Origin of the sequence: Sphingobacterium suaedae (assembly GCF_042684625.1) — a bacterium.
Taxonomy (GTDB): domain Bacteria; phylum Bacteroidota; class Bacteroidia; order Sphingobacteriales; family Sphingobacteriaceae; genus Sphingobacterium; species Sphingobacterium suaedae.
Window position 1 is genome coordinate 525173 of sequence record NZ_JBHULR010000003.1, and the last position, 840896, is coordinate 1366068.

Genomic DNA, 840896 nt, shown 5'->3' on the forward strand with positions numbered 1-840896 from the left:
TAACAGTGAAAACTGAACGCCGTCCGGCTTTTCCACGCTTGGGGTCGCCAAACTCCGTACTGCAGGAATACATGCCTAGCTTGTCTATGCTCCTTCATGTTCGGCGCGACGAAGCTTATCCGCGGCACTATCCGAAGCAATAAGCAGCCCTGCACCAAGCATAATGATATCTTTCAGAACCAGCCTACCGGCGCCGGATAGAAAAGGAAATCCATGATGAGCTCCGCCCAAATCAGGCACGTAAACTTCCGGCGTGGTTAACAGGAAACTGAGGGTAACCAACGACATCAGAAAAGTGAGCAATCCGCCGATTAAGCCTAGTGTTGGCTGAAAAACTCCGCACAGTACCAAGATGCCGATAAAAACAATAACGATTCCTAAACCATAAGAAAACACATAGGTCCCATTCTGTTCATGCCAGCTTCTATTTTTTGGAATGACCTCCCCTTCCTTATTCATATACTGCTTATACGCGTGACTTTCGTTTTGATAAAAAAAGGACATCAACGGGCTGTTGGCCACGAAGGGTACAATGCCTTCGGCTTCGTACGAAAAAGCTTTCAATCCGCCTATCCACACCATAACTAGAAATACGCCGATACGCAATATATGTACAAAACAATGTTGTAGGCCGGCCAATGTATATATCCATTTCATCCTATTTTATTTTTTGATAAAATTAATCGATCAACGGTGCCAACGCCATGGACAAACACGGAAGTTAACTGGATAATGGCGACGTGAAAGCCACCTTAGATATACCGGTATGTTCTCGGAAAGTTCGCGGTGACACCCCCACTTGCTTCTTAAAATAACGACTAAAATAGTACTCGTCCTGGAAGTTCAACGCACCTGCAATCTCTTTGATCGTGTCCGTTGTGAGATGCAGCTTTTTCTTTGCTTCTAATATCAGTCGTTCGTCAATAAGCTGTGTAGCACTCTTCCCAAAGATCCGTTTACATTTTCTGTTTAAGGTGTCCGCGGCCATGTGCAACATCTGTGCATAATCCGCTGTTTTGCGAAACGAACGAAAATGCTCTTCCAGCAAGTGTTGAAAACGTGCCATGTCGTCGGGAATACGTTTGGTATATGGTGTAGTTTGTAATTTCTCCGCTGCACACAAGGCCAAAAATAACTGAAGATACGAGCGTTTTACCGTGTCTCTATCCCGGTTTGCCAGCGCTTCTTCCAAGAAATGCAACACATAGTCGATTTCTTCTCTCTTGCGTTCGGTTACAGAGACAAACGGTGTCATATACATGGCATTGAAAAGCACGCCATTGCAAGCGACCTCTTCCTTATGATACTCTATGCAATAATAATCTCCATGAAAAGTAATCTCCATGACGTTCAGCGTAGACGTGGACCAATGCCCATCGACGAATTGATAGGGAGTCGTAAAGAAAATCATCCCTTCCGACGCAACATACGTAGTTGTGTCGATGATCAAATTGCCTTCACCCTGTCGAATAATAAACACCCGATAAAGCGGCAGTTGTTGTCGTTCGCTCATCGTGCCCCATAGCCGGTGTATAGTCAAGCTCATTGTATGCATAGCGTATCTATCTTTTGGTTCAAAAATACATGTTCCGCCCCCACTTGTGGAACAGACCGCCCGTTACGCGAGCTAAACATTGTTAAAAAATGTTAAACACTTCAGTCATTCGTACTAACCAACGAAGTCTAACGTTTTAGTTACAAAGAAAAACAGAATTCATAATTTCATAATTTAGGTTAATAATTGGTTTGGAAAAACCTGGAGCTCCCCGCTTCAGGTTTTCTTTTTTGCCAAGCTGCGTTCTCATTTTTCTGTCATGCAGTTTCCATCCCTTAGTCGAAGGTTCGACACGCACATCAAAACCTTTACTTCTCAAAAAAAAGGCCCGGACGCCCGAATTGGGCACCGGACCTCACTTGAGATTGTAGCATACAACTATTCGGGATTTTCTATCCGTTCGCCCTTGGTGTTCACCATAAAGCTTTCCTCCGATCCTTCGCTTATAACGGTTGCTAAACCATCCACAAACCCCGAAGCATACGTATATTTAAAGGGTATCGCCACCTGGCCATTTGCATCCAAATAGCCATATAGTTCCCCCTTTTGCGCGACAAACAAGTTCGGTTCATCCGTAACACCAATAAACTGATAATCGGCGGCTACCTTTTTGGTTTGCGCAATCGTATATAACTGATATGTATCGTTTTCCAAAGTCACAAAATGCATTTTACCGCGATCAATAATATAATCAAATTTTGCGGCAACGGCCACTTTTCCCTCTGTATTCAGCAGCCCTTGTTTCCCATCCTCCTGGAAAATCGCATAGCCATTCATAAAAAAGGAAAGCATGTCATAGGTCGGTTCAATGACCATACGACCATCCTTATCGATGAGACCATATTTTTCGTTTACACCGAAAAGATATTGTTCTGTCGAACTGTCGTAAGATAAATAGTCATAGATTGCCTCCAATTGTATCTTCCCGTCTGTATCCATCGTCCCGTACTTATAGTCTGTCGTGCCAACAATGGCTACCCCATCTTCAAAAGCGGATATAGACGTATAGATCGCTGGGGTGATCTCGTTTCCTTCGCCATCTTTTAGTCCGTAAAACGTACTATCGGCATCCATATAAAGGTACCGATTGTCAGCCAATTGGCTATAATCTGTTTCCTCAAATGTATCCACAACATCGGCGATATCTACCTCTTCGTAGTCAGACGGAATCTCCCATTCGGACGCCGATAGCTGCTCCTTTGTTACCGCTTTTGCAAATAGACTAAATCCATTTGCCCGCCAGTTGATGCTTAACGTGGCTCCGGGCACTTTCTGTAAGAAATCAAATTGCCCCCAGAATAATGCGGGTATCTTTTCCGTATACCAAATCTCTACCGATTGATCCTCTGGATTTTCTTCATTCGGGGTCACGTGCAACACCGCTAGTTTACATGGGTATCCTTGAATCACGGTATCCCGTCCTTGGACGAAGTCGAGGGCTATATCTTCTTCGGCCAATTCCATCTGATAATATTGTGCCGTTTGCGGATTTAAGACGGTTACCACCCCTGTTGTTTTATCAATCAACTGTACAGCGCTCGCCTCCTCTTCGGCAGCTACCACCCGTATTGTGGTCTCATCGACCCAAGCTTTCAGTACGTCTTGTACCGTGTTTTCCGCCGGAATCTGTGCCGCATAACTGATGTAAAAAAAAGGTCGGCTCTGTGCGAGTCCTGTAAGGCTGTACAGCATCAGACCAGCCATAGTAAACATAATCTTTCTCATTTTCGTATATTTCTTGGGCAAAGATGCATATAGTTGATCAATGTGCACATCCCTGAAACCGGTTAATTTTTTTAATATGCATTACTGAAAATTGTAGAATCGGAAATTATCATGTGTTCTTCTGCAACCCGTGTATTCATTTTTTTATCCTTACTATAATTTGTACTTTTGCGCGTAATTCGGTGAACGTACCTGATATGATAAAAATTGCGATAACAGACGACCATCCCCTTTTATTGGAGGGTCTCAAAAATATACTTGCCAAAGAGGACATCCTCGAGATCGTTGGAGGCTATGCCGATGCTCAATCCATGTTGGCCAACCTCGCCCTTCATCCGGTAGATGTGTTGCTGTTGGACATTAATTTGCCCGATGCCAACAGTATTGAGTTGATAAAACCGTTACGTAAATCGTATCCGAATATGCATATCATTATGCTTAGCGTGCACAATGAATACGCCGTCGTGAACAGTGCTCTCCATGAAGGCGCCAGCGGATATATTCAAAAAAACGCTTCTGCGGACGAAATTCGATTGGGAATTGACACCATCCTTCAGGGCAAAAAATTTCTTTGTGCGCAAACGCGTTCCGTGGTGGATCAAAAGAACAAGGATGGTCTGAATAGTATTCCAAAGCTAACCCGGCGAGAAAAAGAAATATTAGCGGAAGCGGCCAGTGGGCTTACCACTCCCCAGATAGCCGACAAACTGTTTATTAGTCCGCATACCGTAGAGAGCCATCGTAAAAATCTCATCGAGAAATTCCAAGCATCCAACTTGAGCTCTGCTATTAAATTAGCTATAGAATATGGTCTGATTCGACCATCTTAGGCCTATATGAAGCAATATCCCCTATTTCGGGGATATACCCGCTGTGTGTAAAGGGCTACCTTTGTCCCATATACAATTGAGCAGCGATTCATGATAAAAATACAGCGCATCCTGATGATCTATTTCCTGGTGTTCCTTTACGCTTGTGGGGCAAGGGTCGAGGAGCACGCTTTAGAAAATCCAACCATTATCATTCAGATTATTCAAAACAATGCTGATCATGTTGATACCTTCGAAAAAAATATAAATCAAGGCAACTACGAACGTGCTCGACAGGCCTTGGAAAATTGGCGATACGATATTGATCGGCATATTGAAACCTTAAAGCAGCTCGACGTTCCGGAACGGTTTAAACGCTCCAAAACCGATGTACTATCGGTATTACATAGCTACCGGCAGTTGATTGCTGAAGATTATCAACAACTGCTAGATCGACGAAAGAGAAACAACACTCTGCCGGTTTATCTTCTTAACAAAGGAAATGTTAAACAAACACATGAGCGTATGGCGCGTGTCTTTGATGCACTGGCCACCATACTCGAGCAAGAATACAACCTCCGTTAATATAAATACTTAAACTTATAACACCATGAACACGCAACACATGAAGACTACAAATCCAGCAACAAATGACACCATCGTTCAAGAAGGGAGAACAACCGCTATCGTATCCTATATCACGCTGGTAGGATTAATTGTAGCCTACGTCATGAACAAGGACAAAAAAAATACATTTGCTCAATTCCATATCCGCCAAAATATCGGCCTTTTCATCCTTAGTTTTGTCGGTGGCCTTTTGCAGATTATTCCAGCCATCGGAGTGATCATCGCGTATGTTATTTTTACGGTTTTTTTCATTTTTTGGGTGATTGGACTACTTGGCGCATGGAATGGGCGAACAACAGCTGTGCCTGTGGTGGGCGAAAAGATACAGGAATGGTTTAAGAATTTCTAGAAATATAGAGATTTAGAATATCTTTGGACATGAAAAAAATCAGAAGAACCTCCCTCCTGTTTATCGCCCTCATCGGCAGTTGCTTGTTCAGTAGCTGCTTCGACTTAGTGGAACAAATAGACATGAATCATGACGGCTCTGGCCAGATCAAAGCCACCTTGAACTTAAGCAAGAGCAAAACAAAGGTAGCTTCGCTCCTAAAACTCAGATCTGTAAATGGCATAAAAATTCCATCGGAGGCGACCATCCGGCAGGAAATGGAGAAAACAGTACGCACATTAAAAGCGACCTCAGGCATTAGCAACGTACAATATAGCTTGGATCTGACCAACTACATAGCGGTATTATCCTGTAACTTTAAAAATGTACAGGCACTGAATAATTTCAGCCGTACGATGTCGCAGCAGTTAAAAACACAGATCAGCAGCTACAATAGCTACAGTTTTGATCCAACCACGCAAACATTTTCCAGGACGTATAAATACAGCCCTGAGTGGGCCAAAGAATTTTCCAAAATCCCTAGTAATGACCAAAAACTATTTGGCGATGCGTATTATACCAATATCATCCGATTCCAAAAGAACATCAAATCGCAAACGAATAAACAAGCGAAAGTGTCAAGTAATGCTCGCGGAGTTATGTTGAAGGTCAAAGCAACAGACCTCATCAACGGCAACACGAGTTTAGCGAATACCGTAACATTAACGAAATAACTATTTATGTCAACACGAAAATATATCTTGTGCACGCTCTTCGGTTTAATTGGTTCTACATTCGCATACGGACAGGACCTAATACACCACGTGCCAGAGAATGCGGAGTTTGTAACTGTAATTAATAATAAAGCCATTGTTAAGCACAGCTCCTTTGATAAGATCAACGAGGTACTTCATAAACTGGGCGCATTTGATGCGCTTAATTCCGAGCGCGAAATGCCTATTAAAAGCATTATGGATCTTGCGCTTTCTTATGACCGTAATGCCTACGTATACAAAACAAGCAACGACAGCCTGTATTATGTCGGGGTACTCCTACCGCTAAAAGAGGGGGTGAACGTGGATGAAGAACTATTTGCAACATTTAAGCGCCTACCTTCTATCGATGGTTATGAACGTCGTCAAGCCGAAAATGGCCGCACACAAGTCGCCTGGAATCAAAACACGTTGTTCCTTCTTACTGGAGATTTTCATTACCATTATTTTGAAGATGGCGAAGTGTCCAGGCGATACGGTATAGAAGTGGACTCTGTGGATGCGGCTGCCATTCCAAGTATATGGGACGATGCGGATGCCACTGAGGCCGCTGACTCGGCCGTTTACGATATTGCCACCGTACCTGATACCCTCGTCGGTGTCGAGGTAGAAGAAATGATTGACGCAGCGGCAGACACCGCCTGGATGGAGGTCGCGACCGATTCGATTGTGGACGGCGAGGATACCGAATGGACTGCATACGATTTCGAACAGGCAGCAGATACCGCAGCCGTTGACACAGCTTATCTAGAAGCCCCCATGGCTATGGACACCTATTATACAGATAGTTATGAGGTAGATGGTTACTCCGACTCCTTATACCAAGAACAAGCTGCTCGACAAGCCAAAAATGATTCCCTCCGCAATCAGGCCTTTGTCAATTGGCTAGCAAGTGATTTCACAAACTACCTACAGCCAACTGCATCTATACGGAAACACAAAGAGATTCTTCAGTATGATAAAAATAATACCTTAGTTCATATGTGGGTTAAGGATCTTGACGAAGTATACCGCAATGCCATTCCTTACGACGTATTAAACATGTCGGTAGGTTTTAACATGAAAAACTTAGACTACGGATATGAAGATGCTGTTTTTGACCTGATACAGGATAAGCATACCTTGAAACTCACGGGCTCCATCGGTTTAGATAACGATGTTCAGCGGATATTGGGTACTATCTACAAAAACAAAATGAACCGTAAGTTTTCGAAATACATTCCAGAGAACCATTTGGGCTACCTCGCGGTGAATATCAATACAGAAGCCTATTTGAAAAGTCTTCCTGCCCTTTTTGATCGTTGGTACGCTCCGCTCGTATATAACTATGCAGATCTTTTACATATTGCAGGCACGGCATTAGAAATCGCAATAGACGAGCGCGCTATTTCCAATGTGATGCAAGGCGATCATGTCGTATTTATTAACGATCTGAAAAAAGTGACCACCGAATATACAGATTATGAATACGATGAGGATTACAATTATAAAGAAGTCAAAAAAACGAAGGAAGAACATATACCAAATTTCCTGTGGATGTTTACTTCGAAAGATCAACGTTTGTTTGAGATGATCCTCGCGTATGCCGAGAAAAAAGAGAAGGCGACGCAAGACCAAGGGATTTATACCTTTCAGGAGAAGGAAAAAGATATGCCTTTACATATTCTTTTCAAAGATGATATGGTGTTCGTTTCCAACGATCGGGAACAACTATCCGACATTGGTGCCAACCGTTTCAAGGGCAGCACGAATGCGTATGTAAAAAAACAGCTGTATTCCAACACCATGTCTGCCGTTGTGCATGCTTCAGAAATCCCGAAGACCATGGAAAAATTAGAAATCCCGGTGGTGGACGATTGGAGAAAATTTGTAGAAGAGCTTTCACAATATGGGGACATTACGCTGAAAGCGAATAGCCGGAATACAAAACGAATTACCGGTGAAATAGCTATTGAATTCCCTAAAAAGGGCAACAATGCCATGCAATATCTCCTTCAGTACCTCTCGGATTACGTAACTCCGTAATTGTTCAACGTTCGACATGAAGAAAACGCTATGGATTATCGGTAGTATCGTGGTTGGCCTTTTTTTGGCAGCCACGATATTTTACATCGTTCGCAAACAACAGGCGGTTACACAACCCGTACACCGAGATAGTCAGGCCATATTATCGATCGCCATTGATGATCTGCTTCTCGATAATTGGAAACAGCTGATTCGCCAATCCGACACCCGTCGGCCGTCGGAAGACTCATCAAGCCGAAGGGCGTGGAGGGAGATCTTTGCGTCGGGCCTGCACATCCCCGCGCGCGTCTATTTCTTCAGTTTAGAAGACAAACCAGCCACGTTATTCAGCATACAGCGTATCACCAACCATCGAAAATGGCACGCTTTTCTACGTCGTCATTTCTCCGATAGTATCCTTCGAAACGATGGAAGTTTCACGGCTATGAACCAGCATATGGCGTTGTACAGCGACGAAGAGCACGTGGTTATTGCGTTGTCCCTTAAAAAGGACGCCCATGCGACCGTTGCAAAAAAAATCGGTCAAGAACGGCACACCTGGCGACCGGTCAGCGACTGGAGCAACCTTCCATACGCATTTAATCGTGCACATGCGACCTATTGGCTCACGGACGACCGTTTCTTTGTGCACGCTAACGCTACAGACGGAAACATCCACATACTTGGAAACTGGCAGCTCGATACCGAAGTTCCGTCGCCCTCCACAGTGCGACAGGTTGATACCGGGGATTATGCGTTATCGTTCCGAAGCGTGTTACCGCTAAAACAAACACCGTTGTTGCCCACATTCTTAGCGACATTTTCCACCCAGTCGTTAGACAGTTTATCGGCGAGTTATCATAATTATGTAGACCTACAGGTCCGGGCAGGAACAACGACACAGCACGACACCATCATTACCTACGGATATGATGACGAATTCAATAGTGTAGAACAGCGCGAGATTCAAACATTACGTGTACCGATCATCGAAAGTGTTTGGCTTGGATCCCCGCAGCTATCCGACCTGCTACCGACGACTTTCTTTTATCAGTTTCATACTGCTCAACACGGCGACACGATCAGCATAAGTACTACTTCCACCCCTCCCCGTTCCGTTTCATTTCAACATACGGATGTCCCTTGGCAACTTCACGTAGATTTCACAAGGTGGCCGTCCGCCTGGACTTATGGTCCCTTTCAAACGTTAAAGGACAACAATGTGAAAGTCTCCATAAGCGCGAAAGCCTCTTCAGCACATACCATGGACATTCAGGGGCAGATTACGTATTAAGGCTGCCAGCTGTCTACCCGAAAAAATGCGCTCGTAAGATTAAATACACATCGGTAACGTGTTGGTGATGATCAACGCACCGTGACAAACGCCGTGCTTTTAGTTGCTAATCAAAATACGCCGTCAGGGCTGCCATCAGCTGTTTATAGATTTTCACATCCTGTGATACGCCCAAATCTTTATAGTAATAGCTACTTTTGTGTACCTCTCCGTTCCAAATCAATTCAGACACACGTGCTTGCACGCGTATGGACCAAACCTTCTCCCCCAGGGATCGAACGAAGATGTTGTAGGTTATTACTTTATCGGTTTCCGCCGAAAAAATCTTTTTCGGTTTTTCCTGGGTATAAGAAATCTGCATGAATTTGTCCAAGCTGTTTACCGTATGAACAAAATAATCATGGTGTAAGCTAAAGTCGATCAGCCGATCAAAGAGCTCCTTTTCATCGACTTTATGTATCGTCAACGAATGATCAACAGTTTGTGCGTTCAGTATCCCAAATACACCGCACATCCACATAATCCATATTCCTATTCTTTTTTGCATACGTTAAATATACGAAGTCCAGTTTGTACTCCCGAGCGCAAATACCCGAAAAAATTGTTGAATTCTTGTCATAGGGCAAGCCTATACAAAATCTTACCATCTATCTTTGATCTATCACATCAGGTATTTATCGATATGAAAATTAATCAAATCTATATCAACCTGCCCGTAAAAAATGTGCAACAGACACGGGCTTTCTGGACCGCCTTAGGTTTCTCCGTCAATGAACAGTTTTCCGACGAAAACGCCATTTGCGTTGTTATCCAAGAAGAACGGATATACGCGATGTTTCTTCATGAAAATTTCTTTCAGACCTTCACAAACCGTCCCTTGACGCAAGGCGACACCACGCAAGTATTACTTGCTCTTGGGGTAGATACACGCTCGGATGTCGATCGCTTGATTAAAACAGCGCTCGAGAACGGCGGCACAACGTACAGCGAACCTCAAGATCATGGGTGGATGTATCAGCACGCATTTTCAGATATCAATGGACATCAATGGGAGGTCGCTTTCGCTGATCCCACACAGTTTCCAACCGAATAATAACACATTACGTTATGTCAACATACCACTCAAAACTGATGGAGCTCCTTGTTCCCGCGTATCGCATGCATTCTCAAACGTTCATACACGTATTGGAAGGGATTTCGGAACAAGATGCCCAAAAACGAATAGACGATCGAACCAACCACATTCTCTGGATGGTCGGAAACTTCGTCAATATGCGTTATGCACTGGCATGGTCTTTAGGACTCTCCGACGTTGATCCGCATCAGGACCTGTTTTACATGGGAAAAGCGCTCGACACCAGCTACACATATCCCACTTTGACGGGCCTGTTGCAAAACTTTCATACGATATCGCCAAAGGTTTATCAACGTCTAGCCGAAGTGACTGATGCCGAGCTTGCTGAACCGCTAGAGATTGGCATGCACATACCATTTATAGAAGAAACACGGCTTAGTTTCGTCGGCATGTGTATCGGTCGTGAAGACTATCTATTGGGTCAACTTGCATTGATGCGACGTATACTTGACTATCCTGCAATGAATTATGATTTCGACGAAACCATAACTTATTGATCCATGGTCCCTACACAGCAAGGCCATAAGAGGGTTAATGGCATTTTCATGCACTACGAAATCTATGGATTGGGGAAGCCGCTCGTCTTGATTCACGGGGGAGGATCATCTATTCGATATGATTACCGAGAAATCATTCCCCGGTTGCAAGACCGGTTTCAGTTGATCGGTATTGATTTACAAAATCACGGAAAGTCTGACCACCGGGATATCCCCGAGACGTTTGAACAGGACGCCGATGACGTCGTTGGACTGTTGCGGGAACTTCACATCGAACGTGCTTTTTTCTGGGGATTTAGCAATGGTGGAAATACTGTCTTACAAATTGCACATCGGCATCCGACCTTCGTGGACAAATTAGTGGTCGCATCTGCCTTCTTCAAAAGAGAAGGCATGGTCGACGGTTTTTTTGAAAATATGCAGCAGGCGACGCTCGCCGATATGCCATTGACTTTGCGCGCGAATTTCTTGGATCAAACCCCAAATGAGGTCAAACTCCAAAATCTATTTGAGAAAGATCGTAAACGAATGCAAACATTTGAGGACTGGAGTCCAGCTATTTTTAATTCGATTACGTGTCCCACGCTATTTATTTGCGGAGACCACGATGTGATGAAACCCGAACATGTCATTGAAATGTGGCGTCTTGTTCCCAAATCACGATTGCTCATTTTGCCGGCGACGCATGGCAGCTATATGATGGCAGATTTCGACAATCATGTCCATACCACGTTAATCGATCACACCGTGGATACCGTAGTCACATTCCTTCAGGAATAATTTTTTTAGAGTAATTAACTTCGGAACTAGGATTTCGTGTTGATCCAAACCGTATAAAATAATTTGGCAGTAACGGTTTCTTCCTGCGGTAGCTCACTCAAGAAAGCCTGCTGTTCAACTATACTCATTACCTCAAAACCCTCGAATACGGCCTGTACACACTCCTGCGTTAGTGTATCACGCACGGTATCTTCCATAGCCATCCCTTGGTAGTAAAATAAGGCCCTTCATAGTCGTTCAATACAGATTTAAGCACCGTGTGCGGAATCGATAGGCGTTCTGTTCGTATACTCATGCCACAAAGATAGGAATAAAATAGCCGTACGTGTACGTCCTGCTGTACACCTGGGATTTGAAGACTATTCTTTTATTACAGTACATGCAGCCACTCAAGGTTTGTGTTTTGTCCAAATCAATCGATTCAGGTCATATCCCGTCTGCCTTGCTTTCTCCAAAAATTTAACTTTGATATCTTCCGGAATCGACGGTGTGCGTGACAAAATCCACATATGATCCTTATCCTCCCCAAATACGAGCGCATACTCGTAAGAACCTTCCAGTAGCGCAACGTTATAACCCGAATAAAAGGGACCAAAAAAGGATACTTTTAGGGCGCCAGCTGTGGTATCATCGACAAATGTCGCTTTTCCCACCGCCTCTTTCCATTCTTGTTGTACAGTGTCAAACCCTCTGTTTATCACTTGAATTTTCCCGTCATCTTTTAGTTCGTAGTTTGCGGTCACCTCCCTTAGATGTTTTTCTTCATCAAAATCAAAGCGCGCAACTTCATACCATTCGCCTGCGTACGCTTTGACATCAAAAGGCTGAACAACCTGTATATCCGCCGGCACGGTCACCGAAGTACATGCCTGTATTCCCCCAAGCAAGAGCCCCACGGTAATCCATCGAATATGTTGTGTTACATGCAGCATACGATCGTTTCCTTAAATGGTAATTTCGCCAGATCGGCCTTTATCCATTTCGACTCCGGTCACTGCACTTACTGCCGCTTTCCATAACGTAACAAGTTTGTTCGATTTGGTGTCCCAGTACTGCGCCTCTTCAGGTGCAACCTTCAGCACCCGTATTCGCGGATCATCTATTCCCGCATCGAACCAGCCTTCCATCATTTTATTCCAATATTTCTCGATACGTTGTCGGTCACTCGATATTTCCGCGCTTCCATTGATACTCAGAAAAGTGTAACTGCTCGGATCGCTGTATAGTAAACTCACCTGACTATTTTCACGGATATGGAAAAAAGATTCGCTGTCCGACGAAAACAAATACCAAATGTTTCCAGCATCGTCGACCTCCTGCCGACTCATCGGTACGGCATGAAGAAACGCGCTGTTGGCCGGATACGACCCAAGCATACCGATATCAATTTTGTCGATGATCTCCCGGATTTTAGCAATCCCTTCTTGGTTGTATAGATTTTCTGTACTCATATTATTCCTGTAGTGTTGCTTTCTTCCTGAACAAATTTCCCGCTAAAAAGTTCACGTCATCCCTCGTCTAATTAGATGAAAGAACGACGCTAAAATGAAACCGATGTTCCTTGGTACCTCCCCTGCCAGCCCGAAATGTAAACGTGTTACCCTTATCGCAAGTTTTACGAAAAAGCAAGAAGATTTCCCTTATCTTTGCAGCTTATTTAATCCATCAGAAGTGATCAACGTCAATAATATCTCCGTATCTTTTGGAGGCACCACACTATTCAGCGATGTCTCGTTTTCTATTAATGAAAACGATAAAATTGCCCTTATGGGAAAAAACGGCGCGGGAAAATCTACTCTACTCAAGATTATTGCAGGTGTAGGCAAACCGAGCAGCGGTCAAGTGACTGGATCGAAAGACGCGGTTATAGCGTATTTGCCTCAGCATTTACTCACGGAAGATAACGTGACCGTCTTCGCAGAGGCTTCCAAAGCTTTCGACGAGGTCTATCGCATGCGTGACGAGCTAGAATCACTCAACGAACAACTCAATACCCGGACAGATTACGAGACGGATGACTATATGAAGCTAATTGAACGGGTCTCCGAACTCAGTGAAAGCTTTTATTCTATCGAAGAAACGAATTATGATGCTGAGGTCGAAAAAGTCCTGAAAGGTCTAGGTTTTGAACGGTCCGATTTCACGCGACAAACTTCCGAGTTTTCAGGTGGTTGGCGTATGCGTATTGAACTCGCTAAGATTCTTTTGAAAAAACCAGACCTTATTCTTTTGGATGAGCCAACCAACCATATGGATATCGAGAGTATACAATGGTTAGAAGATTTCTTGGTGCATGCTGCTAAAGCGGTTATTGTCATTTCACATGACCGGGCTTTCGTCGACAACATCACCAATCGTACTATCGAGGTCACGATGGGTCGTATTTACGACTATAAAGCGAAATACAGCCATTATTTGGAGTTACGCAAAGAACGACGCCAGCACCAATTGAAAGCTTATGAAGAACAGCAACGTTTCATTGCCGACACCCAAGAGTTTATAGATCGTTTTCGTGGGACATATTCGAAGACCTTACAAGTTCAGTCTCGTGTTAAAATGCTTGAAAAATTGGAAATCATTGAAATTGACGAGGTAGACACGTCTGCTTTACGACTCAAGTTCCCCCCATCACCGCGTTCTGGGCAATATCCGGTCATCGTTGAAGAGCTGACGAAAGCGTATGATGATCATTTGGTATTCGAAAAGGCATCCATGGTTATCGAACGCGGGGAAAAGGTGGCTTTTGTTGGCAAAAATGGCGAGGGTAAGTCCACGATGATTAAAGCGATCATGGGCGAAATAGACTTCGAGGGTTCATTGAAAGTGGGACATAACGCAAAAATCGGTTACTTCGCTCAGAATCAGGCCGCGTTACTTGATGAAGAACTAACTGTATTCGAAACCATAGATCAAATCGCCGTCGGTGATGTTCGTGTCAAAATCAAAGATCTATTAGGCGCATTCATGTTCAGCGGGGACGACACACTGAAAAAGGTCAAAGTGTTGTCCGGCGGGGAAAAAACTCGCTTAGCCATGATCAAACTGTTGTTAGAGCCCGTCAATGTACTTATTCTCGACGAACCGACAAACCACTTGGATATGAAAACCAAGGACATCATCAAAGACGCCCTTCAAGATTTCGATGGTACGCTGATTTTGGTTTCACACGATCGGGATTTTTTAGATGGCCTGGCTAAGAAAGTATTTGAATTTGGCAATAAACGCGTACGCGAGCATTTTGAAGATATCAAAGGTTTTCTAGCGTATAAAAAAATGAACAGCTTGAAAGACATAGAGCGATAAGGAGTCTGTCGCTTTATGCTTTGCAAAACGATCTCGGAGCGGCTGTATTCCGAGATCGTTTTATGTCGTGGTTCGCTTTTCGGCTATTTCGTATACGTCGCCTTCACGAAAGGAGCTTTTTGAAGATAACGAATACTTTGTGTCAAGCCATCTTCGAGATTACCACTCACTTCTTCTACTTCTACGAAAATATGCCGAACCCCTGCTGTATCGGTATGGGCGAAAATAGCGTCGAATCCGACCATCCCGCTCTGGCCGATCTCTCGGTGATCTTTGATATGCAGCGCAGTGAAACGGCCGGGGTATTTTTTGAAATAATCTACGGGGCTTGCGTTTCCGATCACGGTCCAATAAACGTCCATCTCAAAAAACACATAGTCTGGGTTTGTATGCGCTAACATATAGTCAAGCATCACGACCTTTCCTTCCACTTTTTCAAATTCGTGCGCATGATTGTGGTATCCATATTGGAGACCGGCCTCCCGACACAATTTTCCGATGGCGTCCAAATACCGGCATTCGGTATCCAGATCCTTCACTGTTTTCGGCAAATCAAGCCATGGGGTCACGATATAGAGCATCCCCGCTTCTTTATGTGCAGCGATACACGCCTTCCACCATTTTAATGATTCGGAAAAGTCGCCCAATGCGCATTCTTCTTCCGACAACGGCTTGTCTCGGTTTTCAATCGGTCAGTTGGCATATCCCGCACCATAGATGTTCCGGACAGCCCACAATAATAGGGATATCGCAAAAACACACAACAGCATTTCCACATTTTATGCAAGCGTTGCTTCCTCCACCGAAAAATTCCACGCGGGTTCTTCTATCCGGAGTATGTCGGTAGGACGCAACCACGGGATCGTAAAATTACCGGCAACATACGGGCAGAAGATTACCCGCGTGCTAGTCTACTTTATTCTCGGCGTTGCCTAACGGCAAGCTTACCCAAAAAGTACTCCCCTCTCCAAGCTTGCTTTCCACCCAGATCCGTCCCGAATGCCGTGTGACGATTTCATGGCAAAGGTACAAACCCATTCCTAAGCCCGAGATATTCGGGGAGTTATCGTCAACACGGAAAAAACGTGAAAAGATTTCTCGAAGCTTATCGGGCGGGATACCAATCCCCGTGTCTTTTACGCTTAGCAACACTTCCTTCTCCGTGCGCGTCAGCGATACGACAATATCAAATTTACCGGGCGAATATTTGACCGCATTATTCAACAGATTGATAATCACCTGCTCCAAACGTTGGCTATCCCCGTGGATAATACAAACGTCTACGGTGCTTTCGAGAACAACGCGATGATCGCGGTGATTTTGCTCCGTCAGATCGACAGCTTCCTGCAGCACCGGGAGCACATCAAAGTCCGTCATGGACAAGCGGAGCTTTCCCGCTTCTATTTTAGATACATCGAGTAAGTCGTTTACCAGCATAGTCAATTTCTTCACCTGTTGACTTGCCCGTTCGAGAAACAGTTTTTCCTGCGATTCGTTGGTTCGTCTTTCCAGGATCTGAAGATACCCCTTAATGGTTGTCAATGGTGTTTTCAGCTCATGACTGGCCAACCCGATAAATTCATCCTTCTTATCATTTAGCAATTTGACTTTCTCGTACAATATGGCATTATCCAATCCGACCGACGCTTGTCCTGCAATAGCAATCAGTAATGTCTCATGATCGTGATTGAAACGTTCAGGTTTCGTATGACCGAAAAACAATCCGCCCAGCATCGTCCCTGATCGAGATACCACGGGGATTGCCAAATAACTTGCCACAGGAAAAACAGCGTCTGTTCCCTGAGTCTGTGAAAGCAGATCCATGAACCGGGATTCCTTGCGTAAGTCGTCATAACGTACGGGACCGATTCCTGTAAAGGTATTCCGAAAAATCTCCGTTATAAAAGGCGCACCCGTCTTCGAAAAAAGTTCGCGGCATGCTCCCGTTAAGGCATGCAGCTCATAAAAATCATCTTTTTCACCCGTTCGATTAAAAAAGAAGGCGCCGTATTCAGCTCCGACCAACAAGGTCGTATCATCCGTCACCTTCTGCAGGATACGGTCCAAATCCAACTCTTCCGAGACCGTTTGGATCATCCTATTTAGCGCCTCTAGTCGTGCAGCATAGCGGGCCGTCGCAGCAATAGCTTCCTTCTGCACAGCAATATCCCGGGCAATCTTCGACACACCGATAATAGCCCCTTTCTCATCGAAGATCGGCGATAAAGTCAACGACAGTTCACGCAGTGTGCCGTCCCGGTGCTTACGCAAGGTTTCAAATTGATGGACACGTTCGCCTCCCCGCACTTTCTCTGTCAAGGTTGTGGCTTCTACTCGTACTCCTTCTGGATGAATGATCGAGATATGCTGGCCAATAGCTTCCTCTGCACGAAAACCGAACATCTTTTCGGCGGCTCCATTCCAACTCGTAATCACGCCCTGCATGTCCTGACTAATTATAACATCCTCAGAAGACTGTACAAGTGCAGCGAGATGTCCAATTTTAGCAATTGAATCTTCGAGCTTTGCCTGTGTTGCCTCAAGTTTGTTATTCGTATCTGCCAAGTTCTGATTTGTTTCTTCCAGCACGGTACGCGCCGTGTTGCGCTCGGTTACGTCGATCGACAGGATGGTAAATCCAATGATCTGGCCCGAAATATCCTTTAAAGGCTCATAGACAAAATCGACGAAAAGACGAATGGGCTTTCCATTTCGCATCGGTGCAAATACCTGTTCCTTCGAACGGTACGATTTACCGGCTTGCATTACCCAATGCGTAATGGGCTCATACACGTCCTTAATATCTTTTTGTACTTCCCAATAGGATTTATTGATTACCTCCTCGCGGGATTTACCGATCATATCCAGAAACGCATCATTTACCTTGACGACACTTAGTGATTTACCCATGACTATGCAGATCCCTATAGGTGCCTGTTGTATAAATAAATCGCTATTGGCCTTATAACTTCGTAGCAATCGAAGTTCTCGCATTTGCTCCGTTTTTGCCTTAAACCAAATGAGTACCCCTTCCTGTCGCCCTTCTGCGTCACGCAGGTGTGCAAAATCAAGATCATAAAAATAGTCACGTTGTCCCGCTCGTTCATCGGCCGGAATATTAATTTGTATCCCCTTCGCTTCGCCATCGTGCGCCATGCTCGTGAGTCCATCCGCAATGGACTTCCAAGCCACGCCGTGTATGTATTTTGCTAGATCCACAAACGGTACGGTTTTGAAAACAAACGGCAGGCCAAGGAAAGCATCATTGAAGAAAAAACAAGCCGCCGGTTCCCAAAAGATCAATACAGGGGACACATGAGTCAATACATTGGCTAAGTGTTGTTTTAGCGACGCAGGCCACTGTTCCACCGGCCCCAGTGAGGTGGTGTGCCAGTTATAAGACAGTATTTTTCCTGCCGCCTCTCCCCCTCGACGGAGAAATGCGGGGTAAGCATGCGAATCGGAATGGTCTGTTAGCGGTTTATCAGCTTTCATAGTATCCTTAACTAGGTAATGTACGTGGCTCTAACGAAAATGCCTTTGGCTTATAAATATAGGCAAAACAATGTGTAAATATGCGCTTATACACGACTTAAAATAGGCCAATCGTTTGGTATATAACGCTTCATGAACTATAACGTTTACATAATTCGTCTCGCCTTTTAGGGAACCACACCACTGTTCATCGGAGATTAAGTTGTTCTATGGACAAATAGACCACAAAAAAAAGCAGACAACGGTTAGTTATCTGCTTTGTTAAGCTCTACTAGCTATCACACTAATTAGCGTGCAATTCTTACGTTCGTCGCGTTGATCCCTTTTTTACCGTTCTCCACATCGAAAGTAACCGCATCGTTCTCGCGGATCTGATCAACTAATCCAGTCGTATGTACAAAGACATCCTGACCGCCATTTGCTGGTGTAATGAAACCAAATCCTTTAGTTACATTGAAAAATTTTACTGTTCCTTCTTGCATTTTATTAACTATTTATTGATGAATTAATTTTGTTTTACCTGTTTCCCTATCTCCAGTTGGAAGCCGATTAATTTTTGTATGCTTTTCAAGCCCGACTTCTCTTCCTCGCTACAGAACGAAATAGCCATCCCACTCCTGCCGGCACGACCGGTACGGCCAATTCGATGTACATAGGTTTCTGAATCATCTGGAAGGTCAAAGTTGATGACATGTGGAAGATCCCGAATATCGATACCCCGAGCGGCTATATCCGTTGCAATTAATAACTTTACACTTCCATTTTTAAAATCAGCGAGGGCCTTCTGCCTTGCATTCTGGGATTTATTACCATGGATAGCGGCCGTTGTAATCCCTTTTTTGAAAAGCTGTTTGGCCAACCGATCTGCGCCGTGCTTGGTACGCGTAAACACCAAGGACTGTTCGATATCAAATTCTTTTAGCAACGAACACAATAGCTGCATTTTTTCTTTTTTCTCGATAAAGTACACCGACTGGTTGACTGTTTGTGCGGTCGACGATACGGGCGATACGTTAATTTCTACAGGATCTGTCAATAAGGTATCCGCAAACTTCCGAATCGATGCAGGCATCGTCGCAGAGAAAAATAGGGTTTGTCGAGCTTGCGGAATATATTTCAATACCCGCTTAATATCATGCACAAACCCCATATCTAACATGGTATCCGCCTCGTCCAACACCAGTGCCTTTACATGACTTAACTGTACCACGTGCTGATTAATCAAATCAATTAGTCTTCCCGGTGTTGCGATTAGGATGTCCACGCCATTCTTAAGTTGTTGTACCTGATTATGTTGGGAGACACCTCCAAAAATAACGGTAGATTTTAATGGGATAAACTTTCCGAATAGCTCAAAGCTCTTACCAATTTGGATGGCTAGCTCCCTTGTGGGCGCTAAAATCAACGCACTTGGATTTTTATGGGGTTGTCTGCCTTTGCTTGACAGAAATTGGAGGAGAGGAATAGCAAAAGCGGCGGTTTTTCCTGTTCCTGTCTGTGCACAGCCGATTAAATCTCGTCCACTTAATACGACAGGGATTGCTTGTTCCTGTATTGGTGTAGCGGTACTGAACCCAAGTTCAGCAATCGCTTTTAAAATAGGATCTACTAATCCTAGCGAGTCAAATTTCATTTATTGATATTGTAGCTTTCCGTGCATAAATCACGCCTGGAAACACTGGGTAATACGTTGTAAAGTAGCCAAAGGCATCTCTATGATTAAACCATGGTCGTCAGCAAGAATGTCATAAAATAGTTGATGATTCAACACCGTTGGCGGTGTCAAGTACGACCGTTCATACATTATACTGTCAACAAAACTGGCAGCTGTTAGCGAAAACTGATATAACGGACAAGTTTAAACTAGACGGTCTCAGAGAAAGCCAGGCAGAGCCTACGATGCAAAGATACTTATAAATTCTTGTAATTTCGTGATTTTTGTCATTTATTTTTGATATATCCCCTGATAGACAGCGGATTGACAAGCAAGCCGAATCCTACACGGACATTCGTCTAATAACATGAATATGCGATCGTAGCGCCTGCCAAAACGAATGAAATTCAATATAGGGTATGTTATGTTCTCGACATGTCTCGACGACAATCGCATTGATCGCTGGGTAGTGTACATGACTTATTTTCGGGAACAAATGATGTTCGACCTGAAAATTCAGCCCGCCCAACAGCCAAGTTAATATGGGATTTTTTGTTGCGAAGTTGGCCGTAGAATGGAGTTGGTGAATCATCCATTCCTCCTCTACGCGCGATTCCTCGACGGTTTTGAATTCGGTTTCCGAAACCACGTGTGCAAGCTGGAATACAGTGGCCAAACATAGTCCACATACAATTCCGGTCAATAACAAGCCTATTAATGTCGGAATCCAGCCCACCAGAATTACCGGAAGTGTAATAAACAATTGAAAATGCAGGATTTTACTCACCCAAAAGATGACTTTCTCTCGCAACGGAAAATCGAAGACATTGGATTGTTTCCCTAATCGCTGACGGAAATACTTTTCATAATCTTGATAAAAGATCCAAGCCAAATAGGAAATACCGTATAAAAAAACAAAATAAAACTGCTGATAGCGATGGTGTTTTTTTAACTGCTGATCGTGGTGAATCCGCATAAACTTGATTTCAATATCGTGATCCTCTCCATCTATATTGGTATATGTATGGTGCGCAATATTGTGTTTTAATTTCCAAAAATAAATATTACCGCCAAGCAGATTTAACGTGTAGGATAAGAAGGTATTTAACCTCCTATTATCGGAAAACGAGTTATGTCCGGCATCGTGCATAATATTAAACCCGATTGCTGCCAAATTAACGCCAAACAAGACACATAAAAATAGACTGATTATCCAATGCGGCTGCAAAAACACCAACGTGCTGTATAAAATAACAAAAGCACTCAGTAAGATAATAGCTTTCAGAAAGATCCTTCGGTTGCCCGTTTTCGCCTGTGCGGCACTTTCGAAATAATGATTAGTTCTGATTTTGAGTGATTTAGAAAACAACGTATTCACGTTGTTGAACTTGGGTGATGACTTCATGCGTAACAGTAACGGGCAATTTAAAATAAACGTCTCGGGCTTAGGCTTATCAAGGACTAAATTTGAAAACGATGTAAAGGTATCACTTAAATCCTTTATAATAAAAGTTGAACCCGTTAAATATATGTTAATTTAAGCGTATTGATTTTTTTATGCAGCGGTATATGTCGGAAAATCACAATTTTAAAAAACCATCTCGGTTTTTCTGCGTTCTGTTACCAGTTGGAGTTATAAAACAATAGATTCAAATGCTTGATTCCCCTCGTACACGATACGAGGGGATTTTTTAATAGGCGTGCGTGTGCTTATCTCTCCTTTTTTGGCTGATTTTTGCTTGTGTGCCGTTTTGGGGATTTCCCTGATTTTTACGTCCATTTCTTTTTGGTATTTATTCGTATATATTTGTATATTAGCGAATAAATCACCTATAAAAAACTAAAATGAAAAGTCCCCTGTCGCAAGATGGGGGATTTTTTTGTTGTCGATTAAACCTTCGCCCGAATCCTTTGTCGAACATATAGATTAGAAACAAAGATGTTTATTGTTAAGTTCTGAAATTCCCTCGCCCTATATAGACGAGGGAATTTTTACGTTTACCGTTTCGAGATCCGATTTCGAGATCCGACCGAACTTAGGCACAGTCTTTGCTAACTATTAACATAGGTTAATAATTGGTTTGAAAGGCTCCCAGGTCGCCCGATCTTGGAGCTTTTCTTTTGCACGTAGGCGCCTCATTTACAACTCGCGCAGAAAGCTCACCTTTCCTGTTTCATTATCGATCTGTACCAAAACTTTCCGTCGATTGTCGTATTCATAAATAAACCAATCCGGATGATCTGGGTTGCCGGCCGAATACGATGTCAATATAAATCCATCGCGCCCATTGTAACCATAATCCTTCTCTTGCGTCACGCGCGTTCTCTGCATCATAACCATGCGTATGTCTTATAAATTTTCAGTATTGATGTTACAGGATGCCTAGGCAAAAACCCAGCCACTACGACAGCCTCGACCTTTTATCCGTATTCTTCGCGTTACATCAGGTATTTTCAACCTTCTGCCACATGCACGTGTCCTTTTGTCCGTTCCGTTGTTTTCAAAGAAGAAACCGATACCCTTACGTTCGACTCTCGATAAGACGAAAACGAACAGCCCAAACTAACCCTTAGGTAAGAAATAATTACGCCAACTTATGAAAAAGAAATTCTCCTATCATGTACTTCCTAGGTATGCAGCCGTAACAACGATATCACTTGTGCATGGCCAAGCTCGAATTGTGTTGTCCAATCTCGAGCGTATGCCCAACCCCATAACCCGTGGAAAGGATACGAGAGACGTATGGCACCAGCAGGCCTGATCTTTTATGATCACAAGGGAAACGAAGTGGGTAAACTCGCACGCTCTGAGGCCAACGGTACCGGCCTTCAAGCGCTGGCATTTGACTATGCCAATGCAGACCCTATCGGTCGCTTAGTGCAAGACGATCGAAGAGGTGGGAAGAATTTCCGAGCAGGTATTTTAATACAATGATAAGGATCTATCCGACAAACCGGGTAGCAACATATCGAGACTCAAATTGGGGCAGAAAATGGCAATGCCGGATTGATCATAAACGACCCTGATGCCCCCCCGCATCAGCATCATCGTGGATAAGCCTTGGAACTCCGCAGATTCAGGTCCATGCGCCTGATGGAAAAGTACATCAGGCTATCTCGCGCTAGCTGTTTTTCCGTTTTCACTTTCTTGCCGTAGGACAAGTGCATTCGTTTTTGGGCATGCTAACTTTACATAAAGATTATCATCATGAGCGACTTAGAAAAAACACGGCAAGTCGTCAGTCGCGAAGCATGGCTGGCCGCCCGAGAAGAACTACTACACGCTGAAAAAGCATTGACCCGGCAAAGCGACGAAGTAGCCCGGCTAAGACGCGAATTGCCCTAGGTCTCGGTCAATAAACCCTATCTATTCGATACGGTAGCCGGCAAACGCACACTTGAGCTGTTGTTCGACGGCCGTTCCCAGCTCATCATTTACCATTTTATGTTTGGGCCAGATTATACCGCGGGATGCCCTAGTTGTTCGGCAATCGCAGACGGGTTTAATGGAATCGAACCCCACCTGCAGCAGCATGATGTGATGTTGTGGGCCGTGTCGAGAGCACCACTGGAACAATTGGATGCGTTTAAACGACGCATGGGGTGGCAATTCCCCTGGGCTTCTTCTAACGCAAGCGACTTCAACTTTGATTTTGGCGTATCCTTCACCGAGCAGCAACAACGCGATGGCATTTATTACAACTACCGGCAAGAAGATCCCGTGATTCCTATGCGTTATACAACCGACGGGTCCGACGAAGCCGCACAAGCAACAGGCACGAATCTCTTTGCCTACACGCGTGAACGTCCAGGTATGAGCGCTTTCTTTTTAGACAAAACCGGTGCTGTATACCACACGTATTCGACATATGCCCGAGGATTGGACGCATTATGGAATATGTATGCGTAGTTTGACCGAGCGCCTTTGGGCCGTAATGAAGACGGTTATTGGCTCAAACATCACGATCGATACGATGGTCATCACGACACGCCTTCGTGCTGCTGTACATAAAATCAAACACCATCGCACCCGGAAAAAGGGAAGCCGCAGGCCATTGCATTTATCCGGAAAAACTTTATGCAGGTATATCGTATCTTTACTAGTCCATCGGTTGGTCCATAATCAAACGTGCCTCCTGATCATCAAAATGGGCAATCTCGTCGGCTAGCTTGCGTTTCATCATGTCCACCGTTTTCTTATAATTACGGTCATGGTATACATTTTTTAGCTCCTGAGGATCGCTTTTCAAATCATACAGTTCCCAACCATGCACACGTGTATAAAAGCGAATGAGTTTATACCGTCCGTCGCTTACTCCGAAATGGGGCGACACGGCATGTTCGCCATTTTCATAGTAGTGGTAGTAAATGTGGGGACGATGGGTGCTTTTTGGATGGCGTAACACGGGAACAAAAGACTTTCCCTGCATATCGGCAGGAGCCTGCACACCGGCAAGTTCCAATATTGTCGGCGCAATATCTGCATTAACCACCTGAGCCTCTGTGTGTGCACCCGCACGAATCGTTCCGGGCATCCGAACTACCAGCGGCGTTCGAAAGGACTCCTCATACATAAACCGCTTATCAAACCATCCGTGTTCCCCCATATAAAATCCTTGATCGGACAAATAAATGACCAACGTATTGTCCGTCAGCTCCTTTTCATCTAAATAATCCAGCACCCGTCCAATATTTCGGTCCATGGATTCAGCGGTGTTTAAATAATCGATCATATATCGTCGGAATTTCCACTCTGCCAATGCTCGTCCCGACAGGTTTTTGTGGCGATATGCGTTGTATATTGGCCTATAGTAGTCCACATACGCTTTCTTTTGCGTTTCATTCATCCGGCTAAAATTCCCGTCCTGCATCATTGCCTCTACGGATTCGAACATTTTTAAATCATATCCCATCCGCAGATCCTTCTCGATCGACATCTCCTGTACACGAGCCGCCTCCCGCCCGGCATATTCATCAGCGAATGTTGCCGGGCGTTCCAACTGATCCTGATCGTGCTTGCCCAAATCTTGCAGATCCGGCATCCACGTGCGGTGCGTTGCTTTATGACCAATAACCAAGCAAAATGGGCGCTCACCCGCAGCGGAATCTAACCAAGAAATTGCTTTGTCGGTTACAATATCCGATACATATCCTTCCGCCCGGGAGCGTCCGGAGGATGAGATGAAGTCTGGATTAAAATAATGCCCTTGTCCTGGCAAAATATCATAATAGTCAAACCCTTGCAAAGCGTGTCCTAAATGAATTTTGCCAATCCATGCCGTACGATACCCTACGCGCTGTAATTCCTTGACAAACGAATTTTGAGAAAAATCAAAATTGCTCGTTTCGTTATCCTTAAACCCATTTTTATGGCTGTATTTGCCGGTTAATAAGGTTGCGCGCGCTGGTCCACAAATCGAATTATTCACATATGCCCTGTTGAAGACGATGCCTTCATGGGCAATCCGGTCTATATTCGGGGTGTGACCAAACCCGCCGTAGGCTCCAATAGCCTGATATGCGTGATCATCCGAAATAATAATGACCACATTCGGCTTTTTTTGCGCCATACCGTACGTACCGATCAGTAGTTGAATTATCAACCATACGAATGCCTTCCTGTTTTTCATATTCATTTTAGTTAGTTGTCGAGATCTTACTCGGCATAGACACGTCAGGCGATCAGCCTATGCGCAGCAAACGAGACAATTTTACTATTTTTCTGTCAAACAACAAATTATTTTCATGGTATGGTCAGTCACCTCTTATTACAGTTGGGTTACCCGTCTCGGCTACATAGAAAATGCCTCCATTGATGTCCGGAATTACGAAATAATTTTATATCTTCACCTATCTATGAAAAAGAGGAATTTCACCGTTTTGCTCCTGATTCTGGTACTGATCATCGCCTTATTCGTGTTGGGTTATAATGTGGGTCATAGTTTGGCTCAGCTGTTTGATTAGTTCTTCGTTCGGTAGATCGCTATCGATTTCGGACAGAAGCGTCAATGCAGGGCGAGCGACCTTATTACATAGTCATTCAAGAAGCTTCAAGATCCAGCGGAAGCTCCCTCCCAGAAACCAATTCTGGCGGGGCTTAAGGGCGGGCAACATCACATCCACTTGAGTGGGCTTACACAACACTCGGTACAAAAAACGGGGGTCTAAACCTACGATCCACCTTGTTGATGTTTAGTCGATCGTACCTGTTTAGACACCCCATTCGATTCCTATTGCGCCGCAGGAAAAATTTAGTTTTACTCGTCGCCCAATGGCTCAATTTTAAACCCTGCGTTTTCTACGGCGGAAATGATCTCCCGATCCGTATCTGCCTGTGTGCTTACGGTCAAAATTTTATTTTGGTTTGCCGTATCTACTTCCCAAGAAGCAACGTGTTCTGCCCCATTTAGGAAGGGCGTGACCTTTGCTACACATCCGCTACAATTGATATTGGTTTTGAATTTTAAATTTTTAGTCTTCATTTTATATGTTTTTAATGTCTATACAAAATTGTGTAAAGTTTACATTTTCATTCTTACAGTATTACTTCTTGAATGTGTAAGATTTACAGATTTATTTTTTCCATTTTAACCGTAAGCTGTTGCTGACCACACTAACGCTGCTCAAGGCCATGGCCGCTCCTGCAAGCATCGGATTTAACAGAAATCCATTTAGTGGGTAAAGAATCCCGGCAGCAATCGGGATACCAATTAGGTTGTAAATAAATGCCCAGAATAAGTTCTGCTTTATCGTCGCCACCGTTTGCTTTGACAAGCGAATAGCTTGCGGTATTTTTGTCAGATCCGATGCGATGATCGTCATTTTGGCGACATCCATAGCAATATCACTGCCTTTTCCCATAGCGATACTGACATCAGCCGTTGCGAGCGCCGTACTGTCGTTGATACCATCACCCACCATCGCTACGGTTTTTCCCTGCCGTTGCAACTCCAAAACAAAGTCAGCTTTGTCCTGCGGTAGCACCTCTGCGCGGTAATGCCGAATACCGGTTTGTTTCGACATCGCTTTTGCCGTCGCTTCATTGTCGCCGGTGAGCATGTACAGATCAATTCCCATTTTCTGCAGTTGTTGAATGGCCTGAACAGACGAATCTTTGATCTGATCGGAAATAGCCATCACCGCCAATGCATTATGATTTTGGGCAAACCAAATCACCGTTTTGGATGTTCGTCCCCATTCGTCAGCCTGATCCTGAAGGTTCTCTGGGATCACAATGGAATTCTCTTCCATGAGTTTTCGGTTTCCCACGACGTAAGCATCATCGCCATACCATGCCTTCGCTCCTTTACCTGTGATGCTTTCAAAGGCGGTTATAGATACCGTTTCTGCATCGGATAAATATTGAACGACGGCCTCCGCCAAGGGATGTTCTGATTGCTTCTCCATGCTCTTTAGGACATCTTTCCGCGCATCATCGTCGTTGATCCAGCGGACTCCAGTAACTTGCGGGCGTCCTTCCGTAATGGTACCTGTTTTGTCCAATACGATCGCGTTAACTTTTTTCGCTAATTCAAGGCTTTCGGCGTCCTTAATTAAAATACCGTTTTCAGCCCCTTTACCGACACCGACCATGATAGCTGTTGGCGTGGCCAATCCCAATGCACACGGACAAGCAATCACCAGCACCGTCACCGCTGCCAGTAGTCCCTGAACGATGCCATGATCCCCTCCCAAGACCCACCATAATACAAATGTGGTTGCGGCGATACCGATAACGACTGGCACAAATATGCCTGCAATTTTATCGACCAATTTTTGAACAGGCGCTTTACTACCTTGCGCATCTTGAACCATCCGAATAATCTGTGCTAACATCGTATCCTTACCTACCTTGACCGCTTCAAACTGAAAGCTCCCTTTCTGATTCATGGTGCCGGCAAAGACTTTTTCATTTTCCTCCTTCAGTACAGGAACAGGTTCTCCGCTCAACATACTTTCGTCTACGTAGGAACGACCATTGACCACTAGGCCATCGACCGCAATTTTTTCTCCCGGTTTTACCAAAATAATATCCCCAGGATTCACCTCCTCGATCGCGACCTGTCGCTCCGTTCCGTCAGACTGGATGAGGGTCAAGGTTTTTGGCTGCAACCCCATCAATTTTTTAATAGCCGAGGATGTATTTCCTTTCGCTTTTTCCTCCAATAGCTTTCCTAAGAGAATAAAAGCTATAACAACCGCCGCTGCTTCGAAATAAACATGGGCGTGCAGACCGCGGGCCTCCCAAAATTCAGGAAAAACCATATTGAATACACTAAAGAGATAAGCGATACCTGTGCTCAAGGCAACCAACGTATCCATATTAGCCGAACGATGTTTGGCCTGCTTCCATGCGTTCACAAAAAAATCCTTTCCGAGCCAGAGTATGACCGGTGTTGAAAACAGCCACATTATTTCGTTGGCATAAGGGATATGCATCAAGAACATCCCGATTAAAACAACGGGTACCGACAAAACGATTGCCCAGAACGTTTTCCTCTTTAGCGTCTTAAACTTTTCCAGATGCAGACTTTCCAACGTTTCCTGTTGTCTGCTCTCGTCCTCTAGCAAGAGATCGTAGCCGACTGATTGAACCGCTTTTTGTAATGCCTGCGCGTCGACAACATTTGGCAGATATTCGACCGTGAGGTTGCCTGTAGCAAAGTTGACAGATGCGTCGACTACGCCCCGCTGATGCCTTACGATGCTTTCTGCGCTACCCGCACACGAGGCGCAGGTCATGCCCAAAACAGGAAATGTTTTCTTCAAGGTCGACACTCCATACCCGAGGCTTCTAATGGAATTAACCGCTTCTGTCAGCGTTCCACCTTGCTTTAAGGTGATCGTCGCACGACGATTATTGAGCTCAACCTGGTGTTTTTCAATTCCGTCCACTTTTGCCAAACCGTTGTCAACGATCCGTGCGCAATGTTCGCTTTCCACGCCCTCTAAAGGAATGTAAAGGGGCTCATGATGATTATAAGGTGTCATATCGATTACGTTATTTTAATACTACAAAGTTGCGCATTCAAATAGATCGATATGTTGTACAATTATTGAATTGATTTGTAAGATTTACGGTATGTCCCGATCCACCAGCAAAACTATCGCCAGACGGGTTCAATTAACACCATCCTTTGGCGTTCCCAAAAACAACGCTCTTGCATCGCTAAAAAGGCCGGTCAGCAATGCCCTCACCAGTAATCCGGGCGTGCTCCATGTCATCGGATCTATCTTTCGGATCATGCTTTCTCCAAACCGGTCTACATAGTCCCTATTGGTCAACATCCAACGCATGGCTGTCTTCGCGGCCATGGGCGGCACATCAGTAAACATCTCCCGCTTCAACCGTTCCATGGTACTGGCAAACATAGGCTCCATATGCTGGGCTACTTCTTCCCCATAAGCGTGCATCGCTTGTTCCCAGGTGGTATCCCCTGAAAACCAAGAGTGTAGATGTTTGGATAACACCTTCGCCCCAAACAACGCATCGTAAATACCTTGGGCATCGTATGAATCTTTTTGATGATACGCATCGCCCACCAAAACCCAATACGCACCGGCCGGTGTTCTGAATAAATTTTGCACATTTTTCATTCCCTTGATGGGCGTTACTATTTCAGCTTGTTCCAGCCGTTGCGCTACCTTCGGAAGATCGTGCAGAAAGTCTGTATACCATTTCTTCAGATCACTGTCCCGATGGAAATCAGTCGCCCGGCATTGTACCAAAATTCCCGTCCTTCCGCTAGCAGAAGGCATAACGACAGTGCTCCTCCCTTTACCAGTGGTATGAATCTGTACCCAAGGTTCTCCAGCACACAAGTAGGGTTTGACTCCGTCCCAATACGCATAAAACACTGCTGTATTCCATTCGACGACCTCGTGGGTCGTTGCCGCACCGACCTTACGGGCAACGAGACTATGTCTTCCATCCGCACCAACCATACGGCTCGCTGTAAACTCCAACTCTTCTCCCCCCTTTCTTGTTCCAATTACCCATACATGCCCATCCCTCTGTCGGATATCCGAAACATGAAAACCATCCATAGCCGTCACATTCGGACATTGCCTTGCCCTCTCCCAAATCGCTGTGTCCAACTTTTCACGGTCAATACCATACACATAATTCCTGCCGTCGTCGTCCGGCATAGGAACAAACGTTCGAAAGTAGTCATGAACCTCTAACGCAGCTCCCCGCAGCTTGATATTTTCGAGCGCATAGAGGTCTTCTGTCACCCCGATCTCGTCCAATAAGCGCATGCCATGCGATAAAAATAACGAACAAGAAACAACCGAACGAGCGGGAAACACATCCTTTTCCAATAACAGCACCTGCATTCCGGATGCCGCGACACGCACAGCTAAAGACGTTCCAGCGGGCCCTCCTCCCACAATAATTAAATCATAGTTCATGCCTTCTAATTTTACTCAAATTACGCATTTTATCCCCGGTACTATACATTTCGAAAGAACTATTTTTCGATACCGATCCTTGCCCTGACGACGACCAGTAACAACCAGGCTCGACCGGATATCGGTCGAGCCTGGTTCAGCGGGCACATTATCCATAGTGGGCGCTAACTTATTGTATCTACATTGTTCCCCAAATTTCGATAGTCCACTTTTTCTTTAGGATCCGTTCCGTTCAGGTATTCTTCGATGTTCGTATATCCGTCGCCGTCGGTATCCGTCGATGCGTCGTTTGGGTTGTTCGGATCCAGACCGTACCTTTTCTCCCAATGATCAGGCATGCCATCCCCATCACTGTCTTTTGGTAACTGAGCGGGATCATAAGTCAGCTCTGGATAGCCCCCCACCTCCGCGACATCCTTTATAATTCCGGTAGCCGTTGTCGTCTTTCCTGTCCGAACCATTTCTGTCACACGGACGTCTACAGCATCCCGCTTGGGCAAAGTCGCTCCGACCTTAGCCAACACGGCCTCAAACACTTCCCCTCCCGTTTGATGCGGCGCCACAGGCCACCCTTCAAAAGGCGTATGGACACGGGCGAGGTGTTGCGATGCATGCGCATCTGCATTTTTCATACGCATACCCAGCCAATTGTCGTTTGTTATGTCCTCATTATCATGCATGATGTTCCCAGCCACATACCATTTTCCAGGTCTGTTTGCCGCTTTGGGATACCAGTCACCTTTCGACCAGGCGCTACCCGGAGAGTACATGCTGCGTTCTTCTATCCGGGCAAAAACGTTACGGATATTTTCATTCGTCGCTGGCCCCGGTCTGAAATAGTTATTGATTAGGTTAACAGTCGATGTTTCATCTCCCCCGTCGATAGACCGATGTCGCCAGTTGAACACCACGTTGTATCGAAAGTCAAAGGCTCCCGACATACCAATTGATGGATTCCTGGCCGTATTGCTGGCAAAAAGATTGTGATGAAAAGTAGACGGATTTCCACCCCATGTCCCACCAAAAGCATGTCCTTTTGCATCCAATGCTTCACTGGAGATGGTCCACTGCACCGTGATATGTTCGGCAGGATCTTTAATCTGTGTCGTACCGTCCAAGGATGGACGCATGTGTCTGTAGAGTGAAATATTCTCATCCATTCCCCAACTGGTGGAACAGTGGTCAATGATGATGTGATGATGCGGATTTCCGCCGATGTTATCATCACCCTGACCACCCGTGGGAACACCTCGGCGTACACGAACATGCCGGAGAATCACATTATGCGTATTGATATTTAATGTTCCGGCAATACAAATCCCATCGCCCGGCGCCGATTGTCCAGCAATCGTAATATCCGGGTGGTTTATATTTAAGTCGCCACTAACCCGGATAGTTCCCGCAACACGGAAAATCACCACGCGCGGGCCCTCGCTCTCCAGGGCCGCGCGGAGACTACCGGGGCCACTATCTTCAAGATTTGTAACGGCGATCACCTTCCCTCCCCGTCCGCCCGTGGTGAACATTCCTCCTCCCCAGGCACCAGGAAAAGCAGGTATGGCTCCCTCGGGCAACCGCGGAGGATGGGGAGGAATCTGACCAGGTTCCGGTACCCGTTGGGCGGTATGTAGAGATTGCGCCTTCGTATCGAAATCGATACTCATCAGCCCCAGCAAAAGCACGTTTGCGGCAACTATTCGATAGGATCTTTTCATTTTCATATTATTCTTGATAGGATGTTTTCATTCGGTTTATAATTCGCTTTAAATATAAAATAAACGACTTAAAATAAATGTAACATTTACGTTTGCAAAACAACAAACGTATCCATCTAAGAAAAGAATGTACAATAATGGGCTATCCTACGCGATACGTGCAAGCTATGAAAAAAACTGCTTCGTTATAGAAAGCCAAACACCAAACGCTAGGATTAGTCGATTGGTTTAGCTGTGGCATGCCTAAGGATGATCTCTGTATGATTCTGGTCACTCCCGTTGAACGCAACCGTTCCGATAACTTCCAACGGACGTTTCGAAAAGGCTAATTTTTGTCCGTGCAGGATCTGTACTTCCACCATGGCGGGTATCCCATCCTGCCCACAAAACATACACTGAAAAATAGGAAGAACAGATAGCAGAAAACGGTTGTGCTTGCGCCCCGTTGTCAATGGCACCATGTAGCCCCGTATCGTGACGTGTTTACCCTCCAGCGCTTTAAGCGCCGGAGGAAAATACGGGATATATTTCGTTTGCCCCTTTGACTTTTCCACTTTGTACAAAAGCATATCGAATGTTTTCCACACATCATTCATCAGGGGCTTGTGCTGGAGCACATGCTGTTTCTTATCTTGCGCGTACACGCCTATGCTGATATGGAGCAGCAGAAGCAACATCAGGACAGGGCTCCTGTAGCAAGGTTGGTTTATCATCATTCCTGCATATTTTAAGATGTCTCACGTTAACGTCCTTCTGCGTCGTTCCTTTCCTGCCGCACGGGGTATCTTTGGTCGATCCAAGTGTCTCAATCCTCCGCTTATATATTTTGTGGAAACTCATCCGTCCATTGGGTATGACGCCAGTCTTCCGCTTCCTCATCTGTCAACAGACAGCGCTCTAGGTCAATCAGGTATCGATCCTTATCCATATTTTGCCCGATAAAAACCAGTTCGTTGCCCCGGTCTCCCCAGCGTGCATGCCAGCGCGACTCAATAAGATCGCGATTATCCTCGAAGCTCGCGTGCCTCCTTCGTTCCGCTATCGACATACTCGCCCACCAATATCCGGCTCCATCTATGCGTAGGCTTCCCCCCGCTTGACTAAAGTTAATGGCAACATTTGGACGTGATGCGATCCAAAATAACCCTTTTGCCCGAATAATATGCTGTGGGTAATAGTGATTCAGATAGTGGTACCAGCGTTGCGGATGGAATGGCTTTTGATGCCTAAAGACAAACGAAGAAATCCCATACTCCTCAGTTTCAGGCGTATGCTCCTGCTGGAGCTCCCGAATCCATCCCGCTGATGAAGATGCCTCTTCAAAATCGAACATACCCGTTCCGATGATTTCCGACGGTGGAACCTGGCCAAAAATAGATCGGATTACTTTTGCTCCTGGATTTAACTTTCGGATGGCCGATTCCAAAAAGTCCAACGTGTCTTTGGCTACTAAATCCGTTTTATTCAGCACGATCACGTTGGCAAACTCCACTTGGTCCGTTAAGAGATTAACAATGGTTCTGGCATCCTGCGGATCATCACTCATGGCACGATCACGTAGGGTATCTATACTGCCAAAATCGTTAAGAAATTGCGAACAGTCCACCACGGTGACCATCGTATCAATATAACTGAAAGCGGACAAATCTATTCCTTGTTGTTCGTCAATAAAAGAAAACGTTTGTGCCACGGGTATAGGTTCCGAAATGCCCGTACTTTCGATCAGCAAATAATCGAATCGCTTTTCTGCCGCTAACCTGTTCACTTCCATGATGAGGTCTTCCCGAAGCGTACAGCAGATACATCCGTTGCTCATCTGTACCAGGCGTTCGTCCGTTCGAGACAGGACGTTTTCACGTTCTACCAACTGTGCATCGATATTGACCTCGCTCATGTCGTTGACAATAACTGCGACTTTCAGGCCTTCTTTGTTGTGCAATACATAGTTCAGCAGCGTTGTTTTCCCAGCGCCCAAAAAGCCGCTTAGCACGGTCACAGGTAATCTATTCCCTTTCATATGTTTGTCTTTTGTCGTCTTTTAAATCAGGTTTCTGACGTATCGGCCAGCTCCCTTTGAGCTTGTTCAAACCAACGGATAATAGCGTCAACATGTCCCTGTCCGTAGCGCGTTCGAAAACGTTGCGTCTCGGGCAGATTCGGATCTCGGTAGATCGCCAGTCGGCTGGCGACAAACGCTGAGGTTAATGGAATGCCACATTGCTGTTCTATACATTGTCTCCAGGATAAATAATCTTTCGGTATCATTTCCGTCCTTCTTGCTTTGGTCAAAGATACAAACAAAAACAGCAAATGCAACAATATTGCACAAACAAACTAAATCTACCCGATCATTTAATCCGGTGTTAATACAATAAGCGCCCGCCGACCGGCAGTCTATCGCTGTTGTTGCCCGCGCAAGTACATGCCGTTTTAGAAGAAGTAAATGGGAATCGTGCGTTTGCAGGTGTTATTTGCCGGTCTGCAAACGTTAAAGAAAGGAGTAATTCGTATGTCTCCGAAGGTACGCTAGGCTGCGTCTTTGGTGTTCTTGACCAACCCTATGCCCGAAAAGAAAAAGATGAGTCCAATAATACCCACGACGATCAATGTCGTATAATCCGTATTATGGTTAATTAATTGATAACCCGTGTAGATCAACCCGATAATTCCTAAAATCGTTAAGATCGTTCCAAATGTGCGTTTTACATTCATATGCCTAGACTTGCTTCTGTTAAGGATAACGTTGTTCTTATTGGTGTGTTTAAAAAGAGGTTTGCGGTGGTGTATTTTTTGCGACGGAACAATGGCGCCGAAATCATCTACCAACCAACCTCCAGTTTTCGGTCGCCCAAGTATAGATGTTCTACTTTAAACCGTTTGACAACGACATCCATTTCGACATGTGAATAGTAGCTACATGCAATGGTACCCGTCACATCGTCGTTTTCTAACCCCACAATAGTGAGTGGCGTTTTTTGCGGATCGCGAATATCGTATGTCTCTTGACCAATCTTCAATTCTTCCATGATGCTTTCAAGTTGTTGTGTAAGGAGAATTGTTAAACCCCAAATTTTGTTTTCGGAATTTAAAAAAATACGCAGGCTTTGTAGATTAGTCGTCGGGATCTTCCACACTGTGTACTAGGGAAACGAGAGGGGGATCTCCTCGATGGCGATCTGATCAACTGCCGGAAATCCCCATCGTTGTGGTATAACGACGGGGATATAGCGAGCACGCATCATCTTCTGCTGCGTACGTTGCCACGAACACGAATCGGTTGCACGCTGTCCGTCAAAACTGGTAGTTTAAGGTAATTCGTGCATTGACACCTTCTCCAGCCGGCGACTGATTGCTCACGAAAGCCATCCATTGCGATTTTGCCGGCATGTAATACGCATTAAAGAGGTTGTTTATCGCCAAAGATATACCTGCCCGGCTGTTCAACTGGTAGCTGGCTTGAAGATTGACAAGCGTATAACCTTTCACCGGCACTTCCGTGTGTCGGTAGCTCCACATGTTCGTTTCGGCATGCTGAATCGGCGCAAAACGTTGCCTATCGCCAATGAACACAGCCTGCACATCAAGATCTAGCGCCCGTGTAGCCGCCACATGGACGTAAGCTGTCGTTTTTGGCGGATTGATCATTTGGCCTCCGATGTACTTCCACACGTACGGGTTCGTTGCCGTGTGTGTCAACCCTTCAAGGAAGGAATATGTTGCCCCTGCCTGAAGTTTTCCGTCATAAAAATCTACGTCCAATGTCACATCTGCTCCAAAAATAGATTGGGGCGATTGAACCAGTTCGAACCGATTAGATTGCTCGTTAAATGATACAGACGTGCCGTATTTTGATTTGCTATAATAGCCTACCGCCTCAAAACGAACATGCGGAAAGGTAGAGACAAATCCAAATTCGAAGTTGTCCGTAGCTACGGGTTTGACATTGATTTCCTGAATGTCCTTCACCTGCGCATTTCTGAAAACGACACCGACATCTGGCAATGCAAAGCCTTGCGCATAACTTGCATACGGTGTAAACTCCGCATGTTTATTGTACCGAATACCCAGATTTAAGGCAGCATTGCTGAATGACAGTCGTCCTCCTTGTACGGCAATGGATTCCGAAAAGACGTCATTTGCTTGCGCTGAATAAGGTAATGTTTGGTAATCATGAAGTTGCAGTTGCATCGCATCATATCGACCTCCAATCTTTACAATCCAATTTTCGTCATACACCCATTTCGCCTGTGCGTAAGGAGCCCAATTCATCAGCGTGATTTCAGGCATCCACAAGCGTCCGTCAACTAACGGCTGGGACGTCTTATCCCGAAGCACATCCAAACCATATGTTAGGGAGAAATGGTTCCGGTCGTTCAGGGCTATCCGACTATTAAAATTAGGACGCACACCGTATTTTTCCGATTTTACGCGAGACTGTCCGCCGCCCTGAAAATTCTTTGCGTAGAAAAAGATATTATCCACATTCTGATAGAACGCATCGGTTTGAAAAGTGGTCGAGCGTCGGAAAATCGAGTCTAGGGCATATGTGAATTGCGCATTATGGACTACAGCACCTGGAGGTACGCCGGGGATTTCGCCCGCTACCCCAAACCCGGGGATCAATTCATAGTCACCATCTCCATTGAAAACCGTCAGCACCCGATCGGCCGCCGCGAAATTACTCTTCTGGGCCGATCGATAGTAGTTATACCGTAGCTTTAGTTTTTGTTTGTCCGCTATTTGATATCCAATTTTTGCCAGTGCGCTATACGTGTCGGTATTTGCTAAGCTATACGTAGGCAACAGGGGGGTTCCCTTTGCATCGTACATATTTCCAGTTTTCTCGTAGCTCCCACTGAGGTAATATTCCCATCTTCCAGCTGTACCACTCAACGACTGATACACACCGCCTCCAAAAGCTGCATCTGTCTCTGCCAAATTCGCTGTCCCCCAGATTTGGGTGTTCCCTGCAAACTTCCTATCCACGACCGCCTCTTTCGTTATGTAATTGACGAAGCCTCCGCTTCCACCTACACCATATAACGATGTAGCCCCCTTGATCACTTCCACGGCACGGAGGTCGTTGGCATTCACCGTCTTCATATCGACACCGCCATCCCGAATCGGCGTCGATTGCGGAATACCATCCAGCATAATCAGCATCCCGCGTCCACGCAGGTATTGTCCGAAATTCGAATAGGTACCCGTAGATGGTCCCAAGCCCGCGACCGTCGCCTCTAATAGTTGACTAATATTACTGGTTGTTCGCGATAAGATTTGCAGCTGCTTTGCGTTGACAAGTGTGACCGACGTTGGAATGTGCGTCAGTTTTTCCGATCCGCGGACAGACGTGATCTGGACTTCCTGCAGAGAAACAGCTTTCGTCGTGTCAATTTTCACCTGCTCTTGCGCGTGGCTTCTCAGGAAAAATAATCCGGATAACATCAGGAATGTTGCTCGTGTATTCATGCTAAAGTTACGTACTAGTAGACGGCACCCGTATAGAGGTACATCTTTTTTTTATTTTTAATTAGTCTTAATTCTGTGCAAAAATCAGGTATTAAACTTATCTTTGCGGAAAAAAAAAGACCAAAAAAAGAAATTAGCGATCAACGTATGGAGACCTCTGTCCTTCAGCTGTTACAAGCACACCCGGATCTAGCCAACCGTTGGCATCTGCATGAACGTCTCGCCCGGGAGATGGCTGTATTTCCGCCTCAATTTGATTTTGATCTGCGTGCTATCGAGAACAATCCTTTTCAGATCCAAACACATGTGAGCAAACGGTATGGTTGTACAATGCAGGTTGTAGAGTTATCAAGTCCGGCAGGTATACATATTATGCACAGTCAACTTGTCGCAGATATCGATGGTTTTGTGGAAATCAATGCACGCACGCCCTATGTGCAGCTGTATCTCGCGTTGGAGGATAACCGCTCTTACTACGCTGAAGGCGATCTACTTGGTAAGTTAAAGAAAGGTCATCAGCAGCTCTTTCTTTTTCAAGAGACTACGGTTACCGGTTTTTGGAACGCCTTCGCGACGAACCGTTTTTTAGAGGTCAACCTGTCGATAGATTTTCTGCGCCGTTTTTGTCCAACGTCGGATGAGCTATGGAAGAAAGTCGAGGATATGATGCACCGGAAGCAGGCTGGATCACTCTTTCCGGCTGCCGTTGCCATCAGTAAAGCACAAGAGGAGATCATTCAGCAACTTCTACAAATCGAGCGTATACCGGAGGCATGGCGGGACTTCTATTTACAATCTAAAATCAGCGAGTTGGTTATTCTAGCAGTCAGTCAGAGACAGCTTCCCAGCGAAAAACCGGCAGAACTGCCTGCACCCATGATCCAATTGATGGACAAAGCAAAGGAAATTCTAAGAGACAACATGCATTGTCCGCCAAAAATAGAAGATCTCGCCATGGAATTGGGCACCAACCAAAGCTATCTTAAAAAGTTCTTCAAAGAACGCCATCACATGACGATCCATGCTTTTCTTACCCAGGAACGTATGCTTGCTGCAAAGCAGTTATTGAAAGAGAATACGAAGAATATTTACGAAATCTCGCGTTTCCTGGGGTACAAAAATCCAGCTCATTTTTCCACATGTTTTAAAAAGCACTATGGGATACGACCTAAAAATGCCCATCAACTCTAAATAGAAAAAGCCAATATACCCGTCGGGATCTTTGTAACACATTGGAAATCCATACATTTGTAGCTGGTACAGATCAGCAATTCCTGTACGGCATTTTCGAAGATATATGCACGATCACATCGCCCAAAAACTGATTCAGATGGCAGCGCATGACTTGCAGGTACGCGAGCGGCTTGCCAAAGCCAATAAACTGGAAGGAGGTTATGCTCCGGAGATGGAACAAGTGCATCGCAAAAACGCGATGCAACTACACGAAATCATTGCAAAGATCGGCTTCCCCACCATTTCAAAAGTGGGTATCGATGCCTATACCGCTGCATGGCTTATTGTTCAACATGCGATTGCCGAACCTGATTTTATGGTTCGTTCATACGCGCTCATGCGCCGCCATATCCAAGATGTTAGTCCCGCACACCTCGCATACCTCTACGACCGGATCCAATTTTTTCGGGGAAAGCCACAACGGTTCGGGACACAAAGGAACTCCGACGGGACGGTTTACCCCGTCAGGAATAAAAGACAATTGAATGCATGGAGACGAAAGTCTTTGCTCCCCGAACTCTCCACAGCAGAAATAAACGCCATCCTTCCCGTATCAGAATTGGTACGTATACATGATCAGGATAGCACCTACGTGAAATGGCGAAAAGATGTCGGCTGGTCGTGAAGCCGTTCGGAGGACAGCGTCACTGACGCTTAAAGCAGCACGTTTCAGGAAAGCCGTACGGGTTCGTAGGTAAGCTCAACCACACCAGACCGGAACACCCGCGTATCCAGAAGCCGTAGATTGACACGTTTTTCCAAGGCCTCAAAAAGTGGTTTTCCACCGCCGAGTGCGACCGGATGTATGGAGATTTTGTACACATCGATGAGGTTATGGTGAATAAATGTTTTGACCAGATCGGCGCCACCGTACAACCAGATATCCTTCCCGGGTTGTGCTTTCAACTCGGTTACTTGTCTAAGAATATCACTTGTAATAAACACGGCATTTTCGTCGACACGATGCTGACGGGAAAACACATATTTTTGTTTGGCATGAATTTCTGCCCATAATTTTTTTTCAGCGGCATCACCGTCGTCTCCCGGTTGATAATTTCCCCAAAGATCGTAGCTTATTCGCCCATAAAATAAGCTGTCAACGCTGTTCAAGAAAGCTTCGAAGTCCATCTCTTCGTCTAAAATACACCAATCTATTTCACCCTGAGGCCCTTCGATAAACCCGTCTAAACTCACGGCTAGATTTAAAATAACGTTTTTCATCTTTTTCGTATATACCACAAAAGTAACGCTTTACGGGCGTCTCACTTTGGAAAAATACGACAAAATTAAAATTCGGAAGGATTATTTCCGGTCAGGCGCTTCACTTCATTGGTCAGGTGTGCCTGATCGTAATATCCACTTAAAAATGCGATCTCTGAAAGGCTCTTTCGCTCGGGTTGCTGCAACGCCTGTAAAGCACGCTGAAAGCGCACGATGTTTATGTATTCCTTCGGTGTCATCCCGACGTACCGGCTAAAATATCGCTCAAGTTGTCGTATCGTCACATGATTTCGCTTCGCCAGTTCACCGACACGAACAACCGCACCGGCTTGTTGGATATCGTTTAGGACGGTTTGTAGAAATCCATCCTGCGGCGACAAGCGTTCCAAAAAAAAACGGTTTAAGTAGCTATACGGTTCCTTATGGAGCAATGCTGTTTTAAGAGAGTTGCTTCGTTCGAGCAACACCGTTTTATCGGCGATTTCGCGTTGATCTGCATAGGTAAAAAAATGAGAGAAAGCGCCAGGTTTCAGGCATACCCCGACCAAATGCGTCCGTTCCTCCACGAAGCTCTCTTTAAAATTTTTCGCACTCCCCACGACATACGTGCGCCCTTGGTCCATAACTAACGCGCCGCTATCGGTAGGACAGGATGCACCCATATTCACCACCACACCAGGGCACCCGTCCGGAAAAATCCGTTCCCATTGCCGATCGTTCGCCTCTCCAGTCAACTCCCAAAACGAATGGATAAACGACTGTAAACCAGCCGTAGGAATTGTTTCTTTATACTTCATGTGTCGTAGCTCATGTATGTCAGTACCGCCACAGCAGGCAATCCAACAAATATACGATTATCGGTCAATACGCTAGTCGATGCCTACGTGTGAGTCATCAACATGCGGGGAGGCTCCGTGCACCTTCCAACCAATTAGGTCATCATGTCGATTAGTCCGACGGCTACCACTACGATTACGACACAGATCAGCAAGGCTGAAAGCACTACTAAAACATCTTTATTATTTCCTATCATATCCCTATATATCCTTAACTGAACGTATGTCTGTTAAAAAAGTTTTATCCATCTGTGTCCTTCTCACTCACCCGGAAAATCAAATCTTGAATACGTGTCTTAATTCGGCCAGGTAAGCTTTCGAACGCGGCATGATCCAACTTAAGCACCACCCGGCCGCCCTCGCTCGTTTCATAAAAATACGATCGAAGACTCCCCTTCCCGGACTCGGTGCTTCGGAAGTAAAAACCATATTCGTCGTCTACGATACGAATGATGTAGGCAAGCTGTTCTTCATTAATATGTAACAAATCCATGGCAACTGTATTATATATCTCCCCGGTCATCGACAGCGATCGCGGTTCGACGTGCATTGTATCATCCATCACTTCAGTTGCGCTTGAATCGCTTTGATACGTTCTAGATGAACTTTTACAATAGGCGCGGTTTTTTCCGCGAAGGCCCGAAGCTGTTCGTCCACCATATTTTTCGCGCCCTCTTGCATTAATGCGTACGTCTTTTCATGGCCGTCCACCATGGCCGCCACATACGCTTTATCGAATTCAGCTCCCGATTTAGACAGTAAGTCGTCTCGTATATTCGCATGTTTTAGATCTAACGCTGTTGGCAGCATGATCTTTTTATCACTGGCAATTTTTTGGAGCTCTTCGTTGGCTTTTCCATGATCCTTAACCATCATGTCGGCAAAATCCTTTACTTGTTGCTCATCGGCCTTTTCCAGAGCCAATTGACCCAATTCTACTTCTGCCAAACCGCTGAGGGCGGCTTCCGTCGCAAACGTCGTGTCACCGGCATTTGGTACTACAACCATAGTCGACGTATCTCTGTCGACGGTGGCGGAGCTCGCGAGAGAATCCGTGCCGTCTCCCTTTCTTTCGGTCTGGCTATTGCAGGCCGTTAGGCTGCCAAACAGGCAGGAAAGGGTTACCCAATAAAGTGCTTGCTTTTTCATCGTGTTTTCCGTTTAAATGCCCATTCTTCCCAGTTTGTGTATGGACGGAACATAGGGCGTAGTTTTACCGAAGAACACCGCTGCTCCTGTTTAGTTTTCCAGAAACCTATTCCAACGCACGTCTTTTTCCAAAAAGGTACGCATATTTCTCATCCAGACCATACCCCAGATCATCCCTGATCTCAAAACGAAAACCGTCAAGATCTTTTGTTTTGATACGCTTAAACAAAGGCGCTATGGTATTTATGTAATATGCATAGATCTTATCCTTCGCATAATAGGTATGATCACGCTCCCGGTAGTAACCGCCCGTGAAACAATTCCAAAAAATGAAACGTCGCCGCATCGGCTTCTTCCACCACCTGCTCACGAAAGTACACGTGGTACTTGTCTTTGGCTACGTTTTTTACGCGATTGCCATACAAGACTTCAAACGATGCCACATCAGCATTGATGACCTCTCGCGTGAAGCCAAAGTAAATCGTTTGATCGACCCGCTGATAATAGGGAGACAATGCTTGATACGCATCGAAACGGTGCGGCAACTTTTCGTCGAAAACATAATCGTTTACTCCTGATCGACTCCAGCCATTTTCAAAATCCAACAGATGGAAATCCGCTGGGTCGGCGTCAGGGAGTACGGCAAAGCGATTCATGTAGCTTTCCACATACACTGCTTGCTTGTCCCGAAAATAATGGCATGTGGATCCATTACTCTGCACGATCTCCAAGCTTTCGAAATCCATATCCGCATAAAACTTTTGATATACTTTCCGATCAAAATGCAGGATGAATGTATTGTCGACGACAAAAAAATGATGACCTAATGCTCTTCTACTCATACGTGTACACAGGATACCCTTGCATTGGCGATATAATCTACTAACCATTACGATGCCAAAAAATGAAAATACCGTGGGTTATCCGTATTCCACTCCGAAGACAATCCGCATAAAAACGGATCGGCATGGTACATCAAGATGCGACCATTCATCTGCCTATAGACCCGCCGTGTTTCGTTGGGCAAGCAGATTACTCGTCGTAGCTCGCGTACAATGGCGATACGATTCGAAACTATACCGACCGATTGATGCTAGAATACGGCAACCTCAGCCATCGCAGCGTAGGGCGTACCGTCAAAGCCCGTTTTAAAAATCAATTTAAAATATCGAAAAGATTGTACGGCCGGAAGCGTTATAGTTTGAGAATTAGCATGATCTTGAAGCACATAATCTCCTATACTAGACCAGTTTGTGTTGTCCGAACTGATTTGAATCTCTACGTCCTTCACTTTTCGTTGGCCATTCCGTTGTGTTAGGGTAAATCCATGTACTGCTGTACTTTTTTTCATGTCAACGGACACAAAATGCGGGTAAGCCCCAGGATTGCTTGACCAGCTGGAGTGCCAATAGGTGTTCACATCGCCATCGATCAAGTTCGATGCACGTCCGTTTTCCGCAGCTGTCTCCTGAGAGCTATAACCTATGACCAGCCATTTATTTTCCCAGTCTGGATCATCGGTCTTTGTGCTCAGGTCATCGGCGGGTTCCGGTAGACCCAACGCGTCGATTTCTGCATATACGGAAGCATCCACCTTCAGTCCCCACTTTTGAAAGAAAGCGCCTAAGTTTTTACCGCTGATCGTACACGCTTTCAACATGAAATAACGCATCTTTTGCGCCGTAGTCGAAAAAGAAACCTGCTCTTCCCGAGTCTGCTTATGTAGATTTTGATAAAATGAATCACCAAAAGCCAACCACAACTGCTGAAACATCGCCAGCCGTACAAACAAACCTGTCGAAGCCCCATTAAAGTCCTTTTCCGCATACGGCTTTGCCAAGTACGGCATCACATCATACCATACGCCATCCCGCGTGAGCCGGCTCGTTGGTACACCCATTTTACGTTCGGCCGCCAGCGAATAGATGTTCACCGTTACTTCGCCAAGACCGTCCCATGTCCAGGCACCTTGTTGATGCATGTGGCCCAGCTCGTGCCAAGGCCCCCACCCGTTCGATCCAAAACCGTCCACGGTCAACACCGCGTTCATCACATCGGTATGGTACCACGTACGGTACCAAGTCGCAGCCATGTACGTATCTTGCTTATCTGTTTCGGTCATGATAATTTTATGCACATTGCGGGCATGCTGCGGCGTAGATTGATCAATACCACTAATTGCATATTCTGCTTTCGAAACTTCCTCTACCCGGGTTAAAAGCTCTTGCTGATCTTCAGAACGGTACGTCAGTGCCTTTGCCCGCGACGAAACAATGATATTTGTTCCATTTTCCAACAACACGTCGGGAGCTCCCGTCCAAGTATCCAGCATACGTTGCCACTGCCCGTTCGTCGTTTTTCCAAGGATAAAATGCGGAACGGGCGTATGACCTTGCCTAAATTCAATACGCACTTTGCCACTCGCTACACTCGCATCATTGGCATGGTAGCGGACAAAAAGTAGTCCGCCCTGAGCGTCGCCAGCGATCGTCTGTAAGCCCGTAGTCAGGTTAACCGACCTCGGATCCCAGCGCGCTTCATACCTGGAGTACGAACCAATCAATAACCGTGGAACACCAGTACCGGCTGCTTCCTGTTCGACATACAGTGTAAGGTCCGTATTCGGCGGAAGATATAATCCGGTACTCGTAAAATCAGACGCCGGATTCGACTGTCCTAACCGCTTGGCTTCTTTAGAACCCGACGGTTTTTCCAAAAAGGTTTGGATGGTATCATAGGATATCGCAAGACTGTCTTGCTGCACAGGTACAAGATTACCCGTTTGTTTTTGACAAGATATAAAAGACCCTGCAACACATGTTGCCACGAGGCATACCAAAAAATTTTTCATGTTTTTTTGCTGAATAAAAATGTTTTCAATGCTTAGAGTCTGTTTGCTTGTTTTTAGTTTTTAGGTGATCATAGGCATTTCGCTTACGACGTGTCAGGCCCTAGGATTCGGGATGCCTGTCTGGACCATATGACAGCGCATACCCGTGCCAATCAAGAAAGCCATTGCACGGAATTTCTGGTGTTCATCATTGGAAATTTAGTTTATAAATTAGTAGTATCTGTCTACGTATAAACAAAATATTTCCAGAAATGTTTAGTAAAATAAAAAAAATGGCCGCATGCTATCTAGACCGAAGGTGCGTGCAGGAGTAGCAACGGGACCCAGGTCCGTTCAGACAGATTTTTGCTCACACTTCGTCGAAATACCCGTTCTAGCCAGTTGTGGTTCTTAGGTACCGCCATTACTAAGCCAACGTGGTGGTCAACAGCAAATTTAGAAATTCCGTCTACCACGTCTTCCTCTTGAATATAATGATATTGCGGCGAAAAAACATCCAGTAGCTCATGCAGTTTATATTGTTCGGGAATCGTATCCGGATCCAATGCGCTGCCACCTGTCGCCACGTTCAGCACCAGCAGTCGGGCACCTAGGCTCCGTAGCCACCAATCGACCTCACCGGTAGGAACCGTACGATCAATACTATTTAATTCACAAGCAAACAATACATTATCAATCGACAGGAATACTGACCCTTTAGGTATAATCAACAAATTTACTGGGCATGTAGCAATCAAACGTGCGGTGTGGCTACCGATCCAGAATTTTTCCCACCCTGTCTTTCCGGTCTGCCCGACAACGACGAGCCCGACGGCCCATTGTTCGATCAGTTGTTTCATGCCAACATCCACGGGTAACTCATCGGCTAACGTGATCACCTCGACAGAGGGATCTAGGCGTTTTCGCAGCGCACGTTCCACTTCTTCTAATCCGCGAAGACTAAATTCCAGCAAATACGAACTGTCGGTCTCGGGCACGGGAATGTCCGTTGCGACCGGTACCTGGCCGTAGGAATGATAAATTATCAGGCGCTCCGCGCCTATCTGTTTGCCCAAATCGGCTGCATATGTAGCCGCATGCAGCGCCGTTTCCGAAAAATCTGTTAAAATAAGTATCGTTTTCATCGCTTCCTCTCCTTAAGTATTCGACCATAGGTTGCCTGTCTTATGGATTAGACAATCGATCAAAAGCGGATGAATCTCCTTGGATGGCATACGGCGTACAGCTCGTCATTTTCATGTTTGTTTACAAGAGCTTTTCTCCTACTTTGACCACAAACCTTCTACAGGTAGAACAAACGTATGGGCAAAGTGTTCAGGGCATCCGGTAAAAAAGAACATACGCTACCCGAAGCATGACCAATCCACAACACTCCGTCCTGTTTTTTAAAGGCGATTCCCCATAATAAACGTACAAACGGTAAACAAGCACATCCAACCATTCTTGACATTTCGTATATTTAACGTCGACAAACCATAACCATGAAGAAAGTCCTTATATTAGTTGCCATTGTGGCTCTTACGGGTATTTGCATCTACGCCCTTTCGTATTACTTGCCGTTGCAAAGCTTCTCCTTCGCGTTCAGCCTCAATTTTATGCTGATGGCCGGGATACTGCTGTTTACAGATACGTTGGCCCATCCCCTACAATCTCCGTACTTTAATGAACAACGTTGGGAACGCCATGGGGACGTCTATACCTCATTCGGAATTAATGGCTACAGAAAATTACTGCGGTGGACCGGATGGGAGAAACTCAACAAAAAATCGAAACCCGTCAATAAAACAATCCCGTCCTTAAATTACCTATACTATCGCACCAAACAGGATGAACTAGGACATCTGCTCATCTTCTTCGTTGTTTTGGGTTTTACACTCTTTGTGGCTTTCGTCCATGGGATACAAGCGGCTGTTTGGTTGTTTTCGCTTAATATCGTTCTCAACCTATATCCGATCATGCTACAACGGTATAACCGTCCCCGGTTGGCGAGGGTCATTCGTTTCGCGAATCGGCGATAACAACGTAGCGGGCATTCCCGATCAGATACGCTTGCTTTCTGCTCGGGCGATATAAAAGATAACCAGCACCACCACGCTTCCTAACAGACACCAAGACAACATATCCCAGAAACCGTCGCCTAACAGTGCCGAAAGCAAACCAATGATCGTGAGTATCCCCATCAAGAGAGGGATGCCCCACAAGCGCCGAAAAGCGTTTTGTGTGTTCTTCATTGTTATATCGTTGAAGCCGGCATATCGGTCCAATTTCCATCCAGCCACGCCAGCTGTGCTCTCGTTGCTTTCAGGCGGGCTATCCATAGATACAGACCAGTTATTAAAATAGCGATTGTTATTGCATCAAGGAGTGCCCAAATAATTTTTAGCGGCAGTCCCCCATAATCTCCAAAATGTAAGGGTTGCGAAAGAAACAAGGTATTGACGTACCAGGGCATATCGCGCATATCCGTGAGCTCGCCCGTTTTGGCGTCGATAAGCGCAGGTTTCAATAACTTCGCCGTCAATGGCGTATTTCCGTTCATGAATATCGCATAATGATGTTTGCTGGAAAACATCGTTCCCGGCATGGCTACCGTTCGCAACTGCATATCGGGAGCCGCAGCCATGGCAACTCTCGCAGCTTGGTCCAATGATGCCAGCGAGTCTGGATGCAAGGGGGCAGCATGCTGGTAGGGGGCGGTCATCTCAGCCAGCTGTCCCTGTTGCCAGAGACCGACCACGATATCGGATGTGGCCAAAATTGTTCCCGTCAGGCCAACAACCAGCGTCCAAAACAGCGCCACAATGCCCAGCAAATTATGCATATCCAACCATTTCAGCCTACGCGATTTGCCGGTGCGAATCATTCCGAAGTCAAACTTTTTCATTATCGGACCGTAGAGCACGACACCAGTTACAATCGATATCACAAACAAGATCCCCATCAAGCCGAGGAACAATTTACCGCCCAACCCCGCAAATAAATCCGTATGCAGACGCAGCATCACATACATAAACCCTTCCTGGTCATCGTGGTGCTGAGCCACCTGTCCGCTGTGAGCGTCCATTTCTACGATCGTATAATTGTCTGCCGGAGCCATCAGTGAATCCGATAAACTCAAAAACACCGCATCTGGATGGGCATCATCCCAGAAGATGAACCGCGTTACCTTATTTGGCTCGGCTACCTTAGCCTCGGTAAGGATCTTGTCCAGTGAGGCCCGATCCTGTGGAGAAGCTGCTTCTCCATGCCCGTGATGTTCCGTCCAATGTTCAATTTCCTCATGAAAGACTAAAGGCAGCCCCGTTACACACAAGAGCAACAAGAATACCGTACACAGGAGACTTGTCCATTTGTGCCACCAAAACCATCGTTTAGCGGATTTAACTGTTGCCATATGTGCGCTGTTTGTTCTTTTCTAATTTGATCCACCTGTTCGTTAGCGAAAGGCCTACATCTCTGCTTGTAAAGATATTTATTTATTTGGAATAAATCCAAATAAATAATAGACACCTATTTTATTCGCCCGAACAAAAAGGCATACGTTCTTCCGAATGCATGCCTTTTATTACGGTATAAAAAACTGTTTATCAGCTATTCATACAGATTGTATAAATTACATATTGACACTATTATTGCTTCACAAATTGTGCTTCTGCAATCAGTTTGATATCTTCGCCAACCAGTACACCCCCCGTTTCCAACGCCGCATTCCAGGTTAGTCCGAAATCCCTTCTATTGATCTTTCCTGCGATAGAAACGCCTATCTTCGTGTTTCCCCACGGATCTTTTAGCAAACCGCTGTACTCGACATCCAACGTAACCGGACGTGTCGTATCCTTAATGGTCAGTTCCCCAGTCACCCGGAACTGTCCCTCGTTCACCTTGTCGATCGCTGTACTGATAAATCCAATCTTTGGAAAACGTTCCACATCAAAGAAATCTGCACTTCGCAGATGGTTGTCTCGATCGACATGGTTACTGTCGATGGAATTTACGTCGGCTCCGAACGAAATGTGCGCGCTTTCGAACTGATCGTCTTCCATTTCCACGGTCGCCTGAAACCTGTTAAATTTGCCAGAAACGTTGGTAAACATCATATGTTTCACCTTGAAACCGATTTCCGAATGTGTGGGGTCGATGACCCAAATTGATTTTGCCATGGTTATATTCTTTTTATGGTGTACATTATGGTAAGGTCATGGGAACATCCATGATTAAGATTTCCGTCTCCGACTGTAAGGTTTTTATAGGCAGCTCTGTGATCTCCCATACACCGAATCCATCTCGCTCGCCGAGATGCTGGCCTTCGACGCTTACTTCTCCGCGGATCAGAAATAAATATAGACCATTACCCGGCTTCTTCGTCGTATACACGACCTCCATACCAGCGTCGAAGGTCCCGAGATGGAACCACGCATCCTGATGTATCCAAACACCTTCATCCGACGGATCGGGCGATAAAATTTGCTGAAATGTATTGTGCTTCTTTTCCACATCGATGGTCCGCTGATCATAGCGTGGCGCCACGTTGCGTTTATTGGGGTATACCCAGATTTGTAAAAATTTCACAGGGCGATCGGCATGTTTATTAAATTCCGCATGCATAATTCCCGTACCGGCACTCATCACTTGAATATCTCCCTTGCGAATGACCGCCACATTCCCCATACTGTCCTCGTGTTTTAGGTCTCCTTCCAACGGTATACTGATAATTTCCATGTTGTCATGCGGATGCCGGCCGAATCCTTTGCCCCCGTCCACCTGATCGTCGTTCAGTACCCGCAGCACGCCGAAATGCATACGTTCTGGGTTATGATAATTTCCAAAACTGAACGTATGGCGGCTAAGTAGCCAACCGTGATCTGCTTTTCCTCGCGAATCCGCTGGATGAAGCACCGAATGATCGGCCAAGTTCAGAAGTGGATCCTGCGTATGTGGATAATCCATGGGCTCCAAGGGCTCAATCTCATCGATCTCATTTTTCATCGTATTTGCTCGCGACGCTGCCGCAGTGAACATCCCTGTTCCGAGCAACCCTTTTTTCAAGAAGTCTTTTCTGTCCATCGTGATGTTGATTTGATACAAAAGTAGCGCACACAACATTCCTGCACATTGAACTAGTTTAAGAAAATACCGTGCATGCTAACTTGGACAAACTCCAGAAGTAGGTTGCCATAGACCCCGATAAAGCAAAAGGCACGTGTTAAAAACCCGTGCCAGCAACTGTCGACAAAGCACGCTACTACAAGCGTACAGGTTGTGCCCCGATAAATCAATGGAAAGGGCGGCCAAGGCACGTGTTGAAAACCCGTTCCAGGAACCGCACCACTTATGTATTTTTATCCTTCCTGCTGAGTCGCTTTCGGATCGTACTGACAAATTCCGGTGATACGCCTAAATACGAGGCAATATAGTACTGCGCCACCCGTTGTGCTATCGTTGGATACCTGTCTACAAATTCAAGATAACGTTCTGCGGCCGGTTTAGAAATGGTGTTAATGAGCCGGTTCTGCAACGTAGACAGACGACGTTGCACCAACATGCGGAATACCCGTTCGAACGATGGCACCCGTTCGAGCAAATGATCTTTGGTTTGTGGCGACAGCATAAAAATCTCACAATCTTCCAGCGTCTCCATATACAGTACCGAGGGGGTCTGATCGTGAAAAGATGCGATATCACTGATCCACCAATCTTCCACTGCAAAGGTCAAGGTCACTTCAAAGCCGTTTTCGTCCAGGTAGTATATCCGTACACAGCCTTTTTCAATGTAGCCTTCAAATTGGCAGATCTCCCCTGCGCGTAGCAGCACCGTCTTTTTCGGAACCATGCGATGTTGCAGGAGATCGGTAAACAGCCGGGTCTCGTCTGCAGTCAGTGTGATACACTTGGACACATTATGCACAATATTGTCAAACATATAGCTACGGATTAATACATTCTGGGAAGTGCGCGTATATTTCATTTTTAAGTAAACCGCTGCCTCCGCCGTAGTGCTGGATCACCCGGATTTCGCTATTTACTGATAACGCATAGGCCTTGATGTCTACTTCTGTCTGTTCCGGCAGTCCTGCACTCAACAGGATAACATCAACCCGATTATGCTGCAATACCTCCGCCAGCTGGGTTTCCTCCGACAGGACCAACGCCTGCCATCCATTGTTTTCGATGAGTCGTTTCAGCGTATCCAATATTTCCTGGTGTTTTCCAATGATCAAAAAGTTCAATTGCATATCATCTAAAAATAAGTCGGTTTGCCAGATCAATTTCTTCCTGCAAGATCGTATGCCCCGCATGCTCGTATATCTTTTCAGTCACGTCCGCATGTAGTCCGCGCAAAATCTCGGCCGATTCGTGCACCCGCATTTGTGGAACATGAAAATCAGGATGGCTTGTTGCTAACAGGATAGGCATCTGTCCAAAATCCCCATGGTACCGTTCCTGTTGGATCGTCTCACCGATCAAACCACCGATAATCGCTGCTGCTCCACCGTATTTCCGGGCATTTCGGGCTAAAAATTCCAGTGTTAAACAAGCGCCTTGCGAGAAGCCAAAAAAATAAATATGTTCCGTATCTATCCCCGCATCCAAAATCTGCTGCACAGTTTGTTCCATTACCTGCAACGCAGCGGTCAACCAAGGCTCGTTTTGAATCGTCGGCACCATAAACGAGTGCGGATACCAACTGTTATTTGTCGCTTGAGGTGCGAGTACCGCGTAACCATCCACCGAGAGGTGCGGAGCCAAGCGGACAATATCCACGGCGCTACCTCCACGGCCGTGCACCATCACAAGTGCTTTCGTGGCCTTATTTAACTCTTCTCCCGTTTTTAAGAGGTCAAATGTATGTTTCATTTTGCTTCATGTCTTATCTATTCGTCTATCCTTGCTTAAGGATAGTGCACTAAATTATTTGTCCTGGCCGTTTCCATATGGCCACTCCCAATCAACACAGGCCCTTGGCCTTTCTTGCAGGACAACCACCTTCCGTCCGATCAGAAAGACAAGGGCGGTAGAGCCTTTTCGATGTCTGCGCGTATACCTTCATATTGCTTAGGCAATTTCAATTGGCTGCCCAGCTGGGCTTTGGACTCATCCCGCATAAACCCAGGGTTGTCCGTTGCAATCTCGAATAATACTCCTCCTGGCTCCCTAAAATATAACGAATAAAAATAATCCCGGTCGATTTTAGGCGTGATTTGCAGTCCTGCAGCCAATACCTTTTCCCGATATTCCATTAATACCTGATCGTCGTGGACGCGGAAAGCAATATGATGATTGGTACCAGCCGCATTATATCCATTTTTTGCTGCCGGATCCTCGATCAAGTCGACCAAATTCGCCGTACCGATCGCGTTCGTTACCAACCGTATCCGCCGACCATTCTGCTGCTCAACCCGATAGCCCAAAATATCCGTCAGTACCCTCGTCGTAGCGTCCGCCTGTTTCACCGTCAATGCCACGTGATGAAATCCCCTTAACGCCACCTCATGGCCGATTGTTGATATCGTCCAAGGTGCTCGGTTATCTACCGTCTTGGCCTCTATCACCTGTAAATTTAAGCCATCTGGATCGGTAAATGAAAGCATTTGTTCTCCAAAAAGTTCGCCCTCTTCGGTCGATACCCCCGCCCCTTGCAGGTGCTCCTTCCAAAAAGCCAGACTTCCCTGCGGAACAGCATACCCAATATGGGTTGCCATTCCAGCCCCAGATCGACCTTTTCCGATACCTTCCCACGGAAAGAAGGTCAAAATCGTACCCGGTTCCCCCACTTCATTGCCGTAATAAAAGTGATACGTACCCGGATCATCAAAATTGACCGTCTTTTTTACCAGACGTAAACCAAGTACGCCCGTATAAAAATCCAGATTTCTTTTTGCCGAGCTTGCAATCGCGGTAATATGATGCAAACCTGTTACCCTATTTTCCATGTCGTTCTAATTTTAAGCTAAATTACGGCCGATTGCCAAAAAATTCATTGAACTAGTTCAATAAAAACGATGTGCGGAAATTTAATTGCAAGAGCAAGCACCATCCGGTCTGAAAATAGGATCGCCCCGATATCGGTTCGTGATCCGGGACCGGCAAGGCGACGATCCGCTACGCGTAGTCTGAGTCCTTATATCCTATGCTGTTTCCTAAATCGACGTACCTCCTCATCAGCTATTGCTTCAGGTCCGCCGTATCGGCGTACAGAGACCGTTCATCAAGTAGGCCGTAATGACGGGTTCCTGTGGCGTCCATTGTCGAACCAAAATAACGGACGAAAACACACGCTTCGTGTTTTGGATTGCTTTCAAAAAAATATTTGACCACCCACAACAGATCCTGCTGCGCGTCATATTGCACAGATACGCCGCCGCACTCCCCATAGATATCCCGCACGTGGTTTCGAAGAAAAAGAAAGGCCGAGGCCTCATCGTTGTAGGTAAATTCCGCTTTCATCCGTTCTTTTTCGCTAAAATAATAGAATAGCGCCCAACGCCCCAACAGTGTGACGTAAATCACCTTTTTCCTACATTTCCCGTGCGGAACGCAATCGACGCGAAACCAAATTCCGCAAGCGCCGTTATCTTCTAAATAAATCGGACACCTATACATGGAAATCTATCAAACGATTGTAGAAACCCCAGCCCGGAGTAACCAAAAATATCAGTACGATCGGGCACATCAGACATTGCGACTTGTCAAGATGTTGCCGCAGGGCATGCACTTCCCCTTTGATTTCGGCTACTTTCCGAATACCCATGCCGACGACGGAGATCCTGTCGATGTTCTGCTGCTGTCGGAGTGTTCAACCTTTCCTGGATGCGCAGTAGACGTGCGCATTGTCGGCGCGTTGGTTATGGAGCAATCGCCCGAGCCCCATACAGCACCCACTATGCGCAATGATCGATTTATAGCTGTACCGGTAGCTTCCGCGGCCTACAAACATATACACTCCGTTAGTGACTTACCCGACGGCCTCCTTGCCCAGCTCATCGCCTTCTTCCAACAGTATTTAGCACTTGAAGAGAAACAGGTGAAACTCGTCCATGTGCTGGAATCGTCCATGGCGAAACAGCTCCATCAACAGTATGTCGTAGAAGCGTCTCAAAATTTTCTCTATGAATTATTCATTCCCCTTCAGGCACCAGATAGACAGCCCTTCCCCAGGACGCACTTCAGCGACCTACGGGACGAGTTAATCACCCGCTTTGGCGGCTTAACCATTTACCAACGAACCCCCGTCAAAGGGATATGGGAAAACCCTTCCCATGTACGTGAAGGCGACGACCTGATTATTTATGAGGTGATGACCACCGAGGAATGCATCCGATATTGGCAGGAGTTAAAAAGAAAATTAGAACAGGTTTTCCAGCAGACTGATATCTTGATTCGTCAACGTACACTGAAACGTATACAGTGACAACAAAGCCAAAGGGCTGCATTACGCAGCCCAGCCTTTATGTTTGTTGCTGTATACAGCCAATTGTTTTTGTAAGAATTTACGCGTGTAGTGGATGCGTGTTTTTATCGTACCCTCCGGCATATTAAATTCCTCCGCCAGTTCACGGTATTTGTAACCATCCATAAAACGCATGAAAAGATCGTAATAATCTTTTGGTAGCTTCTTCATTGCCGACTGAATGTCATTCATGACAAAGCGCCCTTCGGCACGATTATCCACGGCTGGTTCTGAACATCCATCCACTTGGTAGCTGGCCTTTTGGTGATCTTCGAACCGGTATTGCTTCTGGCTGCGCCGATAGTTGTTAATATACACATTCTTCATGATCACATACAGCCAAGCAACGAGTTTAGGATTGTTAAAAAACTTATCGATGTACTTGACCGATCGTACAAGCGCCTCCTGAACAAGTTCTTCAATCTCTTCCGGATCCTTTGTAAATTTAAAAGCAATGTTTTTTAAAATCTGTTGATTCTTCGCAAGTTCCAAGTTTAATTCTCTGCTTTCCATAGTTTTGATGTTTAATGTTGTCGATGTACGTTCTTTCTTACAAAAACGATGCAAGTAGTGCCTATATTTTAGTCCCTAAAGAGCACTTGGAAGGCACTGCGCGAATTACTTAGCCGTCTGGGTATTTTCCTGACTCTTGAATTAAAAGGCTATTCCAACGTTAACCGCACTATCCATTCCTCATGTACCAAAAACCGCCCGATATTTTTTTTTAAAATCAGGTGTTTTGTTCACCGTCCAAAAAAATACGGTGCGGTAAAGATTGATACACCTACGTATGTGTCGGGGCGATACCTATTTTAAGGCAGAAAAGCCATTCAGGAGACAATTTCAGCACATCGGCCTCAACCGGAAGACATCGTCCAGAAAAATATGCGCGGTGATCGTCCCATGTTTGTATGATTTTTTAGACAGGCATTCTACGAATTGCGCGGGCGGAACTGTGAAAATCTTTGTATTTTCGTAGTGCATGGAGATACCAACACAAAAGGAGATTCGCATAAACGACAAATTCGACAGCAAAGCGCTTTTCAAGATTGCGCCATTTGATCCACGTAAGTCCGTAACCTCGCCGCATAAGCACAATGGATATTTGGAGCTGGTGTTTCTGACCGCCACTTCAGGCACCCACGTCATTGACGGACGGGAAACGGCCGTTGTCCCACCCTGCCTGCTCATCATCAAAAAAGAGCAGGTTCATCATTGGACCTTAACGGCTCCGGTATCAGGCTATGTGATCCTGGTCAAGAAACCTTTTGTAGAGGAGAGTCTAGATCGGGACATCCGAAAACTCGTAGAGGAAGTCAGCCGTTACAGCCATATTCCGCTCCCGTCCGGGGAGTATTTACAGGCCCTGTCCGTCTTGTTAACGCACGAAGAAAATCCATTATGTATAGAAGGGCTTTTTAAGGCATTTCTCGCCAAGGCATTAGAGAAAAAGAGCCACAGCATCAAACAGCTACACACCAGCCACACCTTGTATGCGCAATTCTGCGCGCTCTTGGATGAGCAACAGCTCGTAAACCACGTCGGGCATTACGCACAGCTCCTCCATACCAGCCAGCAGAATTTAAGCATCGCATGTAAGAAGAGCGTTGGGCTCACTGCGTCAGAAGTCCTGGCCGAGCGGCTGATCCATGAAGCCAAGCGGTTGCTCTACTACACCCACAAAACAGTGGCAGAAGTTGCACAAGCCCTGCATTTTTCCGACGAGTCCAATTTTTCTAAATATTTCAAACGGTATACCGGACTCACCCCAAGTGCGTTTCGTAAGCTTTAACTTAGAATTCCTTTTCTCCGAATTCGCTTTTGGGTAGCTTTAGTACATTCTTTATCTTTTGCAAGTTCAGGTTCAGGTTCAGCAACAGCACATTTTTTTCATAAATGTAGTTGGTCGTGGTATAAAAATCGTCGGCAAAGGTCGTAATACGCTGTTCATTGACGCCCCATTTTCCCAGTTCCATATATTGCCACTGAAGTTGGGCCGTTAGCGCACCATTGTAAAACGACTTACTCAAGTTCAAATGCGGCGTCACAAAACGCGAATCGATTCCCTGAACAGTTGGTCTATCGGAAAGATAATTGAGTTGTACCCCCATACTCCACGCTTTTGGCCAGTTAGTTTGAATACCCGAATTAATCGAATACACCCACTGGTTATTTCTCCTATTGCCGGAATAGCTGAGCACTTGCCCCGATACCGTATAATCATATACATTCGCGCCCAACTGTATCTGAAGCCAGGATCCGATCTTGAGATTGCCCCCCACTTCCATCCCCCAGCGTTCCGCAAAATCAGCATTGGTAAAAACGCGGTGCAAGATCGTATCCGCATATACGGAATTCACGCGTTGTATTGGATTTCTGCTATGCTGATAGTAGGCATTAAAAAATACACTACCAGACGGAAGCTTTTTAACGATACCGGTCTCCACGTTCGTTATAAATTCTGGAAGCAGTTCCGGATCTCCCTGCTCTAAGGTTTCAGAGTGCTCCCGTTCAGGAATAGGGTTCAACTCAAAATTATTATTCCGCTGTACGCGTCTGGCCGCGGCGAATTTCCAGTCCCAACCCCTTCCCAGCGGCTTCATGAGGCTCAAGGAGGGATATAACTGATGAATTGCATATGGAAATTTCTGGCCATCGTTTACCAAAAGCACATCACGTTGGTAATATTCGTACCGGAGGCCGACAGCGACCTGCAGGTTGTGAATGGTCTGATTGTACTGGCTAAACAGCGCATGCACCAAATTGCTCGCGCGCAGTTTCCCCGTAAATTCGGGTACGATCACCTGCTGTTGCCCCTTCGTCGATTCGGCATATTGAAAATCGCCCCGCTGCCGATCGTGGCGCAGCTGATAACCACTTTGCAGTTCCATATTCTTCAGCTTCCACGTATGCTGTAGGGACAAACGGAACCCCTGTAGCGGATTCTCGTAGGTGTTTTGCGTCCATTGGACCGTATCGCCCCGTTCCACATTTCGGTTATTTGTCGAGCCATAAATATGCGCATATTCGTAGATCGCTCCGAACTGCAAGGCATGTGTTTTGTTCATCTTATAACGATAGGAAAAATCCGCTAAATAAAATTCACCCTGTTTGTTTTGCAGGTTCGGATTGAAGTAATCCACAGCAGACAGCTCCCGCCCGGTCGACGGTTGTATGGTCCGGTTTTGATAGTAGATATCTGCGATACGATCCTGATAACGTCTCGAAGCCAATAACCCGATATTCCATTCGTGCTTCTCGTGCGTCGCATACCCTGCATTCACGCGTACACCATAAGAATATTTGTCAAAGCTTCTTTCCCCTGCTGAAGGGAAGAACGTTTGGCGGTCGCCGATCACCGTATGTACGTCTCCCACTCGAAAGCCAGCATTATCATTACGAAGGAAGTTGGCGGAAGCATTCAATTCCAGCTTATCTTTTACGTACTGAAAAGCCACGTCACCGCCGTAGCGTTGCTGCCGTTTGGCATTCGAGTAATCGTCGATGCTGGGCAGTCCACCCTGCAGATTCAATGTCCATGCCAAACCGTCCATGCTTCGTTTTCGCGTCTTCAGGTTAATCATCCCCCCCTTTCCATCCGGATCAAATTGTGCCGAAGGATTGGTGATGTATTCCACTTCCATCACATCGTTTGCGGCAATCTGCGTCAGCAACGTTGCCGCATCCAAAAACGACGGTTTTCCGTTAATTAACACCATAATCCCCGAGTTCCCGCGCATGCTGATCGCCCCGTTAGCGTCTACCGACGCCGCTGGCAGATTCTTAACGATATCCAAAGCCGTTCCACCCACGGCGTTTTTATATTGGTCGGCCCTGTACACCTGTCGATCACCCGCATGCCGTTGCTGCCTGCCGTCCGCTGTCACCTCCACGGATTCCAGCTCCCGGTTCGCCGGAACCAGCAGGATATCGTTTTGCCCTGTCCGGCCGTACTCCCGAAGATCAACAAGGATCCACTTTTGCTTATAGCCAATGGATTTTACCAACAACCGATATGTACCTTTCTGCATAGCCGTAAATCGAAAGCCCCCTACAGAATCGGTCATCATACCATCCACGACATGGTTGCCCGAATCAACAAGGCCGACGCTTGCGTAGGCTATAGGGACACGGGTCAGGCTGTCTTTCACGATTCCCGATAGTTCACGATGTTGGGCGATGACCGGATAGACACATAGTACGAAAAAGCAGTTTAAAAGGAATATTTTCACGCGGCTTAGTTTTCCGCAAAAATAACAAAGTACACCACAGCTTCCGCGCTTTTTTCGAATTCTACCGGTATATTTTCAAATCTACCAAAAACAGAAAGGGCTGTTTATCGTTTCCCTCTCGGATGCGATAAACAGCCCTTTCTGCTGTACGCCACGTCAACGCGTTACGTGCTAGACCCCGGGGGTTGTTTTGAAGCTTCCCAGTACGCGGTAAAAAGCGCGTACAGGCTTTGCGCGTCCCTGTCTATTTCCGATGCACTGTACATCACATGCAACAGCTGCTCCTGTTCATGATATGCCATCTTCCAGAACATCTTGGAAAGCCGGCCTGCATACTTTTGCGTATTCCCTAAAGAAACAACTACGAGTATGTCACCCCCCACTTTCTGCATCTGTATGTGCCGCACATCGTCCCAGGAACCTTCGCCGAAGGCCTTGGACAATGGCGTCGTCTTGCCGGAGAACGTCGTTTCCGTCAGGACAATCCGCGGCGAGGTATCCCGGAGATCCACCATACTCTTCAGAAGCCATACAAACATCAGCACAAATACCGCACCTGAGCCCACGGCAAGCTTGATTTTCAACACCCCATCAAAAATTCCAACACCGTATAAAAAACAACCCAACAGGAGCAAACAGATCACACCCGAAGTGGCTATTAATTTCCGCGTTTTCGACGGGTTACGAAATAACCTGGTTTCTTTTTCCATGTTAATTGCCCCACTTTACGTTCAGTTGGTGCTTGTCCGCATACTGTTTACCCCGTGTATAAACCTCGTCAAATATGCCGTTTACTTTCGGCATATGCTCTTGTTCAATCTTTTGCAGCAAAGCCGTCTTTTCTTCATCTGTCCCTTTGCTGTCACAAAGCTTGGCAAAAGCCATATACTCATTTTTGTAGATAGGCAGCACCGTTTCGAACAATTTGATCGATTCCTCTTGGAGCGCCTTCGCATCCCCGTCCGACGTGCTTAACGCCTTGATTTTCTCCAAAGCTTTCTCGACAGACTGGATTTTGATCTGCACGATCTGCTGTGCTTCATCGCCTTTTTTTGCCGTTGCCGGGCTATTCGGGTACTCCACGGTTTCGTCTACCAAACGTTTACCAAAATTCGACGGATCAAAATCAGCCACATAGTTCGTGTTCAATACGACCTGTTCAAAGAATTTGTCGGGACTTGCGGATTGACATCCAGCAAAGAAAGCGCCGATTACCACGGCGATACTCAGTACAAAATGTTTCATAAATATGTTGATTTATTCCAAAATAAATGAATATGGATGGCATACGCAAGTCGTCCTGCCTAAGGAATTGATCGTCAAACCAATGAAATTAACCCACCGCAGCGTCTACCTACAGGCGCAGGACATAGCCTTAACATCATACATACCCCCCAACAGCCTTTACCCTAACCAGTATGCCACTCCCAGATGCTGTGGTAGCGGCCGATCGATTCTACATATGCCAAGAATCCCTTGTAGAAGTCGTGCTGTGCAATCGTACCGCTATCACCAATGACGATCAGCTTCTTTTGGGCACGTGTCATGGCGACATTCATCCGGCGCACATCTGCCAGAAAACCGATACGCTGTTCAGCATTGCTGCGCGTCAGGCTGATATAGATCAGTTCTCTTTCCTGCCCTTGAAAGCTATCAATTGTACTGATACGAATGAAATCAGTGTAGCGATGTATTTCCTCGTCCTGCTCGAACAGTTCCTTCAGCCGTGTCGCCTGACGCCGATAAGGCGCGACAACACCAATCGTTGGAAAATCCCGGTCCAAATGGGGAGCGTTGGCCTCCCAGCTTTGGATAAAATTCCGCAGATGATCCCGCAAGAAATAAGCCTCTTCGATGTTATCGATGGCCCCTTGCTCCTCGGATTCTTCGAAGCCTGCACCTGCCGTATCAATAAATACAATCGGTTCCGCATCGCCAGGCAACGTCCAGTTTGCCACGGCAGGTGCCGCTTGTAATTGGGAATCGTACAAAGCACGTGACGGGTACTGCATAATTTCGGTGTGCATACGGTATTGCGTTGTCAATAGCGAAACACATGCCGGATAGCGGCGCAAGAGCTTCTCGAACAGCGTCAAGTACAGTCCTTCGTCTGCGCGCTGGGCCGACTTGACCGTCGGGGGCAACTGGCAGTGGTCGCCCGCCAGGATAATGCGATTCGCTTTGAGGATCGGAATCCAACAAGCCGGTTCAAGCGCCTGCGCCGCCTCATCAATAATGACCGTTTCATAGCGTCGGTCACGGATAGGATATTGGTTTGCGCCCACCAGCGTGGCCGTAATGACCTCAACCCGATTTAAAATATCCGCGATCATATAATCCTGAATCAGATCGATCTCTTTGCGTAGTTTACGGGCCTCATCACGCAGGGCTTTGCGCTGCTCCCGTTCGGCCTTTCCGAAATGTCGTTTATATTTCTGCGCCATCTCACTGTACGCATTCGCCTGTTTTTGCAGGTGTTTCATTTCCTTAGCCGCGCTGTGCTTTTCTGTCTGCGCGTCCAATGTCAGATCGAGTAAATGATCCGATACCCGAACCGGATTTCCGATACGCACAACCGAGATCCCCGCCGCATCCAAACGTTCTGTCAGGACATCCACGGCCGTATTACTCGGAGCAACCAACAGTAACTGCCCGCTGCCGTTCTCCAATAGGGCCTTTACCCCATGAATCAATGTCGTGGTTTTTCCCGTACCGGGTGGCCCATGCAAAATGGTCAATGGATCTGTACCTAACATACGTGAGACCGCCCCTACCTGGCTCGTGTTAAGCGCTTCATGTTCATAATGTACCGTATCCGTGCATGCCATCCCTGCTTCCTCACCGATCAACTGCCGCACCAGATGTCCCTGCTGCTTATCGTTCCGTAATGCCGAAGCACGGTCAAGTGCATCCTGCATTTCTTTGTACGCATTTTCATCAAAGAGCAAGTCAACCCCGAGTTTTCCTCTCCGGCTCCAATCCGGCAATTCATCGGTCCGAAACGCCACGCGCATGGTGTCCCTATTTACGAAAGCGATGATGCCGTCGATACGATCGTCTGCCGCAGCATGATTCGAAAATAATGATACCGGCATGCCGAACCGAAATTGATGTCCCTCCTCCAACCTATTGGTTCTGTGCAGTGTAACGGTAAGGTAATCCCCCCTGCCCAGCTCCCTATTTCCGATGGTAATCGGAAACCATGTCACACCTTTCCCACGCCTTTCGTCGATACTACGCTGCATCAGGAGCGTTTCATGCTGCTCCCGGTCATAATCCCTTTCCCGTTGTAGTAAAGCCGCTTGTTCGTCAAAGTAGTTCATTTGCGCATTTTTTGATAAGACCGGTGCAAAGTAACCGCTTTTTTGCAGAAATACAGTCTCTATATTGTCTAAATACGGTTTGGTCGTCCCGCGGACGTACTGATGCCGGATGCTACAAAAACTTCCCCTCCAACGTATCGTCCGCGGTCCTCGTATAATTAAACTTCTAAATACGATGAAAAAAACACCGATATTCCTTCTGCGCTTTCCGTTATGCGGCATGCAAAAAAATCAGGGTAGGTCACATTCGCTTCACAGGATCTGCACACGCACAAGCTCTTTTTTTTACAACAGCTGTACGAAAAGCTATACGGAGTAACCTATGCGAGTCGCAGCTATCCATAAAAAATCATCTCGATGTAGCGGACATTTCTCTTCCTTCGTTTTCTAATAAAACTCTAAATACGATGAAAAGAATAAGTATACTCTTTGCCATCGCTCTTCTTTTTACAGCGTGTGAAAAAGATCAGGACGATGAAAGCCAAGCGATAGAATGCACCAAAAAGATGAAAGAGCGGTATCAAAATGAGCTCGAATGTCGGGACGAAGGTTTTTCTGCTACGCACTTATTTCAGGCGACGTATCAAGGCGAAATTGTTTACTATCTGATGCTCGTATGCCCATCATGCGACGTCATTGGACCTACCGAGGGGGTTACCTGTTCTGGAAAAAAAGTCACGTTCAATCAGGATGATCTTCAGGAGCAAAAGCTCGTTTACAACAGTTGCACGAAAACGTATGTCGAATAGCATACATACCTGTCCGGGAGGGGAGATATTGCTGGCCCAGGAAGTCCAAGAACAGCCCCCGTTAGGAAGATAGCGGGGGTAGATCTCCTACATTACACTAGAGCCCCTTCCACGGCACGAATGATGTCGTCCATGTCAAACGGCTTTGCCAAAAAAAGGTCGGCACCCGCCTCCTGGGCAATCTTTTCACCATCCCTACTTGCCGATATGCAAATAATATAAAGATCGCGCAGGGCGTCTGTTGACCGTATCCGCCGTATGAGCTGATCGCCGCTCACGACGGGCATCCATAGGTCCACAATCAACATATTTGGTTTGGTTTCCAACAACCGGTCAAATGCATGTATACTATTCCCTTCGCTTATGGTATCGGCATCGGTAAACTCTAAAATAAGTTCGAGCATATCCACAATTCCGAGATCGTCATCGCATATAAATATCTTTTTCTTCATGGTGTCGTGCTTTGTTGGCGTGGTAGTGTAAAACTAAATGTCGATCCTTTACCGAGCTCACTGTCCACCCAAAGGCTTCCGCCGTGTTGTTTTAAAATCTGTGCACAAATGAATAGTCCAATACCCATCCCCGGGTAACGTGTCTGCACCTCATTCACCCGAAAGAAGCGTTCGAATACATTGTGCTGATCGTCCTGACTGATGCCCAGCCCATAATCCTTCACCGATACCTTAATTTTATCGGCCATCATTGCCAAATGCACCATCACTCGCGTCGCATCCGGAGAGTACTTGATGGCGTTGGATAAGAGATTCCCGACTACCTGACTCAACAACACCTCATCACCCAGAAAAGTAACCGACGTACTTCCGGTTAACGTAATTTCATGTTGTTCTGTCGTCAACTGTATATGCTCCACGGTATCCCGGACCATCCGGTCGAAGTCGAAAGGCGCGTGGTGCAGGGCCAATTTCCCAGACTGTATCTTCGACACGTCCAACAACTCGCTAATCAAGGCGTTCAAGCGCTCGATCTGCGTTTTACTCTTATGCAAAATATCGGCCAGCTTTCGGTCGATATCCGGTCCGAGAAGTCGATCGATCAATTGAATATACCCTTTGATTGCCGTCAGTGGGGTTTTCAGTTCGTGGCTCGCAATCGACAGAAAATCATCCTTTCGCTTTTCAATGATCCGTCGGTCGGTGATATCCTCGATAGCCAACAAAATACGATCTTTGTAATGCCCTTCGTTTTCGATCCGGTGCGCATTCAACAACATTGTTTTCTTGCCGATATACGGAAAATCGTGCTCTACTTCAAAATCCAGTACCGGGTTGTTCGTGGGCAAGATATTTTCCAATAGGTTGCGTAGATCCGCGATATCCCACTGCCCATTCCCCAGTTCGTAAAACAAGTTGCCCACCGTCTCGGTCAGGCTCACTTTAAATTTATCCAGAAATTGATGATTTACTGTCAACACCCGTAGATCGCGGTCCAGAACGACCAATCCTTCGCGCACCGTCTGTATGATGCTGTCCAGGTATTCTTCATTCATGCGCAGCTGTGCGGTACGATCGTCTACTTTTTGCTCAATAAACTCCCGCTCTCTTCGCAAATCCTCTTCCACCTGTTTGCGGTGGGTCACATCATTTTGTACCCCGATAAAGTGAGTGACGTCCCCATGGTCGTCGCGGATAGGCGAAATCACCAATTCATTCCAAAAGAGCTGATCGTCTTTGGTATAATTTCGGATTTCGATACTGATATCTTTTCCCTGCCGGACAGCTTCCCGGATCTTTTCCCGCGCCTCTTGTTGTTTATCCGCTCCCTGCAAAAACCGGCAGTTCCGCCCGATAATTTCATCCGACGAGTATCCAGTCATTTTTACAAACGCCTGGTTGCTGTAAATGATCGGATTGTCTGGCTGTCTATTATCGGTAATGATAATACCCGATGCGCTGGCATCTAAAGCTTTAAATAGCAACGGCGTCAGCTCATCGTACGATAAACTCTGTTTTGACATATATTAAGTTGTAGTTTACTAGGGCGAACACCTGCCGAACTGGCACGATGTTCCCGCGTGTGACTTGTTCTTCTACAGTGAACTGATTTTTCTCTACGAAAGTTTTCAGGAAAAATGAAAAATATAGGCGCTATGCGTCGTGTGGGCGGGTTGCCAACAAAAAACAAGCCGGAAAGGACATTAAACTTATACAAACGGAAATATACGTTCTGCAATTGCGTACATGTCGTCCGTATTTCCCGTATTTATTGAACCCCTGCTATACGTTGTTAACCATATATCCTGACTACCTTTGTACCAGGAGGAAGCGATTATGAATAGAAAGGATTTATTGAAAACCGGTCAGGCATTGGCCCATACCGGTAGCGCCGACGGCGTCATGAAGAAAGCCGTATACCGGGTGACGTATAGCGATAAAGTGGTCGGTGTCGGTCTGTTCTGCAGCGATCAGGAAGAATGCAAAATGGCCTTCGTCCATGTGAGTTCGTCACAACGTTCGCTCTTATGCGAACTCACCGACGACTTCCCTATCGAAACCGACGATGTATATCACTTAAAGCGTTGTTATCACGAGTTGTTCCCCAACAGTAAGCAATCCAAAAAGAAAAGATCGAGACCGCACCCCGTCTCCATGTAAAAACCTATCTCTCGTTGTTATTTTCTGTTTATAAGCGTTCTACAAAAAAGAAAGGACGCTCCCTGCTTAACCTGCAAACGATCCTATTGCCCTTATGTATCCGTTAGTTTGCGGTTGCCTGATGCACTTCGATGGGTAAATCCGATTCCAAGATACTGGCCCCATCAGCAAATACGGCCCTGTACTTGTCGGCCCGATCGGCAGGGTTGTCCAATTTATCGTAAGTTGGTGCGGTAGAAATCATACACATCACACCCCGGCGGTTTAACGCTTCGTAAAACATGCGGTTAGCCGCAACAATTTCTGGTCCGATGTACACAATCATCCGGTCAAATGGTAAGTCTGCCTGAAGCAGTTCCTCCAAGGCCTGTGCGGTTCGTACGTGCATGGAGAGAAATTGTTTCGGGCTTTTCTTCAGGTAGAACCTGGCCTGCTCCACATTATGCACCGTTACCCACACCCAGGCATAGGCCTGATGGCGGGCAATAATACGAGCGGTCAGTTCCATCGGTAAATCTTTTTTATCCAAATTGAGAATGGTTTTTCCTTTGGCCCATTCGATCAACTCATCCAACGTATTGATGGGGTGCGGCGTCTCTCGACCCTGCGCATCTTTCAAACGAAATCGTTGCAGTTCCGCCCAGGTGTAGTCGCGTACGTTGCCCTTGCCTGTCGTCGTACGGTCTAAGGTTTGGTCATGAACCATAACTGGCACACTGTCTTTCGTCAAACGAGGATCAACTTCAAATATCGCCGTCGTATGTTTCAGGACCGCTTCCAGCGCAGGAATGGAATTTTCAGGCATTCCCGCTTCTTTCGTCCCACGGTGCCCACTGATTATCTGTTTACCGGGGGCATATCTAAAGTAAGCATACATCTCCTCCTCTGTTTGGAAAGACAGACGATGCAGTTCTTGCGCCTTTCCCTGTAGAAAGAAAACAAGCAGCAGCATCCCTAAACAACCTGCGTTTTTCATACTCTATTTCTGTTGTACCGTTAAATATAACGATATCCTTCCGAAGCGCATGAGGTCGTGTAAAATGTAACAAAAAAATAATATTCCATTTTACATGCTGCCGCGAGTGTTCAGCCTTGCTGCCACTGGTTTTTCCGTCGTGCTGGCGCGAGTTTTTTAACTCGTGCCTAACCTATATTCGAGCACGAGCTGCAAGCTCGCGCTAGCTTAATTAGCAAACCTTGCCGCGAGTGTTCAGCCTTGCTGTCATGGGTTTTTCCATCTGCTGGCGCGAGTTTTTAACTCGTGCCTTATACCTCGAGCACGAGCTGCAAGCTCGCGCTAGCTTAATTATCAAACCTTGCCGCGAGTGTTCAGCCTTGCTGTCATGGGTTTTTCCATCTGCTGGCGCGAGTTTTTAACTCGTGCCTTATACCTCGAGCACGAGCTGCAAGCTCGCGCTAGCTTAACTAGCGAACCCTGCCACGCGTTTTTGAACCTTGCTGCCATGGGTTTTTCCATCTGCTGGGGCGAGTTTTTAACTCGTGCCTTACCTATATTCGAGCACGAGCTGCAAGCTCGCGCTAGCTTAACTAGCGAACCCTGCCACGCGTTTTTGAACCTTGCTGCCATGGGTTTTTCCATCTGCTGGCGCGAGTTTTTAACTCGTGCCTTACCTATATTCGAGCACGAGCTGCAAGCTCGCGCTAGCTTAATTATCAAACCTTGCCGCGAGTGTTCAGCCTTGCTGCCATGGGTTTTTCCATCTGCTGGCGCGAGTTTTTAACTCGTGCCTTACCTAAATCGAGCACGAGCTGCAAGCTCGCGCTAGCTTAATGCCGCGCGTTTTAACGTATGCCATGCAACCTACAGCAAATCGAGTTGACTGACCACAGGTTTTATGCCTCTCCGGTGTTCCTCTGCCAAGTTTTGCAAGGCCTGGACCACGTCCGGGTATTGCGCAGCGATGTCATTCGATTCGCTGATGTCCTCGTTCAGATTGAATAATTTCGGAGCGTCCAACCGTACCAGCTTATCCGGGTAGGCCCATTCACTGTTTCCATAGAGCAACAGCTTAAATGGACCTTTCCGCACAGCCACGAGCTGTGATGCATGATAGTAAAACATCTCATCTCTCGGGCCTTTCGCGTGGCTATCGCGGAGGACGTTGCTCAGATTATACCCATCATACACCCGATCCTGCGGCAAGTCGACGCCCGCCAGTGCCGCAAATGTGGACAAAATATCCAACGTACTTCCGATCGCCGTCACCTGACCCGGACGCACCTGCCCCGGCCCCCAAAAGATAGCCGGTACGCGCACCCCTCCTTCGTAACTATTTCCCTTCGCGCCGTAGAGCGGACCGGACGAGCCTCCCAACTCTTTGAAAATTTTCCACGGACCGTTGTCTGTCACGAACACAACATACGTATTCTTATCCAACCCTTGTTTCTTTAATGTTTCGATAATCTGGCCTACACTCCAATCGATTTCCTCGATTACGTCGCCATAGATGCCCCGCGCACTTTTCCCTTTAAATTTTTCGTTAGCGAACAAAGGAACATGCGGCATGGAATGCGCGAGGTATAGAAAAAATGGCTCTCCTTTGTTTTTCGTAATGAAGCCTATGGCTTCCTTCGTATACCGTTCCGTTAAGGTGTTCTGGATAGCCGGTCGTTCGATGATCTCCTCATTACGCAATAACGGTACTTGAAAGTACTCATTTTTGGGTTGCGTAATAGCTTGTTGATAGGGAACCGAATCTACACGATCCATATCATTGCTATACGGAATACCATAGTAATAATCAAACCCATGTTTCGTCGGCAGAAATTCTGGCCGGCTACCCAGGTGCCATTTTCCAACAATGCCCGTGCGGTATTTCTTTTGTTTCAGGACACGCGCAATAGTTTGCTCCGACAACGGAAGTCCTCCTTTTGAATCGGGAAACAGTACCCGCCTTTTCTCCCCCTGCATCCCACTTCGTATCGGCAAACGCCCGGTTAATAGGCCTGCCCGCGACGGCGTGCACACATTTGCCGCCACGTAAAAATTTGTCCATTTTTGACCTTCGGCAGCCAGCTGATCGATATGGGGTGTTCTGATTGTCGGGTTGCCGTACGTGCCGAGGTCGCCATATCCCTGATCGTCGGTAAAAATCAATATAAAGTTTGGTTGCTGCTCACTATTCGCCTGCTGCGCGGTCGCCCGCCATACTCCTCCCATCCCTAGGACGAGGAGCATCCATGTGTTGATAAAAATCCTTTTCATATGTCTGCTGTTAACCATTAATAGCCTTCATTTTGTTCCAAATTCGGATTCGCATCCAATTCTGTTTGTGGTATAGGGAAGAGAACGTGATGCGGCTTCGCGGCGGATTTTCCCCGTCGCAGGGCTTCCGAAATAAAGGTTCCCTCGCGGATCTGATCACTGCGCCGGGCCTGTTCATACCAAAACTCCCATTTTCTCTCCTGGAAAATTTGCGTCCGAAAACTAGCTTTCGTCCATGCACCCTGCTCAAGCCCCTCCTGCCCTGCGCGTCTACGTACCTGATTGACCAAAGCAATCGATTCCGCCGTAGGGCCGTGCAGTTCGTTCAGCGCCTCTGCACGGCTAAGCAGTATATCCGCATACCGTAGGACGGGGACATCATTCCCGTACGAAGCTCCAATTGCATCCTTATCAAATTCGTATTTCCCCGGATACGATCTATTGGTACCAAGCAGCTGCGTCCACACGCCACTGGTATTGGTATAAGACGTGATAATCAACCCCTTTCTTGTATCATTTCCAGCAAAGGAATGTACAAACTCGTCATAAAGGTATACCCGCGACGCATAAATCGTCTGGTTGGGCAAGTGTGGATAATCCGTTGGGAAGGTATTGGCCACAAATGGGTTACCCAATTGAGGCGTCGACTGTATTACCCAGATCATCTCTGTATTTCCCTCGTTCTCGATACGGAACAATTGCGTATAGTCATCAACCAGTTGGTATGTCCCGAGCGCCATAAGCTCTGCACTCACGTCGACACTTTTTTGCCATTGTTTCGTTTGCAAGTAAAGCTTCGCTAAAAAACCTAAAGCGGCACCTTTCGTTGCTTTCCCATATATGATCTGCGTGGCAGGAAGCACAGCAGCCGATTCACGCAGGTCTTTTTCGATCAAGGCGACAGTTTCTTCTTCGCCCGACCGCTTGAGGCGATAATCGTCGTCAGGCGATTGATACAACGGCAGCGGCCCAAACCAATCGTGCAGGAGGTAATAGCTGAGTCCACGGAGGAATTTCGCTTCAGCCACCAGTTGGTCCTGTTGCGGCGCATTTTTCAGAATGATATTTGCATCGCGGATGACCGTATACAGTTGGTTCCATGTTGCACTAAAATAACTATGGTTGCTATCCCACGTGAAATTGCAGAGTGGTGTAAACTGCGATTCAATAGCACCAAACTCATTCCAATTCTCTCCGGAAGTCATGCCCGACGTAAAGAAATAAGCATAATTGCGCCATTGTGCATTTCCATAAGCCGAAGTTAAAAGAGACTGCAGCCCTTCCGGTGAGTTTGCATACTGCTCGTCCAATTCAGAATACAACTCTTCCTCTAGTATAGCGTCACAAGCAGACAACGACAAGGACAAAATTGCCAAATGGATATAAGAAATAATTTTCATAGGAAATCGTATTTAAAATGAGACATTCACCCCGGCCGACCATACGCGGGCCAACGGGTACGTATTTAGGTCGACACGTGCATTGCTCGTGCCTAATGCATTCGCTTCCGGATCGTATCCTACGTATTTACTGATCGTAAACAGGTTCTGCGCCGAGAGATAAACCTGGAGCGTTCGAATTGCTTTGGTGGACCGCAGGGGAACCTGATAATGAAGCTGAATATATTTCAGGCGCAGATACGATGCATCCTGAAGCGCCAAGGTATTCACCTTGCCGCCGCCATACGACGTCGGTTCGACTGCCGACGGCCATTTTGCCTCTGTATTTTCAGGCGTCCAGCGGTCTTCCACGGTTGCCCGCAGCATGTTTCTCCGGTAATTGCTCGGGTAGATACTTTCCAGGATATTTCCATTCAGTATCTGTCCACCCTGCTGTCCTTGCAGAAGAAAACTTAAAGACAGATTGCCGTACGCCAGCTCGTTGCGCCAGCCGTAGGTAAAATCCGGATACGGGTCACCGATGATCTTTTGGTCGGAGGCATTGATTTTTCCATCCTGATTCACATCATTAAAAATGGGATACCCCGGGCGTGCTGTCGGTTGAGCGCTGTTCGCGACCTCCTCTACGCTTCTGAAAATCCCTGTCACCTCATACCCGTAATACGCAAACGCCGGGGCACCTTTGGTGATAATAGCTACGTTTCCAATATTCGCCGCATTGCCCGTAATGATGTTTTTGACGTCGCCCAAATGCGTTACCTCATTGCGTATGCGGGCAAAATTAACGGAGGCGTTCCAACGAAACTTCTCGCCCTGAATAACGTCTCCAGACAGGGAGAGCTCCACCCCTTTGTTCGTCATCGACCCCATATTTGATAAGATAGCGCGATAGCCCGTTCCCTGTGGCAACGGCAATTCGATCAACATATCACGCGTATTCTTCGTAAAATAGTCTACCGTCATCTGCAATCTGTTCCGTAACAAGGCGGCGTCGATGCCGATATTCGCTTGCTCCGTCGTTTCCCACTTCAAGTTGCTGTTGCCGATCCGGGACGGTGATGTACCGACATACAGTGCACTTCCGGATACAAAGGTCCCTCCCGTAGTATATGTTTGCAGGGAGTTGTAATTGCCGATATCCTGATTTCCGGTCAATCCCCAGCTGCCACGTATTTTCAGGTTATCAAAAAACGCCGGGACAAACGCCTCTTCCGACAAGACCCAACCCGCCGCCACCGATGGAAAAAATCCATACTTGTTATCAGCACCGAACCGAGAAGAACCATCTGCCCGGAAGGACGCCGTCAATAGGTAACGCGCGTTCCGCGTGTAATTAATCCGGCCAAGGTAAGACAGCAGCGTATTATCGGCTTTGTTACTTCCCAGCGAGGCCGTGGCTATATCCCCAAGGCCCAAGTTGTTGCTCGCGAGGTTATCCGACGGGAAGCTCCCGATAGCACCCACAAAACGCCGGACCTGAAAATTCTGGTACGTCATTCCCCCCAACACGTCCAATGTGTTTTGTTGTCCCCACCGGGTTTGGTAATTCATGGTATATTCACCCACGACGTCCCGCTTTTCGAGGGTGGCAATCGTGGCAATCCCTTGTTGCGCCGCGCCCCGAATCGTAAGCCTGCTGTTATAGATATCCCGGCGTTGAGCCAAGAGGTCGGCACCGATATTGATCTTTGCCGTCAGCCCCTGCGTCAGTTCATACGACACAAACAGGTTGCCCAATGTACGGTTTGCAGCACTCTCGTTGCTAATCCCCTTCACCAAGCTTAGCGGATTGTTGATCGTCAGGAAATTCGATTGCGTAAACGAGCCATCTGCGCGGTAGATCTGCTCCGTCGGATCGTACAGCAGTGCTGCGTTAATAGGACCAGCCGATTCGTTAATACTGTTGCCGTCGATCGCGTTCTTGTCCAAAATCCGGCTACTCGTTAGGTTTATGCCGAACTTACCTTTACGGTCAAACGTGCTCTCCAGGTTAACCCGACCTGTATAACGATCCATGCCGGTATTCCGCACGATGCCGTCCTGCGTGGTGATATTCAGGGAAGTGAAGTACGTCATCCCCTCGTCACCACCCGAAAACGAAAGATTATGGTCCTGCACATACGCTTTGCGCAAGATTGCTTCCTGCCAGTCCGTTCCCGTCCCTATTTCCTGAATAGCGTCATCGTCGAACACCAGCGCAGCACCCCGCTCCTTTGCCAGCTGGTTGATCGTTGTGATATACTCCTGTGTCGTTAGGATATCGATCTTTTCCGCCACCTGCTGTTGCCCGGCATTCACTGAATACTGAAGGCGACGCTGCCCTTTTGCGCCACGTTTGGTCGTGATTAGGATCACGCCATTTGCGGCCCGCGACCCATAGATCGCCGTAGCCGACGCGTCTTTCAGCACTTCGATAGACGCTATATCGTTCGGATTAATCGCATTGATTGGATTTTTAGCGACGAGATTGTTGGCAATCCCCCCTTCTCCAGAGGAAGATGTCAAATTGGCGGCATTATCCATAGGCAGTCCGTCGATAACATACAACGGACTAGAACCTGCATTGATCGAGTTGTTTCCACGAATACGGACGTTAACTCCACCGCCCGGCTCGGAGCTCGATTGTTGCATATTGACACCGGCTGTGGTTCCATGCAGCAGTTGATCCACTGATGTGACCGTCGCGCCTTTGTTAAAATCGCTTTCTTTCAAGCTTGATACCGAGCCCGTGATATCTCTCTTTTTCTGAACACCGTAGCCGATCACCACCACCTCATCGATATCTTCTGACGTTGGGCTCAGTTCAATAATAGCGGGCGAGGTTTGTACGACCACCGTTTTGGGGGCATACCCTACGTACGAAAGGATAATGGTAAAGGGAAGTTTTTGTCCTGTAACGAACTGGAAATTACCATCTCTGTCCGTTTTGACGCTATGGGTCACGGCTTGCAGCTGCACGGTTGCACCCTCAATCGGTAATTTTGTTTGGGCATCTATGACTTTTCCAAGCAGGGATGCGTTGATAATAGGTTTTGTTTCTACCTGTGCATCGCTTGTTTTTAACCCGAAAAGGAGGGCAAACAACACGAAAAAGGTAGCATACCGGAGTCCTCCAGTAGTTTTCATAAATCTAATGTGTTAATAGTGAATACTTACAAGTGCCAACGCCAATTGATAACTTGTATCCTAAAATGTTTACGTTTTTTGCGTAGTTCCGAACGCCTGCCTAACAGCAGCACATTCGCATACCTATGCCAAGGAGGTCGACACGGCTCTGTCTGAGAAAAAAGTTGGTGAGGTTGATGTAAACTTGTTTCATGAATAAATATATTAAGGTGCTACTTCTAGTTATCGATTCCAACGCCAATTGCTAAACGATGGAACAAATATAGAAGACTTTTTAATAATCTACTAATTTTGTAGATTATTTTTTTCTATGCTCCATTGGACGCATGTATCTATTGGATTACGTGTTTTTAACGTTGCTGGTACGAGTGTTCAGCCTAACTGGCGCGAGTTTTTAACTCGTGCCTTATCTATATTTGAGCACGAGCTACAAGCTCGCCTAGCTTAATTAGCATACCTGTTGCCATGTTTTTTTCAACCTTGCTGGCGCGAGTTTTTAACTCGTACCTTACCTACTTGAGCACGAGCTGCAAGCTCACGCTAGCTTAATTAGCGAACTTGCTGCCATGGGCTTTTCCGTCTTGCTGGCGCGAGTTTTTAACTTGTGCCTTACCTATATTCGAGCACGAGCTGCAAGCTCGCGCTAGCTTAATTAGCAAACCTGCTTGCGCGCGTTTTTCCGTCGTGCTGGCGCGAGTTTTTAACTCGTGCCTTACCTACTTTAAGGACGAGCTACAAGCTCGCGCTACCCCTAGTTTACCGTGCCAACATCCAAACCAACTGTTAGAGTATTTGATTCTAAAGAAAAATATATAATTTAGATATACAACCAATATATTGAATTATGTCTGAAAAATACAAATTTCATGATGCTGATGGATTATATTTCATAAGCTTTGCGACAGTCTATTGGATAGATGTGTTTATTAGAAGATCTTATTTCGACTTAATCATAGACAGTCTGGCTTATTGCCGCAAAGAAAAAGGAATGGAGATTTTCGCTTGGTGCATTATGCCTAGTCATCTACACTTAATATTTCGAGCGAAAGATGGCAATCCCGGTCGTCTAATAAAATCACTAAAAGTCTATACTTCGAAACGAATTCGGATAGAAATTGCAAATAATCCGCAAGAGAGTCGTAAAGAATGGTTGCTTGGGATGATGAAGCATGCGGGAAAAAGAAACAGCAATGTAAAGGACACTCAATTTTGGCAACAACAAAATCACCCGATAGAACTTTGGAGCCCCGAAGTTATTGAACAGAAGTTAAATTATATTCATAGTAATCCGGTAGAAGCGGGCTTCGTAGAAGAAGCTCATCATTGGAAATACAGTAGTGCCCGAGATTATTCAGGAGGAAAAGGCGTGTTGGATATTGACCATGTATGACAAGCTATTATTTACGAGCACGAGCTGCAAGCTCGCGCTAGCTTAGTTAGCGAACTTGCTGCCATGGTTTTTTCAACCTTGCTGGCGCGAGTTTTTAACTCGTGCCTTACCTACTTGAGCACGAGCTGCAAGCTCGCGCTAGCTTAGTTAGCGAACTTGCTGCCATGGTTTTTTCAACCTTGCTGGCGCGAGTTTTTAACTCGTGCCTTACCTATATTCGAGCACGAGCTGCAAGCTCGCGCTAGCTTAATTAGCAAACCTGCTTGCGCACGTTTTTGAGCCTTGCTGGCGCGAGTTTTTAACTTGTGCCTTACCTACTTGAGCGCGAGCTGCAAGCTCGTGCTAGCTCGAAGAACACCCGAATACAAGACGAAGTTGACCACGTATGCACGATCACCCCACGTGCGTCCGCCAATTTCACGTCGCGATATCCTGAAAGCCCATTAAATGTCGGCATTCCAGTTCCCAACGCGATCGGATGCGTCACGATATGATACTCGTCGACCCCAGCCTCGATGAGGCTCGGCATGAAAGTCGCCCCTTCATGCGCTAAAATGGCATGTCCTTCCTCCGCTTTAAGCTGCTGTATCCCCTCTAAAAGATTGCTGGAACACAGGCGCAGGCCCGCTGCGTCGGCTTCTCAAAACGACGACGTATTTCCGGCGTGTGAACGACTGCTAAGTCTCGGTCGGATGTTTCCAAGGCGAACGGTAAGGCCTCCGTAGCAATTGGGTGGCTTCGACGTCATCTACACATTTTTTTTGCTGCGGATCGTAAACCAATGGTCGCTTCAATTGCATCGACAAATTTGCCAGTATGCAACAAGCCGTGGAAATATACCCCTCTTCAATATCGGCCACGGGCAAATGATCCTGTTCGATGGCGGAAAGGAGATCCAGCATATGTTGCCGTGTTGCCGGCGCCGTGTGCAATTCAATCCGGGGTTCCTGCAGGTCTGCCGGAAATTTTTCTTTTTCGTAGAGCACTTCTTTTTTTATCGGTTCGCCCTGCCCCACCGGAATGAATTCATACTTCATGACACTGCCTTTTAGCGTGCCCTTATCGCCATAGATGATAAACGCCCACGGATATTCCGGATCATCCGGTGTTCCCCATGTCCGATGTTGCCAAACGCAATTTAAACCAGCATATTCAAATAATGCAGTTTGTGTGTCGGCAATTGTCGATTTTCCATCCTTCTGTACGTAAATACCGCCAGTGGCATGGATACGTGTAGGCCACTTTAATCCCAAAAGCCAGCGAACCGTATCGAACATATGCATGCCCATATCACCCGTGATGCCGTTACCATATTCCATAAAGGTACGCCACCATCCACCGTGTGGTAGCCCATCGTAAGGCCGTAACGGCGCAGGACCTGTCCATAATTCATAGTCTAGAAAATCCGGGACCGGTACCAACGGCGGATTGCCGTTCTGCCGCATATGATAGTAGCAACACATCTCCACATGCGCGATCTTGCCGAGTAATCCGGCGTCCACAATCCGTTTTTTGGCATCGATAAGATGTGCGGTGCTGCGACGCTGTGTGCCTACTTGGACCTTTCTGTTGAGCGCACGCGCATAACGCAGAATAGCTTCTCCTTCCAACACGTCGACACTGATCGGTTTCTGCAAGTAGAGATGCGCTCCTGCCTGCATGGCATCAATTGCCTGACGCGCATGCCAATGATCCGGAGATCCGATCAGCACCAAATCAAGTTTCTGATCGGCAAGCATCTTCCGATAATCGGTGTATAGTGTCGGAACCTTCCGCGAAACTTGCCGTTCGCTGATTCGCTTTCCAGCCTCCTGCAGATGCCGACGATCCACATCGCAAACGGCAGCAACGTCCACATCGCGAACCTGCAATAGCCGAAACAGGTCGCTTTTGCCATACCATCCTGCTCCGATCAAACCCACCCGCATGGCAGGAAGATTCGCCGTCATAGACAGTCCGCTACCTTCCCATGCAGAAAGAGCCACAGCGGCACCAGCACGCTGAAGGAACTGTCTACGGTTCAGTTGATTATTCATCATAAGGTGTTATTATAGGGTGTATACTGTAAAAAACAAGCATCACCTGATCCGGTTTTGCCGATCGTTACGCTAACCGTACCGAGGCGTAGGAACGGATATGGTAAAGCTGTCTTATTTGGAACGCGCTTCTTCCCATTGCTTGATAATGACCTGTCTCGCTTTCGGTAGCTCCGTGTGCATGTCCACGAACCTACACTCCAAAGCTATCTTTCCGTGGAAACCAATGTGCTGTAATGCCTGGAAATACGGTGTAAAATCATCCCCGTTTACGCCCGGTGCGGCACGGTTATGCAACTCTCCGATATCACAATGGTGGATGTATCCCTTGCCCAGCAGAATATGGCTTGGAGACTCTTTTTCCATCGCCATATGGTACGTATCTACGGTCACGCGGAAATTTGGATGAGCCACTTCTTTCGCTATTTCAATCGACTCCCGCAGCGTGTTGATAAAATTACATTCTTGCTTGTTCTGACTTTCTAAGGCCAGAACAATATGGTATGTCGCCGCCAATTCGGCCAGCTTTCGCCCCATGCTCACGAACTGGCGGCGGGCCACGTCCCGATCAAATCCCTCCGGAATATTTCGCGATGCTCCGCTGCCGAAGACGATGGTGCCGATCTGTTGCTTTCGTGCACGCTCGAATACCCGGGTGGCATACGCCATGACACGCGCTTCATCCACATCTGGTCCCGTTGTTTTGATCGCTCCCGGGATAAAAACGTTGCAGACAGCCAACGCTACCGGCAATTGCCCCACCAGCGTATCACTCAGCTGATACGCTTCATTGGTTAGCTGCGGACGAAGAACCTCCTCGACCGTCGGTTGGATAAATTGATAACCTTGCTGTTTTAACAAGTTTGCTTTATCCAACGATGCACAGACTCCCAATGCAGGTACATCAGTTGTTTGCGCAACGCCTCTAACACCCTGAGCAGCAATCAGCATGGTGATGAGTATAACGTGAATCTTTCTCATGTGTTGATTATTTGGTTGGTTAGTTTGTATGAAGTAGATCGCTCTTACAAAGGTGTCGATTCTGTTTGGGTTATCCAACCCAAGCGGCATAAAAATTTAGGATTGAGTGGAAAGAAACTGTACCGGCTGGCGTGCATTTTTAATGCCTGCCCGAACTGATCTAGCGTGGAACCGAGCATGACCTGCCGCCTCCCATTAGCCTGCCAACCTATCAAAAAAAGGTGCATCCAAACGGATACACCTTTCTATTCACTAATTAAAACAACTGCGCATTCCGTATGCACTCGTCGGTTCCGGCCTCAAAAGACGTCTTCGTAAGCGCCATATCGCCGTGGTTGAATTCTTCGTGATACAATTCGCCATGTGCTTTTGCTATGTATCTGTGGTCACAGCGCGCTACGGCCACACTACCTCTCGCGTACACCGTCCTGTTTACCTCCGAGTAAAAGCTTTTCCAGTAAAACGCATGGCCATCTTGTGTCGCATATACGATGACATTTCCAGATTGCAAATCATAGACACCCGCTCCTGTAAATTCTCGTATTTCCAACGTAAGCCGGCCTAGTCGTCCAGGCGCATCGTTGCACGTGAAGGTTAATTCGAACTCCTTTTTTCCCCGTTTTAAATGGGTTACGACGTCGCTTGAAAACATCTCTGTACCATAACGAACGGTGCACGTGGACGGAGCTTCCGCATAAAAATACGCGATCGCAAGCAACAGCAAACAATACAAGCTTTTCATTTTCAACTTTCTTTGGCACAAAAATACAGGTCTTCACGTGTACCGTAAATCACATCTTTGGGTGATCCGTGGCGCCCGGAAGGCCCAACCATACCCCAACAGGCCGAGCGAATATTCATCTTATGAGGCCAGCGCGTACATAAATTTGTTTATACGCATACTTTGTTGCATTTTTGAGCGTAAGAAACCTTGATCACCCCATGTTTACGAACAAAAGGTATTTCCTTTACCTGCTGGTGTTATTAACCCATCTGCCACTTCGATCTTTGGCAAACGAAATTTCATTTAGCCGAATTACGGATGGTATTTCCTCAAACTTTGTCAATTGCATCACACAAACCGCTGATGGTTTCATTTGGGTTGGAACAAAAAACGGCCTGCAGCGCTACGATGGCGTGCGTTTTCGTCATGTCGGCTCTTCACTGCGGGGCGGTTCTCTGCCCCCACTCCCCGTCGACCAACTCTTCGTGCCGACCGGAACCAAACAACTGTTGGTGCGGATGGGACACCGGATCGGATTGATGGATACGCAGACCTACCGCTTTCAGGAAACGATGATCGACGGCTATACGGCTGGATTCCAAAACTACCAGATCCGGATCATCCAACAAGACGATCAGCTATTTTTAATCCTCCATGGTATCGATATCTTAACGTTCAACCGCATAAAAAACCGCTTTGAGCGAAATCGACGCATTATCGATTTTCCCGGAGGATGGAACCCGACCTGGCTGCAGTTTGACGCGTCAGGACGGATATGGATATCCGGCAAAGCAGGTTTGGGCTACTTCGACCGTCAAAAACAGCAATTTGTCACAGCGCGCTCCGGCGTTCCTTTTTTTTCTTCTCCATTCCGCCACATCCACCGGTTCTTTATCGATGCCCGCAACCGGTTTTTTATCTATGAAAAAGAGCGTCATCGCAATGGGATGTTATCCCTTGCGAATCCGTTTACCGGACAGCGCAAACATATTCGGGCGATGCCGAATCCACAGTCGAATTATCACGATTTTTATGGATTCACGGAACATGCGGGCATGATCTGGGGTTACGGCGTTGATGTGTTTAATCTATTTGAGGAGTCCGACGGCCACTTTGCTACATTTTTTTCTCCGGACAACCCGGATCATGGCATACGGGTTACGACCGTCTCGCAACTTTTTAAAGACCACGATGGGCATATCTGGGTGGCAACAGACAACGGCCTATATAGTATGTCCATTATCCAAGATCATATACGCAATATCCTGACCGGACGTACGTTTGGTACGGCTGCCATGACCGATATAGCGGCGCTTGCCGATAACCGAATTTTGGCCAGTTCCTGGGGCGGGAGGCTTGCTGTTTATGCCTACGACAAAGACCTGAAGATCACGGAAGATCAAAAGATGATGGCGTTGCTCTATAGACAGGCGCCGAAAGGCGATGGGCAATTTAACAAGGTGTGGGCCATAGCGCAGGCCCCGAACACCGGCGATATATGGGCGGGATGTCAGGCAGGGCGTTTGATTCGTTTTTCTCCGCACGCAGGAAAGTCGGAGTTTATGGCTCCCCCAATTTTTGGTGGGCAGTCCGTACGCAGCATCGCCGTGGCCTCCGACGGCTGTGTATGGTTTGGCACCGATGATGGCCGAATTATACGAAGATCCGGTGATCGTTTCGAGCTTCTGGCCCACCTGGAATCGACCATCTCGTGCATACATCCCGGAAACAACCGCAATATGTGGATCGGCACCCTCGGTTCCGGCGTTTTTGAACACGATATGTCCACGGGAAAAATACGCCGGAACTACACCTCCGACCAGCATGGGCTCACTTCATCGCGCATTCGTGATATAGAGACGGTTGGCCGTTCCATATTGGCCATTGCCGGAAATTCGGGCCTTGATCTGCTCGATCTTTCCACCGGCAAAATCACCAATCGTAACGTGCAGAACGGACTTCCGCAGAACGTGGTCACCGCACTGGTCAGCGATGCACAGGGCATGTTGTGGATGAGTACGACGGCGGGCATATGTCGATACGACTTCCGTTCCGATGCGTTTCGCTCGTTCGACAAGCGATCGGGCCTAGTGAACACCTCCAGTGTGGCCAACCTACTGAATCGCGGTGTCAGGCTGGGCGATCGCCTACTTGCCTTTTGCGGCGATCGCAATATCGTGGTATTCGATCCGTCGAAAGTCAACGAGCCCGCATTACCAAAAGATGTACACATCACCGACTTTAAGCTCTTTGACACCTACCTATCGGTCGATTCGCTGATGCGCAGTGGCGGGATACGTCTGGAACATGCGCAGAACTTTTTCACCATAGCCTACTCGTCCTTTTCGTACGACGAACAAGAACACTTGCGCTATTATTACCGGCTTATGGGGAGCGACTCAACGTGGATACGTAGCGAACGTCAGCTTTCCACCACATTTGCCAGCCTTTCCCCGGGCGACTACACCTTTATGATCAGAAGCCAAAACCAGGACGGCAAGTTCTCCAAGATAACATCCCTCCCGATTACGATCAAGCCCGCATTTTATCAAACTTGGTGGTTTATGGCCTTGTGCCTGATGGCGGTTGTCGGCGGCGTATTTCTTTTTCACCGTTACCGTCTACTGAGGTTGCTTGAGGTCCATCGCCTACGCGAAAAAGTGGCAAGAGACCTGCACGACGACGTCGGATCGACACTGACCTCGATCGGCATCTTGAGCGAAGTTGCACAGCAAGGCCTCACCGAGGAACAGTCGGCCGTACGTAGCTACCTAACCCGAATAGGTGGTAATAGCGCACAGATGATGCAAGCCATGGACGATATCGTATGGAGCATCAAGCCCGACAATGACCAACTGCACAAGATCGTATCCCGCATGCGTGAGCATACGGCCCAAGTATTGGAGCCGTTACATATAGCCTACACATTTCGGGACGACGACCATCAACGTACGGTTAAGCTCACCATGGAACAACGAAGAAATATATTCCTGATCTTTAAAGAAGCGCTTAATAATGCGGTCAAGTATGCTTCCGCGACATCGATAACGATCACCGTGCAGACCGGAGGAGGATATGTGCAACTTATCATTGCAGACGACGGTAAAGGTTTCGACACGGCGCATTTGCCCAACGGAAACGGCCTGCGCAACATGCAGCAACGTAGCCGGGATCTAGGCGGGCAGCTCAGCATCTCGTCGATACCGGGCAGCGGTACCACCATCACGATGCAGATGCGGCTATGACCTTCCCATCCATATACATCACACAAATATGCGGTTGACCGCCGTTCGTTTTCTATATAAATTCGAGACTATGATGACAAAGATCCTCCTATACGAAGACAATAGCCAACTGCGAGATGTGCTATCGCTATTGATCAGCAGCACGGACCGGTACCAGATGGTTGGTTCCTATGGACACTGTGCCAACGCCCTGGACGATATTAAAAAGCATAATCCCGATATTATTTTGATGGATATTGATATGCCCTTTATGAGCGGTATAGAAGGTTTAAAGCGCATTAAAGCCGCTGGATTTTCAGGAAAAGTAATAATGCTCACGGTATTCGACGACAACGAAAGCGTTTTTCAGGCGATCAAAGCCGGTGCGAGCGGTTATCTGCTGAAAAAGACACCACCTGCGAGATTTCTGGAATATCTCGAAGATGCTTGCGATGGAGGCGCTCCCATGACATCGTCCATCGCCGCGCAGGTGCTTCACATGCTGAACGAAACCAAGGCTCCCCAACCTGCGTCGTTCAATTTATCTGCCCGAGAAAAAGAAGTATTGGACCTGTTGGTCGAAGGATATAGCTACAAGATGGTTGCAGGTCAGCTGTTTATTTCCATGGATACGGTACGATCCCATATTAAAAAAATATACGACAAGCTCCAAGTCAACTCCAAAAGTGAAGCCGTCGCAAAGGCTTTACGCCAAAGCCGGTAAGCTACACTTTCATGCAGTCTGAACGGTGGCCATGCCATATATCATGTTCTTTCGGGTCAACGACGATATAACACCAGGCAAATCATCCCATAAAACCAGTCTCCTGTTGAAAAAATGAAAAAGATCCTAAAAATAGGAAAAGGCCACATCGACTAATTTCGACGCAGCCTCCTCCTTTTTCGTGCTTCAGCACGTATCGCTTATCAAGGTAGGTAGATAAATTTCTTGTTCGTGGTTTGCGGCGTGCCACCATGTTCCGTTTTCTTTTCCACAGCAGCGGTTGGATATCCCTGATCATCGTAAGAATAGGTGGTGACGATTTCTTCATTTATCGCGCCACTGGCATCCACTGTTGTTTCTTTAATGACGTTGTGCTTCGCAAATGTTTGTGTCAGCAAGGCGATATACGGACCTACCGTCGGTATATACGGACTTTTTTTATCATCATACACATACGTAATGGTTATGGATAGCTCCAATCCTTCGGTCAAGCCCTGTTCGAGGACTTCAACCTGTTGTAGATCTCCATTGGCATAGTACGAAAATTTCCGCTTGAAAAGCGCCATCTTCTCCCCTTCGTCCATCACGTAACCAATCACTTCTTTCACGTGTTTGCCATCGTAGATATACTCATTGAATAAACCAGGGACAGTCGATCCAGTTTCGTATAACTCCTCTTTTACCAATCGATCTCCGGCATATACGAATTTAATTTTTCCGTCGGGCATCACCATCTCGGTAGGTTTTTTGTCTGCCGCATACAGAATCGTGGACCGCTCCAGATGACCGTCGGTAAGTTCTTCCATTGCTGTGAGCAGGCCGTCGTTATACGTAAACGCGGAATGATTTTGCGCATCAATTTCAATCTTGCTTAATCGTTTCTCCTGTTTACCGGAACCATCCGGAGCTATGTCATCATCCGATGAGCATGAAAATACAGGCACACTTAATGCCATTAAAACGACGATTTTTTTCCAGGTAGATAATCTTTTCATATGTCTATTATTATTTTTTCTCAAAGTTAACGGCGAATCGAAACGGCAGCAATCACATGTTTGGGGGATTTAGGGGCTGCTGCGCACCTTTAACGCGTGCGTGGGTTGACCTCACGTAGAACCGAGCACGACTTGTCCTCCCGTACTGACGCGTTGGCTCCACGCGGCTAGCGGTTATGGTCAAGGCAACATGGTACAACAACTAGCTAAGTATAGCGAGTAACAATGCGCCAAAACATGGCATTTTTGTATACACCGCCCTGCTTCATCAACGGTAGGGCCGAGGACAGCATATTATAAACAATTGAATCATGAATATTTCGTATCCTTTTCGTTTTTTCGGCGTGATTTCCCTGTTTTCCCTATCCGCCATACCGGCGTCCGCACAGGACGTTCCTACTACACCGTCCGCTGTTGAGGCATCTATCGGGCACACGAAGGTCAATGCCGAACTGGCATCAAAGAGCCGGGAATGGGTGGCGAGCCTACAGCTGGCCGACGCTGGGAAAGTGGCCCGTTTGGAGCATGTTCTCTACACGCATTTGATGGCCGTTCGCGATTGGCACAATACACATCCCGCCTCAACGGTTCCGGCAGGCATCAATCCCGTGACCGGCCAAAAACTCAGCGAACTGGATCGTCAAATCATTGCCGACAGCGCGATGCCAGACAGCGTGCACACGCAGTTGATGGATGGACTCCGCCGCGACCTCAACGAAGGGCAAGTGGCACAGATCCTTGACAAATACACAATCGGCAAAGTGGACTTTACGATGAAAGGATACGCAGCCATTGTTCCCGACTTGACGGAAAAAGAGAAAACGGAGATCCGGAAGTTGCTGGAACAAGCGCGGGAGCAAGCGGTGGACTACAAAAGCATGAAACAGATCTCGGCAATATTCGAAATTTACAAGACCAAAGCAGAAAACTACCTGAACAACAATGGACGCAATTGGCGCCAGCTGTTCAAGACCTATGTCGACGCCCGTAAAGCTGAGAAAGAAGCCGCAAAGAAACCGTAAATCCGCGTTAGTCCTAGTTCCTATAAAAAAGCAGCCTGCCGTTTCACGCTCGGAGGCTGCTCTTTTTTATAAGAATACGATACCCTGTCAGCGACGTGTCCCGCAGTGTATATTCACCATGCGCGTCATTTCATCCCCATCTCGATCGGATACCGTAAACACAAAGGAACCAAGTCCGCGCGCCGACGGCTTGAACAGAGCTGTATGCCCAACGATCTGAACGTCGCCGTTTTGCACCTGCCCCAGCCGGAACGATGGGCTTGCCGTAAATCCCCGTGTCAGCGCCTGTAAATCAACCTCCACCGTTTCGCCCAGCGCCACCGAGACATGCGGTTTGGCCATCCATTGCAAGTAGTCATCCAGTTGCGTGAAGCCGTCCCGATCCTTATCTTGTTGCGTATCCGAAAAATCACCTGCTGGCGACTGCACAGGTAAACCGTGCTGCTCCTCCCACCAATCTGGCAGTCCATCCTGATCGCTATCCCAGTCCGCAGGGCGGACAATCGATGGATACGCCTCATAACCGCCGACGTCAGCTTGATGATCAGGAAATCCGGGTTTTCCGGTGACGCTTCCTGTTGCCGAATACGTACCGTCCAAGGTCTCCCGAATAATCCGTTGGTCGTGCAAATCCAGTTGGGGCTGGGCATTCCCCACATCCGAAAGCACCAGCTTATAAGCGAGGCGGGCGTCGTGGGTGCTTACATGTGCATCAAAGAACGGCTTGTCGACAAATGTTTCGTAGCGTTCGCGGTCGCCATTGCTATATCGGGCTTTCCGCCCCTGATCCTGCTGCTGTTCGTTGAAGTGTCCCGGCATCACATTGCCTTCGAAATAACACCGCTGCGTCCCTTTACCCACATTTTCGTGATCCCCGATGAACGCATAAAACTGAGTCGTTCCGGGACCTGGTTTATAAAAATTACCGACAAAATTGACTTCGTGTGCGCCCCCGTCGGTAGCACGCGCGCCCCAGTTATACACCACATTATTGCGGATATCCAACTTACCCGTATAAAAACCATCACCACTCAGTCCGCCCGCCAAGCTCCAATTCCGTCCGTAGCAATGCGCTAGAAGGTTGTGGTGAAAGCTGCCCACTTCGCCACCGATACTCGCCGCATACCCGTGCATTTTGCCTTCTTCATAGTTTTTATGACCAGCCGCGTTCAAAGCCTCTGATATCAAGGTACGCTGCAAGGTGATGTTCTTGGCGCCGCGCGAGCTAAACGCTTCGTCGATGGTCCAACTGATCGAGCAATGATCGACGATACTGTAGTTTGCTCCCGTCAGCCCCATTCCATCAGCCGTCTTGCCGGCGCCGAGGCGAACGCGCAGGTGCTGCACCACCACGTCATCGCCTGTAAATCCAAAAGGGCTCCCTACAATACATATACCTTTCCCCGGCGCAGTTTGTCCGGCGATGGTCACCTTCGATTGGCTCAGCACCAAGCGGGAGGCCAGCTTTATGGTCCCTGAAACCGCGAACACAATTGTCCGCGGGCCATGCTGGTTCTCTACCGCGTCGCGCAGGCTCCCCGGCCCGCTATCGTTCAGGTTTGTTACGGTCACGACTTTGCCGCCACGTCCGCCACGGGCATAACGTCCATACCCCTCTGCTTCCGGAAATGCCAGCTGCGCGGGACGGAAGTACCAGACATCCCCTTTCGTTGTGCCCTCCTTCGTCACTTCGTCTACACGCCAATAGTAGGAATCAAGGCTGTAGACATCGTGGACGGAAAACGACGTCGCATCCCGTCGGCCTTTAAATTCCGGCGACTGTACCGTCGCGGCAGCCACACGCATGGAATCAGTACCGAAATATACCTCGTGGCGCACCACGTTTGGTGCAGCATCCCATGTCAGGTTCACTCCGCCGCCGACCGCCTCCACGTGTTCATCGGCATCAGCCGGAAATGGTGATCGTGCCTGTTTTTCGGCATCCGGCGTATTGATTTCCAATCCATTGATCACGATATCCTGCACCGTTCCCGCTCCGAAATCCGCCGCCGCAAAGGTCACGACTGCATCACCGCCTTTGGGCACCGATAGCCGGGTATATACCGTCGCTGCATCTGCCGTTTTCAACGCGCGAACACTGGGCACTACACGTTGCGTGCGCCCTTGGTGCGTCACCGCAATCCGGCTGTACGTGCTATGCTCCGCACTATGAGGAATATTATGAAAAGTCAACAACGTATGGTCTCCCTCCGGCAGTCCGCTGATCCGCATTTCCATTTTGCCAGATCCTGTTACGTCCTTCAGCGTGACGCCATCCGATATCAGGCGTGCAAAATACGGCGTTCCCATCCCTACTTTATACCATTCGGATGCCAGCTCACCGCCTGCAGCGTCGACGTTGGATAAGGTAATCGTCACACCGTGAACCGTCAGGCGATCAGACGCTCCCGGTCTAACCGTCCACGACGTATAGCCATGTGCGTTGGTTTCACTCACTTTCCGTGTTGTCTCGTTCCAGTCAATTTTCACGACCGGCTTATCCTGAGCGTGCGATGTGGCTGCCAGAAAGAGCGGCAAACACGATAAACCACATACGAAGGCGTAAAACGTTCTCTTGATCATAAACTATAATCCGTTAAGGTATTTACAAGGTTTAAAAACTGGGTTCCCACATTTCCCCATGCCATTCAAAGATAACGCCCCCCTGTAAATCAACCCTATACCATCTTAACGGGTTTATGTACGATGTCAACGTAGCGGTCGCCAATTGCATTCCATGCACACAAATAGTTGCATCCAAAGCCCCCCTATACCTTCCCCCCTATTTCCCTGGGTAATCCCATCCCCTATTTTCCACGATATCTTCCGAAAATGCACCGTCTGCGCACCAGCCACTGCTTTTGCATTTTTTCCAAACCATCTGCGGCCAGCCTCATTCTATTGCAAAACACAGTTATGAAAAAGATCATCAAAACCAATGCGCATGCATTCCTCGATTATGGAGCTGCGCTGATTATGATTGCCAGCCCCTGGATATTGCTTTTCCAGGATGGAACCGCAGCCAAGCTTACGTTCTTTTGTAGTGGCGGGCTCGTACTGCTGCTCTCCTTTTTCACCAACTATGAGGGCGGCGTCGTCCGGACGATCCCCATGTCGTTCCACCTCACGATGGACGTCTTGCTTGGCCTATTCCTGATACTTTCGCCCTGGCTTTTCGGGTTTTATTCCGAAACGTGGCTATGGCACGTCTTGATGGGCGGAATGAGCGTATTCGCCGGCTTGTTTACCACCCACAAGGTACCCGAATTTTTAAGCCTGAAAGGCTCTTGATGTACGGGACGCATTATTCAAAAAAAATTTTCACGATAAAAACGCAGCACGATGACACAGCAAAAAAACAGCCGGAGCAAAGCTCCCCAAGGAAAGCCCTCTTCCGATAAACGGGGCGGAAACGGACCGAAAGACATGCCCAACGATATGGCCGAACAGGAAGCCGTAGAGCAAAATTACCTCGATGAGGACGGTAACCCCGATGCCCAGGTGCATGTACGGCACGAAAACCGCAATGTCGACAAAGGGCGGGACGATCAGGGAAAAACGGAAAAAGGGGAATAACATCCCGACAGGCACCATGCTTTCCTAGATCATCTAAAAAAAATCCATCTAGGAAAGCATCGCTCCGATCAGACACGTTGCCCTGTCGCCATCCTTCCATTCCAACAACCGTTTACTATTCCCTGCGGCTAAAACCGATTGACCATTACGGCGTTCTACCGACAGCAAACTCTTCATGTTAGGCATATGGGAAGACAAAACACGCAAACCAAGGAACCGCGTACCGCAAAGCAAATCCCAAAAGGGCACGTGCAACAGCAGCATCCTGTCGGAGGCCGCCATACGATCCATTGGCAGGCTATCCTCCGCCTGGCGGAGATCACATCGGAGCAGCTGCCGGCCATATTGGCTGCAGCAACCCATTTAGATATCAAGAAGATTCTTCAGGACGAAGAAAAAACACTGAAAAAACATGTCGTCAAGCTGAAGCGGTTTGTCGAGCACCAAAACGATCTATCAGATCCGTCGGCGAATGACACCGTGCGCTCCTTTCAACAGGCACTCACCGACATCCTGCGCGCCAACCAGGGAGGCTGGGTACAAGATCAACAGCTGATCAGCTGGCTGATCCATGTATGCCGGGCGCAAGTTGGGCATTATCAAGCTCTCCTATCCGAACCAAGCTGCGCCGTGCCGCCGGATGCACGGGATCTCCTGAACCAGGGCCTTACTGAAAAAGCCGACCTGGAGCGTTCGCTGGTTGTGATTCGAGGCCGTAGCGCACAGCGCTATGTGGACTGAGGCCTTCGCGATGTCGTGAAACGAACAGTGTATATACCTATTTACTGATTTATGGAACGGAAAACAGTTGTAGAAACTCAGCATGCCATCTTGATCGACCTGCTCAAAAGAAAGCGGTCGAAACCCCTGTACCAACAGGAAGTACCGCCCTATCAGATTACGGTGCACCATTTGGGTACCTATTTGGTGCTGACGGTAGATTTGCCCAACGCCCATACCCTTGTAACCGATCTGCTTCCGGTGCCGCTGCATGATGGGCAAGACGTGTCGGTCCGTAGCCTGGACCAGGGCGTCATTTGTGTGGCCAAAACAGCACTCGGACAGTTCGAAGTACTGCTCGAGCTCACATCTGGGGATATTCCGCTGGTTCACTACCGAACCACGTTTACCCCTGCCCGTATCCTCTCCCTGTCCCCACAGCCCCTGGATCTCCTGCTATTGAAAGGATCGGGCGCACTGCCCCGGGCGGGGACTGTCCACCTGGAGCAAGTGCAGACCCGTTCCGGCGCCTGTTTTGTCGACTTCGGCGCAGGGACAAAAGGCAGCCTCTATTACTTCCAGAACCTTTCGGCATTGCATGCCTATGCGGAAGACATCCAAAGCAGTCTTGCCGATTGTGTGAAAGTTCGATGGCCGCAGCTTGGATTGCAGCTGCCTACCGTGTCGGGAAAAGGACTATCCAAAGGCAAACCTTATGTGCTGCGGGATACCTATCTGCTGTATTTTACCGATACGCCCAAGCGACCGGCCGCTATCGCCCTACAGATCCTACAGGCACAATGCCGGGTATATCGACAGCTTCAAACACCTGTCGTGTCGCTGTACGCCATCGATGAATTTGTGCAACACAGCTTGCGTGACCTCGCTCAGCACAAAGGATGTTGGCAGCAGGTCAAAGCGGATGCCTTTCTCAATGCGTATCTCAACGACTACCAGAATCCCCCCGAGAGTATGGTTCAGCTGTCCGTGCTCCTGCCGGTGCTTCGCTATCACCTCGCTTACCCGAACGCCACCAGTGCGGCTATTGTCGATACGCTCCTTTCGGCCGTTTCCTGCTTCTACGATGAAAAGATACAGAGTATTGCCCGCTGGATGCCGGAGAAGACGTTTCAGCTGGACGAAAGTGAAGAGCAGAAACAACCCCGGATTATGGATGCCTGGTACCTGCACCACCCGTTGCTGAACTTGGCCTATGTCCTGCTCGCGGGAAAGGGCGACGACCTGCTGAAACAGCAATTCATCAACTCGGTGACGTTCTGTAAAAAAGTAGCCAAGCACTTCGACTACGTTTGGCCGGTTTTCTACGATTTGGATACGTTGGACATACTGAAAGCCGAAGCGGCACCTGGCGATGGCGGAGAGAAAGACGTGGGCGGCCTCTACGCCTTCCTGATGCTGCGTGCCCATGAGCTGACAGGCGATCCAAGTTATCTGGACGAAGCGAAACGGGCAGCGCGCTCGCTCAGCCAGTTTGGGCATGAAGTCCTGTACCAGGCAAATAACACCGCCTATGCAGCCGAAGCATTGCTGGAACTGTGGACGGTAACCGGAGACACCGACTTCTTGAAACAGAGCGAACTCTGCCTGGCAAACCTGCTCTGGAACACCGCCATATGGGATATGCAGTATGGACACGCCAAGGAATACTCTTCGTTCCTGATGCTGTTTCCGCTCAAAGACGCACCCTACGCAGCGGTGTATGAAGAACAGGAATGCATGGCGTCTTTTAGCCGGTACCTGCACATGGCGCACCGCAAAAAGGCACCGCTCTCGGCAGAAATTCAGACCTTGCTTCCAGAGCTCGTCAAGCACATTTTAGGGCGGCTTGCGTGTTATTATCCGCCGATGCTGCCGGATGACGTACTGGCACAGGAAGTCAAAACCGGTTACCTCGATAAAAATCGCTGGATTCCTGTGGAGGATCTAGGCGATGGATGGGATCCGGTGGGGACCGTGGGGCAAGAAGTATACGGCGCCGGAGCGCTGTTTCAGGCCTTTGTGAACCAAGCACTTCCGTTAGGAAATAACGAAAGCTATTGTTTTGTAGGGTATCCCATTGTAGAAAAGCGAGCAGTTGACGGTGGCGTTCGTTTCCGAACCGCGGGAAGCAGCACCTTGAGCTACCCCATCCGGTTGTTGGGCCGTCCGAAAAAACGCTATCAGCTGACTGCCGGAAAGGACGTGCTGTGGCTCGATGCCGATAATCCGGTACAGCAACTTCCCGGAGGGACCACCATCACCCTGCGTTGGAAAAGCTAGTTGGTATCGGACACGAGTACGCTAGCGCGAGCTTGTAGCTCGTGCTCTGTATAAGGCACGAGTTAAAAACTCGCGCCAGCAAGGTGAAAAACCCATGACAGCAGGTTTGCTAATTAAGCTAGCGCGAGCCTGCAGCTCGTGCTCGATGTATTAGGCACGAGTTAAAAACTCGCGCCAGCAAGGTGGAAAACCCATGACAGCAGGTTTGCTATTTAAGCTAGCGCGAGCTTGCAGCTCATGCTCGTAAAAACAATAGCTAACCGGACACGAGTACGCTAGCGCGAGCTTGCAGCTCGTGCTCATAAAAACAATGGCTAACCGGACACGAGCATACGCTAGCCCCTGCTATTTATCGTTGTTGTGCCGGAAAAAGCGTGCCGTAGTATTGTTCAAGCTGGTCCATTTCGCCGGCCGAGACGTGGTCAGTTGCGTCATCCGCAAACAATATCATTTCCTGACGCAGTTCGTCTTGTACCAAGGCCAGTGTACAGTTGGGGCTGTGGTTATGGTATATGGCCACACCGACCACCTGTCCGGCATACTGCACGACAAAGAATTGCGTCGTTAGCCGGCTCTCCATGTCGACAATGGTTTCTAGAGCGTCGCCGTAGTGTTCCAGTTCATGCGTTTCCATAGCCCTCTCTTTCTTTCTTACGTCTACCGTACCTTGGGATGCGCTATGGTTCAACCACCTCCAGCGCAATTTCGGTCAGCAGTTCGTCCGTCTGTTTTTCTTCATCCAATGTTTGGGCGAGCAGTGCGCTCACCTCCGGAAGCTCCATCAATTCGGCATAAGTGAGCACACAGCCATAGGCCGCAATTTCATAATGCTCCACTTTCTGCGCCATGGCGATTAGAGCTGCATCGCGGACGGCTGGGGTGTCCGCGAGTTCATCGATAAGGTCCTCTGCTTCGCGTAACAGTCCTTCCATCGCCTTGCTTTTTTTCCGCCGCGGCGAAATGCCCAGTTCCTGAAAAACCAATTTCAGCCGTTCGATGTGCATCTCCGTTTCTCGAAGATGCAGGCGCAAAACGGCTTGCAGAGCATCCCGATGGGCCGCATCTGCCATCCGCTGTAAACCGCTCAACAGTTGGTTTTCTGCCCCCAATAACTCGAATAATTCACCGAGGAGCAGTTCGTGGAGGTGGCCATGTGGCCGATCTTGTCGCATTGTTTCTGTCATAAGTACACGTCGTATTCTGTTTTGCAATTAAATGGCAAGGCGTCCCACCAAACCATCGGGGGATCGGCTCTTCAGCACCTCTTCGATCAGGAGATACCCGCCTTCATCGGCCAGATCCATCGCGTATACCCACCATTCCAGGTTGCGGATACGCCGAGGTAGCCAAAGCAGATCCCGTCCGCCCCCGCTGGATACCGCAATCAGTACGTTGTATCCCTGCTGTTGGAGGCCTTCCAATACGTCGTATGTCAGGTCGGTGTATGCCATGCCCTTGCGCTTTGAGGTAGAACGCAAGCTTTCGCATTCGGTTTAGAAAAAAAGGAATGAAGTCAATTCGTAAACGTGATGGACCAGCATGGTCCTTCGGAAAAAAACAGCGGTCACGCCTTAGTGAGGTTGCTGGTCGACGACCTGCCAATGCTCGAAGAACATATTCAGCCGAGCCACGTCGAAACGATCGATGGGACTGTCTTCGGAGAAGTGCCCGAACATCAGGGTATCCCCCTGTTCGTCGAGCGTCATGGCTAACGTGCAGAACAGGTTGTCGTCGTGGAACAGGCCCACGCCCACAATACGATCGCCATAGGTCACGCGATAAAAATATTTCAAATGCCGATGGCACACCGTGATGGCAGCTCTCAAGGCGCTGCCGTGTCTGTGCAACTCTTGTCTAACCATAGTCACCTTGTTTTACGTTGTGGACACGCCACCTTATTAAAACGGCATTTTGTGCAAAATGTTGCCCCGGCGCTGTAAGCATCGAGCAGCGCGTTTGCCACACCACAAAAAAGAGCAGCGGGTTTCCGCTGCTCTCGTTGTTAACTAATCATTAAAATTGAATCAATGACATCTTCCCTAAGAGAACGTTGCACAACGCCTTTCGTTTGCACATTTTTATTTTTTTTTACGTTGAAGAACACGATAAAAACACGCGCCAGCACGTTCGATAAGAAAGCTAACGCGAGGGGTTAGCTCGTACTCCCGCGGTTAAAACCGATACGCGACACTAGCGAGAAAATTCGCTGGGCGTTGCGGGCGGGCGTAATACCCATCGCTTACCCAATACCGCTTATCCAGCAGGTTATTGCCTTTCACGCTAAGCCGGAATTTAGGATGATTATAGTATACGGTGGCATCCAGCAGTTGGTAGCCGTCCAACACAAATTTATTGGACGCATCGAGGAACGAATCCGACACATAGGTAAAGCCTGTTCCGAACCCCAATCCCTTGAGCGGACCATGCAGCAGCGCATAAGTTGCCCATGCATTGAGTACATGTTCGGGGGTGCCTAGCGCCCGTTTTCCCTCCACGCTCGCATTTGCTTTCAGGAAACGGTTGTGGTTATAGCCATAGCTTGTCAGCACGTTGAAGCCGGGCAGCGGATTACTCATCAGCTCTGCCTCAAACCCTTCGCTTTTCTGTTCCCCCTCCTGAAAATAAAAATTCATATTATCCACGATTCGGTTCATCACGCTGTTGGTCACCTGGATATGGTAGTACGTCAAGGTGGCATGAAGCTTAGCCCCCCATGCGATCTTTGTCCCCCCTTCCAGCTGGTTTGCCCGCTGTGCTTTAAACACCGACACACTCTGATCAGGCTGAATCTGGTTTCCGATATTTTTAAAACCATTCAAATAATTCCCGAAAACCGATATCCGCTCCGGCACGATGTCCAAGGCAAATCCCAGCCTGGGCGACAACGTATGTTGCGTATAGTCGCCCGTCAGCTGACGGCTCAAGGTATTGTATGTGCCCCCGTTGACAAAACGGTCGAAGCGCAAGCCCAGGGAAACATGCAAGCGGTCGAAAAACGTGAGGACATCCGCGATATATGCACCGTACGTATCTTGGTTTGTCTGGTTAAAGCCCGTATTGCGTGCGGCAAGAATGGCCTGCACATCCTCCAGGCGAATGACCGGTGCTTCAGCGAGCCTGTTAAGATCCACCGATTCAAACACCTTGGCTCCGTATCCCAGTCCGTCGTACCGCGTATAACGCAAATTACTGACCCAATCCACCCCGATCACCGCCCGGTTGCGCACACCACCGATCTGAAAATCACCCTTCACGTTCTGCTGAAAGTTATGGCGCGCCGTATTCTCATCCGTAAAAGCCCGCAGGATACGGTCTACCGAATCTCTGTTGCGCCAGATCATATCAAAGATATACAAATCATCGTACGCCCCATTTCCCCAGGCATACTTTGTTTCCGACTGCCAGTGATCTGAGATCCGGTAGTTCCCTTGGAGCAAGATGTTGCTCGATTGCTGCTTGCTTACCAACGAGTTGTCGTTCAAAGACTCGCGATACGGGAGATTCAGGGCATTAAAACTCGTCTCTTGCAAACCGTTGGCAATAAACCAGCCCGCCGGAGTAACCCCTTTGTTACTCGAAAAATCCGCGTCCAAGGACAGCTCCAGCCGATCATTTACGCGGTACGAAATACTCGGCGCAAACAACATCGATACACTGCCCCCTTGGTATTGAAACGAGTTTTCCTGCTGCCGTGCCGCATTTAAGCGAACCAACACATCCTTATTGGCCGTTACCGGCATATTGATATCCGCCGTCAAACGATTTAAATTCCAGCTTCCGGTCGTGAAGCCCACCTCTCCGCCAAAGGTATCGTGTGGTTTTTTGGTGATGTAGTTGATAATCCCGCCGAACGACGTCATTTGTGCGCCAAAGAACGTCGAGCTTGGCCCCTTGATCGCTTCGACACGTTCCACATTGGCCAGATCGATACCCGTCCGCAGATATGTCGCCATGCCGTTCCTGAAATTTTCCGATGTCTGGAAACCACGCGAAAAGAACGCCGGCATACCCGCACCCGTCTTTGAAGGCGCTGCGCCCGGCACGTTGCGGAAGGCTTCGTCGAGCGTAATGGCCAATTGCTCCTTGATCAACTCCTTATCCACCACACTATACACCTGTGGATTCTGCAGGTAAGGAAGATCCATACGTGCGACACTTTCGCTTTCTTTTTTTGACGACACCTGGTACTTCGTGCCGACGACCAAGACCTCGTTCAACTGTTGAGCCGAAGTGGAGAGCGTGACATCCAGCGTGTTGACCCCCTCCTGCACCCGTACCTCGCGTGTCAGGAGCTCCGCACCTACCAATTTCACCTGAACGGTTTGTCTTCCGGTACGTATCGGATCGATTTCATAATAACCGTCCGCATTGGCCATCACGGATTTACCATGCAGGACACTGACCGTCGTAAACGGAGCCGCATTTCCTTCCGCCGTCATGACGCGCCCGCGGAGAGACGCCTGCCGGGGCTGTGCCCGGATCTGCACGTATTGCCCTTCGATCCGGTAGCTGTCTGGATGCAGGCCAAGATCCTCTTCAAGTACCTTTTTTAGTGGTTTATTTGTGGCACGGATGGTTACGCGCTTGGTTTGATCGAGCTGTTCCGAAAAATACGAGAACCGGAGACCATGTTCTTTTTCCAGGGCCTTTAAGGCCTGTTCAACAGATACCTGCTGTAGGGACAAGGTGATGCCGCTAGCATCCGAAGCTGTCTGGGCATGCACGGGCATAGATAAACTGATAATAACAAATAGGATATGAGCCAAGCTCATGCGTTTTAAGATACTTTGCATATTTTTGTATAGAAATAAATAGCTTACGGGTTGTTTCATTTGTTTCCGGCACAACGTTTGGCGATGGGGTGCCGGATTCTTTTTTACACGGGTGTTTCTTTGGGTTTAGGGAGGCATATACAAATCGGTTGGTTCATTATATCGTACATATTAAGGATAGAGGTATACATCGTGTCCGTCTAGCCGATAACGCAGGTTCAAGCTAAAACAGATACTCTCCAGTACCTGTTGGATCGTGGGCGAAGTGAAGGTACCGCGGAACGTTCCTGCCGTTTGGTCCACACCCGTTCCGGCATGTATCCGAACACCGAACCAGCGTTCTACATCCGCCAGCACCTGCGGCAATGGCGCATGGTCAAAATGCAGGACATCTTGTGTCCACAAGCCCATTTCAGCGGTAGGCATATGTACCTTGTCGGAAACCGTTTGGCGGGAGAAACGCACTGCCTCCCCCGGGTGCAGGTGTACCGATCCGTTGCTGCCATAGGCTGTGCAAGCCACTAAGCCGCGCAACACCGAGACCGTTGTCTCTGCCGACTCCCTATAGGATCGGACGGTGAACGACGTGCCCAGCACTTCGACTTTTCCCTTGGCTGTCTTCACTGAAAACGGATGGGCCGGATCGCGCACCACCTCAAACAAACCTTCGCCATGTAGCACGACCGTCCGGGCATCGAAAGGAACCAGATACCAGAGCGTACTCTCTCCGCACAACTGCACCGTACTACCGTCAGGAAGTTTAGCCGTCAACCGCTGTCCGGGATCCGTATGCCATACGTGTAAACGGTATGATGGAGGCGTCACCACGTCCTGCCGAAGAACGAAGAGCCCGATCGACAAGACCGACAGCACGAGCACCACAGCGACTGCGATGGCCATGGGGCGGTACATCGTGCGCGCAGGCGTTGCTCCACGAACTGCCCGCCATAACCTGCGTTCGATGGCCTGGGCGTCGAGGTTTTCGAAGACCTTCCCGTGATCCGGTTCGACCGCACCGCTGTCGAGCCACCGTTCCACCAAGAGGCGTTCCGATGGGCTGCATGTGCCATCGGCATATTTTTTCAACAGTTCGGGTCCTACGTCCTTTTCGTCCATGTGTTTTTATCCTGCATTCTAAGAGTAAGACACATCTGGAAGGCGAAACCCTAAACCATTCGTTATAAAAATTCAATATGTTGGAGCAGGCCGGTTCGAAGAGCCTTTTTGGCCTGCTGGAGATGGTATTCGACGGTCTTGATGCTGATTCCCATACGATCGGCCACGGCCTGGTTCGTCAGGGCCTCCTCATATTTGAGCCGATATACCTCCCGGCATTTTTCCGGTAGGCGGGCCATCAAGTAGCCATGCTGCTCCTCGGCACGCAGCAGGAAGTCCGTGTTCAGTAGCGGCTGAGCCAGCTCGGTTTGCTGGGCAACCGCTTCCTCATGCTGTTGTCGGCTTTGCTGCCCCCTAAAATAGTTAAGCATCCGGTTTTTTGTCGCCCGGACGAGGTAATTTTCGAAATGCGTATGTATATCCAGCCCTTCCCTTTTTTCCCACAAGGTTTTAAAGACCTCCTGACTGATATCTTCGGCGTCCGAATGGCATTCGGTATACCGAAAACACAAGGCATACACCGTTTTCCAATACTGTCTGAATACCCGTGCAAAAGCCCGTTCATCACCTTCGATAAACCGGCGTATGACCTGCTGTTCGGTTTCCTTCTTGAAAAATTTAGGGGTTCGCATCATCGAACAATTTCGGTAAAGCTACCTTTTATTTGGAATAATTCCAAATAAAGAGCCGGTCTGTTTTTTGACAGACCGGCTCTCGACAGCGTTCCAAAAACAAGAAATACCGTTCATATGCGCTACAAACGGAGTCCCTGCTTGTTTCTCCGCGTTTTTACAGGCTATTTACTTTTTCCACAACGGGCCAGCCTGCACTATCCCACGTCATTTTTTCAATCCGGAGCTTTGGTTTGCCGCCATCCTGCGCATCATAGCCATGGAAAACCAAGTACTCCTGACCACGGTTTTCCAAAACGGCATTGTGCCCCGCACCGTACCACCGCGGATCCGGGTCCAAGACCTGTTTGCCACCGCCCTTTGCCAGATCCACGCCCTGGTCATCCACATATGGGCCTGTAACCCGGCTGGAACGTCCCACGATCATCTTGTAGGTACTCCGCGGTCCCTTGCAACAGTAATCAATGGAAGCAAATAGATAATAGTATGCCCCTTTTTTATAAATGAACGGTGCCTCGATGGCATTTCCGCCTGCATCTTTCGGATTGTCGTCTATAGCTGGCGGATTGGATGCCGAAGGATGCCTTTTGCGGCTCGCTATGGTGGGAATTCCCTGTATATCCTCCGCTATGCTGCCCCCATCTGCTCCCAACTTCACCAACTTCAGTCCATCCCAAAACGATCCAAAGCTTAGGAAAGGATTTCCTTTTTCGTCCCGGATAAAATTAGGATCAATCGCGTTCCAGTTCGTTTTGCCCGGAAAAGATTGAATAATCCGGCCATGATCCGTCCACTTGTAGTCCGGATCATTCGGGTTAAGCGTTGGAGTCGTTGCTAATCCAATGCAGGATGTATTTTTCCCAAAGGCTGATATACTGTAATAGAGCAGGTATCGTCCGTTGTGGTAACTGATATCCGGCGCCCAAATATGGCCTGTAAATGTCGGCACAGCCTCTACCGCCCAAGCCGGCGGATCGCTGAACACCGGCGGATGCGCCGTCCACTCGTGGAGATCCGTCGACGACATCACGGAAATACCCTGACCGGTCGCAAAAAGGTAATATACCCCCTCTTGCACGATCAGCACCGGATCGTGCACGATGACCTCCCCCAGTCGTTGCTGCGCCACACCCGTTGTCCATAACAACACGCCCAGCACACATGGTAGTAAATTGTTTATTTTCATATCTTTCATGGTATGGTTTTATCTATTCGACCAGCAGTGTCTGTTTCAACCGCACGGCAGTAATCCGCCAGAATGTCCCATCGCCAGCCCCCTTGTTTGGAAGTGTTCCGACAAAACCCAACGACACGGTTGTGGATTGTGCGAGCGTAAAGGAGAGCTTATGTGTGCCTACGGTGTTTGTCTTCAGAAAGGCCAGCGCTCCACCCACATCACTCCCATTCGGCAAACCATCTCCCTCCGCAGCCACTGTATAGAATTCGCCACCCGCCGTACAGTCCGGAATATCCATCTCGAAGGTATAGAAGCCCGCCGGGAGGTTGACCTGCTGGTAGATCTTCCCGTTCGTTATGCTCGCCATATTATCAGCAGACCACCCCGCCTCCATAGCGAGAAACGGCCCATTAAACCAATAGTCGACACCGCCGAAATAGTGCCCGTTCGCATCTTTAAAGTTCCGTACGGCGAGGTTCGTCTGCCAATGCGCCGGAATCCCCCAACGGTCCGACCGTTGAGTCGTTTCGATAGGTACCGCCGTGTTTTTGAGGTATTGCGCAGTAACATCCCGTGCCAGACCAATGGTTCTATAGGTCGTGGCAAAGGTATCGATACTCGTCGATTGGGGTAAAAAAAGCGTTCGGTAGTCTACGGTTTTCGCGGTTTCCTGTATATCGGTTACTATCGTTTGCATACTCGCCAGCGGTACCCGCACGACTTTCTCTTGTCCGGTCGTTGATTTGTATTTTATTTCGGTAGCAAATGGTCCGGCCGAGAGATCCATCTCAAGCCAGTCGATCACTGCCTGGCCGTTGTTCAGCACCGCGTTGCCGATCAAGCGGTTGTTCAACCCATTCTGATAGCGGGAACCAAAGGAGCGCCCCACCACCGGCACGACGACCGATCTGTTCCCCAGCTCATCATAAGTGACCAACGCGAGGCTAACTATCCCTTCGGGCATAGGCAGCACATATTCGAAGACACGCGATTCTTTCATCGCGGCATCCAGCGGAACCCCTACCGAATCTTTCCCGTCGTTCCAAAACACGCGCACTTCACTGATCTTCGGATCGGGCTTCAGTATAGCCCTTATTTTCACCCGTTCGTTACCGGAAAGGATACGTACCGAGTCTGGTTTTCCTACATAGGTAATTTCCCCTTCATCGATATACTCCTTAAACTCATCCCATTTTGAACAGGATAGGCAAAAGGCCAAGACACAGATGGGGAGCAACACACGCACCATCTTTTTTATATATTGGATGTTCATAGCTTACTAGTTTATTCGTTTCAGACCCGGCACCTTATTGGGCAGAGCCATATACTTCTAATTCGTTGATGCTCTGCGCCGTTCCTCCTGCAAAGTTTTCCAAACAACGGATACGGATGTAGCGTACTTTGGGCGCCTGTAAATCCACCTCCCAGTTGAAACCAGCTGCTGCCGTGGCTTGATCCTCTGCATTATCCGTACCGTACGGCAGGCCCGAGGGCTTCACGACCTCATAGCTGCCGAGCAGCGTCCAACTGGCATCCAATGCGCCTGACAAGGATGGGCTGGCCGAACCATAGATTTCAAATCGCTTCATGGTACTCAGGTAGTAGTAGCGCACACCTTCCGGAAACGGGCGTATCCAGATCCTACTGATCTGTGCCAGCGTCCCGGTATCAAAGGTAATCATGTGCGGTTGATCGCCTCCGTTGATCTGATGCGTAAAGCTCGTGTACGGCCAGCCCAAGCGACCGTCCCATGCGTATTGGAGCGCAGCACCATTGGTCACCTGCGGAGCGTCGCCCGGCAGTACAAACGTTCGAAACTTGCCGGGATCCAATTTTTCTTCAAAAATAGGTTTTACCGCCTTGAACAGCGTGTCCGAGTTATTTCCCCAACGGTCTTTCACATAGATCGCAAACTCTTGTTCCAGGGTATCCAATCCCCTGATTTTTGATACGATTTCATCTGTTTTGGTATAGACCGATTTAAAATTATCCCGTTCAAACTCGTTAAAGCTGTTTTTGCGCATCACGATGATGGAGATATTATCCCGTGTCGGATTAGCCGCCGATAGATTGTAACCCCCAAAGGCATTTACCACCTGTATAGACTCAAAAACCTTTCTGAAGGGAGCTTCCAGGGGTTTCACCTTGACCACCACCGGATCCGAAAGCACTTCGTTCCGACTGACAGCATACAGTGTAATATCGTGCTGTTCCGTGTCGGCAAAGCCTTCGACAAGAAGCGTATCAACAAAAATAGACGATTTTACCTCCGCATTTTCGCCCGTACCGTATTGATACACCGCCTTTACATACAGTAAGTTGGCATCTTTAGGCAGCTTATAGGTAATTTTTGCTTTTCCGGGCAGGTTGGTCACGGCTACATCCGTCACAACCCCCGGTTTTTCACTGTTGTCGCCATGCGGAGTCCGAAACTCAAGTTCCTGTTTGCAGGCCGTAGCCAGTACAAACAGTGCCAGCAAGGCAATATATCGAATGATGTTATGTCGTTTCATATTTGTATTCTTAATGAAGCATGCTTATTTCTTACCAGCCTAAATTTTCGACCAACAAAGGATTTCTTCTCGTTTCGTAATTCCCTATCGGCCATAGGTAATCGCGCGGAGCGATAAAGGTCTGGTTGAAGATTGTCTTTTCCACATTATAGGTCTCCAGGGTTTTCCCGATCATGGTGAAGCCCGTGATGTCCTTATTCAGCTCCTCGGCCGCTTGTTTCCACCGACGGAGATCCCAAAACCGCTGTCCCTCGAAGGCCAGTTCAATGAGGCGCTCACGCTGGATAATGGCACGAAGACCTTCCTGCGATTGATACTTAGACGGATTTCTGGAGAATGCTGTCCACGACGCAACGACACCTTGCAAACCTGCCCGTGTCCGGATAGGGTCTACATACTGTATGGCTTCGCTCGATCCGCCCTGCACTTCATTGAGCGCTTCGGCGTACGACAAGTACAGCTCCGCCAGGCGTATTTCCGGCCACGGGTACGTTTTCCATGTAGGCGCATTGGTGGTATTGGTGGTCGATTCCCAATGCACCAACTTCTTGATAAAATAGCCTGTTTCGTTCCAGTTGGTAAAATGTCCGAAGCCCGACCGTTCCGCGTTCTTCGCCTGCACATACATGCCCTCTTCATCACTTCCGTTGGTCCTTCCATCTTTCATGTACCAACGTCCGCCGTCAAAGCCTAAGCTTGCATAGAAACGCGGTTCGCGGTCATAGTTTAGGCGAGCCGTCACGTAGCCAGGTTCCACATAAAAACGTTCGCTCGCTACAGCCGTACGCGGCGCCATATAGTTGCCGAAATCTAACGTTTTATCCTCTTCGATCGGCACCCCGTTCTTGCTGTAGTACTGCTTCGCAATTTTAATGGGCGCACCCCACACCCCTTGCAACTGAAACCGGTCTACGTTGCTTCCCCGCGCCAGTGGCGGCATACACAATGCTTCGTTTACAAAATAGCTGTTGGACAGCCCCCATACCACTTCGGCGCCCCAGCGCTCGGTGACTGCGCTCCGAATGCTGATTTGTGTTTTCGTTTCTTCGCTCAGGTTCAGGCGGTCATTGGTGTAGGTATACAGCGCCGCACCATTCTCCTCGGCCATGTCAATAGCCGCTTTTGCAGCGTCGCGCGCTTTCTCCCACTTGGTTCCGTCGAACGTCGGATTGAATAAGGCTACCCCCTCTTTATCCCGTACGGCAGCATAATCCGCATTGCCATTAAACAGTGGAGAAGCAGCCAGCATCCATAACCGTGCTTTTACGGCCAGGGCAATGGCTTTTGTCGCCCGGCCAAGCTCCGTGTTTTCGTCTACGATGCGCGGAGGCAACTTGGCGGCTGCCTGGTCCAACAAGTCAGACATGTACGTCACACACGCATCGACAGGTTGGCGTTTGTAGTACAGCTCCTCTGGTGTAGCTGATTCTGGGGCATTCACGTCTACGATCGGAATTGGGCCATACATCCGAAAAAGATGGAAATGATAATATGCCTTTAAAAACTCCACTTCACCCAACCAACGTTCGCGCTCGGCAAGCGGCAGGTCAGGGACTTTCGTCTCATCGCCCACATTTTCCAAAAAGATATTGCAGTGGCGGATGGCTTCAAACAAACGTAAGTAATTGAATCGCCCATCGCCTCCCTTAAGGTCGCCTCCCCACTCATTGAACAGCGGAGCTCCGACATTTTGCTGTCCCTGTGCAATACGGAAAGCCGGATGCCAATGCACCTGATCATCCTGTGGCAGCCAGATCTCATCACCGGACATCATCCCCGCATTGAACCAACCGTCGCCGTGCTTAGGTAGATAAGCGTAGCACGTAAACAGGTATTTTTCAGCTTCTGTACGCAGCTTAAAGGCGTGTTCGATCACCGCAATATTGTCGGGCACAATGTCCAGGTACTTGGTACACGAATACATACCCGCTGTAGCAAACAGCAGGGCAAGTCCAAGAACTTTCGGTATGGAAGATTTTACTTTATTCTTTTTCATGGTTACGTACGTTAACGTTATAGATTAATTTGGACACCGAGATTGTACACCGACTGCAACGGGTAATTCATCCCTTTGCCGCGCATTTCCACATCCCACAGCTTAAACTGGCTCATCACAAACAGATTGGTTGCCGAAAGGTAAACCCGCGCATGTTGAATATGCCATTTGCGCAGTCCGGTAATGGTATACCCTAGATCGACACTTTTCAAGCGTAAGAATCCACCATTCCGCAGCCACCAGGTCGATTGTTGCGTATTGGAAGGAACCCGGTTGTTGCTCAGCCGCGGCCACATCGCGTACGAGTTCGGATTCGCTTCCGACCAATAATCACTCGCAATAGCGTTTAACAATCCGGTTTGGTAGCCATTGCTTTGATAAAAAGGTTGAATCTGTTGGGCATCGATAAAAAACGAATACCGAGCGGCGCCTTGGAAAAAGAAACCGAAATCCAGCTTCTTGTAGGCGAATGTCGATCCCAACCCGTAAATGATCTCCGGCTCCGTTGGATAGCCCAGTGCGACCATATCGTCGGTATTGATCTGTCCGTCCTGGTTGATATCGCGGTATTTGATGTCGCCGGCCCGTAGTTGGGCATCCGAGAACTGTAGCGGAGAATTGCTTACCTCTTCGTCGTCTATAAAGAGCCGTTCGGCAATATATCCCCATTGCTGATTAATGGAATACCCCTTCCGGGATAAGTATTGCAGTTCTGTGGGATACGGGAGCTCATCGATTCGATCGATTTTCGACGCGGCATAGGTAAATGTCCCACGAGCATCCATGCGGAAGCTTTCCGAGAAATTTTTCCGGTAGTTCATGGACACATCGATTCCCTGGGTACTTACCTTTCCATAGTTTGAAACGGGAATGGCCATCAATCCCGACGCATGGTCAATTCCGGAATTCGGCTGCAAAATATTGCTCCGCTTTTGGCTAAATCCTTCCACGACAATATCCAGTGCATTGGCAATGCCGATATCCAATCCGACATTCAGGACACGGGACTCTTCCCAGGTAATACCAGCATTGGCATAGCGGGATATGGATACCCCGTTCCGCGAATATACCCCGCTGCCATCATTCCGTCCGAAGGAAGCCCCATAAGCCGTATTGTTCAGGTTGACATTCGAGAGATAAAAGAAACGTTCGTTGGCATTACCAATCGCATCATTTCCGACAATACCATATGTAGCCCGGATTTTAAGGTTGGAGAAGACCGAACGCAGGGGTTCGAAGAATTCTTCTTCCGACAAGCGATACCCTACTCCAAACGATGGAAAGAAACCCCAGCGCTTGCTCTTGTCAAAACGTTCGGATCCGTTGTACCCGAAGTTAAATTCGGCCAGATACCGATCCTTAAACCCGTACGAGAAGCGCCCCGATACGCCCAAGTTCCGTGCAGGCAACGAGAGGATGACGTTGTTGGCATTGGCCGTTTCGTAGTTGGAGAGGTACGAGATCAACATGCCGCCTACAGCATGTTTCTCCTTAAATGTCCGGTTGTACGTCAGCGCTGCTTCTGCCCAAAGCCGAGAGTCGACATCCTTGGCGTCCTGTACATAATCTAAGTTCTCCCGGCCTACCGGCTGCAGGGAATTGACCGATCCATCATTCAACGCCCTCAAGCTGTAGGACTGATCCTGCGGGTTCACCATCGCCTCATAATAAAAAGGTATATAGTTCCGGTTGATCCGGTAATACGACATGCGCCGGAGGTATCCCATCGCCCGGCCAGACAATCCGGGCGTAATAAATGCCAGGTTCTGCTTCACCTCAATCTGCGGCATCAGATTCGATGTTTTGTACTGCTGATACCCTTTCACCATCTCAGCATAGGGGTTTACATACATTGTCGAACTCAGGCTTAGGTCAGAATTTCGCGTTTGTGCCGATCCAAATAACGGGTGTTCGATAAAGGGCAGCTTCGACGCCGGGTACACCGCGGGGAACATAACCGGATTCGCATTGAGGGCATTCCGATACGTCTGTTCACCCCCCGAGATCCGTTCGTTACGCTCATTGTATCCCCCAATAGGCCCCGTGTAATCGTCAAATTGCCCATACATACGTGCAATAACCGTCGTCGAATTGGTAACATTAAAATCTACGTTAATCCGCATCGAATAGTTGCTGAGACTGATGTTGCTGTTGAAGTCGTTTATCGGCTCCACGTTCAAGATCCCGTTATCCTTATTGTAGGTTCCCGCAATATAATAGCGAGCACGAGGCGATCCCCCTGTTACGTTTAGGTTATAGCCTTGATTAAAGGTGTATGGTTTGAGCAGCTGGTCAAGCCAGTTGTTGTTCGGAAACAGATACGGGTCCGCTCCGGCCACCGTGCTGTTAATCTTGTTCTGTGAGTACGGTTCCGCTGCCGTCGGATTTCGTGTCAGCACGGCTTCGTTGGCCATCCGCATATACGTGATGTTGTCTGCAAACTGAAAGTTCTTTGTATTGGAGGATACTCGGCCCTCTGCACGGAAGTTAAACTGCGGCGTTCCATCCTTACCCATTTTGGTATTGATCAATACCACACCATTGGCACCGCGAGCACCATACACTGCCGCGGCGGCAGCATCCTTCAATACCGAAAAGTCCGAGATATCATCCGGTTGCAGGCGAGCCATATCTGTCGGCGACGACTCGACTCCGTCGATCAGAATGAGTGGATCCATTTTTCCTGTTCCGAACGACGAAAGCCCCCGGATATAAAATGTGGAATTGTCGGTACCGAGTCCCGGTTCGCCACTGCTCTGGAAAGCGACCATCCCTGCTACCTGTCCGGCCAGGGCGTTGGTCAGGTTGGAAGAAGCCGTTTTCAAGTCTTTTACATTGACTGTGGTGATCGAACTCACCATGCTGGTTTTTTTCTGCGTCCCGCCGAAGCCCGTCACCGTGACCTCTTCGATGGCCGATTCGTCGGAGATCAGCTGTACATCGAGCTCCAGGACATTGTTTTTACCCACGGTTTCATTAGCTAGTTTGATGGTCTTCGGCTTAAAACCGACGGAGAAAAACGTGATGTCTGCTTTTCTGTCCGTTCGTAGGCTGAACCGGCCAAATCCGTCGGTAGACACCGTTTGCACAGACGATCCCACGACTTTAACGGAAACTCCCGGCAACCCGGCGGTCGAATCGCGGACTACCCCCTTCACCTCGATCTGATCCTGCGCATAGACGTCGGCAAACACCGGATTCAGCAGCGTGAAGCATAAGGTTAAATAAAATAGATACCTCATAAGTTAAAAATTAAATGGTTAGCGCTCTTGTTTAGCTGTTCATATTAGGCATAGTAATAGCTGTTTAAATGTTATAATAACATTTAAAAAAATGGAAAGTAAAGTTCCTTTAAGGCCTATGAAAAACTACTTACCTTTTGGTGTTAATGGTGCTAATACTTGTGTCTATTTTTTTTCGGTTTATAATATCTTATCACAAATATGATACAAAAAAATATAAATGTCAACAGTACGCTTAATTATTTTTTCATCGATGCTTCGCCACAGGGTCGGCAGCTGCTAAAAACCTCGTCTTTAGCAGTCTGCAGGAGCTTTTGAGTTTTCAGGAAGTAGTTTATTTTTCGTTCAAGGGTACAATTCGGGTTCGAACATCCTGTAAGGGCAGGACGCCGTTTCATCGTCGTAGGTACCTACGGGCGTATGGAATAAAAAAACGTTCGTCTAACGTTTAGGGAGCTTGTCAAACGTTAAGACGTCTGTTCCTCTTGCGTGGCGACCGACCACATATTGCCGGCGAAATCCCGAAACATCCCCCGTTTATCCAGCTCCCCTTCTTTGCGCACCGGCGTTTCCAATCCTTCGCAACCGTAGGCCAGCGCCTTTTGGTACACCGCATCCACATCGGCAACATACGCATGCAGGAGTGCCGGTATCGGCGGGTAATCGGTGTTCGCCTCAGCAAACATAATTACGGAATCGCCGAGTTTGACCTCTCCGTGGAGGACTTTCCCATCCGGGCGGTCAAAGCGCCGCAGCAGGCGCCCGCCAAATACACGTTCGATCAAATCAATCAGTTGGTCTGCCTCCTGCATCACGAGATACGGAGAAACAGCTTGATAACCATCAGGTTTAAATGTTCGCATCCTGTTTCTGTTTATGGAGCTTCCGCTTCCGTGTAACCTACTAAAGGAACCAAAAAACCGCGGGATGGTTCAAAAAAATCCCGATTCTGCTTACACATCAATTGCTTACCGTACGCTAGCCCGAGGTGCAACTAGCGCGAGGATGCAGCTCGCCGTGCTCCGGTAGAGGTATAATCAACTACAGGCACGAGTTAAAAACTCGCGCCAGCAACCTACATTACATACGCTAGCGCGAGCTTGCAGCTCGTGCTCGCTACATTAAACCACAATAATCGATTTATTTTAGTTTGGTAGGTTGACCATGCCGATAAACGGATAATCATCTATCGTTTCTAAGGCTTCCGTAATGGAGTAACACAATTGGTACGTTTGCTCCAGTTCTCTTTTAACTTGCGGGAAATCCTCTTTTTCTATTTTTTCAAAAATCCAAGTAGGTTTTAATGGGTCGGCGTTAAACGTAGTGATGATTGCGGTGTAGCCGTTACGTTGCGCTTCTTTAAGCCTATCTTTCGTTATTCGTGCTAAATCCATAGCAAACTAAGATACAAAAAAAAGATAAAAATAGAAAATGTATCCCGTTGAAGGCGTGGAAGCACGTTCGAATTTAGCTAGCGCGAGCTTGCAGCTCGTGCTCCGTAGAAATACAATCAGCAGCAGCCTATCACGTACGCTAGCGCGAGCTTGCAGCTCGTGCTCCGGTGAAATACAATCAGCAGCAACCCATTACATACGCTAGCACGAGCTTGCAGCTCGTGCTCTGGTAGAAATACAATCAACTACAACACATCACTTACGCTAGCGCGAGCTTGCAGCTCGTGCTCCGGTGAAATACAATCAGCAGCAACCCATTACATACGCTAGCGCGAGCTTGCAGCTCGTGCTCCGGTAGAAATACAATCAGCAGCAACCCATTACATACGCTAGCGCGAGCTTGCAGCTCGTGCTCTGGTAGAAATACAATCAACTACAACACATCACTTACGCTAGCGCGAGCTTGCAGCTCGATATATATCGCTAATCATTGAAAAACTTTGGTAAAATTTTTGCTTAAAAAAACAGAATAAACTAATTATGAACGACGCGTACAAACTGAAACTGCCCACACCGATCCGACGCATTACGGACATCACGGGCAAGCATTTTTCGCACTGCCGCTACCCCATACACGTTGCACAAAAAGCCACGCTGGTGGAGCTGGACAACGCACGGCTGATCCACCAGAAACTCCATTACGACGATTTTCGGATCGATACCTACCAGCTGGACGCGCACGAGGATTTCCCGATCGGCTACTGCATCGACCAGGACAGTATCTTCTTTAATTTTGTGCTCAACGGCTACGTAGGTTTCTTTACGGCCGAAGGCGAAACCATTCTCGAGGCCCCGCCCTGCACGTTTCACCTGTCGGCGCTGAAAACCGGACATTACAGCGCACGCTGCCAACCGGGGCAGTCCGCTGTCGCTATTGTCTCCGTGGCGCCGCACTGGATGGCATCTGCGGTAGACAAACGACCTATACTTGCGGAAGCCGTGCACGATCTCTTTCACTCCAACAGGCGCTTTGATACCCTTCCCTGCTACGCCATTGACCAGGAGATCCACACCTGGTTACGCGCCGTGCTCCACTTTAACATCGACAACGCCTTTCTCCAGAAACAGGCACTGGCCTATCATATGGGGCTAGGCCTGAACCATTACGAAGCACTGACCGCAGCTACCGGCATGGGCAAAAGCTACCTGGTGAAACGGCATATCGACACGGTAGGCTATACCGCTGCACTGAACATGGAGGCCCTGGCGCAGATCGTCTCCCTTTCCGAGCGCACCTTGCAGCGCAGTTTCCACAAATATTACGGCATTCCGATCCGTCAGTACCATGCCCAAGTGCGGCTAAGAAAAGCACAGGAACTTATCGAGCAGCAGCACATGCCGATCAAAAAAGTATGCGCGCTTATGGGGTATGGCGATGAAAGTTATTTTCGGAAAACCTTTAAAGAATTCCGGTCCCAAATAAGGCCATGTGGTCGGTTCAACCCATGGCAAGACGAACCAGCGAACAACGAATTTTGTATCTTGAACCGATGAACATTCACAGACACGCATGAAACAGAACGCATATGACGAACAGCCCTTCTTCGAACAGTATCAACAGATGAACCGTTCGATCAACGGACTAGCAGGCGCCGGCGAATGGCCCGCACTGAAAAAGATGCTCCCAAGTTTCGAGGGCAAAACCGTACTTGACTTGGGGTGCGGTTTCGGCTGGCACTGCCGGTATGCCCTTGAAAACGGAGCTGAGGCCGTCACCGGCGTCGATCTCTCCGAAAACATGCTCCGCAAGGCGAAGGCGATCAACGATCTCCCGGGGATCACCTATATCCGGAGTGCCGTGGAAGATATCACCTTTCCGGAACAGGCGTTTGATTGCGTGATCAGTTCCCTCACGTTTCATTACGTCCCAAACATGGACCTGCTGTGCGCGAATATCAGCCGTTGGCTCCGTCCGGGCGGCAGTTTCGTATTTTCCGTTGAACACCCCGTATTCACGGCCATGGCCGAGCAGGATTGGGCCTACGACGATACAGGAGCAAAAGCACATTGGCCCGTCGACCATTACTTTGAAGAAGGGAAACGGGAAACACATTTTTTGCAGCACAACGTCGTTAAATACCACCGGACACTGAGCACGTATTTCGCAGCGTTACTGGCCCATGGCTTTGCGATCAAAGGCGTTATCGAGCCGCAGCCAAGCGAAGAAATGCTAGCTCAGGTGGCCGATATGGCAGACGAGTGCCGGCGGCCTATGATGCTGATCATCTCTGCAGAAAAAACAGCACGCCCCCTTCCCTGATCCCTCGCTTTTTTCAAAAACAGGAGTTGAACCGACATTTTCAGCCTAAAAATGCGTGATTTTGTCGTTTCAACCCCTACCCTATGTTTGTCCTTCCCCCGAAATTTGTCTGTTATGGAATTCGAAAAAGGACAGATCGGCAACCCCATAGCGGTACACATCAACGGACGTAAAGACACGCGGTATTCTACAACCCATGCGCGCCCCGCCCATACCCATTTCCCGATCAGGGCGCGCCACGCTGACACGTCCGAAAACGAAGACACCAACTCGTTATTACACCCTCTATTATTTTGCTTTGGGTGTCGATACGTTTAGAGATCAGTGAAAGTAAAGAAACTATTTTCGTTTGCTCGAATAATGATGGAATTGTAATTTTTAACTCTTTAAGATCTTGTAGATCTAATTTTCCAGCTCCAATACCAGTACCAGTTACCATATTTAGAAGCTTAGTTTCATTAGCTAAAAGCCAATTTAAAATATAATCAATTATATGAATTTAACGTAAGAGACAGACAGAGTTTCATCAAATTTCTTGGTGTGTTGCGCCAGGATTTGCTCCAACATTCTGAAACCTGGGAAAACAAAACCTTACCTGATTTTCTGGAAGCTTTAGCGACATATACAGAAGATATCCAAGGATATTATGATAATACAAACGCAAATGTAGATGCTGAAAAAGCTGCTTGGTCAACATTTGCCGATATTTTCAGGGGAGCTAAAGTTTACGAGTAATAATACAAAATGTTCGCATATTTACGAGCGAAGAGCATTTACAAAATATACCGACGAAAACTACGGAATAACATATGAACATAAAGATTAGTGTCAATAGAGATTTGAATGCAGATGACGTTCTGCAACTTTACCAAGCTAATAAATGGACAGCAGCGGAAAAACCAAAACTGCTGATGAAAGCCCTCTTGAATTCGCATTCTTTGATCACTGCATGGGATGGTACAACATTAGTAGGTCTCGGCAATGCTATTTCTGATGGGTATCTCGTGGTATATTATCCACATCTACTAGTGCTACCCTCCTATCAAGGCAAGGGGGTTGGTCGTTTGATTATGGATAAAATGCAAGAGATTTATAAGGGTTTTCATATGCAGATGCTTACTGCTGACGGTAAGGCTATTGAATTTTATAAAAAGAACGGTTTTGAACGAGCAGGACAAACAGAGCCGATGTGGATCTATTCTGGAGGTGACCATTAAAGTATAGGAAATAGCAAAGTTCAAGCAAATATTGTCAGTAATAATGGAATGATACATACATTAGAAATATCATATAACAATTCCTTGCTAGATTCTAACCCACAAAGGAAGAGGAACTGGTTTTACTATTTATTTATGGGCAAACGTGCTGAATATAATAGATTAAAAAAACTTGCACGTGTTGCCTATTGGTGGATAGAAATTGACGATATAAATAATTCAGTTACAAGGAAGATTCCCTTTGATGTTTTTAAACATTCAATAAGAGGATTAAGTGACGCGAAACTAAATTTAAACTCCATTCAACCCGTAAAGGACATAGATATAGAGCTGTTTAACGATATGTGGAGTATATATGACAAACAAGATTTCAACGAACTTGTGCAAATACATTCCAAATACTTAAAAAACTGGAAAAGCACTGACAAATTTGATCCCCCCGTGTTTCCTTCAATAATAATTGATTTAAAAAATCCAAGAGACATTATTGAGCTAGAAACGATTGAAGAATTGGTAAACCAAGTTGATTATGTTGGGTATGAATGGAATGAATCAGAACGATTGATTGATTGATTCGAAAGGAAATATGTATAGCACCGAATACCTAAATTTTGGACATCCAGTTGGCGTTGTTTTACCAAACGAAATTGAAGGAAGTATCACGAACGAAGAATTAATCCTTTTAATAGGGAATAACAAACTTAACTTTAAAATTATACATTAAATTACTACCAACAACAAGGGTAGCTGTTGTACAACGATGATCTTCAAAGAATGGAGCTCAAATTGTGATTTATTAATATAAAATTGAAAAGAGTACTCTCAACACGTAAATAGAAATCTATGGAAGATAATTGGAGTAAATATGGATTTTCAAGTACTATGGGGCCAAAATTAAGGAAACTAGTGCAAAACCAACTTGCTGATGAAGTAAATACGAGGGTTTTCTCTGTAATGACCAGACAGAACATCATTGGGAGTATGTGATAGAAATGTAAAAATCAAATCTGTATTTGATAGTTAAAACTTGATGTATACTTTCATTTCAGAGTAACCTCCTACCGTAAACGTAGTTTTTAAATAATTTTAAATACAAACACACTGAAGTAATGGCTTATAACAATGAAACTGTCAATCGAGTCCGTGAAAGACTTGCCATGGAAGAAAATATTGAAGTTGAAGAAAAGGAAATGTTTAGCGGACTAGCTTTTCTTGTGAATGGGAAAATGTGTATCAATATCAGCCATGACAATCTGATGTGTCGATATAACGCTGAACTGGAAGATGAGGTTTCAACAAAGAATGGTTTCTTACCCATGATTATGAAAGGAAAGCAACTAAAGGGCTATTGTTATGTAGAACCTATCGGTTTTCAAAACCCCGATGATTTTGAATATTGGATAAAAATCTGTCTTGACTATAACCCAACTGCAAAAGCTTCCAAGAAAAAATGAAAAATGGAAACTGAGCCAATTACTTACTTTCGCTGAGCTGATACTTTCCGGCTGTCGCCACCATGTACTAAGGTAACACCGCTACCAATGAACAAAGAGTGAATACCCTTCCCCAAAATACCTGTGATTCCATAACTCAAATGTATTAGCCCAAAATAATGAAACCTATGCGCAGCATTGTATTCGACTAATAGGCACGAGCTGCAAGCTCGCGCCAGCGGAAAACGCACGCCAGCATAAATGACCCAATTAGTGGGTAGTCAGGACGATGCGTAAAAGCTCTGTATATGAAGATACTCCGCCTCTTCATCCTTTTTCGGTTCAGTAATCACTTTGCAGTTTTGTCTTGCCGGATATTTTCAACCTTTTATCGTAAAGCCAACTCATTATTCCACGGTTATATCGCGTGATAGTGAAAACATGTTTGTACATTTATCATGTGTAAACAGAAGGACATTCCATCGACGAAGGCTTGGTAGAGAAGAAGAAATTAGTCAAGTTTTGCAAAGGATGGGTTGTAAAAACAAACTGCAAGTATAGCCATAAAAACGACCATGAAACGACTCGTAAACTCCCCTTTGAAAATACTGGGATTATTAGCCATCGCGATCGGAATCTTGATTACAGTTCTGACATATGGTTACCTCATTGTTTTAGGCCTGATCCTAACCGGGGTTGGATTAACTTCGTACCTCATTGATTATGCGATTAGAAGCTTTTCAAAGAATAGACGAATCTTTTGGGCTGGGCAGGTTATATGTACAATGCTGTACATATCAACGTTCTTTGTGGCTTATATGGAATGGCAAGAACACAATAAGATCGTTTTCCCAAAGGAATTTAAAGGGCAGGCCGGTATTATTTTTGGCATCGAAGGTTATCCCGAACTGCCCAAAACAATGTTTTGGAAGAAGACAATTATCATCCCTGATGATGGGATACTCATCACCTCTACAAAAATGGAAGATGTTCCCAATATAGTTCGCTTTGCATTCTCCAACAATACAGAGATTGATCCTGAACACATCATTTGGAATCCTAATTCAGAAATGGACTGTATCGTTTCTGACAGTAAGATAGAAGCTTGGCTCTTTCAAATAGAAAGCGAGAGCGCAGCGGTTAAAGATCTAATGACTTCCTTGTGCAATGAAATAGCATCGAACAAGAAAACAAGCATGTATAAGAGTTTAGATCGTGCGATATCTTCAGATGGCAACGGTCAACATCTACGGCTTTTAAATAGAGACTTGACGTCACTTCCGGATGGCCTTGAAAAATTCAGCCTGTATGAGATAATATTGACTGGTAATAACTTCAATGATGTGCCTGAACAGATTCTTCAGATCACCTCCCTTGAACACTTGATTATGGCTGTTAATCCGATCATTGAATTCCCGTGCAAAATCACACAACTTAAACGCCTTAAAAGTGTCTCCTTTGCAGAGACAGGTATTAAACAGATCAATTGCGATCTTTCTCTATTGGACAGTTTGGAACATTTTGACTTATCAAGGAATGGGCTGGCAACATTCCCCGAGCGCATCAAATCGATACCAAATCTAACTTGGCTTTCTTTACACGATAATCAGCTTACCGATTTTTCATTTATCGATAGTCGATTAAGCAAGCTTGAAACACTTGATCTATACTCGAACAAGATCAAAAGCATGTCAGCGGAGACTAGATTTCTTGGAAATTTAAAGGAACTTTTACTATTTGATAATGAAATAGACCGCATACCGGACAATATTTCTGATCTTAAACATTTAGAAAAACTTGAAATTTGGGACAATCCAATTCAATATATTTCCCCAAATATATCCCGATTGACCAAGTTGAAAGCCATGCGGATTGATGACGATTACCTAACGCAGAAGGACAAGGACAACTTAAAAAAATGGCTACCAAACTGCAAGATCAGCTTTCAGACCCGGCGGGAAAAGAAAACTAATTAGATGCTAGTGTTCTTCGAAATAAGTTACTTTTCAGATAGAATCTTGCGTTCTTCGTCCTATTTTATAAACTTAAAAATACCAAAGACTTCGTCCTTTCAATAATCGCGACGTATACGAGCAATTCAGAAATATAGGTGTATTTCCTTATATTGCGTCTTAACGATAGATGATGATGCCATACTGTAATTTAGCATTGCAATTTGCTTATTTAGCAGCGATATACAATAGGAAAGTAGTAATTTGCTTGACTGCTCTTGTCTTATCTTCCTGTGATTTGCAAAATAAGCCCCTACAAAATAATAGCGGCATTCCTGCTCAACCCGTCGGTTTTGATTGGATTGATACCATACCGAAAGTGGCTATTCGGAATACATCGCTAGCATTCCCACAGATATTTGAAGGGAGTTTTAAACCAGAGACAAAGGTTAGCCAACTGGGAGTGGAAATAACGTTTGATATGATGGCTGCAGGAAACCTCAACATACCATCGGGTAAAATTATCGCAACCGATCCGCTTACATTGAGTAACGCCGTAGCCTTTAAAGAACAATTTCCTATCGGAGAGTTCCCTGTCGAACTGGCGATGGCGAACATCAACGGCAATAAGGATCGCAGGGTCGCATTCGCAAGGATAAGATTTTCGGACAATCCTGTCAAACAATGGGAGTTCGCATTGCTACCCGGACAGCTCTCCATCTCCATCAAGTCTACAGATAGATACGGTTATGGGGTCGACGCTGGTATAGGACTCTTTGTCGACCAAATAGCGCAGAATAGCTTAGACAGTATTCTCGATCAAAAATGGGAGGAAATATTTTCGGAAGAGTTCGAAGTTTACAAAAACTACGCATTTCAAAATCATAAAGCCGTTTTCTACTCTACAGGATATGGGGATGGTTTTTACACCACATACATCGGGAGGGACAGCGTCGGTAAAATATCGCAATTGTTAACTGACTTTGGTATCGTCTTATGGTGGAACATTGGAAAGTAGCTAAACCAACAACGTTGCCGCAGTGTGGCCCTTATGACACAGCTAGCGCGAGCCTTTGGCTCGTGCTTGTATAATCGGAAGGGAAGCGCATAACTGGGCACGAGCTGCAAGCTCGCGCCAGCACGGAATAACCATGTTTATAAAAAAATAAAAAGAAAGGTCACCAACGAAATGGCTCTCAAACCTTCTTTATGCCATGTACACGAATCTTAGTTATTATTACTATTGACCATTTCCAAACCCGGCGCTTAATGGTTTATATTTCATGTATTTGTCATAGTCTTGAGCACTTTTGTCTACGTTTTTACCATCATTCTTCTTTCGCACCAAATGAAAGCTATTGGGAACAATATCTGATATCGCCAGATTGTACGATATAGCTAAAAAAATGGGTTTTTGTTGATATGATTTATTGCCAAGTTCATATCCTAATGAAACATTGAAATTCAACACATTGAACCCTAAAACAGGGGCAAACACATTTGAAGATTCCCCATCGGAACTATTGCTAGATATAGCGAATAATACTCCAGTCTGTACAGAAAACGTATTTTTATACTTCGATGCGATGACCTGTTTGCTTTTATCAGTCGACACAACCAACCGCCCCTTACCAAAACTAATGCCAGCCCCTACCGAATTAAAAGCAACGACATTAGCATTATTGCCTGCGTCATTGCCTTTGAAGTTAACACGGATGGAGGGAATAGTGAAGTTGGTATTCCAAGCATTAACGTTATAGACATTTGTCTTTTCCGCTTCTAATTCCAACAGATCATAATCGTGGGCATCTTGAGATTTAGCTATATTACATGCAAATGCAGCAATAGCCATTAAAATAAGACTTTTCATAAGTTCATTCTTAGTTAATAATTAAATTAAAAATAGAAAGTATTATTGAAATTTACAAGTAGAACAGCTATTTCATCACGGCTAACGTCTACATTATTTATTTTTCATCAAATCTGGAAGAAGAGTCACTAGAGTCCGATTAGCGAGCCTTGTAAAACCAATTAGATGCCCGTAAGGGTTATGTCCGAATTAAGCACAGTTACGATATATTTGTTGTCATATTATACAAGAAGTTGTGTTTTTTTAATACAGTTAAGGCACGAGTTGAAAACTCCCGCCAGCGGAAAACTCGTCCCAGCATCAAGGGGAGCTAGCGCGAGCCTGTGGCTCGTGCTCGTATAAACGGAACGGCAGCAACCAAGGCACGAGCTGCAAGCTCGCGACAGTTGAAAACTCGCGCCAGCATCAACATGCGTCAACATGGATATATGCGCCGTGGTTAGCCATCACGGAAGCCTCATCTATTAGCATGAGGGTAACCAAAAGTATATGCAAATCTCTCTATTCCTGGACATTGGCAGAACGATGATACCCGGTGGATGGGGAATAATCTTTACTTTAGCTTTTTCAATTCTGCTGGACTATAGAAAGCACGCGTGGATCAGATTGGGATCACGGAGATTCTTTACGCAGTGCGTAGAGAATTAATACAATAGCCATGGAGAATAAAACGACAAGGTCATAGTGTGCATTATACTCTGCCTTTCTCTGTCAAATACAGCCCGATAGTTGCACTATAACATATCAAAGCCATACACTGGGCACCAGATCTTTTTATAAGCTCTCTGCTTCTCGTCCTCTCCTATTTCGTTCCCTGATCTTTCCGAACCCTTCTTCTCGACCCAATTTATGATCCGCTGAAACGGTGTCGTTCTCTGCATGCCCTGTGTATTTTTTGTTTTTTGTAACCTTTGACGTAATTTGATAATCATATGCCTAAAAAGTAATATGGAAAGACTAATTACATTCATCGCCGTACTGTTTATTCTCCTTTTGTTTGGTTTTCTAACGTGGTATTTCGTTCATAAAGCGCGGCATAAGGAACGCATCCTCATGATTGAAAAGGGAATCTATACCGAAAAAGATAAACAGCTTTTGAAATTTCCTTGGCTAAAATTGGGAATAGTCATACTGGGTTTAGGCTTAGGGTTGCTTCTTATCGGCCTATTAGCAAAAAATGGTTTATTGAACGGGCCAGGCTCTATCCCTATCGGAATTTTGAGTATAGCCGGTGCGGTATCCTTAATTATTGCTAATTATATAGAAAGAAAGTAACCCATAGCATGCTGGAGGAAATCTATATCAAAAAAATCTGTGCGGGGGACACGGGAGCTTTTAACTATATCATTCATACGTATAAGGATATGGCATTTTCAATAGCAAGTTCTATTGTGAAAGATCAACAGGACGCGGAGGACGTGGTACAGGATGCATTTATAAAAGCGTATAAAAACATCAAAAGTTTTAAACAGGATTCAAAGTTCAGCACGTGGTTTTATCGTATTGTCGTGAATGAATCGTTCCTGCACCTTAAGAAAAAAAAGAAAGAGATTATCTTTTGCAACGAGGAGTTGAATACGGAGGTGATGGATGAGGATCATTTCAACGTAATAAAACAGGAGGAACAGGATGCCTTGATTAAGGAAGGGCTAAAAAGATTGAACCCGAATGAAAGCTTGGCCCTACGCTTGTTTTACTTAGATGAACAAAATATAAAGACCATCACGGAAATCACGGGATGGTCTGAAGCGAATACGAAGGTGCTGCTCCACCGAGGGAGAAAAAATATGCTACGTATGATGAATTTATTAACGAAATCAAAATTTTAACAAAGATGGCAGAAAAACCTACAGATGATGATCTATTTTTCAGAATGATGGCCCGGGGAAAACTGACCATTACGAACGATCGCTTTGAAAAGGACTTACGGAATAAGATAGAGCACGAGAATTGGAAGCGGAAACAATTCGCTAAAAGTAGAGTGATGAGTATTCTTTTTTTTGTTCTTGGAATCTCGCTTGGCTATTGGAAGTTTGATTTTCTCATGGAGTCAATACAACACACATTTCCTATTTCATTGTCGCATACGGCATTTCTTTTCCAACTATTTTTTGTAGTATTTATTCTCTTTCAGATCAATAGTATCCTAAAATTAATCGTTAAACACTAGCTGATATGCGACATTTATTTATCTTGATCATGATACTTCACGGTATCGTGGCTGGGGCAACCTTTGCCCAAACATTAACTGTTAAAGGTAAAATTCATACCCCAGATTCCTTAATGATTTTATTTGGCGATGGCATACGCATAGACACGCTGTTTTCGTTAACTGGAGAATTTCATTTCCAAAGGGAGATGATGCATCCCGAACTGCTCACAGTCGTTGCTATGAAGCGTGGATCAAACGAGTACGCGAAAAAGGATTTCTTCACCGGCGCCGGGATAGTACACATGGAATCCGAATTTAAGGATTTTAGCAGAGCCGAGGTAACGATGAGTGATACAAAAGCGCAGTCCAAGTACAACGAGTTTAGAAGTCGATTCAATCCCCTGGTTAAAATAGCTAGAAGCGTGATCGATTCAAGCTATGTAAAAGGGAAAACAGATGCGGAGAAAGCGGTATACAAACATGTGTATGATCGAATTATCGCTATTGAAACGGAAGTGGCTGAGGAATTTGTCCGGGAGAATACCGACAACATCGTTGGGGCATTTGTTTTGGCAAACTACTTACGCGATATGGAAGCAACAGAAATGGATGAGATCGTCCATCTCTTCAATGACGATTTATTAAACGCTACTTATCTCGTAGACGTGAAAGATAGGCTGAACATGCTTGCGAAGTTGAAAGAAGGTCTAAAGGCTCCGGATTTCAGCCTAACAAATTTGGACGGAGCACAAATTGACGGAAAGGGTTTGGGGGGTAGGTACGTGGTACTCGACTTTTGGGGCAGTTGGTGTGCACCCTGCATAGCGGGCATGCCCAAAATGAAGGAATACGTTCAAAAATATGGAGATAAAGTAAATTTCATTGGAATTGCTTGTGGAGACGAAGTAGCAAATTGGAAATCGGCGATTAGCGAACTCCAACTAACATGGCCGCAGTATTTAAACAGTTCGCAAAACGAGGATCTCACCCGCAAGTTTCAGATAGATACATTTCCCACGAAAATTATTATTGATCCGAATGGGAAGATCCTCAACCTATTCAAAGGCGAAAGCGCAGATTTCTATAAGTATCTTGACCACCTGTTTTCAACTAGGTTGTAGGGACCATACGGAAGGGCAGCGCATAACTGGGCACGAGCTGCAAGCTCGCGCCAGCGGAAAACTCGTCCCATCATCAAGGGGGGCTAGCACGACTTATGGCTCTTACCGTCAAGGAGGTCGCACTCACCTCTTGACCGTTAGCCTAATCCTAGTATCCGTCCTGTTCGACGCATGGTCTCGCGCGGTAACAATCAACTCAAACTCTCCGTCCTTGGTGGGCACGCCCGACAACGTCATTCGCGCACTATCAAAATGCAGCCAGTCTGGCTTATTTTTTCCAATGGTATAGGCCAATTCTTGATCGTCCATGTCTTTAAAAGAATCTGTTGGAAGCGATACGTGAAATGCTTTGCCAACTTGCGCGGTAATATCGGGAATCGGATGAAAAACAAAGGGTTTAAATAATTTCGAGGTACCGACCCAATAGATATCGGATTCGGTTATTTCATCTGCTCCGATGTGCATGCGGGTAAAAAAAAGAAACTGATTGTCGCTGCTTACATAGGGTCTCCTCTCCCATTCTTTCGAATTTATGGTCGAATGAACGCGCTGAGGGGTTATCCAGTTTTTATGAATATCGCGATAGCTGATGTACAAATCAACTGCCGTTTTTTCATCGGTATAGCTGCAGAAAATCAGGTATTCTTCATCCGGGGAGATAAAAATGCTTTCCTCATCATTCGACGAAGATAGTTCAGAAATGATCTGTACCTCTTGATAGTGATTATTTATCGGTCTGGAATAGAACAGATCCGCCGTATGGCAATTTTCTTTTCCGATGCAGTTTCTATTGGACGAAAAATAGAGGGTGCCGTCAGACGTCATGCTGCCGTTGGCCTCCCGGCTTTCGGAGGATATGGGATCGTAAAGCACTGTCGGAGCGCCCCAAAGGCCTTCCTTTTGTCTAACAATACACAGGTCGGTATGGACATGGTCTGTCCCCGATTTGCTCTGCGCAAAAAGTAGGGATGTGCCATCTGGTGAAAAATAAGGCAGGTAGACGGATCGGCCTTTTAACGGTTCGAAAGGCAGTGGTTTGGCCCATGTTTGATGCTCTCGTTTGGAATACCATATTTCACCGCTCAAATCGTCTTGCTTGAGCACGCCAAAAGCAAGTTCCTTTCCATTGGGCGCAAATGAAATTCCATGCTCTATCCTTCCCTTTTGTGAAATGATATCTGGAGCAAAAATAACGGGGATCGTATCTGGATAGGCTTGTCCGAAATAATTTTCTGATCCCGTTGGCGAGGAACAGTTACAAAGGAAAATAATAAGCGGAAGCAGCAGGATTGTTTTGTTCATGTTGGTTTCAATTGGAAGTGTCGACTCCTGATAGCTCAAATATAAATGAAATTATGCGATCCGCCTAGGTGAGTAGCCTAGAATTAACGGGCACGAGCTAAAAGCTCGCGCCAGCATCAAGGAGAGCTAGCGCGAGCCTGTGGCTTGTGCTCGTATAATCGGAAGGGCAGCGCATAACTGGGCACGAGCTGCAAGCTCGCGCCAGCTGAAAGATCGCACCAGCCGAAAACTCCCGCCAGCGTCAAGGACGGCTAGCGCGAGCCTGTGGTTCGTGCTTGTATAATCGGAAGGGCTGCGTGTAACTGGGCACGAGCTAAAAGCTCGCGCCAGCTGAAAGATCGCGCCAGCCGAAAACTCCCGCCAGCGTCAAGGACGGCTAGCGCGAGCCTGTGGCTCGTGCTTGTATAATCGGAAGGGCTGCGTGTAACTGGGCACGAGCTAAAAGCTCGCGCCAGCTGAAAGATCGCGCCAACATTAAGAAAGCGCCGGTATAAAAACCGAGCGCTTCCGACTAAACCACCACTAAATAAACATTTTGTAGGATGACGCAAATTTTCAGGTTCTATTCAAACGCATTGAGCTCACCAAAACCGGCCGCATATTGTCCATAGGCAGTCAGTGTAAAGCGGAAATAACGGGCTTGCACTGGCGCATAAAAGCTGACATTCCGCAGCTCAGGATTCGCCGCGGTACCACCGGGCATGCTACCCATGTACGAACCTTGAATGGTCCAGTTGGTACCGTCATTGCTACTCGCCACACGCATGCCTGTTACGGCTGAAATATAGCTTGAACTGAAGTAATTCCAATACCTCGGTGTAAAGGTAAAACCTCGTATGTTCTTCTGGCTTTGCATATCCACGGTAAAGGTGACAGCAGGCGGTGTCCCAAAGGCTAGCGCGGAATGCCAGCCTGTGGCTGCATCGCCATCAAAAGCCAAAGCCGGCGCCCCTGATGCATAACTGTTGTCCGTCGAACTTGCCGTGGCTGCCCACCCCGCACGGCCTACCCGACTGCCGGTAGGTGCTGGATTGGCGGGATTGATATTCTGCAATTGTACTTCTACCGCTACATACGCCTGCCCCAGCGCCTCATGCGGTGGCACGGGCCCTTCATCTGCAATGCCGAAAGGCAGTAGGTAGCTGCGCCCCGGCACAAAGGCGCTGGTATTCTGAAGGGCGATGGCAAATGGTGCGGCGGCATTTAGATTTCCGCTGGCAATCGAAACGCTAGCGGGACTAACGGCAAAGCTATTCGCCGGGAACGCCGCATAGGTTGTTTGGTTCATTTCGTTATACCTCGCCAACAGATCCGGCCGCTCCCGAAGGGCAACGGTCAGCGCCTGGCCAAAAGCTGTATTTACCCCGGCTGTCAGATTTAACTGACCACTTACCACATCCCCCGTAGGCGTACGGTTGATGACAATCGGTACGATACGGTTGGCAGGGACACCATTGAGCTGAGTGGTGATCCGGTTGAAGGTGACACGCAGGTACATCACCTGGCGGTTGCTGCTCAACGGTAGACTGGAATTTGTACTCGCCAAACGTATCGGCACCACATATTGCTTGCTGAAGTCCAGTTCGCCTGCTTCTCCTAAGGTGATGCGTAACGAATCCACCGAACGTTCCTGCCCGGCAGGGATACGCACCTGACCGTTGTTCTCCAGCACAAAGGCGCCGGCAGGAAAGACCGGAGACTGCGTTTTATTGGCCAGGTCATAGGCGGAAAGCAACGACGTGTCTATGGTCGCTGTTACTTGTACCTCCTGATCAAAGGCCCGTGTCAGCAAGACGGGAAACGCTGTGCCGGCGCCGGCAAGGACCGTGCTTCGCGCCGTGACATAGCTGGCGTCAGCCGTATTATAGGTAGCGCCAGCGGGCATATAAATAATCAAGTCCTGTGGTGCACTCATATCATCCGTACTGCAGCTGACCATCGTGCAAACCAGGATCATCCAGCCCATACGGCGTACTACGGAAGTACGCAGTTGATTGACATATCTTTTCATACGATCTCGTATTTATCGTTCTTAATTTTTTAATAATTGTTTATTCGCAACGTACATTTTGTACCCATTGAATGGTGTTGGCAGCAACTGCATCCCGGTTGTGGCCGCTAATATCGCGTACGGTTTTTCCTTCGGCAGCATTAAATTTCCAGTAGCCAATCAATCCGGCACTGGCGGGATCTACCCCGCATTTCCCGTTGCTGATCTCTCCCTGTGACAGTGCCCTGGACCAAATCCGGGCTTCGCTGATTGCTCCGTTTATGCGGCGTCCGTTTGCGGAATAACCAAAATAAAACGGTCTCTCATTCAGGTCGATCACCCGGCTAGCCGTTTTCGTCGCCAACAGTGTCCCGTCGACATACACGTGGAGCTGGTTGCCGTTGTACACGGCCGCGATATGATACCAGGTGCCGGTATTAAAGGTGAAATTAACGTTCGTGGCCGTTGCGCCACCCGCCACCTGCAGCTGATTGGGCTGCACCGTTACATCGCCAAAGCGCAACAGAAAGGTTTCCTCGATGCCCATCACGCTACTGATAAAAGGGGAATTGGCCTGAAAACTATTGACCATGACCCGGGTTTCCATGGTAATCGCAGACATCGCCCTTAACGCCTCGTTATTTTGGGAAAAATCCACCTGAAAATGGTTATTCGCCAACGATGCGGCCGGGGTAATGATCACCTGATTAATGATCAGATAGATCGTCCTGGAGGACTCGATAAGTGGTAAGCCGGATGTGTTCCGAATCGTAATGGGCATCATATAGGCTTTGCCGACTTCGAAAAGCTCGGTTCCATTCACCCGAAAGCTGACGGCATCGGATACGGTCATGCCCGGCTGTATCTGCACTTCGTTGCCCGATAGTGCATAGGCACCCTGTGGAAGCGCCTGATAGGCGGTGCCGAAGCGCTGGTTGTAGGCCGCAATTAAGGTGGTATCTACTGCGATCTGTGCCGTAACAGCTTGTGCTGCGGGCTGGGTGGATGTCACGCTGAACGCCTGTGCGCCACCTGTATTATCTACCGTCAGCCTTGCGGTAGTATTGACTTCTGCCAGGGTGAGGTAAACACTATTGGTATTGACCTCGTCGCTTTTACAGGCAAACAACATGCTTCCCAATAAACACGCGAACAGCCAACTGTATATTTTTCTTTTCATGGTATTATCTGGTTAATTAATGTACTGCGGGATTCATAATCTGTATAGCCTGCCTTGTCCAGCGGTAATCGGGGTTGATGGCGTATTCATATTCGGCGTGGTAGGTTCCGGCACCGCCTTTGCGCCCTTGCAGCGGGTTCCAATAGGCCATGCCGAGCAGGGACGGAATCACACCCCGAATCGGATCTGTGTAATTTGGTCCGCCAAGCTCCCAGCCCACGCGTTCCTCAAAATTCTCCGTGACTATGTATTTATGGGGCAGCAACCACGGGACACCTGCATTGTAGCGATTTTGCAGGCTGCCGGGGCCGGTGGTGTTATACGCCTGTGACACCGCATAACTCAGTCCAACACCTGCGTCTGCCGGTATACGGGACCATTCACCATCCACGATCAATAGTTTATCGGTACCGGATAGCGGACCAAAATACTTGGACAGTACTTTGATAAACATACCGTACTTGCGCTGATCGGTCAGCAGCCCCCAATTACAGCCACAGACAGTCGGTTCATGATCCAGGTCGAGGCCATCTAACTGGTATTTATCGATACTATCCCGCAGCCGGGTGGCAATCAACTCGAAACCGATATTGAGCTGATCATCTCCTTTATCATATTGATCCGCGAAGGAATAGGTGCTGTTTAATGTTTTTGCTGTATCCGCCATGCTGTTTAGAAATGCCGTATTGTCGAAGACTACCCACACAAAGCGGGTGCCTTTTTGTTTACGTATACGTTGCATGGTCTCAAAATTGTGCGATCCAAAGGGCGGAACACCCCCCCACATGCTGACGATATCCACACTGTCGGGGATATGGTCCATGACACTGACCGTCCCGGGACTCCCGGGTGTGCCCAATCCACCCCACCAGCCGAAATAGACTTGATGGTCACTGCGCTTATACGCGCGTAAGTTTTCATAATATTCGTCACTCCCGACGGGAACCAGTTTGGCAACGGGCTCCGGTACTGGAATATTCTGCTTTTCGCAGGCAGCTAGTAAGATACTGCCCACAAAAAGACAGGTATATAGCAGGTAATTCATTGTTTTCATTGTCTTTTCTGTTTTTGTTTACACCTCTATTCGGGACAGCGGATCCCAGTAACCCACAGGGGGGTTCCATTAACGGTTCCGGTATGCCCATGCCCCGTTACGTCGGCAATGGTACTCCCTTGACCGGCATCAAATTTCCAGTAGCCATACAAGCCTTCCGATTGCGGATTTACCGCACACATATTATTGAGCAGCTGGACGCCTGTACGCGCCTGGGTCCAGAAACGCAATTCCTGCACTTGGATGGGATGACCATTGGCTCCAAAAAACATCTGGTTGAGTTGAAAAGTGCTCCCAGGTGGTGCCGACGTGGCCGCATCTTCGACCCCATTGACATAAATGCGGAAGCTGTTGGCCTGTCCATCAAACACATAAGCGATATGATACCATTGATTGACGGAAAAACGTGTCCGGGACGCCGGCTGTACGCCTTTATATTTGATCTGCAGCTGATCGGGTGAGATCACCACATCACCAAAACGCGAATAGATCTCGTCCGGATAGGCCGCAAAGAGGGTCATGTTATTGCGGAATGGCCCTTTGGTCACCCGTACCCGCATCTCCACGGTAAATGCCTTCAGGTTGCTGATGGGATCGGGAATGGCAAAATTGACACCATTGGCCTGGGATAAGTCCAATGCCGGATTGACTAGCACCTGCTGGATTTGTGCATAAAGTACCTTGGAACTCTCCAGGATCGGAAAGTCGTTGGAAGATAAGCTGGCCACTTCAATTGGCACCAAGTACTGTGTACCGACTTCGACAGCGCCTTCCAAAGGGCTTATCTCTACCTGTACCGTCTCCGAGATACTGCTGCCTTTACGGATGACGGCCTGTGTACTGCTCAAACGCACAAGTTGGCTGGGCAAGGCCTTGAAATCCGTACCGTTCTCCGCATTATAGCTATCCACCAGGGCGGGGTTGATCCGAAAAGTAACGCTCAGGTCCTGGTCGACTACCGCAGAGGCACTTGCCGTTACTGTTAGTGAACCGCCTGTATTGTCTACCGAAAGACCGACGAAAGGATTCACTTGGGCACGCGTGATATATATGCCCTTTTGTTCTACCGCCGCTTTCTGGCACCCCATATGCAAGAGGCTCAGCAGGATAAGCAGCAGAAAAGGGATTTTTTTTATCCAATATTTTTTCATAACACGAGCTATTAAATTGATCATTCACCTATTACCTTGGCTTGGCATCCCACCAAACGGGTGTACCACCCGTATCGGCTCCGCCCAGTAAAGTGAGTGCACGCGCTACCTGCGCGCCATTCTCCTGGTACTGTTGCAATGGATAAGGCAGACGGCGCACCTGCACGGTCGTATTGACGGTTCCGCCGCTCCGGTTGAGCGCAATCGGAAAGAGTCTCGGAAAATCCGTGCGCCTGAATTCGGCCCAGGCTTCCTGTCCGTTGGGATACATCGCGATCCACTTTTGGGTGATGATGCGTTCGAGGTTGGTATCAAAATTATCCGCCTCGTTCCACTGGATGGTACTGCCCCCTAGGGAAGCCGTGCTATAGGCGCTGCCCGGTGCGTAATCGGTGTAGTTTGCCGGCCTCGCTGTCGCGTTGGACAGGTAGCCCGCGGGCATCGCTACACCCAATTCGGCAAAAGAGAGCTGGACGCCCGTTTCGTACAGGGACTGGGCGGTTCCCCCCATGTTCCAACCCCGCAATGCTCCTTCGGCACGGAGAAAATACACTTCAGATGCCCGCATCCAGGGCAAGCCTGTTTCATTGGTGACATTGAGCGGTGAAAAAGGCTGATACACGGCGGGCACCACATTGATCCCGGTGCGCACCCCGACATATTCTCCGGGGCGTACCGTGGAGGTGGCAAAAAATACCCCGATCCGCGGATCGCTATAACCGCGTAAATAGGAATCCATGGATGCTCCCATCCGGGCTTCGTTATAATCTTGGGTTAAGGTGCGCAGGGGATTTTTGAAATTCAGTCCCGCTGCCGGTTTTTGTATGGCGCCATCACCCACCGCTGTCAAGAGCCCTGCAGGGTGGCTGACTGCTTCCTCGGCAAAGCGCTTGGCATTGGCGGGGTCCACATACGACATCCGGATGGCTAAGCGCAGTTTCAGGGAATTGGCATATTTTGCCCATTGCAAGTAATCGCCGGCATAAATTTGATCGTACCGCGCCAGCGGTGTCCCGCCAGCCGCCCCACGTTCGTGTAGCAGATTCGCCGCACGCCCCAGTTCGCCAATAAAGGTCCGGTACAGGCTCTCCTGACTGTCGTATGCCGGTGTGAACGTTCCGGTAGGGATCTGCGAATAAGGAACGGGGCCATAGCTATCGGTCATCCGCACCATGCCCGTAATCTTGATCAGCTGGGCCACGGAAAACTGCAAGGAATCGCCGGAAAGTGTGGTCGCCTCCTGTACCTGCTTCCACGCATTCAGTAATCGCCCCGTCAGGTTAAACTGTTCGTTCACCCAGGTGAGGTTGAAACCGTAGGTCAGGTTGTTGGTATTGCCGTTCCAGTTGTTTGCCTGGGCCATGTACCCCGAATAACAATCGGCGGCAAGGTTAAAGGCGATCTGATAACTGTTCACAAAATTGGTGCCGGCACCGGCATCTGCGGCCGGGATGACCGCATTGATCATTATCGGAAAATTACGTCCCGTTAGGTAACCATCGGCCTCCATCTGCTCACGGGTGGCATTATAGGGATTGGTATTGTACTCCGCATATTTTTTGGTGCAGGCACCAGCAAGCAAGGTCAATACCGCACAACCGACCCCTACTATCCAGAGCCTATTTCTTTTATATGAATTTTTCATTGTTATGTACGTTAAGGTTAAAACTGAGCCCGGATACTGAATCCAAAACTCCGGTAGCTGGGCTGGCGGAAATAATCGATCCCTTGATCGTAGGTCCCCGTAGAGGAAGTGGACTCGGGATCGAAGGGTGATTTGTTGTAAAACATAAACACATTTCTACCGGTAAGCGCCAACCGTATCTGTGGACCTTTGGGGCTAAACCATTTGGCGGGCAGATGGTACCCCAGGGCGACTTCCCGCAAGCGCACATTCGTCGCGCTGTAGATGTAGTAAGCCGCCATGCCGCTTGCGCCCTGACCCAGCATATTGTAATAGCCTTGTACATTCGGGTACGTCTTGCCATAGATCAGCACACCGCCGTTGTCGCGGTCCAGTGCCGACTGTTCCGAAACGCCAAAGGCATCCATGATGGATTGGGTATACGAGACGCCAATGCCTCCGACCCGCGCGTCGACAAGAAAGGAAAGATCAACACCTTTATAGGAAAATTGATTGTTCCACCCTAAGGTATAGTCGGGCGTAGCACGGCCTACATAACGTCTCGGAATGGTCGTCCGTCCGATCGAACCGTCGCCGGGATTTACCCATAGGTTGCCTTGATTATCTTCCCGAAGAACCTGCGAGATATAGAAATCGGCCATTGAGCCCCCTACGGTCAGCACATTCTGAAAATCGCCAAGGCCGCCAACTAGACGTTGCTCATTTTCATAAGGTTCACCGGTAGCCGGATTGATAAAGCCTTCGGAAAGACGCATGACTTGGTTTCTATTGAGTGAAAATACCAGTCCTGATGTCCAGTCCAGGGCGCCGAACTTACCGCGATGGGATAAGCTTGCTTCGATACCCCGATTTCGGATATTACCGGCATTATAAAAGAATACGGTATAAATACTACTGCCCAACAACGGCTGTTCGAGCAACTGGTTGGTCGTATTGGATTGATATACGGTGGCATTCAACGACAGACGGTCGTGCAGAAAACGGAGTTCCATACCCGCCTCGTACGACTTCGTTCGCTCGGGACGGTAGTCCGCAAAGGGTGCTGGCCGGAACGAGTCGTCGACCAGCGAGAACACCGGATTGGCCACACCAAAACGCGGCGGATTGCCTACTTCGGCGTAGGAGAAACGAACTTTAGCAAAAGATATGGCTGCCTTTGGGATGTTCCATTGATCACTGATGACCCCCGAAATACCCACCGAAGGATAGAAATAAGAGGAGGTTGTAGCAAGATCAGGTGGCAGTTGCGAAGGCCATTCATAACGGCCTGTCAGGTCCATAAACAGCCAGTTTTGATAGCCGAGTTGGGTGGTCGCAAAGACAGACTGCAATTGGGTCGCACTGTAGCTCTGTGTTGCCGGATTATCGGTGTTCTCCTGTACAGAGTAAAAGTTAGCCAAACGGATCAGATTCCCGCCGGCACCCAAACCGTCCAAACGATCGTTTTGATAGCTTCCACCGATATTGGTACGCAGGGAAAAACGATCCTCTGCAAAGGAATGCTTTGTACTGGCAATCAGATCCAAATAGGTGTTTTTGGTGGTCGTTTTACCCGTCTGATAATAACCAAATTCGGAAGCAAATAACCCCCATGTACCGGCTGGCCGTTTGGTTTCACTTTCGAGCACACTGTTGTCTATACGGACACGGCCCGTGACATTTAGCCAGTCTGTCACTTTATAGTTGGCCGTGACGCTCATCATATACCGATCGGTGTTCGAGGTGCGGCTTTGTGCATCGGTTATCCAATAGGGGTTTTGCATGCCTAGGCCTTGATCCTGATAGGGCCAGAACTGTGTTTCGATCAGCCGGTTGGGGTCGTAACGGGAATAGACTTGATATTTTCTGAAATCATCGCCCGGCGGAAACAGGTAAACTGGGACAATCGGATTTTGGTATTGCCCCTGCGCCACCATATTGTTGTCTTTAAGCCGTACATACATGCCGCTGAAATCGGCGGTCAGGCGATCCGAAAGCTGCGCATTGTGGCGCAGGTAAAAATTATAGCGATCAAACGTGTTATTGCGGATAATCCCTTCGGCATTGTTCGTTCCGACAGAAAAAAGCGTTTGGCCCCGGTCCGTACCGCCGGCGATACTTGCCGCATTGCTGATGTTGTAGCCGGTCTGAAAGAAGTCCCTTGGCCGATAGTCCGATGGCTGCGGGAGCTTAGCGCCCCAGCTGGCGTATTCCTGCGGATTAGACTGACCATAGGTATTTTGAAAACGCGGCATCACAAAAGGAGAAAAGAAATCCGAACTATGGGATACATTGACACGCAAATTGCCGAAGAGTCCTTCGATATCCCCTCTTGTTCCTTTTTTGGTATTCACCAGCAGGACACCGTTGGCTCCCTGATTTCCATATAATGCAGTCGCGGAGGGGCCTGTGAGCGCCGTGATGCTCTCGATATCTTCGGGATTAAAGCTGGAGATCCCCTCCCCGCTGACGACCCCTTCAAAAGGGCCATTGGTACCACCGCCATTATTGTTCGGAATGGGAATACCATCAATCACATAGAGGGCATTATTGTTGCCCGCAATGGATTTTGTTCCGCGCATGACGACCCTTGTTGCGCCACCGATGCCGGAGGAGCTGGAGTTGATGGTGACACCGGCAATCTTTCCGGTCAGGCTGTTTACAAAGTTGGCGTCTTTATTCCGGGTAACCTCTTCCCCTTTAAACTCCTGTACGTTATAGGTCAAGGCTTTGACGGATTGGCGAATACCTAAAGCCGTTACGACAACTTGGTCCATTTTCATTTCTTCCTGCCGCAAAACGATTTGGACCACCGCCGTAGATTCGACTTTGTGCTCCTGACGTACATAGCCGACAAAGGAAAAAACAAGGATATCACCCATGCTGGCATCGATACTGAATTTGCCTTCTGTGTCAGTTGAAATGCTTTGTCCGGTGTTTCGGTTCAGTACAGATACTCCGGCTATACCCTGCCCCGTCGTATCACGCACCAGCCCCTGCACAGGGATGAACATTTCTTTTTCCGACGTTCCGGCGGTTGGCTTTTGACGCAGTACAACGGTATTGGCATTGACAACGTAGGTCAGCGGTAACCCTTTAAGAACCGTCTCCAGCGCCTGACTGACAGATACATTGTTGATGTTTACAGAACGTTTTTGTTTTTTGGGGATAATGCGCCCATCATAAAAAAGATCAAAACCACTTTGCTTTCGTATCTCTTTCAAAAGCGTTTCCAGAGAAGCATTCTCTCGTCTTATCGTAATTCTTTGTGCGGAAGTCAACGCTGTCACGTGGGTAAGGGACACGATGAGAAAAGCAATGGTTAGTCGCATAATCAGCCATATTTTACGGCATAGTATTCCATCTATACCAATTTTAATAGTATATTTTTTATACATTTGTTACGTTTGGTTAATATACAGTACCTTGACTTTCCAGGACGAAGGCAACTGTATGTGTAAAAAATTTTCTAAAATTGAGCCAAACCTTAACCAGGGGTGTTTCGAGCACTTCTGGTTAATCTTGTGGATCGTTTAAGCTATCCAAAGTCTCTTTTCATTTTCATCATAGATTTTAGGGTTTACATTATGGTTAATTATTTTGAAACATATACTTTACGGCCCTGCACTTTGAAATGTGCGAGCCCCGAAGATTCAATCAATTTCAATACTGCGGAGAGGTTGTTATCCCGTGAAATCCACCCACCTGCTTCCAAATCCTTTGGAACGGTACTGTCGTAGATAAATTCTACGTTGTACCAACGTGCAATTTTGCGCATGGCCGTCTTAAACTCGATATGGTTAAGCGCGAAGTCGCCATCTTTCCAGTCCACGACTTCATCCAGGCCAACTTCCCTGACGGTGATCCCTTTTTCCGTGGTGACGGCTTGTTGACCGGGCCGTAGGATTTGCCTGCGTTGGCCTTGGACAACCCGAACAGCTCCTTCCAACAAGGTGGTACTGGTACCCGCTTCATCGGCATAACTATTGATATTAAAATGTGTGCCTAATACCTCCACCTCCTGATGATCCGTTTTGACCACAAAAGGATGTACCTTATCTTTAGCGACTTCAAAATAAGCTTCGCCTTTTAGTTCGACCCTACGTTGTCCCTGGGTATACAATGCACTGCTGTAGGTTAGGCTGGATGCGGCATTCAACCATATCTTTGTTTGGTCGGGAAGTGTCACCACATAGGTCTGGCCATTGTCGGTAGATAACGTATTGGTGCTATGTTCGTCTTTTGTGCTGCCCAAGATCTTATAGAGAATCTGGCCGTCGGCGGTTTTCGTTACCGTGACTCCCGCTTGATGCGCGATTTCTCCTTCTTGCGCATTTCCCAAAAGAATCCGTTTTCCGTTCGCTAAGGTCAGCGTCGCCCCCACGGTTCCCGGCGCAATATCTTCATGCCCAGGTGCGGTCGTAAGGTTTTTATCTGTCGAGGGTACGTAGAAATAAAAAACACCGGTACCCAATGCAAAAAGAAGAACCGCTGCTGCGGCAATACGTGGCCAACGCCAGATCTTCTTCAGGGGATAGCCCGGAAGCTGCCGCCGGATCACTTCGAGCTGTTGCCGTTTCTGCTGTTCGTCAAAGCCGGAAACATCCGGTACCTCCAGATTAGCATACCAACGTTCGACACGAGCCTGTTCCTCCGCAGTCGCCTTCCCATCAAGATATTTACGTAATAATTTTTCTGATTCTTTCATTGGTCGTCGCCATTCCTAATAGGCGTATATACCTATGACAATCAAAACGACGCGAACAAGTACTGGAAAGAGAAAAAAAATAAAAAATTCGACTGATTAGAAAAAAATAAAGAAATAAAAAGGTCCGAGCTTTTTCCGCAGTATCTTGAGTACATTGGTCATTTGTTTGGCAATGGTATGTTCGGAAGTGCCTAAACGCTCGGCGATCTGCTTATGCGAAAGCCCTTCTTCCCGGGAAAGCTTGAAGACCTCTCTCATACGTGGCGGCAAGCTGTCTACTTCTTTCTGGATCAATTCCTGAAATTCCTTCTCGCGTATCTGAATGTCGATCACGTAGTTCCCTTCACTGATAAACTCATCCAACGAGTCTAGATACGACGTTTCTTTCCGCCGCTTATAAATTAAGTTGAGCGATCTGTTACGAGTCGCCGTGAACAGGTAATTGGCTAGCCCGGTGGTCAGGGTTAGTACTTCCCTTTTCACCCAAAGTTCAGCGAAAAGATCTTGAATTACGTCCTGGACATCTTCGGCGCGTCCCAGTTTCTTCCATGCATGCTGTTGCAGTACGGTTTTATAACGATCATAAATCTCTAGATAAGCCGCGTGGTCGCCAGCCTTCATAAAATTTATGAGTTCTGTGTCTGAATGGGTATGATACTGCATCATCTGCTTTACAAGCTATGTTACGCGTCAGTTAATAGATAGATTTTTTGGTATTCCCTGCTCTTAAATCGTTACTGTCAAAACTTTTTTGTCAATATTAAGTATTTATTTGCAATTGTCATACAGATAATGTCTAAAACAAATAATTAGATGAATTTTGGTTATAGGGTATAATCTGACGATAAATTTAGACCGACCTCTATATCGAGCTAGTTAATTAACTTTTATTTTAACCGTATTGGTTCGTGCTTGTATAAACGGAAGGGCAACGCATAACTGGGCACGAGCTGCAAGCTCGCGCCAGCATCAAGGAGAGCTAGCGCGAGCCTGTGGCTCGTGCTCGTATAATCGGAAGGGCTGCACATAACCGGGCACGAGTTAAAAACTCTCGCCAGCTGAAAACTCGTCCCAGCATCAAGGAGAGCTAGCGCGAGCCTGTGGCTCGTGCTTGTATAAACGGAAGGGCAACGATAACCAAGGCAGGAGCTAAAAGCTCACGCCAGCTGCAAGCTCACGCCAGCCGAAAACTCCCGCCAGCATTAAAGGGAGCTAGCTCGAGGACACTTTTATTTCCCGTGCGTCCAGATCGTTCTTTAATGCCTCTAAGAATTTACTCCGAAACTTCTCGATGTGACGTACGTGTTTGATACCGACCTGCATGGAGAGGATATAGTTATCGGCATTGATGTCTTTGGTCAGGACTTTGACCGGTATGGTCGGATCGACTTCATCGAAGGTTGCCAGTTTTTCCTGCACGAGGTTTTTTACTTCGTCGATGTTCCCTTTGTTTTCTACGGTGAGCTGCATGTTCATCCGGATGTCGGAATCTGAAAACGTCCAATTGACCAAACGGCCGGAAAGCAGGTCGCCGTTGGGAATAATGACACGCGCACCCTGATCGGTCAGCAAAGTGCTGGAGCGGATGCCGATCTGCATGACTTGCCCTTTTTTATCGGCCAGCTCAACATAATCCCCGATTTTAAATGGTTTTTCAAATACCAGTATAATTCCCGACACGAAATTATTGATGATGTTCTGCATTCCCAAACCAATCCCCACACTTAAAGCTCCAATGATCACCGTCAACTTATCCATCCCTAGCCCCAAAATACTGATGCCTAAGAGAAAACCGATTACAAATATGAGCAAACGGAACAAGGGAAAGAGCGTCATCTTTCGTGCATACAGCTCATCGTTTGCCGGATCGTTGACCAGGTTCTTTAGGTTTTTCTGCAACCAATTTGCTATCCAGACTACCGCAATAGCGAGCAGCAGATCGCCATAGGTAAATGTAATGCCTCCTATCTTGTGGTTGGTGGTCAGCAACTTCTCTAAAAACGAGCCGGCTTCCCGAGTAAGGTGCAGGTTATTCACGAGAACGATAGCGATCAGGGCGGCACAGGTAAACCGGATCAGCCGATCTACGCTGCTCAGCATTTTTTTAAGATCAAAGCGGCGGAAGACCGTTTCTGCTTTGGCCCGCTCATACTGTTTTGCGAGATCATGTAGAAGCATGTCCCGAAAGGCCCGCAAAGACATGGCCTGTAAAAATCCGATACCGGTGGCTAAGCTCCACATCCGCGACACCGATACATAATCGGCCAAAATAAGCACAACGGCCAACAGATGGCCCAGCATAATCAGTATGCGCGCATAGCGGTGTATATAGCCGACAGGATTGTCCACATCTGTCCGCCGTCCCATAATAAAGACTAGCGCCATACCGGATAAATTGGCCAGGATGGCTAAAATACGGCTCCACCAAAGCTCGGATAGCATTAAATTGGAAAGAATCAGGACAACGTAGTACAGAAACACAAAGTGCAATGCGGTACGCTTGAACGGACTTAGTTCCTTAAAAAGGATAATGTACAGAAAAATAAAGACCAAAAAATAGGTAAACTCCAAAATAAGTACGGGTATGGAGAAAGTGACGAAGGGCAACAGGATTAGGAAAAAGATGCCGCTTTTCAGTATTGGGATCCAAATCGGATCGTTCTGGTGCAGGCGCAATTCTTCCTCTTGCGAATCGGTTTCCCTTCCGAGCCGGTACATCCAGTAGAAATAAAGTAGACTGAGCAAGATGAGAAATATGCGGCTGCTCCATGCCGGATAATCAAAAAACGCAATCGACGATCCGTCCTTTCCCATGTTTGTCCGGACGGTTTTGATTACGCGCCGCGGCACGGGAATAATCGTGGAGATGGCGGAGTCTACAGCAGCAGAAACGGTTTCTTCACGCTGTCGGATAGCAGACTCCTGAAGGTAAAGAACTTCGGACATCAACCGCTTCAGGGTGTTTTCCAGGCGGACCAACGTATCCCTCATTCCCGAAAAAGCCTGTGCCAGGGAGTCGTCCGTTACCAAATCGCCGATCAGGCTACTGTCTAACGGGGCTGGAACGCGTTGCTCGGATAGCCAGACGGTCTGCGCCGACCGAATGGTTTCGCTAAGAATGGTAATATCCTTTTTCTTTACCGCTAGCAGCGATAATGCGCTGTCCAATTTTGTGGAATCGGACTTGGAACGGTTCCAGGATACCAAACGTTTTGTGCTATCAACCTGCTGGGAAATACGGTCGACGAAAGCATTCCATTGCTTGACCTGCGCCTTTCGCTGTTCCAGCTTGGCAGGACGTGTTGGTGAGGCGACCGAATCAACCACCTGCGAAAAGATCGATACGGGCGCCAACAGGCCAATCACCAACAGTAATGGATACAACCATCGTATCGGTATTTTTTTTGTTTTAAGTTGCGTCATCCTCCATAGAACAGGGTAAAAATAAAACCGTTTTACTGGTATACATTCCAGCGGATCCATCACAAAAGCAGCGAAGGTGCAGCGCATATACGGCAGACAAAAGCCTAATATGGCGCTTCCATGCTGCTGTGCCTATCCCTTCCTATCGGGTAACCAAAACCTCCAGAAACGAACGGGTTGCTTCTTGTAAAAGGGTATCTACGTCTTCTTTAAGCTGTCCGACGGTGTGGTTAAACCGTTTTGTTGCCGCTACGGCAGGTTCGAAATCGAGCTGATCTATAGGCGTATCGCCTACAGGAAGATAGGCGATCATATGCTCGGCCGTAACTTCCAGTTCGGCGGCACTTTGCCCGATAATATCGAGTAGCGCTGGAGATTTGCACTGCAGCCGGATGGGATACGATATCTTAACGACCTTTACTTGGCCGTTTGGAGCAGCGTTGAGCAGATGTGGGATATAAACAGCCTCTTGACGGGCATCGACCTCGATCACTTCCGGCTTTCCATAGAGATCAAGCTGCTCGTATTCTATTCGATAAAAGTCGATAAAGTCTGCGAGGATTTGTTGTATTTGCAGCTCGTAGGATCCGCCGTCTATCGCTTCACGTTTGGCATCCCATGCGGCCAGTTGTTCGGCAATATACGCCTGCATTTCCGCCTGTAGTCTTTCTCGTATTTCCATAAGCACTTTGTAACTAGTTGTTCAACATGTACCCTTGTTCAGGGCTCGTCATCCCCGCATGAGCGAAGATATTCCCTCGTATATGCTGTGAACGCCCTAGCGCCGGAAAAGGTTCAGTTGGAATCGTTTTTTGAAAAGAGCTGTACTTTAATTTGTAACCGGGCACGAGTTAAAAACTCGCGCCAGCGTTAATGACAGGCCAGTGTGGGCATCGATGCGGAGCTAGTGCGAGCCTGTGGCTCGTGCTCGTATAACGGCCTTACAGATCCATTCTCATCAGCATTGTTTTTAATCTTCTTTCCCGTTCGATGTCGCCCCTACAATCCAACGGACGCAAACCATCCAAGTCCGGTATTTCCCGTTCTACCCATGCCAAGGATGCATCCCCTAGTACCCCACCGATTACATAGGCCAGGGATTCGTCGGGAAATATTGCTTTTAGTGCCAGAAGTACTGCTGGCTCCGGCCTGTAGGTAGGCGTTGTCTTAAAAAGCATCGAAAATGCTACCCAATCATCTTCCGAGTAAAACTGTTCTAATTTCATCATTCCTCCAGGATCTTTAAATCGTCTTTGTAAGCTTTCTGATACAAGTCAACAATCTTTTGCAGTATCGTTGCCCGCTCTTCATCAGAAATTTTTCGTCCATCATCCCACCTTTTCACGCTTTGTGGGTCAATCGCCGAGAACCTGGCAGATATGGCACAGATGAGGGCATGATCGCCTTGCTGAAAAAAGAGAAGCTCTCCCCTTTCGAGTATTTTTATCTTATACTGGACATTGGCCTCATCTGTATATTCGTGCGCACCTGTAATGGTGGATTTTATTTCAAGAACATATTTCATAATCGAACAGTTTAATCATCGTATGCGATCGTTCCGGTTGATCCCACTACCGTACCGCATGGTGCCGTCAGGCTCTCTCTTAATCCGGGTTTAAGAACAGGGTATCTTTCGTTCTTTCGGTGAAATAGTACCTAAGCTGTTCTCCACCAGCCGTACGGATTACTTGCATGGAGTCGATAACGGTATCGTTTTTTCTGACCATTAAAAACTGGGACACTCCGTTGGCTCGCTTACGCAAGGTAAAGAATCCGTCCTGATTGGTCTGTGTCCTATTTTCGGGATTATCCTGCTCGAAAATTTCGGCCTCGCCAACTGGTCTGCCGGCCTGATAGATATATCCCGCATAGTGTTTAAATTTAGGCGGACTGCAACAAACCGAACTCCAAAGTATAACCAATAACAGAAGTATCGTTTTCATCCGTAAATTTTTGTAGGTTGTGAAATGGATCCGTTCAATTCCCAGGTTAAAGTACCGGGCAGGTTTTAAACTTGCTCTTTCGTATCCTTTGGGAAGTATAGTGTACATCTTCATATATGAAATTCAGTTATACTGTTAAAAGTTCAGGCTGCATGCGGCTTGTTTCTGCGAAAAAGACAGTCCACGAGCTATCAGGCTTCCATACCCTCATCGCCGAAACTTGCGAACATGGTGATCAATCGCAGAGAACGTTTCCGTTCGACAGCCGAATATCAACGTTTTTCCACCCTGGAATAAAACAATACACCGCTCCCCGTCATGTTCGATTTGGAGACTGTCCAAAAACGCCATGCCTTTAAAAAACTTTTTGCCCAGCAGGTTGAAATTGATTTTTCCTGCAATCAGATCGATTGTGCCACAGGGCTGGTTCTCCCACAGCATATCAAGTCGCAGATAGTAATCGTTGATCTGCTCCTGCGTATGAACGTGTAGCTCTTTCATCATGTTGTTTCTTAATCTCCGTATCCCGTCACGTTGGTTTTAATTTTAGTTGGGCACAGAATCGCTGTCCACTTTTTGAAACGTACCGTCGCTTTCCACACTATACAGTTGGGTTTCAAAGATAGGTACTTCACTCATCCAATTTGCGCTCGTTACCCAGATCGCGTCTTTTTCTATTCGACTCGTTTTGCTGAATGCCGATTCCGCCACTTCGTCATAAGCTATTTCCAATTTGTCGATTATCCGGCCTTCTTGGTTGACCGTAATCAATATCGTAAACAGCTCGTTTTCGCCTCCTCGGTAGGAGACGGCAACAGCGGAAAAGTTTTTTGAAAAAGGTACCGTATAATGGAGCCTGAAATGGGTCGCATCTTTACGCCTGGGGTCAAAATTGATCTTTTTCAGTAACCCATGGTCAGGAATCCCCGACTTTTCATAATTGTCGAAACGGGTACTATCTGTAATCGGAAAATGCCGTATAGGAAGTATAGCCAACAGGTCGGCTCCACTTGGGGTATTTTCCACCTGCGTTTCCGTATGCACCTGACGCTTTTCTGGCGCTGTGTTTTTAGCCGTATCCGTGTCTACGGTTGCTTGTTCCTTTTTCGCTGCTCCTTGGCAAGAGAAAAAAGAGAGAAGGATCACGATAATTATCTTGTGCATCATTTTTTTTAGTATGGACCGCTAGTCTTTTTTTTGTGTGCCGAACGTTTAAAAACGCGTGTTTCTAACGGGCCTGAATTCACTATATGGCCTTTGTCATCCCAGTTGATTGGCTTCGTTCGTACATGTAGCTTTCCCTGTATAACCCTCATTTCCGTATAGTCGTTGCCGTGTTGCACGGCAGGAATGACCAACAGGTTTTCTTTTTGGAAGGCATGAAGGGTTCTACTTGGCGCCATCCCATTTCCGATGTCTCGGAAAACGGCATAATCTTTATCCGGTTCAAACAGGATAACAATGGTGTTTGTCTGAAACGTGTCGTTGTAGATCCAGGTACCTTCAAACATATGCTGGATAGGTTCTGGTATACTTTTCTCTTGGGAATACAATGCGGAAGCTATACCTAGGAAAAAGAAGAAAAGTATTTTTCTCTTTGTTTTCAAATGGAGTTTGCGGTCTGTCATGATCGGTTTATTACGGGCTTACGGACCACGATATCCGTGGAATGGTTTGCCCTTATCAGTTCATTCACAGCAAAATCACTGCCAAAGAACTACATAGAGGATTCGTTATTTTCTCGCGGTCAAGACCGATTAACCGGATGAATACACTAGGCGGTAAAGAGCGCTAAAAGAAAGAGCAGGCCACCGTGGCCTGCCCTAGTCTAAACAAACAAAATTATCACGTATATATCGAGATCGATGCACCATATGAACGCATCGAGGCTGTCATAGTTTTCGAAAAAGAGCAGGCTATGGCTGAAGCGCCTGCTCTTTATCAACTTTATAAATAGAATTGTACCTTCAAACCTCGAACGCCGTTGCAACAATTTGGTTTTAGAAAAGTTGAAATTTTAGGTTGATAGTATACTTAGGAGGGCAAAGAGCTCGGGCACGAGTTGAAAACTCGCGCCAGCGTTGATGGCAGCTAGTGTGGGTATCAATGGGCAGCTAGCGCGAGCCTGTGGCTCGTGCTCGTATAAACCAACTTACAGCAAATAACCGGGCACGAGTTAAAAACTCGCGCCAGCTGAAAACTCGCCCAGTGCTAATGGCAGCTGGCACGAGTCTGATGTACGAATGGCGCATTGCGCGTCTGAATCGATATCAGCAAGACGACGCATTTCCATCCCTTGTTTTAACAAAACATAAAGCCTGTGTTAAGCTTTTATGAAATACATCATTTGATTTTCAAAAGGTAGCCGGGTCTGCTATATTCGCCGCAAGACCCACAGGCATGAATCACCGAGCGTGCTGATTTGTAGATGGATTACGCTTTGCCGGGCATAAATAAACATATAGATCAATGAGCAATAAAATTAAAATAGCTGTGCCTATCGCTATGATCGTTGGCCTGCTGGCAGGCTGCTTCCCAAAGGCAAGCACAGTGATTATGTCGTTACCTGTGGAAAGCAAGGAACAAATTATTGCCCGGTACGACGAGCGCCAACTACAAGAGGGAAAGGCCATTTTTGCTTCGAGGTGTACACACTGCCACGGCTTAAAGGATCCGGCCTCCAGGGATGCAGCGGCCTGGAATAAAATCTTGAAAAGGATGATCCCGATGGCTAAACTTGACGACGCACAGGGGCAGCTCGTTCGCGCGTATCTCCTGGCGAATAGCGAGGATAAATAATAGCCCGTTAACGGTAGCTTGGATGGTTACGGGCTCGGTTATCCCATGAAAGCGGCATCGGATAGTGACACCACCCACACGCGTGGATATATCTGGGTAGCCCACGATGGCTTTCTGCTTCCTAAAAGCTATGGTACCAACCGACCGTCAGCCAGAGGAGATTTTCGGTACTATCACCGATGATGCTTTCTGCCCGGTAGTCTAATCCGAGTTCAATCTGATCATCTTCCGAATGGTTGTAGCCAAGAGCTGCGAGTAGTCTTATTTCTAAGTTGGTCTCCCCTCCTTGACGTACACCGAGATACTCATTATTAAACTTGACGTAGTACTCACGCGGATCCACCTGCAAACCGCTGAGGGGCTTTTCAAAACTGATCCGGTACCGTAGGCGGTATTGGACATCCTCGTCCTGCTCAAAGGTTTGATCCGTTCGGAAGCGGTGTGCAAACTGTAGCCCGCCGATCGTCTGCCCAACACTATATTGCTGGATCGAACGGTGCAGAAAGGTGCCTCCAATATCTGATCGCCGAACCAGATAACCCACGCCAAAGTTCTTCAGGGAACCCCGAGCTGCCGTCGCGACCAGCTCAATATCTGTACGCTCGTATTCGGTACGTCCGCCCAGACTGTTTGCCGGATTTTGGTAAAAGATAAATCTGTTTTCCAGTTTAGAGTTTACTTTCAGGAAGTTGCCAATCGTAAAACTTCCATTAAATTGCGGCATCAGGCCAAAACGGTTCTGCGCTTCTGCGCGGGGAGCCACTAGAAGGAAAACTACGAAAAAAAGGAGATATCGCATGCGTTATAATAAAGCTAATAGATTAAATGATTCATGCTGCGCGGAACAATTTCCTTGGTTTCGATCGGCTTGCCCTGGCTGTCAAATAAGGTTTCATACGGCTTGGTGTTTCCGTGGAGACGACCGGAATGCTCTACCTCGTACCGAACCGTATAGGCATCTTCCGTAGGCTTTCCACGAATAAGCTGATAGAGCACATCGGGTGCACCGGTCCACTGCACTTGGATCTTTCGGATCTTATACCGATCGTATGTCGCAGCCAGGTGTGCGTTAATCGCCCCGGAGGCCTGCGACGGTATTTCTTCTGCTTTTTGTGTCAGCTCAATATCCAACAACCTGCCGTCGGTATCAAATTTAACACTGTACGTGCCTTTCACTTGCTTAGTCTTGGCCTCTATCCGGATTCCCTCCAAGCTTTCTTCCCGATACCATCTCACTCGTGCATCGGGCCCAAAAAGCTGGGCAATATACGAAACGGCAGTATCGGGTGCCTCTTCGCTATGGATCCCGGACTCCCGCTCATACTTTTGCTGGGCGCCAGACGCTAAATAAACGCATATAAATACGATACAAAGGATGTACTTCTTCATGCTTCGGATTTTTTTGAGGTAGGGACACAATCGTCCAACGGCGCAGCAGGGCTAACTGCGGATACGCCTCCACAAACATATAGATAACCGTCGCCAAATCGAAAATGTTCATATTAAATTATGATTAAGATCCGGGCAGCTCAAGGGACCGCTGGCTAATGAAGGTTTATGCGGATTTAGTTAAAGTATTGTTAATTAGCACATTTTTAGACGATTTCATTTTGTTAGAACAGCTTCTTCGCGTATTTTAGAAATAAAAAAAGCATACGAACTAATTATGAGAAAAGACCTGTTTGCATGTATATTGATTTTTATGTTATCTCTTTCGACACGCGCAAAATGTGTCTGTGCGAGGCAGCGTGCACCATACAAACGATACGGTACTGGTGTTCTATCAAAATGATTTTGACGCCATTACCCGAGAAATGTATTTGCAACGCCACGAAGCCATCCTCAATCCCAACGGCAGCTTTCATATAGATCTTCCCGTACAAGGAATTTCGGAATGGGTCGTGCAACTGGGAGACGCGTTTGAGATTATACATCTGGCACCGTCAAAAGATGTGGTCATGTATATCGATGACTCCAACCATAGATTTCATGTGGTTGCTACCGGACATAACAGCGAATATATAAACTTTGAGGTATGCGCGAACAAGGCCACGCCTATTAACATTCAGGCAGAAAATTACCCGACTCCCTCGGCATATTTACAGGCATATAAAGATGCCGTTGGCAAAAGACGAGTTTTTCTCGATCGCTATCGGGATACGACTAATTTTGATCCGGAATACTACACCTGGTTGTCCTCCTATTACACGTATCTCCCGTATGAAAGAACGCTCGTCACGCAGGTTGGAGATAGCCTGAGAGGTGATCCTGCCCTAAACGAACTGCTCATCTCGGAAGGATTGGAGGATGACTATGCTGCACACAATGTCCGGATTTATAATGATTTAGTCCGTCAGTATATATATTATAAATTCAATGGTGTCAAATTTCCTCTAAGTCTGGTCGACGTCATGGATTATCTGGATAAAAACCCGTTAATAGGCGGCAAAACCAAAGAGGTGTTTTACGCAACTTGCATGTACGTGATGCGTGAATCGAACGAAAGTGTATATGAAAAAAGTCTTGCTGTGTTTAAAAAGAATGTACAAGATCAGGAACTGATCCGCCGTATTGAACAGTATCGAACGGAATACCTGGCCTCTAAAAACAAATTGGAGCAAGTAAAAATCGATCAAAATTTGTCGTTAAGCACTATTCTCAATAAATACAAGGGAAAAATTATATATATTGATTTCTGGGCGAGCTGGTGCGGGCCGTGTAAAATGGAGATGCCGAATGCCGCCGCCTTAAAAAAAAGGCTTAATAGTCCCGACGTTGTATTCTTGTATTTAGGTTATCAGGATTCGCAGGTCAACTGGCTCAAAGCGAAAGACGTATTGCAGATTGAAGGAGAGCACTATTTGTTAACCGGTGATATGGTTAAAGAAGCCAATACTGTTTTTGGAATTGTTGGAATACCACATTATGCGATTATCGATCGGGATGGTCGTATCGTAGATAAACAAGCGAAGAGGCCAAATGATGCGTATCACGAATTGTTATCGTTATTGACGAACTCGAAATAACGTGAAATGCAGGCGGAGAATTCCGGATTGCCGTTTGTAATAGATTTGTCCTGCTGGGGAAAATTTCTTAACGTTAAGTCCGCGACAAAGATACGCTAAATTACGCCACAAACTTCCCCAAAGGAACGGATTTTAGCAGACAGGTATTTGAAATGGAAATAATGGACCTATCCATACCGGGTCAATATTCCTTTAAATTAGTCAAGAACACCACGGGGTGCGCGCTGCAGGTTTGCACCGGGGTTTTGAAGAGACGGATCATCTATGGCTTATCAGACGCGGCGCTGAGCGACTCCGGCGGTATTTCGTCGACTTCCTTCTCCTTTTCCTTGATGTCGACATGCACCGCAAATGCAGAGGGTTCAATCGGGATACCTTTAAACGTAGCATACTCGCGGGTGTAAATGGCACCAAGGTAAAGGATGGCCGCAGTATAATAGACCCACAAAAGGATAAGCACGATCGATCCCGCTGCCCCATATGTCGACTCGGTATCCGAGAAACCGAGGTAGATCCCGATGAGAAATCGTCCGACAACAAACAGTAAGGCTGTGAAAAGTGCGCCGGTGCGAACCGTACGCCACCGAATATTCACATCGGGTAATACCTTAAAAATAACAGCGAACAACAGAAAGATGATACCGAAGGAAAGCAGAAAATTGATAACGTTGAACACATGTACCGTGGTGTCCGGAAAATAGCGTTGCAAGCGGTCGGTCAGTGCAATGATGGCGCCGTTCACGATTAAACTGACGACCAGCAAAAAACCTAACCCAATGACCAAGGAAGAGGATAGTAAGCGATCTTTTAACACTTTTAACCACCCTTTTTTTACCTTCGCACGGACATGCCATATCTTATTTATAGAGTCTTGTATGTCACCAAAGACTGTTGTCGCGGTGACCAACAAGGTAATCGCACTGATGAGCAAAGCTACGTTGGACTTACCGGATAGGGAAAGGTTTTTGATGACCTCTTGGACTTGCCTTGCGGCACTCGGCCCCACCAAACCGGTAAGCTCCGAAAAAACTTTACCTTGAATGGCTTCTTCCCCTAAAAACACGCCAGCAAGCGAAATAATCAATACGAGGATGGGACCCAATGAAAAGACGGTGTAATAGGCCAGCGATGCACTGTATTTCATACTATCTTCCTGGGTAAACCCCATAACCGTATTTTTTAAAATGGAAAAGTGATCGGTAAGCGTCGTTGTTCGTTTTTTCGTTCTGTTCATCTGTTTTCTATTGTCGTTGTAAAGAATTAGGCGCCCGGCATAGAGGCCGGGGCGCCATCAAACTAAAGCGAATGTCTAAGGATGCCCCCCGCCCCCTGCTGCGCCATAAATTTGTCCGGTGGAAAAGCTCGCACCGTTGTCTGCGAGCTGTACAAAGATAGAGGCGAGCTCGGCGGGTTGGCCAGCGCGTGCCAAAGGGGTGTCTTTTCCGAAATCTACAAGTTTGTCTGGCTCCTGCCCTCCGCAAACTTGCAACGCTGTCCATACAGGACCGGGAGAAACGCCATTGACCCGTATGCCTTTTGGCCCGAGTTGTTTGGCCAAGGATTTGACATAGGCGACGTTTGCAGCTTTGGTCTGCGCATAATCAAAAAGGTTCTCAGAGGGGTCGTATGCTTGTACAGAGGTTGTGGCGATAATTGCTGATCCGGGTGGTAAATGGGGCAATGCGGCTTTCGTGATCCAAAATGGCGCGTAGATATTTGTTTTCATCGTTGCATCAAAGCTCTCCTCGCTGATGTCCAGAATAGACAGGTTGCTTTTCTGATAGCCGGCGTTATTTACCAGGATATCTAATCCACCTAATTTGGCTAGCGTTTGCTCTACCAGATTTTCGCAAAAGCTTTTGTCGGTCAGGTCGCCCGGTATAGCGACAATCTTGTGTCCTTCGCCCTGCAAAAGCGCAACAACCTGCTGTGCATCGGGTTCTTCTGCGGGCAAGTAATTGATGACGACATCAGCCCCCTCCCGGGCAAACGCAATGGCTGCCGCCCGCCCTATTCCCGAATCACCGCCCGTCACCAGTGCTTTCCGGCCTCGAAGACGGCCGCTGCCCACATACGACTGTTCACCGTGATCCGGCAGGGGCTCCATTTTGGAGGCAAGCCCCGGGTGTGGCTGCGTCTGTTTTGGGTACGGAGGTTTGGGATATTTATCCAACGGGTTTTCTAAAGGGTTTTTTTTCTGCGTCGCCGCACCGCTATCTCCGCCTGCCAGCGCCGGGCTTACAACCAGCGTCGCTACGCTTGCACCAAGACCTTTCAGGGCATGGCGTCTCGTCATGTTTTTATCTTCTTTCATCCTACTATGGTGTTTAAAGTCTTATTACAGGAACTTTCTAAACCGCATATCGTTTTCAATCGTTGAAAAAACCTGACTTTTTAAGTCGCCACCGACCTCGTGCAATGGAATCACCTGTGCAGTTATCGGCCTACAGGTAACACCGATTACACGGTTCTTTCTATAAAAGTGTCCCTTGTTTGGGTGGTCTGCCAACAGGACGATGCCCAAATAACAACCCAAACGAATTCCAGTGCTTGGCGTTCTTAAAGAGATCATCATACCGGATGTCTTTCGTATACGATACGGAATATGTCGGGGGTGGTTACACGAAATCCGATCAAACAACATATGATAGTACGATCTACAGACGAGGGTTGGGATATTATTCTGCAACGGCATCACGCCTATATAGCGACAATCTTGTTAGATGCATTAGCTTGGCCTCTGGCAAAAAATAACCGGATTGACCTTCTTGTGGCAACGAGCGAGCACGACAACGATTACAATGAATTCTACCGTACGGACCTACTGAATGCAGCGGGGGCTCCCCGCGACTTTACCATGGAGCCTTTTCGTCAAACGGATTGTGAACGCTTGCTTTGAGAGGGGGTGGCGAAAAGCCCTTTAGTGGGCTTGCTTCTATCGCATCATATACAGTTCGTGCACGCTCCCCAATCGACAGAAGCCGCCGCCTACTGCGATCGTCTGAAGCCTTTGCAACGCCGCTTACGAAACCAAGCCGGCATACAAGTGGCAGAAAGCCAAAAATTGTACGCTGTGTTACAATGGTGTGATGCTTTATCGTTGATCATTTGCCAGCAGCAGATTCCGGTAGAAGGCCGGCGGTTGGAGATTAGTCGCGGTCCCGAAGCCGAGCCCTATTGGATTCAAGGCTTAACTTCAACCACGGCCACGGTAACACCATGGCCATTTGAAAAATCTACCGTTCCTATTTCGATAGTCCGGCGTAGCATAAAAAAGTTGCAATTCAACAACGACCAAGAGTTTCAAAAAGAATTACACCAAGCGCCAATAAACGTGGACATGTTTACCCTTCGGGAGACGTGATCACACCAAATGTTACAGTAGCCTCGGTCGCTAGGCACAGCTCCTTTCGGACCCTTCCCTGACGAAATTTGGCGACCTTGCTGCATGACTGACCCAATCGTTTTCTCTCCGGTTTTCAATCAAGAATCCCATACGTTTGAATCAAAGATTCGCTTATGCTTTGCCATTCCTCTTCAATAATGCTATACACGTAGTACCCTTTACTTGGCCCGTACGATTGAATGGAATAATTCCGCAACAGCCCTTCACATGTTGCCCCAAGTTTTTGCATCAGATGTTTCGCAACGTAATTGATACCCGTGCCTTGCCATTTTTCGCCAAGCCAGGTCCACCCGATTTCGATTCTTTTCTGTGAAAAATCTACCGCGCCGTATTGACTGATACCTGCGACGGCACCCGATTTTTTATCGATGATCACGAATGGATAATTGCGCTTTCGGCTCTCCACGAAAGGCAGGTCTGAATGTATCCTTTCACGTCTTCCTCGGATTTGACCCGGTGTCCGTACTCCCAAAGACGATCTGAAAAGCTGATGTCGACCAAACTTTGTAAGTCGTCTATTGCCAGTGGTCGCATGAACACTTGGTTATTTTCCAATATAATTTCGGAAGTAAAGAATGCATCATTTCCAAAATGTTTTAGGCTATCGAGGTCGGGCATAAACTAGTTGCTGATTGTATCGCAAAAGTATACCTATTTTTTGAATAAACCAGTGAGATAAACTGGGGCATGTGCTCATGGCCTGTTTGGGTCAACTGCCACTTCTTGTCGGATACCCTAAAAACGCCTATATTTAAGAAACAAAAGCCGTACGTGAGGATGACGACAAAAAACCGGCTTCTTATCTTGATCTTGTCCGCAGCCGGATGTATGCTAGCTGGATATACCCTCTCTTTTCCAGATGTGGTCTTGTCGGGCTGGCATTCCATAATCATACCGGGGTATCTTCTTAAACTACTGCTTATCCTGTTGTTGTTCGGGTGTTTCCTACGTTATGCGATGTATCCCGCCCGCAATCGGAATAAGCGCAGCTGACAAGCATCTCTACCATACAGCGACCGAAGAAGGGTACGCATCCGGAACACAAACGACGGCAGAAGAGAACTATCGCCAAAACGTGTTGCTCCTGTGAGCGGGAATTTTCACGAGGACAGCCCCCTGCTTATTTTGCTCCTTAGGATGCTTAGGGATAGATCTACCTAGATTTTGTATCTTTAACCTCATCAACACAACGCGTTATCTGCGTTCCGTTGCAGCGACAAGAAATACGACAGCGTGCCCATGAAAGAAATCTACGATTATTTTAAACAATTGACAGACATTTCGGAAAAGGATTGGTTATTGTTTTATTCCAAATTGCAGCATGTAGAATTCCCGAAAAAGGCCATCATCCTGGAGCAAGGGAAAACGGAAAAGCACCTTTCCTTTATCGAAAAAGGGATGATACGGTTCTTTAAACCGAGGCTGGATCAAGACTTTACGTTTGCCTTCGCTTTTGAAAAATCGTTTGTTAGTGCGTACGACTCCTTCTTAACCCAACAACCATCCACCTATAACATAGAAGCGATGACAGATTGTGTCCTGTGGCGGATTACTTACGATGATTTACATGCTATTTATGAAAACACGACGGTTGGTGATAGGATCGGGAGAAAGGTGGCCGAAGACATTTACCTCAAAAAAATGAAACGAGAAATAGCCTTACTTGATGATACGGCAAAAAAAAGATACCTGGACTTAATGAAGGAGCAACCGAAGCTTATACAGTATATCCCGCTCAAATATTTGGCCTCTTATATCGGTATTCGCCCGCAATCCTTGAGTCGTATCCGAAGACAGATTACGTAACATTTGTTCATGGATTCGTGTTCGGAGGTCGTATACCTTTGTACATAAAAAAGTATGAAACCTCTATTTCTTTTGATTGCTGTATTTGCTTTGTCCTTAACCGGGTTTAAAATGTTCAGTCAACATGTCGATTACAAAATGTCTGGTAAGATAGCCCTGGCGAGCATGCTGTTATTTACCGCGTCGGGACATTTCTTGTATACAAAAGGCATGTCCATGATGTTGCCGGATGGCATCCCGTTCCGAACGGCATGGATATACCTCACTGCAGGTATCGAAATAGCAGCAGCGGCTGCGATCTTTATTCCCCGGTTGCATAAACTGACGGGGCTATTGTTGATTCTGTTTTTTGTCTTGGTTCTTCCGGCCAATATGTACGCCGCCACTAAACACCTGGATTATGAGACCGCTACATGGACCGGAAAAGGCGTTTCCTACCTTTGGTTTCGCGTTCCTTTCCAGCTGTTATTAATGGCGTGGACCTATTTTTTTGTCGTCAAGTAACAAACGCAATCCCACCGCGATCCAGCTCCTTATAGGGCGTTTTATAGACTACCCAAATGAGGAGACAATGAACAAACCGACATCTTAATTAAGAAGGTGCTTTGAAAAAAGGGGGCGCCCGGGATCATCAAAGCCCTTGTTTTCGGCTTCTCTCTTTTAGAAAAAAGCCGAAAACAAGGGCTTCGCTTAGTCGATCGGCGTTGCGTGGTACAAATCCGAAAAAATAGCCGATAATTTGGACGGATCTTCTCGCCAAGCCTGATACATCCCCTGCCCCATGGTGTCGGGAACGCTATCCAGTTCTCCGTTTGCGATATGTTCTACTATCCGAACGGCGGTACTGTCAGAATCCGGCATATCCCAGTCGCTCCCTCTATTCATGTCGGTATCAATAGCGCCCGGATTAACCGCATACACCGCGACATCTTCCTTCGCTAACTCGATTCTGACAGCCTGCGTTGCTGAAAAGAGTGCGGCTTTGGAGGCGGCATATCCAGCAATGGATGGCAACGGTGAATAAGCGGCGATCGATACGATGTTGATGATGGCCGATGGTTTATTTTTACGCAAAATAGGCGCAAATGCACGCATCATCGTAATGGTTCCGAAATAGTTTACCTGCATATCGCGTTGCATACCCGTTAAATCACCTTCCAACATATTTCCGGGATTCACCGTCCCGGCATTGTTGATGAGTATTTCGGTGTCCAGTGCGACGGCTGCGACGGCTGCAATTTGCCGATCATCGGTGATATCTAAGGATAGCGTCACGACCCGATCGTCGTCGAATGTAGGCATCTTGTTTAGGTCCCTGCAGGTGGCGTACACCTTGCGTACGCCGGTATGGAGCAGCGCCTTTACGAGCGATCTGCCGATCCCTCTATTCGCTCCGGTAATAAGGATGACTTTGTCTTTAAAAATTTGCATATGATATAATATTTTATACCGACAAATCTACAGGGAAAGCCTCCCGCATAAAATCCAGAACGTGCTATGTTTCACCCGAAGCTCTTGGGCTGCTCCAACGAAACGTGTTTGGGCTAATCGTTCGAGTCGTTGGCATTGCTGCTGATAAAAAGCTCATTTTTCTCTTCTGACACAATTTCGAGAAATCGTTCGTAATGTTTGAGCACGTCACTGATCAGTTCGTTTGCCGTAAAATATTGCACGTCGTACCCTTCTCGAGCATCGCCAAAATACGATCGTGGATAAAAGGTGCGCTTATCTTCCAGCTCGGGAAGGTTTTCTTCTTCGATAAGGTATTCTGAAACAACCTTTACCTGATTCCGCACGCCGTAAATGAAATTGTTGACGACATCGTGGCTGATTTCGATCTCCAGCTTTCTTGGACTGTCGTAGCTGTTGATCTTCGCCGCAATTCCATTCGTCGCAAATTCTTCACGAAGTTCATCAAAAGCTTGCCGAACGGTGGTGCTGATAAACTCGTCGACAGAATTTCGGGTTTTGAAAGAAACAATTTGTTTTAATCGTGTCCGCCAAAACTCACCAGACCACGGAATGGTGGATACAGAAAAATCACGTTCGTAATAGTTGCGGTCTATGGTCAGTGCCTTAATGAGGCTGACACCGAACATCAACATGATCAGCGAGAACGGAAGCGCTGTGATAAGTGTCATCGTCTGCAGAGCCTGCAACCCTCCCGCATTGAGCAACATTAGCGCTAGGACGGCCAATAAGATTCCCCAAAAGGGCATTTGCCATTTCGGCGAACTCAACGCATTTTTGGTCGCGATGCTATTCATGACAAAAATACCGGAATCCGCAGAGGTAACGAAAAAGATGATAATGATGGCGATGACGAGATAGCTGACAAGATTGGAAAACGGAAGATACTCCAAAAAACGGAACATAAGCGCGTCGGGATCTTTCACCAGTGCGCTCAAAGCACCGTCGGCAATATTGAAATCAAACCAGATCGCGCTGTTGCCAAAGACAGACATCCAGATAAAATTAAACAGTGTGGGAAGGATGAGTACCGCAGCAACAAATTCGCGGATTGTTCTTCCTTTCGAAATTTTTGCAATAAATAGCCCAACATACGGCGACCACGATATCCACCAAGCCCAATACAAAATGGTCCAATTGTAGAACCAGGGCAAGGTTTGCTCTTCATACACGTGGGTACTAAAGGTTAAATCGAAGAAACTGTTTATATAGTTGCCCAGGCCTTCGGTAAAGCTGCCAATGAGATAAACAGTGGGGCCAAAAAGCAACACAAAAAGCAATAGAATAATGACGACAATAATGTTGACATTACTCAATATTCGCACGCCTTTGTCTACCCCCGTTGTCGCTGAAATAATGGATAACGAAGTCAGCACTGCCACAATCAGGATTTGGTAGGAGAAACTGGTCTCGGGTACCACACCCAGTGTCTGCAGCCCCGCGTTTACTTGTACGACACCAAAACCGAGCGTGGTCGTGATCCCAAAAAAGGTACTACAGAGCGCAAAAACATCGATCGCGTTTCCCCACTTGCCATTTATCCGATTCTTTAACAGGGGATAGAAGCAGCTGCGCAGCGAAAGCGGAAGCCGGTAACGATACGCGAAGTACGATAGGGCGAGGCCTACTATGCCATAGATGGCCCAAGCGTGCACACCCCAGTGAAAGAAGGTATACAATTGTGCGTTCTTAGCGCGGCTGACGACATGTCCCCCGGCGAAAACATCGCTGGAATAGTGCTGCATGGGTTCTGCCACGCTAAAGTACATCAGCCCAATGCCCATACCTGCAGCAAACAGCATGGATATCCAGGAAAAAAATGAATATTCAGGCTTGCTGTCGTTGGCACCCAAACGGATTTTTCCGAACCTGCTGAAAACAAGGTATACCAAAAAGATCACAAAAATGGTCACCGCCCATACGTACACCCAATTGAGGTTAACAAAAATAAACTCCTTCACCCGATCGAGGATGCTGGCCGTTCCTACCGGAAATAAGATCGATACAAGACAAACGCCAATAATAAAAAATAGGCTTGGAACCACGATTCCTTTGTTAAATGTTGTCTTGGGAAAATGAAATGCTGCCATGGTCTGGAATAATGATAAACGATTACTTTTATTGGGACTGCCTAATATGGATGTCGCGTTGCGGGAATGGAATTTCTATTCCTGCTTGATCGAGCGCTTCTTTACAATCTACCATCAATTGCTCCTGCATCGTCCAAAAGTAGTCATTGGATGTGGTCACCCTGACGGAAAGATTAATCGCACTATCGCCCAAATCGGTTACGACAACTTGAGGGGCAGGATCCTTGTAAGCAAATTCATTTTCCACAATGACGTCCATCAAAACTTCCTTGGCTTTGCGCAGATCCGTGCCGTAGGCTACGCCAATGTCGAACCATGTCCGGCGCGTTCCCATCTGCGTGTAATTGGTAATGCTGCTATTGGAAAGCTCTCCGTTTGGTACCACAACCAATTGATTTTGTGGGGTTGTTAATTTCGTATTAAAGATATCTATTTCCTTTACCGTACCAGACTCGCCGGAGCTCGAACTGATATAATCCCCGACCTTAAACGGCTTCAGAAGCAGAATGAGTATTCCGCCGGCAAAGTTGGAAAGAGAGCCCTGCAACGCTAGGCCAATGGCCAGGCCTGCCGCCCCTATAATGGCAACAAAAGCCGATGTTTGCACACCGAGTTGCGTAACCACCACGATAAAGAGTAGAATATTCAGCACCCAGCTGACGAGGTTTGTCAGAAATCGTTGTAGGGATACGTCCATGTCCCGTTTTTTAAACGCCTTGTCGATGACGCGTTTAATAATCCGGATGAGCCAAGATCCGATCAGGTAAATTAAAAAAGCAGAAATAAGTGCAGTTAGGATTCTGGGCGCCCAAGCCACTGCGGAAGATATAAAACTGTCCCAGTGCTGTTGAACTTCGCCGAATTCTAAATTGTCCATAATGATATATTTTATTTTAAAAAAAAGAAAACAACTTAAACCATGCTAGCCGTGCGCAGCAAGTCCGATATCTATAAAATTCCAACAAAGAAGCTGAAAGATTGTTTATGGCGATCACACTTTATTGGATCTGCTACGCCGATCGCTTACTAGCGGGATCGACAATATACTAAAAAAATGAACAAAACCTAAGGACATGGAAGACGAGGACGCGCTATATCTAAAACGACGTATACGGGGCAACTCAGCCTAATGAAGGCTTAATCGCGTTTGTAGCCAGAAATCTACTTTCTACATAACGGTTCCCAGAATCTATCTACATCGTATATTTTGTTTAGTATATTCGTGTAAACAACAGCAGACTATGAACCAATTTTTACATTTCTTTAATTTACACGAGGGCGAAGACAAAAAGGAAACCGTACTGGAAGATGTGATCCATAATATCTCCTTTCGCGGCGCCAATGCATGGATATTAGCCTGTGCTATTGTCATCGCGTCGGTCGGACTAAACGTTAATTCCACGGCGGTCATCATCGGAGCCATGCTGATCTCGCCGCTGATGGGCCCGATTGTCGGTGCCGGATTTGCCCTGGGTACGTTCGATTTTCCGCTGCTCAAGAAATCCATGAAAAACCTGCTTATTGCGACTGTTATCAGCCTTGTCGTGTCTTCGCTGTATTTTTTACTCAGCCCTTTTAAGGACGCTCAGTCGGAGCTACTCGCCCGAACATCACCGAATATCTATGATGTCTTGATCGCGATTTCGGGAGGCCTGGTCGGCGTTATCGCCATCACGCGTGTTAATAAGGGCAATCCTATCCCCGGCGTGGCGATCGCTACGGCGTTGATGCCTCCGCTGTGTACAGCCGGATACGGATTGGCAACGGGAAATATAACTTACTTCGCGGGTGCACTCTACCTTTATATTATTAATTGCGTTTTTATATGCATCGCCACCTTTGTCATTGTTAAATATTTGCGATACCCAAAAGTTCATTACGTAGATCCCCAACGGGAAAAGAAAATCACCCAGAGCATCACCTTAATCACACTCGTCCTCGTTATCCCGAGCCTATATTTCGCCTATCGCTTATTGCAAGATAGAAAGTATTCCAACCAAGTAAAGCAATTTGTCCAACAGGAATTAACCGATAAAGGGTATACGATTATTTATGAACGTTTGGTAGCAGCGTCTAAACCGAAACGATTGGAACTGGCGTTTCTGGACAAAAAGTTCAGTAATGAAGAGATCAATGGGCTTAAAGAAAGCATGCGCGCGTTCGGCATTGACAATACGCAGTTGATCATTCGTCAGGATAGTTTAGACCTCCGGTCCACTATACTCAGCGAAATTGATAAACGCAATGTTTCCGTCAGCGAGAAAGATCTGACGATACGTGCACTAAATAACACCCTCTCCAGTTACCAGCTGGCTGACCCCGAACTGGACAGGGATATCAAGATCATCTTCCCAACGCTGTCCTCATACAGCATTGGGCGACAGCAATTTTATGCAAAAAAAGACAGCTTGGTCAACCACATCGCCTTCATCTATACGGCTTCTGAACCATTGGAAACGATCGAACGCGATAAGCTCGGTGCATGGCTGAAAAACCATTTTCCAAAAGACAGCATCACCATCGTAGCATACAGGCCTTAAGGGGATGAACGGGGCCACCAACGGTGCATCTCCAAAGATAGAGACCATACGTACTTGTCTCGTGAAGATTCATAGAAAGGTTTATCAACACCGTTTTAAGGGACGTCGTTTCCTTAAAATCGGTGTTGCCATCACCGAAAAATAGCTGGTTTTAGGGATGTACTGCCCCGATCAAAATTCGGATTTTTGTTGTACATAAACTATTCAGCTACCTATACGATGCACAAAATACTTTTTATAAGCCTATTTTTCATGACGACTATACTCAGTGCATGCCATCGAGATGTCAGCGATCATAAATCGTTTGTTTGGGATGAGGACGTCAAGCAACTTCTCGGAGCAGAGTACCTGGACACGTGGCTACGAAAAGCCCCTTTTGAAAATGAGCTGAAACAAGCGGAACAAGATCAATTAGTTTTTACAAACGCCAAGCAGGTATTTCCTTTTATGAACCGTTACCATGATCGGGTGCAAGAGCTCATACAAGGAAGTGATCTGGTCGCCGATACAGTCGTCTTCTCTGCAAAGGAAATCTTATTCCAAGATTCCGTTTGGGGAGACGTATTTGTTGGTGCTACCCTATTATATGACCATCGGGAAGTGTTTTTGAAAGACAGCTACCTCGAAAGTGGCAGTCCGCTGTTCGGGGGGTACGAGGCTGCAACCGATATGTACCGTGCTTCGTTGTACGAGACGCATATTTTTGCCAAACACCCCAACTACAAAACAGGCCTATACTGGGTTTCTAGTAATGACAACGTGTATCTTTTGGGATTCTATCAGCAAGGACAGTTCGTATTTGAAGCTGCCGTCCCGCTCGTTGGTAGGGATACACTGGCGACGCTTGATAAGATGAAAGAGGTCAATACCAAGCTCGGACTGAAAATTTCGGAATGGGAACATGCAACAGTCCATCAACTGCAACAGGTTGCCCAGCCTCAGAGTTTCTGGAAAGATCCATTTGTGGGTATATACCCCGAAAAATCCGCTTTTAATGTGTATCTAAAAACGAAAGATACCCCCTTTGTGCCGGATGAAAAACCGCGTAAAGGAGATTACTATTTTGCGTATACATCCATACATGGCGATGTCTCGCTCTCCACCTCGATTCAAAAAACGGAAATGAGTCAAGACGAATTTGTTAAGGCAAATCAAGGAGCAAAAAGCTATCGGTATTTTTATGACGATCTATTTTACGATGAACAGGTGACAGATGGCTATGTACAGGGCACAGCGAAGGCTTATTTCCAAGATCGTAACTATCTCGAGATACTATTTTCCTACGCAAGTAGAGATGGAGAAGCAAAAAAGATGGTACATGGTGTTTTACAACACGTTCATATAAGTACGTTGGATTAACTGTTCTGCTAGCGATGAGCTCCAAGTCCATGTTCTCCGCACGAACGGGATTAGCCCAACATATACGATTTGAACGAACATGGAGCATGACACCACCTACCATCAAAAAAGTGGACGCGAGTTACCGTGTCGAGCGGTGCCACAAGAAACCGCAACTAAAAATGAGCGCCAAAAGGAATACCCAAACCCAATCAAACGCTGCCTCCGGACGCGTCGATTCCATCGGTTGGAACAACGTTTTCTCTTCCATTTTATATCCTTTGAGCGCAGGCGTCTCAGCTTCTTTGGCTTTTTTCCGCGAATGCTGATCCATAGCGGTACGCTTTACTGTAGGAGAAGGTGCTCGATCAACAGCGGTTGGACCTCCAAGCGGTTGCATTCCTCCCTGTGGTGCATCCATGTAGCGCCCCGTGTTTTTTATGCGACCAAGCTGCTCGTGCAACCGCTGCATTACATTCTGCGCTATTTTCCCATCCTGTATATGTTCTTCTATATAGGTCAGTAGTTGGTCATTGCCGCACACCTGATCCGAACACGATAAGCCTGTCGTTTCTACCGTTTCCAAATATGCCGCTATTAAACGATCGCGAGTATCCGCATCCGGCGTCCAGTATCCTTTCCGCGTGACCTCCAACATGCGCGCCAACATTCCTTGATACGCATAGGTGTTATCGGCCTCTGCAAAACGTTTTTGGATGTCCAGTCCATATTTATCAGCCACATAGACATCGTGCCAGGCCTGCCAATCGTCCGGTCGTATAGCTTGATCAGTGGTGGCCTGCCATCCCCACATGTTGTCCGTAATCTGTCCGACCATGCGCGCGCCTGCATAGCCTTCATCGAGCATTTCTGTTATCCATGTGGGGTTCAGATACCGCGTGTGCATCTCTCTTCCGATAAATTTATCCAACGATTCCTGCCGTGCGATCGATGGATCCGTCAGGTTGCTGATAATCACATCCGGTTCCGTTCCATCCAGTGTCTTTATAGCCAACGTCATGCCACCTAGATATTGAAAAAAGTCATCATTGTCCAGCACGCCATACACATGTGTAGAACGGCTATGCACGACAGCTTTCGTTCCGGATAAGGCTTTCTTAAAAAGCGATAGCGCTAACTCTTTTCCCGTTATTTTCTGTAGCTCAGTAGGGCCCGTACCCCAAAAACCCTGTCCGTATAGATGGCCTGAACGATTGAAATATACATCGGCGACTTCTTGACTATCCGTCCATTTGTCTGACGCTTGTACTGCCTCATCCACGCCAATGCCGTACGTTCCCGTCGCTGCCCCAAAGAGCCTGACCATAGCCAAACGTCTTCGTAGTGCGGTATCCCTTACGCCTACATCGGTCAGCTCCCGTTCCAAGGCATCCACATGCGCACGGATACTATTGTCCTGCTCTGGGGATTCGTACACCAACGCAACGGCCTGATCCAACAGGTTCATCATGTGCGGAAACATATCGCGGTACAGGCCAGACGGCGTTACCAATACGTCTACGCGTGGCCTTTGTAAACTGTCGCGGGGGATGAGCGCTAATCCGTTCACTTTACCAAATCCATCATATGTCGGACGCACACCAAGCAAATGTAGAATCTGAGACTCCATAATCCCCTCATGTCGTAGGGTCTCTACAGACCATAGGTTAACGGCTATTTTATCGGGGTAGTTTCCCTGATTATTTTCCAGATAGTGCTCTATTATTTGCTCTGCCAGCTTACTGCCCATCGCGTAGATCTCGCGAGATGGCATGCGGGACGGATCAAACGCGTAAAAGTTTTTTCCTGTTGGTATCGCGTCTGGATTACGAATAGGATCATTTCCCAATGATGGTTCGATAAATTTTCCGTCCAGTACGTCGAGAAGTGCGCGAATCTCTGCTGGGCCACTTTGCAGAATCCGGTCGTAAAATTCAGCAGTTAAAGCATCTCGATCTTGAACGGTTAGTTTTTTTTGGCGACTCGCCATAGCAATAGCCGTGAGCCGGGCTTGCTCCTCGCTTGGAGAAATTCCAAACGTATGCATCCCCATGGGGGTCTGCTGTTCATTGAGCTCGTTTAGGTAATGTTCGAGCTGTTGTACATCATCCTTATCTATCGGCCCGTTATGATCCAGATCCCGCAACACATTCGTTTCTTCCACCCATCGGTTTATGGCCTTAAGATGTGCTTGCGCCAACAAGGGACTTTTCTCTAAAGCGACGTGGTAATCATGTATGGCTCCAGCCAGCTCTCGCAGCTCTGGCCGCAAACCCGCTTCTTGAAAAGGTGGAGTCAGGTGATCAATAATGATCGCACCGCCACGCCGTTTTGCCTGTGTTCCCTCTCCAACATTATCCATGATGTAGGGATAGATATTAATCATAGCACCAAGTAGTGCATCAGGCGCATCGTCGGCATCCAGGCCGGCCTCGCGGCCAGAAAGCCATTCTAAAGTTCCGTGTGTTCCGAGGTGAATTAAGGCATCTGGCTTTTGTTGCCTTTGCATATACAGATAGAAAGCAATATACTGATGGTGCGGTGGCAAGCTCACGTCATGGAACAGAGCTTCTTCATCTTCTTCCCAACCTCGCGCGGGCTGCGGCATAAGGGAGAGGTTCCCAAATTTTACCTGAGGCAGCACAAAATAACGCCGTTGTCGACTATCTGTCCAGACCATGATACGTGCGGAGTCTGGTTCGCCCCATTTCTGGATTACCTGCTCCTGAAAGCGTGGATGAAGGTCGGCAAACCACATTTTGTATTGTTCAACGGGAACCAAAACCGGCTGTTCTTCTTCGACCATTCGAGAGAGCTCGCCGGGTGCCCACGTTCCTATGTTTCGCCCACCGGAAAGGACACGTTGGAAAATTTCCGCTTCGGCTATACGTCCTCCCCCTAAATTGTATCCAGCCTTTTCCAATTCTGCTGTAATACGATGTATGCTCTTGGGCAGTACATTCAGGTAACTTGCTCCGATATTTTGCTTTCCAGGATGTCCATTGTAGTAAATGAGTGTGACCCGTTTGTCTGCATTTGTTTTGTATCGCAAATTGATCCAAGCTTTCACTTTTTGAGCAAGATGTGCGATCCGTCCCGGAAGTGGGGTTTTCTGTTTATATATATGACCCTGACCATCGAATATGGACTCCTGTGTAGCAACAACCGTTGGCTGTATCTGCCCCATGATTTCGGGGCGTACCAAGGCCAAGCTGCGCTCCGCGACAGAGAGGCCTGTGGTCGATGACTGCCATTCGGACTCGGTTTGTAGTAGTGTGATCCCATTAATAACGGGTACGTCTAACTGCGCAAACGTTTGGGCAAGTTTCTCCGGAGAGCTTCCCGGTAGCGAGGAAAAATTAACCAGAACCTCGATTGTGGATCGCCCGTGAGCGTCTAGACAAAAATCATGAACAGCCTTTTCAAGCGGAAAACCATAAAAAAGCATGACATTCATTCCCGCCTCATGCAGCGCTCGGGCGTAAGATTTTATGTAATCGTACTGTTGCGTCACAAACTCATAACGGAAGCCGTATAGCGCCACCCAAGGTGCGTGCGGGGATGACGTGCGGTAAACCTTTCGGAATATTTCAGGATCCTGGTACAGGGCGCCTGTTTGCCAATCAACAATACCGTAGTCGGGAAAATCTATCGGCGCCTCCGGCGCAAACGACGTTCCGAAATGGCGATCACAGAGCAGTTGTACCATACGGGCGATATTCTCGGGACTTGGATTTTCGAAATACGTGTCTAACTCGCGGTCAAACTGCATTCCCCACGCTTTATAGTTCGCTGCCTCCGGCGTAGAGCCTACGGCATACACCGCGTCGCCGCGCGCCAATATTGCGCCAATTTGCTGTGCGTACCGTTGTATCGTTTGCGGCGTATGCACATAGCAAACGATAAGCGCGGCCTGGGATACGCTTGCTGCTTCGCCTTGTGCCGTTACAACGTCGAATTGGCCTGCAAAGCCCGGTTTTTGATTCAACAAGGTAATGGCCTCTGCTAGAGGCTTGCTGTAGTTATCGGACATCAACAGTGCAATACGAATACGTTTTTCGGACGGCTGTTGCTGAGCATGCACCGGCATATTCCCGAACAACCAGCACAATAGAAAACCCAGTATAGGTAAACAATTCTTCATCATTAATTCTCTGGAATGTAAATAACCTGTCCATCATCGAGCTGATAGGCCGTACCAAGTCGCTCCCCCTGCCCGGCGGTTTCTTCGGATGAAATCTTTGTTACTTTTATCTCCTTCCCTTTTTTGCGGATAATTTCCATCTCCCCTTCTTTATTTTTCTTGGTCAGGGTGAGTTCCGTTTCCGGGTCGAAGAGATCCAGCACATTTAAAGCAGACATGAGTGCGATAAGCATGGCCACAATTAATACCACACTGATATCAAACAAATTAGCTACACCACTGATTGGATCTTCAAGTGGTGTATGATGAGATGTCGGGTTATTTTTAGTCAGTAATTTCATTGTTGAGATAAGGTTTCTTGATGGGTGATACCCTTTTGTTTGCGAATGGAGGCCCTCAGTCTGCGTTCCATAATTGCTTCACAGGCCAGAAACTCCTGGGATAGCCATTGCTCCCGTTTCAGTGAAATAAGGTAAGCGACAATACCACAAACCAGTCCGATTATCGTCGCAGTAAAGGCTGTCACCATGTGACTGGCCATAGCAGACATGTCGCCTGTTGAAAGCGTAGAAAGGGATTGTCCCATCGGAATCAGGGTACCAACCAATCCGAGAGACGGTGCTACCTTAACGAGGAAACGAAGATTATCCAGCTTCGCATTTTCGCGTTTCTCCCACCCCTGCACCAATTCGGTGATCTGGATATCCGCTGCTTCTTCTTCGTTGGAAAGGATCCGTTCAATTTCTGGTTCATGCCGTGCAAGAAAAATGCGTACGCGCTCCTTCTTTTTGCGATTCCAACATTCCCGAGTGAAGGCACCCATCGACCAAACGATCCAAAAAACCATAAACAGCAGACCAATGAAAACCGGTACATGAAGCAAACGACCAATTTGAAAGAGCAGGTTTTCGATAAATTCAATCATGATTTTCTTTTTTTAGAATGAATAGTGAGCACCTACAAAGAACGTCCTTCTAGGTGCGTAATAATAACTTGTTGCGGAGGTATAGCTTCCGTAATATAGCTTATCGAACATATTGTTTATGGTAAAACTGACCCCAAGTACACCTATGTTTTTAGCGAGTTTGAGGTCAAACAAGCTTACGGCATCCATTGTCTTTTCTGGCGTATTTTCCAGATCGCCAAAAAAGGAAGCGGTGTGGCGCCCCCAAAAACTAATATGCCCGATACGAGGATCATCATATATCAAAGCCCCCGAATAGATATGCCGCGGATTGTCGTTCATTTCTCTCCCTTCATATTCCGGGTTCGATTCATATTTTTTGATCGCGGATTGATTATGGAAATAGCTTGCTTGTAGGGTTATCGAAGGATGCACCCGATATTTCATCGAACTTTCCAGTCCCCAAAGGTTGACCTTACCGATATTTATGTACTGCCTAACCGGAAGCCCTCCCGGATCAAAATAATCCGGAACATCCGAGGCATCGATCAACACGGCCGATAGAAAATCACTATACTGAGATGCGTAAACCGTGGCCGAAATCTCCAATTCGTTCATAAGCTGCAGGTCGGCTCCAAAGTCAACCGAATAACGCATCCGTTCCGGTTTGAGCGCTGGATTGCCGAGACGGAAGGACGAACCTAGCGGCGCCGCATTATACATGTAGAAAGCACTTGGTGCACGAAACCCAGTAGCGTATACGGCACGTAGACGAAGATTATTGCGTACGTCATACGTTAGTCCAATTTTTGGCGTCAAAACCGAAGAGCGGGCATGATCGTAGTCGATAACAACGTCAGTTCCAGATAAATTGTCCATGAAATGACCATTGCGGTTGGACCAGTGGTCGAAACGCAAGCCTAAGTTCGCATGTAGCTTTTCGGTGAAGCTAACGTCGTCATTCATAAAGAACGAAATAAAGTCCTGTCGCCCGCTGAAATTCTGGTTACCTTTTTCAGGGTAATGTTTGTTGGAAACAATTTCAGTAAAACGAAGATCTGCACCGATAGTGATGTCGTTGTCCCCTATCCGATGATTCAATTTCGCAATCAACCCATAGGTATCGAGTGGTACCCGCGATGTATAATTTGCGTTATTGAAGGCCCCGGCCGCTGCGTTCCAATTCATTGCATTAGACAGCCGGTTCTGTACGTTGTAGTATACGAGCACATCAGGCGACAAACTAGCCTTAGGGTTTTGGTAACGAAGCTGATAATTACCCGTGTGTGTGCGGTCTTCATACAAGGTGGATGTCCCCGAAATAGGTTGCTGGCTGTTGAAATCCGCAGTAGCGACAACGATGCCTCCATTCGCAAAGTCGTACGTAAGCTTGGTATTTAGGTTTAATAGCGACATTGTTGGTTTCTGATAATAACTTTTCCAAAGACTGTCTGCTAGATAAGCGTACCCATCTGTTTGCTTATATTCAGCAAAGGCGATCGCACCCCAACGTTTTGCGAAGCGCTTCCCTACTTGTACGTTGGCTTGATAGGTATTCATGGAGCCGTATCGAAAAGCAGCCCCCAATGTCGTCTTCTCACGCGGCATTTGGGTCACCAAATTTATTGTCCCGCCCATAGAGCTCGAACCATAAATGGAAGAACCAGGACCGCGTACTACCTCGATCCGCTCCAAGCTATTGCCAGCGAGACTGTTCCATTCAGACACGCCGCCCGTATAGGAATCATTGATTGGTACGCCGTCCTTCAATATCAGCGTTCTGTTGGCAGAACCCGTCCCGCGCAGGATAACACCGGTGTGCGTCCCCGTAGTGGTTAAACCACGGCTACGGTCTACCATGACGCCAGGGATAAAGGCAAGGGCTTCGTCAACGGTCTGCACTTGACGAAGTTCGGGAGCATCTTTTAACAGAACAGATACACTGGACGCGATCTTACGCAGCTCCTTGGGTACTGTAGAGGCCGTTATGGACACAGCATCTAAAAACTGTGGTCTCGACCGAAGCGTCCAGCGCAGTTGCTGAACATCCACCGTTTCAGGGATCACGCTCACCTCCAAAGGGAAATAGTTCGTGTGGGAGACCCGCACCGTAATGGCGTGCGTCAGGTGCAAATAAAACTGCCCGTTGCTATCGCTCACTGTTACTACGCCTCTGCCACGTTGATAAACCGAAGCATTTTCAATGGGGCGTCCCAAGCTGTCCCGCAACTGCACGGTGATCGTCGATACTTGTTGTTGTTCCACCTGTCCCGCTGCGTTATCTGCCCATGCCAAGAGCAGGCCGAATAGCAGAACTAGCCAATTCCATTGACTACTACGTAAATTCCTGACGGGTACATGCTGTAAAAAATAGTTCATACAAAAGATTAAAATAGTTGCAATAAAGTTGCAATTATAACAAGTATAAACTTCAAATGCAACATTGATGCAAATAAAATACAAGACAGTAAAGGATTTCCTCCTTCGTTAATCGATTTTCCTGAACGAAATGCAAGAAAGCCAGTACACTGGCAACCCGTATGTTATGGTAAGAAAGAAACGCCCCCCCGCCTCCAGTTAAGATGGTCTCGAGACTGAAACCATGAATACCGGGCACATTGTTGCTTGGGAATACACTCACGAATTTCTATCTGAAAGGTCGGCGCTAGGCCATCTGGATGCGCCCCATCCTAAGAAACAGACTTGGACACACCAACACCTTCCTTCGTGCTATCACATCCAATTATTCCCTATTCGGTAAGCCTTATAAACGTATATTCTGCAACGCGAGTGCCTTGAATATCCTGGATAGTTGATAAATCGAATACCGCATACAAACCCTCTGCATAGGGTACAGATATAGACTGTTCTGGCTGATGAAGGTATTTCACCTCCATTTCTAAATCGAACAAAATCTTAAAGACGCTTGCATAGCAATCGACATTATGCGGATAACGTTCAAAGAACTGTTCCAGATTTTTAATTCGAAGCCGGTTAAATTCGTGGCAACCGGCAAGGGTTCCTGTATCATATTTTAGTAGTGGGCGTATCATGAGATGTATAGTTGTTTGTTACTACAACGGAGTTTAGATATAAAAGTTCCAAACGAGCTCAACTATCTCGGAGCGGAATGAAGTAACAACTATCTTGCAATGGAAAACCTGCCGATGCTACTAAAGAAAAGAAGGTCATGACCTTAAGACTTTCCTGCTGAGTAGTCCGCACTATGTTTCGTTATAGTTCAGTATTCCCGGTAGTCAGGTAATGAACCACAACGTGTGTAAACAACAGGTTATACTTCGTCTGGATTAGTTCACTCTCGGCCATAAACAGGTTGGATCTGGAGGTGTTCAAATCGTAAATACTGATCCGGCCTGCATCGTAGCTTTTATAACTTAGCTCGAAAGCTTTCTTTGCCGACTCCAGAACTGTTGTTGCTAGCTTAAGTTGCTCTTGGTAATTGCTTAAATCGAGCATTCTGTTTTCTAGATCCTGCAGGATGATCAGCTTTTCGTATTCTACCGCTTTCGCCTGTTCTGCTTGCTGAATCTTGTTTTTTTGAACAGCAATCTTCACAGCATGTTTATTGAAAATTGGCAAATTAATGGATAAGCCTATCTGTTGGGAGAAGTTGTTTTGAAGCTGATTAAATAACGGCGTTTTACCGAAACCACTTGTCAAATTATTAAAGTAGAAGCTTCCAAGCGTTAAGTTGGCATCTACTGTTGGATAGAGTTGCGATTTAATAGCTTTTTGCTCGAATTCTAACGCTTCTTTCAAGAACGCATATTTTTTTAGGACAGGGTGCTGCGCTAAAAGAGCAGTGTATAGGTCTTCGCTTTTATAGCTCGGTGTCGACAATATAGATAGATCCTGCACTTCAGAAACAATATTGAAGTCTTGGTCCCTATCGATGTTTATAAGCTGCTTAAGTTCCAACATCGCTTTATCGATGGCGTAATGAGCTTGCCTATTTTTTTCCTGTTCACGTTCGTAATTTGCTTTGGCCTCATAGAGAACAGTAAGGGACGCTGCTCCAAGATCCTTCGAGGCCTGCACTTTCTGAAGCTGGTTTTTCGCAAACCAAAAAACCGTATCAACCGATTTGCAAATCTCTTTTTTCAGTAGCACATGAAGGAAGGCTTGGATCGTTTTAAGGGTTGTCTCCCGCTTTAATAAAGCGAGGTCCTGTTCGCCGGCTTCACGCTCCCGTTTTGTTTTCTGAATGGAGTTACGGATTCTTCCATTGTTCAAAATAGAGTATACCGACGAGACCCCTAAGGTACCGTTAAAGTTGTCATTCCGGGCATTGTTACCAAAAATATCCTGGGATTGACCGAAATTGTTATAAATATTAGTAAACCCGTTTATGTTGGGAAGGCGGTCGTGCCGAAGCCCTTGCATATCCAACTCTCTATCTTGTAACACAAGTTCTGCTTTATCTATAACTATGCTGTTTTCGATGGCCATGTCTATACACTGCTGCAGATTAAAAACGCGCTGTGCAAAGGTTGCATGCGCCAACAACAGCGCTACGAGCGCCGCAAGGATATAACGAAATAAAATAGGCATCAGTTGTCCTGGTATCTTAGTAAACTCCTTAACTGGCTCAATATTCGCTGAGCAAGCGTTAACTCCTCCGTAACGATATCCGCTGTCCCGCTCAACTCCTTGTCAAAAGGAATGTTTTTTCCATACGAGGTTTGCAGGCCATGAGGCAACGCTACCTCGATATAATATTTGTTATCCTTATCCTGTACAAATGCTACAGATCGGATTTCGCCTTGTACTAATCCGTATTCTTGATATGTATAGTTATCAAGCCTGATCAACACTTTTTGTCCTATTTCAATTTTTCCTTGGTTTTGTGCACCGACATGCATTTGTCCCAGGGTAATGTCTCGACTATCGGGCAAAATACTTAACAAGGTACTTCCCGCTTTAACAAATTGATTTTCCCCCAAAAACTGAAGGTAGCTTAACTTTCCATCTATGGAAGCGTAAATCAAGTAATTTTTCTCCCATTGCTGCAGGGCTTTTTTGAGCTTTCCAAGCAACAAAAGAGAAGCAGAGCTATGGGATGTTTTCTCTTTCACCATATTTATTTCAGCACCTTTTTTTGATTTCTTAAAATTCATTATCCCCTCCTGCAGTTGTGCGATAGCAATTTCCGTATTCTTATGAAATCGTTGTTCCTCCAATAATTTCAGTTTTTCGCTTTCCAATTCCATTGCAGATATTACGCCTTCTTTATACAGCAATTCAGAACGTCTAAAGCTTTTTTCTGTCAGCGCAAGTTTACTGGATTCCAGTACATGTTGCTGCCTGAGATTGACAATACGTTGCTTATAATCAACGATCCCTTTAGATGCGGTCGTTCCTTCCACCGCATAGGGCTGGAGATCAGCAAATAAAATCTCCTCTTCCAAAGCCTTTGCGAACGAACCATAATCTTCCTGTATCTCCCCCAACCTGAACCCTGCAGTCCGCTGTAAAGGGAATTGCGCAATCTGTTCCGGAGAAATAGAGTCGAGAAGCGCCTTTAAACGCAAGATATGCTGTACATCAGCTGTAGATTCCAAAACCAACAGTAGATCTCCTTTCCGCACAGTCTGCTGATCCTGTGCAATTAACCGTTCAATGCGGGAGTCAATCCGCACTTCGATTCGTTCGGGAGGATTTTGCGACGATACGACAATGTTCCCTTGGATAAATTCAGGATATTTTATGACACAAGCTAATGAAAAAAATAAGAGGATAATTCCCAAAATGGTTAGACTTCCCCAGCGAATAAGCCAATGGGGAGGACGCTCCAAAACTTCCTGTACCTGCTCCGACCGGAGGTTAATCTCCTGCAATATGTTATTCTTAGTTTCCAAGCTCCAATTGATTTTTGACTAATCGATAGTATTCTCCTTGCAGGGCTACAAGTTGCTCATGACTGCCTTCTTCTACGACCCTCCCACTATCTAGCACGATTATTTTATCGGCATTTCGCACCGTAGACAAGCGGTGTGCAACGATCACCGCCGTTCGACCATGGAGAAAACCGTTCAGATTGTCCGTAATCGCCTTTTCCGTAGTAGCGTCCAGAGCGGAAGTGGCCTCATCGAAAAATACATATTGCGGCGATTTGTACACCGCACGCGCAATCAACATACGCTGACGCTGACCTCCACTGATACCTAAGCCCTCATACCCGATTTTTGTATTGTAATTAAGGGGCAGCGATTCAATAAAATCTTTAATATGTGCCACTTCCACGGCATTTTTCAGTTTATTCTTATCTACCGAAAGACTACCCATAGCGATGTTGTTTGCTATACTCTCGTTGAATATATATCCGTCTTGCATGACCACACCGCAGCTCGCCCGCCACATACTCGGGGCAATGTGGCGAATATCGGTCTTCCCTATCCGGATCTCCCCGTCGTCGACATCGTAAAATTTCGTAAGAAGTTTCATGAGTGTAGATTTTCCTGAGCCGCTTGCCCCGACAATCGCAGTGGTCTTTTGAATAGGAATCACCAAATTTAATTGCTCGAAAACAGGCTTTGCAGCGCCCTGATAACGAAACGTTACATTTGATATGGAAATATCATGTGCAGGAATTTCAGATGCATAATCCCGATCGGCCCGCTGCTCGTCATCCTTGTTATGTATCTCGCTAAGCCTTTCCAAAGCAATTTTAGCATCTTGCGATTGCCGAATAAAGTTCATAAATTGCAGTAGAGGACTATTTAATTGACCAACGATATATTGAACAGAAAGCATCATGCCCAATGTCAACTGTCCTTCAATAACCAAACTTGCAGCGGCAAAACTTATCAAAATATCTTTGAGTTGATTGATGATATTACCACCAATCGTTTGTATTTGTTCCAGTTTAAGTGCTTTAATTTTTATTCGAAAGACTTTAATCTGTATACCCTCCCATTGCCAGCGCTTACTGGTTTCGGCATTGTTCATTTTGATCTCTTGCATCCCATTGATAAGCTCCATGACCTGTCCCTGTTCTTCGGACAATTGGGAAAACTGCTTGTAATCCAATGTTCGTCGTTTTTTTAAGAAAACTAGTATCCATACGAGATAAACCACCGCACCCACGAGATAAAGCAGAAAGAGTTTATAGCTGTAAATCAGAAGTACAATTCCAAAAATTAAAAAGTTGATACCGGAAAATACAGTCTGTAAAGAACTGTTCGTCAACAATTGCTCCACGCGCCCATGGTCCGCGATACGTTGCATGATATCCGCGGTCACCCGTGAATCGAAAAAATGAATAGGCAAACGCATCAGCTTGCTAAAAAAGTCGGATACGATAGATATATTGATCCGTGAGGAAAGGTGCAGTAAAATCCAGCCCCGGATCACTTCGATGCCCATCTGTCCGACATAAAGCATAATCTGGGCAAACAACACCAAGTATATAAAATGGAGATCCTGGTTTTGTATTCCGATGTCGACAATACTCTGCGTCAGAAACGGAAAAACCAGCGAAAGCATACTTCCCCCAATCAGTCCAAAAGCCAATTGAGCAATAAAGGATTTATACTTAAAGAAGTAGTGCTTTAAATAGTTGGCGATAGAAAAAGACCGCTCGGAGGCTTCCTCTTGCTGATCAAATCGAACAGTTGTTTCTAGCACCAACACGATTCCCTCCTCCGTGGTTTCTGTCGCTCCTTCGCCGATCCAATGATGCAAAAACTCCTCCTGTGTATAACTGATCAAACCATAAGCGGGATCGGAAACATGTACGCGGTAGCCTTTCTTCTTCTTTTCAATCTTATATACCACAACAAAATGTTGCCTCATCCAAAATACGATGCATGGAAGCGGTACATCCCGGACCAGCGTTTCAAAATCAATTTTTACGGATAAGGTGTTAAATCCAATGGACTCGGCAGCTCTACTCAAACCAAGGAGGCTAGAACCCTCACGAGTTGTTTCAGAAAGCTCCCGAAGCAGTTGAAGCGACAATATCTTCCCGTAGTATTTGCTGATAATACGCAAACATGTCGGACCACAATCTTTGGTGTCGGGCTGTTTATAAAACGGAAATTTTGCCATATCACTCACTCCCACGCACGTGTTTAAAACCATAATACGCCATAGCCTGCCGTTTCAGCGGATTTAAAGACCATTCCGACCATTCGTTGGTATATGGATCGTAGCCACATTTCAGTGGTTTAGAAATATCCATGCCCTTATCATTGTAATGCGACCGCTCCGTAAATGCCCTACAGTCGGTACAAACATTTCTAAACTCACAGTCCTTACACACGAGCACGGCATCCTTGGTTAACGACCAATACTTCTTAAAATCCTGATGGTCAAATGCATCTTCCAACGACACCTCGTTTATATGGCCGAAAGAATACGACATAGCCGGGCAATTCTTAATACGGCCATCTATGTCAATTCCGATCTTCTTATGGAGGCACGAATTGTGATTAACGGCCTCCAAAACTTTCGGCATATTCGTATTAAAGTGGTCTACGTTGATTTTTCCGCAAGCGTTCACCGACAGTTCGTCGCTTGTAAAATCTAACATAAATCGATATGCAAAATCGGTTGCGGAAGTGTCTTCGTCACATCCATAGAACACCAAATGGGAGATCCGTTTTGTATATGCGTGGACACGTTGAAAAAAGTCGGCATGTACAGCGCTCGAAAAAGCCGTATATATTTCCACTCCTTCCACGGCTGTGTTAGCGAATAAAGCATCAAAATCGATAAGCTGTTGAGCGGTGACCGCATTTCGGCAAAAGGCCACAACGTGTCTGATACGCAACTTCGTTATAGAGGTTAACAGTGCTTCCGTAATTTCAAGCTGTTCGAGTTCCAGAAAAATGTCGGACAATAAACGACTGTCTTGGTAAACAAGAGATAATGGTATAAAGTTTCTGTCCCAGTCACCTTCGGTTATAAAACCATACTCCTTATGGATCAAATAATCTACGTATTCCTGAACGATACGCTTTGAGTGCTCGTCATAGTTATCGAGAACAGCTTCTATAGATGATTCTTTCAGTTCTTCGATCAGTTCACTTAGTTCCAAGGGATATAGCTTAGAGATATTTCTACCCAGATCGGAAATGAGTATCCGACGATATCCTTTGGTCACCAGAATATTGCTGTACAAATTAAAGAACCTCATAACAATCTAACCAATTTTTTAAATGGTGAAGTCTGTAATAACCAATCCGTTTGGTATATGGTACATGTAAAAAACGGCGAAGAATCGGTCGCTAACTTTTTCGTGTCTTCCCCACCAAAAAGCTCTAGATATTCAAATGTTAACGGTAGTTTATTTTTCTCCTCCGTAATAATCTGTCGTATGTTATCCTTCATGTTACAAGTATGCTGCTATTTCTTTTTCCAGTCCATAATTGCAAGCGTCGGACATTCCAAGAAACTGGCCTATGGCATTGATTTCCAAAAAGTAGAATGTGTCTGCAGATTTGATGAAATCCAGGGATCCACAGTTTAAATCCAACGCCCGCATCAATAGATCTATTTTCTTCTCTATTTCCAGCGGAAGTTTGTACGGTACATTTCTATTGGGTGTTACACGATTGTACCGTCTATAGTCCACCTTGGTATGTTCATCATTTTGCGAAATAATGGCCGTAGAATACGTCTTACCGTTGAGATAGAAGCTTCTTATCTCAAAATCCTTTTCAATTTTATCCTGAAAGAACGAAAGAAAAAAATGTTCATCCCGTTTACGTTCCACCACGGATGTATACATAATCCCGCTTTGCATTCCGTCAATCTGATCAATAATGGGTGTTCCGGATATGGGTTTTACAATAGTTTTGTCAAGCTGTACATCTTGCATGTCCTCTGCCAAAAAATAGGGGGGTACATCAAGACCTATTTGCAGCGCTTTTTCCAACACCAAAAGCTTATTCACATGGCTATTGCTTTGTTTATTGATGTGTCTCTTTTCCTCTAATGTCTTGATCACATAATCCATTAACCAATGTTGCACCTCAAGCATGTAACGTTCGATAGCAGGATTATGATAAGCCAACGTTTTAAAGGTTATAGCTCCTCTCCGGTACCAGACCGAATTTATCTCGTCTAGAAAAAACTCAACCCGTTCACTTCGGAGAAAAAGCCTCTTTTGTATGGTCGTAATTTCAAATACGTCGTCTTCGTGAACACGGATAAAAGGCTTGTTCATGGCGACCAGCCATTTTATAACCTCTGTCGTTGTGATTTCATTGTTTTTAGATATGATCAAAATCATACATCAAATCGGATTGTATAGCAGCGTATTGGAAATAGTTAGCTGCTTTTGTAAACAAAAGCAGCCCTGTTTTAAAAAAAAGACTCAAATGGACAGTATACGTCTTAATCGAAGTGTGGAAATCTTCCGTCTTGGATCCAAACTCTCGACAAATAAGCACCTCCATTTCCATCGTAGACGTCCACGTCGTAACAGCCATGTGCATCAACGAAGTTTGATCGTATTTCATAAAACCCTTCACTCATCGACATCGCAAGTCCACCTACGACATTCAAGTCGATTTCCTTCTTTTTCAAAGAAGAGAAATTCGACATTCCTTTTAACTTTTTCATTTTCTTAATTCTAAAGGGTTAGCAACCGCTACAGTCGTAGAACCGAGCATACCATTTACCATCGTGGTAGTAGTCGACATCCTGGCACCCGTTTTCATCCAAAAAATTGGAAGCAATATACTTAGGCCCACCAGCCAAACTTCCCACGACCGACTTCGAATGATCTAAGTCCAGCTTCTTGTTTTCCAATGAAGAGAAACTCTTCATGCCATTTAATTTTTTCATTCTTTAAAAATTTATTGATTAACGAATAGTGCGCAAATGCGTGCACGTTGTAAAACTAGCCAATACGTACCCGTTATTTTGAACCATTAAATATTAGCTTGTTTTGTGTGTATTTCCGGCCAGTTTTGGAAAATATCCGTTACAACGACTTCAGGATAGTCGTCGGCCCGCATGAGAGAATGCGTCTAAGAAAAAAAAGTCTATAAACTGCCTTTATCAGGCAGGTAACCAACGGAAAGCACATCTTTGCAGAGGTACTATGCAGCGCCTGTATTACGCGCTTAGCGAAAGACGCCAAAAAAATGACTAGCAAAGTTTGTCGATGTATTGCATCATCAGATCGCGTTTACGGTTAGAGACAGGAACGAACGCTTTGTTCAACATTTCCAACTGTCCATCTTTGTAATACTTCAGGATATGCCGCGTATTAACAAGATAGGACTGATGGCACCGAATAAACTGAGTGTCAGGCAACAGTTCCTCGAAATATTTCAAGACCTTGGAAACAACCAGTTTGCTATCGTCTCGCAAAAAAAACGTCGTGTACCCCTTATCTCCCTCACAATAGACGATATCCTCGACACAAACGATCTGTGTATATTCAAAGGTTTTCAGTGCGATTCGTTGTAATACAGAAGGAGCTTTCAGGTGCATCTCTGCCATTCTCAACTGGTTTTGATTGAATTTATATTCTTCAGCCCTTCGATGGCATTTGTCGACCGCTTCCGTCAGAAGCGCGGGATCTATCGGTTTGGTAATATAACCTATCGCACCAATATTCAATGCTTCAATAGCATATTGACTATAAGCCGTTATAAAAATAATTGGAAGATCCAGGTTTAATCGGGACAACAGTTCCAAACTGAAGCCATCTTTTAATTGAATATCAGCAAGAATCAAATCGGGCATGAATGCCTTAATTTCTATCTCGGCTTTTCGAACTTCGGTGGAATAACCAACAACCTTTACATAGGGAATTTCATCCAAAATCGACCAAATATATTTGAGTATATTCAGTTCGTCCTCTAAAATATAAACCTTTAACATCCTGAAAATTAATTAAAACTATACTTGAGCGGCATACGTATTTCCACTTTGTAACCTCTGCCAGATGGCAAATAGTTGGGAAAAAGCGCTAAACTTGCGTTATGCTCTTGAGCTCCGTAAAGCAGTGCCAGACGCTCTCTTGTAATGACTTGCGCCAATGATTGCTTATTGCTATTTTCCTGTTCTGTGGTCTGTACGCCAAGACCATTATCCGTAATGGAGACAATGAGGTAATCCTCATCCTGAGAAAAAATGATATGGAGTAACCCCTTGTATGCAATATTTTTCATTCCATATTCAATAGCGTTTTCGACAAAAGGCTGCACCAACATAGGGGGTATAAGTATCTCGTCGACATCTAAATCATTCGTTTCTATGGTAAATGCAAACGACTCGCTAAAGCGCATTTGCTGCAAGATAATATAATTATGTAGACTACGCACTTCTTGGCCCAAAGTGATAAAATCCTGTCTGTTTAACTCTAGAATATCTCGGATCAGTTTTGTCAAAGCGACTAAATATCGGTTGGCTTCCTGCTTTTGATCGGCTCCGATGAGGCCTTGTAAATTAGCAATGGAATTATAAATAAAATGAGGGTTTAGTTGATTTTGTCTGTTTTTCTGTTCTAACAGATATTGCTTATTTTCCAATACCAGTTGGTCATGCTTTGCTTTCAGAAGTTTTTCCTTGTACATTTTGTATGTAAAAACCAGCGCAAAAACAAGGAGGACAAAAAGAATTACAAAAATCCATCTTTGTTGAACAAGTATTTGTCGATTCAGGGTATTGGTCGACGTTAGCATCTGGATGTCATGATCTTTCTTTTGCGTCTCGTACTTTGTACTGATCTCTGCCATTTTCTCTCGCTGTAACTCTAACGTTGACGTCTTAAAGTCTTCGTATTGCTTTGTTTTAATCAACCAAGCCTTTCTAAAATCACCTTTTGAAGCATATGCATCGCTTAACATGTCTAGCTCCGAAAGGGTACGGACATGGCGTTTGTCCGTTTGTTTACCCCATTCTTCGCTCATCTCCAAATACTTTATCGTAGAATCTAGCTGATTGCTTTCATAAAAAGCTTTAGCAAGATTGTTGAACATGTAGAACTGTAGTTTGCCTGTTCTTTGATGGTAATTGAAGAATTTCCTGAAACTGGCTATCGCTTGATCATGCCGGCCATGGAGTGAATAAAGCTGGCCTTCATAATCATAGCTGCGCATCAGAGCGGCAGAATCCTGTATTGCAACGGCCAATTGTCGACAACTATCCAAATAGATTTCCATCTCCACAGTATCCTCAACTCGCTGGGCAATCATAAAACGAATATCGTAATAACGCTGCCTCATCCTATCATTAGAACGTAGCGGATGATGCATCATATATTCCTTTACATAATGTAATGATTTATTTGGATCGTGGTTGTTATAAAAACTCATGGCCAATAAATCATCCCATAAATAAACATAAACTGACTGGGATCGCTCTATCTTATTCCTTTCGTGGATAATTTGCTCCATCCGTTCCGCATCGATATGTTTATCGATCGCGATTTGTTCGTTGATCAATAGGTATTCTTTGAGGGCATATATATCCGGTGTCAGGCCCATTGAATCTACATTCGACAAATTAGAACGAATGGAATCGCGACTATTCAAAGAGCGTTCATGAAACGACTTCACTATCCAATAGTAGGGATTATCTTTATAATCCTGTTCCTGTTCCAGCTCGTCCAAAGCCCGCTCCAGATAGGCCGAACGCCTCTTAGCTGACAATGTATCCATCGCTATCAGCCTATTTTTCAATATACTATCCCGGTCAGCGTACTCCGTTGGGTAAGTTTTTGGAGAATCTTGATGTTGACAGGAAAAGAAAAGGAATGCTGTACAAACAGACCCAATAACTATCGTTATTACCTTCGCTAAAGTCGTAAGATACGTTGTCATATAATCATCGCTAGTTAGCAATTTTTTTGCAATAAATCAGGGAAAGATAAATTTGTGCAAATGGTCTGTGCATATTCGACAGGAATCCAACACTATTTGTGCCAACCGTCATGAATCATGGAAAAACGTAGCCGCATCTGAAAGTCGACCTTATCCAGTTTGTGTATAAGGTATTATACCCACATTCCGACTTTAAACGGACAGCGTACTGGAGTCATTTTTTGGTTTTTCATACGAATATATTGCCGCATTCCGATTGCGATCAGACAGACAATACTATGGTAATACGATTCGTGCCGATCTATAAGAAATCTCTTTGCACGGGCGCCGGTTCACACTCGATCAGCTCGTCGATCTGTTGATATGCTGTTCAAAGACTGTTCCTATACCTCAACAATAAAGAGCTCATGAAAATGAGCAAGCAGCGTACGGGTAACCTATCGTGATTAATCATACATTATGTTGTTCAGGTAAGCCATCAAGCACCGTCTTACATGAGCTACACCTCCACTAGGGATAAGATATCGTTCATGTCGAACGGTTTTGCCAAAAATTTGTCTGCGCCTGCACGTATCGCAATTTCCTTTGCTCCCTGTGCTGCCGACATACAGATGATATACATATCTCGTAGTTCTGCTGTGTTCCGCACGTGTTCGATAAGCTTGTCACCACCGAGCTCGGGCATCCAAAGATCAACAATCAATATATGTGGTTTCTCGTCCAACATACGCCGGAGGGCAAAGGAGCTCCGCGATTCACTGACAACGGACGCATCCGTCAGCGCTAAAATAATTTCCAGCGCATCCAGAATCCCCCGATCGTCGTCGCAGACAAAAATTTTTTTCTTTTCCATTCATTTAATTACTAGCACCATCCTACCGTATTACCTTTGATCTAGCAAAAATATATGTCAATATAGATGTATCATGATACAGTCGACACGCCGCTAATCGTCGCATCAGTTAGCAGTTGAACCCCTGCCCCGCATAACGCGGCGGTATCTATTGCAGATGGTAGGCTGCAAGATGCAAAAAAAGATCCAAGCTTTCCCCAATACTACGTAATAAACGTTGTTAACAGGTATCTTTACGCGTGCAACCGGATTACAGCCACACATCAGGGCTGTAGGTTTACGCTAAATAGAAAAATAATTCCTGCAATTACCACATAATCGATATCTTCACTCATTACGCATAGAAAAAGCATGCGCTACCATGGAAAATATATCTGTTCTCAACGAAAAAGTCAGGCAGCTGGAACTGGAAAACAACCGCCTAAAACAAGAGGTTGCAGAATTAAGCGACTTCATGGAGAATGCATCCATCCCGTTGCATTGGGTGGACGAAAAAGGGATGATCACTTGGGCGAACCAAGCGGAACTCGACGCGCTGGGGTACACCAAGGACGAGTATATAGGTTCTAATATCCGGGACTATCACGCGGATCAAGATGCCATATCCGATATCCTCAAACGGCTCACCAACAACGAAACGCTACTTAATTATTCAGCTGATCTCAAATGCAAAGACGGATCAATACGTCACGTATTGATAAGCTCCAATGTGCTGCGCCGTGCGGGTAAATTCGTCCATACACGTTGTTTCACAAAGGACATCACTTCTATCGTTAGAGAAAAACAGGAAAAGAACGAGCTGCTTCAGCGCCTGGAGGAAAGCGAGACGAGACTTCGCTTGGCGGTGGACTCCACCCGATTGGGAACGTGGGATTGGGACACTTCCACCGGATATATTTATATATCTCCCGAAGGAAGACGAATCTTGGGCATAAAGACGGAAGGCAATATTACGGCGGAACACTTTATGGCATGTCTGCATGCAGAGGATCGCACGCTTCTGCTCCAGCACATGGATACCTTACTGTCCACGAACAATACCGAACGATTTGATAGTACGCACCGGTATCACCAAATCGATACGGGTGACCTGCGCATGATCCGTGTCCAAGGCATGTTACACCATTCTGGAGACACGTCGCGAAGATTCATCGGCACGATCCTCGACGTAACCGATGTCGTCGCAGCGCAGGAAAACGATGCACGCCTAGCGGCGATTATCCGTTCATCCAATGATGCGATCGTGGCGAAAACACTAGATGGAATAGTCACGAGTTGGAACGCCGCTGCTGAACGCATATTCGGATTTCGCGAAGAAGAAATCGTCGGACGTTCGATCTTAACGATTATCCCGGACGACCGAAAGCACGAGGAAGATTTTATCCTTGCTCGACTGAGAGGCGGAGAGAGCGTGGAGCATTTTGAAACTAAGCGCTTGACCAAATTTGGGCCGTTGATCGACGTCTCGCTGACCATATCGCCGATTAGGGACGGAGACGGAAAAATAATTGGTGTTTCAAAAATTGCGAGAGACATCACCGAGAAGAAATTGGAGGAACAACGAAAAAACGATTTCGTGGCGATGGTCAGTCACGAAATAAAAACGCCGTTAACCTCCGTACTGCTCTATACGCAAATTTTGTTAAAAAGTATCTCCGAAGAAACGGACAGCAGTATGCGAAATATGTTGACAAAAATCGAGGCATACGTGAAAAAGTTGATTTTCCTGGTGCAGGATTATCTCAGCATAACACGTATCGAGGAGGGTAAAATTGAACTGCATCGGGAAACATTTGAGTTATGTCCTCTGATCGATGAAATTGTAGAGGACGCACGGCTTCTTACGTCGAAGCATGAGATACTGCTTATGGGCTGCCAGGACATCATGGTATATGCCGACCGGCAGAAATTGGGACAAGTATTTTTGAACCTATTAAGCAACGCCATCAAGTATTCCCCTTCCGGAGGTCAAATCGTTATTGACTGTATAAAAAGCTCCGATAAGGTGACCATAGCGGTCCATGATCAGGGCATCGGCATCAGCAAGAATGATCAGTTGCACTTGTTTCAACGCTTCTTCCGCGCTAGTAACGATAGATCCAAACACATCTCCGGGTTCGGAATCGGCCTATACCTCGTTTCGGAAATTCTTCGCTACCACGGAAGCATGATACAGGTGGAAAGCTCGGAAAACCGTGGTTCAAAATTTTACTTTGATCTGCCAACTACACATGTGTAAACTGGCAAAGCGGCCCAGGCGGTAACAAGCTGTGTATAGATCCTTGCGCATCTAGTCCGCTCATATTCCAGTCCTTTAACCACGCTTCTGGAATTTTGCAGTGAACAACTTATCACTTGGATATGGCATATACCCATGAATTATTACGTTATAAAAAGTGGATGATAAATCTCGATCTCCATGCTCGTTATTCTCGAATAGACGATCTTACATATCAGACTACGACCTCTATCCCGCATGCCCAACACGGTACAGCGGTGTTCTAAAGAAAGGATTTGATGTGGTCGTTATACCCATAAATAGCCAAGATATCCCCCGGCTCGAGTTTCGTATCAGGACGAGGGATTCCGTGGAGTACAGTTGTGACCATACTTTTCCCGAATGATGTCTGCTTTTCGGTATTTTTTAGAATAGTCAGCACCAACAATTCATATCTTTCGCGGAAGCCTATTTCCTGAATGGTCTTACCTACGTATTTCTGCGGGACAACGACCTCGACGATAGAATAATTCGCGTTTAACTCAAATGAATCCACCAAATCGGTCATGCATAACTTCTTTGACCAACGTTCAGCCGACTCTTCCTCGGGATGGGCAATTTCAGACACACCAAGTGCCCCGAGCACTTTCTCGTGCAGACGATTGACAGCGCGGCTTATCAGCCGCTTGACCCCGGCTTCCTTGCAAAGTGCGCTGACCATGATGTTAGCACCTTCGTCTTCCCCTATGGCTACAATAAAGACATCTGTGTTTTTTAGAGGCAGAGACCGAAATGCGGCCTCATCGGTCGCGTCCAAACAGATCGTATGGGTGATTTTTTCTTTCATAGCCGTCACTTTCTCCATACGTCGGTCCACGCCAATAACTTCATTGCCTTGGACTGTTAGCTTTTCTGCAAGAGAAGCACCAAAATTGCCTAAACCTATTACGATAAATTTCATAAAACTAATTTATTGTTAACTCTTCGGGAGCATACTTGTAGTGTACATAGCGTACTTTTTTGACAAACGCAATCAATACAGAAAGCATTGTCACTCGACCAATAAACATAAGCAATACAACCACAATCTTGCTACCTTGTGCTAAATCCCCTGTAATATTCAAAGAGAGGCCCACCGTACTATACGCCGAGAAACACTCAAAAGCGATTTCCAAAAGCGGGCGGGATGGTTCAAAAAAAGATATACAGAAAACAGCGAGCCCAATGACCATCAGCGATAGAAACATCGTGGCGAACGCCCGTTGTATAGATATGGTAGCGATTTCTCTTCGAAAAATTTCCGTGCGTTCTTTTCCTTTTGCTAAGCTGAGCATATTGAGGACTGCAACGGCAAATGTACTGGTTTTGATTCCCCCACCAGTGGAATTCGGCGATGCACCGATCCACATAAGCAGCATGACGAACAAGATGCTGGAGAAATGTAGCGCTGCGAAGTCCACACTGTTGAAACCGGCTGTACGTGGCGTCGTCGCTGTTGCAAATGCGATTATCCACTTCCCGACGCCGTCATGAACTGAAAGTACGTTGTTAAATTCATTTATATAAATGACGAACGTGGCGACAATAGAAATGACCGCGGTTGTTATCAGATTAATCTTACTGTTTATGGTCATGACCCACGGTCTATAAAAGTTTTCGCGTGACGTCCATTTTTTCAATAGCCTATTGAACAGGTGCTTGACGTATTTGATCACGTTGATAACAATAGGAAATCCCAAACCTCCAAAGATATAGATGACAGCAACGACAAACTGGAAGCTGTAGTTTAGGATCACCATATCGTCCATTAGTCCCCTAGGCAGGATTGAAAACCCGGCATTGCAGAAAGATGACACGGCATGAAAAAGCGAAAAAAATACCCGTTCACCTACTGACTGTGTTGATGATTCACCACCGAGGGTCATATAGATACACAGGGCGCCCATGAGTTCGATAGAAAAGGTGATGAGAATAGTGCGTTTGAGTAATGTAAACACCTCGCCCAAACGGTCTGCGTTTGAAAAGTCCCTGATGGCGAGTTGATTTTCATAACTGCTTCCGCCTTTCAAGAAGTAGGTGAACAGTCCGGCGAAAGACAATATTCCAATCCCCCCAGCTTGTATAAGCAACATAATGAATAACTGTCCAATGAGCGTAAAATGAGTAGCCGTATCGACAACGACCAAGCCCGTAACACAGACAGCGCTGGTCGCAGTGAACAGGGCATCCGTCCAGGAAAGCGGCTGATGCAAGGCAATCGGCAGTTTAAGCAAGAGTGTTCCAGCGATGATTAGTCCCATAAAGCTGGAAATAAAAAGCTGGGCAGGATTATAAAATCTTCTTCGGATCAAAGCGTACAATTATGCTGTAAAACTAAAAAAATATTTGTAATTCTCTCGCCAATCATTGTCTTAGCGCTTGGTCGATTGTTTCGCAACCTAAGTTAATATTGTGTTATGGGCGAAAAGTGATGCACGGATATATCCGTGCTTGCCGACAGGTATTTATGTCGCAGATCGCGTAAGCGTCCCCAACCTTCACAGGTCAGGAAAATAAGTCTGTCTTTAACGATCGATAAAAGATTTACTTTTTTCAGACATTGTACTCTTTGTTTCTGAATGTCAGAGCGGCGGCATGACAATAAACCGAAACCATCACCGGGCAAAAAACCAACCTTACTGCATAAGAACTATAGTTATAAAAGGCTGCTCATTTTCTCATGTTACTGCTGTACGCAGATCGTTAGCACACCGGAACTTTAGCGCCATATATAACTGACTGCATCATTAAAGCTGGCTGTTGCAGCATTTGAAGAAGCAGTTTTCGAACCGATCAACTTGTTGTCTATATAAATCTCAGCCTTTATCCCTCCCGGCCCAAAAGCCGAAAAACGAGCAGAAACGCCATCATAAGCATTTACCGTACGACGTATTTTTTTTGAATACGGTAACGTAACGTCTTTTACGTTCTCTGTTCCACCGCTTTCATTGGTGTACGCCAATTCTACTTTATTCGGACTGCCTGAAGCTACATTGAATTTGTATTCAATGGTTACATCTTTCGGGTAGCTATTTGTCGAGCCATCTTGCGGTCCATCGTCTTTGCCGCAGGACACGACACTCAGGATTATTGTTGCAATTAATGTGGAAAATAGGATACATTTTGTTTTCATGATTCTACATTTAAAAGTTAAAAAAGTCGTATTCATAGTCAATCGAAACTCTTGATAGATTTTCTGATCTATCGGTTACCAGTAAGTGGCTGCTTACGACGAAACTGAAAGATCATTTCTTTTATCGCACCGACAATACCCCCCGGTTGATCCAGCGTGATGTAGTGGCTGCTACCTGCAACCAAGTAATGTTGGCTGTTAGAAGAAAGCGACAAAAGATTCTTCTGCATGTTTTCCCATGCAGTTACTATTTCGGCTCGCATTTTTTCTTCTTTGAACAATGAATCAAAACGAGAGGTATCCGTTGCACTGACAACATATAAAGGAATGTTACCGAACGATTTAATTTGTGAAGCAGCATATTTAATAGAGGTCATCTGTTGCTGTTCTTCTAGAACGCCAGCAGCGCTTTTATGGAGCAATGCAGGCATTATAGCGTTTTGATATTGATAATGCGCCGAAGGGGGAAATATATCCCTGAACATAAGTCTTGCCAGACCAAAAGTGTTCGCAAACTTCAAGAAGCCAACTGGCAAACCTTGATTCACCAACTTGTAAAGTTCGGGTGAAAGGTATTTTTGATTTTCAGGATGCTGGCTGTCGACCAATACCACTCCGGCAACATCCTGTGGGTATTTATCGACGAAGAACCGGATCAACATCCCTCCCATAGAGTGACCAGTGAGAATGTATGGCTTCGGTGCATTAGATTTTTCCAGCAATAGGTGTAATTCCTCAGCGATCTGTTCACCGGTCTTCGGATTTTCTCCTCTTTCACTCCAAAGTATACCGGCTCGGTCATACGAAATGGTTGTTGCGTACGAACTTAGCTCCTGTTGAATCAGATACCACTGAAGATGGCCTTCTGGACATAAGGCCGATTCAAAGACAACCGTTGGCCCGCCGGTTCCTTTTTTCAGGTAATGTATTCGACAATGGTCCACCTCGGCAAACTGACCGTTGGGAATAATCTTTTCAGCTTTTGCACGCGACCAGCTTTCAAATAGGATCCCAACCAATAATATGGTGGCGATGAGAGAGAAGAAGATAATGATGATTTTTTTTACCAAATGGAATATGTTCATAGTGCACGTTTATATAGCAGACCTAAATGCATATACAAAAATACACCCTATACGTGTTCAAAAAGGATCATCCGGCAGGGTGAGACCTATTTTGGACGCATTATTTAAACAGTAGGGCTGCCAATTATTCGCCACGAGACCTTATTTGAAAATTGAGGCTATTACAACCCGGTATTGAGGTACTGTTGGGGCGACTTGCCTGTATGTTTTTTAAAATTTCGATTGAAAGACGCCTTTGAATTGAAACCGCAGTCATACGCAATGGTTAAAAGCGTATATTTTTTATTAGCAGGAAGTGCTACCCGTTCCAAAAATTCGTTCACCCGCAGTTCGTTTATCAGTTCATAAAAATTCTTCTCAATCACGGAATTGATCACCTGTGATAATAAATTCGGATGGGTGTCGACCATCCTTGCCAGGTCATTAAGAGTCAGTTCCGGATTTAGATACGGCTTTTCCTGGTTTAGTACAACTTGCAATTTTAGGTATATCCGATTTGCAGCATCTGGTTCTAGAAGTGATTTTGCATATTTGACCGTATATGAACTAGTTTCAGGCTTTTGTTGTTCCCCCCCGATCTCTGCTTTTTCAACAAAACCCTCCTCTTCAATATGCTTTTGACTAAATACATTTACCTGTTTGATTCCAAAATATCCCATCCACCATACATACACAACAGAAGCTGAAAAAACAAGATTGTCTTTATGAAAGATCAGGACAATAGCCCAAATTGCTGCCATTCCTACAACAAGGTAAAGCAGCCAACGAAAGTTTATTTTTTCTATGTTTGAAAATCGGTACTTAAGGCCTTTCCTGAATATAAATAATCTGTAAAACGCTAGTGGAATATAGATCAGCCCTGAAAGGTATATGAAGACTATCCTCCATTTATTTTCTATTTCAAATCCCATAGCACCATTTTTAAGCACGTTCACTTTATCCGAAAATGAAAGCCAATAAAACTGAGAGAAAACCAAATAGCCCAAAAAAAACGGTACAAAGTGTAAGAGATCGTTTTTTTGAAACGGTATCGGACGTGTTTGATATTTTATGTAGAGGTAAAGGAACGGCCCTTGTGCCAATGGCATCCAAAGTCCTTGAATAGAGAGTACTGGGTACTGGAGGTAGAGCCCCGATGTAAGCAGGTAAATCGATAACAACATAATTGTCGACACAACCAGCCAGCAGGCAAGCATGTAATCTGTTGTTTTTTTTTCTGCTTTGGTAAATAAAACAACAGATAAAAAGCTTCCTATAACAACGCCGGATAAGTAAGGTATCTCCAATGAAATAGATAATAGCATTGCGATAGTTGATCCCATGATTTATACACTATTTATTTTTTTAATACAAACAACTACCAGGCCAGCATCCGAGATTACAAAAGCTTTCCAAGGTGCCAAATCTAATCTATTCGTTATACACCCCGGGACAGCAGGACGTTTCTTGTCAAAAGTTTATTGGCGCCGTATTTCATTAGATGGACAATATTCGCCTGTAAAAGTCTATCTCCTTTCCAACCTATCTTATAAACACGATTTTTACTCCGTGTTTTTTTTATTTTCAGCGAGTTACAATGTATTTATGAAATTCCGCTAAATAAAGAGGTTTCTATTTCGTTAGAACGGACCTCCCCATATACTCGCCCAATTGCGTCGCGTTATTTAGGTGACTGCCTTTCACTTTTTCGATATTTAGCGTTCCTCCATAGATCACTAATTCCTTATTTTCGAATCGATCTCCCATTCTATCTTCCAAAATTATTTTGTGAATACTACCTGCAATACCCATACTTTCAAGCGTCTCTTTCGTATGACCAGCAGTTACCATAGCGATACCGTATTTTATGGTTTTCATTTTTCTAGCCTGATTCCCATTTTCGTCGTAACCATAAGCATATCCTACGGAATACACCCTATCGAACCAACCTTTTAGCTTAGCGGGACAGTCACTCCACCAGAGCGGATAGAGAAAAATAATGGAATCGGCCCATTCTATTTTGAGTTGTTCTGCAACAATGTCCTCGGGTAAAAAGCCGTCGGTTTTGAGGTAGGCTTCACGTTCGTATTCTTCGGCAGTCATATCGGTCCGGAAGTCCATTGCATATAAATCGGAAATTTTAGTCGCATGCCCTCCCAATTCCAGGCCCTTTAACAATGCATCTAGAATTTGGTAGGTGAACGATTTATTACTGGGATGTGCATACACTATAAATACATTCATATATCCATGAAATTAGTAGATTATAAATAAAGGTGATGATAAATCCCGGTATTGTCAATGCTCTTTTTTCTTTAACAAGTCATTTTGAATAACAATAAATACCGTCGATTAAACCAAAATAAAAAGAATTTTGTTTCTACTTCGTAAATCGCAAAGTATCTATCGAACACGGAAAAGATACAATATTTTTTAGCCTACCAAATGCAGCGATAAAAAGGCTACATCACGTTACAATCGCTTTAGAGAAACAATATTATGCACGTTTCTGTTCCAAATCTACGTTCGCCACAATTTTTTTGAACCTTTGGCTTCCTCCAGCAGCCATGATCTTCGACAACGACGGTAAACCGATCTGTCTATTGAGTTGTAAATCACAAAGCTCCCATGCGAAATACGCTGAGAGCTTTGTTTGTACGTTTGGTGTTTCCAGAAAATAGCGGGAACCCTTACGACTACTATTAAAATAAGATGACAGAAGATACCGGTAGATGATCCGACGGATAGCGATCAGTATCGTATACATCGGAAATCACCTCATAATCCATTACCCGTACTTTCGGAGTGACAAAAATATAATCGATACGATTTTTTGGAATACCTTGAAATACACCTCCTGGAAAGGCGGTACCCTCTATCCCCTTTCGCGGGGTTTCCGTAACTTCATAGCTGTCTTTCAGCCCGCGTTTTAGAGCGGCGATCTGTTTCGTCGTTGACGTGGAATTTAGATCGCCAAGCAAGATAATCGGATAATTACCTCCAATGGCTTTGATCTTACGTGCAACAAGTGGTCCCGACTTCTCCCGCGCAGTCTGTTTACGCCAATAGAAATGTGCATTGAAAACAAAAAACTCTTTCCCAGATTTCTTATCCTTAAACTTTACCCATTGGCAGATGCGCCGATCAGAAGCATCCCAACCTATGCTTGGTACGTCTGGCGTATCGCTCAACCAGAATACTCCGGAATCGAGCGCCAAGAAGGTATCTTTTTTATAAAGAATAGCCGTGTTATGGAGATCTCCTTTTCCGCCGTAAGGATCAGCGATAAAATCAAATTCCGGGAGTAAAGCCTGAAGCTCTAAGAGCTGTGCACTATTTCCTTCCTGCGTTCCTACTATGTCAAATTGGTGCCGTTGGATCAAGCCCGCTAACGGAATTTTACGTATCTGCCAGCTGTTGCCACTTTTCTCATCCTGATCTGCCGCGTATCGGATGTTATAGGACGCAATCTTAAATGTCGCGGATTGTCCCTTTGCGGTGGTAGCAACCAACGTAGTAAAAAGGCAGATCAGCGTGCAGCCGACTTTCCATAAGTTCTTTTTCATCGTATATATCATTTTATATCCCACCAAACCTTTGCATTCACGTTATCACCGTCCATCCGCGACGCCGCCTCTTTATAGTTCGTCGCGTTGTATGTCTCTTGCAAGCTCGCATACATCAACCGCGATGGGACGACACCGTCATTTAACATACTGGATGTCGACGGAAGCACCGGAAAGCCGGTACGACGGTATTCCGCCCACTGTTGGTTATCTGTAAAGTACAAGGCCAGGTACTTGTGCAGCATAATTCGTTCCATGGTACCGTCATATTGGGCAAGATCCTGATCGAAATAAGCGTCCGCTAGCGGCACTTTTGTCCATAACTCCACGGCAGCACGAATCGCTTTTCGGAAATGCGTTTCCGCATCGCCAGTGATATGCCCTTTTTGCGCTAGCTCGGCTTGGATAAATTCAACCTCGGCCAATGTAAGAATCGGGATGATCATGGGCGCGACAACCTGTGCGTTATTCATGTAAGAAGGAGAATAATCAAAGCTCCCGTCATCATAACCGCTTGGAATCCCCTTATACCCGATGCTTCCACCCTCCCTAGCAGCTGGCGTCACATAAATAGGGCGACGGGGATCATTCAAATTGTTCAGGGTTTCTATAAAAAATTCACCTACGGCATGCTGATTGCTAAAGTCCAAAGCCCTTGACCATGGTGATATATTCGGTGTAATACCGGTCACTTGCAATATCGCGGATTCCGATGCATGCGTAATAATCGGATGATTCACGGGGTCGCCTAAGATGGTCTTCATATCGTCAATTGCAGAAGGTAGCACATCAGCTATACGAAGTAACAAACGCAGACGCAAGGAGTTGGTGAATTTTTGCCATTTCTGCGTACTATTAGAAAAAAGAATATCGGTTCCGTAAGTCATGGACTGCGTATGGTCATACAACGAATTAGCGGTTGCTAAATCGCTAAGTAGCTGCTGATAGATATCCTCCTGCTTATCATAGCGCGCCTGCAAAAGGCCATCCTCTGCTTGCGAAGCTTCTGAAAAAGGAATGTCGCCAAATGTATCTGTAAGGTTAGTATACACCCAAGCATTTAGGGTTAAGGCTATAGCCAGGTAATTATTTGAATTCTCCGCCTCAGCAGCAGCCCGCATCTCCCGGATGTTCTTCGCCCAGCGATAACCGGCATTCCATTGGGAGTCGCCTGTTGTTTCCAGGATTTCATACCGCTGAATACCTCCGTAATACTGCGGATACGACAATTGCACCTGCATAAGTTGGCAGTTAATAGAATAATGGTTTGTCAGGTTATTGGAGGCCATATTGTAGATGATCTCATTAAGTAATGTACCTGGACTGATCTGATCGATCAAATTGGGATTTGTATTGATATCTTCAAAATTTGTCGTGCAGCTTGATGTTCCCAAAAATAATCCAGCAAGCATAAATATCTTTATTTTTTTCATGAGAATCGCAATTAAAAATCAACTTTTAGTGTGCAACCATAAGTCGCTGTGTACGGCATCGGTGCCATTTCTAATCCGGGGACAAAAACGGTCCCATTCATCGTTCCGCCTTCAGGATCCCAAAACGGAAACTTATCAAACACGGCTAAATTACGTCCATAAATACTGAACGATAGGTTGTTTGCATGTAGCGATTGTGCCATATTTTTAGGCAATGTGTAAGTGAGGGACAGTTCGCGAAGCTTGATAAAACTTGCATCGAAGACCCCCGCCTCTGTCGTTTGGTAGTATTGATTATAGTAGGCCTGCGGACTTACTTCAACAGTGTTCGGTATATACGAACCATCCACCTGCTGCGCCACGCCTGCCCCTACGATAAAGCCGGCTTCCCTGCCCGCCAATGTATTTGTTGTAAAACCATCCCACGATGCACGGTTATAGGTCCCCGAGTAGATCAATCCACCGAGCTGTCCGTCTAAGGTCATACTAAATCTGAAATCCTTATACCGTAAGGTATTGGTTAGACCCGCTTTAAAATCCGGCGCGGTATTGCCGATATATTCTTGCGTCGTCGTCCGTACCGGAATACCATTATTGAATACCATGTTTCCGGCATCATCGCGTACGAATTTCGTCCCCCACAGGTCGCTGGTACGCCCCCCTACGGTGCCCATTAGGTATGCTTGCCAGACTTGGGCCAATGTCTGACGTTCCAGGTTATCGTTTAGCTCGATAATTTTGTTTCGGTTCATCGACCAAATAACATGCACGTTCCAGTCAAAATCCGTATGCTTAATGGGTGTGCCAGTCAGAACAAGCTCAACTCCACGGTTTTGTACTTCCCCAGCATTGATCACGCGGCTGCTGTAACCTGACACGATATCGTTGGGTAATGCGAGGATCTGGTTTTGAGTGCTCGACTGATAATAGGTCGCATCAACACCAAACCGGTTCTTAAACAGGCGAAAATCTACCCCCGTTTCCCAACTCGACGTAATCTCCGGCTTTAAATCGGCATTAAACATGGCCGTTGGCACCGTGGCTGAACTGGAGAAACCACTTTGCGCATAATATTTTGACGTCTGGTAAGGACTGGCGTCACTTCCTACTTTTGCATACGACAATCTGTATTTTAAGTAACTGACCGGTTCGGGCAATTTCAAAATATCCGACAAGATAAAACTACTGCTTACAGAAGGATAAAAATAGGAATTGTTGTTTTTCGGAAGCGTGCTTGACCAATCATTACGGCCCGTAAAATCCAGAAAGATCCGATCTTTCCATGATAAAGACGCCATTCCGTATAGACTATTCATATGCTTACGGGCGTCGTTCGTTTTTACCAGCGGATTGTTCACTCCATTTGCCAAGGTATAAACGCCCGGAACAATTAGCGCGTCTACAGACGACATCACATTCCGATGATCATATGTCATCTTACTTCCGCCGGCTACTAAGCTGTAATGAAAATTCTCCATTACCTTGTTTTTGTATGTCAATAAAAAATCAGCGTTCACTTCCTGGCTGGAGACGTCCTGGCGCCCATAATAGCCTCTCGGATGTTTCTTACTGGAAAATCCGCGTTGCGTTTCACGCAATTGCGACAGGGAGTTTAACGAAATACGTCCCATAAAATCCAAATGATCGGATAGTTTGATATCTGTTTTTACGTTTCCTACCAGCTGATTGCTACTGAGGGGATTGGTATCTACATACATTAAGTAATAGGGGTTACTGGACCAATCAGAAAAAGGGTTGAGTTGTTCTATGTTTTCTTTTCCATTCTTCCATATTGGCTTATACACGTTGATGTCCACGTTAGGAAGCAGAAACATCATAAAGTAGCCTAATGATCCATTACTCATACCAAAACCAGGAAGATTGTCACTTTCTCGATTGTTGAAGTTGACAACTGAGGAGAGTTTAATGCGTTTTGAGACTTCATAATTCCCGTTAAATGAAACGGTATTGCGCTTAAAGCCCGTGTTTGGTGTAATGTAGTTGTTATCTGTCCTCGACAAGTTCAAACGCATCGAGCCTTTCGAGTCGCCCCCTTGTATGGATAGTGCATTTTCGAAAGTTAAGCCGGTACGGTAGAAATCTTTCATGTTATTTTTGTATGGCCTCCACAACGTCCGTTCTTTTCCTTGAGCCTGCGTAGCTGGGTCATACTGAAAGAAATACTGTCCATCGAATTTAGGGCCAAATGCCGCCGGCGTGTTCGTGCTCGGACCGTCTTCCGAATTCCCCCAGGAATAATAAAGTTCTCCGTTTTCGTCTCTCGCCGCCATATTGCCCGAACCATATTCATACTGGTAATTCGGCCAGTTGATGATTTGGTCAAATAGCGCCGTAGAATTAAACCCTATCCCTAATTTTTGATTTTTCTTACCCGATTTGGTCGTGATAATCAAGACGCCATTGGCCGCCCTGGATCCATAAAGCGCTGCCGCAGACGGACCTTTTAAAATACTCACACTCTCAATATCTTCTTGCCTCAGTTCTGATATGGCATTTCCATAATCGACAGGAGCTTCTGTGCCGTAGGCTGCACCAACGTTATTTCCATAGGCCGTAGTTTCTTGGTTCATTGGAACTCCATCAATTACAATAAGTGCATTATTGCCTCCTGGAGCAAGCGATGTGGTACCACGCAACTGTATACCCTGTGAATTTATGGGACCCGTACTGCCCGAGGTGATATTCAAGCCGGCAACTTTTCCCTTTAAGCCCTCCGACCAATTATTAGATACTGCTGTTGCAAGCTGTTCTGCGTTAACAGTCTGTTGCGCATAACCAATTTCCTTTTCTTCCCTTTTGATTCCCAAGGCTGTTACAACCACTTCATCCATCGTACGGAGGCTTTCCTGTAAAGCCACCGATAACTCTGTCATACCACCTGGCGGGATAGATACCCCTGTTTTTATATAACGGTCGTATGCCAAGTAACTCACTTCGACCGTGTAGACACCTGCAAGGACTTCCAGCGAAAACCGACCCTCCAGATCGGTCATCACCGACCGGTCCAATTCACGTATTTTGACAGTAGCACCCGAAAGCACTTGGCCGTTTGTGTTTTTCACCTGTCCGGTTATCCGTCCATCTTGTTGCTCGGCCGTCCGCAGGCTTCGTGCACGGCCTTGTACTACGTGTTTTGCCCGCTTTATGGTCACAATATTGTTATCGATACTGTAGGTATACGGTTGATTGGCGAAGCAAATCGACAGTACTTCATGGATGCTCGCTTGATTCAAATGTACCGAGACATTCCGTGCCCCGTTAAAGATGTTTGCATCGTAGAAGAAATCATATCCCGTCTGTTTACGGATTTCACGCAAGACATCCGCGATGCTCGTATTTTTTTTATGAATGGTCAGACGTTGCCCGTAACTGCTTGCTTGGACATGCACGAAAAAGCAGGTTAGAAGGATCATTAAAATTTTCATAACACGTATGAATACTTGAAATTTCATATTTTTGTTGATGTGGTTTTTTTATTCTGTTTTTTATTTAGCGTAAGGGACTGGAATGAACTGAATCATTAGCGGATGGTGTTGGTCGCACTGTCCGCTTCTTTAAGCCCGTATTTTCTGTATAGTCGAATCTGTTTTATGTTGTTATCGTCAACCTCCTTTCTTTTCGTATAACCCGGATGGATCCGGTAGCTTGTAGCATGGTGATAATGCTTGACAAAGGTCTTTTGCGGGAGATCATACCGCTGAACCTCAGTTTTTCAAGTTCCTTTGGGCAGTCGATTTCTACATTATACCATCGAGATACCTGTTGTAGGATATGGATCAACTGTTCGTTCTTATAAATAAAATCACCATTTTTCCAAGCAATATCCTGCTCGATATCTGCCTTGGAAACAGCAATAGTTTCGCCGATCTGCGCGCGCTCTCCAGGTGTTAGCAAGACCCGCTCCTCGCTGCCGGGACGGGAAACCTTAACAATGCCCTCGACTAAAGTGGTACGTTGCATTCCATTTTCGGGATATGCATTGACGTTGAACTGTGTACCCAGTACTTCTATTTTTTGCTGGTCCGTCTCGACAATGAATGGTATACGATCCGTGGGAAAACCTGGCAAATACCGCGTCGCTACATTAAAGTAAGCTTCACCCGTAATACGCACGGCTCGTGAGCTAGCCGAAAACTGTACAGGAAATGTAACCGAAGAAGAGGCGTTCAGCCTTATCGTTGTTCCATCCGACAGCACGATTTGATACTGGCCTCCCCGCGGTGTTTCTATCGTATTGTATTTCGAAGTATATCCTGCTGTCTTTTTCGATGAATCTGAGCTGTACACGACTGTTCCATCGTTCTGCTTCGATATATGTAAACCATATTGCTCGGCTATGTTGCCTTCAGCAGCTTCATCAAGCGCGATCTTAGTGCCATCCACTAAGATAAGAAATGCTTTATCAGATCCTGGAGCAACATCTGCACTGACCAAAGATAGCTCTTGCGATCTTCGGTTATCTAAAAGTATACCTACAGTTAGAGCGATCAGGGCGACTGCCGCGGCGGCGGATATCCAGCCAAATACAGGCATTCTTCTCGGTTTAGGCCGGGGCGGGTCATACGCCAGCGTTTGATGTGCTAACTTAGTCCAAATGCGATTAATGGTTTGTTCATCGGGCGTTGAGCCTTCCCGCCCCGCTCCTAGTTGCTGATACCACGCCTCTAACGCACGCAACTCCTGAGGCGTACATGCATTTCGGCTATATTTTTCCAGTAGTTCCTTAATATTTTCTTTCACAAAAAGAATATGAATGTCTAAAGTTGACCCTTTTCCGGATCCCCTTTATCTATAAAGGAACATAAATACGCAGTTCGGCTATTCCCGAAACTAACTTTAATAATTTCTTAATTTAGGTAACGATTTATTAACACAACTCCACCAATCGCAAATGGCAGATCAAAGAAAAAAATAACTGGTGTTCTTCAAAGCGTGCAAAAAGCGTTTTCGAATAGCCTTCAATTGATTGTGTACTGTATTTGGCGAGGTAGAAAGCAGTGTCGCTATTTCAGGAACCGATTTGTTTTCTTCATAGCGGAGCTTGTAAACTTGTCGCATACGATCAGGGAGCGCAAAAATCGCTTGATCAAGGAGGGATTCCACCTCTTCAGTATGCGCTTGCCTGAATGCTGCAGATAGCTCCTGAACACCTGCTATATATTCGGGCATGGTTTCCCAAATCTCCACAAATTGTGGCTGTAGCCTGTTGCTCCGGTAAAAGTTCAAAACCCTATTGATCGCCATTCCGTATAAATAAGGGTAAATATCCCCTTTCGGTTGGTAATGCATACGTTTCTCCCACAAGGACAAGAATATGTCTTGTGCGAGATCTTCCACAACGTCCCGATCTTCAATTCGTTTACTGATTTCTTGAAACAACGCCCTTATATGACGATGGTAGATAATTTCAAATGCTCGCCGGTCTCCCTTCCGTAAAAAATCCCAAAGCTCCTGGTCTGTGTACGATTCCACGACGGTAGTTTTAAAATTTATAGTCTTCGTTTAAATGCTAGCAAAATTAACGGATTTCAAGAGCATCCTACATTAAGTTTTTATTACCTAACAAATGAAGCGTGATGACAAACGACTTAGTAATAAAAAAGCATCGATTACTGTCCTCCTCGATTTTAGCAGTAAGGGTGTCCATGCCTAGCATCACCCGTACAAGGTACGGTCGTGAAAATCTGATTCCCTAACCATATCAGATAGAATAAAATACGTATACTAGCAAATCAAAGAAAAGGGTTAGAAAAGCCTGTCTTCATCCCATTGGAGTTTTATATTCAATTAACTTTATCTTAATTATATTTTTATACCGAAGGTCTACCTTTGGGAAAAATTCGCCGAATGAATGACACACAGCTTCTTGAACTTTTTCTACGCGTTAAGCAAGGAGACCGGAACGCATTCACGACGCTGTACAGCAGCTGTTGGCGTGTCGTATACGACTTGGCCTTCCTAAAGACGCGGGACGAAGACGAAGCCAAAGACATCTTACAGGAAATTTTCGTTAATCTTTGGGAGAAACGTACGCGGCTGACAATCCAGTCAAACGTGCAGGCCTATCTTTACCGCATGGCCAAGCACGAGATTATCCGTCGTCTGGAAGCTTCCTTGTCCTTATCACGCAAAACAGACATCTATCGTGCTGCCGTAGAAGAATTAAGCCATTCGCTTGATGCCTCTATAGAAGCCAAAGAACTGAAGCAACGTTGGGATGCGGAAATCGCCAAACTTCCTCAAAGGCAGCGCGAAATATACACATTACATTACGAGCGCGATTACACCATACGGGACATAGCATTGGAATTAGGCATAGCCGAACAAACGGTAAAGAACCAGTTGGTAGCTGCTAATAAAAAAATTAGGCAGGTCATGGAACTGGGTCTTCTTTTTTATCTGATCACGCTTCCACATTAACCGCTCTCCGTCGGTTTACATTTATAAAACAATTTATTCATAATTTCTTAACGGATATCCTATAGTACGATATACCACCTTCAGCCTCATGTTATATATGGATCAACGCAGAAGGAATGGTCGGCGAAAGCTTAACGACCTATTACAGGATTATCTCCGCGAGGATATCCGCCCTGTCGACAAGCAGATTATAGAAGATTGGCTTGACAAAGAAAGATTTGAAAAAAAAGAATTAAAGAAAGCCGACGAGAAAGTTGGAAACGATGTCTTCATAAGAATACAGGCCATCTTAGATGCTCAAGAACGGGTGCCGAACGGAAAAACTAGATGGTTCAGTAAGCCCATACGATTTGCAACCGCCGCAGCGTTATTGGTCGTGTTTACAGGAACCTATTTGTTGCTGCGACGTTCACCAACCTCCATATCGAGAAATCAAAGCGAGCATGTTTCCGTGTTGGACAGCATCGTAACGCGTCCCGGGCAGCGCGTAAAGGCGGTACTACCGGACAGCAGTATCCTCTATCTTCATGGAAACAGTAAAATACGTTACGCCATCAATCTAAATGCGACCGCCGAACGTAAAATCTTCCTGGACAAGGGTGAGGCATTCTTTGAGGTGACGCACCGTCCCGAACAGCCATTTGTCGTGGCGACCTCCATGGGTACCAATAAGGTTTTAGGGACCTCCTTTAATATCAAGCTCCGCGATGACCACGGTCACTATCAATTGTCCGTCAACAAGGGAACAGTTGCATTCGCCTCATCCTCTCACGGAAATTTTCGGAAAATCGTCTCCAGGGGACATCTGCTTACCTACGATGCAGACAACTCGGCTATAGAAGTTCGTACCGCAAGTACGGAAGATTTAAGCTCTTGGAAAGACAATGTGCTAATCTTCTCGAACAACAATTGGTTCCAAGTGAAAGAAAAGCTTGAAACCTGGTTCGGGGTTGACCTGCATTTTGCAGGTCCGATTTCTCAAAACCACTATTTTACGGCCAGGTTCGAAAAGCCGACATTGGCCAAGGTCCTTAAAGGGCTCCAACATATCAATGCATTCCAATATCATGTGAAGGGAAAGGAGGTTTTTATCGACTAGACATACCGCCTATTTTAACAGAAACCGGAGCTTTCGCAGAGCCCCGGTCTGATGTTTCTAAATAAATTTTGCACTTACTAAAAACAATACAATATATGTTAAAAAAATCGAAACTGTATCATTATACACTTTTTGTTATGAAATTATCCATAGCGACCTGCTGCTTTTTCTACGTTGTGGTAAGCAGTTTGTACGCCAATACGCTGCATGCACAGAAGCTCGACGAAGTACACGTCAATCTCTCGGACAGGTCATTGACTATCGATGAATTGTTGCGGCAGGTTCAAGAGCAATCGGCCCTCAGTTTCATGTATAACCCCAAAGAAATCAAAAGCCAGCGCCGCGTGCAATTGACGAACCGAAAACTTAACGGATATCAGCTTCTTTCCCTTTTAAAGGAGCAACTCGCCATCAGTTATCGTATCGATGGAAACGCACTCTATCTTGAACGTCGACAAACGCCAGGCATTATCAAAGGTAAAGTATATGACCAAAGCGGCAACGTTCTTATCGGAGCTACGGTCAACATAGAAGGAACATCCCAAACCGTCCAAACCAGCGAAGATGGTTCCTACTCCATGCGTACAGCGCCCGGTAACATCGTTTTAACGGTCAGTTATATCGGCTATCAAACACGTAAGTTTAACATACAGTTACGCGAAGCACAGGAGCTGTCGTTCAACGCGGAGCTTGAGGGAGCCGGTCTGATCGAGGAGATCACAGTGTCTTACGGAAAGCAGAAAAGGCTCGAGGTGACAGGTGCTATCAATCAGATTGACGCTACCGCCCTTCAAGACATGCCTGTGACCCAGTTTGCGCAACAACTCCAAGGGCGTGCTCCAGGCGTACAAATCTACCAAACTTCGGGTCAACCAGGACGCGGCATGTCATGGCGTATCCGGGGAGCGGCATCACTTAACTCGGGTAGTTCTCCCCTATTCGTAGTAGATGGAATGCCTATCACGGGAAGTATAAATAACATCAATCCTAACGAGATTGAATCCTTTTCCATCTTAAAGGATGCCTCGGCAACCGCACTTTATGGTTCGCGGGCTTCGAATGGTGTTATTCTGATTACCACCAGGAAGGCAAAACCATCCGAGGGAACGAAAATCGACTTCAATGCAAACTACGGCATCCAAAGTATACCAAGCCGCGGTGTACCGGCCATGATGACCGCACGGCAGTACGCCACCTTTATGAAAGAACGCTTTGAAGATATGATCAGGTACGAAGATTTCAAAGGGACAATACCTGAGGAATACCAAAATCCGGATCAATATGGCGAGGGTACGAACTGGTTTAAACTATTGACACGTACTGCTCCGCAGCATAATTATGATATCAGCTTGAGCTCGGCAAAAGAGAACTCGACGACGATGGTCATCGGCGGATACCAGCATCAGGAAGGTGTTGTTGTAAATAGTGGCACCAAGCTGTTTTCTATCCGGGCAAACCAAAGCTATCGCCTGCTGGATAGTAAGCTCCGCATTGGTGTCAATCTAGCACCGAGCTACCGCTTAGATCACAACAACCGACTGGAAGATGGCATACAGGGCATCGTACAGAAAACTTCGGAGGCAAGTCCATTGATCGCTCCCTACGATGAAAGCGGAGCATATACCCGATTTGTAAGCTCGCCCGGAATGGTCAGTTACATTAATCCACTGGCCCGCTATGAACTGACGGTAGACGATTATAAGACCAGCAGGTTATTAGGGAATGCTTATATTGACTATCAGGTTCTCGACGGACTGAAGGTCAGCGGACTAGCAGGCGTCGATATGGGGCGAGAGATGCGCCAATACTTCGTACCGTCCTTCCTCAATACAAACAACATTTCATCAGGCACAAGCAGTTCCCTGGAAAATTACAGCTATACAGCCGAACTTAACCTGAATTATGACAAGACTTTTGGCAACCATCATCTCGACGCGTTGGTTGGTTATTCAGTTCAGTCGTTTCGGCAGGCCTCCAATACCGTGAGTGGTCAGAATTTCGCGAGCGACGAGATACCATACCTCAATGTAGCCGCAAACATAACGGGAGGGTCCAGTAACAGTACAAGCTATGCCTTACTATCTTATTTAGGACGTATCAATTACAGCTACAAGGATCGGTACCTCGTTGCTGCATCTGTACGCCGGGACGGCTCTTCCCGCTTCGGAAAGAATGAACAGTATGGCACATTTCCGGCTTTTTCTGCGGGATGGATCTTGAGCAAAGAACGTTTTTTGGAAACTATAGCTCCGCTAAATTTACTAAAGTTACGTGCTAGCTATGGCTTTACGGGCAATAACAATATCGGTAACTACACGCATATTCCACAGATCGGTAACTCAAATTATGTAATTAATGGCGAACTGGTCCAAGGGAGTACCGTCACGACCTTGGGCAATACCTATCTCGCTTGGGAAAAGACACGCCAACTGGACGTCGGCCTAGATATAAGCTTGTGGAACGACAAGCTTACCTTCACGTACGATTATTACAACAAACTATCCGACGGGCTTATCCAGGCACGCCCTATCGACAGAGCCTCAGGCTTCGCCAGCATCACCTCCAATGTGGGTGCAGTGAAATTTTGGGGGCATGAACTTTCGATCGGCACCCAGCAACAGTTTGGCGAACTACATTGGATCTCCTCGTTCAATATGTCCTTCGACCGCAACCGCATCCAGCGCCTGGTCAGCCCCGGCTATATCCGCAGGTTTAACAATATCTCTTCCGATTATTACAGAAACCAAGAAGGGTATCCGCTTGGGATGTTTTTCGGTTTTATACATGAAGGACTCATCAAGGATGAAGCAGATCTACAAACGGCGCCAAAGTATAACAAAATTGCTGTCGGTACCATCAAGATGCGCGACCTAAATGGAGACGGTCTTATCGATGAAAATGACCGTACATTCATCGGGGATCCGAATCCAGATTTTCTTTTTGGATTCCATAATCAGTTCCAATACAAAAATATAGACGTAAGCTTTTCGATGGCGGGTTCCTACGGTGGAAAATTGATTCTACCGGCAAAATGGGCTTATCTGACAAACATGGACGGTGCCCGTGCAGTGTTGGCCGAAGCAGCTGACCGCTGGCGTTCGGAAGACAATCCCGGCTCTGGAAAATACCCACGCACGCTGTCGGGAACAACCGCGTGGGGCCGAAATGTCAACTCTCAATGGGTGGAAGATGGTTCCTATCTGGCCATGAAAAACATAACCATCGGTTACCACATCCCGGCAAAAAACACCTGGATCAGGAATGTCAGGGCTTATGCCAGCATACAGAACGTCTTTTACGTCATGTCCTATTCAGGCATGAATCCAGAAATCAGCCTTAACGGCCTGGAGGGAGCCAGTATCGGTATTGATGAAAATGCGTACCCTGTGCCGCGCATATTCTCTCTTGGTTTTAACTTAACACTCAACTAAATATGAAAATCGCTATAAATTTCAAAAACGTATACCTTTGCGCCGTCTTGTCGGGTTTTCTAACGCTATCCGGTTGTCAGGACTATCTATCCCTGGCGCCGGAAGATCAAGTCTCTGGTTCCAATTTCTTCAAAACAGAAGCAGATTTCACCCAGGCCCTTCATGCCACATACAATCCCCTAAGGACGGTTGGTCCCGATTACTATACCTCAGAGATGCGTTCCGACAATACGCACTACGAGTACAACCCCGGCAATCAGGGCACAGCCATCTACATGCGCCAGGATGTCGCGGACTTTACCAATAGTTCGAGTAATGACTATTCGGCGGCAATCTATTATGACAGCTACGTGGGCATCTCACGCGCCAATGTTATCCTGGATCGGCTCGGCGATGCGAATATCCCGGAACCTGTCAAAAATAGGATCGAAGGCGAAGCACGTTTTCTTCGTGCGTTTTACTACTTTAAACTCGTGCGGTATTTCGGCAAAGTCCCGCTATATATCCACGAGGTAACTGATGAACGTGAGGCCTTCCAACCTAGAGCAGAAACAGACGCTGTGTACGGACAAATCATTGCGGATGCATCCAAAGCAATTGAGTTGCTTGAAATCCCCGCGAAATTCCCACAGTCTGGCTATGCCAGTAAAGGCGCTGCGACGATGTTACTTGGCGAGGTTTACGCGACCCGCAAAGAGTACAGCAAAGCCGAACAACAGCTACTAAGCTTACTATCGATGGGCTACGACTTACTGCCAACGTACGCCGAGGTGTTTTCTACCTCCAATAAAAACAGTAAAGAATCTATTTTTGAAGTGCAGTACCTTCAAGGGCTTACTGGGGATATGCAAAGCAATTTTATTTATGTTTTCCTTCCCCGCTGTTACGATACTTCAACGATTACCTACGGCGTTAAAACGAACAACACCTCCAATACCGGCGGCGGTTGGAACACGCCAACGCAGGAGATGATCGACGCCTATGAGCCCGGGGATAGCCGGTTGGATGCTTCTATCGGCATTGCTGAAGGCACCTATGACGTAAGCAATTACTTCAAGCTGGAAGCTGATCGTAGCGTCGTAAATTATACAGCACCCGCCGGTAAAGTAGGTGTGCCGTACATCAAAAAATATTTAAACGCCCATGCAACCCCCAACAACACCAACGACAACTGGCCTATTTATCGATACGCGGACGCGTTGCTGCTGTTGGCCGAAGTACAGAACGAGCAGGGAAAGATTTCCCAAGCACTAGCGCATGTCAATCGTGTCCGCAAAAGGGCTATGCCTACAGCCTCTCCCCTACAGGTTGTTGATCAAGAGACATTACGTTCTGTTATCCTCCACGAGCGGCGTGTAGAACTCGCCTTCGAGAATCACCGTTGGTTCGACCTCCTCCGCAGTGGGCAAGCGGTCGAGATCATGCAGAAAAACGCGGTGTGGATGAAAGAACATTATTCATACCTCTCCCCTGAGTCGTATAGGATAAACGAAGACAAGCTGCTCTACCCTATTCCTTTTGCCGAAATCGGCGTAAATCCGTTACTTGACCAAAACAAAGGCTATTAATGAAGATACGTATTGATTATTATACCTTGCTGCTCGCTGGGATCATTTCCACGCAGCACGGGCTAGCACAAACCCCAAACGAGTCGGGCAAAAAAAACGACAAGCGTTTTTCCATCGCGATCATCCCGGATACGCAATATAATACCAAAGAAAGCCAAGGAGGTACCAATGCCCTCTTTGAGGCTCAGGTGGATTGGATCCTCGCAAACCGGGAGCACGAACAAATTGCTTACGTGATCCATCTAGGGGATATAACCGACGACGGAGATCAGGCTTCAGCGCAATGGGAAAACGCCGCAAAGGTAATGTACAAGCTGGAAAAGCCCCTACCTGGTCTTCCCCACGGTATTCCCTATGGCTTGGCCGTTGGAAATCACGACCAATATCCGAGTCAGTTGGCTGTCTCAGGTACCACGCGCTACTTCAACACCTATTTTGGTGTCGACCACTTCAAAGGGCGTCCTTATTATGGAGGTAATTTCAGGAATGACAACGATAGCCATTACGATCTATTTACCGCTGGCGGTACAGACTTTATTGTGCTATATATCGAGTTTGACGCCTTTGATGAGCAGCAGGAAGCCATGAATAACTGGGCTTCAGCAGTGCTGGAAAAATACAGCAGCCGCCGGGCGATCGTGGTAACGCACTACACGCTGTTTCTAAATCCTGTTGCTGGCAGTAATATCCCTGGGCGTGCTCCGTTCAGTAAGCAGGCCAAACGACTTTACGATCGCCTGAAGGCTCATAAAAACCTCTTCATGATGGCCGGCGGGCATGTTGGCGACAATGGCGAAGGCTTCCGTCAGGACACGTACAACGGAGTTACCGTAAAAAGTTTCCTCTCCGACTATCAAAGTCGTCCGATGGGCGGCAACGGTATGATGCGTTTAATGACGTTTGATCTCGAAACGGACAACATACAGGTGCGGACATTTTCACCTTATCACCACTATGAAGAAGTGGACGGTGATTCACATTTTAAATTAGGCTTATTCCGAGAGGCTGCCGCTTCACGTATATATGATTTTGATTTGGATGGTAAATCCGATTTGATGAAGTATCAGGCCGGCAATTGGTTTGACGCAACGGGCAAACTTCGGTACACACACTGGAACGCCGATGCGATCCCAACGCCATCCTATTTTGAAGGTAACGCACAGACACAAGCGATGTCCTATAACAGGAAGAAAGCCCTTTTCGTAAAAGCGAACGGTGAACACATATTCATGGGCCCCGAGGGGGCAATACCGGTACCTGCGGATTACGATGGTGACGGTATCGCCGATCTTGCCGTTTGGGATCCCGGTTTAGCCACATGGTTCGTTCAGGAACATCCGCCCTTGAAGCATGGCTGGTCCGAATCCACGCCCGTACCCGCCGATTACGACGGAGATGGGGCTGCCGAAAAAGCGGTTTGGCGATGGAGTAACCAAACCTGGTATATTGCCGAAGTTGGTAATATTCCTTTCGGGGAACCTGGCGACATACCTGTCCCGGCGGATTACAACGGAGACGGCAAAGCGGAAATTGCCGTATGGCGCCCCGCTACGGGACAGTGGTTGATTCATGGATCCGAGCGCACGGTCAAACTTGGCAAACGCGGCGATCTGCCAATTCCGGGAGACTATCTGGGTACGGGCAACGTTCAATTTGCCGTCTTTGACCCGGTACAAAAACTCGTGCTGTTTGAAGACGGAAAAACGGTTTCGTTCGATGCGACAATACAAGAGGTTGTTAATCTGCCTCAAGCCATTAAGTTATACTATCTTGAAAGTTTAAAAAAGTAAACTCTGGTGCTGTTCCAGCGGATCTGGAGCAGCACCATTAGCCTTCAGCATGCGTTCAACTCTATTGCTACCCTGTCCGTACCAAGGCAGGTAATTTGCCGCAAATAGGAGGTCGGTTCATCTGCGAAGAAAGATCCGGATAACATATCCTTTTCCTGATTCAAAGGCAACCGCTGTTCTATACTCTTCTTTATAACTTCTGGGCATTTTTACTTCTCCTCCTTAAAAAGTCCATTTTAAAACCAATTCCACAATTTACCGTTCTAAGGAAAGTATAAAGAAGATAAGTCCCATCAAAAAATAAACATATGTTTACATCTCCAGAACTCCAGATTATAAATTTCCTACGCAATACACGCGGGTCCGACGGAAACCCAGCTTATCCATTACCGCAAGGAACCGAACTACTTAGGTCGGTTAGAAAATTGATTTACAAGGGCATTCTTCGAAAAATCCGGACAACTAACCATAAAATAGCTGTAGGTGAACTGCGGCTCACTGACTTGGGCAACTTTTATCCGATGTAAAGCGTTGATGTACTTTTCAGGGGACGGCTTGGAAATGCCGATAAACTAGCTTTAAATAAACTTCAACGAATGGACACTTGCTGGTAGCGTATTCATCTAAACGAGCCTATGTTTATTTGGGCAGCCAAACATGACTGTCCAAAGTTCTTTACGTGTCTACATTCTTCTGCTTAAACAGGCCTGTACAATATGGTCTCGTTCCCTTCCTCGTTACATCTCACAAAACCGATTTTTTGGACGGCACGAATAGCCCTCAGGTTTTTAATGTTTGTACGGCTGATCACAGTTTTAACGCCTAACTGATGTTTGGCGATACGCATAAGAAGTTCAAACGCCGCTGGCATATAGCCATTTCCCCAGTAGTCCGGGAGGAGCGAACCGCCAATCTCGACTTGCTGTTTCTGTTTATCCCACCCGTGCAAGGCGCACTCCCCAATAAGTAGATCTGGGTTTCCTGCTGGACGGATGCTATATATATACGCACAGGCTGATATGATCCGCCGGGTAAATTGTAAAGGGGTTTCGTTTTCTAAGAAAGGACTGGAATCAAATCCGGCAGCTAAACCGGGATGTGTGTACAAGTCGTAAAGAAAGTCCGCTTGATCCACGGTCAGTTTTTGGAGAACCACCTTTTTGTTAGAGTTTTTCATTGCGTTAAACTAGAGGAAAAGACACACGACTAATAAACTAAATTATTCATCTACACAACAAAAAATAAATAACTGATAATAAATGTATTAAAAAATAAGAATACAAAAAATGATCTATAAAATTAGTCATTTTTTCTATAATTCCCCCCCATTATAATCATTCTGCGATTAAGTACTAAAATAAGACGTAATGAATCAACACCAACCCAGCAACAATACCTCAGCATCGAATAACTACTAAAGATCAATGCGAATTTTAATAAACGATTTGACGTCACGCGTAAAGTGAGAAAGCCGAAAATATGCAGCGCAGTAGACGGACTTTCTTGTGAAAAGCAACTATCGGGGACATGCTGTGCCATCTCGATCTAGCTTATCTAAATCGACGAATAATACCATAGAGGTAAGAAACATAGACTAAAGGGTGTGCCGTTGCACACCCTTTATCATACTGCCCCTATTTTACACCGGACCATAGCCTTCTGCTGTCGATATTTCTGAAGCAACAGGTGAAAAATATAGCCATCGCGTTTTCCTTCGATTTTACTTTTCAGTTATTGAATCCTAAAAGTCCTGCGGTGCAGATAGATTTTTTGCAAATAAACCCTTTTTATATCTTATCGGTCAAGGTACTGATATCGAGCTTTGGCTTTTCTAAATTCATGGACTTGATAGCATTCTTACATTCATCTACCATTTGCTGGCTCATTTTGTACTCATACTTTCCGTAATCATCATACTGCATCTCGCCTACATAAAAGAAGCCGTATTTGTCAAAAAATTCCGTCAGATCTGTTTTGGCAACCTCACAAGCTGTTTTGATGAAATTTAATTGGTGAACTGCTGGATTACGTTCTACAACCATCGGTTCCCTACCCCACTTTTCACGTATTTTTTGCCGGGATGGGCTATTGTTCGTATTTTGATTTCTCAATGTTTCAAAAAGGTCGGGATAGAAATCAGGATTCTTCCCTTCACCTTCAAAGTAAAGCTGTAGCTGCCAAAATGGAACTAATCTATTGAACACATCGGGATCTTGTAAATAAGAAATTCGCTTATCTATAATTGCTTCCTTAGCTTTTTTGAAATTATCCTGCGTTAATATCCTCGACTGGTTCCCAAAAGAGCGCATCACATACAGGGAATATATATTGTTACTAACTTCACCCAAGCCGCCCCAACTCAACATAGGCGATGTTTGATGAACATGCCCCACCTCATGACTGAACCCCCAACACGGGTCACCTTTTATCACGGAGTTGGGATCTAGGACCATCTTCATGGCATAACCTTGCTTGTCACCCATGTAAGCAACTCCATCTCCATCCCGAAACATGTAATAGTTATAATTGACTCTAGCCAAAATCTTGTTATGAGGGACCTTATCATACTTGATCAAACCCATCAAACGATGCTGCCTGTATACCAAAGAGTCATAATTACTGATGAGTTCCTTTCCCCTTCCATATGCGTACTTTTTTAACTCTTCTACTGGGTACGCAGTTTGTATATGTTTGCCTTTTGCATCCATAATCGGGTAAACAGCATGGTCTAAAAACGAATTCCAATCTTCGTCCGTATGTTTCTGATTGTCAAAGTATCCATTCACCTGCCCAGAAAGAAAATGAATTTGGATAGGCCTTTCTTCCTGAGGATTATCCGAGAAATAGCTGACGTAAGCTAGGCTGCCAAAGTCTTCCAGTTCAATGATATTTACCCCGTTCCTAAGCTTAAATTCTTTCTTTTCTATTCCCCACCCCTTGGGATCTTTCGTTGGATCATCCGGGTTTGGAGCTTTGCGCATCCAATTTGGTATAACCAATTTGATGTCTTTATCTTCTTTAATCCCATCTGCTATCAAAATATGTTTTCCGACCGGCAGGTAGATTCCCGTTACATTTTCGTACTTACTGTAACCATCGCCAATACTCAACGCTCGTCCCAACGTTTTCGGCGACAACAAAGCCGAATAACTAGCAAGTTTATAGTGATCAACTTTCTTTCCTGCCAACAAATTTTCGGCTAACACCCGAATATCTTTGTTCTGGATTTGTGCAATTTGTTTCTTGTTAACGCCCTTCCTCAAGCTGCTCGCTAGGCCATCTTGGAAAACCGACAAATCTAAGTAAGCTTGGTGCAAATCCTGAGCAGATTGTGACATACAACTACTGCTGATAAGAAATGCTGTAGATAGTGTAATTAGTATTTTTTTCATAATTTTAATCAATTGTCGCTTTCTAAAATACACCTAAAATTGGCTCGTCGCATTCTTAAATTTTTTGAAAACCACTAAATCGGCTTCCAACAAGCTTTTCAATCGTTTGTTCTAAATTTCAACAATTCATTGATCTAAATTTGCAAAAAAGTTTTATGCGTATTGCGTATTAGAAACTTAAAGAATCACCAACTAGCATAGAACGTAATACGATCGACAAAGTGCACTGGCGACGCTGGCCATTTTCATATATCGGCATGCAGCACGATGTCACTGTAATGGGATCCCTTTATTGTAAAAATCCGGTTGGAAGCTCGCCTCACTCTGCCTTTTTTCTTGTCAGGAATACGGAAGGCAAATCGTCAGATTTAAAAAATTATTGGGTTGACTTCAAAAGCTGGAAAAGGAGCAAAACGCAGTTAAGAGATACACAATTCACCTATTATTATGAGCTCCCTGGCGTTTATTTTCCAGTTCTCGGATACAAAGGAAAGGCTCTCGATACCACTCGTGTTGTATTAAATAGCGATGGATGGGAAGTCACCGCGGAACTCGAGCACGACAGCCTGCGTGTTTATCCAGTTGCTATGCATGCGCCTTCCTTTTCGAATCCTCCTACCGTATCAAGCAGTGCCGTATACCATGCAGGAGTTGACACCCTAAAGACGTTTTTTCTTAATTACGCGTGGGTGAAAGAAACAGGCATCCAGGCGGACAATATGGAATTCTCGGTTGACTTAAAGACCTCACCAAACCGCCCCGGTGTCCGATGCTCTCAAGTTAATCTCGTTTTATATGGCGAGCGCGACAAACACTATATCACCCTTATCAAGCCCCAATGCTCTTCTTGGGCGCACTATAAATTTTCAGAATTGGAAAAAGACGGGGAACGAGACGACCTTCGGGCATTTGGCCACGATCTTACTGCAGGGCGCAATGTCCGGGTGCGTATCAAAAATCAGATGGTTTTTATATTTTTGGAAAATAAACAGATCTTTACTACAAGATACGAACGCCCTATAGGTAGATTGTTGGGAATTAACATTATGTTTTCCGGTATCGGAAAGATCAGCAGCCCAACATGGGTATCCCTGTAAATATATCCCAACGAATTTGATGCTTCGGTAGATTCAATACAGTGCAATATGGGTAAAGGATCAGAGACCCTTCATCCCGAAATGAATAATATCTGTCCTTCGTAAGGAGTATATGATCGTTCGTTTAAAGTCGAGAAGTTCGCCAGCGTCATTTATTTTCCGTGTGATTTTCCGGTCGGCCTGACTTAGACTATTGGTATAGACGTTCGAGATAAACCTGCTACTTCCTATTCTCGCCCAAATATCTACGGGCGCTGCTGGTTAGGTGAGAAAAAAGGAGTGCCGATACGGATCGAGCTGATCAACACTAGTCAACCCATCTAAAATTCTCAGAATAATTCAAACCTTGAATGTTTGTATACTTTTGTACATGCTATTAAACATATTAGCATAAAAATACAAAATTTCTATAAAGTGTACAAAAAAAGGTTTTTATATCAAAATATGATAAACATAAATTGTTGAAAATCAAACAAAAACACCACAAAAGAAACGATCAGAAAATTGAATTATTTTCCGATACAGAACTTTGAAAAAATATTTTCCAAAAGATCATCAGTCGTAACCGTACCCGTTATTTCACCAAGGTGATGAAGGGCCTGCCGAATATCCATTGCCAGAAAATCAGAAGTTACCGGATTATCTATCCCATTTAGTACACGATGCAGCGCATCGGCAGTTTTCTGTAGCGCCTCTACGTGTCGGATGTTCGTCACCATAACATCATCCGTATTGATATGGGCGAGGTTCACCTGCGCAAGAAGTTCATCTTTCAACTCTTCGATCCCGATTTGCTCCTTGGCAGAAATATACACGGGTTTTAGATCCGTATATTCGAGTCGCTGCGCTTCGGTCAACAGATCAGACTTATTGATCAACGTCACAAACGGGATGCGTAAGTCCTCCACATCCGTTATTTGCTGGCGTACAGCATCCATACGATCTTGTGTCGGATCAAATAGATAAATAATCAACCGAGCTTGCTTCATTTTTTCCCGTGTCCGCTCCACCCCTTTTGCCTCGATCACGTCCGCTGTATCCCGGATCCCCGCGGTGTCAATAAACCGAAAGGTGATTCCATGGATATTGATTTCGTCTTCGATCGTATCCCGGGTAGTCCCAGCTATATCCGAAACAATCGCCCTTTCTTCATTCAACAACGCATTTAACAACGTCGATTTTCCAACATTAGGTTTCCCCGCAATAACGACAGGAACGCCATTTTTTAACACGTTTCCCTGTTCGAACGAGGCGATCAGTTTCCGGACGATCTGGTCTATATTCGTCACCAACGTACGAAGTTGATTACGATTGGCAAACTCGACATCTTCCTCGGAGAAGTCGAGTTCCAATTCAATCAATGAAGCGAAATGCACCAAGTCTTCCCGAAGCTGACGGAGCTGATTGGAGAATCCGCCACGCATCTGCTGCATGGCAATCTGATGGGAAGCAGCCGAATTCGAGGCTATCAGATCGGCGACAGCTTCCGCCTGAGACAGATCCAACCCGCCATTTAAGAAGGCACGTAAGGTAAATTCGCCCGCCCGGGCAGCACGCGCTCCCTGCTTGATTAAGAGGCCGATAAGGCGCTCGATAATATAGTTGGAATTATGTGTTGATATTTCTACCACATCCTCCTTCGTATACGAGTTTGGCCCGACAAACAAGGAAACCAAAACCTCATCAATAACTTCCTCGCCGTCACGCACGGTACCGAAATGGATCGTGTGCGAAGGCTGCATGCTTAAATCCTTACCTTTGAAAATGCCATTCGTAATTTCAATAGCCTTGGAGCCCGACAAGCGAATAACGGCAATTGCACCGTTGACACCCGGAGATGTGGCTAAAGCAACGATTGTATCCTGCGAAATCAATTCTGTAGACATAACACAAAGGTACGCTTTAGAATTGATTTTGATCAAACTTAATGCGTCCTGCGGCGTTCGTATAACGTAACAAAAGACATGGCGATATGGAAAAAAAAGTAGCGATCTTAACCGAAGAGGGATTTGAAGAGGTCGAATTGACTTCACCAAAGAAAGCGTTGGAAGCACAGGGCTATCAAGTAGACATCATCTCCCCAAATGAGAAGCCAGCGATCAAGTCGTGGAATCATACCGACTGGGGCAGTGAATTCCCCGTCGACAAACACATATCCGTAGCCGATGCGCAAGAATATGCCGCATTGATCCTGCCTGGTGGAGTGATCAACCCCGACAAACTACGCGTGAGTGAAGAAAGCATACAATTCGTTAATCGCTTTATTGATGACGGAAAATTAATCGCCGCCATCTGCCACGGCCCACTGCTGTTAACCGAAAACGGCTTCATTAACAACAAACGCGCAACATCGGTCAAAAACATTCGAACAGACCTGATCCACGCTGGTGCACAGTGGGAAGACAGTGAAGTGGTCATGGACAATCAACTCATCACCAGTCGGACACCCGACGATCTAGACGCATTCAATCAGGCTATCGTCACCCACCTGCAGGTAAACAATTAGCTCATTCGCGGGTAACCAATTCGAAAAAAATAAGGGATATAGTCCCTTATTTTCATTTATGCACCCTATATTAAGTTAATATCTTCTTAATATTTTGTTTATATTTAGGACACACAGGGGCGATATATTTAAAACTTCAAGCAAGTGGCAAAGAAAAAAATGAACAAAAAATTTATCCCTCGGGATATTAGCTGGTTAAGCTTTAACGGACGTGTATTACAAGAAGCAGCTGATGAACAAGTCCCCTTATCAGAACGCATTAAGTTCCTGGGTATATTTTCAAATAATATGGACGAGTTTTTCCGGGTCCGGGTGGCCGGGCTGAAACGAGCCCTCGCATTTTCCGAAAAAGAGGCCAAGGAAATTTTTTTCGAAAAGCCGCAAGCTATACTGGATGAGTTGAACGAACTCGTCATCAAACAGCAAGAAAAATTTGATAATACATGGCTAAAGGTTCAGGCAGAAATGGCCAGGCAACGCGTCTTCATCAAGACAGACACCGAATTGAACAGCGTACAACAAGACTTCGTTAAACAATACTACGAAGAGGAGGTCGAATCCAATGTCATTCCTATCCTGTTGGACGAAGCGCGTCCTATGCCCTATTTACGGGACAAAAGCCTCTATCTAGGCATTGCCATGCGGAAAACTGATTGGGAATACGAAACCCGGTTTGCCATTATAGAAAATCCCACGCGAAGCAATGGACGTTTCTTATTACTTCCCTCTCCCAAGGGAGAAAAACATGTCATGCTTCTAGAGGATGTTATCAAATTCAACCTTCCTTATATTTTTTCCTACTTTGGATTCGACACCTTCAAAGCGCATGCCTTTAAGATTACAAAGGATGCTGAATTTGATTTGGACAACGATATCAATACCTCCCTGGTCGAAAAAATTGAAAAAGGAATCAAGAACAGGCGGAAAGGCAAACCAACACGATTTGTATTCGATAAAGACATGGATTCATCTCTTATCGAATTCTTGATTAAAAAATTAAATCTTTCCAAAAAAGACAGCATTATCCCCGGGCAAAAAATACACAATTTCAAACATTTCATGGGCTTTCCCAAGGTGTTTAAATCGGAAAGCAAGCCAAAAGAACGCACGTCGTTCGACCATCCCGAGTTTGCTGGGCGTCAACGTATCAGCGACGTCCTACTAAAAAAAGACGTGCTTCTCTCCTTTCCGTACCATAATTTTCACCCCATCATCGATTTATTACGGGAGTCGGCCATGGATCCGGATGTCCGCTCTATTCAGGTGACGATCTACCGAATGGCAGAAAATTCGAAAGTGGCGAACGCATTAGTTAACGCCGCACGAAATGGAAAGGATGTCACGGTTATGCTGGAACTGCGCGCCCGATTCGACGAAGAGCATAACCTGGAGTGGAAAGAGCGATTTGAAATGGAGGGGATCAAAGTACTCCTCGGAATACCGGAAAAAAAAGTACACGCCAAACTCTGCATCATTAAGAAAAGAGTACATAATAAAACGATTCAATACGGTTTTGTCAGCACCGGAAACATCAACGAGAAAACGGCCAAGATCTACGGCGATTACTGCCTCATGACGAGCAACCGGACCGTCATGGCTGATATCAATAAAATCTTTGCAGCACTCAAAAAACCGAAGGTCGATATCTTTCAAAGTTTAAAACCCTGCAAAAGCTTACTGGTCTGCCCCACCGACATGCGCGCAGGACTAATCGAACACCTTGACAAAGAAATTACGGAAGTCCGAGCGGGTAGGAAAGCACACGCTGTAATCAAGGTAAACTCGTTAAGTGATAAACTACTGATCCGCAAATTATACGAGGCCGCCGAAGCCGGCGTGAAAATCGAGATGATCGTGCGTGGTATATATTGCGCAGTAAATCAAAAACGTTTTTTAGAGCCTATCCGGGCGATATCAATTGTAGACGAATACCTCGAACACGCCCGCGTTATGTATTTTTACGCTGCAGGAAAAGAAGTGGTCTACATCTCTTCGGCAGACTGGATGACCCGGAATCTCGATCACCGCGTGGAAGCGGCGCTACGGATTAACAGCAAAAAAATTAAGCATGAACTGATCGACATGCTTGCCCTTCAATTAAAAGATAATGTCAAAGCACGCATCCTTAACAATGAGCTCGATAATTCGTATGTAAGCAACCATAAGGCGCCGCACCGTTCACAAGTAGAGCTGTACAAATACCTGCGTAAAAAGTTAAAACAAGAATAAGCCGAAATACAACAGGCAATAAACACCTAGAAATGTTAAGATTTTGTTAAAGACATTTTAATGCCATCGTATTGGCATTTCTATTGTCATATCCTTGTGACAAAAGACAGAAACAAATAGAAGTTTATGAAAACAAGTATCAAAATTCTAGGTTTATTGGTCATCGCATTTTTGACGTTCAGTAGCTGTAGCAAAGACGATGATCCGGCAGATAATATTTTATTTGCAGACAAGTACAAAGGCACAATTAGCTATACGACAAACGATGACGATGAAGACGTGGCGGCGAGCGAAGGCACCGTCACCGTAACGAAAGTCGGTAATTTGTACAACTTCGCGTTTTCAAACGGCATTCCGAACATCAATGGAGTGGAATTCGAAAAACGTGGGGACAATTATTACTGGAACATAGGTGGTTCTGCTACCAGCTACATTAAAATTGATGCCGACGAACTATTTATTACCTACATCAAAGACGGCGAAACCTGGTTTGCAGACTGTGATCGCGATTAATGCACACACCGTTCTTAATTTATAAATGCCTATCCACCGATAGGCATTTTTTTTGAAAAGCGTTTGGAAGGCTCAACGTACCACAAAAACTTCCGATTATTCAGCTATTCCATGCCCAATCCTGCTCGTTTTTATGATATCTTTATACCATGGATATCACCAAACGTTTTCATCGGATCATCGCCATTTACTTTCAGTTGCAAGCCCGCTCAGTCGTTAAAGCACAAGATCTAGCGGCACGTTTCGATGTCAGTTTGCGCACCATCTATCGTGACATGCGTGCACTCGAACAGGCCGGCATCCCCATATACGGAGAGGCCGGCTCGGGATACTCCCTGACCGAAGGGTATAAACTGCCGCCCACGAGCTTTACCAAAGAGGAAATTCTGAGCATAGCAGCGTCCGAAAAACTCATGCAAAAATTTGTGGATCCCGACCTGTTCCGCCATTTCTGTGCGGCAATCAATAAAATCCGTGCCTATCTCCGTTACAGCGACAAGGACAACATCACGCAGCTTGAGGACAACTTGGTTATGGGAAATTCCGCATTTATGTTTAACGAAAATGTCCCTGATGCGCTATCCATTCTTTTCGAAAGCCTCTCGTTAAAAAAAGTAGCTGCGATCACCTATCGGGCGGTTCATCGCGACGAACCCAACCAGCGGTTGATCGAACCTGTCGGCATATTCCACGAAGGCAATTATTGGTACTTCGTTGCATACTGTCATTTACGAAGCGATTATCGGCATTTCCGAATAGACCGCATACAGCAGATTAAACGTACCGAAACCCCATTTACCAAAACACATAAACCGCTGTCTCACTACCTGGAGAAAAGAACATCCACACCGACAACGCGCGTCCGTATTCGTGTGGAAAAAGAATTCGCCCGCTACCTCCAATGGGATAGGCTGCATTACGGATTTATAAGCGAAGAGCGGAAAGAAGATGATATCTATATGACCTTTCAAGCCCGAAATATAGAAAATGAATTTGCCCGTTGGTATTTGATGTTTGCCGATCATGCGCATATCATCGAACCCGAAGAGCTGAAATCTCACGTGCGAAAAATCGTATCGGCTTTTCACCTATAAAACCAGTGGTCAACGTTGGCTACTACCGGCAAACAACAACTAAAAACAAGTTTTCTTTTCATTGCTAAAAGGTTTTTTTTATATTTATAGATATCCCTAATCATACATATGAAGACAAACATTTTTTTTATCACATGGGCTGCTGTATGTATTGGAATAAGTTCCTTTGCTCAGCAAAACCCCGTGTTTCCGGGCTGGTATGCCGATCCGGAGGCTATCGTGTACAACAATGAATATTGGATTTTCCCGACGTATTCCGCTCCGTACGAACAACAGCTATTTTTCGACGCTTTTTCATCAAAAGATCTTGTGAACTGGAAAAAACACCCGAAGGTTCTCGACAACAGCGCTGTTAAATGGGCCAACAAAGCCATGTGGGCCCCAAGTGTCATCGAAAAAGACAACAAATACTATCTGTTTTTTGGAGCGAATGACGTTCACGAAGGCGAAGTCGGTGGCATCGGTGTCGCTGTCGCCGACCGACCGGAAGGCCCCTATACAGATCTGCTTGGAAAGCCATTGATCAATGAAATCGTCCATGGAGCCCAACCGATCGACCAATTCGTCTTTAAAGATAAAGACGGGCAATACTACATGTACTACGGCGGCTGGCGCCATTGCAACGTGGTTAAATTAAGCGCCGATTTTAAAAGCCTCGTCCCTTTCGAGGATGGCACGCTTTATAAGGAGATAACGCCGGAAAACTATGTCGAAGGTCCGTTTATGTTCATCAAGAACAATAAATACTATTTCATGTGGTCGGAAGGCGGATGGGGAAATCCAGACTATAAGGTGGCTTATGCCATAGCTGATAGCCCCTTTGGCCCCTTCAAACGCATCGCTACAATTTTAGAACAAGATTCAACCGTCGCTACTAGCGCGGGTCACCACTCGGTTATTAAAGTACCAAACGAAGACAGCTATTATATCGTTTACCACCGTCGGCCTCTGGGAAAAAAAGCCGCAAACGAACGACAAACCTGTATTGACCGCATGACCTTCGACGAACAGGGATTTATTAATCCTGTAAAAATGACATTCGAAGGCGTTAGGCATCCCTTGCAATAAATCAACCAAAATACGCGATATGTAGGGGTTGAACAATGCGTAAAACACCCACCTATGTGTGGAAGTACGACGAAGCAATCTACCGTTTACGGCTCCAGATTGCTTCGTCGTTCTCCGCCCGCTTGAGAACGACAGCGCCTAAATTTCAGACAGCTTCTTTTCTCCGAATACGGATATTAATATCGCTCCCAAAAAAACGGAGGTTCAATACCAAGTGCCCGCAAATAAACAAAACCTTGCGCACGGTGATGGATCTCATTATCCACGAAATAGAGCAGATTGCTATAAATTGGGAATTTATATTCACCAAACAAATTATAGTCCTTATGAAAATCCTCTTCCGGAATTTGATTATACAACTCGATAATTTTTGGCGTGTCTGCATCCCAACGAGCTAGGAGGTCAGCTTTCGTGGTTAAACCTAACGCGTGATCGTAAGGTTTTTCTTGCTTCTCCACAATACCACGCAGTCCGGGTTCGGCAATAGACAGTAGTTCCATAATTAACTCCGAAAAAGGCCGCATGCCTCCAATAGAAAATGTGAAGAGATCATTCTCCGGAAACTTTTCCAAGGTACGACGCGTTAGTGTACGGTGGCCTAGCCAATGTTGTAAAAACTCTTCTTTTGTTAAAATTACTGATGTGCTCATCTGACTAAATGTTAAAACGTTAATTAATTCTATTCGTAAGCCTTATTGACTAACACAAAATTAAGGGCCGTTTTGACAACAGTTTGTCAGTAGAAAAAGAAGATGTTGATTTTTTTGCTACGGTCTATTCCGCGCGAATAGATTTAGGTTACCAGTGTAGCTGCAGATAGGCTTTAAACGTGTTGCTATTGCTGTTAAACAGTAACGTATGCCGGTTAGGATACACAGATAAAAGCCTATTTTTGTAGCGGCTGATGATAGACGTGTTTTCCTGAGAGGCCATGTGGTGATTTACCCGATTGCTCACTTCGATGAGCAACATGTTCTCTAGCGCGCGAATTTTCACTTTAAGGGGATAAATTACCATCGAATTATAGCCATACCGTAAGGCGTTGGCCACAAGTGGAAATGTCAGCAACGGCGCTATGGATTTATCGGTTTCCATACGGATATCCGATCGTACGAAAATAGGAGAACCGTCGCATTTTTCACAAAGTTTCAGGTAGTGCGTCAGCAGCTGCAATTCTTCTGCGATAGTCAAGGGAACCGTTTCTTCCAGTACCGCCATTTTTCCCAGAAAACAAAAATAATCCTGCCGCATCGCTTCCCCGACAGTCCCCTCCAATATGTGTTTGGCCAACACGGTATCCACGCGCATATCCTGAAAGGACAACGCTGCCTCTAAATCAATCTTGGCAAAATCTACTTCGATCTTGCTGCCGAAAATCTTGTCTAGAAATGTAGCCATATCACTCTATCCCGCTTACTCCTCCCGAAACGACCAGCTTCATGGCGTCCGTTGCACTCATATTCAACCGCTCTACATGAACCGATTTAACGACGACAACCTGTCCAGCCACCGAATATGAGTACGGGAAATAGACGATCACATCGTCGGGCAATCCAATTTTATGCAAATCTCGCTGTGTCAGAAAACCAATCTTTTTTAACCCGGTCTCATTAACCAACACCAACACGGGCTCGTTAAATTTTTTCGCATCCCCCACAAAGGCCTCCGTAAAATCTTTGATAGAAGAATACAACGTATTGAACAACGGAATTTTATTGATTGTCCGCTTTAACCAAGCACGGATAGGGGCAGTAACCAACGTCGTGAATATTAAGCCCACCAATATTAACACAATCAACACCGTCAGTATACCAATCCCCGGGATATACAATGGATGTCCCTGTTCATCTTCTAAAAAATGAGTCGTTAAATTTAATGCATTGTCTAAGGAAGCAACTGCCCAAATAATCAAAAAAACGGCACCCGCCACAGGGACGATCACTAACGCGCCTTTGATTAAATAATACAACAGCCGCTGGGATACTCTTTTTATCATACGCTTCTTCTATTTATCCGTAAAAATACACTCTTTTAACACGCGACGAAATATTAACCAGCAATTCATAAGGTATGGTACCGATCGCGTTCGCAGCTTTTCGTAAATCTGGAAAAACCACCACTTCATCTTCTTCGTGGGCTATAATATCCGTCACATCAAGCATGCACATGTCCATACAGATGGATCCTACGGTTTTGACCAGTTGACCGTTTACCTGCATTTCGCCCACGCCATTTCCGAAACGACGACTGTATCCATCTGCATACCCAATTTTTACAGTCGCAATACGACTTTCACGAAACAACACCCCTTTTCGGTCGTAGCCTACTGTTGCACCGGCCGGTAGCCGTTTGATTTGCGTGATGGTTGTTTTTAGCTGGCTCACGGCATCCAATGCCAAGCGCCCGTCCATATCCACCCCGTATAGCCCTATACCCAAACGAACCATATCCATATACGCTCCAGGCCAATGAACAATCGCCGAAGTATTCGCAATATGGCGCAGGAATTTATAGCCCAATTGCGTTTCCAATCGGTCCGCCCCCGCTGCGAACCGCCTGATCTGATCTTCGGTAAAGGCGCGATGTTCTTCGCTTCCCGAAGCGACCAAATGCGACAGTACACTTTTCACGTGCACCGATCGTACTTGCTGTAGGATGGTCGTTAATTCGTCCAGTTCCTCCGGCAAAAATCCTAAACGATGCATACCCGTATCGATCTTGATATGTATAGGAAATCCCTTTATCCGTTTATCTGCTAAAAATTCCAGAAAAGCATGGAGAATCCGAAAACTGTAAATCTCCGGTTCCAGACGATTGGCAATTAACAGATCAAATGCTTGCTCATCCGGGCTAAGAACCATAATAGGTAATTCAATGCCGTGCTGTCGAAGTTCTACTCCCTCGTCGGCAAAAGCAACGGTTAGATAATCTACCTTATTAAATTGAAGCAAGTTAGCCACTTCATAACTTCCGCTGCCATATGAAAACGCCTTTACCATCGCCATCATCTTCACCCCAACCGGAAGCAGCGAACGATACACTTGCAAATTATGCTCCAACGCCTTCAAATTGATCTCCAGTACCGTTTCATGCGATTTAGCCGATAAAAACTGACTGACATCCTCCAAATGAAAAGCCCGACTACCCTTTACTAATATAGATTCATTTTCAAAAGTCGTATCCTTTAACCCAGCCAGCAGGTCCTCCGTCGATTCGAATAGCTGCACGGGAGCGTGAATGTGTGCTTTCAAAAATGATAACCCAGACCCCACGAGAATAACCCGGTCTAAAAGCTGCCGTTCCATCAAGGTGCCGAGCTTATTCCGTAATTTCTCATCGAGACCCTCCATATCTGAAAGGATCAATGTCTTTTTTTTATGTTGCTGCTGCTGGTATAAGAAATCCAATGCGATCTGCAGCGAAGCAAGATCATTGGAGTATGTATCGTCGATAATCGAACTGTTATTTTTTCCCTTCTTAAGTTGGAGACGCATATCGAGCGATTTCAATTTCCTTAGTTTAAGGCTAATTGTATCCAACGGGTATCCAAAGTATAACAGGACCGTGATGCACAGCAACACATTTTCGAGAGATGCCTTGTCCTGAAAGGGCACCGAAAAAGTTGCAATTTCGTTTTGGAAAGCCAACTGTATCTGTGTGCTCCCCCGACCGTTCTCCTCCATACGTAACACCCGGACGTCGTCTTCCGCGCGTGCTCCATAACGGAAGGTGCGCATCGTGGGCACCAGTTTATCGTCCAACGCATAGGACGAATTAAAAATAACGTCTGTGCAATGTTTGAACAATTCTAATTTCTCCCGCAATTTTACCGCTTTCGACGAAAAACCACTGGCGTGTGCCAAGCCAATATTCGTAAACACGCCAATATCCGGACGAATCATCCGCTCGAGTAGCGCCATTTCTCCCGGGAGGCTTATGCCAGCCTCAATAATAGCACAATCATAGTCGTCGGACAGGTTCCACAATGCCAACGCAACACCCAACTGTGAATTATAACTCTTTGGACTTTGGTAAATCCTTTTGTCGTCCTGCAGCAATTGCGTAAGCCATTCTTTAACCACCGTCTTGCCATTACTCCCCGTTATACCTATGACAGGCTTTTTAAATTGCCGGCGGTGAAATGCAGCGAGTTCCTGTAGCGCCAACAGCACGTCTTTTACTTCAATAAAATTAGTCTGGGCATAGCGGCTCTTGTCTATGTCCACGCGGCTCACGACAAAAGACCGAACTCCCTTATGATACGCATCGTCGATAAACTCATGTCCGTCGCGTACATTTTTTAACGCAAAGAAAAGACTATGCGCTCCATTTCGAATCTTACGGCTATCATATTCTAATTCATAAATAGGGAGTGTTGCGTCAAAAATTGTGCTGGCTTCAGCGTGCACATGAGAAAGAATGGCTGATATCGTATACATAGTAAATCGCTTCAACAAATTTCATCAATATTTTCAATAAGTGTATCATTTTTTCAAGATTTGCACTATGGATGATTCAAATACCCCCAAGAAAAAGCTTACGCCACATCAGGCAAAATTAAAAGCCGAAAGCTACTGTGCCTACCAAGAGCGTGCTCAGCAAGAAGTCCGGGATAAGCTGTACGATTGGGGGCTTCACCAAAACGATGTCGAAAATACCATCGCACAGTTGATCGAAGACAATTTTCTAAACGAAGAACGCTTTGCCAAAGCATTTGCTTTGGGCAAATTCCGCATGAAAGGATGGGGGAAAATTAAGATAAAACAGCATTTAACAGCAAAAAAAGTGTCAAGTCCTTTAATAAAACTAGCCCTGCAACAGATCGACCCCGATGAATATGAAAAAAAATTAGTAGATAGCATAGAAAAAAAAATAAATAAACCAGCAGGCAAGCTAAGTTTTCATGAAAAAGCGAAATTAATTCGATTTTTACAGGCCAAAGGTTTCGAAAGCACATTAATTTTTGAAAAAACCGGAGAAATTTTCGATTAAATCAAACAAACACATAAACATCATAACACACTAAAATACAGTTAACAAAAATAAAATTTTACACTACAGAAACGAACTAATTTCGTATATTTGTAGCATTCAAAATCGGCAAACCATCCATTGGATATGAAAAAGATTTGGGTAATATATATGATAACCGTCCTCGGATTTTTTCTGGGTGGATCAGCCTATATTTCCTTATCTGCAGCCAACGAGTCTGTCGACATCGAACAGACCGACAGCCATTCCGACTCAGAAGAACAGGAAAACAAACGTAGCTTTGACGATGAGGTTCTTTGGGTCTCTATCGAACAAGGCTTGGTTGCTCTGCTTCCACAGCGGTGTGAATTTCAGGCGCTGGACGAGAATCTGCCCCATGTGAGCATAAGTTTACATTGCCCCCCTCCCAACTTCGCTTAATTTTTGTCAGAACAATCATGTGATAAAGACACGACCGTCTTTATCCATAAACGGCGTATCATCTTATTTTTTAGTAAACAACATATAATAATGAACAACATGTTAATTAAAGGAATAGTAACCTTAGGCCTTGCCTTTGGCCTTACATACAGCGCATCCGCTCAACAAGTAAACGAAAACGAATTGAAAATAAACGTCACGAAAATCGCGAATTCGACACAACAGCTCAAAAACTTAGAGCCTGTGGCGTTTCAGTACAATACGCAAAAATTTAAAAACTTGGAGCTGCCAGCGGGTAATCAATACGGATTCTTAGCAAGCAACGTAGAAACCGTGTTTCCCGACATGATCCAGACATCTTCCAAAGTATACCATGCAAGTAAAAACTCATCCAAGGTAGCTAAATATGCAGAAGTTGATCAGGAAAGCTTGATCCCTGTATTGGTAGCAGCCATCAAAGAACAACAGGAGCAAATCGAAGCTTTACGAAAAGAAGTTGCCGAGCTGCGGCAAACCAAATTAAGCGAATAACATTCAAAAAAGGGGCTTAAGGCCCCTTTTCTTATAGAATGAATAACCTAAGCTCCTTTAAAAAGCATAAACCAGTGCAATAGAGGCTTGAGATGCTTGTTTCGTCGCCGTCATACCATCTTTTTTCAAAAAGCCTGACTGATCATCATTATCCAGGCGGATTTCTGGAATAACCGACAATCCACCATGCTTCAACCGCGCAGATAGCGTAAATGCCGTAATTTGCGAGCCATCCACATCTTCCGCCCCGTCCACACCTTTTACATCCTTATTCTTAAAGTATTCTGCCCGTAGGCCAACCCCGACATTATCCGTGATATTGTAGCGGGGGTAAAGCGCAACACCGGTGTAACCGCCATCTGAACGGAAAGAATAATCTGCAGCATTCAGTGCCAACGTCACTTTAGGCGAGAAATCGTAGCTTGCCACAAGATCTACCAACGTTCCCGAACTGTAGTTATTCTCGCCTCCTGCCGATGAACCGGTCAGGAAATTTAGGTATGCCGTCAGCCCTTCGACCGGCGCTAAGGACAATTGAGCGCCAACATGCGAAACTCCATTGAGGTCGCGGTACACGTTCCAATCATTGAATACGCCCGCCATTAAGGAAACCTTATCTGAAAAGGCGTATGTAGCTTTAATACCTGCGTTTTGAAAAGGACCAGCACCAAACAGGTACGACGTGGAATAATGAAAATTCGGCACTGGAGAAATCACTTCATAACCAATAAATGTCCCCATATACCCTGCAGTCATACTGAATTGATCCGTAAAATTGTACGAGGCATATAGATTTTGTATATGGAATGAGTTTCCTCCATTTGCCTCCCGGTCGTCACCGTTAGGTATACTCAGATATTGACCCCTCGGACCAAAGGCTACTTCTCCAACAAAAGTAGCTTTGCCCGTAGATTTTTTTAACCCGAGCCCTAACATCCCCAGCGATACTGAGTTGTGGTCATTCGCAAAATAAGTTCCTATATTCTCTTGTTTTGCAAAATCATATTTCCAATATGCATCTGCATAGCCGCTAATTTCTAACGGTGAACCATCTTGGGCATAAGATAGTGTACTGATTAGCGAAGAAGTGATGATGAATAGAAATTTTCTCATAATTTGTTTTAGTTTATTGTTTTTTTTAAAATAGATAGACCATAAAAACATAAAAACCTAAAATAAATCTAAGAAACAAAGAGAATTTTTATTTTTTCAATATAAGAACGAGTTGAAAACAAAAAATAAACAACAAAAATTAAGATTTTATCCGATTTTTATCGTTAACAACACAAACAAATGAAATAAAATTGTTATTTCAAAATACAAAAAACAAAAACCAACCGATTAAACAGAAATACAATAAACAAAAACACGTAAAACACATAAAAAATGGCCTATTTTATTAAAAAAAATTTTTTTTATGAATTTTTTATAGGTGTTATTGATTTTTTATTACAATATTTGCAATGAAAACTTAAAATGAATATCAAAAAAACAACAAAACAAAGAGAGAAGTAATGAATTAACAAACTCTACTAACTAAACCAAATAAAATACAATGAAAAAAATCATTCCATTTGGTGCCTTGACGATCGCAGCAGTCTTAGCTTTGCTCGCTCCATCTACAGAGGTAACCACCGTCGCGGAAAGCAGCATCGATACCGGCGACACAGCATGGCTACTCATGTCGGCAGCTTTAGTTCTCCTCATGACACCCGGTCTCGCATTTTTTTATGGAGGAATGGTGCGTAAAAAGAATGTGATATCGACCATGCTGCAAAGCTTCGTCTGTATGGGCCTAATCACCGTGATCTGGGTGGTGTTCGGTTTTAGCCTGGCATTCGGGGAGGATATCGGCGGTATCATCGGCAACCCATCTACATTCTATATGATGAAAGGCATGCTCGGCAATGACGTTTGGCCAGCATTACCAACGATCCCGATCGCCTTATTCGCCATGTTTCAACTGAAGTTCGCCGTCATTACTCCTGCTTTGATCACCGGCGCATTCGCAGAGCGTATTAAATTCAATTCGTACCTCATTTTTATCACACTTTTCGTCATCGTCATCTATGCCCCTTTGGCACATGCAACCTGGCATCCCGACGGGATCTTAGCCAAAATGGGCGTGCTTGATTTTGCCGGGGGAACCGTCGTACATATGTCGGCAGGTTGGGCAGCTTTAGCTTCAGCGCTCTATCTAGGAAAGCGCAAGGAACAGGAACATACCCCGTCCCGGATCAGCTACGTTATCCTCGGTACAGGTCTCCTTTGGTTTGGTTGGTTCGGCTTTAATGCAGGGTCTGCAGGTGGTGCGAACGCGCTAGCGGCCTCCGCTTTTGCCACAACAACCACGGCATCTGCTGCAGCAGCCATGGCCTGGATTTTCTTCGACATCTTAAAAGGAAAAAAACCATCGGCTATGGGCGCCTGTATCGGAGCTGTGGTGGGTCTAGTAGCGATCACTCCTGCCGCTGGATTTGTCACCATCCCACATTCCTTGATTATTGGAGTCGTCGCGGCAGTAATCAGCAACCTGTTGGTGATCTGGAGAACGAAAAAAGGAATTGACGACACCCTCGACGTATTCCCCTGCCACGGTGTAGGCGGTATGGTGGGCATGTTATTGACCAGTGTATTTGCACATAGTTCTGTAAACAGTGTCGTGACAACAAACGGACTATTCTTTGGCGAAACAGGATTGTTTACCGCCCACTTAATAGCTTTAGTTGGCGCATCAGCATTCGCATTTTTTGGAGCTTTATTATTGCTAAAAATCACCGATCTTCTCGCTCCGCTGCGGGTAAGCGAAGAAGCGGAAGTCATGGGGCTAGACATCAGTCAACACGACGAAGAACTCTAATCGTTCAATAACTTTTTTAACGTCCGTCTGGAAGAACACAAGTCTTTCTTCCAGACGGAGTTAAAATTGATACCCTGTGGAAAGAACAAACAACTTTTCCGCTTTTTTACTTTTTATTTTGCACCAGCTAAGAATTCTTCTATATTTGCACCACGTCAAGCGAAAGTAGCTCAGTTGGTAGAGCACAACCTTGCCAAGGTTGGGGTCGCGAGTTCGAATCTCGTCTTTCGCTCAGTTGCCTAGGTGGTGGAACTGGTAGACACGCAGGACTTAAAATCCTGTTCCTGTTAAAGGAGTGCGGGTTCGATTCCCGCCCTAGGTACCATGAAGGTTCACTATAAATATCGTGAACCTTCATTATTTAGAACAAACTTGCTCCGCTCTTGGAATTCCCTGTCGAAAAACAAAATAACCCCATACCGCTCACCACTAATCAGATCAATCTCGTGCTCCCTTCATGAATCTTTGTTGGAATAAAAACGCTAACGTAGATTTGCTAGAGTACGACCGGGTAATACACCTGCCCTAATCCCGCCAGGCTGCTCAAGTCCACACGTTTCGTAAATACACCATATACAGCTGAGCCAGAGCCTGACATGGCCGCATATAATGCCCCTTTCTCATACAAAGCTAGCTTTACCGCTCTGATCTCGGGATACTGATCAAAAATCCCATCCTCGAAATCATTTTTAATATAATATTTCCAGTCTTGAATTGGTAATTGCACCAAATCGCGCAACGGTGCAGGAGCCGGTTGCGGAACGATGCCCCGATAGGCTTCTGCAGTTGAAACATGTACCGCAGGCTTTACCAAAACTAAAAACCTATTCGATAGGTCCAAGGCAAGGGGCGACAAGGTGGTACCTATCCCTTCCGCGTACATCGGCACATTCTGAATAAAAAATGGGCAGTCTGCCCCCAATTTGGCAGCCTCTACCTCCAGTTCGGTCCACGACAGCTGCAATTGAAATTTGTCGTTCAACATCTTCAACACAAAGGCGCCGTCTGCGGATCCGCCTCCCAACCCCGCTCCAAAAGGTATTTGCTTATGCAGATGTATCTGTACATCAGGCAGGTCGAATCGATCACGAAGCAGTCGAAAAGCTTTGAGGCACAGGTTATTCTCATCAACAGGCAAATCCATGCCCGTAATACGTAAACTGGTCCTGCCGTCTGTTGCATCACGAAGCTCTATAATATCATACAACGGAAAAGGATAGAGAACCGTTTGCAACAAATGATACCCATCGCCTCGTTTGGCGGTGATGTTTAAGCCGATATTAATCTTCGCATTCGCATAAGCAATCATAACACAATATTAAACAACTTCCTCGGAAAATAAACCGGTAAAAACAAGATTTTGTTTTAAACCGGCCGAGTTTGTAACTTGCGGCGTAGCGACAGCGCGTACGGTATGATTCGGATAGTCTTTCTTTTTCTTTTTTGTTTTCAGCAGGTTTGGTGTGGCGCACAAAAAATTTCGCCCATAGGGACGCCTTTTGTACAAAACTATACAAAATCCCAATATAAAGCGGGCAACCAAAACTGGAGTATCGCCCAAGGAAAAGACGGGATTATCTATGCCGCGAACAACAATGGACTGATCACATTCGACGGGGCGTATTGGGATTTATACCCACTGGACAACCGAAGTTTTGTCCGCAGCGTAGCGTTAGCCCCAAACGGGGATGTATACGTGGGCGGAAAGGAAGAGTTCGGCTATTTGCATAAAGTAAATGGAAGGCTTGAATACAGAAAGTTGTCGCAACTGGTGGATTCCAAAACATTGGAAAATGACGAAATCTGGAAGATTCTATTTTTGCCCGATGCGGTTATGTTCCAATCCTTTTCAAAGTTTTACCTCTACAGGAACAATAAAATAGAGGTATACCATGGCCACGGAGAATCGCTACTATTTGCGCACCAAGTCAAAAACAAACTGTGGATAGAGAAGATCCCTTCCGGACTACAGTCGTGGTCCTACGCAGGCTTCAAATCCTTATCTACTCCGTTGAGCAATATATTGAGCATCCTCCCTTTTTCAGACAACGAACAACTGGTCGGAACGGCAAAACAAGGTCTTTTTCTTTTACGGGACAATGGCGAAATCGTCCCATGGAACGCAAATTCTACTGTAAATAAACTTCTTAAGGAAGCCCAACTAAACAATGGGATCAAGATAGATGATCAAACCTTTGCCTTTGGGACCATCAAAAATGGTATTTTTATCATCGATCGACATGGAAAGCTTCTGCAACATATCCACAAACGTAACGGTCTGCAGAACAATACCGTACTCAGCATGACATTGGACCGTCAAGGTAATATTTGGGCCGGCTTGGATAATGGTATTGATCGTATACAAATCAATTCTCCGTTCTATTATTATAACGACATTTTCGGGGAAATAGGAACGGTATATGCCATCAAAGTTTTTCACGACACAATTTACCTGGGCACTAATCAGGGATTATTTTTCAGCGAATGGACAACCAACGACAGTGCAAAACCGCTTAACTTCCAGTTTGTCCCCAATTCGCAAGGACAGGTATGGTCGTTGGATATCTTTAATAATCAGCTCATTTGCGGGCACAATGATGGCACATTCCTGATACAAGGAAATACCCTAACGCGCATATCCGAGTGGACAGGCGGTTGGGCCAATAGGCAGCTCACGGAAACGCCATCGTTGTTTCTACAAGGAAACTATACCGGTTTGGCCCTGTTTGAATATACAGACGGATGGCGACTTCGGCATAAATTCAGCGAATTAAAAGCGGCCGTATTAAACATATTTCCTAAAGACGCGCGTACATTTTGGGTCGTTCTGAATAACAGCCTGGCCATGGCTGAGTTTTCCCCAAATTTCAGTAGCCTGAAGATCAGCAAATCATTCTCTTACACGAATGATTTTCCACACATCCGATACATCACCCCCACGTCGCTCCGCGGCAATACGTTGTTTGCGACCGACAAAGGAATTTTTATCTATGACAACGTCTTGTCTAAATTCAAACCCTATGATGAGTTTAACAAAACGTTAGGCTCATACGCCCGATCCAAGCGAATTAAAACATTAGATAACAACACATATCTCTTTTCAAATCAAGGACATTTTGCACTCGTTCGGTTTAATCAGAATGCACTACATGTCGACTCGTCTACCTTCAATAGCCTAGAGGATGTGGTGATGAAGAATTATGAAATCGCGGAGCCGGTAGGTAATCATTTGATCTTCGGACTGGACAACGGAATTGCCATTTACGACAAAAAGAACGCCTACGAACAGCAGATTGCAGCTCCCGTCATCCGAGGGGTACAAGATATTTCGGTAAGCGATTCGACCATCTATCTCGAGCAAAATCGCCCACTAGCCAATAAGCAAAACAATATACGCATCCTATTTGCCGTTCCCTGGTTCCTGAGCTCGCCTATCAAGTATCAATATATGCTTGAAGGGCAGTCAACGGAATGGTCCAAAGCATCGGAAACGGCTTTTATTGACTACACCAATTTACCCGCCGGGAGTTATACGTTTAAAGTACGGGCAATTACAGCCGCCGGAACAGTATCGGATAGTACACATTTAAAATTTAGTATCCTGCATCCCTGGTACTTAAGGTGGCCCGCCTTAGTCGTATATACCATGCTTACCGGTGTGGGTATTTTCGTAACGCGTCGGTTGATCATTGAAAAAATAAAACGGGACAAATTGGCTTTACGGCAGAAATTGCAGAAACGGCAAGAGGAAGTTTTGCGCAAAGAAACCGAACAAAATGAGAAAAAGCTCATGGCCGTCAAAAATGAACAATTGATCCAAGAACTTGAACTTAAAAATCGAGAGCTTGCCAATGCAGCGACGAATATTGTTTATAAGAACGAATTGCTCAATAACCTGCATGAAGAGCTCCTGAACCTCAAAGACAAGAACGGGAACAAGCTATCCAATGACCAACTCCAAAAGGTCAATAAATTGGTCGATAATGCACGTAGCGATGAACGGGATTGGGATCTGTTCGAGAAAAGTTTTAATGAATCGCATGAGAACTTTTTCAAAAAACTGAAAGCTGACTACCCAAGTCTATCGCCAAACGACCTTAAACTCTGCGCTTACCTACGCCTGAACATGTCGAGCAAAGACATTGCGTCCCTCCTCAATATCACCACCCGAGGCGTAGAAATCCGTCGGTATCGGTTGCGCAAAAAATTCGATCTCCCCACCGAAAAAAACTTAACAGAGTTCCTATTAGAACGCTAGAACACCACATCATTACCACTACAGATGCATAGTGTATAAACAACACCATCTAAAACTTTTTGAGCAGGTAAAAACACAAATTACATTGTTGATTAACAAATAATTAACAACATATAAACACACCTCTTGTAGCAGTGAAAAACAAGTGAAGTAGTAATGTGAAATCGAATAATTTCTCCTAGAAACGAATACATCACATCTTTGTTCTAATTATAAACACTGTGTTACGATAACCAGTTATTGTTTCATAACTATAAACTAAACAAAAACAAGCTCTATGAGGAAGTTATTTACACTCTTATTGTTTTTAACCGTCATCCTACCCTATGGATTTGCTCAGGTTAAAACCGTCACCGGTACGGTCAAAGACAGCGAGTCGCTGATCGGCATTCCAGGTGTGACGATCAGCGTCAGAAGTGGACAGGGGGTTCAGACTGATGCTACGGGCCGCTTCTCGATTGAAGCTGCTCCCACCGATACGCTAACCTTTCGGTTTATCGGCTACACCCAACAGACAGCTGTTGTTGGTAGTCAAACAACGCTTGACATTTTCTTGGTCAATGAAGACCAAGCCTTAGAAGAAGTGGTCGTCATTGGTTATGGTACACAAAAGAAAGCGGATTTGACAGGGGCAATCAGTTCCGTGAAAGCAGACGAAATTGCTAAACAGCCCGCTATGTCGGCCATGCAGTCGGTGCAAGGAAAGGTGGCAGGTTTAAATATTGTGGCTTCGGAAGCCCCCGGATCAGCGCCAAATGTAATCATTCGTGGTCTGGGTACGGCATTAGGAGGCAGAAACCCGTTATATATTGTGGACGGTATGCCGGTAGCGGATATCAACAATATCAATCCAACGGATATTGAATCCATGGATGTTTTAAAAGATGCTTCTTCTGCATCCATTTACGGTTTACGTGCCGCAAATGGTGTCGTAATTATTACGACGAAAAAAGGTAAAGCTGGATTTTTCAAAATTGGCTACGACAGCTATGCTGGGGTAAAAAACATCCTGAATCCCGTGAAAATGGCTAACGGCACACAATATGCGAAATATGTCAATGAGCATCTAACGGCAACGAACGCAGATTATAGTATCGCCGAAAATGGACAACCGTATGATACAGATTGGTACGACGAAATACTAAAGACAGGTTCTGTTTTCAATAACGCCGTCAACTTGTCCGGCGGTTCGGAAAATATCGACTATTTTCTGAGCTTTAATAATTTTACGGAGAATGGAATGCTAGATGGCGCAAAATTCACGAGAAATACCATTAGAAATAACAATACCTATAAGTTTTTAGAAGGTCGGCTAAGGTTCAATCAAACCCTCAACCTTACATTCACAGATAATAAAATCAAGCCTAATGGTGCTTTTAATACAGCATATCGCCAAACTCCGTTATCACCAGTATGGTACGAAAATGGGCGTGCAGGCAGGCCGATTATTGACGGCGAAACAGGCCTGATAGGTTATCAGTCAGGAACGAATAAAGTGCTAAATTCCATTGGAAACCCTGTCTATGATATTAGTAGACATAACGAACTTCAAAAATCGACAACCCTACAAGGTGGATTTGAAGGAGAATTTAAAATTACAGACTATTTAAAGATCAATTCGCGTGTTGGTGCTACAAAATATTGGTACCGTGGCAGGAACTTCCAAAATACGAAAGACGCTTGGTTAAATGCTGATCCTACGAGATTAGAAGCCGAATTTGAGGATTTACGGAACACCAATCCTTTAGCGGCAGATTACGCATACAATCGGCTAGGTATACAACAGGAAGAGACACTGAGATGGATCTGGGAAAATTTCCTGACCTTTCAGAAAAGCTTTGGAAAACATAACCTTGATGCCACGTTGGGGATGTCAAGAGAAAAATTTGGAGCAGGCAATCGCATCGAGGGAGTCGGCTATGATGTGCCTGAACAAGAGCAATATTGGAACCTGAACCTAGCGAACAGCTCCAAGTCGTCCGTTCTACCAAAAAACATATCTCACAAGGAATTTACGCCACGGGCATTAGCATCGTACTTTGCTCGGGCACAATATAATTTTGATAGCAGATACTATGTGACGGGAACTGTCAGACGGGACGGATCCAGTGTGTTCCGTCAATCCGGTGAGTACTGGGGAACATTCCCTTCATTTGGACTAGGCTGGACCATTAGTAACGAAGGGTTTATGGAAAAAGCGAGCTGGGTTAATCTGTTGAAAATACGTGGAAACTGGGGAATGTTAGGCAATCAGGATATTCCACGTAACGCTTCTCAAATCATCGTTTCCCCGGGAACAGATCTGAACGCTGGCGACAACAATAACAACTATGTGTTTGGCCCGAGCCAAGAACTTGTGTATGGCGCATCATTCGGAACACCTGCCTTCCCGCTAACCTGGGAAAAAACAAGAGAAACTGGCATTGGTTTAGATTTTGCGTTTTTAAACAACAACCTATCCGGTTCTGTCGATTATTATCACAAACTAAACACCAATACCATCCTCGATGTCACTCCTACCTTAAATTCGCCTTTTAAACAGAATTTCTACGCACATGGCGCAAAAGTACTGAATCAGGGTATTGAGGCCATAGTGAATTGGAACAAAGCGATCAACGATCATTTTAACTACAACGTTAGCGTGAACTACTCCTATAATAAAAACGAGGTAACCGAAGTTACGCCTGCTTACGACGGTGCGATAGGCGGAAGTTTAGCGAATGGTGAGATTACAAAACAATTGCGTGTTGGTCAGCCAATTTATGCATGGTGGATGTGGGATGCCGTAGGTGTGTGGCAAAACACAGCAGAAATTGCAGAAGGCGCGAAAACAGGCAGTCCGCTTCCTGGACACCTGCGTTATGCAGATCAGAACGAAGACGGGGTAATCGACAATCGGGATAAAGTCTTTTTTGGGTCGTATATACCCGCCTCCACTTACGGAATAAATATTGGTGTTAATTACCGCGCTTTTGATTTCTCTGTGTATGGCTATGGCGTCGCGGGAAATAAGATTTACAATGCATTAAAAGGGACACGTATTAATGGGGGAGAAAACATTACCGAACAAACGTTCAACGAACGTTGGACGAACGAAGGTTCGACCAATACGCATCCTGGAGCAGCAAGAGATACGTATGCATCTAGCTACTACTTAGAATCTGGCAACTATTTCAGGATCAATAACATCACATTAGGATACACCTTTAACAAGCTCTATTCTAATAATTCTAAATTAAGGGTCTATTTTTCAGCACAGAATCCGTTTATGTTCACAAAATATTCGGGAATATCGCCAGAAATTTCTGGCATATCATCGACTAATAATCCCGATGATGCACGCCCCGCCGGAACATCAGGTGTTGAACTCTCGGCATATCCAACGACGAGAAACTTTTTATTTGGAATCAACATGCAGTTTTAACGCTTTTAAGATATCATCATGAAATTCACAAAACTAAATATATTATTATTAACGGCCGCCGGCTTCTTTGCACAGGGCTGTACAAAGGACTTCTTGGATGTACCAGCTAAGGAGGTTGTGGAAACGGAAGATAGCAACGAGATCTATGAACCCGAAACCTTTGTAAACGGGATATACGGCATGTTTACCGATTGGAACTATGCCTTCGCGTATCTCGGAATAACTGAAATCCTTTCGGATAACGCGGATAAAGGTAGTGCGGCTACCGACGCTGGAACCGATAAAGACGTACTCGACGCCTTAACCTACACCGCAACCACCGCTTCTTTTGCATCGTTATGGGAGCACTGGTATAAATCTATCGGTCGGGCAAGCCAAGCCATCGAATACACGGAAGAATTCGGACTAACAGACGAAACATATAAAAATAGACTGATTGCCGAAGCTCGCTTTTTGCGAGCGCTTAACTATTTCTTTCTCGTGCGCGGATGGGGAGACGTTCCCTTACAACACGTCGATTTGATCGAGCGGAAACCCGCTTCCGAGGTATACGCATTCATCCAAGAAGATCTACAGTTCGCGATAACCAATCTTCCGGCAAAATCCGCCTATCCCGCAAAAGATCTGGGAAGAGCGACGAAAGGTGCTGCCCAGGGCTTGCTGGCCAAGGTATTCCTTTACCAAAATAAATGGCAAGAGGCGGTTGACATGGCCCAAGCTGTACTAAATTCGGGAGAATATAGTTTAGAACAAGACTACGCAACTGTATGGCGTGTAAGCACCGAAAACGGCCCTGAATCTCTTTTTGAGTTCCAGGGCAGAGGTGAGGAACTGGCACACGGTATACAACAGTATTCGCAAACACAGGGTGCGCGCGGAACATCAGGATGGGGATGGGGATTTAATATACCCTCTCAAAATCTACTGAACGCGTTTAATGCCGAGAAAGACGAAGTCCGCAAAAATGCAACGATCATCTTTGCCGGCGAAACGATGTACGATGGCCGTAAAGTAAGTCCGCTCGTAGAAAATCCGATGTACAATGAGAAGGCGTATTCATCCGCGAATGCAGGGGCTGGCGACACAGATAAAAACATTCGTTATCTACGTTTAGGGGAGATCTACTTGATTCTTGCGGAAGCGGCTAACGAATTAGGGAATGCCGATCTTGCAAAACAAAATTTAAACATCATCCGTGATCGCGTGGACTTACCGTTAGTGACAACAAATGATCAGACACAATTGCGCCAATTAATCTGGAAAGAAAGACGATTAGAACTTGCCTTCGAACATGATCGTTGGTTTGACCTCGTACGTACCCGACAAGCCGCCACCGCTATGCAAGCTGCGGGCAAACAATTTCAAGATAAGCAATATTTGTGGCCGATTCCTGATAAGCAACTCATCCAAACGCCTGAGATGACTCAAAACCCGGGTTGGTAATAACTAAACAACAGGAAAGGCGCCCGTCGTCATTCAGACGGCGGGTCCTCTCTATAAATTTATCTTTTCCTATGTTCAAAAAACTCGTAGCGATCCTGTTTTTCGCGACAGTACTCACTGCCTGCAGTAAAAATAATGAAGAGGAGAACGGAGCTGCAGGCACCTTTAAATTGACAGAGGTTACACTGAATGGCTCCAAGTTAATAACGAACACCACAAACGTCGGGCTTTCCCCTATGTTCATGCTGACGTTCGAACATACGATTGGACAACAGATACATAACCATATTGAGCTGCGGGATGCAACGGGTAAGGCAATCCCCTTAGACATACAAGTCGGCGCAGATGGCAAATCGACGACGGTCTCGCCAGGCAATGACCTGTTGGCGTTCCAGCGTTATACCTTCGCGGTTCGCGCATCGTTAATGGCGACGAACGGCAGTAAATTGGACAAAGAATACAGTTATATCATAACCACAGGTCTTGATCCCGCCGATAAATTTGAACGGATCAGTACCGAACAGCTGCTGACCAAAGTCCAGCGCCAAACATTTGCGTACTTTTGGGATTTTGCCCATCCCGCTTACGGTATGATACGCGAGCGCAATACCTCAGGGGATATCGTAACAACTGGAGGCACCGGCTTCGGACTCATGGCTATTCTCGTCGGCATCGAGCGTGGATTTATCACCCGTGAACAAGGACTGGAACGAACAAAAAAAATTGTCTCCTTCCTTAAATTAGCCGACAGGTACCACGGGGCTTTTTCGCATTGGTACAACGGCAATACCGGAAAAACACAGCCGTTTAGCACCAAGGACAATGGTGCCGATGTAGTCGAAACAGCCCTCCTATTCCAAGGGCTCTTGACAGCACGCAACTACTTCAACGATGCTACTTTACAGGCCGACATCACAACCCTGTACAACGCGATCGAGTGGAGCTTTTTTAAAAACGGTCAATCCGCGTTATTCTGGCACTGGAGTCCTACCTTTCAGTGGGAGATGAACCTAAAAGTGACGGGGTGGAACGAAGCGCTCATCGCCTACATATTGGCGGCAGGGTCAACAACATATGGAATCGAGCGAACCGATTATGAACAAGGTTGGGCCAACAACGGCTCCATCAAGAACGGTGCGTCCTACTACGGCATTCCGCTACCCTTAGGGCCTGCAAACGGCGGTCCGTTGTTTCTGTCGCAATACAGCTTCTTAGGATTGAACCCTTTTGGTCTTCAAGATCAGTACGCATCGTATGAACAGCAAGTGAAAAATCACACCCTTATCAATAGGGCGTATTGTGTAGCCAACCCCAAAAAATTTGCAGGCTATAGCGCCGATTGCTGGGGACTGACAGCGAGCGATGACATCGAAGGCTATAAAGTGCACACTCCTAGCGACGATAACGGCGTGATCTCACCTACCGCTGCCTTAAGTGCCATGCCCTACACGCCCCAAGAATCGTTGCAGGCGTTAGCTTTTTTCTATTACAAATTGGGCGACAAAATCTGGGGCACGTACGGATTTAAAGATGCCTTCTCCTTATCGGAGCCGTGGTTTGCCGATAGCTACTTAGCCATTGATCAAGGCCCCATCCTTATTGGAATCGAAAATTACCGATCTGGTCTTTTATGGAAATACTTTATGCAGACACCAGAAATTAAACGCGCGTTACAAAAATTAGCATTCACGACACCCAACCCATAATGATTAAAACACCCTTTAAAAGAAAACAACAGATACCTATGAAACGAACATACAGCACCCTTATCGTTGCCTTGGCACTCGGCACAACAGCAGCTTGCTCTAATCCATCGACAGGTACATCTTCCAGCCAGAACCAAGCCGATTCAACGACGCACCGGCACAGTACCGAAGACACCCTGCTCACCCGTGTGCAACAGCAAACGTTCCAGTACTTTTGGGATGGTGCCGAGCCGCATTCCGGGTTGGCACGCGAACGCATCCACATGGATGGAGAATATCCTCAAAATGACCAAAATGTAGTAACCATCGGGGGCAGCGGCTTCGGAATGATGGCTATTTTGGTTGGCATACACAACGAATTTATCAACAAAGAGGAAGGACGCGCGCGTCTCCAACGAGCCTTGCACTTCCTCGACAGCATAGACCGCTTTCAAGGAGCGTGGTCACATTGGTATTTTGGCGATTCAGGCAAACCAAAAGCGTTTAGCAAAAACGACGATGGAGGAGATATCGTTGAGACAGCATTCATGGCACAAGCTCTGATCTGCATCCGTGAGTTTTATAAAAATGGAGATGAAACAGATAAACAATTAGCGGCAAAAGCAGATGAGCTCTGGAAAGGGATCAACTGGGACTTTTACCGCAACGGCAAAGACCTCCTGTATTGGCACTGGAGTCCAAACTACGGTTGGGGCATGAATCATACCATTCAAGGGTTCGATGAATGCATGATCGCGTATGTGTTGGCGGCCTCCTCTCCAACGCACCCAATCCCCGCCTCCACGTATCATAAAGGTTGGGCCCGTGACGGAGATATCCGTTCATCCGTCGAAAAATACGGTATCCCAACGATAGTCAAACACAACGCTAAAGAAGGGGAAATCGGTCCATTGTTTTGGGCACACTATTCTTTTCTGGGGCTGAACCCCAACGGATTGTCAGACCAATACGCCAACTACGAAGACGTCGTCACGAACCACACCAAAATTAATATCGCCTACGCAGAACAAAACCCGAAAGGATTTAAAGGTTATGGCGCAGACAAAGGATGGGGCTGGACAGCTAGTTATTCGACCAATGGATACAATGCACACCACCCCGATAATGATCCCACCGGCGTCATCTCACCGACGGCAGCCCTTTCTTCCATGCCCTACACACCAAAAGAAAGTCTAGCTTTTATGCATTACCTAAGAGACAGCATAGGCGACAAAGTCTGGGGAAAATATGGGTTCTACGACGCCTATAGCGAAACTGAAAACTGGTTTCCGCAGCGTTACTTGGCAATCGATCAAGGGCCTATTGTGGTGATGATCCAAAACTATAAAGATGCATTTATCTGGGACTTATTTATGCAGGCTCCAGATGTGCAGGCTGGATTACAAAAATTAGGGTTTACTAGTACGTATCTAAAAAAATAAAAACATGCGTTCGCTCATTCTATGGACAGGATTAATTTGGACCATTGCTGTTCATGCACAAAACAAGGCCATCAACCAAACGTATTGTAATCCAATAAACCTCGACTATGGCTATACCCCAATTCCAAACTTTTCCGAATGGGGACGCCACCGGGCCACAGCGGATCCTGTGATTGTCAACTACAAAGACAACTATTACCTCTTTAGCACAAACCAGTGGGGCTATTGGTGGAGTGCTGATATGAGCCAGTGGACCTTCCGGCCCCGCAAATTTTTACGTCCGTGGAACGGCGATGTCCACGACGAATTGTGTGCTCCCGCGGTCGGAGTAGTCGGTGACACCATGTTGGTTTTCGGCAGTACCTATACCGATAAGTTTACCATTTGGATGAGCACAAACCCCAAAGATAATGTGTGGAAACCACTTGTCGATAGCTTTGAAATCGGCGGATGGGATCCCGATTTTTTTACCGACAGCGACGGACGATTTTATATGTATAACGGCAGCAGCAACCGCTATCCGCTGTATGGCATTGAACTAGACCGGGCCACGATGCGCCCAAAGGGTACGCGTAAAGAGTTGCTGTACTTAGAAGATTGGCGGTATGGCTGGCAACGCTTTGGTGAATATATGGACAATACGTTTTTAGACCCTTTTCTGGAAGGTGCCCATATGACCAAACACAACAACAGGTATTATTTTCAGTTTGCCGCGCCGGGGACAGAGTTTAGCGGTTACGCCGACGGGGTCGCCGTTGGCGATTCTCCGCTTGGTCCGTTTACCAAGCAGTCGGATCCGCTCAGCTATAAACCCGGCGGCTTTGCACGGGGAGCCGGACATGGATCAACGTTTCGTGACAAACATGGTCAATATTGGCATGTGTCGACAATCGTCCTTGGTGTAAAAAACAACTTTGAGCGCCGGCTAGGCATATGGCCCACGTACTTCGATCAAGAGGATCTGATGTATAGCAACACCGCTTTCGGCGATTATCCACACTATCTCCCCGACCACAAAGAGGCGGGGCAATTTACTGGTTGGATGCTCCTTAACTATAAAAAACCTGTTACCGTATCTTCTACCCTTGGCGCCTATGTCGCCAATCATGCGGTAGACGAAAGCATGAAAACCTATTGGAGTGCGTCCTCGGGCGGGCGGGGAGAATGGATCACAACCGACCTCGGCGATGTGGCGACCGTACATGCCATACAGATCAACTACGCTGATCAGGATGTCGATAGCGCTTTCTTAGGAAAAAGAACCGATATCTATCACCAATACACGCTATTGGCTTCGACCGATGGCAAAAAATGGCAGACCATCGTGGACAAAAGTGCCAACAAGACCGACGTACCCCACGACTATGTCGAATTACCTGCGCCAACAAAAGCGCGGTATATCAAATTGGAGAACGTGCACATGCCGTCCGGCAGATTTGCAATCAGTGGCCTTCGCGTATTCGGAAAAGGCAACGGTACTGCACCGAGGGCCGTCAGCCAATTTATGGTCATGCGTACCGAAAAAGACAAGCGCAGTGCCTGGATCAAATGGAACCCCGTTTCCGAAGCATATGCGTACAACATCTACACCGGTCTAGCTCCCGACAAACTGTACAATTGCATCATGGTACATGATGCCAACGAATACTATTACAAAGCGATGGACAGCCAAAAACCGTACTATTTCTCCATTGAAGCAATTAATGAAAATGGGGTATCGGAACGCTTTCCGGTAGTAAAAGTAGACTAAAAATAGAGAATATGAGAAAAATAGCGATATGGATGCTCAGTGTCGCCACGACCTGCAGCGTGAGTGTGAAGGCTCAAACAGACCCGAAAATGGACTCCTTCATTTCCGGACTCATGGGCAAGATGACCGTGGAAGAAAAAATCGGTCAGTTGAATCTTGTGACCGGCGGTGAAGCGGTAACGGGATCTGTGGTGTCCACGGGTGTCGAATCCAAAATCAAAGCCGGGCAAATTGGCGGCATTTTCAGTATGTCGTCTCCAGCCAAAATCCGGGCGGCCCAAGAACTGGCTGTCAACAACTCACGGTTGGGCATTCCGATCATCTTTGGCATGGATGTGATCCATGGCTACAAGACGATGTTTCCCATCCCCCTTGGTCTAGCGGCAACATGGGACATGAACCTCATCCGGGAATCGGCCCGCATCGCGGCCGTCGAGGCGACCGCGGATGGGCTGAATTGGACCTTCTCCCCTATGGTCGATATTTCCCGTGACCCACGTTGGGGCCGCATTTCCGAAGGAAGCGGCGAAGATACCTACCTAAGTGCACGCATCGCCTCCGAGATGGTCAAAGGATACCAAGGCGACGATTTGGCTGCGAACAATACGTTAATGGCTTGTGTTAAACACTTTGCACTATATGGTGCCGCCGAATCCGGACGCGACTATAATACAACGGACATGAGCCTCCACCGCATGTACAACGAGTACCTCCCTCCCTACAAAGCAGCATTAGATGCCGGTGCGGGGACAGTCATGGCTTCGTTTAATGACATCAACGGTGTGCCCGCAACAGCCAATAAATGGTTGCTTACGGACCTGTTGCGAAACCAATGGGGATTCGATGGTATGGTCGTGACCGACTATACCGGTATTAACGAATTGGTGGATCACGGATTAGGCAACCTACAGACCGTTTCGGCACGCGCCTTACAAGCAGGTGTACATATGGATATGGTAGGCGAAGGTTTTTTGACCACGCTGAAGCAATCCCTCGACGAAGGAAAGGTATCCCCAGCGGAGATCGATAATGCCTGCCGGCTCGTGCTAGAAACAAAATATAAACTCGGCTTGTTCGACGACCCCTACCGCTATTGCAACGAAAAACGGGCAAAAGACAATATATTGACACCTAACCACCTGGCCAAAGCGCGGGAAGTGGCCGCAAAATCCTTTGTCCTTTTAAAAAATGATCAACAGACTTTGCCATTAAAGAAGAGCGGGATCATCGCCTTAATTGGGCCCTTGGCCGACACGCGTGCCAATATGCCCGGGACTTGGAGTGTCAGCGCAGATTTAGCCAATACGCCAAGCTTGCTGGAAGGAATGCGAGCAGCGTTGGGCGATAAAGTTAAGGTGGTGCATCACCTAGGGGCCAACCTCTTATCCGATGCGCAATATCAGGAACGAGCAACGATGTTTGGCCGAACAATACCGAGAGATGAACGTCCCGAGCAAGAGATTATTGCGGAGGCACTCCAGGTGGCGAAATCCGCTGATGTCATTGTGGCGGCACTTGGCGAATCATCCGAAATGAGCGGCGAAAGCTCGAGCCGCACGGATCTGGACATCCCCGCCACACAAAAGAGATTGCTGGAAGCCTTACTGCAAACAGGAAAACCGGTGGTTCTTGTCCTGTTCGCAGGAAGACCATTGACATTAACTTGGGAAAATGAACACGTACCAGCTATACTAAATGTGTGGTTTGGCGGAACAGAGACCGGGAAGGCAGTTGCCGACGTTCTATTTGGCGACGTCAATCCTTCCGGAAAACTTCCAGCCACATTCCCCCAGAACGTCGGACAGATACCGTTATATTACAGCGCAAAAACTACAGGACGTCCATTAGCGGAAGGCGCATGGTTTCAAAAGTTCCGGTCGAATTACTTAGACGTGACCAACGAACCGTTATTTCCTTTTGGTTACGGACTAAGCTACAGTTCATTCACCTATAGCGACATCCAATTAAGTCAAACCAATTTATCCCCCGGTGAGAAAATAACCGCCACGGTTACCGTGAAAAATAACGGGGCATTTGATGGCGAAGAAGTGGTACAACTGTATCTCCGTGATATCTACGCATCGATCACCCGGCCCGTAAAAGAACTCAAAGGATTCCAAAAAATATTTTTAAAAAAGGGCGAAAGTCGAAAAGTCAGTTTTGAAATCGGCGTAGATGATCTCAAATTTTATAATAACGAACTACAATGGGTGGCTGAGCCTGGGGATTTCAAACTCTTCATTGGCGCCAACTCAAGGGATGTGAAAGAAGCACAATTCTCGTTCAACTAAACAAGTTATTCGGTTGGTTAGTGGAAGCCGTTCTCCCGCACAGGAGGCGGCTTCTTTTTTTGAACGGTGATACGGCCACGCCATGTAATCCTTATCCATGCTGTTAACTGGTCAGCAGGCCAGGACGTCACCCATCCGCTCCTGCCGTACGATTTCAATAAAATCCAATCAATTTCGTAAAATATTCTTTTTTAAGCATTTGTCCAGGAGACCTATTCGAGTCTTGTTCGATGCCTGTTCGGGACGTGTTCGATGCTTGTTCGGGACGTGTTCGAGGCTTGTTCGACTGCTCTTCGGCTGCTCTTCGGCTGGTTGTCGAAGGCCCGTCGAACAACAGTCGATCAACAGTCGACCGAGAGGCAATGCTGTCTCGAAGTTGTGTCGGAGTAGAGGCCTAGTTGTGCGGGAGTTAGAACGGACTTGAACGGACTTGAACGGACTTAAACGGACTTGAACGGACTTTAAGAAAGTAGAAAAGGGTTTAGAGCGAAAGGGAATTAGTTTCTCAAAAATAAATAGTTAATAGGTTAGAAGCAAACCAAATTAAAAAAACTAATCCCTGTTCCCGGAGGACAGCGGCAGAAACGACGTGAACAGTTCGAAGTCTGGAAAAGCGCACTTGTTATCCGTTTTGTCTGTCACACAACATGTATTCAATAACATGACATACGGTATCCCATGTCTCCTAACTTCCTACATGCTACTGGGGCAACTCGGTGGGGATGGCAGGATTCGTCAAATTGTCCATCCGTCAGGAATCCCGTCCCTATTACAGCATGTGTCGGGGCTCCTGCTGATCGGCATCGTTCCTATCTAACGCTTAGAAATTAATCTCATCGGGATTCAATCCAGAAAAACCTGTCGTAGGGAGTGCTTTGATGGCTTCCATGTCGTCGTTTCGAATCGTGAATCTTTCAAAGTGAAGATTGTAGCGTATGTTCTTCGGGTTCGTAGATTTCGGCAATACCACAAAACCTTCTTGCAGAAGGAACTGTAAACACAATGTAGCGACAGAAACGCCATAAGAAGAAGCAATGGCCAATAGGGATTCGTTCTGCAGCAAACGCCCAGAACCGATCGGACTCCATGCTTCGACCACGATCTCCTGTTTTTTGCAATAATCTACCGTCTCCGTCTGCAGGTATCCAGGGTGAATCTCCAACTGATTCACCATCGGTTTAATCGTCGCGTTATCCAAAACAGCTTCGATGTGATGCTTTAGAAAATTACTTAATCCAATAGCTTTGACTTTACCTGCCTGATAAAGTTCTTCCAATGCCCGCCAGGTATCTGCATTTTCCTGTTGTGCATTTTCGCGTGTAGGATTAGCGGGCCAATGAATGAGATAAAGGTCTAGATAATCCATTTGCAATCGTGATAAAGAAGTCTCAAACGCCCGAAGGGTATTGTCATAACCACGATCGTTGTTCCAAACCTTCGACGTAATAAATAAAGACGAACGATCGATGCCGTTCTTTTTAATCGCCTCCCCGATTTCCTGTTCATTTTTATACACTGCTGCCGTATCTATATGGGTATACCCAGCCTGCAGGGCGTGTTCAATTACCTCGTGCACTCCTTCCGTCAATTGCCAGGTTCCAAAGCCCACCGCCGGTATTTCTACACCATTATATAATTTCTTGATGTCCATGTTGTGCCTATTTTATCTGCAGCTTAAAATTAGTAGAAATCCATGTAAATACCGAATCAACGCATAGAAAATCCCTGATTTTTCTTATTTTTACCTGCTTTGTAAAGCAACTACACTCTATCGAATCAAGCTATTTTTATCGTAAATGAGCGAAGAAACAAACTTTCCAGCAGAAAATGAAGATCCAAACGCGTACGGTCAGGATCAGGAACTGAACAGTACGACGATCCCGCTGTCGGGACTCTACGAAAACTGGTTTCTCGATTATGCTTCCTACGTGATCTTAGATCGGGCTGTCCCCCATATCAACGATGGTTTTAAACCTGTACAACGCCGTATTCTACATTCGCTGAAAGAAATGGACGATGGTCGGTATAATAAAGCGGCCAACGTCATTGGGAACACCATGAAATATCACCCTCACGGGGATGCCTCCATCGGAGACGCCATGGTACAGCTCGGGCAGAAAGACTTACTGATTGATTGCCAGGGAAACTGGGGCGATCCTATCACGGGCGACTCGGCAGCAGCGCCACGTTATATCGAAGGGCGCCTATCCAAATTTGCCAATGAGGTGGTATTCAACCCCGATACCACGGAGTGGCAGCTCAGTTACGACGGTCGGAATAAGGAACCGGTCACCTTGCCGGTCAAATATCCGTTGCTCTTAGCGCAGGGTGCAGAAGGAATTGCAGTTGGTCTGGCGACTAAGATCATGCCGCATAACTTTATAGAACTGATCGATGGATCGATACAGGTATTGAAAGGCGAACGGCCTAACCTCTTTCCCGATTTTCCAACGGGCGGGTCGGCAGATGTGTCCAATTACAATGAAGGCCGTCGTGGTGGAAAGATCCGGGTGCGGGCTACAATTGAAGAACGGGACAAAAAAACATTGGCCATTACGCAGATACCCTTTGGGACGACTACCGGCGGATTAATCGAAAGCGTGGTCAATGCAAACGACAAGGGTAAGATAAAGATTAAAAAGATCGAAGACAATACGGCGGAGAACGTAGAAATTATCGTACACCTGGCCCCCGGCATTTCTCCGGATGTGACCATCGATGCACTGTACGCATTTACAGCGTGTGAAACATCGATTTCGCCCAACACATGCGTCATTATAGACAACAAGCCGCATTTCATGAGTGTGAACGATGTCCTAATCGCGAACACGAAGCAGACAAAAGAACTGCTTAAACGCGAGCTGGAAATCAAATTACACGAACTTCAGGAAAAAATATTCTTTAGCTCTTTGTTGAAAATATTTATTCAGGAAGGGATGTACAAACATCCGGATTATGAAAATGCAGGCGATTTTGATACGGTAGTCGTCGTGTTAAACAGCCTCTTTGAGCCTTTCTTCCCACAATTTTACCGAGAAATCCTACCGGAAGACTACAAGCGACTGATTGACAAACCGATGAGCAGCATCACGCGCTTCGATGTCAGTAAGGCAGATGAACAAATGCGGGCTTTAGAGCAGGATATCAAAGAAGTCCGCAAACACCTAAAAAACCTGACGGAGTATGCAATCGACTGGTTTGAACACCTCCGTAGCAAATATGGCAAAGGAAGGGAACGGAAAACGGAAATCCGTGTTTTTGATAAGGTGGAAGCAGCGCAGGTTGCGCTGGCCAATGCAAAATTATATGTAAACCGTGCCGAGGGTTTTATTGGAACGGGCATGCGCAAAGACGAGTTTGTCTCGGAATGTTCAGATATCGACGATATTATTGTTTTCCGCAGCGACGGAAAATACGCCATTACCAAGGTGCAGGAAAAGGTATTTGTCGGCAAGGATATTATCCATGTTGCCGTGTTCAAAAAGGGAGACGACCGAACGATTTACAATGCCATCTATAGCGATGGAGGAACAGGGACAAGCTATATCAAGCGTTTTGCCGTAACGGGCGTCACGCGGGACAAAGAATATGATATCACAAAAGGCACAAAAGGATCGAAAGTGCTCTATTTTACGGCGAATCCAAATGGGGAAGCAGAAGTTGTAAACATTCAATTAAAACCCCATACCAAGCTACGAAAGCTAACCTTCGATCAGGACTTTGCAGAGATAGCGATCAAGGGAAGGGCCTCGCAAGGAAATATTGTCTCGAAATTTCCCATAAAAAAAATCACGTTCAAAAATGCAGGTGTTTCTACACTTGCCGGACGCAAAATCTGGTTTGACGACGTCTTACGCCGGCTAAACGCCGACGAGCGAGGACGTTACCTCGGCGAATTTGACGGAGACGATAAGATCCTTTTGGCTTACCCAGACGGCACTTACGAGTTTTCCAGCTTTGATTTGAGCAACCACTTTGACAGCCAGATCCTCCGTATGGAAAAATATACTACGGATCACGTGTATACCGCTGTTCATCAAGACGGAAAATCTGGCACGTATTACGTAAAGCGATTTAAGTTCGACGATCAACCAATCAGCAAACGGGTGTCTTTTATTAATGATACGCCGGGCTCAAAATTAATCCTCTTAACCAACGGTGAAGCCCCCGTCGCACGCATCGATCTGCTCAAAGGGAAGACACAAGCGCCGGAATCGTTGGATCAACCGCTGAACGAGCTGATTGACGTGAAGGGTATGAAAGCGCAAGGGAATAGACTTTCCTTTCACACGGTCAAAGCCGTCACGCTGTTAACGGACGAAATAGACCTCGCCGCGACCAAAGTACCCGTACCAGAAATCGAACCGTCAGCAGGTGACCCGGATAAGGCGAACGAACAGAAGCCTGAACAGGCCCTGATCGAAGATAGGCCGACTGCAGAAAACCTTACGAACGAGTCATCAGCAGAATCCGCGCCGGCAAACGATGTTAGTTTTGAAATTACAAATCCGGATGACATCAATCTGGATGACTCGGGGCAGACTTCCCTGTTTTAAACAAAAAAAGCGCAGATGATCTGCGCTTTTTTTATGCTGTACGGAATACCTTTACAAGAGGCTTAATTCGATCGTACCCAAATCGGTAGCCACGCCATTTTCTACAACGACATTGTCGATGGTCTTGTCTGCATACAAGCTGTTTTCGGCCTCAATAAGGATGGTGTATGTTCCATCTGCTATTCCCGGAAAATAAAACTTCCCATCCACATCGGTCACGGCACCAATGCGTTCGTCTGTACCGATAACCGCGTAGATTTTAGGAGCCGCAATAACCGGGAGAACGATTCCCTTGATCACGCCGGAGACAGCGTTTGGAATCGCGCGGACCACAGGTTTAAGGACATATTTACCATTTCCCGTGGTTGTGATGGATGTCGCAACGTCAAAATCCAACAATAAGGTGTAGGCAACATTGGGCACCAATTCTTCCTGTACTTTTATTTTAACACCGGAACTCTGTCCGCTTGGTGTTTCCAACGGATAGGTTACGCCATCAACCGTTACGGTATTACCCTCGTCATCCAAGACCAAACGCACCTCCTGCAACTTACCGGAAGCCACCAAATCCGTAGCTAACAAGGTATCTTTGCCCATGGAAAACGCTAAAATATCAAATGGCCGATTATCGTCAACATCGATACTCGTCCGTCCATTGGCCGTCAGAATTTCGACCTCACCCACATTCAAATGTACCGCATCATACTTACCGGGCGCGTCTGTCATCTTAACCGACACCGGTGTCCTGCCTTCACCCGAACTACCATCACTTTCGCAAGCACTCAACCCCACGAGTCCTAGCAAGCAAAAAAACAAATTCCTTTTCATGTTGTCGTGTATTTTTGATTCATATCCTTCTGCTAAGCAAAGCTAATGCCAATGTAATAAACTTGTTATTAAATCGTCACTTTCGCTAAACAACAGCGTATCGGAATAGACATTGATGCACAACGAAATGCATCGGAGAAAAGGTTCAGGAAACGAAAGAATCGTGCTGGAACGCTACATGCCTTTACTTGGGCCATGTTGTTGTATACAAAAAAAGGACACCGCTCGTGGAACGGTGCCGATAGCTATCCTGCGGTGCATAGTTCGGCACACTGAATTCCCGTAACGTATGGGATGTGCCCGTCGAACGATAAAACACCTACAGGCTACGATGCCTGATAATCCTTTAGGAATTTCTGTAATTTGGGCGCGATGACCGCTGCACAAAATGGATTTTCGGGATTTTGATTAAAATAATCGTGATGGTAATCTTCCGCTTCCCAGAACGTCTCTGCAGATTCTACAGTTGTGACTATCGGATCAGCAAATACCTGCTCTGATTCCAATTGCTGAATAAACCGTTCAGCCGCTACTTTTTGTTCGTCGTTATGGTAAAAAACCACTGACCGGTACTGGGTACCCACATCGTTCCCTTGTCTGTTTAATGTCGTCGGATCATGTGTTTTGAAAAACACCTTTAAGAGGTCTTCGAAGTTAACCTCTGTCTCGTCGTAATCTAATTGTACGACCTCCACATGATCCGTATCGCCGGCACACACTTCTTTGTATGTCGGATGATCGGTTTTGCCGCCCATGTAACCGGGCAACACCGTACGTACACCTGTTGTGTTTTGGAAAATTACTTCCGTACACCAAAAACAACCGCCTCCAAATGTAGCTTTCATCTTAACCTTTCTAAGTAATATAGCTCAAAAATAACAAAATAAAATCTGTGATGCCACAGTCATGCTCGGATATGACGCTTTACAGACAACGACGGCTGTAGGTTAACCCGCAGGAAAAATATGTTTTCCTTTGATGATTAAGTCTTGCCGCTCTTTATGGCAAACCGCATATGTAAAGCCAGACTGCAACGCGTAAGAACCATATTCTCCTTTTTTATTGAGGGCCAGAAATCCGACCTGGATCTCTTTAGCTGTCGCCGGCTTTTTCTTTACAATGCGTTCTACCGCCTCTTTACACGCCTCTTCTGGAGGATACCCTTGACGCATCAGTTCAACAACCAAAAAGCTTCCCACCGTGCGAATGACTTCTTCTCCAACCCCCGTTGATGTGGCTCCGCCGACTTCATTATCCACGTACAGGCCAGCCCCGATAATGGGACTGTCTCCGACCCGGCCACGCATTTTGAATGCCATGCCGCTAGTAGTGCATGCCCCAGACAGGTTGCCTTGTGCATCTAATGCCAACATACCGATCGTATCGTGGTTATATTGATTCCCCGGCAACCGCTCTGTGTTAAACGACTTATTCTCAATGTTCATGATGGGCTTATATTGCTTTTCTTTAAGCCATTCTTTCCAAGCTTTTTCTGAAGAAGGGATCAATAGGTTTTCGCGTTCGAATCCGTTTTCCAAAGCAAACTGTAACGCCCCCTCTCCTACGAGCATCACATGCGGCGTTTTTTCCATCACCAGACGGGCTACCGATATCGCGTGTGTCACATGCTCCAATGCCGCCACGGATCCGCAATTACCCAACTCATCCATGATACACGCGTCTAATGTCACATGTCCGTCGCGATCTGGATAGCCTCCTTTCCCGACGGTCGGATTCGATAAATCTGCCTCTGCCACTTTCACGCCTTGCTCTACGGCATCCAGTGCTCTCCCATTCGTTTGAAGCACTTTCCAGGCAGCTTGATTGGCCGCTACACCAAAGTCCCATGTGGAAATCACGATCGGGCGAATTCCCGTTGCCGCTGCCGGCGATGCGAAAAGATCTCCGATCGAACTCGCAGCGACTGCACCAACAAAAGATTGTTTTATAAATTGACGTCTAGAACCCATATAGTATATTGTCTACGTTGTTTTGCCTACAATATTACAAAATTCCCGATATTCTTATGCTAAAACGTTTAGAATAGGCGGATGGGCAACCCAAGAATGTGTTTATACATCCGTTCAATGGTCTCTTTTTTTGCTGATTAATACAACATTACGGTTACAACAAGAAAAAAAACGCATTTTTTTCGCAGCATATTAGCGTTTTTGGTCTATATTCGTATAAACAACAGTACTAACATGAAAAACCTGCTTCGAAAAACCGCATATGTAGCAATCTTAGCTAGCAGCACGTTCGCGGCGACGGCTCAAATAGATTCTACCGTCTACTTTCAATTGCAGAACACCTTAGCTCAGGTACGGGCAAACTACGCGCCCGATAAACGAACCAAATTTTTGGAACTCGCGGACACGCATGTCGCTGCAAACAACTATACCATCGTCTTGAGCGACTCATCACTTAAAGAAAAACTTCAACCTAAATTATCGACTATCCCCGCTACGATCCAACTACGTGTATTACCGGACGAATCCATAGGTAAAAACATACAGGGTATCGTCAATCTGTCTGTGGCCAACCTACGCACGAAACCCAGTCATGCCGCCGAGATGGCCACACAGTTGCTGCTTGGCACCGCGGTAGACATCCTACAAAAGGAAGGTGGTGATTTCCGCGTACGCACACCGGAAGGTTATATTGCATGGGTGCCTACCTCTTCGATCGTGCCCGTATCTGCGGAGGAATTTTTAGCTTGGAAGCAACGCCCGCGCATCATCTATATCCAAGAATTCGGCAAATCCTATTCGGCTCCCGATCAAACAAGTCAGCGCGTCTCTGATCTGGTATATGGAGATGTATTGTCCCTGATTGAAGAACAACAACAATTTTATAAAGTCGCTTACCCGGATCAACGCATCGCGTATTTGCCAAAAAATGAAGGTATGCTTTTCGACGATTGGCAAGCTAGCAGAAAGCCAACCGCAGCGAACATCATCGCCAGTGCCAAATCGATGTTGGGCCTTCCCTATCTTTGGGGCGGAACGTCCGTAAAGGGTGTAGACTGTAGTGGATTTACGAAAACCTCCTATTTTATGAATGGCTATGTTATTCCACGTGACGCGTCGCAACAGGTATTGCATGGCGAACCAATCGATATTTTGGATGCAGATGGCAATTTTGAACCGGATAAAGCTTTAAAAAATCTGCAACCTGCTGACCTGTTGTTCTTTGCCGGAGGCAAACACACGGAGCCGCAGGCCCGTGTTACGCACGTGGCACTATATATAGGCAATGGACTGTTTATCCACGCCGCAGGCACAGTACGCATCAACAGCATGCTTAAAGGCGCCCCGAATTACGATGATTTTCAGACCAGGACGGTAGTGGCCGCCCGACGTTATCTCGGCAGTCAGGACGAAGCGATCCAGCCTGTTACAAAAAATACATACTACAACTAATCCATCATACGATATGCCCCTCATTCAAGAATCGACCAAAACCATGGGAAAATTTACGCTTCGCTTCCGACCGTATACATTGGAGATGCGACACGTTTTTACGGTAGCGTCCTACAGTCGGACCACCACGCCGGTCGTACTCACCGAACTGGAATATGAAGGTGTGATTGGTTATGGAGAAGCGAGTATGCCTCCTTATTTGGGGGAGTCTCAGGAAAGTGTTATGTCTTTCTTGGCTCGTGTCGACCTCTCGGCATTTTTATCTCCCTTTCAAACGGAAGATATCTTACAGTATGTCGATGCGTTGGCCGACAAAAATACAGCAGCAAAAGCGGCTATCGATATCGCGTTACACGACTTACTCGGCAAGTTAATGGGACAGCCCTTCCATAAGATATGGGGACTAAACCCATCCGATATCCCTCCCACATCGTATACCATAGGCATCGATACCGAAAACGTGATTCGTAAAAAGGTATTGGAGGCTGAACAGTTCAAAATACTTAAAGTGAAACTTGGACTAGAAACAGATAAAATGATCATTGACACTATCCGATCGGTAACCGATATACCGCTATGTGCAGACGTCAATCAGGGCTGGAAAAGTAAAGAGCAAGCCCTGGAAATGACGCATTGGCTAGCCGAACGGAATGTCGTTTTCCTGGAACAACCCATGCCCAAGGAACAAATAGACGATATGGCTTGGCTTACGGAGCATTCGCCTATCCCAACGATCGCAGATGAGGGATGTCAACGGTATTCGGAAATCGTCGGTTTGAAAGGTGTTTACACCGGCATTAACATCAAACTGATGAAATGTACGGGAATGCGCGAAGCAAAAAAAATGGCTGAATTAGCCCGTGCACTGGGTATGAAGGTGATGCTCGGCTGCATGACTGAAACCTCATGTGCCATAACTGCCGCGGCACAGTTAGCACCATTGGTAGATTGGGCCGATTTAGACGGCGCTTTATTAATAGGAAATGATATCTACGATGGCATGCAAGTTGTCGACGGCATGTGCCACCTACCTGACCGCCCAGGCATTGGTATTGTCCAAAAAAAGGAAAGCAACCAATAGGTTGCTTTTTTTATCTCGTTCTGCCGATATACGAGGAAATTGAACAAAATTCAACAAAACTAATGTTTTAAACACTATAATTTTATCAGACCGGAATTATACGGTATATTTAACTTACACATTATCTAACTATTATGAACAGACACTTACTAACCTCCCTCTGTGTTGTCGCCTGTAGTGCCCTACATGTCGTCAATGCGCAGCAGACGTCCGTTGCGGGAAAAATTACCGGCGCCGATGGCAGTCCGATCTCTGGTGTAACAATCACCATCAAGGGGACAAACCAAGGCACTTCTTCCAACGAGAGCGGGCTTTTCAGCATCAATGCACATCCAAATGCCGTTCTTGTTATCTCAGCTGTCGGTTATACCGATCAGGAAATCAGCCTGGCAGGCCGCAAGACGCTCCATGTGACCTTGCAATCGGATGAAACCTCGCTAGACGAAGTCATGGTGGTTGCCTACGGAACGGCTAAAAAAAGCACGTATACCGGGTCGGCCAAAGAGATCAAGGCCAGCGATATCAATGATCAACCCAATGCTTCTTTCGAAAAGGCATTAACTGGACGAGTTGCGGGTCTTCAAGTCACCACGACATCTGGTCAAGCCGGAGCTACCCCATCACTTAGAATACGCGGCATAGGATCTATAAGCGCATCAAATGAGCCGCTGTATGTAATTGACGGTGTTCCAGTTATATCCGGACAAACATCCCAGTTGGGAGATTACATTGCCAATAGTAACAATGTCATGAGCACCCTAAATCCGAACGACATCGAATCTATAACGGTACTCAAAGACGCAGCCGCTTCATCGCTTTACGGCTCAAGGGCTGCAAACGGTGTGGTCATTATCTCGACGAAGCGTGGGAAAACGGGAGCTCCTAAAATCGATATCAAGTCGTCTGTAGCGCTTAGCCCATCTTGGGCAACAGATAATTACGAGAGTGCTTCTGTACAAGATCAAATTGATGTTCTCTATAGCGTATTATTTGACTCGAGAAAAGCTGCCGGATTGTCTGACGAGGCAGCAAACACATGGGTTTTAAACCGGTTTAACAATAACTTCGGCAAACATGGTTATCAGTTTTCCACAAGTGGTACGACCATGTGGGAAGAGGTGAAAATAGCCGGACGTACGGATGGGATAGACAACCGAGAGGGAAAATATTTCGACTGGAATGACGCATTATTCAGGACGGGGGTTTTCAACTCAAATGACATTGCGGTCAGTGGAGCCAATGAGAAAACCAATTACTATTCTTCGTTGAACTATACGTCGGACAAAAGTCGGGCTATTCTGAACAATTACAGCCGTGTCTCCGGCCGCGTGAACCTGACACAAAAAATTGGCAAGATGCTCGAATTCGGCTCAAACATCAATTTAGCGAGAACGAAATTAGTGGGCATGAACGACACACGAAATACGAGTACGAGTTATCTTTTTCAGACGAGAAACTTACTGTGGCCGTTCTATTGGCCGACAGATTATAAAACAGGGGATCCTTGGACAGCCCGCTATGGAAGTTTGGCCCAAAATCAACTTTATTACAATAATGAATGGGACAATTCTTCAAACATATCAAAGATATCTGCCATTGAATCAATAACTCTTCGTCTTTTACCTGAACTAAACCTCAAGACCATCTTTTCGTATGATGAAACGGAGACAAAGGATCATATCTACTACAGTGCAAAACACTATACAGGCGCGACCGATAATGGGTCAGTCAGTGAAATGTCCACCAATATTCAAAAATTGGTGTCTTCGACAACAGCGAATTATACTAAAAATTTTGGACGTCACAACATCGGTATATTAGCTGGTTTTGAGGCAGAAAAGAATACAACCGACTATATCCGTGCGACGGGAAAGGATCTCCCGAACTCGACACTCCCAACGGTATATACCGCAGGTTCTTTAGATGCTACCGCGTACGCATGGGGAAATACCATGATGTCCGTTCTATCACGGGCGGAATACAACTTTTCAGAGAAGTATTTCGCTTCCGCATCGTTTCGTAGAGATGGATCGTCGCGGCTGAGCCCCGATTCGCGGTGGGGAAACTTTTGGTCTGTTTCTGGAGCATGGACCATTTCGCAAGAATCGTTTCTCAAGGATATTTCGACCATTGATCATTTGCGGTTAAAAGCGTCGTATGGCGTAAATGGAACGTTGCCTACCGGCGATTTTGAGTGGCGCCCTTTGGTTGGCTACGGCTCGAAATATATGACTTTAGCAGGCGGGGGCCTAAGTAATTCTGCCAATCCGAATCTGTCTTGGGAAAGAAATTACACAACCAATGTCGCCCTTGAATTTAGTCTTCTGGAAAGCAAACTTTTTGGATCAGTGGAGTATTTTAACCGAGATTCTAAGGATCTTATACTGGGGGTACCTCAATCTCTGATCACAGGATTTGGATCGTCCACCAGAAATATCGGACAAATCAACAACAAGGGAATCGAAATCGAAATTGGATCGGATTTAATAAAAAAGGAAAATTTTAAATGGACACTCTCGATCAACGGTAGCCACATAAATTCCAACGTTATCGCGCTGAATGAAGATGAAGATATTATTTGGAGTGATCCCACGGGGGGAGATGCGCGTACGCGGTTCATTTTTAGGGAAGGGCAATCGACACTTGCATTTTTTGGTTTAGAATGGGCAGGCACCGATCAAACAAACGGAAAAAATGTTTGGTATGTGAATGCACCTGATGGAGCAGGCGGAGATTTCGACTTCAACGGAAGAGCTGCAACGTACGACTATACAAAAGCCAACCGTGTCATCATCGGGAACGGAAATCCGCAATTCTATGGAGGTATCAACTCGGATCTGACTTATCGCAATTTCAGTCTGGGCTTAAATTTAATTTACAAAATTGGTGGAGACCTTTACGATGCTGCTTCGCGCGATGTTGCAGACGATGGATATTATTGGGAACGTATACGATCTCAGTACTTTGTGGACAATACCTGGAGCCCATCGAATACGTCCGGAACACTTCCTATGGTTTCGGGACGGGATCTCGAAGATGTAAATCAAATTAGCAGCAGACATTTATACGACGCGTCTTTTCTGCGACTAAAAAACATTCAGTTAGCTTACAAAATTCCGAGCAGCATCACCAACCGTCTAAAAATGGGGACGGCAAGGGTTTATTTCAACGGAGCAAACCTGCTTACAGTGTCAAAATTTAAAAATGCAGACCCTGAAGTCAATCAATACAGTAGCAGAGGATGGGAAGTGCCCATTGCCAAAACGTATACGTTCGGTGTTGACTTTTCTTTTTAACCATAAATTGATCGAGACATGAAAAAAATATTCTTAATATCCTGTTTTGTTTATACACTAGCATCATCGTCGTGTAGCGATTTTCTAGATGTCAAACCAACTACTTCTGCAGACGCGGGGACAGCTATTGAAACTGCGGCAGATGCCAAAGTTGTCCTTAATGGCCTCATGAGCAAGTTAGCAAGTGCATCCTACTATGGACGTAATTTTCCGCTATATGCCGACAGCAAGGGTGGTGATTTAACCATTACGTCTCAAGGGAGAGGGTATGACTACCTATACGTGTTCAATCATAGCGAATCTTCGAATAGCTATTCCTCCATTTGGTCTCAAGGTTATCACTGCCTGGCACAAGTCAATAACCTTATTGAGTCTATAGAAAAATTGAAAACTGCCGGCAGCACAGAGGATTTCGATAATTACTTAGGTCAGGCCTTGACCGTTCGTGCACTGATTCATTTCGATCTTGTTCGTTTGTATGGTGAACCATACAACGAAAATAAATCAGCGTTGGGCGTACCTACGGTTACTAAGTTACTGAACGGCGAAGCGCAAGAACTCCGAAACACGGTCGATGAAAACTACAAACAGATCGTCGATGACTTGACATCTGCCGAACCGTTGTTGAGTAAGGCAAAGGCAAATGGTTTTATCAATTTCTTTGCAAATAAGGCATTGCAAGCGCGCGTGTACCTTTATATGGAGAACTATACGGAATCCTTGGCCGCAGCAGAAGAAGTTATCCAAGCGGATATATACACCTTATATGAAAACAGCCAATGGGCAGAGTCCTGGTCCACCGAATTTGGAACAGAATCCATATTTGAACTGGGTGTATATCCGAACGAAGGCGACTTGGGAAATTCGTCGTTGGGAGCCATGTACAGAAAGGCCGGTCATGGGAGTTCGAGCATTTTAGGATATTTTACGGCAAGCACGTCATTTTTAGATAAGTTATCGGAAGATGCCGATGATGTACGTTGGTCTATCATGGCAGCAGATGAATTGAGCGAGACTTCAACACATCCCGGAAAACGTTTAGGTGCTAGCTACAAGTATAGCGGAAGCACAGGTTTGGCCGGTGATAAGAAGTCTGCCAACAGTACAGCTGTAAACATTAAAGTAATCCGCCTCTCGGAACTCTATCTGATCGCTGCTGAAGCCGCATTAGAAAAGAATGCTCCAGATAGACAGAAGTCGGCGAATTACCTAAACGAAATCCGAAAACGGTCTCCAAATCTACCTGCCGCAAGCGCAGCTAACATTACAATGAATATGATTGAAGAAGAACGCAGTAAAGAATTGTTCACCGAAGGGCATCGTTTTTTCGACATGATACGTTGGAATAAAACGATCACATTTGACGACGATCTGGGCGCCATCTCTACGATTCATCGGGAAAAGAGTATAGATAGAACATTCTATAAAACTATTCTTCCCATCCCGTTAGACGAAATCAATGCTAATCCCGCTATTGAGGGACAACAAAATCCAGGATATTAAGTTCGCACCGCGACCACTATCCCAACGCAGGGTTTCTTAGCGAAATCTGGCCAAACGACCTGCTGTGTCGTCGGCCAGATTTTTCTTTTTGTTCGTATTGGAACATGATCTTTCCTTTTTGTTTGTATCTTGTGCTATCACACCAAGGAGCCGCATGACAGACCTGTTTAACATATATCAAGTCACGCCGCTGGATGCAACAGCGATTGCTTCTACTGCCAATGATATCCATAGCCATACGTTCGAAGAGCTCATTATCGGTGTGCATGGCGCGGTGGAGCATTTTATTGATTACCGGTCAGCACGGTACGAGGCGCCATTTGTGATATTTGTAACCAAAGGGAAAGTACACCGGATCCAGCCCGTAACCGTAGCCGGTGCCTGCGACCTGCGTGTTATCCGCTTTAAAAGCGAGTTTATCCCCGAAACAACATTTCATCTGTATGCTACCTATCACGACAACGCCAATATTGCGTTTCAGCGTAGCCCATGTTTTCAACGCTTAGTCACCTTATACGATTTAATCCAGGACGAAGCGGCTGCCGAACGTCCAGATCTTTCTGTCGTCAAGAGCTTATTAAGTGCATTGTTTATCATGATTGAATCGGAGCGCAGCAAACAGCATCCAGAAATGGACTCTTTATTGTCCACACAAGACATCACGTTTCGCAATTTCCTAGCGATCCTGGAAGAAAATTTCCGCCGACCGGAAGGTGTCACCTATTACGCCGAAAAGCTCTTCATGAGTGTGCGGAGCCTGAACTTGATCTGCCAACATATCATGCAACAGTCGGTATCGGAAATTGTGGAAACGAGAAAAATGATCGAAGCAAAAAATCTATTGATGAGTACCGACCGCCCCGTTGCCGACATCGGGTTTGAATTGGGCTATGCGGATAAAGCACACTTCTCCTCCGTCTTTAAAAAGAAAGCAGGACAAACGCCAACGGCCTTCCGTGCCGAGATGCGGCGCCTCTTTACGTAAAATGACAACACTTTTTCCGATTTTTAATACCCAACCGGCATGGCCATGTGTAATTTTGTGTGTAAAAGACAGAAGTACATATGACACGCAAAGAGTTTATCAGTGTTGCCGCCTTGCTCCCGTTGACAGGTACGGCCGCAAAACTACAAACGCTAAATCGCTTTTTGGAGGAAACCGACACTACGCAAAAAATGCCGGTACTTTTTCTCGGACACGGAAGCCCGATGAATGCCATAGAAGAAAACGAATTCGTCAATGGCTTTCGCGATATTCGTCAAGACATACAAAGACCGACGGCGATATTGGTTATTTCGGCCCATTGGGAAACCAAAGGCACTTATGTAACGGCCATGGAACACCCACCAACGATACATGATTTCGGAGGATTTCCGCAGGCACTTTTTGATGTGCAGTATCCGGCTGCCGGTAGTCCGGAGCTCGCCCAGGCCACACAACACCTGCTTAACAAAACGGAAGTACACCTCGATGATAAATGGGGTCTCGATCATGGTGCTTGGTCTGTCGTTAAACATCTATATCCAGATGCGGACGTCCCCGTGATTCAGTTAAGCATCGATTATACACAGCCCGCCAGTTACCATTACGATTTGGCCAAACAGCTTTCCAAGCTGCGTCATAAGGGAGTCCTCATCATCGGAAGCGGCAATATGGTACACAATCTGCGCTTGGTATCGTGGCCGCATCTGAACAGAACATTCGGTTACGACTGGGCTATGGAAGCGAACGAAAAAATGAAATCGTATATACTAGACGGCAACCACCGCGCTCTGGTTGACTTTAAAAATCAAGGCAAAGCATTTGACCTGGCTATACCCACCCCTGAACATTATTTACCCTTAATTTATAGCCTGGCATTACAAGAACAAAAGGATGACCTTTTTTTGTTCAATGACAGCCCTGTCGCCGGCGCTTTGACGATGACTTCGGTAAAAATTGGCTAGCGGTTTTTTGATGCATATGCCAAAGCAAAAGGGTGGCTCTACATGGGCAAACGATAAGGTCTTCGTAGGCCAGAGACCATAAACATAAAGCGCTTGCGGAATTCCGCAAGCGCTTTATCGTATAATGTATCAAGACACTACCAGTATATTGCATACAGAGCCGCAGTAGCCAAGGCTACTAAAAGAGCTCCGGCAACGAATCCGGGATGCGCTTTGAACATCTTGGTATCTACTTCCAGTCCGTTTGGCACAATACCCCGTGCGTTTTCAACCGTACTGATCACATACATACCAACGATACAGATGATAAAGACGAAGCCCATCCGATCAATAAAAGGTATCTCATACAAGCCGCTAATCGGGCTCAATACCGAAAATCCAGTAGAGCTCAAGAACGACAGATCAGCAAATGTCGGTAGAAACTTGAAAAATACAGACAACAGGAATCCACCCACCGTTGCAAACAATGCGGCGTTCGAAGTGGTCTTTTTCCAGAAAAATCCGAGGATGAACATGGCAAAAATACCCGGAGAAACAAACCCCGTATATTCCTGTATGTACTGGAAACCACCTTTTTTATCAATACCCAAATGTGGAGCGATCAAGACGGCTAAGATCATCGATACGATGATGGTGATCTTGCCCGTGTTTACCAATTGCCGCTCGCTCGCTGCACGGTTAAACACCTTTTGATAGATGTCCAGGGAGAAGATGGTAGCGATACTATTCGCTTTCCCAGCCAGGGACGCTACGACCGCAGCCGTCAAAGCGGCGAAGGAAAGCCCTTTTAGGCCTGCCGGCAAAAGATTCAGTAACACCGGATAAGCACGGTCTGGATTCACTTCACCTCCCTGCAACATTTCTGCTTGAAACAAGCCATCCTTCCACAAAACATAAGCCGCAATACCAGGTAATACCACGATTATTGGCATCAGCAACTTCAAGAAAGCGGCAAACAAAATTCCATTACGGGCCGTCTTTAGATCGGCTCCTAATGCACGTTGTGTAATGTACTGGTTACATCCCCAATAGTTTAAGTTGACAATCCACATCCCTCCTATCAGCACAGAAAGGCCCGGAAGGTCCAGGTAGTTTTCGTTGTCTGGTTTAAAGATCATGTGGAAGTGTTCGGATGCCTTATTTACCATAATACCGTAACCGTTGAGCACGCCCTCTCCACCGTAGTGTTCCGACACGAGGTTTAATGCGAGATAAGTCGTCGCCAATCCGCCCAAGATCAAGAAGAAAACCTGAATAACGTCTGTATACCCGATGACTTTCATTCCGCCAAGCGTAATGATAACTGCGAAGACAGCAATTGCATACATACACAAGTCTAAACTGAAGCCGGAAATACTACTCACAGCCAATGCACCCAGATACAATATCGAGGTCAAATTCACGACCACATACAACATCAGCCAGAACACCGCCATAATCATAGCCACTGTTCCATTATATCGTTTGTTTAGAAACTGAGGCATCGTAAAGATTTTATTCTTTAGATACACCGGAATAAAGAACACGGCCACGATAATTAGGGTAATAGCGGCCATCCATTCGTAGGTCGCAATCGCAAGTCCCATCTTAAATCCTGAACCGCTCATTCCGATAAACTGCTCCGCAGAAATATTGGAAGCAATTAATGACGCTCCAATAGCCCACCACGTCAACGAACCCTCTGCTAAAAAATAATCTTTGGAGTCGCCACCGACTACCCTGGACCTCTTTTTGTTATAGACCCAAATGCCGTAGGTGGCTACGATGACGAAATAGACAAGAAAGACTAAGTAATCTTTGGTTGTTAATATATTATTCATACGGTTTATTTGATCACGATTACGAAGGTAATAAAAGAAATCAGAAACTAAATAAATCGGTTAATTAAATTTTCCAGATACTCTTGTCGTCCACTGCGGATAGCAGGTTCGCCGTTTTTAGCGGCATAATCACGTAGATCTTCCAATGTCAACTTACCTTGCACAAAATCTGCACCTACTCCACTATCGAAGCTCGAATAACGCTCTGTGCGGATCTTTTGGTAGTCCGACTGTTGCAAAATGTTATCTGCAATGATTAAAGCACGGGCAAAATTATCCATGCCGCCGATATGTGCATAGAACAAATCTTCTGGATCTGTCGAATTTCGACGTATTTTGGCATCAAAGTTTACTCCGCCGCCCTGCAGACCGCCAGCTTCTAAAATAATTAACATAGACTCAGCAAGTTCGTTCAGGTCGCTCGGAAACTGATCGGTATCCCAGCCATTCTGATAATCGCCCCTGTTCGCATCAATGGATCCAAGTAAACCGGCATCAGCGGCTACCTGTAGTTCATGCTGGAAGGTATGTCCTGCAAGGGTCGCGTGATTCACTTCCAAATTCAATTTAAAGTCGGCCAATAAATCGTATTTCTGTAAGAAACCGATTACCGTTGCTGCATCGTAATCATATTGGTGCTTGGTTGGTTCACAGGGTTTCGGTTCGATAAAAAACGTGCCCCGGAATCCATTCTTACGCGCATAGTCCTTCGCCATATGCAGGAAGCGCGCCAAGTTCTCTTGTTCGCGTTTCATCTGTGTATTTAGTAGGGACATATATCCTTCACGTCCTCCCCAGAAGACATAATTCTCGCCTCCTAAGGCTATCGTTGCATCCAGGGCTGCCTTGACCTGTGCGCCAGCATGCGACAACACCTGAAAATCCGGGTTTGTTGCAGCGCCATTCATGTAACGGTGGTGACTGAACAGATTGGCCGTGCCCCATAGCAACTTGATTCCGCTTTGTTGTTGTTTTTGCTGTGCATAAGCCACGATCTCAGCGAGGTTCTTCTCATTCTCCGAGACGTTGTCGGTATAGTCCACGAGATCTACGTCGTGAAAGCAATAGTAGGGCAATTGCATTTTCGTCATAAATTCAAAAGCAGCGTCCATTTTGTCTTTTGCCCGTTCGATGATTGTCGCTTTACGATCCCAGGGAAAGAAATGTGTTGGCCCTCCAAATGGATCTGATCCATTCCCATTGAAGGAATGCCAATAGGCACAGGCAAACTTGAAGTGCTCGGCCATGGTTTTTCCAGCAACGACGCGGGAAGCATCGTACCAGCGAAAAGCTAAAGGGTTGTCCGATTCGAGGCCTTCATACCTGATCTGTCCCACATTCTTAAAATACGTTTGGTTTCCTAATAAAATTTCCATTATATATTAATTTGATAATTTGCGTTCTAAACTCTGTTTCCATTTTCCGTAAAGTGTTTCATACAGATCGATGTCGGTCGGCTCCACGGTAACATGCCGTTGTAAGCCTGAAAACGCTTCATTACGATCTGCGAATACGCCAGCCCCCAAGCCAGCTCCTAGCGCAGCTCCTACGCTACCGTCGTTATCAAACAGCTCTACCAGCACATTTGTCGCGCCGGCAAACGATTGCTGGAATACGGGGCTGAGAAATAAATTTGCATGACCGGCGCGAATGACGGTGGGTTGCAGCCCATTCTCCCGTAAGATATCCAGCCCATAGCGAAAGGAAAAGGCGATACCTTCTTGTGCAGCACGCCACAGGTGTGCCGGTCCATGACGTACGAAATCCAGCTGCTCTATATGTGCGCCCACCGTACGATTCTTCAGCATCCGCTCCGCTCCGTTGCCAAAGGGTTGTACAGACACCCCTTCCGACCCAATGGGAACGGCCGACGCATGCGCATTCAACTGTGCGTAATCCAAGCCGCCACCGGTCAGGCGTTTTATCCAGCTGTTCTGTATGCCGGTACCATTGATGCAAAGCAAAACGCCCAATCGGATGGCCTCTGCCGTATGATTAACATGCGCAAATGTATTGACACGGGACTCGCGGTCGTAAAGCAACTGGTCGGTCACGGCATAAATGACTCCTGAGGTACCGGCTGTCGCGGCGACTTCCCCAGGCTCTAACACGTTTAGGGAAAGGGCATTATTGGGTTGATCTCCGGCTTTAAATGCGACAAAGGCATGTGCAGGAAGACCTAACTCTGCGGCTACTTCCGGCAATACACGTCCATAATCCGAAAATATGGGCACAATATCAGGTACCAGCGAACGATCTATTCCATAATATTCCAGGAGCGTATCGGAGACCCCTCCCTTATGGAAGTCCCACAAAATCCCTTCAGATATAGAACTGGGATTGGTATTGATCTCGCCTGTTAAGCACATCCCCAAATAATCTCCCGGCAGCATGAACTTATAAATCTTTTCATAAACCGAGGGCTCATGTTGCTTGACCCAAGCGAGCTTCGACGCCGTGAAGTTGCCGGGCGAATTCAGATGGCTCTGCATAAAACCCACCGAGTCCAAGTCAGCTATCGCGTCGTTCCCAATGTCTACAGCCCGACTATCGCACCAGATAATGGCGTGCCTTAATGGTTGCAAATTTTGATCAACGACGACCAAACCGTGCATTTGATAAGCAATACCGATAGCTCCAATTTCCTGCGGGTTGTAAAGGCCAGTCGCATTAGCCTTTTTTATGGCGACCTTCGTATAGTTCCACCAGGTCTGTGGATCCTGCTCCGCCCAACCTGACCGATCTGAAAGGATCTCCGCTTCCGTCTCGGGATACTGTGTCGACACGATTTTCTTCTTGCTCACTGCGTCAACAATGGAAACCTTAATTGAAGAGGTCCCCAGATCTATTCCTAATAGTAACATAAATTTGAATTGGTTTATTAAATGCAACCGCTTGCATAAAATTATTTATAAAATTTTATATTTACAAAATAATTTTTTTAATAAACTGATTTTGGCTAAGAAAACAACCATTTACGACATCGCAAAGGAGCTGAACATTACGGTTTCTACCGTTTCTAGAGCGTTAAATAATATTTCTACCATTAGTGAGTCCACGCGTGAAGCTGTGCTCGACATGGCGAAAAAATTAAACTACAGACCCAATAAGGTCGCGTCGTCCTTAACGTCTGGAAAAACCTATATCATCGGCGTGTTGTTGCCGAGTGCTCAAATCCAATTTTTTGCATCCGTGATACATGCGCTTGAAAAATATTTAAAATCGTTCGGTTATAGTATCCTGCTCTACCAAACCAATGAATCGTTAGAATCCGAGAAAAACGGAATCTCCACGCTGCTAGAGGCTCAGGTCGATGGCATCATTGCTTCCTTATCGTTAGAAACAGAACAGGATATTTCTCATTTTGAAAAAGTAAAAGAAGAGGGCAAGCCGTTGATTATATTTGATCGTACACATGACGACTTACAGTCGCCGACAGTTAAGATAAACGACGAGCAAGCAGGCTACTTAGCGACCAAACATCTTTTGGATAAGGGCTATCAGCGCATCGCTTATATTACGACGAAGCATAAGATCAAGATTTTCAGGGAGCGTTTCGAGGGGTATCAACGTGCTTTGCAAGAGGCCGGAATAGCCTTAAAACCGTCTTATGCATTATTCGGCGAGCTCAATGTGGAAGGAGGATACGAAGGTGCGAAACAACTGCTGAAACTCAAGGATGCGCCGGATGCCATTATTGGAGGAGACGATTATGTGGCTTTGGGAATTATTAAAGCCCTTCATGAAAAGGGGATAACCCCGCCGGCAGTCGGAGTGATTGGATTTGCCAATCAGAACTTTTCGGAACATATTATACCGAGCTTATCTACAATCGATCAACAAGCGTTACAAATGGGTAAAGAGTGTGCAAAATTATTTTTAAAAATTATTGAACGCAGCCCCTCTGCGGATAAAGAGATTGATCCCATTATTTTGGATCCGCTCCTGTTGGCACGGGAATCGACGAATCGAAAAACCAGATCGTAAATCGCTACAACAGCAGCACTTTCCAAGCCATATCGACGTTTCCGTTGGCGAGGTACGATTTCGCTTTCAGCTGTAAGTGTGTGCTCCGGCTATGCTCATCGCCGATAAAGGCGTGCAGGAGATCCCGAATTTCCGGATCCGTCCGGATCAGATCGACCTCTTCATCAGTTGGTTGCGCAGTAGCAGCCAATTGTTGTTTTTCCCCTTCTGTCAAGATAGGGGATGACCGAATAAACAGCGGTAGGATAGCGTGTTCCATTCCTGTAAAAATAAGCGTTTTTGTAGAAAAGAAGAGAGTCAGCTAACGGAACATCCGCGTGTCCAGGTATATGCTGGAGATCACTGCGCTGTTCTCTGATTCGCACAGGCAGCATAGACATCTATTCCTCCTATTCCGTTGACCTGTTTGATTCAGGTTACAATTTTGCAATGATTTTATCGGCAAATTCGCTGGTTTTTAAAAGCGTTGCGGCCTCCATTAAATTGTAAAAATCCACGGTTACCGTACGTTCTTTTATCGTTTCAGAAAGTGCGGCTACAATAGCGTCGGCAGCCTCCTGCCAACCAAGATATTCCAACATCATCACCCCACTCAGGATAACCGAGGACGGATTCATCGTATTCGTGTTCGCAAACCGTGGCGCCGTGCCATGGGTTGCTTCAAAAATGGCGTGTCCCGTCTTGTAGTTGATATTTGCGCCAGGCGCGATACCGATTCCGCCGACCATCGCCGCCAGGGCATCGGAGATATAGTCTCCGTTTAGATTCAGCGTTGCGATCACGGAAAAATCTCGGGGAGCTAGTAAAATCTGTTGAAGAAAATTATCGGCGATCATATCCTTTACGATTATTTTCCCCGACTGTTCTGCTTGTTTTTGTTCCGCATTTGCAGCCTCTTGGCCTTTTTCCGCCTTCGTACGTTCCCATTGCCCCCAAGTATAGGTCTTTTCTCCATATTCCTGTTCAGCAACATCGAAACCCCATTGCTTGAATGCGCCCTCGGTAAATTTCATGATATTGCCTTTGTGTACGAGGGTAACGGAAGTTTTTTGATGCATGATCGCATATTCAATAGCTGCACGTACCAAGCGTTTAGATCCCGTTTCGGAAATTAGCTTTATCCCGACTCCGGTATCCGCAGAAAAAGCGTAGTCGACCTGCAATGTTTGACTTAAAAAATCTTGCATTTGCTTTGCCTCGCTACTTCCCGCGGCAAATTCGATCCCTGCATAGATATCCTCTGTATTTTCGCGAAATACAACCATATCTACATATTCGGGATGCTTCACGGGCGAGGGCACTCCTTCATACCATTTTGTTGGCCGTAAACACACGTACAAGTCGAGTTCTTTTCGCAAGGCAACATTTAACGAACGGATTCCTCCACCAATGGGAGTCGTCAGCGGTCCTTTAATACCAACAAGGTATTCCCGAAACGTATCGAGTGTTTCTTTCGGAAGCCAACTGCCTGTTTCGTTAAACGCTTTCTCCCCGGCCAGTACTTCCTTCCAGGCAATTTTCCGTTTACCTTGATAGCTTTTTTCGATCGCCTGATCGAACACCCGGACAGCAGCCTGCCAAATATCCGGTCCAATGCCGTCTCCGATAATAAAGGGAATTGTCGGCTGGTCAGGAACTTCCAGGTGTCCCGTGGTACCCATTGAAATTTTGTTCTCCATCGTCCTCTCTTTAGTTATTTCTCCTTATTAAACATGTTGCCGATTTCCCGGCTTATTTTTCTGAAGATAGGCGCCGTTTGTATGTCTTCGTAATCATCAATATGTTGATTTTCACGGCGGCTTGGAAATATTAAAATCAAGTTCTGATTTTTAAAATAACGTCCCACCCGTTTTGCTAAGCCATCCAGCGAATCTCGGTACGATACTTCTCCATAACGCGACGACACAAAAACCAATAATGCGTCGGTATTGCTGAACGTCGCCAACCCGTATATATTATCCCAGTCTTCGTAATTGGCGAACGAGAAGGGAACACTTGTCTGCGCTAACTCTAGAAGCGTCTCGATTGCTGCTTGCGTACGCAAGTCGCAAACGTACAATAAAGGTATCGAGAGCTCCTGCCCTAGCTTCAGCATCTTTTCCATCCAATATTCAAAACCAACTTCCGATTCGGCCAAAGGCGGTACAAACAGAATGATCGACTTATGGGACAAAAAAGGATGATCCAACTTACACATGAACAAATTTGCATCTGTACGGTTTAAGATACTTTCCGTTTTTTCACCGACAATTTTCTCAATAAATGACGTGGCGCTCGGCCATCCCAAGATTAGACAGTCGGCAAATAACTCTCTTGCTGTGCGTCCTATACCGCTCGCAATATTAAAATCGATCGTGGTCAATAGCTCCACTTCTGTGGCCGAACCCGACGCATACTTCGCCATGTTGTCGAGGTTTTTACGGGCATTAACCATATTTCGCTCGGCCTGCTCGTTGTCGGCGACGACGCTCAGGATGTTTAACGGATGATGCGACTTTTTCGACTTAATCAACGTGGCAAAGTCGAGAATAGGCTCCATGTTGGCCAAGTTGGCAATCGGAATCAACACTTGCTCTTCGTGTTCAGGAACATGTTCCACATGCTCGTCATCTTGATGTCCCTCCATGACAATACGGCGCGATGCGTTCTCGGTCACCATGGAAGCGATGATACAGGTGATCAAAATAAGTACGATGGTACCGTTTAAAACGTTCTCGTCGATAATCTCTTTATCATACCCCACCATAATAATGGCCAAAGTGGCCGCAGCATGGGCGTTACTTAACCCGAAAATAAGGTTTCGTTGGTTTTTCGAATAGGCAAATGCAAGCTGTGTAGCGGTAGCCGCCAAGAACTTGCCCGTGACAGCAACGAACGTAAGCGTTCCAGCAATAATCAACGCCATAGGCCCTTTGGTGAGCACGCTGACATCGACAATCATACCGACGGAAATTAAGAAAAAAGGGATAAATATGGCATTTCCAATAAATTCGATCCGATTCATTAACGCCGAGGAATGTGGAATCAATTTATTCAGTGCGAGCCCAGCGACGAACGCGCCAATAATAGGCTCCAATCCGGCTATCTCGGCCAAAAATGCAGCAAAGAACACCACCGCAAGCACAAAAATATAGTGGGCAGTCTTTTCACTTTCTATTTTTTGGAAAAACCACTTGGCGATACGAGGTATAATGCCAAACATAATGAACAAAAACAAAGCAAATGACACGCCTAAAGTCACCCAAAATTGTTGATTAATCTGTCCTTGAGCGGCTCCAGTCAAAATAGCCAGAATAATCAAGACGGCAGTGTCTGTCAAGATTGTTCCACCAATCGTAATGGCCACTGCTTCATTTTTAGATACCCCATAGCTGTTAACAATAGGATAAGATACCAACGTATGCGTAGCAAACATACTCGCTATCAAAATGCTGGGCAACAACTCATATCCTAAAAAGTAATAGCATACGGGAAAGCCGATGCTTATCGGTATAATAAACGTTAAAAGACCGAAGAGTAAACTCTTGTTCTTGGTTTTCTTAAATTCATTCATGTCCAATTCCAAACCGGCTATGAACATGATATATAACAGACCTATGGTGGAGAACAAATCGATGGCGTCCACGCCATTTCCTTGCAAGGTTACTTTATCAATTTTGGACAACCAATTGAGCCCATGTGGCCCAAAAAGGACACCAAATAAAATAAATCCGATAATACCAGGCACCTTAATCGGTCGCAATATAATCGGTGAAATGAGAATGATCGTTAAAATGATGGTGAAAACAAGAACAGGGTTTGTAAGAGGGGTGGAAAAAGCTTCTGATATATGATGTAAAAATTTATCCATAAATACAATTTGCTAACTTGCTATCTGCACGGGAAATTAAGAAAAATTTAGTCGATATCCTAGTGTCAACAGCAGACGATTATGTATCACACTGTATATAACGTTTGTATGCCTCCCGAAAGAAAAAAATGGGCGTTCGCCGACATGTACATAGACCAATATTTGTCCAAAACAAACGTGATCTCCAAAGAAGGACATCGTTTCGTTGCGTTGGGAAGCTCCTCCAGCCTTATTTAAACTGGATGGTCTTAATCGGAGAAATACGGCTGATGAGCATAGCAGGTACAAATAAGGTCAATAAGCCGATGGCTGCCACCGCTAAATTGAGGCCGACGACTTCAAACCAAGAAATCGACATGGGGACATACGCAATGTAATACGTGGAAGGATCCAACGTAAAAAAATGTGTTTGCGTCTGAAAAATATAGAGGGAGATGGCCAGCAAATTTCCAATCAGTAGCCCTAGCCCGATCAGGTACATGGAACCGTACAGAAATACCTGCCGAATCCCGGTGTTGGAATAACCGAGCGCCTTCAAAATACCGATCATGGACGACCGTTCCAAGATACTGATCAATAAGGAGGAAACCATATTAATAACAGCGACGACCACCATCAAAACAAAAATGACATTGTCATTCATGTCCAACATGTTCAGCCAATTGAAAATGTCAGGCATCTGCTCGACAATATTGGTAGCATTTAGCGTAACCGGCAATACTTGGTTCGCTTGATAAGTGACCGTTTCGAGCGAGTCAAATGAAGACAGGCGTAGTTGGTATGCTCCTACTTCGTTGTCGGACAAATTATTCAACCGCCGAATTAAATCTAAACTACCGATCACATACGTTTTATCTAGTTCTTCAGAATGTGTGGTATAGATCCCTTTTACCGTGAACGGCCGTTTACGTATGGGTTCCTGCACAAAAAACATGATGAACTTATCGCCAACATGTAGGTTCAGACGATTGGAGAGATATTCGGAAATAAGAATTTGGGTATTCGCCCCCGTCGAGAAATCGAGCGTATCACCGGTCACAATATTTTTTTGTAGATATTGCTGATTATAATTTTTATCGACTCCTTTAAGCAAAACCCCTTCCACCTCACCTTTTACATTCATGATTCCCGCTTTGGTGGCAAATGGGGTAATATCCACGACTGCTGGTAAGCCCTTCAAGCGCTGTAGTTCTTCTGCAGACAACTGGATCGGCGTGTTTTCATAAGACGCATTCAGGTCGTTTTTGGTGATAATAACATCTCCAAAAAAACCACGCTGCTTTTCGATAATTTCCGCTTTAAAGCCTTTCAAAATAGCAACAGACAATACAATCGCAGAGACTGCAAGCGCCAATGCACCGATGGTCACACGAACGATAAGCTTCGAAAACGTTCGATGTCCGGTAAACAAAATCCGTCTGGCTAAGAAATAAGGAAAATTCAACGTGAATTTATTTTGTAACTTCGCAAAGTTAACAATTTTTGTCACTTAGCGACATCTTGATTGCACTACTAAAATAGAGATTATGCGAATTATTTTTATGGGAACGCCCGATTTTGCCGTTGCGTCCTTACACGCCTTATTAGATGCCGGGGAAAATGTGGTAGCGGTTGTGACTAGTCCCGATAAACCGGCTGGCCGAGGGCAAAAAATGCACGAATCTGCTGTAAAAAAATATGCCCTGGAAAGAGGATTACCGGTCTTACAACCGGAGAAATTACGTAATGAAGGGTTTTTAGCTGCTTTACGCTCTTATCAAGCCGATTTACAAATCGTCGTGGCATTCAGGATGCTTCCGGAGGCCGTCTGGAGTATGCCTGCCAAAGGTACCATTAACGTTCATGCATCGCTGCTTCCGCAATATCGCGGTGCTGCACCTATCAATCACGCCATTATCAACGGAGAATCGTTTTCGGGCGTGACCACATTTCTGTTGCAGCAAGAAATCGACACTGGAAACATTTTATTGTCTAAAAAAGTAGCCATTGGACCAGACGATACGGCAGGTATCTTGCATGATCGTTTAATGCAGGCGGGTGCGGAAGTGTTGCTGGAAACCGTGACCGCCTTACGGAACAATACCGTCACGCCTGTTCCACAGCCTCACCTTGCGGAAACAGAATTGAAAGCGGCACCCAAGATCTTTAAAACGGATTGCTTGATCGACTGGAATAATACGACGGACAACGTATTTAACCAGATCCGGGGATTAAGCCCATATCCTACGGCCTTTACGACACTTGAAGGTAAGGTATTGAAGATATTTGAAACAAAAAAGGGACCGGCGTTGGACCTAGCACCTGGGGCATACCGTACCGATGGAAAAAACTATCTTTCTTTTGCGACGAGAGATGGATCGCTATCGATCACGTCGCTTCAACTGGAAGGAAAAAGAAAAATGGAGATCGTCGAATTCTTACGAGGATTCCGATTTGAATAACGTCAGGATATATTACTTATCCTTTCTCGTCTACAAATTCCATAATGTCCCCTGGTTGACAATTCAACGCCTTGCAGAGGGCGTCTAGGGTACTTAATCGAATCGCTTTTGATTTTTCATTTTTGATGATGGAAAGATTAGATAGGGTTATTCCAACTTTTTGGCTAAGCTCGTTTAGAGAGACCTTTTTTTTAGACATAATGTCATCCAAATGAATTCGAATAGGCATAATCTGAACACTTAAATTGTTAAAAAAACATTTTCTAAGTAACAATTCTAGGACATGTTTGTTTTATTGAAAAGCAAAATCGACGACAAATCGTTTTCTGAAGCCTTTCATAATAAACACGTTACAACAGTATTTTTTTTAGGGCGCAACAAAACAAATCCGGATTAACATCGTTTAACCTTAAAAGAAAAGGAATTGGAATAATTTTTGCTATAAAAAAAGCAATTATCTTCTTTTCTTAACTACCTCATACAGAGTGATTAATTTACATTCACATGAAGGTATTTTCGGTAGAATTTACTATTTTTGCAGACATTTCAAAGAGAAAGGTATTTATACATTAAATGAGACAGCTCAAAATTACACAATCCATTACCAATCGTGAATCACAGTCCTTAGACAAGTATTTGCACGAAATTGGTAAAGTAGACTTAATTACCGCGGAAGAAGAAGTTATCTTGGCGCAACGCATTCGCGAAGGCGATCAAGTAGCTTTGGAGAAATTAACTAAAACCAATTTACGCTTCGTCGTTTCTGTCGCAAAACAATACCAAAATCAAGGACTTACGTTAGGAGACTTGATCAATGAGGGCAATTTAGGCTTAATAAAAGCAGCAAAACGTTTCGATGAAACAAAGGGTTTCAAGTTTATTTCGTATGCCGTATGGTGGATTCGCCAGTCTATTCTGCAAGCGATTGCTGAACAATCACGGATTGTTCGTCTGCCTCTCAACCAAGTAGGTTCGTTGAGCAAGATTAGCAAGGCCTTCTCTAAACTAGAGCAGGAATATGAGCGCGAACCGTCTCCGGAAGAGCTGGCGGATATTTTGGAGACAACGGTAGACAAAGTATCTGATACACTGAGCAATTCGGGAAGACATGTATCCATGGATGCTCCTTTCGTACAGGGCGAAGAGAACACGCTATTAGATGTCTTAGAAAATGCAGATCCGGACACCGATAGCTTGCTTATTGACGAGTCATTGTCCGAAGAGATCAAGCGTTCATTAGCGACGTTAACAGAAAGAGAAAGAGAAATTATCGTGTTGTTCTTTGGTCTAGGTACCAATCACCAATTGTCATTAGAGGAAATTGGCGAGAAATTTAACCTCACCCGAGAACGCGTACGTCAAATTAAAGATAAAGCTCTTCAGCGTCTACGCCACACGTCACGCAGTAAAATTTTAAAATCTTATTTAGGTTAATCGCCTAATCTATTTATGCAAATGCGCAACTCATCGGTTGCGCATTTTTTATACACGGGATTCCCGTTATTTACTTTCGTCGGGCAGCAAAATAAACTTGAACAACTTCGCGTCCTGCAAATAGGTATTGGCGACCTTTTTCACCGACTCCACTGAAATTTGATTGAGCTCCTCGAGATAGTGGTTAACACGAGCAGGGTCCTCACCGCGCTGGTATGCCCCAGAAAGGTGACTCATCCAAAATCTATTCTCTTTCAACGACAACTCCAACTGCCGCTTTTGTTCTATCTTGAACTTCTCTAAATCGGAAAGCAGTGGGCCATTAGTCTTCACTTTATTTATTTCATCGAGCGTGGAGTGAATCAAAGCTTCGTATTTGTCAACTGCGGTACCGAAAGATACGGTAAAACTGAATCTATTTTTCGGGAATTTGCTGGTCGATGCGCGCGCTGCTGTGCCATACACACCGCTCTCCTCTTCCCGTAGACGCTCTAAAAGCTTGGTGGTCAACACATGCTCTAACGCATCCATATTTATGTTTTCCTCCGGATTATAGGTATAATCGCCATAATAGGTCAATACAGCCGTGGCCTTTTGTTCTTGACCTTTATGGACAACGGTCTCCAATCCTTTTTCTGGCTCATAAATTCCTAGATCTTTTGCCTCTTCCTTACGGTTCAAACTGGGCAACGAGGCGAGATACCTTTCTATAAATGGAAGGATTTCTTCTTCGGTAAAAGAACCTACAATCGTAAATACGAAGTCGGAGGCGTCAGCGAACCGTTCTTTATAGATCGACAGTGCCCGTTCTTGATTGATTTTCTTCACCCCTTCCGCGGATATCGGCATCCGGCGTATATTGCCCTGATATAGGCTTTCCAGAACGGCTTTACTGAATACAAAATTTGGATTACTCTCCCGATTGGCAATCATAGATGTTGTTTTCGCGATCGTACTTTGATACACATCATCCTCTATTCGGGGCTCCGTGAAATAGCCATAGATCATTTCGAACGCAATTGGCAGACCTTCTTTGTCTGCATAGCCCGAAATACCCTCCGCGCGTTCGCTCACATATGGACTTATATTGACGTTTTTACCGGTCATATACTTCTGAAGTTCAATTGTATTTAATTGTCCTATACCACTGCTATTTACTAACTCCCCAGCATGCGATGCCGAGAAATAGTCGTCGTCGGAATATAAGGATGTGCCTCCCGGGCTGAAAGCACTGATCAAGATTTCATCATTTTTGAACGTTGTTGGTTTCAAGACGACTTTGACGCCATTGCTTAAGATCAGCTCTTTCGACGCGATAGAGACAAGCTCTTTGCTGTCAACAACGCTGCCCTTTACCGGCTGCACCGATAATAAAGGCAGTTCCGAAACTTTATCTTCATATGCTGTGAGTGGCTCTGCTTCAATCTCCGCCAACCAACTTAACATACGAGCTTCATCCGGGAGATTATCTTTTTCGTTGTCGGGAGCCATAATGATGACATCACGGTTAGTGTCTACGTAGTACTGCTGATTAAGTTGGTTGACTTCCCGGAGCGATAGCGTCGGCAGTAATTGTTTATACAATGCATAGGAATCCTCATTGCCTAAAGCAGGACTATCCTCCAGGTAGTAGTTTAAATACCTATCCACATAACTATCCGACTTCTTCTTATCTCGTTCTACAAAGGCAGTCTCGTTACCTTTTCGGATTACACTGACCGCGCGTTGAAATTCTGTTTCGGTAAACCCGAATTCCTGTACCCGTTCGAGCTCCCGAAGCAGCGCTTTAAAACCATGTTCCAACTCGTTCGGCTTCGCCACCACGTTCGCATTAAAGGCGTCCAAACCGCCCAAAAAGCTTCCTATACCTACGCCCGCTTGAATGAACGGTGGATTGGCCGATTGTCCAAGTTCGCTTAAACGGGCATTTAGCATGTTATTGTATACCGATTTGAGTATATCCCTTCTGAAATCGCGCACGGTCTCTACCTTTTCCTCGGGGTGTTTTATGGTAATCTGCCCGACTGTATATGTCATTTCGGGATCCGTGACTGCTATAAACTGATTTTTGTTGAGCAAAGGAACCTGATATTCCGTTCTCGGAGGATAGTTAGCTGGCGACTTCAGATCCGTAAATAGACGCGTCACTTCTTTCTCCATGGCATCTACGTCAATGTCACCGACAATGATTAATGCCTGAAGATCGGGACGATACCACGATCGGTGGAAATCGCGCAATACCTCGTACGGAAAATTCTTAATATTATGTTCGGTGCCAATAGGTAAGCGGGATGAGTAGCGCGAATTGTTAAGCATGATGGGTAAATATTTATCACGCATGCGTTGCGCGACTCCTCTGCCCCCACGCATTTCTTCTAATACGATTCCCCGCTCTTTATCAATTTCCTCGGGTGTCAACAACGCGTCTTGCGCCCAATCGCGCAAAACCTGCAACCCATTCTTTAATAGTTCGGGATCATCTGAAGGGATCGGCAACTGGTATACGGTTTGATCAAATCCCGTATACGCATTTAAATCGGAGCCAAAACGGACCCCCGCTTTTTGTAGATAATCCACCAATTCATTCTTAGGAAAGTGCTTTAAGCCATTAAAATTCATGTGCTCCAAAAAATGGGCTAAACCGACCTGTTCATTGGTTTCCAAAACAGAGCCTACTTTTGTGGCAAGATACATCGTAACCCGGTCTTTGGGCTCCACATTTTTACGTATGAAATAACGAAAGCCATTGTCGAGTTTACCGGTTCGCACTTCCGTGTCGAAGGGCAGCGGGGCATCCCACAAAAGGGTATCCGCACGAAGTACGGTTTGGGCTTCGATAGACATATTTGTGGGTGCAGCTACGGAAGTCTGCACCAAAGACGGAAGTAGGAATGCGAGTGCTATAGGTTTAATAATATGCATATATGTATGTTAATAAATTGAGATCTTATTTCGTAAACGTACAAAATTTCTACAAATAAAATACGATATGGCTTATTTTACCGTACGATACACTTGCCTGATTTTAAACGGTGATCGACGCATAAAACCTTCCGACATACGCATAATGAACCTTCTAGGCATATTTAACACTAATTAGGATATTCGCCAATTCGTTTAGGCACTACTTTTGTACTTTTATGAAGAAAAACTATCATATGATAAACAGAAGAATGATCACCATGGGGATCTTGGTTTCGGGATTATTTCTTAGTAGTTGTGTCAGCAATAAGAAATATACAGCGCTACAAACCCAGCACCAAGATTTGGCCGAACGCTATCAGCAAGGTCAGATGGAGTTAGCCGAAAGTAAAGCAAAAATAAAAAGTCTAGAAGATCAATTGGAATACGAACGTAAAAATAACGCATCCCTGAAAGAAGCGTTGGGTAGATTGCAGGGATCATTGGACTTAAGTATCAACCAAAACACACAAGGTAATGCGAACATCTCGAAACTTGTTGATGAGATTAACGCTTCTAACAAATATATCCAGCATTTGGTGAATACGAAAAACAAAAGTGACTCGCTCAATCTGGTGTTGACAAACAACTTAACGCGGTCGTTGAGCCGGGAAGAACTGCGTGATGTGGATGTTAAAGTTTTAAAAGGCGTTGTGTACATCTCCCTTTCAGACAATATGCTTTATAAGTCGGGAAGTTACGAGATTTCGGACCGTGCAGGTGAAACCCTGAGTAAGATCGCAAAAATTATCCAAGACTATAAAGATTATGAAGTTTTGATCGAAGGGAATACAGATACGGATCCCATTTCGAAAACGAATATACGCAACAACTGGGATTTGAGTACATTGCGGGCATCTTCCGTTGTTCAGGCTCTTCAGAACCAGTATGGTGTCGATCCAAAACGATTAACTGCGGGTGGACGTGGCGAGTATAATCCGATAGCCGACAACAGTACGCCTGACGGAAAGGCCAGAAACCGTCGTACGCAGATTATCATTACACCAAAGCTGGATCAATTCATGGAATTAATTGATAAAGCTCCCGAGTCTTCTTCGGATACGACAGTCACGGAAGAATCTTTTTAACTTACGATTGCAGACACGTAGGTGAAACAAATGGATAGTTTAATCCATGTAACGTCATTGCTGGGATGGTATCAACAGGATTCAGCAATGGCGTTTTTAGTTTTTACGTTACTGCCCCAACCATACATACGTCGAACGGATGTTTTTGTAATCAGGCCGGCTCTACGCGTGCCGCCTGCTACTGCCCAACGCCCGTAAGAACAGATATCCACATAGCCCCGACAGTACAGATCCGACAAGTATGGCGAGTTTAGCTTCTTCTACGTGGAGTGGATCATGGAAAGATAATAAGGAAACAAAAATGGACATCGTAAAGCCGATTCCACCCAACATTCCCACGCCCACCATATGTTTCCAAGCGGCGTGCTCGGGTAGCGTTGCCAAACCCGACTTAACGCACAGAACACAGGTGAGGAATATGCCGCATGTTTTACCCACGAAAAGCCCGATGATAATACCTAAACCCATCGTGGAGGTTAACCCACCTAGCATCGCGCTATGCAACGTAATGTTCGTATTTGCCAGGGCAAATAACGGGACAATTAAAAAATTTACCGGTTTAGCGATAAGATGCTCCACCTTTTCTAGCGAGGACTCCGTATCATCGGGTGTTGTGGGCAGTGTCATCGCTACCAATACACCGGCAATAGTTGCATGTATGCCAGAATGATGAATGAAATACCAAATAACAATACCCGGGAGAAGATAGGCCCAAATATTCTTGACACCAAATCGATTGAAGGCGATTAACAGCAGAAAAAGCAGACCGGCATAAAGCAAATACATACCGTGAAGCTCGGTCGAATAAAAAATGGCAATGACCAATATCGCGAGCAGATCATCTACAATCGCTAGCGCCGCTAGAAAGACTTTCAAACTAGCTGGTACGCTGCTCCCGAGCATAGAAATAACCGCCAACGCAAACGCAATGTCGGTAGCCATCGGAATTCCCCAACCATGCTGCGTAGCCCCTCCGGCATTAAACAGATGGTAGATGAGTGCAGGTACGATAGCTCCCCCCACAGCGGCCAAAATAGGCAAAGCAGCCTGACGCGGAGAGGAAAGCTCCCCTTCCACGAGCTCCCTTTTTATTTCGAGACCAACCAATAGGAAGAAAACAGCCATCAAACCATCGTTGATCCAAGCGGAAACGGAGTAACGTAAATGTATAGCCTCTGTCTCAAATCCGATCGAGGTGTCGAGTAGCGCGTTGAATCCCGCCGACCACGAAGAATTGGCGACAAGCATCGACGCCACCAAACACACCAGAAGAAGCACACCCCCTCCGGTGCTCGAATTAAGAAATTCGCGAAAAGTTTTTAAATTAATCCGTTTTGCCATGATACGAAGTTATTGAAAATACACCTGCTCGACATACTTTTCAGAAAACAAAACAGGTAGCCAAATGATGGGCTACCTGTTTTTTTCTTTTTAGTGTCCCCGGCGGGGGTCGAACCCACATCGTCAGAACCGGAATCTGAAATTCTATCCATTGAACTACGGAGACTTCGCGTGCAAAAATAACACTTTTTGCCTTACTTCACACCTTTATTTGCAGATTATTTTGCACGCCAATACGAAAAAAAGGCTCCGTAGAGCTAACCTATTGATTATTAATGTCCATCCTCACCAACGGGTACCAAATGAACTTCGACTTTTAGATCAAGATCATTTTCTCCAGTAAACTGAGTAAAGTTGGTATTGTTCCAATCAGCGGCCGTAATTTTCTCTTTGACGCCTGCGTTTAAATGCCGTACCACATAACGGAATACAAAACTGTCGGCTTCTTTCTCCACCGTTAGATAACCTGTAACCCCTACATTTACCGCATCACCATTAGCCTTTTTATCGGCATATGCGTAGGAAAGACTTCCTTCGGGGGCTCCTAGTATAAAGGCCTGATGGATGTCGTCCCGCTCCACGAACGTATGCTGCGTTTCCCTGCCCGCGAAATCCTTTGCCACCAGTTGCAGACGATACGTTTTCCCCACGTCAAGGTGCAAATGGGCACCAGTCGGTGGTAATAAAGGATTGCCGGTATAGGAAACCGTTTTGGGTTCGACATTTTCAATATCTTCATAATCAAAATGATCGCCATGTGCGATACGCGTGACTTCAGTAAACGTTAATGTAGCACCGCCCACCTCTTCTTGATCAACTTCGGGCGTGGGGTCATCTTTCGAACAGGATGGTGCTAAAAACAATACACACGCTGCGAAAATAGTTAAACTTAATTTTTTCATAATAAACTGTTATTAAAATGTATATGATATTTTTACGTGAAAATTTCGACCGATTTGATGCGTGAAATAACGGAACCGGTCCATATAATCTTTGTACTCTTTATTCAAGATATTTTCGGCCGAGAGTAAAACGACCAATTGTCGATCATTACGCCAAGCAAATTGTTTGCTGATGTACACATCGAACAGGTGGTAAGCAGGAGGTGGTGCTACATAGTCCGCGCCAGCGTCGTAACGCGTCTGCTGCGCCACAAACCGATGTGCAAATTTGATATAATCTTGCTCTTTTTGATCCCTACTGTATCGCCAACGCACGGCGTGCTGAAGCCTGTCCGAAGGAATATAAGGCAGATACCGGTCGCGGGTGCGGTTCTCGGCACGGAGAATCGACACGTTACCTTCATAATCAATATTAGGCCATATGCCATACATCCATTTGAGATCGGCACCATAGAAAAGGGCATCATCTTGCCGATAAGAAAACAGGGGAAATGTACCTCGTATCGTTTGCCTTACCGAATCAGGATTCGGTTGCGCATAAATGTAATCATAAACGAGTTGCGCATGCATATCCAACGACATCTGCATCCGATCCGTATGCCATAGAAGGGAATTGATCCATTTAAGTCCCTTTTCGCTGCGAAGCGATTGATCTCCAACTTCGTAAGTTGCACTACCATGATGTACGCCATCACTATACAGTTCGTTAGCAGAAGGTGCACGCCATGCCAATCCGATATTACTCTTCAAACTCCACTGCGGGGAGAAGTGATACAATACGCCAAAGGTGCCTGATGCATTGTGGAACTTCCGGGTATCTGTCAATAAATACTGTTCGATACTTCCGTCGGCGTTGGCAGCCCCTTTCTTGTAACGGTAGCCTGCCACATCGAGATACTTAAAATCGTATCGGGCTCCCAATTCGGCATGCAGACGGCGGACATGAAACTGATGAATAGCAAATGCCCCAAGGGTGTAGCTGTCAAAATTAGGAATAATGGGCGTGGTTCCTGTACCTGGCGTATTATTGTTCACTTGGACCAACGATTGTACGCCGAAAGAGCTGTTCCCTTGTTTGAAGATGGCATCCAGGGATTGTGTCGTGAGCACCATATCCGCCATAGGCAAATCGTCAGATTCCACCCGGCGAACATCGTATTCTTTTCGGTGATTACGCTGGAAGCCATATACCATCGTTAACGATGACTTTGGGCTATAACGATGATTCCAACTGGCTTTTATCAAATCGTGTGCGACCTGTTGCCTGGGCGCGGCAATCGTATAGCTGAAATCATATGTTTCAAACGGACGGCCATGTGCAATACGTGCCTGAATATCTTCGACGGTTCCAATATGCGCACCAAGAAAAATTCCTATCTCCGTACCAAAGTGGCTATAGAATGCCTCTATCGAATTTAGGCTATCGCGGTACTGCAACATGGCGGAATAGTTAAGTTCTTGCACACCCGTGTTGCCCAAATAGTAACCTGCCGAGGTATAGTTGCCGAGCTTTTTGCCGGAGGCTTGCACGCGCCAGCCTAGATTCGGCAGCCAACTCGTATTGCCTTCCAACCGGAGGTGAGCCATCCCTCCTTTTCCATTTGACTGTCCCAGCAGATCAAAACGGCCTTGCCATGGAACGGTGAGATCGATATCATTCGGCGTGGCAATGACGACACCGCCTAGGGCATCGGCGCCATAACGTACCCCCTGTGCTCCTTTGACAACCTCTAACCGATCGGCAACAAAAGGATCAATCTCCGGTGCATGTTCCACTCCCCATTGTTGCCCTTCTTGACGAATCCCGTTATTCATTATTAAGATCCTATTACTATGCAGTCCGTTAATTACGGGTTTCACGATACTATTTCCCATTCCAATAGTGGTCACTCCGGACAAAGCCGTCAGTGATTCGGCCAGCGTCATTCCCTTTCGTTCCTGCAATTCGGTAAGGGACAACTTCTGCTTGCCTACCGACAAAGTCTCCGATTGCGTACCGATGATTTCCACATCCTGAAGGTGAATGGCATCGTTTAGCAGTTGTATATGAAGTATAGTGTCCCGCTCTAAAGAAACGACCGACGTATTCGTTTGGTAACCCACGAACGAACATCGCACGGTATGCATCCCTACACATAGGGAGGATACGGTGAAACGTCCTTGATGATCAGTGGAAACAGCCATGCCGTCAGATGCTTGAACCAGCACATCCCGAAGTGGCGAGCCATTCTCGTCTACCACATAACCTCTGATGCGCAACGCGCATTTCTCCTGAGCAAGTGCCGTCGTCGTTACGCTATAAAAGCATAGCACAAACGAGACGAACAGCAGCCGTAAGCTTCTATTCTGCATGTAATTGTAATTAAAAATAGGGGTAACAATGTGTTGGCGTTTACACCAACAATGGCGGATCTTTATTGCCCTCGTAACGCATCGGAACATACCGGTACCTAATTGTCGCATGTTCTGTTGGGATCAGAAACCGGTCGAACGCCTTGATTTCGGGCAATAGGACATCGAAGCTGTGGATATCGCTACATTGATGAAAGACAAACCAACAAAGCGAACAGCTTTCCTCGTCATCGTGATGTTCCATCGCTCGATGGCACTCAGAATGCGTTGTATCATGTGTATATTGGAGCGCAAAGGCTAGTGTCAGACTAATGAGTCCGATAAACAAAATACTATATTGTAGAATCCTTGTCACGTGTTTCGGTACAAAGATACATTTAACGCAACACTATTGCAACAATAAATATAACATCATTGCATTTGTAATTGATTACGACCGCGGGTGATACTGCGTAATAATAGATTGTAAATAGTCCCTGTCCACGTGGGTATAGATTTCGGTCGTCGTGATACTTTCATGCCCAAGCATATCTTGTACCGCTCTCAAATCAGCTCCTCCCTCTACTAAATGAGAAGCAAAGGAATGGCGAAATGTATGTGGACTGATGGATTTATTCAGTCCGATTTTTCTTGCTAAATCTTTAATAATTAGAAAAATCATTACCCTTGTCAACTGTTTTCCCCGACGGTTCAGGAACACGATATCTTCGTTTCCTATCTGAATGGGCATTTGTCTGCGAATTTCATCCAAATAAATCTTCAGATATTTAATGGCTTGCTCTCCAATCGGTATGAGCCTTTCCTTGTTCCCCTTCCCCTCTACCTTGATAAACTCTACGTCTAAAAACAAATTGGACAATTTTAGCTGAACGAGCTCCGACACGCGCAAGCCGCATCCATATAACATTTCTAGGATGGCCTTATTACGCGTCCCCTCCGGGGTAGACAGATCAATTGCAGCGATCAATGCATCGATTTCCTGGATATTGAGCACACTTGGCATTTTACGGCTTAAACGCGGTGATTCCAACAGTTGTGCGGGATGATCTTTTCTTTCGTATTCTAATTGAAGAAAGCTGAAAAAGGTTTTTAAGCCAGAAAGCAGACGTGCTTGGGTAAACGGCGATATATGGTACTCATTTACGAACATCAGAAACTGTTGTAGGAAACGCGTATCTACCGATTCGAGGCTAACTCGCTTAAAGCTACAGTAGGCCTCTAATTTCTGAACATCATTTAGGTATGCATCAATCGAATTTTCGGAAAGATTGCGTTCAAGTTGCAGATACCGTTTAAAATCACGTTTGACAGAATCCCAGTTCATTGGCCTAAAGGTAAGAAATATTTTGGAGCGACGAGGCGCTACATCGGCTGCAAAAAAATAAGACTTAAGCCGGGGAGACTTAAGTCTTATTGAACTAACCAATTATTAACCTAAATTATGAATGGTTAATGTAGTTCAACTTCTGTACCAAAGTGGATTGCACCTGCACCTGTTAACAGTATTTAACAAGCCAACCTCTTTGATTCAGGCAATTTCCCTATTTTTTCTTCCAATTTAACACAAACGAGATAGCACAGTGATCCGAAAGGGGTTCGCCGTGATTGTCGGAAAATTGCTGTTTTTCAACTTTATACGAGCGCGGGGTAAATTCAACATGAAGACTATTGCGGAAGAATATTTTATCAATGCTTTCACAGGTATCCGTGAGCGCCAATTTGTCGGCAGCTCTGAATTGTGGATGAATCGGAGGTACTGTCCCATTTCGCTCTAGTGCCACCCAAGCATCTGTTAGTGTTGTTCGTTCAGAGAATCGCAACACATTGTCCCAACTAGCGGCATAGTGCGCATTAAAATCGCCCATAACCAATACGGCTTGATCGTTGGAATACTGCCGTATATAATCGGCCAATTGCTGCATGTTTTTACGACGGGCTAATGCAGCTCCTGCATTGTCCTGTGCCGTTGCATGCACATTGTATACATCAATGTTTACGTCAACAGCAAGCTGTATTCGTGTGTAGGAAAAACCTTTAGAAGCCAAACAATCTGTTCCATGACAATCTTTCCAACTAATGCGCCGAGATTCCAAAATCGGATAGTTAGATAGGGTATTCAATCCGTCACCATAAGGCATCCCGATTTTAGGAGCGGTACGGTAAGGATGTCTGTTTCCCCCTTTATAGAGGTCGTCATGATAGTGGAAGTCTTCCTGTACGTTGACGATATCGAACGTATTTATTTTTTTGGAAATCGCTCGCATACTTTGGGCACGAGGGGTCGTCGCCGCAGAAATGACATCGGGTAGCCCTGCTACATTATAGGTCAACAGCGACAAGCTGCCAGTGGAAGCATTCGATACAGCCCTTCTTGAAGAAAGATAAGCTTCGATCGGCTGCACGGCAGATCGACTCGTTTTCGTTAGGTAAAAATAGCCGCATACGAGAAATACAATCAACAATATGCGTCCCCATTTCTGTCGTGTTTGCCAAACAAGTTGTAATTCCATTTGATCGCTACTTGATGCTATTCAAAGCTACATAGGCCGTATTACCTCGGTGTAAAAAAAAGATTAATCTTACGTATAGGAATTATAAAAATTATAAAAAAAACATGTAAAAATTCATAAATCATTAATATTCAATTCCCATTAAAGAAATACCACGGACTTATCTTCGTAAAAATAACGGAACCTGATTATATGGTAAAAGTAGCATTCTTTGCAGAAATACTCATTGAAGAATTTGACGGAGCATCACGCACCATGTTCCAAATCATCAACCGCATCGACACAAACCGCTTCTCCTACCTCTTTGTTTATGGCAAAGGGCCTGATCAACTTGCAGAACACGCTTCGTTACGTATTCCTACGCTCAATACTGGTCTCAATAAGGATTATAGCTTCACCATGCCCGCATTAGTTAAAGAACAGTTGAAGCACGAATTAGACACATTCCAGCCTGATGTCGTTCATATTGCTACGCCTTCGCTCTTGGGCTTCTTTGCTTTGCGGTATGCCCGACAACGGAATATTCCAGTCATCAGCATTTATCACACGAACTTTATCTCCTACATTCCTTATTATTTCCGAAAGTTCCCAGCATTGATAAAACCTGTTGAACGTTGGATGATCGCAGCGACAAAACGATTTTATAACAGCTGTGACTCCGTTTACGTACCGTCGCTTTCGATGATACGCCAGCTAGCACACTTTGGCGTCGACGATACCAAACTCGCGTTATGGCAACGTGGAATAGACTTGACCCTTTTCAATCCTACGAAACGCGATCTTGCGCATGTCCATCGACATACAGGGAATAGCAAACCGAATATCCTCTTTGCGAGCAGACTCGTTTGGGAAAAGAACGTACAAACGTTGATGGACATTTATGATCGACTTGAACGCGCCGGTATTCCGTATAACATGATCATCGCTGGAGATGGGGCTGCAAAAGAAGATATGGAAAGGCGTATGCCTAACGCATTTTTCTTAGGGAAATTGGAACACGAAGAACTTGCGCGTTTATACGCTTCGTGCGATATCTTCTTGTTTACGTCGACGTCCGAGACGTATGGCAATGTGGTCATTGAAGCAATGGCGTCTGGTTTGCCCTGCATCATCGCTGACGGGGGTGGAAGTTCAGATCTGATCCGACATCGCCATACCGGATATAAATGCCTGCCCAAATCTCCCGAAGATTATATTATCTATATCAAATTACTGCTTAATGATCCGGAATTACATCGCGTCATCAGAAATGCTGCCTTAGCACAAGTACAACAGTTGGATTGGAAAATGTTAACAGACCGCTATTTCGAAGACATCCAGCAACTAGCCAGTAGCCCTAGTGACAACTTGGTGTGGACGGCATGTTAAGGAGGAAACAATGGGTGAAATTTTTGATCATCATCAGCGTGATTGTCCCCATCGGATTCTTCATTTACCATACTGATTTTGAAGCAGTGGTTACCGAGCTATCAGATGTAGGCATACAATCGTTCTACATCGTGCTCATTACGGCATCGGCCTATTTATTGGGAACCTATGGATGGTGGGTATGTTTAGGCAAGGAACGGCATCATATATCGTTGCTTCGTTTATTTATGATTCGGCAGGTTGGCGAGACAGTGGGATTATACAACCCCTCTAGTGTGATAGGCGGTGATCTGTTAAAAGTGGTTCTTCTAAGAAACCGCGGCATCGCTAAAGATACGCTAGCGGAATCTGTGGTGGTCTCGCGCGTGACGGCCGTGCTTTCTCAATTATCATTATCGATTGTTGCGGCATGTTGGTTACTCGGTCATGCAGCAGCGACACTTCCTTCTTTTCTACGGTATGTTTGTGTTTTTTGTATGCTGCTTCTAGCGATCGGTCTTATTCTATTCGTAGTCGGTCTTGGCAGACCGCCAAGGCGCGCCCCGGCTGAGTCTGCTGCCCCAATAGGTTGGTTTAAAATACTGCAAACGCGCATCGTATTGCTTACCGCCCAAACGCGCTGTTTCTTTCGACATAAGAAACGTGCTTTTTGGCTGTCGTATCTATTTTTTGCACTACATTGGGTTGTTGGCAGTCTCGAATTCTATTTGATTCTTATTTTTCTCGGTTATCCGGTGTCTCCTATGCATGGAATTCTTTTAGACATGGGCGTCATCGTGATCAAAAGTACCGGTGCGTTTATCCCGGGGCAACTTGGTATCGAAGAGCTGGGCAACAAATTGGTTTTAGCGGCGATCGGGATACAGGCGTCATCCATTTGGATAACCGTGTCCATTTTACGCCGTGCGCGACAGCTTTTTTGGATCGGTATTGGCGTGGTTTGTTATCTATTTATTCGTAAAAGCGGCTCCCTAAATTTTGCTATTCATGGAGATCCTATTCGTCAGCCATAAGTATCCTCCGGCAACCGGAGGTATGGAAAAACAAAGTCATGAGCTAATCAATGGTATGCTGGCACACGCCACTGTCCACAAAATCGTATACACGGGCGAAGAAAGCTATTATCGCTTTTTCCGAAGACTCAACGACCGAATTTTGAAAAAAATACACAGCCATCCGAATATCAGTGTGGTACATTTTAACGATGGTTTGATCGCTTCGATGAGTCTTTGGCACACGGGGTATAACCATCTAACACGCATAGTGACGGTGCACGGACTTGATGTCGTTTTTCCATCCAAGATTTATCAGCGCTTTATCCTACCACGTTTCAATCGATACGACCACATCATCGCCGTCAGCCACGCAACAGCAGACGCTATTATTCATCGTGGTGTCACAGCACATAAAGTTTCTGTCATTGCCAACGGAATTGACCATCACCTTTCGACACTCCCGACAGCGGAAAACTGGGATACCATACGGCAAAAGTACGGACTTCCAATCGACAAAAAGATCTTGGTCGCCCTCGGCCGTCCCGTTAAACGGAAGGGATTCTCGTGGTTTATCCGAGAGGTGTTACCACTCCTACCTGAAGATATTTTTTTAGTTTTGGCTGGGCCATTTGAAATGGCGGCGTCCAAACGGGAAAAATGGTTAGAAAAACTACCCCGTCGTTGGCGTAATCTCTATATGCTATTCATGGGCTATCCATCTGATCAACCAGAACTGCGACGACTACTGTTTCACCCCGCCTTTACAAATCGAACGAAACATGTCGGAAAATTGCCTTTAGCGGATCTTAAGGTTCTTTTATGCCATGCAGATGCTTTCGTCATGCCCAACATACAGGTTGAAGGCGACATGGAAGGTTTCGGATTGGTGTGCCTCGAGGCGGCTAGCTGTGGTACAATTGTGCTCGCGGCAAATCTAGAAGGTATAAATGACGCTATTCTACACGGCAAAAATGGTATTCAGGTTCAACATCATGATGCAGAAGCTTGGCGCAAAACCGTTGTTGAAACCTTGACAGACAAGAGCCACGCCGAGTGCCGTAACGTCTTTCGGGCGTTCACCCTTCAACATTTCAGTTGGGAAAAGATGGTCCGCGATTATGCCGTATTATTCCGAAAACTATCTGGTAATGCAGACTGATGACATCTGGAACTTCAGTTGTTTATTTGGTGTATGTTCAGGGATGTATTTAGGATCGAAATTTTTCGCTATATTCATATCTCCAAGTGTTCTATCTTATGAAGAGATGTGTTCCATTTTATACAGGAGTGTCCATACTCGCTGCAGGCGTATCCGTTCTCTCGGGATGTGCGTCTGTTAAGGACGCAAATATCCGGCAGCAGATAATAGCCAGTACGTGCAACCAACAAAACGTATATACTTATACGGAGAAGGACATCCCCACCCCACTCCATCAATTGTCTTTGGATCGTGAACTCACCAGCCGTTTGCAGTATAAAAGTTTGCATATGGCTAACGCCATAGGAATACTGCCCGATCTGGTGCGTTATATACATTTGAAAAAAAAACTTGACTCGACAAATTTGGAGCAGCGCGTATCTGTGCTGGAGCTTAGACAACGTATCGATAATAAAATTAACGTAGCTTCTCTAGAAGTATCTGCTATTGCCTCCGAAATGGATTGTGAAGAAGAACGGACAAGCCAAATTGCTAACTATCTCAAAGGAAATGAAAATGACTTGGAATCCAAGTTAACTGTGGCCGCAATTGTTGTCGGCGCAAGTGGGGCGATCGCTACGGGTGGTGTGATCAAAAATGAAACAGCGAGCAATTCTGTCGGCATTGCCACGGGTATTACAGAGGCAACATTGGGACTACTGATGCTGTTTAATAATAGAAAGATTGACTTTTATCATAAGCGTAATGCATTACGCGAAGTCTGGGAAGGCAAATCCGTTTCGTCCAATTTCCCAACCAGCGTTTGGTATTATTTAAATTATGCAGATCCGGCTACTGGAGAGAAGTCGATAAGACATACCATTATCGACAAATGGAAAAATTTCGGACAAATTGCGGAGAACGACGATGGTAGCGGCGATGGGGATACCCATATTTATTTCGGTGATGGCGGTAAATACAGCACAGAAGAATTAGTGAACCGCGCAGATATGTATGATCAATTAGAATCCCACATCACGCTTATGAAGCAAGATCTGAAGGCGCTCTCCTTGGAATTGGAAAAACTATAGGGGTTTCCCTTCGGTTCGGATCCAAAACGCTTGAAAAAAAATACCCTTATCTTTCGATAAGGGTATTTTCCTGCGGAGAGTGAGGGATTGGTTTAGCCCCACAGGCCCCAGCTACACCCTAAACCTCCTGTGGATCGAACCCCGGCCATCCCTCCGGTTCGAATCCAAAACGCTTGAAAACAAAAATACCCTTATCTTTCGATAAGGGTATTTTCCCGCGGAGAGTGAGGGATTGGTTTAGCCCCACAGGCCCCAGCTACACCCTAAACCTCCTGTGGATCGAACCCCGGCCATCCCTCCTGTTCGGATCCAAAACGCTTGAAAAAAAATACCCTTATCTTTCGATAAGGGTATTTTCCTGCGGAGAGTGAGGGATTCGAACCCCCGAACCTGTGACAGTTAACGGTTTTCAAGACCGCCGCATTCGACCACTCTGCCAACTCTCCGCGACAAAAGTACGAATTTTATCATTTCTGCAAAATTTTATTTTACTTTTTTCGGTATATGGACACGATCCCAACGGTATCCAATTGATTGCTAATTGAGTATAAATTGAACATCGCCTTGAATTTTCACTTCCTCTCCCACCATAACACCCCCGGTTTCTAGCGTCGTGTTCCACGTAAGCCCAAAGTCCTCCCGATTCACTTTACCGCGGAAGGCAAACCCTATCTTTTCATTGCCCCATGGGTCTTTTGCCAAGCCGCCAACCTCTACATGAAAAGTGATCGGCTTTGTTATATTTTTGATGGTTAAATTACCCGTCACCTCATATTCTTCTTCGTTGAGCCTATTAATCGTCGTCGATTCGAACGTGATTTCTGGATAACGCGTTGTGTTGAAAAAATCCTCACTCCGTAAATGTTGATCCCGTTGTTCGTTTTTTGTATTTATGGAAGACGTTTCTATCGCTATACGAACAGCAGCAGTTGAAATATCTTGTGGATCGCCGCTCATGTTGAAATTAAAATTTTGAAAGAATCCTTTTACACTAGAGATCATCATGTGGCGCACTTTAAATTCAATTTCGCTATGCGCCTTGTCTACTGTCCATGTTGCCATAATCATACGTTTATGGGAATATAACCATAAATGTTGGTTTTTGTTTATTCGTCGAGACATTTTTTTGTAAAGGCTGCATGCGAAACTATATATTTGGCAGGCAACTAGTTAATGTGTAAGGCGTAAAAAATAAACTTTTTATTTTGCAAAATTAACGCAATTGTCTACTTTTGTTGCACCGAAAGGAGGCGCCAATAGCTCAGTTGGATAGAGCAACGGTTTTCTAAACCGTCGGTCTCAGGTTCGAATCCTGATTGGCGTACTGAAAAGCTCTCTATTTACCATAGAGGGCTTTTTTTCTGCATGCATGTCGAAAGGGAATAACCTAAAGCACTTCATTTCTTGTTCACTACGACTTCGCAAATGGCGTATCTTCCTGCTATAAATAACCCTTAAAAACATTTTATCGTCAAAAACTGTGTTTTTCTTTTTATTTTCTTATCATACATCAATATCTTGTCGATAGTTTTGACCGATATTTGTAAAACAAATTAAAAGAAATAGAGTACGTATATTATGGCAACTTGGAGTTTAGATAAATCGCATAGCGAGTTAGAGTTTAAAGTAAAACATATGATGATCTCGAACGTTAAAGGACAATTTCAGGACTTTAACGTAACGGTTGACAGCAGTTCTGCTGATCTCTCTCAAGCGCAGGTAAAAGTGGAAATTAAAACAGATTCGGTTACCACCAAAAACGAACCGCGCGATCAGCATCTACGGAGCGAGGAGTTTTTTAACGCTTCGGCTTATCCCGCCATCACGTTTAAGTCGACAGAAATACAAAAAGTCGACGACGATGAATACAAGCTTTTGGGCGACCTGACCATCAAAGGTGTTACCAAACCAGCTACGTTCATTGCTGAATTCGGCGGGATCGCAAAGGATCCTTGGGGAAACCAAAAAGCGGGATATACTGTATCGGGTAAAATAAACCGTCAAGATTTCGGTTTAACCTGGAATGCGGCGTTAGAGACAGGCGGTGTTATGGTAAGTGAAGAAGTGAAATTCCATGCCGATGTGCAGTTTGTGCTGGCATAGATAAGAGGCTTAAATCGCGACAAAAAGGTGCTGTTTTAGAACAGCACCTTTTTTTGGATGCAAGCGAAGATTCGGCAGGATGTTCGCAGCATGTTATCCAAATAACTTTTTTGCCGTCAGACGCGTAATCGTCTTAAATGAGATGATCGGTATACGATAGCTTACGGATATCCTTGTCGACCTCATTTCGCTGTTCTTCGGTCAACAACCTAAATTTTGATAAAAATGATTCGATATCCCTGAGCTGGGCGAGCGTTCGAACACCCACAGCAGCGACATCGACGGCAGGATTACTTAACACATACCCCAAAAGCAAGTGCGTTTTGGAAATACCAAGGGCTTTCGCTACCCGTTCTACGTTGCGTTTAGCATGGCCAATTTCTCCCGATGTTAGCTGTTGATAGCTTTCGATGGGCTTATCCACCAACATACCTTGTGTTAGCGCTCCACGACTAATAACCGAAATACCCTTTCGGCGAAGTAATGGAAACACAATCTCAGGACGGCGATCCAATACACTATATTGCATCATGACGCTCACGATGTTGGAGCGTTCGGCATATGCTTGGATCACGTTCGGCCGAATTGACGAGATGCCATAATAACGTATTTTCCCGGCTTTGGTCAACACTTCAAACGCCTCGATAATCTCATCGATCGGATCTTCTATTGTTCCGCCATGCAATTGGTACAAATCAATGTAATCTGTATTTAACCGGGAAAGCGATGCCTCCACCGCTTTGATGATATACGGTTTCGATGCCTTCCAATCCCACGTGCTCCCATCCGAGCGCCATTGGTTGCCCACCTTAGTAGCCAATACAACTTGATCACGCACCGATGATAACGCGAGTCCCACCAGATCCTCATTCATTCCCCTTTCGTATAAATCAGCCGTATCGAAATATCGAATACCGGATGCATAAGCCTGTTGCAGGATATCGACGTTGAGCTTCGTCGCGCCACCTTTCAAGGACATTGTCCCCATTCCAATGGGCGCAATTTTTAAATCAGATTGACCAATTTTAATTTCCTGCATTCGCCTCTTTGATACCTACTAATTCGATCTCAAACACTAACGGACTATACGGAGGAATATCGGCTCCGGCTCCACGCTGTCCATATCCCAACGCAGAAGGGATATAAAACTTATAAATCGAACCAACAGACATAACCGGAATACTAAGCTTCCATCCCTGAATGACATTGTCTAAGCTGATCTCCAAGGGCTCTCCTCTGTCATAGGAATTGTCGAAAACCTTTCCATTCGCTAATGTTCCTTTATAATGTACGATAACTTCAGACGTATCTGCAGGCTTGGCACCTGCCGATTCCTTGACCACTTCATAATACAGTCCATCCTGCAAGTGCTTTACCCCTGCTTTATTTTTTATATTTTCGAAAAATGCTGTTTCTTCTTCCTTGAACACTTTTATTTTTTCTTCAGCAGCCTTCGCGAACGCGGCCTTAATAATGCGCATCCCTTCCTCTTGTTCGATCAAACGTGGATTTTCCTTCGTGGCGTCCGTGACACCTTTCAAAAAATTTTCCGGATTAATCATCACGCCATTATTAGTCAACGAAGACCCTACATCCATTCCTAATGCATAAGACACGGAGTCGATGTTGTTTTTTAAAACTTGCGCTTTCGCTCCATACACTTGTGTCATGGTTAATGCTACCACAGCATACCCAAACTTCCTCATATTTTCTATTTATGTTGTTCTACTATGTTTGTAATAATATCACGAGTGATATCGGGATAGTCCACAGCCACCCTGTTCTTGCTATTTAACCATGCCTCGATCGCATAGTCAAATTTCTTTTTTAAACTGCTAATAACCGGCACGCCCATTTGTTCCAGCGCGGCAGCATTTAAATGTTGTTCATACTGGTTTTTCATTGGGATGACCAACAATTTTTTTCCGAGATACAATGCTTCCGCGGGCGTTTCAAAGCCGGCTCCGCATAAGACACCCGCAGCATTTGCCATACTTCTAACAAACGTATCACTTTGAATGGGATTGATCGTTACATTTTTTAGTGAAAACTTCTTTTTATTATGTTTTGAATAAACGTCCCATTGGATATCTGAAAACTTCGATAAGTTCTTCAACAAATGGGCATCATCGTATGACGGTAAATAAACCGTATAATGCCCGTGGTCCTTAGGCTCCAGTTCTCGGATAGATTGGCGGATAACCGGCGTAAAAATAGATTTACTGTACGACTTAAAATGGAATCCATATGAAATGCTGGACGGTGCATAATTCTTCATGATGAATTTCCCCAACATATCTGTTTCGTCTGGTTTCGGGCTTGCTGAATCTAAGGCACCAATTTGGTGACTCAACCCAATGCAAGGAATATCCCGAGTTTGACAGGCCCAAGCTGAAATAGGCTCAAAATCATTAATTACCAAATCATACTGTTCAACGGGTAAATGGTTGATCTCTTGGATGAATTTGCGCACCGTAGAGCTCATGAAGGTACGCCACAGATCAACTCCCCCGGACTTTCCAAAGATAAAGCTCAGACCATGAAGCCTATATTTCACGTCGAACGGCAGCTGTATATCGGCCTGTATCCCGCTAACCAATATATCCACTTCGCCCAGCTCGCGTAAGATTGGAATAATGTCTAACGCACGCGCGAGATGACCGTTTCCTGTACCTTGAACTGCATACAATATTTTCATACGACCGCATTCATTTATGCGCCCAAAGTACTAATTTTCCGCCAAAATGAGAGCGGTTGACAGGAAGTTTCACAAAAATTCTTTAATTTTAAGAAACCTTTTATACGCTTGCCATGCCAAAGAAACTGCTATTCTTTTGGGGATTATTGATATGTTCTCTCTTTTCGTCTTGGGGCTTTTACGCGCACAAGCGCATTAACCAAGCGGCAGTTTTTACGCTACCTTCAGAACTCGCCGTGTTCTACAAGAAGTACATCGATATCATTACAGAGCGAGCCGTAGACGCCGACAAACGATGTTATGTCGACTCCTTAGAATCACCACGGCATTTCATCGACATTGATGAATACACGGAAGATGTTCTGGACTCAATTCCGGTTCACTGGAGTAAAGCCAAAGAAAAATATCAAGAAAAAAAACTATTGGCACAAGGGATTGTCCCCTGGCAAATCGCATTCACCTATCAAAAACTCATCAAGGCTTTTCGAGAAAAAGAGCCAGAGGCCATTATTAAACATACGGCAGATCTGGGCCATTACATAGCGGATGCGCACGTGCCTTTGCATACGACCAGTAACTATAATGGTCAACAAACCGGACAAATAGGCATCCATGCATTTTGGGAAAGCAGGCTACCGGAAATGTTCGCCTCCAGCTATAATTTATTGGTAGGTAAAGCCCAGTACGTACGTAGTCCTTTGGACTCCGCTTGGCAGATAATCAAAGAAAGTCACGCGTTGGTTGATTCTGTCTTACTCATTGAAAAAAATCTCTCCAAAGAATTTCCACCGCATCTTCAGCGCAGTTATATCCCGCGAAACAATATTTTGGTGGCGACCTACTCGGATCAGTACGCGTCGGCTTACCACTACCGGATGAACGGGATGGTAGAACGGCGCATGCGCCAGTCTATTCAACGTATCGGATCGTTTTGGATGTCCGCTTGGATAGACGCCGGCCAACCACAACTCCGTTCCGTCTATGATACCCGGAAAACTTCGTCTTCTTCTGAACAATCAAGCGGGAGAATACTAGGACGGGAGGAATGGCATTAACGAGTTCCAACAACTTTATAACGGGCAACATAATTGCCAATAAATGCTTAGTTTTGCGCCGTTAACTTATAAAAATATGCCAAAGATATCGTCGTCTATTGTTTTATTGGGATTGCTACCCGCGCTGTCGATCGCGCAAGACACGACCAACATCCGTGAAGTCATTATCAATCAAAATCGATTGCAGATCCCGTTTAGTAAAGACAACAGAAATATAGAAATTCTTACTGCCGCACAGATCAAACAACTGCCTGTCAAGAATGTGAACGAAGCGCTTGGCCTGCTCAACGGTGTTGACCTTCGCCAACGTGGTCCTTTTGGCACGCAGGCCGACGTCAGCATCGATGGAGGAAGCTTTGACCAAACGCTCGTATTGATAAACGGAGCAAAAGTATCTGACCCGCAAACCGGGCACCACAACCTAAATTTGCCGATACCGCTCGATGCTATTGAACGCATTGAGGTACTCCGTGGGCCTGCCGCCCGCATTTATGGGGTCAATGGGCTCACGGGTGCAATCAATATCATTACAAAAACGATAACCCAAACCGGTGTACAAGCAAATGTGTATACAGGGAGTTCGTTTAAGAACCGAGACGAGGAGCAGAAAAACGGGGTATATTACCACGCCGGCACGCAATTGGGCGTAAGCTGGCACCAAAAAGAACATCAGCATCAACTGTTTTATGCCAAAGATAAATCCAATGGACAACGTTACAACACCGCCTCCAACGCCGAAAAGTTATATTATCAAGGTAACCTGGACATTGACAGCCGGAACAGCGTGACTTGGCTCGGTAGCTATTTGTATAACAGCTTTGGGGCGAACGGTTTTTATGCCGCACCCGGCGATAAGGAATCGCAAGAAATCGTGGAAACCGTGTTTGGTTCCCTGTCTTCCAAACACCAACTTTCCGAACGCTTTTATCTGAGCCCCCGGATAAGCAACCGTTATAATGAAGACGATTACCGATACTATCGACACGACTTGTCTAAGGCACGTTCTAGACATTACAATAATAGTCTTTCATTGGAGGTGAACAGTCGCTTACAGACCTCCATCGGCGACATTGGCGTTGGGATCGAATCCCGCTTGGAGCGAATTAACAGCTCAAATATGGGCGACCATAAAAGAGACAACCATGGTGCGTACGCCGAATTCCGAACGGAACAGATTCAAAATCTAGATCTCAATATTGGTGCATATGTAAATTATAACAGTCAGTATGGTTGGCAAATCTATCCGGGCTTCGACTTGGGGTATGCATTAAGCGATCAATGGAAAATCGTCGTGAATGCTGGCTCAAGTCAACGGATACCCACTTTTACCGATTTGTACTTAAATCAGCGACCAGGCAACATCGGGAATCCGAATCTGCTGTCCGAAGATGCTTGGCAAGCGGAGGGCGCCATTAAGTTTCAAAACGAACATATCATTGGTCACATGGGCTATTTCCACCGTCGCATTCGAAACTTCATAGATTGGGTAAGGGCCGACGCGAACGAACCTTACCAACCTTTTAACATGGGCAAAAATCAAGTAAATGGTATCCATATGAACTTACTATATCATCTGCAGGTTCAGGAAATACGCTATGGGATAAACGTGGGGTATAACTACTTGGAACCAACGATTAAACAGGCGGAAGAGCTCACCTCCAAATATCAACTTGAGAATTTAAAACATCAAACGAAGCTATTACTTACCGCCCAACACAACAATTGGACGCTAGGATTGACCAATCGGTTCAACCAACGGATATCAGATAAGTCGTATCTTCTTATGGACGCCCGATTTGGACTCGAATTTCAAGCGGTCTCCGTCTATGCGGATGCACAGAACCTATTCGATGTCACTTACATTGAGAGTGCGGCCATTCCTATGCCCGGAAGGTGGTACAGCGTAGGTGTAAAGTATCGTTGGAAGAAAAACGGTTGAAAATATAACATTTCAAGCTGCTTTCCAAGCAAATCAACGTATCTGACGGTGTCGCCTAGAGAGAGCTTAACGCGAAGATTCGATGCTGCTTGCGGATATTTCCACGCATAGGTCGCCGAATAGCCAATCACACAAAAGATAGTGGGAGGCTTTAAACCTCCCGTGCATTATCATTACAACGTTGTTCGGTTATCGTCCGAATGGGTATCGATCAGCTTATTATATGGATCTACCCCGACTTCGGTGGGTTCTTCAGCGACAAGAATTGAAACGACATTATGTATTTTATCAATCTTATGTTTGCTCAGATAAATCTGGTTGTCCACTTCATATGTCCCTTGTTTTTTCTTCTTTCCGAATACACCCACTTCCACATAGTCCGCCAGCGGCAACGACTGTAAGGTTCGTTTACCGACTTTTTCTTGTAAAGCCCGTTCACCCTGATCGGCATACGACCGCTTCCCTTTTTTATCGGTACGATATTTCCGCACATGAAAGGTTATATCAACTTGGTAAGTACCATTTGGCAGTCTCTTATAACGCGCTGATTCTACCTCGTTATCGTAAAGGGTGATCGTCTCATACATGTCCTTAATAAGGTATTGCAGCGAATCGGGTGTATGCGCCCGTAACAGCGATACAAATTCTAAGGAGGTTGTATAAGGAGGTTCCTGAAAAGCAACTTGGGCAATATATGCTTTTAGGAAACTAGTAAACCTCTCCTCGCCTAGAAAGTCAGCCATGGCATACATCACAACCGCCCCTTTGTCATAGTGAATATATTGCTGGCTTTCGTTGGTCACCAAGGGTTGCTCGTTAAACTGCTCATTCCCCCTTCCGCTCAGGTACTTGTCTAAAGCCTCCTTCAAGAACTTCCTCATTTGATAAACGCCGTACGTCTTTTCCAGCACCTTCAGAGAGCTATATTCTGCCATAGATTCGGAAAGCATAGTCGAACCTTTCACGTTAGCGCCTATTACTTGATGTGCCCACCATTGATGAGCCAGTTCATGCGAAATCACATGATAAGGATAATCCACCGCGTCAGGATTCGTTTCGTCGACTTTAGCGATAAACCCAATGCCTTCCGAAAATGGAACGGTGTTGGCAAACGCCTGTGCAAATGTGCCATGCGTTTTGGGAAACTCGATAATACGCATCTGATCAAATTGATACGGACTAAAGGCCCTGCCATAATAGGATAACGATTTCTTCATCGAAGCCATCATCCGTCGAAGGTTGAATTCATGTCCTTTATGGTAATAGATTTCCAGATTTACGTCGTTCCATCGTTCCTTACGTACCGCATAACGGGCAGATATAAACGAATAAAAATTCAGCATTTTTTGATCCATCTTGTAATGAAAATACCTCCGTCCATTCTTCGTCCACTCTTTCTGCAAATAGCCGGGTGCAATCGCAATCTGGTCGGTCGACGTCCCGATGATAGCCTCAAAACGGATCCAGTCCGAATCGTTCGCAATGTATGTGTTTTGTCTAGCCCACGTATTCGTGGGTTCTGCCATGCGGTCACGACTTGGTAAGCCATATTTTTTTCGAATAGCATTGTCCACCAACTCTACATTTTCTTGATAGCCAATAGAAGGAAAATATCGATTGTTCATAAACGTTCCATTCGTAAGTATAGGCGAACGGTCTCTTAAGAACGTATTTGGTTGGTTTTCGAGTGTTGCATATACCGTCAAACTATCGCCAGGTAGCAACGGCTTCTCTAACCGATAGATATCAAAATCCGCTATACTGTCTGTTGATACGCGCTTTGCGCCGGCGACAGTTATAGAATCCAGCAGATCATTGTAGTTGACAAAAATGGAATCGATCGCTTCCGCTGATTTGTTTTTCAGCACGTACGCTACAGCGGCATAAAAATTTCGGTCTTCCGGATAAAATTCTAATTGCACGCTCACATCAACAATGCGTGGTTGTGCACGATGCTGGTACCGCTTATATTTCTTTTCATAGGCAACCTGCTCTAGCTCTTGTTGCTTCGCTGAGACGTAGCGTTCGTGCACATTATTGTCCCGATAGATGGCGATGCCTAATACAATAAACGCAAGCAGGGCACATGCGGTAGGCCAAATCACGGCCGGTTTAAAACGCTCGATCGCCGCACATATTCGATTTCGAACACCAGCAATAACACCACGGCGCCAAAACAGTAAGGTTACTCCTGTTAAGAAACTGACAAAAAGCAACCAATACAACTTGTACCAGATGTAATGGCGCACATCACCGTAACCATTCATATCCGAATAGCTGTAAGATGGCCCCTCGTTAAATTTGTAAATCGCTTGTTCTACACCTACTTTAGACAAAAAGGGTACCGTCATGACAACAATTAAACAAACGAAAAAACCGATATAATAATTCTTGAAAAACACATGAATAAATAGTGCAAAGAGTATTAGAACAAGATAGTTCAGAAAATCCAGTACGAAAAGCTCGTAAAGATAATGCCCTATTTCCAATTGGTAATAACCTTGAGAAAGTTGATAACTGATAGCAGTCAGCATACTGATCGAGAGAACGGTGAACGTTATTTTGACCAAGGCAATCAGCTTGGATAACCACAACGTCCAATTTGGAGTGGCAGTAACATCCACGAGGAGACTCATTCCGGCGATACTCGCTCGTTGAATCAACATACCGGCAAACAGGTAAATGATCAACGTAAGAAAGAAGCCGTAAATGCTTCCGGTTGTTACCAGCATTTTCCAAGTTACAGGATACGTTTCTGTACCAAAAAGCTGTCCGGTAGACGAGGTTACGATCAGCACCATTAACACCGCAAAGATCATCATGATGATAAAAATCCAATTTCGGACAATAAACATGAAATCTGTATGGGAGATACGCCAAGCTGTTTTCAGATGATTGGTCGTAAAATAATCTAGGCGCACTTTTGGCAAATTGATAGCAATAATGCTCCCAAAATTATTCTTAGTCAGCCGGTTTCCTTTTTTTGCCCGTCCAAATTGCACACCCAAATGAGAAAAGTTAAAAGTCAGATAAACCCATGTTAAGACAAGAACACCAATGGAGAACCAAAGCAACCGGTTAATTAATATGGCGCCAGAAAAAGGGATATTATTGACATTTTGTTCGTCCACAGTCCAGTATTTGGTCTCGTACCGCAATGCTTCAAAACCGAACGGGTCTATGAGAGAAGCCAAATACTCGTTGTCCATATTATTGCGAAGGCCGCCCAAAAAAGCATCCAAGACAAATAAAAAGATGATACATATAAATCCAATGTAAATATTTCGTGTGAAGGTTACTAAAGCGAAAACAATAGCGCCAAACAAGACAAGATTGGGAATAACAAAATACAAATAGGCTTGTAGGTACGACCAAAAATGATTCGGTCCTAACAGCTCTGAGTTGACTTGAGGCAAGAGCTGCGCTATCAAAAACCCAACCGTTGTAAATAGAACAATCCCGATGCTAATGGTTAGCGAACTGAGAAACTTGGCAGCGAGGTACGCCCCTTTATCGATTGCATAAGAGTACAACACATGATGCACATGATATTTAAAGTCTCGATAAATCGCACCGCCCACAATGGTGGGTAATAAAAAATAGACGAAAATGGACAGTGCATTTAACATGCCGCTGACGCTCATCGGTGAATTCGCATAGACCGGATTAGTTGTCGTTGCAGTCGCCTGATCAAAAACCCCCAGGTTCGATCCCATGATAAACACAGCGAAGGCCATAAACAGCGTACCATACACGTAAAACAGCGGATTCCTAATCCAGCGGTTGAGCTCGAATATAAAGATATGCTTAAACATGAATACGATCTTCCTTCAGGTTGACAAAATAAACATCTTCCAAGACCGGTTTCACAGGCGCAAACCCGTCCCCGGGAAGCACATCGTGATAAACACGAATGTTTAACGAATTATCCGGATTATAATTCGATGAAATGATATTGTAAAGGCGGCTTTCTCTTTCGAAATTGATACGATCAATGGTTTTCGTCCAAATTTTACCAGCTAACAGCTCTTCTCCCTGTTTGGCCGTTCCCCGATAAAGAACGCGACCACCATTCAGGATTGCCAGTTCATGACATAGCTCACGGACATCGTCCACAATGTGTGTGGAAAATATAACCGTATTGTCTGTCCCGATTTCACGTAATACGTTAAGAAAACGTTGACGTTCAGCCGGATCTAAACCTGCCGTCGGTTCATCAACGATGATAAGCTGGGGACGGTTCAACAACAGCTGGGCAATACCAAAACGTTGTTTCATTCCTCCCGAATAGCCACTCACACTCTTATCTTTGACATCCAATAAGTTGGTGATTTCAAGGACTTCGTGAATCATTTTCCGACGATCCCGCCTATATCCGATGCCCTTAAGTTGTGCAAAATAGTTCAATAGTTGCTCCGCGGAAATGTTTGGATAAACACCAAATTCTTGGGGCAAGTAGCCCAGTACTTTCCGGAGTTCCATTTTATCCGACAGGACGTCCATATCGCGGAACACAATACTTCCTGCATCCGGACGTTGCAATGTCGCAATCGTACGCATCAACGATGATTTTCCTGCGCCATTCGGTCCCAGCAGGCCGAACATGCCCCTCCCTATCTCCAAATGTACATTATCCAGTGCTTTCACACCGTTCTTGTACGTTTTCGTTAAATTTGTGATCTGCAAAGTCATTGGCTGTAGAATTTAAAGTTAACCCATTAGTCGACCGATGGATCCTTTTGTTACAAATCTCCACCTAGTATTTTAGGTACGCGTTATCTGATACAGACACAAATACGCATATGGTAGGACTCGCAGAATGTTTACCGACCATATCCCCCCGTTCACCTATTTTTTTTGCGCATTTACCTAAAATTTATCGCAACGCTCGATTCCACGCTATTACTTTGTCTAATAAACACAAGAAGCAAATGGGATGGTTCACACGACTAAAAAAGAAAAATGATGCGGCGGTGTCTACCGAAGGAATGACACAGGCATCAGCATCAGTGCTAGAAACCAAAGTAGACCATTCAACATTGAACGGGGCTTCGGTACACGGCAATCAAGGCATTTTCCTAATATACAACTACCTCCAACAGGATTTTGAAGCAAAAGGCTACGACGATGCCTTGGTCAGTCCCGACGAAGGATATAAAAACGACAACATCCGACTTATTCGGTACGATCTTGAGATCCTGATCCATCAGGTAAAGACCTATCACGATTCGCTTATGAAGGACATGGAATTTCACATACAGTCGCGCGGGCGAGCCGGTCTAGTTGATCTTGTCGATGAGTTAAAGATAAAGCAAACTGATTTGCACGCACATATGGAAAAAGTCCATGAGTTCGAACGCTCCCTACAGTCAGATAGCGGACTTTGCGAGCGCGCAATTCTTGCCTACAAACGCGGATTTATGAAAGGCATGGCGTCTATTACCCAAGCTCATTTACTATCTAAACGATTTTAAGCAGATGAAAGATTGGTGGTTAAAATTTGGTTGCTTCCTAACAGGGTTTAATTACAGCCTGATTAAAAATTCCAGCGAGCAATCTTCCAAAAATGTTAAGAAATATACATCAGCGATGCTTTTGATCGTATTGGTTTGGTTTTTCATTGGCTACAGTTTCGCAACGCGTTATCTCCATCTCGATTCGTGGGGCGGTATCATCGGTGGTGCCTTAATGAGCTTCGTTATTATACAGATCGAACGCATCATTATTCTTTCAACAAAAGTGAGTGCTTGGTCGAGCATATTTCGTGTGCTGCTCGCAGTCGTTATGTCCATCTTGGGTGCTTTCATTATGGATCAGATCACCTTTAAAGATGATATCGAACTCCGGAAAGCGCAGGTGATGGATCAACGCGTAAAAATCGCTGTCAAACAATCGGAAGACGATATTCAAAAGCAAATCCAAGATTTGGACGTCATGATTGATAAAGCGAATCAAAAGTACGATGCCGTCAGCCAGGATTTAAAAAAGAATCCGGTGATCGTCACGAGTTATACGAACCGCAGTGTCACGCGTGATCAGTCGGGAAAAGAAGTCAACAGCACGCAATCGACCAATAAATCGGTCATGGAAAACCCAAAAAAACTGGAGATGGAACAGTTGCACAAACAGATTGAAACACTTCAAAACAAGAAATTTGCGTTGGCCGCGTCCATCACCACGATCAAAGATCGGAAGGAAAAAGAACTGAAAGCTGCCACAGGTTTTTTGGACGAATTAACTCTTTTGCATGATGTGGTGACATCTTCACAGATCGGCATCTTTGTTTATCTCTTGTTTATGTTGTTTTTCCTTGCCATTGAATTGTTCGTATTGGTTATGAAGCTGACGGATAAAGAATCGGATTACGATAAGCTTATTCAGCATCAAACCGCTATACGTGTGCACATGTTGGAAAAATTAGGTGCTCCATAAACAAAGCAAACTTCTTATTGTTATTCTATTAAAAATCAAAATCAAATATATTATGTCAATCAAAGAAACATTTTTCGTAAACGGTGAAAACCTATTGAAGAAAATCAAGGAAATTATTGCGGAAGGCAATGTGACTAAAATCAGTATCTCCGACAAACACGGTAAGGAGATCATGAGTTTCCCGGTGACACTAGGTGTTGTAGGTGTTGTATTTGCTCCAATATTCGCTGCCGTAGGCGCATTAGCAGCCCTGCTCACCGAATGCAAAATTACAGTCGAAAAGCGGAAAGACGAGGACAATACCCCTCCCAAAGAGAAGTCTTCCGAAAACGAGAGCACGATCATCGAGGTAAAATAGGCAACCCGTGGCCACGCTTCAGATGTCTTCCACACCTTAAAAACGTTCGGAGTGCTGCTTATTTTTGTCGTTATGAAACGAAGGTAACAAACCAAATCGGTTCTGTTTTGTTTTCCTAATATAGACATCAAAAAGGAAGATATTATGGCGAACAAAAGAATTGGCGTGATCGTCGGCTCCCTGCGTAAAGAATCTTTTAACAAGAAAATTGCGCATTTCTTGATCGAACATGCCCCGATGGGGTATGACCTAGCAATGATTGAGATTGGACAGCTAGCGCTTTATAATCAGGATTACGATGAAGGAGATAGTCCAGCAGCCTATCAACCATTCCGGGAAGCTCTTAAATCACTTGACGCGGTCATTTTTGTAACACCCGAGTACAACCGGTCGGTACCCGGCGTTCTAAAAAATGCGATTGATGTAGGTTCCCGACCGTACGGTAAAAATTGCTGGGATGGTAAGCCTGCATGGGTAATATCATCGTCAATAAGTAATTTGAGTGGCTTTGGTGCAAACCATCATCTCCGACAATCGTTAGTTTTCCTAAACATGCCTACGATGCAACAACCTGAGGTTTACCTAGCGAACTGCCAAAATCTGTTCGATGATGATGGTAAACTCAGCAATGCAGATACGGCCAAATTTTTACAACAAAGTCTTGAAGCCTTTATTCAATTTACCGAAAAGGTTCGTGTATAAAAATGTAGCCAACGACTATCAAAGCGTTTAACATGGCTTAAAAAACGTATTTGCAGGCTGCTACAGTGCACCGGTTAGCAAATAGATACGAAGAGAAGAGGCCCGTCGCATACCCAACGACGGGCCTTCCTAATTGCATTCCGGTACGCGCCGTAAGCGAATCTTTGCGGTCAAACTATTTGGCTACTGATACGTTTATTAGTTAACAAAACGAACCGCAAGATATATGCTCGCATTATTTGATTTTAAAGTAAACCGCAATGACAGTCCTATTTGGGCTTCCGCTATCCACGATGGTCATCAGACGAGTCCAACGATAGCACCGTACTTTCAATTGGATGAGCAAGCTCGTTTGCGCGAGGAAGATCCATATACAGCCTGTATGGCAGAATTGCCTGTCAACCAATTTTTAGTCAGCACGTCGCGTTTCCAACTGGACATCAACCGTGCCTTGCCAGACGCCGTTTATCTCCGTCCAGAACAAGCCTGGGGGCTCCACGTTTGGAAAGAAACACTGCCCGGCGAGATACTGCAATCGTTGTATTTGGCTTACGACGATATCTATGCGCGTATCGACCAATGGGTACAAGAAACGATCAACCGACATGGATATTTTGTTTGGCTCGATATCCATAGTTACAATGCAAAACGTCAGGGGCCAGACGAGGTGGTAGACCAGCAAACCAATCCGCAAATCAATTTAGGCACACAGTTTAATCATGCGCGTTGGCGTCCGCTGATCGACATTTTTTTAGATAGCGCTTCGAGTCAACAATTGGCGGAACGTCCTGTGGACATTCGGGAAAATGTAAAATTTAAAGGAGGACATTTGGCACAACATCTCCTTCAAAAATATGGAGATCAGGGATGTGTACTATCCATTGAGTTTCGTAAAGATTTCATGGATGAGTGGACTGGTGTTCCCTATATGCCGTTCATTCAAGAATATAAACAGCTCTTAATGCATACGCTTAAAGATCTACAAGCTCTCCAGACAAATGGACTCACCAGATAAATTGCTGCCACAGCTTCTTCAGGCCATCAAAGAGAAAAAGCCGCTACATAAACAGATACCTAATAAAGGAAAAATTATATTCAATAAGATTGTTCCGTATCTGTTCATCTATCGTATACCTTTATCGGGGAAAGATCGTATGTTATCCAATTTGGCAAAATCTGAACTGGCAAGTGCTATATTCGTGCCGGCCGGCCCCAACGACGAAGTTAATGGATGGATTCCGCAAATTGCGCATGCGCTTGCCAATGAATTTGGAACATGCTTGCTAATAGAGGTATGGACGGCATCCGAAGAACAAGCGGCTGATGTCGCGATTCATCTATCGCAAAAAAACGCACTCGTTCTAGCGGAATATTTACTTAAGAATATACAAACGGAATCGCCGGAAATACATACCGAGCTCAAAAAGGAAACCAAACTGCCTGCTGCCCCCGGTCAACCTCCACTCCTCCACACCAAAGATGCCAAGGAAAACCTGGTGCTCGTTCTTGGCTTATCGATAAAAAAGGCATATGAGGATATTGAAGGACATCATTTGCCACTCCTTGCTCGTCATATACGGGAAACGCTCGCAAAGAGTCTATCCCGTTTGTTTTTCGAATTTGTTCGACTGTACACCACCGTTCGGGCCGCGCATTTCCGAATGAAAGTTCATGAACGTTTAAATACCCAGATCTATGAGATTGATGATGTGCTGGCCAAGGAAAGTCAAAAGTTCGACTTTCTCCTGCTAACGACACCGACCAATACACACGATGCTTGGCTTCAGTTTAAAAAAGAGCGGTTCAGAAAAATACCCACGTTTCACTACCGTCCCATGCCCCTCGATCCGGATCTTGTAAAAAGGAACCTGTATAATCTCCGGATCGAAGACATATATGACCCAACTATTGCATACTTGTTCCGCGATAAACGCCGGGAGTTAGATGATATGATGACTATGCTGGCGGCGCGCGGTACGCCCGATTTTAAATACGGGAGTTTAATGGTGTTCGGCAATGTCAGCGATAGCCTTTATGAAGTAGCCAAAGCGCTCCTTATCGCCATCGATAGCATTCCGACAGCGCATAAGGATCCACATGAGGAGCCGTATCTGAATGCGTATGAATTTGCCCAACTAGCCAAGGAGGAGATTTCTTTTTTACAGCAACAGTCGCCTTCCTTTAACACCAGTGTGCGTATTCGCGATGACATTTCCGGCGTGATGGTGAACCACGGCGTTTTAAATATCAGCAAGCAGTATAAAATCGCTAAAAATCGCGCGCGCGCTTTAATACAGCATGAAGTAGGTACACATATCATCACCTATTTCAATGGCAAAGAACAAACATTTAGCTTATTTCGGCAAGGGGTTCCGGGATACGAACAGCTACAAGAAGGATTAGCTGTGATGGCCGAATTCCTTGTGGGTGGTCTAACGAATGAACGTCTACGCATATTAGCAGGCCGTATATTAGCTGTTCGCTATATGCTTATGGGACACTCTTTTATCGATACCTTTAGCTTATTGTATGAAGAGTATAGCTTTGATATCGAAACATCGTTCAACATGACCATGCGTGTATATCGTTCGGGTGGGTTGACGAAAGACGCGGTATATCTGCAGGGGTTCATAGAACTCATTCACTACATTCAAGAGGGAAAGAGCTTGGATTTATTGACAATCGGAAAAATACGGGAAGATTATCTGCCCATTGTCGAAGATCTGATCCAACGTGGTATACTCAAGCAACCCTTGTTACGACCGCGGTATCTGCAAGCGCCGTACGTCAAAAAGCTGAAAGATGTCAACCAATTTGCCAGTATTTTTAAAATGATAAATTACTAATAACAGTATATGAATATAGCTTTTCTAATCAACCAAACCCATAAGGAAGATGTCAATTTTACGACGACCTTATTAGCTTACAAAGCCCATCTACGAGGCCACAGAATCCTGTATATTGGTCTCGCCGATTTTGCGTACCATGGCGAAAATACGGTGGGGGCCCATTGTCGGATAGTGGAACCGGACGACAATATTAACAATGAAAAGCATCTTCTGGAGATCCTCCGAAAAAAAGAAAAGCAGTTTGTCGACGCAAAAGGAATGGATATTCTTTGGATACGCTATGATCCGGTGTTGGATATGATCAATCGCCCCTGGGCCTCCCCAACTGCCTTACAATTTGCTCAATTGATCAAACGGCAAGGTACATGGGTGATCAACGACCCGGACAAACTTGTCGAAGCGACAAACAAACTTTATTTAGAGTATTTCCCGCGAAATATTCGGGCTAAAACGTTGATCACACGCAACTATGAAGATGTCGTTTCGTTTCTCGATCAACAAGAGGATCAAATTATCTTGAAGCCGTTAAAAGGTTCGGGCGGGAAAAATGTTTTCCTCGTCAAAAAAGATGAACGCCACAATCTCAAACAGACGGTCGAGGTCATTTCCAGGGATGGATATGTACTCGCACAAGAATACTTACCTGCAGCCACGAAGGGTGACATCCGCTTTTTCCTACTCGACGGCGAGCCGCTACTCGTCGGGGGCAAATATGCAAGTGTAAATCGCGTGCAGCAAAAGGGTGATATTCGCAGCAACATCCACCAAGGCGGCACGGCGAAGGAGGCGATGATCGACGAACAGATTCTTTCCACGGTACGTCAGGTAAGCAGTAAACTAAAAGATGATGGGATGTATTTTGTTGGGCTGGATATAGTTGGTGATAAAATCATGGAGATTAATGTATTTAGTCCAGGCGCACTACTGCATGCCAGTGAATTGAACGGCGTGGATTATACTACCGCTATTTTGAAAGATTTGGAGAAGCAATCGACCTTACGTAAACGAAAGATGTAAACCTATATTCTTCCGACGTCGAGCCAACGAGATACGGAAAAAATGCCTCGCAATTCGTGCAATCCGTATAGACATCGTGTTAAGCGGTTTCTCAAATCATTCTGGATTTTTTAGGCAGACGATGTGTACAAGCAAAAGATTCGATTCCATTGCGGGATCGAACCTTTTGCTTGTTGTGCGAAGTATATGACTGCTAAACGGTTGAGCAAAGCCTGCTTGCCAGGTGCGAAACGGCCACGGATTACCTATGATTCGGTCTCTCTAGGTTTCCCTTCCCCTCGCTCCTTTTCTTCAACAGTTAGTGGCGCCGGAGGAACTTCTTTTACCTCGCGCTCTATTTCCCGGGTTTCTACATGGACGGCGAATTCGGAAGGCTCGATAGGAACTCCTCTATAAGCTGCATACTCCCGCGTGTATATCGCTCCCAAATATAAAATTGCAGCTGTATAATACACCCAAAGCAAAATCAGTACTATGGAACTTGCCGCACCATAGGTGGATTCCGTACTGGAATTTTCAATATAAAAACCGATAAGGAAACGTCCTATAATAAACAGCAACGCCGTAAATAAAGCACCTGAGCGGACAGTTCGCCACTGGATATTAACGTCTGGAAGGACTTTGAAAATAATACAGAACAGCAGATAAATAATGCCGAACGATAGCAACAAATTGATGGAGCTCAGCAAAAACACGGTGATATCTGGAAAGATACGTTGTAAGCGATCCGTGAGTGCCAGAATAACCCCGTTTATGATTAACGTAACCACCAATAGAAATCCCAAGCCGATTACCAGCGAAGAAGAAAGCAACCGATCTTTTACAATCTTTAACCATCCCTTTTTAACCTTGGGTCGCACATGCCAAATTTTGTTGATGGAATTCTGTATATCACCAAAAACAGTTGTCGCACCTAAGAGCAAGGTAATAGCACTGACTAGCAAAGCTAGATTTGATTTACCGGACAGGGATAAATTCTTGATAACATCTTGAATTTGACGTGCTGCATTGGCTCCAACCAACCCCTGTAACTCGGAAAAGACTTTGCCTTTAATAGCATCTTCTCCCAAGAAAATCCCGGCCAGCGAAATCATTAACACCAAAATCGGCCCGAGTGAAAACACCGTGTAATACGCCAACGATGCACTATATTTCAAGCTATCTTCATTCATAAAACCCAATACCGCATTTTTTAAAATAGAAAAATGCGTCTGTATAATGCTTTGCTTTTTTTCAACCATAATTCTTTGTATGAAACGTTCTATACTGTGAACTAATGCCGCCTGTAAATTGTTTGGGAAAAGTCCTTTTTAACAGATACGACCAGCTTCTAACGCTTTTATAGATTTTATACGCGCAATTTATTGGGCAAGTCCTTATTTTTACACCTCAAGAATGTGGCCATATGTATAGCTTTAAAAACGATTATTCGGAGGGAGCACATCCATCCGTATTGGAAAAACTTGCCATTACCAACTTTCAACAGGAAAACGGCTATGGTGAAGACACATATTCACGCGCAGCAAAAGACAAGCTACGGGCCGAGATGCAAAATGATGAAGCTGTGATCCACTTCGTATCGGGAGGGACACAGACCAACCTGCTGGTGATCTCGTATTTGCTTCGCCCCCACGAAGCGGTGATAAGTGCGCAAACAGGTCATATATACGCTAACGAAACAGGTGCCATCGAAGCAACGGGCCACCGCATTATTCCGGTATTGTCAACAAACGGCAAAGTGACTCCCGAAGCCATAGAAGAGGTATTAAATGCACATTATTTACGTCCGCATGTTGTGAAACCCAAATTGGTTTATATATCAAATTCTACGGAAATCGGCTCTATTTACACACGAGAAGAATTGCAGGCCTTATACCATTTGTGTGAAGCCCGACAATTGTTTTTGTTTCTTGATGGTGCTCGTTTAGGACATGCATTAACTGCTACCGAAAGCAACCTCACCTTGGCCGATGTAGCAAAGTATACACACGTCTTTTATATAGGCGGCACAAAAAATGGGGCTTTATTAGGCGAAGCCATCGTATTTCGTAGGCAAGATATAGCCCAAGATTTTGATTACAGCCTCAAGCAAAAAGGAGCACTCTTGGCCAAAGGCCGCATCCTTGGGATCCAATTTGACCAGTTGTTTACGGACAATCTGTACTACCATTTAGCGCGGCACGCAAACGAAATGGCTATGCAAATAGCCTCCCATATGCGTCAGCTAGGTTGTGACTTTTTGACTGTACCGACTACTAACCAGCTTTTTCCTATCCTTCCGAAGGTGGTCATTGACGCGCTATCCGAATCTTACGCATTTTATATCTGGAGCAACATAGATGAGCAGCATGACGCCATACGGATAATAACGTCATGGGCTACCCAACAAAGTACAGTTTCCCAGTTCAACAAGGATTTTACGCGGATTTACGAAAATTATTTGCCCATTAGATAGACCACATGGATACATCTTATTTACTGATTCTCCACTCCTATTATCGTTGGGTTGTTTTGGCGGTTATGGTTATGCAGGGCTGCTGGCTGTTAGTACATCGCAGTAAGCGAACTATATTTAGTCGACGACATTTTATGATTTTGTTGGCTTGCACTATGCTCTACAATGTACAAGGAATCATCGGTCTGCTCCTTTACTGCCATAGCCCCTTAGTAAAAGGATTTTTAGCTGATTTTGGAGCTGGCGTCAAAAACAGACAGCTCCGATTCTTTGGAATGGAACATATCACCATGATGTTGCTCGCCCTTATTTTTATCAATATCGTCACACTTTTCTGTTGGCGTAAAATCGGGCAACAACAAACGTTCGCTACTATTTCGAAATGCTATCTGTGGATCTACCTCATGATCCTCGCGTCCATACCATGGTCATTTTCACCGCTAACAAGCAGGCCGAATTTTCGTTAAATATTTTTCGACGGCTATTCTTGACGGTGGACATACCGAACAAAACCGACTGATGCTTTGTCGTTAAAATTTTACAATACAAATCGGCTAGCAGCATGCGTTTTTCTGTACTTTAGCGCATCTAATATTATATTATTAACTTCCACATGCGTAAACTATGCACCATTTTACTGGTAGGATTGCATTTTTTGGCATCCGCACAGGAACAAAAAGAAACAAATAGAGCTAATTACACTCTTGCGGCCAAATTCTCACCTACAAAATTGCAAACAATGATTTTTTCCACCGAAGTTAAACCGGTTTGGATTAATCATTCTGATAAATTCTGGTATGAATACCGAACTTCAACTGGAAAGAAATGGTATCTCGTGGATCCACAGTCCAAATCGAAGCAATTGCTGTTTGACAATGCTGATCTAGCAGCTCAAGCGACACGCATCGTCAAAAATCCGTTTGACGCACAGCACCTGCCTATTGAGAAGCTCGAATTTACCGATGATGAGACCCGGATACGTTTTGAGCTCCGAAGTACAAAAGATACCATCAAAACGAAAGAAGAGCTTGCCAAACTCAAAAACAAATCGGACAGCTTAAAAAAGAAAGTATTTTTCTTGGAGTATGATTTGCGCAATAAGCAACTGAAAGAAATCGATGAGCGTTTAAAAGAGAAACCGATCCCCAACTGGGCAAGTTTTTCTCCCGATACCTCGCGCATCTTTTTCGCCAAGAACTATAACCTGTATTGGATGGATCGGGAGAATCTGGAAAAAGCGCGCACGGATGATAAAGATTCGACCATTGTCGAACATCAAATTACGACCGACGGCGTACAATACTACGCGTGGGGAGGAGATCAGTACAGCACCACCACTGGAGGCGACAACGAAGATGAAGAAACTAAAAAGAGGCAGCCCGTACGTCTTTTGTGGTCTCCGGACGGCAAACATTTTGCACTAACGCGCAAAGACAATCGACATCTAAATCCGTTATGGGTGATCAATCACGTCGGGTTGAAACGTCCTACCTTAGAGACCTACAAATATCTCATGCCGGGCGAAACCGATTCTACGGAAGCCGAACTATATGTATTTGAAGCAGGGACATTAACGCCAAAACGAATTGCCGTAGACGCTTTTAAAAACCAAACAATCGGCATCTACAATAAGGACGTCGACAAGTCCAGTTTTAAGGGGAAACGGTTTATAGGCTATTGGTTGGGCGATAATAATGTATTTTATATCAATAGATCGAGTCGTGACCTGAAACGCATCGATATTGTTGCCGTGCATGTCAATGGCCACATCCAGCCTGTCGTTAAAGAACGGTCAAATGTATATCTTGATGTCAAGAAACCCTATTTTATCCACGAAGGCAAGCAATTTATACATTGGTCGCAACGTGATGGCTGGGGACACTTTTACCTATATAACAGCGATGGGACATTTATACGTCAGTTGACGTCTGGCGAATACAACTGTAACGACATAACGGGGTACGATAAAACCACGCAACGCTTTACGTTCACTGCCAACGGGAAAGAAGCGAAAGAAGACCCGTATTACTTGCATCATTACAGCCTGAGTATCAGCGGTGGGAAACCGAATTTATTGAATCCAGGAAATTTCGATCATCAGGTAGAAGCAAGTGAAAGTGGCAAATATTTTATAAACAACGCTTCTCGCGTCAATAGCAGCCCTAGCTCTGCGCTATACACCTCCACCGGAAAATTGATTATGAAGTTAGAAGAGGCAGATTTATCTTTACTCTTCGCGGCGGGATACAAATTTCCCGAACCTTTCACGGTAAAAGCTGGCGATGGCATTACGGATCTGTATGGAGTTATGTACAAACCTTTCGATTTCGATTCGACGCGTGTTTATCCTCTTGTTGAATACGTATACCCCGGACCGCAAACGGAGGCTGTAAATAAAGCCTTTGGCAGAAGCATGGACCGTATCGACAGGCTTGCACAAATGGGTTTTATTGTCATAACGGTGGGCAATCGTGGCGGGCACCCTTCTCGCTCAAAATGGTACCACACCTATGGCTATGGCAACCTGCGGGATTACGGTTTGGAAGATAAAAAGGTAGCCGCCGAACAACTTGCAGACAGACATCCATTTATCGACATCACACGAGTGGGCATAACTGGACACTCCGGTGGCGGATTTATGTCTACAGCAGCAATGCTGGTGTATCCAGATTTTTTTAAAGTTGCCGTCTCCGGAGCCGGAAATCATGAAAACAACATATACAACCGCTGGTGGAGCGAACGACACCACGGTGTATTGGAAAAAATAGACAGCAAAGGGGATACAACATTTACCTATCAGATCGAACGGAACACCGAACTCGCCCGAAACCTCAAAGGGAAATTACTGATTGCGACGGGAGACATTGACAACAATGTGCATCCGGCCAACTCCATCCGCATGGTGGAAGCGTTGATCAAAGCAAATAAAAGATTCGACTTTCTATTGCTTCCCGGTCAACGGCACGCCTTCGGAAATATGACCGAATATTTTTTCTGGAAAATGGCCGACTATTTTTCGGAACACTTGCTTGGCGACTCGAAGATCGATCAGGTTGACCTTACAGAAATAAACCGGGAAACTCCATTAAAAAAATAAAAACTACAGTTTGAGGCCATTCGACAATGGCCTCTACTATTTCGACATCTTTGCGTAGGACAAGAAATTATCTTCGCGTTTCCACAAGTTGATCATAGTTTATACATTTGCTTATAACGTACTGTAAACTTAAAAAACTATGAAAATCATTAAATTTATCATCTGTCTGTTGTTCGGATTGATGTTTATCAACGCCGGTCTTAACAAGTTTTTCCTGTATATGCCCATGCCAGAACTTACAGCTGAACAAATGGATCTTTACCAAGCATTAGGCAAGCTGAAATGGATTACCCCCTTGACTGGAATTGTCGAAATATTGGGCGGATTATTGTTTATTTTTCCGAGAACACGTGCGCTCGGCGCTATTGTCATTCTGCCCGTTATGGTTGGGATCGTCGCACATAATGTTACCTTTGAGCCTAGCGGACTCTTAATCGTCATTCCTTTGCTTTTAATTAATCTTTGGATCATCTTTGACAACTGGTCAAAATACCAACGAATGATTAGAGCCGATTAAAGTAAACGTAGCCGCTAAACGGATAGGACGTCTGTCATTTCTCGAAGAAATGACAGATTATATCTTTTTTCAAACAAACTGGAAATCAGATACTAACAAATCTAAGCCTTATAAATTTTCGGGAAACGATAAATCAGGCCTATTTTTTTGTCAAAAAAATCCTATTTTGATAAAGAATTTAAGCTTGTATTGAGACAATGAACTATGCCGATTTAGAACAATTATTTTACGAGGGAGACATTGAACGTTGTATAATAGACGGCGAACAATACCTGAAAGAGTCTCCAGAGAACACCCAAGTTCTCTTTTTATTGGCCACTGCATACCATGATATAGTCTTTCAAGATGGCCCACAGATTGTTTTCGACGCTATCCAGAACTATACAATCCCTTATTTACGTCGGATTCTATCGCTAGATACAACGCACAAACACGCGCTGTTTAGCATACTGGACTATCCCTTGGGCAACCAACTGGCTCTGCGAAATAACGGTCATCACCAAACGCACATCACCCGGCAGAACGCCGACGAATTCGTGATATATGCTAACCATCTTATCGAAACGGACGATCTTTTCGTAGACGGCTATGATTTTCTTTGGAAAATCTATGAAGGTCTGGACGAGCCCGAACGTCAGATTTTAGTCGCCGACGGCGCCATGTCTGCTATTCGTGACAGATTCCAGAACAATCGCGAACTAAGGGATAAACACACGTCGTACTTTTGGATTAAAAAGATCTACCTTCTTTCGGAGCTGCCAGCCTTTGATAATAAGGAGCTGCTGCCTCTTATTACCGAAGTGTTGCCATCTTTTGTAAGCTATCAGGAAAAGCATTTTGTAGATCTAGCAGAGCTCGCCTGGTCGCAAAACGACCTTGACTTGGCCCTAAAGATTCTGCTTGTGTTGCTCGATTACAATGAGTCTACTTCGATTATCGTCGAACATTTCGCACGATGGTATGACCGACTTAATCGATCCATTTCCGAAGGATACCATCACGAGGACATGTATTATTTCCAACTGATGATCGAACGCAATTACGCTGGAGCGGTGGGTATTGCACCTGATTTTTATTACCATCACGCCCACCAGATGATCCGTCAGTTTCCCGAGTGTTATTACGGGTATCATTTTGTAGGAACTTATTTGTTCGAAAATTCGGAATATGAAGAAGCGATTCCCTATTTTAAAAATGCGTTGGACCTACTTCCGGCCAGTATCACTGCTCGTCGCTATATCGAGAGCTACATATATGTACACCACGCTGTACCAAGCGTCCCGGAAATGAAAAGTCATCCAAAGGAGCTATACGACGATGCCACGTACTTGGATGACTTAGCCGACGAAATTGACATCCCAGAGCTTCAACGCGATCTGCTGTTAGCCAGACTAGCATTCTATGAACAAAGTTACCATGGATTTCACCGATATTTTGACCAAAACGAGTTCCAAAGCTTCTATGCAAGCGATTACCATCAATTTGCTATGTGTTGTAACAACCTTGCCATTGTTCACGAAGCCTTAGAAAACTATATACCGGCTATGTCTTTAGCCGAGGAAGGTTTACGTTATGCCGATTTTTGGGAGCTTCATGCGACACATGTCGAAACATTAATCAAGGCCAAATGTTACGAACAAGCCAAAGCAGCGTTAGATCGGTATTTTGAACACTATGAAGACGAAGAAGTCCCTGTACTAAAACATCTCATTTTCATGGCTAATCGTCTTGAAGTGAATTATTATCTGTACGCCGATCAGGAGACTTACGAAGATGCTAAGATTTTACTTAACCAGGTTTATGATTACGGCGTGGCTAATTCAGGTATGGACAACTATGATTACCAAGACTTTGAAGCCGCCAAAACTGCCATACAGGCAATATACTTTCGATGTATTGAAAAACGAACTAATGCAGAAAAAATTGCCATTTTCGAAAAGCATGCAGCCCGCTATCCTCATGAGGCCAATCCCCAGTACATGCTCATGCAGCTGTACCATGACACGGCTCAGTATGCTTCATGTAATAAAGCCGCCCACGTCTATTTGAAGAACAAACCTGCTTATTTATTGGACGCATTCGATAAGGCTAGGACAACCCATTTTATCCTCAAGACGCACTTACTTTGTAAAGAATATCAACAAGGACTTATCGTCTACGAGGAGAATTATCGAATGATGCGTGATGTTTTGTCGGATAATGATTATATTACCTGGCTTTACTATGTGATTGAGCTGAAGTTCGCCCTTGAATTAGAAGAGGAAGTGTACAGCCTCATCCGTGAGTACAAAGGCATTTATGCACGACTTAATTGGAGCTATGACAAAAACATGGAAAAGGTTTATCTACTCGAAGCGCAGACGCTCTATAAAGAAGGTCGTCTGAAAGAGGCTCACGCTGTACTCGATAAGATACTTTACTATACGAATCATAATCCTGTAGCAGACATCTATAAAAAGCAATGGAAAAAGCCTGGTTTCTTTTCGAAATTCGGCTTTTAAAAAGATAGCGCTTTTTCCATGCGCACATAGTCGATTTGGTTTTTGTTGAACGGCTGTCCTACGATAGATAATCCAAATTTTTCATAAAATGGTGCAGCGTCAATGCGTGCGTTGCACCATAATAGTTGGCCGTTCCAAATCTGTACAACATCTAACATCGCCCGCATGAGAGAAGAACCCACGCCTTGTTGCTGATGATCCGGTAGGACGGCAAACTTGCGAAATTGGTACTTGCAATCCTTTTCGAATAGAGAGACAACACCAATCAGCCGATGTGCATGATACGCCCCGAAATGCACAGCATCAAAATCCCCATCCACCTGTACGTCACGCAGGTGACCTTGAGGGTATAGAACTTGTTGTCTAATCCGCCACGTACATGCAGCAACAACCTGTTCTATCTGTACCTCTTTTTCCATCGTAGCTATTTACTGAATATATTCTCTAAAGAACGACAATACTTTGTTTTTATCGTAACTTGCACCGTTCTCTAATGTACCGCTCTCACGAACGGCAAGTACCTCACCGCTTTCGTCGAGTATAATAAAAAAAGGATATCCCAGTTTAGCTCCTTCTGGAGCATAGCGATTGAAAACGGCCTCATTTTTATTTTCCTTGGAATAATTGAGGTGGTAGTATAACAAACGATCATGAACCAGCTCCGCGATCGCCGTCTCCTCCTGTATAAAATTATGGAATCGAAGACACCATATGCACCAGTTGCCGCCAGCCTGTATAACGATTCGTTTATGCTCTTTTTGCGCAATGATCAGCAGGCTGTCTAAGTCGGCTTGGGCATTGGCCTCTGGATGGTACGGTTTCTCCAAATCTTTAAGTCCCGCTCCCGATACCTGCGCGCCGGCTGTGGTAGCTACAGCGATCAGCATAATACAACACATAGCCCATTGCAATCTTTTCATCATTTTTCTTCCCATTATGTTATCATGTTATGATGCAAAGGTAATACTTATTCTCAAATCACAGATCTCTACGAAATTAGTTGTCCGACTATCGTTCGGGATTTCATGCTGTTATAAGGCAACGCTTGACAACGCTGCAATGTCCGTATTTTTTTTTCTAGTCTTTTCCAGCTCGCGCACAAAATCCTTACCCCAATAATGAATATCAAAATAACGCACCTGATCATACAGGCGTTTGATCCGCGCTGCTCGTTCATCTTCGGACATGAGTAAGGCCTTTAACAGACCTTCCTTCATACTCTTCGCATCGTATGGATTGGTTAAAATAGCGTAGGGTAACTCTACCGAAGCGCCAGCAAATTCTGATAAGACCAAAGCCCCTTTTCCGTTTAACATTCCCTGGACCGCTACATATTCTTTCGCCACAAGATTCAGACCATCACGCAATGGTGTAATCCAGGCAATATCACTCGTGGCATACAGCCTGACCACTTCTTCAAAAGGCAGCGAGCGATAAAAATACTGAATCGGCACCCAATCCATTGTCGAGAATCGACCGTTTATTTCACCTACGGCTCGATGTACTTCGTCGCGTATATCGTCATATATCCGCATCCCCTGCGATGGCGGTGTACAGATGTTGATTAGCTCTACTTTGCCCTGATATTCTGGATACTCTTCCAAAAACTCACCGAAGGCTTGTATCTTTTCCAACGGTCCTTTCACATAGTCTAGACGTTCCACTGATAGAATAGTGCTTATTTCTCGACCCGCATTCTTTGCCAAAGCCGCATCAATGTGTTTATGAATTTCTGCTTTGTTTAAAATACGTTCTACCTTTTCCATATTCACGCCGACAGGTTGTGCACCTAGACGGATGTGACGACCGTCTATTTCAATGATTTTTGTCATCTGGTCTACCCCCAATGCACAGCTATACGTTAGAAACTGCTTCGCTGCATTAATTTTCTTTACGACCTTGAATGGAGTGTGGCTCCGAAGCACGTCGATGAAATTCTCCACATAACGTGGTACGTGAAAACTAATAAAATCACACAATAACAAACTTCCAACAATGTCTTTTCGCCACGGAATAATATTAAAAATATCTGCCGCCGGAAACGATGTATGATGAAAGAATCCTATTTTTAAATCCGGGCGCAAGGGCTTTAAATACGCCGGAACCATCCAAAGGTTGTATTCATGAATCCAAATAAGTGCATCTTGGTCTGCTTCTTTCGCAATACGTTCAGCAAAGACACGGTTAATTTTCAAATAATGTTCCCAGTCATCGTGATTAAATTTAGCCTTGTCCACAAAAGAGAAAATCGTCGGCCAGAAGGCCTCTTTGGAAAATACTCGATAAAACTTATCGATATCCTCTTTCGATAAACTAATTGTTGCCGCAACAAGATTCGGATACTTTTCCTCGTCTATAAGTTCATTGGCTATTTCAGGGCGGTCTTTGTGCTGTACTTCCTCTCCTATCCACATCCCTGACCGTCCCTTTTCAAATAAGCCCAGTAAAGACGGGATAATACCATTTGGACTTCTAGGTGCTACACGAATTGATTTTCCATTGACGACTTCTTGTTCGAATGGAAGACGATGATAAACAACGACGAGCTGATTAGATCCCTTTTTGGTTTGCATGGACTTACGTCGACGAGCCAAGTCTGCATATTTTTGAAACCGTTCAAAATGGGATAACGATTCGATAATACCTCCCGCACCCGCTTCAAAAGCAGGATATACGAGTGGATTGTTTTGTGTCTTATCCAGTAACCCCTGCTCTGCTTTACCTACCACAACGCCTTTGTAGCCCGTTTCGTACAGTGACAAGTCGTTTAACGTATCGCCTGCCACCAACACACTATCGGCATCCATGTGCAATAACTCGACCAAGGCTCTAAGCGTACTGCCTTTATTTACTCCGCGTGGCAATATATCCAAATATCGGTCTACAGACGTGATCACATCACAATCAAAGCTTTCGGCAATTTCTTCGATACGGGTCAAATCCACTTCATTATCGTAGTAAAAAGAACAACGACGCTGTTGCGGGACTTCCTGAAACGTTACATCAGCAATTTCCAGCACCTTCGAACGGACACTATACGTGGATGGCCAACGGCTCTCGATCTCACCTTGAATCGGCTCTACGGATTCCAGGGTTAATCCGTTGACTACGGTAGCTCCTACATCTGCAATTATATAATTAGGCGTAGGAATCAGGGGATCATTAACTAACGGGATAACGGATTCGACTCCACGGCCCGTTACGAAAATCAATTGGATATCGGGATGTTGCTTGATAAGCCGGTACAGGCGAAGCCTGTTTTCCATACTCCCTCCTAAAAATGTTCCATCTAAATCTGTCGCTAATATCATCATATTATATTTCGTTCTAATAGTTTAAATTCTGCAGCTACGGGCATATGGTTGTATAAGACCCGGTAAGCCGTATTTACAATAGGAAGATTTAATCCCAGCTCTTTTGCCGTTTGGAAAAGCCCTTTTGTCGCGGCATAACCTTCGGCTACCATCGACATGATTGTTTGGGTATGGTCAACACTGTATCCCCGGCCAATCAACTCGCCAAATGTGCGGTTTCGGCTATGTGCAGAATACGCTGTTACAAGTAAATCACCTAAATAACTTGAGCTCCCTATCCGACGTTCAGGAACGTGCAAGCTGCTTAACAGCATTTCCAATTCATGGATAGCATTCGAGGTTAGAACTGCCATAAAATTATCGCCGTAATTTAGTCCCTTTGCCATTCCACAGACCAGACCAACTACGTTTTTGAATATAGCCGCATATTCGATACCACACATATCTTTTGCAAGATTCACGTGTACATACCGGTTCGCAAAGCAGGGGGACAACCGTTGTAGTAGTCCTTCATTCGACGAACAAATAGTCATATATGTCTTTTTTCCCATGCCAATTTCCTCCGCATGACAGGGTCCCGCCAATATAGCTTGCCGGGACTCTTCTACAGAGAATCTATTGGCTATATACGCAGAAGGCAAGTTGTTTCCGTCTCCGACTGTCCCCTTGATGGAGGTGACGATATATTTTTCTCGAAGCCATTCGGCATCAATCAGATCACAAAGCGCAGGGAAATGTGCACTTGGAACAACAAAAAGTATGACGGCAGACTTTTGCAAGATGAACGGCAAATCGGTCGATGCCTCGAGATAGCGTGTGTCTAGCTTCACAAAATCAAGGTAGTCTGGATTACGTCCGGCCGTGTTGATCGCATCGACCTGTTCTTGTCTTCGCAAATACCACGATACGTTCGTTTGATTGTCTGTCAATATCTTCACTAAAGCGGTAGCCCAACTGCCACCACCAATCACACTAATTTCTGTCAAAACGCTCTAGTTTTATAAAAAACAGTAGGTTTTCTGTTTTATAATTATCTAATACGATACAAAGATAATAAAAATAAACTAATAAGCAAAATAAAGATTCTTTCTTTATATGGAATACTGTCGTTATGACCGGAAAATGACGTGAAATAACCCGCCAAAATCCCGATCGTGCTGTATGAAAAATTATCTTTGCATGGCAAAAAGAAAGATTGCTTTTTATGAACGGGACACGGAAAACGAATAAATCGGGCAAGTTGGTGATCATGAGTTTAATCGGCGTCTTCATCGTGTTGTTAGTAGGAAGACAATTTCTGCTCGATCAAACTACTGAGATAGATCCCCCTGCACCGTCGCATTTTCCAAACCGTTTCGATCGGGATCGGGCGACAGTACAACGTGCATCCTTGGGAAAAATGTTGTTTCACGATCCCTTACTCTCCTTACATCAACAGATCTCTTGCGCTTCTTGCCACCAACAAGCTGCTGCTTATGCCGACCCAGGAAAATCAACAAGTACAGGCGACCTATCTGTCAAGACCGAACGAAACTCGCCCACTTTGGTCAATTTGGCTTGGAAAAAGCAATTTTTCGCCGACGGACGCGCCACCAAATTAGAAGAAACCATAGAGAATGCCGTGCTCGATCCGAAGGAGTTAAACAGCGATTTTGACTGTATTATCATCCCCCGTATCCGTAAGAACTCCTTATATTCACAGAAATTTCGACGTTTATTTGGAAACCGAACGATCCATAAAGATGACATCATTTTAGTCTTGACAGACTATTTACGCACACTTAACTCATTTCATGCTAAATATGACGAGGTAATGCAGGGAAGAGCCCAATTTACTACACAGGAAAAAGAAGGGCTGGAAATCTTTACTGCCGCTTGTCAATCTTGTCACGTTCCTCCTTTGTTTCACAGCCAAGGACTGATTGCAAGCTGTCGGTCGGGAAACCAAGACATAAATGCCCTCGTAGCGCCCACTCTCCGAAATATTGAATTTACAAGTCCGTACGGTTATACAGGTGCATACCCACGTTTGGATAGCTTACTGATTGTACATGAGATACAGTGGGCTGGATCTTCTTATCCAAGAACCGTGAAAGAAGTTGCCGCGCTAAAGGCCTTTTTGTATACGCTTTCGGACCACAGTTTCACTTCCAACACCGCTTATTGACTTACCTACTGCTTGATAATGGTAATCCGAAGTTGATAAGGAGGTTGTCTCGTTGTATCGCTGCTCGAGTGAGGGTAGGGTTCTAACGCGTTCATGCGCAACATATATTCGTTAAATCTTTGCATCGTTTCATATCCTTTCGCTGGTAATGCAGTCGTCGCTAGTCGGAGTGTCTGCGGTCGAGTATAAATTCCCATAACGGATACCTCAACGGCAGCTACTCCAGCCCAAATACAGTGCATTCCCTTAGGACAACGGCTATCTTCCAACACATGAGTAAATGTAACATGAATGCCCAGCGGTTTCAGAAACTGGGTTTGGCCGAGGTTTAGCAATATGTCGGTGCTGTCCAACGCTTCTTTTGCTCCAGACGCTGATCCGATCGGGCGGTGGGTTCGACAGGCCATTGTCGCAAATATGAGCAAAAATAGATAGAATATCCTCCGCATGCCTATGTTCTTCTTTTCGTACGAATCTGCAAAATATATTTCTATTTCAAAAATATATTCCTATACTTGTAACGTATACTTTAGGGGTGTCTGCATGGCAGGCTGAGATTTTACCCTTGGAACCTGATCTAGTTCATACTAGCGTAGGGAAAAGTAAGATGCTTCTTTTGGGCTATTCAAAATAGCTTGTCTATAGCATACCTAAAGTACGTTTATTACAAATTTTAGGTTATGCAAATAAAAATCAACGATCAACTTCATTATCTCAATGAGCCGTATCCCGTCTATTTACAGGATGTTTTGGATATGCTTGTTCCCGATCTCAGAGCAAAAGGCGTTGCTGTCGCACTCAACCAGCACGTTGTGCCTCGCGCATTGTGGCCGCAAACACGCATTCCACAACCGGCAGAACTAGTTATTATCACCGCTACTCAAGGCGGCTAACATCTTTCATCATGAGACAATACACCAACGAAAACTCCGTGATCAGCACAGATCCCCTACCAAACGCTCGGAAGGTTTATATTCCGGGCCAACTCTTCCCTATCGAAGTCGCTATGCGTGAGATCGCCCTACACCCGACTCGTTTAAGCAAGGGAGGCATAGAAGAGAATCCGCCGGTAACGGTCTACGATACGTCGGGGCCTTACACGGATGTAAATAAATCGATTGATGTAAGGCAGGGCATCGCGCGTATACGCGAATCATGGATCATGCAGCGGGGAGATGTAGACGAGCTTCCTGAAATTACGTCGACGTTTGGAAAACAACGACTCGCAGATTCAACCCTTGACGAGCTCCGGTTTCATTATCAACATCGGCCAAAGCGGGCAAAAGGAGGAACGAATGTTACGCAATTACATTATGCCAAACAAGGCATAATTACTGCCGAAATGGAATATGTCGCGATTCGTGAGAATCAGCGCATGACCACATGGAACGAACAGCAGCAATCGCTACAGCAGCAACATCCCGGGAACAGTTTTGGTGCCAACACGCCAAAAGGAACAATCACGCCTGAATTTGTTCGGCAAGAAATTGCCGCTGGACGGGCGATCATACCAAATAACATTAATCACCCCGAAAGTGAACCCATGATTATCGGGCGAAACTTTCTCGTGAAAATCAACGCGAACATTGGGAATAGCGCCGTTACGTCGAGTATCGAAGAAGAAGTAGAAAAAGCAGTATGGGCTTGCCGATGGGGTGCAGACACTATTATGGATTTATCGACAGGGAAGAATATTCACGAAACCCGAGAATGGATCCTACGGAATTCGCCAGTTCCGATTGGCACGGTTCCGATCTATCAAGCTTTAGAAAAAGTAAATGGCGTCGCGGAGAATCTTACATGGGAAATCTTTCGCGACACGCTGATCGAACAAGCAGAGCAAGGAGTTTCTTATTTCACTATTCATGCCGGTGTATTGCTGCGTTACATTCACCTAACCGCCTCGAGGGTCACGGGAATTGTCTCGCGAGGTGGCTCCATCATGGCAAAATGGTGTCTCTTTCATCACCAAGAGAATTTTCTGTATACTCATTTTGAGGAGATATGCTCCATTATGAAACAATACGATGTCGCGTTTTCACTAGGTGACGGCTTGCGCCCGGGATCTATCGCAGACGCCAATGATGCAGCCCAATTTGCTGAACTGGAAACATTGGGAGAGCTAACAAAAATTGCCTGGAATCATGATGTGCAAGTAATGATCGAGGGTCCCGGACATGTTCCCATGCACCTTATTAAAGAGAATATGGACAAACAGTTGGCTGCATGCGACGAGGCTCCTTTTTATACGCTTGGTCCGCTCACAACCGACATTGCCCCAGGCTACGACCATATTACATCAGCTATCGGCGCCGCCATGATCGGCTGGTATGGTTGTGCGATGCTGTGCTATGTAACACCAAAGGAACACCTCGGTTTGCCCAATAAAAAAGACGTGAAAGACGGAGTAATCACTTACAAAATTGCAGCGCATGCAGCCGATCTTGCCAAAGGACACCCAGGTGCACAATACCGGGATAATGCATTAAGCAAGGCGCGGTTTGAGTTTCGTTGGGAGGATCAGTTCAATCTTTCTCTGGATCCTGATACTGCCCGTGAATTTCACGACGAAACGCTTCCTGCAGATGGAGCAAAAGTGGCCCATTTCTGTTCGATGTGTGGTCCAAAATTTTGTTCAATGAAAATTACACAGGAAATTAGGGACAGCGTAGCAGATGGCCTTCAGGAAAAATCGGCAGAGTTTGTGCAACAGGGTAAGGAAATTTACCTGTAATTTAATGGTTGTACCATGCGTATCATCACTCTAGACAGTTTTGTCTACAACGAAATTTACATATTGCGCCGGCTCCTCGAATGGCCGGATATATATGTTCATATCCGAAAACCGAACCTGGCAGAAGTAGATTTTGTTCGATACCTCTCGGCGTTCACGCTGTGCGAACGTCGACGTCTCGTCCCACATCAACACCATGCAGTGGCGAGAGATCATGGCGTGGAGCGTATACATCTGTCGACCCGTTTACGAAAGGGCTACAACGGTTTACTTCCAAACAATTGCTATTCAAGCACCTCTACACACAGTTGGGATGAATTCAATAAATTGCCCCCCATATTTTCGGCAGCATTTGTCGGCCCGGTGTTTCCGAGTATTTCAAAAAAGGGGTATGGCATTTCAAAACAGATCCCCTGCTCGGGGCGTACAAATTTCGCCACCTTGGCCATTGCATTAGGGGGAATCCAAGCATCTTCTATAGCTGACCTTCGTCACGCAGATTTTGATGACATCGCCTTATGTGGCGCGCTTTGGCAGGCGAACGCCCCACTTCTCGAAGCGAAACGTTGCTATGCACAGCTTCCTCTTTCTAATCAACCTTTACGTAATGACCCTTATGAAAAATTACAGTAACCTCCAATATATATCTTCAGGAGATACTCCAGAAGCCCATTTTGACCATATTATGCAGGCGCTACAACGGGGCGTCAATTGGGTACAGCTTCGGATAAAAAATGCACCTTTTTCCGTAACGCACGATCTTGCATTACGTGTGCTGGAGCTGAAGCAACAATACAATTTCACTTTCATTATCAATGACTCCCCTATTTTAGCTAAATCCGTTCATGCGGACGGCGTACACCTCGGATTGAACGACATGCCTGTTACGGAAGCCCGCCATCTACTAGGACCAAATAAAATTATTGGAGGCACCGCTAATACGTTGTCGGACGTCTTAAAACGTACGGAAGAACAGTGCGATTACATTGGCCTAGGTCCGTTCCGACACACAGAAACTAAAAATAAACTCAGCCCAATTCTGGGGCTCGGAGGATATGCGCATATCATTCAGCAGATCAAGCACATTCAGCATCCTCCCATATTTGCTATAGGAGGTATATGTGCCGAGGACTTACCAGCATTACGGCACATAGGCATTTACGGAGCCGCTATTTCCAAACATATTCAAATGCATTTCGAAAACGAAGGTCATATCGAAACATTAAAAAAACTGCTACATGAAAACTAAACTAAACATAGCGAATCGCTCATTCGATTCGCGCTTATTTTTAGGCACCGGGAAATTCGGATCATCCGCCGAACTCGGGGAAGCTATTCACGCCTCGGAAACGGAAATGGTAACTGTTGCTCTAAAGCGTATCGATATGGAAACAAACACCGACGAGATTCTCCAGCATATACCACGTCCCAATATTCAATTGCTTCCAAACACATCGGGAGCGCGCAACGCTCATGAAGCAGTCTTGGCGGCACAATTGGCCCGCGAGGCCATGGAAACAAACTGGATTAAACTAGAGATTCACCCCGATCCAAAATATCTTTTGCCAGATCCCATAGAAACGCTTCGTGCCTGTGAACTTCTGGCGAACGAAGGATTTGTCGTACTGCCTTATATCCATGCTGATCCTGTATTGTGTAAACGGCTAGAGGACGCTGGTACAGCGGCAGTCATGCCTCTTGGTTCTCCAATAGGAAGCAACCAAGGACTAAAAACCATCGAATTCTTGGAGATTATCATCGAACAAAGTTCTGTTCCTGTAATTGTAGATGCGGGAATTGGTACCCCTTCACATGCTGCGCGGGCAATGGAACTTGGAGCCGACGCGGTATTGGTCAATACCGCTATCGCTACAGCATCGGATCCGGCTCGGATTGCTCGGGCTTTTGCACTCGCCGTACTTGCCGGACGCATAGCTTACGAGTCGGGATTGCAACCGACTTATCGACAAGCCTCGCCAAGTAGCCCCCTGACGCAGTTTTTGACACATCCGAATGAACATGGAAAAATCATTTAAAGACGTCTTTGACCAGCATGAATGGGATACAATCGCGCGTAAAATCAGCGTGACGACATCCTCCGATGTCGAACATGCCTTAGCGAAAGAAAGGCTTCAGCTGTTTGATTTCCTGACTCTTATTTCTCCAGCCGCAAAGCCATATCTGGAACAGATGGCTCAAAAATCGCATCGCGTCTCTCTACGACGCTTTGGAAAAAATATGCAGCTTTACGCGCCGCTTTACTTGAGCAACGAATGTCAAAACATCTGTACCTATTGCGGGTTTAGTATGGACAATCAAATTAGACGACGCACCCTCACGGATGCCGAAATTATACTGGAAGCTGAAGCATTGCGCAACAGCGGATTTCAACATGTCTTATTGGTTTCCGGCGAGGCAAACCATACCGTCAACACGGCCTATTTTCTAAATGCCTTACGGCTCGTTAGCCCCATTTTCCCACAAATATCTATAGAGGTTCAGCCTTTAGACGTAGACGACTACCTCGCCCTTCGAAACGCTCACGTGAACGCTGTGCTTGTATATCAGGAAACTTACCACCAAGATGTTTATAAAAATTATCACCCAAAAGGTAAAAAATCAAACTTTCAGTATCGTTTGCAAACACCAGACCGCATCGGTCGTGCCGGTATGCACAAAATCGGACTCGGTGTATTATTGGGGCTGGAAGATTGGCGGGTCGATAGCTTTTTCAACGCATTGCATATCGACTATTTGCAGCGTACCTACTGGAAAACTAAGTATTCGGTCTCGTTTCCCAGACTTCGTCCCGCCGAAGGAGTCGACGCACCCAAATTCAATATGAACGATGCCGATCTGTTGCAACTGATCTGTGCTTACCGCCTTTGGAACCCGGACTTAGAACTGTCCCTATCCACTCGTGAACATGAAGTTTTCAGAAACCATGTCATCCCTTTGGGTATTACTTCCATGAGCGCAGGATCTAAAACCAATCCAGGAGGATATGTGGTCGAGCCTACATCACTAGAACAGTTCGAAATCAGCGACGACCGCCCCGTCGAAATAATTGTCCAACAAATAAAAGAAAGCGGTTATCAACCAGTCTGGAAGGATTGGCAGCCCGAATTTATAGGAAATTAAACATATGAAACTAACGAGAGCGCAAATCATCCGCTATAAAAAACACATTTCTCTACCCGAGATTGGCCTCGAGGGACAATGGAAACTGAATCAAGCCAATGTCCTTCTTATCGGGGCTGGAGGTTTAGGATCTCCAATCGCCCTATATTTGGCTGGGGCCGGCATCGGAAGAATCGCATGCATGGATTTTGATCGCGTGGAAGTCGATAATTTACACCGACAAGTGGCGCATACAGAAAAAACGGTTGGTATGCCTAAGGTATATAGCCTGCAAAAACAACTTCAACAATTGAATTCGGATATCGTATTTGAGCCGATTCAGGAAAAGGTAACCGCTGCCAATATCGCCCAATATATAGCCGACTACGACGTTGTCATTGACGGTTGTGATAATTTTGAGACACGATACCTTATTAATGACGCCTGTGCCAAACAGCAGAAGCCCTTGGTGTATGGAAGCGTCTTGAATTTCGAAATTCAGATGGCTGTTTTTAACCACAAAGGATCGAAGGATTTACGAGCAATTTTTCCGGATCCTCCCCACCCCGACGATGTGCCCAGCTGCGACCTTAACGGCGTCATGGCTAGTACGCCCGGCGTGCTCGGGCTGATGATGGCACAGGAAACTTTGAAGGTTGTTTTGGATTTGCCTTGTCTGCACAATCAATGGTTACTAGTGGATACGCTCACCTGGAATAGCACAAAAATATATTTCTGACAAATCGGCCAGCAAAAAGACAATTCACCAAAATTTGAACAAAAGGCGGGGGGATGTATCTGTTTTTATTTTTAATGCGTATATTTAACGCATCCTATTGGCTTATTTATGTTTACGAAACTAATCGCGATAGACGATCAAAAAATTGGAACGGTACATTTCTATGCTTTTGTTGTAAAAATCGATCATGATGAAGTGGGATTTGCCTTATTCATGAATAACTTACCTTCCCCCCTATTGTATTTTAAAAAAGAAGGCAAAGATCACGTTAATTTTAAGATCGATAATGAGCTTTTCCTATGGATCGTAAAAAATAGTAAGTTTTCCCGTGATGAACGAAAACAGCTTTACGCAGATTTCGAGTTTTTCCTGCGGGCTATGGAACAACGCGCAAAAGCTTACCTGTTCAAAAATGCGCAGGTACAATATATATCCAATTCGCGAGACATTATTCGGTATAAAAACTACTACATCACTTCGAGTGTCGAACAGATAGAAGCGGTCTAACCCGTAGGATCGATAGGATGGTTAGGCAGTAGCTGTTACGTTTTTTGCACACATCTTTCATGGTGTCTGTAGATAAGGAGGTCGTGAAAAGATCTCCAACGACATCAATATGACGCCTAGGAAGGCGGCTTACACACGTTGATCCTCCAACACACACAATCGTTTGCGTTCCCCTGACCCATCTGAGCTATAAAAGGATTTAGTATATTTGCATCATACGAAATGTAGGAATTTATCGATAACGGTCTGTGTTGTCTGTTTTTTTTTAGCCATGTAAATCTAATCCAAAGACCTCACAGGTAAAACGTAACAAATAGTTAACACGAACGTTAAGTAAATTTATTCATAAAAAATACATTACCGCTATTTTTACGCCCTGAGGGGTGTGCTAAAAAGCGGAAATCAAATGAAGAACTTACGACAAGCTTATCTATAGGTAAGCATTGTTTTTTGCTCCTTTTGGAAAAGTACGGATAGTATGCAGGAACTGATCGACAGACTTCGCGACGGCGATGAAACAGCATTTCAAATGTTTTTTTACCAACATAAGGATGCTTTATACAACTACGCCCAACTCCATTTACGAGATGAAGCGGTAGCCGCCGATGTTGTGCAGGAGGTCTTTATCAAATTTTGGAATCATGTTGAGCACGTCGATCCACAACAGAATGTCCGTGCATATTTATACACCATTGCTCGACATACCGTATTTGAGGAGCTAAGAAAAAGGCTTCAGTTTCAACATTACGCTGATTATGCCCTACACCATATCGCAGCGTGCGTAAACAACAATGAGGAAACGGTATATGTGCACGATCTCGAAAAATTATACCAAGAGGCTATTGCCCGTCTTCCTGAACAGCGACAGAAAATATTCCGCCTCAGTAAACTCGAACATTTAAGTCACGATGAAATCGCAGATCTTCTGCAGATCTCCAAAAACACCGTGCGCGATCAACTTGTGAAAGGAAATAAATTCGTGAAAGATTATATTCTCAAACGCTCATCCTTTCTGACCCTTGCTCTGCTCTTTATTGAAATTTTATAATTTTTTTCTGATCGGATCGTCTTTCGAGCGTCGTCGTCCATATATATTCCAAACGGACTGATTGTATGCAAACGGACAAATTTCAATTTCTATATCAAAAATACCTAAAAGGACAATGCACACCTTCAGAATTTGAAGCGTTCAAGCTCTATTTCTTACAAAGTGCTGAGCCCCATCATTTGCATGCGATTGAAGAAATAGATGCACTTCTGGATCAAGAGCTCCTCCTAGACAAACATCGATCGGATAAAATGTTGGTCACTATCCTTGCCACGCGCCGTCGGAAAAAAACTCGCCCTTTGCGCATGTACATGAAATACATAGCCGCCGCCTGCGCACTCTTGATCGTGTCCTTGGGCGTTCACTATTATCAATACACCCGTATAAAGCTTCCGATCTACAAAAACTGCAGTTCGGCCGTGCAGCGTTTCGCCCTTCCCGATGGGACTACGGTTTATTTACGGCCGAACGCAACCCTAGAACAATTAACCTCTTTTATGGGAAACGACAGTATCCGTAGTGTCCGTTTGGCCGGGGAAGGATTTTTTTCCGTCTACAAAAATAAACAACAACCTTTTATCGTACATGCCTTAAATGGGCTATCTGTACGGGTGTTGGGAACACGTTTTCACGCCGATTTTCGCGAACAGGAAACCTCTGTGGTTTTGACGGAAGGTTCTATCTTGGTGAATGCGGCCCAACATCAGGTAAATTTACGGCCAGAAGACCGATTAACCTACGATGAAAAAACAGGGAAATTGCAGGTTCAAAAGGTGGACACGCTCCTATACACGGCTTGGATAGATCATCAGTTATACTTCAACGATCAAACACTGGATCGAGTATTGCAGCGACTTCAGGAGGCTTATCCAGATGAGCAACTTCGCCTCCGTTCATCCTATCAAACACTAAAATTTACAGGGTATCTTCCTACAAATGATCTGAACCGTGCAATAGAGATATTGCAACGCACATTCGCAAACCACAACTTAACAATTATAAAATACGAATGAAAAAACAATCGTTAACCTTTGCGTTAGCTCTTGCCTTGACGGTGGGATCTCCCCATCTCGCACTAGCTAGCGGATTCTCCATAGAGAAGAATCAAGACAAAAACATCACGGAAGTGTTGAAACTTTTGGAAAAACGCTTTGGCATCCATTTCAATTATGAGTCGGGATTAAAGCATCTAAAAATTAAAAACGATTTCAACGTCAGCGCATTACAACGGAACGACATCGAAAAGTTCGTCAAAGATGTAACCCTAAATCAGATTCAGATCGAAAAAGTGGGCAAGCATGCGTATATCATCCGACGAGATCAACACGCAGCGTTGTCTTCCAACCTCGTATCTAAAACAAAGATTGCCCAAGGTAGCGATCAGCAGCAGCTATTTGGCGGAACTGTAGTCGATGCGTCCACTGCCGAGCCGATCATTGGCGCGACCGTTCGTTTACACGCAAGTAATTCATCTACACAAACGGATGAGCTGGGCAGGTTCTATTTTGAAAACGTAGGTTCTGTACACGTTACATTCAGCGTCTCCAGTGTGGGTTATCTCCCTCAGGAGATTGTTGCCAGCAATAATCAAATCATTCGTTTGATTAAAGATGATAAAGCCTTGGAAGAAGTAGTTGTCACAGCATTAGGTATTAAACGCGAAAAAAAGGCCTTAGGATATGCCGTTCAGGATATCAAAGGAGACCAATTGCAAAAAGTCAAAGGTGTAGACATTGGAACAACATTAACCGGAAGAATCTCTGGTTTGCGAGTATTCAATAGTACAGAGTTCAATACGACGCCGAGCATTTCTCTTCGGGGCAAAACTCCCATTTTAGTTATTGACGGCGTACTATATGAGAACATGAGTTTACGAGATATTCCAGTCGATAATATTGAAAACATCGCTGTGTTAAAGGGTTCTACAGCCGCGGCTCTTTACGGCGTAGATGGTGCTAATGGTGCTATTATGGTGACGACGAAAAAAGGGTTACAAGAAAAAGGCGTCGAAATCGCGATAAGTAGCAATAACATGTTCTTTTCTGGATATTTAGCTCTACCTGATGTACAATCTTCCTATTCAGCAGGGTACGGCGGCAAATACAATACGGACGATGAAGTGTGGGGCGATAAGCTCGATATCGGCCGTATATATGCGCAGTGGAATCCGATCACAAAGCAGATGGAAGAAAGTGAATTGACATCTAAAGGTAAAAACAACTTTAAGAACTTTTTAGAACCGGGTTTTATTTCGAACAATGCCGTTAGTTTCACCAACCAAGGAGAGAATGGAAGTATCCGAACCTCGATCAATCACATTTATAACAAAGGTCAATATCCCAATACCAAATTGAATATGACCAATATTTCGGTTTCAGGCGAAACAAAAATTTCTGACAAGATAACGTTGGACAGTCGCTTCGGTTACAATCGACGCTATGCACCAAATGACTTTGGTGCAGGTTATAATAGTCAAGGTTACATTTACAATATTCTCGTCTGGACAGGTCCCGAATATGATCTCACTCAATACAAAGACTACTGGATTACCAAAGATCAACAACAAAACTGGCACTACCGAGCTTGGTACGATAACCCTTACCTATCGGCGTATGAAAAAATAAGTGCCGAATTAATCAACAAATTGAATGCAGCAGTGACCTTAAATTATAAAGTTAACGACTGGGCAAAGTTTATGATTAGAAGTGGTTATGACTATTACGGAAATACACGGGAACAAACTAACCCGATGGGTATTTACGGAACTCGTGGTGGCTATTCGGGCTATGACAACAGGGGAAAATATTGGTCAAACAAACAAGATGGTTTTTCGACGACTAACGACTTTATTTTCACGGCGAACAAAACATTGGGAGACTTTGCTATTGATGGTCTTGCTGGTGGCTCCATATTCTATCGACGGGACAATGCCATGACCGCATCTACTGTAAATGGTATTTATATTCCTGGCTTTTATTCGTTAAGAAACTCGGTCGGCCCTGTTTCTGCTACCGAATCCAAAATTAAGGAAATGCGCAGCGGGATATATGCCCGACTATCGCTATCGTGGAGAAACGCGCTATTTATTGAAGCGACAGGAAGAAATGACTGGGCATCTACATTACCTAAAGAACACCGGTCGTTTTTCTACCCTTCTGTATCAGGAAGCGTGATCATATCCGATTTATTGGCACAAAAACCTCACTGGCTTAACCTTTTAAAAGCCCGAGCTTCTTGGGCGGTCACCAAATTTTCGCCTAATCCTTACGACATCAACCAGGTTTTCTCGGTATCGTCTAATGTTTGGGACGGCCTCTCAACAGGATCTTATCCAAATTCCATAAAAGACTACTCCATCAAACCTTCGCAAGAAGACCTCTCCGAGTTTGGATTAGAATGGTCTTTATTAAACAACAGATTGACAGGTAACTACACGTTTTATTCAAGATGGGAGCATAACCGAAACGTGAATGCGACCATATCTGGTACTACTGGTTTTACATCGCGATTAATTAATAGTGGGGAAGAGTTCATGACGCGTGGACATGAAATCACGTTAGGTGGCATTCCTATAAAACGAGATAGATTCCAATGGGAGATCAGTGGTAACTTATCTCAAAACTTACGTTATTACCACAAGCTTGATCCGGATTATTCGGCAGATCAACTATACGTAAAAGTCGGCGAACGTACTGATCATTATGTGACACGCGACTGGGAACGGTCCCCAGATGGACAGATTGTCCATAATGCGTCGGGTATGCCGATTAGTGCTGTTCACGAAGCACGATTGTTTGGATATTCTGCTCCGAAATGGTTTTGGGGGCTTACCAATCAATTCCAATACCGTGATTTCTCTTTATCCTTTAGCATAGATGGACGGATTAAGGGACTTTCCTATTCAAACATGAATGCACGCTTATGGCAAACGGGTGCCCATCCAGATTCTGACACAGAAGCGCGCTATGAAGAAGTGGTTAACGGGAATAAAACATTCATCGGTGAAGGCGTAAAAATCATATCTGGGTCCGTAACGTATGACAAATACGGGCAAATTATTTCGGATGATCGTGTATTTGCGCCAAACGAGCAAATCGTATCGTATGAAAATTATTGGAAAAGGGCTTATTCTGGCACTCGAAATATTTGGGACGAAACGTTTATTAAGCTGCGAGAAGTTTCGCTCAACTATTTTGTCCCTTCTGATATAGCGGGTAGAATTAAAGCGAAAAAAGCGAGTGTGGGGCTCACGGGACAAAACTTATTCCTGTGGACAAAAGAATATCGATTCTCCGATCCAGATACGGGGTCTGAAGATCTAAATTCGCCCTCGATGCGTTATCTAGGTTTCAATATAAACTTAACTTTTTAAGTACCAACATTTAAGAACAAAACAATGAAGAGAATAATTAACTACGTTTTGATAGGCATTATCACGGTCACGTCTGCCTGTTCTAAATTTGATGAAATCAATAATAACCCAGAGGCTACCGACAAAGTAACTTCCGCCATGATCGCAACACGAATAATCATCAATCTTGCGAATCAACCCACCCAGAAATCATTTCTCCAGCCTTATATGCTTAACAAAAATATTGTTTGGACAGAATTCGTAGAGGGTTATCAATATAACGGCTTCGGCGCCGGTTCGCTCAGCTTCACAGCAATTAATGATGCGCATTTTATGATGGAATTCGCAACCACTGACAAGTTGGCGAAGTCCTACGAAGGTTTAATGTATTTTGCGCGGGCGGTTAAATTTTTTGAAGCTACCATGGATCTCGGAGATATCCCCTACACGGATGCGCTGAAAGGTGAAACAGACAAAAACTACTTTCCAAAATACGACACGCAAAAAGATGTTTTTTTAGGTATCTTACAAGAATTAGAACTTGCCGATCAGGCCTTCGCAACGGGAGAAAACTTCGCTGGAGATCCATTATACGGCGGCAGTACCGATCGGTGGCGCAAGCTCGTCAACAGTTATGCGCTACATGTACTGCTCCATTTGAGCAAAAAAGAATCGGATACCGATCTGAACATCAAGGCACGTTTTCAAACGATCATAGCAGAAAAGCCAATCTTTACATCGAACGCTGACAATTACGAATTGAAACGCACGGACAAAGCCGGACAAACCTACCCATTCTATAAAGTTGGCAACAATTTCACCATATATCCGATTGTATCCAGCGAAATTATTGACCGACTGAAAAGCAATGGCGATCGCAGGTTGTTTTATTATGCCAATCCGTCCGCCAAACGCATTCAAGAGGGAAAACTTTCTTCCGACTACGATGCTTATGTTGGAATAGATCCCTCGCTTGTGTATGATAACATATTGGCGATCAAAAATACGAATGATTACTGCAAATTAAACGACCGGTATACAGAAATCGCAGAAGGAGAACCTACGCAGCAGCTGTCCTATTCGCAATTATGCTTTACTATTGCTGAAGCGGCAGCTCGGGGATGGATCAATGAATCAGCAGTTGACTGGTACAAAAAAGGTGTAGATGCCTCCATGAAATTTATCTATGAAAACACCCCCAATACGAGCCAATTTCACCATGACATGCCATTAGATGCTGCATACAGAAACAGCTATGTAGCCGCACTTGGTGATAGCTTTCCCACAGGGTTGGAAGCGCGGATCGAGGCGATTATCACACAAAAGTATTTAGGCAGCTACTTGCAGTCAGAGTTCTCGACCTATTATGATTATCGCCGAACGGGCTATCCAAAATGGAAAATTAATCCGGCCTCTAGCTTAAACTCGGAAGCTCCAACGAAGATTCCGGTACGCTGGAAATACCCTTCCACGGAATTTAGTTATAATCCCGAAAATGTGGATGAAGCCGTTAGAAGACAATTTAACGGTGTGGACGACATCAATCAACCGATGTGGATATTGAAATAACAACTTAAAAAACTATATTGGGGCTGTGATATCGCTGACTGTTACACAGCCCCTTTATGGAGAAATACCGCATGGAAAGTAGAAGAGAATTTATAAAAAAAGCGGGGATGCTAGCCGGCAGCCTCGGCTTACTGAACAGTTTACCCCCAACCATTCAAGCTGCATTGAAAATCGACCCCGCCGTAGGATCCTCCTATCTCGATGCAGAGCATATTGTTTTGCTGATGCAAGAAAACCGATCATTCGACCACAGCTTCGGAAGCCTGAAAGGCGTTCGGGGGTTTAATGATAGACGGGCTGTCATGTTACCCGACCAAAAACCAGTATGGTTGCAGTCCTATAAAAATGGAGATACTTACCTCCCCTTTCGATTAGATATAAAAAATTCACATGCTGCATGGACACGGGATCTTCCCCACTCTTGGGAAAACCAGATCGGTGCTTGGAATAAGGGGAATTTCAACAACTGGCTCGAATGGAAACGTTCGGGAAACAAGAAGTATCGAGACTTACCGCTGACCATGGGCTATTACACACGTGCAGATATCCCCTTCTATTATGCCTTTGCCGATGCATTTACGATATGCGATCAGCATTTTTGTTCATCCATTACCGGAACAACCACGAATAGACATTTTTTTTGGACAGGTACTTGCGTTCCTGAAAAAGGAGCGAAACCATTGGTGCGTAACTCGGATATCTATTTCAACAGGATGGCGCGTTGGCAAACTTTTCCAGAACGTTTACAAGACGCAAATATCAGTTGGAAAGTATATCAAAACGAGGTCAGCATCCAAAACGAACTGATGGGCGAGGCTGAAAGCCTATTGGGAAACTTCACGGACAACAACTTGGAGTGGTTTGAGCAGTATCATATCCGATACAAAAAAAGCCATATCAACTTCTACAAAAAGCGAATAGAAGAGCTTCCGGTGGAAATAAGCGAGATCGAAAACGCGCTTGCGAGACGACCTGATCAGAAATTGCAACAGAAACTTCAACAAAAGCAACAACAGTTGGAGAGTTTTCGGAAAGAATACGAACAGTTTAACGAACTGAAATTCGAGCAACTGGACAACCGGAGTAAATCGTTACACCAGCGGGCGTTTCAAACCAATGAAAACGATCCAAATTACCACCGCATTGAGGAAGTGACTGTCGATGGCACATCGATTACGGTTCCCAAGGGCGATATTTTACACCAGTTCCGCCAAGATGTAAAAAAGGGGCAATTGCCTACTGTGTCATGGTTATGTGCACCTCAGCATTTTTCAGACCATCCTAGCGCGCCGATGTACGGGGCTTGGTATGTATCCGAAATTTTGCAGATCCTTACCGAAAATCCTGATATCTGGAAAAAGACCATTTTTATATTGAACTACGACGAGAACGATGGTTATTTTGATCACATACCGCCATTTGTGGCTCCCAAACCCGGAGACCCTTCTACAGGGGCGGCCTCGCCCGATCTGGATTACAGCAGCGAGTATGTCAGTAAAGAACAAGAGTTGGCTTACGGAATAGAACCGGAGTATGCAACAGAAGGTCCTGTGGGATTAGGCTACCGCGTACCACTTATTATTGCTTCACCTTGGACAAAGGGCGGATGGGTCAATTCAGAGGTATGCGATATCACATCCACAATCCAATTCATGGAGCATTTCCTGTTTAAAAAATTTGGCGTAAATGTATTTGAGGAGAATATTAGCAGCTGGCGACGCGCTATAACGGGCGACCTCACGTCTGTTTTTCGTACCTTTGAACCTAAAGAAAACACGTTGCCAAGCTTTCTAGACCGAAATACACAGATCATGCAGATCAATCAAGCGAAGGACAAGCCAGCACCTAATAACTTCAGAAAACTAACAGAAACGGAAATAGAGCAGGTTCGGCAAGGCCAGTCTATCCCTATCTCCCCAAAACAAGAACCCGGTATTAAATTTTCTACGGCTATACCCTACGAACTACACGTATACGAGAATCTCCAGCAACAGACGATCCAGCTGCGCTTCGAGAGCAGTACAAACTTTTTCGGCAAAAATGCACGAGGGGGAGCGTTTAATGTCTTTGCATATGGGTTTAAACCGGATCGGGCAAATTGGTCTTTCGCTTGCTCTGCAGGTAAATCGGTCTTGCATCAATGGTCCATATCGGATTTCGAAAACGATATCTACCATCTTGCAGTATACGGTCCAAATGGATATTACCGCGCCTATTATGGATCTTCACGTGAGGTGTCTCCCGAGGTGGAGTTACGCTATGATATACCACGGGAAACCCTTATCTTTCAGCTCAAAAATCCGTCCAACAAAACATTGGTACTGCATTTGACTGATGCATACCAAGATGGTTTCAACAAGCATATCACATTGCATGCACATGCTTTGAAAACTGTTGGGATCCCCCTGAAGAAACAAAATCGCTGGTACGATATTCAATTGACATTAGCGCGCGGATCGTTTCGCAGAAATTTTGCTGGTCGGCTTGAAAACGGGAAACATAGCGTCACCGATCCCCTTATGGCGTTGACACGTTAGCGTATGGTGTTTTCCCATACCGACAGCCTTCTTCGTTGGTATATTTTTCGACGAAGAAGGCTGACTTTTTTCTATGGCAATTGATGACCAAAATGCGCCACAAAACCCGTCATTAATGAGACTAATCAGATGGCGACATTTCTTATGAACCGCGCATAAAATCAGGAGGTTATATGCAGGCGGTAACCGAGAATCCCGTGAGAACCGACGGCTGTAACATACTGCCGTCGACGTGTGTTGTGGGGTTTACGATTTTAGCCTATAGCTTGCTGTGCATATCGTCGTGTCGGTGGTACTTGTCGTACAGTTTGATACACATGTAATGATACCTGCGGAATTGGCCCTATTATTTGCTCCAGCACTTGCTACATTCTTAATACCAGATTACCGAGAAAAGTAGCGAAAATCGGAGCAGACGATCAAACCTCGATGAACGCAAAAAGGCTTCTTTTCCAATAAAAAAATGACGCAACGAGAATCTAGCACAAATACAGCATAACGTACATTGGTTTGGTTAAACTGATACGGAAAACCTTCTCATTCTACGTTTTATTTTGTAATTTTGATTTGGCTTTAGGGGTATTCTGCGAAAGAATTGAGACAGTCCCTTTGAACCTGATTCGGTTGACACCGACGTAGGGAAAAGCGTTAGTTCATCTAGCTCAATTGTTCCGTAACCGTTCGGATCGTTCTCCTAAGCCCATTGTATTCAAAAAAGGAGAAACATAATGGAACATAGAATCATTCAACAACTACTTCAATTAAAAGCAGAAGCTCCTCTTGTTCACAATATCACCAACTTCGTCGTCATGAACAACACGGCCAACGCATTATTGGCGGTTGGTGCATCGCCGGTTATGGTGCATAGTCCGCGCGAGGTGCAGGACGTTGTACAAATCAGCCAATCGCTCGTAATCAATATTGGGACACTAAGTGAAAAATGGGCTGACGCCATGCTTATGGCGGCTGAACGAGCGAACCAGATCGGCTGTCCATGGGTACTTGATCCTGTTGGTGCAGGTATTTCGAGCTTCCGCAACGAAACGCTTCAGCAACTATTAAACTTGAAACCAACCGCCATACGTGGAAATGCGTCGGAAATTATGGCATTGGATAATTTCTCGGCTTTCAGTAGCAAGGGGGTGGATAGCACAGCGGATAGTCAGGATGCATTCGTAGCGGGACAGTCTTTACAACGTCGCTATGGGACACAGGTATGTATCTCCGGCCCAACAGACTACATTATTTCTGAACGAGCTTGGGTAGAGGTCTACAATGGAAGTGGATTGATGACCAAAGTCACGGGACTGGGATGTTCGGCATCTGCGATGATTGGCGCTTTCTTAGCCCTGCGATCGGATCCTTTCGAAGAGGCCGTCGCTGGTGTGTCTATCTTAAGCTTGGCAGGACAACTTGCGACAGATAAGTCCAACGGTCCGGGAACCTTACAATGGCAACTTTACGACACGCTATATAACTTAACGGCTGAAGATCTATCTATTCATTTAAACATAAAGCAACATGCCTTTTAATCCGGCCTTTCCCTATCCGCTTTATTTGGTGATTTCCGAAAAAGATTGCGCTCCTCGTCCTTGGCTTTGGGTGGCTGAACAAGCGATACGAGGCGGTGTCGACATTATCCAATTACGCGAAAAAGACGCCTCCACACCTACATTATTGGAGAAGGCCCGGCGTTTAAAGTTATTAACCGATCGATATACTATTCCGTTGCTGATCAACGATCGGGCGGATATCGCCACTCAGGTGTCAGCTTGGGGCGTTCACGTGGGCCAACAAGATATGCAACCATTGGATATTCAACGGCAATATGCTGATCAACTGCATATTGGTTGGTCGCTGGAAAACCTCCGGCAATTAGATAGCCCGCAAATGCAAGCCGTACATCATTTGGGTGTCAGTCCGATTTTTGCCACGGCAACCAAAACGAATACGATTACGGAATGGGGATATGCAGGATTGTCGTCTATTTATCATGCCACAGACAAACCACTGATCGGCATTGGCAACATGAACAAAAAAACAGCGCAGGCGGCTTATCAAGCGGGAGCTTGTAGCGTGGCCGTTGTTTCCGCTATTTGCAGTGCAAAAGATCCACAACGCACTGCACGCTTTTTAAAACAACAACTGACATGAAAAAAGATAGAACGAAAACGGTTCCTACCGTACTCAGTATCGCTGGGTTCGATGGAAGCGGCGGTGCCGGAATTCAAGCCGATACCAAAACCATTTCGGCGCTCGGATGCTATGCCATGAATGTGTTAACCGCACTACCTGTACAGAACACACAAGGTGTACGAAAAATCTACGAGATACCGACACAAGCTGTCTATGACCAACTTGACACTATTTTTGATGATAAATTGCCTGATGCCGTAAAAATCGGCATGGTACATAGCGTTGATCTCGTTCAGACCATCAGTCGATTTCTGAAGGATTATAACGGTCATATTGTTTTTGATCCCGTGATGGTATCCACCAGCGGACATAGACTTATCCGTGAAGATACCATACAAGCTTGTATAGAAGAGCTATTTCCTTTGGCAACATTGATCACACCGAATCTAGATGAAGTTGGCGTCCTTATCGGACGCCCGGTAGAAACCGTCGAGGAAATGCATGCCGCAGGAGATGAACTTCTGGAATTGAATCTACGGGCGGTGTTGGTCAAAGGCGGACACTTGCACCTCGATACGTTGACCAGTTTATTAAAACGAAAAGATCGAACAACGAAAGCGTTCCATTCGTCCCGTATTGACACGCAGAACACACATGGGTCAGGGTGTACCTTATCTTCGGCAATAGCCAGTTTTCTCGCTCGAAATCGTTCGTTGGACGAGGCGGTGGAACTGGCGTTGGAGTATGTTTTCGAAGCTATCAAAACCGGCCGGGATCTCTCCATTGGAAAAGGAAACGGCCCTCTTAATCATTTTCATAATCCGCAAAAACTGATCACACATGACGTGGACAACTAGAGCCTGGCACGCCATTGCACCTATCTACGATAAAATTCTAAATATGCCTTTTATCTACGAATTGCAAAACGGCACACTTCCCTTAGAAATTTTTCAGTTTTACATGCTACAGGATGCTAAGTATCTCGAACACTTCGGACGGGTGCTTGCGTATCTCGGCAGCAAATCAAGCGACAATGAAGAGGCGCTCTTGTATTTTCAGTTTGGACAAAATGCACTCCTTGTAGAAAAAGCGCTGCACGAACATTACTTTGAACAATTTGGGATCTCCACTACTTCGGCAACAATCACACAACCCGTATGCCATCACTATGTGCATTTTCTAAAAAGTACGGCTGCTTTTGAGGCTACGGAAGTAGGATTTGCAGCCACCTTACCTTGTTTTTGGATCTACAAAGAGGTTGGCGATCATATCTTCCAAAACCGCATAACCGGCGAAAATCCTTATCATGCTTGGATTAACACGTATAGTAGTGCTGAGTTCGGCGACGATGTTTCGCGCGCAAAAGCACATGTAAACAAAATGGCAGCAGACGGTACGGAAGCTATACGAAAGAAAATGTTAGATGCTTTTGTCACCGCTGCACTACTGGAATATCAATTTTGGGAGGCTGCTTATCTACAAAAAACGTGGTAGGAAATTTATCGTATTCTTACGATATTGTCCTTATCAAGCAAGACTAAGGATGGACAATTTCGCTGACGTACACACTTGCTTCACGAAGCTAATCCAACGTTTCACAAACGAAGAGGAACGTATAGCGGGCCTGTGGTCTGAACTTGTTGACGCATACGGAAACCCCGGGCGGTATTATCATAATCTAACGCATATACGACATATGTTATCCGAAGCCGAATCCGCTCGGGACACAATTAATGATTATGATTCTTTGCTTTTGGCCGTTTTCTACCATGACGTCGTTTACGATCCGACATCAACAACAAATGAAGAAAATAGTGTCCGATTTGCCAAGCGCCACCTACTCCAACTCCATGTAGGAACCGATCAGCTCCATGTTGTGGAAGCGCATATTTTGGCGACAAAAAACCATCAGCAAAGTACAGTTGCCGATCGAAACATATTGCTGGATGTTGATTTGGCTATTTTAGGCCAACCTTGGCCACGTTATTACATTTATGTACAGGCTATTCGACGGGAATATAGCATGTATTCGGACCCAGAATATACGGCTGGTCGATTAGCGGTATTGTCTACATTCTTGGGCAAAGACGCCGTTTATAAAACGCTCCCCTTTCGGCGCAGATACGAAAAGCAGGCACAAAAAAATATCCTGACTGAATACAAGATGTTAACAAAAATCAAAATATAGATAAACAACTCGCCCTAACGCGCTGCTTATTTTCTATGTTTTCTTCGGTTCGTCATTAACGACGCCGACCGCTTGGTGTCGATTGACGGTAAAGAGCCAAGAATCCAAACTGTCAGTTCCGACGAGTTTCCTAGAGACGCTATGGCTGTCCATTGCATGAGGATGCGTCGGGCCTATGTCCTTCCAAACATTCCGGCCCTCCCAGAACGATAGCCAGTTAGACTAATATATTTTAATTCTTTTAAGCAAGATTGCAATGTTTCTCTAGCCAATAATGATGCCCCACACAGATATAAGTTATCTACAAACTATCGATTAGCCTGAATCCAGAAATGACTACGACAAATCCGTATGGCCAGATGAAGCTTGCCAAACACACGTGGTTAATACCTCTCCATTAGATAGTAATAAGGAGGCAAAGCATGATGAAACATCATATTCTTATTATCTTTCGGGACCATAAACTTTTCGTGATATGCGCTGTCGGGATACAATATGATCTGCTCTCCGGCGCGTACATAATCATTACCCTTGGCATAAGTGGGTTCAACGAAATGTGGATACGTTTTCCGAATATTTTTTGCTATGAAATTACCTAAATATTTCTGATAGATATCCACTGTTTTTTGAGCAGGCCTAGTCGCTTTCTTGTAAACCATCTTTAGTAAAATCCGCTTAAAAAAAGGTTGTTTTTTGATCCCGTTTTGCAATAATGGCAACGGACTTACTTCCGGAACGTCTTCGAGTGTTTGCACGGTAAATGGTGTCTGTGGCACCCAATCTTCAGTACTTGTCACATTAAAAGCCCATCCACCTTTTGCCGCGTGTTCGTAATCGTAAGCGAAGTATAAATTTCCCGGTTTGGGACTGGCGCTCGCATACGTTTTAATGATAATATCCGCCGGTAGTTTGCCCGTTCTTTGCAAGCCCCTAAAATACGCTGTCAAGATATAGCTGAGTCCTCCCCCTTGACTGTGGCCCGAAATAATAAAATCACGAATTCCAGCGCGGTAGCAGAAATCTATTTTCGGCAACATATCACGAACGAGAAATGCCGAACTGAAAACGTATCCAACGTGGACGGCGGCGTTTGAATGCGCCGCAAGATCATAATCGAAGGTAAAATTCGTGTCAATCTGTAAACTTCCTTTCGCCGGAATCTGTGCCGCGTAAAGATTTGCCAACCAACTTATTCCCTCCCCCGTCGTACCACGCGTATTGATAACAGCAACACGTTGGTCTTTTAGCCATAGCTGCCATTGATTGGCTAATCCCATTTCGGGACTCCGGTACAGTAAAACAGAATGAGTAGGACTGGGGATCCACTTCGCTTTTTCAGCGGATGCCGAAAACTGTGCATTAATCCGGATCACTTCCATAAATTCCGCTTTATCAAACCCTGATCGAAGAGACTGTGCCGAGACCGTATGGCAAAGGAGAATGCTGAGTAAAGTAATAAGTGACTGATACATGTATCGTTCGTTTAAAATGACCTAGAATTGGAAAGAATATTCGTTCTGAAACCTGAAGGAATAACAAAAATGTAGGCTTCCGGTTTTACGAAAAACGATAAAAGTATGGCATCGCAGAACATTTTGACTACCTTGCATATAAAATTCCCCAACGTAACATATGGACGATCAGCTTATAACTCATGTTCGCAGGTTCACACCTGTAAATGAAGAGGATGCAGTGCGCATCATATCTTATTTTTCACCATTAAGCTTTGCGAAAAAAGAAATAATATGCGAGCAAGGAGAACGGTGCAAGTATAACTTTTTCGTAAAAAAGGGGTGCCTGCGAATGTTTTATCATACCGAAAAGGGGATTGATCAAACCGTGCAGTTCGCAATCGAGAATTGGTGGCTGAGCGATTACTTAGCTTTTGAACAGCAACGACCATCTGTATTCGCCATTCAAGCCGTCGAGTACTCGGAAGTCCTCGCCATAGACTATCGTACACAAGACAAGTTATTGCAGGACGTTCCCTTAATGGAGCGGTATTTCCGACTGCTTTACCAACGCGCCTATGGTGCGACACAAAATCGCATGAAATATTTAACTGACCATTCTAAAGAAGAGGCGTACAGAAAATTTCACAACAGTTTTCCAGAGTTTACAACGCGTGTACCCCAACAGTTACTGGCTTCCTATCTCCATATGACCCCCGAATACTTGAGTGAAATTAAACGTAGACTCAAACTAGAATAAAATACTTTATATTTTCGGGTTCTTAAACCAGCTTAAGTTTTTCCAATAGCATCGTGTGTATCTTTGTTTATTAAAACAAAATATCATGACAAAACGAATTAACATACAAGCGGTAGAACCCGCCGGCTACAAGGCTATGATTGGCCTGGAAATCTATCTACAAAACAGCAAACTCACCAAAATCCAAAAAGAACTCATCAAAATTCGGGCCTCTCAAATCAACGGTTGTGCTTTTTGTATCAATATGCATACCCGTGACGCACTCGCTGCGGGAGAGACCAGCCAACGTATTTTCTTATTAAATGCTTGGCGAGAGACCGACCTGTTTGATGAAGCGGAAAAAATCATTTTGGCTATGACCGAAGAAATAACGCAGATTAGCCAATCCGGACTGACATCAGAAACATACAGTCGAGCTTCCGAATTATTTGATCCAGAAACAATTGCTCAGATCATTATGGCAATTGTTACCATTAATGGCTGGAACCGCATCGCTATTAGCACGCATTTAGAAATAGAAAAATAGGTCCATAAAAAAGCCGTTAGGATAACGGTCGCTTCCGCGGTCGCTATCTTAACGGCTTTCTGTCTATATAGACAGGTCGCGAACCTGCTTTAGTTTAAAATAATCACCTCTACCCGTCTATTTTTCTGACGCCCTTCCGGCGTTTTATTGTCAGCTACCGGTTTGGACTGCCCCAATCCTTTTGTGCTAATGCGGGAACCGCTTACGCCAGAATCCTCTAGAAATTTTTTCACAGAAGCGGCACGCTTGTCTGAAAGCCATTTGTTGTAACCTTCCTCTCCTGTCGAATCGGTATGTCCATCTACGCGAATTTTCTTTGCTGTATCATTTTTTAACAATTTCGCGACTTTACTTAGTTCAACTTTCGCTTTTTCAGTTAGATAAGAAGAATTCGTTGGAAACAACAGATCAGAGGATATGGTAAATTTTATTCCCTCGTCGGTACGTGTCGCATCTTCAAACTCGCTTTTCACATTTTTCAAGCCATCGTCGGTCCCATCTTTGCTTATTACTGCGCCAGGGTTAACCATAATAGTTTGTTGCTTGCACGAAGTGGCACCAAACGCCACACTAATTACTAATAAAGCCGTACGTATATGTTTCATGAAATTCGCTTTAAGTTATGCCGTAAAGATAGCAATTTTCATTATTTTACCTTGGTTTTAATTGCTATTTTCCGATTCATTGAATAGCTTCGACAGCAGAACCTTTACTTCGGGAATTTCTTTATATAAATTCCAAATCAATCCTGAACGTGCATTTTCTAAACATACGGCAATAGCGGCTTGATTCGTTGCGAAATACTCATCGGAAACGTCGTCATTCCTCAAATCTAGCCAAGCTCGAAAACCATATTCTGTAAAGAAAATCTCTCCATAGTTTTCGTACAACGCGAGCACCGATTTGCGTCCATCGTTGTCGAGTAAGAACATTGATGAGGGCGCAATGGCGGGGTTGATCCGGTAACTGCCCACACTGTCGTTTAATTGGTAGAACCCCCAAATATCGGAGTTCGTAGAGCCAACGCCAATTTCATTGTCCCGCCGCTTCCGTACTTTGATATAGCTTCGAATCGTCTCTTCGTAGTCTATTATAGGATCTTTTAATAGAGATGGATTTATCGTAAAAAACGGTTTATAAAAATCAAGCAAACTGCCGCGCGCGTAACCAAACTTCAACTGTTCGCCGTACATACTGGTATCCTTCAAAATGGACACTCGGTTCACGCTTGAAAAAGGCTCCTGTCCAAGAGGATTGAACGCGAGACGGAACGTTTCTTTTATCATCGCCAGCGTATCTCGTACCAGACTGTCCATTTTGTTGTAATCGGATGAGTAGGCAAGATCAACATGCTTTATCCCGTTCTCGTAAGCCGACATAGGAATGGCATGCTTTGGAGAAGCCATAGCCAATAAATACGCGTTTAGTGATTCGTTGATGCCTCCAAGTGTAGCATATTTTTTCGTGGAATCAATGCCTGAAACCTTTTCGACAAGGACATCGCTGTACCCATTCGCTAAGAGTTCATTCCAGCGTATGTTTTCCCAAAGTTTCGTAATCCGGCTACGTAAGTCTTTTTCTGTCTCCTCATCCTTGGTAAAATACTGTCGGGCAACAAGCAATGCTTCTATCATCGAGGACGTCGCCAGAACATCGTAATTTGCCTCTGCATTTCTATAGTCGGGAAGTCCTGTACGTCCGTCAAAATAAGCGGGGAAAATACCGAACCTGTTTTGTGCATTCGATAAGAAATAAACTATACGTGATATTCGTCCCAACGCTACTTGTCTATTCACTCGCCCTTTCTCCACGCCCACGATTAAACTTAAAATAGCGTTTCCGGTTTCCTTCACCGATACGATCGCACGTTCTTTCATGCGAAAGGGTAAATACATGCCGCTATTGATATCATAATTCTCTGTGAAGTAATTTACATGAGCACCTTGTACGAGATCCAGCAGTTCGGTCTCGTTCAGTCGCTTAGTCTTAACTTCTTTCACTGTCGAAAACGGAGATTCTATATAGTTATAATCGACCCAAGCAATCTTGTAAAAATAAGTTTTATTTAAATCGGGGACATAATCTAGACAACTTTGCATAGAGATGGGCCGAATCCCCACCGGAATAAATTCTTTATTATCTTCCGAGCGATAAATTTTGATGTATCGAATAGAGGGAGTCAATGGCAATTGCCATTGGAGGTGCACTTGTTTATCATATGCGATAGCAGACGAAAGGATAGCCGGCGACGATAGCTTTACTTGCGAAGAATTTTTTGGCAGAAACTCAACTTGATCAATAAACAGTTGGTGAAGTTGATTACTTGTTCCATGTTGAGCAAGTCGAATGGCCGTTATGGGTTCTTTTATCATTAGGTTTTTAAACTTAACGATAGGAATCTTTACGTTGATCCATGTATTGTAATCAAAATCCTCCAAAAATGGGGAGAGATCAAGCAGGTCGGTTTCCGAATCACGCTGTAAGATCCCTATTCGTGGCAGAGTTTTCTCTTTTGTATTTTCCGTTTTTACGAGGATTTTCAACACCAAAAAATCGGACGGTTGGATCTGGTAATTTAATTTTTGCCGGCTATAGCGAAGATCCACCGACCAGTTGCCATCCGAAGCTGATATATAACTTAGCGATAGTGCATTTCCCGGTGTAAAAAAAAGAGTATCCGACACGAGTAAATGCCGGTTCAGATTTTCCACCCATGATCCGCCGTCGTATTGTACGTTACTTTTTGCGTATACTCCCTTGACAAGGCTGTTATCGAAAATCACTTCGGGGTAGGTATCTGCATATCCGTTAAAAGTAGAGGTTCCGACAATGGTCAGTAGGAGAATAAGTTGATAAAAAAACTTCATAGCACATATTGATTGACGACAAAAATAAGCAAATATTGAACCATTTGAACTAAAAGACAAATTGTGCAGCGACACGTAAGAAAAATATTACGCACATTTTTAGACTATTAGCACATCATAGACCGAAAAACAGCAAAATAATTTTAAGAATAAGATTTTCTCTCTATATTTGCATCGTCACAAGCGAAAGTAGCTCAGTTGGTAGAGCACAACCTTGCCAAGGTTGGGGTCGCGAGTTCGAATCTCGTCTTTCGCTCAGTTGCCTAGGTGGTGGAACTGGTAGACACGCAGGACTTAAAATCCTGTTCCTGTTAAAGGAGTGCGGGTTCGATTCCCGCCCTAGGTACCAGAAAAAGCTCGTCGGAAGATGGGCTTTTTACTTTGCTAACAAAATAGATAAAGAATTTCAAAATACCTGTTATTTATTTATCTTTAGCATGCAGCTTCGGGATGTAGCGTAGCCCGGTATCGCGCCAGCATGGGGTGCTGGAGGTCGTCGGTTCAAATCCGGCCATCCCGACAAAAAAACAATCAACGGTATCGTTGATTGTTTTTTTATATATTCCCTTAAATTATTCCTGACAAATCCGTATGATGGATGAATCATAAGAACCGGCTTAATCCATTCGCTGCCTTAAAAATCTATTTCAATTATTGCCTTTAATGGAATCAAAACTCCGCCTTTGATCTGTAAATATTGCTCTGTAAGTGACCAAACCGTAGTTTCTATCCGCTTTGGACCATCCTCTGTTTGAAAAACTATCGTCGTTTTAGACTTAAACTCATTCCCCAATCGCTGCGCAGCTAACAATTTATCGTGTAAAGAATTTGTTCTATCTTCCGCGGCTGGAATAATTCTGAAATCCCCAATATGCTCTTTTTCTATAATCTGTCCAATCATCTTACAAAATTTGATAGTAAATAATACAACCTAAAATCCTTCATTAATAAAACTAAATATAAATATTCACTATTTATATTTCATAATTCACAACAAATTATTTACATTATTTCACACTTTGTGACATTTATTTTATGCAGACATCTATTTATTCGAACACGTACGCATTGAACTTTACCCAATGTTATGCCAATGGTCATCTGAAATACAGTGAACTTAGTAACCTTCTTCAACTGACCGCTTCTAATCATGCTGAACTGTTGGGATTTGGTTATCGTGAAATGAGTAAAAATTTCCAGTCGTGGGTGCTTAGCCGTGTACGCATTGAAATCGAAAGACTTCCTCGATTTTTGGAAGAAATTACGGTACAGACATGGGTACAAGATTTTTTTGGAAACCGTTCAATACGAAACTTCGACGTATATGCGGAAGACAAAAAAATAATCGGGGCGTCAAGTTTTTGGGCCGTATTCAATATTAAGGACCGTAAATCCGAGAATCTTGCCATTTCAATCGATCCTCGTGTAATATTGTCAGAAAAAACGGCAACAAAAGAGCCGTTCCGTCGTATCGACATCCACCATCCTTTAGAATCCACATTCACTTATACCCCGAAGCTTTCCGATTTGGACATTGTGAACCACGTCAATAACGTAAAATATACCGATTGGTGCTTGGATGCACTGCCTCCCGAGATTGTATTAAAAGAACATTTTAAGGCGATAGATATCAATTATCTGAAGGAATTAAAACTAGGACAGACCGTAGCATTGCAATACCAACAATCCGACACTGAAATTAGTTTCGCTATTTCCCGGGATAACAGGCCGATTTTTCTTATGCACGTTACCAAATAGAAAACGATACAAGAGTATACGGCATGTTTGAAATGATAATCCACCGGGATGTCAGTTAGTGCGATCAAGAACGCCCTTGACGGTGTTACGAAAGCAGACTGGTGGTCGATATAAAATAAAAAAAGCCATTACTATCCCAGCAAAAAGGGGGTAATGGCGATTTTCTTTTTCCGACTATTCGCTTATGCAGAGAATGCGCGATCTCCTTTTTTGTATGGATAGTTGCCGTCGTATTTTCCGGGGATCTTCACAAAGCGTAGCGCTTTGGTCATACCTACTTCCGAGGTAAAAAAACCAGTAAGCGTCAATTGCTTTAGCATATGGAAGAAATTGTTTGGTAGGTATTCCGCCTCTTCCTCGTTTTTACCTTGTTCCTTTGCCTTCGCTAAGATTTCTCCTTGTTTAGTTCCCCGATCTTTCTGAAAAGCCTCCGCTTCCTTATCATATTTATTCACAAACTGTAGCTGCTCTTCTTTAGTTAACTCTTGGAATTTTTTTCCGAATTCTTTCTTAGCTCGATCATCTACATTTGCTAAACCTTCCAGAAACGCCTTTTGGTCGGTCTCATTATAACAATCGCGGATCATGACCGGTATAAATTCTCCAACCCCAGCTTCTTTTGCACCCGGTGTTGATGTCTTGGGTAATATCGCCTCCGCAAGGTCACCCAAAAGATTTACAGTATCTTTTTCAAATAACGCCGCCACGTCTTTCGAGGCCGGTCTGGTACAACCCTCTAAAAAGAGATTTGCACCGATTACCGAGCCTCCGATCAACATCGCAACGCGTTGAATTGCCTCTCTTCTATTCATTGTTCAAAATCGTTTAATTAAATAGTATAATTTATATCCCAACCTTGACGGTACTGCCGTTTAACAAACTGGTTTACAATATCAAAGTTTGTTACTTTCATTTGCTCATTGTCCCAGAGCAATTTTAAATTTCGTCCTGGATAATTTCCATCAATACGGAGATCAGCTCCACGTATAGCTAAGTTTGCCATTAAAAGCGCCTCGGTCAAAGGACCCGAGATCTCAAACGGAGCACTGACCTCTTTCTTTCCATATCCAGCAATCGCAGCTTCTACCCATTGCGCGTAGTGGCCGCCAGCTTTGCCAGGAACACGCGCATACTTCTGTGTTACCGTTTCTTTACGTGACGTAGGCAATAGGCGAGCATTATCTCCATAAGTATCTGCCAAGATTTTACCTTTTGTTCCTATGAGAAGAATACCATTTCCACCATCTCCAAAAATTTCATTTGGTCCTAATTCGTCAGGACGAGTAGGTTGAATACCGCCGTCCATCCAATGCAGCGTAACCGGTCCTTGTGTTTTTGGCGTCTTGGGGAACGTCATCGTCACATGGCTTGATGGTGGGCAGCTCTCGGGGTAATATGCACGCTTAAATTCATCTGCATATACCGTTCCTACCGTGGCCTGTACATCCTGAATATATTTCAAGCCCAGTGTGCTAAATGGTACTTCGAGCAAGTGACACCCCATATCTCCCAATGCACCGGTCCCATAATCCCACCAACCACGCCAGTTAAAAGGCACCAGTTTTTCAATATAGTCTTTTTGAGGGGCTGTTCCTAACCAAAGATCCCAATCTAACTCTTTAGGGACTTGTGCCGTTTGCGTGGGCCAAGGTATGCCAGATGGCCATACGGGACGATCCGTCCAACAATAGACCGTGTGCACATCGCCAATCAGACCCGCTTCAAACCACTCTTTGATTTCGCGCGGACCATCGTTTGATGCTCCCTGATTTCCCATCTGTGTTACCACCTTGTACTTTTTTGCGGCATCTGTAAGTACACGTGCCTCCCAAACATCATGTGTTAAAGGTTTTTGCACATATACATGCTTACCGAGTTGCATAGCAGCAAGCGACTGAATAGCGTGGTTATGATCCGGTGTGGAAATAGACACAGCGTCGATGTGCTTATGTTCTTTATCCAACATCTCACGATAGTCCTTGTAATACTTAGCTTTTGGAAATGCTTTGACAGAGTTGGCAGCACGACGGTCGTCCACATCGCATAAAAAAGCGATTTCTGCTTTTCCACTGTTATAAAATGATGCAATATCACTTTGACCTTTACCTCCTACACCGATGCCAGCGATCATCAATTTGTCGCTAGGTGCCGTAAAACCTGCACCTCCCAGCACATGACGCGGAACAATCATAAAACCAGCAGCAGCTAACGCTGCGCTTTTGATAAAATCTCTACGTGAATTATTCGTTTCCTTCATAGTTAGCTATTATACGTTTACGTTGATTTCTTAAAGATTTCCCTTTTTAAGTTCACTGACAGCAAAATCGACTGCACGAGCTGTCAGTGCCATGTAAGTCAGTGACGGATTCACACAAGCTGCTGATGCCATTGCCGCACCATCGGTTACGAATACATTCGTCGCATCCCAAACCTGATTGTGTTTATTGAGTACCGAATTTTTAGGATCCGTTCCCATGCGCGCTGTACCCATCTCGTGGATTCCCATACCAAAAGCATATTCATTATCGTATGTGTATACATCCTTTACCCCGATTTTTTCCAGCATCTCTTTCATTTCTTCTTGCATGTCTGAACGCATCTTCCGCTCATTGTCCTTGATCTCCATATCCATGGCTAAAACCGGTAGTCCCCATTTATCTTTCTTGTCTTTGTCTAGATAGATTCTATTTTCATGATACGGTAGTATCTCTCCAAAAGCCGTAAAACCGACATTCCAATCGCCCGGTTCCAGCATCGCATCTTTCCAAGCACCACCTACACTCATTTCAGCCACTTCTCCAGACCAACGGCCACGTCCGGCCGCCCCCTGATAACCGAATCCGCGAACATAGTCACGTTTTTTCGTATCGCCCTCGACGTTGACAAAACGCGGCACATACAATCCCGTAGGTCGACGTCCAAAAATATATTTATCTTGATATCCTTCGATTCGTCCTCCGGCACCACAACGGAAATGGTGGTCCATCGCATTATGACCAAGTTCTCCGGAGCTACTTCCCAATCCACCTTCCCAAACATCCGTCGCAGAATTCATCAATACCCATGTCGAATTGAAAGCCGACGCACAAACAAAAATAACCTTTGCAAAAAACTCATATGTTTTGTTAGTTTCAGCATCGACGATCTCCACACCTTTTGCTTTTTTCGTATCCTTGTCGTAAATAATCTTGGTAACAATGGAGAACGGGCGCAACGTCAAGTTTCCAGTTGCCATCGCCGGAGGTAACGTGGAGGATTGTGTGCTAAAATATGCTCCGAAGTTGCAACCTAACCAACATTGATTCTGATATTGACAATTGATACGACCGGTATGAGGTTTGGTAATATTCGCCGTACGTCCCATGATGAAATGACGCTGACCGCCATATTCTTTTTTCAATCGTTCCGCTAGATCTTTTTCCACGACATTGAAGTCCATCGGTGGCATAAATTCACCGTCGGGGAGGACAGCAAGTCCATCGCGATTGCCGGAGATACCCGCCCATTTTTCGGCATAACTGTACCAAGGTGCGATATCGGCATAACGTATTGGCCAATCGGTGCCATGGCCATCTTTCGCATTTGCACCGAAATCCAGATCCGAAAAGCGGTAACTTTGGCGTCCCCACATTAATGAGCGACCTCCAACATGGTATCCACGGTACCAATCGAAGCGCTTTACTTCTGTATATGGGCTTTCCTTTTCATTTACCCAAAAATCTAAGTTTTTCTCATTCAACGGGTAGTCTCGTTTTAAAACCGGATAATCGGCTTCCATTTGTTTGGTACGTCCTCCTCTATGCGGATACTCCCACGTGTTCTTATTTGCGTGGTAATCTTTTACGTGCTCGACATTTCTACCGCGCTCCAACATAATGGTCTTCAACCCTTTCTCCGTTAATTCTTTCGCTGCCCAACCCCCACTTATTCCGGATCCAATGACAATCGCGTCATAAACATTATCTGCCATATCTCTTCAATTTAGTTTTATTATTTTTATACAGTTTTACTCTCTATTTTCTCGTTTTTAAATAAGATCATGAAAATGATCAAGACTACAAATGCAATGCCCGCCGGCACGATCCATGTCTGTTGCCAAAATCCCGCTACATCGGTTGCTTTAATCCCCTGATATTTTTCCCCTATAAAACCGGCGACCCAGAATCCGATAAGCTGTCCTATACCATATGTTGCTAATGTAATCAGCCCTTGCGCAGCACTTTTATATTTTAAGCCAGCTTTTGCATCGGTATAAATTTGTCCGGACACGAAAAAGAAATCGTAACAAATACCGTGAAGAGCAATACCAATAATAAGCATGAAGGACAGATCGCCAGCGTTACCATACGCGAACATAAGATACCGAACTACCCAAGCCAACATACCGATCATAATGGTTTTCTTAAAACCGAAGCGAACAAAGAGTATGGGCAGCAATAACAAGAACACAGCTTCTGATACTTGTCCAATAGCCATTTTTCCAGTCGCGTTTGTCAGTCCTATTTCTAGCAAAAATGGGTTTGCATTTTGATAATAAAATGCCAACGGGATACAGATTAATATCGATGAGATGAAGAATACCAAGTAGTTTTTGTCTTTTAAAAGAGTGATCGCATCCAGTCCGACCATCGAAGCAAAAGAAGGCTTTTCTCCATCAGCCACCTTGACCGGAGGGGTTTTAGGTAAAACAAAGGAAAACAATCCTAAAACAAGCGATGCTACAGACGCCATCAAAAACGTGTTTTTTAGCGCGCCATCTGCCGCCCCATCTGAGGAGTCCCATCCCAATAAACTGATCGTGAAACCTGCAACAATCCATCCAATAGTTCCGAATACCCGTATACTGGAAAACTGTTTCTCCGGATTTGTTAGTTGCCTAAACGAAACAGAATTGACTAAGGATAATGTCGGCATGTACAAAATCATGTAGGTTAACACGTACGGATAAAACACGGCAACGTCAACGGCCTTATACATCTGAAACATCAGAAACGCACCGGCCAAATGCAAAATCCCCAAGATGCGTTCAGCGTTAAAATACCTGTCCGCAATCATGCCAATAATAAACGGAGCAATAATAGCACCGAGCGATTGTGTCGAAAATACATTAGAAATCTCGAATTGCGACGCGTTTAGATTTTTAATCAAAAAGCTACCTAGCGTTACGAACCATGCTCCCCAAATAAAAAATTCGAGAAACATCATAAAAGAAAGTTTAAATCTTATTGATGTTGACATCTGATGATAGGTTTATAGTATAAATATATTACTTCTCCGTAAATAACAAAAATAATTTCGTGCTAAATTCATTTAGCTTAAAAGCTATCCACTTCCCGGTAAGCCGCGATTAGCGCCTTCTCTCCTTCTAATCCCGACTTAGACATACCGTGCTCCATACCGACTACCCCGGTATAACCTTTTTGTTTTAACCACTTAAACACGTTTTTGTAATTGACCTCTCCAGTCGTAGGTTCTTTCCGTCCAGGGTTATCACCAACTTGTACATAAGCGATTTCACTCCAACACAGATCCATCAGATTAATTAGATTTCCTTCATTTTTTTGTTGATGGTACGCATCGTATAATATCTTACAAGATGGGCTGCCAACTGCTTTACATATTTCGTAGGTTTGATCTGTGTAACGCAAAAATAAATCCGGTGTATCGCTTAAGGGTTCCAAAACCATGGTGATGCCATGAGGTTCAAATACCTCTGCACCGCGTTTGAGGGCCTCAATAACGTTTGCCGTTTGGACGCCAATAGGCAAATTTCGTTGGTAATCACCCGGCACGACGGTAACCCATTTGGCATTTACACGTTTAGCGACTTCGACAGAGTCGCTACAGCCTTTCAAGAAGATGTCTACATGTTCCTTTTTCCCAGCGGCCAGGGTATTTGCTCCGTTTCCACCCTTAGGCACAACGAACACTCCCATGCGCATTCCCAGTTTAGCCAACGTTTCTCCAATTTTCGATTGTTCTTCTACCGATCGTCCCGTCATCCCGTTATCTTCAATACTGCGAAATCCTAGATCATGCATGTACTTAATTTCATCCACAAAGTTTTTTCCTGCGGTCGCGGAAAACATCCCTTGGTGTGGAGCATAATCCAATTGAAAGGTACCTCCATTCGTTTTTTGTTTTTCTTCAGCCATCGTTTCATTCCCCAAAAGAACTGTCCCACTTAACAGGGCAGCCCCGCTTTTTATAAAATCTGATCGTTTCATTTTTAAATATGGTTAGTTTTTAATGTATATAGAAAATCCTTTGGAAAATAGCTCCTTAAAGGTCTCTCCATCTTTATAAATAATATAAACTTCAATATTTTTCAGCCGGTCTGCAAGGCGTACTCCTTCTTGCGGAGACAGTGCCATAAACACATTGTCGTAGGCATCTGCGTCCATCGCGGTACGAGCAAGCACGGTTACACTAGCGACACTATTTTGTAACGGATAACCGTCAAAAGGATTGATATGATGGTGTATTTTTCGCCCTTCAAAATCAAATGCCCTTCGGTAGTTACCCGAGGTCGTGACCGCTTTATCGGTCAATTGAAGCATAAAAGTAGAGCGTTCCGCTCCGATTGGCCGTTCGATAGCTACTTCGAAAGGTTGATGCCCTTCTTTATAACCTTTGGTTCGTATCTCTCCGCCTAATTCCACGATATAGTCTGTTACGCCCCGATCCTCCAAAAAGTCGGCTAAAACATCAACAGAATAACCTTGGGCAATCCCGTTAAGATCGATACTGACCCGTGGGTCTGTTTTCCAAAGCTTACCTTTACGCAGTTTCAATTTTTTCATACCGACAAAGGTCAGCACGCTGTCAATCTGTTCGGCAGTAGGTGCTTTTCCTATACGTTCAGGACCAAATCCCCACAATCCAACGAGCGGTTTCACCGTGATATCGAATAAGCCGTCTGATTCGCGGTAGACCGCAATAGAACGATGCACGACATTTTTCATATGGGGGTCCATCATAAATCCTTCGTCTGCTGTCGAGGAATTGAACTGTGTAATGCGTGAGGTCTGCTTGTATAGTGACATCGATTCGTCGATGGATCGTAAAATACTGTCAATTTCGTATTTCTCAACGACCTCTTTTGGAGCAAAGTAGCTCATACGATAGGTTGTTCCTTGGGCGAGACCGTCAATAACAAATTTAGGTTGTTGTGCAAATGCACAACAACCTAAATTTACAAATATCCATATGAATATGCCGCGCACCAAGGTTAAATATAGAACTCCGTATTTTTCCCGGGAATTGCCGCGAGGTAATCTCCATTTTGATCAGGTACGATTTTCGGTTTTGCATCCCAGGTATAAACACTTGGAGACAGATCCACTTCCGAAGTCAGCGCTTTATCCCACTTGATCACCTTGCCCGTATAGCATGCTAGGCGACCGATGATGCCCGTTAATGTGCTGTACGCGCCATACTCCGCATTTTCGAATTTGTATTCGTTGTTTGCAATCGCCTCGAATAATTCTTTATGCTCTTGTTGATAGGCATTTGGATTCCCTTTGGGATCATGTCGGTAAATTTCGTTTCCCTTGGCATCCCAAAGTACAGCTTGATTACCAGCAGATAAATATACCCGACCTTTCGTTGCCTGAAACGTTTCGTCTACGCGGTTAGAGATACCTTCGAAATGGCGACATTGGCTGTAAACGACAGAGCCGTCGTCATATGTTAACTCCACGGCAAAATTATCATAAATCTCTCCATATTCCTTTCCTACGCGATGCGCACGGCTTCCTGTCCCTTGAATGGAGACTGGATATTTACCTTTTACCCAGTTTGCAATATCTATATTATGAACGTGCTGTTCTACAATATGGTCTCCGCAGAGCCAATTAAAATAATACCAGTTACGCATCTGATATTCCATTTCGGTCTGCTCCGGTTTACGGGGCCGAACCCACACACCACCGCTATTCCAATATACCTGTCCTGAAGTAACGTCGCCTATGGCGCCGTCCTGGATACGTTTAATTGCCTCCCGGTAATTCGTTTGGTAACGACGCTGCAAACCAACCACGACATTCAACTTTTTTTTCTTAGCTTCTGCTGCAGCTGCCAGCACCCTCCGTATACCGGGGATATCCACAGCGACAGGTTTTTCCATAAACACATGCTTTCCAGCTTTGACCGCTTCTTCGAAGTGAATGGGGCGGAACCCCGGAGGTGTCGTCAATAGGACCACGTCGGCATCCTTGATTGCAGACTTATAGGCGTCAAAACCAACATATTTACGGCTATCGGGCACATCGACCTTATCGCCGAACTTCTCCTTTATTGTTTTATAGGTCGACTCCAAATTGTCCTGAAATGCATCGGCCATGGCGACCAATTTAATATTCTGGCCAGAAGCAAATGCATCGAAGGCGGCCCCGGTTCCCCGTCCACCGCAGCCGATCAGTGCGATCTTGATTACATCGCTGCCGGCAGCGAAAACTCCGGACACTGGCGCACTGGCCAGCGCAGCAGCTCCTGCAAGTGCAGATCCTGCTTTAATAAATTCTCTTCGTTTAAAATTATCCATCGGTTTTTAGGTATTATAATGTTATGATTAAAAATCTTTGATAGGTGCCTTGTCGTAGTAGGCCATGATTTCTTCATGTGAAGGAGCGTTAACCGGACGTACCAAACGCATACCTACAAACGGAGCCTCGGGGAACCACCAGTTCGACTTCGGGATCTGGGGATCCAATTGCTTCCAGAAGGGATCTGAAGCCATGCGTGCTGCAGAACGTAGATCTTCGGCTTTGCTTTCAAACGATCCACCGCGTACGCTATGCGGATAAAGCGTCGTTGGCACCGCAACGGGATTCTCGGCTACTTTACCTGCAAACTGCGCATAAAAATCTGCATGATATTGGTCAAACGTCCATTCGGCGACATTGCCGATCATGTCATACAGTCCCCAGGCATTCGGTTTTTTCTTCCCTACAGCACCGGTCTGACCGTCACTATTATCCGCGAACCAGGCATGCGCATCTAGCTGGGACACGTCGTCTCCAAAATAGTAAGCCGAGCTCGAGCCCGCCCGACAGGCGTACTCCCATTCGGCTTCTGTAGGCAAACGGTAAAAAACACCCGTACGCACATACAGCCATTTACAGAACTGGATCGCATTATAATGGGTCATCGCTAGAGCGGGATGCCCTTCTTTACCCATTCCAAAAGTCATGTCTAAATAAGGTTTCGTAGGCCGTGTTACGGCATCTACTTCTGGCTTCACCGTACCTTCGGTAGATTGCGTGATCTCCAAGTCTTTATATAGGAACGGTTCGTAGAGATTCCACGTCACTTCATATGTCCCCATCCAGAAAGGATCGATTTTCACTTTATGTACAGGTTTCTCATCCGCCTTCGCAGACTGCTCACTACCCATCATAAACTCTCCTCCGGGGATAGCTTCCATCGAAAATTCCAAGGCCGTACCTTCTAATTTTTGAACATAACGTTCATGTTTACTCTGCGCTTGAGAAAGGAGGTTAGCTGTTATATAGGCAAAAACAAGTGCACCTTTCTTTACAAAATTTGTAGTCATTAATCTAGATTTTTATAAATCGGTATTAAATATAGAAATTATATTGTAAAAAATACACTAAGCACTTAAAACAACAATCAAGTTACAAAAGTGCCATAATCAACCGATAGGCAAACCAGGTTGAAAATAAGCCGATTAGGATGCTCAACCCAATTATAGAATTACCAAGTTTAGTATTTAAACGAAACTCCTGGAGTAACAGGCTTGTTGCCACTAGACTGGGCATGGACATCTCGAAATTCGCTATTTGCGCAACTTCTCCTCTAAATTGCAATAAATTACAGATTATAATCAAGATAGCCGGTCCGAGTATTAGTTTATAAGCCAGAGACCAAGCAATGACGGTCAGTTCAGATCGGTAAAATACAAAGGAGAGTTGTATACCAATAGAAAAGAGTGCTAATGGCGAAACTGTCGACGCCAGTTGCGCGAAAAAAGGTTGAAATGTCGTTAGATCGAGAAAACGGGAAAGTATTAAAGCGAGCATACAGCCGATCAGTGGCGGGAACCGGATCACCCTTTTAAGTAGATATGTCACCGGAATTTTATCTCTACCTGCCATTCCGCCTTTGATGGCGATAACTGTTCCTACAGAAGACAAAAGAAAAAAAGTCATCTGATCGCTAATGATCGCCCATTTAATTTGTTCATTGCCGAAATAAGAAGCAACTAATGGAAAACCGACAAACGAAGTATTAGCAAACCCGCATACTAGCATCAGCGTATGGGTTGTTCTTATGGATAAGCCTAACCAACGCCCCAAATACTTCACAAAAAAAATGGATCCCGCTAGAATAAATATTGGTGTAACAAGACACAATAGGAGCTGATTATCCCAATGCAATTCGGGTAAGTACCGAAAAGAGGTAGCAGGTAACCCTACGTAAATGATCCAGGAATTGATAGCCTTGAACCCGTCAGGTTTGACGACCCCCCATCTTCTTAGGAGATATCCCGCGAAAAGGCAAAATACAATAATCAAAAAATTTGACATCAGTGTATATCAACATAAAAAGAAAAATGGACCACATGTAAAATTACGCACATTACACTACTCCCTTTCCTAAAATTTAATAACTTTGCGGCCAAATTTATGCATTATTCGATAGCAACGTTGAAAAAAAACACATTTATATTTCTCCTTATCTTACTTGGATTTTACCATGCTCAGGCACAAATCGATTCATCCGCGCAGCCGGTGAAAATTAAAAACCCACTCGTTATTGAACTTGAGGTTGAGAACGGGGGAATCTTAGCATCCAAACAGATAAAACAAACGACTTTCCAGAGTGCTTATTACAATGGGGTCAACTTAAAAGTGGGCTGGAGGATCCAAAAATCCGATGATCAGTATTTCACGTTGTATAACAACCCTGTTTATGGAGTTGGTTTCTACAGCAGCACATTTAATACCGATATTATTGGCAGCCCATATGCTATGTATGGTTTTGTGCAATCTCCTTTCGGCAATTTAAACAACAGACGCTGGGGGTTTGATTATCGAATAGGTTTAGGAATCTCAGGCAATTTCAACCCATATAATGAAGAAACTAACCCATTAAATCTAGTTATCGGTGCGAAAAACAATGTTTTTATTGACTTTGGAATACGCACGCAATATAAGTTTAATGTGCATTGGCGTGCCGGTCTCGGACTTGCTTTTCATCACTTCTCCAATGGAGCACTTAAATTGCCCAATAAGGGCGTCAATTTGATTCCTGTGACTGCATCGATAACCTATCAACCTAATGGGCAAACCGTATTACCGGACCGTTCCGTTATAAAACCGTACAATGACAATATTTTATACCACATCAATTATGGTATTGGATGGAAACAGCTGGAGCGAGATCGCGACCGTCGTTTTCTAAAAACGACTATCAGTGCATACGCCAGTAAACACGTGTCACATAAATGGCGGGTCGGCGGTGGCTTCGATTTATTTTATTCTTCTTCCGGGAATAATGATGAAATCGCAGGAGAGGACAGCGGAAAGTTAAGTGCCAAGCTTTCTGGTGGCCCATCCTTCTACCTGGTACATGTATTAAATCAAGATTTAGTCTTAAACGGTAACATAGGTTATTATCTGCACAAGCAGTACTTCAATGGGGAGATCGAACGCATTTTTTTACGTGCAGGAGCACGTTACTATGTATATAAAGATTTCAATGCAGGAATATCGATCAAAGCGCACAAAGGAAAGGCGGATTTTATTGAGTGGACAGTAGGTTATACGTTTAACCGAAAGTAGCCGCAAAGTAATTCTATCTTTCGGCTGCCACATCTCCCTTTATGCAGGTAAATATAACGAGAGAAGGAGCAATGAGCTCCTTCTTTCGTTATGACAATTTTACATCACGAGTTTCCTAATGCTTTTCGCTAAATTACGATCGACTGTTATATAGCCGGGATAGAAGATGTTACTGTTTCCAATCTTAATCGAAGGTTTAATTTTAAGTACGAGGAACCCTTCTCCTTCTCGAGTAAATATATCATTTAATACCTTGTCCAGCCCCTTTTCTTTTGCTGTTCCGAAAATATTCGCTTTAAATGTTAATGGTACAACAGCACTCTCTCCCGTATTCAGACGTAGATTTTGGTTAACAGTACCTTCAAACAAGGGTTTCCCATCAATTTCGATCAGATACTTGAAGGAGTTAATCGCGGTCTTAGTTGTTGTTGGATTACTAACTTTCATATTCACCTGCGCCTCTAGCGGCAAATCCTTCCGCAACATCGCCACTGCTATTCCCGGCAACGACGATAAATTAACGCCATCAGCACCAGTATAGCTATTGAGATCCCTTCCTGCTAAGCGTACATCTTGCAGGGATTCCACGGTGTAATCGCATTTTGCAAGCGCCTCAACTTGATTTTTGTTTATCGCACATCCTCCTAAGAGCAACACGATTAGCATGGTACAAACCGCGCCTATTTTCATTCTATCCATATGCATATATATTATTTCTTTTTTCCTCCAAAACTATAGGTAACACCTAATGTAAATACCGCATTTCCGGCTTTCAGGTATGTATTGTCTACCACATTGAAGTTAAAACCATTGGTATATTGTATCTGAAATCCGTTATTGAGCTGTAAACGTGTAAAAAACAGTGGTTCAATAAACAACGCCTCTTCCATTGGACTCGGCGAATCGTTAATTGTAAAATCCTTCATCGCAACCCGACTTGCGCGAATAGCAGTCCCGTAATTCAAATCCCGTTTCTTACCAAACAAATGCAATTTCTGTCTCTTGGTAGAAGAATAATTTATCTGCAAAAAAATTTTATCGAAGTCCATTATCCGAGTTTCTATAGGCTCCATCCCAGTTGTAGAAGCACGTCTCTCGACTTCAGTGGACGATCCGATACCATATCCTGCATATATCTCTAACACTTGCCGTTTCTCTTTGCCAATTTTCGTAAAATAGCCCACGGCTCCTTCCAAAAGATGTTGCTTAAACAATTCATTACTACGTTCCCCACCCCGATCAATATAGGATCCGTTCGCAACGATGGCTATATGTCGACCAACGGCTACTCCTGCATTTCCGCTCATATTACCTTTCACATTCACGTGAGCGGCCACATAAGCTTCTCCTTGTTCTCGAAACATAGGTGTAGCTGGCACATTAGGCATATAAATAGAACTACAAGAGGTTAGAAATAAGGCCAGAATAGATCCGGCAAAGTGTGTTCGTCTAATTTGCATATGAGTCGTTCTCTGCCTTACGTAATAATTATTGTGCCAAAATCGACAAAGAATAAACTTTCCGGGTTTCATGGAGACCCAGTAACAACATTTAATCATAGAGTTTTAATAACGGAGTATTAAATCTGACGTCCAAAACCCACGCCCCCTTGAAAACGACATCAATCATACACAGAAACATCCCTAAAAAGAAAAGCTAGATTTCTCTAGCTCTATATGATAGCGGCCTTTTCCAGTTCAATTTCCATCTCCTGCTGTAATTTCACAGCTTCTTCCCGCGCACGCTCTGCGAAATCTCGTCCATTTGACGCGTAGATAATTCCGCGCGTACTATTTACCAGAAGTCCACAAGACGCATTCATGCCGTAACGACAAACATCCGCTAAGGAGCCTCCCTGAGCCCCCACCCCCGGTACCAGTAGGAAATGATCAGGAGCGTACTTCCGGACGTTAAGGAAGCCTTCACCACGTGTTGCACCGACCACAAACATTGTATTTTCAGTGCTGCCCCATGAAGACACCTTCTCTAATACATATTCAAATAACTGTACGCCGTCTCGATTTGTAAAATTTTGGAAGTCCAAGCCTCCTACGTTTGACGTTAACGCCAGAACGATCGCCCACTTTCCTTCTTGTTGTAAAAAAGGTGTAACCGAGTCATTTCCCATATAGGGAGCTATCGTAAGTGCGTCAAATCCCAATCCTGAAACACTTTCATCAAAAAAGGCCTTCGCATACATATCCGATGTATTTCCGATATCGCCTCTTTTGGCATCGGCTATCGATAAACAACTTTTGGGGATCGCCGCCCAGGTCTTTTGTAACGATTGCCACCCTTTAACACCATAACATTCATAAAAAGCAATATTGGGCTTATACGCCACACACAAGTCTTCCGTGGCTTCAATAATTGCCTTATTGAAAGAAAAAATAGGATCTTCATCGTCTAGCAGGTGTGGTGGGATTTTATTAATGTCGGTATCTAATCCAACACAAAGAAAACTTCTTTTAGCCTTTATTTGACGAAGCAATTCCGCTTTGGTCATATTATTTATTAATTAGTTCAGTTATGAAATCGATCACTTCTTTTCTAGAGTAGTCTGCCATACCCTCATGACGGGCTGCTAGCTTTCCATCTTTATCTAAAATAACAGTTGAGGGTATGGACTGTCCCAGCCAAGTATTCGGAATCTCACTTTTCGGATAAAAGATCGGCAGGTTCATCCCCTCTTCCATCATAAACGCGCGCGCTTTTTGCTGTTCGCCTTCAATCTCTACCAATAAGAACTCTATTTGTGTGTTTCCCTCGAGGGCATCTTTCAACCGTTGAATGGAGGGCATTTCCGCTTTACATGGGGGACACCATGTTGCCCAAAAGTTGATAAACACGACTTTCCCCTTCAAATCAGATACGTTAACGATATCGCCGCGATCGTCCTTAAATGACATGCGACGACTTTCAATAACGTCGCTGGCAGAAACCTCGGCTGGAGATTGTTCAAAACGTTCCAAATTAGGCTTGAACAAGCCCAATTTCATCAACCCTTGTTGTACCCAAGCTCTTCCTGACGGCAGGATAAGGAAAATGATGACGGCAAAAAATGCCACATTACTCACGACCTTTCCTATTTTTTTCTTATCCATAATGCAATTCGTTTACGAGTCAAACTTCTCCAATTGCTTCAGGAGCGTAGCGAAGTCCTTTGGATAAGGAGCGTCAAAGGCATATTCCTTACCATCTATTGAAAAACGGACCGAATGTGCATGTAACGCAAACCTTTTCATGATCGGGAGCTCTTCTTGGTCTTTCGACATCGTAAATCCTCGTTTTTTGATCTGAGACAGGTAGACAGGTTTTCCTCTGTACATACTGTCTCCTACAATTGCCGCGTGCTGGGTAGCCAAGTGTATGCGTATTTGGTGCATTCTTCCTGTAATAGGCTTGCAGTTCACTAACGTAAAGTGCTTAAAGTACCGAATAGAATTAAAAATGGTTTCAGCCGCTTTTCCATTAGCACGATCGATGGATACATTTTTATTTCCTTGGTTTAAAATAGGCAGATCCACCAGCAAATTGTCGAATGTATGCGTGCCACCAATGATTGCATGATAATTTTTATCCACGCGTCTCCGTTCAAATTCGATCGAGACCAAACGATACGTCTCCGGGTTCTTAGCAATTAACAAAATTCCTGACGTATCTTTATCTAATCGATGGCAAACTTGTGCATCGGCATGGTATTTCTTTGCAAGCCGAAGAATATTGATCTCTCCGCCCGTACGATCGTCTAAGGACGCAACAAAAGGAGGCTTATTGATAACAATTAGGTTGTCGTCTTCAAAAATGATTAAATCCTGAAATTTTGGAAATTTAAATAAACGATTTTCGTTTTCCTGCATAGCCGCAAAATTACAAAATAAACGCGAGAAAGTTAAGCAATTCAGATTTACGGATAAGCTCCGGCGAGATTCTATCTTGTCTTTCAACCCTAGTTACCTAAGTTTTTAGTAGTTTTGCGTTATCAAAACATGAAACATGTCAGTAAATAAAATTATCAAACGAGTGACCACGAATACGATCCATTCCATGAAGCAGAATGGCGAAAAGATCAGTATGTTAACAGCTTATGATTTTTCAACAGCGCGCGCATTGGATCAAGCGGGTATCGATATTTTATTGGTTGGAGATTCTGCTGCAAATGTGTTCGCTGGCTATGAAACGACGCTACCGATCACCTTGGATCATATGATTTATCATGCGAGTGCAGTGGCGCGGGGTACACAACGCGCGTTGGTGCTCGTCGATCTGCCGTTCGGAGAATACCAAGGCACCCCTGAAGACGCGTTTAAATCTGCCGTCCGTATGATGAAAGAGTCGGGCGCACATGCATTAAAACTGGAAGGAGGCGTTGAAATTCTGGAAAATATCAAAAAAATTGTAGATGCGGGTATCCCAGTTTGTGGGCATTTGGGCCTTACACCACAGTCTATCAATAAATTTGGCACCTTCGGTGTTCGGGCGCAGGAAGAAGCGGAAGCTGAAAAACTTAAATCGGATGCATTGGCTTTACAAAATATTGGATGTTTTGCAATCGTATTAGAAAAGATTCCAGCTATACTCGCAAAAGAAGTGACGGAATCCTTATCTATCCCGACGATCGGAATAGGGGCCGGCAATGGTTGTGATGGCCAAGTTCTTGTTGTAAACGATATGTTGGGCTTCACGAAAGATTTTAAGCCTAAGTTCCTACGACGTTACATGAATATGTATGATGGAATTGTCGAAGCAGCTGCGCAGTATGCTGCGGATGTAAAATCTGGAAATTATCCGAACGAATCGGAACAATACTAATATAATGAAGATCCTGTTGATCGTTACGTTAATAGGCGTACTCCTTTATTTGTTATCACGGAGGTTCTTCATGAGCCGCGAACCAACGGGTTTAATAAAACCTGAAAGAATTCATCAGTTCGTTTTGTTGGACACCTCTCCCCAATTAATTGCCAACATTACGCGCAGCACGCTTTGGACCGTCGGCATTGGGATAGTGCTCTTCCTCATCGTTCTTATTTTAGGAATGAAAATAAAAATCCTATGGATCGCTCTTCCGCTATGTCTATATCTTATTGGACAACTTTTTGTCTACACAAATCATATTCGCGCCACAAAAGATCAACGCGTATACTTTGATACAAACACCTACGATGTGCTGATTGATTACGTCAAAGGTCCACCCCTTTCATTTAACCTGCAACGGGATGTCATTCGTGTCTCAGAAGTAAGGTCTGTGCAGAAAAATCGCGACACAATCTTTGGTTATTATCGTATTCACACGTCCAGGGGGATTGTAGTCCTTCCCTATATATTGGAGCAGTCGGAAAGGGTGTGGAACCAACACTTTTTTGAATACCTGAATACGAATTATAAAATCGAAATAGAGTCAAAGCTCTTTCCGATTATTTAGCAAAAAAGGCGACATACTTATGTATATCGCCTTTTTTTACTAACGTCAGGGCGTTTTTTATTCATTTATTGCTCTCCAGATCAAATCTTTTAGTTGCTGGATATTTTTCCCTGAGACCGACGAAATGAATACCGCCTGAATTCCTGACGGAAGGGTATCTTTCATCTCAGCCTCCAGCTCCTCATCCAACATGTCGGATTTGGTTATGGCTAATAACCGGGGTTTATCAATTAACTCCGGATTATATGCGGTCAATTCGTTCAACAAAATTTCATATTCTTCCTGTATACTCCGGTCGGTATCTGCTGGTATCATAAACAGCAATACCGCATTTCGCTCGATATGTCGAAGAAAACGATGGCCTAACCCCTTGCCCTGCGACGCCCCTTCGATAATGCCTGGAATATCAGCCATCACAAAAGACTTACTGTCGCGATAACTAACAATACCTAGGTTAGGTACGAGCGTCGTAAACGGATAATTTGCAATTTCAGGCTTCGCTGCGGAAACAATGGAAAGCAAGGTGGACTTACCTGCATTCGGAAATCCGACTAAACCCACATCGGCTAACACTTTGAGTTCGAGCACGACCCACTGTTCTTTCCCTGGCAGCCCCGGTTGTGAAAAGCGAGGTGTCTGTTGCGTAGACGACTTAAAATGCCAATTTCCTAATCCACCTTTTCCCCCAGGCGTCAAGATTTTTGTTTCGCCATCCTCCGTAATATCAAAAAGGATTTCGCCCGTTTCAGCATCCTTTGCGATTGTTCCAAGCGGGACCTCCAAAATTTCATCTTGACCATTTGCGCCACTTCGCAACGCACTACCTCCCGCTTCGCCATTAGCTGCAATTATATGCTTTCTATATTTCAAATGCAGCAGCGTCCAGTGTTGGCTAGAACCTTTTAGAACAATATGTCCCCCTCGACCGCCGTCACCACCGTCTGGACCTCCTTTGGCTGTAAATTTATCTCGGTGCAAATGCGCCGAACCAGCTCCGCCATGTCCCGAACGGCAGCATACCTTCACATAATCAACAAAATTTGAACCCTGGGCCATACGAGATATTAAAGTTCGTTTATTTTATTAATAACGATCGATTATTGCCGTCAACGCGTTGAAAATCGTATCAATATCACCAATACCATTTACTTTGGACAGCTTACCCTGTTCTTCATAATAAGGTAATACGTGAATAGTCTTGCTAAAATATTCTTCGATGCGTTTTTTCAGTTTATCAGCAGCATCATCCGCGCGGCCAGAAATTTCCTGACGTTTAGCGATCCGCTGCGTCAATTCCTCTTCCGTTACATCTAACGCTACAACCCCTGAAATTTTTTCATTAATCGATGCCAAGAACTTATCTAAAGCTTCCGCTTGTGCTACAGTACGTGGAAACCCATCGAAAATAAAACCCTTTGCTTGTGGATTTTTCCGAATTTCTTCCTCCAGCATCGCTATCGTGGTCGAATCAGGAACTAAATTTCCTTCTGCGATAAGCTGGCTTACCTGCTTACCAAGCGCAGTTTGATCCTTGATATGTGCGCGAAAGATATCTCCGGTGGAAATATGAACCAATTGGTATTTTTCGATTAATTTCTCAGATTGAGTACCTTTACCAGCACCTGGAGGACCGAATAAGACAAGGTTTAGCATAAATTGTAGTATTGTTTTTATTCTGTGTTCGAAAAAAAAGCCTAATCCGATAGAGAATTAGGCTTCGTGTAATTAAGTGCGCTCAAAGGGAGTCGAACCCCTAACCTTCTGATCCGTAGTCAGATGCTCTATCCAATTAAGCTATGAGCGCGGCAACCATCACATCTTGACAAATCCGCCCGTTCTGTTTTGGTGATGCAAATATAGGCAAATCGATCTGTTATGCAAACTTTTTTTCAACTTTCTACCGCCATAGAACCTAACCACCTCCACCTCAAGGTTTTTCTTACGCCTTGTCGGTACAGTTTCTTTTACAACACTAGAGGTCGCCGAATGTGTCCATTACGCAACGGTAAACCATGATTTTCACAAGACAGAATACATGAACATATATACATTAAAATTGGACCATAAAATAACTGTGATTCTGTATTTAGAGTAGAAAAAAGTGCGCTCAAAGGGAGTCGAACCCCTAACCTTCTGATCCGTAGTCAGATGCTCTATCCAATTAAGCTATGAGCGCAGACTTTAATAAGTTGTCAACAGGATACCTATTGATTTTGGTGTTGCAAATATCGATACTTTTTCTTTCTTTCCAAATTATTTTTCAAAAAAACACCTTCCAAATAGCGGTATGGTATATATATTGTTGATTAAAAAATATTTACATTTAGAATAAATTTCACACACATGGCCGAACGCTTCATAAAAAGCAATAAAATCCGGATTGGAGACATAAGTATCTCTTATCACACGAAGAAAGCAAAAACAGAATCGACAAAAACAATTATCTTCTTACATGGTTTCCCGTTCAACAAAAATATGTGGCGGGAACAATTGGAAAATTTGGCAGATGATGTAGAGGGTATTGCGCTGGATATCCGCGGGCACGGGAACAGCACAAGCGGACATGGCTTTTTTTCTATCGATGTATTCGCAAAGGATCTTCGAGTTTTTATGGAAAAATTAGAAATCGAACAAGCGGTTCTGTGCGGAATATCCATGGGTGGTTATATCGCACTTCGTGCGTACCAGATTTTTCCAGATAAGATAAGTGGACTAATATTGGCAGATACTCATAGCAAAGCCGACAGTAATGCCGCGAAACAAAAACGTTTTGATAGTATCCAAGCTGTTTTAAATCATGGACGACGACCTTTTGCCATTGGCTTTGTGGAAAATATATTTGCAAGCCAAAGCATAGAAGAACGTCCGGAGGCAGTCGAACTTATCAAAAGCAGCATTCGCAGAAATAGTGTCAACACCATTTGTGCGACGTTGCTCGGTATGGCATCACGTACGGATACGACGGATGTGCTTCCAACCGTAGCGGTACCCACCCTTTTGATACGCGGCACGGCCGACAAAATTACAGCACTTCAAGACATGGTGGATATGCACCACGCATTGCCTTCAGCAAGTTTTATTGAATTGGAAAACTGCGGGCATCTTCCTAATTTAGAAAATCCAGAACACTTTAATAAACTTATTAACGATTTTGTAGCGAGAATTTAAACGCCCTCTATCTCTTTCAATGCTTCCTGAGCCAAAGCATAGCCCATATCGATAAGTTCACTAGATCGATGAAAGTCCCAAATCCCCGCCGAATTATGTGGAACTGTGACAATATAATCTGGTTGATATTGAGACAGCATGAGCGTACTTAAGCGTCTGCGCATAGCGTAATACGATTCCTGAAGTAAAGCCACCGGATTTAATTTCGGGATATGTCCATTATCTTTTAGGGGAATGCCATCTAAATTGACAGCAATTACGATATTCTCCTTGTTTACGACATGATTTACAGGGACCGGATTAAGTACACCTCCGTCGACCAAAAAACGATCATCCACTGATACGCCGGTAAATACACCGGGGATCGCAATGGAAGCACGGATGGCTGAATAAATACTTCCCGTCCGAAATAAAACTTCTTCCTCTCGCCTCAAATCCGTAGCAACTGCAGTATACAATGTGGATAGATCTTCAATCAGGACATCGTCAAACACCTCTTGAAGCGTATTTAACACACGTGTACCTTTAAATAGACCATAACGGGGATTCGAAAAATCCATCAATTTAAATACCTGTGCTTTTGTGAGCTTACACATCCAGCTTCCAAGTTCAGTTAATTTATCACAGGCATAAGCTGCACCAACAAGTGCACCTATAGAACATCCGACCACCTCCTCTATTTCCATCCCCAACTCTTCCACACGTTGAACCACCCCAATTTGGGTAATACCACGGGCTCCCCCACTACCCAAGACTAGTGATACTTTTCTGCGGGTGTCTGCTATTTTCATGGAGTAAACATACTTAAATTGCCTCTAAAATACAATGTTACAAAGCTCACAAACGTATAGATACATTTCCTTATCTATGAAATTGTCAAATTAATGTCGATTTCAAAAGTACATATTGAATTTGAATTATAATGGCGTTACTTTTGTTAACAGTGTTAACAAAATGTTTAAACAAATATGGGGATTAACGAGCGGAAGACGAGACAACAAGAAGAATTGCGTAACCGGATCATCGAACAATCATGGACAATCATCCAACAAGAGGGTTGGCAGGCGCTTTCTATTCGTCGAATTGCCGATGCTATTGAATATAGCGTTCCCGTTATTTACAAACATTTCGCCAACAAAGAGGCCATCCAAGAGCATTTCATCAAGGAAGGGTTTCGAAAGTTAACCGAACAGCTGCGACAAGCGGAGCGAAACGAGACGAACAATGAGCGCCGTATTCAACAGATTGCGTATGCGTATTGGAAGTTCGCTGCACAACATACCGAACACTATCGAATCATGTTTGGGTTGGGAATGCCGGCTTGCGAGACGGTGAATAGCGTTGCAGAGATGAAAGAAATGTCCGAGACGATGCGTTTGGCGATCGCCAATACAGCCACTGAGCATAGCAACGAGCATATCGATCTTTTTCTCAAGATGAAAACGTTTTGGTCGATGTTACATGGATTTATTTCAATTGAATTGCTATCGAACAATAAAATTCAGAACGAGCCAAGTCCTGTATTTACCGATGCCATCGATAGTTTTATGTTCACTTTAATTTTTAAGAAAAAACAACTATGAGTTTATTACAAAGTTTACAGTGGCGCTACGCTACAAAGAAAATGAACGGTCAACCCGTTGCACAAGAAACAGTAGATTACATCATTGAAGCAGCTCGTTTTGCGCCTACCTCATCTGGACTGCATCCTTTCAAAGTAATCGAAATTGCCAATCCTGAGTTGAAAGCTAAAATTCAGCCCATAGCATTTGGCCAATCGCAAATCGTTGATTCATCTCATCTCTTGGTTTTTGCTGCGTACGACGAGTATACCAAAGAGCGAGTCGACGCTGTCTTTTCACAACAGGAAGAAGAGAGAGGACTTCCGTTAGGAACGTCAGACGCTTACAAAAACCAGTTGTTTGACAGTTTGCAACAGCAAACAAAACAGCAACATTTTGAGCATGCAGCGCGTCAAGCATACATTGGTTTCGGCTTAGCAATTGCTGCGGCGGCAGAACAGAAAGTAGACGCGACGCCCATGGAAGGATTTAACAATGCTCAACTAGACGAGCTTTTAAACTTGCCGGCTTTGGGTCTTAAATCGGTTACCATCTTAGCTTTAGGTTATAGGGATATCGAAAACGATTGGTTAGTCAACTTGAAGAAAGTTCGTATTTCCAAGGAGAATTTCGTCTTAAATTTCAACTAAAACACATACTAAACACTATATTGAAACAAAGCAAAAGGGGCTTCCACCAGTTGGGCAGCCCCTTTCCTGTTGCGTTTATTTTGTCTCTTTGATCGGAATATCTTTTAATATGGCTTGCAAAAATGTCCAAAATTTCTGTACTGAGGAAATAGAAACTCTTTCTTGCGGAGAGTGTGCACCCAAAATGGTTGGACCAAAAGAAATCATCTCCATCTCCGGATAGTTACGGCCTAGTATCCCGCACTCCAGTCCTGCGTGACACGCGACAATCTCTGGATCTGTCTTGAATAGTCCTTTATAGGTCGTTTTTAGTACGTGAAGAATTGATGAATCCGGGCGAGGAGTCCACCCTGGGTAATCTCCCGAAAAAGTGACGTGTGCTCCCATCAGTTCAAAGCAACATTGCAAAGTGGCCGCTAAATCTCTCTTAGAAGATTCTACGGACGAGCGTGTCAGACATTTAACAACCATGTGTCCGCCTCCGACCTCCACCCGTGCGATATTATTTGAAGTTTCAACTAGTCCGTCAAAAGATGTGCTCATTCTGTAAACCCCGTTAGGCGCTGCGTAAACCGCCCGTATTAAACGATCTTGTAACGCTAAGGGGAGTACGAAAGAGTCGTTAGGCGACCACTCCGTTAGTTCAATTCGTAAATTATCATCTACACCAGCATATTCTGAGCGGATTATTGCGGCCGCTTTGTCAACAGCCTCTTGGATTGCCTCACGGTTGGACATATCCACAAAGAACTGCGCCGTACTTTCCCTCGGTATCGCATTACGAAGTCCCCCTCCGTCAATACGCGAAAGACGTATTCCTAATGGAGATATGTCGAAAAGTATACGATTCAAGATTTTATTTGCATTACCAAGTCTCTTATGTATCTCCATACCCGAATGGCCGCCGTGCAATCCTTTCACCGTCAATATATAGGCATTCGTACGGCCAACAACAGCTTCAGGCACGTAGTCAAGTGAAGCCGTAACATCCACCCCACCAGCACAACCAATGTCGATCTCGGCATCTTCTTCTGTATCTAGATTAAGTAAGATTTCACCTGTTAACCAATCACCTTTCAGCCCTTTAGCACCGGTCATCCCAGTCTCTTCATCGATCGTAAACAAGGCCTCCAGAGCCGGATGAACGATATCTACTGACGCGAGCAAGGCCATAATCGCCGCTACACCGATGCCGTTATCAGCCCCTAGTGTCGTACCGTCGGCTCGTACCCAATCCCCATCCACGACCATTTGGATTCCCTGTATGTCGAAATCAAAAGCCGTATCGCTATTCTTTTGATGTACCATATCCAAGTGCGCTTGCAGAACAACGGTTTTCCTATCTTCGAAACCTGTTGTAGCTGGTTTCCGTATCAACACATTTCCGACTGTATCTTTAACAGTTTCCAATCCCAGGTTATTTCCAAAATCTAACATAAATTGGATCACACGGTCCTCTTTCTTGGATGCCCTGGGCACAGCATTTAACGCCTCAAAGTGCGACCAAAGTCCTCTGGGTTCTAGATGTTGCAGTAGTGAATTCATTATTTTTATCTTAGTCCGTCCAAAATTAAGCAATCTCCGCCATAAAGCATCTGTTATAACTTCGATCAAACAATTTTCCGTCAACAGCGATTATATATAAAAATCACATCTATGTCAGTACAAGTCGAGCGTAAACCAATCATATTTAGTCCCGATTCAAAACGCGTTCTAGCGCGCTTCTTCCAACTGCCAGAAGAACGCTCAATGAAAATTATAAAGCGTGTTTTGGATTTACCTAGGCAGCGTCAAAACGACCTATTAAATCTGATTCTCCGAAATTTTTCGAAAAGACACCGAAGCGTTGTTTCTATTTTGGAAAAGAATTTCAAACGGTTAACGAGCATCATCAAGAAAATGTCGTTGGGAGATCGTGAGATCACATATAAAGAGCGGTTGATCATTGGTGCCTATTTTACCATGGAATATTCCATAGAAGCTGCAGCATTTTTTAACCCTTCGATTGTGGAAGATCTGGATCAATCTCAGCTTCGGGAGGGAGAAAAGCGTGTTATCCTTAGTTTCCGGGCTACCGGCGAAGGACATGTCTCTTCGATCGTGTTTAGATCTGGTATCATTGATAAGAACCTCGATATTCAGCTGGATGACGTTGGACGTCTATTGGAAAAGCCGAAACAGATCAAAAACCACCAATACGAAAAGGACGATTTTTTGGCTAAATTGCTCGCTTTGCACGCTCCTGAGGACGATATGTTCGACATCATCAACAAAAAACTGACGGAGACATTTACCTATGAAGAGCTACGCCGCCTTGTCCGAGAAATCAAGGACGAAAACACGCTTTCCGTCGATAGTGATACATTAGCTAATCAAATGATGTGGCTCGCTTCCTCACATTATGAAATGACGTATTCTTTAGACACCGCAATATCGGAACGGGTTATTTTTCCGTTAGCAGAAACCGAAATACGAGGTATTGAAGATGCCCGCTTTGTCCGGTTTCAAGACGAAAAAGGACGCATCACCTATTATGCTACTTATACGGCGTACGACGGTTTTTCAATTCTTCCTAAACTGCTTTCAACGAAAGATTTTATTCATTTTAAAGTACAACCCATTAACGGAAAAATTGCAAATAAGGGAGCAGCGCTATTTCCACGGAAGATCAATGGAAAATATGCTATGTTAAGTCGAGTAGACGGCGAGAACAATTACATTTCCTTTTCCGAAAACATCACCAATTGGCACGAAGATATCGTCCTGCTACGCGAGCCACAAGAGCCTTGGGAGTTTGTACAATTAGGAAACTGCGGTTCGCCTATAGAAACAAACAAAGGCTGGTTGATGATCACACATAGTGTTGGACCTATGCGCATGTATACCCTCAGTGCAACGTTGCTCGACCTTGATGATCCCACGAAAATCATAGGACGATCAAAACAGCCCATTCTTTCTCCAACTACAACCGAACGGGAAGGCTATGTTCCCAACGTCGTTTACTCGTGCGGGCAAATGGTGCACAACGGTCATTTAATTATTCCGTACGCCATGTCGGATTATGCGTCCACCTACGCCACCGTAAATTTAGAAGACTTGCTCCATGAACTACTAGCCAATGGATAATATGGATAATGCCCAAAGACGCGCTGCATATGCAGCGTGGATAACCAGAAAGTAATTGTGCTCTCTGCCCCTTGGTTTCGGTTGACACCGTAAGCCTCCAGCCCATCGCAACAGCCGCCGGTCTCCTCGTCATACATCTTTAACTGCAGATCATTCTCCCCAAGAAACCAATTGTAAGCACGTTTCATCCGCTCGTGATAGATGGGTTTCGGGTCATGGCAATGCAGCTCTGTATACAACAGCATCGTAGAATATACCTCTATCGGCTGTTGCCCGAAGGAGGCAACCGAAGCTTGCCATGTATACCATCCTTCATTACCAATTAGGGATAAGGTTTCTGTTCGGAACAATATAGCATCTAAAAATGCTGCGGATAGCCGCGCGACCTGCAGCACATCTTCCCGCTGCACGTATCTGTGCGCCCGAAGCAATGCTAAAGGGATAATCGCATTATCATACGATACCACTTTTTCAAACCAGTGCCAATGTTCAGTACTGTTTTGCTGGTATTCTAGATACATAAAGTCGACCAGTTCGTGTAGGATACCAATCAATTCCTGATTCTGAGGTTCATACTCCAGATAATGGACAATTCCTAACATATTATACGCCACAGCTCGTAAGGAGCGCATATCCAGAAAATGCGCTTTTGCCCGGTCGAACATTTCCTTTCCTATTTGGTGAAAACTACTGTTGGTCTGACAACGGACCAAATATCCCAAAGCCCAAACGCATCTTCCAAATGCATCTTCCGATCCGATTTCCTCTAAAAATCGATTGTCAAATCCCATAAAGTTTCGAAAATTTCCTTCGGGACGTTGTGCGTAATAAATGTAGGCGATATAAGTGGAGATCAGTTCGTTCAACCGGTCGTCCTGCCTATTATTCTCCTGTGCCATGAGCGCCAATAACAACGCGCGGGCGTTATCATCCAAACAATATCCATGATGATAATTAGGCGTAGCATATGTGGCATGTTGGATAATCCCGACCTGGTTAGTCAATCTCCTGATATGCTGAAAATCCAAATGAACCGCTGCTTGAGATACATCCTCTCCGTCTGCCTTTATAAAACCGTGCTCTTGCTGGGTCTGTAAGAACACATCAAGGTAGCGAAGCGCGGCGCTTCCCCAAGATAATTCCCCTTGCAGGTGTCGTACACGATTACGTATAGCGTCTAGGCGACTATCGTCAACAAGGAGATGATGTAATTCTGTTTCCAATGCCTGATGATCTTTAAAAGGGAACAATATTCCCCGACCATCCGCAAGCACCTCCGCTGCATGCCAGTACGGAGTGGATACGACACAGGCTCCTGCACCCAAAGCATAGGACAAGGTCCCACTCGTTACCTGAGCTTCGTTCAAATAAGGAGTTAGATAAATATCACATGCTGACAAATAAGTGGCTAATTGGTCCTGTCCCACGAAAGAATTATGAAAAACTACATGGTGACTTAGGTCTAGTTCGTGTACAAGTCCCTCCAAATAATGTCGATATTCTTCTCCGGCGTGTCTCAACACCTCGGGATGCGTCTTCCCGACCACAAGATAGATCAGATCCGGAAACTTCTTCACAAGTGTAGGTAAAGCTTTTATAACCACGTCTATTCCCTTGTTACGTCCCATAAGACCGAATGTAAGCATCACCCTCCTATTGGTCAATCCGAGCACCTCTTTTGCTTCAGCGCGACGAAGTGGAAAGGCCGGCACCCCATGTGGTATAACGATAATCTTAGACCGAGAGATATGGTACACACGCGTTAGAAGATCTGTGGCATAGGAGGTCATAACGACCAACTTATCTGCTTGTTGTGCGATTTCTAATAGAATAGCTTTTTCGTCCACAGAAGGGTTTTCTAAAATCGTATGAAGATTGACAACAACAGGCATCCGTAATCGTTTTAATATGGACAGCACATAACCTCCGCTATTGCCCCCGTAGATCCCGTATTCATGTTCAAGCACACAAATGTCGTATCCACCATTATTGATCACATTTGCGGCATCTATATAGTCGGTAAGTTGCTCCTTTTCAATTTCACGAACGACTTCATTTGGGTACACATATGCGTCAGCCCCATTTGTCACAGCAAAAATATGTTGCTCAACAGACATTTGCCTTTCATTTCGATTTATCGCCCGTACAAGTTCATTGGTAAAGGTGGCAATGCCACACGGTCTCGGCGTATAAGTACTGATATAAGCTATCTTCATGGTAAGTCTCCTGCAACATAGAATGAATTTTCAAGCACTTTTGTTTTACAAAATCGCCAAGCTAGATTTTTTTTATTATTTTTCTAGACATATGGAGCACACAAAATCATCAAAGGATAAAATGATCGCCGGAGAAGTTTATCAGGCCATGGGAAAAGAGTTGTTTGCCGAGCGACAATATGCGAAAGAACAACTTTATCAGTACAACAATTTGGAACCGACCAAAATAAAAGCCCGAAATCAGATTTTGAGAAAAATCTTTGGTGCATCTACCCCGCGTATCTATATCGAGCCTCCGTTTCGTTGCGACTACGGCTACAACATCTTCGTAGGCGATAATTTTTACGCAAATTACAACCTTACCGTGCTGGATTGCGCACCGGTCCGCGTGGGCGACAATGTTATGATTGGTCCGAATGTATCTATTTTCACAGCTGGTCACCCTATTCACCACGAACCCCGTATCGCCGGTTGGGAATTCGCAAAGTCCATTACCATTAGTGACAATGTGTGGATAGGTGGACATACCGTCATCAATCCCGGAGTTCATATCGGAAAGAACGTCGTAATCGGCGCGGGATCGGTTGTCACGCGTGATATTCCTGACAATGTAATTGCCGTTGGAAATCCGTGTCGCGTATTACGTGAAATCACCGAACAGGATAAAGAATTTTACTATAAAAACGAACGTTTCCCTTCTGTAGAAGAAACGGACTTTGAGGATTAGGCCGCCTAAAATAGCACGATATTCAAAACAATCTATTGTAGTTCTTCCCGTTCGCTGAGGATACGTTTGATTGCGCTAACGAGAATTGGAAATCCTGGATACGTCATATCATGACCATATCCTTCAAACTCTATCAACTGTACATTCGGGTGCCCGACAAGCAATAACATCCGTTTCAGGTAGGCATTTTCTTCGTAGCGGCCGAGCATCTCCAATTCGCGGTCGCCTGTTAACAAAACAATGGGCGGAGCGTCTTTACGTACCCAATATAGTGGCGCTAATTCGCCAATAGTGGGTTGCTTTTCAGGAATACCAGCCTCCTGTCGGGCAGTGAAGTGTGTAATAGCCTGTCCACTAAACGAGATGATACCGGCTATCTCTCCTACATCTACCTTTTCCCTTTCGAGAAAAGTTTTGTTGAGTCCCATCATCAATGTCAAGTAGCCACCAGCTGAATGACCGGATAGAAAAATTTTGCGCTTATCGCCATGATACTTATCCGCATGATGCATCACATACGAAACGGCTTTCGCGGCATCTTCAATAATATCATGAACACGCACTTTAGGTGCAAAACGATAGCCAACGCCGACGACAACCAATCCTTTATTTTTTAGGAACGTGGGGATTTCCCTTCTCCCTCCGGTTAAGCCTCCGCCATGATACCAAATTACTACCGGCTTCAAGGCTCCAGATGTAGGATAATGTATATCCATTTGGCATTGTTGAGCTTGATAATTATCGGTCGTATCGTCTATGTACGAAATGTTTTCCACAGTTTCATAGGCTACCTCCTGTGCTAGGCAAAAAGAACCTGCAATTAATTTAAAACAGAGTAAAAGAAGTGTTCGCATCATTTTTATGTTTGACGGAATATACAAAAAAGAATGAAAGACTGGAAGTTTATCATGCACTTGTCGCCCTTATAAGATTCGACCGTGTCCGCGTAGCTAAATTGCTTCAGCTTAACCTCTATAAGCACGTACGAAAAAAACGTCTGAGCCGGGAGCAACAGACGTTTACCAAACCAATTATTAACCTAAATTATGAAATTATGAATTCGTACTTATATACAAAAGAATAACGGCGCCAATAAAAGTTTATTACAGGTGCTAACGCGATTTACCGATCTTTAACAGTATTTAACATCCTATTTGCTTCGCACAAGATAAATGATAAGGATGCCCGAGAGGATGAAGCTCATAGTAAAGCCTAGCCATGATAAGATAGGCATGCCCCACAAGAGATAGCCTACCCGTCCATGCGCCAAAATACTCGCACCGACTCCAAACGTCATCGCTAGAATGGATAATAAAAATTTATTTCCTATGCGGTGAAAAATCAGTTGCATCCGATCAAAGTCCTGAATTTTATGGTTTAAAGTAAGTTTATCCGATTTTGTTTTCTCCAATAACATGATTAAGTCCTCCGGCACTTCGGTCAAGATTTCCTTGACAAACTTGCTCTTTTCCAACAACATCTTTTTGATGTGCGATGCTGATGTTTTTTCTTGAGCTATTTTTTTAGCGAACGGCGTTATACTTTCCGGAATGTTGAGATCAGCGTGAAGTTGTCTCCCGGTGCCTTCCAAAATAGATACCCCACGGAGCAATAAATAAACAAAGTCAGGAAGCAGGATACTATTGTATTGCAAAATTTTATTCAATTTTCGCAACATCACAGAGATATCAATGTCATCCAGTGCATTTTCTTCAATCATTTGAAAGATTTCATAGGCGTCACGTTCCAGTTGACGTTGGTCTTCAATGTCGTGAACCACAGCCAATTTTTTGAGGTTTCTAATAAGATCTTTCGCGTCATGCATCAAAAAGTTAATCACCATTCCTTCGATAACATCCCGATCCCGAGGGATCATAAAACCCATCGCACCGAAATCAATAAAAACAATCTGCCCTTGTGCGTTCACAAAAACGTTTCCAGGATGAGGATCCGCATGAAAAAAGCCGTGCAGTAAAACTTGCTCCAAATACAAATCCAAGCAATTTTGCAAAACAACATGCGATTGGAATCCATATACTTTTAGCCCTTGTAGATCGTTAATCTTAATCCCTGCCACAAACTCCATGCATAATAATTCATCGTTAGAAAACTCGCGGAAGGTTTTGGGGACGTACACTGCCGAGTTTCCTGTAAAATTGCGACGGAACCGTTCAATATTATTGAGCTCGTTTGTAAAAGATAGCTCATTCAACAGAGAATTTGCAAAAGATTGCACAATTTCGTAGAGGTTTATTTTCTGTATAATTTCATACTTGCTTCGAAGAAGCTTAACTAGATCCAATAGGAAATCGAGATCTGCGTGCACCATTTCAGTAATCCCTGAACGTCTCATCTTGATGATCACGGAAGAACCATCCCGAAGCGTAGCCCGATATACCTGTGCAATAGAGGCCGCCGCGATGGGCTTATCGTCGAGCTCTGCAAAATGAGCTGTTACATCGATACCCAACGATTGTTCTAACTTCTCCGACAGATTAACGGATTCGGCCGGAACCTCGTCCTGTAGCTTAACCAGTTCTCGTCGTAGATCGTCGGGAATAATATCAGCCCGGTTGCTAAGTAACTGTCCTAGTTTAATAAACGTCGGCCCTAATTCTTCAATAGCCAGCCGAACGCGTATATTGAAGTCTTCCTCGAAAATACGGCGTGTGCGGGTATTCCAAAGCAAAAAGCTATCTGGAATGATCCGATCTAAATTCGTTCGAGATATAATTTCTTCAAATCCGTGCTTGGACAAAATACCCAATATCTGTCCCACTCGTTTTAATTTCTGAACCCCATACATATGTTATCATTTATACGTGTCTATTCCGATCACATCCGTGACCTTCTCACTTAAACGCGTAATATCAGATTTTAGTCCGACCATAATGGTCAGAAAATGAACAGGATTTCCCTCTATTTTTTTTAAATTATAAAGGTAGCCGATCTCAGCACCTATAAAGAAGCCAGGAAACTTGTAGTCCGAACCTATTCCCATTTTTCCAGCAACAGTAAAAGAGCGTTTGTTTTCCATTTTAATTTTACCGTCGACTAAATCCCCCCGAGGTTCCGTAATCAGGCCCATAGCTGGTCCTAGATAAGCGTATGAATTCAGTCGTTTAACCTGTTTGCGTTTACCCGCAGCCAAACTCAACATATAAAAGCTAGCGCGACCGTTTTCGATCATATGATTGTAGTTGGGATCCGGTATCAGTTGGTCGTACCCGAATGTCAACATGTAGAGTGTTGGCGTTAAAAAATACTGTGGATCCTTTAATGCAATATCCAATCCCGCGCTTCCTGAAAATAATTTGGTCGTAAGAGCTTCATTCGTCTTGCCCAACGGAAATGACAAACCAGTCCCGCCCAAGTAATAGATTTTACGGTAATGTATCGTATCTGCTTCCGTCTGTGCAGATAGGGTTTCCATACACAAACACGCAAAAAAAAGCGCAAATAATTTTCCCATGAAATTGCTGATTTATTAGAAAAACAACAATTCAATCGAAAAAGTTTGGTCTATTTTCTTTTTACAGGAAATTTTTGCTTTGAGGACCTTGATTAAACAAGAGGTCTACGATACTTAAGTCAGGTAAGAAACCATGTTTCTCTGTAAAAACTTGATAATAAGGCTTCGGGTCGCGCCATAGACTAGGTTGCTTAGGATGAATTAAGCGTCGGTAATCAACGCCGTTTTGAACGCTTTCGTAGCATGGCGTACGGCTTATCTCACGGTTAATTTTTAAACATTTCATCAACAACGCTAATTGCTCTAAATTAAAGTCCAGCAAGAATGCATGCTTTTGATTGTAGAAATATGCGAAGTCGTCTTCATAATACTCAAAATAGGCTGAACTGCGGTACGCTGTCTGCAGGCTTAGCCAATGCAGTCGTTGCCAATCAAATTCATAATTAATTCGAATATCTTTCACAGGCACATGCTCCTTACGTCCGTGTTCGATAGGGACAATCAAATCCAATATCCCGTTTGCCGTTGCAATTTTGGCGCGTGTTCTGTAGCTCTGCTTCGGATAATGCTCAAATTGTTCGATCAATATAGGAACCTCACAGTGCGAGATCACGTGAAAATAACTAACAGGCGGCAAATAAAAAGCGGGTAAAAGCAACTGTGATTCCATCGATTTTAACTATTTTAGGCAAAAATAAACTTATTTAAGGATATTTGCAGGAAATCCAAGGAATTTGGCCGTATTCATGAGAAAAAAAAGCATAGCTGCACTGCTGTATGTGATATCCTTGCTACCTTTCTGGTTTTTATATGGTATATCAGACGTACTGTTTATCATACTGTTTTATGTCGTAAAATACCGCAAAAAAGTAGTATTGGAGAATCTTCGCAATTCGTTTCCGGAAAAATCGGAAAGCGAGCAATATACCTTGGCCAAACACTTCTACCAGTTCTTTCCCGATTTAATTGTTGAATCCATAAAAATGAGGACCATTCATGCCGCCGATGTTATCAAACGTATCGAGCTGGTAAACCCGGAAGAAGTCCTTCGACATTTTGAGCAAGGCAAAGGCGTTATTGGTGTGACCGCACATTACGGAAACTGGGAACTGGGTATTCACCGGTTGTCCTTAATGACAGACTATCCTCGTCTGGTTATTTACAAACCGCTGAATGACAAGGATTTTAATGAAGTGTATAACGCGCTCCGTTGCCGATTTGGCGCTACGATGGTGCCGATGAAACAAATTTTAAGACATATCGTCCGTTTAAAAAGAACGCCGCACATCAGCATGTTTGTTGCCGATCAAACACCTACTTATCAGGATTCAGATTACTTTATGGAATTTATGAATCAGGAAACACTCGTGTATACGGGCACCGAACGAATAGCACGTCTTACAAAAAATCCTGTTGTTTATTGCCATATCGGACGCAAGGTGAAACGTGGTCATTACTATTGCCAATTTACAACACTCGTCGAAGATCCGGATCAATATGGTGAACACGAAATTACCCGGCTTCATAATAATTTTACCGAACGTATGATCCGGAAACAACCGGAATATTGGTTATGGTCACACAAACGCTGGAAAAGAAAACGCAGAATATGATACAACGTCCGAAAGTCGCTGTAGTAATACTCAATTGGAACGGGAAATTCTTTCTGGAAAAATTCCTTCCATCGGTGTATAACAGCACATATCCAAATATCGAATTTATTGTTGGAGATAATGCGTCCACAGATGATTCCGTTTATTTTGTACAAAACACGTATCCTTCAATTCGTATTATTCGTAATCCGCACAACTTAGGGTTCGCAGGCGGTTACAACGAAATACTCAAACAGGTAGAGGCTGATTATTTTATTTTGCTCAACTCAGATGTAGAAGTGACCCCTTCATGGATCGAACCGGTGATCGACTATCTGGAGACAGAATCCGATATGGTTGCAGCCCAACCCAAGATCATGGCATACCATGAGAAAGGATTGTTTGAACACGCAGGTGCTGCTGGCGGCTTCATAGATATATATGGCTACCCGTTTTGTAGAGGACGGCTATTTCAATATGTCGAACGCGATGAGCGACAATACGACACACCGTGCGAAATTTTTTGGGCTACCGGAGCAGCACTATTTATTCGTGCAGATGTTTGGCGAGCAGCCGAGGGCTTCGACGAAGACTTCTTTGCGCATATGGAAGAAATAGACTTATGTTGGCGACTCAAACGTATGGGATATCGTATTGGGTATGTCCCAACGTCGACTGTTTATCATGTAGGTGGTGGCACATTAAATGCCAGTAATCCGAAGAAGACCTATTTAAACTTCCGAAATAACCTCGTCATGTTGCAAAAAAATCTTCCATTGGTAACTGCCGTTTGGGTTCTATTTGCGCGGTTATGGCTAGACTTTTTTGCACTTCTAAAATTTTTGGCTGACGGGAAGCCGAAAGACGCGTGGGCGATTAGCCGCTCGCATCAATATTTCTTCTTGTATATTTTCAAAACGGCAAAAAAACGAAGGCGGTATAAGACCAAAAGTAACTTGACTGGGTTATATAAAAAGTGTGTAGTTTGGGCGTTCTATATGAATAAAATCCGGAAATTTTCGCAATTGAAAGGCGAAAATTTCCATTAACAAGGAATCCTTCGAAGAACGTAACTAATTCGTCGTCTCTTTCTATTCGGTACTTTGCACGCTTAACTAAAAACTCCGTTTTTAGTTTATTTAAGGCCATTTTATTTACTAAATTTGCTCACTATGTCAATAGATATCCAAGAGAGAATTTCGAAACTTACGCAAGAACTGAACGAATACAATTACCAGTATTACGTACTTGCTAATTCCGTCATTTCGGATTACGACTTCGATCAAAAGCTAAAAGAGTTGGAAGGGTTGGAAGCGGCCTATCCGCAATATATGGATCCGAACTCTCCTACCCAAAAGGTTGGCGGGGATATTACACAAAAGTTTAGTACAGTACGCCACCGGTGGCCCATGATGTCGTTAGGAAACACCTATAACGAACAGGAATTACGAGAATTCGATGAGCGGGTACGTAAAGTTGTCGGTGATCAAGTACAGTACGTTTGCGAATTAAAATTTGATGGGTTATCGATATCAATAACCTATGAAAACGGAAGACTGCTGCGTGCAGTGACTCGAGGTGATGGTACACAAGGGGACGATGTGACAAATAACGTAAAAACAATACGAAGTGTCCCCCATCAGCTTGATAAGGCAGATTATCCCTCTTTATTTGAGATACGTGGAGAGATTTTCATGCACCGGGCGGCCTTTGAGCGCCTCAATAAGCAACGGGAAACCAATGGAGAACAGACCTACGCCAATCCGAGAAATTTTGCTTCAGGTACCATCAAACTACAAGATCCAAAAGAAGTGGCGAAGCGTCCGTTAGATTGTTTTTTATATTTCCTCTATGCAGAAAACCGTAACCGACTTTTTGATAGTCATTGGGACAGTATCCAGGCCGTTAAGAGTTGGGGGTTTCAGATTTGCGAACACACTACATTATGTCATCACATTGATGAGATCTTAGCGTTTGTCAATTATTGGGACGAAGCTCGTCACCAGTTGTCGTACGATATCGATGGGATCGTGATTAAGGTCAATGATTACGCCCAACAAGAAGAACTTGGATTCACCGCGAAATCACCTCGATGGGCAATTTCCTATAAGTATAAGGCAGAACGTGTTGAAACTGCATTAAAAAGTATTACCTATCAGGTGGGACGCACAGGAGCAGTGACACCTGTTGCCAATCTAAAACCGGTTCTCCTTGCGGGCACTACCGTCAAACGCGCGTCCTTACATAATGCCAATGAAATAGCTCGGCTCGATCTACATGAGGGCGACACCGTATACGTTGAGAAAGGCGGTGAGATTATCCCGAAGATTATCGGCGTCAATAATGCGAAACGCGCCGTGGGCACCTCGCCTATTGTTTATCCAGTAGTCTGTCCCGAATGCGGAGCACCACTCATACGTCAGGAAGGAGAAGCCGTGCACTATTGTCCAAACGAAGAAGGCTGTAAACCGCAAATTGTCGGAAAGTTGCAGCACTTCATTGGTCGAAAGATGATGGATATCCAAGGCATGGGCGACGAGACTATAGAAACCTTCTACAAGCTTGGACTACTACGCAAAATTGCCGATATCTATACCTTGAAAGACCATCGAGATCGTCTCAAAACATTGGAAAGATTTGGCGACAAGTCGATCGAGAATATGCTTATGGGTATCGAATTTTCAAAAAACAAACCTTTTGAAAAAGTTTTATTTTCATTAGGCATCAGGCACGTAGGGGAAACCATTGCTAGAAAACTCGCACAACACTTTAAAACGATTGAACGCATGGCTCTCGCTTCCGTGGAGGAAATTGCGAATGTACAGGATATCGGCGGCCGAATTGCGGAAAGTGTACACACGTATTTGCACGATGAGCATCATATTTTGGAGATAGCGAAACTTCAAGCCGCAGGTTTATGTTTCGAAGTCGAAGAGCAAGAGGTTGTTCTTGCCGGTCACAGTTTGGAAGGCAAGACTTTTCTAATATCTGGCGTCTTCACCGATTTCTCCCGGGAAGAACTTGCTCAACTTATTGAATCCCACGGAGGAAAGATGGTCAGTTCCATTTCTGCTAAGCTGAATTATTTAGTTGCCGGCGATAAAATGGGACCCTCGAAATTAGCGAAAGCCGAAAAATTACATGTTCCGATTATATCGGACAAAGATATTTTGAACATGATTAATCAACAAAATTAAACTATATATCATACACAATGAATGAGCTTCAAGGAGCAGGTGTAGCTTTAGTTACTCCGTTTAATGCAGATGGAACCATCGATTACCCGTCATTAGGAAAGCTGATCGACTTTCAGATCAACGAAGGAATGAATTATTTAGTATCATTAGGTACGACAGGTGAAACAGCCACACTAACTGCAGCGGAACGAAAGCAGGTTTGGGAGTTTACAGTGAAGCGAGTGAATGGACGAGTTCCCTTAGTAGCTGGCATAGGTGGGAATAATACCCAAGAAATTGTCCAACAGGTCGAACAATTCGATATCGCTGGGTATGATGCTATTTTGTCCGTATCGCCTTACTACAACAAACCTACTCAAGAAGGCATATACCAACATTATAAGGCAATAGCCGCAGTGGCTAAACTTCCGCTCATATTATATAATGTGCCGGGACGTACAGGGAGTAACATCTCCCCTGCAACTACAGTGCGGCTAGCCCAAGAGTTTCAACAAATTGTCGCCACCAAAGAAGCTTCGGGCAACTTTGCGCAATTCAGTGAGATTTTACGGGATAAGCCTGCAAACTTTTTATTGATTTCAGGTGATGATCCGGTGACCTTGCCTATGATGTCTCTCGGTGCGGCGGGAATCATATCGGTAGTCGGAAACGCTTATCCTAAAAAGGTTACTTCCTTGACGAAATGTGTACAAGATGGCGATTATGTACAGGCACGCGTGCTGCACAACGACCTCCTACGTATAACGGATCTTTGCTTCGTGGAAGGGAATCCATGTGGGGTCAAATATATTTTAAAACAATTGGGCATCATCGATACGGATTATGTCCGTTTACCACTTGTACCTGTCGGTTCGCAGACACAACAGGCAATCGACAAGGAAATGGGCATAATCGGATAAAATACGAGGGAAAAGATAATTTACTCAAAAAGTCCCGCCAAATGGCAGGACTTTTTTGATTAGACTCCCTCTAAAAGTCTACCTTATTAGTTGGCCTGATTTGCACGAATAATATTCAGCGCCCCACCGGCCTTAAACCATTCAATCTGTTGCGCATTGTAGGTATGATTTGCTAAGATTTCTTCTTGAGAACCATCAGCATGATGCAATACTAGCGTTAACGGTTTACCTGGTGTGAATGTGGTAAGTCCTAGGATATCGATGGTATCATCTTCCTGGATTTTATCGTAATCATCTTTATTGGCAAATGTCAAACCGAGCATTCCCTGTTTTTTAAGGTTAGTCTCATGTATTCGTGCAAAAGATTTTACGAGTACCGCCCGAACACCAAGATGACGAGGCTCCATTGCAGCATGTTCGCGGGAAGACCCCTCACCATAATTTTCGTCGCCAACAACGATAGAACCAATGCCGACCGCTTTGTATGCACGTTGCGTAGCAGGCACGGCACCATATTCGCCGGTGAGTTGATTTTTTACGGTGTCTGTCTGATCATTAAAATAATTCACAGCACCAATAAGCATATTATTGGAGATATTATCCAAGTGTCCGCGATATTTTAGCCAAGGACCGGCCATCGAAATATGATCCGTGGTACATTTACCTTTAGCTTTAATCAATAATTTTAGGCCTTTTAGATCAGTTCCCTCCCAGGCTGCAAAAGGCTCTAGCAACTGTAGACGATCAGATGTTGGAGACACGTCAACCTGTACCGCAGACCCATCAGCAGCAGGAGCCTGATACCCCGGATCCTCCACATCAAAGCCTTTAGCAGGTAATTCATCGCCCGTCGGCGCATCCAATTTAACCTGTTCACCATTCTTGTTCGTCAACGTATCCGTCACTGGATTAAAACCCAAATCGCCTGAGATAGCAATAGCCGCCACCATTTCCGGAGATGTTACAAATGCATATGTATTTGGGTTTCCGTCGGCACGTTTTGCGAAGTTACGGTTAAAGGAGTGAACGATCGTGTTCTTCTCTTGCTTATCCGCTCCCGCACGATCCCACATACCGATACACGGACCACAAGCATTCGTGAAAATAGTTGCATTCAGATCTTCGAACGTACTTAATAGACCATCGCGATCGGCAGTGTAGCGTACTTGCTCCGAGCCCGGATTGATACCGAACTCCGCCTTGGTCACTAATCCCTTATCAATTGCTTGCTTTGCAATAGACGCGGCGCGAGACAAATCTTCGTAGGAAGAGTTCGTGCAGGAACCGATTAAGCCCCATTCAACTTTCAACGGCCAACCATTCTTTTCCGCCTCTTCACGCATACGCGAAACGGGTGTATATAAGTCTGGAGTAAAGGGACCATTTAATGAAGGTTCCAATTCCGACAAGTTAATTTCGATCAATTGATCAAAATATTGCTCCGGATTAGCATACACTTCCGGGTCAGCAGTCAAGTGCTGCTTGATGATATTCGCCGCCTCTGCCACTTCTGCTCGTCCCGTAGCTCGTAGGTACCGCTCCATAGAAGCATCATAACCGAAGGTTGATGTGGTCGCTCCTATTTCAGCTCCCATGTTACAGATTGTACCTTTACCTGTACACGACAGCGATTCTGCTCCTTCACCAAAATACTCGACGATGGCACCAGTTCCCCCTTTCACAGTCAAAATACCAGCGACTTTCAAAATCACATCTTTCGGTGCTGCCCATCCACTTAATTTACCCGTTAATTTGACACCGATCAATTTAGGAAATTTAAGTTCCCAGGGAAGTCCAGCCATCACATCACAGGCATCCGCACCACCAACACCGATCGCCACCATACCAAGACCGCCAGCATTTACGGTATGAGAATCCGTACCGATCATCATACCGCCCGGAAATGCGTAATTTTCTAAAACTACCTGATGAATAATACCTGCTCCTGGCTTCCAGAAACCAATACCATACTTGTTAGAGACAGAAGATAAGAAATTGAACACCTCTGAACTCTCACTTTTCGCACGTGTTAAATCCTGTTCCGCCCCATCTCTTGCCTGAATCAAATGGTCACAATGAACAGTAGAAGGAACGGCGACCTTCGGACGTCCTGCTTGCATAAATTGCAGCAAGGCCATCTGAGCCGTTGCATCCTGCATCGCTACACGATCTGGCGCGAAATCTACGTAAGAATTTCCTCGTTCATACGCTTGTGTTGCATTTCCATCCCACAAGTGCGTATACAAAATCTTCTCAGCAAGGGTTAAAGGTTTATTGACAACCTGACGTGCCGCAGCGATGCGCTCCTCGTACTGGCTATAAACCTTTTTGATCATTTCTATATCAAAAGCCATATCTCTAATTATATGTTATTAAACAAGTTACTAAAACTCTGTTATGCGCTTACTTGGTCGAAATAGGCGTGAATTTGGTCAAGTTAATACCTTCGACAGCAGCTTTATATTCGTCTATATTCGGAATTCTTCCCAAAATCGCGGAAAGCACAACAACAGGTGTAGAAGCCAATAACGATTCTCCTTTTTTACCATCTCTATCTTCTACCACACGCCCTTGAAACAAACGCGTTGATGTGGCCATGACCGTATCTCCTTTTGCCGCTTTCTCCTGATTCCCCATACACAGGTTACAACCGGGACGTTCTAAATACATAATATTTTCATACTCGGTCCGAGCCGTACTTTTTGGCAACGCATCGCTAAATTCGAATCCAGAATATTTTTGCAAGAACTCCCAGTCTCCTTCCGCCTTCAGTTCGTCAATAATATTATACGTTGGCGCAGCAACTACTAAAGGAGCCTCAAACTTAACAACACCTTTTTGCTGCTCAATGTTTTTCAACATTTTCGAAACAATTTTCAAATCGTCTTTATGCACCATACATGAGCCCACAAATCCAAGATCCACCTTTTTATTTCCGCCATAATAAGTCAAGTCGCGTATCGTATCATGCGTGTAACGTTTCGATACATCGGCATTGTTCACATCAGGATCTGCGATCATCGGTTCCTCAATGATATCCAAGTCAATTACGACTTCTGCATAATATTTTGCATTTTCGTCTGGCGTTAATGCAGGCTTATTTCCTGATCGAATCTCCTCGATACGGTTGTTTGCTTTCTCAATTAAACTGTGCAGCACGTTGTTGTCATTTTCCATGCCTTTCTCAATCATGATTTGGATACGACTTTTCGCAATCTCTAACGATTCAATCAACGTTTCATCTTGAGAAATACAAATAGAGGCCTTGGCTTTCATTTCCGCCGTCCAGTCGGTAAATGTAAATGCCTGATCCGCAAGAAGCGTTCCGATATGCACTTCAATAATGCGGCCTTGGAAAACATTTTCTCCGCCAAACTGCTGCAACATTTGCGCCTGCGTAGCATGAACCACATCCCGAAAATCCATATGCTCTTTCATGCTTCCTTTAAATGTAACTTTTACAGACTCTGGGATCGGCATAGAAGCTTCACCCGTAGCCAGTGCCAATGCAACCGTACCCGAGTCGGCACCGAAAGCTACCCCCTTAGACATCCGAGTATGGGAATCGCCGCCGATAATAATCGCCCACTCGTCAACTGTAATATCGTTCAACACTTTGTGGATAACATCCGTCATGGAATGATAAACGCCTTTCGGATCACGCGCAGTGATCAAACCAAAGTCGTTCATAAACTTCATTAACTTTGGAATGTTAGCCTGTGCCTTTTTATCCCATACCGACGCCGTATGGCAGCCAGATTGATATGCCCCGTCAACAGTCGGCGCTATGACCGTAGCAGCCATTGCCTCCAATTCTTGAGCAGTCATCAGTCCGGTCGTGTCTTGAGATCCCACGATGTTTACTTTAACGCGCACATCAGATCCCGCATGTAATACTTTCCCCGGTGTTACACCGACAGCATTTTTATTAAAGATTTTTTCTACTGCCGTCAACCCCTGACCTTCCATCGTAATTTCTTTAGAAGGGGCAAACACAACGGGAGCTTGGATACCTAACGTCTGTGCTGCAAATGTTTGGATTTTTTTACCAAAAACAATGGCATACGAGCCCCCCGCTTTGATAAATTCCATCTTCTGAGGAGTCAACGCTTTTGATATATCGATAAGCACTTTCTCCCCGTTATATAATTTTTTTGTTTTTGTATTGATGGTCAATACTGTTCCGGTAGCAACAGAATACATTTGTTCCAAGACAGGCTCATTCTTTTCATTACGAACCACATCTCCGTTTTCATCTACTTTTTTTACCCAGTTTTTCAGATCGATCCCAATACCTCCGGTTACATCTACGGTTGTCAAGAAAATTGGCGAAATACCATTTGTACCACCAACAATTGGAGCGATATTAACGAACGGGACATACGGACTCGCTTGTTTGCCTGTCCATAGAGCCACATTATTCACACCGGACATACGCGAAGAGCCTACCCCCATTGTTCCTTTTTCAGCAATCAGCATCACACTTTTATCGGGATGCAGCGCCTGCAGTTGACGGATCTGTTGTTGTGCCTCAGGCGTAATCATACATTGACCGTGCAATTCACGATCGGATCGCGAATGTGCCTGATTTCCGGGAGACAATAAATCGGTAGAAATATCCCCTTCCCCCGCAATAAAAGTAACGACTTGAATTTCCTCCGCCACCTCAGGAAGCTTTGTGAAAAATTCCGCCTGAGCATAACTTTCTAAAATAGCTTTTGCAATCATGTTGCCTTGTTCGAAAGCTTCTTTCAATCGGGCAGTATCAGCGTCGTATAAGAACACCTGCGTTTTCAAAACGTCTGCCGCCTGCGCTGCAATCACGGCATCCATACCTAACGCGAGATCCAATAATACCTGAATAGAAGGCCCTCCCTTCATGTGAGACAATAATTCAAAAGCAAAAGTAGGCGTAATCTCAGCAACCGCCGCTTCACCCACTATAATTTCTTTTAAGAACTGCGCTTTCACTGCAGCTGCCGGTGTCGTACCGGGTAAGGTGTTATAAATAAACAGCCTTAACGATTCCGTTCGATGTTCGTTGTTTACATCTTTAATTTGGGCAATTACTTCACTTAGTAATTCCGCTCCGTCAATTGGCTTTGGGTGCAACCCTTGGCTTTCTCGTTCTACAACCTCTTGTACGTAATCGTTGTAAATACTCATAGATATCTAACTTTCTTATTTTATGGGTAGTATCTCTCTAAACTACCGTGTTTGTAAAAAATTAAGCTAACAGATAGCATGCGTCCTGTGCATGTGTCCTTAATTAGCCCGGTCACTCTTCATCTTCCTTAACTTTCGCATTAAAAACCAACGCATATGACCAAACGCAAATTTAATGAAAATCAGGTTTTAAACGCACCTATTGTATTGATTCACGACAATTTGGAATCAATCTAAACAGAATTCACCACATTCCTTCAGAACGTTTTCAGAACCAAATTTCCCAACGCTGTCTGGCATAAAAAAAGGTGATTTATCGGATTAAATCACCTTTTTTTTATACGCTTTGCATGGTTATATTAATATCTTTCAACGTCTTTATTGTTGATGTTGGATCGGCAGCATTAAAAACAAAAGAACCCGCCACCAGTACATCTGCGCCCACATTCAATAATTGAGCCGCGTTCGCTGTTGTTACACCGCCATCGATTTCGATCAGCAAACTGTCGTTGACACCAGCAGCAAGCACACGGAGTTCCTGAATTTTTGCATAGGTTCGCTCGATAAACTTCTGCCCGCCGAATCCGGGATTGACGGACATAAGACAAACCAAATCTATATCTTGGATAACATCTCGTAACAGGGAAACCGGTGTATGCGGATTGAGTGCAACGCCTGCCCTACATCCGAGTTCCTTAATGGCCGCCAACGTGCGGTGCAGATGTGTACATGCTTCGTAATGAACGGTAATGATCGACGCCCCAGATTCCTTACACACGTTTAGATACCGATCGGGATCGACAATCATCAAGTGCACATCAAGCGGTTTCGCTGCATGTTTCGCGATCGCTTGCATCACAGGAAAACCGAAAGAAATATTTGGCACAAAAACACCATCCATGATATCGATATGAAACCAATCCGCCTCGCTGTTATTGACCATCTGTACGTCATCATACAGTCTTGCAAAGTCGGCCGCTAAGACAGAAGGCGCAATCAAATGTTTTGTTGTAGACATGTTTTTTTATTTTTTTTGCAAAGATACACAAGTCCAAAGCTATTACACGAGGAATTTCGTAAATTAATGCATCACCCGATTCCGCTTTTAAATAGTACATTTGTTATTAGAATAGTATTATATAACGAAATAAGTATAGACAGTGGCTAAACTCAAGATTAATTATGTCCGCGGTAAGAACCAGAACAATTCCTTTTTGATCAAATTTGCCATGGTCATTATGGCCATCGTATTGATTTGTATCTTCCTTCCAAAACAACCTCGGTTCCGTTATGAATTCCAGAAAGGCAAAGCTTGGAACCACGACAACTTGGTTTCTCCCTATAACTTTGCCATCTTAAAAACACAAGAAGAATTAAATAGAGATAGAGAACAGATTCTCAAGACAGTACAGCCTATATACAAATTAAACAGTAGTGCTAGTAAGGAGCAAATCGATCAGTTTAATACAGATATCGCAGAAAAGTGGCAAATCAGCAACATGGACTCGCTTGCTCAACAAGATCTTGACGTGTATCAATCCGTGGGCAACGCCTTATTAAATTATGTGTATAGCCGGGGCATTATTTCCTTAAACAACCGGTATCAGAATAAAGGCAATCCCTCCGACAAAATTGATAAAACGCAGAGTCAATATAACTTCACTCTTATCCATGAGAATATTGCCCAACAAAAAAATACAGCCGACATCTTCACCATCGAGTCCGCTAATCAGTATATTCAGGAAAGTCTTGCAAAAAACAATAAGATCGACCGCAAGAGATGGCTGTCCGAAATTCTAAAAAACTACATCACGATTAACTTCATTTTTGACGAAAACCTCACCAACAAAGTTGAACAAAATGCGTTAGCCAACATCTCCAGTACGCGAGGCGTGGTACAGAAAGGCGAATTAATTGCTGAAAAAGACAAGATCATCAGCAACGAAACCTATCAAAAACTCGAATCCCTTCGCAAAGTTTTCGAAGACGAAGCCCGCATCAGCGGCAACCAAAATTATGTTGCATTTGGGCAGTTTATCATGATCTCGCTCTGTGTCGCATTGCTCATGGTATTCTTATATTTTTTCCGGGAATCGATCTACTATAACAACCGGCTCATTTTCATCATCATGATTGTTATCGTCGCCATGCTGGGTGTGTTATCCTGGGCCATCAGCATGAAGATACCCAGTCTTTACTACATACCGTATTGTAGTGTACCAATTATTTTCCGTGTCTTGTTTGATACGCGCGTCGCGTTGAATATCCACCTACTCATGGTGCTTATCGCCGCCCTATTTGTTCCAAATAGTTATGAATTCGTGTTCTTACAATTTATTTCAGGTATGGTGTCTATCTACAGCATAAAGACACTGGTTAAACGCGAACAATTCTTAATCTCCTCCTTGATCATCCTTGCCACATACATTATAGCCTATGTCGGACTGGTACTCACCAGGAACGGTTCACTGAACTCGATCTATTGGTCAGATATCGTACCTTTTGTGGTCAGTGTCGGTCTTACCCTTCTCGCCTACCCGTTGATATACGCTTTTGAACGCTTATTTGGCATTGTGTCCGATTTAACATTGATGGAACTGACCAATAGCAACTCCCGGCTATTGCGCGAGCTTTCGTTGAAAGCACCAGGCACATTTCAACATTCGTTACAGGTAGCCAATCTAGCGGAAGCTGCGATTTACAAAATTGGAGGCAACCCGCTCCTGGTGCGTGCGGGAGCACTTTATCACGACATTGGGAAAATGCTGAATCCATTGTTCTTTATCGAAAACCAGAAAACGGGCACCAATCCCCACGCAGAGCTGACACCTGAACAATCCGCCCAGGTTATCATTTCCCATGTACACAAAGGGATAGAGATGGCGAAAAAAAATCTACTTCCAGAAGTTGTGATTGACTTTATCCGGACTCATCATGGCACCACACGGGTAGACTATTTCTACAATATGTTTATTAAAAACAATCCCGACAAATTGGTCGACGAAAATATCTTCCGCTACCCGGGCCCTGTTCCTTTCTCGAAGGAGACTGCTGTGCTAATGATGGCCGATTCTGTCGAGGCAGCATCTCGAGCCCTCAAAGAACCCACCGAAGATTCTATTAATAAGTTGGTGGATAAAATCATCGACTATAAAATTACACAACGACAATTTATGAATGCGAATATTACTATGCGCGACATCACGGAAGTTTCGGAGATTTTCAAGTCCATGCTAAAAAGCATTTATCACGTGCGTATCGATTATGATGTCAACAAAAACAAGGGCTGGCAGCAGTCGAATTAATTCATCATTTTGAGCGTCAGAATGTTATTATTTTTTATGAAAAAATACCGTTTAAAGCTTTGCGAAATGATTTTTTTGCGTTATGTTTGCACTGTCAAAACCCGGAGAGGTGCCTGAGTGGCCGAAAGGAACAGTTTGCTAAACTGTCGTACTGGAAACGGTACCGCGGGTTCGAATCCCGCCCTCTCCGCAAAGACAAATTAAAACCCATTGGTTATCAATGGGTTTTAATTGTTTTCTAACCATAGGGGAATGATTGGGGGAATTATCTGATTAACTATAATATGATTGACGATTTTAATAATTCTGTAAATGCTGATAGATTTAACATCCGAGGTATAATAAGTGTAATTCTACAAGCTCACAAATATCGTGAAATCCAGAATGTTCTAGAAGAATACCTCGGCGTGAAAAAAGCACTTAAGGTGTTACAGGGAATAGTTAGATTCTCATTTTATATTGAGCCAGTTAAGCAACCTAAAATAGAAACTACTAAATTCGATGTTAGATGGAGCCAATCACTGCGTGAAGATCAAAGATTTTGCTCATACGATGAATGTTTAACTATATTTGATTCGTTGATCGAGGACGTTAGTTTAGCAGTTAAGGACGATGAAAAAAGGGCCTTTTTAGATATTGTAACTAATAGGTCATTGATGTCTTACGAACTAAATTTAGGTTACGTACGAAGAGTGCAGGATGGAAATATTCATTCTTTAGATAACATTAGTTTTTTTTGGGGGGATGATATAAAGCAAGTTTACTTATTGCGCGAATTTTTGCTATGTAGTGAAAATCCTGAATTCGTAATTTTTTTTAAACGAGCGTACGAAAAAGTAATAGTAAAGTCCTATTTAACGGATCGGGTTTTAACTGGTCTCTACAAGACAAATCGAGAGAAAAGATGGGAATGTAATCCTAATTCAGTCCATTTTGCCTTGAGACAGGAGAGTCTACTTATCGAAGCGAAATTGATTAAACAGATTTGCCATTTTGAAGGATTTCCGCAAGATCTCAGGACTATCCTTAGTGAAAATAATATCATGGTTTTTTCAACGGAAATAACAAAATGCCCGATAACGCTAGATTTGTTATCATTTGATCAATTCAAGTTTGAGATTGAAAATCCAGTAGCGGGAAAATCTTCATTCCAAGTAGGACATTTACATCCCTTGAAGTCCTTAAATGAAAACCAATACGTGGGTCATACTGCTGAAAATATTAGCTGGATCTCTTCTGTTGGTAACAGAATTCAAGGTGAACTTTCTGCAGAAGAGACTGGAGCGTTAATTTTCAAAATTATAGACAACTATAAACGTGCTGGATTGATCGAATAGTCCTAAAAATTGTTTGATATATTAGATTCATAAATAGCTATGTGTTAATCCAATGTCGTAGATATAACATCTAAGCAGGCTTGTCTCGCTAATTCTCTAGCTTCAATTCGGTCTAATATCGCTGTCTTTACATTTTTTTCAACTTTTGCTACTAATGCCTGGTCTTTCGGGACAGGTAGTATTAAGTCATGTATTCTGCTTCCTAAACTATCTATAATATCTTGAGTAAATCGCTTTGCTTTGATCTGATCTTGAACTGTTGTAGAAGATAAGATGGCTAAAAGCAGATAAGGAGAAATTAATCCTTTATCTATCACTCTAATCTTATATAAATGACTTTGGTAAACAATCTTTTCGTCATACTTTGATACCATTGCGCATGTTCCTATGAGATAAGTGCCGTCTTTAACCATTAAGATATCTCCCTCCTTGACGTCTTGTCTTTTAGAATAAGTATTATAAATATCTTGACTTAAGCCATGTTTAGGATCAAGTTTGATCTCCCAATTAGAAATGTCAGAAGTCCTAACAAACGGAATATTTCCTGTACCATAAGCTAGTTTCCCCACTTCGTTGCCGGTTTTTATTTCTATTTTACCGTCTGCAACTAAATCTCCAAACCTGACGATATCATGTGTTTTGGTAATTGAACTTAAAGATTTTTTAATAACTGGATTATAATACCTTGGTGATAGAGTGTTATTTTCCAACTTAGTCTCTGGCACCAGGTATCCTAAATGATCACTTCTAAGTTTTTTACCATCAATATATGCTTTATAATTATCTATTATGATCGGTAGATCATTATTAACAATGATACGCCCCCGACTATCGTGACCACACCACCGAGCTTCTGCCATGAAAATATCATTTAAATTTTTATCACTTATTCCATTTTTAGTATATAATATTAAACACGCCTTTGTATGTGTCCCGCCCTTTCCCGAGGTTTTAAAAAAGTCTTCTGGCATTCCGATAATAGCTTTAAAATGTCCGTTTTTTCTCATGTAGTCAACAACATAGCTATAAGATTTACTAGTTATTAAACTTTCAGGAAGAACAATTCCGAGCCTACCACCGGCCTTCAATAGCTTTATGCACTTTTCTACAAATAAAACTTGTGGTGGTACCGTCTTTAATAATTTATTGGTTTTTTCATAAGTGCCACTTTCAGAATCATATTTCCATTCATAACCAAGGTCATAAGATTTTTGAATTTCCTTATTAGCGGCTATAATTTTTTTTCCAAATGGTGGGTTAGTGAGAACCACATCATAAAAATTATCTTTTTCAATTTCTAAAGATTTACCGTATTCATTTTTCCAAGCAAGTGAATCCCCGCAAAACACATTTGATTTTGAAAGAGTTAACAACGATAGCCGGGTGGCGGACAATTTGGCTAGATAACCATCTTTTTCGATGCCATAAATATTAAGAGCCGAATTTGGTAAAACTTGTTTATTGTCGGAAAAATATTGAATTACAGAACTCAAAAATCCACCGGCACCAGCCGCCGGGTCTATTATTTTATCATCAATCTGTGGTTTGACAAAGTTTACAAGCAGTTCAACTCCGTTTAGCGGTGTGAAAAATTGCCCCTCTTCTTCTCTCACACCAGTATTAATAAATACTTCGTACAAATCTCCGAAAGGATCTCGTTTAAAGTCCTCAAAATTTATTTTTTCAAATTCTGAATCAACAAAAATGATACATTCCGAATCCAAAAGAATTTTCTCCGTTTCCGCAAAAATATTAGGGAATATTTTTTTTATTTCCGAAAAAACTTCATGATATTTTGATGAAACCTCAAAATCATGTCCATTTTCAAATGACGGTTTAAGCCTGAATATAAGATAGTACTTACAATATAAACATTTAACAACCTCCTCAAGGAGCGCTCTCTCCCTGGTTGCACCGATAAATCTACCCGCTAGAAAATTTTTGATATTTTTAAAAATGTCTTTTTGATTTAGATCTAAAAGACTAATTTGATTACTATTGCTATTTTTCATCTATTATTGTCCGTGTTGACGTCACACTTTATAAGCTAGCTAAGTTACGAAACTATTTTTGTAAAGCCTTTATGGATATTAAGCTATAATCATATCTAGATGCAGATAAGCATATTAAATTTTACAGATTTTTTTGAATCACTTATATAAAATTTCCGCAAAATAGTTACTGAGCTTGTACGCCTAGAAAAAGATTCTCCAAACAAAATTCAAGGCGTTATGGACGATTTGAATGGCGCAAAAGATGGCAAACGATACTACCGAAATGCCACAAACAAGAATATGCGGAAGTAGTTTTTTTGTAACGTCTATCATCCAAAAAAGCATTCGTACCCATCATTCTTTATTTCTGTGAGCAAACCTCGTAAGTTGTCGCTCTCTAGACTCGGTTCATACGTTTCTCATTTACCTGATCCACGCATCCAATACAGTTTCCAAAATTAAGAAGATTTCACAAAGTGAAGCTTCGCAAAAGGTAGTTCCAAAAAACTCGTTGGATCATAACATTGTGGTCTGATCTAAAATAGTAGAGACATTTGTCCATCCCAAGAATAACCAAAATCCAATTGCTTTCTCACTTCCTCGTCTTTCGGTCGCTTAGCATCTACAAAGCTCTTGAACTGAACGTCGACCATAGAAATAGGTCCGTTTTTAACTGTCATCCTTACAAACTTAAAATTATCAGCTTATTCTTCATCTCATCCCAGTCATCCAGTACGCTCGCATTAACAAATGTTCCTTTTCCCTTCGTAAAACTACCATAATCTTCTTGTATATATCCGATAATATGGTATATTGGTTTCACCTCATAGACTCGCAAAAGCAATTCTCACATCCAGATCTTTTTCCGTAAACCGTTTCATCCAAAATACCAAAAGGTGGACCATGTGTAATCAAAACTTCTGTATCATCAGGAATCAAATCCCAGTGCTTTTTAATTTCCGCTCCACGATTACATTTGAAAGCCCAGTTGTTGAACCATAGAGTAATCGGTGCCCCCAAAAATTTGACGCCATTTATCTTAATACTAGAATCATTTAGGTAAATGATGTCTTTAGATTTTATTCGTCTGATTTTTTTTGAATCGGCTTCCTCAAAAAAGAAATCATGATTTCCTGGAACAAATATTTTTTGCACATGCTTTTGTCCAGTAAACCAATTTAGAAAATCTACTACCTGCTCTTTTGTTCCACCTCGAGTAACATCACCAGCGTGAATAAGAATATCGCCATCAGGAATTTTTAAATCCCGATGTTTTCCGTGCGTATCAGATATGGCGACAATTTGCACCTCCAAAATTATGTATTTTGTGATCAATGACAATAAAGAATCCAAACTATGTCCGTAAATCCGTATATTTGTACCTTTAATTTTTTAAACGAAATAGCGTAAGCTATCGTATTGGTTAGACTGAAATTGCGACCTTCATTTTTCAAAATTCACTTCATTTTTATATTATTGACAAATCCATTTCCAAAACTTTAATCTTTTAGATATGTTGGTGGACTACCATGTTTAATCAGAGAAGAAAGCCCCATCTAATATAAGACTATTTAGTAAATGATTTACTAAATTTATTTCGACAATCAGTGACAGATAATTAACTACTAAGAAGATGTCTCGATCAATACGAAAAACTAAAATATTCGGAATCACTTCAGCAGAAACGGAGAAACAAGATAAAAGGCTTTGGAACAGGAAATTTAGAAAAGTATGTAAGAAACTTATTCTTAAAAATAAAGAAACACCTGTTAAAGTAAACGCTGTTACAAATGTATGGGATGGTGCTAAGGATGGGAAGAAATACTATCTTGGCACAACCAAAAAAGATATGAGAAAATAGCTCTCACTAAAATCATAAATAATTAGTTGGGTTATTAATATTGATCTAAAATCAATCTATTGGTAAAAACTCCCTCATTGACACCCCTAAAACCTTAGCAATCTTTTCTAGATGATTTAAATTCCATTTAGCGATATGTTTTGGATTTTCAACGTTTCCTACAAAACCAACAGAAAGATCGATTAGATGGGCTAATTTTGCTTGAGAAATACCTTTCTCAATACGTATCTCTTTTACTCGTTTAATAACGTATTGTTCTATTTTAGTATTTAGACTTTCCTTTTGCATATCTATATGCAAGTAGCAGAAAGTTAAATTTCAAAACACCTACATATATGCGTGTGTTTTCTTATATTTGATAATGCTTTAAATTATATATCATGGACTTTCCAATTTACTACTTGCATATAAAAAACATGTTTAATCTTGCGCTATTCGGTGATATAAATATTGATGAGAAGTTACGAGAAATAAAAAAGGCAACTCTAAGTACCGACTATATTAGATATTACCTTGAGTTTAAGAAACAAAGTGAATACTATGACAACTACTATCTGAAACAATGTATCACCATTTATTTAACTAATATTGATGTTTCTAAAAGATCAGAAATTGTTGAAATAATTACTGAAAATATTGATATGGGGTATGCAGCATTTTTGATTGCATCTATGAAGGATTCAAATCCTAAAACCATACAAATTGACATAGATTTTGAAAAGGTTTTATCAGAATATATGAAGCCCGAAAATGAAACTCCTTATTTTTTGACTCTTTTCTTTATGCAGCATTTCCTAAACTTTGATCATATAGATATTGATAAATACAATTCTTATCAATTGAATAGGGATCAATATTTTGCCCTTCTATCAGATTACCTAAGACCACAAAAGAAACTATATTAGTATATAATTATATATACACTATATAATATAATTATATACAAAGCTGATATATAAAAATATAACCTCTCGATATATAAATATATATTTAATCCTTATATAATTATATGTTCCATGACTATATAATTATATAACTGGATATACTATTCTCTCCCCTCCTTTGTTTACGAGTTCCGAGTTAAAACTACCCTTTTTTCTTAAGAAAAAGGCAAGATTTGACATTTGAATATATAGCAGAGCTGTATATACAAAGGCACTCCTTGCACTACAAAACTACCATGGGGTAAAGAAGGCAAAAAACAGGCTGAAATCTTGTTTTACAATAAAGAACTTTTACTCAAGTCAATGACAAATACCAAAATTAAAAAACTGTAAAAAATGAAAATAAGTATCTTTGTTTATCTTTAATAAAACTTAAAATTTTATGATAAGCTTTTGCGTAAATTTTTTAAAAATGAAATGAAAAATAAAACGAAGAAATATAAAATCGCAACTCTTAAAAAATTGGATAAAATAAATGATGTAAAATTCAGGAAGATTAATTACCAAACCAATTATGCGATGGGGGAATTAAAAATGAAAAGAGGGAAAGTGTTCGAATCAGTAATTAGTCTTTTTAAGACAATTGATTAAGAAATTGAATGGTTAAAATAAAAGTGTCAACATGGATTTTGTTATTGTGGTATTACCCTAAACCTAAAAGCCTTTATGTGATTTGTTTGAAACTGAATGTACTCTTTAAAGATCACTTATTAAGAAAACCCAACTTTCCTTTTTTACTAATTGACAAAATTCAAAACAAGGCTGATTTTTGATCAAAACAACTGATTTTGCCTTTATTATTTCTCGAAATAAACCATAAATAACCATCATGATTACCTTGATTAATTATTGTTAATCATATTGATTATATTGTAGGTGTTGAAAAACTAAATTTAAACATCTTTATATCAATATGTTAAATAGGTAAAACAAAGTCAAATTATTAAGAAAACCCAACAATTTCGTTAAGAAAACCCAACTTCATATTAAACTTTCCCAACTTTTTGTGTTAAAGAATCCCAACATTTTAACACTTCACTTAAGAAAACCCAACTTTTAAAGTTTAAAAGCATTTTTAAGAGCTGTTTTGGTGTACTCAGCTTTATTTTTCACGTTGCTTAGTGTATGGAGTAACTCAGACAACTTTCCAACTATACGGTCTTTAGATACAGAGTATAAGATTTCATCAATCTCTTTAAGATCATTCAGGTTAAAATTGAAATGATTTGTTAGAAGATCTATTATTTGATTATTTTTATTTTGCTCAAATTCTGCCGTTTCTCTATTCAGAACCTTAAAGTCAACAACATCTTCATCTTTTCTGTTCTTTGAAATTATTGTTTTTTCAAAATCGAACCAAACATCATTGAATTCCTTCAATATAGGATAGGAAGGCTCTAAGATGTGTTTTTTGAAATTTGAAGGATTATTATACGTTTTTGTCAAACCAAGGGAATTACATAGTTCACTTAATCTAACCTTAAAAAATGGTCTATTTTTCCAGAGAGATAAATAAAGGTAAAGTTTAACACTATTTTTAAATTTCGTATGTAACCGAATATTAGTATCAATTTTAGAATAAAAAGAAGGTAGCTTGTCACTGTTTCTATTGAAATTAATAAATAATCTCGCAACAACAACATCCATATTGACTTTGATAATAGATGAATAGTTAGCTTTTACAGGAATCGAAACACTAAACAGGCTTCCGCTCCAAATCTTTTCGATTGAATCTTCTTTATATCTAATTTCGCAAAGGATTTTAGACATTTTTAAAAAAGTAGTTTTAACGTCTCGATATTCTGAGGGTTTTGAAACATCTGATAGGTTAATTTTCATTGTTAAAACCTCTTGTTCAAATAATGCTTTTTGCCCCGCTAAATAATTATTGAACTCCTTTTGACTAAAACCTTTCAATTTCTCTAACAGAAGTAAGAAAATATGTAGTTGATAGGTTGAACTAAGTGATGAGATTATACCCATAATGTGATTTGGAGTAACCACAATTGACTTAATCTTACGATCATTTTCTAACTTCATAATTCCGTGATCTATCGAAATTTTATCGGATTATATTCTAATGCTCTAATAACTTTTTCTAGGTCATACCTATGAACATTTCCTAATTTAATGTAGGGAATCATTCCTCTCTTTTTATAGCGATTTAATGTGGCTGGAGAAATTGCTAAGACTTCCAAAAGTTGCTGTGTATCGATGAATTTATTGCTCATAGTTTATCGTTATTGATTTCTATAGCAAACTTAGGATAGGTTTAGATAATTAAAGAAGTGCTAAAAGTTCTGGAAACTTTAGAACTATAAAATCTGTCAAAAAATTGTAAATTCGAAATACCAATTTACCTATATGAAATACTCGAAAAAAGAGATTACCCGAGCTGGAAATATTATAATGTCTTCAAAGAATGAAGACGAAAGGAACTATGCATTATTAAAAATCAATGATTGGAGAACTAATCATCTGCAGCCATTACGAGTTTTTAAAAGAAGATTGATAAAACAGTTAGAAATTAAACAGATAGAAGTATATTTAATTTCCCAACGTCTTAAACGATTAACTTCCATTGAATATAAACTTGACCTTAATCCTACTATGGGGCTTGGAGGGATGCAGGATATCGGAGGTTTTAGGGCAGTACTTAAAGATGTTAAAGACTTAAAAAAACTTAAGCTAATACTCGAGAAAGAAAAACCAAAATATCGCGCTGAGAGAATGACAGATTATGTTAGTTCACCAAAATCTTCGGGATATAGAAGTATCCATTATATATATAAATATAAATCATCCGTTAAAAAATACGACAATTTAAAGGTAGAATTACAAATACGTACTAGACTTCAACATAATTGGGCTACAGCTGTAGAGACTGCTGGTATTATTACTAAAACATCTTTAAAGTCAAGCAAAGGTCCTGATGAATGGTTGGAGTTTTTCAAAATTGTTAGCTCACTTTTTGCAATCAAAGAAAAACTACCAGTGTTAGATGAGCATAAAAACATGAGAATGGAAGATTTAATGATCGAATGTTACAAAATGAGTAAAAAGATGAATATTATCGAAACACTTAAGGCTCTAAAAGTGACTACTGAACATTTAGAAAATAAAAAATTTCCTGGGGATTATTATTTAATGCATATCAACCTGGAAAGCAAAATTGTTAGTTTAAAAGAATTTTCTAAGTCCCAATTCCAAATTGCTACTGAAAGATATTTAGAGATTGAAAAAGAAATTGACAACATGAAAAATGCGGTTGTATTAGTTTCAGCTTCTTCCTTTAAAAATTTGAAAAAAGCATACCCCAGTTACTTTTTAGATACTACGGATTTCCTTAATGCCTTAGAAAAAATTAATTCGAATTGCGAATTATTAAAATTAGTATAATTTAAGTGAAAGTGGGAATTTGTGGCTTTCCATCCATCCAATTTTCAAACTTTTTCCTTCCGTTATTTTTAAAGGTGTTAAAGGCAATCTTTATTTTGGTTCTATCAATAGTCAATAGGTAAAGGTCGTGAATATTATATTCTTGTCGAAAGTAACCAAGCTTATTCATCAATTTAAAAAACAAAACAACATCGATTTTTTCAGTTGTTGGTTCGTTGATACAAAATCTTTTGTACCAATGTTCAAAATCTTCCTTTGCTTCAATTCTAATAGCATCTTCAAAGGACAACTTTTTTAATGTGTTAGAGGTATTTAAAATATTATCTTGAACTCTGTTTATGGATATTACATTAGTTTCAATCAGATCAATCTCATTCACTGGTGTCAACAATATATTTTTCCAGTCATTTAGACTGATGCTCTCCAATTTATCCATTTCATTTACTAAAGATTCATAAGCTATTAATTTATGTTCCTCTACCTTTAAATAAGGTTTAATTATTGAAAATAGATTTTCAATTTCTTCAATTCTCCTTAATAATTCTTGAATTAAACTCTGAAAAAACAAAAAGGTAAAATTCCCAACTTGATTTGTAATAAACTCATACCCTAATTGGTTTTGATCCATAATAGATGTCGCTAAAATAAATAGTTTATCCTTCGCCTTTTCAATGATTATTTTGTCGTTTTCAATATTTGATAATATATTGATAGCTTCACTCACAAAAAGATTGAAACTATGGCTAAGAATTAATCTAATATGAATCAATTCTCTTTCGTACTTATTTTCAAACTCTAGTAATGAAATTTGCGTCATTTCTGATAGTTGATCAGGATAAGAATATATTTTAAGATAATCCTGATCATTGTATTTAACAGTTGCAAATTCAAATTGCTTCAAGAAATTTAGATCCATATTTACTTCCATGCTGTCTGAATAAAATTCTTTAAAGTATCTTGTTCTATCTTAATATATCTTTGGAATGATTTAAAATCAGACCATCCACCAAGCGTCATAATAACTTGATATGGTACTTGTTTAGCAATTAACATTGAAGCGAAACTTTTTCTAGATGTGTGTGCTGTCACTAATTGCCACTTTGGATAAACATTCACAATTTTTTCAGCCCCTTTAAATCTAATAATCTCAATCTCATCATTCAATTCAGCTAACTTACATAGTTCTGTAAGATATTGATTGTACTTTTGATTGGATATTACGGGTAAAGGCTTTCGATTCTTTTCATATTTCTTTAAAATGCCTAGCGCTAGATCATTCAGTGGGGTAATAATCGGAGTCTTTGTCTTTTCAGTCGTTAGGTAAATTGTATCGCCTTTGATGTGATGCCTAGATAACTGAGATAAATCAGAATAACGATATCCAACAACACAACCAAACACAAATACATCTCTAACACGATCCAATCTTTCATTATTAGACAGGTCGAGATTAACTAACTTATAAAACTCCTCCTCCGTTAATGCGATTACCTCCAATTTCTGACGTTTTATTGTAAAATCCTTATATCCCTCACCAAACTTAATTCCGCTTCGTTTAGCATAGTTTAAAAACGTTTTAAGCGTACTTAATTGTTTAGCTATAGTAATGTTGTTTAATGTCTTTCCTTGGTCTGTTGTATGATTGATTAAAAAGTTCTGAAAAGAGGTAAAGAAATCATAGGTCATTTTATCAAATCTAACCCTAGTATTCTTCTCAGTCTCATAAGCTCTTAAGTGTTTCTTTAGAGCCTTGTAAACAGATAGGCTTCCTTTAACCCTAGAAGCTGTATTATCTTCTATATACTTATCTATGTAATCAAATACCAAGTTTTTAACTTCCTCTTTCTTACCATTGTTCAAATGAATCCGCTTATATTCATCAACTACCATTGATGAACTAAAATCAACATTATCTAAGTTAAAGCGTTGAACGATTTTCTCAATGTTTCCAATAATGGCTTTTAGATCATTGTTAATCGTTTTGGTTTCCTCAAGCGTTGGAAGTAAATCATGATCTATATCAGGTAATAGAGCCTTAGCATTCTTTTTATTGATAAAAAGAACCTCTTTGGAATTGGAATCCCATTGCTCAGGAAAAACTGCAACTCCTGTAGAAAGCTTTTTTAACTGGTTCGCTACAGAAATAGTAACAGTAATAGGCTTTTGACCTAAACCGTTTTGCTTGTCTGTTCGCAAAATTATATTGGTGGAACACTTTGCCATTTATATTGGTATTTGTTCCAAAAATATATAAAATTTTTCAAAAAAGGGGAATGAAAAGGGGAATGTTTTTATGAAATAAATTAAAATGTTTGATACTGGGAGATATATTTAGTAAAACATAAATATCTAATAATCAGTAATAAATGCATCTATCGCTATCAGAGGATATCTATAAATATCTATAGGTTACAATCCCGCCCTCTCCGCTAAGACGTCTTTCCAAAGCTTTTATAAGAGCTCTGAAAAAAAATAAAAAGCCTGCAAATCGTTGTTTGCAGGCTTTTTTCATTTAAGATTACCCACTGACAATCTATTCTTTAGCTTTCTTCCGAACGGGAGACCCACACCATAACCAACAACACACCTTTGAAACTCCCAAATAGAAATGAGTTAACATTTGGTACTGGGCAACAACTAGGAACGGCCTGACGATCGCATGTACTGTTTACAGCTTCACTATCAATTTTCAGGCTTCACTCTTCTTAAAAGTTGGATTTTTCACCGCAATCATTACACATATGGATTCACCGGAATTTCAATGAGTCGATAGCCGTTTTGGATCAACCTTAGCTGCATTTCCGACTCCAAACGTTGTTTAAAAACAATAATACTTAACGATTGACTAGGAAAAAGTCCATAGCGGGAAAGAAAATCTCTACACCACTTTTTCCATGCGATACGCCGAAATTCGGCACGGTCAGTCTTCGCCGGAATCTGATCCGAGCCCGGAAACCAAAAATTAGGATTAAATCGCTTGACGGCGATCGTCGGTAAGTTCAAGCCTGCAGCCAGTTTCTCGAACTCACGCTCCGAGATTTTATACACAAAATTCCCTACAGGTTCGTACGAAAACCGCTTTTTCCATACCTTCTGAATAGCACGATCGTTGAATAATCCCAGCACATTACTCAGAAATAATAAAAATGACATTTTTTGAATCGGATCTTGAGGTTCCATGACTACAACCCCTTTTCGAGCTACACGGAGCATCTCATACATCGCCAAATACGGTCTTGGAAAATGATGGTAACTTTCTTTGCAAAACACATAATCGATGGAACCGTCGCTATATGAAAGAGCTTCCGCATTTTCTTCTGCATATTTCTCGATAAACCCCATCTCTTGGGCCACCGCTAAAAAATCTCCATTAATGTCAGATGCAGTCACATCCAACACATGCTCATCCAGCAGATAACGGGCGTCGTGACCATATGCATCACCTACCGTGAGCCAACTATCCTGCTTATTAAACAACAAGGGTGTTAAATTTTGAAAGAAAATTTTCTGCAACCAATGATTAATACTCCCGTCATATCTTCTTAAGTTTTCAATCAGCATCTGTTTATCGCTCTTACCCGGAAATCGGGTATTATACCAATCGGCATGGCGCGCATAGCTCTCTCTACTAAAATCTGACGTATCCCTTCTTGCTTGGTTCATAACTTTCTTTTCAAGTCTAATCGTTAGGTGGTTATTCCTATATTAATTGATAAGATAAAACTACAATAAACGATGACTTATACCAAGCTTCTATTTGTTAAAAAACGATAAATGATTTCAAAGCATCATACAATAAAAGCGCCTACTCGTTGAGTAGGCGCTTTTAACAGCATCATAACCGCATTTTCGTTACAATCGTTTTATTCGAATATTTCGGAAAAAAACCTCCGATCCGTGACCTAGAAAACCAATGTGTCCTTGTCTGTTCTGCAAGCCGGGATGGTCCTTTTTGTCCAGGGTTCCCTCGCGGGATGCTGCAGCCAGATCACCATCCAGGATAACAACACCGTTCAGTGTCACCTTGATCCGGCTTCCCTCCACACGGATTTCTTCCGTATTCCACTCGCCTATAGGCTTCATGCCTGTCCGTTTTGCCGGTAAGATCCCATAGGCAGAACCGTGATATTGATATTCCTTCAGGTTCTTATAGATATCCGCATCATTATCCAGGATCTGTATTTCCGTCCCTGCGTATGCCGCGTCGCCCTCAAGTGGTGTACGGATTCCAACCCCATTGTTGGCGCCCGGGGTAAGCTTGAATTCAAAACGGTACACAAAATCGGCAAATTCATCCTTTGTGTATAGGTTCTTCCCAAATTTAGCATCCGGGTTGGCTCGGACATACCCCTCGGGTGTGATCTCATAGGCAGGCGTGTCGGTCCATTTATCCAGGTTGGTGCCATCGAACAACAGCTCAAAACCTTCCTTTTTCTCCTGGTCGGTCAATGCATAAACCTCCTTCCGGGCAATTTCCCGAAGGTAAATATCGCGGTACCACACACGAGATCCGTGCGCTTGCAGCTCGATCTGTTCTACCGGGAAGATCGACTGGTTCCTGTCCCAATAATTTTCCAATGTCACGCTGTCCACAACGAGTTCGCCATTCAGCCATACCGAGACCTTCTCCCCGACCATACGGATCTTGAACGTGTTCCACTCGCCAAGTTTATTATCGGCCACTTTTAGGGGATTTTTCGGATTTTTGGCATTATTGTACAATCCGCCCGAGCCCACCTGAGCGCCCACACGTGTATTGGCAATGTCCCATATCTGCACCTGTGGTGTGCCCCGCAGGTAGATTCCCGCGTCAGGCTCTTTTCCTTGCGGATCCAACTTCCAGTCAACCAACATCTCAAAATCGCCGTACTGCTTGACCGTTGCAATATTATCGCCATGACCGCTGAAGACAAGTTCCCCGTTTACTGCCGACCAATGTTCGTTCATTTTTTTATCGGCCGCAGCCTGCTTCTGTGCCAGTTCTTTTGCTGACATCTTCGAACGTGCGATCGGGTTTTCAACAAGACCCTTCCAGCCCGTTAGGTCCACACCGTTGAACAGTGCCACATAGCCCTCACCTTTAGGCATCTCCGCCAGATGACGGACAATGGCTTCGCGGAGGTAAGAACTTTCGCTTCCCTGCAAATTGGCCATCGCCTTTTCAAGCACCTTGCGCACGGCGGTGCCAACAAACGCCTTGTTGTCCATGGCAATGTTCATCGCTGTGTTCGTCGCGGCTCCCTTTAATGCCGCATCGTCCAGGTACCGAGCAGCGAATACAAGCGCTTGGTAAGTGCCCGTTGCCTGCAGTGCACCGAGCACCTGTTGCTTTTGCGCCGACGTTTCGGCAAGGGCGAACACGTCCTTCAGCAATAACGTTTTTTGATCGGCATGCATTGTCCCCGCATTGATCTGCTTCACCAGGCCATTGAACAGCCCCCCGAAAGCAGCACTGCCTTTTTCCGACCGGGACAAATCGATCAGAACCGGAAGGACTTCGGGATTGGACCATGCGGCAAGCGACTGGATTGCTTGTGCTTTCAGTCCCGGATCTGGTAAATAGTTTTTGACAGCCTGTAGAGCGTCCGTTCCGCCTACCCCTGCAAAAACCGGAAAATAATTTGCCGGGGACGGCGCGGCCGACCGGGAAATATCAGACGCCAGTCGCTGTACCTTCGCCTTCCTGTCACTGCTGTTTTTCAGGACCGCCACTAGTGCCCGTTGTAGATAAGGGGCGTCTGCCGGCGACGCTTCCCCCAACAGGCTTACTACCGCATCAAAATCGTCCGCGTTCACCACATTGGGCAACGCTTTCAGGGCAGCTTCCTTCACCGCTGGATCAGTCGCCTTGATAAGCGGGAGCACCACCCTGGAAGATCCATTGTCCGTACGTCTGGCCAGTACATCTAAAAGTACCAGCTGCGTTTTCGTGTCCGAACCTCCCAATCGTTGGTTGATGGCGTCCATCGTCTGTGGATGTTTGGACGATAGCAGGAGAGACACAATCGCCCGGGTTGTCGCTTCATCCGCTCCGTTTATCTGCTGGATGAGATACGGGGCATCCGCTCCTTTGGACAGCTCTGTCAATGCATTAAGTCCGGCGATCCTGGCCCTTGTATCCGCGATATTCCCCAGCGTCTGCTCGATGGCGGCAGCATCACTGTCTTCCCCCTCGGCAGCTAAATAATTAAAAATACTTTCCTGCACATCTGGCGATACTTTATGCAGTGACGCGATCAATTTTTTCGTATCGTCAGCCGTGCCGTGTTCCCCCAGTAACTGCAATGCTGCTGTACGGTAAAGCGCATTTGGGCTTACCGCCGCCTTCATCAATTGTTTTCGTGCTTTCTTTGGGTCCACGTCCACCAACAGTTGCAGGGCACCGGCCTGTAGCGTGGCGGCACCAGCCCTATCCGCTTGTTTGCTCACCGTGTTAGCCACCGAAAGCGCCAGCTTATCGTTTCCGTCCTGCAGCAATGTACGTGCGTAATCCAGCGTTAGGCCGCCAATATTTGTTTTATCAAATTGATAATCCACAGACTTTAGCTTGGCCAATAAAACGGGAGCCGATTTGACACCGCCGATCTTGCTCAATGCTGTGTACACGTCCCGCTGATAATTCTCCGAATTATACGTACCTAACGTAGCGATGATCGCTTCTTCATCGGGTCTCGAGCGAAGGTCGCCGAGTGCGGCCACGATGGCCGTCGTTATTTTTTCGGATCTTGCAGCCGAAAGTCCCTTTGACAGAGCTTGGGCTGCCTCTACCGTACGTATACCGTTCAGGGCCAGGGCGGCCTTATCAACCAGGTATTCGTCCTGCAGGTAAGGTTCAATGGATGCAATAGCTTCGTTCTTGGACGCTTGCTTCATCAGCTGTAAAACAAACGCCTTGTTGTCATTATCCTTCAGTTTGTCCAGGGCCAGGATCAGTCCCCGGGAAAAAGCTTCCCGTTGGGCATCCATGCCGGGCTGCATAACATAGAACGAATAGGAGTTCGCCGCATATTCCACGGCAGCATTGTTACTGCCCTGGGGCTTGAGTCCCAAGAGCAGGTTCGCCACATCCTCGGCGGTGAACCCCTCAAGTTCCTTCATCGCTGCCAGGAATTTGTTTTTTTCTTCAGCTGGCTGCTGTGCCAGCACATCGGCTATCTTAGTGGCCGAGGTACGGTTTGCCGGCTGCTGTGCATAAGCAGCAACTTGTAAGAGAAAGAGTGCAGATAAGGTATTGAATACTTTTTTCATTTTTACGATAGGTTGGTTAGATAGTCCACGGACCGCGCATAGGCTGATTGATTAATCTATTCGCTGCTTCGTCGTTCACGAATTCCTGTTTCGTGGAGTCAAACTGTAGCGTACGGTTGAGGCGCAGTGCTGCCAGGCCAAGATTGACCAGCGTGGCAGAATAATACCCGTTCTGTTCGTTCAGCGCAAATTTCTGCCTCGTCCGGCATGCTTCTACAAAGTCCGTCACCTGCGGTGCCGGTTCCGGGTACTGGGCCAGTTTGCGTTCCAGGTCTGGAATATCCGAAACAAAACCTTTGTATAGTTTTCCTTTTGGGCCTTCGATATAGGCCTGCCCTTCTTCGGTACCGGCGCCGTCCAGGATAATCTGGCAGCCATCTGCATACGTATACGTGATCTTACGCCAGGTGCCTACCGCGTCGTAATGCTGTTGCGGGGCATCCACCTCGATCTTGACCGGGCTTTCCCCATCCTTGCCAAGGAAATATTGTACAGGATCCAGGTAATGCTGTCCCATATCACCTAATCCCCCTCCGTCATAATCCCAATAGCCCCGGAAGGTCGTATGTACACGGTGCGTGCTATATGGCTTATAAGGAGCGGGGCCGAGCCACATCTCGTAATCCAGTTCCCGGGGCACCTGCTCCACGGGCAAATGCTCCTTGCCTACCCAGTAAAACTTCCAGTCAAACCCCGTATGTTTGCTGATCGTAACCTTCAACGGCCACCCCAACATACCGGTATCTACGAGTTTCTTGATCTTTTTCACCGGCACATTCATACCATAAAAGTTAGCGTCGAAACGGAACCAGGTATTCAGCCTGAAAATATTGCCATGCTGGGCCACGGCCTCTTTCACTTTCTTTCCCTCGCCGATCGTACGGGTCATCGGCTTTTCACACCAGATATCTTTTCCCGAACGGGCAGCTTCTACCGCCATGATACCGTGCCAGTGCGGGGGCGTTGCAATATGGACGATGTCGACCTCCGGATTTTGGATGAGCTCGCGAAAGTCGCTGTGTTCTTTGATACCGCCGCCCAGGGCCTGCTGTGCCAGGGCCAGGTGGCGCGTGTCCACGTCGCAGATCGCTACAGTTTTCGTGCCCGCATATCCGAAGTGCCCGCGGCCCATAGAACCGACCCCGATCACACCTTTTGTTAGATGGTCACTGGGTGCCAGGAACCCCTTCCCTCCAAGGACATACCGTGGAACGATGGTAAAAGCGGCGGCACCAATCAATGACTTTTTGATAAAATCACGTCTTGAAGTGTTTTTTTCTTTCATTATCGATTAGCTAGTTTAGTTGAAGTTTCGAAGTTAACATATTTTATACTCAATACCTAGGTTGTCACATAATTGTTGGTATTTGGAGGGTATACTATCGCTAATTATCATATCTATTTTAGCTAACGTCGTAATTTTCCCCAGACTTTTCCGATCAAATTTAGACGAATCAGCCAACACGATCACTTTATGCGCAGATTCCATCATCTTTCTATTGAGCAAGGCTTCTTGCGCGTTCGTCGTCGTAATTCCAAATTCAGCATCAATACCATCTACCCCCAAGAAAAGTTTCGAACAGAAAAAATCGCCCAACAAATCCTCTGCATACCTTCCCATAATGGAAGACGACGTCTTACGTACCGGACCGCCAAGTTGGATGATGTCTACGCTCTCATGCTTGATAAGCTCCATTGTGACATTGATAGCAGACGTGATGACGGTCAAGCCATTTTGGGGAACGATTTCTTTTGCAAAATATTGCATGGTTGTACCCGACGCTATAATAATTGAATCATTCGGCTCCACGAGTTTGGCAGCCTCCTGTCCGATCATTTTTTTTGCATCGGCGTGTAAATTGGTCTTTTCATTTATCGACCTATCCTTTTGATAAGGGTTGACATTGGTTGCACCTCCGTGTGTGCGAAATACCATACCTGCATCCTCCAAAAACTGAAGATCCTTCCGTATGGTAACCGATGACACCTGTAAATGTTCACAAAGATCGACCACAGACACATGGCCTTCTTTTTCTATTTGCTTGATTATAAATTGGTGGCGTTCGACATTATTCATAGCCCAAGATAAAAATAAGCAACCAATCCTACGATAAAAAGATAAAAAAAACTTCACAAAGCTTCGTTTATTTACGTTTTTTATTATTTTTACGAAGAAATTATTGAATAACGAAAGAAATCAAAATGAATTTTACTAGAACCGAAGCAATAAAACATCTCAATTCCACTTCTCTATGGGATATCGTCATCGTGGGAGGCGGCGCTACAGGACTGGGAATCGCTGTCGACGCTGCGTCAAGGGGCTACAAGACACTGCTGGTAGAAAAACACGATTTCGCAAAGGGAACGTCCAGCAAAAGTACCAAACTAGTCCATGGAGGTGTTCGCTATTTAGCCAATGGCGACGTGAAGCTGGTTTATTCCGCTCTAAAGGAAAGGGGACTCATCTTCCAAAACGCGCCACACGTATCTTTCGTTCAAAGTTTCGTTATCCCCTCATACGGTTTCTTTAGCAAGTTCAAATTTCTCGTCGGATTAAAACTGTACGACTGGATGGCAGGCAGCCTACGTATTGGCAAGTCCACGCTTTTAAATAAGCAAGAAGTGCGCGAGAAATTGCCAAAAGTAAAAACGAAAGGGCTGCGGGGAGGAATCCAGTATTTCGATGGTCAATTTGACGATGCGCGTTTAGCCATTAATTTGGCTCAAACAGCTTCAGAATACGGAGCAACGCTGCTAAATTACGCAGAGGTAACCGCGATACATAAGGACAGCACACAGCACGTAAATGGACTTTCGTTTGTTGATGTCGAAAGTGGAGATTCGTGGCGGGTGCTGGCCAAAGTGGTAATCAATGCGACAGGTATTTTTGTGGATGACATCTTGAAGTTAGATACACCTACGCATAAAAATCTGGTCCGTCCCAGTCAAGGTGCACATATCGTGGTCGATCAGAAATTCCTCGGCAATCACGACGCACTCATGATTCCCGAAACCAGTGACGGCCGTGTGTTATTTGGCGTACCTTGGCATGACAAAGTACTATTAGGAACAACAGATACACCGTTGGATGAACATCAAATAGAACCACGTCCGCTAGAAGAAGAAATCGAATTTATTTTGACTACTGCACAGGAATACCTGACGGATGCTCCGACGCGAGCCGACATACGCAGTGTATTTGCCGGATTACGTCCCTTGGCTGCACCAACAAATGGTAATGGGAACAGTACGAAAGAGATTTCCAGGGATCACAAACTCATTAAAAGCGATTCGGGATTGATTACGATCACCGGAGGAAAATGGACGACCTATCGAAAAATGGGAGAAGAAACGGTTGATCTGGCCATTCGTGTAGGTAAACTTGATAATAAAACGTGCCAAACGACTACACTGCCGCTACATGGCTATACGTTGGAAAAGCAGGAAGGACATTGGCAGGTATACGGCTCGGACAACGAACACATCCGTACTTTGATGCAACAACACCCTAAATTCGCCGAAAAGATCCACCCGAATCATGACTTTAGAATAGCCGAAGTAGTCTGGGCCTGTCAGCATGAAATGATCGTCAAAATCGAAGATTTTTTAGCTAGACGCATACGCCTGCTGCTTCTTGACGCACACGCTTCGCTGGAGGCAGCTCCTCTGGTAGCCCGGGTGATGGCCGAACACTTAGGAAAAGACCAAAACTGGATAACGCAGGAACTGACCGATTATGAGAATCTGGTTAAAAATTATACATTGTAAATGGAAATGAAATATAACCGATAAACCATATGGTACGAGATGTTCAGATTTATACAGGCACTGGAATGGATCTGATCGCTTCCTCGCCATAAGAAAAATTAGACATATGAAAAAAGAGTTTATTCTGGCATTAGATCAAGGTACAACCAGCTCAAGGGCCATCCTATTCAACAAAAATGGGCGCATCGAGAACGTCGCACAAAAAGAATTTACACAGATATTTCCCAAGTCTGGTTGGGTCGAACACGATGCGCGGGAGATCTGGTCCACCCAGCTATCGGTATTGACTGAGGTCATCGCAAAATCAAAGATAAAACTCGATGCTATCAAAGCGATCGGCATCACCAATCAACGGGAAACAACAATTGTCTGGAACCGAAAAACCGGCGAACCCGTTTATAACGCTATCGTTTGGCAAGATCGGCGAACAGCGCCTTATTGCCAATCCATAGCAGAACAGGGCTTGGATAAATTAATTCAAGAAAAAACTGGGTTATTGATTGATGCTTATTTTAGTGCTTCGAAGATCAATTGGATCCTCACCCATGTTCGCGGGGCACGAAAGCTTGCCGAAAAAGGCGATTTGGCTTTTGGCACGGTCGACTCTTGGCTTGTGTATAACCTGACGAATGGCGGCAAACATATCACCGATGTCACCAACGCATCCCGTACGCTCCTATTTAATATCCACACGTTAGCTTGGGATGAAGAGCTTTTAAAAATATTTGACATTCCTGCTTCGATGCTACCAACGGTATGCAGCAGTTCAGAAGTTTATGGCGAAACCAGCACAGAGCTCGGTAGCCGTCCCATCCCAATCGCGGGAATAGCCGGTGACCAACAAGCTGCACTTTTCGGTCAGCTTTGCACAAAAAAGGGAATGGTGAAAAACACCTATGGAACGGGCTGTTTTCTGCTGATGAATATTGGAAAAAAACCGGTCATTTCCACGCACAAATTAGTGACCACCGTAGCTTGGAAAATAGGCAACGAAGTAAATTATGCACTAGAAGGCAGTATTTTTATCGGGGGCGCTGTCGTCCAATGGCTGCGGGACGAATTGGGGATCATCAAGAAATCGAATGAAATTGAAAAACTAGCCACGAGCGTTTCCAGCACCGATGGTGTTTATTTAGTCCCCGCTTTTTCGGGCCTAGGTGCTCCCCACTGGAATCCTGAAGCGAGAGGCACCTTACTTGGCTTATCTCGAGGATCCAGTAATGCACATATCGCACGAGCGGTTTTGGAAAGCATCGCTTACCAAACCTATGACATTTTGAAAGCTATGGAGAAAGATTCCAAATCCAAAATCAAGGAATTGCGTGTGGACGGGGGGGCGACACAAAACAATTTTCTCATGCAGTTTCAATCAGATATTTTAAAAACCAATGTCATACGGCCAGCTATTACCGAGACTACGGCCCTAGGTGCCGCATTTCTAGCAGGACTCGCTGTTGGTTTTTGGGAAAGTATCGATCAATTGCAATCTCTATGGCAAGAAGAAAAAACGTTTGTCGCAGATAAGCAAACAACGTATAAAACGCAACTCGAAGCGTGGAAACGAGCCACCGATACGGTTAAATACTGGGCCAACTACAATCATTAATTGCTAACATTTTTTTAAACCTTATTCGTTATGACACCATTTTTAGCAGAATTAATTGGGACAGCGGCCATGATCTTACTTGGTGGCGGCGTTGTCGCTAACGTGGTGCTGAAAGGCACTAAAGGGAATAATTCCGGTTGGATCGTCATTTGTACCGCCTGGGCCATGGCCGTATTCGTTGGAGTTACGATCGCCGGACCGCACAGTGGCGCTCACCTGAATTGTGCCGTTACGATTGCGAATCTAGCGTTGGGGAAGCTCGATCTTGCAACTTCTCTTTCTTATATAACGGCACAATTTGTAGGGGCCATGATCGGCGCATTTTTTGTCTGGCTGATGTATAAAGACCACTTCGATCACACGGATGATGCCGGCGCCAAACAGGCTGTATTTTGTACGGCTCCCGCCATCAAAAATCTACCGATAAACTTGGTTAGCGAGGTAATCGGCACGTTTGTGCTGATCTTTACGATTCTACATTTTACCGATGCGAAAATGGCAGACTCCACACCTATTGGATTGGGGTCAATCGGAGCCATTCCTGTTACATTTTTGGTATGGGTAATCGGTCTGTCGCTCGGCGGAACCACAGGCTACGCGATTAATCCAGCTAGAGATTTAGGTCCACGAATCATGCATGCCCTTCTTCCCATAAAGAACAAAGCGAACTTCGATGCTTCCTACGCGTGGGTGCCCGTACTTGGACCGGTTTTAGGGGCGTTGCTGGCTAGTGTATTATATTTAGTGATCTATTAATAATTTTTAGCTATTTACTGCCTACTAGAACATCATTTTTGCAACCAATTTTAATATTCATAACCATATGTTAACAAAAAACATAGAACACACATGGTCTCCACGACGTACATCCCAAGCACTTTTGGCAGCACTCGCGTTGACCTGTTACTCAGTAGGTGACCTTTATGCGGGAAGCATACTTGAACCTTCAGCAACCTTGTACCAACAAAAAATAAACATTCGTGGAAAAATCGTCGATCCGACAAGTAACACCCCTTTAAGCGGCGTATCCATCCGATCCAACGGCACCGTCATTGGCTCTTCTGCAACGGACGGAACATTTGCGGTTAATATTACGGCCGGCACAACTGTATCCTTCCATTTGATCGGATACGCGCCATTAAACCGGACATTTACTGTTGGCGCGGATAATATCATTATTTCATTACAGGAAGACACACAGAATATCGATGAAGTTGTGGTGACTGCGCTAGGTATCCAACGAGAAAAAAAGGCATTGGGATACGCTGCAACAGAATTAAAAGGCGATCAATTGACCGACGCCCTACCAAACAATTGGTCTGAAGCACTATCCGGCCGTGTTGCCGGGGTTAATTTGGTACGATCTGGCGCAGGTCCCGCGGGATCTAATAAAATTATTCTACGAGGCGAAAACAATCTCACAGGCAATAATGAAGCTCTTATCGTTATTGATGGCGTTGTCGTCAGCAACAGCAGCGGTAATCAGGTTGGTACTGGACATGGGGCCTATCTAGGGGGCGATTCACCCTCAGACTTTGGAACAGGGATTAATGACATCAACCCCGAAGATATCGAGTCGCTCACCGTCTTAAAAGGAGCAAACGCAACAGCTCTTTATGGCCAGCGGGGAGCAAACGGTGCGATTGTCATTACCACCAAATCCGGAAGATCTAGAAAAGGTGTCGGTGTGACGATAACATCCAATACCACCATCGAGTCAATCTCTAGGTGGCCAGAGTATCAGTTTGAATATGGTCAGGGTACAGAGGGCGTACGCTATTATTCATTTTTAGAAAGTCCCGATGGCGCAAGCACTCGAAGTACGAGCTCCGCTTGGGGGCCAAAATTCGATGGCCAATATTATTTTCAATATGATCCAATAACCCAAACACGTGCGACGGAACGTTCACTGTGGCAACCTTATCCAGATGCTAGAAAGGAATTTTTCAACACTGGATCTACGTTTACCAATTCCCTTAGCTTAGATGGCGGCAATGATAAAACACAGCTCCGCTTCTCCTTTACCGATCTCCGCAACAAGTGGATCATCCCGAATACAGGATACGAACGAAATAACGTATCGTTAACCGCGAATCACAAAGTTACCGATAAGCTGAAAGTACAGGCGAAGATCAATTATCGCCAAAATCGCAGCGACAATTTACCATCCACCGGATACAATAACCAATCTCTTATGTATTGGAATATTTTCCATCAGCCCAACGCGCCATTAAGCTGGTTAGAAAATTATTGGCAGAACGGGGCAGAAAATCGATTACAAAACTATCCTTTTAGTAGCTTAGTTGACAATCCATTCTTGATCGCCAATGAAATGCTGAATAAGAACAAGCGACATGGGCTAACTGGTAGTATTGAAGCGAGTTACAAATTCTCCAATGCATGGGAACTGATGGTCAGAACGACAATGGATCTGAACAACGAAAAAAGAAGTCAGCAGCGGCCATATGATACAGAGAAATTTCGAAAAGGAATGTATCGTACGCAAGTGATCAACAACACGGAGATCACTTCCGATATCATGCTTACCTATAATAAAGAAATTTCGGAAGATATAAAAGTCCGCGTAACTGCGGGGGGAAGCAGTCTGCGCAATGAAGGCTCTATCGAACGAAATGCCGCAGATTCCCTAGCATATCCGGGAATATACAATCTTGGAAACGCTGCAGGTGTACTGGTCAGTACCCCGTATCGTTCACAGATTGCACTCAATAGCTTGTACGCTTTAGGAACTATTTCTTTTAAGGACTATCTTTTCGCCGATTTATCGTTCCGGAACGACTGGGCAAGCACGTTGGCCTCGCCCTTAAGTAATGGCAAACCTTTCCAATATCCTGCGATCAATCTGAGTTTCGTCGCTTCGGACGTATTTGAGCTTCCTGCACAAATTTCGCTGTTTAAAATTCGTACTTCTGCCGCTAAGGTGGGAAGCGGATCCATGGATCCATACATGACGTCGTATAACTACGAAGTCGATCCCACATTTCCGGGAGGACGGTCTAACCCGACCGGTTTACCAAATCTTTATTTAAAATCGTTGGAAACGTGGAGTTACGAGGTGGGGACAGATTTGAATCTCTTTAAAAATCGATTCTCGTTAAACATGACGTATTACACCGCCCGTACATCCAATCAACATCTTCGTGCCGTTATAGACCGCTCGTCGGGAGCAAGCAGCGTCCTTATCAACGCAGGCCTTGTCCAAAACAGTGGTTTAGAGATTGAATCAAGAGTCGTTCCAATACGTAAAACGGACGGACTGGAATGGACGGTAAGCCCGACCTTTAGTACGAACAAAAACAAGGTTATCGAACTAACCGACGACATGAACGAAATGATTCTCCAAAATGGCCCCGGAAGCCGTGGGACTATTACAGCCCGGGTGGGTGGCCGTATGGACGAACTTTGGGGACGTGGATACAATCGAGCGCCCGATGGTCAAATTATCTACGAAAATGGGCTCCCGACTTTAACAGATTCCGTACAATACATCGGCCAAACCAACCCAGCTTGGCGTGTTGGGCTACATAACGAATTTCGGTACAAACAATTCCGATTCGGCTTTCTGTTCGATGCGCAGTTTGGAGCCGTTGGTTATTCGTTGACCTCAGCAACATTGGCTGAACAAGGGAAAACAAAAAATACGATACCAGGGCGTTATAACGGAATCATCGGAAACGGCGTTATCGACAACGGTGATGGTACCTATCGTCCAAATGATGTGATAGCTACCAATGTATGGGACTACTACAATGCGCACTTAGGACGAGATAATGTTGAGGGAACCTCCTACTCTACGGATTTCTTGAAACTTCGGGAAGTACGATTTGACTACACCTTAAATACGGCATTGCTTAGTCGCATTGGTTTGCAACGAGCGACCATCGGGGTTTTCGGTCGAGATCTGTTCATTTGGTCGAGCTGGCCGGCGTTTGATCCCGAATTTGGAACGCTGGGCAACGGAGAAATCACACGAGGATTCGAACTGGGGCAATTCCCTGCAACACGCACCTTTGGATTTAATTTAGTGGTAGGTTTATAGCAAGTATACAATGAAAAGGAATTTTATTTTTAAAACGATATATGTGTTGGGGATAGGGTTAGCGACATGCTCCTTCTTGTCTTCATGCAACAAAGATTTCAAAGAAATCAACACCAATCCGAACACCAGTCCGAAAGTGCAGCCTGAAAATCTATTAGCTCCCGCGATTACGAAGGTTGTGGGCTACAACATGAACCGTAGCCAGCGGTTAACGAACGAGCTGATGCAAGTCACAGTCAACATGGGCGACGGGGAAGGACGGATATTTCGCTATGATTTACGGGTATCCGAAGCAGACTATCTTTGGAACAACTGGTATCTCCAGTTACGCAATTTTAGGGATATATATGAATTCGCAAAGGAGCTTAACCAACCTGCTTATATGGCCGTAGCACAAATCTGCGAAGCGTGGATCTTCTCCATGTTGACGGACACGTACGGGGATATTCCATTTACAGAGGCTTTGCAAGGAAAAGACCTCAATCAGTTTATGCCGGCCTTTGATAAACAGCAAGATATTTATCCCCAGCTTTTCGCGAAATTAGAAGAGGCGAACGAATTATTGAAAGGTGTTTCAGCAACAGGGCCGATTTCTAAAACCTCAGATCCAATATTTGAGGGCAATACCACAAAATGGCGAAAATTCGGGAACTCGTTGTATTTGCGTCTAGCGTTAAGACTCGCGCATAAACCGGAGCTCAACACATCGGCTATTATTACCAAAATCGTTGATACCTCATCAAGCGATTATCCGATTATGACAAGTAACGACGACTCGGCTATCTTGCGTTGGACGGGATCCGCACCCTATGTTTCCCCCTTTGCAACCTGGCGCCCCGCAGATTGGTACACCCCAAAATTAGCCAGCTTTTTTGTGGACAATTTAAATGAACGTAGTGATCCCAGAATAGAAAAATGGGCGACACTGGTTGATGGAGATTATGCTGGAATCCCAAGTGGCTATCCGATCGGTCAACCGCCCGTTGCGAAATCTACCCTCCTGACTTCGCTGCTATCAGAACCACTTCTTGGGAATATCATGAATTATGGAGAACTTCAGCTTATTCTAGCAGAGGCCGCCGTAAAAGGTTGGGTGCACAGCAAACCGGCACGCGAATACTATGAAAACGGAATAACGGCAGGGATACAACTGTGGGGGTTTGAAGTTCCTTCGTTTTACATGACAGGCGAACATGTTGTTTGGGAGGAAACATATACCGAGTCGAGAAAAATGGAACTGATACATATACAAAAATATTATGCGCTTTTCTTTACCGATCTGCAGTCTTGGTTTGAGTATAGACGGACAGGTTTTCCGACCCTACCGATACGATCGGGACATCTCAATGGCGGAAAAATGCCGGCACGTCTGAACTACCCTGTATATATACAATCTACAAACAGGGAGAATTATAGAGCTGCCGTGGCAGAGCAAGGGCCAGACAACATCAATACATTGGTTTGGTGGCAACGCCCATAGTGTTTAAATGATTAGATATTACGTAATGAAAAGAAAATTAATATATGCTTTGCTATCCCCCATCTGTATCTTGCTGATGCAGTCTTGTGAAAAAAGGGATTTTATTAATGGCCAATTAAGCCCCTACATAGCGATAGAGGATGTTCGAATGATTCACAAAGGTGAGGACGTGACGCTTAATGCTGAACGTCTATTAGAGGCTAAGATGACAACAGGTGTCGTCATCTCCGACCATCAGGCCGGGAACGCACCGGAGGGGATGGTGGTGATTCAGCAATGGAGACAGGGGGTAAAGCTACACGGCATCAGTCTCAAAATTGGCGCAGAAGCTTCCAATTATGCACCCGGCGATTCCATATTGGTCAACGTAGACAATAAGGTGTTGAGACGCGATGGTTATCTGTATATCGATAACATCATGCCGTCTGATATACAGGTAGTAGGCAAGACGAACACCATCGTTCGAAGGATCGTGACCGGCGCAGCTGCCTATCAGAGAGCCAATGAATTCGAAAGTACCGTCGTCCGTGTTTTTGGCGGAGAAATGTATCCACGGCCAACGGAAGGTGAGATTTTTTCAGGTACAAAACAAATGTTGAGCGGAGCCGATACACTCCATATACGATCGAACCCTTCATCAGCAGTAGCAAACGTGCTTGTACCTAGAAACATCAACGTAGCTGGTATATTTCTTCAAGCCTCCGGAAAATCAAGTCGGATCGAGATCTGGCCCCGATATACATCGGATATTGAAGATGTGTCGGATCCTGAGATACCTGAAGAGCTCGGAGAACGCCCCATCATCATTACTGGCTTCTGTAACGATCCCTCTGGCGGTGATGGTAATTACGAATATATTCAGCTAATGGCCAACACCGATATTGACTTTTCCCAAATTCCATTTTCGCTAGTGACATCCAACAACGCTGGAACGGTGATGCATACGGCGGGTTGGGCAACCGGCGCAAACAGAACTTATAAATTCAATATCACCGAAGGCTCTGTAAAAAAAGGCGATATTTTCTATGTCGGTGGTACCAATAAACGGATCAACGGTGCAAATTCTACGGCTATCGGCGAAGCAAATTGGGTTAAAACCATTGCGTACCATAACCAATTGGGTGACGGTATCGGAAATGCAACATCCAATCTTCTCGCTAACAGTGGCAATGCCGCCGGAATAGCCATTTTCATCGGCACGAATATATCCGAAAAGTCAGTACCGATCGATGTTATTTTCTACGGGGGTACGGCTACGGCATCCATCATCGATTTGGAACAAGGTCTTGGCTATCGGATCACAAATAACGATCACTATGCGCAATATACTGCCGAAGGTGATCTAACCCCATTCTTCTCGATGGGTGAAGGAAAAAACGACTTTAGATTTCCACATACGGGCTACGGCACCTGTTCAGGTTGTACGCCTATACCTGAAAACACCGGATTTTTCTACAAATTAGGCGGAGAATTTAATATGAATGAGCGGATGTGGACTAGTCCACGATCCAGTACGCTAACCCTACTGCTGAAAGATGCCTCTCTTTCTGCGATCGAGGACGGCGACGGTGTGACAAAGCAGGTGGAATAATATGTTTGTCGTTATTGTAAACAGGTACGGGTTTATTAACTTGTACCTGTTTATTATGCATGAAATACAAAACGTATTTACCGCTACACAAAATAAACAATATGAACCTATATTATTTAACCCTACTTCCCTTGGTATTGGCATTGTCGTTCTCCATTAAAGAGGATTTTCCGTGGATAAACGAAGATACGAAACAGAACATCGTCAAGGCCACGACCCATTCACAGTCGCTGACAAACGCCCGGAAAAATTGGAAAATAACCGTTCGGGGAAAAGTACATTCTCGCGGGAAAGGAATTCCGAATGTGGTTGTATCGGATGGTTATTTAGTGACAAAAACCGATCAAGGTGGCTTCTATCAGCTTGCTTCCAACAAGCATAATGGATATATTTTCATCTCTCCTCCGGGTGACTATGAAGTTCCCACCAAACAGACTGTGCCACAATTCTTCCAACAACTATCTTCATCCGCATTCGACGTTGAAGTCAAAGATTTTGAGCTGTATCCTTCTACCGGGGGAAAACATGTGATGGCTTTTTTGGCAGATATGCATTTAGCAAAGAGAAACGAGGATCTTGAGCAGTTCCAGCGAGGATTCATCAAAGACATTCAAGAACTGGCAGCAGCTTACAAAGCAAACGACACCAAATTTTATGCGCTCACGTTGGGCGACCAATCATGGGACGCATATTGGTATAAAAACAACTTTGGTTTACCGGAATATTTAGCGCAACTGCAGGTACTTGATTTTCCCATTTTTAATACGATAGGTAATCATGACAACGATCCGTATGTAGCAAATGACTGGCTATCAGAAGTTCCTTATCGACGTGTTCTTGGTCCAACCTATTATTCGTTTAATATTGGTGAGGCACATTACGTCGTGCTGGATAATGTCGTTTTTAAAAATCATGGAGGCGCACCTGGAACGGTTGGCGACCGCGACTACAACGTAGAGATCACAGAAAACCAAATAGCCTGGCTAAAAAAAGATTTGGCCATGCTGCCCGATAAGCATACCCCCATCATTTTAGCCATGCATATTCCTATGCACAGCAACCCAAAATTGGGGGCTACACACACGGTCATTAAGAATGCATCAGCGTTGCAAGACTGTTTGCAATCTTTTGAAAATGTTAAAATCTTCACAGGGCATACGCATATCAATTATCGGGTCACGGACTCAGAAAGCACATTGCAGGAATACAATATTGGCGCCGTTTGCGCAACTTGGTGGTGGACAGGCCGTAAGAATAGTGCAGGAAACCATATATGCAAAGACGGGAGCCCCGGTGGATACGCAGTCATGGAAACCGACGCGCGCAAGCAAGTCACCTTCTACAAGAGTATTGGTTTTTCAAAGGATTATCAGTTTCGATCCTACGATTTGAATACCATTCACATAACTGCGGAAGAGTTTACTCCTAAAGCCAATCACATACATCAAAAGATGGTTCAAGAGTACGCCGGAAACTATGCCAACGCGAATAAATCCAACGAAATACTGTTAAATATATGGGGCTATCGTAAAGGCTGGAAGATCGCTGTTAAGGAAAATGGGAAATTACTCACTGTTAAACAGGTTCATCAGAAGGATCCGCTGCATGTGATTTCCTATACGATGGGGCGTTTGAATGCCAACGCAACGCCTACCCCCGCGTTCGTATCTGCAAACACATCCCACCTCTTTCTTTCGAAAGCTACAAAACCCAATACAACACTGGAAATATCTGTGACGGACGACCAAGGTCAAGTGTTCACAGAGACAATGACGCGTCCCAAAACTTTTAGCTACAACATACATTAATCCATCATGACAAGAAAACATACGATGCTATCGACGCTCGCTATGACCGCAATGCTGTTACATGCAGCATGCGGCCTATTGCCGGACAAAAAACAACTTACTATGGACAAGACTACTCTTGCTTTCCCTTCCTTTTCGTACGAAGGCCACCGCGGTGCACGTGGACTTTATCCAGAGAATTCTATTGGCGCGATGAAAACAGCCATCGATTTGCCCAAAGTAACCACCCTCGAAATGGATTGCCATATCACTAAAGATAAAAAGGTGGTGGTCTATCATGACGATTCTTTGAACCCAAAATTTGTACAGTACCACAACGGTAAGCCCTTAACGGGCAAGGATAACAAAGGGCTCATCTATAGTTACACGTTTGAAGAGCTTGCGGCCTTTGATATTGGCAGCAAACCCTATAGTGATTTTCCAAATCAACAGAAAGTGAAGACGTCCATCGACCTATTAAGCGATCTGATCCAACAGTCGGAGGAATATGCACAAGAAAAAAGGCAGACACCTATGTTCTATAACATAGAAACCAAAAGCTCGCCTGCGAAAGATAACATGTACCACCCAGGACCCGAGGAATTTTCTGATCTCGTCCTTCAGGTCGTCGTAGATAAAGGCATTGCTTCGCGCACCGTTATTCAATCATTTGATAAACGCACTATTCAATACATCAACAAAATGTATCCACAGATTAAGACCTCCTACTTGATAGATGCGAAAAACACGAAGTCTATCGACGAACTGTTGGCTGAACTCGGTTTCAAACCATTTATTATCAGTCCAAATTTTAAGTTGGTATCGGCAGATTTTCTGGCACAAGCAAAGAAGCATGGTATCAAGGTTATCCCATGGACCGTGAATGAGAAAGATGAAATGCAACGGCTGATCTCGCTTGGTGTAGATGGTATTATTAGTGATTATCCCAATTTATTTTAGAACGAACCTGAGTTATGATACATTTGTTTAAACCGGCTCCCCACAAAGACCGTCTACCCGCGGAGAAAATCGACCCAGTCTACAAAAAATTGAGATTACAGGTATTCGCTGGAATATTTTTAGGCTATGCCGCCTATTATTTTGTACGTAAGAATTTTTCCTTTGCGGTCAAAGATCTACAAGACACATTGGGCTATAGCAAAGCGGAACTCGGATTTGCCATGTCAGCCCTGTCTATAGCGTACGGTCTCAGCAAGTTTTTGATGGGGAATGTCTCTGACCGCAGCAATGCCCGTTATTTCCTTGCCGCCGGACTTATACTCTCCTCGTTGACCATGATTTTCATGGGTTTTTCCCCTTTAGCAACCTCGTCTATTGGTATTATCTTTGCCCTTCTATTCATCAATGGATGGTTTCAAGGCATGGGGTGGCCCCCATGTGGTCGTGTGGTTGTACACTGGTACTCCATTAAGGAACGCGGGACAACCATGTCCATTTGGAATCTAGCACACAATGTGGGTGGTTTTTTGGTAGGACCATTGACCATCTGGGGTATTGAATTATTTGTAGACTGGCAAGCTCGACTCTATTTCCCAGGGCTGGTCGCCATTCTGTTTGCGCTGGTAGCAATCCTTTTGGTCAGGGACACACCTCAATCCTGTGGATTGCCTCCGATCGAAGAATATCATAACGATTATTCGAAGACGTATGATGCCTCACAAGAAAAAGAATTTAGCGCGACGGAAATATTCTTCCACTATGTTTTGAACAATAAGATGCTTTGGTTTATTGCTATTGCCAACGCATTCGTGTATTTGGTCCGGAATGGTATTGTTAACTGGGCTCCGACCTTTCTGCAAGAAGCGAAGCATTTTTCGTCGTCTGAGGCGGCTTGGTCTGCTTCCATATACGAATTGGCCGCAATTCCCGGAACGATTCTTTGCGGGGTATTAAGCGACAAGGTGTTTCGCGGCCGACGAGCTCCAGTGACCATCATCTACATGGCATTCACCTTCGTCGCAGTATTTGCGTACTGGACAGCTTCAGTTGACGCTCCTTGGCTTATTAATATTTCCCTTTGGGCCATCGGATTTTTAATATACGGTCCCGTTATGCTAATTGGCGTACAAGCACTGGATCTTGTCCCAAAAAAAGCTGCAGGAACTGCGGCCGGACTTACGGGACTTTTCGGCTATTTTATTGGCGACTTGCTGGCAAACGCCGCGTTGGGGGCCATCGTCGACAAAAGTGGTTGGAATGCATCGTTCGAGGTTATCTTGGGAGCCTGTATATTAGCTATTCTCTTCACCGCTCTCACTTGGAACCGGGAAAAACGATTAGTGATTGCCTAGTTTTTGAAGCGGTGTATCCGCAACCTGCCGCTATAAATATCGGCATGATAAAAAAACACAACGTCCTGTAAAACGATTTATACGACGTTGTGTTTATAAAGAAGATCACATACGTTGTGCGTCACCCTATTCATGTAGAAGTTCAGATACAAACGGGACTTGCAACGTCACGCAATAAACATAAGTATATGAAAAAGACACTCTTTAAAACCCTGAATAAGATCAACAAAGTAGTTTTACCGAAGCTGTCCAAAAAAGATCCTTCCAGACTAACCAAATGGGAGCAAGCACTGACCGCTTACCGATATTATGTGCTGACACAATCGTTGGATTAGTCTTTTTTTGGACTGCTCGTCAGAATAGTGCCATCCGATTTAATGTGCATTTCCGTTTGCGGATAAGGAATCGAAATTCCCTGTTCATCGAGTGCCAGCTTTATTTTCTCTTGAAGCGCATTATTCGTTGCCCAAAAATGCTCCTTAGACACCCATCCGCGAATCGTTAAATTAACCGAACTGTCAGCCAATTCACTCACGAAGATTTCTGGGGCTGGGCTTTTCAATATCCGATCATCCGCTTGAATTAACGAGGCAATGGTATCCTTCGCCGATTTAATATTATCATCGTAAGAAATACCCACAATGAACTGAAAACGTCGGGACAGAATTTTTGTATAATTTTTGATAACGGAATTTGCTAACGTACCATTCGGACTGAATACTTTTATTCCTTCAGCGCTGATCAACGAGGTATATAAAATATCGATCCGCTCGACAGTTCCTTCCGATCCGTTATTGCTGGATATGTAGTCTCCTACCTCAAACGGCCGAAACATTAAGATCAAGACGCCGCCTGCAAAATTAGAAAGACTCCCCTGTAGCGCCATACCAACTGCTAAACCAAACGCTGATAGTGCAGCAATAAATGATGTAGTCTGTATTCCCATGGTATTGGCTACCGTGAGAATCAGGAGACAGTAGAGCGCGAAGCGTACCAAACTACTGATAAAACTACGGATAGACGGATCAATATTTCTTTTTTGGAATCTCCGTTCTATGATCCGCAAAGTAAAACGAATAAGATAACGGCCAGCGACAAGAATCAGTAAGGCAATGATAATGCTAGGCATCTTTAAGATGACCAAATCAATTAATTTTTCGATGCTACTTTCGAATTTTTCCATGCACAAAAATAAAATTTTCCAAAGGGAGATAAAGTTTTTTATTTTATTTCACCTATCTTTAGTCTATGTCTTGGATATATTTAGATAATAACGCCACGACCAAAATAGACCCTAACGTTTTGGAAAGCATGCTTCCTTTCTTACAGGAGTCGTACGGAAACCCATCAAGTGTGCAACATAAAATGGGGAGAGAAGCGAATCAGGCGATAGAGCTTGCCCGGCATCAGATCGCGCTCAAACTGCAGGTTAAAGATAGTGAAATTTTCTTCAATTCAGGTGCTACGGAAGGTATCAATACTGTAATCCGGGGTGTCGTGCAGTCGTATAAAAAAAAAGGTCAACATATCATCACTTGCCAGACGGAGCACAAAGCCGTATTGAACACTTGCGCACATTTAGAAAAAAAGGGGGTGGAGATTACGTATCTCCCTGTTAATAAAAAGGGAGAGATTGACCTTGGTCTGCTGCGCAACAGTATACGTAAGGATACAATTTTGGTATGTATCATGGCGGCCAATAACGAATCCGGTGTTATACATCCCATAGTGGAAATTGCCCAGATCTGTCAAGAACATGATGTACTTTATTGTTGCGATGCTACACAGCTTATCGGAAAACAAGAAATTAACCTTCAACACATTCCTATTGATCTTTTGATCTTTAGTGCGCACAAAATACATGGACCGAAAGGTGTCGGCGTACTGTATATCCGAAGGAAAACAAAGCCAATTCAAATTCCTGCGCTGATTACTGGCGGAAAACAGGAACAAGGATTGCGGGGCGGTACACTTAACGTTCCCATGATTGTCGGGTGTGGTAAAGCGGTAGAGATCGCTAAAAATCATGCGCAAATAAGGCTATATCGTGATCATCTCGAAAAACAGATCCTCGAACGGATACCGCAAGTGGTTATTCACGGGAAAGAAGCGAAAAGACTGGATAACACCAGCTTTATCGCATTTCGACATATCAAATCGGCTGAACTCATGACCTCTCTGCCTCATCTCGTTCTGTCTTCAGGATCAGCATGTGCTTCTGGCCTATTGGATCCTTCTCATGTGTTGAAAGCGATGACCGTGAACGACGACGACGCATTCAGCAGTATCCGTTTCAGCCTAAGCAAATTTACGGAACGGGATGAGATTGAACGAGCTATTGAAGAACTGGTCCAAACGGTGCATAACGTCCGCCAACTGTCACCCATCTGGAAACTGTTTAATGAAGGGCGCATAGAATGACGTTTTTTTACATTGGTGCGACCGGTGTTAGTTGACAGTATAGAAAAGAATACCGAATTTTGTAAATTAAGAAGAACAACTATGGACGGAATGGTAACCATTACAGATAGAGCAAAAGCGCGAATTCAACAGATCATGCAGGACGAGAATTATGACGCAAGTTACTTTGTCCGCGTTGCTGTCGAAAGCGGTGGGTGTTCGGGGCTGTCATACAAACTGAACTTCGACAATGAAGAAAAAAAGGGAGATCAGTTTTGCGAAGATAAGGGAGTTAAAATCTGCTTAGATATTAAATCTTACTTGTATTTAGCAGGCACCGAGCTAGACTACTCAGATGGCCTGAACGGCAAAGGTTTTGAATTTCACAATCCGAATGCCACACGGACCTGCGCATGTGGTGAAAGTTTTTCTGTATAAACGACAAGAAGACTACACAAAAAAAGGTTTGCTTCCGCAAACCTTTTTTTGTGTAGTAATATTTTCAATATATCATACAGATACTTGATAAATTAATTACTTTTGCTTTTAAATTTTAAAAAACTATCAACCCTACAAAATCTGGATTATGATATTTTGAGGGATAATATTTTATGGGACGTAACTTACTAAAAACTGAGCAGGCGATTACGTTTGTTAAGGAGACTATTTCACGCAAATTGATTCAGGCATTAAATTTAATTCCAGTTTCCTCGCCACTTGTGGTCTTGGATGGAACGGGTATTAACGATGATTTAAACGGAATAGAACGGCCAGTGACCTTTCCGATCAAGTCATTGAACGAACAACGTGCGGTTGTGGTTCACTCCCTTGCGAAGTGGAAACGTGTACGGCTAAAAGAATTGGAAATTGAAAAAGGAGAAGGTATCCTGACCGACATGCGTGCATTACGGCCCGACGAAGACTATACTCCTATACATTCCATTTATGTAGATCAATGGGATTGGGAAAAACATATCGACACCTCCGACCGTACTTTTGCTTATCTTAAAGCAACTGTATTAAAAATCTATCAAGCGCTCTACGAAACGGAACAGGAAGTTGCTCAGCGCTATCCTGAAAAAAAGGCCGTACTACCAGCCGATATTCAGTTTATATCTTCAGAGCAGTTATTGGCTTTATATCCTGATCTCACACCAAAAGAACGGGAAAATGCAATCGCAAAAAAGCACGGTGCTGTATTCATTTACGGAATAGGCGGCGAGTTAAGTAACGGCTTTCCACACGACGGACGTGCTGCAGACTACGATGATTGGAGTACCGATAACGAGGAAGGTTATAAAGGATTAAATGGTGATATTTTAGTATGGAATCCTGTACTACATACCGCCTTTGAACTCTCTTCGATGGGGATCCGTGTGGATAAAAAAGCATTGATGCACCAGCTGGAGGTACGTCATAGTACCGATAGAGCGCAGCTGGCTTTTCACAGCATGTTACTGGGCGATCAATTGCCACAATCTATCGGCGGCGGAATCGGTCAATCCCGCGTGTGCATGTTTATGTTGAAAAAGGCGCATATCGGAGAAGTACAGGTAAGTATTTGGGATAACGAGCAACGGAAAGACCTCGCCAAACAAGACATCAATTTGCTGTAAGAAGCCTTTACGCAAAACAAATACGGATGCCTTTCGTTTACTTACGAAAGGCATTCGTAATTATGAAACAGCAAACCATCATGCTCTGGACCATCTGCACGCTTTTTTTGTTCGGCTGCCACTCGATCCAAAAAGAAGAAGAAAAAACAGGTACAGCAAAATCTCAACGCATAGAACATGCGTTGCCGACCCAAAAAGCCCCCCTTGTGTTCGAAAGGACAAAGGTAGAAGGAAAGAAAGATACGCTTTCTTTTCGTATAGCACGTCCTTCCAATGTGCATATCGATTTGGAGATTCCAACAAACGCGGGCAATATTCGTATTAATCAAGTAATTACTCCGGAAGGAAAAATAGACGGTCCTTTTGGAAAAAACTATCGGGATACACTTTCCACAACGGGGATTTACCAGATCATCATTGCAGAAAGCCTCATGCAGGAACATCCATATGTAGGCCCTTACCGCGTAGAAATTAGCGTGACCCGTTAGTATACGTCTCGGTCAAATCGGGCTTTGCGACAGTCGGTAGAACGTGTAAGCAAGATCGTAATATTCAAAAGGCGCGCTGTCGATGGGAGAAGATTGTGGTTTATATTTTCCCATAATTATATTAAATTTACTTAATTTGCATCTTCAATTCGACTAGATAGAAAAACAATATGATTATACAGCCACGTGTAAGAGGTTTTATCTGTTTGACTTCGCACCCTGAAGGTACAGCGGAGCACGTTAAACAACAGATAAACTACGTTAAATCCAAGGGCAAAGTAGAAAATGGCCCTAAAAAAGTATTAGTAATCGGTGCTTCCACAGGTTTTGGTTTAGCTTCACGTATTACCGCAGCATTTGGTTCAGATGCGGCTACTATCGGCATATTTTTTGAGAAGCCTGCGGCTCCAGGAAAGCCGGGAACTGCGGGTTGGTACAACACAGCCGCCTTCGAACACGAAGCCTTAGCCGCTGGACTATACGCGAAAAGTATCAATGGAGATGCCTTTTCGGACGACGTAAAGAAACAAGCAATAGAACTGATTAAACAGGATCTCGGCCAGGTGGATCTCGTCGTTTACTCTCTCGCTTCTCCTCGCCGTACCCACCCCAAGACCGGTGTGGCTTACGCGTCAGTTTTAAAACCTATTGGTCAAGCTTTTACAAATAAGACGGTTGACTTCCATGCAGGTATAGTATCGGATATTTCCATACAACCGATCGAAAATCAGGAAGAGATCAATAATACTGTAGCTGTCATGGGCGGGGAGGACTGGAAGTTTTGGATAGAAGAATTAAAAGCGGCAGGTGTCTTAGCTGAAGGGGTGAAGACTGTAGCCTACTCCTACATAGGGCCTGAGCTGACTTACCCAATTTATAGAAATGGTACAATCGGAAAGGCAAAAGATGATTTGGAAGGAACGGTTCCAGTTATCAACGATTTGCTCAAAGATATACATGGCGTCAGCTATGTGTCTGTAAACAAAGCTTTGGTCACGCAATCCAGTTCAGCCATTCCAGTAGTGCCTTTATATATTTCGTTGCTCTATAAGGTAATGAAGGAAAAAGGAATTCACGAAGGCACCATCGAACAAATGCAACGTTTATTCGCCGAACGCCTGTACACCGGAAATAAAGTAGCATTAGACGAGAAAGGCAGAATCCGTGTAGACGATTTAGAAATGCGGGAGGATGTACAAGCTGAAGTTGCTGAATTATGGAAAAAAGCAACAACGGAAAACCTCGAAGAAATTTCAGATATTGCTGGCTATCGTGATGAATTCTTTCATTTGTTCGGCTTCAATTTTGATACGATTGATTACGAAGCTGATACAAATGAAGTCGTCCCTATACCCAGCATCCAAGTATAGTGGCAACATATAAAGACACGTTCTAAAACGTTAGACATTGTCGTCATTGCGAGAATTGAAACGACGACGAAACAATCTGCATGATATTAAAAGGAAAGATTGCTTCGTCGTGCTTCTTGCAATGACGATTTTTTTACGCTCCCCCCAAGGTTAGATACGTAATCTTATACGGCCATTCTACCACACATATGTACAGGTTTTATTATCTTTACACTTTGCTAAAACCATTAACTTATGCAACACAAAGCACCACACCGCATGTTGAAATATTACCCTCTACTTCTGATGTTGACGTTTATGACTTGCGTATCCGCACAGTCGTACAAAATTACATACCACCGCAGTTATAACGATAAAGTGGCTCCGGATCAAGACCCGGTCCTGGTTTTCACAAATAGTCAGCAAACAGTTATTACGACACAGGACATTAGCCAATCATTGGCCCCCTATCCCTATGAAACGTTTTATGTGGATCGTCAAAAAAACGGATACTACAAACTGACCAATTTTTCCGCGTCCAAAGAATTAGCCACATTCGATACCCTGCTACTAAACAGAAACCAGATAACATTTACGGAAGAAACGAAGACTATCCTGGGCTATGTTTGCAAAAAGGCAACAACATCGGTTAATTCAAATAGCATCGAACTCTGGTATACTACAGCGCTTGGTGTGAAAGGCGCTCCCAACGAACTTGGTCAACAAATCGGTTTGGTATTGGAATACGTGCGGAATGGGAATTCGAAAATAACCGCTGTTCGCGTAGAAAAAGTAAAACAGATTCCGTCACATATTGCCCTACGTCCCTTCGAAGAAATTGTAGACGGCTTAACCTACCAAGACGAGCTTTCGAAAAGTCGTTTTACACAGGTACCCATCTTCCAAAACGAGCGGATTAATTTCAGCGAGCACACAACATCAGATAGCATTTTACGTTTTGCCAACGGGACGGTTATTGTCAAGAAAGTAAAAATCCCGGACATCAAAGCAGGAAGTCAGGCTTTTGTACAGTTGGTCGAAAAATCTAACGGCGATGCTTACGACCGCACAGGTTCTGTCTTTTTAATTGCCCAGGATCAAGCCCAGAGTTTTCTGGACGGAATGAGAAACGGAATGAACACCTTACCGATGTACAGCAACGGTGATGGCACAGCATATCCTGGGATGGTGCGTACTCATGGGTATTCGCCCATTTACGAACTCATGCGCTTCTTCACGCCGTTTGGTGTTTCCCATTTCAACAATAGATTGACGTTAAAAGGAAAAACGTGGCAAGATTCCGTTATCTACCGGCAAGATATATCCGAGTTTCTATCGGTCATGGCTGGTCAGGAAGTGTACATTGGGACATACATCGGAAACTACGATAAAGGGGGGCACATCGTTAGTCTCGAAATGACTATCCATCCAGGATCATCGAAGATGGACTTTCCTAAAATACGCTCGTTATTTAACACCACAAACGTGATGGAAATGGGCGGGCAAACTTACGCAAGATTCTTTGGTCAGGAAAAAGGCTTAGAAATGAGCTTTGAATTACCGGAAGATGCCCGCGATGTACAATTACGGTATATCACAACTGGACATGGCGGTTGGGGACAAGGCGATGAATTCGTACCAAAGGAAAATTCCATCTATCTCGACGGAGAGCTTGCCTTCAAGTTTACACCTTGGCGTACCGACTGTGGTTCATACCGTCTGTACAACCCTGTCTCCGGAAATTTCCAAAATGGGTTATCTTCATCAGACCTCAGTCGTTCAAACTGGTGCCCTGGAACGGTGACTACCCCGAATTACATTAGTTTGGGTACACTTAAAGCAGGAAAACATACCATAAGGGTGCATATTCCGCAAGGCGCACCTGAAGGAAGTAGCTTTAGTTTTTGGAACGTTTCCGGCGCGTTGCTCTACAATTAATGGCCCCATCCTTCTAAAAAAAGGACACCTCTGTTTCGCACAGCTGTGTCCTTTTTTTTAAGGTTAGCGTCCTTTTTTAAACAACAGATAGTCCAAACTAAATTTGCCCGGTCCTAATATAAAAATCGACACATAACCGATGAAAAACGCTGTAGCCAGTTCGTATTTTCCGAAAAACTCCCAATTGTGTACCGAAAATATAACTAAAACAGTGATCAATAACGGTATTGCCGCCAATCGTGTAAATAGGCCAAGAATCAACAGGATCGAACAAAAGAACTCCGCAAATATCGTTAGGCTCAAGGTGACGGTGCCGCCCAAACCAAGAAAGTCCATAAATTGTTCCTTTCGCTCGTTAAATTCGACTAATTTCACGTAACCATGCCTAGGTATCATCAGCACACCGAAGCCGACTCTGAGTATAAATGCTGAAAGATTGGAGGCCGCTGTACCTTTATGTACTGTGAGAAAAAATTTCTTCATATGTATCAGAATTATCGATTTCACAAATATAGCAGTCCACGTCGTAGTTCAGGTGCTTTAGGCAAAAAAAGTCGTCGAAAACATAGGCCTCTTTAACCGCTCTCCTGAAGATACGAATATCTATATTCCGAACAAATTATCAGCAGAGACCTAATTATAATGCAGCAGATTCCTGTTCTCGTTTTTCTTTAGGAAACCGATAAGCGTTAGTATCTTTGACAACTTTTTTAGATGGATTCGTTAACGGAGATGCGCACGCAACATCCAAGCTGTTTTTTCGTGTTGTTCCATAACCCCCACTAAGAAATCTTCTGTTCCGGCATCCTTGTGTTTTTCGCCGACAGCGTCAATCTGTTCCCGGATATAGACAATAATGGATTCAAAATCCGACAACAACTCCTTGATATACCCTTGACTGTCATTTTTCCCGTGTCGCAGTTCGGTTAACTGCGTGAGTTCTAAAAACTCCTTCATGGTTCCTACCGCATAGTGTCCTATAGAACGTACTCGCTCAGCGATCTCATCGATCGTTTCGCCTAACTGATCATACATGTTTTCGAAAAATAAGTGTTGCGCATGAAAGTCAGGACCTTCCACGTTCCAATGCGCATTTCTTGTCTTCACATACAAAACATGTTCATCAGCTAATAATTTGTTGAGGATTACCGCAATAGCTTGGGTGTCTTTGTCTTTAATACCAATGTTTGTTTTCATATAATAATATTTCATTTAATTGTAACCGTTAACCAGAAATGATGTTTTTTACATGAACACGTTTTCTCCGCGGATGTTCCGATTCTTTGGAAATTTTCCGGAGACGGGTCGTTCTATCTTTGTATCCACGTCTTCTAATAGCGACTAGCTTCGTCTAACAATATGAGTGCTTCCTTCGTGAGTTTCAACTCGACGGCATCGACAAAAGGTTGCAAATGCAGTGCTTTTGTCGCACTAGCTATGGGAGCCGCGACAGTAGGCTGATGCAACAACCATGCTAGGGCAACAGCTGCTGGATTGGTTTTGTTTTCGTCTGCCACATATACAAGAGCTTTCACGATTTTCTCGCCACGCACGTTCCAATATTGGTTCTTGACTCCCGCCCCTCTCACCGATTTGGCAAAGTCATCTTCGTGCTGATATTTCCCAGTTAGGAAACCACTGGCCAATGAAAAATACGGAATAACCGACAGTTCATATCCCTGGGCAATTCCCAGATAATGCTGCTCGAAGCCTGCTCTACTATAGAGATTATACTCCGGTTGTAATGAAACATACGCGGGCAATTCCAGTTTATGGCTGGCCTCCAGCGACTCTTTTAATCTGGCCGGAGATAAATTGGAGGCTCCAATAAAACGGACTTTACCTGCTTTTATTAAATCCTCATATGCACGTAATGTCTCCTCTACCGGCGTTTCCTCTTGGTCGAAGTGTGTTTGATACAGGTCGATATAATCGGTCTGCAATCGTCTTAACGATGCATCTACCTGTTCCAAAATATGCAATCTAGTGGTGTTCGGACTTGGGTTATCTGCAAATACACCGCCAACCTTTGTCATGAGCACAATGTTACTGCGATTGCCACGAGACTTCATCCAATCGCCTAGAATAGTTTCTGACTCTCCTCCCCGATTGCCGGTAACCCAGTGCGAATATTGATTTGCTGTATCAATGGCCTGAAATCCCACATCTACAAATGCATCCAAGATAGCGAAAGATCCTTTTTCATCCAATGTCCATCCAAACACATTCCCTCCGAAAATTATGGGAGCAAAGGAAAGATCAGTATTCTTAATTGTGATTTTTTGCATTATAAACCTCCTGTTTAATTATAGTCAATGTACGACTTTTTACCGATTTTTTATTGAAAACAAACCTCCATAATATTGTCATAAATCCATTCAAACTTCCTACTTTTGTCGCATTCAAGAGGTTAGATATGGCAGCAGATGTTCCCGCTTATTTTCACGCTTTCAAGTCAGCTATCGCGCAAAAAAAGAAGCCAGAGCGATTTACTTTTCCATTTTGTTATGAACCGGACGAATGGAGCTTGACCGCTGCAAAAGAGCTACAGGATTATTTAGGTAATCAGCAGGACTTTGTCCACAATTTTGGTTTGGAACCCATGGAGGGTTTGATCATTGGAAAAATGTTTGGCGTTCTAGTAGCAGAACACCGGAACGGAACCATAGGATATCTAGCCGCCTGTTCGGGAAAACTTGCCGGTCGTAACCAACATCGATATTTTGTGCCGCCGATCTTTGATATGTTGCAGCCAGGCAGTTTTTTTCTAAAAGAAGAAGAACAAATCAATGCCCTTAACCGAAAAATAGAAGAATTGGAAAGAGATCCTATCCTTCCCAGACTTCGTACGGAATACCAGGAAATGCGACAGGCCGCTGCAACTTCCCTCGCTGCATTCCGGCTCCATATGAAAAAAGAAAAAGCTGAACGGAAGGAAAAGCGACAACGATATAAGTTGGAGTTATCGTCCGAAGCGTACCAAGAATTGGAAGACGATCTGATCAAACAAAGCTATCGCGATCAACATGAACTAGATGTCCTAAAAAGCGACTGGGCAAAGCGGATTCTTCATATCGAAGTACAAATACAACAATTACAGGATGCGCTTGACGAACTTAAAAATCAACGTAAAGATCGATCGTCTAAACTTCAACAACAGCTGTTCGATCAATATCAATTTTTGAACGCTCGCAGCGAATCTAAAAGTGTACGCACCATATTCGAAGAGTGCAAACAAATGCTCCCCCCGGCTGGCGCAGGCGAATGTGCGGCTCCGAAACTTCTTCAATATGCGTATCAACACGACCTGCACCCCATCAGTATGGCCGAATTTTGGTGGGGAGCCTCACCCGCATCAGAGGTTCGAAAACACAAAAACTTCTATCCCGCCTGCAAGAGCAAATGTGAGCCTATATTAAGCCATATGCTGACCGGCCTGCATGTAGATCCAAACCCTATGCTTACGAATCCAGCGGAAGGGAAGGATTTAACCATTATTTATGAAGACCGCGATATTATCGTGGTCGATAAACCAGCCGAATTTTTGTCAGTACCTGGTATTCATATTCAAGACTCGGTGTATACCCGTATTTTAAAGGCTTATCCCGAAATCTCCGGACCGGTAGTCGTCCATCGATTGGATATGTCTACCTCGGGCATTTTGATTCTGGCAAAACATAAAGACGCGCACCAATATATCCAAGATCAATTTATCAAGCACACCATCATCAAACGGTATACGGCCCTGCTCGACGGACTATTGGAAGAGCCAGAGGGTTTAATTGACCTGCCGTTGCGTGTCGACCTCGAAGACCGTCCTCGTCAAGTTGTCTGCTACCAATATGGAAAACCTGCACGCACAACATACACCGTGGTCGGCCATGAAAAGGGAAACACCCGGGTGCACTTCTTTCCGCTAACAGGCCGTACACATCAATTACGGGTTCACGCAGCTCACCAGCTAGGGCTCAATCATCCCATCCTCGGAGACGATCTCTATGGCACTCGATCTGGCCGTCTTCATTTGCACGCGGGATATATACAATTCAACCATCCAACTACGAAAGAAAATGTCACGTTCTATGTGCCGGATCCGTTTTAATTGTAATAGAAAAAACAGAAAAATCAAGATAAAGTCACAATCCCAAACTTGTCTTATCATCTCTTTTCAAATCATTTAAACAATTATTACTTTTGTTCGACTTTCTAAAGACTTGACTTCGTAAGTTCAAAAGTCAAATAGATAGGATAAAACAGAAGTACTATGCCAGCACAATATACACAGCACTTAGCCAAGCACATAGCCTCGTTGATTTTGCTTCTTACATCGTCTTTCCTAAGCTTTGGGCAAACGCTCCACGTGAAAGGAAAAGTGATGGACGTAACAAATAAGGAATCCATTAGCTATGCGACAATAGCCGCTATTGGGTCAACCACGGCAACGTCGACAGACGACAACGGTAACTTTGTTTTAAAGGTAGAACCCGGTTTCTCAAAAATCAGGATATCCTATGTGGGATATGAACCGCAAGACGTGAGTATTAGCGGAGAATCCTATCAAGAACTCACGATCTACCTAGTACCTGAAGAAAATACGATCGAGGCTGTACAGATAAAAGCACCCAAGCGATCCAAGTACTCCAATAAAAATAATCCCGCGGTTGAACTCATACGGCAAGTTATTGCCCATAAGGATGAAAATCGTATTGCTGCCTACGATTATGCCCAATATCAACAGTATGAGAAGGTATCACTTGGATTGAGTAACTTATCGGAAAAATTTAAGAATAGGAAAGTTTTTAAAAACTATCAATTTTTATTTGAAAAAGAGGACGTAGAAGGCAGTGATGCGAGCCGGGGATACACCTTACCGGCCTTTATTGAAGAACGTCTTTCGCAAGTATACAGTCGCAAAAAGCCTAGTACCACAAAACAGCTTATACTTGCTGAACAACGGGCACAATTCGACCCAAAGTTTGTCGATAATGACGGTTTAAGTGCATATTTTAATAAATTATATCAAGATATCGATATCTATGAAAGTAATATCGAATTGGTGACTAATCAATTCTTAAGCCCGATTGCGGGTGCCTCTCCCACATTTTACAAATTTTACATTACCGATACGGTGAAAACCGAAACGCCGTACCTAGTTGAGCTGAGCTTTTTTCCGAGAAATAAAGCGGATCTGCTTTTTCAGGGCAAGCTTTATATCACACTCGATGGCAAATATGCAGTTAAACGTGCCGAACTCAGTGTGGCTGACGACATCAATTTAAATTTCGTACGCGATCTCGATGTAAAATTGGATTTCCAACAAGATGTGAATGACCGATATTATTTGCGAACAAGCTCTCTCGGACTAGATTTTTCGTTGACGGACAAAGGTACTGGCATCAAAGGAAATCGGACGGTAACGTTCGACGATTTCAAAACGGGAGTTATACAACCTGATTCTGTATACGCAGGGGCGTCGGTTGTGAAAGTGTACGAGGAAACAAAAGAAGCATTAACAGACGAATACTGGGCCACGCATCGACCGCTTCCATTAAAGCCGACCGAACAGAATATTTATCGGAATATAGATACCCTGCAATTGATTCCATCCTTCCAGCGTTTCATGGATATCAGTGCACTGATTTTATCCGGCTACAAACAGGCTGGTCCCGTAGAAATCGGGCCAGTCAACACCTTCTATAGTTTTAATCCGGTAGAAGGATTTCGCTTGCGGCTTGGTGGTCGCACCACCGATCGTTTGAGCAAACGTTTCTATGCAGAAGGATATACTGCATATGGATTTAAAGATGAAAAATGGAAATATTTTTTAAGCGGTACCTACGCGCTGAACAACAAATCGGTCTATACATTTCCGCAACACTACATACGGGCTTCGGTCATGCGAGATACGAAGATCCCGGGTCAAAATCTAGAATTTGTCCAAGAGGATAATTTTTTACTTTCGTTCAAACGAGGTGAAAACGAACGTTACTTGTACAACGATATTTACCGGTTAGAATATAAACGTGAATTCGAAAATCACTTTTCGTACACCGTAGGTTTCTCAAAATGGAAACAACAACCGGCAGGCATCCTAACCTATCAGATGTTGGATGATGAAGGCTCCAAACGTTTGTTTAATGAATTGAATACCACCGAGCTTTCTGTAAGCTTGCGGTACGCGCCGCATGAAGAGTTTTATCAGGGAAAACTGTACCGTACACCGATCTTTAACAAATATCCCATCTTCTACTTAAATTATATCGCTGGACTTAAGGACGTACTAGACGGGGGGTTCAATTACCATAATTTTACGTTGGGTGCGGACAAACGCTTCTATTTCTCTCAGCTGGGATATGCCGACGTCAACGTGGAAGGAAATTATATTATCGGTGATCAGATCCCGTTCCCATTCTTGAATATTCACCGTGCAAATCAGACCTATGCCTATCAGCTGCGCTCCTATAACCTAATGAACTTCTTAGAGTTCGTTAGCGATCATTCCGTATCTACCAATATACAGTATTACATGAACGGTTTCATTTTAAATAAAATTCCCTTGATTAAGAAGCTAAAATGGCGCGAGGTATTTAGCGTGAAAGCAATCTATGGTGGACTCCGTAACGAAAATAACCCAACCTATACCAATCGAGTGTTCCAATTTCAGGAAAATGAAAACGGAGAACCGATTACCTATAGCTTCGGAAATAGACCTTATGTGGAGGCCAGTGTCGGCTTGTCCAACATCTTCAAGTTTATACGCGTCGATTATGTACGAAGACTCAACTACCTCAATCAGCCCGAAGTACCTAAACACGGCATTCGTGTGCGTGTAAAGTTTGATTTCTAATATTTTCCATATCTTCTCATAGAGCTGTCTAAACGTGGGCAGCTTTTTTTATGGACAGGTATGCCCATATATATCAAGAAGCACAGTTATTGAAAACTTCCTCATGGCTTTTCACTGCTTTTTTATATTTTTAGTGGCCGAATCGGCATGCCGGTCAGCAAAAGGATAAAACTAGCACATAAACCCATGTACCCAGAAAAAATCCGTCTCGTCTATCAATATCCGGGCATGTCGCCTAGCGATCTAGATCAGTTAGTTGATCGCCATGAGCGCGTCCAGTTTAAAAAAGGGGACTTACTTCTTAAAGAGGGGCAAACAAGTGATTGTTATTATATTTTGGAAGAAGGGATTATACGATCCTTCGTATATGATTACAACGGAAATGATATCAGCACGGATTTCTTCTGCCAAGATGAGCTTGTTATCGAAGTTGCGTCTATTTTTCATCATATTCCGACCAAGGAAAATATCGTATGCTTAACCGACTGTACCTTATGGAGGATCAAATTTGATAGCTTCCAAGGCCTATTTGAAACAATTCCTGCTTTGACCGAGTGGGGTCGCGCATGGATGGCCCACCAACTATTTTTGACCAAAAAACGCGCGCTCGATATCATCAGTCTTTCGGCGCTCGACCGATATAAGCAATTATTGGAGGAGAAGCCACAAATCTTGCAGCAAGCGCCGCTCAAACATATAGCCACTTTCCTTGGAATCACGGATACGTCGTTGAGTAGAATCCGAAAGGAATTGGTCGGACGATGATATCTAAAAACTTGCCCTACGGCAAGTTTCTTGCCAACGCTGTGGCGTATTTTTGGATAACAGACACTAAAATACACCTATTATGGAAATCAATTTCATCGGCGGCATCAACATAGCTATGAAGATTCCGTCCGAAAAATACCAAGAAACCGTCGCTTTTTATCGGGACATCCTCTTGTTCGATGTAGAAGAGGTCGATGTTCATTACCCCCCTGTACTCGAGACACATCGATTATGTTTCGGAGCAAACATATTGTGGCTTGATCGTGTTAAAGATTTAACGGTATCGGAAATATGGTTAGAGTTAGCGACGCGTGATATAAACAGTGCGACAAACTATTTGCAAGCGAACGACATAACGACCTGTAACGGGGAGAAACAAACTATCCAATCTGATGTGCTCCGGATTAAGGATCCGGCCGGAAATATTTTGTTGATGAAAACCTCCTCCATTTGATAGAATGGAAAAACAAGAATAATGTACATGTATGGAACAAATTCATATCAAAGCAACAATCCATCATAACGTAGAAACCATTTGGAATGCGTATACCTCTGCCGAGGACATCAAGCAATGGAACCATGCCACTCCCGATTGGCACTGTACGCAAGCTATCAACGATCTTCGCGTGGGTGGAAAATTCAGTCATCGCATGGAAGCTAAGAATGGTAGCTTAGGTTTTGACTTCGAAGGAACCTATACAGAGATAATACCGTTTCAATCTATTGCTTATACCATGCCCGACGGCCGTACGGTAACCGTCAAATTTGATGGCCATCGAAATCTCACCGATGTGTCTGTAACGTTTGATCCGGAAAACGAGAATCCGATCGACATGCAACGGAATGGATGGCAGGCCATCTTAACAAATTTCAAAAACTATGTAGAACGTACCTATGGAAACACCAACTTATAAAATCGGCCAGTTTTATTGGGCGGATCTCACCGTCGAAAACCCCTCGGCCGTGAAGGAATTTTACAAACAAGTCGTTGGTTGGCAGGACGTACCTGTGCCGATGAACGATGCACAGGGAGCTTACGAAGATTATATCATGGCCATAGACAATCAGACCGTGGGTGGCGGCCTTTGTCACCGCAGAGGGGTAAATAGCCAAATACCTCCACAATGGATCATGTACGTTCAGGTCGCTGATGTGCAACAAAGTTTAGAAGACGTTCTGCAGTATGGGGGGTCTCTTGTACAGGAAAGTCGTAAAGCAGATGGTAGCCTTTATTATGTAATCGTCAAGGATCCGTTGGGTTGTGTGTTCGGTTTAGGGAAAATGGAGTAAGTAAAATCACCGCATACTAGCTTATTCATGACAAAAAATAAAACGACGTTTACAGCCGAAACGGTTTCTACGTTTATACAACGTCTGACAGACGAAACGAAGCGTACGGACAGCCTTGCGCTGATCTCCCTTATGGAAGAAGTGAGTGGGGAATCCGCACGTATGTTTGGCCCGTCGATTATCGGTTTCGGCAAATACAAGTATACGTATGCAAGTGGGCATACCGGAGAAGCCCCATTGATCGGTTTTTCTCCCCGTAAAGACGCCATATCCCTATACGTCTACACGGAAAGTGACGATCAGACAGACTTACTCGACCGGCTTGGAAAATTTAAAATGGGCAAAGCCTGTATTTATGTTAAGAAATTAGCAGATATCAATACCGACGTCCTCGTAGCGCTTATGCAAAAGACAATCGACTTTCTGAGTCGTATGCACGAACGTACAGCGTCTTCCGATAGACTCGGATAGTCCGCTCATTTAAAAAAAAATACCATAATGAAACAACATACGACAAATTACTACGAAACACTTATCATGGTTTCGGACGATACAAAAGCTTCCCGAGGCATAGCGCCACCGGCCAGCGAACGTAAGAAAACGATCGCGAACCTGCAATTTGACCTGTTGCGTGCTATGCCTCTAATGTGGACATCGGATGACATCCTGTTCCAGGTGTATGCACTTCGGCAAGACTTAACTCCTGATGAGTTGCTAGAACAGCGAACGCTTTTTTTTTCCAAGGGACAACCCTGTCTTCGCACGTCTCCGCTTGCAAAAACGTATGGATGGGGGATCTATGCAAACGCAGATGGAAAAGTAAAACTCGTGGACTGTAGCTCTGAGGAGTACCAGACGCTTTTGAACAACACAACAGTGGCGAAAGTACCGGCCATGCGGTCAGCCAGACCACAGAAAGAAAAAGAGACAAACAATAAGAACGGCGCAGCGGCAAAAACAAAAGTACCATGAACAATAACTTTACAACGGTAGACCAATACATTGCGTTAGCCGATCAGAAACAACAAGCACTTCTTCAGCAGTTACGGACAATTATTGCCCATGCTGTTCCAGATGCGACAGAAACCATCAGTTACCAAATGCCGACCTTTCGTTATCATGGAAACCTTATTCACTTTGCGCTTTTTAAGAACCACCTCGGTTTATATCCCGGTCCAGAAGCGATTATACAGTTCCAAAAAGACCTCATCCCCTACAAAACCACAAAAGGCGCAATCCAAATACCATTTGATAAGGAACTGCCCGTAGAACTTATTGAGAAAATCGTTCGATTTAATTTCGAAAAACTCCGCCACAAGTCTGCACCCGATTGGAGACGTCATCAAGGGAAATGGACAGAAGCAATAGACAAAATAGAGCAAATCATCCATGAACTTCCTCTAACGAAAACAATCAAATGGGGAAGCGATGTCTATACTTTTAACAACAAAAATATCGTCTCCTATGGAGGATTCAAAAACCATTTCGCAATTTGGTTCTATAACGGCGTATTCTTGAACGATAAAGCCGGAGTATTGGTTACGGCTTCCGAAGGAAAAACAAAAGCGTTGCGTCAATGGCGCTTTTCACATGCTGGGGAAATGGATCCAGTACGAATTAAGGCATATATAGAAGAAGCCATACAGACGGTAAAAGACGGTAAAGAAATCAAACCGGATAAAAGCATCGTCAAACCGGTAGAAGGATTTATTAAAACCGCGCTTGACAATGACCCTGACCTGCGCGAAGCCTTCCATAAGCTCACGCCAGGTAGGCGAAAAGAATATATCACATATTTGGACGAAGCAAAGCAAGAAAAAACAAAACAAACGCGGCTGGAGAAAATTATTCCAATGATTTTCGCCGGAACTGGCTTACACGACAAGTACAAACGTTAACCCGCCTAAGATTTTGGTCCGAAAAACGCGATGAAAGTCGGCCGTGCCCGTATCGTCTACCGTACGGCCGACTTTCCATTCGTCTTACTTTTTTCCGTTCAACTCCAACACCACGACCGAAAACGGCGGTAATGATAGACTCAACCGTTCCTTACTCAGTTTCGCCCCCGAAAACGCTTGTGGCTGAATGCGGTTGGCATCATCGAAATCGTTGAAGTCTCGCAATTGCTTAGCCGTCAGGATACGTCCGCTTACCCCAGCATAACTCCCTCCTAAGTTGAGTTCTACTTTTTGCGCTACTTTTGGATCAATATTCACCAACGAAACATAAGTCTTCCCATTTTGGCCCTTGGATGCCGACGCCGAAACCGCAGGAATTTCTTCACCGTTCCAAACGAAAGACTGACTATTTATTTGCAGTGGAATCAATTGTGCGTCCTGATGTACCTTGTACATCTCCATCACATGAAAAGTAGGCGTTTTTATCATCTTTTCCCCTTTAGTCAAGATAACGGCCTGAAGCACATTAATGGTTTGGGCGAGGTTGGCCATCTTAACTCGTTCGGCATGGTTGTTGAAAATGTTTAAGGTCATCCCAGCGATCATAGCGTCGCGCATGGTATTCTGCTGATACAAAAATCCAGGATTCGTTTCGGGCTCTACCTCGTACCATCCCCCCCATTCATCGACGACCAACGCCACTTCTTTTTTAGGATCATACTTGTCCATGATGGCACTATGTTTCTCGACGAGTTCATTCATAAACCATGCTGATTTCATGGTCTTAAAGTACTGCTCGTCCGTGTATTCGATTGCAGAGCCTTTTTTATTCCAATCGATAACAGCATAGTGGTGCAGTGCAATTCCTTTGACTAGATTTTTTGGAAGTTTCTGCATGAGAGTTTCCGTCCAATTATAGTCGGCACTGTTAGCTCCAGATGCAATACGGTATAAGCCACCGGTATTTGACCAATCCGACATAAACGTCGCATATTTCCGATAAATATCGCTGTAGTAGGCTGCTGTCATATGCCCGCCACATCCCCAGGCTTCATTACCAACTCCCCAAAACTTAACGTTCCAAGGCCTATCTCTCCCATTTGCCCGTCGGAGATCGGACATCGGACTGCGCCCCTCGAAATTGACGTACTGAACCCAATCTGCCAACTCCTGCACTTCTCCGCTTCCAACGTTGCCAGCGAGATACGGCTCTGTCTCGAGCAACTCACACATATTCAAGAAATCGTGCGTACCAAATGAGTTATCCTCTGTCACCCCTCCCCACCAATTGTTCACTATCGATGGTCGACTCCCTTTCGGTCCGATACCATCTTTCCAATGGTATGTATCGGCAAAGCATCCTCCTGGCCATCTTAAGTTCGGTATTTTCAGTTCCTTTAATGCCGACAATACATCGTTGCGCACCCCATTGGTATGAGGTATGGTCGTATTACCTTCGCCCACATAAAACCCATCGTATATACAACGTCCAAGATGTTCGGCAAAATGCCCATAAATGTGTTTACTAATAAGCACCGAAGATTCCTTCGGAGACAATTGAATACTGGTCTGACTGGTCGCCGGCCCCCATAACGCACCAATACAGAGAACTGTTAAGAGTTGATTTTTCTTACTTAGCATATTTAAATTAGGTTTTGTGTTTTCTGATCTACTCGGCAGCACCTTTTTATACATATGAAGCTGCCGAAAAGCACGCTGCAAAGTCTTGGTTAGCTACTGTTACGGAGTGAAGATACGCAAAAATAATTAAATGTTCAATTAACACTTAAAGATTTATACGGAACTCGCTTCGTTGCAAACATACTTTCGAAGCTTCTTCTTATCTTTGCATTTTCGCAAATGCAGTTAATTATGTCAACAAAAGAACAGAAGATAGCACATTTTGATCCTTCCCAACCCGGATTGGCAGATGCTAGTATTTATGGTCTCCCGTTTACCGCGGATGAAAGTGAGATTATCGTGGTTCCCGTTCCTTGGGAAGTGACGGTGAGTTATGGGGCAGGTGCATCGGAAGGACCGGAGGCAATATTAGAAGCTTCCTATCAAGTCGATTTACTTCACCAAGAATTTCCGGATCTTTGGAAACTAGGCATTTACATGGATGAAGTACCACAGGAATGGAAGTTAAACAGTGCGAAATATAAAGCGCTGGCACAGCCTATTATTGAGGCTTTGGAAGCCGGAGAGGATCTTTCCACACATCCTACGCTGCTAGCAAACCTTCAGCTCATTAATACAGCTTGTGCCAACCTAAATACGGCATTAAAGGATCGGGTGAGTACCTGGTTAAAAAAGGGAAAACGCGTTGTTCTGTTGGGTGGTGACCATTCGACGCCTTTTGGTTATTATCAAGCACTTGCAGAACATTATGGTCATTTCGGAATTTTACATTTTGACGCACACATGGACCTGCGTATTGCCTACGAGGGATTTACATTTTCACATGCATCGATCATGTACAATACGGTACAGCTTCAGGAAATTACAAAGCTTGTGCAAGTAGGGATCCGAGATTTTTGTGAGCAGGAGGTCGATGTGGTAAAAAATAGTGGAAAAATCCATGTGTTTACAGACAACGACTTAAAAAGTAGGCAATTTGAAGGACAGACATGGAAACAGCAAGTCGACGAAATGATCGCTCTTTTACCAGACGCTGTTGCGGTGAGCTTCGACATCGATGCGTTGTATCGTTGGTATTGCCCGAATACGGGTACCCCGGTACCCGGAGGACTTTCTTACGAACAAGCAACCTACATGTTAACGGCCTTAGCTCATTCCAATAAAAAAATAATTGGTATTGACCTTGTTGAAGTGGCTCCTGGCGATCAGGATGAATGGGATGGTAACGTGGGAGCGCGTTTACTTTTTCATATGTGTGGTGTTCTGGCAAAGAACAGTGGCTTGCATACAGGCACACCAATAACTTTTTAGTGCATAGCGAAAGGTGACTGAAATTATGCAACGGACACTCTCCTTGCCACGAGTCATTAAGCAATGGACGTGTTGCACGTCTATTACTTAATGAACTCACCTTCCGGTTTATCTCTTACGATACCATTTACCTCTTTTTACACGTCCTCACGCCGGGATGGGGATTTCACCCGCTTATTCGATATGGGTTAGTAAATTGAGCAACGCTCCATTCGGGCCCCGCAACCAAAAGTGCGCGCTCCCATCGTTCGTCTGTTAGGTCATATTCAATCAAAAACCGGTTTGCCTTACCCCGTTCGTAATACATATTTACTTCATCTACCTCCCACGACAGAAAAAAAAGGTTTTCCTTCGAAACGTCTCCGTTCTTATCGAGCAGTAGACTGATTGGCAATGATGGTGAAACTGGGTCAGCATACGTCATGATCCAGCCATGATCCATCACAAGCTCCATATGGTTAAAGTTGGTAAGAACCGATTAAACGCATCCAAGTCGCTGTATATATACTCGGTACAATTCGTTGAATCATTGTCGTCTCCTTATAACATAATGTCCTCGTGCATATAATTTAGTCAATTTTCACAGAAAATAAAAAAATAACTAAATATAAATCAACTATTTAAATACATTACATAAAATAATAACTACACATTTTATCACACATTCTGTTTGCTGAATAATCGTGTCGCCAACAAACCACAATACCATCCCAACAAAATTGTCTTTTTTTTGTTTTTACTCCATACAGCTGCCAACGATTAAATTAAGAGCGAGTCGAAACCGCGGTAGCGGGAATTCTTGCCCTATGGCAAGCCAGTCTGCCAACGAAAGCCCTTACCTTTGAAGTAGATCAGGTAGGCAGCTGACCTTAAAAAGTAAATGATGAAAACCGAAGAGAATACCCAGTTTAAAATAGCAGCCGATGGCAAATCGGTATATATATCGAAACAATTTAATACACAGGTTCAGAACCTGTGGGAAGCGTGGACAGATGCATATTTATTAGACCAGTGGTGGGCGCCCAAGCCTTGGATTTGCCAAACAAAAACGATGGAGTTCCGCGAGGGCGGACGGTGGATTTACAGCATGCGCGCTCCTGAAAGGGAGATTATTTGGTCCGTGATGGCTTATGAAGAGATCGAACACTTATCTTCCTTCGAGGCTCGGGACTGCTTTTGCGATGAGCATGGCATTGTTTCAATAGACTTGCCCCATATGCACTGGCGGACGGAATTTAGCGAAAACGAATTGGGCACCCTTTTGGAAAATCATATCCGCAGTAAGTCGGCAGGCGATTTACAACGCCTAATCGACATGGGATTCCGAGATGGATATTTAATGGGCTTATCTAACCTTGAAAGTTTACTGATTATCAGATAATAACAAAGTTTATATAAACAGAAAAATCATATTAATAATTTAGTATCACATTTAAAAATCAAGAAATCATGGCCAAATTACATGCGTATTTAAATTTTAACGGGAACTGCGAAGAAGCGTTTAATTTTTACCAAACGGTATTCGGCGGACCACTACTAGGAAGTTATCGGTTCGGCGATATGCCTGCTGACCCCAATTTCAACATTCCAGAATCTGATAAGGACAAAATTCTGCACACAGCCCTTAACGTGAATGATGACGTCATGCTCATGGGATCCGATTGCATAGAAAACTTTGGACACAAAGCAACCTTCGGCACAGCTACTTACATAATGTTAGACACAGAGTCTATCGAAGAGGCGCGAGAACTACACGCAAAATTATCTGTGAATGCCCAACGTATAGAAATGGATCTAGGCGAAACATTTTTTGCTGAGCTTTACTCCTCGTTTACAGATCAATTTGGAATCAGTTGGATGGTACATTTTGAAGGAAACAAAAAGATGGCTTAGCAACATTCATCGCTATCTAAGATTCATTCATACACGAAAATCAGAGCAGGATGAGAAAGCTTATTATTCAAGAATTTGTATCCGTGGACGGATTTGTTGCCGATCGAAATAAAACAACTGCCTTTTTCGATTCAAACCCTCTGATTGATGCCGATGTCAATCAAGAACTCCTGAAATTCATCCACACCTTGGACACTATTGTGTTGGGACGAAATACATATGAGATGTTTGTCGACTTTTGGCCAAATACCTCGAACGAGGAACAGATCGTTGCCGATGACCTAAACAGACTGCCCAAGTTTGTTTTCTCCAAAAGCCTACAAGAAGTACATTGGGGCACGTGGGACAACGCTATCCTTGTCTCCTCGGACGCCATAGACTATGTGAAAGAGCTAAAAGCCGACCACGGTAAGGATATCGTCGTGTGGGGCAGTATCTCCTTGACGCAATCGCTGCTACGGGCGGGATTGGTTGACCAAATACGTCTGTTTATATGTCCGATAGCTATAGGACAAGGATATCACCTATTTCCGGATGAGTTTGATCTATTTTCGTTACATTTGGAGCAATCTATTTCCTATAAAAATGGTGTAGTTCAACTTGTTTACACAATTTAATTAACTTATTTATTTACTTGTTATGAAATTCGTAAAATACCTTTTATTAACGCTTGGCGGCCTCATCGTCATTCTTCTTATTGTGGCTTTATTTGTCCCAAAAGAATTTGAAGCCGGCAGCCAAATCACAATCGATCGTCCGGCGCCGGAGGTGTTCGATTATGTATCTTCCTTGCGGAATCAAGGGAATTATGATGCTTGGTCTCGGCAAGACCCCAATATTGAAAAAAAATACACGGGCACCGATCGTACAGTAGGATTTACGTATGAATGGAAAAGCAAAAAAGTGGGCGACGGTAAACAGGTCATCACGAAAATTGACCCAGGAAAGCGAATCGATATGAACTTATTTTTTAGCGGGACGGATATTGCTAATCCGTCCTTTATTGAAGTGACACCGCTAAGTTCCACCCAAAGCCAGGTCACTTGGCAAATCAATGGTGTAATGCCTTATCCGTTTAATCTGATGACTTTGTGTTATGATATGAATAAGGATTTTGATCAGGGCCTTAAAAATTTGAAAGCTATATTGGATAAGTAACTCATGAAAACGTCTATCTGTCACCTTCGCCTCCTCTATTGCCTGTTGTTGATGACAGGCTGCTTTCTCGTTCCGGCGCATGCACAAGATTTTCCCGACTTTTTAGCTGGCGATTGGAAAGTAGAAGGCAAAGATAATTACGAGCATTGGGACAGACTGAATAACAATCTACTAAGGGGGTTTTCCTACAGTAAACCTAACGATTTGCCCAACGTACAGGAATACATGGAAATCCAACGGAATAAAACAGAGGTTGTCTATAACGTCCAGATTCCGGGTGCCCACCAAGGCGAAATTTCTACGTTTGTGCAACGCAAAGAGGGACACCAATGGTTCTATGAAAATCCTTCGAATGATTTCCCCAAGACAATCGTGTATGAACTCCTTGATCCGAATAAAATCCAAATCCATCTACGAAATGAGACGCAAGACACGACTTATACCCTACGTCGTCTAGAGCCATCCGAAACTTCTGGTAATGGATACGATGAAGAGCTTGCAAAACGGTTGGGCGCAGATGACCGGGGTATGAAAAATTATTTTTTTGTTATGTTAAAAACGGGACAAAATAAAACCGGTGACAAAGAATTGATTCAACAAGCCTTTCAGGGGCACATGCAAAATATGGACAATATGGTAAAAGCTGGAAAGCTGGTCGTTGCAGGTCCCTTCGGGAAGAACGATGCACAGCAGAGAGGCTTATTCATTGTTCAGAACCTCCGTAACGAGGACGAGGTAAGACAGCTGTTGCTAACGGATCCGGCAATAGCCGCCGGCTTGTTACAAGCAGAAATCACAGCTTGGTACGGATCAGCTGCACTTCCTTTATATTTAGAGTACGTAGATAAGCTGATTAGAAAAAAATAAACTGTCATGAATAAAAACATATATCCCGCTATCTGGTTTAACAATAATGCCAAGCAAGCCTTCGAGCGTTACACCAATTTGTTCCCTAACAGTACGATTCGGTTGAGCAATCCCGTGGCAATATCTGCAGATCTACTCCATACTCCATTCATTGGTATCAATGGAGGCCCACATTTCACGCCGAATCCGTCCATCTCCTTCATGGTGATTTGCGAAAAGAAAGAAGAGATTGATACGTTGTATCACAACCTGACATCGGGAGGAGAAGTACTCATGCCCTTACAGGCGTATCCGTGGAGCCCTTATTACGGCTGGGTAAACGATACTTACCACGTCTCGTGGCAGCTTTATCAAGGTTCGCGGTCAGACGTCAACGAGCAAGCTATCGTTCCAACCCTCATGTTTTGTGGTGAACAACAAGGAAAATGCGAAGAGGCACTGGCATTTTATCGAACCGTTTTTAACGACTTCCAAAGTCAAGGCATAGACTACTATCAAGACGGGGACATGCAAGGCCAAGTGATGCACACGCAGTTTATGATACACAATTATACCGTGATGGCCATGGATAGCGGAGTTCCGCAACCTTTCACATTTAATGAAGGTATATCCATAGTTATCGAGTGTGCTAATCAACAAGAAATTGACTATTATTGGAATGCATTCGTGGGACACGGCGGTGAAGAAAGCCGTTGCGGATGGTGCAAAGACCCGTACGGCGTTAGCTGGCAAGTGGTACCTAAACATTTACATCAACTACTACAAGATTATCCGCAAGCAAATGACGCACTGATGAACATGAATAAAATTGTTATCAACGATCTTAAAAAGTAAACTATCGACATATGAAATTAACAGCCAATGCAAAAATACAAATAAGGAAGCCTACAACAGATGTCTTTGAAGCGATTGTAAATCCGGACCATATGCGTGGTTATTTCATCGCAAATTCGTCCGGAAGGCTTTCAGCAGGATCAACAGTCATGTGGTCCTTTCCTGAATTTCCAGACCAATTCCCCGTTATGGCAAAAGAAATACAGACAGATTCCTATATTTCTTTTGATTGGAGCGGAGGTTTACCCAATCAGTTAGTAGAAATATTTCTTTCCGCCACTGAAGATCATGCAACGATCGTACGGATCGTGGAACATGAAATGGAAAATACGCCGGAGGGAATCAACCAAATGAAAGGACAAACGGAAGGGTGGGCAAATTTTCTGGCCTGTTTAAAAGCTTATCTAGAATACGGCATTAACTTACGTAAAGGTGCCTTTGATTTCATGCGAACAGCCGAATAGAATGGAGCGGATGAATAAGCAAAACAATTTTATAATCTTGCTTCGCGCAGTCAATGTATCTGGTAAGAATAGTATAAAAATGGAAGAATTACGGTCAGCCTTGACCAAAGAGGGCTTTTCGGATGTACGAACCTATATACAGAGTGGAAATATTTTGCTGCATGCCACAGCTGGGGCTGAAGAAGTGAAAGAGCGGGTGCATAAGGTGCTGATCGACCGTTTCGAGCTTCACGTGGACGTATTCGTCCTCAATAGCAAACAGGTGGAGCAGGCTATTGCTGGCATACCAAGAAAAAAAGACCTCGCGCCGAACCGTCTGTTCATTATGATACTTGATCAATCGCCTCAGACAGGATACATCGCTGCTTTACAACAAGTGGATCACGGTCAGGAATGGTTTCATATACAAGATAGAATGGTATACTTCTATCTACCGGAAGGAGCCGCGAAAGCAAAAATGAGTAACAACTATTTTGAACGTAAACTTAAGGTGGTCGGTACAGGACGGAATTTAAACACCTATCGAAAGCTTCTTGCCTTGTCTACGAACAGTTAGTTGTCCTGTAAAGCTATCCGGAGCCAATCGTGATTTGACCGCCGGGTAAAACGCTTGAACGTGTGCGCGTCCACACGCAATCCGTTTACGTTGATCCATGAGAAGAGTTGCTCGAAAATTATCTTATTCAGAATGAACTTATTCCCTATCCTGTCTATTTTTTTTAATCGAATTATTTGGAGTATATAGGTATTTGTTCTACTTTTGTGTCATCAAAATCACGGTGGGTATAGCTCAGTTGGTTAGAGCACTAGATTGTGGTTCTAGGGGTCGTCGGTTCGAGCCCGATTATCCACCCAAAAAAGCTCCTCTAAAAGAGGAGCTTTTTTTGTCTATCCAATATATTTACCCAACATGCCATTAACAATTGCTATCACGGCAAACACTTCAACGAACTCCGTTACCGAGCCCCACCTCCTGCTGTCATCTTCGTGATCATAGAGCCACGGTTAGTAAAGAACAGAGCCATCTTATTGGTCTTGTTATCCCTCCTTTTAGGGCGAAAATGTGTCGGATGTCATTGTTGAGGAACCATTAAACAGTGTCCGTCCATTTTGCCGTTGATTATTGCAGCACTCGGATGCCACAATATGTCTTCGTTACAGAAAATTCTGTGGCGATGTTCAGGAACTGATTAAAGACATGAGGGTCTCATTTGTGTATGGTCCGCCAACCTATCCACCTGGTGTCCATCCAATTGCTAAAGGGTACGTAAACAGAAACTCCGGCACGAGATCGCACCGGAGTTTCAGACATATCTAACGTAAAGGATTTTTTAGATCATCTCAACGCTTCTTTTAACAAAAGAAGTCAAATCCGCCCCCTTCAGCAGTCCGCGTGATAGTAAAGCCAAATCGAACGCTTGCTTCGCCAACTTTTCGCCGTCCTCTTCGGAACTCTCCAAGATCCGTTTAACCAAGGGGTGATTTCCATTTACCGTAACTTTATAATTGTCTGGTAATGTTCCATAGAAGCCCATGCCTCCGCCCGTTTTTGCCATGTCCTTCATCCGGCGCATAAATTCATCGATGGTTACCGATACCGGCAGGTCGGCCTCGTGTAAGGCATCCACTTCCACCTTCATATCCGATCGGGAGATTGCTTTTTCAAATATCTCCGAGGCTTTCTTCGACTCCTCCTCAGACAAAGCTAGTGTTTGTTGATCGTCTTTTTGAATCAGTTTATCCACGACATCTGCATCAACACGCTTGGCCTGAACCTTCTCACCGCCCTTCTGCTCCAAATAGCTCGCAAAATGCGTATCCAACGGACCATCCAACACCAAAACATCATAACCTTTGGTTTTGACAGAAGCAATAAAGCTATCTTGTTGGGATGCATCGTTGGTATACAAATACACAATATTGCCCTCTTTGTCTACCTGAATATCTTTTACTTTCTCATAGTATTCTTTAAAGGTATAACTTTCATTCTCCGTATTTTTGAGTAGACAGAAATCATTTGCTTTCTCTGCAAATTTATCATCACTCAACATGCCGTATTTAATAAAAAGCGCAATATCATTCCACTTTTCTTCGAAGTTCTTGCGGTCGGCCTTAAAGATTTCGTTCAACTTATCTGCGACTTTCTTCGTGATGTAGTTGTTAATTTTCTTAACATTACTATCCGCTTGCAAAAAGGATCGGGAAACATTCAACGGGATATCAGGCGAGTCGATTACACCTTGTAATAACATCAGAAACTCAGGCACAATATCCTTAACCTCATCCGTAATAAATACCTGACGGGAAAACAACTGGATCTTATTACGCTGTATATCCATCTCGTTCTTTACTTTCGGGAAGTATAAGATCCCAGTTAGATTAAATGGATAATCTACATTAAGATGAATCCAGAACAGCGGTTCATCCATGGAATATGGATACAATTCTCGGTAGAAAGCCAAATAATCTTCATCTTTCAATTCGGAAGGAGCTTTCGTCCATGCCGGTGATGTATTATTAATGATGTTATCAACCTCTACTGTTTTATATTTTGGCTTACCTTCTTCGTCCTCACCGTCCGGTTCCGATTCCGATTTTGTACCAAAGCGTACCGGAACAGGTAAAAACCGAGCGTATTTATTGAGAATGTCACTCAAGCGCGCTTTACTTAAAAATTCTAGCGATTCTTCGTTTACGTGAAGAATGACGTCTGTTCCACGTGTTGTACGTGTACCTTCTGAGATCTCATAGGAAGTACTTCCATCACAAGTCCAATGTGCGGGCGTCGCTCCGTCCTGATAAGACAGGGATTCAATCTCAACCCGATCAGCCACCATAAAGGCAGAGTAAAAGCCGAGACCAAACCGTCCAATGATTTCATTCGCATCATTAGCCTCTTTAAATTTTTCCATAAACTCCGTTGCCCCGGAGAATGCAATCTGATTGATATACTTCTTGATTTCCTCAGCAGTCATACCGATACCGCGATCCGAAATCGTAATGGTCTTTGCTTCTTCATCAAAAGCAACATCGACTGTTAAATCGCCAAGTTCACCTTGAAATTGGCCTAAAGAAGATAAACGCTTGATTTTTTGAGAAGCGTCCACCGCATTGGAAACCAGCTCCCGTAGGAAAATCTCGTTGTCCGAGTAGAGGAATTTTTTGATAACCGGAAAAATATTCTCCGTATGAATCGAAATACTACCTTTTTCTTGCATATATCTACTATTTTATTTTTGCTATAATGCCGAAGGTGAGCAAGGAACATTCCAAACCCAAAATTACAGACAGGATGACAGTTTTCTGACTAACACACGGGCTTTTGCGTACATCCTGTCATTTCACGCAACGATTTACCCTTATTTTTATAAAACAGTTGTGAAAATGAATAAAATCTATTAAACTTGTAGTGTATTCAGAATTGCAGGCGCAATACCAACCGAGTGAAGACACCGCGGTGGTGAAATAATACGGGTAAAATACCAAAATAAACGTGCTAAACGCGTGTTTTAAAACCCCCAAGGATTTCTGGATACAATTTATGGTTAAACCTTTTAATTTTTAAATTGTATGTCTACAGCTATTCAACTCCCTCAACATGTTTTAGATCAGTTCCATACCTACTCCGTTTCCGAGTTGATTACCTTCAACAACGACATCGTCGAAAACAGAGGATGGGGAGCATCCCGGTCGACGTTTCGTAACGCCATATTGAAAGCGTTGGCTAAGAAGGGTATCGACTTATCTCCGATTATCTCGAAGGAAGACGGTTTTAGCGTTATCCAGATCGTAAAAGTTAAATTAGAAAACAATGCGCTGATACCACTCGCCTATGAGTAGCTCATCAACCGAACTACTGCGGAGAAAGTGCCAGCAAAGCAAATGCCCCCAACCAGTGACTGCCCATGTAATCATCGTTGGCTATATTTTTCAACGAGAAATTGACATGGGTATTCGCAAGTGGGATACAGGTATTCGCCAACTCTGGCAAAGCAGAGGAAATTCCATACAGACAATGCGCCCGGCTGAAATTTAGACCATCCAAATGCACTAACTTTCCGTCCGTACGATCGCTTACCATCGCAGGTTGAATGGCATCAATATTTGATTCAAATAGGATGGGCATAAAATCTGACAGCCAGTTTTTGTAAGCTTTTTTTGACATCAAGCGACTCATGAGGTAAGCTTCTTCTAGGCAGGGCGACAAAAAGTCGTTACCGCTCGGCTCGTATGCCAAAGCACAATTTTTGTCATTCTCATAGAAACGCATACTACTCGCTTTTATTGCATTTGCCAGATCCATATCTCCGGTCGCAGTGGCATATTCATACATTAAATTGAGGCTAAAGGCCGTATTGTCATGTTGTCCCGTTCGGATAGGATAAATTAATTTGGACAGATAGACTTGTGTCCGCTGTGACAAAACATCGACCAAAGGTTGCAAGATCGTTTTCCATCTCTGCGCGTCCACATCACGCCATGTTGCTAACTCGTGCTGTAGTTTAAACAACCAAGCCCAGCCATAAGTACGCTCAAACCCTAAATTATTTTCATCATTAAAAAATGAAAGCTCTACTGCTAGGTTTTCCGATGTGATATGCGTATTCAATAACTGCCGAACTGATCCATCCGAATCCAGTTGCGGAAATTGCTTCAGCAATCGGATGATAGACCAGTAACCATGAACTGCTGAATGCCAATCAAAGCATCCGTAGAATATAGGACGTAAAACTTTCGGACTTTTTAGATCGGCCGCACGACCAATCACCTGCCCCAACTTATTAGGGTACTCGGTAACCAAACAATGTGTAGGCAATGTAAAGATCGTCTGTGCGGTTTCTTCATTAAGTTGCAGCCTATCTGGAGACTTACCTTTACCACCGACAGGGTTATTCCCCCCCTGACAACTGAAGCCTATCGCCGATAGTGTAGTTAAGAATGTCCATATAGCGAATCGACTACAGTTTTTGAGGGAGTACTTTATTTTTCTTTGGATAGCGTGCATTTGATAAAAATAGGAACATTAATTGTTATATTCACCTTAAATTAAACTTTTTCAACTATGAATATCTCCGATTTAATTTCAGGTGGCATAGGCTCTCAAGCAATTTCTGCCATAGCAAACAAATTAGGCATCGATGAATCAAAAGCAAAATGGATAGTCGCAGCTGCCGTCCCCTTAATGATTGCGGCGCTAAATTATAACGCTAAAAACAAGGGACAAAGTGAAGCTATTGACAAAGCTATTGATCAACACAGTGGTGGTGGGATCCTTGATAAAATTGGCGACCTATTTTCAGGCAATTCGTCGGAAGAAGGAAATAAAATAGTTAGCCATATATTCGGCAACAATACCGAGACCGTGACGCAGAATCTCGCAGACAAAGCTGGACTGAACAGCCAGCAGGTCGGTGGAGTGCTGGCGACACTTGCCCCCATCGTCATGGGATATCTTGGGCAGCAAAAACAGGGAGCTTCTAACGGTGGCGGTTTAGGCGACCTCATCGGCTCAGTGTTGGGCGGAGGAGGCGCATCAACGGGTGGCGGTATCGGCGACCTACTGGGCAATGTGCTCGGGGGCAACGCCGCTACGCCAGAAGCGTCATCGGGCCAAAATGTGACGGACATGCTGGGTAACCTCGCCGGCGAATTTTTCAATAAAGGAAACGACTCCCAGGGCAAAGGAAACATTTTAGATAATATCGCTGGAATGTTTGGCAAATAAGTGCGTCGTTAGGCTATGGAATGCCGACTACGCTATCACATAGGACAAAAGTAGCGCGTCATACAGGGAATATGACGCGCTTACATACCAAAGAATACGAATACTGCAACCTCACCTTTATATGACCTATCCGTCCGAACAATTCATATAAATTTAATTAGACGCATTGCCAAAGAAAGGTTACCTTTGCGATCTCATTCACACAGGTACATGAACAAAGCACTTATCGCGTTGGCGCTCGGTGGATTAGCCATTGGTATGACAGAATTTACCATGATGGGCATCCTTCCGGATATTGCCAAAGATTTACAGATCGATATTCCTACAGCGAGCAATCTAATAGCCCTTTATGCCTTAGGAGTTGTTGTAGGCGCTCCAACACTCGTTGCATTTACATCGACATACTCTCCCCGCAAGGTCTTGTTATTTCTGATGCTGTTGTTTTTTATTTTCAACGGTATTTTTGCGATCGCACCTAATAAGTTGTTATTACTTACTTCCCGTTTTATAGCTGGTTTACCACATGGCGCCTTCTTTGGTGTAGGTTCCGTTGTAGCAGCTCGATTGGCCAAACCTGGCAAAGAGGCCCAAGCTATTTCGATGATGTTTACGGGAATGACGATTGCCAACCTGGCTGGCGTGCCCTTGGGAACTTATGTAGGGCATCACTATTCGTGGCGCATTACCTACGGCGTGATCAGTGTATTGGGGCTTGTCACCTTCTTAGCCATCTATTTTTGGATGCCAAAACTGGAAGCCAATAAGAATAACAATATTTTAAAACAGATTGGCTACTTTGCCCGCTGGGATGCTTGGCTCATGGTAGCTGTCATTGCCATAGGAACAGGCGGTTTATTTGCTTGGATTTCATATATTGCACCATTGGTCACCCATGTGTCACAGCTGTCCGCAGATCGTGTTCCGTTAATTATGGTGCTCATCGGTCTCGGCATGTTCTTTGGAAATATTATAGGAGGCAAACTGGCGGATACCATTTCCCCTTCGAAGGCGGCGATTGCAAGCTTTACCGCGATGGCAGTCTGTTTGTGCGTTGTATTTTTTACGGCGCATATCACCTATTTAGCGTATCCGATGGCTTTCATCACGGGTATGATCTCCTTTTCGATTGGTTCTCCACTGCAAATGATGTTGATTAATAATGCTAAGGGAGCAGAAACATTTGCCGCGTCCGCCGGACAGGCAAGTTTCAACATTGGAAATACACTAGGAGCTTACCTTGGAGCCATCCCCATCACTATGGGCTATGCCTATAATTATCCGTCGGTAGTTGGAATCGTTATGGCGAGTATGGGCGCAATCCTAGCTTACTTTTTCCTGATCAAGGTCGTACGTCCGCAAATGAATCTGTGATAGGGGTTATTCAGAATAGAAAGCAGTTAGCGGGTATGTGTCTTTTCCCAAGCCACGACGAGACGATTCATCAACGAATAACGCGCTAAGCCCTCTGGCTGATTGTTGTGCTGAAGGTATTTGCCATAAAACATGCTCGTCAAGTCATCGATTGGGCCTCGATATCGTGTCCAAAAAAGGCGTTCTTGTTTCATGTCGTTTTTTACCTCTTCCGATAACTGGTTTACATATTTTTGGTAAAGGCTTTTATCTTCATAATAGAGCGGACGCAAAAGATATTGTATTGTCTCGTAATAGGCTGCATACCGATACCAAATACTATCCTGTTCACGCAAAACTAAGAAGGCGATAAAATTACATTCATCTTCGAAGCCTATTCCCATTTGATGCGACAATTCATGGATTAGCGTAAAGGGGTATGCTATTTTCGGCGCCTTACCATTCACATGCACTTCTTGCGTAAATGGATTAAGGTAGCCCGTCACCGTGAGGTAAGAAGCCAACGTATTGGATAAAGGTTCCTTAGCATGAACTTGCGTACGTGATAACATAGGAAAATCCGCCTCGTTATTTTTCATGATATCTTCCAGTTCTATCCTTGCCCGCGGCACATCCAACTGCTGAGTATCCAATTGGCTCCTCAACGCATTTACCTCGGATACGTAGCGATCCAAAACAGCGATATAATCCGACCGGTCAATACGATCCACCGGCAAATGGAGTTGTTGTTGGAGCGGGATTCGATAGTAATGCAACCCCCAATTTATATAAAAATAGAGATACGCGCCGAGACATACGATCAAAAATCGGAGTCCGCGAACGCTTACCCCCTTCCAATCACGTTTTACGAGGCGGACTAACAGTTTTCCTGTTTGAACCACGCCGACCACGATAAAAATACCATAAAACAGATCGCCCACACTGAACGGAACCCACCCAAACACCGAAGCAGATACATAACTAAATATCGGATAAAAGGACATGCTGTAGTACTTCTCCACGAGAAGTGGGTCACGCTTAAACCATCCCAACAAACCGAGAAGAACAATCCCGATTCCGAGAACGAGCAGGTGCGAACGAATATTCCTTTCGTACGTGCTATTAGGATTGGCTCTCGTTCTCAAAATACAATTTATAGTAGCTCATCCCCCTATCTTCATCGAAACCTGTTTCCAAATATTCCCGCTTTCCGTGGACATAGATATGGAAGTTCTTATCCAATTTGATGACCGACTTGTATGAAGAGCTCATTTTTTTCACTGCTGGTGAGGCAATTTCAAAACTTGATTGGAAAGGGCTATCAAATTCTTCTTCGAAGTGCTGTTGATATTCTTTAAACAAAGTGGCAGCCTGTGGATTGGCAATAACTTCGTCTTCAAACTCCGCCTGATCGAATGTTTCTTTTGTTTTAAAGTAATTCATTGACCGATTCAATAAATCGATCTTATCGGCCGTCTCTAATTCGAAGACTTCGTCCAACTTATCGTTGACGAAGTTTTTATAGACTTTCATCAGGTTTCCAGTCTGTTGGAAATTGTCATTCCTCGTCCTGATTTTTAAAAAGTCATCTTTCCAGTATACCGCTTCCGACTGGTTCGTTTGATCCACAACCAACACTTTATATCCTTCGTCTTCCTCCGTATGGACGATTACGACGCCTTTGTCCAACTTGTTGATATTGATCGCTTCCTGTTCGTATTCCAAATCAAATCCTTCTCCACTTGGATATACTTTCAGATAAGCCTCTTTGTTTTCAGATTTAAAAATACCAATCGCCTGATGTTCTTCACCTTCCATTTGGATATTTTTCAATGCGACAACGTAGACTTCGCCCCCTTTAATCTTTGGATGTTCAGATACTTCATATAGATGTTTTGCCAACTGTTGAGACATATTGTGGAAGTCGATCTTGGCTTCAAAATATTGCCTGACAAAGTAATAAACTTCATTCAGTTGCAGGTCGTCATTCGGATGGTAAAATCGATATACTTCGTTGGCCTTTGCAAAAGGCTTCATGAAGTATTGCATCAACAGGTCGGGTAAAATCTCGTCTTGAGTAAGATCGATCGGATTGTCGGATAATGCGTAAAATTCGTCCTGGGCTTTATTACCTACCCGGTGTATCGAAAGTTGTTCGAATGTAGCGTCTTGATGAAAAAACATATATAAATTTGCAACTAGTGGTTTGTATCAACCAACACAAAGTACCCTAAAATAATTGAAAAACTGAAATTTGTGGAAAAAGGATCATCTTCACAAAATTAAAGATCAAATTTGTTATTTTTAATCCAAACTTGCCATAATAGAAGTACAATGATCTCCAAGCGATTGACATGTATCCCTTTTTCATCAGCCCATTATGAGGTATTCATCAGTTGGATTACCGATCCGTACTTCTTAATGCAGTTTGCTGGCCCTCGCCTAACCTATCCTGTTGATCGGGCACAGCTTGATCGTTTTTATGACGATCCGAACAGATTTCCTTTTCATGTCCTTGATCGTACATCAGGTCAGGGCATAGGGCATGGTGAGGTTCTCTGCAAAGAGGAAAGTATATTAATTGGACAAGTAATGCTTGCTGAAGAGAAAAATAGAGGCCACGGCTTAGGCAAGGAACTGATTCGTTTGTTGGTGGACGAATCATTTACTCGTTGGGACAAACCCGTTGTCGAACTTCATGTGTACGATTGGAACCTTGCAGCGATACGCTGTTATGAACAAATTGGATTTAAACGTAATACAGGTGCACAGAACATCGTTGATATTGGCGATCAACAATGGACTGCTATTCATATGCAGCTGGCCCGTGCCGACTATCAGCCGGATCGACGACCGGTTACATTATAAGCCGAAGATCTTCATACCAACTTTGAATGTATTTACATGGGCACGCACAATATCTTTTAGCTGGACAGAATATCCCCCACCCATGCTCACTTGTACCGCTGTTCCAAAACACTTGCAATACTGAAAGACAAGTTCATCTCTCCTCCTACATCCTTGGATCGTCATCGTTAGTTTACCTAATTTGTCCGTCATCAAAACGTCGACGCCTGCTTGGTAAAATACGAAATCCGGTCGAATTGTTGTAAACAATTGTTCTAAGTTAACTTCCAACATCTGCATGTATACATCGTCCCCTATGCCATCAGCAAGGCCAACGTCTAAAAAAGATTGTTCCTTTATAAACGGAAAATTCTTCTCTCCATGCATAGAAAATGTAAAAACGTTAGGATGATCGTGAAAGATATGTGCCGTGCCGTTGCCCTGGTGCACATCCAAATCGATAATTAAGATTCGCTTTGCCCATCCGTGACGCAACATATAGGCCGCCCCCACAGCTTGGTCATTAAACAAGCAAAATCCCTCTCCAAAATCTCTGCCGGCATGATGCGTTCCACCGGCCGTATTAAACGAAATACCGCTTTTTAGAGCGTGTAAACTCGTTTGGATAGTTCCGTCAACAATAAGCCGTTCCCGCTCCACTAGAGATGTAGATAACGGAAACCCAATCCGCCTCACCATTTTTGGGTCCAACGTTAAATCAAACAGGCTATCCACGTAATGCAGCTCATGAACCAGCAGCAAAGTAGGTTTTTCCACAAGCCCCGGCTGAAAGAAGTTCTCCGGAGAGACTACTCCTTCGAGCAGAAGTTGTTGGGGAATAAGGTCATATTTTAACATCGGAAACCGATGTCCCTCGCGTACAGGATGAAGATAAGCAGGGTGATGAGCAATATATAACACGACGATCTGTTTTGTGTGTTACGAAGTTAAAAAACGAGTCGTACAAATCGAAAACTATATATTTTTTATATATTCGAAAAACGGAGACCAAAATTAATGTATAAAATAATGGAAGAAACAACGAACTTACTGCCCCTATTAAGTGCGGAGGAACTACGTGTACTTGGCTCTTTATTAGAGAAATCGAAAACCACTCCAGAGTATTACCCCATGACGTTAAATGCTTTGCAAACGGCATGTAATCAAAAGACGTCGCGAAGACCGGTCGTTTCGTACGACGAACATACCATTATCGATGCATTGGATACATTAAGAAAGCGCGGACTTGTCTCCACGGTTATTGGTGGAGGTAGTCGCGTGACTAAATACAAACATAATTTAGCTATACAGTACCCCCTCATCCCCCAAGATTTGGCTGTACTTTGCCTACTGATCCTCCGTGGACCGCTAACACCGGGAGAGCTCAACACAAACGCGGGAAGACTTTTTGATTTCGAAAGCCTACAAGAAGTACAAGATGTACTCAACAGATTACACGGTCAAGAACCTCCTTTTGTCAAACCATTAACAAAGAGGCCTGGACAAAAAGAAGTACGATATGCACATCTATTAGGCGACGTCAACGAGGACGACTTTGACATCCCGGCTTCCGTCGAAAACGAAGCTCCAAATAGAATTCAAGAATTGGAAACACGAGTAGCTACACTGGAGGAAGAGTTGGCAACACTTCGTCAGGAATTCGACACGCTGATGCAGCAACTTACATAGAATGTTCTCGATATCCACATCGTGTTGGTGTACTATATTCTGACCTATTCTGACTAAAAACTAGACAATAGTGGTTAAAGACATCAACCACAAGGTGACGCACCTGGGCGTCACCTATGTATGTTAAATAAAGTTTAAATGAAATAAAATATTTAAAACAATTCAGGCATAGCTTTTGTTTATACGGATACAAACAACTAACAGTATTTAAACATGAGAAGAACGCCCTTGACAACATTCGTCATATTAGCCTTTATTGCTTTTGTGCTTGTTTTCGCCACCACCTGTGCTGGTATCGCCTAGCAACCGATACGCTACCCCTATTTTATAACCGTCTTTATCGTCAACATCTTTTACAGATGCTCGGTACAACGACTGCCCCTGTATGTTATTTTTCCCAAAAGTCTGCATTTTTGATCTGTAGCTCCTTGGGATCGAAATCAGGCTCTAAGATTCCGGCACCCCGCTTTTTCTGATAATCTTTCCAAACCTTCATGGCCGTTTTGCTCAACAACAAGATAGCGATCAAATTCACCCAAGCCATAAGCCCAACGCCTATATCTCCAAGATTCCATGCCAGCGTTGCCGTTTTTACAGTTCCAAAATAAGTCGCGCCCAAAAAACCGATCCGCAAAATCCAAATAACCAGTTTTCTATTTCCTTTTTTGAAAATATAAGCGATGTTCGTCTCCGCATAATAATAATAAGCCATAATGGTGGTAAACGCAAAAAAGAACAGTGCGATGGCTACGAATTGATTACCTATTGCCGGAAAATGATCAGCAATGGCAGCCTGCGTAAATCCATCCGCCTGTAACCCCGGAACGTGTTCGACGACGAAGGTCGACGCATTCCCATTTTTATCTAACGTACTCGCGGTATTATACATGCCTGTAAATAAAATCATCAAGGCTGTTGCTGTACAGACGAATAACGTATCTACATACACCGAAAACGCCTGAACCAATCCTTGTTGGGCAGGATGCCTGACTTCTGCCGCTGCCGCGGCATGAGGAGCCGTACCTTGTCCAGCCTCGTTTGAATAAATTCCACGTTTCACTCCCCAAGCAATGGCCATTCCAACAATACCACCAAATGTCGCATCCATACTAAAAGCAGACGAGAATATAAGTTTAAAGACCGTGGGTATTTGGGAAAAATTTAAAGCGATAATCACCATAGCCATCAAAATATACGCCCCAGCCATAAAAGGAACAATATACTCCGACGCTTGCCCCAAACGTTTGACACCGCCGATAATGATCAACGACAGCAAGACAATCACCACGATTCCTACCCAATTGATAGGAAATTCAAGCCCCAGCCAAGAGATTGTACGCATAGGGAGATCAAATGCATTCGCAACCGTACCACTAATCGCGTTACTCTGAACGCCCGGAAGTAAAAAGCCGGTGCTTATAATGGTAACCACGGCAAACAAAATGGCGTACCATTTTACACCCAGCCCTTTCTCAATATAGTATGCGGGACCTCCGCGATACTCTCCATCAATTTCTTGTTTATATACCTGTCCTAACGTGGCCTCGACAAAGGCCGATGCAGAACCTAAAAATGCAATTAGCCACATCCAAAATACGGCACCCGGGCCTCCCATGAATATCGCTGTAGCCACTCCAACGATGTTGCCTGTTCCCACCCGACCAGAAATCGCCAGTGCAAATGCCTGAAAAGATGAAATTCCTTTATCGGAATCCCGTTTAACAAACAGCAAACGCAACATATCTTTTACATAGCGTACTTGCAAAAAGCCTGTGCGGATTGAAAAATAAAGACCTGTGAACAAACAAAGATAAATAAAGACATTGCTCCACACGGCGTTGGATATTATTTTGACGACACTTTCCATTCTTGGATGATATTGGTTATTACGTGTTATATTTTACGTAAAGAAAAGACTTTTTCTGTAAAAAACGCCACGTTTTTTCTATTAAATAATATAACAGGCTGCACAACAAGGAAAAAACGATAAAAATACGATTCGTTTACCTACAAAACGATTAAATAGTATCAGATAATTGCGCATTATCCCGATAGTAACGGTAATTGCGCATTTCTTCCGCCAATTTACTAATCGCATACCCCACTATACTAACATCATCAATCCACCCCAGTATAGGCACTATATCCGGTACAGCATCTAAGGGGGAGAGTACGTAAATTATTGTACCAACAAGAACAGACAAATTCCATTTGCTTATTTTATAACGACCAGACATACTATCTCGGCACATGCAAATCAACAACTTAAAGTCATCCATCCGATCGTCTAAATGCGACGCCTTCTCATTAGCTCGGTCCAAATCTTCCGCGGATATCGAGTGTTTACGAAACTGTTCGAAAAGAAGCACCGCGTTTTGCCATCTCAATTTCTTCATTGCATGCAATATACTACTTTTTTTGATTGTGCCTAGTTTCGGCAACACCGCTCGGCATGGTACAGCCCATGTTCATTTATGGAGCGCCTCGCTTTTATCAGATAGCGACAGGAATGATTTGCAATTTTTCTGCGGTCGTATCCTTCTTTCAGAAAATGCCCTATCTTTGAAGAAAATTTTAGGCTATGTCAAACGCGGATAAGGCTATAAGAACCACGTACTTCAGTATATTAACCAATTTTACATTGGCTTTATTGAAATGGTTAGCTGGTTTTTTTGGAAATTCCTACGCGCTTATCGCCGATGCTATCGAATCCACCGCCGATATTTTCTCGTCATTTCTAGTTTTATTGGGTTTAAAATATTCGAAACGACCAGCGGACGAAACCCATCCATACGGGCACGGACGTATTGAACCATTAATTACGTTTATTGTTGTTATATTCCTTGTTGTCTCGGCATTCATCATTGCGAAGGAAAGTATTCACAACATCAAAACGCCTCACGGATTGCCTAAACCGTGGACGCTATTTGTTTTGGGTGGTATTATTTTGTGGAAAGAGACATCCTTCCGTATCATCATCCGAAAAAGTAAGTTGTTGAATAGTTCCTCATTAAAAGCCGATGCGTGGCATCATCGAAGTGATGCGATCACATCAGTAGCTGCTTTTATCGGTATCTCCATTGCCTTGTTTGGTGGTAAGGGGTATGAAGCGGCGGATGATTGGGCCGCTTTATTTGCCTCTGGACTCATCATCTACAATTGCTACGGCATATTTCGTCCGGCTTTGGCCGAAATTATGGACGAACATCAGTATGGGGAACTCGAAGAAGAGGTGCGTTTGCAATCGTTGCAAGTGGATGGGGTTTTACTCATCGAAAAATGCTATATCCGCAAAATCGGTATGCTGTTTCAGATTGACCTACATGCGGTAGTCGATCCCAACCTCACAGTTCGTCAAGGACATGAAATCGCCCACAATTTGAAAGATTATCTGATGTCCAAGTTAGATAATATCGGGAATGTTTTTGTACATATTGAACCGTTCAACGAACATACGGTCCATATCCAAAAATACAACGGCAGGCGTTAAACGCCTGCTGCTGCATGTTTGTGGTAAACTATTCTTTAATTAAGGAGCGATCGAGGTGCACATACCCCCCATCCACATGGATCAGTTGACCGGTCGTATGACTTGACCGGTCCGACAATAAAAATACGGCTGTATCGGCAATTTCGTCTGGTGTGGTCATCCGATGCTCCAACGGAATGCGATCCGTTATCTTTCGTAATGTTTCTTCTGGATTGTCTAATGTCTGAATCCATGAATCGTATTGAGGCGTTGCACATTCCGCTACGATAATGGCATTCACACGAATATGGTATGGTAAAAGCTCCACTGCCCACTCTCTTGTTAAGGCATTGCGTCCACCATTTGATGCGGCATAGCCGGAAGTATTGCCTTGTCCTGTTTCTGCAGTTTTAGAACTAATGTTCACAATATTTCCTCGAGAAACCCGCAGCGCATCTACGCAGTGGTGCGCCATCAAGTAATAATGAATTAGGTTTTTATGAAGGGAATCCACAAACTGCTCGTAATTTCCAGATATCAGCCCAACCCCATCGTTATGTCCGGCATTATTCACCAGGCCATCAATGCGTCCGTACACCCGCAGCACCTCGTCTACGGCAAGCTTACATGCCGTGGGTTGTGAGAGTTCGGCTTCTAAGGACAGGGCCTGTCCACCTAACTCAACAACTTCCTCTCTAACAAGCTCATTATCTGACTGTTTTCTACCAACAATAACCGGAATAGCACCTTCTTTAGCCAAAGCAATAACAATCGCTTTACCGATTCCTTTCGCTCCTCCAGTCACGATGATCACTTTATCTTTTAAGTTTAAATCCATATTCTTTACAAGTTATAAAAACGGACGGCATTTCCTCCCCAAAAAGCGGCAAGATCTTCCTCTGAAAAATCGACCAGCCCCGCTTGAACGATGGCCATCACATCGGTGTAGGAAGCTGCAACCAAACATACGGGCCAATCCGTTCCAAACATAACGCGCTCCTTTCCGAACGACTGTACCGTATGGTTGATATAGCGTTTGAAGTCATCGATTGTCCACTCCTTCCAATTTGCCTCCGTGACCAGTCCCGATATTTTACAATGAACGTTCGGGAAAGTCGACAGCCTTTCGATAAATCCAGCCCAGGTATCAAATTCTTTCGTTCTGATCGATGGCTTAGCCATATGATCAAGGACAAAACGTTGGTCGGGATTTTGCTGAACACATGTCAAGGTACTTTCATAGTGCCGAGGCCTAATCAGTAGATCATAAGTATAACCAAATTTCGTCAGCTGCCGAAGCCCCTGTTGAAACGATGGACGGATCAAGAAATCTGGATCATCCTCCGCTTCCACTACATGACGGAAGCCTTTGATAATTGGAAAACGTTTAAAATTTTCCAAATAGTCCTGGATGTTATCCGATTGTAAATCCACCCATCCAACAACACCTTTTATCATGGCATACATCGTCGAAAGATCGACCAGAAATTGAGTTTCCTGATGAGATTGAGAGGCTTGTACGGCGACGACACCGTCCACACCATTGGCTTTTAATACAGGACCTAAATCAGTAGGTAAAAAGTTACGTTGAATAGCAGCCATCTCCTCGGTTATCCAAGTGTCACGTTCCGCATCAAAAATCCAAAAATGTTGATGAGAGTCAATACGCATAGGTTATATAAAGTCTAATTTTTAAAAAAGGGTCTCCAGAGAGCATAGCTCGTCTGGAGACCACGATTATCTACCCGAGTAAGCCACAACTTCTTGACGGGATTCGCCTAGATAATCTGCGCCCAGCTCGACTACATCGCCTGCCTTCAGATAGATAGGCGGATTAAAACCAAGTCCCACTCCTGCAGGCGTTCCGGTCGAGATAACATCTCCTGGCAGAAGCGTCATGAACTGGGAAACGTAAGATACCACGTGGGCAACCGAAAAAATCAGGTTGCAGGTGTTCCCATCTTGATAGGTCTTACCGTTTACCTTTAGCCACAACCGGACGTTATTGATATCTGGAATTTCGTCTGCGGTTGTCATATGCGGTCCCATCGGCGCAAACGTATCACAGCCTTTACCTTTATCCCAAGTTCCTCCGCGCTCGATTTGAAACTCACGTTCAGAAACGTCATTATGAAGCACATATCCTGCCACATAATCTAGTGCTTCTACTTCTTCAACATAACTTGCCTTTTTTCCGATGACAATACCAAACTCCACTTCCCAGTCTGTCTTTTTCGAATTCTTCGGAATGGTAATCTCATCAAATGGGCCCACCAACGACGTCGTCGATTTCATAAAGATAATGGGTTCCGCCGGAATCGCTGCACCCGTCTCTTCAGCATGATCCTTGTAATTGAGTCCGATACAAACAATTTTGGACGGGCGAGCAAATGGCGCCCCTAGACGGGATCCCTCTGGAATTTCCACGAGGTTACCAACATTCGCTTTTACAAATTCCTCCAATCTTGCCAATCCATTTTCCGCGAAAAACTGCTCGTTGTAGTCTCCCCCGAAAGCAGACACATCGTAGCGTACACCGTCAATCTGAACACCGATTTTTTCTTTTCCGTATTCTCCAAAACGTATTAACTTCATTTTTTTTTGTATTTAATATTTAAATAAGCCTAGTCAAGAATCTTATATATAAACATCAATCTCGGTATTATCCGTTGCCGCTGTCTATATACTTCTCTCATTAATTATTCAATTTGATAAAGCCTCCATCAATAGGATAGTCATTCCCAGTTATAAATCCGGCATCGTCGGAACATAGGAATAAGGCCAATTTAGCAATTTCTTCTGGCGTAGCCATCCTGCCAATAGGTTGAGATTTGGATAATTTTTCAAACATTTCGGCTTCCTGACCGGGATAGTTTTTCGCTATAAATCCATCCACAAACGGCGTGTGCACACGGGCCGGAGAAATTGAATTGGAACGAATATTATCGGCCATATAATCGCGCGCGATCGACATACTCATTGCGTAGATAGCTCCCTTGCTCATCGAATAGGCAAAACGATCAGCAATACCAACCACAGCCGCAATCGACGCCAAATTGAGAATAGCCCCACCGCCATTCGCTTTCATAGCGGGTATGGCCGCATACAACGCGTTGTACGCTCCTTTGACGTTGACTTGAAAAACACGTTCGAAATCTTCTTCACCGCACTTTTCTAAGTTTCCGACGTGCGCAATGCCGGCATTATTTACTAAAATATCGACTTGCCCGATAGCTTGTACAATTTCTACAACTTCTTGTTGATTACCAACATTGCATGCATGCACACGAGCAGTTCCTCCTCGTGATTCGATGGTCTTTACGACGTCAGCGGCTCCTTCCGTATTCAAATCCAAAATGTGTACATACGCTCCCTCACTCGCAAAAAGTTCGGAGATTGCACGCCCAATTCCGCTACCGCCGCCGGTAATAATGGCAACTTTGTTCTCTAATTTTAACATATTATTTTATACTTAACTTCACGATTAAATCGTTAGGATCCTGCAATTCTTCCGGCACTTGAACAACCAAAATATCCTTGTCCAATTGATAATATTTCACTTTCGTCTTTCCGTCATACGAATTTGCCGATGCTAGTTTATACGTGAATCCAGGAATCATCAACGTCCTTTTGTTCGGGTTTAAGATATGCAGGTAAACCGTATTTCCTTTTTTCGTTAATGCATAATCATCCGTTGGACGAACAAACCCTCCTTCTGTACCATAAATGGTTTCTCCGTACGTTTTCAACCATGCTCCTAATTCCGTCAACCGCTCTTGCTGGTAATCCTGAATTTCACCGTTCGGCATAGGACCAACATTCAACAGTAAATTCGAGCCATAGCCGGCAGCTTTCACTAGATACGAGAGCACTTCATGAAACGATTTTCGTTTACGATCCTTGATATCAAATCCCCATGAGCCGGCGATCGTTCCACATACTTCCTTTGGTAGCTGTCCTACATGATCAGAAGCGGTGCCAAAGCCGGTCGTATTTTCTCCCGGCAGATCCCGTTCAAACATTTGAAAGTCTTCACCGGGAAACGGTGCGAGGTGGTGATTGTTACCAACGAGACACTGAGGCTGCAGTTTATGTATCAAGGAATAAATTTCTTCAAAACGCCAGTCTGCCGTTTTTTTATCCCAATGTCCATCAAACCATATTCCATCGATGCGACCATAGTTTGTTAATAACTCAGTCAATTGATCCTTCATAAACTGGATATAACTATTCCAATCTCCCTTCTTTTCATCGCGCCCCGCGATTCCTCGTCCGGTTCCACCAAAAGGTAGGTAGTCATTGCGTTTCCAGTCGAGTAATGAATAATAAAACATTACTTTTATACCTTCCGAACGACAAGCTTCTACCAATTCTTTTACGATGTCCCGTTTGAAAGGACTGGCTTTTACGATGTTATAATCCGACGCCTGAGAATTCCACATGGAGAATCCGTCGTGGTGTCGCGTCGTAAATGTGATGTATTTCGCTCCCGCATTCTTAAACAGCTTTGCCCAAGCCTTCGCATCGAAATCTATGGGATTGAAAAATTTGGGCAATAGTCCGTATTCTTCCAACCCCAAATTCTGCTGGTTCATAACCCACTCGCCATCTCCCAATACGGAGTAAACGCCCCAGTGAATGAATACCCCAAAGCGAGCGTCTTCAAACCAAGCCCTGTTTTCGATATTTTCGGGACTCGGCGCATACGTCGATTGCGCAAAACTCGTTTGCAACAAACAAAATAAAACAGTTAAAATGGATAGCTTTTTCATCATCATATAGTTAGGTGTTTATGAATTACAAAGACACGCCCCTACGCCAAGGGATAAAGTCATCCTGTCCTAATTGGACGGCCTTGGTTTGCACTTCTCCACTAGCTACACGGATAACATACTCTAAAATACGGCAAGCTGCTTCCGGGATTGTCTCCTCGCCATCGATAATAGAACCACAGTTAAGGTCGATGATATCGGGCATCTTCTCAAACGTTTTGGTGTTTGTTGACAGCTTGACTACCGGTGCAATTGGATTACCTGTTGGCGTTCCCAACCCTGTAGTGAAAAGGACAATATTGGCGCCTGCAGCAACTTCCGCAGTCGTACTTTCAACATCGTTTCCTGGCGTGCAAAGTAGGTTTAACCCTGGATAGTTTGCTAACTCCGGATAATCAACTACCGCCACGACCGGCGAGGTGCCTCCCTTTTTTGCGGCGCCTGCCGACTTAATGGCATCGGTAATTAGTCCATCCCGAATATTGCCTGGTGAGGGGTTCATATAAAAACCGGATCCATCCGCTTCTGCTTTCGCATTGTAAGTTTTCATGAGATACATGAATTTTTCTGCGGTTTCTTCATCGATACACCGATCGCTCAACTCTTGTTCGACACCACACAACTCGGGAAATTCGGCAAGGATCACAGATCCACCCAACGCGACCAGCATATCTGAAAGATAACCCAGTGCAGGGTTTGCAGATATACCTGAAAATCCATCCGATCCTCCACATTCTAAACCAATACACAATTTGTCGAGAGATGCTGGCTTTCGCTTCTGCCGGTTAGCGATAGTCAATCCGGCAAATGTAGCTTTAATAGCTTTCTGCATCAGCTCCTGCTCGGTTCCTTCAAGTTGTTGTTCGAAGATATATAATGGTTTATCAAAATGGGGATCTCGTCGTGCAATTTCGTTGCGCAAGATAGACGCTTGCGCGTGCTGACACCCCAAGCTTAAGATAGTCGCGCCGGCAACATTCGGATGGGTAATATAGCCGGCCAACAAACCACATAAGGCGTCTGAATCCATACGCGTTCCGCCACATCCCATATCGTGGTTCAGAAATTTAACCCCATCGACGTTCGGAAATAAACGTTGACTCCGTTGGCTAGCCTTTGCCGACGATAGGTCTACCGCGAGAAGCTCTTCCGTCGATGCCCCCGCTTTGTAACGAGCAATCAGTGCGTCCACCTCGTCCGAATAGTCCTTTGTCTCGACCTGGTATCCCAGTTTTTCTTCTAATGCCGCTTTCAGTGTCAGTACGTTTCTATTTTCACAAAATACGAGTGGAATGACAAGCCAGTGGTTAGCCGTTCCGACCGTTCCATTACTTCGGTGAAACCCATCGAATGTTCTCCCTAAAAAAGCCGACACATCCGGGCGAGTCCACACTAGCTTCCGTCGTCCCATCGTAAAATCTTCCGAAGCGTGTCGTAGATTATCCGTGTTAATAACTTCCCCTTGTCCTACATCCTGATTCATTTTGCCAACGAGGACACCATACATAAAAACAGAGGCGTCCCTTCGAAGTTCCGTTATCGTAAATTTATGTTTAGCGGCCACGTTATTTACTAATGGAAACTGTTGCCCGTTAAAATCCACAACGAATCCTTTTTCTAGATCGCGCAGAGCCACCAAAACGTTATCGCTGGGATGGATCTGTACATACGCTAATCGCTCTCTCTTCATCTTATTATAACTCAAAAATTTTATTCATCAGTACCCACTTTTCATCTGGTTTTGCACCAGGTATCGCTTGTTGGTATTTCCACATCAACTTCTCCCATTCTTGTACTTTTTCATTCGACGCATCCATGGCATCCTTCCGTTCAAATGTAAAATCATCGCTTACATCCATCACCATAAATAGACGATTCTCAAACCGATAGATTTCCATGTGCACGATTCCAGCGTCGCGGATGGATGCTTTTATTTCCGGCCACACAGAGCGGTGATACGCCTCGTACTCCTTAATCAATTGGGGATCCTCCACCAAATCTAATCCCAATGCATATCGTCTCATATTCTTTTTTATTTATTTTATAGTTACGCTTTGCCTACTGTTAATGTCCGCCCGACGCCTCGGTGATTTCGCTTTGTTTGTTACTCCAAGCGAAGAGTGCAACGACGGCAAAACAAATTAATACCACATAGTACGCCAATTGGAAGCTACCTATCGTATCCGACAAAAGCCCAAGTAACGGTGGTACTGCCGCTCCCCCCACAATAGACATGACAATTAAGCTGGATGCTGATTTTGTTTCTGCTCCGATGCCCTCTACCCCGACGGCAAAAATTGTCGGAAACATAATCGACATAAAAAATGCGATACCGACCAACGCGTAAACCGTCGCTATCCCCTTACCATAAATCACGACAAACGTGAGCAAGATGGCAACGAATGCGTATACCAATAGCAATTTTGTGGGTGCAATATAGCGCATAAAGAAAGTGCCGATAAATCGCCCGAGCATGAAAGCCAACCCCGCGGCTCCTGAATAATATTTCGCGTCCGCCGGAGCAATCCCAGCAACATCCGTGGCAAACATCACCAAAAAGCTTAAGACAGACACTTGTGCCCCAATATAAAAAAATTGAGCAATTACGGCCCACATCACGTTTTTGTGGCGAAGGGCACTGAACACACTACGACGCTCGCCTTCCTGGTCTTCTTTGGCATCTGGTAACTTTGTAAAAATAAAGACGGCTGTAATCGCCAGAATGATAATCCCTAAAATCAAATAAGGCCCCTTAACGGATGATGTTTCCGCCTGTATATAGGCGGTTCGAGCCTGTTCGCTCAACGCTGCGATTTCCTCTGCCGATTTTGGCGCTTCGGTCAGAATAAATTCGCCGCCCACAATAGGAGCAACAAATGCTGCAAGTCCATTAAAGGATTGTGCAAAATTCAATCGCTGGGTCGCTTTTGATGGATCGCCCAAAATTGTCATATACGGATTGGCGGCGGTTTCCAAAATAGCTAGGCCGCAAGCGACAACAAAAAGCGCGCCCAAGAAGAATACATAATTAATGGTATTTGCTGCAGGCACAAAGAGAAAACAACCAAGTGCGAATAAGGCCAATCCAACAATAATGCCCGCTTTATATCCATAGCGCTTCATGATCATCCCGGCAGGAATGGCTAGCACGAAATAGGCAATGAAAACAGCTGAATCCACTAAAGAAGCTTGGAAATGAGATAGGCTGAACGCATTACGTAAATGAGGAATGAGAATCGGATCCAAATTATGGATAAACCCCCAAAAGAAAAACAGAGAGGTAATTAAAATAATCGCTAAGGTATATTTTTTTGTCTGTGCCATAGGAATTACATTGGAAACGTAAAACTACGCTAATTCATCCTGATGAAAGTGAACTATTTTACCGAGTTATTAAACAATATTAACATATTTGTTTTATATTTACACGTATTGAAGAATAAATAAATTAGTACATGTACATTCAACGGCTCGCCCATACGCAGGCAACACAATCCGCTGTGACGGTGCGACACGACCATCTTCCCCAAAACCATAACGTATGGCATTACCATGAAGAGCTGGAGTTCATTTATATAAAAAGAGGGGCAGGCACATTCTTCGTTGGCGATTGCATCCAACCATTTTCAGATGATTTCATTGTATTAATTGGCTCAAACACGCCACATTATTGGTTATTTGATGAAGTTTATATGCACCATGACGCGCTCGCATCGGCTGATATTCGGGTCATCCACTTCCACCCTGAATTCTTAGGCCCAGGTTTCTTTACACTCCCTGAGGCTAGTCCGCTTAAACACATTTATCAAAAAGCAGAAAGAGCGCTCGTTTTTCAAGCTTCTGACCAGTTCTTTACCGGTTTTTTCGAGACCTTTCATCAAAAAACTCCGTTACAACGTCTCGTTGCTTTGGTGACGATGCTCGATTACATCTCTGGAATTTCACCATTGACAAAGCTCGTTAGTTCTACCTATCAGCATCCGCAACAGCATGAGGATTATCGTCGGATGAACAAAATTATGGAGCATATTCGTTTGCAGTATAGATCTAAAATACACTTGGAAGAAATTGCACAATTGGCCGGCATGACGTCTAACTCTTTCTGTCGTTATTTCAAACAACGAACCGGAAAAACCTTCATTCAGTTTGTTAACGAAATTCGTATTGGTCAGGCCTGTAAATTGTTAACAGAAACACGCTCTTCCGTCAAAGAAATTTGCTTGGAATGCGGCTTTCAAAATTTTGTAAGCTTTCACAAAATATTCAAATCGGTTACACAAGTAACCCCATCAGCCTTCCGCACGATGACACAAACCAACGACTAGAACCCCACAGAGATTCTTATTTTTTTATTTCTTATCCTACATCAATGCATCTCTTTGTTTAAGGACAGAAATTTGCCACAGTAATAAAATAAGAAAAAACATGAAAGATGTAGTCAAACTATTCGTTGTAGCAACGCTCTTAATTAACGTTGCCTTTGCACAAGTTAAATGGACTGTGGATCCAGTACATACAAATGCCCGCTTCGCTGTCAAGCACTTAGGGATCTCCATGGTTGATGGACAATTCAAAACATTGAAAGGTTCGATGGAAACAAAATCACCAGACAGTTTTGACGGAGCAAGTATTACGTTCGAAATCGATGTGAATAGTATGGACACGCGTGTGGAAGCCCGCGACAATCACCTGAAAAGTGCAGATTTTTTTGATGCTTCGAATTTTCCGAAGATGACGCTGAACAATGCGGTGTTAAAGAAATCAAATGATGGGAACTATACATTATCCGGCCACTTAACCATTCGCAATGTAACCAAACCCGTTGTTTTCAGCGTCGTTCAACATGGTGACATTATTACGGATCCATGGGGAAAAACACGCGCTGGTTTTACAGCGAAGACAAGCATTAACCGATTTGATTTCGACCTGAAATATAACGATATGCTACCCACCGGTGTGCCTACCGTGGCGCCCGAAGTAGAAATCGTCGTTAATACGGAGTTAGTCAAAAATTAACGTGCTCACCTTTTTTAGGAACAGGTCCCGAACGAAATTGCTCTAACCATTAGACTCGATACACAGGGGGTAAAATTCCGCCAGAATACACCGAATGTTAATTTGCAGCGGAATTCTACCCCTTTTTTAACGTTATTTTTTGAAAACACATGCCTTAACGCCTTCGTAAGGAGATATTATTCGTGCGTACAGGTCGGTCTTCGTGCCGTCAACTGTTAAAAATGTTTATCAACCGTCAAACGTAAAGAACATGAGACGCAGTTTCTTACGGCCCTGTATGAACAGGAATTAGTTTTTGTAATTTATTTTGCTTCTAACATACCAAATATTTATTTTTGAGAAATCCTACACCTTTCCCTATATACCCTTCTCTATGTTCTTAAAGTCCGTTCAAGTCCGTTAAAGTCCGTTAAAGTCCGTTCAAGTCCGTTTTAGCTCCCGCACAACTAGGGCTCCACTCCGACACAACTTCGAGACGGCATTGCCTCTCGGTCGACTGTTGTCCGACTGTTGTTCGACGGGTCTTCGACAGCCAGCCGAACAAATCCCGAACAGCCTTCGAACAAATCCCGAACAAATCCCGAACAGGCCTCGAACAAGTCTCAAATAAGTCTCGAACACGCCCCGGATACGTCTCCTTGGCAAATGCTTAAAAAGACGAATGTTTCATGAAATCGACTCGGACCCTATTAAAATTGTGCGGCATGATCCCCTCTCCTTCCAACTTTTTAGCGAATTCAATTTTAACACCTTCCAATCGGAATACGTATCTTTGTATATGACTCGTTTCGGAATTATTTTTTTAGTGGTATTTAATGTTATCGTTGTCCACCTTACACTCGGACAAACAAAGCTCAAGGTGTCGGCATTTCTGGATAGCATCAAACAGGAAAAAAACATTTTGCTGGACGTCCGTACACCCGAAGAATTCGCCAAAGGTACCCTTGCGGATGCAACAAACGTCAACTGGAATGATAGCCTGATTTTTTCAGAGTTCGTTGGCCAACTACGTATCGACGTCCCCATATATCTATTCTGCTTAAGCGGAGGGAGAAGTGCCAAAGCTGCGGCCTATTTAAACGAAAGAGGCTTCCGCGTCTATGAATTGCAGGGTGGCTTGTTAAAAATGCGAGATCAAGAGTTAGGCATGGCTAACACAGGTTCCGACGTAGAAAAAACACATTTTAGTCTACAAGACTTTCAAAAATTAATACAATCTCAAAAACGGATATTAATTGATTTTACCGCCGACTGGTGTGCTCCTTGCCAAGCTATAAAACCACTACTGAAGAAAATAGAACAGGATAAAACAACAAATATTCGTGTTCATTATATGGATGCCGATCAACACCAAGACCTTCTTAAGCAACTAAAAATAGGTGGTATTCCTCGGCTTCAGCTCTATGTACATGGAAAACTCGTTTGGGACCATACCGGTGCCATCGACGAAGCCGCCCTACAACAAGCCATTCGTAAGCATTAAATAAATAGAATTATGCATCAAGTCATTTTGATCACCGCAACCATTTACGGTATCTTAGCTATTATATTAGGTGCGTTTGGAGCACACGCATTTAGAAAAATATTAACCGATGAGAAACTGGCCACGTTCGAAGTGGGTGTACGTTATCAGATGTACGGTGCACTCAGCCTCCTCATTATAGGCTACCAAGCCGATGTGGAACAAACGGCTGTCCAATGGGCATACTATGGCATTGCTATTGGCACATTTCTGTTCTCGTTTAGCATCTATTTTCTTTCTTTTGCTACATACTGGAACGTTCGTTTACGTTTTTTAGGCCCCATAACGCCGATAGGTGGCTTGTTTTTGCTAAGCGGCTGGATCAGTCTACTGATCAGTTTTCTGCCATAACGTTATCATGGTCCACATGCCGGCACAGGTGTTTGTAATTTCGTATGGCTTTTGCTAAGTTTGTAGCACCGTGGCAATGATATCTGCCTTGAACCGCCTTAATAAGCTGATGATGTCTACTTTATTGAAATAATTTTCAACCGGTTGGGTTATTACAAATAAGCATGATAAAATCAGTATTTCCCCCTATTCGTTTTTTTGGTAAATGGACGTTTATCGTCTTACTTATATCGTTGTCCATTGGAAGCACGTCTGCCCTTTTCTTGTGGCTGCTCAACCAAGTTACCACTGTACGGGAGCAAAACCTATGGGTTCTTATTTTTTTACCGATCGCCGGCTTAGGGATTGTTTGGTGGTACCAGCGCTATGGAGGTAAGGCTCAAAAAGGAAACAATCTTTTATTGAAAGAGTATTATCATCCCGATGATGGCATTCCGTGGAAAATGGCTCCCATGATTATCTTAACCACTTTAGCGACTCATCTTTTTGGTGGATCTGCGGGAAGAGAGGGAACCGCTGTACAATATGGAGCCACCCTCGCAGATCAAATACATAAAATTATACGCCTAACCAAAAAGGAACGAAGGGTTTTGCTTCTGTGCGGAATAGCTGCTGGTTTTTCTTCCCTCTTCGGAACCCCTTTGGCAGGGGCTTTGTTTGCGCTGGAAATGGTGCAATTGGGCCGTGTTCGATGGCGGGGAATGGTACCGGTGGTTTCGTCTGCACTACTTGCTAATTGGACATGTAGCTTGTACGCTGACTTACATACCACATATCCTCCCCTTACTGTTTTTCCTGCTTGGTCAACACAAACAATCGTCTACCTTGCATTGGCGGGCCTAGCCTTTGGCTTAGCCGCGCAGCTATTTAGTAGGACCGGCGATCTGTTGGGGCATCTGTTTAAGAAAATTAAACAAGTTTTATTGCGCCCAATCATCGGAGGTACATTAGTGGTCGGCATTGTATTTCTCCTGCAAAGCTCCCGTCACATCGGTTTAGGTATACCAACGATCTTGGCGTCTTTTGAGCAGCCTCTTCCCTTTTACGATTTTTTCATCAAGATCATACTCACCACGCTCACCTTAGGTTCGGGATTTAAAGGCGGGGAGGTCACCCCCCTCTTTTTTATCGGAGCGACATTGGGAAATGCTCTTGCCGCCGTTATCCCTCTCCCAATAGCATTGCTAGCGACAACGGGGTTTGTGTCGGTGTTTGCCGGATGTACGAAAACGCCGATTGCGTGCACGGTTATGGCCATGGAATTATTCGGATGGCATGGTGGTCTATTTTTTTTAATAACGTGTACCGTCAGCTTGCTAATATCCGGCAAGTATGGAATATACAGTATTCAAAAGAAACGGCTGCCGGGCCGTTTTATCAAACGTATATTCCGCAGTTAGTCAGAGCGAGCTTGTCCTGTTACACCGCATCCGTGCCGTATTAATACGTTTTTGATTCGAGTTGTGTGCCTAAACCGGTTAAAAACACGCAAAACAGAACGTTTTAATATCATTTATCCAGGTTCCTCACGTTTTGGCATACGCTTTGAAAATATGTTAATCAAACAGAACGATTAACAATCAAACAAAGTAATTATGGAAAATATAGAAGCAAAAGCAGCAAAATTAGGATTAGAAAAAGGCTACTATCTTTTATTGATGGCCATTTTAGAGGATTCTTCAGAATCGGAAGAGCTGGCGATAGCAAGCTAAACGGGATACCAACACACGACATATAATGGAGAGCAAGTTTTTTTGATGACTTGCTCTTTTTTATGCTTTTATTTCACGCTATATAAAAAACGGAAGCCCCACGCGAGGTGCCCGTTTATGGTAATCTTCGTTCTATGTATTATTTATTTGTTATCCCTGCTTTCAAACTCGTCCGATGCTTTATTCACCCCATTAGCCATATGCTCAAACGCTTTATTAATATTTTCTAGAAGCGCATGTTCAGTCGTTGCATCGTCGACTTTGTTCTTACGGACTTCGATTAATTTCGGGTAATCCTCGGTAAGAATTTTTTTGTATCCAGTCAGCCCGTCAAGAACAGCCTTTTGGAATCCAGCATCTCCATTAAAGGCGCCCAACTCGTCCACTTTTTTAATGTCTGTTGTTAGCGCTTTTTCCCAATCAACGTGCACCTTTTCTGCTTTATCGTAATCAGATGCCGTCATGGCGCTGTTCATATCTGCAATATGCTTTTCACTCCCATTGATTACGGTAATCATTGTATTGTTGTAGGCGGCGGGGTCCTTCGTTCCGCCTCCACAACCCGTTAAAGCTAATGCGCCAACAACCAGCATGCTCCTAAAAATGGTCTTTATTTTTGTTTTACCGTTTATCTTACGACACCTCACAAAATTAGATCATGCCGTATTGTTAAGCATCCCCGAAAACCGTGATTTTAGGATCTTTTCTACTTATCCGGGCTATTTTTTAATGATAATCCTATGTTTTTTAATGATTTTCATACTTTTCGTCGCCACACAAATTGCTATTTTTGACGAATACCAACACCGCATGTCAGCAAACCTAATGACTAAAGAAAATATCCAACGGATATTGGCCAATTACAAAACACCGAGTATCGATCTCGTTGATTTACTCGCTCCGTATATTCAATTCCGGCAGTATAAAAGAAAAGATGTGCTGCTCCCCTATGGATCATCAACAAGAACGTTACGTTTTATCTTTCAGGGAAATGTAGTGGCTTTCGGCTCGGATAAGACTATACAATCGTTATGGACGAAGGACGAATTTATTATTTTCCCGGACACGATACTGACTGGCGCCCCAAGCGATGTGCAAATTATGTGCGCAACACCAACGGACACGTATGAAATAGATTTGCGTCGGCTACAGCATTTACGCCGCCGTTTTCGCGAAGTCGAGGTATTCTGTGATCTATTTTTGACCCATGAGCTCCGTCGCCGATCATCCTATCTGAACTGGCTTAAATGCACCAGTCGGGCAAAACGGGTAGAGGATTTCGCTCAGCACTACAGAGAGCTAAATAATGTATTGACGGACCAACAAAAAGCCGAATACATGGACATGAGTTTACGTTGGTTTCAAAAGCTAAAAAATCCATAATATCTCTACTCCCTCAAGCTCCTTGGCCAAGCATCATACGTTCCGACCAACGCCCGTGATTTTGCGTTTTTCCGACATTTAGTTATCGCGTTGCACGTCATGTTCCGATCCTCCTCCATGCGATGTGTTGTCTGTGGATTCGAACACCGAAACCGGTATACTAGGGAGCGCCGGGGCAACTAGGGCCTCGGCCTGAGCAACTTGATCACTTTGCACTAAAAATGTCCCCTTCACCCGTGTAGAATGAAATAGATACAGCGACCAAATAAGCGCAAAGGAAATCGCACGGACTATCTCCGAGTAGTCGTCAGCTTCTGCCTGCTGCTCACGGAAAATAGTATATGTCAGAACCACATCGGCCAACACCACAGCAAGTTGAAACATCAATAGAAAAAATAAGGTTTGTGGAAAAATATCACGTCGTTTCACAAGTAGATAGGCCGCGTACACCGATAAAAAAAAGATGACTGTATTGCCAACAAACATAGTCATGAAGATCCCGGCGTACAGCCAAGGATGTACACCCACATTATAATCTAAGGTATCCCACATCTGTTGCGTAAAAAATAGCCGAAGCATGCCTTCATAAAACACCCGAATTGCTGTCGCACATAACGCGATTAACAGCAACACCAGCCAGCCGCCAATGCGGTCATAGCGCATTTCATCGTACACAGGAATAAGCGTCGACGCCCGCCTTGGGTGGTAATAAGTAACGACCAACCAGGTAAATAGACCGAGCAGCACAACAAATCCGAAAACGGACCAACCATTTGTTTCGTGCGCGGTCGTTGAGCCCGACACTAGCCCGTCATCATCCAAGTAAACCGCACTGGAAAAAAATCTCTCCTTATCCGCGAAATCGGATTGATAAGCAGCTACTTCCTCTGCCTTCACATAGGTATCGTGAAACCCGAGCCGGAACGCAATTTTCAAGGTGTCGTTTATGGTCACGATATTTTTCCCATAATAGTAACTCTCTCGATCCATAAACTCGTTTTCTTTCATTGGTGAGACTGGAATTCCGTCGGGGTTAATAATATAGATATCGTGTTCGAGGGATAACGGGTAGCGCAAAGCAATCGGCGTAAGACGTCCGTCACTGATTGTCGGCAAGTAGCTGCTTAAATTTGTGGCATACACCGATATGCTGCGTCTGTTTGTTCCCACCTCTATTTCAGAAAACGAATGCATGTTGTAATGCTCTTCCACACGAAAGATATTACGTACGGGATCATCTTGATATGTCAAGGGAGTTTGCCTCACCAGCCCCTTGTAAAATCCCTGATAATATTCGAGATAAGACTTATCAATCGTATTCTTTGCCGTTTGTTTAAAATATGTCCGAATGTCGTCTGCATTAGAGCCGCTATATATGGTAACCACATCCAGTTGTGCGCCCCCATCCCGTCGTAGTTTGAACTTCTCCTCCACGCGCGTGGTTCCCGAAAGGACTTTCTCCGTATCCTGGAGCACGCCTCCTGCTTTCACTTCCAAGACTTTTCCATAGAACGGAAAATAACGTTCTGAAAAAGATCCGCCTTGATTCATTATTGTCGGATCGATGTATTGCCTACGCCCATCGATCGATAACCGGACAACCATATGATTGAATGCAAATGGCGAGGGCAGATATTGATCTAAGCCATACTCCTCGTAAGTATTTGCCAATATTAAAGTTGCGTCTATCCCTTTATGGCGTAGCATAGTAGCAAGCAACACGGATTTGTCTTTGCAATCACCATAACGCTGGGCAAAAACCTTTTCCGGGTTATTTGCCCGATGCGAATACTCACCAACCTCCACGCCCATGTAGCGGATGTCATTTTGTACAAAATCCGTAACCTTTTGCGCATATACGACGGAGTCGTGTTTAGATTCTTGCCATAATCGTTCCGAAAACTGGTACAACTTCCCGCCAGCAACCAAAGGAGGAATTGGGTTCACATTGCCCGCCCATTTGGCGACATCCGACCATTTCGAAAACTCCGAACACTCGATGCGTTGCCTTGTAGGGTACCAGATGGGCATATTAGCTTCTGTCTCTACGTGATCCGTCCCTGCAATATCCCAATAATAGGAAACGGCGTGTCCGAGATCCTGCTGCTCTGCGGTCGGAGCTCCCTTAAACGTCTTAAACTTGAGCGAGCGGGTTTTTGGCACGACATAATTCACATGCAATAAGCCAAACGGTTCATATCCCTGAAGAAAATAGGTGTCGGCAAATCGATTATCAAACACGGGGTTGAACCCTCGAAGGGAATACGATAGCACGATCTTATCATCCTTTCGCAAATCTTCCAATAGAAAATATGCAGCGTATGTTCCGTTATAAATCGACCGCGACAGCTCACTTTCGGACGCAATCATCTCGAATTTTCCAAGATCCAATCGATCCAAATGCTTGCCTCCCCGTACAACAAACAGTTCGTGCATGATCAATTGCTGGTATTGTGGATCAAATACGATCGTCACTTGCCCAGCATGCTCCGCACCGGCATGCTCCGTCAGAACTTTAACATCCCTGTAAAAACGCGTTTGTTCCGCAAGATTAACTTGGTATTCTATCCGTTCGTAATAATAACCATCACTGATATCTGCCAAATCTAATGCTTTGGGTTGGTTCGACGATTGTCGAATCCAGTTCGGCAGATTTGCTTTTGAAATACTAGGCGTAGCTGAAAAGCCGAAACCATACATCAATAGGAATAGAACCAGTGGAAAAAAGTAGGTTAATTTCATCAGTTAATAATCTTATCCGAAGATACAGATAAGTAGAATTATTCTGAAATATCAGAAGAAATAAACTTGCGAAAGTCGCTGTGCACACCGATAAAAGATCAACGTAACCATTCAATACCAGTCCGAATAATGAATAGGATCTGGTCCTGTTATTGGTCGGTAGGCCGTCTTTCAGCTACTTTCTGTTGGAGGGTATCTTCATCGGTCAGATCCAACCGTAGCGGTGTGATCGATACCATGCCGTTTTCGACTGCCCAACGGTCTGTACCTTGTTCGGCCGGTTCCAATGGACTAACCGTAAACCAATAGTGTTTTCGACCCAAGGGGTCTGTCCCTGGAATAATTGTACCATCGTAGAGACGTACGGATTGTCTTGTCCACACGAGGTCCTGTGGGTCCTGCGGAAAATTAACGTTATACAAGGCCAGCTCATCATGTTGAAGAAGCAATTCAAGTGTTCGCTCTACAAAGGGTTCTAGAATAGCAAAGTCCGGTTCCGTATTACCGACGGGTGTGCTCAAAGCAATTCCTTTTACACCGAATAGCACCGCTTGCTTCGCGGCCGCTAATGTTCCAGAATGCCACATTGAGTTACCCAGATTGGGACCCATGTTGATTCCAGAAAGCACAACATCAACGTTCTTCCACAAATGTGTTCCCATCGCTACGCAATCTGCTGGTGTTCCGTTTACGCGGTAAGCTTCCATATCCTGGAATTCGATGGGTGACTTCTTATAACTTAACGGACGCGAGTGCGTCACAGCATGCCCCATCGACGATTGTTCTACGTCCGGAGCGACAACTTTTACCTCCCCAAATTTCTTAGCCACCCGAGCCAGGGCTGCAATCCCCGGGCTATAAATACCATCATCGTTTGTCACAAGTATCTTCATGATCACCTTTTTTATAAATATTTTCTATATATAACAACAATTTGGGCTCGAAAAAGGTTCATGAATAAAAGATTCCATGAAGCAGGTCATACTATTACACAATCCGGGCGCAGGCGACGAAGATCATCTTAAGGCAGATCTAATAAAGGCGATCGAGGCCGAAGGATACGGGTGCGTTTATTTTTCCATAAAAAAAGAAGAAAGCTGGAAGACGCAAATCGATCAAGCTGATCTTGCTGTTATCGCAGGAGGTGATGGAACGGTACGTAATGTTCTTAAGGAACTCCTTCAGCGTACTGCATTGGACAAGAAAATCCCGTTGGCTATCCTACCCATGGGAACAGCAAATAACCTCTCGAAAACGCTGGGTATCGATAATTTACTTCCGCACGAACAACATATTGCACACTGGAAAGATAGCCGACTACAACCTTTCGACGTTGGTGTGCTACAAAGTGCCGATAGCCAGGACTTTTTTCTAGAAAGTGCCGGCTACGGTCTCTTTCCTCAGCTGATACAACACATGGATAATAAGGATACCAGCCACCTAGAAAATGCGAAAGACGAGTTAAAACTTGCGCTGGAAGTCCTGTATCAATTGGTTCAGTCGGCGCAAGCAGAACAGTATCGGATAAACGCTGACGGAGAGATCTTTGAAGGACGATGCATCTTGTTGGAAATTATGAACATCCAATCGATAGGACCAAATCTTATACTATCACCCTTCGCTAAGACGGATGACGGTGTCTTTGATCTCGTTCTTGTAGAAGAAGACCAACGCGACGCATTAGCCGATTACATACAGCAGTTAATAGACGAAAAAGAAGCAGCGTTCGATTGGAAAACAATCCAGGCAAAAAAAATAACAGTAGATTGCACGAGTCAATATATGCACATAGACGACGAACTTATTGTACCGTTTAAAAATCCTATTTTGGCAGATATCCGCGAAAAGGTGGTTGAGTTTCTTATCTGAAACATCACCACCTTTTCGCCGCAAGTAAAAAATGGTCGATGAGACGGCTGGAGATATTACCAATGCGTATTGAACAACTTGTGCTCCAGATGACGTAGTCCTTGTTTATCCTTGGCGGTAAGTACGCTTATTGATGGAAAACTTCCAGTTTTACGAATCACTCCGCCGTTAATCAGGTCAACCGACACGGTACCGTCTGCACGCCGTATAAACTGCAAGCCATCCATGGGTTTGCCCTCGGTATCATACGGCAAATAGCCCAAATAATTGTCTTCATTGATAGGAAAATCAGCATTCAATGACTATTCAAATAGGCGGTTGGACTCGTCGGCCTGAAAATTCGTATGCAAACGTTCGAGAACACCGCCTAAACCGCCCGGATACACAAAAGCAAACAAATTAAATAGTCGGTAGCTGATCGCATTTTGAATCCCCACCCCTTTTCCGAATAGATTTCCGACAGGAAAATAGTACGGTCATTTTTACGGAGAGTAGCGACAACAAACAGACTTGCATCACACAACCACGACAAAAGCGAACCTCTCCCGATGTCAGAAGAACGCTGTCCGCTGTACCAGAAATAAAACTTAACAAAGGCTTCACGTTGAATTGATGGAGAATGCGTAGATTTCTTTATGAATTTCCGTATCTACTTTCTCGCAGCCTATGTCATTTCCTGCATGCTATTTTCGGCCTGTCGAAAGGACGAACCACTCTACCCTTCCGGATCGAATGAAGCTGTAAATACATGGATATGGCGCGAAATGGGGCGGTATTACTACTGGCAAAATTTGTTGAAGGAGCCGGTCGATTTTAGAGGCGATCCTATCGATTTTTTTAATAACATACTCGTCGAAGAAGATCGGTTTTCAGCCATCGTTCAAAGTCAGTCGACCGAAACATACAACAGCTCGCTAACCAATACGTTCGGATTTGACCTGATAGCAATCGAGCGTTATGGACAGGAGTTTCATATTTTGAGCCATGTGGTCCCACAAAGTACTGGTCATCAGTTGGGCTTAGTGCGCGGCGACACGGTGTACGCCATTAACGGTGAACCGGTGCGCATATCGACGATCGCCTCGTTAATACAACAGGCCTTAACCAAAAAGGAAATTGAACTGACACTCTCTCACCAGCGACGATTTCGTATTCCAGCTGCTTATGTTGCACAACCCGTCGTTTATACGCACCGGGTATTTGAAACATCCGAAAAAGTAGGCTACCTCTACCTGAGTCATTTTGATTTTAGTGGCGCGTATCCCTTACTTTCCGCGGTAGCAGAGCTTAAGGCCGCGAACATCCGTGATCTTGTTTTGGATTTACGCTATAATCCGGGAGGAGAGGTTTCTTTCGCGGCGTTCTGCAGTTTATTGCTGACTGATGTTCGCCCCGACGACGTTTTTGTAGCCTATCGCGGCAATAAAATAGTAGCCGATCTAGATGAACGTTTTTCGGACGCATTAGCCCGGCAGCCCGACGGTTATTATTTTTCGGTGCCGACACTTCAATCGGCGTCCCTGAAAATGAAAAGGTTGTACGTTTTAACCAGTAAGCATACCGCATCCGCAGCGGAACTGTTGATCAATAATCTTCGTCCCTACCTAACCATCGTACATATCGGTGATACGACTTTCGGCAAAGACATGGCAAGCACGACACGAACAACCCCTGTTGATGTGATCGGAAGTCAACAAAATTGGCATATACAACCCCTGGTTTATAAATTGTTCAATGTCGATGAAAGCGGAAACTACACCATGGGCATCACACCGGACCACCTTGTTTTCGAGCATCAATCCTTACCTCTTTACCCTTTTGGAGATCGCAGAGATCCCCTCGTCGCAAAGGCATTAGCGCTGCTCTCGGATAATACATCCAGTGTTCAGGTACCATCGTCCTTTGTTTCCCCAAAACGCTCGGCGACGGTTGTTCTGTATGAGTCATTGCCATACACGGCAAAACCAATTCGTATCGATACGAGTAAGTAAAAAAAGGGATGGCATAAAGCCATCCCCCACATCAACCGAAAACCCACAAATCATGGGTTCTTAAATCTAAAAAAACCTTTCTTCGTTTATTTGGAGTCCTTTGACACGGCCATAAAAATCCGTGCGCCGTCGGGATATGCACCAACCCCTGGCACTTCGCCGAGGTCGTCGTTGTCTTCTCGAAGCAAAAGGCGATATACTTTCTTTAGTTGCTCAGATCCCCCTAAGTCTACCTCAGGAAAAAAAAAGTATGCAACAGGATAGCCATTGATACGATATGGCTGCCCCTCCCTATCCACAAGATACAGAAGGATGGCATAATTGCCGACTTCCGCGACAGGTAGGGCTGCATAGCCTCCTAAATCCAGCTCATAAAAATTATGCGTAAATACCGACGATACGTTGGACATCGTCTCCGGCTCACCCAGCGGGGCAAGCGTAAGGTTGTCTACCTTGTACGCTTGGATATTCACCGGGTTTCCTTCTGTGAATGCGCTTAAATTGGCTATGTCAAGTTTAATTCGTGCGGGGTTCACGGCCACATCAGCTAAACTACGGAGTACATATGATGCTTCCCCGTCCTCTATAAAAGATACCGTGTCGCGCCTTTTGTCAAACGCTAACATCTGTTCTAGCAACACCGTGCCGGTTCCGTCGACAAACGTGTAAGTGGCTTCGCCCATTGGGGTTTTTACACGCTGCTGCCCGCTAATAGTCAATACGTCCCCGTTTCGGTAGATTTGCATACCACTGGGCAAAGGTTCGGAAAACAGTACTTCGGAAAACTCTTGGTAGGAGCTCACCATCTCGCCTTTTTGGCAAGCCATCATGGACATGGTCAGACTAATGAGTAGGTATATTTTTTTCATGCGATTCGTGTAAGATATAAGGGGGCAACCACAAACTTGCCCCCTTCTTTGTATTAATAGGTGGTCGGTGCAAATTGCGTCCAGTTAGCTGTCCATACAGCTAGTCCCGGTTGAAAGGCACCTTTGTATGTAGTCGCTGTTCCATTTGCAGGGGAGGTCGACGAAGGAATTAAGTTATTTAAATTAAAAGACGATGCCCCGGTCGTTGAGTAAAACGGATTAACTGTCCCCAAGGTATTGCCCAGTTTCAAATAGGTATTGGCACTTGCCGCTGTACTCGTTCCATTGCCGGTGTACACAGCCGGAGTAGGCGTACCTGCAACAGCTGCCGTATAACCGTGAACCAAATTGTCCTTGAAAGTAGCCCCAGTAGCCGTGATACTTTCGAAACTCACGCCAGTTGGGTACCCCGCAATAATCGAACGTTCGATCGTCATTGCAGTCGCTCTTCTCCAACGGTTACCAAATTTCAATTTCGTTCCAGCGGTAGTAGCGTTTTGGATACCTAGAAACGTGAAGTTTTTCAACTTCGGATTTGTCTTTGGTGTTGCCGCAGACCCCGTACCGTCATTATCCGATTCAATACCGTTTGAATCCGAAGAACCACCAGACACACTATTTGTCGAGTTCGGATCTTTTAACGATAGACCATAGGTGATGGTCCCTGTATAACCAAAGTCAAAATCAAAATCGTCATCATCATTAGACAGTGCCACCAAGTGATCTGCATTTACGGTACCGCCGAAGAATTCAAAACCATCGTCTTTTCCCCACGAAACCTGAATATGTGAAAGCGTCGTACCATTTCCGACGCCACCGAGTGTTAAACCGTTGATTTCATTGTTTGGGGTTAGGTTATAACCGGCAAATTCAATACGTACGTACTTCAAAATACCCGAGTTGTCGCTGCTCGACGATCCTCCATAGCTTACATCAACACCAATAGGCTCGGGAATTCCTTCGATGCGTGGACTGGTTTGGTTTGTAGGTGCTTGGCCGAGTATAACCAGCCCTCCGAAATCGCCTGCCGCTCTACCCGTAGCTTTGGGCGACGTAAATACGATAGGCTCTGTAGCTGTGCCTTCTGCATCCAGTTTTGCGGTTTTTGGAACAACAAGTACACCCGCAATGTTATTCGTCACACCATTGTGTACGTACGACTTTGTAGATCCAGTTGTCAAGACAGTACCCGGTTGAATTTCTAATGTTTGTCCAGGACGTACGAAAGAAATTCCATCAATTAACCATACGGTATCTTTCGACAGCACACTTTTCGTGATGATACCATTTACGTCAACAGGGATGTGTTTTTGAGGTTTTGCAGGTAACCCCGCAGTGAAATCTCCTTCTGGGGCGAAATTGTCTTTGTTGCATGATGCCAAAGCGATAGCACATACGCTGGCCAAGGTTAAAAAGTTTTTCATTTTTTTCCGTTATAAAAATTACCTTTGCTGTCAAGATCCTTTTAAGCTATGCTGCGTATCGGGACAGCATTCCGATGCGTAGTATAGTTTTGTCATCTCTTGGTTTTCATGTCTTGATGTACGTTCCAGATTGCGCAGTTGGACAATGCTCGGAGTCTCTTTTTTTATATACCAATATCTGACGAACTGCCTCGCGCAGTTGTATTAAAAATTATATTTCAATGTGAGTAAGAAGCGACGTCCCTCTCTTCGCTTATACATGATTCGATCCTCTTCGGGATTGTATTTCAGATCACCGATTACTTTGTAACCGCCAGTTACCTCATCTGTCTCGGCTACCTGTTCGTATGTATCTTCCGATTTCCTGTAATAGAAACCCCATTCATTGAGCAAATTTCCAACATTGAAGGCGACTTCCGCTTTCCGCTGGAACAAACGAAGGTAGAACTGAGCGTCCAGTTGTTTTGGTAGCACCTCAAATTCCGTATTTTTAGGCTCTGCGGAACTAATAAACGTTCGGTAACCGACTGCATTGTAGTTCAAGGTTACACCAACTTGCTCACCCCAATAGGATAACCCGGCATTCAGCAACCAGGGCGATTGGCCAATTAACGGACGATCCTGCAGTGGCCTACGCTCGCTAATAATGCCTGGAGGATCTGTGCTGTAACGTGGAAAAGACATCGCTTCTACCTCCGAGCGCATCCACGTACCGTTCCCGTAAACAAAGAAATCCGCTAACCACGCTGTCTCGCCTAAAAAATATAGTGATTTACGGACTTCTGCCTCCACTCCATAATTTATAGCAGCATGCTGATTTTGGTAATTGTACCGGTAGCTCGCATTCGGGTCATCGTCTTGCACCAACTCGATGGGCTTGTCCAGATACTTGTAAAATCCAGACACAGATACGATCTCTCCGGCAGAAGGGTACCACTCCAGGCGCAGGTCTATATTGTCAATGGTCGTAGACTTTAAATTTCTCCCCGCAATAATACCATCCAACTCATAGTCATACATTCCGAACAGCGAAGTCTCACGTAAGTCGGGACGTATAACGGTTCTTCCGTAGGAGGCGCGAATATTCGTTTTTGGCGTTACACTGTAAATAGCATTGATGGAAGGAAGCAGTTTCCATCCCTTTTCTGCTGGTTCGATATCATCGCTAAGGTATTCGGGAATACCTTCCGGATGTCTCCTCTTCAGGAAGGCCTCTTGCTGATTACGGAGGTTGAAATATTCGGCACGCAAACCATATACCAGACGTAATTTATCATTGAATTGTTTTTGATCCAGCATCACATACAGGGCGTGCGCAGTCAATCTTCCGTTAAATACGGTTCCGTTATCCCGGTTCGCATAGTAATAGGCCTGGTTGATATCCGAACCTATATTTTCGGGTGCAAGTACTTGGTCATAGGGTCCCTCTATAACGCTGCCATTCCGCATATATGGAATAACACGCGTCAATGACAAGTCTCGCTGACGTTGATACCCCGCATAGCCGACCTTCGCCAGCACATTGAGCACTTCCTTTACGCTAAAGACGCGCGAAATAGCGGTATTCCAATAGTAATCCGTCTCATCGACTTCTGACCACATTCGTGAATCTTCATCAATGACAGCATTTGACACCCCACCCAATTGCATGATATTGGGGGTTTGGAAATAGTAGGTGTCGCCAACACGTGTGGTTAAGTTGTACTTAAGTTTTCGCTGATCAATGATATCTTGCCCCACCCGATTGACCGAACCACTAACCTGCAAACGGAAATCAGACGGCAATTGATATTCACCTTCCAACTTATGCTGCAACAACGTTAGCAATTCCGGTTCCTGAAATTCCTCCCGGAACATCGGACTGGTCAGATCCCGATACGCCAACCGATGTGCTTCGTTATAACTGTTATTGTATACGCGTGAGTATATATTTTTAAATGCTAATTTTAAGTTTTCCCGCTGATAGCCGATATTGGCAACCGCACTTACTGCATGCATGGAGCGATAGGATATACCGCCGCCATTTTGACCAAACCCGGTACTATCCATATAGTTTACACCTGAAAAATCTTGTCCGCGTACATTATTAAACAGCACGGTATTCTGTTCGTTGCGTAGACTGGCGCTCGCCACAAAGCCCAAACGTTGTGCGTTCGGTAGGTCATATACACGTCCCAAAGAAATTCGATAGTTCTGAAAGGGCATTCCCTTATACGCGAACTTCGACAAGGCATCTGCCTGGAAGCGCCGGCTTTGCGCTATCGCATCCAGATCTTTGTATTTCGGTCCCGCTGGATTTCCCGGGTCTAACGGAAGATTGCCTGTATTCGTAGTCCCCGGAGGAGGCGTTCCGTCGGCTATAGCTTCATTATGCCAGTACCAATTCAGAACATTGTCTGGCAGCTTATTCTTCGATTCAGGTACAGTAAAAAATTCGCCATTCGTACGTTCTCCAAGTCTATAAACATCATCTCCCAAAGCCTGACTATTACCTCCGGTTCCCACTTGGATCGTTGTAAAATTCTCTTCCGGAATATCCAATGTGTTGACGGAAACCTGCCCGCCAGAAAACTCTGCTGGCATATCCGGGGTCGCTGTTTTATTGACGACCACACTGCTGACCACTTCTGTAGGAATCACGTCGAACGAGAAATTCCGCTTGTTCATGGATGAACTTGGAATACTGACACCGTCTAACATAGCCTGATTATAGCGCTCGGACATTCCCCTAACAATGACATATTTATTGTTCATCGTCGTCACACCACTGACACGCTTTAACGATCCGGCCATGTTGATATCTGGTGTGCGGGCAATCTGTTCCGCAGAAATTCCGTCTGTCACCGATGCAGCATTTTTCTGACTAGCATATAGCCCTGCAATAGAGGCTTTCTTAAATGTACTGGTCACAACGACATCCGCTAGCTGATGACTACTACTTTTTAGTGCGATATCCAGTTTGGTTGACTGTCCTGCCGTCACTTGAACCTGTTGAATGCGTTGGGTTTGGTACGATAAATAACTCACTTCCACAACATACGTACCAGCAGGTACATCCAGTTGGTAACCGCCATCTATAGCCGCTTGCACCGTCGTGCCGGGCATTTGTCCAACAAGACGGATATTAGCACCGGCCAAGGGCAACCCGCGTTCATCATATATCTTTCCACGAATCGATCCGGGACGCTGCGCCATTTTAGGTTCTACGATGATATAGGCGTCCGATTCCCGAAAAGTGAGTGCAGTACCTTTAAAAATATAGGAAAGTATATCGCGAACCGGGGCCCGTACAAAAGACTTGGCGCGAACTTTTTTTTCAGACAGTTTATAACGCGCATCGTCAAATGCGATGTATACATGTTCCGTTTCCAATGCGCGAAACGCCTGTATAACACTTCCGTTATAAACATCGATAGATATTTTTTTATCCAATACCTGTGCCCGCGCCGGAGCAGCCACGAGGACTTCCGTCAAGGAAAGTATCCCCATCATCCCAATCAACAAAATGCGCATGATAACATGGAGATAGTGTAAATTAAATTGCATAAATTTGTTTATGTATTAAATAACTGATACGGTTTTTGATATGTAATGTCCTTACAGGTGCAACTGTTCGGCATTAAAGGAGAGTTGGCGATGGTGATCGTTAACTCTTTTTTTTTGTTATCAATAAATCAACACAGTATCTCCCTCCTTTCTTGATTTATTTTGATGTATTGCACAGATTGCCGAGACCACATGTTCAAGCGGCACATTTTCCTGAATGGGTAAACTGTATCGCTGATTGGCGATACGCTTATCACTGGCTTTTAAGGTTATACCATAGTTATTTTTTACGGCTAAGGCCAGCTCTTCGAAAGATGCCTGGCGGAGAGATACACGCCCCGTCATCCATCCCTGCTCGTCGTTAACGGAGAATCTTTCGGTCGCACTATTGGCCTGCGCTTTTTCGAAACGAATACGATCTCCCTCATGCAGAATTCCCAACAGGTGAGTACCACGCTTTACTTGTACACGCCCCGTGAACACGGATATAACCTGTTCGGCCATTTCCGCATAAGCTTGTATATTAAACGATGTTCCCAGCACTCGGGTTTGTAATGGCCCTGTTTCCACGATAAAGGCCCGACTACTATCGGAAGTCACCTGAAAGAAGGCCTCCCCTTCCACCAATTGTACCGTACGCGTCGTCCTCCCATATTGGCCTTCGTCCAGTTGCATGGTTGATCGGGCATTCAGCGTGACCACGGAGCCGTCGGGCAAAACTATCTGCTTCCGTTCGCCAACAGCTGTCGTAAACACCCGAAAATGGTTGGCGATTTCCGTCGCCGATTGTTTCGCGTCACGCTGATTAAGAGACCAGATAAAGGCTCCTATGCCGACGATCAAGAAAAACCCGGCAACGCGGAGCCAACGCCGCATCGGGAAAAGAGCGGTACGGACATGCGGAGCCGTCGGCAGTCCTTCTAACGTGCGACGCAAGGCCTCTTCCCGCCGGTCGCTGTCTATCTTCGTTTTCGGGCTGACCTCCTGTTTATCAAACTGTCCGTACCAGCTATCGAAAAGCTTCCGCTCATTGTCCGTGGCGACCCCTTGCTTATACCTATCGATCAAAAAATTAAATATGCTTCTTTTCACGCTTTTTGTTGTCCTTTATATAGATGTCTCCGAGAAGACGAAAAAGTACTTCAACAAAACGTGAACATTGTATTAAATTGATGTAAAGCGATGGGGAATAAAGATCAATATAGGAACGTCGCGGAGCATGGCTTCGTGTTAAAGAAGATTGAGGTGCTCGATGGTTAGGGCAAGTAGTGGAAGAAACGCACGGAACTTGCCGGATCCATGTCGTGCGACTGCCACCTTTAACCGTCTACTTCCTTCGGTTAGGTTATTTTTTACAGTTTGCTCAGACAGCTGCAGGCGTGAAGCAATCTCCCGAATGTTGACGTTGTCCCACCGCATCAACATAGCTGCTTTCATATTGCCCGGCATTTTTTCCAATTCATCCGCCAGGAGTTTCTCCAACGCTAGGTATGTTTCTAAATGATGTGGATGTTCGTGAACAAATCGTTCCAGCTCCTCCGCTAAGTTTTCAAGGAGTATAGGTTTAGCTTTCGCCGATTGATAGTGGTCAATGATCTTATACTTCAACATGCCGTACAGATAAGCAGGCAAGTTCATTTCCGTGTCTATTTTTCCACGCTGCTCCCAAAAGCCAATAAATAGTTCTTGGACAATATCTTCCGCCTGCTGCTCGTCTTTAACTCTCCTCAAGGCATGCATAAACAGGTCTTGCCAAAAACACCTGTATAATTCGCTAAAGGCCTGCTTATCGTCGTGCGTTTTAATCGCAATTAACCAATCCTTGTATATCGAAATGATTTTCCCCATATGACTGATCCCATTCAAAGATAGACCCTCTATATTAAGTCAATATTAATTTAGTTAAAATTCAAAATCGGATTAACGGTGTCTCTGCGACAATTAACATCTGATTGGGACGATTACACGGCTCTAACGAAACGACAGTTTATAGCGTTGTCCAAAAAAAATAAATGTCGATGTACGAACGGGGTATAAAAAGCATGTTACAAAAAATTAATATTGTTTTTTAATAGTTTTTTTTAGATTTGCCTCCGTATGGTCAGCCGGAAAGCAAAATCACCCGTTTTTTTACTAGCGTTTTTACTCAGTGTTGGGGGATTATGGTTTTCTTCCCTTCACCAAGTAGCTGACGTCACGGTTCGTCCGGATTCCGCGTCCTTTTCGGCCGTCGATTCCGAACGAGAATTTTTAGATGATGCCGGGTTTGATTTTCAGTTCGGAAGACGCAAGACACTGTTTCACCATCACGATGAGGAAAGTTCCGAAAAAGTCGAAGAGAGCGATCCAAAAAGTACCAAAGACACCGATCCATTTCCCCTCCCTCTTCTTTCTGTACTTGTCCAACAAACACTTTCCTATCAAGCCAAAGCCTACATCTTCCAACAAAAACATACCAGCAGACCGCTCCTCCCTCCCCTGACATGTTATCATCACCATAAATATATTCTCTTCCAAGATTTTCGAACGTAGGATCGCTTATCCCTCCAATTTAGACGAATGATTTTCTATGCCGCAATGGTATACTTTTGCCCATATTGCTGGCAAAAGAAGCATCTTACGTCTTATATTTTTCATAGCATTTAATAAAAAAATTCTTACGCCATATCAACGAATGCAGCGAAAGGTCTTTCTGTTGCCCTGTCGGTCGGAACGACAGGCTGCTACATACGATTCTTATGCATTGTTATCGTGGATTTATATCGATACATACGTAACATGAAAAACACTATCATATTCCTGGCTTGCTTTGCCGTTCTTACGTGCACGAGCTGCAAAACGCATACAGAAGAAAAGGAAGAAGAACTGAATTTTATTGTATCCGCCCCCCTCTTACAGGATACCACCATCGTGAAACAATATGTCAGCCAAGTTCGCGCCATTCGACATATCGAGGTACGATCACAGGAACGAGGTTATTTAGAAAAAGTGTACGTCGACGAGGGACAGTACGTTCACAAAGGGCAGCTGCTTTTTCAAATCATGCCCAAGTTGTATAACGCAGAATATCACCGAGCGCAGGCGGAGGTTGAAGCCATCGCTATCGAGGTACAAAATATACAGACCTTGGCCGATAAAAATGTAGTCGCACCAAATGAATTGGCTATGGCTAAAGCCAAACTTAAAAAGGCACAAGCAGAGATGGAACTCGCTTCCGCTCATTTACAATTCACCAAAATAACAGCCCCTTATGATGGTATTATCGACCACCTAGACATGAAACTCGGCAGTTTGGTCGATGAAGGAGACTTACTGACAACACTGTCTGATAATAGCACGATGTGGGTTTATTTCAATGTGCCCGAAGCGGAATACTTAAACTACAAAACCCATAAAAGCGAACAGAATCTCAACCAGGTGCAACTATTGTTAGCTAATCAGGACGTCTACACGCAACAAGGCAAAGTGGAAACAATCGAAGCCGATTTCAATAATGAAACGGGTAATATCGCTTTCCGTGCATCATTTCCTAATCCCGAAAATCTACTTAGAAACGGTCAAACGGGCGTTATCCTGATGAATATCCCGATGCCCCACGCCATTATCATCCCACAAAAAGCAACATTTGAAATCATGGACAAAAAATATGTCTATACCCTAGATGATCAAGATAAGATCAAACTTACGCCAATCACTGTCAAAGCCGAACTTCCTGACTTGTATGTTGTCAAGAGTGGTCTAAACGGCAAGGAGAAAATCCTTTTGGAAGGTATCCGAAAAGTGCAAAACGGCGACAAAATTACGTACGCCTTCAAAGAGCCGAAGCAGGTATTGACTCAATTGGTCTTACCTAGCGAATAGTGATTTCATGTTTCACCAGCCTTACACGTTATGTTTGAAAAATTTATAAAAAGACCGGTATTGGCCATTGTGCTCTCTATCGTTGTTGTTTTCCTTGGGCTCTTGGCAATAAGCTCTTTACCGATCTCCCAATTTCCAGATATTGCACCACCAGTTGTTGTCGTTAACATCGCATATCCCGGAGCCAGTGCCAATGTCCTGACAGAGTCTGTATTAATTCCCATGGAAAAATCCATCAATGGCACCCCCGGCATGAAATACATGACCTCGGACGCCACCAGCGCAGGCGAAGCCACCATCATGGTTTACTTCGATCTCGGTACGGACCCTAGTCAGGCGATGGTTAATGTAAAAACACGGATCGAACAAGTGACGAACCGCTTGCCAGAACTCGTCCAACGGGAGGGGTTCGTAGTCAGTTATACGTCGCCAAATATGTTGATGTATGTCAACGTGTTTAGTACTGATCCGCATGCGGATCAAAAGTTCTTGTATAACTTCGCCAATGTGAATGTCATTCCCGAAATCAGCCGGTTGAAAGGTGTGGGCAGCGCCAAAATTTTAGGAAGCCGAATTTATGCCATGCGTGTTTGGTTAAATCCTGAACGCATGCGCGCCTACAATGTATCCACGGACGAAGTCATGGAAGCGATGGGACAACAAAGCATTATAGGCACGCCGGGGCGTCTAGGCCAAAGCACCGGCAAACGTTCACAAGCTTTAGAATACGTATTGACCTACAAGGGTCGATATAACAAGGTCGAAGAGTACGAAAACATCATTATCCGATCCAATGCCGAAGGTGAAAATCTCAAATTGAAAGACATCGGCAGCGTTGAGCTTGGCAGCGAATTTTATGACATTTACTCCAATCTTGACGGATTACCATCTGCATCTATCACGCTGAAGCAAAACTATGGCAGCAATGCAAACGAAGTCATCAAAGAAGTCAAAACGAAGCTCGAAGAGATAAAAGCTGCATCGTTTCCCCCCGGGATGGACTATAAAATCACCTACGATGTATCGAACTTCTTAAATGCGTCTATTGAAAAAGTAGTGCATACACTCGTCGAGGCATTTATTTTGGTAGCAATGGTCGTATTTCTGTTTCTGGGAGATTGGCGCTCCACACTTATACCCACCATTGCGGTTCCCGTATCGTTGATCGGTGCCTTTATGTTTATGCAATTGTTCGGGTTGACCATCAACCTGATCACACTTTTTGCGTTGGTTCTTGCGATCGGTGTTGTGGTCGATGATGCGATTGTCGTTGTAGAAGCGGTACATGCGAAGATGCATGAAAAGCACCTTCCTCCCTACCAAGCCGTAATGGAAGTCGTCCGTGAGATTAGCGGCGCAGTCATTGCCATCACGCTGCTAATGACCGCGGTATTTATACCGGTTGCCTTCATGACCGGTCCAGTCGGTGTATTTTTTCGGCAATTTTCCATAACCATGGCTTGTGCTATTGTTATATCCGGTTTTGTCGCGTTGACACTGACCCCTGTCTTGTGCGCCATGATACTAAAGAACAACCACGGCAAGAAAAAAAAGAAGAGTCCAGTCGATCTATTTCTAGATGCGTTTAATCGGAAGTTCGACCGTCTGAATCTTCGTTACGCTTTTTTTCTGCGGAGGATTGTCAACCGAAAACTCATTACTTACACCCTACTCGTGGCATTCTCATTTGGTATTTTTGGAATTTCACGAACACTACCCAGTGGGTTTATTCCGAACGAAGATCAGGGCATGATTTACGCCATCGTACAGACCCCGCCAGGGTCTACGCTAGAACGCACAAACGACGTCGCCCGCCAACTACAGAAGCTCAGCGAACATATTGAAGGAGTGGCTTCAGTCACTGCGCTCGCCGGTTATGAGGTACTTACCGAAGGGCGAGGTTCAAACGCAGGCACATGTTTGATCGAATTGAAAGACTGGTCCGAACGCAAGGAAACCGTACCAGAAATTATAGAAGAACTGGAAGAAAAGTCCAAAGAAATTTCAGGAGCCACCATCGAATTCTTTGGCCCACCCGCCGTTCCGGGGTATGGTGCAGCTGGAGGATTTTCGCTTCGTCTTTTGGATAAGACAAATAGTGACAACTACAAAGAACTGGAGAAAGTAAACGAGGATTTTATGGAGGCGCTTAGAAAACGGAAAGAACTGACCGGACTATTTACATTCTTTAGCGCAAACTATCCACAGTATGAGTTAGAAATCGATAATGAAGCTGCTATGCAGAAAGGCGTAAACATCGAAAATGCCATGAATAACCTTTCCATCCTCATTGGCAGTACGTATGAGCAGGGGTTTATCCGCTTCGGTACGTTTTATAAAGTCTACGTGCAAGCTTCACCTGATTCCAGAGCACTCCCTGAGGACGTCATGAAATTATATGTCAAAAATAACCGAGATGAAATGGTGCCATATTCTTCCTTTATGAAGATGAGAAAGACGCATGGTTTGAATGAAATAACGCGATACAATATGTATCCATCGTCCGCTATCAAGGGTGAACCGGCTACCGGCTACAGTACCGGAGAAGCGATTCAAGCCATTCAGGAGGTCGCTCAAAAAACCCTACCCCGGGGCTATGACATTGGCTGGGAAGGATTAACGAAAGATGAAGCCGCACGTGGTCATGAAGCGATTTATATCTTTTTGATCGTTCTCGGTTTCGTATACCTCGTTCTAGCAGCACAGTATGAAAGCTTTGTCCTTCCATTGTCTGTCATTCTGTCCCTTCCCGCCGGTATTTTCGGCACTTTCCTGCTCTTGAAAGTTATGGGCCTAGCCAACGATATCTATGCACAAGTGGGGCTTGTGATGTTGGTAGGACTGCTTGGAAAGAACGCTGTGTTGATTGTTGAATTCGCCATGCAAAAACATGCTGAAGGCATGAGCGTATATAAGGCTGCCATCGAAGGGGCAAAGGTACGTTTTCGCCCGATTTTAATGACTTCTTTTGCCTTCATTGCGGGGATGATCCCTATGATATTGGCCCATGGTCCGGGTGCGATCGGCAACCGAACTATTGGTGCAGCTGCAGCCGGAGGCATGCTTATTGGTACGATATTCGGCGTGATCGTTGTACCCGGGCTTTACTTTATCTTCGGTAGCATAGCCAATAAACGCAAGTTGATCAAATACGAAACGGAACTTCCACTGCTGGAAGAAATAGAAAACCCTGTATTAGAAGAAATAGAAAACTAATGAACAAGAGACATCTCATCAACTACATCTTATATATGAGCTGTATGGCTCTGGGAGCCTGTAACATTCCAAAAATCGCGGAAAAGTCGGCAGCCATAGCATTACCTCAGACGTTTGCCGGAAAAACCGATAGTACCAATGTTGCACAGATCGACTGGGCACATTACTTTACCGATCCACATCTTTGCACCTTGATTGATTCGGCCTTGAGTCACAATCAGGAACTCAACATCATGCTACAAGAAATTAATATTGCGGGCAATGAGGTGCATGCTCGAAAGGGAGAATACCTCCCTTTCGTTGGTGCGAAACTGGGCGGAGGCGCAGAAAAACGTTCCGAAAATACACCATTGGGTGCTTCGGAAAAACAGATTCGCATACAGGAGGGCCGAGCGAATCCAGATCCTATGCCAGACATAGGATTAAACCTGTTTGCCACCTGGGAAATAGATATCTGGAAGAAACTCCACAATGCCGAAAAAGAAGCTCGTCTCACGTATCTTGCCTCGATGGAAGGCAAAAATTTTATGGTTACCAATCTGGTCGCAGAAATTGCCAATCTCTACTATGAACTCTTGGCCCTGGATCAGCAAAAAAAACTCATAAACGATAATTTAAAGCTACAAAATGACGCCTTAACCTTGGTGAAACTTCAGAAAATCGCAGCCCGTGTAACCGAACTTCCTGTTAAAAAGTTTGAGGCCGAGGTCTTAAAAAACCAAAGTCTACGTTATAAAATCGATCAACAGATCGTGGAAACCGAGAACAAACTGAATTATTTAGTCGGACAATACCCCCAACATATCATCCGTAATGCTCAGGGACTGTCAAGTATACAGTTACCCGTGGTAGCGGAAGGATTACCCGCACAACTCTTAAACAATCGTCCAGACGTAAAACAAGCAGAATTGCTCATGCAGGCAGCCCAATTGGATGTTCAGGTCGCCAAAGCGAGGTTTTATCCTTCTTTGGGAATTTCGGCCAACCTCGGATATCAAGCATTCAATCCGGCATACTTACTGAAAACTCCCCAATCGTTGATCTACTCAATCACCGGCGACCTCATTGCCCCCTTAGTCAATAAACGCGCTATTGAAGCGGACTACCTAACTGCCAATGCGAAACAGATACAAACGGTGTATACCTATGAACAGACTGTGCTAAATGCGTATGTCGAAGTGGCCAACCATTTATCCAAATTTAAGAACACAGCGATTATTACCGATTTGGAAAACAAACAAGTTGCTGCACTAACAGCGTCCGTACAGATATCCTATGATCTGTTTAATTCGGCACACGCAGACTATATGGAGGTGCTAATGACCCAGCGCGATGCTATAGAAGCCAAATTAGAGCTTATCGAGTCGCAACGAGCACAATTCAATGCCGCTATTGGTTTATACCGTTCTCTAGGGGGAGGATGGCAATAAATTATGCGGGGAAGTCCGGCGGGCATGTCTTGCCGGACTTTTTACCATACCGTATCGTCGATCGGCATGGCAACCCATCGTTCATAACAATAATCGATCAAACAATATAAACTGATCTATAAGAACAATGGTTAGTCGACATGCTTCTCTAGAAACGACGTTATAGCTTGCAAAAATTGTTGAGGTGCCGAAAAGTGAATGTTATGATGAGTTCCCGGAAATCTGTTGTGCGTAATATACTTTGGAGCTTTCGCGACCAACGCTAGATTTTCTTGATCCAGCGGGAACAAATCCCCTTCCCCGACGGCCTCTAAGATTAATACGGGAATCTGCACATTTCCTAGAATCTCGCCCGGACGAAGCTCCACGATCGACCGTGCATAGCGACTTACTTTTTGCGGTGCGAATAGCAACTCTGCTAACTGTTTGCTGTCTTGCATGTGATAGTATTGCGGCAGTCCACGATAGCTTATCCATCCGTTTCCGTCGTGTTTAAGAAGACTTAAAATCTGATATTGCTCGGTCGAATCGGTTTCATCGTACAGCATAGTATAGCCTTCCCAATCACTCGCATAGTATCCAAGAAACCGTTTCTGCAGATCTTCAGGTACATCCGCTGCTCGGAGATTCTGCATTTGTATCAACGGGTCTTTGTGTAAAAAATTTAATTTAAAATCGACCGTCCCCCCATCTTCCAAGAGCAATGCCTTAACACGTTGAGGATATTTTCCATAAAAATTCGTCGCCAAATAAGCCCCTCGTGAAAAACCGCCTATAATCGCCTTCTCTACAGAAAGACTATCCATTAATGCCTGAAGGTCGTCGGCAAAATCGTCAAAAGACGCATCAAAAGAAGGCAACTTGGTCGCACCGTGCCCATATTGATCCACGGATATCACCGTATATCCTTGTTTTGTCAATGAATCCACAAAGGGGGCAAATTCATAGGCGTTGCTTAAGCTACCATGCAACCAAAAAATTGTCCCCTTATGGCGATCGCTTCCAGGCCATTTGAGAAATGATAAATGCGTATGTTTTGTTTTTATTTCGAGGCGATGTCTCGCTTCCATAGCATCATATCTCTCTTTAGCCTGCCGAAATTTCTCTATGCGTGTTACGTCCTGGCCCAGCGCCGTGCAGGAACAGACGAGCAGAAAAATAAGCAGGAAGTTCGTCATTTACAGTTCCGTGTACCACGTAAGATATCGATCGATTGCCTTTCGCTTATCCTCCGTCAACCGATAATCTAAATACTCCGTTAAGTATTTCTTGTAATCGAAATTTTCATAGGGAGGCAATCCCGGGATGACATCTTCAGGGTGTGCAACTCCAGCCGCCAGCGCATTGTTGAAAGCGACTTCGAAAGCTACTGGTAACTTTTTGTTCGAGACCCATACCGCATAAGCAAACGGCAATCCGGTTAATTCTTTCCAATAATATCCTAAATCGTATGCATATGGAACCCTATGTTTTTGACCAAAAGTACGATCCCCGATCAGCACATAGGCATCTGCTTCGCCCTCGTCAACTATGTTTACGTCCTGCTTCCAATAATGCTTTAGTAAAATCCGAGCCAAGCCGTTCGACGTGCGCGATTGTTTATCCAGCAATAAAGTTTTTACCTGTTCTATGGGTTTGGTTGAAAATATAAATACTGAATCGACGGCTCCATTACTTCCAATACAATAATCTCCAATAATATGATATTCGGGAAGTCTCGTTAGCGCGGCAACAGGAATAATTCCCATGTCGACTTCGTTTTCAATTACTTTACGTGCACATTCCGCTGGGTAATCTACCGAAAGCTCGATATCTTTCCATACTTCCGAGTTGCGTATGCCCTGCAAGAAAGGCAGGGTGTTGGTATACGAAACTGCGGAAACACTTATTTTCTTCATCTACAAATTTTCTAGGTGTTTCACGTTATAATGATCTAAGATGGTAAATCGATCATCGGTATATTCCAGCACATATAGTGCGGTGTTTGTGTGGGGGAAGTCATCCATGAGACAGACAGAGACATCTGTCAAGTGGCAAAGCATAATCCGTAGCGCTCTGCCGTGCATACACACCAGTATCCGTTCTTCATTCGGTTGTGCAAGCATATGCGCAATGGCCTGTTTCTGCCGGTAAACGAGTTCGTTGGGAGATTCCCCTTCGGCGATGCTTAAGTCTAGATCTCCCTTGCGCCAAGATGCGACAACTTGTTCAAATCCAGCCATAATTCCCTCGTCTTGCTCCTTCCCTTCGTAGATGCCCCAAGAAATCTCGTCTAAGCCTACTAACTCTTCTGTTGGAATTCCCTGATCGATGAAGCGTTGAACAGTCTGTTTTGTCCGAAGTAAGGTAGATGTATAAATTTTATCAAAAGGTATATGTTTGAACGCTTCATAAAAAGCCTCGGCCTGTTGGAAACCTGTTTCATTGAGCGGTGAATTTACCCCTCTGCCTTGTACAACCCCTCTTAAATTTAAATCTGTTTGCCCGTGACGGATGAAATAAAAAGTCTTCTTCAATGTGTTGTTACTCTACTACAGGTAAAGAATAATAGTTTGTTTTGTTCGCGGCATCAAAGACCACATCGTTATAGTCCGTGACTACCTGGTACAAGGTATCTCGTTCTACGGGATGTCTGCCCACATTTTTAATCAGCTCGACCAATTGCTGTGTACTCATTCCCGGATGTTGCTCTTCAGCGCCTGCCATCGAATATATCTTCGTGGTATCATCGAGCGTTCCATCAATATCGTCTACACCGAAAGCCAAAGAGAGCTGTGCTGTATCCCTGGAAATCATCGCCCAATATGCTTTAATATGATCAAAATTGTCCATGTATATCCGCGCTATCGCATAGTTCCTTAAGTCTTCTACCACAGAAACCTCTGGTATATCGGACATTTGATGTCCTTGATTACGAAATTTTAACGGTATGAACGTTTGAAACCCGCCCGTCTTATCTTGAAGCTGCCGCAAGCGTTCCATGTGATCAATACGATGCCAAAAGGCTTCTATATGTCCGTAGAGCATGGTCGCATTGGTACGCATGCCGAGTTTATGTGCCTGCTCATGTATGTCAAGCCATTGTTCTGCTGTACATTTGTCGCCTGCAATCCGCTCGCGAACTTCCGGATGGAAAATCTCCGCTCCACCGCCCGGCATGGAATCCAAACCACATTCCTGCAAATATTTCAAGCCTTCGTAATGGCTTAATTTTGCCTTTTTAAAGATGTAATAGTACTCGACAGGAGTCAATCCTTTGATATGGAGATTAGGCCGATGCGCTTTACACTTCTTGAAAAAATCGGCATAAAATGCCAGATCCTGCTTCGGTACTACGCCCCCTGTTATATGGACCTCCGTCACGGGTTCATGATCGTATTTCCGAACAATATCCATCATGCCTTCTACATCCATCTCCCATCCCTGATCCCGATTTTTTATCAGTCGGGAATATGCACAGAATTTGCAGTCGTATACACAGACATTCGTTGGTTCGATATGGAAGTTACGGTTGAAATACGTGATGTCACCATGCTTGTTCTCCCGGATATAGTTAGCTAACACACCAAGGTAGCCCAGACTTCCGCGTTCGAAGAGTATAACCCCCTCTTCAAAACTGACCCGCTCACTTCGAAAAACCTTCTGCGCTATACGCTTTAAATCGGCATCTAAATTCTTATCCTGAATTAAAAAATCAAGTCTATGCGTTGCATTCATTACTGCCTCCTAACTGAACAAATGTACCAATTAGCACAGAAAAAAGCGACTTTACTATCGCTTTTCTATGTTAATCAACAAATTGTTGCATGTCTATCAACCGTTTATATAATCCTTGTTTCGCTATCAGCTCCTGATGCGTTCCCTCTTCCACCACACGTCCAGCTTCGATCACAACGATCTTATCCGCGTTCTGAATGGTACTAAGCCGGTGCGCAATGACCACAGTGGTCCGATTTTCCATCAATTTGTAAAGCGAATCCTGTACCAGTTTTTCAGACTCGGTATCCAATGCAGATGTCGCCTCGTCCAACAACATGATCGGCGGATTACGCAACACGGCACGCGCGATGCAGATCCGCTGACGTTGGCCGCCAGAAAGCTTAGCTCCCCGGTCGCCGATGTTGGTCAGGTAACCTTCTTCAGTTTTTGTAATAAATTCGTGTGCGTTTGCGATTTTGGCCGCATGCTCTACCTCCTCCATTGTTGCGTCTGTCTTTGCAAACGCAATATTATTGAAAATCGTGTCGTTAAATAAAATCGATTCCTGGTTCACTGTCCCGATGAGTGCACGCAAGGAATCTTGCTTTAAGTCGCGCACATCGACTCCATCAAACAAGACGCGGCCTCCTGTTACATCCATAAAGCGAGGGATCAAATCGACCAACGTAGATTTCCCTCCTCCCGATGGCCCAACAAGGGCAACCGTATTGCCTTTGGGAATTTCTAGGTTGATCTGATTTAAAATACGCTTTTCTCCGTACGCGAAATCAACCTGATCGAAGCGAATCGTATCCTTAAATGCGGAAACAGCCACTGCGTTTTTCTTGTCTGTCACGGTACTACGTTCATCGATTAAATCCAGCACACGTTCGCCGGCGGCAATTCCATTATGTATGCTCGAAAATGCATCGGTCAACGCTTTCGCCGGACGCATTACCTGCGAAAACACGGCGATGTAAGTAATAAATTCGGACGCTTTAAGATCCCCTTCGCCACTCAGCACCAGATTTCCGCCGTACATCAGGATAACAGCCACCATCAACACCCCCAACAACTCGGACACCGGAGAACTCATCTGCTGGCGGCGCACCATTCTACGCATTATCTTGGAATAGTATTCACTCTCGCCATTAAAACGATCTTTTACAAAGGATACGGCATTAAACGCTTTTATAATTTTTATCCCTGAAAGCGCTTCGTCCAAATAAGCGATCATATTCGCATACGATTGCTGACCTTCTCGAGCTTGCTCCCGTAGTCTTTTCACTATTCTGGAAATAAAAAATGCCGAAACCGGGATAACGATCATGGAAAATAATGTCAGCTTCGCTGAAAATGCAAACAGCACAACCACATATGCAATTAACTGCAACGGCTCTTTGAAAGCAACTTGTAAGGTCGATGTTACAGAAAATTGAACAACCTGTACGTCCGACGCGATCTTGGACATGACATCCCCCTTTCGGCTATTGGTGAAATACCCCAAATGCAAGTCCATAACGTTATCGAAAACAGACTTCCGCAGATTCAACAAGGTGTGAATCCTCAAATTTTCCATGATACGCTGCGAAAAATAACGAAATAAATTACTGATAAACACCGAAGCGACAATGACCATGCACACGTATTTGAGCGCTTCATAGGGTCCGATATCGTAGTATAGGCGATCGGCGTAGTAAGTGAACCAGCCGCCAATGTCATCAAATCCACTTGGCTTTTCCGCTATTTCGGCAGGCACTAAGTCGGCGTCTCCTGTACCTTTAAACAACACTTGCAACAGCGGGGCAAGCAACGCCAAGTTTAATGTCCCGAATATGACCGTCACCAATGTACAAATTATATAGGGTATGGCATATTTCTCAATAGGCTTAGCGAATGATAACAGTCTAAAGTATGTCTTCATGTATAATGTTCAGACCACAAAAGTAATAAAAAAAGCCGCTAACCATTTTTAAAAGCCAGAACAACTCGATTTTTGTTGCACAGATTTGATATTTTCGTATCAAAAAGGGGCTTTTATTGCTTTTAATCTGTAATTTAGGCGCTAAATTTCAAATGCAAGAATATGAATGTGGAAGTAGCCCGCAGGTTGCAGCATACTGAAGAGTATTACTTTTCGAAAAAGCTAAGAGAGATTGACGAGATGAACAAGGCTGGCGCCCAGGTAATCAACCTTGGCATTGGAAGCCCAGATTTACCGCCTCATCCGGATGTGATCCAGGTACTTCGTGAAGAAGCTTCGAAACCGAACACACATGGATACCAAAATTACAAAGGCGCACCGGCTTTGCGTGAGGCTATAGCGGGTTGGTATACGCGCTACTACCACGTTGAGCTGAACCCGCAGACAGAGATCCTTCCGCTCATCGGCTCTAAGGAAGGTATTGTTCATATATGCATGACCTATTTACAGGAAGGAGATCAAGTGCTCATTCCGAACCCAGGATATCCTGCATACAGCAGTGCGGTACGCATTAGCGGCGCCTCGGCTATTTCTTACGAGCTAAAGGCCGAAAACAATTGGCAGCCCGATTTCGATGCGTTAGAAAAATTGGATCTTACGGCCGTGAAGATGATGTGGATCAACTATCCCCACATGCCGACAGGTGCCCTTGCGACAACCGCACTCTTTGAAAAGATCATTGCTTTCGGAAAAAAACATCAGATAATAATCTGCCACGATAATCCGTATAGCTTTATTTTAAATGACTATCCACAAAGCATCCTCTCGGTACCTGGTGCCAAAGAGGTGGCTATAGAGCTAAATTCGCTCAGTAAATCGTCCAACATGGCTGGTTGGCGCGTGGGCATGTTGGTTGCCAACAAAGAGCGGATCAGCGAGATTCTTCGTTTTAAAAGCAATATGGATTCGGGCATGTTTTTACCGCTACAGCTCGCCGCAGCCAAAGCGCTGAGCCTGGAAGCATCTTGGTACAAGGACTTGAATCTAGTATACGGCAGACGTCGCGAAAAAGTGTTCCAAATCATGGATATACTCGGTTGTCAATATGACCGGGCACAAGTGGGACTGTTTGTTTGGGCGCGCATACCTGACTCCTACCCTACGGCGTATGAGCTTAGTGACGAGGTGCTAAACGACGCGCATGTATTTATTACGCCCGGTGGAATTTTTGGCAGCGCAGGCGAGCAGTATATACGGATTAGCCTCTGTGCAAATGAAGACGTGCTGGAAAGCGCTATGGAGCGGATAATCAGTTCGCAGTCCTAACCGACGGGACTTAAAGAACACTATGCATTATTAATTTTTAGTTTGACATGAATATAGCCATTATAGGTATAGGTTTGATTGGAGGGTCGATCGGCATCCGTCTGAAAGAGACAAAATTTTGTGAGAAGATTATTGGTGTCGAAAAGAGTGAAGCCAATCAAAAGAAGGCGCTACAGCTCGGACTGGTTGATGAGTGCTTGCCGTTGACCGAGGCTGTTGCTTCTGCTAAGATTATCGTGTTAACCGTCCCGGTAGACGCCATCCTCAAATTACTTCCAGAAATCTTGGATCAGGTTACCGATCAGGTTGTAATCGATATGGGATCCACAAAAACAAATATCCTTAAGCTGATCGCGGACCATCCCAAACGCGGACGATATGTAGCCGCTCACCCCATGGCCGGGACCGAATATTCGGGTCCTGAAGCTGCTGTGGCCAACTTATTTACGGATAAAATGATGGTTTACGTCGAAGCCTTCCGATCCGACGAGGATGCATTCGAATTGGCCGACGCGCTTACCGATCAATTGGAGATGAAGACTTCGTTTATGAACGCAGACGAACACGATATGCATACCGCTTATGTATCACACATCTCTCACCTGACATCGTTTGCTTTGGCACTTACTGTATTGGAAAAAGAAAAATCACAGGGGCGCATTTTCGAACTGGCCGGCTCAGGTTTCCAGTCTACGGTGCGCCTTGCCAAATCGTCACCAGACATGTGGACACCGATTTTCAAACAAAACCGCACCAACGTGCTCGAAGTACTCGAAGAACATATACATCAGCTTCAAAAGCTGTACAGTAAGTTGGAAAACGAAGATTATGAGGGTTTGCATAAATTGATTAAGAAATCCAATAAAATAAAACGAATTATCAAATAATGGAATTTAGTGTGTTATCCAATGAAATGCTGTCTTTGCATCCATTGCGTCCCGACGATTATGATGCTCTTTTCCAAGTAGCTTCTGATCAAGCGATATGGGCGCAGCACCCCGATTTCAATCGATATCAACCCGAGGGCTTCACGCTTTATTTTACCAAACTGCTACAGACCGACATGCCTTATCTCGTTATAGACGAGGCGGATCAATCTATTATAGGAGCAACTTCCTTCTACCAATTTGACAAGGAAAGAAAACGCGTTGCTATTGGCTTTACCTTCCTTGCTACGGCATATTGGGGAGGCGGTTTCAATCGATCGTTGAAGACATTAATGATCGATTATGCCCTGCAGTTTGTGGATACTGTTGTCTTTCACGTACGTGAAAAAAACTTTCGGTCACAAGCAGCTCTGGCAAAAATCGGCGCCAAGAAAGTCGCTGAATATCCCGCGCCAGCTGATCCCACCACCCTGCAATTTGAATATACTATCGAGAAAGCAAATTGGCCTCATCCTGTCAGTTCCTAGTCTTCACAAGCGTGGAGCACCATGATTTTCAACTTTTTTTGCCGCATATTTGCAAAACATATAACAATACTGTACTTTTGTTGCATTATTAATAAACAATGACCCATTTGTTCACACATCACATCCATTTTCATCATCGCCAGTGTGGCGATATGTAATGTTATGTGTTTCTACGTGAAGCAAAATACCCCAGGTTATATTTCTTTTATTAATACGAGTAAACAACAAAAAATCCTATATTTTGAAAAATCTTAAAATTGCTATCCAAAAATCGGGTAGATTAAATGAAAAGTCAGTCCAGCTCTTAAAAAATTGCGGTCTTGATTTTGAAAATTATAAAAGTTCACTCATTACCACGGTCAATAACTTTAATTTAGAGATTTTATTTCTGCGTGACGACGACATTCCTGGCTATGTGGCACAAGGCATCGCTGACCTAGGGATTGTGGGCGAAAACGTAATCGATGAAACCGAAGCAAAGGTCACCTACCTGCAACGGCTTGGATTCGGGCGTTGTACGCTGAAAATAGCGATAGCAAAAGATTCCACCATTCAAAACCTAAGTGACCTCAACGGCAAATCCATTGCGACTTCCTATCCCGTCATCCTCCAACAATTTCTGAACGACTATAAGATCAAAGCGGATATTCGCGAGATTTCCGGTTCGGTAGAAATTGCTCCAGGTCTGGGTTTGAGCGACGCCATTTGCGACATTGTGTCTACTGGAGGAACACTCAAAAGTAATGGATTGAAACCATTTGCAGATGTACGTAGTTCGGAGGCCATCCTTATCGGTCGGGACGGATTGGAAGAAAATCCCATCCTCTGCGAGCTCTTACAACGCGTTCAATCGGTATTACGTGCCAAGGAGACCAAATATGTCGTATTGAACGTAGAAAAAACAAATCTCCCACTGATTACAGAACTTCTGCATGGGGTAAAAAGCCCAACGGTGGTTCCGTTAGCGGAAGAAGGATGGGTTGCAGTACACACCGTCATCACGGAAGATGACTTCTGGGATAAAATAAACACATTGAAAGCGGCCGGCGCGCAAGGAATCGTCGTGATGCCGATCGAAAAAATTATTCTCTGATGCTAAAGCAATATACGCTAAGCAGCTTATCAGCTGCTGATATCGAACAATTGGTGGCGCGTAACACCGATGCGACACACGCCATTCAAGATACCGTGTTACATATCATCGACGATGTACGCTCGCGTGGCGACGCGTCGCTCATCGAACTCACCGCGAAATTTGATAAGGTGACGCTCGAAAAGCTATATCTTGACAAAGAAGACATTGAGGAGCTGGCATTAACCATTACACGCGACCAACAGCGCGCATTGGAAATCGCTTTCCAGAATATCCATCGGTTCCACAGCACACAAGTCCGCAAAGAACGTCCAATCGAAACCATGCCCGGCGTGAAGTGCTGGCGCGAAGCACGCCCCATCGAAAAGGTCGGTTTATATATTCCCGGCGGTTCCGCCGTATTACCCAGCACACTGTTGATGCTGGGAGTTCCCGCACGCATTGCTGGATGTAAAGAAATCGTGGTTTGTTCACCTCCACAACAAAGCGGAAAGATCAATGGTTTTGTCGCCTATTGCCTGTTGCTTTTAAAAATCGAAAGAATATACCTCGTCGGTGGTGCCCAAGCTATTGCAGGTATGGCCTTCGGAACCGCCACTTTGCCCAAGGTAGATAAAATATTTGGTCCCGGCAATCAGTTTGTCACCAAGACAAAGAGTCTGGTACAAGGCATGACCAATGTGAGTATCGATATGCCTGCCGGCCCGTCTGAAGTATTGGTTATTGCCGACGAGAGTGCGAACGCCGCTTTCGTGGCAGCAGATCTGCTGGCACAAGCCGAACATGGACCGGACAGCCAGGCGGTGCTTGTCGCCACTTCTACACGACTGATCAATGAAGTCAATATAGCACTCGAACAACAATTACGTATTTTACCACGTGCGGAAATTGCCCGTATGGCAATCGCCAACTCCTACGCGGTAGAAGCCACCGACTTGCAGGAGGCTATGCGGTTTTCCAACATCTATGCTCCCGAACATCTTATTTTGGAAACAGATGCGTGGAATACGTTAACGCCTGCCATTATAAATGCGGGCTCGGTCTTTTTAGGTCACTTGACGCCCGAAAGCGCAGGCGACTATGCCTCCGGGACCAACCATACCTTGCCAACATCAGGCTATGCACGGTCTTATTCTGGGGTTTCTGTGGATTCTTTTGTAAAAAAGATAACCTTTCAGTACATCGACGAAGAGGGGCTTCGGCAGATTGGATCAACGGTAGAAATATTGGCCGAATTGGAAGGTTTGCATGCACATAAAAACGCTGTCAGCGTCCGAAAATAAACAGAAAAAAAGGGGCTCACCTATAGTGCAGCCCCTTTTATTTTAATATATTTGCACCTTATTTGCTGAACAAAGAATAGACATCATTGTTCTAACAACTGTCAAGCAGATACTTAAACAAACGAATAGCTTATTATGGCAGACAGTAAAAAACATATTGTTGTTGTCGGTGGAGGATTTGCTGGTATAAATTTCATCAAATCCTTGGGTAACGACTCCCGTTACCACGTCACCCTGGTCGACATCAACAACTACAATTTCTTCCCACCGTTGATTTATCAAGTAGCCACTGCTTTTATTGAGTCATCAAACATCAGCATGCCCTTCCGGAAGATGTTCAAGAAACATACTAATTTTTCCTTTCATTTAGGAAAATTATTGCATATCGACAGTGCCAATAATAGTATTGAGACCGATACGGGCACCATTGTTTATGACTATCTCGTATTGGCATTAGGGACCGAGACGAACTATTTCGGGATGGAAGCGGTAAAGAAGAACGCTTTCCCAATGAAGAACATTACGGATGCCTTAGCTATCCGCAACAAAATTCTGTTGAACCTGGAAGAATATATACAACGAAAAGACGATCCTAACCGAAACGCCTATCTGGACATCGTTGTCGCTGGTGGAGGCCCGTCCGGTGTTGAAATCTCCGGAATGATTGCCGAATTGAGTGATCGAATTATTAAAAAAGAATACCCCGAACTAGCGGGTCTTAAGCCTAAAATCCATTTGGTAGATGCTGCGCCTGTATTATTGGGTCCGATGAGCACAGTTGCCCAACAAGAAGCTAAATCAGTATTGGAACAGCTTGGGGTAAACATTACGTTGAATGTAGCTGTCAAAGACTACCAGAATGACGTTGTCGTGTTGGGGGATGGAACGGAGATTGCCACAAAGACGTTGATCTGGACATCCGGTGTCATTGCGCGTGAGCTTCCGGGAATCCCCACGGAGAAATTCACAAGAGGCCGTCGCGTTCTCGTCGACGAATTCAACACGGTACAGGGGTATGATAATATTTATGCGATAGGCGATATTTGTTTCCAGGCCACCGATGCTAAGTTTCCGAATGGACATCCGCAGCTGGCACAAGTGGCTATGCAACAAGGAACTTTGTTGGCTAAAAACATCATTGCTCAAGATAGAAACCTGGCACGTAAGCCTTTTGCTTACTGGGACAAGGGAAGCATGGCCGTGATCTCTCGTTACCGCGCAGTCGCAGACTTGCCGAAATTTTCATTCAAGGGTTTCTTCGCGTGGCTGACCTGGCTTTTGATCCACTTGATTCCCATCGCAGGCTTCCGTAACAAATGGAAGTTGATCGGTAACTGGTTGTGGTCATTTTATTCGGCCAACTCCGGTCTACGAACCATTGTGCGTAGTGAGCGTAAACGTGATGCAAACGAGGTCAGAACGAATATTCCCGGATAAAAAACAAAAAGGTCGAGATGCGTGTCTCGACCTTTTTGTTACTTCTTCTTACCCTTCTTATCTATTTTTTTCAACACATTTTCTACGATCTTTTTAACTTTCGATTTTAAGCCATCATCGACCTTTTTGTCTTTCTTCTTATCTTTCTTTGGAGCGACTGCTTTTGCTTTTGCTTTTCCTTTTGACTTATCCTTAGCAACTTTATCGCCTTTCTTTTTATCTGTCTTCTTCTTATCTGTCTTCTTCTTATCTGCGAACACGGTACCTTCTTTAACTTTTTCTTTTACTTCGTCTTTGTAAGAGGCTTCCTTTACCAATTTAGCAGCTTCTTTCTTGCTCACCTTGGTTTCCGGCTTTCCTTTTGCAACCGTGGCTGGACTAGTAGCTGCGGCAGAGGTCTTTGTTAAGTTTTTCTTTGCTCCTGCTTCCGATTTCGCTGGTTTAGCAGTTTCTGTCGGTTTTGCCTGGGCAGCTTTTTTTGCTGGATCTGCCGCAACAGGGGTAGTCGCTTTCGCCGAAGTACGTGCAGGTCTACTTAACGTTTTTGTGCCTTCTCCTTCCGCTTTATTGTCGGAGGCCTTCGCTGGGGATCCACTTTTATTTGTCGCAGCTGATGCCGTATTCTTTGGTTTGTTTGTTGGCGTCGCTGCCTTCGCTGTCGGACGTGCCAACACTTTTGTGCCTTCGCCACCTGTTTTGTCTTCTGCAGTTGTTTTAACCGTGGTGGCCTGTTTTACAGCAGCTGGTTTCGCTGCTGCTTTTGCAGTCGGTTTAGCACTGGCAACGGAAGGTTTTGACGCCGCAGCCGCCGGTTTTGCCACAGCTGTTTTAGATACCGAAGGCTTAGCAGCCGGTTTGCTGGAAGACGACGTTTTCGAAGCTGCTGGTTTAGCAGTCGTTTTCGCTATGCCCGGACGGCTAGGTACTTTGTTTGTTTCGCCCGTGGTTTTATCACCTTTATCGTCTGACGCGGATTTCGCTGTAGCGTTAGAAGTCTTCGCTGGAACAGGTTTTGTCGCTGGCGCTTTAGCTTTGGAAGCCGTCTTGGCTGTTGTTGCTTTTGTCGCAGGTGCGGTAGATGACGTTGCTGCTGTGTTATCTTTCTCGGCCGCCTTTGGCGCCGACGCTCCCTCTTGTACTGGAGCTTTTTCGGTTGTCGTGTTATTGTCCGTTGCCATATCGCTGAAATGTTTTATTAATTAACAATAAAAATAGAAGTTTGTTTGTTTTAAATATACATAAAAGAAATTATTTTCGTATTTTTGTCCTTACGACATAACCTAAGGGGTCGACCGGAATTGACAGGATAGCGATGGTTATGTAAGCATGCAGTGCGTTGTTAGTATTGCACTTTAATACAAACTTTCAGAATTATAACTGGCGAAGAAAACTACGCCTTAGCTGCTTAATTTAGAATTAAGACTAGCTTTTGTCTCGTCAAGCGCTGTTCTGTCGCTTGACAATAGAGGCATCGAACTTCAGGACTAGCTTGTGTGATGTTGCTAAACATAAGTGAAATACAGCAAATACGGAGACCGGTATAGGTTAGCGACTCACCTTCCCTCTCCCGACAATTAAAGAGAAGCTAAGCATGTAGAAAGCGTAGATCATACTATGTTTGGACGAGGGTTCGAATCCCTCCGGCTCCACAAAAACAACTGTAAATTAGCGATTTACAAGTTTTAAACTCAAAATTACACCCGATAATTTCGGGTGTTTTTGTTTATTGTGGTTATTTTACACTTCATAATGCGTGAATATTATTTGGATTCGATAATTGATAAAAACACGCTTTAATAACTGTAAATCTTGCCATCTGACGAAAAAGAAAAAGCCTATTAAAGTAGTCAATACCTTTTGATTCGTATGATTTGAAGATTTTTTCTTTTTTCATGCCTTAATTTGTTTATCTTATTCCAGTTTTTCAAATAAGTCTAAGCATGTAAGCTTAATTATATAAAAAATAAATTAATGGTTAATACAATACCCATTAAAAAGTCTCGAATGAAAATAGCACTCGCATCCCCTCCATTTCCAAAATCAATTCTTCATGGTCTGGAACTACTAGAAACACTAGCATTAAACGCTGCTTCACAAGGTGCGGAAATCATTTGTTTTCCTGAATCTTTCCTTCCTGGCTATCCAGGTATGGGGTACCCTATAAATGATCGAACAGATAAAGTTTTGCAGAAAGCCTTGACCAAAGCGAAGGCGATAGCGAAAGAGAGTAAAATAGCTCTTGTATTGCCTATGGATACTTATGTTCAGGGTAAAGTGTATAATGTAGCATTTGTGATTGACAAAAACGGACAATTGTTAGGTTTTCAGACAAAGAATCAGTTAGATCCAAGTGAAGATGCGTTTTGGACGGCGGGTAAAAAACGTCAGTTGTTCGAGATTAATGGATTAAAATTTGGAATCTCAATTTGTCATGAAGGTTTTAGGTATCCAGAGTCAGTTCGTTGGTGTGCTTTTAATGGTGCGCATCTAGTTTTTCATCCGCATTTTTGTGGAAACAATGAACATGGTAAAGTTTTAAAAACTTTTGGTTCGATTAAAAATCCATATTATGAGAGAGCTATGATGATGCGTGCATTAGAGAATACCATTTATTTTGCTAGTGTAAATTATGCATCCAAATTCCCTGAATCTGCTTCTGCTGTAATAGCACCAGATGGATCATGTATTCAACATCAAAAGTATGGTGAGATGGGTGTGTTGGTTGTGGATATCGATCTGGATAAAGCGACTGGAATGTTAGCGAAGCGTTTTAAGCCACAATCATTGTTTTGGTAATTATAAACCGTTGATTTAAAAATTATTAAGTTTGCTAAAAAAGCACCATAATGAAACTAAATTTTGACATAATAGATAATCATTCATTAGCTTTTGAAAAACGACTTGTAGACTTACATAACAATTTTGATTTTGTTGGTTTTAACTACAATATTGTCGAACGAGAGATTAAACTATGTTGGAAAAAATCAATAGGAATTTGGGTAAATAAAAATGAATTTTCAGGTTTGGTATTGACTCATAAATCTGTGAATTACTTGAAAGTTATTGAACAAGACGAAAATAGCACCTTCGATGATTATGCTTGTTTAGGTGAAATTACATTTTCCCTTTCGACATTGAGAGAAATGAATGATAGTATTATTCCGAAATCAAAACCTGACGAGAAAGACGATATTCTCTATCTTTTTGAAAATGGAGCACGAATCAGAATTCATTGTGAGCAGATAATATTGAATCTTCAAATATGATAAAACAACCTTCATCTCTTCCTCATTAAATTTTCAACCCATTCAAGAAAAACAAAATTGATTTTATGATTTTTTTATCATCACCCCACTTAAGGAGACACTTAATGTGAGGTGTCTCTTTTTTTTATACACATAAAAAACTATGAACCAAACTGTTAAAGCACATTTATTTAGAGTTCGAAAATTTTAACAAAATTATTTAGGCTTTGGTTATCTATGACGCAAAAAATGAGGTTTGCAGCCACTCTCCTACCGTTTTTCCAGAGTTCGGTTTCTCCTTAAGGATTCGGCATCAAGCTTTATTCACAAAGCGAGTACAGCTTGAGGCTAATATTTAGAAATCGGACTATTTTATATTTAGAGACAGAACGACCTGAAGAATCAAATAATATTTTAAATAAATTGGAGAACTTGAACTAAATTAGTAATTATATAAATCAGTTATATGATTTATAACCAATAGTTGTTTCAATTTAAATCTTTTATTAAAAACGTTTCAATATCTTGTAGCGAAGCCTTTTTATTTACTATGTTACCTTTTTTATCAATAAGTATAGCAGTTGGATATAGACTAATATACATTTCAGAGGCTTTAACTGCATTTTCGTCAAGATACTGCGCCCATGGAAGTTGATGGTCTTGGATGACCTGATTTAGAACATATCAAAATAGGATTAAATTCTAATAGCCGTTATGATCATGATTTGATATGACCTAATCATAAAAATAAGTCCATTTGCTTTTGATTACCACGATGAAATTGATGAATCATGGAATCACGGCGGATTGTTTGGCGGATTGTCAGAACTCACTGATGTATTTTTCCTTGGAGATTCTTACAAACTAAGCTGGAGATGAATTAATAGGTATTGCACTCAGGAATGAAGCACCATGGAATTTGTTTTGTCCAGCTGTATACAATTACCGCCATGCAAAAGAGCTATACCTAAAGTCTGTGTTTGGCTCATCTAAGCAAACTCATAATCTAAAAACGCTATTTGAAAAATTTAAGAAAAGTATTAAAGAAAAATAATTGATGTCGCATCTTTGAACGGTGTCTTAACAATAGTTACACACGACGTTGGACAATTTCATCTGAACACAGAGCTTAATGTAAGATTATACTATGTGGAGTCCTTAATAAATGAGGTTCCACTAACGAACGATGATATAGAATTTATCAAAAAAAATACTAAAAAATAACACTCTTAAATTATTTTTTTAATAACTAAGAAGCCAACATTTAAGGACTTGATAAACGATTATGTGTCGCATTTCGAGCATCATTTGAAGCAGATCAATAGGTAAAAATAACCGCCAATTTCAGTATTTACAAGATTAATTTTTACATTGCTTGACAGTATTGATCCGAATTGATGAAAAATGAAACACTATGATTTTAGAAGTCGCTATTTTAAATGTGAAACCAGGTAGAGCGGAAAAATTTGAGAATGATTTTCAAATAGCTAGCCAGTATATCTCATCTATCGAAGGATATGTAAAACACTCCTTAAAGAAATGTATAGAAGTGGACAGCCAGTATATTTTATTGGTGCAATGGGTTTCTGTCGAAGCGCATGAAGTTGGGTTCCGTCAGTCGTCGCAATACCAAAAATGGAAAGCCTTGCTGCATGACTACTACGATCCTTTTCCGCAGGTTTTACACTATGAAGATTTAAAAATAGAAATATGATAGCTTACAATAACTGGACTTTATGACTAAAGCAAATCTTTAGTCGTATCGGAGAATAAAATGAATAAAATAAACTTTCAATTTCAAACTGTCGAGTTACTTTCATCCGATGAGAAACGACAAATTATGGAGCTTTGGAATAGTGAGTATCCAGCTAAATTAGTTTATGCTGATTTAACTGAATTCGAAAAATATCTCGATGCATTGGAAAAACCAACACATATTCTTGTCAGGTTGAATGATAGAATAATTGGTTGGGCGACAAAATTTTACAGAGCTCAGACTAGGTGGTTTGCAATAATCCTTTCCAGTTCTATTCAAAGGCATCGTGTCGGTTCAAAAGTAATGATGCAATTAAAAGCGAATGAAGAAATACTTAACGGCTGGGTCATAGACCACAACGATGATCGTAAAATTAATGGTGAACTTTACTTATCTCCACTCAATTTTTATGTAAAACAAGGTTTCGAAATCATAAAGGAACAGCGTTTAGAACTTCCAACATTGTCTGCAGTCAAAATCAGTTGGAAAAAAGCTTTCTAAGTATTTTGTAAATTGCAATAAAGATTCCACCTCAACTTTATACCAACTTGTTACCAAGTTGGGCATCAGATTGATGAATAGCTACGCTAACTTATCTTAATATCAAACGGGGTAGATAAAGCGTACATAAAGTATAGAAATGAGAAGAATCTGTATTTAACCGAAGGATATAGCCCGTATCACCGGCAAGAGCTATCGACAGAGCCTGCGTATTTATAATACCATTAAAAAAAACGTGGCAAACAACCACACCAATTGCTTTGCATGGAGGAAGTCTGTGAATATTTAGGTTTGGATAGTGAGCAGATAACGACGGTGATTTGAATCCCAAGAGTAAAAATATCTAGCTCTATAAATTTTATATTTATATAAACAAATGTTTATATTTCTTCTATGATTAAGCAGTTCGAAAAATATAAAGGCATACATCCGGGAATTGTTCTCGAACGCGAATTGAAAAAGCGTGCGATTAAGCAGCGTCCCTTTGCATTGTCTTTAGACGAACATCCTCAGACGTTTAACGCAATAACCAAAGGCAAACGCGGGCTTAGTACAGCCTTGGCGTTAAAAATCGAACGGGAATTAGGTTTGGAAGAAGGTACGTTGGTAGTTCTGCAGGCTTATTACGATATCCAAAAGGTCAAAGAAAAAGAAATTCAATCCACGCCAAATCTTTCTGTTCTCCGTACATCACTTTTTTGGGATACGGATATCAACAAAATAGACTGGCAGAAGCAATACCGTGCGGTTATTCAACGCGTTTTTGAACGTGGCAATGAAGATGACAAAAAAGAGATAACGCGTTTTTATGGCATTGAAAAAGTAAGGAAGGCATTAGAAGAGTCCAAAGCCAGAACTCCATACACCATCTATAAGCCAAATTAATAGGTATGAGTAGTTTATTTTATGGTACCGTTACGAATCTCTTGAAAGATTCATTGATCACTTTAATGAAGTCCTCCGCATTGACGCAATTTCGATTGGTTGGTGGCACTGCGCTAAGTCTCCAGATCGGTCATCGTATATCGGTGGATATCGACTTTATTCTCATGGCGCCTGTTGTTATTATATTCCATCTGTCCATATCGGGACTAAAGAGCTTCGCTATCAATTAAATACTTCATCCATTTAAGTGTTTGAGATCATTCCACCGTTGGTGGAAACACCAATGACATCCGGACGAGAAAAGGGAAAGATTTCTCCTAAGGGGTGGTGGATGGATTTTGTCATACACAGTCCCTTCGACTACATCTATTGCCCGAATGGTTCTGAAGTCATAAGGAATCCATTGGGACAGTACAAATCAATCTGACTTCCGGTAGACGTTCCTCCTTTGATTATATTATAGGGCGGTTCTTATGGTGTTTCAGGCAGCTCTCTATGTGGAGACGGATTTAGAGTTTATTGATATCAAGGAGCTTACAAATCGATTGTACCTTATTATAGTCAATGAAGTGTTTACTATTTCTCCGTCAAATGAGGCCGAAAATATTTGAAAAGTATCCCAGTGGTCTTCTGAAACAACTTCACATGAAATCAGTAAAAGGGCCGCCGTTAAAAATCGGCGGCCCTGTCATTGTTAGCAACAATAATCAATTACCATCCCGGATTTTGACCAAGATTAGGATTTCGCTCATATTGAGTATTCGGAACTGGCCACAGATAATTCTTGGGGCTTTCAAAAGCGCGGTTCCATTGTACGGTTAGGTAGCCATCCGCACTCTTACGGTAGGTAGATGCACTAAGTTGCGGAAACCAGGAAGCCTTGACGCCTTCGATATCGTTCCCTAGCACTTCTCCTTGCTTCCACCTTCTGACATCAAAATAGCGATGGCCTTCAAGCGCGAGTTCTACGCGTCGCTCTCTGCGGATTTCTTCTCGCACATCCATATTATGCTGCGCTAAAAAAGCGAGATTCATTCTTTTCATACCGACACGGTCACGTAAAAGATTGATCGACATGTCAAGATCAGCTTGCGTAAGTTTCTCTTGCTCCAAACGCGCCTCAGCATAATTCAGGAGAACCTCGGCGTACCTGATATGGTGGATATCATTGTCATCTCTATTATAATTAGGCACTGCGGTTGGCTCAACATACTTTTTGAAATAATAGCCCGTCGTGGTAACCGATCCCCTGCCATCCTGGCTAAATTTGGGAACCCTATAGATCGTCGGATCCGGATTTTCTGCTATTGGTCTTCCATCGTACCGGCCTCCCCACTTATCACCAGGCACCAGTATTGTTTGCGTCATACGTGGATCCCTATTCTTAAATACATCTTCATAACTGGCGTCGCTGTAAAGAGGTGATTTATCAATAGGCAGACCATCCGAACATAAGTAGGATTCCACTAATGAGCGTGTAGGGACGAAGCGTGCAAATTGATCAGGTACTTGGATCTCCCTACTCAGGTTATGCATGATCACATCTGCTAGATGCAGCCTGGCAAAAATGGTTTCTTTATTCCCTCCTCCGGACAGTTTTCCTGCACGTGTAAACAGCTCTTGATATGACGTTGCCGGATTACCGCTAGAGTAAAGTTGATAGACCCCCATGTCGATGACGGCTTTGGCTGCCTGTTCTGCTATTTCATAACGACCATACGTCAGCGCTATACGTGATTTCAACGCAAGAGCTGTCCCTTTGCTGATACGCCCCAGGTTCTCGCCCGTCGGGATCGCCTCAGGAAGGAGCACTGCAGCTTCGTCAAGCTCTTTTAGCAGAAAATCAACCACCTCCTCTTGAGGGTTGCGACCAGCATAAACCTCCGGATCGTCAGGGTTAAGAGTCTTGGTAATTAATGGGATATCACCAAAAAAAGAAGTTAAAAAACTGTATCCCAATGCTCTGATCACCCGGACTTCGGCGGCCAAACGCTCTTTTGCACCGGGTTGGTCCTCTCTAGCTTTGCCATAATTCTCTAAAAAAGCATTACATTCCCGAATGTCACGGTACATATTTTGCCACTCGGCATTGACTGTTGGTTGGGTGGTAGGAAATACGCCCGAACCGATATCTTTATATTGGTAAGAACTCGGCCACATCGTATTTTCAGCCAAGTTTTCCATATCAACAAGATTCTTTGCTTTAACGCGGGAGTATATAGCCGTCACCGCCATCTCCAACTGTTCCTGCGTCTCCCAGTAGGTCTCATCTGCTATTTCATCCTGAGGCAGGCGGTCTAAGAAATCACTACATGAGGATAATGCACCGGCTCCCAGCACAAGTGCTATAAATAACTTATTTCTTAATTGAATATTGATTTTCATGACAAATTACTTAAGATTAACGTTTAGGCCTAGGACAAATGTTTTGACCTGCGGATAGTATTGTCCCGAATTGGCGACTGGAACTTCCGGATCATAGCCATAGAAGAAATTTGTTTTAGTAAAAAGATTGTCTGCAGATGCATAGATCCGCAGTTTAGATATACGTGCCTTTTTTGTCCATTCGGGCGAAAAAGTGTAGCCTATCTGTACGTTTTTGAGCCGTAAATACGATGCATCTTCAATCCACTTAGAGGACATACGGGTGTTATGAACTTTCATATAAACGAAACGTGGATAACTCGCATCGGTATTGTCCGGTGTCCATCGGTCCAAGTGTACCTTTTGCGGCATCGCACTGTTATTGATAAACGGGTGTCTGGCGTTCCCTGCTAAGTAGCCGTCTGCCTTCCCAACACCTTGTAAGAAAAAGCTAAAATCAAAACTTTTATAGTTGAGGTCTCCACGGAATCCGTATGTATAGCGCGGAATATCACTTCCGAGAATATGTCTATCCGCGCCAACAGTTATTTCGGTCGCGTTTGGATCCGTTGGCACGTAAATCAAATCCCCAGGTGCGACAAGATCACCTTTCTGAAATGGAAACTTAGGTACGTACTCGCCATCCACAATGTTAAAATCACTTTCTTGCGCAATTCTATCTGCTTTAAATCCATAGAAAGCGTCCAGCGGATGGCCTTCCAATCGAACTCTGTCGCCGAGGTTCATAGCGTGATCCTCTAATCGGGTAATTTTATTGCGTACATCTGAGAGATTAACATTTGCCCGATAACCGAAATCTCCTATATTGTCCTGCCAACCTAGGTTCAGTTCCCACCCTTTATTTTGCACAGAGCCTACGTTTTGTGGTGGGTAGCCGTTGCCTACACCAATAACATCGGGCAGCGGCGGATTCAAAAGGATATCGTTTGTGTTGTTTATAAAATATTCCGCGGTAACGTTCAGACGACGAGATAAAAACGCAAGATCCATTCCCACGTTCAGCTTCTCCGAGGATTCCCATGTCACGGTCTGGTTAGGAATGTAGGTTTGTCTGAAACCAACCCTTCCCACATTACCGATCGGATTATTGCTTGTTACCTGCACGGGCTCCAGCACGGCTAGGTACCCGTAATCCATCACCTCGCCCTTTTGTAGGCTCCATACCTTATCATTGCCCTGTGTACCGTAGGAAAAACGCAGCTTACCAAAGTTCCAAAAATCGCGAATCTCATCGAAGAAACTTTCTTCGCTGAAGACCCATCCGGCGGAAAACGATCCGAACCAGTTCCAACGGACATCTGGATGGAAGCGTGAAGAACCGTCCCTACGGAAATTCCCTTCTATCAAGTATTTATTCTCAAAGTCATAATTGACCCGCCCGAAAAATGACATTAGTGCATTTTGTCTGCTCCCGCTGCTGTTTAACTGGTTATCTGTACCAATAGCGAGCGATGGCAGGTCAACCGGGAGATACGTTCTAGAAGCTCCAAAATCACTACCAACATTTTCCTCCAGGGAATACCCCAACAACGCTTTTATATTATGCCGTTCATTTATTGACTTCGAATAGTTAGCCGTTCCGATAAAGGTCTGGTAAGTAGCGGAATAATGGTCCATATCGATCCTATTAGGATTATTTGTTTGATAGATCAGCGCATTATCATCCGGACTATAGTACTTTATTGTCTTTTGAAGGGTGGTCCTTTTTGAATTGTATTTAACAAGTCCATATTGACCTTTCAGGTCCAAGCCTTTAAAGAGGTTTAATGTCGCGCTGATATTCGCCGTTATCTCCTGGGAAGTAAAGCTGTTTGTCCCCCCATCGGTGGCTACCGCTACGGGATTGGATTGACCTCCGTGATACCCCCAGCTGCCATTCGTGAAACGAACCGGTACTAAGGGCCGGATGCTTGTAGCGCCCGATAACGCACTCAATCCGTTGGCACTGCCATCGTATGAACGATCTACATAACCAAGGTTTCCGTCGATATTTAGACGATCTAAAACCTGCGTGTTCAGTCTTAAACGTGCATTATGCCTATGTGCTTTAAAATTATCGCCCACCACTAAACCACCTTCGTTTAAATAACCATAAGAAGCATAGTATTGCGTTTTATCACCTCCGCCATTTAGACTCAAGTTATGATTTTGCTGAGGCGCACTTCTCCGATAGGTCTCTTCGATCCAGTCCGTATTTGCAAAATAGTTTGGATCTGACCCATTTCTGGCTATCTCTATCTGCTGGTCTGTATAAGTTGGGTTTTGTCCTGCGTTGATGTTCGCTTCGTTCTGCAGCATCATGTAATCTGCAGAACCGACAAATTCAGGAAGCGCAGTAGGAGTCTGCCATCCAAGATAGCTGTTTAAGCTGATGTTCGTAACTCCGGAAGATCCCTTTTTTGTCGTCACCATTATGACACCATTTGCTCCCCGAACCCCGTAGATCGATGAAGAAGCGGCATCTTTCAGTACGGAAATGCTCTCTATATCATCAGGATTGAGGATGTTGAGATTTCCACCGGGTATACCGTCGATAACGATAAGCGGATTGGCATCGCCCCAAGTACCGACCCCGCGGATCCGGAACTGTGGAGACCGGTTACCGGGAGCAGTATTGCCGGTACTTCGAACCGTTAAGCCTGGAATCTGGCCTTGGAGCCCCTGACCAATGTTTGCAATAGGCCGATTCTCTAGCTCTTTACCTGAAATAGCGCTAACCGCTCCAGTCAGATTCGCTTTTCTCTGTGTACCATATCCGACAACAACGACTTCTTCAATGTCGCCAGATTTTGACTGCAAAGTAATATTTGCAGTTGCACGTCCCTTTGTTTCTACCTCCTTCGATACATAAGCGATATGCTCGAACACTAGAGTAGCTGCGCCTGGATCCAAAGCAATAGAAAAACTTCCATCGGCTGCAGTATTGGTCGTTTGTCCCCGTCTTCCTTTCAGAGACACGGTTACGCCCTCTACAGGACTTCCGTTTTCGTCGACCACCTGACCTTTAAAAATAGTCTGTAGTGGTTTCAGCACCGGAGATAAATACGTTTTGCTTTTTTTTACAACAATATAGTTGTCTACAATTTTATAGTCCAGGCCGTGCTGGCGCAAGATGATATCTAAACCTGTTTCAAGGTCTACAGAATTAAGATAGGCGTTCTCAAGGAACACTTCTCCAATCTCTGCCTTATCATACACAAATCGGTAAGGAACCTGTTTTTCAATTTTCGTAAACAAGGTGGTGAGGTTTGCTTTTGTGTCATTTAACGAAAAGCGCTGTCCAAAAGTTGACGCACTTACCGTAGTTAACGAAAGGATAAGAATTGCAACGGCAAATTTCATAATTCCTAAAAGTCGGCGAAGTTTATTTGGATGATGTCCATAAACTTTCAAATCAAAATGCATATTTTAGTTCGATTTTAGTTCTGTTAAATAAATAGTAAATGTCAGTAACTGTTTTTCTAATGGACGAGAGTCACTTGGCTCAGGAAGTGTTCCCGCACTTCCTGATTGCTAATCTCGCCTGTCTGATAGTTTGTTCTATACTTACATAGGCTTCTCATTTTTTACGTTAATAATCAATTCGTTATTTCTATAGGACCCGGCTAGTCCAAGGTAATCAAGCATGTCCAACATCTTCGACAGAGTGAGGTCTTTCCTAATCTGACCGTTAATCTGATGATGGGACACTCCACCTTTAACTTTTACTTGAATGTCATACCAGCGGGACAGCTCATCTGCCACCTGATATGCATTCGCATTTTGAAAGTTGAATATTCCCTGCTTCCACATAACGATCTGTTGTATATCTTTCCGGCTTGCTGTACGCAGACTCCCGTCTGCAGATATCGTGGTTAGTTCAGAAGGCCTCATATTGACTACAGCTTTTTCTGTCTTTAGTCTAATGCTTCCCTCAAGCAGACCGACTTCACCTTTATCTCGTTTATAGGTGTTCACGTTGAACTTTGTTCCCAAGACTTCTATTTCGCCAAGGGTACTTTTCACAATAAACCGCTGTTGTCTCCGTTTGGAAACTTCGAAATATACCTCACCCGTGATCTCTACAATGCGATCTGCCGTATTCATATTTAAATTGAACACTAACGAAGATGCTGCATTTAACCAAACTTTAGTTCCGTCGGGCAAAATAAAATTAACCGTGCCCCCTCGTGGCGTACTAATGGTATGCCGGCCGTGCATGGTTGAGCCTCCTAGACTTTGGTATTGCAGGTCACCCGTCAGCAAACGGACGATTTTAAAATTCGGACCAGTTGCTGTTCCGCCAACTTCTATAGAATCTAGCGCAAAATAATTCCCATCCTGGGTCTTTACAATCGCACGCTCGCCACCAGGCGATAAATCTTCCACTTCACCAATGCCCGCTACTACATTCTCCGAATCAGTTTTTAAATCAATATCGGGCCAGAAAATCCACGAGCCTAGACACAGGATGACCAAACAAGCAGCAACAGATATCCATCGTCTGTAAACGATCGGACGGCTTTTCGTTGATTTCTGAGGTCCCAATCTATTGTCTTTAAAAATGCGTTGTATTACTTCCTCGCGGGCTGTAGAATCGAGGGCTGATGACGCTACATAGGCTTCTTTGCTATCCGTATCAAGCATTTCGTTGAACAATCGGTTCTGCTCCCCCTCCGGAATCGAGTGAAATAGCCGATCTAGAACAACCTGTTCTTGATCACTAATAGTTTCGTGAATCTTTTTTGATAATAGCCGTATAAATAGTTCTTTGTCGTCCTGCATTTTGCTTAAAAGCTAGAGCTTTTCTTACAAGACAACTCCCAGATTAAAAAGGGGGTACTGGGAAAATAAAAAAACAAAAAATAATAGACACAATCGAATCTTTGTTACTGATTAGAAACTTCTTTATCGAGTCCGCAGCCAACTGGAGGTATTTTTTGACCGTGTCCCGGGAAATCTGCATCTCTTCTGCGATCTCCAAATATTTTTTCCGGTCATGTCTGCTAAGTTTATAAACACGTTGTTGTTGGGGAGGTAGGTTTTCTATAGCTTGATCCAACCAACTGTAGTACAACACTTCTTGGTTTTCTAATGGCGTACCCAACTTTTCCTCATTATTCAACAGGCAAAACTCTTTCTCCAGAACACTTCTACGTACGTTTTTCTTAAGCTGATTAAGCGAGAGGCGGCGGGCTATTGTGACTAGATAAGCTTCCATATTACGAATTTCTCCGACCTCTTCCCGAGATTGCCATAAAGCAAGAAAGGTATCATGGACGACTTCCATTGCTTGCTCTTGGCACCTAACAGTCCGACATACTTCAAAATTTATGCGGTCAAAAAACAAACCATAGAGACTTTTAAAGGCATTTTCATCGCCCATACGGAGAGACTCGTATAATTTGAACTGTTCTTTTTCGCTCATGAGATTGCATGTAATCTTTAGCCCATGCAAAGCTAATATAAGACTTTTTGAATCTACATCTTCCACTTGTTAATTTTATATTAACAATTAACATGAGCGTTCAATACGTTGATGAAAAAAAAATTAGAACAGAGAATCGATCCCTGAATATTCGTGTAAATAAAGCAGAACAAATGGTGTCAAACTAATGAGATACGAAATTCCATCGGTGTCAAACCCGTTTTTTTAATAAACAGCTTGTTTAAGTGTTGAGGTTCGGTAAAGCCAATTTTGTATGCTATCTCGGCGACAGAAAGTTCTGACTCGGCGAGCAACTTTTTGGTTACTTCTACAATCTTTTGTTCAATCTCCACCGCAGCCGATTTGTCGCCGGTAAATAGCATAACATCATTCAAATAGCGAGTCGTACAATTCAGGCGCGTTGCCATGTCTATCAAGCTCGGCACTTGTGAATTTCTCCGATCATTTAGATCAAACGCATGTTCAAGTAGCAACTTAAACTTTTCTCTAACGGATAATAAATAACGAGACTGCTCATTAAAGAAACGAGAATAGAATCTGCTTACATTAAATATCAACAACTCAAGAGAAGCAAACAGAATATCTTTTGTCTTATCATCAGCATTTCGTTCGCATTCCCGTTCGATGAGATTAAAAATCTGATTAATTGTCGTTTTCTCTTCGTTGGAGAGAGGTACAGCTTCTTTCGGGGAATAATCAATGAACCCGAAAGTCCTAAGTTTACCGACCAAATTGTAGCTCTTAAAATAACTAGGCGGGAACCCAAAGAACACTCCGGATTGCATAATAAAATCCAGGTTCAAAAAATTTCGGCGATGGAGAAACATAATGGAGCTGCTACGCGCTCCAGTCTCTCCGGTAAGCTCTCCCATCACAACAAAATAGTACCCCATGTGTACACGGGATTCGACCTCTTCGTGCAAATTTGACGCGCTGGAAAAGGAGCCAAATGCGATTTCATCCCTCTTATCACGTTTTCTTAGCATTTCAGCTTCTTCTTTTTCTTGCATATTTTTAAATATATACTTTTTCGATAGCAGGCACAAGTTAAAGACACCATCTCTTACAAATTCATGCGCCTTCCCCTCGAATACACCATCTCTTTCAAGGAACACCTGGCTGCAAAAAGAAATTTAATGCGAAACTTCGCTTTTTTACCTTTTTTTTAAGGATTTTGATAAGTAATGAAAACTCGTGCTTTAGTAACTTTAGGTTTAGTATTAAGTCATCATTTCATAAATAAACGATGTTGAAATTTCAAAAAAATATTGTTTCCGCCGCGGTAGCAGTAGTAGCCTTTTGGTTATGCGCATTTTCTGTAGCCCATGCTTGGGGCATGCTCAGCGGTGATCAGTCTCAACTTTTAGACTATCAGAATGTACTTTCGAAAGAACCAAAAGAAGCGCTTACCACTTTCGTAATGATGGGGTTCCGACTGGTGGGTCTTTTTCTCGGAATTGGAGCCCTATTAATATTAGCCTCTTTATTTTTACGGCGAGAGTTCAGGCAAATCCAAGATGCAGTTCTTCTAAAATGGGCACTCCTTTCGTTCGTTATTGCAGGAACAATTTATGGTGGTTTGATGCGCATTGTCAGTAACCAACAAGGGGCCGCACTGCTGTTTTTTTTCAGCATGCTACTGTATCTGGTACTATATAGTCTAGTAGGACAGCGTACAAAAACCAATGGTCTATTTAATTCCATCGTGCTATTGCCCTTGTATGCTATCCTTCTTTACACGATGGGTATGCCCGGCTGGGCTAAAATATTTGGAGGAGACCAAGTGATCAACCGGTATGTGAACATGTTCAGTCAGAGTTTTATCGCCGATCTGCCTGGTGGCACAGCTTTGATGATTTATATACTAGGTATACTGGAATTAGCCGTACCAGCCTTCCTGACCATTAGTTTAGCTAGTGGAGAATTTAAACTGTATGCCGACAAAATATGGTTCAACTATGCCCTGTTGCTCAGTATCTTTACGTTCGGAATGCTTTGTTTCGGGCTGGCCGTCCTACTCAATTTTGCGGGCTCCACCAATCTCGTGTTTTACCCAATCTTTACCCTACTGATATTGGTTAGCTTAAACAAAACAATCAAACGAAACAAAAGATACAGCGATGAAGCATGATCATTCGAAAATGAAACAGGTCCAACTCCTCCTGCTTATTTTATCATTCATAGCCGTGGGCCAAGCTTTCGGCCAACAAGATTCAACACTGATCGGTGCCGAATATGTGGACCACACTCCTTACAAAAACCGGGAGGTGCTACCTGATGTATTCGGTCAGCCGGATAGTACGCTTGAAAAAACATTTACCCTTGTTAAAGGCAATTTGTACCGCCATACCAACGGCACGCTGCCTGCCCTACACAGCGGCTTGGTTTTAGTTACCAAAGCAGGGGCTATTGTAATAGACCCGGCATTAACACAAGCGGCCATTTGGTTGAATGATGAAATAAAGAAACGGTTCAACGTGCCGGTTAAATATGTCATCCTTACCCATGCACATTATGACCATGCTGGAGGTTCCCAGGTCTTTCAGAAAGATGGAGCCAAGGTCATTGTACAGAAGAAAGGATTAGAACCCATCATTGGCGAGAAACTCCCGATAGCAATACCTGATATAGTTTTCGACGAACAGCTTATCATTAAATTAGGCGGTGAGACGGTGGTAGTAAAGCATATCGCCCCGAGTCATTCCAACAACATGTCAGTTGTACTTTTTCCGGAATATAAAGCCCTGCAATTGACGGATATCGGACAATCGAAAACCATGCCTTACAACGATTTTTTGGACTTCCATTATGACGGTTGGATAGAAACCTTAGACTGGGTCCTGAAACAAGATGTGGACCATATCGATGTTGGACATTATACAGCTGCTACGCTCGACGATATACGAGCGGAACGCGACTATCTCGTCGATCTACACCAACAGGTACTGGACCTCGTTAGGCAGGGACAGAGCTGGGATCAGTTGTATCGTAATATTAAGTTTTCCGACGAAGTGAAAAGCTGGTTTGGTTTCGAAACCATGAGCAAACTTAATGTCCTTGGCATGTACCGATGGGTAATCCATCATAGGCGAGGTCTGTGGTAATCACTTTTTTGCGCGCAACGTAAACAACAATTCGAGCTTTTTAAATTGTCCCGATGGTAAATACCAACATGTGCCATTAATGGACGGGAAGGCCTTCCCCACCCGGCCCTGACGATCCAAATCTACCGTTTTAATTTCAAACATTCATTCAACCAAAATCCTTCGGACGGAGATAAATAAACTCCGTCCCTTTTCTTGGAAATAACGATCGATTCTAACAACTAGCGTTTTGTCCAAATAAATCCACTTCAGATTTATGCACACGGGTTAACAGTAAGAAAAATGCCTACAAAGACGTAACTTTTGAAAGTAACAGGTAGAAATTTATCAGGACATTCTGTATTTTAGAGCAAAATATTTCTCGTATAAACAAGCGTTACCAAACTAATTATGATAAGCCGAATGCGGAACCAAAGCTTAAATGAGATCCCAGATATTGTACGTTAAATTAATGGTTTTTATGATATATTGGCATTTTATAGCATGAAAAATAGAGACGAAAAATTGCAGCGTATTATTGACTGGGCAGAAGACAATCGGGACATTAGAGCAGTATTGCTAACAAGTTCGCTTGTTAATCCCTTAGCCCCGACAGATGAATTTAGTGATTTGGATATTGAACTTGTTTTCGAGCAAAACGATACATATATCTCAGAAAATAATTGGACACAACATTTCGGCAATCCTATAGCAATGGTTGAAGAAGATGAAACCCATTTTGATTACAAGCACGCAATGAAAATGGTTTTGTACGACGATTATGTGAAGGTAGATTTCAAACTGTATAGCAAGAAAGAATTTTTAGAAGAAGTCCAACAACACGAATTGTGTGACGATTGGGATATTGGCTATAAAGTTTTGGTTGATAAAGATAGCATAACCCAAGACATGAAAAAGCCGACTTATCAAGCTTCTATTATCAAAATGCCAACGGAGCAGAAGTTTAGACAAGTTTTAAATGATTTTTGGTGGGATACAACGTATGTAGCAAAATGTCTCGTTAGGAAAGAACTGATATATGCAAAATTTATGTCGGAAAACAATATCCGAACCGCTTATTTGATCCCTCTAATTGAATGGTATATAGCCAGCCAGCACGAATGGAAAATAACAACAAATAAATTCGGAAGATTATTTAAAAAATACCTTACACCCACAATATGGAAGAAAGTGGAACAAACATTTTCTGGGAGTAATATGGAAGATAATTGGAATGCTTTGTTTGAAATGGCTGATTTGGCATCAGAAATAGGGCAACAATTGGCAGAAAAATTAGGGTACGAGTATCCTATAAAGTTAGAAACTGATATAAGAAAGTATTTGCGCTATTGTAAAGAAAACTATTTGAACAAACTATAAGATTAGAAAACTAGCGGATATATACAGGAAGGTGAAGCGTTTCTGAAGGAGGATGTAAATAATCCAAGTTATATGTATTCAATGTTTGAAAAGCGGGAAGGCTTCAAATCCTTAGAGATGAAAAACATAAAAATTGAGATCAAATGGGCTGTATTCTTCGCGATCATGACCCTTGTGTGGATGTTCCTGGAAAAGCTGAGCGGATTGCACGGAAAATATATAGACTATCACCTTTACCTTACCAACCTTTTTGTCTTCCCCGCAATCTGGTTTATGGTTCTGGCGCTAAAAGACAAAAAGAGGAATTTTTACAATGGAAGTATGACCTATAAACAGGGCCTGATCTCGGGAATCGTTCTTTCCCTGCTCCTTGCTGTTTTAAGCCCGCTTACGCAGTGGATCATTTCCTATGTCATCACCCCCGAATACTTTCCGAATGTGATCAAACGTTCGGTGGAACTGGAGTATTATAAAACGACTGCCGATGCACAAGCCCATTTTAATTACAAAAGCTACGCCGTCAGCTCTACCATTTTTTTCTTTGTATTCGGCGTAGTCACCACAGCCATGGTTATGCTATTTTTACGCACGAGGAAAAAGTAATCGATCTGGAATAATATATTATGAAAGCCGTCGGAAATACCGTTGAAGAAATCCTGGCAAATGTCCCGAAAGACCGGTCAGAAGCCTTTAGTAAACTGCACAATACCATAGTGCAAAACCTGCCCCAAGGGTTTATTGCCGCAATCAGTTACGGCGGTTTGGGGTATGTTGTCCCGCACAGCCTTTATCCCGCAGGCTACCATTGCAAGCCTGCCGAACCACTTCCCTTTGCCGGAATCGCTTCACAGAAGAACTCCCTCAACCTCTACCACATGGGGATATATTCCGATCCTGCACTATTGGAATGGTTCGTTTCGGAATATCCGAAACACAGCGGGCAGAAGCTGGATATGGGTAAAAGTTGTATCCGGTTTAAAAAACCGGAAGATATCCCGTTCGGGCTCATTGGCGAACTGATGAAAAAAATGAGCGTGGAACAGTGGATTTCATTATACGAGAGTAAACTGAAAAAATAATCTTTATATCCATCAAAAAATCAAAGACAATGGCAACAGTAAACACGTATTTAACCTTTAACGGAAATTGCGAAGAAGCATTCAATTTCTACAAATCGGTATTTGGCGGCGAATTCCCGTACGTTGGACGCTTCAGGGATATGCCGACAGACGGAGACAAAAATGTATCTGAAGAAGAAGGAAACAGGATCATGCACATTTCTTTACCCATCAGCAAAGAGACTATCCTTTTGGGTAGTGACACCGGCGGAGAGTGGGCATCCAATTATTCGGCAGGTAATAATTTCTCTATTTCCGTCAATTCAGAAAGCAGGGAGGAAGCCGACAAGTTATTCAACGGGCTTTCAGCCGGCGGACAGGTAACGATGCCCATGGCGGACACTTTTTGGGGCTCCTATTTCGGGATGCTGACCGATAAGTTCGGGATCAACTGGATGGTCAGTTTTGAAACGCAACAGCACGGATAATGAGTATTGACGCATTATTTAAGGATAAGGCCATTAAAGCCAAGTGGAAGGTTAAAAACCTTGGCCAGTGGTTATTGGACGGTTCGCTTCCGACGGATGAACTATTGGCTTTTGCTAACAGACAAAAACCTGCCGACAAAGCGACCTGCATCGAGGCCATAGAATTTGCCACCAAAAAGTCACCGGGCATTGCCGACGAGATCCTGTTGGAGTACGTCACCCAAACCTTGAAAGAGGATGAGCCAAGACTCAAATGGGAAAGCGCCAAAGTGATCGGAAACATTGCCGCACTTTTCCCGGGTGATCTGGAAAAATCAATCGCCAATCTCCTGCCCAATGCCGAAAACAATGGTACCGTAGTACGCTGGGCAACCGCTTACGCGTTAGCAGAAATTGTAAAATTAAAAACAGAAATCAATAAGAAACTATTGTCCGAGATTGAACTCCTTTGCGAAAGGGAAAGTGACAACGGAGTAAAGAAAAAATATCTGGACGCCCTGAAAAAAGTCAAAAAATAAAATAGCTGAAAAATGCAACATAGCCAGGTAGAAAAATCTATCTTTTCCAAAATGAACCCCCTTATTACTGCATTTTATGAATAAAAATATTATTCTTAATCGGCTGTGCTACAAAGTAAGTTCGGACAACGTACCGGTGATGTATATACACCAAGGCACCTCCTTGCGCACTTGTATTCACATTTTATAATATGACCGACAACGGGGCTTCTATGTCAAAAGGTGTCGCAATGAAAACGCCTGAATCTTCATAACTTGTAATTTTTAAAATCAGCATGTTAGAATATTTGCCCTTATACATTCCTATTATTTTTGGACTGACGACCGTCCTAACGCTGTTGTTGTTCTTTTGGACTATCACAAAATCAAACTTCCAACCAGTTAAGCAAAACTCGATTAAAATTTTAATCGGATTAATAGTATGGTTGATTATTCAAGCGGTTTCGACACTTCAGAATGTTTATAGCGCCCATGTTGACTTTTTTCCGCCAACTATTTTATTAATGGGGATATTACCTGCACTATTTACAATAGTAGGTTTGTTCGTAACACAAAAAGGACGGCAGTTTATCGACAGTTTTCCCTTAATAGACCTTACTTATCTAAATATAGTAAGAGTACCTGTGGAACTGGTATTGTTCTGGCTTTTTCTATACAAAGCAACACCTGAACTGATGACCTTTGAAGGACGGAACTTGGATATTATTGCAGGTATAACAGCACCAATAGTCGCATACTTTGGGTTGGTAAAAGGTAAGATTGACCGAAAGCTAATTTTGATCTGGAATATAATCTGTCTCGGGCTTTTGATAAACATTGTGCTAAATGCTTTTTTATCCGCGCCATCTCCGGTACAAAAATTTGCATTTGACCAACCGAATATCGCCATATTGCATTTCCCTTTTAGTTGGCTACCAACTTTTATTGTTCCTGTGATTGTGTTTGGGCATCTTACTTCAATTAGGCAATTATTGAAACATAGGAATTAAATGAGCCTTACAGTAAAACAAAATGAACCTCACAGAAAAGCAAACCAATTACAAAATTTCTAAATTTGTATGCTTACAAAGCCATCAGAATATGAATGTACAGCAAGAAGAAAAACACGACACCTTAAGCTATTCGGGCATATTCCTTTCGTGCTTCTCCGAATATGGCGCACACTGTGTACACTCCAAACCCGAACACGTATTGGTTTATATTTATTCGGGCGAACAGATAGTTATTGACAGGAATAAAAAGACCGTTCTAAAAGCTGGAGAATGTGCATTCATCAGGCGGGATAACCGTCTGCAAATGTTTAAGAACAGCAAAGGCGCAGATTTTTACAAAGGCATTTCGCTGACATTCCAACGGAATGTATTACGGGAATTTTACAGCAAGATGAATAAGGCACATATACCCAAAGATGTGCCTGTATCCGATAAAAAAGTATTCAAGCTAAAGCCAAGCCCTGCAATTGAGAGCGTGTTCCAGTCGCTAACGCCATATTTTGACAGCAATGTAAAGCCGACAGAGGGCGTAATACATTTAAAACTATTGGAAGGCATGTATGCTTTGCTCAACAGTTCGGAGGAATTTTATCCGATACTCTTTGATTTTGCCGACCCGTGGAAAATTGACCTGCTGGAGTTCCTGAACGAGAACTATATGCAGGAGCTTTCAATGGAACAGATCGCAGCTTTTACGGGGCGAAGTCTCGCAACATTCAAACGGGATTTTAAAAAGATAAGCAGCCTTACACCCCAAAAGTGGCTCATCAATAAACGTCTGGAAATGGCTTACATCCAACTCAAAGAAGAAAAGAAAAAGGTACAGGAAGTTTATACGGAAGTAGGTTTTAAAAACCTTTCCCACTTTTCGACTGCATTTAAAAAGCAATATGGCATACCACCTACGGAAATACATCAATAATGAATATCAGAAAAGTAATTTTAAAAGATATTGAACAACTTCAGCAAATAGGCCGGAAAACTTTTTCAGAAACATTTTCTTCGCGCAATACTAAAGAGAATATGGCCGCTTATTTAGCAGAGGGATTTTCCAAAGAAAAGCTGACGGAAGAACTGAACAATGAAAGTTCGGAGTTTTATTTTGCGCTATTTGATAACCACGTAATCGGCTATTTGAAAATCAATTTCGGGCAATCGCAAACAGAATTGCAGGACGACACAGCACTTGAAATTGAACGCATTTATGTTCTTAGGGAATTTCACGGTAAAAAAGTCGGACAAGTGCTTTATGAAAAGGCGATTGAAATTGCCAAACAGAAAAATGCCGACTATGTATGGTTAGGAGTTTGGGAAGAAAATTCAAGAGCAATCCGCTTTTACAAGAAAAATGGTTTTGTTGAATTTGACCAGCATATTTTCAAATTAGGCGATGACGAACAGACCGATATAATGATGAAGCTACAAATAAAACAGGGAATTCAGTAAGTTGAGATTGAGCCTTACGGAAAAGTAATTTGAGCCTTACAGCAAAACCGCTGTAAGGCTTTGTTTTTAACTTTGTATCGTAAAAAGTAAGGCAATGAAAACAACGACAGATATTTTTGAACGATTACGCAATGGGGAAAGCATACCGTTCAGCGACCCTCAATATTCCAGAATAGTACAGGCGTGTAACGATACAAAAAAAATGCTGCGTCAGTTGAACAACGCAGCCGAGCCCGGCGAAACAAGAACGATATTACGTCAAATTACAGGCAGCCGGATTGACGAAACCACGACTGTATTTACACCGCTACACATCAACTACGGTCGGCACACAAAAATTGGAAAAAATGTATTTATCAACTTCGATTGCGTATTGCTTGATTTGGGCGGTATCACGATTGAAGACCATGTACTGATCGCACCTAAGGTCAGCCTGCTATCAGAGGGACACCCCATAACGCCCGAAACTAGGGCAACGCTGACCACCGGGCATATTCATATCAAAAAGAATGCTTGGATTGGCGCAGGTGCTACCGTTATGCAGGGCGTAACTATTGGCGAAAATGCCATAGTAGCCGCAGGCGCGGTCGTTTCAAAGGATGTTCCCGATAACGTTGTCGTAGGCGGCATTCCGGCAAAAATCATTAAGTCAATTTAAAATAGAGAGATATGAAAAGATTATCAGTTTTAGCAGTAGTAAGCCTGATGCTTTTAGGGCAATCCTGCACACAGCATACAAACAATAGAAATTCAGAGAAAATGAACGATACAGTAAAAACAGAATATTATACGTTTGAGTTGAGCGACAAGGTAACCCGCGAGAAAGTGACTTTTAAAAACCGCTACGGCATTACACTATCCGGCGATTTATACATCCCGAAAAACCACGGTAATGAGCCTTTGGCGGCACTTGCCATCAGTGGACCGTTCGGAGCTGTGAAAGAACAATCATCGGGATTGTATGCCAACCAAATGGCAGAACGTGGATTTATTGCACTGGCATTCGACCCGTCCTATACGGGTGAGAGTGGCGGCGAACCGAGAAATATTGCTTCGTCTGACATTAATACAGAAGATTTCAGCGCCGCAGTAGATTTTCTTGGCATACAGAAAAATATAGACAGAAACAAAATCGGTATCATTGGTATCTGTGGGTTTGGAGGATTTGCACTGAATGCGACAGCTATTGACAAACGGGTAAAAGCGGTAGCTACTACAAGTATGTATGATATTCCACGTGCTTCGTCAAAAGGATATTACGATAAAGTAAGCTTGGAGGAACGTACAAAAACATTGGAGCAGATGAGCCAGCAACGTTGGAAGGATGCAGAAACAGGAACGCTTGCTTATGGAAACTGCCCAAATCCGGATACATTGAAAGGAGATGAACCGCAATTTGTAAAAGATTATTTTAATTATTACAAAACCAAGAGAGGCTTTCATACACGCTCTATCAATTCTAATGCAGCCTGGACTCTGACCAATGGTTTTTCATTAATGAATATGCCAATCTTATCTTACATCAAAGAAATTTCGCCAAGACCTATTTTACTTATTGCAGGGGAAAATGCACATTCCCGTTATTTCAGTGAAGACATTTACAAAATAGCTTCTGAACCAAAGGAATTAATGATTATCCCCAATGCGGTACACGTAGATTTGTATGACAAGGTTGATATTATTCCTTTCAGTAAGTTGGAAACATTCTTTAAAGACAATTTAAAATAGCAACAAGATGATAAAACATTCATTGTTACTATTTTTGGCCTTGACATCCATTTTTATAAGTGCGGCTTCGTCCTGTAATAAAGAAGATGATAATCCCAACATGGAAAATAATACGCCTATGACAAATGGTAAAATAAAAATAAAGGTAGGTTCACAAACCTTTACAGCTACATTATTGGTCAACAATTCCGCAAAGGCATTTCTAGAAATGCTGCCGTTAACCTTCAATATGGTGGAGTTAAATAATAAGGAGAAATACTATGACTTGTCCAGCAGCCTGCCAACCCAATCATCCAATCCCGGAACCATTACAAACGGGGATTTAATGCTGTACGGTTCAAAAACGTTGGTGCTGTTTTACAAAACCTTTTCTACATCGTACAGTTACACGAAATTAGGTGCTGTAGATGATGTAACAGGATGGGCATCGGCATTGGGCTCAAGCAATGTAATCGTTACTTTTGAGAGAGAATAATTATAAACATTGTTTGGCAATCAAGGAATAATAACTGAAAAAGATGGTATAGCTATCTTTTTCCTTTTATGGCAGATTGATTAAAAGATTGCCTAAATTCCAACGGAGAAACCGCTGTACGGTTTTTGAACAAACGATGAAAGGACTGTGAATGCTCAAATCCTAACTGATAAGCAATTTCAGATACGGACATTGACGTAGAGGATAAGAGCTCCTTTGCTTTTTCAATCAGCCTGTTCTGAATATGCTGCTGCGTGGTCTGCCCGGTTTGAACACGAAGCATATCGCTTAAATAGTTGGGACTTAAATGCAGTTCTCCCGCCACAAACTGGACGGTAGGAATGCCTTTTTCTGCCAGTCTTTCAGTTTTAAAATAGTCGTCCAGCAAGGCTTCTAACTTCGTGAGCAAATCGCTGTTGGCTTTCTTTCTGGTCAGGAATTGGCGGTTATAGAAACGGTCACAATACTTTAGCAGCAAATCCATATTGGATATGAGCAAATCCTGTGTAAAGCCATCTATATTGTCGGCTATCTCCCTGCCAATATTTTCTATGATGTGTAGGATGGCTTTCTCTTCTTTCTCAGAAAGGTGCAGTGCTTCATTGGCGACATAAGAGAAATACCCGTAGCCCTTGATTTCTGAAGCTAAGACATAACCGTGAAGAAAATCGGGATGTACCACCAAAACAAATCCCTTTACGCCGTTGAGCAATATATCGTCAAATTCCAATACCTGATGCGGGGCAATGAAATACATAATACCGCCGTCAAAATCATAGTATTGCTGACCGTACTTACATTTGCCGCCTGCACAATCTTTTTTTAAAGCGATCACATAAAAATCGGTGGTAATTGCACTTAAAATGGTTTCCGGTTCCAGTTTTACAGCATCGAAATTAAACACACTAATGAGGGGATTGGATGGTTTCGCCAATCCCAAAAACTGATGCAATGCACTTATCGACGAAACTTTTGCCGGAGCTTTCATTTGCTGGTTTTCAGATTTATACATCGCTAAATTATCGCTTTTATTTTTGTAATGAAAGCTGTTCTTTCTTAATCTGTCCTATACCTTCCCTGTACGTGGTTACCTCAAAATCAGGGAAACGCTTTCTGAATTTGTTATCGTCAAACACATTGTCGTGTTCGTATCTTGGCAACAGCTCTAGCAGTTCCTTTACCCTTTTATTAAATAATGAACCTATCTGAAAAAGGAACTTCGGCATAACAGCATATTTCAGTTCCCTGCCGTAAATACCAGAAGCCAGGGCAATAAATTCCTTGTAGGTAGGATGAATTTCATCAACAGGCAAATGCCAAGTTTGTCCGAAGGCATCGGGCGTATTACCGATTAAGGCGGTTGCCCTACTCGCATCGGGCGTCCAAATCAAACTTCGCTTTTGGCTATCGTTTAGCGGGACTTTCAGTTTTTTTCCCTCTTTGACATTATTAAAAACAAAGGTATTGGTAATGCTCTGCGTCTTACCGGGACCGTAAAACTCTGGCGCACGGCAAATTACGGCCTCCAGTCCGCCCGTCTGTATTTCTCTTAAAACCATTTCCGCCATTGCCTTTCTTACTTGACCTTTCCTGCCCACGGGAGCGAAAGGCGTTTGTTCGGTAAGTACCCGGTCATCCTGCGGATACATATAGGTGTTGTCAAAAAACACCAGCTTTGCACCATTGATTTTACAGGCATCAATCACGTTTTGCGTTATCAACGGAAACTGCTCTTCCCATAAATCCGAGCTTATCGGAAGTCCTAACGTGAAGTAAGCGATTTCACTGCCTTTGACCGCTTCTATTGCCTGCTCCCTGATAGATAGGTCTGCCGAAAACACGGTGTCGCTATCGTTCACTTTCTTCGCATTCCGACTTACAATCCTGATATCAGAGGTAAAATTTCTTTTCAGCTCCCTTGCCAGCTCTTCACCAATCTGCCCGTTGGCTCCTACTATCGTTTGCATCAATATTTATTTTGCGTTTGTCTTTCCAGTTCTTTCATTACCCTTTTTGCCGTTTGCTTTGAACTGAATGGGTTTTGCCCGGTAATGAGGTTCCCGTCCACCACAACTTTTGAGGTCATCGGGATAAAGGCTTTTTTGTAATCAGCCCCTCTTTCTTTTAGTCCGGCTTCAAGATTAAAGGGAACTTCTTTTTTCCTTCTGGCAAGGCTTTCCTCGAACCAACTAAAGCCTGTTAACTTTTTATCCTTCATGAGAAATTCGCCGTTTGATAGTTTCACGTTCAGCAAGCCACTAACACCATGGCAAATAGCGGCTACCATTTTACCGTTTTCATATTGGTTCCGGATGATGGTTTGCATCGTTTTATCATTAGGGAAATCATACATTGTACCGTGTCCGCCTGCGAGATATACTAAATCAAATGCCTCATTGGAAACTTCGAATAAGCTTTTACTGTATTTGAGCAATTCCAGAAAAGAGGTATCACTCCAATAAGATTTGGAAATTTTGTCCAGTGTTAGCGGCTTCAGGCTTTCGGGGTCTATTGGTATATTACCACCATTCGGACTACTAGTAGTAATGTCATAACCCTTTTCCTTTGCGGCATGATACAGATGTGTGAGTTCGCTCAGCCACAATCCTGTTTCTTTGCCACTTGTATAGCTATTAATATTAGTTACAATGATTAGTATTTTCAACATAGTCCTATTCCTATTTTTTTTCAATACAAATTTCCGAATGAAAGTTGATACAGATGTAACCATATCAAAGGAAGTTGTAACAAAATCTCCGTGTTGCTAATACTGTAATTAAGCCGTTCAGCCAAACACTGCCATAGAACGTCACAGGCTGCCACATTCTTAGGGCCACTCCATAGAGACCTTTTTAAATGCACGCCCTTGAACAGTCTTCAGTTTATGGCAAACAACATTACTCCTGTTCATTTTCGCACAAAAACCTGTCCGAAAATGAACACAGCCACTTACTAACACACATCTAATGTGCTGATATTAAATAATTTAATTAAATGGCGAAAAAATTGGTCATATCTCAACAAAAACGATTTAAGTAAAATTTCATCATTCAAGAGATTATGACAACCAATGACTTCAAAATATCTGTTCGTTGCGAATCTCACTAAACCTCTCTGAAATCCCAATTAACAGCATGGGTCATGGATAGGTTTAATAGGAAAAAACAAGAGTATGATCTGCTTGGAAACAATGGTTAAAAATAAATTAAGATCCTCACGCAAGCGCTTAAGAATTGTCGGATCCTAGGTCGTCTAATTAGATCCATAATCCAATAAATAAACCAAAATCTAGAAAGAAATGAATAGCATAATCTTTAAGAACAGTATAAGGCATTTATTCAGGAATAAGCTCTATACAATCTTGAACGTTTTAGGATTGAGTATTGGCATAAGTGCCTGTTGGGTGATATACAAATTTGTAAGCTATGAACTCAGTTTTGAGAATGGAATAGAAAACAAGGAACACACCTATAGGTTAATTAGTAAGTTTGGGGAAGACGGAGAATTCAATTTTTCCGGAGGGATATCCAGTCCTATCTATTTTTATATGAAAGAGGAGCTGGCTGGAATAGAGCGAGTTGTTCCAGTCTTTAGGAGATACACTAAAAGTGTCCGGGTACCCCTAGATGAACGGGACGAAGGCAAAAAAGAATATTTTGACCTGACCGATCAGGAAATTATAAAAACGGAACCTAATTATTTTGACATGGTTCCGTATGAATGGTTGGCCGGGGATAAAAATACGGCATTGGACAATCCCTTCAAAGTGGTGCTGACGGACACCAGAGCGAAACATTATTTTCCCAATACATCCTACGAAAATATGTTGGGCAGGACATTGGTATATGACGATACCATTCAGGTGGCAGTAACAGGAGTGATTAAAACGCTGGATTTTCCAACTGAATTTAAAGGACAGGAATTCTTGCAATTGGATAAATCCAAATATGATCTGAGCTTGGGAAACTGGACGAATACCAATAATTCCGATATGGTATATTTTCAGACAGACGACGCACAAGCGGCGAATTTATCTTTAGCGAATGTGCAACAGAAGGTGAACGATAATTGGAAGAAATTTAAGCAGGAAAATAAAATCAATTTTACCTATAACCGCCAGATAGAGAAATTACCTCTCCTAGAATCGCATTTTGCAACAGATGTCAAAGATTCGGGCATTGATAAGACCAGTAAGAAAGTAATCTATGGGCTTATAGGAACGGCTATTTTCTTATTGGTCCTTGCGTGCATCAATTACGTTAACCTGACGACCGCTCAACTGCCACAGCGCAATAAGGAAATTGGAATTCGCAAAACGCTGGGAAGTAAAGCTGCGCACCTGATTCTTCAAATGATGCTGGAAACTATGCTCGTAATAACTATGGCCATTGTCCTTTCGGGTGCGATATCACATTTTGCGATAAGCGCTTTAGAGGATTTCTTCAGCCGGGAAAGCATTCAGTTCCATAATCCAGTTAGCTTTGCTCTTTTCTTAGGAACTGTTCTGATATTTACTGTGCTACTGGCCGGCCTATACCCTTCTTGGATCATAACAAAGGTAAACGCAGTGAACATTTTCAGGAATAAGGGACAATTGCATGTGACGACAGAGAGGATCAACCTCAGAAAAGTACTGATCGTCTTTCAGTTTGTTGTGGCACAGGTATTCATTGTTTCTGCATTAATAATCGGGAAACAGATGAGTTTTACCATCCATAAAGACCTAGGATTCAACAAAGATGCTGTTATTACGACAGAAATCCCTTATAAATTAAGGAATTCTGAAAATTATAGTACGAAAAGAAAAACATTGATTGAAGAACTGAGGACGATTCCAGGCATTAAGAATGTCAGCTTAGGTGAAAAACCTATGGAGGATCAGGTGAGTTCATCTGTATTTAACCATATCACGCCAGGCGTCAATGAGCCCGAAATGCAGCGGATATTTTTAAAATCGGTAGACACGGCCTACCTAGAGCTATATGACCTAGAGCTGGTTGCCGGTCAAAATCTTTTACCTTCCGACACGGTAAGTTCTTTTGTGATCAATGAAAGTGCCGTTACCATGTTTGGGTTCAAATCTCCCGAAGATGCTATTGGAAAGATTATAGGTCAGGGAAAAAGGCGTTTCCCGATAATGGGGGTAATAAAGGACTTTCATATCACCAGTTTCTATACTGTCATAGAGCCGATGGCTTTGAGAAGCTATACCGCGAATGTCAACACTATCAATATTAAATTTGAGGCCAATAAGAGCGGGCAGATTCCTGAATTGATTGATCTGGTCAATAAGAAATGGAACCAATTCTTTCCTCAGGAGGAATTCAATTACACGTTTTATGACGATAGTATCGCAGAACTTTATATAAAAGAACAGCAGCTCCTAAAATTGACGAATATCAGTACCGCCATAGCAATTTTGATCAGTTGCTTAGGCTTGTTCGGATTGGCAACGATCATAGCCTACCAACGGAGTAAAGAGATCGGTATCCGTAAAGTACTGGGTGCTTCAATCTCGGGCATAGTCAGCTTACTATCCAAGGATTTCGTGAAAATGGTATTGATTGCCATCCTTATTGCCTCACCTATAGTTTGGTGGGGATGTAATAAATGGCTCGAAGATTTTGTTTATAAAATTGAGATCTCTTGGATTCCTTTTGGTTTTGGAGGCTTGATCGCTGTTACGGCAGCATTATTGACAGTGAGCTATCAGGCATTGAAAGCGGCAAAAGTCAATCCCGTTGAAAGTTTAAGGGATGAATAAACAATGTGATACGATCAAGATGATGATGCTGTAAATTGTGACATCGTTTCATTTTCACGGCCGAAGACAAACCCGTGTTTTTAGTACTTTGCATGGTCAAGTCCTCGGTTTGCCAAAATCTCCATGGCTTTCGGCGGAGAGTGTATCCGTTTCAGCATGCCCGGATTAAATTGTGCGGTTTCGCTTTGTACCTACATCGACAGGCTTTTTAAAACATCGGATGCGGGTTCGCCGAAATCTCGGGTACATTTTCGTGCACATCCCAGTGTTCGACTATTTTTCCTCCCTGCAGACGGAATATATCGATAGTAGATTTAAGAGACCCATCTTTGTTTCTATTTTTGATATGGATGAATACTAGGTCGCCCTCAGCCGCTATATGCTGTACATCCACCTTAATTTTCTCTGCGCCCTGAAACCACGTTGCCGCTGCCGCTTTAAATGCCTCTGCTCCATCAGCCACTTTCGGATTATGTTGAATATAGTTTTTGTCAATATACCGATCGACCGCCGATATGTCCCGATCTCCAAACATTTGTTGGTAAAAGTTCAAGACAACTTCCTTGTTTTTCTGCGCCTGTTCACGTTCCAAAAGATCGCTTTTCGTTGATGTTTCGCAGCTTGCTACTAACGTAAGAGCGAACATGCCGGCCAACATTTTCATCACGCCATTTATCATAAAATTACATATTTTAAGTAGAGCACCTAGCGATGCAACATGTCGTATTATTTCGTTTTAGGCGAAACGAATAGACCGGTTGTCCCCATGATCATCCTTCGGCTATCGTCCAATTAAGCCAGCTATGTCAAACATAACTGGCTTTTCACTAGCATTGGGGTTCAAACAAACTCCCATGAATAACTTCCCAAAGTTAATGCGCCATGGTGAATTTTAAGATATCAAAATCAATCCATTTGTTGCAAAATTCCACACTGGCATCAAACAAAAAGGTTCGGGGGTTTACCGTATCATATGCAAACGTGATATCGTTTCTTGATGTTCACAAAGTAGACAGCACCGTTCATTTTTGCGGGATAACAGGAGCTTATCCAATAAAAAAGGCACGTATTTATACTTTTTTAGTTATTGAAATCCATCCGATAATTGTGAAATTCTTGATTATCTCCACCCTTCAAAAAAAAAATGTCATAAATTAACAATCCAAATATACGTTTAGTGTTGAACATAAAAACAAGTATGTAAAATACTATACGCTGATTTGAATAAAGCGAATTTCCTGGATTATTCCATAATACGACTGCCTCGAAGAGATCGTGTCCTAATTATGAATAATAAAAGAAATATCTAAAATATGAAACAGATAGTATCACCCAATAATCAACCCAAACGGCATAACATAAGCGACATGGACTCGAGCCTGAAAATTCTGGAGGTTCTGTGTACTAAAACGGCGATGCGGCTCGGCATGATACGAAGAAAAAACGAAGGGATGTGGCACAACTGGTGTACTTATGATAGCTATAGAAATCACGTAAATATTGGGGAACTCGAAAACTACACGACGCTATTTTCGCACGTCCGCAAAGGCCTTGATCCCGTCTTCATAAAGGATATCGATCATTGCGAAAACTGCGAATGGAAACAAATATTGAGGGATTTTGGTTTAAAAAGTTATATATCCTACCCTATACTAGATGACAACCGTTCCATTATTGGACACTTAAGTTTTATGGATAAACAGCCCGTTCATTTTGACAAAAACAAACTGGAAGCTCTGTTACCAATTTTAGGTAGTCTGATTGCGATTGACTTTCGATCTGTAAGCAAAGTAAGACGGATCCAAAAACTACTGACAGATGAACGCGAACATGGCAAAAAAAGAGAAATAATATGGGCAACACTTGCGCATGATATCAAAAATCCATTATCTGCCATCAGGTTAGTATCACAATGCCTGCGTGATAAGATAGGCGACCACAAACTCAGCAACATGGCCAATACAATTTTAGAATCCTGCCAGCGTGTGAAAGAGACCGTCGACGATATACTTGATTTCAGTGCTATAAAATTTTCAGACGGACTTGTGGGCACTAGAGAACTAGTCGATATCCATCGTTTATTACAGCAGATCCTACGTGAGTACCATTCTCAAAGCGACCAATTAAAAATTGTGAAAATGGATGTCCCGTTTCCGATCATGTGCAATAAAAATAAAATGGGGCGAGCATTTGCCAACCTGATCAGCAATGCCTTAAGACATGGCAAACAAGGACGGGATATATGGATTGAATCGTGTATTCGGGATGACAATTTTATCTTTAGTGTCGAAAACGATACGGATCCAATTTCCGCTTCAGTCCTTGATCGTCTTTTCGTCCCGTTCGTTCGCGGAGCAAACAGTACCGGCATCGGTCTTGGGTTGTATATTACCCAGGAAATCGCAAAAATGCATGGAGGAAAAACTGAGACAAGTGTCCGAAAGGGAAAACTAGCTATCCGTATGGTTATCCCTGTCAAACAATCGCCGGCGGAAGACACCGAGCGTCGGGGCAACCATTGATTTACGCAACAAGATACCCTCTAGATGGAGTCATCCAAAAACGTATAATCCCCATTTGCAGTATGCTGTTTGCAACAAACAGCGTATAGTTTGAAGCTTCGCCCATACGAAAGTCGGCTTGCAGCTCATCCTTTTGGATTATACCAAGGTGTATGGTGACACAACGCGCATGAAAATTGACACAGCAGATGCGTTGTGCGACAAGCAGCTCATGTTCGTTCACCAACAGCATGTGTTCGTCGACTATGCACACCTATATGGTCACACAACACGGATACATGTTCTTAGCACATAATCTGTTTAACACCGAACGTGCACACATTGCCGACAAAGCAATATGCAACGGTTCAGACAGCATACTGCGAGGTTTAAACAGGATGCTGTTTTTCCTACTGAAATCGTGCAAAGCCACGCTGTGAAATCTGTTTTTTCGTTGATTTTCTTCCTGTACGGGCAGCGAACCGTCTCTAGAACACCTATGGTGTTCAAACAGCCGCCGTGGTTTTTACGGCTTTCTTTTTACATTTCGTTTGTTCGTCGCATTGCCCACCTTACGCCCATCTATGCCTTCTTGTTTGCTTCCCAGATACCGCTTATCGAGCAACATATGGAGTAACCGATCAAGCAGGGCGACTACAAAAAAAATATTAAGCGATGATGATCTCTATATCTTGCGCTTTAAAATCCTCCTGATATCTCATATCGATGTCACTATCGGTTACAATGTAATGAATGAGAGAAAGCGCGCCCAGACTGGCAAACGATGTTCTGCCAAATTTATCGGAATCCGCTACCACGTATGTCGTCTCCGCTGCATCGATCATGGCTTTCTTTACGACGAGATCACTTAAACTCGGATAAGTTAAACCTGATCGTAAAGATAAACCGGCTGTCGCTAAAAAGAGCTTTTGTACATTGATTCCCACGAAAAAATCGGCAGCCTTTTGTCCCGTTAAGGACAAAGTAGGTGGTTTAAACTCCCCTCCGGTCATGATGACATCTATCCCCGACTCCGCACCGAGCATCAACGCGATATTTAACGCATTGGTAATTACGGTAAGGCTTTTTCGACCAATTAATTTTTTTGCAATTTCCGTTGTGGTAGAACCTGAGTCAAGAATAATCGTATCTCCTTCATCAATCAGTTCCGCGCACTTACGCGCGATCAATTCTTTCTTTTCCAGATTGTCTTGGTTAGAAATGGTAATCGATTGTACTTGATCTTTAATATTTTTGAGGAAAGCACCACCGTGTGATTTGGTGATCATATCGTCCCGTTCCAATTTGTCCAAATCCTGCCGTATAGTAACTTCGGTTACCTTGAAGATCTTTGCCAGATCGATGACCTTGGCGGAACCATCCTCTTTCAATAACTCCAAAATTTTTTCCCGACGTTGGTGCGCTAGCATAGAAACAGATTTCGTTTAGGATACAAACATATAAATTTTTTGCTTTATTTTCAATTTAAGTAAATATCATAAAAAATAAAAAACAAAACTCCTTTCGAATATTTTTTATTTTTTTCTTTTTTTTATTTTTATTTATGATTTTGGTTTCTATATTTGAAATAGAGATTGGCTACCACATGAATATCCATGGCGTTCCAAAAATAAACCAGACGGGTATACCGTGAGCGCATACATATACTGCCAAAATAAAAATACAAAAAGAGAGATAATAATAACCAAGTAAACTTTAAACAAATCCGAATGGCGAACAACACGAGTATCGGCGTAATCATTGGTAATCGAGACTTCTTTCCAGACAGTTTAGTAGCGGCATGCCGCACAGAGGTGCTATCCACATTGGAAGAACATGGGATCAATGCCATATTGCTGGATACGGATAAAACCAAGATGGGCGGTGTAGAATCCTTCAGGGATGCTTCCATTTGTGCGCAACTTTTTAAACAACACCAAGATACCATCGCAGGCGTTATCGTTATATTACCCAACTTTGGCGACGAACGAGGTATTGCCGAAACGCTAAAACTGGCTAACCTTGATGTCCCAGTGCTTGTACAGGCTTATCCAGATGACCTGGATAAGCTAGACGTCGCGAGAAGGCGTGACGCCTGGTGTGGTAAAATATCGGTTTGCAACAACCTATACCAATATGGAATCAAGTATTCGCTTACCTCAAAGCACGTGGTACACCCAAAGGATCCTAGCTTTTCGACAGATTTAAAACAGTTCATCGGTGTATGTCGTGTGGTAAAAGGTTTACGGAATATGCGTATTGGCGCTATCGGTGCGCGTCCAGGGGGATTCAACACTGTACGGTACAGTGAAAAAATTCTGCAGAGACACGGAATAACGGTGGTGACAACAGATTTATCTGAAATCTTAGGTCAAGCAAACAGGCTACATCACACCGACCCAATTGTCAAAGACCGCTTGGAACAAATCAGATCCTATGCTCCTACAGGCTTAACACCAGACGAAGCCCTTTATCAAATCGCAAAGCTAGATGTTGTACTTAATCAGTTTATGGACGAACACGTACTGGATGCAACGGCGATACAATGTTGGACATCGTTGCAGAAAAATTATGGCTGCAATGTCTGTACCAGCATGAGTATAATGAGTGAAAATATGCTTCCGAGTGCATGTGAAGTAGATGTTACAGGTACCTTGACGATGTATGCCATGCAGCTAGCTTCGGGAAGTCCCAGCGCTTTAGTAGATTGGAACAATAACTACGCACAGGATGACGAAAAATGTGTGTTGTTTCACTGTGGCAATTGGGCTAAATCTTTCCTACCCGATATCGAAATAAGCAATGCTCCTATTCTTGGCACTTCAGTGGGCGTTGAAAATACATATGGCGCGCTTTCTGGCCGAACTCCTGCCATGCCACTCACATATGGACGTATTAGTACCGATGATGTTCGAGGTGTGATAAAAGCATACGTTGGCGAAGGAGAATTGACGAACGACACCCTGGATACTTTCGGAAACAGGGCAGTCGCACAGATCAACGATCTACAGGGGCTGATGCACTATGTCTGTCGCAATGGATTTGAACACCATGTGGTAATGAATGCATCCAATACAGCTGGTATCCTGAAGGAGGCTTTCGGAAATTATTTGGGCTGGGAAATATACGAACACGGAAAAAAAATATAAAATGAATATCAGCGAGTTAGAAAAAAAGTCAGTAGCATACCGTAAGCGCATTATCGAATACATTTATGGCGCTAAAGCAGGTCACACCGGAGGTAGCCTGTCCTGCATAGATATATTGAATGTTCTGTATAACGACGTTTTACATGTTACACCGGATTCGTTCGACGCGCCAAACCGAGATCGTTATATCCAAAGCAAAGGGCACTGCGTCGAAGCGCTGTATGCCGTGCTTGCCGACAAGGGTTTCTTTCCGAGCAGTGATCTGGACAACCTGTGTTCGTACAAGTCGCATTACATTGGACATCCGACACGAAAAATCCATGGGGTCGAACAAAATACGGGAGCATTGGGACATGGATTGCCCATTAGTGCGGGAATAGCCCTGTCTGGCAAAATGGATAACAGATCCTACCGAGTGTTTACCCTATTGGGCGATGGAGAGCTTTCGGAAGGTTCCAACTGGGAAGCTGCTCTAACCGCCGCGCACTACAACTTAGATAATCTGTGTGCGATTATCGATTCAAATAAATTACAGATATCAGGAACGACGGCCGAGGTGTGTAACACCGAACCTATCGACGCCAAATTCGAAAGCTTCGGATGGGCTGTCCGGCATGTGAACGGCAACGATGTTGGGGCTTTACAAGCCATCTTTCGATCATTGCCTTTCGAAAAAGAAAAGCCCAGCCTAATCATCGCGCATACGACCAAGGGCAAAGGAATCAGTTTTATGGAAAATCAATTAAAATGGCATCATGGAGTGCCTTCTGAAACAGAATATGTTCAGGCCATGAACGAACTCTCGCTCCTTGAAAAATCATTGTAACACCTAATAAGTAAAAAAAATTGGAAACAGTAATGGAAACCTCGACAAATCCTGGACGCGCAAATCTCGAAGTCTTTTCCCAAACACTACAACAAATGGCCCGCCTAGACAAAGATCTCCTTGTAGTTACAAGCGACTCGCGAGGTTCTGGTAAACTCGTACCGTTTGGGCAGGAATACCCGAGACAAATCGTTGAAATTGGCATTGCAGAACAGAATCTAGTAGGAGTTGCAGCAGGCCTAGCTTCTACAGGGAAGAAAGTATTTGCCGTATCCCCAGCTTGCTTCTTAACCGCTCGGGCTCTCGAACAAATTAAGAACGACGTCGCCTATTCGGACAATCCAGTGAAACTTATTGGAATCAGCGCAGGTGTAAGTTATGGCGCGCTGGGATCAACGCATCACAGCTTACATGACTTCGCCGCCCTGCGGGCCATCCATAACATTACGATTGTTGCTCCTGCAGATAACTATGAGACCGAGATGGCGATTCGATTGGCACAACAGGCCGAAAAACCCTTTTATATCCGATTTGGAAAAAAACCAATGCCAAATCTCCCAAACAACGAACACTTTGCCTTCGGAAAAGGTCGTACCCTTTGTTTTGGTGAAGATATCGTTTTTATTGCAACTGGAGAGGCTGTTAATCCGGCCTACGAAGCCGCAAAACTACTTAAACACGCTAATATCCAGGCCACGGTAGTTAGTATGCATACCATAAAACCATTGGACACGGAGCTCATCCGCGAAGTGGCCGCCTTGGGCGCCCCTATTATTACCGTCGAAGAACACAGCATATATGGAGGCTTGGGAGAAGCATGTGCTGCTTTTCTTTTGGAACATGGCTACCGCAACAAATTCAAGATCGTAGGTATCCCCGACGAATATACCGTGACAGGCTCCCAACAGGAAATTATGGATCACTATGGAATATCCCCAGAAGGCCTCCATTCTGCCGCTAAGAAACTACTGGATAAATCCGAAAGTCAATAGACTTTTGACCGCTTATAAACAATAACCAAAAACGATAAATATGAGGATGATCACATTCATTCTTTTGTGTATGACACTATGTCTGCAGGCTTGCAAACAGTCGGCAGACAGAAAAGAATCGAAGCAAATTGCCATTATAGTATCTACGTTAAATAATCCATGGTTCGTTGTACTTGCGGAAAGTGCCGCAAAGAAAGCCAACGAAATGGGCTATGAGGCGCGAATATTTGATTCACAAAACAACACGGCTCTGGAGGCTGATCATTTCGAAAATGCGATAGCTTCTCAATTTGACGCTATCCTGTTCAATTGCACCGATGCCGATGGTTCTATTGGGAATGTTGAAAAAGCGAAAGCTGCAGGCATCCCCGTTTTCTGTATGGACAGAGAGGTCAACTCCGTAGACGCCCCCACCACACAGATCCTTTCCGACAGTTACTCGGGATGCATTTCCATAGGCAAATATTTCGTTCAGCAACTCAACAAGAAAGGCAAATATGTGGAATTGCTCGGACTTGTTGGGGATAACAACACGTGGAACCGTTCGAAGGGTTTCCATAGCGTGGTGGACAACTATCCCGATTTAGTTATGGTCGCGCAGCAAAGCGGAGATTTTGATCGCAATAAAGCCATGGAGGTTCTGGAATCCATCCTACAAGCCCATCCAGATATCGATGCCGTATTCTGCGGCAACGATGCGATGGCTATGGGCGCCTATCAAGCCCTATTCGTGGCGGGCAAAGCGGACAAAGTAAAGGTTTTTGGTTTTGATGGCTCTGCGGATGTTCTAACTGCAATTAAAGAAAACAAGATTGCGGCCACGGGGATGCAACATCCTGTTCTTATGGCAGAGACTGCTGTGCAATATGCCGGTGAGTATTTCAAGGGTAAGACGGAATTCCCGAAGAAAGTCCCTGTGTCTGTCGAATTGGTAACCAAAGCTAATGTGAACAACTACCTTTAGTAGCATGAAAAAAAAATCAATGTTGTGGATTATAGCAGTACTGTTGGCTTTTGTTGTCATCAAACAGTCCTTCTATATCAAAAAGCTTGATGAGCTTCAAGCGTCCTTAACCCTATCTTCATTTGATGCCGCGACTTACGTCGATACGCTGTGGCAAGAAAAGCTTCCAAAAGCACTTGCTACAGCCGTACCCCTTCAAGTCATATTGAATGGATTAAACCAGAATCCAAGCCAGACTATTGAAAAATATTCTAAGGGTATGGGGATAGGATATATACGGTATTTTTTGGTAAAAGGAACGGCCGCAATAGTAAGCAACAAGACGGATGCAACTCTTTTACAATTGGAGGGTGATCAATCCGCGTCACACTTACTATTGCAAACGGAATATATCTATGGAAACGCCGCTAGAGATGCGAGCGGATTGGTCGATATGACCACCTTTAAAAACACCAATGAACTCAATTTAGTTTCCCAGGAAATCAATAACCGTATCCGAGAAAAAGTGCTCCAACCATACAAAGCCCATCAAGATCGTGCAGAAAAGGTCGAATTTGTTGCGGCTATCGAAATAAACAGTAAGTTTCCGAGCACCGATCCTATCGAAATGATTCCACTAAACCTCCAAATCGTGGACAAATAGGTGTACTATGCTACAGATAAAAAACATAACAAAGAGGTTCCCGGGTGTTGTGGCTCTTCAGGATATCAGTCTTGAAATTAAACAAGGCGAAGTATTGGCCGTAATCGGTGAAAACGGTGCTGGCAAATCCACGCTTATGAAAATACTTTCGGGGGTCTACAGCGAATACGAAGGTGAAATCAAGATCGACCAAGACGTCGTTCGTTTCGCTAGTCCGCGAGAAGCCGAGGAAGCTGGAATAGCCATTATTCACCAAGAACTCAATCTCATCCCTTCCCTCAGTATTACCGAAAACATCTTTTTGGGTCGGGAGCTGTTAACGAGCTGGGGCAGCCTTGATAAAAAAAGAATGCGTCGTGAAACGGCTGGTCTATTGGCGAAATTACGGCTAATGGTAGATCCCGATATGCCGATTCAAGATCTTAAGGTGGGGCAACAACAAGTCGTTGAAATGGCAAAGGCGTTACTGGTCGAATCAAAAATAATTATCATGGACGAACCGACCTCAGCCATAAGCGACAATGAAGTCAAAGTACTTTTCGATATTATTCAAGATCTACGAAACGAAGGTAAAGCAATCATCTATATCTCGCATAAATTAGAGGAGCTGTTTCACATTGCCGATAGCTATGTGGTGCTTCGCGACGGCCGAATGATTGAACACGGCAAAATGGCCGGTATGCAAACAGATGACGTGATTCAAAAAATGGTGGGCCGAAAGATAACACTTGTGAATCGAGGAAGCAACTGCCTGCAAGAGCGGATATTGCTTCAAGTAAAAAACCTTTATCTCAAACGAACTGATAAAGTTGACAGTGTTCTGTTAGACAATATCAATTTATGCCTGTATAGTGGTGAAATATTGGGCATATTTGGACTCATGGGAGCAGGACGAACCGAGCTCATGGAGACATTATTCGGACAGCATCCACGTCATACATCCGGCGAAATCTATGTAAACGACATCCGGCGGAAAATTCGGTCGGCGGCCGATGCCACGCGCTCGGGAATTGCCCTTGTGCCGGAAGACCGTAAAAAAGACGGCTTAATACTGGGGCTCGACGTTAAAAAGAACATTGAGTTAACGACACTTAAAGATTTAGAATCCGCGATTGGTCTTTTAGACATGAACAAGGAACAAGATCTAGCTGATCTTTATATTACGAACCTTCGCATAAAAACATCATCTTGCAGTCAGCTGGCCGGAAACCTCAGCGGCGGTAATCAGCAGAAGATCGTCTTGGCCAAGTGGCTAGCAACCCACCCTACGATTTTGCTACTTGATGAACCAACGCGGGGCATAGACATACATGCTAAAAACGAAATATACAAACTCATGATTTCACTGGCTGAAAAAGGCATTGGCATTATCATGGTTTCCTCTGAACTTCCCGAGATACTTGCTGTATCAGACCGCATCTTGGTAATGGCTGAAGGTAAGATAACTGCCGAATTACGAACAAACGAAGTAAACGAGGCCGATATACTGAAAGCGGCTATTCCTAAAACCTAACATTTAACAGCCCCATGGACCTTCAGAATTATAAACCATACCTCGTCAAATTTCAATCACTTATTGCCCTGATACTGTTGTGTATCGGAATTAGTTTATTGTCCGACAGATTTCTAACCATGGAAAATGGATGGAATGTGATGCGGCAAATTTCCGTGAACATCTGTATTTCCGTAGGCATAACCCTGGTGGTAATCACCGCGGGAATCGATCTTTCTGTAGGATCCATTCTAGCGCTGAGCGGAGCCGTTGCAGCCGGTCTGATTAAAGACGGGATAGCGCTAGAATCCGCTAACCTATACATCGGATTTACTGTTACGGGAGCGGTACTCGGTGCTCTAGTAACCGGAACCGTACTTGGCACATTTAACGGTTGGGTAATCACACGGTTTAAGGTTCCCCCTTTTGTCGCCACCTTAGCGATGCTTACTATTGCTCGAGGACTGACATTGTTGTATACTAAGGGGTTCCCCATATCCGGACTCGGGGATAATTTCGCATACCTCGGCACGGGCTGGCTATTCGGCATACCCGTCCCCGTTTGGATAGCTGGATGTGTGGTCCTTTTTGCGATTGTCGTGATGACCAAAACACGCCTAGGACGATATATCTATGCTATTGGTGGCAACGAAAGTGCTGCTCGCCTTTCCGGTATTAATATTACCAAAGTCAAAATCATAGTCTATGGTTTTGCAGGCTTACTCGCTGGCGTAGGTGGTGTACTGGTGACATCCCGATTGAATAGCGCTCAACCGAATGCAGGCATAAATTACGAATTGGATGCCATTGCTGCTGTCGTCATCGGAGGCACGTCGTTATCAGGCGGAAGAGGAAAGATAATGGGAACGGTCCTAGGAGCTATCATCATCGGTGTTTTAAACAACGGTCTTGTCCTTTTAAATGTTTCTCCGTTTTGGCAGCAGGTCGTAAAAGGAGCTGTTATTCTCCTCGCCGTCATTATCGACAAATCAAACGCAAAAAACCGTTAACCATGTCAAAGTTCATTCTCGCAATAGATCAAGGCACAAGCGGGACAAAGGCCTTAATTTTCAACGAACAAGGTCGTTCTGTGGCCCGAGGTTCCGTGCCGTTGAAGACCATCTATCTAGCAGGCGGTTTTGTTGAACAAGACCCCGAGGATATCTACCAAAATGTACGTTCTGCGGTCAGGGACTGCATAAAGGAGTTCACGTCAAAAGGTCACCAATCCTCGGATATCATCACCTGTGGGATTTCCAACCAACGAGAGACTTTCGTACTCTGGGACGGTACCGGATCGCCCTTGCTTAACGCCATCGTTTGGCAATGCAAACGTTCGACACATATCTGCAAAACGTGGATAGAGCATGGATACGACGCCGTCATCCGTGAGAAGACGGGGTTATTGGCGGATCCTTACTTTTCAGCTTCAAAAATTGTGTGGGTTTCAGAAAATCACGAACATGTGCGCGCTGCCCTGAACAAAAACAGCACGTTTTTCGGTACGGTTGACACCTGGTTATTATATAGACTGTCGGGTAGACAAGCCTATAAAACAGATCATACAAATGCTTCGCGGACGATGCTTATGAATCTAGAAACATTGGCATGGGATCAAGATATCCTTCGCGATCTGGACCTAACAAAGTTACAACTACCGATCATACAACCGTCTTCTTCACACTTCGGCTACACCGATTTCGAAGGGATACTGCCTGCCGCTATTCCTATTGACGCAATGATCGGGGATTCTCATGCGGCCGCTTTCGGCGAAGGCTGCTTCGATCACGGCACTGCAAAAGTAACATTAGGTACAGGTTGTTCTATCCTCATGAATGTCGGGTCACGTATGCAGCCATCGAAGACTGGGCTGGTATCGACTATCTGTTACAGCATGGGCGATCACATTAGCTACGCACAGGAAGGTGTAATTGTATCGTGCGGAGCTACACTTGAATGGTTCAAAAATGAATTGGGTATTTTAAATAGCACTCACGAAGCAGAACAGATGGCCCTGACGGTGAACGACAGTCAAGGCGTCTTTGTCATTCCAGCCTTTAGCGGCTTAGGCGCACCCTATTGGGATATGCATAGGCGTGCCGAAATAAAAGGCCTTTCGTTCTCTTCGAATAAAAATCATATCGTACGCGCAGCCTTAGAGTCGATACCATTCCAGATAAATGACGTCCTTCAAACGATGGAAACAGATACTGGAATCTCCCTGAACGAAATACGAGTTAACGGCGGAATAACGGCGAATGGTTTTGTTATGCAATGTTTAGCAAATCTGGTCACCCCAATTGTCATGCACGCGGATCAACCCGATATTTCTGCCCTCGGTGCCGCGTATTTGGCAGGCTTGCAACGTGGAATCTGGAAGTCTGTGGACGACATTCGCCCCTACTTCCAGCACAAAACGGTTGGCCTGGGCCAAGATAAGAACGTGAAAGAGCTATATCAGCAGTGGAAAACACATATGATGCCTTAAATAACCCACTCTGTATAACCTGATTTTATGATTATGAAAAAACAACCGTATCTCAAATTCTATGATGATCCTACGAAACAGATGCGCATGCGCATTATTGGGTTTCTGTTTGCCATCATGTCCTTAAATTTGCTGTTTGCCGCCCGTGCACAAGATAAGATCGAGGTTTGGGGTCGGTATGAAGTCACTTTCGAAACGAAAACATCCAACAATCCCTTCAACGTAGAAGTAGAAGCCACGTTCACCAACGGCGATACCTCAATGACCGTACAGGGATTTTATGACGGGGATGACGTTTACCGGATTCGCTTTATGCCCATTCGCACAGGTCGGTGGAGCTATGTAACCAAAAGTAAGGAGAAGCCGTTACATAATAAACGTGGATCGTTTTATTGCACCGAGGCTACGGGGCAAAACCGCGGAATGGTACACGTTGCAAACACCTATCAATTCCGCTATTCGAATGGCACGCACTATTATCCATTTGGTACGACGGCCTACGCCTGGACGCATATGAGCGATGATATGGAAAACAGAACCTTGGCCAGCTTAAAGAACGCCGGATTTAACAAAGTTCGCATGTGCGTTTTTCCAAAAAGTTATGATCTTGTGAAGGAAATACCTCCGCGCTATCCGTTCGAAATAAAACGTCAATCCACCAATAACAAAGGCAACACCAACATTGAATGGGATTATAGTAAATTTAACCCCGCATTTTTCCAGCACCTGGAAAAGCGAATTGCGCAACTCGACGAACTCGGTATTGAAGCTGATCTGATTCTCTTTCACCCGTATGACAAAGGCCGATGGGGCTTTGACGCACTGCCACGAGACGTGGATACGCGGTACCTGAAATACATCATGGCGAGGCTTTCGTCTTACAAGAATGTGTGGTGGTCGCTTGCAAACGAATGGAATTACCTCAAAGCAAAGTCGGTTGATGACTGGATGCACATCGCGCAAACGGTAAACGCCAACGATCCCTACAACCACCTACACTCTATTCATGGGGCAACAGCTACTTATTTTGACTATTGGAGACCCGAATTCAGCCACGTAAGCATTCAGGACGAGACACCCGTGCTCTCTACAGGTCCGGCAGCTATGCTTAGGCAAATTTATGGTAAACCGATCATCTGTGACGAAGTAGGCTACGAAGGCAATTTAAAATTTCGCTGGGGGCGGTACAGCCCGCAAACCATGACCAGACTTGTTCTGAATGGTGTTATGGCTGGAATCTACGTAACCCATGGAGATACGTATTTGTACACGGATGCTCGGGACACGGTATTTTGGGCGAAGGGTGGTAAATTTAGAGGGACAAGCTGGAAAAATATCGCATTTATCCGACAAGTGGTCGAAGCATGTCCCAACCCGCTCCAGATGGCCGATATATCGCGAGATTTTGAAACCAGTACCGCTGGTAAAGGCTACTACTTCGTGTACCCGGATGATTCAAGCTCAGAACGCTGGTCATTCAACTTACCTGCGAAAAATGCGACGTATGAAAAGCTGGCACCTGGAACACGATTTAAAGTGGACATCATCGATTTTGAATCCATGACCATTACACCGCTCCCGGAGGTCTTTGAAACCGGGCCCGAAAGAGACTACAGGCTGTATGATAAAGACCTCAAATCCGTTCGCATGCCGGGCAAACCCCTCATTGCTTTACGGGTGGTAGAAATCTGACGTGTTGATGGAAAAAGCCACAAGTACTCTACCTGCTGGCTTTTCATATTATGCATTCGCCCTGTTGAGATACGGTCAACGCACAGACCACGTAAGCCCCTAGTTAAGTGCAGGCGTCGTAACCGTTGATGGGCAGACATCTCTGATGGTTCTTCGGCATGTTTAGCTAATGAAACTTAAAGTAAAGGCGATTGGTCATATTCGGAGTGGCACTAAATGACTTAAAAGAGTGCCTACTCGACTGTGGCCCCATTTCCCCGGCTTCATGAAATTTTGTCCCTACGGCGGGGATCGCATCCATAAAAGAAAGGTTGCCATTGGGATATTGGGGGAACGTATAATTGCGCATACTATCGTAATGTTTCGGCTTGGTAGGTGTAAGGAGGTGAAGGGTCATGTCTTCGGAGCCTGCGTAGATAGTGAAGGGCGCGGGCGTGTGCATTTCTACTCCATAAAATAGCGAATAGTATCCTTTAAATTCGGGATAATCCCACACCTCACCAGTTATTGCATCATTATACTTCTTTTCCCAGATATCTAAAGCTCCTCCTTTCATTCGGTTATTATATACCCGATAAGGCCCGTTCGCAAAGAGCGTCGCTCCTTCAACCAGCTCTTCGGGAAAGTTAAAGGTAATACCCGCCATTTCCATCCGTTCACGGGGACGATAGTCATAGTCTAACTGAAGAATACCTGCCTGATCTACAGTCCACGAAAAATCATAGGCACGTCCACCTTTTTCATAATCGTATCGCACATGGATACGGATTGCCGTGTCAAGGCGCATCAGTCGTACTTCTTGACAAACCATCTTTTCATCGGTAATCAATATTGGGCCATCCGACAGGGGAATGTTGCCTTGTTCCGTTCGGACACCATTTAATAGCCCCGTCAATTTATCTACAACGACATTTACTCCGTTGCTCTGTACAGTATAGGTAGAGTCGTTTTCCGATACGTCGATTTTCGTATTAGCTTTTTCAGCTTTTTTTAGAACACGGGTGGCAAAGGCCTCCGGTGAGTTTACTTCAAAACTCCATGTGAACAGCTCGTTTCCGTTCGGGTCTTTCGCCGAAACGTGCAACACGTCGAATGCGGTCCAGTTTACAGGGAGGTCTACCTGTAGGATACCACTTCCGCCCGGAGGTATACGCGGAGATTTGATTGTTCCTGCTACCCTTTCTCGATCACCATCCAACGAACTGAATTTACTGAACGAATACGTAAAACTACATTCCTCCATATGGGTAAAGTCATAGCGATTCTCTACGCGTAGCCCTCCATCCCACTCTGGTGTAATAAATTTTCTCTCCACAAAGATCGGCGACCAAATCTCCTTAATAGTAAAAAAGCTCCCCTCTTTCTCCCGGTACGGTCCGAGTATACCGTCAGCGCCATGATCCTTATCCGTGTCTAATATCCCACCTTTATCCGTACGCACCACGGCCTGATCCGAAAAATCCCACAGGAACATCCCTGCAGAAAGAGGGTTCAACCGCATCAAGTTCCAGAAATCATCCAATCCGGCGCCATGGCCTCCGTCGTACAGTCCATGGATGAGTTCCGTGGGCATAAAAATATCCCGGCCATTAAACATGTTCTTTATTCCACTGTTGTAGTTTATATAATGCACCGTATTGATGCCATTAAATAATCCGAATGGATGGATGACATTGCGTTTTTGGATATCCAGCTTACCAAAAAGCGAGTCCAAATCCAAGTTAAATCCACCTTCATTGCCGTTTGCCCAAAGTACAATCGAAGGGTGATTCACATCTCTGGTCACCATTTCCTGCACGAGTTTCGTCCCTACCTGGGTGTCATATGGAGGACGTTGCCAAGAACAAAGCTCGTCGATGACATACAGTCCCAACGAATCACAAAGTTCCAAAAAATGCTTGTCCGGCGGATAGTGTGACATACGTACAGCATTCATGTTCATTTCCTTCATCAACAGGATATCCTGCATACTCTGTTCTTTGCTAATCGTTCGGCCCGTTTCTGGCCAAAAACAATGACGGTTCACGCCCTTAAAACGCATTTTTCGATTATTGACATATATACCGTCCCGCGCCCTCACCTCTACAGTTCGAAATCCGAAGCGTTCACTAATCCGATGCACCGCTTTTCCATTCTGCATGACGGTTATGATGGCGCGATAAAGCTCGGGTGACTCAGAAGACCACGGACGGACATGGCGAAGAGCGGAATGTGCGGTTAACCTGTTGGTTCCCGACATAGGTTCCGATTGAAAAGACCCCACTTTTTCACCCGTAACGGCCTCCACAATATCCACGTGTAGGTGAGCTTGATCAAGTTCCCCGCTTAAGATGGCTTCTAACGTTATACTACCGTTCGCTTTTGCGTCGATCCCACTATAAGCGATATGAGCTTCGGGTACGGCCTCCAGATATACGGGTCGAAATATTCCGCCAAAAACCCAAAAATCGGCATCCCGCTCAGCACTATTTACACTCGGGTTCGAAGACATTTTGTCCACTTCTACTTCGAGCAGATTATCGCTGTTATGGTTTACCAAATCCGTGATTTCTCTTTTGAACTTATAAAAGGCACCCTGGTGCACTTCTCCTGCTTGCTTTCCGTTGACCTGAACCTTCGTATCAGTCATAGAACCCTCAAAAACGATAAAGATACGTTTGTCTTTCCACCTCTCCGGTAGATTAAATGACGTCCTATAGCGCCCTTTTTCGGAGGCTTTGTTTTTATCGTGTCCATAGTTATACTCCCCGAAACCCTCTTGTTCCCAACAGGAAGGCACACGTATGGTGCTCCATTGTCCACTTTTTCGACCGGATGTACAATAAAAATCCCACAGCTTAGCATCATCCACACTATTTCCCGACAGCATGATTTTTTCCGTTTGCTGGGCATGTGCGATTATATGTACGATCAGTACGAAGAACAGAATCAGGCTAGATTGAATACGCATAAATTGAATACTTCGTTTAAAGTTATGAAAAAATCAGCTAGCTTGTTGTTCTTCATTGGCATACTCATCCATAATATCCTATGGATACTGCATCATACGAAAGTTTACAACGTACTCGCTGTTTCACCGCATTTACGTCACGTGTAGCAGCAACATCCCCATGAGAGCGCTTAGCCTCTGCGTGCAGAAGTAGGTTTCAGCTAGACGTTAAGGCACAAATCTCCATCCTCGCCCTGGAGGTTGCGTTCATGAAGCTCTTTTATCTAGTGCTTACTACAAATAATTCGATTTATCCCACGCATACGCTCTGCCTACGCGCTAATCTGTATCTGTTATGAACAAGGACGGATCAAGCCACACCTGTTGTTTGTCCGCTAAACGTTCCGGCGACAGGTTAAACAATACGTACCCCTGATCTGCCTCAGCCACCGTTTCTACATCGTCGTCGCTTAAGATATCCGCGCTGAATATAGCATCAGGATCGTTCGGGTCAAGATCCGATTGTACGTTTTTGATCAAATGATCGCGGAAGAACCGTAATGCTTCTTCGCCGGATACATGGCGGAGACTAGCCCTTGATTTGTCGAACATTTCCAATTCACTGTCAGCCTCTTCCGGATATTTCTCGCGCACGTATTTTTCGTACATCGACCTCTCCCCTTGTCGTAAGGCTTCGTTTCGAATGGCGATCCGCCTAGGATCATTCATAAACCCAAAATAATCTGGATTTTCGTCAATCCCATAAAACGTATTAAATAACTCCAGTCTTTCGGTTAGTTTCATCCTATTTCCTCCATAAATCTTATTTACCGTATATTGTTCTCCTGATCGTAGCGTCTATTGCCATGATTTACGGTCGTAAAACGCTGTCTTGCTCTACTCCTTATGTATCAAAACATCGTTACTTCGGAGAAGTTCATCCTCTGTAAATTTATTTTTAGCCGAATGCAGAAGTGTGACCACACGTAATGTACTAAAACGTAAACTATCTGCTTCAAACCCTGCACCGCCGGGCAACCATGCAGCGATGCTGTTCAAAGGAGTCGGGAGCATCACAAAAAAGCTAATAAGATTGCGACAACGGTTGGTATTCAAACCAATCCACATAAGCTTTGGCATCGACCTGTTGCCCAGCAGCTGACGTATACAGACCAATCATTACGCCAGTAAAGCCTCCGGCCACCTCTGTAGACAGGTATCGGGTATCTAACGTACCTATTTGTACATACGCCTTTTCTGCGCTTTCTTTCGCGAAGAAGGTGTATTGACGGGAATTACCCACAATCTTCAGAACCACCTGTCCCTTACCAATTTCTTTTTCACCCGCGATATACGAAAGAGACCCAACCTTGACCCGCAGCTGCACCACAAAACCTGTTCCGTGTCTTTTGACGAACAGGTCGTAATGGTGGGTATTATTTTGTAAGAGGGTCATTCCCGCTTCGGCATGCACATCCGTCGATTCCAGTTCTAAGGCAGTTTCGGCTAAAAAGTCGTGTTCCGTTTGCCGTCGCGCAATCAGGGAAACCGCCCCTACATCGTCAAGCGTAAACATAGAGGGTGACATGCGCCACATACCTTTCCGCTCTGACAAGGAATAGTTCTCCCGTATCGGATTACGGAGATATTGCCATTCCACACCAAGGTGTTCCTCGTCAAAATCCGTTCGGGCCGGGGGTTCAAGAAATGGCTGTTGTGGTAGGGTTGGTATATTCATTTGGAGATCCACCGTACCATTACCATTCACTTGCGGCCATCCGCCCGTAGGCCAATCCACCGGCGCGAGAAACGTCTCCCTGCCGAGAACATGATAATAGGCATATTGCTGGGTAACGCGAAAACCGAGAAACACGGCCCACCACGAGCCATCTGCGGCCTGCACAAAATCCGCGTGTCCTACCCCTTGAATGGTATTTCCCTGACCAATTCGGTTAGCATGAGTCAAGATAGGATTCAATGGGCACGATTCATAGGGACCTAACACATGTTTACTCCGGCCGATCGTCGCGCTATGCATATATTCGGTACCACCCTCGCCCAACAAGAGGTAATAAAATCCATCTTTCTTATAGATATGGGGAGCTTCTGGAAAACGACCACCTATGCCTCCCCATACCAAAGACTCTGGACCGATCACTTTCCCCGTGCGGATATCGATTTCCGTGACACGTATACCCTGATCTCCTTGCGTCACGAAGTACGTTTTTCCATCGTCGTCCCAAAAGATATCCGGATCAATACTTTTGATATCCACCCAAATGGGATCACTCCACGGACCGGTTGGATCCTTGGCCGTGCAATAGAAATTTCCGCCTCCAGATACATTCGTACAAACAACATAAAACAATCCGTCATGGTAACGAATGGATGGAGCAAAGAGTCCGCCCGATGCCGGTGCATTTTGCAACGGCAGCTGTTCGTCCCTGGTCAGGCAATGCCCGATTTGTTCCCAATGAACCAGATCTCTACTATGATAAATGGGAAGGCCGGGAAAATATTCGAACGAGGACGTTACGAGGTAGAAATCATCCCCTACCCTGCATATACTAGGATCGGGATTAAATCCCCGGATGACGGGATTTTTGAATCCTGGTTGGGCAAGAGCCACAGCCTGTGTTAATCCACTCCACAAGATAATAATCAACCAACAATTAAAATTTTTCATAAAAAATGATCTGCATTAAACGTATTAACGGGTAATCCACTGCACGTCTGTATAGTAACAGTCGCCCCGAATCAAGGTCTTTGTATAGGAATATCGAGATAGACGGGATCAAAGTGGTCTGCCTCTGCCCGCACCCGAATCCTCCCTTGGCTATTTACCGCGCGAATAATGGCCAGAGCTTTTCCATTCAATGTCGCTCGTTCAGACGAAGAAAAAGACGTCGTATCGGTAGGACTTCCATTGTCCGTCGCAAGTAAAGTTCCATCTCCTTCTACCGTAAACCGAACATGTACGTTGGCAGTCGGTACCGTAAGACCTTCTTTATCCGTTACCGTGAGACGAACAAATGCCAGTCCATCAGCTCCATGGATGGTTTGCTGTTCACTTGCCAAGGATAGAATCTCGGGTTTGCTTGTAGTCCGAACGCGTCGTTCCTGGACCACTATGGCATTCCTTCGAGCAATCGCTTTTAGCTCACCAGGCTCAAAGGCTACTCTCCAAGACACATGCAATTGCTCATCCCTTTTTTGGCGTTTTCCAAGCGACTTCCCATTTAGAAAAAGTTCCACTTCGTCGGCCTGATTGTAATAGGCCACCACGTCCACGGTGTCTCTACTGTTCCAATTCCAATGCGGAAGTAGATGCAATACCGGCTTACCGCTCCACATACTCTGATAGAGGTAATACACATCTTTTGGAAAGCCTGCCAGATCAATTATACCGAAATACGAACTTCTCGCTGGCCACGTATAGGGTGTAGGCTCACCTAAATAATCAAACCCTGTCCACACAAACATACCTGAAACCCAAGGCAATGCTTCAGAAAGATACAAACTTTCTTCATGTGTAGAACCCCACGGTGTACGTACGTGATCGTATGCAGAAATGTGCTTACTGGCATTACCACCATTGAACGGTATGTCCCAACGAGAAGGCCATAAACGTATCGTATCCACGGGCACTTGATCGTATTGTCCGCGTGTAGCAAGGGCAGAAACACTCTCGGTGATGATCAGCGGTTTTTCGGGATGAACCGTTGGGAAGTCGCGCCACTTCAGGTGATTATAGTTGTAACCGATCAGATCGACTTCCGTCGAAGCGAGAATAGGATTTTTAGACGATAGCTCATTGTTGGCCACGACTGTTGGCCGACTACCATCCAAACTATCTACCAAGTATGCCAATCGTCTCGGAATCGATGTGCCAAGCGCTTGGCAATGCCACTGCTCTTGCGCTTCATTGCCAAGGCACCACATAAAAATGGACGGGTGATTTCTGTCGCGCTTCACATGATCAATAAAATCCCGCTCGGACCACTCGTCCCAATAGAGGTGATAGTCGTATGGATTTTTTTGGAGTTTCCACACATCAAAGGTCTCGCTCATTACCATAAAACCTAATCGGTCGCACAAGTCTAGAAATCCGGGAGCGGTAGGATTATGCGATGTACGAATTGCATTCACCCCCATATCCTTAAGCATGCTCAATTGCCGCATAGCAGCTTGAGGGTAGAATGCAGCCCCCAAGGCTCCCAAATCACTGTGCATGCAAACCCCACGGATTTTCGTCGGCTTACCATTTAAGAAAAAGCCATTGTCCGCATCGAAACGAAACGATCGAATGCCGGAATTTACGGTCACCACATCCACGGCCTCAACGCCTTGGGTTAACGTACAGCGAATCTGGTAAAGGTACGGGAAATCGGGCGACCACAAATTGGGATTCTTTAAGCGAACACTATCCAAAAAAACAGTTTGTCGACCGTCTATCCCACGACGTGTAGGCGCCACCCGCCGCCCCAAAACGACGTTCCCTTCCCGATCGATCAATTCCCAAAACAACATCGCTTTTTTTCCGGCTTTCATGTTTTCCAAGGGCACCTCAAGGTGGAGGATTGCATCATCATGAGTTGCTGGTCCGGTTTTTACAAAAGGGTCGCCAAGATGGACCTTCGGCTTAACGATCAGGCTGACGGGACGATAGATTCCAGATCCGGTATAGAAACGTGCATTGGGTTGTGCACGGTTGTCCACTTTCACGAGCACTGTGTTTGCGCGGCCATCTCGATATACATACGTCGAAATATCGTATTGAAAACCGATAAACCCATTGGGTCGTGTGCCCACACGCCTGCCATTGATCCATACCTCACTCTGTTGATATACGCCCTCAAAAGCAAGAGAGATGATCTGCGTTGGATCATAGCTCACGGTAAACTGTTTGCCGTACCACCCCATGCCGCCGGGAAGGTAAGCCCCTCCACTTCCTGAAGGATTTGCTTTATCAAATTCTCCGGCTATACTCCAGTCATGCGGAAGATGAAGTAGACGCCAACTGGAAAAATCTTTTTCATCGTGGTGATCGCCATCGTCCAGCAAAAAATACCAGCCGTCGTTGAAATCGACGACTGTCCGATGTTGCGCGACCACATCTAAAAACAAGAGCGAAAAAAGCAAAAAGACCGAAAAACGTACCGCGTACATTCGAATTACCATACCCCGCCTTTCCCGGAGGCAACCCGTGATTGTCGCTGTTGGACGGCCCTGTCGTAGTATGCTTTGCTCACATAATTATAGACTAAAAGAGCCGGATCCTCACCGGAGAGTGCCTTGTCACGCAGCACGCCCAATTGCATATAGTCCTCGGTCAAGGACATAATGCGTATATCTCCCCAGTCGATCACATGCCCATCGCGTTCCTTATTATGTAAGGGCATAGCACCGTTCATACGGAGGGTATATGCATCTGTATCCAACATGTAGGTACCGTTTTGCACCCCCCGGTTGGCAAGCATTTTATGATCCACTACGACATTTGCACCTCCTTTTAAGGAGAAGGTCATGGTTCCGTAGTTGCCTGCCGCCATTAACCACGTGTTACTTTTATATTCGGGTTTCCAGCTCCACGAATCCCCTTCGACAGTCTTTCCTTCCGTAACCGTGGCCCAGCTGTCAGCCGTACCATAGAAATATAAAGGTCCTAAAAAGTAGGTACTCGTGCCTTGCGCATCGAGATCGAGATACCACGTTTTCTCCTGATCTACACCTCCCGAGAGGAACGTCCACAACTCATTATCAACGAATCCAGCATAAAAATTTTCAATGTCAAATGTAGCCGTTTCGCCATATACCAGCCCACCCCGGGTTTGTACGCCGAACGTCACTTCGTATGTTCCGGGAAACGCGAGGTTTAGCGTAACCTGCTTTTGTTGGCTCCTTCCCTGTGGATGTTGCCAAAGCGGTGTATACCGACTGTCCATTAAGCTCGTGAGATACACAATATTCGGATTTGTCGGATCGTGCGTGATCGTATACGCTACCCCTTCTTTAATATCAGCCGCTTGGACATCCATTGCGCCTAGTTCATATTCTTCTGGTGTGCAGGCCGCGCAGAACAGGCAGCTGCTGAGTAACAATAAACACCAATATATTGATCTTTTCATAACATTAAAAATGCATTCCTATTTAGTTCATAACAGTAATTCTAACAAGGCTACCAGCCTTCGTTTTGTACAAGCACGCCACTTGCGCGGGTGATTTGATTACTTGGGATCTGCATAAATCCTTTTGTAGCCAAGAAATTTTCGCGTTTGACGATGATTTGGTCTGGCGCCGTTCCGCTCTGTACATTCTCGGTTAATGCCAAGCTAGCCGCCGCTGTCTCCAATCCTTGTCGAAGAAGATCCCAATATCGGACACCTTCAAAAGCAAATTCAAATTTGCGCTCGCGAAGGATATTTGCTTTCGAGATTGCAAGCGGTGTAAACGCTTCTTTGTAGGCCCGTCTTCGGACTTGATCAAAATAATTTTGAGCATTGCTACTTCCCAGTTCTGCCGCCATCAGTAGCACATCCGAATACCGAATAACGAAGAAATCCTGATCCTGGGACAGCTGAAAATCTTTCTCCCCGCCGGTATTGGATGTTCCATCGGGAAGTGCTGTCGGCGTATACTTCTTATTGGCAAAACCTGTATATTCCCGCTGATCTTTGCTATCGAAATCCACGATACCCTCGCCTTCGATATCAATAACAGACGCCGTCTTCCGCGTGTCGGCTGCCGCAAACTCATTCACAAATCGACGACTTACCGTGCCCGCGCCCCACCCCTGCCCATATGGTGAAGCGTTGGTATTGCGCAAACCCAACATTACCAACCATCTGTTTCCATCGATATTCCCATTGTAGTCCTGCGTTCCATTAAATTTTTGTGCAAATACCACTTCACTATTGCCTTCGCCGGCATAGGCCGATCGATCCAAAGTATTGTTTGCAGTATTCGGAACATAACTAGCCGCCGGCCACAACGAGGCGTACGAGGGTACCAATGCAAATTCACCACTGGATATGACATCCTCCAATCCCGCCAGAACTTCCACTTTCGAAACCGCCAAATCCTCCCGTCCATAATAGCCGGTATAGAAGAGATAAACACGAGCAAGCAATGATTTAGCGGCATAACGCGTCGCACGGCCGTCGTTGACCGAAGCCTCCGCTTTCGGATAAGCATCCGCAGGAATGTTCTCTGCCGCGAATTTCAGATCGTCCACGATCACCGTATAAGTCTCTTTTGCTTCCGATTGCGGTACATTATCGGTTGTCGTTTTTGTCAATAATGGAACGCGCTCGAAAAGCCGTACAAGATCGAAATAAAGCAAACCACGTAGAAACCGTGTTTCGCCTTCAATACGGGTTTTTGCAGCAGCATTGTTTCCAAAATCTGTACCTTCCAGCTTTTCCAGCAACATATTGCATCGGTAGATCGCCGCATAGTAGTCGGTCCAGGTTCCGTCAAACAGATTGTTGTCGGAAGGAGATTCCCTTTTATCAAACCTATCTAACACCTGATAGGCCCGACCGTCGGTATTGCCCGTTCCGCCAAAGGAGACATCTGAAAGAATATCGGACACGACATTGAACGACATATTGCCGTTAGAGGCGGTCCGCTGGTATCCGTCGTAACAACCCACCAAGGCCATCTCCGCGTCGGCTGCATTTTTATAAAAATTGTTTTCAAGGACATTTGTCATCGGCTCCACATCTAAAAAATTCGAGGAGCAACTTGACAGGTATAGGAAAGACACCAATAATCCCGTACGTATTTTATTTTTAATATTCATAGCATGTTAAAATTTGAAGTTGATGCCAACAAGGAAACTTTTAGGCCGAGGATAGTATCCCAGATCGATACCCGACACCCAGCCATCTGTTCCATAACCAATTTCGGGGTCCATACCGTCGTATTTACTGAATGTAAAGAGATTCTGTCCTTGTACATAGAGCCGGATCTGATTGGCATATTTCCAATGGACCAACGTCGAGAAATCGTACCCTAACGTGATATTGCTTATGCGGAGGAAATCTCCATCTTGTATATAAAGATCAGAAAATTGCCAGTTCACATTATTTTCAGTGACGCGGGGCATTGTATTCGATGTACCCTCACCGGTCCAACGATCCAAGATGCGCGTGGTATAGTTTGCTTGTTTATTGGTATGGTTCCGGTAAGACTGCACGATTTTGTTGCCAGCCACGCCATAAGCCTGTACCGATAGATCAAAATTTTTATAGTCCAAACCAATCTGGAAACCAAATGTCAAATCCGGTAGGCCTGAGCCGAGATCTATTTTATCCAAGCTATTGATTAAGCCGTCCCCATTGTGATCTACGTATTTTACATCTCCTGGCTTGGCGTTTGCCTGTAGCACCCCTTTTCCCTGTTCACGCCACTGAGCGATATCCGCTTCACTCTGGAAAATACCTGCTGTCTGATATCCCCAGAAATAACCGATAGCGTGTCCGTTCTGCGCACGGTAGAATTCTTCCGAATTATCGTAGAGCATATTGATCGCGCCATGGATCATTCCATCCTCGGTTGGAATATTTCCCACGCGGTTTTTATTATACGCACCATTTACCCCTAACCGATAGCCGACCTCTCCTACTTTGTCCGTCCAATTTAAGGCGAGTTCAATCCCCGTATTGCGGACATCGCCACCGTTGATGAACGGTGCTTGTGTCCCAGCCGTGGCAAGGACAGGAGGTCGTACCAACCAATCTTTTGTCGTCTTCACATAAAAATCTGCCACAACATCCAAGCGGTTATTTATCCAGCGGGAGTCGACGCCCACGTTGAACTGTTCGGAAGTTTCCCAAGTAACCAACGGATTTGAAAAACGGCTGGGATACGCTCCCGGTGTATTTACTCCACCTGTACCGAAATTGTAATACGCAGCCGGATTATCGGCCGTTATCCCCGTCGACGTATTGATCGGTGCAGCAAACTGAAAGTCGGCGATATCTTGGTTTCCGACCTGTCCCCAGGATACCCGCCATTTTAGGAAATTCACGACAGCATTTGCTTCTTCCATAAAGTCCTCAGCACTCATTACCCAGCCGGCAGATACCGATGGAAAATAACCCCAACGATTTCCCGACGCGAATTTCGACGACGCATCTGCCCGTAGGGTGGCATTTAACAAGTATTTCTCCTTAAAATTGTATCCCAACCGACCGAAATACGACAGCCGGCGGTTCATGACATCGGGACCACCATTCAAAATCCGTGTCTCGACCACCTTGTCGTCTTCATCCAAGAACGCTTTACCCGTAGTGTTATCCAAATACGCATGCGCAAAATCATCAAACTGCGCAAGCAAGTTCCAATTGCTACCAGAAAGGTAGGTACCTTGATAACGCAATGCCTCCATACCCAATAGAGCAGAAAACTGATGTTCATTGCCTAACCTAAAATCGTAATTCGCCGTATTGGTCCATGTTATTGTATGTCCCTTATTCATACTCTGTAACGTCGTCGTGTGATCTTCATTGAAGCTATAGATCGAGAACCGATATCGGGGGGTGTAGCTTCTATATTCCGATGCGTTGTAATTAAAGCCCAATACCGAACGGATCGTTAGTCCTTTGACCGGTTCTAACTGCGCGTATACATCCGCCAGTAGTTTTTGGGCATCATTCATATTATTGGAATTTGTCATCATAGCCCCGTACGGGTTACCGTCGCCATTGAACCATGGCGAGTCTGAGCTATCGTAGTACGGATGTCCATACCGATTGTTATCGCCATAAACTGGCGTTAAGGGCGAGGTGCCGAAAGCCGAGCGAAATGTATTGTTATACTGATTCCCTACGCTAATCCCTCGATTTTTGATGTAGTTGAAATTCAAATGCTGTCCGATCTTCAGTATGCCTTCAAATGCCTTGTATTCCGCGTTGGTGCGAAATCCGTAACGTTCATAGTTCGACACATCTTTCCCTCCGACCAAACCTTCCTGTCCGATATAATTCAGGCTGAGTGCATATGTCGAGCGCTCTGACCCCCCCAATAAACCTACATTATAATTTTCTGTATTGGCATTTCGCACCAGCATTTGGTCTATCCAGTCGGTATTTGCCAATCCCGGCATGGCGTCGAAATCAAAAGGCCCGGCACCAGAGTTCAGCGCTTGTTCGTTCATGATCAGCTTATACTGTTCAGCATCGAGCAACTGCACTTTCCGTGCGACGCTCTGAACGCCTTTAAATGCATCGAATGTGAGCTGGCTTTTTCCAGCCGCTCCCATTTTGGTGGTGACCAACACCACTCCATTGGCCGCTTGCGATCCATAGATTGCTGCCGATGCCGCATCCTTCAATACATCGATGGATTGTATATCAGCGGGGTTGAGTACCGAGATGTCCCCTCCCGGTACCCCATCGATCACATATAGCGGGCCTGAATTTCCGATTGTTCCCAATCCACGTACGACTACTTTCATACCAGCGCCCGGCTGTCCTGAGGTGGATGTTATAGATACCCCAGGGGCCTGTCCCTGCATCGCTTGCAATGGGTTGAGCTGATTCATTTTTTCCAAGTCTTCTCCCTGCACTTGCAAGTTAGCTCCCGTGTTAAGCTTTTTTTTCTGAACGCCATAGCCGATCACGACGACCTCGTCCAAGTCTGAAGATGTCGGTTTAAGACGAACGATCATATCATTTGCGGCAACTATATCTAGTGATTGAAAGCCCAGATAGCTTACGGTGAGCCGTGATCCTATAGCCACGTTGAGCACAAATTCGCCAGATACATCGGTACTGGTGGACCGCCCCTGGTCTTCTACTGCCACGGTAGCCCCCTGTATCGCTGACCCCGTTTCATCCGACACCACCCTTCCCCGAATGGATTGCGCCCAAGAGGTCACCGCAAAAAGCATGCATATGCCCATAGCGGTAGCTCTTCGAAATAATTGTTTGTACATAGTTATTGATTTATAATTCTTAGCTTTTCTAATTTAATTTTATAGTCATTGGTCTTCCTTCATAGGTGCATTTTATTGGCTTTTTTTGGTGCAAGACATCAACGCCCAACGGTGCTGTCTTGCCGATCAGGAATACGTGAAATCTACGTTTTTGGATCATCCCCTCAAATGTGCCCTGACGCCCTTCAACGGTCAGCATCCGTTGTTTATCATTATAACGAAACGTGATCGTACTGTACGCACCTTTTTCGTAGGCATAGCCGTCCCCCGCATCTTCATATAAGGTAAATTCACCGTCTTCACCTTCATAAACCAGCAATGTCAATTCATCTTGTGGCTTTTCCGTTGTATACTGCAGTGGCTGTCCCCAAGGCAAAATAGATCCAGAAGGGACAAACACCGGAACGCGTTCATAGGGCGCCTCAGCTTCGATAAAGTGTCCGCCCGAGTATCGGGTGCCACTGTAGAAGTCGTACCAATCTTTGCCCTTAGGAAGGTAGACGCGTCGAACGCGCTGACCCATTTTGGTAACCGGATTGACCAGCAATGACGGCCCCCACATGTACTGATCGTTGATCGCATACACCGCCGTATCGGTTGGAAAATCCATGGCGAGCCCCCGAATCATGGAATAGTCGTCGAAATAGGTTCGTGCGGCAATGCTGTAATTATAGGATAGCAGACGATAGCGCAGGTCAATGTAATACAACATACTCGTGTAAGCTGCATGGTCTTCGGGTGCTATTGCAAATGGCTCGCGAGCAGGAAACTGACCGTGCGCACGGAACAGCGGTAAAAATGCACCATATTGGTACCATCGGGCGTTCAGTTCTCGCCACTCTTCCAGATCAGACACATTGGGCTCATAGTATTTCTTTTGCACTAAAAATCCACCTGCATCCATTGTCCAATAGGGGGTACCGGACATGGAAAAATTTACGCCCGCTGCAATCTGATCTTTGAAGTCTGCCCAGGTTGAAGCGATATCTCCACTCCAAGCCGCGGCACCATAACGTTGCTGTCCGGCAAAAAAAGACCGGGTCAGGATAAATACCCGCTTGTTTTCATCGATTTCGCGCTGTCCTTCATAGATTCCCTTTGCATTGAGTAAAGGAAAAGTATTGTAGTAGCGTACAGATGAGCCTACGCTGGGCTGTAGCACCGACTTTCGCTCGTCCACACTGATGTTGGAATGAATATCCGGTTCACTTGCATCCATCCACCACGCATCCACCCCCTTCGTAAAGAGCTTAGCATGCATATGTTTCCAGAATGCTTGGCGCGCATCTGCATTGTATACATCGTAAAAAGTAGACGTATAACCTTGACCAATCCAGTCTTTTCGACCGTCATAAATATTTCGCATGAACAGCCAGTTATTCGCATTGAACTCTGGAAATACCGACGACTGTTCGTTAATTTTCGGCCAAACAGATATCATCAATTTAAAATGTTGTTGATGCAATTTCTTGATCATTCCGTCGGGATCTGGAAATCTCTTTGCATCAAATTCGTGGCTGCCCCAGTCATGCTCCGCCCAATAGGACCAGTCCTGCACGATATTGTCGATAGGAATACGTCGCCGCCGGAAAGTCTCCGCCACATGCTCCAGTTCAGTTTGCGTTTTATAGCGTTCACGGCTCTGCCAATACCCAAAACTCCATAACGGCATAATTCCCGCCTTGCCGGTTAACTGCCTATATCCGGAAATAACGTCGTCTATATTTTCACCCGAGAAAACGAAGTAATCGACGGCGTCGCCCGCCTCAGAACTAAACCCAAACACCTGTTCCGGACCGTCTTTTGGCCGTTGCCAATTCAGCGTGAAATAGCTCTCGTTTCCAACCGGAATCCATTCGATACGCAGCCGATGCCTTTCGTCCGCTTTCAGTTCAACGGGCAATTCGAATGTACCTGCATTCCAGGCCTCGCGCCATCGATCTTGCAACAATTTCCCATCTAACCATACTTTGATGTAACCCGAATACTTGAAATGCAGATAGTGCAGCCCGGAATATGGAGAAGCAATTTCCCCATCATAGTAAACCTTACTTTTGGAGAGCTGAACACCATGTGGATACTTGTGTTGATCGCTGAGGTAGTTATAGTCGATTACAGATTCGGGACGTACTTGATAGACCTCGCTCTCGTTCTCTTTGTTCACGTATCTAGCCGTGAGCCAACCTTGTTGTCCATCATTCGAATACAGCCGAAATGCATTTAAAGGAAGTAATGGTCGTGTATCCCCCGCCGTCGTGATGGAGTAGTTATGCCATAAAATGCCATAATTTTTGGTTGAAACCAAAAAAGGCACTGCGATTTCCGTATTATATTGCAACAAACTAATCCTGCGGCCGGTGTTATAATTCATCACACCATTTTGGTGCTGTCCGAGACCGTATATGCCTTCGTCTGGACTTATCTGAAAAGTTTGATCGACCTGATAGAAGCGGTCTCCATCATAGGCATTTTTTTGAAAACTACGAGCATCTCTGGGACATTCCTTGACAAGCGATTTACCATCGCTGTCAAAAAAATGAACGGTACCGCTGGGCAGGAAAACTTTAACGCTCAACCGAGTCGTTTGCAACATCAGGCTATCGCCCTGTTGCGAAAAGGAGAAATCGACCCGTTGGTCGAGTACCGTATCCTTTAGAATCAGGCTTTCGTTCGTCGGCTTTTTGCCGTCTTCCGGAACAACACGTATGCGCACGACCTGCTCCGTATAAAAATCGATGTACAGTTCCTGATCCAAAGCTGTGGGCACATTCCTGTACGTGAGCTTCACGCCGTTGTGCGTTTTTTGGTAGGTCGGAACACCTTGCTGAGCGTACGTACTTACAACAATCCATAGCATCAAGACGGCCCCAAAAAAAATCTCTTTTCTAAAAAACATAAAAATAGTTGGTTTATGAAAAATTTGGTCACGCGGTACCGACAGCACGCCAGGTACATCACAAATGTACAATAGCAACCGATTGCACAAAAGGTCGATTCGTTAACTTTTCTGGGGCTAAATGTTAACCGTATATGCGAAATTAAAATCGTAAAATACTAATAAACAAGACATTAAAATAAAATAACCTAAATAGCAAACTGCACTATACCGTTTCTTTCTTAAGAATAGTTTTGCTATTTACGATAGGCTGATGGCACGTTTCCGTAGAGCGTCTTAAAGTATTTGGTAAACTGTTTAGGGGAGCTAAATCCAACTTCGTACGTGACCTCGCTCACATTTTTTTGGGAGTTCTGTAGCAAATCCAGGGCTCTTTTGAGCCGTATATTTCTAATGAATTCAATCGGTGTACATCCTGTTAACGTCAGCAAACGTTTATAAAGCCCCACCCTTGACATATGGAGCTCACTGGCTAAAAAAGCGACCGTCAGTTGCGCGTTAGCCATATTGGATTCGATGACGTGGGTTACCTTTATTAGGAATTGATCATCGGCGTTTTCCGGCGCGACATTCGCTAATTTAACGTCAATCTGCCGTTTGAATTTTCTTTTTACCACATCTTGCTGGCTGATGATGGCACGTACTTTCGATCGAAAAGCAGCGATATGGAAAGGCTTACTAATAAAATCTGTTGCACCGGCTTGTAATGCCTCCAATTGCAGGTGTAGGTCGGCCACTGCGGTGATAACAATGAACGGGATATGTTTGGTTCGCTCGTGTTGTCGTACCTGCTGACACAATTTTATCCCGGACATTCCGATCAGGTTGACGTCCGAAACGATAAGGTCAGGCCTAAATACCGGTATACGCTCCAGGGCTATTTCGGCGGCCGGGCAGATTTCCAGCTGATAGTCCGCATCGAACTCCGTGCGTAAGAAAAAAGCGAAGTCGTTATTATCTTCTACAATAAGTATGCGCTTTACGGTTTCATCGTTTAACGTAACCTCACTGCTCACCTTTCGCGTAGGAACAATCGGTAGCGTATCTTCAACGACCGTCTTCTTCAATACGATTTGCACTGTAAATGTACTGCCTATCCCGGGTTGACTCTGCACATCAATATGCCCTCCCATCAGTTTGACAAAGTCTTGCACCATTGCCAGACCAATGCCACTACCGACCGGCGCATCAGAGCTCGGACCAGCTTCCTGATAAAAACGCTCAAATATTTTCCCGATATTTTCCGGCGCTATGCCCCTGCCGGTATCCGATACCGTAATTCCTAACCTGTCGGCAGTCAGCCACTGTACGTCCAAATCCACCCGTCCTCCTTCCGCTGTAAACTTAAAGGCATTGGAAAGCAAATTGTGAAAAATAGCTTCGAGCTTTTCCTGATCAAAACGACAAGGCATGTCCATATCCGCAAATGAGGTGTGAAAGCTAATTGCCCGGTGTTCCGCCATTTGCGCAAAGGATTCGATAATGGGGATTACCACAACCGATAGTTTGGCCGGTTGTTCGTTCAACGTGAGCACATTCTTGTCCATCCGGTTAAAATCAAGCAGCTGTCCCACTAAATTATAAAGTTGTTTGGCATTTCGCTCGATGATCTCTAGATAGGCCCGTGTCGCATCGGTAGTCAACTCTTTTTTAAGGGAAGCAATGGGAGAAACGATGAGGCTAATCGGCGTTCGAAACTCATGGCTCACGTTGGTAAAAAACCGGGTCTTCATTTCATCCAACTGCTTCATGCTGCGCGCATATCGCTCTGCTTCCAACAAACTAAAACGAGTACGTTCACGCAGTTTCTCAAACCGTCTCAAATAGAACAAGAGGACCGCAGCAAAAAGTATGTAGGCCAAGTAGGCGGGGCCGGAACGCCACCACGGAGCCAGTACCGTGACCTGCATCAGCTTTTTTTCTTCGGACATCTGTCCTTCACTATTTTGATATCTCACTTTCACTTGATACGTGCCGGGCGAAAGATTCGGCAAGGATATCGCGAAATCCGAAGTCTGTAAATCCCTCCAATCGGTTCCTAGATTTTCAACGATGTACTGAAACTTGCCTTTATTATTTCCTAAAAAGTCAAAATCGGTGAGATTCAGTGTCAAGGAATTATGGTTATATGGCAGTTTTAATTTCGAATCCCCCAATTGGAACACGGAATATTCTGTCTCCTGCGCCCCGGTATTTGCTGATCCGGGACGGAAAACGATTACGCTGCTTAGCTGTACACGGTACGGCCTGGGTTCTACCTTTGCATCCGCAACACCAAACATATTGAAGCCTTTTGGCCCTCCAAAGACCAAGGATCCATCGCGTAGTTCTAACCCGGCATTCTCATTAAAACTCACAGATTGTAGCCCGTCACCCTGTGAAAAGCTGTGAAATATGCAGTTTTTTAGATTTTCTTTCACGGTCGCTTTGCAAATCCCTTTTTCGGTTGCCATCCAAATATCGCCCAGTTTATCGCGTACCAATTCCACAACGACATCATCCGTTAGACCAGCGGTCTGGTTTAATTTGGTCACATGTTGCCCTTCAATGACATTCACGCCTTGTTGAGTTGATACCCAAATCCGACCGAACCGATCTTCAACAATATCGGACACCATATTGTTGCTCAACCCTGACGTCCCCGGCCCTTCCCGAAACAAGGTGATGTAACCGTCTGTCCCGATCATCTCGACTCCAGTCGCTGTACCGAGCCAAATATTTCCCCGCGAGTCTTCAAAAATTTTCGAATAGTAAGTAGATGGAAGTCGTTTTTTTGCCTTCGTCAGAAACGCCGTCAACCCACCACTTTTTTTATCAAATAGATAAAGTCCATGAGATAGCGTTCCGATCCAAAATCGACCGCGACTATCCTCGAGGATGTCCCAAACACTTAAGTTGGTTGAAACTGTGTGACCAAAACGATCAAAGGTACCGTTTTTGTTCATCCGATTTAACCCACCCCGGTAGGTACCCGCCCAGATTACGCCGGCTTTATCGACCAGCAGACTGACCACGACATTACTCGATAGGGACGTTTTGTCCGCAATATCGCCACTATACCTCGTAAATTTCTGCGCCGCCCGGTCATAGCTTAAAAGTCCGCCGCCATTCGTTCCGATTAAAAGATGACCAGATGGGGCTTCCGCAAAACAATTGACATCATCAAACGGCAGGCTGTGTGCATTGCCTACTTGGTGTTGAAATGTTTTGACATACGTACGGTCTTTACTATAGAAGCTTGCGCCACCTTTGTACGTGCCCACCCACATCAGCCCATCCTCGCTACAGTAGAGTGCTGTTGTCGAATTAAAGGGTAACGTATATGGGTCAAATGGCTGATTTACCAAATACGTTACTTTTTCATCTGTAAACAGATTGATCCCCCCGTGATCTGTTCCCAGCCAGACTGATCCGTCCAGTTCCTGTATATTACTGACGTTATCGCTGTTTAGCGGATAGTTCGTATTTCGTCTAGTCAAATGGATAATTTCCTTCGTCTGCGGTTGATAGCAGAAAACCCCAAGTGGAAAATTTTTCGCATAGAGCCAAAGACGTTCTCTGCTGTCCCGAAAAATTCGATAATCGAGGGCAATATCATTGCCCTCATTTACAGGATAGGCGAATGTTTCCGTCTGTCGAAAGGTTGCCATATCGAGTACGCGGACCTGCGCATCACGATGAACAATGTATACGTCATTGTTGACGGCGGTACTGATATCTACGACATCAGCAAACCCCATATCCCGGACGTGGTCCAGACGTGTGTCGTAAAAAGAGAGCCTCCCGTCAACATAAATAAAAGCATAGCGGTTGTCGTCGATTCGTCTCACCTTATCCAACGCACCTATCGGCAGTCCGAGCGAAGTCTGTACACTGTCGATATGACGGATAAACGAATCATCCTGTTTGTTATAAATAGCCCACCCCCCGGTTGTTTTTATCCAAAGTGTTGCCTCAGGACCATGAAAAAACTCCTGCACGCTATTGGCGGGGAGCGATTTAAGATCCTTCGCGTCATACCGATAGCTATAAAACCGTTTTCCATCATACTTCGAAAGTCCGGTAGATGTGCCGAACCACATGAACCGATCATTGTCTTGCGTAATGGCATTAATATGGTTGCTATGTAGCCCCTTGTCGATATTGAGGTGGGTAAATGGGTAACGGTTCTGTCCCGCCGTTTTCCCCGAAATGGAAAACAGGAATAAAAATATACCGGCAGTAAGCATCGTTAGAACTTTACCCATAGGAATATGTAGGTTTATTGTTCAAATGTAGCTAATCATCCGCTTATTTTTGCTGTGGCCAACTCATTTCCATTTCGAAATCTGCCGAACATCCGTCGTGATCTTGCTCACAGGCATAACATATTGAGGGCCAAAAGCAAGCTAAGACGGCGCTCCTGTCGCCGCGATCGAACAGCTGTTTACTCGTTCTTGAGCATCTTTTGCTCCAAAATAAACCGCTTATCTCCGCAACCGCCCGATTACGGATTGAACATGTGCATCATTCACGAACATGGCCAACTTCGAGATCGCCAAATCCTCGAGCGATGTAGCTTCTTTATTGACAGACTCTTCGCCATACGTCCCAAAATGGGTTGGCCCAGTTTCGTCGATAAAACAGCCGACAAAGGTTACCGAAATCACGTGCGCTGTACTGATCGGCTCCCAAAAATACTTCATGGCCCACAAAACATCGTTTACGTCATCATATCGCACGACGACGTTCGCTGTGCTTCCATACAGGTCAATAACATGATGACGAAGATAGTCGAGCGCCGTTTCCTCGTCACGGTAATTAAAATCTGTTTCCATAGATAATGACAAGGTAGTTCAAAAATAATTGAAAACCTAATGTTATAACACTGATTATCCGCCGAATCCCATACCCGTTTATTTTTTTTGCGCCGATTAGACATCTTTTTTTACGAATACTAATATTTTTAGTAATATTGCATATATGAAACCGTTAGAAATCTACTGCAGAGGACGTGTTATGCATGTTACATTTTCGATCGAAGAAAAAGGCTTTGGTATGCGTGATTTTGTTCTTATCGGAAAAAACAAAACTTCTGTTTATGTATTCCGTAAAAGCCAGATGGAGTGGGGCTGTGCTTACGGCGAACTCGATCGCGACATCAAAGAAGCCATTATCGACGCTCTTTTACTGCGTTTTGATCCGATCGCCACGGATGTATTCTATCACAAAGGTGTGCGTCAAGTTGTTGAAGTACGAGCAAAGAAAGGTGGGATTTGGCATTTTTTCATTAACAATGCCTATCGTGGCAGCATGCAATACGACAAATTCTTACATACATTCGACTATCATTTCGACGGAGAGGATGGAGTTCTCACAGAACTGCATATGCAAAAGTATATCGGCATGATTCAGCGCGGAGAAATCAGGTGGCGAAAGGAAGATCGGTAAACTGTCTGACATCCCCCGCTACGATAAGATTATTGATCAAACGCCGCTGCTTGACCGAAGGGATCCGGTCGGCATATTCGCAAGGTAATTGTACATACGGCACAAACCACAGGTACCGTCAAACATCAGAACAACTGACATGAGCTCATAAACATATCGCTATCCGGAGATGTTTGTTCTTTACTGTACTGGAGGTCTTCGGTTTACAGCTATGGAAAAGGAAAAATGAAGATGCCTGTTGGGGATTTCTAGGGTTCTCTAGGCGATCAACGTTCACACCTATTCTCCCCTATGGTTCTCTTCTTCAAGATCTCTGAATACGCTTGCTAAGCTGACGGGTGTAACAATGGAATTCCCCTTCCCATTGACAGGAAATGATGCTGTGTGCGGAAGAAGATCTCTCTTCGGCGATAATGTCTGACCACACCCCCTAGGACCGACTACATTTCACATCCGATCACTGCGTCATAGAAATTAAAAATCGAGAAATCTTCGGAGCATGATCGACCTTTCGTCGGAACAGCAAGGAGACTTGTTCGACTGGTCTTCGACTGTTGTTCGACTGGTCTTCGAGAGCTAGCTGAACAGCAGCCAAAGACGAGGCGAAGTCTAGCCGAACCTTTCTCGAACGAGTCTCGAACAAGTCCCGAACAGCTCTCGAACGAGGCTCGAACAACTCCCGAACAACTCCCGAAGCCGGGTAATTTCCCCAGGTATGCATTTTGAAGATGGTTGTTCTACGTCTTACCTATAGCCACAAGGTCCGTTACCCATTCTTAGAGACGTGTGAATATTTTCAGAGTACGCACTTTAACTTCTCCCCGAAATGAGGAATGCTCCAAATAGCAAATTCTACTCTTTTGTCTTTAACAAACAACGTTGTCACTGGACCATATAGCGAGTAGTGGATCGTCTGGTAAAAAGAGTCCCTTGTGTAATGTGGGCTTGAATTCATTATCTCCCAAGTGCCCACACTTTCTAAATGGCGTACATCAGCTGGTACGAGCCACCGGCGCGCCAGCGCATCTTCCAAACACGTGTTTTTGGTTGGCTCGAGTTCGCAGTATCTCCATCTGCCGGCAGCTCGCACAGCACAAAAAAGCCGTCCCTGAAGATTCCAAGAACGGCTTCGCGAGGTGCGCAGGCTAAATTACCAACCCGGGTTCTGCCGTAAATCGGGGTTTAAGACGAGATCTCCATTCGAAATCGGTTTTAAATATTTTTTGTCGTCAAATTTCCGGATTTCATCTGCTCGCCAGATAATATGCCCTTTTGCACCTTCTGTTAGCTTGGCGGCTTTTCCATCCACCACGAAATAGGAAACACCTTGTTTTGGGTTTGCGGGGGTTTTGCTCACAAAGGACACATCTGGAGTTCCATTGCCATCCAAATCCATTTCCTGATCCATGGCCGGGACGTAGATTCCTTTCCAAGGCATCTCCAATAAATGTCCCTTTTTCCACCGCATCAAATCGTCGTAACGCAGCCCCTCATACACCAGTTCAATCCCTCGCTCCCGACGGACCTCCAACAAAAATTTGTCTGCAACTTCCGGAAAATAGACCTGCTGTAAATACGCATCTGCATTGACCGGTTGTTTCGGATCTACACCCGCGCGTGTACGTAGAGCGCCAATGGTCTGATTCCAGATCGAAGCATCTCCAGCCAATTTACCAAGTTCGGCCGCCGCTTCCGCATAGTTCAACAGCACTTCTCCGTAACGTAGCATACTAACGGAATTGTAACTTTCCGTCACGCCGTCTAATCGTTTGTCGTCTAGACTAAACTTGAGGATATGATAGCCTGTAAAGGTGTATCCAAAATTAGCCGGAGCAGCCGAACCGTCCGATCGTTTGTAGCCCAACCCTCTAACGGTTTGAGATAAACGGGGGTCGCGACCTTCCATTTCCTTAACAAAAAGCTGTTCATCGAAGCCCGGCGTATCCGTAAAACGGCTCCCGTCCGCATTTAGATAGGTATTGACGAATTGCTTATTCAACCCCCACCGTGCACCAAATGTGGCTGAATTAAATTTCCATGTAATCTCGTGCCAACGCTTCAAGGCATTGTTATAAACATTGGCCCACATCACTTCCGTAGCAACCGGATTCTCACTCGTGAATAATGTCCGGTAATCTTTATGCGGATCCCCCGTCGTATGCAGTGCATATTGTTTGGAATCCATGATTTCTTTTGCAGCGTGCATAGCCTCGGTCAGCCATTTATCCGCCGTGTTGGACAAATTCAATTCAGCATGATACTTCCTGTACGTACCTTCGAATAAACAGATTCTAGATTTCATACCGAGGGCCACCCATTTCGTGATCATAGACGCGGTATTGTCTTTCTTATCGCGGATATGGGCAACAGCAAAATCCAAGTCGGCTAAAACAGAATCCATAACCACATGGCGCGCGTCGCGGCCCTTATATAATAATTCTTTATCGTCTGTTGCTAGGGGTTTGGAATACCAAGGTACATCGCCAAAATCCTTGACCATATCGTAATAAAATAGAGCCCGGTAAAATCGAGCCACACCGGCGTAGTGCATTCTTGCCTCTTCGGGAATAGCCGGATTGTTGTATTTACTTAAAAAGTAGTTGATGTTCCGTAGCTTTGACCAGCTCCAAGCGCCTTGATCCACCGCCGAAAAATTTCCTGCTATAAACTTCGGCGAATTATTCTTGGAGGTATACTCACCCATTTCGTCAGCTTGGACGATAGCCAGGCCACTGGGGATGAACTGTTGATAAAAGGAATTGGAATACAATTGTAAATCCGTTTCTGTCGTAAAAAACGTATTGGGAACCAGCTTATCGAATGGTTCTCGGTCTAAAAAATCTTTACTGCATGCGGAGAGCGCAAAAGCCGCCAATCCGAAAATGCTATATCGTATGATAGGGTTCATTTTGCTGAATTAAAGTGTTACGTTAAGTCCAAACGTGGTCGTTTTCAGTTGCGGATACGCGTATCCCTCGCCCGAACCGTTGGTCAGTTCGCCAAGTGGTTTTTCGATGACTTCGGGATCAAAGTTGTCGGTATGCTTAAAAAGACCAGAAAACGTGAACAGGTTCTGTGCGCTTACAAAGATCTGCACATTCGCCAGTTTTGATCGTTGCAGCCATTTTTGTGGCACATTATAATCTACCGTCAACGTTTTTAGCCGCAGATAGGAAATATCTTGCAGGTATCGCGTTTGCGGTGCCCCCAACGATCGGTCTGTTCCCAAGGCCGTATAACCTCTATATCTTGGAAAATAGCCATCCGGATTTTCTTCCGTCCACATATCGTTCATCATCTTGGTAGGCTGATATCCGTAAGGTCGGTTGTAAGGCCCCCAGAATAAGCCAGCCTCTGGCGAGAAATAGTAGTCCCGTTTGCCGATCCCCTGAAAAAAAGCCGATAAACCAATGCCATTCCATCGACCAGACAACGTGAAACCAAATTGGTACCGTGGTGAGTTATTTCCTATAATCCGGCGGTCTCCAGGATTTTCAACCGTATTATCCCCGTTGTTAATTACGTTATCCACTTCTCCGTTGGCATTCGGCAAATCGGCAAATTTTAAGTCGCCGGGCAACCAAACATTGTTGTTTGAATTGCGGATGAAACTTTGGTCAGCATGGCGAGCTACATCTTCGTCCGACGTAAAAAAGCCCAACGTTTCATAGCCCCAGATTTCTCCGATTTCCTGACCCACGTAATAGTTCGACAGTAATTTCTTCGGGTTATTGAAGCGGGTAATATGCGATCGGCTATCCCATAGCGATCCGTTAATGCCCCAATTAAATGGTTTACCGCTAAGCTCAAATTGATTGTTATAGTTGACTGTCAGCTCCCATCCTTTGGTAGATAGATCGGCAAAGTTTCCGTAGGGTACTGCCGCTCCGAACACATTTGGCAAAGGCTCTCCAACGGTAAACATATCGTATGTCATCCGGTTGTACCAGTCGAACGTGAAATTTAAAGCGTTGTCAAAAAATCCCAGATCAGCCCCCACGTTGAAAGTCGTGGAACGCTCCCAAGTCAATCCCGCAGGGATGACGCCAGGAATAGCGGTGTAACTTGGCTGCACGCCCCCGAGGATAACGCTGGTTTTCGCTACAGACATCTGTTCCAGATAGCGATATGGAGCTACGTTACCGTTTCCTAACGAACCATATGATGCTCTGAATTTAAGATTGCTCAGCAATGGCTTGGCGTCTTGAAAAAACGATTCATTCGATACTACCCATCCGGCAGAAACCGAGGGGAAGAACCCGAAACGCTGTTCAACTGGGAATTTGGAAGAACCGTCGTAGCGACCGTTCAGTTCCAAAAGATATTTTCCGTCATAGGCATAGTTGAACCGGTAAAATATCCCTAGATATGCCCATTCGTCGCCTCCTCCGGTAATATTGAAATTCAATCCATCCATTAGATTGAAGTCCGGTTTATTCGGAAGGATAATTCCGTCCCTTTGTGCATTCAGGCGACGAATGGTTTGTGTTTCTACGTTATAACCGAGGAGCGCGTTGACGTCATGTTTGTTGGCAAATTTCTTGGTGTAGTTGGCAGTTATATTCCCGGCAAGGTACCTTCTACGTTCGCCAAGCTCTCGAAGCAAGCTGCGGCCGAAGCGGTCGATAACTCCCGGCGAATTGCTGTAATTGATGTAATTGTTGGTCCTGCGTTCATCTTCCCACGTTCTGGAGTACGTCAAGTCCCCTTTTAGCGTCAAACCGTTGATGGGCTTTATGATCACGCCGGTCGTATTTCTCAACACCGTGTTGTTTAAGTCTGACGCATTATTCCCCTCGATAAAGGAAGCAATACCCGTGTAGGCAGCGGAGTGAGTATATGTTCCATCCGGATTATAGATAACCGCCATCGGGTATCCCTGATGTTCAAACTGCCTCCAAATATTGCCATCGCCGTCTGCAAACATCGGGTAATGATAATCGTAGCTGCTGATTTCTGTATTATTCTGAAAAGTTAGCCAATCGGTTACTTTGATATCCCCTTTTCCGCGGATATTGTATTTATTGAATTTATCCGGATTGAAGTTGAACAACCCTCCTTGATGGTAGTATCGTCCAGATAAAAAATAGGAAGCTTTCTCGCCTCCTCCTGAAACACTCATGGCCTGTTCTGTACTCGGCATATCCTCGCGGTAAACCATATTGTACCAATCTGTGTTTCCAAAATATTCATACCGGTTTGTCGCTTTATTAAAGATGACATCTTCTCCGTTAGGATTTTCGGCATTTTTTCTTAGGGCTTCCAAATACTCCAGTGAAAATGGGTAGATATTGTTTACGGAAATAGGAGTCGATTTATAGTCATACCATGCATTAAATGCATCATTGAAGTTCTTGGCCCATTCGTAACCATTTGTCACCAATTTTGGTTCGACCACGCGGTTATTGATGGAAAAATTTGAATTGAATGTTACGGTTGCTTTTCCGGCCTTGGGATTTTTGGTGGTAATTAGCACCACACCAAAGGCTGCCCGCGAACCATAAATCGCGGCGGAAGAAGCATCTTTCAACACAGTTACCGTCTCAATATCATTTGGATTGATCATATTAGGATCCCCTTCCACTCCGTCGATCAACACCAAGGCATTGCCCCCGGCACCGATCGAGGTTGACCCGCGCACATTAAATGTGGCTCCACGGGTCGGACTTCCATCCACCATCTTCAGATTCAAATTAGGAAGTGTTCCTTGAAGCATCCTACTTAAACTCGGAGCTGGACGGTTTTCGAGAACTTCTGAACCCACTTGAGATACGGCTCCTGTCAGATTAGTTTTCTTTTGTGTTCCATAACCAACGACTACAATTTCTTCAAGATCGTTTTTATTATTCAACTGCACCACGATATTGTTTAAGTCGCCCGACACCCGTTGTGTTTTTGAGGTAAAACCTACATACGATACCACCAAAGTAACGTTCGCGGTATTGCTTTCCAGCGTAAAACGTCCATTGTCGTCCGTAGCGACAGAGCGGTTCGTCCCCTGTATGGTTACCGTCGCCTGTGCAATCGGGTTACCACTTCCATCCACTACCTGACCCGAAATAGATTGTTGCTGGTCCATAGGCTTCAGCAGTTCCACCATTAGTTTTGACGCGGAGGCTTGAATCGGCAAGGACATGACCGTTCCTGCCAATAAAAATATTGGTATAAAAGCTTTCATAACTAAGAGACTCCGTTGTTACTTTAAGTTAATTTCAAATTGCAGGTGTTTATCGCTCCGGATATAGGTAGATACAATTTCGTAAGAGAGTTTCTGTTGTCCGGCTTCAGCAGTCAATATTTGTGTTGATTCCGGATATAAAACCAATCGTTTGGTACCTTTCCCTTGTTTCAGTTCCAATTCAAAATAGAGGTCGCTGTTGTTTTTGATCTCGTAATACTTCGTCTTGTCCTGTGTCTTACCATTGGTCTTCTCATGATAAGACGGAGAAATCGCTAGGCAAGCATGAGCCAACGCGCGGACATTTTCTTCTTTTCCAAATAAATACTTGCTCGACCAGACTACCGTTCGACCAGCATCCAATGCTTCGCGGATACCGGCGGCAGAACGGTCTTTTGCCATGACCAACGTCATGGTTCTATGCACCCCGGGACGCTCAATCGCATAATCGTGTGCAATGAGGTTATGGATATCTGTATTTCCGATGATGGTGAGGTTACGATCCAATGCCCAGTCCAACGCTTTCTTATGGAATCCAAGACCATTCACAACCTCTATCCCATGCAGTTTTTTGGCCTGATACATCTTCTCTACAAAATCTATCCATTCGTACGAACCGGGGATAGTCGTTGCTTTCCAACCGGGGTGATTCCAAAATATAAATGCCTTTTGTTCATCGGCTTTATCGATAGCGGCTTGATCCAATTTCGGATCATTATCGGCAATCAATGCGTTGGCATCTTGGATAAACAAGGCATTGAAATGTCCCGGAGGAGTTTGTCGGGTGATTTCTGTTCCCTTTACCAATACGATATTATTTTCCTTAGCCAAATCAATCGCTAAATCATGTGAACGATTGTGATCCACCTTAACATCGGCGCTGTGTGGGTTGTATTCCATATGCTCCGTATACGATATTGCATCTAAACCTTCGCGCCATGCCTCTTGGATGCGTACGTTTGGCCAGACATGCCCATCCGTAAAAACAGTGTGCATATGGAAATCACATTTCAAGATTTGATACCCATTGACATTTGGAATGTTCAGGAGCTGACGTTTAACTGGATAGGCAAATTCCGTCAAACGCAGAACGCCGTCGTCGGTTTGTGCTTGCGAATAGCCTGTAGATAATAATACAGCTCCCAATAAAATAGATTGAATTTTCATAGATAGTAACAGTTTAAGTTGACGCCAAAACTAGTTAAGTATTATTAAACAAATATTAAGAATACGTTTTCGATTGATTAATAAATAGGTATATCACGGATCAAATGTTAACAAGGTTTAAACAAAGAAATGTCAGTGGGCGTGGTAAATAGCTAGTTATCCCTCTACCTTTAGCAAAAAAGTTTTTTCGGATACGTTCCTTTATTTCAGAAACAGTTTGGCCAATGGTTTTGTGCGTCGTATCGAACACATAAAACTCGTAATCAACCCATTGGCTAAATTGTTTCCACACAATCTATACCAAGTCGGAATTCGTCTGCTCCGTTCTTGCTCCGGCTTCGTGCACGTTCCATAGTTACTTTTATCGACGCTCTCAAAAATAATGTAAAGTACTTCATCGTCCTCTAGAATAGCCTCTAGCCAAGGCGTTAGAAACCAAGGGCCAACAATACCGTCCACGATAACATCGTATCCCCCAAAGCGAACCGTTTGGCCGTTGCTAAAAACGCTTCAATCACAATTAGTTTGTTGTTCCGACTCGAGTAAAAAAGGAGCTATAGCTCCCTTCTGAATATACCGGTAAAAGTCATCCGTATGCATATGTGCCGATGTACGAAAAGTAGCCCCCTTCGCAATGATAGAAGCGGCCGCACTTTTGCTGTTTTCCAGGAGGAGAACCGGTCAGTATAATAATCCCGCCGTTATGTCTACTATCTTTCATAACTATTATAAATAGTTTAAACGCGTCGTCATCGCAAGTAGCAAACTATTTTGTAGAGTTGCAATCGTATACGGCTAGTTGTATTTATAGCAGGCCACACAACAAGGCTTTGATGGTCTATATGCGATCTTCTCTTAAAAATATATGTTCAACAGGGACGATTTTATTGTTTTTCGAAAACTTTACGCGTGCTGAACTGTTCTTAGGGTGTAAATTATTACATAGATATAGTTCGAGTATCCCCCGCAGCGATGCACGGGGTACTTTCTCACGACAACGACAACATATTACACATAAACTTAAACACTATGGGATTCCCGTGCATACCACACGGGATTTTTCATGTCTCCGTTTTGCGGAAGATTTGATTAAAGACGGCAGGCGTCACGTTCTTATTTTTAGTATATCCGTCGGCTATACTGTGGGTAGTGACCGTAGTTAAAATTTACCTACCTTTGTAGTTTGATATTCATTTTAAACGTACAGCAGTGTCTTTAGATAAATTAAAACTTAACAAACGTCTCCACGCTTCCATGAACAATTTGGGCTATTTTACCCCAAAAGCGTTTCAGTTGAAAGCGCTCTCTCGAATAATTGGCGGACAAAGTATTCTTGGTATTGCCCCTGAAGGCGCCGGAAAAACCACCACCTATGTCCTTGGCGTGTTGATGCGTCTAAAGTATACGCAAGATGAGGCACCTAAGGTACTAGTTTTGGCCCCAAATGAAGAGCGAATCGCTGAAATCGTCGATCGTTTTATAGTGATCAGCAACAACAAGAACCTGCACATTATGGGGCTTAAGACGAGTGGAGGCATGGAAGAGGAAATAGAAGATCTGGTTCGAGGTGTAGACATTGTGGTGGCAACACCGAACCGTGCCCGAGCGGTGTATTTAAAACTGGGGTTGAATTTGAACCGCATACAGACTGTGGTCATCGACGATGCGGATGAAATCGTTAAACAAGGCATGCAAACGACGGTTAGAGAACTGGCGCAAAGCTGCGGCAATGTTCAATACCTAGCATTCAGCACCGTCGAACACGATAAATTGCATGCGATGATAGATGACTTTATGCCGTTTGCGACGCCTATCGAAGTAGACGAACTTGGCGAGAGTACCATGGAGACACACGATCTTATGCTTTATCAGGTACCAAACTTTACGACGAAAATCAACCTGTTAAACTTGTTGATGAGCGATACTGACGTGTTCGATAAGGCGGTTGTTTTTGTGAATAGCCGATTAACTGCGCACAAGCTTTTAGGGCGGCTACACGTGAAAAAGGGCGAAGCAGCAATCTATAAACCTTTTTTCCATGAAGATGCAGGGATTGACAATATACACGATTTTCACCAACTATCGGAATGCAGAATACTTCTTGTTGCCAACGAGGGAACAGAAGACATGGATTTAACAAACATACCGTTTATCATTCATTTTGAGTTGCCAGAACAACAAGAGGTCTTTGCCAAACATATTCAAAAAACTTCGGATGCCGAATCAATCGCCATCACGTTTACGACGGACATCGAACTTCCTGACCTTCGAAAAATAGAACAGGTATTGGGCAAAAAAATTCCGGTGACACCCTTGCCCGACGACCTACTGATCTATTGGCCGAGTGATACACCAAAGGTAAAAGATAAAATAGATGAATCGCAAGGTGGCGCTTTCCATAAAAAGAAAGAGAGCAATAGCAAAACCTATAATTATGGTAGTGGCGTGAAAGCGAAGATGACAAAGAAAAATAATAAACGAAAATAATCCATGAAGTTTCGGTTCCTTTAAGAAACGGAGCCGAAACAACTGCATATGCTGGAATTATTTCTATGCATTTTCACTCAAAAAGTTAGGAACGCTTCCTAGCACGACGACAGATTATCAGCGCACCGACTTTACCGCCAATATAGCGTCCTTCCTTACGCCATAGCCCCGTTGGCGCCTATGGCTTGCCCACTTATCCATTTGGCATCGTCACTGGCAAGAAAGACAATCACTTTAGCGATATCAATGGGATCCCCAAGTCTATTAAATGCATTTAACGATGCCAACTGGTTTATTAATTCCTGTGATTTACCTTGTGTAAATAGCTCCGTATCGGTAGGTCCAGGCAGAATAACATTGACATTGATTCCGCGCGCGCCTACTTCTTTTGCGAATATTCGGGTCAGGTGTTCAACGGCTGCCTTGGTTGCAACATACGTGCCGTAACCCGGCATCATCAACCGCGTAGTGGTGGAAGAGACATTAATCACACTTCCGTTATCGGCAAGCCTGGTTGCCGCCTCTTTCAAGGTATTGAATGTCCCCTTAACGTTCACATCAAATTGCTGCGTGAAATCCTCACCTGTTGTATCCTTGATCAGCTTCGTGATCATAATTCCTGCGTTGTTTACCAAGACATCGATTCGACCGTAATGAGCTATAGCGGCGTCAAACAAAGCGGTCACTTCATCCGCTTTGCTCACATCGGCCTGCAGGCAAACGGCATCGCCGCCAGCTGCCTGAATGGTAGATACCACCTGTTCAGCGGCTTCCTTTCCATTGGCATAATTGACGATTACCCGCGCGCCGGAAGCAGCCAGTTGACGAGCCACCTCGGCTCCGATACCTCGTGATGATCCTGTCACGAGAGCGACTTTGTTCTTTAACATGTTCATGTTGTCTATTGATAAGTTTCCGTTTATGATACGCATGGTGGGCAAGACCGATCTAGAAAACGAATAAAGGCTTTCGCAAAGAGGTACCCGGTTTTCTAGGCTATACGCTCCTTTCCCTATTTCGGGCAAAAATCAGATAATCGGTGTTGATCGGTTCCAAACCGTTCCGGCGCATTTCCATTGCTATCTGCGCCCGATGATAACTGCCGTGATTAAAGATATGTAACAGAATGTCTTGTAAGGAATTTTGATAGGCCACGTTTTTACTGTCTTTATAATCGATTAGTTGATTTTGCTCCGGCACGTAGGCTTTTACAATTTGACCTAGTTCTTCCGAAGCGGTACGATGATAGTGTTCGCATGTTGTAAGGTCATGTTCCGTCCACACGGACACCGGCGATGGTACTCCATTGATCCTACTCAGCCAAATGACTTGTGCATTCATGATGTGACTCAATAAACGCAGACAAATGGAAGGAACGGCATCGGAATACCCGCGCAGGGTTTCTAGCAGCAATGTGTTGGCCCAATCGGTATATAACCATAAATGGTGCAAAGACCCAGACATTGTATTTTGCATCGATTGTGTGTTTAAGCTTAGTAAATATACGATAAATATACACATATAACCTTAGGCCAGTTATCTAAAACCCTTACCTGGCCGAAGCGCATACAGATGTGTTCGGCATATCATGAGCGAAGCACAACTCAAAAAACCTATATGGAGACGTCGCAAAGGGCATTCCAACGTTTGTCTGGTTTCACTCCCCTATAAAATACGTACGCCTTTACCGGCAGCATTAAATTGGCGAGCAAGCCAAAAAAGAGGTGTTTTTTAGTTTGTTTAAACACATCTATTTCCGTTGTAAGACGTAGGGCATAGACGCACGTTGGTCCATCCACGCCTTTCAAAAATAGGCATACATGCACTTCCAATTATATCAATTCGGGGAATTTAAACGTACACCAGGTTATATAACCATGATCCTCTCCCCATATTGCGGAGACGCTTTCCCGTCATCTTTTAACGAATGAATTCCACATCCTGCTGACAGTATCGAGGTTCGGATCAGGCAATACCATATTCGTCCACTACTTTGGGGTTTAATTGACGTATATCCGACAATTAACGGCGCCAATTCAAACCGAACATGCTTACATTTGATAAACATTAGCTTGCCGTAAAATCATGAAAAAAATAGGCTTTTTATCCTTCGGACATTGGGCTGATCATCCATCTTATCAAACGCGTACAGCACGTGATACCTTGTTGCAATCGATCGAACTAGCCGTAGGCGCCGAAGAAATTGGCATGGACGGGGCGTATTTCCGGGTTCATCATTTCGCACGGCAATTGGCATCGCCATTCCCATTGCTCGCAGCGATAGGCGCCAAGACCCGCCATATTGAAATTGGCACAGGCGTAATCGATATGCGCTACGAAAATCCCATGTACATGGTGGAAGATGCTGGTGCAGCAGACCTGATCTCCGGTCATCGGCTGCAACTTGGCATCAGTCGGGGATCCCCCGAACAGGTGATTGACGGCTGGCGCTATTTTCATGAAGATCTTGCCGACGGAGAAACCGACGCGGATATGGGGCGCCGAAAGGCCCTGGCGTTTTTAAAACGATTGGATGGCACCGGTTTCGCAGCGCCTAATCCAAACCCCATGTTTCCGAATCCGCCTGGTCTACTCCGACTGGAGCCACATTCAGAAGGATTGCGCGAACGCATATGGTGGGGTGCGGCCTCCAACGCCACGGCGATATGGGCTGCACAACAACGGATGCACTTACAAAGTTCGACCTTGAAATACGATGAGGGTGGGAAGCCCTTTCACATACAACAGGCTGAACAGATACGGCTTTATCGCGAAGCGTGGAAAGCCGCCGGCCATCCGGGAGAACCTCGTGTTTCCGTTAGCCGTTCTATTTTTGCATTAATGAATGACCAAGACCGTTATTATTTTGGACAGCAAGGGACGAGCGTGGACAGCATTGGGATGATTGAGGCGGATAAACGAGCCATCTTCGGAAAAAGCTACGTGGCGGAACCAGATACGTTGGTGAAAGAACTCGCTAAAGACGAAGCCATTCAAGAAGCAGACACATTGCTGCTGACCATTCCAAATACGCTGGGTGTTGACTACCACATACATATCCTTTCTGCTATATTAACGCATGTTGCTCCACAGCTCGGTTGGCGTTAAACCCTGTCGCCAATGATCAAAAATATTCGATACAAAACAAAGATCGTGATCATCGGTGCTGGTCAAGCTGGCTTGTCTGCAGCCTACCACTTGAAAAGGCGCGGGCTGGAAGTCGGGACGGATTTCATGATCGTGGATCAAGCGCCCCGCCCAGGTGGTGCGTGGCAATTCCGCTGGCCGTCGCTCACCCTAAGCACCGTAAACAAGATTCATAACCTACCTGGCATGTCCTTTGCAGAAACGACTGAACCGCGCGCAACAGATGTTCAGGCCAATATTGCCGTTCCCCATTATTTCGACTTGTATGAAAAAAAATTTGGCCTTCAGGTTTATCGGCCACTAACGGTTGAAAAAGTATTCTTACGGCAGGGTCGCTTTTTTCTTGACAGCGCGACAACATTACTCTCCGCACTCGGGATCATCAACGCGACGGGAACCTGGGAAAATCCATATATACCAGAATACCCCGGTGCTGCTCAATTTTCAGGGGAACAACTTCATACCAAAGACTTTAAAACGGCGAGCTACTTTAAAGGCAAACATGTCATTATCGTTGGTGGGGGCATATCCGCCATGCAGCTTCTGGATCAGATCTCCAAGGTGACGACGACGACCTGGGTGACCCGTCGACCACCCATATTTCGGGAAGGGCCGTTTGATGATATGGCAGGTCATGATGCTGTAGCTCTGGTCGAAGAACGTGTTCGGGCCGGGCTACTGCCGCAGTCCGTTGTGTCTGTTACGGGACTCCCCTTTTCCGACGAGATCAAGGATATGGAACGACGTGGGATACTCATTCGTCATCCGATGTTCAGCGAAATTACGGAAACGGGTGTAAAATGGGCGGATGGGAAGGAGATATCGGCTGATGTTATCCTTTGGAACACAGGGTTTAGATTTTCGCTAGATCATTTGGAAGCCGTGCTGCCTCGAGAAGAGACGGGTGGAATACGCATGTCCGGAAGATTGGCCACCCAAGTTGAAAAAGCGCCCAACATACATTTGGTTGGGTATGGCCCGTCGGCTTCTACCATAGGCGCGAACCGTGCTGGTGCTGCCGCCGCGCAGGAGCTTATGGAAACATTACGGCTTTAGCCGATCTCGTCGCTGACTTTTGTCCACAAAAAGTCGATTATTAGAATACCCTATGAATTCCGTCAATTAATTCCGTAAATTTGTACAGGCAGAAGACAAATTTGGTATGGAAAACACGAACATTTCGGTATTGTACGTTGATGATGAGGAGAATAATTTATTTTCATTCAAAGCAACCTTTCGTTTAAAATACAAGGTATATACAGCTATAAGTGGTGCTGCAGCGATTGATATTGTCCGAAAAAACCATATTGATGTTATTATTACGGATCAACGTATGCCAGAAATGACCGGCGTGGAGTTTTTAGAAGAAGTTATTAAAATTGCGCCCGATCCCATGCGTATCCTATTGACTGGTTACACAGATATGGCTGCCGTCGTTGATGCCGTCAATAAAGGAAAGATTTTCCACTATCTCAATAAGCCGTGGAGCGAGGAAGAATTAGACCAAACCATACAGCGCGCATACGAACTTTATTCCGAACGTCAAAAAATCGTAGAAACGAACTCCAAGCTAGAGGTATCCAATGAGCAACTGGAATTTCTCCTTCGTCAGAAGCTGCTTTCATAGCTAATTTTCGCAACATTACTTACTGGGAATCGTTACTGTAAAGGTCGTCCCGATATTCGGTTGCGACTTTACATCGATTGACCCTTGTAGTTTAAGTAACGCATTTTGAACATTGTATAGTCCAAATCCCATTCCTTTAGCTTGATCACTTCCTCTAAAGAACAGCTTAAAAATATCGCTAATATGTTCCGGAGAGATTCCTATCCCATTGTCGCTAACGACGATAGTCGCTTGCTCATCTGTGGTTGTTACCGCTAATCTGACCACTTGATCTGTACCTCCTTTGTGTTGGTATTTAAAGGCGTTGGATAACAAATTATGTAGAATTAATTCCAAAATAGCTTTGTCACTCTTAAACGAATCGGTTTGATGTACGTCGATCTGAAAAGTAACTTCCTTGTTTTGGGTATACATTTTATAAAACTGTTTGACGTTTCCGAACAAATCTTCAAAATTAATTTCCGACAACATCAGCTCACCCCGGCGTAAGAGATAATAGTCACGTAAACTATCAATATACGCATCTAAGCTGACCAAAGAATCGTCCATCAAGATGAGCAACTCGTGGATGCGTTCAATACTGTTAAACTCCAACCCCAATTTAACGGCCGAGAGCACTCCCGTCAATGGATCCCTAAGGTCGTGGCTGACGCTATACGCAAATTTATCCAGTTCGTCATATGCCTTTTGGAGTTCCTGATTTTTTATTTCCAGCATCGAATTTGCGATATAAAACTTATTTGCCTCTTCGATTGCAGAAATAATCTCCTCCTCCATCCACGGTTTCCGAACAAAGCGGAATATATGTCCTTTGTTCACGGCATCAACGACGGTCTCCATATCCGCATAAGCGGTAAGTAAAATGCGTATTGGTTTAGGAAACTCTTTTTTTATTCGGTGTAGGAAATCAACTCCCAGTTCCTGTGGCATGCGCTGGTCACAGAAAATGATCCGAATATCGGGATGTGCAAGAAGTAATTCCTGTGCTTCAATAGTGTTCGATGCTGTATGAACTACGTAATCGTATCTAAAATTTGCTTTAAAGCCAACTAAGTTATTCACCTCATCATCGATATATAATATTTCAAGCGCTTTCTGCATAATTTTATAATGTGGTATTACCTCTCTGCAACCTAACGAAGTTAACGATTATTTATCGGAGATTTAAAGATTACTTTTACCTTAATTACGGTGTTGAATGGGGATAATAAGTGTAAACGTCGTGCCTTGTCCCACCGTTGATTCGAGCAGAATCCTACCCTGATGTTTTGCGATGGTATTATACGCTATTGACATCCCTAAGCCCGTCCCTTCGCCGACATCTTTGGTTGTAAAAAACGGTTCAAAAATCCGTTCCTGAATATCAGCGGGAATACCGATGCCATTGTCCGAAATCTTAACAAAAATAAAGGATGGATCTTCATGAAGCCCAGTTTCGATCCATAACTTCCCTTCTCCACTGTTGCCATGTCTTTTATTGACCGCATATACCGCGTTGGTAATCATATTCAAGAACACTTGGTTTAGTTTTCCGGCGTGACATTCAATTTTCGGAATATTGCCGTACCTCTTTTCGACCCTCATGGTGTCTTTTAACAGGCTATTTAAAATGACCATCGTCGATTCCAGGCCTTCATTGATGTCCGCAAATTTAAGGGTGTCCTCATCGACGCGCGAAAAAATGCGCAAGCTTTTCACGATTTCGGCTGTACGATGCGCCCCGTCATGCATCCCTTTGAGTAGGAAGTCCACTTCGGTCTTTAAATATTCTATGTCTACGTCCTCTTTGAATCGCTTAATCTGCTTGTGTTTTTCGCTATCAGAGAGCCCATCGGCGAAAGCAAGACGCTCCACTTCGGCCAACGTATCCCAAATCATATTAATATCTCTTTTTAAGGGGGCTACATTGGAGGTTACAAAATTGATTGGATTATTGATTTCGTGGGCGACTCCCGCCGTCAACTGACCAAGGGATGCCATCTTTTCGGCTTCAACAAGTTGCGACTGTGTCTCTTTTAAATGGGTCAAAGTAGTCTGTAAAGATGCGTTAGACGCTGTTAACTCGCGCGTACGTTCTTCTACTTTTTGCTCTAAGACGATATTTTGTTCGCGGATAAGCTGTGCATTCTCTAGGGATGTTGCTAACTCCCGGGCTTGCGATGCTTCTTTTTCCGCTTTAAGGATATTAATACTGTAGGCCAAACCGAAGGATAATAATGCCATCTCAATGACCGACGCAATTTGTACCGCATTGCTTGTAAATCCGCTATAAGCCAATATGCCGTAATCCTTGAGTAGGAAAACCAGCGATCCCAAAAGAAGAACCGTCCAACCGAATACAAAATATTTAGCAGGCTTGTATCCGCTAATCATGACCCAATAAGAAACGTACAACACGAATAGCGAACCAGCTCCTGTGGTGATCTGCATAGTAATGAACGCACTTTGCATGAAATCGAACACGGTCAAAAGAACACTACCCACGAAACAAACGATAAAAACGGCGAACACTCGGCGAGCATTCGGAGCTGTCTTTCGCAGCTGCAAAAAGGAGTCGGCAAAAAGCAAGGCGCTTAATCCGGATAAACATCCGAATACAATCGGTCCTTTGCTCGCAAAATCAGGCCAATTCGGCCATAGATATTGAAAGCTATAGCCTTTAATACCCATTTGCGTAATGCCCGCACAAACAACGTATAATACGTAATACAGGTAACTCTTTTCCCGTACGGAGAAAAAAAGGAAAAGATTATAGACCGCCATAATGAATACGATGCCCATATATATACCATTCAGTAAACTGTCGTTGCTCACCTGCGACATAAAAGTGCGTTCACTGCTTACGTAAATCGGCAAAATGATTTGCTCGGTACTTTTAATACGTAAAAAGAAGACGAGCTTTTGATCCCTCGGCAAATGAATATCAAATGCGTAGTTCGGAACCTGATATTTCCGCGCAGAAAAGGCTTGACGTTCGCCCAGCTGTACAGATCGATAATTACCTTCAGTAAGCGGAACAAACAATTCTACTTCGTCCAACAGTGGATAAGCAATTTCCAACACGAGATTGGCATCCTCGCGAACATTTAGCATGGGCAAACGCAACCAGATATCGGCATTTGTAGATCCTAGATTGGGAACGTCATGCGCTAGCGGCTGGAAAGCGGAAGAGGCGGAAATCTCAGCAAATGTTGGGTTTTCAGGCCCTATGTACCGCTCCATACCTTCACTTATCCGTACGCGTTGCGTCGGCTTATCGACAACTATTTCTGCGTACAACGGCTTACCACCAATAAGCGTAACTAGGAACAATAGGCTCAACCACCACTTCATTTTTAACCGTATTATTTTTTGGCTTCTGCAAGGACAAGGTTCATAGAAGCGAGGAAACAGCCGGCTTCATCCGTCATTGTCAACGCTTCTTGAAAATCGTCCATCTCTTTTGCGCTCAGTTTCTGTTTTTCTACCATTTCCACCAAAATGCTATTCAAAAACATATACCGATTGGCTTCGTCTTTACTACGCACCGTCATATGAGCGGAATATAGCCGTATATCTTGAAACCCATGCGCTAAGAGATCGGCTGTCAGCCTATTGCCAGCCCAACCGTTATTAACTTTTTCAGTCGTCAGATAGTGACAAATTTTGGCTTCAGTTTCTATCTGACTACTGTAAAACGTCAGGCTATTCCATATCGTTTCGACGATGACAATTGGTGCCCCATCTTGCAGTACGCGCCGAACTTCCGTAAACATTTGATCTGGATTTCTTAAATGCTGAACGACCCGCTCCATACGCACGCCTGCAAGGGAGGCCGCTTCAAATTCTAGTTCGCCGACCTCTCCTTGTATGAACGCTAAATTTTCTAACTCTTCCGACGTAGATTTGGCGTGTTCAATCAGTTTGGCATCGTGATCAACTCCGACAACGTGTACGTTGTTTCCCAATATCCTGGCAAGGTTAGCGGCATCCATTCCGGTACCGCAGCCTAAATCAGCCACGGTTCCGTTTTTAATCCCCGAAAAAGCAGCATAAGACTGCGTCTTAAGTTGTTTTAAAAAATCGCCTGTATCTATTAAGTAGCTGGCGCCATAATGTTTTGTGTCCATTAAAAAATATTTAAGTTACGATCGTCTAATGGACGATCCGCTGCTATATACCGTAAATTATTGATTACTGCTTGTAGATCCCATTGGTTCAAGTTTGGAATATCTATCTGATAATGGATTTCGATTTCTTTATTCCGCAAGGTTTCTATACGGACGATATTAGAATTATTCCGCAACGATAAAATTGCCTCTTTATTTTCTTGATCAGCTTCGGTGAGCGTGTCTAAATTGCGCATGATCATAACAGTGGCCAGTAAGTCCAGTTTCGGATAGTAAAATGTACCATTATTTCCGACACTGGTGTCAATCCGATAGCCGACGCTTTCAGCCAATTTCACGGTATAAGGTGCGCATAGGGCAAACAATGACTTGATACCTATCTGCGCACTGATAGCAGCGCCTGCCCTTGTCAAAAAAATACTGCCAATACCGTATCCGGCAATTTCCCTCGAATTCCAAAGACCGCACCCCTCTCCCGTGCCCTGCCGCGCGTATTCATAAACCAGCTCGTATACACGTCTATCCATTGCTCCCGTAGCTTGCTCAATCGGCAGTGGCTCGCTCCCGCCGGCCACGTGGATACGGACGCCACCGTACACCTTCTCGCCATCCAAAGATTCCACAATCAAAACGAATGCCGCTGGATTATACATCCAATCATTCTTAGAAGATGTAACCTTCTTGACACCAATTGCCGTTAAGACATGTGCGTGCCCTTCTATAAACCGTTCGCAGGTTTTTGGGTCGTCAATGGCCCGGAATGCTCTTAACCTGACCACCGGACGCCCATCGTTGAATATTAATGCCACCGAAATGCTTTAAATTATCGTTGAAATACAAAACTAATCAATTAAACGCAAAGCTGTTTACTGTCGAAACAAGAAAACACCGCTTTTTCCTAGTCGTCTAATCCTTTTCCTGCACGAATCTTTGAAATGTATTTCTCGATCCGGCTAATGCGTGTTTTCGATTGCTTCGCTTGTGCGAAATAAAAGAGGTATCCCCGTTGTCTTCCGGGGGTTAGGCTTTGGAAAGCCACGCGCAGTAGTTCATCTTCATCCAGATACGTTTGAAATTCATCAGGCACCTGAAAATCGGATGTTTGTTTTCGTACCACCTTTTTTCCGGAAACTTCAATTTCAATGGCTCGACGGATGTACTCTTCAATAACAGGCTGTTGACGTTTAATATCATGGATTGTCGTGAACCGTATTTGCCGCGCAGCTTGTACGTTCGCTGTTTGTTGAATGAGGATGTGGTTCGGATCGTCGAGCAATGCACCTTTATGAAATAACAGTGCGCAGTATTCCTTAAATCCATGAATCAGCACCACGTTCTTGCCACCGACTGTATAACACGGGTGCATCCACTTATAGTCTTCAGTCAGTTCAGGAAACCTTAAAAGAATTTCCCTCAACCACATCATTTCTACTTTCCATCGTGTTATACGGTCAAAAAAATGATCGACGTTACTATTCGTTTTGCTTTCCATCGTGCTTATTAGATTAATCTGTACCGGTAAAGATAACATCCCGAAGGTTTTCCGGCAAAACTTTTTGGGAAGGCACGAGAGGGACAATCAATGGAACAATCTTCCATCTATGCTGTCGCGTCGGACAAATTGAACAAATTGGCTATACATACATAGGAGTATGTTGTATAAAAAATGCAATCTACGGATCTTCCCTATGCTTCATCTCGCCGAAAATGTTAAAAAACATTAAAAATAGTTGTCCATGCAATGCATATTTATATTCGTTACAACAAGAAAATGAAAATAATAACAAATTGTTAATCAATTATTTAAAAATCTAATTCATGTAAAAAACTAGTTACAATCCGAACATTTCTTAAAATTAGTTTACGGGTTTACGGCATGAAATTTGGCACTTCACGAATTGTAAAAGAAATATTACAATCAATTTATTGGATAAAAACTATATAAATGATTTAGTCGAAAACTGTATTTGAAAGCTCATTCTTTATGAATTACATGGAAAAAACTCAAACATTAGACGTTAACAGCTCGTATTTATTTAGCGAGACTGCGTCGACATCGACAAAAAAAATAGTCGACAAAAAGGAGGAATTCGCTCCAGTGAAAAAAGGTCGCTTTGGTATTTGGGAATACAGCATTCTCAGCCTTACCTTTTTATTACTTTTCAGTTCCGTATATGCAGTATATTTGTTGCAGCCTAAATTTGAGCAGCTACATCTCGAACGTATGGATACGCCTTGGGGAATCTTCATAATCGGTCTCGGTTTGTTTCTCTTAGCAATTAAGCTAAGCTTTTTGACGTATTTACTCGTGTTGTATGTGCGTTACAAACCAATTAAATCAGTAACGGATGAGAAGTTGCCTACTTGTACGATTATCGTACCGGCTTATAACGAAGGACAACTCGTGTATCAAACGCTTCATAGCTTGGCAAATAGCGATTACCCGCACGAAAAAATGCAAATCATTGCGATTGATGATGGCAGTAAAGATGATACTTGGTCTTGGATTAAGCGCGCCAAAGAAGAATTGGGCGACCGGGTGACGATTTGTCAGCAACCTGAAAATAAAGGTAAACGCCATGCTTTGTATCGCGGTTTTCACCTTGGAACGGGCGAGATTTTCATTACTGTTGACAGCGACTCTGTCGTTAAAACCGATACGATTCGCAATATGGCAAGTCCGTTTATTGTCAATGATCAATGTGGCGCGGTGGCTGGAAATGTGCGCGTGCTAAACAATGAAAAGGCGCTGATCCCACGTATGCTCAACGTAAGCTTTGTGTTTAGTTTTGAGTTTGTGCGGTCCGCACAAAGCATGCTAGGTTCTGTATTGTGTACCCCTGGTGCCTTGTCTGCCTACCGTAGAAAAGCGGTCATGGCTTGCCTTCCGGAATGGATAAATCAAACTTTTATGGGACAGCCGTCGGATATTGGTGAAGATCGTGCTATGACAAATATGATCCTGAAACAAGGTTTTCATGTGCTATTTCAAGAAAACGCCTACGTATATACGAATATCCCTAAACGCTATAAGAACTTATATAAGATGTTCATTCGTTGGGAACGTAGTAATGTTCGGGAAAACATTATGATGAGTAAGTTTGCCTATAGCGATTTCCGTGAAGGATCTAAAATAGGACCGAGAATATTACTCACCATGCAGTGGTTTAAGTTGGCCCTATCGTATCCTCTTATTTTACTGATGTTGTGGTTCGTTATCAATTACCCGACATTGTTCTTAAGCTCTACATTCCTAGGTATTTTATTATTCTCCAGTGTACAAGCATTTTTCTTTGCTAAACGAAACAAGAATATTCCAGAATCCTTCTGGGCATATACGTACAGTATCTTTTACGCATTTACCTTGTTCTGGATCACTCCATATGCCATTGCTACGGCCAATAGGCGCGGTTGGCTGACACGGGATCTGGTTCCAAAAAAATAAGACAGCTTTCAATGTATATAGGAAAAGGCGGACTCTTGAGGGAGTTCGCCTTTTATGATGATTATGTGTTTTCATAAATGATAAGAACGTTTCTACCAGTAGGTTGGTCATCCAAGGAAGCATGAACGTTTTTTCTACAGAGCCCTTGATTGGGATATACAAGAGCTTCTTGTTCTTTTATCGACCAAAGAAATCAGAAAACTTTCTTCAACGATCGAACTAGGAAATTGCGATACAAGAAACGCCCAATCAAGATATCTATTCTTCCTGATTGGGCGTTTCTGAATGCGACTTTATTAAACAGCTATATGCGCAGTGAGCGGTTCACGATCCCAGTTTCTGTGGCTGGCAATCGCATCTCCGAAATCTTCAGGATCTCGATCCAACAAGATGGCTTCATCATCTGAGAAATCCCGAGCGGCTGACGCCTGCATTAACTGCGCTCCCTCTCCGTCGAAAGCCAATGCTTTACAGTGCTTTACGGCTTCATTTATAAATTTAAGCACTTTTCCTTCCGACAGCAGGGCGTTGATGTTTCCACCTGGAATATAGACCGCATCGTACAATACGCTTTCCGTAGTCATCCATGCTGCGTCGACCGGATGTGATACCTGCTTGCTGCATGCAACTGTGCCCCCATGCGGTGCTATCAGGTGGACGACTGCCCCGCGGCCCTCTAGGTAAGTCTTCATCTTTTCTAAACGTGCGCCGTCGAATCCATCCGCAACAAGCGCCGCGATCTTACGCGCTTCTAAATGGTCTGATGAACGATACTGTTGACTCAGTGCCTCCGATTTATCCAAGTATCGTTTTGCCGGGATCGGTTCATAGCGCAATGGATCGGCATCGGCGCCGATATTTTGGTTTACTGGTTTTTCGATCGATGCCGGGATATCCAAACCCAACTTAGAAGCGACAGCATTCGCTAACGCACCGTCGATTTGTGCCAGCAACCACAACATCCGAAGTTTAATGGATTCATAGGTGCATTTGCCCAACTCGAAGGAATACGCATTAATTAGGTGGTTTTTCTCCCAGGTGGATAAACTTCTGAAAAACAAAGCCGGTTGAGAGAAGTGATCGCTGAAGCTCTCGCTTCGATCGCGGATTTTTTTGGCATCCACCCGCTCTTCAAATGATGTGAACCCCCCTTCAGCCATTTTAGCCAAATAAGGGCAACCTCCGCCGATGGTATTAGGAAAATATGCAACTTTCCCTTTATCAATTGTCATCCGCATTTGGGCGTCGCGTTGGTTATTGTGTACCGGGTTTATGGGGCGGTTGATGGGAAGCTCGTGAAAATTGGGACCACCGAGGCGCGAGAGTTGCGTGTCCGTGTAGGAAAAAAGCCGACCTTGCAATAGTGGATCATTCGTAAAATCAATGCCGGGAACAATGTGTCCGGGATGAAAAGCAACCTGTTCGGTTTCTGCAAAAAAATTGTCCGGATTCCTGTTTAAAACCATCCGCCCAACAATACGTACCGGCACGAGTTCCTCGGGGATAAATTTTGTCGCGTCTAATAGATCGAAGTCGAATTTATGTTCGTCTGCCGCTGGGATAACTTGCAGCCCTAGCTCCCATTCCGGATAATGACCGGCTTCGATAGCATCCCACAAATCGCGTCTATGAAAATCGGGATCAGCGCCGTTGATTTTAACAGCTTCGTCCCAAGTCACGGAATGCACACCTAGCTTAGGTTTCCAGTGAAATTTGACGAAATGCGCTTCTTCCCGATCATTGACCAAACGGAAGGTGTGTATGCCGAACCCTTCCATCATGCGGTAACTCCGGGGAATCGCCCGGTCGCTCATAGCCCACATGTGGTTATGCAAAGCTTCCGTAGCTAATGATATGAAATCATAAAAAGTGTCGTGGGCAGAAGCGGCCTGTGGAATCTCTCGATCGGGCTCCGGTTTTACTGCATGAATAATATCTGGAAACTTCATCGCGTCCTGAATAAAAAACACAGGTGTGTTGTTCCCCACGAGGTCAAAAATGCCTTCCTCCGTATAAAATTTAACCGCGAAGCCTCGTATATCCCGGGCTAGATCGGCTGACCCTTTACTACCGGCAACCGTAGAGAATCGGACAAAAACGGGTGTTTTGCGCGTTAAGTCCGTCAGGAATCCAGCTCGTGTTAGACTACTTAGATCTTCATAAAGTTCGAAATAGCCGTGCGCTGCACTACCGCGTGCATGGACAATGCGTTCTGGAATGCGTTCATGATCAAAATGTGTAATCTTTTCACGCAGGATAAAATCTTCCAACAACGTTGCGCCCCGCGCTCCCGCCTTCAACGAGTTCGCATCGTCGTTGATTTTTACACCTTGGTCAGTCGTCATCACTTGACCATCTCCCGAAGACGTGTTTTTAAGGAGATCATTTGCTTTCGCGTCCAATTCCTTCGTGTTTTCTAGTGGTTCATTTTTCATGTCAGCTACATTTATCAAGTTTAAAAGATATTCTGGCACTAACAGAACCATTTTGTAACGGAAACGTTTTTAGTTTTTTAATAGGCAGCGCATCAACAACACGAAGACAGAAGAAAACAAAAATAAATGAAATATTTTTTATTCAACTCTTGGTGAATTGAAAAACAATGCTTAGCTTTAGGTGCGTCAAAAATGATCCACTAATCGTGGAATAAATCTAGTAGGAATTCCCCGTCGTGAGATAGGGAATTTTTTTATGTTGGAAAAGTATAGCCCAGAAGGCTGGCCGATCTATACCCCTAAACTGGGTACTGTTCAGCCAAGAAGCGTATGACACCCATTACATCATCCTTTCCTAATCCGGCGATGCTCGCTCCCGTGTACGTAGATAGCATCGCTCGCCCAATTGGAAAATCAGCGCCCGCGGATTCAGCCAAGCGTAAATCTTTTAACATTAGATCCAATGAAAATGCAGGCGCAAACTCGTGTTCCACCAGTTTTGGAGTCTTCGCTTTCGTCGCGCCACTACCGCTAGCGCTGAGATTAACAATATCCAGCATCGTCTGACGATCAATACCCAACGTATCTGCAAACAATGTCATCTCTGCCAAACCTTGATAAATCGCTCCCAAAAAATAATTAATCGCAATCTTTGCCGCTAAGCCCTTTCCATTTTCGCCGATATGTCGGATTGTTTTCCCCATGTGGCTCAAATAAGGCGTGGCCCTTTGCAAATCCTGGTAATCTCCGCCAACCATGATGATCAAGGTGCCGTCTGCTGCAGGACCGGTACTCCCGGCGACCGGTGCATCCAGAAAACCTGCATTTTTTGTCGCTATCACCTGTGCAATGGCTAGGGAGGTGTCTCTGGAAATGGTACTCATATCCACGAATAGCTTTCCTTTCAGAGGTAACGGTAATATCGCTTCGTAGACCTCTTTAACAGCCGAGTCATTCGTTAACATGGTAAAGATCACATCGCTTTTGTTCACCACCTCGTCAATGCTTTTAGCAACATGAGTTTTCTTCGCCAATCCCACGGCCTTGGATGCTGTCCTGTTATAGACCGACAGATGGGCACCTGATTTCTCTAAGTTTTTGGCCATAGGATAACCCATATTCCCCAAGCCAATAAATCCAATATTTTCCATTTTCATTTTCTTTATTGCGTTACGCGATCGGGCCAAATATTTGGCAATTCGCCACTAAAACCCATTTGCGGAAGATCATTGATACGCTGCATGTCTTCCGCTGACAATTCAAAATCAAAGATTTCCAAATTCTCTTCGATGCGCGCGATCGACGTGGACTTCGGTATAACGACGACGTCGTGTTGAATGACCCAGCGCAAACAGATTTGGGAAACTGTTTTTCCATAGTATTTCGCTATTGTTTCTAGCACCTCATTGCCGAACACCTTCCCTCTTGCCAATGGAGACCAGGATTCCACTGTAATGCCAAGCCGTTTACAATAGTCGACTACCTGCGGCTGCCAGTATCCGGGATGAAACTCGATCTGATTTATACTGGGTATAATTTTCGCCTGCTGTAGAAGCGCTTCTAGATGTTCCGGCCAAAAATTACTGACGCCAATGGATCGAATTCGGCCGTCTGCGTGCAATTCTTCCATGGCCCGCCAAGCATCGGCATTGGCTTGTTGCCAATTGCTATAATTCTTTGCGTTTGCCGGCCAATGGATGAGATATAGATCTACATAATCTACATCGAGCCTGTGGAGCGACTCAGCAAACGCTTGTTTCGTTTGCTGGTATCCCAAGTTTTCCCTCCATAATTTTGTCGTGATAAGCACCTCTTCGCGAGGAATACCACTTCTCCTCACTGCCGTTCCCACTTGTTCCTCATTATCATACTTAGCGGCCGTATCCAACAGCCTGTATCCGCGTTCTAACGCCGCCAAAACGGACGCTATCCCTTCCTCTTTTGTCGCTTTGTACGTACCGAATCCCAATAGCGGCACGTGAGTTCCATCGTTCAATGTAATATGATGCATAGCCATATATGTGTTTTATAACTTGAAATTTGCAGCGACTCTGGAAGCGAATCGCTGTATCTTAAAAAAGAAAGATAGTGGAAAAAAGAAAGGAACAAAGGTCTAATTCTCTTTTTTTACCAAAAATCTACATGTAGCTCAGGAATGGTCGTTAAATGTAGTCGAGCGACCACATCCTAGCCCACATTTTCTCCTACTTGACCTTCACATAAATCTCTTTGATCGTTTGCATAACCCCCTGATCAGGTAATTCTTCTCTGCCCTCCTGAATCAACGTATCTCCCCGCACGGACAGATCGAACGTAAATGTTCTGCCTTCCCAAGCCCGTGCCGTACAATATTCCAAATGTTCCGTATAGGTCGTCCCGTCCAGTTTGTATTTTCCGGCACCGCTCACAAACAGAGCTGTGCTATCTTTACCCCGAAACTTATCGTGATTGAAAAAGGAAAAATATGCGTCGTTGAATATCTTGATCATTTCTGTTTTTGACGAGTCGATCATGGTACGCGTCGTGTCGTGCCCCCGGATGGTGGTCGCCTCAATCAGTCGATAGGTTCCTACCAAACCGACCGTAGTCGGTATAGACGTGTGTTGGCAACTCAGGCAGGCCACCGTCCCGATAAAGACAGCGCTTCGGCAAATTATTTTTTTCATACGCTTATATAGGGTTAGAAGACGATCATCCGAAAGTGAGTGATTGTCTTAGTTCGTTCGTTATTTTAAGAATGAAACGCTATGTGCTGTTCGTCGATTTCCGACCATAAGTTTTCCAAGATATCTTTAGTCGAATGATCCGATAGCGAGGACAGAGATTGCCCTCTCCAAATGCTCACCAATTCGACATTAGCCGATTCTTTAGCTGCCTTACGTAAAGGCTGCGTTAATTTATTCAGATACGGATAAGGTAACATATCCGCAGATCCGGAAAGCAAGTCGACAAAAGAGTTTTTTATACCGCGGGCTAAACGTCCGGTAAACGCGTTGGTTAATATGATGTCCTTTTCCCGAACGTGTTCCAATCTGTCTTTTTCAAAAGGCTGAAGAGCACTTTCTCTACTTCGCAACAGGAGGCTTCCCACCTGTACAGCACACGCTCCGAGTTCTTGCGCTGCCCTAGCCGTGGATCCATTATAGATGCCGCCTGCATATATTAATGGCAACTTGCTTTGTTCCCTAACCTGCCCCAGCAAAGATAGACCACCGATCTCCGGATAGAAATCGCCTAAAAAACTCCCTCGATGACCGCCCGCTTCCACTCCCTGCACGACTATGATATCTACACCAGCGTTTTCCAAAAACAAGGCTTCTTCCACGCTCGTGCACGTTCCCATCAACCAAGCCCCAGCTTCCTTGCACCGGTCGATACTTAAGCTGTCGAGGCATCCAAAGGTGAAACTCAGCACCTTGCAGCCTGCAGCCAGAATCACCTCAACTTGTTCATGGTAATCCGTCATCTCTAATGAACTGGCCTCAGGGAAGGATACGTTTAATCCATGCTTATGTGCAATACGTACTAACAATGCTTTTGTCTGGTCATATCGTAGACGTAGATCGTCCGTCAATACAGGAATACGATGGACAAATAGATTTACCGCAAATGGCTTATCTGTCAATTGCCTTGTCGTTTGTATGAGATGTTCACAAGTAGATGGTGGCAAATCCCCCAGCGCTAATGATCCCAGCGCACCCGCAGCATTAGCGGCTGCCACCATGTGCGGTGTGGTGACTCCCAACATAGGTGCTTGTACCAAAGGATGCGTTATCCCCAACTGTTTCAATACATGCGGTTTATTTTCCATGCTCTTGTTTTCAATTCAACAAATACATTCTAATCAAAGGTAGACAGCTTATGCCAAAATACCTATCCTTTTTGAAAATACGTAGGAGGATCTCCACTGTCATGTGTTACAACGGGGAAAACGCGGCAATTGGCAAAATTACGCAATCGATTGATATTAACCTTTAAGAAAACGCATCGCCAACCATATTAAAAATGACACCGGGACGAAAAATCAGCAAGTGGATGATTTTGCGATACGCAATCGTATGCGTATTTTAAAGTAAATTTTGAAGCAACTTAAACTTTTATGTAGTATGTATGGTATCCGGATTCCCCCTTAGGCTACAGTTTGCCAATATGCATGTTAATATCTAGTTGATTTCGAGTACGGAATAAACATGCACCCAACAATCTAAACTAAATAAATAGCTACTAACAAACGTAAACTGTCTTCCCTTTTCCCTAGACGGGATATGACCGTTTTTTACATATCCAAATGAAAAGAAACAACGTACTTATACATGTGGCGGGACCACTCACTGCGATAGGGTTTTGTCTTCTCGCTTCCGTCACGGGCAACTCCAGCCATGCGGCGTCGCGGACTACCGAAATGATCATCTCTGTACAACGCGGAATCAACGGGGTTGTGCTTGATGAGACAGGCTCGGTCATTATCGGCGCTACCATTTCAGTGAAAGGTTCGACCTTAGCTACATCCTCCGATACAGCGGGGAAATTCTCCATTGAAGCCAAAACGGGTGACGTGCTTGTCATCAAATATATCGGCTATCTTCCTTACGAAGTCACCGTTACCGACCAACGCGAAATACGCATTAACTTACGCCCTGATCAAGGCGCGCTAGAAGAGGTCGTCGTCGTCGGGTATGGTGCGCAAAAACGAGGAAATATCACGGGCGCAATAACGACCGTGAAGGCTGATGATTTAAAAAACATCCCCTCTTCCAACCTTTCTAATACGTTGGCCGGACGAGCGCCGGGTGTGAATGTGACCAATACTTCAGGAATGGCTGGAGCATCCTCTAAATTACGTATTCGCGGGAGTTTTGCGGAGCCTTTATATGTGATCGATGGCGTCGTGCGTGACAAAGCGGCGTTCGACGTCTTGGAGGCTAATGAGGTGGATCAGATGAGTTTCCTAAAAGATGCTGCTGCGGCCGCAGTATACGGTACACGCGCCGGAAATGGAGTGGTCGTTGTGACAACTAAAAAAGGGGTGAGCCAAGCTCCTGTTTTCAACGTACAAAGTAACTATACCTTCAATGCACCCACCCAAACCCTGTTGGCGGATTTAACAACAGCCACCGATGAACTGGTTTATCAAAATCGGGTTGCGGAATTCCAAAATCTCCCTATTCCTAACGGAGAAGACGAATTTACGTATTTTGCTGACAAGAGCTACAATGTCAACGACGTGATCTGGCGCAATCCATTTAGCCACCGGCAATCCATTAGTGTTAACGGCGGTGGGGATAAAATTACCTACTACACGTTGATAAGCTACCGTGGAGAGAATGGCTCGTACAAATCACTAGATCACCAAAAATTTAACCTACGGAGTAATGTTTCGGCTCAAGTGTCGGATGCATTTCGTATAGATCTAAATATATCCGCCAACCAGCAAAATTCCAACCGGTTTTATTGGCCATTCAGTACGTCGGCGAATGACGATGATTTTGATGTATCCGACTTCTACCGGGTGACATTCAACTGGCCCAAAATGTATCCGTTTTATTTACAGCAAGACGGCACCCCCTCCTCATCCGTCACGCCGTATCCCGTGCAAACACCTATGGGGAGTTGGCAGGCATGGAATGTGATCGATCAGGTCATTGGAGATCGCTACATCGATCGAAAGGTCCGACAGGTTAATCCAATTCTTTCACTCAACTTAAAACTAGACAAACTCGTTCCGGGGTTGTCAACCAAATTTGTAGGCAGCTATCTCGCCGAAGACTATTTGCGGAAGCGGTATATGAGTTTCCAAAAAAATTACACCTTTCAATCGCTTGATCCCTCTGGAAACCGCTTTATCCCGGCGCCACCCGATGAAAATAAAGTCAATATTTTCACATTTAGCCAGGCGCAGCCATTTATGGATTACGCAACCAAACGTAAATGGGAATATCAAATGAACTGGTTTCTAAATTACGTAAAGTCGTTCGGGAAACACAGCGTGGATGCTACTGTGGTTTTAGAACAATGGAAGTATGGTCTGACCGACATTACGTCACGCGCAGAGAATCCAATGACAGCATTGGACCAGATGTTCGTTTACCCTACCGACCGCAACTTTCGCGAAACTAACGGTTTTGAAAATATCAATGCTCGTCAAGGTCTTATTGGTCGGGCGAATTATAACTTCGCAGATAAATACATTGCGGAGTTCTCCTTCCGTTATGATGGTGCGGTATTATTTCCCGAAGAAAAACGTTGGGGATTTTTCCCGTCGGTATCCGCGGCATGGCGTATTTCCGAAGAAGACTTTTTTTCATCTGTCAAGAATACCGTTAACGACTTGAAGATACGAGCATCCTATGGAACGACAGGAAACTATCTGGACGAGAATGCAGAAACGATCAAACAATTCACATATGCCGAGAAATATAACACAACTACGGGATTCATTTTCGGGGACCGTTATTACAATGGCTTGGCCTATGGAGATACACCCAACCCGTATGTTACCTGGACGAATTCCAGAAGTTACAATGCCGGATTAGACCTTGGGTTCTTCCAGAACAAGCTGAGTGGTTCTTTGGATGTTTTTAAACGGGAAGAAACCGATATATTAGCGAGTCGAACCGTAAAATTACCGGATACCTATGGACGTACATTGGCCAAAGAAAACTATGCCGCCCGCAGCTACCGTGGCGGCGAGCTAACGCTAAACTGGAATGATCATGCCGGTGAAATGGCTTATGGCCTCTCCGCCAATATTGGTTATGCAGTCGATCGGTGGGATATTTATGACGAAGAGCCAGCGTATGGCCCTGGGGGAAACATGCATTTCCGGTCGCGTATTGACCGCCCTCATAATCGGCTCACCGGCCTCACTGCTGTAGATTTGGTGCGTACACAGGAACAATTGGATCAGCTACTGTCAGCTGGCTTTACTACCTACGGACGTACGCCTTATCTAGGGATGATCTTGTTCGAGGATATTCGTGGAGCAAATTACAGCGATGGTCCAGATGGCAAGATCGACGAAAACGATGAAGACCTACTATCGTTGAACAATTCGCCCCGATACAATTATGGATTCGGGTTACATATTGGCTGGAAAGGACTTTCGCTGTCTGCGCTTTTTCAAGGTGTTCTCAAATATGACCGGATGATCAGCAACCAGGAAGGAGGCGGTATGCGTCAACATGGAGGTACGTTCCGCCCATACTACCCTATCTGGGCTGACGATGTATGGACACCGGACAATCCCAATGCTAAATATCCGCGTCCAGTTGGCAGTAATTGGGCAGAATCAGGGAGCATGGCCTCCACATTTTGGATGCGGAATGGTGCATACCTGCGCTTACGTGATGTCAATCTTTCCTATACACTGCCTAGGGCATGGACGAATGGTATCAAATTAAATAGCGTGAATCTATTTGTTAACGGGACCAATCTTTTTGTATTTTCTCCCATGACAGAATTTCACGATCCAGAGCAATTAAACTACGATTCCTACCCTGTCATGAAAACGTTCACCCTTGGACTAGATGTCAAATTTTAACTTGTATGCCATGAAAAAAATAATCTATATTTTACTCGGAACCCTTCTAGGTCTGTCGTCCTGCAAAAATGTTCTAGAAATTGAAGACTTGCAGTCCTTGGATGAAGAGAAGGTCTGGAATGACCCGAACCTAGTGAACGCTTATCTTGCAAACTTGTATACGCTATTCGGAAATTGGAATACAGCAGCCGATCTGTACAGCGATCAACTCGTTAACATAAGCTTCACGACCAACCTCGTTACTATCCAAAATGATAATTTTAAATCCTGGAACTATACCCAGATCCGAAAAATAAACACGGCGATCGAAAAAGTGAGCACGAGTACGGGGCTGACGGAAGATCAAAAAAATAACATTATTGGCCAAGCTTTATTCATGCGGGCATATGCTTATTTTGACATGGTCAAACATCATGGAGGCGTGCCCTATGTTACTAAAGCACAAGATTTGGCAACCGACGACCTACAGGTACCGCGAAACAGTACGAAAGAGTGTTATGAGCTCATGATAAAAGACCTCGATGAGGCGATTCGCTATCTACCGAAGACGATCGACAAAGGCTCTTCGGATTACGGGCGTATTGACGGAAACTTTGCGGTGGCATTTAAGGCAAAAGTACTTTTGTACAAAGCCTCTCCACAATTCAATCCGACGAATCCTTTTGACAATGTATACTGGTCTGAAGCGCATGTTGCCAACAAAGCTGCCTATGAACAATTAAAGGCAGAGGGATACAGCCTCACGCCGGACTACGCAAACATTGCCTTGCAAGAAAAAGGTCCCGAAGTCGTGTTTGCTGTAATTAATGCCTATCCGAATAAAGTAGCAAACTGGGACAATGGTGTTCGCCCCGGCTCAGAAAGCCGCGGCCCGGCCAGCGCCGTTCCAAGCTGGGAATTCGTAAAAGCATTCCCCATGAAAGATGGTAAGCTATACAGCGATCCCGATGGTAAATACCATAAAACGGATGACGTATTTTTACAAAACTATTGGAAAGATCGCGACCCACGCTTTCAAAAATCCATCGTCTGGAACGGTAAGGTTTACGAGGTGTCCGGCAAAGCGGGCAAACGGCAATATACCGCGCTCGGACTGGCAGACGCATTAGACGACTTCGGCATCAATCCGAAAGCAAGTGTCAACTCGACAAATCTGGCTCGATATAGTGGTTTTTTTATTGTAAAAAACAGTAAATTATCTCTAAAACAAACCGAGGTTCAAACACAATACGATGTGGATTTTGTGTTGATGCGTTTCGCAGAAGTGATGCTTAACTATGCGGAGACGGCCAATGAAACCGGAGACTTGTCTACAGCCTTGGACCTCCTAAAACAGATCCGCCTTCGCGCAGGTATAGAGGCGGGACAAGATGGTATGTATGGAATTAAGGCGACGACTAGGACCGCTGTTCGGGAAGCTATATTGGCAGAGCGAAATATAGAATTTTGCTTCGAAGGGCATCGTTTTTGGGATCTTCGAAGAATGCGCCGATTGAACGTTTTGGACGGAGGCACAAAGCACGGCGTGGAAGCAATTGCTATCCAAAATGATGGCTCAGATATGAGCATAAATGCCGCGAAATTATTAGCAGACAGATACCAATTGGTGGAAAGCCAATTCCGCTATAGTATTTTACAAGTGCCGAATACCGGTGAAAAAATAAACCGTGTTCCAGAGACTTACTATTTCTTCCCGATCAAGCAATCGGTACTAGATAAGAGTCCGAAGGTCGCACAAAATAACACGTGGGGTGGCAATTTTAATCCAACGTTGGAATAGGTAAAGGCACAATCGATTACTGCCCCGGCTGGAATCCGTTCTTGTCGGGGTATTTTTTGATATGTACCTGATAGACGGGCTCCCGATCCTACTGACATTTGGCCGTTTTCCAACAATGCTACCCATTACGAGATTGTTGCTTCAGGGAATTCGCCAATCCGAAAAAACGGTTGAACGTTTTTTGTACCATCCTTGGCACTTTTAAAGACCATCGGATTTACTTACCTTAGCGACGACCATCAACAAGCGATCGAACGTAGCTTCTTGATGAACTGCCACGACAAAAAATGAGATTATCCTCGAATGCATACGTCATTGATGATGTGGACTTCGCCCGTCTATCCGAAGTCGACCTGCTCGCCCATTATCGACAGGCAGATTTCCCGGACCGGAATGACATCTACCGCCTTCGCGTATTATCTTTAGAGGTAAACCATGTCGTTTTTTCGACTGGCGACTCTGTTCCTAGGTTGGAGATGTCGATCACTCAGGTGGACGCGCAGCTAAAATTAGGTTGTTCATGCGATGACCATGCTGGCGCCTTATGTACTCATCTATGGACAAGCTTATCGGCACTTATCCATGTACCCGCGTATCGTGTATTTTTTGATTTAAAACAGCGACAAGCTTTATTTGTCGACCATGCGGCACCGTTTGGACTAGAAAAAGAAGCGAAACTGGATCACTTTTTTTTTCTACACTATGGTAAGGATGGTCTTCAAGTACGATTGAAGGATGACCGTATCCTCCCGTTCGAAGAAAACAAGTTACAAACGTTACTGTTGGAAAATCCAACGATACGAAGAACGGACAACAACGCGTCGACGACTCGAATTGTCATTTTGACACGGCATCGCTTTTATAAACAATTGAGGATCGAACTAGCGGACGTTGAATGGTCAAAAAATGGCAAGTTGAAACGGATCATCGAATTTATAGATCCCTCTACCTTGATCTGGAAAGCAAAGAACGCCGATGAAGTAAAATTCTACACGGCAATGCTCCATTTTCAAAAAAGTTATGATGAGGATTTGATGGAAGCAGACTTGTTGGCATTACAGGCTATCGTCAACAATCCATCGCAGTTCCGACTTTACAACCATGATCGGAAGCTTTCGGAAAAAATAACGAGTAAATCCATCCGGCCAATCAAATTGAGTCTATTCTCAGGAAACCTAGTCTTATCTGTATTTAAGAAAATGCCCTTTTATGAGATAGAAGCGACAGTTGATTGGCTTGGTGAGCGTTTCCCTTTAAAGACACTTCGGTTTCAGCATCGTTATTTTATAGATACTGGTACTGCATGTTATCTGGTGAACGATCTTCTCCTTCTCCATTTATTGGAATATTTTAAAAAGGAATCTGATCGTCTCCTCGTTCATCATCAAAAGTATGAGGATTTCAAACGAACTACGCTCGATCCATTAGCCGAACGTGTACACATACACCATACCTACATCCGAGCGGCAAGGCCTGCACGGCAGTCTGCTCTGCAAAGCCAACAGGAACGTCTTTTGTATTTAACCCAAGAGGGTAGCTATATTGAACTTACACCAGTCATTGGTTATGGCGAGGTAGAAGTCCCCGTATATTCTAAAAAAGAAGTATTAACGAAAGACGCAAACGGCAACGTATTCCGAATCCCCCGTGACCTCGATGCAGAAGACCGTTTCATAGCATTGATCGCTCATCAGCATCCACAGTTTCGGGAACAATTACAAGAGCGTCGATTCTTCTATTTACACCATCATGATTTTCTAGACGAGGACTGGTTTCTTCATGCTTTCGAAACTTGGCGTAATGAAGGCATAACGGTGCTCGGGTTTCAGGAACTCCGCATCACAAAAATTAATCCTCATAAAGCGAAAGTCGATATTAAAATCTTGAGTGGAATCGATTGGTTTAATGCTAAATTGGTTGTACAGTTTGGTGATCAACAAGCATCCGTAAAACAAATTCACCGAGCCGTACGCAACCAGCAGAAATATGTTACACTCGACGATGGATCTTTTGGTATTTTACCTGACGAATGGCTGCAAAAGATCGCGCGTTTCTTTCAATTGTCTGTTTTGGAAGCAGATCTTTTAAAAATTCCAAAAGTAGCATTTGCCCAATTACCCGAGGTATTTGAACCCAGCATGTTATCCGAAGAGGTAAAAGGAGAAATCGATCATTACCATCAACGACTAAATAAACAACAGGCGGATGAAGCTTCTGCTGAAGTACCTGTTTCATTGCTCGCTCAATTACGTCCTTATCAACAGGAAGGTTTTCAATGGTTAATGCGGATGGACGAACTGGGATTCGGTGGGTGTCTCGCGGACGACATGGGCCTGGGAAAAACGGTACAAATCATTGCGTTTTTACTTGCGCAGCGCGAAAAACGCGGAAGAACGAACAACCTGATTGTCGCACCTAGGTCTCTTATTTTCAACTGGCAAAAAGAATTAGAAAAATTCGCGCCGACCTTACGTGTAATGATTTTTCATGGCGCTGAACGTCGCTTGTCATCGTATGAATGGACATCCTACGACGTTGTGCTGACAACCTATGGCATGGTATTGTCGGACATTAACCGTTTAAAAAAACGTACATTTAACAGCATTATTCTCGACGAATCGCAAGCCGTAAAAAATCCAAATTCGGAACGCCACAAAGCCGTTCGTTTGCTACAAGCTCGGGTACGTTTTGCGTTGTCTGGAACCCCCATTGAAAATAACACCTTTGATCTCTATGGGCAACTGGCTATCGTATGCCCTGGCCTACTTGGTGGTTACCAGTTTTTTAAAGATACATATGCCACACCGATCGATCGTTTTTCGGATGCGAGGCGTGCATTATCCTTACAAAAAAAGATAACTCCCTTTATTTTACGAAGGACCAAAGCGCAGGTAGCGACAGATCTCCCGCCTAAAAATGAGATTGTCATCTATTGCGAAATGGAGGAGCGGCAACGCGCTGTTTACACGCAATACGAACAGGAACTACGTGATTTTATTACGGGTATTGACGACGATGATTTGAGTAGAAACCGCGTGCATGTCTTGGCCGGGATTACGAAACTTCGACAAATATGCAATGCCCCTGCATTACTAAAGGAAGGATATGCGCCTTCCTTATCTGCTAAAATCGACACCTTGCTCGAGCAACTTGACGTCATCTCCTCCGCTCATAAAATTGTTGTTTTCTCCCAATTCGTGGGTATGTTGGATTTGCTAAGAACTCGGTTGGAGGAATTTGGGCTCCAATACGCCTATCTAACTGGAGCTACCACACGCCGGGCAGCCGCTGTTGAGCAATTTCAAAAAGACCAAACCGTTCGGATTTTTTTAATCAGTTTAAAAGCCGGCGGTACCGGTTTAAACCTCACTGCTGCTGATTATGTTTTCTTAATGGATCCCTGGTGGAACCCCGCTATTGAAAATCAAGCTATCGACCGTATTTATCGGATCGGCCAAGAGAAACAGGTATTTGCCATCCGGATGATCACCCCGCACACCATCGAAGATAAAATTCGACAGCTGCAGGATAAAAAACGACAGTTAGCAACCGATATCATCAAGGCGGACGAGGATGTATGGAGTAAATTCGAAAAACAGGATTGGCTAGCCCTATTACGTTAATATATACACAGGGCCATCCATCCTGACTGGTGCATATATCCTGTATTTATTTTTTGGTCAACACAAGTCCTTCCCCGAAGTCCAGTTTGGTAGAATCTTTGAAAACAAATTTTCCGTTCTTTTCCTCCATATCTGCATATCCCTCCACCGCGGTCTTACCGTCTACCTTAAAAGCTACTTGACGAATAGACGATTGCCCTTCCGATAGGTATGTATAGTCTGCTCGCAAAATGCCATCCGTCACTCGGCCTTCAAAACTACCTGTATTTAGATCTTTTTCCTTAAGTGCATAAGTCAAGTGGCCCATAGCCTTATCATCGTGAATTGTTAGATGCAGGGCCACGGTATCGCCATTTTTCTCATAGGTATATGATCCCGCTAAATCGCCATCAACTGTACGATCGGCTTCTGCCGTTGTTGACGTTGAATCGTCTTGCTGCCTTGGAGACTGGCCACAAGCGTACAATAACGCTATGGCACCAACATAAAAAAATATTCTTCTCATATTTTTGATCTTTTTCTAAAGCTAGGTAATTCATCGCACAAACGCCATACCAAGAAAAAAATCACGCTATCAAAAAAAAACGCGGATCTGATGACCCGCGCCTTCTTATTCCGATACGCTGTTTACGAGCCACTAAGTTGAATAGATAATTCGCGCAACAATGTTTTCGCTTGATTAAGATCGGTATTCCAGGTTGGCGTACGTTCGACCACATTAAGCTTCTGAATAGCCTTCTCCAATCTATCCAGATTGCGTTGATCGCCCTTCTTTTTTAAGATCTTTTTGACGATCTGAATTTTTTCATAATCCTGTATACCTTCAAGCATCCGTTCGTACCGGATTGAGCTTCGGGCATTCGGATAAACGATATAGGTATCCCCTGCGGGCCATGTACGGAATCGGGAGTCCAGCAACGGATTCGCTACCCAGGAGTTGAATGCCCACCGCAGCATTCCATCGAAGTTAGCCGCCTCGGCATACCATGCTAGATAAGCCGACTCCGCAGGATCTGAAAAAGTAAACTGATTCGGAAAGCCATCGCTACAGCAGATATAAAACGAAGTATTGAGCTGCCGAGACTGTCGATCGACCAGGTCGGCTGCAGAGAATGGGTGTCCTATTGCAATACTGATGTCATCGCTGTCCGGATAACGTTGGTAGGTTTTTTGATTATCAGCATACGAAACGCCAAGTTCTGGACACACCTCCTTCAACAGGGCAAATGCAGCGTCCATTTCTTCACGGGAGCGCTCATCGGTAGCTATGTTTGTGATTTCTAACCACCCTTTACTGCGCAAATGGTTGACAAAATCTTTCAAAAATGGCGTCCATAGTTCTTTAAAAATTGCTGTGCCTGGTTTTGCAACGACGTTGACAACTTGCCCAGACTTGGCATCTTGATAATGGACCTCGTTGTTCCAAGGCACAATCGAATAGCAATTGATCATCTTTTTGATTCCTAGATCCATCATAAACTGCACCCAACGATCAAAAATTGCATAGTCATATTTCCATGAACCGTCTACTTGTTTTGTCCAAGTGATCATATCGGCATAAGGATCGTAAGTTTGGACATTCCATGGATCCTTGTTCATTGTCGCCGTAATCACTTTTTGTCCAGCGTCCGCCAACATCTGCATCACGGGCTTCATCGCTTCGAAATGTGCGTCAGACCACATCGAAAGACCTTGTACGCGCGCCACTGCAGAGGGATGCTGCCATTGATCCAAATGATATCCCCATTGAGCGGGCTTAGGCAGAACCTGATCAATAACTTCTACGGACAACGAGAGTTCCTGCGTATCGACCTCTTTTCCCTTCACGCGTAGTGTTGCCGTATATGTGCCGGCTCGGGCATGATCAGGGATCCGAATACTAACCCAAACCGGACGCACCTTTTTCGCTTCTAAATCAAAGTGAGTGAGATTGTCCAACATATCTGGAGACAAGGACGATGCGAAGTCCTCCGGTTTACGATGTCCACAACCGCCTGCAAATTCATCGGTCATCACATATCGCACAAAATGGGTGGATGCAATATGCGCAGGCAGCGATTGACCTTGACTATTTTTAAAATCTGATACCTCCACCTCTATCTGCGAAAGAGGCGAAATTGTCCACAACAGGAGTTGCGCGGAGATCCGTTCCCCTTTCCAACCGGATACAGATTGACTGAACGAAAGTGGTATTTCAGGCGCGATAGATTTGGAATACCGCTTATCAATGGTGACGAACGAGGCATGTAATCCTTTCGTTATGTTAGACCAGTCCGAGAGCGTATCTGCTGTTGGATCAGCCATTTCTTGAAAGTTGGCCAATTCCAACGATGCCTGCTGAGCCTGTACGGATCCCACTCCAAGTAACATACTCCCAAATAAAACCCAGGCTAATTTCTTGTTTCTATATTTCATATACGTAACAGGTTTATATCCATTGAGAATGATAAAGATGTCCCAAACTAGTCAAAATTTTGAGACTTAACAACCTCTTCTGAAACTCAATCGATTGTGTAATCGTCTACCTTATTAGACAACGTGCCCGCAACTCAAAACCATATTGCCGATAAATATCCTTTGCTACGTCTGAAATCATAAAATCCATAAAGTCCCGTGCAGCTTTTCGTGTGGTGCGTCGCGTAACTGACCGATTTGATATGTTGCCCGCTGATCATATCATCAGGAATATATACGCCTTCGACGGGATATCCGAGCGATTGTTGATAAACTACTTCTGACAGCCACAGCGGGGCAGCTACGCCGTATAAAATGCGCATGGCGCTTTCGCGATGATGAATTTTAGTAAGGTAAGTAGTAAAACGTCGCACGTTCTGCTCCCAGACCATCCTTTCTCAGTTTACGTTCGTCCAGCGAGTTGAGACATTGTGCCACTTGCACTCCTTTTTCTATTAGTTCAACTAGATCATTTTTTTAGGGAGCGGTTCTTAACAACACTTCCGTTTCTTGTCAGAGAAAACGGCACTGCCCAATAGTTGCTTCCAACTCCTGAATATATTTCGAGACGGCGGGCTGACTGATAAAAAGTTCGCGTGAAGCTTTCTTAAAGCTGAGTTCCTTAGCCGCCACATACTATACTTTAATCCGAAAATGAACCTCTAACATACGCTCTTCTCCATAAAGGTGCGTTTAATCTAGTTATAAATTCGGTGGAAGCTAAACCATCACAAAAATATTAAAAAACCTAATTCATCACGGGGGTTAACGTGTATCCTGCATTCTTGAGCAACTGAATCAGACCACTTTTACCTATTAAGTGTCCCGCACCGACCGCAAAGAAGTGCGGTTTCTCTTTCATCATATTCGGCATTTTGGCGATCCAGTTTTGGTTACGAATTGTCAACAACTGACGTTGTTTCTCTTCAGAAAGGTAAGCCGTATTCAACAGCAGATCTTGTAGGTCCATTAGATTTTCTGAGAAGTATGCGTTAACCATTTTACGCGTTATTTCTTTCATGTCTAACCCGCTGGTAAAGTAGGCGTACAAATCTTCTGCAGAAAACAAGCTATCTAATAAATCCAATTGAAAAGTTATGTCTTCCAGTTCAGAAACGGTTTTCCCCTTTGCTGCATCCATTTTGCTTATTTCCAACTCCATCATTTTAATGTCCTGCATGCTTGGACAGTCGAAACTTTTCATAGAGATTAACGAGACCACCATAGCCGGAGAGATTTGATCAAAGATCGTTGCCGGAATGCCATGGGCAACAAGCGCGCTATCAATTGCTTCTTTTTTGTAGGGCGCCAATCCATTAAAAAAATTAGCGTTTGGCTTAAGTTTTTCCTGCACAATTTGTCTATTCTCGGGTTTCGTCACATCTACTTCGTATGCAATGCAGTCGGTTTTTTTGAGAGCATCTTCAACTTTCGTTGGAATGGAAAAATCGGCACTACAGGCCATATGTAACGTCCCAAAAAGGTAAGAATCCCGGGTAAGTCCATTTCCAGAGATCTTCCAAAGTAGCGCATTTTCCTGCGCCACACCTACGAAAAAGAACAAAAGAACAAGAATGCATGTGGTTAAGCTTTGTTTCATCGGTATCGTTTTTTATATTATTTTATATCACACGTTGCTTGTTACAAAAAACGCAAAATTTTCTCGATTGTTCGCGCGAACTTTAAAAAAAACAGCGGTTTTTGAAGATAAGCAATTTTAGGAAATGCGCATTAACTCCTCTTTAACCGCCTCTAAATTAGCCTTCAAAATCCCAGTTGAAAACCGTATCTTTGCGCCATGATTAATATATCGAATCAACCAACAAAGTATAATATCAATCTTAAAATCAATCACTTAATACGTTAAATTATCGAACAAAAAAATTATTTGTAAATTTTCTACCTGACAACCAAATAGTTAACAAAAATCACAACATATCCGTTTGTATAAGTTATTATAAGTTTTAATATTTGCACTATATCATTCAAGAGTGCAGAAATTGAAATGATAACCGAAAGATATTTAAAGCCTGATTGGGGGCGGAGGCTGCACTCCTCTAAACCCGATCAGGCTTATTTATTTAAACACTAGAATTATGGGAAAGACCAATCACAAAGGAATCCCTGTAAAAAGCTCAACTTATCCGGAGGACTGGAATCCTAGTTCAATGAGCAGTTACAACAAATTTATGACCCACGTTGTTCTTCAAAATTTAATGAATGAAGGCAGGCTCGAAAACATGCCAGCAATCTACATCGATGTACGGACATCGAAACCTGAACCCATAGGTTTGATAATTCGAAAACTACTGTCGAACTGCGATGAGTTTCAAATGATCGGATTACTAAACCAGGCATCGGAAATTATCAATGGAGGTGGAAAATGTTAAATTCAATATTACCATTGAAATCCAAGATCAAGGATCGGATAATCAAAAAATCTAAGAAGCAACATCGTATTATCCATTACAATGGACTAGTCAATATCTTACACGTGCATGGCGTTGTTTCATTCAATGGTCAAGTCTACCGATCAATGGCAGACCTCACTATTGACTTCTTTAAATCCATGGAATCAATCCAAAGTTGTAAAGGAGGGTCTGTTAATGGCAATTAAGGACTACAGAGATGAATCTCGCAAAAGTTGGGGCTATGACGATCAAGATGGTCGATCAGGAACACTAAATATCGATCGAATTCAACTAGGTGCTATCCTAAGAATAGCCGATGCCACTGAAAAGATGTCTGCCGATCGTGTAAGACTTGAAAGGGATTTGGATTTCTATAAGCGGCAATCAAAAAGCAAATCGGAAGAGATTGATGCGCTTCGCCGTTCCAGAGCTTCATATGTAGGCAAGCTAAGAGCTACTAAGGAAGCCTTGCGCTTGGCCAATGAGGAAATTAAATCGATAAAAGGAGGATCTAGCAATGGATAAGAAAAAAATACACAGAAAAGACTTGGCCATATTAAAGGCAAAGATCGAGGTTGACTGTATTATGGTTGATAACAAGCCGATCAACTTGACACCGGTACTACACGCCAGTATTCAAAATTATTGCACGCATGACGATTGTAAAGAATGCGGCATTGAGTTCGAAAAGAAATACACGCATGATTTATACTGCGACGCGTGTCTACACAAAAGACGGGTTGATCGTTACAAAGCTTTAGAGCTTGTCGAATGGGATGGCGAAACGCCCCTTGTAATATTCGGTGACGATCAGTACTTCTTCAACGAGGATGATATCATATCTTATTGCGAGGATAACGAATGCCAACCAAATGATCTTATGCTTGTAGTGTGCCGGACATCAAATCTTAGCCAAATCGATTGGGATCATTGGATGGATGAGGTACATGAAGATTGGGAGCCTAGCGCAGAGTTGACACGTCGTCTTATAGAGTTTAATGAATTTTTATCCAATGAACCAAGCAATACATGGTTTGAGGGCAAAAAGCGTGTAACGCTAGATTTGGAGGTTCCCAGTGAATAGCCTCGAAATTCAAAAGCTGAAAAGCGTCTTACTATGTTTGCAAGCGCATCCCGACAACGAGCCGGACAGTGAATTTGCTGATCGTATAAGCGACTTGGAGGAAATAATCGAATCCAAGCAGATGCATCCTATGGATCGCTTAGCCCAATACGCTCACATGTACGACTTCAATGTTCAAATAATGAACAAAGAGTACAACATCTATGTCGATCGCGACCTTATCGACCTGCATAGCGTAGGCGGCTACGAAACTCTTGACGAAGCAGTAGACGAAGTTATTAAATGGATTTTGAGATTAAACCGGATCGAGCCATGACACATAGCCAATTAGTAAACATCGCCTATCGTTGGGTTTTAAAAGCCTCATGCGGGATTGCTTACAAAGAACTAAAGAGCCTTGCTACTACTGAGATACCCGATGTAATAGGCTTCGGCGGATGGATTCATTCAGTACTAATCGAATGCAAGGTATGCCGTTCCGATTTCAAGAGGAATGCAAAGAAAAACCACAAGCGGCCATTAGGAAGATATCGCTTTTTCTGCGTGCCACTTGGAATGATTTCGATAAATGAGCTACCAGAAGGTTGGGGATTGATTGAAGTTAACGACAAAGGCAAAATCGAGCAAGTATACAATCCATTCAATCAATATCTCGTGGTACCTCCGTCAGTGCGAGATCGGGATGCTAGGCACCAAGGCCATGAAACTGACTTTCGTACAGAGCGTAATTTCCTGTACTCGTGCTTGCGAAGATCGTTCAAGCGAAATTCAGAAACTATCCAATCCCTAGATCAGGTAGAAGCGCCTGCTTTAGAGGTAGCCAGTGGCGTTTGGGATATAGCGCCGGAGAGAGAAGAAGTTGACCACCAAGAATAGACGCCATGGAATACAAAGAATTTTTAGAAAGCAAGATCGTGATCGCCGAGAACTTCGGTACCACGATCGATACTGAACTTTTGTCCGATAAATTGCTACCCCACCAAAAGACTATTGTTCCATGGTGTATCGAGGGCGGTCGCCGGGCTATCTTCGCAAGCTTCGGTCTTGGTAAGTCGATGATGCAGCTCGAAATTGCGAAACAAGTAATAGCAATCACCGGCAAGCCTTTCCTTATCTGCATGCCGCTGGCCGTGGTTGGTGAATTCAAGCGGGATAACGAGTTTTTAAATACAGGTTATGAGATTGAGTATATCCGAGATACGGATGACCTACCCGTACAGCTACTAGAAGATCGTATTGTCGCTAAATATCAGGATGATTCGGACTATCTAAAAACCGACGACCACCTTCTTGATGTCTTAGCGTACCAGCGTTTGCTGTCCAAGCAGAATCCGCGCGATTTTAATTTTGAACTGAAAATTTATGTTACGAATTACGAACGTGTGCGCAAAGGAGACATCGATCCTTTGAAGTTTGGCGGTGTATCATTTGACGAGGCTTCAATCCTGCGGAACCTGAAAACGGAAACGACAAACTACGTTTTGCAGTACTTTAAGCAGATCCCCTACCGGTTTGTTGCTACGGCCACGCCAACGCCAAACGACTTTATCGAGATTCTTAATTACGCGGATTATCTGGGCGTTATCGATCGTGGCCATGCGCTTACACGTTTTTTCCAGCGTGACAGTACTAAGGCCGGACATCTCACCCTTTACGAAAACAAGAAAGAAGAGTTTTGGAAATGGGTTGCTACGTGGGCAGTATTCATCAATAAGCCGAGCGATTTAGGTTTCGATGATCATGGATATGACCTTCCGAAACTCAACATCGTTGAGATTGAAGTGCAGAACCTGACCGATGATGTCATCACCAATAAGAAAGGCGATATCGTCATGTTCAAAGATACGACAAAGAGCCTTGTAGATGTAAGCCGCGAAAAGTCGGAAAGCATAGCGCTTCGAGTAGATAAAGCTTTCGATATCGTTCAGGAAAACGGCATAGATAAAAACTGGATCCTATGGCACCACTTGGAAAGCGAACGCATCGCCATTGAAAAGAAATTTAAATCGGAAGCTCACCATAACGACCTGCAATCGGTTTACGGATCACAAACCAACGCTGAAAAGGAGGATCTACTTATCGACTTCTCGGAAGGTAAATATCAAATTCTATCCACCAAGCCGAAGATAGCCGGATCCGGATGTAACCTGCAGCATCATTGCCACAACATGATCTTCGTAGGGATCGATTATAAGTTCAATGACTTCATTCAGGCAATCCACCGCTGCTACCGCTTCGGGCAAAAGTTCGAGGTCAACGTTTACCTGCTGTTCACACAGAACGAACACGAGGTGCTAAAAACCCTCAAAGAGAAATGGCAGAACCATATAGAGCTGCAAACCGAGATGATAAACCTCGTGCGCGAATATGGATTGAACACTAACAAAATCAAATCAGACATGAAACGTCAAATTTTCCAAAATCGAAGATCTGCAACCGTGGCCGGCGCGACCGTCTACAATGAAGATACCACGATCATACATCAGGAAATGCCCGACAATCATACGGACATGATCCTAACATCGATCCCCTTCGGCGATCACTACGAATACAGCGACAATTACAACGACTTCGGCCACAACTATGGCAATGACGGATTCTTTTCGCAGATGGACTACCTAACGCCGGAATTACTTCGCACACTGAAGCCCGGCCGCATAGCTGCCATCCACGTAAAAGACCGGATCCGCTATTCACATCAGACTGGCCAGTGCTTTACCAAGATCGAGGATTTCAGCGGCCGCACCGTCGCCCACTTTGAAAAACACGGCTTTCACCTCGTAGGCAAGATCACCATCACGACGGACGTAGTTCGCGAGAACAACCAGACCTACCGACTAACCTGGGGAGAGCAGCGCAAGGACGCTACCAAAATGGGCGTAGGCTTGCCGGAATACGTTTTGCTTTTCCGCAAAGCCCCGAGCGAAAGTAATAATGCCTATGCGGATGATCCCGTCATCAAAAAGATAGACGAGTATCTTCTCAGCTTATGGCAGCTAGATGCGCATGCCTACTGGAAATCCAGCGGTGACCGTTTCCTATCGTTTGAGGAGCTTTCAAAGGCTGATATGAAGTATGTGTTCAATAAATGGAAAGAGTTCGACAAATCTACCGTGTACAACTTCCAAGAGCACTTGCGCGTGTGCGAGGATCTATCAAAAGTTGATCGATTATCTAAGCTATTTATGACTATCCCACCAACATCCAGCAATGATCTTGTGTGGACCGACATCAACCGTATGAATACTTTGAATGCTAATCAGGCGAACCGTAAAAGGGAAAAGCATATCTGTCCGCTACAGCTTGATATCATCGATCGATTGATCTACAGATTCACGAACGAGGGGGATTTAGTTGATGACCCGTTTGGCGGCCTATTCTCTACCGCGCACCAGTCGCTAAAGCTTAACCGTCGCGCGATATCTGCAGAGCTGAACCCGAACTACTACGACGATGGGCTATTCTACCTGAAGGCTTTGGAATATAAGCTGTCGGTACCGACGCTGTTCGACATGTTGAGTGCTTAACTACTCTCTCACCCCATCATTCTCAAACATATTCCAATCAGAGAATCTATAGTAGAGCAAAACAATGACCACAATAACAAAAAAGGCTATCATAACCCAAGTAATAAATCGAACACTATTTCTTGACTTTTCCATAGCCATTAAGATACGGATAATAAAATAACTGCCATGCGCACCCACACCTACCCCTTAGAGACCAAAGCCGCGGCCATTGAGCTGTTGCAAGCAGGCAACACGCTTGCAACAGTTTCGCAACACTTTGGTTGCTCCGTTGCAACAGTTTCTAGGTGGTATATGGAATACTTAGGCTACCGAGGTCGTGAGGGATTTGCCATCACTTTGCAGAGTGGACGGTGGGATATCATCGATATCGATGATATTTAAAAATATCTTCAAAGTAGAAGATAAAACATATATGTCTACGCATCTAATAGAATTTGATAATCGAGTGTCGCTAGCTCATATGCAATATACGCGAGCAGTGCAAATACAAGGTACCATTCAAAATCATGGTGATGGAGTTTTTTACGGAAGGTCTTACGAGGTTTTCCCATTGATTAAAAAGGCACTAAGACTGTGCCAAGTCGATAAACTAGGTGAAAAATCAGCATTATAAAATAGGATGGCAATTGCATTACTACTATTGTAATACCCAAAAAATTTGTTTAAATTTAAGTCAAAAATGGTATTTGACGTATATAAAAGAACAATATAGAACAAACTTCTATTTTCCGAGTTATAATACAATGTTGGAAAATTAGATTAGATTTGTAGCGGAAATTAGTACCTGTAATGGCCACGGCGAATCAATGGTATTTAATCGATAAAATTTTTAATGTAAAGATGGTTTCAAACTTAAGAGTAAGAACTGAAAAATTTAGAGCAGTCAATAGTGCTGATATAATTATTGATGGAATTACTTTAGTCGCCGGAGAGAATGGGTGTGGAAAAAGCACAATATCTAAACTTTTATATTTTTCTTTTAAGACTGTTTCGAACTTCGATAGACTTGTCAAAGACAAATTATTTTCAAACTTGCGAGAAGTCTTAAGGTTTTTAGAAATATTTCAACACGAAGTCGTTCTTATTCAAAAAGACAAGAGACTAAGTGAGGATTTCAGAAGAGAGCTATCTGACGTTCGCCGATCACTATACTCTAGTCCAAATTTTGAAGAAGAAGTGCGTAAGTGGATGGAGTTGATAGATAAGGTAGAATATTTATTCGGCAACTATAATAACAAAGAACAGCATCGGTTGTTCCAAGATGATTCGAAAGTAAGCAGTCCAAGAATAATTAGACTTAATAGAATATTAAAAGAACTGCTAGATGATCCTGAACCATATTCATTTGCTGATTACAAGGATGCTTTTAATCAAGTTCGCAAGTTTGTCCAAAACAAATTTAAAGAGGCAAATGGCAAAATTATATCTAGACCTACTAAAATCTTTATAGATGAGCTTTCGAATGTATTTTCGGAATCCAAGCTCCCAAAGCGGTTCGATGTACTAGAGTATGATGCATCTATCGTTGATATTGATAAACAAAATCTTTCGATACCATTCACCGTTGATAAAGTTATTTATCTCGATACTCCAATGATGCTTTCTATTACAGATAGCCCAAACGAATATTGGAAAGATTTAAATGATCTCTTATTGGACGATAGTCAAGCGCAACCCAACGAAATATCAGAAATAATCAGCAGTCAAATCATAAACGGTGATGTAGAATATGACGATAGTTTGTTTGCAGGTGATGAATTTAAATTTAAACGATCCGATGGCTTAATATTTAATTTACTAGATGTAGCAACAGGTATTAAGTCGTTTTCTATTCTTCAGCTTTTATTAAAAAATGGGCATTTAAACGAAAAAACACTTCTTATTATAGACGAGCCCGAATCGCATTTACATCCTCAGTGGATCATTGAATATGCCAGAATAATTGTTTTGCTAAACAAAAAATTTGGTGTCCGATTTTTTCTAGCAAGTCATAATCCAGATATGGTAAGTGCAATTAGATATATCTCTGAAAAGGAAGGTGTACTCGATAACACTAACTTCTACTTAGCTGTTAAAGAAAAGCAAAAATTTACATATAATTACGAGTATTTATCTAATAACATAGATCCTATATTTGAATCATTTAACATAGCCATTGATCGAATTAACAAATATGGCGCATAAGAATGAAATATAGCAAATCATCCACATTAAATCATCCCCTCGCGCAGTCCTACCCAGAATGTGTTAAGGATATTAATCAGGTTATCTTTGACGAAGATGATAATTTAGTAGTACCAGGAAATAGCTTTACAGAGGTAGAAGTTATTGATCTTGATTGTGTCGAATCTAAAGTAGCAAAGAAGGAAAAAAGGAGTCCCAATAAGACTTGCGATATTACATTTGTGGTTGAGAATGGTACAGATTCTAAAAGTCTTTTGGTTGAACTTCGGTTCAATTACAAAAATTTATCAAATTTAAAGAAGGACGATTTAGTCGGCAAAGTGGCTGGTTCAAAGTATTTAGTTGAAGATGATAATACATCGGTACATGAAAAAAACATATTCATCTTCCAACCCAATCTAGTTCAACAGGCAATCAACAGAATGCAACGGATGAATCCTAGAGTTCCGACAGATTATACTGCTATGGATATAGAAACTTTAAAATCTGAATATTTTCAATAACATTTTCCTTTTTGTAAAAAACTAAGTTAAGTAGTTTTTTTTCGATTTAGATCATTTATGCGTATTTAAGGAGCGCTTGGTAGCCATAGGTTTCACACATTGGTTGGAAGAAGGCTAGCATTATTCGCTAGCCTTTTCTTTACTGTTGGACCTCGTGAGCTCTGGCTAAACCAAGTTCATCTAGCGCAGAAATTTTTACATTTTCAAAAGTCCCTCTGACAAAGGCTATGGTCTGCTGATACCTTACAAAGCCGTTAGTATAACAACTTGTGGTAATCTCTCCAATAAAAAATTGGTATAGCTCTTCGTTTGTCATCCCGACTACTTCGGGAAATTGTTTCTGTAATTCCAGTATCGCCTGCATAAGGCGTTGGTTTATATTGTGCTTTCGCATACCACAAAGATGAGTATTAAATCAATACACTTTTTGAAATTTGAGTTTGGACGCGAAAAATTATCCTTCCCCTATTCTCGATAAACCATCGCCTACTGATGCCGCAATCAAAAAATCTAACGAAATTTATAAAAAAGTATTACAAACTAGCCTTTCCTATGCTCAGGCTTCTGCCACATGCTCATTTTAATATCGGTTGGATCTACCCAAACCTCATCCCTATCAGCCAGCCACTCAGGCATCCAATTGAACAGTATATGTCCCTCATCTTCTTGTCCTGCGTCCATTTCCTCTTCGCCAGCTACGATTGACGGGGTAAAGATAGCATCAGGATCACGAGGATTGATATCCGATTGTACGTTGTTAATCATGTGACGTTTGAAAAATATTTGCGCTTCTTCGCCCGACACTTTGCGGATATTGGCATGTACCTCGTCGAATTTTTCCAGCTCGACATCCGCATCCTCAGGATACCGTTCACGTAGGTACGTCTCGTATAATTCCTTATTTCTCGTCCGCAAAGCTTCGTTGCGTATAGTAATCCGCTTTGGGTCAAAGTTGAAACCAAAATGATCGGGGTTTTCCTCGAAACCGTAATACTTGTTATATAGCTGCAGTCTTTCTTCTAGTGTCATGTTATACTATTAAAACCTGTCCAATTAAATTATCTTCCTCTATATTATTGAGCGCGTCGTCAATGACCAAGAAATGTTTTTCTTCCATGGGCACCGACATCCGTCGCATCTCCTCACTATCCAGCTCCATCAATTTGTCGACATCCATCCGCTCCGGAACCCATGTAGGATCATCGCTGCTCACTGATGTTACCGACCGTAATACAGTGTAGCCGCTCTTTTTAAGGCGACGCAATACGCTGTGTGTAAGTTCAACAAATTCCACAGTATTTTGTTTATTATTGTAATACTAATATAGTTAATTATGTGTTACCACGCTTCTACCCCTTCTAAAGAATTATTGAACGCTGTAATCAAAGAGATGACAGTACACTATGACTTTCAGACGATTTACCATGTTTCCGGCTTTGACCGCCCCCACCTCCCTGTTACTCTTAACAACGATATAGACTCAATAGTTCCTGCAAGATGGAAATTGATACCGTTTTGGGTGAAGTCAGAAGAGGAAGCTAATAAGTACGCCAATACCCTTAACGCTAAGAGCGAGGAGGTGTTTGAAAAGTCCTCTTACAAAAATGTTATTGGCAAATACCGTGGGTTACTGTACGTGAAGGGGTTCTTTGAGCCTCACGCGACTGACGGGAAGAAAAACAACGAATCTTATTTTATTAAGGATCCCACCTCGCCCGTGTTCACACTCGGTATCATCTACAACAGATGGCAGGACTATAACACCTTCTCGATCATCACTACTGAGGCTAACGATATGATGGCCGATATCCACAACGTAGGCAAACGCATGCCCCTGATCATTCCGGCTGAGAAACGCCACAACTGGCTACTCGCTGACGGCCGTGAGGAAATTGAGTCTTTAATGGTTCCCTACGCCGGAGATTTGAACGCACACCGAACTTTCCGCGTTACAAGCGCGCGCGGTGTAGACACCAATATCCCAAGCATTCAGGACGCTATCTGACAATCCTAAATCGCAGTAGACAACCACTTTAAAGCGTCGTCCAGTTCGCTCGTCCATGATTCTAACGCCTCATGCAGTATTCTTTTTCCAGCCTCGACCCCAACTGCTTGCGATACTGAGAGGGCCGATTGTCGTATGTATTCTATATAACCTTCCGGTGGTTCACTAGTAAGTATCATAGTCAAAAATAAACTTAATATTTGATAAAATGCTAAAATTGTTAGTATTTTTATCGACATGAAACCACTGGAAATTCACTATAAAGGGAAGGTCTTGCACGCGAAAATGGAAATCTTGGATAAAGGTTTCGGCTTTACGGATATTCGTCTTTCATCCAAAAACGGCATGTCTATCTACATATTTCGGAAGGAACGAAATGAGTGGAAATGCGCCTACGGCACCCTTGCTGATGACCTGGAAGTGGCTGTTATTGACGCCTTAATCCTACGTTTCGATCCAAACGTGATTTGGGTGTTCTGGTGGCGTGGGAAAAGACAGGTAGTCGAGGTATCATTCCCGGCCGGTGGCGGATCCTTCCATATAAATATCAACCGATTTTTCAAAGCCATTATCTTGTACGACAAAATCACGAAAGAATTTCAGTACCACTATCACAATCCGTCATGGCTGAAAGATAGGCACATGGATATGATAGTCGAGCACATTAAAGCTGGTAAGGTTAGGATCCCGGAAGGGTTTTCGCCTTTTAAATAAGAAGAGCAGGAAAATTGGCCAATTTCCCGCCCTTCTCAAAAGTCTAAACAATAAAGGTGAAAAACGTTGTACCTTTATTTCTCTAATATAATAAATAGTTTTAAATAAAAAAAGCAGGCCAACATTGACCCGCTTGAAGCTAACACGTATTTTTAAGAATGAAGCAGAACTTCTATTTTAGAACGGAGCCGCCCCTCGATAGTTTTTATTTTTTACATTTTACCTGAAGCCACCTTTTCCCTACCTTCGCACATGACTATAGAAGAACTAAAAGCAGCCTTACTGGACAAAGAATTTCCGGAGCGTGTGGAGATTGGCCCCGATCAAATAGTTACGGATCATAAGCAGTTCCTGAAAACGCAATTCATAATGGTTGGCCAGTGGAACGACAAGAAACCACTTGACCGGTGCCCTGCTTATTTAAGGCTGGTGAAGTTTTGGGAGGCGGTTAGATGAATAATTTAAAGTTGATAACCGGATAGAAAGAAGTATTCTAAATAATAGATCAATTGATACACCAATGGATAAACTTATTCAAGAACTAGAGGTACTAGTTAATCATCAACTTTATGTAGCTGGCTTAACACTTGCCCTAGCAATTCCAGACATCTGCGCGGCATTAGAAAGTGAAGATGGCAAAGCCACCGGCGCTAAATATAAGTTGTGGGCCGAGCGATATCTAATTCCTAATTACGACGGAATGGTAACCGCGAGTGATTTTTATAAGCTGAGATGTGCATCTGTGCACCAAGGCAAGCTACACCATCATCTGGACAATTATGATAAGATAATTTTCAAGTTGCCAGTAGAAGAAAATGAGTTCATGATGCACCGGAATACTATTTATAATACGCTCCAACTCAGCGCAAAAATATTTATAAACGAAATAGTCGAAGCTTATTATAATTGGAAGGATAACAATAGTAATAATCCTAATTTGACAAAAAATCTACGAGAGTGCTTTACTTTCCATGCAAATGGATACCCTGGCCTTGTCAATGACGGGTTATTTATGGGCTGACCATTGAAATAAAAAAACGCAATTTCGAATGCATATTTAAATAAGTGAGAAGAGTAGGTTTAGTATTACCTACTCTTTTTGTGTGGGATTGTTAAGAAACTTATCTCCTAATGTAGCTTATTTTTTTAAAATATAGAAGTTTTTAAAGATTATGTCGTTAACAAGATTACTGGATTTAACTCATAGACGTCTATGGCACAATTGTCACACTACCCATTCGAAAAACCGCTAATCCTTGAGAATTCAAGGCATATCCAGCAATCAAAAAGTCCCAATTCTGGACGCCTCCTTGTTGTGTCATCGTAAATTTCTTAGGCCGCATTATATATAAAGCTTTATATTTCAGAGAGTCTGGCGATGTTCTAAAAAATATATTTTTATCGTAAACGAAATCCGTATCATATGGAAATGTTTTGCTAGGAGTTCCTAAAAACTCAAGAGTCACAGATGTCAGTCCTAGCTTGACATATTCATCGCTATTTAATTCTTCGTGTGTGTCTTTTTTCGGTTTTGTATTAGTTTCGTTATTATTACTCATAATTAGATCAATTAGCTGTATTACTCTTTACCACCCTTTTGATAATCGATTTCCTATCAAATTCACCTTCTGGTAATCTTATATAATTTCCGTCTTTGTCCACAATTCCGAAAATCGCCCCATCTTGGTTAAATTTAATTGTAGAAGCGAGGTCAGTATTGTTGAAAACGTGAACATCTATTTCGTAATGAAAAGTATCGCTACTAATCGGGGCACCTTCGTAATCTAGATTTAGGACATCGATGAGCTTAGCAACGTTGACTTCAAGGCTATGCAACTGCTCTAACTGGCTATTATGATTCACTTTTAACATATAATTGTCTGGAGGAAATGCGAACTGACGATTGGTCGTTCTGAGATATTGCAAATTCATGTATCCAGATACGATTTTTCGAGGCTGATCGTTAACGATACCATATAGTCCTGTATTTTCATTTATCGGAACTCGAATTTTTTTTCCTTTTATTATTTCCTTCCAAGGAACCTTGTCAAGTATAAGTTGCCTAGCCACGTCCATAAATTTAATTTTGCCGCCATCCTCAAATTGGTAAGAATCAGGGTTCATTTGTAGAATTTCACCCTTTACAGCTCTCATGGCTACGAAGAACTCTAGATTATAGTAATGACATTGCCTACGAACTATGCAATCGAATATTTTAGTCCAATTTTTGTTCTCGGCACTATGGACTGTCAGCAACTCAATACCTAAGGTTTTAGCTTTATTTTGAGCCATTTTGGAAAATCCCTTAGAACATACAATTACGCCCTTGTTAGCCCCAATATCTTTGATAACGCTTGCAAAACCGTCTACGACATTGATGCCTGCAGGATGATTATAGTCTTTGACTTCAATCGCTATCAAATGATCAATGTCTGCAATTTTATATCTTATCGACACATCAATCTGTCGATAGTCCCCACTGTCACTACCATATATTGAGTCATTTTGAGTCACAATAGCGTTAGAAGCAATCTGATTATAAAGCCTCTCAATAAGTAGTTCATATTGTTTTCCTTTCTTCATCAGGGTACAATGTATTGATAATAAGTTGAATATCAGCCGAAGACAAATTAAAGGATTTAATTCGCTGCCCATCCACTTCCAACTGGAAACCATTATTTTCAAAATTAACCGATATGAACTGGTTAAATTTTGAATACATCGTGTACCTATTGTTTCTACGAAATTTAAATCCCAACGATTTTATAATTAAAAGATCAGATTTACTAATCGGCATTTCTCAAATATAATATTATTTTACCTGTTTTTCCTAATCCCAAAAAACCACCACGCCAACCCAATAACCACTAGCAATACTGTCACAGCCGCCCCTATCCAATTACTGAATATTCCGGTAGCACTAGGTTGAGAATTGCTAACTGCTGATGACGACTTCTCATTTCTACGCTGCTCATTCGTCACGCCAACTTGCTTATTCTGCTGCTCCTCATTGTTTTCCTCACGCTGATTAGTTTCATCTTTCTGCTCCGTGATCCGTTCGTTTGTCGTTCTTGTGGACTTTTCCCCAGGCGTGACAATATCCAACGTCAATGTTTTACCTAAGGTGTCAAGAACGGCTTTAATCTGATTGCCGGCAGAATCGAGAAGGTAGTTCTCCCCCGGTTTAAGGTCATCTTTGTTGATAACTACCCTCGAATTTCCGGAAGGCTTTTCCGTCACCGTGGTGGTCGTTCGTTCAGTCACAACTTTTCCTCTGTCAGTAGTTTGCTCTTTGACCTGACCTTTACTGTACGAGCTGCTAACCTCGGAACTGTCCCGTTTATTGACAGTTTCCAATTGATATGCCTGTTTGCTCTTAAATTTCTTTGAAAGCCCACAGGAAGCACTGACGGCCACTATGACCACCAGTGCTAGTAATTTACTTACGCTTCTCATCGAGTACTGCGTTTACACTATCCAAATGGTTGTTCCACTTAATTACGAAATCGGGCGGGCTTGCCTTTCGCTTCACTCCTTTATTGTAGCTTGATGCCATTACCCCGAATAGCAAAAACAATATCATTATCAGTCTTTTCATTTTACTGCTTGTTTATTACCTTGTTCAACACAGTATCCAATTTTTCCATCCCCTGCTGAACTCCCTCTTTCATAGGTTGTACAGCATCTTCAACGGCTTTTGGCAGAGCAGTCGACACCTTTGAGTCAACCGCTGGGTTAACTTGTTTTCGCACCTCTTCGACTATCGCTGAATTTAAGTCACGGTTGTCTACGTATTGGTAGATATTGAAAAATACGGACACAATAAGCATAACCTTTACAGAATCGAGTCGTGCCAGCTTTACTATGCCGTCAATTTTCCTATCTAATGCGTCTTTATTTTCTTCTGACATTACTTCTCTTTACTGAAATATAAATCACTCTCTGCCTTTCTCCTACGGACTAATCCGGCCAGCTTTTTACCCCCTGCGTTTACCCACTTAGAAAACTCATTTGCGATCGTCGGATCGCATGGGTTTTTGTTTACTTTTTTCAATAGCGTGCTTTTAGACAGGTTTGAACTTCCTAAGTTGTACGTGAAGCTTACTAGGGCATCGAACTGATTCTGATTAAGCGGGACCTTCACCAACCGGCTGACCTCTTTTTCATATGCCTGCTCAAGCAACTGTGCCAAAAGATCGGACGCTGTCTCTTCGGTTATCGGCGCGTCTTTAATCGTTACCTTTTTGCCGTTAGGGTATTTGATCACCCCGTAGCCGATAGTTGGGATCCCGACGGGATCTAAGTACGGTTTGCTGTAAAAGCCCTCGAAACTCTTTATAAGTGATAATCCTTTATTTCCTGTTTTCATATCTGTTTTAGGTTAATGCCCCCGAAGGGGCGGTAGTTTATCTGCTTTTATAGTCAAGTAAGGATAGCAAGGTATTACCAAGTACTTCCATGCCAATTTCCGATGGCTCTGCCTTATACCAAGTCACGTTGTCAGTCCAAGATTTAGTAAATTCCAGAATGCACGATGATTTAATTTCCAAAGTATTAAGTGCATAGTACAGGAATATTGTAGTGTATCCGTTTACTGTAGAAATAGCTCTTACGTGTCCTCTCGTATAATTATCCGTTTGTGATGGGAAATACTTAGATTTCCACAGCGGAGACATCCTCCGGAACATCGAGCTTACAACCCTAGCCTCTGCGTCATTGTCAGTGATACAGTAGGCGCAACCTGCCTGACTGAAATAATTGTTATGGAAGTCAATAAATAATGCACAATCCCTGTTATTATATGCCCATTGTTTAGCTACTAGTGTCTCCTGTTGCGGGGTTGATATAGCAAAGTTCCTATTAAGGTCCACGTTGTTTATGTTAGGCCTTATGTTGTTGGTGAAGCCATATGGATTAAACAGGGGCACAAACTTGATTGTAACATTGTTCCTAATACTTGACAAAATTTCATTAGTCGGGTTTTCCAGCATCTCTTTTAAGAAATGATAAAGAACCCATGGCGCCAGTTTTTCGTCTCCGTGTAGGCCGCAACTAAGCGCAATTACGGGTGGATCAGATAAATAACCACCATTATTGGCCTGTGCCGGCTGTACCATTTCTGGGACTAACGAATACTCATAAATTGGTAGTGAAGTATCAGGCTGATTACTTATGTTAGCGCCATATCCTATTAAGCTTTTGGTGAATCCAAGCGGATGTGCCGAGACTAAATCGTCCATTAGTACATAAAATGCTTCAGCTGTCATAGTCGATAAATCGGTAGTGTTTCCTGGACTCACGTCCGGCATAGCAGGACTTCTGTAAATCTCGTTGAACTTCCCAAACATATACGTAGACGGCGAAGAACTTCCTCCTCCTCCATTTTCAATCATGCTTTTGAGTACCTTTCCTTGCTTCCCTGATAACGGGCGTTCCGAATCTTCAGAATCTAGATTGTCGACGGGCTTCGTTTGCGACCTGTTAACAAATACGATGTTCGAAAAATCTCGATTATCTAAGTCGTTACCATCGCTTAGATAAACAAAGAAATATCCAGACAGTGGCGTATTAACATCTCTGTACTCAGTCGTACTTGTGTCAACAATTCCTGACAATGGCGTTCCCGCAACAGGATAAGTTGAAGCGAACCCATAGCGAAAACGATTGGTTGATGCCTTATCCCTATACAGATCAAGAATATCAGCTTGGTCTACAGGAAAAAACACAGATCTTGCGTTTGGACTTGAATCGACAACCACTCCCGAAGCGTTCAATCCTAAAGGTTTTAAGTCAGATGTATTAAATTGATTTCTGTATGATACAGTTGATTCAGAAACCAACTTTAAATCTTCCTTAGATGCAAAATCTGTTCCTTTGTAGTAGCGAACGAAGCTAATATTACTGAACACCGGATCGATGTCCGTCGGAGAACTGACATAAACGAAGATATAACCCTTTGCTAGGGCGTTAATGTTATCATATTCGGTCATGCTCGTTGCCGTCACACCGGTCACTGCAACGCTCTGAGCAGGGGGAACCGCGGTGAACCCGTAGCGAAACCTGTCAGATAGTGCCTGTGGCCTATAAAGTCTAAAAGACTCACCCAAATCGACTGGGAAAAAGAAAGATTTCGCATTTTCGTTAACCTGAATAGTGTTACTTGTCGAAATATTCATGCCCACTAACATATCCTCACTGAATAAATTAGGAGACGACATATCCTTTTTAGGAAGCAAAGTCGAGGTATCCACCTGCGGCAACTCCCCCATATCAATCAACGACCAAGCATCATTTTCCCAAAACCAAATCCACCGTTTACCCAAACCTGCCTCAACCAATTCTCCTCCCACAGAATACCACCCGGGAGAAGCCTCCCGTTTCCTGATCTGACCGGCGGGGCCATTTTCCAAAACTGTCGCCTCAGCGGAGCTCGCCCCTCCTTCGACCGCCGAAAGCTCTATTCCCTCGATTTGAAGACCGTTTTTAAGATCGTCTTTTGGCAATCTGCCGATGGTTTTCCCATCCGGATTATCAACCATTATATAGTTGATATCGGCATAAGCTCTACTTGCCACTTGGCTTGGCCATACTTTTTCTCCCTTTGCCATTTTATCTATTATGTTATTGTCAACTATGATTATAATTATCCCGTACTTTCAAGCCATTCCCCTCCTGGCGAATAGCGGTATGCCCTTGTACCGCCTACTGAAATTATTGCCGAACTAGCCACTGTGTTCCCGATGAGATAGATGTTTGCCCCGTTTCCAAGCACATTTAGCGCATCACCGGTTGCATTCTTGATGACCACCTTCCGACCGCGTTCTACTCCATCAGAAGGAAGAAAGACGTTATTATTTGTACCCCCCTTAGCTAGGTAATAATCACCTGCAGTCATATAGGAATCTCCGCTACCGGTATCTAACCGGACAGATTCGTATACGGCGCCAAGGAGTTTAAGCGAAGTGAACATTCCGCCGTAACGCCCCCATGCTCCCCAAAGCATGTCAAGAGCTTGCTGAGTAAGTTCCTGACGAACGGCACCGATGATACCCGCCCGAACTTCCGCTGTGAACACAGGGCGAGAGGGCGGCAATTGTGTCGATGCCTCACCGACTAAGGACGCTGAAAAATCAAGACCTGTCGATGATGGTAAAAAGCTCATCCCGGAATTCCGGCTCAGGACACCCAGGTCACTTAGGATTATTCCGCTACTGGGATTGGTCGGATTCGAACCTCCATCGTCAACGGATTCGGAACGCAGCGTAGTAGCATCTATTGCAAAGCCGCCTATTTTACCCTTAGTCGATGAAAGGCTACCATCCTCCAGTACACGGAATGGAGCTGAATCCCTGTTTTCTCCAGTTGAACCAGCCCAAAATCGAACTGACTTTAATTCGTTAGGACTTTCTTTCGTTAACCCCGAAATTCCGGCATTCGTATAACCGTTGCTACCAACCTCGATAAGCTGCGCAAAGAGCTTCTTGACATTGATGTAATAGGCAGTAATCGTATCGGTGATAATGTTGCCCCCCGATATCATAGTAAAGCCCATTGTCGATTGTAATGACCGTGAACCCTCGATCACACTGGAAAGCACCCCAAGGTTAAAATACCAATAGCCTGCCTCGGCCTCTGTTGGCATCTGATGTTCAGTCAATACCCATTCGCCGGTTAGGGCCACGCGGCTACATTTGGCGGATAGGTAGTAAGATTTTAACGGGTCAAGCCCAGTGACGGATAGCCCCGTTAGGTTCCAAATCTCACCAAGTCCCGACACCTCAAAAGTCTTATGGATCAGCTGCCCGCCGGTAATGGAGAAAGCGTTCTCATCGCCGCCCTCATTTACGATATAGGTCACCCCATCAAGATCATAGATCATCGACTCTGTCCCGAAGAACCCGACAATTGCTTTTATGAGCGGCTCCGTAAGCTTCCCGTCGGGATCAAAGATTTTGCCCATGAATTCGTTTAACGCAACCAAATTCCGGCGATCGCGTTCCCACGAATCCCTGCTGACCTGCGTTACGATTTCTTTGCTTTCTTTGATATCCTTCTCAATTTTTTGGACACGGGTATAAGTAACCTCGTTACCGATCTCCGCTGTGAACTGCATGCCCTGTTCCAATACTTCAGGGAAATGTCCCGGATAGGAAACCTGCGTCACTCGAACCTCTGCATCGATGTCATTCTCTTCATCGATCACGCGGACTATATCCCCTGCTTGTGGTTCCGTATTCAGGCGCTTAAGGTTGAGGATATCGATATTCAGGTCGAATATCACGCGCGGATCTTTGTTGCTGGCGAGGTACTCGGCTCGTTTTTCCTCCAGCTTAGTTAGAGCAGCTGTCACGTACGTTTCGGGCATCCGTATACCGACTAAGGTATAGTAGTCGCCTATCTCCGCCCTGACTAATCCCACCGGCGTCAATGCGCCGTTACTGTCTTTTTTCGCTTCGTAGCGTATAGTCTTGGTATCGTGGTTGTAGCCAAGTATCTTGAAGTCCTGTGCGTTAAGCGCGCCGGACTTAAAAACGATCTTAGGTTCGGTACCAGCGATGAACTGTCCCTGCAGATCAAAATCGATAGTGCTGTCGGTAACCGTCCATGTACCCTCATTGATCTGCCCGATATCCGTCACAGTAGCTGTACGATTTGGATAAATTTCCGGATCGTTGATCGAACCCTCGCGAAGGCCGTACAAAGCCAAAGCAGTAGCATCTTCCAAGTAGCCGGGTAGCGTAAATTTTTTCTTTGTATAACCTTGTGGAAGGTTTTCGGTACCTCCTGAGGCATACGCACGAGTCACGATCTTACTGTTATCAACGATGTTCCGCGTCAGTTCATATAGTCCATTTCCTTTGCCGTATGCGAATGACAGCGTAGTCGCCCGGCCAATGGTCTTTTTTAAACTGATCGACTTGCCGACGATATCCCACTCACATCCGAGTGCCTGGGCAATGTCGTTAAGAGCAGAATAGCAGTCGATCTCATCGAAAGAAAGCGGTACCGGATCAAGTCCCACTTCAACATCACCGGCCGTCCATCCACTGTCGACTTGATTCAGCCGTTCTAAGAGCATGAATATGTAGTCGTTCGCATCTCCGAAATAATCGAACGTCAACGCGCCCTCATCCATGATGAGCCAGCGGGCTAGCGAATGCCGGTGGCCCTCGAAACGGATGTCATACTGATATAGATGGTTTTTGACGAATGTCGGATCGGTATTCACTATCATCAGCTCATTCTTGTAAGTGAGCGTATCACCTACACGTATATCGACCTTCGACGGGCTTACAAAAGAAAATACAAGACTATGCTCACCCATCATTACCTTTGTGAATGTGGATAAGTTAAGCGGTAATTTTGCCGCTGCCGTATTTCCTCTATATACCTGAATCTCCATTAAAAATGCTGTTTGTAGTCCTCGACTATGATTTGTTCGTCGTTCTCTGTGACGATGAAGTTGTATTCATCAGCAAGCGCAAACTGAGTTATCGTCGGATCGAAGTTGTTTTCAAACACAAGCGTGAACTCGCAGTATAATTTGCCCTTGCTCCAAATCGGGTTCATCGTCCGGAACGATGGGCTGTCGATATAGCGTAATTTGAACCCACGCCCCAGCGTATTGCTGTAAAAGTCAAATCCTGCCGGCGCCGAGATCAATTCTAGGATGGCCGTGCGCTTTGCTTGCAAGTCATCCACGTCATTCGCCACGAGGTAGCAAGGGATATTATACTGCAATGATTCGTAAACCGTTGGGCTGAAAGTGTCATACTCCTTTCCGTGCTCATCCTTCCAATCGTAAGAATACCGCTCTTTAGGCTTCGGAAGCTTTAGCAGCTCTCCGTAAAGTCCACCCTTTTTAAAGAATAGTCCAAGATCCTGCGACGGCGTATCGTTGAAATTAACTGGCATACTTACCTCCTAGATTCTTATCAATGTTCTGAAGGTGTTTGACGGCGGTGTCCAAACGCGCCACCGTATTCGCCGTATTGACCTGAATAGCATTCAGTACCAACAGCTTATTATTGGCCACCGTTAAAAGGCTCATTTGAGTCGCTGATTGCGCATTCATCACGTTCAGTTGCTGCTTCCATATGTCGTAGCCTGCTCGGAACATGCCGACTATTTCAGTCCCGGTTTGTTCGGTTAGTTGACGGGCGATGGATTCGGATTGAATTGAGGAAGTTCCACTATCACTAAAGTCAATTCCTGTTACCTTCTTCAAATCTTCCCACTGCTTTTCAGCATTACCCATAATAGCTAGATACTGATCACGTAATTTTGAAACCTCATCCTGAGTCAATCCATTCTCACTATATTGAGCGAACAATTCATACCAAGGTTGCATCTGCTTTTCAATGGCATCCCTGGAGAACCCACGGAGAATTGCTTGTTGCATTTGCTTTTCGAAGAAGTCCGTGAAATCCTCTACAGAAGTTTTGCCCTGCTCGAATAAGGAGACAATGCCGTCGGTGAGCGACTTGAAGGAAATACCGGTCAATTCCTCGCGCATCTGGTTCATTGCGTCTTTCCAGAGTTCCCACTGTTCGATGACATTGGACAATTGCGCAGCGGTAACTTCGTCGAATTTACCCTCCTCAATTAACTTCCTCATCTCCGTGACCTCGTCCTGCGTAATATCCTCAATCGATTTCCAAGCGAATTTGTATTCCTGAGCGCCGCCATTTTGCAAGTAATTAATTGCGTTCTGAAGAATTTCTACTTCGATTCCCCTCTCACGGTTCTTGCGGTTTTGGAAAGGATTCCAAGATGTTTTCCTCATTTGCCTCTTAAGATCATCAACCCGCTTTTGCATTGCTGCGATATCACCACCGTACTGATTGAAAACCGAAGCCTCCAAATCTCGGCTCGCGTCGCCAGTTAGCAATATTTGACTTCCGGGAAGGTTAGCAATGCTGTCATTGGCAGCAGACGCTGCATCTCTAACAGCCTTTGCATACGCTTCAATACGGTCAGTGCCGTAAATTTGCTGGACCAAGGACAACTGATATTCCAGAGATTTCGTAACGGCCTCAATTTGCTTGATTTGTAATTGATCCTGTCGCTGTTGTTCTTCTCGAGCACGAGCTGCCTTTGCCTCTCCAATTTGTATAATGGATCCGAATAAAGAGAAAATCGATCCTATGATCCCCCCTACCATTCCAGCCTTAGACATAGATGAACCAGCGGACCCCATCATCTTTCCTATTGATGACGCCATAGAACTAACTTGTCCAACCATTTGGCCAATAGTCCGTAGTGAACTAGACATCGATCCATCAAATTGAGTCGCCATTCCTACTAATTGATCAAATCCACCGATTAGATTTGTTACGGCTTCATAGTTGCCGATTGATGCTTCCATATCACCTCGGTCAAACCATTCTCCATAGAGATTCTTCAACTCAGCTCTTTGTTCAGGCGTGGCGTCATACATTCCATCAATTAGAGACATTACAGCCTCTTTACCTCGTTTAAACGCTGACGAAAGGAGCCATTGACTTGATTTATCGATATCCTCCATCAACTTTTTAAATCTGCCCGATGACTCTACCTCGTCCTGGAATAGTTGCTTGACTTCTTCAGCGTACAGTTCTTTTGCTCGGTTTGCCCGTTCCTTTTCACCTTTCCTTTCAAGATTGGATATATCGCTTTGATACTTTTTAGTAAGTTGAGCTCTTTTCTGAGCATACGTTTCATATTGTTTTAAGAGTTCCGCATACTGACTTCTCTGACGAGCCTGCTCATCTCGATCAATAGAATCAATCATGTCTTTTAACATTTTGGCTCTCTCTTGTTGCGCTTGAGTCAGTTTTACTGAAGAACCGGAAAAGGATTCGTCAAAAGCCGTTTGTTCCAGAGCTACGATATCTAGGTATTCCTTCTTTAAGTTCTCCTTAAAATCCTTTACAATCTCGATTTGGTCCGCATACATTCTATTGGCTTCTTCCAATGAGTTAGAAGCCACATAGTTGTTATACTCATCGTAAATTGCTTTTTGCTGGTTTAATTGTTCAAGCAGCTTAGTTGTGCCTTGACGAGTATTAACTTCGCTTATTTCAAATTCCTCAGCTTGTTTCAAGCCTCCTGTATTGACACGAAAACCCTTATTCTTTGGGTCACGGTAAAATTTATCAACCTCCTGGCGGATCTTCGCATATTTATCTCGAACGGATGCGACCTCTTGTTCATCTCGACTAAGTTGGTTGCGGAAAGCTTGGCTATTAAGACTGTCAATTTCTTGCTGTAACGATCTTTGACGTTCTAGTGCTTGTCTTCTTCTTTCAGCAGCACGTTCGGTATCACGCTGAACCCGTTCCCTCGTAGCTCGTTCGCCGTCAGATTCACCAAATACCGGGGCTTTTGCGACATTTGTGGTCGCTCCAAGTCGCATTAAATTCGATTCCTGAATGCGGAGGAAATTGATTGTTTGCTCAAAATCTTTTAGCGAATTCTTTCCTTTCTCGGTAAGTAACCCTTCATTCACTTGCTTCTTGTAACTAGCGAGAGCGTCAGAAACAATCTTGATTGATGAAGTAGTTTCCTTCAACATCGAATTTAGTTCGATAGTTGAGGCCTTAGACGCATCAAAAGAAGAAAGCTTTTTTATCTGCACCTCACCTTCTTCCATCGCCTTATTGATATCCCGAATTTGATCCGCAGCTTTAAAGTTGTGGAGACGTGCGATGAATTCCTCCACGGAAGTTGGATTGAACGTCTTGTTAATCTGGTTGAGTAGCTCCGCGAAAAATCCTACAATAGCGACGACAGACCTACCGATCACTCCCTCACCGTTCTCAATAGAAAGCACAAAGTTATCCCATGCAATCCCCATGCGTCGAGTTTGGTTTTGCAATTTACTGGCCCCGTTTTCGAACTCCTGTTGCATTGCACCGTTGGCATTACGAACCTTCTCTAAAGCATCTACGAGGACACCGTATCCGTTTGTGGCTAAGGAAGCTAATACTCGCTGATCGCGGACTGCGACCACTCCCGTTCTCTCTAAGGCCTCATTAACCGATCCGCCTGCCCTATGAATATTATTTAAGCCCTTAACGTAATCAACAAATACACCCGCAGCGTCGGTTTTAAATCTACGCTGGAGTTCCTGTTGGTTACCACCCACAATTTTCAATAAATCGGCAACGCCTTTGCCTGATCGAACGATTTTTTCAAATTCACCAAGGGTTCTTGAAAAAGTGGATCCAACTAGTTCCGCCTCCAGACCAACAGCCTTGGTCGCTGTAGCGAATGCTAGAACATATTGGCGACCAATCCTGTAAATCCCTACGTTTTGGGCGATCTGTTCTGCATTTGCAAGAATCTCTTTCTCTGTGGCAGCAAAGTTGTTCCCAAGGTTTACAATTTCATCCCCGAAAGCTTTAACGTTCTGAACTCCCCCGTCTACCAATGTCAACATTCGCGCAATCTCCGACGCTCCGTCTTCCCCAGAAATATTGGAAGCCGTTTCAAGCATCGCCATTGCCTCCGTGAAAGCCAAGATATCTGCTCGTCCCCTTACACCAAGCTGACCAGCTGCTGTTGCGTATTCCAGCAATTTTGAGGCGTCAACCACTTTCAATTTCATGGATAAGTCAACGATGGCGTCACCGAACGCAGTGAGATCCTTACCCATCATCCCGGTAGTCTTACTGACGTTTTTTAACCCATTATCGAAATCAATAACGGTTTGTTTGTTGCGTTGGAAAAGCATAAACAAACTGCCTAGAGCGGCTATAAGTAGCCCCACCGGAGAGACTAGAAAAGTCAGTATACCTTTTCCCATGCTTACAAAGGCAGATCCTAATTGTTTAATAGATCCGGGCTTGGAAGCAAGATCGTCTAGGGACGTACCGAACAACGCCAATTTTTGGTTGATATCCGATATGATCGGGCTGATTAACTCAAGCGCTTCGCCGTAATTACCGACGTTTCTTTGATGAAGACCAAGCGTGGCATCGATCTTCTTGATACCACGATCCAAATATTGAGTTTGCTTTGTTAGAGCATCAGCTTTTTCTTTAAGTTTTTGATAGCCTAACGTATTTTGATAGCCTTGGCGCTCCATACGGAACATTTCTGCAAGTAGGTCTTTACTTTCTTTGCGGACTGCTCCAAGCGCCTTATTGAGTTTGTAGTACTCGCTGCTCTCCTGTTCAAGTTGCTTTTTACGCTTAGCAGCTTCACGCTGGCGTTTAGCTTCTTGCTTTTCAATATTACGCTGAGCTCTTTCTGCATCCTTGATAGATTTGGCAGCATCCCTAAGTTCCTTCTGCTGTTTAAGTTCTTTTTGTCTTTCCTCCCTAGCCCGCTTTAAGGATTCAATTTCTTTCTCCTTGGCATCCCGCATAGCTTTGCTATCTCGAAGAGCTTCGGACCTAAGCTTCTCCTGTGCTAGTCTTTCATCTTCTATAGCCTTTTTCTTTTGCACAAGAGATGCAATTAGTTCAGCGTTCGCCGGATTAAGACTGCTTTTAGAAAGCGCCTTATGCAAACTATTTGCTTGTTTTACCGCGTCTTTCAATGAGGCAGCAAGTCCCCCAGCAGCATCCTTATCGATATTCGTATCGAAACCTTTAGACAATGCTTCCCGCATCTTGAGAAGATTGTTGAGTTTCTTACGGACCTCACTGTCGTCTGCTGTAAACTTGAATTTAACATCTGCCATATCTACGTTCAAAGGTACTTTGATGCTATTCCTTAATAAATTATATCATCATGCAAACCAATATTTTGCATAATTTTTAAATATACATTTGTATATATTGTTATAAGTTTATAGATTTGCTTTGTAGACGGTGATCAGATTTAGAGATGGAGTTGATTCAATAATTGGAAACCCCAATTTTTAAGTTCTTTGAAAACAAACCCCGGCTTCCGAGAAGGTTAGCAGCACGTAGCTGGTCGGGGATTAAACAGTTCATAATTCATAGGTTTATATTGGTTGATTATGCCCACGACACCGCTCGGTGTTCGTGGGCTATTTTGGAAAGATGTCGGAATTGATAGACGCGGATGAGAAAGCGTGAACGGCCAAGATGGTAAAAGAAACGGCGGTATAACAGTTCGCACACTTTGTTACAGGTTCGAATCCTGTTCTTTCCACTTCATAATTCATAGGTTAATAATTGGTTTGGTACCCGCGGGATCCTCCCCGTTTCCCGCGGTACATTTAGGGAAGTCGTCTAGAGGTTAGGACGCAGCGGTATCCAATCCGTATGAAACGGTGGTTCGAATCCACTCTTCTCCACAACCCTTACAGATAGCAGATATGGTGCTAACCGCGTTGGGTGACATAAAACTGGAGACGGTTGACTTCATGGACAGTAATAGAGATACGGACATGACCGGACGGGTATAACCTCGGCAACGATGAGTTAGCCAACAAGAGTGACAAATCGGAAAAACATTGGTTGGACTGTAAATCCATACCGAACGTTAGCACCTGACAGCCGGGAAAGACCGGCAAAATTTAAACTTTTAGTTATGAACAAATACATCCATGCATTATTAGACATCGCAGAGTTATTCGGAAGAGTAGTAGTAATATTAGCTATTTTCACGTTGACACTGACTTTGTTCGCAGCTGCATTATTTGGTGGATCCATCAGCGTGAAAATCAACAACCCATTTTGGAATAATAAGGAGGCAATATATGAAACCGAGCGAAAATAGTAACCTGTATTTCTTTGCGGTGTGGTATTTCGTCTTTTGTTTGCTGATGTTGTCACTTACTTCATGCTCCAAAATCACCGACGATGCCTACTCAGCATCTCCAGCACGTATTGAAATTCATGTTCAGTCTATCGATGCCCGTGCGCTGATCGTAGCTGATGGCGTCACCTTTAAAACCGATGGAACCGGATCGCACCGAGTAGATGTGTTTATTGTCGAATCGTTAGATACGCTGAAAGTACATAAGTTATCCGGAGAAAAGATCACGGTCGCAGTACATGACTATATACGTGGGGCCATATACAATATTGGCGAGGTTGAAGGAAGTGAGGGGTTTAGGTTTGGGAAGGGTTAAGGAGTCAAAATAACCCTAAATTATTCTTTTTCTTCAAAATCAAGCAATTCGAATAATGCCACTCCTATATCTTTAATCACATCTATAAAGAAAATAAACGTAAAAAATATGACGGAGTCGGAGAGTATACAAACTATTTTTTTCGATAAAAAGTCTTGAAGAATTGAACTTTCGCGCAATAAGCTTGCAACAAAAGCAATTACAATTATAACAATCTGTTCATGAAAAACTGATTTTAAGCTAGTCTTGCTTTTTTTAAAAGCATAACTAGTTTTATCTTGGATCTCTCTTATTTTACTAGCAATTAGTGTACTACTGGCTATATTTATAGCAAATAGCGTTGTCAACAAAGCAAGTATATTTTCAGCAAATTTGTTTGCGAAGGAACTGTTTAGTAAGTGCGAAGCATAGGCCGCAATTATACTAATAAAAATAAAAGTTAATATTTTATAAATGTTATTCACCCGTTAATTTGTCCTTAATTGCTTTTACAAATGTACTAATAGTTTTTTGGTCAGCCTCGATTTCTAATGAGTCTATTGAGAAAGATTTAACAGTAGATTCTGTGCTTTCCCAACTACGTAAACCTGTAAGTTTTATTTTTGCTGGCCCGGCACCGTCTGAAGAACTTTTTACCATACCGGATAAAAACTGGTTTTCTTCATTTAAGTTTTCGAGGGCTTGGTTTTTCGGAGCTTCAAACTCCACTTTAGTTGTAGCACTGTTTAATATTTTACTAGCTTCTTTAAGGTCTTCAGAAATAGAACGATTAACTCGTGCAAGATTTGGTTTAGAAAATTCAAACTGCAATTTTTCTATCCGTCCTTCGTATTTCTTTAACAAGTCCCATAGAACTTTTTCCTCATATTTAGGCTGTGGATAGAATCTTAAATTATAATTAGTTAATCGCCTGTCAATTGCCTTTTCGAGAATTTTAAGCACCGAGAAACTGTTTCCAAACGAAGTTTTATCGGACTCGATGGCGATCAATTGGACCTCTGGGTCATTATAAATCGCGATCAAACAGCTGGGCTCTATCTCTTTGTATTCCGATTGAAAATCAATTTCAATTTTTAGTGTTCGTTTGTTTGCTAGTCTCAGCAAAATGAATTCGTTAGATATGTGTTCAATTTTGTATTTGAGCTTGTTACGCGAACTAAAAAAGGAAAGGCTATTGTCAAAGATGCTTTCAAATATTTTGTTCTTACGCGAAATTAACTGATCAATTGTAATATCTTCATCAAAAAGCCCCATTTGATAGTTTGATAAGGGGCTTATCTGATAAGTAAAAATATCAAATTTACTCATAATGTGTGCATATTAATAAACTGAAGGGTGAGTTTTATCAATACTCCTAATGTATTATTAAATTTCTAAGTTTTTTGTAACGGCGCGTCCTAATTGGCTTTAGTGCGCTAGATATTGAATCGATATACTCATTAAGCAGTATATTATTAACACATCTGAGGCATATGAGTAACATTCCTCGTGTTGACGACGTGGCTGATAAAAATTGTTGTTTTATCTCTTCAACTGACGATAGGCATAGATTTAGTACATTAATGATATATCTGGGATCCTTAATTCCCGCCTTGGACAGCGATTCTAAATCTCTATCATTCAAGTCTACCACTGATAACCCGTTAAAGATTTCATGGGTCCGCATTATTATTACAATTTGGTCCTTTAACAATTGCGGGTTCTTGATTGGCTTAATTTCAATCAATGATTCTAAATCAACATTAATTAGTTGTTCAAGAGTTCTGTCGGCGTCTACAATATATAAAATCTGATTTGTATTCAAGTACATATTATATACGTAGTGCATATGCGGTGTTTTAGACCTTGACATCCAGTCTCCTTTTGTGGTGTCAAAAGTCAAAAACACTGCATCGGTATTATGATCCTTTAAATAAGCCATGATTTCATGGTAAATAATATAGTCGCCATACGGATCGTCAGGCTTTTTTTTAATATCGCACAATCCAGGGAAAACCTCTCCTGGCTTATTTAGAAGTGTTTCTAAATTAGCGGATTCTGTTTTTTTTCGTAGTTGATCAAATGATGAATGTAATGATTTAACTTTGTCTGGCTCAAGTTCTGGTAGTAGGCTAAATGTTTCAATCAAGTTTAAAAAATCATCGTTCCATACCAAGCTGTTGTATTTTTTTCTTCTTTCTTCAGTTTCTTCGTTCAATTTAGAAAGTAAATCTTCTAGATGTTTTTTATGAGTGTTAAGTCCCTCTTCCATGTAAGGATAGTCTTTTAACACTGTTTTATGTTGGTCAATAAAGTTTTGCATTTTATTGACTATATCAGTATTAAAATCCGATGGAATTTTTTCAGAAACCTGTTTAAAATATTGTGATATTACTTCTTCACGATTTCGCAGAAATTCTTTTTGAACCTGACCGGTTATAAAGATTCGCTTACTAACGTTCATTAGAAAGTCAAAAAGCTTCTTCCTAGCTGTAAACGATATAGAATAATATCTGAGCAGTACATTTGTATCTAAGAATATCGGATATTTTCCTTTTAATTCGATCGCGTTTTGAAATCCTGATACGTATTTTTTAGCACACGTATTGTACGTTAAAACGTCGTATTTTTCCTTTTTAAGATAAAAATTTTTTTCGTCAAACATAGGTTTAATAATATTTTGGTTTACAGTTATCTACCACTCCTTCAAATTTTTCTTCGTATAAAGTTCAATGGGATTGGGTACTCTTTTTTTCGCCATTGATTAGTAAAGTCGGAACAACCCGGTTGACTAAAGTTTCGCTGGAATCTTTGTGGGCGCGTTCGGCATCGAAAAAATTGAATGTAGCTTTTTCATGAAATCCCATCAAAAAATTCGTTTCGTAACATAGTGCCCCCTTCGATTCAACGTTACTACCACCTCTCCCAATCCTCGATCTCGGACAGCACATGCTCTAAAAACCCATTATAAAAATCCTCAATAACTTTCTTTCCTTCCGGATCTACAAGCGTTCCATTTTCTGACCAAACACTTTTCTTATAAGAGAAGTTCTTACCTTTATACTTATCAACCACTTTGTATAGCTCCCCTCCACTACCCTTCGCGTCAAACTTAATATTGTCAACGGAATATTTCATCGCGCCATCTTTGAAATCAAAAGACACTGCATAAATCGCATATACCGTCACGCCTTTGATCCCCAATACCTCCGACTCTCCTGAAACGAATATAGAAGCTCCTGGAGATAATAAAATTTCTTTGGTCCGGATCTCGGACGACCTGTATCTATTAAGGGCCGCTAGCGCTTTCGTATATATTTCATCAGCATTTTGATTAGGAAATTTGTGCACAACACTCGCCAAAGTGGTATCCGATTCATTTCGAAATCCATTCATAGTAAGGGTGAGTTGAGCATACCCTAGTGAAAAAATACCCAAGAAAAACGAAGTTAACAGCAGCTTCTTCATAAATTTGATTGATTGCAAACCAAGTTACGTATTTTCTCAATTAAAGATTACGGAAAACCATAATTTAATATAAGTTCCTTGAATAATGACCTAATTGATTATATTTACGCTACTAATTATTAACATATGAAAGACATAATTGATTCACTCAAGATTCGGTTAAATAACCCTTTTATCATATCGTTCTTATTATCATGGCCCCTTTGGAACTGGGAAATAGTCATTTCATTAATTTGGTATAATTCGCAAACGATTCGTGAAGAGTTTGGAATGGGAAATTACGTCGAACTTATCCGGCACTATGCTGACGGGTGGAGATCACTAATAGCTCCTCTTATTTCGGCTGTTGCTTACACATTTATTTTTCCACTAATTAAATGGGGTATTAGTGCGTTCAATGCATTTATTAGCACAAAGGAGGATAGGCAAGTCCTTTCAATATCTATGAAGGGGTTCGTTCCCACGTCCAAATATATAGAGGCCGTGCAACAAGCTAACGAAGAGATTAACACACTTAGTGAAATAATAAAGAATGAAGGAGTCACTATTGAATTAAACAACCAGCTAAAAACTATAAATTCCGAATTAAGTGTAAGAAATTCCGACTTAGAGCAAACTATAAGTGACAAAAATCAATATATAGACAAACTAAAAGAAATTTCAAGTGCCGAATGGTTGGAGGGAGTATGGAGAATCAGAATTCAGAGTCTCGATATTACGTACAATTCTGTGATTCTAATCAAGAACGGGGATATTAGCATTACCCAATACCAACCTAAAAAGTATGTCGGATACGAAAAAATTAGTGGTTATTATGCAGATATTTTTCATGACAAGGCTTTTATTTTTATCCGATGTAACAATGCAAATATATCAGGATATGGGTGGGAAGATGTTGACAATCAATTCTCTGAAGAGTGTCTTGAATTTTTCAAGCACTCTCAGCATTATAACGCCGATTTTCGGTTAGGTACATTTACAAAAAAAACTCCAACTTTGTCAATTGAAATTAAAAGAGGGTTTGACAAAGAATTCTAATGTTTGTACTTTCTCAATATTTTTAGGCTTTCATCAGTCATCAGATTTTTCGGCACCAAAATTATAACACGCCAGCCTAGCGATTGTGCTAAATTTGACTTATCGTAATCTCTGAGAATTCCAGTGCCGGAGCTATGGCCGCTTTTTCCTTTCGCCCAGACGCCACCGTTAACTTCGATTGCAATTTTATGTTCCGGTATTGCATAATCAAATCGATATAGTCGTTCGGTGGAAAAATAAAACTCTGGCCATACATCGAGTTTAAGTTCCATTTTCACAAAAGTTATAAAGGGATCCTGATACTTTTCCCTGTTCTTTAAATTACGGGAATCATCAATCCAACCGGTCCGAATAATTTTTGACCGCCTCTTTCGCAGCGGTTGCACCGAAAGTGCCTCAGCTGATCCTGGAGGATAATAAAAATCACCGATCCGCACAAAATTCCGATCGGTGATATCTTTTAGGATTGCTCTCCCTTGACCAGGTCTTCCCCATTTACCCATCCTACACTCCTTTTCCTTCCATGATTCGCTGGCCTACGTCAAATAACGAAATGTACCCCCCGACTTTATCCGATTTACTTGTGGAAGTACTGGTCACACCATCGCTCGACCCATTATCAAAATCTGGAATAACCGCATTGTACATCAGCATATTTTTCCAGCTTATGCCCCATTTGACATCTCGTTCGTTCCATCCGTAGTACTTGCAGACGTTCCCGATGATTGCCCAGGGGCTTCGGCTTCCAGGATATGACTTAGACTTTGCAGGTCTATCAGGGATTCCGTAATGACGAAAAAAGTTTGCACGTCTAACCTCCGGTAGACTTCGATCGAATTGATCAATATTTCATGCGGGGTAAAATGATAGTTGATTGCTCTTTTAAGCCATTCAGGTGGATCCGACTCGTTGTTATGGAGACCGATAGCCAAGAACTCGGTAAACAATGGAATATTATTCTTGATCACCTTATAAACCTCTTGTTCATCGAATGAATGAATCTTTTTCATTCCAATAAGTACTCCGAGTAACTTCATGACCGTACCAGGCCATAAATTTGTCAAGTATATCTTCTTAACATGATACTTTGGAATAAGAAATATGGAGGATAGAACATGCTGCCATTTGGTCCGGTAGATTATTCTAATTTTGACTTTTTTGATAAAAGTCTTTTTGTCGGTGATCGTATCCACAATCTCCTGCCTGATATCGACTTTATTTTTCATTTGGGTTAGGAATAAATAAGCCCTACTCACCGCCTAACCTCCGGTTTTCAGGCTATTCTATTATCGATTATCCCTCTGGAAGGGTTACATCAACGAATTTGTATCCGTATGGGGATACGGCATTTCCGCTTGCATCGGAAGGAGTTGTCGCATCTCCAGACATGCTAAGTGCAACGAAACCGTTCTTGGTGAAGTTATTCACAATACCAGCTGAAATAGCTGCTACCGGAATTTCCAAAACAAACTTCTTACCTTCAAAAGGCTTCGAAGTAAAACGGATCGCCAAATAATGAATGATATCATCAGTCGGCGCTTTGAACTCTGCCGCACCAGTTGTGCTCTCTCCTTTAAATAGAAGATTTGCTTTATCAATGCTCAAGTCCAAAGAGTTTGTCGCGAATGAAGGAGGATCGGTTTCTCCAGGAAGAACCCAACGTACGCCAGATTTATCTTCCACACGAATACGAACCTTCTCCAGTGGCGGAATTGTCATGTTTACAGAATCCATCTCGATATCAACAATCTTGACGAAACCTGTAGTTGGCATAGCGCCGTTGACCCCGATCGGAGCCAGCTCTATGCTTTCAACGCCTGTTACTGCTGCCATAATTTATCTGTATTGTGGCCTATGGCCGTAAATATTCTGTTAAATTTCTTTTCTTAGATATGTATACCAAATCACAATATTGTAGTAAAAACCATTTTTACCGTCAGGAATAACTTCACCTGCCGAATCCACGCGCAGGAAAAAATCAAATCCCCTGTAATCGTCCAACACTTCTATCACTACTCGGCCCACTTCTTCCATTCTTTTAATATCTGGCTGTGTGTTATCTACGGTGTTTGGAGTCGCCCCAGGTTGATTCTTGAGATTAGGGATGTGGATGTTGACATTTATCGGGTTAACAGTGATCTGTTCGGCACCTGCTTTGCTCGAATTTAGAACGATATCTTCTTTGGAAGAATTGAGGACACGCATAAGAATTAGGACATCTCCCGTAAGCCCCGTATTTGATTTTACGTCGGCCATCTCCAAAACCTGCTTCACATCCTCGAGAGAGCTGATACCTGTCTTAATATAGTGATCCATTACGTTATAGTTCTAATTCGATTAATTGCAGAAGCCAAAACAGATTCTAAACCTGCCGCAGCACCTCTTATCACTGTAAATCCCCTACTTTCCACCCAGCTTGCGTATTCCATTCCTGAGGCCATAACGATACCCCACCCTTGTGTCTCTCTCATTACGCCTAAAGCTGTTTCCATTCCGGCATCCAAACCTGTTTGCTTGTCTGTACCGACATTACTCAATCTAAAGTCCTTATGAAGCACTTTCCCATTTAGATAGATAATAAAGCCGGTTGAACTGTTAAGATTACCCGTATGGTCCTCATACGCTTTGTCAAGCATTTTCCTTCGCACACTTTCAATTGCCTCATGACAAACTTCAACCATAGCAGCAAGAACCTTCTTGTTCATCTCGTCCTCCACCTGCTTCTTCAAGGATTTCATATCAGTCATGATATCGATACCTACCTTCATGTTAACAACTACCTAAACAGTGATACGATCCAACATGGAATGATAATAGTTCCTGACCGAAAATAAACCCCTCTCCTCGCTCATTTGTCGCCATGAATACGGTTCCAAGTCTGATCGATGGGGTGTCGATTGGAAAAGCGATATCAAATGATACCTGCACCTCTTGTCCGTCTTGTTTTTTTCGAAAGGTAGTTCCTCTCGTTGGTCTAAACCGACATTTAACGTCAACGCTGTTACCGTTTACATCAACGTATGACAAAATATCTGGATATTGTTCGCCTACCATAGATCGGATACACTTTCAATTGTTGGACTATCAGTATCAAGTTCATCAGGAACTCCCCAGCGATTCAATAGCACTCTACGAATCTTTAAAAGATCATCGATGTCATGTTGGGTGAACTGGAAATCTAGTTCTTTCACAGATTTGCGATTGGTGCAAAACCAAAAGATAAGCCCCGCCTGCGCAAGATCCATTCCTTTACGATCGTCTTCCAATGAAGGGTCGAATTGATTGTCTGGCAGTACGCCTTGTTCAATCAGAACTAAATCAATAGTCCCCTCCGGAACCGGCTGTGCTATCTTGGCTTTAAGGACTTCTCTATTGGTCATATCTATACCTCCTTGATCAACTCACGTTCAACCAAGTTTTTTAAGCGTTCTGCATCAAACTCAGAGACGTCATCTCCAATATTGTATACTTTCCCGCTATCTCCTTTGGTATTACCTCGGAAAGAATTGACAACGATGAACCGCTTTTCGCTTTTAGTCTTTTTAGAAGATTTGGACGACTCGACTTTTTTTTCGAGGTCCGCAACCTTCGCTTTGAGGTCTTCGTTCTCGCTCTTCAACCCCGCGTTTTCAGTTTGTAGCGTTTGGATATCGCTTTCACGTGACTGGAGCAACTCAGTTTTTGATTGCAGATCGCTCTTCAACCCCGCGTTTTCAGTTTGTAGCGTTTGGATATCGCTTTCACGTGACTGGAGCAACTCAGTTTTTGATTGCAGATCGCTCTTCAGCCCCGCGTTTTCGGAGTGTAAATCATTGGACGCGGAAGGTTGTTGCACCCCTTCTACTTTAGAAGGAGTTGCCGGAGCAGTTGCTCCGGTCTTTTCCTGTTTTGTTTCGTTAGCCATTTGCTTATCCTCCTGGTAAAATGGTTTTTAAAATGAACGTCGCTTTCGCGTTAAATAGCACAGGAGAATCATATGCGGTTCCTTTAGTCACAACTGTGATAGGATCCTCTATTCCCCAGGTCTTAATCAACACAATACCTGACTTCGTTTTTTGCGCTATTCCCGCTTTCACGTATTCGTCAGCAGACAAAGTATATTGAGTTTTACCCAATTGCTCTGTTACTGAAAAAGTGACGTTTCCGAGCTCCCAACCGGAAACAACAGTTTGTTCCCCGCTTTTGGATTCCTGAACCAATGCAGATTCCCAAACGATGAATATTGGAAGTCCTTTGGATTTAAGAGCCCGATTGATTTGCTCTAACGATGGCTCTTGCTGTAAGCCAAGCGCATTCTCAACATATGTTGCTGTAAACTTCTGAACGCCAGGATTCATTGCAACTAATGCAATGGTATCCTCTTCGCAGTACATGAACCGCGGAGGAGGCAATTTCGCCGCCTTATAGCGAGCTTTCATAGCCTTGATTTCTCCTACGATATCAGCGGTTGGATCTGTCCAGTTTTTAGCTGCATTTACATTGTTCGCCACTGGAATAGCAAAGTCAACGTCGGTTACGGTCTGAATCCCCTGCTCATTATTCACCTGAGTCAACCGATACTTACCGGTTGAAGCAATGCGTTTAGCAAGCCATTCGTTACGCGCTTCGATACCATTACGCACAAATACTTGATCTTCGTAATGCCAGTCTAGAACTCTTTGAACAGCTTCTCGGCGCGTCTGTCCCGCTGGTAAACGGCGAACTGCATCCTCTAACTCACGAAGAGTATTGAAATCTGTCTCAACCTTATCTCGAGCAATCTCGATTTTAGGCATATCCCCCTCGATTTTCGTGGGTAGATTACGCCCGAATCTAGGTGCCCGGCTGTTGAAATCAGTAACAGCTGCCATTACCTTTGCGCCGAACTGGGCCTCAATAGCAGACCACTTCAACGTTGGCTGATATTCCAAAGGGAAGACGCGCTGATATTGAAGCGTATCAAATGGATACGACTCAACATAAGCTTGGGCATCCGCTCTGCGAAATTCCGGCACTAATTCTTGAATATTTATCATTTCGTATTTGAATATGATTTGTTAAAACTCGGTTAATTAAACGAACGTAATCCGCGGTAACGCCGTACGCAAACCATCGACGATAGCTTGTAACGCCGTCGGTAATGCTTTAATGCGTACTGTTCCACTAATTACCACACCGTTAGCAAAAGTGTTGCCGTCGGACACCTCTGATGCTCTATGTGTTAGTCCGATGGGTTTAATAACACCATCGACAGCAGATAACACCGAACCGATTCCCGTAGCAGGATCCCGACCAACCAACGCCCCCTCCGGCACATAGCCATCGGGGTAGTCTGCTTTATCAACGTCTAGGATCAATCCGCCGGGAAGAGTGTCAACAACGTTTTCAAAAACTACCTTTTGAAAACCCTGTGTACCTGTTTTTTTTACTCCTTGTAATCCCATTTACTAGATTGTTATGCTCCAGCTTTGGCTTTAGCCGCAGCTTCTCGCTGTTGAACCATTTCTTTCATTGCAGGAGATACTTCATCTTCCTTCAATTTTACGCCACCTACACCGCCCGAGGGCGCATCACCTCCAAGTCCTGCATCAGCAGATGCTTGTACCTCGTCCGCTACATCCTGTTCAACCTCTGCTAGATAGTTTGTGAATTCATCATCGCTATCCAGTTTCATGCGATCGAAATCGCGCAAAGTCCGCGTCTTAAATTTTTCAGGGGCGTCCTTCAATTTTGCTTCGAGTTGTTGTCTACGGGATTGAACTGTCTGGCCGTTTTTGAACGCAGTCAGTTGTGAGGTTAAACCCTCAATAACTTTGTTCTGGCTTTCAACGTGAGATTTAAACCACGCGGGCATCTCATTGTCGCCGGTTTCTTTGCCTTTGTTTTTGTCCGATGATTTTGATAATGGCGTTTCGGGATCTTCTTCTTCCTCCCCTTCCTCGTCATCTTCTTCTGCAGCTCTCCGATCTGCATTTCGTTTTGCATCGTCCAAAATTGCTAGTTCTTTGAATGATAAGATTGAGTCAAGCTTGTCTATTTCACCGTCGATATCGTCTTCGTTATCCACAATTGCGTCTAACTTGTCCGCTAGTCCGTTGATTCTGACATTAGAAAGGTTAATCTTTAGAGATTTCGCCTTTTCCTTTAGTTTGGAAATGATTTTTGATTTTAGTGACATAAATTTTGTGTTTTGAGCCAAGTCCGAGTAGCTAATTCGTACATGCCTCGTAAAAACTGAATAACACAAAATTATACTTACTTATATATTTGTATATGTTTTTAATAATGCAAAATAGATATTTGCATGATTTACATTTTACTGATTATATTTGGACAACCAAACGATTGAATTATGAATGATTTTTTTTCTCGAGATATTATTTCAGCCATTTTCAAAATAGGACTAGTACTATTACCATTTTTCTTTGGTATCCTTCTTGAACGTTACAAGAATAGAAGACTTGAATTAAAAGTAGGAAGACGAAAACAAATGATTGGCCTTCCCAGCGATAGTAATTTAATCGGAAAGCTAAAAATTTCATTTGATAACAATGCTGTCAACTCATTGTACTTATTTACTATTAAAATTGAAAACAACTCCAATTTTGATTCTGAAAATATTCCACTGAATTTTTATACTGATGATGAGAGCCAAATATTGTCTTACAATTTGTCTTACTTGCCTCCTACATCACACGTCCAAGAAAGAGATGAGTATACTAACCAATTAGATGACCATTTCGAAGAAATACGCGAAATACTATCTAACAATTCTGAAGCTACAATTCCGGATAACTTGATCAAGGAAGGTTTATGGTTAAAAAGAAATCGCCAGATACATATAGATACACTTAACAGGAAAGACTTCATAGAATTCAGTATTTTAGTTTCTTCTCAGAAATGGCATCACGATCCAATGTTATTCATGAGAATACCAAAAAAATCAGTGGTTATAAAAGAAAATCTGGACCAAGAGAAAGAAAACAAAAGAAACGGAATTTACACCATTACTATAGGCTTTACCTCTACTTTGGTCATATTGTCTTATTTGGTTCTATCTGGACATACTTCTGTAGAATACTTTATCGGTATCGGAATTATAGGCTCTTTGAATATTGGTATAGGTGCCATTCTGTATGCAGCAGGTAAGTTCGTTTATTCATATCTAAAATAGCTATACCCAAACCTGAAGCATCGACGTAACTTTCATCCCGTAACACTTTAAAAAGTAGGATCCGTTTCTTAGCGTAACCTCACCGTGATCATTTAGGAGAAAAGAATTACCGACACAGTCATAAACAACGCCGGCATTATAATAAAATACATACCAATAACCTTTTACGTGATTACGGCATCTTAGGATGCATGGAAGACTTGTGCTCGGGTCAAACTTAACAAACCTCGGATTCGTATTGAACCCAAGGCTTTGAAAGGTTATAACGTACAGTTGCCCGCCCCATCGATCTCGCCCGGTAGCTTTAACGGCGGCATGAACTTCAGCGAATGGTAACCCGCTCATTGTGGCTAAGGTAGACTCGTGCCAATACCCGTCGCCAAAGTTTACTATTTCAAATTCGTATTTATTCATATCATCCAAATAAAGTGAGAGAGGATGTCGGATTGGTCATATCATAGTTTGCGGTAAGCACTTCAATTTTCTTCTTACCCGGACTTCCTGTCCCATTTGCTACACTAACCGACTGCTCGACGGTTCTAACCTGCCAACCATTTCCTTTTGTATAGTCGCTTAATATTTTACTGGGATAGCTGCTCATAAGGAATTTCCCTTTGATCGATGCTAACGTTTTCAATAGGTTTTCAAAATCCTCCTCCGAGTATCCGTCGTAATGGCCGCAATCTGAATTGAAGTACGGAGGATCGCAATAGTGAAACGAATTCTCGCTATCTCGTGATCTTATCACCCGCAGGGCATCGGTATTTTCAATCTGCACATTCTGGAGCCGAATAGCATAGTCCTCTGTAAAAGAATCTCGCTTCCTACTGATCTTACGGGATGTCGTACCTTTAGCGATGTCATAACCCCAAGTGCCGTCCAGCATTGAGCTGAATGACTGAGAAGAAAGAACCCAGACGGCCCAGGCGCGCTGAATCCTTGTAAAAAGATGCGGGTTGTTGTACATCACTGATGCATCAGCGTGATGAGATCTGGAATGTAGGCTTATACGGACCATCTTCTCGAGTTCAATGAATTCATTTTGACACACTTCATAAAAGTTGATTAACTCCCTATTGTAATCGTTGATTATCTCCACTTCGCTAGGACGCTTCGCCCAGAAGACGGCGCCACCGCCAACAAATGGTTCAACATAGGTATCGTGTTGCGGAAACAAAGGAATAATCGTACTCAATAAATTTTGCTTACCTCCGTAATAAGTAATCGGTGTTTTTAAATCTCCCATATATCTAATATTTGCTATCTTTGTTGCTTCTCACGCTTATTTAAAATTCCATACAGGCGAGAAGACTTTGGTCCTCTGGCAGGCCTGTTATGGGTTTTATTTAAATGAGCGTGAGAAACTTTTTAAATATGCTGGGGGACTTTTTGATTTACTCCAGTTGAGCCGGCTTCATCGCTGACTGCCTATCCATCTCCTCTTGTGTCTCGGCTTTTATCTGAGCTATCTCGTCATCGGCATTTTTAGTTAGCGGAGAATATTCAACAGCCGTCTTTTGGCTAAGCAATTTGTTATTCTTCGCTTTAATTAGTACATCTAAAGTTTCACCATCATCATTTATCCGATATATAGGAACATCGAAGCCTATGTTGAATCTTTTAGAAACTGCTGATAAGCTGGTATCGATCACACCAGCTGTAGTAGTCAGAAAGTTTATATCACGTTTCGTTCCTAAACCATACTCGCCGTCAATCTCGTCACGTGCTGCCAAGTGAGGGTCCATGAATATACGATCATATGCGACTCCAGAAGCGGCGCCAAGTCCTTTCAGGTCTTCCATGGACATTTGGGCAGTTTGAGTACCTTCAAACACTACGCGCATAAGATTATCCATTTCCAATTTGATTGCATCTGTGGCCTGATCCCATGTGATGTACTTCGCCTCACCTTTTTCGCCTTTGATTTGAAGGGCCTTTCCTTGATCACCACGCTCTAGCATCTTGGCGCTTACGTCACCAAACATCGCGAATATTGGAGAGGCATGGTATATGTTAGTTTCTCCAATATCCGATAGAAGTGCTTCAATTCGGTCAATGGCCGATTGCACGTCTGCCCAGGGTGGAGCCGGCTTACTGTAATATATTACCGGAATTTTACCATAGGAATGCGCCTTAACACTTTCAATAATCCATCCATTGTTGCTTGGAGTGGAAACGACTGTCTCTCCTGGTCTAGCCTTCCTGAACTTGTATATGTATCTGTCTGAATATACGTCGAAACGTTCATCCTCGAAAGTTGAATAATTCCCAAGAAGTAATTCAGTATTTGATACTAACTCAGAGAAACCGGGCTTCGACTTATACTGTCTACCAAAGTAGACCATTTTGCCGAAATCATCGAAAACAGGCAGCAGCGTATCCCCAAGCTCGGGAGATAGTACCTTACACCGCATACGAAAATTCCCGCCTTGACGGACCAATGCACCCCAGTACTCTGAAGAAATTATGGGTTCAGAATACCACAATTTAGCAACTTGCAGTTCGGAAAGTAGACGACGGGCAATTTCCTTTTCGATGAATTCAATCTTATTATCATCCCGAATGAATTTTACAATGTCATATAAACGCTGTTCATCGGCTGTGACTGGATTCGCTTCAAGTTGTATCTTCCCCACGTTCATAAATGCAACACGGCGTTTTACTATTAGTTTTTGAAGGGGCACACCGATCCGGTTTACATCAACAAGTTTTATAGTAGTCTGAGGCTTACCTTTATCATCTAACAGAGGGGCACCGTCGTGACCTAACACGGGAACTCGCTTTTTCCTTTTTGGTCTATCATGTTCACCTGTACTAAATACTTTGTGCTGCTCGACCTCATACTCCTGCTTTGCCGTAGCATATGCCGGAAGGTTTTGCGAGCCCACCTTCTCAACAACAACCGGCAAAATCTCTCTTGGAATTTGTTCGTTTGTTTTTTGTTCTACTTCTTTTTTCTTTGCCATCGTTAGTGTTGTTAGTAGTTAGGATTAAAACATGTCGAATATTGTATCGTCAATTTCTTCGGTTTCAGATACAAGATCGAAGTACTTACGCATCAAAATAAGATCCCGCCAGTCCGGGGATCTACCGATTTCCTTTTTTACTTCTTCTTTTGGGAGGATACGAAGTTTTCGTTCAGAATCAGACTTGTAAGTCTTGAGCCAAGAAAACTCTTCGTTAATTTCTTGGCGCTCAGATTCAGATTCAATACACTTCAACAGAATATTGTGACCTGCGATGTCATCGGCCAAGAGGTATGCACACTGAGTTTGAAGGTTTTGGTAGTTCTCCTGTTGCGGCGGAAGATCACTCCTGCTATCGCCGTAGAACCGCGTCTCATTCTCCTTAGCTTCATCCGTCACAATTGGTTTGGCGTTATTAACAAACCCAAGAATACCACAGTTGTCAACGACTCCGCCCCCCACTCCATCTTCGTCAGCAATGCATTGGTGAGCAGGAACACTGTGCTTTGCTCTCAAAGCGTTGATGCATGCTTGGATTTCGGTGGTAGAGGATTTATCAAACGCGTGGTGCTCGATCAAGATCCAACCCCACCAAACCCCTATTCGGGCCTTATCCGATCCGAATCTTGCGATATCAGCAGTAATGTACAATTTTGGTTTTTCGGTCAGATTGTTATACCGGTGCCAAACGTGATCGTTCGTGAAAAGTGCGATAATATCATCGTATTTGCACATTGCGTTCGGATCATCGTCATACTCCCAGTTTCCATGCAACAGACGCTCTCGTTTAGCCTTGTCCTTTGTTCGCCGTAAACGCTCAACATAACCTCCGTCGATGTGCGGATTATCTTGAACAAAAGCAGCGAGGTACTTCATGATCTCTGGAAGCTTTCCCTGCTTATTAGGAAGATAGAACGTAGTATACATCCAGTTCTTCTTAGGATTGCAAGTGATAAACAGCTTACCTATCAAGCCATACTTTTCGTTATACTGACGTCCAATTCGGGTTTTAAGTACATCATAAGCCCCGAAATCAATTTCTCCTCCTTCTTCAATCCAGCCTCCAGTATATTCAGTGGAACCGAAACGCTCATACACGGGATCGCTGGGCTTGTACTTAAGTTCCAGTAAATCAATGCGGCTACCATTTTTAAACTGGATAAAGTTCTTTTGACCGTTGTACCTGAAATCGATCCCATTCCGGAGGCCGTAAGCATTGGCGACTTTGAAAAAAGTGATTAGTGTTGATTCAGTAATACGCTTTAACTCTTCCCGGCCGATAAACCATCTTGTACCCGGATAGTTCCAGCACTGGAACATTAACCAACAACAGCCGGTCCACGACTTGGCTCCGCCGGCAGCTCCACCATACAAAAATTCCTCGGTTACGTTGTCTGTGAGGATTTGAAGAGCCTCCTCTTGTTTTGCATGCTTCCCTTTTGGGGTTTCGACAATAAAATCAAATATCCCTCGCTTGAAGGATATTCCCTGAAGTTCTCTAACATCTAGGGTCGATAATATGTCAACAACCTCGTCCACTACTGTTGCCTTTTTACCGCGCTCAGAAGGTTGCGCAATGTCTCATCAGATAAAGATTCAGGATCGATCTTATTTTTATCGTCAACCACCAGAGTATCAGAATACATTCCGTTGACTCGAGCAAGTTTATCCAACATCCCATCCACCGCATACATTTCGACCTTGGGGCCAAACTCTTTCCACTCGAATGATTTGATTTTACCGCCTTCCTTGTCCTTGGCCAGCTTAACGAGGTCAAGCTCGATAGATTCAAAGATTTCAACTTCGTTGTCAGTGAACGTCGCCAAGGGGTCAAGTTCCAAATCGATCTCCGCAACAAGAATATCATCTTCTAGGGGCAGGATATGCTTAGTTACGTAGTCATCGTATTCTTGGTCCGTAAACCCTTTGCGTTCGATGTACATATAGGCACGCTTGATTTCCAACTTTTTTCTTTCGATCAGGAGGTGTAAAGATTTCTTGACAGGTTTAATCCGCTCCCTCTCCACGATCTTCATGTAATCGTTCAAGTTGGACCCAGCAATATCCTTCATCATCTTCATTACCTCGTCCGAATTCATGCGGGATTCTTTCAGACGAGCTTCAATGTGTGCAGAAATTTCAGGTTTTTTCAGGTTCTCGTTACCGATCGAATAAGCCGTTTTTTTGCTATACCCTGCTTGCAAAGCTGCCTTTGTGGCATTAAAGTGCACAAGATAGTTGTCAACGAACAACTGTTGCTTTTTCGTTAGTTTGGATTTAGGTGTATCACTCATATCCTCACCCTTTCCACACAATCATTAACTAGTTGTCTAAACACCTTATCAACTTCATATAGTTCGCGGGCGACCTTCACCCGATAAGAAGCGTACTGATGTTGCTTTAAACCAAGTTTTTCTTTGATTATCCTCATTATTCCATACTCTGACTTCTCGGACAAAAGAATTGCTCTCGGTGAAAAGAGCAATAGCATTGCAGCAGTGAAAAGTAACTCGGAATTATGTTTTTTTGGAGATGGCTCGATCTCATTGAAGAGTCCGTCAACAATTGATAAGTCAAGGGTCATAGGCATCAAAGCCTGACGGTAAACCTCGACATCAATCTCGGGATTATTCTTCAATACAAGTTTCAAAACCATTTTATCCATGCAAACAAAGCTAAAAACTTAAAATTACATATCCAAATGTATATGTTTTTGGATGTTTTAAAACGGAAGGTCATCAGGTAATTTAGATTCAAAATCCCAGTTCGCATGGTGGTTTAAATCGTTAGAGGGCAGCTGGGCGGATTGATTCACGAATGAAAAATCGGTGATAACATCTGAATCTGTGCTTTCATCCCACGACGAAAATCTCATGATTTCACCTTGGAATCTGTTCTGTACTGTGCCTGTTTTCCCGGATCTGTTCTTTGCGATAATCACTTCGGCCATGCCAGCAGTTGGCCTACCTTCTTCATCTTCATCGATTCCGTAATATTCCGGTCGGTACAGGAAGAGAACCATGTCAGCATCTTGCTCGATTGAACCGGATTCGCGCAAGTCTTGAAGCATTGGTCGCTTGCTGTTCCCCGGTCGAGATTCGACGGACCTGCTTAGCTGTGACAATGCGATTACAGGCATTTCAAGCTCCTTTGCCAAAACTTTGAGGCCTCTGGAAATATCGCTCACCGCGTTGTATCTATCTTTTGCTTTGGTCGTTAAGAGCTGAAGATAATCAATTACGATCATTTCTACACCGTGAAGTCGCTTCATTCGCTTGGCTTTTGCGCTCAGCTCGATCATCGTCATATGCGCGCTGTCATCCCAGTAGATTGGCAAATTCTGAATTACAGGCTGTCGGCTATGAAGTCGGTTCCAGTCATTTGCGTCCATTGCGCAGTTCTTGATTTTTTCTAGAGGAATTTCAGTTTCCGAAGAAACAACCCGCGTCAAAAGCTCGGATCTAGCCATCTCCAAGGAAAACACTCCAACTTTCTTCCCTGATTTCGCGGCGCTTATGACCTTGCTCAGGATGAATGCTGTTTTGCCCATGGCCGGACGTGCAGCGACAATGATTAGATTGGAATTTTGCCAGCCACCGGTAAAGGAATTCAGTCCCTTGTCTCCGGTATCCACGCCCGTTACTTCCTTCACTCCCATTTCTGCTTTCTTGACGATGTCGGCAATCAATTCCTCGACCGCTGCGTTTTGGCTAACCTCCTTTTTCGCTGATACGTGATTTACGATGTTGTCTCTCTGAGTTTCGTAGGTATCCAGAATTTCGAATATATCCTTCGTCTCATCATGGCAGTCCAGAATCGTTACTTGGGAAAGTTTGATAAGCTCTCTTTGCATGAATTTTTGGGAAATTATCCGCGCATGATACTCAATGTTCACTGAGCTCACCACTTTATCCGTTAGTTGAGTGAGGTAGTAAGCCCCTCCAATTTTTTCCAGATTTCCATTTTTTCGCAACTTCGCGGTGACAGTAACTAAATCCATAGGATCGCTCGAAATCGAAAGCTCCTGACATGCGGTGTAGATTAGCCGGTGTGCTTCGGTGTAAAACATTTCGGGGTTTAGGATATCCGCAACGAACATCATTGCTGAACTTTCCGAAATAATTGCTCCCAGTACCGCTTCCTCCAGGTCCAGTGCCATCGGAGGTAGATTACCTCTCGTATCTTTTTTTATCATCATTTAATCCCGTAATGTAGTTTTCGGTGCTCGGGAAAAGTCGTTGTATCCCTCCATCCGTTGTTCAGCCATATCCATTTGCCAATCTTTTCAGTATCTTCCAACCCTTGCCGATCCGGTGGAGAATCTCCTGCAGAATTTTTATCCGATGAAACATTTGGATATTTTCGAGCATACCAGCTGAAGAAATGTTTCTTGAACTCCGATCGATCTGTGTGAAACTTCTCTATTGCTTTCTGGTAATTGCAAAACTCCTCAATCATTTTTGGAACGTCAGCTGGATTAGGAATTTTTGCTACGGCACCGATATCATTGAGCGAGTTTTCATTTTCAATAATCGATTTCATAACATCATCCATCGACTCAAAAACTTTCTTGAATACTGGATTAGGAGCAGCAGGAGACGAAGGATTTTCTTCTTTATCTATTTCTTCTTCTTTTACTTTACTTTCTTTTCCTTTACTTTCCTTTATAGCATTGGGTTCGCTTTTCGAACGCAATGCGTTCGTATCATTTTGCGATGCGTTCGCATTAGAATCGGCCTTATTCCATCTTTTAAGGGCACTCTCCTTTGCCTTCTGTGATTTGATATCTCGCTTATCCATTCGGGCAAGAACAGAGTTAGACCAAAATTTTTCTCCGTCATTTTCAAACAATCCGAACTCTTGAACAAGCCTCGTAATGCACTCTTCTGATGTACGCAATGCGAACGCATAGCTATCGCAATCCGATAGCATAAGATACCCACCTTGCTCGTAAAGCATTTCTATTAGATCCCAATATACCCCCTTACCCTCTTGCCCTAGTTTCATTAAAACCTTTACAATTTTAGGGTCGTTCCTAGACCCATAATCATGACTGAAATAGAATGATTCCTTTGCCATATCCCTACTTACTTAAGTGCTCCTTTCAATTATCTAGTTATTTCCTTCTGCCGTGGTATCGCTTGGCGTATTTATGTTGTTGCCGAACGTATTTAGGCTTGACTTTCTTGATTTGTCCGTCTACATACGGTATAGGATCCGGCAATACAGCAGCGTCACTTTGGATACGCTTGAGATCATCAACGATCAATATCGATGTACGTCTCAATTTTTCTATTTCAACTGCTAATTCTTCGATCGCAACGTATGATTCTTTTGAAAGTGCTGCCAAAGCAACTAGCTCGCATCCTGTAAACCCGAACCCGCAGAGAATAATCCGATTATACATGGTTTAACCCTTCTACATCGATTAAACCATAAACTGCCCCAGCAAGCATTAAGGCGTCGTCAACAACCGCTCTCAATCTATTTTGGGCTTGTGCCATTTTTTCTTGATCATTCATCACATTTTTGGTATTGGATTTATTAGAATGGTGTTTCGTTAAAATTTTCAATTATTAGTCCTGCAGTTGCAACTGTAACAGTTTTCAAGGTCGATTCCTCTATAATCTGCTTGAAAACCTTAGCATCACTGTTACGGTCAGAAAGATGGATCAAAACAATGTTGTTTACTTTTGTAAGGTCGTTTGCCTTCAAGGTCTTAATGGCAGTTTCAACTGACATATGTGACTGTAACACTCGATTTCTTAAAAAGGGATTTTCTGCCAGTTTCTGATCGATAATACTTTGACTGTAGTTCGCTTCGATAAGAACATTTGTCAATCCGGGAAACGTATAACCACAGTATATGGTATCGGTAAGAAAAAGGGTTGTACCCATTTCCTTATGACGAATCAAGAATCCACAAGGTTCGGCTGTATCGTGGTGGGTATCAAAGGCGATAATATCAAACGGTCCCAAAGAGAACTTTCGATTCTTTGAAACTCTGTTAAGCCGATAACTTTCAAACTTGAATCCCTTAATGGTTCCTGAGGTCGCGTAAATGTCTAAACCAAATTTTACAGCATCCTTCACACCTTTGCAATGATCGCCATGCTCATGCGTAACAATACATCCCACAACCTTGCTGAAATCAAAGTTCAATGCTTGTTTGATTTTATCGAACCTTACCCCGCACTCGACAACGAGAGTATTTCCCTCATTGTCGGTGAAAAGGTAACAGTTGCCTTCACTATTGCTATTTATTATATGTAATCGCATTAGAATCCCAGCTCAGTTTGATCGTTACCAGGATTATCATTAGGCTGAATGGCACTAGGCATCGGTGATTGATTGACAGGCTCTGAGTAACGTTGCTCAGTATTATTTAGGACAGGATCAACAATAACTTCCGCATCCTCAAAGCCCAACTGTTTTTTGTTAGCATTATTGGATATATCCGATTTCAATTCCAATAGGGTTTGGTCAGATCCGGATAATGAAAGTGATTCCGTCTGCATCATCTTAACAAGGTGATCGTCGATTTTCTCGCTGTCAATAGTAATGGAATTATATGCAGCACGCTTAATAGTCTTTTCCACCATCTCATCGAACCATCCCTCAACTCTTTCCACTTCATTGGAACCATATTTCTTTTTTTCACCTCCCCAAAATTCCGCCGATGCATACTTTGGTATCCGTTTTTGGATATCCTTCATAGTCATCACCTTTAGCTTGTTTTTCTCCGGCTTGTCATGAAAAACATGATAATAGAAACCTCCGATAACTTCTCCTCTATCGAAATCATTGGTGATCTCAAAGTCATACGACTCGATATTGTTATCCTTGTTTTTCTTATATGACTTGAATTTATCATTGGAGTAAACCACTTCTACAATAACATCGTCAGGAACCTCAAAACCATATTTCACAGCTTTAATCTTCATTCCTTCGTAACCGATAATAAAGCCGATGTCGAAAACGTTAGTCTTGTTATTCTTATATGGAATTAGGTTGATGTGGTTATCCTGTAAAGGATCAAGACCTATGCTTGAATAAGCAACTACGTCTAGTGCCAGCTGAGCCATGTTAACGTTCTTCCAGCTGAATTCTAACGGGTCAGGTTCTCTCTTTGACATTCTTTTCGTCTCATTCTCTTTGAGAGTCATATCCAGTTTAATGAAATAATTTTGGATAAGCTTCTTCTGAAAATTTGTAACCTCTAGGTTGCCGGCGTTCGTTGTAAACTCCTTCATTACCGCGTGGGTAAATCTTTCTGACTGGGATGGTTGTGGTACGGCAACTGCTGAATTATTTGAAGTGGTTGCAACTGATTGATTTTGATTTGACATGATTTTTTATATTAAGGATTTATAGATACATTGTTTGATTGTGTTGGTCGCCATAGGCATTTTTATTTTTTCGCACCACATCAATACACCATCATCATGCTTTTTGAAATGGCACCCGACACATGTCACTTGTGGTATAATACGTGGCGCGAAATTTTTTTTAGCCATTATGCAACCCTTAGAACTTTATCCTCTGGAGATACGATCAAATTAACTACTTGTGCAGCGGTCTCAGGGATTACTGATACAGATTCCCTGTTATCCAAAAAGACGGGAGCGATTACCGCATAATGCGCGGACAAGGTGTTTATAATATCGATACCTACAAGTATCTTTCCTGCCGTATTTAGGTCCGAAAATGGTACTCCATTATATGTCGACTTACAAGTAGGCTCTTCTCCCCCATTATTCAATTTATTGAAAAGAGTGAACTTGGCATATTTAAACATCCCGTTTACACGAGCCTCCAGTTCCTCTGCCTTAGCGCGCTCATACTTGTCAGCAGAAAATTCCTGCTTTTCAAAGGAAGCTAGTTCCTGGGACCATAGGGACTCTTGCGCTTTTAGTTCTGCGATACGTTTATCTGCGCGCTCGATTTGTTCCTTTATAGTTAGCTGACGTTTTAGAGAATCGATATCTGCATTTACGGTAGCTTTGCGAATACGCAAATCTCCTAAGTCAACTGATTCTACATCGAATACCTTGGTTTCTAACTCGCGGATCAGGTCACCGACATAATCATATTCAGTGTCTTCATTCAAACGCTCTTCAACCGATTTTACGACGATTGCAGCTGCGTCAAGAGCAGAAACCCCTTCCTTGGCTTCAACCAGAAATGTCTCAAGGTTTAATATTGATCTCTCGATCGCCTCTTTAGTTGCCTCGAATTGCCGTATAGCCTCCTTACCTTCATCGTCACGTTTTGCAAGGTCAGAAGCCAGACCCTTTCCTTGAATGTTAATACCTTCCAGTTCTTCTTTCTTTCGATTGGTGAACTTCTCGCGAACCTCCTCAAGTTTGTCCGGCTCATGCTCTCGGCCACATTCTCCGCAATGCGTGTCATGATCGTTCAACTCTCGGGCATTGACAGACCGAAATAGCTCACGAAGACTACTCATTCTCGATTCAATGTCTTCTTTATCCCTTAGCAGTCGTTGTAAATGCGATACATGACTCTGTTCAAGTTGTTGAAGTTGTATCCTTTGTGTCGAAAGCTGAGACTCCAGCTGAGATACTCGGGCCCGAGATTCATTTACCCCTGACTGAGAGGTATTCAGTTCTGCCAAATACTCAGATCGATGTTTCGCCTCGATGCCTTGTTTCTGAAGTTTAAGGGAATGGATCTTTTCCTGGTTCTCTTGTATGGAACTGTTCCTTTCGACATTCGCTTTGTTGAACGCTTCATTTTTGTTCTCGATCTGGCGCTCCAGATCATCATAGACCGTTTGCAATTCCGCTATCTTGATATTCACTTCCTTCTCATTTATAGACTCCGGTTTACTTCGCTCTAATTCATCGATTCGACCAGGAATTTGTTCAAGATTCTCTTTCAGCTTTTTCTTAGATGCGGAAATCATCGCTTTTAGCTCCTTCAAAGTTTTTCCATCAAGGTTATTTAATAACTCTTGTAGCTCAGGATACTTGCTTATAAGGTACTGATCAGTAATTTCGCCCGATATGTCCGTTAATACTTGACGCTGATCCTGCCAGCTCATGGAATTGAAGTAAAGTGGATTCGTGATGAGCTTGAAAACCTTTTCATTCAGAAGGTCGTTAATTTTCGCTTGGAATTCACCGGCTTGAAGAGGAACTTCATTCCAGAAATACAAGTGTTCATTACCTGTAAACTCGGCAATTGCCTCCCCCCGCTTTTTTGTCCACTTTTCTTTGTGTATATGTCGTATAGAAACTTCAACCCCGTCTACGTTTATTACGGCAGAAACTTCGTTCTCTGTTCTGTCAGTTTTATTGCCGTTTATGTCAAGAGGTTTAATATTAAAATCTTTGCGATCGGTGGAATCCTTACCGAAAAGTAGCCAAAGAAAAGCATCGAATACTGTGGTTTTGCCGGTAGCATTGGCTCCGTAAATGTTTGTGACGTGGTTAAAGTCCAACCGGAAGTCTTTGACTCCTTTAAAATTGATGATGTGTAGTGTTTTGATTAGGATATTCATAATGAATAGATTTTATTTTGTTAAAAGTTTAATTAATTCCTCCAGTTTTTGTGTGTTCGTAATGCTTGGGAGTGTTATATACTGACCTCTCGTGGTGATTTCGACGGTTTGGTAATTGGTTATTTCGATCGATAAATCTTTATTTTCAAACTTGTGATCGACAACCTTACCCAAATCCTCGTCGTTCCATTCATACTTGCTAAATCCTAGATTCGCCAGTGATTCGTCATGAAAAAACCCCATTATGAAATCAGCTTTAAGATCAGTATCAATATGGCGCCCACGCTTACAATGGCCATTCCGGCAAGGTCCTCTCGGGAGAACAACTTATTTATCAGCTTTTTCATTATTCTTTTTTCTTGTGTGTACATAAGTAGCCAAGTTTGCACTGGCAGCTATAGCGTTTAATTCAGTAATATCGATTTTGGAATGACATACCTTTAATGCTCCAGCTACAATCCAGCGATCTACAGTCCTCCTGCTCCCAACAATCTTGTAGGCTTGTTGCTTGGTGATGTACCGGCTAGCAGCACCTATACTCACGAGTGCCTTAGTCGCACCTAATTCGGCTGTCTCATTCAGAAGTGCAATAAGCTCAGGTTCTACAATAGAAATCGTTTTAAATTGCATGAGACACCCCCTCCCTTTTCAGCTCCGCATGGACTTCTATAAACCTCTTGCCGTAATTAACTTCAGTGGAAAATTTAAGTCCCGGCTTCTCTTTTTTCATCGTCCGGCTAGTATGCTCCTGTACAACTTTCATATGGGAAATATCGAATCGAAGCGTATCCCCTCCTTCCATTGCTCTAATGTGATCTGCTACAGTAGGCTGCTTTTCTATCTTGATAATCTCCATTTTGTTTTGTTTTTAGATTTGGGATTGTAAAGGTTGATCCCCTTCTCGATTGCAAAAATTGCTAGATTGACTTTGTCTACTTCGCCGGTTTTTGTCCGAATACTTTGCATCTGACTTGATACTGTCTCAGGAGACTTGTTGAGAATTTGAGCGATCTGTTTGTCTGGTAGTCGAATAAAGCGAAGGATTTCCAATTCGGCTTTCGTGAGGTAACCGTTGGCAACTTTAATTGAGCTACACAATTTACCTTCGAATGGACATTTTCCTCTTAATCCGCATTCGTAATATTCTGAGTGATGAACCTTTCCATCAGAATTAATATCTGGCTCATCATCCAGGCCTCCGAATTTGCACAGGATGTATCTGTACACCCTATCCTCCGACCTTAGGTTGGGCCACTGTGCGAGATATTTCAGATCCTGAGGATTCCGTAGCATATCCTTTTTTATTTCCCGCATTACATTTTTCGGGAAGTGTGGCCAACGATATTGCCGCATATCATGCGAGCAATAAAGAATTTTAGTTTCAAGATCTTCAAAGAACTCAATCCCTTTGTCAATCATACCCGCGTATATCCTTTGTTTACTCATTTGGTACTATTTTGGGATTGTCCGTATTAACTTATTGTATTACCTTTGTTTTGTTCGTATGGTACAAATGTAAACCATTTGGTTTAAATATTAAAACGTATTTATAAACTTTTTGGTTTATTTTAATTAACTTATTGATTTATAGTGGATAAAATATTTAATATTGTTTCCTACCTTAAACAAGAACTAGGATTATCAGGAAGCAAGATTGCCAAAGACTTGGGCGTTTCCCCTCAATTTATCAGCAACATTTCCCGAGGTAAACCAATAGGTTTAGAGGTTGCAAAAAAGATAGCAGAGACTTACAATCTTACGATTGACTTCGTGCTACATGGGAAGATCAGTCTTTCCATGCTTGGTGATCAGAAACCCGTGCCATCGAGCCGATCAAACGCTAGAGACATTGGTGATCCGACGACCTACGATGAAAACGGAGACACAAAGTTTATCGAGATATCACCAGGTAGATATCGAATGGGGACAGAGTTAGTGCCTGTGTATGCTCAGGCTGGATATTTAAGCGGATACATGGATAAGGAATATTTAGAAGAACTTCCAAAGCATTATATAACTGTAGATAAATACGTAAGAGGGAAATATCGATCGTTTGAAATTTCAGGGCACAGCATGGATAATGGCGACATAAAGGAGGCTATGCCTGACGGTACGATAGCTACCGGCCGTTTAGTAAAACGAGAACACTGGCAGAGCAGGCTTCATAATCACCAGTGGCCTAATTGGATTTTCGTTCACAAGACCGAGGGCATTATCACAAAACAGATCGCCCATCAAGATCTAGAGAACGGCATATTGATTCTTCGTTCTCTGAATCCTGACAAAGAGAAGTATCCGGACTTCGATGTATGCCTAGATGACATAGAAGAAATATATAATGTTGTCAAAAGAGAGCTGCGTTAGCTTTTGAGAAAGATCATCAAATACACAGTCTTTGAAATGAGAATCCTGAAAATGGTCCGATCTCACTTGATTCAACAATTCAGCAAAGTTGAAGGATCCGTGATTGGAGGGGTGTTCGTTCGACCAAAGCCGGACAAAGTAAGGCTTGATGTAATCGAAATAAACACTATTGGATTAAAATGTAGAAAGGGATCTAATGTGATCGGCTATCTAAACGTAAACTACCAAGACACTAGCAGATCTAAAGTTCAGGAATACACAGAATTTATTGATCATTTACTTTCGCAGTGTGTTATCAACACAAATTTATTCGAACTGGATTTGCAGCAAATCTATCCGATTTCCCAACACCTGTGGCTGGGTAACAATATGTATAAATTAACTAAAATATAAATGGCAGAACAAAAAGACGAAACCTTAGTAATGATCGGCCAAAGGTTTAAAAAATTTAGAAAAGACAACAAGATCAGCCAGGAAGATATCGACGTAGTAACGCCCGTGGTTATCTCCCGAATTGAAAATGGACACCGGATGCCCAACGTCGAAGTTTTAATTTTCATCGCGAATAAGTACGGAGCTGACATCAATTGGATTTTGACCGGCGAAACCGTAAAGAAAACGGCCAGCGCTAGCTCAGAATTGATCGCCCGTGTCACGTTATTAGAAACCCGCGTTCGAATGCTAGAGAAAGAATCCGGCAAAGAATTATTTAAGTAGATCCAACACGGATCTTTGGATTTTATCAATTAAAGTCCAATCATCATCTATATAATCGTCGGTAATAAGTTTGCGTTTGTGGTTGAGTGCAGCACCCACATCCTCACGGCTATAGCCACACTTTCGAGCTAACGTCGCAAAGGTGTGCCTAGCGTGATAAAACGTTAAATCCGGAACTTCGGACAGCACACTAACGATCCCTTTTAAAGATTCCGATAACCTGTTATTTAGTCCTCTAGGCGTATTGTAACGCGCCTGTAGCGGACCAGCCAGAGAATTTACCAACGGACGGGCCTCGTCCACAACCTTTATGCTTATAAATGCATTGTCTGCTCGTTTACCCTTGGTCTTGTTCCGTGTATATTCAAATCGGACGATCGTGGGATCAGTTAAATATGCAAAGAAATCATTTGCATTAGTACCGCACATATAAAACGACAACATAAATAGATCTCTGGAAATCTGATCTGCTACGGATGTCAATTTTACGTCTCTAATTCTCTTTATAGAGTCTATATCCAGTGTCCTTTTTTTTGATGGAGGAGCCTCAGGTGGGCTATATCTAGAAAAAGGGCTGTTGTGAATTCTAATCACGCCAAGCTCTTCATCATTATATTCATATTTGGCTTTATTGAATACCGCTTGAATATCTGCCATATTATTAATTAAACTGACTAGTTTTAAGCCAGATTTGAGCAGGTGTCGTTCGTAATCTTTAAGTAGTTTGGAAGTCAACAATTCCGGACTAAACACTTTCCTTCCAGTAAATTCCTTGAACTTCTTAAAACTACTTTTGCGCCTAGCATAAGTCGTTTCTCTTCCCTCCTCCAGCAAGGCTTTAATATATCGGTCGCCAAACTCAAATAAGTCAATCTGCCCGTTGTCCTTAGTGATTATTTCTTTAATATCTGAAGCCGTCAAAAACTCAACTCTAGCACCCAACTCGTTGATCTTCTTTCGGTACTCGGTCACAGATGCAGTTAAGTAAGTGTCGATAAATACCTTTTTTAATCGTATCTTTGTACCCGAATCAGAACGGGTCGAAGTTACATCTGATTTCATCGCATAATAAGACGTGTCAATATAGGAAGAAGTCCCTTTATGGGTTATTCTAATCTTCACGTTCCAAGACCCATCTTGTTTTTTATGATGTTTAAGTATAACTGCTGATACGGTTGCCATTGTAAATTATCTGTAAATAACTTTGAGCAAAGATAGACAAAAATAGTTGTTCACTATTGCTCACTTTAACAGCGAAAATGACGAGCATCGGAAACTAAAACACTGAAAACAAGACTTATAGCGTTAAAAACGAATATAAAATTATAGTTTAATGATTAATATATCGAATCTAAGCCTTCGCTACGGCAAACGTGTGCTGTTCGAAGATGTCAACTTGAAATTTACTCCAGGAAACTGTTATGGCATTATCGGCGCAAATGGCGCGGGTAAGTCCACCTTCCTAAAAATCATATCTGGCGAAGTAGATCAAACAACAGGTTCCGTTGCATTTACGCCCGGAGAACGTATGTCGGTATTAAAGCAGAACCACTACGAGTTTGATGAGTTCACGGTACTAGAAACTGTCATGATGGGTAATCAAGATCTATATAAGGTCATGAAAGAAAAAGATGCCATCTACATGAAAGAAGATTTTACTGATGCAGATGGTGAGCGGGCCGGCGAACTAGAAAGCCTGTTTGCGGAAATGGACGGATGGAATGCCGAAGCTAATGCGGCTACTTTGCTGAGCAACCTAGGTATCAAAGAGGAACTTCATTACAAATTGGTGAAGGAATTGGATGGTAATGAGAAGGTGCGCGTCCTTTTGGCACAAGCTTTATTTGGCAACCCGGATATCTTGATTTTAGATGAGCCCACCAACGATCTGGACATTAACACCATCGCTTGGTTAGAGGACTTCTTGGCGGGATACGAAGCTATTGTATTGGTTGTATCTCACGACCGTCACTTTTTGGATCACGTGTGTACGCACATCGTTGATATCGACTTCGGCAAAATGACAATCTACACCGGAAACTATTCGTTCTGGTATGAGTCGTCGCAGCTCGCACTAAAGCAGCGGTCTGACCAAAACAAGAAGATGGAAGACAAGATCAAGGAGTTGCAGGAGTTCATCCGGCGATTTTCTGCGAATGCTTCTAAATCAAAACAAGCGACATCCCGTAAAAAAGCTTTGGATAAACTGAATGTCGAAGAGATTAAACCTTCGAACCGAAAATATCCAGCTATTATGTTCAACCAAATGGATAGAGAGCCTGGAGACCAAATCCTGAATGTTGAAGGGCTAAGCAAAACCGTAAACGGGGAGGTGTATTTTAAAGACATTACCTTCATGGTGAACAAAGGGGATAAAATCGCCGTTCTTGCTGAGAATTCGCTTGTGACGTCTGCGTTCTATGAAATATTGAGTGGTCGTGATCAAGATTTTGGAGGAGAATTCAAGTGGGGTGTTACCATCACGCCCACAGACATGCCTATTGAAAATGCAGCATATTTTGAGGGCAGCACGGAGAATCTTATTGACTGGCTCCGTAACTATACCACTAGGCCCGACGCCGACGAACAATTTATTCGCGGCTTCCTCGGAAAAATGTTATTCTCCGGTGAGGAAGTGATGAAAAAGGTTTCCGTCTTATCCGGAGGTGAAAAAATGCGCTGTATGTTTTCTAAAATGATGTTGCAGGGGGCCAACTTTTTGATTTTTGACGAACCGACGAACCATCTAGATCTCGAATCCATTACCGCCTTAAACAATGGAATGAAGGATTTTAGAGGCTCTATGTTGTTTACATCTCGTGACCACGAGCTAACCGAGACAGTGGCAAACCGGATCATTGAACTGACGCCGAATGGTATCATCGACAAATTGATGACATATGATGAATATATCAACTCGGATGTTGTCAAAGTGCAACGGGAAGAACTATACCGTAAAAAAAAGTAAAATAGACACATATGACAAGTCCTGCTCCCCAAAAGCAGGACTTGTTGTTTATAGGGGAAATCCTTCAATAAGGTATACCGAACAGTATGTTCGACAGAAATAACTATCTTTGTGTTGTCGGAGACCTAAATTCCTCATGATCTCTTTTTCATTCCGACAGGACTTATTTTTTAATTACTCACATCATGTTTCATAAAAGCAATTTTTTCGTTATCACGGGAGGTCCTGGAGTTGGCAAAACTTCTGTCATCCGCGAGTTGTCTAATCGTGGGTATGTGTGCATGGAAGAAGATGCTCGTCGTATTATCCGGGAACAACAGGCTAAAAAAGGCGATGCACTTCCATGGAAAGATAAACGATCCTACACCATGCATATGCTTCAATCTGCCATAGACAGCTATTCAAAGGCAAGCACACTATCCGATGGCCCTATTTTTTTTGACCGAGGCATACTGGATGCCATTGGGTATGCGGCTTTAGAATGCATCGCATTGAAGGAATCGTATATCCAACTGGCGAGACAATATGTGTACAACCCCATCGTTTTCTTCTTTTCGCCATGGAGAGATATCTACGAAACAGACCAAGAACGCAAGCAGTCATGGCAAGAAGCCTGCGCTACGTCGGATATGCTTTTCGCTACGTATAAGAATTTTGGGTACACGCCAATTGAGGTTCCTATGGGCAGTATAGCCCAACGCGTTGAATTTATTTTAACTCAAATCTGATCAATTGACGCGATTCTTATAGAGGTTTTTCGACGACACGGAATTTAAGTTAATCAGGTAACCATTTACAATAGCATATTGCAATCCCTGACTGTTTCCCAGAAAAAAGTTGGTCGTCCCGCCTAACGCGAGCTGCTGGGTCGCTGCAAAATGTTGCTGGGTGAATACTACCAGCGGTAAATTATGCAGACGTTCCTGTCCGCGTGCTTGAACCCTTACTGCAATAAACCCTTCCTTTAGCAATTCGAATGCTCGCGCTGTGGGTATCTGTTCGATGGATTCAAATGTCTGCGGATACGTTTTCCCAGTTACGAAAAACAATCCCTCGGCATCAAGCTCATCATAGCCAAACGACTCATCCAAGTCGCCGATGTCCTCTACCCTCCCTCGAACGAAATAATCCCGGTCCACCGTCACCTCGCCTCGACGAATTGCGACATCCGTTTTTAGAGGAATGGAATCATTTCCAGCACGCACATTCCGTATGACCACGTCGTGCAATTGGGATGCGTTGAATGGGATTTTATCATAATCGGTATGGTCGTATCGTTTATACGACTCCTGTGCAATTTCCAAGAGTGCGTTGAGGATGATGGCGAAATTTAATTTTCGTATTTCCTGCTTCTCTGGATCTCCTTTTTTTCCGCCGGACTCTATCAGTACCGTACTCGCCCCCCACCCCTGAAAGTTATCCCCGAATCCACGGGGGGTATGGGTATCATCGTATTTTGCAACGGCGTTGGGAATATATCGCTGAAGGAGGGTATTCATTCCAACAATGATCTGCATTGCTTCTCTACGCACATCGTTAATTTCCCGTTCGTAATTATAGGCTGGAGCCAACAGGGATATGGTCACAGGATTTTTTGTACCCGGCACATTATAATAGATATTTTGATCATGCAGGTTAAAGCCATAATTCGGTTTAATCTGCTTGGCTACTCTTTTCAAGAGAGCTCCTTCTACTGTTTGCCCATCACGAGCATCGCGGTTTAGATCGATCTGTTGGGCATTTCTTCGTGTGTACCTTTCAGCACCGTCCGGATTGAGCATAGGAATAACGTGCAACTGTAGATGTTGCTTCAGTAATAGACGAAGGGAGTCCATCCCATCGCCCCCTCCTTCTAGAAAGTTAACGATATCAAACAACGCCATGGTGGCCGTTGGTTCATCACCGTGCATTTGCGACCACAGCATGACTTTCTTGCGTCCCTCTCCGTAGGTCAATTTATAAATGGCTCTACCTTCCACCGACTTTCCGATCTCTTCTGCCCGTACAATCCCTTTGGTACGGTGCGTTTGAACTAGCGAATCGATATCCTGATGTTTAAATCGACGATGATAAAGAGCCGGTTCTTTATATTTTTCGTGTAACGTAATGAGTTGTGCAGTATCTAGTGTCATGGCGTCCGTATAATCGGATTTTTCGTTGTGCGAAACGGGAGTACAAGATTGAAGGCAGGCTATTATACCGATAATCACGAAGGTTCTTTTCATCTTACTAATGTAACGCTTTTTCTAATAAGTCTATTGTCCCTTTGTCGGCGTCCATTCGAACGCGAACACCGATTGGTAAAATAAACTGATTGTTAATATGTCCAATGCGGGCTCCTGTATAAGCCGGAACGTGCAGTGGTTTGATATAATCTTCTAACAGTTGATCCAGAGTCAAAGAGCCATAACCGTGCGCGGGTTTACAGTTTGTGCAGTTTCCGAAAATGATTCCTTTGACGTCGGCCAATATGCCGGCATTTTTCAATTGGCAGAACATACGGTCTAAACGAGCTGTGTCTTCGTCGACCTCCTCTAGAAATAAAATTGCACCTTTGAAATCCGGCAGATAAGGTGATCCACATAATCCCGATAGCAAGGTGAGATTGCCGCCCAACAGCACCCCCTCTGCGACGCCTGGATGAAGCGTCCGGATTCGATCGTTATATCTTATAAAATTATCTGCCACAGCGGGTGGATTTTCGAAATGAGAAAGCTCGTTCTGATAAAACTGCCGCTTAAATGCATCGGCCAACGTGTGGCTCCATGTACTGGTTCCGACGGCTCCGTGGAATGATATTAACCCAGACTTCGCATAAAAAGCCATTAACAGAGCCGTGACGTCACTGTAACCCAAAAGTACTTTGGGATGTCGGGCAATTAACTCATAATCCAGTTTGTCTAACAGTCGGGAGGCTCCATTTCCACCTCGGATACAGACGATTGCTTTAATCTCCCCATCCAGAAACATGGCATGGATATCGGCGACACGCTGTTCATCTTTTCCCGCTAAATTTCCATAACGTTCGCGAATATGTGCACCCTCTTTTACCCTAAAACCGAGCTTCTCGAACACTTCTCGCGTTGTAAGAATGGCGTCTTCTTCGTTTAGAGCCCCTGCTGGTGTAATTAAACCGACCGTATCGCCCGGCTTCAGCACTGCTGGAGCCAGCCTCGTATTTCTTGTGCGTGTGGCATTCGAAGACCCAATGACTGGCAGCGCGCTCATAGCAGCGGGTCCGACTAATAACATTTTAAGAAAGGCTCGAGTATCCATGCAATTAGCGATTGAACAACAAGCGGTGACCAGTTCCCACTTCGACGATCTCCCCGTCTGTATACGCTAAATTGCCGGAAACCAGTGTATGAACGATTGTAGACGAAAATGTATGCCCATCAAATGGTGACCAACCGCATTTCGATAAGATATTTGCTTTACTCACCGTATAAGGTCGATTCAGATCTACCAGTACTAAGTCAGCCCAATACCCTTCGCGTATAAATCCTCGGCTTTCAATTTGGAACAGTGTTGCTGTATTGTGCGCTGTTTTTTGCACCAGTTCTTCCAGGGTTAGTTTTCCTTGTTTCACTAAATCCAACAATGCTTGAAGGGCATGTTGAACCAGTGGCCCTCCAGAAGGGGCCTGGATATATGGTTTTTCTTTTTCCTCTAATGTATGGGGTGCGTGATCGGTAGCAATTACATCAATGTGCCCATCTAAAATGGCCCGTAGGATACTGTCGCGATCCTGTGCAGTCTTGACTGCTGGATTCCATTTGATAAAATTTCCCTTTTTGGCGTAATCTCCATCTGAAAACCACAAATGATGTATACACGCCTCTGCGGTAATTTTCTTTTCGTTAAGTGGCTTGTCATTTTCGAACAGTGTGGTCTCCCGCGCTGTGGAAATGTGTAAAATATGAAGTCGGGTACCGTGTTTTTTAGCTAGCTCGACCGCCTTGGACGAAGAGAGGTAACATGCCTCTTCTGACCGGATCTGTGGGTGCATTGCTGCCGTAAGTCCGTCTTCTCCATATTTTTCTTTATACACCGCCAAATTTTCGCGGATAGTCGCTTCATCTTCACAATGTACGGCAATCAAAGTCGGTGCCTCGGCAAAAATTTTCTCCAACGTTTCTTGGTTGTCGACTAACATATTGCCTGTAGAAGATCCCATGAAGATCTTAATGCCGCAGACGTCGCGTGGATTCGTCTTTAATACCTCTTCCAGGTTATCATTGGCAGCCCCCATAAAAAACGAATAGTTCGCCAGCGATTTTTCCGACGCAATATCGTACTTCTCCTGCAAAAGACGTTGTGTTAATGTGTTGGGAACAGTATTTGGCATCTCCATAAAGGACGTGGTACCACCAGCTACCGCAGCCCTGCTCTCATGCCAGATATCTGCTTTATAGGTCAACCCCGGTTCGCGGAAGTGAACCTGATCGTCTATTAATCCTGGAAGCAGGTGAAGCCCCTTTGCATCGATAACATGATCTGCATGATGATTGATCTCTTCAGCAATCATTTCGACTCGACCGTGGTTGACATAAACATCGCCTGTACTCGTTCTACCTTCGTTAACGATTTGTGCAGATTTAATAAGAATAGATGGCATGGTAAACGTAATTTTTAAGTAAAAGCGCGGTATATTGTCTGTTCAGAAACAAGGTTTATCGCGCTAACGAATTTACGAATACCTGACGAAAAACAAAACCTGCGAGAAAGAAAAAGCCCGTAATCGGGCGATTACGAGCTTTCCTATTAACCAATTATAAACTTAAATTATGAGACTACAAATCTAGTATTTCTACCGGATGTATGCAAGTTACAACGTGCATTATCATGCATTTTGTTACTATCTATCGACTTCACCAAGCACAATATCAATTGATCCAAGAATAGCAATTAAATCGGCGATCAATTGTCCCTTTCCTAATTCGGGCAATACGGAAAGATTGTTAAAGCTTGGTCCTCTCGCTTTTACGCGTCTCGGTATATCCGTTTTCTCTTGCGTCACAAAATGAAAACCTAATTCACCTTTAGGATTCTCGGCGCGAATGTAATATTCCTGTGATTTTAAATTAACCTTTTTAGGAACCATTGCACGTGGGTCAAAAGATGGGGTGCGTTTAAAATCACCTTTCAATCGTTCCAGGCACTGTTCTACTATGTGCACGGATTCTTTAACTTCGTCTACGCGCACTTTGTAACGATCCCAACAATCACCCAGTGTCCCCATCTCACCTTTTCCTATCGGAATATCAAATTCGAGTTCGGGATATACCGAATAGCCGTCTATACGTCGTAAATCCCACCTTACACCCGAGGCTCTAAGCATGGGCCCGCTGCAGCCGTAGTTGATGGCCACATCGGCAGGTAATGCTCCTATATTAGCCGTTCGTGCGATAAAAATTTGATTATTCGAGAGAAGCTCATCGAGTTCTACCAATTTTGGTTTAAAATAATTGACAAAATCTGTGCAGCGATCTTCGAAACCAACGGGTAAATCATAAAATAAGCCACCTATCCAAATGTAGTTATAAAGCATTCGGGATCCAGAAGCCCATTCTAACATATTCATAATATGTTCCCGGTCACGAAAACACCACATAAACGGCGTAAAAGCCCCAATATCTATCCCATACGTTCCAATTGCAATGAGATGCGACGCAATCCTATTCAACTCGCATACTAATACCCGTATGTATTCTACCCGTTTCGGAATGGTTTTGTCAATGCCCAACATACGCTCTACCCCCATAACAAACGCATGGCTATTATTCATCGAGGCTAAGTAATCCAATCGATCCGTGAACGGAATCGTCTTACCATAGTTCATAGATTCCGCATGTTTGTCGAAACAACGATGCAAATACCCCAGATGCGGAATGATTTCCTTAACTATTTCGCCGTCGGTAATGAGTTCTAAACGCAGTACGCCGTGCGTTGACGGGTGTTGTGGCCCCATATTGATGACCATTTCCTGCGAACCGATCCCAGCAATCTTTTTCCTGTAATTTTCCAGGCCCTCCGTATATCTTGTCATCTATCGCTATTTAATTGAAATTCCGTGATACGATGCTGCGTCTTCATAGTCCTTTCGCAATGGGTACCCTTGCCAGTCGTCTGGTAACAATATCCGTCGCAGATCAGGATGCCCGGTAAAAAAAATCCCCATCAAATCGAAAGCCTCCCGTTCGTGCCATTCCGCCGTACGCCACACAGTCGAAACAGATTCCACCTCAGGCAACAGCTCAGATCGACGGTCCTGTATCAATTCTACTTTCAACGTCAATCTTGTTTGGTACGGGAGAGAGGCAATATGATATACGACGGTGAATTTGTCTTCCGGAAAATAATCCACCGCAGAAATATTAGATAAAAAATCGAAATATAATCCTTCAGTATCTCGCAGAAACTGCGCAATCTTTAACAGTTTCCGTGCCTGGACCACAAGGATTGGTTCTAATGGATGCTCTTCGATTCGCACTATAGCTTCCGGTCCAATAGTACTTGTAATAAGTTCTTCTATTTTTGCAATCATTTTTTTGCAATCAGGTATTAGGGTGCCAAACGATGAATTGACCATCGCCCGTTTGTAAAAACATACTCAATCCGATCATGTAAACGATTGCTCCGCCCCTGCCAAAATTCGACTCGCAGCGGTGTGACCAAATATCCGCCCCAATAAGCAGGCCTAGGAACGATGTCTCTGTCGGAAAACTGTTGCGTTAACTCCTTCACCCGCGTCTCGAGCACCATCCTATTGGGGATCTCTTGACTTTGAGGCGAGGCTAACGCACCTATTTGGCTAGCTTTCGGTCGCGATGCAAAATATTCATCTGAATCGTCTGCAGGCAATTTTTCTGCCCAGCCTTCCACCCGTACTTGCCGTTGCAATTCTGGCCAAAAAAAGAGTAAACTCACCTGCTTATTGGAAGTCATAGTTGTTCCCTTTTTGCTATGATAATTTGTAAAAAAGCTAAAACCAGTAGGCTTTATATCTTTCAGTAACACCACTCTAGAAGATGGAAAACCATCGTCACTGACCGTGGAGAGAACCATAGCGTTTGGCTCGACAACTTCCGCCTTTAGCGCCTCTGCAAACCAATGCTGAAATTGGATGATCGGATCGGGGCGTACGCGATTTTCGTCTAACTTATCTTTACTATAATCTACACGTATAGCTGCGATATCTTTATGGATGATCGACATGGTTAAAGTCTGTCTGTTGATATACAAGAACAAACTTAGTCAAAAGCGATGGGATTACGGTTGAGCTCCCATAAAAAATTGCTTTTTTATGTAAAAATAGCTTATATTACTCCTGATTTGATAGATTAAGTTTAGCGCCATGTTCAACACTTTTATACCGCAAAAAGGAAGCCTGCTGCTTTCTGAACCGTTTATGCTCGACTCGAACTTCGAACGATCCGTTATTCTGCTTTGCGAACATGACCTGAATACGGGTACAATGGGACTCGTATTGAACAACCGATCGACCCTGCTCCTATCTGATGTCATACAGGAAATCGAAAATACATCATTTCCCTTGTATATCGGAGGACCAGTAAACATGGAAGCACTTTTTTTCATACACAAAACCCCCGAAAAAATACCAGGTGGTGTCCCGCTTATTGACGACATACAATTCGGTGGCGATTTTCAACAGGTATTATTTCTGATTGAAGACCAGCTGTTACAACCGGAAGAAATCAAATTTTTCATCGGTTATGCCGGCTGGTCTCCGGGTCAACTTGAAGAGGAAATAACTCAAAACAGTTGGGTTGTACACAACAAATTTCCCGCAGAGCTATTGCTATTGGAAGACGGTGAAGATTTATGGAAACAAGCACTAATCGACTTAGGACCAAAATATGCGCACGTCGCCAATTTTCCAAGGAGCCCCGACTTAAACTAGATAAGACCTCAAAGGGAGTTGTTCTATTTTGTTGATATGCCGTTCGATTGGCGAAAACAAAACCTCTCCGACTACTGTTCTCTCATTAAACAATATGAGAACATAATGATGAATACCAACAGACTTTCGGAGGCCATGCAAGAAACTTTGATCAAACAAATGACCAAAGAAAATCAAGCCTCTCAAACGTATCTCTCTTTAGGTATATGGGCAGACACACAGGGGTACGGGGGGATTGCTAACTTCCTTTTTCGCCATGCCCAAGAAGAGCGGAACCACAGTATTAAGATCATGCAGTACATCTTAGAACGGGGGGGAACCCCTCGGGTTGAGACCGTTGTCGCTCCCAATAAATTTCCAAAGACGATTACGGAATGTTTCGAAATGGTTCTGGAACACGAAATTGACAATACTCATGCGATTTACCGTATCGTTAATCAATCGATGGCTGAACAGGACTGGGCTACCTGGAATTTCGCTCAATGGTTTGTAAAAGAGCAAGTCGAAGAGGAAAAACTTGCACTAAACTTGATCGACAAATTAAAAATTGCCGGGGGCGACCGCGCTTCAGACGAATCTCTTTTTGCGTTGGATAAATACCTAGAACAGGCTCCCGATGAGGTTACATTGGCCGAGGAAGCGACAGCCGAAAAGCCATCCTAGTACCACCAATAAAGTTTTCAAAGGGACAGAAATATCTACTTTACTCCTCTTTTTTTTACAAAAAGTTAGGGATCGTTTTTTGTTCTAGCTATCCTGAAATAAAGAGGAGGTTATCTTCCTTTTGCCTTTGCGCCTGAAACGAAACCACGTATTTGTTGCAACCGTTGATAAAAACGAGCGATTTGTACCTGATATCGGTTAAATAGTACGCAAACTGACAAGACGTACAAACTTTTCAGGCATACGTATTGTTGGGATAAATAAAAGTGAATATATAGTGAATATATAAAGAGATGACTAAAAAGACGGAGACCCTATGAGAATCGCAATCATTGCTACGTACCCACCGAGGCAGTGTGGTATTGCAACGTTCACCCATGACTTTTATCGCACGCTTCCGGCAGACGAAAGCAGCCACGGCATCATCGCATTGAGCGACGGATCCGAAGGCTCATTCCCTCCGGAGGTCTGCTTAACGATCCATCGAAATGAACGGTTAGATTATATTGAGGCGGCTGAATACATCAATACACATTTTGATGTGTGTGTGCTTCAGCATGAATATGGTATTTTTGGAGGAGAGGCTGGTGATTACATTCTAGACACTTTATCACGTTTGACTATTCCTACAATTAGTAACCTACATACCGTCTTGCAACATCCTTCCTCCAAGGAACACGAGGTTCTGAAAAGAATATGTGCGCAAAGCAAAGGAGTGACGGTAATGACCGATACGGCTATACAGCTGCTCCAGCGGGTTTTTGAGGTGCCTGCCGCTAAAATTCAGCTCATTCCACACGGTGTTCCTAATTTTGACTATAATCAACTAGAAGCAAAAAAACAATTAGGGTTTACCGACCGTAAGGTTATGCTGACATTCGGTTTTCTAGGACGTAATAAAGGGATTGAAACAGCGATAGAGGCTGTCGCAAAGGTACAAGACCCATCTTTACTCTATGTCGTCCTTGGCACGACGCATCCCAACGTTTTACGCGAACAGGGGGAAACGTATCGGGAACTCCTGGAAGAACAAATTACAGCGAGTGGACTGACAGATCGTGTACAACTTCTCAATACTTTTGCATCTGAAGAGCTACTGGTTACTTATTTGACGGCCTGTGATATTTATGTCACACCCTATCCTCACGAAAACCAAATCAGTAGTGGTACCTTGTCTTTTGCTATCGGTGCAGGCGCAGCAGTCATATCGACACCCTATTGGTACGCGAAAGATCTTTTAGCTAATGACCGTGGGTTGCTGTTCGACTTCCATGATGCGTTTGGACTTGCTGAGCACATCAATTACTTACTGGACGATCCGCTCGCTCTTGCAAAATATCGCAGAAATGCAGCATCATATGGACGACTAACTTCCTGGAACAACGTATCGAAAAGTTATTACGATTATCTAAAACAAATCTCGGTGTCCATGCCCACAATCGAGCTCCATAAAGAGTCCAAGAAAGTTGCCAATCTTTTTCTTGCGGATAGGAATAGACTCTCCTCTTAATATGGGTATATACTCCTAGAAAGTTCGGAAGTGTCGCCTGAACTTTCTAGAATTATCCGAATTGTCCCTGAGGATATCCCCTATTTGTCCATAAAGACCATCCCGGATAATTCACCTTCTTGGACATGTTCCAGTGCATTTTCAATCAGTAGAAATTGATTTCGTCCCAATTTAATATAGGAATAGGACGAGAATTTTATATCAATCCGATCAGGTACCCACGATGGGTCATCGCGGTTCGTGTCTACGCGTGACCGAAGAGCATTATATCCTTTTATTTTCAAATCGAAGAGAACCTTGCGGTCTAATTTAACGAATTGCATCATATGCCTCTCTTTCTAATTTATACCTCTTTTGTTATAAAACACCCCTTTCAAATCTTTTGTTTAATGTCAACCTCTTATTGATCATTTTGTTACTTGATCTTGTGCGACAAAATATTCGTTATAAAACGCTTGTATAGTGCTTTTGGGCCAGTTCAATTACTTTTTTCGCGACGCCTAAGGCTGATAAAGGGTTTTGCCCAGTCACCAGATTTTCATCCACCACAACATGCGACATAAAGGGCAGTATTGCCGAACTAAAATCAACGCCATGTGCCCGAAGGCGACTCTCCAATTCATAGGGTATAAGTCCAGAGCGTAAAACCAGTTTCTCTTCTATATTGGTGAAGCTCGTAATTTTTTTATTGCGCAGATATCCAAAAATATTCTGTTCGATAGCCAATAGTGCGGCAGGCCCATGACATACCGCACCAGTTATCTTGGACGCGCTAACAAAGTGTGTTAGGATACGGGCTACATCATCATTGTCATGTAAGTCCCAAAGAGGACCGTGCCCGCCCGGCACAAATGCGATGTCATAATCAAATGCATTAATTACCTTCAATTGTATAGTGTTGGCAAGCGCGTCCTGAGCGTCTTGGTCTTTTAGGAAACGTTGGTTGGACGTCGACAAATTTTCCGTCATTTTACTAAGCGGATCTATGGGAGGTTCTCCGCCTAAGGGAGTTGCCAGCGTCACGTGATACCCAGCATCTATAAACGCATAATATGGATCAGTAAACTCGCCTAGCCACACACCTGTTTTGTTGTTGCTTCCTTCCATATCCGCATGTGAGGTAAGAATAAAAAGTACTTCTCTGTGTGCCATAAACTATCGGTATATATATAGAAGAACTCGCTATCTATCCGTATCGTTTGGAAAATTTTCGGTTTTATCCGCAAAGCCGAACAAACGGACGTTCAATTGCCTATGCAAAACTATTTTACGTTTTAGCAGTTCTCTACCAACAACACATAGGATGATGAACAGAAGCTTTGTATACCGTAACGGTCTTTCGATTACATTTATCACGCTATTTCTTATTGCGTGGGCCGCACAAACATTTTTTGGATGGCACACTTTCGTGCAAGAACTTCAAGACGAGGGTCAACCAGGCATATCTTTTTTTGCTTACTTACATACCGGCCACTTTATTTCTGCAACCTTTGAGAATTTTCAGAGTGAATTTCTACAAATGGCATTATATGTTGTGTTAACTATATTTCTTCGTCAGATCGGGTCTGCTGAATCTAAAAGTCTGGACAAAAAGGAGGAAGTTGATCGAGAGCCCCAAGCAAAAGACGGCGCCCCGAAGCCAGTTTTCCAAGGAGGCTGGCGTCTTTTTCTTTACAAACACTCACTGTCCATAGCTTTCGTGGTTCTATTTTTAGTCACGTGGTATTTTCACTTAGTGGGCAGCTTGCGTGATTATAATTTCCAAAACAAACTGAAGGGAAAGCCGACCGAATCGATAAGCAGTTATCTAGGAGAGCCTCAGTTCTGGTTTGAGACGTTCCAGAACTGGCAAAGCGAATTTTTATCTGTGGCCTCCATTGTTTTACTCACTATTTTTTTACGGCAGAAAGGCTCTCCCGAATCAAAACCGGTAGACAGCCCCCACTTAGAGACCGGAAAATAAGCTATTTTCTATAAAGGCAAAAAATGGCCTGCAAAAGCATCTTCTTGTGCGCCTATGTAGGAATAATACCCGGGTAAAAACCATCCTAGTGCCTGCATAACAGCTCGATAATGCGCTTGATTTTCAAATTGCCAAGGTACTAGGTTAAATACGAGATCTTGTCCCTTCCCCGTCACGTTTCTGTCTATAAGGCAGACTTTTGGCTCTTTAACTCCTTGCGCCTCTAGGAAGTTTTTGATTACATGCCTGGCTTGATCCGGTAATACATAAGCAGATGGAGCGCCTACTAAGACTTGTTCATCTTCCTGTATAACTTCATCCCCTTCTTTTGATTTTCCAAAAGGATGATCAGCCGGTATAGCAAAGGTCTTATGAGCAGCATAATGCAACAAATCTCCGTAGGTCAATACCCATTCCACTTGTCCGTCTTTCGGTTCCAACGCGATTCCTATGCCGTTTTCCAACAGAAAGTCGCTGATCATATGTTCGATGACGTAGCATTGGAAAGGTGTATTTGGTTCAGGAACAAATAGTTGAAAATAGGGAAAGTTATCTGGTCCTTGAATAACCTGGGGTTCTCCACACACAAAACTGGCAGTCACCACATGTGAAAGAAAATTAACAATCCACTCTTCTCCGCGTTCTTCCCTGGGGATGCGAAGCAGTTGGTCAATTATGGCCGTATGCTCTAAATTCCCTAGATATTCGGCATTTTCGGTCAGTGTTGGTCTATCAATGAGCGCTCCTTTTACTTCGTCAAAATCCTGCTTCTTATCTGGTGTTGGCAATCCTTTGGACGAAAACGCTTCCGTATCTTCTTTTTGGGTCTCCATTAATGTACCGGGCGTGGAAGAAGCCGCATCAATTTCTAACGAAGGTACGCTATCGGAAACTCCTGAATTTTCCGTGGGTTTTTCCGCTGTATACCCGCTATCATTCTCCTGAGTGGCTTTCAATAATTCGTCACGTGTTTCGATGTTTTGTTGTTCAGTCCTGTCGACAGCGTTCGTTGCTTGTGAAGAGTCCGGCGATGCCACGTTATCCTCTTTCTTTTTCTTAAAAAAATCAAATAAACCCATAAATCTACAAATCAAGGTTGAATATATTAAAAGTTAGTTAAACCGCCAACTCCACGGAGCAGATTAACTTTTAAATCTGAGTAATACAGCAAGAAAAAAACAAAGAATCGGCTGATGTTAAAAACTACTAATTATATAGACTTAAATTTTTAGTTCGAAAAAAACACTATCTTTGTTGCGGACAGTAATCTTGTACTGCGGTAGGTATTAGTTTGGCACACGAAACATATGATAAGGCTAGAAAAGGTCAATAAGATATTCCAAAAGAAGGACAAGAAGGTGCATGCGCTACGCGGCATTACGCTTCATGTGGTAAAAGGAGAGATTTTTGGTATAATCGGGTACTCTGGATCTGGAAAAAGCACGTTGGTACGTACGATTAATCTTTTGGAACGACCTACTTCTGGCGAAGTTTATCTGTTTGATGAGAATATCGTTCATCTTTCTGAAAAAGAACTTATAGCTTATCGCCGAAAGATTGGCATGATTTTTCAACATTTTAATCTTCTTTCCTCGGCTACTGTATTTCATAATATAGCGTTTCCGTTGCAGTTGACAAACATGCCTGCAGATCAGATTAATGACAAAGTAAATAAACTACTTGCACTTGTCGATTTAAGTAAAAAAAAAGATGACTATCCAGCCTCGCTTTCCGGGGGACAGAAACAACGTGTAGCGATTGCCCGTGCATTAGCATCTGATCCGCAGATCTTATTGTGTGATGAAGCTACAAGCGCGCTTGATCCGCAAACGACACGTGCGATTCTCTCTTTGCTGAAACGCATCAATGAACAATTAGGTATTACTATCGTATTGATTACCCATCAGATGGAAGTGGTACGTTCCATCTGTCATCGGGTGGCCGTCATTTCCGATGGGGAAATTGTAGAAATCGGTCAAACAGGCGAACTATTTGACCATCCAAAATCGGCTGTTACCAAAGAATTATTGAATCCATCCCTTATTCTAGATTAAATTTCAGCACATGTCGGAAGCAACATTTTGGTTATTGGCGAAAGGGACGTGGGAAACGATTGTGATGACCTTTACTTCGGGGTTTTTCAGCTTTCTACTCGGACTTCCTATTGGAATCCTGTTATTTTTAACTCGGGAAAGACAACTATTGGCACATCGGCAAGTCAATAGCGTTACGGCTTTCTTCGTTAATATTTTTCGTTCTATACCGTTTATTATTTTGATCGTTTGGATGATCCCGTTTACGCGATCACTTGTGGGGACTTCGATCGGCATGAAAGCAGCAATCGTTCCTCTGAGTATCGGTGCTGCCCCGTTTGTAGCGCGTTTAGTCGAAAATTGTTTGTTAGAAATTCCCTATGGTGTTATCGAAGCTGCGCGCTCCATGGGTGCGACAACCATACAGATCATTCGGAAGGTATTAATTCCAGAAGCGCTGCCTGCACTTATCAACAGCGCATCACTGACCTTGATTACCTTGGTGGGATATTCGGCTATGGGGGGGGCCGTAGGGGCAGGTGGGCTGGGACACATTGGCTATCAGTACGGCTATGTGGGATATGACGCACTCATTATGAACCTTGTGCTCTTGTTGTTGATTGGTATCGTGTTTGGCATTCAATTTCTCGGAGATCTCCTTTCTAAACGAGCAGATCATCGAAAGTAAAAGAACTGCAAACCGGATTTCCATATTTTATGAACGCAATATTTAAATAATACCCTATATGATCAAAAGACTCAAAACGGCATTTGGCTCGCTTGTTTTATTTATTAGCATCTGTTCATGTACGACTACGAAAGACTCCGATGTCCTACGTGTAGGCGTTCAGGTTGGCCCTGAATACAGTCTGGCAGAAGCCGCAAAAAAAGTCGCTAAAGAGCAGTATAATCTGGAAGTCGAGTTGGTTTCCTTTAATGACTATGTAATGCCTAATGAGGCATTGCGTCAGAAAGATATTGATGTAAACGTTTTCCAGAACAAACCATACTTGGATGTGCAAACAGAAAGTAGAGGCTACGAATTTGCGGTGGTCGGAAATACGTTTGTATATCCCATGGCGGGTTATTCAAAAAAAATTAAACAGGTAAGCGAGCTAAAGGCAGAGGATACCGTGGTGATTCCTAACGATCCTACAAACTTAGGGAGAGCTTTGCTGCTCCTTCAGCAAGTGGGTCTTATCAAGTTAAAGGATAATGTGGGACTGCTGCCACGCCTACAAGATATTACCGAGAATAGGTTGAAATTGAACATTCTAGAATTAGAGGCTCCGCAATTGCCACGCACACTGGACGATGACAAAGTTACTGTCGCCGTTATCAATAATAATTTCGCAGCAAGCCATAATCTGACCGCGAAGCGGGATGGAATCTTTGTAGAGAATGAGAAGTCTCCCTATGTAAATATTATTGTCAGTCGTAAGGACAACCAGAACGATAAAAAGGTAAAAACCTTTGCAAAGGCCTACCAATCTAACGAAGTGGAAAAGGTTGCCGACGAAGTGTTCAAAGGTGGAGCGGTAAAGGGGTGGTAACTCCTCCTATCCTGTTACGCGTAAAAAACCTACACCGATAATCTGCGTAGGTTTTACGTGACGAAACGTGATACTATTAAGTCGTACTCGATAAAGACAACGTTTTCGCTAGCCGGATATGTGCTAGATGATGGTTACCGTGCCATGCATATATGCCAATGTTCTCTTCGATCGAGATCCGTCTATTTGTTTCTGGGTGTATGAATGTACGGCGCCTATCCTCGGCGGTCAATGATCGCAGCAATACACCCCAGCGCCTATGCAATCCTTCTAAAATACGTAAAGAATGTGCTGGTTCAGTGGTTGCATCCGGCAAATTCGCCCATCGATCTTCAACATATGTTTTTATAGTAGGTACGTCTTCCGTTAACGCCAATTTGAAACGAATAAAACTATTCATATGACTATCGGCACAGTGATGTACTAGCTGTAAGATAGTCCAGCCGCCGGGACGGTAGGTCTGATGCCAGACCTTTTTCCCTAAGTTGGCCACCTCTTTGTTTAATCGGAAGGGAAATTTTTCAATGTCGTCGACCCAAACGGCGAGCTGTTGACCGTCCAAAACTGGAGGCGGCTCGAATTGACCGATGGGGTACCTGTAGTTATCGAGAGCGTTAGAAGACATAGTTCTGGTATATTTTCAAACAAAAATAATGAACCACCGCCAAAAACGGACGAAAATCATCCAATGTTCTCGAAGGGTTCAGAGAAACGGACGATGTACTAGGAAGTTGGGACGATTAGGGAAACCTCTCCATGAGGCAAAAGGGATAACGGTAAGCGATAAGTGGTTTCCAAGACCCTTTTCAAGTCTTCGACGGATAAATTATCTAGCGACTGAAGATTGCCCCCATGCATAGCAAAGAAATGATCGCCATATAAGAACGCCAGATTGGGATCATGCATCACTGCAATCACTGTAGTCCCCTCCTTAACAAGTTGCCGTAAGTTCTGCATAACGGTCACTTGGTAATGTAGATCTAGGTGGTTTGTGGGTTCATCTAACAATATCACATCCGGTTCCTGAACCAATACGCGGGATAAAAGTACCAATTGCCGTTCTCCTCCCGACAGCTCCGTATATGGGCGATCTTTAAGATGCCATAGTTGAAATCGCTTCAAGATACGCTCTACGCAGGCTCTATCTGTATCTCGAGGTGTAAAACGAGTGAACGCGGAACGGCCTGTAAGGACTACATCGAACACATGAAAAGGAAACGTGCTTTGGTGAAACTGTGTCAAAAAACCTATGCGCACCTGCCTTCGATGTCCCAATTTAATTACCCTTCGATCAATACCGTTGATCGACACCAATCCACTGTAGCGCTTTTCGAGACCTGCTATTATATTAAAAAGCGTCGACTTTCCTGTTCCATTTCGACCCAAAACCACAGTAAGCTTCGCCGTAGGAAAGATTCCACTCAATTGGTGTAACACTTGGTTCTTTCCGTACTGAAATGCTAAGTTTTCAAGTAAAATCATTATTATCCGTTCCAGTTTACAACATTCTTACGCATGAGGTAAATAAAAAGTGGGGCGCCCAATACCATTGTGAATACACCAACAGGCACCTCGTAAGGTAAAAGTGTGCGCGACAGGTTATCGATCAATAGCAAAAAAGTACCGCCAATGCTTATATTCGCCAACACGCCGATTTCATTGTTTGGTCCAAAAATAATACGGCTCACATGCGGAACGATAAGGCCAAACAGACTGATCATACCCACCGCGGCAACCGAGGAAGCCGTGATCATCGTGGTGACCGCAATCAGGAGTAATTTTGTACCCTTCGGATTAATCCCAACAGCAAGAGCTTCTTGATCTCCCAATGCCAATAAATTAAGTCGCCAACGCGATAAATAAATGAGCACAAGTCCGATCATAATCGGAATTGTCGCGACACGAACTTTGTCCCAAGAGGCGGTATGCAAGCTTCCCATGGTCCATTGCACAATTGCCTGTAATTTATACGGATCGCTGAGATACTGTAGAACTGTCAGGAAAGCCGTAAATACGCCGCTGATAATCATGCCAGATAATACCATAGTCACCAACGAAGTCCGAACGCCGCTGTAGGAAACGAGATAGGTTATGCCCACCGCAACAACTCCAAACAAAAATGCGGAAACACTAATGGATAGTACTGGAATAAGCATCGATAAGGCTGCTCCAAATGCTGCTCCTGAGGAAATACCTAATGAAAAAGGGTCGACCAACGGGTTTCGGAAGATGGATTGCAAAACGCCACCAGAAGTGGCTAACGAAGCTCCCACCATAAAGGTCAGCACAATGCGGGGAAGCCGTACCTGCCATAAAATAGTTTGGAGGCTTGCATCCGTCACGTCGTTGACACCTCCAAGCCAATCACTCACCACAACTCGGATTTCTTCGAAAAGTTTAGTAAGGGTTAAGTTTCCAGTACTGCCCATCATGAGCGACATCATGATGAACAGCAACGGCACGACTACGAGCGCTATTATTTTTATCCTCTCCAGCATTTCAGCTATTCATTCTTAACTATACTTCCCAAACGCTTTAAGCCCATCGGTAGGAAAAAGCGTGCGCGTCTCGAGACAAACAACGTCTCCATACTTCGCTTTTAAAGCTGGGTACACATGACCGTCGTAAGCCAAAGCAATACCATCCTTCTGCCAAAAAAGCGGCAAATGCCGATTCCCCACTTCAAAACAAAAATGCCCCAACACGTCGAAGTCGAAGGTTTTAAGTAAAATACATAAACAGGGTTTAATGCGGATACAAATTGTGAAGTCTGGGGCAATATGTATAATTTCCCCATCATAAAATGTCATGCCCAACGCACGTTCAATTCGTACGGAACGACCTGTAACTGTCGATCGTGTCAGAAGGATCCGTCCCACCTCATACCATTCGATGAACAAGATATCCGCCGTTATCTCTTTGTTTCCCTGATGTGCATTTCGGTGCGTATTCATAAGACTATTCAGATTAGGAATGCGCGGCGATGGCTTTCTTCTCGGCCACCTTAGTTTTCAACCAATCGCACCACGCATCCATGCCCTCGCCGTGGATACTGCTAATGGATATAACTTCTAGATTTGGATTAACCTCCCGAGCGTCTTTTGCTGCTGCCTCCACCGAAAAAGGAACATAGGGTAAAAGGTCTGCCTTGGAAACCACCATGAGTTCACTGGTCAGAAACATACGCGGATATTTTTTCGGCTTATCATCGCCTTCCGTCGCAGCCAATACCGTGACCCGGAAATCTTCGCCCAAATCGAAGGCTGCCGGACATACCAAATTTCCTACGTTTTCGATAAATAGTAGATCTACTCCTGTCAAATCAATATGATCGAGCGCTTGAAGAATCATCTGCGCTTCGATATGGCACATTCCTCCTGTCACGATCTGTAAAGCGTTTATACCTACGTCGCGCATGCGAACGGCATCGCGTTCGGTCTCTGGATCTCCCACCAGTACAGCGATGTTCAGCTCTTTACCTAATCGCTTACCAGTTTCTTGCATTAACGTCGTTTTTCCACTGCCCGGCGAGGAGCAAATATTGATCACACAAATATTCGGAATACGCTCACGGATTGCTTTAGCTACAAAATCATTTGCTTTTAGCAAATTGAGGGTTGTATTTTCACATTGCACCGACCCTACAGGCATCTGGTTACTCTTTGGTGTATTAGTATTCATTTTCGTTTGGTTTAAATATAACCTTGCTTATTCTCAACTCTTCTCCTTGTATAATCTGATCAGACGGTTTCCCACAACCGCATACAAATCGGTGGTAAAGTACCTCGAAATTTTTCGCGCAAGATGGACAATACGCTACTATCGGTAGTAATTCTACTTCCAATTCCGTCTGCGCATAGTGGGGTGTTTCTAGTACAAACGCTTGGAAGGCGTTTTGAATCAAAATTGGCTGAACGCTACACAGCAGACCTGCCTGGATTTCTATCTTCAGAATTCGATCCATGCGGTCTGGATACGCGGCTTCCAACGTACTAAAAATATCCCTGACGATTGCCACTTCATGCATGAGCCCCCCTTTCTTTTCGCTTTGTGCTTCTTTTGGTTTTTAACTCCGCTATCTCGATTTTGTCAGTTTCAACGACCTGTGTCTTCCGACTACGTACGGGGTTCACGTGCACCATTTTGTCGTTCGGAACGATTGCATTGCTTCCTGCTCTTTTTGTCGCTTCTTCCTGCATATGTTGCGTAAAATCCCAACAGAGCTGTCCCAGCATACCGACGAAATTATAGAGTAACTCACCATCATTTCCAAGCGCTCTCAATAAAATCACGTCATCGGCAGCCCTAGTGAAGCCGTAACAAATGTCGGTGTATTCTAAGGTTAAGATCTCATCCAATTCCTCTTTTAGCTCTTTCGCGAATGGAGCCGAAAAAATAAAGGTCGCCTGATGTGTATACCCTTCAAAAAATAAGATTTTTTGAAGGGGCTGTTGAGCTGGAGATAAGAATTGATTATCTAAGATCACTAACTTCCCGTCGCGAAAAATCTTTGTCTTCGTATGTAGGCTCTCAAATAAAAAGGCTTCTTTCATATGTATTCTTCCTGCGCCAATAATGTCTCCCCAAATTAAGACAGCGTCTCCGGCCAGATGTATTTCATTTGTCGCTTTAAAAATTGAATCTTTAAAAGGTGTCACCGGATGCGGTATGTAATGAAAGACGGCTTGATCGGAGACATGCGCTGTCGTTGTTTGCGTGGCACCATTTTTCATGGGATGAAGTTTGTTAAACGACTGCGTAAACAGCTTCAATTGCGTCTCCGGAAGCATGCTGATATCGATCGAAAGATGATCGCCGTCCATAATACCGGGCGACGCACTCATAATGATCATCTCCAAATGTGGCTGGGCACGTGGTGCACCATAATGTGTTAGCTTATACGGCGCATTATGGAAACTCTCTTTCAATACACTGTATCTGTCTTCTTTCGCTACATTTACCTTGATGGCACTTTCCATAGTCTTCTATTCTTTTTCTAACAATGCGTATTTGCGAATCCAATTTTTAACTTCTTCCAAACCCTCCAATGTCATCAAATTTGTAAAGATAAACGGTCGATCGCCCCGCATACGAAGCGTGTCTTGCCGCATAACCTCCAAATCGGCATGCACATACGGCGCTAGATCGATTTTATTGATGATCAGCAAGTCGGAGCGTGTTATACCCGGACCACCTTTACGCGGCATCTTCTCTCCTTCGCCGACATCGATAACAAAAATGCTAACATCAGCCAAATCTGGACTAAAAGTTGACGTCAGATTATCCCCACCACTTTCTACGAAAATGATCTCTGTATCCGGAAATCGGTCAGCGAGTTCTTCTACGGCTTCGATATTCATAGAAGCGTCTTCCCGAATAGCGGTATGTGGACATCCACCTGTTTCTACACCCAAAATGCGTTCGGCGGGGAGTGCCGAATTCTGTTGCAGAAATTGGGCATCTTCCCGCGTATAGATGTCATTTGTGACCACGCAAATACTATAATCTGAGGACATAGAACGTGTCAGTCGCTCGATCAATGCGGTCTTTCCAGAACCAACAGGTCCGCCAACACCAATTTTCACATAGTTTCTTCCTGTCATTTTATTTCTTATGATATATAAATTCGAGTGTAAAGTTTTTCGTGTTGCATACAGCGAATATCCTGGGCTACGCAACAATTTCCCAAAAGCTCTTCATCAGCATGCGGTTGTTTTTCCACCAATCGGTCAATCAGCGGTTGCAATTTAAAGAGGATCTGTTGTGCATCCGTCTGACTAATAGGCACCAGCTTCGCACAATTGGTGACCATACCATTGAGGGAATTGTAATAAAATGCACTCAATGCATCCCGATACGATATTTTCTGCGCATGTGCGTACATAGCGAACGCCATCGCGTAATGGCCATGTACTTCGTTTTTTTGGATCGCATCTAAATAGGCGGAACAACGTTTGACGGGATACAATTTTTCAGTCAGTTTCAAAAACCGTAGTCCCAATTTTTTACTCGCATCGCGAATTTCAGATGGCGCTTTAAATGCAGTGATCAATTCATCAAGCGCTGCAATTTTTTTTTTGGTCGCTCTCGTTTCGCATAACTGCCACGTTTTATGAAAGAATGCTGCATCGTTATAAAAGAAATTATGTTCCAACATGTTCACCGCATATTCTTGCGCCGACTTACTATCTCTGACAATTCCTTTCGTAATATATGTCTCCAACCCATAAGAATGCGTAAATCCGCCAATTGGAAATACGGAATCATTTATTTGCAATAATGTTAATAATGGATTCATTTGTGTAAATTATCCTAAAACTATCTTTTTTCTCATCGAAGCGTATCGATGGATGGTAAGCGTATTCGTGTTTTCAATCACTCGAATTTCTACCTTTGGTTCCATACCACCACGGGCTAACAATTTCAGCAATGCTCTTTCGTAGGCGATGATTACTTCGTGTTGCTTGTTGATAAAAATGGGAATATGGCGATTTCCAATTTCAAAACAGATGTTGGCCATCTTTTGAGGATCATCTGGACGAAATACAATGCAAGGGCAAGGCAATATCTGGACCACCACACAAAAATCTTGATCGTCATCGCTATAGAGTATATCACCATTCGATAAATGGGAGCTGGTCAAATTCCTAAAACCGATTTCACGACCTGCTTGCGTTACAGCTCTAATCACTTTTTTTGAAGTATCGTACCACTCGACGAACAGATAATCTATTTCAGTTGGATGTATATCCCGATTGACATTGCCTAAAATCGCCCTTGCTATTAACATGCCGTATATAGGTTCTTAAAACAGAAAGTACCGTTGCGCCATTGGAAGCTCTTTCAGCGGTTCGCATGTTGCCAATACGCCATCTACAGTTACCTCGTAGGTTTCTGGATTTACAACAATATCCGGTGTAGCGTGGTTATGCACCATATCTTTTTTCTTTACTGTACGACACCCTTCAACCGGTAGGCTGACCCGTGATAAATTCAATTTTTTGATACTTCCGTTATCCAGCGAAACCTTTGAAACAAAGTTGAAGCAAAGCCTTTGTAAGGCTTTTCCGTAGTTTCCAAACATGGGACGATAAATAATCGGCTGTGGTGTTGGAATAGAAGCATTGATATCCCCCATTTTTGCCCCTAGAATCATCCCCCCTTTAATAATTATTTCAGGTTTCACACCAAACATCTCGGGCTTCCAAAGCACGAGATCTGCATACTTTCCATTTTCGATGGAACCGATGTACTTGTCGATACCATGAGCCTTCGCCGGATTGATCGTATATTTCGATATGTAGCGTTTCACCCGGAAATTATCATTATTGTTTGGTTTGTCTTCCGTTAGTGGTCCTCGCTGTATTTTCATCTTGTGCGCGGTTTGGAAGGTTCTCGAAATTACCTCGCCAACCCGTCCCATTGCTTGACTATCAGAGCTCATGATCGAAAACACGCCCATATCCTGCAAGATATCTTCCGCGGCTATTGTTTGCGGACGAATACGTGAGTCGGCAAAAGCTACATCTTCCTTAACATTCTTGTCGAGGTGGTGGCAAACCATCAGCATATCTAAATGTTCTTCGGCCGTGTTCACAGTGAACGGCTTCGTTGGATTGGTTGATGCCGGAAGAATGTTAGGATACATTGCAATCTTGATAATATCGGGAGCATGTCCCCCGCCAGCTCCCTCTGTATGGAAGGTATGGATGACACGGCCGTCAATGGCTGCCACCGTATCCTCCAAGAAACCCGCTTCGTTGAGCGTATCCGTATGTATCGCCACCTGCACATCATATTTGTCAGCGACCTTCAGTGCTGCGTCGATGGTTGCAGGCGTAGCGCCCCAGTCTTCGTGGATCTTTACACCTAGTGCACCAGCTTCGATTTGTTCTTCAATCGGACGTGTGGTAGAAACATTGCCTTTTCCAAAAAATCCGACATTGATGGGGAGATTTTCAAACGATTCGAACATACGTTCAATAAACCACCTGCCGGATGTCACGGTTGTCGCATTCGTACCATCTGCAGGTCCTGTGCCTCCGCCAATGAATGTAGTCACTCCACTATACAGTGCCGTTTCTACTTGCTGTGGAGATATAAAGTGAATATGTGTATCTATCCCTCCGGCAGTAAGGATATAACCTGCCCCGCCGTGGACTTCCGTGGACGCGCCGATAACCATTCCTTTTGTTACGCCATCCTGTATGTCCGGATTCCCCGCTTTACCGATTCCTACGATCTTGCCGTCCTTTATTCCCACATCGCCCTTTACAATACCCCAATGGTCTATAATAATAACATTGGTAATACAAAAATCTAGAACGTCTTCGTCGCGGAGTGCCCGTGCCGACTGCCCCATGCCATCGCGTATCGTTTTGCCTCCGCCGAACTTGTTTTCTTCCCCATAAACGGCGAAATCCTTTTCGATCTCTATAAATAGTTCAGTATCCGCCAAACGCACTTTATCACCCGTTGTCGGCCCGAATAAAGCGGCATACTTATCGCGGGGAATATATAACTCGCCGTCTATATATTTAACGGAAGATTTATCTAAACCTAACTTTTCCAATCCGAGTGCATTTAGTCCCAAAGCTGCCGTCCCCGCTGTGGTGAGCCCGACTACCTTTATCCACTCGCGTCTATTCCATCCTGCCATAACTATTTCGTATTTTTAAATTTCTGCTGTTTAACTTTCGCCAAGGCGGCCTTTTTTACTTTTTCGTCGGTGTACTTTCCGTTTGTTAGTCCGTTGAATCCATGAACCTCTTTGCTTCCGCCCATTTCTACCAATATGACACTTTTTTGCTCACCTGGTTCGAATCGGACGGCCGTACTTGCAGGGATATTTAAACGCATGCCAAACGCTTGCTCTCTATCGAAAGAAAGCATCTTATTGACTTCAAAAAAGTGATAATGCGATCCGACTTGTATAGGCCGGTCACCTTCATTTTTTACGGAAATACTGGTCGTTCTATAGCCAACGTTGGCTTTAATTTCTTCTTTCCTTAATATGTATTCTCCTGGTACCATATTGTTTTACTTTGACTGTTAACGAATAGGATTATGTACTGTAACTAATTTTGTCCCGTCTGGAAAAGTGACTTCGATCTGCACATCGTGTATCATCTCTGGCACCCCTTCCATAACTTGGTTCCGTTTCAGCAACTTCGTACCATATTCCATCAGATCAGCCACAGAACGGCCATCACGTGCTTCTTCCATAATTTGCGCGCTGATATAGGCGATACATTCGGGATAATTTAATTTCACGCCCCTCTTCAATCGTTTGGCAGCTAATTCGCCCGCCAAATGAAGCATAAGCTTCTCTGTTTCTCTTGGTGTTAAACGCATATAATTTTATTTAGATTCAACTGTTTTTTTATAGTTACAAAGCCGGTATCGTAAAATAAGCTCCTAAGGCTAACCGATTAAATTGTTGATTTTCCATATCGAGGTTCCCATCATATGATACGGTATTTCCCACATAGCCCAAATAAAATCGCAAGTCTTGCTTGGTGAAAGGTTTGTGTTGCAACGCGGCAAAATAAGTCCAATTACGTCGAAAATCCTCATCCAATGAAGCATCCTTTTCTACGCCAGCCGTTTCATAGGCTCCTTTCAAGGCAATCTCCCATTTATCCGTTATAAATTGGTCGTAACGCACAATCGCCGATTTATAGTTCACATTGTGCGCTAGCACCCGATCCGATCCGGTACGTGCGTAAAAGTCATTTAACGTACCGGATGCGATCATTGCATGATCTACCGCTAGATACGAATATTGAAGATCCACGTATAGCATATTTTTCGCCGTCTTAAGCTTGTTAGCTAAGGAAATACTGTGGTTGGTTTCATCGCTGGCAAACTGTGAAATGTTATAAGACCATTTGGTATGGACTTTCTTGTCCCAAAAGGAGCCTATCCAGGTCGCGTAAACTCCCAGCGGGGTTTTAGCAGGTTTAAGATTCCCTGTAGTATATCCGTTTTTTGCATGTAGGTCTGCGAAACTATCATTTACCGTGTTGTAAATCTGTACGTTCAAGGAATGATTTGGAGTAATGTCGTACGACAGGGTACCCCCAACCACAAATAAATTTAGAATACGGTCCACGTAGTCCGTAAACATAAACTCGTAAATTGGATTGTTTTCAAACTCGTAACTACCGACTAGCGCACTCTGTTTTCCGGCTGTGATAGACCATTTTTTACCACGGCCAAACTTATATTTGATAAATGCCATGTCTAACGCTCGCGAAGCATTATCTTGACTCGTCGGGTTAAATGACCGATTTAAACGAAACCTGACTTTATAAGACAAATCGTCGGTATAATTCCCACTCAGTAGAATCCGGGCATCATCTAGATTAATCTTGTTTGTCCTTTCACCTTCGCTCATGGACTCCACGTTGAACCCGGCTCGCAGTAGCACGTCCAAATGAAACAGATCGGCACGTGACGGTTCCTCCGTTTCGACAGAATCTGCGGTGTTCCATTTTTTTAGATCGATAAGCTTCTCTTGTGCTTTTATTTCGAGCGAGAAAATCGAAAGAAAACAAAGGGATGTTGCGGCAATTACAATTCTATTCATGTGCTATACTTTTGAACAAGTATATCACAGAGAAATAAAAATATGATTAATGTGAAATTAGAGCGAAATTAGAAACATTATTGTGGAATATTGATCTGAACGGTCGTTCCCCTATTTTCGACAGATGTCACAAGGAGACCAGCGCCATGCAATTCGAAAATATTCTTGGCTAATACTAGTCCCAGGCCATTTCCATAGATAGAACCCACGTTTGAAGCCCTAAAAAAGGAGTCAAAAATATGCGGTTGATCTTGATGAGGGATACCGATGCCTTGGTCTGTAATTTTGACAACCACATGATCCAAACGACATCCTAACGAAATCGTTACAGCTTTATTGTTCCCATATTTACACGCATTGGATACGACATTACTGAAAGCAATATAAAAAAGGTCAGGATTGACGAATATATTCATGTCGTTACTTTCTTCGGGGATATCCGAGAAATCCAAGAAAATATCAACATTGGGATTCATATGTTTCTCGCTTTTCTGAACATCATAGAGTAATTCATCAATGCGGACATGCTGCTTATTTTCGACCTTCCGTTCAAAACCCGATCGGGACAAGAGTAATAAATTGTTAATGATAAGGTTCATCTTAGACGCATGTTTAGAAATGGCTTCTACCGAATAGTAGGCTTCATGTGTTGCGTCCAACTGTTGCATGGCTAGCTCAGCTTCTCCCCCTATAATGGTCAGTGGGGTTCGGAGTGAATGTGAAGCATTACCGATAAAACTCTGCTGGGACTTTACCGAGATATCGAGCCGACGCATCATAGCATTAAAATTTGAGATCAGTGTTCCGATTTCATCGTGCTCCTCTGTGAATGTGTTCTTAACACGTTTATCCAAGTTCGAAATATCAACTTGAGTAAGTTCTGTATTGATGGCTTTGATGGGTGCCAGCAGACGGTTGGCAAAATAAAAAGACAGGAAAATGACCAACGCAATAGCTAATAATCCCCCGGATACCACTGTATTATCCAAAACACGCTGTTCCTCATGCCCATAGTCATCTACGCCCTCAGAAATAACCAGTAAATTTTCTTTGTGTAAGGAATCGACAAAAAAGACAGCTACATAAGACGTTTTACCATCTAAAAACTGCGCTTTACCATTGACGATGGCCTCTGTATAAAATGAACGTGGCATAGGCAAATGTGGCTGAAAACGAATATCTGTTCTTCCTTTCACAATTCTCAATAAATAATCCTTGCCTTCCGAAAGCTGGCGCAGGTACTTCCGGGTCACTTCATAGTACACCTTATTGTTGTATTCATCATTTTTGATGATGTGATTTCCAACGATTGTAGCGTTCTCTTCTAATCGGTGATAAAATTTCGTTTGAAGACTATCTCTTGTGAAATAAGAAACATACAATGCAAACGCTAAAATGTAGACAATGGAAATTGTCGAAAAGAGTATAATAATTTTGGTTCTAATTTTCATTTCGTAAGACGTATCCCATTCCGATGACCGTATGTATAAGTTTTCTTTCGAAAGGATGGTCTACTTTTTTCCGTAAATAATTAACGTAGACATCTACCACATTGGTACTCATGTTAAAATCCATCCCCCACACTTCTTCCAATATATCTATACGCGAGAGAACCTTATTTTTGTTAATCATTAAATATTCCAACAGGCGATATTCTGTTGCTGTTAGAACGATGGCTTTGCTGCCCCGCTCCACGTGTTTGCTATCCCGGTCGATAGTCAGATTATCAATGGTGATCGTGTTGCTCGGGGGCGCTTGCATCCTGGCCTTTCGTGAATGCCTATTGATGCGTGCCCGCAATTCGTCCAGCTTAAAAGGTTTTGTAAGGTAATCGTCTGCATCGCGGTTAAAAGCTTCGACGATATCTTCCGTTTGATTTAATGCACTTAGTATTAAGATTGGAACATCTTTGTTGGCCATTCGTATATTACGGCAAATGTCCAAGCCGTTCATGCCCGGAAGCATAACATCCAATATGATTAAATCGTACGTATGGAGACCAGCCATTTTCAATCCGGTAAAACCATCCATAGCAATACTAATGGAATGGTTTTCTCCCTTAAGTCCACGCTCGATCAACGATATAACGGAAGGTTCATCTTCAACAAGTAATATTTCCAAGCCTTATTTTTTGGAAATAAAATTACAGAAAATAACGGGCGAACCAAATATTCAAAAACAGATCCCTGTAAAAATTTCCTGATAAACAAAATTTTTACACAAAACGTTCTTTTCTTATTGAAAGCTAAAGCGACTAACTGATTTGTACGATGTTTCTCAAAAAGCGCTTGGAGGACGAAGCGCGTTTAGACATCTACCGAGGATGAAGCTCCACGGCAACGTCTTCGTTGCTTCGGTTATTTTTAGCATGTTGTTACATATCTACTTGTTAAATCAACTCTGCGGATTGCGCCCAAATATTAATTTGACCATCCACGGCGTAGGTGTCTATTTCTATCAGTTCTTGGGTGGTGAATATGGTATTTTTCAACGCGTCGACGCAATCCACAATTTGCTGTACCTTGCTCGCTCCGATTAATGCTGTGGTGACTTCCGGTTTCCGCAGCACCCACGCTAGCGCCATCTGCGCCAATGTTTGTCCGCGACGTTCCGCAATACCATGTAGGCCCCGAATTCTACTTAGATTCTCTTCGCTTAGGAACGTTGTCGACAACGATCTATTTTTACTAGCACGGCTTCCTTGCGGAATATCTTTTAAATACTTGTCAGTGAGCATGCCCTGTGCCAAGGGGGAAAAGACAATCGAGCCTAGGCCTAATTCACCCAAGGTATCTAGTAAGCCGTCTGTTTCCACCCAGCGATTCAACATGGAGTAGCTAGGCTGATGGATAATAAAGGGGGTACCTAACGACTTCAGAATGGAATACGCTTCTTTCGTTCGCTGCGTATTATAAGACGATATTCCCACATAAAGTGCTTTTCCCATTCGTACCAAATGATCCAATGCAAGCATAGTTTCCTCTAGGGGTGTGTTGGGGTCGAATCGATGAGCATAAAAGATGTCAACATAATCCACCCCCAGTCGTTGCAACGTTTGGTCGCAACTCGCAACGATATATTTCCGGCTTCCCCACTCTCCATAAGGCCCCGGCCACATGAGATAGCCCGCTTTTGAGGAGATGATTAACTCATCGCGTAACCCCGCAAACTCATTTTTCAGAATACATCCAAATGCTTTTTCAGCGCTGCCCGGTGGAGGCCCGTAGTTGTTTGCTAGATCGAAATGCGTAATCCCCAAGTCGAAAGCTGTTGTACACATATCTACTTTCGTTTGGTGTGGAACATCATCACCAAAATTATGCCATAGGCCGAGCGAAATGGCGGGCAATAAGAGACCACTTTTTCCGCATCGGTTATACAACATATGCTCATAGCGCGTAGGATTAGGATTGTAGCTCATCAATAAGGATTTTGATGATCAAACTTAATTAAAAATGACGTGAGATGCAACACAGAAAACAAGAACCGTTGCACATTTGGTGGAACTCATTTTTTTCGATAAGTTTGATTACTAAACAAACGTGAACTCATATGCATACATATATCCTAACTATCGTTTTGCTGTTGTTTACTTCCTCCTCGTTTGCACAGCGACATCGACTGGCTTTCCACACGGAATTTGGAGTATTCAAAGTTTTTCTCTATGACTTCACCCCTGCTCATCGCGACCTTTTTCTTCGCGCTATTGAAACCGATGTGTACAAGGACGCGCTTTTTAATCGGATCATTGAAAATTTTGTTGTGCAGGGAGGAGAACACGACATAGATATCGAAAAACGGGAAGCCATCGACCCAGAGAAAAAAAAGCCTCGCCTCGCACCTGAATTTGACGCTAGGGCATATCATAAACTAGGGGCCCTCGGTGCAGGACGTGACAACAACGCAGCGAAAGCATCTTTTCTAAATCAAATCTATTTTGTTGTAGGGAAACCAATTTCAGACGCAGAGCTAACAGCCCTCGAACAAAAAAAGGGAATAATCTACACTGAGCAACAACGAAACAGCTACCTAACGAATGGCGGTCAACCCCGATTGGATTATGATTTCACGGTGTTTGGTGAAGTATATGAAGGACTCGAAGTCTTACTTGACATAAGTAAGGTAAAAACGGATACTGCAGATTTTCCTTTAAAACAAATCCATTTTTACGTGGAGGAGATAGCGCATGCAAAATAACATCCGTGTTAGTGTTCTGCACATTTTTCTTATTCTACTGTGCATGACCTGCCGTAGCCAATCTTTTGAGCAGCTCTCCCGCTCTCTTAATAAACTGACTCTTAACAGCGACGCCCCGGGCGTCGCTGTGCAGGTCGCCAAAAACGGTAGGCCTATCTACACTTATTTCTTTGGATTAGCTGATCTCGAAAGAGGCTCATGTATCGATAAGAACACGCGTTTTCGCATGGCTTCGGTCAGCAAACAAGTCACCGCGCGAGCTATCCTCCATCTTATTGACGATGGTCAGTTACATATGCAGTCTTTGCTAGGCGATCACTTGGATGGGCTTCCTGCCAATTTAGCTTCGATACAAATCGGCCAATTACTGAACCATACATCAGGAGTCTTGGATTATGAGCATGTCATCCCAGCCGACCAATCCAGACAATTGACAGACGAAGACATCCTGAACCTGATGCGTCAACACGGGCAAGTTTATTTTCCTCCGGGCTCTCGCTTCCGGTACAGCAATACAGGATATTGTCTATTAGCTCTCGTCGTGGCGAAAATAAGTAAGCAATCATTTGATGACTATATAAAGGAACATCTGTTTCTTCCTCGGAGGATAGAACATGCACTAGTCGCCCGCCCGGGTTCCAACATTTTGGATAGAGCATACGGGTACCATCCGAGCGCGACCTCATTTATCTTTGCCGATCAAAGTACAACGAGTGCAACGCAGGGTGATGGCGGAGTCTACTTTTCCTGTACTGATTTTTTGCTATGGTGTGAACACCTGCTCCAACAGGATTGGCAGAACCCATCTTTTCAAGAAGCTTTTTTTGGAAACCGTGTCCCGGTGAACGACGCTGCTCACTATCAACTAGGTTTATTCAGTATTACCGATACAAACGGACATGTCCATCTGTTTCATTCCGGCGAATCCACCGGGTTTAACCACATAGTATATATGAATGTACATGAGCACCTGACCGTAAATGTCTTCAGCAACCGGGATGACCCCTTCGTCTCCGATATCTTCGATCTCGTTATGGAATCCTTGCATACGAAAGAACTTTTTGATCAACACTTCGGTCAGTCCATGTTTACTTGGTTAAATAACGTTTATCAAAATATTTACTAAGCCTGACTTCTATGGATCGCTTTTGTACTGCAACACATTTTTTGACGAGTCACGACCAACCATACTGCAGGGTACACATCTAGTTGATCCTATGGTTGGACTTCAAGCTGATGACCGATTCAGGATAATACTGCGAATCGTTCCTCCAGCAGACGTTCTAGAGCGCATAGCGGATTTTCTCGCCAAACAGCGCGCAGTAGTAGATAAGCAGCAAAATTACAATCCCCTATTGGGTATACACTTTACGCTATTTAGTACTATCTCCTGCCATAAGAATTTTCATTACCGAGGGATAGATGTCCTTTTGTATATCGAGCAGATTCTTCGGGTACAACAGGAGCAACCCCCTTTTAAAATGCAGCTCCGCTGCGTTATGGTAGGAAAGGTTGGGGCATGTGGCACGGTCTCTGTATATGATCGCTACCTATAGATAAAGTATGGAAACATTTACCATTTACGGCGACCAAATCGAATGTATCGCCGATTTTTACGATCAGATAAACACGTTATTCATGCAAGGAGAGACTTGGAAAATAGCACAAAGTCTCGATGCATTGCACGATTTGTTAAGCGGCGGTATCGGCGCTGTCCCTCCCACAAACGCGTTCGAACTTCAGTGGCTGCACAGCGCAATAAGTCGAAATCGATTGGGTGTAAAGGCCACGGAAGAATATTATCTCAGTAAATTATCGCCTCACTCCCCGTATAATCAGGCGTATTTTAGACAAAAACTTAAGGAACTGCAACGCGATGGTGCGCCTACATACTACGACATGATCAGAGAGATCATATCAGAACATTCACGTATCCAGTTCCGCGAAGAGTAGTGCAATTTTCGTTATCAAATTGAGAACGTCGCTACTCTTCATACAACCTACATGCTTCAACACCTTCGATGGATAACAAGGATATAATCTCTCGATAGTCTAGTGCCTTCCCTTCTACGGTCAACAGGCGATACGCAGAATCCAAATCAATCTGCCATTTAGAAATGCCTTTGACTTTTCTGACCGCCGTGTGTATACGCTCGAATAACGATGAACACTGTACGTTTGTCTCAAAAATTAATTTTTCCATAGATTTGTGCTTTTTTACATGCCAATTGACACGCTATGTTAAACCATATTTTCATCGGCGAGATCACCAATTCATCTAAAAAGGAAGTTGAATATCGGAAATAAAAATGATAATACCATGATTTTAAATACTTTCCTTACGCAAAAAAATAAAAGACGCTTCAACCTTTCCGATGAACACCATTCTGTTATTTTATTTCATTCAAACATTTTTTTAACAAGTATGGTTTATAATATAATACCGTATCTTATATTATGAATACTACGTTACTGATTGTGGGGATCGTGCTTATGAGCTTCACGGTTCTTCCGCTTATCCGCCAAGACTATTGGACATTCCGGGTATTTGATTATCCACGGATACAAAAACTCGTGCTCGCTCTTACATGGCTTGCGACATTTATGACGCTTGGAAATTTCAATGACTTTCCCAACAACACGTTGGCTGTACTCATGTTTTTGAATTGTATTTATCTTTTTTGCCTGATTTACCCATTCACCATCCTTGGATCAAAACAAGTAAAAAAAATAGCGCAGCAAGACCTGTCGAATAATCTACGTATTTTGATATCCAATGTGTACGAAGACAACATCAATAGTGCCGGGTGCCTGTCTGTCATTAAGCGAGCCGACGCAGATGTCGTCCTTTTGCTCGAGACCAACGACCGCTGGGCGTACGAATTACAGGCAGTCGACGATTTGTATCCCTTCCATATTAAGATACCGTTAAACAATACATATGGCATGCTGTTTTTTTCCAAATTTCCGTTGACGCAAGCCGAAGTTCGCTATTTGGTAGAAAAAGACATTCCTTCCATTCGCTGTCGGCTCGAATTACCCAGCGGACAGCCGGTTCAAATCTATGCTGTTCACCCTACACCGCCAGTTCCAAATGAAAATCCGCGATCTACCGAACGTGATAAAGAACTACTAATTATTGCAGATGAAGCGAAACAAAGTAATCTACCGGTGGTGGTTATTGGCGACCTCAATGATGTAGCGTGGAGCTACACTACCACCTTATTTTTAAAAATGAGCGGATTGCTGGACCCTCGTCGGGGCAGAGGTTTCTTCAACACGTTTCATGCACACTATCCATTCTTACGCTTCCCGTTGGATCACGCCTTTACGTCGCCGCATTTTAAATTAGTTACTTTACGAAAGGAAGATAATTTTGATTCTGACCATTTTCCAATCTTTGTTCACCTGCAGTTTGAAGAGCAGGCCGAAGACGAACAAGAAGAAGCGGTATTGCAACCCGATAAAGACGATCACGAAATTGCCGAAGAAAAAAAGCAGGCAGATACCGAGTAAGCCCCTTCTATGTGGAACATATATGTATATAAACTTTACTCCTTCTTCGCTTCTCGCATGACAAAAGTACTCTTTACGGAGGTCAAGGGCACCAAATCAATCAATTTATTGATCATGAATTCTTGATAACTTTTTATATCTCTAGCGGCAATACGAAGAATGAAATCAAACTCTCCTGAGGTTTGATAGCATTCCAATACTTCATCAAAAGCAATGACTCTTTCTAAAAAATCCTGCAAACCTACACGGGAGTGATCTTTAATTTGCACATGTGTAAAAGCAACCAATCCTCGATCTAGCTTATCATAATCCAAAACTGCGACATACCCTCGTATGTACCCATGATCTTCTAACCGCTTGATCCGCTTAAATATCGGAGTAGCCGTCTTGTTCAACCGTTCACCTATTTCTTTGTTTGTGAGCCGGGCATTCTTGCTAAGAAGTCTCAAAATCTGCAGATCCGTTTCGTCAAGAACCATTGTATGAATTATAATTTCCTATCGTGCTTCATCAGAACTGGAAATTAGATTAAAAGAGCACAATACAACAACAACTTAAAATAAAATTTCAAAATTAAACAAATTTAAAAAATAAAAACTTTAAATAAGAATTTCGTATAAAATTTCATTACCCACAAAAAACAATGTATACACTTAGCCCCTTCGACCAAGATAAACTCTCCAATTATATGCATAAGGCATTTGACCGTGCGAAAAATTTTATCGGTTATCCTATTGCGCAAGATTTTGATTACGCACTGCTGTATCCTCTGCTCAAGCTACCCCTTAACAATATCGGCGATCCTCTATTGTCATCGACATACGATCTCAGTTCCCGAGAAATGGAAAAAGAGGTTTTAGCTTTTTTTGCCGACCTCTTTCGCGCTCCTGAAAACAACTGGTGGGGATATATTAACAACGGAGGATCGGAGGGAAATTTATACGCATTATATGCAGCTCGGGAGCTCTATGCCAATGGTGTAGTATACTATTCTGATGCAACGCACTATAGCATACAAAAAAATATTAAGCTCCTGAACATGGAGAGTATTCAAATACGCACGCAATCTACCGGGGAAATAGATTACGAGGATTTGCGTAAGATGATCGATTTTAATAGGCAGAAACCGGTAATCTTGATTGCAAACATAGGAAGTACGATGACCGAAGCTAAAGATGATATCACGCGATACCGGCGCATTATGCACGAGTTACGCATTGATAATTACTACATTCATTGTGATGCTGCTTTAGCTGGCGTTTATAGTATGTTGCTCGATTTAAAGCCAAACTTTGACTTTACATTCGGAGCGGATAGCATATCCATCAGCGGCCATAAGTTCATAGGTTCACCACTACCTTGCGGATTAGTCCTCATTAAAAAGAATCACAAGGACCGTATTGGGCGACAAGTTGCCTATATTGGTACCATTGACACTACCATATCCGGAAGTAGAAACGGACACACGCCAGTTTTCCTTTGGTATGCGATGAAGTGTATGGGAAAAGAGGGCTTTCGCGAGCGGGCAGTAGCGTGCTTGGCCAATGCCGAATATGCCATGAAAAAATTGCAAGAAATCGGCATTCCTGCCTGGCGCAATATGGATGCGATGACGGTCGTATTCCCAGCCCTGCGTGACAAAACTCTGGTGGAAAAGTGGCAGATTGCTACGGGTGGAGGTATTAGCCATATTATTTGTATGCCGGGGGTAACCAAAGAAAAAATTGACGAATTCGTGGCAGATATAGCGCTCTTCGAACAGAAGGAAATGGAAGAAGAGGAACTAGTACCATAAAAAATCCGTACCTTTGGCTGTTTTTATTTGAAGAGAGAATATATGCAACATACCCCTTACGCGGCAATCACAGGAATAGGTGGTTACGTTCCTCAAAAGCGAAGAACGAACTTTGATCTGGAGCAGGTCTGTGACACGTCTGACGAGTGGATTATAAAACGTACAGGTATTAAGGAACGTCGAATATTGGATAAGGATCTGGCAACTTCCGATATGGCCGTCATGGCGATCAAGGATCTCTGTTCGCACTACAACAAGAATCTAAACGATGTAGATGCTATCCTTGTAGCGACCTCTACGCCTGACGTCATGATGCCAGCCACCGCGAATATCATTGCAAAAAAACTACAGTTAACCAATGTATGGGCGTTTGACATGAATGCTGCCTGTTCCGGTTTCCTCTACGCCCTAGATATGGGAGCTTCCCTGATTGAATCGGGTCGGTACAAAAATGTATTAGTGGTCGGCGCGGATAATATTAGTGCGTTCGTGGATATTCAAGACCGCTCTACGAATATATTATTTGGCGATGGTGCAGGTGTGGTATGGCTCGAACCTTCGGTGGAAAATGGCATCATCGATGCGTTTATGCAGAGTAACGGTGATGGGCGCGAGTTTCTGAATATTGAAGGTGGCGGATCATTGAACTCTGGCAACAACGGATTAATCGAAGTGGAAAAGAAATACATCCGTCAAGACGGACGTGTTGTTTTTAAACAAGCTATTCAATCGATGAGTGATGCTTGTAATCAAGTACTGCAACGGAACAACCTCGACATAAACCAAGTAAATTGGCTTGTCCCGCATCAAGCAAACAAACGTATTATCGACGCTGTAGGTAAGGAAATCAACATCGCGGAAGGGAGGACACTGAGCAATATCGAGTACTTAGGTAACACTATTGCGGCTACAATTCCTCTTTGCATATGGGAAAATATCAAACGCATACAAAAGGGAGATCTGTTGATGCTTACAGCGTTTGGTGCAGGGTTCTCATGGGGAGCTAGCTTGCTCCGTTGGGCCATTTAAACACATACTTTGATCATTCATGAGCCATCCTAAGGGATGGCTTTTTCTGTCGAACAGTTCCAAAAACTTTTCGACCATCTTCAGGTTCTTTTTATGGAGTTTTACCTAGCTTTATAGGAAAAGAACACGATGAAAATCCTTTCAACAACATCGATCAGACTTCTTGAAAAAGAAACAATAAATCAGCAAGCCATATCATCCCATATTTTAATGGAAAGAGCCGCTCGCATGGTATTCCATGCGTTGCAAAAATCTGCTGGGGAATGCTGTCAGTCCTATATTGTCCTTTGTGGATTCGGAAACAATGGTGGTGACGGATTGGCATTGGCGCGTATGCTACATGAAGCTGGTCATCGGGTGAGCACGTATCTCTTAGAGCACGAACGTTATAGTGACGAGAATATATGCCAGCAAAAGAAATTGAAACAAGTTCAAGTTGAAGTCATGACGCTCCAACCAGACATGCATATCCCCTTTCCTGCACATTCTGTGTTAATCGATGCACTATTTGGTCATGGCCTATCCCGCCCACTTGATAACGTATGGCATATACTTTTTGAACAAATAAGTCGTGCCTGTTTACCCGTGGTTTCCATTGACATACCTTCAGGGCTACCCGCGGACCTGCCGCTGCCAATAGGAGCCCCTGTTATCCACGCCAATCACACGTATACGTTTGCATATCCAAAACTAAATTTGTTACTTCCCGAGTATGCAACACTTTCGGGATCGTTTAGCATACTCGACATTGGCCTAGATAAGAAAATAGCAGCGGCAATTCCGACAAATTATTTTTTTACTTGTAAAGAGGATCTCACGCCTATCCTGAAACCATTGGAAAAGTTTTCGCATAAGGGGACTTTCGGACACGCACTGATCGCTGGTGGGAAACGAGGAAGCATAGGAGCTGTTATCTTAGCGAGCAAAGCTGCATTAAGAACCGGATGTGGCTTAGTAACGGCATACGTACCTGCTTGCGGATACGAAATTATACAAAATTCATTTCCTGAAGCGCTCGTAGAGACAGATTCCACGATGGATATCATCCACGCCTTCCCAGAGGATTTGTCCCGCTACTCAGCCAGCGCTTTAGGGATGGGAATGGGAACAGCTCCGGAAACTCAACAGGCACTCTTCAGATTTTTTCAACGGATTAAAGACATGTCGCATAAACCTCGATTACTTTTTGATGCGGATGCGCTCAACATCTTATCCATCCGTCCGGAATGGCATGATCTTATTCCGGCGAACAGCATTCTCACGCCACATCCCAAGGAATTATCACGATTACTAGGCCAATGGGATATTGACGCTATTAAATTTCGGAAAGCACAAACATGGTGCCGTCGGTTCCATCAAATCCTCGTTATAAAAGGGGCACATTCCGCTGTTGTCCTTCCTGATGGTCCTATTTATTTTAATTCGACAGGAAATCCAGGCATGGCCACTGCGGGTAGCGGAGATGTGCTTTCAGGTATGATCACCGCCCTACTTGCCCAAGGATACGAACCCAAAGAGGCAGCTATCATCGGCGTATATCTCCACGGTTTAGCGGGAGATCAAGCAACCCTCTCTATTCATCCGAAAAGTCTCCTGGCGAGTGATATTATCCATAATATTTCTAACGCCTGGAAAGCCGTACAACCCCAACAAACAAAACATACAGCCTAAAATACGCTGATATATGTGGCGTACTTTAACTTCCATTCGAACAAAATGGTTTTCTAATGGTTCTATGCTTAGAGAGATAGAATCATGAACAGCGCGAGTAGCCGCATTAGCTAGTGGTCAACGTGCATTAAAGGAAACACTATGAATCAAGAAAAGATAAATGAATGTATAAGCATCTGTTACGCTTGCGCCACAACTTGCTTACAATGTGCACAAGCTTGTTTCCGAGAAAAAGAGATAGATAAATTACGCGACTGCATCCAACTAACTCAAGAATGTGCAGTACTTTGTCGCACAGCAGCGACGATTATGGCAATGGATGGACATTTTAACAGTGAGATTTGCGAGCTTTGCGCAAATGCCTGCATGGCATGCGCTGAAGAATGCGATGAGCATGCGAAACATGGTATGGATCATTGTCGACAATGCTCCCATGCTTGTAGGACATGTGCAGAAGCTTGTCTTTCTATGGTCCAAGTTTCCTAACGTTTAGCCATTTCCGTGTATTATTTCCTGAGATGTGTATCAAACGATATAAATCTTATCTAGCGTTAGGTTCACATAAGAGGCGTATATCCTATTGCTTCACATTCTGGAATTTTTAACATTTTTTTAGGGTTCCCCATCGTACCACCATGCGGGATATGATCTGTGGCAGATCGCATCGATATTTTCCTACTTTATGCCGGTATCTTTCGTGAAAACCGTACAATTTTTTGACATCGTGGGAACAAAACAACGGTATAGCCGCCTGTATCTTGCCCTTATCCCAATCCCACCACCGCATATCTAATAAACATTCGATTTCCTCTTGCGAGAAGCGTTTTTTGATCTCGCGAGGGGGATTACCACCAATCAACGTATACGATGCTACGTTTTTAGTCACCAACGCCCGACTCCTAATGATCGCCCCATCTCCAATATGAATACCGGATATGATCATGGCTTCTCCGCCACTCCATACGTCGTTCCCGACTACTGTGTCGCCTGCTCTACAATAACCATTGATACTCCCTTCGAACGCAGATTCTTCATGCATATAAAGAATGGAGAAGACGATATCCAGTCTTGTCGATGACCTTGATTTCCGGTCATAATAAATGAAGCTCCCGGTCCTATAGAACAGGAACTACCAATCCGTAATTTGTCGGCATCATCTCGATCCGGGAACAAGTAGCAGGTGAATCCTCAAAAGTATGTCCATGATAATTGCCCGAATAGTAGCTATACTTACCAGCGATAATATTTGGATTCGTATTGTGGTCGGCAATAATTTTACCTCGAAACAGACTTTCAAAATGATTTTTCATAGTGTATTTCTAATAAACCAAAATATCTTTCCTATTCATAACGAATTAAGGAGTCTGAACTCCTAAAATCAACTATAAGAGATGGCTGATTTACATTATTGCGACTTTCATAACATTTAATTTATACAGTTTCCTGCAACAGGAAGAGACGGGGCGATTTTCCAACATATTTTTTAAAATCTTTAATCAAATGGTTGGCATCATAATAACCACATAAAAATGCCATCTCATGGAGGCCAACATTCTTATTCTCTTTCAAATTATAGAAAGCCCGTAAAAATCGATGCAGCTGTTCAAACTGATAAGGTCCCAGCCCCATAGTTCGTTTAAATAGTCGTTGAACGGATTTGGAATAATAACCTTTCTTTGACAAACAGTAGTCCTCGCGAGCATGCGGGTCGTTTGGATATTCTAATAATTTCTTCCAGGGTTTATCAATGGGTACGTTATCGCGACCATTTTTCATGATTTGTGCAAGGAGGTTGTGAATGGATAAATCAATCCGCGGCTCGTCGTAAAACCGGATGCACTGCCTTGAAAAAGTCGGCGCGTAGGTTGCTAAATCGTGGACAAACGGGAACTGCACGGCAGGTTTTCCAGTCAATCGCTGCCAGACTCCAGGATAAAAACGAATGACCGTCAGCATACCGTTGTATTGCCCTGGCTGCCAAATGGCGCGGCGGAGCACACCCGCCGTGAACCACATCGACCCCAAGGAAATATATTGCTCTCCAACATGGCAGGCAGATACCATAGACGGATTAGGCATAATCATCAACGCGGGGTAGCCATCATTGAATAGAGCTACATGGCAATTAAAATCCGCTAATTCGAATTGGTAAATGCCCTCTATCGCATCAGCCACATCGTCCTGCGCCGTTAGACGATAAGGCGCGTAAGTTGAAGAGAATTTAATCGATGCTAAATATTGTAACGGCATGTTTCACAAAAATACACATTTATTTAGATACCTCTGTCCAAGATTTACTACCACCTAACAAAAGCAAGCTCGTATTTTTGCTAGAAAAAAGTTTTATGATAGTTACTTCTGAACAAGAACTTTCCATGCTTAAACAAGTGGGTCAGATCGTGGCCGAAACACTGCATCACATGCTCCAACATGTGCGTCCAGGTATAACAACGAAATCGTTAGACCTCCTCGGCGAAACCTATCTCGCGACAAGGGACGCGCGATCAGCTCCCCAACTAACCTATGATTTCCCAGGAGCGACCTGCATCAGTGTCAATGAAGTCGTCGCACATGGGATTCCATCGGCAGAAACTATCCTGCAAGAAGGAGATGTTATAAACATCGATGTTTCTGCAGAATGGTGTGGCTATTGGGCTGACAATGGCGCGTCTGTTGTAGTTGGAAAAGATATCCACGGCCGACAAAAGCTCGTGGATTGCTCATTAGATACGCTGCAAAGTGCCGTAGCACGGCTACGATCGGGCAGCAAGATACAGACGCTTGGTGCCTTCATAGAACATAGTGCTAATGCGGAAGGATTTCGGGTCATCAAAAATTTAGGAGGGCATGGCCTTGGTCGAGCATTGCATGAAGAACCAACTGACATTCTAAATTTTCGAGATATCTTAGATAAGAGACGGTTTCGAAAGGGAACCGTGGTTGCGATCGAGACCTTCTTCAACACACAGTCTTGGCGTGCTGTAGGTCAGGCTGATGGGTTCACACTCGTGGGAAACCGAGGGGGAGTAGCCGTCCAACACGAAGTTTCGATAGTAATTACCGACACCGTGCCGATTATACTCACGCCTATCTTGTACAAAACTTAACGCGTCTAACATACATCAATAGATCCGTTGAAGCGTATACGATCATAGAGGTAGCTACGAATACCTGTTGTATCATTACGCTATCGGTCGCTGGCCATAACGTAGGCAATACAACGCCTGCCGTTTTCCCAATAGCTTGACTGCTCTTGGTATGCGCAGGTAAAAAGAGACAGCTACCGCGGATTTCTATTAATACATCACGTTACGCTAAACAGCGCCATGTTAGAACGATTGCGCTAGACCGGCATGACACGCATGTATTTGCGCCAACATGGCTTATGGACCAACGCTACGGTGCTGCCTACCACGTGAGCTACTTACACTTCACGAGGAACCGTTTACTTACGAACCGTCGTGCAAAAAGCTTCATGAATAAGCGGTTCATGATAACAGTATGTTGTAAATGACGACGGTCTATGTTATGTTCCGAATCAAGCCTATATTGCCGACCATACCTAGGAATAGACAAATTACTGCATCCCTAGAAACGTGACTGCTAACAGCATAATGTCGTCGCTATCCGTTTCTGGCACATTAATGGGTTCATCGTTGCACAATAAGCCTATTGACAAGCTTACTCAACGCCCCCTCCTAGCGCGCGGTATAACATCGTCAATGCCTGCAACTTGTCACGATGTACCGTAATCGCTTCCAATTCATTTTGCAATGCATTGTTTTGTGCAGTAATTACCTCCAGGTAATTGGCCAGCCCGCTTTGGTACAGCAACAACGCATCGTTTGTCGCTTTGGTTAAAGAAGCATTCTTTTCACTAATCAGGGCAAGCTGTTCGTCGCTATATTTGACGGATGACAAAGCGTCCGATACTTCCCCAACGGCCGTTATAATCGACTGTTTAAAAGCAACCACTGCCTTTTCCTGTTCCAATCGCGTTATTTCATACGCAGTTTGGAGTGCTTTCTTCTGAAAAATAGGCTGCGTCAGATTTACACCTACTGTCTTTACTAACGATCCCGGAAAGTCAAACCAACTATCCAGCTTGAAAGAATTCATCCCAATAGATGGTGTTAGGCTTAACGAAGGATACATGGCTGCCTGTGCGAGACCCGTCTTGGCATTTGCAGCTACTACAGCATATTCCGCAGCTTTTACATCGGGACGACGGCTGAGCAATAACGCTGGCACCCCCGTAGAAAAGACACTTTCCGGAACCGCTTCAGCCAATGTTTCTACACGTTGTATACTATCTGGGTAATTTCCACAGAGAATTTGAAGTGCGTTCTCCTGCACGGCGATCTGCTGTTTGGCCAACGGAACAAGTAATTCTGCAGTCTTTTTTTGAGCTGTTGCCTGCTCAACAGCCAACGAATTCACTTGGGCCGAATTGTATTGTAGCTTAATCATCGCCAACGTCGTCTCACCTATCTCAACATTTTTTCGCGCAACGTGCAATTGCTCATCCAGCGCCAACAGGTTGTAGTACGCCTGAGCGACTTGCACGATAATACGTGTTTTTAATGCAGACACGTTTTCCTTTTGAGCAAAATAGTGCGCCCAAGCTTCTTCTTTTTGTTTGGCCACTTTTCCCCAAATGTCCGCTTCCCACTGTAGCTGTAGCGTTGCATTATAATCGTCCATATAATCGCTTCCTAAAAACTCTTGTCCTAACGAGCCGTTTAACGAGTTTTTTGACAACCACGTACGGTTAGCCCCGACATTCAGGTTTAGCGAGGGCAATAGTTCGCGTTTCGCTTGCTTGTACGACAAGTCTAGTTGCTGCATATGGAGCAGAGCAACCGAAATTTCATTGTTATGCGCTAAGGCTTGCTCAATTAGGCCTATCAATGTCGGTTCTTTAAAAAATGTCCGCCAAGATAAAGCCACTGTATCGGCTGTCACCGTCAAGTTCTCTTCTCGATAATTTTCCGGAAGTACCAACTCGCCACGGCTATAGCGCTTACCCACATTACATGATACGATCAAAATCGCCAAAGCACTAAAGCACAACTTAACTATTTTTAATTTCATCATGTCTATCCTTTTAATACGTCTTCTTTTCTATTTCTTCCAACCTTCTCCTGTAAATGTTGGAATAGCATAAATAATAACGGAATAACAAATATCCCCAAAATAACACCCGTTAACATTCCTAGGGCTGCACCGGTACTAATTGACTTATTCCCAGCGGCTGCCCCCCCCGTGGCCAACATCAAAGGTATCATCCCCGCAATAAAAGCCAATGAGGTCATGATAATCGGACGTAGACGCGCTTTTGATCCTTCCAGCGCGGCTTCTCGAATGGACATTCCTGACCTTCGGCGCTGCACCGCAAACTCAATGATGAGGATCGCATTCTTGGCCAACAAGCCTATCAACATAATTAATCCTACTTGTACATAAATATTATTGTCTAATCCAATGGCTTTGATTCCCAAAAAGGCGCCGATAATTCCTGTTGGAATAGACAAGAGAACGGCCAAAGGCAACAAATAGCTTTCGTACTGTGCAGATAACAGGAAATACACAAATAGTAAACTTAATATTAAGATAAAAACGGCTTGGTTTCCAGACGATTTCTCTTCCAAACTTAAGCCTGTCCATTCGTAGCTGTAATCCCCTGGTAATTTGCTCAATACGTCACGTTCTAAGCTATTCATAACCGCTCCATTACTTGTTTGCGGATTAGCCACTACATTAATGGTCAACGAGTTGTATAGGTTGTAACGGCTAACGGACTCTGGGCCATAGACGCGCTGGAGGGTGACCAGCGATTTCACTGGAACCATTTGATTTTGGTCGTTGCGCACAAAAATTTCATTAAAAGCTTCTTGATCCATACGAAAAACACCATCTGCCTTGATATTGATTCGATAAAATTTACCAAAACGGGAGAAATTCAACGACTGATCTCCAGAGAAATATGTTTGTATTGCGCCAAGCATCGAGCTTACGTTTACTCCTAACTGAGCCGCCCGTTCTTCATCCACTTCAAGTTCTAGCTGTGGAAAGTCCGCCCGAAACATCGTATACGCATATTGTACCCCCGGCTGTTGCATAATCTGCCCGATCACCTTATCAGCCATTGCTTTTAATGAAGCAGGGTCTTTTCCCATGCGGTCTTGCAATACCAGTTCGGCTCCTGAGGTAACACCATAACCGTCTACCGGTGGCATACGGAAAGCCATAGCTGTGCCCTCCTTAATTCCCGCAAACTTCTCCGAAATTATCCCATTAATAATCTCAATATCCTTTATGGTGCCACGGTCTTTCGGTTCTTTCAGTTTTACAAATCCTACCGCATACGCTGGTCCGGCGCTATTGTTTAATATGTTGAACCCCGTAATACCTGAATTACTTTCGACAGCTTCCATCTTGCCAAGGATACTATCTATACGTCCCGCTACAGCGGTGGTACGATCTAAGCCTGTCCCAGGCGGCATACTTAAGCTATATACGATGAAATTATCATCCTCCATGGGCACAAAACTTCTTGACGTACTGTTCATCAAATAGCCAGCCACGGCAATAATTAATACAACCAAAAACCCAGCGAGCCATTTTTTTGAGGCTAAGAAACGAACACCTCTGATATAGCGTTCGGTCAAGTTATTAAAACCTGTATTAAAAGCAATAAAAAAACGTTTGCCGAATTTCATCCTCTTGTGTTCGCCATCTTTACCTGCTTGGTGTTGATTTTTTAAAAGAAGCGCGCACAATGCTGGTGTAAGTGTTAACGCGTTTACTGCAGAGATGATAATGGCAATTGCTAATGTGTAAGCAAACTGCTTATAGAATAAACCAGAAGAGCCGGTCATAAAACCAATAGGAATAAACACAGCAGCCATAACCATGGTAATGGAAACTACAGCACCGGTAATTTCACCCATTGCATGATGTGTGGCTTCTCTCCCTGATAGGTTTGTGCCTTCCATTTTGCTATGTACAGCTTCTACAACCACAATAGCGTCGTCGACGACAATCCCAATAGCTAAAACCAATGCAAACAGTGTCAGGATGTTGATCGTGAAACCGAAAATCAATAGGAAAAAAAAAGTTCCAACAATAGCCACCGGAACGGCAATAGCAGGAATAATAGTTGATCGTAAGTCTTGCAAAAACAGAAAAACAACGATAAAAACCAAAATAAACGCTTCGACCAGTGTAGACTTTACCTGTCCCGTAGCCTCATCCAATCTGTCTTTGGTACTCATCACACTTCCGTGCTTAATACCAGGAGGAAATGCGCGCGCCGCCTTTATAATCTCATCGCGCACGCCAACCTCAATTGCGTTGGCGTTCGATCCCGATGTTTGTAGAATAGCCACTGTAACCGCATTTTTACCATTCATAGTATTATCTCCACTATAACTTATCGAACCAAATTCAACGCGCGCGACATCCCGTAAGCGTACCAGATCCGGTCCAACGCGTTTCACTACTATGTTTTCATACTGTTCCGGTAAATTCTTCTTTCCTTTATACCGAATCACATATTCTAAGGCGGCTTTGGATTCTTCTCCCAGCTTACCCGGAGCAGACTCTAAACTTTGACTACCTACCGCTGCTGTCACATCTTGCGGAATTAAGCCATAATTAGCCATACGTTCCGGATTTAACCATATACGCATGGAATAGTCTTTCATACCGAATACCTGTGCCTGCCCCACCCCAGGCACCCGTTTAATCTGCGGGATGAGGTTGATGTTTACATAATTTTGCAAAAAAAGTTCATCATATTTCTCATTATCTTCCGTATAGATATTAAAGATCATGATCATGCTATTTTGCTGCTTCGATGTGGTAAGTCCCATTCGAACTACCTCTTGGGGAAGGATCGGCGTAGCCTGCTGTACACGATTCTGGACATTCACGGCCGCTTGGTCGGGATCCACACCTTGTTTAAAGACCACACGAACGGAGAAGGTACCGTCGTTACTGGCTGTGGAGGTGATGTACTGCATATTTTCAACCCCATTGATTTGTTCCTCTAATGGCGTAACCACTGATCGGATCACCGTCTCACTATTCCCTCCTGGATAGCTTCCGCTAACCATAACCGTAGGCGGGGCAATATCGGGGAATCGGGTAATTGGCAAACTGATTAATCCGAGAATTCCCAAGATGACGATTACGACGGAGATAACCGTTGCAAAAACTGGTCTATCTATTATTTTCTTTAACATGTGTTCCCTTTTCTGAAAGTATCTGTTTAAAAAGTGCAAGAACGCGTATAATTTCGTACATTACGCACTACTATTCGCGGTTTTAAATTTAGTCAACATTATTGGCTGGTTTTAGTGCTATCGGATAAAGACGGGACAACCGACATGCCTTCTGTTAAAATATCTATACGATTTAGAGCCACTTTCTCCCCTTGGTTTAAACCTGATTTCAGGATATAATCATTTTCGGCACGTCCTGCGATCTCGATGGCTTTCATAGCGATCTTATTGCTGTCTCCCAGTGTAAATACGAAATACTTATCTTGAATGTCCTTCACGCTCGCCATCGGGACCGTAAGCACATTATCGAGTTTTTTACGAATAATTACTTTACCGGAGCCTCCAGCCCGTAACATCTTATTTGGATTTACGAATACTGCCTTTAAAGGCACGCTTCCGGTTGTACGATCCACATTACCGCTGGCCGCTTCAAGACGTCCTGTATGTGCATACTTCTTTCCGTCTGCCATGATAAACTCTACGCTATTCATTTCTTTATTTTGCTGCTGATCTTGAAAGAAGGCGAGATAATCAGCTTCGCTTAGCGAAAAATAGACAAACACCTGATGAATTTCAGACAATGTTGTAAGAGGAAGCGGATCTGCGGGCGTTATCAAATTACCCACCCTATTCGGAATGCGACCAATATAGCCGCCCACTGGCGCTTTGATCAATGTAAAGCCTGCATTTATCCGGCTTGATCCAAGTGTTGCACGTGCTTGCGACACTTGCGCTTTAGAAGCAGCATAGTTTGCCTCTGCTGTTTTTAGTTGTAATTCGGTAACCACCTTTCCCGCAACAAGCGGGCGGATCTTTTCTAATTCAATCCGCGCTATTTCCTCGGCCGCTAGAGCTGCCTGTAAGGATGCCGCACTATTTTCGACTTGTTCCGAATAGACGTCATCTTTTATTTTAAACAACGTTTGTCCTTGCTGCACATAATCTCCCTCTTGTACATATATCCTTTCCAAATAGCCAGTAACCTGTGCTTTGACATCTACATTTACAGTTCCTTCTATGGTTCCAGGATACCTTTTTTCCACTGCGGTACTTGTCGGTTGCACGTCCATAAAATCTACATCGACGGGTGCTATTCCACCGGCCCCTTCTTGTTGAGGTCCCCCGCAAGAGATTAACCAAATTACCACTGCGCACGACACTCTTATTGTTTTTGCTGTCCTAAAAAATCGCTTAACCATGTTCACTTACGTTATTTTGCAGGGCAAATCAAGCAAAAGAAAAGTCAGGAATGAACGGAAAAATGACTGAAACGGGGATATTCCAATCCGAAACGAACAGACTTTTGGCTGAAAATCTCGTTAACGGATTAGAAATCTAACCAGTTTTTCAGTGACGACGCCTTTTCTCGACTGACTACCACGTCAATGTCGGGATACTTGTTGATAGCAAGTTTCAACTTTCCATTAAAATAGTTATGTACTCCAGCTATCGCATCAATATGCACGATAAATTGTCGGTTGGCTCGGAAGAATATTTTGGGATCCAGCTGCTGATCAAGCTCCTCCATCGTCAGTGGAATGATCTCATCCAGACCGTTTCCTAATTTGGCATGAGTAATCTTTAATTCAGAATAAAAGAAGGATATATCTTGAACCAAGATCGTCTTATACCCGTCTCTAAATGGCAGTAAAAAACGGTTTCTAAATTCTTTCGGTTTGAAGAAATTAAGCATGTGCTCTAGAGAAAGCGTTTGTACGCGCGGCACAAGAGCAGCGTCTACCTTGTTTAACGCTTCCCGCAACTCGTTCGCTTCGATAGGCTTTAACAAGTAATCTATTCCGTTGTGTTTGAAAGCACGTAGTGCATATTCATCGTAAGCGGTCGTAAAGACAACGGAAGACGATAATTTAATTTCTTCAAATATTTCAAAGCTCAAACCATCCGATAAACGAATGTCCATGAGCACGACATCTGGATGTGGATTTGCAGAAAACCAACGGACGCTTTCAGCAATATCTTCTAATACGGCAATTATTTCTGTGTCAGGCCGTATTGTCGTGAGTAATCGTTTTAAGCGGTCCGCGTTTGGCCGTTCATCCTCTATAATGACTAGCGTTCTTATCATCTCTTTATCAACGGAATAATAATTTTAAATAGATCGCCCTCCAGTTTAACCTCCGGCTCTCGCTCGCCCAACAAATTGTACCTTCTAATGATATTTCGGATGCCGATCCCTGAGGAATCTTGATCTCGCTCGATTGGCAGACAGTTATTTTCCACCACGAGAGTTTGCGCATCAAGGGTATATATTCGAACTAGTAGCGGATCCTTTTTACTGGTTTTATTATGTTTTAGTGCATTTTCTACCAACAATTGTAAGGTAAGTGGAGGCGTAAAATATTGCCTCGCCTCCCGAACCACATGGATCAGAAACCGAACACCTTCGCCGAAACGGTTCTCTATCAAAAAGATATAGGAATGCAGAAATCGAAGTTCGTCGTCTAAGGGGATGACATCTTTTTTTGAGTTCACCAACATATAGCGGTAAATTTTTGAAAAGTTCTCGGCGTATTCATAGCCTAACTGTTGATCTTCTAGAATAAGTTCCGATAAAACACTTAGGTTATTAAAGACAAAGTGTGGATCTATCTGCATTTTTAAGGATTGCAGTTCCGCCTCGGTAGCCATCTGATTAAGTTCGGAAGCGCGCACCGCGGCGTTCTTCCAATTCTGAATTAGGTAGTTTCCGGTATTAACAGCCACAATCATAAACGCAATCATCACACTAACAACAGTCCATTGCAGCATTCCACGGGCTTCTTCATTTGATACCTCACGCCAAATACCTCCGCAGGGTTCATTAATAAATAAAACAGCCGCTGAGTCGCCTATAAAATTGATCAGCAATACACTCCATAAAACGAGTATTGCTTCAACGAGAAAACGTTTTACCGGATTTTCTGTCCAAGGCATTCTTTTGTTCAGCCGCGCGCTGATAAAGATACTAGTCTCACTGTACAAAAAACAAAGTAAAAAAGAGAATAGCAGGTCTAAGGCTAAAGATTGCCGCTTAAAGTAACCATCCCAGTAGGGTGAATATGGGTCAATAATAAAGGTTACGACGTACAACAATACAAATGCAAAAAAAACGAGCAGTATACGCTTCATACCGTTGTTTAAAAATGCGTCCCGCTTTTTGTTACTTAAACCAAATCGCATCAACCGCCCCCTTAACAAACGTGACATGCACTTCTCCCTTTCGCTTTAAATTTTATCATCCACCAACAATTTCATCGACATTGAATGTTTTCTACTTACAAAAATACGCGGATGCGCACATACTTCTATTTTTTTCTTCCTTAAATGGAGTTTTTGTTAGCTGAACTGTGAAATCGTACTGCCGAAGCCGTCCTAATCAAGGAAAAAACTGATTTATAAAAAGAACCGAATTGCATGGGTTTTGGTACCTTGGATTCTAAGTACCGATGCCTTTCATTTCCTGTGCACGGGTCGGAATACGGACGTCGGCATTTCTACGACGAATAGATCCAGTAGGAAAGCCAATCGGGAAAGTAGGCTTTAAAACATTCTCGATTACCGTACAGCCGACTGTTGGTAGATTGCTTTCCTGATAGCAAAGAGGACGGTGAAGGGTTACATAATGAATATTGGCAATATGCCTGCTGGATCCTAACACCTTCCCCCAGCGACCGGTCAAGATTTGGCGTCTTAGCTGTTGGATGTTCATATATACTCAAATCAGTACGTAGATCATCCGCACTAAGAAACAAGACATTTAGATGGTTAGGTGTTTTTCTTGCCTGCGCTCCAACAAGTGTACATAATAGTAGATTTGTAAAGAAAGCAGCTAGAAAATAGTACATTTTTTACCATGTTATCTTTTAAAATTAAAAGGATGTAGTTCCGTGTTTATCTAACGAGATCGTCGTTCCGACCTTTACTAAATCCATTGCGACGAAGGTCTTGAAATGTTTAACATTTGGATTACCAAAGAACAATTCGCGGGTTAACAATTCATAATGATGCATCGAAGGAACGACGACGATCAAGATAAAATCAGTGTCGCCTGTCACATAGTAACACTGCTGAACTTCAGGACGAGCGCGAAACAAGAATTTGGCTTGATCAATATCGTTCGCTTTCTCGCTCTCCAACGAAACCTCGACCAACAGGGTTACGTAGTGTCCCAATTTCTCCCGATCGACGATCGCTACATTTGAAGAAATGAAACCTAACTTGGTCAAACGTTTAATTCGCCGTTGTACGGCTGGTGTTGATAGTCCAATTTTTTCACCGATTTCCCGCTGGGGCATATAATTATTCGTCTGCGCAAAGCGCAAGATGGCTATATCAAAATCATCGAGTGTTTCCATATGAAATAAAATTTCAAAATCACCCCTAAAAATAAGCAAATATTACCAACAGAAGAGCGTATGTTTGTCGTCTCAAGAATGATTATGCAAACAATTACGCGGAGCATCCTTCAGCAAAAGAACAGTAAACATATCCTGATGGCTTTACTAGCCGCAGTGCTTTGGGGAATCTCAGGTACTGTAGGACAATATTTATTTCAGGAGAAGCGCGTTGATGTGGAATGGCTCATTTCCGTTCGTTTGCTCGCAGCAGGCGGATTGCTGTTGGTCCTATCCGTTGCACAAGGGGAGCAGGTCTTATCCATCTGGAAAAATAAGAAGGACTGTATTCTGCTTTTATCATTCAGCGTGCTTGGCATGGTAGCGGTACAATATACGTATTTTGCAGCAATCAAATACTCTAACGCAGCTACTGCAACGGTGCTGCAGTACATCGGCCCTGTTCTGATTGTGGTTTATATGGCTATATCGAAGAAACGCATGCCCTCCGTAAAGGAGTTTGTCGCACTGATATTGGCGATGCTTGGCACGTTCTTGCTGGTTACGCATGGTAACCCGAAAGAGCTATCCTTATCTCCTGAAGCCTTTTTGTTAGGCATTTCGTCGGCTATAGCCCTCGCCGTATATACTTTATTGCCGGCGCGCCTTCTCGTCACCCATTCGCCTGCCCTCGTTGTCGGCTGGGGCATGTTGATCGGAGGGATTGTATTCTCTCCAATCCGTTCCCCATGGGATGTATCCGGGATTTGGGACACAAATACGTACGCTGCGCTCGGTTATATCATACTATTAGGTACGTTGATCCCGTTTTATTGTTATCTAAAGGCCGTACAGATGATTGGTGGTGAAAAAGCCAGCCTTTTAGCATCGGCAGAACCCTTATCTGCCATGGTCATTGGAGTATTTTGGCTACAGATTGTTTTCACAGGTTTGGATTATCTTGGAAGTCTTTGTATTGTATCGACTATATTTATTTTAAGCTATAGTTCGAAATCCTAAAAAAAGAAGCCGTGGCATCAATACGTCAAAAGTAGCTGTACCTCGTTACACTATTATTTTACCGTTGATATGCTTATTTCTTATGCAGAATTATCTAGTTTTGTACCATATTTCACATATATGGATATATTGGTATACCGAGACGCACAACGGGCAGATTTAGCTGATATCGTTGCCATTTACAATACAACAATCTCTTCCCGCATGGTAACGGCTGACACGGAAGAGGTGACTTTAGACAGTCGGATTGCATGGTTCGAAGAACATACTGCAGATAAACGACCTCTATGGGTGGTAGAAAACCATACAGGGGAGATTATCGGTTGGGTGAGTTTTCAATCATTTTATGGCCGCCCTGCCTACAATGGAACAGTAGAAGTAAGTATCTATCTGACGCCTTCCGCACGTGGTTTAGGTTTAGGCAAACGTGTGTTAGCACACGCAATTAACCTCGCACCCTCCTTTGGCATTAAAATTTTGCTGGCCTACATTTTTGCCCATAACATCCCAAGCCTGTCTCTATTTCATCGCTTTGGTTTCGAAGAATGGGGACATTTCCCCTCAATCGCCGAAATGGATAACCAAACCTATAGCTTGAAAATATTAGGGAGGAAAGTTTCTTAGCAAATACTTTTAGCTAGCCGGATCCCCGTGTACTGCCAGCGAAGTGGGGGATGGAAAAAATTTCGGTACGTTATACGACTATGCCCCGCCGGTGTAACGTCCGAAGCACCTCGCAACACCATTTGATTTACCATAAATTTACCGTTGTATTCTCCAATAGGTCCGGATGCCTTTTGAAACCCCGGATAAGGCAGGTACGCACTATTTGTCCACTCCCATCGTCTTCCCCAGTTGAATTTTTCGGCAGCCACCTCCCATTCTGCTTCTGTGGGCAGACGAAGGCCTTTCCAAGAGGCATATGCAGACGCTTCGTAAAAACTAATATGGCAAACGGGCTCCTCCTTATCCAATTTACGCAGGCCTGCGAGCGTGTAATACATCCACTCGCCATCTATTTCGTACCAGTAGAGTGGGCTTTTAATCTTTTCCTGACAAACCCACTCCCACCCTTCCGCGTGCCAATGCCGAACATCCGTATATCCGCCATCTTTAATAAATGCTAAAAATTCGGCATTTGTGACTAATTGTGATGATATCGAAAAAGCATCCAGCCAAACGCGATGTTGTCCCTGTTCGTTATCAAAACAAAAACCATCACTCGCATAACCAATTTTATACAATCCTTCATCGATGGATATGAATCCGCCGAAAGAGCCAAGGATGTTTGCTGTCAATTTGTAACCCAATTCATACGGCGGAAAGAGTGGATTATGACCAAGTATATATTTTATATCCGTCATTAGAAGTTCCTGATGCTGTTGTTCGTGATTCAACCCCAACGTTACGAGTTTACTCGTTGCGGGATCAGCTTCTAAAACTGACATCGAACTCTCCATCTGTTTGTCGACATAATTACGATAAGCATAGACGTCATCAACCGTCGGCCGGCTTAGATTTCCGCGATCGGCACGAATTACCCGCGCTCCCACAGACTCATAATAACTATTGAATACATAATTGTACTGAGCATCGAACAACCTATAGTGATCTCTGCCAGATAGTAAAAATGTTTCAAAAAACCACGTAGTATGGCCGAGATGCCATTTGGGAGGACTTACGTCTGGAATGGGCTGGACAACGTAATCCTCTTTCTCAAGGGGCGCGCATATACGTTGAGATTCCTCTCGCACTATTTGGTATTTTTGCAATAAATTTTCCATTAGCATATTCTCAATAACCATTAAATTGCTTCCCAGACAACATCCACAAACCACTGACGGTTATCAAGGAATGCATGTACGGGTGAAAATCCAGTAGTGAGCGCCATACTATCTATCTCCCACCTTTGATATTTTCGGGATACCTCTGTATGAATCAATTCATCCTTTTCAAAGGAAATTTTTCGATCTGGAAAGGTTACTTCATGAGCCACTAGGCTTACAAGGTAGCTGTGACATTCACCCGTTTCTGGAATATAGGTGCAGTAATGTTCAAAGAGGTCAGGATTAAAGTTAGCGCCGAGCTCTCGGTTGATCCTTGTCAAGAGGTTGATATTAAAATCCCAAGTAAGTCCGTCTTGATCATCATAAGCAGCTTGTATAATTCGCGGATTTTTGATGAGATCGAACCCTATCAACACTTTGTCCCCTTGCTGCAATTTGGAGCGTAATGTACGGCAAAATGTATGTGCTTCTATCTTGGTCATATTTCCAATGTTTGCTCCAAGAAAAAACAATACTTTCGGAGCACTCGATTGACGTACAATTTGTTCCAGTCCACGAATATACTCTGCCGGAATCGTTTCAATATTCAACTGTGGAATGCGGGCGCGAAGGTCAGCTGCGAGCTCAAACAAAATATGCGCAGAAATATCTAACGGCCTATAAGTGACCATGTATTGATTTTCCAATAAATATTTCAGCAAATGGAAGGTTTTCGAGGCATCTCCAGCCCCCAGCTCAATCAAATCGATGCGCTGTCGTTTAGAAAAAAGCAACTCTGCCATTTTAGCTTGTCTACTTTCAAAAATTTCCTGCTCGCAACGTGATAAATAATATTCAGGACAATGCATGATTGCTTGAAAAAGACGATCTCCACGTTCGTCATAAAAATATTTGGAAGGTAATGTCTTTTGCGAAGTGGAAAGCCCCTTCACCACCTCTTCATAAAAGGAAAAATTGACGGAGAAAGAAGCATCAACGTATTGAGACTGATCAAACATAGGATATAGCTTTCCCACATACTTATAGGGCGATCGCATTTTTTTTGTTCTTAGCCTTACCCATCCACGTAGAGTAAGTTAGCGGTCTACTTGCTATGGGTTCGACTGATTGAGAGAATCTGCTTTTTCCAACGAATCTTGCTTTAAGGTATCTGTCGTACCATAAAGTGGTTCGTCAGTCGAATTTAAATTATATCTCGATTTATCCGATTCACTGACAGGTCCCGGATCGGTATCTTGAGTTTCGACGTCCTTCCCTCCGCCACAGGCCGTCATCAATAGTGTGAAACAAATCAACATCAATAAACTAGTCTTTTTCATAAGAATGTAATTGTGGGTTTTGCGCGATAGCCACCAACCCGATTATTCACTTGTGTGTTTTCTAATGAACACTTTCGGCACCAACAAGTTGGCAGTCGTTTGTAAAAACGTATTTATACGCCGAGATTAAGCTTATTTCGCGTATTTGTTGCAAGACGATCCATAGGTCGTGTAAAAACAACTGAAAGTTCGGACCACAAAACGAAAATTTAAGATGTCTGTTCTCTAAGCAAAGTAAATTTAAAAAATTAGAAGAAGATGTTACTATCCATACTATTTGTCATTGTGTTCGTTGCATTATCGATCTTTCTGGTTTGGCGTATTCGATCTAAGCGAGAAAAACGTTAGTATCACAATCAGCACATCTATAGGAATTGTTTATGAACGAGAACAAGAATCATCAAGAATCGTCATCGGATTTCTTTAAAGAGGCTATAACGTTGCTCAACCAGAGTGGCGTGCCCTACATGCTTGGAGGCGCATTTGCTATGTTTAATTACACGGGCATATTTCGTGATACGAAAGATCTAGATATATTCTGCAAAAGTTCCGAGTACACCGCTATTCTAAAATACTTTTCTGAGCAGGGTTTCCGCATTGAACATACGGATGTAAGATGGCTTGCGAAGATTTTCAAAGGCGATTTTTTTATAGACATTATTTTTGACAGCGTTAACCATATTTGTACGGTAGACGACACGTGGTACGAACGTTCGGCCCATGGAGTGTTTATGGATCTGCCTGTCCGCTTTATCCCTGCAGAAGAGCTTATTTGGTGCAAACTGTATGTACAGAATAGGGAACGAAATGACAGCGCGGATATTAATCATACGATATTAAAGCATGGGAAACAATTGGACTGGAACCATCTACTATTCCGTATGGACGCGCATTGGCATTTACTGTTGGGACAGCTACTCAGTTTTCAGTTTGTGTATCCAGCAGATTACGCCGATACTATCCCCAAATGGCTATTTATGACATTGCTGAAACGTGCGGAGGAGCAATACGATCTTCCACCTCCTGTAGAACGCGTATGTCGCGGACCACTGATAGATCAAACCCAGTATCAGGTGGATATCCGCGAATGGAACTTTAAATCGTACACTATTAAAACTGTTTAAATATGTCCGAACGCCAAACAATAAAAATTGCTGCCATGGCAGATCTTCATGTGAAGATGAGCGATAAAGGCAAATGGAAACATTGCTTCAACGAGATCGCAGAGCGCGCAGATGTTCTTGTCATTTGCGGCGATCTAACGGACACCGGGGATGAAGAAGAAGCTCATATACTCGCAGAGGAACTACACGGCATTCACGTCCCGGCCGTCGCAGTACTGGGAAATCACGACTATGAAAAAGGCCGACACAAATTAATAAGACAGGCGCTTTTTGCGGGCAACGTGCATATGCTCGATGGAGAGTCTGTAGTTATAAAAGATACAGGGTTTGCAGGCGTAAAAGGATTTGGGGGAGGATTTGATCGGTACATGCTATCCATGTTTGGTGAAGATGCTATGAAAGCATTTGTACAGGAAGCTGTCGACGAATCCATGCAGCTCGACCGCGCACTAGCCAGACTCGAGCAGGAGCATCCCGACATACCCAAAGTAGCACTTTTGCACTATTCGCCGATCGCGGAAACAGTTAAAGGGGAACCGATAGAAATCTATCCCTTCCTAGGATCCTCCCTGCTAGCAGAACCTTTGCAACGTCGAGAGGTCTCCGCTGTTTTTCACGGACATGCGCATGCAGGACAAATGCTCGGAAACATTTCCGACAAACTACCCGTTTATAATGTAGCGCTTCCAGTCCTTCGTAAGCATCAACAAGGATTGTTATTTTTTACCGTGGAGCTTTGATGCAACACGTGCGTATCAAAAATTTCAACTCAAGCCAAGAACCGTTCTTTCTTATCCTACATCAATGTATGCACAAATTATATCACGTACTTTTGTGGAAAATAGGAGACTATCATGGAAACAAAACGCGTAGAACAAGTAGTTAGACCGGGCGTCCCACACTTCGTAGGTGATGGATTTCGCGTGCACGGCTTTATCGCAAACGGTACAAAATTAAATATGAAAGTGATGGATCCATTTCTCGTACTCGACTATAATTCAAAATACAGCTTTCCACCATCGGAAATACCCAAGGGTGTAGGTGCACATCCGCACAAAGGTTTCGAGACGGTTACTATTGCCTATAAAGGAAAGGTGGAGCACGCAGACAGTAGTGGTGGTGGAGGCATCATTGCCGAAGGAGACGTACAATGGATGACCGCTGGAGCCGGGATTCTACACAAAGAATTTCACGAAACCAATTGGAGTAAGAAAGGCGGCGAATTTCAAATGGTGCAGCTTTGGGTAAATCTCCCGAAGAAAGACAAGTTGACATCTCCTAAGTATCAAGCATTGAAAAATGCTGATTTCGGCCGTGTTCCGCTAACAGTTGGCATCGGAGAAGTGGAAGTTGTCGCGGGTACGTATGCAGGTATATCTGGCCCTGCAACAACGTTTTCTCCCGTACATATCTATAACCTAAGAGCAAAAAAGGGAGCGAAAGCGGCATTTTCTTTGCCGGTGGATTATACAACGATGGCGTTGGTTATCGAAGGAGATGTTAGTATAAACGACAATACCGACGTGCCGACTGATCACCTAGCGCTATTTGAACGGATAGGCGAACAATTTACGATTGAAGCGAAAGGAGATGCCGTCGTGCTCATTTTGTCTGGTCAGCCCTTAAGAGAGCCGATAGCACAGTATGGTCCTTTCGTTATGAATACACAGCAAGAACTTACGGAAGCCTTTGAAGAATTTCAAACGGGCAAATTCGGACAACTGAAAGATTAAAGCCCAACTCGTCTGAATACGTGTGTACCAGTGTCCAACTTATTTACTCAGTCGAATCTATTCCGATTTGGAAGGAAGTAGCTTACACGAATTGATCGTGAGTGGCTAGTTTAAAGCATGGACAATAGAATAATGTCTGAAGTTGGCAAAATACCATCTGGACAGGGAAAGTCATGCGCATAGTTTTATTCCATACTCGATGATCCGTCATCCTGCAGCTTTTACATGGATTCGATTTTCGGGTAATTAACGGACAAGCCGACTATGCCCGTTAAAAAATCCTACTGAATATTATGGCCCATGGGAACAGTGACGATTGAATTTGCAGAAAACAAGAAGAAGACTGATTTTTCAGTTGCCCCAATATGAACCTTGTGGCGCATTTTATAGGTTTAAAACGCTTATGCGACAAATGACAAAACTGATATGGCTAAGCTTCGAAACAGTAAATGGGGCCTGAGTTTCGAATATTGCATGGGATATCATAACATGTATGGGTATAAATTTGAAACATACGAGACATTATCTAGGAAGAATGCAGTAGTCGATTCGACTGGCTTTACCGAAAGTCCAGGCATAACGAGCGAAAAAAGACTTTCAGATTAAAAGGGTCGAAAAGACCGCCATTCATTGATTATTTAGTCGCAGTTTACACGCTTTCTAGGTTAATTACGCTGTATGATGACGTATAATCACGGTGCTAATGTCCTCTTGCCGCTCACACGAGACGACATACCGATTACTAGACGTATACATGCGGGCTTGATGGTCAATACTGACAAGACAATATGGTTGATTTAAACTATGTTCTCTCGAAAAATATCGGCTTTCGGACACATTAGGATATCGGTACTGAAATATTGGATATATGAACACGGTCTGAATCTAACCTATTGACAAGGACGTCTCTCTAATTCATGGTGGACAACGTTGGAGTTGTTTTTGTCTTTACAAACACGCCATAGATAAATATAATACAAGAATCGCATCCTAATAAAGATAATCTATTCGATAATTTACATTTGCATCAACTGTATTCCTTACTTTCGGGATCAACGGTACGTATTAAATTAGATGTTAACGGATAATTATGGCACAACTCATTAATCTACACGCTTTTCGAAATTTTTTCAAATCTACTAATGCCGGTGGGCTGCTTTTGTTCATTTGCGTCATCTTAGCGCTTGCAATAGCCAACACTCCATGGGCGAGATCACTCCAACTGGTATTGGACCATTCGTTAGGAATAGAAAATGAATACGTGCACCTTCGTTATCCGATCCTTTTATGGATCAACGATGGGCTAATGGCTGTCTTTTTCTTATTAGTCGGTCTGGAAATAAAACGGGAAATTGTAGAAGGAGAATTATCTTCCCCACGGCAGGCTTCACTGCCTATACTTTGTGCCATCGGTGGTGCAGTTGTTCCTGCTTTGATATATCTAAGTTTAAATGGTGGGCAAGACACGGCCGGCGGATGGGGAATTCCTATGGCAACAGATATTGCCTTTGCCCTCGCCGTAATCAGCTTGCTCGGAAACAGAATCCCCAACAGTTTGAAAATATTCCTCGCGGCACTCGCCATCGTAGATGACCTGATAGCTATATTAGTTATTGCATTCTTTTATTCCTCAGGATTGGAAACGAGTTATCTATTGTATGCTGCTATCGGGCTGGGTATATTAATCCTTATGAATAGGTTTAACATCCAAAATCCGTACCTATATTTAATTCCTGGCATATTCATCTGGTACTTTGTTCACCATTCAGGTATTCACGCGACAATCGCCGGTGTATTGGTAGCAATGACAATCCCAACAAACGATACGGATGTAGAGTCACCACTGGAGCGTCTTGAACACGCGCTCGCAAAGCCAGTTAACTTTATAATAATCCCCCTATTCGCTTTTGCCAACACCAACATTACGTTAGAAATGGAAATGATGGACGGGTTGACCTCTGCTTTGGGCCTTGGAATTGGGTTGGGGTTACTTCTCGGAAAGCCAATCGGCATCTTGACGACGGCATTTATCTGCATCAAGTTTAAAATCAGCAATTTGCCTGACCAAGCAACCTGGCGACATATCTTGGGCGTTGGACTGCTTGCTGGGATAGGTTTTACGATGTCTATTTTCATAGCAATTTTGTCGTTTGATTCGGCCGGTCATATTGCTGAGGCAAAACTGGCAATCCTACTTACATCGCTCTTTGCGGGTATCGTAGGCTACCTAATCTTGTATAAAACGGACTCAGTTCATGGCAAGTAATTTGCACTTTACGTTTTTTTGCTTGACATAATGCAATCTTTCAGGTTGTTTCCTATATTTATGCCTTAACACCGAATCGATACAATTACTGATGAAGACAATTCTACAATACGCGTTCATCGCTTTCCTGATGAGCACAATCGGAACAACACATGCGCAATTGATGAAAGCAAAAGACCTATTCAGTAAAGCAGACTCACTGCGCGGTACGCTTACACCACTTCGTACCTGTTATGATATGCAATATTATCATTTAGATGTTAAAGTGGATATCGACAACCGTTTCATTGCTGGTAACAATCGCTTTCAGTTCCAAGCAGTAGAAGATTTCGATAAGCTACAGTTTGATCTATTTGAAAACCTGTCGGTAGACAAAGTGACCTATCACGGCCTCCCAGTCAATTTTTCGCGTTCGTACAACGCCGTTTTTGTCGAATTTCCACAGACTATAAAAAAAGGGGTCATTGATTCTTTCGTTGTATATTATTCCGGAACGCCCATCGCTGCGACTCGCGCACCATGGGATGGTGGTTTTGATTGGAAGAAAGACAAAAACGGTAAACCTTGGATAGCGACTGCTTGTCAAGGTCTCGGAGCTAGCGTATGGTGGCCTAATAAAGATCACCAATCGGACGAGGTCGATAGCATGCTAATATCGGTTGCAGTTCCGAACGGTGTGATCAACGTTTCAAATGGTCGGCTTATCAAGACGGAAAAAATGGATCCGCACTATACAAAATACCATTGGAAAGTTACGAATCCAATCAATAATTACAATGTCGCGTTAAATATTGGCGACTATGTTCATACGCATGAAAACTATCAAGGAGAAAAGGGACCATTGACCGTTGATTACTATGTACTTCGAGAAAACCAAGACCGAATAAATCATCTGAAAAAGAACGCGAAAGAGACATTGGATGCATTCGAACACTGGTTTGGCCCCTATCCATTTTATGAAGATGGATACAAACTGGTCGAGACCGCGCACCTTGGCATGGAGCATCAAAGCGCCGTTGCATATGGTAATAAATATCAAAACGGATATTTAGGACGGGATGGGTCGGGTACAGGATGGGGACTGAAGTGGGATTTTATTGTCGTACATGAATCTGGTCATGAATGGTTTGGAAACAACATTACCTCAAACGATCTGGCCGATATGTGGATTCATGAGAGTTTCACAAACTATTCGGAAGCATTATTTATAGATTATCACTATGGAAAAGAGGCTAGTCAGGCGTATGTACACGGAAACAGGCAGGGCATCCTAAATGACAAACCAATACAAGGTCCTTATGGCGTTAATAAAGAAGGGTCTGGAGATATGTATGTGAAAGGCGGCGTCTTGCACAACATGCTTCGAACTATTATTGACGACGACAAAAAGTGGCGTTCTATTCTACGGGGCCTAAATGAAAAATTCTACCACAAAACCGTGGATTATAGTGATATCGTTCAATACGTAAACATACAAAGTGGATTCGATCTTAGCAGCGTCTTCGAGCAATATGTGCAACGCAAAAGTATTCCGATATTAGAAATCAAACGCCAGAAAGATGGACAAATTGCATGCCGTTGGATTGCTGAAACGAATAACTTCCAGATGCCTATCCATTTGGGAAAAACAGGCGAACAGAAAACTCGCTACCTCGTAACATCTACTTTCCAAACGTTGCCTATCCGTGTCGACGAGATCAGTGACGTCGCTGTTGATACATTTAACTACTACATCGGCACACTTGTGCAATAAAAAAAGGCAATTTACGTTAGGAAACATCCTTAACTTGTATGATCAAAATATGTAAGCGAAGGCGCATTTTTTCCTAAAGTACAGATGGATAAAACCATTTTTTTTCCTTAGGTTTGCATTAAATTTTAAAGATAAGACAATACATACTCCATGGGGTTATTTAACTGGTTTACACAAGAAGTTGCTATCGATTTGGGAACGGCCAACACCCTCATCATACATAATGACAAAGTAGTAGTGGATGAACCTTCTATCGTTGCTTTCGATCGCACCACTAATAAAGTTATTGCTATTGGTCGCCAAGCGATGCAAATGGAAGGTAAAACACATGACAATATAAAAACGGTAAGGCCATTACGCGATGGTGTGATCGCAGATTTCACAGCTGCAGAGCATTTAATTCGAGGTATGGTAAAACTAGTAAACAATGGCAAATCATGGTTCTTTCCCTCCTTGCGTATGGTCGTGTGTATACCATCTGGCATTACAGAAGTTGAAAAGCGTGCTGTGCGTGATTCGGCAGAAATAGCCGGAGCAAAAGAAGTTTATCTTATTCATGAGCCAATGGCCGCGGCTGTCGGAATTGGGATCGACGTAGAGGAACCTGTAGGTAATATGATTATCGATATCGGTGGTGGGACAACGGAAATTGCAGTGATAGCGCTTTCGGGCATTGTTTGCGACCAATCTATCCGGGTGGCGGGCGATAACTTTGACTCAGACATTGTGCAATACATCCGTCGACAGCATAATATCATGATTGGAGAACGTACGGCAGAGAAAATAAAGATCGAAGTGGGTGCTGCATTGCCAGAGTTGCAAGATCCTCCAGCAGACTTCGCCGTTCAAGGGCGTGACCTCATGACGGGCATTCCAAAACAAATCACCGTATCGTATACAGAAATAGCGCACTGTTTAGATAAATCCATTTCAAAAATCGAAGAGGCTATTCTTAAAGCGCTGGAAATAACCCCTCCTGAATTGTCAGCCGATATCTATCAAACAGGTATTTACCTTACAGGCGGCGGTGCATTGCTACGTGGTCTTGACAAACGGGTACAAGCGAAAACGAAACTTCCCGTTCACGTAGCGGAAGATCCTTTACGCGCTGTTGTACGGGGTACAGGAATTGCATTAAAGAACATAGGACGGTTTAAATTTTTGATGCAGTAGGCATCGTAACTATATTGTTTATATGTACGCGATATAGAAAAGTGGCAACAATTCTATATCGCGTATTTGTTGGAAGACTGATTAACGGACACTCATGAAAAACCTTTGGCTATTTCTAGTTAGATATAACGCTATTTTTTGGTTTATTCTATTTTTTTCCGTGTCCATCATTCTTATTGTACAAAACAACAATTTCCAACGGGCGTCTTTTATCAATTCTTCCAACGTATTGATCGGTTCATTTTATAAAGAGGTCAACTCGTGGAAAAGTTACTTAGCACTAGCTGATGCCAATGAAAAATTAGCGTCTGAAAATGTTGTTCTCCGACAACAGATACAGAACCTCATTCAGGCAGACACATCTGCAGATTCTGTACAAATAGTCGATTCCATTGAACAGGGAAGATACGCATTTATAGTAGCGAATGTAGCAAACAATAGTATCCACCAAAAGAGTAATTATTTAACTTTGGATAAAGGATCAGAATCAGGCGTCGAAAAAGGAATGGGCGTAATTACCTCGAACGGTGTTGTTGGTATTGTATTGCAAACCTCTCGTCATTTCAGTTCCGTACAATCCTTACTCCATCCCGACACCAAGATTTCCGTTACACTAGACAGCTCTGCTGTATTCGGCTCCTTAGTTTGGGGGAGCAGCATTGATCCAAGATTCGGGATGGTTCGCGACATCCCGAACCATGTCCAAGTGAAAAAAGGAGAGAAAGTATATACCTCGGGGTATTCGCTGTTTCCTGCTGGTATCCAAGTAGGCGAAATTGTGGAAACCGGCATTAAATCTGGAGAAAGCTTTTTGGACCTAAAAATAAAGTTGTCGACAAATTTTTCGAACCTCAATCATGTATATATCGTAAGGGATCTATTAGTTAAGGAGAAACAAACATTAGAAAAAACAAGTCAGGATAATAATGGGTAGGATTCTTGTTGTTAATATCATTCGTTTCATTGTATTAGTACTTTTACAGGTAGCCTTGTTCAAAAACATTGGTTATTATAATGTCGCAGCAGCATTCCCTTATATACTTATCGTTTTCCTATTACCCATCGGCATACCAAACTTATTTTTGTTTATTCTGGCATTTCTTACAGGTCTTACTATAGACGCGTTCTACGATTCGGTCGGTTTACATGCGGCGTCCTGTGTTGCATTGGTACTTTATCGCATCTTTTTTCACAAAGTCACCCTTGAGGTGGAAATGAAAGAGTCGTTTAATACACCCGCATTAGGAGCGATGGGTACTAAATGGTTCTTGTCTTATGTTTTTTTTGGAACATTAATTCATCACCTTACCCTGTTCCTATTAGAGACATTTTCGTTTAGTAATTTTTTTTATACGCTGGCAAGCATCATCTTAAGTAGTATCTTTACGGTATGCATTATACTCTTAATGAGTTTACTAGTGTATAAACGAAAATCACGCATTAGCAATATTTAAGTTAGGGCTTTACGTTCATGAATAGTTTTTTCGCACGTAAATTTGTAATTCAGGGGATATTTATAACCATCGCATTGGTTATTATCATCCGACTCTTCTATTTACAGATCATAGATGAGTCTTACTTACTTTCGGCCAATAATAATGTCCTCCGCAAGGTAGTGGTCTATCCCGCCCGCGGAGTTATTTTCGATCGAAATGGGCAGGTGCTTGTTCAGAACGAGCCGGTATATGACTTGCTAGTAACGCCGCGCGAGGCCAAGGATATTGATACCACATTGTTGTGTCAGCTCATTGATATTGATCTACCTGGATATAAAACGCGTATGGACAAAGCGCGAGCGCACTCTCCCTATCGAGCCTCTATTTTTGAAAAGCAGCTCTCATCAGCTACCTACGCCCAATTACAGGAACATCTCTATAAGTTTAGAGGATTTTATGTACAGAACCGAACAGTAAGAAGCTATCCGGACAGCATCGCACCGCAGTTACTCGGATATATTCAAGAGGTAAACGATCGTGACATCGAACGGTCGAACGGATTTTATCGCCCAGGCGATTATATTGGTGCTGCAGGGATAGAACGCTCTTACGAAGACTTATTGCGGGGACAACGTGGCGTTAAAAATCAAATGGTCGATGCTTTGAACCGGCCGAAAGGTGTATTCATGGAAGGTAAATATGACACACTTGCTGTGTCGGGGGAGGGCCTTATCTCGACAATCGACCGAGAACTGCAGGTATTGGCGGAGAAACTGATGAAAGGAAAGATGGGGTCGGTTGTGGCAATTGAACCATCAACCGGAGAAATCCTTACTTTTGTGAGTGCTCCATCGTACGATCCGAATATGATGGTAGGACGAGAACGGGGAAACAACTACATGAAGTTATTGAATGATGAAACACGTCCAATGTTTATTCGTCCGATACAAGCGTCCTACCCTCCGGGGTCGGTGTTTAAAGTGGTTGCAGCATTGACTGCTCAGCAAGATGGCTTGATTGATCAGCATACAGCCTTTTTTTGTCCTGGAGGCTACCGATATGGCGGTGGCCGGGCTATCATGCGTTGCACGCATGTACACGGATCGACCGATCTCATTCGATCGATCCAAGGATCGTGTAATACCTATTATGGATATACCTATGCACGAATGATTGATTCGCGCGGGATGTCTGGGCCACGAGCGTATGACCTATGGCGCGCGGGGTTACTTAAATTTGGGTTAGGAACCAAACTTGGCATCGACTTACCCGGTGAAAAACCAGGACTCGTTCCGACGTCAGATTTCTATACGAAACGTTATGGCAGCGATAAATGGCGTTCTGGATTTAATATTTCGCTTTCCATCGGCCAAGGCGAACTCGGTATTACCCCCCTTCAAATGGCGAACATTATGGCTATCGTGGCAAACCGCGGATTTTATTATCGTCCGCACTTAGTCAAAGGGATCGGCGAAAAGAAAATTATTAAGGAAGAGTTTATCGAAAAAATAAGCGCTGGTGTAGATGCTAAGTATTACGAACCTGTGATTGAAGGCATGAGCCGAGTCGTCAATATGCCAGGAGGAACAGCTTATAGCGTCCGAATTCCCGGTATTGAGATGTGTGGAAAAACTGGCACAGCGCAAAACCCGCACGGCGAAAATCATGCCGTGTTCTTCGCCTTCGCTCCGCGGGAAAATCCAAAAATAGCGATCGCGGTGTTTGTAGAAAATGCGGGATACGGCGGTACTTGGGCTGGCCCAATCGCTAACATGCTGGTCGAAAAATATATTAAGGACACGATCAGCTTGCCAAAATACATACAGGATCGTATTTACAATGCAAATTTTATTCCGAAACCAACAAAAAAAGAAACGATAACGAAGGACACAACAACGCAAAAAAAAGCCCCATCTAAGCGAGCCTTACAAACATCGCAAACGCTCCCCCCTCAAAAAAAAGAATATTATGTACATCATAGCCAGTTAACGAACAGACATGAATAAAATAGGGGAAAAGAGTTTTTTCGGTCGGATCGATTGGCTCACAATTTTGTTGTGGTTTGCGTTGTGTATTATTGGTTGGTTCAATATACATGCCGCGGTATTTGACTCCGAACAACCTGGACTTTTTAATTTAGCCACTAATTACGGAAAGCAGTCCATTTACATTTTCACAGCACTCATTATTGGTTTCAGTATTTTAATTATTGATGCCAAGTTCTTCATATCTACAGCACCGATCATTTACATATTGGTAACGTTGTTGCTCGTTGCAGTATTGGTGGTTGGAAGGAATGTCGGTGGGAATCAGGCTTGGATTCCCATCGGAAGTTTCCGTCTACAGCCTTCCGAGTTTGGAAAATTGGCAACATGCTTGCTTCTCGCATCTTACCTAAGCAGCCAAACGAACAAGCACCCGAATATGAAAACATTGTTTATCGGAGCTATCATCGTGTTGTTCCCCGTAGCTCTGGTCATGCTGCAACCGGATACCGGATCTGCGCTTGCCTTCTTTGCACTTATATTTGTGTTTTACCGCGAAGGTTATGTCGGCAATGAATTGCTTATCCTCGGAGGACTCGCCATACTGCTATTCGTTCTTGCACTTTTAGTCAACCAATGGATCATTATAGGTGGAATTTTACTCCTAGCCGGGCTGATTGCTTATGTATTACGAAAAAAAAGAAAATATCTCATCACTATTGGAGCTCTATTTTTGGGTTGTTCGATCTATGTCTTGTGCGTAGACTTCGCCTACGAGCATATCTTACAATCCCACCAACGCAATCGAATAGACATTATTCTTGGAAAAATGGATGATCCACGTGGACAAGGCTACAATCTCAATCAATCGAAAATAGCCATTGGATCTGGGCAGCTTTTTGGAAAAGGCTACTTGCAAGGGACGCAGACCAAATACAATTTCGTCCCGGAACAGAGTACCGATTTCATTTTTTGTACAATTGGCGAAGAATGGGGGTTCGTAGGTTGTGTCGTATTAATATCTATTTACCTCACATTGTTGATCCGCCTGGTTAATATCGCGGAACGGCAACGAATGGCTTTTGCCAGAATATATGCGTATGGTGTAGCCTCTATTTTATTTTTCCACTTCTTTATCAATATCGGCATGACAATAGGAATCGTGCCAGTTATTGGCATACCTCTTCCTTTTATTAGTTACGGAGGTTCATCACTATGGAGTTTTACGATATTATTGTTTATCCTTCTTCGCTTTGATTCGAGCAGAAAAGGACTAAATGGTTAAGCCGCCAATAGCGGTTTGAATTCGTTAAAGACGATCTAACACAAAGCGAATAGCTGAATCAATAAGTTCTTTAGGATTGTCAGCAAACGTATCATTTACACGGCTTGCTAATATAGCATTGATCGATAGCGCATGATGTCCAAACATGTTAGCCAATGCATAGATACCGGCCGTCTCCATTTCAAGATTAGTAATCGAACGACCTAACGATTGAAAACTAACGGCTCGTTGGATAAGGTCCGGGTAGACATTAATCGAACGTAACGACCGTCCTTGTGGCCCATAGAAGCCCGGAGCAGTCATTGTCACGCCGTGCGGAAGATCAAAGGCAATCTTTTGCATTAATTTTTCACTTGCGCGTCCGATATATGGTGCGAAAGTTAGCGTATCAAACGTTTTTTCCACAGCTTCCTGGAGTATACGTTCTTCATCCGAATATTCTTTCACATAAAATTGCATCAGTGCATCAAAACCGATCGCAAATTCACTCGCCAAAATAGTCCCCATCTTAATGTCCCCTTGAATAGATCCCGAAGTACCTATCCGAATAATATCTAAACTACGGAGCTCGTTGTTTAAGGTTCTAGTTTCGAAATCGATATTTACTAACGCGTCGATCTCATTAAATACAATATCTATATTGTCCGTACCGATTCCCGTAGATATCACGGAAATACGCTTGTTGCGGAGGATACCTGTATGTGTGATAAACTCTCGTTTACCTTTCTTTACGTCAATGCGGTCAAAGTATTTGGACACCTCTCCTACCCGATCTGGATCGCCTACAAAAATTACGGTTGAAGCAAGATCCTCAGGCAATAAGTTAAGATGATAGATACTGCCGTCATGATTAAGTATAAGCTCCGAATCTGGTATCATATGGTCGTTAAAAAAGAATAATGGACATCTCGTAATGTTTCGAGCTTTTGTACGACTTGATTCACTTGCGTTTTTCGGACCTCAATATCCAACAAGCAATTGTTGTCAAACTCTTGTCTCAAGATAATCAAGTTTTCGTCTTTAACCAAGCGCATGACATCATTCATCTGCAAATAATCAAAATGTAAACGGTATATATCATTTACGGTTTTCTCCACGATAACGGCTGTCTCCAATGCCTCTTGCGCGGCGGACTTATAAGCATGGATTAATCCTGGGACCCCAAGAAGGGTACCACCAAAATACCGCACCACAATCACGAGAACATTCGTTATATTTTTCGACAGCAGAACATTGAGAATCGGACGACCTGCAGTGCCGGAGGGCTCACCATCATCATTTACGCGATACAAAGACCGGTCGGGTGTAAGTCTGTATGCCCAGCAATAATGTCGAGCTTTGGGATGAAGCGCTTTTAAGCTGGCAACGATATCTTTCATATCAATCTCACTTTTAATCGGATGCGCGTAGGAGATAAACTTACTCCCTTTATCTCTAAATATTCCTTCGCTCGGATTTTCAATCGTTAAATAGGTGTCTTCAAATAAACTCACAAAAATGCAATAATTAAAACAGAAATGATCGCCAAAACTAAGCCTAACTTATTCCATGCCGTTAAGCGTTCTCCAAAAAAACGCGTGCCGACCAACGCCCCAAGCAGGATAACACCAATATTCATACCGGTGAATACCATGGAAGGGCTCTCGGATAACGCGCGATGCGCCTTCATATAGAATAAAATATTTCCAAAATTAAATATCCCCAACAAAATTCCCCAAAGAACTGCTCGTATTTCCAGTCGTTCGCCTTTTTGTACGATCCGATGTAACAAGAAAGCAAAGGCAACCACCATGGATAAAATAAAAACCATCAACATGGAAAATCCATATGGCACACCATCATAGACCGCCATTTTTTTAAACAGAATATCAATTATTCCCATTCCCAAAAATACAGCCAAAGCATATCTCCACGTCTCACCGGTTCCGCTTCTCCCCTTACGCCAACTAATCGACATCAGAATAGCTAGAACACCCATGGTAATCCCCAACAATTTTGCTGCGTGCATTTTCTCTTGAAAGATAAAATACGCGGCGAGCAACGGTACAAACAAAGATAGCCGCTGTGCTATTTCTGTCCGCACAATCCCACTATATTGAATGGCATATGCTATACATAAAAAGATCGTAGGAAGCAGAAAAGCAAGTCCAACATAAATCCACCAGGGAAGCTCAATAATGGGAACACTGGCCATCGGCGGCCTTAAAAAAAGTAAAGTGGCTAGCGTGGCGACCGGATAATTCCATACGACAAGATGAAGGTGTTGGACACCATCCTTGCGCGCTAAACGAAGAATCACCGAAACAGCGACACTACATACTACACTAATGATGACATACAACATACCTATTTCCTCCAAAGTCCACGTTTATTTTTTCTAGCTTGCCGTTCCAATTCTACGAAAAGTTTCGCATATTTTACGTTAGGTGGAACAGTAAGCGCACAAGCGTATCCCCTTTTGACCAAATCTGCATTGACAAAAAGACCATCCTTATAAACATACGCTAAAGTCCTTCCATAGCGATCTTTTTTTACTGTATCATACGTCAGTTCGACCGTGTGTCCATTAATAAGGTTAAATAAATATGCTTTGGCTTCTGCCCCGCAATAGCCAATCCGCCTACGTCCAGTAGCTCGGGTTTCAGGTGCGTCCACACCGATCAGTCTGATTTTCAATCCTTTTTTTGAACCGTTCTCTACAACAAATGTATCCCCATCCACTATTCTTTTCACATCAAATAATTGATTATTTTTTACCTGAGAAAACGACAAAAAAGTAAACAAAAAACAGCAAAAAAACAAACAAAAAATACGCATAAACATAATATAAAAAAATAATAAACACCTAATAATCAAACTAATAACAAAAAATTATGCATAAAAAAGAGTTATATTTAATCTTAAATAATGACACAAAAAAAAAGAAAAAAAAATATCAATAAAACGATAAAAAACACACATAAATTTTCAGAAAAAAAAACAAAAAAAATTTTGCATATTAAAAATTTAACTCTACATTTGAACTATAAAATTTGAGACATGCAAACAAACAAGACATACTTTTATTCTGGATATTTTTATTTTAAATGATAAAAGTCGGGATGTGTATGTTTGTGCGAAATAAGCAAAAAAGTCCCGGATTACATTCGGGACTTTTTTTTATCTGATTACAACGAATGAAAACAAGAATTGCAATTCAAGGCGTAAAAGCTTCTTTTCATGAAGAGGCTGCCTATAAATATTTTGGAGAAGACATCGAAACGATCGAATGTGAGTCATTTAAAAAAACCTGTGAAATGTTGAAACAGGGCAAAGCAGATCATGTCGTCATGGCTATTGAAAACTCAATTGCCGGAAGCATTCTTCCAAATTACAATTTGCTTCGTGATTACCGTTTCCACATTATCGGCGAAGTACATCTGAATATTCAGCAAAACCTGCTAGCGCTTCCCGGTGTCAAGATTTCGGACATTAAATTTGTGGAATCTCATCCGATTGCGATTCGTCAGTGTGACGAGTTTTTAAGTGACTACCCGGAATGGACGGTTAAAGAGGGTATGGATACGGCGGCTTGCGCGAAGGGCATTGCCGATAATAAACTGACTAATACTGCTGCAATCGCTAGCACTATGGCGGCAAAACTGTATAATTTGGAAATACTTGAAAAAAGAATCGAAACAAACAAGAAAAATGCCACACGTTTTCTGATCCTAGCCAATGAAGTAGTAGAACAGAAAAATGCAAACAAAGCTTCCTTATCCTTTCAAACGGGCAACGCAGTAGGTGCATTGGCCACCGTCTTACAGTGCTTTGCTGAACAAAATGTTAATTTAAGTAAAATCCAGTCTATGCCTGTGGTTGGCAAAAGAAATGAATACGACTTCTACGTGGATGTGGAGTGGAAGAAACAGAGCGACTATGACGCCGCAATAAGAAAGGTTCTGAAACATACAGTCAACTTCAATATTATGGGAGAGTATATAAAAAACGAGAAAGTTTAAGGACCGCATCACGCGTGCACATACAAAAGATTTAACGTATTACAAGAAAATATTTATTAAAAATGAAACATACATTAGACATCGTACCTTTAAAATCTTGGATAGATACAGGCGATAAACCATTGATCATTGCCGGCCCTTGTAGTGCCGAAACAGAAGAACAACTTGTCTCCACAGCGCACTTATTGGCAAATACGGGCAAAGTAAACGTGCTACGTGCTGGTATATGGAAACCTCGTACACGTCCAGGAGAATTCGAGGGCATCGGTAGTATTGGATTAGAATGGCTGAAACGCGCGAAAGAGGAGACTGGACTGTTAACTGCCACCGAAGTAGCGACGGCTAAGCATGTGGAAGAAGCGTTAGCGGCTGGTGTTGACGTATTATGGATTGGCGCACGTTCTACAGCAAATCCATTCACCGTACAGGAGATAGCGGATGCTTTAGTTGGCGTAGATGTTCCCGTCTTGATAAAAAACCCGGTTAATCCAGACTTGTCTCTTTGGATTGGAGCTCTAGAACGTGTTAATCGCGCTGGCGTAAAAAAACTAGCAGCGATCCATCGCGGATTCTCCTCTTTCGAAAAAACTGCTTTCCGAAATGAACCTATGTGGGATTTGGCCATTCAATTGAAGTCGGCATGTCCAGAACTCCCTATTATCAATGATCCAAGTCATATCTGCGGCAATAGAGAGTTGATTCCTTACATCGCTCAAAAAGCCATGGATATGGATTTGCAAGGTTTGATAATCGAGTCGCATATCGATCCTTCAGTCGCTTGGACCGACGCGAAACAACAAGTGACACCCGCTGCATTAGCGGATTTACTCGATCATTTGGCTGTGCGTCATCCGGAATCCAATAACCCTGCATTCGAAGACAAACTAGCGGAATTGCGTAAACAGATCGATAAATTAGACGATGCTATCCTTCAACAAATAGGTGAACGCATGAAAATAGCAGAAAAAATCGGCGAATACAAACGCGATAATAATGTTACCATTCTCCAGGTAAACCGTTGGGACGAGATCGTGCAAAAAAGACTTCAATTAGCGAAAGCGCTGTCTTTGAGTGAAGATTTTGCTGCGAAGTATCTCGAATTACTGCACAACGAATCTATCCGCAAGCAGAATGAGGTAATGAACACAAACCCTGTTGCGGAGGCATAATGAGTTTAGAAAAAATTAAACTCACCCATCCAACAAAAAAAATAAATGGCACGGTTCAACTCACTGGTTCCAAATCAGAGAGCAACCGTGCTCTTATTATACAAGCGCTAAGCAACGGTGTGGTGGAGGTGAAGAATCTATCTGAGGCGGCGGATACGGTAATTATGAGAGAAGCATTGCACTTAGCTGCACAGGCAACGCCGCAATCTCTAACAACTATAAACATCGGTCCTGCCGGAACCGCAATGCGCTTTCTAACGTCGTATCTCAATTTGGCGAAAGGCCACTTCAAGCTAACCGGTACGGAACGCATGCAACAACGACCAATTGGTATATTAGTAGAAGCCTTAAAATCCATTGGTGCAAATATTCAATATGAAAAGAAAGCAGGATATCCTCCTATCGAAATTAAAGGGGATATATTCCAAAGTAATGCCGAGGTCTCTATTCAGGGAGATGTCAGCAGTCAGTACATTTCTTCTCTATTGTTAATTGCTCCCTCTCTAAAAAGAGGCCTGCGTGTAAATATCACGGGAGAATTGACCTCTCGCCCATATGTAAGTATGACCTTGAACATGCTCCAAGAAGCAGGTATACAATACGAATGGGTAGACAACGCTAACGCCATATATATAGCACCGCAGTCCTTTCAACAAAGCACCATTTACGTAGAGCCCGATTGGAGTGCTTCCTCGTACTGGTATGCCATCGTTGCATTGTCAAACCAGGGTTCTGTCGTGCTCCCTGGATTGAAAGCGCATAGCCTTCAAGGCGATATCGCGATTGTGGATATCATGTCGCATTTCGGTGTAGCCAGTTCATTCGAAGAAGAAGGTCTTCGCATCACAAAAGTAAACGACGGGACATCGCAAACGCATTTTGATTTTAAAGAATGTCCTGATTTAGCACAAACAATAGTTGCGCTTGCTGCGGCCATAGGACGGGATATATCAATCACAGGAGTTGAAACGCTCAAAATTAAGGAAACGGATCGACTTGCGGCATTGAAAACGGAGATCGAAAAATTCGGTGCTACCATCGTGACAGACGGAAATACTTACCATGTTAAAACGGCTAATGTTGTGGTTCCAAAAAAGGTTACATTCGACACCTATGAAGATCACCGAATGGCAATGGCTTTTGCTCCCTTGGCAATGGTGTTTGATGAGGTACACATTAACGAACCGATGGTAGTCGAAAAATCATACCCAGCTTTTTGGGAACATCTGCAAAATCAGGGATTCCAAATCGCCAAATAATTTCACTAAATCAGCAATAATAGTTTCTTGTTATTGTTGATTTGGTATATTTACGGAATATTATAAAATTATGGCTGGAAATTCATTCGGCAACCTATTTAGGATCACCACATTTGGCGAATCACACGGAAAAGCCATTGGGGTGATAATCGACGGTTGTCCACCACATATCGCTATAGACGAAGAATTTATACAATCTGAATTGGACAAGCGCAAGCCTGGACAGTCTAAAATAACGACGCAGCGAAAAGAAAGTGACATTGCGCAGATATTGTCGGGGGTCTTCGAAGGAAAATCGACTGGTACGCCCATCGCGATACTTATCCCGAACGAAGATCAACGATCGAAAGATTATTCCCATATTTCTGACAAATATCGTCCGTCTCACGCTGACTACACCTATCAGCAAAAATATGGCATACGAGATTATCGTGGCGGAGGTCGCTCTTCTGCACGTGAGACAGCTGCTCGGGTAGCCGCTGGCGCTATAGCTAAGTTATTTCTAAAAACTAAAGGAATAGAAATATTTTCCCACGTTTCTGCAGTTGGTCATCTTGAGTCTCCTAATTTAGACGTCTCTGATCTCTCTCATTTGCTAGAGGTTAGAGAGAGCAATATTGTCCGATGTGCAGATCCCGCAACAGCTTCTGAGATGATTTCATTAATCGATCAAGTACGTAAAGCGGGAGATACGATCGGCGGAAAGATCTCGACCGTCGTACGAGGTTTACCTGTTGGCTTAGGTGAGCCTGTTTTCGACAAGCTGCATGCAGATCTAGGAAAAGCCATGCTCAGTATAAACGCCGTACATGGTTTCGAATACGGATCCGGATTCACAGGATCCGAAATGCGCGGCTCCGAGCACAATGATATTTTTGTTAAAGACAATGGGGAAGTCCGCACGAGAACCAATTTTTCTGGCGGCATACAGGGAGGTATTTCTAACGGAATGGACATTATTTTTCGTACAGCTTTCAAACCTGTAGCGACTATTATGCGCGATCAAGATACGCTTAATGAAGCCGGTGACCTCACTACTATTTCCGGCAAAGGTCGTCACGATCCCTGCGTGGTATCTCGAGCTGTAATTATTGTCGAAGCCATGACAGCTCTTGTACTGACTGATCATTACTTACGATTAAAAGCTTACGCAGATGAAAAATAATTTGGTCGTCGCTTCAGATATTGGAGGAACACATATTACGTCTGCAATAGTAGACATCTCAACGTGGCAAATTCTAGAGGATACTATCTCTAGAAGCCATGTTAATTCGAAGTCAGATGCTAAATCGATTTTCTTATCGTGGACTAGTTGTATAAAGCGAGCTATGGGCCGCTGCAAGACTGAGGTAACTCGTGTTGGGATCGCCATGCCAGGTCCGTTCGATTATGATAATGGTATATCGCTTATGAAAAATCAGGATAAATATGATGCCTTGTACCAAATGAATGTATCTGTTGGTCTTATAGACAGCCTCGAAAAGCAAAAAGATATCCGTTTTATTAACGACGCTGCCGCCTTTTTACAGGGAGAAATATTCGCGGGCGATTTGCATGACTATTCAAGCGTTCTCGGTGTTACACTCGGGACGGGACTAGGATCTGCAGTATGGCGCCATGGAGAAAGGGCTTTTGATGCAGACTTATGGAACACTCCCTATAAGGATGGTATTTTTGAAGAATTCCTAGTGACGCGTTGGTTAACGAAACGTTTCAAGGAGCTCTCGGGCATAGCAGAAAACGGATTCAAAGATATCTTACTTAAACATCAACACACCGATGCATTCGGACAACTCATGATCGAATATACGAAGTCTCTATACGATTTTTTTAAATACTTTGCCGAAAAGCACCAAGCAACGAGTTTTATCCTTGGAGGTAATATCACGAATGCATGGCCAATTGTCAAAGCATACAACGAAGAGCGTTTTTCAGAGTTTGAAATACACACTGGCCGCTATGCAGAACAAGCTGCAATCCTAGGTGCAGCATCTTTATTTAAAGACTAAGAGTAGAACACCATACCCTCGGTTTAAAATAATCGAGGGTATTCATTTCCATTATAATCACTCATCATTTCATAAGCCATTTCGATAACATCGTCAACAGAGGGTTTCGTAAAATAGTCTCCATCTGAGCCATACGGCGGACGATGTGGTTTAGCCGAAAGTGTACGCGGCTGTCCATCAAGCATAAAATATCCCTGTTGTTTTTCTATTATTTCCTGCAGGATAAAGGCACTTGCTCCGCCAGGCATGTCTTCGTCAACAACAAGTAACTTGTTTGTCTTCGCGAGAGAAGTACCAGATAAATGGTTTTGATCAAAGGGTTGTAAACATTGTGCATCAATAATTTCTAAAGAAATCCCTAATTTTTCCAGTTCAATAGCAGCTTCCTGCACAACCCGTAATGTTGCACCGTAAGAGACAACAGTAATATCCTTCCCTTCGCGGATCAGTTCGGCAACCCCAATAGGAACACCAAACTCACCGACATTAACTGGCATTTTTTCCTTCAGTCGATATCCGTTCAAACACTCTACGACCAAGGCAGGCTCGTCCGAACGTAGCAAGGTATTATACATCCCGGCCGCTTGGGTCATATTACGAGGTACACAGATGTGGATGCCACGGAGCCCTCCTAACAAGACTGACATAGGCGATCCCGAATGCCAAATACCTTCCAAACGATGCCCTCTCGTGCGAATAATTAGCGGAGATTTTTGGGTACCTTTCGTCCGATAGCTAAGACTGGCCAAATCATCGCTCAAAACCGGCATAGCATAAATAAGATAGTCTAAATATTGGATCTCGGCTATCGGTTTCAAACCTCGTAATGCCAAACCGATTCCTTTGCCAATTATGGCCGATTCCCGTATACCAGTATCAAAAATACGGAGTTCGCCAAATTTCTCCTGCAGCCCTGCAAACCCTTGATTGACGTCACCGATCTTGCCCACATCTTCGCCGAAAGCTACTACGCGGTCATCCCGATTAAAGTTCGCCTCAAAACAGGCATTGAGCACTTCCCGGCCATCTACCATCGCCGCCGCATCCTCATATTGTGCTTCTACGACGTCCTTGCATAAGGGAGATTCCGGACTTTCTGTAAAGAGCTTATCGTTGTATCGATGATAGTTCGTCTCTCGTTTGCTTTCATACCAAGCTAACAAAGCTTCCTTTTCTGGAGTATTTACGTGACGTAACTCGCGGATTGCTCTCCTAATATTGCTGTACACCTCTTTAAGCGACGGTTCGCCTAACGATTTCAATGTTTTGAGTGGTATTTCTATAGAGGAATCATTTATAGTCGACAATCGAGAGATTGCTTCATCCAAATCAATCTGAATTGTTTTGTGGTAGTCTGCCCACGCTCGGCGTTGTTCCTGACGCACAAACTCCTTCGCCTCTTTTTCCAGGGCTTGTAAGTCTTCCTCTTGAGCTATTCCCGATTGCAATAACCATTCCCGCATGCGCACATTACAATCAAATGTATTTTCCCACTCCAATCGTTCCAATGATTTATAACGCTCATGCGAACCAGACGTTGAATGTCCTTGCGGTTGTGTTATCTCTGTCACGTGGACGATACAGGGCACATGTTCCTCTCGCGCAAACTTAGCGGCTTGTTCATAAACCTCACACAATGCAGGATAGTCCCACCCTCGGACCTTGAAAATCTCTACACCATTACTTCCCCCCTCACGCTGGAATCCTCTCAAAGCCTCTGAGATATCAGCTTTCGCCGTTTGTACCTCGTTCGAGACCGAAATTCCGTAGCCGTCATCCCAAATAGAAATAACGACAGGGATCTGTTTAACCGCGATCGCATTGACAGTTTCCCAAAAAACACCTTCCGATGTCGAAGCATTCCCAATAGTACAGAACACCACTTCATTGCCCCGCTGCGAAAAGTAGGTCAGATAATCTAAGTTTCGGTTCTCCCGATATAATTTCGAGGCCAATCCGAGCCCCATGACCCTGGCCATTTGCCCTCCTGTCGTCGATATATCAGACGCGGAGTTTTTTTGGTCCAGTTGATTTAGCCAGTTACCGTCTTCATCAAGCAGTTGCGTCGAAAAATGACAATTCATTTGCCTTCCTCCTGAAGAAATATCAGCGGTTAGATCCGGGTTGGCATATAACTGTGAAAAAAAATGGTAAATATTGGATATTCCTGATGCGAAAGCAAGTGTTTGATCTCTATAGTAGCCGGATCTCCAATCCCCCGTTTTAAACACTTTGGCTAGGGCTATTTGTGCAATTTCCTTTCCATCTCCAAAGATTCCAAACTTTGCTTTTCCTGTGAGCACTTCCTTTCGACCAAGCAAGCTCACGATACGACTTTCTACCGCAAGTTTATAATCGCTCAAAATGATTTCACGAAAATCATCAAAACTGATTTTTGACGTTTCAAAATCACTGTCTACGTTCTTGGTGATATCTGACATAATTAACCGATGGTTTTAGCAAAAGTAGTAAAATATACCTTCTAATCCCAATTCTCATCCTGCGTTTAGACACGCATTAAATTGCAGTAGAAATTTTTGTTTACATCAATAATCGTTACTTTTAGACTCTTTTTAAGGTCGACGACGAGATGAGTATACGCGAAAATAATAACAGTGCAACAAACAGCCTATTGGGCGATCTAGAGAAAACTATCATTATCAATCAATTAATGATCACGCCTTTTCAGGAGCGGGATGAAACGTGGCGTGATCGGTTTCTAGAACATATTGGCGACGCCAATCTAAAGCTAGGCGATCCAGAAGTCGTTATGAGCGATGACGGTTTTCCATACATTCAACTTCAAACAATACAAACTGGCGAGAACTTTCAAGCATACGTCATCAAAAATCAGTTGGACGTGTTACTTGAGCAAGGATTCGGAATTGTTATCAATCCACAACATGAACAACTAGACTGGATATTTTCATATGGAGATTTGGTTAACCTTAGACAGTCCGGCACGTTTTACACGGACAAAAGCGTTTTTTCCAACCCGAAAGAGTATCAAAGTATAGGTCAAAATGAAGATATTTTAGTGGGACAACCTTCTGAGGAAATATTTCCCCCGTTTTTAAGAAGGCATATCCGGGAATTTTTACAGCACTCCGGCGTTAAAAACCCGAAAGTAATGCTTATTGCGCGTAATTACACGGACGAAAAGAATGCCTCTCAAGACCTCGTTTTCAATATTATGCCTGCGCAGTTTGCCACCGAAAAAGATTTTGAAGTCATTATGAGTACTCTTCAATGGTTTCTCCCGAAGCATTACTCTTTTTTCGGGGTAGATGAGATGGCTATAGAAAATGGTTTTCAACCTTTGTAATTCCAGCATGAAAAACCGACTTCTCCTATTCCTCTCAGTTTGTCACCTTTTCTATGGTTCTTGTTCCTCTATTCCGAAAGAGGGTACTAATCAGTGGAAGCCGCTGTTTAACGGAAAAAATCTAAACGGTTGGATGGTTAAAATTTACCCCTATAGCGTTGGCGACAATTTCGCAGAGACTTTTCGGGTACGGGATGGTGTCATACAAGTGAATTATGAGGGTTATGATGATTTTGGAGATCGCTTTGGCCATCTCTATTACAAAACACCTTATTCCTATTATCACCTCAAGTTGGAATATAGATTCGTCGGCGATCTACACCCTGGGGCACCTTCTTACACGCTGCGTAATAGTGGCGTGATGTTCCACTCGCAGGATCCAAGAAGTATGCGCAAAGACCAAGATTGGCCGATTTCCATCGAAATGCAATTTTTAGGTGGGCTTGGCGACGGAAACAAACGGACGACCGGTAACATGTGCTCGCCAGGCACACACATCGTTTATCAAGGAAAGCTTCTAGAAACACACTGTATTAATTCGTCCTCCAAAACTTATCATGGAGATCAATGGGTAAAAGCTGAACTCATCGTATTGGGAGACTCGCTCATTACCCATATCATTGAAGGAGATACGGTTTTGCAATACAGTAAGCCGCAAATCGGCGGTGAAGTGGTTCATAATCACTTTCCAAGCGAGAAAAAAGAAGGAAAAATTTTAAAAGAAGGTTTTATTGCGCTGCAAAGCGAAGGGCAACCCGTTGAATTCCGAAATATCTACTTGAAGGATCTGTCTACAGTTTACAAAGAAAATAAGTAATGTATTTATTTAATGTTCGCGTTTATGGTATATTATTAAACGACGATAATGAAGTATTGATTAGCGACGAAAAGACGTTGAACGTCTCATTTACCAAATTTCCGGGCGGCGGACTAGAATACGGCGAAGGACTCATTGACGCACTGAAACGTGAATTTATGGAAGAATGTCAGCTCAAAATAGAAGTCGTTCGTCATATTTACACAACAGATTTTTATGAAAAATCCAGTTTTAACGAAAGTCAAATTCTGTCTATTTATTATCAGGTTAGCGCAGTAAGCCCCATAACATTTGACATAAAAAGAAGTCCTTTCGATTTTTCTTCCGAGAAACAACAGGAAAAGATTGAAGTATTTAGATTCGTTCCGGTCGAGTTATTACAAGAGGCCGAACTTACCTTCAAAACGGATAAGGCAGCCTGGAGCACATTCCGATCGTTGTTAACAAACACGAAGGGATAACCATTCGTATTTGTTAACGACTCCGTTTCTTACAGATATTTTGTTAGGTAGTAAAGCGCTATAATAATCACGATGCAAGAAATGATCAAGATCTTATTTCTACGCCCATCCCTATAGGACTGCTCACTCTTAAAGCGATAATTTCTTTTAAACTTATTCATATCCATAACGACCTCCTTTTCTTGTATGATGTTACAAAGTGCCAATTTACATATTTTCTATTCATGATGATACGGCTCACCCCGTAAGATGGTAAATCCTCGATATACTTGTTCGACAAAAAACAATCGTATCATTTGATGTGAGAATGTCATTTTTGACAAGGACAATTGTTGATTAGCCCGCGCATATATATCAGAAGAAAAACCATACGGACCACCAATAATAAAAACTAAGCGCTGCACCGAACCGATCATTTTCTGTTCTAAGAACCTCGCAAAATCAACCGATCGAAAATCTTTCCCTCGCTCGTCCAATAGTACCACGACGTCACTATTATTCAAGTGCTTTAATAGCAGCTCTCCCTCCTTTGCTTTTTGTTGATCTTGGCTTAAATTCTTTGAATTCTTAATATCAGGAATTACAGTAATATCAAAGGAAGTGTAATGTTTCAGCCGTTTCAGGTAATTGTCAATGCCATCCCTCACAAAACTTTCGTCGGTTTTACCGATACACAACAAACTTATCTTCATCTATCAAACTTTATATGTGTTGTATACATGAAATATTTATGTAATTTTATTCTTACAAAACTTAAATATCGCGATGCAGGCTATAATGCCGTAATCAATATATTGCAACTACATCCTATATCAAAAGTACATTATTTAACAAAAATTCAAGAAAAATGAAGCTACTAAAATCACTTTTATGTGCGTCAATGGCATTTTTTAGCATCACAGGAAGTGCACAAGAAGACACGACCAAAACCTGGACGATCAAAGGAGAAAATACGTTCCTAATTAATCAAAGCTCATTCTCTAATTGGGCGGCTGGGGGTGTAAACTCATTTGCCGGAAATCTCATTTTCAACTACGATTTTAATTATAGGAAGGATAGATGGAGCTGGGATAATAAAGTACTGGCCGCATATGGCCAAACATTTCAAAAAGAGACCGATTGGCGAAAAAATGACGATCGTTTTGCGATCAATAGTTTACTAGGGTATCAAGCTAAAGAATATTGGTTATACACGTTCTTCATGAACTTTAATACACAATTTGCTAATGGATATAACTATACAGACAATTCCCGTACACAAATCTCTGGGGTCTTTGCACCGGCGTATCTGAGCTTTGGACCTGGTATTGCATTTAAAAAGTCAGATAATTTTAGAATTAACCTATCGCCAGCGGCGGCTAGATTTGTGTTCGTGACTATAGATTCCCTTCGAACAAGTTATGGACTTGACGCAGACAAGAATGTACGGTCGGAATTTGGAGCTTCGTTAGACGGATACTACAAAGTTGATTTAATGGAAAATATTTCGTTTGAGAATATGTTAAAGTTGTACTCGAATTACCTGCAGGATCCCAAAAATGTCGACGTAGATTATACGGCGAACCTGTTTATGAAAGTAAATCGCTTCATTACCGTTAATGCGGGCGTTCAACTCATTTATGACGATAACATCGATGTACCTAAAGTAAAAAACGGACAAGATGTCAAAGGTCCAGGACTTCAAGTACGGCAGATACTCGGCGCCGGAGTCACCTACAAGTTTTAATCAATTCCGTAGATTATTCTTTGACCCGAGGAGTTTTTTTATATAAAAAGCCTGGAGCGATCGGGCGATCTTCCAGGCTTTAAAATATAACCTCCTGCTGGAGGTAATCAACCTAAACCTACTACAAAGGTATAATATAATTTTTATAACTCACAAACATTTTTTATTTACATACTAATTTATTTTTTGATTTACAGCTTAAATATCTGATTATCAGGCATAAAAAAAAGGTTTTCAAACGGGGAGAATGAAAACCTTTACTAACCAATTATAAACCTAAATTATGATACAACAAAGATAGTGTATTTTTAACACTAAACAAATTTTTTATTTATTTTTTTGTTGGGTATACGTACCTTTGTATAAAAACAGCTATATGTTTACAGGTATTATCGAAACCGTGGGCCGGATTCATAAAATAGAATCAGAACAAGGGAATGTGCACTTTTATGTGGAATCTACTCTTTCCAATGAACTTAAAATAGATCAAAGCGTTTCCCATAACGGTGTATGCCTTACAGTAGTAGATACAATCGGTAATTTGCATAAAGTAACGGCTATACAAGAAACGTTGCTGAAATCAAATTTGGGAAGTTTACAGATCGGAGATTTAGTCAATTTAGAACGCTGCACCCAAGCAAATGGTCGGTTTGATGGACACATTGTACAAGGACACGTCGATTTAACGGCTCTATGTGTTTCAAAAGAAGATCAGGATGGCAGCTGGCTTTTTACGTTTTCCTATAACGCCCCAAAAGGAAGCGGACATTATATCACAGTTGAGAAAGGTTCGATCACAGTTAACGGCATCAGTCTGACAGTCGTCCATTCAAAAGAAAACAGTTTTTCCGTGGCCATCATCCCGTACACTATTGAACATACGAACTTGAGAAACGTGGCGGTTGGTGATACTGTAAATCTTGAGTTTGATATTATTGGTAAATATGTAGCAAAAATCATGGCCTTGCGTGGCTAGTATGGCCATAACTAAACCTATTCCAAATAATGTCCCTGACGTACTAGTAAAGCTCTGTATTTATTGAATACACTCGATTTCGAAACAAAGCCTAAATATTTATTGTCTCGATCAATCACTGGTAGGATCCAAACGTCATCCCGATTCATTTTGGACATCACAACTTCCATTTGTTCGTCCTCATGTATTATATCATTTGGCTTCTGCACAAGTTTGTCAAATGTTTTATCTGCCCCTTCCTCTTCGCCTAGCAATATGGAGAAAAGACGCTCGCTATAAATAATCCCCAATAAAACGCCTTTATCATCTACAATCGGAAATATGTTGCGCTTGGAATGAATAATATCAGATTTTCGTACATTGGGACTTTCCTGAGGCCGCAACACCACAAAGTTCGTTTCCAAAACGTACCTTAATTTCATCATACTTAAAACGGTTCGATCTTTATCCTCATAGGACAATAAATCGCCCGATTCTGCCAAAACCTTCGTATAAATAGAGTGTTTCAGGATAGACCTGTTGATAAGATACGAGATAGACGTAACCAGCATCAAAGGAACCATTAAGGTGTATCCACCAGTAATCTCTGCGATCAGAAACATACCCGTTAAAGGCGCATGCATTATTCCAGCGAGCGCACCTGCCATTCCTGCCATCACGAAATTGGGTACATTTAGCATGACGATTCCGGTTTGGTTCATGCCGTAAGCAAATGCAAAACCAATCAGCCCTCCCATCACCAAACTAGGCCCAAACACGCCTCCGTTCCCTCCACCATTTAAGGTAAATAGGGAAGCGAACGATTTGGCGAAAAGTGTTAGTACGGTATAACACACCACGACCCAAGCCAAATTTTTGTAATCGGCAAATAGACTATTTTTCACGATTGCATCAAACTGTCCATATAAAATTTGTTGAATAGTAAGATAGCCTTCCCCGTAAAGCGCGGGAAACACAAAAATCATAAGTCCTAGAGCTATACCACTGAACCACACTTTATTGTATGGATTTTTAATTTGGGCAAACCACCGTTTAACGACATTACTGATTTTAGCAAAATAAACCGTATAAAGCCCCACCACAACAGCCAAAAACAAATAAAAAAACAGGGCTTCCATTTCCCATTCTGTCGCCGCAGTGTGAAAAAGGGGCTCACTATAAAGCATCCGGGAGATAACCGAAGCTAGCGCCGCCGAGATTAATAAAGGAATAAACGCCGGAATAGAAAATTCCGGAAGTAAGATCTCAATCGCAAAAATCATCCCCGCAATCGGACTATTAAACGCTCCCGAAATACCTGCTGCTGCCCCGCACGCCAACAGCATCGTAATTTCTTTATATTGGAGTCCAAAAAAACGGCCAGTATTCGAACCGATGGCTGACCCGCTGTACGCAATGGGGGCTTCCAACCCACATGACCCCCCGAACCCTACGGTAATAGCACTGGTTATAATTTGAGAATACACATTATGAGGCTCAATCCGACTGGATTTACGAGAAATCGCGTAGATAATCGGTGTTATACCATGTTCAAATTTCTTTCCTTTTAAGAACTTTCGGACATATAACACACTCAATAAAATACCCAAAAGAGGTAAAACCAAATAAAACGAATATTTTACGTGCCAGTCTATGTCGTTTTGCAATGTAGATGCGATAAAATGAGTCAGTCCCTTTAATAATGCAGCAGCGAGCCCCCCAATAATACCGACCACAAATGCCAAAATAATTAGAAAGTTTCGGTTTGAAATTTTTTGCATACGCCATCGGTTCAACTGATCTAATCTCGTACGTATATTCATGTTCTTAGCAAATTATGATTAAAGTTCGAATCCCAATATTTCTTTTTTCTTCTTCGTCTTAAATCGTTCGGGCACGACGTCCATTATCTCATTTTTCAGTGCATTGACGGCTTGCTTTTTCACAAAATTTTGCGTGGTTACCAAACTTATCTCACGCACAGGTTCAGGGGTCTTAAAATAACGAACATGGGTTAACTGATCTTCATCATAGCTCAAAATACTCATTTCCGGTAGGATAGTTATGCCTGCGTTTATATCAACCATTCGCTTTAATGTCTCTACACTTCCAGTATTATATTCAAATGTACCCTGAGCTCCATGATTGTGTTTGTAATGACACAAGTTAAGCACCTGTCCTCGCATACAATGTCCTTCATTCAACAGCCAAAGCTTCTCGTCGGCAATTTCGTCTGTTGTAACCATTTTTTTTTGATATAGAGGACTCCTTTCGGATACATATGCTACAAATGTCTCATAATAAAGCGGCACTTCATCAATTGCAGACTCGTTCAACGGGGTTGACACGACACCGCAATCCAATTTGCCCGCCTTTAGCTCCTGCACGATTCGTTCGGTGGTATGCTCCCATATCTGCAATTGGAGCTTCGGATATTTTCGCAGAAATTGCGTCAAAACATCCGGAAGCAAATATGGAGCCACAGTAGGTATCACCCCTATTCTCAACTCGCCAGATATTTCTCCTTTTTCCTGCTGTAGTATCTCTTCGATCTTCTTGCTTTCATTCAAGATCACACGTGCCTGTTTAATAATTTTCTCGCCAACCTCTGTGGGCACGACGGGCTGCCGACTTCGATCAAAAATCTTTGCTCCTATGGATTCCTCCAGTTTTTGAATTTGCATACTTAATGTAGGCTGTGTGACAAAACAATGCTCCGCGGCAGCAACGAAACTCCTGTATGTGTCTACAGCTATAACGTATTCTAATTGAACAAGCGTCATGTTATAAATTTTAACTATGCAAAGGTAATGTTTTTAAGACAACTCCACGGTTGATAATTTCATTTCCTACCATCCGTATCTCCGATGAGATCATTTTGATTGGGGCTCTTGCATATAAACCTTACAAAACTAGTAGGGCTTCCGGTTTTTTTCCTTTCAAGAAAATGTATCTAATGAAATGTTTCTTAACTTTGGCCAACGCTAAAATGGAAGATTATGATAAAAGTTACGTTAAAAAGCGGTCTAATATGTGCGCTTTTGTTGGGCATCGGCGCTATCAATTTCTCGGCTTCAATTCCCGATGAGGGGATGTTTCCGCTCAGCGAGCTCAGCAGAGCCGGATTGAAAAAAGCCGGATTAAAAATATCGGAGAAAGATATTTACAATCCAGGACAAGTCGGATTAGTGGACGCCTTAGTACAAGTTAGTGGCTGCACTGGATCCTTTGTATCTCCTAATGGATTGATTATAACCAATCACCACTGTGCATTTAGCGCTGTCCAACTCGCAAGTAGTCCAGAATTCAATTACCTTAAAAACGGTTTTGTTGCTAACTCTACAACACAAGAAATTGAAGCAAAAGGATTAACCATCCGAATAACAGAGTCATATGAAGATGTTTCTTCAGCGATACTTGGTTCCGTGGCGACGGTGACAGATCCAATAGAGCGGATCAACTCTATCAATAAAAAGAGAGCAGAGATTGCCAGACAAGCGGAAGCGGTAGATCCGACGATCAAGGCCGAGGTCTCTGAAATGTTTATCGGAAAAAGCTATGTACTTTTTCGCTATAAAACCATTGAAGACGTACGTCTGGTTTATGTACCAAGGCAAGATATCGGCGAATTCGGCGGAGAAACGGACAACTGGGTATGGCCTCGACATACTGGCGATTTTTCTTTTTTACGGGCGTATGTTGCCCCCGATGGTTCCTCTGCAACTTACGCTAAAGAAAACATCCCCTACAAACCGAAGAAACATTTAAAAATCAACCCCTTAGGAATATCCGAGAACGATTTTGTATTCATTTTAGGGTATCCAGGTCGAACATTTAGGCACCGACCTGCTCAATATATGGAATATCAACAACGTTTTCTGCTGCCGTACACAGCAGACCTATACGACTTTCAAAACCAGCAGATGTCACGCGCCGGAAAAAACGATCTCACAACAGAATTAGCCCTTGCAACACGTATCAAGCGGAATGCGAATGTGCTGAAAAATTATCGCGGCAAATTAAAAGGATTGCACAACTTAGATCTTGTTGCTGAAAAGCGCAAGGAGGATGAAGCTCTGGCGAAGTTTATTGATAACAAAACGGAACTTAAATCACGATACGGTACCCTGATGAATGACATTGATGCTCATTACGCTACGGTCTTCGACGTTGCTCAAAAGGAGTTGTGGTTTAATAATATGTATAGCAGTACATCTCTCCTTAAAATAGCAAATGCAATCAACAGTTTCAAAAGCGCTATCCTAAAACAAAATGGTTTACGTGCGCAAGAAGAAGTTTTCGCATTGAATATCGAACAAGTTAAGAAACATCTGGATGCGATCTATGGCAGTTACAATCTTACGGTAGATAAACAAATAGGTCAACGTATGATCGAAGATGCATATCAGTTTAAAGGGAGTAACCGCATGCAATACTTTGAAAAAAAGAACTTTCCAACCAAGCAAGACGCTAGCGATTACTTTGTTACAGCGTTAGACAAATCCAAGCTCAATAATAAGGATTTACTTTATAGCACCGTGCTAAAAGATATCGCATCTTTAAAAAACTATAGTGACGAACTATTAACGATACAACAAGAACTTGATGCTGAACTAACCGCATTCAACGAAGAACAAAAAAGACGGGAAGGCGTCCTAAACCGTCTGATGGGAGACTATGTTGCCGTAAAGGAGCAATTCCAAGCAAAAAACTTTATTCCGGATGCCAATTCTACACTACGCCTAACCTTTGGAAAAATACAAGGGTACAGTCCCGTCGACGCTACCTATATGAAACCTTTTACTACGGTAAAAGGACTCATTGAAAAAGGGAACTCGGGTCTTCCAGACTTTGAATATCCCGAAAGCATAAAAAGTACCTGGTTGGCTAAAAACTTCGGAGCCTATGCAAAAAAAGATCTCCAAGACGTCCCTGTCAATATACTATATAATATGGATACAACAGGTGGTAACTCCGGTTCTCCAATTATGAATGCATATGGTGAGCTCATCGGTGTAAATTTCGACCGTTCTTACGACGCTACCATAAACGATTTTGCATGGAACGAGCACTATAGTCGTTCCATCGGCGTCGATATTCGTTACGTATTATGGATCGCAGACAAAATCGATAACGCACAGTTCATACTCAAAGAAATGGGCATATAATAGATCGATAAGAAAAAACGTGAGATTCATCACGTTTTTTCTTATCTAAGACCGCTTCTGTCTTTTAAAACGTCTGATCTTAACGGCGACCACCAAAGTAGCTACCGCAAAGCATATCGCCGCAACCAACGATAGTGCAAAGAGGGCTTTGTATGTATGTTGACGGTCAGCGTGTTGAATAAACAATAGACGGAATATACGCAAATAATGTGTTGACGGGATAGCATTGGCGATTCCTTGCACCCACGTCGGCATTAAGCTAGAAGGCCAAGTAAATCCACTGATAATAAACGCTGGTGTCGCAATAACCATTAACACTTCGGTAGATTTCAGTTGTGAAGGCAAAACCACACTGACTAAAATACCGATAAAACAAACCGCCAACAGGAAAACAAAGGTACATAGTGCAAACCATGGAAAATGGGTTTCCAGAGGCATCCTATAGTACAATCCAAAGCCCCAATACAACGCAATAATTCCTATAGACATCAGCAAGTAGGGAATAACTTTAACAAGAATCAAACCGACAGGATTTGACATCTTTTGGATAAGGTTTCCAAATGTACCTGTTTCGTATTCCGACGAAAATGATAATGCCAACCCCAACAGAAGCACTTGCTGCAACACGGTAATTAACACTCCTGGCAGCATAAAATACAAATAATTTCCGCTTCTAATATTTTGCTTAACGATCGTGGTCCTAAATGGCTCATACTGTTGAGCGGCAATCGTTGCCGGCACGCCTTTCTTCATTTGAGCTTGTATCTGTATGCCGGCTTTCATCGTCATAGCACATACGTTGACAGCCATCAACGCCGTATTTGAAGTCAGTGTATTCGCCCCATCCACAAAGAGAGTCACCTCTGGTAAACGACTTTGCTGTATGCCAGCCGTAAAACCTTTTGGAATATGGACGATGGTAGTCGCGTCATAATTGATCGCCGACTCTTTCGAATGAAACAACGAAGGAAGGATCTGTACCACTGTTATACTTTCGTTATCTTGGAGCATATTAATAAAAGTGCCGCTAAGCGGACCATTATCTTCGTCTACAACAATAATAGGCATTTTCGTTACCTTTCCCTGTTGGTAGACATGCCCTATTAAAATGCCGTACAAAAGCGGTGCCCCCAGAAACAATGCGAATAACACCTTGTTATTATAAAAGAGTTGAAACTCCCGACCTATCAATGTTAAAAAACGCTTCACTTAGCTCCTCCTTTTTATGGCACTTGAAGCACAACACGTGCTTTGGTTAACATTTCATTAGCTCCTATGCTATCTTGAGGCACCACCTTTATTTCGAAAAGAGCTTGCTGACTATCGTAGTCAGGATAAGCAGCCGCGATATTCGCATACGCATTAAGCGCCTTTATTGCGACAACCTTCCCTTTGATATCTTTGTGCTGGAGATAAGGCGCATACACAATCACTTCCTTTCCCTTACTCCAAGCACCAACTTTGTCTTCCGGCACCGTAAAACGGAAATACGTACTGTTATTTAAAAAACCATTCACAATGGGGTAGCCAGCCATAGCCAGTTCCCCAATTTTCAGGTTAACCGTCTCTACACTCATGTCCTGCGGAGCAATGACATACTTTTCTTTAGCAGCAACCGTCACTTCGGCCACGGCTCCTAACGCACGTTCCTTCTGACCCAAGGCCATAATCTGCTGTTCGTAACGAGCGCCTTTCTTCGCCTCACTCATTTCGGCCTGAGCGGCCAAATATTGATTTTTCGCACCTTGGAATTTGGCATAAGCTTCATCGTATTTCTGTGGAGAAACCAAACTATCTTGAAGTAAATTTTGCAACCTATTGATCGACTTTTGCGCAAACTCATACTGTTCTTTCAGTCCGTCGAGCTTTGCTTGCAATTGAACCAACTGCCCCGCAGTCGCTCCTTTTACCAGCATGCTATATTGTGCATCAGCAGACTGTAGCGCTCCTTTCGCTTGTTCTGCCTTGGCATCCACTTCTGGAATATCTAGTATCGCTAGCGTGTCCCCGGCATGGACTATATCGCCTTCCTGTACCAACAGCTTGGTAACCTTGCCAGGTACCTTCGTGACAACCGTGATCTGCTCCCGCTCTATTTTACCTTCAATAGGTTTTTCCGGGTCTACGTTCGTGCAAGAGAAAAAACATAACACGCAAATTATTAAATAGGACTGTTTCATTTTATTCACTTATAGTTTCTAATAACTTCCCCGATGTATGTAATAACTCCAGTGCTGCTGAGCGCTGCTGTAGCACGTTGCTGAAATAATTTAGACATACTTTGTACCACTCGTTCTCTGCAGCCAACAATTCCGTCACATCAATCAGCCCAGCCTCATATTGACGGGACGCCATTTGTAGATTGTTGGTCCCCACTTTTATTTGCTGCTCCCCTACCTGCAATTGATGATTGGCTGTTTGATAACTAAGTTTATTTTTATCAAGTAGTAAACTAAACTTCTCTTCCGCATCCATTCGTTTCGTCATATTAATTAGCTGATCTAGCTGCACTTGCCTCACCTTATTCTTGTGTTCTCCCCCGTTAAAAATATCCCATTTAATGCCTACTCCCAACACGAAGTTTGGGTTCCCTTTCAGGTGGTTACTTTTTAATTCGATGTCACCCACTAACGGTCTACCTTTGATCGTTAAATTCGAATGAAATACATTTAAGTAGTTTGCGGAGCCAAAGGCAAAGACGGTTGGCAATGCCGCGCCGCGTTCTTTTTTATACAAATATGCTTGCGCCCGTGACGAGGCTTCCAGTGCCTTCAATTCTGAACGTTCGTGTACGTCTGTAGGAAGGCTAGTTAAAACCACAGGTACCAATGTGTATTGGATATCTTTTACAACAGAGGTTGACAATGCTGTTTCTTGTTGAATTTTTTTTATTAACAAGTCTCGATTTCCTGAAAGTTCGATCTTTTTTTCTTCCAATTCTAATAAGGCGAGCTTTAACTTATCTCGCTCATAAGGAATAGCTAGGCCGTTTGTAATGGCCTTGTTGATTTTTTCCTGTTCTTTTTTCAATCGCTTTTCCGAATCAACAATTAGTCTATCCACCTCATCCAATAGCATCAATTGATCGAATGTGATGGCAATATTTTTTGCGATATCTTCCCTGCCGGCATCTACCAAATAAGTCTGAGCGTTCACTTTTTCACGTAACGCTTTTTCGCCATTTGGAATTTGAAGTCCGGTAAAAATGACTTGCTTAACGGATATACCGGCATAGGCCGCCTGCGTATTCAACTGGAAATCCGTCGCTCCTTCAAACAGGCCCAGATTTAATATCGGTAAATTCACTGTAGGCAAATCCAGACTTCCGGTGGTATGAATGTAACCATACAGTCCGGTGGCCGACACGTGAGGAAGCTTATTTGCTCTCACCCCCTCCACTTCCAGATTCGCTTTATCCACGTCGAACGATTTAAGCTTAACATCTTTATTTGTCAAAAAAGCCTGTTGAATGACCGTCTTAACTTTTGGATCTATTATAGACTGCGCATTGCTGTAGTCGTGGCAAACCATCAAACTGAATACCAATAAGTTCCAGCATAATTTCTTCCTCATAATGCCCGTTTTATTTATTGTGCAACAAATATCTTGTATATAAGGTTTGCTTTTTTTCAGATATCTTAAAAAAACATCTTTTCAACAAAAAAAGAGATAAACCATCAAGACATTCATGTCTTTGGCAGGATAATACTATATTTCGGAAAATAAGAACAATAAAGCCGAACGGCGTCGCATGGGGTAACCCGATTTTTAGTTTAAACGCACATTAACGGTGACCACGAATGACACTCAAGGTTTGTGGAGAAATGCCCAAATATGAAGCGATATCGCCCAACGGAGCCCGCAGTAAAATATCAGGATGTTGCTCCATCAGTTTTTGATACCTTTCTTGTGCTGTCTCAAACTGTATGCTCTGCAACCGAGAAGAAAATCCGACGAGCGATTGTAAAAGTATAGTTTGTATCAATTGATTGACGGGGATCGAGTAAGTCGCGAGCTTTTCGATTATTGGAAAAGGCACAATAACAACCTTCGTTTGTTCTACAGCCTCAATACCATATCGTGATTTCTTATGGTAAAATGTACTTTCTGATCCGGCGGCAAATGTTCCTTCCTGAAAAAAATAATGTGTAATATTTTTCCCAGATTTATAATAAAACATCCGTACAAGTCCCTGTTCAACAAAATAAACGTTGCGAGAGTAATTTTCGGGAGGAAGAATAAGTTGTTTTTTAGAATAAACTTTTTTGGTGCTTGCTTCATCAATATGCTGTAACAAGTCGTCAGACCAGCCAAATACCTGCTGTAAATAAAGGATCAGTTGCATCCTCTAAATTACTATATTTAATGACAAAATTGAATTGCGCGTATATACTGTTGATCCCAACCCTGCTAAAGTTGCGCAAATTTCAAATATCCAATATGAAATTCGTCATTCGGATCAACAAGCGCTGTCTCAGGCTCTATAAGTAGTTGATACTTCTTCCGTATATAGTGAGGAAGAGCATCTTCAACAACACAAATATCGTCAACGTCTAGTCCATATCGATCGTCGATATGCGGTGAGATAAAATTCTTAAAAAAAGAGGTAGATTTAGCATTACTGGCCGCTTCTTCCGGGGATCGCGCAACAATAAGCTGCTTATAATGGTGTTCTTCAAATTCACCCTCCCGATATCCGCCCAAATTAACGAAAAACAGCTTCGGCGACTGAGGACTGACGATACTTTCCATGCGCTCAACAACATGCACCCGATAATGCTCCACTATTGAAACCAGCCTCCACGCATCAACATGAAGCTTACCATTTGCTTCAGGCCAAAATATTTCCATATCTTTTTTTAGCGCTGTTAACGACTCACCAATACCAAAAAAGACATCATGTTGTTCGGTAAACCTTCCATTCGGTTTACATCCCAACAATACCATATATAAATTTTTAGACATGCTTATTCCTATACTTCAGCTCCAAGTTAAGAATAATATCACGTTTTTTTCCTTCGATAAGGGATAAATTCCCGGCAACAAATACACCTTTTTTCCCGGTGCGTTCATTTGAAATTCCATAGACCGTCGATTCGTCGTCAGGGTTTGAGGGACCTTCATATCTATACAAATGATCTATCTGATAATCTTCGGCTTCTCCAAGGATTTCTTCAAATTCAATATTAAAGTCCACAGTATATCCCATTTCCTGCAATTTAGCTAATGCTACGTCTGCAGTCTCATAATTATGTTTTGTTTCCATAATAAGTTACATCTATTTATGGTTAAACAATCTATTTAGAGATTCTGTTTTCATTATTTTGTTATATATAGTAGTTTATACGCTGATAAATAGTAAGGAATTTTACCAACGTGACAAAAGTCAACTCTTTCCGAAGATTGTACATACACACAATTTTCATTAATTTTGATTAGAATTTTTATAAGATCGATAGCAATCGTCATGGGATATAACGCACCAGCTCCACAGCAAACTCCAGGACAAGCATTTGAACGCCTTGTCGGTATTTTAAATACATTACGTATTGCCTGTCCTTGGGACAAAAAACAAACCATGGAATCGTTGCGTCATTTGACTATTGAGGAAATGTATGAATTAACAGATGCCATTCTAGAGAACGATATCCAGGAAATAAAAAAAGAACTTGGAGACGTGATGATGCACCTCGTCTTTTATGCTAAAATAGCTGATGAACAACAGCATTTTGATGTGACGGATACATTAAATGCCGTTTGTGACAAATTAATCCTAAGACACCCACATATCTACGGCGATACCGTCGTTGAAGATGAAGATGATGTAAAGAGTAATTGGGAAACAATTAAATTAAAAGAAGGTAATAAATCAGTCTTATCTGGGGTTCCTAAAGGTCTGCCCGCATTAGTCAAAGCTTACCGTATCCAAGATAAGGTACGGGGCGTTGGATTCGACTGGACGGATAAGCGTGAAGTCTGGAAAAAGGTTGAGGAAGAATTATATGAATTTAAGCAAGAGGTTAATCTTGAAGAAGCTACAGCCATTAAACACGAAAAGGCTGAGGCAGAATTTGGAGACCTGCTTTTCGCTTTGATCAATTATGCCCGTCATTTGGGTATCAATCCGGAAAATGCCCTGGAACGCACCAATAAGAAATTTATAACACGTTTTAGCTATATCGAAAAAAGAGCTACCGAGAATAGTCAGCAATTAAAAGAAATGACTCTAGAAGAAATGGATCGCTATTGGAATGAAGCAAAAAGTCTCTAAAATAGATGTACAACTTTTAATAAGGAAAAGCCTCAATCAACATATTAATCTTTCTGAACATACCAGAACTTGACCTACTTCATGAAATTTAGATCCGGTTTACCAAATCGAGAATCATCTAGCAAGTTGATGTTATTATTCGCACAACTGTTTTCAATTTTTGCAGCGTTGTCACCCGTTGTAGTCCTGCACAAAGTTTGAAAACAACAATTGTACGCTACATATCCATACGCCATTACTACAATGTAAGGTAGCATTGCTACAACAACAGTAAGCCTTTTATACATTTGGAAGCACACATCAAGGTTCATCACAGTCTAAGGTTTCCACGCGCACAAATAGTTTCTTAAATTGCTCAAATTGACTCCCATCGTAATTGATGTGATGAACGGCATGGTTGACGTTATTCCACCAACCATATACCAATACATAGTCGAAGGCAAGCTCATGTTTGTTCGGACTTCCGAGGTTTTCAAGGTAGGCTTCCCACAAGTACTCCGGATAACCGTTCGTTTTCATTTGGTCTTTAACGAGTACTTCATACGCCCGAAGCAGACTATTACCATTTTGCACCAATGCTTGCGCATAGTATCGGCCATTTTTATTCGTTGGAACGGCCGATAATAACGCGCAAGGATCCTCCTTTGCACGTTTTTGTATTTTTTTTAACGCATATATCTCCCGTATATAACGTAAAACGTCTCTTCGCAGTTGCTGAAAATAGGTATGGGGAACAACGTCTAGTCCATTCACAGAACGTATTACTGAATCAAATCGATTCGAGACTTCGTCGAGGTCACCGTCGTCGTTAACATAAAAATTGCCTCGCACAAGACGATACGTGTCCAACAATTGTTTTTCCGCATACTTTTTATCGTTATAAATACCCCTATAGGTACACAATTCGTCTGCAAACTCAAGTCTCTTGGTCTGTGCATTGGCATTTGTCCCGAACAAGGAAAACACATAGATGATAATCAAAAACGGTTTTGCAAACATGACTGTAAATAAAAACTAATATAGTTAGCCTGCCTTTAATTACCAATTAATACGTAAATTCGCGACATGAAGGAAACTGTTGTCAGCGGTATTCGAAGTACCGGAAAATTACATTTAGGCAATTATTATGGCGCATTGAGCAACTTCGTCAAAATGCAAGACGAGTTCAATTGTTTCTTTTTTATTGCCGATTTACATTCGCTAACGACACATCCCACGCCGGGCGATTTAAGTAGGACCGTTAGGGAGGTTGTCGTTGAATATTTGGCTGCCGGCATTGATCCAGAAAAATCAACTATTTACGTCCAGTCAGACGTACCCGAAGTGGCGGAACTCTATTTATACATGAATATGAATGCTTATCTCGGCGAATTGGAACGTGCTACAGCATTCAAAGATAAGGTCCGGGCCAATCCGGACAATGTAAATGCTGGACTATTAACATATCCAGTACTCATGGCCTGTGATATCCTTCTTCATCATGGCACTAAAGTTCCTGTAGGAAAAGATCAAGAACAGCACCTAGAAATGACACGTACATTCGGAAATCGGTTCAACCGACTGTACAACGTAGATTATTTTAAAGAAGCCTTTGCTTTTTCTTATAGTGATAAACTGGTAAAAATACCCGGGCTCGATGGCAATGGAAAAATGGGAAAATCTAACGGCGATGCCAGTTGTGTGTATTTGAGTGACTCGCCCGACGCTATTCGCAAAAAGGTAATGCGCGCAGTCTCCGATTCCGGTCCTACTGAGATGAATCAAGCTAAACCTGAAGCTGTTCAAAACTTGTTCGACTTAATGAAAGTTGTTTCCTCGCCGGACACGTTAGCTCATTTTGATGACCTCTACAACAATTGTACTATTCGATATGGAGATTTGAAAAAACAGCTTGCTGAAGACATGATTAGAGCTACCGAGCCTGTACGATCACGAATAAACGAAATTGCCGATGATGACGAATATGTAAAGAAAGTTATTCAGTTGGGAGCTGAAAAAGCTGGTGAAAGCGCTCGAAAAACTATCCGTGAAGTTCGCAATATCATCGGTATTCGAAAACTGTTTTAAAAGCATATAGGTTAAACTTTTCACTTTTTAATTAGTTAGTATGCATTTAGCTATTGTTGGCAATATAGGAGCGGGAAAAACGACGCTAACTGAAATGTTAGCACGTCACTTAAAATTCGAGCCCCAATTTGAAGCAGTAGAAAATAATCCCTACTTGGAAGATTTCTACAGCGATATGAAGCGATGGGCTTTCAATTTACAAATCTTCTTTTTGAACAGTCGATTTCGTCATATTGTCGACTTACAAAGTCGGGGGATTAATATGATCCAAGACCGCACGATCTACGAAGATGCCTATATTTTTGCAGAAAATTTATATGATATGGGTTTGATGAGTGCTCGCGATTTCGAAAATTACAGCAATATTTTCCAAAGCATCGTCCATTATATTAAACCTCCGGATTTACTTATTTATTTACGGGCATCTGTACCCACGTTGGTCAATAATATACAACGGAGAGGTCGCGATTATGAATCGGCCATCCGACTTGATTACCTCTCCAAACTCAACGAGAAATACGAAAAATGGATTGGCAATTATACGGAAGGAAAGCTACTGATTCTCGACAAGGATAATTTAGATTTCGCTAGCAAACCAGAAGATCTAGGAAAAATTATCGAGAAAATCGAAGCAGAAATGTTCGGTCTATTTTAACGCGGCTCAAAAAAAGAACTTCAACGGTACTGTTCCTATGACCAGTACCGTTGATTCTCTATACAGATATCATAACAAACCTTCGTCCCGAAAACTGTAGTAGGATTTATCCGTAAAGATAAGGTGATCGTTCACAGCAATTTCCATCAGGCTAGCAGCAGAAACAATCCTTTTTGTTAAGAGTGTATCCGCTTTGCTGGGCTTCAATGTACCAGAAGGATGATTATGTACCAGGATAAGAGAGTTTGCCCTGAATTGCAAAGCATATCGCAGAATGGTGCGGATATCGACTGGTGTAAAATCGTTTCCTCCACGGCCAATGATCTGCTTTCCAATTAGCTTACAGCCCGTGTTTAGGTAAAGTACCCAAAACTCTTCATGTCCCAGATCCTGCATATACGCTTTAAAATAGTCGTAAGCCCGACGGCTACTGTTTAATATTAGTTGTTCCTCGAGTTCTGAGTCACTCCTCCGACGTCCCAGTTCCATCGCAGCGATAATGCTAATGGCTTTCGCCTCGCCGATCCCCTTGTAGGCACACAACTCCCTAGCCTCTAATTTGGATAGATTATTTAGATTGTTTCGCACACCCGCTAATATGCGTCGACACAATGCAACAGCACTTTCCTCACGTGATCCCGAACCGATAAGGATGGCGAGCAGTTCAGCATCAGATAAGGCTCTTCGACCTTTCTCCATTAATTTTTCGCGCGGCCGATCGGCTTCCGACCAATCACGGATGACAAGTTTATTCATTGGTTTTTACGTTATAAATGGGACAGCAATATACAAAAAGTCCATGAATTTCGAAAACGAACCGGCTGCTATCGAAAGCGTTAACAAATCTTAACCAATTGGGATCGAGCTTTTCAGAGATAAACTTTATCTTTGCATTTCCATAAGTAAATTAGAAGAACTATGAGTAAAGCAATTATTAAGACAGAAAAAGGCGACATGACTGTGCAATTTTACACAGAAGACGCTCCTAATACCGTGGCAAATTTTATAAAGCTGGCTAAATCTGGTTACTATGATGGCTTGACGTTTCACCGTGTTATTCCTGACTTCGTGATCCAAGGAGGTTGTCCAAACACACGTGAGGGTGCAACAGGTATGCCCGGTACAGGCGGCCCCGGCTATAAAATCGACTGCGAATTAACCGGAGAAAATCAATACCACGATCGTGGTGTGTTATCGATGGCGCACGCCGGCCGTAATACAGGCGGCTCACAATTTTTTATCTGCCACAGCCGTAACAATACAGCACACTTAGATAGAAATCATACTTGTTTTGGTAAAGTTGTTGAGAATGTGGATATCGTAGACGCAATCCGTCAAGGCGATCGTATTTTAGGAATTGAAGTTATAGAGGATTAATCTGGAATCATGAATTTAAGAGCTTTAGTATCTGTCACGGGTAAACCCGGACTTTTTAAACTAATAGGCCAGAACAAGAGTGGATTTATTTTGGAGTCGTTGGATGCAAAAAAAATAAAATCTACAGTAAATCTGTCCACTACCAAAATGGCGACACTGGAAGATATCACCATTTATGGCGAAGAGGATGAAATTCGCTTAATCGATGTATTCGAGACGATAAAAGAAAAAGGCAGTGAATTACCGGACGCTAAGGCCGACGGGAATACACTACGAGATTTCTTTCGCAATGTAGCACCAGGTCATGATGAATCACGTGTGTACTCTTCTGATATCAAGAAAATTATATCTTGGTACGCGATCATTAAGGATCTCCCCTTATTTGAAGAAGAAACTCCAGCACCAATTCAATAAGTTTCCGAATTAACTGAGAGACAGAAGGTAGGCTATGTATACCTACCTTCTGTTTTAGTTACGTACAACACCGTTCAAAATAAGGAGAGTTGCGTATCGCGATTCGGACGTTCGAAAAGGTCAGTACGCAAAATCGGATACGGTTCCTTTCCCATATATTTATTAACCGCCATCTTGAAAAGTTGTCGAATACCTTCTGCAACTTGTCCCTCTCCTCGAATTCTCCTTCCCCATTCACTATCGTTAAGTTTTCCATCGTGGCAGGCTTCAATGCCGTGAATAATCTTATCGGCCCGATCTGGATAATTTTTATAGACCCAGTCTTTGAAAATATTGGCGATAACACCATTCAGTCGTACAATAGTATAACTTGCCCATTTCGCCCCAGCGCTTGAAGCTTGCTGTATTAACGCAGGCATTTCATCACTGTTGATACCGGGTACAATCGGAGCCACCATTAACGATACTGGTATCCCACGCTCTGCCAACATTTCAATCAATTTCATTCGCGCAGACGATGTCGCGGTACGCGGTTCCATTTTTCGCCGGACCTCTTCGCGCAAGCTATTGATGGTGATCGCTACGGATACCAACCTCATTGATGCAAGTTCTGCAAGCAAATCCAAGTCACGCAACATCAGTACGTTTTTACTAATGAGCGATACCGGATGTTTATAAATAAGCATGGTTTCCAAGAGCTTGCGGGTAAGCTGCAGCTTGCGTTCGATCGGCTGGTAACAATCGGTATTTCCTGACATAAATATCATTTCAGGCAGATAAGTTTTGCGCTCAAATTCTTTTTCCAGTAATTCCACAGCATTATATTTAACCAAAATCCTCCGTTCAAAGTCCAAGCCAGCGCTATATCCCCAATATTCGTGGGAGTTTCGGGCGTAACAATAAATACAACCATGTTCGCAACCTTGATATGGATTCAACGAACGAGCAAAGCCAATATCTGGGCTCTCTACTTTCGATAATATTGATTTGGGATAAGTCGCAATAATCTGCGTGGAAGCAGCTTCTAAAAAGGGTTCGTCTAGCCCTTCAACATGTTCCTGTACATAACTTTTCGAAAAAAAATTATTATTTGGATTGACTTGTGCCCCTCTTCCTTTGAAATATCCGTCGTACGATTTTTCTGAATCCATACCCAAAAATACTAAAAAAATTAGTTTTTTTTAGGTTCAGATTTAATTTCTTTTACTGTGCTTAAACATCCATTCATAGATGTCTTCTTTATGGAATAGACGTTCCACGCTGCCGTGTGTCCCGCCTGGAATGATAGTCAAAGTGACTTCTGCTTCGGGGTTTACTTTCTTAATGGCTCGAAATATTTTTTTTGATTCAGATGATGGCACAGCACGATCCGCACTACCATGTTGAATCCACAAAGGAACAGTGGCTAGGCTTTCAGCATAACGCATCGTTCCTCCACCACAAATGGCCACAGCAGCGGCGACCGACCTAGGATATTTACCGACAAAATCCATCGTTCCGTAACCACCCATGCTCATGCCACAAACGTAGACCCTTGACTCATCAACATTATAATTAGATAACACATAATCCAACACCTCTTTTATTTTGTCCGGGTCCCATCCCCCGTTTGTCTGCGGCGCAACGATTAGCGAAGAAGGAAGCTCCAAACCTCTGTTCTTTGCATAGAGTACACCGTACCGCTTCACGCGGTTCAAATCACTCCCCGACAGACTCCTCCCGTGCAAAAAAATAAGCAGCGGGCTTTTTTCAGTCTCCGTATAGTATTCAGTGTCTATCAAAAAATCGTAAGCAGCCTTGCCGCGGACAGCCTCCTGCTGACCGAAAAGAAGAATGTTCACACACAAAAACAACAGAAAAAATAGATATCTTAGCATAACAGTTTGGATACAAAAGACGCTGTGGCACTATCCTCGACCCACCCCAATTCTTTGCAAAGCGAAAATACAAAATTCCAACTACTTTCCATATTGTCAACCATAGATTGGTTTGCCAAACCGTTGAAGAAGCGCACAGTAAGCAAAACATCTCATCTCAAATTTTCAAATGCAAATCACCATTTCACGCTAGTGACGATTTTCTTTACTTTTGAAAAAAAATTGACGATGAAACCAACTATCACAATTTGTTATTGCCCGAAATGTGGGTGGTTGCTACGTGCCGCATATTTTGCACAAGAACTATTAACAACCTTTGTAGACGACCTGTACGGTGTTACGTTAGCACCGAGCGAAATCAGTGGAAGATTTGAAGTATATATTGACGATACCATTATTTTTGACCGAAAATTGGAGCGCCGTTTTCCTGAAACAAAGGAATTAAAACAAAAGGTTCGCGATATGGTCAACCCAGAAAAAGAACTGGGACACTCCGACAATAAATAATAAAACTGCTCACATGGGATCTGATGGAAAAAGGTAAAATCATGTTAGGCAATAAGCGCCTGCCGTTTAGCTGTTTGTGCACATATTAACGCTTCATTCGTCCATGTACATCGGTTGGCAATCATACACTTTCACATTTATTAACAATTTTACATTTAGTTTTCGTTAATTTTAATCTTCAATAATAGATTAGCATGAAGATATTGCATACTGGTGACTGGCATCTAGGAAAGCGATTAGATTATTTTCCACGTTTAGAAGAACAACGCGCAGTATTAAACGAAATTTGTGAAATAGCAGATGCTGAACAGGTCGACGTCGTATTGATCGCAGGCGATTTGTACGACACATTTAACCCTCCCGTAGACGCTGTTGACTTGCTTTACAAAACACTACGACGGTTGAGCAGCGGTGGAAAACGATTGGTGGTCGCTATAGCTGGCAATCATGACAGTGCCGATCGTATTGACGCGCCAGACACACTCGCTAGAGAATGCGGTATCCTATTTATCGGATATCCCAAAGCGAAGATTCAGTCCTTTGAGTTGTCCCAATGTTTCTCTATCGCGAAATCGGATGAAGGATTCCTAGAGGTTCGCCTACCCTCCTACGACTATCCACTGCGGCTCATTCATACGCCATTTGCGAACGAATTACGACTAAAACAATTCTTAGGCCTAGCCAATAAAGAACAGCAGTTAGACGGACTTTTAAAAGCGCATTGGGCAGATTTGGCCGATAAATATTGTGATGCACAAGGTTTAAACTTGTTGATTGCCCATCTGTATATGCTGAAACGAGGAGGAGAAATATTAGAAGAGCCAGACGGTGAAAAACCAATCAAAGTCGGATACGCCGATTTGATTTATTCCGACGGTATTCCACCACAGATTCAATATACAGCACTAGGCCATTTGCATCGCTTTCAGCAGATCGGCGGTCATCCAGCTCCCGTCGTTTATCCCAGCAGCCCGCTAGCTTACTCGTTTTCGGAAGCAGGACAACAGAAAGGTGTGGTTATTATAGAAGGTGTACCTGCCGAACCCGTGCAATACAGGTTTGTACCTCTAACAGCTGGACGCAAACTATATCGGAAGAAATTTGATGATATCGACACGGCGGTCCATTGGTTACGCGAAAATTCTAATGCTTTGGTTGAGCTGACACTTGTTAGCAATGAATTTTTGAGTTCTGCAGATTTAAAACGGATCCATGAAGCGCACGATGGCATAATTCATATCATTCCTGTCATACGAAAAGAAGAGGCGGCCATTGAGAAAGCACGAACGATCAATTTGGAACAAGATCTGGATAATCTTTTCAAGGACTACTTCCATTATCGCCTTGGACAGCCCCCCAATGAAGAAATTATGAGTTTACTGAATGAAGTAATGAACAGTGAAACGGAAACGGAGGACTAAGTGTTACCTATATATCTAAGCATAGAAGGATTATATTCCTACCAAAAGAAACAGGAAATAGATTTCACGGATCTTACGGAAGCAGGATTGTTTGGAATTTTCGGCAAAGTTGGTTCTGGAAAATCAACCATCATTGAAGCAATAAGTTTCGCGCTGTACGGCGACACCGAACGTCTCAATAAACAGGAGAAACGCACCTATAATATGCTCAACTTGAAATCGGACGCTGCGACTATCGTCTTCGAGTTTTTGAATTTTGAGGGAAGAAAATTTAGATGTATAGCTCAGTGGAGACGCCGCAAAAAATTTGAAGAAACAACTTCATTAGAACGGTACGCATACGAATGGAAAGAGGGCGACTGGCACCCTTTGGAATCCAGCGACGGGAGCGAAATGACACACCTGACTTATCCTAACTTCAGGCGAACGATCATTATTCCGCAAGGTCAGTTTAAGGAATTTTTGGAGTTGCGGGGAAAAGATAGATCGGATATGATGAAAGACATATTCCATCTTAATCGATTTGACCTGGGGCCAAAAGTTTCTGTGCTACAACGCAAGAATAATAACGAATTAGAACAGCTCAAAGGTGCACTTTCTGGCTATGAATCCGTGAGCACAGATATATTGGAGAGTAAGCAAACCGAGCTGCAATCTGCACAAAAAGCACTGGAACTTGTCAAACGGGAAAATGAAAGCCTGGAAAACGAAGTAAAAAAGCTAACCGAAAGTAAACGCATACACGGTGAGCTCCAATCGAAAAAGGCAGAGGTACAAACTCTATTAGCAGATCAGCCGAGGATGCTGCAGCTTGAGCAAGAACTCCATACTTATGAGCAGACAAATCTGGCTTTTCGCGATATTCTTAACAACACACATCTACTAAACAAAGAAAAGGAAAAACTTACATTTAAAATTGAACAGCTGAGTGCAAAGAAGCAGGATACGTTGGGTCGCTTAGAAGAACAAGAGCGGGAATGGGAGCTTATAGCTGTGGACTATCGGCAGCTGGAGGTTTTTAAAGCACAGCTGGAAGATTACAAGCAGTTGCTCATCATAGCGCAAAACAAAGAACATCAAGCGCTTTTGAAAAAGCGCATAGCCGATGGAAAACCGCACTTGGCCGCTGTTCAGAAAGAGGAAAAAGCTTTGCAAGCAAAGCTACAGTCAGAAGAATCACGCCTGGAAACACTGAAAAATGAAAAGATTGACACCAATATTCTACTCGCGATGGAAGCTTGGTATCAAAACGATGACCATATTGCTGAAAGCATTGCCGAACTCGATAAACAACTAGCACAATGGCGCGTTGAACGACAGGAAATCGCGTCAGAATTTGAAAAAGATGGAGTCACTTTAGAAACATGGGAATCAACTATCCACGAAACAGAGCAACGGTGGCAAGACGAATTAACGACCTTGCAACAACAAGAAACCCAATGGAACGTTCAAGCAAAACTAGCTGAATTTGCCGACAATTTGGAAAATGGACAACCATGCCCGCTTTGCGGTGCATTGGAGCACCCTTTTCCTATGACAGCACATGGCGCCCAGACGAAAACGCAAGACTTTTCCAACAAGCAGCAAGAGATCAGCCGTCAATTACGCACGTTACGCGAACGCTATCAACGCTTTACCCACCTGAGTTTACGATGGAAAGATAAAACGGCCCAACTAGAGCAACAAGAAATCAACTTGCAGCAATGGCATAACCGTCGCGACACGCACAGAGCACAATTCTGTTGGCCTTCCTTCTCCGCTACGGATAAAACAGCATTCTTGACATATAAGGACGAAAACCGAGTCGCGGAAGGACAAATTAAAGTCGTTGAATCAACAATTAAAGAAGTGCGGACACAAATAAGTTTGGCTCAAAACAAAATCGATAAATATAAAAATTCATTATCCGAATTCGAGCAAAATTTAGCTGTCGCGGAGGGTGTCATTCGGCAGAGCGAAGCGCAGCTCCGTGTTTTGCAACGGCGAGATTTCGAGAAGCATACGGAAACGACACTTTCAACCAAGAAACAAACTATCGAGCAGAAGATAAAGCACCTGGAAGACAGCTTTACACGGCTTTCAGAATCCATTCAGTTGTTAAAAACTGCGTTTGCTTCAGTAAACGCGGAGCGCGTCGCAGCCAAAGAGCAGTTCCAGCAGCTTTATCAACAGCTAAGCGTGAAGCAAGCCGAGATATCCGCCCTATTAAAAGAGTTTGGCTATAGTGACATTATCCAAGTTCAACAGATTTTACAAAAAAATATGGATATAGAGCGCAGCAGGAAAACATTACACGACTTTCATCTAGCTCTTCAGATAGAACTTGCTCAGATTGCAGACCTCGAACAGCGTGTCGCTAACGACCCTTATGATGAAGAAAGCTACCAGGAAAAACGGAGACTGTTTAGTTTAAAGAGAGAGGAGTTGGAGTTGCAAATGCGTTTGACAGGCGCTCTTGAAAAAGAGTGTATGCGTTTACAGGTCGAATTTGCAAAAAAAGAAAAATTATTAGACTTGTATGAAAAACTTAATTTACGAAAAAGCAACTTGACAACCCTGGAAAACCTCTTCCGAGGATCTGGTTTCGTCAATTACATTTCAAGTATACACCTACAACGCCTATGTGAAATTGCTAATGTACGTTTTCACCGACTAACAAAAAATAGCTTAAGTTTAGCCATCAACGAGAACAACGAATTCGAGGTGGTTGACTTTCTTCATAATGGGTTTAGGCGATCCGTGAAAACACTATCTGGGGGACAAAGCTTTCAAGCCTCTCTATGCTTAGCACTCGCTTTAGCTGAAAACATACAATCATTAAACAAAGCCGACAAAAACTTCTTTTTCATCGATGAAGGTTTTGGCACACAGGATCCTGAGAGCATGAATATTGTATTTGAGACACTACAATACCTTCATCGGGAAAACCGAATTGTGGGTGTTATTTCGCACGTTGAGGAGCTGAAAGAACGGATACCTCGGTCAATTACGGTAATAAACCATTTAGAGTACGGCAGTCAGATCCAAAGCAACTTTTAGCTACTACTTATGTCAAAAAACTATGTTATTATCGTTGCGGGAGGTACAGGGAGCCGTATGAATAGCCAGCTTCCCAAGCAATATCTCTTATTGGGCGAACGTCCCGTGTTGATGCACACCATAGAACAATTTTCGATTGCTGGCAGTGCGCCAGAGATTATCGTGGTTATCCATCCGACTATGCACGACACGTGGAATGTCCTGTGTGCAGAGCACGGCTTTAAAGTTCCTCACACCGTGATATATGGCGGCCAAACGAGATTTCAAAGTGTAAAACGAGGTCTCGAAAAAATTGTAGAGTTCGAAAAAGAACATCTGGAAAAAATCGTCATCGCGGTGCACGACGCGGCACGTCCCGTAATTGACGTTCGGCTTATTGATGAAAGTTTTGAACAGACTCGTCGTTTGGGAGCTACTGTACTTGCTGTTAACAGTACTAATTCAGTCCGCTTTGGTACGATTGATAGAAATGAAGCCGTGAACCGAGACGATGTTTGGATTGTCCAAACGCCTCAAACTTTTCGTGGGGATATCCTGCATAAAGCATTTAAACAGAATGAGCATCCTTCGTTTACAGATGATGCTTCCGTCGTTGAAAAGTTGGGCTACACGATCAACCTGATCCCAGGCGATTATCGAAATATCAAAATCACCTATCCTGAGGATATCCGTGTAGCCCAATACTACATCGAGTCGCTAGCACTAGGAAGCTCCACGAATGATTCTGAGTAAAATGGCAATAATAGCGATTACTAATAAAATGTGGATAATACCACCTGTTGCATATCCGCCGAAGAAACTAACAGCCCAAATAATGACTAGTACTACGGCTACCAAATAAAGAATGTTTCCCATAACTTCTACAATTGATTTAAAAAATTAATTTCCTGTTTTTTTTAAGAGAACACGCTTTCAAAGAGAAAAGTTTTTGATATTTCAGAAAATAATAGGTGAAACTAGCGCAACCATCTGTCAAGAAATATACGACAACGTCGTTATCCCACGTATTTCACACCTTTTTGTAAGGACGCATGTGGTTATAAATTGATGTCGATCGTCAGACGATCATACGCGACGAACATCCCATTTGGCAAACCAGCCTGAATATCGACATGTTTCCCAAAGCGATGACTGATGTGCGTCAGATAGGTGGTATGAGGCCGGATTTCCTCAGCAAAAGCGATCGCTTCTTCTTTCGTGAAGTGCGATATATGCGGCTCTTCCTGAAGCGCATTTATCACTAATGTTGTGACACCTTTCAACAAAGACTTCGAGATCGCAGGCACCGTTTTAGCGTCGGTAATATAAGCAAAATCACCCAACCGGAATCCGAGTACAGGCATCTTGTAGTGCATAACCTCGATCGGCATTACCGTATGCATCCCGATTGCGAAGGGTTCGCCGGAAACGATGGGTTCTAATTCCAAGCGAGGAACACCAGGATATTTTATTTCCCCGAATGCATAATAGAATTCTCTTTTTAAGGCCTGATGCGTCAAGTCCGTCGCATAAATCGGGATGGATGTCTGTTGTTGATAATTAAATGCACGAACGTCATCCATTCCTGCAATATGGTCCTTATGCGCATGCGTTATAAGGATAGCATCTAGATGCCGTACATCTTCGCGAAGCATCTGATAACGAAAATCCGGCCCGGTGTCAACCACAAACGTCCCTCCCTCCGATTCAACTAAGATGGAGCTACGGAGCCGTTTATCACGTTTATCAGTCGATCGGCATACCGCACACTGACATGCAATCACGGGCACCCCCTGTGAAGTTCCTGTCCCTAAAAACGTTACTTTCACAGTGCTGCCTCTTCTTTCTTAAGGAACTTGTAAAACTCCCTTTTCTTGTCATCAAGGAGATTAATATCCACATCCATGTCGCGGAGAAGTTGAATCAACGATTGTATGCGTACCTCCAAATTGGAAAATTTATTAACAACGATAACCTTTTTGTTTTGTAATACACAAGCACCCGTTCGAAAAGAACCTTTTTCGTACCGTATTCTATATCCTAAAACATCAAAAAGATCCTCTAGCTTTCCTAAATTATGTTGTGTAAATGCGATCACGATCTAAAATTTTAAACAAAATAAAAAACTTTATTCTTTTTTACAGCGTCCAACGCACCTATTTTTCAACAACACGGCAGATACATATTGGCGAATAAAACCTGTACCATAAGCAAACAACTGTACATACGCGGCTAATACACCCAAGAGCGCTACTTTAAGATCTCGAGTCTTTATCAGCGCATGCAAAAACAACAATACCGTGTACAGACCCAAAAAACCATTTCCGATCCATATCAGCGCAATCCATATTTGTGGTCGTCCAGCGTGTAGAAATACAAAGAGATTCAAAGCGAATAAAGCTATCACGCCAACTACAAAAACAGCGGGCAAGGCATGGACGGTTTTCAGCTCGCCCGGAAAAAGCATAAAAATATCAATTCGCCCTTTGCCAAATGCATGTGTTTGTTTGAAAAACTGAGCAAATGTAGCACGGCGCTTATGGTAAACGAATGCTTCTGGTATAAGCCCGACACGAAATCCAGCTCCAATCATGCGAATGCTAAATTCAATATCTTCTGATCGTCTCGAGAGACGAAAACCGTTCGTTTTTTCGTACACCTGTCTCGATATGCCCATATTGAAGCTTCTCGGATGGAATTGTCCGACATGCTTTTTATTGCCACGAATCCCACCGGTCGTAAACGGACTTGTCATCGAGTACGAAATCGCTTTCTGTACATCCGTGAACGAAGCGTGTGCCGCATCCGGACCTCCAAAAGCATCCCATTGTTTTTTTTCAAGCGCATCCAATACATGATTTAAATAGGTGTCGGGGACCAAAATATCCGAATCAAAAACAATAAAGAAATCGCCTTTCGCTTTTGAAAATCCGTAGTTGCGGGCAAAACCTTGTCCTTCATTGCGCTTCTCGAAATAGCGTATAGCCAATCGGTCCTTATAACGGTTTACAATATCTTTCGATGAAATCGATGAACCATCCTCCACAACAATGACCTCGAAAGATCGGTATTGGAGCCGGGTTAAAGAATCCAACAATTCATCAATTTCCTGAGGGCGATTGTACAGGGGTATAATAATGGAAAAGAACATCTAAATTACCTTTTCAATATGGTATTTATTGCGTTCACTCGCATTCCTGGATACCAACTCCGCTATAAATCCTGTCAGGAACAATTGGGTACCAATAAGAATCGCCACGAGTGATAAGTAAAACAAGGGTTGATCGGTTACATTTCGATAGGGACTTCCATGAGCGATACTCATCAATTTATCAAAAATCAAATAACAAGTAATAACAAATCCCACAAGGAAGCTTAACACCCCAATTGCTCCAAAAAAGTGCATAGGGCGTTTCCCAAATTTACCAACGAAAAAGATAGATAAGAGATCAAGAAATCCCTTCACAAATCTTCCAGGTCCAAACTTGGTCGTTCCATATTTTCGGGGATAATGTTGTACAATTTGTTCTTGTATTTTTTTGAATCCCGCCCATTTTGCCAATACGGGGATATAGCGATGCATCTCGCCATACACCTCCACGCTTTTCACAACATCTTTGCGATAGGCCTTTAGTCCACAGTTAAAATCGTGCAGGTTATGAATTCCCGACATACTACGGGTTACCGCATTGAACAACTTCGTCGGGATAGTCTTAGTTAACGGATCATAACGTTTCTGCTTCCAGCCGGAAACCAAGTCAGCCCCTTGGTTTTTTATACGATCATACAATTCAGGGATCTCGTCTGGACTATCCTGTAAATCGGCATCCATGGTAATTACAACGTCCCCTTCAGCGGCGTTGAACCCAACATTTAAGGCTGCCGATTTGCCATAGTTTCTACGAAATTTGATGCCTATAATTTCTTCATGCTGTAATCGAAGTGCTTCGATAACTTTCCACGAAGCATCATTGCTTCCGTCATCCACTAAAATAATCTCGTAGGAAAACTGATGTTGCAACATGACTCGGCGGATCCAATCCGTGAGTTCAGGTAAGGATTCCTCCTCATTATATAGGGGGATTACAACTGAAATGTCCATATAAAATTTACCTTCATCTCCTTTTAAAAATCGGCAAGATACCGAGCGGCCATCTTTGCCTTTGAAAAAAACAGGCAGGACTCTAGTTAAAACATAAAAAGCCCTGCTTGCTCAAATGTGTGAAAAATATATCAGTGGCGAGGCACATACATTCTAGAACGTATTTTCCATCATCCACTAAGGAAAATTACGGTTTGTCCTGCCAAGGATGCGCCGAATCACCGGGGTTAGATTGCAAAAATGCAGGACGCTCCCGCTTCAAAATAGCCGCTAAAATCAAAGCAAAAACGAAATACATGATCAAACTCACCCCCAGTCCTTTTAAAGTCTGTCCGATCGAAAATTCGCGAAGTTCGTCTCTGGTTTTTTCTAAATCGGCAACTTGCTTGTCAATCAAATCGTCATCGGCACCGATGCTTTCCATGGTCTCAATTGTCATATTGATTGTCTTATCAAAGATAATCTGTTGAGGTTCTGGATTAACTAGATTAAAAACGGCACCTCCTATACTAGAGATAATCACAGCGATCGCCAACATGGTGAAGATGCTTTTTAGCGCCTGGCTGAAATTCCAGAATCCACCGGCAGCCTTGCGAAGTCCTACGGCAAAATAAGCAGAAAGTGCAATCATAACAACCAGGGTCAATCCGCCGGTAATCATTGAACTCATCTTAAAGTTGCCGCTGTTCATCAGGACATACATTGATACGATACTGACAACCAGTGCGATGATTCCAAGATATATTCCAAATTTTATGCCCTCCTTTTTGACCTCGTCGGCCGGGAACGCTCCGTGCATGTCTTGATTCATAAATTATTTGTTAAAGTTTATAATAATTTGGTAGATAGCGGTGTCCAATGATTTATTCGCTGCGTGCTGCTTAAAGTCGTTCAATTGTTCAGGCGTTGGATACGGCTCCGCAAAGAAACTCATCATACTATAAAAAAGTTCTTTTAAATCATCTTGATAAGACAAAGAGGAAGCAACTTTGGCGATCTCTGCATAATTGCTATCAACCAAAATTTGGTTTGCGATCACTTTCTCATAGATAGCATACTCATCCTGAAATTCATCTTCCTCTACTAACAAAAATTCTTTTAAGTAATCGTCCAAAGATGGTTCAATCTCGTCGTCAGCACATTCCCGAAGGTATAAAAATATATTCAATAATTCGGTACCTCGATCGATGGTGTCTTCTTCGATAGCTTCCCATTCAGGAGAATCCAAATAGTCTGCCTCTAACTTTTGCACATCTTCAGCAAAAAAGTTCACCATAAGTAAGTCAAAATAAACCTCTCGCACCTCTTCGAAGTGCTGATGATCATCAAACGCCTCGTCCAGCGCTTGAACTTTGTCCATAAAAGGAGCATCTTTGTCAAATGCATCTCGAAGAGCCTGAACCAACGCTTCCGCTTCCACATTTTCAGCAGCGGCATATGCTTGGATACCTGCCTCAAAAGCTTTTTTTACCTTTGCATCCATAATTTAATAGTTTTCGACCAATTGGCCATGATTTATTACTGCTTTAACTTTACCAATCAACTCTTCCCCAAAAACAGGGCTATTTGCCGATTTTGATTTATTCGTTTGCACACTATAAACCCATTTCTCGTCTAAGCTAAAAATAACAAGATTCGCCAAACTTCCTTCCAGAAGGGTAGGTACCTTTTTTCCGACAATTTGTCTAGGACGAATCGCCAGCTTATAGACAATTTCCTCAGCCTGAAGGCCTGCTTTCACCAAAAATGGCAATACAGTCTGTAATCCCAAAATCCCCTCTTTCGCAATATGAAATTCCACATTTTTATACTCAATTTCATGTGGCGTATGTTGCGAAACAATGGCATCAATTGTACCGTCCTTTAGACCCTTTATAAGCGCCTTTACGTCCTTTTTTGTTCGCAATGGTGGATTCACTTTAAAATTACTATCAAAGCCAACCACATCAGCGTCCGTAAATACCAGATTGTGTGCTGCTACATCACATGTCACGCGAATGCCTTTTGATTTGGCTCTTCTGATCAACTCAACAGACTCGGCGGTAGAAATGCAAGTGAAGTGAATGGGAGCTTCATTGTATTCGGCTAGAAACAGATCACGCGATACCATTAATGATTCCGCCAGATTCGGCTTTCCTTTCATCCCAAGATACGTGCTCACCTCTCCCTCATTCATCTGATTCCCACCAGCGATCGATTCATCTTCCGGAAACGAAATGATTAATGCGCCAAAGCCCTTTGCGTATAATAATGCTCGTCCCATCAGACCGCCTTGTTGCACGCTATGGTTGCCGTCACTAAAAGCAAGTGCTCCGGCAGATTGCATGTCATACAACTCCGCCAGTTCTTTACCTTCCCGTTTTTTACTAATAGCGCCGATCGGATGTACGTCCACGATATTTCCTTTAGCTGTATTCACAATTAACGAGACTTCCGACCGACTATGGATAGGTGGATTGGTATTTGGATAGGCCACGATCGCGGTATAACCACCTGCAGCCGCGCCGGCTGTTCCCGTTTTAATATCCTCTTTTGTTTCCAGCCCAGGTTCTCCGAGATTAGTGTGCAAATCGAAAAAACCTGCGGATACCACACATCCTTTTCCGTCGATTATGTGTTGTTTCTTGTCTTTCGATACAATCTTTTTTGCTATTCGAGTAATATTTCCGTTTTCAATATGTATATCGACAATCTCTCCGTTATGCGGATGACCAGGTAATACCAGCTTGGCAGCAGAAATTAAAATATTATTCATGGATGTTATGTAAACAATTTAGAGTGAAAAAGAGTTGATCAACAGTATAATGAATTAAAATTGAAACAGCGCCAAAACGACATGCTGCTTTTGCTGAGGGAGGACCAATGAAATATGGAATAACAGTATCCAATTTTTTGCGTTGTTTCATTGAAAAACAAATGTACAAAATATATCGGAACCCTATTTGAAAAACGGTGTATTTTATACATCTTCGCCCCACGAATAACTTTCGATTTGAAAATCACACAGCGAAAGCACACGATCAATAACGGTCGCCGCTAATGCCTCAAAGGTTTTCGGCAAACTATAAAAAGAAGGGCTCGCTGGGCAAATAATCCCCCCAGTCTGGGTTACAATACTCATATTCTGCAAATGTATCGCATTCAGTGGGGTCTCCCGCGTAAGCAAGATCAATTTTCGGCGTTCCTTGAGAATGACATCCGCAGCCCTAGTGGTCAAATCAGATGATACACCGTGTGCTATCCGTGCGAGCGTGCCCATTGAACACGGACAGATGATCATCGCTCCATAATGGGCTGATCCAGAAGCAAATGGCGCCATAAAATCATTCTTGTTATAAAACTTAAATGGATACTGGTTATAATCGTCCGTGCCCAGCTCAAATTTCCATACATCCTTTGCATTATCGGACATCACAACGCCTACGTCCGCAATTTGGTCGTGCAAGGAAGTCAATTTATCCAGTAGAACTTTGGCATAAATAGCTCCACTAGCTCCTGTAATAGCGACAATAACTTTCTTCTTTTGCTCCATACTTTCCGTACAAAACTACAAAAAAAGGGTCGAATATAACTATTCGACCCTACATCTACCTATGAAAAACATGCCCTTGGGGAGGGCATTACAAAAGTACTTCATAGTATATGATTCACAAACCTTTGGCGATTGTTTTTTAATGCTTGTAGAGCATCTGCTACAACGTATAGCAAAATTCTCAAAAACAGAAGTATAATTTACAAATCCATCGATAATCACCTCGTTTGGATACACATTTCGCAACAACTGAATCCCAAAATATATCCGTGATCGTAACAAAGCATGTGCTGGGATTGGCTGCCGTTCATGAACAGATTGTTATACACAGTTTAAATATTATTCACATTTCGGGATATTTTGGTATTTTTTTATTTAATTCGTAAGCGTCAACACATCATATACATGAGCTTACATACGTTAGAAGAATATATAGAGACTGGAAACCACCACGACTTGGAAGTCCTGCTTCGCACGCAGCCTGAGTTACTTCGAGAAAAAACCAGCCATGACATTTCGCCGTTGTTATTGGCCTGTTATTATCACAAAGATCAAGTAGTAAAAACCATTCTAAACCATCTGACGACGATAACCATACATGAGGCATGTGCTATCGGACTCGACCCCCAAGTCGAGATGATGGTAAAACAGAAGCCCGATGTAATCGACGAACTATCGACGCATGGTTTCACACCGTTGGGAATAGCTACCCATTTCGGGCAAGAATCCGTTGTCCGGACTTTGCTCGCCAAAAGGGCTGATCCCAACGTATGTTCACAAAATGGATACCATGTTTACCCCCTGCATACTGCTGTTACTGGTAGATACGATCAAATCAGTAAAATGCTCGTGGAAGCTGGAGCGGAAGTAAATGTTGTTCAAAACGCACAGATCACCCCATTGCATATCGCTGCCCAACAAGGTAACATAGACATGATCATTTTATTATTGGAAAATGGAGCCAATATCGCTTTGAAAACAGACCAAGGTCTGACCGCCTCCGACCTAGCGCTGGAAAAAGGCTTTCGCGAAATTGCCGAAATTTTACGCACTAGTTAACCCCGAAGTAAGAATGCTCCTCCAAGGGCACATTGCAAACATTTTTTTGCATCACAATAATTTTCTTTCAATTCGAGTAATCCCTGCGAATCGAGCGCGTGGACAGGCACCACGTTTAGTCTCCTAAACTGCCTGACGACTGAATTTTCTTCCGGTTGCAAACACTCAAGCCAATCGAGTGCTCGTTGTTTAAACCGCTCTAGACCCGTTATTTTGCCATATGCAAAAAGAACAGGAATGAAGCTGTTCAATACGAGACGTTCCATAAAACGGCTCGAAAGCTTCGTTCGATGCCGTGTCGTTTTTTTGTGGAAGGTAAAGTGCGTCTCCCAAAACGCACTAGTTCGTATAGTTGCCAAGGAAGACATAAATGCGAATACATCCGAAGCCGCCAATAGCCTTTCAAACAACTGATCTTGTTGCACGAGCATCGCTAATTGTGCCAAACGAAATGTCGGAAAATTAAACGGCCGCATACGCAGAAATTTCCAGGAAAGAACCGAAATTTCTGAAAGTTGATGGATTTTCCGCAAGTAACTATACGCTGTGAAAAGCATTTTCATATGACCCTCAGGAGCAGAACAGGATAAAAAACCAGCTTGACCGAATACGATAGCTTCTAGTTTTATCGGATCATGACGATACTTATATAACAAGGAAAAATCCAAGACCTTCCCTAATTCTTCAAATGCGTCGGCATTAACTTTCATCCCAAAGCTCCGGATCAAACGCAAAAATAAAATTCGCTCCCAATTTCCATGTTCAACAACATACATACGCTGCAGCTGTCGATATCTATTTTCCAGTCTTGTAACCCCCATACGTTGCAAAACTCCTGCTTTCAGTACCTCCGATAAGCTAGACAGCTGCTTCTCGCACGGAATCCAATCCCGATTATTTTGAACTCTACGATATCGTTCTAAAAAATTTTCGTCAATCAGATTGTTCAGAGATAAGCTCGGGATCCGGGTTCCGTCTTGGCGATAAATAGACGTCGGATTCAGGTACACAACATGCAACACAACATTATTATAGCGCGCGTCTCTGTCGTGCCGATGTCTTTTCCAATCATTTCCGTCCACGTGAATTTCTACGTGACCATACCAACGCGTAAATCCAATCTCAATTTCACAAAACAAAAAATCTGGTCCTGCGTTGTTATTTCGATAGCCCACGTGTACAATTCTTATTTTCTCATCATCTGTGCTATAAAGATTTAATTGGTTAAAAAGCCTAAATTGCCAGACGAATTGAAGAATTTCTTCTGCAACCATATATTAAATATACAAAACATAATTTTAATTTTAAAATAATAAATATTCCATAAATACTTAAAATAGATTATGAGTAAGTTCGTTAAAAAATTTATAGCATCGAAGCACATCCAGTTGGACAAAATTCCGACCGATATATCCGCCGATATTACACCCGAGTTCGCAAAAATAGAGTTGAAGAAACTTCGAAAAAAATTGGCAAAACTTCAAGATGTGATGTATGCCCACAACAAGTACAATGTACTCATTTGTTTTCAGGGAATGGATACCGCTGGAAAAGACAGTTTAATTCGCGAGCTATTTGAGGAATTCAATGCGCGGGGAGTAGAAGTAAAAAGTTTCAAAACGCCGACATCGCTCGAGCTTCAACACGACTATTTATGGCGGCATTACGTGAACCTACCCCCTAAAGGAAAATTTGGTGTGTTTAATCGAACACACTACGAAAATGTACTGGTAACACGCGTACATCCAGCATACCTACTCAACGAACATATCCCAGGGATTGACTCCGTTGACGACGTTCCCGAAAATTTCTGGACACAGCGCTTCCAACAGATTATCAACTTTGAACGACACCTTACGGATAACAATATGATCGTCTTCAAGTTCTATTTACATCTGAGCAAAGAAGAACAAAAAAACAGATTGCTCCGCCGTCTAGAAAAGGGTGATCATAATTGGAAATTTTCTCCCGGAGATTTAGCCGAACGTAAACTTTGGGATAGGTATATGGATTGTTATCAAGAGGCGATACAAGAAACTTCCAAAGCCAACGCACCTTGGTATATCATCCCGGCAGATAACAAAGAAGTTTCCCGCTATCTAGTAGCGCAGATTCTATGGGATGTATTAGTCCAATACACCGACATACAATATCCGACATTACCAGAAGAGGTCCAAGAACAACTTAATCATTACAAACGCGAGTTAGAAAAAGACTAAGAATAAGCTTTGCTTATGTTCGATAGCAATTCGAACATAAGCTGCTCCATCTGGTCCTAAAACAAACCAACGCTCGCGCCACCATCCAATGGAATGACCGTTCCCGTCAAAAAGGCAGCAGACTCCGAGGCCAGGAACGATGCCAGATATCCATACTCAGCAGGATCCCCCAATCGCTGTATCGGTATCATCGATATCCGCTCTTCCCTGACTTCCTTCAGGGAGACGCCTCTAGCTTCTGCCTGAAGCTTCATCAGACTATTTAACCGATCCGTATCAAAAAATCCTGTCAAAATAGAATTCACCGTAATACCGAAAGGTGCGACCTCGGAAGCCAACGATTTACTCCAACTCACCAGCGCCGTTCGCATTGTATTAGATAACACGAGCGTTTCGCTAGGTTCCTTTACCGTCATGGACGAAACGTTAATGACGCGACCAAATCCCCGTTTTTGCATCGCAGGAATAGCCAATTGCGTGGTGTAAACCGCATTCTGAAACAACAATTCGAAAGCCTGCTGAAAGTCTGCTTCTCCTTTTGCAAACACCCCTCCAGCCATAGGCCCATTCGTATTATTTACCAATATATCGATGCTCGTCTGCGCAAAAAGATCTGCCAGCTTTCTTTTATGATCGTTATACCTGTTAAAATCAGTTACAATAAAACGATGCTGCTGTCCATTTGAAGTCGCAAGTTCATCGCAGCTCTGACGAAGCTTCTCCTCATTTCGGGCCATTAAAATAACCGTTGCCCCGTTTGCTGCCAGTTCATGTGCAATAGCCTTACCGATCCCCGAACTGCTCCCGCCCACAAGGGCCGTCTTTCCAATTAATGAAATATTCATGTCGCTTTGTTTATTGTGCAATCAAAACAGGAATTTTAACCGCATGTCTTAATTTATTAACTGTTTCACCGAATACAATATCTTTTAATCCGTTATGCCCATGACTACCCACAATAAGCAAATCGGCGCTATATTTTCCGCACATGGTACGAATCGCTTTAATCCGATTATTGTAACCCAATTCGAATAATACATCATATCCTTTCTCTTTCAGGAATTTGGCATATTGTTCCACCCGAGCGAGGTCTTTCCGTGTTTCGTAATCGTCGCTTTGCCCTCCGGTGTATTTTACACTCGCACTTTCGACGATATGTATAAGAATGAGCCTAGAAATAGCTGGATTATATTGCAGCACTTGACTGATGACCTTCTCGTCTGACTTGGAGAAATCCAGCGCCAATAAGATCGTGCGAAAGGATGAGGCCTGTTTAAATTCCAGGTCATCAAACGAGATATGAATATCCGACCGTGATGGTTTCCGTTTTAATATCCACGGATAAACAATCGTCATAATTAGTAGTACGAACAAACCTAACGCGCCCGCAACAATGCATGCTTGAAGACCCACGTTGTCAATTTCGGATAGCCAGTCTGTTACCTCTTCATACACCAACTGAAAATTTAGAAACGCAATAACGACCGCAATAAGCCAACTAAAAAATTTAATTTTTGCACCGATGACAAAAGCCCCCATTTTCTCCTTGTCACTGACAAAGTGAATCAACGGTATCACTGCAAAAGCAAGTTGCATACTGAGCAATACCTGCGAAAAGATCAACATTTGGCCCACTTTCTCATCGCCAAATACAATAATAACGATCACAGCAGGTACAATCGCCAAAAGCCGTGTAAGCATCCGGCGTAAGAGCGGACTGATACGGAGCTGAAGATAACCTTCCATCACAATTTGTCCGGCAAGTGTCCCCGTGATCGTCGAACTTTGACCTGCCAGGATCAATGCAATAGCAAACAGTTTTGGAGCCCATTCTGTGCCTAAAGTTGTCCCCAATAAGTGGTAAGCATCTTGAAGTTCAGCCACATTATGCATTCCATTTTTATGAAAAACCGAGGCCGCTAATATCAAGATCGCCGCGTTAACAAAAAAGGCGATATTGAGCGCTATTGCACTATCAAAAAAATTGTACTTCAGTGCCTTTCGTATACCATGTTCATCGCGGTCAATCTTACGCGTCTGTACCAATGCAGAGTGCAGATACAAATTATGCGGCATCACCGTAGCACCAATGATCCCAATTGCGATATATAAGGCCGCACTATTTGGCAGTGACGGCACAAAGCCTGTAACCACCTCTTCTAGTTCAGGTTGTGCAAAAAACATCTCTGCCAAAAAACACATGCCGATCAACGAAATCAGCCCGACGATAAACAGTTCCAGTTTTCTCATGCCTAACCTCTGCAAATACAAAAGCAAAAATGTATCGGCAAAGCTGATCAACACGCCCCACAGAATATCGATACCAAACAGTAAGTTCAATCCGATTGCCATTCCTAAAACCTCTGCGAGATCACACGCCGCGATAGCCAGTTCAGCCAGTACATAGAGCACAAAATTCATGCGTTTCGGATAGATCTCTCGATTACATTGTGCGAGATCTTTGCCACGTACGATTCCTAAACGTGTGCAAAGGCTTTGTAACAACAGCGCCATCACATTACTCATCAACAGCACCCACAAAAGCGCATAACCAAATTGGCTTCCGCCTGCCAAATCCGTTGCCCAATTGCCCGGATCCATATAACCCACACTGATCAAATATGCGGGGCCAAAAAAGCTAATGACACGTTTAAACTTTGACTTTCCCCCATGTATGGGTACACTTTCGTGCACGTCATCCAACGACTTATGGGGATGGTGATCTTTCATGGGGGTTAAATTACTAATCTTCTACATAATGTTTGAAAATTACTTGCTATTTAATTTTTACGTCATCAAAACGCCATCAGATATTAAGGAATTGTCCAACAGACTTAAGATACTCTTTTGGTAAAAAACAAAAAAAAGCGAGATGGAATCTCGCTTTTTACGATTAGTAGCCTGGATTTTGTTTCAGTTTGGTATTCCGGTTAATTTCATCCCGATGTATCACCGTGAAATACATCTTATCGTTCCACGAACGATTTTCAATCCCGGGATTCAATGTACCGACCGTGTAGGTATAGTCGTAATTCTGCGTGCTGTAGCTGTACCGTTTGACCTGTTTTCCCGCCTTCAGTTTACCTTCAACCCGGATCAGCGTTGCTTTACGTCCCAGGGTTTCGGAAGCAATCATCCAACGTCTAGTGTCGAAATACCGATGTTCCTCATACGCCAGTTCGATTCGCCGCTCGTTGCGGTACCGTTGTCTCAATGCTTCGCCCGAATCGTTAATGGCAGGCATACCAGCGCGAAACCGAATACGGTTTAACCAGGTCTTAGCCTCCATTTCCTCGCCCAATTCAATACAAGCTTCTACATAATTCAATACTGCTTCTGTATACCGGAGTAAAGGCCATGGAATACTTTGACGCGTATTTTGATCAATAATAGCCGGGTCAGAGTCGACAAACTTTCGATAATAGTAGCCGGTATACGACCCATTCCAGTCTTCAACAGGACCATTACGTGTGTCTAGACCATGATTCACCACTTTTTTTCCATCTTTGTCGATAATCTCGTACTGTCCAGTCTGTATTTGATTAACCGGGTCCTGATCTTTCACATCATCAGTTCTTGGTTTCCAGTCTGACCCATCGTGTAAAATGGTGGCGTAAAAACGTGGATCCCTATTTTCATAAGGAGCAGCCTTGTGTACAGGATTACTCCAGTCGAACCGGCTCCCGTTTCTCATTTCATAATCATCGACCAACAATTGGAGTGGTGTGTTGCCCGACCAGTTGTGATAACCATTGGGTCCGTTGTCCCGACCTACCCAGCCGCCACGTTCGTCCTTCAGATCGATAAAAAAACGTCCTAAAATCAAATCCATTTTTCCGTTGGCATCGACCATTTTGCTTCCACCAGCCATTGCTATAGCCATATAGTTTGCTCTTCCGGCGGCGGCGCTTACGGAATCGGTCAAGTCAAGTTTATATCGGTATTCTGTATGATCCAACACTTGTTTACTCGCAGCTTTGGCCTTTTGCCATCGCTCAGCACGATTTCCCGAAACATACCCAATGTATTCCGGATTTTCATACCCAGCGATGGTTGGCGACTTCGCTTTCGCGGTCGGACCATCATATAGGTCACTGGCTGCGTATGTTAATACGCGCGCTTTCAACGCCAACGCCGCCACCTTGTTTGCCCGCCCGTCTACCTTTGCCACACCATCCAACAAAAGTGCCGCCGAATCACAATCATCAACGATAAAATCTACACACTCGGCATACGTATTACGTTCGTGAGTATAATCGGTATCTTCCAGATTATAAACAAAGTCGATCAAGGGCACTCCTCCGTAAGTACGCAAAAGTTGTTGGTAGTAGTAGGCCCGTAAAAAATAAGCTTCTCCAAGCAGTTCACCAGCCTTTTTCGTATCTTCAAACTGCGGATTACGCAGATTCGATATAGCGATATTAGTCGCGCGGATACGTGTATACATGTTACCATACGAATAAGTATCCATCACGTAACCTGGATCAGCATCATTGGTACGCGATTCCGTTACCGTATTAATTCCCCTATTCGGGTGTGTAAACAGGGCTTCATCGGTCAGCGAAGCCATTTGTTGTTCATAGAATCCACCAACACCAAAGCCGTTATAAATTTCGAAAACAAAGGACTGTGCAAGAGCCACATCCTGCCACGCTTCTTCTTTAGGCACTTCGTGCAACGGTTTTGTACTCACAAAGTCGTCGTTACAGGATACCATGCCAAAGCCTGCTACCAAGGCGTATACTGTATATTTTAAATTTTTCATACGTTCAATTCTGTTAAAAGGAAACCATAACCCCTGCGTTTACCAATCTAGCCTGCGGGTAGTATTGCCCCAGCTGATTGGTCGACTCTGGGTCATATACTTTAACCTTGCTCCAGGTCAATAAATTCAATCCACTTAAATAAATGCGCACATTATTCATCTTTATTTTGTCCAAAATGTCCTGTGGCAAGTTGTATCCTAGCTCCACGTTCTTCAAACGAATATAGTTTGTACTCCGTAGCCAATAGGTGTTGTTATTAGAATAATATTGATCGCTCCGGTCCGTAATACGAGGATACTTGTCACTTGGGTTATCCACTGTCCAACGGTTTTCATAAAAATCCAAAAGGTAGTTTCCGATCGCGCCGGATTCATCAGTACCCACACGCAGTTCGCCACCCGTGGCACCTTGGAAGAGGATACTCAGGTCGAAGTTCTTGTACGTTAACCCTAAGTTTATTCCACCTTGAAATGTTGGGTCTGTGTTTTTATTGCGACGTACACGGTCATCTGACGTGATCTTTCCATCCTTATTATAATCTAAGTACCGCATATCGCCTGGACGGAGATCACCCTTTATGGCCGAATAATCCAAGGGCTCTGCATCAATGGCCGCCTGATCCTTAAATACACCATCATAGATATAGTAAAGTCCCGCATTAATTGCCCTGCCCGTGCTCTGTTGCCATTCCGGAGCACCAGGAGCCTCATCCCAAAAAACGATCTTGTTTTTGGCGTAGCCACCGTTCACGGATACACGATATCCTACTTCACCGATTTTGTCTTGCCACCCAACATTAAACTCCCAACCCGAGTTGTCCACTTTACCGATATTTTCGGCAGGCAACGTCATTCCTGTACTTTGGGGTACCGATGCATTCCTACGCCATAAAATACTTTCTCGACTATTCTTAAATAGATCGATTTCTGCGTTCATCTTTCCACTAAAAAACTGAAAGTCAAATCCGATGTTATAATTATTGGCAACCTCCCACGTTACGAAATTATTAGGCACACGCGTTTCGTACAAAGATTTTACAACATCGTTATTAATGATATACGTTCCGTACCCATACGTGGAAAAATATTGATATTCTTGCAACGCTCCATCGTAGTAAATGTTATCATTTCCCATCTGTCCATACGAACCACGAATCTTGAAATAGTTGATAAACGGCACATTATCTTTCCAATAATCTTCTTCAGAAACCATATAACCGAGCATTACCCCCGGGAAAAAACCATATCTGGAATTTTCTGGAAACATATAAGACCCGTCGTAGCGCCACAGAAATTCCGCCATATACTTGTTTTTGAAATTATAACCTACACGCCCAAAATAATTCAGACGGGCACGCTCCCACGCACTGCCATTGGCATCTTTCTCTTTATCGCCTCCGGCAAACAGATAGTCGTTATTCGTCGAAATAAAATACCGTCTAAACGCACTAAAATTGTCGTTTCGTATCGTTTCTCTGTTGACACCGGCCAATAAATTGAGCGTGTGATCTCCAAAGGATTTATCGTAGCTCAGCACTCCACCCAATAAAACATTTAACTGATCTTCATCTCCTTGGGTCAATCTTGGGTCGGCTGGCCCCCGGATTCCCTTCGTCAATTTAGGTGTCACTCCATCTGCCTCATAAGCATTATTTTGCCACGTATAGAGATACCATGGAATTTCCCACCGTTTTGTTTTCTTAATATACTTATCCACCGACGCCGTTAAAGATAACTTGAGGCCCTCTATCCACGGGTTCGTAATATCAACCTGTCCATTGGTTTGCAGGTAATAACGCTTATCTCGGTCGTAACCCGTTTGATCCGTAGTTATAACCACGGGATTTTCTCCGTACTCGATATCTGGGCCAGGCATACCATTGGGCCAAAAGGCTGGCATTGTCGGATTTCCCCGCATCAGCATCCTAAAAATGGTTCCTGCACTTTTTGTCGGAAAATTGCGATTCTCCTGCCGTCCTAAGACTCCGAATTGTGTTTTTACATAAGGGTTTATGTTTGCATCTAGGTTAATACGGAAATCATACTGACTGTAACCTGTTGCAGATTTTTTATAGTAACCGTCTTGATCTTGGTATCCGATAGACAATAAATAACGCATATCCTCCGTTCCACCATCGATCTGCACATTATGTTTTTGTTGCGGCGACCAGCTTTTTAACGTAGCGTCATACCAATCGGTATTGGGATGTCCCCAAGGATCGTTACCGTTTGCAAAAAGTTCTTTATCTTCTGGTGTAAATGGAGCTGCTAGCGTGGTACCATCTTTTTTTAAGTAGCTGCCCGTGGTATTAAACGCTTCTAAAGCGGCAGCCCACTCATCGGTTCCCAATTTATAGATCTCAAGCTCGTTACGCATATCCGCATACTGCACGGCATCAGCCAATTTTGGAATGACAGTAGGTTGCGAAACACCATAATTGTAATTATACGACAATTGCGGCTTACCCGTTTTTCCTCGTTTGGTTGTTACTAAAATGACTCCGTTTGCCGCACGAGCACCATAAATAGCAGCAGATGCATCTTTCAATACCGAAATATTTTCGATATCCGCCGGATTCAACCGCTCGAAACCGCCTTGCCGCGCCGGTATACCATCGATCACAATCAACGGACCGGTATCGCCGAGCGAATTTGTTCCACGTATCTTAATGGTCGACCCATCGTAACCCGGTTCCGCACTACCATTCGTTGCTATAACCCCAGGCACACGACCTGCAATAGAGTTGGAAACATTGAGCGCTGGCGACTTTTGTAGCTCTGTCCCTTTCACCGCAACAACCGATCCGGTAACATTTTCCCGCTTTTGGGTGCCGTAACCAACGACGACCACTTCGTCAATATTTGCATTAGTTTCTGTCAGGGAAATGCCAATATTTGTCCGCCCTGCTACCTGCTCGGTTACCGATTGCATCCCGACCATTGCAAATTGCAACTGTCCATTGCTTGGCACACCTTCCAGTTGGTAGTTGCCGGTGGCATCGGTCGTTGTTGCTAAGCTTGTGCCAACGACGGATACAGTGACACCCGCAATTCCATCTCCGGTTTCTTGGTTTTTAACGACACCTTTTACCGTAATTTTTTCTTGCGAAAAAGGTTTTAGCACGTAGGAGTCCGGAATCGCCGCCTTACTGTAGCTACCCGACATGGCATGATTACAACAAGCCAAAACCGTACTTCCTACCCACAAAAACTTCCGCAGTCCTTGTTTGTACTTTCGATTGATTAGCATAAGTGTGAGTTTAATGATTAGATAATTATTGCATGTTTACAATTTTGTCTACATAGAGATTGTCGTTACGCGAGCCATACCTCTGCTGTTCCACTTTTCGGAGTTCAAACGCAGATAAAAAATTAAGTACACGCATTCGCATCATTTTACATGTACCCTCCGGTATCCGAAAAAAAGGCATAGAAATCCCCCATCCGAATGATATTACTATGGATGACGATGTACACGATAGAAAAAGAAGCTTGTCCTTAGGTCAGGCCTCTAGTTGTCAGAAATAAAATAAAACAATGGTTCATACAATGTGATGTTTACAGTTGATTATATAGTAGCTTATAGTTGATATACTAAAATAGTAATTAAAACAAAAAGAAGAGAAACATGCGCTTCTCTTCTTTATACAAACCTGAAAATGAGCTATTTATTTTTTCTTCGGGTAACCTTCTGCATCTAAATCATCTCGATAGTCTTCCATGCTTTCAGAAAGTCGTTCATCGTAACCAGAAACTTTAAGATTCTTTTCGTCCGTTATATGCATATGTGCATTTTCTAGATCTTCGGCCTTCAGTTCGTCTTGCTCCGCATATTCGTCGCCCACAAAAGGGTTAGCTTCATCATACGTAGAATCATCGTCGGTTGCCCCTTCACTTACAGTCGGGTAATCGGCAGGATGCTCATAATCGGGATCGTCATCATCCACATCAAATTCAAACGATCTATTTTCCTCATCAAACGAAAGATCGCCTGGAGTATGGTCGTTATTCAAGTCGTCTTCATCTATTTTTTCTGGTAACATATGTCCTCCTTTTTACCTATAGAACGCACGATCAAGTATCTGGTTTTGTTAAAATGAGATAACGCTCTTTTAAAATTGTTCCATTTTTTGTAACTTTAATATTGATTATAAACTTCTACTATTATGCACACGAAAACAGAATACCTTATTTGGGATAAGATAGTCAATAGTGCTAAAACAAGAATTGATCTGAACAGCTATGGGGAGAGAGCTAGCAAGATTGATGCAGAAATTGTCGATAAATTTATTTTACATATCATCGCGGCTTTTGCTTCGGGAGAAGACCATTGTAGCATATCCACCAATCTACATAATGAATTGCATCACATCGGCATAGATGTCCACGAAGAAGTTATTGACAATATTATCGCCGACAAACATGTCGTTTTCAGTGCCGAAATCTACGCAGCATACCTCACATTTTCTATGCTGGAAGATGGACATACAGAGCAAGAGGTCCTAGGCTACGTGTGCGACCTTTTGGATAGCCCAAAGGTTCACTAGCCATTGTTAAAATACGTATACAGTTGATCTGAACCCACGCGTATGTTTTGTTGCGCAGGATGTTGGATCCGTGGAGCTGTCTTTCCGTCTCCCCACGTCTTCTCCGACTCAAAAACCCGTGCTTCGTCCCAAACGTTCGCGTCAAGAAATTGTTGTATCGTGTTGGCACCACCCTCAACAAGCAGGGATTGTACGTCCATCAAGTAAAGCTGGTAGAGGATATTTTGTATCAAGTACAGATCGAAGTTTTCCAAGGCGATTAATTTTTTATGGCTTTGCCAATCGGTCTTTAATGCATTGAACACAATAGTTTCCGCATCGTCGTTCAAGAGAGCCGCCGTATCCGGTACTGCCAATGCTTTATCGATGAGTATCCGCTTTGGGTTTTTGCCTGTCCACAAACGGGTCGTTAGTGCCGGATTGTCGATAAGTGCGGTTGCTGTACCGACTAATATGGCATCCTCCTCACCACGCCACTTGTGCACCAGTTGTGTACTCGCTTTATTACTGATCCATTGTTGCGTATTATCGGCAGCACCGAAATAGCCATCCGCTGTTTGCGCCCATTTAAGTATGACGTAAGGACGCTGTTCTTTAATCCGTGTAAAAAAGCGTCTATTCACGAATTTACATTCACCTTCCAATACACCGATCCGGGTATCAATACCCGCGTCTTTCAATTTCTGCCAACCTAAACCATTGACTTTTGCAAAAGGATCCAAGCAACCGATAACGACCTCTTTAAATTGAAGAGCGATCAACATTTCTGCGCACGGAGGTGTCTTGCCATAATGCGCACAAGGCTCCAAACTGACATATATGGTTGCATTTTTGAAAAGGCGCTTGGCCGCTTCTTCCCCAAAACTTGCCACGGCATTTGTTACGGCATTAACTTCAGCATGTGGCCCGCCGTAAGGAGACGTATACCCCTCACCAAGGATGGTGCCATTATGAACGATTACAGCGCCGACCATCGGGTTAGGGCTTACCGTACTGGCCCCTAAAATCGCTAGATCCAAGCATCGGCGCATATATTTTTCGTCTTGTCGCATTGTGCAAACTTAATATTAATTACGAGAAAGTTTTTCAGGCTTTCGTAAGTTTGTCATATGGAAACTTACAAGACGTTGACAGAAACTTATCAGACCGTACTTTCTGAGCTTTATCCTCCTGAGGAGGTGAAACAACTTTTTCTCCTCGCATATGAAGCAATTACGCAAAAAAAAAGTGTAGAACTCGCGTTAGTGAAGTTAGATACGGTGCCTTCGGAGCAAGAAGAATGTTTTCGTCATGTCTTAGCGCAACTCCGAGCTGGACATCCTATACAATATATTTTAGGCGAAGCCGAGTTTTACGGACTCCGTCTTATTGTCAATAAACATACTCTTATTCCCAGACCTGAAACGGAAGAACTGGTAGCCTGGATACTCCGCGATTATTCGGACGCCCCCCCGCGTTCAATCCTCGACATAGGCACCGGATCCGGATGTATTGCTACAGCGCTAAAGAAAGGATTGCCTTCCGCTGACATCAGCGCCATGGATATTTCTGCTGAAGCGATTCATGTGGCCCAAAAGAACGCTAATAATATGGACGTTTCTATTCGCTTTCTCGTAGCGGACATTCTCGAATGGGAATATGTGTTCGCGAGTAACGAACATTTCGACATCATTGTTAGTAACCCTCCCTATATTACCCCTAAGGAACAGGAAATGATGCATCAAAATGTACTTTTGCATGAACCTCATACTGCTCTTTTTGTCGAAGAGCATGCTCCACTGCTCTTTTACGACACCATTGCAGACTTCGGCAAAAAGCATCTCGCTCCGCATGGAACTCTGTATTTCGAGATCAATCAATATCTTGGTCAAGAGACGGTGGATATGCTTTTCAAAAAAGGCTACCGAACCGTAAAACTACAATCAGACATGCATGGAGCAGATCGCATGATCCGCGCATCCTTATAAAATTGATATTTTTTTTTACTGGAAAACAGCAATTTAAAACAAATAAGCAAAAAATAACCCGCTCATATTTGGCATAAGTAAACAATTTTTATACCTTTGCAACACTTCAAACAACGAAGGCAACTTCGAAAAATAAAGAAGTAAGATTCCGTAGCTCAGCTGGTAGAGCAATACACTTTTAATGTATGGGTCCTGGGTTCGAATCCCAGCGGGATCACGTCTTGGGACAAATCTAAAAACGATAGATTTGTCCCATTTTTTTACCTTGTAACTTACTGTTATTCTGATAGATAAGAGCAATCGCAGAATTTAGTCTCGGAGTTCGATGTTGTGTTCCGTCAAATTCCAAAAAATCGGGGAACATCGAACTCACTATAATCCTTTTTTCCTCAATATCGCCGTTTTCATAGCGTCTATCAATGTCTGCGACCTTTTTCAAGGTAGATGCTACCAAGTCTTTTATCTCACTTCCTACCACAGCCAAATCATTCAATTCTCTCTCCAATTTTTCGATTTTGCCTTTGGTCAATTTCTTTACTTCTTGGAAATCATCGTCTGCCATTTCCCCACCGGTATTTTTCAATAGCGCATTTTGATAGCGTTTGTTCAACGCATCAATCTCACTTATAATATTTACTCTCCCTCTCCACAGAAGTTGTTCAGAACTATAGGCATGTTATTCCATTATAGTTATTACATGCAAAGAAGACCATTTAATTCTGATAGGTTTTCCGAACCCCCAATTGCCATTTCAGACCCTACCGAGAACGCTCAATTTTCTAATTTAGCAGGAAAGGCAATTGCAGACTATCTTTCCAAAAAAATCGATAATTCATTGTTAATTATGAATCCGCAATGCGGATTTTTTCAGGTAAGAAGTGCCCAACGCCATTAAAGCGTATCAAAAACGTGATCCGAAAAACCCAAAATAGCAAAACGCGCAGAACACAAGCGCAACACAAGGAGGAAACAACTTCAACACAAGAACAATACTGTCTAAGCACTGTCTAAACCCTGTCTAAGAACAAGAAAAACACAAGAAAAGCACAAGACTGACACAAGAAAAACAGTCTTTTTTTCAGGACAAGCAGTTGTTAACCACACGACGTCTACCTGCCGCTTCCTCAACTTTCCGGATCAATCCGCTGCCTTCCAAGCACCAAAAAAAACAGCGCAAAAAAAAACAGCGCCAAGACGGCGCCTTCCGTTACAATCGCACCGCATCATCTTCCGTATTTTTTCGAAAATCACCGGATTCGTTCGAATCCTTTCGCACAACCACCGCACCCTTGTTTTTTCGGATCTTACGAAGCAATTTTGATCTGTCCATGCAGCATACAGGGCGACCGCTGACCGACAGAAAACATAGTTTATAACCTCTAAAAAGCAGAAAAATGGCAAAATCAAGAGAAAATATCGTCATGCAGGGTAGCCGTGATATCACCGGACAAATGCTGTATTTCGGCAGCGGGGAGATCAAACCGTGATTGCCGCCCGTTTCTACTGAACTATCCCATTTGGTAAATAATATTATTGACCTCGCTTTGTTGTTCTTTGTTTTGCGTAGGTTGGATAAATATTTCTGCTACTTTCGACGTTTGAAGATTTTGCCGAATGGTCTTCCATGTAAACATCTCTTACCGGAATACTTTTATCTCACAATATTTTCTTAATCGGTCTTATTGGTCACGTTGCGAATATCCCTTGTCCGCTTGCTCGTCTGTCGATACACGTATGTATAAATCTGCCTTTCTCATGACAACAGTTTTCCTTGTTCATTGGGTTAAAGTTTTCCTCTTTAGATACTGGTTAACTGCCATGTCAGCTATCTTCTTGACGAACTCCAAGATGGTTTTGCTTCCTCTATGTCAACCTCTGTTCCTTTCTTTTTCAAGATTTGTACAACTCTTTCGGGTGTTAAATCGTTCGCTTTTTCTTTCTCCGTCTTCAACTGATTTTTGCCTGTTAACCGCATGTACCCTCCGAATATTAGGAGAGTAAATTATACCAAACATCTGTATTGTAACATCACATCTTATTTTCTAATTTCGATTATACGATCAAGGCTCAATTTAATTAAACCGTACTTCAATGTGATGACGATTTTCCAGCTATTATTGATATCCGTTACCGTATCTACGATGTATGGTCAGGCCAGGAATACCATTGACAGTTTAAAGCATGAACTTGAAATTTCGACAACCGACACGGCAAAGATATCCCAATTCAATAAATTGGCGAAGGCATATTTTATCCGGGGTGATAGCATCTCCGCATTCCAGAACGGCTATAGATCACTCCAACTAGCAGAAAACACATCTGTTCCGCCATATTATAAGGCGCTGGGACATCAGATTATGGGCTACTTACATACCATCACGCTCCATACAGACAGTGCCATATATTACAATAGCCAGGTGCTTGCTGCACTGAAAAAACCAAGATCCATAGAGGAAATACGACTGGTTGCGTATGCAAAAAACAATCTGGCTTCCAACTACCACGTAAGCGGCCGCCCACGCAAAGCAGCCGAACTGTTGATCGACAACCTACCAAAATTCGAAGAACTGAAAGACTTTAAAGCGCTGGCCGGAACGCTACAAAATATTACCGCAACGTTCAGCGATCTCGGCGATTATGAAAAGGCGGAATACTACGTAATAAAAACGATCAGCGTATTAGAAGCACATAATTTCCCGCTGGAAAGCAAGGTCACCCCATATATCACAGGAGCATTTCTGATGTACAAGATGGATCAGCTCCCAAGGATGAAAGATTTTCTGGATAAGGCCAAGGCAAATCTGGACCAATTAGGCTCATCGAACGTTTTTCGATGCCGGTATTACGCTTATATGGCACGTTACTATGTCAAGACAAAGCAGCTGGAAGAAGCAAAAAAAATGCTCGAATTGGCCGAACGGGAATTGGAAAAATTTCCCATCCGCACCAATTATTACGATGTCTATAACGCACGGTTTGATCTGGCTATTTACAGGAAAGATCTTGTAACGGCGCGTGATGTTGCCCTGAAATTATATACCATGAGCATACAGGACGATTATAGCACCTCGGCCCTGGAGCAGGCAATAGATGTCGCCAGTTTATCTGCGGAGATCGGAGATCATAGGCTGGCCTATGAATTTCAAAAGCGATCTTTTGACCTGTCCGATAGTTTAAAGTCAAAAGAAATGCAGGTTGAAATCCAGGAACTGGAAACCAGGTACCAGGCATCGGAAAAAGAAAAGCGTATTGTAACCCTTGAAAATGAAAAGCGTGAAGCCGCATTGACAAGCCGAAACCAGTTCTTGCTCAATCTGGTACTGGGGGTCGGAGCCGCTCTATTCCTTATGGGAATGGTATTTCTTTCCTATTTACTAAAGGCAAACAAAAAAAAATCAAAAAACCGTCTGGCGGAAGCGCAACGGGATCAGGCGCTAAAGGTGTCGCAGGCGCTGTTGGAAGGAGAAGACCGTGAGCGGGTCAGGATTGCCCGGGACCTGCACGACGGTATCGGAGGTACGCTGAGCGGCATAAAGATGAAACTTTCCGATCCTTCCCGCGATAAGCGCCTTATTGTGCAGGAAGCAGAATTGCAGCTCGGGGTTGCTATCGATGAACTCCGAAGAACTGCAAGGGGCATGGTGCCGGAAAGCTTATTGAAGAATGGTCTTGAGATAGCTGTACAGGACCTATGTGCGCATCTGGCGAATACTGGCGTGAAAATAGAATTTCAATCGTCCGGGGGCAGCCGTGGACTTCTGATGCATAAGGCCATCCATATTTACCGGATCGTGCAGGAGCTCCTTACCAATGCCATCAAACATGGATCGTCAAAAAATATCCTCGTACAGTTCATCCGGGAAAACGAAACATTTCTTATTACCGTTGACGACGACGGTCGTGGCTTTGACGTTGGTAAGCAGATAACCGCTACAGGAATAGGACTACAGAATATCCGGAACCGCGTGAGCTTTCTAAAAGGAAAGTTGTCGATCGAGAGTGCACCGGGAATGGGAACTTCCATAAATATAGAACTTAATATATGAAAAAACGGTGTGTTATAGCCATATTGGATGATCATCCCATGGTGCTGGAAGGGCTACAGCAGATCATCAAAGGAAATCTGGCCGGTGTCAGCGTCCACGGATTTCCGACTGTTGCGTTATTGAACGATTTCATGGCGCGCGAAAGCATCGACCTGCTCCTGGTGGATATATTCCTAAGCGATTGCCGCGGGATCGATGTATGCAGGGAGGTCAAAACCAAATTTCCGGGTGTATTCGTGCTGGGCATGAGCAGCACGCTTGAAAAAAGTACGATTGTCGATCTGTTGCAGCAAGGCGCTTCGGGCTTTATCCTAAAAAATGCGGGAGCTACGGAGGTGCTGGACGCCATACAAAAGGTCATGAAGGGGGAAATTGTGCTCAGTCCGGAGGCCAACTCCTTATTGCTGCGTTCCATTGCCAATCCACAACAGTTTCCAGCCCTGACCAGGCGGGAAAGAGAACTGCTGAACTATCTGTCCAAAGGAAAGACCACGGCCGAAATATCGGATATTCTCCATCTCAGTAAATTTACTATCGACACTTACCGTAAGAACCTGCTGCAGAAATTTCAGGTCAGAAATACAGTCGAACTGCTGGCCATGTTGTCCAGGGAAAATCTGCTCTAAACGCTTTACCTCCTAACATTAGGAGGGTAAAAAAGGCTAATTATCTGTATTGTGCACGCTTATAATACACAATAAATTTGTACTGTTATCTTAAGTCATCTGGCAGCTATCTGCGAAGAAATGGCTTAATGTTTATACACGGACAAATTAATAGTAAATAAGATGAAAACAGCAAAATTCAAAATCAGTATCCTGAATGTATTAATCGTATTTTTTACTTCAGCATTTTTTATCGGTTGCAGCAAAGATGATGACGGCGGTCCAAATGATACCGGCATCGATGTAGCCACAGGCACTTTTAAGGGGACTTTGGAAATAAATACCGGAGCAGGAAGTACACACCATAATGCTATAATAACCGTATCAAAGGTCAGCAATAACCAGGTAAAGATAACCGCCAAAAGTGGCGAAGCTTACTCGCAGGTAACCGCAAAAACCATTCAGGTATCGACAAGCGGAATTGAAGGCGAAGGTGTGCACGGAGACGACCCGCAGGGCTATTTTATGTATGAAATAGCGAATAAGAGGCTGAAAGTGCTGACCAAAGAAACAGCAAATACAGACATTGCATACGGATTTGAAGGTGCCAAACAGTAGCATAACAGTATTGCTCAACAAGTCCAAAACCTTGTAAAGGGGCAGCGTATAGCAAAACATGTTACGGAATTTTCTGAGGAGCATACGACACCCTCCGCACAAAAAAATCATCCTGCATGTACAAACGGCTATTCAACACCTCCCCTCACCTACCTTTTATTTGGTTTGGGCACAGTTTCTCCTTCACGCGATTGGAGGACAAAAACTTTTGGCCTCGGATTCTACGACACCGACACAACGTATGCGACATCCCACAATCAACGGTACATCAGAAAAAATCAAAAAAATTTTGCTTAGTGTAAAAAACACACTATATTTGTACTATCATAATTTAGGTTTATAATTGGTTAGCTAAAGGTTTTCATTCTCCCCGTTTGAAAACCTTTTTTTTGCGTTCTGATCACTATTTTTTTTCGACCAAAAATGCGACCAAAAATCCCTACTTTCAGGGACAGTAAAAAATGTTGTAAGATGTACTTTTGTACAGGGATTATTAAAGCCTCCCACGTTCAATGATATGAAATTTATTAGAACAATCATCATTTACATATTTTGTCCATTTTTGCTCCACGCGCAAGAGAATCCAGCAGCATATACCCTTTCGGATGTCTATACGCTCTGGAATCTATCTAAGGCGGATAGCACGATTGTTTTCGCGGACAACGCTTATGTAAGAAATTATCCCGGATTAGCAGGGCTGGTTGTTGATTCCATTCCGGTAGGAACAACGGTACACCTCATGAGCGAGGCGCTTAATGGCAATACAATTAAGGGCTTTAATGCACCTTGGCACCACATACGTTATATAAAAGACGGTCTGGAGAAAGAAGCCTTTATCTGGCAAGGGCTCTTAGCGCTTGGACATCACAAGAACACAAGCGGTCACACCTTTCTTTATGGGTTCGACCGCTATCAGGAGAGCCAGGACGACCAGCAGGCATACTATTTATGCACCGTTAAGTTGCTAGATGCTCGCGGACAGCTCTTATCGAAAGAATCTCTCCGTGTGGACTATTCTGGTCAGTCGTTTACCGAGAGTAAGCTACTTCCGTCGATGGGATTAACGGGTCTACAGCAAATTTTCCGTATCGCTTTCTTAGGCGAAGCCTGTGGTATCCCCTCCAACTACTATTATCTTGGATGGAACGGAAAAGCATTTATATCCATGCCAAGTCGATACGATGTTGGCGATGCCGGTATCTTTTATCACACGGAAACGATCTTGTTCCCAACCGAACATCTCCAAGAAAACGATTTGATCTACAAGCTTATTGAAGAGGGTGAAGTCGAAGACGATAAAGCAGATGCATCGGAGTACACCATCAAAAAGAGGAAGGAAAAATATCGTTGGAATGGAGCATATTTTTCTCAGCTCTTCGAGCTCAACTAAAAAGAATCCGTATATAACATAAAAAATTAGCTAAAGGTTTTCATTCTCCCCGTTTGAAAACCCTTCTTTATACGTTAGCTCCTGTCAATAGCAAATCTGTTGCTAAGAGTTCTTCAGGAATAAATATACGAAATAGCATAACACAATGAAGTAGTTTGCAGACGACAGGGATACACCATATCCCTTGGATTTAGTCGAGTGCTATTTAGGTCAAACAAGAGAATAAGAATTGAAAATGCCCGCCCGTTCCGAAATCAGGCTAACGCTGCCTATGTAACATGCGCTGGATGGCGCACCACTCTTGGTAATCGGCTTCATTCCAAACCTTACGAAATTTGCTCAACAATTCGAAAGAACGTTTACGCAAATAATCAAAATCAGTTGTCTTTTCATCAGTCGCCCGAAGGGTGTAATGTTCTGAATTTACAGTAGTTATTATACGTGCATCCATCATACCATCTATTAACTACATCAAAGTTAGATAGTTATCATTAAAAAACAGTAAACGAACGATTAAAAAATGATTAAAAAGGGAGAGTAATCCGTCTTTATGTTCGCTCCCTTTTGCTGTTATTTCAACAATTCTTCTAAAAATAAAAGGGTATGCCGCCAAGCTCGTTTTGCCATGCGCTCATTGTATTCGGCAGACAATGGATTGGTAAACGTGTGGCCACAGTGCGCATAGGTAATAAGCTGCCAATCTGCATCGCCATCGTTCAATTCCTTGATCAACGCATCTAGAATCGCTGGAGTCACGCCTTTATCTTCCGCCGGGTTCTCAATCAAAACTTTTGGTTTAATTTTTCCATTCGGCCGATTGCTGTCTTTATTGAGACCACCGTGAATCGACACGACCCCCTGCACAGGCAAATTCGCTCGGGCAGCTTCCAACGCACCGGTCCCCCCAAAACAATATCCAATGACAGCGATTCTATCAGCTACTGCTCCCGATTTCTTCAACGCATCTAAAGCGCATGTGATTCGTTGCTGATACGCTCGGTAGTCGTTTTTATAATGCCCGGCGATCTTAGCTGCCCCCGTATTATCGGCCGGAATATTTCCTGTGCCGTATATATCGGCAATGAAAGCGATATATCCTTCTTTTTGTAACGCAATAGCTGCATGTTTCGCTTCGTCATCGATTCCTTTCCACGCAGGAAGAATCAGTACACCTGGAAGCTGTCGACCCGCATTGGCAGTGACATATCCAATGAGTTCTTGTGTGCCGTCCGCATAGGCGATAGGTTTCAAACCCTGAGCAAAAGTCGTGGTTATCACCACGAGCATGGTGCTCATTAGCCATAGTTTACGCATATGTTTTCCTTTCTTTTTTGGAAGAAAACACGTGTTTATCCGTATTGTTTGGTCAATAGAATAAAAAAGTCCCAATCGGGTTTAAGAATAGGAGGCACAACCGGAGGTCAAGGAAGACACCCGTGGCAACAGGTGTCTTCATCAAACAGAAATGATCGGTAAAAATTTAGATCATTATTCGAACATATAGAAAGTGTTACTCATGCGCATGTCCTTCTTCGGCATGGATTTCGAACGTAAGTTCAAGCACGTTTTCGCCGCTGAAAGCTGTTGTGTAATCGGTGCGGTTCCAATCGACACGTTCTATTTTCGGCTTAACGCCCGCATCCAGTTTCCGTAGCACATAGGTCATTTTTTTCGTCGCTCCCTCATTATCATGTCCGACGGTAAAGTAGCTTAAAATACCTGTGGTTTCATATTTCCCATCCACGACAGTCCCGTCGCCATACGTTTGCTCACGTGGCTGAAAAACAGCTCCACTTTGGCTCTCCGAATTCGCATTCAGCTTTAGGTCACCACCAACTAAAAATGCTTTGTATTGATCAGCAGTGGCTTTAGTTGAAATGAATTCATCTTGAATTTCGTTGTTTTCGTAATCCCAGGCCTTTAGCTCCAATTTGAAGACGGCATCTGCCTCGATGTGCAGATGACCGTTCTCGGTCTCCTTGCCTGTTTCATCAAATTTGATCACGATCTGATCTCCTTCAACCCCAGCATCCAGTCCGTGAAAATGATCTCCATGTGCTTCTACTGCCTGGCCTGAAATCTCCGTTAAGATAAGCTCTGCCTTGGCAATACCTGTTTTTGCAGGCTCCACCGTCTCATCTTTCGTACATGAAGTGAAGTTTCCCATCCCAAGTCCGATCAAAATAAAGGCTAAGGCAATTTGTCTTTGTTTTCTGTTCATCATAAATTTAAACGACATAAAATAATAAGTTGATTTGTATACGTGTGTTCCCCCGAAACGTGTTTTACTATCATCACGACCTTACAAAGGCAACACTGTTGCAAACATAAGCACAATACACAACAAATGCAACAATAATGCATTTGAATTTAAAGTAAATAACGTTCATATCCGTCTTCCTGATAGAATACGAACAATTGGCACATGACAAAAAAACTACTGTTCATCCCTATACTATTTTTATTAGGCGATTTATATTTCTATCAAGCTATTGCAACGCTTTACAAAAGTTCTTTCGCCTCCCTCCTTTATTGGGGGCTGGATCTATGTGTACTTCTTTTTATACTGGCATTGGTTTGGATGCGAAAAACGGGCAAGACTATCCAAATGTGGATACCAAGGGCGCTTACTGCTTTTTTACTTTTGTTTGTTCCCAAATTGTTCGCTTCATCTGTTTTGGTGGCCGAAGATGTGACGCGCTTACTCCGAGGGTTTCCTGATCGAAATATGGCCATCAGCGAGGTTAGTTTGTTTTTAGCTATGATCATCTTCGTTATCATAATTTTTGGCCTTACGCATGGACGCCATTTTTATAAAATCAGAAGAGAAACACTCTACTTCTCGGATCTTCCGTCGGCATTTGATGGGTTCACGATAACTCAATTGTCCGATATCCATTCCGGAAGTCTGACCAATAGGACAGGTGTCAAAAAAGGTATCGATTTAGCCAATGCACAACGAAGTGACCTGCTGTTATTCACAGGCGATTTGGTAAACAATATGGCTTCCGAGATGGATCCGTGGATAGAAGATTTCACCAAACTAACAGCGCCTTATGGCAAGTATGCTGTACTCGGCAATCATGATTATGGCGATTACACGCGTTGGGAAAACCCATCCGCGCAGGCGGCTAACTTGCGACAATTGAAGGAAATGCATCGGAATATGGGATTTCAACTACTGCTCAACCAAGCTGTCACAATTCATAAACAAGGACAGCAGATCTCCTTAATCGGTGTAGAGAACTGGGGCAAAGGTGGATTTCACCAATATGGGGATCTGCAGAAAGCTACCAAACAGGTGCCGGACGACGCATTTAAAATTCTCATGTCACATGACCCATCGCATTGGGACGAGGTAACACTTGATCACCATCAGCATATCCATCTAACCTTGGCCGGACATACGCATGGTCTGCAGTTTGGTGTCGAACTTTTTGGCTTCAAATGGAGTCCGATACAATATTTTTATAAACAGTGGGCCGGATTATACATGAAAAGCGATAAGTATCTCTATGTGAACCGAGGTTTCGGCTACCACGGCTTAAAAGGGCGGGTTGGCGTATGGCCGGAAATCACCGTGTTGACATTACGTCGACAAGGACTGCAAGTTGTACCTCAACCGCAAGTGTCAATGCAAGCCAACTCCTAGCTATCCGGGTCTGGGTCTAGACGATTAGCTATATCCTCATCAAAAGGTGGTAAGTCCGCCCACCAATCCATCAGGCGATCTCGAAATCGTCTGATTTTTTTGGGGTGTTTCATCGACAGATTATGCTGTTCCTTAGGATCACATTCCAAATCATAAAGTTCCTGTTGACTTCCATCAATATTCATCAGAAACTTCCAGTTCCCTTTCCGATATGCGAGCGCAGGGCTCCTGTTGGGCGGTTTCGGCGTATTAAAATAGGTGCTGTTACGACCATATTCCCAGTACAATGGCTTCTTTCGCGAAGAAGGCTTGCCAAGCCATACCGCACTTCTGTCTTCTCCATCAAAGATTTCCATATTTCCCTGGACCTCCACACCAGCCAAAGCAACGAGGGTAGGCAACAAATCCAATGCAGAAACGACTGACAGGCTGTCTACGCTATTTTTCCTGATTTTTTCTGGCCAGCGGATGATAAATGGCATGCGGATTCCACCTTCATAAAGCGACAACTTGCTTCCTCGTAATCCTGCGGACCGATCTTGTCGGAAATTCGGCAATGGACCGTTATCACTCGTAAATATAAGCACCGTATTTTGATCCACCCCCATCTCAACAAGTCCCGCTAACAGCCGACCCAACTGCCGATCAAATTCGGCTAGTACGACTTCAAAATTTCTTTCCGACTGAGGCTTTTCCATACGATGTCCGACGTATTCGTCGCTTACGATCCAAGGCGTATGCACATCATCTGTCCACAGGTTGATGTAGCACGGTTGACCGTTATGCCTTTTTAAAAACGACAAGGTTTTGTCGACAAGGTATGCCGTACGGTTCCATCGCTTAACCGAATCCTGATCGCTCCAAATCCAGTTCGTAGCTGTTAGAGCCGGATCTGGATCGGGGCTTTCGTAGGTACTGGCCCATTCGTCAAATCCATATCGATCAAAATTTGGTGCATTTTGTACGTCGCGCCCTCCACCCATATGCCATTTGCCAAAGTGCGCTGTCGCATATCCTCCTGCTTTCAAAAGCTTAGCAACAGTTGGGACACTTGGATCCAAGTAGTCAACCTGCTCCTTTCGCCGATTATCTTCTCGGGTATTCAAGAATGTCGTAAAATGAAGTTTAGCGGGTATCTGTCCAGCCAATATACCGACGCGAGAGGGCGAGCATATCGGAGATGCACTGTAATACTGTGTAAAACGACGACCTTGTTCAGCAATCTTATCGATATTGGGCGTTTTATATCGACCAAAGTAACAACCGATATCACCTAGCCCTAAGTCGTCTGCTAATATGAGGATGATATTTGGCTTTGTATATTCTTGCGACTGAACAACAGAGACAGCATTAAATAAAAAATAAATGAGGCATATGTTTCGTAGAATGTTTATCCTTGTTCGAATTAATCCTTTTTTGTTCATTAGCGCAGCCATTTTTTATTGGAACAATCTGTATTTGACGGACAATAAGTATTTCATGATCATTGTATAACCGAGGAAGTCATAAAGCTTTCTCAAAAGGAACATCTAAAGCGATTCCACTGTCGCCTTGCTCCTCCATCCAACGGAATAGTTCATTCCGCATCCCTTCAATGGTCGTTTGGTAGTGAGGATCTGCGGCCAAGTTGAATAATTCATTAGGGTCACGCTGTAGATCGTAAAATTCTAAGGGCGGGCGCTTTACAATTCGGTTCGCCAAGAAATGTGCATACGCATCCGATTCTCCTTTTTCTACCCAAGAGGTGTAAGCTTGTTTTTTGTTCCTTATATCAGTCATATATTTTATGTGGTATAATGCATCCGCACGAAGATTAAGAATAAGTTTGAACCGTTCACTTCGGATACTTCGGATCGGATATGCAGGACCTTCCGGAATATTATTATGTATTCCATAAGCATACTTTCGGAAGGCCGCATGTTCTCCATCCAGCAGGGACATAAAGCTTTGACCATCCAAACCTGAAATAGGATATCCTCCTGCTATTTCAACCAATGTAGGAGCGATATCTTCAAACTGGACCAAAGCGCTAGTTGTTACGCCGCCTTTGACGACTGAAGGCCAACGTATCAACATGGAACTGCGTTGGCCATTATCGTATAGCGTCCATTTACCGCCCGGAAATTGCGGTCCCTGCTCTCCCAAAAATATAACAACGGTATGGTCGAGCTGCTGATTATCTTCGAGCATCTTCAATACTTGGCCAACTTGATTGTCTAATTGTCGTACTTCAGCCAAGTACCTAACAAATTGACGACGAGTTATTTCTGTATCTACCCAATGGTTGGGCAAGGCAAGCTTGGCTCGATCGAACGCTGAAGTATCACCGACAGTCCAAGGGGCATGTGGATTTATGCTCATCACAAACAGACAATATGGACTGTCATCCTGCTGCACAAACTGTGCAATGCTATCCAAAAAATAGACGTCGGTTGTCGACACACAGTTTTTTTCAAATCCTGGAATTATCTCAAAAGGAAAAACAAATTTAGGAATGGTCATATGGTCTTTACCGGTTAATCCTACCCGATATCCGACGTCGTTCAGGTAATGGACTATGCTTTTCACTTGGGGATATACGGGTTTGTGGTTTTGGTAGGCACCATGCTTAACGGGGTATAAGCCTGTAAAAAGTGATCCTCTAGTCGGAACACACATGGCTTCTGAGGCGATGAGATTCGTAAACCTCAATCCTTCGCGAGCCAAACGGTCAATGTGTTTGGTTGTCATATTCTGACCGCCATAACAACTTAACTGTCTGCTATCTAAATCGTCGGCCATGATGATAATCATATTTGGCTTACGTTTAGTTGCTAAGTTATCCTGCGAAAAAAGTGCCTTACTAAAGCAAAACAAAAGGACAAGCAGACAGAAAAGTGAGAGGCGCGGTTTCCACAGGAAAGCAGTCATCTTCTCACGAGTTAATAATGCGTCGTCTTTCATATCGGTACAAATTAAGCGGCCTGAATCAGTCAAATAAAGAACTGTCCTTCAGCAAGTAGTAAAACAAATATGACAAATATATCCTGAAACCTATTGTTTCTTTTCGTCAAAAAGTTAACAACCTGTATCCATATTTTTGAGTTCTGTGCTGGATTCAAATGGTTATTCCATTCGCTGGGAACCAGCGTAGCTTAGTTTCAGAGAACAATTCGCCAAGACGATTGTTCTTCTAATAAGCATGATTGTATAACGCGCGAACGGTTTTTAAGATACATTTATTCGTTATGGATATAGACTTAAGGATGGACAAGTATGACTTCCATTATCAGTTCAGAAAGGAACCATTAGCATTTAACTGGTCTTTTCACCCAGAGCGAATCGTCATTCGAAATGAAGCGCTTCGCACCAATAATCGAGAACTTTACGAGCGGTATGTCAAAGCAGTATTTCCCACCTACTTTGAACAAGAAATGAAAGCATTCGATCGTACGCTAACGGGACTTAAACAAGTAAGTGGCCAACAAGCTAGGCTATATTTTGAGACGCACACGCATAACATGGTTCAATCGGACACTTATTGGGAAGAGGAAGATGCTATTTTTTTTCCTCGATTTGTTCCGGAACATGAGTTGGAGGTATTAATTGAGGATGAGGAACTTATTCTAAATAAAATACACACGGATTGGATAACTGACAGGAAGCTCCTATGGTTAGATACAATAGGCTCTTTTTTTAAGGCATAACTGCAATTTTATCAGCGATGGAGGTAAAAGGAGATGAACATTGTTTACAGGTGAATTTTTTAGTGTGAAACAATGTCCATCATTGGCTAATGGTATTTTCTTCAGACCTTTTATCTGTTATTTTTCTTTTGTTCCCAAACAAGGGCGCTGGCACCTAAGATGGCCGCATCCGCTTCATTAAGCTCGCTGAATACCAATTTCACCTTATCTCGAAAAATGGGAAATAAGTTTCTTTCCATATGTAATTTTGCCGGTTTAAGAATAAAGTCTCCTGCTTTGATGACTCCTCCAAATAATAAAATGGCTTCAGGAGATGAAAACATCACAAAGTTGGCTAAAGCCTCACCAAGTTTCTGGCCAGTATAACGAAAAACTTCAATGGCGATCGAGTCGCCTTTAGAAGCACATTCGAATACGGTTTTCGAATTGATTGCCTCCTCGGGATATTGATTTAACATAGAACTTGGGAATTCAGCACGCATCTTTTTTGCAGTTATAGCAATGCCAGTGGCCGACGCATAAGCTTCCAAACTCCCCTCGGAGCCTGTGCTCCAATGTTTTCTTCCTCCTGGTTTAACGATAGTGTGTCCCAATTCGCCCGCAAATCCGTCATGACCATAGATAAGGCTTCCGTTGGCTACGATACCACTCCCTACACCCGTTCCTAAGGTAATCATAATAAAATCTTTCATTCCCCGTGCCGCGCCGAATAGCATCTCGCCCAACGCAGCTGCGTTGGCATCATTCGTCACTGTACAGCGCAACCCAAATTTATCCTTCATCAGGTCGGCAAATGGAATAACGCCTTTCCACGGTAGATTCGGAGCTTGTTCTGCCGTACCCGTATAGTAGTTCCCGTTGGGCATACCAACACCGATACCATCAAAAAGCTCTAAGCTTCCGTATTTCTCAATTAATGGTGTAATTGCGCGGTGTAAGGCTTCAATAAAAACTTCAATCTTTTCATACTCGTCTGTTCGTAAATGACCTTTTTCCAATACTTCTCCGCGATGGTTTACGACTCCAAATTTGGTATTAGTCCCACCTATATCTATGCCCAACGCTAGGCGTCCCGACAAATCTGTTAACGACATGTTTTATATTTAATTTGTAAATAGTTAAAACTATAAAAAAAAAAGCAAAAAATGGCACTATCTTTATGCTATATGCCAACTCGTAGTCCGGTGTTCACAGCACGCGAATTGGGACAGCCTTGGTTTCGTTAAACAAAAATTAAACGCGCCCTGTGCAAACTTCTCATGCATCGGATTGTTCTAATGATCAAAAGATGCATCCACAATGGAAAAACCAATAGACTACGAAACCGGTACGATCCAACATCTCTGCAGGGTGATCTTAGGTTTTTTCATGCTTTTCTCCGGCATTGGACATCTCACCTTTGGTCGGATCCATTTTCGCGCCCAAGTTCCGGCATGGATACTATTGAACGTGGACACCGTTGTGATTTTATCCGGTATCGTCGAAATTCTGCTCGCCATCCTTGTGCTGTTTTTCGGACATCGAAAGCGTTGGATACCTTGGCTTCTCGCTGTATTTTTCTTAGTAGTTTTTCCCGGTAATTGGGCTCAATATGTGCATAAGAGAGACGCTTTTGGCCTTAACACCGACGCTGCCCGCTTAATCAGACTATTCTTTCAACCCGTATTGATGATATGGGCATTGTGGAGCATGGGCATCATAGGCCGATATAAAAAACAGAGGAATGTGCTTGACGACACCGACGCATTCCCTCATAAATTACGTTGAGATCGAACCTTTTAGTATATTTACGACTTCCTAAGAAGTGCAAAATATGACAAAAGTTAAGATCATCGAAACCAGAATCCTTTCCGACAACTGGTATACGTTAAAAAAAATCACATTTGATTACCGACGGAACGACGGAACGACAGAACGACAATCTCGTGAAGCCTACGACCGCGGCAACGGCGCGACGATCTTGCTTTATAATCAGGAGAAAAATACGGTGATCCTTACACGACAATTTCGAATGCCAACCTTTGTGAACGGAAATCCCGATGGATTGCTGATTGAAGCCTGTGCCGGGCTTTTGGATACAGACCAACCTGAAGAGTGTATACGCCGGGAAACAGAAGAAGAAACGGGATACCGAATTGAACAGGTAGAAAAAGTATTTGAAGCTTATATGTCGCCGGGATCCGTAACTGAGATACTGCATTTTTTTATAGCGGCATATACACCAAAAATGAAGGTGGCTGTAGGCGGCGGCGTGGCCGAGGAACAAGAGCATATCGAAGTACTGGAACTCGACTTCGGACATGCGCTTGGCCTGATTAAAACAGGCGAAATAAAAGACGCTAAGACGATCATGTTGTTACAGCATATACAAATAGCCGGGGTTTTAAAAAGCCGTTGAAACGGCTTTGAAGTGAGCATGTATGTTCACTTCAAATTAATCCGAATGCGGTATTTCCAGCGATTTATCAAAGGGCAGAAAGCTATCTTTTGCTGTTCCACACAGGCTACATTGATAATCGACAGGCAGAGCCTTAAAAGCCGTTTTTGGCGCTATGCCTTGCTGCACGTCTCCCCAATGGGGATGATATATAGTCTTACATTTCGGACATTGATAAACGACTGGAGACAACCATTGCTCCTCGATCACAGCTGCCGTTGGTTCCGGACAAACCACACGCTGGGCAATGACTTCTTTATACGCATAGAATTCCTCGCACAGCTGAACAATAGCCTCACTGAGATCCGCCCGTTCTACTCGGCTTCGATAAACGATTAAATCCTTTGAATTGGGATTGAAATCTCGAGTATGCAGAACTTGAAACCATGTTTTTGTGCCATCTGATGATAGAAAGCGTAAAATCACAGCGCCCCACACGCCGGTTCTATCGCACATCTTGATCCCAAAACTAAGCTTATACGTTCGCACATCTAACCGGTTCAGATCGTGTACCAGATCTTGCTTAAGTGCCAATCCCGTCGAGCCGTAATCTTCGGTCTGCCAATTTAGTTCGTTTAGCGCGTGCCGCAAATTGACGCGATGCCTATCCAAAATTAAATCCCACTCTGCTCGAATAGCTGGTTGGATTTCCTTAATAATGATCGACTTCCATGGTGTTGTATATATCTGACCGATTCTGTTCTGCTTACAAACAGCGCATATATCCTGCAGAAAAGAAATTGAAAAAACTTCGGACCTTTTATAGACCCCAAGCCATAATCGATCATGGTAGCCATTAAAACCCTCATAATAGGGAAGCTTGAACGACGGCTCTACAAACGGTTGTGTAAGCGGTTGAAACATAAATTGTCCAGACTTGGTTGCTATTTCTTCAAGCCGAGCGCCCAAGCGCCCCCCCTCTTCTGCCGTTGAGACACTCTCCTTGAGCAGCGTAGGTTCAAGGGTACGGCTCAACATCGCAATATCATCGCTATACACCAAACTAGACCACAAATAGAAAATAGTAGTAGTGGGGAAACGCAGATACAGATACCAATAATTTCCTATCTCAGACGTTATGAAGTTCAAATTGCCGGTGTAATACGGAACCAAGGACTGCGTAGAGTCTACGACGTTTATTTTTAGCTTTGGTAAAAAATTGAAGCTATCCAAAACATCTCTATATACCCCCTCTCGAATCCACGGTTGTTGACTAAATATACTGTCGGTTACGTACGAACTTACGATATTCGGATGGGCGTCCTGCCCAATTTCATAAGATAGTTCCTGGTTCAGTAAAGCATATTCCAACTCTTGCAGTTGTTCTGCACAGACGTAGAAATAAAGCTGCTGCCGAGCACCCAAGCGAACCTCTTCAACACCAATATGTTTAAGACATTCCAACGTACCATCTAAATCACCCACCGAGATCACGCCCCCAGGTAGATTGACTTTGACCAGTGTGTGTTCAATCGAATCATTATGCATGGGGAAGCGCCTCCTCCGCGTGTTCTATACGACAACGCTCCCATATAGCCTTGATCTCTGGACGACACGAACCACATCCCATGCCCGCCCCCGTTGATTCACATAGATTTTGCATGTCTACCACACCCTCCTCCACTTTCTTTCTCAAATTTCCCTCCCCAACTTGGCTGCAACTGCAAATCAACTTACCCATTATTGGCTCCTTGGCCTCGCCACTTCGCAGAAGCTGCAAGCGCTTCTCGCTAAGTTCCGTCTTATTAGCGATGAGGTTCTTAAATTCTATAAATTCGTTCTTATCACCGATTAAAATCGCCCCGACCAGTCTATCTTCATGAATAATACACTTCTTATAATAACGTTTAGCCTTATCAATGAAGACGATCTCCTCGTAAGATTCGTTAGGCGCTTCCGCCAACCCTATACTACAGAGGTCAAAGCCTTGAATTTTAATAATATTCATAAACAAACTCCCTTTGTAATATCGACTAATATCACCTTGGTGATAGCGCGCGACCACATCAGCCTGCTCCTCCGCTGCTGCCGTAATGCCGTAAAGTATTCCCTCAAATTCTGCAATCTCTCCGATGGCATAAATAAAGGGGTCGCTAGTCCTCATATAATGATCCACCACCACGCCGCGCTTACACAACAGTCCAGCTTCTTTTGCCAGCTCAATATTCGGGGTTGTCCCAATAGCAAGAATTACCGCATCACATTTTATTTGACGACCACTCCGTAATTCAACTTTACTTAGCTTACTTCTGCCATAATACAATTGCACCTCGTCGTTATAGAAAATATCACAACCTTGATCAATCATCTCTTCATGAAGTAACTGACTTCCGAGAGGATCTAGTTGTCGGTTCAAAAATCTTGACACTCGTTGTACAACGGTAATTTTCGTTCCAATCTCCCGAAGTGACGCCGCCATCTCTAGTCCTAACAACCCTCCCCCTACAATAACGACATGCGCATCTCGTGGTAGATACTTCTTTAGTAAATCGGCATCGCTTTTACGTCTCATCGTAAATATTCCGGGCAACTGTGGCACGTGTTTGGGCAATGTAGGCCTACTCCCCGTTGCGAGGATTAAAACGTCATACCCGGTGCGGACACCTCGCGAATCCCTTATGCACTTGTGTTCACGATCTATTGACAGAACCTGTACGCCTCGTATATGCTGTATATCGAAATCTTTTTCTTCTTCGTCGCGCATCTTGACCAATTGCTCCCAATGCAACTCTCCGCTAACATAATGTGGCAGCATGACCCGATTGTAAAAGGGTAGATCTTCATTGCTGAATACAACAATTTCGTCTATTTTATTGCGTTCACGATAAGATTTCACAAATCCAAATGCCCCAGCTCCTGCTCCAACGATAATGATGCGCTGTTTCTCTTTTTTATATTTTTCCACTCGGACTGCACAAAACTTAAAATCGGGTTCTTTAGAAACGGGATCAACCAAATCGTTGGTGAGGTTATTCGCTCTATTGAGATCGGATCCCAAAATCTTACCCCAATGCATTGGAAGAAATACTACACCCGGTTTGATCGTGGCACTCACTCGCGCTTTGACTCGGACATTTCCCCGTAAAGACAACACACTGACCAGCTCTCCGTTTTCTATTTGCAACGCGGCTGCATCGCGGGGATGAATTTCTAAAAAGGCATCTTGAATATGTTGATTCAGTTTATTCACTTTTCCTGTTTTCGACATCGTATGCCATTGATCACGAATTCGCCCGGTCGTCAATATCAATGGAAAATTCGAATCTGGTCGTTCGCTGTGATGATCGTCCGGGGGGCTATGCAATAGCGCTCGCCCACTGTCAGTATGGAATTTCCCATCTTGAAAAAGGCGAGCGGTTCCCATCTTCCGGCGTTTTTGGTAGGGCCACTGGACCGTATTTAATGCATCAATTACATCGTAATCCAAACCGTCTATAGTGATGTTGGTACCTGCTGTTAAACGCACGTGTTCCCTGTAGATATCTTCCGTTTTGTGGTAAGAAAACCCATTGAATCCCATTTTTTGTGCGAATCTGCACAAAATTTCAGCGTCAGGCAGCGCCTCTCCCGGAGGCATGATCGCTTTTTGCAAATGGCTAATTCGTCGTTCAGAGTTTGTCATGGCCCCTTCTTTCTCGGCCCACGCTGCGGCAGGTAATATTACATCCGCGTAGCTCAACGTTTGTGGCTTATTGGAAATTTCCTGCACAACAACAAACTTGGCCTTTTCCAGTGCTCGTTCTACCAATCGTGCATTAGGTAAACTCGTCAGCGGGTTAGTACATAGAATCCAAATTGCTTTTAAACGGCCATCAAGTAACGCTTCAAACATTTCAGTCGCCGTTAGGCCAGGTTTTTCACTCACGGTTGTTCCAGACCAAAATTTCTGTAACTCGTCGCGGTGCTGCGCGTTATTCATATTCCGGTGAGCTGGCAATAGATTGGCCAAACCACCCACTTCCCTTCCACCCATGGCGTTGGGCTGTCCTGTCAACGAAAATGGACCAGATCCCGGCTTCCCGATCTTACCTGTGATTAAGTTCAAATTCATCAAACTTAGGTTTTTATTTACACCGATGGCACTTTGGTTGAGTCCCATTGTCCACATCGTTAAAAAGCCTGTCGATTCGCCGATGAAGGTAGCGGCAAGCTCAATATCTTCCGCCGGCACGCCGCAGATGGCTGCGGCTTCCAGTAATGTTCTTTCCATTACCCGCGTTTTGTATTCGGGATACCCTTCTGTATGCCTTTCTAAAAAATCTAGATCGATATCCCCGCGCTCAATGAGTAGTCGCCCAATGGCATAGTTAAGGACAATGTCGGTGCCGGGATTAATTTGCAGATGGAGATCAGCAACGGCACAGCTGTCTGTGACACGGGGATCAACAACAATAATCTTTGTGCGCGGGTTATTAACTTTGTGCGCCTCCACACGCCTCCAAAGAATCGGATGACACCAGGCTGGATTGGCGCCCTCAACCAAAAAGCAATCGGATAATTCAATATCATCGTAGCATATCGGAACGCTATCTTCTCCAAGTGTCTTTTTATATGCTGCAACTGCGCTGCTCATACATAATCGCGAATTGGTATCAATGTTGTTTGTTCCTATAAATCCTTTTACAAGTTTATTCAGCACATAGTATTCTTCGGTTAAACACTGTCCAGAAGCATAGAAAGCTACCGAATCTGGACCATACTGCTCCACAAATGTTTGGAAAACTGCAGCAGTGCGATCCAATGCATCGTCCCAAGAGACACGTTGTAGGGGCATGGACTTGTGGTAACGCATCTGCGGATACAATAACCGGTCGGAACGATCATTTACGGTGTATTGTAAGTTCAAGCCTTTACTACACAATTTTCCATGGTTTACGGGATGACTTTGATTGCCAACAACGGAAACAGAGCCATTTTTTTCCACTTTAATTTCAACGCCACAACCAACGCCGCAATAGCAGCAGGTACTTTTAAATGTGTCATGCTGTCCCTTATTCATAACGCGATCATTAATTTTGTACATCCAACGCTATTTCTGCCGCCCCCTTTTTCACTGTCCTAGGCTGAAAACGAGCGAAAAGAACGAGTACACCAACCGCAAAAACGCCCACACCTATATATTGAAAAGCATCTGCATAGCTCAAGTGTTCTGCTTTGAAAAGAAAGCCTACCAACATAGCACCGATATTTCCACCGGCGCCAACTATACCACTCACACTTCCTATATTTTCCTTGTTGATAAAAGGAACAATGCCGTAGGTACATCCATTTGCCATTTTCAAGAACAGCGCAAAAAGAAGCATGGTAATGATTGCTAGGAGTAATGTGTTAGATGCGGCAAATAGGCCAATGCCAATCCCTTCCAAAAGCAGCAATATTCCTAACAAAATCCCCTTCCCTTTCATTCCGTGTATACGCCCTACATGGTCACTTACGATTCCGCCCAATGCCCGTGCAAACAAATTCATCCCACCGAATACACTGGCCATCGCTCCCGCCATTATGATTCCTGTATCGAAGCGATCCATGAAAAACGTTGCCGCAACGTTATCCACCGTAATTTCGATACCGAAACAGGCCGCATAGGCCAGCGTTAATGCCCATACTCGATAGTCTTTTAAGGCAACCAAAAATGATCCTTTCTTCTTTGGACGACCTGACACGTCGGAAACGATGTCCTTGAGGTTACCTTGCGGCGTATCTTGCGTGTACCGGTAGTAAATCCAGGCCATAATGAGCAAAATACACCCTGGCACAACCATCGCTAACCTCCAGGAGTCTTGTTCGCTTATTAAGCCCATGCCAGCGAATCCAGCTGCAATCAGAGGCATCACCAGATTGGTTACCCCCCCTCCAAGATTCCCCCAACCTCCGGTTACAGCATTCGCAGTCCCAATAACATTTGGCGCAAACATCATCGATGTGTGAAATTGCGTGATGACAAAAGAGGCTCCCACAATGCCTATTAAAAATCTAAGAAGTAGAAATGTTTCGTAACTATCACTCAAGCCAATGAGCATTACTGGTATAGCGCCCGCTACCAAAAGTACGGTGTAGGAAATCCTCGGCCCTAATGTGTCGCACATCTTCCCGATAAGCAATCTCGCTAAAATAGTTGCTGATACAGAAGCGATAATGATGTTTCCAATCTCGCTCTTGCTTAGGCCAAGTTGTTCCCGGACCAAGGGCATCAATGGAGCAACACCAAACCATCCGAAAAAACAGAAGAAGAAAGTAATCCATGTGATATGGAACGTTCGCATTTGAATTCCCTTAAATGAGAATATACGCAATCTGGTAAGCGGTTGTTGTTGTTCTTTCATATTTGTTGATAGCTTAGAGTTTATAGTTAATTATATAACATGACGATGATCGGTATCAATTGTCAGGACGTGTTGTAGGTTGACAACCTCGCCGATAACGATAATTGCGGGATGCCCTAGCCCGTGCTGTCGGCTTGCTTTGAGCAGATCTGCTACTTTACACAACACCTTCCGCTCTTGGGAGCAAGTAGCATGCTGAATGATGGCGGCAGGCATATCACCTTTTCCGTTCATCACGTACATCCGCGCGATCTCATCTAATTTTTGCATACCCATATAAATCACAACAGTAGACTTACTTTGAACGGCCAGTTGCAGGTCGGCCGATAAACTACCATCTCGCTTCATCCCTGTTAATGCCCAAACGCCTTCACTGACGCCGCGATGTGTAAGCGGAATATCGCTCATACCTGCACCCTGCATACTACTAATACCCGGTACATATGAAATTTCAATTCCTTGCTGTTTGGCAATCGACCATTCTTCGAATCCACGGCCAAACAGGTAAGGATCCCCTCCTTTTAGACGCACCACGACGTCGTACCGAGCACAGTAGTTCAAAATCAGATTATTAATTTCTTCCTGAGGGACATAATTGCCGGAAGGATCTTTTCCGACGTAGCGTTTTATACAATTCGCATCCGAAAATTCTAGAATATCTTTATTTATTAGGTTATCATATAGTATAACGTTTGCGTTTTTAACAATATTCAACGCTTTTATAGTCAAAAGCTCTGGATCTCCCGGCCCAGCACCCACTACAAACAATTTTTTAGATGAAAAACTCATAAAAAATCAATTTATAAACGAAATAACATTCAAATTTATCAAATTACATGACACAAATCATAATTTTTTTGAACAAAAACATCTAAACATTATAAAAAATATTACAAAAACAATCTTTTTGTTGATTTTGTACATTTTTATTTACTAGATTAGCAAAGTAAAATTATTAAACAAGTTTTTCAACAACAAAAAAATGCAAAATATGAAAAACAAAACAATAGTAATAATCGGAAATGGCATGGTAGGGCATAAGTTTTGCGAAAAAATAAAACAAAAACTCCCAAAACATACCATCATTGTATTTAGTGAAGAACCAATTCAAGCTTACGATAGGGTTCATTTGACCGACTATTTCAAAAAAAAGTCCGCCGAGGAGCTTTTTTTAGTAAAAAAAGAATGGTATGTTGAAAATAATATACAAATTCACCTAAACAATCCTATAATACACGTTGATACCATCAAGAAACGGATTGATTCGTTGAAAGGAATTTCCGTACATTATGATTACCTGATATTTGCAACAGGATCTGCCGCGTTCGTTCCTCCAATCGAGGGCACTCAAAAAGAAGGTGTCTTTCTCTATCGGACCATCGAAGACTTAGACCTCATTCGCACGTATGCGAAAAACGCAACGAAAGGCGCTGTCTTGGGCGGTGGCCTACTGGGCCTGGAAGCTGCGAAGGCTCTTATCGACTTAGGTATGGAAGAAACGGCGGTCATCGAGTTTGCTCCACGGCTTATGCCCAGACAAATCGATGACGCGGCAAGCCTTATATTGCAAAACAAATTGGCAGAATTGGGATTATCCTGCTTGCTTCAGAAATCCACACAGGAGTTGATCGGCAACCCTCGTCTAACACACATCGCGTTCACCGACGGCACGAAGATAGAAAGTGATCTGTTAATTATCTCGGCAGGTATTCGCCCCCGAGATGAATTGGCTAAAAAAATAGGCCTGGTTACTGGAGTGCGTGGCGGAATCCTCGTTAATGCACAAATGCAAACATCAACCCCCTCCATTTATGCCATCGGCGAATGCGCCCTATTCAACGACATGATCTACGGACTCGTGGCGCCCGGATATGAAATGGCTGAAATAGCGGCATCGCATATCGCAGAAGAATCAAAATCATTTAAAGGATTCGATATGAGCACCAAACTCAAACTAATGGGCGTGGATGTTGCAAGCTTTGGAGACCCTTTTATCAGCGAACCGTATGCCCGCACGATCCTCCTAGAGGATCGAAACAAAGGTATTTACAAAAGATTAAACATCAGCAATGACAGCACTCGTCTTTTAGGTGGAATCTTGGTAGGCGACGCGTCTTCGTACAACATGCTTTTACAGACTGTTAACAACAGCCTCCCTCTACCGGAACATCCGGAGCAATTACTTCTCGGAGAGCAAGCAAACAGTAAACCAGCAACATCGGGTTTAGCCGCCCTTCCTGATGAGGCCTTGATCTGCAGTTGCGAAGGCATAACAAAAGCACAGATCTGCGAGACAGTAGCTCTCCAAAACTGCGAAAATGCAGAGGCGGTAAAAAAGTGCACAAAGGCAGGCTCAGGATGTGGAGGCTGCATACCCATGGTGAAGGATCTCGTTACCTATACTATGAAGCAACAGGGCAAATATGTCCGCACAACGGTCTGTGAGCATTTTGACCTAAGCCGACAGGAATTATATGACTTGATTAAGATCCATGAACTTAAGAGCTACGACCATGTACTGGATGCACTTGGAAGAGGTCATGGTTGTGAAACTTGTAAACCTTTGGTTTCCTCGCTACTGGCGAGTTTATGGAATGAGATGATCCTGCAGCGCGGAAATGATGTCGCTCAGGACAGCAACGATAGATATCTCGCGAATATCCAACGAGGGGGTACTTACTCCGTAGTCCCCCGTATTCCCGGCGGAGAAATTACGCCGGATAAATTGATCGTGATCGGAGAGGTGGCAAAAAAATTTGGCCTTTACACAAAAATTACCGGTGGACAACGCATTGATCTTTTCGGGGCTCATCTGAATGACCTCCCCTCCATTTGGACAGCATTAATAGCAGCAGGATTCGAAAGCGGCCACGCCTATGGAAAGGCGTTGCGCACCGTGAAAAGTTGTGTCGGAAGCACGTGGTGCCGCTTCGGACTGCAGGATAGCGTTTCTTTTGCAATTGAGGTAGAGGAACGCTACAGAGGATTGCGCGGGCCACACAAAATAAAATCTGCCGTAAGTGGTTGCATCCGGGAATGCGCGGAAGCGCAAAGCAAAGATTTCGGTATTATTGCCACCGAAAAAGGATGGAATCTCTATGTCTGCGGAAATGGCGGAAGCAAACCACAACACGCCTTACTCTTAGCGACAGATATCGACAGCAAAACGTGCATTAAATACATCGACCGTTTTTTGATGTTTTACATACGAACAGCCGATCCACTGACACGCACAGCAACTTGGCTGAACAAAATGGAAGGCGGTATAGACTATCTAAAAAATGTTGTAGTACATGACAGTCTAGGGATGGGAGAAGCTTGGGAGAACGACATGCAGCAACTCGTCGACAGTTATCAATGCGAATGGAAGGTTGCCGTCGAAGATCCGGACATCCGCAAACGATTCGTACACTTTGTGAATGCACCAGATGAAAAAGACAGCAACGTTAGGTTTGAAGAACTCCGCGGACAAAAGAAAGCTGCGGACTGGAATGTAGAAACGGTTTAACTAAACAAACAGCAATCACTAATTGAAGTATAATGGAAACACGAGTTGATATGCAATGGATAGAAGCATGCAAAATTGAAGATGCCATAGAAAATGGCGGTGTATGTCTTAAACTCCAGGACGAACAGGTCGCTTTATTTTATTTCACCCGTCGGAATGAATGGTACGCTACACAGAACGAGTGCCCGCATAAACATCAGATGATTTTAAGCAGAGGTATGCTTGGTTCTTTAGGCGAAACGCCTAAAGTGGCATGTCCGTTTCATAAGAAAACATTTGCACTTGACACGGGTGAATGTCTTTCCGGCGATGAATGCGCCATCAAAACTTATCCGGTAAAGGTCGAAAACGGCCGCGTATACATTGCTATGACTTATTAACAGGAGACACCTCTTTAAAAAACAAAATAACATCTCAAAAGCATGGACTACATTAACCCAAAAGAAGTTGCCGGAATCATGATGAGTACGGCTATCCACAAATCTTCTCTCTCTATTAAAGATCTTCTTATCCGCGGGACGCTTTCCGGCGCACTACTCGCTATATCTGTCACACTTGCCTTGATGGCGACGTCCCAAACGGGGTTAAGTCTTATTGGTGCGTTCGTTTTCCCGGTCGGCTTCGTCATTATCGTCATTTTGGGACTGGAATTGGCTACTGGTAGTTTTTCGCTAATCCCGCTTGCTTGGCTAGAAGGAAAAATATCATTTAAATCGATGCTCAACAATCTTATATGGGTCTTTACAGGCAACTTGATCGGAAGTGTATTATTCGCTCTGTTGTTTTGGGCAGCCAGCACCGAAACCGGACAGATGAACGAATTGGGCCAAGTAGAGCTTGCGCTCGTCAAAATTGCGGATAAGAAGACAATAGGTTATGGATTACACGGCGCAGCAGGACTCTTCTCAGCTTTTGTTAAAGCCATTTTATGTAACTGGATGGTATGCACAGGCGTTGTTATGTCCATGACATCAAAATCTACCCTAGGAAAGATTTTAGCAGCAGGGATCCCGATTTTCATCTTCTTCGCTTTAGGATACGAACACGCCGTGGTCAATATGTTTGTTATCCCTGCAGGGATGATGTTTGGTGCAGACGTAAGCATTTCGGACTGGTGGCTATACAATCAATTAATTGTGACAGCAGGCAACGTGGTAGGAGGGCTGTTATTCACCGGCATGGCCATTTATTACACCTACCATAAAAGGGAAAAAACACCGATCGTCGAATCATAAAAAAGGCAACATGCACTATTTTATAAGAACCGTAGGTCTGAGCACACTCCTCGTTGGAAGTATATTTCCAACGTGTGCACAGCAACAAAAGATAAATACATCCCTATTTGAAGGAACGTTGGCTGCGGGCTACGTGGACAAAGGCGCGTATCTCAATTGTCTCGGCCCTTCCATTAAATACAATACCTGCCCGACATGTTCTGTACTAATTGGACTTCTTCCCACATTAAAGATCAAAAAGGATCAGGTAGAAGGTGACAAGCCCAAAAATAGCACTATTACACCAACACTAGGAGTCGGCTTGACAGTCATTTATAAACATCTCGCGCTTCAAATTCCGACCTTTTATACGCCAAAAACAGCCACTGAAACGGGTAAATGGAAAATCGGCTTAGGTCTAGGGCACAAATTTTAAGATATAAATCGGGGGTAGCAAACATGAAAGAGGAAACAAGGGTAAAGTTCCTGGGCAGACTTTACCCCCTCTTTTTTCGTTCTCTAGCATTTCTCTAATAACGCTTGAAGTAAATCCGGGCGACAGACAAATATCTTTTTTCCAGCCAGCGCGATGAGCCCTTCCACTTCCAACTCTCCCATCGCCCGATAAACGGTTTCATACGTTGTCCCAATATAAGCTGCCAGATCCGTTTTACTTAATATCAGTCCGATAAAACCGTCTGGCTCTTCTCTGCCAAACAACCCACGCAAAAGCAATAAACTATAAGCCAATCTACTTTTTACAGAGAGATGCGCAGCGTTATACATTTTCTGCTCAGACCACTGTAATTCGTCGGCATAAAAAAGCATTAGCTGATAGCTCAACGAAGCGTGGAGACGAAGACTTAACATAAAAAAATCCAAGTCGAGAAAACACAATTCTGTCGCTTCCAATGCGGTTGCCGAAATAGGATATGCCCCCTTTCCGGAGGTAACCCCGCGATGCCCCACTATATCCCCTTTCTTAGCAAAACGTACAATCATCTCCTTATCACCCCATCGCCGATGTACTTTAATCGCTCCGGACAACACGAAATACACCCCGCGAACCGTATCTCCCTCCGAAATGAACTGCTGCCCCTTTCTGATCTTTACAACGGTTCTATTGCGATCAACTTGCGTATACCAATCGTGCAACACATGCTGACACATAAAACAGGAATGATCGCAAGTTTTTAATTTCTTTTTCATTCTACACCTATTTTCCCCTTGTAATAGCTACTTGTCAATGGACAATCTTTAATCATAAAACGTAACTCAGGCTACAAAATCAAACCTTTAAGGATTAATATTTCAAACGCTTTTATAACACCTTCAACCCTGACCTGCTCTTGAGCGTACTCTTGTACCGAGAAATAACGTGCGGCTACGATTTCAGCGCTAGGTCGCACTTCTTCTTCCAATGGGCACAAGTAACAATCTTGCTCCATCGTCAATCCAGCTTCTCCGTAGGCTGTGGCAGATATATGTGTCAGAAACTGAAGTGCTGTTTTCTTCAACGTCACGCCCAACTCTTCTTTTATTTCCCGAATCAAGGCCTCTTCCGACGTCTCGCCTTCATTGAGCTTACCTCCGGGAAGGTACCATGCCTGTTTATTCTTACTGAATGCCAGTAGAATTTTGTTTTCCTTAATCACCAACAAACCAGCCGTTGGCAAGAGCACATGCTTATTTTCCATCCTTGACTAATATAGCTTTTTTCGGGTATATCGTCCGTCATAAATAAATCTAACCGGAAAAGTACGTAATGTTCCCGACAATATACCTTTTTTTCTTGCCATATTGAACCGTTGCCATTTTGATTTGTACTCTATAAAAAAAATATATGGAAAATACAGCTGAAAAAAACGCCACTTTACTGAATGATCTAATTGAAATCAATAATGATCGTATTGAAGGTTATACCAAAGCCATCGAGTTGGTTGACGCTACAACGGATGCTGATATTATCGCGCTCTTTGAACGCTTTAGGCAGCAGTCTCAACAGTTCAAAACCGAACTGACTCCGTTGGTGATTAAAGAAGGCGAACAGCCAACGGACAACACACGTCTGACTGGAAAATTATATCGTCTATGGATGGATGTCAAGGTCAATATAGAAGGACATGATCGGAAGAGTATCTTAGCTTCATGTGAGAAAGGTGAGGATGTATTTAAGAAAGTTTATGAAGATGTGATTCAGGACATCGACGTCATTGATGAGCGAATACTAGCGGTCATACAAAGTCAGGCAAAAGTACAATTGCAAGCACATAATGAAATTAAAAGTTTGCGGGACAAGGCTTAAAATACTGCTATTAAATAGGGAAATAGCATCTATAAACTACCAAGCCA

At 43.9% G+C, this 840896-nt stretch carries 745 protein-coding genes, 14 tRNA genes, 1 other RNA gene, 3 pseudogenes and 4 riboswitches; of the genes and pseudogenes, 338 read left to right on the top strand and 425 right to left on the bottom strand.

Annotated elements, in window-relative coordinates:
* Nucleotides 1-84: 84 nt before the first annotated feature.
* From ACFSR5_RS05685 to ACFSR5_RS05695, 3 genes are all read right to left on the bottom strand, one after another.
* Complete coding sequence (locus ACFSR5_RS05685) at nt 85-657, bottom strand: DUF417 family protein (protein ID WP_380901600.1); 573 nt, start codon at nt 655-657, stop codon at nt 85-87.
* 64 nt (nt 658-721) lie between these two features.
* A complete protein-coding gene (locus tag ACFSR5_RS05690; protein WP_380901602.1) occupies nt 722-1555 on the bottom strand; it encodes a helix-turn-helix domain-containing protein in 834 nt (277 codons plus the stop codon).
* A gap of 378 nt (nt 1556-1933) precedes the next feature.
* Nucleotides 1934-3280 carry a WG repeat-containing protein gene (locus ACFSR5_RS05695; RefSeq protein ID WP_380901604.1) on the bottom strand — a complete coding sequence of 449 codons (1347 nt, stop codon included), beginning with the start codon at nt 3278-3280 and terminating at the stop codon, nt 1934-1936.
* Nucleotides 3281-3477: 197 nt separating this feature from the next.
* Here ACFSR5_RS05695 and ACFSR5_RS05700 point away from each other — a divergent pair, with 197 nt between their 5' ends.
* The 6 genes from ACFSR5_RS05700 to ACFSR5_RS05725 all read left to right on the top strand — a co-directional run bounded on the left by ACFSR5_RS05700 (nt 3478) and on the right by ACFSR5_RS05725 (nt 9115).
* Nucleotides 3478-4110, top strand: coding sequence for a response regulator (locus tag ACFSR5_RS05700; RefSeq protein ID WP_380901606.1), 633 nt, complete (start codon nt 3478-3480; stop codon nt 4108-4110).
* A 90-nt stretch (nt 4111-4200) separates the two neighbouring features.
* On the top strand, nt 4201-4674 hold the full coding sequence (locus ACFSR5_RS05705; RefSeq protein WP_380901608.1) for a hypothetical protein: 474 nt from the start codon (nt 4201-4203) through the stop codon (nt 4672-4674).
* 40 nt (nt 4675-4714) lie between these two features.
* Nucleotides 4715-5065: a DUF4870 domain-containing protein gene (locus ACFSR5_RS05710; protein ID WP_380901610.1), complete on the top strand. Its 351-nt coding sequence runs from the start codon at nt 4715-4717 to the stop codon at nt 5063-5065.
* Between the two features lie 29 nt (nt 5066-5094).
* Complete coding sequence (locus ACFSR5_RS05715; RefSeq protein WP_380901612.1) at nt 5095-5778, top strand: hypothetical protein; 684 nt, start codon at nt 5095-5097, stop codon at nt 5776-5778.
* A gap of 6 nt (nt 5779-5784) precedes the next feature.
* Nucleotides 5785-7842: a hypothetical protein gene (locus tag ACFSR5_RS05720; protein WP_380901614.1), complete on the top strand. Its 2058-nt coding sequence runs from the start codon at nt 5785-5787 to the stop codon at nt 7840-7842.
* A gap of 16 nt (nt 7843-7858) precedes the next feature.
* Nucleotides 7859-9115 (top strand): hypothetical protein, encoded by a 1257-nt coding sequence (locus ACFSR5_RS05725; RefSeq protein ID WP_380901616.1) that lies wholly within the window; start codon nt 7859-7861, stop codon nt 9113-9115.
* A 106-nt stretch (nt 9116-9221) separates the two neighbouring features.
* Here the strand turns inward: ACFSR5_RS05725 and ACFSR5_RS05730 are convergent, their stop codons facing one another.
* Nucleotides 9222-9662 carry a hypothetical protein gene (locus ACFSR5_RS05730; protein WP_380901618.1) on the bottom strand — a complete coding sequence of 147 codons (441 nt, stop codon included), beginning with the start codon at nt 9660-9662 and terminating at the stop codon, nt 9222-9224.
* A 135-nt stretch (nt 9663-9797) separates the two neighbouring features.
* On the opposite strand from ACFSR5_RS05730, the gene ACFSR5_RS05735 reads away from it, so the two are divergent.
* From ACFSR5_RS05735 to ACFSR5_RS05745, 3 genes are read left to right on the top strand one after another with little or no spacing between them, the layout of a single operon-like run.
* Nucleotides 9798-10208: a VOC family protein gene (locus ACFSR5_RS05735; RefSeq protein ID WP_380901620.1), complete on the top strand. Its 411-nt coding sequence runs from the start codon at nt 9798-9800 to the stop codon at nt 10206-10208.
* 14 nt (nt 10209-10222) lie between these two features.
* Nucleotides 10223-10747, top strand: coding sequence for a DinB family protein (locus tag ACFSR5_RS05740; RefSeq protein ID WP_380901622.1), 525 nt, complete (start codon nt 10223-10225; stop codon nt 10745-10747).
* Nucleotides 10748-10795: 48 nt separating this feature from the next.
* A complete protein-coding gene (locus ACFSR5_RS05745; protein ID WP_380901624.1) occupies nt 10796-11527 on the top strand; it encodes an alpha/beta fold hydrolase in 732 nt (243 codons plus the stop codon).
* A 26-nt stretch (nt 11528-11553) separates the two neighbouring features.
* On the opposite strand, the gene ACFSR5_RS05750 is transcribed toward ACFSR5_RS05745, so the two are convergent.
* The 3 genes from ACFSR5_RS05750 to ACFSR5_RS05760 all read right to left on the bottom strand — a co-directional run bounded on the left by ACFSR5_RS05750 (nt 11554) and on the right by ACFSR5_RS05760 (nt 12978).
* Nucleotides 11554-11730: a hypothetical protein gene (locus tag ACFSR5_RS05750; protein WP_380901626.1), complete on the bottom strand. Its 177-nt coding sequence runs from the start codon at nt 11728-11730 to the stop codon at nt 11554-11556.
* Nucleotides 11731-11916: 186 nt separating this feature from the next.
* Nucleotides 11917-12459, bottom strand: a complete 543-nt coding sequence (locus tag ACFSR5_RS05755) for a lipocalin family protein (protein WP_380901628.1) — start codon at nt 12457-12459, stop codon at nt 11917-11919.
* 12 nt (nt 12460-12471) lie between these two features.
* Nucleotides 12472-12978, bottom strand: a complete 507-nt coding sequence (locus ACFSR5_RS05760) for a pyridoxamine 5'-phosphate oxidase family protein (protein ID WP_380901630.1) — start codon at nt 12976-12978, stop codon at nt 12472-12474.
* Nucleotides 12979-13198: 220 nt separating this feature from the next.
* Here ACFSR5_RS05760 and ACFSR5_RS05765 point away from each other — a divergent pair, with 220 nt between their 5' ends.
* Nucleotides 13199-14830: an ABC-F family ATP-binding cassette domain-containing protein gene (locus ACFSR5_RS05765; RefSeq protein WP_380903177.1), complete on the top strand. Its 1632-nt coding sequence runs from the start codon at nt 13199-13201 to the stop codon at nt 14828-14830.
* Nucleotides 14831-14913: 83 nt separating this feature from the next.
* Here ACFSR5_RS05765 and ACFSR5_RS05770 read toward each other — a convergent pair whose 3' ends face one another.
* The 6 genes from ACFSR5_RS05770 to ACFSR5_RS05795 all read right to left on the bottom strand — a co-directional run bounded on the left by ACFSR5_RS05770 (nt 14914) and on the right by ACFSR5_RS05795 (nt 22314).
* The gene (locus ACFSR5_RS05770; protein ID WP_380901632.1) at nt 14914-15498 is read right to left on the bottom strand and encodes a sugar phosphate isomerase/epimerase family protein; all 585 of its coding nucleotides are present in this window, start codon (nt 15496-15498) and stop codon (nt 14914-14916) included.
* 238 nt (nt 15499-15736) lie between these two features.
* Entirely contained in the window at nt 15737-18325 is a 2589-nt protein-coding gene (locus ACFSR5_RS05775; RefSeq protein WP_380901634.1) for a PAS domain-containing sensor histidine kinase, read from the bottom strand.
* A gap of 287 nt (nt 18326-18612) precedes the next feature.
* A complete protein-coding gene (locus tag ACFSR5_RS05780) occupies nt 18613-18807 on the bottom strand; it encodes a cold-shock protein (protein WP_380901636.1) in 195 nt (64 codons plus the stop codon).
* A gap of 23 nt (nt 18808-18830) precedes the next feature.
* Nucleotides 18831-19958, bottom strand: a complete 1128-nt coding sequence (locus ACFSR5_RS05785) for a DEAD/DEAH box helicase (protein ID WP_380901638.1) — start codon at nt 19956-19958, stop codon at nt 18831-18833.
* Nucleotides 19959-20322: 364 nt separating this feature from the next.
* Complete coding sequence (locus ACFSR5_RS05790) at nt 20323-21384, bottom strand: fatty acid desaturase family protein (protein ID WP_380901640.1); 1062 nt, start codon at nt 21382-21384, stop codon at nt 20323-20325.
* Between the two features lie 735 nt (nt 21385-22119).
* Complete coding sequence (locus ACFSR5_RS05795) at nt 22120-22314, bottom strand: hypothetical protein (RefSeq protein WP_380901642.1); 195 nt, start codon at nt 22312-22314, stop codon at nt 22120-22122.
* Nucleotides 22315-22576: 262 nt separating this feature from the next.
* Between ACFSR5_RS05795 and ACFSR5_RS05800 the strand changes: the two genes are divergently transcribed.
* The 3 genes and pseudogenes from ACFSR5_RS05800 to ACFSR5_RS05810 all read left to right on the top strand — a co-directional run bounded on the left by ACFSR5_RS05800 (nt 22577) and on the right by ACFSR5_RS05810 (nt 23889).
* The gene (locus ACFSR5_RS05800; protein ID WP_380901644.1) at nt 22577-22741 is read left to right on the top strand and encodes a hypothetical protein; all 165 of its coding nucleotides are present in this window, start codon (nt 22577-22579) and stop codon (nt 22739-22741) included.
* Entirely contained in the window at nt 22723-22914 is a 192-nt protein-coding gene (locus tag ACFSR5_RS05805; RefSeq protein WP_380901646.1) for a hypothetical protein, read from the top strand. The genes ACFSR5_RS05800 and ACFSR5_RS05805 overlap by 19 nt, the downstream gene beginning before the upstream one ends.
* 273 nt (nt 22915-23187) lie before the next feature.
* Nucleotides 23188-23889 (top strand): annotated as a pseudogene (locus ACFSR5_RS05810) (DUF899 domain-containing protein).
* 190 nt (nt 23890-24079) lie between these two features.
* Here ACFSR5_RS05810 and ACFSR5_RS05815 read toward each other — a convergent pair.
* From ACFSR5_RS05815 to ACFSR5_RS05865, 11 genes are all read right to left on the bottom strand, one after another.
* Nucleotides 24080-25609 carry a sulfatase family protein gene (locus ACFSR5_RS05815; RefSeq protein ID WP_380901648.1) on the bottom strand — a complete coding sequence of 510 codons (1530 nt, stop codon included), beginning with the start codon at nt 25607-25609 and terminating at the stop codon, nt 24080-24082.
* 627 nt (nt 25610-26236) lie between these two features.
* Nucleotides 26237-26461, bottom strand: coding sequence for a heavy-metal-associated domain-containing protein (locus ACFSR5_RS05820; RefSeq protein WP_380901650.1), 225 nt, complete (start codon nt 26459-26461; stop codon nt 26237-26239).
* A 91-nt stretch (nt 26462-26552) separates the two neighbouring features.
* Nucleotides 26553-28970: a heavy metal translocating P-type ATPase gene (locus tag ACFSR5_RS05825; RefSeq protein WP_380901652.1), complete on the bottom strand. Its 2418-nt coding sequence runs from the start codon at nt 28968-28970 to the stop codon at nt 26553-26555.
* A 129-nt stretch (nt 28971-29099) separates the two neighbouring features.
* Nucleotides 29100-30392 carry an NAD(P)/FAD-dependent oxidoreductase gene (locus ACFSR5_RS05830; RefSeq protein ID WP_380901654.1) on the bottom strand — a complete coding sequence of 431 codons (1293 nt, stop codon included), beginning with the start codon at nt 30390-30392 and terminating at the stop codon, nt 29100-29102.
* A 164-nt stretch (nt 30393-30556) separates the two neighbouring features.
* The gene (locus ACFSR5_RS05835; RefSeq protein WP_380901656.1) at nt 30557-32107 is read right to left on the bottom strand and encodes a polysaccharide lyase; all 1551 of its coding nucleotides are present in this window, start codon (nt 32105-32107) and stop codon (nt 30557-30559) included.
* A 215-nt stretch (nt 32108-32322) separates the two neighbouring features.
* Nucleotides 32323-32823 carry a hypothetical protein gene (locus ACFSR5_RS05840; protein ID WP_380901657.1) on the bottom strand — a complete coding sequence of 167 codons (501 nt, stop codon included), beginning with the start codon at nt 32821-32823 and terminating at the stop codon, nt 32323-32325.
* A gap of 101 nt (nt 32824-32924) precedes the next feature.
* Nucleotides 32925-34124: a GTP-binding protein gene (locus ACFSR5_RS05845; protein ID WP_380901659.1), complete on the bottom strand. Its 1200-nt coding sequence runs from the start codon at nt 34122-34124 to the stop codon at nt 32925-32927.
* Between the two features lie 26 nt (nt 34125-34150).
* Complete coding sequence (locus tag ACFSR5_RS05850; protein ID WP_380901661.1) at nt 34151-34372, bottom strand: hypothetical protein; 222 nt, start codon at nt 34370-34372, stop codon at nt 34151-34153.
* Between the two features lie 261 nt (nt 34373-34633).
* On the bottom strand, nt 34634-34819 hold the full coding sequence (locus tag ACFSR5_RS05855) for a hypothetical protein (RefSeq protein ID WP_380901663.1): 186 nt from the start codon (nt 34817-34819) through the stop codon (nt 34634-34636).
* Nucleotides 34820-34926: 107 nt separating this feature from the next.
* Nucleotides 34927-35133, bottom strand: coding sequence for a hypothetical protein (locus ACFSR5_RS05860; protein ID WP_380901665.1), 207 nt, complete (start codon nt 35131-35133; stop codon nt 34927-34929).
* A gap of 265 nt (nt 35134-35398) precedes the next feature.
* Entirely contained in the window at nt 35399-37576 is a 2178-nt protein-coding gene (locus ACFSR5_RS05865) for a TonB-dependent receptor (RefSeq protein ID WP_380901667.1), read from the bottom strand.
* Between the two features lie 75 nt (nt 37577-37651).
* Here ACFSR5_RS05865 and ACFSR5_RS05870 point away from each other — a divergent pair, with 75 nt between their 5' ends.
* Both ACFSR5_RS05870 and ACFSR5_RS05875 read left to right on the top strand, forming a co-directional pair.
* A complete protein-coding gene (locus ACFSR5_RS05870) occupies nt 37652-38767 on the top strand; it encodes an AraC family transcriptional regulator (protein ID WP_380901669.1) in 1116 nt (371 codons plus the stop codon).
* 106 nt (nt 38768-38873) lie between these two features.
* Nucleotides 38874-39434 carry a DUF6624 domain-containing protein gene (locus ACFSR5_RS05875; protein WP_380901671.1) on the top strand — a complete coding sequence of 187 codons (561 nt, stop codon included), beginning with the start codon at nt 38874-38876 and terminating at the stop codon, nt 39432-39434.
* Between the two features lie 44 nt (nt 39435-39478).
* Here ACFSR5_RS05875 and ACFSR5_RS05880 read toward each other — a convergent pair whose 3' ends face one another.
* From ACFSR5_RS05880 to ACFSR5_RS05910, 7 genes are all read right to left on the bottom strand, one after another.
* Nucleotides 39479-40030: a dihydrofolate reductase family protein gene (locus tag ACFSR5_RS05880; RefSeq protein ID WP_380901673.1), complete on the bottom strand. Its 552-nt coding sequence runs from the start codon at nt 40028-40030 to the stop codon at nt 39479-39481.
* 65 nt (nt 40031-40095) lie between these two features.
* A complete protein-coding gene (locus tag ACFSR5_RS05885) occupies nt 40096-40827 on the bottom strand; it encodes a helix-turn-helix domain-containing protein (protein WP_380901675.1) in 732 nt (243 codons plus the stop codon).
* A 280-nt stretch (nt 40828-41107) separates the two neighbouring features.
* Nucleotides 41108-41428 (bottom strand): hypothetical protein, encoded by a 321-nt coding sequence (locus ACFSR5_RS05890; protein WP_380901677.1) that lies wholly within the window; start codon nt 41426-41428, stop codon nt 41108-41110.
* Entirely contained in the window at nt 41428-42015 is a 588-nt protein-coding gene (locus ACFSR5_RS05895; protein ID WP_380901679.1) for a DUF4142 domain-containing protein, read from the bottom strand. The genes ACFSR5_RS05890 and ACFSR5_RS05895 overlap by 1 nt, the downstream gene beginning before the upstream one ends.
* A 287-nt stretch (nt 42016-42302) precedes the next feature.
* A complete protein-coding gene (locus tag ACFSR5_RS05900; RefSeq protein ID WP_380901681.1) occupies nt 42303-42857 on the bottom strand; it encodes a DKNYY domain-containing protein in 555 nt (184 codons plus the stop codon).
* Between the two features lie 251 nt (nt 42858-43108).
* Nucleotides 43109-44866 carry a M60 family metallopeptidase gene (locus ACFSR5_RS05905; protein WP_380901683.1) on the bottom strand — a complete coding sequence of 586 codons (1758 nt, stop codon included), beginning with the start codon at nt 44864-44866 and terminating at the stop codon, nt 43109-43111.
* 287 nt (nt 44867-45153) lie between these two features.
* Nucleotides 45154-45990: a universal stress protein gene (locus ACFSR5_RS05910; RefSeq protein WP_380901685.1), complete on the bottom strand. Its 837-nt coding sequence runs from the start codon at nt 45988-45990 to the stop codon at nt 45154-45156.
* Between the two features lie 357 nt (nt 45991-46347).
* On the opposite strand from ACFSR5_RS05910, the gene ACFSR5_RS05915 reads away from it, so the two are divergent.
* Nucleotides 46348-46884, top strand: a complete 537-nt coding sequence (locus tag ACFSR5_RS05915; protein ID WP_380901687.1) for a glycosyl-4,4'-diaponeurosporenoate acyltransferase CrtO family protein — start codon at nt 46348-46350, stop codon at nt 46882-46884.
* Nucleotides 46885-46905: 21 nt separating this feature from the next.
* Here the strand turns inward: ACFSR5_RS05915 and ACFSR5_RS05920 are convergent, their stop codons facing one another.
* The 9 genes from ACFSR5_RS05920 to ACFSR5_RS05960 form a co-directional block, all read right to left on the bottom strand.
* Complete coding sequence (locus tag ACFSR5_RS05920; protein WP_380901689.1) at nt 46906-47097, bottom strand: hypothetical protein; 192 nt, start codon at nt 47095-47097, stop codon at nt 46906-46908.
* Between the two features lie 2 nt (nt 47098-47099).
* Nucleotides 47100-48260, bottom strand: a complete 1161-nt coding sequence (locus tag ACFSR5_RS05925; protein ID WP_380901691.1) for a PepSY-associated TM helix domain-containing protein — start codon at nt 48258-48260, stop codon at nt 47100-47102.
* Nucleotides 48261-48495: 235 nt separating this feature from the next.
* Complete coding sequence (locus tag ACFSR5_RS05930) at nt 48496-49026, bottom strand: YceI family protein (RefSeq protein ID WP_380901693.1); 531 nt, start codon at nt 49024-49026, stop codon at nt 48496-48498.
* Between the two features lie 25 nt (nt 49027-49051).
* Complete coding sequence (locus ACFSR5_RS05935; protein WP_380901695.1) at nt 49052-49930, bottom strand: pirin family protein; 879 nt, start codon at nt 49928-49930, stop codon at nt 49052-49054.
* 265 nt (nt 49931-50195) lie between these two features.
* Nucleotides 50196-50786 carry a Crp/Fnr family transcriptional regulator gene (locus tag ACFSR5_RS05940; RefSeq protein WP_380901697.1) on the bottom strand — a complete coding sequence of 197 codons (591 nt, stop codon included), beginning with the start codon at nt 50784-50786 and terminating at the stop codon, nt 50196-50198.
* Nucleotides 50787-50790: 4 nt separating this feature from the next.
* Complete coding sequence (locus ACFSR5_RS05945; RefSeq protein ID WP_380901699.1) at nt 50791-51099, bottom strand: hypothetical protein; 309 nt, start codon at nt 51097-51099, stop codon at nt 50791-50793.
* Nucleotide 51100: 1 nt separating this feature from the next.
* Nucleotides 51101-51721: an alpha/beta hydrolase gene (locus ACFSR5_RS05950; protein ID WP_380901701.1), complete on the bottom strand. Its 621-nt coding sequence runs from the start codon at nt 51719-51721 to the stop codon at nt 51101-51103.
* Between the two features lie 140 nt (nt 51722-51861).
* Nucleotides 51862-52797 carry a ring-cleaving dioxygenase gene (locus ACFSR5_RS05955; protein WP_380901703.1) on the bottom strand — a complete coding sequence of 312 codons (936 nt, stop codon included), beginning with the start codon at nt 52795-52797 and terminating at the stop codon, nt 51862-51864.
* Between the two features lie 232 nt (nt 52798-53029).
* Nucleotides 53030-53374 (bottom strand): hypothetical protein, encoded by a 345-nt coding sequence (locus tag ACFSR5_RS05960; RefSeq protein ID WP_380901705.1) that lies wholly within the window; start codon nt 53372-53374, stop codon nt 53030-53032.
* A gap of 91 nt (nt 53375-53465) precedes the next feature.
* On the opposite strand from ACFSR5_RS05960, the gene ACFSR5_RS05965 reads away from it, so the two are divergent.
* On the top strand, nt 53466-54275 hold the full coding sequence (locus ACFSR5_RS05965; RefSeq protein ID WP_380901707.1) for an inorganic diphosphatase: 810 nt from the start codon (nt 53466-53468) through the stop codon (nt 54273-54275).
* A 21-nt stretch (nt 54276-54296) separates the two neighbouring features.
* Here the strand turns inward: ACFSR5_RS05965 and ACFSR5_RS05970 are convergent, their stop codons facing one another.
* Nucleotides 54297-54827 (bottom strand): RNA polymerase sigma factor, encoded by a 531-nt coding sequence (locus ACFSR5_RS05970; RefSeq protein ID WP_380901709.1) that lies wholly within the window; start codon nt 54825-54827, stop codon nt 54297-54299.
* Nucleotides 54828-55296: 469 nt separating this feature from the next.
* Between ACFSR5_RS05970 and ACFSR5_RS05975 the strand changes: the two genes are divergently transcribed.
* On the top strand, nt 55297-56106 hold the full coding sequence (locus ACFSR5_RS05975) for an AraC family transcriptional regulator (protein ID WP_380901711.1): 810 nt from the start codon (nt 55297-55299) through the stop codon (nt 56104-56106).
* A gap of 1 nt (nt 56107) precedes the next feature.
* Here ACFSR5_RS05975 and ACFSR5_RS05980 read toward each other — a convergent pair whose 3' ends face one another.
* The 4 genes from ACFSR5_RS05980 to ACFSR5_RS05995 all read right to left on the bottom strand — a co-directional run bounded on the left by ACFSR5_RS05980 (nt 56108) and on the right by ACFSR5_RS05995 (nt 61869).
* On the bottom strand, nt 56108-58546 hold the full coding sequence (locus ACFSR5_RS05980; protein ID WP_380901713.1) for a TonB-dependent receptor: 2439 nt from the start codon (nt 58544-58546) through the stop codon (nt 56108-56110).
* 164 nt (nt 58547-58710) lie between these two features.
* The gene (locus ACFSR5_RS05985) at nt 58711-59256 is read right to left on the bottom strand and encodes a hypothetical protein (protein ID WP_380901715.1); all 546 of its coding nucleotides are present in this window, start codon (nt 59254-59256) and stop codon (nt 58711-58713) included.
* A 1-nt stretch (nt 59257) separates the two neighbouring features.
* Complete coding sequence (locus tag ACFSR5_RS05990; protein WP_380901717.1) at nt 59258-59791, bottom strand: hypothetical protein; 534 nt, start codon at nt 59789-59791, stop codon at nt 59258-59260.
* Between the two features lie 164 nt (nt 59792-59955).
* Nucleotides 59956-61869, bottom strand: a complete 1914-nt coding sequence (locus tag ACFSR5_RS05995) for an AAA domain-containing protein (RefSeq protein WP_380901719.1) — start codon at nt 61867-61869, stop codon at nt 59956-59958.
* Nucleotides 61870-62276: 407 nt separating this feature from the next.
* On the opposite strand from ACFSR5_RS05995, the gene ACFSR5_RS06000 reads away from it, so the two are divergent.
* Entirely contained in the window at nt 62277-62618 is a 342-nt protein-coding gene (locus tag ACFSR5_RS06000; RefSeq protein ID WP_380901721.1) for a hypothetical protein, read from the top strand.
* A gap of 92 nt (nt 62619-62710) precedes the next feature.
* On the opposite strand, the gene ACFSR5_RS06005 is transcribed toward ACFSR5_RS06000, so the two are convergent.
* Both ACFSR5_RS06005 and ACFSR5_RS06010 read right to left on the bottom strand, forming a co-directional pair.
* Nucleotides 62711-63070, bottom strand: coding sequence for a response regulator (locus tag ACFSR5_RS06005; protein WP_380901723.1), 360 nt, complete (start codon nt 63068-63070; stop codon nt 62711-62713).
* Nucleotides 63067-64593, bottom strand: a complete 1527-nt coding sequence (locus tag ACFSR5_RS06010; RefSeq protein ID WP_380901725.1) for a sensor histidine kinase — start codon at nt 64591-64593, stop codon at nt 63067-63069. The genes ACFSR5_RS06005 and ACFSR5_RS06010 overlap by 4 nt, the downstream gene beginning before the upstream one ends.
* A 313-nt stretch (nt 64594-64906) precedes the next feature.
* Between ACFSR5_RS06010 and ACFSR5_RS06015 the strand changes: the two genes are divergently transcribed.
* Nucleotides 64907-65230 (top strand): hypothetical protein, encoded by a 324-nt coding sequence (locus tag ACFSR5_RS06015; RefSeq protein WP_380901727.1) that lies wholly within the window; start codon nt 64907-64909, stop codon nt 65228-65230.
* A gap of 103 nt (nt 65231-65333) precedes the next feature.
* Here the strand turns inward: ACFSR5_RS06015 and ACFSR5_RS06020 are convergent, their stop codons facing one another.
* The 4 genes from ACFSR5_RS06020 to ACFSR5_RS06035 form a co-directional block, all read right to left on the bottom strand.
* A complete protein-coding gene (locus ACFSR5_RS06020; RefSeq protein WP_380901729.1) occupies nt 65334-66206 on the bottom strand; it encodes a glycerophosphodiester phosphodiesterase family protein in 873 nt (290 codons plus the stop codon).
* An 846-nt stretch (nt 66207-67052) separates the two neighbouring features.
* The gene (locus tag ACFSR5_RS06025) at nt 67053-68456 is read right to left on the bottom strand and encodes a sulfatase family protein (RefSeq protein WP_380901731.1); all 1404 of its coding nucleotides are present in this window, start codon (nt 68454-68456) and stop codon (nt 67053-67055) included.
* A gap of 17 nt (nt 68457-68473) precedes the next feature.
* Nucleotides 68474-69856: a RagB/SusD family nutrient uptake outer membrane protein gene (locus tag ACFSR5_RS06030; protein WP_380901733.1), complete on the bottom strand. Its 1383-nt coding sequence runs from the start codon at nt 69854-69856 to the stop codon at nt 68474-68476.
* A gap of 12 nt (nt 69857-69868) precedes the next feature.
* Nucleotides 69869-72982: a SusC/RagA family TonB-linked outer membrane protein gene (locus ACFSR5_RS06035; protein WP_380901735.1), complete on the bottom strand. Its 3114-nt coding sequence runs from the start codon at nt 72980-72982 to the stop codon at nt 69869-69871.
* An 844-nt stretch (nt 72983-73826) separates the two neighbouring features.
* Here ACFSR5_RS06035 and ACFSR5_RS06040 point away from each other — a divergent pair.
* Complete coding sequence (locus ACFSR5_RS06040) at nt 73827-74372, top strand: REP-associated tyrosine transposase (protein WP_380901737.1); 546 nt, start codon at nt 73827-73829, stop codon at nt 74370-74372.
* Between the two features lie 310 nt (nt 74373-74682).
* Here ACFSR5_RS06040 and ACFSR5_RS06045 read toward each other — a convergent pair whose 3' ends face one another.
* From ACFSR5_RS06045 to ACFSR5_RS06060, 4 genes are all read right to left on the bottom strand, one after another.
* The gene (locus ACFSR5_RS06045) at nt 74683-74994 is read right to left on the bottom strand and encodes a dihydrofolate reductase family protein (protein ID WP_380903179.1); all 312 of its coding nucleotides are present in this window, start codon (nt 74992-74994) and stop codon (nt 74683-74685) included.
* Between the two features lie 55 nt (nt 74995-75049).
* On the bottom strand, nt 75050-76411 hold the full coding sequence (locus ACFSR5_RS06050) for a Gfo/Idh/MocA family protein (protein ID WP_380901739.1): 1362 nt from the start codon (nt 76409-76411) through the stop codon (nt 75050-75052).
* Nucleotides 76412-76522: 111 nt separating this feature from the next.
* Nucleotides 76523-77389, bottom strand: coding sequence for a sugar phosphate isomerase/epimerase family protein (locus ACFSR5_RS06055; protein ID WP_380901741.1), 867 nt, complete (start codon nt 77387-77389; stop codon nt 76523-76525).
* Between the two features lie 256 nt (nt 77390-77645).
* Nucleotides 77646-78131: a hypothetical protein gene (locus ACFSR5_RS06060; RefSeq protein ID WP_380901743.1), complete on the bottom strand. Its 486-nt coding sequence runs from the start codon at nt 78129-78131 to the stop codon at nt 77646-77648.
* 200 nt (nt 78132-78331) lie between these two features.
* Here ACFSR5_RS06060 and ACFSR5_RS06065 point away from each other — a divergent pair, with 200 nt between their 5' ends.
* A complete protein-coding gene (locus ACFSR5_RS06065) occupies nt 78332-81358 on the top strand; it encodes a ligand-binding sensor domain-containing protein (RefSeq protein WP_380901745.1) in 3027 nt (1008 codons plus the stop codon).
* A gap of 70 nt (nt 81359-81428) precedes the next feature.
* Complete coding sequence (locus tag ACFSR5_RS06070; RefSeq protein WP_380901747.1) at nt 81429-82061, top strand: response regulator; 633 nt, start codon at nt 81429-81431, stop codon at nt 82059-82061.
* A 203-nt stretch (nt 82062-82264) separates the two neighbouring features.
* Here the strand turns inward: ACFSR5_RS06070 and ACFSR5_RS06075 are convergent, their stop codons facing one another.
* Nucleotides 82265-83056: a hypothetical protein gene (locus ACFSR5_RS06075; protein ID WP_380901749.1), complete on the bottom strand. Its 792-nt coding sequence runs from the start codon at nt 83054-83056 to the stop codon at nt 82265-82267.
* 311 nt (nt 83057-83367) lie between these two features.
* Between ACFSR5_RS06075 and ACFSR5_RS06080 the strand changes: the two genes are divergently transcribed.
* A complete protein-coding gene (locus ACFSR5_RS06080; RefSeq protein ID WP_380901751.1) occupies nt 83368-84078 on the top strand; it encodes a DUF3826 domain-containing protein in 711 nt (236 codons plus the stop codon).
* A gap of 87 nt (nt 84079-84165) precedes the next feature.
* Here ACFSR5_RS06080 and ACFSR5_RS06085 read toward each other — a convergent pair whose 3' ends face one another.
* Entirely contained in the window at nt 84166-86661 is a 2496-nt protein-coding gene (locus ACFSR5_RS06085; RefSeq protein WP_380901753.1) for a T9SS C-terminal target domain-containing protein, read from the bottom strand.
* A gap of 333 nt (nt 86662-86994) precedes the next feature.
* Here ACFSR5_RS06085 and ACFSR5_RS06090 point away from each other — a divergent pair, with 333 nt between their 5' ends.
* Together ACFSR5_RS06090 and ACFSR5_RS06095 are read left to right on the top strand one after the other, a co-directional pair.
* Nucleotides 86995-87369, top strand: coding sequence for an SPW repeat domain-containing protein (locus ACFSR5_RS06090; protein ID WP_380901755.1), 375 nt, complete (start codon nt 86995-86997; stop codon nt 87367-87369).
* Between the two features lie 51 nt (nt 87370-87420).
* On the top strand, nt 87421-87654 hold the full coding sequence (locus ACFSR5_RS06095; RefSeq protein ID WP_380901757.1) for a hypothetical protein: 234 nt from the start codon (nt 87421-87423) through the stop codon (nt 87652-87654).
* A 48-nt stretch (nt 87655-87702) separates the two neighbouring features.
* Here the strand turns inward: ACFSR5_RS06095 and ACFSR5_RS06100 are convergent, their stop codons facing one another.
* Complete coding sequence (locus ACFSR5_RS06100) at nt 87703-87831, bottom strand: hypothetical protein (protein WP_380901759.1); 129 nt, start codon at nt 87829-87831, stop codon at nt 87703-87705.
* Nucleotides 87832-87840: 9 nt separating this feature from the next.
* Here ACFSR5_RS06100 and ACFSR5_RS06105 point away from each other — a divergent pair, with 9 nt between their 5' ends.
* Both ACFSR5_RS06105 and ACFSR5_RS06110 read left to right on the top strand, forming a co-directional pair.
* On the top strand, nt 87841-88395 hold the full coding sequence (locus ACFSR5_RS06105; RefSeq protein ID WP_380901761.1) for a hypothetical protein: 555 nt from the start codon (nt 87841-87843) through the stop codon (nt 88393-88395).
* A gap of 51 nt (nt 88396-88446) precedes the next feature.
* The gene (locus tag ACFSR5_RS06110; protein ID WP_380901763.1) at nt 88447-90654 is read left to right on the top strand and encodes a hypothetical protein; all 2208 of its coding nucleotides are present in this window, start codon (nt 88447-88449) and stop codon (nt 90652-90654) included.
* A gap of 349 nt (nt 90655-91003) precedes the next feature.
* Here the strand turns inward: ACFSR5_RS06110 and ACFSR5_RS06115 are convergent, their stop codons facing one another.
* From ACFSR5_RS06115 to ACFSR5_RS06180, 14 genes are all read right to left on the bottom strand, one after another.
* Nucleotides 91004-91288: a hypothetical protein gene (locus ACFSR5_RS06115; protein WP_380901765.1), complete on the bottom strand. Its 285-nt coding sequence runs from the start codon at nt 91286-91288 to the stop codon at nt 91004-91006.
* Between the two features lie 43 nt (nt 91289-91331).
* Nucleotides 91332-91838, bottom strand: coding sequence for a DUF892 family protein (locus tag ACFSR5_RS06120; protein ID WP_380901767.1), 507 nt, complete (start codon nt 91836-91838; stop codon nt 91332-91334).
* A gap of 27 nt (nt 91839-91865) precedes the next feature.
* Complete coding sequence (locus tag ACFSR5_RS06125; RefSeq protein ID WP_380901769.1) at nt 91866-92105, bottom strand: hypothetical protein; 240 nt, start codon at nt 92103-92105, stop codon at nt 91866-91868.
* 120 nt (nt 92106-92225) lie between these two features.
* Nucleotides 92226-92516: a hypothetical protein gene (locus ACFSR5_RS06130; protein WP_380901771.1), complete on the bottom strand. Its 291-nt coding sequence runs from the start codon at nt 92514-92516 to the stop codon at nt 92226-92228.
* Nucleotides 92517-92825: 309 nt separating this feature from the next.
* Entirely contained in the window at nt 92826-95447 is a 2622-nt protein-coding gene (locus ACFSR5_RS06135; RefSeq protein ID WP_380901773.1) for a TonB-dependent siderophore receptor, read from the bottom strand.
* A gap of 150 nt (nt 95448-95597) precedes the next feature.
* The gene (locus tag ACFSR5_RS06140) at nt 95598-96326 is read right to left on the bottom strand and encodes a FecR family protein (protein ID WP_380901775.1); all 729 of its coding nucleotides are present in this window, start codon (nt 96324-96326) and stop codon (nt 95598-95600) included.
* Between the two features lie 278 nt (nt 96327-96604).
* Nucleotides 96605-97177: an RNA polymerase sigma factor gene (locus ACFSR5_RS06145; protein WP_380901777.1), complete on the bottom strand. Its 573-nt coding sequence runs from the start codon at nt 97175-97177 to the stop codon at nt 96605-96607.
* A gap of 154 nt (nt 97178-97331) precedes the next feature.
* Nucleotides 97332-98369, bottom strand: coding sequence for a family 43 glycosylhydrolase (locus ACFSR5_RS06150; protein ID WP_380901779.1), 1038 nt, complete (start codon nt 98367-98369; stop codon nt 97332-97334).
* Nucleotides 98370-98382: 13 nt separating this feature from the next.
* Nucleotides 98383-99624 carry a DUF4998 domain-containing protein gene (locus ACFSR5_RS06155; RefSeq protein ID WP_380901781.1) on the bottom strand — a complete coding sequence of 414 codons (1242 nt, stop codon included), beginning with the start codon at nt 99622-99624 and terminating at the stop codon, nt 98383-98385.
* 34 nt (nt 99625-99658) lie between these two features.
* Nucleotides 99659-100864, bottom strand: coding sequence for a DUF4959 domain-containing protein (locus ACFSR5_RS06160; protein WP_380901782.1), 1206 nt, complete (start codon nt 100862-100864; stop codon nt 99659-99661).
* A gap of 31 nt (nt 100865-100895) precedes the next feature.
* Complete coding sequence (locus ACFSR5_RS06165; RefSeq protein WP_380901784.1) at nt 100896-102860, bottom strand: RagB/SusD family nutrient uptake outer membrane protein; 1965 nt, start codon at nt 102858-102860, stop codon at nt 100896-100898.
* Nucleotides 102861-102877: 17 nt separating this feature from the next.
* Nucleotides 102878-106102, bottom strand: a complete 3225-nt coding sequence (locus ACFSR5_RS06170; protein ID WP_380901786.1) for a SusC/RagA family TonB-linked outer membrane protein — start codon at nt 106100-106102, stop codon at nt 102878-102880.
* Between the two features lie 467 nt (nt 106103-106569).
* On the bottom strand, nt 106570-106965 hold the full coding sequence (locus ACFSR5_RS06175) for a VOC family protein (protein ID WP_380901788.1): 396 nt from the start codon (nt 106963-106965) through the stop codon (nt 106570-106572).
* 282 nt (nt 106966-107247) lie between these two features.
* The gene (locus ACFSR5_RS06180; protein WP_380901790.1) at nt 107248-107496 is read right to left on the bottom strand and encodes a hypothetical protein; all 249 of its coding nucleotides are present in this window, start codon (nt 107494-107496) and stop codon (nt 107248-107250) included.
* Between the two features lie 540 nt (nt 107497-108036).
* Between ACFSR5_RS06180 and ACFSR5_RS06185 the strand changes: the two genes are divergently transcribed.
* Together ACFSR5_RS06185 and ACFSR5_RS06190 are read left to right on the top strand one after the other, a co-directional pair.
* Nucleotides 108037-109050 (top strand): helix-turn-helix transcriptional regulator, encoded by a 1014-nt coding sequence (locus tag ACFSR5_RS06185; RefSeq protein WP_380901792.1) that lies wholly within the window; start codon nt 108037-108039, stop codon nt 109048-109050.
* 16 nt (nt 109051-109066) lie between these two features.
* A complete protein-coding gene (locus tag ACFSR5_RS06190) occupies nt 109067-109816 on the top strand; it encodes a class I SAM-dependent methyltransferase (protein WP_380901794.1) in 750 nt (249 codons plus the stop codon).
* A 226-nt stretch (nt 109817-110042) separates the two neighbouring features.
* Here ACFSR5_RS06190 and ACFSR5_RS06195 read toward each other — a convergent pair whose 3' ends face one another.
* Nucleotides 110043-110315 (bottom strand): restriction endonuclease subunit S, encoded by a 273-nt coding sequence (locus ACFSR5_RS06195; RefSeq protein WP_380903181.1) that lies wholly within the window; start codon nt 110313-110315, stop codon nt 110043-110045.
* Between the two features lie 26 nt (nt 110316-110341).
* Between ACFSR5_RS06195 and ACFSR5_RS06200 the strand changes: the two genes are divergently transcribed.
* The 6 genes from ACFSR5_RS06200 to ACFSR5_RS06225 all read left to right on the top strand — a co-directional run bounded on the left by ACFSR5_RS06200 (nt 110342) and on the right by ACFSR5_RS06225 (nt 115436).
* Nucleotides 110342-110551: a DUF7660 family protein gene (locus ACFSR5_RS06200; protein WP_449325433.1), complete on the top strand. Its 210-nt coding sequence runs from the start codon at nt 110342-110344 to the stop codon at nt 110549-110551.
* A gap of 74 nt (nt 110552-110625) precedes the next feature.
* Nucleotides 110626-111033, top strand: coding sequence for a GNAT family N-acetyltransferase (locus ACFSR5_RS06205; protein WP_380901798.1), 408 nt, complete (start codon nt 110626-110628; stop codon nt 111031-111033).
* Between the two features lie 135 nt (nt 111034-111168).
* Nucleotides 111169-111606: a hypothetical protein gene (locus ACFSR5_RS06210; protein ID WP_380901800.1), complete on the top strand. Its 438-nt coding sequence runs from the start codon at nt 111169-111171 to the stop codon at nt 111604-111606.
* 536 nt (nt 111607-112142) lie between these two features.
* Nucleotides 112143-112487: a TfoX/Sxy family protein gene (locus tag ACFSR5_RS06215; RefSeq protein WP_380901802.1), complete on the top strand. Its 345-nt coding sequence runs from the start codon at nt 112143-112145 to the stop codon at nt 112485-112487.
* A gap of 554 nt (nt 112488-113041) precedes the next feature.
* Nucleotides 113042-114442, top strand: coding sequence for a leucine-rich repeat domain-containing protein (locus ACFSR5_RS06220; protein ID WP_380901804.1), 1401 nt, complete (start codon nt 113042-113044; stop codon nt 114440-114442).
* Between the two features lie 166 nt (nt 114443-114608).
* Nucleotides 114609-115436, top strand: coding sequence for a DUF4241 domain-containing protein (locus ACFSR5_RS06225; RefSeq protein ID WP_380901806.1), 828 nt, complete (start codon nt 114609-114611; stop codon nt 115434-115436).
* Nucleotides 115437-115658: 222 nt separating this feature from the next.
* On the opposite strand, the gene ACFSR5_RS06230 is transcribed toward ACFSR5_RS06225, so the two are convergent.
* On the bottom strand, nt 115659-116288 hold the full coding sequence (locus tag ACFSR5_RS06230) for a hypothetical protein (protein WP_380901808.1): 630 nt from the start codon (nt 116286-116288) through the stop codon (nt 115659-115661).
* Nucleotides 116289-117236: 948 nt separating this feature from the next.
* Between ACFSR5_RS06230 and ACFSR5_RS06235 the strand changes: the two genes are divergently transcribed.
* From ACFSR5_RS06235 to ACFSR5_RS06250, 4 genes are read left to right on the top strand one after another with little or no spacing between them, the layout of a single operon-like run.
* Nucleotides 117237-117563: a DUF6249 domain-containing protein gene (locus ACFSR5_RS06235; RefSeq protein WP_380901810.1), complete on the top strand. Its 327-nt coding sequence runs from the start codon at nt 117237-117239 to the stop codon at nt 117561-117563.
* 8 nt (nt 117564-117571) lie between these two features.
* Nucleotides 117572-118117 (top strand): RNA polymerase sigma factor, encoded by a 546-nt coding sequence (locus ACFSR5_RS06240; RefSeq protein WP_380901812.1) that lies wholly within the window; start codon nt 117572-117574, stop codon nt 118115-118117.
* 5 nt (nt 118118-118122) lie between these two features.
* The gene (locus ACFSR5_RS06245; RefSeq protein WP_380901814.1) at nt 118123-118458 is read left to right on the top strand and encodes a hypothetical protein; all 336 of its coding nucleotides are present in this window, start codon (nt 118123-118125) and stop codon (nt 118456-118458) included.
* 5 nt (nt 118459-118463) lie between these two features.
* Nucleotides 118464-119561, top strand: a complete 1098-nt coding sequence (locus ACFSR5_RS06250) for a TlpA family protein disulfide reductase (protein WP_380901816.1) — start codon at nt 118464-118466, stop codon at nt 119559-119561.
* 123 nt (nt 119562-119684) lie between these two features.
* Here ACFSR5_RS06250 and ACFSR5_RS06255 read toward each other — a convergent pair whose 3' ends face one another.
* The 17 genes from ACFSR5_RS06255 to ACFSR5_RS06335 form a co-directional block, all read right to left on the bottom strand.
* Entirely contained in the window at nt 119685-120863 is a 1179-nt protein-coding gene (locus ACFSR5_RS06255; RefSeq protein ID WP_380901818.1) for a putative Ig domain-containing protein, read from the bottom strand.
* 562 nt (nt 120864-121425) lie between these two features.
* Complete coding sequence (locus tag ACFSR5_RS06260; RefSeq protein ID WP_380901819.1) at nt 121426-122874, bottom strand: BT_3987 domain-containing protein; 1449 nt, start codon at nt 122872-122874, stop codon at nt 121426-121428.
* A 40-nt stretch (nt 122875-122914) separates the two neighbouring features.
* On the bottom strand, nt 122915-124033 hold the full coding sequence (locus ACFSR5_RS06265; protein ID WP_380901820.1) for a DUF1735 and LamG domain-containing protein: 1119 nt from the start codon (nt 124031-124033) through the stop codon (nt 122915-122917).
* Between the two features lie 16 nt (nt 124034-124049).
* Entirely contained in the window at nt 124050-125087 is a 1038-nt protein-coding gene (locus ACFSR5_RS06270) for a glycoside hydrolase family 18 (RefSeq protein ID WP_380901822.1), read from the bottom strand.
* Between the two features lie 26 nt (nt 125088-125113).
* A complete protein-coding gene (locus ACFSR5_RS06275) occupies nt 125114-126238 on the bottom strand; it encodes a DUF1735 and LamG domain-containing protein (protein ID WP_380901824.1) in 1125 nt (374 codons plus the stop codon).
* Between the two features lie 31 nt (nt 126239-126269).
* Nucleotides 126270-127883 (bottom strand): SusD/RagB family nutrient-binding outer membrane lipoprotein, encoded by a 1614-nt coding sequence (locus ACFSR5_RS06280; RefSeq protein WP_380901826.1) that lies wholly within the window; start codon nt 127881-127883, stop codon nt 126270-126272.
* A 17-nt stretch (nt 127884-127900) separates the two neighbouring features.
* Nucleotides 127901-131194, bottom strand: coding sequence for a SusC/RagA family TonB-linked outer membrane protein (locus ACFSR5_RS06285; RefSeq protein ID WP_380901828.1), 3294 nt, complete (start codon nt 131192-131194; stop codon nt 127901-127903).
* Between the two features lie 263 nt (nt 131195-131457).
* On the bottom strand, nt 131458-132570 hold the full coding sequence (locus ACFSR5_RS06290) for a FecR family protein (RefSeq protein WP_380901830.1): 1113 nt from the start codon (nt 132568-132570) through the stop codon (nt 131458-131460).
* Between the two features lie 96 nt (nt 132571-132666).
* Entirely contained in the window at nt 132667-133236 is a 570-nt protein-coding gene (locus ACFSR5_RS06295) for an RNA polymerase sigma factor (RefSeq protein ID WP_380901832.1), read from the bottom strand.
* A gap of 546 nt (nt 133237-133782) precedes the next feature.
* Nucleotides 133783-135993: a mechanosensitive ion channel family protein gene (locus tag ACFSR5_RS06300; protein ID WP_380901834.1), complete on the bottom strand. Its 2211-nt coding sequence runs from the start codon at nt 135991-135993 to the stop codon at nt 133783-133785.
* Nucleotides 135994-136135: 142 nt separating this feature from the next.
* Entirely contained in the window at nt 136136-136675 is a 540-nt protein-coding gene (locus ACFSR5_RS06305; protein ID WP_380901836.1) for a hypothetical protein, read from the bottom strand.
* Between the two features lie 259 nt (nt 136676-136934).
* Nucleotides 136935-137222, bottom strand: a complete 288-nt coding sequence (locus ACFSR5_RS06310; protein ID WP_380901838.1) for a hypothetical protein — start codon at nt 137220-137222, stop codon at nt 136935-136937.
* Nucleotides 137219-137518, bottom strand: a complete 300-nt coding sequence (locus ACFSR5_RS06315; protein ID WP_380901840.1) for a hypothetical protein — start codon at nt 137516-137518, stop codon at nt 137219-137221. The genes ACFSR5_RS06310 and ACFSR5_RS06315 overlap by 4 nt, the downstream gene beginning before the upstream one ends.
* A 79-nt stretch (nt 137519-137597) precedes the next feature.
* Nucleotides 137598-137936, bottom strand: a complete 339-nt coding sequence (locus ACFSR5_RS06320; protein WP_380901842.1) for a hypothetical protein — start codon at nt 137934-137936, stop codon at nt 137598-137600.
* 207 nt (nt 137937-138143) lie between these two features.
* Complete coding sequence (locus ACFSR5_RS06325) at nt 138144-138440, bottom strand: hypothetical protein (RefSeq protein WP_380901844.1); 297 nt, start codon at nt 138438-138440, stop codon at nt 138144-138146.
* A gap of 42 nt (nt 138441-138482) precedes the next feature.
* Nucleotides 138483-139103, bottom strand: coding sequence for a hypothetical protein (locus tag ACFSR5_RS06330; RefSeq protein ID WP_380901846.1), 621 nt, complete (start codon nt 139101-139103; stop codon nt 138483-138485).
* A 5-nt stretch (nt 139104-139108) separates the two neighbouring features.
* Nucleotides 139109-139564, bottom strand: coding sequence for a hypothetical protein (locus tag ACFSR5_RS06335; RefSeq protein WP_380901848.1), 456 nt, complete (start codon nt 139562-139564; stop codon nt 139109-139111).
* A gap of 841 nt (nt 139565-140405) precedes the next feature.
* Between ACFSR5_RS06335 and ACFSR5_RS06340 the strand changes: the two genes are divergently transcribed.
* Nucleotides 140406-140735 (top strand): c-type cytochrome, encoded by a 330-nt coding sequence (locus ACFSR5_RS06340; protein WP_380901850.1) that lies wholly within the window; start codon nt 140406-140408, stop codon nt 140733-140735.
* 121 nt (nt 140736-140856) lie between these two features.
* Here the strand turns inward: ACFSR5_RS06340 and ACFSR5_RS06345 are convergent, their stop codons facing one another.
* Both ACFSR5_RS06345 and ACFSR5_RS06350 read right to left on the bottom strand, forming a co-directional pair.
* The gene (locus tag ACFSR5_RS06345) at nt 140857-141534 is read right to left on the bottom strand and encodes a DUF2490 domain-containing protein (protein ID WP_380901852.1); all 678 of its coding nucleotides are present in this window, start codon (nt 141532-141534) and stop codon (nt 140857-140859) included.
* Nucleotides 141535-141548: 14 nt separating this feature from the next.
* Nucleotides 141549-142124: a hypothetical protein gene (locus ACFSR5_RS06350; RefSeq protein ID WP_380901854.1), complete on the bottom strand. Its 576-nt coding sequence runs from the start codon at nt 142122-142124 to the stop codon at nt 141549-141551.
* Between the two features lie 359 nt (nt 142125-142483).
* On the opposite strand from ACFSR5_RS06350, the gene ACFSR5_RS06355 reads away from it, so the two are divergent.
* Nucleotides 142484-143761: a TlpA family protein disulfide reductase gene (locus ACFSR5_RS06355; RefSeq protein ID WP_380901856.1), complete on the top strand. Its 1278-nt coding sequence runs from the start codon at nt 142484-142486 to the stop codon at nt 143759-143761.
* Nucleotides 143762-144023: 262 nt separating this feature from the next.
* Here the strand turns inward: ACFSR5_RS06355 and ACFSR5_RS06360 are convergent, their stop codons facing one another.
* The 3 genes from ACFSR5_RS06360 to ACFSR5_RS06370 form a co-directional block, all read right to left on the bottom strand.
* Nucleotides 144024-144995 carry a YihY/virulence factor BrkB family protein gene (locus ACFSR5_RS06360; protein ID WP_380901858.1) on the bottom strand — a complete coding sequence of 324 codons (972 nt, stop codon included), beginning with the start codon at nt 144993-144995 and terminating at the stop codon, nt 144024-144026.
* Between the two features lie 75 nt (nt 144996-145070).
* A complete protein-coding gene (locus tag ACFSR5_RS06365) occupies nt 145071-146075 on the bottom strand; it encodes an SDR family oxidoreductase (protein WP_380901860.1) in 1005 nt (334 codons plus the stop codon).
* Between the two features lie 24 nt (nt 146076-146099).
* Complete coding sequence (locus tag ACFSR5_RS06370; RefSeq protein ID WP_380901862.1) at nt 146100-146336, bottom strand: hypothetical protein; 237 nt, start codon at nt 146334-146336, stop codon at nt 146100-146102.
* 69 nt (nt 146337-146405) lie between these two features.
* Here ACFSR5_RS06370 and ACFSR5_RS06375 point away from each other — a divergent pair.
* Nucleotides 146406-147125: pseudogene (locus tag ACFSR5_RS06375) on the top strand (DUF3891 family protein).
* 115 nt (nt 147126-147240) lie between these two features.
* Here the strand turns inward: ACFSR5_RS06375 and ACFSR5_RS06380 are convergent.
* The gene (locus ACFSR5_RS06380) at nt 147241-147543 is read right to left on the bottom strand and encodes a GNAT family N-acetyltransferase (protein ID WP_380901864.1); all 303 of its coding nucleotides are present in this window, start codon (nt 147541-147543) and stop codon (nt 147241-147243) included.
* Nucleotides 147540-147785: a hypothetical protein gene (locus ACFSR5_RS06385; protein ID WP_380901866.1), complete on the bottom strand. Its 246-nt coding sequence runs from the start codon at nt 147783-147785 to the stop codon at nt 147540-147542. The genes ACFSR5_RS06380 and ACFSR5_RS06385 overlap by 4 nt, the downstream gene beginning before the upstream one ends.
* A 159-nt stretch (nt 147786-147944) precedes the next feature.
* Between ACFSR5_RS06385 and ACFSR5_RS06390 the strand changes: the two genes are divergently transcribed.
* The 3 genes from ACFSR5_RS06390 (at nt 147945) to ACFSR5_RS06400 (ending at nt 149477) form a co-directional block, all read left to right on the top strand.
* Entirely contained in the window at nt 147945-148160 is a 216-nt protein-coding gene (locus ACFSR5_RS06390) for a hypothetical protein (RefSeq protein ID WP_380901868.1), read from the top strand.
* A gap of 246 nt (nt 148161-148406) precedes the next feature.
* A complete protein-coding gene (locus ACFSR5_RS06395; protein ID WP_380901870.1) occupies nt 148407-148973 on the top strand; it encodes a Crp/Fnr family transcriptional regulator in 567 nt (188 codons plus the stop codon).
* A 54-nt stretch (nt 148974-149027) separates the two neighbouring features.
* Nucleotides 149028-149477, top strand: a complete 450-nt coding sequence (locus ACFSR5_RS06400; protein WP_380901872.1) for a DoxX family protein — start codon at nt 149028-149030, stop codon at nt 149475-149477.
* A gap of 186 nt (nt 149478-149663) precedes the next feature.
* Here ACFSR5_RS06400 and ACFSR5_RS06405 read toward each other — a convergent pair whose 3' ends face one another.
* The 3 genes from ACFSR5_RS06405 to ACFSR5_RS06415 form a co-directional block, all read right to left on the bottom strand.
* Nucleotides 149664-150404, bottom strand: a complete 741-nt coding sequence (locus ACFSR5_RS06405) for an SDR family NAD(P)-dependent oxidoreductase (RefSeq protein ID WP_380901874.1) — start codon at nt 150402-150404, stop codon at nt 149664-149666.
* A gap of 113 nt (nt 150405-150517) precedes the next feature.
* Nucleotides 150518-152533: a BCCT family transporter gene (locus ACFSR5_RS06410; protein ID WP_380901876.1), complete on the bottom strand. Its 2016-nt coding sequence runs from the start codon at nt 152531-152533 to the stop codon at nt 150518-150520.
* Nucleotides 152534-152561: 28 nt separating this feature from the next.
* Nucleotides 152562-153410, bottom strand: a complete 849-nt coding sequence (locus ACFSR5_RS06415; protein ID WP_380901878.1) for a mechanosensitive ion channel family protein — start codon at nt 153408-153410, stop codon at nt 152562-152564.
* A gap of 364 nt (nt 153411-153774) precedes the next feature.
* Here ACFSR5_RS06415 and ACFSR5_RS06420 point away from each other — a divergent pair, with 364 nt between their 5' ends.
* On the top strand, nt 153775-155073 hold the full coding sequence (locus ACFSR5_RS06420; protein WP_380901880.1) for a DUF389 domain-containing protein: 1299 nt from the start codon (nt 153775-153777) through the stop codon (nt 155071-155073).
* A gap of 252 nt (nt 155074-155325) precedes the next feature.
* The gene (locus ACFSR5_RS06425) at nt 155326-156432 is read left to right on the top strand and encodes a hypothetical protein (protein WP_380901882.1); all 1107 of its coding nucleotides are present in this window, start codon (nt 155326-155328) and stop codon (nt 156430-156432) included.
* Between the two features lie 121 nt (nt 156433-156553).
* On the opposite strand, the gene ACFSR5_RS06430 is transcribed toward ACFSR5_RS06425, so the two are convergent.
* The 15 genes from ACFSR5_RS06430 to ACFSR5_RS06500 all read right to left on the bottom strand — a co-directional run bounded on the left by ACFSR5_RS06430 (nt 156554) and on the right by ACFSR5_RS06500 (nt 176117).
* Complete coding sequence (locus ACFSR5_RS06430) at nt 156554-160558, bottom strand: cobaltochelatase subunit CobN (protein WP_380901884.1); 4005 nt, start codon at nt 160556-160558, stop codon at nt 156554-156556.
* The gene (locus ACFSR5_RS06435; protein ID WP_380901886.1) at nt 160558-160896 is read right to left on the bottom strand and encodes a DUF2149 domain-containing protein; all 339 of its coding nucleotides are present in this window, start codon (nt 160894-160896) and stop codon (nt 160558-160560) included. Before ACFSR5_RS06435 ends, ACFSR5_RS06430 begins: the two co-directional genes overlap by 1 nt.
* The gene (locus ACFSR5_RS06440) at nt 160893-161480 is read right to left on the bottom strand and encodes a MotA/TolQ/ExbB proton channel family protein (protein ID WP_380901888.1); all 588 of its coding nucleotides are present in this window, start codon (nt 161478-161480) and stop codon (nt 160893-160895) included. The genes ACFSR5_RS06435 and ACFSR5_RS06440 overlap by 4 nt, the downstream gene beginning before the upstream one ends.
* A 12-nt stretch (nt 161481-161492) precedes the next feature.
* Nucleotides 161493-163838, bottom strand: a complete 2346-nt coding sequence (locus ACFSR5_RS06445) for a TonB-dependent receptor (protein ID WP_380901890.1) — start codon at nt 163836-163838, stop codon at nt 161493-161495.
* A gap of 371 nt (nt 163839-164209) precedes the next feature.
* Nucleotides 164210-164512 (bottom strand): hypothetical protein, encoded by a 303-nt coding sequence (locus tag ACFSR5_RS06450; protein WP_380901892.1) that lies wholly within the window; start codon nt 164510-164512, stop codon nt 164210-164212.
* 181 nt (nt 164513-164693) lie between these two features.
* On the bottom strand, nt 164694-166031 hold the full coding sequence (locus tag ACFSR5_RS06455; RefSeq protein ID WP_380901894.1) for a TolC family protein: 1338 nt from the start codon (nt 166029-166031) through the stop codon (nt 164694-164696).
* Nucleotides 166031-167338 carry an HlyD family efflux transporter periplasmic adaptor subunit gene (locus ACFSR5_RS06460; protein ID WP_380901896.1) on the bottom strand — a complete coding sequence of 436 codons (1308 nt, stop codon included), beginning with the start codon at nt 167336-167338 and terminating at the stop codon, nt 166031-166033. Before ACFSR5_RS06460 ends, ACFSR5_RS06455 begins: the two co-directional genes overlap by 1 nt.
* Complete coding sequence (locus ACFSR5_RS06465) at nt 167328-169529, bottom strand: peptidase domain-containing ABC transporter (RefSeq protein WP_380901898.1); 2202 nt, start codon at nt 169527-169529, stop codon at nt 167328-167330. Before ACFSR5_RS06465 ends, ACFSR5_RS06460 begins: the two co-directional genes overlap by 11 nt.
* 1 nt (nt 169530) lies before the next feature.
* Complete coding sequence (gene gwsS / locus ACFSR5_RS06470; protein ID WP_380901900.1) at nt 169531-170619, bottom strand: grasp-with-spasm system SPASM domain peptide maturase; 1089 nt, start codon at nt 170617-170619, stop codon at nt 169531-169533.
* A 195-nt stretch (nt 170620-170814) separates the two neighbouring features.
* On the bottom strand, nt 170815-171717 hold the full coding sequence (gene gwsG / locus ACFSR5_RS06475) for a grasp-with-spasm system ATP-grasp peptide maturase (RefSeq protein ID WP_380901902.1): 903 nt from the start codon (nt 171715-171717) through the stop codon (nt 170815-170817).
* Nucleotides 171718-171821: 104 nt separating this feature from the next.
* The gene (locus ACFSR5_RS06480; protein ID WP_380901904.1) at nt 171822-172049 is read right to left on the bottom strand and encodes a TIGR04139 family peptide modification target; all 228 of its coding nucleotides are present in this window, start codon (nt 172047-172049) and stop codon (nt 171822-171824) included.
* An 18-nt stretch (nt 172050-172067) separates the two neighbouring features.
* Complete coding sequence (locus ACFSR5_RS06485) at nt 172068-172274, bottom strand: TIGR04139 family peptide modification target (RefSeq protein WP_380901906.1); 207 nt, start codon at nt 172272-172274, stop codon at nt 172068-172070.
* A 306-nt stretch (nt 172275-172580) separates the two neighbouring features.
* Nucleotides 172581-173321, bottom strand: a complete 741-nt coding sequence (locus ACFSR5_RS06490) for a LytR/AlgR family response regulator transcription factor (protein WP_380901908.1) — start codon at nt 173319-173321, stop codon at nt 172581-172583.
* 8 nt (nt 173322-173329) lie between these two features.
* On the bottom strand, nt 173330-175264 hold the full coding sequence (locus ACFSR5_RS06495) for a sensor histidine kinase (protein WP_380901910.1): 1935 nt from the start codon (nt 175262-175264) through the stop codon (nt 173330-173332).
* A gap of 499 nt (nt 175265-175763) precedes the next feature.
* Complete coding sequence (locus ACFSR5_RS06500; RefSeq protein WP_380901912.1) at nt 175764-176117, bottom strand: response regulator; 354 nt, start codon at nt 176115-176117, stop codon at nt 175764-175766.
* 361 nt (nt 176118-176478) lie between these two features.
* Here ACFSR5_RS06500 and ACFSR5_RS06505 point away from each other — a divergent pair, with 361 nt between their 5' ends.
* The gene (locus ACFSR5_RS06505) at nt 176479-178356 is read left to right on the top strand and encodes a PAS domain-containing sensor histidine kinase (protein WP_380901914.1); all 1878 of its coding nucleotides are present in this window, start codon (nt 176479-176481) and stop codon (nt 178354-178356) included.
* A gap of 262 nt (nt 178357-178618) precedes the next feature.
* Here the strand turns inward: ACFSR5_RS06505 and ACFSR5_RS06510 are convergent, their stop codons facing one another.
* From ACFSR5_RS06510 to ACFSR5_RS06560, 11 genes are all read right to left on the bottom strand, one after another.
* Nucleotides 178619-179296 (bottom strand): potassium channel family protein, encoded by a 678-nt coding sequence (locus ACFSR5_RS06510; protein WP_380901916.1) that lies wholly within the window; start codon nt 179294-179296, stop codon nt 178619-178621.
* A 4-nt stretch (nt 179297-179300) separates the two neighbouring features.
* Nucleotides 179301-180695: a TrkH family potassium uptake protein gene (locus ACFSR5_RS06515; protein WP_380901918.1), complete on the bottom strand. Its 1395-nt coding sequence runs from the start codon at nt 180693-180695 to the stop codon at nt 179301-179303.
* Nucleotides 180696-181093: 398 nt separating this feature from the next.
* On the bottom strand, nt 181094-181507 hold the full coding sequence (locus tag ACFSR5_RS06520; protein WP_380901920.1) for a hypothetical protein: 414 nt from the start codon (nt 181505-181507) through the stop codon (nt 181094-181096).
* Between the two features lie 68 nt (nt 181508-181575).
* Nucleotides 181576-182592, bottom strand: a complete 1017-nt coding sequence (locus ACFSR5_RS06525; RefSeq protein ID WP_380901922.1) for an alpha/beta fold hydrolase — start codon at nt 182590-182592, stop codon at nt 181576-181578.
* 161 nt (nt 182593-182753) lie between these two features.
* Complete coding sequence (locus ACFSR5_RS06530) at nt 182754-183914, bottom strand: helix-turn-helix domain-containing protein (RefSeq protein WP_380901924.1); 1161 nt, start codon at nt 183912-183914, stop codon at nt 182754-182756.
* Nucleotides 183915-184203: 289 nt separating this feature from the next.
* Nucleotides 184204-184815 carry an NAD(P)H-dependent oxidoreductase gene (locus ACFSR5_RS06535; RefSeq protein ID WP_380901926.1) on the bottom strand — a complete coding sequence of 204 codons (612 nt, stop codon included), beginning with the start codon at nt 184813-184815 and terminating at the stop codon, nt 184204-184206.
* 458 nt (nt 184816-185273) lie between these two features.
* Nucleotides 185274-186137, bottom strand: a complete 864-nt coding sequence (locus tag ACFSR5_RS06540) for an endonuclease/exonuclease/phosphatase family protein (RefSeq protein WP_380901928.1) — start codon at nt 186135-186137, stop codon at nt 185274-185276.
* Between the two features lie 8 nt (nt 186138-186145).
* Nucleotides 186146-187570, bottom strand: coding sequence for a SusD/RagB family nutrient-binding outer membrane lipoprotein (locus tag ACFSR5_RS06545; protein WP_380901930.1), 1425 nt, complete (start codon nt 187568-187570; stop codon nt 186146-186148).
* A gap of 11 nt (nt 187571-187581) precedes the next feature.
* Nucleotides 187582-191043 carry a SusC/RagA family TonB-linked outer membrane protein gene (locus tag ACFSR5_RS06550; RefSeq protein WP_380901932.1) on the bottom strand — a complete coding sequence of 1154 codons (3462 nt, stop codon included), beginning with the start codon at nt 191041-191043 and terminating at the stop codon, nt 187582-187584.
* Between the two features lie 136 nt (nt 191044-191179).
* A complete protein-coding gene (locus ACFSR5_RS06555) occupies nt 191180-192331 on the bottom strand; it encodes a FecR family protein (protein WP_380901934.1) in 1152 nt (383 codons plus the stop codon).
* Nucleotides 192332-192490: 159 nt separating this feature from the next.
* A complete protein-coding gene (locus tag ACFSR5_RS06560) occupies nt 192491-193063 on the bottom strand; it encodes an RNA polymerase sigma factor (protein WP_380901936.1) in 573 nt (190 codons plus the stop codon).
* Between the two features lie 375 nt (nt 193064-193438).
* Between ACFSR5_RS06560 and ACFSR5_RS06565 the strand changes: the two genes are divergently transcribed.
* The 6 genes from ACFSR5_RS06565 (at nt 193439) to ACFSR5_RS06590 (ending at nt 202426) form a co-directional block, all read left to right on the top strand.
* Nucleotides 193439-194011, top strand: a complete 573-nt coding sequence (locus ACFSR5_RS06565; protein WP_380901938.1) for an RNA polymerase sigma factor — start codon at nt 193439-193441, stop codon at nt 194009-194011.
* A gap of 97 nt (nt 194012-194108) precedes the next feature.
* The gene (locus ACFSR5_RS06570; RefSeq protein ID WP_380901940.1) at nt 194109-195110 is read left to right on the top strand and encodes a FecR family protein; all 1002 of its coding nucleotides are present in this window, start codon (nt 194109-194111) and stop codon (nt 195108-195110) included.
* A gap of 137 nt (nt 195111-195247) precedes the next feature.
* Complete coding sequence (locus tag ACFSR5_RS06575) at nt 195248-198541, top strand: SusC/RagA family TonB-linked outer membrane protein (RefSeq protein WP_380901942.1); 3294 nt, start codon at nt 195248-195250, stop codon at nt 198539-198541.
* A 2-nt stretch (nt 198542-198543) separates the two neighbouring features.
* Nucleotides 198544-200109 (top strand): RagB/SusD family nutrient uptake outer membrane protein, encoded by a 1566-nt coding sequence (locus ACFSR5_RS06580; RefSeq protein ID WP_380901944.1) that lies wholly within the window; start codon nt 198544-198546, stop codon nt 200107-200109.
* Nucleotides 200109-201899 (top strand): metallophosphoesterase, encoded by a 1791-nt coding sequence (locus ACFSR5_RS06585; protein WP_380901946.1) that lies wholly within the window; start codon nt 200109-200111, stop codon nt 201897-201899. The genes ACFSR5_RS06580 and ACFSR5_RS06585 overlap by 1 nt, the downstream gene beginning before the upstream one ends.
* A 308-nt stretch (nt 201900-202207) precedes the next feature.
* Nucleotides 202208-202426 (top strand): hypothetical protein, encoded by a 219-nt coding sequence (locus ACFSR5_RS06590; protein WP_380901948.1) that lies wholly within the window; start codon nt 202208-202210, stop codon nt 202424-202426.
* A 170-nt stretch (nt 202427-202596) separates the two neighbouring features.
* Here the strand turns inward: ACFSR5_RS06590 and ACFSR5_RS06595 are convergent, their stop codons facing one another.
* Both ACFSR5_RS06595 and ACFSR5_RS06600 read right to left on the bottom strand, forming a co-directional pair.
* Nucleotides 202597-203076, bottom strand: coding sequence for a GNAT family N-acetyltransferase (locus ACFSR5_RS06595; RefSeq protein ID WP_380901950.1), 480 nt, complete (start codon nt 203074-203076; stop codon nt 202597-202599).
* A gap of 610 nt (nt 203077-203686) precedes the next feature.
* Nucleotides 203687-205291: a M60 family metallopeptidase gene (locus ACFSR5_RS06600; protein ID WP_380901952.1), complete on the bottom strand. Its 1605-nt coding sequence runs from the start codon at nt 205289-205291 to the stop codon at nt 203687-203689.
* Between the two features lie 257 nt (nt 205292-205548).
* Between ACFSR5_RS06600 and ACFSR5_RS06605 the strand changes: the two genes are divergently transcribed.
* Nucleotides 205549-206388: a hypothetical protein gene (locus tag ACFSR5_RS06605; protein ID WP_380901954.1), complete on the top strand. Its 840-nt coding sequence runs from the start codon at nt 205549-205551 to the stop codon at nt 206386-206388.
* A gap of 509 nt (nt 206389-206897) precedes the next feature.
* On the opposite strand, the gene mnmE is transcribed toward ACFSR5_RS06605, so the two are convergent.
* Nucleotides 206898-208274 (bottom strand): tRNA uridine-5-carboxymethylaminomethyl(34) synthesis GTPase MnmE, encoded by a 1377-nt coding sequence (gene mnmE / locus ACFSR5_RS06610; RefSeq protein WP_380901956.1) that lies wholly within the window; start codon nt 208272-208274, stop codon nt 206898-206900.
* An 86-nt stretch (nt 208275-208360) separates the two neighbouring features.
* On the opposite strand from mnmE, the gene ACFSR5_RS06615 reads away from it, so the two are divergent.
* The 5 genes from ACFSR5_RS06615 to ACFSR5_RS06635 all read left to right on the top strand — a co-directional run bounded on the left by ACFSR5_RS06615 (nt 208361) and on the right by ACFSR5_RS06635 (nt 213798).
* Entirely contained in the window at nt 208361-208894 is a 534-nt protein-coding gene (locus ACFSR5_RS06615) for a DJ-1/PfpI/YhbO family deglycase/protease (protein ID WP_380901958.1), read from the top strand.
* Nucleotides 208895-209053: 159 nt separating this feature from the next.
* Nucleotides 209054-211123 carry a polyphosphate kinase 1 gene (ppk1, locus tag ACFSR5_RS06620; protein WP_380901960.1) on the top strand — a complete coding sequence of 690 codons (2070 nt, stop codon included), beginning with the start codon at nt 209054-209056 and terminating at the stop codon, nt 211121-211123.
* A gap of 126 nt (nt 211124-211249) precedes the next feature.
* Entirely contained in the window at nt 211250-211636 is a 387-nt protein-coding gene (locus ACFSR5_RS06625; RefSeq protein WP_380901962.1) for a hypothetical protein, read from the top strand.
* A 149-nt stretch (nt 211637-211785) separates the two neighbouring features.
* Nucleotides 211786-212730: a helix-turn-helix transcriptional regulator gene (locus ACFSR5_RS06630; RefSeq protein WP_380901964.1), complete on the top strand. Its 945-nt coding sequence runs from the start codon at nt 211786-211788 to the stop codon at nt 212728-212730.
* A gap of 108 nt (nt 212731-212838) precedes the next feature.
* Nucleotides 212839-213798 carry a glycoside hydrolase family 43 protein gene (locus tag ACFSR5_RS06635; RefSeq protein ID WP_380901966.1) on the top strand — a complete coding sequence of 320 codons (960 nt, stop codon included), beginning with the start codon at nt 212839-212841 and terminating at the stop codon, nt 213796-213798.
* Between the two features lie 176 nt (nt 213799-213974).
* On the opposite strand, the gene ACFSR5_RS06640 is transcribed toward ACFSR5_RS06635, so the two are convergent.
* The 4 genes from ACFSR5_RS06640 to ACFSR5_RS06655 form a co-directional block, all read right to left on the bottom strand.
* On the bottom strand, nt 213975-214448 hold the full coding sequence (locus ACFSR5_RS06640) for a DinB family protein (protein WP_380901968.1): 474 nt from the start codon (nt 214446-214448) through the stop codon (nt 213975-213977).
* A 148-nt stretch (nt 214449-214596) separates the two neighbouring features.
* A complete protein-coding gene (locus ACFSR5_RS06645) occupies nt 214597-215196 on the bottom strand; it encodes a hypothetical protein (protein ID WP_380901970.1) in 600 nt (199 codons plus the stop codon).
* A gap of 1 nt (nt 215197) precedes the next feature.
* On the bottom strand, nt 215198-215794 hold the full coding sequence (locus tag ACFSR5_RS06650; RefSeq protein ID WP_380901972.1) for a DUF502 domain-containing protein: 597 nt from the start codon (nt 215792-215794) through the stop codon (nt 215198-215200).
* 13 nt (nt 215795-215807) lie between these two features.
* On the bottom strand, nt 215808-218237 hold the full coding sequence (locus ACFSR5_RS06655) for a bifunctional UDP-N-acetylmuramoyl-tripeptide:D-alanyl-D-alanine ligase/alanine racemase (RefSeq protein ID WP_380901974.1): 2430 nt from the start codon (nt 218235-218237) through the stop codon (nt 215808-215810).
* Nucleotides 218238-218304: 67 nt separating this feature from the next.
* Between ACFSR5_RS06655 and ACFSR5_RS06660 the strand changes: the two genes are divergently transcribed.
* The 3 genes from ACFSR5_RS06660 to ACFSR5_RS06670 all read left to right on the top strand — a co-directional run bounded on the left by ACFSR5_RS06660 (nt 218305) and on the right by ACFSR5_RS06670 (nt 219741).
* Nucleotides 218305-218790, top strand: coding sequence for a regulatory protein RecX (locus ACFSR5_RS06660; protein ID WP_380901976.1), 486 nt, complete (start codon nt 218305-218307; stop codon nt 218788-218790).
* A 126-nt stretch (nt 218791-218916) separates the two neighbouring features.
* Nucleotides 218917-219210, top strand: a complete 294-nt coding sequence (locus ACFSR5_RS06665; protein WP_380901978.1) for a hypothetical protein — start codon at nt 218917-218919, stop codon at nt 219208-219210.
* 90 nt (nt 219211-219300) lie between these two features.
* On the top strand, nt 219301-219741 hold the full coding sequence (locus tag ACFSR5_RS06670; RefSeq protein WP_380901980.1) for a tail fiber domain-containing protein: 441 nt from the start codon (nt 219301-219303) through the stop codon (nt 219739-219741).
* Between the two features lie 57 nt (nt 219742-219798).
* Here the strand turns inward: ACFSR5_RS06670 and ACFSR5_RS06675 are convergent, their stop codons facing one another.
* Nucleotides 219799-220854 carry a porin gene (locus ACFSR5_RS06675; protein ID WP_380901982.1) on the bottom strand — a complete coding sequence of 352 codons (1056 nt, stop codon included), beginning with the start codon at nt 220852-220854 and terminating at the stop codon, nt 219799-219801.
* A 442-nt stretch (nt 220855-221296) separates the two neighbouring features.
* Between ACFSR5_RS06675 and ACFSR5_RS06680 the strand changes: the two genes are divergently transcribed.
* The 3 genes from ACFSR5_RS06680 (at nt 221297) to ACFSR5_RS06690 (ending at nt 222926) form a co-directional block, all read left to right on the top strand.
* Nucleotides 221297-222601 carry an ammonium transporter gene (locus ACFSR5_RS06680; RefSeq protein ID WP_380901984.1) on the top strand — a complete coding sequence of 435 codons (1305 nt, stop codon included), beginning with the start codon at nt 221297-221299 and terminating at the stop codon, nt 222599-222601.
* 159 nt (nt 222602-222760) lie between these two features.
* Nucleotides 222761-222833: transfer RNA gene (locus tag ACFSR5_RS06685), tRNA-Gly, on the top strand.
* A gap of 5 nt (nt 222834-222838) precedes the next feature.
* A tRNA-Leu gene (locus ACFSR5_RS06690) sits at nt 222839-222926 on the top strand.
* Between the two features lie 171 nt (nt 222927-223097).
* Here the strand turns inward: ACFSR5_RS06690 and ispE are convergent.
* Nucleotides 223098-223910 carry a 4-(cytidine 5'-diphospho)-2-C-methyl-D-erythritol kinase gene (gene ispE, locus ACFSR5_RS06695; protein WP_380901986.1) on the bottom strand — a complete coding sequence of 271 codons (813 nt, stop codon included), beginning with the start codon at nt 223908-223910 and terminating at the stop codon, nt 223098-223100.
* Nucleotides 223911-224015: 105 nt separating this feature from the next.
* On the opposite strand from ispE, the gene ACFSR5_RS06700 reads away from it, so the two are divergent.
* The 8 genes from ACFSR5_RS06700 (at nt 224016) to ACFSR5_RS06735 (ending at nt 239711) form a co-directional block, all read left to right on the top strand.
* Nucleotides 224016-226859, top strand: a complete 2844-nt coding sequence (locus ACFSR5_RS06700) for a helix-turn-helix and ligand-binding sensor domain-containing protein (protein ID WP_380901988.1) — start codon at nt 224016-224018, stop codon at nt 226857-226859.
* Nucleotides 226860-227136: 277 nt separating this feature from the next.
* Nucleotides 227137-230283: a SusC/RagA family TonB-linked outer membrane protein gene (locus tag ACFSR5_RS06705; protein ID WP_380901990.1), complete on the top strand. Its 3147-nt coding sequence runs from the start codon at nt 227137-227139 to the stop codon at nt 230281-230283.
* 18 nt (nt 230284-230301) lie between these two features.
* Nucleotides 230302-231726 carry a RagB/SusD family nutrient uptake outer membrane protein gene (locus ACFSR5_RS06710; RefSeq protein ID WP_380901992.1) on the top strand — a complete coding sequence of 475 codons (1425 nt, stop codon included), beginning with the start codon at nt 230302-230304 and terminating at the stop codon, nt 231724-231726.
* Between the two features lie 71 nt (nt 231727-231797).
* Entirely contained in the window at nt 231798-233432 is a 1635-nt protein-coding gene (locus tag ACFSR5_RS06715) for a glucoamylase family protein (protein ID WP_380901994.1), read from the top strand.
* A gap of 38 nt (nt 233433-233470) precedes the next feature.
* On the top strand, nt 233471-234853 hold the full coding sequence (locus ACFSR5_RS06720) for a glucoamylase family protein (protein WP_380901996.1): 1383 nt from the start codon (nt 233471-233473) through the stop codon (nt 234851-234853).
* Nucleotides 234854-234857: 4 nt separating this feature from the next.
* Nucleotides 234858-236603, top strand: a complete 1746-nt coding sequence (locus tag ACFSR5_RS06725; RefSeq protein WP_380901998.1) for a family 43 glycosylhydrolase — start codon at nt 234858-234860, stop codon at nt 236601-236603.
* Nucleotides 236604-236614: 11 nt separating this feature from the next.
* Entirely contained in the window at nt 236615-238894 is a 2280-nt protein-coding gene (gene bglX / locus ACFSR5_RS06730) for a beta-glucosidase BglX (protein ID WP_380902000.1), read from the top strand.
* Nucleotides 238895-239483: 589 nt separating this feature from the next.
* Complete coding sequence (locus ACFSR5_RS06735; protein ID WP_380902002.1) at nt 239484-239711, top strand: hypothetical protein; 228 nt, start codon at nt 239484-239486, stop codon at nt 239709-239711.
* 3 nt (nt 239712-239714) lie between these two features.
* Here ACFSR5_RS06735 and ACFSR5_RS06740 read toward each other — a convergent pair whose 3' ends face one another.
* A complete protein-coding gene (locus tag ACFSR5_RS06740) occupies nt 239715-240545 on the bottom strand; it encodes an aldo/keto reductase (RefSeq protein ID WP_380902004.1) in 831 nt (276 codons plus the stop codon).
* Between the two features lie 145 nt (nt 240546-240690).
* Here ACFSR5_RS06740 and ACFSR5_RS06745 point away from each other — a divergent pair, with 145 nt between their 5' ends.
* Nucleotides 240691-243450 (top strand): DNA gyrase/topoisomerase IV subunit A, encoded by a 2760-nt coding sequence (locus ACFSR5_RS06745; protein WP_380902006.1) that lies wholly within the window; start codon nt 240691-240693, stop codon nt 243448-243450.
* 51 nt (nt 243451-243501) lie between these two features.
* On the opposite strand, the gene ACFSR5_RS06750 is transcribed toward ACFSR5_RS06745, so the two are convergent.
* The 3 genes from ACFSR5_RS06750 to ACFSR5_RS06760 all read right to left on the bottom strand — a co-directional run bounded on the left by ACFSR5_RS06750 (nt 243502) and on the right by ACFSR5_RS06760 (nt 246248).
* Nucleotides 243502-244278, bottom strand: a complete 777-nt coding sequence (locus ACFSR5_RS06750; RefSeq protein WP_380902008.1) for a DUF4382 domain-containing protein — start codon at nt 244276-244278, stop codon at nt 243502-243504.
* Between the two features lie 326 nt (nt 244279-244604).
* Nucleotides 244605-245123, bottom strand: coding sequence for a peptide-methionine (S)-S-oxide reductase MsrA (msrA, locus tag ACFSR5_RS06755; protein ID WP_380902010.1), 519 nt, complete (start codon nt 245121-245123; stop codon nt 244605-244607).
* Between the two features lie 102 nt (nt 245124-245225).
* A complete protein-coding gene (locus tag ACFSR5_RS06760; protein WP_380902012.1) occupies nt 245226-246248 on the bottom strand; it encodes a N(4)-(beta-N-acetylglucosaminyl)-L-asparaginase in 1023 nt (340 codons plus the stop codon).
* Between the two features lie 234 nt (nt 246249-246482).
* On the opposite strand from ACFSR5_RS06760, the gene ACFSR5_RS06765 reads away from it, so the two are divergent.
* The 6 genes from ACFSR5_RS06765 to ygiD all read left to right on the top strand — a co-directional run bounded on the left by ACFSR5_RS06765 (nt 246483) and on the right by ygiD (nt 255527).
* Nucleotides 246483-247700 carry a C40 family peptidase gene (locus ACFSR5_RS06765; RefSeq protein WP_380902014.1) on the top strand — a complete coding sequence of 406 codons (1218 nt, stop codon included), beginning with the start codon at nt 246483-246485 and terminating at the stop codon, nt 247698-247700.
* Between the two features lie 43 nt (nt 247701-247743).
* Nucleotides 247744-248781 (top strand): dipeptide epimerase, encoded by a 1038-nt coding sequence (locus ACFSR5_RS06770; RefSeq protein ID WP_380902016.1) that lies wholly within the window; start codon nt 247744-247746, stop codon nt 248779-248781.
* Between the two features lie 134 nt (nt 248782-248915).
* On the top strand, nt 248916-252077 hold the full coding sequence (locus ACFSR5_RS06775; RefSeq protein WP_380902018.1) for a SusC/RagA family TonB-linked outer membrane protein: 3162 nt from the start codon (nt 248916-248918) through the stop codon (nt 252075-252077).
* Between the two features lie 18 nt (nt 252078-252095).
* Nucleotides 252096-253580: a RagB/SusD family nutrient uptake outer membrane protein gene (locus ACFSR5_RS06780; RefSeq protein WP_380902020.1), complete on the top strand. Its 1485-nt coding sequence runs from the start codon at nt 252096-252098 to the stop codon at nt 253578-253580.
* A gap of 154 nt (nt 253581-253734) precedes the next feature.
* Entirely contained in the window at nt 253735-254565 is an 831-nt protein-coding gene (locus ACFSR5_RS06785; protein ID WP_380902022.1) for a helix-turn-helix domain-containing protein, read from the top strand.
* Between the two features lie 80 nt (nt 254566-254645).
* Nucleotides 254646-255527, top strand: a complete 882-nt coding sequence (gene ygiD, locus ACFSR5_RS06790) for a 4,5-DOPA-extradiol-dioxygenase (RefSeq protein WP_380902024.1) — start codon at nt 254646-254648, stop codon at nt 255525-255527.
* A gap of 137 nt (nt 255528-255664) precedes the next feature.
* Here the strand turns inward: ygiD and ACFSR5_RS06795 are convergent, their stop codons facing one another.
* Genes ACFSR5_RS06795 through ACFSR5_RS06805 form a run of 3 tightly spaced genes read right to left on the bottom strand, consistent with a single transcriptional unit; the run spans nt 255665 to nt 260211 of the window.
* Complete coding sequence (locus ACFSR5_RS06795) at nt 255665-257347, bottom strand: sodium/sugar symporter (RefSeq protein ID WP_380902026.1); 1683 nt, start codon at nt 257345-257347, stop codon at nt 255665-255667.
* 47 nt (nt 257348-257394) lie between these two features.
* Nucleotides 257395-258723: a xylose isomerase gene (xylA, locus tag ACFSR5_RS06800; protein ID WP_380902028.1), complete on the bottom strand. Its 1329-nt coding sequence runs from the start codon at nt 258721-258723 to the stop codon at nt 257395-257397.
* A 6-nt stretch (nt 258724-258729) separates the two neighbouring features.
* Nucleotides 258730-260211, bottom strand: a complete 1482-nt coding sequence (locus ACFSR5_RS06805; RefSeq protein WP_380902030.1) for a xylulokinase — start codon at nt 260209-260211, stop codon at nt 258730-258732.
* Nucleotides 260212-260302: 91 nt separating this feature from the next.
* Between ACFSR5_RS06805 and ACFSR5_RS06810 the strand changes: the two genes are divergently transcribed.
* A complete protein-coding gene (locus tag ACFSR5_RS06810; protein ID WP_380902032.1) occupies nt 260303-261334 on the top strand; it encodes a LacI family DNA-binding transcriptional regulator in 1032 nt (343 codons plus the stop codon).
* A gap of 4 nt (nt 261335-261338) precedes the next feature.
* Here the strand turns inward: ACFSR5_RS06810 and ACFSR5_RS06815 are convergent, their stop codons facing one another.
* The 4 genes from ACFSR5_RS06815 to ACFSR5_RS06830 form a co-directional block, all read right to left on the bottom strand.
* Nucleotides 261339-261593, bottom strand: coding sequence for a hypothetical protein (locus ACFSR5_RS06815; RefSeq protein WP_380902034.1), 255 nt, complete (start codon nt 261591-261593; stop codon nt 261339-261341).
* Nucleotides 261594-261750: 157 nt separating this feature from the next.
* Nucleotides 261751-263013, bottom strand: coding sequence for an NADP-dependent isocitrate dehydrogenase (icd, locus tag ACFSR5_RS06820; RefSeq protein WP_380902036.1), 1263 nt, complete (start codon nt 263011-263013; stop codon nt 261751-261753).
* Nucleotides 263014-263027: 14 nt separating this feature from the next.
* Nucleotides 263028-265184, bottom strand: coding sequence for a cation:proton antiporter (locus ACFSR5_RS06825; RefSeq protein ID WP_380902038.1), 2157 nt, complete (start codon nt 265182-265184; stop codon nt 263028-263030).
* Nucleotides 265185-265413: 229 nt separating this feature from the next.
* Nucleotides 265414-266673 (bottom strand): ABC transporter permease, encoded by a 1260-nt coding sequence (locus tag ACFSR5_RS06830; RefSeq protein WP_380902040.1) that lies wholly within the window; start codon nt 266671-266673, stop codon nt 265414-265416.
* A 37-nt stretch (nt 266674-266710) separates the two neighbouring features.
* Between ACFSR5_RS06830 and fmt the strand changes: the two genes are divergently transcribed.
* Nucleotides 266711-267625, top strand: a complete 915-nt coding sequence (gene fmt, locus ACFSR5_RS06835) for a methionyl-tRNA formyltransferase (protein WP_380902042.1) — start codon at nt 266711-266713, stop codon at nt 267623-267625.
* 16 nt (nt 267626-267641) lie between these two features.
* Here the strand turns inward: fmt and ACFSR5_RS06840 are convergent, their stop codons facing one another.
* Complete coding sequence (locus ACFSR5_RS06840; RefSeq protein WP_380902044.1) at nt 267642-267854, bottom strand: helix-turn-helix domain-containing protein; 213 nt, start codon at nt 267852-267854, stop codon at nt 267642-267644.
* A gap of 344 nt (nt 267855-268198) precedes the next feature.
* On the opposite strand from ACFSR5_RS06840, the gene ACFSR5_RS06845 reads away from it, so the two are divergent.
* Entirely contained in the window at nt 268199-269059 is an 861-nt protein-coding gene (locus ACFSR5_RS06845; protein ID WP_274265926.1) for a sigma-70 family RNA polymerase sigma factor, read from the top strand.
* 66 nt (nt 269060-269125) lie between these two features.
* Here ACFSR5_RS06845 and ACFSR5_RS06850 read toward each other — a convergent pair whose 3' ends face one another.
* Nucleotides 269126-271981, bottom strand: coding sequence for a M16 family metallopeptidase (locus ACFSR5_RS06850; RefSeq protein WP_380902046.1), 2856 nt, complete (start codon nt 271979-271981; stop codon nt 269126-269128).
* A gap of 236 nt (nt 271982-272217) precedes the next feature.
* On the opposite strand from ACFSR5_RS06850, the gene ACFSR5_RS06855 reads away from it, so the two are divergent.
* A complete protein-coding gene (locus ACFSR5_RS06855; RefSeq protein WP_380902048.1) occupies nt 272218-273108 on the top strand; it encodes an OmpA/MotB family protein in 891 nt (296 codons plus the stop codon).
* 162 nt (nt 273109-273270) lie between these two features.
* Here ACFSR5_RS06855 and nhaA (ACFSR5_RS06860) read toward each other — a convergent pair whose 3' ends face one another.
* The 7 genes from nhaA (ACFSR5_RS06860) to ACFSR5_RS06890 form a co-directional block, all read right to left on the bottom strand.
* Nucleotides 273271-274449, bottom strand: coding sequence for a Na+/H+ antiporter NhaA (nhaA, locus tag ACFSR5_RS06860; RefSeq protein ID WP_380902050.1), 1179 nt, complete (start codon nt 274447-274449; stop codon nt 273271-273273).
* 94 nt (nt 274450-274543) lie between these two features.
* Nucleotides 274544-274615, bottom strand: a tRNA-Arg gene (locus tag ACFSR5_RS06865).
* Between the two features lie 106 nt (nt 274616-274721).
* Nucleotides 274722-275351: a hypothetical protein gene (locus ACFSR5_RS06870; protein ID WP_380902052.1), complete on the bottom strand. Its 630-nt coding sequence runs from the start codon at nt 275349-275351 to the stop codon at nt 274722-274724.
* Between the two features lie 12 nt (nt 275352-275363).
* Nucleotides 275364-277703, bottom strand: coding sequence for a TonB-dependent receptor (locus ACFSR5_RS06875; protein ID WP_380902054.1), 2340 nt, complete (start codon nt 277701-277703; stop codon nt 275364-275366).
* A 40-nt stretch (nt 277704-277743) separates the two neighbouring features.
* Nucleotides 277744-278058, bottom strand: a complete 315-nt coding sequence (locus ACFSR5_RS06880; protein WP_380902056.1) for a hypothetical protein — start codon at nt 278056-278058, stop codon at nt 277744-277746.
* 75 nt (nt 278059-278133) lie between these two features.
* Nucleotides 278134-279027, bottom strand: a complete 894-nt coding sequence (xerD, locus tag ACFSR5_RS06885) for a site-specific tyrosine recombinase XerD (protein WP_380902058.1) — start codon at nt 279025-279027, stop codon at nt 278134-278136.
* Nucleotides 279028-279244: 217 nt separating this feature from the next.
* A complete protein-coding gene (locus ACFSR5_RS06890; RefSeq protein ID WP_380902060.1) occupies nt 279245-280213 on the bottom strand; it encodes an endonuclease/exonuclease/phosphatase family protein in 969 nt (322 codons plus the stop codon).
* A 192-nt stretch (nt 280214-280405) separates the two neighbouring features.
* Between ACFSR5_RS06890 and ACFSR5_RS06895 the strand changes: the two genes are divergently transcribed.
* The 4 genes from ACFSR5_RS06895 (at nt 280406) to ACFSR5_RS06910 (ending at nt 284805) form a co-directional block, all read left to right on the top strand.
* On the top strand, nt 280406-281581 hold the full coding sequence (locus tag ACFSR5_RS06895) for a glycosyltransferase family 4 protein (RefSeq protein ID WP_380902062.1): 1176 nt from the start codon (nt 280406-280408) through the stop codon (nt 281579-281581).
* Complete coding sequence (locus ACFSR5_RS06900; RefSeq protein ID WP_380902064.1) at nt 281575-282594, top strand: lysylphosphatidylglycerol synthase transmembrane domain-containing protein; 1020 nt, start codon at nt 281575-281577, stop codon at nt 282592-282594. Before ACFSR5_RS06895 ends, ACFSR5_RS06900 begins: the two co-directional genes overlap by 7 nt.
* A complete protein-coding gene (locus ACFSR5_RS06905; protein ID WP_380902066.1) occupies nt 282569-283735 on the top strand; it encodes a glycosyltransferase family 4 protein in 1167 nt (388 codons plus the stop codon). Before ACFSR5_RS06900 ends, ACFSR5_RS06905 begins: the two co-directional genes overlap by 26 nt.
* A 98-nt stretch (nt 283736-283833) precedes the next feature.
* Complete coding sequence (locus tag ACFSR5_RS06910) at nt 283834-284805, top strand: hypothetical protein (RefSeq protein ID WP_380902068.1); 972 nt, start codon at nt 283834-283836, stop codon at nt 284803-284805.
* Nucleotides 284806-285166: 361 nt separating this feature from the next.
* Here the strand turns inward: ACFSR5_RS06910 and ACFSR5_RS06915 are convergent.
* A tRNA-Ser gene (locus ACFSR5_RS06915) sits at nt 285167-285251 on the bottom strand.
* 91 nt (nt 285252-285342) lie between these two features.
* Nucleotides 285343-285867, bottom strand: coding sequence for a YceI family protein (locus ACFSR5_RS06920; protein WP_380902070.1), 525 nt, complete (start codon nt 285865-285867; stop codon nt 285343-285345).
* 188 nt (nt 285868-286055) lie between these two features.
* Between ACFSR5_RS06920 and ACFSR5_RS06925 the strand changes: the two genes are divergently transcribed.
* Nucleotides 286056-286129, top strand: a tRNA-Arg gene (locus ACFSR5_RS06925).
* 254 nt (nt 286130-286383) lie between these two features.
* Nucleotides 286384-286908 (top strand): YceI family protein, encoded by a 525-nt coding sequence (locus ACFSR5_RS06930; RefSeq protein WP_380902072.1) that lies wholly within the window; start codon nt 286384-286386, stop codon nt 286906-286908.
* 133 nt (nt 286909-287041) lie between these two features.
* On the opposite strand, the gene ACFSR5_RS06935 is transcribed toward ACFSR5_RS06930, so the two are convergent.
* The 3 genes from ACFSR5_RS06935 to ACFSR5_RS06945 are packed head-to-tail and all read right to left on the bottom strand — an operon-like array spanning nt 287042 to nt 289606.
* Nucleotides 287042-287947, bottom strand: a complete 906-nt coding sequence (locus tag ACFSR5_RS06935) for an aldo/keto reductase (protein WP_380902074.1) — start codon at nt 287945-287947, stop codon at nt 287042-287044.
* Nucleotides 287934-288614, bottom strand: a complete 681-nt coding sequence (locus tag ACFSR5_RS06940; protein ID WP_380902076.1) for an FKBP-type peptidyl-prolyl cis-trans isomerase — start codon at nt 288612-288614, stop codon at nt 287934-287936. The genes ACFSR5_RS06935 and ACFSR5_RS06940 overlap by 14 nt, the downstream gene beginning before the upstream one ends.
* A gap of 5 nt (nt 288615-288619) precedes the next feature.
* The gene (locus ACFSR5_RS06945; RefSeq protein ID WP_380902078.1) at nt 288620-289606 is read right to left on the bottom strand and encodes a glycosyltransferase family protein; all 987 of its coding nucleotides are present in this window, start codon (nt 289604-289606) and stop codon (nt 288620-288622) included.
* A 113-nt stretch (nt 289607-289719) separates the two neighbouring features.
* Between ACFSR5_RS06945 and ACFSR5_RS06950 the strand changes: the two genes are divergently transcribed.
* Both ACFSR5_RS06950 and ACFSR5_RS06955 read left to right on the top strand, forming a co-directional pair.
* The gene (locus tag ACFSR5_RS06950) at nt 289720-290661 is read left to right on the top strand and encodes a zinc dependent phospholipase C family protein (protein ID WP_380902080.1); all 942 of its coding nucleotides are present in this window, start codon (nt 289720-289722) and stop codon (nt 290659-290661) included.
* 76 nt (nt 290662-290737) lie between these two features.
* A complete protein-coding gene (locus ACFSR5_RS06955) occupies nt 290738-292600 on the top strand; it encodes a TonB-dependent receptor plug domain-containing protein (protein WP_380902082.1) in 1863 nt (620 codons plus the stop codon).
* Between the two features lie 173 nt (nt 292601-292773).
* Here ACFSR5_RS06955 and ACFSR5_RS06960 read toward each other — a convergent pair whose 3' ends face one another.
* Both ACFSR5_RS06960 and ACFSR5_RS06965 read right to left on the bottom strand, forming a co-directional pair.
* A complete protein-coding gene (locus ACFSR5_RS06960; protein ID WP_380902084.1) occupies nt 292774-296415 on the bottom strand; it encodes an ABC transporter permease/M1 family aminopeptidase in 3642 nt (1213 codons plus the stop codon).
* A complete protein-coding gene (locus ACFSR5_RS06965; protein WP_380902085.1) occupies nt 296408-297292 on the bottom strand; it encodes an ABC transporter ATP-binding protein in 885 nt (294 codons plus the stop codon). The genes ACFSR5_RS06960 and ACFSR5_RS06965 overlap by 8 nt, the downstream gene beginning before the upstream one ends.
* Before the next feature lie 239 nt (nt 297293-297531).
* Between ACFSR5_RS06965 and ACFSR5_RS06970 the strand changes: the two genes are divergently transcribed.
* The 7 genes from ACFSR5_RS06970 to ACFSR5_RS07000 all read left to right on the top strand — a co-directional run bounded on the left by ACFSR5_RS06970 (nt 297532) and on the right by ACFSR5_RS07000 (nt 303958).
* On the top strand, nt 297532-298074 hold the full coding sequence (locus ACFSR5_RS06970; protein WP_380902087.1) for a hypothetical protein: 543 nt from the start codon (nt 297532-297534) through the stop codon (nt 298072-298074).
* A 4-nt stretch (nt 298075-298078) separates the two neighbouring features.
* Nucleotides 298079-299032 carry a DUF4407 domain-containing protein gene (locus ACFSR5_RS06975; RefSeq protein ID WP_380902089.1) on the top strand — a complete coding sequence of 318 codons (954 nt, stop codon included), beginning with the start codon at nt 298079-298081 and terminating at the stop codon, nt 299030-299032.
* A 52-nt stretch (nt 299033-299084) separates the two neighbouring features.
* Nucleotides 299085-299390 carry a DUF4342 domain-containing protein gene (locus ACFSR5_RS06980; RefSeq protein ID WP_380902091.1) on the top strand — a complete coding sequence of 102 codons (306 nt, stop codon included), beginning with the start codon at nt 299085-299087 and terminating at the stop codon, nt 299388-299390.
* 144 nt (nt 299391-299534) lie between these two features.
* Nucleotides 299535-300092: an NADPH-dependent FMN reductase gene (locus ACFSR5_RS06985; protein ID WP_380902093.1), complete on the top strand. Its 558-nt coding sequence runs from the start codon at nt 299535-299537 to the stop codon at nt 300090-300092.
* 226 nt (nt 300093-300318) lie between these two features.
* A complete protein-coding gene (locus tag ACFSR5_RS06990) occupies nt 300319-301107 on the top strand; it encodes an N-formylglutamate amidohydrolase (protein WP_380902095.1) in 789 nt (262 codons plus the stop codon).
* Entirely contained in the window at nt 301091-302938 is a 1848-nt protein-coding gene (locus ACFSR5_RS06995; RefSeq protein ID WP_380902097.1) for a flavohemoglobin expression-modulating QEGLA motif protein, read from the top strand. The genes ACFSR5_RS06990 and ACFSR5_RS06995 overlap by 17 nt, the downstream gene beginning before the upstream one ends.
* A gap of 9 nt (nt 302939-302947) precedes the next feature.
* Nucleotides 302948-303958 (top strand): ATP-grasp domain-containing protein, encoded by a 1011-nt coding sequence (locus ACFSR5_RS07000; RefSeq protein ID WP_380902099.1) that lies wholly within the window; start codon nt 302948-302950, stop codon nt 303956-303958.
* A gap of 245 nt (nt 303959-304203) precedes the next feature.
* Here ACFSR5_RS07000 and ACFSR5_RS07005 read toward each other — a convergent pair whose 3' ends face one another.
* On the bottom strand, nt 304204-305199 hold the full coding sequence (locus ACFSR5_RS07005) for a YihY/virulence factor BrkB family protein (protein WP_380902103.1): 996 nt from the start codon (nt 305197-305199) through the stop codon (nt 304204-304206).
* 164 nt (nt 305200-305363) lie between these two features.
* Here ACFSR5_RS07005 and ACFSR5_RS07010 point away from each other — a divergent pair, with 164 nt between their 5' ends.
* From ACFSR5_RS07010 to ACFSR5_RS07030, 5 genes are all read left to right on the top strand, one after another.
* Entirely contained in the window at nt 305364-306413 is a 1050-nt protein-coding gene (locus ACFSR5_RS07010) for a threonine aldolase family protein (protein WP_380902105.1), read from the top strand.
* A 5-nt stretch (nt 306414-306418) separates the two neighbouring features.
* Entirely contained in the window at nt 306419-306880 is a 462-nt protein-coding gene (locus ACFSR5_RS07015; protein WP_380902107.1) for a hypothetical protein, read from the top strand.
* A gap of 272 nt (nt 306881-307152) precedes the next feature.
* Nucleotides 307153-309510, top strand: coding sequence for a S9 family peptidase (locus ACFSR5_RS07020; RefSeq protein ID WP_380902109.1), 2358 nt, complete (start codon nt 307153-307155; stop codon nt 309508-309510).
* A gap of 139 nt (nt 309511-309649) precedes the next feature.
* The gene (locus tag ACFSR5_RS07025; RefSeq protein ID WP_380902111.1) at nt 309650-310027 is read left to right on the top strand and encodes a MauE/DoxX family redox-associated membrane protein; all 378 of its coding nucleotides are present in this window, start codon (nt 309650-309652) and stop codon (nt 310025-310027) included.
* 197 nt (nt 310028-310224) lie between these two features.
* Entirely contained in the window at nt 310225-312528 is a 2304-nt protein-coding gene (locus ACFSR5_RS07030; RefSeq protein ID WP_380902113.1) for a hypothetical protein, read from the top strand.
* Here ACFSR5_RS07030 and ACFSR5_RS07035 read toward each other — a convergent pair.
* The 4 genes from ACFSR5_RS07035 to ACFSR5_RS07050 all read right to left on the bottom strand — a co-directional run bounded on the left by ACFSR5_RS07035 (nt 312525) and on the right by ACFSR5_RS07050 (nt 316828).
* On the bottom strand, nt 312525-312947 hold the full coding sequence (locus tag ACFSR5_RS07035) for a GNAT family N-acetyltransferase (protein WP_380902115.1): 423 nt from the start codon (nt 312945-312947) through the stop codon (nt 312525-312527). The genes ACFSR5_RS07030 and ACFSR5_RS07035 overlap by 4 nt on opposite strands.
* A 9-nt stretch (nt 312948-312956) precedes the next feature.
* On the bottom strand, nt 312957-313451 hold the full coding sequence (locus tag ACFSR5_RS07040) for a thioredoxin family protein (RefSeq protein WP_380902117.1): 495 nt from the start codon (nt 313449-313451) through the stop codon (nt 312957-312959).
* A gap of 108 nt (nt 313452-313559) precedes the next feature.
* A complete protein-coding gene (gene ggpS / locus ACFSR5_RS07045) occupies nt 313560-315842 on the bottom strand; it encodes a glucosylglycerol-phosphate synthase (protein ID WP_380902119.1) in 2283 nt (760 codons plus the stop codon).
* Complete coding sequence (locus ACFSR5_RS07050) at nt 315839-316828, bottom strand: NAD(P)H-dependent glycerol-3-phosphate dehydrogenase (protein ID WP_380902121.1); 990 nt, start codon at nt 316826-316828, stop codon at nt 315839-315841. Before ACFSR5_RS07050 ends, ggpS begins: the two co-directional genes overlap by 4 nt.
* Before the next feature lie 218 nt (nt 316829-317046).
* Here ACFSR5_RS07050 and ACFSR5_RS07055 point away from each other — a divergent pair, with 218 nt between their 5' ends.
* Nucleotides 317047-318009: a cytochrome-c peroxidase gene (locus ACFSR5_RS07055; RefSeq protein WP_380902123.1), complete on the top strand. Its 963-nt coding sequence runs from the start codon at nt 317047-317049 to the stop codon at nt 318007-318009.
* 5 nt (nt 318010-318014) lie between these two features.
* On the opposite strand, the gene ACFSR5_RS07060 is transcribed toward ACFSR5_RS07055, so the two are convergent.
* Nucleotides 318015-318458: a hypothetical protein gene (locus tag ACFSR5_RS07060; protein WP_380902125.1), complete on the bottom strand. Its 444-nt coding sequence runs from the start codon at nt 318456-318458 to the stop codon at nt 318015-318017.
* Between the two features lie 72 nt (nt 318459-318530).
* Nucleotides 318531-318625: riboswitch (TPP riboswitch) on the top strand.
* Nucleotides 318626-318689: 64 nt separating this feature from the next.
* Between ACFSR5_RS07060 and thiS the strand changes: the two genes are divergently transcribed.
* The 18 genes from thiS (at nt 318690) to ACFSR5_RS07150 (ending at nt 338938) form a co-directional block, all read left to right on the top strand.
* Nucleotides 318690-318902 carry a sulfur carrier protein ThiS gene (thiS, locus tag ACFSR5_RS07065; RefSeq protein ID WP_380902127.1) on the top strand — a complete coding sequence of 71 codons (213 nt, stop codon included), beginning with the start codon at nt 318690-318692 and terminating at the stop codon, nt 318900-318902.
* Between the two features lie 11 nt (nt 318903-318913).
* Entirely contained in the window at nt 318914-320743 is a 1830-nt protein-coding gene (gene thiC, locus ACFSR5_RS07070; protein ID WP_380902129.1) for a phosphomethylpyrimidine synthase ThiC, read from the top strand.
* Between the two features lie 15 nt (nt 320744-320758).
* Entirely contained in the window at nt 320759-321376 is a 618-nt protein-coding gene (locus tag ACFSR5_RS07075; RefSeq protein WP_380902131.1) for a thiamine phosphate synthase, read from the top strand.
* Nucleotides 321360-321992, top strand: a complete 633-nt coding sequence (gene thiE / locus ACFSR5_RS07080) for a thiamine phosphate synthase (RefSeq protein ID WP_380902133.1) — start codon at nt 321360-321362, stop codon at nt 321990-321992. Before ACFSR5_RS07075 ends, thiE (ACFSR5_RS07080) begins: the two co-directional genes overlap by 17 nt.
* Nucleotides 321982-322779, top strand: coding sequence for a thiazole synthase (locus ACFSR5_RS07085; protein ID WP_380902135.1), 798 nt, complete (start codon nt 321982-321984; stop codon nt 322777-322779). The genes thiE (ACFSR5_RS07080) and ACFSR5_RS07085 overlap by 11 nt, the downstream gene beginning before the upstream one ends.
* Nucleotides 322763-323884 (top strand): 2-iminoacetate synthase ThiH, encoded by a 1122-nt coding sequence (gene thiH / locus ACFSR5_RS07090; protein WP_380902137.1) that lies wholly within the window; start codon nt 322763-322765, stop codon nt 323882-323884. Before ACFSR5_RS07085 ends, thiH begins: the two co-directional genes overlap by 17 nt.
* Before the next feature lie 4 nt (nt 323885-323888).
* Complete coding sequence (locus ACFSR5_RS07095; protein WP_380902139.1) at nt 323889-324602, top strand: HesA/MoeB/ThiF family protein; 714 nt, start codon at nt 323889-323891, stop codon at nt 324600-324602.
* A gap of 108 nt (nt 324603-324710) precedes the next feature.
* Entirely contained in the window at nt 324711-325109 is a 399-nt protein-coding gene (locus ACFSR5_RS07100) for a hypothetical protein (protein ID WP_380902141.1), read from the top strand.
* A 478-nt stretch (nt 325110-325587) separates the two neighbouring features.
* Nucleotides 325588-326157, top strand: coding sequence for an RNA polymerase sigma factor (locus ACFSR5_RS07105; RefSeq protein WP_380902143.1), 570 nt, complete (start codon nt 325588-325590; stop codon nt 326155-326157).
* Between the two features lie 65 nt (nt 326158-326222).
* Nucleotides 326223-327170 carry a FecR family protein gene (locus ACFSR5_RS07110; RefSeq protein ID WP_380902145.1) on the top strand — a complete coding sequence of 316 codons (948 nt, stop codon included), beginning with the start codon at nt 326223-326225 and terminating at the stop codon, nt 327168-327170.
* Nucleotides 327167-330529, top strand: a complete 3363-nt coding sequence (locus tag ACFSR5_RS07115) for a SusC/RagA family TonB-linked outer membrane protein (RefSeq protein ID WP_380902147.1) — start codon at nt 327167-327169, stop codon at nt 330527-330529. Before ACFSR5_RS07110 ends, ACFSR5_RS07115 begins: the two co-directional genes overlap by 4 nt.
* Before the next feature lie 24 nt (nt 330530-330553).
* Nucleotides 330554-332077, top strand: a complete 1524-nt coding sequence (locus ACFSR5_RS07120) for a SusD/RagB family nutrient-binding outer membrane lipoprotein (protein WP_380902149.1) — start codon at nt 330554-330556, stop codon at nt 332075-332077.
* A gap of 71 nt (nt 332078-332148) precedes the next feature.
* The gene (locus tag ACFSR5_RS07125) at nt 332149-334614 is read left to right on the top strand and encodes a phosphocholine-specific phospholipase C (protein WP_380902151.1); all 2466 of its coding nucleotides are present in this window, start codon (nt 332149-332151) and stop codon (nt 334612-334614) included.
* Nucleotides 334615-335179: 565 nt separating this feature from the next.
* Nucleotides 335180-335273: riboswitch (TPP riboswitch) on the top strand.
* Between the two features lie 69 nt (nt 335274-335342).
* Complete coding sequence (gene thiM / locus ACFSR5_RS07130; protein ID WP_380902152.1) at nt 335343-336146, top strand: hydroxyethylthiazole kinase; 804 nt, start codon at nt 335343-335345, stop codon at nt 336144-336146.
* A complete protein-coding gene (gene thiE / locus ACFSR5_RS07135; protein WP_380902154.1) occupies nt 336136-336768 on the top strand; it encodes a thiamine phosphate synthase in 633 nt (210 codons plus the stop codon). The genes thiM and thiE (ACFSR5_RS07135) overlap by 11 nt, the downstream gene beginning before the upstream one ends.
* Entirely contained in the window at nt 336765-337607 is an 843-nt protein-coding gene (thiD, locus tag ACFSR5_RS07140; RefSeq protein WP_380902156.1) for a bifunctional hydroxymethylpyrimidine kinase/phosphomethylpyrimidine kinase, read from the top strand. Before thiE (ACFSR5_RS07135) ends, thiD begins: the two co-directional genes overlap by 4 nt.
* Complete coding sequence (gene tenA, locus ACFSR5_RS07145; RefSeq protein ID WP_380902158.1) at nt 337591-338244, top strand: thiaminase II; 654 nt, start codon at nt 337591-337593, stop codon at nt 338242-338244. Before thiD ends, tenA begins: the two co-directional genes overlap by 17 nt.
* Nucleotides 338245-338293: 49 nt before the next feature.
* Nucleotides 338294-338938, top strand: a complete 645-nt coding sequence (locus ACFSR5_RS07150) for an HD domain-containing protein (RefSeq protein WP_380902160.1) — start codon at nt 338294-338296, stop codon at nt 338936-338938.
* Between the two features lie 383 nt (nt 338939-339321).
* Here the strand turns inward: ACFSR5_RS07150 and ACFSR5_RS07155 are convergent, their stop codons facing one another.
* Nucleotides 339322-340410 carry a lipase family protein gene (locus tag ACFSR5_RS07155; RefSeq protein WP_380902162.1) on the bottom strand — a complete coding sequence of 363 codons (1089 nt, stop codon included), beginning with the start codon at nt 340408-340410 and terminating at the stop codon, nt 339322-339324.
* A 160-nt stretch (nt 340411-340570) separates the two neighbouring features.
* Here ACFSR5_RS07155 and ACFSR5_RS07160 point away from each other — a divergent pair, with 160 nt between their 5' ends.
* Together ACFSR5_RS07160 and ACFSR5_RS07165 are read left to right on the top strand one after the other, a co-directional pair.
* Nucleotides 340571-341149 carry a Crp/Fnr family transcriptional regulator gene (locus ACFSR5_RS07160; RefSeq protein WP_380902164.1) on the top strand — a complete coding sequence of 193 codons (579 nt, stop codon included), beginning with the start codon at nt 340571-340573 and terminating at the stop codon, nt 341147-341149.
* Nucleotides 341150-341234: 85 nt separating this feature from the next.
* Nucleotides 341235-341675: a carboxymuconolactone decarboxylase family protein gene (locus ACFSR5_RS07165; protein WP_380902166.1), complete on the top strand. Its 441-nt coding sequence runs from the start codon at nt 341235-341237 to the stop codon at nt 341673-341675.
* 89 nt (nt 341676-341764) lie between these two features.
* Here ACFSR5_RS07165 and ACFSR5_RS07170 read toward each other — a convergent pair whose 3' ends face one another.
* Both ACFSR5_RS07170 and ACFSR5_RS07175 read right to left on the bottom strand, forming a co-directional pair.
* A complete protein-coding gene (locus ACFSR5_RS07170; protein ID WP_380902168.1) occupies nt 341765-342280 on the bottom strand; it encodes an OmpA family protein in 516 nt (171 codons plus the stop codon).
* 57 nt (nt 342281-342337) lie between these two features.
* Complete coding sequence (locus tag ACFSR5_RS07175) at nt 342338-344542, bottom strand: glucoamylase family protein (RefSeq protein ID WP_380902169.1); 2205 nt, start codon at nt 344540-344542, stop codon at nt 342338-342340.
* Between the two features lie 183 nt (nt 344543-344725).
* Between ACFSR5_RS07175 and ACFSR5_RS07180 the strand changes: the two genes are divergently transcribed.
* The 3 genes from ACFSR5_RS07180 to ACFSR5_RS07190 all read left to right on the top strand — a co-directional run bounded on the left by ACFSR5_RS07180 (nt 344726) and on the right by ACFSR5_RS07190 (nt 345062).
* Nucleotides 344726-344798, top strand: a tRNA-Gly gene (locus tag ACFSR5_RS07180).
* Nucleotides 344799-344803: 5 nt separating this feature from the next.
* Nucleotides 344804-344891: transfer RNA gene (locus tag ACFSR5_RS07185), tRNA-Leu, on the top strand.
* Nucleotides 344892-344988: 97 nt separating this feature from the next.
* Nucleotides 344989-345062 (top strand) — tRNA-Pro (locus tag ACFSR5_RS07190).
* A 114-nt stretch (nt 345063-345176) separates the two neighbouring features.
* On the opposite strand, the gene ACFSR5_RS07195 is transcribed toward ACFSR5_RS07190, so the two are convergent.
* Nucleotides 345177-345443 carry a hypothetical protein gene (locus ACFSR5_RS07195; protein WP_380902171.1) on the bottom strand — a complete coding sequence of 89 codons (267 nt, stop codon included), beginning with the start codon at nt 345441-345443 and terminating at the stop codon, nt 345177-345179.
* A 134-nt stretch (nt 345444-345577) separates the two neighbouring features.
* Here ACFSR5_RS07195 and ACFSR5_RS07200 point away from each other — a divergent pair, with 134 nt between their 5' ends.
* The gene (locus ACFSR5_RS07200; protein ID WP_380902173.1) at nt 345578-346300 is read left to right on the top strand and encodes an acyl-[acyl-carrier-protein] thioesterase; all 723 of its coding nucleotides are present in this window, start codon (nt 345578-345580) and stop codon (nt 346298-346300) included.
* A gap of 182 nt (nt 346301-346482) precedes the next feature.
* Here ACFSR5_RS07200 and ACFSR5_RS07205 read toward each other — a convergent pair whose 3' ends face one another.
* The 9 genes from ACFSR5_RS07205 to ACFSR5_RS07245 form a co-directional block, all read right to left on the bottom strand.
* Nucleotides 346483-347112: a gluconate 2-dehydrogenase subunit 3 family protein gene (locus ACFSR5_RS07205; protein WP_380902175.1), complete on the bottom strand. Its 630-nt coding sequence runs from the start codon at nt 347110-347112 to the stop codon at nt 346483-346485.
* A gap of 17 nt (nt 347113-347129) precedes the next feature.
* The gene (locus ACFSR5_RS07210) at nt 347130-348557 is read right to left on the bottom strand and encodes a Gfo/Idh/MocA family protein (RefSeq protein WP_380902177.1); all 1428 of its coding nucleotides are present in this window, start codon (nt 348555-348557) and stop codon (nt 347130-347132) included.
* Between the two features lie 30 nt (nt 348558-348587).
* Nucleotides 348588-350270, bottom strand: coding sequence for a GMC oxidoreductase (locus tag ACFSR5_RS07215; RefSeq protein WP_380902179.1), 1683 nt, complete (start codon nt 350268-350270; stop codon nt 348588-348590).
* Between the two features lie 26 nt (nt 350271-350296).
* Nucleotides 350297-351538, bottom strand: coding sequence for an MFS transporter (locus ACFSR5_RS07220; RefSeq protein WP_380902181.1), 1242 nt, complete (start codon nt 351536-351538; stop codon nt 350297-350299).
* Nucleotides 351539-351615: 77 nt separating this feature from the next.
* Nucleotides 351616-352527 carry a hydroxypyruvate isomerase family protein gene (locus ACFSR5_RS07225; RefSeq protein WP_380902183.1) on the bottom strand — a complete coding sequence of 304 codons (912 nt, stop codon included), beginning with the start codon at nt 352525-352527 and terminating at the stop codon, nt 351616-351618.
* A 12-nt stretch (nt 352528-352539) separates the two neighbouring features.
* Nucleotides 352540-353526 (bottom strand): FAD:protein FMN transferase, encoded by a 987-nt coding sequence (locus ACFSR5_RS07230; RefSeq protein ID WP_380902185.1) that lies wholly within the window; start codon nt 353524-353526, stop codon nt 352540-352542.
* 5 nt (nt 353527-353531) lie between these two features.
* On the bottom strand, nt 353532-354845 hold the full coding sequence (locus ACFSR5_RS07235) for a Gfo/Idh/MocA family protein (protein WP_380902187.1): 1314 nt from the start codon (nt 354843-354845) through the stop codon (nt 353532-353534).
* A 27-nt stretch (nt 354846-354872) separates the two neighbouring features.
* Nucleotides 354873-355856 (bottom strand): formylglycine-generating enzyme family protein, encoded by a 984-nt coding sequence (locus ACFSR5_RS07240; RefSeq protein ID WP_380902189.1) that lies wholly within the window; start codon nt 355854-355856, stop codon nt 354873-354875.
* Nucleotides 355857-355938: 82 nt separating this feature from the next.
* Nucleotides 355939-356850 (bottom strand): AEC family transporter, encoded by a 912-nt coding sequence (locus ACFSR5_RS07245; protein ID WP_380902191.1) that lies wholly within the window; start codon nt 356848-356850, stop codon nt 355939-355941.
* 99 nt (nt 356851-356949) lie between these two features.
* Between ACFSR5_RS07245 and ACFSR5_RS07250 the strand changes: the two genes are divergently transcribed.
* Nucleotides 356950-358107, top strand: coding sequence for an acyloxyacyl hydrolase (locus tag ACFSR5_RS07250; protein WP_380902193.1), 1158 nt, complete (start codon nt 356950-356952; stop codon nt 358105-358107).
* Between the two features lie 99 nt (nt 358108-358206).
* Here the strand turns inward: ACFSR5_RS07250 and ACFSR5_RS07255 are convergent, their stop codons facing one another.
* The 5 genes from ACFSR5_RS07255 to ACFSR5_RS07275 all read right to left on the bottom strand — a co-directional run bounded on the left by ACFSR5_RS07255 (nt 358207) and on the right by ACFSR5_RS07275 (nt 361967).
* Nucleotides 358207-358806, bottom strand: a complete 600-nt coding sequence (locus ACFSR5_RS07255) for a hypothetical protein (protein WP_380902195.1) — start codon at nt 358804-358806, stop codon at nt 358207-358209.
* Between the two features lie 11 nt (nt 358807-358817).
* Nucleotides 358818-359567 carry a hypothetical protein gene (locus ACFSR5_RS07260; protein WP_380902197.1) on the bottom strand — a complete coding sequence of 250 codons (750 nt, stop codon included), beginning with the start codon at nt 359565-359567 and terminating at the stop codon, nt 358818-358820.
* A 212-nt stretch (nt 359568-359779) separates the two neighbouring features.
* A complete protein-coding gene (pyrF, locus tag ACFSR5_RS07265) occupies nt 359780-360613 on the bottom strand; it encodes an orotidine-5'-phosphate decarboxylase (RefSeq protein ID WP_380902199.1) in 834 nt (277 codons plus the stop codon).
* 1 nt (nt 360614) lies between these two features.
* Complete coding sequence (locus ACFSR5_RS07270) at nt 360615-361211, bottom strand: TlpA family protein disulfide reductase (RefSeq protein ID WP_380902201.1); 597 nt, start codon at nt 361209-361211, stop codon at nt 360615-360617.
* 12 nt (nt 361212-361223) lie between these two features.
* On the bottom strand, nt 361224-361967 hold the full coding sequence (locus ACFSR5_RS07275; RefSeq protein ID WP_380902203.1) for an RluA family pseudouridine synthase: 744 nt from the start codon (nt 361965-361967) through the stop codon (nt 361224-361226).
* A gap of 136 nt (nt 361968-362103) precedes the next feature.
* On the opposite strand from ACFSR5_RS07275, the gene panB reads away from it, so the two are divergent.
* On the top strand, nt 362104-362919 hold the full coding sequence (gene panB / locus ACFSR5_RS07280) for a 3-methyl-2-oxobutanoate hydroxymethyltransferase (RefSeq protein ID WP_380902205.1): 816 nt from the start codon (nt 362104-362106) through the stop codon (nt 362917-362919).
* Nucleotides 362920-362923: 4 nt separating this feature from the next.
* The gene (locus ACFSR5_RS07285) at nt 362924-363532 is read left to right on the top strand and encodes a hypothetical protein (protein WP_380902207.1); all 609 of its coding nucleotides are present in this window, start codon (nt 362924-362926) and stop codon (nt 363530-363532) included.
* Between the two features lie 57 nt (nt 363533-363589).
* Here ACFSR5_RS07285 and obgE read toward each other — a convergent pair whose 3' ends face one another.
* The 4 genes from obgE to ACFSR5_RS07305 form a co-directional block, all read right to left on the bottom strand.
* Nucleotides 363590-364588, bottom strand: coding sequence for a GTPase ObgE (obgE, locus tag ACFSR5_RS07290; RefSeq protein WP_380902209.1), 999 nt, complete (start codon nt 364586-364588; stop codon nt 363590-363592).
* Between the two features lie 27 nt (nt 364589-364615).
* Nucleotides 364616-365185, bottom strand: a complete 570-nt coding sequence (locus ACFSR5_RS07295) for an adenylate kinase (protein ID WP_380902211.1) — start codon at nt 365183-365185, stop codon at nt 364616-364618.
* A gap of 77 nt (nt 365186-365262) precedes the next feature.
* Nucleotides 365263-365336 (bottom strand) — tRNA-Arg (locus ACFSR5_RS07300).
* A gap of 298 nt (nt 365337-365634) precedes the next feature.
* Nucleotides 365635-365708 (bottom strand) — tRNA-Arg (locus ACFSR5_RS07305).
* Between the two features lie 167 nt (nt 365709-365875).
* Here ACFSR5_RS07305 and ACFSR5_RS07310 point away from each other — a divergent pair.
* Nucleotides 365876-366700: an alpha/beta fold hydrolase gene (locus tag ACFSR5_RS07310; protein ID WP_380902212.1), complete on the top strand. Its 825-nt coding sequence runs from the start codon at nt 365876-365878 to the stop codon at nt 366698-366700.
* Here ACFSR5_RS07310 and ACFSR5_RS07315 read toward each other — a convergent pair.
* A complete protein-coding gene (locus tag ACFSR5_RS07315; protein WP_380902214.1) occupies nt 366697-367491 on the bottom strand; it encodes a patatin-like phospholipase family protein in 795 nt (264 codons plus the stop codon). The two genes, ACFSR5_RS07310 and ACFSR5_RS07315, sit on opposite strands and share 4 nt — an antisense overlap.
* A gap of 177 nt (nt 367492-367668) precedes the next feature.
* On the opposite strand from ACFSR5_RS07315, the gene ACFSR5_RS07320 reads away from it, so the two are divergent.
* Nucleotides 367669-368283 carry a TetR/AcrR family transcriptional regulator gene (locus ACFSR5_RS07320; RefSeq protein ID WP_380902216.1) on the top strand — a complete coding sequence of 205 codons (615 nt, stop codon included), beginning with the start codon at nt 367669-367671 and terminating at the stop codon, nt 368281-368283.
* The gene (locus tag ACFSR5_RS07325) at nt 368280-368912 is read left to right on the top strand and encodes a nitroreductase family protein (protein WP_380902218.1); all 633 of its coding nucleotides are present in this window, start codon (nt 368280-368282) and stop codon (nt 368910-368912) included. Before ACFSR5_RS07320 ends, ACFSR5_RS07325 begins: the two co-directional genes overlap by 4 nt.
* Before the next feature lie 75 nt (nt 368913-368987).
* Here the strand turns inward: ACFSR5_RS07325 and ACFSR5_RS07330 are convergent, their stop codons facing one another.
* Nucleotides 368988-370457, bottom strand: coding sequence for an aminoacyl-histidine dipeptidase (locus tag ACFSR5_RS07330; RefSeq protein ID WP_380902220.1), 1470 nt, complete (start codon nt 370455-370457; stop codon nt 368988-368990).
* 111 nt (nt 370458-370568) lie between these two features.
* On the opposite strand from ACFSR5_RS07330, the gene ACFSR5_RS07335 reads away from it, so the two are divergent.
* Nucleotides 370569-372038 carry a glycoside hydrolase family 130 protein gene (locus ACFSR5_RS07335; protein WP_380902222.1) on the top strand — a complete coding sequence of 490 codons (1470 nt, stop codon included), beginning with the start codon at nt 370569-370571 and terminating at the stop codon, nt 372036-372038.
* Here ACFSR5_RS07335 and ACFSR5_RS07340 read toward each other — a convergent pair.
* Nucleotides 371984-374254, bottom strand: a complete 2271-nt coding sequence (locus ACFSR5_RS07340) for a glycosyltransferase family 4 protein (protein WP_380902224.1) — start codon at nt 374252-374254, stop codon at nt 371984-371986. The genes ACFSR5_RS07335 and ACFSR5_RS07340 overlap by 55 nt on opposite strands.
* A 91-nt stretch (nt 374255-374345) precedes the next feature.
* Between ACFSR5_RS07340 and ACFSR5_RS07345 the strand changes: the two genes are divergently transcribed.
* Nucleotides 374346-374981 carry a sugar O-acetyltransferase gene (locus ACFSR5_RS07345; protein ID WP_380902226.1) on the top strand — a complete coding sequence of 212 codons (636 nt, stop codon included), beginning with the start codon at nt 374346-374348 and terminating at the stop codon, nt 374979-374981.
* Nucleotides 374982-375013: 32 nt separating this feature from the next.
* Here the strand turns inward: ACFSR5_RS07345 and ACFSR5_RS07350 are convergent, their stop codons facing one another.
* The 4 genes from ACFSR5_RS07350 to ACFSR5_RS07365 form a co-directional block, all read right to left on the bottom strand.
* A complete protein-coding gene (locus ACFSR5_RS07350) occupies nt 375014-375838 on the bottom strand; it encodes an alpha/beta hydrolase (RefSeq protein WP_380902228.1) in 825 nt (274 codons plus the stop codon).
* A gap of 293 nt (nt 375839-376131) precedes the next feature.
* Nucleotides 376132-377787: an ABC1 kinase family protein gene (locus ACFSR5_RS07355; RefSeq protein WP_380902230.1), complete on the bottom strand. Its 1656-nt coding sequence runs from the start codon at nt 377785-377787 to the stop codon at nt 376132-376134.
* A gap of 6 nt (nt 377788-377793) precedes the next feature.
* On the bottom strand, nt 377794-378453 hold the full coding sequence (locus tag ACFSR5_RS07360; protein WP_380902232.1) for a hypothetical protein: 660 nt from the start codon (nt 378451-378453) through the stop codon (nt 377794-377796).
* Nucleotides 378454-378514: 61 nt separating this feature from the next.
* The gene (locus ACFSR5_RS07365) at nt 378515-379123 is read right to left on the bottom strand and encodes a WbqC family protein (RefSeq protein WP_380902234.1); all 609 of its coding nucleotides are present in this window, start codon (nt 379121-379123) and stop codon (nt 378515-378517) included.
* A 76-nt stretch (nt 379124-379199) separates the two neighbouring features.
* Between ACFSR5_RS07365 and ACFSR5_RS07370 the strand changes: the two genes are divergently transcribed.
* The 4 genes from ACFSR5_RS07370 (at nt 379200) to dapA (ending at nt 384141) form a co-directional block, all read left to right on the top strand.
* The gene (locus ACFSR5_RS07370) at nt 379200-380066 is read left to right on the top strand and encodes a lysophospholipid acyltransferase family protein (protein ID WP_380902236.1); all 867 of its coding nucleotides are present in this window, start codon (nt 379200-379202) and stop codon (nt 380064-380066) included.
* The gene (locus tag ACFSR5_RS07375) at nt 380027-381094 is read left to right on the top strand and encodes a glycosyltransferase family 2 protein (protein WP_380902238.1); all 1068 of its coding nucleotides are present in this window, start codon (nt 380027-380029) and stop codon (nt 381092-381094) included. The genes ACFSR5_RS07370 and ACFSR5_RS07375 overlap by 40 nt, the downstream gene beginning before the upstream one ends.
* A gap of 123 nt (nt 381095-381217) precedes the next feature.
* Nucleotides 381218-383242: an NAD-dependent DNA ligase LigA gene (gene ligA, locus ACFSR5_RS07380; protein ID WP_380902240.1), complete on the top strand. Its 2025-nt coding sequence runs from the start codon at nt 381218-381220 to the stop codon at nt 383240-383242.
* Nucleotides 383243-383259: 17 nt separating this feature from the next.
* Nucleotides 383260-384141, top strand: coding sequence for a 4-hydroxy-tetrahydrodipicolinate synthase (dapA, locus tag ACFSR5_RS07385; protein ID WP_380902242.1), 882 nt, complete (start codon nt 383260-383262; stop codon nt 384139-384141).
* An 86-nt stretch (nt 384142-384227) separates the two neighbouring features.
* Here the strand turns inward: dapA and ACFSR5_RS07390 are convergent, their stop codons facing one another.
* The 3 genes from ACFSR5_RS07390 to rpe all read right to left on the bottom strand — a co-directional run bounded on the left by ACFSR5_RS07390 (nt 384228) and on the right by rpe (nt 390325).
* Nucleotides 384228-386495 (bottom strand): aconitate hydratase, encoded by a 2268-nt coding sequence (locus ACFSR5_RS07390; RefSeq protein WP_380902244.1) that lies wholly within the window; start codon nt 386493-386495, stop codon nt 384228-384230.
* 49 nt (nt 386496-386544) lie between these two features.
* Nucleotides 386545-389307: a bifunctional aconitate hydratase 2/2-methylisocitrate dehydratase gene (locus ACFSR5_RS07395; RefSeq protein ID WP_380902245.1), complete on the bottom strand. Its 2763-nt coding sequence runs from the start codon at nt 389305-389307 to the stop codon at nt 386545-386547.
* A gap of 337 nt (nt 389308-389644) precedes the next feature.
* On the bottom strand, nt 389645-390325 hold the full coding sequence (gene rpe / locus ACFSR5_RS07400; protein WP_380902247.1) for a ribulose-phosphate 3-epimerase: 681 nt from the start codon (nt 390323-390325) through the stop codon (nt 389645-389647).
* A 142-nt stretch (nt 390326-390467) separates the two neighbouring features.
* Here rpe and ACFSR5_RS07405 point away from each other — a divergent pair, with 142 nt between their 5' ends.
* The 3 genes from ACFSR5_RS07405 to ACFSR5_RS07415 all read left to right on the top strand — a co-directional run bounded on the left by ACFSR5_RS07405 (nt 390468) and on the right by ACFSR5_RS07415 (nt 393949).
* Entirely contained in the window at nt 390468-392612 is a 2145-nt protein-coding gene (locus tag ACFSR5_RS07405; RefSeq protein WP_380902249.1) for an HD family phosphohydrolase, read from the top strand.
* Between the two features lie 103 nt (nt 392613-392715).
* Nucleotides 392716-392802: transfer RNA gene (locus ACFSR5_RS07410), tRNA-Ser, on the top strand.
* Nucleotides 392803-392896: 94 nt separating this feature from the next.
* On the top strand, nt 392897-393949 hold the full coding sequence (locus ACFSR5_RS07415; protein WP_380902251.1) for a hypothetical protein: 1053 nt from the start codon (nt 392897-392899) through the stop codon (nt 393947-393949).
* Between the two features lie 44 nt (nt 393950-393993).
* Here ACFSR5_RS07415 and ACFSR5_RS07420 read toward each other — a convergent pair whose 3' ends face one another.
* The 3 genes from ACFSR5_RS07420 to ACFSR5_RS07430 form a co-directional block, all read right to left on the bottom strand.
* Complete coding sequence (locus ACFSR5_RS07420) at nt 393994-395961, bottom strand: N-6 DNA methylase (protein WP_380902253.1); 1968 nt, start codon at nt 395959-395961, stop codon at nt 393994-393996.
* Between the two features lie 518 nt (nt 395962-396479).
* Nucleotides 396480-396623, bottom strand: coding sequence for a hypothetical protein (locus ACFSR5_RS07425; RefSeq protein ID WP_380902255.1), 144 nt, complete (start codon nt 396621-396623; stop codon nt 396480-396482).
* 139 nt (nt 396624-396762) lie between these two features.
* Nucleotides 396763-397251: a metallophosphatase domain-containing protein gene (locus ACFSR5_RS07430; protein WP_380903183.1), complete on the bottom strand. Its 489-nt coding sequence runs from the start codon at nt 397249-397251 to the stop codon at nt 396763-396765.
* Nucleotides 397252-397576: 325 nt separating this feature from the next.
* Between ACFSR5_RS07430 and ACFSR5_RS07435 the strand changes: the two genes are divergently transcribed.
* Nucleotides 397577-397804, top strand: a complete 228-nt coding sequence (locus tag ACFSR5_RS07435; RefSeq protein WP_380902256.1) for a hypothetical protein — start codon at nt 397577-397579, stop codon at nt 397802-397804.
* A 51-nt stretch (nt 397805-397855) separates the two neighbouring features.
* Here the strand turns inward: ACFSR5_RS07435 and ACFSR5_RS07440 are convergent, their stop codons facing one another.
* Nucleotides 397856-398092, bottom strand: coding sequence for a helix-turn-helix domain-containing protein (locus tag ACFSR5_RS07440; RefSeq protein ID WP_380902258.1), 237 nt, complete (start codon nt 398090-398092; stop codon nt 397856-397858).
* A 128-nt stretch (nt 398093-398220) separates the two neighbouring features.
* On the opposite strand from ACFSR5_RS07440, the gene ACFSR5_RS07445 reads away from it, so the two are divergent.
* Entirely contained in the window at nt 398221-398709 is a 489-nt protein-coding gene (locus tag ACFSR5_RS07445; protein ID WP_380902260.1) for a hypothetical protein, read from the top strand.
* A gap of 1095 nt (nt 398710-399804) precedes the next feature.
* Here the strand turns inward: ACFSR5_RS07445 and ACFSR5_RS07450 are convergent.
* A complete protein-coding gene (locus tag ACFSR5_RS07450; protein WP_380902262.1) occupies nt 399805-400788 on the bottom strand; it encodes a replication initiation protein in 984 nt (327 codons plus the stop codon).
* A gap of 324 nt (nt 400789-401112) precedes the next feature.
* On the opposite strand from ACFSR5_RS07450, the gene ACFSR5_RS07455 reads away from it, so the two are divergent.
* Nucleotides 401113-402147, top strand: coding sequence for a RelA/SpoT domain-containing protein (locus ACFSR5_RS07455; protein ID WP_380902264.1), 1035 nt, complete (start codon nt 401113-401115; stop codon nt 402145-402147).
* Nucleotide 402148: 1 nt separating this feature from the next.
* Here ACFSR5_RS07455 and ACFSR5_RS07460 read toward each other — a convergent pair whose 3' ends face one another.
* The 6 genes from ACFSR5_RS07460 to ACFSR5_RS07485 all read right to left on the bottom strand — a co-directional run bounded on the left by ACFSR5_RS07460 (nt 402149) and on the right by ACFSR5_RS07485 (nt 411472).
* A complete protein-coding gene (locus ACFSR5_RS07460) occupies nt 402149-403075 on the bottom strand; it encodes a hypothetical protein (protein ID WP_380902266.1) in 927 nt (308 codons plus the stop codon).
* The gene (locus ACFSR5_RS07465) at nt 403066-404370 is read right to left on the bottom strand and encodes a site-specific integrase (protein ID WP_380902268.1); all 1305 of its coding nucleotides are present in this window, start codon (nt 404368-404370) and stop codon (nt 403066-403068) included. The genes ACFSR5_RS07460 and ACFSR5_RS07465 overlap by 10 nt, the downstream gene beginning before the upstream one ends.
* 510 nt (nt 404371-404880) lie before the next feature.
* On the bottom strand, nt 404881-405810 hold the full coding sequence (locus ACFSR5_RS07470) for a class I SAM-dependent methyltransferase (RefSeq protein ID WP_380902270.1): 930 nt from the start codon (nt 405808-405810) through the stop codon (nt 404881-404883).
* 189 nt (nt 405811-405999) lie between these two features.
* Entirely contained in the window at nt 406000-409395 is a 3396-nt protein-coding gene (locus tag ACFSR5_RS07475) for a DUF1080 domain-containing protein (protein WP_380902272.1), read from the bottom strand.
* Between the two features lie 16 nt (nt 409396-409411).
* Nucleotides 409412-410680 carry a Gfo/Idh/MocA family oxidoreductase gene (locus ACFSR5_RS07480; RefSeq protein WP_380902274.1) on the bottom strand — a complete coding sequence of 423 codons (1269 nt, stop codon included), beginning with the start codon at nt 410678-410680 and terminating at the stop codon, nt 409412-409414.
* Nucleotides 410681-410713: 33 nt separating this feature from the next.
* The gene (locus ACFSR5_RS07485; RefSeq protein ID WP_380902276.1) at nt 410714-411472 is read right to left on the bottom strand and encodes a DeoR/GlpR family DNA-binding transcription regulator; all 759 of its coding nucleotides are present in this window, start codon (nt 411470-411472) and stop codon (nt 410714-410716) included.
* 125 nt (nt 411473-411597) lie between these two features.
* On the opposite strand from ACFSR5_RS07485, the gene ACFSR5_RS07490 reads away from it, so the two are divergent.
* From ACFSR5_RS07490 to ACFSR5_RS07535, 10 genes are all read left to right on the top strand, one after another.
* Nucleotides 411598-413163, top strand: coding sequence for a glycerol-3-phosphate dehydrogenase/oxidase (locus tag ACFSR5_RS07490; protein ID WP_380902278.1), 1566 nt, complete (start codon nt 411598-411600; stop codon nt 413161-413163).
* A 106-nt stretch (nt 413164-413269) separates the two neighbouring features.
* A complete protein-coding gene (gene glpK, locus ACFSR5_RS07495) occupies nt 413270-414769 on the top strand; it encodes a glycerol kinase GlpK (RefSeq protein ID WP_380902280.1) in 1500 nt (499 codons plus the stop codon).
* Between the two features lie 30 nt (nt 414770-414799).
* Nucleotides 414800-415525, top strand: coding sequence for an MIP/aquaporin family protein (locus tag ACFSR5_RS07500; protein ID WP_380902282.1), 726 nt, complete (start codon nt 414800-414802; stop codon nt 415523-415525).
* Between the two features lie 67 nt (nt 415526-415592).
* Nucleotides 415593-418829: a SusC/RagA family TonB-linked outer membrane protein gene (locus ACFSR5_RS07505; RefSeq protein ID WP_380902284.1), complete on the top strand. Its 3237-nt coding sequence runs from the start codon at nt 415593-415595 to the stop codon at nt 418827-418829.
* A gap of 10 nt (nt 418830-418839) precedes the next feature.
* Nucleotides 418840-420309, top strand: a complete 1470-nt coding sequence (locus ACFSR5_RS07510) for a SusD/RagB family nutrient-binding outer membrane lipoprotein (RefSeq protein ID WP_380902286.1) — start codon at nt 418840-418842, stop codon at nt 420307-420309.
* Nucleotides 420310-420334: 25 nt separating this feature from the next.
* The gene (locus ACFSR5_RS07515; RefSeq protein ID WP_380902288.1) at nt 420335-421900 is read left to right on the top strand and encodes a DUF5689 domain-containing protein; all 1566 of its coding nucleotides are present in this window, start codon (nt 420335-420337) and stop codon (nt 421898-421900) included.
* A 101-nt stretch (nt 421901-422001) separates the two neighbouring features.
* Nucleotides 422002-423708: a calcineurin-like phosphoesterase C-terminal domain-containing protein gene (locus tag ACFSR5_RS07520; protein ID WP_380902290.1), complete on the top strand. Its 1707-nt coding sequence runs from the start codon at nt 422002-422004 to the stop codon at nt 423706-423708.
* Nucleotides 423709-423714: 6 nt separating this feature from the next.
* Entirely contained in the window at nt 423715-424647 is a 933-nt protein-coding gene (locus ACFSR5_RS07525) for a glycerophosphodiester phosphodiesterase family protein (RefSeq protein ID WP_380902292.1), read from the top strand.
* A gap of 14 nt (nt 424648-424661) precedes the next feature.
* A complete protein-coding gene (glpT, locus tag ACFSR5_RS07530; RefSeq protein WP_380902295.1) occupies nt 424662-425999 on the top strand; it encodes a glycerol-3-phosphate transporter in 1338 nt (445 codons plus the stop codon).
* Nucleotides 426000-426187: 188 nt separating this feature from the next.
* Nucleotides 426188-426334, top strand: coding sequence for a hypothetical protein (locus ACFSR5_RS07535; protein ID WP_380902297.1), 147 nt, complete (start codon nt 426188-426190; stop codon nt 426332-426334).
* Here the strand turns inward: ACFSR5_RS07535 and ACFSR5_RS07540 are convergent.
* The gene (locus ACFSR5_RS07540) at nt 426331-427182 is read right to left on the bottom strand and encodes a mechanosensitive ion channel family protein (protein ID WP_380902299.1); all 852 of its coding nucleotides are present in this window, start codon (nt 427180-427182) and stop codon (nt 426331-426333) included. The two genes, ACFSR5_RS07535 and ACFSR5_RS07540, sit on opposite strands and share 4 nt — an antisense overlap.
* A 65-nt stretch (nt 427183-427247) precedes the next feature.
* Between ACFSR5_RS07540 and ACFSR5_RS07545 the strand changes: the two genes are divergently transcribed.
* The 6 genes from ACFSR5_RS07545 to ACFSR5_RS07570 all read left to right on the top strand — a co-directional run bounded on the left by ACFSR5_RS07545 (nt 427248) and on the right by ACFSR5_RS07570 (nt 433790).
* On the top strand, nt 427248-428420 hold the full coding sequence (locus ACFSR5_RS07545; RefSeq protein ID WP_380902301.1) for a cysteine desulfurase family protein: 1173 nt from the start codon (nt 427248-427250) through the stop codon (nt 428418-428420).
* Nucleotides 428421-428510: 90 nt separating this feature from the next.
* On the top strand, nt 428511-428837 hold the full coding sequence (locus ACFSR5_RS07550) for a HesB/IscA family protein (RefSeq protein WP_380903185.1): 327 nt from the start codon (nt 428511-428513) through the stop codon (nt 428835-428837).
* A 173-nt stretch (nt 428838-429010) separates the two neighbouring features.
* Nucleotides 429011-430015, top strand: coding sequence for an aspartate--ammonia ligase (gene asnA, locus ACFSR5_RS07555; protein ID WP_380902303.1), 1005 nt, complete (start codon nt 429011-429013; stop codon nt 430013-430015).
* A gap of 62 nt (nt 430016-430077) precedes the next feature.
* On the top strand, nt 430078-430503 hold the full coding sequence (locus tag ACFSR5_RS07560; protein WP_380902305.1) for a hypothetical protein: 426 nt from the start codon (nt 430078-430080) through the stop codon (nt 430501-430503).
* Nucleotides 430504-430673: 170 nt separating this feature from the next.
* On the top strand, nt 430674-431873 hold the full coding sequence (gene fabV, locus ACFSR5_RS07565; RefSeq protein ID WP_380902307.1) for an enoyl-ACP reductase FabV: 1200 nt from the start codon (nt 430674-430676) through the stop codon (nt 431871-431873).
* 234 nt (nt 431874-432107) lie between these two features.
* Nucleotides 432108-433790, top strand: a complete 1683-nt coding sequence (locus ACFSR5_RS07570) for a PNGase F N-terminal domain-containing protein (protein ID WP_380902309.1) — start codon at nt 432108-432110, stop codon at nt 433788-433790.
* A gap of 63 nt (nt 433791-433853) precedes the next feature.
* Here the strand turns inward: ACFSR5_RS07570 and ACFSR5_RS07575 are convergent, their stop codons facing one another.
* The 3 genes from ACFSR5_RS07575 to ACFSR5_RS07585 form a co-directional block, all read right to left on the bottom strand.
* The gene (locus ACFSR5_RS07575) at nt 433854-434273 is read right to left on the bottom strand and encodes a DoxX family protein (protein ID WP_380902311.1); all 420 of its coding nucleotides are present in this window, start codon (nt 434271-434273) and stop codon (nt 433854-433856) included.
* A gap of 240 nt (nt 434274-434513) precedes the next feature.
* A complete protein-coding gene (locus tag ACFSR5_RS07580) occupies nt 434514-434987 on the bottom strand; it encodes a Dps family protein (RefSeq protein ID WP_380902313.1) in 474 nt (157 codons plus the stop codon).
* A gap of 134 nt (nt 434988-435121) precedes the next feature.
* Nucleotides 435122-436078 carry an aldo/keto reductase gene (locus tag ACFSR5_RS07585; protein WP_380902315.1) on the bottom strand — a complete coding sequence of 319 codons (957 nt, stop codon included), beginning with the start codon at nt 436076-436078 and terminating at the stop codon, nt 435122-435124.
* A 128-nt stretch (nt 436079-436206) separates the two neighbouring features.
* On the opposite strand from ACFSR5_RS07585, the gene ACFSR5_RS07590 reads away from it, so the two are divergent.
* From ACFSR5_RS07590 to ACFSR5_RS07630, 9 genes are all read left to right on the top strand, one after another.
* Complete coding sequence (locus tag ACFSR5_RS07590) at nt 436207-437892, top strand: RluA family pseudouridine synthase (protein ID WP_380902317.1); 1686 nt, start codon at nt 436207-436209, stop codon at nt 437890-437892.
* A gap of 162 nt (nt 437893-438054) precedes the next feature.
* Entirely contained in the window at nt 438055-440637 is a 2583-nt protein-coding gene (locus ACFSR5_RS07595; RefSeq protein WP_380902319.1) for a DUF5686 and carboxypeptidase-like regulatory domain-containing protein, read from the top strand.
* A 186-nt stretch (nt 440638-440823) separates the two neighbouring features.
* A complete protein-coding gene (locus tag ACFSR5_RS07600) occupies nt 440824-441402 on the top strand; it encodes a Crp/Fnr family transcriptional regulator (protein WP_380902321.1) in 579 nt (192 codons plus the stop codon).
* Between the two features lie 82 nt (nt 441403-441484).
* The gene (locus ACFSR5_RS07605; protein WP_380902323.1) at nt 441485-441859 is read left to right on the top strand and encodes a hypothetical protein; all 375 of its coding nucleotides are present in this window, start codon (nt 441485-441487) and stop codon (nt 441857-441859) included.
* 31 nt (nt 441860-441890) lie between these two features.
* Nucleotides 441891-442319 carry an SRPBCC family protein gene (locus ACFSR5_RS07610; protein ID WP_380902325.1) on the top strand — a complete coding sequence of 143 codons (429 nt, stop codon included), beginning with the start codon at nt 441891-441893 and terminating at the stop codon, nt 442317-442319.
* The gene (locus ACFSR5_RS07615; protein ID WP_380902327.1) at nt 442300-442695 is read left to right on the top strand and encodes a VOC family protein; all 396 of its coding nucleotides are present in this window, start codon (nt 442300-442302) and stop codon (nt 442693-442695) included. Before ACFSR5_RS07610 ends, ACFSR5_RS07615 begins: the two co-directional genes overlap by 20 nt.
* A 27-nt stretch (nt 442696-442722) precedes the next feature.
* Nucleotides 442723-443166, top strand: coding sequence for a DUF1801 domain-containing protein (locus ACFSR5_RS07620; protein WP_380902329.1), 444 nt, complete (start codon nt 442723-442725; stop codon nt 443164-443166).
* A gap of 27 nt (nt 443167-443193) precedes the next feature.
* Nucleotides 443194-443667, top strand: coding sequence for a DUF6157 family protein (locus ACFSR5_RS07625; protein WP_380902331.1), 474 nt, complete (start codon nt 443194-443196; stop codon nt 443665-443667).
* Entirely contained in the window at nt 443664-444593 is a 930-nt protein-coding gene (locus tag ACFSR5_RS07630; RefSeq protein WP_380902333.1) for a DUF1801 domain-containing protein, read from the top strand. The genes ACFSR5_RS07625 and ACFSR5_RS07630 overlap by 4 nt, the downstream gene beginning before the upstream one ends.
* Before the next feature lie 84 nt (nt 444594-444677).
* Here ACFSR5_RS07630 and ACFSR5_RS07635 read toward each other — a convergent pair whose 3' ends face one another.
* Nucleotides 444678-446234: an alpha-N-arabinofuranosidase gene (locus ACFSR5_RS07635; RefSeq protein ID WP_380902335.1), complete on the bottom strand. Its 1557-nt coding sequence runs from the start codon at nt 446232-446234 to the stop codon at nt 444678-444680.
* A 231-nt stretch (nt 446235-446465) separates the two neighbouring features.
* On the opposite strand from ACFSR5_RS07635, the gene ACFSR5_RS07640 reads away from it, so the two are divergent.
* Nucleotides 446466-447545: an agmatinase family protein gene (locus ACFSR5_RS07640; protein WP_380902337.1), complete on the top strand. Its 1080-nt coding sequence runs from the start codon at nt 446466-446468 to the stop codon at nt 447543-447545.
* Between the two features lie 166 nt (nt 447546-447711).
* Here ACFSR5_RS07640 and ACFSR5_RS07645 read toward each other — a convergent pair whose 3' ends face one another.
* A complete protein-coding gene (locus ACFSR5_RS07645; protein ID WP_380902339.1) occupies nt 447712-447999 on the bottom strand; it encodes a hypothetical protein in 288 nt (95 codons plus the stop codon).
* Nucleotides 448000-448425: 426 nt separating this feature from the next.
* Here ACFSR5_RS07645 and ACFSR5_RS07650 point away from each other — a divergent pair, with 426 nt between their 5' ends.
* From ACFSR5_RS07650 to ACFSR5_RS07690, 9 genes are all read left to right on the top strand, one after another.
* Nucleotides 448426-448926: an SRPBCC family protein gene (locus ACFSR5_RS07650; protein ID WP_380902341.1), complete on the top strand. Its 501-nt coding sequence runs from the start codon at nt 448426-448428 to the stop codon at nt 448924-448926.
* A gap of 68 nt (nt 448927-448994) precedes the next feature.
* A complete protein-coding gene (locus tag ACFSR5_RS07655) occupies nt 448995-449438 on the top strand; it encodes a VOC family protein (RefSeq protein WP_380902343.1) in 444 nt (147 codons plus the stop codon).
* Between the two features lie 50 nt (nt 449439-449488).
* On the top strand, nt 449489-450055 hold the full coding sequence (locus tag ACFSR5_RS07660; protein WP_380902345.1) for a dihydrofolate reductase family protein: 567 nt from the start codon (nt 449489-449491) through the stop codon (nt 450053-450055).
* 22 nt (nt 450056-450077) lie between these two features.
* Complete coding sequence (locus ACFSR5_RS07665) at nt 450078-450596, top strand: SRPBCC family protein (protein ID WP_380902347.1); 519 nt, start codon at nt 450078-450080, stop codon at nt 450594-450596.
* A gap of 3 nt (nt 450597-450599) precedes the next feature.
* Nucleotides 450600-451463, top strand: a complete 864-nt coding sequence (locus tag ACFSR5_RS07670) for a YciI family protein (RefSeq protein WP_380902349.1) — start codon at nt 450600-450602, stop codon at nt 451461-451463.
* A 6-nt stretch (nt 451464-451469) separates the two neighbouring features.
* Entirely contained in the window at nt 451470-452297 is an 828-nt protein-coding gene (locus ACFSR5_RS07675) for a VOC family protein (protein ID WP_380902351.1), read from the top strand.
* An 11-nt stretch (nt 452298-452308) separates the two neighbouring features.
* The gene (locus ACFSR5_RS07680) at nt 452309-452761 is read left to right on the top strand and encodes an SRPBCC domain-containing protein (RefSeq protein WP_380902353.1); all 453 of its coding nucleotides are present in this window, start codon (nt 452309-452311) and stop codon (nt 452759-452761) included.
* Nucleotides 452762-452771: 10 nt separating this feature from the next.
* Complete coding sequence (locus tag ACFSR5_RS07685) at nt 452772-453317, top strand: DUF1697 domain-containing protein (protein WP_380902355.1); 546 nt, start codon at nt 452772-452774, stop codon at nt 453315-453317.
* A gap of 223 nt (nt 453318-453540) precedes the next feature.
* Nucleotides 453541-453614 (top strand) — tRNA-His (locus ACFSR5_RS07690).
* Nucleotides 453615-454092: 478 nt separating this feature from the next.
* Here ACFSR5_RS07690 and htpG read toward each other — a convergent pair.
* On the bottom strand, nt 454093-455979 hold the full coding sequence (gene htpG / locus ACFSR5_RS07695; protein WP_380902357.1) for a molecular chaperone HtpG: 1887 nt from the start codon (nt 455977-455979) through the stop codon (nt 454093-454095).
* Between the two features lie 188 nt (nt 455980-456167).
* Nucleotides 456168-456262: riboswitch (SAM-I-IV-variant riboswitch) on the top strand.
* A gap of 69 nt (nt 456263-456331) precedes the next feature.
* On the opposite strand from htpG, the gene ACFSR5_RS07700 reads away from it, so the two are divergent.
* Nucleotides 456332-456601: a 5-oxoprolinase gene (locus tag ACFSR5_RS07700; RefSeq protein WP_380902359.1), complete on the top strand. Its 270-nt coding sequence runs from the start codon at nt 456332-456334 to the stop codon at nt 456599-456601.
* A gap of 13 nt (nt 456602-456614) precedes the next feature.
* Here the strand turns inward: ACFSR5_RS07700 and ACFSR5_RS07705 are convergent, their stop codons facing one another.
* Entirely contained in the window at nt 456615-457766 is a 1152-nt protein-coding gene (locus ACFSR5_RS07705) for a DUF2891 domain-containing protein (RefSeq protein ID WP_380902361.1), read from the bottom strand.
* A gap of 57 nt (nt 457767-457823) precedes the next feature.
* Between ACFSR5_RS07705 and ACFSR5_RS07710 the strand changes: the two genes are divergently transcribed.
* Both ACFSR5_RS07710 and ACFSR5_RS07715 read left to right on the top strand, forming a co-directional pair.
* Nucleotides 457824-458486: a DUF937 domain-containing protein gene (locus ACFSR5_RS07710; RefSeq protein WP_380902363.1), complete on the top strand. Its 663-nt coding sequence runs from the start codon at nt 457824-457826 to the stop codon at nt 458484-458486.
* 210 nt (nt 458487-458696) lie between these two features.
* Nucleotides 458697-459857 carry an MFS transporter gene (locus ACFSR5_RS07715; RefSeq protein WP_380902365.1) on the top strand — a complete coding sequence of 387 codons (1161 nt, stop codon included), beginning with the start codon at nt 458697-458699 and terminating at the stop codon, nt 459855-459857.
* A gap of 26 nt (nt 459858-459883) precedes the next feature.
* On the opposite strand, the gene ACFSR5_RS07720 is transcribed toward ACFSR5_RS07715, so the two are convergent.
* Together ACFSR5_RS07720 and ACFSR5_RS07725 are read right to left on the bottom strand one after the other, a co-directional pair.
* Nucleotides 459884-460981 (bottom strand): DUF3810 domain-containing protein, encoded by a 1098-nt coding sequence (locus ACFSR5_RS07720; protein ID WP_380902367.1) that lies wholly within the window; start codon nt 460979-460981, stop codon nt 459884-459886.
* Complete coding sequence (locus tag ACFSR5_RS07725; protein ID WP_380902369.1) at nt 460959-462020, bottom strand: nucleoid-associated protein; 1062 nt, start codon at nt 462018-462020, stop codon at nt 460959-460961. The genes ACFSR5_RS07720 and ACFSR5_RS07725 overlap by 23 nt, the downstream gene beginning before the upstream one ends.
* A gap of 150 nt (nt 462021-462170) precedes the next feature.
* Between ACFSR5_RS07725 and ACFSR5_RS07730 the strand changes: the two genes are divergently transcribed.
* Nucleotides 462171-462704 carry a GNAT family N-acetyltransferase gene (locus tag ACFSR5_RS07730; protein WP_380902371.1) on the top strand — a complete coding sequence of 178 codons (534 nt, stop codon included), beginning with the start codon at nt 462171-462173 and terminating at the stop codon, nt 462702-462704.
* Here the strand turns inward: ACFSR5_RS07730 and ACFSR5_RS07735 are convergent.
* Nucleotides 462699-463604, bottom strand: coding sequence for a histone deacetylase family protein (locus ACFSR5_RS07735; protein ID WP_380902373.1), 906 nt, complete (start codon nt 463602-463604; stop codon nt 462699-462701). The two genes, ACFSR5_RS07730 and ACFSR5_RS07735, sit on opposite strands and share 6 nt — an antisense overlap.
* 108 nt (nt 463605-463712) lie before the next feature.
* On the opposite strand from ACFSR5_RS07735, the gene ACFSR5_RS07740 reads away from it, so the two are divergent.
* Nucleotides 463713-464372, top strand: coding sequence for a YceH family protein (locus ACFSR5_RS07740; protein WP_380902375.1), 660 nt, complete (start codon nt 463713-463715; stop codon nt 464370-464372).
* 246 nt (nt 464373-464618) lie between these two features.
* Here ACFSR5_RS07740 and ACFSR5_RS07745 read toward each other — a convergent pair whose 3' ends face one another.
* The 3 genes from ACFSR5_RS07745 to ACFSR5_RS07755 all read right to left on the bottom strand — a co-directional run bounded on the left by ACFSR5_RS07745 (nt 464619) and on the right by ACFSR5_RS07755 (nt 466768).
* The gene (locus tag ACFSR5_RS07745; RefSeq protein WP_380902377.1) at nt 464619-464783 is read right to left on the bottom strand and encodes a hypothetical protein; all 165 of its coding nucleotides are present in this window, start codon (nt 464781-464783) and stop codon (nt 464619-464621) included.
* Nucleotides 464761-466239: an alanine/glycine:cation symporter family protein gene (locus ACFSR5_RS07750; RefSeq protein WP_380902379.1), complete on the bottom strand. Its 1479-nt coding sequence runs from the start codon at nt 466237-466239 to the stop codon at nt 464761-464763. The genes ACFSR5_RS07745 and ACFSR5_RS07750 overlap by 23 nt, the downstream gene beginning before the upstream one ends.
* Nucleotides 466240-466390: 151 nt before the next feature.
* Complete coding sequence (locus ACFSR5_RS07755) at nt 466391-466768, bottom strand: YkvA family protein (protein ID WP_380902381.1); 378 nt, start codon at nt 466766-466768, stop codon at nt 466391-466393.
* A gap of 185 nt (nt 466769-466953) precedes the next feature.
* On the opposite strand from ACFSR5_RS07755, the gene ACFSR5_RS07760 reads away from it, so the two are divergent.
* Nucleotides 466954-467862: a cation diffusion facilitator family transporter gene (locus tag ACFSR5_RS07760; protein WP_380902383.1), complete on the top strand. Its 909-nt coding sequence runs from the start codon at nt 466954-466956 to the stop codon at nt 467860-467862.
* Between the two features lie 28 nt (nt 467863-467890).
* Here the strand turns inward: ACFSR5_RS07760 and ACFSR5_RS07765 are convergent, their stop codons facing one another.
* The 8 genes from ACFSR5_RS07765 to fucP form a co-directional block, all read right to left on the bottom strand.
* A complete protein-coding gene (locus ACFSR5_RS07765) occupies nt 467891-468679 on the bottom strand; it encodes an SDR family oxidoreductase (RefSeq protein ID WP_380902385.1) in 789 nt (262 codons plus the stop codon).
* A gap of 5 nt (nt 468680-468684) precedes the next feature.
* Nucleotides 468685-469512 carry an amidohydrolase family protein gene (locus ACFSR5_RS07770; protein ID WP_380902387.1) on the bottom strand — a complete coding sequence of 276 codons (828 nt, stop codon included), beginning with the start codon at nt 469510-469512 and terminating at the stop codon, nt 468685-468687.
* A gap of 66 nt (nt 469513-469578) precedes the next feature.
* Nucleotides 469579-470436 (bottom strand): fumarylacetoacetate hydrolase family protein, encoded by an 858-nt coding sequence (locus ACFSR5_RS07775; protein WP_380902389.1) that lies wholly within the window; start codon nt 470434-470436, stop codon nt 469579-469581.
* A 100-nt stretch (nt 470437-470536) separates the two neighbouring features.
* A complete protein-coding gene (locus tag ACFSR5_RS07780; RefSeq protein ID WP_380902391.1) occupies nt 470537-471301 on the bottom strand; it encodes an SDR family NAD(P)-dependent oxidoreductase in 765 nt (254 codons plus the stop codon).
* A gap of 1 nt (nt 471302) precedes the next feature.
* The gene (locus ACFSR5_RS07785) at nt 471303-472619 is read right to left on the bottom strand and encodes an alpha-L-fucosidase (protein ID WP_380902393.1); all 1317 of its coding nucleotides are present in this window, start codon (nt 472617-472619) and stop codon (nt 471303-471305) included.
* A gap of 19 nt (nt 472620-472638) precedes the next feature.
* Entirely contained in the window at nt 472639-474303 is a 1665-nt protein-coding gene (locus tag ACFSR5_RS07790; protein ID WP_380902395.1) for a UxaA family hydrolase, read from the bottom strand.
* Between the two features lie 4 nt (nt 474304-474307).
* Complete coding sequence (locus tag ACFSR5_RS07795) at nt 474308-474637, bottom strand: L-rhamnose mutarotase (protein ID WP_380902397.1); 330 nt, start codon at nt 474635-474637, stop codon at nt 474308-474310.
* A gap of 40 nt (nt 474638-474677) precedes the next feature.
* The gene (gene fucP / locus ACFSR5_RS07800; RefSeq protein WP_380902399.1) at nt 474678-475937 is read right to left on the bottom strand and encodes an L-fucose:H+ symporter permease; all 1260 of its coding nucleotides are present in this window, start codon (nt 475935-475937) and stop codon (nt 474678-474680) included.
* A 131-nt stretch (nt 475938-476068) separates the two neighbouring features.
* Here fucP and ACFSR5_RS07805 point away from each other — a divergent pair, with 131 nt between their 5' ends.
* The 5 genes from ACFSR5_RS07805 (at nt 476069) to ACFSR5_RS07825 (ending at nt 480902) form a co-directional block, all read left to right on the top strand.
* Entirely contained in the window at nt 476069-476938 is an 870-nt protein-coding gene (locus ACFSR5_RS07805; RefSeq protein WP_380902401.1) for a helix-turn-helix domain-containing protein, read from the top strand.
* A gap of 100 nt (nt 476939-477038) precedes the next feature.
* Nucleotides 477039-477629 carry a YceI family protein gene (locus tag ACFSR5_RS07810; protein ID WP_380902403.1) on the top strand — a complete coding sequence of 197 codons (591 nt, stop codon included), beginning with the start codon at nt 477039-477041 and terminating at the stop codon, nt 477627-477629.
* Between the two features lie 661 nt (nt 477630-478290).
* The gene (locus ACFSR5_RS07815) at nt 478291-479112 is read left to right on the top strand and encodes a thioredoxin domain-containing protein (RefSeq protein ID WP_380902405.1); all 822 of its coding nucleotides are present in this window, start codon (nt 478291-478293) and stop codon (nt 479110-479112) included.
* Between the two features lie 12 nt (nt 479113-479124).
* A complete protein-coding gene (locus tag ACFSR5_RS07820) occupies nt 479125-479502 on the top strand; it encodes a DUF423 domain-containing protein (RefSeq protein ID WP_380902407.1) in 378 nt (125 codons plus the stop codon).
* 63 nt (nt 479503-479565) lie between these two features.
* A riboswitch (Fluoride riboswitch) is annotated at nt 479566-479628 on the top strand.
* Between the two features lie 38 nt (nt 479629-479666).
* The gene (locus tag ACFSR5_RS07825) at nt 479667-480902 is read left to right on the top strand and encodes a chloride channel protein (protein WP_380902409.1); all 1236 of its coding nucleotides are present in this window, start codon (nt 479667-479669) and stop codon (nt 480900-480902) included.
* 455 nt (nt 480903-481357) lie between these two features.
* On the opposite strand, the gene ACFSR5_RS07830 is transcribed toward ACFSR5_RS07825, so the two are convergent.
* Nucleotides 481358-481807, bottom strand: a complete 450-nt coding sequence (locus tag ACFSR5_RS07830) for an LIC11966 family surface protein (RefSeq protein WP_380902411.1) — start codon at nt 481805-481807, stop codon at nt 481358-481360.
* A 157-nt stretch (nt 481808-481964) separates the two neighbouring features.
* On the opposite strand from ACFSR5_RS07830, the gene ACFSR5_RS07835 reads away from it, so the two are divergent.
* The gene (locus tag ACFSR5_RS07835; RefSeq protein WP_380902413.1) at nt 481965-482597 is read left to right on the top strand and encodes a hypothetical protein; all 633 of its coding nucleotides are present in this window, start codon (nt 481965-481967) and stop codon (nt 482595-482597) included.
* A 78-nt stretch (nt 482598-482675) separates the two neighbouring features.
* Here the strand turns inward: ACFSR5_RS07835 and ACFSR5_RS07840 are convergent, their stop codons facing one another.
* Both ACFSR5_RS07840 and surE read right to left on the bottom strand, forming a co-directional pair.
* Nucleotides 482676-485339, bottom strand: coding sequence for a DUF3857 domain-containing protein (locus ACFSR5_RS07840; protein WP_380902415.1), 2664 nt, complete (start codon nt 485337-485339; stop codon nt 482676-482678).
* Nucleotides 485340-485488: 149 nt separating this feature from the next.
* Nucleotides 485489-486232, bottom strand: a complete 744-nt coding sequence (gene surE, locus ACFSR5_RS07845; protein WP_380902417.1) for a 5'/3'-nucleotidase SurE — start codon at nt 486230-486232, stop codon at nt 485489-485491.
* A 76-nt stretch (nt 486233-486308) separates the two neighbouring features.
* On the opposite strand from surE, the gene ACFSR5_RS07850 reads away from it, so the two are divergent.
* Nucleotides 486309-487208, top strand: coding sequence for a diacylglycerol/lipid kinase family protein (locus tag ACFSR5_RS07850; RefSeq protein ID WP_380902419.1), 900 nt, complete (start codon nt 486309-486311; stop codon nt 487206-487208).
* Nucleotides 487209-487264: 56 nt separating this feature from the next.
* On the opposite strand, the gene ACFSR5_RS07855 is transcribed toward ACFSR5_RS07850, so the two are convergent.
* Nucleotides 487265-487507: a hypothetical protein gene (locus ACFSR5_RS07855; RefSeq protein ID WP_380902421.1), complete on the bottom strand. Its 243-nt coding sequence runs from the start codon at nt 487505-487507 to the stop codon at nt 487265-487267.
* A 336-nt stretch (nt 487508-487843) separates the two neighbouring features.
* Between ACFSR5_RS07855 and ACFSR5_RS07860 the strand changes: the two genes are divergently transcribed.
* Nucleotides 487844-489199, top strand: a complete 1356-nt coding sequence (locus ACFSR5_RS07860; RefSeq protein ID WP_380902423.1) for a S41 family peptidase — start codon at nt 487844-487846, stop codon at nt 489197-489199.
* Between the two features lie 86 nt (nt 489200-489285).
* Here ACFSR5_RS07860 and ACFSR5_RS07865 read toward each other — a convergent pair whose 3' ends face one another.
* From ACFSR5_RS07865 to ACFSR5_RS07885, 5 genes are all read right to left on the bottom strand, one after another.
* A complete protein-coding gene (locus tag ACFSR5_RS07865) occupies nt 489286-490068 on the bottom strand; it encodes a hypothetical protein (protein ID WP_380902425.1) in 783 nt (260 codons plus the stop codon).
* A 53-nt stretch (nt 490069-490121) separates the two neighbouring features.
* Nucleotides 490122-491492 carry a hypothetical protein gene (locus ACFSR5_RS07870; protein WP_380902427.1) on the bottom strand — a complete coding sequence of 457 codons (1371 nt, stop codon included), beginning with the start codon at nt 491490-491492 and terminating at the stop codon, nt 490122-490124.
* 204 nt (nt 491493-491696) lie between these two features.
* Nucleotides 491697-495038: a TonB-dependent receptor gene (locus ACFSR5_RS07875; RefSeq protein WP_380902429.1), complete on the bottom strand. Its 3342-nt coding sequence runs from the start codon at nt 495036-495038 to the stop codon at nt 491697-491699.
* 120 nt (nt 495039-495158) lie between these two features.
* Nucleotides 495159-496130: a FecR family protein gene (locus tag ACFSR5_RS07880; protein WP_380902431.1), complete on the bottom strand. Its 972-nt coding sequence runs from the start codon at nt 496128-496130 to the stop codon at nt 495159-495161.
* A 138-nt stretch (nt 496131-496268) separates the two neighbouring features.
* On the bottom strand, nt 496269-496886 hold the full coding sequence (locus tag ACFSR5_RS07885; RefSeq protein ID WP_380902433.1) for an RNA polymerase sigma factor: 618 nt from the start codon (nt 496884-496886) through the stop codon (nt 496269-496271).
* A gap of 249 nt (nt 496887-497135) precedes the next feature.
* Between ACFSR5_RS07885 and ACFSR5_RS07890 the strand changes: the two genes are divergently transcribed.
* From ACFSR5_RS07890 to ACFSR5_RS07905, 4 genes are all read left to right on the top strand, one after another.
* Nucleotides 497136-497570, top strand: coding sequence for a hypothetical protein (locus ACFSR5_RS07890; protein ID WP_380902435.1), 435 nt, complete (start codon nt 497136-497138; stop codon nt 497568-497570).
* A gap of 246 nt (nt 497571-497816) precedes the next feature.
* Nucleotides 497817-498899, top strand: a complete 1083-nt coding sequence (locus ACFSR5_RS07895; protein ID WP_380902437.1) for an efflux RND transporter periplasmic adaptor subunit — start codon at nt 497817-497819, stop codon at nt 498897-498899.
* 30 nt (nt 498900-498929) lie between these two features.
* A complete protein-coding gene (locus ACFSR5_RS07900; protein ID WP_380902439.1) occupies nt 498930-502115 on the top strand; it encodes an efflux RND transporter permease subunit in 3186 nt (1061 codons plus the stop codon).
* Nucleotides 502115-503545, top strand: coding sequence for a TolC family protein (locus ACFSR5_RS07905; protein WP_380902441.1), 1431 nt, complete (start codon nt 502115-502117; stop codon nt 503543-503545). Before ACFSR5_RS07900 ends, ACFSR5_RS07905 begins: the two co-directional genes overlap by 1 nt.
* Before the next feature lie 131 nt (nt 503546-503676).
* Here the strand turns inward: ACFSR5_RS07905 and ACFSR5_RS07910 are convergent, their stop codons facing one another.
* From ACFSR5_RS07910 to ACFSR5_RS07930, 5 genes are all read right to left on the bottom strand, one after another.
* A complete protein-coding gene (locus tag ACFSR5_RS07910) occupies nt 503677-504723 on the bottom strand; it encodes an alpha/beta fold hydrolase (RefSeq protein ID WP_380902443.1) in 1047 nt (348 codons plus the stop codon).
* Nucleotides 504724-505443 (bottom strand): menaquinone biosynthetic enzyme MqnA/MqnD family protein, encoded by a 720-nt coding sequence (locus tag ACFSR5_RS07915; RefSeq protein WP_380902445.1) that lies wholly within the window; start codon nt 505441-505443, stop codon nt 504724-504726. It lies immediately after the preceding gene.
* Nucleotides 505444-506061 (bottom strand): histidine phosphatase family protein, encoded by a 618-nt coding sequence (locus ACFSR5_RS07920; RefSeq protein ID WP_380902447.1) that lies wholly within the window; start codon nt 506059-506061, stop codon nt 505444-505446.
* Nucleotides 506062-506068: 7 nt separating this feature from the next.
* Nucleotides 506069-507262 (bottom strand): aminofutalosine synthase MqnE, encoded by a 1194-nt coding sequence (gene mqnE, locus ACFSR5_RS07925; RefSeq protein WP_380902449.1) that lies wholly within the window; start codon nt 507260-507262, stop codon nt 506069-506071.
* A gap of 70 nt (nt 507263-507332) precedes the next feature.
* Complete coding sequence (locus tag ACFSR5_RS07930; RefSeq protein WP_380902451.1) at nt 507333-509168, bottom strand: ABC transporter ATP-binding protein; 1836 nt, start codon at nt 509166-509168, stop codon at nt 507333-507335.
* 162 nt (nt 509169-509330) lie between these two features.
* Between ACFSR5_RS07930 and ACFSR5_RS07935 the strand changes: the two genes are divergently transcribed.
* The 6 genes from ACFSR5_RS07935 to ACFSR5_RS07960 all read left to right on the top strand — a co-directional run bounded on the left by ACFSR5_RS07935 (nt 509331) and on the right by ACFSR5_RS07960 (nt 515721).
* Nucleotides 509331-510494 (top strand): pyridoxal phosphate-dependent aminotransferase, encoded by a 1164-nt coding sequence (locus ACFSR5_RS07935; RefSeq protein WP_380902453.1) that lies wholly within the window; start codon nt 509331-509333, stop codon nt 510492-510494.
* 47 nt (nt 510495-510541) lie between these two features.
* Nucleotides 510542-511381, top strand: a complete 840-nt coding sequence (locus ACFSR5_RS07940) for a prephenate dehydrogenase (RefSeq protein WP_380902455.1) — start codon at nt 510542-510544, stop codon at nt 511379-511381.
* Nucleotides 511381-511908, top strand: coding sequence for a GNAT family N-acetyltransferase (locus ACFSR5_RS07945; RefSeq protein WP_380902457.1), 528 nt, complete (start codon nt 511381-511383; stop codon nt 511906-511908). The genes ACFSR5_RS07940 and ACFSR5_RS07945 overlap by 1 nt, the downstream gene beginning before the upstream one ends.
* Nucleotides 511909-512149: 241 nt before the next feature.
* Entirely contained in the window at nt 512150-513001 is an 852-nt protein-coding gene (gene hisG, locus ACFSR5_RS07950) for an ATP phosphoribosyltransferase (RefSeq protein ID WP_380902459.1), read from the top strand.
* Nucleotides 513001-514284, top strand: coding sequence for a histidinol dehydrogenase (gene hisD / locus ACFSR5_RS07955; protein WP_380902461.1), 1284 nt, complete (start codon nt 513001-513003; stop codon nt 514282-514284). The genes hisG and hisD overlap by 1 nt, the downstream gene beginning before the upstream one ends.
* Before the next feature lie 135 nt (nt 514285-514419).
* The gene (locus tag ACFSR5_RS07960; RefSeq protein WP_380902463.1) at nt 514420-515721 is read left to right on the top strand and encodes an NAD(P)/FAD-dependent oxidoreductase; all 1302 of its coding nucleotides are present in this window, start codon (nt 514420-514422) and stop codon (nt 515719-515721) included.
* A gap of 38 nt (nt 515722-515759) precedes the next feature.
* Here the strand turns inward: ACFSR5_RS07960 and ACFSR5_RS07965 are convergent, their stop codons facing one another.
* Nucleotides 515760-516899: a hypothetical protein gene (locus ACFSR5_RS07965; RefSeq protein ID WP_380902465.1), complete on the bottom strand. Its 1140-nt coding sequence runs from the start codon at nt 516897-516899 to the stop codon at nt 515760-515762.
* 106 nt (nt 516900-517005) lie between these two features.
* Between ACFSR5_RS07965 and ssrA the strand changes: the two genes are divergently transcribed.
* The 7 genes from ssrA to ACFSR5_RS08000 all read left to right on the top strand — a co-directional run bounded on the left by ssrA (nt 517006) and on the right by ACFSR5_RS08000 (nt 522338).
* Nucleotides 517006-517373, top strand: a transfer-messenger RNA (tmRNA) gene (gene ssrA, locus ACFSR5_RS07970).
* A gap of 352 nt (nt 517374-517725) precedes the next feature.
* Nucleotides 517726-518517 carry a carbon-nitrogen hydrolase family protein gene (locus tag ACFSR5_RS07975; RefSeq protein WP_380902467.1) on the top strand — a complete coding sequence of 264 codons (792 nt, stop codon included), beginning with the start codon at nt 517726-517728 and terminating at the stop codon, nt 518515-518517.
* A 50-nt stretch (nt 518518-518567) separates the two neighbouring features.
* Complete coding sequence (locus ACFSR5_RS07980; RefSeq protein WP_380902469.1) at nt 518568-518987, top strand: hypothetical protein; 420 nt, start codon at nt 518568-518570, stop codon at nt 518985-518987.
* Between the two features lie 1393 nt (nt 518988-520380).
* Nucleotides 520381-520680, top strand: coding sequence for an antibiotic biosynthesis monooxygenase family protein (locus tag ACFSR5_RS07985; RefSeq protein ID WP_380902471.1), 300 nt, complete (start codon nt 520381-520383; stop codon nt 520678-520680).
* A gap of 60 nt (nt 520681-520740) precedes the next feature.
* On the top strand, nt 520741-521223 hold the full coding sequence (locus tag ACFSR5_RS07990) for an N-acetyltransferase (protein WP_380902473.1): 483 nt from the start codon (nt 520741-520743) through the stop codon (nt 521221-521223).
* Nucleotides 521224-521616: 393 nt separating this feature from the next.
* On the top strand, nt 521617-522108 hold the full coding sequence (locus tag ACFSR5_RS07995) for a helix-turn-helix transcriptional regulator (protein WP_380902475.1): 492 nt from the start codon (nt 521617-521619) through the stop codon (nt 522106-522108).
* A gap of 5 nt (nt 522109-522113) precedes the next feature.
* Complete coding sequence (locus ACFSR5_RS08000; protein ID WP_380902476.1) at nt 522114-522338, top strand: nucleotidyl transferase AbiEii/AbiGii toxin family protein; 225 nt, start codon at nt 522114-522116, stop codon at nt 522336-522338.
* 481 nt (nt 522339-522819) lie between these two features.
* Here the strand turns inward: ACFSR5_RS08000 and ACFSR5_RS08005 are convergent, their stop codons facing one another.
* From ACFSR5_RS08005 to ACFSR5_RS08025, 5 genes are all read right to left on the bottom strand, one after another.
* Nucleotides 522820-524493, bottom strand: a complete 1674-nt coding sequence (locus ACFSR5_RS08005) for a RagB/SusD family nutrient uptake outer membrane protein (RefSeq protein ID WP_380902478.1) — start codon at nt 524491-524493, stop codon at nt 522820-522822.
* A 6-nt stretch (nt 524494-524499) separates the two neighbouring features.
* Nucleotides 524500-527898 carry a TonB-dependent receptor gene (locus ACFSR5_RS08010; RefSeq protein WP_380902480.1) on the bottom strand — a complete coding sequence of 1133 codons (3399 nt, stop codon included), beginning with the start codon at nt 527896-527898 and terminating at the stop codon, nt 524500-524502.
* Nucleotides 527899-528039: 141 nt separating this feature from the next.
* Nucleotides 528040-529257 carry a FecR family protein gene (locus tag ACFSR5_RS08015; RefSeq protein WP_380902482.1) on the bottom strand — a complete coding sequence of 406 codons (1218 nt, stop codon included), beginning with the start codon at nt 529255-529257 and terminating at the stop codon, nt 528040-528042.
* A 43-nt stretch (nt 529258-529300) separates the two neighbouring features.
* The gene (locus ACFSR5_RS08020; RefSeq protein WP_380902484.1) at nt 529301-529900 is read right to left on the bottom strand and encodes an RNA polymerase sigma factor; all 600 of its coding nucleotides are present in this window, start codon (nt 529898-529900) and stop codon (nt 529301-529303) included.
* A 179-nt stretch (nt 529901-530079) separates the two neighbouring features.
* The gene (locus tag ACFSR5_RS08025) at nt 530080-530931 is read right to left on the bottom strand and encodes a helix-turn-helix domain-containing protein (RefSeq protein ID WP_380902486.1); all 852 of its coding nucleotides are present in this window, start codon (nt 530929-530931) and stop codon (nt 530080-530082) included.
* Between the two features lie 236 nt (nt 530932-531167).
* Between ACFSR5_RS08025 and ACFSR5_RS08030 the strand changes: the two genes are divergently transcribed.
* The 13 genes from ACFSR5_RS08030 (at nt 531168) to ACFSR5_RS08090 (ending at nt 541089) form a co-directional block, all read left to right on the top strand.
* The gene (locus ACFSR5_RS08030) at nt 531168-532052 is read left to right on the top strand and encodes a hypothetical protein (RefSeq protein WP_380902488.1); all 885 of its coding nucleotides are present in this window, start codon (nt 531168-531170) and stop codon (nt 532050-532052) included.
* A complete protein-coding gene (locus ACFSR5_RS08035; RefSeq protein ID WP_380902490.1) occupies nt 532042-533025 on the top strand; it encodes an MBL fold metallo-hydrolase in 984 nt (327 codons plus the stop codon). Before ACFSR5_RS08030 ends, ACFSR5_RS08035 begins: the two co-directional genes overlap by 11 nt.
* A 483-nt stretch (nt 533026-533508) precedes the next feature.
* Complete coding sequence (locus ACFSR5_RS08040; RefSeq protein ID WP_380902492.1) at nt 533509-534384, top strand: AadS family aminoglycoside 6-adenylyltransferase; 876 nt, start codon at nt 533509-533511, stop codon at nt 534382-534384.
* A 117-nt stretch (nt 534385-534501) separates the two neighbouring features.
* Nucleotides 534502-534987 carry a DUF4199 domain-containing protein gene (locus ACFSR5_RS08045; RefSeq protein WP_380902494.1) on the top strand — a complete coding sequence of 162 codons (486 nt, stop codon included), beginning with the start codon at nt 534502-534504 and terminating at the stop codon, nt 534985-534987.
* A 20-nt stretch (nt 534988-535007) separates the two neighbouring features.
* Nucleotides 535008-535463, top strand: coding sequence for a DUF1801 domain-containing protein (locus ACFSR5_RS08050; RefSeq protein WP_380902496.1), 456 nt, complete (start codon nt 535008-535010; stop codon nt 535461-535463).
* A 29-nt stretch (nt 535464-535492) separates the two neighbouring features.
* Nucleotides 535493-535930, top strand: a complete 438-nt coding sequence (locus tag ACFSR5_RS08055) for a VOC family protein (RefSeq protein WP_380902498.1) — start codon at nt 535493-535495, stop codon at nt 535928-535930.
* A complete protein-coding gene (locus ACFSR5_RS08060) occupies nt 535930-536448 on the top strand; it encodes a hypothetical protein (protein ID WP_380902500.1) in 519 nt (172 codons plus the stop codon). Before ACFSR5_RS08055 ends, ACFSR5_RS08060 begins: the two co-directional genes overlap by 1 nt.
* 275 nt (nt 536449-536723) lie before the next feature.
* Nucleotides 536724-537437, top strand: a complete 714-nt coding sequence (locus ACFSR5_RS08065) for a hypothetical protein (protein ID WP_380902502.1) — start codon at nt 536724-536726, stop codon at nt 537435-537437.
* 22 nt (nt 537438-537459) lie between these two features.
* Entirely contained in the window at nt 537460-538362 is a 903-nt protein-coding gene (locus tag ACFSR5_RS08070) for a helix-turn-helix domain-containing protein (RefSeq protein ID WP_380902504.1), read from the top strand.
* Nucleotides 538362-538886, top strand: a complete 525-nt coding sequence (locus ACFSR5_RS08075) for a GNAT family N-acetyltransferase (RefSeq protein WP_380902506.1) — start codon at nt 538362-538364, stop codon at nt 538884-538886. The genes ACFSR5_RS08070 and ACFSR5_RS08075 overlap by 1 nt, the downstream gene beginning before the upstream one ends.
* Nucleotides 538887-538980: 94 nt before the next feature.
* Nucleotides 538981-539544: a sugar O-acetyltransferase gene (locus ACFSR5_RS08080; RefSeq protein WP_380902508.1), complete on the top strand. Its 564-nt coding sequence runs from the start codon at nt 538981-538983 to the stop codon at nt 539542-539544.
* An 11-nt stretch (nt 539545-539555) separates the two neighbouring features.
* On the top strand, nt 539556-540614 hold the full coding sequence (locus ACFSR5_RS08085) for an alpha/beta hydrolase (RefSeq protein WP_380902510.1): 1059 nt from the start codon (nt 539556-539558) through the stop codon (nt 540612-540614).
* Between the two features lie 7 nt (nt 540615-540621).
* Nucleotides 540622-541089, top strand: a complete 468-nt coding sequence (locus tag ACFSR5_RS08090; protein WP_380902512.1) for a cyclophilin-like fold protein — start codon at nt 540622-540624, stop codon at nt 541087-541089.
* 52 nt (nt 541090-541141) lie between these two features.
* Here the strand turns inward: ACFSR5_RS08090 and ACFSR5_RS08095 are convergent, their stop codons facing one another.
* The 3 genes from ACFSR5_RS08095 to ACFSR5_RS08105 are packed head-to-tail and all read right to left on the bottom strand — an operon-like array spanning nt 541142 to nt 543757.
* Complete coding sequence (locus tag ACFSR5_RS08095; RefSeq protein WP_380902514.1) at nt 541142-542101, bottom strand: helix-turn-helix domain-containing protein; 960 nt, start codon at nt 542099-542101, stop codon at nt 541142-541144.
* A gap of 16 nt (nt 542102-542117) precedes the next feature.
* Complete coding sequence (locus ACFSR5_RS08100; protein WP_380902516.1) at nt 542118-543056, bottom strand: NAD-dependent epimerase/dehydratase family protein; 939 nt, start codon at nt 543054-543056, stop codon at nt 542118-542120.
* The gene (locus ACFSR5_RS08105) at nt 543056-543757 is read right to left on the bottom strand and encodes a type 1 glutamine amidotransferase domain-containing protein (RefSeq protein ID WP_380902518.1); all 702 of its coding nucleotides are present in this window, start codon (nt 543755-543757) and stop codon (nt 543056-543058) included. The genes ACFSR5_RS08100 and ACFSR5_RS08105 overlap by 1 nt, the downstream gene beginning before the upstream one ends.
* Before the next feature lie 630 nt (nt 543758-544387).
* Here ACFSR5_RS08105 and ACFSR5_RS08110 point away from each other — a divergent pair.
* Nucleotides 544388-546853 carry an ABC transporter permease gene (locus tag ACFSR5_RS08110; protein WP_380902520.1) on the top strand — a complete coding sequence of 822 codons (2466 nt, stop codon included), beginning with the start codon at nt 544388-544390 and terminating at the stop codon, nt 546851-546853.
* Between the two features lie 208 nt (nt 546854-547061).
* Here the strand turns inward: ACFSR5_RS08110 and ACFSR5_RS08115 are convergent, their stop codons facing one another.
* A complete protein-coding gene (locus ACFSR5_RS08115; protein WP_380902522.1) occupies nt 547062-547532 on the bottom strand; it encodes a nuclear transport factor 2 family protein in 471 nt (156 codons plus the stop codon).
* A 634-nt stretch (nt 547533-548166) separates the two neighbouring features.
* Here ACFSR5_RS08115 and ACFSR5_RS08120 point away from each other — a divergent pair.
* On the top strand, nt 548167-549375 hold the full coding sequence (locus ACFSR5_RS08120; protein ID WP_380902524.1) for a GAF domain-containing sensor histidine kinase: 1209 nt from the start codon (nt 548167-548169) through the stop codon (nt 549373-549375).
* Nucleotide 549376: 1 nt separating this feature from the next.
* On the opposite strand, the gene ACFSR5_RS08125 is transcribed toward ACFSR5_RS08120, so the two are convergent.
* Complete coding sequence (locus ACFSR5_RS08125; protein ID WP_380902526.1) at nt 549377-549607, bottom strand: hypothetical protein; 231 nt, start codon at nt 549605-549607, stop codon at nt 549377-549379.
* 415 nt (nt 549608-550022) lie between these two features.
* Nucleotides 550023-550784, bottom strand: coding sequence for a DeoR/GlpR family DNA-binding transcription regulator (locus ACFSR5_RS08130; protein ID WP_380902528.1), 762 nt, complete (start codon nt 550782-550784; stop codon nt 550023-550025).
* A 300-nt stretch (nt 550785-551084) separates the two neighbouring features.
* On the opposite strand from ACFSR5_RS08130, the gene ACFSR5_RS08135 reads away from it, so the two are divergent.
* Genes ACFSR5_RS08135 through ACFSR5_RS08175 form a run of 9 tightly spaced genes read left to right on the top strand, consistent with a single transcriptional unit; the run spans nt 551085 to nt 561600 of the window.
* Entirely contained in the window at nt 551085-552503 is a 1419-nt protein-coding gene (locus tag ACFSR5_RS08135; protein ID WP_380902530.1) for an L-fucose/L-arabinose isomerase family protein, read from the top strand.
* Between the two features lies 1 nt (nt 552504).
* A complete protein-coding gene (locus ACFSR5_RS08140; protein WP_380902532.1) occupies nt 552505-553329 on the top strand; it encodes a transketolase in 825 nt (274 codons plus the stop codon).
* A 32-nt stretch (nt 553330-553361) separates the two neighbouring features.
* A complete protein-coding gene (locus ACFSR5_RS08145) occupies nt 553362-554321 on the top strand; it encodes a transketolase family protein (protein WP_380902534.1) in 960 nt (319 codons plus the stop codon).
* Between the two features lie 46 nt (nt 554322-554367).
* The gene (locus tag ACFSR5_RS08150) at nt 554368-555285 is read left to right on the top strand and encodes a D-ribose ABC transporter substrate-binding protein (RefSeq protein ID WP_380902536.1); all 918 of its coding nucleotides are present in this window, start codon (nt 554368-554370) and stop codon (nt 555283-555285) included.
* Between the two features lie 4 nt (nt 555286-555289).
* Nucleotides 555290-555928 (top strand): DUF2291 domain-containing protein, encoded by a 639-nt coding sequence (locus ACFSR5_RS08155; protein WP_380902538.1) that lies wholly within the window; start codon nt 555290-555292, stop codon nt 555926-555928.
* Nucleotides 555929-555935: 7 nt separating this feature from the next.
* Complete coding sequence (locus tag ACFSR5_RS08160) at nt 555936-557441, top strand: sugar ABC transporter ATP-binding protein (protein ID WP_380902540.1); 1506 nt, start codon at nt 555936-555938, stop codon at nt 557439-557441.
* A gap of 14 nt (nt 557442-557455) precedes the next feature.
* Nucleotides 557456-558430, top strand: coding sequence for an ABC transporter permease (locus tag ACFSR5_RS08165; RefSeq protein ID WP_380902542.1), 975 nt, complete (start codon nt 557456-557458; stop codon nt 558428-558430).
* A gap of 2 nt (nt 558431-558432) precedes the next feature.
* Nucleotides 558433-559908, top strand: a complete 1476-nt coding sequence (locus tag ACFSR5_RS08170) for an FGGY family carbohydrate kinase (protein WP_380902544.1) — start codon at nt 558433-558435, stop codon at nt 559906-559908.
* Between the two features lie 33 nt (nt 559909-559941).
* Nucleotides 559942-561600 carry a DUF5060 domain-containing protein gene (locus tag ACFSR5_RS08175; RefSeq protein WP_380902546.1) on the top strand — a complete coding sequence of 553 codons (1659 nt, stop codon included), beginning with the start codon at nt 559942-559944 and terminating at the stop codon, nt 561598-561600.
* A 166-nt stretch (nt 561601-561766) separates the two neighbouring features.
* Here ACFSR5_RS08175 and ACFSR5_RS08180 read toward each other — a convergent pair whose 3' ends face one another.
* Nucleotides 561767-564550 carry a glycoside hydrolase family 2 protein gene (locus ACFSR5_RS08180; RefSeq protein ID WP_380902548.1) on the bottom strand — a complete coding sequence of 928 codons (2784 nt, stop codon included), beginning with the start codon at nt 564548-564550 and terminating at the stop codon, nt 561767-561769.
* Nucleotides 564551-564574: 24 nt separating this feature from the next.
* Between ACFSR5_RS08180 and ACFSR5_RS08185 the strand changes: the two genes are divergently transcribed.
* Nucleotides 564575-564697: a hypothetical protein gene (locus tag ACFSR5_RS08185; protein ID WP_380902550.1), complete on the top strand. Its 123-nt coding sequence runs from the start codon at nt 564575-564577 to the stop codon at nt 564695-564697.
* A 171-nt stretch (nt 564698-564868) separates the two neighbouring features.
* Here ACFSR5_RS08185 and ACFSR5_RS08190 read toward each other — a convergent pair whose 3' ends face one another.
* The 9 genes from ACFSR5_RS08190 to ACFSR5_RS08230 all read right to left on the bottom strand — a co-directional run bounded on the left by ACFSR5_RS08190 (nt 564869) and on the right by ACFSR5_RS08230 (nt 583184).
* Complete coding sequence (locus ACFSR5_RS08190; protein ID WP_380902552.1) at nt 564869-565333, bottom strand: hypothetical protein; 465 nt, start codon at nt 565331-565333, stop codon at nt 564869-564871.
* A 280-nt stretch (nt 565334-565613) separates the two neighbouring features.
* Complete coding sequence (locus tag ACFSR5_RS08195; RefSeq protein ID WP_380902554.1) at nt 565614-567215, bottom strand: glycoside hydrolase family 43 protein; 1602 nt, start codon at nt 567213-567215, stop codon at nt 565614-565616.
* A gap of 71 nt (nt 567216-567286) precedes the next feature.
* Nucleotides 567287-569710, bottom strand: coding sequence for a glycoside hydrolase family 2 TIM barrel-domain containing protein (locus tag ACFSR5_RS08200; RefSeq protein ID WP_380902556.1), 2424 nt, complete (start codon nt 569708-569710; stop codon nt 567287-567289).
* Nucleotides 569704-570657 carry a hypothetical protein gene (locus ACFSR5_RS08205; RefSeq protein ID WP_380902558.1) on the bottom strand — a complete coding sequence of 318 codons (954 nt, stop codon included), beginning with the start codon at nt 570655-570657 and terminating at the stop codon, nt 569704-569706. The genes ACFSR5_RS08200 and ACFSR5_RS08205 overlap by 7 nt, the downstream gene beginning before the upstream one ends.
* Before the next feature lie 50 nt (nt 570658-570707).
* Nucleotides 570708-572333: a RagB/SusD family nutrient uptake outer membrane protein gene (locus tag ACFSR5_RS08210; protein ID WP_380902560.1), complete on the bottom strand. Its 1626-nt coding sequence runs from the start codon at nt 572331-572333 to the stop codon at nt 570708-570710.
* A gap of 6 nt (nt 572334-572339) precedes the next feature.
* Nucleotides 572340-575471 carry a SusC/RagA family TonB-linked outer membrane protein gene (locus ACFSR5_RS08215; RefSeq protein ID WP_380902562.1) on the bottom strand — a complete coding sequence of 1044 codons (3132 nt, stop codon included), beginning with the start codon at nt 575469-575471 and terminating at the stop codon, nt 572340-572342.
* A 28-nt stretch (nt 575472-575499) separates the two neighbouring features.
* Nucleotides 575500-578367 carry a TIM-barrel domain-containing protein gene (locus tag ACFSR5_RS08220; protein ID WP_380902564.1) on the bottom strand — a complete coding sequence of 956 codons (2868 nt, stop codon included), beginning with the start codon at nt 578365-578367 and terminating at the stop codon, nt 575500-575502.
* A gap of 236 nt (nt 578368-578603) precedes the next feature.
* Nucleotides 578604-582614, bottom strand: a complete 4011-nt coding sequence (locus ACFSR5_RS08225) for a hybrid sensor histidine kinase/response regulator transcription factor (protein ID WP_380902566.1) — start codon at nt 582612-582614, stop codon at nt 578604-578606.
* Between the two features lie 219 nt (nt 582615-582833).
* A complete protein-coding gene (locus ACFSR5_RS08230) occupies nt 582834-583184 on the bottom strand; it encodes a hypothetical protein (protein WP_380902568.1) in 351 nt (116 codons plus the stop codon).
* A 145-nt stretch (nt 583185-583329) separates the two neighbouring features.
* Here ACFSR5_RS08230 and ACFSR5_RS08235 point away from each other — a divergent pair, with 145 nt between their 5' ends.
* Nucleotides 583330-583797, top strand: coding sequence for a hypothetical protein (locus ACFSR5_RS08235; protein WP_380902570.1), 468 nt, complete (start codon nt 583330-583332; stop codon nt 583795-583797).
* A 457-nt stretch (nt 583798-584254) separates the two neighbouring features.
* Here the strand turns inward: ACFSR5_RS08235 and ACFSR5_RS08240 are convergent, their stop codons facing one another.
* From ACFSR5_RS08240 to ACFSR5_RS08255, 4 genes are all read right to left on the bottom strand, one after another.
* A complete protein-coding gene (locus tag ACFSR5_RS08240) occupies nt 584255-584518 on the bottom strand; it encodes a hypothetical protein (protein WP_380902572.1) in 264 nt (87 codons plus the stop codon).
* A 429-nt stretch (nt 584519-584947) separates the two neighbouring features.
* The gene (locus ACFSR5_RS08245) at nt 584948-586705 is read right to left on the bottom strand and encodes a RagB/SusD family nutrient uptake outer membrane protein (protein WP_380902574.1); all 1758 of its coding nucleotides are present in this window, start codon (nt 586703-586705) and stop codon (nt 584948-584950) included.
* 9 nt (nt 586706-586714) lie between these two features.
* Nucleotides 586715-589975, bottom strand: a complete 3261-nt coding sequence (locus tag ACFSR5_RS08250; protein WP_380902576.1) for a SusC/RagA family TonB-linked outer membrane protein — start codon at nt 589973-589975, stop codon at nt 586715-586717.
* Between the two features lie 18 nt (nt 589976-589993).
* Complete coding sequence (locus ACFSR5_RS08255) at nt 589994-591142, bottom strand: Sb-PDE family phosphodiesterase (RefSeq protein WP_380902577.1); 1149 nt, start codon at nt 591140-591142, stop codon at nt 589994-589996.
* Nucleotides 591143-592351: 1209 nt separating this feature from the next.
* Between ACFSR5_RS08255 and ACFSR5_RS08265 the strand changes: the two genes are divergently transcribed.
* Entirely contained in the window at nt 592352-593629 is a 1278-nt protein-coding gene (locus ACFSR5_RS08265; protein ID WP_380902579.1) for a DEAD/DEAH box helicase, read from the top strand.
* 155 nt (nt 593630-593784) lie between these two features.
* On the opposite strand, the gene ACFSR5_RS08270 is transcribed toward ACFSR5_RS08265, so the two are convergent.
* Together ACFSR5_RS08270 and ACFSR5_RS08275 are read right to left on the bottom strand one after the other, a co-directional pair.
* On the bottom strand, nt 593785-594519 hold the full coding sequence (locus ACFSR5_RS08270; RefSeq protein WP_380902581.1) for an SDR family oxidoreductase: 735 nt from the start codon (nt 594517-594519) through the stop codon (nt 593785-593787).
* Between the two features lie 106 nt (nt 594520-594625).
* Nucleotides 594626-595105 (bottom strand): DinB family protein, encoded by a 480-nt coding sequence (locus ACFSR5_RS08275; RefSeq protein WP_380902583.1) that lies wholly within the window; start codon nt 595103-595105, stop codon nt 594626-594628.
* A gap of 609 nt (nt 595106-595714) precedes the next feature.
* On the opposite strand from ACFSR5_RS08275, the gene ACFSR5_RS08280 reads away from it, so the two are divergent.
* The 3 genes from ACFSR5_RS08280 to ACFSR5_RS08290 all read left to right on the top strand — a co-directional run bounded on the left by ACFSR5_RS08280 (nt 595715) and on the right by ACFSR5_RS08290 (nt 598403).
* Nucleotides 595715-596737, top strand: a complete 1023-nt coding sequence (locus ACFSR5_RS08280) for an LLM class flavin-dependent oxidoreductase (protein WP_380902585.1) — start codon at nt 595715-595717, stop codon at nt 596735-596737.
* A gap of 12 nt (nt 596738-596749) precedes the next feature.
* Nucleotides 596750-597832 (top strand): NAD(P)-binding domain-containing protein, encoded by a 1083-nt coding sequence (locus ACFSR5_RS08285; protein ID WP_380902587.1) that lies wholly within the window; start codon nt 596750-596752, stop codon nt 597830-597832.
* 106 nt (nt 597833-597938) lie between these two features.
* Nucleotides 597939-598403: a response regulator gene (locus ACFSR5_RS08290; RefSeq protein WP_380902589.1), complete on the top strand. Its 465-nt coding sequence runs from the start codon at nt 597939-597941 to the stop codon at nt 598401-598403.
* Between the two features lie 15 nt (nt 598404-598418).
* Here ACFSR5_RS08290 and ACFSR5_RS08295 read toward each other — a convergent pair whose 3' ends face one another.
* The 5 genes from ACFSR5_RS08295 to ACFSR5_RS08315 all read right to left on the bottom strand — a co-directional run bounded on the left by ACFSR5_RS08295 (nt 598419) and on the right by ACFSR5_RS08315 (nt 604004).
* Nucleotides 598419-599504 carry a hybrid sensor histidine kinase/response regulator gene (locus ACFSR5_RS08295; protein ID WP_380902591.1) on the bottom strand — a complete coding sequence of 362 codons (1086 nt, stop codon included), beginning with the start codon at nt 599502-599504 and terminating at the stop codon, nt 598419-598421.
* 81 nt (nt 599505-599585) lie between these two features.
* Nucleotides 599586-601736, bottom strand: a complete 2151-nt coding sequence (locus ACFSR5_RS08300; RefSeq protein ID WP_380902593.1) for a sensor histidine kinase — start codon at nt 601734-601736, stop codon at nt 599586-599588.
* Between the two features lie 11 nt (nt 601737-601747).
* Nucleotides 601748-602512, bottom strand: coding sequence for a methyltransferase domain-containing protein (locus ACFSR5_RS08305; protein ID WP_380902595.1), 765 nt, complete (start codon nt 602510-602512; stop codon nt 601748-601750).
* On the bottom strand, nt 602512-603321 hold the full coding sequence (locus tag ACFSR5_RS08310; RefSeq protein WP_380902597.1) for a hypothetical protein: 810 nt from the start codon (nt 603319-603321) through the stop codon (nt 602512-602514). The genes ACFSR5_RS08305 and ACFSR5_RS08310 overlap by 1 nt, the downstream gene beginning before the upstream one ends.
* Nucleotides 603322-603410: 89 nt before the next feature.
* A complete protein-coding gene (locus tag ACFSR5_RS08315) occupies nt 603411-604004 on the bottom strand; it encodes a YdeI/OmpD-associated family protein (protein WP_380902599.1) in 594 nt (197 codons plus the stop codon).
* A gap of 501 nt (nt 604005-604505) precedes the next feature.
* On the opposite strand from ACFSR5_RS08315, the gene ACFSR5_RS08320 reads away from it, so the two are divergent.
* On the top strand, nt 604506-605957 hold the full coding sequence (locus ACFSR5_RS08320) for a glycosyltransferase (RefSeq protein WP_380902600.1): 1452 nt from the start codon (nt 604506-604508) through the stop codon (nt 605955-605957).
* A gap of 296 nt (nt 605958-606253) precedes the next feature.
* On the opposite strand, the gene ACFSR5_RS08325 is transcribed toward ACFSR5_RS08320, so the two are convergent.
* From ACFSR5_RS08325 to ACFSR5_RS08345, 5 genes are all read right to left on the bottom strand, one after another.
* On the bottom strand, nt 606254-608392 hold the full coding sequence (locus tag ACFSR5_RS08325) for a catalase (RefSeq protein ID WP_380902602.1): 2139 nt from the start codon (nt 608390-608392) through the stop codon (nt 606254-606256).
* A 299-nt stretch (nt 608393-608691) separates the two neighbouring features.
* The gene (locus tag ACFSR5_RS08330) at nt 608692-609549 is read right to left on the bottom strand and encodes an NAD(P)-dependent oxidoreductase (protein ID WP_380902604.1); all 858 of its coding nucleotides are present in this window, start codon (nt 609547-609549) and stop codon (nt 608692-608694) included.
* A 5-nt stretch (nt 609550-609554) separates the two neighbouring features.
* On the bottom strand, nt 609555-610409 hold the full coding sequence (locus ACFSR5_RS08335) for an aldo/keto reductase (protein ID WP_380902606.1): 855 nt from the start codon (nt 610407-610409) through the stop codon (nt 609555-609557).
* Nucleotides 610410-610596: 187 nt separating this feature from the next.
* On the bottom strand, nt 610597-611058 hold the full coding sequence (locus ACFSR5_RS08340; RefSeq protein ID WP_380902608.1) for a hypothetical protein: 462 nt from the start codon (nt 611056-611058) through the stop codon (nt 610597-610599).
* Nucleotides 611059-611123: 65 nt separating this feature from the next.
* On the bottom strand, nt 611124-612203 hold the full coding sequence (locus tag ACFSR5_RS08345; protein ID WP_380902610.1) for an NAD(P)H-dependent flavin oxidoreductase: 1080 nt from the start codon (nt 612201-612203) through the stop codon (nt 611124-611126).
* 477 nt (nt 612204-612680) lie between these two features.
* On the opposite strand from ACFSR5_RS08345, the gene ACFSR5_RS08350 reads away from it, so the two are divergent.
* From ACFSR5_RS08350 to ACFSR5_RS08360, 3 genes are all read left to right on the top strand, one after another.
* Nucleotides 612681-615932: a SusC/RagA family TonB-linked outer membrane protein gene (locus ACFSR5_RS08350; RefSeq protein WP_380902612.1), complete on the top strand. Its 3252-nt coding sequence runs from the start codon at nt 612681-612683 to the stop codon at nt 615930-615932.
* Between the two features lie 10 nt (nt 615933-615942).
* On the top strand, nt 615943-617712 hold the full coding sequence (locus ACFSR5_RS08355) for a RagB/SusD family nutrient uptake outer membrane protein (RefSeq protein WP_380902614.1): 1770 nt from the start codon (nt 615943-615945) through the stop codon (nt 617710-617712).
* Between the two features lie 287 nt (nt 617713-617999).
* On the top strand, nt 618000-621335 hold the full coding sequence (locus tag ACFSR5_RS08360; RefSeq protein ID WP_380902616.1) for a DEAD/DEAH box helicase: 3336 nt from the start codon (nt 618000-618002) through the stop codon (nt 621333-621335).
* 46 nt (nt 621336-621381) lie between these two features.
* Here ACFSR5_RS08360 and ACFSR5_RS08365 read toward each other — a convergent pair whose 3' ends face one another.
* The 5 genes from ACFSR5_RS08365 to ACFSR5_RS08385 form a co-directional block, all read right to left on the bottom strand.
* The gene (locus ACFSR5_RS08365) at nt 621382-621840 is read right to left on the bottom strand and encodes a hypothetical protein (protein WP_380902618.1); all 459 of its coding nucleotides are present in this window, start codon (nt 621838-621840) and stop codon (nt 621382-621384) included.
* Nucleotides 621841-621962: 122 nt separating this feature from the next.
* Entirely contained in the window at nt 621963-623750 is a 1788-nt protein-coding gene (locus tag ACFSR5_RS08370) for a DUF4091 domain-containing protein (RefSeq protein WP_380902620.1), read from the bottom strand.
* Nucleotides 623751-623856: 106 nt separating this feature from the next.
* Nucleotides 623857-623940 carry a hypothetical protein gene (locus ACFSR5_RS08375; protein ID WP_380903187.1) on the bottom strand — a complete coding sequence of 28 codons (84 nt, stop codon included), beginning with the start codon at nt 623938-623940 and terminating at the stop codon, nt 623857-623859.
* A gap of 362 nt (nt 623941-624302) precedes the next feature.
* Nucleotides 624303-624422 (bottom strand): LysR family transcriptional regulator, encoded by a 120-nt coding sequence (locus ACFSR5_RS08380; RefSeq protein ID WP_380902622.1) that lies wholly within the window; start codon nt 624420-624422, stop codon nt 624303-624305.
* Nucleotides 624423-624537: 115 nt separating this feature from the next.
* Entirely contained in the window at nt 624538-625389 is an 852-nt protein-coding gene (locus tag ACFSR5_RS08385; RefSeq protein ID WP_380902624.1) for a TraB/GumN family protein, read from the bottom strand.
* A gap of 496 nt (nt 625390-625885) precedes the next feature.
* Between ACFSR5_RS08385 and ACFSR5_RS08390 the strand changes: the two genes are divergently transcribed.
* From ACFSR5_RS08390 to ACFSR5_RS08430, 9 genes are all read left to right on the top strand, one after another.
* Nucleotides 625886-626179 carry a hypothetical protein gene (locus ACFSR5_RS08390; protein WP_380902626.1) on the top strand — a complete coding sequence of 98 codons (294 nt, stop codon included), beginning with the start codon at nt 625886-625888 and terminating at the stop codon, nt 626177-626179.
* Between the two features lie 126 nt (nt 626180-626305).
* A complete protein-coding gene (locus tag ACFSR5_RS08395; protein WP_380902628.1) occupies nt 626306-626725 on the top strand; it encodes a hypothetical protein in 420 nt (139 codons plus the stop codon).
* Nucleotides 626718-627284 (top strand): hypothetical protein, encoded by a 567-nt coding sequence (locus ACFSR5_RS08400; protein WP_380902630.1) that lies wholly within the window; start codon nt 626718-626720, stop codon nt 627282-627284. The genes ACFSR5_RS08395 and ACFSR5_RS08400 overlap by 8 nt, the downstream gene beginning before the upstream one ends.
* Nucleotides 627277-627600 (top strand): hypothetical protein, encoded by a 324-nt coding sequence (locus ACFSR5_RS08405; RefSeq protein ID WP_380902632.1) that lies wholly within the window; start codon nt 627277-627279, stop codon nt 627598-627600. Before ACFSR5_RS08400 ends, ACFSR5_RS08405 begins: the two co-directional genes overlap by 8 nt.
* Nucleotides 627597-628160 (top strand): hypothetical protein, encoded by a 564-nt coding sequence (locus ACFSR5_RS08410; RefSeq protein ID WP_380902634.1) that lies wholly within the window; start codon nt 627597-627599, stop codon nt 628158-628160. Before ACFSR5_RS08405 ends, ACFSR5_RS08410 begins: the two co-directional genes overlap by 4 nt.
* A gap of 5 nt (nt 628161-628165) precedes the next feature.
* The gene (locus ACFSR5_RS08415) at nt 628166-630811 is read left to right on the top strand and encodes a DNA methyltransferase (RefSeq protein WP_380902636.1); all 2646 of its coding nucleotides are present in this window, start codon (nt 628166-628168) and stop codon (nt 630809-630811) included.
* Between the two features lie 168 nt (nt 630812-630979).
* Nucleotides 630980-631195, top strand: coding sequence for a helix-turn-helix domain-containing protein (locus ACFSR5_RS08420; RefSeq protein ID WP_380902638.1), 216 nt, complete (start codon nt 630980-630982; stop codon nt 631193-631195).
* Nucleotides 631196-631603: 408 nt separating this feature from the next.
* Nucleotides 631604-632998 carry an AAA family ATPase gene (locus ACFSR5_RS08425; RefSeq protein ID WP_380902640.1) on the top strand — a complete coding sequence of 465 codons (1395 nt, stop codon included), beginning with the start codon at nt 631604-631606 and terminating at the stop codon, nt 632996-632998.
* A gap of 2 nt (nt 632999-633000) precedes the next feature.
* Nucleotides 633001-633501 carry a hypothetical protein gene (locus ACFSR5_RS08430; protein WP_380902642.1) on the top strand — a complete coding sequence of 167 codons (501 nt, stop codon included), beginning with the start codon at nt 633001-633003 and terminating at the stop codon, nt 633499-633501.
* Between the two features lie 139 nt (nt 633502-633640).
* Here ACFSR5_RS08430 and ACFSR5_RS08435 read toward each other — a convergent pair whose 3' ends face one another.
* The 3 genes from ACFSR5_RS08435 to ACFSR5_RS08445 form a co-directional block, all read right to left on the bottom strand.
* Nucleotides 633641-633865, bottom strand: coding sequence for a hypothetical protein (locus ACFSR5_RS08435; protein ID WP_380902644.1), 225 nt, complete (start codon nt 633863-633865; stop codon nt 633641-633643).
* A 176-nt stretch (nt 633866-634041) separates the two neighbouring features.
* Nucleotides 634042-634530 carry a hypothetical protein gene (locus ACFSR5_RS08440; RefSeq protein ID WP_380902646.1) on the bottom strand — a complete coding sequence of 163 codons (489 nt, stop codon included), beginning with the start codon at nt 634528-634530 and terminating at the stop codon, nt 634042-634044.
* Between the two features lies 1 nt (nt 634531).
* Entirely contained in the window at nt 634532-634795 is a 264-nt protein-coding gene (locus tag ACFSR5_RS08445) for a hypothetical protein (protein WP_380902648.1), read from the bottom strand.
* A 96-nt stretch (nt 634796-634891) separates the two neighbouring features.
* On the opposite strand from ACFSR5_RS08445, the gene ACFSR5_RS08450 reads away from it, so the two are divergent.
* A complete protein-coding gene (locus ACFSR5_RS08450) occupies nt 634892-635506 on the top strand; it encodes an SOS response-associated peptidase (protein ID WP_380902650.1) in 615 nt (204 codons plus the stop codon).
* Nucleotides 635507-635511: 5 nt separating this feature from the next.
* Here the strand turns inward: ACFSR5_RS08450 and ACFSR5_RS08455 are convergent, their stop codons facing one another.
* Entirely contained in the window at nt 635512-635685 is a 174-nt protein-coding gene (locus tag ACFSR5_RS08455) for a hypothetical protein (protein WP_380902652.1), read from the bottom strand.
* A gap of 58 nt (nt 635686-635743) precedes the next feature.
* Between ACFSR5_RS08455 and ACFSR5_RS08460 the strand changes: the two genes are divergently transcribed.
* The 3 genes from ACFSR5_RS08460 to ACFSR5_RS08470 all read left to right on the top strand — a co-directional run bounded on the left by ACFSR5_RS08460 (nt 635744) and on the right by ACFSR5_RS08470 (nt 637241).
* Entirely contained in the window at nt 635744-636220 is a 477-nt protein-coding gene (locus tag ACFSR5_RS08460) for a hypothetical protein (RefSeq protein ID WP_380902654.1), read from the top strand.
* Between the two features lie 252 nt (nt 636221-636472).
* Complete coding sequence (locus ACFSR5_RS08465) at nt 636473-636676, top strand: DUF6965 family protein (RefSeq protein ID WP_380902656.1); 204 nt, start codon at nt 636473-636475, stop codon at nt 636674-636676.
* Between the two features lie 64 nt (nt 636677-636740).
* Nucleotides 636741-637241 carry a hypothetical protein gene (locus ACFSR5_RS08470; RefSeq protein ID WP_380902658.1) on the top strand — a complete coding sequence of 167 codons (501 nt, stop codon included), beginning with the start codon at nt 636741-636743 and terminating at the stop codon, nt 637239-637241.
* Between the two features lie 190 nt (nt 637242-637431).
* Here ACFSR5_RS08470 and ACFSR5_RS08475 read toward each other — a convergent pair whose 3' ends face one another.
* The 10 genes from ACFSR5_RS08475 to ACFSR5_RS08520 form a co-directional block, all read right to left on the bottom strand.
* On the bottom strand, nt 637432-637779 hold the full coding sequence (locus ACFSR5_RS08475) for a hypothetical protein (RefSeq protein WP_380902660.1): 348 nt from the start codon (nt 637777-637779) through the stop codon (nt 637432-637434).
* A 7-nt stretch (nt 637780-637786) separates the two neighbouring features.
* Complete coding sequence (locus ACFSR5_RS08480; protein ID WP_380902662.1) at nt 637787-638803, bottom strand: restriction endonuclease; 1017 nt, start codon at nt 638801-638803, stop codon at nt 637787-637789.
* Nucleotides 638804-639037: 234 nt separating this feature from the next.
* Nucleotides 639038-639676 carry a hypothetical protein gene (locus tag ACFSR5_RS08485; protein WP_380902664.1) on the bottom strand — a complete coding sequence of 213 codons (639 nt, stop codon included), beginning with the start codon at nt 639674-639676 and terminating at the stop codon, nt 639038-639040.
* Nucleotides 639660-639818, bottom strand: a complete 159-nt coding sequence (locus ACFSR5_RS08490; protein WP_380902666.1) for a hypothetical protein — start codon at nt 639816-639818, stop codon at nt 639660-639662. Before ACFSR5_RS08490 ends, ACFSR5_RS08485 begins: the two co-directional genes overlap by 17 nt.
* Before the next feature lies 1 nt (nt 639819).
* Nucleotides 639820-640131, bottom strand: coding sequence for a hypothetical protein (locus ACFSR5_RS08495; protein WP_380902668.1), 312 nt, complete (start codon nt 640129-640131; stop codon nt 639820-639822).
* Nucleotides 640131-640589, bottom strand: a complete 459-nt coding sequence (locus tag ACFSR5_RS08500) for a lysozyme (protein WP_380902670.1) — start codon at nt 640587-640589, stop codon at nt 640131-640133. Before ACFSR5_RS08500 ends, ACFSR5_RS08495 begins: the two co-directional genes overlap by 1 nt.
* A gap of 37 nt (nt 640590-640626) precedes the next feature.
* Nucleotides 640627-642828, bottom strand: a complete 2202-nt coding sequence (locus tag ACFSR5_RS08505) for a DUF2817 domain-containing protein (protein WP_380902672.1) — start codon at nt 642826-642828, stop codon at nt 640627-640629.
* Between the two features lie 35 nt (nt 642829-642863).
* On the bottom strand, nt 642864-645623 hold the full coding sequence (locus ACFSR5_RS08510; protein ID WP_380902673.1) for a hypothetical protein: 2760 nt from the start codon (nt 645621-645623) through the stop codon (nt 642864-642866).
* Nucleotides 645623-646135 carry a hypothetical protein gene (locus tag ACFSR5_RS08515; protein ID WP_380902674.1) on the bottom strand — a complete coding sequence of 171 codons (513 nt, stop codon included), beginning with the start codon at nt 646133-646135 and terminating at the stop codon, nt 645623-645625. The genes ACFSR5_RS08510 and ACFSR5_RS08515 overlap by 1 nt, the downstream gene beginning before the upstream one ends.
* Nucleotides 646125-650903, bottom strand: coding sequence for a phage tail tape measure protein (locus tag ACFSR5_RS08520; protein WP_380902675.1), 4779 nt, complete (start codon nt 650901-650903; stop codon nt 646125-646127). Before ACFSR5_RS08520 ends, ACFSR5_RS08515 begins: the two co-directional genes overlap by 11 nt.
* 495 nt (nt 650904-651398) lie before the next feature.
* Here ACFSR5_RS08520 and ACFSR5_RS08525 point away from each other — a divergent pair.
* The 4 genes from ACFSR5_RS08525 (at nt 651399) to ACFSR5_RS08540 (ending at nt 652253) form a co-directional block, all read left to right on the top strand.
* A tRNA-OTHER gene (locus ACFSR5_RS08525) sits at nt 651399-651473 on the top strand.
* Nucleotides 651450-651584, top strand: a complete 135-nt coding sequence (locus ACFSR5_RS08530) for a hypothetical protein (protein ID WP_380902677.1) — start codon at nt 651450-651452, stop codon at nt 651582-651584. The genes ACFSR5_RS08525 and ACFSR5_RS08530 overlap by 24 nt, the downstream gene beginning before the upstream one ends.
* Nucleotides 651585-651709: 125 nt before the next feature.
* A complete protein-coding gene (locus tag ACFSR5_RS08535; RefSeq protein WP_380902679.1) occupies nt 651710-651898 on the top strand; it encodes a hypothetical protein in 189 nt (62 codons plus the stop codon).
* Nucleotides 651879-652253, top strand: a complete 375-nt coding sequence (locus ACFSR5_RS08540) for a hypothetical protein (RefSeq protein ID WP_380902681.1) — start codon at nt 651879-651881, stop codon at nt 652251-652253. Before ACFSR5_RS08535 ends, ACFSR5_RS08540 begins: the two co-directional genes overlap by 20 nt.
* Nucleotides 652254-652273: 20 nt before the next feature.
* Here the strand turns inward: ACFSR5_RS08540 and ACFSR5_RS08545 are convergent, their stop codons facing one another.
* The 4 genes from ACFSR5_RS08545 to ACFSR5_RS08560 all read right to left on the bottom strand — a co-directional run bounded on the left by ACFSR5_RS08545 (nt 652274) and on the right by ACFSR5_RS08560 (nt 655700).
* Nucleotides 652274-652717 (bottom strand): hypothetical protein, encoded by a 444-nt coding sequence (locus ACFSR5_RS08545; RefSeq protein WP_380902683.1) that lies wholly within the window; start codon nt 652715-652717, stop codon nt 652274-652276.
* Nucleotides 652710-653561: a hypothetical protein gene (locus tag ACFSR5_RS08550; protein ID WP_380902685.1), complete on the bottom strand. Its 852-nt coding sequence runs from the start codon at nt 653559-653561 to the stop codon at nt 652710-652712. The genes ACFSR5_RS08545 and ACFSR5_RS08550 overlap by 8 nt, the downstream gene beginning before the upstream one ends.
* A gap of 46 nt (nt 653562-653607) precedes the next feature.
* The gene (locus tag ACFSR5_RS08555; RefSeq protein ID WP_380902687.1) at nt 653608-654897 is read right to left on the bottom strand and encodes a PIN-like domain-containing protein; all 1290 of its coding nucleotides are present in this window, start codon (nt 654895-654897) and stop codon (nt 653608-653610) included.
* Between the two features lie 248 nt (nt 654898-655145).
* Nucleotides 655146-655700 (bottom strand): hypothetical protein, encoded by a 555-nt coding sequence (locus ACFSR5_RS08560; protein WP_380902689.1) that lies wholly within the window; start codon nt 655698-655700, stop codon nt 655146-655148.
* Nucleotides 655701-655826: 126 nt separating this feature from the next.
* On the opposite strand from ACFSR5_RS08560, the gene ACFSR5_RS08565 reads away from it, so the two are divergent.
* The gene (locus tag ACFSR5_RS08565; protein WP_380902691.1) at nt 655827-656738 is read left to right on the top strand and encodes a hypothetical protein; all 912 of its coding nucleotides are present in this window, start codon (nt 655827-655829) and stop codon (nt 656736-656738) included.
* On the opposite strand, the gene ACFSR5_RS08570 is transcribed toward ACFSR5_RS08565, so the two are convergent.
* From ACFSR5_RS08570 to ACFSR5_RS08625, 12 genes are all read right to left on the bottom strand, one after another.
* Nucleotides 656735-657241: a hypothetical protein gene (locus ACFSR5_RS08570; RefSeq protein ID WP_380902693.1), complete on the bottom strand. Its 507-nt coding sequence runs from the start codon at nt 657239-657241 to the stop codon at nt 656735-656737. The genes ACFSR5_RS08565 and ACFSR5_RS08570 overlap by 4 nt on opposite strands.
* Nucleotide 657242: 1 nt before the next feature.
* On the bottom strand, nt 657243-657392 hold the full coding sequence (locus tag ACFSR5_RS08575) for a hypothetical protein (protein ID WP_380902695.1): 150 nt from the start codon (nt 657390-657392) through the stop codon (nt 657243-657245).
* Nucleotides 657393-657403: 11 nt separating this feature from the next.
* On the bottom strand, nt 657404-657964 hold the full coding sequence (locus ACFSR5_RS08580; RefSeq protein ID WP_380902697.1) for a hypothetical protein: 561 nt from the start codon (nt 657962-657964) through the stop codon (nt 657404-657406).
* Nucleotides 657965-658031: 67 nt separating this feature from the next.
* Nucleotides 658032-658571: a hypothetical protein gene (locus ACFSR5_RS08585; protein ID WP_380902699.1), complete on the bottom strand. Its 540-nt coding sequence runs from the start codon at nt 658569-658571 to the stop codon at nt 658032-658034.
* Between the two features lie 39 nt (nt 658572-658610).
* Entirely contained in the window at nt 658611-659054 is a 444-nt protein-coding gene (locus ACFSR5_RS08590; protein ID WP_380902701.1) for a hypothetical protein, read from the bottom strand.
* Nucleotides 659054-659476 (bottom strand): hypothetical protein, encoded by a 423-nt coding sequence (locus ACFSR5_RS08595; protein WP_380902703.1) that lies wholly within the window; start codon nt 659474-659476, stop codon nt 659054-659056. Before ACFSR5_RS08595 ends, ACFSR5_RS08590 begins: the two co-directional genes overlap by 1 nt.
* 31 nt (nt 659477-659507) lie before the next feature.
* Nucleotides 659508-659792: a hypothetical protein gene (locus tag ACFSR5_RS08600; RefSeq protein ID WP_380902705.1), complete on the bottom strand. Its 285-nt coding sequence runs from the start codon at nt 659790-659792 to the stop codon at nt 659508-659510.
* The gene (locus ACFSR5_RS08605) at nt 659786-660118 is read right to left on the bottom strand and encodes a DUF6706 family protein (RefSeq protein WP_380902707.1); all 333 of its coding nucleotides are present in this window, start codon (nt 660116-660118) and stop codon (nt 659786-659788) included. Before ACFSR5_RS08605 ends, ACFSR5_RS08600 begins: the two co-directional genes overlap by 7 nt.
* Before the next feature lie 2 nt (nt 660119-660120).
* Entirely contained in the window at nt 660121-660642 is a 522-nt protein-coding gene (locus ACFSR5_RS08610; RefSeq protein ID WP_380902709.1) for a hypothetical protein, read from the bottom strand.
* Between the two features lie 4 nt (nt 660643-660646).
* Nucleotides 660647-661732: a major capsid protein gene (locus ACFSR5_RS08615; protein WP_380902711.1), complete on the bottom strand. Its 1086-nt coding sequence runs from the start codon at nt 661730-661732 to the stop codon at nt 660647-660649.
* A gap of 57 nt (nt 661733-661789) precedes the next feature.
* On the bottom strand, nt 661790-662161 hold the full coding sequence (locus ACFSR5_RS08620) for a hypothetical protein (RefSeq protein ID WP_380902713.1): 372 nt from the start codon (nt 662159-662161) through the stop codon (nt 661790-661792).
* An 11-nt stretch (nt 662162-662172) separates the two neighbouring features.
* Nucleotides 662173-662895 carry a hypothetical protein gene (locus ACFSR5_RS08625; RefSeq protein ID WP_380902715.1) on the bottom strand — a complete coding sequence of 241 codons (723 nt, stop codon included), beginning with the start codon at nt 662893-662895 and terminating at the stop codon, nt 662173-662175.
* A 174-nt stretch (nt 662896-663069) separates the two neighbouring features.
* Here ACFSR5_RS08625 and ACFSR5_RS08630 point away from each other — a divergent pair, with 174 nt between their 5' ends.
* Nucleotides 663070-663891 carry a hypothetical protein gene (locus ACFSR5_RS08630; protein ID WP_380902717.1) on the top strand — a complete coding sequence of 274 codons (822 nt, stop codon included), beginning with the start codon at nt 663070-663072 and terminating at the stop codon, nt 663889-663891.
* On the opposite strand, the gene ACFSR5_RS08635 is transcribed toward ACFSR5_RS08630, so the two are convergent.
* From ACFSR5_RS08635 to ACFSR5_RS08715, 17 genes are all read right to left on the bottom strand, one after another.
* The gene (locus ACFSR5_RS08635; RefSeq protein WP_380902719.1) at nt 663892-664305 is read right to left on the bottom strand and encodes a hypothetical protein; all 414 of its coding nucleotides are present in this window, start codon (nt 664303-664305) and stop codon (nt 663892-663894) included.
* A gap of 1 nt (nt 664306) precedes the next feature.
* A complete protein-coding gene (locus ACFSR5_RS08640; RefSeq protein WP_380902721.1) occupies nt 664307-665137 on the bottom strand; it encodes a DNA adenine methylase in 831 nt (276 codons plus the stop codon).
* 148 nt (nt 665138-665285) lie between these two features.
* Nucleotides 665286-666857, bottom strand: a complete 1572-nt coding sequence (locus ACFSR5_RS08645; RefSeq protein ID WP_380902723.1) for a phage portal protein — start codon at nt 666855-666857, stop codon at nt 665286-665288.
* 24 nt (nt 666858-666881) lie between these two features.
* The gene (locus ACFSR5_RS08650) at nt 666882-668396 is read right to left on the bottom strand and encodes a terminase large subunit domain-containing protein (protein WP_380902725.1); all 1515 of its coding nucleotides are present in this window, start codon (nt 668394-668396) and stop codon (nt 666882-666884) included.
* Entirely contained in the window at nt 668396-669151 is a 756-nt protein-coding gene (locus tag ACFSR5_RS08655) for a terminase small subunit (RefSeq protein ID WP_380902727.1), read from the bottom strand. Before ACFSR5_RS08655 ends, ACFSR5_RS08650 begins: the two co-directional genes overlap by 1 nt.
* Nucleotides 669148-669522: a hypothetical protein gene (locus tag ACFSR5_RS08660; protein WP_380902729.1), complete on the bottom strand. Its 375-nt coding sequence runs from the start codon at nt 669520-669522 to the stop codon at nt 669148-669150. The genes ACFSR5_RS08655 and ACFSR5_RS08660 overlap by 4 nt, the downstream gene beginning before the upstream one ends.
* 57 nt (nt 669523-669579) lie before the next feature.
* The gene (dnaB, locus tag ACFSR5_RS08665) at nt 669580-671055 is read right to left on the bottom strand and encodes a replicative DNA helicase (protein WP_380902731.1); all 1476 of its coding nucleotides are present in this window, start codon (nt 671053-671055) and stop codon (nt 669580-669582) included.
* Complete coding sequence (locus ACFSR5_RS08670) at nt 671052-671936, bottom strand: DUF4373 domain-containing protein (protein WP_380902733.1); 885 nt, start codon at nt 671934-671936, stop codon at nt 671052-671054. Before ACFSR5_RS08670 ends, dnaB begins: the two co-directional genes overlap by 4 nt.
* A 37-nt stretch (nt 671937-671973) precedes the next feature.
* Nucleotides 671974-672264 (bottom strand): hypothetical protein, encoded by a 291-nt coding sequence (locus ACFSR5_RS08675; protein ID WP_380902735.1) that lies wholly within the window; start codon nt 672262-672264, stop codon nt 671974-671976.
* Nucleotides 672257-672379, bottom strand: coding sequence for a hypothetical protein (locus ACFSR5_RS08680; protein ID WP_380902737.1), 123 nt, complete (start codon nt 672377-672379; stop codon nt 672257-672259). Before ACFSR5_RS08680 ends, ACFSR5_RS08675 begins: the two co-directional genes overlap by 8 nt.
* A gap of 22 nt (nt 672380-672401) precedes the next feature.
* The gene (locus ACFSR5_RS08685; protein WP_380902739.1) at nt 672402-673136 is read right to left on the bottom strand and encodes an MBL fold metallo-hydrolase; all 735 of its coding nucleotides are present in this window, start codon (nt 673134-673136) and stop codon (nt 672402-672404) included.
* Nucleotides 673136-673993, bottom strand: a complete 858-nt coding sequence (locus tag ACFSR5_RS08690; RefSeq protein WP_380902741.1) for a recombinase RecT — start codon at nt 673991-673993, stop codon at nt 673136-673138. Before ACFSR5_RS08690 ends, ACFSR5_RS08685 begins: the two co-directional genes overlap by 1 nt.
* 380 nt (nt 673994-674373) lie before the next feature.
* Nucleotides 674374-676380: an AAA family ATPase gene (locus ACFSR5_RS08695; protein WP_380902743.1), complete on the bottom strand. Its 2007-nt coding sequence runs from the start codon at nt 676378-676380 to the stop codon at nt 674374-674376.
* Between the two features lie 12 nt (nt 676381-676392).
* Nucleotides 676393-676623, bottom strand: coding sequence for a hypothetical protein (locus ACFSR5_RS08700; RefSeq protein WP_380902745.1), 231 nt, complete (start codon nt 676621-676623; stop codon nt 676393-676395).
* Nucleotides 676624-676707: 84 nt separating this feature from the next.
* A complete protein-coding gene (locus ACFSR5_RS08705) occupies nt 676708-677010 on the bottom strand; it encodes a hypothetical protein (RefSeq protein ID WP_380902747.1) in 303 nt (100 codons plus the stop codon).
* A complete protein-coding gene (locus tag ACFSR5_RS08710) occupies nt 677000-677236 on the bottom strand; it encodes a hypothetical protein (RefSeq protein WP_380902749.1) in 237 nt (78 codons plus the stop codon). The genes ACFSR5_RS08705 and ACFSR5_RS08710 overlap by 11 nt, the downstream gene beginning before the upstream one ends.
* Nucleotides 677218-677826: a helix-turn-helix transcriptional regulator gene (locus ACFSR5_RS08715; RefSeq protein ID WP_380902751.1), complete on the bottom strand. Its 609-nt coding sequence runs from the start codon at nt 677824-677826 to the stop codon at nt 677218-677220. The genes ACFSR5_RS08710 and ACFSR5_RS08715 overlap by 19 nt, the downstream gene beginning before the upstream one ends.
* A gap of 144 nt (nt 677827-677970) precedes the next feature.
* Here ACFSR5_RS08715 and ACFSR5_RS08720 point away from each other — a divergent pair, with 144 nt between their 5' ends.
* Both ACFSR5_RS08720 and ACFSR5_RS08725 read left to right on the top strand, forming a co-directional pair.
* Nucleotides 677971-678744, top strand: a complete 774-nt coding sequence (locus tag ACFSR5_RS08720; protein WP_380902753.1) for a LexA family transcriptional regulator — start codon at nt 677971-677973, stop codon at nt 678742-678744.
* Nucleotides 678745-679137: 393 nt separating this feature from the next.
* On the top strand, nt 679138-679461 hold the full coding sequence (locus ACFSR5_RS08725; protein WP_380902755.1) for a helix-turn-helix domain-containing protein: 324 nt from the start codon (nt 679138-679140) through the stop codon (nt 679459-679461).
* Here the strand turns inward: ACFSR5_RS08725 and ACFSR5_RS08730 are convergent.
* Entirely contained in the window at nt 679450-680583 is a 1134-nt protein-coding gene (locus ACFSR5_RS08730) for a phage integrase SAM-like domain-containing protein (protein ID WP_380902757.1), read from the bottom strand. The two genes, ACFSR5_RS08725 and ACFSR5_RS08730, sit on opposite strands and share 12 nt — an antisense overlap.
* A 211-nt stretch (nt 680584-680794) precedes the next feature.
* Between ACFSR5_RS08730 and ACFSR5_RS08735 the strand changes: the two genes are divergently transcribed.
* Nucleotides 680795-682429, top strand: coding sequence for an ABC-F family ATP-binding cassette domain-containing protein (locus ACFSR5_RS08735; protein ID WP_380902759.1), 1635 nt, complete (start codon nt 680795-680797; stop codon nt 682427-682429).
* Between the two features lie 185 nt (nt 682430-682614).
* Entirely contained in the window at nt 682615-683157 is a 543-nt protein-coding gene (locus ACFSR5_RS08740) for an AAA family ATPase (RefSeq protein ID WP_380902761.1), read from the top strand.
* Here ACFSR5_RS08740 and ACFSR5_RS08745 read toward each other — a convergent pair whose 3' ends face one another.
* From ACFSR5_RS08745 to pdxH, 6 genes are all read right to left on the bottom strand, one after another.
* On the bottom strand, nt 683158-684654 hold the full coding sequence (locus ACFSR5_RS08745; protein WP_380902763.1) for a M14 family zinc carboxypeptidase: 1497 nt from the start codon (nt 684652-684654) through the stop codon (nt 683158-683160).
* 4 nt (nt 684655-684658) lie between these two features.
* On the bottom strand, nt 684659-685681 hold the full coding sequence (locus tag ACFSR5_RS08750; RefSeq protein ID WP_380902765.1) for a S66 peptidase family protein: 1023 nt from the start codon (nt 685679-685681) through the stop codon (nt 684659-684661).
* A 28-nt stretch (nt 685682-685709) separates the two neighbouring features.
* The gene (locus tag ACFSR5_RS08755; protein ID WP_380902767.1) at nt 685710-687047 is read right to left on the bottom strand and encodes a dihydroorotase; all 1338 of its coding nucleotides are present in this window, start codon (nt 687045-687047) and stop codon (nt 685710-685712) included.
* A 240-nt stretch (nt 687048-687287) separates the two neighbouring features.
* A complete protein-coding gene (locus ACFSR5_RS08760) occupies nt 687288-688478 on the bottom strand; it encodes an NADH-quinone oxidoreductase subunit D (protein ID WP_380902769.1) in 1191 nt (396 codons plus the stop codon).
* A 6-nt stretch (nt 688479-688484) separates the two neighbouring features.
* Nucleotides 688485-688976, bottom strand: a complete 492-nt coding sequence (locus ACFSR5_RS08765; protein WP_380902771.1) for an NADH-quinone oxidoreductase subunit C — start codon at nt 688974-688976, stop codon at nt 688485-688487.
* 17 nt (nt 688977-688993) lie between these two features.
* Nucleotides 688994-689647, bottom strand: a complete 654-nt coding sequence (gene pdxH / locus ACFSR5_RS08770) for a pyridoxamine 5'-phosphate oxidase (protein ID WP_380902773.1) — start codon at nt 689645-689647, stop codon at nt 688994-688996.
* Nucleotides 689648-689786: 139 nt separating this feature from the next.
* On the opposite strand from pdxH, the gene ACFSR5_RS08775 reads away from it, so the two are divergent.
* The 3 genes from ACFSR5_RS08775 (at nt 689787) to ACFSR5_RS08785 (ending at nt 692526) form a co-directional block, all read left to right on the top strand.
* Complete coding sequence (locus ACFSR5_RS08775; RefSeq protein ID WP_380902775.1) at nt 689787-690353, top strand: YqgE/AlgH family protein; 567 nt, start codon at nt 689787-689789, stop codon at nt 690351-690353.
* A gap of 105 nt (nt 690354-690458) precedes the next feature.
* Entirely contained in the window at nt 690459-691016 is a 558-nt protein-coding gene (locus ACFSR5_RS08780) for a ferritin (RefSeq protein WP_380902777.1), read from the top strand.
* Nucleotides 691017-691332: 316 nt separating this feature from the next.
* On the top strand, nt 691333-692526 hold the full coding sequence (locus tag ACFSR5_RS08785; protein WP_380902779.1) for a glycosyltransferase family 4 protein: 1194 nt from the start codon (nt 691333-691335) through the stop codon (nt 692524-692526).
* Nucleotides 692527-692606: 80 nt separating this feature from the next.
* Here ACFSR5_RS08785 and ACFSR5_RS08790 read toward each other — a convergent pair whose 3' ends face one another.
* Both ACFSR5_RS08790 and ACFSR5_RS08795 read right to left on the bottom strand, forming a co-directional pair.
* Nucleotides 692607-692852: a hypothetical protein gene (locus ACFSR5_RS08790; RefSeq protein WP_380902781.1), complete on the bottom strand. Its 246-nt coding sequence runs from the start codon at nt 692850-692852 to the stop codon at nt 692607-692609.
* A gap of 118 nt (nt 692853-692970) precedes the next feature.
* A complete protein-coding gene (locus ACFSR5_RS08795) occupies nt 692971-693678 on the bottom strand; it encodes a type 1 glutamine amidotransferase domain-containing protein (RefSeq protein ID WP_380902783.1) in 708 nt (235 codons plus the stop codon).
* Between the two features lie 151 nt (nt 693679-693829).
* Here ACFSR5_RS08795 and ACFSR5_RS08800 point away from each other — a divergent pair, with 151 nt between their 5' ends.
* Nucleotides 693830-694489, top strand: coding sequence for a DUF6766 family protein (locus ACFSR5_RS08800; RefSeq protein WP_380902785.1), 660 nt, complete (start codon nt 693830-693832; stop codon nt 694487-694489).
* An 8-nt stretch (nt 694490-694497) separates the two neighbouring features.
* Here the strand turns inward: ACFSR5_RS08800 and ACFSR5_RS08805 are convergent, their stop codons facing one another.
* Nucleotides 694498-695568: a hypothetical protein gene (locus ACFSR5_RS08805; RefSeq protein ID WP_380902787.1), complete on the bottom strand. Its 1071-nt coding sequence runs from the start codon at nt 695566-695568 to the stop codon at nt 694498-694500.
* A 228-nt stretch (nt 695569-695796) separates the two neighbouring features.
* Between ACFSR5_RS08805 and ACFSR5_RS08810 the strand changes: the two genes are divergently transcribed.
* The 3 genes from ACFSR5_RS08810 to metQ are packed head-to-tail and all read left to right on the top strand — an operon-like array spanning nt 695797 to nt 698075.
* Entirely contained in the window at nt 695797-696543 is a 747-nt protein-coding gene (locus ACFSR5_RS08810) for a methionine ABC transporter ATP-binding protein (RefSeq protein WP_380902789.1), read from the top strand.
* Between the two features lie 10 nt (nt 696544-696553).
* Nucleotides 696554-697210 carry a methionine ABC transporter permease MetI gene (gene metI, locus ACFSR5_RS08815; protein WP_380902791.1) on the top strand — a complete coding sequence of 219 codons (657 nt, stop codon included), beginning with the start codon at nt 696554-696556 and terminating at the stop codon, nt 697208-697210.
* Between the two features lie 58 nt (nt 697211-697268).
* Nucleotides 697269-698075, top strand: coding sequence for a methionine ABC transporter substrate-binding lipoprotein MetQ (gene metQ, locus ACFSR5_RS08820; protein ID WP_380902793.1), 807 nt, complete (start codon nt 697269-697271; stop codon nt 698073-698075).
* A 76-nt stretch (nt 698076-698151) separates the two neighbouring features.
* Here metQ and ACFSR5_RS08825 read toward each other — a convergent pair whose 3' ends face one another.
* The 17 genes from ACFSR5_RS08825 to mgrA form a co-directional block, all read right to left on the bottom strand.
* Nucleotides 698152-698700, bottom strand: coding sequence for a YfiT family bacillithiol transferase (locus ACFSR5_RS08825; protein ID WP_380902795.1), 549 nt, complete (start codon nt 698698-698700; stop codon nt 698152-698154).
* 98 nt (nt 698701-698798) lie between these two features.
* Nucleotides 698799-699557: an ABC transporter ATP-binding protein gene (locus tag ACFSR5_RS08830; protein ID WP_380902797.1), complete on the bottom strand. Its 759-nt coding sequence runs from the start codon at nt 699555-699557 to the stop codon at nt 698799-698801.
* A gap of 2 nt (nt 699558-699559) precedes the next feature.
* Nucleotides 699560-700573, bottom strand: a complete 1014-nt coding sequence (locus ACFSR5_RS08835) for a FecCD family ABC transporter permease (RefSeq protein WP_380902799.1) — start codon at nt 700571-700573, stop codon at nt 699560-699562.
* 15 nt (nt 700574-700588) lie between these two features.
* On the bottom strand, nt 700589-701029 hold the full coding sequence (locus ACFSR5_RS08840) for an urease accessory protein UreE (protein WP_380902801.1): 441 nt from the start codon (nt 701027-701029) through the stop codon (nt 700589-700591).
* A 13-nt stretch (nt 701030-701042) separates the two neighbouring features.
* Nucleotides 701043-701756, bottom strand: coding sequence for a hydrogenase nickel incorporation protein HypB (gene hypB, locus ACFSR5_RS08845; protein ID WP_380902803.1), 714 nt, complete (start codon nt 701754-701756; stop codon nt 701043-701045).
* On the bottom strand, nt 701746-702102 hold the full coding sequence (locus tag ACFSR5_RS08850) for a hydrogenase maturation nickel metallochaperone HypA/HybF (RefSeq protein ID WP_380902805.1): 357 nt from the start codon (nt 702100-702102) through the stop codon (nt 701746-701748). The genes hypB and ACFSR5_RS08850 overlap by 11 nt, the downstream gene beginning before the upstream one ends.
* Nucleotides 702095-703054 carry an urease accessory protein UreD gene (locus tag ACFSR5_RS08855; protein ID WP_380902807.1) on the bottom strand — a complete coding sequence of 320 codons (960 nt, stop codon included), beginning with the start codon at nt 703052-703054 and terminating at the stop codon, nt 702095-702097. Before ACFSR5_RS08855 ends, ACFSR5_RS08850 begins: the two co-directional genes overlap by 8 nt.
* A gap of 6 nt (nt 703055-703060) precedes the next feature.
* Complete coding sequence (gene ureG / locus ACFSR5_RS08860; protein WP_380902809.1) at nt 703061-703678, bottom strand: urease accessory protein UreG; 618 nt, start codon at nt 703676-703678, stop codon at nt 703061-703063.
* An 8-nt stretch (nt 703679-703686) separates the two neighbouring features.
* Nucleotides 703687-704373, bottom strand: a complete 687-nt coding sequence (locus tag ACFSR5_RS08865; protein WP_380902811.1) for an urease accessory protein UreF — start codon at nt 704371-704373, stop codon at nt 703687-703689.
* 9 nt (nt 704374-704382) lie between these two features.
* Nucleotides 704383-704865 (bottom strand): urease accessory protein UreE, encoded by a 483-nt coding sequence (locus tag ACFSR5_RS08870; RefSeq protein WP_380902813.1) that lies wholly within the window; start codon nt 704863-704865, stop codon nt 704383-704385.
* 15 nt (nt 704866-704880) lie between these two features.
* The gene (gene ureC / locus ACFSR5_RS08875; RefSeq protein WP_380902815.1) at nt 704881-706734 is read right to left on the bottom strand and encodes an urease subunit alpha; all 1854 of its coding nucleotides are present in this window, start codon (nt 706732-706734) and stop codon (nt 704881-704883) included.
* A gap of 2 nt (nt 706735-706736) precedes the next feature.
* On the bottom strand, nt 706737-707108 hold the full coding sequence (gene ureB / locus ACFSR5_RS08880; RefSeq protein ID WP_449325431.1) for an urease subunit beta: 372 nt from the start codon (nt 707106-707108) through the stop codon (nt 706737-706739).
* A gap of 18 nt (nt 707109-707126) precedes the next feature.
* A complete protein-coding gene (gene ureA / locus ACFSR5_RS08885) occupies nt 707127-707429 on the bottom strand; it encodes an urease subunit gamma (RefSeq protein ID WP_380902817.1) in 303 nt (100 codons plus the stop codon).
* Nucleotides 707430-707463: 34 nt separating this feature from the next.
* Nucleotides 707464-708666 (bottom strand): porin, encoded by a 1203-nt coding sequence (locus ACFSR5_RS08890; protein ID WP_380902819.1) that lies wholly within the window; start codon nt 708664-708666, stop codon nt 707464-707466.
* A gap of 77 nt (nt 708667-708743) precedes the next feature.
* Nucleotides 708744-710117 carry a sensor histidine kinase gene (locus ACFSR5_RS08895; RefSeq protein ID WP_380902821.1) on the bottom strand — a complete coding sequence of 458 codons (1374 nt, stop codon included), beginning with the start codon at nt 710115-710117 and terminating at the stop codon, nt 708744-708746.
* Nucleotides 710107-710787 carry a response regulator transcription factor gene (locus tag ACFSR5_RS08900; RefSeq protein ID WP_380902823.1) on the bottom strand — a complete coding sequence of 227 codons (681 nt, stop codon included), beginning with the start codon at nt 710785-710787 and terminating at the stop codon, nt 710107-710109. The genes ACFSR5_RS08895 and ACFSR5_RS08900 overlap by 11 nt, the downstream gene beginning before the upstream one ends.
* Nucleotides 710788-711055: 268 nt before the next feature.
* Nucleotides 711056-712087 (bottom strand): L-glyceraldehyde 3-phosphate reductase, encoded by a 1032-nt coding sequence (gene mgrA / locus ACFSR5_RS08905; protein WP_380902825.1) that lies wholly within the window; start codon nt 712085-712087, stop codon nt 711056-711058.
* A gap of 131 nt (nt 712088-712218) precedes the next feature.
* Between mgrA and ACFSR5_RS08910 the strand changes: the two genes are divergently transcribed.
* From ACFSR5_RS08910 to ACFSR5_RS08925, 4 genes are all read left to right on the top strand, one after another.
* On the top strand, nt 712219-712863 hold the full coding sequence (locus ACFSR5_RS08910; RefSeq protein ID WP_380902827.1) for a peptidylprolyl isomerase: 645 nt from the start codon (nt 712219-712221) through the stop codon (nt 712861-712863).
* Complete coding sequence (locus ACFSR5_RS08915) at nt 712853-713989, top strand: serine hydrolase domain-containing protein (protein ID WP_380902829.1); 1137 nt, start codon at nt 712853-712855, stop codon at nt 713987-713989. The genes ACFSR5_RS08910 and ACFSR5_RS08915 overlap by 11 nt, the downstream gene beginning before the upstream one ends.
* Nucleotides 713990-714080: 91 nt before the next feature.
* Nucleotides 714081-714419 (top strand): hypothetical protein, encoded by a 339-nt coding sequence (locus ACFSR5_RS08920; protein ID WP_380902831.1) that lies wholly within the window; start codon nt 714081-714083, stop codon nt 714417-714419.
* Between the two features lie 7 nt (nt 714420-714426).
* Nucleotides 714427-714816: a ribonuclease inhibitor gene (locus ACFSR5_RS08925; RefSeq protein ID WP_380902833.1), complete on the top strand. Its 390-nt coding sequence runs from the start codon at nt 714427-714429 to the stop codon at nt 714814-714816.
* A gap of 31 nt (nt 714817-714847) precedes the next feature.
* Here ACFSR5_RS08925 and ACFSR5_RS08930 read toward each other — a convergent pair whose 3' ends face one another.
* A complete protein-coding gene (locus ACFSR5_RS08930) occupies nt 714848-715066 on the bottom strand; it encodes a hypothetical protein (RefSeq protein WP_380902835.1) in 219 nt (72 codons plus the stop codon).
* A gap of 254 nt (nt 715067-715320) precedes the next feature.
* Between ACFSR5_RS08930 and ACFSR5_RS08935 the strand changes: the two genes are divergently transcribed.
* On the top strand, nt 715321-716379 hold the full coding sequence (locus tag ACFSR5_RS08935) for an endonuclease/exonuclease/phosphatase family protein (protein ID WP_380902837.1): 1059 nt from the start codon (nt 715321-715323) through the stop codon (nt 716377-716379).
* 35 nt (nt 716380-716414) lie between these two features.
* Here the strand turns inward: ACFSR5_RS08935 and ACFSR5_RS08940 are convergent, their stop codons facing one another.
* Nucleotides 716415-716858: an Lrp/AsnC family transcriptional regulator gene (locus ACFSR5_RS08940; RefSeq protein ID WP_380902839.1), complete on the bottom strand. Its 444-nt coding sequence runs from the start codon at nt 716856-716858 to the stop codon at nt 716415-716417.
* A gap of 164 nt (nt 716859-717022) precedes the next feature.
* On the opposite strand from ACFSR5_RS08940, the gene ACFSR5_RS08945 reads away from it, so the two are divergent.
* The 3 genes from ACFSR5_RS08945 to ACFSR5_RS08955 all read left to right on the top strand — a co-directional run bounded on the left by ACFSR5_RS08945 (nt 717023) and on the right by ACFSR5_RS08955 (nt 720874).
* Nucleotides 717023-718174 carry a histidine decarboxylase gene (locus ACFSR5_RS08945; RefSeq protein WP_380902841.1) on the top strand — a complete coding sequence of 384 codons (1152 nt, stop codon included), beginning with the start codon at nt 717023-717025 and terminating at the stop codon, nt 718172-718174.
* A 42-nt stretch (nt 718175-718216) separates the two neighbouring features.
* On the top strand, nt 718217-719203 hold the full coding sequence (locus ACFSR5_RS08950) for a beta-ketoacyl-ACP synthase III (RefSeq protein WP_380902843.1): 987 nt from the start codon (nt 718217-718219) through the stop codon (nt 719201-719203).
* 129 nt (nt 719204-719332) lie between these two features.
* Complete coding sequence (locus ACFSR5_RS08955; protein ID WP_380902845.1) at nt 719333-720874, top strand: NAD(P)H-hydrate dehydratase; 1542 nt, start codon at nt 719333-719335, stop codon at nt 720872-720874.
* Between the two features lie 706 nt (nt 720875-721580).
* On the opposite strand, the pseudogene ACFSR5_RS08960 reads toward ACFSR5_RS08955, so the two are convergent.
* Both ACFSR5_RS08960 and ACFSR5_RS08965 read right to left on the bottom strand, forming a co-directional pair.
* Nucleotides 721581-722184 (bottom strand): annotated as a pseudogene (locus ACFSR5_RS08960) (CatB-related O-acetyltransferase); the annotation flags it as partial.
* A 121-nt stretch (nt 722185-722305) separates the two neighbouring features.
* Entirely contained in the window at nt 722306-723124 is an 819-nt protein-coding gene (locus ACFSR5_RS08965; RefSeq protein WP_380902847.1) for a helix-turn-helix domain-containing protein, read from the bottom strand.
* Nucleotides 723125-723219: 95 nt separating this feature from the next.
* On the opposite strand from ACFSR5_RS08965, the gene map reads away from it, so the two are divergent.
* Complete coding sequence (gene map / locus ACFSR5_RS08970; protein ID WP_380902849.1) at nt 723220-723981, top strand: type I methionyl aminopeptidase; 762 nt, start codon at nt 723220-723222, stop codon at nt 723979-723981.
* A 574-nt stretch (nt 723982-724555) separates the two neighbouring features.
* On the opposite strand, the gene ACFSR5_RS08975 is transcribed toward map, so the two are convergent.
* The 7 genes from ACFSR5_RS08975 to ACFSR5_RS09005 form a co-directional block, all read right to left on the bottom strand.
* A complete protein-coding gene (locus tag ACFSR5_RS08975) occupies nt 724556-725971 on the bottom strand; it encodes a TolC family protein (protein ID WP_380902851.1) in 1416 nt (471 codons plus the stop codon).
* Between the two features lie 2 nt (nt 725972-725973).
* The gene (locus ACFSR5_RS08980; protein WP_380902853.1) at nt 725974-729123 is read right to left on the bottom strand and encodes an efflux RND transporter permease subunit; all 3150 of its coding nucleotides are present in this window, start codon (nt 729121-729123) and stop codon (nt 725974-725976) included.
* 98 nt (nt 729124-729221) lie between these two features.
* Nucleotides 729222-730361: an efflux RND transporter periplasmic adaptor subunit gene (locus ACFSR5_RS08985; RefSeq protein ID WP_380902855.1), complete on the bottom strand. Its 1140-nt coding sequence runs from the start codon at nt 730359-730361 to the stop codon at nt 729222-729224.
* Between the two features lie 128 nt (nt 730362-730489).
* Entirely contained in the window at nt 730490-731248 is a 759-nt protein-coding gene (locus ACFSR5_RS08990) for a LytR/AlgR family response regulator transcription factor (protein ID WP_380902857.1), read from the bottom strand.
* Nucleotides 731245-732291 (bottom strand): sensor histidine kinase, encoded by a 1047-nt coding sequence (locus tag ACFSR5_RS08995; protein ID WP_380902859.1) that lies wholly within the window; start codon nt 732289-732291, stop codon nt 731245-731247. The genes ACFSR5_RS08990 and ACFSR5_RS08995 overlap by 4 nt, the downstream gene beginning before the upstream one ends.
* A 365-nt stretch (nt 732292-732656) precedes the next feature.
* On the bottom strand, nt 732657-733007 hold the full coding sequence (locus ACFSR5_RS09000) for a sulfatase-like hydrolase/transferase (protein ID WP_380902861.1): 351 nt from the start codon (nt 733005-733007) through the stop codon (nt 732657-732659).
* Between the two features lie 24 nt (nt 733008-733031).
* Nucleotides 733032-733517: an Lrp/AsnC family transcriptional regulator gene (locus tag ACFSR5_RS09005; protein WP_380902863.1), complete on the bottom strand. Its 486-nt coding sequence runs from the start codon at nt 733515-733517 to the stop codon at nt 733032-733034.
* 84 nt (nt 733518-733601) lie between these two features.
* Here ACFSR5_RS09005 and ACFSR5_RS09010 point away from each other — a divergent pair, with 84 nt between their 5' ends.
* Both ACFSR5_RS09010 and ACFSR5_RS09015 read left to right on the top strand, forming a co-directional pair.
* Nucleotides 733602-734516 (top strand): DMT family transporter, encoded by a 915-nt coding sequence (locus ACFSR5_RS09010; RefSeq protein WP_380902865.1) that lies wholly within the window; start codon nt 733602-733604, stop codon nt 734514-734516.
* Between the two features lie 120 nt (nt 734517-734636).
* Nucleotides 734637-735140, top strand: coding sequence for a GNAT family N-acetyltransferase (locus ACFSR5_RS09015; protein WP_380902867.1), 504 nt, complete (start codon nt 734637-734639; stop codon nt 735138-735140).
* Here ACFSR5_RS09015 and egtB read toward each other — a convergent pair.
* Genes egtB through ACFSR5_RS09030 form a run of 3 tightly spaced genes read right to left on the bottom strand, consistent with a single transcriptional unit; the run spans nt 735137 to nt 737622 of the window.
* Nucleotides 735137-736300 carry an ergothioneine biosynthesis protein EgtB gene (gene egtB / locus ACFSR5_RS09020; protein WP_380902869.1) on the bottom strand — a complete coding sequence of 388 codons (1164 nt, stop codon included), beginning with the start codon at nt 736298-736300 and terminating at the stop codon, nt 735137-735139. The two genes, ACFSR5_RS09015 and egtB, sit on opposite strands and share 4 nt — an antisense overlap.
* A gap of 20 nt (nt 736301-736320) precedes the next feature.
* The gene (gene egtD, locus ACFSR5_RS09025; RefSeq protein WP_380902872.1) at nt 736321-737340 is read right to left on the bottom strand and encodes an L-histidine N(alpha)-methyltransferase; all 1020 of its coding nucleotides are present in this window, start codon (nt 737338-737340) and stop codon (nt 736321-736323) included.
* A 54-nt stretch (nt 737341-737394) separates the two neighbouring features.
* Nucleotides 737395-737622, bottom strand: a complete 228-nt coding sequence (locus ACFSR5_RS09030) for a hypothetical protein (RefSeq protein WP_380902874.1) — start codon at nt 737620-737622, stop codon at nt 737395-737397.
* A 380-nt stretch (nt 737623-738002) separates the two neighbouring features.
* On the opposite strand from ACFSR5_RS09030, the gene ACFSR5_RS09035 reads away from it, so the two are divergent.
* From ACFSR5_RS09035 to rodA, 10 genes are all read left to right on the top strand, one after another.
* A complete protein-coding gene (locus tag ACFSR5_RS09035) occupies nt 738003-738746 on the top strand; it encodes a nucleotidyltransferase (RefSeq protein ID WP_380902876.1) in 744 nt (247 codons plus the stop codon).
* 2 nt (nt 738747-738748) lie between these two features.
* The gene (locus ACFSR5_RS09040) at nt 738749-739486 is read left to right on the top strand and encodes a metallophosphoesterase family protein (protein ID WP_380902878.1); all 738 of its coding nucleotides are present in this window, start codon (nt 738749-738751) and stop codon (nt 739484-739486) included.
* A gap of 114 nt (nt 739487-739600) precedes the next feature.
* Nucleotides 739601-740479 carry a pirin family protein gene (locus ACFSR5_RS09045; RefSeq protein ID WP_380902880.1) on the top strand — a complete coding sequence of 293 codons (879 nt, stop codon included), beginning with the start codon at nt 739601-739603 and terminating at the stop codon, nt 740477-740479.
* A gap of 1090 nt (nt 740480-741569) precedes the next feature.
* Nucleotides 741570-742745: a Na+/H+ antiporter NhaA gene (gene nhaA, locus ACFSR5_RS09050; protein ID WP_380902882.1), complete on the top strand. Its 1176-nt coding sequence runs from the start codon at nt 741570-741572 to the stop codon at nt 742743-742745.
* Between the two features lie 91 nt (nt 742746-742836).
* Nucleotides 742837-744498, top strand: a complete 1662-nt coding sequence (locus ACFSR5_RS09055) for a M1 family metallopeptidase (RefSeq protein WP_380902884.1) — start codon at nt 742837-742839, stop codon at nt 744496-744498.
* Nucleotides 744499-744648: 150 nt separating this feature from the next.
* Nucleotides 744649-745671, top strand: coding sequence for a rod shape-determining protein (locus tag ACFSR5_RS09060; protein WP_133640853.1), 1023 nt, complete (start codon nt 744649-744651; stop codon nt 745669-745671).
* Between the two features lie 94 nt (nt 745672-745765).
* Complete coding sequence (mreC, locus tag ACFSR5_RS09065; protein ID WP_380902886.1) at nt 745766-746605, top strand: rod shape-determining protein MreC; 840 nt, start codon at nt 745766-745768, stop codon at nt 746603-746605.
* Nucleotides 746598-747125, top strand: a complete 528-nt coding sequence (locus tag ACFSR5_RS09070; RefSeq protein WP_380902888.1) for a rod shape-determining protein MreD — start codon at nt 746598-746600, stop codon at nt 747123-747125. Before mreC ends, ACFSR5_RS09070 begins: the two co-directional genes overlap by 8 nt.
* A 17-nt stretch (nt 747126-747142) precedes the next feature.
* Nucleotides 747143-749113: a penicillin-binding protein 2 gene (gene mrdA / locus ACFSR5_RS09075; RefSeq protein WP_380902890.1), complete on the top strand. Its 1971-nt coding sequence runs from the start codon at nt 747143-747145 to the stop codon at nt 749111-749113.
* Entirely contained in the window at nt 749106-750377 is a 1272-nt protein-coding gene (gene rodA, locus ACFSR5_RS09080) for a rod shape-determining protein RodA (protein WP_380902892.1), read from the top strand. Before mrdA ends, rodA begins: the two co-directional genes overlap by 8 nt.
* A gap of 24 nt (nt 750378-750401) precedes the next feature.
* Here the strand turns inward: rodA and ACFSR5_RS09085 are convergent, their stop codons facing one another.
* Genes ACFSR5_RS09085 through ACFSR5_RS09100 form a run of 4 tightly spaced genes read right to left on the bottom strand, consistent with a single transcriptional unit; the run spans nt 750402 to nt 753110 of the window.
* Complete coding sequence (locus ACFSR5_RS09085) at nt 750402-751256, bottom strand: nucleoside phosphorylase (RefSeq protein ID WP_380902894.1); 855 nt, start codon at nt 751254-751256, stop codon at nt 750402-750404.
* The gene (locus tag ACFSR5_RS09090) at nt 751253-751870 is read right to left on the bottom strand and encodes a YigZ family protein (protein WP_380902896.1); all 618 of its coding nucleotides are present in this window, start codon (nt 751868-751870) and stop codon (nt 751253-751255) included. The genes ACFSR5_RS09085 and ACFSR5_RS09090 overlap by 4 nt, the downstream gene beginning before the upstream one ends.
* A complete protein-coding gene (locus ACFSR5_RS09095) occupies nt 751867-752736 on the bottom strand; it encodes an EamA family transporter (protein ID WP_380902898.1) in 870 nt (289 codons plus the stop codon). The genes ACFSR5_RS09090 and ACFSR5_RS09095 overlap by 4 nt, the downstream gene beginning before the upstream one ends.
* Nucleotides 752724-753110, bottom strand: a complete 387-nt coding sequence (locus ACFSR5_RS09100; protein ID WP_380902899.1) for a thermonuclease family protein — start codon at nt 753108-753110, stop codon at nt 752724-752726. The genes ACFSR5_RS09095 and ACFSR5_RS09100 overlap by 13 nt, the downstream gene beginning before the upstream one ends.
* A gap of 443 nt (nt 753111-753553) precedes the next feature.
* Here ACFSR5_RS09100 and ACFSR5_RS09105 point away from each other — a divergent pair, with 443 nt between their 5' ends.
* From ACFSR5_RS09105 to ACFSR5_RS09125, 5 genes are all read left to right on the top strand, one after another.
* Nucleotides 753554-754378: a prephenate dehydratase gene (locus ACFSR5_RS09105; RefSeq protein ID WP_380902901.1), complete on the top strand. Its 825-nt coding sequence runs from the start codon at nt 753554-753556 to the stop codon at nt 754376-754378.
* Between the two features lie 62 nt (nt 754379-754440).
* Nucleotides 754441-755547: a chorismate mutase gene (locus tag ACFSR5_RS09110; protein ID WP_380902903.1), complete on the top strand. Its 1107-nt coding sequence runs from the start codon at nt 754441-754443 to the stop codon at nt 755545-755547.
* Nucleotides 755547-756806, top strand: a complete 1260-nt coding sequence (gene aroA / locus ACFSR5_RS09115; RefSeq protein WP_380902905.1) for a 3-phosphoshikimate 1-carboxyvinyltransferase — start codon at nt 755547-755549, stop codon at nt 756804-756806. Before ACFSR5_RS09110 ends, aroA begins: the two co-directional genes overlap by 1 nt.
* Before the next feature lie 70 nt (nt 756807-756876).
* Nucleotides 756877-757971, top strand: a complete 1095-nt coding sequence (aroC, locus tag ACFSR5_RS09120; RefSeq protein WP_380902907.1) for a chorismate synthase — start codon at nt 756877-756879, stop codon at nt 757969-757971.
* Nucleotides 757961-758815, top strand: coding sequence for an ROK family protein (locus ACFSR5_RS09125; RefSeq protein ID WP_380902909.1), 855 nt, complete (start codon nt 757961-757963; stop codon nt 758813-758815). Before aroC ends, ACFSR5_RS09125 begins: the two co-directional genes overlap by 11 nt.
* A gap of 23 nt (nt 758816-758838) precedes the next feature.
* On the opposite strand, the gene ACFSR5_RS09130 is transcribed toward ACFSR5_RS09125, so the two are convergent.
* Complete coding sequence (locus ACFSR5_RS09130) at nt 758839-761256, bottom strand: alpha-ketoacid dehydrogenase subunit alpha/beta (RefSeq protein ID WP_380902911.1); 2418 nt, start codon at nt 761254-761256, stop codon at nt 758839-758841.
* Between the two features lie 149 nt (nt 761257-761405).
* Here ACFSR5_RS09130 and ACFSR5_RS09135 point away from each other — a divergent pair, with 149 nt between their 5' ends.
* Genes ACFSR5_RS09135 through ACFSR5_RS09145 form a run of 3 tightly spaced genes read left to right on the top strand, consistent with a single transcriptional unit; the run spans nt 761406 to nt 763418 of the window.
* Nucleotides 761406-762140: a hypothetical protein gene (locus ACFSR5_RS09135; protein WP_380902913.1), complete on the top strand. Its 735-nt coding sequence runs from the start codon at nt 761406-761408 to the stop codon at nt 762138-762140.
* A gap of 7 nt (nt 762141-762147) precedes the next feature.
* A complete protein-coding gene (locus ACFSR5_RS09140; protein WP_380902915.1) occupies nt 762148-762957 on the top strand; it encodes a 3-keto-disaccharide hydrolase in 810 nt (269 codons plus the stop codon).
* Nucleotides 762957-763418 (top strand): NUDIX domain-containing protein, encoded by a 462-nt coding sequence (locus ACFSR5_RS09145; protein ID WP_380902917.1) that lies wholly within the window; start codon nt 762957-762959, stop codon nt 763416-763418. The genes ACFSR5_RS09140 and ACFSR5_RS09145 overlap by 1 nt, the downstream gene beginning before the upstream one ends.
* Before the next feature lie 218 nt (nt 763419-763636).
* On the opposite strand, the gene rlmH is transcribed toward ACFSR5_RS09145, so the two are convergent.
* Nucleotides 763637-764110, bottom strand: coding sequence for a 23S rRNA (pseudouridine(1915)-N(3))-methyltransferase RlmH (rlmH, locus tag ACFSR5_RS09150; protein ID WP_380902919.1), 474 nt, complete (start codon nt 764108-764110; stop codon nt 763637-763639).
* 155 nt (nt 764111-764265) lie between these two features.
* Here rlmH and ACFSR5_RS09155 point away from each other — a divergent pair, with 155 nt between their 5' ends.
* Nucleotides 764266-765144 (top strand): DUF3078 domain-containing protein, encoded by an 879-nt coding sequence (locus ACFSR5_RS09155; RefSeq protein ID WP_380902921.1) that lies wholly within the window; start codon nt 764266-764268, stop codon nt 765142-765144.
* 376 nt (nt 765145-765520) lie between these two features.
* Complete coding sequence (locus ACFSR5_RS09160; RefSeq protein ID WP_380902923.1) at nt 765521-766120, top strand: riboflavin synthase; 600 nt, start codon at nt 765521-765523, stop codon at nt 766118-766120.
* Between the two features lie 17 nt (nt 766121-766137).
* On the opposite strand, the gene ACFSR5_RS09165 is transcribed toward ACFSR5_RS09160, so the two are convergent.
* Together ACFSR5_RS09165 and ACFSR5_RS09170 are read right to left on the bottom strand one after the other, a co-directional pair.
* Nucleotides 766138-767922 carry a chloride channel protein gene (locus tag ACFSR5_RS09165; protein WP_380902925.1) on the bottom strand — a complete coding sequence of 595 codons (1785 nt, stop codon included), beginning with the start codon at nt 767920-767922 and terminating at the stop codon, nt 766138-766140.
* 18 nt (nt 767923-767940) lie between these two features.
* Nucleotides 767941-768882, bottom strand: a complete 942-nt coding sequence (locus ACFSR5_RS09170) for a hydrogen peroxide-inducible genes activator (RefSeq protein WP_380902927.1) — start codon at nt 768880-768882, stop codon at nt 767941-767943.
* 216 nt (nt 768883-769098) lie between these two features.
* On the opposite strand from ACFSR5_RS09170, the gene ACFSR5_RS09175 reads away from it, so the two are divergent.
* Nucleotides 769099-771267, top strand: a complete 2169-nt coding sequence (locus tag ACFSR5_RS09175; RefSeq protein WP_380902929.1) for a S46 family peptidase — start codon at nt 769099-769101, stop codon at nt 771265-771267.
* A gap of 45 nt (nt 771268-771312) precedes the next feature.
* On the opposite strand, the gene ACFSR5_RS09180 is transcribed toward ACFSR5_RS09175, so the two are convergent.
* From ACFSR5_RS09180 to ACFSR5_RS09205, 6 genes are all read right to left on the bottom strand, one after another.
* Nucleotides 771313-772476, bottom strand: a complete 1164-nt coding sequence (locus ACFSR5_RS09180; protein WP_380902931.1) for an ABC transporter permease — start codon at nt 772474-772476, stop codon at nt 771313-771315.
* Between the two features lie 14 nt (nt 772477-772490).
* Nucleotides 772491-773447: an HlyD family secretion protein gene (locus ACFSR5_RS09185; protein ID WP_380902933.1), complete on the bottom strand. Its 957-nt coding sequence runs from the start codon at nt 773445-773447 to the stop codon at nt 772491-772493.
* A gap of 1 nt (nt 773448) precedes the next feature.
* Entirely contained in the window at nt 773449-774840 is a 1392-nt protein-coding gene (locus ACFSR5_RS09190; RefSeq protein ID WP_380902935.1) for a TolC family protein, read from the bottom strand.
* 211 nt (nt 774841-775051) lie between these two features.
* Complete coding sequence (locus tag ACFSR5_RS09195) at nt 775052-775612, bottom strand: Crp/Fnr family transcriptional regulator (RefSeq protein ID WP_380902937.1); 561 nt, start codon at nt 775610-775612, stop codon at nt 775052-775054.
* A gap of 65 nt (nt 775613-775677) precedes the next feature.
* Nucleotides 775678-776232, bottom strand: a complete 555-nt coding sequence (locus ACFSR5_RS09200) for a DUF1543 domain-containing protein (protein WP_380902939.1) — start codon at nt 776230-776232, stop codon at nt 775678-775680.
* Nucleotides 776225-776533 (bottom strand): hypothetical protein, encoded by a 309-nt coding sequence (locus tag ACFSR5_RS09205; RefSeq protein WP_380902941.1) that lies wholly within the window; start codon nt 776531-776533, stop codon nt 776225-776227. The genes ACFSR5_RS09200 and ACFSR5_RS09205 overlap by 8 nt, the downstream gene beginning before the upstream one ends.
* Nucleotides 776534-776734: 201 nt before the next feature.
* Between ACFSR5_RS09205 and mazG the strand changes: the two genes are divergently transcribed.
* Entirely contained in the window at nt 776735-777538 is an 804-nt protein-coding gene (gene mazG / locus ACFSR5_RS09210) for a nucleoside triphosphate pyrophosphohydrolase (protein ID WP_380902943.1), read from the top strand.
* A gap of 300 nt (nt 777539-777838) precedes the next feature.
* Here mazG and ACFSR5_RS09215 read toward each other — a convergent pair whose 3' ends face one another.
* Nucleotides 777839-778537, bottom strand: coding sequence for a hypothetical protein (locus ACFSR5_RS09215; protein WP_380902945.1), 699 nt, complete (start codon nt 778535-778537; stop codon nt 777839-777841).
* Nucleotides 778538-778603: 66 nt separating this feature from the next.
* Here ACFSR5_RS09215 and trpS point away from each other — a divergent pair, with 66 nt between their 5' ends.
* Nucleotides 778604-779605, top strand: coding sequence for a tryptophan--tRNA ligase (gene trpS / locus ACFSR5_RS09220; protein ID WP_380902947.1), 1002 nt, complete (start codon nt 778604-778606; stop codon nt 779603-779605).
* Between the two features lie 40 nt (nt 779606-779645).
* Nucleotides 779646-780260 (top strand): deoxynucleoside kinase, encoded by a 615-nt coding sequence (locus tag ACFSR5_RS09225; protein WP_380902949.1) that lies wholly within the window; start codon nt 779646-779648, stop codon nt 780258-780260.
* 69 nt (nt 780261-780329) lie between these two features.
* On the opposite strand, the gene radC is transcribed toward ACFSR5_RS09225, so the two are convergent.
* Complete coding sequence (radC, locus tag ACFSR5_RS09230; protein WP_380902951.1) at nt 780330-781016, bottom strand: RadC family protein; 687 nt, start codon at nt 781014-781016, stop codon at nt 780330-780332.
* Nucleotides 781017-781178: 162 nt separating this feature from the next.
* On the opposite strand from radC, the gene ACFSR5_RS09235 reads away from it, so the two are divergent.
* Both ACFSR5_RS09235 and ACFSR5_RS09240 read left to right on the top strand, forming a co-directional pair.
* The gene (locus ACFSR5_RS09235; RefSeq protein WP_380902953.1) at nt 781179-781637 is read left to right on the top strand and encodes a peptidylprolyl isomerase; all 459 of its coding nucleotides are present in this window, start codon (nt 781179-781181) and stop codon (nt 781635-781637) included.
* A 9-nt stretch (nt 781638-781646) separates the two neighbouring features.
* Nucleotides 781647-782051, top strand: coding sequence for a DUF5606 family protein (locus ACFSR5_RS09240; protein ID WP_380902955.1), 405 nt, complete (start codon nt 781647-781649; stop codon nt 782049-782051).
* A gap of 74 nt (nt 782052-782125) precedes the next feature.
* Here the strand turns inward: ACFSR5_RS09240 and ACFSR5_RS09245 are convergent, their stop codons facing one another.
* Entirely contained in the window at nt 782126-783202 is a 1077-nt protein-coding gene (locus tag ACFSR5_RS09245; RefSeq protein ID WP_380902957.1) for a PA0069 family radical SAM protein, read from the bottom strand.
* A gap of 42 nt (nt 783203-783244) precedes the next feature.
* A complete protein-coding gene (locus ACFSR5_RS09250; protein WP_380902959.1) occupies nt 783245-783928 on the bottom strand; it encodes a carboxylesterase family protein in 684 nt (227 codons plus the stop codon).
* Between the two features lie 228 nt (nt 783929-784156).
* On the opposite strand from ACFSR5_RS09250, the gene ACFSR5_RS09255 reads away from it, so the two are divergent.
* The 4 genes from ACFSR5_RS09255 (at nt 784157) to ACFSR5_RS09270 (ending at nt 789627) form a co-directional block, all read left to right on the top strand.
* Nucleotides 784157-784435, top strand: a complete 279-nt coding sequence (locus ACFSR5_RS09255) for a SelT/SelW/SelH family protein (RefSeq protein WP_380902961.1) — start codon at nt 784157-784159, stop codon at nt 784433-784435.
* Nucleotides 784436-784629: 194 nt separating this feature from the next.
* Nucleotides 784630-785856, top strand: a complete 1227-nt coding sequence (locus ACFSR5_RS09260; protein ID WP_380902963.1) for a metallophosphoesterase family protein — start codon at nt 784630-784632, stop codon at nt 785854-785856.
* Nucleotides 785857-788895 carry an SbcC/MukB-like Walker B domain-containing protein gene (locus tag ACFSR5_RS09265; RefSeq protein ID WP_380902965.1) on the top strand — a complete coding sequence of 1013 codons (3039 nt, stop codon included), beginning with the start codon at nt 785857-785859 and terminating at the stop codon, nt 788893-788895.
* 9 nt (nt 788896-788904) lie between these two features.
* Nucleotides 788905-789627 carry a 2-C-methyl-D-erythritol 4-phosphate cytidylyltransferase gene (locus ACFSR5_RS09270; protein WP_380902967.1) on the top strand — a complete coding sequence of 241 codons (723 nt, stop codon included), beginning with the start codon at nt 788905-788907 and terminating at the stop codon, nt 789625-789627.
* On the opposite strand, the gene ACFSR5_RS09275 is transcribed toward ACFSR5_RS09270, so the two are convergent.
* The 9 genes from ACFSR5_RS09275 to ACFSR5_RS09315 all read right to left on the bottom strand — a co-directional run bounded on the left by ACFSR5_RS09275 (nt 789598) and on the right by ACFSR5_RS09315 (nt 796508).
* Nucleotides 789598-789750 (bottom strand): lmo0937 family membrane protein, encoded by a 153-nt coding sequence (locus ACFSR5_RS09275; protein ID WP_380902969.1) that lies wholly within the window; start codon nt 789748-789750, stop codon nt 789598-789600. The two genes, ACFSR5_RS09270 and ACFSR5_RS09275, sit on opposite strands and share 30 nt — an antisense overlap.
* Nucleotides 789751-789932: 182 nt before the next feature.
* Nucleotides 789933-790703 carry an MBL fold metallo-hydrolase gene (locus ACFSR5_RS09280; RefSeq protein ID WP_380902971.1) on the bottom strand — a complete coding sequence of 257 codons (771 nt, stop codon included), beginning with the start codon at nt 790701-790703 and terminating at the stop codon, nt 789933-789935.
* A complete protein-coding gene (locus ACFSR5_RS09285; protein ID WP_380902973.1) occupies nt 790700-790972 on the bottom strand; it encodes a hypothetical protein in 273 nt (90 codons plus the stop codon). The genes ACFSR5_RS09280 and ACFSR5_RS09285 overlap by 4 nt, the downstream gene beginning before the upstream one ends.
* Before the next feature lie 30 nt (nt 790973-791002).
* Complete coding sequence (locus ACFSR5_RS09290) at nt 791003-792025, bottom strand: glycosyltransferase (protein WP_380902975.1); 1023 nt, start codon at nt 792023-792025, stop codon at nt 791003-791005.
* Entirely contained in the window at nt 792026-792976 is a 951-nt protein-coding gene (locus ACFSR5_RS09295) for a glycosyltransferase family 2 protein (RefSeq protein WP_380902977.1), read from the bottom strand.
* 187 nt (nt 792977-793163) lie between these two features.
* Complete coding sequence (locus ACFSR5_RS09300; RefSeq protein WP_380902979.1) at nt 793164-793787, bottom strand: DUF4199 domain-containing protein; 624 nt, start codon at nt 793785-793787, stop codon at nt 793164-793166.
* A gap of 3 nt (nt 793788-793790) precedes the next feature.
* Nucleotides 793791-794459 (bottom strand): hypothetical protein, encoded by a 669-nt coding sequence (locus ACFSR5_RS09305; protein WP_380902981.1) that lies wholly within the window; start codon nt 794457-794459, stop codon nt 793791-793793.
* Between the two features lie 3 nt (nt 794460-794462).
* Nucleotides 794463-795731, bottom strand: coding sequence for a dihydroorotase (locus tag ACFSR5_RS09310; RefSeq protein WP_380902983.1), 1269 nt, complete (start codon nt 795729-795731; stop codon nt 794463-794465).
* A gap of 204 nt (nt 795732-795935) precedes the next feature.
* Entirely contained in the window at nt 795936-796508 is a 573-nt protein-coding gene (locus ACFSR5_RS09315; RefSeq protein ID WP_380902985.1) for a UbiX family flavin prenyltransferase, read from the bottom strand.
* 405 nt (nt 796509-796913) lie between these two features.
* Between ACFSR5_RS09315 and ACFSR5_RS09320 the strand changes: the two genes are divergently transcribed.
* Entirely contained in the window at nt 796914-797567 is a 654-nt protein-coding gene (locus ACFSR5_RS09320) for an ankyrin repeat domain-containing protein (protein ID WP_380902987.1), read from the top strand.
* Here the strand turns inward: ACFSR5_RS09320 and ACFSR5_RS09325 are convergent.
* On the bottom strand, nt 797564-798841 hold the full coding sequence (locus tag ACFSR5_RS09325; protein WP_380902989.1) for a DUF2851 family protein: 1278 nt from the start codon (nt 798839-798841) through the stop codon (nt 797564-797566). The genes ACFSR5_RS09320 and ACFSR5_RS09325 overlap by 4 nt on opposite strands.
* A 69-nt stretch (nt 798842-798910) precedes the next feature.
* On the opposite strand from ACFSR5_RS09325, the gene ACFSR5_RS09330 reads away from it, so the two are divergent.
* Nucleotides 798911-799786 (top strand): PPK2 family polyphosphate kinase, encoded by an 876-nt coding sequence (locus tag ACFSR5_RS09330; RefSeq protein ID WP_380902991.1) that lies wholly within the window; start codon nt 798911-798913, stop codon nt 799784-799786.
* A gap of 56 nt (nt 799787-799842) precedes the next feature.
* On the opposite strand, the gene ACFSR5_RS09335 is transcribed toward ACFSR5_RS09330, so the two are convergent.
* From ACFSR5_RS09335 to ACFSR5_RS09355, 5 genes are all read right to left on the bottom strand, one after another.
* Nucleotides 799843-800631, bottom strand: a complete 789-nt coding sequence (locus ACFSR5_RS09335) for an SDR family oxidoreductase (RefSeq protein ID WP_380902993.1) — start codon at nt 800629-800631, stop codon at nt 799843-799845.
* 10 nt (nt 800632-800641) lie between these two features.
* Entirely contained in the window at nt 800642-802516 is a 1875-nt protein-coding gene (locus ACFSR5_RS09340; protein WP_380902995.1) for an Nramp family divalent metal transporter, read from the bottom strand.
* A 163-nt stretch (nt 802517-802679) separates the two neighbouring features.
* On the bottom strand, nt 802680-804551 hold the full coding sequence (locus ACFSR5_RS09345; RefSeq protein ID WP_380902997.1) for a RagB/SusD family nutrient uptake outer membrane protein: 1872 nt from the start codon (nt 804549-804551) through the stop codon (nt 802680-802682).
* A 13-nt stretch (nt 804552-804564) separates the two neighbouring features.
* Complete coding sequence (locus tag ACFSR5_RS09350) at nt 804565-807801, bottom strand: SusC/RagA family TonB-linked outer membrane protein (RefSeq protein WP_380902999.1); 3237 nt, start codon at nt 807799-807801, stop codon at nt 804565-804567.
* 418 nt (nt 807802-808219) lie between these two features.
* Entirely contained in the window at nt 808220-808594 is a 375-nt protein-coding gene (locus tag ACFSR5_RS09355; protein ID WP_380903001.1) for a hypothetical protein, read from the bottom strand.
* Nucleotides 808595-808717: 123 nt separating this feature from the next.
* Between ACFSR5_RS09355 and ACFSR5_RS09360 the strand changes: the two genes are divergently transcribed.
* Complete coding sequence (locus ACFSR5_RS09360) at nt 808718-809098, top strand: hypothetical protein (protein WP_380903003.1); 381 nt, start codon at nt 808718-808720, stop codon at nt 809096-809098.
* On the opposite strand, the gene ribD is transcribed toward ACFSR5_RS09360, so the two are convergent.
* A complete protein-coding gene (gene ribD / locus ACFSR5_RS09365; RefSeq protein WP_380903005.1) occupies nt 809095-810150 on the bottom strand; it encodes a bifunctional diaminohydroxyphosphoribosylaminopyrimidine deaminase/5-amino-6-(5-phosphoribosylamino)uracil reductase RibD in 1056 nt (351 codons plus the stop codon). The two genes, ACFSR5_RS09360 and ribD, sit on opposite strands and share 4 nt — an antisense overlap.
* 57 nt (nt 810151-810207) lie before the next feature.
* On the opposite strand from ribD, the gene prmC reads away from it, so the two are divergent.
* Both prmC and ACFSR5_RS09375 read left to right on the top strand, forming a co-directional pair.
* Nucleotides 810208-811065, top strand: a complete 858-nt coding sequence (gene prmC / locus ACFSR5_RS09370) for a peptide chain release factor N(5)-glutamine methyltransferase (protein WP_380903007.1) — start codon at nt 810208-810210, stop codon at nt 811063-811065.
* 144 nt (nt 811066-811209) lie between these two features.
* A tRNA-Lys gene (locus ACFSR5_RS09375) sits at nt 811210-811282 on the top strand.
* Between the two features lie 15 nt (nt 811283-811297).
* Here the strand turns inward: ACFSR5_RS09375 and ACFSR5_RS09380 are convergent.
* Nucleotides 811298-811675 carry a hypothetical protein gene (locus ACFSR5_RS09380; RefSeq protein WP_380903009.1) on the bottom strand — a complete coding sequence of 126 codons (378 nt, stop codon included), beginning with the start codon at nt 811673-811675 and terminating at the stop codon, nt 811298-811300.
* 1486 nt (nt 811676-813161) lie between these two features.
* On the opposite strand from ACFSR5_RS09380, the gene ACFSR5_RS09385 reads away from it, so the two are divergent.
* From ACFSR5_RS09385 to ACFSR5_RS09400, 4 genes are all read left to right on the top strand, one after another.
* Complete coding sequence (locus tag ACFSR5_RS09385; protein WP_380903189.1) at nt 813162-815111, top strand: ATP-binding protein; 1950 nt, start codon at nt 813162-813164, stop codon at nt 815109-815111.
* Nucleotides 815108-815737 (top strand): response regulator, encoded by a 630-nt coding sequence (locus ACFSR5_RS09390; RefSeq protein ID WP_380903011.1) that lies wholly within the window; start codon nt 815108-815110, stop codon nt 815735-815737. Before ACFSR5_RS09385 ends, ACFSR5_RS09390 begins: the two co-directional genes overlap by 4 nt.
* A 162-nt stretch (nt 815738-815899) precedes the next feature.
* Nucleotides 815900-816334 carry a hypothetical protein gene (locus ACFSR5_RS09395; protein WP_380903013.1) on the top strand — a complete coding sequence of 145 codons (435 nt, stop codon included), beginning with the start codon at nt 815900-815902 and terminating at the stop codon, nt 816332-816334.
* Nucleotides 816335-816851: 517 nt separating this feature from the next.
* Nucleotides 816852-817724, top strand: coding sequence for a hypothetical protein (locus ACFSR5_RS09400; RefSeq protein WP_380903015.1), 873 nt, complete (start codon nt 816852-816854; stop codon nt 817722-817724).
* Nucleotides 817725-818294: 570 nt separating this feature from the next.
* On the opposite strand, the gene ACFSR5_RS09405 is transcribed toward ACFSR5_RS09400, so the two are convergent.
* Together ACFSR5_RS09405 and ACFSR5_RS09410 are read right to left on the bottom strand one after the other, a co-directional pair.
* Nucleotides 818295-819038 (bottom strand): dienelactone hydrolase family protein, encoded by a 744-nt coding sequence (locus tag ACFSR5_RS09405; RefSeq protein WP_380903017.1) that lies wholly within the window; start codon nt 819036-819038, stop codon nt 818295-818297.
* Between the two features lie 196 nt (nt 819039-819234).
* Nucleotides 819235-819948 carry a hypothetical protein gene (locus tag ACFSR5_RS09410; protein WP_380903019.1) on the bottom strand — a complete coding sequence of 238 codons (714 nt, stop codon included), beginning with the start codon at nt 819946-819948 and terminating at the stop codon, nt 819235-819237.
* A 201-nt stretch (nt 819949-820149) separates the two neighbouring features.
* Between ACFSR5_RS09410 and ACFSR5_RS09415 the strand changes: the two genes are divergently transcribed.
* Nucleotides 820150-821376 carry a metallophosphoesterase gene (locus ACFSR5_RS09415; RefSeq protein WP_380903021.1) on the top strand — a complete coding sequence of 409 codons (1227 nt, stop codon included), beginning with the start codon at nt 820150-820152 and terminating at the stop codon, nt 821374-821376.
* Here ACFSR5_RS09415 and ACFSR5_RS09420 read toward each other — a convergent pair.
* Nucleotides 821373-822800, bottom strand: a complete 1428-nt coding sequence (locus ACFSR5_RS09420; protein WP_380903023.1) for a sulfatase-like hydrolase/transferase — start codon at nt 822798-822800, stop codon at nt 821373-821375. The two genes, ACFSR5_RS09415 and ACFSR5_RS09420, sit on opposite strands and share 4 nt — an antisense overlap.
* A gap of 79 nt (nt 822801-822879) precedes the next feature.
* Entirely contained in the window at nt 822880-824319 is a 1440-nt protein-coding gene (locus ACFSR5_RS09425; protein ID WP_380903025.1) for a sulfatase family protein, read from the bottom strand.
* Between the two features lie 284 nt (nt 824320-824603).
* Here ACFSR5_RS09425 and ACFSR5_RS09430 point away from each other — a divergent pair, with 284 nt between their 5' ends.
* Nucleotides 824604-825062 carry a hypothetical protein gene (locus ACFSR5_RS09430; protein WP_380903027.1) on the top strand — a complete coding sequence of 153 codons (459 nt, stop codon included), beginning with the start codon at nt 824604-824606 and terminating at the stop codon, nt 825060-825062.
* A 110-nt stretch (nt 825063-825172) separates the two neighbouring features.
* Here ACFSR5_RS09430 and ACFSR5_RS09435 read toward each other — a convergent pair whose 3' ends face one another.
* Nucleotides 825173-826156: an ROK family protein gene (locus tag ACFSR5_RS09435; RefSeq protein WP_380903029.1), complete on the bottom strand. Its 984-nt coding sequence runs from the start codon at nt 826154-826156 to the stop codon at nt 825173-825175.
* A 205-nt stretch (nt 826157-826361) separates the two neighbouring features.
* On the opposite strand from ACFSR5_RS09435, the gene ACFSR5_RS09440 reads away from it, so the two are divergent.
* Both ACFSR5_RS09440 and nudK read left to right on the top strand, forming a co-directional pair.
* A complete protein-coding gene (locus ACFSR5_RS09440) occupies nt 826362-826829 on the top strand; it encodes a DoxX family protein (protein WP_380903031.1) in 468 nt (155 codons plus the stop codon).
* 46 nt (nt 826830-826875) lie between these two features.
* Nucleotides 826876-827460 carry a GDP-mannose pyrophosphatase NudK gene (gene nudK, locus ACFSR5_RS09445; RefSeq protein WP_380903033.1) on the top strand — a complete coding sequence of 195 codons (585 nt, stop codon included), beginning with the start codon at nt 826876-826878 and terminating at the stop codon, nt 827458-827460.
* Between the two features lie 36 nt (nt 827461-827496).
* Here nudK and ACFSR5_RS09450 read toward each other — a convergent pair whose 3' ends face one another.
* From ACFSR5_RS09450 to cobA, 4 genes are read right to left on the bottom strand one after another with little or no spacing between them, the layout of a single operon-like run.
* Entirely contained in the window at nt 827497-828987 is a 1491-nt protein-coding gene (locus ACFSR5_RS09450; protein WP_380903035.1) for a rubredoxin, read from the bottom strand.
* Complete coding sequence (locus ACFSR5_RS09455; RefSeq protein WP_380903037.1) at nt 828980-832522, bottom strand: molybdopterin-dependent oxidoreductase; 3543 nt, start codon at nt 832520-832522, stop codon at nt 828980-828982. The genes ACFSR5_RS09450 and ACFSR5_RS09455 overlap by 8 nt, the downstream gene beginning before the upstream one ends.
* On the bottom strand, nt 832509-833822 hold the full coding sequence (locus tag ACFSR5_RS09460) for an MFS transporter (RefSeq protein ID WP_380903039.1): 1314 nt from the start codon (nt 833820-833822) through the stop codon (nt 832509-832511). Before ACFSR5_RS09460 ends, ACFSR5_RS09455 begins: the two co-directional genes overlap by 14 nt.
* Before the next feature lie 30 nt (nt 833823-833852).
* Nucleotides 833853-834611: a uroporphyrinogen-III C-methyltransferase gene (cobA, locus tag ACFSR5_RS09465; protein WP_380903041.1), complete on the bottom strand. Its 759-nt coding sequence runs from the start codon at nt 834609-834611 to the stop codon at nt 833853-833855.
* A gap of 202 nt (nt 834612-834813) precedes the next feature.
* Between cobA and nirB the strand changes: the two genes are divergently transcribed.
* The 4 genes from nirB to ACFSR5_RS09485 are packed head-to-tail and all read left to right on the top strand — an operon-like array spanning nt 834814 to nt 838980.
* Complete coding sequence (nirB, locus tag ACFSR5_RS09470; RefSeq protein ID WP_380903043.1) at nt 834814-837330, top strand: nitrite reductase large subunit NirB; 2517 nt, start codon at nt 834814-834816, stop codon at nt 837328-837330.
* Nucleotides 837331-837380: 50 nt separating this feature from the next.
* Nucleotides 837381-837710, top strand: a complete 330-nt coding sequence (nirD, locus tag ACFSR5_RS09475) for a nitrite reductase small subunit NirD (RefSeq protein ID WP_380903045.1) — start codon at nt 837381-837383, stop codon at nt 837708-837710.
* Nucleotides 837711-837752: 42 nt separating this feature from the next.
* On the top strand, nt 837753-838565 hold the full coding sequence (locus tag ACFSR5_RS09480) for a formate/nitrite transporter family protein (protein WP_380903047.1): 813 nt from the start codon (nt 837753-837755) through the stop codon (nt 838563-838565).
* 10 nt (nt 838566-838575) lie between these two features.
* Entirely contained in the window at nt 838576-838980 is a 405-nt protein-coding gene (locus ACFSR5_RS09485; RefSeq protein WP_380903049.1) for a hypothetical protein, read from the top strand.
* A gap of 83 nt (nt 838981-839063) precedes the next feature.
* Here the strand turns inward: ACFSR5_RS09485 and ACFSR5_RS09490 are convergent, their stop codons facing one another.
* Nucleotides 839064-839753: a Crp/Fnr family transcriptional regulator gene (locus ACFSR5_RS09490; protein ID WP_380903051.1), complete on the bottom strand. Its 690-nt coding sequence runs from the start codon at nt 839751-839753 to the stop codon at nt 839064-839066.
* Between the two features lie 71 nt (nt 839754-839824).
* Nucleotides 839825-840241 (bottom strand): NUDIX hydrolase, encoded by a 417-nt coding sequence (locus ACFSR5_RS09495; RefSeq protein WP_380903053.1) that lies wholly within the window; start codon nt 840239-840241, stop codon nt 839825-839827.
* A 146-nt stretch (nt 840242-840387) separates the two neighbouring features.
* Between ACFSR5_RS09495 and ACFSR5_RS09500 the strand changes: the two genes are divergently transcribed.
* Nucleotides 840388-840849, top strand: a complete 462-nt coding sequence (locus tag ACFSR5_RS09500) for a ferritin-like domain-containing protein (protein ID WP_380903055.1) — start codon at nt 840388-840390, stop codon at nt 840847-840849.
* Nucleotides 840850-840896: the final 47 nt, after the last annotated feature.

Excerpts from the sequence above, each read along its gene's own strand:
- ACFSR5_RS06070 (WP_380901747.1), top strand. The coding sequence starts at position 81,429 with ATGATGACAAAGATCCTCCTATACGAAGACAATAGCCAACTGCGAGAT.
- ACFSR5_RS08290 (WP_380902589.1), top strand. The coding sequence starts at position 597,939 with ATGGAAAACACGAACATTTCGGTATTGTACGTTGATGATGAGGAGAAT.
- ACFSR5_RS07805 (WP_380902401.1), top strand. The coding sequence starts at position 476,069 with ATGTACATTCAACGGCTCGCCCATACGCAGGCAACACAATCCGCTGTG.
- ACFSR5_RS06350 (WP_380901854.1), bottom strand. The coding sequence starts at position 142,124 with ATGAAGAAGTACATCCTTTGTATCGTATTTATATGCGTTTATTTAGCG.
- rodA (WP_380902892.1), top strand. The coding sequence starts at position 749,106 with ATGAATAAAATAGGGGAAAAGAGTTTTTTCGGTCGGATCGATTGGCTC.
- ACFSR5_RS06425 (WP_380901882.1), top strand. The coding sequence starts at position 155,326 with ATGACGACTATACTCAGTGCATGCCATCGAGATGTCAGCGATCATAAA.
- ACFSR5_RS08325 (WP_380902602.1), bottom strand. The coding sequence starts at position 608,392 with ATGAAAAATGAACCACTAGAAAACACGAAGGAATTGGACGCGAAAGCA.
- ACFSR5_RS06000 (WP_380901721.1), top strand. The coding sequence starts at position 62,277 with ATGAAAAGAATAAGTATACTCTTTGCCATCGCTCTTCTTTTTACAGCG.
- ACFSR5_RS08935 (WP_380902837.1), top strand. The coding sequence starts at position 715,321 with ATGAATACTACGTTACTGATTGTGGGGATCGTGCTTATGAGCTTCACG.
- ACFSR5_RS05975 (WP_380901711.1), top strand. The coding sequence starts at position 55,297 with ATGGAGATACCAACACAAAAGGAGATTCGCATAAACGACAAATTCGAC.
- ACFSR5_RS08390 (WP_380902626.1), top strand. The coding sequence starts at position 625,886 with ATGGGAAAGACCAATCACAAAGGAATCCCTGTAAAAAGCTCAACTTAT.
- ACFSR5_RS08500 (WP_380902670.1), bottom strand. The coding sequence starts at position 640,589 with ATGAAAACAGGAAATAAAGGATTATCACTTATAAAGAGTTTCGAGGGC.
- dnaB (WP_380902731.1), bottom strand. The coding sequence starts at position 671,055 with ATGATGATAAAAAAAGATACGAGAGGTAATCTACCTCCGATGGCACTG.
- ACFSR5_RS09390 (WP_380903011.1), top strand. The coding sequence starts at position 815,108 with ATGAAAAAACGGTGTGTTATAGCCATATTGGATGATCATCCCATGGTG.
- ACFSR5_RS08350 (WP_380902612.1), top strand. The coding sequence starts at position 612,681 with ATGAAAAGAAACAACGTACTTATACATGTGGCGGGACCACTCACTGCG.
- ACFSR5_RS06030 (WP_380901733.1), bottom strand. The coding sequence starts at position 69,856 with ATGAAAATTATTTCTTATATCCATTTGGCAATTTTGTCCTTGTCGTTG.
- ACFSR5_RS08755 (WP_380902767.1), bottom strand. The coding sequence starts at position 687,047 with ATGCCATCTATTCTTATTAAATCTGCACAAATCGTTAACGAAGGTAGA.
- ACFSR5_RS06105 (WP_380901761.1), top strand. The coding sequence starts at position 87,841 with ATGGGAAGACAAAACACGCAAACCAAGGAACCGCGTACCGCAAAGCAA.
- ACFSR5_RS08990 (WP_380902857.1), bottom strand. The coding sequence starts at position 731,248 with ATGATAAGAACGCTAGTCATTATAGAGGATGAACGGCCAAACGCGGAC.
- ACFSR5_RS06110 (WP_380901763.1), top strand. The coding sequence starts at position 88,447 with ATGGAACGGAAAACAGTTGTAGAAACTCAGCATGCCATCTTGATCGAC.
- ACFSR5_RS09310 (WP_380902983.1), bottom strand. The coding sequence starts at position 795,731 with ATGAATAATATTTTAATTTCTGCTGCCAAGCTGGTATTACCTGGTCAT.
- ACFSR5_RS06570 (WP_380901940.1), top strand. The coding sequence starts at position 194,109 with ATGGATCAACGCAGAAGGAATGGTCGGCGAAAGCTTAACGACCTATTA.
- ACFSR5_RS06775 (WP_380902018.1), top strand. The coding sequence starts at position 248,916 with ATGAACAGACACTTACTAACCTCCCTCTGTGTTGTCGCCTGTAGTGCC.
- ACFSR5_RS07455 (WP_380902264.1), top strand. The coding sequence starts at position 401,113 with ATGAAATACTCGAAAAAAGAGATTACCCGAGCTGGAAATATTATAATG.
- ACFSR5_RS06985 (WP_380902093.1), top strand. The coding sequence starts at position 299,535 with ATGGCGAACAAAAGAATTGGCGTGATCGTCGGCTCCCTGCGTAAAGAA.
- ACFSR5_RS08340 (WP_380902608.1), bottom strand. The coding sequence starts at position 611,058 with ATGAAAAAAATAATTTGCCGAAGCGCTGTCTTTATCGGGACGGTGGCC.
- ACFSR5_RS06365 (WP_380901860.1), bottom strand. The coding sequence starts at position 146,075 with ATGAAAGAAGATAAAAACATGACGAGACGCCATGCCCTGAAAGGTCTT.
- ACFSR5_RS07175 (WP_380902169.1), bottom strand. The coding sequence starts at position 344,542 with ATGAAGTTTTTTTATCAACTTATTCTCCTACTGACCATTGTCGGAACC.
- ACFSR5_RS06920 (WP_380902070.1), bottom strand. The coding sequence starts at position 285,867 with ATGGCAACATGGACAGTAGACAAGGCGCATAGCGAAATTGAATTTAAA.
- ACFSR5_RS05830 (WP_380901654.1), bottom strand. The coding sequence starts at position 30,392 with ATGAACTATGATTTAATTATTGTGGGAGGAGGGCCCGCTGGAACGTCT.
- prmC (WP_380903007.1), top strand. The coding sequence starts at position 810,208 with ATGGAAACTTACAAGACGTTGACAGAAACTTATCAGACCGTACTTTCT.
- ACFSR5_RS08810 (WP_380902789.1), top strand. The coding sequence starts at position 695,797 with ATGATAAGGCTAGAAAAGGTCAATAAGATATTCCAAAAGAAGGACAAG.
- ACFSR5_RS06140 (WP_380901775.1), bottom strand. The coding sequence starts at position 96,326 with ATGGCCATCGCAGTCGCTGTGGTGCTCGTGCTGTCGGTCTTGTCGATC.
- ACFSR5_RS07095 (WP_380902139.1), top strand. The coding sequence starts at position 323,889 with ATGAAACTAACGAGAGCGCAAATCATCCGCTATAAAAAACACATTTCT.
- ACFSR5_RS07505 (WP_380902284.1), top strand. The coding sequence starts at position 415,593 with ATGTTAACAAAAAACATAGAACACACATGGTCTCCACGACGTACATCC.
- ACFSR5_RS06650 (WP_380901972.1), bottom strand. The coding sequence starts at position 215,794 with ATGATAAAAAGAGTATCCCAGCGGCTGTTGTATTATTTAATCAAAGGC.
- ACFSR5_RS06980 (WP_380902091.1), top strand. The coding sequence starts at position 299,085 with ATGTCAATCAAAGAAACATTTTTCGTAAACGGTGAAAACCTATTGAAG.
- ACFSR5_RS06665 (WP_380901978.1), top strand. The coding sequence starts at position 218,917 with ATGAAAAAGATTTGGGTAATATATATGATAACCGTCCTCGGATTTTTT.
- ACFSR5_RS06490 (WP_380901908.1), bottom strand. The coding sequence starts at position 173,321 with ATGTTAAAGGTTTATATTTTAGAGGACGAACTGAATATACTCAAATAT.
- nirB (WP_380903043.1), top strand. The coding sequence starts at position 834,814 with ATGAAAAACAAAACAATAGTAATAATCGGAAATGGCATGGTAGGGCAT.
- ACFSR5_RS06340 (WP_380901850.1), top strand. The coding sequence starts at position 140,406 with ATGAGCAATAAAATTAAAATAGCTGTGCCTATCGCTATGATCGTTGGC.
- ACFSR5_RS05800 (WP_380901644.1), top strand. The coding sequence starts at position 22,577 with ATGAAAAAGAAATTCTCCTATCATGTACTTCCTAGGTATGCAGCCGTA.
- ACFSR5_RS08105 (WP_380902518.1), bottom strand. The coding sequence starts at position 543,757 with ATGTTGAAAATACTAATCATTGTAACTAATATTAATAGCTATACAAGT.
- ACFSR5_RS07595 (WP_380902319.1), top strand. The coding sequence starts at position 438,055 with ATGCCAGCACAATATACACAGCACTTAGCCAAGCACATAGCCTCGTTG.
- ribD (WP_380903005.1), bottom strand. The coding sequence starts at position 810,150 with ATGCGACAAGACGAAAAATATATGCGCCGATGCTTGGATCTAGCGATT.
- ACFSR5_RS07125 (WP_380902151.1), top strand. The coding sequence starts at position 332,149 with ATGGAAAGTAGAAGAGAATTTATAAAAAAAGCGGGGATGCTAGCCGGC.
- ACFSR5_RS06245 (WP_380901814.1), top strand. The coding sequence starts at position 118,123 with ATGGCAGAAAAACCTACAGATGATGATCTATTTTTCAGAATGATGGCC.
- aroA (WP_380902905.1), top strand. The coding sequence starts at position 755,547 with ATGAGTTTAGAAAAAATTAAACTCACCCATCCAACAAAAAAAATAAAT.
- ACFSR5_RS06385 (WP_380901866.1), bottom strand. The coding sequence starts at position 147,785 with ATGCCCGACCTCGATAGCCTAAAACATTTTGGAAATGATGCATTCTTT.
- ACFSR5_RS07830 (WP_380902411.1), bottom strand. The coding sequence starts at position 481,807 with ATGCTGGTTGTTGGCGCATTAGCTTTAACGGGTTGTGGAGGCGGAACG.
- ACFSR5_RS07640 (WP_380902337.1), top strand. The coding sequence starts at position 446,466 with ATGTCAACAAAAGAACAGAAGATAGCACATTTTGATCCTTCCCAACCC.
- ACFSR5_RS07250 (WP_380902193.1), top strand. The coding sequence starts at position 356,950 with ATGCATTATTCGATAGCAACGTTGAAAAAAAACACATTTATATTTCTC.
- ACFSR5_RS06320 (WP_380901842.1), bottom strand. The coding sequence starts at position 137,936 with ATGAAAACGATACTTCTGTTATTGGTTATACTTTGGAGTTCGGTTTGT.
- ACFSR5_RS07645 (WP_380902339.1), bottom strand. The coding sequence starts at position 447,999 with ATGGAGCTTGTGATGGATCATGGCTGGATCATGACGTATGCTGACCCA.
- ACFSR5_RS09110 (WP_380902903.1), top strand. The coding sequence starts at position 754,441 with ATGAAACATACATTAGACATCGTACCTTTAAAATCTTGGATAGATACA.
- ACFSR5_RS07270 (WP_380902201.1), bottom strand. The coding sequence starts at position 361,211 with ATGGATAAGAAAAAAATAGGAAAGGTCGTGAGTAATGTGGCATTTTTT.
- ACFSR5_RS07680 (WP_380902353.1), top strand. The coding sequence starts at position 452,309 with ATGAAATTAACAGCCAATGCAAAAATACAAATAAGGAAGCCTACAACA.
- ACFSR5_RS06410 (WP_380901876.1), bottom strand. The coding sequence starts at position 152,533 with ATGGCAGCATTTCATTTTCCCAAGACAACATTTAACAAAGGAATCGTG.
- ACFSR5_RS06020 (WP_380901729.1), bottom strand. The coding sequence starts at position 66,206 with ATGAAAAACGCAGGTTGTTTAGGGATGCTGCTGCTTGTTTTCTTTCTA.
- ACFSR5_RS05865 (WP_380901667.1), bottom strand. The coding sequence starts at position 37,576 with ATGAATACACGAGCAACATTCCTGATGTTATCCGGATTATTTTTCCTG.
- mazG (WP_380902943.1), top strand. The coding sequence starts at position 776,735 with ATGGGATATAACGCACCAGCTCCACAGCAAACTCCAGGACAAGCATTT.
- ACFSR5_RS07665 (WP_380902347.1), top strand. The coding sequence starts at position 450,078 with ATGAAATTCGTAAAATACCTTTTATTAACGCTTGGCGGCCTCATCGTC.
- ACFSR5_RS07580 (WP_380902313.1), bottom strand. The coding sequence starts at position 434,987 with ATGAAAACAAACATTGGTATTAAAGACAAAGACACCCAAGCTATTGCG.
- ACFSR5_RS06400 (WP_380901872.1), top strand. The coding sequence starts at position 149,028 with ATGAAACCTCTATTTCTTTTGATTGCTGTATTTGCTTTGTCCTTAACC.
- ACFSR5_RS07625 (WP_380902331.1), top strand. The coding sequence starts at position 443,194 with ATGAAACAACATACGACAAATTACTACGAAACACTTATCATGGTTTCG.
- ACFSR5_RS09070 (WP_380902888.1), top strand. The coding sequence starts at position 746,598 with ATGGGTAGGATTCTTGTTGTTAATATCATTCGTTTCATTGTATTAGTA.
- ACFSR5_RS08045 (WP_380902494.1), top strand. The coding sequence starts at position 534,502 with ATGAAAAACATAAAAATTGAGATCAAATGGGCTGTATTCTTCGCGATC.
- ACFSR5_RS07935 (WP_380902453.1), top strand. The coding sequence starts at position 509,331 with ATGAATGTGGAAGTAGCCCGCAGGTTGCAGCATACTGAAGAGTATTAC.
- ACFSR5_RS08660 (WP_380902729.1), bottom strand. The coding sequence starts at position 669,522 with ATGGATAAAATGGTTTTGAAACTTGTATTGAAGAATAATCCCGAGATT.
- nirD (WP_380903045.1), top strand. The coding sequence starts at position 837,381 with ATGCAATGGATAGAAGCATGCAAAATTGAAGATGCCATAGAAAATGGC.
- ACFSR5_RS08060 (WP_380902500.1), top strand. The coding sequence starts at position 535,930 with ATGAGTATTGACGCATTATTTAAGGATAAGGCCATTAAAGCCAAGTGG.
- ACFSR5_RS06485 (WP_380901906.1), bottom strand. The coding sequence starts at position 172,274 with ATGAAAAAATTAAATGGCATGAAGAGTTTCTCTTCATTGGAAAACAAG.
- ACFSR5_RS07225 (WP_380902183.1), bottom strand. The coding sequence starts at position 352,527 with ATGAAACGATCAGATTTTATAAAAAGCGGGGCTGCCCTGTTAAGTGGG.
- ACFSR5_RS08050 (WP_380902496.1), top strand. The coding sequence starts at position 535,008 with ATGAAAGCCGTCGGAAATACCGTTGAAGAAATCCTGGCAAATGTCCCG.
- ACFSR5_RS07940 (WP_380902455.1), top strand. The coding sequence starts at position 510,542 with ATGAATATAGCCATTATAGGTATAGGTTTGATTGGAGGGTCGATCGGC.
- ACFSR5_RS07055 (WP_380902123.1), top strand. The coding sequence starts at position 317,047 with ATGAACGGGACACGGAAAACGAATAAATCGGGCAAGTTGGTGATCATG.
- ACFSR5_RS07425 (WP_380902255.1), bottom strand. The coding sequence starts at position 396,623 with ATGACAGTTAAAAACGGACCTATTTCTATGGTCGACGTTCAGTTCAAG.
- ACFSR5_RS08345 (WP_380902610.1), bottom strand. The coding sequence starts at position 612,203 with ATGGAAAATAAACCGCATGTATTGAAACAGTTGGGGATAACGCATCCT.
- ACFSR5_RS07545 (WP_380902301.1), top strand. The coding sequence starts at position 427,248 with ATGTCTTGGATATATTTAGATAATAACGCCACGACCAAAATAGACCCT.
- thiD (WP_380902156.1), top strand. The coding sequence starts at position 336,765 with ATGAAAAAAGATAGAACGAAAACGGTTCCTACCGTACTCAGTATCGCT.
- ACFSR5_RS05930 (WP_380901693.1), bottom strand. The coding sequence starts at position 49,026 with ATGGCAAAATCAATTTGGGTCATCGACCCCACACATTCGGAAATCGGT.
- ACFSR5_RS08355 (WP_380902614.1), top strand. The coding sequence starts at position 615,943 with ATGAAAAAAATAATCTATATTTTACTCGGAACCCTTCTAGGTCTGTCG.
- ACFSR5_RS07820 (WP_380902407.1), top strand. The coding sequence starts at position 479,125 with ATGCATCAAGTCATTTTGATCACCGCAACCATTTACGGTATCTTAGCT.
- ACFSR5_RS08570 (WP_380902693.1), bottom strand. The coding sequence starts at position 657,241 with ATGGGTAAATGGGGAAGACCTGGTCAAGGGAGAGCAATCCTAAAAGAT.
- ACFSR5_RS09195 (WP_380902937.1), bottom strand. The coding sequence starts at position 775,612 with ATGCAACTGATCCTTTATTTACAGCAGGTATTTGGCTGGTCTGACGAC.
- ACFSR5_RS06415 (WP_380901878.1), bottom strand. The coding sequence starts at position 153,410 with ATGGACAATTTAGAATTCGGCGAAGTTCAACAGCACTGGGACAGTTTT.
- ACFSR5_RS05690 (WP_380901602.1), bottom strand. The coding sequence starts at position 1,555 with ATGCATACAATGAGCTTGACTATACACCGGCTATGGGGCACGATGAGC.
- ACFSR5_RS08475 (WP_380902660.1), bottom strand. The coding sequence starts at position 637,779 with ATGAGTAATAATAACGAAACTAATACAAAACCGAAAAAAGACACACAC.
- ppk1 (WP_380901960.1), top strand. The coding sequence starts at position 209,054 with ATGAACAAAAAATTTATCCCTCGGGATATTAGCTGGTTAAGCTTTAAC.
- thiS (WP_380902127.1), top strand. The coding sequence starts at position 318,690 with ATGCAAATAAAAATCAACGATCAACTTCATTATCTCAATGAGCCGTAT.
- ACFSR5_RS08635 (WP_380902719.1), bottom strand. The coding sequence starts at position 664,305 with ATGAATAAATACGAATTTGAAATAGTAAACTTTGGCGACGGGTATTGG.
- ACFSR5_RS08640 (WP_380902721.1), bottom strand. The coding sequence starts at position 665,137 with ATGGGAGATTTAAAAACACCGATTACTTATTACGGAGGTAAGCAAAAT.
- ACFSR5_RS08985 (WP_380902855.1), bottom strand. The coding sequence starts at position 730,361 with ATGGTTAAGCGATTTTTTAGGACAGCAAAAACAATAAGAGTGTCGTGC.
- ACFSR5_RS07360 (WP_380902232.1), bottom strand. The coding sequence starts at position 378,453 with ATGGGAAAATTATTTGCGCTTTTTTTTGCGTGTTTGTGTATGGAAACC.
- ACFSR5_RS06035 (WP_380901735.1), bottom strand. The coding sequence starts at position 72,982 with ATGAAAACTACTGGAGGACTCCGGTATGCTACCTTTTTCGTGTTGTTT.
- ACFSR5_RS07450 (WP_380902262.1), bottom strand. The coding sequence starts at position 400,788 with ATGAAGTTAGAAAATGATCGTAAGATTAAGTCAATTGTGGTTACTCCA.
- ACFSR5_RS06075 (WP_380901749.1), bottom strand. The coding sequence starts at position 83,056 with ATGAAAAGATTATCTACCTGGAAAAAAATCGTCGTTTTAATGGCATTA.
- ACFSR5_RS07000 (WP_380902099.1), top strand. The coding sequence starts at position 302,948 with ATGAATATAGCTTTTCTAATCAACCAAACCCATAAGGAAGATGTCAAT.
- ACFSR5_RS09415 (WP_380903021.1), top strand. The coding sequence starts at position 820,150 with ATGACAAAAAAACTACTGTTCATCCCTATACTATTTTTATTAGGCGAT.
- ACFSR5_RS06185 (WP_380901792.1), top strand. The coding sequence starts at position 108,037 with ATGAACGACGCGTACAAACTGAAACTGCCCACACCGATCCGACGCATT.
- ACFSR5_RS09165 (WP_380902925.1), bottom strand. The coding sequence starts at position 767,922 with ATGAATATACGTACGAGATTAGATCAGTTGAACCGATGGCGTATGCAA.
- ACFSR5_RS06465 (WP_380901898.1), bottom strand. The coding sequence starts at position 169,529 with ATGGCAAAATTTCCGTTTTATAAACAGCCCGACACCAAAGATTGTGGT.
- ACFSR5_RS08455 (WP_380902652.1), bottom strand. The coding sequence starts at position 635,685 with ATGATACTTACTAGTGAACCACCGGAAGGTTATATAGAATACATACGA.
- ACFSR5_RS08625 (WP_380902715.1), bottom strand. The coding sequence starts at position 662,895 with ATGTCACTAAAATCAAAAATCATTTCCAAACTAAAGGAAAAGGCGAAA.
- dapA (WP_380902242.1), top strand. The coding sequence starts at position 383,260 with ATGAATGAGCTTCAAGGAGCAGGTGTAGCTTTAGTTACTCCGTTTAAT.
- ACFSR5_RS06740 (WP_380902004.1), bottom strand. The coding sequence starts at position 240,545 with ATGGACATCAAGAAATTATATAATGGTGTAGAAATACCGGCGGTGGGC.
- ACFSR5_RS07520 (WP_380902290.1), top strand. The coding sequence starts at position 422,002 with ATGAACCTATATTATTTAACCCTACTTCCCTTGGTATTGGCATTGTCG.
- ACFSR5_RS06770 (WP_380902016.1), top strand. The coding sequence starts at position 247,744 with ATGGGAAAATTTACGCTTCGCTTCCGACCGTATACATTGGAGATGCGA.
- ACFSR5_RS09105 (WP_380902901.1), top strand. The coding sequence starts at position 753,554 with ATGAAAACAAGAATTGCAATTCAAGGCGTAAAAGCTTCTTTTCATGAA.
- thiE (WP_380902133.1), top strand. The coding sequence starts at position 321,360 with ATGAAAAATTACAGTAACCTCCAATATATATCTTCAGGAGATACTCCA.
- ACFSR5_RS06600 (WP_380901952.1), bottom strand. The coding sequence starts at position 205,291 with ATGAAAAAAATACTAATTACACTATCTACAGCATTTCTTATCAGCAGT.
- ACFSR5_RS06155 (WP_380901781.1), bottom strand. The coding sequence starts at position 99,624 with ATGAACATCCAATATATAAAAAAGATGGTGCGTGTGTTGCTCCCCATC.
- ACFSR5_RS05880 (WP_380901673.1), bottom strand. The coding sequence starts at position 40,030 with ATGAAAAACGTTATTTTAAATCTAGCCGTGAGTTTAGACGGGTTTATC.
- ACFSR5_RS07600 (WP_380902321.1), top strand. The coding sequence starts at position 440,824 with ATGTACCCAGAAAAAATCCGTCTCGTCTATCAATATCCGGGCATGTCG.
- ureA (WP_380902817.1), bottom strand. The coding sequence starts at position 707,429 with ATGCGTTTAACACCAAGAGAAACAGAGAAGCTTATGCTTCATTTGGCG.
- ACFSR5_RS07415 (WP_380902251.1), top strand. The coding sequence starts at position 392,897 with ATGATTGACGATTTTAATAATTCTGTAAATGCTGATAGATTTAACATC.
- ACFSR5_RS09135 (WP_380902913.1), top strand. The coding sequence starts at position 761,406 with ATGAGTATACGCGAAAATAATAACAGTGCAACAAACAGCCTATTGGGC.
- ACFSR5_RS06290 (WP_380901830.1), bottom strand. The coding sequence starts at position 132,570 with ATGAAAGAATCAGAAAAATTATTACGTAAATATCTTGATGGGAAGGCG.
- ACFSR5_RS08760 (WP_380902769.1), bottom strand. The coding sequence starts at position 688,478 with ATGACAAGATATACGGAGGGCCTGGAAAATTACAGGAAAAAGATTGCT.
- ACFSR5_RS06280 (WP_380901826.1), bottom strand. The coding sequence starts at position 127,883 with ATGAAAAATTCATATAAAAGAAATAGGCTCTGGATAGTAGGGGTCGGT.
- ACFSR5_RS08030 (WP_380902488.1), top strand. The coding sequence starts at position 531,168 with ATGTTGAAATTTCAAAAAAATATTGTTTCCGCCGCGGTAGCAGTAGTA.
- ACFSR5_RS06145 (WP_380901777.1), bottom strand. The coding sequence starts at position 97,177 with ATGATGCGAACCCCTAAATTTTTCAAGAAGGAAACCGAACAGCAGGTC.
- ACFSR5_RS08285 (WP_380902587.1), top strand. The coding sequence starts at position 596,750 with ATGATCAAAAATATTCGATACAAAACAAAGATCGTGATCATCGGTGCT.
- ACFSR5_RS06630 (WP_380901964.1), top strand. The coding sequence starts at position 211,786 with ATGGATATCACCAAACGTTTTCATCGGATCATCGCCATTTACTTTCAG.
- ACFSR5_RS08790 (WP_380902781.1), bottom strand. The coding sequence starts at position 692,852 with ATGATGCAATTCGTTAAATTAGACCGCAAGGTTCTCTTCGATTTGAAA.
- ACFSR5_RS08895 (WP_380902821.1), bottom strand. The coding sequence starts at position 710,117 with ATGAAAATTAGAACCAAAATTATTATACTCTTTTCGACAATTTCCATT.
- radC (WP_380902951.1), bottom strand. The coding sequence starts at position 781,016 with ATGAATAAACTTGTCATCCGTGATTGGTCGGAAGCCGATCGGCCGCGC.
- ACFSR5_RS07550 (WP_380903185.1), top strand. The coding sequence starts at position 428,511 with ATGGTAACCATTACAGATAGAGCAAAAGCGCGAATTCAACAGATCATG.
- ACFSR5_RS07575 (WP_380902311.1), bottom strand. The coding sequence starts at position 434,273 with ATGAAGAAATTTTTTCTCACAGTACATAAAGGTACAGCGGCCTCCAAT.
- ACFSR5_RS07765 (WP_380902385.1), bottom strand. The coding sequence starts at position 468,679 with ATGGATTTAAACTTAAAAGATAAAGTGATCATCGTGACTGGAGGAGCG.
- ACFSR5_RS08765 (WP_380902771.1), bottom strand. The coding sequence starts at position 688,976 with ATGATTGCAAAAATAGAAGAACTTATTACAAGTACTATTGGACCGGAA.
- ACFSR5_RS06530 (WP_380901924.1), bottom strand. The coding sequence starts at position 183,914 with ATGGGATCAACTATCGCAATGCTATTATCTATTTCATTGGAGATACCT.
- ACFSR5_RS06040 (WP_380901737.1), top strand. The coding sequence starts at position 73,827 with ATGTCTGAAAAATACAAATTTCATGATGCTGATGGATTATATTTCATA.
- fucP (WP_380902399.1), bottom strand. The coding sequence starts at position 475,937 with ATGGCACAGACAAAAAAATATACCTTAGCGATTATTTTAATTACCTCT.
- ACFSR5_RS05775 (WP_380901634.1), bottom strand. The coding sequence starts at position 18,325 with ATGAAAGCTGATAAACCGCTAACAGACCATTCCGATTCGCATGCTTAC.
- ACFSR5_RS08775 (WP_380902775.1), top strand. The coding sequence starts at position 689,787 with ATGTTCAACACTTTTATACCGCAAAAAGGAAGCCTGCTGCTTTCTGAA.
- ACFSR5_RS08120 (WP_380902524.1), top strand. The coding sequence starts at position 548,167 with ATGAAACAGATAGTATCACCCAATAATCAACCCAAACGGCATAACATA.
- ACFSR5_RS09395 (WP_380903013.1), top strand. The coding sequence starts at position 815,900 with ATGAAAACAGCAAAATTCAAAATCAGTATCCTGAATGTATTAATCGTA.
- ACFSR5_RS06500 (WP_380901912.1), bottom strand. The coding sequence starts at position 176,117 with ATGGAAAAGAAAAAAATTTTTGTCTGCGACGACGATCGGGGGATTCTG.
- ACFSR5_RS08965 (WP_380902847.1), bottom strand. The coding sequence starts at position 723,124 with ATGCCGTTACAATATTTAGCATCGATTAAATTCTCTTCAACTTACGCG.
- ACFSR5_RS08275 (WP_380902583.1), bottom strand. The coding sequence starts at position 595,105 with ATGCAAAATACAATGTCTGGGTCTTTGCACCATTTATGGTTATATACC.
- cobA (WP_380903041.1), bottom strand. The coding sequence starts at position 834,611 with ATGAGTTTTTCATCTAAAAAATTGTTTGTAGTGGGTGCTGGGCCGGGA.
- ACFSR5_RS05945 (WP_380901699.1), bottom strand. The coding sequence starts at position 51,099 with ATGCAATTGAACTTTTTGATCATTGGAAAACACCAGGAAATATTGGAT.
- ACFSR5_RS08550 (WP_380902685.1), bottom strand. The coding sequence starts at position 653,561 with ATGAGTAAATTTGATATTTTTACTTATCAGATAAGCCCCTTATCAAAC.
- ACFSR5_RS05720 (WP_380901614.1), top strand. The coding sequence starts at position 5,785 with ATGTCAACACGAAAATATATCTTGTGCACGCTCTTCGGTTTAATTGGT.
- ACFSR5_RS08085 (WP_380902510.1), top strand. The coding sequence starts at position 539,556 with ATGAAAAGATTATCAGTTTTAGCAGTAGTAAGCCTGATGCTTTTAGGG.
- ACFSR5_RS07485 (WP_380902276.1), bottom strand. The coding sequence starts at position 411,472 with ATGAATAATGTCGAACGCCACCAATTTATAATCAAGCAAATAGAAAAA.
- ACFSR5_RS06120 (WP_380901767.1), bottom strand. The coding sequence starts at position 91,838 with ATGACAGAAACAATGCGACAAGATCGGCCACATGGCCACCTCCACGAA.
- ACFSR5_RS06315 (WP_380901840.1), bottom strand. The coding sequence starts at position 137,518 with ATGAAATATGTTCTTGAAATAAAATCCACCATTACAGGTGCGCACGAA.
- ACFSR5_RS08915 (WP_380902829.1), top strand. The coding sequence starts at position 712,853 with ATGCAAAATAACATCCGTGTTAGTGTTCTGCACATTTTTCTTATTCTA.
- ACFSR5_RS08585 (WP_380902699.1), bottom strand. The coding sequence starts at position 658,571 with ATGGCAGCAGTAACAGGCGTTGAAAGCATAGAGCTGGCTCCGATCGGG.
- ACFSR5_RS08195 (WP_380902554.1), bottom strand. The coding sequence starts at position 567,215 with ATGAAAAATTTTAATTGTTGGTTGATTATTATCTTGTGGAGTGGATTA.
- ACFSR5_RS08270 (WP_380902581.1), bottom strand. The coding sequence starts at position 594,519 with ATGTTAAAGAACAAAGTCGCTCTCGTGACAGGATCATCACGAGGTATC.
- mgrA (WP_380902825.1), bottom strand. The coding sequence starts at position 712,087 with ATGAGCTACAATCCTAATCCTACGCGCTATGAGCATATGTTGTATAAC.
- ACFSR5_RS09305 (WP_380902981.1), bottom strand. The coding sequence starts at position 794,459 with ATGGATGCAAAGGTAAAAAAAGCTTTTGAGGCAGGTATCCAAGCATAT.
- pdxH (WP_380902773.1), bottom strand. The coding sequence starts at position 689,647 with ATGTCGATCATCCATAAAGATATCGCAGCTATACGTGTAGATTATAGT.
- ACFSR5_RS08185 (WP_380902550.1), top strand. The coding sequence starts at position 564,575 with ATGAAAAAATCAGCTAGCTTGTTGTTCTTCATTGGCATACTCATCCAT.
- ACFSR5_RS06135 (WP_380901773.1), bottom strand. The coding sequence starts at position 95,447 with ATGCAAAGTATCTTAAAACGCATGAGCTTGGCTCATATCCTATTTGTT.
- ACFSR5_RS07365 (WP_380902234.1), bottom strand. The coding sequence starts at position 379,123 with ATGGAATCACAGTTGCTTTTACCCGCTTTTTATTTGCCGCCTGTTAGT.
- ACFSR5_RS06635 (WP_380901966.1), top strand. The coding sequence starts at position 212,839 with ATGAAGACAAACATTTTTTTTATCACATGGGCTGCTGTATGTATTGGA.
- ACFSR5_RS08205 (WP_380902558.1), bottom strand. The coding sequence starts at position 570,657 with ATGAAAAGATCAATATATTGGTGTTTATTGTTACTCAGCAGCTGCCTG.
- ACFSR5_RS06670 (WP_380901980.1), top strand. The coding sequence starts at position 219,301 with ATGAACAACATGTTAATTAAAGGAATAGTAACCTTAGGCCTTGCCTTT.
- ACFSR5_RS05685 (WP_380901600.1), bottom strand. The coding sequence starts at position 657 with ATGAAATGGATATATACATTGGCCGGCCTACAACATTGTTTTGTACAT.
- ACFSR5_RS06580 (WP_380901944.1), top strand. The coding sequence starts at position 198,544 with ATGAAAATCGCTATAAATTTCAAAAACGTATACCTTTGCGCCGTCTTG.
- ACFSR5_RS08165 (WP_380902542.1), top strand. The coding sequence starts at position 557,456 with ATGGACCTTCAGAATTATAAACCATACCTCGTCAAATTTCAATCACTT.
- ACFSR5_RS09175 (WP_380902929.1), top strand. The coding sequence starts at position 769,099 with ATGATAAAAGTTACGTTAAAAAGCGGTCTAATATGTGCGCTTTTGTTG.
- ACFSR5_RS09055 (WP_380902884.1), top strand. The coding sequence starts at position 742,837 with ATGAAGACAATTCTACAATACGCGTTCATCGCTTTCCTGATGAGCACA.
- ACFSR5_RS06585 (WP_380901946.1), top strand. The coding sequence starts at position 200,109 with ATGAAGATACGTATTGATTATTATACCTTGCTGCTCGCTGGGATCATT.
- ACFSR5_RS08950 (WP_380902843.1), top strand. The coding sequence starts at position 718,217 with ATGCAACATACCCCTTACGCGGCAATCACAGGAATAGGTGGTTACGTT.
- mqnE (WP_380902449.1), bottom strand. The coding sequence starts at position 507,262 with ATGAATGCAACGCATAGACTTGATTTTTTAATTCAGGATAAGAATTTA.
- ACFSR5_RS07635 (WP_380902335.1), bottom strand. The coding sequence starts at position 446,234 with ATGCTAAGTAAGAAAAATCAACTCTTAACAGTTCTCTGTATTGGTGCG.
- ACFSR5_RS08980 (WP_380902853.1), bottom strand. The coding sequence starts at position 729,123 with ATGTTAAAGAAAATAATAGATAGACCAGTTTTTGCAACGGTTATCTCC.
- ACFSR5_RS08910 (WP_380902827.1), top strand. The coding sequence starts at position 712,219 with ATGCATACATATATCCTAACTATCGTTTTGCTGTTGTTTACTTCCTCC.
- ACFSR5_RS08010 (WP_380902480.1), bottom strand. The coding sequence starts at position 527,898 with ATGCATTTTGATTTGAAAGTTTATGGACATCATCCAAATAAACTTCGC.
- ACFSR5_RS08005 (WP_380902478.1), bottom strand. The coding sequence starts at position 524,493 with ATGAAAATCAATATTCAATTAAGAAATAAGTTATTTATAGCACTTGTG.
- ACFSR5_RS08825 (WP_380902795.1), bottom strand. The coding sequence starts at position 698,700 with ATGTCTTCTAACGCTCTCGATAACTACAGGTACCCCATCGGTCAATTC.
- ACFSR5_RS06435 (WP_380901886.1), bottom strand. The coding sequence starts at position 160,896 with ATGAAATTACTGACTAAAAATAACCCGACATCTCATCATACACCACTT.
- ACFSR5_RS08460 (WP_380902654.1), top strand. The coding sequence starts at position 635,744 with ATGAAACCACTGGAAATTCACTATAAAGGGAAGGTCTTGCACGCGAAA.
- ACFSR5_RS08515 (WP_380902674.1), bottom strand. The coding sequence starts at position 646,135 with ATGCCAGTTAATTTCAACGATACGCCGTCGCAGGATCTTGGACTATTC.
- ACFSR5_RS08075 (WP_380902506.1), top strand. The coding sequence starts at position 538,362 with ATGAATATCAGAAAAGTAATTTTAAAAGATATTGAACAACTTCAGCAA.
- ACFSR5_RS08805 (WP_380902787.1), bottom strand. The coding sequence starts at position 695,568 with ATGGGTTTATTTGATTTTTTTAAGAAAAAGAAAGAGGATAACGTGGCA.
- ACFSR5_RS09460 (WP_380903039.1), bottom strand. The coding sequence starts at position 833,822 with ATGAAAGAACAACAACAACCGCTTACCAGATTGCGTATATTCTCATTT.
- ACFSR5_RS05885 (WP_380901675.1), bottom strand. The coding sequence starts at position 40,827 with ATGAAGTATAAAGAAACAATTCCTACGGCTGGTTTACAGTCGTTTATC.
- rlmH (WP_380902919.1), bottom strand. The coding sequence starts at position 764,110 with ATGAAGATAAGTTTGTTGTGTATCGGTAAAACCGACGAAAGTTTTGTG.
- thiM (WP_380902152.1), top strand. The coding sequence starts at position 335,343 with ATGGAACATAGAATCATTCAACAACTACTTCAATTAAAAGCAGAAGCT.
- ACFSR5_RS06780 (WP_380902020.1), top strand. The coding sequence starts at position 252,096 with ATGAAAAAAATATTCTTAATATCCTGTTTTGTTTATACACTAGCATCA.
- ACFSR5_RS07740 (WP_380902375.1), top strand. The coding sequence starts at position 463,713 with ATGGAAGAAACAACGAACTTACTGCCCCTATTAAGTGCGGAGGAACTA.
- ACFSR5_RS08830 (WP_380902797.1), bottom strand. The coding sequence starts at position 699,557 with ATGATTTTACTTGAAAACTTAGCATTTCAGTACGGAAAGAACCAAGTG.
- ACFSR5_RS06085 (WP_380901753.1), bottom strand. The coding sequence starts at position 86,661 with ATGATCAAGAGAACGTTTTACGCCTTCGTATGTGGTTTATCGTGTTTG.
- ACFSR5_RS05995 (WP_380901719.1), bottom strand. The coding sequence starts at position 61,869 with ATGAACTACTTTGACGAACAAGCGGCTTTACTACAACGGGAAAGGGAT.
- ACFSR5_RS06065 (WP_380901745.1), top strand. The coding sequence starts at position 78,332 with ATGTTTACGAACAAAAGGTATTTCCTTTACCTGCTGGTGTTATTAACC.
- ACFSR5_RS08250 (WP_380902576.1), bottom strand. The coding sequence starts at position 589,975 with ATGAAAGCTTTTATACCAATATTTTTATTGGCAGGAACGGTCATGTCC.
- ACFSR5_RS05920 (WP_380901689.1), bottom strand. The coding sequence starts at position 47,097 with ATGAAGAACACACAAAACGCTTTTCGGCGCTTGTGGGGCATCCCTCTC.
- ACFSR5_RS07945 (WP_380902457.1), top strand. The coding sequence starts at position 511,381 with ATGGAATTTAGTGTGTTATCCAATGAAATGCTGTCTTTGCATCCATTG.
- ACFSR5_RS08835 (WP_380902799.1), bottom strand. The coding sequence starts at position 700,573 with ATGCTGGAGAGGATAAAAATAATAGCGCTCGTAGTCGTGCCGTTGCTG.
- ACFSR5_RS07275 (WP_380902203.1), bottom strand. The coding sequence starts at position 361,967 with ATGCAGGAAAACGAAAATCGTTTATTTAAATTTCCAAAATTTCAGGAT.
- map (WP_380902849.1), top strand. The coding sequence starts at position 723,220 with ATGATAGTTACTTCTGAACAAGAACTTTCCATGCTTAAACAAGTGGGT.
- ACFSR5_RS06335 (WP_380901848.1), bottom strand. The coding sequence starts at position 139,564 with ATGACAGACCGCAAACTCCATTTGAAAACAAAGAGAAAAATACTTTTC.
- ACFSR5_RS08300 (WP_380902593.1), bottom strand. The coding sequence starts at position 601,736 with ATGAAGTGGTGGTTGAGCCTATTGTTCCTAGTTACGCTTATTGGTGGT.
- ACFSR5_RS09205 (WP_380902941.1), bottom strand. The coding sequence starts at position 776,533 with ATGGAAACAAAACATAATTATGAGACTGCAGACGTAGCATTAGCTAAA.
- ACFSR5_RS05730 (WP_380901618.1), bottom strand. The coding sequence starts at position 9,662 with ATGCAAAAAAGAATAGGAATATGGATTATGTGGATGTGCGGTGTATTT.
- ACFSR5_RS08280 (WP_380902585.1), top strand. The coding sequence starts at position 595,715 with ATGAAAAAAATAGGCTTTTTATCCTTCGGACATTGGGCTGATCATCCA.
- ACFSR5_RS06100 (WP_380901759.1), bottom strand. The coding sequence starts at position 87,831 with ATGAAGAGTTTGCTGTCGGTAGAACGCCGTAATGGTCAATCGGTTTTA.
- ACFSR5_RS08995 (WP_380902859.1), bottom strand. The coding sequence starts at position 732,291 with ATGAAGCGTATACTGCTCGTTTTTTTTGCATTTGTATTGTTGTACGTC.
- ACFSR5_RS05875 (WP_380901671.1), top strand. The coding sequence starts at position 38,874 with ATGCACGATCACATCGCCCAAAAACTGATTCAGATGGCAGCGCATGAC.
- ACFSR5_RS09040 (WP_380902878.1), top strand. The coding sequence starts at position 738,749 with ATGTCCGAACGCCAAACAATAAAAATTGCTGCCATGGCAGATCTTCAT.
- ACFSR5_RS09400 (WP_380903015.1), top strand. The coding sequence starts at position 816,852 with ATGAAATTTATTAGAACAATCATCATTTACATATTTTGTCCATTTTTG.
- xylA (WP_380902028.1), bottom strand. The coding sequence starts at position 258,723 with ATGGAAATTTTATTAGGAAACCAAACGTATTTTAAGAATGTGGGACAG.
- ACFSR5_RS08975 (WP_380902851.1), bottom strand. The coding sequence starts at position 725,971 with ATGATGAAATTAAAAATAGTTAAGTTGTGCTTTAGTGCTTTGGCGATT.
- ACFSR5_RS07685 (WP_380902355.1), top strand. The coding sequence starts at position 452,772 with ATGAATAAGCAAAACAATTTTATAATCTTGCTTCGCGCAGTCAATGTA.
- ACFSR5_RS09440 (WP_380903031.1), top strand. The coding sequence starts at position 826,362 with ATGGAAAAACCAATAGACTACGAAACCGGTACGATCCAACATCTCTGC.
- ACFSR5_RS06675 (WP_380901982.1), bottom strand. The coding sequence starts at position 220,854 with ATGAGAAAATTTCTATTCATCATCACTTCTTCGCTAATCAGTACACTA.
- ACFSR5_RS09425 (WP_380903025.1), bottom strand. The coding sequence starts at position 824,319 with ATGAAAGACGACGCATTATTAACTCGTGAGAAGATGACTGCTTTCCTG.
- ACFSR5_RS08330 (WP_380902604.1), bottom strand. The coding sequence starts at position 609,549 with ATGAAAATGGAAAATATTGGATTTATTGGCTTGGGGAATATGGGTTAT.
- ACFSR5_RS05725 (WP_380901616.1), top strand. The coding sequence starts at position 7,859 with ATGAAGAAAACGCTATGGATTATCGGTAGTATCGTGGTTGGCCTTTTT.
- nudK (WP_380903033.1), top strand. The coding sequence starts at position 826,876 with ATGACAAAAGTTAAGATCATCGAAACCAGAATCCTTTCCGACAACTGG.
- ACFSR5_RS08435 (WP_380902644.1), bottom strand. The coding sequence starts at position 633,865 with ATGCAGGCGATACTGGAATTACAGAAACAATTTCCCGAAGTAGTCGGG.
- ACFSR5_RS08170 (WP_380902544.1), top strand. The coding sequence starts at position 558,433 with ATGTCAAAGTTCATTCTCGCAATAGATCAAGGCACAAGCGGGACAAAG.
- ACFSR5_RS07875 (WP_380902429.1), bottom strand. The coding sequence starts at position 495,038 with ATGCAATTTAATTTACACTATCTCCATGTTATCATGCGCATTTTGTTG.
- ACFSR5_RS07610 (WP_380902325.1), top strand. The coding sequence starts at position 441,891 with ATGGAACAAATTCATATCAAAGCAACAATCCATCATAACGTAGAAACC.
- ACFSR5_RS06420 (WP_380901880.1), top strand. The coding sequence starts at position 153,775 with ATGAACCAATTTTTACATTTCTTTAATTTACACGAGGGCGAAGACAAA.
- ACFSR5_RS09450 (WP_380903035.1), bottom strand. The coding sequence starts at position 828,987 with ATGCATAATGATTCGATTGAACACACACTGGTCAAAGTCAATCTACCT.
- ACFSR5_RS09170 (WP_380902927.1), bottom strand. The coding sequence starts at position 768,882 with ATGACGCTTGTTCAATTAGAATACGTTATAGCTGTAGACACATACAGG.
- ACFSR5_RS07460 (WP_380902266.1), bottom strand. The coding sequence starts at position 403,075 with ATGGAAGTAAATATGGATCTAAATTTCTTGAAGCAATTTGAATTTGCA.
- ACFSR5_RS07435 (WP_380902256.1), top strand. The coding sequence starts at position 397,577 with ATGTCTCGATCAATACGAAAAACTAAAATATTCGGAATCACTTCAGCA.
- metQ (WP_380902793.1), top strand. The coding sequence starts at position 697,269 with ATGATCAAAAGACTCAAAACGGCATTTGGCTCGCTTGTTTTATTTATT.
- ACFSR5_RS09250 (WP_380902959.1), bottom strand. The coding sequence starts at position 783,928 with ATGCTAAGATATCTATTTTTTCTGTTGTTTTTGTGTGTGAACATTCTT.
- ACFSR5_RS07670 (WP_380902349.1), top strand. The coding sequence starts at position 450,600 with ATGAAAACGTCTATCTGTCACCTTCGCCTCCTCTATTGCCTGTTGTTG.
- ACFSR5_RS05890 (WP_380901677.1), bottom strand. The coding sequence starts at position 41,428 with ATGGATGATACAATGCACGTCGAACCGCGATCGCTGTCGATGACCGGG.
- ACFSR5_RS09320 (WP_380902987.1), top strand. The coding sequence starts at position 796,914 with ATGAGCTTACATACGTTAGAAGAATATATAGAGACTGGAAACCACCAC.
- ACFSR5_RS06970 (WP_380902087.1), top strand. The coding sequence starts at position 297,532 with ATGGGATGGTTCACACGACTAAAAAAGAAAAATGATGCGGCGGTGTCT.
- ACFSR5_RS08230 (WP_380902568.1), bottom strand. The coding sequence starts at position 583,184 with ATGGAAACAGATTTTAATTACCGTGACGAGGAAACGGCGCTCGACTAT.
- ACFSR5_RS07420 (WP_380902253.1), bottom strand. The coding sequence starts at position 395,961 with ATGAAAAATAGCAATAGTAATCAAATTAGTCTTTTAGATCTAAATCAA.
- ACFSR5_RS07775 (WP_380902389.1), bottom strand. The coding sequence starts at position 470,436 with ATGAAGTTAATACGTTTTGGAGAATACGGAAAAGAAAAAATCGGTGTT.
- ACFSR5_RS06605 (WP_380901954.1), top strand. The coding sequence starts at position 205,549 with ATGCAGCACGATGTCACTGTAATGGGATCCCTTTATTGTAAAAATCCG.
- ACFSR5_RS08940 (WP_380902839.1), bottom strand. The coding sequence starts at position 716,858 with ATGGTTCTTGACGAAACGGATCTGCAGATTTTGAGACTTCTTAGCAAG.
- ACFSR5_RS05750 (WP_380901626.1), bottom strand. The coding sequence starts at position 11,730 with ATGGCTATGGAAGATACCGTGCGTGATACACTAACGCAGGAGTGTGTA.
- ACFSR5_RS07165 (WP_380902166.1), top strand. The coding sequence starts at position 341,235 with ATGACAAAACGAATTAACATACAAGCGGTAGAACCCGCCGGCTACAAG.
- ACFSR5_RS06700 (WP_380901988.1), top strand. The coding sequence starts at position 224,016 with ATGATTCGGATAGTCTTTCTTTTTCTTTTTTGTTTTCAGCAGGTTTGG.
- ACFSR5_RS09435 (WP_380903029.1), bottom strand. The coding sequence starts at position 826,156 with ATGTCGTTAACAGATTTGTCGGGACGCCTAGCGTTGGGCATAGATATA.
- ureB (WP_449325431.1), bottom strand. The coding sequence starts at position 707,108 with ATGGTACCAGGAGAATACATATTAAGGAAAGAAGAAATTAAAGCCAAC.
- ACFSR5_RS09350 (WP_380902999.1), bottom strand. The coding sequence starts at position 807,801 with ATGCTAATCAATCGAAAGTACAAACAAGGACTGCGGAAGTTTTTGTGG.
- ACFSR5_RS08490 (WP_380902666.1), bottom strand. The coding sequence starts at position 639,818 with ATGAAAAGACTGATAATGATATTGTTTTTGCTATTCGGGGTAATGGCA.
- fmt (WP_380902042.1), top strand. The coding sequence starts at position 266,711 with ATGCGAATTATTTTTATGGGAACGCCCGATTTTGCCGTTGCGTCCTTA.
- ACFSR5_RS07675 (WP_380902351.1), top strand. The coding sequence starts at position 451,470 with ATGAATAAAAACATATATCCCGCTATCTGGTTTAACAATAATGCCAAG.
- ACFSR5_RS06625 (WP_380901962.1), top strand. The coding sequence starts at position 211,250 with ATGAAAACAAGTATCAAAATTCTAGGTTTATTGGTCATCGCATTTTTG.
- ACFSR5_RS06115 (WP_380901765.1), bottom strand. The coding sequence starts at position 91,288 with ATGGAAACGCATGAACTGGAACACTACGGCGACGCTCTAGAAACCATT.
- ACFSR5_RS09325 (WP_380902989.1), bottom strand. The coding sequence starts at position 798,841 with ATGGTTGCAGAAGAAATTCTTCAATTCGTCTGGCAATTTAGGCTTTTT.
- ACFSR5_RS08610 (WP_380902709.1), bottom strand. The coding sequence starts at position 660,642 with ATGGCTAACGAAACAAAACAGGAAAAGACCGGAGCAACTGCTCCGGCA.
- ACFSR5_RS08700 (WP_380902745.1), bottom strand. The coding sequence starts at position 676,623 with ATGGGGTTTTTTCATGACGAATCACTGGCGAATCTAGGATTTAGCAAG.
- ACFSR5_RS06990 (WP_380902095.1), top strand. The coding sequence starts at position 300,319 with ATGCTCGCATTATTTGATTTTAAAGTAAACCGCAATGACAGTCCTATT.
- ACFSR5_RS07015 (WP_380902107.1), top strand. The coding sequence starts at position 306,419 with ATGGATACATCTTATTTACTGATTCTCCACTCCTATTATCGTTGGGTT.
- ACFSR5_RS09485 (WP_380903049.1), top strand. The coding sequence starts at position 838,576 with ATGCACTATTTTATAAGAACCGTAGGTCTGAGCACACTCCTCGTTGGA.
- ACFSR5_RS08065 (WP_380902502.1), top strand. The coding sequence starts at position 536,724 with ATGTTAGAATATTTGCCCTTATACATTCCTATTATTTTTGGACTGACG.
- ACFSR5_RS06765 (WP_380902014.1), top strand. The coding sequence starts at position 246,483 with ATGAAAAACCTGCTTCGAAAAACCGCATATGTAGCAATCTTAGCTAGC.
- trpS (WP_380902947.1), top strand. The coding sequence starts at position 778,604 with ATGAAGGAAACTGTTGTCAGCGGTATTCGAAGTACCGGAAAATTACAT.
- ACFSR5_RS06615 (WP_380901958.1), top strand. The coding sequence starts at position 208,361 with ATGGAAAAAAAAGTAGCGATCTTAACCGAAGAGGGATTTGAAGAGGTC.
- ACFSR5_RS08055 (WP_380902498.1), top strand. The coding sequence starts at position 535,493 with ATGGCAACAGTAAACACGTATTTAACCTTTAACGGAAATTGCGAAGAA.
- ACFSR5_RS05760 (WP_380901630.1), bottom strand. The coding sequence starts at position 12,978 with ATGAGTACAGAAAATCTATACAACCAAGAAGGGATTGCTAAAATCCGG.
- htpG (WP_380902357.1), bottom strand. The coding sequence starts at position 455,979 with ATGCAAGAAAAAGGTAGTATTTCGATTCATACGGAGAATATTTTTCCG.
- ACFSR5_RS08710 (WP_380902749.1), bottom strand. The coding sequence starts at position 677,236 with ATGGAGATTATCAAGATAGAAAAGCAGCCTACTGTAGCAGATCACATT.
- ACFSR5_RS06395 (WP_380901870.1), top strand. The coding sequence starts at position 148,407 with ATGAAAGAAATCTACGATTATTTTAAACAATTGACAGACATTTCGGAA.
- ACFSR5_RS08735 (WP_380902759.1), top strand. The coding sequence starts at position 680,795 with ATGATTAATATATCGAATCTAAGCCTTCGCTACGGCAAACGTGTGCTG.
- ACFSR5_RS08870 (WP_380902813.1), bottom strand. The coding sequence starts at position 704,865 with ATGTTAATAGCAAGGGCGATTTTAGGCAATGTCAATCGGGATATACAT.
- ACFSR5_RS07650 (WP_380902341.1), top strand. The coding sequence starts at position 448,426 with ATGATGAAAACCGAAGAGAATACCCAGTTTAAAATAGCAGCCGATGGC.
- ACFSR5_RS08385 (WP_380902624.1), bottom strand. The coding sequence starts at position 625,389 with ATGAAACAAAGCTTAACCACATGCATTCTTGTTCTTTTGTTCTTTTTC.
- ACFSR5_RS07295 (WP_380902211.1), bottom strand. The coding sequence starts at position 365,185 with ATGCTAAACCTTGTCTTATTCGGTCCTCCAGGTGCTGGTAAAGGTACT.
- ACFSR5_RS06565 (WP_380901938.1), top strand. The coding sequence starts at position 193,439 with ATGAATGACACACAGCTTCTTGAACTTTTTCTACGCGTTAAGCAAGGA.
- ACFSR5_RS06705 (WP_380901990.1), top strand. The coding sequence starts at position 227,137 with ATGAGGAAGTTATTTACACTCTTATTGTTTTTAACCGTCATCCTACCC.
- ACFSR5_RS08850 (WP_380902805.1), bottom strand. The coding sequence starts at position 702,102 with ATGCATGAAGTGGCAATCGTCAGGGATATTTTTAGTACGTTGGAAGCC.
- ACFSR5_RS06060 (WP_380901743.1), bottom strand. The coding sequence starts at position 78,131 with ATGAAAAGCTTGTATTGTTTGCTGTTGCTTGCGATCGCGTATTTTTAT.
- ACFSR5_RS06160 (WP_380901782.1), bottom strand. The coding sequence starts at position 100,864 with ATGAAACGACATAACATCATTCGATATATTGCCTTGCTGGCACTGTTT.
- ACFSR5_RS07605 (WP_380902323.1), top strand. The coding sequence starts at position 441,485 with ATGGAAATCAATTTCATCGGCGGCATCAACATAGCTATGAAGATTCCG.
- thiC (WP_380902129.1), top strand. The coding sequence starts at position 318,914 with ATGAGACAATACACCAACGAAAACTCCGTGATCAGCACAGATCCCCTA.
- ACFSR5_RS07030 (WP_380902113.1), top strand. The coding sequence starts at position 310,225 with ATGAACTATGCCGATTTAGAACAATTATTTTACGAGGGAGACATTGAA.
- ACFSR5_RS07885 (WP_380902433.1), bottom strand. The coding sequence starts at position 496,886 with ATGGGGAAAATCATTTCGATATACAAGGATTGGTTAATTGCGATTAAA.
- ACFSR5_RS06010 (WP_380901725.1), bottom strand. The coding sequence starts at position 64,593 with ATGTCAAAACAGAGTTTATCGTACGATGAGCTGACGCCGTTGCTATTT.
- ACFSR5_RS07085 (WP_380902135.1), top strand. The coding sequence starts at position 321,982 with ATGAAAACTAAACTAAACATAGCGAATCGCTCATTCGATTCGCGCTTA.
- ACFSR5_RS06995 (WP_380902097.1), top strand. The coding sequence starts at position 301,091 with ATGGACTCACCAGATAAATTGCTGCCACAGCTTCTTCAGGCCATCAAA.
- ACFSR5_RS06175 (WP_380901788.1), bottom strand. The coding sequence starts at position 106,965 with ATGCGAACATTTAAACCTGATGGTTATCAAGCTGTTTCTCCGTATCTC.
- ACFSR5_RS06965 (WP_380902085.1), bottom strand. The coding sequence starts at position 297,292 with ATGACTTTGCAGATCACAAATTTAACGAAAACGTACAAGAACGGTGTG.
- ACFSR5_RS08215 (WP_380902562.1), bottom strand. The coding sequence starts at position 575,471 with ATGTACAAACAATTATTTCGAAGAGCTACCGCTATGGGCATATGCATG.
- ACFSR5_RS07750 (WP_380902379.1), bottom strand. The coding sequence starts at position 466,239 with ATGGAAAGTGTCGTCAAAATAATATCCAACGCCGTGTGGAGCAATGTC.
- ACFSR5_RS06710 (WP_380901992.1), top strand. The coding sequence starts at position 230,302 with ATGAAATTCACAAAACTAAATATATTATTATTAACGGCCGCCGGCTTC.
- ACFSR5_RS09140 (WP_380902915.1), top strand. The coding sequence starts at position 762,148 with ATGAAAAACCGACTTCTCCTATTCCTCTCAGTTTGTCACCTTTTCTAT.
- ACFSR5_RS07795 (WP_380902397.1), bottom strand. The coding sequence starts at position 474,637 with ATGAGACGATATGCATTGGGATTAGATTTGGTGGAGGATCCCCAATTG.
- ACFSR5_RS07730 (WP_380902371.1), top strand. The coding sequence starts at position 462,171 with ATGATCTCCAAGCGATTGACATGTATCCCTTTTTCATCAGCCCATTAT.
- ACFSR5_RS09010 (WP_380902865.1), top strand. The coding sequence starts at position 733,602 with ATGCAAACAATTACGCGGAGCATCCTTCAGCAAAAGAACAGTAAACAT.
- ACFSR5_RS09295 (WP_380902977.1), bottom strand. The coding sequence starts at position 792,976 with ATGGACATTTCAGTTGTAATCCCCCTATATAATGAGGAGGAATCCTTA.
- ACFSR5_RS08865 (WP_380902811.1), bottom strand. The coding sequence starts at position 704,373 with ATGAATCCATTATTAACATTATTGCAAATAAATGATTCCGTATTTCCA.
- ACFSR5_RS06130 (WP_380901771.1), bottom strand. The coding sequence starts at position 92,516 with ATGGTTAGACAAGAGTTGCACAGACACGGCAGCGCCTTGAGAGCTGCC.
- ACFSR5_RS07985 (WP_380902471.1), top strand. The coding sequence starts at position 520,381 with ATGATTTTAGAAGTCGCTATTTTAAATGTGAAACCAGGTAGAGCGGAA.
- ACFSR5_RS06680 (WP_380901984.1), top strand. The coding sequence starts at position 221,297 with ATGAAAAAAATCATTCCATTTGGTGCCTTGACGATCGCAGCAGTCTTA.
- ACFSR5_RS07655 (WP_380902343.1), top strand. The coding sequence starts at position 448,995 with ATGGCCAAATTACATGCGTATTTAAATTTTAACGGGAACTGCGAAGAA.
- ACFSR5_RS09455 (WP_380903037.1), bottom strand. The coding sequence starts at position 832,522 with ATGTACAAAATTAATGATCGCGTTATGAATAAGGGACAGCATGACACA.
- ACFSR5_RS08930 (WP_380902835.1), bottom strand. The coding sequence starts at position 715,066 with ATGGAAAAATTAATTTTTGAGACAAACGTACAGTGTTCATCGTTATTC.
- ligA (WP_380902240.1), top strand. The coding sequence starts at position 381,218 with ATGTCAATAGATATCCAAGAGAGAATTTCGAAACTTACGCAAGAACTG.
- ACFSR5_RS07100 (WP_380902141.1), top strand. The coding sequence starts at position 324,711 with ATGTTTACGAAACTAATCGCGATAGACGATCAAAAAATTGGAACGGTA.
- ACFSR5_RS06390 (WP_380901868.1), top strand. The coding sequence starts at position 147,945 with ATGACGACAAAAAACCGGCTTCTTATCTTGATCTTGTCCGCAGCCGGA.
- ACFSR5_RS09330 (WP_380902991.1), top strand. The coding sequence starts at position 798,911 with ATGAGTAAGTTCGTTAAAAAATTTATAGCATCGAAGCACATCCAGTTG.
- ACFSR5_RS06840 (WP_380902044.1), bottom strand. The coding sequence starts at position 267,854 with ATGCCTATTCGAATTCATTTGGATGACATTATGTCTAAAAAAAAGGTC.
- ureC (WP_380902815.1), bottom strand. The coding sequence starts at position 706,734 with ATGGCAGGATGGAATAGACGCGAGTGGATAAAGGTAGTCGGGCTCACC.
- ACFSR5_RS08220 (WP_380902564.1), bottom strand. The coding sequence starts at position 578,367 with ATGTTTTTTAGAAAAGAGATTTTTTTTGGGGCCGTCTTGATGCTATGG.
- ACFSR5_RS05745 (WP_380901624.1), top strand. The coding sequence starts at position 10,796 with ATGCACTACGAAATCTATGGATTGGGGAAGCCGCTCGTCTTGATTCAC.
- mnmE (WP_380901956.1), bottom strand. The coding sequence starts at position 208,274 with ATGTCTACAGAATTGATTTCGCAGGATACAATCGTTGCTTTAGCCACA.
- ACFSR5_RS05705 (WP_380901608.1), top strand. The coding sequence starts at position 4,201 with ATGATAAAAATACAGCGCATCCTGATGATCTATTTCCTGGTGTTCCTT.
- ACFSR5_RS06015 (WP_380901727.1), top strand. The coding sequence starts at position 64,907 with ATGAATAGAAAGGATTTATTGAAAACCGGTCAGGCATTGGCCCATACC.
- ACFSR5_RS08125 (WP_380902526.1), bottom strand. The coding sequence starts at position 549,607 with ATGCTGTTGGTGAACGAACATGAGCTGCTTGTCGCACAACGCATCTGC.
- ACFSR5_RS07315 (WP_380902214.1), bottom strand. The coding sequence starts at position 367,491 with ATGAAAATAGCAGACACCCGCAGAAAAGTATCACTAGTCTTGGGTAGT.
- ACFSR5_RS08020 (WP_380902484.1), bottom strand. The coding sequence starts at position 529,900 with ATGAGCGAAAAAGAACAGTTCAAATTATACGAGTCTCTCCGTATGGGC.
- ACFSR5_RS08315 (WP_380902599.1), bottom strand. The coding sequence starts at position 604,004 with ATGGAAAGCAAAACGAATAGTAACGTCGATCATTTTTTTGACCGTATA.
- ACFSR5_RS06305 (WP_380901836.1), bottom strand. The coding sequence starts at position 136,675 with ATGGAAATACGAGAAAGACTACAGGCGGAAATGCAGGCGTATATTGCC.
- ACFSR5_RS06655 (WP_380901974.1), bottom strand. The coding sequence starts at position 218,237 with ATGTATACGATATCAGCCATTCTTTCTCATGTGCACGCTGAAGCCAGC.
- ACFSR5_RS08575 (WP_380902695.1), bottom strand. The coding sequence starts at position 657,392 with ATGCTGATGTACAATGCGGTTATTCCAGATTTTGATAATGGGTCGAGC.
- ACFSR5_RS09420 (WP_380903023.1), bottom strand. The coding sequence starts at position 822,800 with ATGAACAAAAAAGGATTAATTCGAACAAGGATAAACATTCTACGAAAC.
- ACFSR5_RS08485 (WP_380902664.1), bottom strand. The coding sequence starts at position 639,676 with ATGAGAAGCGTAAGTAAATTACTAGCACTGGTGGTCATAGTGGCCGTC.
- ACFSR5_RS08295 (WP_380902591.1), bottom strand. The coding sequence starts at position 599,504 with ATGCAGAAAGCGCTTGAAATATTATATATCGATGATGAGGTGAATAAC.
- ACFSR5_RS06930 (WP_380902072.1), top strand. The coding sequence starts at position 286,384 with ATGGCAACTTGGAGTTTAGATAAATCGCATAGCGAGTTAGAGTTTAAA.
- ACFSR5_RS08465 (WP_380902656.1), top strand. The coding sequence starts at position 636,473 with ATGACTATAGAAGAACTAAAAGCAGCCTTACTGGACAAAGAATTTCCG.
- ACFSR5_RS06095 (WP_380901757.1), top strand. The coding sequence starts at position 87,421 with ATGACACAGCAAAAAAACAGCCGGAGCAAAGCTCCCCAAGGAAAGCCC.
- ACFSR5_RS08305 (WP_380902595.1), bottom strand. The coding sequence starts at position 602,512 with ATGGACACAAAACATTATGGCGCCAGCTACTTAATAGATACAGGCGAT.
- ACFSR5_RS06310 (WP_380901838.1), bottom strand. The coding sequence starts at position 137,222 with ATGATGAAATTAGAACAGTTTTACTCGGAAGATGATTGGGTAGCATTT.
- ACFSR5_RS08795 (WP_380902783.1), bottom strand. The coding sequence starts at position 693,678 with ATGGCACACAGAGAAGTACTTTTTATTCTTACCTCACATGCGGATATG.
- ACFSR5_RS09045 (WP_380902880.1), top strand. The coding sequence starts at position 739,601 with ATGGAAACAAAACGCGTAGAACAAGTAGTTAGACCGGGCGTCCCACAC.
- ACFSR5_RS06150 (WP_380901779.1), bottom strand. The coding sequence starts at position 98,369 with ATGAAAGATATGAAAATAAACAATTTACTACCATGTGTGCTGGGCGTG.
- surE (WP_380902417.1), bottom strand. The coding sequence starts at position 486,232 with ATGAAGATACTTGTGACAAACGATGATGGTATTTATAGCCCGGGGATT.
- ACFSR5_RS08740 (WP_380902761.1), top strand. The coding sequence starts at position 682,615 with ATGTTTCATAAAAGCAATTTTTTCGTTATCACGGGAGGTCCTGGAGTT.
- gwsS (WP_380901900.1), bottom strand. The coding sequence starts at position 170,619 with ATGAGGTTCTTTAATTTGTACAGCAATATTCTGGTGACCAAAGGATAT.
- ACFSR5_RS05695 (WP_380901604.1), bottom strand. The coding sequence starts at position 3,280 with ATGAGAAAGATTATGTTTACTATGGCTGGTCTGATGCTGTACAGCCTT.
- msrA (WP_380902010.1), bottom strand. The coding sequence starts at position 245,123 with ATGAAAGCTACATTTGGAGGCGGTTGTTTTTGGTGTACGGAAGTAATT.
- ACFSR5_RS06480 (WP_380901904.1), bottom strand. The coding sequence starts at position 172,049 with ATGAAAAAGTTAAAAGGAATGTCGAATTTCTCTTCTTTGAAAAAGAAG.
- ACFSR5_RS06595 (WP_380901950.1), bottom strand. The coding sequence starts at position 203,076 with ATGAAAAACTCTAACAAAAAGGTGGTTCTCCAAAAACTGACCGTGGAT.
- ACFSR5_RS06910 (WP_380902068.1), top strand. The coding sequence starts at position 283,834 with ATGAAGAGATGTGTTCCATTTTATACAGGAGTGTCCATACTCGCTGCA.
- ACFSR5_RS06510 (WP_380901916.1), bottom strand. The coding sequence starts at position 179,296 with ATGAAATTTATCGTAATAGGTTTAGGCAATTTTGGTGCTTCTCTTGCA.
- hypB (WP_380902803.1), bottom strand. The coding sequence starts at position 701,756 with ATGAATACTAATACACCAAAGAGTAACCAGATGCCTGTAGGGTCGGTG.
- ACFSR5_RS08925 (WP_380902833.1), top strand. The coding sequence starts at position 714,427 with ATGGAAACATTTACCATTTACGGCGACCAAATCGAATGTATCGCCGAT.
- ACFSR5_RS07525 (WP_380902292.1), top strand. The coding sequence starts at position 423,715 with ATGACAAGAAAACATACGATGCTATCGACGCTCGCTATGACCGCAATG.
- ACFSR5_RS06220 (WP_380901804.1), top strand. The coding sequence starts at position 113,042 with ATGAAACGACTCGTAAACTCCCCTTTGAAAATACTGGGATTATTAGCC.
- ACFSR5_RS09255 (WP_380902961.1), top strand. The coding sequence starts at position 784,157 with ATGAAACCAACTATCACAATTTGTTATTGCCCGAAATGTGGGTGGTTG.
- ACFSR5_RS06180 (WP_380901790.1), bottom strand. The coding sequence starts at position 107,496 with ATGGATTTAGCACGAATAACGAAAGATAGGCTTAAAGAAGCGCAACGT.
- ACFSR5_RS08425 (WP_380902640.1), top strand. The coding sequence starts at position 631,604 with ATGGCCACGGCGAATCAATGGTATTTAATCGATAAAATTTTTAATGTA.
- ACFSR5_RS05940 (WP_380901697.1), bottom strand. The coding sequence starts at position 50,786 with ATGTTTGACAATATTGTGCATAATGTGTCCAAGTGTATCACACTGACT.
- ACFSR5_RS07870 (WP_380902427.1), bottom strand. The coding sequence starts at position 491,492 with ATGAAAAACTTTTTAACCTTGGCCAGCGTATGTGCTATCGCTTTGGCA.
- ACFSR5_RS07465 (WP_380902268.1), bottom strand. The coding sequence starts at position 404,370 with ATGGCAAAGTGTTCCACCAATATAATTTTGCGAACAGACAAGCAAAAC.
- ACFSR5_RS08655 (WP_380902727.1), bottom strand. The coding sequence starts at position 669,151 with ATGAGTGATACACCTAAATCCAAACTAACGAAAAAGCAACAGTTGTTC.
- ACFSR5_RS06495 (WP_380901910.1), bottom strand. The coding sequence starts at position 175,264 with ATGACAACGTATCTTACGACTTTAGCGAAGGTAATAACGATAGTTATT.
- ACFSR5_RS06960 (WP_380902084.1), bottom strand. The coding sequence starts at position 296,415 with ATGTTTAAGCATATCTTTATATTCGAGCTCAACCGCTGGATTAGGAAT.
- ACFSR5_RS09125 (WP_380902909.1), top strand. The coding sequence starts at position 757,961 with ATGAAAAATAATTTGGTCGTCGCTTCAGATATTGGAGGAACACATATT.
- ACFSR5_RS07355 (WP_380902230.1), bottom strand. The coding sequence starts at position 377,787 with ATGTATGGGGTTCAGAAATTAAAACGAGTGGGACAGATATTGGGTATT.
- ACFSR5_RS08430 (WP_380902642.1), top strand. The coding sequence starts at position 633,001 with ATGAAATATAGCAAATCATCCACATTAAATCATCCCCTCGCGCAGTCC.
- ACFSR5_RS06845 (WP_274265926.1), top strand. The coding sequence starts at position 268,199 with ATGAGACAGCTCAAAATTACACAATCCATTACCAATCGTGAATCACAG.
- ACFSR5_RS07615 (WP_380902327.1), top strand. The coding sequence starts at position 442,300 with ATGGAAACACCAACTTATAAAATCGGCCAGTTTTATTGGGCGGATCTC.
- ACFSR5_RS07105 (WP_380902143.1), top strand. The coding sequence starts at position 325,588 with ATGCAGGAACTGATCGACAGACTTCGCGACGGCGATGAAACAGCATTT.
- ACFSR5_RS05895 (WP_380901679.1), bottom strand. The coding sequence starts at position 42,015 with ATGAAAAAGCAAGCACTTTATTGGGTAACCCTTTCCTGCCTGTTTGGC.
- ispE (WP_380901986.1), bottom strand. The coding sequence starts at position 223,910 with ATGATTGCTTATGCGAATGCGAAGATTAATATCGGCTTAAACATCACC.
- ACFSR5_RS07440 (WP_380902258.1), bottom strand. The coding sequence starts at position 398,092 with ATGCAAAAGGAAAGTCTAAATACTAAAATAGAACAATACGTTATTAAA.
- ACFSR5_RS07200 (WP_380902173.1), top strand. The coding sequence starts at position 345,578 with ATGCAGACATCTATTTATTCGAACACGTACGCATTGAACTTTACCCAA.
- ACFSR5_RS06525 (WP_380901922.1), bottom strand. The coding sequence starts at position 182,592 with ATGAACATATTCCATTTGGTAAAAAAAATCATCATTATCTTCTTCTCT.
- metI (WP_380902791.1), top strand. The coding sequence starts at position 696,554 with ATGTCGGAAGCAACATTTTGGTTATTGGCGAAAGGGACGTGGGAAACG.
- ACFSR5_RS08565 (WP_380902691.1), top strand. The coding sequence starts at position 655,827 with ATGAAAGACATAATTGATTCACTCAAGATTCGGTTAAATAACCCTTTT.
- ACFSR5_RS08725 (WP_380902755.1), top strand. The coding sequence starts at position 679,138 with ATGGCAGAACAAAAAGACGAAACCTTAGTAATGATCGGCCAAAGGTTT.
- ACFSR5_RS08000 (WP_380902476.1), top strand. The coding sequence starts at position 522,114 with ATGAGTAGTTTATTTTATGGTACCGTTACGAATCTCTTGAAAGATTCA.
- ACFSR5_RS05785 (WP_380901638.1), bottom strand. The coding sequence starts at position 19,958 with ATGAAATTTGACTCGCTAGGATTAGTAGATCCTATTTTAAAAGCGATT.
- aroC (WP_380902907.1), top strand. The coding sequence starts at position 756,877 with ATGGCTGGAAATTCATTCGGCAACCTATTTAGGATCACCACATTTGGC.
- ACFSR5_RS05990 (WP_380901717.1), bottom strand. The coding sequence starts at position 59,791 with ATGAAACATTTTGTACTGAGTATCGCCGTGGTAATCGGCGCTTTCTTT.
- ygiD (WP_380902024.1), top strand. The coding sequence starts at position 254,646 with ATGACACGCAAAGAGTTTATCAGTGTTGCCGCCTTGCTCCCGTTGACA.
- ACFSR5_RS08365 (WP_380902618.1), bottom strand. The coding sequence starts at position 621,840 with ATGAGAAGAATATTTTTTTATGTTGGTGCCATAGCGTTATTGTACGCT.
- ACFSR5_RS08750 (WP_380902765.1), bottom strand. The coding sequence starts at position 685,681 with ATGTTATTAGTCGGACCCGCTGCTATGAGCGCGCTGCCAGTCATTGGG.
- ACFSR5_RS07040 (WP_380902117.1), bottom strand. The coding sequence starts at position 313,451 with ATGATGAAAAGATTGCAATGGGCTATGTGTTGTATTATGCTGATCGCT.
- ACFSR5_RS07500 (WP_380902282.1), top strand. The coding sequence starts at position 414,800 with ATGACACCATTTTTAGCAGAATTAATTGGGACAGCGGCCATGATCTTA.
- ACFSR5_RS07980 (WP_380902469.1), top strand. The coding sequence starts at position 518,568 with ATGAAACTAAATTTTGACATAATAGATAATCATTCATTAGCTTTTGAA.
- ACFSR5_RS07240 (WP_380902189.1), bottom strand. The coding sequence starts at position 355,856 with ATGACTACAAATTTTGTAAAGAAAGGTGCACTTGTTTTTGCCTATATA.
- ACFSR5_RS08540 (WP_380902681.1), top strand. The coding sequence starts at position 651,879 with ATGAAACCGAGCGAAAATAGTAACCTGTATTTCTTTGCGGTGTGGTAT.
- ACFSR5_RS07705 (WP_380902361.1), bottom strand. The coding sequence starts at position 457,766 with ATGCACGCTATCCAAAGAAAAATAAAGTACTCCCTCAAAAACTGTAGT.
- ACFSR5_RS09060 (WP_133640853.1), top strand. The coding sequence starts at position 744,649 with ATGGGGTTATTTAACTGGTTTACACAAGAAGTTGCTATCGATTTGGGA.
- ACFSR5_RS08535 (WP_380902679.1), top strand. The coding sequence starts at position 651,710 with ATGAACAAATACATCCATGCATTATTAGACATCGCAGAGTTATTCGGA.
- ACFSR5_RS05820 (WP_380901650.1), bottom strand. The coding sequence starts at position 26,461 with ATGAAGACTAAAAATTTAAAATTCAAAACCAATATCAATTGTAGCGGA.
- ACFSR5_RS06785 (WP_380902022.1), top strand. The coding sequence starts at position 253,735 with ATGACAGACCTGTTTAACATATATCAAGTCACGCCGCTGGATGCAACA.
- egtD (WP_380902872.1), bottom strand. The coding sequence starts at position 737,340 with ATGCGATCGCCCTATAAGTATGTGGGAAAGCTATATCCTATGTTTGAT.
- ACFSR5_RS07620 (WP_380902329.1), top strand. The coding sequence starts at position 442,723 with ATGACAAAAAATAAAACGACGTTTACAGCCGAAACGGTTTCTACGTTT.
- ACFSR5_RS05780 (WP_380901636.1), bottom strand. The coding sequence starts at position 18,807 with ATGCAAGAAGGAACAGTAAAATTTTTCAATGTAACTAAAGGATTTGGT.
- ACFSR5_RS07965 (WP_380902465.1), bottom strand. The coding sequence starts at position 516,899 with ATGGCAACGGACAATAACACGACAACCGAAAAAGCTCCAGTACAAGAG.
- ACFSR5_RS07335 (WP_380902222.1), top strand. The coding sequence starts at position 370,569 with ATGTCAGTACAAGTCGAGCGTAAACCAATCATATTTAGTCCCGATTCA.
- ACFSR5_RS09190 (WP_380902935.1), bottom strand. The coding sequence starts at position 774,840 with ATGAGGAAGAAATTATGCTGGAACTTATTGGTATTCAGTTTGATGGTT.
- ACFSR5_RS08255 (WP_380902577.1), bottom strand. The coding sequence starts at position 591,142 with ATGAAAATTCAATCTATTTTATTGGGAGCTGTATTATTATCTACAGGC.
- ACFSR5_RS07395 (WP_380902245.1), bottom strand. The coding sequence starts at position 389,307 with ATGAGTATTTACAACGATTACGTACAAGAGGTTGTAGAACGAGAAAGC.
- ACFSR5_RS07900 (WP_380902439.1), top strand. The coding sequence starts at position 498,930 with ATGTTTGAAAAATTTATAAAAAGACCGGTATTGGCCATTGTGCTCTCT.
- ACFSR5_RS05935 (WP_380901695.1), bottom strand. The coding sequence starts at position 49,930 with ATGGACAGAAAAGACTTCTTGAAAAAAGGGTTGCTCGGAACAGGGATG.
- ACFSR5_RS07035 (WP_380902115.1), bottom strand. The coding sequence starts at position 312,947 with ATGGAAAAAGAGGTACAGATAGAACAGGTTGTTGCTGCATGTACGTGG.
- ACFSR5_RS08090 (WP_380902512.1), top strand. The coding sequence starts at position 540,622 with ATGATAAAACATTCATTGTTACTATTTTTGGCCTTGACATCCATTTTT.
- ACFSR5_RS08110 (WP_380902520.1), top strand. The coding sequence starts at position 544,388 with ATGAATAGCATAATCTTTAAGAACAGTATAAGGCATTTATTCAGGAAT.
- ACFSR5_RS06590 (WP_380901948.1), top strand. The coding sequence starts at position 202,208 with ATGTTTACATCTCCAGAACTCCAGATTATAAATTTCCTACGCAATACA.
- ACFSR5_RS07445 (WP_380902260.1), top strand. The coding sequence starts at position 398,221 with ATGTTTAATCTTGCGCTATTCGGTGATATAAATATTGATGAGAAGTTA.
- ACFSR5_RS09290 (WP_380902975.1), bottom strand. The coding sequence starts at position 792,025 with ATGTTCTTTTCCATTATTATACCCCTGTACAATCGCCCTCAGGAAATT.
- ACFSR5_RS09340 (WP_380902995.1), bottom strand. The coding sequence starts at position 802,516 with ATGAAAGATCACCATCCCCATAAGTCGTTGGATGACGTGCACGAAAGT.
- ACFSR5_RS09405 (WP_380903017.1), bottom strand. The coding sequence starts at position 819,038 with ATGCGTAAACTATGGCTAATGAGCACCATGCTCGTGGTGATAACCACG.
- ACFSR5_RS07110 (WP_380902145.1), top strand. The coding sequence starts at position 326,223 with ATGCAAACGGACAAATTTCAATTTCTATATCAAAAATACCTAAAAGGA.
- ACFSR5_RS08745 (WP_380902763.1), bottom strand. The coding sequence starts at position 684,654 with ATGAAAAGAACCTTCGTGATTATCGGTATAATAGCCTGCCTTCAATCT.
- ACFSR5_RS08945 (WP_380902841.1), top strand. The coding sequence starts at position 717,023 with ATGTATACACTTAGCCCCTTCGACCAAGATAAACTCTCCAATTATATG.
- ACFSR5_RS08620 (WP_380902713.1), bottom strand. The coding sequence starts at position 662,161 with ATGGGATTACAAGGAGTAAAAAAAACAGGTACACAGGGTTTTCAAAAG.
- ACFSR5_RS08420 (WP_380902638.1), top strand. The coding sequence starts at position 630,980 with ATGCGCACCCACACCTACCCCTTAGAGACCAAAGCCGCGGCCATTGAG.
- ACFSR5_RS07905 (WP_380902441.1), top strand. The coding sequence starts at position 502,115 with ATGAACAAGAGACATCTCATCAACTACATCTTATATATGAGCTGTATG.
- ACFSR5_RS08890 (WP_380902819.1), bottom strand. The coding sequence starts at position 708,666 with ATGAATAGAATTGTAATTGCCGCAACATCCCTTTGTTTTCTTTCGATT.
- ACFSR5_RS09360 (WP_380903003.1), top strand. The coding sequence starts at position 808,718 with ATGCACACGAAAACAGAATACCTTATTTGGGATAAGATAGTCAATAGT.
- ACFSR5_RS07755 (WP_380902381.1), bottom strand. The coding sequence starts at position 466,768 with ATGAAGAAATTGAGATGGCAAAACGCGGTGCTTCTTTTCGAACAGTTT.
- ACFSR5_RS07170 (WP_380902168.1), bottom strand. The coding sequence starts at position 342,280 with ATGAAACATATACGTACGGCTTTATTAGTAATTAGTGTGGCGTTTGGT.
- ACFSR5_RS07310 (WP_380902212.1), top strand. The coding sequence starts at position 365,876 with ATGGCCGAACGCTTCATAAAAAGCAATAAAATCCGGATTGGAGACATA.
- ACFSR5_RS05710 (WP_380901610.1), top strand. The coding sequence starts at position 4,715 with ATGAAGACTACAAATCCAGCAACAAATGACACCATCGTTCAAGAAGGG.
- ACFSR5_RS06190 (WP_380901794.1), top strand. The coding sequence starts at position 109,067 with ATGAAACAGAACGCATATGACGAACAGCCCTTCTTCGAACAGTATCAA.
- ACFSR5_RS08115 (WP_380902522.1), bottom strand. The coding sequence starts at position 547,532 with ATGATAAATGGCGTGATGAAAATGTTGGCCGGCATGTTCGCTCTTACG.
- glpK (WP_380902280.1), top strand. The coding sequence starts at position 413,270 with ATGAAAAAAGAGTTTATTCTGGCATTAGATCAAGGTACAACCAGCTCA.
- ACFSR5_RS05855 (WP_380901663.1), bottom strand. The coding sequence starts at position 34,819 with ATGAATGTAAAACGCACATTTGGAACGATCTTAACGATTTTAGGAATT.
- ACFSR5_RS08235 (WP_380902570.1), top strand. The coding sequence starts at position 583,330 with ATGAAACCGTTAGAAATCTACTGCAGAGGACGTGTTATGCATGTTACA.
- ACFSR5_RS08100 (WP_380902516.1), bottom strand. The coding sequence starts at position 543,056 with ATGCAAACGATAGTAGGAGCCAACGGGCAGATTGGTGAAGAGCTGGCA.
- ACFSR5_RS06950 (WP_380902080.1), top strand. The coding sequence starts at position 289,720 with ATGCCAAAGAAACTGCTATTCTTTTGGGGATTATTGATATGTTCTCTC.
- ACFSR5_RS07780 (WP_380902391.1), bottom strand. The coding sequence starts at position 471,301 with ATGTTAAAATTAGAGAACAAAGTTGCCATTATTACCGGCGGCGGTAGC.
- ACFSR5_RS07560 (WP_380902305.1), top strand. The coding sequence starts at position 430,078 with ATGAAACAGCAAACCATCATGCTCTGGACCATCTGCACGCTTTTTTTG.
- ACFSR5_RS08680 (WP_380902737.1), bottom strand. The coding sequence starts at position 672,379 with ATGAATGATCAAGAAAAAATGGCACAAGCCCAAAATAGATTGAGAGCG.
- ACFSR5_RS06940 (WP_380902076.1), bottom strand. The coding sequence starts at position 288,614 with ATGAGGAAGTTTGGGTATGCTGTGGTAGCATTAACCATGACACAAGTG.
- hisD (WP_380902461.1), top strand. The coding sequence starts at position 513,001 with ATGCTAAAGCAATATACGCTAAGCAGCTTATCAGCTGCTGATATCGAA.
- ACFSR5_RS07585 (WP_380902315.1), bottom strand. The coding sequence starts at position 436,078 with ATGCAAAAAATCACAATTAAGAATACTGATCTTTCCTTTGCTCCCATA.
- ACFSR5_RS07195 (WP_380902171.1), bottom strand. The coding sequence starts at position 345,443 with ATGATTGGACAGATTATAGAAAAAGAGCATATTGGGGATTTCAGAATT.
- ACFSR5_RS07715 (WP_380902365.1), top strand. The coding sequence starts at position 458,697 with ATGAACAAAGCACTTATCGCGTTGGCGCTCGGTGGATTAGCCATTGGT.
- ACFSR5_RS06325 (WP_380901844.1), bottom strand. The coding sequence starts at position 138,440 with ATGATGAAAGAGCTACACGTTCATACGCAGGAGCAGATCAACGATTAC.
- ACFSR5_RS07810 (WP_380902403.1), top strand. The coding sequence starts at position 477,039 with ATGAAAGATGTAGTCAAACTATTCGTTGTAGCAACGCTCTTAATTAAC.
- ACFSR5_RS06240 (WP_380901812.1), top strand. The coding sequence starts at position 117,572 with ATGCTGGAGGAAATCTATATCAAAAAAATCTGTGCGGGGGACACGGGA.
- ACFSR5_RS07375 (WP_380902238.1), top strand. The coding sequence starts at position 380,027 with ATGGTCACACAAACGCTGGAAAAGAAAACGCAGAATATGATACAACGT.
- ACFSR5_RS08225 (WP_380902566.1), bottom strand. The coding sequence starts at position 582,614 with ATGGGTAAAGTTCTAACGATGCTTACTGCCGGTATATTTTTATTCCTG.
- ACFSR5_RS06345 (WP_380901852.1), bottom strand. The coding sequence starts at position 141,534 with ATGCGATATCTCCTTTTTTTCGTAGTTTTCCTTCTAGTGGCTCCCCGC.
- ACFSR5_RS06255 (WP_380901818.1), bottom strand. The coding sequence starts at position 120,863 with ATGAACAAAACAATCCTGCTGCTTCCGCTTATTATTTTCCTTTGTAAC.
- ACFSR5_RS07910 (WP_380902443.1), bottom strand. The coding sequence starts at position 504,723 with ATGACGAACTTCCTGCTTATTTTTCTGCTCGTCTGTTCCTGCACGGCG.
- ACFSR5_RS06235 (WP_380901810.1), top strand. The coding sequence starts at position 117,237 with ATGGAAAGACTAATTACATTCATCGCCGTACTGTTTATTCTCCTTTTG.
- ACFSR5_RS06125 (WP_380901769.1), bottom strand. The coding sequence starts at position 92,105 with ATGGCATACACCGACCTGACATACGACGTATTGGAAGGCCTCCAACAG.
- ACFSR5_RS08675 (WP_380902735.1), bottom strand. The coding sequence starts at position 672,264 with ATGTATAATCGGATTATTCTCTGCGGGTTCGGGTTTACAGGATGCGAG.
- ACFSR5_RS08440 (WP_380902646.1), bottom strand. The coding sequence starts at position 634,530 with ATGACACTAGAAGAAAGACTGCAGCTATATAACAAGTATTACGGTTTC.
- icd (WP_380902036.1), bottom strand. The coding sequence starts at position 263,013 with ATGGAGAACAAAATTTCAATGGGTACCACGGGACACCTGGAAGTTCCT.
- ACFSR5_RS09030 (WP_380902874.1), bottom strand. The coding sequence starts at position 737,622 with ATGAAAAAGACTAGTTTATTGATGTTGATTTGTTTCACACTATTGATG.
- ACFSR5_RS07510 (WP_380902286.1), top strand. The coding sequence starts at position 418,840 with ATGAAAAGGAATTTTATTTTTAAAACGATATATGTGTTGGGGATAGGG.
- ACFSR5_RS06660 (WP_380901976.1), top strand. The coding sequence starts at position 218,305 with ATGGATGATTCAAATACCCCCAAGAAAAAGCTTACGCCACATCAGGCA.
- ACFSR5_RS06975 (WP_380902089.1), top strand. The coding sequence starts at position 298,079 with ATGAAAGATTGGTGGTTAAAATTTGGTTGCTTCCTAACAGGGTTTAAT.
- ACFSR5_RS07710 (WP_380902363.1), top strand. The coding sequence starts at position 457,824 with ATGAATATCTCCGATTTAATTTCAGGTGGCATAGGCTCTCAAGCAATT.
- ACFSR5_RS05970 (WP_380901709.1), bottom strand. The coding sequence starts at position 54,827 with ATGGAAAGCAGAGAATTAAACTTGGAACTTGCGAAGAATCAACAGATT.
- ACFSR5_RS08470 (WP_380902658.1), top strand. The coding sequence starts at position 636,741 with ATGGATAAACTTATTCAAGAACTAGAGGTACTAGTTAATCATCAACTT.
- ACFSR5_RS06545 (WP_380901930.1), bottom strand. The coding sequence starts at position 187,570 with ATGAAAAAAATAAAGATATTTATGCTTGCTGGATTATTTTTGGGAACA.
- ACFSR5_RS05735 (WP_380901620.1), top strand. The coding sequence starts at position 9,798 with ATGAAAATTAATCAAATCTATATCAACCTGCCCGTAAAAAATGTGCAA.
- ACFSR5_RS07470 (WP_380902270.1), bottom strand. The coding sequence starts at position 405,810 with ATGAACCAAGCAAGAAGGGATACGTCAGATTTTAGTAGAGAGAGCTAT.
- ACFSR5_RS06825 (WP_380902038.1), bottom strand. The coding sequence starts at position 265,184 with ATGGATAAATTTTTACATCATATATCAGAAGCTTTTTCCACCCCTCTT.
- ACFSR5_RS06225 (WP_380901806.1), top strand. The coding sequence starts at position 114,609 with ATGATGATGCCATACTGTAATTTAGCATTGCAATTTGCTTATTTAGCA.
- ACFSR5_RS08095 (WP_380902514.1), bottom strand. The coding sequence starts at position 542,101 with ATGTATAAATCTGAAAACCAGCAAATGAAAGCTCCGGCAAAAGTTTCG.
- ACFSR5_RS08150 (WP_380902536.1), top strand. The coding sequence starts at position 554,368 with ATGATCACATTCATTCTTTTGTGTATGACACTATGTCTGCAGGCTTGC.
- ACFSR5_RS08360 (WP_380902616.1), top strand. The coding sequence starts at position 618,000 with ATGAGATTATCCTCGAATGCATACGTCATTGATGATGTGGACTTCGCC.
- ACFSR5_RS06935 (WP_380902074.1), bottom strand. The coding sequence starts at position 287,947 with ATGCAGGAAATTAAAATTGGTCAATCTGATTTAAAAATTGCGCCCATT.
- ACFSR5_RS07825 (WP_380902409.1), top strand. The coding sequence starts at position 479,667 with ATGATAAAATCAGTATTTCCCCCTATTCGTTTTTTTGGTAAATGGACG.
- ACFSR5_RS07320 (WP_380902216.1), top strand. The coding sequence starts at position 367,669 with ATGGGGATTAACGAGCGGAAGACGAGACAACAAGAAGAATTGCGTAAC.
- ACFSR5_RS08240 (WP_380902572.1), bottom strand. The coding sequence starts at position 584,518 with ATGCATACCTGGGGAAATTACCCGGCTTCGGGAGTTGTTCGGGAGTTG.
- fabV (WP_380902307.1), top strand. The coding sequence starts at position 430,674 with ATGATTATACAGCCACGTGTAAGAGGTTTTATCTGTTTGACTTCGCAC.
- ACFSR5_RS06645 (WP_380901970.1), bottom strand. The coding sequence starts at position 215,196 with ATGGCTACATTTCTAGACAAGATTTTCGGCAGCAAGATCGAAGTAGAT.
- ACFSR5_RS07010 (WP_380902105.1), top strand. The coding sequence starts at position 305,364 with ATGTATAGCTTTAAAAACGATTATTCGGAGGGAGCACATCCATCCGTA.
- ACFSR5_RS08715 (WP_380902751.1), bottom strand. The coding sequence starts at position 677,826 with ATGAGTAAACAAAGGATATACGCGGGTATGATTGACAAAGGGATTGAG.
- ACFSR5_RS08410 (WP_380902634.1), top strand. The coding sequence starts at position 627,597 with ATGACACATAGCCAATTAGTAAACATCGCCTATCGTTGGGTTTTAAAA.
- ACFSR5_RS06265 (WP_380901820.1), bottom strand. The coding sequence starts at position 124,033 with ATGAAAAGAAAAATATACAGTTGGCTGTTCGCGTGTTTATTGGGAAGC.
- ACFSR5_RS06900 (WP_380902064.1), top strand. The coding sequence starts at position 281,575 with ATGTTAAGGAGGAAACAATGGGTGAAATTTTTGATCATCATCAGCGTG.
- ACFSR5_RS06210 (WP_380901800.1), top strand. The coding sequence starts at position 111,169 with ATGGGCAAACGTGCTGAATATAATAGATTAAAAAAACTTGCACGTGTT.
- ACFSR5_RS07535 (WP_380902297.1), top strand. The coding sequence starts at position 426,188 with ATGAAAAAGACACTCTTTAAAACCCTGAATAAGATCAACAAAGTAGTT.
- ACFSR5_RS07345 (WP_380902226.1), top strand. The coding sequence starts at position 374,346 with ATGGAGCACACAAAATCATCAAAGGATAAAATGATCGCCGGAGAAGTT.
- ACFSR5_RS05755 (WP_380901628.1), bottom strand. The coding sequence starts at position 12,459 with ATGCTGCATGTAACACAACATATTCGATGGATTACCGTGGGGCTCTTG.
- ACFSR5_RS05835 (WP_380901656.1), bottom strand. The coding sequence starts at position 32,107 with ATGAAAAGATCCTATCGAATAGTTGCCGCAAACGTGCTTTTGCTGGGG.
- ACFSR5_RS08040 (WP_380902492.1), top strand. The coding sequence starts at position 533,509 with ATGAAAAATAGAGACGAAAAATTGCAGCGTATTATTGACTGGGCAGAA.
- ACFSR5_RS09335 (WP_380902993.1), bottom strand. The coding sequence starts at position 800,631 with ATGAATATTTCATTAATTGGAAAGACGGCCCTTGTGGGCGGGAGCAGT.
- thiE (WP_380902154.1), top strand. The coding sequence starts at position 336,136 with ATGCCTTTTAATCCGGCCTTTCCCTATCCGCTTTATTTGGTGATTTCC.
- ACFSR5_RS06230 (WP_380901808.1), bottom strand. The coding sequence starts at position 116,288 with ATGAAAAGTCTTATTTTAATGGCTATTGCTGCATTTGCATGTAATATA.
- nhaA (WP_380902050.1), bottom strand. The coding sequence starts at position 274,449 with ATGGCAAAACGGATTAATTTAAAAACTTTTCGCGAATTTCTTAATTCG.
- egtB (WP_380902869.1), bottom strand. The coding sequence starts at position 736,300 with ATGGAAAATTTATTGCAAAAATACCAAATAGTGCGAGAGGAATCTCAA.
- ACFSR5_RS07995 (WP_380902475.1), top strand. The coding sequence starts at position 521,617 with ATGATTAAGCAGTTCGAAAAATATAAAGGCATACATCCGGGAATTGTT.
- ACFSR5_RS06445 (WP_380901890.1), bottom strand. The coding sequence starts at position 163,838 with ATGAACTATTTTTTACAGCATGTACCCGTCAGGAATTTACGTAGTAGT.
- nhaA (WP_380902882.1), top strand. The coding sequence starts at position 741,570 with ATGGCACAACTCATTAATCTACACGCTTTTCGAAATTTTTTCAAATCT.
- ACFSR5_RS06260 (WP_380901819.1), bottom strand. The coding sequence starts at position 122,874 with ATGAAAAGATATGTCAATCAACTGCGTACTTCCGTAGTACGCCGTATG.
- ACFSR5_RS06405 (WP_380901874.1), bottom strand. The coding sequence starts at position 150,404 with ATGCAAATTTTTAAAGACAAAGTCATCCTTATTACCGGAGCGAATAGA.
- ACFSR5_RS09270 (WP_380902967.1), top strand. The coding sequence starts at position 788,905 with ATGTCAAAAAACTATGTTATTATCGTTGCGGGAGGTACAGGGAGCCGT.
- xerD (WP_380902058.1), bottom strand. The coding sequence starts at position 279,027 with ATGAACTGGGATTCTGTCAAACGTGATTTTAAACGGTATCTGCAACTT.
- ACFSR5_RS08025 (WP_380902486.1), bottom strand. The coding sequence starts at position 530,931 with ATGCAAGAAAAAGAAGAAGCTGAAATGCTAAGAAAACGTGATAAGAGG.
- ACFSR5_RS05900 (WP_380901681.1), bottom strand. The coding sequence starts at position 42,857 with ATGAGTAGAAGAGCATTAGGTCATCATTTTTTTGTCGTCGACAATACA.
- ACFSR5_RS06300 (WP_380901834.1), bottom strand. The coding sequence starts at position 135,993 with ATGACGCAACTTAAAACAAAAAAAATACCGATACGATGGTTGTATCCA.
- ACFSR5_RS05790 (WP_380901640.1), bottom strand. The coding sequence starts at position 21,384 with ATGAAGTCATCACCCAAGTTCAACAACGTGAATACGTTGTTTTCTAAA.
- ACFSR5_RS08510 (WP_380902673.1), bottom strand. The coding sequence starts at position 645,623 with ATGGAGATTCAGGTATATAGAGGAAATACGGCAGCGGCAAAATTACCG.
- ACFSR5_RS07220 (WP_380902181.1), bottom strand. The coding sequence starts at position 351,538 with ATGTCAACATCAATAAGATTTAAACTTTCTTTTATGATGTTTCTCGAA.
- ACFSR5_RS08505 (WP_380902672.1), bottom strand. The coding sequence starts at position 642,828 with ATGGCAAAGGGAGAAAAAGTATGGCCAAGCCAAGTGGCAAGTAGAGCT.
- ACFSR5_RS08685 (WP_380902739.1), bottom strand. The coding sequence starts at position 673,136 with ATGCGATTACATATAATAAATAGCAATAGTGAAGGCAACTGTTACCTT.
- ACFSR5_RS06330 (WP_380901846.1), bottom strand. The coding sequence starts at position 139,103 with ATGATGCACAAGATAATTATCGTGATCCTTCTCTCTTTTTTCTCTTGC.
- ACFSR5_RS08595 (WP_380902703.1), bottom strand. The coding sequence starts at position 659,476 with ATGAAATCCTTGAAGAAGCAGGTGGAGGACGAGATGAACAAGAAGGTT.
- ACFSR5_RS06080 (WP_380901751.1), top strand. The coding sequence starts at position 83,368 with ATGAATATTTCGTATCCTTTTCGTTTTTTCGGCGTGATTTCCCTGTTT.
- ACFSR5_RS06745 (WP_380902006.1), top strand. The coding sequence starts at position 240,691 with ATGAGCGAAGAAACAAACTTTCCAGCAGAAAATGAAGATCCAAACGCG.
- ACFSR5_RS07815 (WP_380902405.1), top strand. The coding sequence starts at position 478,291 with ATGTTTCATGAAATCGACTCGGACCCTATTAAAATTGTGCGGCATGAT.
- ACFSR5_RS05845 (WP_380901659.1), bottom strand. The coding sequence starts at position 34,124 with ATGAAAGGGAATAGATTACCTGTGACCGTGCTAAGCGGCTTTTTGGGC.
- ACFSR5_RS07075 (WP_380902131.1), top strand. The coding sequence starts at position 320,759 with ATGCGTATCATCACTCTAGACAGTTTTGTCTACAACGAAATTTACATA.
- ACFSR5_RS06815 (WP_380902034.1), bottom strand. The coding sequence starts at position 261,593 with ATGGAACACGCTATCCTACCGCTGTTTATTCGGTCATCCCCTATCTTG.
- ACFSR5_RS09200 (WP_380902939.1), bottom strand. The coding sequence starts at position 776,232 with ATGTCTAAAAATTTATATATGGTATTGTTGGGATGTAAACCGAATGGA.
- ACFSR5_RS09240 (WP_380902955.1), top strand. The coding sequence starts at position 781,647 with ATGAATTTAAGAGCTTTAGTATCTGTCACGGGTAAACCCGGACTTTTT.
- bglX (WP_380902000.1), top strand. The coding sequence starts at position 236,615 with ATGAGAAAAATAGCGATATGGATGCTCAGTGTCGCCACGACCTGCAGC.
- ACFSR5_RS05965 (WP_380901707.1), top strand. The coding sequence starts at position 53,466 with ATGGAAATCTATCAAACGATTGTAGAAACCCCAGCCCGGAGTAACCAA.
- tenA (WP_380902158.1), top strand. The coding sequence starts at position 337,591 with ATGACGTGGACAACTAGAGCCTGGCACGCCATTGCACCTATCTACGAT.
- ACFSR5_RS07325 (WP_380902218.1), top strand. The coding sequence starts at position 368,280 with ATGAGTTTATTACAAAGTTTACAGTGGCGCTACGCTACAAAGAAAATG.
- ACFSR5_RS05985 (WP_380901715.1), bottom strand. The coding sequence starts at position 59,256 with ATGGAAAAAGAAACCAGGTTATTTCGTAACCCGTCGAAAACGCGGAAA.
- ACFSR5_RS06535 (WP_380901926.1), bottom strand. The coding sequence starts at position 184,815 with ATGAATGTATTTATAGTGTATGCACATCCCAGTAATAAATCGTTCACC.
- ACFSR5_RS08080 (WP_380902508.1), top strand. The coding sequence starts at position 538,981 with ATGAAAACAACGACAGATATTTTTGAACGATTACGCAATGGGGAAAGC.
- ACFSR5_RS07865 (WP_380902425.1), bottom strand. The coding sequence starts at position 490,068 with ATGAAAAAAATATACCTACTCATTAGTCTGACCATGTCCATGATGGCT.
- ACFSR5_RS08335 (WP_380902606.1), bottom strand. The coding sequence starts at position 610,409 with ATGGCTATGCATCATATTACATTGAACGATGGAACTCACGTGCCGCTA.
- ACFSR5_RS09160 (WP_380902923.1), top strand. The coding sequence starts at position 765,521 with ATGTTTACAGGTATTATCGAAACCGTGGGCCGGATTCATAAAATAGAA.
- ACFSR5_RS06005 (WP_380901723.1), bottom strand. The coding sequence starts at position 63,070 with ATGAAGAAAAAGATATTTATATGCGATGACGATCTCGGAATTGTGGAT.
- pyrF (WP_380902199.1), bottom strand. The coding sequence starts at position 360,613 with ATGACCAAAGCGGAATTGCTTCGTCAAATAAAGGCTAAAAGAAGTTTT.
- ACFSR5_RS07630 (WP_380902333.1), top strand. The coding sequence starts at position 443,664 with ATGAACAATAACTTTACAACGGTAGACCAATACATTGCGTTAGCCGAT.
- ACFSR5_RS05840 (WP_380901657.1), bottom strand. The coding sequence starts at position 32,823 with ATGATGATAAACCAACCTTGCTACAGGAGCCCTGTCCTGATGTTGCTT.
- ACFSR5_RS08155 (WP_380902538.1), top strand. The coding sequence starts at position 555,290 with ATGAAAAAAAAATCAATGTTGTGGATTATAGCAGTACTGTTGGCTTTT.
- ACFSR5_RS06360 (WP_380901858.1), bottom strand. The coding sequence starts at position 144,995 with ATGAACAGAACGAAAAAACGAACAACGACGCTTACCGATCACTTTTCC.
- ACFSR5_RS05700 (WP_380901606.1), top strand. The coding sequence starts at position 3,478 with ATGATAAAAATTGCGATAACAGACGACCATCCCCTTTTATTGGAGGGT.
- ACFSR5_RS09260 (WP_380902963.1), top strand. The coding sequence starts at position 784,630 with ATGAAGATATTGCATACTGGTGACTGGCATCTAGGAAAGCGATTAGAT.
- ACFSR5_RS07725 (WP_380902369.1), bottom strand. The coding sequence starts at position 462,020 with ATGTTTTTTCATCAAGACGCTACATTCGAACAACTTTCGATACACCGG.
- ACFSR5_RS08705 (WP_380902747.1), bottom strand. The coding sequence starts at position 677,010 with ATGCAATTTAAAACGATTTCTATTGTAGAACCTGAGCTTATTGCACTT.
- ACFSR5_RS07255 (WP_380902195.1), bottom strand. The coding sequence starts at position 358,806 with ATGGATAGAATGAAAATAGGCGCGGTTTGTACCATGCTAATCGTGTTG.
- ACFSR5_RS07930 (WP_380902451.1), bottom strand. The coding sequence starts at position 509,168 with ATGAAGACATACTTTAGACTGTTATCATTCGCTAAGCCTATTGAGAAA.
- ACFSR5_RS09385 (WP_380903189.1), top strand. The coding sequence starts at position 813,162 with ATGACGATTTTCCAGCTATTATTGATATCCGTTACCGTATCTACGATG.
- ACFSR5_RS07590 (WP_380902317.1), top strand. The coding sequence starts at position 436,207 with ATGGCAGCAGATGTTCCCGCTTATTTTCACGCTTTCAAGTCAGCTATC.
- ACFSR5_RS06875 (WP_380902054.1), bottom strand. The coding sequence starts at position 277,703 with ATGCAGAATAGAAGCTTACGGCTGCTGTTCGTCTCGTTTGTGCTATGC.
- ACFSR5_RS08145 (WP_380902534.1), top strand. The coding sequence starts at position 553,362 with ATGGAAACCTCGACAAATCCTGGACGCGCAAATCTCGAAGTCTTTTCC.
- ACFSR5_RS06295 (WP_380901832.1), bottom strand. The coding sequence starts at position 133,236 with ATGATGCAGTATCATACCCATTCAGACACAGAACTCATAAATTTTATG.
- ACFSR5_RS09345 (WP_380902997.1), bottom strand. The coding sequence starts at position 804,551 with ATGAAAAATTTAAAATATACAGTATACGCCTTGGTAGCAGGCTTTGGC.
- ACFSR5_RS06955 (WP_380902082.1), top strand. The coding sequence starts at position 290,738 with ATGCCAAAGATATCGTCGTCTATTGTTTTATTGGGATTGCTACCCGCG.
- ACFSR5_RS06205 (WP_380901798.1), top strand. The coding sequence starts at position 110,626 with ATGAACATAAAGATTAGTGTCAATAGAGATTTGAATGCAGATGACGTT.
- ACFSR5_RS08200 (WP_380902556.1), bottom strand. The coding sequence starts at position 569,710 with ATGGTAATTCGAATGTACGCGGTACGTTTTTCGGTCTTTTTGCTTTTT.
- asnA (WP_380902303.1), top strand. The coding sequence starts at position 429,011 with ATGGGACGTAACTTACTAAAAACTGAGCAGGCGATTACGTTTGTTAAG.
- ACFSR5_RS06890 (WP_380902060.1), bottom strand. The coding sequence starts at position 280,213 with ATGGAATTACAACTTGTTTGGCAAACACGACAGAAATGGGGACGCATA.
- ACFSR5_RS06805 (WP_380902030.1), bottom strand. The coding sequence starts at position 260,211 with ATGTTACTATTAGGAATAGATCTGGGGACCTCTTCAATTAAGGTTTCC.
- ACFSR5_RS07060 (WP_380902125.1), bottom strand. The coding sequence starts at position 318,458 with ATGCGGAGGATATTCTATCTATTTTTGCTCATATTTGCGACAATGGCC.
- ACFSR5_RS08605 (WP_380902707.1), bottom strand. The coding sequence starts at position 660,118 with ATGACCAATAGAGAAGTCCTTAAAGCCAAGATAGCACAGCCGGTTCCG.
- ACFSR5_RS07835 (WP_380902413.1), top strand. The coding sequence starts at position 481,965 with ATGATTTTCATACTTTTCGTCGCCACACAAATTGCTATTTTTGACGAA.
- ACFSR5_RS08400 (WP_380902630.1), top strand. The coding sequence starts at position 626,718 with ATGGATAAGAAAAAAATACACAGAAAAGACTTGGCCATATTAAAGGCA.
- ACFSR5_RS08560 (WP_380902689.1), bottom strand. The coding sequence starts at position 655,700 with ATGAAGAAGCTGCTGTTAACTTCGTTTTTCTTGGGTATTTTTTCACTA.
- ACFSR5_RS09015 (WP_380902867.1), top strand. The coding sequence starts at position 734,637 with ATGGATATATTGGTATACCGAGACGCACAACGGGCAGATTTAGCTGAT.
- ACFSR5_RS07915 (WP_380902445.1), bottom strand. The coding sequence starts at position 505,443 with ATGAAGAAAATAAGTGTTTCCGCAGTTTCGTATACCAACACCCTGCCT.
- ACFSR5_RS07150 (WP_380902160.1), top strand. The coding sequence starts at position 338,294 with ATGGACAATTTCGCTGACGTACACACTTGCTTCACGAAGCTAATCCAA.
- ACFSR5_RS08645 (WP_380902723.1), bottom strand. The coding sequence starts at position 666,857 with ATGGCAAAGAAAAAAGAAGTAGAACAAAAAACAAACGAACAAATTCCA.
- ACFSR5_RS08555 (WP_380902687.1), bottom strand. The coding sequence starts at position 654,897 with ATGTTTGACGAAAAAAATTTTTATCTTAAAAAGGAAAAATACGACGTT.
- ACFSR5_RS08035 (WP_380902490.1), top strand. The coding sequence starts at position 532,042 with ATGAAGCATGATCATTCGAAAATGAAACAGGTCCAACTCCTCCTGCTT.
- ACFSR5_RS08370 (WP_380902620.1), bottom strand. The coding sequence starts at position 623,750 with ATGAAATATAGAAACAAGAAATTAGCCTGGGTTTTATTTGGGAGTATG.
- ACFSR5_RS07235 (WP_380902187.1), bottom strand. The coding sequence starts at position 354,845 with ATGGATAATTTTAAACGAAGAGAATTTATTAAAGCAGGATCTGCACTT.
- ACFSR5_RS07515 (WP_380902288.1), top strand. The coding sequence starts at position 420,335 with ATGAAAAGAAAATTAATATATGCTTTGCTATCCCCCATCTGTATCTTG.
- ACFSR5_RS08955 (WP_380902845.1), top strand. The coding sequence starts at position 719,333 with ATGAAAATCCTTTCAACAACATCGATCAGACTTCTTGAAAAAGAAACA.
- ACFSR5_RS06725 (WP_380901998.1), top strand. The coding sequence starts at position 234,858 with ATGCGTTCGCTCATTCTATGGACAGGATTAATTTGGACCATTGCTGTT.
- ACFSR5_RS07860 (WP_380902423.1), top strand. The coding sequence starts at position 487,844 with ATGAATTTCCGTATCTACTTTCTCGCAGCCTATGTCATTTCCTGCATG.
- ACFSR5_RS08130 (WP_380902528.1), bottom strand. The coding sequence starts at position 550,784 with ATGCTAGCGCACCAACGTCGGGAAAAAATTTTGGAGTTATTGAAAGAG.
- ACFSR5_RS08140 (WP_380902532.1), top strand. The coding sequence starts at position 552,505 with ATGAATATCAGCGAGTTAGAAAAAAAGTCAGTAGCATACCGTAAGCGC.
- ACFSR5_RS09005 (WP_380902863.1), bottom strand. The coding sequence starts at position 733,517 with ATGGAAACACTCGATGATTTTGATATAGCCATCTTGCGCTTTGCGCAG.
- ACFSR5_RS09410 (WP_380903019.1), bottom strand. The coding sequence starts at position 819,948 with ATGATGAACAGAAAACAAAGACAAATTGCCTTAGCCTTTATTTTGATC.
- ACFSR5_RS07770 (WP_380902387.1), bottom strand. The coding sequence starts at position 469,512 with ATGCGTATTGACTCTCATCAACATTTTTGGATTTTTGATGCGGAACGT.
- ACFSR5_RS09500 (WP_380903055.1), top strand. The coding sequence starts at position 840,388 with ATGGAAAATACAGCTGAAAAAAACGCCACTTTACTGAATGATCTAATT.
- ureG (WP_380902809.1), bottom strand. The coding sequence starts at position 703,678 with ATGACAGGAAGAAACTATGTGAAAATTGGTGTTGGCGGACCTGTTGGT.
- ACFSR5_RS07215 (WP_380902179.1), bottom strand. The coding sequence starts at position 350,270 with ATGGCAGATAATGTTTATGACGCGATTGTCATTGGATCCGGAATAAGT.
- ggpS (WP_380902119.1), bottom strand. The coding sequence starts at position 315,842 with ATGATGATATTAGCGACAGATTTAGATGGAACATTTTTAGGAGGGAGT.
- ACFSR5_RS09300 (WP_380902979.1), bottom strand. The coding sequence starts at position 793,787 with ATGAATCAAGACATGCACGGAGCGTTCCCGGCCGACGAGGTCAAAAAG.
- ACFSR5_RS09185 (WP_380902933.1), bottom strand. The coding sequence starts at position 773,447 with ATGAAACAGTCCTATTTAATAATTTGCGTGTTATGTTTTTTCTCTTGC.
- obgE (WP_380902209.1), bottom strand. The coding sequence starts at position 364,588 with ATGGCCCAGGGTTCAAATTTTGTTGATTATGTGAAGGTATGCTGCCGT.
- ACFSR5_RS09215 (WP_380902945.1), bottom strand. The coding sequence starts at position 778,537 with ATGTTTGCAAAACCGTTTTTGATTATCATCTATGTGTTTTCCTTGTTC.
- ACFSR5_RS08690 (WP_380902741.1), bottom strand. The coding sequence starts at position 673,993 with ATGTCAAAGAGAGAACCTGACCCGTTAGAATTCAGCTGGAAGAACGTT.
- ACFSR5_RS06870 (WP_380902052.1), bottom strand. The coding sequence starts at position 275,351 with ATGAAAAAATTAAGTTTAACTATTTTCGCAGCGTGTGTATTGTTTTTA.
- ACFSR5_RS08855 (WP_380902807.1), bottom strand. The coding sequence starts at position 703,054 with ATGGAAAGTGCCATCAAGGTAAATGTAGCGAAAGAAGACAGATACAGT.
- ACFSR5_RS06090 (WP_380901755.1), top strand. The coding sequence starts at position 86,995 with ATGAAAAAGATCATCAAAACCAATGCGCATGCATTCCTCGATTATGGA.
- ACFSR5_RS08600 (WP_380902705.1), bottom strand. The coding sequence starts at position 659,792 with ATGGTAGGCGAACAATATCCAGATATTTTGTCATACGTTGATGTAAAC.
- ACFSR5_RS05955 (WP_380901703.1), bottom strand. The coding sequence starts at position 52,797 with ATGGAAAATAGGGTAACAGGTTTGCATCATATTACCGCGATTGCAAGC.
- ACFSR5_RS06170 (WP_380901786.1), bottom strand. The coding sequence starts at position 106,102 with ATGAGGTATCTATTTTATTTAACCTTATGCTTCACGCTGCTGAATCCG.
- ACFSR5_RS08245 (WP_380902574.1), bottom strand. The coding sequence starts at position 586,705 with ATGAACCCTATCATACGATATAGCATTTTCGGATTGGCGGCTTTTGCG.
- ACFSR5_RS07850 (WP_380902419.1), top strand. The coding sequence starts at position 486,309 with ATGAAGCAGGTCATACTATTACACAATCCGGGCGCAGGCGACGAAGAT.
- ACFSR5_RS08415 (WP_380902636.1), top strand. The coding sequence starts at position 628,166 with ATGGAATACAAAGAATTTTTAGAAAGCAAGATCGTGATCGCCGAGAAC.
- ACFSR5_RS09145 (WP_380902917.1), top strand. The coding sequence starts at position 762,957 with ATGTATTTATTTAATGTTCGCGTTTATGGTATATTATTAAACGACGAT.
- ACFSR5_RS06285 (WP_380901828.1), bottom strand. The coding sequence starts at position 131,194 with ATGCGACTAACCATTGCTTTTCTCATCGTGTCCCTTACCCACGTGACA.
- ACFSR5_RS08920 (WP_380902831.1), top strand. The coding sequence starts at position 714,081 with ATGGTTGGACTTCAAGCTGATGACCGATTCAGGATAATACTGCGAATC.
- ACFSR5_RS07895 (WP_380902437.1), top strand. The coding sequence starts at position 497,817 with ATGAAAAACACTATCATATTCCTGGCTTGCTTTGCCGTTCTTACGTGC.
- ACFSR5_RS06370 (WP_380901862.1), bottom strand. The coding sequence starts at position 146,336 with ATGATGATCTCTTTAAGAACGCCAAGCACTGGAATTCGTTTGGGTTGT.
- ACFSR5_RS06450 (WP_380901892.1), bottom strand. The coding sequence starts at position 164,512 with ATGATACGCCCACTACTAAAATATGATACAGGAACCCTTGCCGGTTGC.
- ACFSR5_RS09275 (WP_380902969.1), bottom strand. The coding sequence starts at position 789,750 with ATGGGAAACATTCTTTATTTGGTAGCCGTAGTACTAGTCATTATTTGG.
- ACFSR5_RS06455 (WP_380901894.1), bottom strand. The coding sequence starts at position 166,031 with ATGCCTATTTTATTTCGTTATATCCTTGCGGCGCTCGTAGCGCTGTTG.
- ACFSR5_RS08800 (WP_380902785.1), top strand. The coding sequence starts at position 693,830 with ATGATGAACAGAAGCTTTGTATACCGTAACGGTCTTTCGATTACATTT.
- ACFSR5_RS08450 (WP_380902650.1), top strand. The coding sequence starts at position 634,892 with ATGACAGTACACTATGACTTTCAGACGATTTACCATGTTTCCGGCTTT.
- ACFSR5_RS06720 (WP_380901996.1), top strand. The coding sequence starts at position 233,471 with ATGAAACGAACATACAGCACCCTTATCGTTGCCTTGGCACTCGGCACA.
- ACFSR5_RS09495 (WP_380903053.1), bottom strand. The coding sequence starts at position 840,241 with ATGGAAAATAAGCATGTGCTCTTGCCAACGGCTGGTTTGTTGGTGATT.
- ACFSR5_RS08395 (WP_380902628.1), top strand. The coding sequence starts at position 626,306 with ATGGTCAAGTCTACCGATCAATGGCAGACCTCACTATTGACTTCTTTA.
- ACFSR5_RS05915 (WP_380901687.1), top strand. The coding sequence starts at position 46,348 with ATGAAGAAAGTCCTTATATTAGTTGCCATTGTGGCTCTTACGGGTATT.
- ACFSR5_RS05910 (WP_380901685.1), bottom strand. The coding sequence starts at position 45,990 with ATGAAAACGATACTTATTTTAACAGATTTTTCGGAAACGGCGCTGCAT.
- ACFSR5_RS06575 (WP_380901942.1), top strand. The coding sequence starts at position 195,248 with ATGAAATTATCCATAGCGACCTGCTGCTTTTTCTACGTTGTGGTAAGC.
- ACFSR5_RS07120 (WP_380902149.1), top strand. The coding sequence starts at position 330,554 with ATGAAGAGAATAATTAACTACGTTTTGATAGGCATTATCACGGTCACG.
- ACFSR5_RS07160 (WP_380902164.1), top strand. The coding sequence starts at position 340,571 with ATGGACGATCAGCTTATAACTCATGTTCGCAGGTTCACACCTGTAAAT.
- ACFSR5_RS08480 (WP_380902662.1), bottom strand. The coding sequence starts at position 638,803 with ATGAAGAAAGGAAAACAATATGAACTACTTATTGAGAGGCTTTATAAT.
- ACFSR5_RS07660 (WP_380902345.1), top strand. The coding sequence starts at position 449,489 with ATGAGAAAGCTTATTATTCAAGAATTTGTATCCGTGGACGGATTTGTT.
- ACFSR5_RS07570 (WP_380902309.1), top strand. The coding sequence starts at position 432,108 with ATGCAACACAAAGCACCACACCGCATGTTGAAATATTACCCTCTACTT.
- ACFSR5_RS05950 (WP_380901701.1), bottom strand. The coding sequence starts at position 51,721 with ATGAAACATACATTTGACCTCTTAAAAACGGGAGAAGAGTTAAATAAG.
- ACFSR5_RS09235 (WP_380902953.1), top strand. The coding sequence starts at position 781,179 with ATGAGTAAAGCAATTATTAAGACAGAAAAAGGCGACATGACTGTGCAA.
- ACFSR5_RS09035 (WP_380902876.1), top strand. The coding sequence starts at position 738,003 with ATGAACGAGAACAAGAATCATCAAGAATCGTCATCGGATTTCTTTAAA.
- ACFSR5_RS07840 (WP_380902415.1), bottom strand. The coding sequence starts at position 485,339 with ATGAAATTAACCTACTTTTTTCCACTGGTTCTATTCCTATTGATGTAT.
- ACFSR5_RS09430 (WP_380903027.1), top strand. The coding sequence starts at position 824,604 with ATGGATATAGACTTAAGGATGGACAAGTATGACTTCCATTATCAGTTC.
- ACFSR5_RS07330 (WP_380902220.1), bottom strand. The coding sequence starts at position 370,457 with ATGAATTCACTACTGCAACATCTAGAACCCAGAGGACTTTGGTCGCAC.
- ACFSR5_RS09245 (WP_380902957.1), bottom strand. The coding sequence starts at position 783,202 with ATGGATTCAGAAAAATCGTACGACGGATATTTCAAAGGAAGAGGGGCA.
- ACFSR5_RS06855 (WP_380902048.1), top strand. The coding sequence starts at position 272,218 with ATGATAAACAGAAGAATGATCACCATGGGGATCTTGGTTTCGGGATTA.
- ACFSR5_RS06275 (WP_380901824.1), bottom strand. The coding sequence starts at position 126,238 with ATGAAAAAATATTGGATAAAAAAAATCCCTTTTCTGCTGCTTATCCTG.
- ACFSR5_RS06850 (WP_380902046.1), bottom strand. The coding sequence starts at position 271,981 with ATGCATATTATTAAACCTATAGCACTCGCATTCCTACTTCCGTCTTTG.
- ACFSR5_RS07960 (WP_380902463.1), top strand. The coding sequence starts at position 514,420 with ATGGCAGACAGTAAAAAACATATTGTTGTTGTCGGTGGAGGATTTGCT.
- ACFSR5_RS06550 (WP_380901932.1), bottom strand. The coding sequence starts at position 191,043 with ATGAAATTTCAAGTATTCATACGTGTTATGAAAATTTTAATGATCCTT.
- ACFSR5_RS05715 (WP_380901612.1), top strand. The coding sequence starts at position 5,095 with ATGAAAAAAATCAGAAGAACCTCCCTCCTGTTTATCGCCCTCATCGGC.
- ACFSR5_RS09155 (WP_380902921.1), top strand. The coding sequence starts at position 764,266 with ATGAAGCTACTAAAATCACTTTTATGTGCGTCAATGGCATTTTTTAGC.
- ACFSR5_RS08180 (WP_380902548.1), bottom strand. The coding sequence starts at position 564,550 with ATGCGTATTCAATCTAGCCTGATTCTGTTCTTCGTACTGATCGTACAT.
- ACFSR5_RS07020 (WP_380902109.1), top strand. The coding sequence starts at position 307,153 with ATGATTTTTTCCACCGAAGTTAAACCGGTTTGGATTAATCATTCTGAT.
- ACFSR5_RS09490 (WP_380903051.1), bottom strand. The coding sequence starts at position 839,753 with ATGAAAAAGAAATTAAAAACTTGCGATCATTCCTGTTTTATGTGTCAG.
- ACFSR5_RS08590 (WP_380902701.1), bottom strand. The coding sequence starts at position 659,054 with ATGGATCACTATATTAAGACAGGTATCAGCTCTCTCGAGGATGTGAAG.
- ACFSR5_RS06520 (WP_380901920.1), bottom strand. The coding sequence starts at position 181,507 with ATGAAAACAAAATGTATCCTATTTTCCACATTAATTGCAACAATAATC.
- ACFSR5_RS08190 (WP_380902552.1), bottom strand. The coding sequence starts at position 565,333 with ATGAAACTAACCGAAAGACTGGAGTTATTTAATACGTTTTATGGGATT.
- ACFSR5_RS07340 (WP_380902224.1), bottom strand. The coding sequence starts at position 374,254 with ATGAAGATAGCTTATATCAGTACTTATACGCCGAGACCGTGTGGCATT.
- ACFSR5_RS05850 (WP_380901661.1), bottom strand. The coding sequence starts at position 34,372 with ATGATACCGAAAGATTATTTATCCTGGAGACAATGTATAGAACAGCAA.
- ACFSR5_RS06795 (WP_380902026.1), bottom strand. The coding sequence starts at position 257,347 with ATGAATAATATATTAACAACCAAAGATTACTTAGTCTTTCTTGTCTAT.
- ACFSR5_RS06050 (WP_380901739.1), bottom strand. The coding sequence starts at position 76,411 with ATGATGAATAATCAACTGAACCGTAGACAGTTCCTTCAGCGTGCTGGT.
- ACFSR5_RS07025 (WP_380902111.1), top strand. The coding sequence starts at position 309,650 with ATGAAAATCATTAAATTTATCATCTGTCTGTTGTTCGGATTGATGTTT.
- ACFSR5_RS07475 (WP_380902272.1), bottom strand. The coding sequence starts at position 409,395 with ATGAAAAAAGTATTCAATACCTTATCTGCACTCTTTCTCTTACAAGTT.
- ACFSR5_RS08580 (WP_380902697.1), bottom strand. The coding sequence starts at position 657,964 with ATGAAAAATAAAGTCGATATCAGGCAGGAGATTGTGGATACGATCACC.
- ACFSR5_RS07975 (WP_380902467.1), top strand. The coding sequence starts at position 517,726 with ATGAAAATAGCACTCGCATCCCCTCCATTTCCAAAATCAATTCTTCAT.
- ACFSR5_RS07790 (WP_380902395.1), bottom strand. The coding sequence starts at position 474,303 with ATGAAGAGAGAGCGATTAGCGTATGTACAGATCCATCCCAGCGATAAC.
- ACFSR5_RS08670 (WP_380902733.1), bottom strand. The coding sequence starts at position 671,936 with ATGGCAAAGGAATCATTCTATTTCAGTCATGATTATGGGTCTAGGAAC.
- ACFSR5_RS05905 (WP_380901683.1), bottom strand. The coding sequence starts at position 44,866 with ATGAAAAATTTTTTGGTATGCCTCGTGGCAACATGTGTTGCAGGGTCT.
- ACFSR5_RS09480 (WP_380903047.1), top strand. The coding sequence starts at position 837,753 with ATGGACTACATTAACCCAAAAGAAGTTGCCGGAATCATGATGAGTACG.
- ACFSR5_RS06215 (WP_380901802.1), top strand. The coding sequence starts at position 112,143 with ATGGCTTATAACAATGAAACTGTCAATCGAGTCCGTGAAAGACTTGCC.
- ACFSR5_RS06430 (WP_380901884.1), bottom strand. The coding sequence starts at position 160,558 with ATGATGAAGAATTGTTTACCTATACTGGGTTTTCTATTGTGCTGGTTG.
- ACFSR5_RS06055 (WP_380901741.1), bottom strand. The coding sequence starts at position 77,389 with ATGAGAAAGATTCACGTTATACTCATCACCATGCTGATTGCTGCTCAG.
- mreC (WP_380902886.1), top strand. The coding sequence starts at position 745,766 with ATGAAAAACCTTTGGCTATTTCTAGTTAGATATAACGCTATTTTTTGG.
- ACFSR5_RS06905 (WP_380902066.1), top strand. The coding sequence starts at position 282,569 with ATGGAGATCCTATTCGTCAGCCATAAGTATCCTCCGGCAACCGGAGGT.
- ACFSR5_RS05805 (WP_380901646.1), top strand. The coding sequence starts at position 22,723 with ATGGCACCAGCAGGCCTGATCTTTTATGATCACAAGGGAAACGAAGTG.
- ACFSR5_RS09225 (WP_380902949.1), top strand. The coding sequence starts at position 779,646 with ATGCATTTAGCTATTGTTGGCAATATAGGAGCGGGAAAAACGACGCTA.
- ACFSR5_RS05825 (WP_380901652.1), bottom strand. The coding sequence starts at position 28,970 with ATGACACCTTATAATCATCATGAGCCCCTTTACATTCCTTTAGAGGGC.
- ACFSR5_RS06715 (WP_380901994.1), top strand. The coding sequence starts at position 231,798 with ATGTTCAAAAAACTCGTAGCGATCCTGTTTTTCGCGACAGTACTCACT.
- gwsG (WP_380901902.1), bottom strand. The coding sequence starts at position 171,717 with ATGATTTTGATCATATCTAAAAACAATGAAATCACAACGACAGAGGTT.
- ACFSR5_RS09130 (WP_380902911.1), bottom strand. The coding sequence starts at position 761,256 with ATGTCAGATATCACCAAGAACGTAGACAGTGATTTTGAAACGTCAAAA.
- mrdA (WP_380902890.1), top strand. The coding sequence starts at position 747,143 with ATGAATAGTTTTTTCGCACGTAAATTTGTAATTCAGGGGATATTTATA.
- ACFSR5_RS06945 (WP_380902078.1), bottom strand. The coding sequence starts at position 289,606 with ATGAAAATATTGTATGCAGTTCAAGGTACAGGAAACGGTCATCTCGCG.
- rpe (WP_380902247.1), bottom strand. The coding sequence starts at position 390,325 with ATGTCTACAACAAAACATTTGATTGCGCCTTCTGTCTTAGCGGCCGAC.
- ACFSR5_RS07245 (WP_380902191.1), bottom strand. The coding sequence starts at position 356,850 with ATGTCAAATTTTTTGATTATTGTATTTTGCCTTTTCGCGGGATATCTC.
- ACFSR5_RS08175 (WP_380902546.1), top strand. The coding sequence starts at position 559,942 with ATGAAAAAACAACCGTATCTCAAATTCTATGATGATCCTACGAAACAG.
- ACFSR5_RS09355 (WP_380903001.1), bottom strand. The coding sequence starts at position 808,594 with ATGTTACCAGAAAAAATAGATGAAGACGACTTGAATAACGACCATACT.
- ACFSR5_RS07370 (WP_380902236.1), top strand. The coding sequence starts at position 379,200 with ATGAGAAAAAAAAGCATAGCTGCACTGCTGTATGTGATATCCTTGCTA.
- ACFSR5_RS07205 (WP_380902175.1), bottom strand. The coding sequence starts at position 347,112 with ATGAATAGAAGAGAGGCAATTCAACGCGTTGCGATGTTGATCGGAGGC.
- ACFSR5_RS06165 (WP_380901784.1), bottom strand. The coding sequence starts at position 102,860 with ATGAAAAAGAATAAAGTAAAATCTTCCATACCGAAAGTTCTTGGACTT.
- ACFSR5_RS07745 (WP_380902377.1), bottom strand. The coding sequence starts at position 464,783 with ATGCAGACTTTTGGGAAAAATAACATACAGGGGCAGTCGTTGTACCGA.
- ACFSR5_RS08780 (WP_380902777.1), top strand. The coding sequence starts at position 690,459 with ATGATGAATACCAACAGACTTTCGGAGGCCATGCAAGAAACTTTGATC.
- ACFSR5_RS08135 (WP_380902530.1), top strand. The coding sequence starts at position 551,085 with ATGGCGAACAACACGAGTATCGGCGTAATCATTGGTAATCGAGACTTC.
- glpT (WP_380902295.1), top strand. The coding sequence starts at position 424,662 with ATGATACATTTGTTTAAACCGGCTCCCCACAAAGACCGTCTACCCGCG.
- ACFSR5_RS07390 (WP_380902244.1), bottom strand. The coding sequence starts at position 386,495 with ATGGCTTTTGATATAGAAATGATCAAAAAGGTTTATAGCCAGTACGAG.
- ACFSR5_RS08695 (WP_380902743.1), bottom strand. The coding sequence starts at position 676,380 with ATGAATATCCTAATCAAAACACTACACATCATCAATTTTAAAGGAGTC.
- ACFSR5_RS06250 (WP_380901816.1), top strand. The coding sequence starts at position 118,464 with ATGCGACATTTATTTATCTTGATCATGATACTTCACGGTATCGTGGCT.
- ACFSR5_RS07350 (WP_380902228.1), bottom strand. The coding sequence starts at position 375,838 with ATGATGCGAACACTTCTTTTACTCTGTTTTAAATTAATTGCAGGTTCT.
- ACFSR5_RS07990 (WP_380902473.1), top strand. The coding sequence starts at position 520,741 with ATGAATAAAATAAACTTTCAATTTCAAACTGTCGAGTTACTTTCATCC.
- ACFSR5_RS09315 (WP_380902985.1), bottom strand. The coding sequence starts at position 796,508 with ATGGAGCAAAAGAAGAAAGTTATTGTCGCTATTACAGGAGCTAGTGGA.
- ACFSR5_RS07700 (WP_380902359.1), top strand. The coding sequence starts at position 456,332 with ATGTCTACAGCTATTCAACTCCCTCAACATGTTTTAGATCAGTTCCAT.
- ACFSR5_RS07115 (WP_380902147.1), top strand. The coding sequence starts at position 327,167 with ATGAAAAAACAATCGTTAACCTTTGCGTTAGCTCTTGCCTTGACGGTG.
- ACFSR5_RS08210 (WP_380902560.1), bottom strand. The coding sequence starts at position 572,333 with ATGAATATTAAAAATAAAATACGTACGGGATTATTGGTGTCTTTCCTA.
- thiH (WP_380902137.1), top strand. The coding sequence starts at position 322,763 with ATGGAAAAATCATTTAAAGACGTCTTTGACCAGCATGAATGGGATACA.
- ACFSR5_RS06760 (WP_380902012.1), bottom strand. The coding sequence starts at position 246,248 with ATGGGTTCTAGACGTCAATTTATAAAACAATCTTTTGTTGGTGCAGTC.
- ACFSR5_RS06270 (WP_380901822.1), bottom strand. The coding sequence starts at position 125,087 with ATGAAAACAATGAATTACCTGCTATATACCTGTCTTTTTGTGGGCAGT.
- ACFSR5_RS08495 (WP_380902668.1), bottom strand. The coding sequence starts at position 640,131 with ATGTCAGAAGAAAATAAAGACGCATTAGATAGGAAAATTGACGGCATA.
- ACFSR5_RS06440 (WP_380901888.1), bottom strand. The coding sequence starts at position 161,480 with ATGATTGAATTTATCGAAAACCTGCTCTTTCAAATTGGTCGTTTGCTT.
- ACFSR5_RS07785 (WP_380902393.1), bottom strand. The coding sequence starts at position 472,619 with ATGATGATGAAAAAGCTATCCATTTTAACTGTTTTATTTTGTTTGTTG.
- ACFSR5_RS07490 (WP_380902278.1), top strand. The coding sequence starts at position 411,598 with ATGAATTTTACTAGAACCGAAGCAATAAAACATCTCAATTCCACTTCT.
- ACFSR5_RS07285 (WP_380902207.1), top strand. The coding sequence starts at position 362,924 with ATGAAGATCCTGTTGATCGTTACGTTAATAGGCGTACTCCTTTATTTG.
- ACFSR5_RS06640 (WP_380901968.1), bottom strand. The coding sequence starts at position 214,448 with ATGAGCACATCAGTAATTTTAACAAAAGAAGAGTTTTTACAACATTGG.
- ACFSR5_RS08320 (WP_380902600.1), top strand. The coding sequence starts at position 604,506 with ATGGAAAAAACTCAAACATTAGACGTTAACAGCTCGTATTTATTTAGC.
- ACFSR5_RS07210 (WP_380902177.1), bottom strand. The coding sequence starts at position 348,557 with ATGAAGGAAACGAATAATTCACGTAGAGATTTTATCAAAAGCGCAGCG.
- ACFSR5_RS06025 (WP_380901731.1), bottom strand. The coding sequence starts at position 68,456 with ATGAAAAGGATTTTTATCAACACATGGATGCTCCTCGTCCTAGGGATG.
- ACFSR5_RS07005 (WP_380902103.1), bottom strand. The coding sequence starts at position 305,199 with ATGGTTGAAAAAAAGCAAAGCATTATACAGACGCATTTTTCTATTTTA.
- ACFSR5_RS05925 (WP_380901691.1), bottom strand. The coding sequence starts at position 48,260 with ATGGCAACAGTTAAATCCGCTAAACGATGGTTTTGGTGGCACAAATGG.
- ACFSR5_RS08070 (WP_380902504.1), top strand. The coding sequence starts at position 537,460 with ATGAACCTCACAGAAAAGCAAACCAATTACAAAATTTCTAAATTTGTA.
- ACFSR5_RS07890 (WP_380902435.1), top strand. The coding sequence starts at position 497,136 with ATGGTCAGCCGGAAAGCAAAATCACCCGTTTTTTTACTAGCGTTTTTA.
- ACFSR5_RS09085 (WP_380902894.1), bottom strand. The coding sequence starts at position 751,256 with ATGATACCAGATTCGGAGCTTATACTTAATCATGACGGCAGTATCTAT.
- panB (WP_380902205.1), top strand. The coding sequence starts at position 362,104 with ATGTCAGTAAATAAAATTATCAAACGAGTGACCACGAATACGATCCAT.
- ACFSR5_RS07760 (WP_380902383.1), top strand. The coding sequence starts at position 466,954 with ATGTCAAACGCGGATAAGGCTATAAGAACCACGTACTTCAGTATATTA.
- ACFSR5_RS08785 (WP_380902779.1), top strand. The coding sequence starts at position 691,333 with ATGAGAATCGCAATCATTGCTACGTACCCACCGAGGCAGTGTGGTATT.
- ACFSR5_RS09000 (WP_380902861.1), bottom strand. The coding sequence starts at position 733,007 with ATGTACTATTTTCTAGCTGCTTTCTTTACAAATCTACTATTATGTACA.
- ACFSR5_RS05815 (WP_380901648.1), bottom strand. The coding sequence starts at position 25,609 with ATGAAAAACAGGAAGGCATTCGTATGGTTGATAATTCAACTACTGATC.
- ACFSR5_RS08840 (WP_380902801.1), bottom strand. The coding sequence starts at position 701,029 with ATGAATACGCACCGAAATGCACATCAGGGAAACAAAGAGATAACGGCG.
- ACFSR5_RS05740 (WP_380901622.1), top strand. The coding sequence starts at position 10,223 with ATGTCAACATACCACTCAAAACTGATGGAGCTCCTTGTTCCCGCGTAT.
- ACFSR5_RS08015 (WP_380902482.1), bottom strand. The coding sequence starts at position 529,257 with ATGCAGGACGACAAAGAACTATTTATACGGCTATTATCAAAAAAGATT.
- ACFSR5_RS07480 (WP_380902274.1), bottom strand. The coding sequence starts at position 410,680 with ATGAAAGAAAAAAACACTTCAAGACGTGATTTTATCAAAAAGTCATTG.
- ACFSR5_RS05860 (WP_380901665.1), bottom strand. The coding sequence starts at position 35,133 with ATGGAAGAATTGAAGATTGGTCAAGAGACATACGATATTCGCGATCCG.
- ACFSR5_RS08630 (WP_380902717.1), top strand. The coding sequence starts at position 663,070 with ATGAATGATTTTTTTTCTCGAGATATTATTTCAGCCATTTTCAAAATA.
- ACFSR5_RS08375 (WP_380903187.1), bottom strand. The coding sequence starts at position 623,940 with ATGGATTTTATGATTTCAGACGTAGCAAAGGATATTTATCGGCAATAT.
- ACFSR5_RS07540 (WP_380902299.1), bottom strand. The coding sequence starts at position 427,182 with ATGGAAAAATTCGAAAGTAGCATCGAAAAATTAATTGATTTGGTCATC.
- ACFSR5_RS06540 (WP_380901928.1), bottom strand. The coding sequence starts at position 186,137 with ATGAAAAAGAACTTATGGAAAGTCGGCTGCACGCTGATCTGCCTTTTT.
- ACFSR5_RS07260 (WP_380902197.1), bottom strand. The coding sequence starts at position 359,567 with ATGCAAATTAGACGAACACACTTTGCCGGATCTATTCTGGCCTTATTT.
- ACFSR5_RS06750 (WP_380902008.1), bottom strand. The coding sequence starts at position 244,278 with ATGAAAAGGAATTTGTTTTTTTGCTTGCTAGGACTCGTGGGGTTGAGT.
- ACFSR5_RS05795 (WP_380901642.1), bottom strand. The coding sequence starts at position 22,314 with ATGATGCAGAGAACGCGCGTGACGCAAGAGAAGGATTATGGTTACAAT.
- ACFSR5_RS06895 (WP_380902062.1), top strand. The coding sequence starts at position 280,406 with ATGGTAAAAGTAGCATTCTTTGCAGAAATACTCATTGAAGAATTTGAC.
- ACFSR5_RS07155 (WP_380902162.1), bottom strand. The coding sequence starts at position 340,410 with ATGTATCAGTCACTTATTACTTTACTCAGCATTCTCCTTTGCCATACG.
- ACFSR5_RS06505 (WP_380901914.1), top strand. The coding sequence starts at position 176,479 with ATGGAAAATATATCTGTTCTCAACGAAAAAGTCAGGCAGCTGGAACTG.
- ACFSR5_RS08160 (WP_380902540.1), top strand. The coding sequence starts at position 555,936 with ATGCTACAGATAAAAAACATAACAAAGAGGTTCCCGGGTGTTGTGGCT.